Annotated in this window: 622 protein-coding genes, 7 tRNA genes, 1 other RNA gene, 4 pseudogenes and 2 riboswitches (1 of these 636 only partly in view); of the genes and pseudogenes, 283 read left to right on the forward strand and 351 right to left on the reverse strand. The window is 71.7% G+C overall.

Annotated features, from left to right (window positions below; translation table 11 throughout):
- The 6 genes from ACZ5NW_RS09795 to ACZ5NW_RS09820 form a co-directional block, all read left to right on the forward strand.
- Positions 1–335, forward strand: the 3' portion of a protein-coding gene (locus ACZ5NW_RS09795; protein WP_468743266.1) for a Tat pathway signal sequence domain protein. 301 nt of this gene lie to the left of the window's left edge; only the last 335 of its 636 coding nucleotides appear in the window; its start codon lies off the left edge, out of view; the stop codon is at positions 333–335.
- 273 nt (positions 336–608) lie between these two features.
- Positions 609–1,838, forward strand: a complete 1,230-nt coding sequence (locus ACZ5NW_RS09800; RefSeq protein ID WP_468743267.1) for a branched-chain amino acid ABC transporter substrate-binding protein — start codon at positions 609–611, stop codon at positions 1,836–1,838.
- 115 nt (positions 1,839–1,953) lie between these two features.
- Positions 1,954–2,886 carry a branched-chain amino acid ABC transporter permease gene (locus ACZ5NW_RS09805; RefSeq protein WP_468743268.1) on the forward strand — a complete coding sequence of 311 codons (933 nt, stop codon included), beginning with the start codon at positions 1,954–1,956 and terminating at the stop codon, positions 2,884–2,886.
- Positions 2,887–2,891: 5 nt separating this feature from the next.
- Positions 2,892–4,712, forward strand: a complete 1,821-nt coding sequence (locus tag ACZ5NW_RS09810) for a branched-chain amino acid ABC transporter permease (RefSeq protein ID WP_468743269.1) — start codon at positions 2,892–2,894, stop codon at positions 4,710–4,712.
- 5 nt (positions 4,713–4,717) lie between these two features.
- Positions 4,718–5,605, forward strand: a complete 888-nt coding sequence (locus ACZ5NW_RS09815; protein WP_468743270.1) for an ABC transporter ATP-binding protein — start codon at positions 4,718–4,720, stop codon at positions 5,603–5,605.
- Positions 5,602–6,318 carry an ABC transporter ATP-binding protein gene (locus tag ACZ5NW_RS09820; protein ID WP_468743271.1) on the forward strand — a complete coding sequence of 239 codons (717 nt, stop codon included), beginning with the start codon at positions 5,602–5,604 and terminating at the stop codon, positions 6,316–6,318. Before ACZ5NW_RS09815 ends, ACZ5NW_RS09820 begins: the two co-directional genes overlap by 4 nt.
- Positions 6,319–6,421: 103 nt before the next feature.
- Here the strand turns inward: ACZ5NW_RS09820 and ACZ5NW_RS09825 are convergent, their stop codons facing one another.
- Positions 6,422–7,075 carry an ANTAR domain-containing response regulator gene (locus ACZ5NW_RS09825; RefSeq protein WP_468743272.1) on the reverse strand — a complete coding sequence of 218 codons (654 nt, stop codon included), beginning with the start codon at positions 7,073–7,075 and terminating at the stop codon, positions 6,422–6,424.
- Positions 7,076–7,175: 100 nt separating this feature from the next.
- Here ACZ5NW_RS09825 and ACZ5NW_RS09830 point away from each other — a divergent pair.
- A tRNA-Leu gene (locus ACZ5NW_RS09830) sits at positions 7,176–7,250 on the forward strand.
- Between the two features lie 73 nt (positions 7,251–7,323).
- Here ACZ5NW_RS09830 and pyk read toward each other — a convergent pair.
- Together pyk and ACZ5NW_RS09840 are read right to left on the reverse strand one after the other, a co-directional pair.
- A complete protein-coding gene (gene pyk / locus ACZ5NW_RS09835) occupies positions 7,324–8,763 on the reverse strand; it encodes a pyruvate kinase (protein WP_468743273.1) in 1,440 nt (479 codons plus the stop codon).
- 142 nt (positions 8,764–8,905) lie between these two features.
- A complete protein-coding gene (locus ACZ5NW_RS09840) occupies positions 8,906–9,589 on the reverse strand; it encodes an SIMPL domain-containing protein (RefSeq protein ID WP_468743274.1) in 684 nt (227 codons plus the stop codon).
- A 191-nt stretch (positions 9,590–9,780) separates the two neighbouring features.
- Here ACZ5NW_RS09840 and ACZ5NW_RS09845 point away from each other — a divergent pair, with 191 nt between their 5' ends.
- Positions 9,781–11,598, forward strand: coding sequence for a bifunctional metallophosphatase/5'-nucleotidase (locus tag ACZ5NW_RS09845; protein ID WP_468743275.1), 1,818 nt, complete (start codon positions 9,781–9,783; stop codon positions 11,596–11,598).
- A 58-nt stretch (positions 11,599–11,656) separates the two neighbouring features.
- Here the strand turns inward: ACZ5NW_RS09845 and ACZ5NW_RS09850 are convergent, their stop codons facing one another.
- The 4 genes from ACZ5NW_RS09850 to ACZ5NW_RS09865 form a co-directional block, all read right to left on the reverse strand.
- A complete protein-coding gene (locus ACZ5NW_RS09850) occupies positions 11,657–13,102 on the reverse strand; it encodes a lysine N(6)-hydroxylase/L-ornithine N(5)-oxygenase family protein (protein ID WP_468743276.1) in 1,446 nt (481 codons plus the stop codon).
- Positions 13,099–14,610, reverse strand: a complete 1,512-nt coding sequence (locus tag ACZ5NW_RS09855) for a pyridoxal phosphate-dependent decarboxylase family protein (RefSeq protein ID WP_468743277.1) — start codon at positions 14,608–14,610, stop codon at positions 13,099–13,101. The genes ACZ5NW_RS09850 and ACZ5NW_RS09855 overlap by 4 nt, the downstream gene beginning before the upstream one ends.
- Before the next feature lie 183 nt (positions 14,611–14,793).
- Complete coding sequence (gene pepN, locus ACZ5NW_RS09860; protein WP_468743278.1) at positions 14,794–17,274, reverse strand: aminopeptidase N; 2,481 nt, start codon at positions 17,272–17,274, stop codon at positions 14,794–14,796.
- Between the two features lie 124 nt (positions 17,275–17,398).
- A complete protein-coding gene (locus tag ACZ5NW_RS09865; protein WP_468743279.1) occupies positions 17,399–17,725 on the reverse strand; it encodes a chorismate mutase in 327 nt (108 codons plus the stop codon).
- A 105-nt stretch (positions 17,726–17,830) separates the two neighbouring features.
- Here ACZ5NW_RS09865 and ACZ5NW_RS09870 point away from each other — a divergent pair, with 105 nt between their 5' ends.
- Positions 17,831–18,724 (forward strand): hypothetical protein, encoded by an 894-nt coding sequence (locus ACZ5NW_RS09870; RefSeq protein ID WP_468743280.1) that lies wholly within the window; start codon positions 17,831–17,833, stop codon positions 18,722–18,724.
- 85 nt (positions 18,725–18,809) lie between these two features.
- Here the strand turns inward: ACZ5NW_RS09870 and ACZ5NW_RS09875 are convergent, their stop codons facing one another.
- Positions 18,810–19,718: an SDR family oxidoreductase gene (locus tag ACZ5NW_RS09875; protein ID WP_468743281.1), complete on the reverse strand. Its 909-nt coding sequence runs from the start codon at positions 19,716–19,718 to the stop codon at positions 18,810–18,812.
- A 60-nt stretch (positions 19,719–19,778) separates the two neighbouring features.
- On the reverse strand, positions 19,779–20,525 hold the full coding sequence (locus ACZ5NW_RS09880; RefSeq protein WP_468743282.1) for an SDR family oxidoreductase: 747 nt from the start codon (positions 20,523–20,525) through the stop codon (positions 19,779–19,781).
- Positions 20,526–20,610: 85 nt separating this feature from the next.
- On the opposite strand from ACZ5NW_RS09880, the gene ACZ5NW_RS09885 reads away from it, so the two are divergent.
- Genes ACZ5NW_RS09885 through ACZ5NW_RS09900 form a run of 4 tightly spaced genes read left to right on the forward strand, consistent with a single transcriptional unit; the run spans position 20,611 to position 23,932 of the window.
- The gene (locus ACZ5NW_RS09885) at positions 20,611–21,354 is read left to right on the forward strand and encodes an enoyl-CoA hydratase family protein (protein WP_468743283.1); all 744 of its coding nucleotides are present in this window, start codon (positions 20,611–20,613) and stop codon (positions 21,352–21,354) included.
- Positions 21,355–22,170 carry a CoA transferase subunit A gene (locus tag ACZ5NW_RS09890; protein WP_468743284.1) on the forward strand — a complete coding sequence of 272 codons (816 nt, stop codon included), beginning with the start codon at positions 21,355–21,357 and terminating at the stop codon, positions 22,168–22,170.
- Positions 22,167–22,883, forward strand: a complete 717-nt coding sequence (locus ACZ5NW_RS09895; protein WP_468743285.1) for a CoA-transferase subunit beta — start codon at positions 22,167–22,169, stop codon at positions 22,881–22,883. Before ACZ5NW_RS09890 ends, ACZ5NW_RS09895 begins: the two co-directional genes overlap by 4 nt.
- Complete coding sequence (locus tag ACZ5NW_RS09900; RefSeq protein WP_468743286.1) at positions 22,883–23,932, forward strand: NAD(P)H-dependent flavin oxidoreductase; 1,050 nt, start codon at positions 22,883–22,885, stop codon at positions 23,930–23,932. Before ACZ5NW_RS09895 ends, ACZ5NW_RS09900 begins: the two co-directional genes overlap by 1 nt.
- Before the next feature lie 35 nt (positions 23,933–23,967).
- Here the strand turns inward: ACZ5NW_RS09900 and ACZ5NW_RS09905 are convergent, their stop codons facing one another.
- The 3 genes from ACZ5NW_RS09905 to ACZ5NW_RS09915 are packed head-to-tail and all read right to left on the reverse strand — an operon-like array spanning position 23,968 to position 26,562.
- On the reverse strand, positions 23,968–25,125 hold the full coding sequence (locus ACZ5NW_RS09905) for an acetyl-CoA C-acetyltransferase (protein ID WP_468743287.1): 1,158 nt from the start codon (positions 25,123–25,125) through the stop codon (positions 23,968–23,970).
- Between the two features lie 23 nt (positions 25,126–25,148).
- On the reverse strand, positions 25,149–25,763 hold the full coding sequence (locus ACZ5NW_RS09910) for a TetR/AcrR family transcriptional regulator (protein WP_468743288.1): 615 nt from the start codon (positions 25,761–25,763) through the stop codon (positions 25,149–25,151).
- Between the two features lie 13 nt (positions 25,764–25,776).
- Positions 25,777–26,562 (reverse strand): SDR family oxidoreductase, encoded by a 786-nt coding sequence (locus ACZ5NW_RS09915; protein WP_468743289.1) that lies wholly within the window; start codon positions 26,560–26,562, stop codon positions 25,777–25,779.
- A 59-nt stretch (positions 26,563–26,621) separates the two neighbouring features.
- Here ACZ5NW_RS09915 and ACZ5NW_RS09920 point away from each other — a divergent pair, with 59 nt between their 5' ends.
- Together ACZ5NW_RS09920 and ACZ5NW_RS09925 are read left to right on the forward strand one after the other, a co-directional pair.
- A complete protein-coding gene (locus tag ACZ5NW_RS09920; RefSeq protein ID WP_468743861.1) occupies positions 26,622–27,761 on the forward strand; it encodes an acyl-CoA dehydrogenase family protein in 1,140 nt (379 codons plus the stop codon).
- Positions 27,761–28,711 carry an acyl-CoA dehydrogenase family protein gene (locus ACZ5NW_RS09925; protein ID WP_468743290.1) on the forward strand — a complete coding sequence of 317 codons (951 nt, stop codon included), beginning with the start codon at positions 27,761–27,763 and terminating at the stop codon, positions 28,709–28,711. Before ACZ5NW_RS09920 ends, ACZ5NW_RS09925 begins: the two co-directional genes overlap by 1 nt.
- On the opposite strand, the gene qcrB (ACZ5NW_RS09930) is transcribed toward ACZ5NW_RS09925, so the two are convergent.
- The 5 genes from qcrB (ACZ5NW_RS09930) to ACZ5NW_RS09950 form a co-directional block, all read right to left on the reverse strand.
- On the reverse strand, positions 28,695–30,323 hold the full coding sequence (qcrB, locus tag ACZ5NW_RS09930) for a cytochrome bc1 complex cytochrome b subunit (protein ID WP_468743291.1): 1,629 nt from the start codon (positions 30,321–30,323) through the stop codon (positions 28,695–28,697). The genes ACZ5NW_RS09925 and qcrB (ACZ5NW_RS09930) overlap by 17 nt on opposite strands.
- A gap of 86 nt (positions 30,324–30,409) precedes the next feature.
- Positions 30,410–31,126 carry a vWA domain-containing protein gene (locus ACZ5NW_RS09935; RefSeq protein WP_468743292.1) on the reverse strand — a complete coding sequence of 239 codons (717 nt, stop codon included), beginning with the start codon at positions 31,124–31,126 and terminating at the stop codon, positions 30,410–30,412.
- Positions 31,127–31,241: 115 nt separating this feature from the next.
- Positions 31,242–32,705, reverse strand: coding sequence for a glutamate synthase subunit beta (locus tag ACZ5NW_RS09940; protein WP_468743293.1), 1,464 nt, complete (start codon positions 32,703–32,705; stop codon positions 31,242–31,244).
- Positions 32,698–37,296: a glutamate synthase large subunit gene (gene gltB, locus ACZ5NW_RS09945; protein WP_468743294.1), complete on the reverse strand. Its 4,599-nt coding sequence runs from the start codon at positions 37,294–37,296 to the stop codon at positions 32,698–32,700. Before gltB ends, ACZ5NW_RS09940 begins: the two co-directional genes overlap by 8 nt.
- A gap of 395 nt (positions 37,297–37,691) precedes the next feature.
- Entirely contained in the window at positions 37,692–38,423 is a 732-nt protein-coding gene (locus tag ACZ5NW_RS09950) for a VIT1/CCC1 transporter family protein (RefSeq protein WP_468743295.1), read from the reverse strand.
- A 283-nt stretch (positions 38,424–38,706) separates the two neighbouring features.
- Here ACZ5NW_RS09950 and ACZ5NW_RS09955 point away from each other — a divergent pair, with 283 nt between their 5' ends.
- Genes ACZ5NW_RS09955 through ACZ5NW_RS09985 form a run of 7 tightly spaced genes read left to right on the forward strand, consistent with a single transcriptional unit; the run spans position 38,707 to position 46,521 of the window.
- Entirely contained in the window at positions 38,707–39,756 is a 1,050-nt protein-coding gene (locus ACZ5NW_RS09955; RefSeq protein WP_468743296.1) for an ADP-ribosylglycohydrolase family protein, read from the forward strand.
- Complete coding sequence (locus ACZ5NW_RS09960) at positions 39,753–40,994, forward strand: ADP-ribosylglycohydrolase family protein (RefSeq protein WP_468743297.1); 1,242 nt, start codon at positions 39,753–39,755, stop codon at positions 40,992–40,994. Before ACZ5NW_RS09955 ends, ACZ5NW_RS09960 begins: the two co-directional genes overlap by 4 nt.
- Positions 40,995–41,002: 8 nt before the next feature.
- On the forward strand, positions 41,003–42,172 hold the full coding sequence (locus ACZ5NW_RS09965; protein ID WP_468743298.1) for an ADP-ribosylglycohydrolase family protein: 1,170 nt from the start codon (positions 41,003–41,005) through the stop codon (positions 42,170–42,172).
- Entirely contained in the window at positions 42,160–43,611 is a 1,452-nt protein-coding gene (locus tag ACZ5NW_RS09970; protein ID WP_468743299.1) for an ADP-ribosylglycohydrolase family protein, read from the forward strand. The genes ACZ5NW_RS09965 and ACZ5NW_RS09970 overlap by 13 nt, the downstream gene beginning before the upstream one ends.
- On the forward strand, positions 43,608–44,501 hold the full coding sequence (gene rbsK / locus ACZ5NW_RS09975) for a ribokinase (RefSeq protein WP_468743300.1): 894 nt from the start codon (positions 43,608–43,610) through the stop codon (positions 44,499–44,501). Before ACZ5NW_RS09970 ends, rbsK begins: the two co-directional genes overlap by 4 nt.
- Complete coding sequence (locus ACZ5NW_RS09980; RefSeq protein WP_468743301.1) at positions 44,498–45,694, forward strand: CaiB/BaiF CoA transferase family protein; 1,197 nt, start codon at positions 44,498–44,500, stop codon at positions 45,692–45,694. The genes rbsK and ACZ5NW_RS09980 overlap by 4 nt, the downstream gene beginning before the upstream one ends.
- Positions 45,691–46,521: an HpcH/HpaI aldolase/citrate lyase family protein gene (locus ACZ5NW_RS09985; protein WP_468743302.1), complete on the forward strand. Its 831-nt coding sequence runs from the start codon at positions 45,691–45,693 to the stop codon at positions 46,519–46,521. Before ACZ5NW_RS09980 ends, ACZ5NW_RS09985 begins: the two co-directional genes overlap by 4 nt.
- Positions 46,522–46,601: 80 nt before the next feature.
- Here ACZ5NW_RS09985 and lgt read toward each other — a convergent pair whose 3' ends face one another.
- The 11 genes from lgt to hisI all read right to left on the reverse strand — a co-directional run bounded on the left by lgt (position 46,602) and on the right by hisI (position 55,635).
- Positions 46,602–47,615: a prolipoprotein diacylglyceryl transferase gene (gene lgt / locus ACZ5NW_RS09990; protein ID WP_468743303.1), complete on the reverse strand. Its 1,014-nt coding sequence runs from the start codon at positions 47,613–47,615 to the stop codon at positions 46,602–46,604.
- Positions 47,616–47,706: 91 nt separating this feature from the next.
- On the reverse strand, positions 47,707–48,483 hold the full coding sequence (locus ACZ5NW_RS09995; protein WP_468743304.1) for a DsbA family protein: 777 nt from the start codon (positions 48,481–48,483) through the stop codon (positions 47,707–47,709).
- Between the two features lie 99 nt (positions 48,484–48,582).
- Positions 48,583–49,401: a tryptophan synthase subunit alpha gene (gene trpA / locus ACZ5NW_RS10000; RefSeq protein WP_468743305.1), complete on the reverse strand. Its 819-nt coding sequence runs from the start codon at positions 49,399–49,401 to the stop codon at positions 48,583–48,585.
- Positions 49,398–50,681: a tryptophan synthase subunit beta gene (gene trpB, locus ACZ5NW_RS10005; protein ID WP_468743306.1), complete on the reverse strand. Its 1,284-nt coding sequence runs from the start codon at positions 50,679–50,681 to the stop codon at positions 49,398–49,400. The genes trpA and trpB overlap by 4 nt, the downstream gene beginning before the upstream one ends.
- Before the next feature lie 69 nt (positions 50,682–50,750).
- Entirely contained in the window at positions 50,751–50,984 is a 234-nt protein-coding gene (gene trpM, locus ACZ5NW_RS10010; protein ID WP_468743307.1) for a tryptophan biosynthesis modulator TrpM, read from the reverse strand.
- A gap of 22 nt (positions 50,985–51,006) precedes the next feature.
- On the reverse strand, positions 51,007–51,816 hold the full coding sequence (gene trpC, locus ACZ5NW_RS10015) for an indole-3-glycerol phosphate synthase TrpC (RefSeq protein ID WP_468743862.1): 810 nt from the start codon (positions 51,814–51,816) through the stop codon (positions 51,007–51,009).
- Positions 51,817–51,957: 141 nt separating this feature from the next.
- Complete coding sequence (locus tag ACZ5NW_RS10020) at positions 51,958–52,419, reverse strand: DUF2752 domain-containing protein (RefSeq protein WP_468743308.1); 462 nt, start codon at positions 52,417–52,419, stop codon at positions 51,958–51,960.
- Between the two features lie 81 nt (positions 52,420–52,500).
- Complete coding sequence (locus tag ACZ5NW_RS10025; RefSeq protein WP_468743309.1) at positions 52,501–52,752, reverse strand: HGxxPAAW family protein; 252 nt, start codon at positions 52,750–52,752, stop codon at positions 52,501–52,503.
- A gap of 149 nt (positions 52,753–52,901) precedes the next feature.
- Positions 52,902–53,555, reverse strand: coding sequence for a TIGR02234 family membrane protein (locus tag ACZ5NW_RS10030; RefSeq protein WP_468743310.1), 654 nt, complete (start codon positions 53,553–53,555; stop codon positions 52,902–52,904).
- A 71-nt stretch (positions 53,556–53,626) separates the two neighbouring features.
- Positions 53,627–55,114, reverse strand: a complete 1,488-nt coding sequence (locus ACZ5NW_RS10035; RefSeq protein ID WP_468743311.1) for an anthranilate synthase component I — start codon at positions 55,112–55,114, stop codon at positions 53,627–53,629.
- 11 nt (positions 55,115–55,125) lie between these two features.
- Positions 55,126–55,635, reverse strand: a complete 510-nt coding sequence (gene hisI, locus ACZ5NW_RS10040; RefSeq protein ID WP_468743312.1) for a phosphoribosyl-AMP cyclohydrolase — start codon at positions 55,633–55,635, stop codon at positions 55,126–55,128.
- Between the two features lie 118 nt (positions 55,636–55,753).
- Between hisI and ACZ5NW_RS10045 the strand changes: the two genes are divergently transcribed.
- Positions 55,754–56,389 carry a TIGR03085 family metal-binding protein gene (locus ACZ5NW_RS10045; protein ID WP_468743313.1) on the forward strand — a complete coding sequence of 212 codons (636 nt, stop codon included), beginning with the start codon at positions 55,754–55,756 and terminating at the stop codon, positions 56,387–56,389.
- 43 nt (positions 56,390–56,432) lie between these two features.
- Here ACZ5NW_RS10045 and ACZ5NW_RS10050 read toward each other — a convergent pair whose 3' ends face one another.
- From ACZ5NW_RS10050 to hisD, 10 genes are all read right to left on the reverse strand, one after another.
- Positions 56,433–57,674: an MFS transporter gene (locus tag ACZ5NW_RS10050; protein ID WP_468743314.1), complete on the reverse strand. Its 1,242-nt coding sequence runs from the start codon at positions 57,672–57,674 to the stop codon at positions 56,433–56,435.
- Positions 57,675–57,703: 29 nt separating this feature from the next.
- Positions 57,704–58,294, reverse strand: a complete 591-nt coding sequence (locus tag ACZ5NW_RS10055; RefSeq protein WP_468743315.1) for an ArsR/SmtB family transcription factor — start codon at positions 58,292–58,294, stop codon at positions 57,704–57,706.
- A 124-nt stretch (positions 58,295–58,418) separates the two neighbouring features.
- Positions 58,419–59,174, reverse strand: a complete 756-nt coding sequence (hisF, locus tag ACZ5NW_RS10060) for an imidazole glycerol phosphate synthase subunit HisF (protein WP_468743316.1) — start codon at positions 59,172–59,174, stop codon at positions 58,419–58,421.
- Positions 59,171–59,575: a RidA family protein gene (locus ACZ5NW_RS10065; RefSeq protein ID WP_468743317.1), complete on the reverse strand. Its 405-nt coding sequence runs from the start codon at positions 59,573–59,575 to the stop codon at positions 59,171–59,173. The genes hisF and ACZ5NW_RS10065 overlap by 4 nt, the downstream gene beginning before the upstream one ends.
- A 16-nt stretch (positions 59,576–59,591) precedes the next feature.
- The gene (gene priA, locus ACZ5NW_RS10070; protein ID WP_468743318.1) at positions 59,592–60,314 is read right to left on the reverse strand and encodes a bifunctional 1-(5-phosphoribosyl)-5-((5-phosphoribosylamino)methylideneamino)imidazole-4-carboxamide isomerase/phosphoribosylanthranilate isomerase PriA; all 723 of its coding nucleotides are present in this window, start codon (positions 60,312–60,314) and stop codon (positions 59,592–59,594) included.
- Positions 60,314–60,952, reverse strand: a complete 639-nt coding sequence (hisH, locus tag ACZ5NW_RS10075) for an imidazole glycerol phosphate synthase subunit HisH (RefSeq protein ID WP_468743319.1) — start codon at positions 60,950–60,952, stop codon at positions 60,314–60,316. Before hisH ends, priA begins: the two co-directional genes overlap by 1 nt.
- Complete coding sequence (locus tag ACZ5NW_RS10080; protein WP_468743320.1) at positions 60,952–61,116, reverse strand: hypothetical protein; 165 nt, start codon at positions 61,114–61,116, stop codon at positions 60,952–60,954. Before ACZ5NW_RS10080 ends, hisH begins: the two co-directional genes overlap by 1 nt.
- Positions 61,113–61,706, reverse strand: coding sequence for an imidazoleglycerol-phosphate dehydratase HisB (hisB, locus tag ACZ5NW_RS10085; RefSeq protein WP_468743321.1), 594 nt, complete (start codon positions 61,704–61,706; stop codon positions 61,113–61,115). Before hisB ends, ACZ5NW_RS10080 begins: the two co-directional genes overlap by 4 nt.
- Complete coding sequence (locus ACZ5NW_RS10090) at positions 61,706–62,815, reverse strand: histidinol-phosphate transaminase (RefSeq protein ID WP_468743322.1); 1,110 nt, start codon at positions 62,813–62,815, stop codon at positions 61,706–61,708. Before ACZ5NW_RS10090 ends, hisB begins: the two co-directional genes overlap by 1 nt.
- Positions 62,812–64,137, reverse strand: coding sequence for a histidinol dehydrogenase (gene hisD, locus ACZ5NW_RS10095; RefSeq protein WP_468743323.1), 1,326 nt, complete (start codon positions 64,135–64,137; stop codon positions 62,812–62,814). Before hisD ends, ACZ5NW_RS10090 begins: the two co-directional genes overlap by 4 nt.
- A gap of 178 nt (positions 64,138–64,315) precedes the next feature.
- Here hisD and ACZ5NW_RS10100 point away from each other — a divergent pair, with 178 nt between their 5' ends.
- The 4 genes from ACZ5NW_RS10100 to ybaK all read left to right on the forward strand — a co-directional run bounded on the left by ACZ5NW_RS10100 (position 64,316) and on the right by ybaK (position 68,307).
- A complete protein-coding gene (locus ACZ5NW_RS10100; protein ID WP_468743324.1) occupies positions 64,316–65,890 on the forward strand; it encodes an oxidoreductase in 1,575 nt (524 codons plus the stop codon).
- A gap of 118 nt (positions 65,891–66,008) precedes the next feature.
- The gene (locus ACZ5NW_RS10105; protein ID WP_468743325.1) at positions 66,009–67,028 is read left to right on the forward strand and encodes a hypothetical protein; all 1,020 of its coding nucleotides are present in this window, start codon (positions 66,009–66,011) and stop codon (positions 67,026–67,028) included.
- A gap of 11 nt (positions 67,029–67,039) precedes the next feature.
- Positions 67,040–67,780, forward strand: a complete 741-nt coding sequence (locus ACZ5NW_RS10110) for an LON peptidase substrate-binding domain-containing protein (RefSeq protein ID WP_468743326.1) — start codon at positions 67,040–67,042, stop codon at positions 67,778–67,780.
- Positions 67,781–67,803: 23 nt separating this feature from the next.
- Positions 67,804–68,307 (forward strand): Cys-tRNA(Pro) deacylase, encoded by a 504-nt coding sequence (ybaK, locus tag ACZ5NW_RS10115; RefSeq protein ID WP_468743327.1) that lies wholly within the window; start codon positions 67,804–67,806, stop codon positions 68,305–68,307.
- A 15-nt stretch (positions 68,308–68,322) separates the two neighbouring features.
- Here the strand turns inward: ybaK and ACZ5NW_RS10120 are convergent, their stop codons facing one another.
- The 4 genes from ACZ5NW_RS10120 to ACZ5NW_RS10135 all read right to left on the reverse strand — a co-directional run bounded on the left by ACZ5NW_RS10120 (position 68,323) and on the right by ACZ5NW_RS10135 (position 72,270).
- On the reverse strand, positions 68,323–68,991 hold the full coding sequence (locus ACZ5NW_RS10120; RefSeq protein ID WP_468743328.1) for an AAA family ATPase: 669 nt from the start codon (positions 68,989–68,991) through the stop codon (positions 68,323–68,325).
- Between the two features lie 95 nt (positions 68,992–69,086).
- Complete coding sequence (locus ACZ5NW_RS10125; RefSeq protein ID WP_468743329.1) at positions 69,087–69,908, reverse strand: ABC transporter permease; 822 nt, start codon at positions 69,906–69,908, stop codon at positions 69,087–69,089.
- 64 nt (positions 69,909–69,972) lie between these two features.
- Positions 69,973–70,992 (reverse strand): ABC transporter ATP-binding protein, encoded by a 1,020-nt coding sequence (locus ACZ5NW_RS10130; protein ID WP_468743330.1) that lies wholly within the window; start codon positions 70,990–70,992, stop codon positions 69,973–69,975.
- A gap of 63 nt (positions 70,993–71,055) precedes the next feature.
- Positions 71,056–72,270 (reverse strand): NYN domain-containing protein, encoded by a 1,215-nt coding sequence (locus tag ACZ5NW_RS10135; protein WP_468743331.1) that lies wholly within the window; start codon positions 72,268–72,270, stop codon positions 71,056–71,058.
- Positions 72,271–72,494: 224 nt separating this feature from the next.
- On the opposite strand from ACZ5NW_RS10135, the gene ACZ5NW_RS10140 reads away from it, so the two are divergent.
- Complete coding sequence (locus ACZ5NW_RS10140; RefSeq protein WP_468743332.1) at positions 72,495–72,659, forward strand: hypothetical protein; 165 nt, start codon at positions 72,495–72,497, stop codon at positions 72,657–72,659.
- A gap of 82 nt (positions 72,660–72,741) precedes the next feature.
- Here the strand turns inward: ACZ5NW_RS10140 and dnaE are convergent, their stop codons facing one another.
- Positions 72,742–76,281 carry a DNA polymerase III subunit alpha gene (gene dnaE, locus ACZ5NW_RS10145; protein WP_468743333.1) on the reverse strand — a complete coding sequence of 1,180 codons (3,540 nt, stop codon included), beginning with the start codon at positions 76,279–76,281 and terminating at the stop codon, positions 72,742–72,744.
- Positions 76,282–76,483: 202 nt separating this feature from the next.
- Here dnaE and ACZ5NW_RS10150 point away from each other — a divergent pair, with 202 nt between their 5' ends.
- The 5 genes from ACZ5NW_RS10150 (at position 76,484) to ACZ5NW_RS10170 (ending at position 82,730) form a co-directional block, all read left to right on the forward strand.
- Positions 76,484–77,809: a DUF2252 domain-containing protein gene (locus tag ACZ5NW_RS10150; RefSeq protein ID WP_468743334.1), complete on the forward strand. Its 1,326-nt coding sequence runs from the start codon at positions 76,484–76,486 to the stop codon at positions 77,807–77,809.
- 68 nt (positions 77,810–77,877) lie between these two features.
- Positions 77,878–78,612, forward strand: a complete 735-nt coding sequence (locus tag ACZ5NW_RS10155) for a hypothetical protein (protein WP_468743335.1) — start codon at positions 77,878–77,880, stop codon at positions 78,610–78,612.
- 168 nt (positions 78,613–78,780) lie between these two features.
- The gene (locus tag ACZ5NW_RS10160; protein ID WP_468743336.1) at positions 78,781–79,623 is read left to right on the forward strand and encodes a thioredoxin domain-containing protein; all 843 of its coding nucleotides are present in this window, start codon (positions 78,781–78,783) and stop codon (positions 79,621–79,623) included.
- Positions 79,624–79,759: 136 nt separating this feature from the next.
- Positions 79,760–81,421: an alkaline phosphatase D family protein gene (locus ACZ5NW_RS10165; protein ID WP_468743337.1), complete on the forward strand. Its 1,662-nt coding sequence runs from the start codon at positions 79,760–79,762 to the stop codon at positions 81,419–81,421.
- Positions 81,422–81,740: 319 nt separating this feature from the next.
- Positions 81,741–82,730, forward strand: a complete 990-nt coding sequence (locus ACZ5NW_RS10170; RefSeq protein ID WP_468743338.1) for a zinc metalloprotease — start codon at positions 81,741–81,743, stop codon at positions 82,728–82,730.
- 24 nt (positions 82,731–82,754) lie between these two features.
- Here the strand turns inward: ACZ5NW_RS10170 and ACZ5NW_RS10175 are convergent, their stop codons facing one another.
- On the reverse strand, positions 82,755–83,324 hold the full coding sequence (locus tag ACZ5NW_RS10175; RefSeq protein WP_468743339.1) for a dienelactone hydrolase family protein: 570 nt from the start codon (positions 83,322–83,324) through the stop codon (positions 82,755–82,757).
- 30 nt (positions 83,325–83,354) lie between these two features.
- On the opposite strand from ACZ5NW_RS10175, the gene ACZ5NW_RS10180 reads away from it, so the two are divergent.
- Positions 83,355–84,476: a mechanosensitive ion channel family protein gene (locus ACZ5NW_RS10180; RefSeq protein WP_468743340.1), complete on the forward strand. Its 1,122-nt coding sequence runs from the start codon at positions 83,355–83,357 to the stop codon at positions 84,474–84,476.
- Positions 84,477–84,490: 14 nt separating this feature from the next.
- Here the strand turns inward: ACZ5NW_RS10180 and ACZ5NW_RS10185 are convergent, their stop codons facing one another.
- The 6 genes from ACZ5NW_RS10185 to ACZ5NW_RS10210 all read right to left on the reverse strand — a co-directional run bounded on the left by ACZ5NW_RS10185 (position 84,491) and on the right by ACZ5NW_RS10210 (position 90,412).
- On the reverse strand, positions 84,491–85,231 hold the full coding sequence (locus ACZ5NW_RS10185) for an SDR family NAD(P)-dependent oxidoreductase (RefSeq protein WP_468743341.1): 741 nt from the start codon (positions 85,229–85,231) through the stop codon (positions 84,491–84,493).
- A gap of 99 nt (positions 85,232–85,330) precedes the next feature.
- Complete coding sequence (locus tag ACZ5NW_RS10190) at positions 85,331–86,917, reverse strand: Na+/H+ antiporter (RefSeq protein ID WP_468743342.1); 1,587 nt, start codon at positions 86,915–86,917, stop codon at positions 85,331–85,333.
- A 92-nt stretch (positions 86,918–87,009) separates the two neighbouring features.
- Positions 87,010–87,477: a GNAT family N-acetyltransferase gene (locus ACZ5NW_RS10195; protein ID WP_468743343.1), complete on the reverse strand. Its 468-nt coding sequence runs from the start codon at positions 87,475–87,477 to the stop codon at positions 87,010–87,012.
- Complete coding sequence (locus tag ACZ5NW_RS10200; protein ID WP_468743344.1) at positions 87,474–88,418, reverse strand: RluA family pseudouridine synthase; 945 nt, start codon at positions 88,416–88,418, stop codon at positions 87,474–87,476. The genes ACZ5NW_RS10195 and ACZ5NW_RS10200 overlap by 4 nt, the downstream gene beginning before the upstream one ends.
- A 43-nt stretch (positions 88,419–88,461) precedes the next feature.
- Positions 88,462–89,127 (reverse strand): signal peptidase II, encoded by a 666-nt coding sequence (gene lspA / locus ACZ5NW_RS10205; RefSeq protein ID WP_468743345.1) that lies wholly within the window; start codon positions 89,125–89,127, stop codon positions 88,462–88,464.
- A gap of 61 nt (positions 89,128–89,188) precedes the next feature.
- Positions 89,189–90,412 carry a TraR/DksA family transcriptional regulator gene (locus ACZ5NW_RS10210; RefSeq protein ID WP_468743346.1) on the reverse strand — a complete coding sequence of 408 codons (1,224 nt, stop codon included), beginning with the start codon at positions 90,410–90,412 and terminating at the stop codon, positions 89,189–89,191.
- A gap of 606 nt (positions 90,413–91,018) precedes the next feature.
- On the opposite strand from ACZ5NW_RS10210, the gene ileS reads away from it, so the two are divergent.
- Positions 91,019–94,156: an isoleucine--tRNA ligase gene (ileS, locus tag ACZ5NW_RS10215; protein WP_468743347.1), complete on the forward strand. Its 3,138-nt coding sequence runs from the start codon at positions 91,019–91,021 to the stop codon at positions 94,154–94,156.
- Between the two features lie 182 nt (positions 94,157–94,338).
- Here ileS and ACZ5NW_RS10220 read toward each other — a convergent pair whose 3' ends face one another.
- The 16 genes from ACZ5NW_RS10220 to rsmH all read right to left on the reverse strand — a co-directional run bounded on the left by ACZ5NW_RS10220 (position 94,339) and on the right by rsmH (position 112,046).
- Positions 94,339–95,523, reverse strand: coding sequence for a DivIVA domain-containing protein (locus tag ACZ5NW_RS10220; protein ID WP_468743348.1), 1,185 nt, complete (start codon positions 95,521–95,523; stop codon positions 94,339–94,341).
- Positions 95,524–95,575: 52 nt separating this feature from the next.
- Complete coding sequence (locus ACZ5NW_RS10225; RefSeq protein ID WP_468743349.1) at positions 95,576–95,860, reverse strand: YggT family protein; 285 nt, start codon at positions 95,858–95,860, stop codon at positions 95,576–95,578.
- A gap of 64 nt (positions 95,861–95,924) precedes the next feature.
- The gene (locus ACZ5NW_RS10230; protein ID WP_468743350.1) at positions 95,925–96,566 is read right to left on the reverse strand and encodes a cell division protein SepF; all 642 of its coding nucleotides are present in this window, start codon (positions 96,564–96,566) and stop codon (positions 95,925–95,927) included.
- Between the two features lie 128 nt (positions 96,567–96,694).
- On the reverse strand, positions 96,695–97,414 hold the full coding sequence (locus tag ACZ5NW_RS10235) for a YggS family pyridoxal phosphate-dependent enzyme (RefSeq protein WP_468743351.1): 720 nt from the start codon (positions 97,412–97,414) through the stop codon (positions 96,695–96,697).
- A 6-nt stretch (positions 97,415–97,420) separates the two neighbouring features.
- Positions 97,421–98,149, reverse strand: coding sequence for a peptidoglycan editing factor PgeF (pgeF, locus tag ACZ5NW_RS10240; protein WP_468743352.1), 729 nt, complete (start codon positions 98,147–98,149; stop codon positions 97,421–97,423).
- A complete protein-coding gene (ftsZ, locus tag ACZ5NW_RS10245; RefSeq protein ID WP_468743353.1) occupies positions 98,146–99,342 on the reverse strand; it encodes a cell division protein FtsZ in 1,197 nt (398 codons plus the stop codon). The genes pgeF and ftsZ overlap by 4 nt, the downstream gene beginning before the upstream one ends.
- A gap of 278 nt (positions 99,343–99,620) precedes the next feature.
- Complete coding sequence (locus tag ACZ5NW_RS10250) at positions 99,621–100,424, reverse strand: cell division protein FtsQ/DivIB (RefSeq protein ID WP_468743354.1); 804 nt, start codon at positions 100,422–100,424, stop codon at positions 99,621–99,623.
- A 55-nt stretch (positions 100,425–100,479) separates the two neighbouring features.
- A complete protein-coding gene (murG, locus tag ACZ5NW_RS10255) occupies positions 100,480–101,577 on the reverse strand; it encodes an undecaprenyldiphospho-muramoylpentapeptide beta-N-acetylglucosaminyltransferase (RefSeq protein ID WP_468743355.1) in 1,098 nt (365 codons plus the stop codon).
- 6 nt (positions 101,578–101,583) lie between these two features.
- Positions 101,584–102,936: a putative lipid II flippase FtsW gene (gene ftsW, locus ACZ5NW_RS10260; protein WP_468743356.1), complete on the reverse strand. Its 1,353-nt coding sequence runs from the start codon at positions 102,934–102,936 to the stop codon at positions 101,584–101,586.
- Between the two features lie 21 nt (positions 102,937–102,957).
- A complete protein-coding gene (murD, locus tag ACZ5NW_RS10265) occupies positions 102,958–104,376 on the reverse strand; it encodes a UDP-N-acetylmuramoyl-L-alanine--D-glutamate ligase (RefSeq protein WP_468743357.1) in 1,419 nt (472 codons plus the stop codon).
- Positions 104,358–105,428 carry a phospho-N-acetylmuramoyl-pentapeptide-transferase gene (mraY, locus tag ACZ5NW_RS10270; RefSeq protein ID WP_468743863.1) on the reverse strand — a complete coding sequence of 357 codons (1,071 nt, stop codon included), beginning with the start codon at positions 105,426–105,428 and terminating at the stop codon, positions 104,358–104,360. Before mraY ends, murD begins: the two co-directional genes overlap by 19 nt.
- A complete protein-coding gene (locus tag ACZ5NW_RS10275; RefSeq protein WP_468743358.1) occupies positions 105,428–106,834 on the reverse strand; it encodes a UDP-N-acetylmuramoyl-tripeptide--D-alanyl-D-alanine ligase in 1,407 nt (468 codons plus the stop codon). Before ACZ5NW_RS10275 ends, mraY begins: the two co-directional genes overlap by 1 nt.
- Before the next feature lie 4 nt (positions 106,835–106,838).
- Positions 106,839–108,494: a UDP-N-acetylmuramoyl-L-alanyl-D-glutamate--2,6-diaminopimelate ligase gene (locus ACZ5NW_RS10280; RefSeq protein WP_468743359.1), complete on the reverse strand. Its 1,656-nt coding sequence runs from the start codon at positions 108,492–108,494 to the stop codon at positions 106,839–106,841.
- Positions 108,495–108,532: 38 nt separating this feature from the next.
- Positions 108,533–110,515 (reverse strand): peptidoglycan D,D-transpeptidase FtsI family protein, encoded by a 1,983-nt coding sequence (locus tag ACZ5NW_RS10285; RefSeq protein WP_468743360.1) that lies wholly within the window; start codon positions 110,513–110,515, stop codon positions 108,533–108,535.
- Positions 110,512–111,045, reverse strand: coding sequence for a cell division protein FtsL (gene ftsL / locus ACZ5NW_RS10290; protein ID WP_468743361.1), 534 nt, complete (start codon positions 111,043–111,045; stop codon positions 110,512–110,514). Before ftsL ends, ACZ5NW_RS10285 begins: the two co-directional genes overlap by 4 nt.
- Positions 111,046–111,089: 44 nt before the next feature.
- Positions 111,090–112,046, reverse strand: coding sequence for a 16S rRNA (cytosine(1402)-N(4))-methyltransferase RsmH (rsmH, locus tag ACZ5NW_RS10295; RefSeq protein WP_468743362.1), 957 nt, complete (start codon positions 112,044–112,046; stop codon positions 111,090–111,092).
- 285 nt (positions 112,047–112,331) lie between these two features.
- On the opposite strand from rsmH, the gene ACZ5NW_RS10300 reads away from it, so the two are divergent.
- From ACZ5NW_RS10300 to ACZ5NW_RS10315, 4 genes are all read left to right on the forward strand, one after another.
- Positions 112,332–112,880: a beta-class carbonic anhydrase gene (locus tag ACZ5NW_RS10300; RefSeq protein ID WP_468743363.1), complete on the forward strand. Its 549-nt coding sequence runs from the start codon at positions 112,332–112,334 to the stop codon at positions 112,878–112,880.
- A 240-nt stretch (positions 112,881–113,120) separates the two neighbouring features.
- Entirely contained in the window at positions 113,121–114,155 is a 1,035-nt protein-coding gene (locus ACZ5NW_RS10305) for an AAA family ATPase (protein WP_468743364.1), read from the forward strand.
- Positions 114,152–115,531 (forward strand): DUF58 domain-containing protein, encoded by a 1,380-nt coding sequence (locus ACZ5NW_RS10310; RefSeq protein ID WP_468743365.1) that lies wholly within the window; start codon positions 114,152–114,154, stop codon positions 115,529–115,531. The genes ACZ5NW_RS10305 and ACZ5NW_RS10310 overlap by 4 nt, the downstream gene beginning before the upstream one ends.
- The gene (locus tag ACZ5NW_RS10315) at positions 115,528–118,020 is read left to right on the forward strand and encodes a transglutaminase TgpA family protein (protein ID WP_468743366.1); all 2,493 of its coding nucleotides are present in this window, start codon (positions 115,528–115,530) and stop codon (positions 118,018–118,020) included. Before ACZ5NW_RS10310 ends, ACZ5NW_RS10315 begins: the two co-directional genes overlap by 4 nt.
- Before the next feature lie 232 nt (positions 118,021–118,252).
- Here the strand turns inward: ACZ5NW_RS10315 and ACZ5NW_RS10320 are convergent, their stop codons facing one another.
- The 3 genes from ACZ5NW_RS10320 to ACZ5NW_RS10330 form a co-directional block, all read right to left on the reverse strand.
- Complete coding sequence (locus ACZ5NW_RS10320) at positions 118,253–118,642, reverse strand: DUF3040 domain-containing protein (protein ID WP_468743367.1); 390 nt, start codon at positions 118,640–118,642, stop codon at positions 118,253–118,255.
- 286 nt (positions 118,643–118,928) lie between these two features.
- Entirely contained in the window at positions 118,929–119,699 is a 771-nt protein-coding gene (locus tag ACZ5NW_RS10325; protein ID WP_468743368.1) for a methyltransferase, read from the reverse strand.
- Between the two features lie 181 nt (positions 119,700–119,880).
- The gene (locus ACZ5NW_RS10330; RefSeq protein ID WP_468743369.1) at positions 119,881–120,456 is read right to left on the reverse strand and encodes an SAV_6107 family HEPN domain-containing protein; all 576 of its coding nucleotides are present in this window, start codon (positions 120,454–120,456) and stop codon (positions 119,881–119,883) included.
- 172 nt (positions 120,457–120,628) lie between these two features.
- Here ACZ5NW_RS10330 and ACZ5NW_RS10335 point away from each other — a divergent pair, with 172 nt between their 5' ends.
- The 4 genes from ACZ5NW_RS10335 to ACZ5NW_RS10350 all read left to right on the forward strand — a co-directional run bounded on the left by ACZ5NW_RS10335 (position 120,629) and on the right by ACZ5NW_RS10350 (position 126,439).
- Positions 120,629–121,681: an ATP-binding cassette domain-containing protein gene (locus tag ACZ5NW_RS10335; RefSeq protein WP_468743370.1), complete on the forward strand. Its 1,053-nt coding sequence runs from the start codon at positions 120,629–120,631 to the stop codon at positions 121,679–121,681.
- Positions 121,653–123,737 carry a YhgE/Pip family protein gene (locus ACZ5NW_RS10340; protein WP_468743371.1) on the forward strand — a complete coding sequence of 695 codons (2,085 nt, stop codon included), beginning with the start codon at positions 121,653–121,655 and terminating at the stop codon, positions 123,735–123,737. The genes ACZ5NW_RS10335 and ACZ5NW_RS10340 overlap by 29 nt, the downstream gene beginning before the upstream one ends.
- Positions 123,738–123,781: 44 nt before the next feature.
- Positions 123,782–124,408 carry a TetR/AcrR family transcriptional regulator gene (locus ACZ5NW_RS10345; RefSeq protein ID WP_468743372.1) on the forward strand — a complete coding sequence of 209 codons (627 nt, stop codon included), beginning with the start codon at positions 123,782–123,784 and terminating at the stop codon, positions 124,406–124,408.
- A 522-nt stretch (positions 124,409–124,930) separates the two neighbouring features.
- On the forward strand, positions 124,931–126,439 hold the full coding sequence (locus ACZ5NW_RS10350; protein WP_468743373.1) for a phytoene desaturase family protein: 1,509 nt from the start codon (positions 124,931–124,933) through the stop codon (positions 126,437–126,439).
- Between the two features lie 57 nt (positions 126,440–126,496).
- On the opposite strand, the gene ACZ5NW_RS10355 is transcribed toward ACZ5NW_RS10350, so the two are convergent.
- The 6 genes from ACZ5NW_RS10355 to ACZ5NW_RS10380 form a co-directional block, all read right to left on the reverse strand.
- Entirely contained in the window at positions 126,497–127,468 is a 972-nt protein-coding gene (locus ACZ5NW_RS10355; RefSeq protein ID WP_468743374.1) for an SCO2102 family sporulation regulator, read from the reverse strand.
- 56 nt (positions 127,469–127,524) lie between these two features.
- Entirely contained in the window at positions 127,525–128,448 is a 924-nt protein-coding gene (gene metF / locus ACZ5NW_RS10360; RefSeq protein ID WP_468743375.1) for a methylenetetrahydrofolate reductase [NAD(P)H], read from the reverse strand.
- Between the two features lie 143 nt (positions 128,449–128,591).
- A complete protein-coding gene (thiE, locus tag ACZ5NW_RS10365; protein ID WP_468743376.1) occupies positions 128,592–129,260 on the reverse strand; it encodes a thiamine phosphate synthase in 669 nt (222 codons plus the stop codon).
- Between the two features lie 86 nt (positions 129,261–129,346).
- On the reverse strand, positions 129,347–129,712 hold the full coding sequence (locus ACZ5NW_RS10370; RefSeq protein WP_468743377.1) for an Rv2175c family DNA-binding protein: 366 nt from the start codon (positions 129,710–129,712) through the stop codon (positions 129,347–129,349).
- A gap of 98 nt (positions 129,713–129,810) precedes the next feature.
- Positions 129,811–131,052: an NAD(P)/FAD-dependent oxidoreductase gene (locus ACZ5NW_RS10375; RefSeq protein WP_468743378.1), complete on the reverse strand. Its 1,242-nt coding sequence runs from the start codon at positions 131,050–131,052 to the stop codon at positions 129,811–129,813.
- Between the two features lie 32 nt (positions 131,053–131,084).
- Complete coding sequence (locus ACZ5NW_RS10380) at positions 131,085–131,435, reverse strand: avidin-fold protein (protein WP_468743379.1); 351 nt, start codon at positions 131,433–131,435, stop codon at positions 131,085–131,087.
- 51 nt (positions 131,436–131,486) lie between these two features.
- Positions 131,487–131,598, forward strand: a riboswitch (TPP riboswitch).
- Here ACZ5NW_RS10380 and thiO point away from each other — a divergent pair.
- The 5 genes from thiO to ACZ5NW_RS10405 all read left to right on the forward strand — a co-directional run bounded on the left by thiO (position 131,596) and on the right by ACZ5NW_RS10405 (position 136,745).
- Complete coding sequence (gene thiO / locus ACZ5NW_RS10385; RefSeq protein ID WP_468743380.1) at positions 131,596–132,750, forward strand: glycine oxidase ThiO; 1,155 nt, start codon at positions 131,596–131,598, stop codon at positions 132,748–132,750. (Overlaps the previous riboswitch by 3 nt.)
- Positions 132,747–132,971, forward strand: coding sequence for a sulfur carrier protein ThiS (gene thiS / locus ACZ5NW_RS10390; protein WP_468743381.1), 225 nt, complete (start codon positions 132,747–132,749; stop codon positions 132,969–132,971). Before thiO ends, thiS begins: the two co-directional genes overlap by 4 nt.
- Positions 132,972–132,973: 2 nt before the next feature.
- The gene (locus tag ACZ5NW_RS10395) at positions 132,974–133,768 is read left to right on the forward strand and encodes a thiazole synthase (protein ID WP_468743382.1); all 795 of its coding nucleotides are present in this window, start codon (positions 132,974–132,976) and stop codon (positions 133,766–133,768) included.
- A 114-nt stretch (positions 133,769–133,882) separates the two neighbouring features.
- Positions 133,883–135,814 carry a Stk1 family PASTA domain-containing Ser/Thr kinase gene (gene pknB, locus ACZ5NW_RS10400; RefSeq protein WP_468743383.1) on the forward strand — a complete coding sequence of 644 codons (1,932 nt, stop codon included), beginning with the start codon at positions 133,883–133,885 and terminating at the stop codon, positions 135,812–135,814.
- A 34-nt stretch (positions 135,815–135,848) separates the two neighbouring features.
- The gene (locus tag ACZ5NW_RS10405; protein ID WP_468743384.1) at positions 135,849–136,745 is read left to right on the forward strand and encodes a deoxyribonuclease IV; all 897 of its coding nucleotides are present in this window, start codon (positions 135,849–135,851) and stop codon (positions 136,743–136,745) included.
- A gap of 43 nt (positions 136,746–136,788) precedes the next feature.
- Here the strand turns inward: ACZ5NW_RS10405 and ACZ5NW_RS10410 are convergent, their stop codons facing one another.
- Positions 136,789–137,421: a sulfite oxidase-like oxidoreductase gene (locus tag ACZ5NW_RS10410; protein WP_468743385.1), complete on the reverse strand. Its 633-nt coding sequence runs from the start codon at positions 137,419–137,421 to the stop codon at positions 136,789–136,791.
- 176 nt (positions 137,422–137,597) lie between these two features.
- Between ACZ5NW_RS10410 and bfr the strand changes: the two genes are divergently transcribed.
- The gene (gene bfr, locus ACZ5NW_RS10415; RefSeq protein ID WP_468743386.1) at positions 137,598–138,077 is read left to right on the forward strand and encodes a bacterioferritin; all 480 of its coding nucleotides are present in this window, start codon (positions 137,598–137,600) and stop codon (positions 138,075–138,077) included.
- Between the two features lie 22 nt (positions 138,078–138,099).
- On the opposite strand, the gene ACZ5NW_RS10420 is transcribed toward bfr, so the two are convergent.
- Together ACZ5NW_RS10420 and ACZ5NW_RS10425 are read right to left on the reverse strand one after the other, a co-directional pair.
- Positions 138,100–138,351 carry a (2Fe-2S)-binding protein gene (locus ACZ5NW_RS10420; RefSeq protein WP_468743387.1) on the reverse strand — a complete coding sequence of 84 codons (252 nt, stop codon included), beginning with the start codon at positions 138,349–138,351 and terminating at the stop codon, positions 138,100–138,102.
- Between the two features lie 152 nt (positions 138,352–138,503).
- Positions 138,504–139,856 carry a class II 3-deoxy-7-phosphoheptulonate synthase gene (locus ACZ5NW_RS10425; protein ID WP_468743388.1) on the reverse strand — a complete coding sequence of 451 codons (1,353 nt, stop codon included), beginning with the start codon at positions 139,854–139,856 and terminating at the stop codon, positions 138,504–138,506.
- 96 nt (positions 139,857–139,952) lie between these two features.
- Between ACZ5NW_RS10425 and ACZ5NW_RS10430 the strand changes: the two genes are divergently transcribed.
- Together ACZ5NW_RS10430 and ACZ5NW_RS10435 are read left to right on the forward strand one after the other, a co-directional pair.
- On the forward strand, positions 139,953–140,009 hold the full coding sequence (locus ACZ5NW_RS10430) for a trp operon leader peptide (protein ID WP_101392327.1): 57 nt from the start codon (positions 139,953–139,955) through the stop codon (positions 140,007–140,009).
- A 92-nt stretch (positions 140,010–140,101) separates the two neighbouring features.
- On the forward strand, positions 140,102–142,009 hold the full coding sequence (locus ACZ5NW_RS10435) for an anthranilate synthase family protein (protein ID WP_468743389.1): 1,908 nt from the start codon (positions 140,102–140,104) through the stop codon (positions 142,007–142,009).
- Here the strand turns inward: ACZ5NW_RS10435 and ACZ5NW_RS10440 are convergent.
- From ACZ5NW_RS10440 to ACZ5NW_RS10460, 5 genes are all read right to left on the reverse strand, one after another.
- Positions 141,961–142,956: a 2-hydroxyacid dehydrogenase gene (locus tag ACZ5NW_RS10440; protein WP_468743390.1), complete on the reverse strand. Its 996-nt coding sequence runs from the start codon at positions 142,954–142,956 to the stop codon at positions 141,961–141,963. The genes ACZ5NW_RS10435 and ACZ5NW_RS10440 overlap by 49 nt on opposite strands.
- Before the next feature lie 71 nt (positions 142,957–143,027).
- On the reverse strand, positions 143,028–144,050 hold the full coding sequence (locus ACZ5NW_RS10445; RefSeq protein ID WP_468743391.1) for a 6-phosphofructokinase: 1,023 nt from the start codon (positions 144,048–144,050) through the stop codon (positions 143,028–143,030).
- A gap of 258 nt (positions 144,051–144,308) precedes the next feature.
- Entirely contained in the window at positions 144,309–144,986 is a 678-nt protein-coding gene (locus tag ACZ5NW_RS10450; protein ID WP_468743392.1) for a response regulator, read from the reverse strand.
- On the reverse strand, positions 144,983–146,215 hold the full coding sequence (macS, locus tag ACZ5NW_RS10455; RefSeq protein WP_468743393.1) for a MacS family sensor histidine kinase: 1,233 nt from the start codon (positions 146,213–146,215) through the stop codon (positions 144,983–144,985). The genes ACZ5NW_RS10450 and macS overlap by 4 nt, the downstream gene beginning before the upstream one ends.
- A gap of 39 nt (positions 146,216–146,254) precedes the next feature.
- On the reverse strand, positions 146,255–147,010 hold the full coding sequence (locus tag ACZ5NW_RS10460; RefSeq protein ID WP_468743394.1) for a lysophospholipid acyltransferase family protein: 756 nt from the start codon (positions 147,008–147,010) through the stop codon (positions 146,255–146,257).
- Between the two features lie 157 nt (positions 147,011–147,167).
- Between ACZ5NW_RS10460 and ACZ5NW_RS10465 the strand changes: the two genes are divergently transcribed.
- On the forward strand, positions 147,168–147,947 hold the full coding sequence (locus ACZ5NW_RS10465) for an alpha/beta hydrolase (protein WP_468743864.1): 780 nt from the start codon (positions 147,168–147,170) through the stop codon (positions 147,945–147,947).
- Positions 147,940–148,500: a hypothetical protein gene (locus ACZ5NW_RS10470; RefSeq protein WP_468743395.1), complete on the forward strand. Its 561-nt coding sequence runs from the start codon at positions 147,940–147,942 to the stop codon at positions 148,498–148,500. The genes ACZ5NW_RS10465 and ACZ5NW_RS10470 overlap by 8 nt, the downstream gene beginning before the upstream one ends.
- Positions 148,501–148,536: 36 nt before the next feature.
- Here ACZ5NW_RS10470 and ACZ5NW_RS10475 read toward each other — a convergent pair whose 3' ends face one another.
- The 6 genes from ACZ5NW_RS10475 to ACZ5NW_RS10500 all read right to left on the reverse strand — a co-directional run bounded on the left by ACZ5NW_RS10475 (position 148,537) and on the right by ACZ5NW_RS10500 (position 153,519).
- The gene (locus ACZ5NW_RS10475) at positions 148,537–149,292 is read right to left on the reverse strand and encodes an endonuclease/exonuclease/phosphatase family protein (protein ID WP_468743396.1); all 756 of its coding nucleotides are present in this window, start codon (positions 149,290–149,292) and stop codon (positions 148,537–148,539) included.
- A gap of 68 nt (positions 149,293–149,360) precedes the next feature.
- On the reverse strand, positions 149,361–150,314 hold the full coding sequence (locus ACZ5NW_RS10480) for an ROK family glucokinase (protein ID WP_468743397.1): 954 nt from the start codon (positions 150,312–150,314) through the stop codon (positions 149,361–149,363).
- A gap of 54 nt (positions 150,315–150,368) precedes the next feature.
- Positions 150,369–150,878, reverse strand: coding sequence for a DUF5304 domain-containing protein (locus tag ACZ5NW_RS10485; protein WP_468743398.1), 510 nt, complete (start codon positions 150,876–150,878; stop codon positions 150,369–150,371).
- A gap of 57 nt (positions 150,879–150,935) precedes the next feature.
- Positions 150,936–152,117, reverse strand: coding sequence for an ArsA family ATPase (locus tag ACZ5NW_RS10490; protein WP_468743399.1), 1,182 nt, complete (start codon positions 152,115–152,117; stop codon positions 150,936–150,938).
- A 64-nt stretch (positions 152,118–152,181) separates the two neighbouring features.
- On the reverse strand, positions 152,182–152,622 hold the full coding sequence (locus ACZ5NW_RS10495; protein ID WP_468743400.1) for an SRPBCC family protein: 441 nt from the start codon (positions 152,620–152,622) through the stop codon (positions 152,182–152,184).
- A 99-nt stretch (positions 152,623–152,721) separates the two neighbouring features.
- Positions 152,722–153,519 (reverse strand): metallophosphoesterase family protein, encoded by a 798-nt coding sequence (locus ACZ5NW_RS10500; RefSeq protein WP_468743401.1) that lies wholly within the window; start codon positions 153,517–153,519, stop codon positions 152,722–152,724.
- A gap of 297 nt (positions 153,520–153,816) precedes the next feature.
- Between ACZ5NW_RS10500 and ACZ5NW_RS10505 the strand changes: the two genes are divergently transcribed.
- Positions 153,817–155,613, forward strand: a complete 1,797-nt coding sequence (locus ACZ5NW_RS10505; RefSeq protein ID WP_468743402.1) for an AMP-dependent synthetase/ligase — start codon at positions 153,817–153,819, stop codon at positions 155,611–155,613.
- A 19-nt stretch (positions 155,614–155,632) separates the two neighbouring features.
- Here the strand turns inward: ACZ5NW_RS10505 and ACZ5NW_RS10510 are convergent, their stop codons facing one another.
- Positions 155,633–157,270, reverse strand: a complete 1,638-nt coding sequence (locus ACZ5NW_RS10510) for a GMC oxidoreductase (RefSeq protein ID WP_468743403.1) — start codon at positions 157,268–157,270, stop codon at positions 155,633–155,635.
- Positions 157,271–157,310: 40 nt separating this feature from the next.
- A complete protein-coding gene (locus ACZ5NW_RS10515; protein WP_468743404.1) occupies positions 157,311–158,453 on the reverse strand; it encodes a glycosyltransferase family 4 protein in 1,143 nt (380 codons plus the stop codon).
- Between the two features lie 118 nt (positions 158,454–158,571).
- Here ACZ5NW_RS10515 and ACZ5NW_RS10520 point away from each other — a divergent pair, with 118 nt between their 5' ends.
- The gene (locus tag ACZ5NW_RS10520; protein ID WP_468743405.1) at positions 158,572–159,807 is read left to right on the forward strand and encodes a glycosyltransferase 87 family protein; all 1,236 of its coding nucleotides are present in this window, start codon (positions 158,572–158,574) and stop codon (positions 159,805–159,807) included.
- Positions 159,808–159,868: 61 nt separating this feature from the next.
- Here the strand turns inward: ACZ5NW_RS10520 and ACZ5NW_RS10525 are convergent, their stop codons facing one another.
- Complete coding sequence (locus ACZ5NW_RS10525) at positions 159,869–161,170, reverse strand: MATE family efflux transporter (protein WP_468743406.1); 1,302 nt, start codon at positions 161,168–161,170, stop codon at positions 159,869–159,871.
- A gap of 87 nt (positions 161,171–161,257) precedes the next feature.
- Here ACZ5NW_RS10525 and ACZ5NW_RS10530 point away from each other — a divergent pair, with 87 nt between their 5' ends.
- Positions 161,258–161,788: a PadR family transcriptional regulator gene (locus ACZ5NW_RS10530; RefSeq protein ID WP_468743407.1), complete on the forward strand. Its 531-nt coding sequence runs from the start codon at positions 161,258–161,260 to the stop codon at positions 161,786–161,788.
- Positions 161,789–161,798: 10 nt separating this feature from the next.
- On the opposite strand, the gene ACZ5NW_RS10535 is transcribed toward ACZ5NW_RS10530, so the two are convergent.
- The 5 genes from ACZ5NW_RS10535 to ACZ5NW_RS10555 form a co-directional block, all read right to left on the reverse strand.
- The gene (locus ACZ5NW_RS10535; protein ID WP_468743408.1) at positions 161,799–162,989 is read right to left on the reverse strand and encodes a gluzincin family metallopeptidase; all 1,191 of its coding nucleotides are present in this window, start codon (positions 162,987–162,989) and stop codon (positions 161,799–161,801) included.
- A 59-nt stretch (positions 162,990–163,048) separates the two neighbouring features.
- Positions 163,049–164,065 carry a C40 family peptidase gene (locus tag ACZ5NW_RS10540; RefSeq protein WP_468743409.1) on the reverse strand — a complete coding sequence of 339 codons (1,017 nt, stop codon included), beginning with the start codon at positions 164,063–164,065 and terminating at the stop codon, positions 163,049–163,051.
- Between the two features lie 199 nt (positions 164,066–164,264).
- Complete coding sequence (locus ACZ5NW_RS10545; RefSeq protein ID WP_468743410.1) at positions 164,265–165,299, reverse strand: C40 family peptidase; 1,035 nt, start codon at positions 165,297–165,299, stop codon at positions 164,265–164,267.
- A gap of 211 nt (positions 165,300–165,510) precedes the next feature.
- A complete protein-coding gene (locus ACZ5NW_RS10550; RefSeq protein ID WP_468743411.1) occupies positions 165,511–166,854 on the reverse strand; it encodes an NYN domain-containing protein in 1,344 nt (447 codons plus the stop codon).
- A 66-nt stretch (positions 166,855–166,920) separates the two neighbouring features.
- Positions 166,921–167,160, reverse strand: coding sequence for a hypothetical protein (locus ACZ5NW_RS10555; RefSeq protein ID WP_468743412.1), 240 nt, complete (start codon positions 167,158–167,160; stop codon positions 166,921–166,923).
- A gap of 167 nt (positions 167,161–167,327) precedes the next feature.
- Here ACZ5NW_RS10555 and ACZ5NW_RS10560 point away from each other — a divergent pair, with 167 nt between their 5' ends.
- Entirely contained in the window at positions 167,328–168,089 is a 762-nt protein-coding gene (locus ACZ5NW_RS10560) for a rhomboid family intramembrane serine protease (protein ID WP_468743413.1), read from the forward strand.
- On the forward strand, positions 168,086–168,367 hold the full coding sequence (locus tag ACZ5NW_RS10565; RefSeq protein WP_279548168.1) for an Lrp/AsnC family transcriptional regulator: 282 nt from the start codon (positions 168,086–168,088) through the stop codon (positions 168,365–168,367). The genes ACZ5NW_RS10560 and ACZ5NW_RS10565 overlap by 4 nt, the downstream gene beginning before the upstream one ends.
- Before the next feature lie 38 nt (positions 168,368–168,405).
- Here the strand turns inward: ACZ5NW_RS10565 and ACZ5NW_RS10570 are convergent, their stop codons facing one another.
- The 6 genes from ACZ5NW_RS10570 to ctaE all read right to left on the reverse strand — a co-directional run bounded on the left by ACZ5NW_RS10570 (position 168,406) and on the right by ctaE (position 175,475).
- Positions 168,406–169,767, reverse strand: coding sequence for an aminotransferase class V-fold PLP-dependent enzyme (locus ACZ5NW_RS10570; RefSeq protein WP_468743414.1), 1,362 nt, complete (start codon positions 169,765–169,767; stop codon positions 168,406–168,408).
- A 145-nt stretch (positions 169,768–169,912) separates the two neighbouring features.
- Positions 169,913–170,029, reverse strand: a riboswitch (SAM riboswitch).
- A gap of 75 nt (positions 170,030–170,104) precedes the next feature.
- Positions 170,105–171,169 carry an anthranilate phosphoribosyltransferase gene (gene trpD / locus ACZ5NW_RS10575; RefSeq protein ID WP_468743415.1) on the reverse strand — a complete coding sequence of 355 codons (1,065 nt, stop codon included), beginning with the start codon at positions 171,167–171,169 and terminating at the stop codon, positions 170,105–170,107.
- A 121-nt stretch (positions 171,170–171,290) separates the two neighbouring features.
- Positions 171,291–172,928, reverse strand: coding sequence for a cytochrome bc1 complex cytochrome b subunit (qcrB, locus tag ACZ5NW_RS10580; protein ID WP_468743416.1), 1,638 nt, complete (start codon positions 172,926–172,928; stop codon positions 171,291–171,293).
- Complete coding sequence (qcrA, locus tag ACZ5NW_RS10585) at positions 172,925–173,980, reverse strand: cytochrome bc1 complex Rieske iron-sulfur subunit (RefSeq protein WP_468743417.1); 1,056 nt, start codon at positions 173,978–173,980, stop codon at positions 172,925–172,927. The genes qcrB (ACZ5NW_RS10580) and qcrA overlap by 4 nt, the downstream gene beginning before the upstream one ends.
- A complete protein-coding gene (gene qcrC, locus ACZ5NW_RS10590; protein WP_468743418.1) occupies positions 173,977–174,789 on the reverse strand; it encodes a cytochrome bc1 complex diheme cytochrome c subunit in 813 nt (270 codons plus the stop codon). Before qcrC ends, qcrA begins: the two co-directional genes overlap by 4 nt.
- A gap of 65 nt (positions 174,790–174,854) precedes the next feature.
- A complete protein-coding gene (gene ctaE, locus ACZ5NW_RS10595) occupies positions 174,855–175,475 on the reverse strand; it encodes an aa3-type cytochrome oxidase subunit III (RefSeq protein ID WP_468743419.1) in 621 nt (206 codons plus the stop codon).
- 145 nt (positions 175,476–175,620) lie between these two features.
- On the opposite strand from ctaE, the gene ACZ5NW_RS10600 reads away from it, so the two are divergent.
- Complete coding sequence (locus ACZ5NW_RS10600) at positions 175,621–176,022, forward strand: response regulator (RefSeq protein ID WP_468743420.1); 402 nt, start codon at positions 175,621–175,623, stop codon at positions 176,020–176,022.
- Positions 176,023–176,103: 81 nt separating this feature from the next.
- On the opposite strand, the gene ACZ5NW_RS10605 is transcribed toward ACZ5NW_RS10600, so the two are convergent.
- From ACZ5NW_RS10605 to ctaC, 4 genes are all read right to left on the reverse strand, one after another.
- A complete protein-coding gene (locus tag ACZ5NW_RS10605; protein ID WP_468743421.1) occupies positions 176,104–177,357 on the reverse strand; it encodes a L,D-transpeptidase in 1,254 nt (417 codons plus the stop codon).
- A 152-nt stretch (positions 177,358–177,509) separates the two neighbouring features.
- Positions 177,510–177,908, reverse strand: coding sequence for a cytochrome c oxidase subunit 4 (locus ACZ5NW_RS10610; protein ID WP_468743422.1), 399 nt, complete (start codon positions 177,906–177,908; stop codon positions 177,510–177,512).
- A complete protein-coding gene (ctaD, locus tag ACZ5NW_RS10615; protein WP_468743423.1) occupies positions 177,905–179,638 on the reverse strand; it encodes an aa3-type cytochrome oxidase subunit I in 1,734 nt (577 codons plus the stop codon). Before ctaD ends, ACZ5NW_RS10610 begins: the two co-directional genes overlap by 4 nt.
- Entirely contained in the window at positions 179,635–180,594 is a 960-nt protein-coding gene (gene ctaC, locus ACZ5NW_RS10620; protein ID WP_468743424.1) for an aa3-type cytochrome oxidase subunit II, read from the reverse strand. The genes ctaD and ctaC overlap by 4 nt, the downstream gene beginning before the upstream one ends.
- A gap of 262 nt (positions 180,595–180,856) precedes the next feature.
- On the opposite strand from ctaC, the gene ACZ5NW_RS10625 reads away from it, so the two are divergent.
- On the forward strand, positions 180,857–182,233 hold the full coding sequence (locus tag ACZ5NW_RS10625) for an aminotransferase class V-fold PLP-dependent enzyme (RefSeq protein WP_468743425.1): 1,377 nt from the start codon (positions 180,857–180,859) through the stop codon (positions 182,231–182,233).
- On the opposite strand, the gene ACZ5NW_RS10630 is transcribed toward ACZ5NW_RS10625, so the two are convergent.
- Positions 182,234–183,211 (reverse strand): carbohydrate kinase family protein, encoded by a 978-nt coding sequence (locus ACZ5NW_RS10630; protein ID WP_468743426.1) that lies wholly within the window; start codon positions 183,209–183,211, stop codon positions 182,234–182,236.
- A gap of 129 nt (positions 183,212–183,340) precedes the next feature.
- Between ACZ5NW_RS10630 and ACZ5NW_RS10635 the strand changes: the two genes are divergently transcribed.
- Together ACZ5NW_RS10635 and ACZ5NW_RS10640 are read left to right on the forward strand one after the other, a co-directional pair.
- Positions 183,341–183,550, forward strand: a complete 210-nt coding sequence (locus ACZ5NW_RS10635) for a hypothetical protein (RefSeq protein WP_468743427.1) — start codon at positions 183,341–183,343, stop codon at positions 183,548–183,550.
- Positions 183,551–183,727: 177 nt separating this feature from the next.
- Positions 183,728–185,767 (forward strand): hypothetical protein, encoded by a 2,040-nt coding sequence (locus ACZ5NW_RS10640; protein ID WP_468743428.1) that lies wholly within the window; start codon positions 183,728–183,730, stop codon positions 185,765–185,767.
- Positions 185,768–185,853: 86 nt separating this feature from the next.
- On the opposite strand, the gene ACZ5NW_RS10645 is transcribed toward ACZ5NW_RS10640, so the two are convergent.
- Positions 185,854–186,210: a HesB/IscA family protein gene (locus tag ACZ5NW_RS10645; protein ID WP_061919812.1), complete on the reverse strand. Its 357-nt coding sequence runs from the start codon at positions 186,208–186,210 to the stop codon at positions 185,854–185,856.
- Positions 186,211–186,453: 243 nt separating this feature from the next.
- Between ACZ5NW_RS10645 and nadA the strand changes: the two genes are divergently transcribed.
- The gene (gene nadA / locus ACZ5NW_RS10650) at positions 186,454–187,638 is read left to right on the forward strand and encodes a quinolinate synthase NadA (protein ID WP_468743429.1); all 1,185 of its coding nucleotides are present in this window, start codon (positions 186,454–186,456) and stop codon (positions 187,636–187,638) included.
- A 42-nt stretch (positions 187,639–187,680) separates the two neighbouring features.
- Here nadA and ACZ5NW_RS10655 read toward each other — a convergent pair whose 3' ends face one another.
- The 5 genes from ACZ5NW_RS10655 to ACZ5NW_RS10675 form a co-directional block, all read right to left on the reverse strand.
- Positions 187,681–189,918, reverse strand: coding sequence for a protein kinase domain-containing protein (locus ACZ5NW_RS10655; protein WP_468743430.1), 2,238 nt, complete (start codon positions 189,916–189,918; stop codon positions 187,681–187,683).
- A gap of 155 nt (positions 189,919–190,073) precedes the next feature.
- Positions 190,074–190,754: a response regulator gene (locus tag ACZ5NW_RS10660; protein WP_468743431.1), complete on the reverse strand. Its 681-nt coding sequence runs from the start codon at positions 190,752–190,754 to the stop codon at positions 190,074–190,076.
- Positions 190,751–191,983 (reverse strand): sensor histidine kinase, encoded by a 1,233-nt coding sequence (locus ACZ5NW_RS10665; protein ID WP_468743432.1) that lies wholly within the window; start codon positions 191,981–191,983, stop codon positions 190,751–190,753. The genes ACZ5NW_RS10660 and ACZ5NW_RS10665 overlap by 4 nt, the downstream gene beginning before the upstream one ends.
- 62 nt (positions 191,984–192,045) lie before the next feature.
- Positions 192,046–192,324, reverse strand: coding sequence for a PspA-associated protein PspAA (gene pspAA / locus ACZ5NW_RS10670; protein ID WP_468743433.1), 279 nt, complete (start codon positions 192,322–192,324; stop codon positions 192,046–192,048).
- A gap of 22 nt (positions 192,325–192,346) precedes the next feature.
- Positions 192,347–193,141 carry a PspA/IM30 family protein gene (locus ACZ5NW_RS10675; RefSeq protein WP_468743434.1) on the reverse strand — a complete coding sequence of 265 codons (795 nt, stop codon included), beginning with the start codon at positions 193,139–193,141 and terminating at the stop codon, positions 192,347–192,349.
- A gap of 243 nt (positions 193,142–193,384) precedes the next feature.
- On the opposite strand from ACZ5NW_RS10675, the gene ACZ5NW_RS10680 reads away from it, so the two are divergent.
- The 3 genes from ACZ5NW_RS10680 to ACZ5NW_RS10690 all read left to right on the forward strand — a co-directional run bounded on the left by ACZ5NW_RS10680 (position 193,385) and on the right by ACZ5NW_RS10690 (position 195,936).
- Positions 193,385–194,011, forward strand: coding sequence for a DUF3043 domain-containing protein (locus ACZ5NW_RS10680; RefSeq protein ID WP_468743435.1), 627 nt, complete (start codon positions 193,385–193,387; stop codon positions 194,009–194,011).
- An 83-nt stretch (positions 194,012–194,094) separates the two neighbouring features.
- On the forward strand, positions 194,095–194,796 hold the full coding sequence (locus ACZ5NW_RS10685) for a methyltransferase domain-containing protein (protein ID WP_468743436.1): 702 nt from the start codon (positions 194,095–194,097) through the stop codon (positions 194,794–194,796).
- A 57-nt stretch (positions 194,797–194,853) separates the two neighbouring features.
- Entirely contained in the window at positions 194,854–195,936 is a 1,083-nt protein-coding gene (locus ACZ5NW_RS10690) for a S1C family serine protease (RefSeq protein WP_468743437.1), read from the forward strand.
- A 78-nt stretch (positions 195,937–196,014) separates the two neighbouring features.
- Here the strand turns inward: ACZ5NW_RS10690 and ACZ5NW_RS10695 are convergent, their stop codons facing one another.
- Entirely contained in the window at positions 196,015–196,227 is a 213-nt protein-coding gene (locus ACZ5NW_RS10695; RefSeq protein WP_468743438.1) for a hypothetical protein, read from the reverse strand.
- Positions 196,228–196,377: 150 nt separating this feature from the next.
- Between ACZ5NW_RS10695 and ACZ5NW_RS10700 the strand changes: the two genes are divergently transcribed.
- Complete coding sequence (locus ACZ5NW_RS10700) at positions 196,378–197,586, forward strand: bifunctional adenosylcobinamide kinase/adenosylcobinamide-phosphate guanylyltransferase (protein ID WP_468743439.1); 1,209 nt, start codon at positions 196,378–196,380, stop codon at positions 197,584–197,586.
- A 44-nt stretch (positions 197,587–197,630) separates the two neighbouring features.
- Here ACZ5NW_RS10700 and ACZ5NW_RS10705 read toward each other — a convergent pair whose 3' ends face one another.
- The gene (locus ACZ5NW_RS10705) at positions 197,631–198,407 is read right to left on the reverse strand and encodes a class I SAM-dependent methyltransferase (RefSeq protein ID WP_468743440.1); all 777 of its coding nucleotides are present in this window, start codon (positions 198,405–198,407) and stop codon (positions 197,631–197,633) included.
- 179 nt (positions 198,408–198,586) lie between these two features.
- Between ACZ5NW_RS10705 and cobT the strand changes: the two genes are divergently transcribed.
- From cobT to ACZ5NW_RS10720, 3 genes are all read left to right on the forward strand, one after another.
- On the forward strand, positions 198,587–199,642 hold the full coding sequence (cobT, locus tag ACZ5NW_RS10710) for a nicotinate-nucleotide--dimethylbenzimidazole phosphoribosyltransferase (protein WP_468743441.1): 1,056 nt from the start codon (positions 198,587–198,589) through the stop codon (positions 199,640–199,642).
- 73 nt (positions 199,643–199,715) lie between these two features.
- Entirely contained in the window at positions 199,716–201,464 is a 1,749-nt protein-coding gene (locus ACZ5NW_RS10715; RefSeq protein WP_468743442.1) for a phosphatidylglycerol lysyltransferase domain-containing protein, read from the forward strand.
- Positions 201,461–202,201 (forward strand): hypothetical protein, encoded by a 741-nt coding sequence (locus ACZ5NW_RS10720; protein WP_468743443.1) that lies wholly within the window; start codon positions 201,461–201,463, stop codon positions 202,199–202,201. The genes ACZ5NW_RS10715 and ACZ5NW_RS10720 overlap by 4 nt, the downstream gene beginning before the upstream one ends.
- Here the strand turns inward: ACZ5NW_RS10720 and ACZ5NW_RS10725 are convergent.
- The gene (locus tag ACZ5NW_RS10725; protein ID WP_468743444.1) at positions 202,105–202,869 is read right to left on the reverse strand and encodes a hypothetical protein; all 765 of its coding nucleotides are present in this window, start codon (positions 202,867–202,869) and stop codon (positions 202,105–202,107) included. The genes ACZ5NW_RS10720 and ACZ5NW_RS10725 overlap by 97 nt on opposite strands.
- Before the next feature lie 92 nt (positions 202,870–202,961).
- Here ACZ5NW_RS10725 and ACZ5NW_RS10730 point away from each other — a divergent pair, with 92 nt between their 5' ends.
- Complete coding sequence (locus ACZ5NW_RS10730; protein WP_468743445.1) at positions 202,962–203,756, forward strand: adenosylcobinamide-GDP ribazoletransferase; 795 nt, start codon at positions 202,962–202,964, stop codon at positions 203,754–203,756.
- A 27-nt stretch (positions 203,757–203,783) separates the two neighbouring features.
- Here ACZ5NW_RS10730 and ACZ5NW_RS10735 read toward each other — a convergent pair whose 3' ends face one another.
- The 5 genes from ACZ5NW_RS10735 to ACZ5NW_RS10755 form a co-directional block, all read right to left on the reverse strand.
- A complete protein-coding gene (locus ACZ5NW_RS10735) occupies positions 203,784–204,605 on the reverse strand; it encodes an endo alpha-1,4 polygalactosaminidase (RefSeq protein WP_468743446.1) in 822 nt (273 codons plus the stop codon).
- Positions 204,602–205,246, reverse strand: a complete 645-nt coding sequence (locus ACZ5NW_RS10740; protein ID WP_468743447.1) for a spherulation-specific family 4 protein — start codon at positions 205,244–205,246, stop codon at positions 204,602–204,604. Before ACZ5NW_RS10740 ends, ACZ5NW_RS10735 begins: the two co-directional genes overlap by 4 nt.
- Positions 205,247–205,271: 25 nt before the next feature.
- Positions 205,272–206,735, reverse strand: a complete 1,464-nt coding sequence (locus ACZ5NW_RS10745; protein ID WP_468743448.1) for a hypothetical protein — start codon at positions 206,733–206,735, stop codon at positions 205,272–205,274.
- Positions 206,732–208,249, reverse strand: coding sequence for a GT4 family glycosyltransferase PelF (gene pelF / locus ACZ5NW_RS10750; RefSeq protein ID WP_468743449.1), 1,518 nt, complete (start codon positions 208,247–208,249; stop codon positions 206,732–206,734). The genes ACZ5NW_RS10745 and pelF overlap by 4 nt, the downstream gene beginning before the upstream one ends.
- A gap of 122 nt (positions 208,250–208,371) precedes the next feature.
- Positions 208,372–210,348 (reverse strand): hypothetical protein, encoded by a 1,977-nt coding sequence (locus ACZ5NW_RS10755; protein ID WP_468743450.1) that lies wholly within the window; start codon positions 210,346–210,348, stop codon positions 208,372–208,374.
- Positions 210,349–210,761: 413 nt separating this feature from the next.
- Here ACZ5NW_RS10755 and ACZ5NW_RS10760 point away from each other — a divergent pair, with 413 nt between their 5' ends.
- The 3 genes from ACZ5NW_RS10760 (at position 210,762) to sucB (ending at position 215,772) form a co-directional block, all read left to right on the forward strand.
- Positions 210,762–212,288 carry a leucyl aminopeptidase gene (locus ACZ5NW_RS10760; RefSeq protein WP_468743451.1) on the forward strand — a complete coding sequence of 509 codons (1,527 nt, stop codon included), beginning with the start codon at positions 210,762–210,764 and terminating at the stop codon, positions 212,286–212,288.
- A 283-nt stretch (positions 212,289–212,571) separates the two neighbouring features.
- The gene (gene lpdA, locus ACZ5NW_RS10765) at positions 212,572–213,960 is read left to right on the forward strand and encodes a dihydrolipoyl dehydrogenase (protein WP_468743452.1); all 1,389 of its coding nucleotides are present in this window, start codon (positions 212,572–212,574) and stop codon (positions 213,958–213,960) included.
- A 60-nt stretch (positions 213,961–214,020) separates the two neighbouring features.
- On the forward strand, positions 214,021–215,772 hold the full coding sequence (gene sucB / locus ACZ5NW_RS10770; RefSeq protein WP_468743453.1) for a 2-oxoglutarate dehydrogenase, E2 component, dihydrolipoamide succinyltransferase: 1,752 nt from the start codon (positions 214,021–214,023) through the stop codon (positions 215,770–215,772).
- Between the two features lie 54 nt (positions 215,773–215,826).
- Here sucB and ACZ5NW_RS10775 read toward each other — a convergent pair whose 3' ends face one another.
- Entirely contained in the window at positions 215,827–216,525 is a 699-nt protein-coding gene (locus ACZ5NW_RS10775) for a hypothetical protein (RefSeq protein ID WP_468743454.1), read from the reverse strand.
- Positions 216,526–216,784: 259 nt separating this feature from the next.
- On the opposite strand from ACZ5NW_RS10775, the gene ACZ5NW_RS10780 reads away from it, so the two are divergent.
- From ACZ5NW_RS10780 to ACZ5NW_RS10795, 4 genes are all read left to right on the forward strand, one after another.
- Positions 216,785–217,417, forward strand: coding sequence for a GntR family transcriptional regulator (locus ACZ5NW_RS10780; protein WP_468743455.1), 633 nt, complete (start codon positions 216,785–216,787; stop codon positions 217,415–217,417).
- Positions 217,418–217,678: 261 nt separating this feature from the next.
- A complete protein-coding gene (gene aceE, locus ACZ5NW_RS10785) occupies positions 217,679–220,384 on the forward strand; it encodes a pyruvate dehydrogenase (acetyl-transferring), homodimeric type (RefSeq protein ID WP_468743456.1) in 2,706 nt (901 codons plus the stop codon).
- Between the two features lie 73 nt (positions 220,385–220,457).
- Positions 220,458–221,447 carry a helix-turn-helix transcriptional regulator gene (locus tag ACZ5NW_RS10790; protein ID WP_468743457.1) on the forward strand — a complete coding sequence of 330 codons (990 nt, stop codon included), beginning with the start codon at positions 220,458–220,460 and terminating at the stop codon, positions 221,445–221,447.
- 93 nt (positions 221,448–221,540) lie between these two features.
- The gene (locus ACZ5NW_RS10795; RefSeq protein ID WP_468743865.1) at positions 221,541–222,059 is read left to right on the forward strand and encodes a DUF4240 domain-containing protein; all 519 of its coding nucleotides are present in this window, start codon (positions 221,541–221,543) and stop codon (positions 222,057–222,059) included.
- 22 nt (positions 222,060–222,081) lie between these two features.
- On the opposite strand, the gene ACZ5NW_RS10800 is transcribed toward ACZ5NW_RS10795, so the two are convergent.
- Complete coding sequence (locus tag ACZ5NW_RS10800; RefSeq protein WP_468743458.1) at positions 222,082–222,981, reverse strand: peptidoglycan recognition protein family protein; 900 nt, start codon at positions 222,979–222,981, stop codon at positions 222,082–222,084.
- Between the two features lie 193 nt (positions 222,982–223,174).
- Between ACZ5NW_RS10800 and ACZ5NW_RS10805 the strand changes: the two genes are divergently transcribed.
- Positions 223,175–224,359, forward strand: coding sequence for a MarP family serine protease (locus tag ACZ5NW_RS10805; RefSeq protein WP_468743459.1), 1,185 nt, complete (start codon positions 223,175–223,177; stop codon positions 224,357–224,359).
- A gap of 3 nt (positions 224,360–224,362) precedes the next feature.
- Here ACZ5NW_RS10805 and ACZ5NW_RS10810 read toward each other — a convergent pair whose 3' ends face one another.
- Positions 224,363–224,857: a GNAT family N-acetyltransferase gene (locus ACZ5NW_RS10810; protein WP_468743460.1), complete on the reverse strand. Its 495-nt coding sequence runs from the start codon at positions 224,855–224,857 to the stop codon at positions 224,363–224,365.
- A gap of 70 nt (positions 224,858–224,927) precedes the next feature.
- On the opposite strand from ACZ5NW_RS10810, the gene ACZ5NW_RS10815 reads away from it, so the two are divergent.
- Both ACZ5NW_RS10815 and ACZ5NW_RS10820 read left to right on the forward strand, forming a co-directional pair.
- A complete protein-coding gene (locus tag ACZ5NW_RS10815) occupies positions 224,928–225,821 on the forward strand; it encodes a TIGR01777 family oxidoreductase (RefSeq protein ID WP_468743461.1) in 894 nt (297 codons plus the stop codon).
- 217 nt (positions 225,822–226,038) lie between these two features.
- A complete protein-coding gene (locus tag ACZ5NW_RS10820; RefSeq protein ID WP_468743462.1) occupies positions 226,039–227,511 on the forward strand; it encodes an NAD(P)/FAD-dependent oxidoreductase in 1,473 nt (490 codons plus the stop codon).
- Between the two features lie 63 nt (positions 227,512–227,574).
- Here ACZ5NW_RS10820 and ACZ5NW_RS10825 read toward each other — a convergent pair whose 3' ends face one another.
- A complete protein-coding gene (locus ACZ5NW_RS10825; protein WP_468743463.1) occupies positions 227,575–229,053 on the reverse strand; it encodes a regulator in 1,479 nt (492 codons plus the stop codon).
- A 232-nt stretch (positions 229,054–229,285) separates the two neighbouring features.
- On the opposite strand from ACZ5NW_RS10825, the gene lipB reads away from it, so the two are divergent.
- From lipB to ACZ5NW_RS10845, 4 genes are all read left to right on the forward strand, one after another.
- Positions 229,286–230,086 (forward strand): lipoyl(octanoyl) transferase LipB, encoded by an 801-nt coding sequence (lipB, locus tag ACZ5NW_RS10830; RefSeq protein ID WP_468743464.1) that lies wholly within the window; start codon positions 229,286–229,288, stop codon positions 230,084–230,086.
- Between the two features lie 95 nt (positions 230,087–230,181).
- Entirely contained in the window at positions 230,182–231,147 is a 966-nt protein-coding gene (gene lipA / locus ACZ5NW_RS10835) for a lipoyl synthase (RefSeq protein WP_468743465.1), read from the forward strand.
- Positions 231,148–231,401: 254 nt separating this feature from the next.
- A complete protein-coding gene (locus ACZ5NW_RS10840) occupies positions 231,402–231,608 on the forward strand; it encodes an SCO2195 family GlnR-regulated protein (protein ID WP_468743466.1) in 207 nt (68 codons plus the stop codon).
- A gap of 217 nt (positions 231,609–231,825) precedes the next feature.
- Positions 231,826–232,527, forward strand: coding sequence for a DUF4191 domain-containing protein (locus ACZ5NW_RS10845; RefSeq protein ID WP_468743467.1), 702 nt, complete (start codon positions 231,826–231,828; stop codon positions 232,525–232,527).
- Between the two features lie 74 nt (positions 232,528–232,601).
- On the opposite strand, the gene ACZ5NW_RS10850 is transcribed toward ACZ5NW_RS10845, so the two are convergent.
- Positions 232,602–233,069, reverse strand: a complete 468-nt coding sequence (locus ACZ5NW_RS10850; protein ID WP_468743468.1) for an RDD family protein — start codon at positions 233,067–233,069, stop codon at positions 232,602–232,604.
- 208 nt (positions 233,070–233,277) lie between these two features.
- On the opposite strand from ACZ5NW_RS10850, the gene glnA (ACZ5NW_RS10855) reads away from it, so the two are divergent.
- The 5 genes from glnA (ACZ5NW_RS10855) (at position 233,278) to pspAB (ending at position 238,133) form a co-directional block, all read left to right on the forward strand.
- The gene (gene glnA, locus ACZ5NW_RS10855) at positions 233,278–234,687 is read left to right on the forward strand and encodes a type I glutamate--ammonia ligase (RefSeq protein ID WP_468743469.1); all 1,410 of its coding nucleotides are present in this window, start codon (positions 233,278–233,280) and stop codon (positions 234,685–234,687) included.
- A gap of 111 nt (positions 234,688–234,798) precedes the next feature.
- On the forward strand, positions 234,799–235,056 hold the full coding sequence (locus ACZ5NW_RS10860) for an SCO2583/SCO2584 N-terminal domain-containing protein (protein WP_468743470.1): 258 nt from the start codon (positions 234,799–234,801) through the stop codon (positions 235,054–235,056).
- Between the two features lie 22 nt (positions 235,057–235,078).
- Complete coding sequence (locus tag ACZ5NW_RS10865) at positions 235,079–236,488, forward strand: hypothetical protein (RefSeq protein WP_468743471.1); 1,410 nt, start codon at positions 235,079–235,081, stop codon at positions 236,486–236,488.
- Positions 236,489–236,628: 140 nt separating this feature from the next.
- Positions 236,629–237,546 carry a zinc metalloprotease HtpX gene (htpX, locus tag ACZ5NW_RS10870; RefSeq protein ID WP_468743472.1) on the forward strand — a complete coding sequence of 306 codons (918 nt, stop codon included), beginning with the start codon at positions 236,629–236,631 and terminating at the stop codon, positions 237,544–237,546.
- A gap of 2 nt (positions 237,547–237,548) precedes the next feature.
- On the forward strand, positions 237,549–238,133 hold the full coding sequence (gene pspAB / locus ACZ5NW_RS10875; RefSeq protein ID WP_468743473.1) for a PspA-associated protein PspAB: 585 nt from the start codon (positions 237,549–237,551) through the stop codon (positions 238,131–238,133).
- 7 nt (positions 238,134–238,140) lie between these two features.
- On the opposite strand, the gene ACZ5NW_RS10880 is transcribed toward pspAB, so the two are convergent.
- Both ACZ5NW_RS10880 and ACZ5NW_RS10885 read right to left on the reverse strand, forming a co-directional pair.
- On the reverse strand, positions 238,141–238,416 hold the full coding sequence (locus tag ACZ5NW_RS10880) for a hypothetical protein (RefSeq protein WP_468743474.1): 276 nt from the start codon (positions 238,414–238,416) through the stop codon (positions 238,141–238,143).
- 118 nt (positions 238,417–238,534) lie between these two features.
- Positions 238,535–239,875: a DUF2252 domain-containing protein gene (locus ACZ5NW_RS10885; RefSeq protein WP_468743475.1), complete on the reverse strand. Its 1,341-nt coding sequence runs from the start codon at positions 239,873–239,875 to the stop codon at positions 238,535–238,537.
- A gap of 236 nt (positions 239,876–240,111) precedes the next feature.
- Between ACZ5NW_RS10885 and ACZ5NW_RS10890 the strand changes: the two genes are divergently transcribed.
- Complete coding sequence (locus ACZ5NW_RS10890; protein ID WP_468743476.1) at positions 240,112–241,293, forward strand: winged helix DNA-binding domain-containing protein; 1,182 nt, start codon at positions 240,112–240,114, stop codon at positions 241,291–241,293.
- A gap of 92 nt (positions 241,294–241,385) precedes the next feature.
- On the opposite strand, the gene ACZ5NW_RS10895 is transcribed toward ACZ5NW_RS10890, so the two are convergent.
- Positions 241,386–241,661: a hypothetical protein gene (locus tag ACZ5NW_RS10895; protein ID WP_468743477.1), complete on the reverse strand. Its 276-nt coding sequence runs from the start codon at positions 241,659–241,661 to the stop codon at positions 241,386–241,388.
- Positions 241,662–241,801: 140 nt separating this feature from the next.
- On the opposite strand from ACZ5NW_RS10895, the gene ACZ5NW_RS10900 reads away from it, so the two are divergent.
- Both ACZ5NW_RS10900 and ACZ5NW_RS10905 read left to right on the forward strand, forming a co-directional pair.
- Positions 241,802–242,164 carry an arsenate reductase family protein gene (locus ACZ5NW_RS10900; RefSeq protein WP_468743478.1) on the forward strand — a complete coding sequence of 121 codons (363 nt, stop codon included), beginning with the start codon at positions 241,802–241,804 and terminating at the stop codon, positions 242,162–242,164.
- 98 nt (positions 242,165–242,262) lie between these two features.
- Entirely contained in the window at positions 242,263–243,003 is a 741-nt protein-coding gene (locus tag ACZ5NW_RS10905) for an RlpA-like double-psi beta-barrel domain-containing protein (protein ID WP_468743479.1), read from the forward strand.
- A gap of 18 nt (positions 243,004–243,021) precedes the next feature.
- Here ACZ5NW_RS10905 and ACZ5NW_RS10910 read toward each other — a convergent pair whose 3' ends face one another.
- Entirely contained in the window at positions 243,022–243,873 is an 852-nt protein-coding gene (locus ACZ5NW_RS10910; protein ID WP_468743480.1) for an alpha/beta fold hydrolase, read from the reverse strand.
- Between the two features lie 71 nt (positions 243,874–243,944).
- Here ACZ5NW_RS10910 and ACZ5NW_RS10915 point away from each other — a divergent pair, with 71 nt between their 5' ends.
- From ACZ5NW_RS10915 to ACZ5NW_RS10945, 7 genes are all read left to right on the forward strand, one after another.
- On the forward strand, positions 243,945–244,394 hold the full coding sequence (locus ACZ5NW_RS10915) for a MarR family winged helix-turn-helix transcriptional regulator (protein ID WP_468743481.1): 450 nt from the start codon (positions 243,945–243,947) through the stop codon (positions 244,392–244,394).
- Positions 244,395–244,707: 313 nt separating this feature from the next.
- Positions 244,708–245,739, forward strand: coding sequence for a glutamine synthetase (gene glnII / locus ACZ5NW_RS10920; protein ID WP_468743482.1), 1,032 nt, complete (start codon positions 244,708–244,710; stop codon positions 245,737–245,739).
- Positions 245,740–246,178: 439 nt separating this feature from the next.
- Positions 246,179–246,751: a winged helix-turn-helix domain-containing protein gene (locus ACZ5NW_RS10925; RefSeq protein ID WP_468743483.1), complete on the forward strand. Its 573-nt coding sequence runs from the start codon at positions 246,179–246,181 to the stop codon at positions 246,749–246,751.
- Positions 246,752–246,847: 96 nt separating this feature from the next.
- The gene (locus ACZ5NW_RS10930; protein ID WP_468743484.1) at positions 246,848–247,891 is read left to right on the forward strand and encodes an NAD-dependent epimerase/dehydratase family protein; all 1,044 of its coding nucleotides are present in this window, start codon (positions 246,848–246,850) and stop codon (positions 247,889–247,891) included.
- A gap of 31 nt (positions 247,892–247,922) precedes the next feature.
- Entirely contained in the window at positions 247,923–249,197 is a 1,275-nt protein-coding gene (locus ACZ5NW_RS10935; RefSeq protein ID WP_468743485.1) for a sensor histidine kinase, read from the forward strand.
- Positions 249,182–249,835 (forward strand): LuxR C-terminal-related transcriptional regulator, encoded by a 654-nt coding sequence (locus ACZ5NW_RS10940; RefSeq protein ID WP_468743486.1) that lies wholly within the window; start codon positions 249,182–249,184, stop codon positions 249,833–249,835. Before ACZ5NW_RS10935 ends, ACZ5NW_RS10940 begins: the two co-directional genes overlap by 16 nt.
- Positions 249,836–250,018: 183 nt before the next feature.
- A complete protein-coding gene (locus ACZ5NW_RS10945) occupies positions 250,019–251,575 on the forward strand; it encodes a DUF1996 domain-containing protein (protein WP_468743487.1) in 1,557 nt (518 codons plus the stop codon).
- A gap of 99 nt (positions 251,576–251,674) precedes the next feature.
- On the opposite strand, the gene ACZ5NW_RS10950 is transcribed toward ACZ5NW_RS10945, so the two are convergent.
- Positions 251,675–252,088: a hypothetical protein gene (locus ACZ5NW_RS10950; protein ID WP_468743488.1), complete on the reverse strand. Its 414-nt coding sequence runs from the start codon at positions 252,086–252,088 to the stop codon at positions 251,675–251,677.
- A 124-nt stretch (positions 252,089–252,212) separates the two neighbouring features.
- Here ACZ5NW_RS10950 and ACZ5NW_RS10955 point away from each other — a divergent pair, with 124 nt between their 5' ends.
- From ACZ5NW_RS10955 to ACZ5NW_RS10975, 5 genes are read left to right on the forward strand one after another with little or no spacing between them, the layout of a single operon-like run.
- Entirely contained in the window at positions 252,213–252,689 is a 477-nt protein-coding gene (locus tag ACZ5NW_RS10955; RefSeq protein WP_468743489.1) for a tetratricopeptide repeat protein, read from the forward strand.
- 49 nt (positions 252,690–252,738) lie between these two features.
- On the forward strand, positions 252,739–254,670 hold the full coding sequence (locus ACZ5NW_RS10960; protein WP_468743490.1) for a hypothetical protein: 1,932 nt from the start codon (positions 252,739–252,741) through the stop codon (positions 254,668–254,670).
- A gap of 54 nt (positions 254,671–254,724) precedes the next feature.
- On the forward strand, positions 254,725–255,606 hold the full coding sequence (locus tag ACZ5NW_RS10965) for a metal-dependent hydrolase (RefSeq protein WP_468743491.1): 882 nt from the start codon (positions 254,725–254,727) through the stop codon (positions 255,604–255,606).
- Positions 255,606–256,646 carry a PDR/VanB family oxidoreductase gene (locus ACZ5NW_RS10970; RefSeq protein WP_468743492.1) on the forward strand — a complete coding sequence of 347 codons (1,041 nt, stop codon included), beginning with the start codon at positions 255,606–255,608 and terminating at the stop codon, positions 256,644–256,646. Before ACZ5NW_RS10965 ends, ACZ5NW_RS10970 begins: the two co-directional genes overlap by 1 nt.
- Before the next feature lie 56 nt (positions 256,647–256,702).
- Positions 256,703–257,392, forward strand: a complete 690-nt coding sequence (locus ACZ5NW_RS10975) for a TetR/AcrR family transcriptional regulator (RefSeq protein ID WP_468743493.1) — start codon at positions 256,703–256,705, stop codon at positions 257,390–257,392.
- A 21-nt stretch (positions 257,393–257,413) separates the two neighbouring features.
- On the opposite strand, the gene ACZ5NW_RS10980 is transcribed toward ACZ5NW_RS10975, so the two are convergent.
- The 7 genes from ACZ5NW_RS10980 to ACZ5NW_RS11010 form a co-directional block, all read right to left on the reverse strand.
- Positions 257,414–257,770, reverse strand: a complete 357-nt coding sequence (locus tag ACZ5NW_RS10980) for a 5-carboxymethyl-2-hydroxymuconate Delta-isomerase (RefSeq protein ID WP_468743494.1) — start codon at positions 257,768–257,770, stop codon at positions 257,414–257,416.
- Positions 257,771–257,798: 28 nt separating this feature from the next.
- Complete coding sequence (gene pulA / locus ACZ5NW_RS10985) at positions 257,799–263,189, reverse strand: pullulanase-type alpha-1,6-glucosidase (protein WP_468743866.1); 5,391 nt, start codon at positions 263,187–263,189, stop codon at positions 257,799–257,801.
- A gap of 193 nt (positions 263,190–263,382) precedes the next feature.
- Complete coding sequence (locus ACZ5NW_RS10990; protein ID WP_468743495.1) at positions 263,383–264,759, reverse strand: alpha-amylase; 1,377 nt, start codon at positions 264,757–264,759, stop codon at positions 263,383–263,385.
- Between the two features lie 148 nt (positions 264,760–264,907).
- Positions 264,908–266,581 carry a glycoside hydrolase family 13 protein gene (locus ACZ5NW_RS10995; protein ID WP_468743867.1) on the reverse strand — a complete coding sequence of 558 codons (1,674 nt, stop codon included), beginning with the start codon at positions 266,579–266,581 and terminating at the stop codon, positions 264,908–264,910.
- Positions 266,582–266,786: 205 nt separating this feature from the next.
- Entirely contained in the window at positions 266,787–267,707 is a 921-nt protein-coding gene (locus ACZ5NW_RS11000; RefSeq protein ID WP_468743496.1) for a sugar ABC transporter permease, read from the reverse strand.
- A 13-nt stretch (positions 267,708–267,720) separates the two neighbouring features.
- Positions 267,721–268,725 (reverse strand): carbohydrate ABC transporter permease, encoded by a 1,005-nt coding sequence (locus ACZ5NW_RS11005; RefSeq protein ID WP_468743497.1) that lies wholly within the window; start codon positions 268,723–268,725, stop codon positions 267,721–267,723.
- A gap of 116 nt (positions 268,726–268,841) precedes the next feature.
- Complete coding sequence (locus tag ACZ5NW_RS11010) at positions 268,842–270,110, reverse strand: extracellular solute-binding protein (RefSeq protein WP_468743498.1); 1,269 nt, start codon at positions 270,108–270,110, stop codon at positions 268,842–268,844.
- Positions 270,111–270,612: 502 nt separating this feature from the next.
- On the opposite strand from ACZ5NW_RS11010, the gene ACZ5NW_RS11015 reads away from it, so the two are divergent.
- Both ACZ5NW_RS11015 and ACZ5NW_RS11020 read left to right on the forward strand, forming a co-directional pair.
- Positions 270,613–271,647: a LacI family DNA-binding transcriptional regulator gene (locus tag ACZ5NW_RS11015; protein ID WP_468743499.1), complete on the forward strand. Its 1,035-nt coding sequence runs from the start codon at positions 270,613–270,615 to the stop codon at positions 271,645–271,647.
- Between the two features lie 132 nt (positions 271,648–271,779).
- The gene (locus ACZ5NW_RS11020; protein WP_468743500.1) at positions 271,780–272,664 is read left to right on the forward strand and encodes a phosphatase PAP2 family protein; all 885 of its coding nucleotides are present in this window, start codon (positions 271,780–271,782) and stop codon (positions 272,662–272,664) included.
- Here ACZ5NW_RS11020 and ACZ5NW_RS11025 read toward each other — a convergent pair.
- Positions 272,651–273,535: a LysR family transcriptional regulator gene (locus ACZ5NW_RS11025; RefSeq protein ID WP_468743501.1), complete on the reverse strand. Its 885-nt coding sequence runs from the start codon at positions 273,533–273,535 to the stop codon at positions 272,651–272,653. The two genes, ACZ5NW_RS11020 and ACZ5NW_RS11025, sit on opposite strands and share 14 nt — an antisense overlap.
- Before the next feature lie 73 nt (positions 273,536–273,608).
- On the opposite strand from ACZ5NW_RS11025, the gene ACZ5NW_RS11030 reads away from it, so the two are divergent.
- A complete protein-coding gene (locus tag ACZ5NW_RS11030; protein ID WP_468743502.1) occupies positions 273,609–274,562 on the forward strand; it encodes a DMT family transporter in 954 nt (317 codons plus the stop codon).
- Here the strand turns inward: ACZ5NW_RS11030 and ACZ5NW_RS11035 are convergent.
- On the reverse strand, positions 274,513–277,518 hold the full coding sequence (locus ACZ5NW_RS11035; RefSeq protein ID WP_468743503.1) for a bifunctional [glutamine synthetase] adenylyltransferase/[glutamine synthetase]-adenylyl-L-tyrosine phosphorylase: 3,006 nt from the start codon (positions 277,516–277,518) through the stop codon (positions 274,513–274,515). The genes ACZ5NW_RS11030 and ACZ5NW_RS11035 overlap by 50 nt on opposite strands.
- 121 nt (positions 277,519–277,639) lie before the next feature.
- Here ACZ5NW_RS11035 and ACZ5NW_RS11040 point away from each other — a divergent pair, with 121 nt between their 5' ends.
- The 4 genes from ACZ5NW_RS11040 to ACZ5NW_RS11055 all read left to right on the forward strand — a co-directional run bounded on the left by ACZ5NW_RS11040 (position 277,640) and on the right by ACZ5NW_RS11055 (position 281,429).
- Positions 277,640–278,080 carry a VOC family protein gene (locus ACZ5NW_RS11040; RefSeq protein WP_468743504.1) on the forward strand — a complete coding sequence of 147 codons (441 nt, stop codon included), beginning with the start codon at positions 277,640–277,642 and terminating at the stop codon, positions 278,078–278,080.
- A 130-nt stretch (positions 278,081–278,210) separates the two neighbouring features.
- Positions 278,211–279,083: an alkaline phosphatase family protein gene (locus tag ACZ5NW_RS11045; protein ID WP_468743868.1), complete on the forward strand. Its 873-nt coding sequence runs from the start codon at positions 278,211–278,213 to the stop codon at positions 279,081–279,083.
- A 1-nt stretch (position 279,084) separates the two neighbouring features.
- Entirely contained in the window at positions 279,085–280,413 is a 1,329-nt protein-coding gene (locus ACZ5NW_RS11050) for an MFS transporter (protein ID WP_468743505.1), read from the forward strand.
- Positions 280,410–281,429 (forward strand): TolB family protein, encoded by a 1,020-nt coding sequence (locus ACZ5NW_RS11055; protein ID WP_468743506.1) that lies wholly within the window; start codon positions 280,410–280,412, stop codon positions 281,427–281,429. Before ACZ5NW_RS11050 ends, ACZ5NW_RS11055 begins: the two co-directional genes overlap by 4 nt.
- Positions 281,430–281,572: 143 nt before the next feature.
- On the opposite strand, the gene glnA (ACZ5NW_RS11060) is transcribed toward ACZ5NW_RS11055, so the two are convergent.
- A complete protein-coding gene (gene glnA / locus ACZ5NW_RS11060) occupies positions 281,573–282,934 on the reverse strand; it encodes a type I glutamate--ammonia ligase (protein ID WP_468743507.1) in 1,362 nt (453 codons plus the stop codon).
- 322 nt (positions 282,935–283,256) lie between these two features.
- Here glnA (ACZ5NW_RS11060) and ACZ5NW_RS11065 point away from each other — a divergent pair, with 322 nt between their 5' ends.
- Complete coding sequence (locus ACZ5NW_RS11065; RefSeq protein ID WP_468743508.1) at positions 283,257–284,444, forward strand: globin domain-containing protein; 1,188 nt, start codon at positions 283,257–283,259, stop codon at positions 284,442–284,444.
- 66 nt (positions 284,445–284,510) lie between these two features.
- On the opposite strand, the gene ACZ5NW_RS11070 is transcribed toward ACZ5NW_RS11065, so the two are convergent.
- Positions 284,511–284,948 carry an RrF2 family transcriptional regulator gene (locus tag ACZ5NW_RS11070; protein ID WP_468743509.1) on the reverse strand — a complete coding sequence of 146 codons (438 nt, stop codon included), beginning with the start codon at positions 284,946–284,948 and terminating at the stop codon, positions 284,511–284,513.
- A 156-nt stretch (positions 284,949–285,104) separates the two neighbouring features.
- On the opposite strand from ACZ5NW_RS11070, the gene ACZ5NW_RS11075 reads away from it, so the two are divergent.
- The 6 genes from ACZ5NW_RS11075 (at position 285,105) to ACZ5NW_RS11100 (ending at position 292,909) form a co-directional block, all read left to right on the forward strand.
- On the forward strand, positions 285,105–285,770 hold the full coding sequence (locus ACZ5NW_RS11075) for a DUF3105 domain-containing protein (RefSeq protein WP_468743510.1): 666 nt from the start codon (positions 285,105–285,107) through the stop codon (positions 285,768–285,770).
- Entirely contained in the window at positions 285,767–286,390 is a 624-nt protein-coding gene (locus ACZ5NW_RS11080; RefSeq protein WP_468743511.1) for a DUF305 domain-containing protein, read from the forward strand. Before ACZ5NW_RS11075 ends, ACZ5NW_RS11080 begins: the two co-directional genes overlap by 4 nt.
- A gap of 220 nt (positions 286,391–286,610) precedes the next feature.
- Positions 286,611–288,551, forward strand: a complete 1,941-nt coding sequence (locus tag ACZ5NW_RS11085) for a S53 family peptidase (RefSeq protein ID WP_468743512.1) — start codon at positions 286,611–286,613, stop codon at positions 288,549–288,551.
- A gap of 77 nt (positions 288,552–288,628) precedes the next feature.
- On the forward strand, positions 288,629–289,024 hold the full coding sequence (locus tag ACZ5NW_RS11090) for a DUF6153 family protein (RefSeq protein WP_468743513.1): 396 nt from the start codon (positions 288,629–288,631) through the stop codon (positions 289,022–289,024).
- Between the two features lie 95 nt (positions 289,025–289,119).
- A complete protein-coding gene (locus tag ACZ5NW_RS11095) occupies positions 289,120–290,775 on the forward strand; it encodes a multicopper oxidase family protein (protein ID WP_468743514.1) in 1,656 nt (551 codons plus the stop codon).
- Positions 290,776–290,854: 79 nt separating this feature from the next.
- Positions 290,855–292,909: an NAD(+) synthase gene (locus ACZ5NW_RS11100; protein WP_468743515.1), complete on the forward strand. Its 2,055-nt coding sequence runs from the start codon at positions 290,855–290,857 to the stop codon at positions 292,907–292,909.
- Here ACZ5NW_RS11100 and ACZ5NW_RS11105 read toward each other — a convergent pair.
- The 5 genes from ACZ5NW_RS11105 to ACZ5NW_RS11125 all read right to left on the reverse strand — a co-directional run bounded on the left by ACZ5NW_RS11105 (position 292,906) and on the right by ACZ5NW_RS11125 (position 298,260).
- Positions 292,906–293,325 carry a hypothetical protein gene (locus ACZ5NW_RS11105; RefSeq protein WP_468743516.1) on the reverse strand — a complete coding sequence of 140 codons (420 nt, stop codon included), beginning with the start codon at positions 293,323–293,325 and terminating at the stop codon, positions 292,906–292,908. The two genes, ACZ5NW_RS11100 and ACZ5NW_RS11105, sit on opposite strands and share 4 nt — an antisense overlap.
- A gap of 75 nt (positions 293,326–293,400) precedes the next feature.
- Positions 293,401–294,636 (reverse strand): MFS transporter, encoded by a 1,236-nt coding sequence (locus tag ACZ5NW_RS11110; RefSeq protein ID WP_468743517.1) that lies wholly within the window; start codon positions 294,634–294,636, stop codon positions 293,401–293,403.
- 95 nt (positions 294,637–294,731) lie between these two features.
- A complete protein-coding gene (locus ACZ5NW_RS11115) occupies positions 294,732–295,781 on the reverse strand; it encodes an endonuclease/exonuclease/phosphatase family protein (protein WP_468743518.1) in 1,050 nt (349 codons plus the stop codon).
- A 179-nt stretch (positions 295,782–295,960) separates the two neighbouring features.
- On the reverse strand, positions 295,961–296,593 hold the full coding sequence (locus tag ACZ5NW_RS11120; RefSeq protein ID WP_468743519.1) for a TetR/AcrR family transcriptional regulator: 633 nt from the start codon (positions 296,591–296,593) through the stop codon (positions 295,961–295,963).
- Between the two features lie 65 nt (positions 296,594–296,658).
- On the reverse strand, positions 296,659–298,260 hold the full coding sequence (locus tag ACZ5NW_RS11125; RefSeq protein ID WP_468743520.1) for an MFS transporter: 1,602 nt from the start codon (positions 298,258–298,260) through the stop codon (positions 296,659–296,661).
- Between the two features lie 167 nt (positions 298,261–298,427).
- Between ACZ5NW_RS11125 and panB the strand changes: the two genes are divergently transcribed.
- From panB to ACZ5NW_RS11155, 6 genes are all read left to right on the forward strand, one after another.
- Positions 298,428–299,303, forward strand: a complete 876-nt coding sequence (gene panB, locus ACZ5NW_RS11130; protein WP_468743521.1) for a 3-methyl-2-oxobutanoate hydroxymethyltransferase — start codon at positions 298,428–298,430, stop codon at positions 299,301–299,303.
- 280 nt (positions 299,304–299,583) lie between these two features.
- A complete protein-coding gene (locus ACZ5NW_RS11135) occupies positions 299,584–301,119 on the forward strand; it encodes a zinc ribbon domain-containing protein (protein ID WP_468743522.1) in 1,536 nt (511 codons plus the stop codon).
- A gap of 25 nt (positions 301,120–301,144) precedes the next feature.
- Positions 301,145–301,528 (forward strand): hypothetical protein, encoded by a 384-nt coding sequence (locus ACZ5NW_RS11140; protein ID WP_468743523.1) that lies wholly within the window; start codon positions 301,145–301,147, stop codon positions 301,526–301,528.
- Positions 301,529–301,537: 9 nt separating this feature from the next.
- Positions 301,538–302,242 (forward strand): hypothetical protein, encoded by a 705-nt coding sequence (locus ACZ5NW_RS11145; RefSeq protein ID WP_468743524.1) that lies wholly within the window; start codon positions 301,538–301,540, stop codon positions 302,240–302,242.
- 107 nt (positions 302,243–302,349) lie between these two features.
- A complete protein-coding gene (locus tag ACZ5NW_RS11150; RefSeq protein WP_468743525.1) occupies positions 302,350–303,375 on the forward strand; it encodes an ATP-binding cassette domain-containing protein in 1,026 nt (341 codons plus the stop codon).
- Positions 303,372–304,193 carry an ABC transporter permease gene (locus ACZ5NW_RS11155; protein WP_468743526.1) on the forward strand — a complete coding sequence of 274 codons (822 nt, stop codon included), beginning with the start codon at positions 303,372–303,374 and terminating at the stop codon, positions 304,191–304,193. The genes ACZ5NW_RS11150 and ACZ5NW_RS11155 overlap by 4 nt, the downstream gene beginning before the upstream one ends.
- 25 nt (positions 304,194–304,218) lie before the next feature.
- Here the strand turns inward: ACZ5NW_RS11155 and ACZ5NW_RS11160 are convergent, their stop codons facing one another.
- Positions 304,219–307,539, reverse strand: a complete 3,321-nt coding sequence (locus tag ACZ5NW_RS11160) for an AfsR/SARP family transcriptional regulator (protein ID WP_468743527.1) — start codon at positions 307,537–307,539, stop codon at positions 304,219–304,221.
- A gap of 137 nt (positions 307,540–307,676) precedes the next feature.
- On the opposite strand from ACZ5NW_RS11160, the gene ACZ5NW_RS11165 reads away from it, so the two are divergent.
- Positions 307,677–308,477 carry a site-2 protease family protein gene (locus tag ACZ5NW_RS11165; RefSeq protein ID WP_468743528.1) on the forward strand — a complete coding sequence of 267 codons (801 nt, stop codon included), beginning with the start codon at positions 307,677–307,679 and terminating at the stop codon, positions 308,475–308,477.
- Here the strand turns inward: ACZ5NW_RS11165 and ACZ5NW_RS11170 are convergent.
- Positions 308,467–308,646 (reverse strand): hypothetical protein, encoded by a 180-nt coding sequence (locus ACZ5NW_RS11170; protein WP_468743529.1) that lies wholly within the window; start codon positions 308,644–308,646, stop codon positions 308,467–308,469. The genes ACZ5NW_RS11165 and ACZ5NW_RS11170 overlap by 11 nt on opposite strands.
- Before the next feature lie 56 nt (positions 308,647–308,702).
- Positions 308,703–309,422, reverse strand: a complete 720-nt coding sequence (gene npdG, locus ACZ5NW_RS11175) for an NADPH-dependent F420 reductase (protein ID WP_468743530.1) — start codon at positions 309,420–309,422, stop codon at positions 308,703–308,705.
- 141 nt (positions 309,423–309,563) lie between these two features.
- Here npdG and ACZ5NW_RS11180 point away from each other — a divergent pair, with 141 nt between their 5' ends.
- Together ACZ5NW_RS11180 and ACZ5NW_RS11185 are read left to right on the forward strand one after the other, a co-directional pair.
- Positions 309,564–310,175 (forward strand): hypothetical protein, encoded by a 612-nt coding sequence (locus ACZ5NW_RS11180; protein ID WP_468743531.1) that lies wholly within the window; start codon positions 309,564–309,566, stop codon positions 310,173–310,175.
- 72 nt (positions 310,176–310,247) lie between these two features.
- Positions 310,248–311,570 carry an MFS transporter gene (locus ACZ5NW_RS11185; protein ID WP_468743532.1) on the forward strand — a complete coding sequence of 441 codons (1,323 nt, stop codon included), beginning with the start codon at positions 310,248–310,250 and terminating at the stop codon, positions 311,568–311,570.
- A gap of 30 nt (positions 311,571–311,600) precedes the next feature.
- Here ACZ5NW_RS11185 and ACZ5NW_RS11190 read toward each other — a convergent pair whose 3' ends face one another.
- Positions 311,601–311,846 (reverse strand): hypothetical protein, encoded by a 246-nt coding sequence (locus ACZ5NW_RS11190; protein WP_468743533.1) that lies wholly within the window; start codon positions 311,844–311,846, stop codon positions 311,601–311,603.
- A gap of 69 nt (positions 311,847–311,915) precedes the next feature.
- On the opposite strand from ACZ5NW_RS11190, the gene map reads away from it, so the two are divergent.
- Both map and ACZ5NW_RS11200 read left to right on the forward strand, forming a co-directional pair.
- The gene (map, locus tag ACZ5NW_RS11195) at positions 311,916–312,773 is read left to right on the forward strand and encodes a type I methionyl aminopeptidase (protein WP_468743534.1); all 858 of its coding nucleotides are present in this window, start codon (positions 311,916–311,918) and stop codon (positions 312,771–312,773) included.
- Between the two features lie 103 nt (positions 312,774–312,876).
- Positions 312,877–313,524 (forward strand): biliverdin-producing heme oxygenase, encoded by a 648-nt coding sequence (locus ACZ5NW_RS11200; protein ID WP_468743535.1) that lies wholly within the window; start codon positions 312,877–312,879, stop codon positions 313,522–313,524.
- 73 nt (positions 313,525–313,597) lie between these two features.
- Here the strand turns inward: ACZ5NW_RS11200 and ACZ5NW_RS11205 are convergent, their stop codons facing one another.
- Both ACZ5NW_RS11205 and ACZ5NW_RS11210 read right to left on the reverse strand, forming a co-directional pair.
- Entirely contained in the window at positions 313,598–313,795 is a 198-nt protein-coding gene (locus ACZ5NW_RS11205) for a hypothetical protein (RefSeq protein ID WP_468743536.1), read from the reverse strand.
- A 101-nt stretch (positions 313,796–313,896) separates the two neighbouring features.
- Positions 313,897–314,541, reverse strand: a complete 645-nt coding sequence (locus ACZ5NW_RS11210; protein ID WP_468743537.1) for a PhzF family phenazine biosynthesis protein — start codon at positions 314,539–314,541, stop codon at positions 313,897–313,899.
- Positions 314,542–314,771: 230 nt separating this feature from the next.
- Here ACZ5NW_RS11210 and efeO point away from each other — a divergent pair, with 230 nt between their 5' ends.
- From efeO to ACZ5NW_RS11230, 4 genes are read left to right on the forward strand one after another with little or no spacing between them, the layout of a single operon-like run.
- Positions 314,772–315,923, forward strand: a complete 1,152-nt coding sequence (efeO, locus tag ACZ5NW_RS11215; protein ID WP_468743538.1) for an iron uptake system protein EfeO — start codon at positions 314,772–314,774, stop codon at positions 315,921–315,923.
- A gap of 51 nt (positions 315,924–315,974) precedes the next feature.
- The gene (gene efeB, locus ACZ5NW_RS11220) at positions 315,975–317,246 is read left to right on the forward strand and encodes an iron uptake transporter deferrochelatase/peroxidase subunit (protein ID WP_468743869.1); all 1,272 of its coding nucleotides are present in this window, start codon (positions 315,975–315,977) and stop codon (positions 317,244–317,246) included.
- A gap of 2 nt (positions 317,247–317,248) precedes the next feature.
- A complete protein-coding gene (gene efeU, locus ACZ5NW_RS11225) occupies positions 317,249–318,133 on the forward strand; it encodes an iron uptake transporter permease EfeU (RefSeq protein WP_468743870.1) in 885 nt (294 codons plus the stop codon).
- Entirely contained in the window at positions 318,081–319,094 is a 1,014-nt protein-coding gene (locus tag ACZ5NW_RS11230) for an SCO2278 family lipoprotein (RefSeq protein ID WP_468743539.1), read from the forward strand. Before efeU ends, ACZ5NW_RS11230 begins: the two co-directional genes overlap by 53 nt.
- 31 nt (positions 319,095–319,125) lie before the next feature.
- Here the strand turns inward: ACZ5NW_RS11230 and ACZ5NW_RS11235 are convergent, their stop codons facing one another.
- From ACZ5NW_RS11235 to ACZ5NW_RS11245, 3 genes are all read right to left on the reverse strand, one after another.
- Positions 319,126–319,848: a bifunctional DNA primase/polymerase gene (locus ACZ5NW_RS11235; protein ID WP_468743540.1), complete on the reverse strand. Its 723-nt coding sequence runs from the start codon at positions 319,846–319,848 to the stop codon at positions 319,126–319,128.
- Between the two features lie 91 nt (positions 319,849–319,939).
- Positions 319,940–320,563 carry a TetR/AcrR family transcriptional regulator gene (locus ACZ5NW_RS11240; protein WP_468743541.1) on the reverse strand — a complete coding sequence of 208 codons (624 nt, stop codon included), beginning with the start codon at positions 320,561–320,563 and terminating at the stop codon, positions 319,940–319,942.
- A 118-nt stretch (positions 320,564–320,681) separates the two neighbouring features.
- The gene (locus ACZ5NW_RS11245; RefSeq protein ID WP_468743542.1) at positions 320,682–321,683 is read right to left on the reverse strand and encodes a Gfo/Idh/MocA family protein; all 1,002 of its coding nucleotides are present in this window, start codon (positions 321,681–321,683) and stop codon (positions 320,682–320,684) included.
- An 83-nt stretch (positions 321,684–321,766) separates the two neighbouring features.
- Here ACZ5NW_RS11245 and ACZ5NW_RS11250 point away from each other — a divergent pair, with 83 nt between their 5' ends.
- From ACZ5NW_RS11250 to ACZ5NW_RS11260, 3 genes are read left to right on the forward strand one after another with little or no spacing between them, the layout of a single operon-like run.
- Complete coding sequence (locus tag ACZ5NW_RS11250) at positions 321,767–323,068, forward strand: multidrug effflux MFS transporter (RefSeq protein WP_468743543.1); 1,302 nt, start codon at positions 321,767–321,769, stop codon at positions 323,066–323,068.
- Positions 323,065–324,192: a serine hydrolase domain-containing protein gene (locus ACZ5NW_RS11255; RefSeq protein ID WP_468743871.1), complete on the forward strand. Its 1,128-nt coding sequence runs from the start codon at positions 323,065–323,067 to the stop codon at positions 324,190–324,192. Before ACZ5NW_RS11250 ends, ACZ5NW_RS11255 begins: the two co-directional genes overlap by 4 nt.
- 41 nt (positions 324,193–324,233) lie before the next feature.
- Positions 324,234–325,235, forward strand: a complete 1,002-nt coding sequence (locus ACZ5NW_RS11260) for a small ribosomal subunit Rsm22 family protein (protein WP_468743544.1) — start codon at positions 324,234–324,236, stop codon at positions 325,233–325,235.
- Here ACZ5NW_RS11260 and ACZ5NW_RS11265 read toward each other — a convergent pair.
- Positions 325,222–326,862 (reverse strand): alkaline phosphatase D family protein, encoded by a 1,641-nt coding sequence (locus tag ACZ5NW_RS11265; RefSeq protein ID WP_468743545.1) that lies wholly within the window; start codon positions 326,860–326,862, stop codon positions 325,222–325,224. The genes ACZ5NW_RS11260 and ACZ5NW_RS11265 overlap by 14 nt on opposite strands.
- 145 nt (positions 326,863–327,007) lie before the next feature.
- Between ACZ5NW_RS11265 and ACZ5NW_RS11270 the strand changes: the two genes are divergently transcribed.
- Positions 327,008–327,778, forward strand: coding sequence for an SDR family oxidoreductase (locus ACZ5NW_RS11270; RefSeq protein WP_468743546.1), 771 nt, complete (start codon positions 327,008–327,010; stop codon positions 327,776–327,778).
- Positions 327,779–328,058: 280 nt separating this feature from the next.
- Here the strand turns inward: ACZ5NW_RS11270 and ACZ5NW_RS11275 are convergent, their stop codons facing one another.
- Complete coding sequence (locus ACZ5NW_RS11275; protein ID WP_468743547.1) at positions 328,059–329,051, reverse strand: aldo/keto reductase; 993 nt, start codon at positions 329,049–329,051, stop codon at positions 328,059–328,061.
- 65 nt (positions 329,052–329,116) lie between these two features.
- Positions 329,117–329,443, reverse strand: a complete 327-nt coding sequence (locus ACZ5NW_RS11280) for a nuclear transport factor 2-like protein (protein ID WP_468743548.1) — start codon at positions 329,441–329,443, stop codon at positions 329,117–329,119.
- 166 nt (positions 329,444–329,609) lie between these two features.
- Between ACZ5NW_RS11280 and ACZ5NW_RS11285 the strand changes: the two genes are divergently transcribed.
- The 6 genes from ACZ5NW_RS11285 (at position 329,610) to ACZ5NW_RS11310 (ending at position 338,031) form a co-directional block, all read left to right on the forward strand.
- Positions 329,610–330,185 (forward strand): DoxX family protein, encoded by a 576-nt coding sequence (locus ACZ5NW_RS11285; protein WP_468743549.1) that lies wholly within the window; start codon positions 329,610–329,612, stop codon positions 330,183–330,185.
- A gap of 42 nt (positions 330,186–330,227) precedes the next feature.
- Entirely contained in the window at positions 330,228–330,629 is a 402-nt protein-coding gene (locus tag ACZ5NW_RS11290) for a MazG-like family protein (protein ID WP_468743550.1), read from the forward strand.
- A 35-nt stretch (positions 330,630–330,664) separates the two neighbouring features.
- Positions 330,665–334,645, forward strand: coding sequence for an Eco57I restriction-modification methylase domain-containing protein (locus ACZ5NW_RS11295; protein ID WP_468743551.1), 3,981 nt, complete (start codon positions 330,665–330,667; stop codon positions 334,643–334,645).
- Positions 334,646–334,656: 11 nt separating this feature from the next.
- Positions 334,657–335,199, forward strand: a complete 543-nt coding sequence (locus ACZ5NW_RS11300; protein WP_468743552.1) for a hypothetical protein — start codon at positions 334,657–334,659, stop codon at positions 335,197–335,199.
- A 152-nt stretch (positions 335,200–335,351) separates the two neighbouring features.
- Positions 335,352–336,950, forward strand: a complete 1,599-nt coding sequence (locus tag ACZ5NW_RS11305) for a N,N-dimethylformamidase beta subunit family domain-containing protein (RefSeq protein WP_468743553.1) — start codon at positions 335,352–335,354, stop codon at positions 336,948–336,950.
- Positions 336,951–337,104: 154 nt separating this feature from the next.
- A complete protein-coding gene (locus ACZ5NW_RS11310; RefSeq protein ID WP_468743554.1) occupies positions 337,105–338,031 on the forward strand; it encodes a TIGR03619 family F420-dependent LLM class oxidoreductase in 927 nt (308 codons plus the stop codon).
- Positions 338,032–338,043: 12 nt separating this feature from the next.
- On the opposite strand, the gene ACZ5NW_RS11315 is transcribed toward ACZ5NW_RS11310, so the two are convergent.
- Positions 338,044–341,334, reverse strand: a complete 3,291-nt coding sequence (locus ACZ5NW_RS11315) for an ATP-binding protein (RefSeq protein WP_468743555.1) — start codon at positions 341,332–341,334, stop codon at positions 338,044–338,046.
- 341 nt (positions 341,335–341,675) lie between these two features.
- Here ACZ5NW_RS11315 and ACZ5NW_RS11320 point away from each other — a divergent pair, with 341 nt between their 5' ends.
- The 3 genes from ACZ5NW_RS11320 to ACZ5NW_RS11330 all read left to right on the forward strand — a co-directional run bounded on the left by ACZ5NW_RS11320 (position 341,676) and on the right by ACZ5NW_RS11330 (position 345,034).
- Positions 341,676–342,368 (forward strand): hemerythrin domain-containing protein, encoded by a 693-nt coding sequence (locus tag ACZ5NW_RS11320; protein ID WP_468743556.1) that lies wholly within the window; start codon positions 341,676–341,678, stop codon positions 342,366–342,368.
- A gap of 5 nt (positions 342,369–342,373) precedes the next feature.
- Complete coding sequence (locus tag ACZ5NW_RS11325; RefSeq protein WP_468743557.1) at positions 342,374–343,300, forward strand: pyridoxamine 5'-phosphate oxidase family protein; 927 nt, start codon at positions 342,374–342,376, stop codon at positions 343,298–343,300.
- Positions 343,301–343,426: 126 nt separating this feature from the next.
- On the forward strand, positions 343,427–345,034 hold the full coding sequence (locus tag ACZ5NW_RS11330) for an AfsR/SARP family transcriptional regulator (RefSeq protein WP_468743558.1): 1,608 nt from the start codon (positions 343,427–343,429) through the stop codon (positions 345,032–345,034).
- A gap of 8 nt (positions 345,035–345,042) precedes the next feature.
- Here the strand turns inward: ACZ5NW_RS11330 and ACZ5NW_RS11335 are convergent, their stop codons facing one another.
- From ACZ5NW_RS11335 to ACZ5NW_RS11345, 3 genes are all read right to left on the reverse strand, one after another.
- Positions 345,043–345,807: an ABC transporter permease gene (locus tag ACZ5NW_RS11335; RefSeq protein ID WP_468743559.1), complete on the reverse strand. Its 765-nt coding sequence runs from the start codon at positions 345,805–345,807 to the stop codon at positions 345,043–345,045.
- A gap of 37 nt (positions 345,808–345,844) precedes the next feature.
- Positions 345,845–346,792: an ABC transporter ATP-binding protein gene (locus ACZ5NW_RS11340; RefSeq protein WP_468743560.1), complete on the reverse strand. Its 948-nt coding sequence runs from the start codon at positions 346,790–346,792 to the stop codon at positions 345,845–345,847.
- A gap of 81 nt (positions 346,793–346,873) precedes the next feature.
- A complete protein-coding gene (locus tag ACZ5NW_RS11345; protein WP_468743561.1) occupies positions 346,874–347,017 on the reverse strand; it encodes a hypothetical protein in 144 nt (47 codons plus the stop codon).
- Positions 347,018–347,229: 212 nt separating this feature from the next.
- Between ACZ5NW_RS11345 and ACZ5NW_RS11350 the strand changes: the two genes are divergently transcribed.
- The 5 genes from ACZ5NW_RS11350 to ACZ5NW_RS11370 all read left to right on the forward strand — a co-directional run bounded on the left by ACZ5NW_RS11350 (position 347,230) and on the right by ACZ5NW_RS11370 (position 351,070).
- The gene (locus ACZ5NW_RS11350) at positions 347,230–347,367 is read left to right on the forward strand and encodes a hypothetical protein (protein ID WP_468743562.1); all 138 of its coding nucleotides are present in this window, start codon (positions 347,230–347,232) and stop codon (positions 347,365–347,367) included.
- An 80-nt stretch (positions 347,368–347,447) separates the two neighbouring features.
- Complete coding sequence (locus tag ACZ5NW_RS11355) at positions 347,448–348,455, forward strand: polyprenyl synthetase family protein (protein WP_468743563.1); 1,008 nt, start codon at positions 347,448–347,450, stop codon at positions 348,453–348,455.
- On the forward strand, positions 348,452–349,411 hold the full coding sequence (locus tag ACZ5NW_RS11360; protein WP_468743564.1) for a DUF2332 domain-containing protein: 960 nt from the start codon (positions 348,452–348,454) through the stop codon (positions 349,409–349,411). Before ACZ5NW_RS11355 ends, ACZ5NW_RS11360 begins: the two co-directional genes overlap by 4 nt.
- A gap of 141 nt (positions 349,412–349,552) precedes the next feature.
- Positions 349,553–350,026: a DUF4913 domain-containing protein gene (locus tag ACZ5NW_RS11365; RefSeq protein ID WP_468743565.1), complete on the forward strand. Its 474-nt coding sequence runs from the start codon at positions 349,553–349,555 to the stop codon at positions 350,024–350,026.
- A 27-nt stretch (positions 350,027–350,053) separates the two neighbouring features.
- Complete coding sequence (locus ACZ5NW_RS11370; protein WP_468743566.1) at positions 350,054–351,070, forward strand: hypothetical protein; 1,017 nt, start codon at positions 350,054–350,056, stop codon at positions 351,068–351,070.
- A gap of 1,283 nt (positions 351,071–352,353) precedes the next feature.
- Here the strand turns inward: ACZ5NW_RS11370 and ACZ5NW_RS11375 are convergent.
- Positions 352,354–353,217 (reverse strand): lytic transglycosylase domain-containing protein, encoded by an 864-nt coding sequence (locus ACZ5NW_RS11375; RefSeq protein WP_468743567.1) that lies wholly within the window; start codon positions 353,215–353,217, stop codon positions 352,354–352,356.
- A complete protein-coding gene (locus ACZ5NW_RS11380) occupies positions 353,214–354,287 on the reverse strand; it encodes a C40 family peptidase (RefSeq protein ID WP_468743568.1) in 1,074 nt (357 codons plus the stop codon). Before ACZ5NW_RS11380 ends, ACZ5NW_RS11375 begins: the two co-directional genes overlap by 4 nt.
- 424 nt (positions 354,288–354,711) lie before the next feature.
- Here ACZ5NW_RS11380 and ACZ5NW_RS11385 point away from each other — a divergent pair, with 424 nt between their 5' ends.
- The gene (locus tag ACZ5NW_RS11385) at positions 354,712–355,863 is read left to right on the forward strand and encodes a DUF418 domain-containing protein (protein ID WP_468743569.1); all 1,152 of its coding nucleotides are present in this window, start codon (positions 354,712–354,714) and stop codon (positions 355,861–355,863) included.
- Between the two features lie 207 nt (positions 355,864–356,070).
- Here ACZ5NW_RS11385 and ACZ5NW_RS11390 read toward each other — a convergent pair whose 3' ends face one another.
- From ACZ5NW_RS11390 to ACZ5NW_RS11425, 8 genes are all read right to left on the reverse strand, one after another.
- Positions 356,071–357,861 (reverse strand): type IV secretory system conjugative DNA transfer family protein, encoded by a 1,791-nt coding sequence (locus tag ACZ5NW_RS11390; protein ID WP_468743570.1) that lies wholly within the window; start codon positions 357,859–357,861, stop codon positions 356,071–356,073.
- Complete coding sequence (locus ACZ5NW_RS11395; protein ID WP_468743571.1) at positions 357,858–359,489, reverse strand: ATP/GTP-binding protein; 1,632 nt, start codon at positions 359,487–359,489, stop codon at positions 357,858–357,860. Before ACZ5NW_RS11395 ends, ACZ5NW_RS11390 begins: the two co-directional genes overlap by 4 nt.
- Complete coding sequence (locus ACZ5NW_RS11400; protein ID WP_468743572.1) at positions 359,486–360,979, reverse strand: SCO6880 family protein; 1,494 nt, start codon at positions 360,977–360,979, stop codon at positions 359,486–359,488. Before ACZ5NW_RS11400 ends, ACZ5NW_RS11395 begins: the two co-directional genes overlap by 4 nt.
- A 128-nt stretch (positions 360,980–361,107) precedes the next feature.
- Positions 361,108–362,289: a hypothetical protein gene (locus tag ACZ5NW_RS11405; RefSeq protein WP_468743573.1), complete on the reverse strand. Its 1,182-nt coding sequence runs from the start codon at positions 362,287–362,289 to the stop codon at positions 361,108–361,110.
- Position 362,290: 1 nt separating this feature from the next.
- Entirely contained in the window at positions 362,291–363,016 is a 726-nt protein-coding gene (locus ACZ5NW_RS11410; RefSeq protein WP_468743574.1) for a DUF8175 domain-containg protein, read from the reverse strand.
- Positions 363,017–363,029: 13 nt separating this feature from the next.
- Positions 363,030–363,308, reverse strand: coding sequence for a hypothetical protein (locus tag ACZ5NW_RS11415; RefSeq protein WP_468743575.1), 279 nt, complete (start codon positions 363,306–363,308; stop codon positions 363,030–363,032).
- 108 nt (positions 363,309–363,416) lie between these two features.
- Positions 363,417–363,680, reverse strand: a complete 264-nt coding sequence (locus ACZ5NW_RS11420; RefSeq protein ID WP_468743576.1) for a hypothetical protein — start codon at positions 363,678–363,680, stop codon at positions 363,417–363,419.
- Positions 363,677–364,291, reverse strand: a complete 615-nt coding sequence (locus ACZ5NW_RS11425; RefSeq protein ID WP_468743577.1) for a DUF6668 family protein — start codon at positions 364,289–364,291, stop codon at positions 363,677–363,679. Before ACZ5NW_RS11425 ends, ACZ5NW_RS11420 begins: the two co-directional genes overlap by 4 nt.
- Before the next feature lie 248 nt (positions 364,292–364,539).
- Here ACZ5NW_RS11425 and ACZ5NW_RS11430 point away from each other — a divergent pair, with 248 nt between their 5' ends.
- From ACZ5NW_RS11430 to ACZ5NW_RS11440, 3 genes are all read left to right on the forward strand, one after another.
- Positions 364,540–365,304, forward strand: a complete 765-nt coding sequence (locus ACZ5NW_RS11430; RefSeq protein ID WP_468743578.1) for a hypothetical protein — start codon at positions 364,540–364,542, stop codon at positions 365,302–365,304.
- 112 nt (positions 365,305–365,416) lie between these two features.
- Positions 365,417–365,974 carry a sigma-70 family RNA polymerase sigma factor gene (locus ACZ5NW_RS11435; protein ID WP_468743579.1) on the forward strand — a complete coding sequence of 186 codons (558 nt, stop codon included), beginning with the start codon at positions 365,417–365,419 and terminating at the stop codon, positions 365,972–365,974.
- Between the two features lie 146 nt (positions 365,975–366,120).
- Positions 366,121–366,924 (forward strand): AfsR/SARP family transcriptional regulator, encoded by an 804-nt coding sequence (locus tag ACZ5NW_RS11440; protein WP_468743580.1) that lies wholly within the window; start codon positions 366,121–366,123, stop codon positions 366,922–366,924.
- Between the two features lie 602 nt (positions 366,925–367,526).
- On the opposite strand, the gene rnpB is transcribed toward ACZ5NW_RS11440, so the two are convergent.
- The 5 genes and pseudogenes from rnpB to ACZ5NW_RS11465 all read right to left on the reverse strand — a co-directional run bounded on the left by rnpB (position 367,527) and on the right by ACZ5NW_RS11465 (position 371,833).
- An RNA gene (gene rnpB / locus ACZ5NW_RS11445) (RNase P RNA component class A) lies at positions 367,527–367,930 on the reverse strand.
- 115 nt (positions 367,931–368,045) lie between these two features.
- Positions 368,046–368,828 (reverse strand): annotated as a pseudogene (locus ACZ5NW_RS11450) (DMT family transporter); the annotation flags it as partial.
- Positions 368,829–368,850: 22 nt separating this feature from the next.
- A complete protein-coding gene (locus tag ACZ5NW_RS11455) occupies positions 368,851–369,672 on the reverse strand; it encodes a helix-turn-helix domain-containing protein (protein ID WP_468743581.1) in 822 nt (273 codons plus the stop codon).
- Positions 369,673–369,712: 40 nt separating this feature from the next.
- On the reverse strand, positions 369,713–370,282 hold the full coding sequence (locus ACZ5NW_RS11460; protein WP_468743582.1) for a Uma2 family endonuclease: 570 nt from the start codon (positions 370,280–370,282) through the stop codon (positions 369,713–369,715).
- A 114-nt stretch (positions 370,283–370,396) separates the two neighbouring features.
- Positions 370,397–371,833, reverse strand: a complete 1,437-nt coding sequence (locus tag ACZ5NW_RS11465) for an RNB domain-containing ribonuclease (protein ID WP_468743583.1) — start codon at positions 371,831–371,833, stop codon at positions 370,397–370,399.
- 105 nt (positions 371,834–371,938) lie between these two features.
- Here ACZ5NW_RS11465 and yaaA point away from each other — a divergent pair, with 105 nt between their 5' ends.
- Positions 371,939–372,721, forward strand: a complete 783-nt coding sequence (gene yaaA / locus ACZ5NW_RS11470) for a peroxide stress protein YaaA (RefSeq protein ID WP_468743584.1) — start codon at positions 371,939–371,941, stop codon at positions 372,719–372,721.
- A gap of 24 nt (positions 372,722–372,745) precedes the next feature.
- Here the strand turns inward: yaaA and ACZ5NW_RS11475 are convergent, their stop codons facing one another.
- Genes ACZ5NW_RS11475 through ACZ5NW_RS11485 form a run of 3 tightly spaced genes read right to left on the reverse strand, consistent with a single transcriptional unit; the run spans position 372,746 to position 375,599 of the window.
- Complete coding sequence (locus ACZ5NW_RS11475) at positions 372,746–373,990, reverse strand: bifunctional RNase H/acid phosphatase (RefSeq protein WP_468743585.1); 1,245 nt, start codon at positions 373,988–373,990, stop codon at positions 372,746–372,748.
- Positions 373,991–374,001: 11 nt separating this feature from the next.
- A complete protein-coding gene (locus tag ACZ5NW_RS11480) occupies positions 374,002–374,685 on the reverse strand; it encodes a zinc ribbon domain-containing protein (protein WP_468743872.1) in 684 nt (227 codons plus the stop codon).
- Between the two features lie 56 nt (positions 374,686–374,741).
- On the reverse strand, positions 374,742–375,599 hold the full coding sequence (locus ACZ5NW_RS11485; RefSeq protein ID WP_468743586.1) for a Nif3-like dinuclear metal center hexameric protein: 858 nt from the start codon (positions 375,597–375,599) through the stop codon (positions 374,742–374,744).
- Positions 375,600–375,800: 201 nt separating this feature from the next.
- Here ACZ5NW_RS11485 and ACZ5NW_RS11490 point away from each other — a divergent pair, with 201 nt between their 5' ends.
- Together ACZ5NW_RS11490 and ACZ5NW_RS11495 are read left to right on the forward strand one after the other, a co-directional pair.
- Positions 375,801–377,036: a hypothetical protein gene (locus tag ACZ5NW_RS11490; protein WP_468743587.1), complete on the forward strand. Its 1,236-nt coding sequence runs from the start codon at positions 375,801–375,803 to the stop codon at positions 377,034–377,036.
- Positions 377,037–377,131: 95 nt separating this feature from the next.
- On the forward strand, positions 377,132–377,317 hold the full coding sequence (locus ACZ5NW_RS11495) for a hypothetical protein (RefSeq protein WP_468743588.1): 186 nt from the start codon (positions 377,132–377,134) through the stop codon (positions 377,315–377,317).
- 88 nt (positions 377,318–377,405) lie between these two features.
- On the opposite strand, the gene ACZ5NW_RS11500 is transcribed toward ACZ5NW_RS11495, so the two are convergent.
- From ACZ5NW_RS11500 to ACZ5NW_RS11510, 3 genes are all read right to left on the reverse strand, one after another.
- Positions 377,406–378,344, reverse strand: coding sequence for a 3-oxoacyl-ACP reductase (locus ACZ5NW_RS11500; protein ID WP_468743589.1), 939 nt, complete (start codon positions 378,342–378,344; stop codon positions 377,406–377,408).
- 8 nt (positions 378,345–378,352) lie between these two features.
- Entirely contained in the window at positions 378,353–379,429 is a 1,077-nt protein-coding gene (locus ACZ5NW_RS11505; RefSeq protein ID WP_468743590.1) for a Zn-dependent alcohol dehydrogenase, read from the reverse strand.
- Positions 379,430–379,528: 99 nt separating this feature from the next.
- Positions 379,529–380,386 (reverse strand): MaoC/PaaZ C-terminal domain-containing protein, encoded by an 858-nt coding sequence (locus ACZ5NW_RS11510; RefSeq protein WP_468743591.1) that lies wholly within the window; start codon positions 380,384–380,386, stop codon positions 379,529–379,531.
- Between the two features lie 277 nt (positions 380,387–380,663).
- Here ACZ5NW_RS11510 and ACZ5NW_RS11515 point away from each other — a divergent pair, with 277 nt between their 5' ends.
- The 3 genes from ACZ5NW_RS11515 to ACZ5NW_RS11525 are packed head-to-tail and all read left to right on the forward strand — an operon-like array spanning position 380,664 to position 384,080.
- Complete coding sequence (locus tag ACZ5NW_RS11515; protein ID WP_468743592.1) at positions 380,664–381,920, forward strand: sensor histidine kinase; 1,257 nt, start codon at positions 380,664–380,666, stop codon at positions 381,918–381,920.
- 5 nt (positions 381,921–381,925) lie between these two features.
- On the forward strand, positions 381,926–382,558 hold the full coding sequence (locus ACZ5NW_RS11520; protein ID WP_468743873.1) for a response regulator: 633 nt from the start codon (positions 381,926–381,928) through the stop codon (positions 382,556–382,558).
- A 58-nt stretch (positions 382,559–382,616) separates the two neighbouring features.
- Positions 382,617–384,080, forward strand: a complete 1,464-nt coding sequence (locus tag ACZ5NW_RS11525; RefSeq protein ID WP_468743593.1) for a hypothetical protein — start codon at positions 382,617–382,619, stop codon at positions 384,078–384,080.
- On the opposite strand, the gene ACZ5NW_RS11530 is transcribed toward ACZ5NW_RS11525, so the two are convergent.
- Positions 384,061–384,708: a class I SAM-dependent methyltransferase gene (locus ACZ5NW_RS11530; RefSeq protein ID WP_468743594.1), complete on the reverse strand. Its 648-nt coding sequence runs from the start codon at positions 384,706–384,708 to the stop codon at positions 384,061–384,063. The two genes, ACZ5NW_RS11525 and ACZ5NW_RS11530, sit on opposite strands and share 20 nt — an antisense overlap.
- Positions 384,709–384,825: 117 nt before the next feature.
- The gene (locus tag ACZ5NW_RS11535; RefSeq protein ID WP_468743595.1) at positions 384,826–386,292 is read right to left on the reverse strand and encodes an MFS transporter; all 1,467 of its coding nucleotides are present in this window, start codon (positions 386,290–386,292) and stop codon (positions 384,826–384,828) included.
- A gap of 234 nt (positions 386,293–386,526) precedes the next feature.
- Between ACZ5NW_RS11535 and ACZ5NW_RS11540 the strand changes: the two genes are divergently transcribed.
- From ACZ5NW_RS11540 to ACZ5NW_RS11555, 4 genes are all read left to right on the forward strand, one after another.
- Entirely contained in the window at positions 386,527–387,513 is a 987-nt protein-coding gene (locus tag ACZ5NW_RS11540; protein WP_468743596.1) for an N-acetylmuramoyl-L-alanine amidase, read from the forward strand.
- 117 nt (positions 387,514–387,630) lie between these two features.
- A complete protein-coding gene (locus ACZ5NW_RS11545; RefSeq protein ID WP_468743597.1) occupies positions 387,631–388,452 on the forward strand; it encodes a hypothetical protein in 822 nt (273 codons plus the stop codon).
- Between the two features lie 295 nt (positions 388,453–388,747).
- Positions 388,748–389,758: an LLM class F420-dependent oxidoreductase gene (locus ACZ5NW_RS11550; RefSeq protein WP_468743598.1), complete on the forward strand. Its 1,011-nt coding sequence runs from the start codon at positions 388,748–388,750 to the stop codon at positions 389,756–389,758.
- 45 nt (positions 389,759–389,803) lie between these two features.
- Positions 389,804–390,100 carry a hypothetical protein gene (locus tag ACZ5NW_RS11555; protein ID WP_468743599.1) on the forward strand — a complete coding sequence of 99 codons (297 nt, stop codon included), beginning with the start codon at positions 389,804–389,806 and terminating at the stop codon, positions 390,098–390,100.
- Positions 390,101–390,113: 13 nt separating this feature from the next.
- On the opposite strand, the gene ACZ5NW_RS11560 is transcribed toward ACZ5NW_RS11555, so the two are convergent.
- From ACZ5NW_RS11560 to ACZ5NW_RS11570, 3 genes are read right to left on the reverse strand one after another with little or no spacing between them, the layout of a single operon-like run.
- Positions 390,114–391,184: a prenyltransferase gene (locus ACZ5NW_RS11560; RefSeq protein ID WP_468743600.1), complete on the reverse strand. Its 1,071-nt coding sequence runs from the start codon at positions 391,182–391,184 to the stop codon at positions 390,114–390,116.
- On the reverse strand, positions 391,181–391,915 hold the full coding sequence (locus ACZ5NW_RS11565; RefSeq protein WP_385381949.1) for a class I SAM-dependent methyltransferase: 735 nt from the start codon (positions 391,913–391,915) through the stop codon (positions 391,181–391,183). The genes ACZ5NW_RS11560 and ACZ5NW_RS11565 overlap by 4 nt, the downstream gene beginning before the upstream one ends.
- Positions 391,909–393,306 (reverse strand): glycosyltransferase family 4 protein, encoded by a 1,398-nt coding sequence (locus tag ACZ5NW_RS11570; protein WP_468743601.1) that lies wholly within the window; start codon positions 393,304–393,306, stop codon positions 391,909–391,911. Before ACZ5NW_RS11570 ends, ACZ5NW_RS11565 begins: the two co-directional genes overlap by 7 nt.
- A gap of 210 nt (positions 393,307–393,516) precedes the next feature.
- On the opposite strand from ACZ5NW_RS11570, the gene ACZ5NW_RS11575 reads away from it, so the two are divergent.
- On the forward strand, positions 393,517–394,128 hold the full coding sequence (locus tag ACZ5NW_RS11575) for a TetR family transcriptional regulator (RefSeq protein WP_468743602.1): 612 nt from the start codon (positions 393,517–393,519) through the stop codon (positions 394,126–394,128).
- A 20-nt stretch (positions 394,129–394,148) separates the two neighbouring features.
- On the opposite strand, the gene ACZ5NW_RS11580 is transcribed toward ACZ5NW_RS11575, so the two are convergent.
- Entirely contained in the window at positions 394,149–394,382 is a 234-nt protein-coding gene (locus ACZ5NW_RS11580; RefSeq protein WP_468743603.1) for a ferredoxin, read from the reverse strand.
- A 4-nt stretch (positions 394,383–394,386) separates the two neighbouring features.
- Positions 394,387–395,838 carry an aldehyde dehydrogenase gene (locus tag ACZ5NW_RS11585; RefSeq protein WP_468743604.1) on the reverse strand — a complete coding sequence of 484 codons (1,452 nt, stop codon included), beginning with the start codon at positions 395,836–395,838 and terminating at the stop codon, positions 394,387–394,389.
- Between the two features lie 114 nt (positions 395,839–395,952).
- Between ACZ5NW_RS11585 and ACZ5NW_RS11590 the strand changes: the two genes are divergently transcribed.
- Positions 395,953–397,107 carry an MBL fold metallo-hydrolase gene (locus ACZ5NW_RS11590; protein ID WP_468743605.1) on the forward strand — a complete coding sequence of 385 codons (1,155 nt, stop codon included), beginning with the start codon at positions 395,953–395,955 and terminating at the stop codon, positions 397,105–397,107.
- Here ACZ5NW_RS11590 and ACZ5NW_RS11595 read toward each other — a convergent pair.
- Positions 397,104–397,784: a phosphotransferase gene (locus ACZ5NW_RS11595; RefSeq protein ID WP_468743606.1), complete on the reverse strand. Its 681-nt coding sequence runs from the start codon at positions 397,782–397,784 to the stop codon at positions 397,104–397,106. The two genes, ACZ5NW_RS11590 and ACZ5NW_RS11595, sit on opposite strands and share 4 nt — an antisense overlap.
- 286 nt (positions 397,785–398,070) lie before the next feature.
- Here ACZ5NW_RS11595 and ACZ5NW_RS11600 point away from each other — a divergent pair, with 286 nt between their 5' ends.
- The 6 genes from ACZ5NW_RS11600 to ACZ5NW_RS11625 all read left to right on the forward strand — a co-directional run bounded on the left by ACZ5NW_RS11600 (position 398,071) and on the right by ACZ5NW_RS11625 (position 404,417).
- Entirely contained in the window at positions 398,071–399,282 is a 1,212-nt protein-coding gene (locus tag ACZ5NW_RS11600) for a prenyltransferase/squalene oxidase repeat-containing protein (protein WP_468743607.1), read from the forward strand.
- Positions 399,279–399,935 (forward strand): SCO2322 family protein, encoded by a 657-nt coding sequence (locus ACZ5NW_RS11605; protein WP_468743608.1) that lies wholly within the window; start codon positions 399,279–399,281, stop codon positions 399,933–399,935. Before ACZ5NW_RS11600 ends, ACZ5NW_RS11605 begins: the two co-directional genes overlap by 4 nt.
- Positions 399,919–401,148 carry an energy-coupling factor transporter transmembrane component T gene (locus ACZ5NW_RS11610; protein WP_468743609.1) on the forward strand — a complete coding sequence of 410 codons (1,230 nt, stop codon included), beginning with the start codon at positions 399,919–399,921 and terminating at the stop codon, positions 401,146–401,148. Before ACZ5NW_RS11605 ends, ACZ5NW_RS11610 begins: the two co-directional genes overlap by 17 nt.
- Positions 401,145–402,848, forward strand: a complete 1,704-nt coding sequence (locus tag ACZ5NW_RS11615; RefSeq protein WP_468743610.1) for an ABC transporter ATP-binding protein — start codon at positions 401,145–401,147, stop codon at positions 402,846–402,848. Before ACZ5NW_RS11610 ends, ACZ5NW_RS11615 begins: the two co-directional genes overlap by 4 nt.
- Complete coding sequence (locus ACZ5NW_RS11620; protein WP_468743611.1) at positions 402,845–403,678, forward strand: ECF transporter S component; 834 nt, start codon at positions 402,845–402,847, stop codon at positions 403,676–403,678. Before ACZ5NW_RS11615 ends, ACZ5NW_RS11620 begins: the two co-directional genes overlap by 4 nt.
- A gap of 313 nt (positions 403,679–403,991) precedes the next feature.
- Entirely contained in the window at positions 403,992–404,417 is a 426-nt protein-coding gene (locus ACZ5NW_RS11625; protein ID WP_468743612.1) for an aggregation-promoting factor C-terminal-like domain-containing protein, read from the forward strand.
- A 67-nt stretch (positions 404,418–404,484) separates the two neighbouring features.
- On the opposite strand, the gene ACZ5NW_RS11630 is transcribed toward ACZ5NW_RS11625, so the two are convergent.
- Positions 404,485–405,720 carry a cytochrome P450 gene (locus ACZ5NW_RS11630; RefSeq protein WP_468743613.1) on the reverse strand — a complete coding sequence of 412 codons (1,236 nt, stop codon included), beginning with the start codon at positions 405,718–405,720 and terminating at the stop codon, positions 404,485–404,487.
- A 207-nt stretch (positions 405,721–405,927) separates the two neighbouring features.
- Between ACZ5NW_RS11630 and ACZ5NW_RS11635 the strand changes: the two genes are divergently transcribed.
- Positions 405,928–407,097, forward strand: a complete 1,170-nt coding sequence (locus tag ACZ5NW_RS11635) for a steroid 3-ketoacyl-CoA thiolase (RefSeq protein WP_468743614.1) — start codon at positions 405,928–405,930, stop codon at positions 407,095–407,097.
- A 249-nt stretch (positions 407,098–407,346) separates the two neighbouring features.
- On the forward strand, positions 407,347–407,589 hold the full coding sequence (locus ACZ5NW_RS11640; RefSeq protein ID WP_468743615.1) for a hypothetical protein: 243 nt from the start codon (positions 407,347–407,349) through the stop codon (positions 407,587–407,589).
- Here ACZ5NW_RS11640 and ACZ5NW_RS11645 read toward each other — a convergent pair.
- Positions 407,586–408,545 carry an SMP-30/gluconolactonase/LRE family protein gene (locus ACZ5NW_RS11645; protein ID WP_468743616.1) on the reverse strand — a complete coding sequence of 320 codons (960 nt, stop codon included), beginning with the start codon at positions 408,543–408,545 and terminating at the stop codon, positions 407,586–407,588. The two genes, ACZ5NW_RS11640 and ACZ5NW_RS11645, sit on opposite strands and share 4 nt — an antisense overlap.
- Before the next feature lie 127 nt (positions 408,546–408,672).
- Positions 408,673–410,754 carry a bifunctional glycosyltransferase 87/phosphatase PAP2 family protein gene (locus ACZ5NW_RS11650; RefSeq protein ID WP_468743617.1) on the reverse strand — a complete coding sequence of 694 codons (2,082 nt, stop codon included), beginning with the start codon at positions 410,752–410,754 and terminating at the stop codon, positions 408,673–408,675.
- Positions 410,755–411,190: 436 nt separating this feature from the next.
- Between ACZ5NW_RS11650 and ACZ5NW_RS11655 the strand changes: the two genes are divergently transcribed.
- Both ACZ5NW_RS11655 and ACZ5NW_RS11660 read left to right on the forward strand, forming a co-directional pair.
- Complete coding sequence (locus ACZ5NW_RS11655) at positions 411,191–412,756, forward strand: DUF2330 domain-containing protein (protein WP_468743618.1); 1,566 nt, start codon at positions 411,191–411,193, stop codon at positions 412,754–412,756.
- A gap of 73 nt (positions 412,757–412,829) precedes the next feature.
- Positions 412,830–413,501: an O-methyltransferase gene (locus ACZ5NW_RS11660; protein ID WP_468743619.1), complete on the forward strand. Its 672-nt coding sequence runs from the start codon at positions 412,830–412,832 to the stop codon at positions 413,499–413,501.
- A 25-nt stretch (positions 413,502–413,526) separates the two neighbouring features.
- Here ACZ5NW_RS11660 and ACZ5NW_RS11665 read toward each other — a convergent pair whose 3' ends face one another.
- On the reverse strand, positions 413,527–413,919 hold the full coding sequence (locus ACZ5NW_RS11665) for a hypothetical protein (RefSeq protein ID WP_468743620.1): 393 nt from the start codon (positions 413,917–413,919) through the stop codon (positions 413,527–413,529).
- A 118-nt stretch (positions 413,920–414,037) separates the two neighbouring features.
- Here ACZ5NW_RS11665 and ACZ5NW_RS11670 point away from each other — a divergent pair, with 118 nt between their 5' ends.
- The gene (locus ACZ5NW_RS11670; RefSeq protein WP_468743621.1) at positions 414,038–414,445 is read left to right on the forward strand and encodes a DnaJ family domain-containing protein; all 408 of its coding nucleotides are present in this window, start codon (positions 414,038–414,040) and stop codon (positions 414,443–414,445) included.
- Here the strand turns inward: ACZ5NW_RS11670 and ACZ5NW_RS11675 are convergent.
- Both ACZ5NW_RS11675 and ACZ5NW_RS11680 read right to left on the reverse strand, forming a co-directional pair.
- Entirely contained in the window at positions 414,434–414,985 is a 552-nt protein-coding gene (locus ACZ5NW_RS11675; protein WP_468743622.1) for a hypothetical protein, read from the reverse strand. The two genes, ACZ5NW_RS11670 and ACZ5NW_RS11675, sit on opposite strands and share 12 nt — an antisense overlap.
- Before the next feature lie 21 nt (positions 414,986–415,006).
- Entirely contained in the window at positions 415,007–415,672 is a 666-nt protein-coding gene (locus ACZ5NW_RS11680) for a hypothetical protein (RefSeq protein WP_468743623.1), read from the reverse strand.
- A 133-nt stretch (positions 415,673–415,805) separates the two neighbouring features.
- On the opposite strand from ACZ5NW_RS11680, the gene ACZ5NW_RS11685 reads away from it, so the two are divergent.
- Positions 415,806–416,336, forward strand: a complete 531-nt coding sequence (locus ACZ5NW_RS11685) for a GNAT family N-acetyltransferase (RefSeq protein WP_468743624.1) — start codon at positions 415,806–415,808, stop codon at positions 416,334–416,336.
- An 8-nt stretch (positions 416,337–416,344) separates the two neighbouring features.
- Here the strand turns inward: ACZ5NW_RS11685 and ACZ5NW_RS11690 are convergent, their stop codons facing one another.
- Positions 416,345–418,384: an MDR family MFS transporter gene (locus ACZ5NW_RS11690; protein ID WP_468743625.1), complete on the reverse strand. Its 2,040-nt coding sequence runs from the start codon at positions 418,382–418,384 to the stop codon at positions 416,345–416,347.
- 184 nt (positions 418,385–418,568) lie between these two features.
- Here ACZ5NW_RS11690 and ACZ5NW_RS11695 point away from each other — a divergent pair, with 184 nt between their 5' ends.
- Complete coding sequence (locus ACZ5NW_RS11695; protein ID WP_468743626.1) at positions 418,569–419,600, forward strand: peptidoglycan-binding domain-containing protein; 1,032 nt, start codon at positions 418,569–418,571, stop codon at positions 419,598–419,600.
- A 148-nt stretch (positions 419,601–419,748) separates the two neighbouring features.
- Here ACZ5NW_RS11695 and ACZ5NW_RS11700 read toward each other — a convergent pair whose 3' ends face one another.
- Positions 419,749–420,414: an HAD-IA family hydrolase gene (locus ACZ5NW_RS11700; RefSeq protein ID WP_468743627.1), complete on the reverse strand. Its 666-nt coding sequence runs from the start codon at positions 420,412–420,414 to the stop codon at positions 419,749–419,751.
- 180 nt (positions 420,415–420,594) lie between these two features.
- Positions 420,595–421,176: a TMEM165/GDT1 family protein gene (locus ACZ5NW_RS11705; protein ID WP_468743628.1), complete on the reverse strand. Its 582-nt coding sequence runs from the start codon at positions 421,174–421,176 to the stop codon at positions 420,595–420,597.
- Positions 421,177–421,561: 385 nt separating this feature from the next.
- Between ACZ5NW_RS11705 and ACZ5NW_RS11710 the strand changes: the two genes are divergently transcribed.
- Entirely contained in the window at positions 421,562–422,206 is a 645-nt protein-coding gene (locus ACZ5NW_RS11710; RefSeq protein WP_468743629.1) for an HNH endonuclease family protein, read from the forward strand.
- A 301-nt stretch (positions 422,207–422,507) separates the two neighbouring features.
- Positions 422,508–423,128, forward strand: a complete 621-nt coding sequence (locus ACZ5NW_RS11715) for a DedA family protein (protein ID WP_468743630.1) — start codon at positions 422,508–422,510, stop codon at positions 423,126–423,128.
- A 32-nt stretch (positions 423,129–423,160) separates the two neighbouring features.
- Here ACZ5NW_RS11715 and ACZ5NW_RS11720 read toward each other — a convergent pair whose 3' ends face one another.
- Positions 423,161–423,385, reverse strand: a complete 225-nt coding sequence (locus tag ACZ5NW_RS11720) for a DUF2277 domain-containing protein (protein ID WP_468743631.1) — start codon at positions 423,383–423,385, stop codon at positions 423,161–423,163.
- A 113-nt stretch (positions 423,386–423,498) separates the two neighbouring features.
- On the opposite strand from ACZ5NW_RS11720, the gene ACZ5NW_RS11725 reads away from it, so the two are divergent.
- A complete protein-coding gene (locus ACZ5NW_RS11725) occupies positions 423,499–424,401 on the forward strand; it encodes a ketopantoate reductase family protein (protein ID WP_468743632.1) in 903 nt (300 codons plus the stop codon).
- A 170-nt stretch (positions 424,402–424,571) separates the two neighbouring features.
- On the forward strand, positions 424,572–424,916 hold the full coding sequence (locus ACZ5NW_RS11730) for a hypothetical protein (RefSeq protein ID WP_468743633.1): 345 nt from the start codon (positions 424,572–424,574) through the stop codon (positions 424,914–424,916).
- Between the two features lie 9 nt (positions 424,917–424,925).
- On the opposite strand, the gene ACZ5NW_RS11735 is transcribed toward ACZ5NW_RS11730, so the two are convergent.
- The 3 genes from ACZ5NW_RS11735 to ACZ5NW_RS11745 all read right to left on the reverse strand — a co-directional run bounded on the left by ACZ5NW_RS11735 (position 424,926) and on the right by ACZ5NW_RS11745 (position 426,290).
- The gene (locus tag ACZ5NW_RS11735; protein WP_468743634.1) at positions 424,926–425,549 is read right to left on the reverse strand and encodes a DUF305 domain-containing protein; all 624 of its coding nucleotides are present in this window, start codon (positions 425,547–425,549) and stop codon (positions 424,926–424,928) included.
- A 95-nt stretch (positions 425,550–425,644) separates the two neighbouring features.
- Positions 425,645–426,061, reverse strand: coding sequence for a DUF6153 family protein (locus ACZ5NW_RS11740; RefSeq protein ID WP_468743635.1), 417 nt, complete (start codon positions 426,059–426,061; stop codon positions 425,645–425,647).
- A gap of 157 nt (positions 426,062–426,218) precedes the next feature.
- Positions 426,219–426,290, reverse strand: a tRNA-Val gene (locus ACZ5NW_RS11745).
- Between the two features lie 159 nt (positions 426,291–426,449).
- Between ACZ5NW_RS11745 and ACZ5NW_RS11750 the strand changes: the two genes are divergently transcribed.
- Both ACZ5NW_RS11750 and ACZ5NW_RS11755 read left to right on the forward strand, forming a co-directional pair.
- A complete protein-coding gene (locus ACZ5NW_RS11750; protein ID WP_468743636.1) occupies positions 426,450–427,844 on the forward strand; it encodes a hypothetical protein in 1,395 nt (464 codons plus the stop codon).
- Between the two features lie 118 nt (positions 427,845–427,962).
- Positions 427,963–428,508 carry a DUF4383 domain-containing protein gene (locus ACZ5NW_RS11755; RefSeq protein ID WP_468743637.1) on the forward strand — a complete coding sequence of 182 codons (546 nt, stop codon included), beginning with the start codon at positions 427,963–427,965 and terminating at the stop codon, positions 428,506–428,508.
- Here the strand turns inward: ACZ5NW_RS11755 and ACZ5NW_RS11760 are convergent.
- From ACZ5NW_RS11760 to ACZ5NW_RS11770, 3 genes are all read right to left on the reverse strand, one after another.
- On the reverse strand, positions 428,496–429,653 hold the full coding sequence (locus tag ACZ5NW_RS11760; protein WP_468743638.1) for an amidase domain-containing protein: 1,158 nt from the start codon (positions 429,651–429,653) through the stop codon (positions 428,496–428,498). The genes ACZ5NW_RS11755 and ACZ5NW_RS11760 overlap by 13 nt on opposite strands.
- Positions 429,654–429,809: 156 nt before the next feature.
- Positions 429,810–431,096, reverse strand: a complete 1,287-nt coding sequence (locus ACZ5NW_RS11765) for a polysaccharide deacetylase family protein (RefSeq protein WP_468743639.1) — start codon at positions 431,094–431,096, stop codon at positions 429,810–429,812.
- A gap of 54 nt (positions 431,097–431,150) precedes the next feature.
- Positions 431,151–433,313, reverse strand: a complete 2,163-nt coding sequence (locus ACZ5NW_RS11770; protein ID WP_468743874.1) for a transglycosylase domain-containing protein — start codon at positions 433,311–433,313, stop codon at positions 431,151–431,153.
- A gap of 272 nt (positions 433,314–433,585) precedes the next feature.
- Between ACZ5NW_RS11770 and ACZ5NW_RS11775 the strand changes: the two genes are divergently transcribed.
- Positions 433,586–433,804 (forward strand): FmdB family zinc ribbon protein, encoded by a 219-nt coding sequence (locus ACZ5NW_RS11775; protein WP_468743640.1) that lies wholly within the window; start codon positions 433,586–433,588, stop codon positions 433,802–433,804.
- Between the two features lie 24 nt (positions 433,805–433,828).
- On the opposite strand, the gene ACZ5NW_RS11780 is transcribed toward ACZ5NW_RS11775, so the two are convergent.
- The 3 genes from ACZ5NW_RS11780 to ACZ5NW_RS11790 form a co-directional block, all read right to left on the reverse strand.
- Positions 433,829–434,659 (reverse strand): HAD family hydrolase, encoded by an 831-nt coding sequence (locus tag ACZ5NW_RS11780; RefSeq protein WP_468743641.1) that lies wholly within the window; start codon positions 434,657–434,659, stop codon positions 433,829–433,831.
- The gene (locus ACZ5NW_RS11785) at positions 434,659–437,166 is read right to left on the reverse strand and encodes a phosphoribosyltransferase (protein ID WP_468743642.1); all 2,508 of its coding nucleotides are present in this window, start codon (positions 437,164–437,166) and stop codon (positions 434,659–434,661) included. The genes ACZ5NW_RS11780 and ACZ5NW_RS11785 overlap by 1 nt, the downstream gene beginning before the upstream one ends.
- An 80-nt stretch (positions 437,167–437,246) precedes the next feature.
- Positions 437,247–438,413, reverse strand: coding sequence for an HpcH/HpaI aldolase/citrate lyase family protein (locus ACZ5NW_RS11790; RefSeq protein WP_468743643.1), 1,167 nt, complete (start codon positions 438,411–438,413; stop codon positions 437,247–437,249).
- Positions 438,414–438,612: 199 nt separating this feature from the next.
- On the opposite strand from ACZ5NW_RS11790, the gene ACZ5NW_RS11795 reads away from it, so the two are divergent.
- Positions 438,613–439,413 (forward strand): TerD family protein, encoded by an 801-nt coding sequence (locus ACZ5NW_RS11795; RefSeq protein ID WP_468743644.1) that lies wholly within the window; start codon positions 438,613–438,615, stop codon positions 439,411–439,413.
- A gap of 15 nt (positions 439,414–439,428) precedes the next feature.
- Here the strand turns inward: ACZ5NW_RS11795 and ACZ5NW_RS11800 are convergent, their stop codons facing one another.
- The 6 genes from ACZ5NW_RS11800 to ACZ5NW_RS11825 all read right to left on the reverse strand — a co-directional run bounded on the left by ACZ5NW_RS11800 (position 439,429) and on the right by ACZ5NW_RS11825 (position 443,902).
- The gene (locus ACZ5NW_RS11800) at positions 439,429–440,181 is read right to left on the reverse strand and encodes a TerD family protein (protein ID WP_468743645.1); all 753 of its coding nucleotides are present in this window, start codon (positions 440,179–440,181) and stop codon (positions 439,429–439,431) included.
- Between the two features lie 97 nt (positions 440,182–440,278).
- On the reverse strand, positions 440,279–441,427 hold the full coding sequence (locus ACZ5NW_RS11805) for a DUF475 domain-containing protein (RefSeq protein WP_468743646.1): 1,149 nt from the start codon (positions 441,425–441,427) through the stop codon (positions 440,279–440,281).
- A 79-nt stretch (positions 441,428–441,506) separates the two neighbouring features.
- Positions 441,507–442,082: a TerD family protein gene (locus ACZ5NW_RS11810; protein WP_468743647.1), complete on the reverse strand. Its 576-nt coding sequence runs from the start codon at positions 442,080–442,082 to the stop codon at positions 441,507–441,509.
- Between the two features lie 115 nt (positions 442,083–442,197).
- Positions 442,198–442,773 (reverse strand): calcium homeostasis/redox stress adaptation protein, encoded by a 576-nt coding sequence (locus ACZ5NW_RS11815; RefSeq protein WP_468743648.1) that lies wholly within the window; start codon positions 442,771–442,773, stop codon positions 442,198–442,200.
- 113 nt (positions 442,774–442,886) lie between these two features.
- Entirely contained in the window at positions 442,887–443,345 is a 459-nt protein-coding gene (locus tag ACZ5NW_RS11820) for a peroxiredoxin (RefSeq protein WP_468743649.1), read from the reverse strand.
- A gap of 119 nt (positions 443,346–443,464) precedes the next feature.
- Positions 443,465–443,902, reverse strand: coding sequence for a DUF3052 domain-containing protein (locus ACZ5NW_RS11825; RefSeq protein ID WP_468743650.1), 438 nt, complete (start codon positions 443,900–443,902; stop codon positions 443,465–443,467).
- Positions 443,903–444,254: 352 nt separating this feature from the next.
- Here ACZ5NW_RS11825 and aceE (ACZ5NW_RS11830) point away from each other — a divergent pair, with 352 nt between their 5' ends.
- Positions 444,255–446,987, forward strand: coding sequence for a pyruvate dehydrogenase (acetyl-transferring), homodimeric type (gene aceE / locus ACZ5NW_RS11830; protein WP_468743651.1), 2,733 nt, complete (start codon positions 444,255–444,257; stop codon positions 446,985–446,987).
- A gap of 70 nt (positions 446,988–447,057) precedes the next feature.
- Entirely contained in the window at positions 447,058–447,828 is a 771-nt protein-coding gene (locus tag ACZ5NW_RS11835; protein ID WP_468743652.1) for a potassium channel family protein, read from the forward strand.
- 9 nt (positions 447,829–447,837) lie between these two features.
- On the opposite strand, the gene ACZ5NW_RS11840 is transcribed toward ACZ5NW_RS11835, so the two are convergent.
- The 3 genes from ACZ5NW_RS11840 to ACZ5NW_RS11850 form a co-directional block, all read right to left on the reverse strand.
- Entirely contained in the window at positions 447,838–448,734 is an 897-nt protein-coding gene (locus ACZ5NW_RS11840; protein ID WP_468743653.1) for an RNA polymerase sigma-70 factor, read from the reverse strand.
- Positions 448,735–448,808: 74 nt separating this feature from the next.
- Positions 448,809–450,014: an NAD(P)/FAD-dependent oxidoreductase gene (locus tag ACZ5NW_RS11845; RefSeq protein ID WP_468743654.1), complete on the reverse strand. Its 1,206-nt coding sequence runs from the start codon at positions 450,012–450,014 to the stop codon at positions 448,809–448,811.
- A 284-nt stretch (positions 450,015–450,298) separates the two neighbouring features.
- Positions 450,299–451,927: an MFS transporter gene (locus ACZ5NW_RS11850; protein WP_468743655.1), complete on the reverse strand. Its 1,629-nt coding sequence runs from the start codon at positions 451,925–451,927 to the stop codon at positions 450,299–450,301.
- A 66-nt stretch (positions 451,928–451,993) separates the two neighbouring features.
- Between ACZ5NW_RS11850 and ACZ5NW_RS11855 the strand changes: the two genes are divergently transcribed.
- The 3 genes and pseudogenes from ACZ5NW_RS11855 to ACZ5NW_RS11865 all read left to right on the forward strand — a co-directional run.
- On the forward strand, positions 451,994–452,620 hold the full coding sequence (locus ACZ5NW_RS11855; RefSeq protein ID WP_468743656.1) for a TetR family transcriptional regulator: 627 nt from the start codon (positions 451,994–451,996) through the stop codon (positions 452,618–452,620).
- A 104-nt stretch (positions 452,621–452,724) separates the two neighbouring features.
- Positions 452,725–453,951 carry an alpha/beta hydrolase gene (locus tag ACZ5NW_RS11860; RefSeq protein ID WP_468743657.1) on the forward strand — a complete coding sequence of 409 codons (1,227 nt, stop codon included), beginning with the start codon at positions 452,725–452,727 and terminating at the stop codon, positions 453,949–453,951.
- A gap of 67 nt (positions 453,952–454,018) precedes the next feature.
- A pseudogene (locus ACZ5NW_RS11865) lies at positions 454,019–454,711 on the forward strand (DUF4429 domain-containing protein); the annotation flags it as partial.
- A gap of 12 nt (positions 454,712–454,723) precedes the next feature.
- Here ACZ5NW_RS11865 and ACZ5NW_RS11870 read toward each other — a convergent pair.
- Together ACZ5NW_RS11870 and ACZ5NW_RS11875 are read right to left on the reverse strand one after the other, a co-directional pair.
- Positions 454,724–455,740: an aldo/keto reductase gene (locus tag ACZ5NW_RS11870; protein WP_468743658.1), complete on the reverse strand. Its 1,017-nt coding sequence runs from the start codon at positions 455,738–455,740 to the stop codon at positions 454,724–454,726.
- A complete protein-coding gene (locus tag ACZ5NW_RS11875) occupies positions 455,737–456,273 on the reverse strand; it encodes a MerR family transcriptional regulator (RefSeq protein WP_468743659.1) in 537 nt (178 codons plus the stop codon). The genes ACZ5NW_RS11870 and ACZ5NW_RS11875 overlap by 4 nt, the downstream gene beginning before the upstream one ends.
- A gap of 106 nt (positions 456,274–456,379) precedes the next feature.
- Between ACZ5NW_RS11875 and ACZ5NW_RS11880 the strand changes: the two genes are divergently transcribed.
- Genes ACZ5NW_RS11880 through ACZ5NW_RS11890 form a run of 3 tightly spaced genes read left to right on the forward strand, consistent with a single transcriptional unit; the run spans position 456,380 to position 459,648 of the window.
- Positions 456,380–456,847: a GNAT family N-acetyltransferase gene (locus ACZ5NW_RS11880; RefSeq protein WP_468743660.1), complete on the forward strand. Its 468-nt coding sequence runs from the start codon at positions 456,380–456,382 to the stop codon at positions 456,845–456,847.
- 18 nt (positions 456,848–456,865) lie between these two features.
- Positions 456,866–457,702, forward strand: a complete 837-nt coding sequence (locus ACZ5NW_RS11885; protein WP_468743661.1) for a serine hydrolase domain-containing protein — start codon at positions 456,866–456,868, stop codon at positions 457,700–457,702.
- A gap of 56 nt (positions 457,703–457,758) precedes the next feature.
- Complete coding sequence (locus ACZ5NW_RS11890; protein ID WP_468743662.1) at positions 457,759–459,648, forward strand: serine/threonine-protein kinase; 1,890 nt, start codon at positions 457,759–457,761, stop codon at positions 459,646–459,648.
- A gap of 7 nt (positions 459,649–459,655) precedes the next feature.
- Here ACZ5NW_RS11890 and ACZ5NW_RS11895 read toward each other — a convergent pair whose 3' ends face one another.
- On the reverse strand, positions 459,656–460,312 hold the full coding sequence (locus tag ACZ5NW_RS11895) for a pirin family protein (RefSeq protein ID WP_468743875.1): 657 nt from the start codon (positions 460,310–460,312) through the stop codon (positions 459,656–459,658).
- A 96-nt stretch (positions 460,313–460,408) separates the two neighbouring features.
- On the opposite strand from ACZ5NW_RS11895, the gene fasR reads away from it, so the two are divergent.
- The 5 genes from fasR to fabF all read left to right on the forward strand — a co-directional run bounded on the left by fasR (position 460,409) and on the right by fabF (position 465,342).
- Complete coding sequence (fasR, locus tag ACZ5NW_RS11900; protein ID WP_468743663.1) at positions 460,409–461,614, forward strand: fatty acid biosynthesis transcriptional regulator FasR; 1,206 nt, start codon at positions 460,409–460,411, stop codon at positions 461,612–461,614.
- Positions 461,615–461,703: 89 nt separating this feature from the next.
- Entirely contained in the window at positions 461,704–462,642 is a 939-nt protein-coding gene (locus ACZ5NW_RS11905) for an ACP S-malonyltransferase (protein WP_468743664.1), read from the forward strand.
- Between the two features lie 12 nt (positions 462,643–462,654).
- Positions 462,655–463,656, forward strand: coding sequence for a beta-ketoacyl-ACP synthase 3 (locus ACZ5NW_RS11910; RefSeq protein WP_468743665.1), 1,002 nt, complete (start codon positions 462,655–462,657; stop codon positions 463,654–463,656).
- Positions 463,657–463,734: 78 nt separating this feature from the next.
- Complete coding sequence (locus ACZ5NW_RS11915; protein ID WP_018545314.1) at positions 463,735–463,983, forward strand: acyl carrier protein; 249 nt, start codon at positions 463,735–463,737, stop codon at positions 463,981–463,983.
- Positions 463,984–464,070: 87 nt separating this feature from the next.
- Entirely contained in the window at positions 464,071–465,342 is a 1,272-nt protein-coding gene (gene fabF / locus ACZ5NW_RS11920) for a beta-ketoacyl-ACP synthase II (RefSeq protein ID WP_468743666.1), read from the forward strand.
- A gap of 64 nt (positions 465,343–465,406) precedes the next feature.
- On the opposite strand, the gene ACZ5NW_RS11925 is transcribed toward fabF, so the two are convergent.
- A complete protein-coding gene (locus ACZ5NW_RS11925; RefSeq protein WP_468743667.1) occupies positions 465,407–465,901 on the reverse strand; it encodes a DUF3145 domain-containing protein in 495 nt (164 codons plus the stop codon).
- 289 nt (positions 465,902–466,190) lie between these two features.
- Between ACZ5NW_RS11925 and ACZ5NW_RS11930 the strand changes: the two genes are divergently transcribed.
- Together ACZ5NW_RS11930 and ACZ5NW_RS11935 are read left to right on the forward strand one after the other, a co-directional pair.
- Positions 466,191–467,090 carry an SGNH/GDSL hydrolase family protein gene (locus tag ACZ5NW_RS11930; protein ID WP_468743668.1) on the forward strand — a complete coding sequence of 300 codons (900 nt, stop codon included), beginning with the start codon at positions 466,191–466,193 and terminating at the stop codon, positions 467,088–467,090.
- A 15-nt stretch (positions 467,091–467,105) separates the two neighbouring features.
- Complete coding sequence (locus tag ACZ5NW_RS11935) at positions 467,106–468,077, forward strand: aldose epimerase family protein (protein ID WP_468743669.1); 972 nt, start codon at positions 467,106–467,108, stop codon at positions 468,075–468,077.
- Positions 468,078–468,244: 167 nt separating this feature from the next.
- Here ACZ5NW_RS11935 and ACZ5NW_RS11940 read toward each other — a convergent pair whose 3' ends face one another.
- The gene (locus tag ACZ5NW_RS11940; RefSeq protein WP_468743670.1) at positions 468,245–468,637 is read right to left on the reverse strand and encodes a RidA family protein; all 393 of its coding nucleotides are present in this window, start codon (positions 468,635–468,637) and stop codon (positions 468,245–468,247) included.
- Positions 468,638–468,648: 11 nt separating this feature from the next.
- A complete protein-coding gene (locus ACZ5NW_RS11945; protein ID WP_468743671.1) occupies positions 468,649–469,458 on the reverse strand; it encodes an NAD(P)-dependent oxidoreductase in 810 nt (269 codons plus the stop codon).
- Positions 469,459–469,516: 58 nt separating this feature from the next.
- Here ACZ5NW_RS11945 and ACZ5NW_RS11950 point away from each other — a divergent pair, with 58 nt between their 5' ends.
- On the forward strand, positions 469,517–470,443 hold the full coding sequence (locus tag ACZ5NW_RS11950; protein ID WP_468743672.1) for a LysR family transcriptional regulator: 927 nt from the start codon (positions 469,517–469,519) through the stop codon (positions 470,441–470,443).
- On the opposite strand, the gene ACZ5NW_RS11955 is transcribed toward ACZ5NW_RS11950, so the two are convergent.
- Genes ACZ5NW_RS11955 through ACZ5NW_RS11970 form a run of 4 tightly spaced genes read right to left on the reverse strand, consistent with a single transcriptional unit; the run spans position 470,440 to position 473,499 of the window.
- The gene (locus ACZ5NW_RS11955) at positions 470,440–471,588 is read right to left on the reverse strand and encodes a winged helix DNA-binding domain-containing protein (protein WP_468743673.1); all 1,149 of its coding nucleotides are present in this window, start codon (positions 471,586–471,588) and stop codon (positions 470,440–470,442) included. The two genes, ACZ5NW_RS11950 and ACZ5NW_RS11955, sit on opposite strands and share 4 nt — an antisense overlap.
- Positions 471,589–471,606: 18 nt before the next feature.
- Entirely contained in the window at positions 471,607–472,221 is a 615-nt protein-coding gene (locus ACZ5NW_RS11960; RefSeq protein WP_468743674.1) for a LysE family translocator, read from the reverse strand.
- Positions 472,218–473,030, reverse strand: a complete 813-nt coding sequence (locus ACZ5NW_RS11965) for an EI24 domain-containing protein (RefSeq protein WP_468743675.1) — start codon at positions 473,028–473,030, stop codon at positions 472,218–472,220. The genes ACZ5NW_RS11960 and ACZ5NW_RS11965 overlap by 4 nt, the downstream gene beginning before the upstream one ends.
- Before the next feature lie 31 nt (positions 473,031–473,061).
- Positions 473,062–473,499, reverse strand: coding sequence for a MarR family winged helix-turn-helix transcriptional regulator (locus ACZ5NW_RS11970; protein WP_468743676.1), 438 nt, complete (start codon positions 473,497–473,499; stop codon positions 473,062–473,064).
- A gap of 106 nt (positions 473,500–473,605) precedes the next feature.
- Between ACZ5NW_RS11970 and ACZ5NW_RS11975 the strand changes: the two genes are divergently transcribed.
- The gene (locus ACZ5NW_RS11975) at positions 473,606–474,604 is read left to right on the forward strand and encodes an NADP-dependent oxidoreductase (protein ID WP_468743677.1); all 999 of its coding nucleotides are present in this window, start codon (positions 473,606–473,608) and stop codon (positions 474,602–474,604) included.
- 113 nt (positions 474,605–474,717) lie between these two features.
- Here the strand turns inward: ACZ5NW_RS11975 and ACZ5NW_RS11980 are convergent, their stop codons facing one another.
- Both ACZ5NW_RS11980 and ACZ5NW_RS11985 read right to left on the reverse strand, forming a co-directional pair.
- Positions 474,718–475,872: a serine hydrolase domain-containing protein gene (locus tag ACZ5NW_RS11980; protein WP_468743678.1), complete on the reverse strand. Its 1,155-nt coding sequence runs from the start codon at positions 475,870–475,872 to the stop codon at positions 474,718–474,720.
- Between the two features lie 139 nt (positions 475,873–476,011).
- On the reverse strand, positions 476,012–476,977 hold the full coding sequence (locus tag ACZ5NW_RS11985) for an SCO2400 family protein (protein WP_468743679.1): 966 nt from the start codon (positions 476,975–476,977) through the stop codon (positions 476,012–476,014).
- Between the two features lie 287 nt (positions 476,978–477,264).
- Between ACZ5NW_RS11985 and ACZ5NW_RS11990 the strand changes: the two genes are divergently transcribed.
- The 9 genes from ACZ5NW_RS11990 to ACZ5NW_RS12030 all read left to right on the forward strand — a co-directional run bounded on the left by ACZ5NW_RS11990 (position 477,265) and on the right by ACZ5NW_RS12030 (position 488,218).
- Positions 477,265–478,422: a mandelate racemase/muconate lactonizing enzyme family protein gene (locus tag ACZ5NW_RS11990; RefSeq protein WP_468743680.1), complete on the forward strand. Its 1,158-nt coding sequence runs from the start codon at positions 477,265–477,267 to the stop codon at positions 478,420–478,422.
- Positions 478,419–479,423: a zinc-dependent alcohol dehydrogenase gene (locus ACZ5NW_RS11995; protein ID WP_468743681.1), complete on the forward strand. Its 1,005-nt coding sequence runs from the start codon at positions 478,419–478,421 to the stop codon at positions 479,421–479,423. Before ACZ5NW_RS11990 ends, ACZ5NW_RS11995 begins: the two co-directional genes overlap by 4 nt.
- Positions 479,424–479,549: 126 nt before the next feature.
- Positions 479,550–480,518, forward strand: coding sequence for a hypothetical protein (locus ACZ5NW_RS12000; RefSeq protein ID WP_468743682.1), 969 nt, complete (start codon positions 479,550–479,552; stop codon positions 480,516–480,518).
- Positions 480,519–480,672: 154 nt separating this feature from the next.
- Positions 480,673–481,779: a multiple monosaccharide ABC transporter substrate-binding protein gene (gene chvE, locus ACZ5NW_RS12005; RefSeq protein WP_468743683.1), complete on the forward strand. Its 1,107-nt coding sequence runs from the start codon at positions 480,673–480,675 to the stop codon at positions 481,777–481,779.
- 32 nt (positions 481,780–481,811) lie between these two features.
- Positions 481,812–483,362, forward strand: coding sequence for a multiple monosaccharide ABC transporter ATP-binding protein (mmsA, locus tag ACZ5NW_RS12010; protein ID WP_468743684.1), 1,551 nt, complete (start codon positions 481,812–481,814; stop codon positions 483,360–483,362).
- Positions 483,359–484,606 (forward strand): multiple monosaccharide ABC transporter permease, encoded by a 1,248-nt coding sequence (mmsB, locus tag ACZ5NW_RS12015; protein ID WP_468743685.1) that lies wholly within the window; start codon positions 483,359–483,361, stop codon positions 484,604–484,606. Before mmsA ends, mmsB begins: the two co-directional genes overlap by 4 nt.
- 55 nt (positions 484,607–484,661) lie before the next feature.
- Positions 484,662–485,822, forward strand: coding sequence for an aldose epimerase family protein (locus tag ACZ5NW_RS12020; RefSeq protein ID WP_468743686.1), 1,161 nt, complete (start codon positions 484,662–484,664; stop codon positions 485,820–485,822).
- 165 nt (positions 485,823–485,987) lie between these two features.
- The gene (locus ACZ5NW_RS12025; RefSeq protein ID WP_468743687.1) at positions 485,988–487,601 is read left to right on the forward strand and encodes a pyridoxal phosphate-dependent aminotransferase; all 1,614 of its coding nucleotides are present in this window, start codon (positions 485,988–485,990) and stop codon (positions 487,599–487,601) included.
- 185 nt (positions 487,602–487,786) lie between these two features.
- Positions 487,787–488,218, forward strand: a complete 432-nt coding sequence (locus ACZ5NW_RS12030) for a hypothetical protein (RefSeq protein ID WP_468743688.1) — start codon at positions 487,787–487,789, stop codon at positions 488,216–488,218.
- 146 nt (positions 488,219–488,364) lie between these two features.
- On the opposite strand, the gene ACZ5NW_RS12035 is transcribed toward ACZ5NW_RS12030, so the two are convergent.
- The 3 genes from ACZ5NW_RS12035 to arfA all read right to left on the reverse strand — a co-directional run bounded on the left by ACZ5NW_RS12035 (position 488,365) and on the right by arfA (position 490,989).
- The gene (locus tag ACZ5NW_RS12035) at positions 488,365–489,000 is read right to left on the reverse strand and encodes a DUF4360 domain-containing protein (protein ID WP_468743689.1); all 636 of its coding nucleotides are present in this window, start codon (positions 488,998–489,000) and stop codon (positions 488,365–488,367) included.
- A 148-nt stretch (positions 489,001–489,148) separates the two neighbouring features.
- Positions 489,149–489,370, reverse strand: a complete 222-nt coding sequence (locus ACZ5NW_RS12040) for a hypothetical protein (RefSeq protein ID WP_468743690.1) — start codon at positions 489,368–489,370, stop codon at positions 489,149–489,151.
- Between the two features lie 107 nt (positions 489,371–489,477).
- A complete protein-coding gene (gene arfA, locus ACZ5NW_RS12045) occupies positions 489,478–490,989 on the reverse strand; it encodes an arabinosylfuranosidase ArfA (RefSeq protein WP_468743691.1) in 1,512 nt (503 codons plus the stop codon).
- A gap of 198 nt (positions 490,990–491,187) precedes the next feature.
- Here arfA and ACZ5NW_RS12050 point away from each other — a divergent pair, with 198 nt between their 5' ends.
- Genes ACZ5NW_RS12050 through ACZ5NW_RS12060 form a run of 3 tightly spaced genes read left to right on the forward strand, consistent with a single transcriptional unit; the run spans position 491,188 to position 494,442 of the window.
- Positions 491,188–491,757, forward strand: a complete 570-nt coding sequence (locus tag ACZ5NW_RS12050) for a toxin-antitoxin system, toxin component family protein (protein WP_468743692.1) — start codon at positions 491,188–491,190, stop codon at positions 491,755–491,757.
- The gene (locus ACZ5NW_RS12055; RefSeq protein WP_468743693.1) at positions 491,754–493,061 is read left to right on the forward strand and encodes an MAB_1171c family putative transporter; all 1,308 of its coding nucleotides are present in this window, start codon (positions 491,754–491,756) and stop codon (positions 493,059–493,061) included. Before ACZ5NW_RS12050 ends, ACZ5NW_RS12055 begins: the two co-directional genes overlap by 4 nt.
- Complete coding sequence (locus tag ACZ5NW_RS12060; protein ID WP_468743694.1) at positions 493,054–494,442, forward strand: NAD(P)/FAD-dependent oxidoreductase; 1,389 nt, start codon at positions 493,054–493,056, stop codon at positions 494,440–494,442. Before ACZ5NW_RS12055 ends, ACZ5NW_RS12060 begins: the two co-directional genes overlap by 8 nt.
- A 52-nt stretch (positions 494,443–494,494) precedes the next feature.
- Here ACZ5NW_RS12060 and ACZ5NW_RS12065 read toward each other — a convergent pair whose 3' ends face one another.
- A complete protein-coding gene (locus ACZ5NW_RS12065) occupies positions 494,495–495,346 on the reverse strand; it encodes an SMP-30/gluconolactonase/LRE family protein (protein WP_468743695.1) in 852 nt (283 codons plus the stop codon).
- Positions 495,343–496,116 (reverse strand): IclR family transcriptional regulator, encoded by a 774-nt coding sequence (locus tag ACZ5NW_RS12070; RefSeq protein WP_468743696.1) that lies wholly within the window; start codon positions 496,114–496,116, stop codon positions 495,343–495,345. Before ACZ5NW_RS12070 ends, ACZ5NW_RS12065 begins: the two co-directional genes overlap by 4 nt.
- 341 nt (positions 496,117–496,457) lie before the next feature.
- Between ACZ5NW_RS12070 and ACZ5NW_RS12075 the strand changes: the two genes are divergently transcribed.
- Both ACZ5NW_RS12075 and ACZ5NW_RS12080 read left to right on the forward strand, forming a co-directional pair.
- Positions 496,458–501,536 (forward strand): tetratricopeptide repeat protein, encoded by a 5,079-nt coding sequence (locus ACZ5NW_RS12075; protein WP_468743697.1) that lies wholly within the window; start codon positions 496,458–496,460, stop codon positions 501,534–501,536.
- Position 501,537: 1 nt separating this feature from the next.
- The gene (locus ACZ5NW_RS12080; protein WP_468743698.1) at positions 501,538–502,125 is read left to right on the forward strand and encodes a hypothetical protein; all 588 of its coding nucleotides are present in this window, start codon (positions 501,538–501,540) and stop codon (positions 502,123–502,125) included.
- Positions 502,126–502,143: 18 nt separating this feature from the next.
- Here ACZ5NW_RS12080 and ACZ5NW_RS12085 read toward each other — a convergent pair whose 3' ends face one another.
- On the reverse strand, positions 502,144–503,016 hold the full coding sequence (locus ACZ5NW_RS12085) for an ATP-grasp domain-containing protein (RefSeq protein ID WP_468743699.1): 873 nt from the start codon (positions 503,014–503,016) through the stop codon (positions 502,144–502,146).
- An 81-nt stretch (positions 503,017–503,097) separates the two neighbouring features.
- Here ACZ5NW_RS12085 and ACZ5NW_RS12090 point away from each other — a divergent pair, with 81 nt between their 5' ends.
- Together ACZ5NW_RS12090 and ACZ5NW_RS12095 are read left to right on the forward strand one after the other, a co-directional pair.
- On the forward strand, positions 503,098–504,540 hold the full coding sequence (locus ACZ5NW_RS12090) for an acyl-CoA synthetase (protein WP_468743700.1): 1,443 nt from the start codon (positions 503,098–503,100) through the stop codon (positions 504,538–504,540).
- Entirely contained in the window at positions 504,537–505,895 is a 1,359-nt protein-coding gene (locus ACZ5NW_RS12095; protein ID WP_468743701.1) for a carboxyl transferase domain-containing protein, read from the forward strand. Before ACZ5NW_RS12090 ends, ACZ5NW_RS12095 begins: the two co-directional genes overlap by 4 nt.
- Here the strand turns inward: ACZ5NW_RS12095 and ACZ5NW_RS12100 are convergent.
- Complete coding sequence (locus ACZ5NW_RS12100) at positions 505,892–509,494, reverse strand: S8 family serine peptidase (RefSeq protein ID WP_468743702.1); 3,603 nt, start codon at positions 509,492–509,494, stop codon at positions 505,892–505,894. The genes ACZ5NW_RS12095 and ACZ5NW_RS12100 overlap by 4 nt on opposite strands.
- Positions 509,495–509,699: 205 nt before the next feature.
- Between ACZ5NW_RS12100 and ACZ5NW_RS12105 the strand changes: the two genes are divergently transcribed.
- From ACZ5NW_RS12105 to ACZ5NW_RS12125, 5 genes are all read left to right on the forward strand, one after another.
- Entirely contained in the window at positions 509,700–510,035 is a 336-nt protein-coding gene (locus ACZ5NW_RS12105) for a CU044_2847 family protein (protein ID WP_468743703.1), read from the forward strand.
- Entirely contained in the window at positions 510,035–511,753 is a 1,719-nt protein-coding gene (locus ACZ5NW_RS12110) for a VMAP-C domain-containing protein (protein ID WP_468743704.1), read from the forward strand. Before ACZ5NW_RS12105 ends, ACZ5NW_RS12110 begins: the two co-directional genes overlap by 1 nt.
- Positions 511,754–511,793: 40 nt before the next feature.
- A complete protein-coding gene (locus ACZ5NW_RS12115; protein ID WP_468743705.1) occupies positions 511,794–512,828 on the forward strand; it encodes an AAA family ATPase in 1,035 nt (344 codons plus the stop codon).
- Positions 512,818–517,101: an SAV_2336 N-terminal domain-related protein gene (locus ACZ5NW_RS12120; protein ID WP_468743706.1), complete on the forward strand. Its 4,284-nt coding sequence runs from the start codon at positions 512,818–512,820 to the stop codon at positions 517,099–517,101. Before ACZ5NW_RS12115 ends, ACZ5NW_RS12120 begins: the two co-directional genes overlap by 11 nt.
- Positions 517,102–517,287: 186 nt before the next feature.
- Complete coding sequence (locus tag ACZ5NW_RS12125) at positions 517,288–518,325, forward strand: rod shape-determining protein (protein WP_468743707.1); 1,038 nt, start codon at positions 517,288–517,290, stop codon at positions 518,323–518,325.
- A 40-nt stretch (positions 518,326–518,365) separates the two neighbouring features.
- Here ACZ5NW_RS12125 and ACZ5NW_RS12130 read toward each other — a convergent pair whose 3' ends face one another.
- The 4 genes from ACZ5NW_RS12130 to ACZ5NW_RS12145 all read right to left on the reverse strand — a co-directional run bounded on the left by ACZ5NW_RS12130 (position 518,366) and on the right by ACZ5NW_RS12145 (position 523,632).
- Entirely contained in the window at positions 518,366–519,610 is a 1,245-nt protein-coding gene (locus ACZ5NW_RS12130) for a hypothetical protein (protein WP_468743708.1), read from the reverse strand.
- Between the two features lie 225 nt (positions 519,611–519,835).
- Positions 519,836–521,419, reverse strand: coding sequence for a protein kinase domain-containing protein (locus tag ACZ5NW_RS12135; protein WP_468743709.1), 1,584 nt, complete (start codon positions 521,417–521,419; stop codon positions 519,836–519,838).
- A 142-nt stretch (positions 521,420–521,561) separates the two neighbouring features.
- Complete coding sequence (locus tag ACZ5NW_RS12140; protein WP_468743710.1) at positions 521,562–522,965, reverse strand: sensor histidine kinase; 1,404 nt, start codon at positions 522,963–522,965, stop codon at positions 521,562–521,564.
- Positions 522,955–523,632 (reverse strand): response regulator transcription factor, encoded by a 678-nt coding sequence (locus ACZ5NW_RS12145; protein ID WP_468743711.1) that lies wholly within the window; start codon positions 523,630–523,632, stop codon positions 522,955–522,957. The genes ACZ5NW_RS12140 and ACZ5NW_RS12145 overlap by 11 nt, the downstream gene beginning before the upstream one ends.
- A 73-nt stretch (positions 523,633–523,705) precedes the next feature.
- Here ACZ5NW_RS12145 and ACZ5NW_RS12150 point away from each other — a divergent pair, with 73 nt between their 5' ends.
- A complete protein-coding gene (locus tag ACZ5NW_RS12150) occupies positions 523,706–524,407 on the forward strand; it encodes a class I SAM-dependent DNA methyltransferase (RefSeq protein ID WP_468743712.1) in 702 nt (233 codons plus the stop codon).
- 96 nt (positions 524,408–524,503) lie between these two features.
- Entirely contained in the window at positions 524,504–526,384 is a 1,881-nt protein-coding gene (locus ACZ5NW_RS12155; protein ID WP_468743876.1) for an ATP-binding SpoIIE family protein phosphatase, read from the forward strand.
- 16 nt (positions 526,385–526,400) lie between these two features.
- On the opposite strand, the gene ACZ5NW_RS12160 is transcribed toward ACZ5NW_RS12155, so the two are convergent.
- Positions 526,401–530,744, reverse strand: coding sequence for a caspase family protein (locus ACZ5NW_RS12160; protein ID WP_468743713.1), 4,344 nt, complete (start codon positions 530,742–530,744; stop codon positions 526,401–526,403).
- Positions 530,745–530,959: 215 nt separating this feature from the next.
- On the opposite strand from ACZ5NW_RS12160, the gene ACZ5NW_RS12165 reads away from it, so the two are divergent.
- Positions 530,960–532,081 carry a PP2C family protein-serine/threonine phosphatase gene (locus ACZ5NW_RS12165; RefSeq protein WP_468743714.1) on the forward strand — a complete coding sequence of 374 codons (1,122 nt, stop codon included), beginning with the start codon at positions 530,960–530,962 and terminating at the stop codon, positions 532,079–532,081.
- 87 nt (positions 532,082–532,168) lie between these two features.
- On the opposite strand, the gene ACZ5NW_RS12170 is transcribed toward ACZ5NW_RS12165, so the two are convergent.
- The 3 genes from ACZ5NW_RS12170 to ACZ5NW_RS12180 form a co-directional block, all read right to left on the reverse strand.
- A tRNA-Ile gene (locus ACZ5NW_RS12170) sits at positions 532,169–532,245 on the reverse strand.
- 166 nt (positions 532,246–532,411) lie between these two features.
- Positions 532,412–532,484: transfer RNA gene (locus ACZ5NW_RS12175), tRNA-Asn, on the reverse strand.
- 5 nt (positions 532,485–532,489) lie between these two features.
- Positions 532,490–532,562 (reverse strand) — tRNA-Asn (locus ACZ5NW_RS12180).
- Between the two features lie 144 nt (positions 532,563–532,706).
- Here ACZ5NW_RS12180 and ACZ5NW_RS12185 point away from each other — a divergent pair.
- From ACZ5NW_RS12185 to ACZ5NW_RS12200, 4 genes are all read left to right on the forward strand, one after another.
- Complete coding sequence (locus ACZ5NW_RS12185; RefSeq protein ID WP_468743715.1) at positions 532,707–533,009, forward strand: YtxH domain-containing protein; 303 nt, start codon at positions 532,707–532,709, stop codon at positions 533,007–533,009.
- A gap of 52 nt (positions 533,010–533,061) precedes the next feature.
- Complete coding sequence (locus ACZ5NW_RS12190; protein ID WP_468743716.1) at positions 533,062–534,513, forward strand: xylulokinase; 1,452 nt, start codon at positions 533,062–533,064, stop codon at positions 534,511–534,513.
- A gap of 206 nt (positions 534,514–534,719) precedes the next feature.
- The gene (locus tag ACZ5NW_RS12195) at positions 534,720–536,453 is read left to right on the forward strand and encodes an ABC transporter ATP-binding protein (RefSeq protein WP_468743717.1); all 1,734 of its coding nucleotides are present in this window, start codon (positions 534,720–534,722) and stop codon (positions 536,451–536,453) included.
- On the forward strand, positions 536,453–538,381 hold the full coding sequence (locus tag ACZ5NW_RS12200) for an ABC transporter ATP-binding protein (RefSeq protein ID WP_468743718.1): 1,929 nt from the start codon (positions 536,453–536,455) through the stop codon (positions 538,379–538,381). The genes ACZ5NW_RS12195 and ACZ5NW_RS12200 overlap by 1 nt, the downstream gene beginning before the upstream one ends.
- Before the next feature lie 38 nt (positions 538,382–538,419).
- Here the strand turns inward: ACZ5NW_RS12200 and ACZ5NW_RS12205 are convergent, their stop codons facing one another.
- A complete protein-coding gene (locus ACZ5NW_RS12205) occupies positions 538,420–539,757 on the reverse strand; it encodes an RNA polymerase sigma factor (RefSeq protein ID WP_468743719.1) in 1,338 nt (445 codons plus the stop codon).
- A 139-nt stretch (positions 539,758–539,896) separates the two neighbouring features.
- Here ACZ5NW_RS12205 and ACZ5NW_RS12210 point away from each other — a divergent pair, with 139 nt between their 5' ends.
- Positions 539,897–540,523 carry a hypothetical protein gene (locus ACZ5NW_RS12210; protein ID WP_468743720.1) on the forward strand — a complete coding sequence of 209 codons (627 nt, stop codon included), beginning with the start codon at positions 539,897–539,899 and terminating at the stop codon, positions 540,521–540,523.
- Entirely contained in the window at positions 540,520–541,458 is a 939-nt protein-coding gene (locus ACZ5NW_RS12215) for a nucleotidyl transferase AbiEii/AbiGii toxin family protein (protein ID WP_468743721.1), read from the forward strand. The genes ACZ5NW_RS12210 and ACZ5NW_RS12215 overlap by 4 nt, the downstream gene beginning before the upstream one ends.
- Here ACZ5NW_RS12215 and dnaG read toward each other — a convergent pair.
- The 4 genes from dnaG to ACZ5NW_RS12235 all read right to left on the reverse strand — a co-directional run bounded on the left by dnaG (position 541,429) and on the right by ACZ5NW_RS12235 (position 546,933).
- Positions 541,429–543,333 carry a DNA primase gene (gene dnaG / locus ACZ5NW_RS12220; protein WP_468743722.1) on the reverse strand — a complete coding sequence of 635 codons (1,905 nt, stop codon included), beginning with the start codon at positions 543,331–543,333 and terminating at the stop codon, positions 541,429–541,431. The two genes, ACZ5NW_RS12215 and dnaG, sit on opposite strands and share 30 nt — an antisense overlap.
- A gap of 106 nt (positions 543,334–543,439) precedes the next feature.
- On the reverse strand, positions 543,440–544,705 hold the full coding sequence (locus ACZ5NW_RS12225; RefSeq protein ID WP_468743723.1) for an NAD(P)/FAD-dependent oxidoreductase: 1,266 nt from the start codon (positions 544,703–544,705) through the stop codon (positions 543,440–543,442).
- 153 nt (positions 544,706–544,858) lie between these two features.
- Positions 544,859–546,118 carry a deoxyguanosinetriphosphate triphosphohydrolase gene (locus ACZ5NW_RS12230; RefSeq protein ID WP_468743724.1) on the reverse strand — a complete coding sequence of 420 codons (1,260 nt, stop codon included), beginning with the start codon at positions 546,116–546,118 and terminating at the stop codon, positions 544,859–544,861.
- 35 nt (positions 546,119–546,153) lie between these two features.
- Positions 546,154–546,933, reverse strand: coding sequence for a sirohydrochlorin chelatase (locus tag ACZ5NW_RS12235; RefSeq protein ID WP_468743725.1), 780 nt, complete (start codon positions 546,931–546,933; stop codon positions 546,154–546,156).
- A gap of 200 nt (positions 546,934–547,133) precedes the next feature.
- Here ACZ5NW_RS12235 and ACZ5NW_RS12240 point away from each other — a divergent pair, with 200 nt between their 5' ends.
- Positions 547,134–547,811: a SanA/YdcF family protein gene (locus tag ACZ5NW_RS12240; protein WP_468743726.1), complete on the forward strand. Its 678-nt coding sequence runs from the start codon at positions 547,134–547,136 to the stop codon at positions 547,809–547,811.
- Here ACZ5NW_RS12240 and ACZ5NW_RS12245 read toward each other — a convergent pair.
- Genes ACZ5NW_RS12245 through ACZ5NW_RS12255 form a run of 3 tightly spaced genes read right to left on the reverse strand, consistent with a single transcriptional unit; the run spans position 547,798 to position 551,348 of the window.
- Positions 547,798–548,565 (reverse strand): enoyl-CoA hydratase-related protein, encoded by a 768-nt coding sequence (locus ACZ5NW_RS12245; RefSeq protein ID WP_468743727.1) that lies wholly within the window; start codon positions 548,563–548,565, stop codon positions 547,798–547,800. The genes ACZ5NW_RS12240 and ACZ5NW_RS12245 overlap by 14 nt on opposite strands.
- Positions 548,566–548,580: 15 nt before the next feature.
- Positions 548,581–549,831 (reverse strand): ferredoxin reductase domain-containing protein, encoded by a 1,251-nt coding sequence (locus ACZ5NW_RS12250; RefSeq protein WP_468743728.1) that lies wholly within the window; start codon positions 549,829–549,831, stop codon positions 548,581–548,583.
- Positions 549,828–551,348: an amino acid adenylation domain-containing protein gene (locus ACZ5NW_RS12255; protein WP_468743729.1), complete on the reverse strand. Its 1,521-nt coding sequence runs from the start codon at positions 551,346–551,348 to the stop codon at positions 549,828–549,830. The genes ACZ5NW_RS12250 and ACZ5NW_RS12255 overlap by 4 nt, the downstream gene beginning before the upstream one ends.
- Positions 551,349–551,726: 378 nt before the next feature.
- Between ACZ5NW_RS12255 and ACZ5NW_RS12260 the strand changes: the two genes are divergently transcribed.
- Positions 551,727–553,880: a molybdopterin oxidoreductase family protein gene (locus ACZ5NW_RS12260; protein WP_468743730.1), complete on the forward strand. Its 2,154-nt coding sequence runs from the start codon at positions 551,727–551,729 to the stop codon at positions 553,878–553,880.
- A gap of 4 nt (positions 553,881–553,884) precedes the next feature.
- On the opposite strand, the gene ACZ5NW_RS12265 is transcribed toward ACZ5NW_RS12260, so the two are convergent.
- Positions 553,885–554,622 carry a TetR/AcrR family transcriptional regulator gene (locus ACZ5NW_RS12265; RefSeq protein WP_468743731.1) on the reverse strand — a complete coding sequence of 246 codons (738 nt, stop codon included), beginning with the start codon at positions 554,620–554,622 and terminating at the stop codon, positions 553,885–553,887.
- 175 nt (positions 554,623–554,797) lie between these two features.
- On the opposite strand from ACZ5NW_RS12265, the gene ACZ5NW_RS12270 reads away from it, so the two are divergent.
- Positions 554,798–556,330, forward strand: coding sequence for an MFS transporter (locus tag ACZ5NW_RS12270; protein WP_468743732.1), 1,533 nt, complete (start codon positions 554,798–554,800; stop codon positions 556,328–556,330).
- Between the two features lie 70 nt (positions 556,331–556,400).
- Here ACZ5NW_RS12270 and ACZ5NW_RS12275 read toward each other — a convergent pair whose 3' ends face one another.
- Both ACZ5NW_RS12275 and ACZ5NW_RS12280 read right to left on the reverse strand, forming a co-directional pair.
- Positions 556,401–557,096 (reverse strand): DUF6215 domain-containing protein, encoded by a 696-nt coding sequence (locus ACZ5NW_RS12275; RefSeq protein WP_468743733.1) that lies wholly within the window; start codon positions 557,094–557,096, stop codon positions 556,401–556,403.
- Between the two features lie 119 nt (positions 557,097–557,215).
- Positions 557,216–558,862 carry a M4 family metallopeptidase gene (locus ACZ5NW_RS12280; RefSeq protein ID WP_468743734.1) on the reverse strand — a complete coding sequence of 549 codons (1,647 nt, stop codon included), beginning with the start codon at positions 558,860–558,862 and terminating at the stop codon, positions 557,216–557,218.
- Between the two features lie 161 nt (positions 558,863–559,023).
- Here ACZ5NW_RS12280 and ACZ5NW_RS12285 point away from each other — a divergent pair, with 161 nt between their 5' ends.
- The 3 genes from ACZ5NW_RS12285 to ACZ5NW_RS12295 all read left to right on the forward strand — a co-directional run bounded on the left by ACZ5NW_RS12285 (position 559,024) and on the right by ACZ5NW_RS12295 (position 561,098).
- The gene (locus tag ACZ5NW_RS12285) at positions 559,024–559,458 is read left to right on the forward strand and encodes a gamma-glutamylcyclotransferase family protein (protein ID WP_468743735.1); all 435 of its coding nucleotides are present in this window, start codon (positions 559,024–559,026) and stop codon (positions 559,456–559,458) included.
- Positions 559,459–559,701: 243 nt separating this feature from the next.
- Positions 559,702–560,223, forward strand: coding sequence for a hypothetical protein (locus tag ACZ5NW_RS12290; RefSeq protein WP_468743736.1), 522 nt, complete (start codon positions 559,702–559,704; stop codon positions 560,221–560,223).
- A gap of 257 nt (positions 560,224–560,480) precedes the next feature.
- Positions 560,481–561,098, forward strand: coding sequence for a class F sortase (locus ACZ5NW_RS12295; RefSeq protein WP_468743737.1), 618 nt, complete (start codon positions 560,481–560,483; stop codon positions 561,096–561,098).
- Positions 561,099–561,170: 72 nt separating this feature from the next.
- On the opposite strand, the gene ACZ5NW_RS12300 is transcribed toward ACZ5NW_RS12295, so the two are convergent.
- Both ACZ5NW_RS12300 and ACZ5NW_RS12305 read right to left on the reverse strand, forming a co-directional pair.
- A complete protein-coding gene (locus tag ACZ5NW_RS12300) occupies positions 561,171–561,599 on the reverse strand; it encodes a VOC family protein (RefSeq protein ID WP_468743738.1) in 429 nt (142 codons plus the stop codon).
- Between the two features lie 283 nt (positions 561,600–561,882).
- A pseudogene (locus ACZ5NW_RS12305) lies at positions 561,883–562,026 on the reverse strand (sulfite exporter TauE/SafE family protein); the annotation flags it as partial.
- Between the two features lie 149 nt (positions 562,027–562,175).
- Between ACZ5NW_RS12305 and ACZ5NW_RS12310 the strand changes: the two are divergent.
- The 3 genes from ACZ5NW_RS12310 to nirD are packed head-to-tail and all read left to right on the forward strand — an operon-like array spanning position 562,176 to position 566,346.
- A complete protein-coding gene (locus tag ACZ5NW_RS12310; protein WP_468743739.1) occupies positions 562,176–563,393 on the forward strand; it encodes an NAD(P)/FAD-dependent oxidoreductase in 1,218 nt (405 codons plus the stop codon).
- The gene (nirB, locus tag ACZ5NW_RS12315) at positions 563,393–565,999 is read left to right on the forward strand and encodes a nitrite reductase large subunit NirB (protein ID WP_468743740.1); all 2,607 of its coding nucleotides are present in this window, start codon (positions 563,393–563,395) and stop codon (positions 565,997–565,999) included. The genes ACZ5NW_RS12310 and nirB overlap by 1 nt, the downstream gene beginning before the upstream one ends.
- A complete protein-coding gene (gene nirD, locus ACZ5NW_RS12320; protein WP_468743741.1) occupies positions 565,996–566,346 on the forward strand; it encodes a nitrite reductase small subunit NirD in 351 nt (116 codons plus the stop codon). The genes nirB and nirD overlap by 4 nt, the downstream gene beginning before the upstream one ends.
- Positions 566,347–566,403: 57 nt before the next feature.
- On the opposite strand, the gene ACZ5NW_RS12325 is transcribed toward nirD, so the two are convergent.
- The 6 genes from ACZ5NW_RS12325 to ACZ5NW_RS12350 all read right to left on the reverse strand — a co-directional run bounded on the left by ACZ5NW_RS12325 (position 566,404) and on the right by ACZ5NW_RS12350 (position 575,656).
- Positions 566,404–567,318 carry an oxidoreductase gene (locus ACZ5NW_RS12325; RefSeq protein ID WP_468743742.1) on the reverse strand — a complete coding sequence of 305 codons (915 nt, stop codon included), beginning with the start codon at positions 567,316–567,318 and terminating at the stop codon, positions 566,404–566,406.
- 128 nt (positions 567,319–567,446) lie between these two features.
- Complete coding sequence (locus tag ACZ5NW_RS12330; RefSeq protein WP_468743743.1) at positions 567,447–569,747, reverse strand: FtsX-like permease family protein; 2,301 nt, start codon at positions 569,745–569,747, stop codon at positions 567,447–567,449.
- A complete protein-coding gene (locus tag ACZ5NW_RS12335) occupies positions 569,744–570,397 on the reverse strand; it encodes an ABC transporter ATP-binding protein (protein WP_468743877.1) in 654 nt (217 codons plus the stop codon). The genes ACZ5NW_RS12330 and ACZ5NW_RS12335 overlap by 4 nt, the downstream gene beginning before the upstream one ends.
- A 94-nt stretch (positions 570,398–570,491) precedes the next feature.
- Positions 570,492–570,932, reverse strand: coding sequence for a hypothetical protein (locus ACZ5NW_RS12340; protein ID WP_468743744.1), 441 nt, complete (start codon positions 570,930–570,932; stop codon positions 570,492–570,494).
- A gap of 265 nt (positions 570,933–571,197) precedes the next feature.
- Entirely contained in the window at positions 571,198–573,945 is a 2,748-nt protein-coding gene (ppdK, locus tag ACZ5NW_RS12345; protein WP_468743745.1) for a pyruvate, phosphate dikinase, read from the reverse strand.
- Between the two features lie 508 nt (positions 573,946–574,453).
- Positions 574,454–575,656: an ROK family protein gene (locus ACZ5NW_RS12350; protein WP_468743746.1), complete on the reverse strand. Its 1,203-nt coding sequence runs from the start codon at positions 575,654–575,656 to the stop codon at positions 574,454–574,456.
- A gap of 120 nt (positions 575,657–575,776) precedes the next feature.
- Between ACZ5NW_RS12350 and ACZ5NW_RS12355 the strand changes: the two genes are divergently transcribed.
- The 3 genes from ACZ5NW_RS12355 to ACZ5NW_RS12365 all read left to right on the forward strand — a co-directional run bounded on the left by ACZ5NW_RS12355 (position 575,777) and on the right by ACZ5NW_RS12365 (position 581,237).
- A complete protein-coding gene (locus tag ACZ5NW_RS12355; protein WP_468743747.1) occupies positions 575,777–577,171 on the forward strand; it encodes an MGH1-like glycoside hydrolase domain-containing protein in 1,395 nt (464 codons plus the stop codon).
- A 149-nt stretch (positions 577,172–577,320) separates the two neighbouring features.
- Positions 577,321–579,261, forward strand: a complete 1,941-nt coding sequence (locus ACZ5NW_RS12360; RefSeq protein ID WP_468743748.1) for an amylo-alpha-1,6-glucosidase — start codon at positions 577,321–577,323, stop codon at positions 579,259–579,261.
- A gap of 209 nt (positions 579,262–579,470) precedes the next feature.
- Complete coding sequence (locus ACZ5NW_RS12365) at positions 579,471–581,237, forward strand: LTA synthase family protein (protein WP_468743749.1); 1,767 nt, start codon at positions 579,471–579,473, stop codon at positions 581,235–581,237.
- A 40-nt stretch (positions 581,238–581,277) separates the two neighbouring features.
- On the opposite strand, the gene dusB is transcribed toward ACZ5NW_RS12365, so the two are convergent.
- Entirely contained in the window at positions 581,278–582,420 is a 1,143-nt protein-coding gene (gene dusB / locus ACZ5NW_RS12370; RefSeq protein ID WP_468743750.1) for a tRNA dihydrouridine synthase DusB, read from the reverse strand.
- Between the two features lie 98 nt (positions 582,421–582,518).
- Here dusB and ACZ5NW_RS12375 point away from each other — a divergent pair, with 98 nt between their 5' ends.
- The 4 genes from ACZ5NW_RS12375 to ACZ5NW_RS12390 all read left to right on the forward strand — a co-directional run bounded on the left by ACZ5NW_RS12375 (position 582,519) and on the right by ACZ5NW_RS12390 (position 586,399).
- Entirely contained in the window at positions 582,519–583,964 is a 1,446-nt protein-coding gene (locus ACZ5NW_RS12375; RefSeq protein ID WP_468743751.1) for an MFS transporter, read from the forward strand.
- Positions 583,965–584,464: 500 nt separating this feature from the next.
- Positions 584,465–584,788, forward strand: coding sequence for a hypothetical protein (locus tag ACZ5NW_RS12380; RefSeq protein ID WP_468743752.1), 324 nt, complete (start codon positions 584,465–584,467; stop codon positions 584,786–584,788).
- Positions 584,789–584,925: 137 nt separating this feature from the next.
- A complete protein-coding gene (locus ACZ5NW_RS12385) occupies positions 584,926–585,576 on the forward strand; it encodes a metallopeptidase domain-containing protein (RefSeq protein WP_468743753.1) in 651 nt (216 codons plus the stop codon).
- A gap of 13 nt (positions 585,577–585,589) precedes the next feature.
- Entirely contained in the window at positions 585,590–586,399 is an 810-nt protein-coding gene (locus tag ACZ5NW_RS12390; RefSeq protein ID WP_468743754.1) for a hypothetical protein, read from the forward strand.
- A gap of 20 nt (positions 586,400–586,419) precedes the next feature.
- Here the strand turns inward: ACZ5NW_RS12390 and ACZ5NW_RS12395 are convergent, their stop codons facing one another.
- Positions 586,420–586,638: a hypothetical protein gene (locus tag ACZ5NW_RS12395; protein ID WP_468743755.1), complete on the reverse strand. Its 219-nt coding sequence runs from the start codon at positions 586,636–586,638 to the stop codon at positions 586,420–586,422.
- A 113-nt stretch (positions 586,639–586,751) separates the two neighbouring features.
- Complete coding sequence (locus ACZ5NW_RS12400; protein WP_468743756.1) at positions 586,752–588,179, reverse strand: MFS transporter; 1,428 nt, start codon at positions 588,177–588,179, stop codon at positions 586,752–586,754.
- 101 nt (positions 588,180–588,280) lie between these two features.
- Here ACZ5NW_RS12400 and ACZ5NW_RS12405 point away from each other — a divergent pair, with 101 nt between their 5' ends.
- Positions 588,281–589,189 carry a helix-turn-helix transcriptional regulator gene (locus tag ACZ5NW_RS12405; protein ID WP_468743757.1) on the forward strand — a complete coding sequence of 303 codons (909 nt, stop codon included), beginning with the start codon at positions 588,281–588,283 and terminating at the stop codon, positions 589,187–589,189.
- Here the strand turns inward: ACZ5NW_RS12405 and ACZ5NW_RS12410 are convergent.
- Entirely contained in the window at positions 589,170–589,760 is a 591-nt protein-coding gene (locus ACZ5NW_RS12410) for a TetR/AcrR family transcriptional regulator (protein WP_468743758.1), read from the reverse strand. The genes ACZ5NW_RS12405 and ACZ5NW_RS12410 overlap by 20 nt on opposite strands.
- A 40-nt stretch (positions 589,761–589,800) precedes the next feature.
- Positions 589,801–590,823 (reverse strand): aldo/keto reductase, encoded by a 1,023-nt coding sequence (locus ACZ5NW_RS12415; protein WP_468743759.1) that lies wholly within the window; start codon positions 590,821–590,823, stop codon positions 589,801–589,803.
- 173 nt (positions 590,824–590,996) lie between these two features.
- On the opposite strand from ACZ5NW_RS12415, the gene ACZ5NW_RS12420 reads away from it, so the two are divergent.
- Positions 590,997–592,112 carry an endonuclease/exonuclease/phosphatase family protein gene (locus ACZ5NW_RS12420; protein WP_468743760.1) on the forward strand — a complete coding sequence of 372 codons (1,116 nt, stop codon included), beginning with the start codon at positions 590,997–590,999 and terminating at the stop codon, positions 592,110–592,112.
- Between the two features lie 60 nt (positions 592,113–592,172).
- Here the strand turns inward: ACZ5NW_RS12420 and ACZ5NW_RS12425 are convergent, their stop codons facing one another.
- A complete protein-coding gene (locus tag ACZ5NW_RS12425; protein WP_468743761.1) occupies positions 592,173–593,555 on the reverse strand; it encodes a glycine--tRNA ligase in 1,383 nt (460 codons plus the stop codon).
- Positions 593,556–593,685: 130 nt separating this feature from the next.
- Here ACZ5NW_RS12425 and ACZ5NW_RS12430 point away from each other — a divergent pair, with 130 nt between their 5' ends.
- The 4 genes from ACZ5NW_RS12430 to ACZ5NW_RS12445 all read left to right on the forward strand — a co-directional run bounded on the left by ACZ5NW_RS12430 (position 593,686) and on the right by ACZ5NW_RS12445 (position 596,823).
- A complete protein-coding gene (locus ACZ5NW_RS12430) occupies positions 593,686–594,645 on the forward strand; it encodes a metal ABC transporter substrate-binding protein (protein ID WP_468743762.1) in 960 nt (319 codons plus the stop codon).
- Positions 594,642–595,448, forward strand: a complete 807-nt coding sequence (locus ACZ5NW_RS12435; RefSeq protein ID WP_468743763.1) for a metal ABC transporter ATP-binding protein — start codon at positions 594,642–594,644, stop codon at positions 595,446–595,448. The genes ACZ5NW_RS12430 and ACZ5NW_RS12435 overlap by 4 nt, the downstream gene beginning before the upstream one ends.
- Positions 595,448–596,350, forward strand: coding sequence for a metal ABC transporter permease (locus tag ACZ5NW_RS12440; protein ID WP_468743764.1), 903 nt, complete (start codon positions 595,448–595,450; stop codon positions 596,348–596,350). Before ACZ5NW_RS12435 ends, ACZ5NW_RS12440 begins: the two co-directional genes overlap by 1 nt.
- Positions 596,351–596,412: 62 nt before the next feature.
- On the forward strand, positions 596,413–596,823 hold the full coding sequence (locus ACZ5NW_RS12445; protein ID WP_468743765.1) for a Fur family transcriptional regulator: 411 nt from the start codon (positions 596,413–596,415) through the stop codon (positions 596,821–596,823).
- A gap of 77 nt (positions 596,824–596,900) precedes the next feature.
- Here the strand turns inward: ACZ5NW_RS12445 and ACZ5NW_RS12450 are convergent, their stop codons facing one another.
- The 9 genes from ACZ5NW_RS12450 to ACZ5NW_RS12490 form a co-directional block, all read right to left on the reverse strand.
- Positions 596,901–597,752: an isoprenyl transferase gene (locus ACZ5NW_RS12450; RefSeq protein WP_468743766.1), complete on the reverse strand. Its 852-nt coding sequence runs from the start codon at positions 597,750–597,752 to the stop codon at positions 596,901–596,903.
- 28 nt (positions 597,753–597,780) lie between these two features.
- Complete coding sequence (gene recO, locus ACZ5NW_RS12455) at positions 597,781–598,527, reverse strand: DNA repair protein RecO (RefSeq protein ID WP_468743767.1); 747 nt, start codon at positions 598,525–598,527, stop codon at positions 597,781–597,783.
- Complete coding sequence (locus ACZ5NW_RS12460; protein WP_468743885.1) at positions 598,524–598,652, reverse strand: hypothetical protein; 129 nt, start codon at positions 598,650–598,652, stop codon at positions 598,524–598,526. Before ACZ5NW_RS12460 ends, recO begins: the two co-directional genes overlap by 4 nt.
- 218 nt (positions 598,653–598,870) lie before the next feature.
- On the reverse strand, positions 598,871–599,863 hold the full coding sequence (locus ACZ5NW_RS12465) for a hypothetical protein (protein WP_468743768.1): 993 nt from the start codon (positions 599,861–599,863) through the stop codon (positions 598,871–598,873).
- A 44-nt stretch (positions 599,864–599,907) separates the two neighbouring features.
- On the reverse strand, positions 599,908–600,873 hold the full coding sequence (locus tag ACZ5NW_RS12470) for an SCO2521 family protein (protein WP_468743769.1): 966 nt from the start codon (positions 600,871–600,873) through the stop codon (positions 599,908–599,910).
- A 1-nt stretch (position 600,874) separates the two neighbouring features.
- Positions 600,875–601,861, reverse strand: a complete 987-nt coding sequence (locus tag ACZ5NW_RS12475) for an SCO2522 family protein (protein WP_468743770.1) — start codon at positions 601,859–601,861, stop codon at positions 600,875–600,877.
- Entirely contained in the window at positions 601,858–602,778 is a 921-nt protein-coding gene (locus ACZ5NW_RS12480; protein WP_468743771.1) for an SCO2523 family variant P-loop protein, read from the reverse strand. Before ACZ5NW_RS12480 ends, ACZ5NW_RS12475 begins: the two co-directional genes overlap by 4 nt.
- A 3-nt stretch (positions 602,779–602,781) precedes the next feature.
- Positions 602,782–604,629, reverse strand: a complete 1,848-nt coding sequence (locus tag ACZ5NW_RS12485) for an SCO2524 family protein (protein ID WP_468743772.1) — start codon at positions 604,627–604,629, stop codon at positions 602,782–602,784.
- Positions 604,630–604,680: 51 nt separating this feature from the next.
- A complete protein-coding gene (locus ACZ5NW_RS12490) occupies positions 604,681–605,475 on the reverse strand; it encodes an SCO2525 family SAM-dependent methyltransferase (RefSeq protein WP_468743773.1) in 795 nt (264 codons plus the stop codon).
- 116 nt (positions 605,476–605,591) lie between these two features.
- On the opposite strand from ACZ5NW_RS12490, the gene ACZ5NW_RS12495 reads away from it, so the two are divergent.
- The 3 genes from ACZ5NW_RS12495 (at position 605,592) to ACZ5NW_RS12505 (ending at position 607,764) form a co-directional block, all read left to right on the forward strand.
- Entirely contained in the window at positions 605,592–606,113 is a 522-nt protein-coding gene (locus ACZ5NW_RS12495; RefSeq protein ID WP_468743774.1) for a GNAT family N-acetyltransferase, read from the forward strand.
- A gap of 116 nt (positions 606,114–606,229) precedes the next feature.
- Positions 606,230–606,757: a SigE family RNA polymerase sigma factor gene (locus tag ACZ5NW_RS12500; protein ID WP_468743775.1), complete on the forward strand. Its 528-nt coding sequence runs from the start codon at positions 606,230–606,232 to the stop codon at positions 606,755–606,757.
- Positions 606,754–607,764, forward strand: coding sequence for a hypothetical protein (locus ACZ5NW_RS12505; RefSeq protein WP_468743776.1), 1,011 nt, complete (start codon positions 606,754–606,756; stop codon positions 607,762–607,764). The genes ACZ5NW_RS12500 and ACZ5NW_RS12505 overlap by 4 nt, the downstream gene beginning before the upstream one ends.
- Here the strand turns inward: ACZ5NW_RS12505 and ACZ5NW_RS12510 are convergent.
- The 5 genes from ACZ5NW_RS12510 to leuA form a co-directional block, all read right to left on the reverse strand.
- Positions 607,761–608,435 (reverse strand): response regulator, encoded by a 675-nt coding sequence (locus tag ACZ5NW_RS12510; protein WP_468743777.1) that lies wholly within the window; start codon positions 608,433–608,435, stop codon positions 607,761–607,763. The genes ACZ5NW_RS12505 and ACZ5NW_RS12510 overlap by 4 nt on opposite strands.
- Complete coding sequence (locus ACZ5NW_RS12515) at positions 608,432–609,667, reverse strand: sensor histidine kinase (protein ID WP_468743878.1); 1,236 nt, start codon at positions 609,665–609,667, stop codon at positions 608,432–608,434. The genes ACZ5NW_RS12510 and ACZ5NW_RS12515 overlap by 4 nt, the downstream gene beginning before the upstream one ends.
- Before the next feature lie 48 nt (positions 609,668–609,715).
- Complete coding sequence (locus ACZ5NW_RS12520; protein ID WP_468743778.1) at positions 609,716–611,785, reverse strand: MMPL family transporter; 2,070 nt, start codon at positions 611,783–611,785, stop codon at positions 609,716–609,718.
- Positions 611,786–611,956: 171 nt separating this feature from the next.
- A complete protein-coding gene (locus tag ACZ5NW_RS12525) occupies positions 611,957–612,652 on the reverse strand; it encodes a TerB family tellurite resistance protein (RefSeq protein ID WP_468743779.1) in 696 nt (231 codons plus the stop codon).
- 213 nt (positions 612,653–612,865) lie between these two features.
- Complete coding sequence (leuA, locus tag ACZ5NW_RS12530) at positions 612,866–614,587, reverse strand: 2-isopropylmalate synthase (RefSeq protein ID WP_468743780.1); 1,722 nt, start codon at positions 614,585–614,587, stop codon at positions 612,866–612,868.
- 319 nt (positions 614,588–614,906) lie between these two features.
- Here leuA and ACZ5NW_RS12535 point away from each other — a divergent pair, with 319 nt between their 5' ends.
- The 4 genes from ACZ5NW_RS12535 to ACZ5NW_RS12550 are packed head-to-tail and all read left to right on the forward strand — an operon-like array spanning position 614,907 to position 618,633.
- Positions 614,907–615,977: a M4 family metallopeptidase gene (locus ACZ5NW_RS12535; protein ID WP_468743781.1), complete on the forward strand. Its 1,071-nt coding sequence runs from the start codon at positions 614,907–614,909 to the stop codon at positions 615,975–615,977.
- 20 nt (positions 615,978–615,997) lie between these two features.
- Positions 615,998–616,264, forward strand: coding sequence for a protealysin inhibitor emfourin (locus ACZ5NW_RS12540; protein WP_468743782.1), 267 nt, complete (start codon positions 615,998–616,000; stop codon positions 616,262–616,264).
- A gap of 58 nt (positions 616,265–616,322) precedes the next feature.
- Positions 616,323–617,636, forward strand: a complete 1,314-nt coding sequence (locus tag ACZ5NW_RS12545) for a GH1 family beta-glucosidase (RefSeq protein WP_468743783.1) — start codon at positions 616,323–616,325, stop codon at positions 617,634–617,636.
- A 37-nt stretch (positions 617,637–617,673) separates the two neighbouring features.
- Positions 617,674–618,633 (forward strand): hypothetical protein, encoded by a 960-nt coding sequence (locus ACZ5NW_RS12550; protein ID WP_468743784.1) that lies wholly within the window; start codon positions 617,674–617,676, stop codon positions 618,631–618,633.
- A 6-nt stretch (positions 618,634–618,639) separates the two neighbouring features.
- Here the strand turns inward: ACZ5NW_RS12550 and era are convergent, their stop codons facing one another.
- Entirely contained in the window at positions 618,640–619,593 is a 954-nt protein-coding gene (gene era / locus ACZ5NW_RS12555) for a GTPase Era (protein ID WP_468743785.1), read from the reverse strand.
- Positions 619,594–619,745: 152 nt separating this feature from the next.
- Between era and ACZ5NW_RS12560 the strand changes: the two genes are divergently transcribed.
- Together ACZ5NW_RS12560 and ACZ5NW_RS12565 are read left to right on the forward strand one after the other, a co-directional pair.
- On the forward strand, positions 619,746–621,056 hold the full coding sequence (locus ACZ5NW_RS12560; RefSeq protein ID WP_468743786.1) for an ammonium transporter: 1,311 nt from the start codon (positions 619,746–619,748) through the stop codon (positions 621,054–621,056).
- Positions 621,053–621,391 carry a P-II family nitrogen regulator gene (locus ACZ5NW_RS12565; protein WP_468743787.1) on the forward strand — a complete coding sequence of 113 codons (339 nt, stop codon included), beginning with the start codon at positions 621,053–621,055 and terminating at the stop codon, positions 621,389–621,391. The genes ACZ5NW_RS12560 and ACZ5NW_RS12565 overlap by 4 nt, the downstream gene beginning before the upstream one ends.
- On the opposite strand, the gene ACZ5NW_RS12570 is transcribed toward ACZ5NW_RS12565, so the two are convergent.
- The 4 genes from ACZ5NW_RS12570 to ACZ5NW_RS12585 form a co-directional block, all read right to left on the reverse strand.
- Entirely contained in the window at positions 621,285–622,307 is a 1,023-nt protein-coding gene (locus ACZ5NW_RS12570) for a DUF916 domain-containing protein (RefSeq protein ID WP_468743788.1), read from the reverse strand. The two genes, ACZ5NW_RS12565 and ACZ5NW_RS12570, sit on opposite strands and share 107 nt — an antisense overlap.
- A gap of 94 nt (positions 622,308–622,401) precedes the next feature.
- Positions 622,402–623,730, reverse strand: a complete 1,329-nt coding sequence (locus ACZ5NW_RS12575) for a WxL domain-containing protein (protein ID WP_468743789.1) — start codon at positions 623,728–623,730, stop codon at positions 622,402–622,404.
- Positions 623,731–623,894: 164 nt separating this feature from the next.
- Positions 623,895–624,248 (reverse strand): cytidine deaminase, encoded by a 354-nt coding sequence (locus ACZ5NW_RS12580; protein ID WP_468743790.1) that lies wholly within the window; start codon positions 624,246–624,248, stop codon positions 623,895–623,897.
- Between the two features lie 29 nt (positions 624,249–624,277).
- On the reverse strand, positions 624,278–625,090 hold the full coding sequence (locus ACZ5NW_RS12585) for a helix-turn-helix transcriptional regulator (protein WP_468743879.1): 813 nt from the start codon (positions 625,088–625,090) through the stop codon (positions 624,278–624,280).
- Between the two features lie 140 nt (positions 625,091–625,230).
- On the opposite strand from ACZ5NW_RS12585, the gene ACZ5NW_RS12590 reads away from it, so the two are divergent.
- Complete coding sequence (locus tag ACZ5NW_RS12590; RefSeq protein WP_468743791.1) at positions 625,231–626,658, forward strand: MFS transporter; 1,428 nt, start codon at positions 625,231–625,233, stop codon at positions 626,656–626,658.
- Here ACZ5NW_RS12590 and ACZ5NW_RS12595 read toward each other — a convergent pair.
- The 6 genes from ACZ5NW_RS12595 to ACZ5NW_RS12620 form a co-directional block, all read right to left on the reverse strand.
- The gene (locus ACZ5NW_RS12595; RefSeq protein WP_468743792.1) at positions 626,638–626,997 is read right to left on the reverse strand and encodes an MmcQ/YjbR family DNA-binding protein; all 360 of its coding nucleotides are present in this window, start codon (positions 626,995–626,997) and stop codon (positions 626,638–626,640) included. The two genes, ACZ5NW_RS12590 and ACZ5NW_RS12595, sit on opposite strands and share 21 nt — an antisense overlap.
- Entirely contained in the window at positions 626,994–628,292 is a 1,299-nt protein-coding gene (locus tag ACZ5NW_RS12600) for a hemolysin family protein (protein WP_468743793.1), read from the reverse strand. The genes ACZ5NW_RS12595 and ACZ5NW_RS12600 overlap by 4 nt, the downstream gene beginning before the upstream one ends.
- Positions 628,293–628,305: 13 nt before the next feature.
- Entirely contained in the window at positions 628,306–628,803 is a 498-nt protein-coding gene (ybeY, locus tag ACZ5NW_RS12605; protein ID WP_142151884.1) for an rRNA maturation RNase YbeY, read from the reverse strand.
- Between the two features lie 13 nt (positions 628,804–628,816).
- The gene (locus ACZ5NW_RS12610) at positions 628,817–629,893 is read right to left on the reverse strand and encodes a PhoH family protein (RefSeq protein WP_468743794.1); all 1,077 of its coding nucleotides are present in this window, start codon (positions 629,891–629,893) and stop codon (positions 628,817–628,819) included.
- Between the two features lie 160 nt (positions 629,894–630,053).
- Positions 630,054–631,175: a carbohydrate kinase family protein gene (locus ACZ5NW_RS12615; RefSeq protein ID WP_468743795.1), complete on the reverse strand. Its 1,122-nt coding sequence runs from the start codon at positions 631,173–631,175 to the stop codon at positions 630,054–630,056.
- 86 nt (positions 631,176–631,261) lie between these two features.
- On the reverse strand, positions 631,262–632,557 hold the full coding sequence (locus ACZ5NW_RS12620; RefSeq protein ID WP_468743796.1) for a glucarate dehydratase family protein: 1,296 nt from the start codon (positions 632,555–632,557) through the stop codon (positions 631,262–631,264).
- 234 nt (positions 632,558–632,791) lie between these two features.
- Here ACZ5NW_RS12620 and ACZ5NW_RS12625 point away from each other — a divergent pair.
- A pseudogene (locus ACZ5NW_RS12625) lies at positions 632,792–634,021 on the forward strand (MFS transporter); the annotation flags it as partial.
- Here ACZ5NW_RS12625 and ACZ5NW_RS12630 read toward each other — a convergent pair.
- The 10 genes from ACZ5NW_RS12630 to hrcA all read right to left on the reverse strand — a co-directional run bounded on the left by ACZ5NW_RS12630 (position 633,954) and on the right by hrcA (position 644,702).
- Entirely contained in the window at positions 633,954–634,946 is a 993-nt protein-coding gene (locus tag ACZ5NW_RS12630; protein WP_468743797.1) for an adenosine deaminase, read from the reverse strand. The pseudogene ACZ5NW_RS12625 and the gene ACZ5NW_RS12630 overlap by 68 nt on opposite strands.
- 20 nt (positions 634,947–634,966) lie before the next feature.
- The gene (locus tag ACZ5NW_RS12635; protein ID WP_468743798.1) at positions 634,967–635,872 is read right to left on the reverse strand and encodes a ribonuclease Z; all 906 of its coding nucleotides are present in this window, start codon (positions 635,870–635,872) and stop codon (positions 634,967–634,969) included.
- Between the two features lie 6 nt (positions 635,873–635,878).
- Positions 635,879–636,232: a histidine triad nucleotide-binding protein gene (locus ACZ5NW_RS12640; protein ID WP_468743799.1), complete on the reverse strand. Its 354-nt coding sequence runs from the start codon at positions 636,230–636,232 to the stop codon at positions 635,879–635,881.
- 55 nt (positions 636,233–636,287) lie between these two features.
- Complete coding sequence (locus ACZ5NW_RS12645; RefSeq protein ID WP_468743800.1) at positions 636,288–639,497, reverse strand: S41 family peptidase; 3,210 nt, start codon at positions 639,495–639,497, stop codon at positions 636,288–636,290.
- Between the two features lie 69 nt (positions 639,498–639,566).
- The gene (locus tag ACZ5NW_RS12650; protein ID WP_468743801.1) at positions 639,567–639,974 is read right to left on the reverse strand and encodes a hypothetical protein; all 408 of its coding nucleotides are present in this window, start codon (positions 639,972–639,974) and stop codon (positions 639,567–639,569) included.
- Between the two features lie 188 nt (positions 639,975–640,162).
- Positions 640,163–640,555: a VOC family protein gene (locus ACZ5NW_RS12655; protein ID WP_468743802.1), complete on the reverse strand. Its 393-nt coding sequence runs from the start codon at positions 640,553–640,555 to the stop codon at positions 640,163–640,165.
- 16 nt (positions 640,556–640,571) lie between these two features.
- Entirely contained in the window at positions 640,572–641,330 is a 759-nt protein-coding gene (locus tag ACZ5NW_RS12660) for a 16S rRNA (uracil(1498)-N(3))-methyltransferase (protein ID WP_468743803.1), read from the reverse strand.
- Positions 641,327–642,448 (reverse strand): nitronate monooxygenase, encoded by a 1,122-nt coding sequence (locus ACZ5NW_RS12665; protein WP_468743804.1) that lies wholly within the window; start codon positions 642,446–642,448, stop codon positions 641,327–641,329. Before ACZ5NW_RS12665 ends, ACZ5NW_RS12660 begins: the two co-directional genes overlap by 4 nt.
- 100 nt (positions 642,449–642,548) lie before the next feature.
- Positions 642,549–643,685, reverse strand: coding sequence for a molecular chaperone DnaJ (dnaJ, locus tag ACZ5NW_RS12670; RefSeq protein ID WP_468743805.1), 1,137 nt, complete (start codon positions 643,683–643,685; stop codon positions 642,549–642,551).
- A complete protein-coding gene (gene hrcA / locus ACZ5NW_RS12675; protein ID WP_468743806.1) occupies positions 643,686–644,702 on the reverse strand; it encodes a heat-inducible transcriptional repressor HrcA in 1,017 nt (338 codons plus the stop codon).
- A 150-nt stretch (positions 644,703–644,852) separates the two neighbouring features.
- Here hrcA and ACZ5NW_RS12680 point away from each other — a divergent pair, with 150 nt between their 5' ends.
- On the forward strand, positions 644,853–645,578 hold the full coding sequence (locus ACZ5NW_RS12680; RefSeq protein ID WP_468743807.1) for an MBL fold metallo-hydrolase: 726 nt from the start codon (positions 644,853–644,855) through the stop codon (positions 645,576–645,578).
- 31 nt (positions 645,579–645,609) lie between these two features.
- Positions 645,610–646,410 (forward strand): DUF3097 domain-containing protein, encoded by an 801-nt coding sequence (locus ACZ5NW_RS12685; protein ID WP_468743808.1) that lies wholly within the window; start codon positions 645,610–645,612, stop codon positions 646,408–646,410.
- 100 nt (positions 646,411–646,510) lie between these two features.
- Here ACZ5NW_RS12685 and hemW read toward each other — a convergent pair whose 3' ends face one another.
- The 4 genes from hemW to lepA all read right to left on the reverse strand — a co-directional run bounded on the left by hemW (position 646,511) and on the right by lepA (position 653,995).
- Positions 646,511–647,743 (reverse strand): radical SAM family heme chaperone HemW, encoded by a 1,233-nt coding sequence (hemW, locus tag ACZ5NW_RS12690; RefSeq protein ID WP_468743809.1) that lies wholly within the window; start codon positions 647,741–647,743, stop codon positions 646,511–646,513.
- Between the two features lie 93 nt (positions 647,744–647,836).
- The gene (locus ACZ5NW_RS12695) at positions 647,837–649,792 is read right to left on the reverse strand and encodes a SpoIIE family protein phosphatase (protein ID WP_468743810.1); all 1,956 of its coding nucleotides are present in this window, start codon (positions 649,790–649,792) and stop codon (positions 647,837–647,839) included.
- A gap of 186 nt (positions 649,793–649,978) precedes the next feature.
- Positions 649,979–651,856 carry an AMP-dependent synthetase/ligase gene (locus tag ACZ5NW_RS12700; RefSeq protein WP_468743811.1) on the reverse strand — a complete coding sequence of 626 codons (1,878 nt, stop codon included), beginning with the start codon at positions 651,854–651,856 and terminating at the stop codon, positions 649,979–649,981.
- A 270-nt stretch (positions 651,857–652,126) separates the two neighbouring features.
- Positions 652,127–653,995, reverse strand: coding sequence for a translation elongation factor 4 (gene lepA / locus ACZ5NW_RS12705; protein ID WP_468743812.1), 1,869 nt, complete (start codon positions 653,993–653,995; stop codon positions 652,127–652,129).
- A gap of 222 nt (positions 653,996–654,217) precedes the next feature.
- Between lepA and rpsT the strand changes: the two genes are divergently transcribed.
- Positions 654,218–654,484 (forward strand): 30S ribosomal protein S20, encoded by a 267-nt coding sequence (gene rpsT, locus ACZ5NW_RS12710; RefSeq protein WP_031476902.1) that lies wholly within the window; start codon positions 654,218–654,220, stop codon positions 654,482–654,484.
- A gap of 224 nt (positions 654,485–654,708) precedes the next feature.
- Here the strand turns inward: rpsT and ACZ5NW_RS12715 are convergent, their stop codons facing one another.
- The 9 genes from ACZ5NW_RS12715 to leuS all read right to left on the reverse strand — a co-directional run bounded on the left by ACZ5NW_RS12715 (position 654,709) and on the right by leuS (position 666,459).
- Positions 654,709–655,104 carry a nuclear transport factor 2 family protein gene (locus ACZ5NW_RS12715; RefSeq protein ID WP_468743813.1) on the reverse strand — a complete coding sequence of 132 codons (396 nt, stop codon included), beginning with the start codon at positions 655,102–655,104 and terminating at the stop codon, positions 654,709–654,711.
- 207 nt (positions 655,105–655,311) lie between these two features.
- A complete protein-coding gene (gene holA / locus ACZ5NW_RS12720) occupies positions 655,312–656,301 on the reverse strand; it encodes a DNA polymerase III subunit delta (RefSeq protein ID WP_468743814.1) in 990 nt (329 codons plus the stop codon).
- 182 nt (positions 656,302–656,483) lie between these two features.
- Entirely contained in the window at positions 656,484–656,729 is a 246-nt protein-coding gene (locus ACZ5NW_RS12725; RefSeq protein ID WP_468743815.1) for a hypothetical protein, read from the reverse strand.
- Positions 656,726–657,529, reverse strand: coding sequence for an arylamine N-acetyltransferase family protein (locus ACZ5NW_RS12730; protein WP_468743816.1), 804 nt, complete (start codon positions 657,527–657,529; stop codon positions 656,726–656,728). The genes ACZ5NW_RS12725 and ACZ5NW_RS12730 overlap by 4 nt, the downstream gene beginning before the upstream one ends.
- A 77-nt stretch (positions 657,530–657,606) precedes the next feature.
- Entirely contained in the window at positions 657,607–660,351 is a 2,745-nt protein-coding gene (locus ACZ5NW_RS12735) for a ComEC/Rec2 family competence protein (protein WP_468743817.1), read from the reverse strand.
- Entirely contained in the window at positions 660,348–661,373 is a 1,026-nt protein-coding gene (locus ACZ5NW_RS12740; protein ID WP_468743818.1) for a ComEA family DNA-binding protein, read from the reverse strand. The genes ACZ5NW_RS12735 and ACZ5NW_RS12740 overlap by 4 nt, the downstream gene beginning before the upstream one ends.
- Before the next feature lie 151 nt (positions 661,374–661,524).
- Positions 661,525–662,370 (reverse strand): DegV family protein, encoded by an 846-nt coding sequence (locus ACZ5NW_RS12745; protein ID WP_468743819.1) that lies wholly within the window; start codon positions 662,368–662,370, stop codon positions 661,525–661,527.
- Between the two features lie 89 nt (positions 662,371–662,459).
- The gene (locus ACZ5NW_RS12750; protein ID WP_468743820.1) at positions 662,460–663,197 is read right to left on the reverse strand and encodes a hypothetical protein; all 738 of its coding nucleotides are present in this window, start codon (positions 663,195–663,197) and stop codon (positions 662,460–662,462) included.
- A 391-nt stretch (positions 663,198–663,588) separates the two neighbouring features.
- Positions 663,589–666,459: a leucine--tRNA ligase gene (gene leuS, locus ACZ5NW_RS12755; RefSeq protein WP_468743821.1), complete on the reverse strand. Its 2,871-nt coding sequence runs from the start codon at positions 666,457–666,459 to the stop codon at positions 663,589–663,591.
- 433 nt (positions 666,460–666,892) lie between these two features.
- Between leuS and ACZ5NW_RS12760 the strand changes: the two genes are divergently transcribed.
- Entirely contained in the window at positions 666,893–668,224 is a 1,332-nt protein-coding gene (locus ACZ5NW_RS12760) for a cytochrome b/b6 domain-containing protein (RefSeq protein ID WP_468743822.1), read from the forward strand.
- Positions 668,221–669,831 carry an NADH-ubiquinone oxidoreductase-F iron-sulfur binding region domain-containing protein gene (locus ACZ5NW_RS12765; protein WP_468743823.1) on the forward strand — a complete coding sequence of 537 codons (1,611 nt, stop codon included), beginning with the start codon at positions 668,221–668,223 and terminating at the stop codon, positions 669,829–669,831. The genes ACZ5NW_RS12760 and ACZ5NW_RS12765 overlap by 4 nt, the downstream gene beginning before the upstream one ends.
- A gap of 120 nt (positions 669,832–669,951) precedes the next feature.
- On the opposite strand, the gene ACZ5NW_RS12770 is transcribed toward ACZ5NW_RS12765, so the two are convergent.
- The 4 genes from ACZ5NW_RS12770 to ACZ5NW_RS12785 all read right to left on the reverse strand — a co-directional run bounded on the left by ACZ5NW_RS12770 (position 669,952) and on the right by ACZ5NW_RS12785 (position 672,070).
- Positions 669,952–670,024 (reverse strand) — tRNA-Ala (locus ACZ5NW_RS12770).
- 102 nt (positions 670,025–670,126) lie between these two features.
- Positions 670,127–670,360: a hypothetical protein gene (locus ACZ5NW_RS12775; RefSeq protein WP_067241185.1), complete on the reverse strand. Its 234-nt coding sequence runs from the start codon at positions 670,358–670,360 to the stop codon at positions 670,127–670,129.
- Between the two features lie 3 nt (positions 670,361–670,363).
- Positions 670,364–670,537 carry a hypothetical protein gene (locus ACZ5NW_RS12780; protein WP_468743824.1) on the reverse strand — a complete coding sequence of 58 codons (174 nt, stop codon included), beginning with the start codon at positions 670,535–670,537 and terminating at the stop codon, positions 670,364–670,366.
- A 69-nt stretch (positions 670,538–670,606) separates the two neighbouring features.
- Positions 670,607–672,070 carry an MFS transporter gene (locus tag ACZ5NW_RS12785; protein WP_468743825.1) on the reverse strand — a complete coding sequence of 488 codons (1,464 nt, stop codon included), beginning with the start codon at positions 672,068–672,070 and terminating at the stop codon, positions 670,607–670,609.
- 108 nt (positions 672,071–672,178) lie between these two features.
- On the opposite strand from ACZ5NW_RS12785, the gene ACZ5NW_RS12790 reads away from it, so the two are divergent.
- A complete protein-coding gene (locus ACZ5NW_RS12790; RefSeq protein ID WP_468743880.1) occupies positions 672,179–673,081 on the forward strand; it encodes a helix-turn-helix transcriptional regulator in 903 nt (300 codons plus the stop codon).
- A 70-nt stretch (positions 673,082–673,151) separates the two neighbouring features.
- On the opposite strand, the gene ACZ5NW_RS12795 is transcribed toward ACZ5NW_RS12790, so the two are convergent.
- The 7 genes from ACZ5NW_RS12795 to ACZ5NW_RS12825 all read right to left on the reverse strand — a co-directional run bounded on the left by ACZ5NW_RS12795 (position 673,152) and on the right by ACZ5NW_RS12825 (position 677,562).
- A tRNA-Ala gene (locus ACZ5NW_RS12795) sits at positions 673,152–673,224 on the reverse strand.
- A gap of 163 nt (positions 673,225–673,387) precedes the next feature.
- Positions 673,388–674,062 carry a histidine phosphatase family protein gene (locus tag ACZ5NW_RS12800; RefSeq protein WP_468743881.1) on the reverse strand — a complete coding sequence of 225 codons (675 nt, stop codon included), beginning with the start codon at positions 674,060–674,062 and terminating at the stop codon, positions 673,388–673,390.
- Positions 674,056–674,499 carry a ribosome silencing factor gene (rsfS, locus tag ACZ5NW_RS12805; RefSeq protein ID WP_468743826.1) on the reverse strand — a complete coding sequence of 148 codons (444 nt, stop codon included), beginning with the start codon at positions 674,497–674,499 and terminating at the stop codon, positions 674,056–674,058. Before rsfS ends, ACZ5NW_RS12800 begins: the two co-directional genes overlap by 7 nt.
- A 116-nt stretch (positions 674,500–674,615) precedes the next feature.
- Positions 674,616–676,385 carry an LCP family protein gene (locus ACZ5NW_RS12810; RefSeq protein ID WP_468743827.1) on the reverse strand — a complete coding sequence of 590 codons (1,770 nt, stop codon included), beginning with the start codon at positions 676,383–676,385 and terminating at the stop codon, positions 674,616–674,618.
- Positions 676,386–676,410: 25 nt separating this feature from the next.
- Entirely contained in the window at positions 676,411–677,037 is a 627-nt protein-coding gene (gene nadD, locus ACZ5NW_RS12815; protein WP_468743828.1) for a nicotinate-nucleotide adenylyltransferase, read from the reverse strand.
- A gap of 88 nt (positions 677,038–677,125) precedes the next feature.
- Complete coding sequence (locus ACZ5NW_RS12820; RefSeq protein WP_468743829.1) at positions 677,126–677,290, reverse strand: hypothetical protein; 165 nt, start codon at positions 677,288–677,290, stop codon at positions 677,126–677,128.
- Between the two features lie 110 nt (positions 677,291–677,400).
- Entirely contained in the window at positions 677,401–677,562 is a 162-nt protein-coding gene (locus tag ACZ5NW_RS12825; protein WP_468743830.1) for a hypothetical protein, read from the reverse strand.
- 125 nt (positions 677,563–677,687) lie between these two features.
- On the opposite strand from ACZ5NW_RS12825, the gene ACZ5NW_RS12830 reads away from it, so the two are divergent.
- A complete protein-coding gene (locus tag ACZ5NW_RS12830; protein WP_468743831.1) occupies positions 677,688–678,791 on the forward strand; it encodes a M48 family metallopeptidase in 1,104 nt (367 codons plus the stop codon).
- Positions 678,792–678,825: 34 nt separating this feature from the next.
- Here ACZ5NW_RS12830 and ACZ5NW_RS12835 read toward each other — a convergent pair whose 3' ends face one another.
- The 5 genes from ACZ5NW_RS12835 to proB form a co-directional block, all read right to left on the reverse strand.
- Positions 678,826–679,896: an SCO2583 family membrane protein gene (locus tag ACZ5NW_RS12835; protein WP_468743832.1), complete on the reverse strand. Its 1,071-nt coding sequence runs from the start codon at positions 679,894–679,896 to the stop codon at positions 678,826–678,828.
- Between the two features lie 99 nt (positions 679,897–679,995).
- On the reverse strand, positions 679,996–680,574 hold the full coding sequence (locus tag ACZ5NW_RS12840; protein WP_468743833.1) for an SCO2584 family spore wall biosynthesis protein: 579 nt from the start codon (positions 680,572–680,574) through the stop codon (positions 679,996–679,998).
- Positions 680,575–680,704: 130 nt separating this feature from the next.
- The gene (locus ACZ5NW_RS12845; RefSeq protein WP_468743834.1) at positions 680,705–681,991 is read right to left on the reverse strand and encodes a glutamate-5-semialdehyde dehydrogenase; all 1,287 of its coding nucleotides are present in this window, start codon (positions 681,989–681,991) and stop codon (positions 680,705–680,707) included.
- A 91-nt stretch (positions 681,992–682,082) separates the two neighbouring features.
- A complete protein-coding gene (locus tag ACZ5NW_RS12850) occupies positions 682,083–682,556 on the reverse strand; it encodes a hypothetical protein (RefSeq protein ID WP_468743882.1) in 474 nt (157 codons plus the stop codon).
- A gap of 397 nt (positions 682,557–682,953) precedes the next feature.
- Positions 682,954–684,060 carry a glutamate 5-kinase gene (proB, locus tag ACZ5NW_RS12855; RefSeq protein WP_468743835.1) on the reverse strand — a complete coding sequence of 369 codons (1,107 nt, stop codon included), beginning with the start codon at positions 684,058–684,060 and terminating at the stop codon, positions 682,954–682,956.
- A gap of 232 nt (positions 684,061–684,292) precedes the next feature.
- Between proB and ACZ5NW_RS12860 the strand changes: the two genes are divergently transcribed.
- Positions 684,293–685,687 (forward strand): polysaccharide pyruvyl transferase family protein, encoded by a 1,395-nt coding sequence (locus tag ACZ5NW_RS12860; protein WP_468743836.1) that lies wholly within the window; start codon positions 684,293–684,295, stop codon positions 685,685–685,687.
- A gap of 124 nt (positions 685,688–685,811) precedes the next feature.
- Here ACZ5NW_RS12860 and ACZ5NW_RS12865 read toward each other — a convergent pair whose 3' ends face one another.
- The 6 genes from ACZ5NW_RS12865 to rplU all read right to left on the reverse strand — a co-directional run bounded on the left by ACZ5NW_RS12865 (position 685,812) and on the right by rplU (position 693,530).
- On the reverse strand, positions 685,812–687,032 hold the full coding sequence (locus ACZ5NW_RS12865) for a glycosyltransferase family 2 protein (RefSeq protein WP_468743837.1): 1,221 nt from the start codon (positions 687,030–687,032) through the stop codon (positions 685,812–685,814).
- Between the two features lie 178 nt (positions 687,033–687,210).
- A complete protein-coding gene (locus tag ACZ5NW_RS12870; protein ID WP_468743838.1) occupies positions 687,211–689,277 on the reverse strand; it encodes a hypothetical protein in 2,067 nt (688 codons plus the stop codon).
- A gap of 194 nt (positions 689,278–689,471) precedes the next feature.
- On the reverse strand, positions 689,472–690,971 hold the full coding sequence (locus tag ACZ5NW_RS12875; protein WP_468743839.1) for a D-ribitol-5-phosphate cytidylyltransferase: 1,500 nt from the start codon (positions 690,969–690,971) through the stop codon (positions 689,472–689,474).
- A 394-nt stretch (positions 690,972–691,365) separates the two neighbouring features.
- Positions 691,366–692,802, reverse strand: a complete 1,437-nt coding sequence (obgE, locus tag ACZ5NW_RS12880) for a GTPase ObgE (RefSeq protein ID WP_468743840.1) — start codon at positions 692,800–692,802, stop codon at positions 691,366–691,368.
- Between the two features lie 138 nt (positions 692,803–692,940).
- Positions 692,941–693,195 carry a 50S ribosomal protein L27 gene (gene rpmA, locus ACZ5NW_RS12885; RefSeq protein WP_023550764.1) on the reverse strand — a complete coding sequence of 85 codons (255 nt, stop codon included), beginning with the start codon at positions 693,193–693,195 and terminating at the stop codon, positions 692,941–692,943.
- 14 nt (positions 693,196–693,209) lie between these two features.
- Positions 693,210–693,530 (reverse strand): 50S ribosomal protein L21, encoded by a 321-nt coding sequence (rplU, locus tag ACZ5NW_RS12890; protein ID WP_009188585.1) that lies wholly within the window; start codon positions 693,528–693,530, stop codon positions 693,210–693,212.
- A 447-nt stretch (positions 693,531–693,977) separates the two neighbouring features.
- Between rplU and ACZ5NW_RS12895 the strand changes: the two genes are divergently transcribed.
- The 5 genes from ACZ5NW_RS12895 to ACZ5NW_RS12915 all read left to right on the forward strand — a co-directional run bounded on the left by ACZ5NW_RS12895 (position 693,978) and on the right by ACZ5NW_RS12915 (position 701,385).
- Complete coding sequence (locus ACZ5NW_RS12895) at positions 693,978–695,732, forward strand: D-glucuronyl C5-epimerase family protein (RefSeq protein WP_468743841.1); 1,755 nt, start codon at positions 693,978–693,980, stop codon at positions 695,730–695,732.
- Between the two features lie 91 nt (positions 695,733–695,823).
- On the forward strand, positions 695,824–696,426 hold the full coding sequence (locus tag ACZ5NW_RS12900; RefSeq protein WP_468743842.1) for an acyltransferase: 603 nt from the start codon (positions 695,824–695,826) through the stop codon (positions 696,424–696,426).
- A 264-nt stretch (positions 696,427–696,690) separates the two neighbouring features.
- On the forward strand, positions 696,691–697,806 hold the full coding sequence (gene wecB, locus ACZ5NW_RS12905; RefSeq protein WP_468743843.1) for a non-hydrolyzing UDP-N-acetylglucosamine 2-epimerase: 1,116 nt from the start codon (positions 696,691–696,693) through the stop codon (positions 697,804–697,806).
- Between the two features lie 193 nt (positions 697,807–697,999).
- Entirely contained in the window at positions 698,000–699,244 is a 1,245-nt protein-coding gene (locus tag ACZ5NW_RS12910) for a glycosyltransferase (protein ID WP_468743883.1), read from the forward strand.
- Positions 699,241–701,385: a glycosyltransferase family protein gene (locus ACZ5NW_RS12915; protein WP_468743844.1), complete on the forward strand. Its 2,145-nt coding sequence runs from the start codon at positions 699,241–699,243 to the stop codon at positions 701,383–701,385. The genes ACZ5NW_RS12910 and ACZ5NW_RS12915 overlap by 4 nt, the downstream gene beginning before the upstream one ends.
- Before the next feature lie 73 nt (positions 701,386–701,458).
- Here ACZ5NW_RS12915 and galE read toward each other — a convergent pair whose 3' ends face one another.
- The 8 genes from galE to ACZ5NW_RS12955 all read right to left on the reverse strand — a co-directional run bounded on the left by galE (position 701,459) and on the right by ACZ5NW_RS12955 (position 714,898).
- Entirely contained in the window at positions 701,459–702,424 is a 966-nt protein-coding gene (gene galE / locus ACZ5NW_RS12920) for a UDP-glucose 4-epimerase GalE (protein ID WP_468743845.1), read from the reverse strand.
- A gap of 76 nt (positions 702,425–702,500) precedes the next feature.
- Positions 702,501–703,784: a nucleotide sugar dehydrogenase gene (locus ACZ5NW_RS12925; protein ID WP_468743846.1), complete on the reverse strand. Its 1,284-nt coding sequence runs from the start codon at positions 703,782–703,784 to the stop codon at positions 702,501–702,503.
- Between the two features lie 10 nt (positions 703,785–703,794).
- Positions 703,795–705,480, reverse strand: coding sequence for a glycosyltransferase family 2 protein (locus tag ACZ5NW_RS12930; RefSeq protein WP_468743847.1), 1,686 nt, complete (start codon positions 705,478–705,480; stop codon positions 703,795–703,797).
- A 250-nt stretch (positions 705,481–705,730) separates the two neighbouring features.
- Entirely contained in the window at positions 705,731–706,708 is a 978-nt protein-coding gene (locus ACZ5NW_RS12935; protein ID WP_468743884.1) for a Gfo/Idh/MocA family protein, read from the reverse strand.
- A gap of 44 nt (positions 706,709–706,752) precedes the next feature.
- Positions 706,753–707,868 (reverse strand): DegT/DnrJ/EryC1/StrS family aminotransferase, encoded by a 1,116-nt coding sequence (locus ACZ5NW_RS12940; protein ID WP_468743848.1) that lies wholly within the window; start codon positions 707,866–707,868, stop codon positions 706,753–706,755.
- Between the two features lie 427 nt (positions 707,869–708,295).
- A complete protein-coding gene (locus ACZ5NW_RS12945; protein ID WP_468743849.1) occupies positions 708,296–712,627 on the reverse strand; it encodes an Rne/Rng family ribonuclease in 4,332 nt (1,443 codons plus the stop codon).
- 276 nt (positions 712,628–712,903) lie between these two features.
- Positions 712,904–713,665 carry a TIGR03936 family radical SAM-associated protein gene (locus ACZ5NW_RS12950; RefSeq protein WP_468743850.1) on the reverse strand — a complete coding sequence of 254 codons (762 nt, stop codon included), beginning with the start codon at positions 713,663–713,665 and terminating at the stop codon, positions 712,904–712,906.
- Positions 713,666–713,713: 48 nt separating this feature from the next.
- A complete protein-coding gene (locus tag ACZ5NW_RS12955; RefSeq protein WP_468743851.1) occupies positions 713,714–714,898 on the reverse strand; it encodes a hypothetical protein in 1,185 nt (394 codons plus the stop codon).
- A 230-nt stretch (positions 714,899–715,128) separates the two neighbouring features.
- Between ACZ5NW_RS12955 and ACZ5NW_RS12960 the strand changes: the two genes are divergently transcribed.
- The coding region (locus ACZ5NW_RS12960) for a glycosyltransferase (protein ID WP_468743852.1) at positions 715,129–715,818 on the forward strand (690 nt) is incomplete at its 3' end.

Consider the following 715,818-nt stretch of genomic DNA (forward strand, 5'->3'; position numbering starts at 1 on the left):
TCGCCTTCGAGGTGCTGCTCAGCGTGGACGGCGGGCCGCCGGTCACCGTGACCGGGCTGAGCCAGCCGTACGCCGGGCTCTCCCTGACCTCGACCCCCAAGGCCCCCTTCCGAACGATGTCCGGTTCAGCACACAAGATCATCATCACCATGCATGTGTCGGAATGCGGGAAAGTACCGAAGAACGCGGGCCTCCCATTCCTCGACGTAACTCTGCGTAATACGCGTGCAATACAAGTGCAGAGTTTCATCCTCGGGACGCGCTATGCACAGGATCTCTCCGAGGCTCTACAAGTCGCCTGTAGCAACGGTTCCGGTAATCACCAAAACACCTGAGACGCCTGAACCCATCTCCGCACGTCCTGCATGTTCTCAACATGTGGACAGGGCGAATCGGCCGGAATTCCGCTGTTCCACCCCCTCAGTACCGCTCTGCATTACCTGGTGTCATAACAAGAGCGTCACAGCCTGGGTCAGACCCTCCTCCACCTTCCCCACACACGCTTAGAGTCACGCCCAGTCACCGCGAAGGTCGGAATGCCATTCGGCTCAGCGCTCGACTCGATCTCTTCCAGGGGGAAGAGGTCGCGCCAGGGAAAGGACTGGATCGTGCGTCAACGTTCGCTCATCGCCATCACCGCCGCGCTGGCGGCGGGAGCACTGACCCTCACCGCCTGCGGCTCGCGCGACAGCGGCGACAAGGGGGGTTCCGACTCCGGCGGCAAGACTGTCGTCATCGGTGTGGACGCCCCACTGACCGGCGACCTGTCCGCGCTCGGCCTCGGCATCAAGAACTCGGTCGACCTCGCCGCCAAGACCGCCAACAAGAAGAACTACGTCGACGGCGTCAAGTTCGAGATCAAGGCTCTCGACGACCAGGCGCAGCCCTCCTCGGGCCAGCAGAACGCCTCGACGCTCGTCGCCAACAAGGACGTCCTCGGTGTCGTCGGCCCGCTGAACTCCTCCGTGGCCGAGTCCATGCAGAAGGTCTTCGACGACGCCAAGCTCGTCGAGATCTCCCCGGCCAACACCGGCCCGGCGCTGACCCAGGGCCCCGACTGGCAGACCAAGAAGGTCCGCACGTACAAGTCGTACTTCCGCACCTCGACGACGGACGCCATCCAGGGCCCGTTCGCCGCGCAGTACGTCTTCAACGACGCCAAGAAGAAGAAGGTCTTCGTCATCGACGACAAGAAGACCTACGGCGCGGGCCTCGCCGCGACCTTCACCGACGAGTTCAAGAAGCTCGGCGGCCAGGTCGTCGGCACCGACCACATCGACCCGGACACCAAGGACTTCTCCGCGGTCGCCACCAAGGTCAAGAACTCGGGCGCGGACGTCGTCTACTACGGCGGCGAGTACCCGCAGGCCGGCCCGCTCAGCAAGCAGATCAAGGCCTCCGGCGCCAAGATCCCGCTGGTCGGCGGCGACGGCATCTACGACCCGACCTTCATCCAGCTGGCCGGCGCCAACGCCGCCGGTGACCTCGCCACCTCCGTCGGCGCCCCGGTCGAGACGCTGGCCTCCGCCAAGCAGTTCGTCGCCGACTACAAGGCCGCGGGCTACAAGGAGGAGTACGCGGCGTACGGCGGTTACTCCTACGACGCCGCCTGGTCGATCATCGAGGCCGTCAAGAAGGTCGTCGACGAGAACGACGGCAAGCTGCCCGACGACGCCCGTGCGAAGGTCACGGCCGCCGTGCAGAACGTCTCCTTCGACGGGGTGACCGGCAAGGTCTCCTTCGACGAGTTCGGCGACGCCACCAACAAGCAGCTCACCGTGTACGCCGTCGAGAACGGTGCCTGGAAGGCGGTCAAGTCCGGTACCTACACCGGCTGACCCGTACACCCGCACCACTCACGAGCCGCGCGGGGCGCTGTTCCACTGGCGCCCCGCGCGGACTCGCATCCGGCCTCATCCGTCGAAACATCCGAACCGTCTCGGAGGACATGCGGTGAACGAACTGCCGCAGCAGCTGGTCAACGGCCTGCTACTTGGATCCATGTACGGGCTGGTCGCCATCGGCTACACAATGGTCTATGGCATCGTCCAGCTCATCAACTTCGCCCACGGCGAGATCTTCATGATCGGAGGGTTCGGCGCCCTCACGATCTACCTTTACGTCCTGCCCGACGGCACGTCCATGTGGATCGCACTGCCGCTGATGCTCCTCGGAGCGATCATCGCGGCGGTCGTCGTCGCCGTAGGAGCGGAACGGTTCGCCTACCGCCCCCTGCGCACCGCGCCGCGTCTCGCCCCCCTCATCACCGCCATCGGTCTCTCCCTCGCCCTGCAGCAGGCGGTCTGGGCCTGGTACCCCGGGGCCAAGGAGTCCATCAACTTCCCGGAGATCCCGGGCGGACCCTTCGAGATCGGCAGCGTCACCATCCAGACCGGTGACATCTTCCTGTTCATCGCCGCGCCCATCAGCATGGCGATCCTGGCCTACTTCGTCATGAAGACCCGCACCGGCCGGGGCATGCAGGCCACCGCCCAGGACCCCGACACCGCGAAGCTCATGGGCATCAACACCGACCGCATCATCGTGGTCGCCTTCGCCCTCGGTGCCGCGTTCGCCGCGATCGGAGCCGTCGCCTACGGCCTGAAGTACGGCCAGGTCCAGTTCCGCATGGGCTTCATCCTCGGCCTCAAGGCCTTCACCGCGGCCGTCCTCGGCGGCATCGGCAACATCTACGGCGCCATGCTCGGCGGCCTCGTCCTCGGCCTCGCCGAGACCATGGCCACCGCCTACATCGCCGACGTCCCCGGGTTCGACAAGCTCGGCGGCCAGTCCTGGGCCAACGTCTGGGCCTTCGTACTCCTCATCCTCGTGCTGCTGTTCCGACCCCAGGGTCTGCTCGGCGAGCGCGTCGCGGACAGGGCGTGATACCGATGACGACGCAGACCTCGACCCCCACCGACGTCGCCGCCCAGGGCGGCGCCAAGGGCTTCATCGGCATCCCGGCCACCACCGGCCGCGCCCTCGCCACCGGCGGCGGCGTCCTCGCGGTGATCTCCACCTTCATGGCCTGGACCTGGACCTCCGAGTTCCCCGGCGACCTCACGGTCTACGGCTACCCCGGCGGCCTTCAGGTGCTCGTCCTCATCGGCGGACTGTTCACCGTCCTGTTCGGCCTGGCCTCCTTCGGCGTCAAGGGCCTCGGCTGGCTCGCCCCCGCCGGCGCCGACAGCGCCCTGAAGCTCGCCGTCCTCGGCACCTTCGCCACCGCCTGGTACACGGTCATCGACATCAGCGCCGTCCTCGGCGGTGTGGTCAACCTGGAGCCCGGCGGCTACCTCGTCGCCGCCGCCACCCTCATCTCCCTCGTCGGCGCGCTCGCCCTCCCCTTCGAGTGGCCCGAGCCCGAGCCGATCGACCCCGAGGACTCCGGCTGGGACCAGTTCAAGCACAAGGTCCGCCACGGCTGGACCGTCGTCAAGGCGTCCGTCGCCTCCGGCAAGCCCGGCCCGGCGCCCAAGCTGCCCGTTCTCGCCGAGATCCTGGTCATCGTCGCCGCCATGGCGGTCGGCCTGATCATCTTCACCTACGGCATCGGCACCGAGTACGACCAGCTCTTCATCGGCTTCCTGATCACGGTCGGCTTCGGCTTCGCCGCGTTCGCCAAGGCCGGGCTCGTGGCCCGGGTCTCGGCGATCACCGCCAAGCACCGCACCCTCACCATGATCAGCGCCTTCGTCGCGGCGGCCCTGTTCCCCTTCACCCAGTCCGACGACCAGTACGCCACCCTCGGCGTCTACATCCTGATCTTCGCGACCGTGGCCCTGGGCCTGAACATCGTCGTCGGCCTCGCCGGCCTCCTCGACCTCGGTTACGTCGCCTTCCTCGGTGTCGGCGCCTACACCGCGGCCCTGGTCTCCGGCTCGCCGTCCTCGCCGCTGGACGTCCACTGGCCGTTCTGGGCCTCCGCCGTCCTCGGCGCCGTCGTCGCCATGATCTTCGGTGTCCTCATCGGCGCCCCGACCCTGCGCCTGCGCGGCGACTACCTCGCCATCGTGACGCTCGGCTTCGGTGAGATCTTCCGCATCACCGTCCTCAACATGGACGGCACCTCCGGCCCCGACGTGACCAACGGCTCCAACGGCATCTCGTCGATCCCGAACCTGGACATCCTCGGCTTCGACTTCGGCCAGGAGCACTCCATCCTGGGCTTCACCATCGCCCGCTTCGCCAACTACTTCCTGCTGATGCTGCTGATCACGCTGATCGTGGTCGTGGTCTTCCGGCGCAGCAGCGACTCCCGCATCGGCCGCGCCTGGATCGCCATCCGCGAGGACGAGACCGCCGCGCTCGCCATGGGCATCAACGGCTTCCGCGTCAAGCTGATCGCCTTCGCCCTCGGCGCCTGCCTCGCGGGCCTCGCCGGCTCCGTCCAGGCCCACGTCACCTACACCGTGACGCCCGAGCAGTACCAGTTCGCCCACGTCGTCCCGCCCAACTCGGCCTTCCTCCTGGCGGCCGTCGTGCTCGGCGGCATGGGCACCATCGCCGGTCCGCTCGTCGGCGCCGCGCTGCTCTACCTCATCCCGGCCAAGCTCCAGTTCCTGGGCAACTACCAGCTCTTCGCCTTCGGTCTCGCGCTCGTCCTGCTGATGCGCTTCCGCCCGGAGGGCCTCATCCCGAACCGGCGCCGCCAGCTCGAATTCCACGAAGAAGCGGAAGCACCCGCCGTCCTCACCAAGGCAGGGGCCTGACCACGATGACCACCGACACCACCACCGCAATCGGCGAGACGGTCCTCGACGCCCGCGGCGTGACCATGCGCTTCGGCGGCCTCACCGCCGTACGCAATGTCGACCTCACCGTCAACGCCGGCGAGATCGTCGGTCTGATCGGCCCCAACGGCGCCGGCAAGACCACCTTCTTCAACTGCCTCACCGGCCTGTACATCCCCACCGAGGGCGAGGTCCGCTACAAGGGCGACGTCCTGCCGCCGAAGTCCTTCAAGGTCACCGCGGCCGGCATCGCCCGCACCTTCCAGAACATCCGTCTGTTCGCCAACATGACGGTCCTGGAGAACGTGCTCGTCGGGCGCCACACCCGCACCAAGGAGGGCCTGTGGTCCGCGCTGCTGCGCGGCCCCGGCTTCCACAGGGCCGAAGCCGCCTCCCGCGAGCGGGCCATGGAGCTCCTGGAGTTCGTGGGCCTGGCCAAGAAGGCCGAGCACCTCGCCCGCAACCTCCCCTACGGCGAGCAGCGCAAGCTGGAGATCGCCCGCGCCCTCGCCAGCGAGCCCGGTCTGCTCCTCCTCGACGAGCCGACCGCCGGCATGAACCCGCAGGAGACCCGGGCCACCGAGGAACTCGTCTTCGCCATCCGCGACAAGGGCATCGCCGTGCTCGTCATCGAGCACGACATGCGCTTCATCTTCAACCTGTGCGACCGGGTCGCCGTCCTCGTCCAGGGCGAGAAGCTCATCGAGGGCGACAGCGCCACCGTCCAGGGCGACGAGCGCGTGGTCGCCGCCTACCTCGGTGAGCCCTTCGAGGACGCCCCCGGCGACGCCGAGGTCGCCGAGGTGCAGGCCGCCGAGGTGCAGGCCGAGACCACGACGGACGCCGCGCCCGGCAAGGAGAACGACCGATGACCGCACTGCTCGAAGTCGAGGACCTCCGGGTCGCCTACGGCAAGATCGAAGCCGTCAAGGGCATCTCCTTCAAGGTCGAGGCCGGCGAGGTCGTCACGCTCATCGGCACCAACGGCGCCGGCAAGACGACGACCCTGCGCACCCTGTCCGGTCTGATCAAGCCGGTCGGCGGGCACATCAAGTTCAACGGCCGCTCGCTGCGGAAGGTGCCCGCGCACAACATCGTGTCGCTGGGCCTCGCCCACTCCCCCGAGGGGCGGCACATCTTCCCGCGCATGACCATCGAGGACAACCTGCGTCTCGGTGCCTTCCTGCGCAACGACCGGCCCGGCATCGAGAAGGACATCCAGCGCGCCTACGACCTGTTCCCCATCCTGGGTGAACGGCGCAAGCAGGCCGCGGGCACCCTCTCCGGCGGTGAGCAGCAGATGCTGGCGATGGGCCGCGCGCTCATGTCCCAGCCGAAGCTGCTGATGCTGGACGAGCCGTCGATGGGTCTCTCCCCGATCATGATGCAGAAGATCATGTCGACCATCGCGGAGCTGAAGTCCCAGGGCACGACCATCCTCCTGGTCGAGCAGAACGCCCAGGCCGCCCTGTCGCTGGCCGACCACGGCCACGTCATGGAGGTCGGCAACATCGTCCTGTCGGGGACGGGTCAGGACCTGCTGCACGACGAGTCGGTGCGCAAGGCGTACCTCGGCGAGGACTAGCGGCGAGGACCAGGGGCGAGGATCAGGTCCTTCCCCGCCTACGACGAGGCCCGCGCCCCCTGGTGACAGGGGGCGCGGGCCTCGTCCGTACCGGCCGGGCGGGTCAGCTCTTGGACGCCTTCTTCTCGTCGGCGTCCTGGATGACGGCCTCGGCGACCTGCTGCATGGACATCCGCCGGTCCATGGAGGTCTTCTGGATCCACCGGAAGGCGGCGGGCTCCGTCAGGCCGTACTGGGTCTGGAGGATGGACTTCGCGCGGTCGACGAGCTTGCGCGTCTCCAGCCGCTGGGTGAGGTCGGCGACCTCGTTCTCCAGCTCCTTCAGTTCGGTGAACCGCGAGACGGCCATCTCGATCGCGGGCACGACGTCGCTCTTGCTGAAGGGCTTGACCAGATAGGCCATGGCACCGGCGTCCCGGGCGCGCTCCACCAGATCCCGCTGCGAGAACGCGGTGAGCATGAGTACCGGGGCGATGCGCTCCTCGGCGATCCGCTCGGCCGCGGAAATGCCGTCCAGCTTGGGCATCTTCACATCGAGGATGACGAGGTCGGGCCGGTGCTCGCGGGCGAGCTCCACGGCCTGCTCGCCGTCACCGGCCTCACCGACGACGGTGTAGCCCTCTTCCTCGAGCATCTCTTTGAGATCGAGCCGGATCAGCGCCTCGTCCTCGGCGATGACGACACGGGTCGTCAGCGGAGGCACGTGCGACTTGTCGTCGTCGGGCGCGTCTACGGGCTGGGGCGACTCGGCGGTCACGGGGGCTCCTCGTTCAGGGCAGGGGTGCTGCTGACAAGAGCCTACCTAGCTACGGTAAGGTGGACGCGCGGAGGGTCGGGGGAAACCTTTGATTCTGCGAGCCCCGGTAGCCCAATTGGCAGCAGGCAACGGATTCAAAACCCGTACAGTGTCGGTTCGAGTCCGACCCGGGGCACTTTTCCTTAGATTTGAAGGTCAGCAGAATGCGGGCCCCTCCGGAGGAGGGGCCCTTTTTCGTCACCGGGGATTCATCGCCGGGGGTTGTCGTCCTCGCCGATGTGATGGACCCGGACCAGGTTTGTGGAGCCGGATACGCCGGGAGGGGAACCGGCCGTGATCACGACCACGTCGCCCTTGGCGCAGCGGCCGAATTTCAGGAGGAGTTCATCCACCTGGTCGACCATCGCGTCGGTCGATTCGACGTGGGGGCCGAGGAAGGTCTCCACTCCCCAGGACATGCTCAACTGGGAGCGGGTCGCGGGGTCGGGGGTGAAGGCCAGCAAGGGGATCGGGGAGCGATAGCGGGAGAGGCGGCGGGCCGTGTCGCCGGACTGGGTGAAGGCGACCAGGAATTTCGCGCCCAGGAAGTCGCCCATTTCCGCGGCGGCCCGGGCGACCGCGCCGCCCTGCGTGCGGGGCTTGTTGTTCTCCGTCAGCGGCGGGAGGCCCTTCGCCAGGAGGTCCTCCTCCGCGGCTGCCACAATTTTCGCCATGGTGCGGACCGTCTCGACAGCGTGCTTGCCGACGCTCGTCTCGCCCGACAGCATCACCGCGTCCGTGCCGTCGATGACCGCGTTGGCGACGTCGCTGGCCTCCGCGCGGGTCGGGCGGGAGTTCTCGATCATCGAGTCGAGCATCTGGGTCGCCACGATCACCGGCTTGGCGTTGCGCTTGGCCAGCTTGATCGCCCGTTTCTGGACGATCGGGACCTGCTCCAGCGGCATCTCCACCCCGAGGTCGCCGCGGGCGACCATGATGCCGTCGAAGGCGGCCACGATCTCCTCGATCGCGTCGACCGCCTGGGGCTTCTCCACCTTGGCGATCACCGGGAGGCGGCGGCCCTCCTCGTCCATGATGCGGTGGACGTCCTCGATGTCGCGGCCGCTGCGCACGAAGGACAGCGCGATGACGTCGAAGCCGGTGCGCAGCGCCCAGCGCAGGTCCGCCTCGTCCTTCTCGGAGAGGGCGGGGACGGAGACGGCGACGCCGGGCAGGTTCAGGCCCTTGTGGTCGGAGACGACTCCGCCCTCGACGACCGCGGTGTGGACGCGGGGGCCGTCCACGGAGGTCACTTCGAGGCAGACCTTGCCGTCGTCGACGAGGACGCGCTCACCGGGGCTGACATCGGCGGCGAGGCCGGCGTAGGTGGTGCCGCAGGTGGTGCGGTCGCCCTCGACGCCCTCCTCCACGGTGATGGTGAAGGTGTCGCCGCGTTCAAGGAGTACCGGTCCTTCGGCGAAGCGGCCGAGGCGGATCTTCGGGCCCTGAAGGTCGGCGAGGACACCGACGCTGCGACCGGTCTCGTCGGCGGCTTTGCGCACACGCCGATAGCGCTCCTCGTGTTCGGCGTGGGTGCCGTGGCTGAGGTTGAAGCGGGCGACGTCCATTCCGGCGTCGACCAGGGCTTTGAGCTGGTCGTACGAGTCGGTGGCGGGGCCCAGGGTACAGACGATCTTTGCTCGGCGCATGAAACGAGCCTATTACTTACCACCCAGTAGGGAATTGGCCGCGCATGACCACTCAACAACCTTTGCGTGAAGGGTTATTGACAAGTGTTGAATTGTGCGGCGGGGCGCTCCGATGAGCACCGAATAGATGGCCGAATATCGCTCACAGGCGCGGCGGAACCATCGTGAACTGCGCGGTGACTTCGGCCTGGACCCGCATTCTGCGCGGTTCCAGATCCAGCGGTTCGGCGAATTCCTCGGCGCCGGCGGAGGCGGAGACCCGGCGGGCCCGGCGGTCGAACGCCGCACGGGGGCGGGCGCGCTCCGCGCCGTCGTCGGCGAGCTCGACGAGGGCGGCGACGGTGGTGCCGAGGGCCTCCGCGTACTCGTGGGCCCGCCCGACGGCCGCCCGGACCGCCTGCTGCCGTACCTCGCGGTGGGCGGGGGCGCCCGGGCTCAGGTCCCACCAGGGGCCGTCGACACGGGTGAGCTCCAGGTCGGCGAGGCGGGTGACGAGTTCGCCGAGGGCGGTGAAGTCGGTGAGTTCGGCGCCGATGTGGACCTGGCCGAGATAGTTGCTGACGCGTTCGCCGCGCCCGTGCCGGGCGAGTTCGGGGGTGACGGAGAAGGCGCCGGTGGACACCTGGGCGACCGCGTCGCCGTAGGACTTCACGAGGTCGAGGGCGGTGGTGTTGCGGCGGGTGAGGTCGTCGAGGGTGGAACGCCGGTCGCGGCCGCGGGCCGTGACCGTGACGCCGACGCGGGCGATGTCCGGGTCGACCTCCAGGGATGCCTCCCCGCGGACGACGAGGAGGGGGGCGTCGGGAGTGCCGGAGGGCGTGGTCATACGTCCCACTCTGTCACCCGTTTTCCTTTTGCGGGACGGGAGTTACCCCTCCGGTCACCAGATCGAAACCTCCTGGACCTGTTGCGGCCGGTCCTGGGCGCGTCAGAATCTACGCGCGTCGTTGAAGCGCGTTGTCTACGCGCGTCGTTGAAGCCGTATCCGCGTCGACCCTTCCCCGAGGAGAGCAGGACATGCCGTTGAACCGCCGGAAGTTTCTGAAGAAGTCCGCCGTCACCGGGGCGGGGGTGGCGATCGCCGGGGCGGCCGCGGCTCCCTCGGCGCAGGCCGCGGACACCTCGGCGGTTCACCAGCCGGCGAAGCAGCCCAAGCGCTACTCGCTGACCGTCATGGGCACGACCGACCTGCACGGTCACGTCTTCAACTGGGACTACTTCAAGAACGCCGAGTACACCGACAAGGCGGGCAACGCGCAGGGCCTGTCCCGGATCTCCACCCTGGTGAACGGCATCCGCGCGGAGAAGGGCCACTGCAACACGCTGCTCATCGACGCCGGCGACACGATCCAGGGCACGCCGCTGACGTACTACTACGCGAAGGTGGACCCGATCACCGCCAAGGGCGGCCCGGTGCACCCCATGGCCCAGGCCATGAACGCGATCGGCTACGACGCCGCGGCGCTCGGCAACCACGAGTTCAACTACGGCATCGAGACGCTGCGCAAGTTCGAGGACCAGCTGGACTTCCCGCTGCTCGGCGCGAACGCGGTCGACGCGACGACGCTGAAGCCGGCCTTCCCGCCCTACTTCATCAAGAAGTTCCATGTGCCCGGCTCCGCGCGGCCGGTGAAGGTGGCGGTCCTCGGTCTGACCAACCCCGGCATCGCGATCTGGGACAAGGCCTACGTCCAGGGCAAGCTGGCGTTCCCGGGCCTGGAGGAGCAGGCCGCGAAGTGGGTGCCGAAGCTGAAGGCGCTGGGCGCGGACGTGGTCATCGTGTCGGCGCACTCCGGTTCCTCCGGCACCTCGTCCTACGGCGACCAGCTGCCGTACGTCGAGAACGCGGCCGCGAACGTGGCCAAGCAGGTCCCGGACATCGACGCGATCCTGGTCGGCCACGCGCACGTGGAGATCCCTGAGCTGAAGGTCGTCAACGACACGACCGGCAAGACGGTCGTGCTGTCCGAGCCGCTGGCCTACGCCGAGCGGCTGTCGGTGTTCGACATCGAGCTGGTCTTCGACAAGGGCCGCTGGAGCGTCGAGTCGGTCGCGTCGAAGGTGCTGAACTCCAACACCGTCGCCGACGACCCGAAGATCACCAAGCTGCTGGCCGACGAGCACGCGAAGGTCGTCGCGTACGTCAACCAGGTCGTCGGCAAGGCGACGCAGACCCTGACGACGGTCGAGGCCCGCTACAAGGACGCCCCGATCATCGACCTGATCACCAAGGTCCAGGAGGACGTCGTCAAGGCGGCCCTGGCGGGCACCCAGTACGCCTCGCTGCCGGTGATCGCGCAGGCGTCGCCGTTCTCCCGCACCTCCGAGATCCCGGCCGGCGACGTCACGATCCGCGACCTGTCCAGCCTGTACGTCTACGACAACACGCTGGTCGCCAAGCTGATGACGGGCGTTCAGATCCGGGCGTACCTGGAGTACTCGGCGGAGTACTTCGTGCAGACGGCCCCGGGCGCGGTGGTCGACGTGGACAAGCTGACCAACGCCGGCGGCCGTCCGGACTACAACTACGACTACGTGTCGGGGCTGTCGTACGACATCGACATCGCGCAGGCCGCCGGCTCGCGCATCAAGAACCTCACCTACAACGGCGCGGCGCTGGACGACGCGCAGCAGTTCGTGTTCGCGGTGAACAACTACCGCGCCAACGGCGGCGGCGCCTTCCCGTACGTGGCGTCGGCGAAGGAACTGTGGTCGGAGTCGACGGAGATCCGCACCCGGATCGCGGAGTGGGTGACCGCGAAGGGCGTGCTGGACCCGAAGGAGTTCGCCTCGGTCGACTGGAAGCTCACGCGGAACGGCACGCCGGTCTTCTAGAGCGGCGGGGAACGGTCCTCGGGCGTCGGCGCGGTGCGCGCCGGCGCCCTTGGCGTTGCTAGGGCCTGTCGACGAGGGGGGTCAGGACGGGCGGGGCCTGGCGGGCCTGGGGGACGCGGTGTTCGGGTTCGAGGCCGAAGGTGGTGAACGCGGTGCGGGTCGGCAGGGGGTAGGTCTCCTTGCCGGTCAGGGTGTTGAGGACGGTGGCGCTGCGCCAGGCGGCGAGGCCCAGGTCGGGGGCGCCGACGCCGTGGGTGTGGCGTTCGGCGTTCTGGACGAACACCGAGCCGGTCACGGAGGGGTCGGTGACGAGCCGGAAGTCCTCGTCGACGCGCGGACGTCCGGCGCTGTCGCGGCGCAGGTACGGGTCGAGGCCGGCGAGGACGCGGTCGAGGGGGCGTTCCCGGTAGCCGGTGGCGAGGATCACGGCATCGGTGGTGAGACGGGTGCGGGTGTTCTGCTGGACGTGCTCCAGATGGAGTTCGACCTTGGTGGTGGCGATCCGGCCCGCCGTGCGGACGCGGACGCCGGGGGTGAGGACGGCGTCGGGCCAGCCGCCGTCCAGGCTGCGGCGGTAGAGCTCGTCGTGGACGGCGGCGAGGGTGCCGGCGTCGATGCCCTTGTGGAGCTGCCATTGGGCGGTGAGGAGCTTGTCGCGCACGCCCTCGGGCAGGGCATGGAAGTAGCGGGTGTAGTCGGGGGTGAAGTGCTCCAGACCGAGCTTGGAGTACTCCATGGGGGCGAACGCCTCGGTGCGGCCGATCCAGTGCAGCCGCTCCCGGCCGGTCGGGCGGTGGCGCAGCAGGTCGAGGAAGATCTCGGCGCCGGTCTGTCCCGAGCCGACGACGGTGATGTGGCCCGCGGCGAGGAAGGCGTCGCGGTGGGCGAGGTAGTCGGCGGCGTGCACGACGGGGACGCCGGGGGCGTCGACGAGCGGGCGCAGCGGGTCGGGGACGTACGGCTCGGTGCCGATGCCGAGGACGACGTTCCTGGTGTACGTGCGGCCGAGGGCCTCGGCCTCGCCGTCGGCGTCGAGCTGGGTGAAGTCGACCTCGAAGACGTCGCGTTCGGGGTTCCAGCGGACGGCGTCGACCTGGTGGCGGAAGTGCAGGCCGGGGAGCTGGTCGGCGACCCAACGGCAGTAGGCGTCGTACTCGGCGCGCCGGATGTGGAAGCGCTCGGCGAAGTAGAAGGGGAAGAGACGGTCGTGGCTCTTGAGGTAGTTGAGGAAGGTCCAGGGGCTGGCGGGGTCGGCGAGGGTCACCAGGTCGGCGAGGAAGGGGACCTGGACCCGGGCTCCGTCGATGAGCAGGCCGGGGTGCCAGTCGAAGCGGGGATGCTGTTCGTAGAAGACGGCGTCGAGCTCGGCGAGGGGGTGGGCGAGGGCGGCGAGGGAGAGATTGCTGGGGCCGATACCGACGCCCACGAGGTCACGGGGGGCGTCGGGGGCGTGACGGTCGTGGGGGTGCCGTGGTCGGGGCGCGCGGGGGGTGTCGGGGGTCATGTGGCGGTGTTTCCTTCCACCAGTTTCAGGAGGGCGGCCAGGTCGTCGGGCCGGGTGTGGGGGTTGAGGAGGGTGGCCTTGAGCCAGAGCCGGCCGTCCAGGTGGGCGCGGCCGAGCACGGCACGGCCCTCCGTCAGCAGGCGACGGCGTACGGCGGCCACGGCGGCGTCGGTGGCGTGGCCGGGGCGGAAGAGGACCGTGCTGATGGTGGGCCGCTCGTAGAGCTCGAAGCCGGGGTGGGCGGCGACGAGGTCGGCGAACTCGGCGGCACGGGCGCACACCTGGTCGACGAGGGCGCCGATGCCGTCCCGGCCCAGCGTTCTGAGGGTGACGGCGATCTTGAGGATGTCGGGGCGGCGGGAGGTGCGCGGGGAGCGGCCCAGGAGGTCGGGCAGGCCGGCCTCGGTGTCGTCGTCGGCGTTGAGGTAGTCGGCGCGCTGGTGGAGGGCGGCGAGGTCGTGGCGGTCACGGACGGCGAGGAGGCCGGCGGCGACGGGCTGCCAGCCGAGTTTGTGCAGATCGAGGGTGACCGTGCGGGCGGCGCTCAGACCGGTGAGCCGGTGGCGGTGCCGGTCGCTGAACAGAAGCCCTCCGCCGTAGGCCGCGTCGATGTGCAGACGGGCGTTGTGTCGTCGGCAGACGCTCGCGATCTCGGGGAGCGGGTCGATGAGGCCGGTGTCCGTGGTGCCCGCGGTGGCGGCGACGAGGTGGGGGCCGGGGATCCGGGTGAGGGCCTCGTCGAGGGCGGCGGGGTCGAGGGTGCCGGCGGGGGCGGGCACGACGACCGGTTCGGGGAGGCCGAGGAGCCAGGCGGCGCGAGGCAGGGAGTGGTGGGCGTTGGCCCCGCAGACGAGGCGGACGCTGCCGCCGTGGGCCTCGCGGGCGAGGAGGAGGGCGAGGTGGTTGGACTCGGTTCCACCGGTGGTGACGACGGCGTCCGGGCGGGACGGATACCGCGCGCCGCCTGCCGCGGGTGCGTCCGGGTCGCCCGCCGCCGGTGCGTCCGGAGCGCCCGCCGCAGGTGCGTCCAGAGCGCCTGCCGCAGATGCGTCCAGGTCGGCAGATGCGTCCGGAGCGCCCGCCACGGATGCGTCCGGGTACACCTCGTCGGCGAGGGCCCGGGTGACCAGTGCCTCCAGCTCGGAGGCCGCCGGGGCCTGGTCCCAGGAGTCCAGGGACGGGTTCAGCGCGGAGGCGGCGAGGTCGGCGGCGGTGGCGACGGCCAGGGGCGGGCAGTGCAGGTGGGCGGCGCACAGGGGATCCCCGGGGTCGGCGGCACCCTCGGCCAGGAGTCGTACGAGGACGGCGAGCGCGTCGGGGTCACCGGTGCGCGGGAGCGCCTCCCCCACCACCGCCCGCACCCGCGCCGCCACCGGCCGGGGACCACCCGCCGGCAGGGGCCCGCCCCGCGCGCGCGTGCCCTCGCTCAGCGCGTCGAGGACGACGGCGAGCAAGGGCCGTAGCGCGTCGGGGCCTTCGGGGCCGGAGGCGAGGGGTGGCGTACTCATCGGAGTCCTCCGGGGCGGGGCGCGGCCAGGGGGACTTCCAGCTTGTACCCGGATGCTCCGACGCGCCCGAAAAGAGCGGAAGCAGAACCCGAAAGTGGGACCGGCGACTCAGTCCCGGAACCCGGCCGCCCGGCGCGAGAGCCTCCGGCGGGGCCTGGCGAAGCACGCCCCGCCGGACAAGCTCTAGGCCCCCCTGACCTTCAACGCCCGTGCCAGGTCGTCGAGCTGGTCGACGAGTTTGCGACGCAGGGACGGGATGGGGTCGCCGTCGGACAGGCAGGCCTGGCCGAGGCGGAGGGTCTCGGGGTCGACCGCGTCCGCGGGGAAGGCCCAGCGGCCGGCCGCGTCGGCGATGGCGGGTCCGCGCCGGGCGGCGACGGCGACGGCGTCGTCGTAGAAGCGCGGCACGTACTGCCGTACCAGGTCCGCCTGTTCGGGCTGCCAGAAGCCCTGGGCGGTGGCCGTGAAGAGGTAGTTGGACAGGTCGTCGTCGGCGAACATCGCGTCCCAGGCGCGCGCCTTGGCCTCCGCGTCGGGCAGCGCGGCGCGGCAGCGGGCGGCGCCCTCCTGGCCGGTGGCGGACGGGTCGCGCTCCAGCTCGGCGGCGATCGCGGCCTCGTCGGTGGCGCCGAGGACGGCGAGCCGGGCGAGGACGCGCCAGCGCAGGTCCGGGTCGAGTTCGGGTCCGCCGGGCACGGTGCCGTCGGCGAGCCACTCGGCGATCGTGTCGGGGTGGGCGGCGACGTCGATGAAGTGCCGTACGGCGATCAGACGCAGGCCGGGGTGGTCGCCGTCCTCGGTGCGGCGGATGAGGTCGCGGCAGAGGGAGGAGAGGGTGGCCAGGGCCGCCGGGCGCTCCTCGGGGGCGACGTAACGGTCCGCCACCTGGACGGTCGCGAAGCCGAGGACGCCCTGGACGAGGGCGAGGTCGGTCTCGTGCGGGAGGTGGGCGCGGGCGGCCTCCAGGTAGGCGGCGGGCGGGAGTTCGCCGTCGCGGACGGCGTCGCGCAGGGCGTTCCAGGCGACGGCGCGGCTGAGCGGGTCGGGCAGGCCGGACAGTGCGGTGCGGATCGTCTCGAAGGAGTCGGCGTCGAAGCGGATCTTGGCGTAGGTGAGGTCGCCGTCGTTGAGGAGGAGCAGCGCGGGCCTCGTGCCGAGGGGGTGCGGGGCGCTCTGCGGGACGTCGACCTCGACGCGCTCGCGCAGGGTGAGCCGGCCGCCGTCGGTGAGGTCCTGGTCGTACAGGCCGACGGTGATGCGGTGCGGGCGGCTGCCGGCCCGGTCGACGGTGAGGGCGTGCGAGCCGTTGCCGCCGCTGATCCGCGGGGTGAGGGTGTCGACGCCGGTGGTGCGCAGCCAGGCGTCGGCCCAGGCGTGCACGTCGCGTTCGGTGGCGGAGGCGAGGGAGTCGATGAAGTCGGCGAGGGTGGCGTTGCCGAAGCGGTGGCGGGCGAAGTGGGTGTTGATGCCGGCGAGGAAGTCCTTCTCGCCGAGCCAGGCCACCAGCTGCCGCAGCGCGGAGGCGCCCTTGGCGTAGGAGATGCCGTCGAAGTTCAGCAGCGCCGACGCGGTGTCGTGGACGGCCTCGGGGGCGACGGGGTGGGTGGAGGGGCGCTGGTCGGCGTCGTAGCCCCAGGACTTGCGGGCGACGCCGAAGTCGGTCCAGGTGTCGCTGAAGCGGGTGGCCTCGGTGAGGGTCTGGTAGCCCATGTACTCGGCGAAGGACTCGTTGAGCCAGATGTCGTCCCACCAGCGCAGGGTGACGAGGTCGCCGAACCACATGTGGGCCATCTCGTGGGCGATGACCATGGCGCGGGTCTGCCGCTCGGTGTCGGTGACGGCGGAGCGGAAGACGAACTCGTCACGGAAGGTGACCAGGCCCGGGTTCTCCATGGCGCCGGCGTTGAACTCGGGGACGAACGCCTGGTCGTAGGAGTCGAAGGGGTAGGGCTCGTCGAACTTCTCGTGGTAGCGGTCGTAGCACTGCCGGGTGATCTCGAAGAGTTCATCGGCGTCCGCGTCGAGGTAGGGGGCGAGGGAGCGGCGGCAGTGGAGGCCGAAGGGCAGGCCGGCGTGCTCGGTGCGCACGGTGTGCCAGGGGCCGGCGGCGACGGCGACGAGATAGGTGGAGATCAGCGGGGTGGCGGCGGCCCGCCAGCGGCCCTGCCCGAGGTGCTCGGTGATGCCGTTGGCGAGGACGCTCCAGCCCTCGGGGGCGGTCACGGACAGCTCGAAGACGGCCTTGAGGTCGGGCTGGTCGAAGGCGGCGAAGACGCGCTGGACGTCCTCCATGAACAGCTGGGTGTAGAGGTAGGTCTCGCCGTCGGTGGGGTCGGTGAAGCGGTGCATGCCCTCGCCGGTGCGGGAGTAGCGCATGCTCGCCTCGACGCGCAGCTCGTGCTCGCCGGCGGTGAGGCCCTTCAGGGGCAGCCGGTTGCCGTCGAGGCTCTCGGGGTCGAGCGGCTGTCCGTCGAGGTGGGCGGAGCGCAGCTCGGCGGGCTTGAGCTCGACGAATGTGTCCGCGTCCGTGCGGGCCGTGAACCTGATGAGGGTGCGGGACTGGAAGGTCTCCTCGCCCGTGGTCAGGTCGAGCTCGATGGTGTAGCGGTGGACGTCAAGCAGCTGGGCACGGGTCTGCGCTTCGTCGCGCGTCAGTACGGACATGGACGACATGCTGCCTGATCAGCCAGGCCGGGCACAGGGGCGGATCGGTACGCGCGCTTTGTCCGTCCCCGCGCCCGGGCGCCCACGGGGCGCGGGCAGGTCACCGTGGGTGTCCGGGGCGCCGTCAGTGGCCGTCGGCGATGCTCTCGTGGTGGCGGATCACCTCGGCGATGATGAAGTTCAGGAACTTCTCGGCGAAGGCCGGGTCGAGCTTGGCGTTCTCGGCGAGGGAGCGCAGCCGGGCGATCTGGCGGGCCTCGCGCGCGGGGTCGGCGGGCGGCAGCTGGTGACGGGCCTTGAGGTGGCCGACCTGCTGGGTGCACTTGAACCGCTCGGCGAGCATGTGGACGACGGCCGCGTCGATGTTGTCGATGCTGTCGCGCAGCCGCGCGAGCTCCTCGTGGACGGCGGGGTCGACCTCGCCGGTGGGGCCGTTGGTGCTGGTGGTCATGGGCGTTCACCCTAGTCGTTGCCGGTGGCCGGCCCGCACCGGTGCCGGGGGCGGGAATCCTCGTAGAGTGGGATGCGGGTTCACGGCTGTCTTGGGGGTGCGGGCGTGGCGAACGGCGGACCGGTCCAGCACGGGTACCCGCATCTGGAGACGGTGCGGGCCGCGATCACGGCGCTGTACAGACGGCTGTCGTACGACAGCATCCACCGGTTCGACACCAGCGTGGCCCCGGTCGATGTGGCGTTCTGCGACGTCGACGACCTGTACTTGGGCACGCAGCGGGTGGCGCACGAGCTGGTGCGGCACTTCCGGCTGCCGGACGCGCGGATGATCGTGAGCTTCCGGGAGATGGAGCAGGCGGCGAACGTCGAACTGGCGGCGGGCCCGGAGTACTTCATCGAGCTGAACGACCGCTTCCGCACCCATCGCCGGGACATCGGCGCTGCGTTGGCGCACGAGATCATGCATGTGTATCTGCACCGCCTGGACCTGTCCTTCCCCGGCACGCGCGCGAACGAGATCCTCACGGACACCGCGACGACGTATCTGGGCGCGGGCTGGCTGCTGCTGGACGCGTTCCGGCAGGACGGGGCGTCCTCGCAGAAGCTCGGCTATCTCACGCCCGAGGAGTTCGGGTATGTGCTGGCGAAGCGGTCGCTGGTGTTCGGGGAGGACCCCTCGACATGGTTCACCAGCCCGCAGGCGTACGAGGCGTACCGGCAGGGCAGGGAGCGGGCCCTCGGCGACGAGCGGCAGCCCCCGCTGACGGCGGCCGGCTGGACGGGCCGCCGCCGCTACGCGCGCGACCGCCGGCACGCCCAGGACCACCGCCCGGTCGCGTCCGCCGACACCTCGTACTCCTTCACGCCGGACACCCCGGGCGCGCTGCGGGTGACGTTCCCGTGCCCGACCTGCCACCAGCGCATCCGGGTACCGGTACGGGGACGGGTGCGGGCCCGATGCGCGCTGTGCCGGACGGTGCTGGAGTGCGACACCTAGGGCCGCATCCCGGCGGCCGCGCGCGCGTGCCCGGCGGTTCTCCCGCGCGGACCCCCTTGTCCCTCCTACGTTTCCTGCGCGCCTCCTACGCCCCGTACACCGCCCCCGGCCTCTCCGCCGCCGCGAGCAGTTTCAGGGCCGTCTCCCCTGCCTCCGCCGCGCTCCAGCGTGCCCCCTTGTCGGCGGTGGGGCCGGCGCGCCAGCCCTCCATGACGGTGATGCGGCCGCCCTCCGTCTCGAACACGCGGCCCGTGACGCCCGCGCTCGCGGCGGAGCCGAGCCAGACGACGAGCGGGGAGACGTTCTCCGGGGCCATCGCGTCGAAGCCGGACTCGGGTGGCGCCATGGTCCGCGCGAAGGCGCGTTCCGTCATGCGGGTGCGGGCGGCGGGGGCGATCGCGTTGACCTGGACGCCGTAGCGGGCGAGTTCGGCGGCCGCGACCAGGGTCAGCCCGACGATCCCGGCCTTCGCGGCGCTGTAGTTGCCCTGTCCGACCGAGCCCAGCAGCCCCGCGCCGCTGCCGGTGTTGACGACCCGGGCGTCGGGGCGGCGGCCGGCCTTGGCCTCGGCGCGCCAGTGCGCGGCCGCGTGCCGCAACGGCAGGAAGTGCCCCTTCAGGTGCACGCGGACGACGGCGTCCCAGTCGTCCTCGTCGAGGTTGACCAGCATCCGGTCGCGCAGGAAACCGGCGTTGTTGACGAGGGTGTCGAGGCGGCCGTAGGTCTCCAGGGCGGTCGTGACCAGCGAGGCGGCGCCGGCGGTGGTGGCGATGTCGCCGCCGTGGGCCACCGCGTCGCCGCCGGCCGCCCGGATCTCCGCGACGACCCGCGCGGCGGGGCTGTCGGGCCCCGGGGTGCCGTCGAGGCCGACCCCGAGGTCGTTGACGACGACGCGGGCGCCCTCGGCGGCGAAGGCGAGCGCGTGCGCGCGTCCGAGCCCCCGCCCGGCGCCGGTGACGACGACGACCCGGCCGTCGCAGATACCGCTGTTCATCTGGCTCCTCCTGGTCACTTCGGTTGGCCATGGATCACGCCTGCTGATCACGCCTGCTGATCACTCCGGCTGGTTCGCGGTCGCCGCGTCCAAAAAGGCGGGGCGCTCCCCGCCGCCGTGGACGAGCAGGCTCGCGCCGCTGATGTAGGCGGCGGCGTCAGAGGCGAGGAAGACGGCGGCCGCGCCGACGTCGGACGGGGTGGCCAGGCGCCCCAGCGGAACCGTGCGGGCGACCGCCTCGACGCCGTCCTCGCCGCCGTAGTGGAGGTGGGACAGCTCGGTGCGGACCATGCCGACGACGAGGGTGTTGACCCGGACGTCCGGCGCCCATTCCACGGCCATGGAGCGGGCCAGGTTCTCCAGGCCGGCCTTGGCCGCGCCATAGGCCGCCGAGCCCGGTGACGGGCGGCCGCCGCTCACGCTGCCGGTCATCACGATCGATCCCCGGGCCCGCCGCAGCCGCTCGTACGCCGCGAGCGAGGCCGTCAGCGGGGCGAGGAGGTTGAGCTCGACGATCCGGGCGTGCCACTCGGCGTCCGCGTCGGCCAGGAGCCGGTACGGGGTGCCGCCCGCGTTGTTGACGAGGACGTCGAGCCGGGGCAGCGCGCCGAAGAAGGTGCGCACGGCGTCCGGGTCACGCAGGTCGAGCGGTCTGAACTCGACGCCTTCGAGGGGGACTCGGGGCGGCCGCCGAGCGCACACCAGCACCTCGGCACCGGCCTCGACGAACGCCGTGGCGATCCCCGCGCCGACACCCCTGGTACCCCCGGTGATGACGACGATCCGGCCGCGCAGCGAGTTTTCCACAGGCCCTCCCGCTCGGATTCGCCGGCTGCTAGCTTCGAGGCGTCATACCTAACAAATGTTTGGTGGAAAGGTAGCTGATGCTCCCATGGGTGTCTCCACCTCGTCCCCGGAAAAGGGGATCTCGCTCGTCACGGTCGACGTCCCCCCGGTGAACGCGCTGCCGGTGACCGGCTGGTTCGCGCTCGCCGACTCCGTCCGCGCGGCGGGCCGCGATCCCGAGGTGCGGTGCGTGGTGCTGGCCGCCGAGGGACGCGGGTTCAACGCGGGTGTGGACATCAAGGAGATACAGACCGCCGGCCGACAGGCGCTGATCGGCGCCAACGCGGGCTGCGCGGAGGCGTTCGCGGCGGTCTACGAGTGCGAGGTGCCGGTCGTGGCGGCGGTGCAGGGCTTCTGTCTCGGCGGCGGCATCGGCCTGGTGGGCAACGCGGACGCGATCGTGGCGAGCGAGGACGCCGTCTTCGGACTGCCCGAGCTGGACCGGGGAGCGCTGGGCGCGGCCACCCATCTGGCCCGGCTGGTCCCGCAGCATCTGATGCGCGCGCTGTACTACACCTCGCGCACGGCGACGGCGGCCGAGCTGCACACGCACGGCTCGGTGTGGCGGGTGGTGCCCCGGGAGGGGTTACGGGCCGCCGCGCTGGGGCTGGCCCGCGAGATCGCGGCCAAGGACGGCCGGCTGCTGCGCATGGCCAAGGCCGCGATCAACGGCATCGACCCCGTCGACGTGCGCCGCAGCTACCGCTTCGAGCAGGGCTTCACCTTCGAGGCCGGCCTCAGCGGACTCGCCGACCGGGTCCGGGACACGTTCGGGAAGGGGGACGCGTAGGTGGGCGACAAGACGATGACCGCCGCCGAGGCCGTCTCCCGCCTGGCCAGCGGCATGACGCTCGGGATCGGCGGGTGGGGCTCGCGCCGCAAGCCGATGGCCCTGGTGGGGGCGCTGCTGAGGTCCGACGTCACCGATCTGACGGTGGTGTCGTGCGGCGGCCCGGACGTCGGCATGCTCGCCGCCGCGGGACGGATCCGGAGACTGGTCGCGCCGTTCGTCACCCTCGACTCGATCCCGCTCGAACCGCACTACCGCGCGGCCCGGGAGAGCGGAGCGCTGGAGCTGATGGAGATCGACGAGGCGATGTTCCTGTGGGGGCTGATAGCGGCCGCGAACCGGCTGCCGTTCCTGCCGGTGCGCGCGGGCCTCGGCTCGGACGTGATGCGGGTCAACCCCGGCCTGCGGACGGTCACTTCGCCGTACGAGGACGGGGAGACGTTCGTCGCCGTGCCCGCCCTGCGCCTGGACGCGGCCCTGGTCCACCTCAACCGCGCCGACCGGCTGGGCAACGGACAGTGTCTGGGCCCGGACCCGTACTTCGACGACCTGTTCTGCGAGGCGGCGGACGCGGCGTATGTCTCGTGCGAACGGGTCGTCGACACGGCCGAGTTGACGAAGGAGGCGGCGCCGTCGACGTTGCTGGTCCAGCGGCACACGGTGACGGGCGTCGTCGAGGCGCCGAACGGGGCGTACTTCACCTCCTGCGCCCCGGACTACGGCCGGGACGAGGCCCTGCAGCGGGAGTACGCGACCACGCCCTGGCCGGAGTTCGCCGAGCGCTTCACCGCATCGTCCGAAGGGACCCGGTCATGACCGTCACCCGCGCCGAGTACTGCGTGATCGCCTGCGCCGAGGCGTGGCGCGGGGCGGGCGAGATCCTGGCGAGCCCGATGGGCACGATCCCCTCCATCGGGGCGCGGCTGGCCCGGCTCACCTTCGCGCCGGACCTGCTGCTGACCGACGGCGAGGCGCTGCTGGTGCGCCCGGACGGCACCCCGGAGGGCTGGCTCCCGTACCGGCGGCATCTGACCCTGGTGACCGGCGGACGGCGGCACGTGATGATGGGCGCGAGCCAGATCGACCGGTTCGGCAACCAGAACATCTCGTGCATCGGCGACTGGGCGCGGCCGCGACGGCAGCTGCTCGGGGTGCGCGGGGCGCCGGTCAACACCCTGAACAATCCGACCAGTTACTGGATACCGAGGCACTCGCGGCGGGTCTTCGTCGAGCGGGTCGACATGGTGTGCGGGGTGGGGTACGACCATGCGGGGGGCGCCCGCTTCCACCGCATCCCACGGGTCGTCTCCGACCTGGGTGTCTTCGACTTCGCGACGCCCGACCACTCGATGCGGCTGGTCTCGCTGCACCCGGGGGTCACGGTCGAGCAGGTCGCAGCGGCGACGTCCTTCGCCCTGGCCGTCCCAGACGACGTCCCGCCGACGCGTGCGCCCACGGCCGAGGAGCTGCGGCTCATCCGCGAGGTGATCGACCCGGCGGGCACCCGCTCCGGAGAGGTCGGTGCGTGATGGAGACCGCGCTGACGGCACTCGTCGGGGTCCGTCACCCGATCGTGCAGACGGGGATGGGCTGGGTGTCGGGCCCCCGCCTGGTCTCGGCGACGGCGAACGCGGGCGCGCTGGGCATCCTCGCGTCCGCGACGCTGACGCTCGACCAGTTGCGTACGGCGATACGCGAGGTCAAGGCCCGCACCGAGGCGCCGTTCGGGGTGAATCTGCGGGCCGACGCGGCGGACGCCGGCGACCGGGTGCGGCTGATGATCGAGGAGGGGGTGCGGGTCGCGTCGTTCGCCCTGGCGCCCTCCGCCGCGCTGATCGCCGAGCTCAAGGAGGCCGGCGTGGTGGTCATGCCCTCCGTGGGCGCCCGTCGGCACGCCGAGAAGGTCGCCGCCTGGGGCGCGGACGCGGTGATCGTGCAGGGCGGCGAGGGCGGCGGGCACACGGGCGAGGTGGCGACGACGGTGCTGCTGCCCCAAGTGGTGGACGCGGTGGACCTGCCGGTCGTGGCGGCGGGCGGCTTCTTCGACGGCCGGGGCCTGATGGCGGCGTTGTCCTACGGGGCGGCGGGCGTCGCGATGGGCACCCGCTTCCTGCTCACCTCGGACTCGACGGTGCCGGACGCGGTGAAGGCGCGGTATCTGGCGGCGACGGTCCGGGACGTCACGGTGACCACGGCCGTGGACGGCCTGCCGCACCGAATGCTGCGCACGGAGCTCGTGGAGTCCCTGGAGAACTCCGGCCGGGCGAGAGCCCTGTGGCGGGCGGTGCGCAGGGCGTCGGGGTTCCGGGGGCTGTCCGGGCTGACCTGGCGGCAGATGGTCCGTGAGGGGCTCGCCCTGAAGCACGGCAAGGACCTCACCTGGAGTCAGGTCCTGCTCGCCGCCAACACCCCGATGCTGCTGCGCTCGGCGATGGTGGACGGCCGTACGGACCTGGGGGTGATGGCGTCCGGGCAGGTCGCCGGGGTGATCGACGACCTGCCGTCGTGCGCGGAGCTGGTGGAGCGGATCATGAAGGAGGCGGACGCGGTCCGGACGAGACTCGCGGCCCAGCGCTGAGCGCGGGGCTCACGGCCTCCGGGTGATCGCGGGGCTCACAGCCGCTCGATGATCGTCACGTTGGCCTGTCCGCCGCCCTCGCACATCGTCTGTAGGCCGAACCGGCCGCCGCTGCGCTCCAGTTCGTGCAGCAGGGTCGTCATCAGCCTGACGCCCGTCGCGCCCAGCGGATGCCCGAGCGCGATCGCGCCGCCGTTGACGTTGACCTTCCCGGGGTCGGCGCCGGTCTCCTTGAGCCAGGCGAGGACGACCGGCGCGAACGCCTCGTTGATCTCGACGAGGTCGATGTCGTCGATGGTCATCCCGGTCTTCTTCAGGGCGTGCGCGGTGGCCGGTATCGGGGCGGTGAGCATCCGGATCGGGTCCTCGCCGCGCACCGACAGATGGTGCACCCGGGCCCGGGGCGTGAGCCCGTGCTCGCGTACCGCGCGCTCCGACGCCAGCAGCATCGCGGCGGCGCCGTCGGAGACCTGGGAGGAGCAGGCGGCGGTGACGGTGCCGCCGTCGACGACGGGCTTCAGCGCGGCCATCTTCTCCAGGGAGGTGTCCCGCCGGGGCCCCTCGTCGGCGGTCACCTCGCCGTAGGGCACGGTCTCCCGCGCGAAGCGGCCCTCGTCGAGGGCGCGGACCGCCCGCTCGTGGGAGCGCAGGGCGAACCTCTCCTGGTCGCGGCGGCCGATGCCCCATTTCGCGGCGATCATCTCGGCGCCGACGAACTGGTTCACGGGCCGGTCGCCGTAGCGTGCGCGCCAGCCCTCGCTGCCCGCGAAGGGGCCCTGGGTGAAGCCCAGCGGCTCGGCGGCCTGCCGGGTCGCGAAGGCGATCGGGATCTGCGACATGTTCTGCACGCCGCCCGCGACCACCAGGTCCTGGGTGCCGGAGAGGACGCCCTGCGCCGCGAAGTGCACGGCCTGCTGGGAGGATCCGCACTGCCGGTCGACGGTCACGCCCGGCACCTCCTCGGGCAAGCCGGCCGCCAGCCAGCAGGTCCGCGCGATGTCCCCGGCCTGCGGGCCGACGGTGTCCAGGCAGCCGAGGACGACGTCCTCGACGGCGGCCGGATCGACGACGGAGCGGGCCATCAACTCCTTGAGGACATGCGCGCCCAGGTCGGCCGGATGGACGCCGCTGAGCCCTCCCCCGCGCCGCCCGACGGGCGTGCGGACCGCTTCGACGATATAGGCCTCGGCCATGGCAACTCCCCTGACATGAAGGGTTATTCGCGTACGGCGATCCCGTCCAGCACCATCGACAGGTACTGCCGGGCGATCTCCTCGGGGCTGTGCTGTCCGCCGGGCCGGTACCAGGACGCGGCGACCCACACCGTGTCCCGCACGAACCGGTAGGTGAGGCGGACGTCGAGGTCGGCGCGGAAGGCGTGTTCGGCGACGCCGCGTTCCAGCGTGGACAGCCACGCCTCCTCGAATCTGCGCTGTGACTCGGCGAGGAACGCGAAGCGCTCCTGCGCGACCAGCTGCTTGCTCTCCTTCTGGTAGATCGCGACGGCGGCGCGGTGCCGGTCGATCTCCCGGAACGACTCGGTGACCAGGGCTTCCAGGGTCTCGCGGGGTCCGAGACCGGCGGCGAGGACGGTGTCGTAGCCGTCCCACAGCTCGTCGAGGAAGGTGCGCAGGATCTCCTCCAGCATCGATTCCTTGGAGTCGAAGTGGTAGTAGAGGCTGCCCGCGAGCATGCCCGCGATGTCGGCGATCCTGCGGACGGTGGTCGCGTTGTAGCCCTGCTCGGCGAAGACCTCGGCGGCGGTGTCGAGGAGTTCCCGGCGCCGGGCGGGTGCGGCGGTGGTCACCTGGGGCTTCTTCTTGGTCGGCACGCTGTTCATTGTCCTAGGGGTGCTGGCTGCTGACGGAGACGACCTCTCCCGTCAGATACGACGAGTAGCCCGACGCCAGGAACACGATCACGTTGGCCACCTCCCACGGCTCGGCGTACCGCCCGAAGGCCTCCCGCGCGGTCAGCTCCTCCAGCAGTTCCGCGGAGGTCACCTTCACCAGGTGCGGATGCATCGCGAGGCTGGGCGCCACCGCGTTGACCCGCACCCCGTAGGCGGCGGCCTCGATCGCCGCGCACCGGGTCAGCGCCATCACGCCCGCCTTCGCGGCGGCGTAGTGCGCCTGGCCCGCCTGGGCACGCCAGCCGACGACGGAGGCGTTGTTGACGATCACCCCGCTCCCGCTGTCCCGCATGGCGCGCAGGGCGGCGCGGGTGCAGCGGAAGGTGCCGTTCAGCGTCACGTCCAGCACCCGGGACCACTGCTCGTCCGTCATGTCGACGAGGGGTGAGGTGCCGCCCAGGCCCGCGTTGTTGACGACGACGTCCAGCCGGCCGTGTTCCTCGACGGCGGTGTCGAAGAGGGCCCGCACCTGGGACTCGTCGGTGACGTCGCAGGGGACGGCCGCGACGGCTCCGGGGAAGTCCCGGCTCAGCCCGGCCGCGTGCTCCTTGAGCCGGCGGGTGTGCGCGTCGCTGATCAGCACGCGCGCGCCCTCCTCCAGGAAGCGGCGGGCGGTCGCCCCGCCGATCCCGGCTCCGGCCGCCGCGGTGATGACGGCGGTACGCCCCTTCAGCAGCCCGTGCCCGGGCACGGGGGCCGGGCTCTCGACTCCTGTCATGGGCCCACGCTAACCTACCAAACACTTGTTAGGGAAGGACGGGAAGGACGGTGACGACCGTGGACCTCACCCACGCTCCGGCCGACGAGGACTTCCGTGCCGAGGCCCGGGCCTGGCTCGCGGCGCATGTGCCGGCCGCCCCGCTGCCCTCCCTGGAGACGGCGGAGGGCTTCGCGGCCCATCGCGCGTGGGAGGCCGAACTGGCGGCGGAGCGCTGGTCGGTCGTCGACTGGCCCGCGGAGTACGGCGGCCGGGACTGCGGTCTGGTCCGTTGGCTGCTCTTCGAGGAGGAGTACTGGGCGTCGGGCGCGCCGGGCCGGGTCGGGCAGAACGGGATCAGCCTGCTCGCGCCGACCCTCTTCGAGCACGGCACGCGGGAGCAGCGGGAGCGGGTGCTGCCGCCGATGGCGACCGGCGAGGTGGTGTGGGCGCAGGCGTGGTCGGAGCCGGAGGCCGGTTCCGATCTGGCGTCCCTGCGTTCGACGGCGGTGCGCACGGACGGCGGCTGGCTGATCGGCGGGCAGAAGACGTGGTCGTCCCGGGCGGCCTTCGCGGATCGCGCGTTCGGGCTGTTCCGCAGTGATCCGCACGCCCCGCGACCCCACCAGGGCCTGATCTACCTGATGTTCGACCTGCGCGCCCCGGGTGTCACCGTCCGCCCGATCGCCCGCCTCGACGGCCGGCCGGCCTTCGCCGAGGTGTTCCTGGACGAGGTGTTCGTGCCGGACGAGGACGTGATCGGCGAGCCCGGCCAGGGCTGGCGCATCGCGATGTCGGCGGCGGGCAGCGAGCGCGGTCTGACGCTGCGCTCCCCCGGCCGCTTCCTCGCGGGCGCCGAGCGGCTGCACGCCCTCTGGCGGGCCCGCGGCGCGCCTCGGGACTCGGCGGACCGGGTGGCCGACGCCCTCATCGGGGCCCGCGCCTACCAGCTCTTCACCCACGCGGCCGCGTCCCGCTTCCTGGCCGGCGACCGGCTCGGCCCGGAGTCGAGCCTGAACAAGGTCTTCTGGTCGGAGCTGGACATCGCCCTGCACGAGACGGCCCTCGACCTCCTGGGCACCGACGGCGAGGAGGCGGACACCGCCTGGGCCGAGGGGTGGGTCTTCGCCCTGGCGGGCCCGATCTACGCGGGCACGAACGAGATCCAGCGCGACATCATCGCCGAACGCCTGCTCGGCCTGCCGAAGGGACGCCGCTGATGCGTTTCCTCCTCGAACCCGAGCAGCGCGACTTCGCCGCCTCGCTGGACGCCCTGCTGACGGCGGCGGACACTCCGGCGGTGGTACGGGACTGGAGCCGGGGCGAGCACACGGGCGGGCGGGCGCTGTGGCGTCGTATCGCCGCTGCGGGAGTCTTCGCGCTGGCGGTACCGGAGGCGTACGAGGGACTGGGCCCCCGGCCCGTCGAACTCGCCCTCGCCTTCGTGGAACTGGGGCGGCACGCGGTGCCGGGGCCGCTGGTGGAGACGGTCGCGTCGGCCGCCCTGCTCACCGAGCCCGCGCTCGCGAAACGCCTGCTGCCCTCCCTGGCCTCCGGCGCGACCATGGCCACCCTCGCGCTCCCCGGCGCCCCCGCCCTGGACGGCGACGCGGCCGGCCTGCGTCTCGCCCTCACCCCCGGCGGCCTGTACCTCGCCCCCGGCCACGGCCCCGTCCGCACCTCGATCGACCCGGCCCGGCGCCTCACCCCCCTCGCCCCCGGCGGCGAACTCCTCACCCCGGACCCGCCCACCGCGACCGCCCTCGCCGTCGCCCGCCTGGCCACCGCCGCGCAGGCACTCGGCGTCGGCCTCGCGCTGCTCGACAGAACCGTCTCCTACGTCAAGCAGCGCACCCAGTTCGGCGTCCCCGTGGGCTCCTTCCAGGCCGTCAGACACCGCCTCGCGGACGCCCGGATCGCCCTGGACTTCGCCCGCCCCCTGGTCCTCGGGGCCGCGCTGACCATGGACGCCGCCGACCTCGCCGCCGCCAAGGCGAGTGCCGGCGAGGCCGCGTACGCGACCGCCCGCACCGCGCTCCAGCTGCACGGCGCGATCGGCTACACGGCGGAGTACGACCTGTCCCTGTGGCTCACCAAGGCCCGCGCCCTGCGCACGGCGTGGGGCACCCCGCGCGAGTGCCGGGAAACCGTCCTCAGTGCCCGCGCGTGAGCTGTTTGTACTCCTCCGGTGTCGGCTTCGGCACCTGGCTGTCCGCGCCGAACATCGCCCGCGACAGCCGCGCCCGCAGCCGCTGGGACCGCTTCACCCGGCGCCGAACGCCATGGGCGTCGACCAGCGGCCCCACCTCGTACGGCGGATGCTGCTCGTGCTGGGTGAGGGTGAACAGCTTGTCCTGCGGGAGGGGTTCGTGGACCTCGATGAACTCGCCCCCCGGCAGCCGTTTGATCGTGCCGGTCTCGCGGCCGTGCAGCACCTTGTCGCGGTCCCGGCGCTGCAGCCCGAGGCAGACCCGCTTGGTGAGCCAGAACACGATCACCGGCAGGACGAAGACGGCGATCCGCACGAACCAGGTGATGACGTTGATGGACAGATGCAGATGGGTGGCGACGATGTCGTTGCCGCCGCCGATCAGCAGCACGACGTACAGGGCGAGCCAGGCGGCGCCCAGGCCGGTGCGGACGGGCGCGTTGCGCGGCCGGTCGAGGATGTGGTGCTCGCGCCGGTCGCCGGTGATCCACGCCTCGACGAAGGGGTACACGCCGATGGCGAGCATGACCAGCGGGAAGAGCGCGAAGGGGATGAAGACGCCCGGTACCAGGGTGTGGCCCCAGGCGTTGATCTCCCAGCCGGGCATCACCCGGATCAGCCCCTCGGAGAAGCCGAGGTACCAGTCGGGCTGCGCGCCGGTGGTCACCAGGTCGGGGCGGTAGGGCCCGAAGGCCCACACCGGGTTGATGCTGGCGATGCCGCCCATGATCGTGAGCACGCCGAAGACGAGGAAGAAGAAGCCGCCCGCCTTCGCCATGTAGACGGGCATGAAGGGCATGCCGACGACGGACCGCTGGTCGCGTCCGGGCCCGGGGTACTGCGTGTGCTTGTGGTAGAAGACCAGGATCAGATGGGCCACCACCAGGCCGAGCATGATCCCGGGCAGCAGCAGGACGTGGATCGGGAAGAGCCGGGAGATGATGTCGTGGCCCGGGAACTCGCCGCCGAAGAGGAAGAAGGACAGATACGTCCCGATGATCGGGACGGACAGGATCGCGCCGTCGGCGAAGCGGATGCCGGTGCCGGAGAGCAGGTCGTCGGGGAGCGAGTAGCCGGTCAGCCCGGTGAGGATGCCGAGCATCAGCAGGGTCCAGCCGAACAGCCAGTTGATCTCGCGGGGTTTGCGGAAAGCGCCGGTGAAGAACACCCGCATCATGTGCACCAGCATGCCGGTGACGAAGACCAGGGCCGCCCAGTGATGGACCTGCCGGATCAGCAGCCCGCCGCGCACCTCGAAGCTGATGTCGAGCGTCGACTCGTACGCCTTGGTCATGACGATGCCGTTCAGCGGGGTGTACGAGCCGTCGTAGACGACCTCGGCTCCGCTGGGCTCGAAGAAGAGGGTGAGATAGACGCCGGTGAGGATCAGGACGAGGAAGCTGTAGAGGCAGATCTCGCCGAGCATGAAGGACCAGTGGTCCGGAAAGACCTTGCGCATCTGGGACTTGGCGAGCCCGTAGATCCCGAGCCGCCCGTCGGCCCAGTCCGCCAGCCGCTCGCCCTTGCCGGCCGGTTCCCTTGCCGTGCTCCCCGGTCGTGCGCCGTCGCCCATCGGCCCGCCTCCCGTCGGATCCTCCTCAGGGTGACATGACGGACAGGGCCGGGCCAATGGTGCGTGCAGCCGGGTGAGCGGCCCGGCTACGAGGTGACGATCCCCCGTTCGCGGGCCGCCGTCAGCCAGCGCGGGAACTCGCCGAGCAGCCGGTCGTAGAGCTCGGAGTCCGGTACCGCCAGGGGGTCCTCGCCGGCGTGGAAGAAGCCGGCGTTGTCCACCTCCCGCTTGCCGGGCACGGCGAGGTCGTCGAGCCTGCGCAGGAAGTCGAACTGCTTGCTGTGCGGGTCGCCGAAGCCGACGAACTGCCAGAAGAGGGGGAGCCGCGCCGCCTTGCAGACATAGCGCTCGGCGGCGAGCCGGTTGATCGGGCCGCCGTCGGTCTGGAAGACCACCAGCGCGGGGGCGGTGCTCCCGCTGTCGAGGTAGTGGTCGATGACGGCGTCCATCGCGAGGTGGTAGCTGGTCCGGCCCATGTGCCCGAGCCCCGCCGCGATCCGCTCCACGCGCCCCTGGTGGTCGGCGAGCTCGATGTCGGTGACGGCGTCGACATCGGTGGAGAAGAACACGACCGGCACCCGGCCGTCGTCGTCGAAGTGCGCGGCCAGTCCGAGCACCCGGTCGGCGAGCGCCTGCACACTGCCGTCGCTGAAGTACGGCTTCATGGACCCCGAGTAGTCCACGACCAGGTAGACGGCGGCCCGCTCCCCCGTCAGCCCGTGCTTGGTGAGGGACACCCCGGCGGTCCGGTAGGGACCGACCAGCGCCGGTGCGGTCTCCTCCACCTTCCTGAGACTGATCATGGCCCTCACCCTCCCACACAGGCGACAGCGCCTGCCCGGTCGTCCGGTCGGGGACAGTGGGGCAGGCGCCATCAGTGTTCCGTACGCCGTTGTACGGGACGTTCTTCGGGACGGGTCAGACCGTCAGGGCACGATCCGTCGGACGGATCGGCGCGGGCAGGTCGCTCGCCCCCGTGAGGAAGCGGTCGGCGCCGCGAGCCGCCGAGCGGCCCTCGGCGATCGCCCACACGATGAGCGACTGGCCGCGACCGGCGTCACCGGCGACGAACACACCCGGCACATTGGTCTGGAAGTCGGCGTCGCGGGCGATGTTACCGCGTTCGTCGAGCTCCAGCCCGAACTGCTCGACCAGGCCGTTCTGCTGGTCGGTGCCGGTGAAGCCCATGGCGAGGGTGACCAGCTGGGCGGGGATCTTGCGCTCCGTGCCCGGCTTCGGGGTCAGCTTGCCGTCGACGAACTCGACCTCGGTGAGGTGCAGCCACTGGACGTTGCCGTCCTCGTCGCCCTCGAAGTGGGTCGTCGAGACGGAGTAGACCCGCTCGCCGCCCTCCTCGTGGGCGCTCGTCACCTTGTAGAGCATCGGGAAGGTCGGCCAGGGCTGGGTGACCGTGTTCCGCTCGTCGTTCGGGCGGGGCATGATCTCCAGCTGCGTCACGGAGGCCGCGCCCTGGCGGTGGGCGGTGCCCACGCAGTCCGCGCCCGTGTCGCCGCCGCCGATCACGACGACGTGCTTGCCCTCGGCCGAGATCGGGGAGGTGACGTAGTCGCCCTCCTGGACCTTGTTGGCCAGCGGCAGGTACTCCATCGCCTGGTAGACGCCCTTGAGTTCGCGGCCGGGCACCGGGAGGTCGCGCGCGGTGGTGGCACCGGCGGCGATCACCACGGCGTCGTAGCGCTTCTTGAGGTCGTTCGCCTTGATGTCGCGGCCGATCTCGATCCCGGTACGGAAGCGGGTGCCCTCCGCGCGCATCTGCTCGATACGGCGGTTGATGTGCCGCTTCTCCATCTTGAACTCGGGGATGCCGTAGCGGAGCAGGCCGCCGATGCGGTCGGCGCGCTCGTAGACGGCGACGGTGTGGCCCGCCCGGGTGAGCTGCTGGGCGGCGGCCAGGCCCGCCGGGCCCGAGCCGATGACCGCGACCGTCTTGCCGGACAGGCGCTCGGGCGCCTGCGGGGCGACCGTGCCGGCCTCCCACGCCTTGTCGATGATCGAGACCTCGACGTTCTTGATGGTCACGGCCGGCTGGTTGATGCCGAGCACGCACGCCGACTCACAGGGCGCCGGGCAGAGGCGGCCGGTGAACTCCGGGAAGTTGTTGGTGGCGTGCAGGCGCTCCTGCGCGGCCGACCAGTCCTCGCGGTAGGCGTAGTCGTTCCACTCGGGGATGAGGTTCCCGAGCGGACAGCCGTTGTGGCAGAACGGGATGCCGCAGTCCATGCACCGGCCGGCCTGCTTGCTGATGATCGGCAGCAGCGAGCCGGGGACGTAGACCTCGTTCCAGTCCTTCAGACGCTCCTCGACGGGGCGGGACTTGGCGACCTCACGGCCGTGGTTCAGGAAGCCCTTCGGGTCAGCCATTGATCGCCGCCTCCATCATCTTCTCGGTGATCTCGGACTCGGAGAGTCCCGCCTGCTCGGCGGCGTCCTTGGCGGCGAGCACTGCCTTGTACGTGCTGGGGATGATCTTGCTGAAGCGCTCCACGGACGCGTCCCAGTCCGCGAGCAGCTTCTCGGCGACCGTGGAGCCGGTCTCCTCGGCGTGGCGGCGCACCACGTCGTGCAGCCACTGCTTGTCGGTGTCGTCCAGCGCCTCGATCGCGCCGACGTTGCCGGCGTTGACGTTGTCGCGGTTCAGGTCGATCACGTACGCGATACCGCCGGACATGCCGGCCGCGAAGTTACGGCCCGTCTCGCCGAGCACCACCGCGTGGCCGCCGGTCATGTACTCGCAGCCGTGGTCGCCCACGCCCTCGGAGACCACCAGCGCGCCGGAGTTGCGCACGCAGAACCGCTCGCCGGTGCGGCCGCGCAGGAAGAGCTCGCCGCCGGTCGCGCCGTACGCGATGGTGTTGCCCGCGATCGTCGAGTACTCGGCCAGGTGGTCGGCGCCCCGGTCCGGGCGGACGATCACCCGGCCGCCGGAGAGGCCCTTGCCGACGTAGTCGTTGGCGTCGCCCTCCAGGCGCAGCGTGATGCCGCGCGGCAGGAAGGCGCCGAAGGACTGGCCGGCGGAGCCCGTGAAGGTGATGTCGATGGTGTCGTCGGGCAGGCCCGCGCCACCGAACTTCTTCGTCACCTCGTGGCCGAGCATGGTGCCGACCGTGCGGTTGATGTTGCGGATGGCGACCTGCGCGCGCACCGGCTGGGCGTCGTTGACCGAGTCGGCGGCCAGCGCGTCGGCGGCGAGCTTGATCAGCTCGTTGTCGAGCGCCTTCTCCAGGCCATGGTCCTGGGCGATCACCTGGTGGCGGACGGCGCCGTCGGGCAGCGCCGGCACGTGGAACAGCGGCTCCAGGTCCAGGCCCTGCGCCTTCCAGTGGCTCACCGCGCGCTTGACGTCGAGGACCTCGGCGTGGCCGACGGCCTCCTCGATGGAGCGGAAGCCCAGCTCGGCCAGCAGCTCGCGGACCTCCTGCGCGATGAACTGGAAGAAGTTCACCACGTACTCGGCCTTGCCGGAGAACCGGTCGCGCAGCACCGGGTTCTGGGTGGCGATGCCGACCGGGCAGGTGTCCAGGTGGCAGACGCGCATCATGACGCAGCCGGAGACGACGAGCGGCGCGGTCGCGAAACCGAACTCCTCGGCGCCGAGCAGCGCGGCGATGATCACGTCACGGCCGGTCTTCAGCTGGCCGTCCGTCTGCACCACGATCCGGTCGCGCAGACCGTTGAGCAGCAGGGTCTGCTGGGTCTCGGCGAGGCCGAGCTCCCAGGGGCCGCCCGCGTGCTTCAGCGAGGTGAGCGGGGAGGCGCCCGTGCCGCCGTCGTGGCCGGAGATCAGGACCACGTCCGCGTGCGCCTTGGACACGCCCGCCGCGACGGTGCCGACGCCGACCTCGGAGACCAGCTTGACGTGGATCCGCGCCCGCGGGTTCGCGTTCTTGAGGTCGTGGATCAGCTGGGCCAGGTCCTCGATCGAGTAGATGTCGTGGTGCGGCGGCGGGGAGATCAGGCCCACGCCCGGCGTCGAGTGACGCGTCTTGGCGACCCACGGGTAGACCTTGTGGCCGGGCAGCTGGCCGCCCTCGCCGGGCTTGGCGCCCTGGGCCATCTTGATCTGGATGTCGTCCGCGTTGACCAGGTACTCGCTGGTCACACCGAAGCGGCCGGAGGCGACCTGCTTGATGGCGGAGCGGCGCGCCGGGTCGTAGAGGCGGTCCGGGTCCTCGCCGCCCTCACCGGTGTTGGACTTGCCGCCCAGCTGGTTCATGGCGATGGCGAGGGTCTCGTGCGCCTCGCGCGAGATGGAGCCGTAGGACATGGCGCCGGTGGAGAAGCGCTTGACGATCTCGGAGACCGGCTCGACCTCGTCGACGGGGATCGGCTGACGGTCCGACTGGAAGCCGAACAGGCCGCGCAGCGTCATCAGGCGCTCGGACTGCTCGTTCACCCGGTCCGTGTACTTCTTGAAGATGTCGTAGCGGCCGGAGCGCGTGGAGTGCTGGAGGCGGAAGACCGTCTCCGGGTCGAACAGGTGCGGCTCGCCCTCGCGGCGCCACTGGTACTCGCCGCCGATCTCCAGGGCGCGGTGGGCCGGCGCGATGCCGGACGCCGGGTACGCCTTGGCGTGCCGGGCGGCGACCTCCTTGGCGATGACGTCGATGCCGACGCCGCCGATCTTGGTGGCGGTGCCGTTGAAGTACTTCTCCACGAAGGCGTCGTCGAGACCGACGGCCTCGAAGACCTGGGCGCCGCGGTAGGAGGCGACGGTCGAGATGCCCATCTTCGACATGACCTTCAGAACACCCTTGCCCAGGGCGTAGATCAGGTTGCGGATGGCCTTCTCGGGCTCGATGTCGGAGAGGAACGTGCCCGCGCGGACGAGGTCCTCGACGGACTCCATCGCCAGGTACGGGTTGACGGCGGCGGCGCCGAAGCCGATCAGCAGGGCGACGTGGTGGACCTCGCGGACGTCACCGGCCTCGACCAGCAGGCCCACCTCGGTGCGCTGCTTGGTGCGGATGAGGTGGTGGTGGACGGCCGAGGTGAGCAGCAGCGACGGGATCGGCGCGTGCTCGGCGTCCGAGTGGCGGTCCGACAGGACGATCAGCCGGGCGCCGTTCTCGATGGCCGCGTCGGCCTCGGCGCAGATCTCCTCGATCCGCGCGGCGAGGGCGTCACCGCCGCCGGAGACCCGGTACAGGCCGGAGAGCGTCGCGGCCTTGAAGCCCGGCATGTCGCCGTCGGCGTTGATGTGGATGAGCTTGGCCAGCTCGTCGTTGTCGATCACCGGGAACGGCAGGGTGACGCTGCGACAGGAGGCGGCCGTCGGCTCCAGGAGGTTGCCCTCGGGGCCGAGCGACGAGCGCAGGGAGGTGACCAGTTCCTCGCGGATCGCGTCCAGCGGCGGGTTGGTGACCTGCGCGAACAGCTGGGTGAAGTAGTCGAAGAGCAGCCGCGGGCGCTCGCTGAGCGCGGCGATCGGCGAGTCGGTGCCCATCGAGCCGATCGGCTCGGCGCCGGACTTCGCCATCGGCGCCAGGATGACGCGCAGCTCCTCCTCGGTGTAGCCGAAGGTCTGCTGGCGGCGGGTGACCGAGGCGTGGGTGTGCACGATGTGCTCGCGCTCGGGCAGGTCGCCCAGCTCGATCTCGCCGGCCTCCAGCCACTCGGCGTAGGGCTTCTCGGCGGCGAGCCGCGCCTTGATCTCGTCGTCCTCGATGATGCGGTGCTCGGCGGTGTCGACGAGGAACATCTTGCCGGGCTGGAGGCGGCCCTTGCGGACGACCTTCGCCGGGTCGATGTCCAGGACGCCGACCTCGGAGCCGAGGACGACGAGGCCGTCGTCGGTGACCCAGTAGCGGCCGGGGCGCAGACCGTTGCGGTCGAGCACGGCGCCGACCTGGGTGCCGTCGGTGAAGGTGACGCAGGCCGGGCCGTCCCAGGGCTCCATCATCGTGGAGTGGTACGCGTAGAAGGCGCGCCGGGCCGGGTCCATGGAGTCGTGGTTCTCCCACGCCTCCGGGATCATCATCAGCACGGAGTGCGGCAGGGAGCGGCCGCCGAGGTGGAGCAGCTCCAGGACCTCGTCGAAGGAGGCGGAGTCGGAGGCGTCCGGGGTGCAGACCGGGAAGACGCGCTCCAGGCCCTTGTCGTCGGCGCCGAAGAGGTCGGAGACCAGCTGCGACTCGCGGGCGCGCATCCAGTTGCGGTTGCCCTTGACGGTGTTGATCTCACCGTTGTGCGCGACGAAGCGGTAGGGGTGCGCGAGCGGCCACGACGGGAAGGTGTTCGTGGAGAAGCGCGAGTGGACGAGGGCGACGGCCGAGGCGAAGCGGCGGTCGGACAGGTCCGGGAAGAAGGGCTCCAGCTGGCCGGTGGTCAGCATGCCCTTGTGGACGATGGTGCGGGCGGAGAGCGACGGGAAGTACACGCCGGCCTCGCGCTCGGCGCGCTTGCGCAGCACGAACGCCTTGCGGTCGAGGGCGATGCCCTCGCTGGCACCGTCGGTGACGAAGATCTCCCGGAAGGCGGGCATCGTCGAACGGGCGGTGGCGCCGAGCAGTTCGGGTGCGACGGGGACCTCGCGCCAGCCGAGGACCGTGAGGCCCTCCTCGCCGGCGATCGTCTCGATCTGTGAGACGACCTCGGCGGTGTTCTCCTCCGGAAGGAAGGCGATGCCGACGGCGTAGGAACCGGCCTCGGGCAGCTCGAATCCGGCCACCTCACGGAAGAACGCGTCGGGGACCTGAGTGAGGATGCCCGCGCCGTCGCCGGAGTCCGGCTCGGAGCCGGTGGCGCCGCGGTGTTCGAGGTTGCGCAGAACGGTCAGCGCCTGCTCGACCAGCGTGTGGCTAGCCTCACCGGTGAGGGTGGCCACGAAGCCGACGCCGCAGGCGTCGTGCTCGTTGCGGGGGTCGTACATACCCTGCGCAGCAGGGCGAGCATCCATGAACGACCAGTTCTGGCCGTTCTCGGAGTGCTGGGACGGCTGGCGCGGCGTACGCATCGGCTCTCCCGTCGTCGTCATCTGGCATGTGCGAAGTGCCGAGGGACGACGTTGGCCCTCTGCGGGAAGCGCACGTGTGACGTGCGCTTGAGTGCAAAATTTCGTGCAGGTTACATGATGGAGCGGTTCTCGGGAACCGGATACTCCGTTCCAGCATGCGGACGCCGCGGGGTGGCGGCAGGGGGCCGCGCGCGGCGGCCGGAAGTGTGTGGGGACCGAACGGGACAGATCGATGTCCGTCGGCCCGAAGAGCGAAGGGGGCGTCGTCGCCCACCCCGCGAGCACGCCGCAGGCGTCATTGCCCACAGCGCTTACGGCTCATGCCCGGTGGTCATGCATCCGAAACCAACGAGTAACGGGTATTTATGCGGCCCATCGCATAAGTACCAGCCGCCTTATCCTACGGCCGTTCCGAACAAGCTGCCCAGGAGATACGTCACACCGGCCGCCGCGCCACCCAGGGCGAGTTGCCGCACACCGCTGTACCACCAGGACCGCGCGGTCACCTTGGCGACGACGGCGCCACAGCCGAACAGCCCGATCAGCGCGAGCAGCACGGCGGGCCACAGGGCCGTCGCCCCCAGCAGATACGGCAGGACGGGAAGCAGGGCGCCCAGCGCGAAGGAGCCGAAGGAGGACACCGCGGCGACGGTCGGCGAGGGCAGGTCGGTGGGGTCGATCCCGAGTTCCTCGCGGGCGTGTATCTCCAGCGCCTGCTCGGGGTCGCGGGAGAGCTGCTCGGCGACGAGCCTGGCCAGCCCGGGATCGACGCCACGAGCCTCGTACAGCGCGGCGAGCTCGGCCTCCTCGTCCTGCGGGTGCCGCTTCAACTCCCGCCGCTCGACGTCGAGTTCGGCCTCGACCAGCTCACGCTGGGAGGCGACCGAGGTGTACTCGCCGGCGGCCATGGAGAAGGCGCCCGCGGCGAGGCCGGCCAGCCCGGTCACCACGATGGTCTGGTGACCGACGGAGCCGCCGGCGACACCGGTCATCAGCGCCAGGTTGGAGACGAGCCCGTCCATCGCCCCGAAGACGGCCGGCCGCAGCCAGCCCCCGTTCACGTCCCGGTGCGTGTGGTTGTCGCGGTGCGCCTCGTGCAGCGTCGCCTCGGTCTCGATGAGAGCCATCCGGAGTCCCCCAGGAAGCTTAGCCAAAGCTAACTTTGGATTGATTCTACTTTTCGATAACCCAGACAGTACGCCGGTGATTCCCGCTCCGCCAGCAAGGAAAGGCTGGGCTAACCTGCGGTTTTGCCCTTGTTCGCTCATCTGAACGAACTGCTGCACAGATGTCGACCGGGTGACTTTGCGGCACACCAGGCTGAGGTCAACCGCCAATGGTGGGACAGATCGGATGGGCCCGATCCGGCAGGTCGGATCCCCTCGAAACCCCCTCAGGAGAGGCGGAGCAATGGCATCGACGATCGCCCGCGTGCCCACGGTCCCGGCGCCGGGGGACGCCGCCGAACTCCGCGAACGGGCCCGCGGCGCGCTCCTGGGCCTCGCCGTGGGGGACGCCCTGGGCGCACCCGCGGAGAACATGAAGCCGTCCCAGATCAGGGCGAGATGGGGCCGCATCACCGGCTATGTGGCGGAGCGCCCCGCGGGCACGGACGACACGGAGTACGCCATCTTCTCGGGCCTGCTGCTGGCCCGGCACGGCTCGGCGCTCACGCCGGCGCATGTGGAGGCGGCCTGGCACGCCTGGATCGCGGACCGCGACGAGGGCCCGTTCCGGGGCGCGGGCTTCAGCGAGCGGGGCACCCTGGAGAACCTCCGCCGGGGCCTGGCGGCGCCCATCTCGGCCCAGCACCGGCACGCGTGGAGCGACGGCCTGGCGATGCGAGCGGCGCCCTTCGGCGTGTTCGCGGCGGGCCGCCCGGCCGAGGCGGCCCGGCTGGTGGCCATCGACGGCTCGGTGAGCCACGAGGGCGAGGGCATCTACGGCGGCCAGGCGGTGGCGGCGGGTGTCGCGGCGGCGATGGCGGGCGCCCCCACGATCGCCGTGGTGGCGTCGGCCCTCGCGGTGGTCCCGGAGGACTCCTGGACCGCCCGTTCCCTGCGCAGGGCCGTCGCGGTCGCCCACCGGGGCGAACGCGCGGTCCGCTCTGCCGTCGTCATCGGCGGCTACCCCTGGACGGACCTGGCGCCCGAGGCGGTGGCCCTGGCCTTCGGCGCGTACGCGGCGGCGGACGGCGACTTCCGCGAGGCGGTCCTGACGGCCGTGAACATGGGCAGGGACGCGGACACGACGGCGGCGGTGGCCGGCGCGCTCGCGGGCGCGACGGGCGGCGAGTCGGCGATCCCCCGGGACTGGTCGGCCCCCATCGGCCCGGCGCGCGGCAGCTGCCTTCCCTCGATGTCCGGCCATCACATCCTGGACGTGGCGGAACTCCTGGTCCCGGCAGACAGCGAGAAGTGGCCGTCGTCCCCCCAGCGAGAACAGGACCCCGGTCGATGACCCCACCCGCCCCGTGGAACGCCCAGACCCCACCCGCAGCCGCCGACGGCGAGCACCCCCCACAGGAGACGCACACCTCTCAACCAAGCGCGGGTGGGAGACAGGAGGCCGAAGGCGAAGCCGAGGCCGGGCAGCGCACCCTCGGTCTCCTGCTGGGCCTGGCCGCGGGCGACGCCGCCGGCTGGCCCGCCGCCCGCCACCGAGCCGCCCGCATGCCCGACTGGACCCGCCGTCTCACCCGCGAGCTGGACACCTTCGCCGAGCACAACGCCACCACCACCCTCCCCGTCCCCATCGCCCTCAACCAGCCCCCCGAACCTCTCCGCCTGGGCCCCTCCGACGACGCCGAATGGGCGGCCTTCACCGCGGAAGCCCTGCTCAGAACCGGCGACGACGTCCTCAGCGACCTCAGCCGGGACCGCCGTACGCGCGCCGCCATCGACCTGACCTGGACCGCCCTCGCCTCCGAGGTCGCCGCCGCGGCCGACCGCGCCCCCGAGGTGGAGTCCGCCGTCCTCCCCCTGCGCGCCCGCATCTCCGTCCGCGCCGGCCTCGGCAACCTCGCCGCCGGCCTGCGCCCACCCGCCACCGGACACGACAACCCCCACTACTTCGACGACGCCGCGTGCGTGCGCGCCTGCGTCCTCGCCCTCGCCCACCCCGGCGACCCCCACGGCGCCGCGGCCCTCGCCGAGTTCGACGCCCGCTACACCCAGGACGGCGACGGGGTGCACGGCGCGCGGGCGATGGCGGCGGCCCTCTCCCTGGCCCTGACCGGCGAGACGGCGGAGACCTGCGCCGAGGCCGCGCTCACCGAACTCCCCGAGTCCACCGAGATCGGCCGCAACGCCCGCCACGCCCTCAAGCTGGCCCGCGACGCGGACAGCGCCTTCGCCCTGATCCCCCTCCTCGAACACGAGATCGTCGACCACGTCTACAGCTACGGCATCGCCGCCGCCGAGACGGTCCCGGTGGCCCTCGCCCTCTCCCTCGCCGCCCACGGCCGTATCGCCGAGGCGGTCCCCGCGGCCGCCTGCCTGTCCCGGGTCGCCGACTCCGCCCCGGCCCTCGCGGGGGCGCTGACCGGCGCGCTCGGCGGCGCCGCCGCGATCCCCGACTCCTGGCGCGACACCTGCCGCACCCTCTCCGGCTGCGCCCTCCCCCGTCTCACCGGCACGGATCTGGTGGAACTCGCCGAGCTCCTGGAAGCCGTACAACCGGCCTCACCAGGAGGATGATTCGGGGCATGACGCCCAAACAGCCAGAAAGCACCACCCTGGAGGACCGGATCACGGCCGCCCTCGTGGGCGCGGCGGTCGGCGACGCCCTCGGCGGCCCCGTCGAGGGCTACTCCCCCACCCAGATCCTCGAACGCCACGGCGGCCGCGTCCACGGCATCGTCGGCCCCTGGAACGGCGACGCCTGGCGCACCGCCCGCCCCATCGCCCCGTACCACAAGGGCGACGGCCACATCACCGACGACACCTTGATGACCCACGCCCTGATCAGGGTCTACGCCACGGTCCGCGACCACCTGGACGCCTACGCGATCGCCGACCACCTGGTCCCGGACCTGATGACCACCCCCCGCTGGATCCCGGAACTGGAGGCCGAGACCATCCCCCTGCACCGCGTCTTCCTCGCGGAGAAATGGCTCGTCGCGAGGCTCCACTACGGCCATGTGGACCCCCGCGAGGCCGGCACCGGCAACATCGTCAACTGCGGCGCGGCGATGTACATGGCCCCGGTCGGCCTGGTCAACGCGGCCAACCCCCGGGCCGCCTACGCCGAGGCCCTGGACGTGGCGGGCGCCCACCAGTCGTCGTACGGGCGGGAGGCGGCCGGCGTGTTCGCGGCGGCGGTGGCGGCGGCCTGCACCCCGGGAGCCACGCCCGGCTCGGTGGTGGCGCAGTGCCTGGCCCTGGCGAAGGACGGCACCCGCGAGGCGATCGAACGGGTCTGCGAAGTGGCCGCCTCCCACCGGGACTTCGAGTCGGCCCTGGGCCCCCTGCGGACGGCGGTCGCCCCGTACGACACGGTGGGCCCGGACTATCGCTCGCCGTCCCTCGGCGCCCGCCGCCCGTCCCGGCTGCACGCGATCGAGGAACTCCCGGTCGCCCTGGGCATGCTGGTCGTGGCCGGCGGCGACTACCGGCAGGCGGTCCTGGGCGCGGTGAACTACGGCCGCGACTGCGACTCGATCGCCACGATGGCGGGCGCCCTGGCCGGCGCGCTCGGCTCCCCGCCGCCGGAGGACTGGTCGAAGCAGGTGGCCGAGGCGAGCCGGGTGGACCTGTGGGAACCGGCCCGCACGCTCACGGAGGTGACCCGCGAGATCTTCGCGCGGGACGTCCGCGCGCGCCGGGCCCACGAGTCGGCTTTCGCCGCCCTCGGAGGCCCGGAATGCTCCGCCTGACGTGGGTCCAGCCGGAGGACCTGCTGGGCCACGAACTCCGCCAGGCGTCCCTGGACGGCCGTGAGCCCTCGGCGATCGCCGCGCGCTGGCGGGCGGCCGGCGGACCGGCGGCCCCGCCACGGGCGGGCGCCTCACCGCAACCGGCGTCCCGCTACCTCCGCACGCTCGCGCAGGACCTGCTCGACGAACTGGCGGACCTCCCCAGCGCGTTGACGGACCACGAGCCGACGGACCTGACGAAGATCAAGGCGTGCTGCCCGAGTTGGCCCACTCGACGGGCGGGCGGTCGTGAGGCCGGGGTGGCAAGGGCGGGTGCCGACGGTCCCCCCTCCGGGGAAGGCACCCCGCAACGGCAGGCGACCGAAATCCGCCCCCGCCCAGCCCCCGCCCCGGCCCGCCTCGAAGCCGCCTGGCTCGGCCGGGCCGTCGGCTGTCTGCTCGGCAAACCCGTCGAGAAGCTCCCCCTCGACGCCATCCGCCGGCTCGCGCGCTCCACCGGCAACTGGCCCCCCACCACCTACTTCACCGCCCAGGGCGTCCCCCCGGACCTCCTCCGGGAGCACCCCTGGAACCGCCGCTCGGCCGCCACCTCCCTCGCCGAGAACATCGACGGCATGCCCGAGGACGACGACCTCAACTACCCCCTCCTCAACCTGCTCCTGCTCCAGCGCCACGGCCGAGCCTTCACCACCCGGGACGTGGCGGCCCTGTGGCTCGACGAACTCCCCGCCGGCCGCACCTTCACCGCGGAACGCGTCGCCTACCGCAACCTCCTCTCCGGCGTCGAACCCCCGCACACGGCCCGCCACCGCAACCCCTTCCGCGAATGGATCGGCGCCCTCATCCGCGCCGACGTCCACGGCTGGACCAACCCCGGCGACCCGGCCGCGGCCGCCGAACAGGCCCACCGGGATGCCACCCTCACCCACACGGCGAACGGCGTCTACGCGGCGATGTTCACCGCCGCCGTCATCGCCACGGCCGCCACCGGCACCCACGACGTGCACACGGCGCTCCGCACGGGCCTCACGGTGATCCCGCCCCGCTCCCGCCTCGCCCACGCTCTCGCCCACGCCCTGCGACTGGCCGCGCGGCACGAGGACTTCGACACGGTCGTCGACGAACTCCACACGGCCCACGCCGCGTATCACTGGGTCCACGCCATCCCGAACACCGCCCTGATCGCCGCCGCCCTCGCCCATGCGAACGGCGACTTCACGGGCTCCGTCAGCCGTGCCGTGTCGGGCGGCTGGGACACCGACTCCAACGGCGCCACGGCGGGCGGTGTCGCCGGACTCCTCACCGGCGACACCGACGCCCTGCCCGCGCACTGGACCGCCCCCCTGAAGAACCGTCTGTCCACCTCCGTCGCCGGCTTCGACGGCACCGGATTCGACGCCCTGGCCCACCTCACCCACCGGGAGGCAACTCGCCCATGACCGACATCGTCGTGCTCGGCAGCACGAACATGGACCTCGTCGCGTACGTCGAGAAGGCACCGCAGCGCGGAGAGACCGTGACGGGACGGGAGTTCCGTACGATCCCCGGCGGCAAGGGCGCCAACCAGGCCGTCGCCGCCGCCCACGCGGGAGCGACCGTCTCGATGATCGGCGCGGTCGGCAACGACTCCTTCGGCGCCCGGCTGCGCTCCACCCTCGAACACTCCGGGGTGAACACCGACCATCTGCGCACGGTCGAGGCCCCCTCCGGCACCGCCCACATCGTGGTCGACGACGAGGGCGGCAACGCCATCGTCGTCATTCCCGGCGCGAACGGCACCGTCGACCATCTCGTCCCCGGCGACGAGGGCCTGATCGCCTCCGCCGACGCCCTCCTCCTCCAGCTGGAGATCCCGCTCCCGGCGGTCGTCGCGGGCGCGCAGGCCGCCCGCGCCCACGGCGTCCGGACGATCCTCACACCGGCCCCCGCCCAGCCGCTCCCGCCCGAACTCCTCGCCGCCACCGACCTGTTGGTGCCCAACCAGCACGAGGCCGCCGCCCTCACCGGCCGCACCGACCCCGTCGAGGCGGCCACCGCCCTCCTCGACAGCGTGCCGGAGGTGGTCATCACCCTCGGCGCGGCGGGCAGCCTCTACGCGGCCCGCGGCGACGAACCCGTCACCGTGCCCTCCCCGCGGGTCACCGCCGTCGACTCGACGGGCGCGGGCGACACCTTCGTCGGAGCCCTGGCGGTCGCCCTCGGGGAGGACCGGCCCGTGCGGCAGGCGCTCGCCTGGGCGGCGGCAGCGGCGGCCCTCTCCGTCCAGCGGCCGGGCGCCTCGGCGTCGATGCCGTACCGCTCCGAGATCGAAGCGCGGTTCGCCTCATGAGCGCCGCCGCCCCGCCCCTGACCGGCCTGCGCGTCCTCGACCTCGCCACCCTCTTCGCCGGTCCGCTCGCCGCCACCCTGCTCGGCGACTTCGGCGCGGAGGTCATCAAGGTCGAGCACCCGGCGAAGCCCGACCCCTCGCGCGGACACGGCCCGTCGAAGGACGGCGTCGGCCTGTGGTGGAAGGTCCTCGGCCGCAACAAGCGCACGATGACCCTGAACCTCTCCACGCCCGGCGGCCGCGCCACCCTCCTGCGCCTCGCCGAGACGGCCGATGTGATCATCGAGAACTTCCGCCCCGGCACGCTGGAGAAATGGGACCTGGGCTGGGCGGAGCTGTCGGCCGCCAACCCCCGGCTGATCCTCGCCCGGGTCACCGCCTTCGGCCAGTTCGGCCCCTCCTCCCGCCGCCCCGGTTTCGGCACCCTCGCGGAGGCCATGAGCGGCTTCGCCGCGATCACCGGCGAACCCGACGCGCCCCCGACCCTGCCGCCGTTCGGCCTCGCGGACAACATCGCGGGCCTCACCACGGCCTACGCGGTCATGACGGCCCTCGCCGCCCGCGACCGCACCGGCGAGGGCCAGGTCGTCGACATGGCGATCATCGAACCGATCCTCGCGGTGCTCGGCCCCCAGCCCACCTGGTACGACCAACTCGGCTACGTCCAGGAGCGCACCGGCAACCGCTCGGCGAACAACGCCCCGCGCAACACCTACCGCACCGCCGACGGCACCTGGGTCGCCGTCTCCACCTCGGCCCAGTCGATCGCGGAACGCGTGATGCACCTCGTCGGCCGGCCCGAGCTGATCGACGAGCCCTGGTTCGCCACCGGCGCCGACCGGGCGGCCCACGCCGACGTCCTCGACGAGGCCGTCGGCACCTGGATCGCGGCCCGCCCCCGCACCGAGGTCCTGGCGGCCTTCGAGAAGGCCGAGGCCGCGATCGCGCCCGTCCAGGACGTACGGGACGTGCTGGAGGACCCCCAGTACGCGGCCCTCGGTACGCTCACCACCCTCGACGACCCCGAACTGGGCCCGCTGCGCCTGCAGAACGTGCTCTTCCGCCTCTCCGCCACCCCTGGCGCGATCCGCTGGGCCGGCCGCCCGCACGGCGCGGACACCGACCAGATCCTCACCGAACTGGGCCTGACCACCGCCGAGCTGACCGCCCTGCGCGCGGAGGGCACCCTGTGAGACACCCGCTGACCTGGCTCTACGCCCCCGGCGACCGCCCCGCGGTGGTCACCAAGGCACTGTCGGCGGGCGCGGACGTCGTGGTCGTCGACCTGGAGGACGCGGTCGCCCCGGACCGCAAGGACTACGCCCGCGCGGCCACGGCGGAACGGCTGAGCGACCCCCAGCCGGTCCCGGTCCACGTCCGCGTCAACGCCCTGGACGGGCCCCACGCCGCTCGGGATCTGCGCGCCCTGGCCGAACTCCCCGGCGTGTCCGGCCTGCGCCTGCCCAAGGTGACCACCCCGCACCAGATCACCCGCATCGCCGAGACCGTGCACCCCACGGACGGCGGCGCCCCCGCCCTCTACGCCCTGCTGGAGACCGCCCTCGGCATCGAGAACGCCTACGCCATCGCCTCCGCCCACCCCTGTCTGCGGGGCATCGCCCTGGGCGAGGCCGACCTCCGCGCCGACCTGGGCCTCCAGGACGACCGGGGCCTCGACTGGCCGCGCTCCCGGGTGATCGTCGCGGCCCGGGCGGCGGCCCTGCCCCCACCGCCCCAGTCGGTCCACCCCGACACCCGCGACCTGACCAGCCTGGCCACCAGCTGCGCCCACGGCCGGGCGCTGGGCTTCCTGGGCAGAGCGGCGATCCACCCGCGCCAACTCCCGGTGATCCAGCAGGCGTACCTCCCCACGCCGAGGGAGATCGAGGAGGCGGAACAGATCGTCAAGGCCGCGGAGACGGAACAGGGCGCCCAGGCCCTTCCCAACGGCAGCTTCATCGACGCGGCGGTGGTCACGGCGGCCCGCAGGACCCTGTCCCTGGCGGCCGATCTCCGCTGACACCAGACCGAGCCGGGCCGACAGGAAAGCGAGGGCGCCCGGGGAATCCCCGGGCGCCCTCATCGCCGTAGAACCGGCCGTCAGAGCTTCTTGCCGGTCGCCGACTCGGCTTCGTCCTTCTGCCCGGCCTCGTCCTTCTGCCCGGCCTCGTCCTTCTCGTCGGGCTCCGCCGAGGCGCCGTCGGCCTGGTCCCCGGCCTCCTTCGCGGGCTCGGCGTCCGTTGTGCCGGTGCCGTCCGCGGCAGGCTCCTCGGCCTTCTCCGCGGCCGCCTCCTCAAGAGCCCCGGGCTCCACGACCTCTTCGCGGCCGGGCCGCTTCTTCGCCGACACCACGATGTACGTCACCGCGAGCAGGAAGACGATCAGCGCGGTCCAGTCGTTCAGCCGCAGGCCCAGGAAGTGGTGGGCGTCGTCGACGCGCATGTACTCGATCCAGGCCCGGCCCACGCAGTACGCGGCGACGTACAGCGCGAACGCCCGCCCGTGGCCGAGCTTGAAGCGTCGGTCGGCCCAGATGACCAGCAGGGCGACGCCGACGCACCACAGCGACTCGTAGAGGAAGGTCGGGTGGTAGTAGCCCGGCACGCGGCCGTCCGCGGAGGACGTGATGTGCAGGGCCCACGGCAGGTCGGTCTCCTTGCCGTACAGCTCCTGGTTGAACCAGTTGCCCCAGCGGCCGATCGCCTGGGCGAAGGCGATGCCGGGGGCGATGGCGTCGGCGTAGGCCGGCAGCGGGATGCCCCGGCGCCGGCAGCCGATCCACGCGCCCACCGCGCCGAGCGCGATCGCGCCCCAGATGCCGAGGCCGCCCTGCCAGATCTTGAAGGCGTCCACCCAGTCCCGGCCCTCGCTGAAGTACAGCTCGTAGTCGGTGATCACGTGGTAGAGGCGGCCGCCGAGCAGACCGAAGGGCACCGCCCAGACCGCGATGTCGGCCACCGTGCCGGCCCGCCCACCGCGGGCGATCCAGCGCTTGTTGCCGATCCAGACCGCGAGGAAGACGCCGATGATGATGCAGAACGCATAGCCGCGCAGCGGAATGGGGCCGAGGTGGAGCACCCCGCGCGACGGGCTGGGAATGTAGGCAAGTTCCATGGCAGGGTCGACGCTACCGTGCCGGACCACGGACTCGGCAGGCAGCCCGGCTACGGGTCCATAACGGGAACCTGGCGGAAAGCTGTCGTCGTCAGCTCTGGTTCGCCTCCTCGACCATCTGCTTCAGCTTGGCCGGTGTCATCGACTGGTCCTGGTAGATGTTCTTGCCGTTGAGCAGCACGGTCGGGGTGCCGGTGAAGCCGCCGGCCTGGAAGGCCTTATGGGACTTGGCGACCCAGCTGTTGTGCGTGCCGTCCTCGACGCAGGTGCGGAACGCGGGCGTGTCCAGCCCCTTGACCTTGCCGGCCAGCTCGATCAGCTTGCTGTCCTTGCTGAAGGCGTCGTCGGTCTCCGGCGGCTGGTTCTCGTACAGCACGTCGTGGTACGGGCTGAAGCTGCCGGCGTCCTGGGCGCAGGCGGCGGCGTTGGCCGCGTTGCGTGAGCCCGAGCCGCCCATGTTGCCGTCGATGAGCGTGACCAGGTGGTACTCGACTCTCAGCTTGCCGGTGTCGGTCAGCTCGTGGATCGTCGAGCGGTATCCGTCCTCGAAGGCCTTGCAGGCGGGGCAGCGGAAGTCCTCCCAGACGACGAGGGTGGACTTGGCGGCGTCCTTGCCGACCGGGATCGCGAGGGCGTCCTTGCCGGTCGCCCCGGACGGCGCCACGACCGGGCCGGAGCTCTCGCTCTTGTCGTCCTTGCCGGAGTTGGCCGCGACGACGCCGATCACCGCGGCCAGGCCCAGCACGCACACCACGCTCGCGCCGACGATCAACGTGCGCCGGCGCCGCTCGGCGGCCTTCTGCTTCTCGCGCTCGACCGCCAGCCGCTCCCGGGCGGTGCGCTTTCCCTCACGATTCTTCTCGCTCACACCCCGGAAACGAACCGGGGAGGCGCGGCGCGCCTCCCCGGTCCCAGGTCCACCCGTTCGAGTGACCGAATCTTCCGTTACGCCGGTCCCGCGCGGGTCCTACGCCTGTCCGCGCACGCCCTTGGCCAGCTCGCCCGCGAGCGCGCGCACGGCCTCGACGCCGGCCGCGTGGTCCGGGGCGTCCAGCATCCGCTTGACGAAGGCGGAGCCGACGATCACGCCGTCGGCGAAGCGGGCCACCTCGGCGGCCTGTTCGGCGTTGGAGACGCCGAGGCCGACGCAGACGGGCAGACCGGTGCCGGTGGCCCGGGTGCGCTCGACGAGGTCCTGCGCCTGCGCGCCCACGGACTCGCGGGTGCCGGTGACGCCCATCAGCGAGGCGGCGTAGACGAAGCCGCTGCCCGCCGCGGTGATCTGCGCGAGCCGCTCGTCCTTGCTGCTCGGCGCCACAACGAAGACGGTCGCGAGGCCGTGCTTCTCGGCGTGCTCCCGCCACAGGGCCGACTCCTGCACGGGCAGGTCGGGCAGGATGCAGCCCGCACCGCCCGCCTCGGCGAGCTCGGCGGTGAACCGCTCCACGCCGTAGCGGTCGATGGGGTTCCAGTAGGTCATGACGAGGACGGGCTTGCCGGTGGCCTCGTACGCCTCCTTGACCGTCCGCAGGACGTGCGCGATCTTGACGCCGCCCCGCAGGGCGATGTCGTCCGCGGTCTGGATGACCGGGCCGTCGAGGACGGGGTCGCTGTGCGGCAGGCCCACCTCGACGACGTCCGCGCCGCCTTCGAGGGCGGCCTTGACCGCGTCGATGCCGCCGTCCACGGTCGGGAATCCGGCCGGGAGGTAGGCGATGAGCGCGGCACGGCCCTCGGCCTTGGCGGCGGCGAGGGTGTCGGACAGCAGCTGAATGGTCCCGCTCACTTCGCGTCCCCCTCGATCTCGGCGGTGTCGGCGGCGTTCGCGGCCACCTCGGCGTCGGTGTCGTACAGGCCGAAGTAGCGGGCGGCCGTGTCCATGTCCTTGTCGCCGCGGCCGGACAGGTTGACGACGATCAGCCCGTCCTCGCCCAGCTCCCGGCCGATCTCCAGGGCACCGGCCAGCGCGTGCGCGGACTCGATGGCCGGGATGATCCCCTCGGTCCGCGACAGCAGGCGCAGGGCCTGCATGGCGGCGTCGTCGGTGATCGCGCGGTACTCGGCGCGGCCGCTGTCCTTGAGGTAGGAGTGCTCGGGGCCGATGCCCGGGTAGTCCAGACCGGCCGAGATGGAGTACGGCTCGGTGATCTGGCCCTCGTCGTCCTGGAGGACGTAGGAGCGCGAGCCGTGCAGGATGCCGGGCTCGCCGACGGTCAGCGTGGCCGCGTGCTCGCCGGTCTCGACGCCGTGCCCCGCGGGCTCGCAGCCGATGAGGCGGACGCCCTCGTCCGGGATGAAGGCGTGGAAGAGGCCGATGGCGTTGGAGCCGCCGCCGACGCAGGCGACGGCCGCGTCGGGGAGCCGGCCCGCCCGCTCCAGGAGCTGGCGGCGCGCCTCCACCCCGATGACCCGGTGGAAGTCGCGGACCATGGCCGGGAAGGGGTGGGGGCCCGCGACCGTGCCGAACAGGTAGTGGGTGTGGTCGACGTTGGCGACCCAGTCGCGGAACGCCTCGTTGATCGCGTCCTTCAGGGTGCGGCTGCCGGACTTCACGGCGACGACCTCGGCGCCGAGCATACGCATGCGGGCGACGTTGAGGGCCTGGCGCTGGGTGTCGATCTCGCCCATGTAGATGGTGCAGTCGAGACCGAACAGCGCGCAGGCGGTGGCCGTCGCGACACCGTGCTGGCCGGCGCCGGTCTCGGCGATCACCCTGGTCTTGCCCATGCGCTTGGTGAGCAGGGCCTGACCGAGGACGTTGTTGATCTTGTGGGAGCCGGTGTGGTTCAGGTCCTCGCGCTTGAGGAAGACCCGGGCGCCACCGGCGTGTTCGGCGAAGCGGGGGACCTCGGTGAGGGAGCTGGGGCGACCGGTGTAGTTGACGAGCAGGTCGTCGAGCTCGCGGGCGAACTCCGGGTCGTTCTTGGCCTTGTCGTACTCGACGGCGACCTCGTCCACGGCGGCGACGAGGGCCTCCGGGATGAACTTGCCGCCGAACGCCCCGAAGTAGCCCTCGGGGCTGGGGACTTGACCCTCAGGGTCGGGAATGAAGTAGTCGCTGGGCATGTATGAGCCTCACGGTGAGTGCGGTGAAAAGACACTGTTCGCCGTGGGGGCGGAGTCCGTCGTACGACCTCAGGCCGTGTGTGGCTGGTCGCGCTCGCGCGGCGACAGCCGCATATCGAACAGGGCCCCGCGCCCCTGAGGGGCGCGCTGCCATCGACGGCCGTTTACCTGCCCGGGTTCGTCACCGATGACGTACCGCACGCGACGACCGTGGACGCGCCTCGCCGGGGCTCGGCAACCACGCGGACGGCAGCCGCGCGCCAGGCGGGCGTAGCGGTCCACGGTCGTCGCAGTGAGAGTCATCGATGCCAACCCTACCGGGTGATCAGCCCCGGCCGTGGCGCAGTGCGGGGTGCTCCCCCGCCGCCACCAGGTCGGCCACCGCTGTCTTGGGGTCACGACCCGTCACCAGGGACTCGCCGACCAGGACCGCGTCGGCGCCGGCGTTGGCGTACGCGATGAGGTCGTGCGGGCCGCGGACGCCGGACTCGGCGACCTTGACGAGGCCGGCCGGGATCTCCGGGGCCACCCGCTCGAACGTGGTGCGGTCGACCTCCAGGGTCTTGAGGTTGCGCGCGTTGACGCCGATGATCTTGGCGCCCGCGTCGACCGCGCGCTCGACCTCCTCCTCGTCGTGCACCTCGACGAGCGGGGTGAGGCCGATGGAGACGGCGCGCTCGATCAGCGACTCCAGGGCCGGCTGGTCGAGGGCGGCGACGATCAGCAGCGCGAGGTCGGCGCCGTACGCCCGGGCCTCCCACAGCTGGTACGACGTGACGATGAAGTCCTTGCGCAGCACCGGGATGTCGACCCGGGCGCGCACGGCCTCCAGGTCGGCCAGCGAGCCGCCGAAGCGGCGCTGTTCGGTGAGGACGGAGATGACGGCCGCGCCGCCCGCCTCGTAGTCGGCGGCCAGGCCGGCCGGGTCGGCGATGGCGGCCAGCGCGCCCTTGGACGGGCTGGAGCGCTTGACCTCGCAGATGACCTTGACGCCGTCGCCCTTGAGCGCGGCGACCCCGTCCTTGGCAGCGGGCGCCTTGGCCGCGCGCTCCTTGAGCTCGTCGAGGCTGACGCGCGCCTGCCGCTCCGCGAGGTCGGCCCGGACTCCGTCGATGATCTCGTCGAGCACACTCACGCGAGCGGCCCCCTTCCAGACGGTGGACAGTTCCTGCGACCAGCGGGAAGAAACCATGGTCACTGCGATGGTATCCGCAGCGGGGCCCCGGCCTCGCATCCGGCCGACGGCGGTCCCACTACCTGGACATTCACCGGATGATCAAGGATGCAGCCAGCCACCGAACGGCAGGTTCCGGACAACGGTGAAGACCAGCAGGAACGCGCCCAGGGTCCACAGGGCGACGGGTCCGGGGTCGAGGCGCAGCGGTCGGCCGCGGGCCGCGCGGACCACCCAGACGGTCCACACCACGGCGAAGCCCAGACAGGCGATCACGACCACCGCGTTGTCCTGGAGCGCGGCGAGCACGTCGCCGTGCGCGAGGGCGTGCGCGCCGCGCAGTCCGCCGCAGCCGGGGCAGTACACGCCGGTGGCGCGCCAGAGCGGGCAGACCGGGTAGTGGCCGGGCTCGTTGGGATCGACCGCCCCCACGTACGCGAAGGCGCCGCCGGCGGCCGCGAGAACCCCGACGGGGACGAGGAGCCGGCCGAGCACGCTGGCGGGGGCGGGTCCTGCGGTGGCGTCGGTGGGCACCGGGTGGCTGGAGGCGTTCACGCCTCGCATTGTGCCCGTGGCGGGCCGTACGCGCGCGTGAGGGGCGGCCGGTCGTTCGACCGGCCGCCCCTCACGAAGCCTTGCGGCTGCTCAGCTCTCCGCGGTGGCCGGCTCGCGCGTGGCCAGCGGCTGAGGGACCGCGTGGGCGGCCTCCTTCTGGCCGAGGCCCATGGAGCGCATGATGCCGCCGACAACGGCGCCGAGGAGCGTGAGCGCCATACCGGCCCAGAAGCCCACCGGGTTCGCCATCACCATGAAGGCGCCCGCGACGCAGAAACCGATGAAAGCGATGATGACACCGGTCCAGGCGGCCGGGGTGTGTCCGTGGCTGCTGCCCGCCATTGATTGCTCCTCGTTGCTTCGTGTGTGGCCGAGCGGGACGCTCTGCCTCCATTGTCCCGTACGCGCGCGCGTGCGGTGAGCTGGGGTCGGCCCTCGCGGCGTCTGGTTCGCCACATCGGGACCGTCGGCCCGGGCCGTCGGTCCCCGGGTCAGGCCGGATCGGCGCCGGTCGGGTCCTCGCCCCGGTCCAGGGCCTTCCAGATCTCCTCGGGGCGCTCGGGGTCCGCCGGCCGGGCCGCGCGGCGCGGACGCGGGGTGCTGCCGCCGCGCTCGTAGCGACCGGACATGGCGGGCCACAGGCGGCCGTAGCGCAGGGCGAGCAGACCGGCCAGGAGGATCAGGGCGCCGCCCGCCGCCGCGGCGTAGGGCCAGGCGGTGTGGCTGAAGGCGGCCACCGTGGAGGAGGTGTCGCCGGAGGCCCGGGCGGCCTTCTCGTCGAGCGCGGAGCTGTCGGAGGCGCCGAGCAGGGCTGCGGCGGCGATACCGACGCCGGAGAGCGCGAGCACCGCGGAGACGGCGAGGCGGCCGGTGCGGCGGACGGCGAAGACGGCGACCAGCGCGGCGAGGCCCACTATGGCGAGCGCCGCGGGCACGCCGGTGACGTCGCTGCCCTTGACGGTCAGAGGGAAGTCGCCGCCGGCCACCGAAGCGGTGCCCTCCGACCAGCGCTGCCGGGTGGCGAGCAGCGCCAGGGCCGCGCCCAGCGCCCCGCACAGCAGGGCGACGGCGAGACTCCGGCGGCCGGACCGCGCGGAGGCGCCGGCTTCGGTACGGGGGTGAGGTACAGCAGTCACGTACTCCACTATCGCCTGAACCCCGGGCGAACCGTCACCCGGGGCTCACGTGATACGCGCCCCACTTTCCGGAAAGCGCCCTATCGCGCGAGCCGGTTGGCCGTGTGGACCGCTCTGAGGACCGCCGCCGCCTTGTTGCGGCACTCCTGGTCCTCGGCGAGCGGGTCCGAGTCGGCGACGATGCCCGCGCCCGCCTGGACATGGGCGGTGCCGTCCCGCAGCAGGGCGGTGCGGATGGCGATGGCGGTGTCGGAGTCGCCCGCGAAGTCGAGATAGCCGACGCAGCCGCCGTACAGCCCGCGCCGGGACGGCTCCAGTTCGTCGATGATCTGCATCGCGCGCGGCTTGGGCGCGCCGGAGAGGGTGCCGGCCGGGAAGCAGGCGGTGAGGACGTCGAAGGCGGTGCGGCCGGCCGCGACCCGTCCGGTGACGGTGGAGACGATGTGCATCACGTGCGAGTACCGCTCGATGGACATGAAGTCCACGACCTCGACGGAGCCGGGCTCGCAGACGCGCCCCAGGTCGTTGCGGCCGAGGTCGACGAGCATCAGGTGCTCGGCACGCTCCTTGGGGTCGGCGAGGAGCTCGTCGGCGAGGGCCTGGTCCTCCTGGGGGGTCGCCCCGCGGTGCCGGGTGCCGGCGATGGGGTGGACCATCGCCCGCCCGTCCTCGACCTTCACCAGGGCCTCGGGGGACGAGCCCACGACGTCGAAGCCGTCGAAGCGGAACAGGTACATGTACGGCGACGGGTTGGTCGCCCGGAGGACCCGGTACACGTCCAGCGCGCTGGCCGTGCACGGTGTCTCGAAGCGCTGCGAGGGGACGACCTGGAAGGCCTCGCCCGCACGGATGCGCTCCTTGATGTCCTCCACGGCCTCCTGGAAGTCCGGGCCGCCCCACCGGGCGGTGTACTCGGGCAGCTCGGAGGGGGGCAGGACGGCGGGCGGCTGGGGCACCGCGCGCGCGAGGTCGGCCTGCATGGCGTCCAGGCGGGCCACGGCGTCGGCGTACGCCTCGTCGACGCCGGTGTCGAGGTCGTTGTGGTTGATCGCGTTGGCGATCAGCAGGACCGAGCCCTCCCAGTGGTCCATGACGGCGAGGTCGCTGGTGAGCAGCATGGTCAGCTCGGGCAGCCGCAGGTCGTCGCGCTCGCCGGGGCCGATCTTCTCCAGGCGGCGCACGATGTCGTAGCCGAGGTAGCCGACCATGCCGCCGGTGAAGGGCGGCAGGCCCTCGTGGTGCGGGGTGTGCAGGGCCTCGATGGTGGCGCGCAGGGCAGCCAGCGGGTCGCCCTCGGTGGGGACGCCGACGGGCGGGGTGCCGAGCCAGTGGACCTGGCCATCGCGCTCGGTGAGAGTCGCGGCGGAGCGGACGCCCACGAAGGAGTAGCGGGACCATTGAAAAGCGGTGCGGCCGTTCTCCGCGGACTCCAGCAGGAAGGTGCCGGGGCGCTCGGCGGCGAGCTTGCGGTAGAGCGCGACCGGGGTGTCGCCGTCGGCGAGGAGCTTGCGCGTGACCGGGATGACACGCCGGTCGATGGCGAGCTTGCGGAAGGTCTCGAGGTCCATGGCGGCAGACCTTACTGATCGGAGGCGGGTCGGCCGGAATCGACGGCGGGCTCGGGCGGCAGGTCGGCGTCCGCGCGGGGCGTGTCGGCCTCCTCCCCTGCCGTGTCGGCTTCCTTGAGGAGCACGTCGGCGTCGAAGCACGTGCGCTCGCCGGTGTGGCAGGCGGCGCCGACCTGGTCGACCTTGACGAGCACGGTGTCGGCGTCGCAGTCGAGGGCGACGGACTTGACCCACTGGAAGTGGCCGGAGGTGTCGCCCTTGACCCAGTACTCCCGGCGGCTGCGCGACCAGTAGGTGCAGCGGCCGGTGGTGAGCGTCCGGTGCAGCGCCTCGTCGTCCATCCAGCCGAGCATCAGCACCTCACCCGTGTCGTACTGCTGGGCGATGGCGGGGACGAGCCCGTCGGCGCTGCGCTTGAGGCGCGCGGCGATCTCCGGGTCGAGGCCGGTGGAGGACTCACCGTGGCGCGCAGCGCCTCCATCGGGGGCGGTGGCCGGGGGACGGGCGGGCGTGCTGGTCATGGGTGCCATTGTGCCGCGCGGCACCGACAGTGACGGTGCGCTGTCCAGGGTGCGGACCCCTCGGCGTGGACGGCCCCGCCCGCTGCGCCGGTCCGGAGCGTGGTCGTAGGCTGACGTCATGTCGACCTTCGCCAAGCGTGAACGGCTTCTGCTCGCCGACCTCTTGGAAACCGCCGGTCCCGAGGCACCCACCCTGTGCGAGGGGTGGCTGACCCGTGATCTCGCCGCGCACGTGGTGGTGCGCGAGCGCCGGCCCGACGCCGCCGGGGGCCTGCTCATCAAGCAGCTCGCGTCCCGCCTCGACAAGGCCATGGAGGAGTTCGCGGCCAAGCCGTACGAGGAGCTGATCCAGCTGATCCGTACGGGCCCGCCGCGCTTCTCGCCCTTCCAGCTCAAGCAGATCGACGAGGCCTCGAACATCATCGAGTTCTACGTCCACACGGAGGACGTCCGGCGCGCCCAGCCGGACTGGACGCCGCGTGAGCTCGATCCGGTGTTCCAGGACGCCCTGTGGTCGCGGCTGGAGCGCACGGCCCGGCTGACGGGCCGCGGCTCCCCCACCGGCCTGGTCCTGCGTCGCCCGGACGGCCGTACGGCGGTCGCCCATCGCGGGACCCCGGTGGTGACCGTCACGGGCGAGCCGTCGGAGCTGCTGCTGTTCGCCTACGGGCGGCAGAGCGCCGCCAAGGTGGACGTGGACGGCGACGCGGACGCGATCGAGAAGCTGCACGGCGGCAAGCAGCTCGGCCTCTGAGCCGTCATCCGAGCCGTCGGCCCGGGAACCGCCGGCCCGGCCCTCACGGCAGTTCGGCGCGGCGCAGCTCGCGGGCGCACAGGACGACCGCTCCGCCGAGGCCGCTCACCGCCGCGCAGGTCGCGAAGACCGGGCCGGTGCCCCACAGGGAGACGGCCCAGCCGACCACGGGGAAGGTGAGCGGCGCGACGCCGAAGCCGACCAGCGTGGAGACCGCCGTGACCCGGCCGATGTAGGCGGCGCCCGCCCGGGCCTGGACGAGTGCGCCGCACAGGGCTCCGGACAGACCGGCGGACAGGCCGATGAGCAGCGCGACCCCGGCCGCGGCCGCGACGGAGGCCTCCTGGGCGAGGGCGGCGATGGCCAGGGCGGCGAGCAGGTTCGCCGCGGCGGCCACCGCTCCGGCCCGGGGCACACGGCCGCGCCAGGTGAGCAGCAGCGAGGCCGCGCCGGCGCCGGTCCCGAAGCCGGCGAGCACCCATCCCATGCCGGTGGAGCCCCAGTCGCGCTGCTCGGCGAGGAGGGTCAGGCCGAGGTTCATCGGGCCGACGAAGCCGAGGTCGCTGAGGGCGGCGGCGATCACCAGCGGACGCAGGACGGGGTCGCGCCGGACATGCCGCAGTCCGTCCCGCAGTTCGGCCAGGACGCCGGCACGGGCGCGGAGGTCGTCCGGGGGGAGCTCCCCGACGCGCACGACCGACAGGAGCGGCAGGGACATGCCAACCAGGAGGGCGGCGAGGCCGAACGCCCCGGCGGTGCCGCCCAGGGCCACCCCGAGGCCGCCGAGCGGACCGCCGAGGACATTGGCCAGCCGGGTGGCCAGGCCGCGCATGCCCTGCACCCGGGCGAGCTGGCTCCGGCCGGCGATCCGGGCCGGCAGGGCGCCCGCGGCCGGGAGGAACACGGCGTCGACGACCCCGAAGAGGACGGCCACCGCACCCAGCGCCCACAGGCCCGGGCGGGAGACCAGGAGCAGCACGGCCGCGGTGAGGACCAGGGCGGAACGCACCCCGGTGCTGCCGAGGACCACCCGGCGCGGACCGTACCGGTCGGCCACCACTCCCCCGCCCAGCATCAGCAGGGAGCGCGGCAGCGCGCTGGCCGCGGTGACCAGTCCGGCCTGGGCCGGCGTGCCGGACTGGACGGCGGCCCAGGACAGGGCGATGTAGTACACGTTGTCGCCGATGGCGGACGAGGCGTAGCCGCCGAGCCAGCGCAGGACGTTGGGGTCGCGATGGGCCGGCATGTCCTGCGGGCCGGTCCGGGCGACGAGCGTGGTGGTCACGACGGACCGTCCTCTCGGGTATCGGCGTCTCAGACGCGGAACGGGAAGCCGTACGTGTGCACCGCGACGTTCTCGCGGCCCTCGGTGTCACCGGCGGCGACGGCGGCGCGGCCGAGCTCCTCGTACTTGCGGACGACGGCGTACATCTCCTTCGACAGCCGGGTCAGTTCGTCCGGGGTGAGTCGCAGCAGCCACTCGGAGGACTCGGAGGCGGTGTTCCACTCGGCGCCCCAGTGGGTGCGCTCGTCCAGGAAGCGCCGGTACATGTCGGCGCGCTGCTCGAAGAAGAGGCGGCTGGCCGCGGTGTGCGCGGCGGCCTTCTCCGGGGCGTCCCTGAAGTCCTCGTCGTGGATGGACACGCCCTGCGAGGCGGGCTGCCACCACCGCTCCCGGCCGTCCGTGCTCTGCGTCTCGGCCTCCTCGATGAGCTCGTGCTCGGCGAGCTTGCGCAGGTGGTAGCTGACGAGCGACACGGCCTCGTCCACCTGTTCGGCGAGCTGTGAGGCGGTCGCGGTGCGGGCGATCGTCAGGGCCCGGTACAGCTTCATCCGCAGCGGGTGCGCGAGCGCCTTGAGCGTGCCCACGTCCTTGATCCGGCGGTCTCTCTCCTGCTCTGCCATGCCACTACGCTAGATACACAAGAAATATTGCGCAACAGATTTTGCGCAACTCCTCTTTCGCATCTGGGCACGAGTAAGCCCCGGCCACCAGGTGACCGGGGCTTACTCGCTGCCTCGCACGGCGTCAGCGCACCGGATGTCCCGCCCCCCGCAGCTCCTGCTTCACTTCCCCGATCCGCAGGTCGCCGAAGTGGAACACCGACGCCGCGAGCACCGCGTCCGCGCCCGCCGCGACGGCCGGCGGGAAGTCGGCGAGCTTGCCCGCGCCACCGGACGCGATCAGCGGGACGGTGACGTGCTTGCGGACGGCCTCGATCATCTCGATGTCGTAGCCGTCCTTGGTGCCGTCCGCGTCCATCGAGTTGAGCAGGATCTCGCCCGCGCCCAGCTCCGCGGCTCGGTGCGCCCACTCCACGGCGTCGATGCCGGTGCCCCGGCGACCGCCGTGGGTGGTCACCTCGAAGGCCCCGGACTCCGTGCGGCGGGCGTCCACCGACAGCACCAGCACCTGGCTGCCGAACCGCTCCGCGATCTCCCGGATCAGCTCCGGGCGCGCGATCGCGGCCGTGTTGACGCCCACCTTGTCGGCGCCCGCCCGCAGCAGCCGGTCCACGTCCTCGGGCGTGCGCACCCCGCCGCCCACCGTCAGCGGGATGAACACCTGCTCGGCGGTGCGGCGCACCACGTCGTACGTCGTCTCACGGTCGCCCGAGGACGCGGTGATGTCCAGGAACGTCAACTCGTCGGCGCCCTCGGCGTCGTACACCTTGGCCATCTCGACGGGGTCGCCCGCGTCGCGCAGGTTCTGGAAGTTGACGCCCTTGACGACCCGGCCGTTGTCCACGTCCAGGCAGGGGATGACTCGGACCGCCAGGGTCATGAATCCACGGCTCCTCTGTACGCCTCTAGTTCCACTTCGACCAGGATGCGCGGATCGACGAAGCCCTCCACGACCAGCAGGGTGGAGACCGGGCGCACGGAGTCGAACAGCTCCTTGTGCGCGCGGCCCGCCTCGTCGACGTCCCGCAGATGGGTCAGAAACATCCGGGTCCGGATCACCGAGTCGGGGCCCAGCCCGAACTCGGCGATCGCCTCCAGCGCGCTGGTGAACGCCACCTTGGCCTGCTCGTACGGGTCGCCCTCGCCGTACAGCACCGGGCCCTTGAAGGACGTGGTGCCCGCCACCAGCACACGGTCGCCCGCCGCGACGGCCCGTGCGAAACCGAAACTCTCCTCCCAGGGGCTTCCGCTCTGCACCCGCCGTACGCCGTCGGACGTCATGACACCGCGTCCCTTGTCACGAGGTAGCCTCCAGGGCCTCTTCCAGGGTGAACGCCTTCGCGTACAGGGCCTTCCCGACGATGGCGCCCTCGACACCGAGGGGTACCAGCTCGGCGATGGCCCGCAGATCGTCCAGCGACGACACACCGCCGGACGCCACGACCGGCCGGTCCGTGGCCGCGCACACATTGCGCAGCAGCTCCAGGTTCGGGCCCTGGAGGGTGCCGTCCTTGGCGATGTCCGTCACCACGTACCGCGCGCAGCCCTCCTTGTCGAGGCGCTCCAGCGTCTCGTAGAGGTCGCCGCCGTCGCGGGTCCAGCCGCGGCCGCGCAGGGTGGTGCCGCGCACGTCGAGGCCGACGGCGATCTTGTCCCCGTGCTCGGCGATGACCTTGGCGACCCACTCGGGGGTCTCCAGGGCGGCCGTGCCCAGGTTGACGCGGGTGCAGCCGGTGGCGAGGGCGGCGGCCAGCGAGGCGTCGTCCCGGATGCCACCGGAGAGCTCCACCTTGATGTCCATCGCCTTCGTCACCTCGGCGATGAGGTCACGGTTGTCGCCGGTGCCGAACGCGGCGTCCAGGTCGACCAGGTGCAGCCACTCGGCGCCCGCCCGCTGCCAGGCGAGGGCGGCCTCCAGCGGAGAGCCGTACGACGTCTCCGTCCCGGACTCGCCGTGCACGAGGCGGACGGCCTGGCCGTCACGGACGTCGACGGCGGGGAGGAGTTCGAGCTTCGACATCAGAGGGTTCCGATCCAGTTGGTCAGCAGCTGGGCTCCGGCGTCGCCGGACTTCTCGGGGTGGAACTGGGTGGCCCACAGCGCGCCGTTCTCCACGGCGGCCACGAACGGCTTGCCGTGTGTGGCCCAGGTCACCCGGGGCGCGCGGAGCAGCGGGTTGTGCACTTCGAGAGTCCAGTCGTGGACCGCGTAGGAGTGCACGAAGTAGAACCGGGCGTCGGCGTCGAGGCCGGCGAACAGCTCGGATCCCGCCGGGGCGTCCACGGTGTTCCAGCCCATGTGGGGCACGATGTCGGCCTGGAGCGGCTCGACCGTGCCGGGCCACTCGTCGAGGCCCTCGGTCTCCACGCCGTGCTCGATGCCGCGCCCGAAGAGGATCTGCATGCCGACGCAGATGCCCATCACCGGGCGGCCGCCGGACAGGCGCCGCTCGATGATCCAGTCGCCGCGGGCCTCCTTCAGGCCCTTCATGCACGCGGCGAAGGCGCCGACGCCCGGAACCAGGAGTCCGTCGGCCGCCATGGCCCGGTCGTAGTCACGGGTTATCTCGACGGCGGCGCCGGTGCGGGCGAGGGCGCGCTCGGCGGAGCGGACGTTGCCGAAGCCGTAGTCGAAGACGACGACCTTCTTCGGGCTCATCAGTTCCACACCTCCAGCCGGAGAACCCCCGCGACGAGACACATGGCGGCACCGATGGAGAGCAGCACGATCAGGCTCCTCGGCATGTCCTGCTTGACGAAGGAGATGATGCCGCCGACGAGGAAGAGGCCGACGACGATCAGGATGGCGGAGAGGCCGGTCACAGCGCGCCCTTCGTCGATGGGAGGATGCCGGTCGCGCGCGGGTCGCGTTCGGAGGCGTAGCGCAGGGCCCGGGCGAGGGCCTTGAACTGGCACTCCACGATGTGGTGCGCGTTGCGTCCGTAGGGCACGTGCACGTGCAGGGCGATCTGGGCCTGGGCGACGAAGGACTCCAGGATGTGCCGGGTCATCGTGGTGTCGTACTCGCCGATCATCGGCGCCATGTTCTCGGGCTCGGTGTGCACGAGGTAGGGGCGGCCGGACAGGTCGACGGTGACCTGGGCGAGGGACTCGTCCAGCGGGACCGTGCAGTTGCCGAAGCGGTAGATGCCGACCTTGTCGCCGAGGGCCTGCTTGAAGGCGGCGCCGAGGGCGAGGGCGGTGTCCTCGATGGTGTGGTGCGCGTCGATGTGCAGGTCGCCCTCGGTCTTCACGGTGAGGTCGAACAGACCGTGCCGGCCGAGCTGGTCGAGCATGTGGTCGTAGAAGCCGACGCCGGTCGACACATCGACCTGGCCGGTGCCGTCGAGGTCGATCTCGACGAGGACCGAGGTCTCCTTGGTGACCCGCTCCACACGTCCTACGCGGTTCATCAGTCCAGCTCCTTCTTCAGGTCACGTACCGCGTCGAGGAACGCGTCGTTCTCTTCGGGCGTACCGGCGGTGACCCGCAGCCAGCCCGGCACGCCGTTGTCCCGGACCAGGACGCCCCGGTCGAGAATCCGCTGCCACGCGGCGTGCGCGTCGGCGAAGCGCCCGAACTGCACGAAGTTGGCGTCGGAGGCGGTCACCTCGTAGCCGATCGCGCGCAGTTCGGCGACCAGCCGGTCGCGCTCGGACTTCAGCTGCTCGACGTACTTCAGCAGCGTGTCCGTGTGCTCCAGGGCGGCCAGGGCGGTCGCCTGGGTGACGGCCGACAGGTGGTACGGCAGCCGTACGAGCTGGACGGCGTCGACGACCGCCGGGTGCGCGGCGAGGTAGCCGAGGCGCAGTCCGGCCGCGCCGAACGCCTTCGACATCGTGCGGGAGACGACGAGATGCGGCCGTCCTTCGAGCAGCGGCAGCAGCGAGTCGCCGTGGCTGAACTCGATGTACGCCTCGTCGACCACCACGATCGACGGCTTGGCCGCCTGCGCGGCCTCGTACAGCGCGAGGACGGTCTCGGGCGGGACCGCGTTGCCCGTGGGGTTGTTGGGGGTGGTGACGAAGACGACGTCGGGCCGGTTCTCGGCGATCGCCTTCCCGGCGGCGTCGAGGTCGATCGTGAAGTCCTCGCCCCGCGGCCCGGAGATCCAGCCGGTGCCCGTGCCGCGCGCGATGAGCGCGTGCATCGAGTACGACGGTTCGAAGCCGATCGCCGTACGGCCCGGTCCGCCGAAGGTCTGCAGCAGCTGCTGGATGACCTCGTTGGAGCCGTTGGCCGCCCAGACGTTGGCCATGCGGACCTCGTGGCCGGAGGTGTCCGTGAGGTACTGGGCGAGCCGGGTGCGCAGCTCGACCGCGTCCCGGTCCGGGTAGCGGTTGAGGTCGCGGGCCGCCTCGCGCACCCGCTCGGCGATCCGCTCGACCAGCGGCTCGGGCAGGGGGTAGGGGTTCTCGTTGGTGTTCAGCCGTACGGGGACGTCCAGTTGGGGCGCACCGTAGGGGGACTTGCCGCGCAGCTCGTCCCGTACGGGAAGATCGTCGATCCTTACGTCGCTCACTTGCTCTCCGGAACCTTCCAGCCGAACCTCGCCTTGATCGCCGCGCCGTGCGCCGGGAGGTCCTCAGCCTCCGCCAGCGTCACCACGTGATGCGCGACCTCGGCCAGCGCGTCCCGCGTGTAGTCGACGATGTGGATGCCGCGCAGGAAGGACTGGACGGACAGGCCGGAGGAGTGGCAGGCGCAGCCACCGGTGGGCAGCACGTGGTTGGACCCGGCCGCGTAGTCGCCGAGGGAGACGGGGGCCCAGGGGCCGATGAAGATCGCGCCGGCGTTCCGCACCCGGTCGGCCACTGCGGCGGCGTCGGCCGTCTGGATCTCCAGGTGCTCGGCGCCGTACGCGTCGACGACCCGCAGGCCCTCGTCGACGCCGTCGACCAGGACGATCGCGGACTGCCTGCCCTTGAGCGCGGGGACGATCCGGTCGTCGATGTGCTTGCTGGCCGCGACCTGCGGCTCCAGCTCCCGCTCCACCGCGTCCGCGAGCGCCACGGAGTCGGTGACCAGCACGGCCGCCGCCAGCGGGTCGTGCTCGGCCTGGCTGATGAGGTCGGCGGCCACGTGCGCCGGGTCGGCCGTGTCGTCGGCGAGGATCGCGATCTCGGTCGGGCCGGCCTCGGCGTCGATGCCGATCTTGCCGGTGAAGTAGCGCTTGGCGGCCGCCACCCAGATGTTGCCGGGGCCGGTGACCATGGTGGCGGGCGGGCAGGACTCGGTGCCGTGGGCGAACATCGCGACGGCGGTGGCGCCCCCCGCGGCGTACACCTCGTCGACGCCGAGCAGGGCGCACGCGGCGAGGATCGTCGGGTGCGGCAGGCCACCGAACTCGGCCTGGGCGGGGGAGGCGAGGGCGATCGACCCGACGCCGGCCTCCTGCGCTGGCACCACGTTCATCACCACGGAGGACGGGTAGACCGAGCGGCCGCCCGGCGCGTACAGCCCGACGCGGTCGACCGGCACCCATTTCTCGGTGACCGAGCCGCCGGGCACCACCTGCGTCGTGTGGGTCGTGCGGCGCTGCTCGCGGTGGACGAGGCGGGCGCGGCGGATGGACTCCTCCAGGGCCTCGCGCACGGCCGTGTCGAGCTCGTCGAGCGCCTTCTGGAGCGCCTCGGCGGGCACCCTGACCTGGTCGAGCCTCACCCCGTCGAACTTCTCCGCGAAGTCGATCAGCGCCGCGTCGCCCCGATGATGCACGGCTTCGCAGATCGGACGCACCTTCTCCAGGGCGGCCGAGACGTCGAAGTCGGCTCGGGGCAGCAGGTCGCGCAGGGCGGGGCCCTCGGGGAGGGCGTCGCCGCGCAGATCGATTCGGGAGATCACGGTGCCAATTCTCGCAGACCCCTGTGACAAGCCGTCCGCGCGTATCAATGGCTGATACAGAACGTGGCCGGAACCCGGAAGATCTTCTTCACGTCTTGTGTTCCAGGCGTCACTCAACGGGCATGAACATCTGTGCGAACCAGGAGACCCGTGAGTACCCGGGGAGGAAGTGACAGGTGTGACCGAGGGGGCCGGCATTCGGGCCGGGGACCTGCCGGACGATCTGACCGCCGCCGAGGCCGGCATGTGGCAGGCCTTCCGCAACGGCACCGGATACGACCTGAGCAGCGGCGACGCGCTCGTCGACGACCCGCACGGCGGACGGCCGTGGGGCGCGGAGCGGACCGTGCGGGCGCGGATCGTCGCCTGGCTGCTGCTGGACGGCCCGCCCGCGCTGGCGGGCCGGGTGGCGTCGTTGAAGCTGGCCGGGGTGCTGATCAGCGGCACCCTGGACCTGGCGGGCGGCACGGTGGTGCCGTACGTGGAGATGAAGCGCTGCCGCTTCGAGAAGGAAGTGCTGCTGCCGGAGGCCCGTTTCACGACCGTGCGCATGGTGGACTGCTCGGTGCCGCGCCTCGAAGCCGCCCGGGTGCACACCGAGGGCGATCTGCATCTGCCGCGGTGCCGCTTCCAGCGCGGGATCCGGCTCACGGACGCGCACATCGGCACGGACCTGCTGCTCAACCAGGCGATCGTGCACCCCGATCGCACCGGCCGGTCCATCGTCGGCGACGGCATGACCGTCGGCCAGGACCTCCAGGCCGAGCTCCTGGAGTCGCACGGCGAGCTGAGTCTGCGCAGCGCCAAGGTCGGCGTGTCGCTGAGCCTGCGCGGGGCCCGGCTGGCCCATCCGCAGGGCCGCGCGCTGAACGCGCCGCAGCTGACCGTGGAGCGCGCGCTGTACCTGACCCCGGCCGGCATCGGCGTGCAGGCGGCGAGCGGGGCGACCCCGGCGCAGGGGACGCGGATCCAGCGGTTCGAGTGCCGGGGCGGGGCGCGGCTGGACGACGGGCGGTTCGGGGACGCGGTCGACCTCCAGGGCGCGCGGTTCCTCCTCGGCGACGCGCAGGAGCTGTCGCTGCGCCGGGTGCAGACGCCCGAGCTGCGCTTCCTCGGCGAGCGGCCGCAGCGCGGCAAGGTCGTGCTCTCCGGCGCGCGCGTGGTCAACCTGGTGGACCGGGCGAGCGCCTGGCCGGAGCCCGGCAACCTCCACATGGGCGGCTTCTCCTACGAGAACCTGGTGCCGCGGGGCCCGTTCCCGCTCCAGGAGCGGCTGAAGTGGGTGGCGGCGGCGACCGCCGAGTACAACCCGGAGCCGTACGAGCGGCTGGCGGCGGTCCTGCGGGCGGGCGGCGAGGACGAGGACGCGCGCGAGGTGCTGCTCGCCAAGCAGCGCCACCGCCGTACGACCCTGCCGCCCGCGGCGAAGCTGTGGGGGTACGCGCAGGACTGGACGGTCGCCTACGGCTACCGGCCGGGCCGGGCGGCCGTGTGGATGGCGGTGCTGTGGGCGGCGGGCTCGCTGGCCTTCGCGCGCGCGGGACACCCGCCGGCCGACCCGGGCCGGCCCGCGCAGTGGAGCCCGGCCCTGTTCGCGCTCGACCTGCTGCTCCCGGTGATCGACCTGGGCCAGGCCGACCGCTGGCAGCTGCGGGGTGGCTGGCAGTGGCTGTCGACGGCGATGATCGTGCTGGGCTGGATCCTGGCGACGACGGTGGCGGCGGGGGCGACGAGGCTGCTGCGACGCAGTTGAGCGGCCGGGATTCGATGATGGTTGAACCATCACCTTTTACCGCTCCTTGACTTTCCGGCGTACAACTTTCCGCCGCCTTACCGTTCCCTCTGGCGCTGCGTCGACCTGCGGCTTTTCAATGGTCGACACCATGGCTCTGCTGCCCCCGTTCATCCGCACGGCCCGCTCCCCGAAAGCCGTGCCGAGCCTTGCCGCCGCCGGACTGCCGGCCGACGACGAGGTGCTGCTCGACGCGCCGGACGAGCGTCTCGGCCCCGCGCTGGTCGCGGCCGGGCAGGACCGTTACGGGCCGGCCGCCGCGCTCCTGGCCGGCACGCGCGCGCGGGGCGAGTGGGAGAACCGCGACCGGTACGCCGTACGCCTGGCGTCCTTCGCGCACGCGCGGCCCGACTGGTTCGAGGAGTGGCGCGCCGCCGCCCCGCGCGACCCGGACGTCCTGCTGGTCTCCGCCCAGCTCGCGGTGGACCGCGCCTGGCGCTCCCCGGCCCGCGCGGAGCTGCTGCGCGAGGTGAGCCCGCTGATCACGGCGGCCGCCGGGAGCTTCGACCGCGACCCCGTGCCCTGGCGGATCGCGCTCGACCACGCGCGCGGGGCGCGCGCCGGCCACAAGTACTTCGGCGAACTGTGGGAGGCGGCGGTCCGCCGGGCCCCCCACCACTACGGCTGCCATGTGGCCGCCCTGCGCTATCTGGCCGCCTCCTGGCACGGCTCGCACCACGAGTGCTTCGACTTCGCCGAGCTCGCGGCCCAGGACGCCCCGGCCTCCTCCCTCGTCCAGGCGCTGCCCCTCCAGGCGGCGTTCGCCTATCTGACGGACGGCTGCGGGCCCCGGGTGGACGGCGGGCGGCTGAACGCGGCCGCCGACCGGGCGATCGTGCTGTCCGCCGGCTTCCCGGTGGCCGACCCCTGGCCGGCCGAGATCCGCAACGTCCTGACGTACGTCCTGGCCCGCCTGAACCGTCGCGAGGACGCCCTCGTCCAGCTGCGCCTGCTCGGCCCCTACGCCACGTCCTTCCCCTGGGACCAGGAGTCGGAGGAGCCGCTGGGCCACTTCCTGGCGGTGCGCGAGGCACTTCTGCGCGGCGAGCCGCTGCGTCCGCCCCGCCTCGCGGACCACCGCACGCTTCCGGACCACTAGGCTCTGACGTCGTGACCACCGCCCGACTGTCGCTCTTCCCCCTGAACTCGGTGCTGTTCCCGGGGCTCGTGCTGCCCCTGAACGTCTTCGAGGAGCGCTATCGCGCCATGATGCGCGAGCTGCTGAAGACGCCCGAGGAGGAACCGCGCCGGTTCGCCGTCGTCGCCATCCGCGACGGCCACGAGGTCGCGCCGAGCGCGCCGGGCATGCCCGATCCGACGGCGCTGCCGCAGCGCGGCCCGGCGGCGGGCTTCGGCCCGGACCCGCTGAAGGCGTTCCACTCCGTGGGCTGTGTCGCCGACGCCGCGACGATCCGCGAGCGGGCCGAGGGCACGTTCGAGGTCCTGGCGACGGGCACGCGGCGCGTACGGCTGCTGTCGGTGGACGCGTCGGGCGCGTTCCTGACGGCCGAGGTGGAGGAGCTGCCGGAGGAGCCGGGCGACGAGGCGGGCGCGCTCGGCAAGGGCGTGCTGCGGGCCTTCCGCCAGTACCAGCAGCGGCTCGCGGGCGCGCGGGAACGCTCCCTGGCGACGGGCGCGGACCTGCCCGACGACCCGTCGGTCGTGTCCTACCTGGTGGCCGCGGCGATGATGCTGGACACGCCGACCAAGCAGCGGCTGCTCCAGGCGCCCGACACGGCCTCCCGGCTGCGGGACGAGCTGAAACTCCTGCGCGCGGAGACGGCGATCATCCGTAATCTGCCGTCGTTGCCCGCGGCGGAACTGACCCGCGCGCCCACGAGCCTGAACTGAGCCCGTATCTCCGTAGGTAGGACATGGCGAAGAAGTCGAAGAACCAGCAGCAGTCCGGTGGAACCCCGGCGACGGTGGCCCTGACCGCGGCGGGCGTGGACTTCACGGTCCACTCCTACGACCACGACCCGAGCCACCCCTCCTACGGCGAGGAGGCGGCGGAGGCGATGGGCGTCTCGCCGGACCGCGTGTTCAAGACCCTCGTCGCGGACGTGGACGGCAGGCTGACGGTGGCGGTGGTCCCCGTCGCGGGCCAGCTGGACCTGAAGGCGCTGGCGGCGGCGGTGGGCGGCAAGCGGGCGGCCATGGCGGACCCGACCCTCGCGGAACGCACCACGGGCTACGTGCGCGGCGGCATCTCCCCGCTGGGCCAGCGCAAGAAGCTCCCCACCGTCCTGGACGCGTCGGCACAGGCCCACACGACGATCTGCGTCTCGGCGGGCCGCAGGGGCCTGGAGGTGGAACTCACCCCGTCGTCCCTGGCCACCCTGACGGACGCGACGGTGGCCCCGATCGGCCGGACCTGACCCCCGGGGGCGCGGTCATCCCGCGGGCGGTGCCGGGTACGGCTCGTACGCCTCGGGATCGCGGGGTCCGAACAGCGCCGTGAGGCCCAGGTGGACCAGCAGGGCGGCGAGCGGCCAGGCCAGCAGCGCCCCCTTCGCGCCCAGCTTCAGCGGCGCCGAGAAGGTGACGCCCTTGCCCACGCTCTTCGCGTGCGCCAGCACGTCGTCCGCGGGCCCCAGCCAGACTCCGAGCCGCCACGCCAGCAGCGCCCCGAGCAGACCGCCCACGCCCAGTGCCACCACCAGCGGCACGCCGCCGCGCCGCCGCCACAGGAACACCGACACCGCGCTCAACACGCCGAACCCCAGGCCCAGCAGCGCGAACGTCCCGTCGACGCCCACCGCCTGCTCGCCTTCGGTGTCCTTCAGATAGACGACCCAGCCGCCGTCCACCACATCGCCGACGAGCGGCACCCGCGGCGCCAGCCACACCCACAGCAGTCCGAGCAGCACTCCGGCGACGGCGACGCCCACCGTGACCACGGCGGCCTCACGCAGTTCGGTCTTCATCCCGGGCCCCTCATCCGGCAGGGCGTCGTACGGCGGTACGGGCGCCCCGGACGCGTATCCCCCGGTCGGAGGCGGCCACGCCCCCTGCGGAGACGGTTCGTGCGGCGGCGGAGGCGGAGTCAGCGGTGCGGTCACCCTGCCATCGTGCCAGGCCCACCTGAGTGACGCTTCACCAGATCACGCCCCGGCCCCGCACGGGCCGCCGCGCGCCCGGCCGGCACCGGTCCGCCTCAGCGAACGGCGGCCCGCCGGTAGGCCCACGTGGCCACGGCCAGCGACACGACCCCGACCCCGGCGCACACGGCGAGATCGCCCACCACGAACGCCCAGTCCGGCCGCGCCGAGAAGGTCCTCGCCAGCGCCTCCACGCCGTACGTGGACGGCAGCAGATCCCGTGCGACCCGCACCACCTCGGGCATCCGCTCGGGCGGCAGCACGCCCAGCAGCAGCGCCGCCGACATCCCCAGCTGCCCCAGCACGGTCGCCAGCTCCGGCCGCGGCGCGAGCAGCCCGAAGGCCGCGCCGAGCCCGGACAGCGCGGCCCCGGCCAGCGGGATCACCGCGGCCAGCACCCACAGATGGGTCAGCGGCAGCCCGAACAGCACACAGCCGAAGATCGCGGTCAGCACGGTCCCCGGCACGGTGAAGGAGGCGTACGCCCCGGCCGCGCCCAGCACCACGGCCGCCGGCGGCACGGGCAGCGTCGCGTAGTGGTCGAGCCCGCCGCTCGCGCGCAGCTGCCCGAAGTACTGGGCGAGCAGGTTCAGCGCCACGAAGGCGACGACGAGGACGGCCGACCCGGCGACCACCGACTCCGCCTCGCTCCCGCCGTCGACGACACCCCGCATCATGATCAGGATGCCGACCGACTGGAACGTCGCGACGAACAGCAGCGGGATGCGCGCCACCCGGGCCCGCGACAGCTGCGCCCGGTAGACGGCCACCAGCGACGGCCACAGCCGCGCCCGCGGCCCGAGCTCGGCCGCTTCCCGGACCGGCTCGTCCACGGCCGGGACGCGGCCCGACAGCGCTTCGGCGGGTACGACACTCACGTGGAGCAGCTCCTCTTCCCTACGGCTCTCACACCGCCCCTTACGGATCCGGCCGCCCACGCGCTCACGCCCGCACCAGTCCCTGCCGCGCGGCCCCGCCCAGAGCGAGATACACGTCCTCCAGGCTGGGCGTGGCGAGGGTGAAGTCGTCCAGCGCGGCGAAGGCGGCACCGCCGGTGACGGTGGCGACGATCGCGCGGGCCTCCTCGGGCGCCAGCCGCAGCGTCCAGCGCCGCCCGGACTCGGCGGCCCGCTCGCGCAGCGCGGCGACCTCGGGCACGTCCAGCGGCGCCCGCTCCCGCCACACCAGCTCGACCCGCACCTCGCCCGCGACCCGCTCCTTGAGACCGGTGGGCGTGTCGCAGGCGATGATCCGCCCCTGGTCGAGGACGGCGACCCGGTCGAGGACCGTCTCGGCCTCGATGACGTTGTGGGTGACCAGCAGCACGGTCGTGCCGTGCTCGGCGCGCCGACGGTCCACCGCGGACCACACGGCCCGCCGTGCGACGGGGTCCATGCCCGTGGTGGGCTCGTCCAGCACCAGCAGCGGCCGCTCCCCCACGAGCGCGGAGGCGAAGCACGCCAGCCTGCGCTGTCCGCCGGAGAGCTTGCGCAGCGGCCGTCCGGCGATGGGCGTGAGGCCCAGCTCGTCGAGCACGCCGTCCCGCGCGGCGCGCGCCCGGCGTGCGTCGAGGCCGCGCAGCCGCCCGGTGGTCTCGGCGGCGAGGGACACGGTCAGCTCGTCGAGGGCGGTGGACTCCTGGCCGAGGTAGGCGAGCAGGCGCGCGGCCCGCTCCGGGTGGCGCACGATGTCGTGTCCGAGGATCTCGACGCTGCCCGCGTCGGGCCGCATCAGCCCGGTGAGCTGGCGGACGAGGGTGGACTTGCCGGCCCCGTTCGGCCCGAGCAGCCCGAAGATCTCACCCCGCCGGATGTCCAGCCGTACGTCGTCGGTGGCCCGCACCTCTGGCGTCGCGGGAACGCCCCGCCGGCCCCGGAGCGCCGGGTAGGTCTTGGTCAGCCCGCGCACGGCGCAGACGACCTCGTCCCTGTGCCGGAGGGCCGGCGCCGCGCGCGTACTCACAAAGGACGAGGGTACGGGGTCGGGCGCTTTCGCTCGCCGTCGGGGGCGTCCCGAACGCCCGGTTCAGTCCCCCGCCGGAGCGTGTTCCGCGGCCGTCCGGACACCGATGACCCGCCAGAACCCCGCGCGGATCGCGTACCGGTCGTGTTCGTCGATCTGGTCGTCCTTGTGGGCGAGCAGCCCGAAGCGGGCGGCGTACCGCAGCAGTTCGCCGTCGATGCGGTGCGGGATCCTCGGGTACATCCCGGTCAGCCGCTGTAGATGGCCCTGGTCGCCGAGGCGTTCCATCCAGCGCCGGGCGAAGACCTGCCCCACCTCGTAGGGGTCGCCGCCCACGGTGGTGATGTCCTCCTCGCGGTCGGCCCACCGCTGTTCCGCCGTGGTCAGCTGGGCGAGCGTCGGCATGGAGGAGGCCTCGGCGGGCTCGGCGGCGACACCGGGCCGGTCCACCCAGCCCTTGTCGGAGGACCACCGCAGGGTCGCGGTGGCGGGATGCTGCACCGCCTGGACGCCGGGCGCGCGCAGGGCGGCGAGGTCCTTGGGGGTGGGCACGCCCTTCGTCGCGGGGAGCGGCTCCCGGCTGCCGTGCTCGGCCCCGGCGGCGGCGTGCTCGCCCTCCTCGGCGGGCCGCTCGGGGGCGGGGGCGAGCGGGGCGTCGGGCAGCGGCGCGGAGAGGATCGCGGCGATCTCGGGCCGGGGCACGGGCGGCGGCGCGCACACCCCGCCGAGCTCCTTGGCGCGGACGGCCTTGGTGATCCACGTACGGTCCAGGACGCGGCGTTCGTCGGCCTCCGCGACGAGGTCCTCGGACTGGTTGTAGTCGCCGTCGGCGGCCTGGACGGCCCACAGGTGGACGGCGACGCCGTGTTCCTTGGCGGCCATCATGCCGGGCAGCAGATCGCCGTCGCCGGTGACGAGGACGACATCGGAGCAGGCGCGGTTGCGGGCCAGCTCGGTCAGTTCGGCGTGCATGGCGGCGTCCACGCCCTTCTGCGCCCAGCGGCCGTCGCTGCGGGTCAGCGCGCCCAGGCGCACGGTGACCCGGGGCATGACGCGCAGCCGGCGGTGCTCCGGCTGCGGGACGCGGTCGGGGGCGCCGTCGAACCAGTAGATGCGCAGCAGGGGCCGCTCGGTGTCGGACTCGGCCTGTTCGCGCAGTCCCTGGACGAGGGCGGCGTGGTCGACCGTGATCCGGGACCGGGAGGGTTCCCCGGCGAGGAGGCTGGCGGCGGCGCCCAGCAGATACCCGGCGTCCACCAGGACGATGCAGCGGTCCACGCGACTCACCCTCTTCCCTGGAGGTTTGGTTCGGGCTTGCTTCGAGTCTGCCCGACCGTCGGGAGGTTAACGGCCCGAACTCGATCTTCGGCGTGGCGTTTCGGTGCCCCGACGCGCGAAGGAACCCGTGTCACACAGGGTAATTATCCGAAATGCGCCGAGTGTCAGCCTATGTGAATCTGGTCCCGGCCCTGGCCCCTAGATTCCCCCACGGAGGCTCCCCCATGGCCAAGAACAAGAAGCAGAACCGTAAGCAGCCGCAGTCCGAACGCGCTCAGCAGCAGGCCCAGCAGACCTCGATGGAGGCGCAGGCCGAGCAGCACGCCGTCCAGGTGACCCCGGGCGACATGGCGCGCAAGGGCCGGCAGAAGAGCTTCGGTCACAACTGATATCCGCAGGACGGGTCGTCGAGACCCGGGTACGACCGAGGGGCGCGTCCCGTGCGGGACGCGCCCCTCGCGCGTGTGTCGCTCAGCCGGCCAGGCAGGACGGGCCGAGCAGCACCTTCAGATCGCCGAACAGCGCCGGATCGGGCTTCACCCGATGCCGGTCGAGCCGCAGGACCGTCGTCCTGGTCGGGCCCTGGAGCTTGATACGGACCTCGCTGTCGCCCTTGTGGTGGGTGAGGATCTCGCCGAGGCGGCTGACCATCGGCGGGGTGACCTTCACCGCCGGGATGGTGAGGATCACGGGCGCGTTGGTGCCCGCGGCGGACAGGTCGGGGACCATCAGCTCCATGGCGACGAGGCGGGGCACGTCCTCCCTCTTGTCGAGCCGCCCCTTGACGAACACGACGGCGTCCTCGACGAGTTGGGTCGACACCAGCTGGTAGGTGGCGGGGAAGAACATGCACTCGATGGAGCCCGCGAGGTCCTCGACCGTGGCGATCGCCCAGGCGTTGCCCTGCTTGGTCATCTTGCGCTGGAGGCCCGAGATGATGCCGCCGATGGTCACGACCGCGCCGTCGGCGTGCTCACCGCCGGTGAGCTGGGCGATGCCCGCGTCGGCCTTGTCGGACAGCACGTGCTCCAGGCCGAAGAGCGGGTGGTCGGAGACGTACAGACCGAGCATCTCCCGCTCCTGGGCGAGCAGATAGGTCTTGTCCCACTCCTCGTCGGTGAACTGCACGTCGAGGCCGAAGCCCGGCTCGCTGTTCTCCTCGTCGCCCATCCCGCCGAAGAGGTCGAACTGGCCCTCGGCCTCCTTGCGCTTGACCGCGACCACGTTGTCGATCATCGGCTCGTACTGCGCGGTCAGGCCCTTGCGGGTGTGCCCCAGGGTGTCGAACGCGCCCGCCTTGATCAGCGACTCCGTGGTGCGCTTGTTGCACGCGACCGCGTCGACCTTGTCGAGGTAGTCCGGGAAGGAGGCGTACTTGCCCTTGGCCTTGCGGCTCTTGATGATCGACTCGACCACGTTGGTGCCGACGTTGCGCACGGCCTCCAGGCCGAAGAGGATCACGTCGTCGCCCTGGGCGGCGAAGTTGTGCACCGACTCGTTGACGTTCGGCGGGAGCACCCGGATGCCCATGCGGCGGCACTCGTTGAGGTAGATCGCCGACTTGTCCTTGTCGTCCTTGACGGAGGTCAGCAGCGCGGCCATGTACTCGGCGGGGTGGTTCGCCTTGAGGTACGCGGTCCAGTACGACACCAGGCCGTACGCGGCGGAGTGCGCCTTGTTGAAGGCGTAGCCGGCGAAGGGCACCAGCACGTCCCACAGGGCCTGGATCGCCTCGTCGCTGTAGCCGTTCTTACGGGCGCCGGCCTGGAAGATGGTGAAGTTCTTCGCCAGCTCGTCGGGCTTCTTCTTGCCCATCACACGGCGCAGGATGTCGGCCTCGCCGAGCGAGTACCCGGCGATGATCTGGGCGGCCTTCTGCACCTGCTCCTGGTAGACGATCAGGCCGTAGGTGACGGCCAGGACCTCTTCGAGCGGCTTCTCCAGCTCCGGGTGGATCGGAGTGATCTCCTGCTGCTTGTTCTTGCGCAGCGCGTAGTTCGTGTGGGAGTTCATGCCCATCGGGCCCGGGCGGTACAGGGCCGAGACGGCGGAGATGTCCTCGAAGTTGTCGGGCTTCATCAGACGCAGCAGCGAGCGCATGGGGCCGCCGTCGAACTGGAAGACGCCGAGGGTGTCGCCGCGCTGGAGCAGTTCGAAGGTCTTCGGGTCGTCGAGCGGCAGGCCGAGGAGGTCGATGTCGATCCCCTTGTTGGCCTTCACCATCTTGACGGCGTCGTCCATGATCGTGAGGTTGCGCAGGCCCAGGAAGTCCATCTTCAGCAGGCCGAGCGACTCACAGCTCGGGTAGTCCCACTGGGTGATGGTCACGCCGTCGGTGTGCCGCACCCAGACCGGGACGTGCTCGGTGATGGTCTCGCTGGACATGATCACGCCGGCGGCGTGCACACCCATCTGCCGGACCAGGCCCTCCACACCGCGCGCGGTGTCGATGACCTTCTTCACGTCCGGCTCGTTCTCGTACATCCCGCGGACCTCGCCCGCCTCGCTGTAGCGCGGGTGGCTGGGGTCGGTGATGCCCGAGAGCGGGATGCCCTTGCCGAGGACGTCGGCGGGCATGGCCTTGGTGATGCGGTCGCCCATCGCGTACGGGTAGCCCAGCACGCGCGCGGAGTCCTTGATCGCGTTCTTGGCCTTGATGGTGCCGTACGTGCCGATCATGGCGACCTTGTCGGCGCCGTACTTCTCGGTCACGTACCGGATCACCTCGACGCGCCGGCGCTCGTCGAAGTCGATGTCGACATCGGGCATCGAGATGCGCTCGGGGTTGAGGAACCGCTCGAAGATCAGACCGTGCGGGATCGGGTCGAGGTCGGTGATGCCCATGGCGTACGCGACGATCGAGCCGGCCGCCGAGCCGCGGCCGGGGCCGACGGCGATGCCGTTGTTCTTCGCCCACATGATGAAGTCGGCGACGACGAGGAAGTAGCCGGGGAAGCCCATCGAGATGATGACGTCCATCTCGTACTCCGCCTGCTTCTGGCGGTCCTCGGGGATGCCGCCGGGGAAGCGGCGCTCCATGCCCCGGCGGACCTCCTCCTTGAACCAGGTGACCTCGGTGTAGCCCTCGGGGATGTCGAACTTGGGCATGAGGTCGCGCTTCTCGAACATGCCGGTGGTGTCGACCATCTCGGCGACGAGGAGCGTGTTGGCGCAGCCCTCCTGCCAGGCGTCCGAGGAGTCGATGGCGTACATCTCCTCCGTGGACTTCAGGTAGTAGCCCGTGCCGTCGAACTTGAAGCGGTCGGGGTCGGAGAGGTTCTTGCCGGTCTGGATGCACAGCAGCGCGTCGTGCGCCCCCGCCTCGTGCGCGTACGTGTAGTGCGAGTCGTTGGTGACCAGCGGGGGGATGCCGAGCTTCCTGCCGATCTCCAGCAGACCGTCGCGGACCCGGTGCTCGATGTCGATGCCGTGGTCCATCAACTCCAGGAAGTACCGCTCCTTGCCGAAGATGTCCTGGTAGTCGGCGGCCGCCTTGAGCGCCTCGTCGAACTGGCCCAGGCGCAGCCGGGTCTGGACCTCGCCGGAGGGGCAGCCCGTGGAGGCCACGATCCCCTCGGACCACTGGGAGATGGTCTCCTTGTCCATCCGGGGCCACTTCTGCAGCCAGCCCTCGGCGTAGGCGTCGGAGGAGAGCCGGAAGATGTTGTGCAGGCCGGTCTTGTTCACCGCCCACATCGTCTTGTGGGTGTAACCACCCGAACCGGAGACGTCATCGCGCTTCTGGTGCGGCTGGCCCCACTGGATCTTGCGCTTGTTGCGCCGCGACTCGGGGGCGACATACGCCTCGATCCCGATGATCGGGGTGATCCCGGCCTTCTTCGCGGAGTGGTAGAAGTCATACGCCCCGTGGAGGTTGCCGTGGTCGGACATGGCGATGTGCGTCATGCCCATCTCGTTGCACGCGTTGAACATGTCCTTCAGCCGCGCGGCACCGTCCAGCAGCGAGTACTGGGTGTGGACGTGCAGGTGCGTGAACGGCGGCTTTGACACGGTGCGGCCTCCAGGGAAAACGCTGGGCGACGGGCTGGCGGACAGTTCGGGGGACAGCGTCGAAGTCTATGCCTCGGCACTGACACCTGGCGGCCTTCCCCGCGTACCTTCACAGCGAGGCGCGGGCACCAATCCCGGGCCCCGTCCGTTGGAGGCGGCAGACACGCCGTCGTACACGTCATGCACCAGGAGGCACCCACCGATGCCGGTTCCGCAGCTCAGCGCCGAGCACCGCGGCGAGGAGATCCTCGCCGTCTTCGACACCGCCTTCGGCCGCCTCCTGGCCGCCGACCCCGCCGCGTTCCGCGTGAAGTTCCGCAAGATGGCGGCCTCGGCGTTCGCCTTCTACCGGGGCACGGCGGCCCTCTTCTACCACGACCTGGACGCCGAGAAGCGGGGCGGACCGTTCCTGGACGAGCGCACCTCGCGCGTGTGGATCCACGGCGACCTGCACGCCGAGAACTTCGGCACGTACATGGACTCCAACGGCCGCCTGATCTTCAACGTCAACGACTTCGACGAGGCCTACGTCGGCCCCTTCACCTGGGACCTCAAGCGCTTCGCCGCGTCCATCGCCCTCATCGGCTACGCCAAGGCGCTCAGCGACGAGCAGATCACCGAGCTGGTGGAGGTCTACGCGGGCGCGTACCGCGAGCGGATCCACGCCCTGGCCACCGGCGCCAAGCGGGACGAGGTGCCACCCTTCACGCTGGACACCGCGACGGGCCCGCTCCTGGACGCCCTGCGCGACGCCCGCTCCCGCACCCGCTTCGGGCTGCTGGACTCGATGACGGAGATCCGTGACTTCGAGCGCCGCTTCGCGCCCGGCGGCGGCTCCATCGAGCTGGACGCGGCCACGCGCTACAAGGTGCTGGCGGCCTTCGACGGCTATCTGGAGACGCTGCCGGAGACGTCCCTGGCCCGCCCGGACTCCTACCGCGTGAAGGACGTCGTCGGCCGCCGCGGCATCGGCATCGGCTCGGCCGGCCTCCCGTCGTACAACATCCTCCTGGAGGGCCACAGCGACGCCCTGGAGAACGACGTCGTGATCTACATCAAGCAGGCCCAGACCCCGGCCGTCTCCCGCCACATCACGGACCCCGCGATCCGCGACTACTTCCACCACGAGGGCCACCGCACGGTGATCTCCCAGCGCGCCCTGCAGGCCCACGCGGACCCGTGGCTGGGCTGGACCGAGCTGGACGGGGCCGGCCAGCTGGTCGCCGAGGTGTCGCCGTACGCCGTGGACCTGGAGTGGGGCGACATCGACGACCTGGAGGAGATCGCGGCGGTCGTCGCGGACCTCGGCCGGGCCACCGCCACCATGCACGCGGCCGCCGACGACACCTCCGGCGAGTCGCTGGTGCCCTTCTCCACGGAGCGGGCCATCGACGCGGCGATCGCCGCCGACGAGGAGGGCTTCGCCCCGCTCCTGACGGACTTCGCGCACACGTACGGCGCACGCGCGCGTGCCGACCACCAGATCTTCGTCGACCTCTTCCGCAACGGCCGGATACCGGGTCTGTGACGGACCGGCCGCTCACAGGCACCCTTTAGGGGTCTCTTACCGCGGCCCGTGACACACTCTCCTCCGCTATGGACATATCAGGGACCCGCCTCAGAGCCGTACGCGCGGCGCTGTTCACGGCCGTAGTCGTGACGCTCAGCACCGCGTCGCACGTGCTGCTGTCGCGGGTCCCCCTGCCGCTGAACACGGTCGCCGCCGTCGCGGGCGCGGTGTTCGTCCTCGCGTTCGCCCTCGCGGGCCGCGAGCGCGGCTTCGGGCGGATCGCCGCCCTGCTGGTCCCCCTGGAGCTGGCCGCGGACACGGTGTTCACCACCGGCCAGCACGTCTGCTACGGCCCGGCGGGCGGCCCCGTGGCGGGCCCCCTGCGCTCGGTCGGCTGGGACGTCCTGTGCGGTGACGGCACCCGGGTCGGCACCCCGCTGACCCAATGGGGCATGGGTGGCGCCGCACACCTCGGCGAGGGGCGCTGGACCGGCGCCGGCGCCGACCGGATCGACCCGCTGCTCACCCACGCCGGCCCGGCGACCGCCTGGCTGCTGCTCGCCGCGCATGTCGCCGTCGGCCTGGTCGCCGCGGCCTGGCTGCGCCGGGGCGAGCGGGCGCTGGCCCAGCTGCTGTGCGCCGCGGCGGCGACGACGTTCCGCCCGCTGCTGCTGGCGGTGGCCGCGGTGACCACCCGGCGCGCCCGCACGGCCCGCCGCCTCCCGCGCCCCGCCCACCGCCCCGCCAGCGGGCAGGGCCGTCTCCTGGTGCACTCCCTGGCCCGCCGCGGTCCCCCGCCGCTCACGCCCGCGGCCGCCTGAGCCCGGGCGAGCCCCCCGAGGTTCCGCCGGACGACGCGGTGCGCACGCGCCCCGTCCGGTCCCGCACCGAAGACCCGCCGGCCGGCGCCGCGTAACCGCGAGCGCGCCGTCCGGCCCCCCACACGTCCCCCGCGCACCCGTGTGCGCGTCCCACAGGAGATCACCCATATGAGCAAGCGCAACAGTCAGTCGGCGAAGACCGCGGCCCGGGAGCGGCTGCGCGTCGAGCGCGAGCGCCAGGCGAAGAAGGCCAAGGCGAAGCGGCAGATCGTCGTCGCCCTGTCGGTCGTCGGCGTGCTGGCGGCGGCGGGCGGCGTCGGATACGCCGTCGTCCAGGCGAACAAGCCCAGCCACTGGGCGTCCATGGCGGACGAGAAGGTCGTCGCGCCCGCCCACACCACGGGCACGGACGGCACGACCGTCGTCATCGGCAAGAGCACCGCGAAGAAGACCCTCAAGGTCTACGAGGACCCGCGCTGCCCGGTCTGCGCCCAGTTCGAGCAGGTCGTCGGCTCGACCGTGCAGAAGGACATCGACAGCGGCAAGTACAAGATCCAGTTCGTCGGCGGCACGTTCCTGGACGGCGACACCGACGACAAGGGCTTCAAGGTCGGTTCGCGCGGCGAGGGCTCGAAGAACGCGATGAGCGCCCTGGGCGCCGCGCTGAACGTCAGCCCGGAGGCGTTCCTGCAGTACAAGACCGCGCTGTACTCGGCGAAGTACCACCCGGACGAGTCCGACGACAAGTTCAAGAGCGACGACTACCTGATCGAGGTCGCGAACACCGTCCCGGCGCTGAAGAACAACACCGCGTTCCAGAAGGCGGTGAAGGACGGCACGTACGACGCCTGGGCGGTGGCGATGTCGCAGACCTTCAACACCAACAAGGACGGCGTCAGCGGCACCCCGAGCTTCGTCATGAACGGCAAGAAGCTCGTCACCGCGGCGAAGACCCAGCCGATGACGGTGGCCGATTACAACCAGGTCGTCGACGCGGCCCTGAAGGGCTGATCCGTCCTCGGCCCGGCCTTACCGCACCGGACCGGGCCGCGCCGTAGGGCACAGCAGAAGACGGGCACGCGAAGAGCGGGCGAACTTTCACGAGTTCGCCCGCTCTCGTTCATACCGATCAGTAACCTGATCGCTCGTGACCAGACGACACAGAGCCTCCGAAGGCCCCAATTCGCTTTCCCCACGCCGCCGTACGGTCGTCAAGGCCGCGGCGGCCACCGCTGTGCTGGCCGGCCCGCTCGCCGCGGCGCTGCCGGCCCGGGCCGCCGACACCGCGCCCGCCTTCCTGCACGGCGTCGCCTCCGGCGATCCGCTCCCCGACGGCATCCTGCTGTGGACCCGGGTGACCCCGACCGCCGAGGCGATACCCGGCTCCGGACTCGGCCCGGACACCGAGGTCTCGTGGGTCGTCGCCCGCGACAAGGCGCTGACGAACATCGTCGCCAAGGGCTCGGTGACCGCCACCGCCGCCTCCGACCACACCGTCAAGGCCGATGTGCGCGGTCTCGCGCCGGCCACCGACTACTGGTTCCGCTTCTCGTCCGGCGGCACCGACTCCCCGGTGGCGCGCACCCGCACCGCGCCGGCGGCGGACGCCTCGGTGACCGGCCTCCGCTTCGGCGTGGTCTCCTGCGCCAACTGGGAGGCCGGCTACTTCGCGGCGTACCGCCATCTCGCGGCGCGCGGCGACCTCGACGCCTGGCTGCACCTGGGCGACTACATCTACGAGTACGGCACCGGCCAGTACGGCACCCGTGACACGGTCGTACGGCAGCACGCGCCCACGCACGAGATCATCACCCTCGCCGACTACCGCCTGCGGCACGGCACGTACAAGACGGACCCCGATCTCCAGGCCCTGCACCTCAAGGCGCCGGTCATCGCGATCTGGGACGACCACGAGTTCGCCAACGACGCCTGGTCGGGCGGCGCCGAGAACCACACCGAGGGCGCCGAGGGCTCCTGGACGGCCCGTCAGGCGGCGGCGCGGCAGGCGTACTTCGAGTGGATGCCGGTCCGCCCGGCGATCGCCGGCACGACCTACCGCAAGCTGCGCTTCGGCAAGCTCGCCGACCTCTCCCTGCTGGACCTGCGCTCCTTCCGCTCCCAGCAGGTCAAGGTCGGCAACGGCGACGTCGACGACCCGGACCGCACGCTCACCGGGCGCGCCCAGCTCGACTGGCTCAAGGCCGGGCTGAAGTCCTCCGACACCACCTGGCGGCTGGTCGGCAACTCGGTGATGATCTCGCCGTTCGCCATCGGCTCCCTCACCGCCGACCTGTTCAAGCCGCTGGCCGAGCTGCTCGGTCTGCCGCAGGAGGGCCTGGCCCTCAACACCGACCAGTGGGACGGCTACACCGACGACCGCCGCGAGCTGCTGGCCCATCTGCGCTCGAACGCCATCCGCAACACCGTCTTCCTGACCGGTGACATCCACATGGCGTGGGCCAACGACGTGCCGGTGGACGCCGGTACGTACCCGCTGTCGGCGTCGGCGGCCACGGAGTTCGTGGTCACCTCGGTGACGTCCGACAACCTCGACGACCTCGCGAAGCTGCCCGAGGGAACCGTTTCGGCACTCGCCTCGCCGATCATCCGCGCCGCCAACCGGCACGTCCACTGGGTCGACACCGACCGCCACGGCTACGGCGTCCTCGACATCACCGCCGACCGCGCGCAGATGGACTACTACGTACTGTCCGACCGTACGAAGGCGGACGCGACCTCGTCCTGGGCGCGCTCGTACCGCACCCGCAGCGGCACCCAGAAGGTCGAGCGGACGTACGACCCGGTGTGATCCCCGGCTCCGAGCGTCGCTTTTCGGCCAACCGCCGAGCGACCGACGCGTGTTAACCGAAGATCACATCGCTACGGCGGGTGGTGCGCGCCGCATTCCGAATACGGACACACCACCCGCCCGCGGCACGCAACGCGTTACGACGCGATCTCGAACTCCGGACAGAGCATCTGTTCATCGCCCCAATTACCCCTGTTCGCCGGGTGTTTGATTGGGCCTGATCGATCCTCTTCCGCCATGGACATGCCCACGTAATCTCCGGGCGGTGGCCAGGAAGACCCCTGAGCCTCTCTCCCCACCGCCTCCACCAGGAGTCAGCATGCGTGCGCTTGCCCGGATATCTCCCCTGACGCGCAGACGCGTTCTCGGCACGGCCGCCGTGGCCGGAACCCTGCTCCTCGCGCCCGTGTCGGTACCGACGGGCATCGCCGCGGCCGGCACCGCCACCGCCGCATGCGCCGACACCACCGACTCCGCGGCCCGCGCGGCCCGTCCGGGAAGCGGCGCGAGCGTCGCCGAGCCCAACGAGATCACCGACGCCAAGGCCAAGGCCCTGGACGCCGATCTGCACAAGCGCGTCGACCAGCTGCGCGCCGCGGGGCGGAACGTTTCCTCGCTGGCGGCTGCCAGTAGCAGCATCCCGGTCTACTTCCACGTCATCCACGACGGCACCACCGGCAAGCTCAGCTCGTCCGACATCACCGCGCAGATGAACGTCCTGAACGCGGCCTACGCCGGCCAGGGCACCGGGAACACCGACTCCGGCTTCCAGTTCACGCTGGCCGGCACCGACTACACGGACAACGCCACCTGGTACAACCTCAGCTCCGGCTCGACCGCGGAGAAGGCGATGAAGTCCGCCCTGCGCAAGGGCGGCGCGAACGCGCTGAACATCTACACCGCCAACCTCGGCGGCGGCCTCCTCGGCTGGGCCACCTTCCCCAGCTCCTACAAGTCCAGCCCGTCCATGGACGGCGTCGTCATCCTCGACACCTCCCTGCCGGGCGGCTCGGCCGCCAACTACGACGAGGGCGACACCGCGACCCACGAGGTCGGCCACTGGATGGGGCTGTACCACACCTTCCAGGGCGGCTGTAGCGGCAACGGCGACTACGTCGACGACACCCCGGCCGAGAAGAGCGCCGCCTACCAGTGCCCCGAGGGCCGCGACACCTGCACCAACAAGACGGGCGTCGACCCGATCCACAACTTCATGGACTACACGTACGACGCCTGCATGTACCAGTTCACCGCCGGCCAGGTGACGCGCATGCAGCAGAGCTGGGCGGCCTACCGCGCCGCGGGCTGAGCCCGGTCCAGGGCCTGAGAGGCCCTAGAGGTCGCCGAGGAAGCCGAGCGCCACGCGCCAGGTGGCCTCGGCGGCCTCCGCGTCGTAGTCCGGCAGGTCGGGGTCGGTGTAGAGGTGACCGGCCCCCGCGTACCGGTAGATCTCGACGTCGGCGCCCGCCCGGCCCATCTGGAGATACCAGGCGCTCAGCCAGTCGTCGGTCTCGAACGGGTCCGGTTCGGCCACGTGCAGCTGGACCGGCAGCCCGTCCACCGACGCGTTCGGCGCCAGGTCCGAGGTGCCGTGCAGAAGCAGCAGGCCGCGCGCCTTGTCGTCCCCCAGGGCGAGGGTCTGCGCGATGGAGGCGCCCAGCGAGAACCCGGCGTACACGAGCCCGCGCTCGGAGTAGGGCGCGGCGGCCAGCACGGCCCGCTTCAGCAGCTCGTCCTTGCCGATCTCCTCCTTGTGCGCCATGCCCTCCTCGACGGTGTCGAACGTACGTCCCTCGAACAGGTCGGGCGTCCACACCTCGTGCCCGGCGGCACGCAGCCGGTCCGCCGCCGCGCGCACGGCGGGACGCAGACCGTAGGTCGAGTGAAAGAGCATGATGTTCATGAAGCCCATCGTGCCAGTACGGTCGGAGGCATGGAGAACGTACTGCGCCCGCTGATCGTCGTCGGCGGCTCGGTCGTGCTCACGCTTCTTATCGGGTGGGCCACCGACCAGCTGCTGCGCAAGGCCGACGAGCGGCACAGCGAGACCCCGTTGTGGGGCCTGCTGCGCCGCGGTCGCGTCCCCTACCAGCTCGTGCTCTGCGCGGCCATGCTGAGAGGGTCCTACGACGAGGCGGAACTGTTCCAGGAACACCGGGTCGGCATCGGCCGGTTCCTCACCCTGGTCCTCATCGGGTCCGCGTCCTGGCTGGTGATCCGGATCACGGCCGCGGTCGTGGAGACGTCGTACACCCGTTACGCCAGCTCACGCGCCCAGCGCGACCCGGCGCGGGTGCGCCGGGTGCGCACCCAGGTCTCCCTGATCATGCGGGTCGTCGCGGCGATCGTCGGCGTGGTCGCGGCGGCCGCCATGCTGCTCACGTTCCCCGCGATGCGCGCGGCCGGCGCGTCCCTGCTGGCCTCGGCGGGCATCCTCGGCATCGTCGCCGGTGTGGCCGCCCAGTCCACGCTGAGCAATCTGTTCGCGGGACTGCAGATCGCCTTCGGCGACATGGTCCGCATCGGGGACACCGTGGTCGTGGACGGCGAGTGGGGCACGGTCGACGAGATCACGCTGACCTATCTCACCGTACGCACCTGGGACGAGCGCCGGATCACGATGCCGGTGTCCTACTTCACCTCCAAGCCCTTCGAGAACTGGTCGCGCGGCAGCGCCCAGATGACCGGCATCGTCTACTGGCACCTCGACCACTCGGCCCCGACCGAGCTGATGCGCGAGCAGCTGCGCGACATCCTGCGCGAGTGCCCGGCCTGGGACGGCCGTGACTTCGGCCTCGCGGTCACCGACTCCACGCCCAACACCATCCAGGTGCGCGCTCTGGTCACGGCGAAGGACGCCGACGACATCTGGACGGTACGGGTCACGGTCCGCGAGCAGATGATCCGCTGGCTGTACGTGGAGCACCCGTACGCGCTGCCCCGGGTGAACACGGCGGACGCGGCGCTCCCGGTGGGCCGCCGCGGGGGCGCCCCGGACGCGGTGCCCCCGGGCCCGCGCCGCGCGCACGAGCCGCCGCGCACGGGCCGGGGCTGATCCGGGCACGGGCCTCAGTGCCCGCGCTCGGCCCCGCCGTTGACCTGGATGATCTGCGAGGTGATGTGCCCGGCGCCCGGGGAGGCCAGCCAGTGCAGGGTGGCCGCGATGTCCCCGGGCGTCCCGGCGCGCCCGGTGGACGTCTCGGCGACGAGCCGCGCCCGCCGCTCCTCGGTCATCGCGTCCCCGAAGAAGCCGGTGTCCTCGACATAGCCGGGCGCGACCACGTTCACGGTGATCCCGCGATGCCCCAACTGCCGGGCCAGATCATGGGCGTACGGATGCAGCGCCGCCTTGGACGCCGCGTACGCCCCGCTGCCGGACCCCCGGAAGGCGGCGATGGAACTGAGGAACAGCACCCGCCCGCCGGGCTCGGCGAGCCGCTCCTTGAGGGCCTCGGTGAGGAGGACGGCAGTGAGGGTGTTGATCCGGAAGTTCACGGTCCAGTCGTGGGCGGCACGGTCGAGCGGATCGTCGCTGCCGGCCGGCGGTTCCAGCTGCCCGCCCCCGCCGGCGCTGTGCACGAGCACATCGACGGTGCCCAGCTCATCGGCGACGTACCGGGCGACCGCCCGCACACCGGCCGCCTCGCTGAGATCGGCGGCGAAGGTGAGCGCGCCGGGCACCCCGGACTTCTCCAGCACCTCGGCCCGCCGCCCGAGCAGCAGCACCTGGTCCCCGTCGGCGGCGAAGAGACGGGCCGCGGCCAGCCCGATCCCGCTCCCACCACCACTGATGACGACGTTACGAGCCATGATCCAATCGTACGTTCGGAAGGCCGCCGACGACGAGCGGCCAGGGCCGGAGACGGTCACTTTTCACGAACCGGAAACGGGCGGTGCGCGGGTCGCGGATCACCGCAGACTGCGCCAGTCGAGCTGCCGCAGCACCCGATCCACGACCTCCGGATCCGCCCCCGCCTCACTGCGCGCCGCCAGCACCTCGTGCCGCGCGGCGCTCAGCATCTCCCCCTCGATCCGCCGCACCCGCTTCAGCCTCCGCACCCGCTGCTCGTGCGCCTCCCGCCGCTCCTCCTCCCCCATCTCCGGGCTGATCCGCACCCCGATCTCGAACGCCCGCCGCAGCATCCGCTCGGACAGCTCCTCCGGCAGCTCCTCGACGTCCTCGATCTCCCTCAGCCTCCGCTTGGCCGCCTTGGCCGCCCGCACCGCCAGCTCCCGTTCGAACTCCTTCTCCCGCTCGGTGTCGGCCCGCACGCCCAGCCGGCGCACCAGCCAGGGCAGGGTCAGCCCCTGCACCACCAGCGTCGCCATGATCACGCCGAACGCGATGAACACGATCTCGTCCCGGTCCGGGAAGGGCGACCCGTCGTCCGTCTCCAGCGGGATCGCCAGCGCCAGGGCCACGGAGGCGACGCCCCGCATCCCCGACCACCACATGACGATCGTCTCCCGCCAGCTCATCGGGATGTCCTCCTCGCGATCCCGCCGGGCGTGCAGCCGTTTCGTCAGCCAGGTCGCCGGCAGCAGCCAGACCAGCCGTACGACCACCACCACGGCCACGACGATCGCCGCCCAGCCGAGCATCTCGCCCCACCGCCCACGCGCCGTATGGATCGCGTTGTGCAGCTCCAGGCCGATCAGGCCGAAGGCGACCCCGGTGACCAGGGTGTCGACGATCTCCCAGAAGGCGTGCCCGGCGAGCCGGGTCAGCACGTCGTCGGGGTCGGTGGCGTACTCGGCGAGGAACAGCGCGGTGGTCAGCACGGCGAGCACCCCGGAGCCGTGCAGCTCCTCGGCGAGCACGTACGAGGCGTACGGCACCAGCAGGGTGAGGCCGATCTGCAGGGTCGCGTCGCCGAGCAGATCGAGCAGCCTGTTGGCGCCCCAGCCGAGCGCGAGCCCGACGGCGACCGCGACGACGGCCGACAGCACCAGCTCGACCACCGCGTCGACCGGCGTGAACTCCCCGCTGACGACGGCGGTGATCGCCACGTGGTACAGCACGATGGCGGTGACGTCGTTGAACAGGCCCTCGCCCTCCAGGATGGAGACGAGCCGGCGGGGCAGCCCGAGCTGACCGGCGACGGCGGTCGCCGCCACCGGGTCCGGTGGCGCGACGAGGGCGCCCAGCGCGACGGCCGCGGCGACGGGCAGGCCGGGGACCACCGCGTGGGCCACGGCGGCCACGCAGACCGTCGTGACGAACACCAGGGCCACGGCGAGCAGGAAGATCGGGCGTTTGTTGGCCGTGAACTGCCGCCACGAGGTCTGCCGCACCGCCGCGTAGAGCAGGGGCGGCAGCAGCAGGGGCAGGATCAGCCCGGGCGGTACGTTCACATTCGGTACGAAGTCGACGACGGCGAGGACGATCCCGAGCAGCGTCATGAGCACCGGCGAGGGCAGCCCGAAACGGTCCCCGGCCGGGACGCTCACCACGGCCCCGAGCAACAGCACGAACAGCAGGGCCAACTGATCCACGGTCAGCACTCCGAGCTCTGGACGATCAAGCCCCCGAACCCAGGGTGCCACGCGAGCGGCCCCCCAACCTCTCCGCCCGCCTCACGCTTCGGTCAGAGCGAACGCCGCATCGAGCGGTGCGGGATGCCCGCCTCCATGTCCTCCGGCCCGTACGCCTCGTACCCGAGCCGCTCGTAGAAGCCGAGCGCGCGCGTCTGCGCGTGCAGGTCCACCGCCGTCAGGCCACGCGCGCGTGCCGCCTCCTCGATGGCCCGCACCAGGGCCGCCCCGACGCCGAGTCCGCGCGCCTCCCGGGCCACGGCGAGCCGTCCCAGCGAGCCGACCGAAGCGTCGCCGGTCCTGACGAGCGCCGCCTCGCCGAACAGCAGGCGCCCGGTGCCGAGCGTCCACCCGTCCTCCCGGACCGCCAGCACATGCACGGCACCGACGTCGTGGGCGTCGTACTCGATCTCCTCGGGGACGCCCTGCTCGGCGACGAAGACCTCCTTGCGCACCGCGAAGCACGCCTCATGGTCGGCGGGGTCCTCGGCGACGCGCACGGAGTACGCCGGTCCGCTCATCCGTACGTCTCCTCGCGGACCTGGTCCAGGGCCTTCTGCAGGTCCGCCGGGTAGTCGCTCGCGAACTCGACCCACTCCCCGTCGCCGGGGTGCTCGAAGCCCAGCCGCACGGCGTGCAGCCACTGCCGGGTCAGCCGCAGGCGCTTGGCGAGGGTGGGGTCGGCGCCGTAGGTCAGGTCGCCCACGCACGGGTGGCGGTGGGCCGCCATGTGGACGCGGATCTGGTGCGTGCGGCCGGTCTCCAGCTTGACGTCGAGCAGGGAGGCGGCGCGGAACGCCTCGATCAGGTCGTAGTGCGTGACGGAGGGCTTGCCGTCGGCAGTGACCGCCCACTTGTAGTCGTGGTTCGGGTGCCGGCCGATGGGCGCGTCGATGGTGCCGCTCGTCGGGTCGGGGTGGCCCTGCACGAGCGTGTGGTAGCGCTTGTCGACCGTGCGCTCCTTGAACTGGCGCTTGAGCGACGTGTACGCGTACTCCGACTTGGCGACGACCATCAGGCCCGAGGTGCCGACGTCGAGGCGGTGCACGATGCCCTGGCGCTCCGCCGCGCCGGAGGTGGAGATCCGGTAGCCGGCCGCGGCGAGCCCGCCGATGACCGTGGGCCCGGTCCAGCCCGGCGACGGATGGGCGGCGACGCCGACGGGCTTCACGATCACGACCACGTCATCGTCGTCGTGCACGATCTCCATGCCCTCGACCGGCTCGGCGACGACCTGCACCGGCGCGGGGGCCTGCGGCATCTCGACCTCCAGCCAGGCCCCGCCGTGCACGCGCTCGGACTTCCCGACCACCGATCCGTCGACCGAGACCTTCCCCGCCGCGGCGAGCTCCGCCGCCTTGGTACGGGAGAAGCCGAACATGCGGGAGATGGCGGCGTCGACGCGCTCGCCCTCCAGGCCGTCCGGCACGGGCAGGGTACGGATCTCGGGAATCGTGCTCACCCGTCGAGTATGCCGGACGGGTGAGACACTCCCGAACGCGTGCTCAGTCCTTGTGGACGGTGCCGTCGGGGTCGAGGCCCTTGAACGACAGCAGCACGATCAGGATGCCGCCGCACACGATCGCCGAGTCGGCGAGGTTGAAGACGGCGAAGTGCTTGGGCGCGATGAAGTCCACGACGGCGCCCTCGAAGACGCCCGGCGCGCGGAAGATCCGGTCGGTGAGATTGCCGAGCGCACCGCCGAGCAGCAGGCCCAGCGCGATCGCCCAGGGCAGGCTGTACAGCTTGCGGGCGAGCCGGGCGATGACGACGATCACGGCGGCCGCGATCACCGTGAAGATCACCGTGAAGGCCTCGCCGAAGCCGAAGGCGGCGCCCGCGTTGCGGATGGCCTCGAACTTCAGCCAGTCGCCGACGATCTCGATCGGCTCGTGGTGCTCCAGCTTGGCGACCACGAGCAGCTTGCTGACGAGGTCGAGGGCGTACGCGAACACGGCGACGGCGAAGAGGACGGCGATACGGCGCTTGCCGCGGGGCCGCTCGGCGGCGTCGGCGGACACCGCCCCGTCGCCGGACGCGCCGGAGGCCACGGAGGAACCGGGGTCCACGACCCGCTCCTCCGACGCGGTGTCCTCGCCGGGCCGCTCCCGCTCGGTCCGCGCCGCTTCCGGAAGGTCCGGCGTACCGATGATGCGCTCCGCCTCTGCCACGTGAGTCCCTCAACCTAGGTGCCTGACTGAGGACGAGGGTACGGCACGGCCCCGGGGGGCATCAGTACCGGCGTTCCTGCTTCTGCTTGCACTCCACGCACAGCGTGGCCCGGGGGAACGCCTGCATGCGGGCCTTGCCGATGGGGTTGCCGCAGTTCTCGCACAGGCCGTAGGTGCCCGCGTCCAGGCGTTGCAGGGCGCGCTCGGTCTGGATCAGCATCTCGCGCGCGTTGGCGGCGAGCGCCAGCTCGTGCTCGCGCGTGATGTTCTTGGTGCCGGTGTCCGCCTGGTCGTCGCCCGCGCCGTCGCCGGAGTCGCGCATCAGGCCCGCGAGGGACTCCTCGGACGCATGGATCTCCGCGCGCAGCCGCTCCATCTCCGACGTCAGCTCCGTACGGGCCTCCTCGACCTCCTCCGGGGTCCAGGGGTCCTCGCCGGGGCGCACGGCGAGCTCGCCCGGCTCCGCCGCGATCCGCGCCTTGGGAAGGGCGCCCTGCGCCGCCGTGGCCGTGCCAGGAGTCTTCTTCGCAACCACTGTCGTGGCTCCCGTCTGCTGAGCGGCCGAGGCCGCGCCCACCGACTGAACAGTCCTCTTCCGCCCGGCCCCGGCCCCCGGGGCCCTCCGCTCACGCCCTGCGGCCTTACCTGCCGACGCCTTCGAGCCGGAAGCCTTCCGCGCACCCGGCTCCGCCGCCGAAGCCTTCCGCGTACCAGCCTTCCCAGCGGCAGCCGCCTCCTCGGCCGGCGCCTTCTTCCCGGCAGCCGCCCCGTCGTCGCCCGGCGTCTTCCGCGTCTTCTTGGCGGCGGCCGCCCCCTCACTCTGCGCCTTCTTCGCGACAGCCGCCTCCTTACCCACCGCCTTCTTCGCGACAGCCGCCCCCTTCTTCGCGGCAGCCCCGTCCGCGCCCGCCGCCTTCTTCGCGACAACCCCCTCCCTACCCGCCACCTTCTTCCCGGCAACCGCGCCCTTACCCGCCCCCTTCTTCGCGGCAGCCCCCTCCTCGCCCGGCGCCTTCTTCGCCACGGCCCTCTTCGTCGGCTTCGGCTTCGGCTCCGTGTCCGGTGTCTTCTCCTCGCCGGTCGCCGCCTTGCCCGCCCTCTTCCCCGCGGGCTTGGCCGCCGTACCCGCGCCCTCCGTCCTCACCGCACCCTGCCGCCCCCGCGCAGTCCCGCCCCGCCCCTGCGCGCTCTTCTTGCCGCCGACCTCCTTCGCCGCACCGCCGGAGGCACCTGCACCTGTGGACCTGCGCGACGCCGACTGCTCGGCCGTCTTCTTCGCCACCATGGCCGCGGCCCCTTCACATATTGTGATCTTGCTCGCGAATCGTGCTGGGACGATAAATCGACTTGAGTCCCGCGGCAACGGGGCACACCGCCCGATTCGCCCGCCTCGCGCACGCCGCGCGAAAAGCCTGCATGCGTTGTGCCCAGCTCCCCGCCGCGTAATCCGACCCACCGGACGTCCGGCCCCCGTCCCGGAACCCGGACACCCGCACCGCTCCGTTCGGGTCACCCACCCCCCGCCCCGCGCCCCCGAGAATCCGGTCGGCCACGGCCCCCGTCGCGCCGTACACTGGGCGGAGCGAGAAGCGTGGATGGGGACGAGTAGCGGCGTACGCAGCCCAGAGCGACCCGGGGACGGTGGAAGCCCGGGGGCGAGCGCGACGTGAAGATCACCCCGGAGCCGCCGGAAGAAAGCCCCTCGCGGGCGAGTAGACCCGGTATCGCGACCCCAATGAGGGGGCTCGTCGGCGCACACCCCGCGCCGGAGGGCCAAGGAGGGTGGTACCGCGGGAGCGCGCCGCAGACGGCGTAGGACATGGCGTAGGACATGGCCCGGCTCTCGTCCCTCCGGACGGAAGGCAGCAAGTCCGCCGGAGGAAGCTCGCTGATGACAACGCCGACGTACCGCCAGGTGCCCGCCCAGGTCGACCTGCCCGCCCTTGAGCACGCCGTGCTCGACTTCTGGCGCGAGCAGAAGATCTTCGCCAAGAGCCTGGAGCAGTCCGAGGGCCGCCCCGAATGGGTGTTCTACGAGGGCCCGCCCACCGCCAACGGCATGCCCGGCGCCCACCACATCGAGGCCCGCGTCTTCAAGGACGTCTTCCCCCGCTTCCGCACCATGCGCGGCTACCACGTCGCCCGCAAGGCCGGCTGGGACTGCCACGGCCTCCCGGTCGAGCTCGCGGTCGAGAAGGAGCTCGGCTTCAGCGGCAAGCAGGACATCGAGGCGTACGGCATCGCGGAGTTCAACGCGAAGTGCCGCGAGTCGGTGACCCGCCACACGGACGCCTTCTCCGAGCTGACCACCCGCATGGGCTACTGGGTCGACCTCGACGACGCCTACCGCACCATGGACCCCGAGTACGTCGAGTCGGTCTGGTGGTCGCTCAAGGAGATCTTCAACAAGGGCCTGCTGGTCCAGGACCACCGCGTCGCCCCCTGGTGCCCCCGCTGCGGCACCGGCCTCTCCGACCACGAGCTGGCCCAGGGCTACGAGACGGTCGTCGACCCCTCCGTCTACGTCCGTTTCCCCCTCACCTCCGGTCCGCTCGCCGGCGAAGCCGCGCTCCTGGTCTGGACGACCACCCCCTGGACCCTGGTGTCCAACACGGCGGTCGCCGCGCACCCCGAGGTCACCTACGTCGTGGCGACGAACGGCGAGGAGAAGCTCGTCGTCGCCGAGCCGCTGCTCGCCAAGGCGCTCGGCGAGGGCTGGGAGACCACCGGCCAGAGCTTCACCGGCGCCGAGATGGAGCGGTGGACCTATCAACGTCCGTTCGAGCTCGTCGAGTTCCCGGCGGAGGCGCATTTCGTCGTCAACGCCGAGTACGTCACCACCGAGGACGGTACGGGCCTGGTCCACCAGTCCCCCGCCTTCGGTGAGGACGACCTCAAGGTCTGCCGCGCCTACGGCCTGCCCGTCGTGAACCCGGTCCGCCCGGACGGCACCTTCGAGGAGGACGTCCCGCTGGTCGGCGGCGTCTTCTTCAAGAAGGCGGACGAAAAGCTCACCGAGGACCTCCAGCAGCGCGGCCTCCTCTTCCGGCACATCCCGTACGAGCACAGCTACCCGCACTGCTGGCGCTGCCACACCGCGCTCCTCTACTACGCGCAGCCGTCCTGGTACATCCGCACCACGGCCATCAAGGACCGCCTCCTCCAGGAGAACGAGAAGACCAACTGGTTCCCGGACACGGTCAAGCACGGCCGCTTCGGCGACTGGCTGAACAACAACATCGACTGGGCGCTGTCCCGCAGCCGCTACTGGGGCACCCCGCTGCCGATCTGGCGCTGCGAGAACGACCACCTCACCTGCGTCGGCTCGCGCGCCGAGCTGACCGAGCTGACCGGCACGGACCAGTCCGAGCTCGACCCGCACCGCCCGTACATCGACGACGTCACCTTCGCCTGCCCGCAGTGCGCCGCGACGGCCACGCGCGTGCCGGAGGTCATCGACGCCTGGTACGACTCGGGTTCGATGCCGTTCGCGCAGTGGGGCTACCCGTACAAGAACAAGGAGCTGTTCGAGAGCCGGTACCCGGCGCAGTTCATCTCCGAGGCCATCGACCAGACCCGCGGCTGGTTCTACACGCTGATGGCCGTCGGCACCCTGGTCTTCGACCAGTCCTCGTACGAGAACGTCGTCTGCCTGGGCCACATCCTCGCCGAGGACGGCCGCAAGATGTCCAAGCACCTGGGCAACATCCTGCAGCCGATCCCGCTGATGGACCAGCACGGCGCGGACGCGGTGCGCTGGTTCATGGCGGCCGGCGGTTCCCCGTGGGCGGCCCGCCGCGTCGGCCACGGCACGATCCAGGAGGTCGTCCGCAAGACCCTGCTGACGTACTGGAACACGGTCGCCTTCCAGGCCCTGTACGCGCGCACCTCCAACTGGGCGCCCAGCGAGGCGGATCCGGGGCCGGCCGACCGCCCGGTCCTGGACCGCTGGCTGCTGAGCGAGCTGCACGCCCTCGTGGACCAGGTGACGCAGTCCCTGGAGGGGTACGACACCCAGCGCGCCGGCAAGCTGCTGTCCGCGTTCGTCGACGACCTGTCCAACTGGTACGTACGGCGCTCGCGCCGCCGCTTCTGGCAGGGCGACAAGGCCGCGCTGCGCACCCTGCACGAAGTCGTGGAGACGGTCACCAAGCTGCTGGCCCCGCTGACCCCGTTCATCACCGAGCGGGTATGGCAGGACCTGGTGGTGCCGGTCACGCAGGGCGCGCCGGAGTCGGTGCACCTCGCCACCTGGCCGGAGGCGGACCTCTCGGCGATCGACCCGGAGCTGTCGCAGCAGATGGTCCTGGTGCGGCGCCTGGTGGAGCTGGGGCGCGCCACACGCGCGGAGTCGGGCGTGAAGACCCGCCAGCCGCTGTCCCGCGCCCTGGTGGCCGTCGCCGGCTTCGAGTCCCTCGACCCCGAGCTGCACACGCAGATCACCGAGGAGCTCAACGTCGAGTCCCTGGCGTCTCTCTCCGAGGTCGGAGGGTCGCTGGTCGACACGACCGCCAAGGCCAACTTCCGCGCCCTGGGCAAGCGGTTCGGCAAGCGCGTCCAGGACGTGGCGAAGGCCGTGGCGAACGCCGACGCGGCCGCGCTCTCCCTCGCCCTGCGCGAGGGCACGGCGTCCGTGGAGGTCGCCGGCGAGACCATCACCCTCGCTCCCGACGAGGTGATCATCACGGAGACCCCCCGCGAGGGCTGGTCGGTGGCGTCGGACTCGGGTGCGACGGTCGCGCTGGACCTGGAGATCACCGAGGAGCTGCGGCAGGCCGGTCTGGCCCGTGACGCGATCCGGCTGATCCAGGAGGCCCGTAAGAACAGCGGGCTGGATGTGGCGGACCGCATCGCGCTGCGCTGGGAAGCCGCCGACTCGGCGGTCGTCGCCGCGTTGAACGAGCACGCCGGGCTCATCGCCGACGAGGTCCTCGCCACCGACTTCGCCCAGGGCGACGCGGACGACACCTATGGCGCCGCGTTCACGGACGAGGGCCTGACGCTCACGTTCCGCCTGCGCAAGGCGTAGTAGTTCTCAGCGCGACGGCGGCTGTCCCCTCGGACAGCCGCCGTCGCGCTCGCTCGGCCTCGCCGGCCGCTGAGCGCAACGCGCGTAAAAGGGGCGGGCCCCGGATCGGAATCCGGGGCCCGCCCCTTTTGAACGCTGCCGACGCCTACGGCGTACTAGTGGCCGTCAGGCTCGCGCGGCCGTCAGTTGTCGTCCTCGTCGATCAGGAACCCGCGCATCGGCGAGGGAGCCTGGCCCATCGGGGACGGACCCTGCGGGCGGACCGGAGCCATCGGCTGGGTCATCGCCGGGGACATCTGCTGCTGGCCGCCGTAGGACGGGCCGGCGGGGCTCGGCGCACCGCCCATGGTCTGGTTGCCGCCGTAGGACGGGGCGCTCGCGCCGGCCGGGGCCATGGAGGGCGCCGGGGACGGCGGGAGGGAGGCCGTGGCCGGGGTACGCGGCGGGGCCAGGGAGTCGTCCGCCTGCGTCTCCAGCTGGCGCAGCTGGGACTCCAGGTAGGACTTCAGCCGCGTGCGGTACTCGCGCTCGAAGCCGCGCAGGTCCTCGACCTTGCGCTCCAGCGTGGCGCGGGCGGACTCCAGCGAGCCCATCGCGACGCGGTGCTTCTCCTGCGCGTCCCGCTCCAGGGCGTCAGCCTTGGCACGGGCGTCCCGCTCCAGACCCTCGGCACGCGAACGCGCCTCGCCGACGATCTTGTTGGCCTCGGAACGGGCCTCGGCGATCGCCTGGTCGGCGGTCTGCTGCGCCAGCGACAGCACGCGCGCGGCGCTGTCGCCGCCGGGACCCTGACCGGGGCCACCCATCGGACCGCCCATGGGGCCGCCCATCGGGCCACCCATCTGCTGCGGCATGGGGGGCTGACCGCCCATGGGACCCTGCCCCATCGGACCCTGCCCCATCGGACCCTGGCCCATCGGGCCGGGACCCTGCGGACCCTGACCGCCGGGGCCGGCGGGCAGCTGCGGGGCACCGCTCGGCAGCTGGGGCGGGCCACCCATGGGGCCACCCATCTGCTGCGGCGGGCCAGATATGCCGGCGGGCACCGGGGCGCCGGGACCAGGACCGCGCATGCCCTGCTGGGGCATCCCTTGCTGGGGCATGCCCTGCTGAGGCATACCCTGCTGGGGCATGCCCTGCTGCTGGTCCTGCGGCTCCGGGGGCTTGCGCATGTTCTGCTGGTTCTGCGCGGCCGCACGCGTGGCCGCGGCCAGTTTGGCGCGCAGGTCCTCGTTCTCGCGGAGCAGGCGGGTCAGTTCGGCTTCGACCTCGTCGAGGAAGGCATCGACCTCGTCCTCGTCATAGCCTTCTCGGAGGCGGACGGTCGTGAACTGCTTGTTCCGCACGTCCTCGGGGGTCAACGGCATCTCTTCACCTCAACGTAGTCGTCGGCATCGGCAAGACGGTAGTTCACATCGCTCACAGCCGGCTCACGATCGAGATCAGGATGTAGACGATGATCATCAGTACGAAGAAGGACAGGTCGAGCGCCACGCCCCCGAGACGCAGCGGCGGGATGAACCGCCGCAGAAGCTTGAGCGGTGGATCGGTGACAGTGTAGGTGGCCTCCAGAACGACCACCATCGCCTTGCCGGGTTGCCATGAGCGGGCGAACTGGAAGACGTAGTCCATGACCAACCGGAAGATCAACACGATGAGGAAGACCATCAGCGCGATGTAGACAACCTGCTGGACCACGCCCATGTTCGGTGCTTCCCTCTCCCCTGTTTCGTGCTGCTCTGTACTGCTGTTGTTCCGGTCCTGCGTCTCAGCTCTGGTTGAAGAACCCGCCCTCTGCGATGCGGGCCTTGTCCTCCGCCGTGACATCGACGTTAGCAGGAGACAACAGGAACACCTTCTGGGTCACCCGCTCGATGCTGCCGTGAAGACCAAACACCAAACCGGCCGCAAAGTCGACAAGTCGCTTCGCATCTGTGTCATCCATCTCAGTCAGATTCATGATCACCGGGGTGCCCTCACGGAAGTGTTCCCCGATGGTACGGGCCTCGTTGTAGGTCCGCGGGTGAAGCGTGGTGATCCGGTACGGCTCTCGCTCGGACACGACCTTGGGCATGATCACCGGTGCGTTCTTCTCCAGGGACTGACGTTCTTGTGTGATGGACGCCACGGGCGCGATCCGCGCCGGACGCCCCGATTCAGCGGCGAGCGAAGCCGATCGGGCCAGCGGTTCGCGCGGTGCGGGCGGCTGTACGATTCGCACCTCTTCGTCCCTTTGGGACTGATGTGCCGCGTGTGACGAGTGCGACGGCTCGTGCCGTCGGTGGTCGCGCTCCGGCTCCGGGTCGAGCTCGGGCTCGAAGTCGTCATCGGGGTCGAACCCCCGGCCGTCGTACCCATCGTCCTCCACGAGGCCGAGGTAGACCGCCATCTTGCGCATCGCGCCGGCCATGCTCTGAGTCCTCCGCTCTGTGGTGGATCGGCTGACGACTGCCAAGTCCCGCGATCCACGTGGTCCTTCTGCCCGCCTTTCGGCGGAAATGACCATATTTTCTGCTGTGGTCCGACTTCCTGGCGACGTTACCCGAGCCTGGGGCGGACTCCGAGTACCGCAGTGCCGACGCGCACATGTGTCGCTCCGGCCGCCACGGCCTGCTCGAGGTCCCCACTCATCCCTGCGGAGACCATGTTCGCAGCCGGATGGGCTCTGCGCAGGTCGGTCGACAAATCCATCAACCGCTCGAACGCCGCCTGTTGGCGACCGGCGTACTCTCCGGTCAGCGGGGCGACGGTCATCAGGCCGTCGAGCCGCAGCCCCGGCGAGCCGGCGACCAGATCGGCCAACTCCCCGATCCCGCCCGGCGCCACACCGCCCCGCTCGCCCCGGGCGCTCTCCCCCGCGTCGAGCGCGACCTGGATCAGGCACCCCAGCTCGCGCTCCTGCCGCACCGCCTCCTTCGACAGCGCCGTCACCAGCCGGGAACGGTCGACGGACTGCACGACATCGGCATAACCGGCCACGGAGCGCACCTTGTTGGTCTGCAACTGGCCGACAAAATGCCAGACAAGGGGCAGATCCGAACACTCCGCGGCCTTGGACGCCGCGTCCTGGTCGCGGTTCTCGGCGACATGGCGCACACCGAGTTCCGACAGGATCCGCACATCGCTCGCCGGGTAGGTCTTGGTGACCACGATCAGGGTCACTTCCTCGCGCCCCCGCCCGGCGGCCTCACAGGCGGCCGCGATGCGCCGCTCCACCTTCGCCAGGTTTCCGGCGAGTTCGTCCTTACGGTCCGTCATGCCCCATCAGTCCAGCCACACGTATCCCGCGAGCCGCCCGGTGGTGCGGTCGCGGCGGTACGAGAAGTGATCCCCCGACTCCAGCGTGCACACCGGCGACCGCTCACGGTCGCGCACCCCGGCGCGGTCGAGCTGGGCGTGCACTCCGGCGGCGACATCGACCGCCGGCGTGCCCCAACTCGTCTCGGCGTGCGCCGTGGGCTCGATCGCGGCGACCTCGCTGCGCATCGCCTCCGGCACCTCGTAGCACCGGCCGCACACGGAGGGCCCGGTGCGGGCGACGATCCGGGCGGGGTCGGCGCCCAGCTCCGTCATCGCGCGGAGCGCGGCGGGGACGACACCGGCGATCATGCCGGGCCGGCCCGCGTGAGCGGCGGCCACGACGCCGGCGACCGGGTCGGCGAGCAGGACGGGCACGCAGTCGGCCGTCAGAACGGCGAGCCCGAGACCGCGCTCGGTGGTGACGATCGCGTCGACCTCCGGCACCGGCCGGTCGCCCCAGGGGGCGGAGACCACGGCCACGTCGGCCCCGTGCACCTGGTTCATCCAGACCACCCGGTCGGCGTCCAGGCCGAGCGACTTGGCCGCCAGCTCCCGGTTGGTCCGTACCGCTCCGGGGTCGTCGCCGACCGCGCCGCCCAGGTTGAGCTCCTCATACGGAGCGGCGCTCACCCCGCCCCACCGGTCGGTGAAGGCGAAGTGCGCGCCGCTCACGCTCTCGCGCCGTCCTATCACTTCAGGAAGTCCGGTACGTCCAGTTCCTCGGCCGCGCTGTCCGCGTAGGTGCGCGACGGCGGGACCGGCGGGGCGACCGGGATGTCGGCCACCGGCTCGGGCGCGGGCTCCGGCTCCTCCTTCGGGGTCACGCTGCCGAGCGAGCCGAAGGACGGGCGGCTCTCCGGCTGCCGTACCGGGGCCGGGTCGTCGCGGCGGGAGGCGGCCGAGGCCGAACCCAGGACGGTGTCCCGGCGGGCCGGCGGCTGGCCCCCGTCGAAGCCGGCCGCGATGACCGTGACCCGGACCTCGTCGCCGAGGGCGTCGTCGATGACCGCGCCGAAGATGATGTTGGCCTCGGGGTGGGCGGCCTCGCTGACCAGCTGGGCGGCCTCGTTGATCTCGAAGAGGCCGAGGTCGGAGCCGCCGGAGATGGAGAGCAGGACGCCACGGGCGCCGTCGATGGACGCCTCCAGGAGCGGCGAGGAGATCGCCATCTCGGCCGCGGCCACCGCGCGGTCGTCGCCGCGGGCCGAGCCGATGCCCATGAGGGCCGAACCGGCCTCGGACATGACCGACTTGACGTCGGCGAAGTCGAGGTTGATGAGGCCGGGGGTGGTGATGAGGTCGGTGATGCCCTGGACGCCGGAGAGCAGGACCTGGTCGGCCGACTTGAAGGCGTCGAGGACCGAGACCTGGCGGTCCGAGATGGACAGCAGCCGGTCGTTGGGGATGACGATGAGGGTGTCGACCTCTTCGCGGAGCTCGGCGATGCCGTCCTCGGCCTGGTTGGCGCGGCGCCGGCCCTCGAAGGTGAACGGGCGGGTGACCACGCCGATGGTGAGGGCGCCCAGGGAGCGGGCGATGTTGGCCACGACGGGCGCGCCGCCGGTGCCGGTGCCGCCGCCTTCACCGGCCGTCACGAAGACCATGTCGGCCCCCTTGAGGACCTCCTCGATCTCCTCGCGGTGATCCTCGGCGGCCTTGCGGCCGACGGCCGGGTTGGCTCCGGCGCCGAGTCCGCGGGTGAGTTCGCGGCCGACGTCGAGCTTGACGTCGGCGTCGCTCATCAACAGCGCCTGCGCGTCGGTGTTGATGGCGATGAACTCGACGCCCTTGAGACCGACCTCGATCATCCGGTTGATGGCATTGACACCACCGCCGCCGACACCGATGACTTTGATGACTGCGAGGTAGTTCTGCGGTGCTGCCACGTCGAAGGCCTCTCGCCTCGAGTTACGTGTCGCCGTCTCGCGTGGTCGCGCGATCCGACGACTGATGCCGAATGGGACGGTCCGTTTCGCCGACCCGAACCCTAACCCTGAAGTTTAGGGTTACCAGTGTGTCTGTTCCTTGAAGTCTTCTGAACAGGACACTAAGTCGACAAGTGGCGCCCGTTCAACGAACACGCCGAACCTCCCGTTTTTCTTTTCACCCTATGTGATCAGCCGTGTCGCTGCCCAACCAGGGTGCTGGCCTGCGCTGATGTGCGTCAACTCCCCGATGACGCAGGCGCGGTGGGGACGCTGACATCGAAGTGCCGTGCGTCCGGCGAGGCTTTCATGAGAGCGTTGAGGGCGCGGGCCTTCGCCGCGCCCTTCTCGCCGCTCCCCCACGACACGGTCCGGCCGTCGGTCAGCTCCAGCGAGATGTCGTCGTAGGAACGGACCTTGAGAGCGCGGGTCCGCTGGGCGACGGCGGCCGGAATGTCCCCGGCGGCCCGCACCGCCTCGCGCACCAGCCGGTCCTCGCCGAAGCGGCGCAGGCTCGCGGTGGCCGACCCTCCCGAACTCGACGCGGAGACGGCCATCTGGAGAAGCGGCACTTTTTTCGGCGCTTCGGAAACCGTGGCGAAGCGGACACCTTCCTCGTCCACTTCCACGAAGTTCGCCCCTTTTCGAACCAGCAGAACGGGCTGCCTTTCGGTCACTTTCAGATCGATTCCGTCCGGCCAGGAACGAACCACGTCAACCGTGGCGATACGGGGCAGTTCACGGCGCAACCGCGTCGCGATGGCGTCCGTGTCGACGGAGACCAGCGGGGATCCCACCGGCACGGCGGCGGCCTCACGCACCTGCTGCGGTGTCAGCACGCCCGTACCGGACACGGAGACGCGCTCGACGCGCAGCCACGGCGAGCCGTACAACACCCAGGCCCCGCCCGCCCCGAGAAGGACCACGGCGAGCGCGAGAATGATGATCATACGGAGCCGGCGCGGGCCCAGCCTGCGGACGAAGGGCGGGCCGGACGACTCCTGCTGGCGTGCACCGCGCTCGGCGGTGGTCGGTCCGGCCACGCTCCCTGTTCCCTTCGCCTACACGGAAATCCGGGACATCCGGGAAATCCGGTTCCTATCGGTGTGCACGGCCGGCGGCGATCGCCTCGTACACCATGCCGACGAGGAGGTCGTCGGCGTCCCGGCGGCCGAACTCGCTGGCGGCGCGGGACATCTCGTACAGCCGGTGCGGGTCGGCGAGGACGGGCAGGACGTTCTGCTGCACCCACTGCGGGGTGAGTTCCGCGTCGTCGACCAGCAGTCCGCCGCCGGCCTTGACCACCGGCTGGGCGTTGAGCCGCTGTTCGCCGTTGCCGATGGGCAGCGGGACGTAGGCGGCCGGGAGTCCGACGGCGGAGAGTTCGGCGACGGTCATCGCGCCCGCGCGGCAGAGCATCATGTCGGCCGCGGCGTACGCGAGGTCCATCCGGTCCAGGTAACTTACCGGGATGTAGGGGGGCATCCCCGGCATCTGGTGGACCTGCGGCAGTTCGTTCTTCGGGCCGACCGCGTGCAGGATCTGGATGCCGGCCTGCTGGAGGTAGGGCGCGACCTGCTGGACGACCTCGTTGAGGCGGCGGGCGCCCTGCGAGCCGCCGGTGACGAGCAGCGTCGGCAGGTTGGGGTCGAGGCCGAACATGTGCCGGGCCTCGGGACGGGCGGCGGCGCGGTCCAGGGTGGCGATGGAGCGGCGCAGCGGGATGCCGATGTAACGGGCGTTGCGCAGCTTGCTGTCCGGCGTGGAGACGGCGACCTGGGCGGCGTACCGGGAGCCGATCTTGTTGGCCAGGCCCGGGCGGGCGTTGGCCTCGTGGATCACGATCGGCACACCGAGGCGCTTGGCGGCCAGATAGCCGGGCAGCGCGACGTAACCGCCGAAGCCGACGACGCAGTCCGCCTTCGTGCGCTCCAGGATCTGCTCGGTCGCCTTGATCGTCCCGCGCAGCCGGCCCGGGACGGTGATCAGTTCGGGGGTGGGCTTGCGCGGCAGCGGCACCGCCGGGATCAGCGCGAGCTCATAGCCCCGCTCGGGCACGAGACGGGTCTCCAGGCCGCGCTCCGTGCCCAGGGCCGTGATGCCCACGGTCGGGTCCTGCCTGCGCAGGGCGTCCGCGAGGGCGAGCGCGGGCTCGATGTGGCCGGCGGTCCCCCCACCAGCGAGTACGACATGCACCGAAATTCACCGCTCTCCGGACGAACGCGCCACCGAGGCACGCCGTCGCATCGTGTTCCATCTCCGGGGCCCCCGCACAGGGCCCCCGCCCCGCTTTCTACCAAAGCGTGACTGCCGCATCGCAAGCGCCGCCCGCGCAGCGGGCTCGTCGCGCGCGAAGGCGATCAGCAACCCGATGGCGAACATGGTCGGCAGCAGGGCGGATCCCCCGTAGGAGAACAGCGGGAGGGGGACACCGGCGATCGGCAGCAGGCCGAGCACCGCACCGATGTTGATCACCGCCTGAGCGGTGATCCAGGTGGTCACGCCTCCCGCGGCATACCTCACGAAGGGGTCCTCCGTGCGACCGGCCACGCGGATACCCGCATAGCCTAGAGCCGCGAAGAGGGCGAGCACCGACAGCGTCCCCGCGAGACCCAGTTCCTCACCGGTGACGGCGAAGATGAAGTCGGTGTGCGCTTCGGGGAGTTGACCCCATTTTTCCACACTCGCACCCAGCCCGGAACCGAAGATTCCACCGGAGGCGAGGGCGTAGATCCCGTGCACGGCCTGCCAGCAGTCGACCGCGCCGGCCTTCGGTTCGGTGGCGCCGATGCAGGTCAGCCGGGCCATCCGGTTGGGGCTGGTCTTGATCAGGATCAGCCCGATGGTGCCGGCGATCGCCAGCACCCCGACGAACAGCCGGGTCGGCGCGCCCGCCAGCCACAGCACCCCGAACAGGATCGCGGTCAGGATGATCGCGGTGCCCATGTCGCCGCCGAGCATGATCAGCCCGAGCAGCATGAACGCGACCGGGACGAGCGGCACCAGCATGTGCTTCCACTGCGTGAGCAGCTTCTTCTCCTGCTTGCGGGCCATCAGGTCGGCGCCCCACAGCACGAGCGCCAGCTTGCCGAACTCGCTCGGCTGGATCTGGAAGGAGCCGCCCAGCGAGATCCAGTTCTGGTTGCCGTTGACCGCCATCCCTATCCCGGGCACCTGCACCAGGGCCATCAGGAACACGGCACCGGCCAGGATCGGGTAGGCCAGCGCCCGGTGCAGTTTCACCGGCATCCGGGAGGCGACCAGCAGCAGCCCGGCGCCGATGGCGGCGGCCAGGAGCTGCTTGCGGAAGAAGAAGGAGCCCGGCAGCGACTTCTGCAGCGCGGTGATCTGGGAGGCCGAGTAGACCATCACCAGCCCCAGCACGGTGATCAGCAGACTGCCGCCGAGGATCAGGTAGTACGCGGTCAGCGGCCGGTCCCAGGCCTTGCGCGCGCGCGTGTAGAGCCGCAGGACGGGATTCTCGCGCGGGGGCCGGGCGGCGGGCCTCCGTACGGCCCGCTGCACGGGCGGCCGGCCGGTACGGCTACTGGGCATCAGACGCCTCCGCTACGTCGGTCAGGAGCCGAGTTCGCGAACCGCCTCCGCGAACGCGTCACCGCGCTGGTTGTAGTTGGCGAACATGTCCATCGAGGCACAGGCGGGAGCCAGCAGCACCGTGTCGCCTTCGACCGCGAGCCGCTGGGCCTCCTGGACAGCCGCGAGCATCGCCCCAGTGTCGATCCGGTCGAGGTCGACGACGGGTACTTCCGGCGCGTGTCGCGCGAGGGCTTCCCGGATCAGGGCCCGGTCCCGGCCGATGAGCACGACCCCGCGCAGCCGCTTCGCCGACCGGGCGACCAGTTCGTCGAAGGTGGCGCCCTTGGCGAGCCCGCCCGCGATCCACACGATCGAGTCGTAGGCGGCCAACGAGGCTTCCGCCGCGTGGGTGTTGGTGGCCTTGGAGTCGTCGACGTAGGCGACGCCGTCCACGTCGGCGACGTGGGCGATGCGGTGGGCGTCCGGGGTGAAGGCGCGCAGACCGTCCCGTACGGCCGAGGCGGACACCCCGAAGGCCCGTGCGAGGGCCGCCGCCGCAAGGGCGTTGGCGATGTTGTGCGGGGCGGGCGGCTCGACGTCGGAGACCTCGGCCAGCTCCTGGGCGTTCTTCTGCCGGTTCTCCACGAAGGCGCGGTCGACCAGGATGCCGTCCACGACGCCGAGTTGGGAGGGTCCGGGTGTGCCGAGGGTGAAGCCGATGGCCCGGCAGCCCTCCTCCACGTCGGCCTCGCGCACCAGGTCCTCGGTCGCCTTGTCGGCCACGTTGTAGACGCAGGCGACCCGATTGCCCTCGTAGATACGGCCCTTGTCGGCGGCGTACGCCTCCATGGAGCCGTGCCAGTCGAGGTGGTCCGGGGCGAGGTTGAGCACGGCCGCGGAGTGCGCCCGCAGGGAGGGCGCCCAGTGCAGCTGATAGCTGGACAGCTCCACGGCGAGGACGTCGTACTCCTCCTCGCCGAGGACCGCGTCGAGCAGGGAGACGCCGATGTTGCCGACGGCCGCCGTGCGCAGGCCGGCGGCCCGCAGGATCGACGCCAGCATCTGGACCGTGGTGGTCTTGCCGTTGGTGCCGGTGACGGCCAGCCAGGGGGCCGCGTCGGGGCCCCGGAGCCGCCAGGCCAGCTCCACGTCGCCCCAGATGTCGACGCCGGCGGCGCGGGCGGCCTCGAAGAGCGGCTTGTCCGGCTTCCAGCCGGGTGCGGTGACGATCAGCTCGGTGCCCTCGGGCAGGGTGTCGCCGTCACCGAGGCGCACGGTGATGCCCAGCGCCTCCAGTTCGGCCGCCTGCTCACGCGCGCGTGCGTCGTCGCCGTCGTTGACGACCGTGACGATCGCCCCGCGCGCGTGCAGCACCTTGGCCGCCGGGACACCGGAGACGCCGAGTCCGGCGACGGTGACGTGCTTGCCCTGCCAGTCGGTCACTTGTCCGCTGCCCATCCCGCGTAGAAGAGGCCCAGTCCCACGATGACGCAGATGCCCTGAATGATCCAGAAACGGACCACGACCAGGACCTCGGACCAGCCCTTGAGTTCGAAGTGATGCTGGAGTGGCGCCATCCGGAAGACGCGCTTCCCGGTCAGCCGGAAGGAGCCGACCTGGATGACCACCGACATGGTGATGAGGACGAACAGACCGCCGAGGAGCGCCAGCAGCAGCTCGGTGCGGGAGCAGATCGCGAGGCCCGCGAGGACGCCGCCGAGCGCCAGCGAACCGGTGTCGCCCATGAAGATCTTGGCCGGGGAGGTGTTCCACCACAGGAAGCCGAGGCAGGCGCCCATCAGCGCGGCGGAGACGACCGCGAGGTCCAGTGGATCGCGCACCTCGTAACAGGCGTGGGGGTTCGTCAGCGTCTCGCCGTTGGCGCAGGACTCCTGGAACTGCCAGACGCCGATGAAGGTGTACGCGCCGAAGACGAGGACGGAGGCGCCGGTGGCGAGGCCGTCGAGGCCGTCGGTCAGGTTCACGCCGTTCGACATCGCGAGGATCATGAACAGGGCCCAGACGACGAACAGCACCGGGCCGATGGTCCAGCCGAAGTCGGTGATGAACGACAGCTTGGTGGAGGCCGGCGTGTTGCCGCGCGCGTCCTCGAACTGGAGCGAGAGCACGGCGAAGGCGATGCCGCCGAGCAGCTGGCCCGCCATCTTCGCCTTGGCCCGCAGACCGAGCGAACGCCGCTTGACGATCTTGATGTAGTCGTCGAGGAAGCCGACCAGGCCCATGCCGACCATCAGGCCGAGCACCAGCAGGCCCGAGTAGGTGGGCGCGTAGCCGGTGATCACCTTGGACAGGAAGTACGCGGCGACCGTGGCCAGGATGAAGGCGATACCGCCCATGGTCGGCGTACCGCGCTTGCTGGCGTGCTCGCGCGGGCCGTCGTCGCGGATGTACTGGCCGTAGCCCTTGCGCGCGAGCAGCTTGATCAGCAGCGGGGTGCCGATCAGCGTCAGGAAGAGACCGATGACACCCGCGAACAGGATCTGCTTCATCATCGGGCGGCGACCTCACCCTCGGCACCGGTCGCGAGCAGCGCCTGCGCGACGCTTTCGAGGCCGACCGAACGGGACGCCTTCACGAGTACGACGTCTCCCGGGCGCAACTCGCTGCGCAACAGGTCGACCGCCGCCTGTGCGTCGGACACGTGCACCGACTCCTCACCCCACGAACCCTCGTTATATGCGCCCAGTTGCAGCCAGGCGGCTTCCCTGCCCCCGACCGCGACGAGCTTGCTGACGTTGAGCCGGACGGCGAGCCGTCCGACCGCGTCGTGCTCGGCGAGCGCCTCGTCCCCGAGCTCGGCCATCTTGCCGAGCACCGCCCACGTACGACGCCCGTTGCCCATGGCCGCGAGCGCACGCAGGGCCGCTCGCATGGACTCGGGGTTCGCGTTGTAGGCGTCGTTGACGATCGTCACGCCGTCCGGGCGCTCGGTGACCTCCATCCGCCAGCGGGAGAGGGAGCCCGCCTCGGAGAGCGCGGTGGCGATCTCTTCCGCGGACATGCCCAGCTCATGGGCGACGGCGGCCGCGGCGAGCGCGTTCGACACGTGGTGCTCACCGTACAGGCGCATGGTCACATCGCTTGCACCGGAGGGTGTGTGAAGCCTGAAGGACGGCTGTCCGCTGTCCATGAGTCGCACGTTCTCGGCGCGTACGTCCGCTTCGTCGGACTCTCCGAAAAGGACCACCTTCGCCTTCGTACGGGAGGCCATGGACCGGACCAAGGGGTCGTCGGCGTTGAGGATCGCGGTGCCGTCCTCCGGAAGGCTCTCCACGAGTTCGCCCTTGGCCTGGGCGATCTGCTCGCGGCCGCCGAACTCGCCGATGTGGGCGGTGCCGACGTTGAGGACGAGGCCGATCCTCGGGGGCGTCAGTTCGGTGAGGTAGCGGATGTGGCCGATGCCGCGGGCGCCCATCTCCAGCACCAGGAACCGGGTTTCCTCGGTGGCGGACAGGGCGGTCAGCGGCAGCCCGATCTCGTTGTTGAGCGAGCCGGGCGTGAAGACGGTCGGCGCCTTGCGCTGGAGCACCTGGGCGATGAGGTCCTTGGTGCTGGTCTTGCCGGCGGAGCCGGTGAGGGCGACGAGGGTCGTGCCCAGCCGTCGTACGACATGACGGGCGAGGGCGCCGAGGGCCGTCTGCACGTCGTCGACGACGATCGCGGGCACCCCGACCGGGCGCGACGCGAGGACGGCGACCGCGCCCGCGGCGACGACCCGCTCGGCGAAGTCGTGGCCGTCGACGCGTTCACCGACGAAGGCGACGAAGAGGCTGCCGGGGACCGCCTCGCGGGAGTCCCGGACGACGGGACCGGTGACCCGCGCGGACGGATCCGGTATGTCGTACGTCTGCCCGCCGACGACTTCTGCGATCTCGGCGAGGGAGAGGGCGATCACAAGTTCATCCCTGGGTCTGCTGGATAGCTTCGCGAAGCACCTGGCGGTCGTCGAACGGACGGACCACCCCGGCGATGTCCTGGCCCTGCTCATGGCCCTTGCCGGCGACCAGCACGGTGTCCCCGGCGTGCGCCCGGCCCACGGCGGCGGCGATCGCGGCGGCCCGGTCCTCGAACAGCAGCACCTCGCCGCGCTCGTGCGCGGGCACGGAGGCCGCGCCGTCGAGCATGGCGGCGAGGATCGCCAGAGGGTCCTCGGAGCGGGGGTTGTCGGAGGTCAGCACGGCGGTGTCGGCGAGCCGGGCCACGGCGGCGCCCATCGGGCCGCGCTTGGTGCGGTCGCGGTCGCCGCCGCAGCCGAGCACGACGTGCAGCCGACCCTTGGTGACCTTGCGCAGCGCCTTGAGGACCGACTCGACGGCGTCCGTCTTGTGCGCGTAGTCGACGACCGCGAGATACGGCTGTCCGACGTCCACGCGCTCCAGGCGGCCCGGCACGCCCGGGACGGCCGCGACGCCGTCGGCGGCGGTCTGCGGGTCCAGGCCGGCGACGGCGAGGGCGACGACGGCGGCGAGGGTGTTCGCCACGTTGAAGGGCCCCGGCAGCGGCGATCTGGCGGTGATCCGCTCGCCCCGCGGTCCCACGACGGTGAACGTCGAGTCCATCGGGCCGATCTGGACGTCCACGGCGCGCCAGTCGGCGTCCGGGTGGCCCTCGGCGGAGAAGGTGACGACCGGGACGCCGGCCTCCCGCACGAGGCGGCGGCCGTACTCGTCGTCGAGGTTGATCACGCCCAGCTTGCTGCGCTCGGGCGTGAACAGCTGCGCCTTGGCCCGGAAGTAGTCCTCCATGTCGGAGTGGAACTCCATGTGTTCCGGGCTGAGGTTGTTGAACACCGCGATGTCGAAGACACAGCCGTCGACCCGGCCGAGCACGAGCGCGTGGCTGGAGACCTCCATGGCGACCGCCTCGACGCCGCGTTCGCGCATCACCGCGAACAGGGCCTGCAGATCGGTGGCCTCGGGGGTGGTGCGCTCGGACTTGATGCGCTCGTCGCCGATGCGCGTCTCGACGGTGCCGATCAGGCCGGTGGACTTCACCGGCTGCAGCCCGCCCTCGACGAGGTAGGCGGTGGTGGTCTTGCCGGAGGTGCCGGTGATGCCGATCTGGAGCAGCTCGCGGCCCGGGTGGCCGTAGATCGTGGCCGCCAGCTCGCCCATCCGCCCGCGCGGGTCGTCGGCCACCAGGACCGGCAGGCCGCTCGCGGCGGCCCGCTCGGCGCCGGTCGGGTCGGTCAGCACGGCGACCGCGCCGAGACCCGCGGCCTGGGCGACGAAGTCGGCGCCGTGCAGGCGGGCGCCCGGGAGGGCGGCGTACAGGTCGCCGGGGCGGACGGCCCGGGAGTCATGGGTGATGCCCGTGACCTCGGTGGCGCCGTGCGGGGTTGGCGCACCCAGCTGATCGGCGAGCTCCGCGAGGGGTGTGGCGGAGACCTGAACCGGTCGTGGCGACCCCGGATATGTCACGGAAGCGCCCTTCTGGGTGGTTTGGGACTGATCAGCGTGTGGCACGGCGGTGAGCGTACCGGGCGCACCCGCCTGCGGGCGAAGTGAGGCGGTGGACGGGGCCGGGTTCCCGGAGTCGGGAGTGATCATGGACACGGGCTGGTTCCTGGCTGTTCGGCGCTGAACGTAAGGGGTCAGGGGGTGAAGTCGACCGGCAGATTGGCGGGCTTGGTCCCGGTCGGCGGGACCTGGAGGGTCTTCAGGGCGAACTCCATCACCTTCTGGTAGATGGGGCCGCAGATCTGACCGCCGAAGTAGTTGCCCTTGGTGGCGTTCTGAATCGCGCAATAGACGGTGATGCGCGGATTGTCGGCGGGCGCGAACCCGGCGAACGACGAGGTATAGCCCTTGTACGTGCCGGTGGCCGGATCCACGCGGTTCGCCGTGCCGGTCTTGCCCGCCACGCGGTAGCCGGGGATGCGCGCCTTGGCTCCGGTGCCCTGCTCGTCGTCCACCACCGACTCCAGCATCTGGGCGAGCGACTTCGCCGTCTTCGCGCTGATGACCCTGGTCTTCTTCGGGGCCGGAGCGGGGGTGAAGCGCCCGTCGGGCCCCTCGGTGCCGCGCACCAGGGTCGGTTCGATCCGTACGCCGCCGTTGGCGATGGTCGAGTACACGGAGGCCGCCTGGAGCGCGCTCACGGAGACGCCCTGGCCGAAAGGAATCGTGTACTGCTGCGAGGTCGACCACGCGCCGGGCGGGGCCAGGATGCCCTTGGTCTCGCCGGGGAAGCCGAGCCCGGTGGGTCCGCCGATGCCGAACTTGCGCAGATACGAGTAGAGGACCTGGTTGGCCTGGGCCTGCGTCCTGCCGAGCTGCCCGGTGGCCAGGATGGTGCCGATGTTGGACGACTTGGCCAGCACACCGTTGAGCGTGAGGTACCAGGTCTTGTGGTCGATGTCGTCCTGGAAGAGCCGGTCGCCGCGGTGCAGCCGGTTGGGCACCGTGACATGGGTGAGCGGCGTGGCCGCGTTCTCCTCCAGCACGGCGGCCATGGACATGACCTTGGCGGTGGAGCCGGGCTCGTAGGCGTCCTGGAGGGCCGCGTTGCCGAGCGCGCCGGGGTCGGCCTTCGAGAGGTCGTTGGGGTCGAAGCCGGGCGCGTTGGCCATGGCGAGGATCTCGCCGGTGCGGGTGTCCTGGACGATGACGTAACCGCGGTCCGCCTTCGACTTGTTCACCTGCTCGGTGATGGCGTTCTGCGCCGCCCACTGGATGTCGCGGTCGATCGTCAGCTCGACGTCGGCACCGGGCACGGCCGGGGTCTCGGCGGAGCCCGCGGTGGGCACCTGACGGCCGCCGGACTGGGCGTAGCGGATCTTGCCGTCCTTGCCGGCGAGGACGGTGTCGAGCTGCTGCTCGATCCCGCCGCCGCCCTTGCCCTCGGCGTTGACCCAGCCCAGTATCCCGGCGGCGAGGGTGCCGTTGGGGTACACGCGCTTGCTGCTCGGCACCGAGAAGACACCACCGAGGACGTTGACCGTGGTCCGGTCCGTGGCCGCCTTCGTCGTGAGCGCGCTCTTGAGGTCCTTGATCTGCTTCCAGACCTGCGGGGTCTGCCGGCCGGCGAGCTTGACGTAGCGCGTGTTGCTGTTCTTCGGGCGGAGCTTCTGGACGAGCGCGGACTGCTCCTGGCCGAGGATCGGCGCGAGGAGCGCGGCCGCCTGCTCGGGGCCGTCGGCGATCTTCAGCTGCCGGGGGGTGAACATCGTGGGGTCGGCGGTGATGTCGTAGGCGTCCTCGCTGGTGGCGAGGGCGACGCCGCTGCGGTCGGTGATCTCGCCGCGCTCGGCGGCCAGCACCTGTCCCACGTAGCGGTTCTGCTCGGCCTTGGCCGCGTAGGTGCTCGCGTCGACGGCCTGCACCTGGAGCAGGCGGACGACGAAGGCGATCAGGACGAGGGCCAGGGCGAGGCCGACCAGGCGCAGCCGGGGGCGGGGGCTGCCGAGCTTGAGGGGGCGGGGGGCCGCCGCCGGGCGGGCCGGGGCCGGGCGGCGGGCGGGCCGGGCGGCGGGGCCCGGGCGGCGCTGCGCGGACGCGGGCCGGGCGGGCCGGGCGGGTGCGGGCACCCGCCGGCGCGGCGGCTGCCTGCTGGAGTTGTCGACCACTTCCGTCACCTGCCGGGGGTCGTGGGGGTGGCTGCGTTCTGGGGCGGTTGCGCGCCCGTCGGCGAAGACGTCCCGGACGGGGCCGTCGTTCCCGGTGCGGGCGTGGCGGCCGGCTGCCCGAGGGTGATGGCCTCCGGCGGGCGTACGGCGGCGGCGTCGGGGGCGGTCGACCGCGCGGCGGGCGAGGGGGCGCCCTTGACGGTGCCGTCGGGGTCGAGGAAGGCGGGATCGCCGCCGGGCACCATGCCGAGCTCGCGGGCCCGGCGCTGGAGGGCGTCGGGGGCGGAGTAGGAGTCGATGTCCCGCTGGAGCGCCTGCTGCTCGTCGGTGAGGTTCTTGGTGTCGCGCTTGAGGTCGTCCATCTTGAAGGCGCCCTCGCTCAGTGCCGAGTTGAGCACCAGCAGACCGATGAGGCCGCCGCCGAGGAGGAGCACGACGAGCAGGACGAACGGGGTACGGGCGGCCTGGCGCGGGGTCCCCGTGGGAATGAGGCGGGCGAGCCGGGCGGCCCGGCCCTTGAGTTCGGGTGTCCTGCTCACTCACGCTCCCCCTGTCCGACGCGTGCGCCCGCCATCACGGCCCCTCACTCAACGTCCTCCCTGATGCGCTCGGCGCCCCGGAAGCGCGCCGGGGCGGCCCGCCGGTTCTCGGCGATCTCTTCCTCGGTGGGAAGTTCGGCACCGCGCGTGAGCAGCTTGAGCCGGGGCTGGTAACGCTCGGGGACGACGGGCAGCCCGGGCGGGGCGGTGGTGGCGGCGCCGGCCGCGAACACCTGCTTGACCAGCCGGTCCTCCAGCGAGTGGTACGACAGCACCGCGATCCGTCCGCCCACGGCGAGCGCCTTCACGGCCGCCGGGATCGCCCGCTCCAGGACGGACAGCTCGCCGTTGACCTCGATGCGCAGGGCCTGGAAGGTCCGCTTGGCCGGGTTGCCGCCGGTGCGCTTGGCGGCCTGCGGCAGGGCGTCCCGGATCAGGTCGACGAGACGGGCGCTGTTGCTGAACGGCTCCTTCGCGCGCTCGCGAACGATGGCGGCGACGATCCGCTTGGCCTGCTTCTCCTCGCCGTACGCGCGCAGGATGCGCACCAGCTCGCCGGCCGGGTAGGTGTTGAGGACCTCGGCGGCGCTGATGCCGGTCGTCTGGTCCATGCGCATGTCGAGCGGGGCGTCCTGGGCGTAGGCGAAGCCTCGGTCGGCCTCGTCGAGCTGCATGGAGGAGACGCCGAGGTCGAAGAGGACGCCCTGCACGCGCGCGATGCCGAGGCGTTCCAGCACGGCGGGCAGCTCGTCGTAGACGGCGTGCACCAGGGTGGCGCGCTCACCGTAGGGCGCGAGGCGCTCGCCGGACAGGCGCAGGGCCTCCTTGTCGCGGTCGAGGGCGACGAGCCGGGCCTCGGGGAAGCGCTGGAGCAGGGCCTCGCTGTGGCCGCCGAGCCCGAGGGTGCAGTCGACGACGACGGCGCCGGGCTCCTGGAGCGCGGGGGCCAACAGGTCCAGGCACCGCTGGAGCATCACCGGGACATGTCGACTCTGGCTCAAGGGGCCCTCTCAGATCCGGCGGGCCCGCACCGCCGGGTCCCCGCCCGCGGGGAGATTCCGGCACCGCGGCCGGTGTCTCCTGGGGATTTCACGTCCAGCAGGGAGCAGCTCGCCTCCCGCTTCGCGTCACTTTAGTCCACGGTGTCTCGCGGTCAATCAACCGGCCTGCGCGTCGCGGACCAGGGCGGGCGCGGGTGTGCGTTACCTCACAAGAGGACCGTGATGACGCTCTTTTCCCGCTCTCACACCGAGACGTGGCCGGAAGCGACCAGTACGGTCATAGGTATGACGACTTCCGCATCGGTACCCGCCGACCAGGGTGCCCAGCACGCCCCGACCGGCACCGTCACCGACCGCCTCATCGAGGCGAACGAGCGGTACGCCGCCGCCTTCACCGATCCCGGCATGGACGCCCGGCCTGTTCTCAAGGTCGCCGTCGTGGCCTGCATGGACGCCCGCCTCGACCTGCACGCCGCGCTCGGCCTGGAGCTCGGCGACTGCCACACCATCCGCAACGCGGGAGGCGTCGTCACCGACGACGTCATCCGCTCCCTCACCATCAGCCAGCGTGCCCTGGGCACGCGCAGCGTGGTGCTGATCCACCACACCGGCTGCGGCCTGGAGAGCCTCACCGAGGACTTCCGGCACGAGCTGGAGGACGAGGTCGGCCAGCGCCCGCCGTGGGCCGTGGAGGCGTTCCGGGACGTCGACCAGGACGTGCGGCAGTCCATGCAGCGCGTGCGGACCTCGCCGTTCCTGCTGCACAAGGAGGACGTCCGGGGCTTCGTCTTCGACGTGAGGACCGGCCTGCTCCGCGAGATCGACCCCGCCTGACCGGCCGCCCCGCACCTGCGGCATGCTGTCGAACACCTGTCACCAGTACGGTTAAAAGCCGAAGAACCGGACATATCGCAGGCAGTTGTCCACAGTCGAGTGACACGAAACGGTAACGGCAGCAAGAATGCGGGTGAGGCGCCACGCGGAACCATTTCCGCGCGGTGACCGTGATCCGGGGTGGGCCGGTCCGCAGCGTAGAGCGTCGGCCCGGAAGCAAGAACGGGCCGAGGAGGGCCGGTGACGACCTATGACGAGCGAGCGAGCCTTACAGATCTGACTGCCACTGTGGAGCGAGTCCGCAGTTCGGTGGAGGGAGTGATCGAGGGCAAGCCCGAGGTCGTACGGCTTTCGCTGACAGTGCTGCTCGCCGAGGGACATCTTCTGATCGAGGATGTCCCCGGCGTGGGCAAGACGATGCTCGCCAAGGCGCTGGCGCGGTCCATCGACTGCTCGGTGCGGCGCATCCAATTCACCCCCGACCTGCTGCCGTCGGACATCACCGGCGTGTCCATCTGGGACCAGCAGCGGCGGGACTTCGAGTTCAAACCGGGCGCGATCTTCGCCCAGATCGTCATCGGCGACGAGATCAACCGCGCCTCGCCGAAGACCCAGTCGGCGCTCCTGGAGTCCATGGAGGAACGCCAGGTCACCACCGACGGCCAGTCCTACGAGCTGCCCAGCCCGTTCATGGTCGTCGCCACGCAGAACCCGGTCGAGATGGAGGGCACCTACCCGCTGCCCGAGGCCCAGCGCGACCGCTTCATGGCCCGCGTCTCGATCGGCTACCCGAGCGCCGAAGCCGAGCTGCAGATGCTGGACGTGCACGGCGGGGTGAACCCGCTGGACGACCTCCAGCCGGTCGCCCACGCCCATGAGATCGTGAAGCTCATCGACGCGGTGCGCGGAGTGCACGTCGCTGAAACGGTCCGCCGCTACGCGGTCGACCTGGTCGGCGCCACCCGCACCCACCCCGACCTCAGACTCGGCGCCTCCCCGCGCGCGACCCTGCACCTGCTGCGCGCGGCGAAGGCGTCCGCGGCCCTCGGCGGACGGGACTACGCGCTGCCGGACGACATCCAGCAGCTCGCCGTGCCCGTCCTCGCCCACCGCCTGCTGCCCACCGCACAGGCCCAGCTCAACCGCCGCACCGCCGAGCAGGTCGTCGAGGAGATCCTCCAGCGCACCCCCGTGCCCGCCGGCCCCCAGCAGCGCGGCTACGGCCTGCCGGACGCCCGGGGCTTCGGCCAGCAGCCGCCCCGGAGGCTCGGATGACCACGGCCGCGGCCGCTCCCCCGGAGCCCGGCCGAAGCGAGCGGGACGAACGGAGCGGGCCGCGCACGGCCCTGGCCGGGCTCACCACCCGCGGCCGCTCCTTCCTGGCCGCCGGCATAGCGGCCGCGATCTGCGCGTACGTCCTCGGCCAGCCCGACCTGCTGAGGGTCGGGCTGCTGCTGGCCGTGCTGCCGCTGATCTGCGCGGCCGTCCTCTACCGCACCCGCTACCGGGTGGCCGGCAGCCGCCGGCTCTCCCCCGCGCGCGTGCCCGCCACCTCCGAGGCCCGCGTCCATCTGCGGATGGACAACGTCTCCCGGCTGCCCACCGGCCTGCTGATGCTCCAGGACCGGGTCCCCTACGTCCTCGGCCCGCGCCCCCGCTTCGTCCTGGACCGGGTCGAGGCGGGCGGCCGGCGCGAGGTGTCCTACCGGGTCCGCTCCGACCTGCGCGGCCGCTACCCGCTGGGCCCGCTCCAGCTGCGGCTGACCGACCCGTTCGGCATGTGCGAGCTGACCCGGTCCTTCTCGACCTACGACACCCTGACCGTGATCCCGAAGGTGGAGCCGCTGCCGCCGGTCCGGTTCAGCGGCGAGGCCAAGGGCTACGGCGACGGGCGGCAGCGCTCGCTCGCCCTGGCCGGCGAGGACGACGTGATCCCGCGCGGCTACCGCTACGGCGACGACCTGCGCCGCGTCCACTGGCGCTCCACCGCCCGCTACGGCGAGCTGATGGTGCGCCGCGAGGAACAGCCGCAGCGCTCCCGCTGCACGGTCCTCCTCGACACCCGGGGCATCGCCTACCACGGCGCAGGCCCCGACTCGGCCTTCGAGTGGGCCGTCGCCGGCTGCGCGTCGGCGCTGGTGCACATGCTGGAGCGGGGCTTCTCGGTGCGGCTGCTGACGGACACCGGCAGCTCGGTGCCCGGCGAGGGCTCCGACGGCTTCGCCGGATCCACCCAGGAGTCGGCCGACGCGGCCGGGCTGATGATGGACACCCTCGCGGTGATCGACCACTCCGACGGAGCGAGCCTGTCGCGGGCCTACGACGTGCTGCGCGGCGGCAACGAGGGGCTGCTGGTGGCCTTCTTCGGCCACCTCGACGAGGGCCAGGCCACGATCGCGGCCAAGATGCGCCGACGCAGCGGGGGCGCGGTCGCCTTCCTGCTCGACGGCGACACCTGGGGGCGTGAACCGAACGGCCTGCCCGATCCGATGAACAGGCAGGAGGAGCGGCTGCGGATGCTGCGCGAGGCGGGCTGGACGGCCCTGAGCGTGCCGCGGGGCGCTTCGCTGGCCGAGTTGTGGCGCCAGGCGGACCGGGAGCGCACCGGTGTCGTCACGGCGGGCGGGACGAGCCGAGGGGAGGCGAGATGATCAGCGGACGGGCGCGACTGACCCTGTGCTCCGCGCTGGCCACGCTGCTGGCGTCCACCGCGCTGCTGCCCCTCGTCGACCCCGACAGCTGGTTCCCGCAGGTGGCCTTCCTGCTCGCCGTCCAGTCCGGGGTGGGCGCGGCGGCCCGGCGGGTGCCCCTGGCCCGCCCGCTGACGGTGGCCGCGCAGGCCCTGGTCACGCTGCTGCTGCTCACCCTGCTCTTCGCCAGGGAGTACGCGCTCGCCGGGCTGATCCCCGGCCCCGACGCCGTGCGGCACTTCGGCGACCTGCTCCAGGCGGGCAGCACCGACGTGGAGCGGTACGCCATCCCGGCCCCGATGACGCCCGGCATCCGGCTGATGCTGGTCGGCGGCGTGCTGGTGATCGGCCTGGCCGTGGACACCATCGCGGTGACCTTCCGCAACGCCGCGCCGGCCGGTCTGCCGCTCCTCGCGCTGTACTCGGTCGCGGCGGGCCTGTCCGAGGGCGACTGGGACTGGCTGTGGTTCCTGGCCGCGGCGGCCGGCTATCTGTTGCTGCTGCTGGCCGAGGGGCGCGAGCGGCTCTCGCAGTGGGGCCGGGTCTTCGGCGGCCCCGCGCGCGTGCCGGGCGGGCCCGAGGGGCCGGTGGCCCCCGTGCGCACCGGCCGGCGCATCGGCGCGGTCGCGCTGGGCGTCGCCCTCGCGGTGCCGCTGCTGCCGCTGCCCGCGATCACGGGCGGCCTGCTGGACGGCACGGGTACGGGCGTCGGCTCGGGCAGCGGCGGCGGGGGCACGATCTCCGCGGTCAACCCGCTGGTCTCCCTGCGCGACAGCCTCAACGTGGACGAGGACCGCACGGTCCTGACCCTGCGCACCACCAGCGGCGACCTCTCCGACCTGTATCTGCGGATCGTCTCCCTGGACGACTTCGACGGCACCACCTGGAAGCCGTCCAAACGGCACATCGTCGCCGTCCCCGACGAGCTGCCCACCCCGCCCGGCCTGGGCGCGGACATCAAGCGCACGGAGATCACCACCCGCGTCCGCGCCGCCGACTGGTACGCCCAGGACTGGCTGCCCATGCCGTATCCGCCCAGCGGCGTGAACGTCGACGGCAACTGGCGGTACGAACCGGTCGGCATGACCCTCGTCGGCGACCACCGGCAGACCACCCGCGGCAAGACGTACGAGGTGCGCAGTCTGGAGGTGCAGCCGACGGCGCAGCAGCTGGCGGCGGCACCGCAGGCGCCCAAGTCGGTGCGCTCCGACTACACGCGCGTGCCGGACTCGCTGCCGGCGGTCGTGTCCCGCACGGCCCGCGAGATCACCAAGGACGCCACCAGCGACTACGCCAAGGCGGTCGCCCTCCAGGACTACTTCGCGGTGACGGGCGGCTTCCAGTACGACACCCAGGTGGAAGTGGGCAACGGCCCGGACGCGATCGCCAACTTCCTGCGCGACAAGCAGGGCTTCTGCGTCCATTTCTCGTTCTCGATGGCGGCGATGGCCCGCACCCTGGGCATACCGGCCCGGGTCGCGGTCGGCTTCGCGCCGGGCTCTCCGCAGGCGGACGGCACGGTCGCGGTGAGCCTGAAGGACGCGCACGCGTGGCCCGAGCTGTACTTCGAGGGCGTGGGCTGGACCCGCTTCGAGCCGACTCCGACCCGGGGCACCACTCCGACGTACACGCTGCCGGACTCCCCGGGCAACAGCGTCCCGAACCAGCCGCAGGCCTCGCGCTCGGCGACCGCCGCGCCGTCGGCCGCGCCGTCGGCGAGCTCCAGCTGCTCGGGTCTGGACCGCAAGGAAGGCTGCAGCAACATGCTGCCGCTGGGCCCGGAGGCCAAGGGCGGCGACGGCCCGCCCTGGTACCAGCTCGCCGGCTGGAGCGCGGTCGGCCTCGCGGCGGTGGTGCTGCCGCTGCTGCCGATGGTGTGGCGGATGAGACGGCGTTCGGTGCGGCTGGCCTCGTCGCAGCACTCCTCGGCCGCGGCACCCCGGGTGCCCGCGGGACGCCGGGGTGAGGCGCCGACGGACGGGAGCGGTCCGCCGATGGTGCCCGAGCCGTCGTCGCGGATGGTCGGCGAGGCGGCCGCGGGCCATGTGCTGGCGGTGTGGCGAGAGCTCATCGACACGGCCTGGGACTACGGCATCCCGCCGGACGACGCGCTCACCCCGCGCCGGGCGGCCGAGCGGATCGCCCGCATCGGGGAGCTCGACGGGTCGGCGGCCGACGCGGTGCACCGGGTCGCCGGTGCGGTGGAGCAGGTCCTGTTCGCTCCCCATCCGCGCGCGGTGGGCGGGCTGCCGGAGGACGTGCGCACCGTGCGTGCGGCCCTGCGCTCCCGGGCCGGCCGCCGGACCCGCGTCCGGGCGGTGCTGGCGCCCCGATCGGCGATCAGGGCCCTCTGGGATCTGTCCGACCGCTGGACCGCCGCAAAGGCGAGCTGGGCGACCCGCTGGACGGCCCTGACCAGCAGACAGTCGGGCGACCAGCCGAGCGGCTGAGCGGGGCTGCGGGGCCGGCGGCTCCGTGGCTGAGAGTGGCTGAAAGCAGCTGGGCAGCGGCCCCCTGCGCCGGGTTCGTCCCGGAGCAGGGGGCCGCTGTGGCTTGGGCGTGGGGGTGCCGACCGGTGATCGCCCGAGCGGGTCCGTGTCCCTGGGCGCGCATGCGCGACGGGGGTGGCCACCCGGGTCGGGTGGCCACCCCCGTCGTCAGCTCAGGAGATGGGGGGCGTGGTCAATGGCCCTGTTCGTCGCGGCGGCGCTGCCAGCGCTGCTCGATGCGGTCCATCATGGAGCGCTTCGGCCGAGCCTGTCCGCGAGCGTGGGGGCCACCGGCGGGCTGTTCGCCCGGCTTGGGGGCCTTGCGCCAGCCGGTCACGGCGAGAACCGCACAGCCCAGCATGACGAGGAAACCCACCACACTGAGCCAGACCTGCTTGGCGACCATACCGGCCATGAGGAGCGCGATACCTACGAGGAAGCCCGCGACCGCCTGGTAGACCCGCCGCCGGGTGTACGTACGCAGCCCGCTTCCCTCAAGCGCCGACGCGAACTTGGGATCTTCGGCGTACAGCGCTCGCTCCATCTGCTCGAGCATGCGCTGCTCGTGCTCCGAGAGCGGCACGGAGTCCTCCTCATCGTGCAGTCGCCGGGGCGACCCGGGGGGTCCCTTCAGGATAGGCAGGGAATCGCCCCCGTGAAACCCGCCCCTCTACGCCAATTGGCAACCGGGACCCGCCATGGGCGACCCGGCTCGCTGAGGCTTCCATTCCCCAGCGACCGGCCCGTCATGCCGGGGCGGTCTCCCTCGATCATACGGCGCACACCGCCCGAACGGGGGGCCTGTGGCGTACTCCATGCACGGGGGAGCCGCTGATCAGCGGCTCCCCCACAGGTACCCCGGAAGGCGCCTAGACCTCTTCGGCCCCTTGTGTCTCACCGAGCACATGGAGCTGCGTGGCCACCGCGTGGAAGGCGGGGAGCTCGGCCGCCGCCTCCTCCAGCTTCAGCAGGGCGTCCAGGGCGCCCGGCTCGGTGTCCACGAGGACGCCCGGGACGAGGTCGGCGAAGATCCGCACGCCGTGCACGGCACCCACCCGCAGCCCCGCGCCCTCGACCAGCCCGGTGAGCTGCTCGGCGGTGAAGCGGCGCGGCATCGGGTCACCCGTGCCCCATCGGCCGTCGGGGTCCTCCAGGGCCTGCTTGGCCTCCTTGAAGTGGCCGGCGAGGGCGCGCGCGAGCACGGCTCCGCCGAGGCCGGCGGCGAGCAGGCTGAGGACGCCCTCGGAGCGCAGCGCCGCCACCGCGTTGCGGACGCCCTCGGCGGGGTCGTCGACGTACTCCAGGACGCCGTGGCACAGCACGGCGTCGTAGCCGCCTCGCTCGACGACGTCGAACAGGCCGTGGGCGTCGCCCTGCACACCGCGCACCCTGTCGGCGACGCCGGCCTCGGCGGCGCGGCGCTCCAGGGCGAACAGCGCGTTGGGGCTGGGGTCGACGACGGTGACGCGGTGGCCGAGGCGGGCCACGGGCACCGCGAACTTGCCGCTGCCGCCCCCGGTGTCGAGGACGTCCAGGGACTCCCGGCCCGTGGCCTTGACCCGGCGGTCGAGGGCGTCCTGGAGGACCTCCCAGACCACGGCGGTACGGAGAGCGGCGCGGGGGCGGTGGGGGTCCGACACGGCAGTTGACTCCTCGGCGCGGCACCGCCTCTGGCACGGCGGAGCGAACGGGCTGCCTCCCCGCCCGGCCTGCGGGAGAGGGAAGGCTTCAGGCGTCTCCACCCTATTGCCTCGGGCACCGCCCCCGGTCACTTCGGTTCCCCCACCGGGCAGTTCCCCGAACGCCCCCGGTTCTCCCCGGTCACCCCGCGTCCGGCATGTCCTCGGACGGGGTGGGGGCGGGGGTGGGGGTGTCCCGTCCGTCGCCGTCCTGGCGGGGCTGGGGCAGGACCGGCTGGAGGACGAGCATGCGCTCGACGAGGCGGATGAACATCGCCACGTCGCGGACCAGGTCGTCGGCGTCCCGGCGGCTCGCCGCGCCCGCGATGCCGGCCTCGGCGCGGGCGCGGCGGAGGGCGCCGGAGGCGAACAGCGCGCTCCACTCGGTCAGTTCGGGCGCGATCTCGGGGAGCACTTCCCAGGCGCTCCTGATGCGTGCGCGGCGCCTGGGGGTGGTCTCCGGGCGTCCCCGGGCGGCGAGCACGGCGGCGGCGGTGCGCAGGGCGGCGAGGTGGGCGGTGGCATACCGCTCGTTGGGCGTGTCGAGGACGGCGGCCTCGTCCAGTGCGGCGCGGGCCTGGGTGAGCAGGTCGAGGGCGGCGGGCGGGGCCGTGGCCCGGCGGAGCACGGGGTGCACATCGCTCGCCGGGCCGGTCAGTGAGGGGGCAGGGCCGGTGGCGCGGCGCCGGCGGGCGGCGGCTGCGGGGTAGCTGGCCATGACGAACCTCCTGTCGTCTGGGTGACGGCACTCGGGGTGCCGTATGTGCCCATCGTGCGGTATGCCACTGACAATCCGTTCTGACCTGCGCTTTTGCTTCGAAGGAAGGTTCGGGCTATTTTTGCACTGACCAGTCAGTTCAAAAGCAGGCCGATGTGTCAGGGGGCACCGGATGGTGGAGGCGACGGACGACGGGCCGCACGGGTCCGCAATCGACAGCCAGGGGTTCTCGGCGGCCGGGAGCTACGAGTTCTCGACGGGTACCCAGGGTCTCGCGATCGAGGCCCGCGGGCTGGGGCTGAAGGGCCCGCGCGGCTGGGCCTTCCGGGGTGTCACCTTCGCGGCGGAGCCGGGCTCGCTCGTGGCCGTCCAGGGGCCGTCCGGCTCCGGCCGTACGTGTCTGCTGCTCGCGCTCACGGGGCGGATGCGGCCGACGGAGGGCACGGCCGTGGTGGGCGGCCTCGCGCTGCCGCGCCGGATGGCAGCCCTGCGCCGCTCGGCCGCCCTCGCCCACGTCCCCGGCGTGACCGACCTCGATCCCGCCCTGACCGTCGGTGAGCACCTGCGCGAACGGGCGCTGCTCCAGCGGCGGTTCGGCGACTCCGTACGGGGGCTGCTGCGACCGCGGCGCAACCGGGCGCTGGACGCCGCGCTGCGCATCGACGCCGCTCTGGCCGCCGCCGGACTCGACCGGGAGTCCCTTCCCAAGGGCTCGCGCACCGCCGTACGCGATCTGGAACGCCTGGAGGCGCTGCGGCTGTCCGTCGCGCTCGCCCTCATCGGCCGGCCGCGCCTGCTCGGCGTCGACGACACCGACCTGAAGCTCGCGGACGCCGAACGGGCGGAGGTGTGGGCCCTGCTCAGGTCGCTGGCCGAGAACGGGACGACGGTGGTGGCGGTGTGCAGCGAGGCGCCCGAGGGGGCGGTCGTGGTGCCGACGGGGGACGGCGACGCGGACACCGGCACGCGGGCCGGCGGCGGCGAGCGGGACGCGGGCAGGGAAGCCGAGGACGACGCTGCCACCCCGGATCCCGGCACGGAAGCCGACGCCACCACCTCGGAGCCCGGCACAGAGGCCGACGCCACCGCCCCCGGCACGGAAGCCGACGCCACCGACCCGGACCCCGGCCCCGCCGACAGCACCGCCGACGCCGACCACACCCCCGCCCGCCCCGACGAAGAGACGGAGACCTCCGATGCGCTCGCCTCGACTGGCCGTTCTTGAGCTGCGGCGGTTCGGGCGGGGGCGGCTGCCGCGGGCCGCGCTGGTCGCCCTTCTGCTGCTGCCCCTGCTGTACGGCGCCCTGTACCTGTGGTCCTTCTGGGACCCCTACGGCCGTCTGGCCCGCATCCCCGTCGCCCTGGTGAACGACGACAAGGGCGCGACCGCCGGCGGCAAGCGCATCGTCGCCGGGGACGACATCACCGCGGGGCTGCGCGAGAGCGAGGTCTTCGACTGGCACGAGGTGAGCGACGCCGAGGCACGCGCGGGCGTGGAGAAGGGCACGTACTACCTGTCGCTGACCATGCCGGCCGACTTCAGCGAGCGCATCGCCTCCAGCGCGGGCGACTCCCCCGAGACCGGCGCGCTCCAGGTGCGGACGAACGACGCGAACAACTACATCGTCGGCCAGATCTCCCGGACGGTCTTCAGCGAGGTGCGCACGGCCGCGTCCACCAAGGCGTCGCGGTCCTTCCTGGACAAGATCTTCATCTCGTTCTCCGACATCCACGGCGCGACCGAGAAGGCGGCGAACGGGGCCGACGACCTCAAGGGCGGCCTCGGAAAGGCCGAGCAGGGCTCCAAGGACCTGGCCGACGGGCTGACCACCGCCAAGAACGGCAGCTCGGACCTGTCCGCCGGCCTGACCAGGCTCAACCAGGGCGCCGGCGATCTGGAGTCCGGTGCGGCGCGGGTCGCGACGGGCACCCAGACCCTGGCCGACCGGGTCAACGGGGTCGCCGGGACGGTGCGGCCCTTCCTGGCGAAGAACGAACAGACCATCGGGGACACCGCCCGGCTCGTCGCCGACACCGCCGGCGCGATCCAGGACCATCTCGACACCCTGGTGGCGCGGGCCCCGGGCGCCGCACAGCGCGCCCACACGGCGGCCGACCTGCTCAGCGCCTACTACCGGACGCACTGCACGACGGCACTGCTGCCCGACGCGGCCTGCGCCGACCTGAGCAAGGCCCAGGACGCGGCCGCCGATGTGGCGACCGTCGCCGACGACCTCAACACCCTGATCGCCGACCAGAACGGCGACCTGAAGACGCTCAAGGCGAACCTGGCCACGCTCCAGCGGCAGGCAAAGGCCCTCGCCGACCGCGCCCCGCACCTCACCGAGGACCTCGACGACGCGGTCCGGAAGGTCAACGACCTGAACTCCGGCGCCGGCAAGGTCGCCGAGGGCGCGCGCAAGCTGCACACCGGGCTCGGCACGGCCGGCACGGGCGCGGTCGCCCTGGACGCGGGCGTCGGCAAGCTGGAGACGGGCGCCACCACACTCAACGGCGGCATGTTCAAGCTCGTCGGCGGCTCGACCCGGCTGGCCGACGGACTGCACGAGGGCGCCGGACGGATCCCCGACTACGACGAGAAGGACCGCGACGCGCACACCGCCGTCATGGCCGACCCGGTGAAGCTCGTGTCCCAGGCCCTGCACAAGGCGCCCAACTACGGCACCGGTTTCGCCCCGTACTTCATCCCGCTGTCCCTGTGGGTGGGCGCGATGGTGGCGTACATGCTGATCCCGCCGATGAACCGGCGGGCGCTCGCCGCGGGCGCCCCGGCCTGGCGGATCGCGCTGGCGGGCTGGCTGCCCGTCGTGGTGATCGGCGTGCTCCAGACGGCCGCGCTGATGGCCGTACTGCACTGGGCGATCGGTCTGCGGATGGCCCGCGCGGCGGGAACGGTCGGCTTCCTGTTCCTGGTGGCGGCGTGCTTCGCGGCGCTGGTGCAGTGGCTCAACGCGCGCTTCGGGGCGGCCGGCCGGATCCTCGTGCTGGCCCTGCTGATGCTCCAGCTGACGTCGGCGGGCGGCACCTACCCCGTGCAGACCAGCCCCGGGTTCTTCAACGCCATCCACGGCTTCCTGCCGATGAGTTACGTCGTGCAGGCACTGCGCAGGCTCATCACGGGCGGGGGTCTGGAACCGGTCGGGCACGCGTGCGTGGTGCTCGTCCTCTTCACCGCGGGCGCCCTCGCGCTGACCGCGCTGTCGGCCCGCCGCCGCCAGGTGTGGACCCTGGACCGGCTGCACCCGGAGCTGAGCCTGTGAGGGCGCGGCCATCGGCGGGCCCGGTTCCTGTGACAATCAGGGGCATGGAAAGCAGCACCACGTCGGGCGGCCGCACCCGCCGCGAGGCCACCCGGCAGAAGCTCTACGAGGCGGCCGTCACGCTCATCGCCGAGCAGGGCTTCTCCGCCACCACGGTGGACGAGATCGCCGAGCGGGCCGGCGTCGCGAAGGGCACGGTCTACTACAACTTCGCGAGCAAGTCGGTCCTCTTCGAGGAACTGCTGCGGCACGGCGTGGGCCTGCTGACCGCCTCGCTCCGGGAGGCGGCGGAGCGGACCGCGCGCGCGGGCGGCTCCAAGGTGGACGCCCTGGACGCGATGGTCCGCGCGGGGCTGGTCTTCATCGACCGCTACCCGGCCTTCACCCAGCTGTACGTGGCGGAGCTGTGGCGCACCAACCGGGCCTGGCAGTCGACGCTGATGGTGGTCCGCCAGGAGGCGGTGGCCGTCGTCGAGGGCGTTCTGCGGGAGGGCATCGAGGGCGGCGAGTTCAGCGAGGAGATCGATGTGCCGCTGACGGCGGCGGCGCTGGTCGGCATGGTGCTGGTGGCCGCCCTGGACTGGCAGGCGTTCCAGCCGGAGCGCTCCCTGGACGACGTGCACGCGGCGCTGTCGCGGCTGCTTCAGGGACGGGTGAGCGGCAGACCCTGACCGCCACGTCAGCCGACGGCGGCACGCACACACACGCACGCACGAAAGCGCCGGTACGTCGCGGTCACGTCCCCCACGGACCACCGCGCACCGGCGCTTCCTCGTGCTCCCCCCGTTTTCCCCGTTCCCCCGATTTCCCCCTGATTTCCCCGTTCCCCCGATTCCCCCGTTCGGTCGTTCCCCTCGCACCCCCGTTGCCTCGCTCCCGCCGACGGAGTCGGCGGAAGGAGCGGTCGAGGGCCGGCCCCGTTCCGCCGCCCCGTGTCGGCGGTGCCGGAGCCGAGCCCCTTTCCGTGCCTCCACTCTCCCGTTCGCGCAGGTCGGGACCCATCCGCGCGGCTACTCATCTCGGCACCTAGGTACGGATACTCAGCCCTGCGCACGCGCGCCCAGCCGGCACCTGCGCCGACTGGTCACGAGCACGTCCGCGCCCGTACTCCCGCCGGCCGCCCCGCCCCGCGTGTCGCCGCTGGTCAGGGGCCCGCGGCGGGATTGTCGGCGGTGGCCGATAAAGTCCCTGGCATGGCACGGATTGCGGTGATCGGCGCCGGGATGGGCGCGATGGCGGGCGCCGCCCGGCTGGCCGTCGCGGGCCACCGGGTGGTGGTGTACGAGCGGACGGGGACGTACGGCGGAGCGGTGCGCCGGGTCGAGCGGGACGGCTTCCGCTTCGACACCGGGCCGGGGCTGCTGCCCCTGCCCGCGGTCTACCGCGACCTGTTCCTCAAGACCGGCAAGGAGCCCCTGGAGCGCCTTGTCGAGCTGGTCCAGGTCGACCCGTCCTCACGGCACGTCTTCGCGGACGGCACCGCGGTGTCGCTGCCCAACGCCTCACGCGCGGGCGTCGTCTCGGCCCTGGACGAGGCGCTCGGAGCGGGCGCCGGCGGGCGCTGGGGCGACTTCCTGGTCCGGGCCCGCGAGGCGTGGGACCGCACGCGCCGGCCCCTCCTGGAGGAGCCCCTGTGGCCCAACTGGTCGGTGCTGGCCGGCCGTGAGCCGTATCCGGCGGTACCGCACAAGAAGCTGCTGCGCACCCGCCGGGCCGGCACGCTCGCCGAGGTCGGCGCCTGGGAGCTGCGCGACGCCCGCCTCGCGGCCCTGCTGGAGAGCCACGCCCTCGCGTACGGCCTGGACCCGCGCGTCACCCCGGCGAGCGCGGCCGTGCTGCCGTACATGGAGCACGCCTTCGGTGTCTGGTATGTGCGCGGCGGGATACGGGAGTTGGCCCGCGCGGTGTACGAGCGGTGTCTGGCCCGCCGCGTCGAGTTCGTCTTCGAGACCGAGGTCACCGGGGTGCTGGAGAAGGACGGCCGGGCGGCGGGGGTCGAGTTCGCCGACGGCGGTGTGGCGGAGGCGGACCATGTCGTGGCGGGCGTGGACCCGGCCCGGCTCGCCGGTCTGACGGAGCATCCGCTGTACGGCGAGGGTGCGGTGCGGCCCGGTCCGGAGGCGGACCGGCCGGGGAGGTTCACGGTGCTGCTGGCGCTGCGCGGCGCGCGTGAGGCCGGTGCGGTCCATCGCACGGTGGTGCACTCCCCGGACCGCGCCGCCGAGTTGGACTTCCTCGACTCCGCGCGCGGTGAGCCGGCGCGTCCCACCGTGACGGTGCTGCGGCCGGGTGATCCCGCGCTGCACCCCGAGGGGGACTTCGAGTCGGTGGTGCTGTCCGCCACGGTGCCGACGCGGGCCGACTGGGGTGTCGACGCGACCGACGACCGGTTCGCGGACCTCATGGTGGCGGCCGCGGAGGCGGCCGTGCCGGGGCTGCGCGAGCGACTGATGTGGCGTGAGGTGCGTACGCCCGAGCACACCGAGGCCGAGACCGGCGCCTCGTTCGGCGCCGTGCCGGCCCCCGCGCTGGCCGCCGGCGAGGGCCGCTTCCTGCACCCGGCCAACGCGACCCCGCTGCCGGGGCTGTACCGGGTGGGTGGCTGGGCGCATCCCGGCGGCGGTCTTCCGCACGCCGGGATGTCGGGGGCGCTGGTCGCCGGGCTGATCGTGGAGGGGCCGGACTTCCGGGGCTCCCAGTGAGCCCCGCCGACGGTGCGCCGCGCCGCTTGGGACGGCGACGGCGCCGACGCGACCGCTTCAGAAACGGTACTGCTCGTCGATCCCGCTGTGCCCCTGCTGCCCGTCCCCGGGGTAGGGGTACTGCTGCTCCGGGGGGAGTTCCCCGCTGAGCGGGTCGTCGGTGGTGCGCTGCTGCGGGACCCAGACGCCGCCGGCCGGGGTCTCGCCGTAGCCGCCGGTGCCGTACTGGTCGTAGCCCTGCTGGCCGTACCCCTGCTGCCCGTAGCCGGTGTCGTAGGTGCCGCCGCCGTAGGTCTGGGTGCCGATGTAGGGGTCGGAGTAGGCGGCGTACTGCTGCTGCCCGCCGGACGTGTCGTAGCCGTAGCCCTGCTGGCCGTAGCCCTGGTAGGCGTCGTAGCCGTAGCCCTGGTCGCCGCCGCCCTGGCCCGTGGCGGCGTACTGATCCTGGGACTGGCCGGCGGCCGAGGCGTAGGCGGAGTCGCTGTACACGCCGTAGGAGCCGGTGTCGTCAGGCATGGGCTGCGGCTCGTAGACAGAGGTGGTCTCGGCGGAGGTGGGGCGGGCGGGGGTGAAGACGTCGTCGCGGTCGTAGTCGTCGTAGGCGGTCCGGTCCGCGGCGTACGCCGGGCTCTCGTCGCCGTAGGCGCCCTCGTCGTCGTGGTCGTGGGCGCCCGCCTCGCCGGCCTCCAGGTCGGAGACCTCCAGGGTCGGGTCCTGCTGCTCCGCCTTGCCGCGGCGGCGCTTGGCGACCCCGGCGACGACACCCTCGCCGTCGGGGCGCTTGACCGCCCAGCCCTCCGCGAAGCCGCGGCGGAAGGACAGCGTGACGTAGGTCTGGCCGACCGCGAACGCGGCCGCGCCCAGGCCGATGACGACGACCGACGGGATCAGCACGCCCAGGACGACGCCGAGGAAGCCGGCGAACGCCAGCAGCCGCCAGCGCAGGCGCGCCTTGTACTGCAGCAGCACCTCGCCGAGCAGCCACAGCGCGACGACGCCGAACGCGATGTAGAGGACCGTCCAGCCCATGTACGCCCCTCTCCCAGTGGCCGCTACGCAGTGTGTCGTACGCCCGCGCGACCGGTCTAGGCCTGCGGCGGGTGGTGCAGGCCCAGGTTCTCGTAGATTTCCAGCGTCGCCGTGGAGTTGTTGAGTGTAATGAAGTGCAGTCCGGGCACTCCCTCGGCCAGCAGCCGTGCGCAGAACTCCGTGGCGAATTCGATGCCAATGGAGCGTACAGCGGCCGGATCGTCTTTGGCTGTGAGGATCCGCTCTTTCAGCTCGGCCGGGAAGTGGGCGTTGCTGAGTTTGGGCAGCCGCTCCAGCATCCGGACGCTCGTCACCGGCAGGACCTCGGGGATGACCGGGGTCTCGCAGCCGGCGGCCGCCACGCGGTCGCGCAGCCGCAGGTAGGACTCGGGCTGGAAGAACATCTGCGTGATCGCGTAGTCGGCGCCGGCCCGGCACTTGTCGACGAAGTGCGTGACGTCCGTGTCCCAGTCGCTGGAGCGCGGATGCATCTCGGGGAAGGCGGCGACGCCCACGCAGAAGTCGCCCGACTCCTTGATGAGCCGGACGAGTTCGGCGGCGTAGGTCAGGCCCTGCGGGTGCGGGATCCAGTCGCCCATGGGGTCGCCGGGCGGGTCGCCGCGCACGGCGAGCATGTTGCGGATCCCGGCGTCGGCGTACTGGCCGATGATGTTGCGCAGCTCGGCGAGGGAGTGGTCGACCGCGGTGAGGTGGGCGACCGGGGTGAGCGTCGTGTCGACGACGATCTGCTGGGTCTCCTTGACGGTGGTCGCCCGCGTGGATCCGCCGGCGCCGTAGGTCACGGAGACGAAGTCGGGGGCCACCGCCTCGACCCTGCGGAGCGCGTTCCACAGACTCCGCTCACCCTGGGGGGTCTTCGGCGCGTAGAACTCGAACGAGTACGTCGTCTTGCCGGTGGCCAGGATGTCGCGCACGGTGCGTGCGCGGTCCGTCCTGGTGGATGCGGTTCCGAGGGCCATACTCGCAGGTTAGCCAGGGGCGGGCGGTCACCCAACCGGACTCCGGAAATTTGCCCGAATTGCCGGGTCGTTGTCCACCTGTCGGACAGTTGTCGGACACCTGAGGGGCCCGTTCCCGGCACTTAAGGGACCGTTGCCGGCTTCTAAGGGGCCGTTGCCAGCCGTTTCGCCAGCTCGCGCGTCGCTGCGCCGGGGTCCTCCGCCTCGGTGATCGCCCGTACGACCACGACCCGGCGGGCGCCCGCCTCCAGCACCTGGTCCAGATTGCCCAGGTCGATGCCGCCGATGGCGAACCAGGGGCGGTCGGTGCCGAGCGAGGCCGCGTACCGGACCAGGTCGAGGCCAGGGGCGGGCCGGCCGGGCTTGGTGGGGGTGGGCCAGCAGGGGCCGGTGCAGAAGTAGTCGACGCCCTCCTGGACGGCGGCCGCGGCGGCCTCCGCCTCGCTGTGCGTGGAACGGCCGATCAGCACCTCGTCGCCGAGGATGGCGCGGGCCGCGGGGACCGGCAGGTCGCCCTGGCCGAGGTGGAGCACCGAGGGGCCCGTGGGGTGCGCGGCGCGGGCCGCGTGCGCGACGTCGGCGCGGTCGTTCACCGAGAGCAGCTTGCCGTACGCGTGGCACCGGTCGGCGAACAGCTCCAGCAGGCCCAGCTCCTCGTCCGCCTCCAGGCTCTTGTCGCGCAGCTGGACGACGTCGACGCCGTTGTCGAGGACCGCGTCCAGGAACGCGCGCAGGTCACCCTGCTTCCGACGGGCGTCGGTGCAGAGGTAGAGCCGGGCGTCGGCGAGCCGGGCGCGGGCGGTGTCGGGCATGCGGGTGTCCCCCCGGGGCGAGGGCGTGCGGCCGCGGTGGGCCGGGGCCGCACGCCAGGGCAGTTCAGACGGATGGGTGGTTCGGCTCAGACGGCGAGCGCCTGGGCGCGCCGCTTCACCTCCGTGCCGCGATTCTCGCTCAGGGCCTGCGCCGGGGTGCCGGGCAGGGTCGGGTCGGGGGTGAAGAGCCACTCGATCATCTCTTCGACCGTGAAGCCGTCGTCCCGCAGGAGCGTCAGGGTCCCGGAGAGGCCCTTGACGACCTTGTCCCCGTCGATGAAGGCGGCGGGGACGTGCAGTGCGCGGTTCTCGCCCCGGCGCACGGCGATGAGCTGGCCGTCCTTGACCAGCTGTCGCACCCGCGTCACGTCGACGCCGAGCTGTTCGGCGATGTCGGGAAGGGTGAGCCAGGCAGGGACGAGAGCGTCGATCTTGGTGTCAATCTCGGTCACACCACAAGACTGCCATCTCCCACTGACAGCCGGAAGCCAGCCCCGCCCACCTGGGACGTCGGCCGGATCCGGAACGGAGGAGGACCCTAGGGCGTGTCCTAGAGCGTGGCCGTCTTCAGGGGCCGTGCCGGGTCCGCCGTCAGGGCCGGGTCCAGGGCGGCGCCCGCCTCGATCAGGCGCCTGCCCTGGGCCAGGTCGCGGGGGCGGCCCACGGCCAGCAGGGCGACCAGGCGGCCCTCGCGCAGCCAGCAGACGCTCCAGGCCGGCCCGGCCGGGTCGCCCCGCCAGATCATCCGGTCGGCCGCCGCATGGTGCCCCGCGTACTGCACGAACCGGCCGAACTGCTCGGACCAGAAGTACGGCACCGGGTCGTAGACCGCGGGCGGCTCGCCGGTCGGCTCGCCGAGGATGTTCGCGGCGACCGTGCGCGGCCCCTGCAGGGCGTTGTCCCAGTGATGGACCAGCAGCCGCTCGCCGTAGCGGGCCGACGGGAAGGAGGCGCAGTCGCCGACCGCGTAGACGTCGGGCACCGAGGTGCGCAGCCGGTCGTCGGCCACCACCTCGCCGTACGCGCCGAGCTCGATGCCGGAGCCGGCCAGCCAGGCGGTGGCGGGGCGGGCGCCGATGCCGACCACGACGGCGTCGGCGGGCAGCCGGGTGCCGTCGTCGAGGACGACCGCGCCGGGCTCGACGCGCTCCACGCGCGTGTGCGTGCGCAGCTCGGTGCCGCTGTCGGCGTACCAGGCGGCCATCGGGGCGGCCACCTCGGCGGGCAGGGCGCCCGCGAGCGGACGGTCGGCTGCCTCGACGACGGTCACCGCGCAGCCCGCCTCGCGCGCGGCCGTGGCGAACTCCGCGCCGATCCAGCCGGCGCCGACCACCACGATGTCGTGCCGCCGGGCGAGTACGGGCCGCAGCCGCTCGGCGTCGTCCAGGGTGCGCAGCAGATGCACACCGGGCACGCCCTCCGCGCCGGGCAGCCGGATCGGTTCCGCGCCGGTGGCGAGCACGAGGACGTCGTACGGCACCGGGCCGGCCTCGGTGTCCAGCTCGTGGTCGGCGGGGCGCAAGCCGAGGGCGTCGCGGCCCAGGCACAGCTCGATGCCGAGGCCCTCGAAGTCGACGTCGAAGGCGGAGCCCTCGGCCTTGCCGAGCAGCACGGCCTTGGACAGCGGCGGCCGGTCGTAGGGCTGATGCGGCTCCGCGCCGATCAGCGTGACCGTGCCGGTGAAGCCCTGCTCGCGCAGCGCGACGGCGGTCTGCACCCCGGCCATGCCGGCACCGACGACGACCACGCGCCGCCCGGGTGACGTGCCCTCTTCGCGACTCTGCTCACTCACCTGATCACCATAGACAACTGACGATTCGTCAGTCAGCCGTCCTGCTCCGTGACCTGCTCCACAACGCTCGTGCCGCTGCCCGTCTGCGACTCCCACTCCCAGCTCTCCTCCAGGCGGACCCGCCCGTCCGCCAGGACGACCACGGCCGACACACAGTGCCCCGAGGAGGTGGTCCCGTCGATCTTGAGCTGGACGTACCGGAAGTCGAGCCGGTCGCCCTCACGGGTACCCACCAGGTGGCCGCGTACGACGTCGCCGCCCGCGTACTCGGCCCAGATCTCGCCGTCCTGCTCGTGGTACGTGAAGCGGGTACGGGTGCCCACCTGACCTGGGGCCTGGTCCGCGACCGGGGCGAGGATCAGTCCGTCGAGCGAGCGGGACATGGGTCAAGGCTCCCTTACTGAGGAAAACGGCACGGGCTAGGGTGGCCAACGTAAAGCACTCGCGGGAGCCCGGACGCACCGGGCTGAGAGGGAGGCTGGCGGCCTCCGACCGTACGAACCTGATCCGGGTCATGCCGGCGAAGGGAGGGGCTGGACGCCCATGTCGTCACGCACGTCCGACGTCCTCGTCATCGGGGGCGGAATCATCGGCCTGGTCACGGCGTGGCGGGCCGCGCAGCGCGGGCTCACCACCACCGTCGTGGACCCCGAGCCGGGCGGCGGGGCCGCCCAGGTGGCGGCCGGCATGCTCGCCGCCGTCACCGAACTGCACTACGGCGAGCAGACCCTGCTCGGCCTCAACCTCGCCTCGGCCCGCCGCTATCCGGAGTTCGCGGCCGAGCTGACCGCTCTCACCGGCCAGGACCTCGGCTATCGCCAGTGCGGCACGCTCGCCGTCGCGCTGGACGCCGACGACCGCGCCCATCTGCGCGAACTGCACGCTCTGCAACGGCAGTCGGGGCTCGACTCCGAGTGGCTGTCGGGCCGGGACTGCCGGCGCCTGGAGCCCCTGCTCGCGCCGGGGGTGCGCGGCGGACTGCGGGTGGACGGCGACCACCAGATCGACCCGCGCCGGCTGGCCGCGGCGCTGGTGACGGCGTGCGAGCGCTCCGGGGTGGTGCTGCACCGGGACTGGGCGGAGCGCCTGACGGTCGTACGGGACCGTGCGGCCGGGGTCGTGACGCGTGCGGGCGACGAGCTGACCGCCGGGCAGGTCGTCCTGGCCGCGGGCAGTCTCAGCGGGCGGCTGCCGGGCGTCCCGGACCAGGTGCTGCCGCCCGTACGGCCGGTGAAGGGACAGGTGCTGCGGCTGACCGTGCCGCGCCGGTACGCGCCGTTCCTCAACCGGACCGTGCGCGCGATGGTGCGCGGCAGCCATGTCTATCTCGTGCCGCGCGAGAACGGCGAGCTGGTCGTGGGCGCCACCAGCGAGGAGCTGGGCTGGGACACCGTCGTGACCGCGGGGGGCGTGTACGGGCTGCTGCGGGACGCGCACGAGCTGGTCCCCGGGATCACCGAGCTGCCGCTGACGGAGACGCGCGCGGGACTGCGCCCCGGCTCCCCGGACAACGCGCCGCTGCTCGGCCCGACCGAGCTGGACGGACTGCTGCTGGCCACCGGGCACTACCGCAACGGCGTGCTGCTGACACCGGTCACCGGCGACGCCATGGCGCTGATGCTGACCACCGGGGAACTCCCGGACGAGGCCCGCCCCTTCACCCCGAAGCGTTTCAGCCGCATGGAGCAGCCCGCATGAGCGTCCCCGTCCCCGCCCCCGTCACCGTCTCCGTCAACGGCGAGCCCCGCCTGATCGAGCCCGGCACGGCTCTCGGCACGCTCGTCGCGTCCCTGACCGCCGCGCCCTCCGGTGTGGCCGCCGCCCTCAACGAAACCGTCGTCCCGCGCGCGCAGTGGTCCTCGACCCCCCTCTCCGAGGGGGACCGCGTCGAGGTCCTGACCGCCGTCCAAGGAGGCTGACCATGGCCGACGATCCCTTCGTCCTCGGTGGTACGTCCTTCTCGTCCCGTCTGATCATGGGCACCGGCGGCGCGCCGAGCCTGGAGGTGCTGGAGCGGGCGCTGGTCGCGTCCGGCACGGAGCTGACGACGGTCGCGATGCGGCGGGTGGATCCGTCCGTCCAGGGCTCCGTGCTGTCGGTCCTGGAGCGGCTCGGCATCCGGGTGCTGCCGAACACCGCGGGCTGTTTCACCGCCGGCGAGGCCGTGCTGACCGCCCGTCTGGCGCGTGAGGCGCTGGGCACCGATCTGATCAAGCTGGAGGTCATCGCCGACGAGCGCACGCTGCTGCCGGACCCGATCGAGCTGCTGGACGCGGCCGAGACCCTGGTCGACGACGGCTTCACCGTGCTGCCGTACACGAACGACGACCCGGTGCTCGCCCGCAGGCTGGAGGACGTCGGCTGTGCGGCGATCATGCCGCTGGGCTCGCCGATCGGTTCCGGGCTCGGCATCCGCAACCCGCACAACTTCCAGCTGATCGTCGAGCACGCGCGGGTGCCGGTGATCCTGGACGCCGGCGCCGGGACGGCGTCGGACGCGGCACTGGCGATGGAGCTGGGCTGCGCGGGCGTGATGCTGGCCTCGGCGGTCACGCGCGCGCAGGAGCCCGTCCTGATGGCTGCCGCCATGAGGAACGCGGTGGAGGCGGGGCGGCTGGCGCGGCGGGCGGGGCGGATCCCCCGGCGGCACTTCGCGGAGGCGTCGTCTCCGGTGGAGGGCCTGGCCGTGCTGGATCCCGAGCGGCCCGCTTTTTGATCTCCCACCCGGCCACGGCCCTCCCGCGCACGGCGCGTCACAGGTCGGCTGCAGTACCGCCCCGATCGGGTGGAAGCGGTGGGTGTGTCAGCAGTGACTCGTAGACTCACCTGCGTGGACACGACCCTTCAGGACCCTCTCGTCGGGCAGGTGCTCGACGGCCGTTATCGCGTCGACGCGCGGATCGCGGTCGGCGGGATGGCCACGGTCTACCGGGCCGTGGACACCCGCCTGGACCGCGTCCTCGCGCTCAAGGTGATGCATCCGACGCTCGCGGCCGACGGCACCTTCGTCGAGCGGTTCATCCGGGAGGCGAAGTCCGTCGCCCGGCTCGCGCACCCGAATGTGGTCCAGGTCTTCGACCAGGGCACCGACGGGTCGTACGTCTATCTGGCCATGGAGTACATCGCCGGCTGCACCCTGCGGGACGTGCTGCGCGAGCGCGGGGCGCTCCAGCCGCGCGCCGCGCTGGACATCCTGGAGCCGGTGCTCGCCGCGCTGGGCGCCGCGCACCGGGCCGGTTTCGTGCACCGCGACATGAAGCCGGAGAACGTCCTGATAGGGGACGACGGGCGGGTCAAGGTCGCCGACTTCGGTCTCGTGCGGTCCGTGGACACCGTGACCAGCACCACCGGGGCCGTCCTCGGGACGGTCTCCTATCTCGCCCCCGAGCAGATCGAGCAGGGCACCACGGACGCCCGCGCGGACGTGTACGCCTGCGGTGTCGTGCTGTACGAGATGCTCACGGGCGGGAAGCCGCACTCCGGGGACTCCCCGGCGATCGTGCTGTACAAGCACCTCCACGAGGACGTGCCGCCGCCGTCCGCCGCCGTGCCGGGAATGGCGTACGAGCTGGACGAGCTCGTCGCCTCGGCGACGGCCCGCACCCCGGACGTCCGTCCGCACGACGCGGTGGCGCTGCTCGCGCAGGTCCGCGAGGCGCGGGCGGCCCTGAGCGCCGACCAGCTGGACGCCCTGCCGCCGCAGGCCCACTCCGCCGAGCACGACAACGCGGAGGACCGCACCAGTGTGATCCCGCGCGCGCTGACGGTGCCCCGGCTGCTGCCGGTCAACGAGGACGACCTGCCCGAGGGCGGCGACGGCGTGCACCGGACCTCGCGCTTCGAGGCCCCGCCCCCGCCGCCGCCCCGGCGCCGCGGGGTGCGGCCGCGGCTGCTCGCCCTGGTCACGGCCGTGCTGCTGGTGATCGGCGTCGGCGTGGGCGTCTGGTACATCAACTCCGGCCAGTTCACCAAGGTGCCGGCGGTGCTGACGCAGACCGAGGCGCAGGCCAGGGAGCGGCTGGCGCAGGCCGGTCTGGAGGCCGGCAAGGTCAAGCACGCCTACAGCGACACCGTCAAGCGCGGCCGGGTCATCAACACGGACCCCGGGCCGGGCACCCGGATCCGGGACCACGACTCGGTGACGCTCACCATCTCCGACGGCCCGGAGACGGTGAAGGTGCCGGACGTGACCGGCTCCCGGCTGGACAAGGCCAAGGAACTGCTGAAGACGGACGGCCTTGAGCCGGGCCTGGTCACCGAGGAGTTCAGCGACGACGTCATCAAGGGCTTCGTGATCCGCTCCAGCCCGGGGAAGGGCACCGAGCGCCACGCGGGTTCGGCGGTCGCCCTGGTCGTCAGCAAGGGCTCCCCCGTCGACGTCCCGGACGTCACCGGTGACGACCTGGACGACGCCAAGGCCGAGCTGGAGGAGGCCGGTCTGAAGGTGACGATCGCCGGCGAGCAGATCAACTCCGAGTTCGACAAGGGGAAGGTCGCCGCGCAGACGCCGGCCGGGGACAGCCAGGCCGCCGACGGCGACACGGTGACGCTGACCCTGTCCAAGGGCCCGGAGATGGTCGAGGTCCCGGACGTGGTGGGTGACAGCGTGGACGACGCGAAGTCGGCGCTGGAGCAGGCCGGCTTCAAAGTCAAGGAGGACCGCGGGATCCTCGGGCTCTTCGGCGACACGGTGAAGAGCCAGTCCGTGGACGGCGGGGAGACGGCGCCCAAGGGGTCGACGATCACGATCACCATCCGGTGACGGGGGCGGCCGGGCGCCATGGCACCCTGAACGGGTGAGTTCCGCGCAGTCGTCCCTCCCCCCGCAGTCGTCCCTCCCCCGCAATCCCGTCGGCGGCCATGTTCCGGTGGCCGGCGGTCTGCACTCCGTGGGGCTGTCCTACGCCCATGACCTCAAGGCCGAGACCGTGCAGGTCTTCGTCGCCAACCCGCGCGGCTGGGCCACCCCCGCCGGGAACCCGGCGCAGGACGAGGCGTTCCGCGCGACCTGCGCGGCGGAGTCGATCCCGGTGTACGTCCACGCGCCGTATCTGATCAACTTCGGCTCGCACACCGAGGCGACCGTGGAGAAGTCGGTGGACTCACTACGGCACTCGCTGCGCCGGGGCCGGGAGATCGGCGCCCTGGGTGTGGTCGTGCACACGGGCAGCGCGACGGGCGGGCGGGACCGGTCGGTGGCGCTGAAGCAGGTGCGGGAGCACATGCTGCCGCTGCTGGACGAGCTGAGCCATGACGACGACCCGTATCTGCTGCTGGAGTCCACGGCCGGCCAGGGCGCCTCGCTGTGCTCCCGGACGTGGGACTTCGGGCCGTACTTCGAGGCGCTGGACGCCCACCCGAAGCTGGGCGTGTGCCTGGACACCTGCCACATCTACGCGGCCGGCCACGATCTGACCGGCCCGAGCGGTATGCATCAGACGCTCGATCTGCTGGTCGACACGGTCGGCGAGGGCCGGCTGAGGCTGATCCACGCCAATGACTCCAAGGATGTCGTCGGCGCGCACAAGGACCGCCACGAGAACATCGGCGCCGGGCACATCGGGGAGGACCCGTTCCGCGCCCTGATGACGCACCCGGCGACCGAGGGCGTGCCCCTGATCATCGAGACCCCGGGCGGCAAGGAGGGCCACGCGGCGGACGTGGAACGCCTGAAGAAGCTCAGAGACGGCTGACCGGCGCCTCAGAGCTCGGGGCCGCCCTCAAAGCGCCCGCCCCTCAGAGCTCCGGTCCCTCGCCCGGCTCCTCCTGATAGGAGTAGCGCTGCTCCTTCCACGGATCGCCGATGTTGTGATAGCCGCGCTCCTCCCAGAAGCCCCGGCGGTCGGCGGTCATGTACTCGACGCCCCGGACCCATTTGGGCCCCTTCCAGGCGTACAGATGGGGGACGACCAGGCGGAGCGGGAAGCCGTGCTCGGCGGTGAGGAGTTCGCCGTCCTTGTGGGTGGCGAAGATCGTGCGCTCGGCGGTGAAGTCCGACAGGCGCAGATTGGAGCTGAAGCCGTACTCGGCCCACACCATCACGTGGGTGACGTCGGGGGCGGGCGGCGCGAGCTCCAGGACGGTCCGCGCGGGGAAGCCGCCCCACTCGGCACCGAGCATGCTGAACTTCGTCACGCAGTGCAGATCGGCCACGACGGTGGTGTAAGGCAGGGCGGTGAGCTCCTCGTGGGTCCAGATGTGCTTGCCGCCGTCGGCGGTGGCCCCGAAGACCCGGAACTCCCAGCGCTCGGGCCGGAACTTGGGGACCGGTCCGTAGTGCGTGACCGGCCAGCCGCGCTGCACTCGCTGCCCCGGCGGAAGCTCGGACGCCGCTGCTTCTCCTGACGTTCGCTCCACCGGATGACCCATGGCTCCATCCTGACAGACCCGGCACGGTGCACAGGACCAGCCACTCTCCGAATCGGGCAACTGGTACTAAGCATGGACTTACTTACTAAGCACGCACTTACTGGACGATCTTCTACGCCGGTGCAATCATGCGGCCGCAACCTCCCAGTCCCTCCGATGTGGAAGGAGCCTCTGCGATGCAGGGCGACCCCGAGGTCATCGAATTCCTCAACGAGCAGCTCACCGGCGAGCTCACCGCGATCAACCAGTACTTCCTGCACGCGAAGATGCAGGAGAACTTCGGCTGGACGAAGCTCGCGAAGTACACGCGCCATGAGTCGTTCGACGAGATGAAGCACGCCGAGGTGCTCACCGACCGCATCCTGTTCCTGGAGGGGCTGCCCAACTACCAACGGCTGTTCCATGTGCGCGTGGGACAGACGGTCAAGGAGATGTTCGAGGCGGACCGGGAGATCGAGGTCGAGGCGATCGACCGCCTCAAGCGCGGCATCAAGGTGATGCGCGAAAAGGGTGACATCACGTCCGCGAACATCTTCGAGTCGATCCTGGAGGACGAGGAGCACCACATCGACTACCTCGACACCCAGCTGGACCTTCTGGAGAAGCTCGGCGAGGCCCTGTACCTGGCCCAGCTGATCGAGCAGCCGGAGAGCTAGGGCCTGATCTGCCGGACAGGCCCTAGGCCGCCTCGGAGAGCTGGGCCGCCTCGTCGAGGCCGGTGAGGGCGGGTCGGCCCTGGTCGACGAGTTCGCGGCGGGGGCACGCGCCCCGGCCCAAGATCGCCTGGATGCGCCGTACGCAGGAACCGCAGTCCGTGCCCGCCTTGCAGGCGGAGGCTATCTGGCGAGGGGTGCAGGCGCCGTCCTCCGCGTGCTGCTTGACCTGCTGTTCGGTGATGCCGAAGCAACTGCAGACGAACACGCGGTTCACCTCCCGACGGGATTGATAGGTGGCGCCGTCCCGCTTGATCGGTGAGGCAAACCTAACCTTACCCACTGTCCGGGTACCCCAAAAGGGGGAAGGGGCGCGGATCGTATGTGATCCGCGCCCCATCGCGGTCCTGCTGACGTCCTGATGACGTCCTACTGGTCGCGGTACATCTCCGCCACGAGGAACGCCAGGTCCAGCGACTGGCTGCGGTTCAGCCGGGGGTCGCAGGCGGTCTCGTAGCGCTGGTGCAGATCGTCGACGAAGATCTCGTCGCCGCCGCCCACGCACTCGGTGACGTCGTCACCGGTCAGCTCCACGTGGATGCCGCCCGGGTGGGTGCCCAGCGACTTGTGGACCTCGAAGAAGCCCTTGACCTCGTCGAGCACGTCGTCGAAGCGGCGGGTCTTGTGGCCGGAGGCCGCCTCGAAGGTGTTGCCGTGCATCGGGTCGGTCACCCAGGCCACGGTGGCGCCGGAGGCCGTGACCTTCTCGACCAGCTCGGGCAGCTTGTCGCGGACCTTGTCGGCGCCCATGCGGACGATGAAGGTCAGCCGCCCGGGCTCACGGTCCGGGTCGAGGCGCTCGATGTACTGCAGCGCCTCCTCGGCCGTCGTGGTCGGGCCGAGCTTGATGCCGATCGGGTTGCTGATCTTCGAGGCGAACTCGATGTGCGCGTGGTCCAGCTGCCGGGTGCGCTCACCGATCCACACCATGTGCCCGGAGACGTCGTACAGGTTGCCCGTGCGCGAGTCGACGCGGGTGAGCGCGGACTCGTAGTCGAGCAGCAGCGCCTCGTGCGAGGCGTAGAACTCGACGGTCTTGAACTCCTCCGGGTCGGCCCCGCAGGCGTGCATGAAGTTGAGCGCGTTGTCGATCTCGCGGGCGAGCTGCTCGTAGCGCTGGCCGGACGGGGACGACTTCACGAAGTCCTGGTTCCAGGCGTGCACCTGGCGCAGGTCGGCGTAGCCGCCGGTGGTGAAGGCGCGCACCAGGTTCAGCGTGGAGGCGGACGCGTGGTACATCCGCTTCAGCCGCTCCGGGTCCGGGATCCGGGCGGCCTCGGTGAAGTCGAAGCCGTTGACGGAGTCGCCCCGGTAGGTCGGGAGCGTCACGCCGTCACGGGTCTCGGTCGGCTTGGAGCGCGGCTTGGAGTACTGGCCGGCGATGCGGCCGACCTTCACGACCGGCACCGAGGCGGCGTACGTCAGCACGGCGCCCATCTGGAGCAGGGTCTTGAGCTTGTTGCGGATGTGGTCGGCGGACACCGCGTCGAATGCCTCGGCGCAGTCGCCGCCCTGGAGGAGGAACGCCTCTCCCTTGGCGACGGCCGCCATCCGGGCGCGCAGCTGGTCGCACTCGCCCGCGAAGACGAGCGGCGGATACGACTCGAGGTCCGCGATCACTGCGCGCAGAGCCTCGGTGTCGGGGTACTCGGGCTGCTGCGCCGCGGGCAGGTTTCGCCAGGTGTTGCCAGCGCTCGCGCTGGTCTTAGCGTTCACGGTCACGACGTCAACATTACGGGGTGATGTCCCGGGTTCCGGGCCATGCCCATCCAGTGAGACGCCGGATACGCCCTGTGGACATGGGGTAGGGTGCGGCACATGTTCGCGCACTCGAACCAGAACTGGTGGTGGACCGCACATCCGGCGGCCCACTGACTGCGCGCGCACACGACGTCCGCGAAGGCCGCCCGAGGGGCGGCCTTCGGCGTTTCCGGGGCCCGTTCCTCCCCATCGATGGCAGAGGAACCATGGACCTGACACAGCTCTCGCACGATCCCCGACCGTTCGCCCTGCTGCGCCGGCGCACCCCGGGCCACGACCACGACCTGATCGAGGTCCTGATCGGCCCGGTCTCCGTCCACGAGCGCCTCGCCGACCTGCCCGACGAGGGCCTCGCGCTCGTCCCCTTCCGGCAGATCCGCGAGCGCGGCTTCGACGTCCGCGACGACGGGACGCCGCTGGCGGTGCTGACGCCCGAGGAGACGCACACCCTGCCGCTGGAGCAGGCCCTCGCCCAGCTGCCCGCACACGACGTGCGGGTGGAGCGCGGCGCCTTCGACGTCGAAGACACGGCGTACGGCGAGATCGTCGGGCGGGTGCTGCGCGAGGAGATCGGACGGGGCGAGGGCGCCAACTTCGTCGTGCGGCGGACGTACGAGGGCGAGATCCCGGGGTTCTCCCGCGCGGACGCGCTCGCGCTGTTCCGGCGGCTGCTGGAGGGCGAGCGGGGGGCGTACTGGACGTTCGTCGTCCACACCGGTGACCGCACGCTCGTCGGGGCCAGCCCCGAGGTGCACGTGCGGATGTCCGGCGGCACCGTCGTCATGAACCCGATCAGCGGGACGTACCGCTATCCCGCCGAGGGCCCGACCCCCGAGCATCTGCTCGGCTTCCTCGCCGACGGCAAGGAGATCGAGGAGCTGTCGATGGTCGTCGACGAGGAGCTCAAGATGATGTGCACCGTCGGCGACATGGGTGGCGTGGTCGTGGGGCCCCGGCTGAAGGAGATGGCGCATCTCGCGCACACCGAGTACGAGCTGCGCGGAAGGTCGTCGCTGGACGTGCGGGAGGTCCTGAGGGAGACCCTGTTCGCCGCGACCGTCACCGGCTCGCCGGTGCAGAACGCCTGCCGGGTGATCGAGCGGCACGAGGTCGGCGGACGCGGCTACTACGCGGGGGCGCTCGCCCTGCTCGGCCGGGACTCCGGCGGCGCGCGGACCCTCGACTCCCCCATCCTCATCCGCACCGCCGACATCTCCCCCGACGGACACCTGCGCGTCCCGGTGGGGGCGACCCTCGTCCGCGGCTCGGATCCGGCGGGCGAGGTCGCGGAGACCCACGCGAAGGCGGCGGGGGTGCTGGCGGCTCTGGGCGTACGGCCGTCCCGTCCGGGTGAGGACCCCGCGCGCCGGCGTCTCGCCGACGACCCCCGTGTGCGGGCCGCGCTCGACGGGCGGCGGGCCCTGCTCGCCCCCTTCTGGCTGCGGATGCAGGAGCGGTCCGCGGAGCTCACCGGGCATGCCCTGGTCGTCGACGCCGAGGACACCTTCACGGCCATGCTCGCGCATGTGCTGCGGTCGAGCGGCCTTGAGGTGACCGTCCGGCGGTACGACGAGCCGGGGCTGCGGGAGGCCGTACTCGCCCACGAGGGCCCGGTCGTCCTGGGACCCGGGCCCGGCGACCCCTCGGATCCGGCCGACCCCAAGATGCGCTTCCTGCGCGATCTGACCGCCCGTGTCCTGCGCGAGCACCGGCACGGCGTGCTCGGCGTCTGCCTCGGCCATGAGCTGATCGCGGCCGAGCTGGGGCTGGAGATCGTCCGCAAGGAGGTCCCGTACCAGGGGGCGCAGACGGCGATCGACCTGTTCGGGCGGACCGAGACCGTCGGCTTCTACAACAGCTTCGTGGCGCGCTGCGACGACGAGGCCGCCCAGGAGCTGGCCGCGCGCGGCGTCGAGGTCAGCCGCAACACGTCGTACGAGGTCCACGCGCTGCGGGGGCCCGGCCGGGCCGCAGGCGCGCCCCGGAACGCGTTCGCCGGGGTGCAGTTCCACCCGGAGTCGGTGCTCACCCTGAACGGTGCCGCCGTCGTACGGGAGCTGGTCGGTCAGTTGCGCGGCACCAGCACGTGCTCCGAGCGGCGGCCGGCCCGGTAGTCGAGGACGTTGCGCGCGGTCGTGTCGACGATCTGGGCGACCGCGTCCTCGGTGTAGTACGCCTGGTGGGAGGTGACCAGGACGTTGGGGAAGGTGACGAGGCGGGCCAGGGTGTCGTCACCCATGGCCTCCAGGGACCTGTCGGAGAAGAACACCCCCGCCTCCGCCTCGTAGACGTCGAGGCCGACGCCGGTGAAGCGGCCCTCGCGCAGCTCGGTGACGAGGGCCGCGCTGTCGATGAGGCCGCCGCGGCTGGAGTTCACCAGGATCGCGTCGTCCTTCATCGTCTTCAGCGCGTCGGCGTCGATGAGGTGCCGCGTCTCGGGCATCAGGGGGACGTGCAGGCTGACCAGGTCGGCCTCGGCGAGGAGCTGCTCCTTGTGGACGTACCGCATGCCGAGCTCCGCGCAGGCCGGGTTCTCGGCGATGTCCCAGCCCAGCAGGCGCATGCCGAAGCCATGGGCGATCCGGGTGAACGCCTCGCCGATCTTGCCGGTGCCGAGGACGCCGACCGTACGGCCGTGCAGGTCGCGGCCCATCAGTCCGTCGAGCCGGAAGTCGAAGTCACGCGTGCGCGTGGAGGCCCGCACGATCCGCCGGTTGACGGCCATGGCGAGGGTCCAGGCGAACTCGGCGACCGAGTACGGCGAGTAGTACGACACCCGCGCGACCGTCATGCCGAGCCGTTCGGCGACGGGCAGGTCGATGTTGTTGAAGCCGGTGGAGCGCTGGGCGATCATCCGTGTGCCGCCGGCCGCGAGGGTCTGCAGGACGCGATGGCCGAGCTCGGCGTTGACGCTGGTGGAGATCACCTCGTAGCCGGCCGCGATGGGCGCGGTGTCCTCATTGAGGAACACGTCCAGGCAGCGGACCTCGTGATGGCCGGCGAAGGCGCGCTCGATCAGGGGCTGCTCGTCGGCCTGCACTCCGAAGGCCAGGATCTCCATGCCCGCTCCCGATGTGATCGACTATGCGGCGAAATATACGACATGTGCACGCCTCGCCGGCTACGTCTGATTCAGCCGAAGAACACCCCGACCTCCTCGTACAGCTCCGGCCCCACCCGCTTAGGCCCGGCCGTCGCCTCGGCCATGCGGCAGCGGACGACGTCCGTGCCGAGCAGGCCGACCATCGCCCCGAAGTCGCCCTCGTGGACGGCGTCGATGGCGTGCAGCCCGAACCGGGTGGCGAGCCAGCGGTCGAAGGGGCTCGGGGAGCCACCGCGCTGGATGTGGCCGAGCACGGTGGTGCGGGCCTCCTTGCCCGTGCGGTGCTCGATCTCCCGGGCCAGCCACTCCCCCACCCCGGACGGCCGCACCCGGCCGGCGGCGGGCTCCCGGGTGAGCGCCGCCTCGCCGTCCAGGGGCACGGCCCCGTCGGCGACGACCACGATCGGGGAGTACGACGCCCGGAAGCGGGAGGTGATCCAGGCGCACACCTGGTCGACGTCGAAGGGCTGCTCGGGGATGAGGATGACGTTGGCCCCGCCGGCCAGGCCGGAGCGCAGGGCGATCCAGCCGGTGTCGCTGCCCATCACCTCGACGACGAGCACCCGTTTGTGGGACTCGGCGGTGGTGTGCAGCCGGTCGATGGCACCGGTGGCGACGCCGACGGCGGTGTCGTGGCCGATGGTGTAGTCGGTGCCGAACAGGTCGTTGTCTATGGTCTTGGGCACGCCGACGCACGGCAGCCCGTGCTCGTCGGCGAGGTGGGCCGCGGTGCCGAGCGTGTCGCGGCCGCCGATCGTGATCAGGGCGTCGATCTCGTGCTTGGCGAGGTTGGCCCGGATGCGTTCGACCCCGTCCGGGTGCTTGCGGGGGTCCGTGCGGGACGAGCCGAGGATGGTGCCGCCCCGGGGCAGGGTGCCGCGCACCGCGGGGATGTCGAGGCGGACGGTCTCGCCGTCCAGGGGGCCGCGCCAGCCGTCCATGAACCCGACGAACTCGTCGCCGTACTCCTGCACGCCTTTGCGGACGACGGCCCGCACCACGGCGTTGAGGCCCGGGCAGTCGCGACCTCCGGTCAGTACTCCGACGCGCATGGGAACGTCCCTCCGCCCGCGGTCTGCTTGTCCCTGACCACGCTAGGGCCTTTCTTTCGGATCTGGTCGGCTCCGAGCGACGGGTCCTCCCCGTCGGCCCGAGCGGGGTCTGGCGCGTGCAGCTGCAAGGCGGAGGAGGGCGGCGACGCGGAGCGTCGGCAACCGACGACAACGCCGCAGATGTGCGTGCCGGACCCCGCGACCCCGGCGAGATCCGAAAGAAAGGTCCTACAGCGGGACGGCCGGGTCGGCACCGGGTCACTCGTCGTCGAGGCCGCGTTCGATCGCGTAGCGGACCAGTTCCACCCGGTTGTGCAGCTGGAGTTTGCCGAGGGTGTTCTGGACGTGGTTCTGGACCGTGCGGTGGGAGATGACGAGGCGTTCGGCGATCTGCTTGTAGCTCAGGCCCTTGGCGACCAGGCGCAGCACCTCGGTCTCCCGGTCCGTCAGCCGGGGAGCGCCGGGCTCGTCGGTGCCCGCGGCGGGGGCCGGCTCGGAGGCCAGGCGCCGGTACTCGCCGAGGACCAGGCCGGCCAGGCCCGGGGTGAACACCGGGTCGCCGACGGCCGTGCGGCGCACCGCGTCCAGCAGTTCCGCCGTGGACGCCGACTTCAGCAGATAGCCGGTGGCGCCGGACTTGACCGCCTCCAGGACGTCGGCGTGCTCGCCGCTCGCCGACAGGACGAGGACGCGCAGCGCGGGGTTGGCCGCGACGACCTCCTTGCACACCTGGACGCCGGGCTTGGCGGGCAGGTTGAGGTCCAGGACGAGGACGTCCGGGACGGCCGCCTGGGCGCGGCGCACCGCCTGCTCGCCGTCGCCCGCCGTGGCGACCACGTCGAAGCCGGACTCGGCCAGGTCGCGGGCCACGGCGTCGCGCCACATGGGGTGGTCGTCGACCACCATGACCTTGATCGGATCCCGCTGTTCGCTCATCGCTGTCGTCCTGCCTTCCCCCGCGCCGCTCTGGCGTCCTTCGGTACCGTCAGCTCCACTTCCGTGCCCTGCCCCGGCGTGGAGAACAGCTCGGCGTCGCCGCCGAGGTCGCGCAGCCGGCCCCGGATCGACAGGGCGACCCCGAGCCGCCCCTCGCCCTCGGCCTGCGCGAGCCGCCCCTCCGGGATGCCGGGCCCGTCGTCCCGCACGGTGACGATCACCGCGCCGGGCTCGTCCTCGACCAGGATCCAGGCCCGGGCGTCCTGACCGGCGTGCTGCCGTACGTTGTCCAGCGCCGCTCCGACGGCCGCGGCCAGCTCGCGCGCGGCGGCCGCGGGCAGCTGTACCGGGGCGCCCGGCTCGGCGAGGCTGATCCGCTCGGCGGCGTAGGGGGCCAGCAGGGCGCGCAGGTCGACGGGCGCGTCGTCGTTCTCGTCCGGCTCGTCGACCTCGTGGACGACGGCTCCCTCGGCCGCGTCCCCCGACACCCGGGAGACCGGCACCAGTCCGCCGGAGACCAGGGTGCGCAGCGCCACCTCCTGCTCGCCGGCCATCCGGCCCAGCTCGGCCGCCTCGCCGCCGAGCGCGGTGCCGCGCCGCTTCACCATCGCCAGGACCTGGAGCACGCTGTCGTGGATGTCCCGGGCGAGCCGCTCCCGTTCACGGGTGGCGGCCTCGATCTCCAGGGCGCGGGCGAGGGTGCGCTCGGAGGCGCGGGCGACCTCGACGACGTAGCCGATGGCGATGGAGGCGACCCAGACGAGGATCACGTTGTGCACGGTGTCGCGGGCCCAGTGGCCGCGCTCGATCAGGTTGGCGGCGGCGACCGTCGTCGAGGCGCTCGCGGCCCAGCGCCAGCCGCCCTTGATGGCGAAGGCGAGGACGGAGCCGGCGGTCCATATCGACGGCAGGGTGGGGCCGCCGCCGTCGATGTGGGCGTCGTTCGCGGCCAGCGGGGTCAGCACGATGCCGACGAGCGCGATCGTCAGGTCGACGGCGAGGAAGCGCTTGGTGCAGGCGGCCGCGTTGCGCAGCCGGGGCAGGGTGGCCAGCGTCCAGACGCTCATCACGGCGTAGTAGCCGATGGCGAGCTCCGGCCGGTCGTACTCGTCGTAGCCGGTGGCGAAGAGGCCGACCGCGTACAGCATGGTCAGCACCCGGTAGCCCGTGAGGGCGCGCCACAGCGGCAGCTCGACCGACATCCTCATGACGCGCTCGCGCTTCGCCATGTCCCCCCACCCCTTGTGTCCGGACCGCTCGTCCGGGACCTACGGCTTCTCCTTCTTCGCCTGGTCCTTCTCGGCCTGGGCGAGTGCCGCCTTCGCGGCCTTCTCGGCTTCCTTCTCGGCCTTCGCCGCCTCCGCGATCTGCCGCTTGGCGGCCGTCGCGTACATGTCGACGTACTCCTGGCCGGAGAGCTTCATGATCTCGTACATGACCTCGTCGGTCACCGCGCGCAGCACGAACCGGTCGTGGTCCATGCCCTGGTAGCGGCTGAAGTCCAGCGGCCTGCCGATGCGGATGCCGGGCCGCATGACCTTCGGCACCACCTTGCCGGGCGGCTGGATCTTCTCGGTGTCGATCATGGCGACCGGGATGACGGGGGCGCCGGTGGCGAGGGCCACGCGTGCGAGGCCGCCGGGCTTGCCTCGGTAGAGGCGGCCGTCGGGCGAGCGGGTGCCCTCCGGGTAGATACCGAAGAGCTCACCGCGCTCCAGCACCTCGATGCCGCTCCTGATCGCCGCCTCGCCCGCGCCGCGCGCGCCGGAGCGGTCCACCGGGAGCTGGCCGACGCCCTTGAAGAAGGCCGCCGTCAGCCGACCCTTCACGCCGGGCGTGGTGAAGTACTCGGCCTTCGCGATGAACGTCACCTTGCGGTCGAGGACCGCGGGCAGGAAGAACGAGTCCGAGAACGACAGGTGGTTGCTCGCGAGGATCGCGGCGCCCTCGGCGGGCACGTTCTCCAGGCCCTCCACCCAGGGCCTGAAGATCATCTTCAGCGGTCCCCCGATGGAAACCTTCATCGCGCCGTACAACAACCGAGTGCCTCCTGTATGTGTCGAACAGACCTTAACCCGGAGTGGCGCCGAAGACGCCTACGGGCCTGGTCGGTGTCAGTGCGGTCGCGTACGGTGAACCACACCTGGACTTCACGTCACTTACATGAACAGGAGACCGAAGGTGCCGGTCCTTCCTGGAGCCGAGCCGTTCCGCCACGAGGGCGGGGAGGTCGGGGTCCTCCTCTGCCACGGCTTCACCGGATCCCCGCAGTCGCTGCGCCCCTGGGCGGAGCACCTGGCCGGGCACGGGCTGACCGTCTCACTGCCCCTGCTGCCCGGGCACGGCACGCGCTGGGAGGACATGCAGGTCACCGGCTGGCCGGACTGGTACGCGGAGGTGGACCGCGAGCTGCGCGCCCTGCGCGCGCGGTGCGCCGAGGTGTTCGTGGCCGGTCTGTCCATGGGCGGCGCGCTGGCGCTGCGGCTGGCGGCGAAGCACGGGGACGCGATCGCGGGCGTGGTCGTCGTCAACCCGGCGAACAAGGTGCACGGCCTGGCGGCGTACGCCCTTCCGGTGGCCCGCCATGTCGTGCGGACGACGAAGGGCATCGCGAGCGACATCGCGAAGGGCGGCGGCACGGAGGTGGGGTACGACCGGGTGCCGCTGCACGCGGCGCACTCCGTGCGGACCTTCTTCCGGCTGGTGGACCGCGAGCTGCCGCAGGTCACCCAGCCGCTTCTGCTGCTGCGCAGCCCGCAGGACCATGTGGTGCCGCCCGCGGACTCGGCCCGGATCCTGAGCCGGGTGTCGTCGACGGATGTCACCGAGGTCCTGCTGGAACAGAGCTACCACGTGGCGACGTTGGACCACGACGCGGACCGGATCTTCGAGGAGAGCCTCGCGTTCATCGGCCGGCTCGCACCCCGGGTCGGAAAGGAAGGGACGACGGCAGGTGGCTGAGCACGACTCCGACCGTGAGGACGGTCCAGAGCCGGAGGAGCAGAGCGTTCCCTTCGACGAGAACGCCGCCTGGGCGGCGATCGTCGCGGGGTACGGCGACGAGCCCCCGGACCCGCCGGGCAGCAAGCCCTTCAAGTCGATCGAGGACCTGGCGCTCCTGGAGGCCCGGACGAACGACGACGAGCCGGAGGAGGAGCAGCCCGCGAAGCCGCTGGGCAGCTCGGTCTCCTTCGCGCCGGGCATCGGCGGCCCGCGCGACTACACCGTGCCGGAGCCGTCCGAGGACGACTTGGACGAGGACGACGAGGGCCACTTCGTGCCGCCGGAGCCGCCGCCGCTGCCGGCCGCCGACACCACGGCGAGGTTCGCCTGGCTGGGGGTGCTCGGCGGCCCGGTGCTGCTTCTGCTGGCGGTGCTGCTGGGCTGGGACATGACGTGGTGGCTCACCACCATCGGCATCGGCGGCTTCCTGGGCGGCTTCGCCACGCTGGTGATGCGCATGAAGACGGACGACGACGAGAACGACGACCCGGGGCGGGGCGCGGTCGTCTAGAAGAAGCTCGTCGCCAGGCGTAGCAAAAGCTCGTCGCTAGGCGGCCGGAACCTTGAGGGCGGCCAGGACCGGGAGGTGGTCCGTGGCCGCCCTCAGGTCTGCCCCGGTGATGCCGGGCAGGTCCGCGGGCACTCCGCAGCCGAGCACCTCGATGCCCTTGGTGGCGAAGATCGCGTCGATGCGGCGGTCCGGCGCGGCCTGCGGGAACGTGTGCTCGGCGCCCCAGGGGGCGACGGCCCGGCAGTCCTGGAGTTCGGCGGCGAGGCGGGTGAAGGTGGGTCCGGTGGGCGGCTCGTTGAGATCGCCACCCGCGACGGCGTGGTCCACGCCCATCCCGGCGAGCCGGTCGAGGAGCATCGCGCCCTGTTCCCGGCGCTCGGTGGCGTCGAGGCCGAGATGACAGCTGAGCACCCCGAGGCGGGCGCCGGCGAAACGGACGACCGCGGTCGAGAAGCCGCGGCGGTGCCGGCCGGGGGTGAGGGGGAGGAGGACGTCCTCCGTGCGGTCCACGGTGGCGCGCAGGGAGCAGAGGATCGCGGGGCCCGCGGCCGTGCCGCCCCCGGAGAGGATGACGAGGTCGGATGCGCTCGCCAGCCGGGCCAGCTTCTTGCGCCAGCGGAAGAAGCGGGGGGCCTCCTGGATCAGGACCAGGTCCGGGGCGCAGGCGGAGATGACACGGGCGACGGCGTCCGGGTCGTCGCGCAGGGAGCGGATGTTGTAGGTGAGAACCCGGATGACGGCTGAACCGTCCGGTTCCGTAACCGAGTTGGGGAGCCCCGAGGTGGTCGCCATGGCATTCAACATACGACGATGCCCGCCGCCCCGAGACCGGACACGGCGGGCACCGTCCCGCTGGATCACTACATGATCGGGTCGGGCTCGCGGGCCAGGTCGGCCGCGCCCACCATGCCCGCCTTGTTGCCCAGTTCCGCCGCCCGGACCTCGGCCACCGGACGCCAGTTGCCGCCGACCAGCCAGCGCTTGTAGGACTTGCGGATCGGGTCCAGGACCAGTTCGCCCTCGTCGGAGAGGCCGCCGCCCACGATGAACGCGGAGGGGTCGAAGAGGGAGGCGAGGTCGGCGAGGCCGGCGCCGACCCAGCGGGCCAGCTCGCGGTAGGAGTCGACGGCGACCGGGTCGCCCTGGCGGGCGGCCATGGAGATGTGCTTGCCCTCGATGCCGTCGGGGGTGCCGTCGCCGAGGCCGAGGAGGACGTCGGCGCTCTCCGGAGTGGCGTTGGCGCGCTGCTTGGCGTACCGCACGAGGGCGCGGCCGGAGGCGTACTGCTCCCAGCAGCCCTGCGAGCCGCAGCCGCACAGCAGCCCGTCCGGGACCATGCGGATGTGGCCGAATTCGGCGGCCACGCCGAAGTGGCCGCGGCGCAGCTTGTTGCCGATGATGATGCCGCCGCCGAGGCCGGTGCCGAGCGTGATGCAGATGACGTTGCGGTGGCCCTTGCCCGCGCCGAACTTGTACTCGCCCCAGGCGGCCGCGTTGGCGTCGTTCTCCACGACGACGGGGAGGCCGGTGCGCGCCTCGACCTTCTCCTTGAGCGGCTCGTTGCGCCAGTCGATGTTGGGGGCGAAGTAGACGGTGGAGCGCTGCCGGTTGACGTATCCGGCCGCACCGATGCCCACGCCGACGATCTCATGCCCCGCACTGGCGCCCTCCACCGCCGAGGCGATGGCGTCCACGATGGCCTCGGGCGTGGTGGGGGTCGGCACCTTGAAGGTCGAGAGGATGTTGCCTTCCTCGTCGACCACGCCGGCCGCGATCTTCGTGCCGCCGATGTCGACGCCGATGGTGAGTCCCATGAATCCCTCAGTTCCGGTCGAGCCCCGCTACGCCAACCGTACCCGAGGGGTGGGTCAGTCCAAGTCGATGCGCTGGCCGGGGCCGGTGCCCTCGTCCCTGCCGCCCCTCCCGCCGTCGTCGTCGCGGGGGTCGTCGGGGTCCTTGGTGCCCGTGGTCCAGCGCTTCTCCTGGGACTGGACGGCGGAGCGGTAGGCGGCGAGGAGTTCGGTGCCGGCGGCGGCGAGGTGGTCGAAGACGTCCGGGTTGCGTTCGATGACGGGTTCGACGGCGGCCCTGGCCTGGTCGACCATCTGCCGCACGACCTGCTGCGCGGCGGGTCCGGCGACCGCGCCCAGCAGGGGGGACGGGAGGCCGGCGAGCCGGTCCGCGACCGCGTCGACCAGTTTGCGCAGCTCCTGGGCGGCCGAGCCGGGCGGGGGACCGTACTGGCCGTGACGGCGGGCCTTCTCGGCGGCCAGGTCCTCGGCGCAGGCGGTGGCCCAGGCGTCGGCGTCGGTGGCGCGCGGAGCCTGTTCGACGGCCTCCTCGGCCGCGCCGTCGTAGGGGGATCGCTCTTCGCTCATGACGGGCTCCTGACTACGGTTCGCCTCTACGACGTTACCCGAACGGCGGTACATGGTTCAGCGGGTGCGGGGCCACAGGCCGGGGTCGGGCGCGAACCGGACACGCAGCTCGCCGTCGCGCAGGGCGGCGCCGTCGACGGTGCAGCGGCGCAGCGCGGAGGGCAGCGGGACGATCCGGCGGAACGGCCCCACGCTGACGACGAGTTCGTCGCCGCGCCGGATCAGGTCGAGCTCGTCGCGCAGGGCGCCGGGCAGCGGGATGTGCCACACGAGGACGCCGTCGTCGGCGAGGCGGTCGGCGACGGGCCACTCGACCGGGGGAAGGCCGGGGTTGACGGCGTCCAGGCCGAGGGCGAGCAGATCGTCGCGGCCGCGGGGGTCCCGGCCGAGGTGGGGCACGGTGAGGAGGCGGCCGAAGGTGTCGCCGGCCTCCCGCCAGTCGTCCAGCGTCTTGCGCTGCTGGGCGACGGGACCGGCCAGCCAGCTGTCGGGATCGGCCTCGGGCAGGACGCGGGCGGCGACCAGGGCCTCGGTGCGCAGACCGCGCAGGGCCACGCCGAGGGCGGCGTCGCGCACGGCGTCGGCACCGGCCGGGCCGGGTTCGGCGACGAGCCGTACGACGGTGCCGGGGTCGCTGACGACGGCTTCGACGGCGGCCAGTTCGCGGTCCCAGCGGGCGGCGGTGTCGTAGAGCCACTCGGCGGGCATGGGCACGCCGGCGAGGCGGCCGAGGACGGGGCGCAGGGCGCGGGCGGCCTGTCGTTCGGGGGGCAGCAGCCGGCGCAGATAGCGCCGCAGCTCCTCCGGCAGGGCGAGCAGCGCGAGGGCCTGCGGGGCGGGCGGCAGATCGACGACGAGAAGGTCGAACTTCTCGGAGAGGGCGGCGTCGCGCAGGGCGCGCAGGAGGGTCAGCTCCTCGGCGCCGGGCAGCGGGGTGACCTCCTCGGGGTCGAGCCGGGCGGCGCCGAGCAGGTCGAGGACGGTGGTGGCGCGCTCCTGGAACCCGGCGAGGTCGTCCCGGAAGCCGGCCGCGGGGTCGGGCCGCCAGGCGGTCAGGTGCGGGGTGATCCGCACGGGGGTGGCGCCGGTGGGCGTACCGAGGGCCGTGCCGAGGGTGTCGGTGCGGTCGGCACCGAGGACGAGGGTGCGGGTGCCTGCGGCGGCTGCGCGGTACGCGGTGGCGGCGGCGACGGTCGTACGTCCGGAACCGCCCGGCCCGGTGATCAGGAGGGTGCGCATGAGGGTGAACGCTACCGGTCCCCCCACCTGACCAGCCCGGGCCACCCGCCCGACCGGGTCGGCCCTAGCTGCCCGACTCGACCCGCTTCTTCAGGCCCGCCAGGGCCCGGTCGATGATGACCTTCTCCGCCTTGCGCTTGATCATGCCCAGCATGGGGATCTTGACGTCGACGGTCAGCTGGTAGGTGACCTCGGTCGCGCCCTGGCCGGCCGGCTTGAGGTGGTACGAGCCGTCGAGCTGGCGCAGCATCTGGGACTTGACCAGGGTCCAGGAGACCTCGTACTCACCGGTCCAGGTGTAGCCGAGCACCTGGTCGTCCTTGATCGCCCCGGCGTCCATGACCAGCCGCACCTGCTCGGCCCGTCCCTGCTCGTCGCTCGACAGGACCTCCGCCTGCTTCACCTCGCCGGTCCAGTCGGGGTAGCGGGCGAAGTCCGCGATCACGGCCATGACGTCGGCCGGTGCCGCCTCGATCGTGATGCTCGAGCTGGTGTGTTCCGCCATCGCCGCGGCTCCTCCGGATACGGGCCATCAAGGTACGTGTGTGCAGCTGCCGCGTGAAGGCTACCGCGCCTCCCACCTGGCGCCTTCACGGGAGTGGGCTCACCACTCCAGCGCCCAGGGCCTCCCGCTGCCGGCGAAGTGCCCCACGTTCACGCACTCGGTCGCCCCGATCCGCATCCGCCGCGCCAGCGGCTGGTGGACGTGCCCGAAGAGGGCGTACCGGGGCCGGGTGCGCCGGATGGCGTCGAGCAGCGCCCGGCTCCCCCGTTCGAAGCGGCGGGCGACGGTGTCGTAGACGAGTTCCGGCACCTCCGGCGGGATGTGGGTGCACAGCACGTCGACCTCGCCGACGGCCTCGATCTTCGCGGCGTACTCCTCGTCGCTGATCTCGTACGGGGTGCGCATCGGTGTGCGCAGGCCGCCGCCGACGAAGCCGAAGACGCGGCCGCCGATCTCCACCCGCTCCCCGTCCAGCACGGTCGTGCCGGGGCCGGCGTACTCGCGCCACAGCTGCGGCATGTCGACATTGCCGTAGGTCGCGTACGTCGGGGTGGGGAACGCCGCGAACAGCTCGGCGTACTGCTTGCGCACCGCGCCCTCGATCACCGTGGCCCGGTCCTCGCCGATCCCCGCCCACAGCCGGGCGCCGAACTCACGGGCCTCCTCGAAACGGCGGGCGGTGCGCAGCTCGACGATCCGGTCGGCGTTCTCCACGCCGAACAGGTCGGGGAAGATGCCCCGGGAGTGGTCGGCGTAGTCGAGGAAGAGGACCAGGTCCCCGAGGCAGATCAGCGCGTCCGCGCCGTCGCCCGCCCGTCGGAGGTCCTGTGCGTTGCCGTGCACGTCGCTGACCACATGGACGCGCGTTCTGCTGTTTCCGGCCGGTGTCGGTGCCATGGCGATCAAGGGTAGGTCGCGCGCGGGCCCGGTGAACAGTGCCGACCGCCCCCGCCGTTACTGGCTAGTCAGTAACGGGGTGGACTACCGTACGCGAAGGAACACCAATCCGTGTGACGCAGCGAACATCTCGTCGGGACCCCCTGTCGAAGAAGCCATACCGGCGGGTAACGTCCGGGCAGTCCAGTCGTGCTCAGGATTTCAACCAGTGAGATCCCGTGCACTTGCCCGAGCCTTGGACCGCACCGTCGCATCACACAACGTCGTGGCGCCGGCGCCCTATGAGGAGCAGCAGTCTTGCGCGAGTTCAGCCTTCCGGCTTTGTACGAGGTCCCTGCGGACGGAAACCTCACCGACATCGTCCGCAGAAACGCCGCGCAGCATCCCGACGTCGCCGTCATGGCCCGCAAGGTCGACGGCGCCTGGCAGGACGTGACGGCCACGACCTTCCTCGCGGAGGTGCACACGGCGGCCAAGGGTCTCATCGCCTCGGGTGTCCAGCCCGGCGACCGGGTGGGCCTGATGTCGCGGACCCGCTACGAGTGGACGCTGCTCGACTTCGCGATCTGGTGCGCGGGCGCGGTCACCGTGCCGGTGTACGAGACCAGCTCGCCCGAGCAGATCCAGTGGATCCTCTCCGACTCGGGCGCGACCGCCTGCGTCGTGGAGCTGGACAACCACGCGGCGGCCGTGGAGTCGGTGCGGGACACGCTGCCCGCCCTCAAGCACGTCTGGCAGATCGAGGCCGGGGGCGTGGCGGAGCTGGGCCGGCTGGGCGCGGACATCACCGACGCGGCGGTCGAGGAGCGCAGCTCGCTGGCGAAGGCGGACGACCCGGCGACCATCGTCTACACGTCGGGCACGACCGGCCGCCCCAAGGGCTGTGTGCTGACCCACCGCAGCTTCTTCGCCGAGTGCGGCAACGCGGTGGAGCGGCTGCGCCCGCTGTTCCGCACCGGCGAGTGTTCGGTGCTGCTCTTCCTGCCGCTCGCGCACGTCTTCGGGCGGCTCGTGCAGATCGCGCCGATGATGGCGCCGATCAAGCTGGGCACCGTCCCGGACATCAAGAACCTCACCGACGAGCTGGCCTCCTTCCGGCCGACGCTGATCCTGGGCGTCCCGCGCGTCTTCGAGAAGGTCTACAACTCGGCGCGCGCCAAGGCGCAGGCGGACGGCAAGGGCAAGATCTTCGACAAGGCCGCCGACACCGCGATCGCGTACAGCAAGGCGCTGGACACCCCGTCGGGCCCGTCCCTCGGCCTGAAGATCAAGCACAAGACCTTCGACAAGCTGGTCTACAGCAAGCTGCGCGCGGTCCTCGGCGGCAAGGGCGAGTACGCCATCTCCGGCGGCGCCCCGCTGGGCGAGCGGCTCGGCCACTTCTTCCGCGGCATCGGCTTCACGGTCCTGGAGGGCTACGGCCTGACCGAGTCCTGTGCGGCCACCACCTTCAACCCCTGGGACCGGCAGAAGATCGGCACGGTCGGTCAGCCGCTGCCCGGCTCGGTGGTCCGGATCGCCGACGACGGCGAGGTGCTGCTGCACGGCGAGCACCTGTTCAAGGGCTACTGGAACAACGAGGCCGCGACCGCCGAGGCGCTGGCCGACGGCTGGTTCCACACCGGTGACATCGGCACCCTCGACGAGGACGGCTACCTCAGGATCACCGGCCGCAAGAAGGAGATCATCGTCACCGCGGGCGGCAAGAACGTCGCCCCGGCCGTGATCGAGGACCGGATCCGCGCGCACGCGCTGGTCGCGGAGTGCATGGTGGTGGGCGACGGGCGGCCGTTCGTGGGCGCGCTGGTCACCATCGACGAGGAGTTCCTGGGCCGTTGGGCCGACGAGCACGGCAAGCCGGCGGGTTCCACCGCGGCGTCGCTGCGCGAGGACGCCGACCTGCTGGCCGCGATCCAGTCGGCGGTCGACGACGGCAACGCCGCGGTGTCGAAGGCGGAATCGGTGCGGAAGTTCCGCATTCTCTCCTCCCAGTTCACGGAGGACTCGGGCCACCTCACCCCGTCGCTGAAGCTGAAGCGGAACGTGGTGGCGAAGGACTACGCGGACGAGATCGAGGCGATCTACGCGAAGTAGAGGTCGCCCCGACGACGGCTCATGGCGCGGTGTCCTCGGCGAGGACCCGCGCCATGGTGCGTTCGGCGAGCGCGGTGATGGTCACGAAGGGGTTCACCCCGATCGAGCCGGGCACCAGCGAGCCGTCGGTGACGTAGAGCCGGCGGTATCCCTTCACCCGGCCGTAGTCGTCGGTGGCCCGGCCCAGGACGCAGCCGCCGAGCGGGTGGTAGGTGAAGTCGTCGGCGAAGACCTTGTTGGACGAGCCGAACAGGTCGTAGCGGTAGATCGTGGCGTTGGCCGCGTTGATGCGGTCGAACAGCTTCTTCGCCATGCCGACGGAGATCGCGCTCTGGGCGGCGTTCCACCCCAGCCGGACCGTTTTTGACGAGGCGTCATAGGTGAACGACGCCCGCTCCGGGTTCTTGGTGATCGCCAGGTAGAGGCTGACCCAGTGCTCCAGGCCGGCCGGCAGCGGGGCGATCTCCGCGAAGACCGGGTTGGCGGCGTTGTCCCAGTCGTCGATGCCCATCACCGGCATGGTCGACTGGTTGGCGCCGACGGTGTCCCAGAGGTGGTTGGCGCGGCCGAGCATCACATTGCCGTTGGTGCCCCAGCCGGTGCCGACGCTCGCGTTCAGCGCGGGCAGGGTGCCCGTCTCCCGGGCGCGCACGAGGAGTTCGGTGGTGCCGACGCTGCCGCCGGCCAGGAACAGGTAGGCGCAGCCGTACTGCTTGGTCTCGACGACCGCGCCGGTGTCGTCGATCCGCTCGGCGGTCAGGACGTACGATCCGTCGCTCGCCGTGCTGATCCCGGTCACCCGTTCCATGGTGTGGAGGGTGACGTTTCCGGTGCCCAGCGCGGAGGCGAGGTAGGTCTTGTCGAGGCTGCGCTTGCCGTGGTTGTTGCCGTAGATCACCTCGCCGGCGAGGGCGGACTTCGTCGCGGTGCCGGCCGCCTCGCGCTGCATGTAGCCGAAGTCGTAGACGTTCGGTACGAAGGTGGTCTTCAGGCCGGTGTTCTGGGCGTGCTTGCGGGAGACGCGGGTGAAGCGGTACCACTCGGTCGACTCGAACCAGGCCGGGTCGACGGTGTTGACGCCGAGTGCGGCGCGGGCGCGCGGGAAGTAGGTGCCGTACATCTCGTCGGCGTCGACGGTCGGGAACTGCTCGGTGAAGTAGGCGCGTTGCGGGGTGACCGCCATGCCGCCGTTGACCAGCGAGCCGCCGCCGACGCCGCGGCCCACGTAGACGGACATGTGGTCGTAGTGCACACGGTCGAGGGCGCCGGGGTAGAGGCCGATGTCCTTGTTGACGACGTCCAGCCAGAGGAAGGTGGCCAGGGGCGCCTCGGTGCGGGTGCGGAACCACATGGACCGCTTGTCGGGGGCGCTGGTGGAGCAGAAGATCCGGCCGTCGGGGCCGGGGGTGTTCCACAGGCGGCCCATCTCGATGACCAGGGTGCGGATTCCGGCCTCCGCGAGACGGAGGGCGGCGACCGCGCCGCCGTATCCGGAGCCGATCACGATGGCGGGAGCGGATTCGACGGCGTCGGGCTCGGCCGCTTGGGCGGACTGGAGGCCGATGCGGGTGAAGCCGAGGGCGGCGGCGCTCTGGAGCGCGGCCATACCGAGGATTTGACGTCTCGTCAGATGACGAGGTATCAGTTTTTCTGTCATGGCCGCAGCATCGGCGGACGATGCGCTTCCGGCTAGAGCGCTAGAGCAGCGTCTTCAACTTCTCCGCCAGCAGGTCCCAGCGCCACTTCTCCTCGACCCACTGGCGGCCGCGCTCGCCCATCCGCCGACGCAGCTCCTCGTCCCCCAGCAGGGCGACGATCCGCTCGGCGGTCTCCTCGGCGGAGTCGCCCCGCACCACCCAGCCGGTCTCGCCGTCGAGCACCGCGTCCGGCGCGCCGCCCGAGTCCCCGGCGACCACCGGAAGGCCGGTCGCCGACGCCTCCAGGTAGACGATGCCGAGGCCCTCCACGTCCAGGCCGCCGCGTCGTGTCCTGCACGGCATCGCGAAGACGTCGCCGGCGCCGTAGTGCGCGGGCAGCTCCGACCAGGGCACGGCCCCGGTGAAACGGACGGAGCCGGCCACGCCGGTCTCCCGCGCGAGGCGCCGCAGATCGCTCTCGTACGGCCCGCCGCCCACGATCAGCAGCACGGTGTCCGGCTCGGCGGCCAGGATCCGCGGCAGGGCCCGGATGAGCGTGTCCTGGCCCTTGCGGCGGACCAGCCGGGAGACGCACACGACCACCGGCCGGTCGGTCAGCCCCAGCCGGGCCCGTACCTCGTCGCCGCCCGAGCCCGGGTGGAAGGTCTTCTCGTCGACCCCCGGCGGCAGCTGCACCATCCGGTCGGCCGCCTCGGCGCTCAGGGCGGTGGCGATCCGCGAGCGGGTGTACTCGCCGAGGTAGGTGATCGTGTCGGTGGTCTCGCCGATCCGCCCGAGCAGCTGCCGGGCGGCGGGCAGCTGCGCCCAGCCGGCCTCGTGCCCGTGGGTGGTGGCCACCAGCCGCCGCGCGCCGGCCCTGCGCAGCGCGGGCGCCATCAGCCCGAGCGGGGCCGCGGCGCCGAACCACACCGAGGTGCAGCCGTGCTCCCGCAGCAGTCCGACGGCCCGCCGGGTCGCACCCGGGGTGGGCAGCAGCATCGTCGTACGGTCGCGCACGACGGTGAAGGGCTGCTCGGCGTCGAAGGCCGCGGTCGCCTCGACGCCCTCCCGGCCGCGCTTCCAGGTGGAGGCGTACACGACGAGCCGCTCGGGGTCGAGGCGCAGCGCCATGTTGTGCAGGAACGCCTGGATCCCGCCCGGCCGGGGCGGGAAGTCGTTCGTCACGATGAGGGTCTTGTGCATCGCCGCCGACTGTATCCAACGCGGACTCACGGCTCGCCCCGGCCGCGCTTCATGGCTCTCGCACAGGGCGTCGGGAGACCATGTGGCCCTCACTCCCACCGGATGAACAGGGGCACAGGTGGAGATGACGGACGCGCGGCGACCGCTCACCGGACTGCTGACGGCCTGGGGCACCACCCGGCTGCTCCTGCTCCTCTTCGTCTTCCACGTGTCCGCCTTCCCCGGCCCGGACGTCACCACCGACGTGTCGGTCGTCTACCAGGGCTGGTACGACGTGCTGCGCACCGGCGTCTTCCCCCGGGAGGACGTCACCTGGCAGTACCCGCCGGCCGCCGCCCTGCCGATCCTCGCCCCGGCCCTGCTGCCCTTCCTCGGCTACGCGCCGGCCTTCTTCGTGCTGGCCTTCCTCGCCGACCTCGCCGTCCTGGTCCTGCTGCTCAACGCCGGCCTGGGCCCCGGCCGGAGCCGGCGCGGCCCCTGGCTGTGGACGGCGGGCGTCGCCCTGCTCGGCCCGACCGTGTACGCGCGCTACGACGTGATGGTGACCGCGGTCGCCGTGGCCGCGCTGGTCGCCGGGGCCCGCCGCCCCCGCCTGATGGGGGCGCTGGCCGGGCTCGGGGCGCTGCTGAAGGTGTGGCCGGCGCTGCTGCTGGCCGGGGCAGTGCGGCGGCGGGCCTGGGGCGCCGCCGCCGCGACCGTCGCCGTGCTGTCGGCGGTGTTCGCGCTGACCATGCCCGGCGCCTTCACCTTCCTGACCTTCCAGCGCGAGCGGGGCACCGAGGTGGAGTCGCTGGGCGGGCTGGTCTTCCATGTGGCCCGGCACCTCGGCTGGGACGGGCGGGTGATGCTGACCTACGGCTCGGTGGAGTTCCTCGGCCCGTCCGTGCGCGCGGTGAGCGTCGCCGCGCTGTTCCTGACCGCGGTGGCCTTCGGCTGGCTGCTGCTGTGGCGGCTGATGTCCGTCAGGTTCTCGCCGCACACGCTCGCGGAGGCCGCCTTCACCGGTGTGCTCCTGTTCACCGTCACCAGCCGGGTGATCAGCCCGCAGTACCTGGTGTGGCTGGTCGGTCTGGCCGCTGTCTGCCTGTGCTTCCGGACCGGGCGGATGGGCCTGCCCGCCGTGCTGGTGCTGGCCGCCTGCCCGGTGACGGCACTGGAGTTCCCGGTGTGGTTCGACCATGTCGTGGCGAGCGATCCGCTCGGGGTGGGCCTGCTGCTCGTGCGCGACGGCCTGCTGGTGGCGGCCGCGCTCGTCGCCGCCGTACGGCTGTGGCGCTCCACCGTCACCGCCGGGCCCCTGCCCGCCGTGCCCGGTCAGGCCACCCGCACCCGGGCCACGTCGGCGTCCCCGTGACCGCGGCCGTCGGGCGGCCCGACCGGAAGAGCCGCGCCGAACCGGAAGGGCCGCGCCGCTCTCACGCGGCCAGTGCGACCTTGTCGCCCTCGGTGCGGCGGGCCCTTCGTGCGAACCCGGCCGCCGCCGCGCACTGGACGGCCATCGAGAGGGCCAGCGCCAGGCAGACGCCGGGCAGGCCGAGCCCGGACAGGGCGTAGGCCAGCGGGAGCTGGAGGGAGGTGCCGAGCAGGGTGACGCGCAGCAGCAGGGGCGCTCCCCCGCTGCCCTCGAAGACCCCGCCGACCGCGATGAAGGCGGCCATCAGCAGCAGATAGGGGCCGACGCACCGCAGGAACAGCACGCCGTCGTGCGCGACCGCGGGGGCGGCGCCGAAGGCGGCCATGATCCAGGGGGCGGTGAGCGCCAGCAGCCCGGCCGCCGCCACGCCGACGGTCCCGGAGACGAGGGCCGCCTCCCGTCCGATCGCCCGCCGCTCGTCGCGCCCCGCGCCCAGCAGATGGGCGGTGTGGATGGCGGCGGCCTGGCGCACCGAGTAGAAGGCCATCGTCGCGATGTACATGACCTTGTAGGCGATCGCGTACGCGGCCACCGCCGTCACCCCGAGCCGCGCCACGATCGCGACCAGCACCAGGGCGCCGCCCTGCCGCACGGTGAAGTCGGCGGCCATGGGCAGGCCGGTGCGCAGGGTGCGCCGCACGGAGAGCGGGCGGCCGGGGGCCGGGGTGCGCAGCAGGGCGTTGCGACGCAGGGCCAGCAGGCCCGCCGCCAGGGCGACACAGCGGCACAGCACGGTGGAGGCGGCGGCGCCCCGGACGCCGTAGAGGTGGATGAAGAGCGGGTCGGCGGCGAGGATCAGTCCGTTGGCGAGGAGGGCGAGGCGCAGCGGGGTGCGGGTGTCTCCGGCGCCCTTGAGGATGCCGTCGACGAGGTTCTGGGCGAAGAAGACGGCCATGCCCGGCAGGGAGATCGCGAAGTAGCCGACGGCGAGCGGCAGGGCGGGGCCGGCGTCGCCGCCGAGGACCAGGCGGGCGATCGGCTCGCGCAGCAGGTATCCGCCGACGGCGACGACCGGGGTGACGAGCGCGCACAGGGCCCAGCCGCCGCGCACGGCCGCCCGTACGGCGGCGGGGTCGCGGGCGCCGCGGGCGTGCGCGACCAGCACGGTCGTCCCGGAGGCGAACACGAGCGCCACGCCGAGCAGCACGTTCTCGGTGTTCGTGGCGACCGCGACGGCGGCGACCGCGGGACCGCCGAGCCGGGAGACCCAGACGGTGTTGACGATGCCGGCGGCGACGGAGGCGAGGAGCGAGAAGTAGACGGGGTGGGCGAGCGAGACGAGCTGTCGGCGGTGACGGTTCACGATGATTCCCCTCGAAGCGAGCTATCTCGATTAGAGGTAGCTCGATAAGAGGTACCATGGCCTCATCGAGATCTGCAAGGAGACGGGATGCTGGAACTGTCGATCCTCGGCTTCCTCGCCGAGGAACCGCTGCACGGCTACGAGCTCAAGGAGCGCATCAAGGCGCTGAGCGGCCATGTCCGCCCGGTGAGCGACGGCGCCCTCTACCCCGCGATCAACCGCCTGGTGGCCGCCGGCAAGCTGGACCAGCGCACCGAGGAGGGCACGAGCGCCGCCCCCCGCCGGATGCTCTCCCTCACCCCCGAGGGCCGCGAGGACCTGCTGGAGCGCCTGCGCCGGCCCAAGCCGGTGGAGATCTCCGACAGCGTCCGCTTCAACACCCTCCTCGCCTTCCTGCGCCACCTCCCCGACCCGCGCGAGCAGGCGGCCGTGCTCCGCCGCCGCCTCGACTTCCTGGACACCCCGTCGAGCTTCTTCTACGAGGACGGCCGGCCGGTGCGCGCGGAGGACAGCGGCGACCTGTTCCGGCAGGGCATGCTGCGGGTCGCCCGGGCCACGGGACAGGCGGAACGGGCCTGGCTGGTGGAGGCCATCGCCCAACTGGAGGAAACGGGCTGACCCCGGGGCATCAGCCCAGCTGATCCCTCAGGTACTGCCGCCACCGCGCGGTGAGGTCCGCGAGGGTCGTGCCGAGGACGTCCGCCAGCGCGCCCTCGACCGCGCCCTGCCGCTTCCCGTGCTCGCCGACGGCCCGGTAGAAGGCGTCGAGCCGGTCCTCGCCCCAGCGGCCGGCGATCATCCGGCAGGCCATCCAGCCGCCCTCGTACGCCTGCGCCAGCCGGGTCGCGTCCCCGCTGAAGCCGAAGTCGGCGTCGGTGGGCAGCGCGGCCGGGATCCGCTCCTCGGCGACGGCCCGGTCCAGCTCGGGCGCGGCCTGCGCGGGCGTGCGGCCGGTGCCGCGGTAGCCGACCCAGTCGGCGTAGCCCTCGGACAGCCACAGCGGGGTCGCGCCGTTGGTGTGGGCGCGGGTGGCGACATGCGTCGTCTCATGCGTGACGACGACCTGCCGGCCGACCGGGCCGAGCATGTCGTAGGCCTCCGGGTTGACCACGATCCGGTCCGCCGGCGTCCGGGCCGACCCGCCGGTCTCGCCGGTGGTGACCGCGGCGATCCCCCGGTAGGAGGAGGCGGGCGAACCGAGCAGCCCGGCCATGCCCTTCAGCGAGTCCGGCACGAGGACGACGACTCGGCGGGCCCAGTCCGTGCCCCAGGCCGCCGACACCGCCGGTACGGCACGGTCGGCCAGAGCGGCGAAGGCCCGCAGCCGCTCGCCGGACTGGCCGACACCCATGACGAGGCTGTGCGCGCCCCGTACGACCGTCACCGTGCCCTGGTCCCACAGCAGTTCGCCGGTCTTCTGCGCGGGCTTCTCGGAGGTCACGGCCCACTGCCCGGCGGCGTCGCGGGCCAGGCTCAGGGTGCGGTGGGTGGTGATGGGAGCCCGGTCGTAGTCCTGGACGCGGTAGCTCAGGTCGGCCTGGACCGTACGAACGGAACCGTCGCCGGTGACCCCGGTCACCCGGTACGACCAGTCCGCCAGCGGCACCGACCGCACCCGCGCGTATCCCGCGCCGGTCCCGGTGCCGGCGTACGCCCCGGCGTCGTGGGCGAGGACGGCGGCGGCCCGCCGGTCCAGCAGCCGCTGGACGTCGGCGACGGCACGGTCGGCCGGGGCCCGGCCGCCGCACCCCACCAGCGAGACGAGGAGCAGACACAGCCCCACCGCCCCGGATCCGCGCGCCCGCCGTCCGCCAGCCATCCTCCCGATCGTACGGTGCCGCGCGCGAACCGTGAGCGGGCCGGAGCGGGCCGCTTCGGTCAGGGCCGGGTCACCGACGAGATCGGCATCATCCCCACCGGGTCGTAGCGCACCGGCGCCCCCGGGTACGGGGCGTGGATGACCTGGCCGTTGCCGACGTACATGCCCACATGGCTGGCGTCGGAGCGGTAGGTGACGATGTCGCCGGGGCGGGCCTGGGAGAGCGGGACGCGGTGGCCCGCGTGCGCCTGCGCCTGCGAGGTGCGCGGCAGGGCGACCCCGGCCTGGGCGTAGGACCACTGCATCAGGCCCGAGCAGTCGAAGCCGGAGGGGCCGTTGGCGCCCCAGACGTACGGTCTGCCGAGGGCGGAGCGCGCGGCGGCCACGGCGGCGGCCGCCCGCCCGGAGGCCGCCTCTCCGCCGCCGAGGTAGGGCATGTCGTCGCGGCCGGAGCGGGAGGCCCGGTCGTAGGCGGCGCGTTCGGCGGACGGCAGGGAGTTGAGCAGCTGCCGGGCCCGGGCGAGCTTCTGCTCGACGGTCCGCTTGTGGCTCGCCACCGCCCTGCGGCTCCGCTCCAGCTCGGTCAACTGCCGGGTGGCCTCGGCGCGTTCCTGGGCGAGCTCGCGCATCGCGTCCTGGAGCTCCTTCAGTTCGCCGGCCTGGTGGGCGTTGATCCGGTCCAGCGCGGCGGCCTTGTCGAGATAGTCGTCGGGATCGTCGGAGAACAGCAGCGCGAGGGAGGGGTCGAGGCCACCGGCCCGGTACTGGGCACCGGCCAGCGAACCGAGCTTCTCCCGCATCTCGTTGATGCGCTCCTGCTGCCGCGCGATGCGGTCCTGCGCGTCACCGACCTGGCGGCGCAGGGTGTCGGCGCGCTCGTCCGCCGAGTTGTACGCCTCGGTGGCCTGCTCGGCCTCCTCATAGAGACGGTCCACCTCGGCCCGGGTGTCGTCGTGCGGTGCTGCCGTGGCCGCCGGTACGGCTCCGAGGGCCGCGGTGGCGACGGTCAGGACGCCGAGCGCGGCACTGGCGCCCCGGTCGAACCCGGTTGGTGCAAGGCGGCGATGGGACCCCACGAGATGCCGCACCCCTTCCGCTGGCGGACAAGGAAACGCGGCAGACAGTAACCCCGTGGGCGGGCGGCGACCAACGACCGCCATGGGCACACACAGTGACGCCCCGCCTCTGACGCAGGTCATCGGCGGGGCGCGCGGTCACTTCATGTCGCCGCGATTCGCCCGTTCGGGCGGCACGGCGTATCGATCTTGAGGGTGCTCAGATCCGGACGCCGAACTGGAAGGGCATGTTGTCGATCGACTCGTAGCGCACGGTCGTGCCGGTGCGCGGGGCGTGCAGCACCTGGCCGTTGCCCGCGTAGAAGCCGACGTGGTGGTAGTCGCTGTAGAAGATGACCAGGTCGCCGACCTTGAGGTCGCTCTGCGAGTAGATGCGCGTACCGGCGTTGGCCTGGGCCTGCGAGGTGCGCGGGATCGACACGCCGGCCTGGGCGAAGGCCCAGGAGGTGAGGCCGGAGCAGTCGAAGGAGTTCGGTCCTGAGGCGCCGTAGACGTACGGGGAGCCGATCTTGCTCTGGGCGGCCTGGAAGGCGGCCATCGCGCGGCTGGAGCCGGCCGGGGCGTCACCGAGGTCGACACGGGAGCTGGAGGAGCGGTTGGCGCGCGCGTCCTCGGCGGCCAGCGCGGCCTTCTCGGCGGCCGTCAGGGAGTTGAGGAGCTTCTGCGCCTCGGCGAGCTTGGCCTGGGTCGCCGACTTCTGCTTGCCCAGCTCGGCACGGGTGGCGGCGAGGTCCTTCAGCTTGGCGGAGGCCTCGGAGCGCTCCTGCGCGAGTTCGCGCTGCTTCTCCTGGATCTTCTTCAGCGCCTCGACCTGCTGGGCGCTGAGCTGGTCGGCGGTGGACGCCTTGTCCAGATAGTCGTCCGGGTTCGACGACAGGAAGAGCTGGAGGGAGGAGTCGATCGTGCCCGTGCGGTACTGGGCGGCCGCCGCCAGGCCTATGGAGTCGCGCAGCCCGTTGAGCTCCTCCTGGCCGCGGGCGACGTTGTCCTGGATGGTGGAGATCTCCTTCTGGAGCTTCTCCTGCTTCTCCTTGGCGCCGTTGTACTTCTCGGTGGCCTGCTCGGCCTCCTCGTACAACTTGTCGACCTTCGTCTTGACCTCGTCCTTGGTCGGCTTCTCGCTCGGCGCGGCATTGGCGGCCTGAGCGCTCAGAGCGACGGCGGCGGCGGCAGCGGTGGTCAGCACGGTCACGCGCGTGCGGCTCGGCTGCTTCGGTCGACGGTGGGACGCCACGGAGACGGGCTCCTTCTTTTGAGTGATCACCCGTGTGGAGGTTCGAGCACCAGACCCTAGTGACCCACTCGTGATCAGTTCAAATCCTCAGGCGAAAAAAACCGTCACTCTGAGCACTCTTTACCCGGAACTCACGTGCGGTGATGCCCACTTGACGCTACGTTGCGTGACACTTAGCCCCAATTCGGGCATTGGGTTCGCAACTCGGCTTTCAGGACAGGCGCTTGAGGAGTACCGCAGAAGCCACCGGTCGGGCACCCGCCTTGGCGATGCCGTCGGCCACCTCACGGTCGGTGGAGGCGACGATGACGGGCCGGCCCGGCGGCTCCGCGCGCACCAGCTGGCGGATCAGCTCGTCGGCCGTCACGCCCGGCTTGGAGAACAGCACCCGCACCCCGCGCGGCGGCGCGAGCAGGACCGGCGCGGCCAGTTCGGCCCCGTCGAAGACACAGGTGACCTCGGCGCCGGTCTGCGCGGCGAGCTGCGAGAGCTGCCCGAGCAGCCGCAACCGCTGCTGCTCCAGCGGCATCTGGGGATACCCGGTCTTCGTCACGTTGTAGCCGTCGACGACCAGATGGGCCTGCGGGAGGGCGAGGAGCTGGTCCAGGATGGCCGGATCGTGCTCCGACAACGCCCGTGCGGCGATGTCCTTCGGGGTCATCCGTCCCGGTTCGACCGCGTCGACGGTCTCCGCCGGGCGCACGGAGACGGGCGGCAACGCCAGTTCGCGGCGCAGCCCCTGGGCCGCGTCCAGCACCGTGTCCAGCAGCAGCCGCACCCGCATGTCCTCGACGCTGCGCCCCTCACGGGCCGCCCGCCGGGTGGCCTCCAGGGCGGCCTCCGCCTCCCCGAGCCGCGCCTTCAGCCGCCGGGTCTCGCTCTCGGCGGCCGACACCTGGGCGTGCGCCTCGGTGCGTACGGCCTCGATCTCGCCGTGGATCTTGCGCAGGGCGGCCTCGCCGCGCTTGACGTCGCTGAGGGCGGCGCGCAGCTTGCGGTGGAGCGACTCCGCTTCCTTGCGCGCCGCGTCCAGTTCGGTGCGCAGCCGCTCGGTCTCGGCCCGGGTCTGCTCGCGGGCCTGGGTGAGCTGTTCGCGCAGCCGCTCCAACTCCGCGCGGCTCTCCTCGTCGGCGCGCTCGGCGTCGGCCCGCTGCGCCTCCTCGCCGGCCGCGGTCACCAGCTTCACCCAGCCGGCGGGCCGCAGCACATAGGCCGCGGCCGCCACGTCGAGCGGGTCCGCGGCCGGGGGCGGGGAGCCGGTGTCGAGGGCGCCGGCCAGTTCCGGCTGGGCCTCTCTGAACTTCTCGGCGATGCGCTGGCGGAACAGCGGATCGGTCTCCAGCGCGGCCGCCATCGCGTTGCCCGCGAACTTGGCCCGCCGGTTCGGGGCGAACCGGGCGTACTGTCTGAGCTGCGCGGGCAGTTCGGCGACGGTCAGCCCGCCGAAGCCGTCGGAGACGATCTGCACGACCCGGCGGCGCACTCCGTCGGGCAGCGGACGGTCGAGCACCTCGGCGGCGCCGTCGGCCGGCCCCCCGCCTGTGGTCTCCACCATCCGTCACACCCCACTACCTGTCCCGGGACCCCGACCCCGGGGTCGCCTTCCTGGGCCCGCTCCCGGTCAGGAGTCGGTGCCCGGCCTGTCCACGAGTTCCACCTGGTCCACCGCGTTGCACCAGCGGCAGCGCACCGACTCGATGGTCTCACTGAGCACCTCGCGCTCCTCGACCTTCGGCTCACCGGCCAGATCGAGGTGGACGTACTCGACGACCTTCGACGAGCGGGTCACGTCGAAGCGCGTGAGGTTGCCGCAGAGCGTGCAGCGCCACCGCGTCGTGTCGGTCGGCAGGGGAACCGTCATCGTGACCGTGCTCTTTCCTCTAGGTCTTCCATTGTCGGTGACGCGCCGGACTCTCCCCGGTGCGTGTGGGTCGTAACCCTACGGCCTGGCGGGTACTCGCCGCTGGTCCGTCCACGACGGCGAGGCGGTCTGTGCCGTTCGGTCCGGTTACGTCATGCTCTGTGGTCATGATCGACAACTGGAGCGACACGATCCGCGGCGCGGTCCGCAGCGCGGTCCGCGGGAAGATCCGGACTCCCGCGGCACCGGTGACGTACGGACTGATCGCCCTGTGCTGTCTGATCTTCCTGATCGGCCCCGCGGCGGGCCTCAACCCCGCCTACGGCTCCGGCGACGGGCTGGTCGCCGCCCAGCGGGCCTACTTCCACCGCTGGGGCGTGGTCCCCGCCGAGCTGTTCGCGGGCTCGCCCCGCGCCGCCCTGACCCCTGCGACGGCCCTCTTCGTCCACGGCAGCTGGGTGCATCTGCTGGGCAACATGCTGTTCCTCCACGTCTTCGGCGCGCTCACCGAGGGCCGCATGGGCCGGGTGGAGTTCGCCCTCTTCTACGTCGGCTGCGGCTATCTCGCACTGCTGGGGTACGCGGCCGCCAACGCCTCCTCCGAGCAGTCGCTGGTGGGAGCCTCCGGGGCGATCTCGGCGGTGCTGGGGGCCTTCCTGTTCCTGCTTCCCCGGGCGCGGGTGACCAGTCTTCTGCCGTTCCTGTTCTTCCTGCCGCTGCGGTTCCCCGCATGGGTCGTGCTGCCCTGCTGGGCGGCCTTGCAGTGGCTGGCGGCGGGGCGGGCCGGCGAGGGGCCCGGGGTGGCGTATCTGGCGCACCTGGTGGGCTTCGGGACGGGCTTCCTCTACGCGTGGGCGCGCTTCGGGCGGCCGACTAGAGTGAAGGCCGCCCCAGCTGCACCGGCCCCCGAGGGAGAGAACCAGCCGTGATCACCGCGATTGTTCTGATCAAGACCAGCGTGGACCGGATTCCGGAGATCGCCGAACAGATCGCCTCGCTGGACAGCGTGAGCGAGGTCTTCTCGGTGACGGGGACCTACGACCTGATCGCGATGGTCCGCGTGAAGCAGCACGAGGACCTGGCCGAGGTCATCCCCGGGCGGATCAGCAAGATCCCGGGCGTCGAGGGCACGGACACGCACGTCGCCTTCCGCACGTACTCGCAGCACGACCTGGAGGCGGCGTTCGCGATCGGCCTCGACTCGTGAACGCCGTCTCCTAGGGCCGCCGGTCCGGCGCCCGCCGGTCAGACCGCCGGGACGCAGCGGCCGTCCTCCGTGCGGTACCGCCACTTCGCGCCGTCCCGCACCAGTTCCCGCACCGCGGTCACGAAGCGCTCCACGTGCTCGTCGGGGGTGCCCGCGCCGAAGCTGACGCGGATCGCGTTCAGGGACTTCTCGCCCGGGGCCGCCTCGGGGGCGCCGCACTCGCCCTGGGTCTGGGGGTCGCTGCCCAGGAGGGTGCGGACCAGGGGGTGGGCGCAGAAGAGGCCGTCGCGGACGCCGATGCCGTACTCGGCGGAGAGCGCGGCGGCGAAGTGGGAGCTGTTCCAGCCCTCGACGACGAAGGAGATCACGCCGACGCGCGGGGCGTCGTCGCCGAAGAGGGAGAGGATGCGGACCTCGGGGACGTCCGCCAGGCCCTCCCGCACCTTCTGGATCAGGTGCCGCTCGCGGGCGACCAGCGTGTCGAAGCCGGCCTCCGTCAGGGCCTTGCAGGCGGAGGCGATGGAGTAGGCGCCGATGACGTTCGGGGAGCCGGCCTCGTGGCGGGCGGCGCTCTCGTGCCACTCCACGTCCACTCCCCCGTCCTGCCGCCGGGTGACCTTGCGACTGGCGCCGCCGCCCGCGAGGTACGGCTCGGCCGCGCGCAGCCAGTCGGCACGGCCGGCCAGCACTCCGGCGCCGAAGGGGGCGTACAGCTTGTGCCCGGAGAAGGCGACCCAGTCGACGTCCAGGTCGCGTACGGACACGGGGTGGTGCGGGGCCAGCTGGGCGGCGTCCAGGACGATCCGGGCGCCGTGGGCGTGGGCGGCGGCCGCGAGCTGCCGTACGGGCCAGAGCTCGCCGGTGACGTTCGAGGCGCCGGTGACACAGACCAGGGCGGGGCCGTACGGGTCACGGGCGGCGAGGGCGTGCTCCAGGGTCCGCACGGCCTCCTGCGGGGTGCTCGGGGCGTCGAGGTAGGTGACCCGGGCCTTCGTCCAGGGCAGCAGGGAGGCGTGGTGCTCGGTCTCGAAGACGAAGACCTGGCAGTCGGCGGGCAGGGCCCGGGCCAGCAGGTTGAGGGAGTCGGTGGTGGAGCGGGTGAAGACGAGCTGGTCGTCGGCGCGGCAGTCCAGGAACTCGGCGACGGTCCTGCGGGCGTTCTCGAACAGGTCGGTCGACAGCTGCGAGAGGTACCCGGCCCCGCGGTGGACGCTGCCGTAGTAGGGCGCGTAGGCGGCGACGTCGTCCCAGACGCGCTGCAACGCCGGGGCGCTGGCGGCGTAGTCGAGGGCCGCGTAGGTGACCTCGCCGCCGGTGACGAGCGGGACGGTGACATCCCTGCCCAGAACGGGCAGCGGGGCACAAATGGTCTGAGTGGCGGCAGCGGTGGAGACAGACATGGGGAACTCCCGTGAGAGGGCATGCCGAAGCAGGGCATGCAAAGAAGAGAAAGAGGGTGCGCGGAGGCGGGGCTCTGCGGCCCTATCGCATTCGCTTGCTCACGGAAGACTCCCTCGAACGACCAGGACCCCTGGTTTCGAGAGGGGCCCGCGCTTGCCGTAGACCTCGCTGCCTACGGCCTGGTCCTCACCCGGGGCACCCCGCCACGGACGGAGGGTTGCCGGACAGTCGGCCGGGGCCTCATGACTGTCACTCATGACCTGGTACAGGAACGTACGCGAACTGATCGTCGCCCCGCAACCCGTGTCCGGATCGCGGGACGACACCGTACGACCGCTACGCGTTGCTGGCCGCCACCCAGCGCTCCAGCGTCCGCTTCGCCGCGCCCGAGTCGATCGACTCCGCGGCCCTCGCCATACCGGCCCGGATCTGCTCGGCCAGCGGGGCGTCCGTCTGGTCCAGGGCCACCAGGGCGGCCGCCGAGTTCAGCAGCACCGCGTCCCGGACCGGGCCCCGCTCGCCGTCCAGCAGACGGCGGGCGACCTCGGCGTTGTACGCGGCGTCCGCGCCGCGCAGGGCCTCCACCGGGACCAGGTCCAGGCCCACCTCGCGCGGGTCGAAGACCTCCTCGGACACCTTGCCGTCGCGCACGGCCCAGACCCGCGAGGGAGCGGTCGTGGTCAGCTCGTCGAGGCCGTCCTCGCCGCGGAAGACGAGGGAGGAGTTGCCGCGCTCGGCGAAGACGCCCGCGACGACCGGCGCCATACGCGGGTCCGCGACGCCGACCGCCTGCGCCTTCACCTGCGCCGGATTGGTCAGCGGGCCGAGCACGTTGAAGGCCGTGCGAATGCCCAACTGCCCGCGGGCGGCCGCCACATGACGCAGCGCCGGATGGAACTTCACCGCGAAGCAGAAGGTGATCCCGGCCTCGTCGGCGACCTGGGCCACCCGTGTCGGGGTGAGTTCGAGGTTGACGCCGAGCTTCTCCAGGACGTCCGAGGCGCCGGAGGCCGAGGACGCGGCGCGGTTGCCGTGCTTGACGACCTTCGCGCCCGTGCCGGCGACCACCAGGGAGGACATCGTGGAGATGTTGACGGTCTTCGCGCCGTCGCCGCCCGTGCCGACGATGTCGACGGTCGCACCGGGCACCTCGATCACGTTCGCGTGCGCGTACATCGTGCGGACCAGGCCGGTGATCTCCTCGACGGTCTCGCCCTTGGCCCGCAGCGCGACCATGAAGCCGGCGATCTGCGCGTCGGTCGCCTCGCCGCTCATGAAGCGGTCCATCGCCCAGGCGGTCTCGTCCTGGGAGAGATCCCGGCCGCCCAGCAGACCGTTCAGCAGGGCGGGCCAGGAACGGCCCGCCGCGGTGTCGCCTCCAGCGGGGGTCACAGCGCTCATCAGCCGCTCCTGGTGTCGTAAGAGAGTGTGATCCCAGCCTATCCAGCCCCGGGCACGGGGAAGGGCCCCGTCCGATGTTCGGACGGGGCCCTTCTACCGTGGCGTGGCGACGCCGCAGCGATCAGTGGTGGCCGTGGCCGCTCGTGATCTCCTTGTACTCCTCGACGGTCGGCTTCGCGATCTGCGAGTCCTCGCCGTAGTACGCCTCACTGAGCTTGGCGCGCAGCTTCTCGGTGGACTTCACCTTGCGCTCGACACCGTTCTCGTCGACCGTGGCGCCGATCGCGACCGGCTGGTACTGCTCGTGCGCGGTGAGGGTGTGCAGCTGCTCCTGGCTGAGCGGCTCGTGGATCTCGATGTACTCACCGTGCGGCAGGCGCTTGATGGTGCCGGTCTCGCGACCGTGCAGCACCTTGTCCCGGTCCCGGCGCTGGAGGCCGAGGCAGATCCGCTTGGTGACGATGAACGCGATGACCGGGCCGACGAAGAAGCCGATCCGGACGAACCAGGTGACCGCGTTGATCGACAGGTGGAAGTGGGTGGCCCACAGGTCGTTGCCACCGCCGACCAGGCCGATCATGTACACCGTGATCCAGGCGACGCCGAACGCGGTGCGCGTCGGGGCGTTGCGCGGACGGTCCAGGATGTGGTGCTCGCGCTTGTCGCCGGTGACCCAGGACTCGATGAACGGGTAGACCGCGATCGCCGCCAGGACCAGCCCGAAGAGCATCAGCGGGATGAACACGCCCAGGACGAGCGTGTGGCCCCACAGGTTGATCTCCCAGCCCGGCATGTAGCGGACCAGACCCTCGGCGAAGCCCATGTACCAGTCGGGCTGGGCGCCGGTCGACACCTGGTCCGGACGGTACGGGCCCATGGCCCAGATCGGGTTGATCTGCGCGATGGCCGCGATGGCCGCGATGACACCGAAGACCAGGAAGAAGAAGCCTCCGGCCTTCGCCATGTACACCGGCAGCAGCGGCATGCCGACGACGTTCTTCTCGCTCTTTCCGGGGCCCGCGAACTGCGTGTGCTTGTGGTAGAAGACCAGGATCAGGTGCGCCACCATCAGGCCGAGCATGATGCCCGGCAGCAGCAGGATGTGGATCGAGTAGAAGCGGGCCACGAAGTCGCCGCCCGGGAACTCGCCGCCGAAGAGGAAGAACGAGATGTACGTGCCGATGATCGGCGTGGACAGGATCGCGCCCTCGGTGAAGCGGACACCGGTGCCGGAGAGCAGGTCGTCCGGGAGCGAGTAACCGGTGAAGCCGGTGAACATGCCCAGGACGAACAGCAGGAAGCCGAACAGCCAGTTGACCTCACGCGGCTTGCGGAACGCGCCGGTGAAGAACACGCGCATCATGTGCACGAACATGCCCGCGAGGAAGATCAGCGCGGCCCAGTGGTGGATCTGCCGGACGAGCAGACCACCACGCACGTCGAAGGAGATGTGCAGGGTCGAGCTGAACGCCTCGGACATCATCTGTCCCTGGAGCGGGACATAGCTGCCGTGGTACTCCACCTCGTTCATCGACGGGTGGAAGAACAGCGTCAGATACACACCCGTCAGGATGATGATGAGGAAGCTGTACAGGCAGATCTCACCCAGCATGAACGACCAGTGGTCGGGGAAGATCTTGCGCATGTTGGCCTTGGCCAGGGAGTAGATCCCGAGCCGGCCGTCGGCCCAGTCGGCGACGCGCTCGCCGGCCGGTGCCTTCCCGCGCGAGCGGGACTCTTGGTTGGTCGTAGTGCTCATCCGCGCTCCCAGAAGGCAGGACCGACGGGCTCTTCGAAGTCGCCGAGCGCCTCGAGGTAGCCCTCGTCGTTCACGCCGATGCGCAGCTGCGGCAGGGCGTGACCGGCGGGACCGAAGATCACGCGGGCACCGTCGGAGAGGTCGAAGGTGGACTGGTGGCAGGGGCACAGCACGTGGTGCGTCTGCTGCTCGTACAGCGAGATCGGGCAGCCGACGTGGGTGCAGATCTTCGAGTAGGCCACGATGCCCTCGTGGGACCACTCGAGTTCCTGCTTGTCCTTGATGTTCTCCGGCTGGAGCCGGACGATCATCAGGGCCGCCTTGGCGATCTCGTTCTGGAAGTCCTCGTCGTGCTCCTCCAGGCCCTCGGGCTTGGCGAAGGTCAGCGAGCCGACGGCGACGTCCTCGGGACGCAGCGGCTCGTTGGTGTTCATGTTGACGAGGAGCTTGCCCTTGGACCACAGGGTGTGGCGCAGCGAGGTCCCGGGCAGCGGACCGAGGTCGCGCAGCAGGACGAGGCCGGAGAGCGGGATCAGGGTCAGCGCACCGAGCATCGTGTTGCGGATCAGCTTGCGACGGCCGATCACCGACTCCTTGGCGCCCTGCTTGAAGTCCGCGTGGACCTTCGCGCGGACCTCGGGGGACGCCTCGATCGGGTGACGCTCGTCGGCGACCTCCACGTCGGACATCAGGGTGCGGGCCCAGTGGACCGCGCCCGCGCCGATGCAGAACAGCGCCGTGCCGAGGGTCAGGCCCAGCGCGAAGTTCAGCGCGCTGAGGTGCCCGATCGGGAAGACGAAGATCGACTTGTCGTGCGGGATCGACACGTACGAGGCGATGAAGCCGACGGTGGCCAGCATGGACACCGTGAACAGCAGGGCGACCGTGCGCTCGGACCGCTTGGCGGCCCGCTCGTCGATGTCCTGGATCCGGTGCTCGTGGGGCGGCAGGCCGGGGTCTGCGAACGGGTTCTTCTCGTCCGCGACGCTCACCGCACCATGGGCGGTGTCCTGCTCGGGCAGGTTCTCTTCTGGAATGTCTTGGCTACTCATGACTTCTTGGCCTTTGCGGTCCGAGCGGCGACCCAGACGGCGACCGCGATCAGGGCGCCGAGGCCGAAGATCCAGGCGAACAGGCCCTCGCTGACGGGGCCGAGGCCGCCCAGCTCAAGACCGCCCGGGTTCTCCGTCTCATCGCCGTTGACCGCGTTCAGGTACGCGATGATGTCCTTCTTGTTCTGCTCCGACAGGGTGGTGTCGGGGAACGACGGCATGTTCTGCGGGCCGGTCTGCATGGCCTCGTAGATGTGCTTCGGGTCCACGCCCTCCAGGCTCGGGGCGTACTTGCCCTCGGTGAGGGCACCGCCCTTGCCGGTGAAGTTGTGGCACTGCGCGCAGTTGGTGCGGAACAGCTCACCGCCCTTGGCGATGTCCGCGCCCTCCGGGCCGTACTGCTCGTCCGTCGGGACGGTCGGGCCGGCGCCGAGGGAGGAGATGTACGCGGCGAGCTGGTCGATCTGCGCCTGCGTGTAGACGTTCTTCTTGCTCGGGACCTGGGCGCCCTGGGAGGTGGCGGCCGGCATACGGCCGGTGCCGACCTGGAAGTCGACGGCGGCGGCGCCTACGCCGACCAGGCTGGGACCGTCGGAGGTGCCCTGACCGCCGGGGCCGTGGCAGCTGGCGCAGCCCACGGCGTAGAGCTTCTTGCCCTCGTCGATGGCGAGGGACTGGGCGGCTTCATCGGCCTGCGCCTTGCCCGCGGGCGCGAACGCGGCGTACAGCCCCCCAGTGCATGCCAGCGCGAGGAGTAGGACGACGAGCGCCGCCAGCGGATGGCGTCGTCGTGCGGAGAGCTTTTTCACGGATTACCCCGGTGTCAGGATCTTCTGCGTCGATGCTTCTGGAATGAGTGCGGGTTCGGACCCGGCTACTTGATCATGTAGATCGTGGCGAAGAGGCCGATCCAGACGACGTCGACGAAGTGCCAGTAGTAGGACACGACGATCGCGGCGGTCGCCTGCTCGTGGGTGAACCTCTTGGCCGCGTAGGTCCGGCCGAGGACCAGCAGGAAGGCGATGAGTCCGCCCGTCACATGCAGGCCGTGGAAACCGGTGGTCAGGTAGAACGCCGAGCCGTACGGGTCGGAGGAGAGCGAGAGCCCGTCCTTCTTCACCAGCTCGGTGTACTCGAAGACCTGGCCGCCGATGAAGATCGCACCCATGATGAAGGTGACGATGAACCAGCCCCGGAGCTTCTTCACGTCACCGCGCTCGGCGGCGAAGACGCCGAGCTGGCAGGTGAGCGAGGAGAGCACCAGGATCGTGGTGTTCGTGGCCGAGAACGGGAAGTTCAGGGCGTCGGCCATGTCCTTCCAGTGCTCGGGACCGGTCACCGATCGCAGGGTGAAGTACATCGCGAAGAGGGCCGCGAAGAACATCAGCTCGGAACTCAGCCAGATGATGGTTCCGACGCTGGTGAGGTTCGGTCGGTTGACCGACGGGTGCGCGTGCCCGGTTTCTACTGTCGTTGCTGTCGCCACGACCGACATTATGTCGGTCGCTTATCCCGCCCTCACTCCGGGGGGTGCCGTTCGGAGTGTTGCTGCCCGCCATACCGGTGTTGACGTGGTGTTCAGGGGAGTAGCATCCGGCTCAACGGGCTTGACTCTACGACGCTGACGTCTCGGAGGAACAATGCAGCCGACCGCCACGGTGCTGGTCTACAGCGACGACTCCAACACGCGCGAACAGGTGCGGTTGGCCTCCGGCCGGCGGCCTGCGCCCGATGTGCCTCTGGTGGAGTTCGTGGAGTGCGCGACGCCGGGCGCCGTCGTGAAGGAGCTGGACAAGGGCGGGATCGATGTCCTCGTCCTGGACGGCGAGGCCGTGCCCATGGGGGGCATGGGGCTGTGCCGGCAGGTCAAGGACGAGGTCTTCGACTGTCCGCCGGTGCTGGTGCTCATGGGGCGGCCGCAGGACGCGTGGCTCGCCACGTGGAGCCGGGCTGACGCGGCTGTGACGCTGCCTGTGGAGCCTGTGGAGTTCGCGGGGGCGCTGGCTTCGCTGTTGCGGCGGAAGAGGCTTCTGAGCGCCTAGGAGGGGCGGGGGCGCGGGTGGTACGGCGCGTGCTGGCCGTCGTGGGCTTGTCGCGCAGTTCCCCGCGCCCCTTTTGGGGCGCTACACAGCCGCCGGTTTGATGGTGAACGTTTCCGGCGTGGACTGCTTGGTGGTCGTCAACGCGCTGCCCGTACGCCACTTCGTCCAGGTGACGTTCCAGTCGCCGAAGCCGTTGCCGAACGGTTCCATCGTGTTGCCGTTGCTGTTGACGACCTTCACCACGTCGCCCTCGCGGACGTGCTCGAAGAACCACTCGGCGTTGTCGGTGCTCATGCCGGTGCAGCCGTGGCTGACGTTCTCGTAGCCCTGGGAGCCGACCGACCAGGGGGCGGCGTGGACGTATTCACCGCTCCACGTGACCCGGGTGGCGTAGTAGACCGGCAGGTCGTACGAGTCCGAGGAGCCCTCGGCGATGCCGATGGTCGTGCCGCGCATCCGGACGTAGTACTCCTTGCCGAGGACGACCTTGACGCCGTTGCGCGTGTCGAAGCCGGGCTTGCCGGTGGTGACGGGGATGGTGTTGATCACCTTGTCGTTCTTGTAGAACGTCATCGAGTGGGTCCCGGCGTCGGTGACGGCGATGACGCGGTCGCCGATGGTGAGCTTCACGTCCTTGCTCTTTCCGCCCCACAGCCGGTCGCCGATCTTGATGCCGTCCAGGTTGCTGTGCACGGTGACCTTGGCGTGGGCGGGCCAGTAGTCCTTGGGCCGGTAGTGGAGTTCCTTGTCGTCCACCCAGTACCAGGCGCCCGGCGCGGCGGGCGTGGAGTCGACCCGCAGGCCCCGTTCGACGACCGCCCGCTGGGCGGGGTCCTTGACGGGGCGGTCGAGCTGGGCCGTGATGGGCTGTCCGACGCCGTACGTGCCCGTTTTGGGGCCGAGGGTGACGCCCAGGCGCTTCTTGGTCGTGGGCTTGCCGGTGTCGAACGTGAGGACCCTGCGGCCGGGTGCGCCGTCGTCGTCCTCGGTACTCACCCGCAGCGTGTAGTGGGCGCCGGCGGCCAGGGGTTCGGTGCTGTGCCAGCGGCTGCCGTCGGCGGAGAGTTCGCCGGCCACGTACCGCCCGGAGGCGTCCATGGCGGTGACGTCGGTGATACGGCCGTCGTCCTCGGCGGTGACCTCCACGGGCTTGTCGGGGTCGGCCTTCTTCTTGCCGTCGCCGGTGGGCACGTTGAGGGAGATCTGGTCGGTCGCGTCGTACGGGCGGAACGAGAGCGGGTTGCCGTCCGAGCCGCAGGCACTCGCGCCCGCGCCCAGGGCGATCACCAGCAATGTGCAGCCGACGACGGTGCGGGGGCTTGGTGAGGGGCTCATGACCTCACGCTAGGAACGTCTGTCCATCGCGGCGCGCCGGGTCACCCCTGCGGGGGACGCGGATTGCGGCATTCGGAGACCTGCCATGCGGCAAAAGAGGGAGCCCGGACGCTCCTGACGGAGTGTCCGGGCTCCCGTGCGCTCAGCGCGTGCTACTGGGTGCGGTTCTCACCGCGGTAGTACTCGAAGACCCAGCCGAAGATGCCGATCATGATGATCGGGGCGGAGAAGTACAGCAGCCACCAGCCGACGGCCACGCCGAGGAAGGCGATGGCGCCACCGACGGCCAGGGCCAGCGGCTGCCAGCTGTGCGGGCTGAAGAAGCCCAGCTCACCGGCGTCGTCCGAGACCTCGGCCTCCTTGTTGTCCTGTGCGCCGGTGTCGACCCGCCGGGCCGTGAAGCCCAGGTAGAAGCCGACCATGATGCACAGGCCGAAGGCCAGGAAGAGGGCCGTGGTACCGGCCGGCTCCTTCGACCACACGCCGTAGACGACCGCCATGGCGAGCACGAAGACGCTCAGCCAGACGAACATCTTGCCCTGGACCTTCACTTGCCCTCCTCCTTGCTGCCCGTGATGGCGCTCGCGCCGTGACCGGCGTGCTCCAGGTGCTCCAGCGCGGCGATCTCCGGGTGGTGCAGATCGAACGCCGGGGATTCACTGCGGATCCGCGGCAGCGTGAGGAAGTTGTGCCGCGGCGGCGGGCAGGAGGTCGCCCACTCCAGCGAACGGCCGTAACCCCACGGGTCGTCGACCTCGACCTTCTTGCCGTACTTGGCCGTCTTCCACACGTTGTAGAGGAACGGCAGGATCGACAGACCGAGGACGAACGAGCTGATCGTGGAGATCGTGTTCAGGGCGGTGAAGCCGTCGGCCGCCAGGTAGTCGGCGTAACGACGCGGCATGCCCTCGGCGCCCAGCCAGTGCTGGACCAGGAACGTGCCGTGGAAGCCCATGAACAGCGTCCAGAAGGTGATCTTGCCGAGCCGCTCGTCGAGCATCTTGCCCGTCATCTTCGGCCACCAGTAGTGGAAGCCGGCGAACATCGCGAAGACGACCGTGCCGAAGACGACGTAGTGGAAGTGCGCCACCACGAAGTACGAGTCGGAGACGTGGAAGTCCATCGGCGGGGCGGCCAGGATGACGCCGGTCAGACCACCGAAGGTGAAGGTGATCAGGAAGCCCGTCGCCCAGAGCATCGGTGTCTCGAAGGACAACGAGCCCTTCCACATCGTGCCGATCCAGTTGAAGAACTTCACACCGGTCGGGACGGCGATGAGGAACGTCATGAACGAGAAGAACGGCAGCAGCACACCACCGGTGACGTACATGTGGTGCGCCCACACCGTCACGGACAGACCGGCGATCGCGATGGTCGCGCCGATCAGGCCCATGTAACCGAACATCGGCTTGCGTGAGAACACCGGGATGATCTCACTGATGATGCCGAAGAAGGGTAGGGCGATGATGTACACCTCTGGGTGTCCGAAGAACCAGAAGAGGTGTTGCCACAGCAAGGCGCCGCCATTGGCCGCGTCGAAGATATGGGCACCGAACTTGCGGTCCGCCTCCAGGGCGAACAGCGCGGCCGCCAGGACCGGGAAGGCCAGCAGGACGAGCACACCGGTCAGCAGCACGTTCCACACGAAGATCGGCATGCGGAACATGGTCATGCCGGGCGCGCGCATGCAGATGATCGTGGTGATGAAGTTGACCGAGCCGAGGATCGTGCCGAAGCCGGAGAAGGCCAGACCCATGATCCACATGTCGGCGCCGATACCCGGGCTGCGGACCGCGTCCGACAGCGGGGAGTAGGCGAACCAGCCGAAGTCGGCCGCACCCTGCGGGGTGAGGAAGCCGCCCACCGCGATGAGCGAGCCGAACAGGTACAGCCAGTAGGCGAACATGTTCAGTCGCGGGAACGCCACGTCCGGCGCGCCGATCTGCAGCGGCATGATCCAGTTCGCGAAACCGGCGAACAGCGGCGTCGCGAACATCAGCAGCATGATCGTGCCGTGCATCGTGAACGCCTGGTTGAACTGCTCGTTCGACATCAGCTGCAAGCCCGGACGGGCCAGCTCGGCGCGCATGAACAGAGCCATGACGCCGCCGATGAGGAAGAACGCGAACGACGTGGCCAGATAGAGCGTGCCGATGGTCTTGTGGTCGGTGGTGGTGAGCCACTTGATCACGACATTGCCGGGCTGCTTGCGCCTGACCGGCAGCTCGTTCTCGTAAGAGTCGGCCGCCGCGGCACCCTGGGGTTCGTTGAGGATGCTCACAGGTTGTTCGTCTCCCGGTTCTTCTCATGGGCGGTCTGCTCGATGCCCGCGGGAACGTAACCGGTCTGCCCCTTCTTGGCGAGGTCCTTCAGGTGCTGCTCGTAGCGCTCCGGGGAGACGACCTTCACGTTGAACAGCATCCGGGAGTGGTCGACGCCGCAGAGCTCGGCGCACTTGCCCAGGAAGGTGCCCTCCTTGTTGGGGGTCACCTGGAAGGCATTGGTGTGGCCCGGGATGACGTCCTGCTTCATCAGGAACGGCACCACCCAGAAGGAGTGGATGACGTCACGCGAGGTCAGGACGAAGCGGACCGTCTTGCCCTTGGGAAGCCAGAGGGTCGGACCGGGGTTGTTGGTCTGCGGGTTCCGCTCACCGGGAGTGCCGCAGGTGTACACGCCGCCCGCGCCGGCCGGGAAGTCCTTCTTGAACCGGTCCGGGATCGCGGACAGGTTCTCGTCGGTCTTCGCGTCCCCGGTGGAACCGTCGACGTTCTCGATGTAGTTGAAGCACCAGCTCCACTGGAAGCCGACGACGTTGACCGTGACGTCGGGCTTCTTGTCGAGGCTCAGGAGCTTCGACTCGTCGCGGGCCGTGAAGTAGAACAGCACCGAGACGATGATGAGCGGGACGATCGTGTACAGCGCCTCGATCGGCATGTTGTACCGGGTCTGCGGAGGTACTTCGACCTTGGTGCGGCTGCGCCGGTGGAAGAAAGCACTCCACAGGATCAGGCCCCACACCAGCACGCCAACGGCGAGCGCGGCCGCCCAGGAACCCTGCCACAGGGAGAGGATCCGCGGAGCCTCTTCCGTGGTCGGGGTGGGCATACCAAGGCGGGGGAAGTCCTTGTATGTGCAACCGGTTGCGGTCGCCAGGACCAGGCCCGCGGTCATTGCCTGCAGCAGCTTCCGCCGCATCGGGCGCCGCGGCGAGCGGTCGGAGCCGTTGGGACTCACGTAGCGCCTTCCCGAGAGTCTCGCCCGCGCGGATTGGCTGCGGCCTGCCTTCTCGCTGGTCGGTCGCCGCCCTGCGTCGGGCAGGGGTTTGGATGTTTATGCGGACCAAACCCTAGCCCACGCTCTCCGAGGGTTCGCGGGGAGGGGTGCCTACTGGAGTGGGTGGTTCGCTTGATTGGCGGCTGCGGGTGCGTTGTGGCTGGTCGCGCAGTTCCTCGCGCCCCTGAGTCGGCTGTACCTGCCGGGGTCTTAACGTTGCCGTATGGCCTACTTTGACGCTGCCTCCGCCGTTCCCCTTCACCCCATCGCGCGTCAGGCGCTGTTGGCCTCGGTCGACGAAGGGTGGGCCGATCCCTCGCGGTTGTACCGGGAGGGGCGTAGGGCGCGGATGCTGCTTGACGCCGCCCGGGAGGCCGCCGCCGAGGCCGTGGGGTGCCGGGTCGACGAGTTGGTGTTCACCTCGTCCGGGACGCGGGCCGTGCACAGCGGGATCGCGGGAGTGCTGGCCGGGCGGCGGCGCGTGGGACGCCACCTGATCGTGTCATCCGTAGAACACTCCTCCGTACTCCATTCGGCCGAAGTCCATGAGGCGGACGGCGGGTCGGTGACGCGGGTGGGGGTCGGGCGGGGCGGGCGCGTGTCGGTGGAGGCGTACGCCGAGGCACTGCGGGACGGGACCGCTCTGGCGTGTCTGCAGTCCGCCAATCACGAGGTGGGGACCGAGCAGCCGGTGCGCGCCGTGGCGGAGCTGTGCCGGGCGGCCGGGGTGCCGTTGTTCGTGGACGCGGCGCAGTCGCTGGGGTGGGAGCCGGTCGAGGGACCCTGGTCGGTGCTGGCCGGCAGTGCGCACAAGTGGGGCGGGCCGTCCGGGGTCGGGCTGCTCGTCGTGCGCAAGGGGGTGCGGTTCGCTCCCCAAGGGCCCGCCGACGAGCGCGAGTCGGGGCGGGCGGCCGGGTTCGAGAACCTGCCGGCGATCGTGGCCGCGGTGGCCTCGCTGCGGGCCGTACGGGCGGAGGCGGCGCGTGAGGCGGTACGGCTGCGGGAGCTGACGGAGCGGATCCGGGTACGGGTGCCGCGGCTGGTCCCGGACGTCGAGGTGGTCGGCGATCCCACGGACCGGCTGCCGGGGATCGTCACCTTCTCGTGTCTCTATGTCGACGGGGAGACCCTGCTCCACGAGCTGGACCGGGAGGGTTTCTCCGTCTCGTCCGGATCGTCCTGTACGAGCAGCACACTGACGCCCAGCCATGTGCTGAAGGCGATGGGGGTGCTGAGCGAGGGGAACGTCCGGGTGTCCCTGCCGATGGGGACGGCGGAGGAGGACGTCGAACGGTTCCTGGAGCTGCTGCCCGGAGTGGTGGCGGGGGTGCGGGAGAAGCTGGGGGCGCCGGCGCCGGTGGCCGATGTGCGCGGCGACGAGCTCGTCGTGGACGCGCTCGGGAAGCGGTGCCCGATTCCCGTCATCGAACTGGCGAAGGTGTTCGGGGACGTCCCCGTCGGGGGCCTCGTCCGGGTGCTCTCCGACGACGAGGCGGCCCGGCTGGACATCCCGGCGTGGTGCGAGATGCGGGGGCAGGAGTACGTGGGCGAGGAGCCGGCGGACCACGGCTCGGCGTATGTGGTCCGCCGGGTGTCGTGACTACCGGCCGAGGTGCGCCTGGACGTCGGCGGCGGCCTCGTCGCCGTACGCCTTGGTGAAGCGCTCCATGAAGTGCGCCCGCTGGAGTCGGTACTCCTGGGTGCCGACCGTCTCGATGACGAGCGTCGCGAGCATGCAGCCGACCTGGGCGGCGCGCTCCAGGGGGACACCCCAGGCCAGGCCGGAGAGGAAGCCGGCGCGGAAGGCGTCACCGACACCCGTGGGGTCGGCCTTGCGCTCCTCCTCCGGGCAGCCGACCTCGATCGGGTCCTCGCCGACACGCTCGATCCGGACGCCGCGCGAGCCGAGGGTGGTGACGCGGTGGCCGACCTTGCCGAGGATCTCGTCGGCGCCCCAGCCGGTCTTGGTCTCGATGAGGCCCTTCTCGTACTCGTTGGAGAAGAGATAGGTCGCGCCGTCCAGCAGGATCCGGATCTCCTCGCCGTTCATCCGGGCGATCTGCTGGGAGAAGTCGGCGGCGAACGGGATGCGGCGGGAGCGGCACTCCTCCGTATGGCGGAGCATGGCCTCCGGGTCGTCGGCGCCGATCAGGACCAGGTCGAGGCCGCCGACGCGGTCCGCGACCGTCTTCAGCTCGATCTGGCGGGCCTCGCTCATCGCGCCCGTGTAGAAGGAGCCGATCTGGTTGTGGTCGGAGTCCGTGGTGCACACGAAGCGGGCGGTGTGCAGGGTCTCGGAGATACGGACCGAGCCGGTGTCGACGCCGTGGCGGTCCAGCCAGGCGCGGTACTCGTCGAAGTCGAAGCCCGCCGCGCCGACCAGGATCGGCTTCGTACCGAGCTGTCCCATGCCGAAGGCGATGTTCGCGCCGACGCCGCCCCGGCGGACGTCCAGGTTGTCGACCAGGAAGGAGAGCGAGACCGTGTGCAGCTGGTCCGCGACGAGCTGGTCGGCGAAGCGGCCGGGGAACGTCATGAGGTGGTCGGTGGCGATGGAGCCGGTGACTGCGATGCGCACGGCGTGGACTCTCCTGTGTGGAGGGGGATTGACAGTTCACGCTACCCGCTGTGCGGGGGGTGTAGAAGCAGACGAAACTACCCGATAGTAGATCTTTCTTCGCGGGTGGTTCGTGCATACGGTGCGGCTATGGCGAACCTCAAGGAATCCTCTTCCGTCCCGGCCGACCCGGAAGGCGACCTCGCGTCGCTGCGGGGGGACTGCGCCCGGATGGCACCGCACTGGGCCGTGCCGAACCGGCACACCTCCCGGCCCGTACCGCCGTCCCTCATCCACGGTGTGAAAGTCCCGGCCCGCTCGGCCCGGCTCCTTGAGGCGATGTCGGACTACGGCGACTGAGCGCTCCGCGGGGCGCCCGCGCTCGGGCGCTCGGCAGGGAACCGTGCGCTCCCCCGCTGCGTCCCATCGCTGTCCCCCGTAAAGGGGATGCGGGGTACGACCCTCCCGGCAGGCCGTTGCGGCACGTGGGGGCGGGGTCGACCGCAGGGACAGCTGTGCGGCTGAAGGAGCGATGCGGTGAACACCGAGCGACCCGACCACGACGACACCGGGGGCAAGGGCACCTCCGAGGAGCGGGTCACGCAGGAGGAGAAGGCGAAGGCCACGACTCCGGAGGAGCAGGCGGAGGACGCGGTCGCGGAGGAGCAGACGGAAGGCGCGGCCCCGGAGGCCGAGGCGGCCGCGCCTGAGGGCGAGGCTGCCGGTCCTGAGGGCGAGGCTGCCGGTCCTGAGGGCGGGGCTGCCGGTCCTGAGGGCGAGGCTGCCGGTCCTGAGGGCGAGGCTGCCGGTCCGGAGGGCGCTCCCGAGGGCCCTTCGGCCGACGCCGCCGCCGATCCGGCCGACACCCCTGATCCGGCCGATACCCCTGATCTGGCCGACGCCCTTGATCCGGCCGGTGCTCCCGGTCCGACCGGTGCTCCCGATCCCGCCGACCCCGCCGAGCCGGCCAATGCGCCTGATTCCGCCGGTGCTCCCGACGAGGCCCCGGTCGGCTCCCCCGGCGAAGCCCCGGTCGGCGCCCCCGACAAGGCCCCGACCGACACCACTCCCCACGACGCCCCGGTCGGCGCCCCCGAGCGCGGGTTGGCCGCGGTGGGCGGTGGGGACGCGGACGCCGGGGTGTCCCGGCGGCGGGCGCAGCTGGCTGTCGTCTCTGTTGCCGCCGCCGTGATGCTCGTCGGTGGGGGCGGGGCCTATCTCGCGGCCACCGCCGGTGACGGCGGGGGTTCCGGTGGTGCCGGGGCGTCCTCGGGCGGCGCGACTCCCCCGGTGCTGGTGCTCGACGGCTACACCGGCGACGCGGGCAGTGGCGGCGGCAACGGCATCGCGCCGGGCGAGCCCAATCCCTACGGCGTGACCTATCGGGCCGCCGGTGCGCTGCCCGACGGGCCGGGGTCCGCCGCCGTGCGGTGGGCCGGGGGTGCCGTCGGCAAGGACGATGTCGCCCGGCTCGCGCAGGCCCTGAAGATCGAGGGGACGCCGGTCGCCGACGGCCAGGTCTGGCGGGTGGGCGGGAAGGACGGCTCGGGGCCCGTGCTGCGGGTCGACCGGCAGGCGCCGGGCATGTGGACGTTCAGCCGGTACGCGCCGGGGACGGACAACTGCCCGACCGGCAAGAACGTGTGCACCCGGGACCCCGGCTCCCCCGCCGGCGAACCCATCACCCCGGACGCCGCGCTCAAGGCCGCCGCGCCCGTCCTCAAGGCCGTCGGCCAGGACGACGCCAAGGTGGACGCGAGCCAGGTCATGGGGGCCCAGCGGGTGGTGAACGCCGATCCCGTGGTCGGCGGCCTGCCGACGTACGGCTGGGCGACCGGTATCACCGTCGACGCCCAGGGCGAGGTCGTCGGCGGCACCGGGCGGCTGGCGGAGCCGGTGAAGGGCGACACGTATCCCGTGCTCGGCGCCCAGGAGACGCTGGACCTGATGAACGCGGCGCCCGGGACCGACCACCGCATGGGCATCGGGGGCTGCGCCAGCCCGGTGCCGCTGAAGGACCGGTTCGAGAGCCCCTGCGCGGCCTCGACGGTGGCCCCGCAGAAGGAGACGCTGACCGTGGAGCACGCGGTGCTCGGCCTGGCCCCGGCCGCCTCCGGCGGGCGTCAGCTGCTGGTGCCGTCGTGGCTGTTCGACGTACGGGCGAAGGGCGCGCAGGACACGTACACGGTGACGCATCCGGCGATCGACCCGACGTATCTGGCCCCGGCGTCGGCCACGGCGCAGCCCCCCTCGCCGGGCGCGAGCGGCGGGGCGACGCGGGATGTGCGGGTGGAGGCGTACACGGCCGAGGGCAAGGAGCTCACCGTGCGCTTCACCGGCGGGGTGTGCGCCGACTACACGGCGAGCGCGGTCGAGAGCGGGGACAAGGTGACGGTCACCGTGACCGAGAAGCCCTGGCCGGGCAAGGTCTGCATCCTGATCGCCAAGACGTACCACCGGACCGTTCAGCTCGATCAGCCGCTCGGTGGCCGCGAGGTGGTCGCATCGGACGGCAAGGCGGTTCCCCTGGAGAAGCCGGGGGCCCGGCTGCCGGACACGGCCTCGTCGGCGCGGTAGGGGCGTACGCGCGGAAGGCGGCGGTCCCGGGTGGGGGACCGCCGCCTTCCCTGTGCGTGCGGTACGGCCGGAAGGGGCCGTACGGCTCAGCTGAAGGAGTCGCCGCAGGCGCAGGAGCCCGTCGCGTTGGGGTTGTCGATCGTGAAGCCCTGCTTCTCGATCGTGTCGACGAAGTCGACCGTGGCGCCGCCCAGGTAGGGAGCGCTCATGCGGTCGGTGACGACCTTCACCCCGCCGAAGTCCTTCACGACGTCCCCGTCGAGGGAACGCTCGTCGAAGAAGAGCTGGTAGCGCAGGCCGGAGCAGCCGCCGGGCTGGACGGCGACGCGCAGGGCGAGGTCGTCACGGCCTTCCTGGTCGAGCAGGGCCTTGACCTTGGACGCGGCGGCGTCGGTCAGGATGATGCCGTCGGTGACGGTGGTGGTCTCGTCCGATACGGACATCTACATCTCTCCCGGTGTGTACGGAGACTGCTTGCCGACGAGTGCAACCGGCAAGGCCGCGGATTCATTCCGGGCCGGCGCCTGACTTTCGGCTCCTTCTTCATGCTCGCACATGCCCGGGGGGCCGGAAAACGGCTCAAGGGGATTCATGTCACATCGACGTTATGACCATCGTCAAAGTGACGTGAAGCGGGTTATGATAGATAACGTCAGTTCGACGAAAACCAAGAAAGGGTGCGTGTCGTGACCACCGCCCAAGCCCAGGAGCTCGACGTACAGCCGACCCCTCTCGCCCTGCTGCTCCTCGGCCGCGAGGCCGACCCCAGGAGCGAGCGCGGTGTCGAGTGTCCCGGCGACCTGCCGTCCCCCTCCGACCCGGACCTCGTGGAGCGGGCCCGCGCCGCCAAGGAGAAGCTCGGCGACAAGGTCTTCGTGCTCGGCCACCACTACCAGCGCGACGAGGTCATCCAGTTCGCCGATGTCACGGGCGACTCCTTCAAGCTGGCCCGCGACGCGGCCGCCCGCCCGGAGGCCGAGTACATCGTGTTCTGCGGTGTGCACTTCATGGCCGAGTCCGCGGACATCCTGACCTCCGACGACCAGAAGGTCGTGCTGCCCGACCTGGCCGCGGGCTGCTCCATGGCCGACATGGCCACCGCCGAGCAGGTCGCCGAGTGCTGGGACGTGCTGACCGAGGCCGGGATCGCCGAGCAGGTGGTCCCCGTCTCGTACATGAACTCCTCGGCCGACATCAAGGCGTTCACCGGCAAGCACGGCGGCACCATCTGCACCTCCTCCAACGCCCAGCGGGCCCTGGAGTGGGCCTTCCAACAGGGCGAGAAGGTCCTGTTCCTGCCGGACCAGCACCTGGGCCGCAACACCGCCGTCCGCGACATGGGCATGTCCCTGGACGACTGCGTGCTCTACAACCCGCACAAGCCGAACGGCGGGCTGACCGCCGAGGAGCTGCGCGCCGCCAAGATGATCCTGTGGCGCGGCCACTGCTCGGTGCACGGCCGCTTCAGCCTGGACTCGGTCAACGACGTGCGCGAGCGCATACCGGGCGTGAACGTCCTCGTCCACCCCGAGTGCCGGCACGAGGTCGTCGCCGCCGCCGACTACGTCGGCTCGACCGAGTACATCATCAAGACGCTGGAGGCGGCCCCGGCCGGCTCCAAGTGGGCCATCGGCACCGAGCTGAACCTGGTCCGCCGCCTGGCGAACCGTTTCGCGTCCGAGGGCAAGGAGATCGTCTTCCTCGACAAGACGGTCTGCTTCTGCTCGACCATGAACCGCATCGACCTGCCGCACCTGGTCTGGGCCCTGGAGTCGCTGGCCGAGGGCAAGCTGGTCAACCGCATCGAGGTCGACCAGGAGACCGAGGCGTTCGCCAAGCTCGCCCTGGAGCGGATGCTGGCGCTGCCGTAGCCCCCGCGCCCCTCCCTGCGCCCCGCCGGCGTCGACGTGCGATCACGTCGACGCCGGTGTGCGTTCCGGGTCGGTCGGGTCGAGGGAGAAGACCGTGCCGTCGGCGGTGACCACCACCAGGGCCCGCTTGTTGAGGTACACATCGGCCGCGGACATGCCGAGACCGCCCACGTGCCCCGCCCGCGCGCTGGACTCCCACAGCAGGGTGCCCTTGTCCACGTCGAGGGCGGCCACCCGACCGCTGGCGCTGGCGAAGTACACGGTCCGCCCCCGCTTGTCGTACACCGGGTTGCCCGGCGACTCCACGGTGGTCAGGGTCTGCCACAGCTGCCGGCCGGTACGGGCCGAGGCGGTGGTGAGCTGTCCGTTGGAGGTGGCGAAGCAGAGGGTGTCGCCCGCCAGGACCACCGAGCCCTGGAAACGCTTCGCGAACTTCGTCCTCCGCTGCGCGCCGGTCGACGGGTCGACGGACACCAGGCCGCTGTACGCCGTGTCCCCGTAGCTGGAGTCGTCCACCTGCCACTCCCCGTAGACCAGGCGGCCGTCGAGGGTGCCGATCAGGCTGCCGCCGTTCTTCAGGGTCGTCAGCCGTTTGAGGGTGCCCCTGGCCGGGTCGACGGCGAGCAGCCGGACCTCGGTGGAGTCGCTGTCGAAGGTGCCGCACTCCCCGTAGGGGCGGCCGTCGACGTCGTAGAGGCCGCAGGACTCGCCCGAGGGCAGCTTCATCGTCCAGCGCGCGCTGCCGTCGCGCGGCGAGCGGCCCGTGATCGTGCGGCCGCCGTCCGCGGTCATGACCAGCCCGCCGGAGACGATCGAGGTGGTGAAGTCGTCGGAGATCGGGCGCGACCACAGCTTCCTGCCGTCGGCGGTGTCGTAGGCGATGACACTGACCGCGTCGGCCGCGTCGGTCCCGCTGGAGATGGTCTGCTGCACGACGAGCACGCCGTCGGCGACGCCCAGGATCCCGCCGGCGTACGTGTCGCGTGAGATCCCCGACGGCACCGAGTCGGCGCGCCACAGCATCCTGCCGGTGGCACCGTCGATCCGGACGGGGAGGGTGCCGTCGCCGCCGCAGTACACCGCGCCCCCGTACACGCCGCAGGACGGGGTGTTCCCCGACCACCCGCCGTCCTTGCCGGTGATGGGCTTGGAGACACCGGTGTCCGCGGTGTGGAACACGGTGGTCCGCCAGGGCTGCCAGCCCTGGGGCAGGTCCCCCCAGCGGGATGTCGCCGACGGCTTCGGGCTCGGCTGGTGGGCCGCCTCCGCGTGCCCCTTGTGCTTCAGCGGGCCGAGGACGAGGTACGCGGTCAGCGCGACGACGAGGACACCGACCGCGGCCGTCAGGGCCAGCAGCCGGGAGCGGCGGCGCCGGGCGGGCGGCGCCGGGGGGTGCCCGAGGGCGGTCGGGGTCCGGGTGGCTTCGTGCGAGGGCAGCCGCAGGGTGACCGTGGCCATGTCGCCGGGCGCCGGCTCGGGCAGGACGTCGGCGAACTCACTCGCCAGATCGTCCAGTTGAGGCCGTTCCTTCGGGTCCTTGGCCAGGCAGCGGGCCAGCAGGGCGCGCAGCGGCTCGCCGACGTCGTCCAGCACCGGCGGTTCGGTCATCACCCGGTAGGCCGTCAGATAGGGGCTGTCCGCGTCGAAGGGGCCGTGTCCGGTGACCGCGTAGACCAGCAGCGCCCCGAGGGAGAACACGTCCGAGGCGGCCCCGACCGAGCGGGCGTCGGTGAACTGCTCCGGGGACATGAAGGGCGGCGTGCCGATCATGTGCCCGGTCTCGGTGAGGGTCTGGTTCTCGGCGGCCCGGGAGATCCCGAAGTCGATGACGCGGGGCCCGTCCTCGGCCATGAGGACGTTGGCGGGCTTGAGGTCGCGGTGGACGACGCCCGCCTGGTGGATGTCGCGCAGCGCCTCCACCAGGCCCAGGGCCAGCCGGCGTACCTCCACGCCGCGCAGCGGGCCCTGGGCGCGGATGCGTTCGGCGAGGGACGGCGCGGGCACGTACTGGGTGGCCATCCACGGCCGTACGGCCTCCGGGTCGGCGTCCACGACCGGCGCGGTGAAGGCGCCGCTGACCTTGCGGACGGCGGCGATCTCCTGCTGGAAACGGGCGCGGAAGACGGGGTCCTCGGCGTACTGGGCGTGGACCACCTTGACGGCGACCTCACGTCCCGACCTCGATCTGCCCCGGTAGACGACCCCCATGCCGCCGGCTCCCAGCCGGTCGACGATCCGGTATCCGCCGAGCGACCTCGGGTCGTCCTTGTGCAATGACACCGCTCCGTTCCCCCTTCCCCCGCAGAGCAGTTCGCGAGCACAGGATATGAAAAGCGGGGGGCGGAAGGGGATTCGGCAGGGCCGCCGACGCGCGTTCCACAGAATCTTTCCCATGCCCGGAGGCCGAACTCCCGCCGGAACACGGCTGTTTGAGGTCAGTCCAGTCTGGGGCGGACCAGGCCTGTTTCGTACGCGATCACCACGAGCTGGGCGCGGTCACGGGCGCCCAGTTTGGCCATGGCCCGGTTGACGTGGGTCTTCACCGTCAGCGGGCTGACTTCCAGGCGCTCGGCGATCTCGTCGTTGGAATGGCCCCCGGCGACCTGGACGAGCACCTCGCGCTCGCGCACGGTCAGGGCGTCCAGCCGGGCGGAGCGGGCCGAGTCATCGCCGTCGGCGGAGTCGCCCTGGGCGAGGAAGCGGGCGATCAGCCCCTTGGTGGCGGCCGGGGAGAGCAGGGCCTCACCGCCGGCGGCGACCCGGATCGCGCTCAGGAGCTCCTCGGGCTCGGAGCCCTTGCCGAGGAAGCCGGAGGCCCCGGCGCGCAGCGACTGCACGACGTAGTCGTCGACCTCGAACGTGGTGAGGATGACGACGCGCACCGCGGCCAGGGACGGATCGGCGCTGATCAGCCGGGTCGCGGCGAGACCGTCGGTGCCGGGCATCCGGATGTCCATGAGGACGACGTCGGCGCGCTGCTCCTTGGCCAGCCGCACCGCCTGCGCGCCGTCGGACGCCTCCCCCACGACCTCCATGTCGGGCTCGGAGTCCACCAGCACCCGGAAGGCGCTGCGCAGCAGGGCCTGGTCGTCGGCGAGCAGGACGCGGATGGTCATGCGGTCTCCCCCGGTTCTCCCGGCGCGGCGGTGCGGGTCTTGACCGGCAGGATCGCATGGACTCGGAAGCCGCCCCCGTACCGGGGACCCGTGGTCAGGGTGCCGCGCAGGGCGGTGACCCGCTCGCGCATGCCGAGCAGGCCGTGGCCGCCGCCGGTCACGGGGGCCTCGTCCTCGGCGGGAGAGCCGTTGTCGAGGACGGTGATCTCGATGTGGGGGCCCACGCGCACCACGCTGACCTCGGCCTTGGCCGCGGGCCCGGCGTGCTTCTGCACATTGGTGAGGGCCTCCTGGATCACCCGGTAGGCGGCGAGGTCGACGGCGGCGGGGAGCCGGGTGTCGTGGTCGGCGCGGGCGACCTCCACCTGGAGTCCGGCGCTGCGGAAGGTGCCGGCGAGTTCGTCGAGGCGGTCCAGGCCGGGGGCGGGTTCGGTGGGGGCCGCCGGGTCGCCGGACTGGCGGAGCAGGCCGACGGTGGCGCGCAGTTCGTTGAGCGCGGAGCGGCTGGCCTCCCGTACGTGCGCGAGGGCTTCCTTGGCCTGGTCGGGCCGCTTGTCCATGACGTGGGCGGCGACCCCGGCCTGCACATTGACCAGGGCGATGTGGTGGGCGACGACGTCGTGCAGGTCGCGGGCGATGCGCAGCCGCTCCTCGGCGACCCGGCGGCGGGCCTCCTCCTCGCGGGTGCGCTCGGCCCGCTCGGCGCGTTCGCGCATGGCCTGGACGACGGCTCTGCGGCTGCGCACGGCGTCGCCGGCCGTGGCGCCGATGCCGGTCCAGGCGAAGATCGCGAGGTTCTCCTGGGCGTACCACGGCAGGGGGCCGGCGAGCATCGCGGAGCCGGTGAGGACGGTCGTCGTGAGGAGGCCGACGCCCAGAGTGGTGGGGCGGTCGGTGCTGGCGGCGACGGTGAACAGGGCGATCACGGCGGCCATCGCGACGGGGGCGCGGGGGTCTCCGGTGATGTTCTCGACGATGCAGAAGGCGCCGGTGAGGGCGAGGACCGGCATGGGGGCGCTGCGCCGGAAGACCAGGGCGACGGCGCCGAGGGTCATAAGGAGGAGGCTGAGGTGGTCGGGCGTGCGCAGACTCCAGCTGACGCCGTGCTCACCGCGGGGCTCCACGAAGGAACCGGCGAGCATACACAGGAGCACACCCGCCGCGATGGCCGCGTCCAGGGCGAGGGGGTGCGCCTGCATCCGGCAGCGGGCGCGATCGAGGGTGCTCACGGTGGAAATGTACGGGCGCTGCGGGTCGGCCGGAACCATGGGTGGGTTGGCCGTGGGTGGGGTCAGCCGGGGATGAGGCCGTCGTCGCTGAGCAGTTCCCGGATCTCCTCCAGGGTGGCGTCCGGGGACGGGAGGATCAGGTCCGAGGGTTCCAGGGCGTCGTCGGGCAGGGCCGCGCCGAGCCGTCGGACGGCGTCGAGGAGGGCGGTGAAGGTGCGGCGGAAGCCCTCGGTGTCGCCGCCCTCCAGTTCCGCGAGGAGCTCGTCGTCCAGCTGGTTCAGCTCGGGCAGGTGGGAGTCGTCCAGACGCACCTGACCCTCCCCCATGATCCGTACGATCATGTCGCCCTCCTCGGCGTGGGCCCTACTGCTTGTCGAAGCGCGGGGTGTCCTGCGGCTGCTGCTGGGACTGCTGCTGACCGCTGCCGCCCTCGATGGCCTGCCGGTCCGAGGAGCCCCCGGCCAGCTCGGCCTTCATGCGCTGCAGTTCCAGCTCTACATCCGTACCACCCGAGAGCCGGTCCAGCTCGGCCTGGATGTCGTCCTTGTGCATGCCGGAGGGGTCGTCGAGAGCGCCGGAGGCGAGCAGTTCGTCGATCGCGCCGGCCCGGGCCTGGAGCTGGGCGGTCTTGTCCTCGGCGCGCTGGATGGCCAGGCCGACGTCGCCCATCTCCTCGGAGATGCCGGTGAACGCCTCGCCGATGCGGGTCTGGGCCTGGGCCGCGGTGTAGGTGGCCTTGATGGTCTCCTTCTTCGTACGGAAGGCGTCCACCTTGGCCTGGAGGCGCTGCGCCGCCAGGGTGAGCTTCTCCTCCTCGCCCTGGAGCGTGGCGTGCTGGGTCTCCAGGTCGGTCACCTGCTGCTGGAGCGCGGCCTTGCGCGACAGCGCCTCACGGGCCAGGTCCTCGCGGCCCAGCGCGAGCGCCTTGCGGCCCTGGTCCTCCAGCTTGGACGACTGCTGCTGGAGTTGGTTGAGCTGGAGTTCCAGGCGCTTGCGGCTGGTCGCGACGTCGGCGACGCCGCGGCGGACCTTCTGGAGCAGTTCCAGCTGCTTCTGGTACGAGTAATCGAGGGTTTCGCGCGGGTCCTCGGCCCGGTCAAGGGCCTTGTTCGCCTTCGCGCGGAAGATCATCCCCATACGCTTCATGACACCGCTCATGGGCTTCGCGCGCCCCCTTCTGACGGACTCCAGCTCCAGCTCTGCGACAGAACCCACAGTACGGGCCCTGCCTCCATTGACGCACTGTTCGGGGACGGATGCGCTCATCCCCAAGGACGACTGCGGTACCGGTCGCTCCGGCGTGAGGAGTAGGTGGTCCCCCGTGGCCCCCTCTGTCCCTGTCCCCTCTGTCCCTTTACGACGTCCGGCGTTGCCGGATCGTTCCCGGCCGGGCTGGGGTCCATGCCCGGGGAGCGCTTACCCTTGGTTTTTGTGTTCCGTAGCCGTGCCAAGGAAGAGAAGGGCCTCGCCGACAAGGCGCAGGTGACCGACTCCAAGCAGACCCGTGACCCGCAGGCCCCCAAGGGCCGGCCGACGCCCAAGCGCAGCGAGGCCCAGTCCCAGCGCCGCAGCGTCGCCAGTACGCCTGTGACGCGCAAGGACGCCGCCAAGCGGCAGCGCGACGAGCGCCGTGCCCAGTTGGAGCGGCAGCGCCAGGCGCTCGCCGGCGGCGACGAGCGGTACCTCCCGGCCCGTGACAAGGGCCCGGTCCGCAAGTTCGCGCGGGACTTCGTCGACTCGCGTTTCAACGTGGCGGAGTTCTTCCTGCCGATGGCCGTGGTCATCCTGGTGCTGAGCGTGATCCGGGTGGGCGCGCTGCAGAGCATCGCGCTGCTGCTGTGGCTCGTGGTGATCGTCCTCATCGTGCTGGACTCCGTGCTCAGCGCCTTCCGGCTGCGCAAGCGGCTCGCGGAGCGCTTCCCCGACGAGAACCGGCGGGGCGCGGTGGCCTACGCGCTCATGCGCTCCCTGCAGATGCGCCGGCTCCGGCTGCCCAAGCCGCTGGTCAAGCGCGGAGAGCGGCCCTGAGTACGACTTCTTTCTCCGGGGGCGCGGCGAAGGCCTGGCTGAGCAAGCTGGGCGGGCTGCGGGATGTCGTACGACAGGAGCTGGTGGCCCGGCAGCTCGACGAGCAGATAGTGGGGCGGTTCCCGGTTGGGCAGCGGCTGCGGGTGCTCGACGTGGGGATGGGCCAGGGCACGCAGGCGCTGCGGCTGGCCCGGCTCGGCCACCAGGTGACCGGGCTCGAACAGGACCCGACGATGATCGCCACGGCCCGCGAGGCGCTGTGCGGGGAGCCCGAGGGCATCCGGGAGCGGATGCGGATCATCGAGGGCGACGGCCGGGACACGGGCGTGCACTTCCTGCCGGGCAGCTTCGACGTGGTGCTCTGCCACGGCGTACTGATGTACGTCGAGGAGCCGGACGCCCTGCTGGCGGGGCTGGCCCGGGTGCTCGCCCCCGGGGGGCTGCTGTCGCTGCTCGTACGCAACGGCGACGCGCTGGCCATGCGGCCGGGGCTGTCCGGTGACTGGGCGGGCGCGCTCGGCGGCTTCGACACCGTCGCCTACCGCAACCGGCTGGGGCTCGACGTACGGGCGGACCGGCTGGCCGCGCTGACCGGCACCCTGGCCGGCATCGGCGCGCCGCTGCACGCCTGGTACGGCGTGCGGGTGTTCACGGACACGGTGGCGGACGACGCGGAGCCCCCGGCGGACCTGGAGACCCTGCTGGCGGTGGAGGAGCGGGCGGGCCGGACGGACCCGTACCGGGGCGTGGCGGCTCTGCTGCATCTGTGCGGGGTGCGGGGGTAGGACCTTTCGGGGGAACAGCGCGGGCCGGGGTGGCGGGGGGACGTGAGACTCGGGGGCATGGACGCTCTCCGTACCCTCCGGCCGGTCCTGGCGGTCACCTCGCTCATGTGCTCCCTCGCCCTGGTGTCCGGCTGCACGGATTCCGGTTCCTCGGGTGAGAAGGAGAAGCCGACCACCCAGGCCGCGCAGGCCGCCCAGGCCCAGCCCGTCGCCAAGGCCGGCGTCGACCTTCAGGACGCCTACCAGAGGGTGATCAAGGCGGCCCTGCCGTCGGTCGTCCAGGTCCAGTCCGGCGACGAACTCGGGTCCGGGGTGGTGTACGACGCCAAGGGGCACATCGTCACCAACGCGCATGTCGTCGGTGACCGGAAGACCTTCCAGGTGACGACCGCCAACAGCCATGCCCCGCTGGCGGCGACGCTCGTCTACGCCTACCCCGAGCAGGACCTCGCCGTCATCAAGCTCGACAAGGTGCCGGCTCGGACCAGACCCGCGTCCTTCGCCGACTCCGCCAAGGTCGAGCCCGGGCAGATCGTGCTGGCCATGGGCTCGCCGCTGGGGCTGTCGTCGAGCGTGACGCAGGGCATCGTCTCGGCGACCGGACGGACCGTCAGCGAGGGCGGCACGGACGGCGGTACGGGCGCGACGATCCCGAACATGGTGCAGACGTCCGCGGCCATCAACCCGGGCAACAGCGGGGGCGCGCTGGTCGATCTGGAAGGTCAGGTCATCGGCGTCCCGACGCTCGCGGCGATCGACCCCGGCTTCGGGAACGCGGCGCCGGGCATCGGGTTCGCGATCCCCGCCTCGACGGTGAAGACGATCGCGGACCAGATCGTGAAGAACGGCAGGGTCACCGACTCGGGCCGGGCGGCGCTGGGCATCGTCGGGCGGACGGTCGTGGACGACCGGTACCGGGCCGCCGGGGTCGCGGTGGTCGAGGTGACCGACGGGGGCGCCGCCGACAAGGCCGGTATCCGGGCCGGGGACGTCATCACCCGTCTGGGTGACACCGACATCACCACGGCCCCCTCACTCTCGGAGGCGCTGGCCGCGGAGAAACCCGGGCAGAAGACGAAGGTGACGTTCACTCGGAACGGTGAGGAGCAGACCGTCGAGGTGACGCTCGGCACGCAGTAGGCGCGTCGCGGCGTGCGGGGCGGGCGAGGGCGGCCGGGGTGGCGGCGCCCTCGCCTCGGTGGCGCAGGTGACCGGGGGTCAGGCGCCGTCGGCGTGCAGGCTCATCGGGCCGTAGATCTCCGTGGTGTCCTCGAAGAGCCGGACCTGGTCCGCGCCGCCCGCCAGCAGGGCCTTCCAGTTCTCACCGATCCACGACTCGGCGTCCCCCTGCGTGGTGAACTCCTCCGGCTGCACCGCGGGCTGGACCTCCGTCCCGTCGGCCTTCTCGAACCGCCACGTCCATGCCGCCATGTGCGCCTCCCTATGTTGATCAGGCTCCCCGCAGGGTATGCGCTCCGCCGGGTGTGCCGTTAGAGGGCTACGGCTCCGCGCCTCCGGTGGCTTACGCCCCTTGGGGCCGCCCATGGGGCAGCGACCGGTCGGGCGGGGGAAAATCTTGGTGTGGAAGTGACTTTGCTTGGTACCGGCGGGCCCGCGGGGCTGCCCCGGCCCGACTGCCCCTGTGCCGTGTGTGCCACCTCGCTCGGGGGTGACGCGCGGGCCGCCACCGCGCTGCTCGTGGACGGGGCGGTGCTGCTGGATCTGACGCCGGGGGCCGCCTTCGCCGCCGCGCGGGCCGGGCGTTCGCTGGGGGGTGTGCAGCAGGTGCTGTTGTCGCATCCGCACGACGGGCCCGCCGTGGAGGTTCCGGCGGGGCTGCCGCAGCCGGGGCGGGTGCCGGACGGGCGGGAGTTGGCGCTGCTGACGGGGCATCGGGTCCGGGCGGTGGCGATGGACGCGGGCGGCACCGGGTACGCGGTGAGCGGGCCGGACGGGCAGCGGCTGCTGTATCTGCCGCCGAGCGGCTCACCGGCCGGGCTGGAGGAGGGCACGGGACCGGCCGAGCGCTACGACATGGTGCTCGTGGATGTCGTGGGGCGGCCGGACGCGCTGGCGAGGCTGCGGGCGGTGGGTGCCGTGGGGCCGACGACGGATGTCATCGCCGTCCATCTCGACCACGACGTGCCGCCCGGGACGGAGTTGCGGCGGCGGCTGGCGGCGGCCGGGGCACGGGCGGTGGCGGACGGGGAGACGCTGATGGTGGGCGTGTACGAGGACGTACCGGATGTGCCGCGGCGGACGCTGGTGCTCGGCGGGGCGCGGTCGGGGAAGTCGGTGGAGGCCGAGCGGAGGCTGGAGTCGTTCCCGGATGTGCTGTACGTGGCGACCGGGGGTGCGCGGGGCGGGGACACCGAGTGGGCGGCACGGGTGGCGGCGCACCGGGAGCGGCGGCCGGGGTCGTGGCGGACGGCGGAGACGTGCGATCTGGTGCCGCTGCTGGAGGAGGACGGGGCGCCGCTGCTGATCGACTGTCTGTCGCTGTGGCTGACGGACGCGATGGACTCCGCCGGGGCGTGGGACGACGCGGTGTGGGCGGACGGGGGCGAGCGGGCGCTGCGTTCGCGGGTGGGTGAGCTGGTGGAGGCGGTGCGGGGAGCCCGGCGGACGGTGGTGCTGGTGTCGAACGAGGTGGGGTCGGGCATCGTGCCGGCCACGGCCTCCGGGCGGCGGTACCGGGACGAGCTGGGGCGGTTGAACGCGGCGGTGGCGGGTGAGTGCGAGCAGGTGGTGCTGGTGGTGGCGGGGCAGGCGGTGGTGCTGCGGGGGTGAGCGGCCGGGGCCCGCGACTTCGGCGGGTTCCGGGGAGAGAGGGCCTAGCTCGGCGCCTCTTTTCTGGCGATCACCCGGTAGCTGTTCGAGAGCCCCCGGTGGTCGTCGCTGCCCACGATCGCGCAGTGCAGGGAGCGCAGTTCCGCGCAGAGATTGGGCAGCGGGATCAGGTGGAGGTGGCGGGGCTGGTCGTAGTGGGGCCATCTGCGGCCGAGCAGTCGCGCCGGGGCGCTTCTCGGGTTGGGGAGCTGGACGAGGAGGTGGCCGCCGGTGCGCAGGGTCCCCAGGGCCGCCCGGAGGGACGCGCGGGGGTCGGGTGTGTGTTCCAGGTGGTGCAGCATGCTGACGACGTCGTAGCGGGCGCGCAGCCGGGAGGCCAGCCCGGGGTCCGTCAGGTCGCCCACGTGGGCCTCGTCCAGCCGCTCCTCGTCCCTCGCCCGCACCACTCTCGGCGTCACGTCGACCCCGTCGAACGCCGTGTAGGCGAAGAGTTCCCTCGCCGCCTCGGGGAACCGCGCGTCCCCCGTCCCCACGTCCAGCCAGCTCTCCGGCTCCCCCAGCGGCAGCATCAGCCGGGCCGTCCCCCGCAGTCGCCGGCGGGCCGCGCTCGCGTCCGGCTCCGCCGGGTACAGCGCGAGGCCCTCCGGTGTCAGCCGGGGGTTCTGGAAGGTGTGCGCGCACTCCTCGCACGCGTCGAGCGTGAAGGCGCCGGGGCGGCCCGGGTGCCGGAGATCGGGCGTGCGCAGCAGCGTGCGCAGGCGGGTGGAGCCGCACCAGGGGCAGTCGTCGCGGCGCGGGTCGTGGATGGGCCGTGGGGGCATGGGCGGCTCCCGGTGAGGACGTGTCGGGCGGGACGGCGTGACGGGCGTACGCAATCCACAGCAAAACGGAACGTATGGGATCACGATCTTGGGTGCAATGACACTGCGGGGGTGTGGTGGCGCTGTGCCGCCCCCCGTTCGATCCGAACCGTTCGATCAGTGCCGGTACTGTTCGGCGAATGAGCTCGCTTAATCTCGACGACTTCACCGATCTGATCGAGCGCCCCGACGGCGGGGTGCGCCGCGACGCGGAAGCGCGCCGCGAGCGTCAGATCGTGCCGCCCGGGTCGCTGGGCCGGCTGGACGACCTGGGTGAGTGGCTGGCCGCGGCGCAGGGGTCCGTACCCGTACGGCCGATCGAGCGGCCGCGTCTCGTGCTGTTCGCCGGGGATCACGGCGTCGCCGGGCTCGATGTCTCCGCGCGGGCCGCGGGGACCGCCGCGGAGCTGGTGCGGGACGTCCTGGAGGGCGGCCGGCCGGTCGCGGTGCTGGCGCGGCGGCTCGGGGTGCCGGTGCGGGTCGTGGACATGGCGCTGGACTGCGAGCCGGAGGCCTTCCCGGAGGACGTCGTACGGCACCGGGTGCGGCGCGGCAGCGGGCGGATCGAAGTCGAGGACGCGCTCACCCTGGAGGAGGCCGAGGCGGCGTTCCGGGCGGGGATGGCGGTGGCCAACGAGGAGGCCGACTCCGGTACGGATCTGGTCGTCCTCGGCGATGTGAGCGTCGGCGGGACCACGGCGGCGGGTGTGCTGGTCGCCGCGCTGTGCGGGACCGACGCGTCCGTGGTGACCGGGCGGGGCGGGCTGGCGATCGACGACCTGGCGTGGATGCGCAAGTGCGCGGCGATCCGTGACGCGCTGCGGCGGGCGCGGCCGGTGCTCGGGGACCAGTTGCAGTTGCTGGCGACCGTGGGCGGGGCGGATCTGGCCGCCATGACGGGGTTTCTGCTGCAGTGCGCGGTGCGGAAGTTGCCGGTGGTGCTGGACGGGGTCGTGACGGCCGCGTGCGCGCTGGTGGGGCAGCGGATCGCCTTCCGGGCGCCGGACTGGTGGCTGGCCGGGCACCGGAGCGGGGAGCCGGGGCAGGCCAAGGCGCTGGACCGGATGGCCCTGGAGCCGCTGCTGGACCAGGGTGTGAAGGTCGGGGAGGGGGCGGGCGCGCTGCTGGCGCTGCCGCTGGTGCAGGCCGCTGCCGCGCTGGCCGCCGAGTTGCCGGAGAGCGAAGAGAAGCCGTAAAGATGACCGGCAAGAGGAGAACGGCGGCGACAAAGAAGGGTTCGGGGGAATTCGGCCCATATGATCGCCCGTCATGGGAGATCTCCGTGCCCCTCGGCCCGTCGCCCGCCGTGCTGCCGTTCTTGTCGTCTGGTATCTGCGTGGCGTCGCCTTCGTCAACTTCCTCAGTGCGGTGTGGGTCTCCCTCGGGCAGGACGTGCGGCGGCACAACCAGGAGAACCTGTTCACCCCGTATCTGCTGACGGCGGGCTTCGCCTCGGGCGTCTTCGCCGCCTTCCTGGCCGTCACCATGCGGCGGCGCAAGCGGGCCGCGTGGATCCTCAACCTCGGGCTGAGCGGCGCCTTCCTGGGCCTGTTCGCCGTCGCCATGGCCTTCCCGGAGATCCGGCGCTCCCCGCAGAACTGGATCTCCCTCGCCCTGACCGCCGCCTTCGTCGCCGCGCTGCTCGTCGGCCGCGGCGCCTTCTACGCCAAGGGCGACCGCGCCAACCCCAAGCTCGCGGCGGCCGTCGGCACCGGCGGGTTCCTCGGCGCCTCGCTGCTCGCCGCGCTGCTGGTCAGCCTCACCAACCAGGCACCGGACGCGGCCCGTTCGACGTTCGCGGGGCGCTGGTGGTACGGCACCCTGCGGCTGGTCTCGGTCGCCGCCGACGAGCAGCGCTTCCCCGGGATCGCCCCGCCCACCTGGGTCGACGTGGCCATCAACGTGCTCAGCACGGCGCTCGTCCTCGCCGTCCTGTACGCCGCGTTCCGCTCCCGCCGCGCCGTCGATCCGCTCACCCACGAGGACGAGAAGCGGCTGCGGGAGCTGCTGGAGCGGCACGGCGACCGGGACTCGCTCGGCTACTTCGCCCTGCGGCGCGAGAAGAGCGTCGTGTGGTCCCCGACCGGGAAGGCCGCCGTCGCCTACCGGGTCGTCGGGGGCGTCTCGCTGGCCTCCGGGGATCCGCTCGGCGACCCGGAGGCCTGGCCCGGGGCCATCGAGCCCTGGCTCGGCGAGGCGCGGGCCCACGGCTGGATCCCGGCCGTGATGGGCGCGAGCGAGGAGGCGGGGACCGTCTACGCCCGGCACGGCCTGGACGCGCTCGAACTCGGTGACGAGGCGATCGTGGAGGTCGCCGAGTTCACCCTGGAGGGGCGGGCGATGCGGACCGTGCGGCAGGCGTACAACCGGGTGCGGCGGGCCGGGTACACCGTGCGGATCCGGCGGCACGAGGACATCCCGGCCGACGAGATGGCGTATCTCGTGCGGCGCGCCGACGACTGGCGGGACGGGGCCACCGAGCGCGGTTTCAGCATGGCGCTGGGGCGGCTCGGGGACCCGGAGGACGGGCGCTGCGTGATGATCGAGTGCGCGGGCCCCGACGGCGACCTGAGAGCACTGCTCTCCTTCGTGCCGTGGGGGCCGGCCGGGCTCTCCCTGGATCTGATGCGGCGCGACCGCGAGTCCGACAACGGGCTGATGGAGTTCATGGTCATCGAGCTGCTGCGGCGGGCCGGGGACCTCGGGATCACCCAGGTGTCGCTGAACTTCGCGATGTTCCGCTCGGTCTTCGAGCGGGGCGCTCGGCTCGGCGCCGGGCCGGTGCTGCGGCTGTGGCGGTCGCTGCTCAGCTTCTTCTCCCGCTGGTGGCAGATCGAGTCGCTGTACCGCGCGAACGCCAAGTACCGGCCCGTCTGGGAGCCCCGTTTCCTGCTGTTCGAGAAGAGCGCGGACCTGCCGCGGATCGGTCTGGCGTCGGCCCGGGCGGAGGGCTTCCTGGAACCGCCGGCGCTGCCCTCGGGACCGTACCTCCGTCGGCGCGGCGGCGCGCGCGGATGAGACGGTCCGCCCGCTGGGCCCGCGCCGAATGGGGGCCGCTGTACGTCGCCGTGCGCGGGCCGCTGGTGCGCCGGCGGTGGCGGGCGGTCCCGATGACGCTGACGGCGGTGGGCCTGACCGGGCTCGTCCAGCTGACGCAGAACCAGTCCTGGGGCTACCGGCTGGTGCACGACGCCGGGGCCGTACGGGCCGCGGATCCGCTGTGGCTGGCGCTGCTGCGCACCCCGCTGTCCCTCTTCGTGCCCGCCCTCGACCTGCCGGTGTGGGGCGCGCTGGCGCAGATCCTGCTGGTGTTCGGGATCGCGGAGATCTGTCTGGGCCCGTGGCGCACCCTCGTCATCGCCTACGTCGCGACGCTCGCCGGCACCCTGTACGCGCGCGTGGGCGTCGCGCTGGGCCCGGGTTCGCCGCTGGGGCTGCCCGCCGCCGAGTCGCTGGTGGTGGACACCGGGCCGTCCGCGGCGGTGGTCGGGCTGGCCGTCTTCGCCGGGCTGCGCTTCCGGGCGTACGCCACCGTGGGCGCGGTGGTGCTGGCGATAGTCGCGGAGGTCGCGGTGAAGCCGAATCTCGCGGGCAAGGAGCATCTCGCGGCGATCGCGGCGGTGCTGGTGCTGAGCGCGGCGTCCGGGGCGCGGCGCCGTCACTTGCGGTCGGGGGTGCGATCGGGGGCGGGATCGGGCCGGCCGCCGAGCCAGTCCTCCAGCATGCGGCGGGGGCGGGCCCAGCGGCGGTCGTGACGGTAGGCGCGCAGTCCGGCGCGGGCGCGGGCACGTGGGCGGCGGCGGTAGAAGCGCCGGGCCCAGAGGGAGTCGGGGCGGGCCAGACGGATGGCGCCGACCACCGCGATGAGGGGGACGATGACCCCGAAGACCGCCGTGCGCACCTTGCCCTTGAAGAGGGCGACGAGGGAGAAGAGGAAGTTCGTCCCCACGGAGGCGACGGCGGTGCCGCGGTTCTGGAGCTCGTCGTCGGAGAGGTCGTTGACGCCGAACGGGGAGAAGCCGGACAGGAGCAGGCCGACCAGGGCGGCGGTGAGCACGACCGCCTCGACGCTCTTGCGGCCCTCCTCGCTCCAGTACACGTCGTCGAGGTGGAGGATCAGCGCGAACTCGTCCAGGACGAGCCCGGCGCCGATGCCGAAGATCACCGCACACAGGGCGGCACCGAAGCCGTAGCGGCTGCTGGCGACCGCGCCGAAGCCGCCGACGACGGTGAGGACGACGCCGGGGACGACATGGTGGATGTGCAGTTCGCCCGACTGGACGTTGCCGAAGGGGCCCTTGCCCGCGCGGATGAGGCGGGTGATGAGCCGGGTGACGAGGAAGGTCACGACGAAGGCCGTGAGGGCGAGCAGCAGCGGGAGCTTGCCCGGTTCGATCACGTTCCGCTGCAACCAATGTCCCATAAGCGCACTTTATCCCCGCTCTGCTCAGGTGCCCCACCGGGCGCCTGCCACCCTGCTCGGGTGCCTCGCGGGGCGCCGGATACCCTGCGCCGGTGACCGAGACCCCGACGACCTCGCGCCTCGACGGCCTCCGTTTCGCCTTCGGCACCCTGAGCGTGCTGCCCGTCCGGGTGCACCGCTGGGACCGGGAGGCCGCGCGCGGGGGCATGCTGAGCGCCCCGGCGGTCGGCCTGGTCGTCGGCGGCTGCGCCGCCGCGCTCGGGTCGGCGCTGCTCGCCCTCGGCTCCGGCGCGGCGCTCGCCGCCGTCGCCTCCGTCGCGGTACCGGCCGCGCTGACCCGGGGGCTGCACCTCGACGGGCTCGCCGACACCGCCGACGGCCTCGGCAGCGGCAAACCGGCCGAGGACGCGCTGCGCATCATGAAGCAGTCGGACATCGGCCCGTTCGGGGTCCTCACCCTGGTCCTGGTACTGCTCGCCCAGGCGGCGGCCCTGGCGCGGCTCTACGACGACTCGTGGGCGCGGGGCGCGGCCGCCGCCGTCGCCTCGGCGGTCGCGGCCCGGCTGGCACTCACGCTCGCCGCCCGTGACGGGGTGCCGGCCGCCCGGCCCGAGGGGCTGGGGGCGGCGGTGGCCGGAGTCGTGCCGGTGCGGGGCGCGGTGGGCGCGGCGGCCGGGGTCGTCCTGCTGTCGGCCGCGTGGGGCGCGCTCCTCGGGCCGGACGACGCGGTGCGTACGGCCGTCTCGGTGACGCTGGCGCTCGCCGCCGCCGAACTGCTGCTGCGGCGCTGTGTCCGCCGCTTCGGCGGGGTCACCGGGGACGTCTTCGGCGGGCTGGCCGAGACGGCGGCGACTGTCGCCCTCGTGGCGCTGACGCTCGGCCCCTGATGCCGTGGGCGCGTGTGTGGGCGCGTCTCAGCAGGAGCGGCGCCATGCCCCCAGTTCGTACTTCTTCTCCAGCGAACTGAGCTTCAGCCGACGGGAGTCGGCGCAGAAGCGGCTGGTGGGGAGCTCGTACTCGACGTGGAAGACGGCCTTGCCCGCCGTGATGAAGGGGGTCAGGTCCGCGCACTCGCCGTACTGGGCGCACTGCTCGTTGACCGCGAAGTCGAAGTCCCCGACCAGCTGCGGGATCTGGTCCAGGTCGTTCTTCAGGCCCACCGCCATGCCCCGGTCGTGGGCCAGCCGGGCGATCAGGCGGTTGTAGCGGAGCTGGTCGGCGGCCTCGATCGGGAAGCCCGTGTCGTTGAGATAGCCGTCCATGTTGTCCGGCTCGACCGCGTCGAAGCCCTTCGCGCGACACATGTCGAGACGCTTCTCCATCAGGGGCCGCAGGACATCGGTGCGGCGGATGTCGAGCCAGCGCTCGCCCTCCCAGCCGTTGCCCTTGCCCAGCACCGACGCGGGGAACTTCTTCGCGTCGGGGCGCCAGTCCTCGTAGGCGCCGGTGGAGAGGTAGCAGATGACCTTGCGGCCGTCGCCGTGCAGGGCGGAGACGGTGGCCTTGCTCTGGTCGAAGCCGTCGATGTCGTAGACCGGCACGTCGACGGAGGTGTCGACGCGGCCGCTGAGCTGCCACTGCCAGGGCGTGCCGGGGCGCGGCTGCCAGCGGGCGGCCGGTGCGCCGTGGGGCTCGGCGGGCGTCCCGTCGTCCTTGCCGTCGGGGTCACCGGACGTGCCGGAGCAGCCCGCCAGCAGCAGGACGAGGAAGGACAGCAGCAGGATCGGGCGTCTCACGGGACGGACTCCAGGGTGTGCGGCAACGTACCCCAAGGATGATCTCCCGAACCCGGCACCGCACAGTGCAGTTCGGCGCCGCGGGCCCGGGCCAGGGCCGCGCAGTCGGCGCCGGGCGGCACCCCGTGCACCAGGTGGCAGACGAGCGCGCCGGGGACGCGGGGGCCCGGCGGTCCGGTGCGGTACGTCGTCCAGGAGCCCTCGAAGGTCACCAGGACGTCGGCGATACGGGCGTAGGACGGGTGGGGTGTCGTGCCGTGGTTGAGGGCGAGGGTGGTGCAGCCGGCGCCGCGGGCGGCGCGGGCCAGGGCGCGGTAGTGCGGCAGCGCGTCGGGGCTCGCGGCCACCTGGTCGAAGAAGGCGCCGTCGGTGCCGTACCAGGCGTGGTGGCGGTCGAGGTCCTCCGCGATGTCGGCGGGCGGGCGCCGGCCGTACGCGGTGTCGGTGTAGCCGTACACGTGCGCGCCCGCCGCCCGCAGCCGCTCCGCGACGTCGGCGAAGGCCGGGTCGGGTGCCTCTCCGGGCCCGCTGGCCGGGTTGAGGACCACGCCGTGCAGGCCGGGCGCGGCCGCGAGGATCGCCGCCCACTCGGCGGGACGGACGGCGGGGTGCTCGTAGTACGGGATCAGCAGCCTGCTCATCGGTGTGTGGCTCTCCATCGGTCCGTCATCGGTGCGCGGTCGCCCTTCCCAGGAGGGTGCAGACCAGGACCGCCTGGGCCAGGGCCGTCACGCCGTAGACCGTGGCCGCCGTGGGGTGGGGGGACAGCCGGGCCGCCAGGGCCGCCGTCTGGGCCAGGGCGGCCAGGCAGCAGACCGCGGCCGCGCCGAGGACCGCGCCGAAGGACTGCAGCAGCAGACCGGTCCACAGCACCACGCCCAGCAGGAGCAGTCCGGCGAGCCGCACCCCGGTCAGGCCCGGGGAGCGCGGCCACAGGGCGGCGGCGGTCAGGCCCAGGGCGAGCAGGACCAGCAGATAGCCGCCGAGGCACTCCACCAGGGTGCGGGCCGTCGTCCGCCGGAAGGCGCGCGGGCTGTCGGTGGCGCGCAGCCCGGCCAGGCTGCCGCTGCGGAAGCGGTACAGCAGCCATTCGGCGGGTCCCATGCTGAGGGTGAGCGCCACGCCGACAGCGGCGGAGAGCGGGCCGTGCTCCTCCCCCACCAGGAGGTCCCCGAGGGCCGCGTACAGCACGAGGACTCCGCTGCCGAGGCCGAACAGGGCGTAGGGCAGGGTCGCGGTCAGCCAGGGGGTGCCGGAGCGGTCCCGGGTGAACAGCCCCCGCAACTCCGCGAGCGTCGGCCGCACTTCGAGCAGGCCGAGGAGCATCACCGCGGCCAGCGAGCCCAGCAGCAGGACGAGGCGCAGCGGGTGCGGGACGGGGTGGGCCAGGGAGAGCATCGCGCCGGCCGCCATCGGGGTGAGGGCCGCCAGCAGGGCCCGTTCGCGGCCCATCACCAGCAGGGCTGTGGACGCGCCGAGGTAGCAGGACTGGCCGGTGGCGAAGGCGAGGGCCGCCGGCTGGGCGGGGCCGGTCGCGGCGAGGGCGACGAGGGAGCCGAGCAGGGCGCCCGCCGGCGCGCCGATCAGGAGACAGCGGCGGGCGGCGGCCCGGTCGCCCAGCCCGAGCCAGGCGTACGCCCGGTGCGACAGCCCCTGGTTCCAGGTCCAGCCGCACAGCGCCGCCGCGAGCAGCGGGACCGTGCCGGCCGGCAGCCCGAAGTCGTCCTTCGGGCCCATGAGGTAGGGCCCGCCGAGGACGTATCCGAAGCCGGGGAGGGCGAAGACGAGGCCGCGCAGGAGGCAGCCGAGCAGGCCGGCCCGCCAGGGGTCGTGGGGCGGGTCGTCGGGGTCGGGATGGCGGCGCGGGACGCGTTCGTAGAGCTCCTCGGCGAGCGAGAAGGAGTTCTTCACGCCGTAGCGCTCACGGATCTGGTCGTCGGACAGTCCGTCGGACTCCAGCAGGGCGGCGACCTCGTCGGGGTGGACGGCGGCGGCCACGAAGTCGGCCATCCGCTCGGCGAGTTCGTCGATCGGGTCGGCCTCGGCCGGGCCGGGCTCGGTGCGCTGGCGCGGGATGACGGGCAGGGGCGTGGGACGGGCGCCCGGGGGCAGCCACAGGGAGCCGCTCACCAGCCGGCGCCGTCCGTCGCGACGGCGGCGTACCAGGGGTCGCGCAGTTCGGCGGTCCAGTCGACGACCGTCTCGACCGTGGGCTCGTAGACCTCGGGGAGGCCGGCCAACTCCTGGTAGATCGTGCGGAAGTTGTCCACGGAACGCTTGAGCGTGAAGCGGTCGATGACCCGCTGGCGGGACAACGCCCCCAGTTCGAGGCGGCGTTCGTCGTCCTTGAGGAGGGTGAGCGCGGCGGCGGCCATCTTCTCCGGCTCGCGCGGCGGTACGACCAGGCCGGTGTCGCCGACCGCCTCGCGCACGCCGCCGACGTCGGTGGAGACGGTGGTACGGCCGCAGGACATGGCCTCGATGATCGAGAAGGGGAAGCCCTCGGAGATGGACGAGAGCATGACGACATGGCCGGCCGCGTAGGCGCGCCAGACCTCGCTGATGCGGCCCTCGAAGGTGAGGCCGTCGGCGATGCCGAGTTCGGCGGCGAGCTTCTCCAGCCGGGTCAGGTACTCCTCGCCGCCGGGCGGGACCGGGCCGAACAGCCGGAGCCTGGTCTCGGGGAGTTCGGCGCGGACCAGGGCGTAGGCGCGCAGCAGGGTCTCCAGGTCCTTGATGGGGTCGACGCGGCCGCACCAGCTGAGGGTGGGGACCTCCGGTTCGGGTCCCGCGTGCGGGAAGGCGTGCGGGTCGACGCCGTTGTAGACCGTGCGGATCCGGTCGGGGTCGGCGCCGCCGCGCTCCTCCCAGCGGCGGTTGTACTGGTTGCACGGTGTGATCAGGTCCGCGGACCGGTAGCCGAGCGAGTTCAGCTCACGGTAGAAGGCCAGCATGAACGCCTTCAACGGCCAGCGCTGGGCGCCCTGCCGGTAGCCGAGATAGCGCTCGCGCAGATAGATGCCGTGCTCGGTGAGGAGGAAGGGCACGCCCTCGAAGTGGCGGGCGGCGAGCGCGGGGAGGGTGGCGAGGCCGCTGCTGACGGCGTGCGCGACCGAGTCCTCCGGGATGCGGGTGCCGAGCGGGCGCAGGGCGTGTTCGAGGAGGTCGGTGGCGGTGAGGGCGTCGTGCACGGTGGGGCGGGCGGCGGCCGTCGGCAGATGCGGCATCGTCCAGATCCACATCAGGGAGCGCAGCGCCGTCTCGGTGCGCAGGGCCGCCGGCAGGATTCCGTCGCGGGCGAGTTCGGCCAGCTCGTACAGGGCGGTGCCGAAGTCGCAGGACGCCTCGGGGTCGAGGAAGGCGAGCAGGAACCTCTCGTAGGAATCGGTGAAGCGGCGGCGGGCGCGGCCGTAGGGGGCGCGCCGGCGGCCGGGGCGGGGGCCCCAGGTGGGCACGGACGTGTGCCGGTGGACGTTCGGCGGCAGCTCCCAGGTCACGGGTTCGCGGCCGGTGCCGGTGAGCGAGACGATGTGGAAGGCGACCTCCGGCATGCCCTTGACGAGCTGGTCGCACCAGGTGCTGACGCCGCCGTGGACGTGCGGATAGGTGCCTTCGGTGAGCATGGTGACGTTACGGCCACGCATCGCTGCGCGACTCCCCCCTGTTTGTGCGGATCGTGTGCGGGGAACTGCGGCCCGTCGCCCGGCTGCGGGTCGTGGTGGGCTGGTCGCGCAGTTCCCCGCGCCCCTTGGCGGCTGCGCCGCCTTTACGGCAGCTTCAGCGTGACCGAGGTCTGGAGTGCGCTCGGCGTGGTCCACGCCGTGCGTTCGCCTGCGTACGGGGTGCCGAAGGTGCTGCTGCCCAGCAGGAGTTGCTTCTTGGTGCCCTCCGGGGCCGTCACCGGGATCTGGGTGCCGTTCGGGGCCGTGATCGTGACCGTGTTGCCGATCCGGTAGGCCGTCACCTTGTTGGCCGCGATCGCGGCCTGCCAGGCGGCGCGGTTCTTCAGCTCGGCGCCGATCGCGCTCTGTCGCGCGTTCTCCAGCGGGGTGTTGTCGGCGAACAGGGCCCGGTAGTCGGCGAGCACCTTGTCCAGGACCGGGTACAGGATCCGGTCCTCGGCCAGGTTGGACTGGTGCGCGTAGTGCGGGCGGGGGTCGCCGGAGAGGGCGTGGCCGAGGGCGGTGCGGGCCTCCTGGGGGACGATGTGGTCGTCGTATCCGGTGGCCGTGTCCAGGGGGGAGATGCAGGTCGACGTCGGGTTGTTCTCGCAGACGCCGCTGCCGCCGTCGGCCCGCGCGGTGTAGATCCAGTTGTACTCGTCGGCCATCTCGGCCTTGGTGCCGACGTTGTAGTACACGTTCATCGGGTAGCGCGGCACGGTCAACGCCTTGCCGACGGCCCGCTGTTCGGGTTCGCGGGAGTTGTCCGAGCCGGTCCACTTGACGCCGTTGTCGGCGAGGGCGCCGGCCAGGTTCGGGTTGTCGTCGGGCTGCTGGGGGAGCGTCCGCAGGCCCGAGTGCTCGCCGGTGACGAGTTCGGTGCGGTCGAGCGGGAGGCCCTTGCCGGTCCCCCAGTCGCGGTTGTCGCGGATCTGCGCGGAGATCTCCGAGCGGCTCATGTACTGCGTGGTGCCGTCGGGGTTCTTGGCGCAGCTCCACGGCACGGTGGAGGTGTCCTGCACACAGCCGAGGAAGGCGTGGGTGTAGGTGTGGTTGACCCAGCGGTACCGGTCCTTGTCGGCGACGAGCCGGTCGGCGAGCGCGTCGCTGCCGCCGTGCTCGCTCTTCCACTCCTCGCCGGAGCCCGCGTTGTAGACCATGTCGAGGGTGAAGCCGTGCTCGGCCTGCCACTGGGCGGCGTAGGCCGCGTCCTCGGCGGTCATCCGGATGGGGGTGGTGCCCTCGCCGTCGCCGCCCACGCAGTCGAAGTCGCCGGGCGTGCAGTCGCGCGCGGTGTCCCAGCGGGCGTCGGGCGCGAACACGTCGTCGACGTGGACCTCGAAGTAGTTGCGCAGCTGACCGAGGTGGACGCCCTGGGTGAGCCACTCGACGATGCCGCGGGCGAGCAGCCGGAACTGCTGCTGGTACTGGTTGTAGGCGAAGGTGATCACCAGTTCGCGGCGCCCGTCGTGGGCGTACTCGCCGACCAGGCTGCCGGTCGCGCCGTTCACGGACACGTCGACGTAGCTGGTGAAGCCCGCGCGGGGCGCGGCCACATAGCCGTAACTCTCCGCCACCGAAGCGGCGTTGTCCTCGAAGGCGAACGCGCCGTCGAGATAGCCGAAGCGGCCCGTCCGGCCGGCCGTGGTGACGGACGCCTGCTGCCCGTCGAGCGTGCCGGAGTACGCGCTGTACTCCAGGCCGACCTCCGGGTGCGCCCAGGTGTAGGCGTCGACCTGCGGGATGCCGTACGTCTTCTCGTACGTCTCCAGCGCGCTCTGCTCGGCCGAACCCGCCCCGAACGGCGCCTCGTTCGGCAGGACGACGCCCTGGAACCTCGCCCGCGGGACGCCGTTGACGGTGTCGCTCAGGAAGGCCGCGTCGATCGTCGGCCGGCCGGCGTCGCCGAGGTTCACGGTCGTGTACGGGATGCCGGTGTTCCTCAGTTGGGCGGTGATCGCCTGGACCGGGCTGTCCCCGTTGTCCACGACCAGCACCCGCAGGTCGATGCGCGGCTCCCCGGCCGCCGAGGCACCCGGTGCCCCCACCCCCAGCACGGTCAGCCCGGTCGCCGCCGCCACCGCGGCGGCACTTCTCCATCGATGCGCACGCTGCGCCAAAGTGGTCCCTCCCCCAGAAATGGATCCGTACGCGCGGTGTCCGCAGGCGGCCGCGACGCGGCAGATCCGTGGAAATCATGCGAAGCGGTGAGCCGACGGCTTCACCGAACCCGACGAGTGTGACCCACCTCATCGAATGCGAGGATCCAGATGTGGCCACGACGCCACCGACAGGTGAACACTCGCAGGCATGAGCGAACGCACACGCGCGCGTACGCTCATGACGGGGCACCCCCTCATCGGTTCCGCCGCGCCGGTGAGGAGCACCCCGTGCGACCGCACCCTCGGCCCCGCTCTAGGGTCGGCTGTCGGGCCCGGTCGACCCACACAGTTCGGCCACAGCAACTTCACATCGGAAGCGAGATTTCACCACCGTGACTGCTCTCACTCTCAGCACCGCCGCGGCGCCCGGCCTCCGGGCCGACGCGATCGTGATCGGTGTCGCCAAGGGCGCGAAGGGCCTGGTCGCAGCACCGGGCGCCGAGGCCGTGGACAAGGCCTACGACGGACGGCTCGCCGGCGTTCTGGAGACTCTCGGCGCATCGGGCGCCGAGGGCGAGGTGACGAAGCTGCCCGCGCCGGCCGGCTTCAAGGCGCCGCTCGTGGTGGCGGTGGGTCTGGGCGGCGAACCCGAGAAGGACGCGGGTTACGACGCCGAGGCCCTGCGCAAGGCGGCCGGTGTGGCCGCCCGCGCGCTCGCCGGCTCCAAGAAGGCCGGCTACGCCCTGCCGCTCGCCGACGCCGGCGATGTCGGCGCGGTCGCCGAGGGCATCCTGCTCGGGGCGTACGCCTTCGACACCTACAAGGACAGCGCCAAGGACGCGAAGGCCAAGAACGGCAAGGCGCCGCTCGGCGAGGCCGCGCTGCTCGGCGGCAAGCCGCGCGACGCCGCCCACAAGGCCGCGCTGGCCCGCGCCACCGCCGTCGCCGAGGAGCTCAACCGGGCCCGCGACCTGATCAACACCCCGCCGAACGACCTCGACCCCGCCGCGTTCGCGTCGATCGTCCAGGCGGCCGGCAAGGAGCACGGCCTCAAGGTGCAGGTGCTCGACGAGAAGGCGCTGACCAAGGGCGGCTACGGCGGCATCCTGGGCGTCGGCGGCGGCTCGGCTGCGGCGCCGCGCCTGGTGAAGCTGTCGTACACGCACGCGAAGGCGCAGAAGCACCTCGCGTTCGTCGGCAAGGGCATCACCTACGACTCGGGCGGCATCTCGCTGAAGCCGGCCGGCCACAACGAGACGATGAAGTGCGACATGAGCGGCGCGGCCGCCGTGTTCGCCGCCGTCGTCGCCGCGGCCCGCCTCGGCCTGGAGGTGAACGTCACCGGCTGGCTGGCGCTCGCCGAGAACATGCCGTCGGGCTCCGCGGTCCGTCCGGGTGACGTGCTGCGCATGTACAGCGGCAAGACCGTGGAGGTGCTCAACACCGACGCGGAGGGCCGGCTCGTGCTGGCCGACGCGCTGTGGGCGGCGTCCCTGGAGAAGCCGGACGCGATCGTGGACGTGGCGACGCTCACCGGGGCGATGGTGCTGGCGCTGGGCAGCCGGACGTTCGGCGTCATGGGCAACGACGACGCGTTCCGCTCCGCGATCGTGGAGGCGGCCGAGGAGGTGGGTGAGCCGTCGTGGCCCATGCCGCTGCCGGAGCACCTGCGCAAGGGCATGGACTCGCCGACCGCCGATCTCGCGAACATGGGTGAGCGGATGGGTGGCGGGCTGGTCGCCGGGCTCTTCCTGAAGGAGTTCGTGGGCGAGGGGATCACCTGGGCGCACCTGGACATCGCGGGGCCGGCGTTCAACGAGGGCGGGGCCTTCGGGTACACGCCGAAGGGCGGTACCGGGTCGGGCGTCCGTACGCTTGTTCGGCTCGCCGAGCTGACCGCCGCGGGTGATCTGGGCTGATGTCCGCCCACTGAGTGGGGTGCATCCGTCGTACGGCGGGTTCAGGGGCGTGGGGCTGGTCGCGCAGTTCCCCGCGCCCCTTTCCGGCTGGCGTTGCCTACCAGGCTTACGTGTGTCGTCTCACACCCCGGCCCCGTGACTCGTACGGGCTCGACAAGTGCGAAGATGGGGCTCGGCAGGACAGGGCCCCCACCACAGGGCCGAAGCAAAAGAGCGGCCGGACACCAGCCGCCGCCCGGTCACCGACGACCGGCGTACGGCGCACATGCATGGAGGACGTGACGTGGCGAACGACGCCAGCACCGTTTTCGACCTAGTGATCCTCGGCGGTGGTAGCGGTGGTTACGCCGCGGCCCTGCGCGGGGCGCAGCTGGGCCTGGACGTCGCCCTGATCGAGAAGGACAAGGTCGGCGGCACCTGCCTGCACCGGGGTTGCATCCCCACCAAGGCCCTGCTCCACGCGGGCGAGATCGCCGACCAGGCTCGCGAGGCCGACCAGTTCGGTGTCCTGACCTCGTTCCAGGGCATCGACATCGCCGGCGTGCACAAGTACAAGGACGAGGTCATCTCGGGCCTGTACAAGGGCCTGCAGGGCCTCGTCGCCTCCCGCAAGGTGACGTACATCCAGGGTGAGGGCCGGCTGTCCTCCCCGACCTCGGTGGACGTGAACGGCCAGCGTGTCCAGGGCCGCCACGTCCTGCTGGCGACCGGCTCCGTGCCGAAGTCGCTGCCGGGCCTGGAGATCGACGGCGACCGGATCATCTCCTCCGACCACGCCCTCGTCCTGGACCGCGTGCCCAAGTCCGCGATCATCCTCGGCGGCGGTGTCATCGGCGTCGAGTTCGCCTCGGCGTGGAAGTCCTTCGGCGCCGACGTCACGGTCATCGAGGGCCTGAAGCACCTCGTCCCGGTCGAGGACGAGAACTCCTCCAAGCTTCTTGAGCGCGCCTTCCGCAAGCGCGGCATCAAGTTCAACCTGGGCACCTTCTTCTCCAAGGCCGAGTACACGGCCGACGGTGTCAAGGTCACCCTCGCCGACGGCAAGGAGTTCGAGGCCGAGGTCCTGCTCGTCGCCGTCGGCCGCGGCCCCGTCTCCGCCGGCCTCGGCTACGAGGAGCAGGGCGTCGCGATGGACCGCGGCTACGTCCTCGTCGACGAGTACATGCGGACGAACGTGCCCACCATCTCCGCCGTCGGCGACCTGGTCCCGACGCTCCAGCTCGCGCACGTCGGCTTCGCCGAGGGCATCCTGGTGGCGGAGCGGCTGGCCGGTCTGAAGACCGTCCCGATCGACTACGACGGTGTCCCGCGGGTGACGTACTGCCACCCGGAGGTCGCCTCCGTGGGCATCACCGAGGCCAAGGCCAAGGAGATCTACGGCGCGGACAAGGTCGTCGCTCTGAAGTACAACCTTGCGGGCAACGGCAAGAGCAAGATCCTCAAGACCGCGGGCGAGATCAAGCTCGTCCAGGTCAAGGACGGTGCCGTGGTCGGCGTCCACATGGTCGGCGACCGCATGGGCGAGCAGGTCGGCGAGGCCCAGCTGATCTACAACTGGGAGGCGCTGCCGGCCGAGGTCGCCCAGCTCATCCACGCCCACCCGACGCAGAACGAGGCGCTCGGCGAGGCCCACCTGGCCCTGGCCGGCAAGCCGCTCCACGCGCACGACTGACCCTCGGTCGAAGCACGCGACGACACAGACTTCCGTAATTCGTAAGGAGCAACCGAAACCATGGCGGTTTCCGTAACCCTTCCGGCGCTCGGCGAGAGCGTCACCGAGGGCACTGTCACCCGCTGGCTGAAGGCCGAGGGCGAGCGCGTCGAGGCCGACGAGCCGCTGCTCGAGGTCTCCACCGACAAGGTCGACACCGAGATCCCCTCCCCCGCCGCCGGCATCCTCGCCTCGATCAAGGTCGCCGAGGACGAGACGGTCGAGGTCGGCGCCGAGCTGGCCCTCATCGACGACGGCACGGGCGCGCCCGCTGCCGCTCCGGCTCCGGCCGCCGAGCCCGCCGCGGCCCCGGCCGCTCCGGCTCCGGTCGCCCAGCCCTCCACCGAGCAGGCCGCTCCCGCCCCGGCGCCCACCGCCGAGGCCGCCGCAGGCGCCGGCTCCGCCGAGGGCACGGACGTGGTCCTGCCCGCGCTCGGTGAGTCCGTCACCGAGGGCACCGTCACCCGCTGGCTGAAGTCGGTCGGCGACTCCGTCGAGGCCGACGAGCCGCTGCTCGAGGTCTCCACCGACAAGGTCGACACCGAGATCCCGGCGCCCGCCTCCGGCGTGCTCCTGGAGATCGTGGTCGGCGAGGACGAGACCGCCGAGGTCGGCGCCAAGCTCGCCGTCATCGGCGCCGCGGGTGCCGCTCCGGCGGCCGCCGCCCCCGCGGCCCCGGCCGCCCCGGCCCCGGCTCCGGCTCCGGCCGCCCCCGCGGCTCCGGCTGCCCCGGCTCCGGCCCCGGCCGCCCCGGTCGCCGCCGCTCCGGCCCCGGTCGCCCCGGCTCCGGTCGCGCCGGCTCCGGTCGCGCCGGCTCCGGTCGCCCAGGCCACCGACGAGGGCGCCTACGTCACCCCGCTGGTGCGCAAGCTCGCCGCCGAGAACGGCGTCGACCTGGCCGCCGTCAAGGGCACCGGCGTCGGCGGTCGTATCCGCAAGCAGGACGTCATGGCCGCCGCCGAGGCCGCCAAGGCCGCCGCCGCTGCTCCGGCCCCCGCCGCTGCCGCCCCGGCCGCCGCCAAGAAGGCCGCCCCGGCCCTGGAGGTCTCCCCGCTGCGCGGCCAGACCGTCAAGATGCCTCGCATCCGCAAGGTCATCGGCGACAACATGGTCAAGGCGCTGCAGGAGATGGCCCAGCTGTCGTCGGTCGTCGAGGTCGACGTCACCAAGCTGATGCGGCTGCGCGCCCAGGCGAAGGACTCCTTCGCCGCCCGTGAGGGCGTCAAGCTCTCCCCGATGCCGTTCTTCGTGAAGGCGGCGGCCCAGGCGCTGAAGGCCCACCCGGTCATCAACGCCAAGATCAACGAGGCCGAGGGCACGATCACCTACTTCGACACCGAGAACATCGGTATCGCGGTGGACTCCGAGAAGGGCCTGATGACCCCGGTCATCAAGGGCGCCGGCGACCTGAACATCGCCGGTATCGCCAAGGCCACCGCCGACCTGGCGGGCAAGGTCCGGGGCAACAAGATCACCCCGGACGAGCTGGCCGGCGCGACCTTCACGATCAGCAACACCGGTTCGCGCGGCGCGCTGTTCGACACGATCATCGTGCCGCCGGGCCAGGTCGCGATCCTCGGCATCGGTGCCACGGTCAAGCGCCCGGCCGTCATCGAGACGGAGGAGGGCACGGTCATCGGCGTCCGCGACATGACGTACCTGACCCTGTCCTACGACCACCGCCTGGTGGACGGCGCCGACGCCGCGCGGTACCTCACCGCGGTGAAGGCGATCCTGGAGGCGGGCGAGTTCGAGGTCGAGCTCGGTCTGTAAGACGCCTTGCGTACGGTGCCCCGTCCGGAGTCCTCCGGGCGGGGCACCGCTGTTTCAGCGTGGCGTCAGCTTCCGGTCGGACCAGGTCACCAGGGTCTCCACCCACACGTTCGGAATGGACAGGTGGAGCGCGGGCGCCAGGGGCCGCGTCCGGTACGCCCGCAGCACGTCGTACGTCGCGTCCAGGCAGTCCCGGGAGGTCAGCCGACCGGTCGTCGGGTCCACCCCGACGAGGAAACCGCGCCCCTCGACGGTGCGGATCATCGCGCGGGCGGCGGTGACGTCCCCGGTCGGGGACGGCGTGCAGCGGTAGCGGCTGTACGGATGCGTCGAGCCGCCGGGGACGGGGGTCCCGCCGCGCGCGTCGCGGGCCATGTCGCCGAGCATCCGGGCGTACGACCCCTGCGCGTGCCAGGCGCCGATGTCGCCGCCGGGCGGGGTGTAGAGCTTGCCGCTGGGGTTCTCGACGGCGCCGTAGACCCACTGGTCGGCGCCGGGGAGCCGGAAGCCCCAGCCGACGTGCCCCAGGCGCTGGGCGCCGTCCGGTTTGACGAAGACGCAGGCGGCGCCGGGCGAACCGGCGCCGGCCGCCATCGCGGTGATGCCGCTCGTCCGTGGCGCCGCGGAATCGCCGTTCGTCCGTGGCGCCGCGCTCGTCGGGGTCTGCTGGCACCCCGTCAGGGCGCCGATCGCGCCGATCACGGCCGCCGCGATCGCCAGGCCCGCTCCCGCTCGTCGTGTCCTGATGTCCATGCCGTCCCCCACTCGCCGGAACCCCGCTGCCGACGGCGACACGGATCGGCCGTACAGGGGTTCTGGCCGTGACACGGCGGTGACGGCTCCGGACGCGTTCCGGTACATGTCTTTACGGACCGCGCCCTGTTGTGAGCGTGTAAGCCTCGTCTCACCTGCGTGAAAGCGCCCCCGCGCGCCCCTCCCGCGCGGGGTGGCGGCCTTATTGTCTTTACGTCAAAGCCCTAGGGGCCGCCGGTGCCCGTCCAAAGGAGCCCGAATGACCGCGCCCGTCGTCCACTCGCTGCGCGAACAGATCCGCGAGCACATCGTGGAGGGGATCGTGAGCGGCCGCTGGAAGCCGGGCGAGCGGATCGTGGAGCGGCGTATCGCGACCGAGCTGGAGGTCAGCCAGACGCCGGTGCGGGAGGCGCTGCGTGAGCTGGAGTCGCTCCGGCTGATCGAGTCGGCGCCCAACAAGGGCGTACGGGTGCGGAATCTGACCGCGGCCGATCTGGAGGAGAGCTATCCGGTCCGGGCGGGTCTGGAGGCGATCGCGGCGGAGCTGGCGGCGGCCCGGCTGGCCGAGGACTGCTCGGCCCTGGAGCCGCATGTGGCCGCGCTGTACGAGGCGGACCGCGCCTCGGACGGCACGGCCCAGGTGCGGCACACGGTGGCCTTCCACCGCGAACTGGTGCGCGCGGCCGGCAACTCGGTGCTGCTGCACACCTGGGAGGGCCTGGGCATCGAGGTCTTCACGGCCCTGTCGATCCGCTGGCTGGGCACGGTGCAGCAGTCCTACGCGGAGGAGCACGAGGAGCTGGTGCAGGCGTTCCGCCGCCGGGATCCGCGGATCGCGGACCTGGTGAAGGCGCATGTGCTGGGATGCGCGCCGCGACACGAGGGCGAGTGAGCGGGCTCTCGCTCAAACGCCGTCCGACCTGCGAAAACCTGTCGAAAACGCGGCACCCGGTGCCTGCCCGAAAGGCACCCCGTGCCTAGTTTCTCGTGATCATGAGGTTTTTCCCGTTCCCCCTTTGATCGATCATCGATCAGGGAGTTACAGTCGCCGACGGACCTCCACCGAGGTCTCCGCCCTGTCCTGCCAAAGACCAAGGGCACCCCCGAACCCTTACCGATGAGGGAACCCCCTTCGACTGAGGAAGGCGGCGACATGACCGACCCCAACGCCATCCAGCCGAGCGAGCTCGACCAGCTCCCGGACCGCGACCCCGAGGAGACCGCCGAATGGCAGGCCTCGCTGGACGCCGTCACCCAGGCGGCCGGGCCGCACCGTGCCGCGTACCTGATGCGCCGCACGCTGGAGCGCGCCGAGGGCAACGGCATCGCGCTGCCCAAGCTGCTTGAGACGGACTACGTCAACACCATCCCGACCGCCGCCGAGCCGGGCGTGCCCGGCGACGAGGCGATGGAGCGCCGGATCACCGCGTGGAACCGCTGGAACGCGGCCGCGATGGTGACCCGCGGCAGCAAGCACGGCGTCGGCGGCCACATCGCCACCTTCGCCTCCGCCGCCTGGCTCTACGAGACGGGCTTCAACCACTTCTTCAAGGGCAAGGAGGGCGACGGCTCCGGCGACCAGCTGTACATCCAGGGCCACGCCTCCCCCGGTATCTACGCCCGCGCCTTCCTCGACGGCCGGCTGACCGAGCAGCACCTGGACAACTTCCGCCAGGAGTCCGGCGGCAACGGCCTCCCGTCGTACCCGCACCCGCGCCGGCTGCCCTGGCTGTGGGAGTTCCCGACGGTCTCCATGGGCCTCGGCCCGCTGTCGGCCATCTACCAGGCGCGCTTCAACCGCTACCTCACCAACCGCGGCATCAAGGACGTCTCGTCCTCGCACGTGTGGGCCTTCCTCGGCGACGGCGAGATGGACGAGCCCGAGTCGACGGCGGCGCTCGCGCTGGCCAGCCGCGAGGGTCTGGACAACCTGACCTTCGTCATCAACTGCAACCTCCAGCGCCTCGACGGCCCGGTCCGCGCCAACTTCAAGATCGTGCAGGAGCTGGAGGCCCAGTTCCGCGGCGCCGGCTGGAACGTGATCAAGACGCTGTGGGGCACGGCGTGGGACGAGCTGTTCCGGCTCGACACCACCGGCGCGCTCGTACGCCGCCTGCGCGAGGTACCCGACGCCCAGGTGCAGACGTACCAGACCCGCGACGCCGCCTACATCCGCCAGGACTTCTTCGGCAAGGACCCGGCGCTCGCCGTGATGGCGAAGCTGCTGAGCGACGACAAGATCCTGGAGTGCTTCCACCTCTCCCGCGGTGGCCACGAGGCGCGCAAGGTGTACGCCGCCTACAAGGCCGCCGTCGAGTTCAAGGGCGCGCCGACCGTCATCCTCGCCCAGACCGTCAAGGGCTTCACGCTCGGTGAGGGCTTCGCGTCGAAGAACGCCAACCACCAGATGAAGAAGCTGACGGTGGACGAGTTCAAGGCGATGCGCGACCTGCTCGAACTCCCCATCTCGGACAGCCAGTTCGTCGACGGCCAGGTGCCCTACGGCCACCCCGGCGCCGACTCCCCCGAGGTCCGTTACCTCCAGGAGCGCCGCGCGGCCCTCGGCGGCCCGGCCCCGGCCCGCCGCACGCACGCGCTCGCGCCGCTGCCCGCCCCGGCGGAGAAGGCGTTCGCCTCCTTCGACAAGGGCTCCGGCTCCCAGAACGTCGCGACCACCATGGCCTTCGTCCGCCTCGTCAAGGACCTGGTCCGCGACAAGGAGACCGGCAAGCGCTGGGTGCCGATCGTCCCCGACGAGGCGCGCACCTTCGGCATGGAGTCGCTGTTCCCGTCGCTCGGCATCTACTCGCCCAAGGGCCAGACGTACGAGCCGGTCGACCGCGACCAGCTGATGTACTACAAGGAGGCCAAGAACGGCCAGATCCTCAACGAGGGGATCACCGAGGCCGGTTCGATGGCCGACTTCATCGCCGCGTCCACCGCGTACTCCACGCACGGTGAGGCGATGATCCCGTTCTACATCTTCTACTCGATGTTCGGCTGGCAGCGCACCGCCGACCAGATGTGGCAGCTCGGCGACCAGCTCGGCCGCGGCTTCCTCGTCGGCGCGACGGCCGGCCGGACCACCCTGACGGGCGAGGGCCTCCAGCACGCCGACGGCCACTCCCCGGTCATCGCGGCGACCAACCCGGCCGCCCTGACCTACGACCCGGCGTTCGCCTACGAGGTCGCCGTGATCGTCCGCGAGGGTCTGCGCCGGATGTACGGCGAGGCCAAGCCGGGCGAGGACCAGGACGTCTTCTACTACCTGACGGTCTACAACGAGCCGCTGCCGCAGCCCGCCAAGCCGTCCGGCCTGGGCATCGACGAGGGCATCGTCAAGGGCCTGTACCGCTTCAACACGGCGGAGTCGGCGGGCCTGGACGTGGCGGCGGCCAACGCCCCGCGCATCCAGCTGCTGGGTTCCGGTACGGCGATCCACTGGGCGCTGACGGCGCAGAAGCTGCTCGCCGAGGAGTGGGGCGTGGCCGCCGACGTGTGGTCCGCGACCTCCTGGACCGAGCTGCGCCGCGACGCCATGGAGGCGGACGCCGCGCTGCTGAAGGGCGAGGAGCGGGTGCCGTACGTCCGTCAGGCCCTCCAGGGCGCCGAGGGTCCGGTGCTCGCCGTCTCCGACTACATGCGCCAGGTCCCGGACCAGATCGCGCAGTGGGTCGAGCAGGACTACTCCTCGCTGGGTGCCGACGGCTTCGGTCTGTCGGACACCCGTGACGCGGCCCGCCGCCACTTCGGCGTCGACGCCGAGTCGATCGTCGTGGCGGCGCTGGCCCAGCTGGCGCGCCGCGGCGAGGTCAAGGCGACGGCCGTGAAGGAAGCGCGCGAGAAGTACGGCCTGTAATCACCCAGGTCCTGAAGGGGTACGGCGGCCGCCGTGCCCCTTCTTTGTCAGTGGGCCCGTGCAGCATGGCCGTATGCGTGCCGCCCGCCTCATCAAGATGGTGCTCCTCCTCCAGTCCCGCTCCTCCATGACCGCCGCCGAGCTCGCCGAGGAGTTGGAGGTGTCCGAGCGGACCGTCACCCGGGACGCGCAGGCGCTGTCGGAGGCGGGGGTGCCGGTGTACGCGGAGCGGGGGCGGGCCGGTGGGTACCGGCTGATCGGCGGGTACCGGACGCGGCTGACCGGACTGGCGCGCGGCGAGGCCGAGGCGCTGTTCCTGTCCGGGGTGCCGGGGGCGCTGCGGGAGATGGGGCTGGAGGACGCCGCCTCGGCCGCCCGGCTCAAGGTGTCGGCGGCCCTACTGCCGTCCCTGCAAGACGCCCCGCACAGCGCCGCCCAGCGGTTCCATCTGGACGCGCCCGCGTGGTTCCGGGAGCCGGAGACGCCCGCGCTGCTGCCGGCGGTCGCGGGGGCGGTGTGGGACGACCGGCGGATCGGGGCGTCGTACCGGCGCGGTGACGCGGTCGTGGAGCGGGAGCTGGAGCCGTACGGGCTCGTGCTGAAGGCGGGCGTCTGGTACTTGTGCGGGCGGGTGGACGGCGGTTTTCGGACGTATCGGATCGACCGGTTCACGGCGGTCGAGGTGCGGACGGAGCGGTTCGGCCGTGACGAGGGGTTCGATCTGCCCGCGTTCTGGGCCGGGCAGGCGGAGCGGTTCGCGCGGTCGATCCTGCGCGCCGAGGTCGTCGTACGGCTGTCGCCGCTCGGGGTGCGCGGGCTGGCGCACGCCGTGGATCCCGTCGCCGCCCGGGACGCCCTCGCGGACGCGGGCGAGGGGGACGCCGACGGGTGGGTGACCGTGACCCTGCCGGTGGAGTCGGAGGAGGTCGCGCACGCTCAGCTGACCGCGCTGGGCCCGGAGGCGGAGGTGCTCGCGCCGGAGTCGCTGCGCGAGCGCCTGCGCGCGGACGCGGCACGGCTCGTGGAGCTGTACGGCGGGCGGGCGGCCGGGCACCGGCCGTGACCCGCACGGGCCGAGCCGATGACCGCGCAGCGCATAACAATCCGCCGCACTCCGCGTGCGCCCCTGTCGCACAGGCACGATGCTGGACCCGTGATGGACGAGACGGAGTTCTGGGAGCTGATCGACACGTCCCGCGAGGCCGCCGGGGGCGACCCCGAGGAACAGGCCGACGTGCTCGTCGCGCGCCTCCTCGAACGGGACCCCGAGTCGGTCCTCGACTTCGCCCGTCATTTCGAGGCCCGCTACAACCGCGCCTACCGCTGGGATGTGTGGGGCGCGGCGTGGGTGCTGCTCGACGGGGCGAGCGACGACGCCTTCGACTTCTTCCGGTGCTGGCTGATCGGCCAGGGGCGCGACGTCTTCGAGGGCGCCCTGCACGACCCGGACGCGCTGGCCGACCTCCTGGACGAGTTCGACGAGGAGATCGACGGCGACGGGGAGGAGCTGGGATACGCGGCGGACGAGGCCTACGAGCAGCTCACCGGCACCGTCGCACCGGACCTCGGGATCGCGCCGGCGGCCGCCGAGCCGGAGGGCGCGCCGGTCGACTTCGAGAACGAGCGGGTGCTCGCCGAGCGCTATCCGAGGCTGTGGGGCCGCTTCAAGGAGTAGCGCCCGAGACGGTGGGGCCACCTCAAGGAGTAGCGCTCGGGCGGTCGTCCGTTCCGGTGAGCGCTCCGGCGGCCGGGGTGGGCGGGCGGCCCTGGAGGCGGGCCGCGGTCTGCCGGATCTGCGGCAGCCGCGCCATCAGGGCGGCGCCGGGGCAGCTGGTCATGTAGCCGTCCTTGTGGCCGGCGAGGGCGGGCAGCGTGGCGGTCGTGCCGGCGGGGAAGCGGCTGAGGCTGTTGCTGGAGGTCAGCCGTACCGTCGTGCGCGGGTCGACGCCGGACAGGCCCAGCTTCCAGGCCGCCAGCGCGGCGATCGCGTCGGCCATCGGGGGCGGTACGGGCACGCCGGAGGTGAAGGTGCCGATCGCGGCGATACCGGCGGTGCGGTGGTTGAAGCCCTGGGTGTGGGCGCCGGTGACGGGGCGGTCGACGCCGCCGGCCCGGCCCTCGTAGATGGTGCCGCAGCGGTCGACGAGGAAGTTGTAGCCGATGTCGTCCCACTGGCGGGCGCCGGTCTGGCCGGCGTACAGGTAGCGGATGATGCGGGGCGCGTCGGCGCAGTCGTAGCCGTTGGGCGAGTCGGTGTGGTGGACGAAGACGGCGACGACCTTGTCGTCGTAGCGCGGCGGTGGCTGGGCGTGCCGGCTGAGGTCGTCGAGCCAGGCCGAGCGGGGCACGATGCGCGGCCGGACGGCGGTGTGGGGGGAGGCGACGGGGACGGCGGTGGCCGCCCCGGTGCGCCGGGCGCCCGCCGCCTTGCCGGCGGCGCGGTCGACTCCGCCGGCGCACAGCGGCAGGGCGAGGACGGCGAGCAGCCCCGGGAGGCAGCCGAGCACCACGAGCACGGGCCGGGGCAGCCACCCCGGTCTGCCGAGCCGTGCGGGGCGGCGTCTTGGGCCGGTCGGGGCCGGTCGAAGCGGACGCATGGTCCCACTCTCCGGGTGTTCCGGTGCGTCCGCGATGTGTGCTGTGCCACCCGGTGGAACCATCGTCCCGGTCCGTGACGTTTTCCGGGGTACACGCGCGCGTGGCCGGTTCCGGATGCCCCGCGTGCGTGGCTGGCTGATCACTGGGCCCCTCCCCCACGTATGAGAGGGGGTCCGACAGAAAGGCGGCTGCGTGGACCTCCTCGACATCCTGCTGGTGCTCGTCGTCCTGGCCTACGCCGGCTCCGGCTACCGGCGCGGGCTGGTGGCGGGCTGTGTCTCGCTCGCCGGTTTCGTGGGCGGCGCGGCGATCGGCGTGTGGGTGCTGCCGTGGGCGATGGATCTCGTCGCGCCGGGGACCACCGCGGCGACGGTCACCGCGGTGTTCACGGTGCTGGTGCCCGCCGTGGTGGGGCACGAGCTGGCGGGGCGGCTGGCGCTGCGGCTGCGGCGGGAGCTGGACCGGGGTCCGCTCCGGGTGGCGGACGGCGTCGGCGGGGCCGTGGCGAACGGCGTGGCGGTGCTGATCGTGGCGTGGGTGGCGGCGAGCGTGCTGGGCGCGTCGTCGTCGCCGTTGGTGACGAACGCGATCCGGGACTCGAAGCTGCTCGGGACGGTGCAGGACGCGATGCCGGACACCACCCCGGCGTGGTTCTCCCGGGCCACCTCCGCGCTCACCGAGGCGGGCTTCCCGCAGGTCTTCAACCCGTTCGAGAACGAGTCGACGGCCGAGGTGGCCCGCCCGTCCGGGGACAGCGTCACGGCCAGGGCGGCGAACGCGGCCACCATGAGCACGGTGAAGATCGAGGGCGTCGCGGGCGACCAGGGCCGCGAGGGCAGCGGGTTCGTGTACGCGCGCGAGCACGTGATGACGAACGCGCACGTGGTGGCGGGCATCGACCACCCGACCGTGCGCATCGGGGGCGTGGGGCGGTCGTACGAGGCGACGGTGGTGCTCTTCGACCCCGACAAGGACGTGGCCGTGCTCTACGTGCCCCGGCTGAGCGCCCCCGTGCTGTCCTTCGACGCGGCCGCGAAGCGCGGCGACCAGGCGGTGGTGGCGGGGTATCCGCAGGACGGCGACCTGAATCTCCAGGCGGCGACGGTCGCGAACCGGGTGAAGGCGACCGGCCGGAACATCTACAACGACGCGACGGTCACCCGGGAGATCTACTCGATCCGCTCCACGGTCCGCCCGGGCAACTCCGGCGGCCCGCTGCTGACCACGGACGGCCGGGTGTACGGCGTGGTGTTCGCCCGCTCCACCTCGGACGCGGAGACGGGGTACGTGCTGACGGCCGCCGAGGTCTCCGGCGACGCGGAACGGGCGGCCACGGCGACCTCGGCGGTGGACACGGGCGGGCTGATCAGCTCCTGAGCGTCACAGCGGGCGTCCCATGAACACGTCGTCCACATACGCGCCGTCCAGCAGGAACTCCTCGGGCAGGACGCCTTCGACGGCGAAGCCCTCGGACGCGTAGAGCGCCCGGGCGGGGGCGTTGTGGCCGAGGACGCGCAGGGTGATGCGGCGGGCGCCGCGCCGGCGGGCCTCGTCCATGGCCGCGCGGATCAGTGCCCGTCCGACGCCCTTGCCGCGCGCCTCGTCGAGGACGGCGAGGCCCTGTATCTGGCGGACGTGCGCGTTGCAGGCGAGGGGGGTGGGCCGGCCGAGCCGGACATAGCCCAGGACGCGGCCGTCGGCCTCGGCGACCAGGTGGTCCTCGGGGAGGTGCCGCTCGTCGAAGAAGGGTCTGCCGGGTTCCGGCTCGGGCTGGACGGCGTGCAACGGCGACCAGGTGAGGCGGTCGACCCGGGCGAGCGCCTCCTCGTCGTCGGACCGGGCGGCACGGATGACACAGGTGTACGGCTCAGGCATGCGGGTCACCCTAGGGGGGAGTTCGGGGTTCAGACGGGGGTTTTATCGGGTCGCGCGGCAGGATGAGGTCATGCAGGTTTCAAGAATCGCGGTAGCCGGTGCGAACGGCCTGATCGGCGGCGCGCTGGCGCGGTCCCTGGCCGCCGACGGACACGAGGTGGTGCGCCTGGTGCGCCGCGCGGCCCAGGGCCCGGACGAGGTGTGCTGGGACCCCGAGCGGGGGTACGTGGACGCGGCCGGGCTCGCCGGATGCGACGCGGTGGTCAATCTGGCGGGGGCCGGGGTGGGCGACCGGCGCTGGACGGAGGCGTACAAGAAGCGCGTGCGCGACAGCCGGGTCGAGGGCACCCGGGCGCTGGCGGAGGCGATGGCCGGGCTGGAGAAGCGGCCGCGGGTGTTCGTCAACGGCAGCGGGATGGGGTACTACGGCCTGACCGGCGAGCGGGTGGTCGACGAGAGCGCCCCGGCCGGAACGGGCTTTCTGCCCGAGCTGTGCGTGGAGTGGGAGGCGGCGGCCGCCCCGGCCCGGGAGGCGGGGGTGCGGACGGCGTTCGTGCGCACCGGGCTCGTGGTGAGCCGGAGCGGCGGCGCCTGGGGAAAGCTGTTCCCGCTGTTCCAGGCGGGGCTCGGCGGCCGGATGGGCGACGGACGGCAGTACTGGTCGTACGTGGCGCTGCACGACGAGGTGGCGGCGATCCGGCATCTGCTCGACCGGGACGATCTGTCGGGGCCGTTCAACGTGACCGCGCCGGAGCCGCTGACGAACCGTGAGATCACGGCGGCGATGGGGCGGGTGCTGCACCGGCCGACGCTGTTCACGGTGCCGGCGCCGGTGCTGCGGGCGGTGCTCGGCGAGATGTCCGGCGATGTGCTGGGCAGCGCGCGGGTGGTGCCGAAGCGGCTGCTGGAGTCGGGGTTCACCTTCGCGTTCCCCGGGATCGAGGACGCGATCCGGGCCGCCTGACAGCCGTGTGACGTACCGCCCGACAGCTGTGTGACTCACCGTCAGATCCGTAGGTGACCGCACCCGAGCCCTATGCGACCTCTGTGCGACCGTGCTCTGTCCATGCGCGACTGTTCCTGACCGATCGCGACCCTAACCTCGACCCGAACTCGGGTATCCCGGACGCCCGTTGGGGGCATGACGTCTCCACCGGCCGCGCAACCCTGAGGAGGGGCACGTGCATGAGCCCGCAGACCAGGCAGACGTCGTCGTGGTGGGAGCCGGAATCGCCGGTCTCTCGGCCGCGCACCGGCTGACCAGCGCAGGCATAACGACGGCGGTCCTGGAGGCCGCCCCGTGCGTGGGCGGTCGCATGGCGACCGAGAAGGTCGACGGCTTCCGGCTCGACCGCATCGGGCAGTTGCTGTCCACGGCCTATCCCGAACTGGACCTGACACCGGGGCTGGACGCGCTGGTGCTGCGCCCCTTCGCCCCCGGTGTCCTGCTGCACAGCGACGGGCGGCACCACCGCGCGGGCGCACAACCGGGCGCGGGGGGCGCGAGGGGCGCACTTGATGTGGTGCGCGCCCTGGCGAGCGCCCCTCGTCCCTCGGGACGGCCGCTGCCGTCCGGGCTCCCGCGACCGCCCCGGCTGCCCAGGCCGCCGGGCCTGGCCCGGCCGCGCGCGGCCGCCGCCGACAGCTGGGGGGACGGTGTGTCCGGCCCGGTGGCGCCGGCCCGGGTGCGGCCCGGCTCCCCGCTGGGCACGGCCGTGGACCAGGCCCGGCTCGGGGCCGCGCTGGCCCGGCTCGCGACCACGCCCGTCGAACGGCTGCTGGCCCGCACGGAACTGCCGGCCGGCACGGCCCTCGCGGTCCGCGGACTGCCGGCGCGCGCGATCGACGGCTTTCTGCGCCCGCTGCTCGCCGCGCTGCTGTGCGACCCGGAGCTCACGACGTCCAGCCGGTGCGCCGACCTCGCCCTGCGCGCCTTCGTCACGGGGCGGCTGTGCGTGCCGGAGGGGGGCGCCGAGGTCCTGCCGGAGCTGCTCGCCCGCACCCTGCCGACGGGCACCGTGCACACCGGGGTGCGGGTCACGTCGGTCTCCACCACCCGCGTGACGACCGCCGAGCACGGCGAGTTCCGCTGCCGGGCGGTGCTGGTCGCCACCGACGCGCGCACCGCCGCGGAACTGCTGCCGGGGCTGCGGGTGCCCGTCTTCCACCCGGTCACGGTCGTGCACCACACCACCGACGAGGCGCCGCACACCGGGGCCTCGCTGCTGCTGGACGCCGACCGGAGCGGACCGGTCGCGCACACGGCGGTGGTCAGCCGGGTCGACCCGGGCCGGGCCCCCGAGGGACGCGCGCTGATCTCGTCCACGGTCCTCGGCACACCGCCCGGGAACGTCGACACGGCCGTCCGGATGCACCTGGCCCGGCTGTACGGCGTCCCGACCGACCGCTGGGAGACCCTCGCCGTCCACCACACCCCCGAGGCCGTCCCGGCGATGCGGGCCCCGCACGATCTGCGCCGCCCGGTCCGCCTGCTCGCCGGTCTGTACGTCTGCGGCGACCACCGGGACACCAGCACGGTCCAGGGCGCCCTGCACTCGGCCCACCGGGCGGCAGCGGCGATCGTCTCCGACCTGGGCACGACAGGCTCGATGCACACGGCGGACCCGGCCCCGACGGTACAGACAGCCGCGTAGCACCGACGGTGTGGCAGGGGGCGGGGGCGTCACCGTGGCACCCCCGCCCCGCCCGCAGGGCGTTCAGCTCAGGGCCGCCGCCACCTTGTCCCGGTAGCCGCGTACCGCCGCCGCGTCCTTGTACGGCTCCAGCCGGCGTTCGAAATCCTTGATGTACTCGATCGCCCGGACCGAGCGCATCTCCGCCGCCTGGCCGGCCGCCTCCGCGCCCAGCGCGCACGCCTGGTCCAGTTCGCCGAGGCCCAGCCGGGCCGAGGCGAGGACCACCCGGCAGAAGAGACGGCTGCGGGCGAGCCCGGCGGGGCGCAACTGGAGGGAGCGCTCCGCGTGCTGGGCCGCCGCGCGGAACTGCTGGAGGTCGCGGTGGCAGTGGCCGAACTCGTCGGCCAGCTGCGCCTCGTCGAAGAAGCGGCCCCAGAACGGCACCTCGTCGCCCGGCTTGGCGGCCTCCAGGGCACGTTCGGCGCGCACCAGCGAGCCGGTGCAGGCGCGCACCTCGCCCAGGACTCCGTGGCCGCGCGCCTCCACCGCGTGCAGCAGCGCCTGGACGACCGGCGGGGCGCCCGTGCCGACTCCCTGCTGGGCCACCCGCGCCAGCTGCACCGCTTCCCGCCCGTGGCCCAGATAGACCGCCTGGCGGCTCATGGTGATCAGTACGTACGAGCCGTAGGCGCGGTCCCCGGCGGCCTGGGCGAGGCGCAGCGCCTGCACGAAGTAGCGCTGGGCGAGCCCGTGCGCGGCGATGTCGTACGACGTCCAGCCCGCGAGCCGGGTGAGGTCGGCGGCGGCGCCGAACAGCTTGCGGCCGATCTGCTCGCCGTAGACGCCGCGCAGCATCGGCTCGCACTCGTGCTCCAGGTAGCGCACGAGGGCCTGGCGGGCGTGGCCGCCGCCGTATCTGTCGTCGAGGGTGCGGAACAGGTCGGCGACCGAGCGCAGCGCGGCGATGTCGCCGCCGGTGACCCGCTGGCCGGGGCCGCGGTCGCCGCGGAAGCGCGGCAGGACGGGCAGGGTCCCGGCCTCGGGCGGGGCCGGGGTCTTGGCGGGTCGGGCCTGGGCGGGGACGCGGGCGGCGGCCCCCTGCTCGCCGCGGGCGACCTTCTCGTCGGAGCGGCCGATCAGCCAGTCCCGGCTGGGGACCACCAGTCCGGCCGGGGTGAAGGCGATCTTGCGCAGTTCGGCGTGGCTGCCGGAGTCCTTGCGCCACAGCCCGCTGACGATGTCGATGGCCTCCTCGGGCGTGCCCGCGAACTCCAGGCCGGCGTACACCGGCGCGCACGCGTCCAGGCCGAGGTCCTGGGCGGTGAGCCGGCGGCCGAGGCGGCGGGTGAAGACCTCGGCGATCAGCGCGGGGGTGGTGCCCCGGGGCTGCTGGCCGCGCAGCCATCGGGTGACGGATGTCTTGTCGTATCTGAGATCCAGCCCGTGTTCGAGCCCGAGCTGGTCGACGCGCCGGGCCAGACCCGCGTTGGAGAACCCTGCTTCTGCGATGAGCGCGGCGAGCTGGCGGTTGGGAGTGCGCTGCGCGGGTCGTTCCGTCATCTGCGGTGCGGTCTCCTGCCTTCCGGGCATCTGAAGTGCGCGGATTGCCTCTGAGCAGCCCTAATGGCCTCGTGAACGGCGCGAATGTAGCGGAGCGTAAGCAGGCGGTCGCACATTCCGGCACCCATTCATCCGATCGTGTGAGGATTGCCCGCTGGGCTGACGTGTCGGCGGCAGTCGTACAGTGGCGTAGGCGCGTTTCGTGCCTTACGACTTCGAGAAGGAGCTTGCCGTGAGTGAGCTGCGGTTCGTCCGTATGGGGTTCGGTGCCGAGCGGGTCGACTACCAGGTCGCCTGGGACGAGCAGCGCCGCGTGCACGCCGCCCGGTTCGCGGACGAGGTCCCCGACACCTGCCTGCTCCTGGAGCACCAGCCGGTGTACACCGCGGGCCGCCGCACCGCGCCGGAGGAGCGACCGCTCGACGGGACGCCCGTGATCGACGTGGACCGCGGCGGCAAGATCACCTGGCACGGTCCGGGCCAGCTGGTGGGGTACCCCATCCAGAAGCTGCCCCGCCCGGTGGACGTGATCGCGCATCTGCGCCGCCTGGAGGACGCGATGATCGCGGTCTGCGCCGAGTTCGGCATCGCCACCTCACGCGTCGAGGGCCGGGCCGGCGTCTGGGTCCTGGGCGACCCGGTCGAGGAGCGCCCCCGGTTCGGCGGGCTGACGCTCGACTTCGACCCGCGCGCGAGCGACCCGGAGTTCGACCCGCGCCTGAACGGCCCCGAGTACGCGCCCTCCAACGCCGGACAGCGCCGCGAGGACCGCAAGATCTGCGCCATGGGCATCCGCGTGGCCAAGGGGGTCACCATGCACGGCTTCGCCCTGAACGTGAACCCGGACACCTCGAACTTCGACAAGATCATCCCCTGCGGCATCCGTGACGCCGGGGTGACGTCGCTCTCGTACGAACTCGGCCGCGAGGTCACCATCGACGAGGTGCTGCCCGTCGCCGAGCGCCACCTGAAGGCCGTACTCGAGAACGCGGAGCTCAGGCCCCGGGAGATCGAGACGACGCCGGCCGCCTGACGCGGCACCGGGCCGGCCGCTGACGCGGCACCGGGCATTCAAATCGACGGGCGTACCCTTGAGGACGCCGAAGAATCAATCGCTAGGGAGCCGACGTGTCCGCAGTCTCACCGGACGGACGCAAGATGCTGCGCCTGGAGGTCCGCAACAGCCAGACCCCCATCGAGCGCAAGCCCGAGTGGATCAAGACCCGGGCGAAAATGGGCCCCGAGTACACCGCGATGCAGAAGCTCGTGAAGAGCGAGGGCCTGCACACGGTCTGCCAGGAAGCCGGCTGCCCCAACATCTACGAGTGCTGGGAGGACCGCGAGGCGACCTTCCTCATCGGCGGCGACCAGTGCACCCGGCGCTGCGACTTCTGCCAGATCGACACCGGCAAGCCCGAGGCGCTCGACCGCGACGAGCCGCGCCGCGTCGGCGAGTCCGTGGTCACCATGGACCTGAACTACGCCACCATCACCGGCGTCGCCCGCGACGACCTGGAGGACGGCGGCGCCTGGCTGTACGCGGAGACGGTCCGCCAGATCCACCAGCAGACGGCCGACCGCGAGGCCGGCCGCACCAAGGTCGAGCTGCTCGCCCCCGACTTCAACGCCGTGCCGGAGCTGCTGGACGAGGTCTTCGCCTCCCGCCCCGAGGTCTTCGCGCACAACGTCGAGACGGTCCCGCGGATCTTCAAGCGCATCCGCCCCGGCTTCCGCTACGAGCGCTCGCTCCAGGTCATCACCGCCGCGCGCGACTACGGCCTGGTCACCAAGTCGAACCTGATCCTCGGCATGGGCGAGACCCGCGAGGAGGTCAGCGAGGCGCTGAAGCAGCTGCACGACGCGGGCTGCGAGCTGATCACCATCACGCAGTACCTGCGGCCGAGCGTCCGTCACCACCCCGTCGAGCGCTGGGTGAAGCCGCAGGAGTTCGTGGAGCTGAAGGAGGAGGCCGAGGAGATCGGCTTCTCCGGTGTGATGTCCGGCCCGCTGGTCCGCTCCTCGTACCGCGCCGGCCGGCTGTACCAGATGGCCGTGGAGAAGCGCGGCACGTTCGTGGCCTCGCAGGCGGTGTGAGCCAGCCGTGTGAAGCCCAACTGTGTGAATTCACGCACAAGTTACTACCGGTCGGTAGTGAAAGAAACGCCGCGGTCCTGACCGTCCTCGCTGATGAGGGCGTTCGTCAGGGCCGCGTCGGCGTTTCCGGAAGCGGTATCAAGGCTTCATGGGCGTTTGACCGGTCGGACACGCCCTGGTAACACCGAAACGTGACTCTGTTATCACACCCTGTAGGGCCATACCCACCGCCATTCCGAGGGGGGACCTCCACCATGCAGGCCGCGCCCGCGCCCGTACGCGCCACCGCCATCCCGTCCTTCACCGACGCCCTGCGCGCCGTCGAGTCGCTCCTCATGAGCGGCGGCCAGCGCACCGCCCGGCGCAACGCCTGGACCTCCGTGCTGGAGGACCGCCGCCGCGCCAAGGACCGCGTCGAGGCGCAGCGCGTCCTCGAAGAGGTCACCGCCGCCCGTTCCTGACCGACGCTCCCCCGCTCCTGACCGACCAAGGCTCCTGACCGACGTTCCCGATCGGCCGTCCCCACCGGCCGTTCCCGACGCGTCCTCCCGACGCGTCCTCCCGACCGTCCCCATGGACGTCCCCGCGGACCGTTCCCGACCGGTCCCGCGCTCCCCTCGCCGCCCCTTCCCGGCACTGCCGTCGTAGGCACTCCCGGGGCCACGTAGACTTCGTGGCATGGCGAGGAAGGAAACCGCAGCGGACGCTGCGAACACCGGGCGACTGAAGCAGATCGCCCTGACCTACAAGATGACCCGCAGGGCCGACAAGAAGATCGGTCTTGTGCTCGCGGCTGTCGGAATCGTCACCTTGGGTGTCTTCCTCGCGATCGGTTTCTTGATCGGGCACCCCATCTATCTCGGCATCCTGGGCCTTCTGCTCGCCTTCCTCGCGACGGCGATCGTGTTCGGGCGCCGGGCCGAGCGGGCCGCCTTCGGGCAGATGGAGGGCCAGCCGGGCGCGGCCGCGGCCGTGCTCGACAACATCGGCCGGGGCTGGACGACCACCCCCGCGGTGGCGATGAACCGAAGCCAGGACGTGGTGCACCGGGCCGTCGGCAAGGCCGGCATCGTCCTGGTCGCCGAGGGCAACCCGAACCGGGTGAAGAGCCTGCTGGCCGCCGAGAAGAAGAAGATGAACCGGATCGTCGCGGACGTCCCGGTGCACGACATCATCGTGGGCAACGGCGACGGCCAGGTCGAGCTGAAGAAGCTGCGCACCACCATGGTGAAGCTGCCGCGCGTGCTCACCGGTCCGCAGGTCACGACCACGAACGACCGGCTGCGGGCCATGGGCGACCTGATGAGCAACATGCCGTTGCCGAAGGGCCCCATGCCGCGTGGCATGAAGCTCCCGAAGGGTGGCCCCAAGGGCCGCTGATCTCCCTCGTACGAGAAGGGGGCGTCCGGCACTCCGGACGCCCCCTTCTCGTATCGCTTCTCGTATCGCGAGCGCTAGATCCGTACCTCGACCGTCTTCGCCAGGCGGTCGTGCAGGCCCCTGCCGTCCCGGTCCCAGATCAGGGCGGGGATCGCCAGGCAGAGCAGGAAGGTGCGCAGCAGGGCCCGCCACGGGGTGACCGTGCCGGTCGCCAGGGTCACCACGCGGATGCCGAAGAGGCGCTTGCCCGGGGTGAAGCCGACCGAGCCGACCGTCAGGGTGCTCATCGCGAAGAAGACGAGCAGGGCCCAGTTGCTGGTGGCGGGGGTGTAGCCGTCCGTGATCAGGCCGTATGCGATCAAGACGCTCAGGCCCCAGTCCACGGCGAGGGCGCCGAGGCGCCGGCCGGGGCGGGCGAGCGAGTCCGGGCCGTCCTCCGGCAGACCGAGCTGCTCACCGCGGTAGCCGAAGTCGGCACCGGCTTCTTCCATGGCCGCGCGGGGCCCGGAGAGCCACGATCCGATTGCTTGCCTGTTGTCCACCCGTCCACGGTACTGCGCACCCGTATGACCGCTGCACCTCGGGGGGTGCGGGGCTAGGCTCGGAACCGGGCCGGTTAACTTCTGCGAAACAAACGGGTCACGCCCGAGAAATCACCCGTCCCTAGGGTCGGGGACAGCGTGTGCCACCGCACTGGCCGCACGAACGAACTACCACCCCGGCATGGCGGTCGGGAGTAGGAGGAGCTGGATGTTCCAGAACGCCGACGAGGCCAAGAAGTTCATCGCGGACGAGGACGTCAAGTTCGTCGACGTCCGCTTCTGCGACCTGCCGGGCGTCATGCAGCACTTCACGCTGCCCGTCGAGGCGTTCGACCCGGACGAGGAGCTCGCCTTCGACGGCTCGTCGATCCGCGGTTTCCAGGCCATCCACGAGTCCGACATGGCGCTGCGCGCGGACCTGTCGACGGCCCGTGTCGACCCCTTCCGCCGCGACAAGACGCTCAACATCAACTTCTTCATCCACGACCCGATCACGGGCGAGCAGTACTCCCGTGACCCGCGCAACGTGGCGAAGAAGGCCGAGGCGTACCTCGCGTCGACCGGTATCGCGGACACCGCCTACTTCGGTCCCGAGGCCGAGTTCTACGTCTTCGACAGCGTCCGCTTCAAGACCTCGGAGAACGAGTCCTTCTACCACATCGACTCCGAGGCCGGTGCCTGGAACACGGGCGCCCTGGAGGACAACCGCGGTTACAAGGTCCGCTACAAGGGCGGCTACTTCCCGGTCCCGCCGGTCGACCACTTCGCCGACCTGCGCGCCGAGATCTCCCTGGAGCTGGCCAAGTCCGGCCTCCAGGTCGAGCGCCAGCACCACGAGGTGGGCACCGCCGGCCAGGCCGAGATCAACTACAAGTTCAACACGCTGCTCGCGGCCGCCGACGACCTCCAGCTCTTCAAGTACATCGTGAAGAACGTGGCCTGGCGCAACGGCAAGACCGCGACCTTCATGCCGAAGCCGATCTTCGGTGACAACGGCTCGGGCATGCACGTCCACCAGTCGCTGTGGGCCGGCGGCCAGCCGCTCTTCTACGACGAGGCCGGCTACGCGGGCCTGTCGGACACCGCGCGCTACTACATCGGCGGCATCCTCAAGCACGCCCCGTCGCTGCTCGCCTTCACCAACCCGACGGTGAACTCGTACCACCGCCTGGTCCCGGGCTTCGAGGCCCCGGTGAACCTGGTCTACTCGCAGCGCAACCGCTCCGCCGCCATGCGCATCCCGATCACGGGGTCCAACCCGAAGGCCAAGCGCGTCGAGTTCCGCGCGCCCGACTCCTCCGGCAACCCGTACCTCGCCTTCTCGGCCCTCCTCCTCGCGGGCCTGGACGGCATCAAGAACAAGATCGAGCCGGCCGAGCCGATCGACAAGGACCTCTACGAGCTCGCCCCCGAGGAGCACGCGGGCGTCCCGCAGGTCCCGACCTCCCTCCCGGCCGTCCTCGACTCCCTGGAGCGCGACCACGAGTTCCTCCTCCAGGGCGACGTCTTCACGGCCGACCTGATCGAGACGTGGATCGACTTCAAGCGCACGAACGAGATCGCCCCGCTCCAGCTCCGCCCGCACCCGCACGAGTTCGAGCTGTACTTCGACGTGTGATCGACACCTGAGCCGATCGACGGCGCCCCCGCCCTGTTGCACAAGGGCGGGGGCGCCGTCGTATGGTTTCCGGCACTACTGTTCGAGAACGGGTGACGGGGAGACACGGGGATGTCCGAACAGGACGACGCCCAGCCGGAGTTCGACCATCGGTGGGCGAACGCGGCCGAGCACAAGGAGCCGTCCGCGCGGGCGCGGATGCTGGCTGCTCGGTGGCGGGAGAATCCGCCGGAGCCGATGCCGTTCCGGGGGGAACCGGACCAGGCGGGGGCGCGGCGGTCGGGGTGGCGGTCCACGGCGATCGTGCTGGGGTGTGTGGTGGCGGTGATCCTGGTGCTGGGGTACGCGGGGTTCCGGGCGCCGTATTAGCCGTACCAGGAGGGTGGGTAGGGTGCGCGAGGTTGTGTGGGGTGGGGAGGCGGTGGCGGTCCGGCTCACCGAGGGGGCTTCGTTGGCGGAGGCGCTCGGTGGCGGCGGTCCCGACGTATGGACCTCGCTGGACGCGGGCGTACGCACGCTGGCCTGGCACCGGCGGGAAGCGCTGCCGACCGGCGCGTGGCTCGCCGAGGGGCGGGAGCTCACGCCGTCCGGTCTCGCCCTGGCGCTGTGCCACCCCGACGGCAAGGTCAGAGAAGCGGCGCTACGGCGGTCCGCCGGCCGTGCGGAGCTGCTTCCGCTGCTCGTGATCCGCGCCGCCGACTGGGTCGCCCCGGTGCGCGAGCGGGCGCGGGAACTGCTGCGGGAGCGGCTCGACGAGCCCACGGCTGTCGCGCTCGCGGCCCTGATCCTGCGGGTCGGCCGGCGCGAACGCGGGCGCTTCGGCGTCGAGTTGCTGTCGGACGTGCTGCGCCGGGCTCGCGGCGAAGGACTCGTCGCCCTCTTCGAGCACACCGACCGCGGCGTCCGCCGGCTCGCCCACCGCATCGCCGTCGAGGAGGCGTTCCTCTCCCCCGCCGAGCTGGCCCGCGCGGCCGCGCGCGACACCGACACCGTCGTCCAGACCCTGTGCGCCGAGGCGGCACTGGCCACCGTGGACACGGACACCGGCTACGACGACGTCCTCGCACCGCTGCTCGCGGCGCGCAGCCCGCGGGCCCGGTCGGCCGGTGTGATCGCGTTGCGGCGCGCCGGGCGGACGGACCTGGCGGAGGGATTCCTCACCGACCGGTCCGGACTCGTACGGGCCTGTGCGCGGTATGTCGTACGGCAGGGCGGGGGCGATCCGTCGGCGTGGTACCGGGCGCGGTGCGCCGATCCGTCGGATGCCTCGGTACCGCCCGGGGCCGCGATCGGGCTCGCGGAGTGCGGCGAGCGGGCGGACGCCGGGCTCCTGTGGCCCCTCGTCGGGCACCCGGCGGCGGGGGTGCGGGCGCGGGCGGTCGCCGGGCTGCGGATGCTGGACGCGGTGGACGCGCGGTGGCTGTGGCCGCTGCTCGACGACCCGGCGGCCGGGGTCGTGCGCGAGGTGGCCCTGGCCGTGCTGCCGTCCGCGGAGGTCGTCCCCGAGGAGTGGCTGTGGGAGCGGCTCCGTCCGCGGTGGTCTCGTTCCGTGCGGGTCGCCGCCTTCCGGCTGCTGGAGTCGCGCGGCGGGGTCGTACGGCTGCGGGCCGCTGTCGCGCTGCTCGATGACGTGGACGAGCGGCTGCGCAGCCGGGCCGGGCAGTCCGTGCAAGGGTGGCACGCCGACGCGCGGGTGCGGCTGGGGGACGCGGAGGTCGGTGAGCTGCTGGACCGGGCACGGCATCTGTTCGGGGCGGATGTGCTGCGCCGGCGCAAGCGCGAGGCCGGGCTGCCGGGCTGAACCCCACGCGCCCCCAGCGCTCACCGCTCACCGCTCACCGGGACGCTTTGCCTGGGCTGGGGACGTTCGGGGGGTCTTCATGGGGAGGGGGCGGTGCACACTGGGGGGTGGGGGAAGTGGGCGACTGCGGGGTGATGCAGATGCGGAGCCGTTTCCGGAGCGATCGGCGGTTGACCGTGCGGATGACGGTCACCTTGTTTCTGCTGGGACTGCTGTACGTGGCCTTCGTCGCCGCGCTGATCGTGCTGCTGAGGTCGTGGCTGCTGGTCGTCGTCCTCGTCGGGGCGATGTTCGTGGCGCAGTTCTGGTTCTCCGACCGGATCGCGCTGTTCGCGATGCGCGGCCGGGTCGTGGAGCGTGAGGAGTATCCCGAGCTGCACGCCGTCGTCGACCGGCTGTGCGCCATCGCCGACATGCCCAAGCCGGTCGTGGCCGTCTCCGAGATGGACATGCCCAACGCGTTCGCCACCGGGCGCAATCCCGACAACGCCGTGGTGTGTGTGACGACAGGGCTGCTGCGGCGGCTGGAGCCCGCCGAGCTGGAGGGCGTGCTCGCGCACGAGCTGTCGCACGTGGCGCACAAGGACGTCGCCGTGATCACCGTCGCGTCGTTCCTCGGGGTGATCGCCGGGCTGATCGTGCGGTTCGCCTTCTACTCGCAGCTGTTCGGGGGCGGGCGCCGGGACCAGAACACCGCCATGGTGTTCGCCGCGGTCATGGGCGTCTCCGCGGCCGTGTACGCCCTGTCGTTCCTGCTGATCAGGGCCCTGTCCCGGTACCGGGAGCTGGCCGCGGACCGGGCGGCCGCGCTGCTCACCGGACGGCCCTCGGCGCTGGCGTCGGCCCTGACGAAGGTGTCCGGCGACATCGCCCGGATCCCGACGAAGGATCTGCGCACCGCCCAGGCCTTCAACGCCTTCTACTTCACCCCGGCGACCGGCAAGGAGCCCGGCATCGAACGCGTCTTCTCCACCCACCCGACGCTCCAGCAGCGGCTGAACCAGCTGGGGCGGATCTCCGCCGAGCTGGGCGAGGCCGCCGCGCCCGGCCAGGGGTGAGCATGCGGCTGCTGGACATCCTGCTGGGCCGCACCCGGCCCGTCGCCCCCGATCTGGACCAGCTCTTCGCGCTGCCGTCGGCCGCGGTGACGCTGGAGGCGGCGGCCGGGTTCACGCCGACCGGGCGGGGCGCGGTGTGCTTCGCCACGGTCGAGGGCGCGATCTTCGAGCAGACGCACCGGGAGGTCCAGGCGCTGCTCGACGCGGACACCGACCGGACGGGCCCGCCGGTGGAGCTGGCCCGGGACGCCTACGGCTACTCCTGGCTGGTCTCGCACCGCTCCCCCGACCAGCTGGTGCAGCTCGTCAACGACCTGCACGCGGTGAACACGTCGATGGAGGTCAACGGCTTCGGCCCGCAGCTGCTGTGCTCCCTCGCCGGTTTCACGAGCCCCGACGGGCGGCGGCTGGCGCTCGTGTACCTGTACAAGCGGGGCTCCTACTACCCGTTCGCGCCGCTGCCCGGTCCGGGACAGCGGCGCGACAGCGCTCTGGAGCTCCAGGTGAAGGCGGCTCTGGCGAACGACCTCAGGATCGAGCAGGACCTCGGCCGCTGGTTCCCCGTATGGGGCGCCCCCGGCCTGTGACTCCGCGCTACTTGGTCTTCTCCCATGACTGCGGGCGCTCGCGCCGGTAGCGCCGCTCCCACTTGGCCTGCTGGTCGCGGCGGTCGCGGTACGCCTTGTACGTGGCCGGCGCGGAACCCCCCGAGGCTCCCTGTACGGGCCCCGACGAGGACGTCTTGGACGACGAGTCGAGCCCGTAGCGCAGGTACAGGTAGAGCAGGGCGACGGCGGCGAGCCAGTAGAGATGGTTGCCGAATCCCAGGACGACCAGGACGGCGGTCCCGGAGAGAACGACGGTGTTCATGCGGACCCCCCTGGGCGTGAGTGACGTGGTGACGGACAGTGCCGTGCTGCCCCTTCAGGGTAGGGAATCCGTCACTCAACGTGCAGCCCATTTTTCCGGGGAGGTGCGTGCCGGTGTCTCAGATGCCCGGTTCCGCCGGCACCACACCCGCGGCGACGGCCGCGCCGAGGGCCGCGTGGTCGGCGGTCGTCTGGTCGGCGTAGGCGAGGGCGTAGTCGGCGATGGCGCGTTCGAAGGTGTCGGCGGAGCCCAGGTACGCGGCGATGGCGATGCGGTCGCCGGAACGGGCGTGGGCGCGGGCCAGGGCCGTACCGCACAGCCGGGCGTACATGAGGAGTTCGGTCGGGCTCATCCCGGCGACGTCGGCGGATCCCTTCATGTCGCGCAGCTGGCGCCAGTAGAACGCGCGCCCCTGCGGCCCCGTCATCCAGCCGAGGAAGATGTCGCCGGCTGCCTGGAGGAGCCGTTGCCCGGCGACGACACGGTGCCCGTGATGGGTGTACGGGCCGCTCGGCAGATGGGCCTCCAGGACGGACTCCGCCGCCTCCTTGATCTGGAGGAACAGCGGGTCGTCGGCGTCCCGGCCGGCGAGCAGCACGATGAAGCAGCGGGTGCCGACACTGCCGACGCCGACGACCTTGCGGGCGGAGTCGACGAAGCGGTAGCGGTCGAGGAGGAGGCGGCGCTCCTCGGAGAGCGTGGAGCGGTAGTCGCTGAAGATCTTGCGCAGGGCGGCGCCGTCGGACACGCCCGCGGGTTCGAGCAGCGGCGGGTCGTGGATGATGCGGCGCTGCCCGTCGACGACCTCGGTGAGCTTGCCGAGCGCCTGGAGGCTGGTGCGGCGGCGGGCCCGGGTGAGGCTGGACTCGACGCGGCGGCGCCGGGCGGCGGAGCGGGCCAGGGTGAGGATCTGGTCGGCGTCGATCCGGGCGTACCAGACGGCGAGTTCACCGAGGCGGGACAGGCGGCGCATGTGCGTGCGGTACGCGGCGACGGACTCCAGGGTGGCGCGGCGGACCTTGGACTCCGGGTGGCCGTTCTCGCGGGCGGCGACGGCGACCGAGGCGGCGAGGCGTTTGACGTCCCACTCGAAGGGGCCGGGGTGGGTCTCGTCGAAGTCGTTGAGGTCGAACAGCAGGGCGCGTTCCGGGGAGGCGTACACGCCGAAGTTGAGCAGGTGGGCGTCGCCGCACAGCTGGACGGTGAGGCCGGTGTTCGGCTGGGCGGCGAGGTCGCCGGCCATCACGGCGGCGGAGCCGCGCAGGAACGCGAACGGTGAGGCGCTCATCCTGCCGTACCGGATCGGCAGCAGCTCCGGGAGGCGGTCGCGGCCCTGCCGTTCCAGTACGGCGACGGGGTCGGGGCGGTCGACGGGCGGGACCCAGCGGGCGTGCGCGGAGCGGCTGAGGCGCTTGCGGGCCCGGCGGCCGAGGTCGGCGCGGTCGGCCGGGGTGGTCATCGGGTGGGCCCTGTGCGGGGTACGGCGGGGCACGCGTGCGTGTGCTGCGGCGTCTTCATTCCGTCCGCCTCCCTGTTTCGTGACCGGTCCAGCCCGATGGCAGTAGTGAACGCCGGGTCGGCGTCGGGCGCATCCGGAGGGGGGCGGGGTGGGTGACGTGAGGGGGTCATGGGTGGGGGCGGTTGTCAGTGGGAGCCGGGAGGATGGTCGGGTGACGGGTGGAACGGGAGGCCGGGATGAGTGACGTACGGCGGCGGGTCGGGGTGGCGGAGCGGCGGGCCCGGCTGGCGCTGCGGCACCGGCTGGCGCCGGGGGCGCGGGCCGGGAGTCCGGAGGAGGTCGCCGCGGCGCTGGTGGCGCTGCACGGGTCGGATCCGGCGACGGTGCATCTGGCGATCGGCGCACGGCTGGCGGACCCGTCGGCGACGGTGGCGCAGACGGAGCGGGCGCTGTACGAGGACCGCTCGCTGGTGCGGATGCACGGCATGCGGCACACCGTGTTCGTTTTCCCGGCCGCGCTGACGGCGGTGGTGCACGCGTCGACGGGACTGACGGTGGCGGCGCGGGAGCGGGCGAAGCTGGTGAAGGACATGGCGCAGGCGGGGGCGCCGGACGCGGTGTGGCTGAAGGAGGTCGAGGACTCGACGCTGGCCGCGCTGGGGCGCCTGGGTGAGGCGACGGCGACGGAACTGACGCGGGAGGAGCCGAGGCTGCGGGAGCAGTTCGTCTACGCGGCGGGGAAGCCGTACGAGGGGATGCACACGGTCTCGTCGCGCCTGCTGCGCGTGCTGGGCGTCGAGGGAAAGGTGGTCCGCGGCCGCCCGCTGGGCTCATGGACGTCGAGCCAGTTCCGCTGGGCGCTCGCGCCGGAGCACCCGGAGTTGGACGCCGGGGAGGCACAGGCGGACCTGCTGGGCCGGTGGCTGGCGGCGTGCGGTCCGGCGACGGAGGGGGACCTGGTGTGGTGGACGGGGTGGCGGGTGACGGAGGTACGCCGGGCACTGCGGGCGGTGGACGCGCGCGAGGTCCTGCTGGAGGAGGGGGTGGGGTATGTGATGCCGGGCGACGAGGAGGCCGTACGAGACGGTGGGGAGCCGTGGGCGGCCCTGCTGCCGGGGCTGGATCCGACGGTCATGGGGTGGCGGGAGCGGGAGTGGTATCTGGCACCGGAGTTGAGGAGCGCGCTGGTCGACCGAAGCGGGAATGTGGGGCCGACGGTGTGGTGGGACGGGCGGGTGGTGGGGGGTTGGGCTCAGCGGGGGGACGGGGAGGTGGTGTGGCGGTCGCTCGGCGATGTCGGCCGCGAAGGGGAGACGGCGATCGAGGCGGCGGCGGAGCGACTGCGAGGGTGGCTCGGGGAGACGAGAGTGACACCGCGCTTCCGGACGGCGTGGGAGCGGGAGTTGAGCGCGGGGTGAGTGGACCGGCCCGGACCCGGAAGGGGCCCTCACGCAAAACATCGGGTGCGGTCCCCCGATTACGAGGGACCGCACCCGGTGTCCCGCTCAGGTCAGCGGCTGTAGCGCATCAGTGCCCTGACCATGTGGCAGGTCGTGTCCGACGGGCGGTGGACGCCGATTACTTGGGCCGTGCTGCGGATCTTCTCGTTGCGGGCCTGGTTCGGGACGTACACCCCCGAGTCCAGGAGCGCTATGGCGAGGCGCATTGCCTTGAGGCGGCGGTTGTGGGTTTCGTACCACTCGCGTGGGCGGCCGGGGGGCAGCGGTCGCTTCTCCAGCGGGGTGTACGGAAGATCGATGAACTGGGTCGTTGCGGCAGCGGGCACAGGCATCCTCCTGTCGCGGACAGGGCCCTTCCGGAACCTCCGGCGGACCCTCGAACACTGCTTCTATTCTACTGGCCACCACTGACAAAAGGCCCTGGCCACAGGGGTTTTCAGACCGCCACAGCGGTAGCCTGAGCCCCATGGAGATCTGGATCAATCCCGCCTGTTCCAAGTGCCGCAGCGCCCTCACCCTTCTCGACGCCGAGGGTGCCGAGTACACCGTCCGCCGCTATCTGGAGGACGTGCCGAGCGAGGACGAGATCCGGGATGTGCTGGAGCGGCTCGGGCTTGAGCCGTGGGACATCACCCGTACCCAGGAAGCCGTCGCCAAGGAGCTCAACCTCAAGGAGTGGGCCCGCGACGACGCCTCCCGGGGGCGGTGGATCGCCGCTCTCGCCGCGCATCCGAAACTCATCCAGCGGCCCATCATCACCGCCGAGGACGGTTCGGCCGTCGTCGCCCGCTCCGACGACGCCGTACGGGACGCCCTCTCCCGCAAGTGACCCACGTCACGTCAACTGGCTCCTCGACTGCTGAGTAACCCTGTTCGGTATCTCGTACATAGCGGCGTACGCTCCCCTACCTCTGTCAGGAGGCGCGCATGTCGCGTAGGAGAACTCTCGGTACGAAGAAGAAGGTCGCGCTGCTGGTGACCGCCGCGGCCGTCGCGGGCGGCGGTGCCTTCGCCATGGCGAGCACCTCGAACGCCGCCCAGCCCCAGTCCCCGCGGACCCTGTCCGCCGCGGATTCGAATGTCTGTCAGGGGCTCGCCACGGCGCTCGGCAACAATCAGCGGTTCATCGACGGTCAACGGGCCAATCCGGACGCGCAGTCGGCGGCCCGGATCGCCAACCGCGAGGCGGTCATCGCGCAGATCAAGGTCCAGCAGAAGGCGTCCGGTTGCGTCGTTGGGGAGTCGGCTCAGGGCTCCCAGGCGGCGCAGAACGCCCAGCAGAACGGTCAGCAGAACGGCCAGCAGAACGGCCAGCAGAACGGTCAGCAGGGCAACCAGCAGGCCGGCAAGCCTTCCCAGTCCGCGCCCGCCAACAACGCCGGCGGCAACGCCAACGCGGGAAACCCCGGTGCCGCCTCCGGGCAGCAGGTCTGCAACGGCTCGACCGTCACCCTCTCCGGCGAGGGCGGTGCCCCGGCAGCCTCCAGTAACCAGTTCCCCGCGGGGACGAAGCTGAAGGTGACGAACCTCGACAACAACAAGTCCACGACCGTCGAGGTCACCTCGGTCTCCGGCAGCTGTGTCCTGCTGAACAACGCGGCCTTCGAACAGGTCCGTGAGCCCGGCAAGTTCCTCATCCGCCGGGCCGTCATCGAGAAGGTGGGGTGAGGCTCAGGACGACATAGCTCAGTCGCTCAGAAAGTCGCTCAGGCGGTGGGCCAGGGCAGGGGAAGCGGCATGGGGCAGCGCGTGGTGCGAGATGTCCGGAAGGACCTCCGTATCGGCGTCGCGCAGCACCTCCCCCGCCCCGGCCACCACCGCTGACGTGTCATGGGTCCTGCTGTTCGCGGCCACGAGCAGCAGGACCGGCACGTCGAGCGCGCGCAGCGCGTCCGTCGGCGGACGGGGGCTCGTGACCGGCTTGGCGGCCGGGAAGCCCGCCGCCGCCTCCTGCAGCCGCAGCCACTCGGGGTCGAGCGCCGCCGCTCCTCCGGTCTCCCATTCCAGGAACGCCCGTACCCGGCGCGGCGTGGGCCGTACCAGCATCGGCAGGGCGTGCAGCAGGTACGACGTCTTGTACCCGGCGAAGCACTGCGTCGGGTCGAGGAGGAACAGACGGCGTACGCGGCCGGGCGCGCGCAGCGTGTAGTGGAGGGCGATCCAGGCGCCGTAGGAGTGCCCGCCGAGGTCGAACCCGTCGGTGACCCCCAGGCCGTCCAGAACCGCGTCCAGCCACTCCATGAGGTCGCCGACCGTGCGCGGGGGACGGTCGGCGACGCTGCGTCCCGGTGCGCCGACGATGTCGACGGCGTACACCCGGCGCACCCGGGCCAGCTCCCCGACCTGCGCGTACCAGGACGCCGAGGTCGCTCCCCCGCCCCCGGGCAGCAGGAGCAGCGGGGGCGCTCCGCTCGGGCCGCAGACATGGGCGTACGCCGTCCCGTACGGCGTCGGGACGGTCACTGCCTCCCGGTCCGCCGGCCACTTCGCCAGAACCTTGTCGTACGCCTCCCGGAAGGCGTCGGCGTCGTACGGCATCACGGGACCCCCTATTATCTCGTTCAGCGAGATACTCGACGAGCGAGATGATAGCCGGAGGAGCCGTGGCCATGACGACCGAAGGGCCCGAGATGGAGGTCGTCCATCTGCTGCGCGCGGTGACCGTCGAGCTCGGTCTGCACAGCGCGCGGTTCGCGAACCGCAACGGCATGCACCCGACCGACGTCCGCGCCCTGATCGCGCTCATGGACGCCACGCGGGCGGACGAGGAGATGACCGCGGGCCGGCTCGGCGCGGTGCTCGGGCTGAACTCGGCCGGGACGACCGCCGTGATCGACCGGCTGGAGCGGGCCGGGCATGTGCGGCGGGTGCGCGGGCGGACCGACCGGCGGAAGGTGGTCGTCGAGATCGACGAGCGGGCCGTGGAGCTCGGCCGGGCCTTCTTCGGCCCGCTGATCCAGCAGACGGTGGAGCTGCTCCAGGGTTACGACGAGCGGGAGCTGGCCGCGATCCGGGGCTTCCTGGACGGCGTACGGAAGGCGGCCTCCGCATCCGAGTGACCGGACCCGGCCTCCGCAGACGGGTGATCGGGCCCGGCCTCCGCCGATCCGGTCCGACCGCGCTCAACCCCATCGCATACGAGCCGCCCCGCCCGCCCCCTCCGCCGCTCCCCCGAACGGCGACCACCCGCCCGACGGCCCCCTCACACCGTGAATCGGGCCACAGCACCACCCGGTAACACGGGGTTCACATTCGAGCAATGACCGGGAAATCGCCTGTTGACAGGCTCGCGGGCATCAAGCGCGGCGCCCCAGTGCCGCAGCGCCGCAGCACCCGCAAGTGCGTCTGACCCACCCCCGAAGGAAGTGGCCCGTGACCTTCAAGGCTGAGTACATCTGGATCGACGGCACCCAGCCGACCGCCAAGCTCCGTTCCAAGACGAAGATCATCGCGGGCGAGCCCGCCGGTCTGGACGCGCTGCCGATCTGGGGGTTCGACGGGTCCTCCACGAACCAGGCCGAGGGCCACGCCTCTGACCGCGTCCTCAAGCCGGTCTTCACCTGCCCGGACCCGATCCGCGGCGGCGACGACGTCCTCGTGCTCTGCGAGGTCCTCAACATCGACATGACGCCGCACGAGTCCAACACCCGTGCCGCGCTCGCCGAGGTCGAGGCGAAGTTCGCCGCCCAGGAGCCGATCTTCGGCATCGAGCAGGAGTACACCTTCTTCCAGGACGGCTACCCGCTGGGCTTCCCCAAGGGCGGCTTCCCGGCCCCGCAGGGCGGCTACTACTGCGGCGTCGGCGCGGACGAGATCTTCGGCCGTGAGGTCGTCGAGGCGCACCTGGAGAACTGCCTGGCCGCCGGTCTCGGCATCTCCGGCATCAACGCCGAGGTCATGCCCGGCCAGTGGGAGTTCCAGGTCGGCCCGCTGGCCCCGCTGGAGGTCTCGGACCAGCTGTGGGTGGCCCGCTGGCTGCTCTACCGCACCGCCGAGGACTTCGGCGTCTCCGCCACCCTCGACCCCAAGCCGGTCAAGGGCGACTGGAACGGCGCCGGCGCGCACACCAACTTCTCCACCAAGGCGATGCGCGAGGGCTACGACGCGATCATCACCGCGTGCGAGTCGCTCGGCGAGGGCTCCAAGCCGCTGGACCACGTCAAGAACTACGGCGCCGGCATCGACGACCGCCTGACGGGCCTGCACGAGACCGCCCCGTGGAACGAGTACTCCTACGGCGTCTCCAACCGCGGTGCCTCGGTCCGTATCCCGTGGCAGGTCGAGAAGGACGGCAAGGGCTACATCGAGGACCGCCGCCCGAACGCCAACGTCGACCCGTACGTGGTGACCCGCCTGCTGGTGGACACCTGCTGCTCCGCGCTGGAGAAGGCCGGCCAGGTCTGATCCGCCACCGCTTCCCGCGAGGGGCGTCCACCGATCCGGTGGGCGCCCCTTCGGCGTGACGAGGCGAGGCGACGGAAGGCGTGGCGCGGCGAGGCAAGGCGTGGCCCGGCGGGGGCTGTCCGGATCGTGGACCGGCCGTCCATATTTCGTCAAAGAGGCGTCCAAGCAGTGGATGGAGGCTCCTGTGCGGCGGGGGTTTCTGCTTCAATGGGGGGCATGAGCCGCTCCCAGAAGAACTCCGCGACAGGTCGCCATGACCTTGAGCCCTTCTGGCCCTCCCGTCAGCACCACGACTTCGACCGGGTGTGTTGCCGCGCGACGAACGCGCCGGCCCTCTAAAGCCGTTCACGGCCCACCACCGCCGTACACCCCGGCCTTCGGCCCGCGCGCAGCGAACGTCCCACCCTGACGACTTCTCGCGCGAAAGAGCTGACCTTCCATGGCGACCACCCGCTCCCTTGCCCCCGCTCCCCTGACCGCGTCCACCGCGCCCCTGGCGGCTCCGCCCGCCCGGCCCCGGCTGCGGGCCGTCGACCGGGACGACGTCGTAGACGTCGTCGACATCGACATCGCGGACTTCCTTCCGCCGGGCGCCACGTGGCTGCCCGCGCCGCAGCACACGATCCCCGCGCTGCCGGGCCAGCCCCCGATGGTCGGCTACCTGGTGCTCGTACCGGCCGGGCGGCCCGAGGGACCGCACGCCGTGGGGGCACCGGACGCCGAGCCGCTGGTGCGGGTCGACACCGTGCAGCGCACGGCCTCCGTCGACGGACGCGAACTCGACCTGACGTACCTGGAGTTCGAGCTGCTCGCCCATCTCGTCGCCCATCCGCACCGGGTGCACACCCGCGACCAGCTGGTCACCACGGTGTGGGGCTACGGGCATGTCGGTGACGGCCGTACCGTCGATGTGCATGTCGCCCGGCTGCGCCGCAAGCTGGGCGAGCACCGCCAGGCGATCCGGACCGTGCGCCGCGTGGGCTACAAGTACGAGCCCCCGACGGGCCGCTGAGCCGAACGGGCGCACCTCCCCGGCCTCCTGAGCCCGGCCTCTGCCCTCGGCAGAAACGCGTTCCGTCCCGGGCCCGTACCAGGCAGAGTCGGCCGTATGAGACTTCTGGTGCTGGGTGGAACGAAGTTCGTGGGCCGGGCCGTCGTCGAGGCGGCCCTCGGGCGCGGCTGGGACGTCACCGTCTTCAACCGGGGACAGCTCGCCGACCCCCCGGCGGGGGCGCGGGCGCTGACCGGGGACCGTACCGCGCCCGGCGGACTGGACCCGCTGCGGGAGGGCATCTGGGACGCCGTCGTGGACACCTGGTCGGCGGCGCCCCGGGCGGTGCACGAGGCGGCGCGGCTGCTGCGGGGCCGCGCCGGCCGATACGTCTACGTGTCGAGCTGCTCCGTCTACGACTGGGCCCCGCCCGCCGGTTACGACGAGAGCGCGCCCGTCGTCGAGGGGGCCGAACCCGACGCGGAGGAGACCGACTACGCCCGCGACAAGCGGGGTGGCGAACTCGCCGCCCTGGACGCCTTCGGCGAGCAGGACACGGCGCTGGTGCGGTGCGGGCTGATCCTCGGCCCGTACGAGAACGTCGGCCGGCTGCCCTGGTGGCTGACCCGGATCGCGCGGGGCGGCCCCGTCCTGGCGCCGGGCCCGCGCGAGCTGCCCCTGGAGTACATCGACGTCCGCGATCTCGCCGCGTGGATCCTCGGGGCGGTCGAGCAGAAGCTGAGCGGGCCGTACAACCTGATGAGCCCGCAGGGCCACGCGACGATGGGCGAGCTGCTCGACGCGTGCGTCGACGTCACCGGCGGCGACGCCGAACTGCGCTGGACGGACCCGCAGTTGATCCTCGACGCGGGGATCGAGCCGTGGACCCAGCTGCCGGTGTGGGTGCCGCCGGGCACCGACATGCACGACGCGCTGCACTCGGCCGACGTCTCGCGGGCGGTGGCGACGGGGCTGGTGTGCCGTCCGGTGCGGGAGACCGTCGCGGGCGCCTGGCAGTGGGTGCGCGGCCTCGACGGCGAGCCGCCGTTCTCACCGCGCGCGGTGAAGGGCCTCGACCCGGAGGTGGAGGCGAAGGTGCTGGCGGCGGCCGCCGGGGGTGTATCTGGCACCACCCCCGCGGAGGGGGCCTCGGCCCAGTGACCTGCGGACGCGCCGCGGCCAGACTGGCGTCATGAACACGAACACGACGACGACGGGCGGATTTCGGGAGCGCGCCCGCGCGATGGTGCTGGCCGCCGTCCAGGGGCTGGTGCTGGCCATCGTGGTGCTGCCCTTCTCGATACTGTTCCTCGTCCTGACCCTGGTCTCCCTGGCGTTGATCCCGATCGGCATCGGCCTCGTCACCACACCGGCCGTACTGACCGGGGTGCGGGCCCTGGCGGATGCCCGCCGGGGGCTCGCGGCCGAGTGGGCCGGGGTGCACATCCCGTCGGCGTACCGGCCGATACCGAAGGGCGCCAACCCGTGGGCCCGCACCTTCGGGATGCTGCGCGACCCGGCGACCTGGCGGGATCTGCGCTGGCTGCCGGTGGACATGACGGCCGGGTTCGTCACCGCGCTGCTGCCGGCGGTGCTGGTGCTGTACCCCCTGGAGGGACTGGCGCTGCCGTTCGGGCTGTGGCTTCCGTACACCGCGTCCGGCCCCTACTGGTACGCGTTCGTGCCGGTCGACGGCGAGGTCTCCGCGCTCGCCGCCGGCGCCCTCGCCGCCTTCCTCCTGGTCGCCGTCTACCGCCTCTCCCCGCGCCTGGTCACCGTCCACTTCCGGCTCACCCGGGCGGTGCTCACCGCTGGGCAGGCCGAACTCGCCGAGCGGGTGCGGGTGTTGACGGAGACCCGGCGGGACGCGGTGGACAGCTCCGCCGCCGAACTCCGGCGCATCGAGCGGGATCTGCACGACGGGGCGCAGGCCCGGCTGGTGGCGATGGGCATGGATCTCGGCACGATCGAGATGCTGCTCGACAAGGACCCCGCACAGGCCAAGGAGTTGCTCGCGCAGGCGCGGCGCTCCTCCGTCGAGGCCCTCGCCGAGCTGCGCGATCTGGTGCGGGGCATCCACCCGCCGGTGCTGGCCGAGCGCGGACTCGGCGACGCCGTGAGGGCGCTGGCGCTGCGGCTGCCGGTGGTCACCGAGGTGTCGGTGGAGCTCGACGGCCGGGCGGACGCGCCGGTGGAGTCCGCGGCGTACTTCGCGGTGAGCGAGGTCCTCACCAACGCGGTCAAGCACTCCGGTGCCGACCGGATCTGGGTCGATCTGCGTCACGAGGACGGCCGGCTGCTCGCCACCGTCTCCGACAACGGCCGGGGCGGGGCCACGGTCGGGGCCGGGTCGGGGCTGGCCGGCATCGAGCGGCGGCTTGGTACCTTCGACGGCGTCCTGGCCGTCAGCTCGCCCGCGGGCGGCCCCACCATGGTCACCATGGAGATTCCGTGCGCGTTGTCCTAGCCGAAGACCTGTTCCTGCTGCGCGACGGGCTCGTGCGGCTGTTGCAGGCCCACGGCTTCGAGATCGTCGCCGCCGTCGAGTCCGGCCCCGAGCTCGCCGCCGCCCTGGCCGAGCTGGCGCCGGACGTCGCCGTGGTCGACGTACGACTGCCGCCGACGCACACCGACGAGGGGTTGCAGTGCGCGCTGGACGCCCGCCGGGCGAGGCCCGGGCTGCCGGTGCTGGTCCTCTCGCAGCACGTGGAGCAGCTGTACGCGCGCGAGCTGCTCGCGGACGGCAGCGGCGGGGTGGGGTATCTGCTGAAGGACCGGGTGTTCGACGCGGAGCAGTTCGTGGACGCCGTACGCCGGGTCTCGGCCGGCGGTACGGCGATGGACCCGCAGGTGATCCAGCAGCTGCTGGCGCGGCGCGGCGGCGAGGGCCGGCCGCTGGACCGGCTCACGCCCCGTGAGGCGGAGGTGCTGGAGCTGATGGCGCAGGGCCGCTCCAACGCGGCGATCGCGGCGAAGCTGGTGGTGACGGAACGGGCCATCGCCAAGCACACCGCCAACATCTTCACCAAACTCGGACTTGAGGTGTCGGACGACGACAACCGGCGCGTCCTGGCCGTGCTGGCCTATCTGGACCGCGACCGCTGAACGACCGACCCCATCCCCCAACCGACCTGGGACGCAAGCAAGTTGGCGGTGAATTGTCCGCGGTGATTCCGAGGAATTTCCGAGACCGCTGAACACCTCTGAGGCGGCGTGCGTATCTGAGGGCGCCGCTTCACTCCTGTCGGGCGCCTCGATGCTGCCCCGCAAGGAAGTCAGAGGAGTTCCATGGGACGCAACACACGTAAACGCCGTTCGTCGATGGCCAGCAAGGCCATAGCCGCGTCGGCGGCCCTAGCGCTCGGTGGGGGCGGGCTGATCTGGGCGAACTTCTACGCCTCTGCGCACGAGTCCAGCAACAACGACTCGTGGCAGAACCAGACCAAGGCCGCCACCGGTCAGGTCGCGACGATCTCCTGCCCGGACGTCGGTCAGAAGCTGACCAACGTGCCGCAGGGCGCGCGCTCCGGCGTGGACAGGGAGCTGGCGAACCTCGACAAGCAGATCACCGAGGCGTACACCCGGCTCGCCTCCTCGCGCCAGGCTCAGGCGCAGGACGCCAACTTCGTGCAGAACGCCATCGTCGGCCCCCTCAAGGAGAAGCGGGCCGCGACGATCGACCGGATCCGCATCAACATCCAGCGGGCCGGCGGCCAGTTCGACAACGGGATCAGCCAGCTCGCCGCCTGTCAGACGCAGACCGCCGCCCAGACCAACGCCGGTCAGGCCAACGGTGGCCAGCAGCAGAACGGCGGTCAGCAGCAGAACGGTGGCCAGCAGCAGAACGGTGGCCAGCAGCAGAATGGCGGCCAGCAGAACGGCGGTCAGCAGAACGGTGGCCAGAACGGCATCGGCGGTCAGGCCGGCAACGGCCCCGTCGCGGCCGACTTCGTGGACATCACGAAGGTCGCTCCGAACGTGCAGGGCAAGCCGGCGAAGAGCGGCCAGGCCTCGACCGGCGTGTTCATCACCCGGTGCGGTGTCAACGCCAACAACAAGTTCAACACCGACAACGTCATCGTGGCGCCCGGTGTGACCAACGGCGCGCACCACCTGCACGACTACGTCGGCAACCAGTCGAACGACGCCTTCGCCAACAACAACACCTTCGCCGCGGCGCAGACCTCCTGCCAGAACCAGCAGGACAAGTCGTCGTACTACTGGCCGGTGCTGCGTGTCCAGGACGGCACGAAGGACTTCGACCAGAACAAGGACGGCGGTGGCAAGGAGGGCAACGTCGGCAAGATCCTGAAGGCCAAGCAGGCCCAGATCAAGTTCGTCGGCAGCCCGAAGAGCAAGGTCGTCGCGATGCCGCAGTTCCTGCGGATCATCACCGGTGACGCCAAGACCACCACCAACGGCCTGGCCAACGCCAACGCCCACTGGAGCTGCACCGGCTTCGAGAACAAGGTCCAGCTCACCACGCAGTACCCGATCTGCCCCCAGGGTTCCAGCGTGGTCCGGACGTTCGCCTTCCAGAGCTGCTGGGACGGCAAGAACATCGACAGCGCCAACCACCGTACGCACGTGGCGTTCGCCGATCCCGGCAGCGGCGTCTGCCCCGTCGGCTTCAAGGCGATCCCGCAGCTGACGATGCGTCTGGTGTACGACGTTCCGCGCCCGGTCCTCCAGAACGGCCAGGTCAAGAACGCCTACGCGGTCGACGGCTTCCCCGAGCAGCTGCACAAGCCGGCCACCGACCACGACGACTTCATCAACGTGATGAACGCCCAGCTGAACCAGAAGGTCGCCAACTGCATCAACAGCGGCCAGCGGTGCCAGTGACGCGACGCGTGACACACGGCTAGACGGCTAGGCACCATGTGAAAACCGGCGGTGGGATCTCCCACCGCCGGTTTTCTGTGCACCGAGTAACCCGAAGCCTCAATGACCCGAGTGCTGTGCCGAGTGCGACCCGTGGGCCGAGTGGTCGGTGCCCTCCTCCAGGTCCCCGCCCAGCGTGGCCCGCAGCGCCGTCACCGTGCTGTCCTCGCCGACGGCGACCCACTTGCGGCCCACGAGATAGTGGCCGCCGTAGTCCTTCGCCCCGTTGATCCACTCGCGCTGGCCGCGGTCGGTGGCGAACGTGGCGAGGATGAACTTGCCGTCGGTGTTCTTGCAGACCGCCTGGCGGATCTCGTCGGCGTCGGTCTGGATGTCCGGGGTGCACTTCACCTCGGCGGCCAGGTGCTCCAGGCTGCCGGTCGCCGTCGCCGGGACGGACGCCTGCTCCTTGTCGGCCGCACATCCCGCGAGCGCCAGTGCCGCCACGACGAGCAGTGCTCGGGTCACCTTCATACGTTCCTCCCTGCAGGGGCTTCGCCCTGGATACGGCCCCCGCGCGCGGAGCGCTCAAAATACCGCCCCCGGGGGCGTACGCGCGTGCGAGAGTGGGCCGGTGAACGAGGACTGGGAAGATCGCGTGGCCGCCGCATGGGCCACCTACGACAGCTACACCGAGGAGACGGCCGCGGACTTCCGGGCGGTGATCGACGAGCTCGCCGACGAGTTGCCGCCGGACAGCCCGCTCGCCCTGTTCGAGCGGGCCTGCGCCTGGGACTCCACCGGGCACTCCGACAAGGCGGTGCCGCTGTACCAGGAGGCGCTGGCGGGCGGACTCGGCGGATACAAGGGCCGGCGGGCCCGGATCCAGCTCTCCAGTTCGCTGCGCAACCTCGGCCGCCCGGAGGAGGGCGTACGGCTGCTGACCCCCGAACTGGACGCGCCCTCGGACGAGTTGGACGACGCGGTACGGGCGTGTCTGGCACTGTGCCTGTCCAGCCTGGGCCGGGACCGCGAGGGACTGTCCCTCGTCCTGGAGGCCCTGGCCGCCCACCTGCCGCGCTATCAGCGATCGATGGCGAACTACGCGCGGGAGCTGGTGCACACGGACGGGTGACTCACCCGGACGGCGGTGACCAAGCCCCGGGCCGCTCGTTCTCCCGGACGTGCAGTCACAGGATGTCGCCCCGCGCCCCGCACCCGGTCCGCCCGGTTCCCCCGCCGACCGGGTCGTCGACGTCGAGCAGGTCGAGGCCGCGCTCGTCGAGCACTATCCGCGTCTGGTCCGGCTCGCCTATCTGGTGCTGCCGTCCCGTCTGGGCCGGGGCCGTCGCGTCCTGACCGCGCACGCCCTGGCGCAGCGGGCCCTGCCGCGCGGCCGGTCGTCCACCCCCGTCATCCCGGCCCAGTCGACCGGGCGCGAGGGCGACCCCGGGTACGCCTATGTCCGCCTCCAGGTGGTGCGCTCGGCGTTGCGGGAGGGCCTGCCCCTGCGGCGCCGGGCCTGGCCGAGGCCGGCGCAGCTGCCGCCGCTGCTGCCGCAGGTGTGGGGGCTGAGGCTCTTCCCGCGTTCCGGGGGCGCCGACGAGCTCGCCCTGGAGCAGCGGCTGTCCGCGCTCTCCGGCCCGGCCCGGGCGGCGTACGTGCTGCGCGGCCTGGAGAAGCTGCCGGACGGTGACGTGCGCGAGGTGCTGGAGGCGTGCGATGTGGCGGACGTGGCCGGGGCGCTCGACGAGGCCGACTCCGTGGGCGACGGGTACGCCCTGCTGGAGTCGCCCGAGTTCGACCCGTGCTCGTTGCAGGCCCGGCCCACCGATCTGATGCGCCGCCGCCGGCACGGCAGGGCGGCCCTGGCGGCGGCGGCCGCGCTCGCGGTGTGCGGGGCGCTGGTCGCGCTGCCCGGCGGCGGCTGGGGCCCGGACGGGGCGGCCGCCCCGGCGTACGCGCGCAATCCGGCGGCGGAGGCCGCGCTCGATCCGGCCCGGCTGGTGAAGGTCTCCCCCGCCGCCTGGCGGACGTCCGCCCGCACCGACTTCTCCGTCTGGCCCGCGCGCGGCGAACTCACCGGTGACAGCGCCCTGTTGCGTCGCGCCCTCGCCGTCTGGGCGCGGCCCGGCGAGCGGGTCCGGGTCTCGGCGACCACCGGCACCCCGTCCGGCGGCCCGGCGGGCCCGCCCCAACTGCTGTACGCGGGCGCCGTCGACAACGCGCGCGTGGTGATCCTGTACGACGGCTGGCGCATCGCCCGCTACGCCGAGCCGAGGGACGGCACGGCCGGGGCGGCGCTGGACTTCGCGCGGGTCGACGGCGCGACGGACGTCGAGGCGGGGGCGCTGGTGCTCGACCGGTCCGACGGCAACGTCCGCTATCTGACGGCTCCCTGGGTGACCGGGGCGACCGAGCGGGACCTGTCGAAGCCGGGGGCCGGGGAGATGGGCCTGACGCTCACCGGCGGCATCACCTCGCCGCTGGCCAGCCCGGCCACGCGGGCCGGGGCGTGCACGACGTGGAACGTGCTCCAGCTGACCGACGCCTCGGGCGCGCATCTGCTGAGCGACCTCGGCGAGCTGGTGCCGGCCCTGCTCACGGCGGGTAAGCCGACCGCGCCGAAGGACGCGACGGGGGCGGAGGCGCTGGCCACCTGGGCGCCGTTCGCCTGCTCCCTGGGCGAGCTGCGCGGGCAGGGGGTGCGGAGCGTCAACGCCTGGCGGTACGCGCGCCAGCCGCTGCCCGACGGGAGCGGCACGGCCGGCTGGGTGTGCACGCGGGCGGAGACCTGGCGGGGTGACGGGAGCCGGGCGCAGGCCCAGTTCCACTCGCCGGGCGGGCTGTTCGGGGCGGTCGTGGCGCAGGCCGGGGACGTCCCGGCGTGCGGCGCGCGGGATCCGCATGTGCTGGCCGGGGTGCTGTGGAGGTCGAAGGGCGGGTCCTGGTATCTGCTCGCGGCGGGCGACAAGGCGACGCGGTCCATCCGGACGACGGGCGGGGTGAAGGGCTCCGGCGCGGGCCACCTGCTGGCGGTGCCGGCGCGGCAGGGCGTCCAGGCCGGCGTCGAGGGGACGCTGACGGACGGGAAGACGATCAGCGGCCTGCGCTGAGTTTCCCCGCGCACAGGGCTTCACCCAGGCCCTACCCGCCAGTACATTGACAACATGTCTAACAAGCGCGATGAGCGGGTCGTCCTCAAGGCGCGGAAGGTGTCCTTCGCATGGGAGGACACCCCGCTGCACTGGGTCCCCGGGGACCCCTTCACCACGCACACCATCAATGTGCTGCACCTGCTGCTGCCCGCCGGTGAGCGCTGGTTCGTGCACGTCTACCGGCAGGTGCTGCCGTACATCCGCGACGAGCGGCTGCGCGAGGACGTCATCGGGTTCATCGGGCAGGAGGCGGTGCACTCCCAGGCCCACGACGAGGTGCTGCCCCATCTGCGGGAGCAGGGCCTGGACCCGACGCCGTACACCGCCCAGGTGGACTGGATGTTCGAGAAGCTGCTCGGCGACCGCACCCTGCCGCCGGGCCGGGCGCGCCGCTGGTGGCTGATGGAGCGGGTGGCGCTGATCGCGGCCATCGAGCACTACACGGCGTTCCTCGGCGACTGGGTGCTGAACGCCGAGGAGCTGGACCGGCGCGGGGCCGATCCGACGATGCTGGACCTGCTGCGCTGGCACGGCGCGGAGGAGGTCGAGCACCGCTCGGTCGCCTTCGACCTGTTCCTGCACGTCGACGGCGGTTACCGGCGCCGGGCACGGACCTGGGCGACGGCGTTCGCCACGCTGGTGTTCCTCTGGCAGCGCGGGGTCCGCTTCTTCATGGAGAACGACCCGACGCTCGTGGACGGCAAGGCGTCCTTCAAGGACTTCTACGTCCGCGGCCGACAGGGCACTCTGCCCGCCACCGGCGATCTGCTGAGGTCGGTCCCCCGCTACCTGAGCCGCGCCTACCACCCCTCCCAGGAGGGCTCCACCGCGCAGGCCGTCGCCTATCTCGCCTCCTCCCCCGCCGCGCTGGCCGCCGAGAAGAGGACCGCCTGATGCCGAAGCCGCTCACGGTCGTCGTCGTCGCCGGCGGCGCGCTGCTGGTGCGGCGCGCCCTGAAGCGCCGGGTCCGGGCGTCCCCGCTCTGGCCGCTGCCCGCCCTGGACGAGCCCGTCTCCGGCCGGCCCCGCTCCCGGTCCCTGCGGCTGCGGCTCGCCGCGCGCGAGACGGTCGCCGACGGGGTCGTACGCCTGCGTCTGGAGGGGCACGACCTGCCGCGCTGGGAGCCGGGGGCGCACCTCGACCTGGTGCTGCCGTCGGGCCTCGTACGGCAGTACTCACTGTGCGGCGACCCCGCGGACACCTCCTCGTACACCGTCGCCACGCGGCTCGTCGAGGACGGGCGGGGCGGTTCGCGCGAGGTGCACGAGCGGCTGCGGGAGGGCATGGAGATCGAGGTGCGCGGGCCACGGAACCGGTTCCCCCTGGTGCCGGCCGAGGAGTACGTCTTCGTCGCGGGCGGGATCGGCATCACCCCGATCCTGCCGATGCTGCGGGCGCTGCCCCAGGGCGCCGGGTGGCGGCTGCTGTACTGCGGGCGGACGCGGGCGTCGATGCCGTTCGTCGAGGAGGTCCTCGCACTCGGGGGCGACCGCGTGACCGTCGTCACTCAGGACGAGGACGGACTGCCCGATCTCGACGCGTTTCTCGCGGACGTGCCCGACGAGGCGGCGGTCTACTGCTGCGGGCCGGAGGGGCTCATGGCGGCCGTCCGGGAGCGGGCGCCCGGCGTCCGCGTCGAGCGGTTCGCGCCGCCCGCGACGGCCGGCGGGGAGACCTCCTTCGAGCTCGAACTCCGGCGCAGCGGACGGGTGTTGACGGTGGGCGCGGACCAGTCCGCGCTGGCCGCCGTGCGCGCGGAGCTGCCGGACACCCTGTACTCCTGCGAGCAGGGTTTCTGCGGCACGTGCCGGCAGCGGGTGCTGGCGGGCGAGGTGGACCACCGCGACGAGCTGCTCACCGACGGGGAGCGCGGCGACTCCATGCTCCTGTGTGTTTCGCGTGCGCGGAGTGATCGTCTCGTGCTGGATCTGTGAACACCCTTGCGCGGTCGGGTCCCTGGAGGTCCTGATCCAATCGGTAAGGTGTTCGCATGACTATCGGGGTTCGCCGCAGAATGGGAGTCGAGGAGCGACGGCAGCAGTTGATCGGCGTCGCCCTCGAACTATTCGCCCGCCGGTCCCCGGACGAGGTCTCCATCGACGAGATAGCGTCGGCGGCGGGCATCTCGCGCCCGCTGGTCTACCACTACTTCCCCGGCAAACTCAGTCTGTACGAGGCCGCGCTGAAGCGTGCCTCGGAGGATCTGGCGAGCCGGTTCACCGAGCCGCACGAGGGTCCGCTGGGCTCGCGGCTGCTGCGGGTGGTGCGCCGGTACTTCGACTTCGTCGACGAACACGGCCCCGGTTTCTCCGCGTTGATGCGGGGCGGCCCGGCGGTCGGCTCGTCCACCACGAACGCGCTCATCGACTCCGTACGGCAGACCGCCTACGAGCAGATCCTGGCGCATCTGGGCATCGCCGACCCGCCGGCGCGGCTGGAGCTGGTGATCCGCTCCTGGATCTCGCTGGCCGAGTCGACCGCGCTGATCTGGCTGGACGGGCGGCGCATCCCGCGCGACGAGCTGGAGGTGCAGCTGGTGCACGACTTCGCCGCGCTGACCGCGGTGAGCGCGGCGCGCGACGAGGAGATGCGGGGGCTGCTGCGGCCGATGCTCACGAGTGAGCCGGGTGACGGCCCCTTCGGGGACCTGGCCACCCGGCTCATCGCCCTGGCTTCCTGAGGCCTGACCGGCGGACCGGCCCTAGGCGTCGTACTTGCGGTAGGAGGCGTCGAGGTCGCGGATCTCCGCCGAGGCGTGCACGGCGAGGCCCTCGGTCGGCCCGATGTGCTTGCGCAGCAGTTCCAGGGCCCGCTCGGTCAGCCGGGCCTTGGTCTCGTCGGTCCGTCCGGCCAGCAGACCGATGTGGACATGCACGATCGCGTGCCCCTCGGTGTCCGGCCCGACGGTGGCCTCCTCGGTCCGGCGGAACTGCGCCTTGCACGCCTCCGGCTTGGCGGCCGCGATCTCGACCGTGGCCGCGTGCAGCGCCCTGGCGAACGCGGGCCGGTCGAAGGCGTCCGCGAGCCGGTCCGAGTAGTCGACGGTGATCTGCGGCATCAGTACTCCTGTTCTAGGACGACGGGGATCACCCTAGTTCCCGGAACACGGCGACCGTGCGGGCCGGGACGGTGAACGTGCCCGTCGCCCGCTCGTACGCCGACTCCCGCACCGTGGCGTCCGCGCCGCCCGCCTGCACCGGGTGCAGCCGGTAGTCCTGGCCCGCGAGCGAGCCCACCGTCTGCTGCTGGGTGTCCGGCGTCGCGTTGAACACGACGACCAGGCCGCCCAGCCGCATGGTGATGACGCCCGGCGTCTCGTCCTTGCCGGACAGCGGGAAGGAGAGCGCCGACTGGACCTGCGCGGCCGTGCCGAGGGAGAACGCCCGCTCCGTCGTACGGATCCTCAGCAGGTCCCGGTACGCCGCCGAGGCCCCGTCGATCTGCGGGCAGCCCACGCTCACCGCGCCCAGCAGGGGCTTGGCGTAGGCCCACTTGGACCGGTTGTCGGCGGCCGGCGGCAGTCCCCGGCCGAAGCCGTTGCCGTCGGCGCAGTTCCAGTGGATGGCGTTGAACCAGTCGCCGCTGTCGAAGGAGTTGCGGTCCAGGGACTTCGAGCGCAGCAGGTCGGTGCCGGCCTGGGAGAGCGACGGGCCCTGCGAGAGGGTGGCCGTGGCCATCGCCAGGACCTGCATCCGGGCGCGGTCGGCGGCGCTCGTCGACGCGGGCAGCTTGTACGTCAGCGCGTCGAACAGCGACTCGTTGTCGTGCGCGTCGGCGTAGGCGAGGGCGTCGCCGGGCGCGTCCGCGTAGCCGGCGGGCTGTCCGTTGTAGTCGACCTCGGAGCCCGTGACCTCCTTGCCCGAGGTGTCGGTGAAGGAGAAGGACCGGAGGTTGCCGGACAGGCCGACCTTGATCAGGTCCTGGTAGTGCAGCAGCCGGGCCTTCTGCTCCTCGGGAGTGCCGTTGCTCTTCGACGCGTTGGGGTCGGTGTAGAGCCCCGAGGCGAAGCCCTGGACGCCGGGGTCCTCGTCGAAGGGGCCGCCGCCGCGCACCGCGTCACGGGCCCGGTCGGAGAAGGTGGCGATGCCCGTCCCGGCCATGTTCTTCTGGGTGGCCTGCACGAAGCGGGCGTCGTCGGCGACCTCGCCGAAGTTCCAGCCCTCGCCGTACAGGATGATCTTCTTGCCGTCGACGCCGTCCTTCGCGAGGGTCAGCGCGTCGAGGGCCTTGCGGACCGCCAGGATGTTGGCCTTCGGGTGGTGGCCCATGAGGTCGAAGCGGAAGCCGTCGACCTTGTACTCCTTCGCCCAGGTGACGATCGAGTCGACGACCAGCTTGCCCATCATGGCGTTCTCGGTGGCCGTGTTGGCGCAGCAGGTGCTGGTGGCGACCGAGCCGTCGGCGAGCAGCCGCTGGTAGTAGCCGGGCACGACCTTGTCGAGGACGCTGGTGTCGGCCTGGCCGGCGGCCGCCGTGTGGTTGTAGACGACGTCCATCACGACCCGCAGGCCGTCCTCGTTGAGCGCCTTGACCATCTGGCGGAACTCGACCGTACGGGCGGTGCCGTCCGGGTCGCCGGCGTAGGAGCCCTCGGGGACGGTGTAGTGGTACGGGTCGTAACCCCAGTTGTAGGCGTCCTTCGCGGCGACGGCCGTCACGCACTCCTGCTGCCGCTCGGAGTCGGGGGGCAGGGAGGCGAGGTCGCAGTCGGGGGTCGCCTGGTCGGCCTTCCGCTCGGGGATGGTGGCGATGTCGAACGCCGGCAGGAGGTGGACGTAGCCGGTGCCCGACGCGGCCAGCTCCCGCAGGTGCTTCGAGCCGTCGCTGAGCTTGTCGGTGAAGGCGAGATACGTCCCCGGGTGCCGCGAGGTCCTGTCCGCGACCGAGAAGTCACGGATGTGCAGCTCCTGGATCTGGGCGTCGGCCAGCGGTACGGCCTTCGGCTTGGTGTAGGTCGTCCAGCCGGCCGGCGCCAGGGCCTTGTCGGCGAGGTCGACGATCAGGCTGCGCCCGGAGTTCGCGGTGAGCGCGACCGAGTAGGGGTCGGTGACCTTGTTGGTGACGATCCGGCGGACGCTGGGCGCCCAGACCTTCACGACGTACCGGTAGGGCTGGTTCTTCCAGGTCGCGGGGCCGGTGACGGACCAGACGCCGGTGGTGTCGTTCCGCTTCATGGGGACGGTGGCGCCGCCGACTTCGAGGGCGACGGACTGGGCCGTCGGGGCCCAGACGGCGAGCGTGGGCCGGCCCTGGGTGAAGGTCGGGCCGAGCCTGGCGGCCGTGGCGTCGTAGAGGTCGTCGAGGACTCCGGCGATCTGCACGCCGGTGGCGGCGAGCACCGCCCCGTTCACGGCGCGCTGGGAGGCCACGAGCTGGCCCCGGAGCGCCTCGCGGACCCGGTCGCGGTCGCGGGGGTCGACGGACCAGGCGGTGTAGTTCCTCAGGTGCGGGAACTTGGCCTTCTGGGCGTCGGTGAGCGTGGTCTTCGTCAGCCGCAGCCAGCGCTCGTCGTCGCTGGTCAGCGAGCCGTTCTGGACGGCGATCGAGCCGTCGTGGGAGGAGAGCAGCTGGGTGGAGGCGGCGGCCTGAGAGCCGTTCCAGACGAGCGTATCCCGGTCGATCCAGACCGCCTTGGAGGTGGTCAGGTCGAGCGCGGCAGCGCTGCCGGCGGGCTGTGGCAGCAGGTATTTCTCCTGGCCGTTCACGAGCCAGACCTCGTGGCCGTTCGCGGTGAGGTCCAGCGACTGGTCGGCCGGGAGGTCCTTGCCGTCGCCCTTGTGCAGGATGTAGCTGAGGCTGGTGGCACCCTCGGTGAGCGGCACCTCGAAGACCGCGCCATAGGCATCAGTCTTCACCGGCTTGAGGGGGTTCGACCACTCGGTGGGGTTCGCGGCGCCCGTCCAGACGTGCAGGCCCCAGCCGTCGTACGCCCCGTCGGCGCGGTGGTAGTGCAGGATCGCCTTGGTCGTGTCCTGGGCGGGGTAGGCGGGCTTCTCGGTGAGGACGGTGTCCTTGCCCTGTTCCAGCCAGATCTCGCCCGTCTTGGTGACGTCGATCGTGCGGTCGGCGGAGACGTCCTTGTTCCCCTGCCGGTCGATGACCAGGAAGCCGACGCTGGAGGCCCCGGGCTTCAGCTTGACGTAGGCGAAGGCGCCGTAGGCGTCGCGGCCGATGAAGGGGTGGCTGGCCGGCCAGCTGGTGGACTCGCCGTCGGCGAGGTCGCCCCAGGCGTACACGCCCCAGTCGGCGTAGTCGCCGTCGGCGCGCCGGTAGTGGACGATCGCGTAGTCGCGGGAGGAGGCGGTGGGGATCTCCTCGGCGGGCGGGGTGCCGGTGCTCGTCGTGGCGGTCGCGCTCGCGGTGCGGCCGGCCGAGTCGACGACGACGGCCTTGTAGCGCAGGGCGGTGCCGGCCGGGACGGCCCGGGCGATGGTCTGGGTGACCTTGTAGGGGGCGTGGTCGGCGGAGCCGAGCGTCTGCCAGGTGCCGTTGCCGGTCTGGGCGGCGAAGACGACGCGGTCGAGCTGTCCGCCGTGCACGTCGGCGGTCAGTTCGACGGTGCCGGTGGCGCCGGCGGCCGGGGCCTGGAGGGTGATCGTCGGCTTCGTGGCGGGCCGGGCGAGCTTGCGGGCGGCCTTGAGGACGATCGCCGAGCCGGCCGGGACGGTGACAGTGATCTTCCGGTCGGCGCCGGAGGTGACCTGGGCCTTCGTGCCGTAGATGCCGGTGAAGCGCGTGTTCGCCGAGCCGGTCGGGAACGTCGCCGTCCTCGCCTCGTCCGCGTTGTTGACGGCGACGACGTACTCGGTGGTGTCGGTGCCGGTGCGGGAGAAGGCGTAGACGCCGGGGCCGTCGGCGGCGTAGCGCTCGGTCTGGACGCCGTCGGTGAGGGCCGGGTTGGCCTCGCGGAGCTTGGCGAGAGCACTGATCTGCCGGTAGAGCGGCGCTCTCGTGTCGTAGGCGTCGCTCGCGTGGGTGCGGTCGGTGCCGATCTCGTCGTCGTCGAGGTAGTCGGCGGTCTTCGAGGCGAACATCGTCTGGCGGGCGTCCTTGTCGCCGCCGGAGCCGATGAAGCCCTGCTCGTCGCCGTAGTAGACGACCGGGTTGCCGCGGCTGAGGAACATCAGCTCGTTGGCGAGCCTGTCCTTGGCGAGGATCTCGGCGTCCGTGGCCCGGGGGTTGTCCTGCTTGAGGAAGTACCCGATGCGGCCCATGTCGTGGTTGCCGAGGAAGGTGACCTGCTCGTAGGCGTTGGCCTTGTCGGTCGTGTACTTGTAGTCGTCGCCGAAGACGGCGGCCAGCTTCTTCGCGCTGCCGCCCTGGGAGGCGTACTGGCGGGCCGCCTCCTGGAAGGGGAAGTCCAGGGTGGCGTCGAGGCGGCCCCGCGTGACGTACGGCGAGGTGATCGCGGTGTCGGCGGAGTAGACCTCGCCGAACATGAAGAAGTCGTCCCGGCCCCGCTTCTTCGCGTACGCGTCGAGGGCCGTGGCCCACTGGGTCCAGAACTCCATGTTCACGTGCTTGACGGTGTCGATCCGGAAGCCGTCGACGTCGAAGTCGCGCACCCAGCGCTCGTAGATGTTCTCCATGCCCTTGACCACCTCGGGACGCTCGGTCCACAGGTCGTCGAGGCCGGAGAAGTCGCCGTAGGAGGAGGACTCGCCCGCGAAGGTCGAGTCGCCCCGGTTGTGGTACATCGTCGAGTCGTTGAGCCAGGCCGGGACCTTGCCGGCGCTCGTGACCCTCGGTGTGCGGGGGAAGGAGTCGGCGTCGACGGCCGGGAAGGCGGACTTCCCGTCGGCGTAGTCCGCGTCGTCGAAGGGAACGCCGTCCTTCGTCAGGTACGGGAAGGCGCCCTTGGAGAGGTAGTCGTAGGACTTCTCCTCGTAGTCGACGACGTCCGCGGTGTGGTTGGTGATGACGTCGAAGTAGACCTTCATGCCCTTGGCGTGGGCCGTGGAGATGAGGGTCTGGAGGTCCTTGTTGGTGCCGAAGTGCGGGTCGACCTGGGTGAAGTCGGTGATCCAGTAACCGTGGTAGCCCGCGGAGGCGTTGCTGCCCGTGCCCTGCACGGGCCGGTTCTTGAAGATCGGGGCCATCCAGAGGGCGGTGGTGCCCAGGCCCTTGATGTAGTCGAGGCGCCGGGTCAGGCCCTTGAGGTCACCGCCCTGGTAGAAGCCCTTGTCGGTGGGGTCGTAGCCGGTGGCGAGGCGGGAACCGGTCAGGCCGCCCTTGTCGTTGGCGGTGTCGCCGTTGGCGAAGCGGTCCGGCAGGACGAAGTAGAACTGCTCGCGGGTCGCGTCGTGGCGGGCGGGCTGCGCGGCGAGCTTCGCGTCGGACGGCGGCGGGGGCGGCGTGTCCGCGTGGGCGGCGAGCGGTTGCACGACGGCGAGGGCGAGGGCGGCGGCGGTGATGGCCGCGACCCGTCCGGCTCGGGCGGTGCGGCGCCGCGGGGGCGCCGGCCATCTCGGTATCAGGTCCACAGGCGTGAACTCCTTGCGATTACGGCTCAGGTGGGTCCGACCCCGCGCGACCGTATCGCTAACGAAAGCTTTACAGCAAGGGTCTTGAAATCCACAGAAAGAACTTTCATCCGGGGCGCGTCCCAGTGGTCCGGGACGAACCGCTCGTATACGACGGGCGGTTCGTCCCGCTCCCCGGAGGCAGGGCTCAGCAGCTCGACTTGCCCGAGTAGATCGCCAGCGCCGTGTTGGCGGCCAGGGTGGCGGTGAACTGTCCGCTGGAGTTCACCGTCACCTGCGTGTTGTTCTGGACGTTGCAGTACGTCCCGGCCGGCAGCGACGTCTGGTAGGTGCGGGTCAGGGACGAGGTCTCGTGGTTGATGGCCACATAGCCCTTGGTGCCGCGGCCGAAGGCGATGGCGTTGTTGCCGTTGTCCCACCAGTTGGTGACCGACTGGCCCCGGGTCGCGTTGCGGAAGGCGACCATGCGGACGATCTCGGGCCAGTTGTGCTGGCACTTCCAACCGTCCTGCCAACAGGCGTTGACCGTACCGCCGTTGGGCGGGCCCGCGTCGGCGTCGGTCCACTCGTAGCCGGAGTTGATGTCCGGGGCGCCGTAGGGGTAGGCGAGCATGAAGACGTTGGCCAGGGTGTAGTTGGCGCCGTCCTTGTAGTTGAGGGTGGAGCCGTTGCGTTCGGTGTCGTGGTTGTCGACGAAGACACCGGCCACGGAGCTGCTGAGATAGCCCCAGCCCTCGCCGTAGTTGGTGAGGTACGCCAGCTTCTCGTTGTTGAAGACCCGCTTGAGGTCGTAGGCGTAGCGGAACTCCTGGACGTCGCCGTTGCCCGTGTACTCCGTCGGCTGGACGGCCTCTCCGCTGCCGTAGATGACCTCCTGCTTCCAGTACACCGACGGGTTCGTCAGCCGGGACTTGATGTTCGCCAGGTCCGCCGTGTCGATGTGCTTGGCCGCGTCGATGCGGAAGCCGTCGACGCCGAGGGTCAGCAGGTCGTTCATGTAGCCCGCGATCGCCTTGCGGACGTACTCCTCGCCCGTGTCCAGGTCGGCGAGGCCCACCAGCTCGCAGTGCTGCACGTTCCAGCGGTCCGCGTAGTTGGTGATCTGGGCCGTGCAGTCGTCGAAGTCGAAGGAGGAGTACAGGCCGGGGTAGTTGTACTTCGTGTACGACGAGCCGCCGGTGCCGGTGCCGCTGCCCGCCGCCATGTGGTTGACGACCGTGTCGACGACGACCTTCACCCCGGCCGCGTGGCAGGTGTTCACCATCGACTGGAACGCCGCCCGGTCGCCGAGCCGGCCCGCGATCCGGTACGACACCGGCTGGTACGAGGTCCACCACTGCGAGCCCTGTATGTGCTCGGCGGGCGGGGAGACCTGGACGTATCCGTAGCCGGCGGGGCCGAGGGTGGTGGTGCACTCCTTGGCCACCGAGGCGTACTTCCACTCGAACATCACGGCGGTGACGTCCTTGGTGCCGGGCGGGGAGGCCTGTGCGGTGGTCGGGTTCATGCCAACCAGAGCGACGGCCGCGAGGGCGGCCGCCGTGGGGAGGAATCTGCGTGCCATGTGGGGTCCTTCGTCCTTGAAGGCGCTTGCTGAAATATTTCAGCAAACTTGCGGTGACGCAGATGTTAAAGGCCCGCTGTCCGAAAGACAGCGGGCCGTTGTGAAGTTGATGCAAGAACTTTCTCGCCGGGCCGTCAGGCCACGGTCGTCAGGCCACCGTCGTCCACCACGCCGTCGTGTCGGCCGGCAGCTTCGCCTCGCCGTCAGTCTCCGCCACCTCGCCGCTGGCGAGCAGCAGACGGCCGTACGACGGGGTGCGCACCGACTCGCCCGTCGTGTTGGCCACGCACACGAACTCACCGCGACGGAAGGCCAGTACGCCCTCGGGGGCCTTGAGCCACTCCACGGAGTCACCGGCGCCGAGGTCCGTCTGCGACCGCCGGACGGCCAGCGCCGAGCGGTACAGCTCCAGCGTCGAGTCCGGGTCGCCGGTCTGCGCCTCCACGCTCAGCTCGCCCCACGTCGAGGGCTGGGGCAGCCAGCTGCCGCCCGCGCCGAAGCCGTACGACGGCCCCGTGCGGGTCCACGGGATCGGCACCCGGCAGCCGTCGCGGAAGCCGTCCTGGCCGGCGCCGCGGAAGTACGCGGGGTCCTGGCGCACCTCGTCGGGCAGGTCGACGACGTCCGGGAGGCCGAGTTCCTCGCCCTGGTAGATGTACGCCGAGCCGGGCAGCGCGAGCATGAGGAGGGTCGCGGCGCGGGCCCGCCGCAGCCCCAGCTCCCGGTCGCCCGCCGTGCGGATCTGGGTGCCCAGGCCCGGGGGGTTGGCAAAGCGGGTCGCGTGCCGGGTGACGTCGTGGTTCGACAGCACCCAGGTGGCCGGGGCGCCGACCGGGCGCATCGCCTCCAGGGTGCGGTCGACGACCCCGCGCAGCTCCTCGGCGTCCCATTCCGTCGACAGGTACTGGAAGTTGAACGCCTGGTGCAGCTCGTCGGGGCGGACGTAGTTCGCGGTGCGCTCGACGGTCGGCGTCCACGCCTCGGCGACGAAGATGCGCTCGCCGGCGTACTCGTCGAGGATCGTGCGCCACTGCCGGTAGATGGCGTGCACGCCGTCCTGGTCGAAGAACGGCATGACATCGTTGCCCAGCAGCTTCAGCTGGTCGTGGGAGCCCAGGTCCGGCAGGCCGTCGGCCTTGACCAGGCCGTGGGCGACGTCGATGCGGAAGCCGTCGACGCCCATGTCCAGCCAGAAGCGCAGGATGGAGCGGAACTCGTCGCCGACCGCCGGGTGCTCCCAGTTGAAGTCGGGCTGCTCGGGCGCGAAGAGGTGGAGGTACCACTCACCGGGGGTGCCGTCGGGCTCGGTGACGCGGGTCCAGGCCGGGCCGCCGAAGATGGACTCCCAGTCGTTGGGCGGGAGTTCGCCGTTCTCGCCCTTGCCGGGGCGGAAGTGGTAGCGGTCGCGCAGCGGGGAGCCGGGGCCGTCCGCCAGCGCGCGCTTGAACCACTCGTGCTGGTCGGAGGAGTGGTTGGGGACCAGGTCGACGATGATCCGCAGGTTCAGCCCGTGGGCGTCGCGGATCAGCGCGTCGGCGTCCAGGAGGTTGCCGAACATCGGGTCGACGGCACGGTAGTCGGCGACGTCGTAGCCGGCGTCGGCCTGCGGGGAGGCGTAGAAGGGGCTGAGCCACACGGCGTCCACGCCGAGGTCGCGCAGGTACGGCAGTCGGGAGCGGATGCCTTCCAGGTCGCCCATGCCGTCGCCGTTGCTGTCGGCGAAGCTGCGCGGATAGACCTGGTAGATCACCGCGTCCCGCCACCAGTCGCGACGCTTGGCTTGGGCGGGGGCCGGGGCGAGGGCGGAGTGCTGCTGGCTCATGGCGTCCTTGATACGTAACGGGGTCATGGGGTCAGGTGTGCATACAACGGTGATGACGAGGCGGCCGCGATGACAGCGGGGTCGGATGGACATCGCAGCCGCCTCGAGTTCGGGTGCGGCACCGTCGTGGCTGGTCGCGCCCGCGCGGCGGAGCCGCAAATCGATACAGCCCCGCGCCCCTGAGGGGCGCTGACGAACCGGCGTTCTAGCCCTTGGTGCCGCCCGCGGTGAGGCCCGTCACCAGGTTCTTCTGCACGAGGTAGAAGAACAGGGAGGCGGGTATCGCGATCAGCACCGCGGTGGCCGCCATCAGGTTGCGCTGGGCGTCGTGCTCGCTGACGAAGCTCTGCAGACCGACGGCGAGCGTGTACTTGTCGTCGCTGAGCATGAACGTCGAGGCGAAGGCGACCTCGCTGAACGCGGTGAGGAAGTTGTAGAACGCGGCGACCGCGAGGCCGGGCTTGGCCAGCGGCAGGATCAGCCGGGCGAAGGTGCCGAAGGGGGTGAGCCCGTCGACGCGGCCGGCCTCGTCGATCTCGAAGGGGATGGTGTCGAAGTACCCCTTGAGCAGCCACGCGCTGTACGGCACGACGGTCGTGCAGTAGACGAGGATGAGGCCGAGGTAGTTGTCGACCAGCTGGAGGTCCGACAGGATCTGGTACATCGGCACCATGAGCACCGCGACCGGGAACATCTGGGTGACCAGCAGCATCCACATGAACTTCTTGTAGCCGGGGAAGCGCATGCGGGAGACGGCGTAGCCGGTGGTGGCGGCGATGATCACGCCGATGGCCGTGGTGCCGAGCGTGACGATCAGCGAACTCTTCAGCCAGTCGAAGAACTTGGTGTGCTCGATGACGAACGTGTAGTTGTCGAACGTCATCTTCCCCCAGATCCCGCCGGGGTGCAGATAGTCGTCCTTGTCGGGGCCGAGGGAGAGGTACACCAGCCAGGCGATCGGGAAGAGCGCGACGATGCTCGCGACGATCAGGATGCCGTGGGAGGCGAGGGAACCGAGGCGGCTGTTCTCGCCGCGGCGGCGGGTGGGACGGAGCCGCGAGGTGGCGAGGACCTGGGGGGTCACGGGGCGGTCGGACTTGATCTCGGGGGGTGTTGCGGTGCTCATGGTGACTCCTGCCTCAGATCGCGAGCTGCTGGTCGTTGCGGTTCAGCCAGCGGCGGTAGAAGGAGGTGAAGACGATCAGGATGGCCAGCAGCAGAATGCCGTACGCGGCCGACTGGGCGAAGTCACGCGGCTGCTGTCCGAAGCCGAGGTAGTACGCCCATGTGACGAGGATCTGCGCGTCGGGGGCGGTGTCGCCGAACAGCAGGAAGATGATGGCGAACTGGTTGAACGTCCAGATGACGCCGAGCAGGATCACGGTCGAGCTGACCGACCGCAGGCCCGGCAGGGTGACGTAGCGGAAGCGCTGCCAGGCGCTCGCGCCGTCCATCTCCGCGGCCTCGTACAGGGAGGAGTCGATGGCCTGGAGGCCGCCGAGCAGGGAGAGCATCATGAACGGCACACCGCACCAGGTGTTGACCATGATGGCGGCGAACCGCTGCCAGAAGGTGTCCTCCAGCCACGCCGGTGACGGCAGATGGAGCGCGTCGAGTGCGGTGTTGATGATGCCGCCGTCGGCGAGCATGAAGCGCCAGCCGAAGACGGTGACGAAGGTGGGCACGGCCCAGGGCAGCACCAGCATCATCCGGTAGAAGGTGCGGCCGCGCAGCTTCTGGTTGAGCAGCAGGGCGAGGCCGAGGCCGATGGTGTAGTGCAGGGTGACGCAGGCCGCGGTCCACACGACGGTCCAGATGAAGTGGGACCAGAAGCGGTCGTACGAGGTGGGGCCCCACAGGATGTCGGCGTAGTTGTCGAAGCCGATGAACTTGTAGGTGGCGTCGATGTGGTTGACGCCGATGGTGCGCGCGGTGTTGAGGCTGTTGGCGTCGGTGAGGGTGAGGTAGACGCCGTAGATCAGCGGGTAGATCACGAGGACGCCGAGCACGATCGCCACGGGGGCGATCATGGCGTACGCGTACCAGTGCTTCTGGTATCCGCGCTTCAGGCGCTGACCCAGCCCGGGCCGCGGTTCTCGCTCACCGCGCCGCTTGCCGGTCGCTCGGTCGATGGCGACTGTCATGGTTCGACACCTTCTGGGACAGGGGGTGGGCTGGGCGGTCGGCCGTTTCGGCCACAGGCCGGTGGCCGCCGGATCCTTCCCCCCTGAGTCAGGAGGATCCGACGGCCACGCGGGGCTCACTTGCTGAAGTCGGGAACCAGCTTCTGGATCGCGAGCTCAGCGTTGCTCAGGCCCTTGTCGAGGGACTCCTTGCCGCCCGCGATCTTGGGCAGCTCGGCGCCCACCGGGCCCCACAGGGAGCTGTACTCGGGCAGCGCCGGACGCGGCTGGGCGGCGGCGAGGACCGTCTGGAAGCCGGCGATACCGGGGTCGGCCTTGACCTCGGCGGTGTAGGCGTCCTGGCGGGTCGGCAGGGTGGAGTTCTTCAGCGCGATCTCCGTCTGGGCCTTCGCGGAGGTCATGAAGTTGACGAACTTCAGGGCCGCCTTCTGGTGCGCGGCGTCGGAGCCGGCGTAGACGGAGAGGTTGTGGCCGCCGGTCGGGGCGCCCGCCTTGCCGGTGGAGCCGGCCGGGACGGTGGCGATGCCCAGGTTGGCCTTGTCCTTGAAGGCGCTGCCCTTGTAGAAGTTGGTGATCTCCCACGGGCCCTGGATGATCGCGGCGACCTTGCCGTTGACGAACGCGTCCTGGATGTGGGCGTAGGCGTCGGCGGTGGTGTCGGCCTTGTGCAGGCCCTTGCCGTCGAAGAGGCTCAGGAAGGTGTTGTAGCCCTTCTTCGCCGCGTCCGAGTTGACGGTGATCTTCTTGGCGGCGGCGTCGACGGTGTCGGTGCCCTCGCCGTAGAGGAACGGCTGGGCGAAGTAGGGGTCGACGTGACCCCAGTAGCCGTCCACACCGGTCTTCGCCTTGATCGTGGCGGCGGCCGTCTTCAGGTCGTCCCAGGTCTTGGGGGCCTCGACGCCGGCCTTGGTGAAGAGCGCCTTGTTGTAGACGAGAGCGAGGGTGTCGGTGACCAGCGGAACGCCGTAGGTCTTGCCCTCGTACTTGGCCTGCTCGATCAGGTTGGGCTGGAACTTGGCCTGGTCCGCGAGGGCCTCGGTGCCGTCCAGCGGAAGGAGGTAGCCCTTCTTGGCGAACGCCGGGGTCCAGCCGACCTCGGAGCGCAGCACGTCCGGGGCGCCCTTGGAGCCGGCGGCCGTGTCGAACTTGTTCTGGGCCTGGTCGAACTGGACGTTGACGTACTTGACCTTGACGTCCTTGTTGGCGGCCTCGAACTCCTTGATGAGGGCCTGGTACGTCGGCGCCTCGTTCGTGGCGTTGGAGGTGTCCCACCAGGTGATGGTCACCGGTCCGCTCGACTTGCTGTCGCTGTCGTCTCCGCCGCAGGCCGTCGCCGCGAGGGCGAGGGACGCCACCAGCGCGGTGGCCGCTATGCCACGCCGCATGAGTTCTCCTTGAGGGTGAAAGCCCGTCTAGCTACAGGGAGCGGTCCCGTCCGCCGTCCCTGCCCACTTGCCGACTGCGCCGTTGCGGCCGCCGGGCGAGTGGGAACGTAACAGCCGTGTAAGCGCCGCGAAAGACCTTGCAGAAAAAAAGTGCAAGAGATCTCGGAAGTTATCCGGGTGTGACCTCCCGTAGACCGCCCGGAGACCAGTCGGCGACCGGTCCGCGACCACCTCCGGGCCCTATGGAGGGGCCGGTGAGCCCCCTGTTTCGCCTGGGCCGGCATATCGGGCCCCCAGTTGTGCAAGACTCTGCAAGCTCTTGCCATCGGCTTTCGGCGAGGGGACCATCACGGCAACGGCCCCTTGCAACAGCGGGAGCCCGACGCCGCCACACCTACGAGGGAGCGCGATGACGCAGCAGCCCGGACCGGGCCGCCCCACCACTCGCACCAGGCGTCCTGTCGGTGTGCAAGCAGAGGCCTGGCCGGTACAGTCCAGCCCTGTGACCACACGGCTTGCCGACATCGCTGCGCAGGCGGGGGTGAGCGAAGCGACCGTCAGCCGCGTCCTCAACGGCAAGCCTGGCGTCGCCGCCACCACCCGTCAGTCCGTGCTGGCCGCACTCGACGTCCTCGGGTACGAGCGTCCGGTGCGCCTCAGGCAGCGCAGCGCGGGACTGGTGGGCCTGATCACGCCCGAGCTGGAGAACCCCATATTCCCGGCCCTGGCCCAGGTCATCGGCCAGGCGCTGACCCGCCAGGGCTACACCCCGGTGCTCGCCACCCAGACCCCGGGCGGCTCCACCGAGGACGAGCTGACCGAGATGCTGGTCGACCGCGGGGTCGCCGGCATCATCTACGTCTCCGGGCTGCACGCGGACACCACCGCCGACACCCAGCGCTACGAGCAGCTGCGCGCCCAGGGCGTGCCGTTCGTCCTCGTCGACGGCTTCTCGCCCAAGGTGCAGGCGCCCTTCATCTCCCCCGACGACCGCGCGGCGATGCAGCTGGCGGTCACGCACCTGGCCTCCCTGGGGCACACCCGGATCGGCCTCGCGCTCGGCCCGAAGCGGTTCGTGCCGGTGCAGCGCAAGATCGAGGGCTTCGTGCGCAGCATGCAGGACCAGCTGGGCCTGCCGCCGGAGACCATCGAGGCGGAGCTGGTCCAGCACTCCCTGTACACCCTGGAGGGCGGTCAGGCGGCCGCGAACGCGCTCATCGACCGCTCCTGCACGGCCGTGGTGTGCGCCAGCGACATGATGGCGCTGGGCGCGATAAGGGCGGCCCGGCAGCGCGGGCTCGCGGTGCCGCGGGACATCTCGGTGGTCGGCTTCGACGACTCCCCGCTGATCGCGTTCACCGACCCGCCGCTGACGACCATCCGCAAGCCGGTGCCGGCGATGGGCCAGGCCGCGGTGCGCACGCTGCTGGAGGAGATCGGCGGGACGCCCGCGCCCCACAGTGAATTCGTGTTCATGCCGGAGCTGGTGGTGCGCGGTTCGACCGCTTCGGCCCCTGGGGACCGAAATCGTCCGTAGGACGGAGAGACAGCGGGCCCGGGGCACTGCGCCGGGAGGACGCGGTGCCGTACGGCCGCGGTAGAACGTGCGATCGGAACCCGACCAGGGGATGATCGGAGGGACAAGGCTTTTCTGGCAGACTCTGTGTCCATGGGTGAATCGACCGTGACGTCACTGGAAGGCCGTGATGAGGCCCTTCGTGACCCCGTCACGGCCGGAACCGGACAGCAGCGGGAGCCCGAGAAGCGACCGGGTCCGCTGACCCGGCTGCGCACCCCCCGGCGGCCCCGGCTGTGGTTCGAAGTCCTGTTGATCGCGGTGAGTTACTGGACGTACTCACTGATCCGCAACGCCGTCCCGGAGCAGCGCGGCAAGGCGCTGAGCAACGCGGACTGGCTGTGGAGCGTCGAGCAGCATCTCGGCCTCGCCTACGAGCGGTCGGTCAACCACGCCGTGAACTCGGTGTCCTGGCTGATCGTGGGGATGAACTACTACTACGCGACCCTGCACTTCGTGGTGACGCTGGGTGTGCTGGTGTGGCTGTACCGCAGTCACCCGGGCCGCTACGCCGCGACCCGGCTCGTCCTCTTCGCCACGACCGCGATCGCGCTGCTCGGTTACTACCTGTATCCGCTCGCCCCGCCCCGGCTGATGCCCGGCGGTCACTTCGTCGACACGGTGCTGGTCCATCAGACCTGGGGCTCGATGGCCTCCGGCGACCTGAAGAACGTGTCGAACCAGTACGCGGCGATGCCGTCGATGCACATCGGCTGGTCGCTGTGGTGCGGGCTGACGATCTTCGCGCTGGCCCGGGTTCCGTGGGTGCGGGTCCTGGGTCTGCTGTACCCGGCGCTCACGCTGGTGGTCATCGTCGCCACCGCCAACCACTTCTGGCTCGACGCGGTCGGCGGCACCGTGTGCCTGGCCTTCGGCTTCATGGTGGCGAGGCTCTGGTACGGCGCCCTGCCGTACGCCCTGCCACGGCTGGTCCCGCCCCGGGGCACGGGCCGGCCGCTGCTGCCTACCAAGGCGTAGCCTGCCGCAGCGCCTCGACGAAAGTCTCGAGGGCGGGCTGAGGGGGCGCCGTCTCCCGTACGGCCGCGTGGATCGCGCGGACCGGCTCCGGGCCGGTCACCTCCCGCACGACCACGCCGGGGTGCCGTCCCCCGAGGCCCAGCCGGGGGATCAGGGCCACTCCGAGACCGGCCGCGACGAAGCCCTGGGCCGTGCCGTGGTCCTCGCTGTCGACCACGAACTCCGGGCGGAAGCCGGCCGCCTCGCACGCCGACAGCTGGGCGTCCAGGCAGGGGCCGGGCCACTCGCTGCCCACCCAGGCCTCCCCCGCCAGCTCGGCGAGGCGCAGCCGCGTGCGCGCGGCCAGCGGATGACCGGCGGGCAGCACCGCCAGATAGGGATCGTCCAGCAGGTGCAGCAGCCGCACTCCGTCCGGCGGGTCGCCGGCGCCGACCACCAGGGCGAGATCGGCGCGGCCCTCACGGACGTCCGGCAGCGGATCCGGGCCGGCCAGCCGCAGATCGATCCGCACCCCCGGGTGCGCCGCCCGCAGCCGCGCCACCGCCGGTGCCACCAGCCCCGCGCCCGCCGTCGCGAAGTACCGCACCGACAGCCGCCCCGTCCGCCCCGCCAGCAGATCGGCGAGGGCCGTCTCCGCCTCGGCGACCTGGCGGGCGATGGCGTCCGCGTACTCGGTGAGCAGCAACCCCGCCGCTGTGGGCCGCACCCCGCGCCCCACCCGCTCCAGCAGCTCGGCGCCGGCCTCCTTCTCCAGCGCGGCGATCTGCTGGCTCACCGCCGAGGGCGTGTATCCGAGGCGGGCCGCCGCCGCGGTCACCGACCCGCTGCCGACCACCGCGCGCAGGACCTGCATGCGCCGCACATCAATCATGCAGCCGAGCTTAATGGTGAGTGCAGGACTTTTCACTTGTCCTCACAACACGCTAGGCCCCACCGTAGGGCCCATGCCCCTCTCCTCGTCCCTGCGCATGACCCTGCTCGCCCTCCTGTGGGGCTCCGGCTTCCTCTGGATCAAACTCGCCCTCGACCATGGACTGACCCCGGCGCAGCTCACCGTCGCGCGGTGCGCCCTGGGCACGGCGGTCCTGTTCCTGCTCGCCCGCCGGGCCGGCCAGCGCATGCCCCGCTCCCGCGTGGTCCGGCGGCACCTGGTGGTCGCCGCCCTGTTCTGCAACGCCCTGCCCTTCGCCCTGTTCGGACTGGGCGAACAGCACGTCGACTCGGGCATCGCGGGCGTCCTCAACGCCACGACACCCCTGTGGTCCCTGCTCATCGGCATCGCCCTCGGCACGGACCGGCCCCTGGGCCGCCCGCGCCTGGCCGGCCTGCTGCTCGGCTTCACGGGCACGGTCCTGATCTTCGCCCCCTGGCAGCGCGGGGGTCTGATCGGCTGGGCGCCCCTGGCACTCCTCGCGGCGGCGGCCAGTTACGCGATCGCCTTCGCGTACATGTCCCGCACGCTGACGTCACGGGAGGCCCCGCTGGCGATGTCGGCCGCCCAGCTGCTGACGGCGACGGCCTGGAGCACCCTGTCCCTGCCGTTCGCGGGCCCACTGGACGTGGACCTCACCGGAATCGCCGCCGTCGTCGCCCTGGGCGTCCTGGGTACCGGCGTGACCTTCTACCTCAACTACCGCCTGATAGCGGACGAGGGCCCGACGACCGCGGCGACGGTGGGATACCTGCTCCCGGTGGTGTCGGTGGGGCTGGGCGCGCTGATCCTGGACGAGAGGGTGGGCCTACGGGTGCTGACGGGGATGGCGATCGTTCTGACGGGGGTGGCCTTGATGAGCGCCTCGCGCCGCCTCGAACCCCCACGCCCCGTGGAACAACTCCTCCACCCCACCCCTACGCCCCGTAGAACAGCTCCTCCACCACGGCCCGAGCCCTCCGCGTGATACGGCGGTACGCGTCGAGCATGTCCCCCGCATGCCCCGGTCCGTACCCCAGGTACCGCCCCACCGCGGCGAGCTCCCGCGCCTCCGAGGGAAACGTGTCGCCCGCCCGCCCCCGCACCAGCATCACCGCGTTGCGCACCCGCGTGGCCAGCACCCACGCCTCGTCGAGTATCTCCGCGTGCTCGGCGTCGATGAGACCGGCGGCCCGCGCCGCGGCCAGGGCCTCCCGCGTGCGCGTGATCCGCAGCCCGGGCTCCGTCCACCCGTGCCGCAGCTGAAGCAGCTGCACCGTCCACTCCACGTCGGACAGTCCCCCGGGCCCGAGCTTGGTGTGCAGTTTGGGGTCGGCGCCGCGAGGCAACCGCTCGGACTCCATACGGGCCTTCAGCCGCCGGATCTCGCGCACCGCGTCCTCACCGAGTCCTTCGGCCGGATAGCGCAGGGGGTCGACGAGGTCGATGAAGCGGCGGCCCAGTTCCTCGTCGCCGGCGACGGGTTCGGCCCGCAGCAGGGCCTGCGACTCCCAGACCAGGGACCAGCGGCGGTAGTACGCCTCGTAGGACTTCAGGGTCCGTACGAGCGGCCCGGACTTGCCCTCGGGGCGCAGGTCGGCGTCGATGAGCAGGGGCGGGTCGGCGCTGGGGATCTGGAGCAGGCGGCGCATCTCGGAGACGACCCGGTTGGCCGCCTCGGACGCCTCCCGTTCGTCGACGCCGTCGCGCGGCTCGTGGACGAACAGGACGTCCGCGTCGGAGCCGTAGCCGAGTTCGTGGCCGCCGAAGCGGCCCATGCCGATGATGGCGAAGCGGGTGGGCAGGGTGTCACCCCAGCCCTCCCGCACGACGGCCCGCAGCGTGCCCGCCAGGGTGGCCGCGGTGAGGTCGGAGACGGCCGCGCCGACCCGGTCGACGAGGGCGCCCTGGTCGGGTTCGGCGGGGCGGGTCTCGGTGCCGTAGGAGCTGACGATGTCCCCGGCGGCCGTACGGAAGAGTTCGCGGCGGCGGACGCCGCGGGCCGCGGTGACGGCCTGTTCGGCGTTGTCGGCGCGGCCGACGGTGGCCAGTATCTCCTGCTCCAGCGGGGCGCGCCCGCGCGGCTGGAGGCCGCTGCCCGCGCGGCCGTCGCCGTCACCGAGCAGGGCCACCGCCTCCGGGGCGCGCATCAGCAGATCGGGGGCGAGGCGGCCGGCGGACAGGACACGGGCGAGGTTCTCGGCGGCCGCGCCCTCGTCGCGCAGCAGCCGCAGGTACCAGGGCGTCTTGCCCAACGCGTCCGACACCTTGCGGAAGTTGAGCAGTCCCGCGTCGGGGTCGGCGGAGTCGGCGAACCAGCCCAGCAGGACGGGCAGGAGGGTGCGCTGGATGGCGGCCTTGCGGGTGACGCCGGACGCCAGGGCCTCCAGGTGCCGCAGGGCGGCGGCGGGGTCGGCGTAGCCGAGGGCGACGAGGCGTTCGCGGGCCGCCTCCAGGCTCAACCGGGCCTCGCCGGGGGCGAGTTGGGCGACGGCGTCGAGCAGCGGGCGGTAGAAGAGCTTCTCGTGGAGGCGGCGTACGACGGCGGCGTGCCGCTTCCACTCGCGGTTCAGCCCGGCGACCGGGTCGGTGCGCAGGCCGAGGGAGCGGCCGAGGCGGCGCTGGTCGGTCTCGGCCTCGGGGACGAGGTGGGTGCGGCGCAGCCGGTAGAGCTGGATGCGGTGTTCCATGGAGCGCAGGAAGCGGTAGGCCTCGTCGAGCCGGTGGGCGTCGTCGCGGCCGACGTAGCCGCCGGCGGCGAGGGCGCCCAGCGCGTCGAGGGTGGTGCCGCTGCGCAGGGAGGTGTCGGTGCGGCCGTGCACCAACTGAAGGAGCTGGACGGCGAATTCGACGTCCCTGAGGCCGCCGGGGCCGAGTTTCAGCTCGCGGTCGATCTCGGCGGCCGGGATGTTCTCGACCACGCGGCGGCGCATCTTCTGCACGTCGCCGACGAAGTTCTCGCGCTCGGCGGCCTGCCACACGAGCGGTTCGAGGGCGGCGATGTACTCCTCGCCGAGGCCGAGGTCGCCGGCCACCGGGCGGGCCTTGAGCAGGGCCTGGAACTCCCAGGTCTTGGCCCAGCGCTGGTAGTAGGCGAGGTGGCTGCTGAGCGTGCGCACCAGCGGGCCGTTGCGGCCCTCGGGGCGCAGGTTGGCGTCGACGGGCCAGATGGAGCCCTCGACCGTCGTCTCGGAGCAAATCCGCATCATGTGGGAGGCGAGCTTGGTGGCGGCGCGCAGGGCCTTGCCCTCGTCGGCGCCCTCGGCGGCCTCGCCGACGAAGATGACGTCGACGTCGGAGACGTAGTTCAGCTCGTGGCCGCCGCACTTGCCCATCGCGACGACCGCGAGCCGGCACAGGGCGGCGTCCTCGGGCGCGGCGGCCCGGGCGAGGGCGAGGGCGGCGCGCAGGGTGGCGGTGGCGAGGTCGGCGAGTTCGGCGGCGGTCTGGGCGACGTCGATGGTGCCGCACACGTCGCGGGCGGCGATGGACAGCAGGCAGCGCCGGTAGGCGACGCGCAGGGAGACCGGGTCGTCGGCCTCGGCGAGGCCGCGCTCGAACTCCTCGACGCCCGGATGGAGATCGCGCGGTTCGTACTGGACGAGGGCGTACCAGTCCCGCGGGTGCCGGGCGAGGTGGTCGGCGAGGGCGGCGGAGGCGCCCAGCACGCCGAGCAGCCGGTCGCGCAGTGGCTTGGCCGCGATCAGGGTGTCGAGCAGCTCGCGGCGGGCGGTGGGGCCGGGCTGGGCCTCCAGCAGCCGGACGAGGCCGTGCAGGGCGAGGTCCGGGTCGGCGGTGGCGCCCAGCGCGTCGAGCAGGACGGGGTCGGTGCGGACCGGGGCGAGCTCGGCGCTGTCCAGGAGCCGCTCGGCGGCGGAGGGGTCGGTGAAGCCGTGCCGCAGCAGCCGCGAGAAAGTACTGCTCCTGCGCCCGGGCGTCGCCATGCCCCGCCTCCCGTCCGATCAAGGTCGTCCCCGCCCTTGAGCCTAACCCGCGCCCTGCGCTGGCGCCCCGGGGCGGTTTCCGGTTCCGTGGGACGAGGGCCGTACGACGAAGGAGTCGCCCATGGACATGACCCTCGAAGTGATCCTGCTGCCGGTCTCCGACGTGGACCGGGCGAAGGAGTTCTACCGGGACAAGGTCGGCTTCCACGTGGACTTCGACGGGGAGGTGATGCCCGGCGTGCGGATCGCCCAGCTCACCCCGCCCGGGTCGGGGTGTTCCATCGCGCTCGTCGACGGGCTGGAGGTGCCGACCGGCACCCCGCGGCCGGGGACCTATCACGGGATGCAGCTGTGCGTCCCGGACGCCAAGGCGGCCTACGAGGAGCTGACGGCGCGCGGGCTCGACGTGAGCGAGCCGCGGCAGTTCTCCCCCCAGGACGGGGGTACGTTCCTGTACTTCAAGGACCCGGACGGCAACGGCTGGGCGATCCAGGAGTACCGGCGCCGGGCGACCGAGCCGCTCCACCGGGTGCTGGCCCAGCCGGCGGCGCGGCGACAGTAGTTCACCCGTTCTTCATCCATCGGGTTGGGCGGTGCCGGGCGCGGGAACGTTGGCGTGTGCATGCTCTGTCCGCACCGCCGCCCCCGTCCTCTCACCGGAGGTTGATGTGTCCGGCAGTACTGCCAGTTCGGTGTTCCGCCGCGCCCGGGCCGCCACCGCGGCCGCGACGGCCCTCGCCGCGGCCGCGGTCGGCCTGTGGACCGGCCTCGGCGGCGGTTCCGCGCACGCCGCGGGCGCCGTGCCCACCCCCGACCACGTGGTCGTCGTGGTCTTCGAGAACCACGCCTACAGCCAGGTGATCGGCTCCTCCAGCGCCCCGTACATCAACTCGCTCAAGTCCGGCGGCGCCAACCTCAGCCAGTCCTACGGCGAGACCCACCCGAGCCAGCCGAACTACTTCGCGCTGTTCTCCGGCTCCACCCAGGGCATCACCGACGACAGCTGCTACACGCCCGGCTTCTCCTCGGCGGCCAACCTGGGCTCCGAGCTGATCGCGGCCGGCAAGTCGTGGGCCAGCTACAACGAGACGCTGCCCAGCCAGGGCTCCACGACGTGCAGCAGCGGCAAGTACGCCCGCAAGCACAACCCGTGGTTCGGCTTCAGCAACGTGCCGACGTCGACGGCGAAGACCTTCGCGCAGTTCCCGACCGACTACACGACCCTGCCCGACGTCTCCTTCGTCGTCCCCAACCTGTGCAGCGACATGCACGACTGCTCGGTGTCGACCGGCGACACCTGGCTGAAGAACAACCTCGGCGCCTACGCGACCTGGGCCAAGACCCACAACAGCCTGCTCGTCGTCACCTTCGACGAGGACAACCGGCTCTCCGGCAACCGCATCCCGACCGTGTTCTACGGCCAGCCGGTCACCCCGGGCGCGTCCAGCGCGACGACGTACAACCACTACGACCTGCTGCGCACCCTGGAGGACCTGAAGGGCCTGCCGTCCCACGCGGGCAACGCGGCCTCCGCCCAGGACATCACCGGCATCTGGGCGTCCTGACGTGTACGTAGCGGACAGCCGCGCGAGTGCGCAGCCGTCCGCGGAGGGTGCCGTCCGGCCGATCCCGGCCGGGCGGCGCCGCACCGCGGTCGCGCCCACCGTGCTCGCCCTCGGCACGGTCAGTCTGATCACCGACGTCTCCTCCGAGATGGTCACGGCCGTCCTGCCGCTGTACCTGGTGGCGGGCCTCGGCCTGTCCCCGCTGGGCTTCGGGCTGCTCGACGGCGTGTACAACGGCTTCTCGGCGCTGGTGCGACTGGCCGGGGGCCATCTCGCCGACCGGGGCGGGGGCCGCCACAAGTGGGTCGCCGGGCTCGGCTACGGCATCTCGGCGCTGTGCAAGCCCCTGCTGCTCCTGGCGCACTCCCTGACCCCGATCGGCCTGGTCCTGGCCGCCGACCGCACCGGCAAGGGCCTGCGCACGGCCCCGCGCGACGCGCTGATCTCCCTGTCGGCCACCCCGGAGACCCGCGGACGGGCCTTCGGCGTGCACCGCGCGATGGACACGGCGGGCGCGCTGCTCGGCCCGCTGGTGGCGTTCTGGATCCTGCGCGCGACGGTCGACGGCTACGACGCGGTGTTCACGGTGAGTTTCTGCGTGGCCGCGGTCGGGGTGCTGGTCCTGGTGCTGTTCGTACCGGGCGGACGGGCGCGGGGACCGGCGGACGGAGGGGTGGCCGGACGGGCGGATGGCGAGGTGGGCGGACGGGGTCGGTCGGCGGTCGCGGCGGAGCGGCCCACCGTGCGCGCCGCCCTCGGCCTGCTGCGCCACCGCGACCTGCGCCGGATCACCGTCTGCGCCGTCATGCTGGGCCTGGCCACCGTCAGCGACTCCTTCGTCTATCTGCTGCTGCAACGGCGGCTCGGCGTCCCCGACCGCTGGTTCGCCCTGCTGCCGCTCGGTACGGCGGCCGCGTTCCTGCTGCTCGCGATGCCGCTCGGCCGGCTGGCCGACGCGGTGGGCCGCCGGCGGATGTTCCTCGCGGGCCACGCCGCGCTGCTGCTCGTGTACGGCCTGCTGCTGTCCTCCTGGCACGGCACCGCGCTGCCGTACGCCGTCCTCCTCCTGCACGGCGCCTTCTACGCGGCGACCGACGGCGTCCTGATGGCGGCGGCCTCGGACAGCGTGCCCGAGACGCTGCGCTCCTCGGGGCTGGCCCTCGTGCAGACGGGACAGGCGCTCGCCCGGTTCGTCTGCTCGCTGGGCTTCGGGGCGGCCTGGACGCTGTGGGGCGACCGTACGGCCCTGCTGGCGTCGACGGCGGCGCTGGCGGTGTGCGCGGCCGTGTCCCTGACCCTGCGTCCCGCCTCCCCGGAGACCGTCTCATGACCCTGCGCAACCGTCTGCTCGTCCTCGTCACCGCGGTCGCCGTCCTGGCCGCGGTGGCCGTCGCCTCGATCCTGCACGCGTCGGCGCGCGCGGAGCGCCGTGACCGGCCGCAGGCGGGCGGCCCCCGGGTCGGCGCGGGCCGGGTGTCGCTGGCCGACGGCGGCCAGGTGGTGTTCCGCAACATGGCATGGGGGCCGCACCGCGACGAGCTGACCAGCGCGCCGGCCTCCGACCCGGCCGGGCCGCGGACCGCCTCGGGCGTCAAGTGCCTGCGTTTCTACGCCGCTTCGGGCACCGGCGTCTGCCTCCAGGCGGTGCACGGGCCGGTGTCGGACACCTACCGCGCGCTGATCCTGGACGCCGGCCTGAAGGAGACGGCCCGCTACGACGTCCCGGGCATCCCGTCCCGCGCCCGGGTCTCCCCCAGCGGCCGGTACGCGGCCTGGACGGCGTTCGTGGGCGGCGACTCGTACGCGGGGACGAACTTCTCGACGCGCGCGGCGATCGTGGACACCCGCACGGGGAAGCTGACCCCGTCCCTGGAGGCGTACCGCGTCGTCAAGGACGGGCACGGCTACCGCGCGGCGGACGTGAACTTCTGGGGCGTGACGTTCGCGGCGGACGACCGCACGTTCTACGCGACGATGGCGACGAAGGGCCGAACGTATCTGGTGCGCGGCGATCTCACCGCCCGCACGGTCACCACCCTGCGCACGAACGTCGAGTGCCCGTCCCTGTCCCCCGACGGCACCCGGGTGGCCTTCAAGAAGCGGGTGCCGGGGCTGTCGAAGGACGCCCCGTGGCGGCTGTACGTCCTCGACCTGCGCACCCTGCGCGAAACACCGCTGGCGGAGACCCGCAGCGTCGACGACCAGGCGGTCTGGCGGGACGACCGCACGCTGGTCTACGCCCTCCCCGGCGACTACGGAGCGGACCTCTACCAGACCCCGGCCGACGGCACAGGAGAGCCGCGGCGCATCAGCACCGCGGCCGTATCACCTGCGTTTCTACGCTAGACGATGGAAACAGGCCCCCCGTTGGGTCTGGTCGTCATACGGTTGGGCCTCCCGTCTGTCGGCGTTGTTAGCACCCACGCTAACTCTCCCGGCCCCGAATGGCTCGGATCCGTCACCCGGGAGCCCATGACCGGCCACGGCGCCTACAGCACCGGCAGATTCTTCCGCAGCTCGAAGGCGGTCACCTCGGAGCGGTACTCCTCCCACTCCTGGCGCTTGTTGCGCAGGAAGAAATCGAAGACGTGTTCGCCCAGGGTCTCGGCGACCAGGTCGCTGCGCTCCATGAGGGTCAGGGCCTCGCCCAGGTTCTGCGGGAGCGGCTCGATGCCCATCGCGCGGCGTTCGGCGTCCGAGAGGGCCCACACGTCGTCCTCGGCGCCCGGCGGGAGTTCGTAGCCCTCCTCGATGCCCTTCAGGCCGGCGGCCAGGAGGACGGCGTAGGCCAGGTACGGGTTCGCGCCGGAGTCGAGCGAGCGGACCTCGACCCGGGCCGAGCCGGTCTTGCCCGGCTTGTACATCGGGACGCGGACCAGGGCGGAGCGGTTGTTGTGGCCCCAGCAGATGTACGAGGGGGCCTCGCCGCCGGCGCCGGCGGTGCGCTCGGTGCCGCCCCAGATGCGCTTGTAGGAGTTCACCCACTGGTTGGTGACCGCGGAGATCTCCGCCGCGTGCCGCAGCAGGCCCGCGATGAAGGAGCGGCCCACCTTGGAGAGCTGGTACTCCGAGCCCGACTCGTAGAAGGCGTTGCGGTCGCCCTCGAAGAGGGAGAGGTGGGTGTGCATGCCCGAGCCCGGGTGCTCGGAGAAGGGCTTCGGCATGAAGGTCGCCTGCACGCCCTGCTCCAGCGCCACCTGCTTCATGACCAGGCGGAACGTCATGATGTTGTCGGCCGTCGAGAGGGCGTCGGCGTAGCGCAGGTCGATCTCCTGCTGGCCCGGGGCGCCCTCGTGGTGGGAGAACTCGACCGAGATGCCCATGGACTCCAGCATGGTGATCGCCTGGCGGCGGAAGTCCATGCCGATGTTCTGCGGGGTGTGGTCGAAGTAGCCGGAGTTGTCGGCGGGCGTCGGGCGCGAGCCGTCCAGCGGGCGGTCCTTCAGCAGGAAGAACTCGATCTCCGGGTGGGTGTAGAAGGTGAAGCCCAGGTCGGAGGTGCGGGCCAGGGCGCGCTTGAGGACGTAGCGCGGGTCCGCGAAGGACGGGGAGCCGTCCGGCATGAGGATGTCGCAGAACATCCGGGCGGTGCCGGGGGCCTCGGCGCGCCAGGGCAGGATCTGGAAGGTGGACGGGTCCGGCTTGGCGATCATGTCGGACTCGTAGACCCGGGCGAAGCCCTCGATCGCCGAGCCGTCGAAGCCGATGCCCTCGTCGAAGGCCTGCTCCAGCTCGGCCGGGGCCACGGCGACGGACTTGAGGAAGCCCAGCACGTCCGTGAACCACAGGCGTACGAACCGGATGTCGCGCTCCTCCAAGGTCCGGAGCACGAACTCCTGCTGCTTGTCCATCTTCCGCTTCCCCATCCTTGCTGGTCAGGCCGCCTGCTTCCCGCACCGGAGAGGCGGTCGGGCACCTGAGCATCCCACCACAACACCATTTCGTGCGCGTTGCAGACCATGATCGGCCGACCGACCTCGGTGTGAACGCCCCGCGTCGGTGAGGTGTACCGCTCTGCCGCCCATCTTGCCTGCTCGGAGCGACATCCGTAATGCCCCACCGCTCCCCGGGACCCACCCCCCTTTAATTTGCATCTCAGATGCAAGTTTTAATGGGTGCAGGCACGGACCCACCCGAGGTCCCGCCCACACCGTCGTGCCCGAAGGAGCCCCGATGCTGTCCGACCAGTCCGCCGCCACCGTCCGAGCCACCCTTCCCGTCGTCGGCGGGGCGATCGGCGAGATCACCGAGCGTTTCTACGCCGGGATGTTCGCCGCCCGTCCCGAGCTGCTGCGGGACCTGTTCAACCGCGGCAACCAGGCCGCGGGCACCCAGCGGCAGGCGCTGGCCGGGTCGATCGCCGCCTTCGCCACCTACCTGGTGGACCACCCGGAGGACCGCCCCGACGTGATGCTGTCGCGCATCGCGCACAAGCACGCCTCACTCGGCGTGACCGCCGACCAGTACGGCATCGTCCACGAGCACCTGTTCGCCGCGATCGTCGAGGTGCTGGGCGAGGCCGTCACGCCCGAGGTCGCGGCCGCCTGGGACGAGGTCTACTGGCTGATGGCGAACGCGCTGATCGCGCTGGAGAAGCGGCTGTACGAGGAGAGCGGCGGTCCCGTGTGGCGGGACTGGGAGGTCGTCGAGCGCGTCCCCGAGACCGACGACGTGGTCACCCTCCGGCTGCGCCCGGTGGACGGCGGCCCGGTGCGCCCCTTCCGCGCGGGGCAGTACGTCTCGGTGGGCGTGCGCCTGCCCGACGGCGCCCGTCAGATACGGCAGTACAGCCTGACCGGCGCCCCCGACGCGTCGACGCGCCGGATCAGCGTGAAGCGGGTCGCCGGCGGCGCGACGCCACGGGGCGAGGTCTCCCACCATCTGCACGCGCGCGTACGGGAGGGCGCCGTGCTCCAGCTGTCGGAGGCGTACGGCGACCTCGTCCTCGACGACGTCGCGGACACCCCGCTGCTGCTGGCCTCGGCCGGCATCGGCGTGACCCCGATGGTGGCGATGCTGGCCCACCTCGCGGCCACCGGCCACCGGGCGCCCGTCACGGTCGTGCACGGCGACCGCTCCCCCGCCCACCACGCCCTGCGCGCCGACCAGGAGACGTACGCGGCCAAGCTCGCCGAGGCGGACGTCCGGTTCTGGTACGAGGAGGACGCGCCGCTCGGCGCCGGCAGCGGGCTGGTGGACCTGGCCGACGTCCCGGTCGCCCCGGGCACGCGCGCGTACCTGTGCGGGCCGCTGCCCTTCCTGCGCGCCATCCGCTCCCAGCTGATCGCCCGCGGCGTGGCCCCGGCCGACATCCACTACGAGGTCTTCGGCCCGGACCTGTGGCTGGCCCAGGAGGGCTGAGCCCCCGGACCGGGACGCCCGGCGTCAGCGGACGGGACGACGCCGGGCGTCAGCGGGGCGACCGGCTCAGCGGGGCGCCCGGCCGATCTGCAGCAGCAGCGGTCCCGTCGGGCCGGCCGTCACATCGGCGATGGTCAGCGGGTCCAGTGAGGCGTAGAACGCCTCCTGGGCCCGGCGCAGCGCCCCGCGCAGCCGGCACGCGGAGTGGAGCGGGCACGGGGTGTCGCCCTCGCACTCGACGACCTCCGTGTCGCCCTCGAAGTGGCGGGCCACGGCCCCGACGGACGCCGTGCGCCCCTTCGCGCTGAGCGCGAGTCCACCGCCCCGGCCGCGCTTGGCGTCGACCAGTCCCATGTGCTGGAGCTCCGCGACGACCTTCGCCGCGTGGGTGTAGGGCACGTCCATGTCGGCCGCGACCTCGCGCGTGGCAGGCGTGGCCGCGTCCTCGACGGCGAGCCGCATGAGGATGCGCAGGGCCAGATCGGTGGAGCGCAACAGCCGCATGCCAGGAAGCGTAATAAGTGGCATCCCGGCTTCAAAAAATCGTTCCGCCGAACCGTTTCCGCGGAGGCGCCCTACGGTGGGCCCCACCTCCACCATTACGATCGGCGGACGCGCACGTCCCTACTGTCCCGCCCCTTTCCCCAGAAGGACTGGCCCATGGCTTCCGCCAAGAACAAGAACAGCGCCGCGCGCAAGGCGCGCATAGAGGAGATGCGGCGTGCCGAGAAGGCACGCGAGCGGCGGGGCCGGATCCTGACGATCACCGCGAGCGTGGTCGTCGTGGCCGGCCTGGTCGTCGGCGGCGTCTTCGTCGTGCGCTCCCAGTCGGACGACGACTCCTCGAACGACGCGAAGAGCGCCGTGACCGGCAAGTTCGTCACGGGCGCCGACGGTGTGAAGACCTGGCAGGGCGACCTCGGCCGCACCCACGTCACCAAGGACGTGACGTACCCGGTCGAGCCCCCGGTCGGTGGCAACCACAACCCGGTGTGGCTGAACTGCGACGGCAACGTCTACACCGAGCCGGTGAAGAACGAGAACGCCGTGCACTCGCTGGAGCACGGCGCGGTCTGGGTGACGTACACCAGCAAGGCGTCGAAGGCCGACGTGGAGGCGCTCGCCGCGAAGGTGAAGAAGACGCCGTACACGCTGATGAGCCCGGACGAGAAGCAGAAGGACCCGATCATGCTCACCGCCTGGGGCCACCAGCGCACGGTGACGAGCGCGAGCGACCCCAACGTCGACAAGTTCTTCCAGACGTATGTGCAGGGCAAGCAGACCCCCGAGCCGGGGGCCTCCTGCACGGGCGGGACGATGAAGTGAGGCGGCACATCGGGTGGATCGCGGGGGCCGCGGCGGCGGTCCTCGTGGCGGCCGGCGCGATCACCTACGCGGTCGCGGAGGACGGGGGTTCCGACGCGACGCCGTCGGCCTCGTCGGCGGACGCCGGGTTCGCCCGGGACATGGCGGTGCACCACCAGCAGGCCGTCGAGATGTCGTACATCGTGCGCGACCGCACGAAGGACGCGGAGGTGCGCCGGCTCGCCTACGACATCGCGCAGACCCAGGCCAACCAGCGCGGCATGCTGCTCGGCTGGCTGGACCTGTGGGAGCTGCCGAAGGTCTCCTCGGACGAGCCGATGGCCTGGATGGGCATGGCCGGCATGGCCTCCGGCGAGGACGGGGCGCTGATGCCGGGCATGGCCACCGACACCGAGCTGAAGAAGCTGGAGGGGCTCAGCGGCAGGCAGGCCGAGATCTTCTACCTCCAGCTGATGACCGCCCACCACAAGGGCGGCATCCACATGGCCGAGGGCTGTGTCGCCAAGTGCACGGTCGGCGTGGAGAAGCGGCTGGCCCAGGGCATGGTGGACGCGCAGCAGTCGGAGATCGCGCTGATGACGGACATGCTCAAGGAGCGGGGCGCCAAGCCGCGTTCATAGGTCCGCCCGCGTTCCTGGGTCCGTCGCGGATCCCCGCAGGGGTGGCGTTTCCCAAGTCATAGGGTTTTCCCTCGACTTCACGGACGTATCCGCCAAATCCGTACAGGATGCGGCGACTTGGCTTCTTCTTGGTTTTCGCATTCCCCTGGCATGAACGGTTCATCGAAAGAGTTGCCGGATCGAGTGATCCACTCGCGACGAACCACGTACAGGGGGTCCTATGAGATCCAACCGTGCCGCGCTGCGCGCCGGGGTGAGCATGGCGGCGACACTGCCCATGCTCGCCGGCGCGATCGCGCTCGGCATACCCGCGGCGCACGCCGCGGATGCCCCGACCCGGGACGCACTGGCCGGCACCAAGCCGGCCTGGGCCACGGCCAAGGCCGACCAGGGCGCCACCGCCGACAGCTCCAAGCTCTCGCTGCGGGTCTACCTCGCCGGCCGCGACGCCAACGGCCTCGCCGCCTACGCCCGGGCGGTCTCCGACCCGCACTCGGCGGCCTACGGCAAGTACCTCAGCGCCAAGCAGGCGCAGGCCCGCTTCGGCGCGACCAAGGCCCAGGTGGCCGCGGTCAAGTCCTGGCTGACGTCGGCGGGCCTGACGGTCACCGGCGTCTCGCAGCACTACGTCACCGTCACCGGTGACGTAGCCGCCGCCGAGAAGGCGTTCGGCACCCAGCTGCACAACTACACCAAGGGCGGGCACACCTACCGCGCGCCCGCCAAGACGGCCACGGCTCCGGCGAGCCTCGACGGCGCCGTGCTGACCGTCACCGGTCTGGACAGCGCCCCGCACACCGCGAAGGCCAAGGACCAGCTGCCGCCGCCGGACGCGGTGTTCAAGAACTCCGGGCCGTTCTCGTCGTACTACGGCTCGAACATCGCGAGCACGCTGCCGGACGCCTACGGTACGAAGATCCCGTACGCCGTCCAGGGCTACACCGGCAAGCAGCTGCGGGCCGCCTACGGCGCGGGCAGCTACACCGGCAAGGGCGTGCGCGTCGCCATCACGGACGCCTACGCCTCGCCGACCATCGCCTTCGACGCGCAGACCTACGCGAAGAAGCACGGCGACGCCGCCTGGAAGACGGGCCAGCTCAGCCAGGTCCTGCCCGCGAAGTACTCCAAGACCAAGGAGTGCGGCGCGGCCGGCTGGTACGGCGAGGAGACCCTGGACGTCGAGGCCGTGCACGCGGTCGCGCCGGCCGCCAACGTCGTCTACGTCGGCGCCGAGTCCTGCTTCGACGACGCCCTGCTCGACTCGCTGAGCAAGGTCGTCGACAACCACCTGGCCGACATCGTCTCCAACTCCTGGGGCGACATCGAGGCCAGCCAGACGCCGGACCTGGCGGCCGCCTACGACCAGGTCTTCCAGTTCGGCGCGGTCGAGGGCATCGGCTTCTACTTCTCCTCCGGCGACGACGGCGACGAGGTCGCCAACACCGGTACGAAGCAGGTCGACACCCCGGCCAACTCGGCGTGGGTGACGGCGGTCGGCGGCACCTCGCTGGCGGTCGGCAAGAACAACACGTACCTGTGGGAGACCGGCTGGGGCACCCAGAAGGCGACCCTGGCGGCCGACGGCAAGAGCTGGACCGGCTTCCCCGGCGCCTTCACCTCGGGCGCGGGCGGCGGCACCAGCAAGACCGTGCCGGCCCCGTACTACCAGAAGGGCGTCGTCCCCGACGCGCTCGCCAAGGCCAACAGCGCCGACGGCAACCGCGTCGTCCCGGACATCGCGGCGATCGCCGACCCGAACACCGGCTTCAAGGTCGGCCAGACCCAGACCTTCCCGGACGGGTCGCAGCAGTACAGCGAGTACCGCATCGGCGGCACCTCGCTGGCCGCGCCGGTGATCGCGGCCGTGCAGGCGCTGGCCACCGAGGCCGGCGGCGGCAAGGCCCTCGGCTTCGCCAACCCGGCGATCTACGCCAAGGCCGGCTCGAAGGTGTACCACGACGTCACGGACAACCCGACCGGCTCCGGCCTGGCGGTCGCCCGGATCGACTTCGTCAACGGCCTCGACGCCACCGGCGGCCTGGCCACCTCCGTGCGCAGCCTCGGCAAGGACAGCTCGCTGTCCGCGGTCAAGGGCTACGACGACGTGACCGGCGTGGGCTCGCCCGCGAAGGGCTACGTGGAGTCGTACCGACGCCACTGAGTTCCCGCGTGACAGTGCGCCCGTTCCCTTCGGGGGACGGGCGCACCCATATACCCGGTGGGGGTAGGCTGCGCGCCATGAGCACGAGGCGGAGGACGACGTACGGACGGCTGCTGCTGTTCGCCGTCCTGCTGCTCGGCGTGCTGACGATGCACACCCTCGGGCATCCGTCGGAGCACGGCACGACGGGCAGCCCGCCGGTGGCCGCGGCGTTGACGACACGCACCTCGGCATTCACCCCGGCACACGACGCGGCGCACTCCTCGACGCCCTCGACGACCGGCATGGACCCGGCGTCCGTGTGCCTGGCGGTGCTCGGCGGCTTCACGCTGCTGGTACTGCTCACGGCGGCCCCCGGTGCCCGCCCCGCCTCCCCGGCCCCACCCGCCGGGACCCGCCTCCCGCGCGCCCTGTGGCCCCGGCCACCCCCACCCCGCCTCCTCCTCGCCCGCCTGTCGGTGCTGCGCCTCTAGGCCGGCGCTCGGCTGTTCCGGCGTACCCGCGCATATGGAGCAGCAGACGCCATTCCCGGCTTTCCGCACCACATGTGACGAGGTGTACTGCACTCATGCGCACTCCTACGCGCCGGGCCGTGCTCGGCGGATCTCTCGCTGTCGCCGGCACGGGCCTTCTGACCGCCTGTTCCGGCTCGTCCGACTCCGGCCACCGTTCGGGGCACGGCTCCGGAACCGGCTCCGGCAGCACCCCGGAGGGCTATGTCGACCCCTCCGGCGCCGAGGTCGCCGCCGCCGAGGAGCGGCGCGGCTCCGGCGGGGCGGTCCGCAGGATCGCCCTGACCGCCGCCGCGACCTCCCTCGACCTCGGCGGGCGCACGGTCCCCACCTGGACGTACGGCGGTGATTTGCCCGGCAGGGCGATCCGGGTCACCGCCGGCGACACCCTCGACGTGACCCTCGCCAACCACCTCCCCACGACCACGTCCCTGCACTGGCACGGCATCGCCCTGCGCAACGACATGGACGGCGTCCCCGGCCTCACCCAGCGCGACGTCAAGCCCGGCGCCGACTTCACGTACCGCTTCAAGGTGGCGCACCCCGGCACGTACTGGATCCACCCGCACACCGGGGTCCAGCTGGACCGGGGCCTGTACGCCCCACTGATCGTCGACGACCCCAGGGAGCCCCTGGCGTACGACAAGGAGTGGCTGGTCGTCCTGGACGACTGGCTCGACGGGGTGGACGGGTCGACACCGGACGCCGTGCTGGCGGAACTCACGCACGGCCGGGGCGGCATGGCCATGGGCGACGGCTCGGAGACCGGCCAGGACATGGGCATGGACATGGACATGGGCGTCGACATGGACATGGGCGACATGGACATGGGGGACGGCATGCGCACGGGCAGCGGTTCGCCGTCCGCCCGCTCCGGCCCCTCCCGCATGCTGATGGGCGCCACGAGCGATCTGCTCGGCGGCGACGCGGGCGATGTGGCGTATCCGTACTACCTGGTCAACGGGCGTACGGCACAGGCGCCCTCGGTGCTCCGAGCGCGCCCCGGCGACCGGATCCGGATCCGGTTGATCAACGCGGGCGGGGACACCGCCTTCCGGGTCGCGCTCGGCGGGCACGAGATGACCGTGACCCACAGCGACGGCTACCCGGTCCGGCACACCACCGCCAAGGCGCTGATGCTGGGCATGGGCGAGCGCTACGACGTGCTCGTCACCGCCAAGGACGGCGTCTTCCCGCTGACCGCGCTCGCCGAGGGCAAGAACGCGACCGCCATGGCGCTGCTGCGCACCGGCGGCGGCGAGGCGCCGGACCCGTCCGTCCGCCCGCAGGAACTGGACGGCAGGCCGCTGACCGCGAACAAGCTCCAGGCGGACGAGTCGGTGGCGCTCCCCCGCAAGGAACCCGACCGGACCGTGGAGATCCGGCTCACCGGCGGGATGGAGCACTACGACTGGGCCTTCGACAAGAAGCCGTACACCGCCGATCAGCGCCATCCGGTGCGCCAGGGCGAGCGGGTGCGGGTGGTCTTCTCCAACTCCACGGCCATGTGGCATCCGCTGCATCTGCACGGCCACACCTTCCAGCTGGCCAAGGCGCCGGGCGGCGCCCGCAAGGACACCGCGCTCGTCCTGCCGAACGGCAGGCTCACGGTCGATTTCGACGCCGACAACCCGGGCCTGTGGATGCTCCACTGCCACAACGTGTACCACGCGGAGGCGGGGATGATGACCGTGCTCGGCTACCTCAGCTGACGGGGCGTGGGGCGGGCGGGACGAGCCCCCGGGTGAGCCCCCCGCCCCATCGCGTCGCTCTGACGATTACACTGATCCCGTGCCTCCGTTGAACTTCTGGTCGATCTATCAGCACGGCTTCGCACGTGTCGCCGCGTGCACGGGCCACACCGTCATCGCCGACCCGCACGCCAACGCCGACGCGGTCCTGCGCCACGCGCGCCACTGCGCCGAGGACGGTGTCGCGGTCGCCGTCTTCCCGGAGATGGTGCTGTGCGGCTACTCGATCGAGGACCTGCTGCTCCAGGACGCGCTGCTCGACCAGGTCGAGGAGGCGCTCCGGGAGGTGGTGGCCGGCTCGGCGCAGCTGCTGCCGGTGCTGGTGGTCGGCGCCCCGCTGCGCCACCGCAACCGGGTCTACAACTGCGCGGTGATCGTGCACCGCGGCCGCGTCCTCGGCGTCGTGCCCAAGTCGTACCCGCCGAACTACCGGGAGTTCTACGAGCGCCGCCAGATCGCCGACGGCGCCGACGAGCGCGGCGGGACGATCCGGGTGGGCGGCGCGGACGTGCCGTTCGGCGTGGATCTGCTGTTCGCGGCGGACGACGTCCCCGGTCTCGTGCTGCACGCGGAGATCTGCGAGGACATGTGGGTGCCGGTGCCGCCCAGCGCGGAGGCGGCCCTCGCCGGCGCGACCGTCCTCGTCAACCTCTCCGGCAGCCCGATCACGGTCGGGCGGGCCGAGGACCGCAAGCTGCTGTGCCGCTCGGCGTCCTCCCGCTGTCTCGCCGCGTACGTCTACGCGGCGGCCGGGCTCGGCGAGTCGACCACCGACCTGTCCTGGGACGGCCAGGCGATGGTCTACGAGAACGGCGTGCTGCTGGCCGAGACCGAGCGGTTCCCGCTCGGCGACAGTTACGCCGTGGCCGACGTCGACCTCGATCTGCTGCGGCAGGAGCGGCAGCGGATGGGCACGTTCGACGACAACCGCCGTACGCACCGCGCCCGGACCGCCGACTTCCGCAGGGTCGGCTTCGAACTCGATCCGCCGCTCACCGACCTGGGGCTGCGCCGCCGCCTGGAGCGCTTCCCGTTCGTTCCGGCCGACGCCGACCGGCTCGCCCAGGACTGCTACGAGGCGTACAACATCCAGGTCGAGGGGCTCCAGCAGCGGCTGGCGGCGATCGGTGGCCCGAAGGTGGTCATCGGCGTCTCCGGCGGCCTGGACTCCACGCACGCGCTGATCGTCGCCGCCCGCGCGATGGACCGCGCGGGACGCCCCCGCACCGACATCCTGGCCTGGACCCTGCCCGGTTTCGCCACCAGCGACCACACCAAGGACAACGCCCACCGGCTGATGCGAGCGCTCGGGGTCACCGCGGCCGAGCTGGACATCACGCCGACGGCGCGGCTGATGCTGAAGGAGATGGACCACCCGTTCGCGTCCGGCGAGCCGGTGTACGACGTCACCTTCGAGAACGTGCAGGCCGGTCTGCGCACCGACTACCTGTTCCGGCTGGCCAACCAGCGCGGCGGCATCGTGCTCGGCACCGGCGACCTGTCCGAGCTGGCGCTCGGCTGGTCGACGTACGGCGTGGGCGACCAGATGAGCCACTACAACGTCAACGGCGGTGTGCCCAAGACGCTGATCCAGCATCTGATCCGCTGGGTCATCACCAGCGGCCAGCACGACGAGGAGACCAGCGCGATCCTCGCCGCGATCCTCGACACCGAGATCAGCCCCGAGCTCGTACCGGGCGAGGAGATGCAGTCCACCGAGTCGAAGATCGGCCCGTACGCGCTGCACGACTTCACCCTCTTCCACGTGCTGCGCTACGGCTTCCGGCCGTCGAAGATCGCCTTCCTGGCCTGGCACGCCTGGCACGACCCGGACGCGGGCGCCTGGCCGCCGAACTTCCCGGACGCCAAGCGGGTGGCGTACGACCTGCCGGAGATCCGGCGGTGGCTGGAGGTGTTCTGCCGCCGCTTCTTCGGCTTCGCCCAGTTCAAGCGCTCGGCCATGCCGAACGGCCCGAAGGTCTCGGCCGGCGGCTCCCTCTCGCCGCGCGGCGACTGGCGGGCCCCGTCGGACAGTTCGGCCCGCACGTGGCTGCGCGACCTCGCCCGCTTCGACCCGCCGGAGACAAGCGCCTAGGGCCTGCCCTGACCGGTCATCCGGCTGAATCCCGCCTGGCGGGTGTGCAGGGTGACGGTGGCGGTGCCGTCGCCGAGCATCTCGGCCTTGCGCCGCAGCTGCTCGGCGACGGCCGCGCCGGGTTGTCCGTACACGTCGATGCTCCGCATCCGGATGAGTTCGCCGAACGCGCGGAACCTGGGGCCGCCGAGCCGCAGATGCAGCTCCAGGGACGCCGCGTCGGGGTGCACGGCGACGACGGTCATGGTCGACCCGGTGTCGTCGATGAAGAAGGCGTAGGCGAGCAGCCGCGGTTCACGTTCCTCGACGAACGCGGCCAGCTCCCGCATGCCGTCCCGGACCTCCGCCAGCTTTCCCTCGCGGATGTCGGAGCGGTCGACGTAGTAGAGGGGGCCCGCGTCGGTGGATTGCGCCATACCCCCGGAACCTATCCCCGCGAGCCCGCTCCCGCTCCCGCAGCGCGCCGGGGCGGGAGGGGCCCGTGTCCGTCGCTACCGGGTGCCGTCCAGGGCGTCCACCGCCGGGCGCTCCGGGTGATGGACGGCCACCAGGCGCTCGCGGCCCGCCGTCGCGAGCGGTGTCCGGCGCCGGTCCACCGCGTAGGCCACGGAGGCCACCGCGAGGCCCAGTACGGCGAGCGCCGCTCCGGCGAGCGCCGGGGAGGTCACGCCGAAGTCGGCCGCCAGGGCCAGGCCGCCGATCCAGGCGCCGCCGGCGTTGGCGAGGTTGAAGGCGGCCTGGTTGGCGGAGGAGGCCAGGGAGGGCGCCGCCGTCGCCTTCTCCATGACCATCAGGTTGAGCGGGTTGCCCGCGACGAAGGCGGCGATGCCCAGGAGGACGATCGCCAGCGCTCCGCTCCACTGCGCCCGCATCAGGAGCGGGAAGAGCGCCAGCACGGCCGCCAGGCAGGCGAGGCCCGCGAAGAGGGTGCGGCGCATCGCGTGGTCGGCGAGACGGCCGCCCAGCAGGTTGCCGATGGTCGCGCCCACGCCGAACAGGGCGAGCAGCAGCGTGACGCTCCCCTCGCTGTACCCGGCGGAGCCGGTCAGCATCGGGGTGATGTAGCTGTACGCCGAGAACAGCGCCCCGAATCCGGCGACCGTGGTGCCGAGCGCCAGCCAGACGGGGAGCGACCGCAGGGCCGCCAGCTCGCCGCGCAGGCCGACGGCCGGGGCGCTGCTCACCTCGCGCGGGATCAGCGCCACCAGCGACGCGACGGCCGCCAGGCCGATCACGCTGACGCCCAGGAAGGTGGCCCGCCAGCCCAGGTGCTGGCCGACGAGCGTGGCCACGGGGACGCCCGCGATGTTGGCGACGGTCAGGCCGAGGAACATCAGCGAGACCGAGCGGGCCTTGCGTTCGGGGGCGACCAGGCCGGTGGCCACCACGGCGCCGACGCCGAAGAAGGCGCCGTGCGGCAGGCCGCTGAGGAAGCGGGCGGCGAGCAGGGTGTCGTAGCCGGGGGCGAGGGCGGACAGGGCGTTGCCGACGACGAACAGGCCCATCAGGGAGATCAGGACCTTGCGGCGGGAGAGGCGGGCCGTGGCGGCGGCGAGCAGCGGGGCGCCGACGACCACGCCGAGGGCGTAGGCGGAGACCAGGTGTCCGGCCGTGGGGAGGGAGACGCGCAGGTCGTCGGCGACGTCGGGCAGCAGGCCCATCATCGCGAACTCGGTCGTACCGATGCCAAAAGCTCCGACGGCCAGGGCGAGCAGGGCCAGAGGCATGAAGGGCCTTTCAGGTGAGCGGGATCCGTACCATCATATGTTCAAGTACGGAACAAACTCTCCACGGCCCGGAATTCCGCCGGGTGAAGGCCGGACTACGAGCCGGTGACATTCACCCGCGCCGCCACCGGCAGGTGATCGCTCCCCGTCTCCGGCAGCGTCCACGACGTCACCGGCTCCACCCCGCTCACCATGATCTGGTCGATGCGGGCCATCGGGAACGACGCCGGCCAGCTGAAGCCGAAGCCGTTGCCGGCCGCACCCTGCGTGGAGCGCAGCTGCGAGGTCACCGCGTTCAGGGAGCGGTCGTTCATGGTGCCGTTGAGGTCACCGAGCAGGATCTTGCGCGGCAGCGGCTCGTCGGCGATCGCCTCGCCCAGCGCGTCGGCGCTCTTGTCGCGCTGCCGGGCGGTGAACCCGGCCTCCAACTTCACCCGCACCGAGGGCAGATGGGCGACGAACACCGCGACCTTCCCCTCGGGCGTCGTCACCGTGGCCCGCATCGCGCGCGTCCAGCCCAGCTTGATGTCGACGGCCCGCACCTGGCTCATCGGGTACTTGCTCCACAGCCCGACGGTGCCCTCGACCTCGTGGTACCGGTACGTCGACGCCAGCGCCCTCTCGTACGTCGGCACCGCCGACGCCTTCAGTTCCTCCAGGGCGAGCACGTCCGCGCCGGAGGCGGCCACGGCGCGGGCGGTGCCGGCCGGGTCGGTGTTGTCGGCGTTGACGTTGTGCGTGGCGACCGTGAGGTCACCGCCGCCGCCGGTCTTGTCGGTGAGCAGCCCGCCGAAGGAGTTCAGCCAGACCGTCACGGGCAGGGCGAGGGCGATCAGCGCGGTCGCCGACCTGCGGACCAGCGCGCACGCCAGGAGCACCGGGATCAGCACCAGGCCGAGCCACGGCAGGAACGTCTCCGTGAGGCTGCCGAGGTTGCCGTAGCGGTTGGGGATGTGCGAGTGCAGCAGCATCACCAGGGCGAGCGCCACCGCGAAGGCGGTGACGACGAGGCCGCGCCGCCAGATCCGCCGGTCGCCGCGCCACCCCGAGACGAGACGTCCGATCAGGCGCCGAAGCCGGGTTCCCCGCCGCTCGGGACCCGAGCCACCGTTGTCCGTCTCCGTCATGTACGCCTGCTGCGCCATACCGTCGCCTCACTGCCTGCCGTGCACACCGTCCGTCCCCCCGGGTATGACCCTAGGGGATGATCGGTTCCATTCCTGCCGTCCGGGGACGGCCGTACGGACCCGATGACGAACGGGGGCGCACCGTCAGTTCCTCGACGCGTTCCTGACGCGTGGTCTGTAACCAAACGCGCACATCGCTACTGGTTGTCCGTTGAACTGACGGGGCGTAGGCCCGTGAGCAGCGCGTCGACGATCCGGGCCGGCAGGTCCTCGCCCAGATCCCCGTCGAGGCGCAGCACGGCCCGGACGAGCATGGGGCCGACGAAGAGGTCGTTCACCAGCTCCAGGTCGAGGTCGGCGCGCAGTTCGCCGTTCTCCTGGCCGCGGCGCAGCACCTCGATGCCGAGGCGCCGCCGGGGTGCTATGACCGTGTTGTGGTACGCCGCCCAGATCTTCGGGCTGCTCTTCATCTGGACCTGCGCGTTGTGCAGGATCGCCGAGGAGCGGTTGGCCAGGCCGCGGCGGCGCAGCGACTCCAGGAGCACGATCAGGTCGTCGCGCATGGAGGTGCCCGGGAGTTCGGGGTCCGCGGGCTCGGCCGCGCGCAGCACGTCGACGAAGAGCTCCTCCTTCCCGCTCCAGCGGCGGTAGATGGCGGCCTTGCCGACCCCGGCGGTGCGGGCGATGCGCTCGATGGAGATCTCGGTCAGCGGAACGCCGTCCTCCAGCAGCTTCATGACCCCTTCGAGGATGGCCCGTTCCACGGCCTCACTGCGCGGCCGACCCCGGCCGGGGCCCCCGGTGGTGGCGCGCGTGTGGGCAAGGCTCACGTCCGTCCGTCCCTTCGTCGTCCTGAACGCATTCTCCCCGCCCCGGAAGACGCTCCTTCCCCCGGCTACGACGGCCGGTCCGCCGTCTCCACCAGCTCCTGGCCGGCCGCGTCCGACGGGTCCGGCTGCGGCTTGCCCGGCAGGAAGACGGCGACCACGATCGCGCCCAGCACGGCCACCGCGGCCCCGCACAGCGCGGTCACGTGCATGGCGTGCAGGAAGGCGTCGTTGGCGGGGCCCACGAGGGCGCGGCCCCGCTCGCCGAGCCCGCCCGCCACGCCGAGCGTCGCCTCGATGGACTCGCCCGCGGTCTCGCGCAGGCCCGCCGGCACGCCGCCCAGGTGGTCCTCGATGCCCGTGCGGTACGAGGTCGACAGCACCGAGCCGAGGACCGCGATGCCGAGCGCGCCGCCGACCTGGCGGAAGGTGTTGCTGAGCGCGGACGCCGAACCGGCCTTCTCACGGGGCAGCGCCTGCATGATGACGACGCTGGTCGGGGTCATGATGTGCGCCATACCGGCGCCCATGAAGAAGAACACGGCCTCCAGGATCCAGATCGGGGTGTCCGTGTCGAGCGTGGCGAACGCCACCAGGGTCGCCGCGATGACCAGCATGGCCGCGGTGGTGGTCGCCTTGTTGCCGAACCGGTCGACGACCAGCCGGGCCCGGGGCGCGAAGATCAGCTGGGCGGCGGCGAGCGGCAACAGCAGCAGACCGGTCTGCAACGGCGAGTAGCCGCGCACGCTCTGGGTGTAGAACACCGAGAAGAAGGTCACGCCCATCAGCGCGAAGAAGACCAGCGCGATGACGGACATCGCGGCCGAGAACACCTTGTTCTTGAAGTAGGTGACGTCGATGGACGGGTGGTCGCTGCGCTTCTCGAAGACGACGAACGCCACCAGGACCGCGAGGCCCGCGCCGATCGTCGACAGCACCTTGGCGTCGGTGAAGTCGGCCAGCTCGCCGCCCTTGATGATGCCGTAGACCAGCAGCACCAGCCCGACCACCGACAGCACGACGCCCACCGGGTCGATCCGGCCGGGGTTCGGGTCGCGGGAGTCGGGCACCAGCCAGAGCATCAGCGCGAGGGCGAGCAGCACGATCGGCACGTTGATCAGGAAGACCGAGCCCCACCAGAAGTGGTCGAGGAGCACGCCGCCGGTGATCGGCCCGATGGCGATCGCGAGGCCGACCCCGCCCGCCCAGATGCCGATGGCCTTCGGCTGCTCCTCGCGCTCGAAGACGTTCATCAGGACCGCGAGGGTGGCCGGCATGACGAAGGCGGCGCCGAGGGCCATCAGCGCGCGGAAGGCGATGAGCTGCGCCGGGGAGCCGGACTCGGCGGCGAGCGCGGAGCCGGCGCCGAAGACGACCAGACCGCCGAGCAGCACCTTCTTCCGGCCGATCCGGTCGCCGAGGAGGCCCGCGGTGAAGAGCAGACCGGCGAAGACGAGGGTGTAGGCGTTGATCGCCCACTCCAGCTCGCTCTGGGTGGCGCCCAGACCGGTCGGGGCGGGGGTGGAGATGGTCTTGATGGCGACGTTCAGGATCGAGTTGTCGAGCACCACGATCAGCAGGCTCAGCATCAGCACGCCGAGGATCGCCCAGCGGCGCCGGTGGACTGCCTCCGGTACGCGGTCGGAGGAGAGGACGGCAGGAGAGGTCATGCGGCCAGCGTAGAGCTATTCCGATACGGAACCGTCTCGTATCGGAATCTTTTACTGAGGTCTTACCCACAGGGGGTGCTCTGGCCCTCGATGGCACGAGGTGCCACCATGGAGACGGTCCGGGGACGCCGTCAGGGCGCCTCGAGATGACGTAAGGAGCCGTTGCAATGACGCAGCTTTCGGCTGCCCAGACTGCATCGCAGAAGACCTCCGACGGCAGCAGGACGCTGTACGGGGGGAAGGGCACCCGCCGTATCACCGTCCGCGACATCGCCCTCGCCAAGGAGCGGGGCGAGAAGTGGCCCATGCTCACCGCCTACGACGCGATGACCGCGTCCGTCTTCGACGAGGCCGGGATCCCGGTGATCCTCGTCGGCGACTCGGCCGGCAACTGCCATCTCGGCTACGACACGACGGTCCCCGTCACGCTCGACGAGATGGCGATCCTCTCGGCGGCGGTCGTCCGCGGCACGAGCCGTTCCCTGATCGTCGGCGACCTGCCGTTCGGTTCGTACCAGGAGGGCCCCGTGCAGGCCCTGCGCTCGGCGACCCGCCTGGTCAAGGAGGCCGGGGTCGGCGCCGTGAAGCTGGAGGGCGGCGAGCGCTCGCACGAGCAGATCCGGCTGCTGGTGGAGTCCGGCATCCCGGTCATGGCGCACATCGGCCTCACCCCGCAGTCCGTGAACGCGATGGGCTACCGCGTCCAGGGCCGGGGCGAGGAGGCGGCCGCGCAGCTGCTGCGCGACGCGAAGGCGGTCCAGGACGCGGGCGCGTTCGCGGTCGTCCTGGAACTGGTCCCGGCGGAGCTGGCCGCCGAGGTCACGCGCGTCCTGCACATCCCGACGGTCGGCATCGGCGCGGGCGCCGAGACGGACGCGCAGGTGCTGGTGTGGACCGACATGCTCGGCCTCACCTCCGGCCGGGTCCCGAAGTTCGTGAAGCAGTACGCGAACCTGCGCGAGGTCATGACGGGCGCGGCGAAGTCCTTCGCCGAGGACGTCGTGGGCGGCGCGTTCCCGACGGAGTCCCACTCCGTCCACTGATCCACCTCCGCACAAAGGACAGCCCGCCGACTTCCCCCATCGGCGGGCTGTCCCCCTTTCGGCAGGCACAGGCGGCACAGGCCGGCACAGCCGCCGCTCCCCCGTTCGAGCCGTCCTCCGGGCGAGGGACGGACACATTTCAACTAGCCAGTGATCAGGGGTAGTTGGAGTGGAGCTCTTGTAACGGAGTGGCGTCGAAAACGCTCCGGGGCCTTCCATGTCCGTGGGGCGGTGGTGCACTTGACGGTGTGGGGCGTCTCACATCCGGGGGGAGCCGACGATGGCCCAGACACAGACGATCTGTTCCGACTGCTCCGCCGCGATCCTGCCGGGAGCGGCGTTCTGCGGCGAGTGCGGAACCGCGCTCGCCGTCGCCGAGGGGGCGCGGACGGCCCGCCCGGGACCCCTCTCCGCCGTCCTGAGCTGGGACGGCGGCCGGGACCTCACCCGGTACATGTGCGCGGCCGTCTTCCTGGACCGCCAGTACGCCGACTCCCTCATCCGGGACGTCGCCGCCGAACCGCACCTGGGCGTGGCCCCGGCTCCCGGGTGCGACGTGCCCGTGGTGCTGCGCTACGCCTACGAGGCCAACGCCCGCCGGCACGCCAGGGACCTGCTCCTGGCCGTCGAGTTCCTGGTGCTGCTCATCGGCATGATGGTGCTGGCCAGCGGCCTGACGGTCCTGCTGATGCTGCTGCTCGCCTGGATGACGACACTGGCCTTCGCGCTGTCCACGCAGTACGGCGAACGCCTCCAGCAGCTGCGCCCGGACCGGTTCGACCCGGCCCACGCACCGCCGCCCCCCAATGAGTCGGCGGCGCGGCGGCTGCGCCAGATCGACGAGTACGCCCGGGGCAACGTCACCGTCTACAGCGGCTTCTCCCCGTTCACCGGATACGGACAGGAACTCGACTCCTGGTCGCTGACCTTCGACGTCACCAGCGAGGCGCGCGAGGGCGTCACCCCCCGGGACTTCGACGTGACGGACCTGTACGCGCACATCGCCCGCCGGGTCCGCGCCCTGTCCCTGCCCTGTCTGGAGATCGAGGAGCGGCTCTTCGTGGAGGGCTCGGCGGTGCTGGGCGACCCGCGCTTCCTGCCCGACCCCCTCGGCCGCCCCCTCGCCCATGTCGGCGGCGACCAGGTCGACGCGCTGAAGCGGGCCCCGGAGGAGACCGCCCGCGCCTACTTGGTCGTGCACTCCTCGGGCTGGGGCGGCGAGTTGGTGACCTCGGTGTTCCTGCGGCTCGTGCGCTCGGACTCCAATCTGTTCGTGGAGGCCGTGCCCACCGTGCTGTGCCCGCTGCTGGACCGCTACCGGACCATCGACTCCCTGATGCCGGCCCCCTCGGTGCGCGAGTTCTTCACGATGGTGGTCCAGAACCTCTTCAGCACGCCCTTCGTGCTGGTCGCCTCCCCGGCGCGGGCTATCGCCGGGTTCTTCCCGGACTTCGGGATGCGCAAGCGCCTGAAGAAGCAGCACCGGCAGATCACCCGGCTCCGGGCGTTCGACTACGGGGCGCGCAAGAGCGTGCGGCAGCTGGCCTCGGCGACGGACCACCGACGGTACTTCCAGAAGGTCGACTCCGGCATGGTCCTCAAGACCGTCGAGCGGCGCATCCTGGACGCCCTGGTGGAGTTCGCCGAGGAACACGACATCGACGCGGGCGATCTGATCCGACGTCAGGAAACCATCATCAACAACGGCATCATCGCCACCGCAGGAGCGAAGGTGGAATCCAGCGCGGTCGCCTCGGGCGAACAGTCGCGGATCTCGGCCATCCTCAAGAAGATCCCGCGGCCCAACACGGACTGATCAGCGGCACGGAACGGGGACGGACATGGAAAACCGCAGCAACGACGGCATCATCGCCACGGGGAACGCGACGGTCACCAACGCGGCCGTGGCCAGCGGAAGCAACGCCCGGATCGACTTGCGCGTGACCGGGGCCGAGGAGGAACGGTCCGCCGACGGGCGCCAGTTGACCCCGGAGGAGATCAGCGGCCTGCTCGCCCGGTTCATCGAGGAGTTACGCCGCTCGGACCACCCGGAGCGCGAGGACCTGGCGGAGTTCGCGCAGGACGCGCGCGAGGAACTGGCGGCGGCGGAGCCCCGTACCGGAAAGCTGCGCCGGGTCGCGAAGGCGCTCGTGGACGCGGTGCCCGGTTTCACGGCGCTCGCCTCCCTCACCGTGACGATCGAAGAAGCGATCCGCGGACTGTAGGCGGGGGCCATGCACTTCTGTGTTCACTGCGGCGTGCGCGTCGAGGACGCCACGCAGCCGGTCTGCCCGAACTGCGGGCGGCCGCGCCCGGTCGACCAGCCGGCCAAGCCCTCCGGCGGGAGCACCTATGTCCGCGTCGGCTCCACCCGCCTGCCGAACTGGCTGCCCTGGGCGCTGGTGGCTGTCCTGGCCGTCGGCGGGGTGAGCATCGGCGTGGCCGTGGCCAACCGCCCCGACGGCTCGTCGAGCGGCTGGCCGGCCGGTCTGGTGTCGCCCGAGGACACGTACGACGACTCTGGCTACAGCCCGTCCCCCTCCGACGACGGATACGGCACGGACCAGACGTACCCCGACGACAGCTACTCCTCCGACGACAGCGGCGGCTACACCGAGCCCACGGACACCGCGACCAGCGAGGACACCGAGGACGCCGCCACGGTCGTCACGACCTACTACGACTACCTCAACGCGGGGAACTACTCGGCGGCCTGGGACATGGGCGGCTCGAACCTCTTCCAGGGCTCCTACTCGGACTGGGTGAACGGCTACGCCTCGACGTCCCACATCGACATCACCGCCACCGACAACGGCTACGGCGATGTCAGCGTCGACATCAAGGCCACCCAGTACGACGGCACCGTGCAGGAGTTCACCGGCACCTACACCGTGACCGGCGGCGAGATCACGGGCGCCGACATCCGGCAGATCTCCTGACCCCAGACCGGCACCGACCTGCGCTGATCGGCGTTCTGTCGGTGCCGGCCGGCGGCTGTCGGTGAGCTGTCGGTGGTTTGTCGGTCGGGGCTGACACCGTTCTCGGCATGACGCGAAACGACAAGAACCTCGCCGGCGCCGGGAGCGCCGTGACCGTACGGGGGCTGGTCAAGCACTACGGGGAGACCAGGGCGCTCGACGGAGTGGACCTGGAGGTGCGCGAGGGCACCGTCATGGGCGTGCTCGGCCCGAACGGCGCCGGGAAGACCACCCTCGTACGCATCCTGTCCACGCTGCTGACGCCCGACGGCGGGCAGGCGACCGTCGCCGGCTACGACGTCGTACGGCAGCCCCGGCAGCTGCGCCGGGTGATCGGGCTGACCGGCCAGTACGCCTCCGTCGACGAGAAGCTGCCCGGCTGGGAGAACCTGTATCTCATCGGACGGCTGCTCGACCTGTCCCGCAAGGACGCCCGGGCCCGGGCCGACGAACTGCTGGAGCGGTTCTCGCTCACCGAGGCCGCACGGCGGCCGGCCGGAACGTACTCCGGCGGTATGCGGCGGCGGCTGGACCTGGCCGCCTCGATGATCGGGCGGCCGGCCGTGCTGTTCCTCGACGAGCCGACCACCGGACTCGACCCGCGCACCCGCAACGAGGTGTGGGACGAGGTCAAGGCGATGGTCGGGGACGGGGTCACCGTGCTGCTGACCACCCAGTACATGGAGGAGGCCGAACAACTCGCCTCCGAGCTGACCGTCGTCGACCGGGGGAAGGTCATCGCGGGCGGCGGCATCGAGGAGCTCAAGGCGAGGGTGGGCGGGCGCACCCTGCGGATACGGCCGACCGACCCGGTGCATCTGCGGCCGCTGGCCCGGGCCCTGGACGAGCTCGGCATCACCGGGCTCGCCACGACCGTCGTGGACGCCGAGCGCGGCTCGGTGCTGGTGCCGGTCCTCAGCGACGAGCAGCTCACCGCCGTGATCGGCGCGGTCACCGCGCGCGGGATCACGCTGTCCGCCGTCACCACCGAACTGCCCAGCCTGGACGAGGTGTTCCTGTCCCTCACCGGCCACCGCGCCGGCGACCCGCAGGACACCGTGCCCGCCGACGCCCGCGAGGAGGTCGCCGTATGAGCGCCACCACCACCGTCCCGACGGCCCCCGTGGCCGACGTCCGTATCCCGCTGCGCGGCCATCTGCGCCACACCGGGGCGCTCATCCGCCGCAACCTGCTGTGGATCAAGCAGGACCCGGAGTCGATGTTCGACGCCATCCTCTTCCCGGTGATCTTCACCCTGCTGTTCGTGTACGTCTTCGGCGGCTCCATCGGGGCGTCCATGGGCGGCGGGCAGGACCGGTACGTCCAGTACGTCGTGCCCGGTCTGATGGCCATGATGGGGATGAACATGGCGCAGGGCGTGGGCACCGGCTTCAACACGGACTTCAACTCCGGTGTCATGGACCGGTTCCGGTCGCTGCCGATCGGGCGCGGCTCGGTGCTCTTCGCGAAGATCGCGGTGGAGCTGGTGCGCATGCTGCTGGCGACCGTGGTGCTGATGATCGTCGCGCTGCTGGTCGGCTTCGACATCACCAACTGGGGCGGGCTGCTGGCCTCCGTGGCCCTGTCCGCGGTGTTCGGCTCGTCGCTGATGTGGGTGTTCCTCACCCTGGGCGTCGTGATGAAGAGCGCCCAGTCCGTGCAGGCCATGGGCTTCCTGGTGCTGATGCCGCTCCAGTTCGGCTCGTCGATCTTCGCGCCGACCCGGACGATGCCGGGCTGGCTGCAGAACTTCACCGAATACAACCCGCTGTCCGCGCTCGCCGACACCGCGCGCGGCCTGATGATCGGCGGTCCGGTCGCGCACAGCCTGTGGGTGACCCTGGCCTGGTCGGCGGGGCTCACCGCGCTGATGGCGCCGGTCGCGATCCACAAGTTCCGTACGAAGAACTGACCCGCGTGCGGTCAGACGCGTGCGATCAGACCAGGGCGGTGGCCTCCTCGTAGGAGAGGCCGCCGCCCTCGGCGTACGCGCGCTCGTACGCCGGCCCGTCGAGCACCCCCCGGCTCCGCCCCACGACCATCTCCAGCGCGGCGCGTTCCATCCGGCTGCGGAGGTGGCCGGGCGGCAGCAGGGCCTCCGCGGCGCCCAGACAGCGGGCGGCGTCGACCGCGCGGGCACCGCCGTCGGCGCCGACCAGGGCGAGGGCGGCGATGGTCAGGTAGAAGGAGCGCAGTTGCGGGGCGATGGTCAGCGACAGCGGTTCCGCGGCCCGGCCCAGCGCCTGGCGCACGGCCACCAGGGCCTGCTCGTGGCGACCGTCCACGGCCTCCAGCCATGCCTCGGCGCCGAGGATGAAGGCGTCGAAGACGACGAAGTGGGCGATGCCGAACTCCTCGCGCAGGATCCGGAGTTGCTCGCGGGCCTCGGCGACGCGGCCCACCGTGCCGAGCCAGCCGGCCAGGAAGAGGCGGGCGGCGGGCATCGCCTCGTTGTGGGCGGCGCCGTCCGTGCGGGCGATCACCTCGCGCAGCAGCCGCTCGCCCCGCTCGTCGTCCCCGGCCTCCAGGACCACACTGCCCAGGCGGGCGGAGATGACGTTCGCGTGGGCGCCCGCGCCGAGGCGCTCGGCGAGTTCCCGGGCCGCCTCGTAGTCGGCGGCGGCCTCCGCGTAGGCGCCCCGCCGCTCCCGGGCCTCGGCCCGCGCGGACAGCGCCTCCGCCTCGCCCCAGGTGTCGCCGAGGCGCCGGAAGATCTCCAGCGACTCGTCGGCGTCACGGGCGGCGTCACCGGCCCAGTCGGGGCGGTTGGCGAGGAAGTTGGAGCGCATCTGCAGACACTGCGCCAGAGCCCACTCCTCGCCCGGCGTCTCACGGCAGGTGCGCACATTGGCGTCGATGATCGCGCGCAGCCGGTCCACGTCGCCGGTCAGCATCACGGCGAAGAACCAGAGCATGCCGGGGGCACGGCAGGTCTGCGGGAGGCCGGGGGTGTACGTGTCGGCGATCGCGCGCAGTTTGACCTGGGCCTGCGGGGTCTGCCAGGCGTCCAGCTCGGTGTCCATGGAGGCGAGATGGGCCAGGTGCACCCCACGCCGGGCCTCCTCCAGCGCCTCGCCGGACACTGGGGGCGGGCAGGCGGTGACGGGCTGCCACACCGGGGCGGCCGGGCGGGTCGGCTCGGTGAACGGGTCCGGCCCGAGGGCCATGACCTCCTGGCACCAGGTGCGGGACTCGATGCGCAGATCGCGCATCTGCCAGTACCAGCACAGGGAGAGGACGAGGAACAGGCCCTCCTGCTCGTCCCGGGTCGCGACGGCGTGCCGCAGGGCGGTGCGCAGGTTCTCGTACTCGGTCTCGAACCGGGCGATGGCGGCACGCTGGTGCGGGCCGCGCAGCAACGGGTCGGTGGTGCGGGCGAGTTCGCGGTAGTACGTCAGATGGGCGCGCTGGGCGTCGGGGCGCCGGCCGGCCTCGTCGAGGCGTTCACCGGCGTACTCGGCGACGGTCTCCAGGAGGCGGTAGCGCATCTCCCCGTCACCCGAAGGGGCCGCGACCACCAGGGACTTGTCGACGAGCGAGCCGAGCGCCTCCAGGGCGGCGGGACCGCAGACCGCCTCGGCGGCGGCGAGGTCGCAGCCGCCGGCGAAGACCGACAGGCGGGTGAGGACGTCCCGTTCGTCCGCGTCGAGCAGGTCCCAGGACCAGTCGACGACCGCCCGCAGGGTCTGCTGGCGGGGCAGGACCGTGCGGCTTCCGGAGGTGAGGAGGCGGAAGCGGTCGTCGAGGCGGTCGGCGATCTGGCGGGGCGTCAGCATCCGCAGGCGGGCGGCGGCCAGCTCGATGGCGAGGGGCAGGCCGTCCAGGCGCCGGCAGATCTCCGCGCAGGCGTCGGGATCGTCCCCGACCCGGAAGCCCGGACGGGCGGCGGCGCCGCGCTCGGCGAACAGCCGCAGGGCGACCGGCTCGGGCAGCGGCTCCACCGGGCGCAGCAACTCGCCCGGGACGCCGAGGGGTTCACGGCTGGTGGCGAGCAGGGTGACGCCCGGACAGCGGGCGAGCAGCTCCTCCGCGAGACGGGCGGCGGCCTCGACGACGTGCTCGCAGTTGTCGAGGATGATCAGCATGCGCCGCCGGCCGCAGTGCTCCACGAGCCGCTCGACCGGGTCGTCGTACCGATCGGTGACCACCCGCAGCTCCTCGGCGCCGGCCCCGTGCAGCACGGTCTCGCGGGCGCCGACGGCGGTCAGCACGGCCTGCGGGACGGCGTCGGGGACGTCGACGGGCGCCAGCTCGGCCAGCCAGACCCCGTCCCGCCCGACACCGGCGACCCGCTCGGCGGCCTCCTGGGAGAGCCGCGTCTTGCCGGCCCCACCGGGACCGAGCAGGGTGACGAGCCGGGCGGAGCCGAGGTCGTCCCGGATGGCCCGGATATCGCCTTCCCGCCCGACGAAGGAGGTCAGCCGGGCACGGAGGTTGCCGGGGGGTGCGAGGGTGAGGGGGGCGGCGTCGGAGGGGGTGCCGGGGGCGGGCGAGGGCGTGGACGTCGAGGCAGAGGTGGATGTCGGGGCGTCGGGGCTGAGCAGTTCGGTGTGGAGGGCGCGCAGGTCCGGGCCGGGGTCCGAGCCGAGGCGGTCCGCCAGGAGGTGGCGTACGTCCTCGTAGGCGGCCAGGGCCTCGGCCGTGCGGCCCGCGTCGCGCAGTGCCCGCAGACGCAGGGCCTGGAGGGGCTCGTCCAGGGGGTTGCTGTCGCACAGGGCGGTCAGCTCGGGCAGGGCCTGCTCCGCGTGGCCGAGGGCGAGCGCGGCGGTGTGCCGGGCGCGCAGCGCGTCGAGCCGGCGGGCCTCCCAGCGGCCGGCCTCGGAGGTGCGGTCGGGCAGGTCGGGAAGGGGCGGGCCCTGCCACAGGGCGAGGGCGTCGTCGAGGACGGCGGCCGCCTTCGCCGGGTCGCCGTCGGCCAGGGCGCGCACGCCGTCGGCGGTGAGCCGCTCGAAGCGGTGCAGGTCCACGTCGTCGGGCGCGGCGGTGAGCCGGTAGCCGCCGTCGACGGAGGCGATCGCGCCGGAGCCGAGGGCCCGCCGCAGCCGGCCGACGAGCGCCTGGAGCGCGCCCGTGGCGTCGGCCGGCGGATCGCCCGCCCAGATCTCGTCGACGAGCAGCCCCGCGGGCACGACCCGGCCGGTCCGCAGGGCGAGCACGGTCAGCAGGGCACGCAGCCGCGCCCCGCCGACGCCGACGGACGTGCCGTCGGGGTGGAGGGCCTGAGCGGGGCCGAGGATGCGATAGCGCACGGGGTCCATTGTCCCTGGGGACGCACCGGCCCGGCCCGCGGGTTCACCGGGGGACCAGGAACCGGCCCCCTCCCCCGGGACGTTCTCCCCGTACGCCAGGTACGGTCGGGCAGTCCCCCGTGCGTGTACGAGAGTCAGGGAGCCCCATGACCACCGCCACCAGCCGTCGCAGTGAGCGCCGGGTCAGTTCCGTCTTCGTCGGGATCCTGGCCGTCACCGCGGTGACCGGGTGGGCGACCTGGACCGGCTTCGCGGCGCAGCCCGGCGTCGCCGTCTTCCTGTTCGTGACCTCCGCGTGGATCGTCTCGCTGTGCCTGCACGAGTACGCGCACGCGCGCACGGCCCTGCACGGCGGCGACATCACGGTCGGCGCCAAGGGCTATCTCACGCTGAACCCGCTGAAGTACACGCACGCGCTGCTCAGCATCGTGCTCCCGGTGATCTTCGTGATCATGGGCGGTATCGGCCTGCCCGGCGGTGCCGTCTTCATCGAGCGCGGGCGGATCCGCGGCCGCTGGCGGCACAGCCTGATCTCGGCGGCGGGCCCGCTGACGAACGTGCTGTTCGCGGTGGTGTGCACGGCCCCGTTCTGGCTGGACGCGCTGGACGGCGTGCCGGCCGACTTCCGGTTCGCGCTCGCGTTCCTGGCGATGCTCCAGGTGACGGCCGCGATCCTGAACTTCCTGCCGGTGCCGGGCCTGGACGGCTACGGGGTGATCGAGCCCTGGCTGTCGTACAAGGTCAAGCGCCAGGTGGAGCCCTTCGCGCCCTTCGGCCTGCTGTTCGTGTTCGCGCTGCTGATGGTGCCGTCGGTGAACCGGCAGTTCTTCGACGCGATCTACTCGGTCCTGCACACCCTGGGCGTCGAGGACGTCCAGCGCTACTGCGGCGAGGAGCTGTACCGCTTCTGGGAGGGCACCAACGAGTTCTGCGCGGTCAGCCCGTGACGGACTTCCGGGCCCTGTCCCGCTTGACGTAGTACCAGGTCATGTTGGACGACAGACCCGCGAGCAGCACCCAGACGATCCCGAGGAAGCTGCCCTGCGCGAACGAGACGACCGCCGCGGCCACGGCGAGGACGCAGACGGCGAGGGTGTAGAGGGCGAGACGGGGCATGGGGCCGGTTCTCCTGTCGGGGGACACTGCTACGGCGTCCAGTGTCCCCCATGCGGTCATACGTCCGTGATCCGGAGCCCGGCGTGCGCCTTGTAGCGGCGGTTCACCGAGATCAGGTTGGCGACCAGCGACTCGACCTGGTGGGCGTTGCGCAGCCGGCCGGCGAAGACGCCGCGCATGCCGGGGATGCGGCCGGCCAGGGCCTGGACGATCTCCACGTCCGCGCGTTCCTCGCCGAGCACCATGACGTCCGTGTCGATCTCGTCGATCTCCGGGTCCTGGAGCAGGACGGCGGACAGGTGGTGGAAGGCGGCGGCGACCCGGGAGTCCGGCAGCAGGGCGGCGGCCTGCTCGGCGGCGCTGCCCTCCTCGGGCTTGAGCGCGTAGGCGCCCTTCTTGTCGAAGCCGAGCGGGTTGACGCAGTCGACGACGAGCTTGCCGGCCAGGTCCTCGCGCAGGGCTTCGAGGGTCTTGCCGTGGCCCTCCCACGGGACGGCGACGATCACGATGTCGCTGCGGCGCGCGCACTCGGCGTTGTCGGCGCCCTCGACTCCGTGGCCGAGCTCCTCGGCGGCGGCCCGGGCGCGGTCGGCGGCGCGCGAGCCGATGATCACCTTCTGGCCGGCCTTGGCGAGGCGGTAGGCGAGGCCCTTGCCCTGCGGGCCGGTGCCGCCGAGCACGCCGACGACGAGGCCCGAGACATCGGGGAGGTCCCAGGGGTCCTTGGCGGGGGCCTTCTGGGCGGGGGCGGGCTGTGCACTGTCGGTAGAGGTCATGGGCCGACTTTACGTGGGGGCCGTGAGCCGCCTTCCGCCCTGTCCGGGAAGGCCGCTGTCGTCAGGCCGCTGTCGTCAGGTCGGGGGAATCCGGGGCGAAGCGGGGGACGCGGCGGGCGGGGTGGGGCAGGATGCGGCCGCATGGACGCCGTACGGGTCGCGTTGTTGCGCGAAGTGCTCGCCGGGACGGAGTGGCTGGGGGCCACGCGACGCTTCGCGGGGGTGCTGCGGGGGTCGGTCGTGTCGCACGGGGGCGGGCTGCTGCTGGTGGGGACGGCGGCGTACGAGCCGTGGCATCTGGCGGCGCATCTGGTGGACGAGGCGGCGTGGTCGGGGACGCCGGAGCTGGCGCCGACGCTGGTACGGCACGACGCCCGGGCCGGCGATCCGGCGCACCTCGCGGTGGGGCTGGGGCGGATCGAGGCGGCGCGGCGCGGGGAGACGCTGCTGGTGGTGGCGCCGGAGGGGGACGCGGGGGCGCTGCCGCTGCTGGAGCGGGTGCACGGGGCCCGGCGGGCCGGGGTGACCGTGCTGGCCCTGGGCGGCGGCGGGGAGGGGGAGTTGCAGGCGATGGCGCATGAGGGGCTGGCGGTGCCCGAGGGGGCGGAGCTGGACCTGGACAGCGTGCAGCACCTGGTCAGCGCGGCGGCGGGGGAGGACGCGGTGCCGCTGCCTCGGGGGCGGCGGAGATTCCGGGACAGGTTGGCGCGGCTCGCGGAGTCCTTGACGTCGCCGCCGCCCACCCCGTGGTGATCCCGCGGAACAGCCGCGTGGCCGGATTAAAACGTTTGCCCGGGGCTTCGGGTCCGGCGAGCATGGCGCCTCGTGGTCCTCGACTCCCCGCGCGCTCTGCTTCCCGATCTCGCCCCCTGGCGGGCCTCCCGTGACTTCCGCAGGCTCTGGTTCTCGGGGCTGATCTCCAACTTCGGGAGTTTTCTGACGTTCGTCGCGCTGCCCGTGCAATTGAAGGACCTGACGGGGTCGGCGGCCGCCGTCGGGGCGATCGGGGCCGTGGAGCTCGTACCGCTGGTCGTGTTCGGGCTGTACGGGGGCGCGCTCGCCGACGCCCTCGACAAGCGGACGCTGATCGTGTGGAGCGAGGCGGGCCAGGGCCTGCTCAGTGCCGCGCTGCTGGTCGACGCGCTGCTCCCGGACCCCGCCGTCTGGCCGCTCTACGTCATCGCCGCGCTCTCCGCCGTCCTGTTCTCCGTGCAGCGGCCCGCGCTGGACTCCCTGTGGCCCCGGATCGTCGCCCATGAGCACCTGCCGGCGGCCAGCGCGCTCAACTCGCTGCGCTGGACCGTCGGCGGGGTCGCCGGCCCGGCGGCCGCCGGGTTCGTCGTGGCGTACGCGGGCCTCGGCTGGGCCTACGCCGCCGACGCCGTCACCTTCGCCGTCTCCGTCGCCCTGATCGCGGGCATCGCCTCCTCCCCCGCCGCGCACGAGGCGGCGAAGCCCTCGCTGCGTGCCATCGCCGAGGGCGCCCGCTACGCCTGGAGCCGCAAGGAGCTGCTCGGCACGTACGCCGTGGACCTCGCGGCGATGTTCCTCGCCATGCCGCTGGCCGTGCTGCCGTTCCTGGCGGACGAGCTGGACGCCGAGTGGTCGCTGGGCCTGATGTACGCGTCCGTGCCGGCCGGGGCGATGCTGGTGAGCCTGACGAGCGGCTGGACGTCCCGGGTCCATCGGCACGGTCGGGCCGTGGTGGTCGCGGCCGCGCTGTGGGGGGTCGCGATCGCGGGCGCCGGGCTCGTGGGGCATGTGTGGCTGGTGCTGCTCTGTCTGATGCTCGCGGGCGGCTGCGACATGGTCAGCGGGATCTTCCGGGGCGCGATGTGGAACCAGACGATCCCGGACGAGCTGCGCGGGCGGCTCGCCGGGATCGAGCTGTTGTCGTACTCGGTGGGTCCGACGGTCGGTCAGGTCCGCAGCGGCGGTTTCGCGGCCTGGCTGGGGGTGCGGACGTCGGTCTGGTCGGGCGGGGTGCTGTGCGCGGGCGCGGTCGGGCTGCTGGCACTGTGCCTGCCGGGGCTGATGCGCTACGACGTACGGACCGACGAGCACGCGACACGGCTGCGCGAACAGCGGTCGGCGGCGGGGACGGCCGCCGCGCCCCCGTCCGGCGCCCGGGCGGACGCGCAGCCCTGATCATGACTGATCAGGACTGATCAATCCTGGTCAGTCCTCGTCCGCCGCCCCGCCGCCCGCCCCGCCCGTCGGCGTGTCGTGCCACTTGGGGTCGTTCTCCCACTGGAGGTTGCGCTCGCGGGCGGTCTCCATCGCGTGCTCGGCCTCCCGGCGGGTGGCGTACGGACCGAAGCGGTCCTTGGCCGGGCACTCGGGGCCCTCCTCGACCTTCTTGTGCTCCAGGCAGTAGTACCACTCGCCCGGCTTGCCGACCGCACGCTTCTTGAACAGGGCCATGACCGGCTCCTTTCACCAGGGATCGCCAACGACATGGTCCCCCCTGGCCGCTGTCTTAGACTCGCTGGCATGTCTGGCCAGTCGCTGCTCGTCCCAGGGGAGCTGTCTCCCACCCGTTCCGTGCCCGGAAACATCCGCCGCCCCGAGTACGTCGGCAAGCCCGCGCCGACGCCGTACACCGGGCCGGAGGTGCAGACGCCCGAGACGATCGAGGCGATGCGGATCGCCGGCCGGATCGCTGCCCGGGCGATGGCCGAGGCGGCCAAGAAGATCGCGCCGGGCGTCACGACCGACGAACTGGACAAGGTGGCGCACGAGTACATGTGCGACCACGGCGCCTACCCCTCGACGCTCGGTTATCGCGGCTTCCCCAAGTCGCTGTGCACGAGCATCAACGAGGTCATCTGCCACGGCATCCCGGACTCGACGGTGCTCAGGGACGGCGACATCGTCAACCTCGACGTGACGGCGTACATCGGCGGGGTGCACGGTGACAACAACGCCACGTATCTGGTCGGGGACGTCGACGAGGAGTCGCGGCTGCTGGTGGAGCGGACCCGGGAGTCCCTCGACCGGGCGATCAAGGCGGTCAAGCCGGGCCGGCAGATCAACATCATCGGCCGGGTCATCGAGTCGTACGCCAAGCGCTTCGGCTACGGCGTCGTCCGCGACTTCACCGGCCACGGCATCAACTCGTCCTTCCACAGCGGCCTGATCATCCCGCACTACGACAGCCCGCACGCCACGACCGTCATGCAGCCGGGAATGACCTTCACGATCGAGCCGATGCTGACGCTGGGCACGCACGAGTACGACATGTGGGACGACGGCTGGACGGTGGTCACGAAGGACCGCAAGCGCACGGCCCAGTTCGAGCACACGCTGGTGGTGACGGACAGCGGAGCGGAGATCCTCACGCTGCCGTAAACCCCTTCCCGGTCTCGAAGCCCGCCCTCCGCCCGTCCTGCGGAGGGCGGGCTTTTCTCTGTACGCTTTTACCGACAGACCGTCGGCAAACAGGATGGGGCCCATGGACTCCTTCTCGACCGTCATCCGGACCGCCTCCCACGAGCAGCACACGGAGGCCGAGACCTCGACGTTCATGAGCGATCTGCTCGGCGGCCGGCTCGGCGTCGACGCGTACGCCCGCTACACCGAGCAGCTGTGGTTCGTGTACGAGGCACTGGAGTCCGGGGCCGGGCGGCTGGCGGAGGATCCGGTGGCCGGGCCCTTCGTCCGGCCGGAGCTGTTCCGGCTGGGCGCGCTGGAGCGGGACCTGGCGCATCTGCGGGGCCCCGGATGGCGGACGGGCCTGACCGCGTTGCCGGCCACGCGCGCGTACGCGGACCGGGTGCGGGAGTGCGCCGGACGCTGGCCCGGGGGCTACATCGCCCACCACTACACCCGCTACCTGGGCGATCTCTCCGGCGGACAGATCATCCGCGACCGGGCGGAGCGGACCTGGGGTTTCGAGCGCAAGGGCGACGGCGTCCGTTTCTACGTCTTCGAGGGCATCGCCAACCCGGCCGCGTTCAAGCGGGAGTACCGGGAGCTGCTGGACGCGATCCGCGCGGACGATCTGGAGCGGCAGCGGATCGTGGCGGAGTGCAAGCGGGCGTTCGCGCTGAACACGGCGGTGTTCCGGGCGCTGGGCGAGGAGTTCCCGCTGTCGGCGTGAGCCGTCGGCGCCGGACGGGCACGCACAGGGACGGGTCCCCTCCCCCGGATGCGGGGAGGGGACCCGTGGCCTGTCAGTGGTGGCCGCGACAGTAGGCGCCGCCCCAGAAGATGTCACTGGACACGGTGTCGATCCCGCCGATGTACGTGTCGCAGGCGTCTTCGGTGCCGTAGTGACGCGGCTCGTGGTCGGCGGCCGTGGCCGTGGCGGCGCTCACGGCGGTCAGGGCGGCGGTCAGGACGGCGGCGGCCAGGGCCGAACGAATACGCATGGGGCTCCTCTCCGGAGGGGATGGGTCACGCCCACAGGTCCCCGGTGACGCAAACGCCCACACGCCGTGCCCGCTGTTCCACCCGAACGGGCTCTCGAAGCTCAGCGCTCCAGGTGGACCCGGCCGCCGATCTCCACCCAGCCGCCGGGCTGGGGCGCCGTGAGGATCTGGGAGCCGGCGCCCTGGGTGATGTTCAGGGCGCGGCCCAGGCGGTCGGTCAGGAGCAGCGCCGCGGCGCCCGTCGCCTCGTCCTCGTCGATGCCGTCGTCGCGGCCCGGGAAGGCGCGGGCCCGGACCCGTCCGGCGGACTCGTCCTCCCACGCCCAGGCGTATATCCACTCGCCCTTCGGCGGCACCGGCAGGGCGTCCACCTCGGCGGCGGTGGCGTACTGGCGCAGGGTGCGCGGCGGCGCCCACTCCGCGCGGGCCTCGATCCAGCTGAACTCGCCGTCGAGGCGGGCGCCCACCACTCCGGCCGGGGTGACCAGTTCGGGCACGTCGAGCAGCCAGGCGGCGCCGACGCAGGGGTGGCCGGCGAAGGGCAGCCGCAGGGTGGGCGTGTAGATGTCGATGATCCCGCGCTCGGGGTCGTCCACGAACACGGTCTCACTGAAGCCGAGTTTCGCGGCCAGTTCCTGCCGGTCGCTCCGCTCGGGCAGCACCGAGCCCTCGCGGATCACCCCGAGTTCGTTGCCGTAGCCGCCGTTCGGCGCGCAGAACACGCGGAGCACGTCGTAATCAGTCACGCGGGCATTGAAGCACCTGTACTCCCCCATGGAATCCTTGAATCTCTCTTGACCAACCGTTGGGGTCCGATTTGAGCCATCGTGATCGGCCCGTGCTCTTACGGCGTCTATGAGAGCTGAATCACGGCACCCCGGGGTATTACGCAGGTAAGCCTTGGATAAGTTAGGGCAGGCTCACCAAACCCTGTGAGCCCCATCACGTGAAGAATCAGCCACTGCTGGGAGCCCGAATGCGAGCCGCCCGACTGTCCGTCCTCACCGCCGTCACGGCCGTGACCGCCCTCACCGCCGTCACCGGCTGCACCGAGAAGAGCGACGCCAAGGACGGGGAGCGCGTGATCTCGGTGACCGCCACCGACAAGACGTGCGAGACCTCCAAGAAGGAGATCTCCGCCGGACACGTCGAGCTCGCCATCGAGAACAAGGGCTCCAAGGTCACCGAGGTCTACGTCCTCTTCCCGGACGACCGGGTCGTCACCGAGCGCGAGAACATCGGCCCCGGCACCAAGCAGCGGGTCACCGCCGAGGTCAAGGCCGGCGCCTACGCGATCGCCTGCAAGCCCGGCATGAAGGGCGACGGCATCCGCCAGACCCTGAAGGTCACCGGCGGCACCGCCGCCCAGCGCGACCCGAAGCTGGACCAGGCCGTCGCGAGCTACCGCTCCTACGTCCAGCAGCAGGCCGACGAGACGCTGCCGCTCGTGGAGACCTTCGCCAAGGCCGTCAAGGCCGGCGACCTGGCCGCGGCGCAGAAGGCGTACGCGCCCTCCCGCATCGGCTGGGAGCGCACCGAGCCGGTCGCCGAGTCCTTCGGCGACATCGACCCCGAGGTCGACGTCCGCGAGGACGGCCTGGAGCAGGGCCAGAACCCGGCCACCGACTGGACCGGCTGGCACCGCCTGGAGAAGGCCCTCTGGCAGGACAAGAAGATCACCGACCGCGAGAAGCAGCTCGCCGACCAGCTGGTCACCGATCTGAAGGACTGGCAGAACCGGGTCGGCAAGGCCGTCATCACCCCGACCTCCATGGCCAACGGCGCCAAGGAACTGCTCGACGAGGTCGCCACCGGCAAGGTCACCGGCGAGGAGGAGCGCTACTCGCACACCGACCTGGTCGACTTCAAGGCCAACGTCGAGGGCGCGCAGAAGTCGTACGAGCTGCTCAAGCCGGTCGCCCAGGCCCACGACAAGGCGCTGACCACCGAGCTGGACAAGCAGTTCACGACGCTGAACACCCTGCTCGACAAGTACCGCGCGGACAAGACCTCGTACGACTTCACGTCCTACGACAAGGTCAGCGCGGCCGGGCGCAAGGAGCTGTCGGACGCGGTGAACGCGCTCGCCGAGCCCCTGTCGAAGCTCGCCGCCGCCGTCGCCAAGTAGTCCTACTCGTCCAGCAATCGAGGGCCCATCACCATGACGGACACGGACAGCATGACGGACACGGACAGCACGGACAGCACCGGCGGCACGCCCAAGGCGCCCAGCCGGCGCTCGCTGATCGGCTGGGGCGGCGCGGGACTCGCGCTCGGCGCCGCCGCGGCCGGGGGCGCGGTCGCCATGACCCGCACGGGCCACGACGTGGACCCGGCGGGCGCCGAGGCCGGCGCCGCGATCGCCTTCCACGGCGCCCACCAGTCGGGCATCTCCACGCCCGTCCAGGACCGGCTGCACTTCGCCGCGTTCGACGTGCAGACCGACGACCGCGCCGAGTTCGTGCAGCTGCTGAAGGACTGGACCGAGGCCGCCCGCCGGATGACCGCGGGCCAGACCGTCGGCGAGGGCGCGTACGGCGGTCTCGCGGAGGCGCCGCCGGACGACACCGGCGAGGCGCTGGGCCTCAAGCCGTCCCGGCTGACCCTGACCGTCGGCTTCGGGCCGTCGCTGTTCACCAAGTTCGGCCTCGCGGCACAGCGGCCCCACGCGCTGGTCGACCTGCCGAAGTTCGCCGGTGACGCCCTCGACCCGGCCCGCAGCGGCGGCGACCTGTGCGTCCAGGCCTGCGCCGACGACCCGCAGGTCGCCGTGCACGCCATCCGCAACCTGGCCCGCATCGGCTTCGGCAAGGTCTCCATCAAGTGGTCGCAGCTCGGCTTCGGCAAGACGTCCTCGACGACGCCCGAGGCGCAGACCCCGCGCAACCTGATGGGCTTCAAGGACGGCACCCGCAACATCGCGGGCACCGAGACCGACCGGCTGAAGAAGTTCGTGTGGGTCGACGAGAAGGAGGGGCCCGACTGGATGGTCGGCGGCTCCTATCTCGTCGCCCGCCGTATCCGCATGCACATCGAGACCTGGGACCGCACCCCCCTGCAGGAGCAGGAGGACATCTTCGGCCGCGACAAGGGCGAGGGCGCCCCGGTCGGCAAGGCCAAGGAGCGCGACGAGCCGTTCCTGAAGGCGATGAAGCCCACCGCCCATGTGCGCCTCGCGCACCCCGAGTCCAACGGCGGGTCGACGATCCTGCGCCGCGGCTACTCCTTCACCGACGGCACCGACGGACTGGGCCGCCTGGAGGCGGGACTGTTCTTCATCGCCTACATGCGGGACGTGACCAACGGCTTCGTCCGGATCCAGCGCAACCTCGCCACGGACGCGCTCAACGAGTACATCCAGCACGTGGGTTCCGCCGTCTTCGCGGTTCCCCCCGGCGTCCGCGACAAGGACGACTGGTGGGGCCGGACGCTGTTCGCCAAGGAGGCGTGAGCGTGTTCTCCAACTATCTGATCGGTCTGCGCGAGGGGCTGGAGGCCAGCCTCGTCGTCTGCATCCTCATCGCCTACCTGGTCAAGACGGACCGCAAGGACGCCCTCAAGCCCGTCTGGACGGGCGTCGGGGTCGCCGTCGCCATCGCCCTCGGCTTCGGCTGCGCCCTCGAATTCGGCTCCCAGGAGATGACGTTCAAGGCGCAGGAGGCGCTCGGCGGCTCCCTGTCGATCATCGCGGTCGGCCTGGTGACATGGATGGTGTTCTGGATGCGGCGCACCGCCCGGCACCTCAAGTCCGAACTGCACGACAAGCTCGACGCCGCGCTGCGCCTGGGCACGGGCGCGCTGGTCGCCACCGCGTTCCTCGCGGTCGGCCGGGAGGGCCTGGAGACGTCCCTGTTCGTGTGGACGTCCGTGCACGCGGCCGGCGACGGCACCCCGCGCCCCCTGATCGGCGCCGGACTGGGCCTGGCCACCGCGGTGTTGCTCGGCTGGCTGTTCTACCGGGGCGCGCTGCGGATCAACCTCGCCAAGTTCTTCACCTGGACCGGCGGGATGCTGGTCGTCGTCGCGGCCGGAGTGCTGGCGTACGGCTTCCACGACCTCCAGGAGGCCGACTGGGTGCCGGGCCTGAACGACAAGGCGTTCGACATCACCGGCACCATCCCGCCGGACAGCTGGTACGGCACCCTGCTCAAGGGCGTGTTCAACTTCCAGGCCGATCCGACCGTCCTCCAGGTCACGGTGTGGGCTCTGTACCTGATCCCGACACTCGCGCTGTTCCTCGCCCCGGTAGGGTTCGCCTCCGGGAAGGGGAAGGTGAAGACACCGGATGACCAGTCGACGCGAGCAGAGGACCGGCCGTCCACGGCTCAGCAGCGTTAGTCGGACCGCCCTGGCTGCGGCCTCGTTGTCCGCCGTCGTGCTGACGGCGAGCGGGTGTGTGGTGGTGCACGGGGAGCGCGAGGTGATCCCCACCACCACCCGCGCGGAGGCCGCGAAGGCGGTCCAGCAGTTCACGGCCGCGTACAACAAGGCCGACGCGGCGTACGACAGTTCGCTGGACGCCGCGTACACCGCCGGTCCGCTCGGCGTGATCGACGGGGCGCGGCTGAAGGCCGGGCACGTCACCAACCCGGGCGGCAATCCGCAGCACACCGCGCTGGCGCTGTCGGACGTGAACTACACGATCCCGAAGAAGGCCGGCTGGCCCCGGTGGTTCGTCGCGGACGCGAAGTCCAACAAGGGGGACTCCGCGCGCTGGTTGATGGTGTTCCTGCGCAACGACGTCTCCGAGCCCTGGAAGGCCGCCTATCTGACGCTGGTGGCGCCCGGCGCGCTGCCGCGGTTCAAGAAGGACACGGACGGATGGGCCGAGGCGGTCCCGGCGGACTCCACCGGACTGGCCGTCGCCCCCAAGGATCTGAGCAAGGGCTACGCGACCTATCTCCAGCAGGGCGGCGGCACGTTCGCCGACGGGACGCACACGAGTGAGCTGCGTGTCCTGCGGCAGAAGAACGCGAAGAAGCCGGGGCTCGTCCAGCAGTACATCGACGAGCCGCTCACCAGCGGGGACTACGCTCCGGTGGCGCTGCGGACCGCGGACGGCGGGGCGCTGGTGTTCTTCAGCTCGCGGCACTACATCAAGCAGACGGCGGCGCAGGGCGCGGCGGTTCCTCCGCCCGGCGCCGCGGTGAAGGCGTTGACCGTCGGCGAGATCAAGCAGTCGCTGACCATGGAGTTCGTGGCGAACGAGGTCGTGCTGGATCCGGCCGGGGGTTCCGGCGCCGGAAAGGTGTCGATGCTCGGCCGGGTCGAGGGGTTGACCGGGGCGAAGGGGGAGTGAGGCGGGTTCCCCGCGCCCCATTCGGGCGTTCCTAGTGCCGTAGGGGCCAGGGTGCCGATTCCTCGCCCGCGTGTTTGGCGCAGGCGTCCGTCAGGGCTTCCAGGAGGGTGAGCGGGTCCGGGAGCGGGTGTTCCGGGCCCCTTGTCCAGTGCACCGACCGGCCCTCGTCGCCCGGCAGGCGAGCCGGGGGTACCAGGACGTACGAACCGCGGCAGTGCCAGCGCAGGCCCGGATGCTCGTCCATCGTCTCCGGGCGGCAGTCCAGCTCGCAGGGCCACCACTCGTCCTCGTCCTCGGGGGTGCCCCGGGTGAGGGTGAAGAAGAACATGCGGCCGTCGTCGCTCTCCGCGACCGGGCCCACCTCGACGCCGGACGCGAGGAGGCGGTCCAGGGCCTCGCGGCCGGCCTCCAGGGGGACGTCCAGGACGTCGTGGGTCATGCCGGTCGCGGTGATGAAGTTGGCCTGCGGCTGGTGGCGGGCCCAGCGTTCGATCTGGGCGCGGTCGGTCGTGGACTGCGTCTGCCAGGCGAAGGACACCGGGTGCCGGGCGGGGGTCGGACAGCCCACGCGGTCGCAGGAGCAGCCGTAGCCGGGGGCGGGGTGCGCGGCGGGCGCCAGGGGCAGTCCGGCCGTGGCGGCGGCGAGCAGCAGGGCTTCGCGGCCGCCGTCGTCGGCGGCCTTCTCGGGGCCGCCTCCGCGCAGCCACTGGGAGAGTCTGCCCCGCAGGCCGGTCCGGCCGCCTTCCGCGCTCATCTGTCCCTCGCCTCGCTGTGGTCCCGCCAGCATGCCTCATCGTGCCACCATCCGGCGCATCGGGGTGCCGGACCCCCCAATTCGGACATCGTCAGCGGGGGGCGAGACCGTACAGCGCGTAGTCGACGAGGGTGTCCGTGTAGGCGTGGGTGATCTCCCCGGTGCGCTGGAGCCAGCGCTGGGCGAGCGGGGAGACGAACAGTTCGAGGGCGATCCGGGGGTCCAGGTCGGCGCGGATCTGACCCGCCTCCTGGGCGGCGCGCAGACGGTCGACGTAGAGCTGGAGGGAGGGCTCCAGCAGCGCGGCGACGAACTCGCGGCCCAGTTTCTCGTTGACGACGCCCTCGGCGGCCAGCGCGCGGGACGGCACCTCGAAGCGGGGGTCCTTGAGCTCGTCGACGGTGGCGCGCAGGACCGTCTTGAGGTCGGCGGCCAGGTCGCCTGTGTCGGGAATCACGTACGGCCGCTGCCCCGCCGCCTCCGCGGCCCGCTCGCCCATGTCGAGAAACGCCTCCAGGAGGACGTCGGCCTTGGACTCCCACCACCGATAGATGGTCTGCTTGCCGACCCCGGCCCGGGCGGCGATGGCCTCCACGGTCGTCCTGGCGTACCCGACCTCCCCGACGAGGGCGAGGGCGGCGTCGTAGATGGCCCGTCGGGATCTCTCACTGCGACGGGAGGAGTCGGGGGCGGGTCTGCCGGACGTGGTGGCCATGGCCCGACGGTAGCAAGCACAAGAGACGGCTCGTCTCGTCGTGGCTCGGCTGCAACGCCGTGAAAGGGGCGCGGGGAACTGCGCGACCAGCCCCCACCCACCCGCACCCGCAACGCTCCTAAACCGCCTCCCCCGGATACCGCACCCCGATCCGCTCCCGAATCGCGTCCAGCGTCCGCATCACCGCCAGCGTCCCGTCCAGCGGCACCATCGGGGACTCGGTCTCGCCGGCGGTGATCGCCCGCATGACCTCCCGCGCCTCGTGCCGGAAGGTCGTACGCGGCCCGTCCCCGGGTTCCGCGACGAACTCCTCGGGGTCCCGCCCCGCGCGGTGCAGTACGAACCGCTCGGGGTGGAAGAACCCCGACGGGAAGTCGATCCGCCCCCGCGAGCCGGTGACCGACGCGGTCGTCCCCGTGCCGCCCACGACGGAGCAGTGCAGCATGCCCACGGCGCCGGAGTCCCACGACAGCACGGTCCCGGTCTGGAGGTCGACCCCCTCGTCGGAGAGGACGGCCCGCGCGGCGATGTCGGCCGGCTCGCCGAGCAGGAGCTGGGCGAAGGAGACGGGGTAGACGCCGAGGTCGAGCAGTGCGCCGCCGCCCTGCTGCGGGTCGCGCAGCCGGTGCGAGGGCGGGAAGGGTCCTTCGAGCCCGAAGTCGGCCTGCACCGTACGCACTTCGCCGATCGCTCCGTCGGAGACCATCGCGGCGAGACGCCGGATCAGCGGGTTGCAGTACATCCACATCGCTTCCATCAGGAAGCGGCCCTCGCGGCGGGCCAGCGCGACGAGTTCTTCGGCCTCGCGGACGTTCAGCGTGAACGGCTTCTCGCACAGCACGTTCCGCCCGGACTCCAGGCACAGCCCGGCCGCGGCCCGGTGCGCCGAGTGCGGGGTGGCGACGTAGACGACATCGATGTCCGCGTCCTTGGCGAGGGCCTCCCAGTCGCCGTACGCGCGGGGGATGCCGAAGCGCTCGGCGAACGCCAGCGCGCCGGCCTCGGTGCGCGAGGCCACCGCCACGACCTCGGCGTCCGGAAGGTCGATGAGGTCGGCCGTGAAGGCGGCGGCTATCCCGCCGGTCGCCAGAATGCCCCACCGCACCGTGTCGGTCGTCATGCCCTGTCCGTCCTCACGTCCGCCCCAGCAGTCCGTACGAGCTGAGAGCATAGGTGGCGGAGGAGTCGGAAAGGGAGGGGCACATGCCCGAGGGTGGGCCGTCGATATCCGCGTCACCGCCGGAATCGACGCCGGGGGTGGTGCGCGAGGCCGCGCACGCGCGCGCGGGGCGGCGGGCCGGGCTGCTCGTCACGCTCGTGCTGGGCGGGCTGACCGCCACTCCCCCGCTGTCGATGGACATGTACCTCCCGGCCCTGCCCGAGGTGACCCGTCATCTGCACGCGCCCGCCGCGACCGTGCAGCTCACCCTGACCGCCTGCCTGGCCGGCATGGCGCTGGGGCAGCTGGTGGTCGGCCCGATGAGCGACCGGTGGGGTCGGCGCCGCCCGCTGCTGGCCGGGCTCGCGGTGTACGTCGTGGCGACCGCGCTGTGCGCCCTCGCGCCGAACGTGGAGCTGCTGGTCGCGTTCCGGCTGGCGCAGGGGCTCGCGGGGGCGGCGGGCATCGTCATCGCGCGTGCCGTCGTCCGCGACCTCTACGACGGGGTGGCGATGGCCCGTTTCTTCTCGACGCTGATGCTGATCTCGGGGGTCGCGCCCGTCGTGGCGCCGCTGATCGGCGGGCAGATCCTGCGGGTGACGGACTGGCGGGGCGTGTTCGTCGTGCTGACGGTGGTCGGGGCGCTGCTGGCCGGGCTGGTGTGGACGCGGCTGCCCGAGACGCTGGAGCCCGGGGACCGGCACGCCGGCGGCGGCGGTGAGGCGCTGCGCTCGATGCGCCGGCTGCTGGCCGACGCCCCCTTCGCCGGGTACATGCTCACCGGCGGCTTCGCCTTCGCCGCGCTGTTCGCGTACATCTCGGCCTCGCCGTTCGTGGTGCAGGAGATCTACGGGGCCTCGCCGCAGACCTTCAGCCTGCTGTTCGGGCTGAACTCGGTCGGGCTGGTGGCGGTCGGGCAGATCAACGGCAAGGTGCTGGTGGGGCGGGTCAGCCTGGACCGGGTGCTCGGGGCCGGTCTGGTGGTGATCGTGCTGGCGTCGGCGGCGCTGCTGATGATGTCGGCGGGCGTGTTCGGCGAGGCGGGGCTCGCGCCGGTGGCGGCGGGGCTGTTCGTGCTGATGTCGGCGATGGGCGTGACGCTGCCCAACGCGCAGACGCTGGCCCTGCTGCGTACGAAGCACTCGGCCGGGTCGGCGTCCGCGCTGCTCGGCACGACCTCGTTCCTCGTCGGCGCGGTGGCCTCGCCGCTGGTCGGGGTCGCCGGGGACCACACGGCCGTTCCGATGGCGGTCGTCCAGTTGGCGGCGTCGGTGGTGGCGCTGGCCTGCTTCGCGGGGCTGTGCCGTCCCTGGGGCCGGCGCGCGGGTGAGGGAGCGGAGAGCTGAGCGCACCGAGGCTGCGGGTCGACCGCCCGGAGAGGGCGGGGCTCGACCCCGGGGAGCTGCGTCGTCTGGCCTGCGAGGTGCGGGATCTCACCACGGGTGAGCGGCCCTGGGCGGCGGGAGCGGTGGTGGTCGCCGGGCGCGGGCCGGTGATCGCCGTGCGGGAGGCGTCGGGCTGGGCCGTACGGTACGGGTCCTACGATCCGGAGGCGGACGCGGGTGTCGAGCTCCCGCGGGAGGCCCGGGTTCCGATGACCGTGGACACGCCCTTCGATCTGGCGTCGCTGACCAAGCTGTTCACGGCGGTGGCGGCGGTGCAGCAGATCGAGCGGGGGACGCTGGGGATCGACGCGCGGGTGGGGGCGTATCTGCCGGACTTCCGTGGGGTCGCGGAGGCGGGGGTGACGGTACGGCAGCTGCTGACGCACACGTCCGGACTGCGGCCGGAGCTGCCGCTGTACGACTGCGCGGACGCCCGGGAGCGGCTGGAGTCGCTGCGGGCGGAGGGCCCGGTGACGGAGCCGGGCGGGGCGTACGGGTACTCGGACCTGAACATGCTGGTGCTGCAGCAGCTGCTGGAGCGGTTGACGGGCCGCACGCTGGACGTCCTGTTCCGCGACGGGATCACCCGCCCGCTGGGCATGACGTCGACGGGGTTCGGGCCGTGTCCCGGGGCGGCGGCGACGGAGGACCAGCGGCGGCCGTGGGCGAAGGCGGACCGGGGGATGCTGCGGGGGGAGGTGCACGACGAGAACGCGTGGGCGCTGGGCGGTGTGGCCGGGCACGCGGGGCTGTTCTCGACGGGCGGGGATCTGGCGGTCTTCTGCCGGACGCTGCTGGCGGGTGGCTCCTACGGTCCCGCGCGCATCCTGGGTCCGGACTTCGTGGAGCTGCTGCTGGCCAAGCCGGGGCTGGGGTGGGCGGTGGATCAGGAGTGGTTCATGGGGGAACTGGCGGGGAGGGGCGCGGCGGGGCACACGGGGTTCACGGGGACGTCGCTCGTCCTGGACCCGTCGACGGACACGTTTCTGATCCTGCTGGCGAACAGGGTGCATCCTTGTCGCCGGCCGCCGGACAGTGGACCCAGGTCGGCTGCGGCGACTCACCTGGCCCGAGCCGTCAGGTGACCGCCCCAGGGGGCTCGGCCGGCGCGAAATAGAATTCTGGGGTGAACGTCCCCCTCGCCCCGGCCGACACCCTTCGCGGTGCCCTCGATCGTCTTCTCGGCGGCCTCCCGCCCACGCAGGCCGCGCGAGCGGTGGAGCGGCTGATCGCCAGTTATCGGGGCGACACCCCGACCCACGCCCCGATCCTGCGGGACCGCGCGGACGTCGTCGCGTACGCCGCCTATCGGATGCCCGCGACCTTCGAGGCGGTCAGCGCGGCGCTGGGCTCCTTCGCCGACGCGGTGCCCGACTGGACGCCGTCCGGTCATGTCGACGTCGGCGGCGGGACCGGCGCCGCCACCTGGGCCGTCGCCGGCACCTGGGGCGGGGAGCGGCCGGTCACGGTGCTCGACTGGGCCGAGCCCGCGCTCTCCCTGGGCAGGGAGATCGCCTCCGCCGAGCCCGCGCTCCGCGACGTCCGCTGGGAGCGCGCCCGCATCGGCTCCGCGCTCGCCCTCCCCGACACCGACCTCGTCACCGTCTCCTACGTCCTCAACGAGCTCACCGCCCCCGACCGCGCCGCCCTCCTCGACGCCGTGACCTCCGCCGCCCGGGCCGTCGTCATCGTGGAGCCGGGGACGCCCGACGGATACGCCCGGGTCATCGAGGCCCGCGACCGGCTCGTCGGGGCCGGGTTCACCGTCGCCGCGCCCTGTCCGCACAGCGCGGCCTGCCCGATCGTGCCGGGCACCGACTGGTGCCACTTCTCGGCGCGCGTCAGCCGTTCCTCCCTGCACCGCCGGGTCAAGGGCGGCTCCCTGCCGTACGAGGACGAGAAGTTCAGCTACGTGGCCGCCGCCCGCTTCCCCGTGGAGCCGGCCGCCGCACGCGTCGTACGGCGGCCGCAGATCCGCAAGGGACAGGTGCTCCTCGACCTGTGCGAGGCCGAGGAGCAGCTGCGCCGGGTGACCGTGACCAAGCGGCACGGGGATCTGTACAAGGCGGCGCGGGACGCGGAGTGGGGCGACGCCTGGCCGCCCGCCGCCCCGGTCACACCGGCTTGAGGCCCGGCTCCCCCGCCTCCGTCACGAAGGAGCCCGCCACCACCAGCGGCGCGCCCTGGGTCGTCACGTACGGCACGGTCTTGAAGTCGGCGCGGGTCGTGTCCCGGTCCAGCTCCACCGTCACATAGCCGCGCTGCCCGTTGTAGAACTTCAGGTGCGGGTTGGCCGCCATGTAGGTGGCCCAGTTGGCCGGCTTCGCCGAGCCGTTGCCGCCGCTGGAGATCGAGGTGGTGACGATCTCGGTGCCGACGGTGCGTGACGCGGGGTCGGCGAAGTCCCGCTTGATGTCGAAGCCGTAGTGGACGTGCACGTCCCCGGTGAGGACCAGCAGGTTCTCGACTCCGGCGGCCTCCGCGCCCGCGAGGACCCGTTCGCGCGAGGCCGGGTAGCCGTCCCAGGAGTCCATGGACACCTTGGACGGCAGGGTCGTGGAGTTGTACCGCTGCGAGAAGGTGACCTGCTGCGGGACCACGTTCCACAGGGCCCGCGAGCGGTGCCAGCCGTCGATCAGCCACCGCTCCTGGGCGTCGCCGGTGAGGGTGCGGGCGGGGTCCTCGGACTCGGGTCCGGGGAACTGCCAGCCGTCGCCGTAGGCCTGGTCGGAGCGGTACTGGCGGGTGTCCAGGACGTCGAACTGGGCGAGCCGGCCCCAGTGGAGCCGGCGGTAGAGCCTGAGGTCGGGGCCGTCGGGGAGCTGGGGGCGGCGCAGCGGCTGGTTCTCCCAGTAGGCGCGGTAGGCGGCGGCGCGGCGGATGAGGAACTCCTCGGCGGGTTCGTTGTTCTCCGAGGTCTCGCCGGCGTAGTTGTTCTCGGTCTCGTGGTCGTCCCAGGTGACCACGAAGGGGTGCGCGGCATGGGCGGCGAGCAGGTCGGGGTCCGACTTGTACAGGGCGTACTTGAGGCGGTAGTCGTCCAGGGTGACCATCTCGTGGCCGTAGACCGGGGGGACGGTGCCGGCGGGGTGGGCGCGGGCGCCGCCGACGCCGCTGACCGCGTACTCGTAGAGGTAGTCGCCGAGGTGGAGGACGATGTCGACGTCGTCCTCGGCGAGGTGCCGGTAGGCGGTGTAGTAGCCCTGGTCGTAGCGCTGGCAGGAGACCACGCCGAGCGTGAGGGCGGAGACCTTCGCGCCGGGGCCGGGGGCGGTGCGGGTGCGGCCGGTGCGGCTGATCCAGGTGCCCGCCCGGAAGCGGTAGTAGTACACGCGGTTCTCGTCGAGGTGGTCGACCTGGACGTGCACGGAGTGGTTGAACTCCGGGTGGGCGAGGGTGGATCCGCGCCGGGCGACGCGGCGGAAGGAGGCGTCGTGGGCCAGTTCCCAGTGGACGGTGACGCGTTCGGCGGGCAGTCCGCCGTCGGGCTGGTAGGGGGCGGGCGCGAGGCGGGTCCACAGCAGGACCGAGCCGGGCTGCGGGTCGCCGGAGGCGACGCCCAGGGTGAAGGGGTCGGTGGGGATGCGCGCCGGGTCGAGTTCGGCGGCGGCCGCGACGCCGGCGGCGGGCAGGTTCACCGTGAAGGCGAGGGCGGCGGCCGCTCCGGCGACGGTGAGGAAGCGGCGGCGGCCCAGGTGGCGGGCGGCGGCGCGCAGTTCGGGGGTGTGCTGGGACTGGCGTGCTGCGGATGTCATTCCGGTCCTCCCCTGACGATGGGTGCATCAGGCATTGGAGTGGCCGGGGGCGACCCCGGAACGACGCCGGGCTGGCACGTACACGACAGTCACATGGCGGATGAATCGGTTCCGGATGGCGGACCCTCCCGTACGCTGCGGCTCCATGAATGCCAAGCAGAACGTCAAACGGGCGGCCGTCGCGCTGGTCACGGGCGCGGGGTCCGGCATCGGCCGTTCGGTGGCCGTCGAACTGACGCGCGGGGGCTGGTCGGTGGCGCTGGCAGGCCGGCGCACGCAGACCCTGGAGGAGACGGCGGCGCTGATGCCCGGCGCCGACTGTCTCGTCGTACGGGCGGACGTCTCGCGGCCCGACGACGTGGCCGCGCTGTTCGACGCGGTGCGGGAGCGGTACGGGCGGCTGGACCTGCTGTTCAACAACGCGGGCACGTTCGGTCCCGGCGGGGTGCCGGTGGAGGACCTGCCGTACGACGCGTGGCGGCATGTGGTGGACACCAACCTCAACGGGGCGTTCCTGTGCGCGCAGGCGGCGTACCGGCAGATGAAGGAACAGGATCCGCAGGGCGGGCGGATCATCAACAACGGGTCGATCTCGGCGCACACACCCCGGCCGCACTCCGTCGCCTACACGGCGACCAAGCACGCGCTGACGGGGCTGACCAAGTCGCTGTCGCTGGACGGACGGCCGTACCGGATCGCGGTCGGCCAGATCGACATCGGCAACGCGGCGACGGACATGACGGCCCGGATGGAGACCGGGGCACTGCAGGCCAACGGCGAGATCGCGCCGGAACCGGTGATGGACGTCGCCGATGTCGCGCGCACGGTGCGGCACATGGCGGAGCTCCCGCTGGAGGCGAACGTGCAGTTCGCGACGGTACTGGCGACGGCGATGCCGTACGTGGGGCGGGGCTGAGCGGCGCACGGGCCGTCAACTTCTCAACCTGCACAAGCGGAATTTGGCCATCCGGACCATTGCGGCCGGTAGGGACCCTATGCTCGAATTTCCTCCACGGGAACTTCACAGTTGAGACATGGGGATTCCGTACACCAGCCATACCGAGGGGGGAGGGCAGCCGCCCCACGGCACCGGATGGGGGTGGGCCTCGCGCGGGACCGCGAGGTACACGCCGGGCCGAGGGGCGGCTGCCCGCATACGCGGGGTTCGTCCGAGGGTTCGTTTCGGGACGCTCGGCTCACCGTCCGAGCAGTCGTCCGAGCAGTCGGTCGACCTCGGTCAGCTGCTCGGCGGTGAGCGGGCCGTGTGCCATCGCGCCCGCGTTCTGCTCCGCCTGGGCCACCGAACGGAAGCCCGGGATGGGAATCGCGCGCGGGCTGCGGGCCCACAGCCAGGCCAGGGCGCCCTGGGCGAGCGTACGGCCGTCGCCGGTGAGGATCTCCCTGACGGCGTCCACGCGGGCCACCCAGTCCGCGGCGGCGCCCGTGCCCTCCTCGAAGCCCGGGAGCCAGGCCGGCGGACGGTTGCGGATGTCACCGGCCTCCAGCGGCCCTTGGCGCTTCCCGGCCAGCAGCCCCATCGCCAAGGGGCTGCGGTTGACACCGGCGAGGTCGGCCTCCTCGCACAGGGCGAGCATCTCGGGCGCGTCCTGGAACACGTTCATCGCGTGCTGTACGGCCGCGCAGTGCTCCCCCTCGGCGAACACGGCGGCGCGGGCCGGGTCGTCGGTGCTCCAGGCGTAGGCCCGGATCAGGCCCTCACGCACCAACTCCTCGCAGGCGTCCCGGAGTTCGGCGGCGCGCTTCGGGTCGCCGTCGCTCAGGTGGAACTGGTACAGGTCGATGTGGTCGGTGCCGAGGCGCTTCAGCGACGCCGTCAGCGCGCGGCGGACGTACTCCGGCGAGTCGTCGGCGCCGGTGAGCGTGCGGGTCTCCTCGTCGAAGACATTGCCCCACTTGGTGGCGACGACGACATCGGACCGGCGCCCGCCCAGGGCGCGGCCCAGCACGCGTTCGCTGTGCCCGGCGCCGTAGGTGTCCGCGGTGTCGAAGAAGGTGACGCCGAGGTCGAGGGCGCGATGGATCGCCCGTATCGACTCCTCGTCGTCGACCTTGCCCCAGCCGAGCGGCTGCCCGTCGGGCGTCTGCCACTCACCGCCGATCGCCCAGCAGCCGAAGCCGAGGGCACTGACCTCGATGCCCGAACGTCCCAAAGTCCTCGTGGTCTCCATGCCGGGAGACGCTAGGAGTTGGAGTGCGCTTCAGGGCAAGGGGTCGCGCGCGGGGGCGTCCGGCGTCACGCCTGACCCGTCTCGAAGCGGGAGATGCGGCCGTCGTCCTCGACCTCGAAGTGCCAGCGGGTGCGCATCTCGCCCCAGGCGTCGTTGCTGTAGCGGGCGACGAGGTCGCGGCCGCCCCGGGACTCGGTCTCGACCTCCATGTGGCCGTGGGAGGTGAAGATCTCCTGGTCGATCCACTCGGCGAGGTCACGGTCGGAGCCGTCGTCGGACATCGTCGCGTCCGGCGTGAGCAGCTTGAGGAAGCTCTCGCGGTCGTGGGCGTTGACGGCGGTGACGAAGGACCGGACGGCCGGATCGCTGAGTCTGGCTGGCTGAATGGTCATGTCGGCCAGCCTCACACCGCTCCCGGGGGCCCGCCACCCGAACGGCGGCCCGGGCGGGCCGAGAGGGTGTAACCGGTGCGACGGTGGAGAGGCGAGAGGGGGGTTCCCACTGTCCGCACCCATTCCGCTGTCCACACCATTCCTCTTGCCCGCACCGGGAGACATCGTGACCTCTTACGACCGACGTGATCTGGGCCTGCTGCTGCTCCGGCTGGGGACCGGAAGTGTGCTGGTCGCCCATGGCACACAGAAGCTGTTCGGCTGGTTCGGCGGACACGGCCTGGAGGGGACGGGCCAGTTCATGGAGTCCGTCGGCTACCGGCCGGGCAAGGCGAGCGCCACCGCCGCCGGCCTCGCGGAGACGGGCGGCGGCACCCTGCTGGCGCTGGGTCTGGCCACCCCGGCGGCGGGCGCGGCGGCGGCCGGCGCGATGGCGGGCGCGGCGGCCGTGCACGCGCCCAACGGCTTCTTCGCGGCGGAGGGCGGCTACGAGTACGCCGCCTCGCTGGGCCTCGCGGCGGCCGGCCTCGCCATCTCGGGGCCGGGGCGCATCTCCCTGGACGCCCTCCTCGGCCACGCCGTCAACCGCGGCTGGATGGTCCCGATCACCCTCGGCGCGACCGCGGCGGTGACGGCCGTCGTCGTGGGCATGCGCAACCGGCGGCTACGGGAGGAGAAGGAGGGCGAGCAGGAGGCGCTGTTCGAGGAGGAGGACGCGATGTTCAGGGGGAACGGCGAGTAGGACGGCGCCAGGGCTGTCACACCCCCGTGGCAAGCTGCCGCCATGGCAGACCAAGCCCCTTCCCCGGCTCCCCCCGACCTCTTCGCGACCGTCGACGCCCTGTGGTCCTGGCTGGAGGCCGATCAGCCGGTCGCCGGCCGCGAGGGCCTGCTGCTGCGCATGCTGAAGCTGTCGGAGGAGGTCGGCGAGGCGGCCCAGGCGGTGATCGGCGCGACGGGCCAGAACCCGCGCAAGGGCATCAGCCACACCTGGGACGACGTCCAGTCGGAACTGTGCGACGTGGTGATCACGGCACTGGTGGCGCTGCGCACGCTGACCCCGGAGCCACGGGAGGTCCTGGCCCGCCATCTGGCGCGGGTCGCGGAACGCTCGCTGGGCTCCCAGCCCAGGCCTGTTGACGGGCCGCCCAAGCCGGTTCACGGTGTTCACAGATGTGAACCATAGTCGCCGATCTGGGCCTCTTGTACGATCCGTGGTTGATGTCCGCCACAGCCAGCCACCAGGTCTTCACCGCCGTGCACACCGTCGGCGGCCTCCTCCCCGCCGACATGCTGCTGCGCATCGCCGAGGGCGGAAACGTCACGGGCTGCGCGCCCTCCGACTACCGCGTCGTGGGCTCGCGTTCCGTCCGGGACGAGGCCGAGCGGCACTGGGACTATCTGAAGGCGGCCTGGCGCGAGCTGCGCGAGAGGCTGCCCGCCGCCCCCGAGGCCGAGGTCCGCGCCGATCCCACCGGCCTCGCGATCGCCCAGTGGCTGGAACCCCTCTTCGCCGAGCTGGGCTTCGGCCTGCTCACCCCGGTCGGCGCGGACGGCATCCCGGCCGACGACGACCCCGAGCGGCGCTTCCCGGTCAGCCACCGCTGGAACCACGCCCTCATCCACCTCGCCCCGTGGAACGCCCACCTCGACCGGCGCCCCACCGGCTCAGGCGCGATCCCCCCGCAGTCGATGCTCCAGGAGTGCCTGAACCGCACCGAGGACCATCTGTGGGGGGTGCTGACCAACGGCCGCCGGCTGCGGATCCTGCGCGACTCCAGCGCGCTCGCCACGGCGTCGTACGTCGAGTTCGACCTCGAAGCGATCTTCGACGGCGAGCTGTTCAGCGAGTTCGTGCTGCTCTACCGGGTGCTGCACGCCTCCCGCTTCGACACGGCCCAGGGCGCCGCGCCCTCGTCCTGCGTGCTGGAGAGGTGGCGCACCGAGGCCATCGCCTCCGGCACGCGCGCGCTGGACCAGCTGCGCCGGGGCGTGCAGGAGGCGATCACCGCGCTGGGCACGGGTTTCCTGCGGCACCCGGACAACGGCGCGCTGCGCGCGGACCTCGACGTACAGGCCCTGCACACGGCCCTGCTGCGGCTGGTCTACCGGCTGCTGTTCCTGTTCGTCGCCGAGGACCGGCAGGTCCTGCACGGCCCGGACGCCAGCGAGCGGGCCCGGGAGCGGTACGCCGCGTACTTCTCGTCGGCCCGGCTGCGCGCCCACGCCCGGCGCCGCCGGGGCACCGCGCACGGCGACCTGTACCAGGCGCTGCGACTCGTCCTGGACGCCCTCGGTGACGAGCGCGGCCGGCCCGAGCTCGGCCTGCCCGGCCTGGGCGGCATCTTCGACCGCACGGACGCCGACGCCCCGCTGGACGGGCTGTCGCTGTCGAACGAGTCCCTGCTGACGGCCGTACGCCACCTCTCCCAGGTCCGCGACCCGGGCGCGCGCCGCCGCCGTACGGTCGACTACCGCCATCTGGACGCGGAGGAGCTGGGCTCGATCTACGAGTCCCTGCTGGAGCTGGTGCCCCGGCACAGCGCCGCCGACCGCTCCTTCGAGCTGGTCGAGCTGGCGGGCAACACCCGAAAGACGACCGGCAGTTACTACACCCCGTCACCGCTGATCGAACGGCTTCTGGACGCCGCGCTGGACCCGGTCCTGGACGACGCGGTCAAGCGCGGCGAGCAGGCGGGCGGCCCCGACCCGACGGAGGCGGTCGTACGCGAGCTGCTCGCGCTGACGGTGTGCGACCCGGCGTGCGGCTCGGGCCACTTCCTCGTCGCGGCGGCGCGGCGGATCGCCAAGCGCGTGGCGGCCGTCCGGGAGCGGCTGCCGGAGCCCCCGGTCGACGCCGTTCGCCGGGCCCTGCACGACGTCGTGGCCCGCTGTGTGTACGGGGTGGACCTCAACCCGATGGCCGTGGAGCTGGCCAAGGTGTCGCTGTGGCTGGAGGCGCTGGAGCCGGGCAAGCCGCTGGGATTCCTGGACGCGCACATCAAGCACGGCAACGCGCTGATCGGGGCGACTCCGGCGCTGCTGCGGGACGGCATCCCGGACGCCGCGTTCAAGCCGATCGAGGGCGACGACAAGAAGGTCGCGAAGTCCCTGGAGAAGCAGAACCGGCTCGAACACGGCGGCCAGGGCGGCCTGTTCGACCTCGGCGGGGAGACAAAGGTCGCCAACGCGGCGTTCGCGGCCGGGCTGCGCCGCATCACCGGCGCCGGCTCCGACACGCTCGCCGAGGTACGGCGGCAGGAGGAGGCGTACCGCGACTGGTCGGAGTCGGCGGAGTACGTACGGGCCCTGCATGTGGCGGACGCCTGGTGCGCGGCGTTCGTCTGGCGCAAGACGGCCGACGCGCCGCTGCCGGTGACCGAGGGCGTGTTCCGGGCGCTGGAGGACCCGGCGGCCGACGCGGCACCGCGCTCCACGCACGAGGAGATCGCGCGGCTGCGGGAGCGGTACGGCTTCTTCCACTGGCATCTGGAGTTCCCCGAGGTGTTCGCCGTCCCCGAGGCGGGAGTCGACTCCGGGACCGGGTGGGCCGGGGGCTTCGACTGCGTGGTGGGCAATCCGCCGTGGGAACGCATCAAGCTCCAGGAGCAGGAGTTCTTCGCCCAGCGCGACCCGGCGATCGCCACGGCGAAGAACGCGGCGGCCCGCAAGAAGCTGATCGCCGGCCTGCGCGAGGACCCGGACGGGCGGGCCCTGTACGCCGAGTTCGAGGCGGCGAAGCGCAAGGCGGAGGGCGAGAGCCACTTCCTGCGCGGCAGCGGACGCTATCCGCTGACGGGGCGCGGCGACATCAACACGTACGCGGTGTTCTCGGAGGCCGACCGCATGCTGACCGGCACGCGCGGCCGCATGGGCGTGATCGTGCCCACGGGCATCGCGACGGACGCGACGACCCAGTTCTTCTTCAAGGACCTGGTGAGCACCGGCGCGCTGTCGGCCCTGTACGACTTCGAGAACGCGGCGCCGCTCTTCCCGGGCGTGCACCGCTCGTTCAAGTTCAGCATCCTGGCGCTGACCGGGCGCGCGGCCCGGGAGAGGGCGGCCCGTTTCGCCTTCTTCCTGCACGACCCGGCCGAACTCGACGACCCGGAGAAGGCGTTCGAGCTCGCCCCGGAGGAGATCACCCTCCTCAACCCCAACACGGGCACCTGCCCGGTCTTCCGGACCCGCCGGGACGCGGAGATCACGCTCGGCGTGTACCGCCGCGTCCCCGTGCTGGTCGAGGAGGGCTCGAACCCGTGGGGGGTGTCGTTCACGCGCATGTTCGACATGTCCAACGACTCGTCGCTCTTCCACACCCGGGAGGAACTGGAGCGCGAGGGCTGGCAGTTGACGGCGAACGTCTTCGTACGCGGGGCGGAGCGCATGCTCCCGCTGTACGAGGCGAAGATGCTCCACCACTACGACCACCGCTGGGCGACGTACGCGCAGGACGGCACGACCCGGGACGTCACACCGGCGGAGAAGCGCAGCGCCGACGCCACGGTGCTGCCCCGCTACTGGGTGGATCAGAACGCCGTGCACGCGGCGCTGCCACGGGGGGCGCGCTGGCTGACGGGCTTCCGCAATGTGTGCCGCAGCACGGACGAGCGGTCGGTGATCATCGCCGGGCTGCCGGTGGCGGCGGTGGGCAACAGCATGCCGGTGATCACCTTCCCGGGCGGCGCGAAGGCCCGGACCCCCCTGCACACGATCGCGGCGTCGTTCGTCTTCGACTTCGTGGCCCGCCAGAAGGCCGGCGGCGTGAACCTGAACTTCTTCATCTTCGAGCAACTGCCCATGCTGACCCCGGAGATGGTGGCGGCACACGACGACTTCATCGTCCCCCGCGCCCTGGAACTCGGCTACACGGCCAGGGACATGGCACCCTTCGCGGCCGAACTGGGCGACACCGGGGCCCCGTTCCGCTGGGACGAGGACCGCCGCCAGGTGATCCGCGCGGAGCTCGACGCCCTGTTCCTCCACCTGTACGGAGTCTCGCGCGAGGACGCCTCGTACATCCTGGACACCTTCCCGATCGTGCGCCGCAAGGACGAGACCCGGTACGGCACGTACCGCACCAAGGAGCTGATCCTCGCGGAGTACGACCGGATGGCGGGAGTGAGCCTTTCGAGCCCGTTGGCGTCTTACACGTCGACACTCACTCCGCCGCCGGGGCAGGGCACCCGGCACGACACCTGACTGGAGCCCCGATGCGCACCCGCCAGGGCCTCGTCCTCACGCTCACGGCGTCCGTCCTGGCGCTGACGGGCGGGTGCGGGGAACACCAGGACCGGGCCTCCTCCCAGGACCGCCCGGAACACCGGGAGGCCCCGTCCTGGGAGGGGAAGGAGGACGAGGAGGACGCGATACGGGGCGCCACGCGCGCCCTGAACGCCGGGGAACCCGAGGGCGCCTCGCGCGTCGACGAGGGAATGGCGGACCTGGAAGCGGGCCTGGACAGGACCTTCGAGGCGCCGGGAGGCCGGCCCTACTCCTTCGACGTCACCTGCCAGGCGCCCGCCACCCGCTCGGTGACCCTGACCCTCGCCCGGGGCGCCGTGGAGAGCGAGTGGGAGGTGACGTGCGGGGACCGCGAGGCGGACCGGTTCGACATCCCCGCCGGCAGCCGTTTCACCGCCAGGGTCGCCCGCGCGGGCGAGGACACCGACGGCCTGGTCATGTGGCGGCTCGACACGGTGCCGACCGACGACGCGCCCGGGTGCAAGGACGACATCACGGGATGCGAGGGCTGAGGCCGGGCGGCAATCCCACCCCTCCCCCAGGCAACGCACCGTGCCGGATCGCCCTCTGACTGGGTGGAAGTCTTCAACAGTCACACGCGTTCGTGACCGGTGGGTGAAGAGCGGGTGTACGGACGCGTGCCGGGTTCGGGGGGACCACGCACATGTCCGACGCAGCTCGTCCGGCCGCCGCCGATCTGTCCGCCGCCGATCTGTCCGCCGTCAGCCGCCGCAGGGCCCTCGGCACGCTCGGGGTCGGTGCCGTGGCGGCGGGCGGGCTCGGGACGTACACGTTCGAGGCCGGGACGACCGCCCGGCCGACGCGGCCCGCGCGCAAGATGCCCGCCACGGGCGCCAACCCGGCGGCGCGCGAGAACACCCGCCCCGGCACGGCCGGCTGGAACGTTTCCCCCGAGGACCGCCTCAGCACCCGGGACCGCCTCGGCCAGATCCACGGATACACGTCGACGACCTCGGTCGGCCCCGGCGAGACGATCGCCTTCCACGTCTCCGTCCGCACCCCGCAGCCCTTCCGCGTCGAGATCTACCGCCTCGGCGACTACGACGGCACCGGCGGCCGCCTGCTGACCACCAGCCCCCGCCTGCACGGCACGCCGCGGCCGACACCCGTACCCCACCCCCGTACGGGCGCCATCGAGTGCGGCTGGCCCGCGTCCTGGACCCAGCGCGTGCCCCCGGCCTGGGTGTCCGGCCTGTATCTCGCCGTGTTCCGCGCCGAGGACGGACACCGCAGCTGCACCCCGTTCGTCGTCCGGGAACCGGAACGCGCCTCGGACCTGCTGGTGGTCCTCCCCTTCACCACGTACCAGGCGTACAACCAGTGGCCGCTGGACGGCCGCACCGGCAAGAACCTCTACAAGGGGTACGCCAGGCCGGGGGTGGTCGGAAACAACGCCCACCGGGCGTTCCATGTCTCGTTCGACCGCCCCTACTCCGACCACGGCCTGCCCCGCTGGTCCGAACTGGACATCGCGTTCACCCGCTGGGCCGAGGCCGAGGGACACGACGTCACGTACGCCACGAGCGTCGACCTCCACGAGGGACGCGTCGACCCCGGGCGGTACAGCGCGATGGTGTTCCCGGGCCACGACGAGTACTGGTCGCAGGCGATGCGGGACACCGTCGAGCGGGCCGTGGCCACCGGCACGCACGTGGCGTTCCTCGCGGCGAACAACATCTACTTCCATGTGCGGGTCGCCGAATCGTCCGACGGGGTGCCCTCCCGCAAGGTCGTCTGCTACAAGCAGACCAAGGACCCCGCACCCGACGAGCACGGCCCCACCACGCGCTGGCGCGACCTGGAGGACCGGCACGGCAGGAAGCACGGCCGCGCCGAACAGGGCCTGCTGGGCGTGCAGTACAACGGCATCCTCGCGGAGCCGGTGCCGCTGGTGGTGCGCGAACCGGGCCACTGGTTCTGGGCGGGCACCGGCCTGAAGGACGGCGAGGAGATACCCGGCCTGGTCGCCGGCGAGGCCGACGGCCACGACAGGAAGGCCCCGCCGCCGAAGGGCGCGTGGCGCACCCTGCTGTCGGAGTCCCCCTACGGCGACGGCTTCGACGGGGGCCGCGGCCGCCGCGTCCAGAACACCAGCCTGTGCGAACACGGCGACGGCACCCTGATCTTCGTCGCCGGCACCTTCCACTGGCCCTTGGCCCTCAACGACCCGTCCCACCACGATCCTCGGGTGGAACGGGCTACGCGGAATCTGCTGGAACGGATGCTGAGCCCGCGGGGGTGACCTCCAGGTCAGAGGGTGGGGTGTGCCCGGTTCATTTTCTTGTCGGGCAAGTCCTTTACAAGGGTTCTGCAATGGGGGCTCAGGACACTGGGCGCCATGACCTCCGGCAAGCCGAGGCACGCCCTGTCCCGTACCGATCGAGGAACTCTCACCGATGCGCATCGGATTCGCCGTCCCCCAGTTCGGCCCGTTCGCCGACCCCGACCACACCGCCACGATGTGCGCGGCATTGGAGACGCTCGGCTGCCACAGCCTCTGGGCAGCCGATCGGCTTCTGGCCCCGATCATCCCTCCCGACGGGTACCTCAGTGGCAAGCCGATGCCGCCGCGGTACGGCACCCACCTCGACCCACTGCTCGCTCTGACCGTGGCGGCCACGGTCACCGAACGGGTCCGGCTCGGAAGCAGCACCCTCAACGCCCTGTGGCAGCCTCCCCTCCTGCTCGCCCGCTCGCTGACAACGCTCGATCTGATCAGTCACGGGCGCTTGGACGTGGGGCTCGGGCTGGGCTGGATGCGCGAGGAGTACACGGCCGCCGGGGTGCCCTGGCACGGCCGTGGCGCACGGCTGGAGGAGACCCTCGACGTTCTCGACGCCGTATGGCAGTCGGATCCTGTCGTTCACGCGGGCTCGTTGTGGCAGATTCCCGAGTCGACGATCCTGCCCAAACCGCGGCAGAGTCCGAGGCCGCCGGTGCTGCTGGGCGGCTTCACTCCGCCGGCGCTGGAGCGCGTCGGCCGGCGTGCGGACGGCTGGTTGGGGGCCTCGATGCCGCTGCCGTATTTCCAGGGTCTTTGGGCCGTCGCGACCGAGGCGGCCGAGCGGGCAGGGCGTGACCCGGCGGCCCTGCGCCGGGTGTTCCGGGTCAACGCGGAGATCACCGCGTCCGGGGCCGATGCCGCAGAGGCGTTCCAACGGGGAACCGTTCGCCAGATCTGCGACCATCTCAGGCTGATGTGCACGGCCGGCGACGACGAGGTGCTCGTGGACCTCCAGTTGACGACCGACTCACCGCAACACTTCCTCGAACTCGCGGCCGCGTTCCTGGCCGAACTCGTCGAACGGGTCCCTGCGGTATGAGGTGACGGTCTGCTACGCGGACACCGGCGGCAGTACTGCCAGGGCGGCCCGAGCGGCGTCCGCCCAGTGCGCGGAGTTCCATGCGGTGGCCACCCGCTCCGCCTCGAGGTAGTGGTGGCGTGCCTGGTCGGGGCGGTCCAGGTACTGGGCGAGTTCTCCGAGGGTCTGCGCGACGGGCCGGAAGGCCATGGACAGGTTGCTCACGCCCCCTGCCAGACTGTGCAGGGGGAGCAGGTCCTGGTAGACCTCCGCGGCAAGTGCGCGGTCATCGAAGGCGACCGCGGCCATACCGCGCAGTTGGGTGAGCACGACGTAGGCGAAGTCGCGCTGGATGGGGACACGTTGGTCCAGGACGGCACGGGCCTCTTCGAGGCGTCCGGCGGCGGACAGGGAGAGCGCGGTGAGAGCCTCGTTGACCGGCTGGTACTGCTCCCACACCGCGAGCAGCATGGGCAGCATCTCGGCGAGGCGTCCTTGCTGGACCCGGATGCAGCCCATGTTCAGGGCAGCCAGGCCGCTGAGATCGACGGCTCCTCGTGCCCGGAGTTCGTCCACCGCCTCCGCCAGAGTCCGCTCCGCTTCGTCGAACCGGCCCTGTGCCATGGCGAGCATGCAATGCCGTAGCCGGGCCACCGCGAACAGGCCCTGGAGCTCGTAGGTGCGGGCTATGTCATCCGCGCGGACGAGGCAGCGCTCCATCTCCGCCGGGTCGTTGCGGCCGGCGGCGATCCGGGCGGCGATGTAGTGACTCATCCAGGAGTACTCGGGGCTGTCCGCGGCAGCGGCTACCTCGGCGAGTTCGAGGTGGAGCCGCTCGTAGGTCTCGGGGTCGAGGTCGCAGTCGATCCGGCGCAGCAATGAGGTGAGGGTCAGTCCTCGCAGCCGGGGCTCGCCCGCGGCACGGGCCAACCGCACCGCCTCGAGTGCCACTTCCACGGCGCGCGGGTCGGAGTCGTCGAGGGCGTCGGCCAGCTGGTCGAGCAGCAGGCATCGTTGCCGGTCGGTGAGGTCCCGGCTCGTCAGCAGCATGTCCAGTTCCTCGACGGCCTCGGGGTCGGACACCGCGTAGGCGCGCACCCGCCAGGGGGTCGGCTCGGTCCAGGTCGTATAGGCGGCGATCAGCAGGTCTGTACGCGAGGAGGCGGGCTCGGCCTCGGGGGTCTCGCAGGGGCCGTCGGCCTGCCTTTCCGCCCGGGCCACGCGTACGGCCTCCTGTTGGGCCTCCCGCGCCGGGACGATCGCTCCCATGCGGATCCGGGAGTCGACCAGTTGGCCCAGAGCCGTCACTCGCAGCCGGGCGGCATCCTGATCGGCGAAGGCCTCGGGGTGGCCGGTGAGAAGGTCGAGCGCGGCGCTCAGCATGGCCTCGGCGTTCTGCGGGGCGTAGCGGCGCACTGCCTGCTCGCCCGCGAGCAGGGCGTGGCGGACCGCGGGCCCGGCGTCGGCGGTGACGACCGGGGCCGCCTGCAGGAGGTGATGGGCTGTGGCGGCGACGTCGTCGGAGCCGAGGGACATCAGGGCCCTGCCCAGGCGGGAGTGCAGCCTGGCCAGCCCCAGATGGGTGAGGTCGGCGGCGAGAGCGTCGCGTACCAGAGCATGCGTGAAGCGGACCGTTCCAGGGCGGGGCTCGGTGAGCAGTCCTGCGGTGACGCCCGCGTCCAGGGCGTCGAGAAGCCGGTCGGGGTCGTCGTCCGTGGCGCGGAGAAGGAGGGTGAGCGAGCTCTCGCGCCCGGCGACGGCTGCAAGACGCAGTCCGGCCGTGACGGCGGGTGACAGGAGGGCCAGTCGGCGCTTGAGTACGTCCTGGACCCCTTGGGGGACGGCTGCCAGCGCTTGCTGCTCGCCCTCGCCGGCCAGCAGGAGCGAACTCTCCCGGAGGTAGAAGGGGTTGCCTCCGGTGCGTTCGGCCAAGGCCACCGCGACGTGATCGCTCATGTCGGACGCGCCGCGCCGCAGCAGTTCCTTCGCGTGGGCCTGCGACAGTCCGCCGAGGGCCACCCGTGCGGGCGCGAGGACGGCCAGGCGGGCCAGTGCGCCGGTCAGGTCGCCTTCTCCGGCACGGTAGGAACCCACCAGCAGCACCGGTACGTCGCGCAGCTGCTCGGCGCACAGCAGGAACAGCTCGACGCTCTCCTGGTCACCTCGGTGCAGGTCGTCCAGCACGATCGCCAAAGGGCGGCGCAGGGCCGTCTCCCGGAGCCAGCCGACGAGCGCTCTGTGCAGGCGGAAACGCTGGGCGGGGCTGCCGTCGGACTGCCCGAAACCGGCTGCGTCGTCGGGAGTGAGCAGCGGCGCCAGCGCTGCGGCATACGGACCGGGCGGGGCAACCCGCGCAAGACCGGGCAGCATGTCGAGCCAGGCCCAGCCGGGCGGGGCGCCGTCCGTCTCGGGGCATTGCCCGAACCCCACCAGCCAGCCCTGCTGGGTCAGTTGGCTGATACTCGTCTCCAGCAGGCTCGACTTGCCGATACCGGCCTCACCGGAGACCAGGACCACCTGAGCGTGGCCCTGCCGTGCCCGATCCGCCGCAGCCGCCAGGACCCCCAGCTCCGCCTCGCGGCCCAGAAGCCGGTCGGCCACGAGCGTGGTCGGCGCTTCGGGCACGGCCCCCGTGCCCGTCGCCCGATGCAGCACTTCCAGGCGCTGGTGCAGCAGAGCCTGCTCCAACTCCACCAGAGATGCGCCGGGTTCGACTCCCAGTTCCTCGTCGAGCGCGCGCCGGGCCCGCCGCAGCGCGCCCAGGGCTTCGCCTTGGCGTTCCTTCGCCCAGAGCGCCAGCGCCATCAGCCGCCAAGCTTCCTCGTGCAACGGCTGTTCCTGCGTCAGCGCGTCCGCGTCGGCCAGCGCCTGGTCCACGAGTCCGGAACCGAGGCGCGCCGCCGCGAGCCGTTCACGGGCGGTTCGGCGCATCTCCTCCAGGCGGGCACGCTCGCCCACGGTCCACGGCTCGTCCAAGAACTCCGCGTACGGCTGCCCGCCCCACAGGGCGAGCGTTTCGGCCAGCTCCGCGACGGCCTGGGGCGTCCGCTCCCCCGCCGTGCGGTCCATGACGCGCCGCTCGAACACCCAAGCGTCCACCGCGTCCTGTTCCAGGACGAGGGCATAGCCGTACGGCGCGCTGACCAGCAGTCGCGCGGCGGCCCGCGGGGGCCGTTCCGGTTCCAGGGCACGCCGCAGACGCGCGACGTACGCGTGCAACGTCGCCTGGGCGCTGGGCGGGATCTTTGCCGGCCACAGCCGCTCGATGATCTGATCCGTGGGCACCACGGTCCCACGGGCGATCAGCAGTTGTGCCAGGAGCATCCGGGGAAGGCGCCCGCTCACGTCTATCGCGTGGCCGTCAACCTCGATCCGGAAGGATCCGAGCACTTTTACTTTGACCATGACAAGCCCAGCCTAGCCTGTGGGCGTACGACGATCGGTTCGCGGCAGAGGTCATCGCCCGAGCGGTCCATTCGCAACACGTCGACGCAATCTACCCAGAGGGTCGAACGCTCTTGTGAACAAGCGATAAACACAAACGCCATGGACGCGTCAAGCTGCACAGCAAGCAAACAGTAAGCCGATGGCAAGCGGGCGACAGCAGGCTGAACGGACGTGACCCTTTCCACTCCGTCGCGTCCGAACCATTGGAGCAAGCAAGCGTGTTCGCCAGCCGTACGACCGAAGACCTCCCGACCGCCGACCGGCCCTACACCCACGAGATGGTCGTGGTGCACCGGGTCTTCCGCCGCGAGTCGGCACTCCTTCCCCGCCTGGTGCGCGCCGTGGCCGACGGCGACACGGCCCGTGTCCCCGTCGTCGCCGGTCACATCCGGGAGTACGTGGCGGGACTGCACAACCATCACGAGCTGGAAGACGAACTCCTCTGGCCGCTGCTGCGAGCCCGCTGCGTGCAGGACGACGCCCTCGTCACCAGGATGGAACTCCAGCACCTGCGCATCGACGAAAGCCTGACGGGCGTGACGCAGTGGCTGCCCGAGTGGGAGCGGACCACGGACAGCGTCGCCGGTGAGGAACTGGCGCTGGCCCTCGACGCACACCGCAACGCGCTCGTCGAACACCTCGACGAGGAGGAGGAGTCGGTGCTTCCCCTCGTGTCCGAGCACCTCACGGTCGCCGAGTGGGACCTCCTGGGCGCACGCGGGATGGAATCCATCCCCAACAACCGACGCCTCATCGCGCTCGGCGCCATCCTCGAGGACGCCACACCCGAGGAGCGGGCCTTCTTCCTGGGCCGGGCCCCGCTGCTCGGACGTCTGCTGTGGCGGACCGTCGGCCGGCGCCAGTACGCGGCCCTCTGCCGCACCCTGCGCGGCCCGCTGGGCGGGGAGTGAAGGACATGACGATTCTCGAAGCGGCCCCGCTCGATGTGCTGGACGCCTACCGCACCTGTGAGTTCGTCACCCTGGGCCGGACCGGCGCTCCCCTCGTCTGGCCGACCGCGACGCTCCGGCAGAAGGACGGCACGTTCCTGGTGACCACGTCCCTGGCGTTCGCGCAGAAGGCGCTGAACGTGCGCCGTGACGGCCGTGTCGCCCTGCTCTTCTCCGACCCCACCGGCAGCGGTCTCGCCCATGCCCAGCAGATCTTCGTCGGTGGTCACGCCGAGTGCGCCGACGACATCATGTCGGGCACTCACGGCGCCGAGGACTACTGGCGGATGCTCTTCGAACGGCAGCCGCACAGCCGGGCCTACGTCTCCCTTCCCATGCGTCGGCTGATGAGCTGGTACTACCTGCGGCTGCTGATCACCGTGACACCTGATCAGGTGATCGTGCGGCCACCGCTGGATCCGCCCGCGTTCCCGCCGTCGGCCGTCTCCGGTACGCCATTGGGGCACGCCCGACTCGCCGAGTTCCCCTCCGCCGTGCTGGCGGCGCTCGACGCCGCCGGGGCACCGGTGCTGGCGCGGACCGTTCCCAGGGCAACGGGCACCGGGTACCTCGTCGACGTTCCCGCGGACTGCGCGGTGACACCCGGGCAGGCGTCCCTGCTGGTCCACCGGCACGACGAACTGCTGAACAACATGACCAACACCCTGGTCCGCGGGGAACTGCGCAAGGCCGGGGAGAGCTGGGAACTGGTCCCGGCGAAGGTGGTGGAGCCGATGGGCTCGGGGCGCCGGAAGGAGGCCGTGCAGGTGTTGCGGCAGACCAGGCGCGCCAGCGACCGGTACCTGGAACGCCGCGGGCTGGCCCGGCCGGACGTGCGGTGGGACGAGTTCAAGGCGCTGGCCACAGCGGCTCGCAAGGGAGCGCCCGCCTGACCGGTCGCCGTAGACCCGGTGCGGAAGCGTGATGGCCGCTGCCAGTACTGGCGGCGGCCATCACGCAAGTAGACCTCAAGCGCCCCCTACAGACTCGGTTGCAGTCCGAGAGGTTGGAGGATCTTCTTGACCAGTCAGTTCCGCTTCATGGTTCTGGGACCTGTCCGCGCCTGGAAGGGCAGCGCCGAGATCAACCTCGGTTCTCCTCAGCAACAGACCGTTCTGGCCGCCCTGATCCTCGCGGAGGGCACCTATGTGCCCGCTTCTTCACTGGTCAACGCCGTATGGGGCGACCCTTGTCCGGCTTCGGCCATGGGCACGATACGCACCTACGTCTACCGCCTACGCAAGTCACTCGAACCCGCCGTGCCCTCAGCCCGTTCAGTGATCCGCTCCAGGGGGGACGCGTACTGCCTCCCCACGGGCCCGGACACGTGCGACCTGCAGGCGTTCAAGACCATGGTGGCGCGAGCGGAAGTCGCCAGGAGAGCGGACCGCACCAAGGATGTCGCCTTGGAGCTGGCTGATGCTCTCGCTCTGTGGCACGGCGACGCGCTCGCAGGCCTGAAGAGCGAATGGGCAGCGAGCAGTCAGCATTTCCTGCATGAACTCCGCCTGACGGCCGAGACGGACAGGATGGCCGCAGAGCTCAGCCTGGGTGCCGGGGCAGAGGTCGCGTACGAGCTGGCGCGGCTGGTGTCCCGGTATCCACTCGACGAACGGGTACGCGCTCTGCAGATGCGGGCCCTCTACCAGTCGGGGAGACAGGCTGCCGCGCTCGCCACCTACAGCGACGTGCAAGATCAGCTCGCGCGAGAACTGGGCATCAGGCCAGGGCCGAAACTGCAGTCTCTGCATCAGCGGATCCTCAGGGCGGACCCCGAGCTGCTGCCCGCCGTCGGCACCTCCCCCAGGCCCACGCCCGGCGTACGAACGGTGCCGTCGACGGCGCGCCCTTCGCGGGCCATTCCCATTGATGTTCTGCACGAAGGGCTTCCGGCCGGGTCTGACCACTTCATCGGACGGAAGCTTCACCTGCGCAGAGTCGAAGAGTTCCTCACCGGCTCCGGCGCGCAGCGGAAGGGCACCAGAATCCTGACCGTCTCGGGCATCGCGGGTATCGGCAAGACAGCTTTCGCCCTGCACGTCGCCCGCCGTGTCGCCGACCACTACCCCGACGGACGGATCCTCGTCGACCTTCGCGGATCCGATCAAGAGCGACTTCCGCTCAGCGCCGACCAGGCACAGCGGAGCATCCTCAGAGCTCTGGGTACGCAACCGGAGTCGCTCCAGGACCCGGATGCCCTCACCCCGCTGTTCCAGCAGGTTCTGGCCGACAGGCGCATGCTGCTGGTGCTGGACGATGCCCGCACCGCAAGCCAGGTCAAGCCTCTCCTGCCCCGCACAGCCGGAACGCTGGTGATCACGACGAGCCGTAGCCATCTGGGCGGGTTGACGGGCGATCACACACTGCCCGTCCCCCTGGAGCCGTTCACTGTCGCGGAAAGCCACGCCTACCTCATGCGACGACTCGGGACCCAGCGCCTCACGGCCGAACCCGAAGCAGCCCAGGCGATCATCGACCGGTGCCGGGGGCTTCCTCTGGCGTTGGCGGCCGCCGTCACCCGCGTGGAGACGTTGTCCGCCCATCCGCTGGCAGCGGCAGCCCACCGGTTCAGCGCTGACGGGCCAGGGCTCGACACCTGTGACATCTCCTCTGACCACCACCGGTGACCCTGGGCTCAGCTCAGCTTCCGGAAGGACGCGACAGCCCAGGCCATCGCGCCCACCGCCAAACCCATCGCGCACACCGCCCCCGTCCAGGAGGAGGCCGCCGCGAAGTCGCCACGGAAATACGCACGCGTTGCATCCATGACATGGGCAACCGGGTTGAGACGCGACGCCTCGTACAGCCACCGAGGTGCCAGCCCCACGGTGATCGGCAGGAACGAGCCTGACAGCAAGAGCAATGGCATAAGGAGCGCGTTGATCACGGTCGGGAGTGTGTTCTGGTCAGGCACGCGCAGCGCGACAGCGTACGACGTCGATGCCAGCGCCACAGCCAGGAGTGCCACCAACAGCAGGCTGGCGACGAGACCCGCCGGCGGCACCCTCAGATCGAACGCGGCGACGCAGATCAACACGATCAAGCAGGACTGGATCAACGTCGTCATCGTCACGATCAGCACCTTGCCCAGAAGGAGGGAGACCGGGTGCATGGGCGTGACGAGGAAGCGCTCCAGTACTCCGCCGCGTTGCTCGGTCAGCAGGCCGATACCGACAGTGGAGGCGCCGACCAGCACCATCTGGATCATCAGAGCGGGAGCAAAGATCGTCCAGCTGTCACCCGGCGGGAACCCCGGCGTATGACGCACGAATTGCGTCAGCAGGGGGCCGAAGAAGAAGAGAAACAGCACTGGTTGAGCGATCTCCATCAGGGCCCAGGAGGGATACCGCATCCGATGGGAGATCTCTCGACCAGCCACCAGCAGAACATGTGTCAGCATCGTCGGTCGTTCCTTCATACGGCGTGCGGCAGAAAGGTCAGTTCACGGCGGCATCGCCCAACGTGCGGCCGGTGAGAGCGGCAAAGACATCGTCCAGCGTCACATGGCCGACACGAACGGAATCAACGGGTACAGCAGCCTCGTGAAGCGCGTACATCAAGTACGGGAGAAGCTGCTCGGCGTGGGCCGTCCGTACTTCCAACAGCGCGCCTTCAACGACCACTTCGGACACACCGGGCATCCGCGCGAGCAGCTTTCGCGCAGCGACACGGCCGAAGGCAGGAACACCCATCACTATCCGGTGCTCGAAGAGGCGGGATTTGAGATCGGCCGGACTGCCGTCCGCGACAACAACACCGTCATCGATGATGAGCAGCCGATCGGCGAGGGCGTCGGCCTCCTCAAGGTAATGAGTGGTCAGCAGAACCGTCGTACCCGACTGCTGGTGCATGATCCTGATGTGACCCCACAGCGCGGCCCGACTACGTGGGTCAAGGCCGGTGGTCGGTTCGTCCAGAATGAGAATGTCGGGCCGGTGCACCAACCCCAGCGCGATGTCGACCCGACGGCGCTGCCCTCCGGAGAGGGTGCCGCACTGCTTCTCCGCAGCCTCGCCGAGTGCGAAGTCGTCCAGAAGCTGAGCGACTCGGACCCTACTGTCCAACGGACTCAGACCATGCAGCCTGGCCTGGAGCGTCAGTTCCTCTCGCACGGTACTGCGGGGATCGGTACCGCCCTGCTGACTCACATAGCCAAGGTGACGGCGCACCATCCTGGGCTCGTTCACCAGATCAAAGCCAAGAACTGTGGCCGACCCTGCCGTGGGGCGTAGGAGAGTGGCCAGCATACGCAAGAGGGTGGTCTTCCCAGCGCCGTTGGGACCGAGGAAACCGACCATCTCACCAAGATCTATGTCCAGATCGACGCCCCGCACCGCGGCGATCACATCGCTGCGCCGCCCGCGTGCCCGGAAACTCATGGTCATTTCCCGTGCGTGTATCGCTTGTGTCATCGCAACGCTTACCCAGAGCCCCCTCGGCGGAGGGGGCTCTGGTATCCATTCCTATCAGCTGGAGGGGTAACCCGTGCCGGGGCAGGCCTGTCCGTGCACCACCACAGCATCGAAATCGTCCTGCTCGGGGCTGACGACGTCGACCCAGTCCCCGGTCAGAAGGATCTCGGTGTTCTCGATCACCTCACCGCTCTGCATAACAGTCCTCTTTTCTCTGGTTTCTCACGGCTGCGCAGTCGCGCAGGCCTGTGAGCACACTGCACGCCGGTGATGGACATCCGATGACTTGGCGATGGCTCGGGCTGCAGCTGCAGAGCCAGTCCGGCAGTTGTGCGTCCATCACCCGCCCATTCGTTGTCCATCCCACGCCACAAGGATGACGACTCCCTTACCAACCGGAGGAGCGCAGCATGAGCACGACAGCAACCTTGGATGCCGTTGAGGATCTCGTCGGCGGTACTTGGGAGGAAACTCCGCAATCAGACAGCGCGCGCCCCTACGAGGTCGTCCTCGATGGCTCGAACCAGAATCCCGCCAACTCCTGCTGACAGCAGAACGCATGGGCGGGCGAATGCGGCGACCGCTATTCGCCCGCCCGTTAGCCGCCCCGAGGAGTCAGGACGCCGCCGTGCCCGTTCCCGTCAGGGACATAACCTCCACCTACCAACACCTGCTCGCGACGCAGGAAGCCGCGCTGACCACGCTGGCCCAGAACACAGCGGATCTGTGCACCAACAGCCCGTCCCTCGCGGACGCCGTCAGTCGACTGGTCACGCTCCATGCTCCGACCACCAACCTGGCCAGAGCACTGCCCCTTGCTGTCTTCGCCGCGCTGACCGGCAATCCAGCTCCCGCCATCCCCGTCTCTTCCCTGTCCGTCGCCTGGTGGGCGGGAGCTGAGACCTTGGACGATCTGGTCGATGGGCAATTCGACCCAGAGCAGACCCAGTTGAGCGCCGCCCAGGCAAGCATCGCAGCAACCACCTGCCTCACCGTTCTGCCCCGCACGCTCATCGACCGGGCCGACCTCCACCCGCGGTTGAAAACACTCTGGATCAACGAACTGACCCAAGGTGATCTGCGCTGCGCCGAGGGGCAACTGATGGACGTCACCCAAGCTTCCACCCCGCGGTGGCGAGACGTCGTTCAAAGCTACGCCGGCAAGACAGGGGCGCCATACGGCAGAGACGCAGTGATGGCTGCTTCCCTGGCAGGCATCCAAGGCGAGGGAATTCGTGGCTGGCGAGCCTTCGGCCTGCTCTTCGGGGTACTGCGTCAGTGCGCCAACGATCGTGCGGCGCAGGATCCTGAGCACGACACAGATCTGGCCAACGCCACCATGACGCTCCTGCTCGCCTATGCGCTGGAACACCTCCCAGGACAGGACGCCGACCGCCTCAAAGCGTGGCACCAACGTTGCCGTGCCGAGCCCGCAGCACGAAGGGCCGTATGGAAGACCATGCGGCGCGCTGACATCGCCGAGGGTTATAACGCCCGCCTCGCGGTCATAGGACGGCGACTGAACGCACTCCTGCAAGCGTTGGCCCCGCCTTCCCCTCATCGCGACGCCATCCACTGGCTGATCGAGACCTCGGTCGAATCCGGCCGCGTACCGTTGTTGGAGAGCGCCAAGTGACCATCCCCGCCGCAGAACTGCGCAACCTGGATATGTTTGCTGCCGCACTGGCCGAAGCAGCGCCCATCGCTGCCCACTTCACAGCCTGTCTCAGCAACGACTTCAAGCACGACGGGCCGGTGGCTCGCAGCGTCGCAAGTCAGTTCACTGTCACGGAGGATCTGTTCGGCATCCGACTGCTCGCCGGCGTGCACTGGCTCGTCCTCAAGGGGCAGGCACCCGAACTCTCCGCTCACCTGCGGGACCACCTCACCGGGGCAACTGACAGTAGCTATATGCGTCGTGCATGGGAACTCTTCGTCCAGGCTGTGCAGGAGCATCCCACCGAGATAGGAACGGCGCTGTCACGTCCGGTCCAGCAACACCAGCCGCAGCGTGCCGAAGCACTCTTGACCGGCCTGACAATGCTGGGCGCCCCACGAGTACGACTGCTGGAGATCGGGGCCGCAGCAGGTATCAATCTGATGGTGGACCGATTCCGGTGGTACGGCCACGGCTGGGAGTGGGGCGACCCCGACTCACCGGTGCGGCTCACCAGCCGCGGACGCCCGCCCGGTGCCTTGCAGATCGTCGCACGGGCCGGTTGCGATCTCCTTCCTCGCGACCCCGGCAACCCCCATGACGCTCTGATCCTTCAGTCCTTCCTCCCGCACGAACGAGAGATCGACCGGCTTGAACTCAAAGAGGCTCTGGAGGTGGCCGCCAACTCGCCGCTCAGAGTGGACGAGGCCGACGCCGTCGACTGGCTGGAAGAACAGCTGGCCGGCCCTTCCGATCCGTCCGTTCACACCGTTGTCTGGCACAGCATCGTCTGGCTCTACCTGCCGGCCTGGAAGCAGCGACGCATCGAAGAAGTCCTCGCCGACGCCGCGCGGAGGATGCCGATCTCGCGCATCTGCCTCGAACCCCGAGGCTGGACGTCGATGCCCACACTGCAACTGACCGTCTATGCCTGACCCGGCCGTCGGGGAGCCAGGATCGCCACCGACAGTGGTTCCCAGACTGGTTGAACCGACCGCAGCGCCCCGCCGTTGTACGGCGCACAGGACAGCACAGCCTGAGCCGCTGCCATCCATCACGACCGAGGGGGACACAGCATGGAACCCGCGCGGGAACGCGATACGGAGACGGCTCAAGTACCCGACGAGAACGAACCTGCTGAGGCACCGAGGTTCATTCTCTACCTGGAGGGCCCGGCGTACGTCGGCGCACTGCGCCTGCTGACGCTGTGGACCCACCATGTCCTGTTGCCCGTCTACGGCCGAGAAGCCACCTCCGCAGCTCCCTGGTGCCCGACCTGGTGGGAGCACCCCGAGGCAGTCGCCCGACTGCACGCACTGTGGATGGCCTGGGGAGCCCTGACAGGCCCCGGCTCGGACATGGCGGGACCCGCTGTCTGGCATCGCGACCATTTGTCACCGGTGATGGAAGCACTACGAGACCCACAGGGGCCATTCGCCGGCTGCAAGGAAGGAAAGCACCGGCCCAAGAGTCAGCCGTCGGTCGAAACGCTGGACCCTTTCGCACCTGACATCACGATCGCGACCGAGACGCAAACACCTGAGATCTAGCCACCTCATCAGGAGGGAATTCACACCATGCCTGGACCAAGTCGCCAACGGCGCGAGAACGACGAGTACTCCAGCGACCATTCTCACGACAGCGGCAACAGCAACGCCTCCTACGAGAGCGTGGACCTGGTCGAGCAAGCCCGCAGTCAGCCCAGCCTGCAGCGATCGTCGCGCCCGGTACCGGACGACGCGCCGGACCTGCCCGCTGGAGCCCACGGCGTGTACCTCCAGCAAAACCGCGGTTTCTACGCGATTCACCCACATCCCAACGCCGGACACGTGATCCATAAGTACAACCACGGCACGGGCCGATGGGTCAGGGACAACTGGGACCTTCTGGCGAAGGCCGCAGGTGAGTTCCTACCGATCGTGATGCAGGGGGCAAGTACCCTCGCCACCCAAAGCACAGCCGCGAGAGCCACTCAGATCGTCGGAGCCGGCGTCCAAGTGGGCTACACACTCCTGGACGTAGCCGCGGCTGCCCGAGAATATCGAGCTGGAGCCCCCATCAACGGCGCCAACACCGCTTTGACAGCCGGTCGAGTGGCGTCGGCGGCTGCGAACGTCGCCGCTGCCTCCGTAGAGCAAGAAACGTCGACAGCAAGAGGCCTCACCCTCACGGGAATTGCCCTCAACGCCCTTGTCGTCGGAACCGACTTGGGCATACAGGGTTACCGCCGCGCGATGGCGAGCGCAGACCCCGCTCATCACCAGGGCATGTACGCCGCGGGCATCAACCCGGAGCTCGGATACGGCAACGCCTACGAGCCCGTTTCGGGGAGCCTGCCTTCCGTGTACGACTCCGAGTCCAACTCCGCCCCGTCCACCCATTCCTACCCGCCGCGCACTCTTGCCGCGGCCCTCTACCCGCAGCAGCAGATGGGCTACGCCATGCCGAATGCCAGGCATGTCGGCATGCCGGCGGCCGCCTACAGCCCTCAGCAGACCCGGCCCACAAGCTCGCAGCCGGTCGCTTCCACCTCCACGCACGCGCACGGCCGCGGCACGGCAACAAGCCGAAAGGGCAAGGGGCCCGCTCGCTGACGGCCGGCCGGCCGGTACATCTGACGTGTAGCTCTTGACGACTGCGCCAACTGGAAGCAGTCGTCAAGAGCTACACCCATGCCGGGCCGCTTCTGCGGCACTCCGGAGTTACCGGGCTCTTCCTCCCCCCGGCCTGTTACTGCGCTGAGCCTTCCTCAGCCTGGCCAGTTGCTGCTCGGAACCGGCGAGGCTGTCGTCCCTCGGTGGTAGGGCACGCGGAGCGGCGGTCGCCTCATGGTTCCGTGTGCTCGGCGCAGGGCTCATGCCGACACCGGGCGGCAAGAGGAACCTGGCCTGGGGTACAGGACTCACGCCGAGGAGGCCGGCGTTGGCGGCATGCCCCTGCAAGCGAGCCTGTCCGGCGGCGGCCCCGGGGGGCTGTGGCATGGGCGGACCCGCGAAAGGCCCCTGCCTGAGGTGGGTGTGTCCTACGGGTATGGCGGCGGCCGCCGCCACGGTCGGTGGCTGTATCGGCACCGGCGGAGAGGAGATGGCCTGAGCGTCCAGGTATCTCGCGTAGGCGGCGGCGTCCTGGTCGATGATCCGGGCCGCTGTGGGGTGAACGGGTGCCCCAGCCTGGTTCCGCGGTGCCACCGGCTGTTGGTCGGATCCCCGGGTCGTCCCCTGGGAACGGCTCGTCTGCGTCGTGCCGGGCCGCTGTCCGGACAGCCAACCGGCAGGCGAGGGCGACGGGTTCTCGGCGCCCGGTCCGCGTGGACCTCGCGGGCGGACCCACGCCACAGGCTCCCTCGTGCCACGGCCTCGCCGATCGCCGGGCCGTCCGTCGAGAGATCCGGCACGCGCTGCGGCCATCTGAGCTTCAGCTTCCACTTGTGCAGGGAGATTGGCTGCGTAATGGATCAGCCCCTCGAAGTCAGGCGAAAAGCTCTGCTTCTTCACCAGATTGGCCCGGCTCTCCGGGGTGAGCGCGTACAACGTCAGATCCAGCCGAAACCTGCCTTGTTCCGCATCCGTGCCCCTGGGCACGAGGGCACCCTTATTGATCAGGTCGGCGATTCCCTCGTAGGAACTGCGCTCGTCGAGCAGCCGGGCTCTGGCCAGGAGTGCATCACCGGATATGTCTATCTTGGTGGTATCAGGCCTCCCGTCAGGCGTCCGTGGAGCGTCCATCAGCAGGATCTGCAAGGCCGCGACCAGGGCTTCTCTTGGCAGCCAGTCGCTCGTGCTGTCCGGCGGGTCGGCCATCTCGGCATCCTCTCGTGGTCATTTCTCGACACAACGCGGGACTGCGTCGACCGGTTCACCCCCGGGGCGCGACAGGGTCAGGTGTCCCTGAGGCCGGGGCTCTCGGGCATGGTGCGTGGGGGTGGGCCGATGCCCTCCATGGAGGCGAACCAGGTCCGCACGCCTACGACATAGCTCTGCGCCTCCTCGGTGGCGGGGACGCCGTGTTCCTTGCGTACGTTGTCCATGCCGACGTCGTAGGCCGCAAGGGTCAGGTCGAGGACGCTACCCGTGGCCTCGCCCGCGTCGATCAGGCTCTGCGCCTGTTCGGCGAGTTCGCACAGGTAGGCCCCCTGAGCCTTGATGGACTCCTTGGCGTCGAGCGGATCTCCGTCCTTGTGGAGGCGCTCGAAGACGTCGGTCGGTACCTGGGAGATGCCTCGGGCGCCGTTGGGTCCCACGAAGTCGGCGTCGAAGCCCGTCTCGTACTGGATCTGCGCGGCGACGGTGACGGGACCGATCACGTCGCAGACCGATCCGGCGTCCACGATGGAGTCGTAGAGATCTGCGGGAACGGTGCAGGGCTGCGCGGGGCTGCTGGAGCTGGACGGTGTGATCTCCAGAGTGCCGAGGCCGTCGCCGAGCGCGATCTGCTGTGCCCGTGTGGCGAGTTCGTCCGGAGGAGTGTTCTGTGCGGCTTCGAAGTCCTCGCAGATGCGCTCCACCGGGGTCAGATCGTCGCCGATCCCACCGAAGTCGGCGGGCAGCAGCCCTCTGAAGAACATGATCAGAATCACCAGCGGCATGAGGACAACACCGAGGCCGCCCACGATGATGATCAGCGTGACGGCGAGGACGCCTCCGACCGGAATCGCCAGACAGCCGCAGCCTCCGGCGGCGACCGCCGCCTGGGCGGCCACGTTCGAGCTCTCGCTCTCCTGCCCGCCACCTGACGCCGTCACGGTGTGCTCCCCTCCCCCTTCGCCGCCTGCGCCTGCGGATCGGGGCGCACGACGCCCAGGATCTGCATCGACGCGGCAGGGGCCACGGTGACCGTCCGTCCAGGCCGTGGCGCGTGGATGATGCGTCCCGCGCCGACGTAGAGGGCGACATGGCTGGCGTCGTCGAAGTAGATGATCAGGTCCCCGGGCCGCATGTCCTTGATGTCGACGCGCTTCAGCTGTTTCCACTGTTCCTGCGAGGTGCGGGGAATGGTCACGCCGGCAGCGAGCCAGGCCTGGGAGGTCAGGCCGGAGCAGTCGAAGGAGTCCGGCCCCTCGGCACCCCACACATACGGCTTGCCGAGCTGATCCGTGGCATAGGCGACGGCCTTCGTGCCATCCGCGCTCGCCTTCGTGCCCACCCCGTCGAGGACACCCGTCTTCAGCCATGCGGCCTGCGCCTTGGCAGCGCCCTTTTGCTCCAGTGCGGCCAGGCTCTTCAGTTCGTCGGCCTCGAGCCGGGCTTCGAGTGTGCGGGCCGCGGCGATCCGCTGGGTGACCTTGTCCCGAGCCGTGTCGCGGGTCCGCTGGATCTCCCGGAGGCCGTCGAGCTCCTCGGCCGCCTGCTCCGCCTTCGACTTCAGCCGGCTCTCGGTCTCCACCAGTGCCACCAGCTGCCGGTCGGTGCCAAGTTGGGCCTGCCGGGCCAGACCTGCGGCGTCGAGGGCATGCTCGGGATCAGGGCTGAAGACGAACTGCACTTCGGCGGGCATGCCGACGCCGCGGTACTGGGCGCGTGCGGCCGCCCCGACCAGGGCACGCAGCCGCACGAGCCTGGCATCGGCGCGTTCCACCTGGGCGCCGAGCACGTTCAGCTTCTTCTCCTGGGCCGCGACGTCCTCACCCGCCGCGTTGTACTCCTCGGTCGCGACTTCGGCGTCGTGGTAGAGCGACTCCAGCTCGGCACGGACCTCTGCGAGGGTCTGCGGCCTGTCGGGGCGAGGCACGGCCTGGGCGAAAGGCTGCGTCGTGCCGGCCAGAAGGCAGAGCAGGCCGCCCAGCACCACGGTCCGTGGCCTGTGCCTCGTCATCGGTTTGCGTCTCATACGGGGAAGGGCTCCTGGGCCGGTGCGGAGAGCGCGCTCTGCGCCGCGGGCTGCACAACACCGCACACAACGGCGAGGTCGACGGCCGGGTTCACCCGGGGACGGATCCGCCGGGAAACGCCCCGGACGTGAACCGCCGAGGGCCATCCCCCGTTGTGTCCGCGATGGCGGACACCCCGGGGCCCACCTGTGCTCCCGGCATCGCGGAAGGGGCATCGCCTTTTATGCCGGACGAGTCGACGTTGAGCGTGTGGTGCGCGGCGGCGGGGGCCGTGTGCCTGGCCTTGGGCGTACGGGAGGCGGGGCGGCGGGTGCCTGCCCGGGCCATGGCCTGGTTCGCGGCGGCGACGATCGCTTTCGGGACAGCCGCGTTGCGGGGTGGACGGTGACCGGCCTACAGACGCAGTCGGTGGCGCGTGTTACGGAAGCCGATGTGCTGCGCGGATTCGCCCTGTCAGGAGTGCTGTGCGTCAACGCGCTGCTGATGGCGGGGCCTTACACCGTGTACGGCGACGGCCCGGCCGCGGGGACGCTCGACCAGGTGGTGGCCTGGCTGGTGAGCGCTTTTGTGGCGGGGAAGTTCTATCCGCTGTTCGCGTTCCTGTTCGGCTATGCCTTCGTCCAGCAGATGCGTGGCTGCCGGGCGGAGGATGCGGCGTTCGGACCGCGCCATCTACGGCGTACGGCAACGCTGTTCAGCCTGGGCCTGCTCCACGCCGTGCTGCTGTACCCGGGTGACATCCTCACCACGTACGCGGCACTCGCGCTGCCGCTGTACGCCCTGCGCGAGGCCTCCGCACGGCTGGCGGTACGCGCGGCGGTGGCGCTCGTCGTGGTGCTGTCGCTGATGCTCCTGTCGTACGGACTGCTGACCGTCCTGGCCAACGGCCCCTCCCCCACCCCGCCGCACGGGCCCGCGGTGGCCGAAACCGTCGCGGCCTACCGGGGCGACGCTCGGTCGGTGATCGAAGCGCACCTGCACGCGCTGCCCACCGCCCTCGCCACGGATCTCCTGTACGCCCCGCAGGTGTTCGCCGCGTTCCTCACCGGCCTGGCGGCGGCCAGACTCCGGCTGCTGGAACGGTACGGAAGCGACCGGCGCCGGCTGCGCGCGACGGTACGGCGCTGTCTGCCCCTCGGGGTCGCGGGCGCGATCACGACCGCGGTCTGTACGAACGGGCCGCTGGACGAAAGATGGTTCTACGTCGGTCATGCGGTGGGTGCGGTGACGGGGCCAGTGCTGACGGCCGCGTATGCCTGTGGGCTGTTGCTGTGGCTGTCACGCCCGGGCGGCGGCGGGGGCCGGGGTGCCGGTGTGCTCGCCGCGACGGGGCGGCTGTCGCTGACCCACTATCTGACCCAGTCGCTCGTGCTGTGCGGGGTCTTCACCGGCGTCGGCCTGGGGTGGTACGACCGGGTGGGCGCGGCGGGGGCGGTGGCGGGGTGTGTGGTGCTGTACGGGGTGCAGGTGGCCGTCAGTGCGCCGCTCGTCGCCCGTTTCCGCCGGGGCCCGGCAGAGGCCGTTGTGCGGCGTGCCACGTGGGGAGGCGGTGCGGTGTGATGGTTTCGTAGGTGAGTTCGGAGGGCTGATGCTGCCTACCGTCGGACGGTCACTCGTCTTCCGAGCTGGAGCCGCGCCGTGCAGCAGCCGGTCGCAGTCCTGGACGACCGCTTCTTGGCACGAACCCTTCCAGATCCGTTCTCACCACCGACAGATCCCTGGTGGAAGCGCCGCCTCGCCGAGTGACCCTTCTGGACCCCCGCCACGTCACTCCTTGTCGACGTTCATGACCTCGACGGCCGTGACCGCGCCGCTCAGCTTGGCCACCGCCCGCCGTGTGATGGCTGCCTCCTCCGCCTTCGCTGCCGCCGAGATGACTCCGGCGTCATCCTCCTTGAACCACGGGCGGAGTCTGATCAGGGCCGGGCGGACGCCGGTGGCCAGGAGGAGGGCTGTGCCCTTCGGGAGGGCGCGAATCCTGTCGGGGGGCAGGACGGCTTCCTGGCGGTAGGAGTAGGAGCGTGATGTGCCGTCGCGGCTGCGGGAGACGCTCGGGGTGCGGACGTCGTGCTGGCCGACGAGGGTGGAGATCTTCTGGACGAAGTCGGCGTCGTCGAGACCGGCGCCGAGGAGCTTGACGGTGGCCGCGCTCCACAGGGCGTCCATGCCCGCCTCGCCCCACACACGGGCGCCTTGGCGGTAACTCTGCAGCAGGGTCACGACGTTGATGCCGCGGGAGCCGAAGTGCGAGTAGAGGTCGGGAAGATCGGATATGCGGCACACGTTGGCCGCCTCGTCGAGGACCGCGGTCAGCGGCGGGTCCAGGCGGCCGCCCATGCGTTCGGCGGCGACGACTCCGGCGCGCAGGGTGGCGTCGGCGAGGCCCGCGATGACGCCCGCCGCGGAGCCGCCGCCGTCCTTGGACAGCAGGTAGAGGGTGTCGCGTCCGGCGACGTGCCGGTCGGGACGGAACTCGGGCAGGTCGGGGTCGGGTGCGACCCAGGCGAGGATCTCGGGGTCGAGGAGGCAGGAGACGGTCTGGCGCGCGGTCTCGTAGATACCGTCGCGGGTCTCCACCGCGCCGCGCACCGTGCCCTGCAACTGCTCGGCCATGGCGTCCAGTCCGGTATCGCGCAACAGGTCGATGGGGGTGCGGTCGGCCGGGTCGGCAAGCCAGGCGAGGAGGTCCTGGACGGAGGCGCCGCCGCGCGCGGCGGCCAGGAACAGGGCGGTGAGCGTGTTCTGGGCGGCGGAGATCCAGAAGTCCTTCTTGGAGGCGTCGTCGTTGACGGATGCCACGAAGTGGCCGGCGAGCCGGCGGGCGCCTTCGATGGTGCGGCACTCCTCCAGCATGTTCCACCACATGCCGCGCGGGGTGTGGGCGATGCCCTGGGGGTCGAAGGTCCACACGGTGCCGGCGTTCTCGCGCTGGGCCCGGGTGACGGCGTAGACGTCGGACTTGTTGGAGGTGAGGACGACGGCGCCCTGGGCGCGCAGGACGCGCGGGATGGCGATGCCGGTGGACTTTCCGGCGCGGGGTGCCATGAGGTCGAGTTCGACGTCCTCGAAGCTGCTGCGCAGTTCGGGTCCGCTCGGCATGAGGTCGCCGAGCAGGTTGCCGGTCTCGTCGGCGTCGAGGCGGTCGCGGCCCTTGAGGGTGGGGCGCAGGGAGCGGGCCCGAACGGTGATGCCGTCGGGGCACATGCCGGCGAGTTCGCGGCGGCCCGCCAGCCCCGGTGTGGTGTCGCGACGACGGCGCAGGGCCGCGGCGACGACGACCACGAGTGCGGTCAGGAGCAGCAGAGGCGCGGTCATGCCGGCGTAGACGGCCCAGGCGGGGGTGGCCGGCCAGTACGCGGCCGGGTCCGAGGTGGTCAGCCCGACGAGGGTGGACAGGGCGTAGGGAGGGTGGGTGAAGCCGTGGCCGGTGAGCAGGGAGGCGAGTGATCCGCCGAGCATGGCCAGGCTGAACAGGGCCAGCGCTCCGACGATGACGCCGGCCACCGCCCAGGTCAGTTCGTCGTGCGGGCCGCGTGTGCCGCCGCGGCCGGCGCTCACACCGTCTCCCCGGTCAGGCGGGGGTCGAGCGGCAGCGGGCCTTCCTGGGCGGCGCGGGCGACCCGCCGTGCGAGGTTCCGGGTGACGGGGTCGGCCGTCTCGTTGGGGGTCCAGCGGGTGTTGGTGTTGTGCAGTTCGCGTTCGGCCTGGGTGATGGCGACCTTGATGGGGATGCCGGGGCGGCCGCCGACCTTGATGAGGAAGCGGCCGCGCCCGGGGGGTTCCTCGTGCTCGGAGGTGACGCCCCAGCCGGGCGGGGAGGACCAGGAGGAGACCAGTTCGATCTCGCGCTGGGACAGTCCCACGACCCGGCCGAGGTCCTCCATCTCGGTTCTGGGCAATCCGGCGCACACCACCATGCCGGCGCGTTCGACGAAGCCGCGGGCCTTGGCCCGGTCCGCGTCGGTGCCGAGCGCCTCGGCGTCCTTGAGCGTGTGGGTGATCTTGGCGTCGCCCAGGCCGAGGGAGCGGTTGAGCCGAGTGAGGGCGTCGATGCGGTCGACGATGCCGGAGGCGGCGCGCAGCGGGCGCCACAGTTCGTCGAGGACGGTGAAGAACCAGCGCCGCGGGGCGAGTCCGGCGTCGGCCAGGGCATGGGAGGCGGCGACGGTGCCCAGGCCGTCGGACCAGGCGGCGAGCATGGCCGCCGCGGTCAGCTGGGTGTCGGCCTCACCGATGCCGGAGATGTCGATGCACACCGCCGGGGAGTTCGGGTCGATGCGGGTGGAGGTCTCGGAGGCGAAGGTGTCGCCGAGGGGGCCGTCGAGGATGCCGAGCAGGGAGCGGTGCAGGGGGTCGACGGCGTCGCGGTAGCGGGTGTCGTTGCCCCGGTCGAGGGTGACCGCGCGGACCCGGTCCGGTCCCTCGGCCAGGACCTGGAGGAGGTCGGGCAGGAGGGCGGTGCGGCCGGGTGCGGTGCGTTCGCGCAGGTGGTGCAGGACGGCGGAGAGCACGGACTGTTCGTGGTCGTCCATGGGGCGGCCGCGCACGATGGTGATCAGGGCGGCGACCATGTTGAGGACGCGGCCGTGGGTCTCGGCCCGCAGGATGTCCCCGGCTTCGCCGCCGATGCGGTCGGCGGCCTGTCCCATGGCGCCGGGGTCCAGGACGTTGATGCCGCCCCGGCCGCGGCCGATGGAGATGACCTGGCCGCCCAGCGCGCGGACGGTGTCGGCGTAGTCGGGTTTGAGGTCGCCGAGGACCAGCGGGACCACTCCGGTGGCGGCCAGTCCGATGAGCATGCGGTTGACCAGGGTGGACTTGCCCAGGCCCGGCATGCCGAGCATGAACAGGGAGGGGTTGGAGATGTAGCGGGCGCGGGTGAACCAGGACAGCGGGTCGCCGCAGACGGTGGCGCCGGTGAACAGGTGCTGGCCGAGCGGGACCCCGATCATGGGGGCGCCGGAACCGGCGGCGAACGGCCACATGCCGCAGGCCTGCACCGTGGTGGCCCGCCACATGGTGGGTGGGTCGAGGTGACCGACGCGACCACCGCCCGGACCGTACCAGCCGCGCGGCGGGACGAAGAGTTCCTTGGGCTGCGGGGGTCCGGCCTTCGCCTTCTTCCGGTCCTTTTGCTTCTTCCGGTCCTTCCGGTCCGTGCGGTCTGTCCAGTTCTCCCGGCTCACAGCGCCTCCTGCAGCTCGTGCGGGATGAAGGTCTGCTCCCACGGGAGGATCCCGACGGGCAGAGTGCAGGTGAACGCGGCTGCCTGCATCCGGTCGGCGGGACGCACCTGGACCCGGGAGGCGGCGGTGAGGTTGCGGACGGCGACACCGGCGTCGGCGAGCTGCTCGGCGCTGTCGACGGTGACGGTGAGCATCAGCGAGAACTCCACGAGGCCGGCGCCCGAGGCCTCCTCGGCGGCGGTCTGTTCGGCGGCGCGTACCTCGGAGGCGGCGCGGGCCTGCACCATGCCGCGCCCGGAGGTAGCCATGAACTGGGCGGCGCGCCGGTCGGCCTCGACGATGCGTGCGGCGGTGGCCGGGTCGACGGGCCGGTAGACGAGCGCGACCCGCTTGCGGCGGGTGTCGGACACGGCTTCGAGCATGGCGCGCAGCACCGAGGAGCGGACCGTGCCACGGGGGGCGAGCGTCATCAGCCAGGTCCGTGAGACACCGGAGTCGTGCTGGTAACTGCTGACCGTCTCGACCGCGCTGGCAGGTCCGGCGTCGTCCCATTCCAGATTCGTGCCCCCGTGCTGGGCACGGGCTTCGAGGACATCGGCGGCGACCGCGGGGTCATAGGCGACGCGCACGACTTCCGCGATGCGCTCGGCCGACAGGGGGTAGGCGGCGCCACCGCCGGCTCCGACCAGGCCGCTGAGCAGTCCGGGGATGCGGATGGCGAGGTCGGTGACGATGTCCTCCTTCCTGCGCTTGCTCCCGCCGGGTACCGCGTAGGTGAGGGTGACGTAGGTGTGCATCTCGGAGGAGGCCGTCGGGTAGCGCTCGACGACCTCGTGCATCACGGCGCGGGCCGCCGCCGGGGCGTCGGGGTGGATGCGCGGCAGTACCTCGTTGGCGAGCCGGGTGCCGGGGTCGGGGGCGGTTTCCACGATGACGCCCGCCCCGCGCAGGCCGGGTTCGTGGGAGAGCCGGGCGAGCCATTCGCCCCACTGGGCCACCCACACGTCGACCTGCTCGGGGTCGACGAGCGAGCCGCCGTCCGGATCGCAGCCGAGGACGATGGTGTAGAGGTTGCGGGCCGGGTGGTGGAGGACGCCGAAGGGACGGTCGTAGGCGTCGTGTCCCTCGCTGACAGTGACCTTGTTCAGCAGGCCCGGCGGGCGGAAGCGGCCGCCCGGGCGCGGGGACAGCGGGCCGGAGACGTACAGGTGCGCGCCTTTGGACTTGCGCCGCAGCCATCCGATGCGCAGGGCCATCACCTGGTAGACGTTGCGGCCGTCCTGGGTGCGGATCGCGAGGGGGATCAGGAACAGCACCACAGGGACAAGGACGACCAGGGCGGCGACGAGAGAGATCAGGGAGGCGAGGAGGGTCAGGACCAGCCCGCCGAAGACGACGACGGTGCCGACCAGTCCCAGGGGGCCCAGGCCCGGGCGCCTGGGGCGACGCCAGTTGCCGTATGTGGGGTGTGTCGTGATGTCCGCTGTCATGGTGAGCCGGTGTCCTTGTCCTGATGGCGCGGGTGAATGGTCTTCGCACGGTGGTGAGGGGCGCCGCCGGACTCCACGGGGGACATGGAGCCCGGCGGCTGTCGAGGGGAACTGGCGGACGCACCCGCTCAGTTGTCGCTGCCGTTGCCGCCGCCCGCCGCACCGGCGGCGGCGCGTCCCACGGCCTTCGCCGCTCCGACGGCGGCACCGACCGCGGCACCGACCGGTCCGGCCGCCGCGCCCGCGGCACCCGCCGCCCCGGCTCCGCCGGCGGCCCCGGCACCGCCGGCTGCTCCGGTCCCGCCGGCGGCACCGCCGGCACCGGCCGCTCCAGCACCTCCGGGAGCGCCGGCCGGGCCGGGCACACCGCCACCGCCGGCCGGGGGCTGTGCGCCGCTGGGGCCGCTGAGTTGGCTGCCGACCGAGCGGGCACCGGAGGCCAGGGCGTTCTGGCCCTGGGAGACGGCGTAGGAGGTGACCGGGTCCCCGCCGAGGGCCGCCGTGGCCGGCACGACCAGTTTCAGCAGCGCGGGCAGGGCGATCGCGGACAGCAGCATCACGCCGATGCCGGCGATGCGTTCGTGGATCGCCTCCGGGTCACCGGTCCCCCGGCCCGCGGTGGTCATCGCGGAGCCCGCGTAGATGACCAGCGCGACGGCCATCTTGTACGCCAGCCACGCGGTCAGCCAGCCGATGTGCTTGCGCCACCAGCTGGCGCCCCACTCGGTCATGGACGCCGCGGCGGCGAGCGGAAGCGTGCCCAGCAGCACGATCATGACGCCCAGCCGGATGTAGAGCATGATCGTCTGCAGGATGCCGGCGATCATCAGAAGGAAGGCGAGGATCAGCAGCAGGAACGGCTCGATGTTCGCGCCGTCTTGGCAGCCGATGCTGTTGATCTGGGCTTCGGCCCCCAGCTGGAAGAGATGGTCGGCGTACCGGTCGGACAGCGACGCGCAGGCGGTGGCGAGCGTGGTGGCGGCACCAGCGACAAAGATGACCCGCAGGATGCCCTTCAGTGCCGTACGTCCCGCGTCGCCGCGTTGCTGAAGTGCCATGCGGGCGGCGGCGACCAGCAGCGATCCCACGGCGAGATAGACGACCAGCCACTGTGTCTGGTCGCTGACCTGCGCGGCCGTGGTGGTCGAGGAGAACGTGGGGACGTTGGTGACGAGCGAGTCGAAGATCTCGATGGCGCCTGCGAGTACCGCGTTGGCGATCCCCTTGACGATGGTGTTGACGGGGTTGCCGAGGAACTCGAAGAAGCCCACGACGACGTCGGCCAGCGGATTGCCGTTCGGGCATGCCATGTCAGGCCTCCCAAAGGGTGTATCCGGCGGGAACCGCGCTGGTGGTCATCCGGGAGTACAGGGCGCCGTCGTCGTCGGCGAGGACCTTCCAGTCGTCGTCCGTCCAGCGCATCCGCACCGATGTCGCCGCGTATCCCTGGGCCGTCTTGATCAGCAGCCCCACGGTGGCGGAGTTCCCCTGGTACGACAGGGTGCGGTAGCCCGCCCAGGTGGCGGTGGCCGGGGCGGCCGACTCCGCGGTGTCCTGCACGAACTCACGTCTCGCGGCGAACCTCTCCCGTCCCCGCCCGGGCACCACCTGCTCCTGGGTGGCCAAGCGCCAGGCGGGTCCGCTCATCTGCGAGCAGATGATCTGCGCCGCGAGTGCCGCGCCGACCCGGGTGCGGGCGAAACACCGCCACAGCCGGCTCTCCCGACGGGCGGGTCCTTGGGAGGCCGAGACGGGCACCCGGGTGCCGTGCAGCGTGCCCCAGCGCAGATCCGCCGGCGCTCCGTCGCCGCCCTGGGCGGGTGTCCGAGCCTGTGCCTGGCAGGGGTTCACTCGTACCTCGGACGTTGTCGGGGTGCGCGGCACCGCCTCGGCGTAGCCGCCGCGTTCGGCGTCGGAGGTGAAGAACACCACCGCGGACGCCAGAGCCACCACGGCGAGGAAGGCGGCGGACGCCTGCCAGCTGCGGTGTGTCCAGTAAGGGGTGTCCGGCTTGGACGGACGTCGTGTACGTGGCATCGGTGGGTCCGGCTCACGCGAAGACGAAGGTGACCAGAGGACCGGCCGTGGCGACGAGCACGCATCCGCCCAGCACCATGGCCAGTCGGCTCATGTGTTCCGAGCTCTCTCCCCGCTTCACGGAGATCGCCATCATCGCCCCGGTGACGAGCACACCGGCCACCCCGGCGACGGTGCCCGCCCAGGCCGCGATGCCCAGCACGGTGTTCACCTTGTTGGCGAGCTCGGGTGGGGCGGTGCGTACCGGCTGGGGAACGTTGGCCGCCAGAACGGACAGGTCGAGCAGAGTCATGAGGGTCTCCGGGTGAGGATGCCGCCGGTTTCCGTCGAGCAGGGTGTACTCGTGCCCGGAGTGGCGCGGCATGGCAGAGGGTCAGGGGTGCACGAGCGGTGTCGTTGGTCAGAGGGACAGGTCGCCCAGGGCGGCGACGAGGGGCCCCGCGGTGGCGGCCAGAAGACAGCTGAGGGCGATGTAGAAGACGCCCCGGAAGTGTTCGCCGCCTTCACCCGGGTCGCCGCGGCGCAGTTGCAGCGACATCCTGATGCCTACGACGATGAGCCCTCCGACTCCGGCGGCGGACGCGCACCAGGCCAGGATGCCCAGCACCTGCCCGGCCTCGGGGTCGGGGTCGAAACCGGCGAGCATCCAGGGAACGCCGCTCATCCACGCCTCCGCGAGGGGATGTCCGTGCCGCTCACCACGGCGGCCAGGGACGTGAGTTGTCTCGGTGGTTCGGAAGCCGGTTCGCCGACGCGCCAGGAGGGGATCCAGGGGACGCGGTGGACGGTGACCGCCGACTTGATGACACGCACCCGCCGTACGAGCGTCAGTGGCAGCCTGCCGGGAGCGTCCGCCACCAGCACCACGCCGAGCAGGTCCAGCCCCTGGGGGGCCTTGCCCTGCCGTAGCGCGTCCAGCTGCCGGGAGACTGCCTGCAAACCGGCGAGGCTGGTGCGCCCGACGAGCAGGACACGCGAGGGTTCGCCGCGCAGGGGCTGGGGCCAGCGTGCTCCCACGTCCACCCCGCCCAGGCAGCGGGCGAGGGAGGTGACGCCGGCGCCGCCGTGCGCCTGCACCCAGCCGATGGTCGTGGCAGGGGAGCCGTTCGGGCCGACCGGTGTCCCGCCCGTGCGCTCCACCGGCCCCTGGCCGCGGCGCGAGGGCGGGGCGACGGGCCGGGTGCCGGGTTCCTGGCGATCGACCGGGGGCCGGGGCGGAGCAGGGGCGTTGTTCACCGCGGCCGAGGGCGGCTGGGCGGACGTGGGCCCGCGCACCCACGCATGGGCTCCCGGTGGCATCGCTGAAGGATTTCCCACCGGGTGCCCTCTCCGAGGTCGTAACAGTGTCGACTTTCATGCTTCTTCTGTGTTTTTAGGCCGGTTTTGAACCGGATCGGATGCCGGCCCGTTGGACCGGGGAGCCTGATGTCACTCCACAACGGCCCTTTGCGCGGGGCGGTTCACCTCGCCCGCGACTTTCTCCCGCGTCGGCCCGCCGGCCACGATCTTTCGAGGACATACCCATGACACTCCCGGCCCCCGACTCCGAGGCCTTCGCCTGTGACGTGTACATCTCCGAAGGGGAACGCGCCGTCGTGAACGGTGACCTCGTGCCGCAGGCGGAGGACGTCCCGGTGCACGAGGCGGTCCTGAACCTCCTGCACGACTACGCCCGCGAGCGCGACACCGTCGTGCGGGCAGCCGTGAACGACCGGTCGAGCGGCGAGAGTTTCCTGCTCGACGTCCTGCCCGACGGCTCCAGCCGACTGTTCATGCCGTCCGACGACCTGGTCGCGCCGACAGCCTCCCCGGCTCCGCACGACGCCGCACTCCCCCCAGCGCTGGCCGACCGTGTCACCACCATCCAACGGCGGGCGCACGCCGACCAGTTGGACCAGGCCCTCCTGCTGGCCACCGCGCTACGCGAGTACCTCACCGGCAGATATGAAGCCGCACACCCGTACGCCCTGGAAGCCAGAGCCCTGGAGGCCTACCTCGCCCACCTGTGCGGTATTCCCCGCCAGGCAACGCTGCTGGCACTGGCCGTAGCCCGCGTACGCTGCCGGCACTCCGACCCGCGGGCAGCCGACGACGTGGCGCGGGCGACAGCCGCCTGGAGCTTCCTCGAAGACGAGCAGCCGGTCCTCGTGCACGGCACGGAACTGCTGAACATGTGGCAGCGGCTGGGCGATCAGGGCCTGGTCCCCGATGCCTACGCCCCTATGGTGCGGTACGTCGGACAGCGGATGCACACGCCGCCCCGTGCCTACGCCGCGCAGACCCCGTAGACCGTCACGGCATCGATCCGTCGTCACCGCGTCCATCGGACGACCATCGGGCTGCCATCGCCAGGCAACACCTTCAGGTGCTCCACCACTTGACGCAGCCCAGGAGCACACCATGCAGCACCACGTCATCGGATCGACCGGATCCGCGTCAGCGGAGGAACGGGCACTGCTCGACCTCTACCAGGCCCACACCAGGGACCTTTACGCCTACGTCCTGCGCTTGGTCGGCGGCGACGCCTACCGAGCGGAGGACGTCGTCCAAGAGGCTCTCCTGCGCTGCTGGGTCAAGCGCAACCTCCACGACACGGCGACCATGAACGTACGGCGGTGGTTGTTCCGCGTGGCACGCAATCTGGTCATCGACGAGTACCGCGCCCGCTCGCTGCGCCCCCGCGAGATCAGCAGCACGGCGACCTGGCTCAAGGACGTCGACAGCAACTCCCGTGAGATCGAACGGATGTTGGCCGCCCTGGACCTCCATGAGGCCCTGGAGGATCTCGCCCCGCTCCACCAGGAGGCGCTGCGGGCCACTTACTTGGACGAACTCAGTGTGCAGCAGGCTGCCCGTGTCCTGGGCATACCCCCGGGGACGGTCAAGTCACGGGTCCACTACGCCTTGCGTCATCTGCAGACCACGATGCGCACACGCGACGAGGCGACCGCTGCATGACTGTCGATCCGAGTCGTCTGCAAGGTGTCGGCAAGTGACTTCCAAGACGCCGTCAAGTACACCTCCCAGAGTGTGGGACAGCCCGGGAAATCCACCGCATGTGTTCTTCCGGGTGCGTTTTCTGCCCGCGATGGAGGATTTCTTCGATGAACCAGCTGCGTTTCTCACTACTGGGCCCCGTGCGCGCCTGGAACAGAGCTGAGGAAGTCAGGCTGGGCTCGCCCCAGCAGCAGGCGGTGCTGGCCACACTGATCCTTGCCGAGGGAACCCCGGTGTCCGTCAGTGCCCTGGCCGACGCCGTCTGGGCCGGCTCCGCCCCCGCCACAGCCGTCGGCACGATACGCACCCATGTCTACCGGCTGCGCCGGGCACTGGAGCCGGCCTGCACCTCGGCGTCGTCCGCCATCCGCTCTCGGGGTGACAGCTACTGCCTGGCCACCACGGTGCACAACTGCGATCTCAAGGCGTTCAGATCGCTGGCGTCGAAGGCGGAGAGAGCCCGGCGCGAAGGCTGCCTCCAGGATGTCGCCCGCCATCTGCGAGACGCACTGGCACTGTGGCAAGGCGAGGCACTGCAGGGGCTCGGGGGGCCACGGGCCGACGCGCATCGGCACGTCCTTGAACATCTCCGCCTCCAAGCCCAGACCGACCGGATCGCCGCGGAACTCGAACTCGGAAACACCACCGCGGCAGCGGTCGACCTGCAACAACTCGTTGCGCGACACCCCTTCGACGAACACCTGCGGAAACTCCTCATGCTCGCCCTCCACCGATCCGGGCGGCAGGCCGCAGCTCTGGCGGTCTACGGTGAAGCGCAACGGCTCCTGGCCCGAGAACTCGGCGTCGATCCGGGCCCCGAACTCCAGGAGACGCACCAACGTGTCCTGCGCAGCGCGAGCACCTGCGCGGTGGGCAGGACAGCGAAGGCACCATCTGAGCCCTCAACGTGAACAGGCGTCCCTTCCTCGCGTCACTTTCGGGGACCTCGGGGGTCAGCGGGCCGTTGGCCGCGTACTGCGCTGCCTGCGCGACCAGGCCGGATGCGCTGGGCGCGGCTGAGGGAGGAGAGACATGGTTCGCGGCGAACGCGTCATGCACAGCCTGCCTGCGGGCAGCCTGATCGCTCGATGACGGGCCCCGCCCAGGCACAGCGGCAGCTGCGTGTTGCAGAGCAGCCGGCTCATCGGGTCCTGGTTGGGCACCGTTGGGCTCAGCCGCCCGGCGTATGGCACGGCGCCGCTTCAGCGCCCCCTGTTCGCTCGCCCCTTGCCTGCCCTGTTCATGGGGTTGGCCGAGGGAGGCGATATACCGCTGCAACGCCGCTCCGTTGATCGCGTACGTCTGCTCGCCCCGTGCTGCCCTCAGCCGGGCTTCGCCGTCGAGGTTACGCACTTGCTCGCGCAGTACCCGTCCGCTCAACGTGTGGCGTCCGCATGCAGTTCACTTCATCGGCGCGGCGTGGTGGTCTCTCAAGACAGCGCGAACAGCACCGGACCGGCGACAGGCGGAATGCGGACGCACCATCGGTGCTCAAGTTCAGCCAGAGGAGCGGCAGACGAGTCGGGCTGTACGCCGGGTTCTGTTCCCCGGGTCCTCGCGGAGTCCGGGGTGACGGCCATCCATCTAGGGCCGGCGTTGCCGTCGGCCTCGTGCGGTCTACCCGCGGACTCGGGCGGGCAGCCCTCGATCGTCCGCGCAGAGCGCTTTTTACGGCGCTCCTTTTGACCTTGCTCCGGGTGGGGTTTACCTAGCTGCCCAGGTCACCCTGGGCACTGGTGGTCTCTTACACCGCCGTTTCACCCTTACCGAGGACCGAGGTCCTCGGCGGTCTGTTTTCTGTGGCACTGTCCCGCGGGTCACCCCGGGTGGCCGTTAGCCACCACCCTGCCCTGTGGAGCCCGGACGTTCCTCGGGAAGCCCCCTAGGGGGACTCCACGCGGCCGTCCGCCCGGCTCGTCTGCCGTGTCGACCATGGTACCGGGCGTGCGGTCCTCCTCGGACCCGCCGCCGTCGCCAGGACCGAGCCGGCCAGGATCAGGGCGAAGGCGATCCCTATGCCGGTCGTCAGTTCCTCGTCCAGGAAGACGGCGCCCGCCGTCACCGCGATCGCCGGGTTGACGTAGGTGATGACCGTGGCGCGGGTCGGGCCCGCCTCCTTGATCAGCTCCAGGAAGGCGACGAAGGCGACGGCCGTGCACACCACGCCCAGCGCGGCGAGGGCGGCCAGGACGTTCGCCGACGGCACCTCGGCGGGCCAGGTCGCGGCCGCCGCCGGGGCGTAGACGAGGGCCGCGAGGGCCAGGCAGGGGGCCGTCAGGTGGAGGGACGGGACGTCCTTCAGGTGGCGGGCCGCGATCAGGGGGGCCGTCGCGTAGCCCAGGACTGTCAGGAGTACCTCTGCCAGGGACCGCGCGTCGCCGCCGGTCAGGTGCGGGAGGGTGAGGACCGTGACGCCGGTCAGGCCGAGGGCGAGTCCGGTGAGGCGTCGGACACCCAGGCGTTCCGTGTCGCCGAAGAAGCGGGCCAGGGCCACGCCGACGATCGGCACGCCCGCTATCAGCAGGCCCGCGGTCGAGCTGGAGAGGTGGCGCTCGGCGTCCGTGAGCGTGAACCACGGGCCGATGATCTCGATGCACGCGAAGGCCAGCAGCGGCCGCCAGCGGGTGCGGAGCGTGCGGGCCAGACCGGGCTGGCGCAGGGCGAAGGGGAGCAGGAGCGCGGCGCCGAGGGCACAGCGGGTGAAGACCACCGTGGACGGGGACAGGTCGGCGTCCACCGCCACCTTGATCAGGAGATAGGGGATGCCCCAGATGACTCCCATGAGGGAGAAGAGGAACCAGCCGCGTGCAGTCATGCGGGCAGTGTCGGCCGGTGCCTCACCGGGTGTCTTGAACGCTGTTGCGGTACGCCGCCGGGGTGACGCCCAGCACGCGCCGGAACCACCGGGTCAGGTGCGCCTGGTCGGCGAAGCCCACCAGCCCCGCGACCTCGGCCGGGCGTAGTCCGGACGCCAGCAGCGCGCGGGCCCGGTGCACCCGGTGCTGGGCCAGCCAGGCGTACGGCGGTACGCCCATGGTCGTACGGAAGGCGCGCAGGAGTTGGTAGCGCGACATGCCGAGGTCGGCGGCGAGGTCGGCCAGGGAGGGCGGGGCGAGGAGTTCGTCGGCGAGGCGGTCGCGGACGGCGTGGGCGACGCTGTCGGCGCCGGGGACGCGGTCGTCGGCCGGGCGGGCGGTGGAGTGGCGCCGAGTCAGGGCGGTGAGCAGCCACGGCAGCCGGGACTCGGCCTCCAGTGGGTCGGGGCAGACGCTCAGCTCGGTGTGGGCGAGGCGGAGCGCGGCGGCCAGCTCGGGGTCGTCGAGGAGGGGTTCGCGGAAGTGCGGGCGGCTGTCGCCGAGGACGCCGTCGATGAGCAGGGAGGGCTCGGCGTACAGGGCGCGGTAGGCGTAGCCGTCGGTGGGGTTGCCGGGGCCGCCGGTGTGCATCTCGTCGGGGGCGAGGACGACGATGGAGCCGGGGCCGGTGCGGATGTGCCCGCCGCGGTAGTCGATGATCTCGGATCCGCCGACGCAGACGCCGATCGTGAACTCGTCGTGGGCGTGCGGGGCGTAGACGTGCTTGTCGAAGCGGGCGGTCAGCAGGTCGAGCGGGGGGCCGCACCGGCCCAGCCTGGCCCTGGTCCACGACGTCTGCTCCACCCCGCACCCCTTTCGGTCTACGGGTGCAACGCGAGGAGGGTCAGAGAAAGTCCGTCGTCTCCAAGTCGAAGCCGAACGGCTCGGGAAGGGTGAGGGCCCTACCGACGGGCCGGGTGATGTGTTCGCGGTAGTCGTGCCCCTCCGGGTCGGAGAAGAGCGTGACCGCGGCAGCGTCGCGGTCGACGAGCAGGTACAAGGGGATGCCGCCACGGGCGTAGCAGCGGCGCTTGACCTCACGGTCGACGGCCGGCTTGGAGGAAGTGACTTCGAGCACCATGGCCACGCCTTCGCAGGGCATCCACGGCTCGGCTCCCCGGAAGAGCCGCCGCTCCCTGGAGGCGAACGTGCCGTCCGGGATCACGTGATCCTTCGGGCTGCCTTCCAGCTTGAGGCCCTTGGTCCCGGCGAACTGCATGCGCGTCACGGACTTCACGTGGACCTGCTCAACGATCAGTCCGATGTAGTCCTCGTGATCCCCGTCCGGCGGCGGCGTCACAACGATCTCCCCCTCGATCAGCTCGGCCCGGAAACCCTCCGGGGTGTCCAGGGCGAGAAAGCCCTCCAGCAGGATGTCTTCCTGCGTGAGCGGCTCGTGGGCCATGGCAGTCATGTCACCCCCCTCCTTCGGTCGCTCGCCAGACTGGGACATCGGAAGATCACCTGTCCAAGAGATCGGGACCCGTTCGCTCGATCGTGGCATACGTCCCGCCACGGCGTCAGAGGCTCACGCCGGGGCGAAACGTACCGTCGGGATCGTTGGGTCCGCCTGGGTGAGGTGGACCTGTAGGGGGTCTCCGAGGGGGAGGGGGTGGTCCGCGTCGACGCGGCCGATGATCGCCGGGGTTCGCAGGTGGACCGTGCCCACGTGGGGGCGGTCCTCGTCCACGTCGATCACGTAGGCGTCGAAGGTCTCGCCGACGCGGTCCTTCAGTACGGCCGCCTCGACCAGGTCCACGCAGGTGCGTTCGACCGTGTTCTGGCGGTGGCCGCCCTCCGCCATCCGGGCCGGGAGGCCGTCCAGGGCGGCCGTCACCCAGTCGGGCACGGGCCGGTCCTCGGCGGCGGCCAGGCACAGTTCCGTGGTGTAGCGGTCGGCCAGACGGCGCAGGGGGGCCGTGCAGTGGGTGTAGGGGGCGGCCACCGCGGAGTGGGTGGTGATGGCGGGCAGGGCGCCGTCCCGGAAGACGGTGTAGCCGGCGCCCCGCAGGAGCCTCGTGCACTCCTGGAGGAACGCCGCGTGGCGCGGGAGGCTCGGGTCCAGGGAGCGGACGAGCTGGGCGTACGACACGTGGTGCGGCCAGTCGACGCGCAGGGCGAGGGCGACGCGGCGCAGCCGGCCCACCGCGCCGTCGGGGGCGGGGGGCAGGGTGCGCAGGACGCCGGTGCCGTGGGCCAGCATCAGGTCGGCGGCGGCCATCCCGGTGAGGAGGGAGAGCTGTGCGTTCCAGCCCTCGGCGGGCAGCGGGGCGCGGTACGTCAGCTCGTACGTGCCGTCGTGCTCGACGATCTCCTGCTCGGGCACGTTGAGGGAGATGCCGCCGCGGTCGGCCTCCAGGCCCTCGCGGAGCCTTCCGATCTCGGCGAGCAGGGCGATCGGCTCCTCGGCGGTCTTGTCGTCGATCTGCCGCTGCACGCCCGCGTAGTCGAGCTTGGCGCGGCTGCGGACGAGGGCGCGGCGGAGGTCGACGGCGAGCGTGCGGCCGTCCGCGTCGAGGTCGATGGTCCACAGCGCGGCCGGGCGGACCTGGTCCGGGAGGAGGCTGGCGGCGTCCTCGCCGAGGACGGGCGGGTGCAGGGGGATCTTGCCGTCGGGGAAGTAGAGGGTGGTGACCCGGCGGTGCGCCTCGGCGTCCAGCGGGCCGTCGGGTACGACGAAGGCGGCGACGTCGGCGATGGCGTACCGGACGCGGTAGCCGGTGCCCTGGCGGGACAGGTGCAGCGCCTGGTCGAGGTCGGTGGAGCCGGGCGGGTCGATGGTGAGGAAGGGGATGTCGGTGGCGTCCTGCCGTGGGGGCAGGGGGGCGCGGGAGACGCGGTCCGCCTCCGCGAGGACCTCGGCCGGGAAACCGTCGGGGACGGCGAGCTTGGTGCGCAGGGCGGTGAGGGCGGCCCGGAGGGGGGCTTCGGGAACGCCGGTCACGCGGATGTGGCGGCGGGGCATGCAACGAGCGTAGGGCGGGGGTCGCGGAGGGGCACGCCGTACGACGCGGGGGTGGGAGCGGGGCACGCCGTACGCTGTCGGGAGTTCGACTGAAGGAGATCTTCCGTGCTGGTCCTGCTGCCTCCGTCCGAAGGCAAGGCGCCCTCCGGGCGCGGCACCCCGCTGAAGCTGGAGTCGCTGTCGCTGCCGGGACTCACCGAGGGCCGGGCGGCCGTACTCGACGCGCTCGTCGAGCTGTGCGCCGGGGACGAGGAGAAGGCGCGCGAGGTGCTGGGGCTGAGCGAGGGGCTGCGGGGCGAGGTCGCGAAGAACACGGCGCTCAGGACGGCCGGAGCGCGGCCCGCCGGGGACATCTACACGGGCGTCCTCTACGACGCCCTGGACCTGGCGTCCCTCGACCCGGCCGCGAAGCGGCGCGCCGGGCGCTCGCTGCTCGTCTTCTCGGGGCTGTGGGGCGCGGTCCGGGTGACCGACCGGATCCCCTCGTACCGCTGCTCGATGGGCGTGAAGCTGCCGGGGATCGGGGCGCTGGGCGCGCACTGGCGGGCGCCGATGGCGTCGGCGCTGCCCGAGGCGGCCGGGGACGGGCTGGTGCTGGATCTGCGCTCGTCGGCCTACGCGGCGGCATGGAAGCCGAAGGGGGAGGTCGCCGCGCGCACGGCGACCGTACGGGTGCTGCACGCGCCGACCCGCAAGGTGGTCAGCCACTTCAACAAGGCGACCAAAGGGCGGATCGTCCGGAGCCTGCTGACGGCGGGGGCGGCGCCCGCCGGCCCGGCCGAGCTGGTGGAGGCGCTGCGGGACCTCGGGTACGAGGTGGAGGCCGAGGCGCCGGGCCGGGCGGGGCAGGCGTGGTCGCTGGACGTGCTGGTGGCGGAGATCCACTGAGCGCGTCCGCTCCTGCGGCTGGGCTCAGGGGCGTAGGTGCGAGGTGTCGTTGACCAGGCGGACGCTGGCGTTGCCGTCGGCGTAGTAGGCGATCGCCGAGAGGGAGGCCGCCGAGAGTTCCATGCGGAACAGGGACTCGGGCGGGGCGCCCAGGGCGAGGCGCAGCAGCGTCTTGATCGGGGTGACGTGGGTGACGAGCAGGACCGTGCGGCCCGCGTGGGCGGCGACGAGCTTGTCGCGGGCGGCGGCGATACGGACGGCGGTCTCGGCGAAGCTCTCTCCGCCACCGGTGGGGTGGGCCTCCGGGTCGGCGAGCCAGGCGTCGAGATCGTCCGGGTAGCGCTCGCGGACCTCGCCGAACGTCAGCCCCTCCCAGGCGCCGAAGTCCGTCTCGCGCAGGCCCTCGTCGACGGTCACCTCCAGGCCGAGACGGGCGGCGACGATACCGGCGGTCTCGCGGGTGCGGGCGAGCGGGGAGGCCAGGATGTGCTCGATGGTGCCGCGCCGGGCGAGGGCGGCGCCGACCCGTTCGGCCTGCTCGCGGCCCACGTCGGAGAGGGCGGGGTCGGTGCCGCCGCTGCCGGAGAAGCGCTTCTGGGGGGTGAGGGGGGTCTCCCCGTGCCGGAGCAGCACGAACGTGGCGGGCGCTCCCATGTCCGCCGAGGCCCAGCCGACACTCGGCGCGGCCACGCTCCGCGCGGCCCTGACATCGGCCCCGGCCTTACCGGCTCCGCCACCAACCTCGTCGGCTCCGCCGCCACCCCGCTCGGCCGCTCCGCGACGGGTGGAAGAGGGGGAAACCGCAGAAGGGGAGGAGGAGGCGGGCTCAACAGCCGACGACGAAACGGCGGGACCGGCAACCCCCGTCCCCTCGTCCATCGCCGCGTTCGCCAACCTGTCCGCGTGCTTGTTCCGCTCGCGGGGGATCCACTCGTAGGTGACCTGGTCCGGTGGGAGGATCCGGGACGCCTCCATGGCCAGCGGCTTCATGTCGGGGTGCTTGATCTTCCAGCGCCCCGACATCTGCTCGATGACCAGCTTGGAGTCCATGCGGACGTGGACGGTCGCGGTCGGGTCGAGTTCGACGGCGGCGCGCAGCCCGGCGATCAGGCCCCGGTACTCGGCCACGTTGTTGGTGGCGACCCCGAGGTAACCGGCCGCCTCCACAAGGGTCTCCCCCGTGGCGGCGTCGATCACGACGCTGCCGTAGCCCGCGGGCCCGGGGTTGCCCCGCGAGCCGCCGTCCGCCTCGACGATGAACTCCCGCACGGCACAGGCTCCTAGAGGCCGGACTCGGCGGTCCGCACCAGGATGCGACGGCAGTTCTCGCAGCGCACCACGGTGTCGGGGGCGGCCTTGCGGATCTCGTTCAGCTCGGTGATGGCGAGCTCCTGGCGGCAGCCCTGGCAGGTGCGGGCGTACAGCTTCGCCGCGCCGATGCCGCCCTGCTGCCCGCGCAGCTTGTCGTAGAGCTTGAGCAGGTCGGCGGGGACGGAGCCGGCGACGACCTCGCGCTCCTTGCCGACCGTGGCCGCCTCGCCGTCGATCTCCTCGAAGGCGGCGTCGCGGCGGGCGGTGGCGTCGTCGATCTTCGACTGGACGGAGCCGACGCGCTCGGTCAGCTCGGCGACCCGCTCCTGGGCGCCCTCACGGCGCTCCATGACCTCCAGGACGACGTCCTCCAGGTCACCCTGCCGCTTGGCGAGGGAGACGATCTCGCGCTGGAGGTTCTCCAGGTCCTTCGGGGAGGTGACGGCGCCGGAGTCGAGGCGCTGCTGGTCGCGGGCGGCGCGCTGACGCACCTGGTCGACGTCCTGCTCGGCCTTGGTCTGCTCGCGGGCGCAGTCGCTCTCCTCGGTCTGCGCGGCGACGAGCAGGTCGCGCAGCTGCGTGAGGTCCTTGGTCAGCGACTCGATCTCGGCGTGCTCGGGCAGCGACTTCCGCTTGTGCGCGAGCTGCTGCAGGCGTACGTCGAGGGCCTGGACGTCGAGGAGTCGGATCTGGTCGGCGGGCGCGGCGTTCAGTTGGGGGCTCCCGTGTAGCTAGTGGTGGCGTTGGACGCCGCGTGGGCGGTCCAGGGGTCGGTGACCGTGGCGGAGACATGGACCCGCAGGCCCCATCCCTCCCGGTCGGAGATCTCGTCGAGCTGGCTCGCGGCCAGCTCGCACCAGGGCCATTCGGTGGCCCAGTGCGCCGCGTCGAGCAGCGCGAGAGGACTGTGGGCGCGGGCCTCGGAGGCGGGGTGGTGCCTGAGGTCCGAGGTGAGGAAGGCGTCCACGCCGGCGGCGCGGACGACGTCGAAGAGGCTGTCGCCGGAGCCGCCGCTGACGGCCACGGTCCGCACGAGGGCGTCGGGGTCGCCGGCGACCCGGATCCCCTGGGCGGTGGCGGGCAGCCGCTCGGCGGCGCGCGCGGCGAGGTCGCGCAGGCTCAGCGGATGGTCGAGCTCGCAGATCCGCCCGAGTCCGCGCCGCCCCTCGGGGTCGGTGCCGTCCGGTACGAGGGGCCGTACGACGCGCAGGTCGAGGGCGCCGGCGAGGGCGTCGCTCACGCCCGGGTCGGCGGTGTCGGCGTTGGTGTGGGCGACGTGCAGCGCGATGTCGTTCTTGATGAGGGTGTGCACGACGCGCCCCTTGAAGGTGGAGGCGGCGACGGTGGTGGTCCCCCGCAGATAGAGCGGATGGTGGGTGACCAGCAGATCGGCCCCGAGCTTCACCGCCTCGTCGACGATCTCCTGCACGGGGTCGACCGCGAACAGAACCCGCGAGACCTCCTGATCGGGATCGCCCACGACGGTTCCGACCGCGTCCCAGGACTCGGCCCGCTCGGCGGGCCACAGGTTCTCCAGCGCGGCGACAACTTCAAACAGACGGGGCACGGAGAAAAGGCTACCTGCCCGCTCCGCGGCCCCGCACCGCTGAGGTCGGACGTCGGCCGGAGTGGGGGCGCGGCACGCACAAACCCACCGCTCACCGAAGAGGAATCGCTTCTGCACCACTCGTAAGAGCGAAGCCCCCGCTTCGTGCTCCCACGGGCGTGCGTGCGAAAACGTACCTTCTTCGGCGGAGGTGACCCAAAGATGACGGCCTGTGCGATCGAACCCGCCGCGGACAACGACCGTATGCCGCCCGCACTGTGCGTGATCACGGCGGCCGGTGCCTACGCCGCCCGTCTCGCACGGGACGGCGACTCCTGGTTCCCGGAGCGCTGGACCCTCGACGGCCCCGAGCCGTATGCCGTGCCGCTGCCCGGCAACCAGCCCGAGGAGCCCGGTACGGAGGTGCAGCCGCTGGCGGACGGGAGGGTGCTCATCCACCGCAGGGCGGCGGGGCGGCACGTCTTCTCGCTGCTCTACCCGACCGGACCCGGCACCGGCGAGCTCCCCCTCGGCGCGGTCGAGTGCCCGGACGAGGACACCCGGCTGCGGCTGCTGCCGCCCGCACCCTGCGGTGAGCGCGCCTACGCCCTCGCCGTCGGCCGGCGCTCCACCGTCCTGTGGCAGGTCGCCGGCGGTCTCTTCGGCCCCGAGCACCTCGTCGAGATCCCCGGCCGCTGCTCCGGCGGGGTCTGGCTGGACCGCACCGGGCGGATGCTCGCCCTCGACCGCGAGGTCGGCGGCCGCACCAAGGCCGTCGTCGTGGACCTCGAACGCGGCGGCGAGATCACCCCGCTGCTCCAGATCGCCGCCGGCAGCGACGACCGTCTGCTGCTCGCCGACCCCGACAGCGGTCTGCTGCTGATCGAGTCCGACGCCCCTTCCCCCGGCGAACCCCGGCTCGGCTGGGGGGTCCTCGGCAGCACCCTCCCCGTCCGCTTCCCGGACTCCCTGCGGCTGCCCGGCTGCACAGTGACCCCGTTCGCCATCCAGCCCGGCCAGGTCCTGCTCCCCGAGAACTGCGCGGTGGCCCTCCGGATCGACGGGCCCCTCGGCACATGGGTCGGTGTCTGGCGCCCCGCGCGACGGCAGCTGCATCAACTCGCCGCGCCGGAAGGGTGGTTGGCGGGGGCGGGGCTGTGGACGGCGGACGGGGTGCTGCGGCTGCCGTACGCGACGGACACCGACCCGTGCGGCGTGGCCCGCATCACCGTCCCCGACACGAGCGCCGAGGAGCGGGCCCAGTCCCCCGCACCGGCCTCGTCCCCCGCACCGGCGGACCTGGCCGCCGCTCCGACGGAATCCGCCGACACCGCCGACGACCAGTCCGAGGGCTCCGGCACCTCCCTCAACTCCACCCACCCCACCTCCCCCGCCGACGGAGTCCCCCGCCCCGTCCCCCTCCAGGAGGCTCCCCTCGCGCGGCTTGTAACGAACTAGTCCCGGTCGGCGTGGCCGCCTGGATCCGCCCCGAGGGGCGGCGGTTAGACTCGCCCGGCTGTAAGAAGATCATGTTGACGGGGTGAACTCTTCCGATGAGCGACGCAAGCATCACGCAGCCGCTGCCGACCGAGGCCCAGGAGGCCTCCTCCGGTCATGGGCGGCACCGCGGCCCGGTGTCGAACCACGACGCCGAGGCGGCCCCGCGCGGCCGGCACCGCAAGCCGGCCGAGCGGGCCGAACGGTCCGAGCGGACCGAGCAGGCCGAGGTTGCCGCCTGAGGCACGCACCGATGAGGGGGGTGGCCGTCTACCGACGGGCCACCCCCCTTCCGCGTATGCGGCAGGTACGCGCCGTACGGCCCCCACCTCACCGGCGCCGCAACCCCAGCACCTCCGTCGCGGCGAACGTCTCCCCCTCCGGCCGTTCCGCGTAGTGCGCGGTGAGCAGCGCGTCAAGTTCGTCGTACGTGAACGTGTCCTGTTTGCTGTCGAACGTCGCCCGGACCCGCGGTCGTTCGACGATCGCGACCATGCCGCCGTGCACGACGAGCAGCTGCCCGTTGACCCGCGCCGCGGCGGGCGAGGCGAGATAGCCGACGAGCGGGGCGACGTGCTCGGGGGCGAGCGGGTCGAGTCCGCCGGCGGGGCGGGCGAGCCCCGCGAAGACGTCCTCCGTCATCCGGGTGCGGGCGCGGGGGCAGATCGCGTTGGCCGTCACGCCGTACTTGGCGAGCGCGAGCGCCGTGGAGGTGGTCAGGCCGACGATTCCGCCCTTGGCGGCCGCGTAGTTGGGCTGTCCGGCCGATCCGGCGAGGAACGCCTCCGAGGAGGTGTTCACGATCCGGCCGTGGACGGGCGCGCCGGCCGCCTTCGACCGTTCCCGCCAGTGCTCGGCGGCAAACCGGGTGGTGTTGAAGTGGCCCTTGAGGTGGACCCGGACGACCGCGTCCCACTCCTCCTCCGCCATGGAGAAGATCATGCGGTCGCGCAGGATGCCCGCGTTGTTGACGAGGACGTCCAGCTTGCCGAACGCCTCGATCGCGGCCGCGACCAGTTCCCCGGCCTGCCGGAAGTCGGCGACGTCCCCGGTGTGGGCGAGCGCGGTGCCGCCCGCCGCGCGGATCTCGGCGGCGACCTCCTCGGCCGGCCCGGCGGACGCCTCGCCCGAGCCGTCCCGGCCCGGCTGCCCGTAGTCGTTGACCACTACGGCCGCGCCGAGCCGGGCGAGTTCGAGCGCCTCGGCACGGCCCAGGCCGCGGCCGGCGCCGGTGACGATCGCGGCGAGTCCCTCCAGTGGCAGTGACATGCCGGGCCTCAGATCTCTATGCAGGTACGCAGGGCCGCCCCGGTGCGCATCTGGTCCAGCGCCTCGTTGACGTCGGTCAGCGGCACGCGGTGGGTGATCAGGCCGGCCAGGTCGATCCGGCCGGCCCGCCACAGGGCGATGGTGCGTTCGTAGGAGCGCAGGACGTCGCCGCCGCCGTACATCGACGGCAGGATCCGCTTCTCGTCGAAGAACAGCTCGAACATGTTGAGCTGGAGGAAGTCGTCCAGGGCGCCGGCGCCGACCACGACGAGGGTGCCGCCGCGCCGGGTGTTCTCGTAGGCGGTCCGGGCGGTGGCCGACTTTCCGACGACCTCGAAGACGTAGTCGAAGCCCTCGCCGCCGGTGATCTCCTGCTTGGCGCCCGGCAGTTCCTCGGGCGGGACCGCCCGGGTGGCGCCGAACCTGAGCGCGGCCTCGCGCCGGGACGGCACCGGGTCCACGGCGACGATCTCGGCGGCGCCCTTCAGCCGCGCGCCCTGGATGGCGGAGATGCCGACGCCCCCGCAGCCGATGACGGCCACCGACGAACCGGCTTCCACGTCGGCGGTGTTGAGGGCGGCGCCCAGTCCGGTGGTCACGCCGCAGCCGATGAGCGCGGCGATGTCGTAGGGCACGTCGTCGGGGATCGGTACGGCGCAGCCCGCGTCGACGACGACCTCCTCGGCGAAGGTGCCGGTGCCGGCGAAGCCGAAGAGGTCGCCCGTGGGGCGGCGGAAGTTGGGGGTGCCCGCGTTCATGAAGCCGGCCAGGCACAGTTCGGTCTGGCCGCGCCGGCAGGCGGGGCAGGCTCCGCAGGCGGGCAGCCAGCACACGACGACCCGGTCGCCGGGCGTGACCCGGGTGACGCCCTCCCCCACCTCCACGACCTCTCCCGCGCCCTCGTGGCCGGGGACGAAGGGGCCGGGCTGCGGCAGCACGCCGCTCATCGCGGACAGGTCCGAGTGGCACAGCCCGGTGGCCCGCACCCGGATCCTCACCCGGCCGGGCCCGGGGCCCACCGCCTCGACGTCGTCGAGGACCTCCAGCTTGTCCTGGCCGATCTCGTGCAGTACGGCTGCGCGCATGGTGCGGCTCCCCTCGGCCCCCGCGGGGGTCGACTCGGCTCGACTCGTCGATGACTCGGCGTGACTCGGGCGTGGATCAGGGCGTGAATCAGGCGTGATTCAGGCGTGCTGGACGATCGTGTCGGCGAGGACGGGCGCGTCGTCCCGCTCGACGGCGCTCACGGCGATCCGTACGGCGCCCTCGCCCGGCCACATGCGGACGCGCAGGGTCTCCCCCGGGTAGAGGACCCCGGCGAAGCGGGTGGTGTAGGACCGGACCCGGGTGACGTCACCGCCGAGCAGCGTGTCGACGACGGCCTTGAGGGTGATGCCGTAGGTGCACAGCCCGTGCAGGATGGGCCGGTCGAACCCGGCGACCTTGGCGAACTCCGGGTCGGCGTGCAGCGGGTTCCAGTCGCCGTTCAGGCGATAGAGCAGGGCCTGGTCCTCACGGGTGGCGCGCTCGACGGTCCGCTCGGGGTCGCCGGCGGGCGGGTCGAGGCGGGCGGAGGGGCCGCGCTCGCCGCCGAAGCCGCCCTCGCCGCGCAGGAAGATCTGGGCGTCGTTGGTCCACAGCGGTCCGTCGGCGTCGGTGACGTCGGTGCGCAGGACGAGGACGGCGGCCTTGCCCTTGTCGTACAGGGCGGCGACGCGGGAGGTGGCCGTCGCGGTGCCCCGGGCCGGGATCGGCCGGTGGACGGTGAGGGTCTGGCCGCCGTGCAGCACGCGGGCGAGGTCGACCTCGATGCCGGGCATCGACAGCCCGCTGATCACTCCGGGCGCGCCCGAGCCCGCGACGGTGGCGAAGCTCGGCAGGACGTGCAGCCGGCTCTCCAGGGTGTAGCGCAGTTCGTCGGGGTCGGTGGCGGGGTGGCCGGCGCCGATGCCGAGGTGGTACAGCTGGACGTCCTTGGACGTCCAGGAGATCTCTCCCGACCGGGGCTCGGCCGCGAGCGCCTTGGCTGCGTCGATGGGCATACAGCTCCTCACGAGGGCGGCTTCGAGACCCCGGCGCGACCGTCCGCACCGTCGGCCGCACCGAGGTCGTCACGGGCGGATCTAGAACGCGTTCCAGTCCGGCGCCCTCTGTATAGCCGAGCGGTCCGTACTTGTGAAGGCTCCTGACGCTGTGTCAGGTGAGCGGGGCGGGACATTTGTCCTGCCGGAGTCCGGACAACCGGATCTGCCGGGCCGGGCGTCGGGTGCGTAGCGTCGCTCTCGACGACGGACCACCGTACGAAGGGGGAGCCAGGAGATGTACCGGCGGAAGAAGGACGCGTGCCGGGACGGCACCGGAACCGAGGAGGCGGGCCCGCCCGCGTCCAGCCTCACGCTGCTGCCCTGGCTGCTGCTGGGGATGGGCGCGGTCTCCAACCTCGTCCAGGGCGAGACGCCGAACCCCTGGGTCGGCGGCCTGGGCCTGCTCGCCTTCAACTCCCTCTACATCTACGTGGTGACCCGCAGCTTCGACGAGGAGCGCCGGCACGCGCCCTCCACCCGGGTGGCGCTGGCGCTGATGGCGCTGGTCACCTGCGGTCTGGCCGGCGGCTACGGCGGCAGCTGGCTGTACTTCTTCCCGCTGCTCGGCCTGGCCACCGGCGCGGCGCTGCGGGGCCGCGGGATCGGCCCGGTGGGCCTCGGCCTCGCCGCGCTGGCGGGTGCGGTCGCCGCACCGCGGTCCGGCTGGGACGCGATCGACGTCGTCTACGGCACGTTCCTGTCGACGATGGTGACCGCCGCGATCCTGTCCCTGGCCGAGACGGTACGGCAGTTGCGCGAGGCCCGTGAGGAACTGGCCCGGCAGGCGGTGGAGCGGGAGCGGCTGCGGTTCTCCCGCGATCTGCACGACCTGCTCGGGCACACGCTGTCGGTGATCGTCGTGAAGTCGGAGGCGGCCCGGCGGCTGGCCCCGCGCGACATGGACGCGGCCATCGGCCAGATCACGGACATCGAGTCGGTGGGCCGGCAGGCGCTGACCGAGATCCGCGAGGCCGTCACCGGCTACCGCGAGGGCAGCCTGACCACGGAGCTGGACCGGGCCCGCTCGGCCCTGCGCGCGGCCGGCGTGGAGCCGGTCCTCACGCAGTCGGGGCCGCCCCTGGAACCGCAGACGGCGGCTCTCCTGGGCTGGGTGGTGCGCGAGGCGGTCACCAACGTCGTACGGCACAGCGGTGCGACGCGCTGCGAGATCGCGGTGTCGGGGGCGGGCAGGACGGTGCGGTTGACGGTGACGGACAACGGCACGGCCGGCCGGTCCGCCGAGGACGACCCCGGAGCCTGCGCACCGGCGTGCGCCGGCAACGGGCTGACCGGGCTGCGGGAGCGACTGGCCGTGGCCGGCGGGGAGTTGACGGCCGGGGCGGGGGCGAGCGGGGGCTTCGTCGTGACCGCCGAGTTGCCGGTGGACGGCGCGGGCCCCGCCGACCCGGCCGGCACCGGTCGTCGTACGGACGTCGTATCCGCTGGTGACAGGGGTCCCGATGCCCGGGCCGGCTCTACGCTTGGCCCGTGAACGACATGCCCCGGGACCACCGCCCCGCCAAGTCCATCAGGGTCCTGCTCGCGGAGGACCAGGGGATGCTGCGCGGGGCGCTCGCCCTGCTGCTGGGGATGGAGCCGGACATCGAGGTCGTCGCGCAGGTCGGCGCGGGCGACGCGATCGTCGACGCGGCGCTCACCCACCGTCCGGACGTCGCGCTCCTCGACATCGAACTGCCCGGCAGGAGCGGCCTGGACGCGGCGGCCGACCTGCGCGACCAGGCGCCCGACTGCCGGGTGCTGATCCTGACGACCTTCGGCCGGCCCGGCTATCTGCGCCGGGCCATGGACGCGGGCGCGGCGGGCTTCCTGGTGAAGGACGGCCCCGTGGAGGATCTGGCGGACGCCATCCGCCGCGTCCTGACCGGGGAGACGGTGGTCGACCCCGTGCTGGCGGCGGCCGCGCTCACGGCCGGCCCGAACCCGCTGACGGCCCGTGAGTGCGACGTCCTGAAGGCGTCGGCCGACGGCGCGACGGTCGCCGATGTGGCCGACCGCCTCCACCTGTCGGAGTCCACGGTCCGCAACTACCTCTCCGCCGCCATCGGCAAGACCGGCACCCGCAACCGCACGGAGGCGGTCAGGGAGGCCCGCCGGCAGGGCTGGCTCTGAGCCCTGCACGCCGCCCACCCCCGACGCCGGGCCGGACGCCGCTGGCATAGTGGCCCGCATGCTTTTTCGGTTGCCGGCCGCCGGGCGCAGTACGGCCGCCGCTCTGCTGGCCTGCCTCGTCGTGCCGTTGTGCGCGTCGGCCCCGGCGGGAGCCGTCGGCGCGGCCGGCTCCGACGAGGTCGCGCTGCGCTTCGAGACCGTGCGCTCCTTCGTCATGTACAACGCCGACGAGGGGGCGCGCGGCGAGAACCAGGACTTCGTCGTGCCGGTCGCCGTCACGGGCGACACCCCGGCGCGCCATGTGCGGGTCGTCGTCGACGCGTCGGGCGTCGCGGGTGTGGCCCGGGTGGACCGGGGCGGGTACGGGAACTGCACGGTCGAGGGCGCGGTGTACACGTGCGTGTACGGGGATGTGCAGAACGGCGACGGCGAGTCCAACATCCCCTTCGTCCTGCACGGCGTGGCCGGCGTCCGGCCCGGCGACAGCGGCACGGTCACGTACACCGCGAGCGCCGACAACGCCCCGACGGTCACCGGTACGACCCGGATGGTCGTCGGCGGTCCCACCCTGACCCTGCCCGGCGGGCCGGCGACCGTGAAGGGCGTGGTGCCCGGACGGGAGATGCCGCTGGTCGCGTCGTTCGCCAACCACAGCCGGTTCGCCGCGGACCGGGGCGTCGCCCTCCGGGTCAGGGCCGAGGGCGGGGTGACCTTGCCGGCCCGGCACAGCAACTGCTTCTACGACGGCTCCACTTCGGCGTGGTGCGTCTTCCCGACGAAGGCCGCGCCGGGCAGCGCGTACCGAACGAGCGCCCCGTTCACCTACCGCGTGGAGGCCGGGGAGCTGAACGGCACCGTGTTCACCGCGTGGTCGTCGTCCACGGAGAGACCGGCCGGCCACGCCCGGCGCGGCACGGGTGCCCCGCTCACGCTGGTGCCGACGGCGGACCGCGGCTTCGACGCCACCGAAGGCACGCTCGGCGTGGAGACGACCGTGCAGGCCGACTACGCGCCGGTCACCGGGACCGTACGGGGCCGGGTCGGCGACACGGTGACGGTGCGGCTCGGGGTGCGTGATCTCGGGCCGGGCGGTCTCGGCCCCGAGCGCGGTGGCTTCGAGGTGGTCCCGCCGGAGGGCACCACGGTGACCTCCGTGCCGTACACCTTCGAGGGCACGGACGGGAAGTGGGCGTGCGAGCGGCCCGAGGCGCCGGGCGGGGCGTTCGTGTGCGATCTGAACCGGGACGTCTTCCGGCCCGGGGAGAACGGGACGACGACCGTCGGCTTCCGCATCCGTATCGACCGTCAGGTGCCGGGCGCCCGGGGCACGATCCGGGTGCACAACCCCTACGACCGCACCCCGGCCAACGACAGCGCCGCCATTCCCCTGGAGGCGTCCCCGGCCCCGCTGTACCGCGTGGTTCTGCGCAGCCCCGTCCTGTGGGGCACGCTCGCCGCGACGGCCGCCGTGGGCCTGTTCCCGCTGTACCGCCGCCGGGTCGTCAGGCGGCGGAACGCCTGAGCACCCGCAGGGAGCCGGTGACGGAGATCTCCTCGAAGTCGCCGGAGTCCAGGGCGCGCAGATAGACGCGGTAGGGCGCCTGGCCGGTGAACTCGTCCTCGGGGTCCGGGAAGACGTCGTGGATGACGAGCAGCCCGCCCGGCGCGACGTGCGGCGCCCAGCCCACGTAGTCGGCACTCGCGTGCTCGTCGGTGTGACCGCCGTCGACGAAGACGAGACCGAGGGGGGTGCCCCAGAGCGCGGCGATCTGCGGGGAACGGCCGACCAGGGCGACCACGTGGTCCTCCAGGCCCGCCCGGTGCAGGGTGCGGCGGAAGGTCGGCAGGGTGTCCATCAGCCCGATCTCGGGGTCGACGGTCTCCGGGTCGTGGTACTCCCAGCCGGGCTGCTGCTCCTCGCTGCCGCGATGGTGATCGACGGTGAGCGCGGTGACTCCGGCGGCCCGGGCGGCGTCGGCGAGCAGGATCGTGGAGCGCCCGCAGTAGGTCCCGACCTCCAGCAGAGGCAGCCCGAGCCGCCCGGCCTCGACGGCGGCGGCGTAGAGCGCGAGCCCCTCGTCGAGCGGCATGAACCCCTTGGCGTTCTCGAACGCGGCCAGGATCTCGGGCTTGGGTGCGGCCGCGGTCATGGGGGGTCCTTCCGGTCGTACGAGGGATTGGCCGCCCATGCTGCCGTACCCCCTGCCCAGCGTTCGACCGGGGGTACGGCAATTCCGGAGACGGCGAGTGGGGCAGCCCTCGTCCGGTCAGGCGCTGACGGCCTCGTCCGCGCCGCGCGGCGCCTCCTCGCCGCTCGTCGCGCGCAGCCGCGGCGCCCGGTCCGGCTTCGGCAGGAAGAGGGCCATCAGCAGACCGACGGCCACCGCACCGGTGGCGATCAGGAACGACACCCGGAAGCCGTGCATCGTGGGGATCGCGACGCCGCCGACGTCGTTCGCGGTGTTCGCCAGCACCATGCCGATCACGGCGCTCGAAACGGACGTGCCGATGGACCGCATCAGCGTGTTGAGCCCGTTGGCCGCGCCGGTCTCCGAGGCCGGCACCGCGCCGACGATCAGGGCGGGCAGGGAGGAGTACGCGAGGCCGATGCCCGCGCCGAGGACGACGGCGATCACCAGGCTCTGCCAGGCCGCGCTCATCAGGCCGAGGCCGGCGCCGTAGCCGATCGCGATGATCAGCATGCCGATGATCAGGGTGACCTTGGGGCCGTACTTGGCCGAGAGGCGGGCGTAGACGGGCGCCGTGATCATCATCGTCAGGCCGAGCGGGGCGACCAGCAGACCCGCGACGACCATCGACTGGCCAAGCCCGTAGCCGGTCGCCTTCGGGAGCTGGAGCAGCTGGGGCAGGACCAGGGAGACGACGTAGAAGCTGACGCCGACCATGATCGAGGCGAGGTTGGTGAAGAGGACGGCGGGGCGGGCGGTGGTGCGCAGGTCGACGAGGGGGGCCTGGACGCGCAGCTCGTAGACGCCCCACAGGAGGAGCACGACGGCCGACGCGGCGAACAGGCCGAGCGTCGTGCCCGAGGTCCAGCCCCAGTCGCTGCCCTTGGTGATCGGCAGCAGGAAGAGGACGAGGCCGGTGGACAGGCCGAGCGCGCCCGGCAGGTCGAAGGAGCCCTCGGCGCGCATCGGGGACTCCGGTACGACGAGGAGGGTGAGGGCGATGGAGAGGGCGCCGAGGCCGGCCGCGCCGTAGAAGAGGGCGTGCCAGTCGGCGTGCTGGGCGACGAGGGCCGCGGCGGGCAGGGCGAGGCCGCCGCCGACGCCGATGGAGGAGCTCATCAGGGCCATCGCGGAGCCGAGCTTCTCGCGGGGCAGCATGTCGCGCATCAGGCCGATGCCGAGCGGGATGGCGCCCATGGCGAAGCCCTGGAGGGTACGGCCGACGATCATGGTGAGCAGGTCGCTGGTGACGGCGCTGACCAGGGCGCCGATCACCATGACCGAGAGGCTGGCGATCAGCATGCGCCGCTTGCCGTAGAGGTCGCCGAGGCGGCCCATGATCGGGGTGGCGACGGCGCCGGACAGGAGGGTCGAGGTCAGGACCCAGGTGGCGTTGCTGGGCGCGGTGTCCAGCAGCTGCGGAAGGTCCTTGATGACCGGGACGAGCAGGGTCTGCATCACCGCGACCACGATGCCCGCGAAGGCGAGCACCGGGACGACCGCTCCGCTCGCTGTGCGGGTGGGCCGGTCGGTCGTGTGGGTCATGGGGTGGGGCCTCCGGGGCCGAGTCGGGTCAGTGGGTCGCACAGGCACGTAGGGATACGTGCATGTCGAACGACGTATGCACGGGCAACTATTCCGATGCTTCAGCGTACTAACGAATCCTTGACCTTTTCTTGACAAGGCGGAGCAGGCGTCGCCCCGCGGTCGATGCGCGTCGCGGTCCGTTCGGCCGCGCCCGGCCGGTGCGGCGGGCGGACGCCCGTTAGGGTGGCTGGCGTGTCGTACGCAGGTCCGGAATTCGAGCCCCCGCGGCCCCTTCGCTCCCCGCTGCGCCGCCCCCTCGTCGTGGGGCTGGCCGCGCTGGTGCCGGGGGCGCTGCTGGGCTGGCTGGCGTACGGGGCGGTGGGCGGCTCCGGTGACGGCGGCGGCGGTGCGGACCGGGCGGCGTCCGGCGCGCCCTACACGGACCGGGGCACGGGCATCGGCGCCGGTGCCGTCAGCGGCTCGGACTCGGACTCCGGCTCCGCCTCCGCTTCCGGGGCCGACGGCAAGACCGGCGCCTCCGGTCCCGCCGCTCCCTCTTCCGACGCGCCCCTCAAGGGCAGGACCGTCGTCATCGACCCCGGCCACAACCCCGCGAACGTCCGGCACACCGCCGAGATCGCCCGCAAGGTGGACATCGGCACCAACACCAAGGAGTGCGACACCACCGGTACCTCCACCAACTCCGGTTACACGGAGGCGGCGTTCACGCTGGACGTGGCGCACCGCCTGCGGGCGCTGCTGGAGGCGCAGGGCGCCACGGTGAAGCTGACGCAGGACGGGGACCGGCCGTTCGGGCCGTGCGTGGACGAGCGGGCGCGCATCGGGAACGCGGCGCACGCCGACGCGGTGGTGTCGGTGCACGCGGACGGCTCCGCGAACGGCAACCGCGGCTTCCATGTGATCCTGCCGGCCACGGTGCGCGCGGGAGCGGCCGACACCGGGCCGATCGTCGGCCCCTCGAAGGACCTGGGGCAGCGCCTCGCACGGGAGTTCGCGGCCGCGACCGGCACCGCGCCCTCCAACTACGTAGGCGATGGAAGCGGTCTCGTCACGCGTAAGGACCTGGGCGGTCTCAATCTGTCAACAGTTCCCAAGGTGTTCATCGAGTGCGGCAACATGCGCGATAGCAAGGACGCGGCACTGCTGACCAGTGGTGCCTGGCGACAGCGGGCGGCGCAAGGGATCTCTGAGGGAATCGTGAGTTTCCTGGGCGGGTGACGATCACCGGGCCGATCCGGGCGGACATTCCGATCGTGCGGGCGATAGTGTCGCCCCTACGATGAGGGGCCACCCCCGCCCTCGCCTACGACGAAGACCACTGACGAAGGACCTGAAGTGAATATCCGCTCCCTCACTCGAGGCGACGGCGTGGTGATCGGAGCAGCGGTGTTGCTGTTCATCGCGTCGTTCCTCGACCTCTACTCGTACGACGACGTGCCGGACAGCGTCGATTTGCCGAATCTCTGGGAGAGCGGACCGGTCCTGCTCGGGGTAGTCCTGGCGGGCATCATCGGGGCCGCACTCGTCGTCGTCGCCCGTGGCCTGCCCCAGCCCCGCAAGATCGCCGGTCTGGAACTGGGCCAGTTCGGCGCCGCCTTCACGGTGTTCGCCGCGTGGAGCGCGCTCGGCAACGTCATCGACCCGGTCGGCGGCCTGGACAACATCGGCGACAGCTCCGGCGCGCCGGACGCGGGCACCGGTCTGATCCTCGCCCTCGTCGGCACGCTGGTGATGGCGGGCGCCGCCGTCGCCACGCCGCTGGTGCCGGCCCTTCAGGCCGGGCTCGTGCCCGCGCCGAAGCCGCCGACGCCGCAGCCCTACGGCGCCCAGCCGCCCGGCGGTTACGGCTACCCGGGTGCGCAGCAGCAGCCGTTCGGTGGCGCGCCGCAGGGTGGTCAGCCGCCGCAGCAGCCGTTCGGCGGCGGCCAGCCGACCGCTCCCGCCCCGCAGCCGGCGGCGGACTTCTCGCCGTTCTGGTTCGCGGTGCCGGAGCCGCGTCCGCTGTACGCGGAGGACGGCTCGCCGATGCCGATCGCCGAACTGGCGCCGGGCACCTGGTACCTGGCGGTCGAGCAGGGCGGCCAGGGCCTGATCGCGCAGACGCAGGACGGCCGCCGCGGCGTCCTGCGGGACACCTCCGGGATCCAGCGCGGCTAGGGCCTTTCTTTCGGATCCGGCCGGCTCCGAGCGACGGGGCCTGCCGACTGGCCGGAGCGGGGTCTGGTGCGTGCAGCTGCAAGGCGGAGGAGGGCGTCGACGCGGAGCGTCGGCAACTGACGACAACGCCGCAGATGTGCGTGCCAGACCCCGCGACCCCGGCAAGATCCGAAAGAGAGGCCCTAGGCCCCGCCTCACGCTCCAGCGCACGGCCCCTCGCCCTTCCGGGCGGGGGGCCGTTGCCGTACAGTCGCGGGCGCACACATATCTGACGGACCGTCAGGAGGTGGGGGTCATGCGGCTCGGTCTCGCGCTCGGCTACTGGGGGCGCGGCCCCGACCCCGGCCAGGTGGCGCTCGCGCAGGAGGCCGAGCGGCTCGGCTACGACTCCGTGTGGACCGCCGAGTCGTGGGGCTCGGACGCCTTCACCCCGCTGACCTGGATCGCCGCCCGGACCTCCACCATCCGGCTGGGCACCGCGGTCGCGCAGATGGCGGCCCGCTCCCCCGTCACCACCGCGATGCACGCGCTCACCCTCGACCACCTCTCCGGCGGCCGGATGATGCTCGGGCTCGGCCTGTCGGGGCCGCAGGTGGTCGAGGGCTGGTACGGCCGCCCGTTCCCCGCCTCACCCCTGACCGCGACCCGGGAGTACGTGGACGTCGTACGGCAGGTGCTGCGGCGCCGGGCGCCGGTGGAACTGGCCGGCCGGTTCCACTCCCACCCCTACCGGGGGCCCGGGGCGACCGGCCTCGGCAAACCGCTGAAGCCCATCACGCATCCCCTGCGGGCCGACCTGCCCGTGCTGCTCGGCGCGGAAGGGCCGAAGAACGTGGCCCAGACGGCCGCGATCGCCGACGGCTGGCTGCCGCTGTACTGGTCCCCCAGCCGCCCGGACGCCTACGGGCCCGCCGTCGCCGAACTGCCCGAGGGGTTCATGGTGGCGCCGATGGCCCGTGTGACGGTGTGCGACGACGTCGCCGAGGGACTGCTGCCCGTCAAGGCGATGCTCGGCTTCTACATCGGCGGGATGGGACACGCGACCCGCAACTTCCACGCCGACCTGATGGCCCGCATGGGGTACGAGGAGCAGGCGCGGCGCATCCAGGAGCTGTTCCTGTCCGGCCGCCGGGAGGAGGCCGTACGGGCCGTGCCCGACGCCTTCGCCGACGAGATCTCCCTGGTCGGCCCGCGCGAACGCATCGCCGAGCGGCTGGAGTCGTGGCGCGAGGGCCCGGTGACCGACCTGCTGGCCCTCGCGCCCGACCCGCACACCCTGCGCGTGCTGGCCGAACTCACCTCCTGAACGGGGCCAGGGATTCGTCCGGCGGGCGAGGGGTACCCGGCGCGCATGTCCCCTCACTATCGGTACGGTACGAACCGGGCCGGCGCGGTCGTCGCGATCGTCGCCGACGTCATGGCCCTGATCCTGGGCCTGTGGATCCTGATGTACCTTCTGGACGCCAACCGCGGCAACGACTTGGTGCGGTTCGTCCACAACACCGCCGACTGGCTGGCGGGCTGGTCCCGGGACCTGTTCACGTTCGACGAGGCGTGGGCGCGGGTCGTCGCCGGGTACGGTCTGGCGGCGGTCGTCTACCTCTTCGTGGGGCACGCGATCGCGGGCCGGATGCACCGCACCCGCTGACCGCGCGGCCCGCTCAGGAACAGCAGTCGGGGTCCAGGCCGGTCGGGAGCTGCTCCCCGCCGAACACCGCGCACGTCGCCTCGTGGCCGCCCAGCGCGGCGACCGCGAGGAGCAGCGAACCCGCTGTCCAGGTGGTGAGTTCGCGCGGCCATATCGCGTCGTCGTCGAAGACGTATCCCGTCCAGTACAGGCCCGTCTCCGGATCCCGCAGGTGCTGGATCGACTGCAGGATCTCCAGCGCGCGGTCCGACTCGCCCATCGCCCAGAGCGTCAGGGCGAGTTCGGCCGACTCCCCGCCGGTCACCCACGGGTTGGGCACCACGCACCGCACCCCGGCCCCGGGCACGACGAAGGCGTCCCACGCCTGCTCGATACGGGAGGTGGCCTCGGCGCCGGTCACCGCGCCGCCCAGCACCGGGTAGTACCAGTCCATCGAGTAGCGGCTCTTGTCGAGGAACCGCTCCGGGTGCCGGCGGATCGCGTGGCGCAGCGCGCCCGCCGCCAACTCCCAGTCGGGCTGCGGCTCTTCGCGCTGCTCCGCGATGGCGAGCGCGCACCGCAGGGCGTGGTGGACGGAGGAGCTGCCGGTGAGCAGGGCGTCCGCCGTGGGCGTGCCGTCGTCGTCGCGCCGCCACCCGATCTGCCCGCCGGGCTGCTGGAGCCGCAGCACGTACTCGACCGCCGCGTACACGATCGGCCACATCCGGTCCAGGAACACGTCGTCCCCGGTCGACAGATAGTGGTGCCACACCCCTACGGCGACATAGGCGACGAAGTTGGTCTCGCGCCCCCGGTCGGTGACGTCGTCGAAGGCGCCGTCCGCGTAGGCGGCGAACCAGGAGCCGTCCTCGTTCTGGTGCCGGGCCAGCCAGGCGTAGGCGCGGGCGGCGGCCTCGTGCTCGCCGGCCGCGTCCAGCGCCATCGCCGCCTCGGTGTGGTCCCACGGGTCGAGGTGATGCCCGCGGAACCAGGGGATCGCGCCGTCCTCCCGCTGCGCGGCCAGGATGCCGCGCACGGTCTGGGCGGCCTGCTCGGCGGTGAGCACCCCGGGCAGGACGAGGTGCTCGGTGCGGGGAGTCGTCACCGCGCGTCCACCGACGGCAGGTGGGGCTTGGTCGCGTACGCCACGAAGCTCTTGCCGATCAGCGGGTTCAGCGCCTGCTCGGCGACCCGGGTGGCCAGCGGCTTCTTCATGATGTCCCAGACCAGCAGCTTGTGGTACGCCCGCACCGGCAGCGCCTTGTCGTTGTCGACGCCGAACGCGCACTTCAGCCACCAGTACGGCGAGTGCAGGGCGTGCGCGTGGTGGGTGCCGTAGGGCTTGAGACCGGCCTCGCGGATCTTGGCGAGCAGTTCGTCCGCCTTGTAGATGCGGATGTGGCCGCCCTCGACCTCGTGGTAGGCGTCGGACAGGGTCCAGCAGACCTTCTCGGGGCCGTAGCGGGGCACGGTGATCGCGATCCGCCCGCCGGGCTTGAGCACACGGACCATCTCCGCGAGGACGCCCTTGTCGTCGGGGATGTGCTCCATCACCTCGGAGATGATGACGACGTCGAAGGACTCGTCGGGGAAGGGCAGTGCGAGGGCGTCGCCCTCCATCGCCGTGGCGGTCGCGCCCTCGGGGGCCTCGCCCGCCTCCTTCATCGCGGCGAACCACTTGGCGACCTCGCGGATCTCCTCACCGTTCTGGTCGAGCGCCACGACCTGGGCGCCGCGCCGGTAGCACTCGAACGCGTGCCGGCCGGCACCGCAGCCGAGGTCCAGGACGCGGTCGCCCGGGGCGAGCGGGAACCGGGAGAAGTCGACGGTCAGCACGTGGCCCTGCTTTCGGAATAGACACCGGTGTCACTTGTCGGGGCCGGGGACTGGGCATCCGCGGCCGCGGAGCGGTCGGGATGCCTGCCGGCGGAGGCGGCGATGGCCTCGCGGTAGCGGAGCACGGTGCCCTCCGCGGCGCGGGCCCAGGTGAACCGCTCCAGCACCCGCTCACGTCCGGCGCGGCCGAGCCGCACTCTCAGCTCGGGGTCACCGAGCAGCCGTACCAGCCCGGCGGCCAACGCGCCCGCGTCGCCCGGCGGTACGGCGAGGCACGTCTCCCCGTCGCGGCCGGCCACCTCCGGAATCGCCCCGCCCGTCGTCGCGAGCAGCGGTGTGCCCGTCGCCATCGCCTCCGCCGCCGGCAGCGAGAAGCCCTCGTACAGCGACGGCACGCACGCGACCTCCGCCGAGCGGACCAGGTCGACGAGTTCCGCGTCGGAGATGCCCTTGACGAACTCGACGGCGCCTTCGAGGCCGTAGCGTTCGACGGCCTGCGCGACGGGTCCCTCCGTGGGCCGCTTGCCGACGACGACCAGATGGGCGTCGGGGTGTTCGGTGCGGACCTTCGCCAGTGCCTCGACGAGGAAGACCAGGCCCTTGAGCGGCACGTCGGCGCTGGAGGTCGTGACGATCCGCCCGGCGACGCCCGGGACGGACGGGTCCGGCGAGAACAGGTCCGTGTCGGCGCCGATGTGCACCACGTGGATACGGTCCTGACGGACGCCCAGGTGGTCGACTATCTCGGCCCGGGAGGTGCCGGAGACGGTCAGGACGGACGGCAGCCGGCGCGCGACCCGCTTCTGCATGCGCGTGAAGGCGTACCAGCGCCGCTTGCCCCACCGCTGCTGCCAGGTCTCGGCCGCGTCCAGCTCCAGCTGCCGGTCCACGGTGATGGGGTGGTGGATGGTGGTGACGAGCGGGGCGCCGATGTCGCCCAGCAGGCCGTAGCCGAGGGTCTGGTTGTCGTGCACGACGTCGAACGCGCCGCGCCGCGCGCGCAGATGGCGGCGGGCCCGCAGCGAGAAGGTCAGCGGCTCGGGGAAGCCACCGGTCCACATGGTGGCGACCTCCAGCGCGTCGATCCAGTCGCGGTACTCGTCGCGGCCCGGGGTGCGAAAGGGGTCGGGCTGGCGGTACAGGTCGAGGCTGGGCAGCTCGGTGAGGGACAGGTTGGCGTACCCCTCGTCGAGGACGGGGTAGGGCTGGGAGCCGATCACCTCGACGCGGTGGCCGAGGCGGGCCAGCTCGCGCGAGAGGTGCCGTACGTAGACGCCCTGCCCGCCGCAGAACGGGTTCCCTTTATAGGTGAGGAGCGCGATGTCGAGCGGTCGCTCGCCGTCGGCGGCGAGCCCGTGCCCGGGCCTCGCCCGACTGGCCTCAGCGGTCACTCCGGGCCCCCTTCTGCCTGCGCCGTCCCGCGAGATTACGTCGGGACGCTAATCTAGAACAAGTTTCAGACTTGATCGTTCGGGAGGCTCCGAATCTACCGGCAGGTAAGGGTGCTGTGACCAGTGGATCAGGTGATTCACGCCACGGCCGGACCGCCCCGTCCTGCTGTGCGATCATCAGCCCTCACCGACTGTCACGGAACGGGACCCATGTCTGCGGACACCAGAAGCGCGCGCCCCGTCTCCCCGCCCCTGACGGAGCGGCAGGAGGCCCGGCGCCGGCGGATTCTGCACGCGAGCGCCCAGCTCGCGAGCCGGGGTGGCTTCGACGCGGTCCAGATGCGGGAGGTCGCCGAGTCCTCCCAGGTCGCCCTGGGCACGCTCTACCGCTACTTCCCGTCCAAGGTGCATCTGCTGGTCGCCACCATGCAGGACCAGCTGGAGCACATGCACGGCACGCTGAGGAAGAAGCCCCCGGCGGGCGACCGTCCCGCGGAGCGGGTCGCGGAGACCCTGATGCGGGCCTTCCGCGCCCTCCAGCGCGAGCCGCATCTCGCCGACGCCATGGTCCGCGCCCTCACGTTCGCGGACCGCAGCGTGAGCCCCGAGGTCGACCAGGTCTCCCGCCAGACCACGGCGATCATCCTGGACGCGATGGGCCTTCAGGACCCGACCCCCGCCCAGCTGTCCGCGGTCCGCGTCATCGAGCACACCTGGCACTCGGCGCTCATCACCTGGCTGTCGGGCCGGGCCTCGATCGCCCAGGTGAAGATCGACATCGAGACGGTGTGCCGCCTGATCGACCTGACGGATCCTTCCTGACCCGTTCCCCCTCTCCCCGGCTACTCCTCGGGCGGGAACACCGGCTCACCGCTGCCCAGCAGGGTGATCGTGATGGCCTCCACCGGGCAGTTCTCGGCGGCCTCCAGGACGCGTTCGTTGGCGTCCGTGTCCGCCTCCACCGGGTGGGACTGGCGGGCGGTGTCGAGCCGGAAGCCGTCCGCCGCCCGGTGCACGCAGCCCGCCGAGCCGATGCACAGCGAGCGGTCCACCTCGATGTGCCATCGGTCGCCCATCCGCCTACGCCCCCGCCGGCAGGTGGATCATCTTGTGCTCCAGGTACTCCCCGTACCCCTCGGGCCCGAACTCCCGCCCCAGACCGCTGTTCTTGTAGCCGCCGAAGGGGCCGAGCATGTCGAGGCTGAAGGTGTTGACCGAATACGTGCCCGTGCGGACCCGGCGGGCGATGTCGACACCGTGCTCCACGTCGGCCGTCCACACGCTGCCGCTCAGCCCGTAGTCGGAGTCGTTCGCGATCTTCACGGCCTCGGTCTCGTCGCCGTAGGGCAGCAGGCAGATGACCGGGCCGAAGATCTCCTCGCGGGCGATCCGCATCCCGTTGTCGACGTCCCCGAAGAGGGTCGGCTCGACGTACCAGCCGCGCTCCAGCCCGGCGGGCCGGCCACCGCCGGTGAGGATCTTCGCCCCCTCCTCCTGCCCGAGCCGGATGTAGTCGAGGTTGCGCTCCTGCTGCCGGCGGGCCACCAGCGGGCCGACCTGGGTCGCGGGGTCCAGCGGGTCGCCGACGACGAGCGCGCTCGCGGCGGCGGCGAAGGCGTCGGCGTACTCGGCGTAGCGCGAGCGCGGCACGAGGATCCGCGTCTGGGCCACGCACGCCTGCCCGTTGTTCATCCACGCGGCGGGGACGATGCCCGCGACGGCCGTCTCCACGTCCGCGTCCGGCAGCACCACGGCCGCCGACTTGCCGCCCAACTCCAGCGTCACGCGGGTGAGATGACGGGCCGCCACCTCCATCACGCGCCGGCCGGCCGCGACCGAGCCGGTGAAGGAGACCTTGTCGACGCCGGGATGACCCACGAGGTACTCGCTGACCTCGCGGTCGGCGGGGAGGATGGACAGCACACCGTCCGGCAGCCCGGCCTCCCGGGTGATCTCGGCGAGCAGATACGCGTCCAACGGCGACTCGGGCGACGGCTTGAGCACGACCGTGCAGCCGGTGAGCAGCGCGGGCGCGAGCTTGGCGGCGGCGACGAACTGCGGGACGTTCCAGGGGACGACGGCCGCGACGACCCCGACGGGCTCGCGCCGCACGAGGATCCGCCCGAGCACGCCGTCCCGCCGCTCCTCGTACGGGAAGCCGCGCGCGACGGTGATCGCCGCGTCCCACACCATCATCGCGCCGAGGGCCTGGGCGAGGACGCTCCAGGAGTACGGGGAGCCGTTCTCGGAGGAGATGACCCGGGCGATCTCCTCGTGGCGGGCGGCGATCCCGTCCTTGATCCGGGTGACGACGGCGATCCGCTCGTCGAGGCTCATGCGCGGCCAGGGCCCGTCGTCGAAGGCCCGCCGGGCGACGGCGACGGCCCGGTCGACATCGGCCGTGGAGGCGTGCGGCACCCGCCCGATGACCTCCTCCGTGTGCGGCGAGACCACCTCGATGACGCCCTCGCCCAGGGGATCGGTCAACTCCCCGCCGATGAACAGCTGTCCGTGTTCCACGAGCTCAGCCATGGCCACTGCCTTCATTTCTGACGGTGTTTCAGGAACTGATACCAGTTCTCGTTATAGTGGGCAATGGCCGCGCAAGGTCGCGCCATGGCCGCCCGACGGGGAGGGGACCCACCCATGACGCAGACGCACGACACGCCGCAGACGTACGACCACGGCGGCGGCGTCCGCTCGATCCGGGTCCCGATCCCGGACAACCCGCTCGGCCACACCCTCGTGTACGTCGTCGACACCGACCGCGGCCCGGTCCTGATCGACACCGGCTGGGACGACCCGGACTCCTGGAACACCCTGACCGCGGGCCTGACCGCCTGCGGCACCGACGTCAGCGAGCTGTACGGGGTGGTCATCACCCACCACCACCCCGACCACCACGGCCTGTCCGGCGCGGTGCGGGAGGCCTCCGGCGCCTGGATCGCGATGCACGCGGCGGACCTGGCGATCGTGCGGCGCACCCGCGAGACCCGCCCCGAGCGCTGGTTCACGTACATGGCGGACAAGCTGATCGCCGCCGGCGCCCCCGACGACCATGTGGCGCCGCTGCGCTCGCCCCGCGCCGGCCGCCCCCTCCCCGGCTTCTCCCCCGCCCTCCCCGACCGCGAGATCACCCCGGGCGAACTCCTCGACCTCCCCGGCCGGCGGCTGCGCGCGATCTGGACCCCGGGCCACACTCCCGGCCATGTCTGCCTCCACCTGGAGGAGGACCACCCGGCCCGCCTCCCGGGCCACGGCCGCCTGTTCTCCGGCGACCACCTGCTCCCCGGGATCACCCCGCACATCGGCCTGTACGAGGACCCCGACGGCCATGGGGGTCCCTTCGCGCGAGCGCAGCCGAGCGTGGAGGAGGTCCCCGTCGGGGAAGTCGGCGTCGGAGACGTCACCGTGGGGGAGGTCGCGGTGGAGGAGGTCATCGACCCGCTCGGCGACTACCTCGACTCCCTCGAACGCGTCGCCCGGCTCACCCCCGCCGAGATCCTCCCGGCCCACCAGCACCCCTTCACCGACGCCCCGTCCCGCGTCGGCGCGTTGCTCACCCACCACGAGCAACGCCTCACCGGCCTCCTGGCGTTGCTCACCGAGCCCCTCACCGCCTGGCAGCTCGCCGAGCGCATGGAGTGGAACCGCCCCTGGTCCGACATCCCCTACGGATCCCGCAACATCGCCGTCGCGGAGGCGGAGGCCCACCTGCGCCACCTGGTGAAACAGGGCCGCGCGGAGACGGTGACGGGGAGCGGGCCGGTGGCGTACGTGGCCGTCGCCCGAGCCTCCTAACGACGCCGCGGCAGAAACGACCGGATCAACTCCTCGGCCTCCCCCAGGAGTTCGACCTCCGCCGCGCTCATGGTCGGGTTCGCCGCGCGCCGTCGTAGCGCCTGTTCCAGGCCCGTCGCGGTGAGGGGGGACGGGTCGGCGAGCAGGTGGGCGAGGATCTGCCCGGCCGCCGCGGCGACGGGCTCGGGCGATACGGCGACCTGGGCCAGGATCACCGCGGACATACCCCAGTCGAGCCCCGGCTCGCCCTCCCCGGCCGTGTCCCAGTCGATGACCCGGGGCCCGTCGGCGGTGAGGATCACGTTGTCGGGGTGGAGGTCGAGGTGGAGGATCCGGGCGTCGGGGGAACGCCGTCCGGGGACCGCGTGCAACTCACGCAGCAGCCCGGCGAGCATCGCCCCCGCTCGCGCCGCGTCCAGCTCGCCCGCCGCGAACGCCTGGAGCATCGTCGGCCCCTCCAGCCGCTCCATCACCAGATCGGTGCGCGAACCCGAGGGCCGTACGGCGGGCACCGGGTAGCCGTGCTCGCGCAGATACGCCATCAGCGCCCCCTCGGCGGCCGCGTCCGCCCAGTCCTCCCGGTTGCGGCGCAGCACCCACCGCTCGTCGATCTCGTACACGTCCGCCGTACGCCCCGAGCCGAGCAGTCGGCCCGGCGCCCTCCCCGTGGTCGTCATGGGCAGAACATAGCCGTACGACGACCGCTCGCGTACATGCCCACAGGTGCCTCTCGGACCGCTGCTGACCGGCCGGTACAGTAGCCCGGTCGTCATCACACCCGTACGGGGGAAAGCCGGTGCAATTCCGGCGCTGACCCGCAACCGTTAAGCCGCTCTTGGGCGGTGAGCCGGACTGCCCCGCACGGACGTGACCGGCTCACGCACCGTCGAGGTCTACGGAGTCGAGCCGCCCGGGGTGTCCCGTGCTGCCCGGCTCCCCGTCAGGGAGAGGCACCCGCCGATCATGAACGCACGCCGCACCGCCACGGCCCTGGCCGCCGCCCTATCCATAGCCGTGATCGCCGCGGTACCGGCCGTCGCCGCTCCGTCGCCCACGCCGAAGGTGGCGATACCCGAGGGCCTGTACGGCACGACCGACCCGACGTACGACGGGGTGTGGCGGCAGTCGCTGGCGATGCTGGCGCAGAACGCCGTGGGGGTGAAACCCGCCGAGCGGGCCGTGCGCTGGCTGGCCGGACAGCAGTGCGCGAACGGCGCCTTCGCGGCGTTCCGCGCGGACGCCACGAAGCCGTGCGACGCCCGGCTGATGGTGGACACCAACAGCACCGCGGTCGCCGTACAGGCCCTCGCCGCACTCGGCGGCCACGACACCGAGGCCAAGAAGGCCGTCGGCTGGCTGAAGTCGGTGCAGAACAAGGACGGCGGCTGGGGCTACACCCCGGGCGGCCCGAGCGACGCCAACTCCACGTCCGTCGTCATCGGCGCTCTCGCCGCGACCGGCGAACAGCCCACCGGGACCGTCAAGGACGGCAAGTCCCCCTACGACGCCCTGCTGAAGCTCGCGCTGCCCTGCGCCGAGGGCGGCGCGTTCGCCTACCAGCCCGACAAGAGCGGCAGGCTCGCGGCCAACGCGGACGCCACCGCGGCGGCCGTCGTGGGCGCCCTCGGCAAGACGGTCAAGGGCGCCCCCGCGCAGCCGGCCGCCGCGACACCGTGCGCCCGGGCGACGACCCCCGAGCAGGCCGCCCGCAACGGCGCCGGCTACCTGGCCACCACCCTGGCCAAGGACCACCACCTCATCTCCACCCTGCCGGGCGCGGAGAACCAGCCCGACTTCGGCAACACCGCGGACGCGGCCATCGCCCTCGCGACCGCCGGATACCACGACGCCGCCGCCGCGACCATGTCCTGGCTGGAGAAGAACTCCGCCCCCTGGGCCGCCCCGAGCGGTCCCGCCGCCTACGCCCAGCTGATCCTCGCGGCCCGCGCCACCGGCGCCGACGTCCACGCCTTCGGCGGCCAGGACCTGGTCGAACTGCTGAACGCGACGGGCCCGGCTCCCCAGCGGGCGACGGCGTCCGCGAAGCCCGCCGCCGCGTCGGTCGACAACGACGGTACGTCGAAGGCCCCTTGGATCGTCGGCGGCGCGGTCGTCGTCGTGGCCGCCCTCGGCCTCGTCCTCGTCGCCCGCGGCCGGAAGCGGCGGCAGTCGTGATCCGCCGCACCGCCGCCGCCCTCCTCACGGCGCTGCTGTGCACCCTCGCGGCGGCGCCGGCCCACGCCACCGGCTACCGCTACTGGTCCTTCTGGGACCGCACCGGCGACCGCTGGACGTACGCCACCCAGGGCCCCTCCACGGCCCGCCCCGACGACGGCGCGGTCCAGGGCTTCCGTTTCGCGGTGAGCGCGGACTCCGGCGACGCGGACCAGCCGCGCGGCGCCGCCTCCTTCGCCGCGATCTGCGCGAAGACACCGGCGCGGGAGGGCAGGAAGCGCGTCGCTCTCGTCATCGACTTCGGCACCCCGGCGGACGCCCCGTCGGGCGAGACCCCGCCGGCCGCGCGTACGGCCTGCGCCCAGGTCTCCCCCGACGCGTCGACGGCGGAAGCCCTCGCCGCCGTGGCCAAGCCCCTCCGCTACGACACCAACGCCCTGCTCTGCGCGATCGCGGGATACCCGGAGCGCGGCTGCGGCGAACAGGTGTCGGGGACGGCGAAGAACCCCACGGCGAAGCCGGAGGAGCGGGAGAACGAGGAGGGGGGCGACGGGCCGTCCCTGGGACTGTACGCGGGAGCGGCGGCAGTGGCGGTCCTGGCGGCAGCGGCGATCTGGCAGTCCCGGCGGCGCAAAGATGCCCACCGTCGATAGCCATGGCCGCGGGCAGTCCGGCGGCCTGGGTGGGCGCGGCGGTGCCCCGCGAGTGCGGGCCGGCGCGCCCAGCCCCGCCCGGCGCCGGCGCCACCGCCCCGCCCAACTCCACCCCGCCGCCTGGTGGCTCTGGTCCATAGGTCTCGGCACCGCCGCCACCCGCACCAGCAACCCTCTCCTCCTCACCCTCCTCATCACCACCTCCGCCTACGTCGTGACCACCCGTCGCCCCGACGCCCCCTGGTCCCGCTCCTACGGCGCCTTCGTCAAGCTCGCCCTCGCCGTCCTCGCCGTCCGCCTCCTCTTCGCCGTCCTCCTCGGCTCCCCGATTCCCGGCACCCACACCCTCCTCACCCTCCCCGAAGTCCCCCTCCCCCACTGGGCGCAGGGCATCCGGCTCGGTGGCCGGGTGACCGCCGAGGGGGTTCTCTTCGCGGCCTACGACGGCCTGAAGCTCGGCGCCCTCCTCATCTGCGTCGGCGCCGCGAACGCCCTCGCGAGCCCTTCCCGTCTTCTGAAGTCCCTCCCAGGCGCCCTCTACGAGACGGGTGTGGCCGTGGTCGTCGCGATGACCTTCGCCCCGCATCTCATCGCCGACGCCCAGCGGCTGCGGGCCGCCCGCCGTCTGCGCGGCCGCCCCGACCGGGGTCTGCGCGGCCTGCTGCACGTCGGACTCCCGGTCCTGGAGGGCGCGTTGGAGCGCTCGGTCGCCCTCGCCGCCGCGATGGACGCGCGCGGATACGGCCGTACCGTCCATGTCCCCGCCGCCGTACGCCGTACGACCGCCGCGCTCACCCTCGCCGGCCTGCTCGGCGTGTGCGCGGGAACGTACGGGCTGCTGACCGCGGACGGCGGAACGTACGGCACCCCGCTGCTCCTCGCCGGGCTCGCGGCCGCGCTCGCCGGGCTGTGGCTCGGCGGCCGGCGCACCCCGCGCACCCGTTACCGCCCCGACCGCTGGGACGTACGGTCGTGTCTGGTGGCCGGTTCCGGCGCCGCCGTGGCCGCCCTGCTCACCCTCGCCGCCGACCGCGACCCGGCGGCCCTGCACCCCGGTGTGGTCCCGCTGGTCGCGCCGGGACTTCCGCTCTGGCCCGCCGCTGCCGTCCTGCTCGGCCTGCTGCCCGCCTTCGTCGCCCCAGCCCCAGTCCCAGCCCCCGCCTCCGCCCCCGCCTCCGCCTCCGCCCCCGTCAGCCCCGAGGAGCCGCAGTGATCCGCTTCGAGGACGTCTCCGTGACGTACGAGGGCGCGCCCGAACCCGCCGTCCAGGGCGTCGACTTCGAGGTCCCCGAGGGCGAACTGGTGCTGCTCGTCGGCCCGTCGGGCGTCGGCAAGTCCACCGTTCTCGGCGCGGTGAGCGGTCTGGTGCCGCACTTCACCGGCGGCACCCTGCGCGGCCGGGTCACGGTCGCCGGCCGCGACACGCGCCGCCACAAACCGCGCGACCTCGCGGACGTGGTCGGCACCGTCGGCCAGGACCCGCTGTCGCACTTCGTCACGGACACGGTGGAGGAGGAACTCGCCTATGGAATGGAGTCGTTGGGCCTCGCCCCGGAGGTGATGCGGCGCCGCGTCGAGGAGACGCTGGACCTGCTGGGCCTCGCCGCCCTGCGCGACCGGCCGATCGCCACGCTCTCCGGCGGCCAGCAGCAGCGGGTCGCGATCGGCTCGGTCCTCACCGCCCACCCGAGCGTGCTGGTCCTCGACGAACCGACCTCCGCCCTGGACCCGGCGGCCGCCGAGGAGGTCCTCGCGGTGCTCCAGCGGCTGGTCCACGACCTGGGGACGACGATCCTGATGGCCGAGCACCGCCTGGAGCGGGTCGTGCACTACGCCGACCGGATCCTGCTGCTGCCCGCACCGGGTGCCGCCCCGCTCCTCGGTCCGCCGCCCGAGGTGATGGCCGTGTCCCCCGTCGTCCCGCCGGTGGTGGCCCTGGGCCGGGTCGCGGGTTGGTCCCCGCTGCCACTGACCGTACGGGACGCCCGCAGACGTGCGGCAGAACTGAAGCACCGGCTGAGTCCGCGTATCTCCGACAGCCACACCCTCACCTCCGATGGCCACGCTCTTACGACGCCCGCCCCGCGACACGAGTCGGCGCCGCGGTCCCCCTTCCGCCGTCTCTTCACGCGCCGCACCACCCCCGCACCTCCCGCCGGCTCCCCCGTCGCCGAGGTCCGCTCCCTGGCCGTACGACGGGGCCGGGTCCAGGCCCTGCGGCACGTGGACCTGACCGTGACGGCCGGGGAGACGATCGCCCTGATGGGCCGCAACGGCGCCGGGAAGTCCACGCTCCTCGGCGCGCTCGTCGGCCTCGTCGAACCCACGGCCGGCACGGTCCGCACCGGCGGCGCCACCCCGCACCGCACGGCCCCCCGCGACCTCGTGCGCCGGGTGGGCCTGGTCCCGCAGGAGCCGCGCGACCTGCTGTACGCCGACACGGTCGCCGCCGAGTGCGCGCAGGCCGACCGGGACGCCGGGGCGGAACCGGGCACCTGCCGCGCCCTGGTGTCCGAGCTCCTGCCGGGCGTGACGGACGGCGTCCACCCGAGGGACCTGTCCGAGGGCCAGCGCCTCACCCTGGCCCTGGCGGTGGTCCTCACGGCCCGCCCGCCCCTGCTGCTGCTCGACGAGCCGACGCGCGGCCTGGACTACGAGGCGAAGGCCCGCCTGACCGCGCATCTGCGCCGGCTGGCCGCCGAGGGCCACGCCATCGTGCTGGCCACGCACGACGTGGAACTCGCCGCCGAGCTGGCCCACCGGGTCGTGCTGCTGGCGGACGGCGAGGTGATCACAGACGGCCCGACAGCCGATGTGGTGGTCTCCTCCCCGTCCTTCGCTCCACAGGTGGCGAAGATCCTGGCTCCGCAGAGGTGGCTCACGGTGACCGAGGTGAGGAGGGCCCTGGCGTGAGGGTTTCCTCGGGAGCGGCGGAACGGCAGGCGCGGGCCGTTCATCTGGGCCCTCGCTCGGTGGCGGCCCTCGTCCTGGTCAGCGCGGTGGGCGTCGCGGCGCTGATCTGGCCGTTCCTCGCCCCGCCGGCCTCCTCGGCGGTGGCCCACGCCCAGGACGCGCCCTGGCTCTTCGCGGGTCTGCTGATCCTGCTGGCCGCGGTGGTGGCGGCGACGATCGCGGAGTCGGGCCTCGGTCCGAAGGCGGTCGCGATGCTGGGCGTGCTGGCGGCGACGGGGGCGGCGCTGCGCCCGATCGGCGCGGGTACGGCGGGCCTGGAGCCGATGTTCTTCCTGATGGTGCTGAGCGGCCGGGTCCTCGGCCCGGGCTTCGGCTTCGTGCTGGGCGGCGTGACGATGTTCGCGTCGGCGCTGCTCACGGGCGGGGTCGGGCCGTGGCTGCCGTATCAGATGCTGTCGATGGGCTGGTTCACGATGGGCGCGGGCCTGCTGCCGGGCCGGGACGGCCTGCGGGGCCGGGCGGAGGTGCTGCTGCTGGCGGCGTACGGCTTCCTTGCGGCGTTCGCGTACGGCACGGCGATGAACATGCAGGGCTGGCCCTTCATCGACCGGAACAGCACGACGATCGCGTTCGACCCGGAGGCGGGCCCCGCCGCGAATCTGGCCCGTTTCCTCGCCTACTGCGCGGCCACGTCCCTGGGCTGGGACCTGGGCCGGGCGGTGTGCACGGTGGTCCTCACGGTGTTCCTCGGTCCGGCCGTGCTCAAGGCGCTACGCAGAGCCACCCGGCGGGCCGCGTTCGAGACCGCGGTCACATTCGAGGGCCGTTGAGCGGTGAAGCACCCCACATGACCCGGATCACCCACTATCCAGGCTAGTAGGGCATTTCGGACGCCATGTCCACGCCATAATGGGCCCTGACCTGCGCATTGAGATCCAGCTCACACGGACCAAGATCACGGCAAATGCGGCCACGACTAGTAAAAGGGGTATTTGCCAGGGCATTTCCGACCTGGTTCTGTGGATGACGTCGCACGGCGCCGACAAGCCCACGGGCCTCGGCGCCGACGCATGTACCGGACCGCCACCACGGGGTCGGGACACCCGCCCGCGACGACCATGTCCCCGAAGAAAAAGGTTCTCCGTGTCCGTCTCCGTCATCCGCCGCATCGCCAAGTCCCCGAAGAAGGCCCTCACCACCGCCGCCGTGGCCGCCGCCACCGCCGGTATGGCCCTGACCGCGGCCCCCGCCCACGCGGCCACCGGTTCTCTGGCCAGCGCCTCCGAGGCCAAGGCGATCGCGCACCAGATGATCCCGGACGCCGCGCAGTACAACGCCTTCTCCAAGATCGTCGAGCACGAGAGCGGCTGGGACGTCGACGCCACCAACGCCTCCTCCGGCGCCTACGGCCTCGTCCAGGCCCTCCCCGGCTCGAAGATGGCCTCCGCCGGCTCCGACTGGAAGACCAACGCCGCCACGCAGATCAAGTGGGGCCTCAACTACATGAACTCGCGCTACGGCAGCCCGGTCGGCGCCTGGAACTTCTGGCAGGCGAACGGCTGGTACTGAGCCGCACCGCACCCGCGCTGACGCACAAGGCGGCGACCCGACACACGGGGTCGCCGCCTTCGGCGTCCTACAGGGCGCTGACCCGCAGCTCCTTCACCCCGTTGATCCAGGAGGAGCGCAGGCGCCGGGGGTCCTCGACGAGCCGTAGGCCCGGCATGGCGTCGGCGATGGCGTTGAAGATGAGGTCGATCTCCAGGACCGCCAGCGACTTGCCGAGGCAGTAGTGCGGTCCGCCGCCGCCGAAACCGAGGTGGGGATTGGGGTCCCGGGTGATGTCGAAGGCCTCGGGCCGCTCGAAGACCTCGGGGTCGTGATTGGCGGAGGCGTAGAAGAGTCCCACCCGGTCCCCCTTCTTGATGTGCTGCCCGCCCAGCTCGGTGTCCTGAGTGGCGGTGCGCTGGAAGGAGACGACGGGGGTGGCCCAGCGGACGATCTCCTCGGCGGTGGTGGCGGGCCGCCGTTCCTTGTAGAGCTCCCACTGCTCGGGGTGGGTGAGGAAGGCGTGCATCCCGTGGGTGATGGCGTTCCGGGTGGTCTCATTGCCGGCGACGGCGAGCATCAGCACGAAGAACCCGAACTCGTCGGACGACAGATTCCCCTCGTCCTCGGCGGCGACAAGGGTGGTGACGATGTCGTGCGCGGGGCACTGCTTCCTCTCCGCCGCCATGTTCATGGCGTAGGCGATGATCTCGGCGGCGGACTGGGCGCCGATCTCCTCGGTGATGGCGTACTCGGGATCGTCGTAGGCGATCATCTTGTTGGACCAGTCGAAGATCTTGGCCCGGTCGTCCTGCGGTACGCCGATGAGCTCGGCGATGGCCTGAAGGGGCAGCTCACAGGCGACCTGGGTGACGAAGTCGAACGGCTCGGAGTGGGCGGACGCCTGGGCGACGATGTCGCGGGCCCGCGTCCGGAGCCGTTCCTCCAGGGACCGGATGGAGCGGGGAGTGAACCCGCGCTGGATGATCTGCCGTACGCGCGTGTGCTCCGGCGGATCCATGTTGAGCAGGATGAGCCGCTGGGCGTCGATGGTGGCGCGTTCGATGTGGTCGTGGAAGCGGATGATCGCGGTGTTGAGGTAGGAGGAGAAGATCTCGGGGTGAGTGGACACGTACCGCACGTCGGCGTGCCGGGTGACCGCCCAGTAGCCGCCGTCCCCGAAGCCGGCGACATTGTCCGGCTGCGGTATCCAGCGGACGGGTTCGGCCCGGCGCAGCTCGGCGAACTCGGGCAGGGGCACACGGTGATGCAGCAGGTCGGGGTCGGTGAAGTCGAACCCGTCGGGAAGCGCTGGGCAGTGCATGGGCAGCTCCAGCCAGGGGGCACGTCATCTGACCGTCATCTGACGGTTCATCAGAAATAGACTGCCGTGAAGGTAGTTGAGAGGGCTGAAGGCTGCAAGACCCTTGCGGTGAGCGACATCACATCAGCAGACTGCAAGCAGCGGAACTAGAACACGTACTAGTTCCGCTTGCAGGAGCCGAGCCGCCCCCCGGAAGGATCCGCACCCATGGCCGCCGAACCCGTGATCGTGGAAGCCGTCCGCACCCCCATCGGCAAGCGCGGCGGCGCGCTGGCCAACCTCCACCCGGCGTACCTGCTGGGCGAGACCTACCGCGAACTGCTGGGCCGCACCGGCATCCCCGCGGACGCCGTGGAACAGATCGTCGGCGGCACGGTGACACACGCCGGCGAACAGTCGATGAACCCGGCGAGGACCGCCTGGCTGACGATGGGCCTCCCCTACGAGACGGCCGCCACGACGGTGGACTGCCAGTGCGGCTCGTCGCAGCAGGCGTCGCACATGACCGCGAACTTGATCGCGGCGGGCGTGATCGACGTGGGCATCAGCTGCGGCGTCGAGGCGATGTCGAGGGTCCCCCTCGGCTCGGGCTCGAAGCACGGCCCGGGAAAGCCGTTCCCCGAGGAGTGGAACGTGGACCTGCCCAACCAGTTCGAGGCCGCGGAGCGGATAGCCCGCAACCGGGGCCTGACGCGGGAGAACGTCGACGCGCTGGGCCTGCTGTCCCAGGAACGGGCGGCGACGGCGTGGGCGGAGGAACGCTTCAAGAAGGAGACCTTCGCCGTCCAGGTCCCGACGACGGAGGACGAACAGCGGGCGGGCCAGGGAATGTGGCGCCTGGTGGACCGGGACGAAGGTCTGCGAGACACGACTCTCGAGGCCCTGTCCGGCCTGAAGCCGATCATGCCGACGGCGGTCCACACGGCCGGCAACTCGTCACAGATCTCGGACGGCGCGGCGGCGATCATGTGGGCGTCGAAGCGCATGGCAAAGGCCCTGAAGCTCAGGCCCCGCGCCCGCATCGTGGCCCAGGCCCTGGTGGGCGCGAACCCCCACTACCACCTGGACGGCCCGATAGACGCGACGAAGACGGTCCTGGGCAAGGCGGGCATGACCCTGAAGGACATCGACCTGATCGAGATCAACGAGGCGTTCGCGTCGGTGGTGCTGAGCTGGGCGAAGGTCTTCGACCAGGACCTGGAGAAGGTGAACGTCAACGGCGGCGCGATCGCCCTCGGCCACCCGGTAGGAGCGACAGGCGCCCGCCTGATCACCACGGCCCTCCACGAACTGGAACGCACGGACAAGGAGTTCGCCCTGATCACGATGTGCGCGGGCGGGGCACTGGCGACGGGGACGATCATTCAGCGGCTGTAGTCCCGGTCCAGGGGAGGAAGGCCGAGACGCGGCCTACGACCACGTCGAGGACCGCCGCCGCACCCTGTTCCCCCTGGACGCACTGGTCGACAAGTGGGGCGTGTCCGGGCGCCGCCCTGGGGCCCCGGCCCCGGGCGGCGGTCGAACGGTCTGGTTCGGACGCACCGACGAGCAGCGTGCAGCTGCCGGCAGTACGGTTTCCCTACGGCAGGGCAGTGGCTGACGGACGCCTCACCGAGGGAGATGATCATGCCTTCTGTCACCATTCTCAGGCCCGGGGTGCAGGAAGTGGACCCAAGCTCGGGATGGTTCGGCTGGAACTTCAACGCCGAAGTCGACGGCCAGGTAGGAGTCGCCTGGATCTTCTCGCCGTCTCCCCTGCCCGAGAACGAAGCCGCTGCGCGCCTGAAAGGCATGCTCGAACGCCATCCCGACAAACTCAACGGTATTTGCTACACAGAAACACCGGCCCCGGACATCGGTATGGCCTAGAGCGTGATCCCGACGATCGTCGAGGACGTCGTCGGGTTCGACCAATCGGAGTCGAAGGCGGCGTTGGCCACGTACAGGCGGTTGCCGTGGATCGCCGCCGTCGTGGGTTCGTCGAAGCGGGGGTCGGTGATGCGCTTGGCGAAGGTTCCGGTCGTGCCGTCGGGGGTCAGGGTGAAGACGTCCACCGCGTAGGACCAGTTGCGGACCACGTAGAGGGTGCGGCCGCGGACGAGCAGGCCGTCGCCGTTGGTGAGTTCGCCGGTGTCGAGGGTCGTCTCCGTCGCCTTGCCCGTTGCCGGGTCCACCCGGTACAGGCGGTTCACCGTGTCGTTCACCACGAGGAGTGCCCTGCTGTCCGGGGTCAGGGCGATGCCGTTCGCGCCCCAGTTCTCCCCGCCCGGGGGTGTCGGTGACCAGGCTCCCGTCAGGGGGATGCTGCGCAGCGGGGACGGGCCGGACAGCGGGGCGCGGAGCGGCAGGTGGTAGAGGACGTCGTTGAACGAGTCCGTGAACCAGGCCCCTCCGCAGCCCACCACCACGTCGTTCACGAACGTCGTGCCCGTCGCCGCCCGCCAATTCGCCAGTACCCGGCCGTCCTTGCGGTCGATGACCCTGACCTCGCCGCTGTCGCCGCCGGCGACGAGCAGTCTGCCGAACGGATCGACCTTCAGACCGACCGAGATGGGGCCCTGCCCCTTGGTGATGATCCTCCCCCGGCCCGTCGCCAGTTCGGCCGCGTAGATCGAGCCGTCCAGCAGCGAGCCGGTGTACACGACTCCCCCGGGGGCGATGGCGATTCCCTCCGGCTGGAAGCCCGGTGGGGTCGGGATCGTGTCCGGCCAGGGGGCGTCCGGGGCGGCCTGCGCCACGGACGTCAGCGGGCCCACCACCGCGGCGGTCCCCATTGCCGCCGCGGCCGTGCCGATGAGGTGACGTCGAGTCAATGAGCGTGCCACAGTGCGGGATCCTTCCGACGGTGGAGCAGCCGAGTCCTTCTCCCTCACCTCAACACACCCTCCGGCCCACCTCAGCACCTCCGCCCTCACCCTTCACAAGGGAATGCTGAGGCTCCTCTTCTGCCCCTCACCGGCCGCCCGTACGGACCTCCTGCCCGTCGGCCTCGTCGGCGGTCGCCTCCGCCGCCCTCTTCTCCCCCTCCTCCGTCGCCACGGCCGTGGCCGTCCGGGCTCGTGGTCCCTGGAGGGCGTACGTCAGGCCGAAGCCCGAGACGACCACCACCGCGCCGCCCACCGCGTCCAGCACCCAGTGGTTGCCCGTCGCCACGATCGCCGAGACCGTGAAGAGGGGGTGGAGGAGGCCCAGGGCCTTCATCCACCACTTGGGGGCCACGATCGCGATGATGAGCCCGCACCACAGGGACCAGCCGAAGTGCAGGGACGGCATCGCCGCGTACTGGTTCGTCAGGTTCGTCAGCGTGCCGTAGTCCGGCTTGGAGAAGTCCTGGACGCCGTGGACCGTGTCGATGATCCCCAGCGAGGACATCAGGCGCGGCGGGGCCAGCGGGTAGAGCCAGAAGCCGACCAGGGCCAGCAGCGTGGCGAAGCCGAGCGCCGAGCGGGCCCAGCGGTAGTCGACCGGGCGGCGCCAGTACAGGAGCCCCAGAACCGTCAGCGGGACGATGAAGTGGAAGGTCTCGTAGTAGAAGTCGAAGAAGTTCCGCAGCCAGTCGACCTTGACGACCCAGTGGTTGACGGTGTGTTCGATGTCGATGTGCAGGAAGCGTTCGAGATCGAGGATCTGCTGCCCGTGCTCCTCGGCGCGCGCCCGGCCCGCGGAGTTCGTGCCGCCGGTCGCCGCGAGGCGGACCTTCGCGTACGCCGCGTACGTCACGCGGATCAGCAGCAGTTCCAGGAGCAGATTGGGGCGGGTCAGGACTCTGCGCAGGCCCGGGACCAGCGGCACCCACGTCCAGCGGGCCGGGGCCGGGGCGGCGTACTCCGTCGGGATCGGGCGGTAGAAGTACGGCGACGTGCGCGGGAGGAAGGGGATCACCGTGGCCGCGGCGAGCGCCGCCCACAGCACCCCGTTGTCCCTCAGCGGGTACAGCACGGCCATGTTCGGCAGCATCATCTTCGCCGGCAGCGACATGACCAGGACGACCGCGACGGGCCACACCAGGCGGTCCGACGCCCGCTTGCCGACCCGGCCGACGACCGCGAGCAGCACCCACAGCAGCTGGTGCTGCCACGCCGTCGGGGAGATCACGATCGCCGCGCAGCCGGTGACGGCCACCGCCAGCAGCAGCTGTCCGTCGCGGGCGTAGCGCACGGCCCGACGGAGGCCGAGCACGGCCACGGCCGCGCCCAGCGCAAGGAACAGGCCGATTTCCAGCGGGCCGGACAGGCCGAGGCGGAGCAGGGCGCCGTGCAGGGACTGGTTGGCGAGTCCGTCGGCCTTCCCACCGAGGCCGGTGCCCGCCATGTGGTGCACCCAGTAGGTGGACGAGTCGTGCGGCATCGCCGCCCACGCGAGCAGCGTGCAGGCCAGGAAGGTCACGCCCGAGGACAGCGCGGCCCGCCGCCGGCCGGTGAACCACAGCAGCGGCGCGAACAGCAGCACCGTGGGCTGCAGGGCCGCCGCGAGGCCGATCAGGGCGCCCGACAGCCGCTCCTCGCGGGCCACGAAACAGCCGACCAGGACCAGCAGGACGGGAAGGATGCTGGTCTGGCCCAGCCAGAGCGTGTTGCGCACGGGCAGCGACAGCATCAGCACGCTGATCGCGACCGGCGCGGCCAGCAGGGAGGCCCGTCGGCTCACCGGTTTCGGCAGGGCCCGCGCGACGATCAGGCCGAGGGCCACGACCAGCAGGAGCGTGCCGAAGGTCCACCCCCAGCCGAGGGCCTGTTCGGCCGCCCGGGTGAACGGCTTGAGGACGAGCCCGCCGAACGGGGTGCCGGTGAACTCGGAGGAGTCGTAGAGCGAGCCCTTGACGTGCAGCACGCCCTCGGGTCCGAGCCAGGTCTCCAGATAGGTCAGCCGCTCCCCGCGCGGGGTGCTCAGGACGACGGCCACCTGCCGTACGGCCAGTACCGCCGCGACCAGCCACAGTGCGAGGCGGGCCGCGCGCAGGCGTGCCCCGGCCGTGCCGGCCGCCGTCGCCCCGAAGGGTCTCGCCGGTCGCCCGCTGTGCTCCGCATTCGCCACGCCTCGTCGGCCTCCCGCCCCGTCGTCCCACGCGTCGTCCGCCGCGCGGAGTCATCCTGTACGGACCAGCAACTACGCATCTGCAACGCACCCGCTCGCACCACGGTTCCGTAACGGCAACGCACCGGTCCGCGCGCGGGGTTCCGCACCGGGGCGCACCTACCGCACCTGTACGAACCTCCAACTCTACGAGGCTCGCAGCACCCCTCGGGACACAGACGCGGGCAACCCCCGCTTCACCTGTCGTCCGCCCTCCTTTTGTCCGGAAGTTGTCCGAAAGACGATAGTCCGCAGGCGGTCGGGACGCCTCGCCAAGGGCTCGAACCGGATCACGGCACGAACGGAACCGGTCCCTCAGCCGTACCGTCGTAGACCCTGCCGCGCCGCGCTGCGCGGCCACCGGTGTACCGCGAAAGGTGACGGAGGGGCTTCGGACATGGGCGGTTTCCTGCGCGAACGGCGGGAACGGCGGGAAGGACGGGAACGGCCGGGCCGTGGGCGGCGCGGGCGGATCGTGACACTGGTGCTGGCGCTGCTCGCACTCCAGGTGGGGATGCTCGTAGCACCCGCCTACGCCTGTGGCTGCGGGGCACTGATTCCGGCCGATCAGCGACGGGTGACCGTCGGGCGCGAAGTGTCCGCGGTGCGGTGGGACGGCGCTCGGGAGCAGATCGTGATGCGGCTGTCGGTCGGCGGGGACGCCGACCGAGCCGCCTGGATCATGCCGGTGCCGCACCGGGCGACCGTCGAGCTCGGCGACCCGGACCTGTTCGACCAGCTGGACGCGGCCACCGCGCCGGTGCACCGCGACCGGTACCACTTCTGGCCACGCGACGGCGACTGGCCGCTCACCTCCGACCACACGGACGGCGCGGGCGCGTCACCCGGCGCTCCGGAGGCCGGGCCCGGGGTGGGCGTGGTCGGCCGGGAACGGCTCGGGCCCTTCGACGTGGCACGGCTGACCGCGACGGACCCCGCCGCGCTGGACGACTGGCTGCGCGCCAACGACTTCGCCTTCCCGCCGCGCCTGGAGCAGGCCCTGCGGCCGTACGTCGACCAGCGCTGGGAGTACGTCGCGGTCCGCCTCGTCCCCCAGACGGCCGGCGCCACCCTGAACGGCGTCCTGGACCCCCTCCACCTCAGCTTCGCCTCGGACCGGCTCGTCTACCCGATGCGGCTGTCCCGCCTGGCGGCGACCCCGCAGTCGCTCGGCCTGTACGTGCTCGCCGCCCACCGCATGGAACCGGCGTCCGCCATCGGCGGCGGGCGTCCCCGGGTCACCTTCGCGGGCCGGGTGACGCCGCGGACGGGGCCGCTGGCCGCCCTGGCCGAGGGCACCCCCTTCCTGACGGCCCTGGTCCAGGACTTCCCCACCCCGTCGGCGATCACCGGCGACCACGAACTGCGCCGCGCCCCCGCCGACACGGCCTTCCAGCAGGTGATCTACGACGACCACCTCCGCACGATCGCCGGCGCCCCGGCCTGGCTGCTGACGCTGGCCGTCGGCCTGACGGCGGCGTCCGCAGGGGCGATCACCTGGGCGGTACGGGGCAGCAGGGCCCGCCGCAACGTGAGGGGGCTGGGGCGACATGCGGGCGGGGCGGGGACGGGCACGGGGGCGGTATCGGGGTCGGTGGCAGGAACCGGGTCGGCGGCCGGAACGGGGCCGGTGGCCGGAACAGGGGCGATGGCCGGGACGGAGTCGGAGTCGGCATCGATGTCTGGGGCGGAAAGCCCGGCACAGGTGGGGTCGACTGCGGCGGGCGGGGCCACGATGGAACCAGCGCCCCATGTCCCGCGATCAGCGACCCCGACGACCCACGTCCCCCCATCACCGCCCCCCGCGTCCCCCGTCCCTCCCAAGCCGCGCACCGCGCCTCGCGTGCCCCCGATACCGGCCCACGAACCCGCCACCCCTCCCTCGCCCGAACGGCTGAATTCGCCCGACCATGTCCGCCTCCGGTCCCCCGCGGAGGAACCCACCCGCAACTCCGGCCGTTGATCGAGCTAGTTAGCGTTTCTAAGTAGGTGTGCGTAGTGGTCTACGCAGTGGATCTGCACGAGAGGCAGAGCGCATGAGTGAGTCGCAGGTCTGGGACGCCGTCGACGGCTACTTCGCCGCCACCCTCGCCCCGGACGACGAGGTGACGGAGGCAGCGCTGCGGGACAGCACAGCCGCCGGGCTGCCGCCGATCAATGTCACACCGAGCCAGGGCAAGTTCCTCCAGTTGCTCGCCGAGATCCAGGGCGCGCGCGCCATCCTGGAGATCGGCACCCTCGGCGGCTACAGCACGATCTGGCTGGGCCGCGCCCTCCCGCCCGAGGGCCGCCTGATCACCCTGGAGTACGAGCCGAAGCACGCGGAGGTGGCCCAGCGCAACATCGCGCGCGCCGGGCTCGACAAGCAGATCGAGGTGCGCGTCGGCGCGGCCCTCGACCTGCTGCCCCTCCTCGCCGACGAGAACCCGCCCCCGTTCGACCTGGTCTTCATCGACGCGGACAAGGCCAACAACGCCCACTACGTCGACTGGGCCCTCAAACTCACCAGCGCGGGCAGCCTGATCGTCGTCGACAACGTGGTGCGGGGCGGCCGGGTCGCCGACCCGCACACGACCGACGGCGCCGTGCGCGGCACCCGCGCCGCCCTCGAACTCATCGCCGACCACCCGAGACTGAGCGGCACGGCCCTGCAGACCGTGGGCACCAAGGGCTACGACGGGTTCGCGCTGGCCCGCGTCCTGGCGTAGCCCCGGCCTCGGGGGGGGCGGGCCGCTACGCCTCGTGGTAGAAGCCGACGTTGACGCTGCGCGGGCCGGTGCGATCCTGGATCACGATCTCGCCGGAGCCGCCCCGGGGCAGCGGCACGGTGCCGCCGTAGTCGACCGGCTGCCGGTACTCGCCCATCAGCAGCCGGACTTCGGAGGAGGGTTCGGGCTGTGAGCCCCGCAGCCAGGTCACCTGCCAGGTGCCGTCGGGCCCGCACAGGAACTCCAGGTGCACCCGGGAGACGAACAGCCAGTCGTCGGGTGTCGCGAGGCGGCACACGGCCTTGTCCCGGCCCACCCGCAGCACGGCGCCCGGATCGCTGGGCGCGTCGGCCATGAGCATGCCGGCCGTGGCGCCCTCTTCCGCCCCCGAGACGGACGCCATGGTGAGTTCGAGCACGTGCGCTCCTCCTGAGATGAGGTACTGCTGAGATGAGGTACTGCGATGTCCTAAGTGTCCTTGTACAGCGGCCGCATGATAAATCGCCCGGGGCTGTCGCGTCCGGCACAATGAAGGCATGACCGAGCGAAAGCCACCGGGCGTCCCGTTCGAGTCCTGGGTCGACAAGCAGATCCGCGACGCGCAGGCACGCGGCGAGTTCGACCGGCTGCCGGGCGTGGGCAAGCCGCTGCCGGCCGATCTCGACACGCCGTACGACGAACTGTGGTGGGTCAAGCGGAAGATGGCCCGCGAGGGGCTGGCGGTGCTGCCGCCGGCGCTCGCCCTGCGCAAGGAGGCGGAGGACGCCCTCGCCGCGGCCTACGCGGCGCCCTCGGAGCGGACGGTGCGCCGGATCATCACCGAGGTCAACGCCAAGATCCGCGACATGATGTTCAAGCCGCCGCCCGGTCCGCCGCTGGGCATGAAGCCCTATGACGTGGAGGCGGTCGTCGAGGAGTGGCGCGGGCGTCGGTCAGACGTGTAGCAGCCTTTCCGTCAGCTCCCGGTAGTCCCGCAGGGCCAGCCGGAGCTGCTCGGTCTCCGCGGTCGGCTCGGTGCGGTCCTCGCCGGTGTCCGCCATCTGCCAGGAGCCGCGCAGCGTACGGCGCCGGCTCGTCATGGCGTCGCTGAAGCGGGTCGCCAGCTCCTCCAGGACGTGGTCGGCCTCCTCCACGGCCTCGCGCGGCCGGTCGACGAACTCCTGGACGGCGTGCTGCAAACGGGAGGTGAGCCGTTCGCTCTCGTCCTGCGGGAGCAGGGGTGCTCGCGACGAATCCGACAGGGCCTGCGACTCCGTGGACATCGGCCCGCCCGCCGCCATCCGGTCCTCCGGCGACATCCGCTCGGCCAGCGGCATCGGCTCGCCCGGCGGCATCTGCTCCCGTCGCGCCATCCGACCACTGTCCGGCATCCGGTCACCGCCCGGCATCCGGTCACCGCCCCTCATCCGCTCGCCCTCCTGCATCCGCTCGGTGCTCTCCGGCATCCGGTCCTCCGGTTCCGGTCCCGGCCTCATGCCTGCCATTCCGCTCACCCTCCTCCTGTCTCATCCGTGCTTCGGCTGATGCCGGTGGAAGCCGCGTGCCAGGAGATGGCTCCCGGACGACCCGGTCCCCGTGCCCGATGTCGCCCGGTGGCGGCCGCCGTGCCGTCCGTCCGGTTCCATCAGGTCCTCGAACAGTTCCCGCGCCTCGATCATGGCGGCCCGCATGTCCTCCGTACCGGCGCCGGATCCGGCCCGGTCACCGGCGCCCGCGCCGCTGGCGACCCAGTGCACGTGCCGGTATCCGTTCACATGCTCGGCGTGGTGCACGGACAGGGCGTCGATCTGCTCCTCGTAGCGTCCGCCGTCCGGGAAGCCGCGGGCGCCCGCCGCCTCCGCGAGGAGCCGGTCCGCCTCGGTGACCGCATCGCGCGGTGAGTCGACGAAGCGCTCCTGCGCGGCCGCCCAGCGGGACTCGAACCGGGCGCGTTCAGTGGGCTCCAGCGGGCGTTCGCGCAGGTCACCGTGGCGTTCCACGAGCGCTCCCAGTTCGCGTTCGGCCGCCTTCTTGTCCCCGTCGTGCCGGGCGACGGCCCGGTCGTACTCGGGCCCGAACCGCTGCTTCAGGTTGCCGCCGCGTGAGCCCCGAGCGCGTACGGCCAAGAAGGCCGCGACGGCGACGATGGCCACCGCGGCAACGATCAGAACGATGATCACGGCTGTGGACATGGCTGCCTTCCAGTGTGTCGGCCCCACGGGCCGGTTCCCGCTCCGGGTTGCCCGGACGCCACCCGTCAAACGACCCCCGCGGTCGCGCATATTCGCTTGCGGGCCGTACGTCCCGCCGCCCGACAATGCCGGTATGACCTGGACGATCACCCCGGAGACACCCGACTCGCCCGCCGCGACCGCGCTGTGGCGGGACTACTACACGGAGGTCAGCGACCGCTGGTATCTGCTGCACGAGGGCCGGCGCACCGACCCGGACGAGCTGGAGCGGGAGATCGCCGCGCGGACCGGGGCCGAGCTCGCGCCGCCCGCCGGGCGGTTGCTGATCGCGCGGTACGGCGGCGAGCCGGCCGGCAGTGCGGGCGTACGGCTGCTGGAGCCGGCCACGGCCGAGCTCACGCGGGTGTTCCTGCGGCCGGAGGCGCGGGGGAAGGGCGGCGCGGCGCTGCTGGTCGGGGCCGCCGAGCGGGCCGCCCGGGAGCTGGGCGCCCGGCGGATGGTCCTCGACACACGCTCCGACCTGACCGAGGCCCGCGCCCTGTACGCCCGCCTGGGCTACGCGGAGACGGAGCCGCACAACGACGACCAGTACGCCGAACACTGGTTCGCCAAGGACCTCGACGGCGATGGCGACGGCGGCGAGGAAGACGGCGGTCTCGGCTGAACCGTGCCTCAGACGCCGCGTCGGATGTCACCCTCGGCGGTGGGCTGTTCGCGGTCGGAGCCGCAGAGTTCGTCGTTCAGCTCCTTGACCAGCTGGGTGAGGTCGGTGGGGCGGTCCGGGCCCCACCAGTCGCCGAGCAGCTCGGCCAGCGACGCCTCGCGGGCCGCGGCCAGCCGCCCGGCGACCTCTCGGCCCTCTTCGGTGAGGTGCAGGTCCAGGCCCTCGCGGACGGCGAGACGGCGTTCCTCGACCTGCCGGGCGGCCTCCAGGATCACGTTCAGCGGGACGGCCACGCGCTCGGCGAGACGGCCCGGCTCGACGGTGCCGTACTTCTTCATCCGCAGCAGCAGCCAGCTCGCGGCGGGCAGCAGGTCGTAGCCGGCGCGTTCGGTGATGCCGCGGTAGATCTCGCGGCGGCCCTCGCGGGTGCCGAGCACGGACAGGGCGCGGCACACCTCGTCGTACGACGACCGCTGGACGGGGTTGCTGGCCAGGGTCTCGGTCACGTCGGGCGCGGTGACGGAGGCGCGCAGCCTGTCCTCCTTGAGGAACCAGGCGAGGACGAAACCGAGCAGCGCGACGGGGGCGGCGTAGAGGAAGACGTCGGTGATCGACGTGGCGAAGGCGTGCAGGGCGGCGGGGCGCAGGGCGGGCGGCAGGTCGGAGATGCCGCGCGGGTCGGCCTTCAGGGCGTCGGCGGAGGCCCCCGCGGGCAGGCGTACGCCCCGGAAGGCGTCGGCGAGCTTGTCGCCGAGGCGGCTCGCGAAGACCGTGCCGAAGATGGCGACGCCGAAGCTGGCGCCGATGGAGCGGAAGAAGGTCGCGCCGGAGGTGGCGACGCCGAGGTCCTCGTAGGACACGGCGTTCTGCACGATCAGCACCAGCACCTGCATGACCAGGCCCAGTCCGAGGCCGAAGACGAAGAAGTCGGCGCTCATCCGGGCGGTCGAGCTGTGTTCGTCGAGCTGGTGGAGGAGGAGCAGGCCGAGGGTGGTGACGCCGGTGCCGAGGATGGGGAAGACCTTCCAGCGGCCGGTGCGGCTGACGATCTGTCCGGAGAGTGTGGAGGACAGCAGCAGGCCGAGCACCATCGGCAGCATGTGGACGCCGGACATGGTCGGCGAGACGCCCTGGACGACCTGGAGGAAGGTCGGCAGGTAGGTCATCGCACCGAACATCGCGAAGCCGACGATGAAGCTGATGACGGCCGAGAGGGTGAAGGTGCGGACGCGGAACAGCTTGAGCGGCAGGACCGGTTCGGCCGCGCGGCGCTCCACGAGGACGAACGCCACGATGAGCAGGACGCCGAGCACGGCGAGCCCGACGACCTGGACGGACGCCCAGTCCCAGGTCGTGCCGCCGAGGGAGGCGATGAGGACGAGGCAGGTGGCGACGGCCGCGATGAGGACGGTGCCGAGGTAGTCGATGACATGGTGGGCGGCGCGGCGCGGGATGTGCAGGACGGTCGCGATGACGGCGAGCGCGACGACACCGACGGGGAGGTTGACGTAGAACACCCAGCGCCAGCTGAGGTGTTGGGTGAACAGGCCGCCGAGCAGCGGGCCGAGGACGCTGGTCGCCCCGAAGACGGCGCCGAACAGGCCCTGGTAGCGGCCGCGTTCGCGGGGCGGGACGAGGTCGCCGACGATCGCCATGGACAGCACCATCAGTCCGCCGCCGCCGAGGCCCTGGACGGCCCGGAAGGCGATGAGCTGGGGCATGTTCTGCGCCATGCCGCACAGGGCGGAGCCGATGAGGAAGATGACGATCGCGGTCTGGAAGAGTTTCTTGCGCCCGTACTGGTCGCCGAGTTTGCCCCACAGCGGGGTCGCGGCGGTCGAGGCGAGCAGGTAGGCGGTGACGACCCAGGACAGGTGTTCCAGGCCGCCGAGGTCGCTGACGATCGTCGGCAGCGCGGTGGACACGATCGTCTGGTCCAGGGCGGCGAGCAGCATGCCGAGGAGCAGGGCGCCGATCGACACGAGAACGTTTCCGGCCACGTGTTCCCGGCGCGGATCCTCCGTGCGGGCGTGCTCGTCCAAGGCCATGGAGACCTCCGGGGCTCATGAGTCTTGTGTCGGTTCTGCCGTGCGTGCCAGTTCCATCGTGGTGGGTGTGGGCGGTTATGGCCTGTTGAGTTGCTTTGGAGGGGGGCGTTCCGGGGGTCGCGGGCGGCGAAGTGTGTGGGGGATGCGCATAATCTCTGGAGTTCGCATGGGGAGGGACGAACACGTGACCGAGCCGATGGGGCGGCAGGAAGCGCGGGGGCAGGGGCTTCCGTGCCCGCAGTGCGGTGCGCTGCGCGCGCCGGACAACACGCCGTCGTGCGACTGCGCCCAGCGCGCGGCCGAGGCCCTGCGCGACACCCGTTCGGCGGAGGCGGCCGCGGCGGAGGACTTCGACCCGCTGCGGATCCGGCCGTATGTCGCGCTGGACGGTGGGGAGAGCGGGGGCCCGGGGGATGGGGAGCCCTTCACGCCGACCGGGCGGCGCGAGCCCGCGGCCGGTGAGGTGTGGGCTCCGGCGGCGGACGACGCGACGATGCGGTTGCAGGCCGTGCCCGCGCTGCCGACGCCGCTCACGCCGGTGCCGGGTGAGCCGAGCACCATGGACCTGAGCCTGTTCGACCGTGCGGGCGAGGACGAGCCGGAGGAGCACGCCGAGGGTCCGGGGGGACGGCGGCGGATGCTCCTCGTGGCGGCGGCCGCGGCGGCGGTGACCGTCGTGACGGCGGCGGGCTTCGCGAGCGGGCTGTTCTCCTACGAGCCGCCCAGCCGGGACTCGGCGGCCCCGAAGGACGTACGGGCGGCGGTGCCGGACACGACGACGAGCCCGGCGTCGGTGTCGCCCTCCAAGACCGCCACGGCGTCCCCGTCACCGTCGCACTCGACCTCACCCTCGCCGTCCGAGAGCGAGTCGCCGTCGCCGTCCGCCACTTCGGCGTCTCCGTCGACGTCACGCACGGCGTCACCGTCGGCATCCGCGAGCGCGTCGGCGTCCGCCACACCGGCGGGCGACGGCGAACGGACCATCGTGGCCCCCACCGTGCTACGGCGCGGCGACCGCGGCCCCGACGTCGAGGAACTCCAACTCCGCCTGCGCCAGCTGTACTTGTACAACGACGACATCAACGGCAAGTACACCGAGAACGTCGAGAACGCGGTCCGCAACTACCAGTGGGCCCGAGGCATCACAACAGACGAACTCGGAGAGTACGGCCCGTCGACCCGCGCCCACTTGGAGTCGGAAACCCGGGAACCGTAGCCGCGACCACCCTGAAGACGGCCACACGAAAACTCACGCGCCCGGTCCGACCGAAAGGGGCGCGGGGAACTGCGCGACCAGCCCCCACCCACCCGCACGCCCAAGACCCAGCAACCACCCACCACCCCACCCAGACCCACCCGCACCCCTAACTCACACACACCTCAACCACCCCCGCGGCCCCCCTCCCCACCCGCACAGCCCGAAGATCCTCAACCACCACATCCGGCCGATACACCCCGGCCCTCCCCCCAACCCCCACCACTCGCATCCCAGCGGAGCGCCCCGCCTCGATACCCGCCCCCGAATCCTCGAACACCAAGCAGTCCCGGGGGTCCACCCCCAACTCCGCCGCCCCCTTCAGAAACCCCTCGGGATCGGGCTTGCTCGCCCCCACCGACTCCGCCGTGACCCGCACCTCGGGCAGCTCCAGCCCAGCCGCCCGCATCCGCGCCGTCGACAGCGCGACGTCCGCCGAGGTCACCAGGGCGTGCGGCACCCCGAGCCGCACCAGCGACGCCAGGAACTCCGCCGCCCCCGGCACCGGCACCACGCCCTCCATGTCGGCCGTCTCCTCGGCGAGCATCCGCGCGTTGTCCGCGTAGTTCGCCTCCATCGGCCGGTCGGGCAGCAGTACGGCCATCGAGGCGTACCCCTGCCGCCCGTGGACGACCTTCATCGCCTCGTCGCCGTCGAGCCCGTGCCGCGCGGCCCAGCGCCGCCAGACGCGCTCGACGACGGCGTCGGAGTTCACGAGCGTGCCGTCCATGTCGAGCAGTAGGGCACGGGCGGTGAGCACGGTGGTGGCCGTCATCGGCAGCTCCCAGCAGGGGTACGGAAAACCAAGGCGGCCCCGCCCGCCGGTCAGGGAAAACGGGCGGGAGCCACTTTGTTCCTCCACGGTACAAAACAATCGCCCCCGCCCGCCACCACCCCCCACAAGCGTTCACCGTCCGTTCAGCCGGGGGGGGCCTCAGAGCCGGGAGCACCGACCTCACCCGGCGACCGCCTCCCACAGGCTCCACACGCCCAGCGCGAGCATCAGCAGCGCCGCGACCTTGGTGATCAGCGCCAGCGGCACCCGCTTCATCAGCGCCTTTCCGCCCACGATGCCCAGTCCGGCGACCGCCCACAGCGCCAGCACCGCGCCGAGTCCGACGGACAGCGGATCGTCGTAGCGGGCCGCGAGGTTCGCCGTCATGATCTGGGTCAGATCACCGAACTCGGCGACCAGGATGAGCATGAATCCGGCGCCCGCGACCTTCCAGAAGGACTGGTTCTCCGGCCGGCGGATCTCCTCCTCGCCGTCGTCCTTCTTCAGCAGCAGCATCGCGGCGCCGCCGAGGAACAGCACTCCGGTCAGCGCGTGCACGATCTGCTGGGGCAGCAGCGTCAGCACGCTTCCGGCCGCCACGGCCAGCGTGACGTGCAGCGCGAAGGCGGCGGCGACGCCGGCGAAGACGTAGGAGGCGCGGTAGCGGGTGCCGAGGACGAGGCCGGCGAGGGCGGTCTTGTCGGGCAGCTCGGCGAGGAAGACGACACCGAAGACGAGCGCCGTCACGGTCAGGCTGATCAAGGTTCCTCAATCGGTCGGGGCCGCCCCACCGAGAGCTTCACGATCTTCCGACTGACGACGGAGACTCCTCGGCACGGCAGCACACATGGAGCACCCGCGCCGGGAAGGCACGGGCGTGCACTGCTTGCCGAAGGTCTCGCTGGCAGATCCCTTGAGAGATCCGCCTCCGGGCGCCGGCTCAGACGGGCTGAGCAGTATGTCGACGGTCCGGCGAAGAGCTACTCCCCTTCAACGTCCCCCAGTATACAAAATCGTTTCGCCGTGAACCTTGTCGTGTCATGGACGCGTCATTAACTTCTCACCCGACGCACACCTCCCCGCAATACGGCGTCGCGAGCATTCCCTCGCTCGCACCCCAACGCCCCCACACCCCAAGGGAGTTCGCATGTCCAGGTTCTACGCGCGTCGACGCGTGAGCATACTCGCCGCCCTCACCGGTCTGCTCGCCTCCGTCGCCCTGTTCAACCCGCCGACCGCCTCCGCCGCCCTCCCCACCCCGGTCAGCGCCGCCACCGCCCGCAGCTACCTCGCCTCGCTCACCGTCGCGCCCGAGGACCGCACCGGCTACAGCCGCGACCTCTTCCCGCACTGGATCACCATCTCCGGCACCTGCAACACCCGCGAGACGGTCCTCAAGCGCGACGGCTCCAACGTCGTCACCGACTCCTCCTGCGCCGCCACCAGCGGCAGCTGGTACTCCCCCTACGACGGCGCCACCTGGACCGCCGCCTCCGACCTCGACATCGACCACCTCGTGCCGCTCGCCGAGGCCTGGGACTCCGGGGCGAGCGACTGGACCACCGCCCAGCGCCAGGCGTTCGCCAACGACCTGACCCGCCCTCAGCTGATCGCCGTCACGGACAACGTGAACCAGGCCAAGGGCGACCAGGACCCGGCGACCTGGATGCCGTCGCGCACCGCGTACCGCTGCACGTACGTCCGCGCCTGGGTCCAGGTGAAGTACTACTACGACCTCTCCGTCGACTCTGCCGAGAAGAGCGCGCTCACCAGCTACTTGAGCGCCTGCTGACCCACCGCCGCAGCACCCTGTCCCCGGCCCTCCGTCGTTCCGTACCGCACGGGGCGACGGAGGAGGCCGACCGGCCGACGCGCCGGCCGCGCCGCCGATCCGGGACACCTGACCGTGCCGGCCCCCGTTCACAGGGTGGGGCCGGACGAGTGAACCTTCCGTGCCGGACACACGAGCCCCCCGTGAACCTCCTGTCACACCCCGGGCGTACGCTGTATGGCTGTCATTGGCCGCCCTCTGCCGCTCCCTCGCGACACCGCGGCACGGTCCGGCCACACGGGGGAGTCACGGGGAGTACACGGTGTTCGAAAGTGTCGGGTCGCTGACCGGCAGTCCATGGATCTACGCGCTGGTCGCCCTGTCCGTACTCCTCGATGTCTTCCTGCCCGTACTGCCCAGCGGCGTGCTGGTGATCGCGGCGGCCACGGCCGCGGCGGCGGGCTCCGGGGCGGCGACCGCCACGGCCCAGGTGGTCGGCGGTGACGTGCCGGACGTCCTGGCGCTGATCGTGTGCGCGGCCACCGCGTCGGCCGTCGGGGACCTGGCGGCGTACCGGCTGGCCTGGCGGGGCGGCGAGCGGCTGGACCGGGCCATCGCCCGCTCACGGCGTCTGACGACCGCGCAGGAACGTCTCGGCGAGGCGCTCGCCCGGGGCGGCGGCCCGCTGGTCGTGCTGGCCCGGTTCGCCCCCGCGGGGCGGTCGGTCGTGTCGCTCATCGCGGGGGCGGCGCATCGGCGGGCCCGCGACTTCGTGCCGTGGTCGGTCCTGGCGGGCCTGTCCTGGGCGGCCTACAGCGTGGCCCTCGGCTATCTCGGCGCGCACTGGCTGGGGGCGACCTGGCTGGCGACGGGCGTCTCCGTACTCGCCCTGTTCGGGGCGGGCGCGGGGGCGGCGTATCTGGTGCGGCGCCAGCCGGCCTAGGCGAGTACGGGCGTCCCTTGCAGTCGGGCCGGTCAGGAGGCGCGGGCCGCTCCCCTCACCTCCAGGCCGTCCATCAGTTCGGCCGTGGCCTCGGCGATGGCGTCCACCGCTCTGTCGAACACCTCCTGGTTGTGCGCGGCCGGGGCCCGGAAGCCCGACACCTTGCGGACGTACTGGAGCGCGGCCGCCCTGATGTCGGCCTCCGTGGCCTTCTCGGGCAGTACGGGCGGGCGAAGCGTCTTGATGCTGCGGCACATGCCTTCAGTCTCCCTCCCTCACGGGATTCCCTCCGGAGATCCCGTTCGCCTGGCATGATCATCTCCGTGGCGGCCACCGGTCATCGGGGCCGACCGACGAGAGGAACATCATCATGGCGAACGACGAACTCACGGTGGCCGTCCTCGGCCCCGGCGGCGTGGGCGGGCTGCTCGCCGCCCTGCTGTCCCGCGCCGGACACCGCGTGATCTGCCTGGCCGGCGACGACACCGCCGCCGCGCTGCGCGAGGGCGGGATCCGGGTCCGCAGTGCTCACTTCGGCGACTTCTCGGCGCGGGTCGAGGCGGACACCGCACTGCGCGAGGCGCCCGACGCCGTCCTGATCGCGGTCAAGCACACCGCCCTCGACGCGGCCCTCGCCCGCATCCCCTCCGCCGCCCTCGGCGACGCCCTCCTCGTGCCGTTCCTGAACGGCGTCGAGCATCCCGCGACCCTGCGGGCCCACCACCGCGCGGACCGGGTCGCCCCGGGCGTCATCCGCGTCGAGTCGACCCGCGTCGCCCCCGGCGTCATCGAACACGGCAGCCCCTTCGCCGAGGTCGACCTCACCGGCGATCCCGTCCCGCGCCCCCGGCTGGACGCGCTCGCCGAGGCCCTCGCGGCGGCGGGGCCGGTCACCCGGGTCCTGCCGGACGAGACGGCCGCGCTGTGGGCCAAGATGAGTTTCCTGGCGCCCTTCGCGCTCCTGACCACGCGGTACGGCCTGCCCCTGGGCGAGGTCCGCACCCGGCACCGCGAGGAACTGGTCGCGCTGGTCGAGGAGACGGCGGCGGTGAGCCGGGCGTGCGGAGGTCCCGCGGACGCGGGGGCGGCGCTCGGGCGGTACGACGCGTTTCCGGCGGCGACGAAGTCGTCGATGCAGCGGGACGCGGAGGCGGGACGGGCGCTGGAGCTCGATGCGATCGGCGGCGCGTTGCTGCGGGCCGCGGAGCGGCGGGGGGTTGCCGTGCCGGTGACTGCTCGCGTGGTGCGGGAGTTGGAGGGCGGGGGGCGGTAGGGCCGTCTCCTTGGTTCGGGTGCGGGTGCGTGGGGGCTGGTCGCGTCCACGCACCCGTATCGAACATCTGCCCAGACGCACCTCACCTCGATCCCTCGTTCGAAGGAACCTTCCTCCTCGGACCCCTAAGGAGCTCGCGACCCAAAATCGAACAGGCGTAGCATTGGCGCGTGGCTAAGACCTATGACTTTCCCAGCGACCTGCGCGCCGGTCAGGAGGAGCTGCATCAGGTCCGGGCCGAGCTGTCGGCCCTGCTGAAGCGGCTGCCCTGGTCGGTCGAGCCGCTGGACGGATTCAGCGACGACGGCGGCTGGCGCAAGGTGGAGCGCCCCGCCTCCCCCGGCTGGACGGCCGACGAGCAGGCCGAGGTGGAGAAGCTGCGGCGGCGGGAGCACGAGCTCGCGGTGTTCGTCAGCTGCCACCGCTTCTGGGAGGAGGTCGCCGTCGAGGACCGGGTGGAGGCCCGCACGCGACTCAAGCACGCGCACGAGACCCCACCCGGCGAGAACGACTGACCTGCCGGCCTACCGGCCGAGGAGCTTCTTCATCTCCTCGATCTCCGCGGTCTGGCCGGTGACGATGTCACCGGCCATGGTCTTCGCGGGATCGTAGGCACCCTGGGCCTTCTCCGTACCGGCCATCTCGACCGCGCCCTCGTGGTGTTCGACCATCATCGTCAGGAACATCGAGTCGAAGTCCTTCCCGGAGGCCTTCTCCAGCTTCCCCATGTCCGCGTCGTCCATCATCCCGGCCATGCCGCCGGAGTGGGCCGAGTGATCCATGCCGGGCATCGAGCCGTGGCCCTCCGCCGGAACGTCCTCGCCCCACGCCTTGAGCCAGCCGCTCATGGTCCGGATCTCCGGGTCCTGCGCCTTCTCGATGCGCGCGGCGAGGTCCTTGACCTGGGGGGACGAGGCCCGGTCGGCGGCCAGGGCGGCCATCTCCAGGGCCTGGCGGTGGTGCGGGATCATGCCCTGCGCGAAGGTCACGTCCTGGGCGTTGTGGGTGTCGTGGGCGGACGCGGAGGCGGAGGGCGCCGAGCCCGCGTCGGTGCCGCTGTCGTCGCCGCCCCCGCCGCACGCGGCCAGGACGAGCGCGGCCGTCGCGGTGACGGCGGCCAGAGCGAGGGAACGGGTCTTGCGGTTCATGCTGAACTCCTGCGGGAGAAAAGGGGAGAAAGTGATGAGGCATGCGAAAGCACCGCGTCACGCCGATGGGTCGGGCGTACGGGTGCCGGGCGCCTCTAGATCCGCAGGAGTTGGAGTTCCGCCAGGGAGGGCGGGGCACGGGCGTCATCCGGGTCGACGGCGGCGTACGAGCACACCGTGTCGCCGGATACGGCCAAGGGGACGGGGTCGATCACCGGCGCGGGCAGCGCCGGTCCACCGCTCAGGGCACCCGAGGCACAGCTCGTATCGGCGTGCCGGACATGACCGCCACCGCAGTCACCGTGCCCCGAACAGCCCTCGTGCGCCTCGTCGGAGGCGGACGCCCGGACGGCACCGGACCCCATGGGCCGCTCGTGACCATGCCCGACGCCGGATCCCCCGGGCGCCAGGCCGTGCATGGCGAACAACCCCGACAGCAGACCGAGCACGCACAGCACCAGCCGCCACCCCCGCAAGGGCGACCTCCGGTCCCACAGCCCGATCCCTGTCACAGCCGCATCATAGGCGCACGCAAGAGGGCCCACGTGATCCCGTTCCGGTGACTGTGAGCACGAACACCCCCCGGATTACCCAGAGTTGGCCCGCCGTCACCGAACGGGGAAAGCGCAGGGGCCCCTCGCTGATCATGCGAGGGGCCCCTGGCCGGTGTGGGCGCGGACGGTTTCGAACCGCCGACATCCTGCTTGTAAGGCAGGCGCTCTACCCCTGAGCTACGCACCCGATGTCCCGGGCGGAAACCCAGGACGAGTCGACAGCCTACCTTGCCGCCCGCACTGCACCGCAAACCCGTATCGGCGTGAACTGATCGGCCCGTGTGTTCGTCTTCAACCGGTGGGAGAATGACTCCGGGCAGGGCGGATCACAGCACGGGAGAGGGATGTGACGGCGACACCTTCACAGCCGTACGCACCGAGGGCGCCCCGCGCCCGCCACGCACGCCCTCTCCGCCCCTCAAGCCCCGTGCGTGACACGCTCACCCTGCTCGCCCTGCCGCTCGTCGCCGCCCTCGCGCTGCCCGCCGCGTTCGCCGGCGGCGGCACCCGGCGCTGGTTCGGGGGCCGGGCCGAGAGCCAGCGGGCGGAGGCGCAGGCCGCGAAGGACGCCGCGGCGGCCGCGTTCTACGAGCTGGACACCGCCCAGCGCGATCTGCGGATCTCCATCGAGACGATCACGGCCGTCGACGACTCGCCGGCGGCCCGCCGCGTGGTCTCCGACTTCGAGGCGATCGGACGGCGCATCGACGAGGCCAGCCAGCAGTACATCGGCGCCGTCGACGCGGTCGACCTGGACCGGGACGACCTGGAGGCGTCCGCGGCCGCGCAGGCGCGCACCCAGCTCACCCGGGCCAAGGACGAGCTGCTGCGGGTCAAGCAGGAGCTGGACCGGTTCGCGCAGGGGCTGGGCCCGCTGCTGGGCACGGCGGAGACACAGCTGGCCAGGGTCGCGCCCGCCGTGGAGCGGGCCCGGCAGGCGCTGCGGTCGGCCTCGGACGCGCTGGACGCCGTACGGGGCGCGGGGCTGACGGCGGACGACCTGGCGGCCCGGCTGGCCGCTCTGGCGCCGGAGCTCACCAAGCTGAACCAGGGGGCGGGGCAGCACGGCGTGCGGGGGACCCTGGAGCGGGCCGAGCGGGTCGCTCGGGAGGCCGAGGCGGTCCGGGCGGAGGCGGAGCGGCTGCCGGAGCGGGCCGCCGAGATCGATCATCGGCTGGTGTCGCTGCGCACCCGGGCGCAGGCGCTGACCACCCGGGCCGAGCAGGTCGAGCCGGTGCTGAGCGAGCTGCGCCGCCGTTTCGTGGCCGCCTGCTGGCAGGACCTCCAGCATGTCCCGGAGCAGGCCGCGCAGAACGTACGGCAGGCGGAGGCCAAGCTCGCCGAGGCGCGTACCGCGCGCGACGCCCAGCGCTGGCCGGACGCCGCCGCGCTGCTGTCGACCGTGCGGGCCCTGCTGAACGCCACCGACGAGGCGGTGTCGGCCGCCGGGGACCGGCTGAGCCGGCTGAACGCGGTGCAGAAGGACCAGCGGCAGGAGATAGAGCGGACCCGGTTCGCGATCCGGGACGCGCAGCGGCTGGCGATGACGGGCCGTACGACGCCGGATCCGCGGGACGCCCGGCCGCTGGACGAGTCGGTGGCCCGGCTGGAGCGGGCGATCGCCACGCTGGAGGGCCGCCACCCCGACTACTGGCATTTCCTGACCGAGACGGAGGCCGTGCGGCAGACGGTCGCGCAGGTCGTGGCCCGCATCCGCGAGGAGCGCGGCGCCGGGCACTGAGCGCGCCCCGGACCTCAGGGCCCCCGTCCCCGTTGCTCCCGGGGCACGCCGGGCGGATATTGGGGTATACGGCCTGCACCGGCGCATCAACGCACATCCACGTACAAGGAGGGCGGCGATGGCCACACACGCTATGCACTCGGGACCGCGGCGGCGGATTCGGCTCAACGATCATCTGCCCGTGGACCACCGGCTGAACATGGTCTACCGGATCGGGGCGGGCCTGATGGGCGCGTTCCTGGTGGCTTTCGGCATCCTCGGCGTCACCGACCACATCGGCGCCTTCGACACCGGGGGCGACCAGGTCTGGGGTCTGAACACCAACGGCGCGCTGAGCTGGCTGTCGATCGCCGTCGGGCTGATCCTCGTGGCCGGCATGGTGATCGGCGGGAACTTCGCGTCCACCCTGAACATGACCTTCGGCGTGCTGTTCATCCTCAGCGGCTTCCTGAACATGGGGCTGCTGGACACGGACTACAACTTCCTGGCCTTCGAGATCCAGAACGTCATGTTCAGCTTCGTGATCGGCATCCTGCTGCTGGCCTTCGGGATGTACGGCAGGGTCGGTTCCGCCCTGCCGCACGACAACCCCTACTGGCGGGCCCGCCACCCGGACCTGGCGGCGCCTGAGTCCGGGCGACGGGACGACGATCAGGTGCGGTAGGCGTAGTAGTACGCGTTCGGGTAGGACGCGATGAGGCTCGCCACCGACCGGCGGAGCGTGTTGTTGGAGTGGTAGGTCACGTAGGGCACGCCGTTGCTCTTGTACGTGACGATCATCGTGTGGTCCTTCGACCCGTCCCGGTCGAAGTCCATCTGGAGCACGTCGCCGACTTCGAGCTGGTAGACGTTGGCGAGCGGCGTGGTCCGCTTGGAGTTCTGGGCGAACCAGGACCACTCGTTGACGCCGACGAAGGAGTCCGACTGGATGTCGGCGTTCCCGAACCACTTGGTGTAGTCGTACACATAGCCGGGGACGTGCTTCCAGCCGCCCGCCTTCAGCGACTGGCTGACGAAGTTGGTGCAGTCGCCGCCCGCGCCGTGGCCGTTGTAGTCCGGGTAGTCCTTGTTGTACGTGTACACGTACTTCTCGGCGTAGGCCGCCATGGCGTTGTAGTCGTACGTGGTGCCGGTCTTGGGGACCGGGGCCGGGAAGCGGGTCGTCGCCGCGCGCGGGGCGTTCGGCGTGGTGTTGCCGTCGGTCCCGGTCATGGGCGTCTTGACGGACGGCTTGGACAGCGTGTTGACGGCGATGCCCGCGTCGGTGTCGCGGATCGTCGTCAGCTGCCAGTCGCCGTGCTGGTCGGCCTTGAAGGTCAGCTCGTGGTGGACCTGGAAGCCGGTGGTCTTCGGCTCGTTGCCACGGGTGTGCGCGTAGGTCAGGGTCGTGGTCTCGGTGACCGCGGCCTTGGCTGTACGGCCCGTCACGCGCGTGGCGTCCAGGGTCACGGTGGTGCTGGCCTTGCTGTACTTCTCGCCGGCCTTGGCGAGCGTGGCCTTGCGCGCGCCCAGCGAGGACAGCGTGGCGTCCTCGGTGCGGGCGGTGCCGGACGACATCTTGACGTCGCCGGAGAAACCGTCGGTCAGCGGCTTGTCGCGGTCACCCTGCGCGCCGGTGACCAGGGCGTCGGTACGGTCGGTGAAGACCGCGTCGGCCAGCCGCTGGAAGGTGGCCTTGGTCTTGGCGTCCACCGTGGGGTCGTCGACGACCGCCGCGCCCGCGCTCCAGTTGGGCAGCAGCGCCACGCCGGCCGCGACCGACGCGGCGGCCGCCGTGAGTATGGTCGCGCGACGCCGCGTACGGCTCAATTTCCTTGACTTCACTGATGTTTCCCCTCTTGCCCCGGCGGAGGGATGCCGGGGTAGCGGAATACTCGCACGCCATGTGTGACATCTGTGAAGGGGGATGCGCTTGTTGGGACGGGGGAGTTATACGACCGTCATGGCGAGGCCCCCGTCGCGTCCTCATTGCACCACTGTCGACCAGTCCGCCGGGGACTGGGCCGGGTCCAGGGTGCGCAGCGCCTGGAGCGTCTGCGGCTTCTGTACGTCCATCCAGTCCGCGAGTTCCTTGAAGGACACGCACTTGACGTCCTTCTTGGTGCACACGTTCTTGACGACGTCGTCGACGGCCTTCATGTAGATGCCGCCGTTCCAGTCCTCGAAGTGGTTGCCGATGAACAGCGGGGCCCTGCTGCCGTAGTAGACGCGGTTGAAGCCGGCCATGTAGGCGTCCGTCGTCATCTGCTGCCACTCGGGCTGCTTGGCGGCGTCGCCCTCGGTCTCGCCACCGGTCTGGTTGTAGAGGAAGTTGAAGTCCATGGACAGGGCCTGGACCTTACCGCCGTCGTACGGCAGGCCCTGGAGCGGGAAGTCCCAGATGCCGTTCTTCTTCGTGGGCCAGATCTGGAAGTCACCGGGGTTGGAGGCGTCGTAGCGCCAGCCGTAAGTCCGCGCCGCCTTCAGCAGGTTGGGCTGGCCCTCCAGGCAGGGGGCGCGGCCGCCGACGACCTCCTTGCGGAAGTCGAAGGGCAGCGGGTCGAGGTCGGTGTAGCCGGTGTTGGTCTTCCACTTCTCGGCGAACTCGTAGAACTGGTCGATCTCGCTCTTCCACTCCTCGACGCTCCAGTCGCCGCCGCCCTTCGCGCCGCAGAAGTGGCCGTTGAAGTGGGTGCCGATCTCGTTGCCCTCCTCCCACGCCTTGCCGAGCTCCTCCAGGGTGGTGCGGATGTGGTCGTCGGTGGGGTAGCTGATCGCCGCCGCGCCCGGCTCGTGCTGCGGCGGGTGGTACAGCGCCTTCTTGCTCTTGGGCAGCAGATAGATGCCCGTGAGGAAGAAGGTCATATGGGCCTTGTACTCCTTTGCCAGCTCCCGGTAGTGCGTGAAGAGGCCGTCGTCGCCGGCCAGGGCGCCGTCCCAGGAGAAGACGACGAACTGGGGCGGCTTCTCACCGGGCTTGAGCGGTACGGGCTTCAGGGTGCCCTTCTGCGGGCCGGTGTAGGACGTCGAGCCGTCGCCGAGCACCTTGACCTTGCCGTCCCACGGCGCCTCGGTGGCCGCCGCCGTGGAGGGCTTGCCACCGTCCTTGGCGGAGGCGGTCGGTTCGGTGTTGTCGCTGCGGGACAGCACCAGGTAGCCGGCCACCAGGGAGGCGACGACCAGGAACGCCGCCAGGGTGAGGAAACCGGGGCGGGGGGCGGGTACACGGCGCGCTGTGCGGGCCTTGCGGCGGCGGCCCGACGGATGTTTCATGTGCGGCTCATTCTCCTGGGGGGCGGGGGCTGGCGGGGCCGGTCGCGCCGGGGGTCAGCCGAGCGGACTCATGGCACCTGACCAGATGCCGTACGGGACGCTGTCGCGGGAGGTGCCGGCGAGGCCCTTGAGCGGCAGCGGTTCGAGGCTCTTGGCGAGATCGATGCGGTAGACGACGACCGCCGTGGAGACGGACTTGGCGGTGCCGACGTACCAGGCGGCGGTGTCCTTGTCGGTGGTGCCGGCCTTCCCGGCGACATGCGTCGAGGCGGACGCGTCGTCCGGGTGGTCGTCGCGGAAGGCGTCCTCCAGGGCCGAGGTGACCTCCTCGGCCGTGTCGGCGCCGACCGCGCGGGTGGCGGCGGGCGTCTCCAGGACGACGCTGCTGCCGTTGTGGGTGATGCGGCGCACCGAGTACGGCTCGGTGTGCATGCCGCCGGCGGCGAAGGTGGCGTAGCCGCCGGCCATACGGATGGCGCTGGGCGTGGAGCTGCCCATCGACAGGGCGGGCACCTGGGCGCCCAGACTGGTGGGGAGGAACCCGGACGCCTGCGCGGTGGCGCGCACCTTGTCCAGGCCGGTGTCCATGCCGAGCTGCATGAACGGGCTGTCGACCGATCTGGCGAGCGCCTGGTGCAGGGAGATCGGGCCGTAGTCCTTGCCGTCCGCGTTGTGGGCGGCGACCCTCTTGCCGCTGCGGTCCCAGTAGAAGCCCTCGGGGGTGGTCACCAGCACGCCGTCGTCGCCGTCGTACACCGACTCCCCGCTGACGGGGGTCGGGTCCCCCTCGCGGGTCTTGCGCACGCCGTGCTCCAGGCCCGCCGCGTACACGAAGGGCGTGAAGGCCGTACCGGCGGGCACGGTGGTGGCGTTGGACTCGTTGTAGCCCTGCGTACGGTGGTCGGGGCCGCCGTAGACGGCCATGATGCGCCCGTCGGCGGCCACCGAGGCGGCGCCGTAGTGGGCGGTCTTCGCGGCCTTCGGGTCGTCCCTCTGGGCCTTCTTGCGGGCCTTGGTGACGGCGTCGGTGAGCTGGGTCTGACGCTTCTTGTCGAAGGTCGTGTAGATCTGGTAGCCGCCGAGGTCGAAGTCCTTGTCGGAGATGTTCGCGGTCTTCTTGGCGTACTGGGCGGCCACCTCGACGAGATAGTCGCTCTGTTCACCGGTGTCGTACAGCGGGTTCTGCTTCAGCGGCTCGGGGAACGTCTTGTACTTGGCGCGCTCGGCGCGGCTCAGCTTGCCGATCTCGACCATGCGGTCGAGGGTCCAGGACCAGCGCTCGACGGCCCGGGCGCGGTTGGCCGGGTTCAGCGTCGGGTCGTAGAGGCCGGCGCCCTTGAGGAGGGAGGCGAGGAAGGCGGCCTCGGAGGCGTTGAGCTTGCTGACGTCCTTGCCGTAGTAGGCCTGGGAGGCGCGCTGGATGCCGTAGGTGCCGCGGCCGAACCAGCTGGTGTTGAGGTAGCCCTCCAGGATGTCGTCCTTGCTCATCTTGTTGTCGAGCTTGAGGGCGATCATCGCCTCGGTGAACTTGCGGGTGACCGTCTGGTTCTGGTTGAGGTAGACGTTCTTCACGTACTGCTGGGTGATCGTGGAGCCGCCCTGGGTGTCGCCCTCGCCGACCGTCCGCCACAGGGCGCGGGTGACGCCGGAGAAGGAGATGCCGGGGTCGCTGTAGAAGCTGGCGTTCTCGGCGGCGAGGACGGCCCAGCGGACGTCCTCGGGGATGTCCTTCAGCGGCATCGCCTGCCGCTGCACCCAGCCGGTCCGGGCCATGGGGGTGCCGTCGGACCAGAAGTACACATTGTCCTGCTGGGTGGCGTACGAGTTGAGGTTGTCCGGGATGTCCGTCGCGGCGTAGGCGACGACGAGGAGGAAGGCGCTGAGGCCGAAGGCGGCGAGGACACCGCCGAGGCTCTGCCGCCAGGAGGGGATCCAGCGCCGCCAGCCCTGACGGCCGGGGCGCGGGTACTGGGGGCGCAGCCGGCGCAGGTAGGGCGCGAGGAAGGCGAGGGCGGGAGCCAGGAAGGCCAGAAGGGGGCCGAGGAGGACGGTGAGCCGGGAACGGGCGGAGGGGCGGGGGGCCTTGCGGCGGGGCTTGGGACCGGAGGGAATTTCCGAAGTGCCGGATATATCGGATGCGCCTGTTATGTCGACGTCCGATATTCGCAGTTGCATGGTCTCTTCCGCCCGGAAAGAAGCGGGGACCTTCAACTGCATGGTGGCATCGGGCTCTTGGGGCTCCTCCCCCTGCCCCGACTGAGTCACGACGTGTCTCCCTCCGCACTCTCTCTTGCTCGCGCAGGCAGACGTACAGACGTACAAGAGTTTGTCCTTGGTTGCCACTGCACCAGCGGCCCCAGGCCAACCCTGAATCCCCCCGACCACGCGGTCCTTCGCGGCGCCCTCAAATTACCAGCGCCCTTCGCAAAGTCTCCACATAAGAGTCGGGCGTGACTCGTCACACATGAAACACCGGCTAACCTGAGGACATGCCTCGCTACGAGTACCGCTGCCGTACCTGCGGCGACACCTTCGAGCTGAGCCGCCCTATGGCGGAGTCCGCCGACCCGGCGAGCTGCCCCGCCGGGCACGAGGACACGGTGAAGTTGCTGTCCACCGTGGCGGTGGGCGGGACCGCGTCGGCATCCGCCCCGGCGCCCCGGGCGGGCGGCGGGGGCGGATGCTGCGGCGGAGGATGCTGCGCCTGACGACGCGCGACCGGCCCGCAGCCGCTAGGCGGCCGTCTCCTCCGAGCGCCCCGTCCTGGCCGCTCGAAGGAATTCCCGCAGGATCCGCTCCCCGGCCAGCACCCCCCGCTCCGGCAGCGCGACGATCTCCGGCGCCTTCCAGCCCGCGTCGGCGAGTTCGCCGTGCCCGGGGCGCCAGCCCCGGTCCGCGGCCAGCAGCAGGTCGGCGTCGAGCAGCGAGTCACCGGCCGCGAGCGTCAGCTCCGCGCCGGTGCGCCGCTCCACCTCCCGGAGGGCCGCGCTCTTGGTCAGCGGCTTCGGGACCGCGTAGATCTTGCGGCCCTGCAAGGAGACCGTCCAGCCCCGGTTCTCCGCCCACGCGGACAGTTCCTTGACCCACTCCTCGGGGAGCAGCTCGCGCTCGACGACCAGATAGGCGAACAGGTCCTCGGCGACGCGGTGCTTGCGCAGCCACACCGGGTCCGCCGTGGCCTGGAGGTGCGCCTGCACCTCGGCCAGCGGGGCGCACTCGTCGGCCAGCCGGGCGGTGACCGACGCGTGCCAGTCGAGGTCGGTGACGCCGTCCACCAGCAGATGCCCACCGTTCGCGCAGATCGCGTACGCCGGCGCGGGCCCCGGCAGATTGATGCGCAGGTACTGCTTGCGCGTCCGGGTGGTCGTCGGCACGAAGACGGCCGTGTCGCCCAGGTCGGCCAGCAGCTGGGCCGCCGTCTCCGTCATGTACGACAGCGGCCTGCTCTCGTGCACCTCCACGCACAGCAGCCGGGGCGCCCGCGCATCCGGCATGGTCAGCGCCAGCGCCGCCGAGGAGTAGATCAGCGTACGGTCGAGGTCGCTCGCCACCAGGACCGGCATCAGACGGCCACCGCCTTTCCGTCGGCGCCCGTGGCGCCCCGTGTGTACTGAGGGTGGATCAGCCCGACGCAGGTGTAGGGCAGATCGTCGGTCTCCTCCACCGGCACGCCGCGCTGCGCCGCCAGCAGTCGTACGTGGTCGAGGTCCGGGCCGGCGCCGGCCCGGGCGAGGATCTTCCACGGCACCCGGCGCAGCAGGACGCGGGTGGTCTCGCCGACACCCGGCTTGACGAGGTTGACGTCGTGGATGCCGTACTCCTCGCTGATCCGCTCGACGGCCGCCCAGCCCTCCCAGGTGGGCGTCCGGTCGCTCGCCAGAAGTTCCTTGACCGCCGCGTCGACCGTGTCCGCGACCTCCGGGAAGCGCGCGGAGACGGCGTCGAGGAAGGCGCCGGAGACATCCGCGCCGGCCAGCTCGCGGTAGAACTTCGCGCCGTGGAAGTCGTCCGGCCCGACCAGGTCCGTGCGCAGCACGGTGCGCGATATCAGCCCGGAGACGGTCGAGTTCAGACAGGCGGAGGGGATCAGGAAGTCCTCCCGGGTGCCGTACGTCCGCACGCAGGAGCCGGGGTCGGCGAGCACCGCGATCTCCGGGTCGAAGCCGCGGGCGCCGCCGGCCTCCTCGAACTCCTCGATGGCGGCGGCCAGTTCGCGGGTGATCGCGCCCTTGCCGGTCCAGCCGTCGACGAAGACGACGTCGGCCGGGTCGTGGTGGGCGGCGAGCCAGCGCAGCGCGTTGGGGTCGATGCCGCGGCCGCGCACGATCGACACGGCGTAGTGCGGCAGGTCGAGGCCGTGCCGGTGCTGGGCCCAGCGGCGCATCAGCACGCCGACCGGGGTGCCGGCGCGGGCCAGCGAGACGAGGACCGGGCGGGGCGACCGTTCGGCGATGACCGTCTCGGTGACCACGCCCACCGCGTGGGCGAGGCGGGCCGCCGACTCCTCCAGCGCCGTGTGGAAGAGGGCCTGGTACTGCTCGCTCGGCTGGTACTCCACCGGCAGCGACTCCGCGTAGTGCGCGCCGCCGCTCTGGATGGCCTCCTCGCGCTCCTCGGTGGGCGCCTCCAGCGTCACGTCCGAGAGGTCCTGGAGCAGCCAGCCGACCTCCTCGGGGGCGTACGAGGAGAAGGCGGGGCCGCGGAGGGGCTCGGGCAGCATGGCGGGGGTCTCTCCTGACGAGGCGGGGATGCGGGGCGGCTGGGGGACGTGGGACGGCACGACCGCGAGCAGCACGTGCGGGATGTGCGCGGCGAGCTGGGCGAGGAGTCCGTCGGGGGCGTGCAGGGCGGGCGTGTCGGCGGTGGAGTCGACCACGGCGATCACGGCGTCGAAGTCGTTGCCCACGACGTTATAGGCGTAACGGTCGCCGGGGCCGTCGGCCGGGTCGTCGTGGGCCGGGAAAACGATTCGGCTGCGGATGGCGTAGCCCGGGTCGTCCAGGGCGAGGACGGGGGAACGGGTCGTCGTGGAGTAACGGACCTCGGCGTCGACAATCTGTTCCAGCTCGCGGGCGAGTCTCAGGGGGGCGTACATCAGCTCTTCGAAGCCGAGGATGTGCACGCGTCGTGCCGTTTTCGGGAGGGCCTCGGCCAGGCGTGCGGCCATGGTGGGGAGGCTTGTCTCCAGGCGTATTCGGTGGGCGGGGGTGAAGCCGTGTCTGCCGCCGTCCGGGAGGCCTCGGGGCCAGAAGAGGTCTACTCGCTTCGTTGCCGGGTGCGGGACGGTGGGGGTTGTTCGCGCCCACGCGGCGGAGCCGCATATGTCACTGCCCCGCGCCCCTACGTAAGTCGACTCGAAGCTTGATACCAGGTCCTGGCCCTTTTCCAGGACGCCGTCCGGCAGGCTTACGGTGCCGGTTGCCGCTGCCACCAGGTCCACGGTTGCGCCTATTTCCCGGGCGAAGTCGTCCAGGCGGCTCGCGTCCGTCGGGGAACGCATGTCCACCAGGGCCACCACCACGTAGCGGGACCTCGGATACCGGGCGTGGAGGTCTCTGATCGTATTCAGGACCGTGTTGCCCGTGGAGAACTCGTCGTCCACGAGGACCAGCGGGCCGTCGCCCGCCAGCAGCGCGGGGTCTTCCGGCAGGAGCAGGTGGGTCGTGGCGTGGGAGTGGGACTCCTCGAAGCCGCCGGCCCGTGCCACGCCGGGTACCGGGCGGCGTGTGGAGTGCAGGTAGGGCGCGGTGCCCAGGCCGTCGGCGACCGAGTGGCCGAGGCCGGTGGCGGTCTCCGCGTACCCGAGGACGACCGCCTCGGCCGCCTCCTGAGGGCCGAGCAGCTGCCGTACCCGTCGGCCCAGGGCGAATCCATGGCCGTAGACCACGGTCGGCGACTGCGGGACGTGCTTGCCCAGCACGTTCGACACCAGCAGGTGGGCCCGCTTGGGGTTGCGGCGCAGGGCCAGCCCCAGCAGCCGGGGCAGGCTGTCGTCGCCCGCGAGTTCGACCCCGAGCCGCTCGGCGACCCAGCTGCCGGACCAGACCGCGTTGTTCACTGCCTTGTTCATGCGTCCCTTGTAGATAGCCGTGTGGTGGCGTAGGTGGCCGTGGCCTGCGTCGGCGGCCGTGGCTGCCGTATCGGCGGCGTTCAGCCGGGTATGGCGGCGGCGAGCAGGTCCACGAAGCTGACGTCCTCGTGCGCCACGCCGAAGACCTCGGCGCGCAGCATGGTGCGCTCGGCCCAGGCGCGGTGCGGCTTCACCTCGTTCATCTTGTTGGTGTACTGCGACCTGAGCACTCCCCCGCCGTCGCGCTCGGGGCGCAGGATGTCAGCCGCGTCGCTGTACTCCTCGTGGCTGACGACGGACAGCGCGTGCACGGCCGGTACGTGGGACGGGTGGATGCAGGTCTTGCCCAGCAGGCCGTTGGCGTGGTCGAGGGAGATCTCCCGCAGCAGGCCGTCCATGGCGTGCTCGATCAGTCTCTCGCGCAGTTCGACCGCCTGCCCCTCCAGGAAGGGGCTGGTGCGCAGCATCGGCTTGAACAGCCGCTCGGGCACCCGGAAGTACTCCCAGACCGGGCCGGTCACGGTGAAGCCGGTGCCGTCGGCGCGGCCGAGCATGTTCACCACGTCGGAGATGACGGAGGCGACGATCTGGACGTCGTACGCCGTCATGTCGGGCGCCCGGCGCAGGCCGTAGGAGGAGCAGAAGTCGGTCACGCCGAGCCGCAGCGCGAGGACCCGCTCCCGGTACTTGTCGACGGCGCGGAAGATGCCCTCCAGGGTCTCCACGCGCGACTCGCGGTAGAGCAGCTCGGGGGACTCCAGGACGGGCATCGCGAAGAGCCGGCTGCCGCTGTCGGTCTCGGCGCTGTCCAGGGCCTCCAGGAAGGGGATGCCGCGCTCCTCGGTGAACTTCGGGAACACGAATCCGGACAGCAGCCGCACGGCCGGCCCGAGCCGCCGTGCCAGGTCGGGCACCTGCTCGGGGGTGCGCACGCGGATGAACAGCAGGGGCAGCTCGACGCCGGGGCGGGCGGCGAGGTCGGTGAACTGGCGGACCAGGTTCTCCTCGCCCGCCGGCACGTCCTCGTCGCCGATGGAGTCCTCCAGGCACAGCACCATGGAGACCACGCCCTGACCGGCCTGCTTGAGGATGTCGTCGGCCAGGCGCGGCCGGGTCGCGGGGCTGTAGAGCGTGGCGCCCAGGGCCGCGGAGAGCAGCCGGGCCGGGGAGTCGGCGGCGAACTCGCACGGCTCCTGGTGGAAGAGACGCCGCCTCTCGTGTGGGGCGATGTGCCCGAAATGACGCATGGAGCTCCCCCGTGTGCGAGATGGCCAAGTGTTTTGTCGACAGGTGGCCGGTAATAGTACGTACGAATCCATGTCGTGAGTTCCCGCCGGGCATGAATTTCAGGTAACCCGGCCGTGTCGGACGCCGGGCCACGCGCCGTCCGTCCCGCGTCGTACCCCGCGTTGTCGTGACCAGGACCGAGAGGGCAGGATGACCCGCATGACGCACGCGATGCTGAAGGGGTCGAACGTCCCGCTCGAAGCCAAGACGGTACGGGCCGTGCTGCGCTGGACGCCCGGGCAGGGTGTGCCGGACGTCGACGCCTCCGCGCTGCTCCTCGGTCCCGACGGCCGTGTGCGATCCGACGCGGACTTCGTCTTCTACAACCAGCCCCGGCACCCCTCCGGGCAGGTGTGGCGGCTCGGCAAGAAGCGGATCGCCGAGGGCCTCACCGACACCATCCAGACAGATCTGGCCGGTGTCGAGACCGCTGTCGGCCAGATTCTGCTGGTCGCTTCGGCGGACGGCGTCACCTTCGACCGCGTACAGGATCTGCGCATCCTGCTGTACGACGCGGCCGGCGCGGACGGGGAACCGCTGGCCTTCTTCGACATCCGCCCGGAGACGGGCGAGGAGACGGCCCTGATCTGCGGGGAGCTGTACCGGCGCGGGGAGGGCTGGAAGTTCCGCGCGCTGGGCGAGGGCTACTCGAACGGGCTGAAGGGCCTGGCCACGGACTTCGGCATCTCGGTCGACGAGTCGGAGGAGGCGGCGGACGCCACCCGGCTCCCGGACACCACGCAGGTCCCGGACTCCGTCCCGAGCGTCTCCCAGCCGCTCCCGCCGGAGCAGCCGACGACCACGGTCCCCCCGCAGCAGCCGCAGCCGTCGTACGGCTACCCGGCGGAGCTGCCGACGCACGGCCCGTCGTCGTACGGCTATCCCCAGCCGGTGAGCACGCCCTTCCCGGACCCGAACTTCCGGCTGCCTCCGATGGGACCGCAGTTCGTGGGCCGCTGACCGGCTGTCTCTCGGCTATCTCTCCGCAGGGGACTTCTCGCCCTGGGTCTTGTAGCCGCGGCCCCACTGCAGACCCCAGCCGTACAGCCGGTCCAGCTCGGCCTGGAAGCCGTAGACGAAGCGCACCTCGCGCCGCACGAGCAGCTCGCCCTTCACGTTCTCGATCATCACCACCGCGCAGGACCGGGCCTGCGGATGCCGCTCGTCGAGGCCGATCTCGATGCGCGGTCCGTTGCTCGGGTAGAGAGTCACGATCGCGTGGGTGCGGTCGAAGGCCGGCGTCTGGTCGTAGATGTACACGAAGACCAGCAGGCGCTTGATGTCGTCCCGGTGGTCGAGGTTGACGTAGATCGTCTCGCCGGACGCCGAGCCGAACCGGTCGTCGCCGCTGAGCTTGACGTACGGCGGGGCGTTGACGTCGCCGAGATAGCCGCCGAGGGGCTGTACGACGCCCCGGGTGCCGTCCGCCAGCTCGTAGAGACAGCCCAGGTCGAGGTCGACGTTGACCATGCTCTGGCTGTGGCCCATGACCTCCGGCGGGCGCAGCGCCTTGAAGGGGTGCCGGAGCAGGCTGTCGCGCTGCGGCCCCCCGAAGTCGGACGTCCGCATCCGCCAGGTCAGGTTGATGCGGAGGTTGCCGGTGGCCGCTCCCTGCTTGGTCAGGGAGACCTGGTGGTGCCGTTTGGTCAGCTCGATCGCGTTGCTCGCCGCACTGCCCGAGTCGAAGTCGGCGGCCCGCCCGCTCCAGAACCCGTCGAACAACCCCATGTCCCGCCCCCACGTTCACCGATACGACATACGGGGCGGCCGGGAGGACATGTCCTCAAGGCCGCCCCGCTCAGAGCGTTCCTCGGTAAGAAGCTGATCACACCCCGGAGGAGACCTCAGTCTTCTCGTCCGAGCCCGCGGCTTTTCCCTCGGCTTCCGCGAGGGCGCGATTGCGTCGCACGGAGGACCAGAAGGACCAGCCGATCAGGACGACGCCGACGAGACCGGTGACGACCTCGTTGATCTCGTACTGGATGGTGACCATGAGGATCACGGCCAGCGCGCCGATCGCGTAGTGGGCGCCGTGCTCCAGGTAGACGTAGTCGTCCAGGGTGCCCTGGCGCACCAGGTACACGGTCAGCGACCGGACGTACATCGCGCCGATGCCCAGGCCCAGCGCCATCAGCACGATGTCGTTGGTGATGGCGAAGGCGCCGATCACGCCGTCGAAGGAGAACGACGCGTCCAGGACCTCCAGGTAGAGGAACATGAAGAACGCGGCCTGTCCGGCGAGGACGATCGCCGGCTTCTGCTTGCCGGTGCGCGCGGCCTCTTCCTCCTCCTCGTGCTCGCGCTCCTCCTCTTCCTCCAGCTTGTCCTCGAAGTAGCCCGAGAGACCGCCGACGATCATGTAGGTGATCAGGCCGGCGATTCCGGCGATCAGGACCGTCTGCGCCTTGTCGACGTGCGTGCCGCCGTGCTGGTGGGCGTGGGTGGCGAAGGTGAAGGAGGTGATGAGCAGGACGATCAGCGAGATGCAGACCGACAGCATGTCGACCTTGCCGAGCTTGGCCAGCGGGCGCTCGATCCAGCGCAGCCACTGGATGTCCCGGTCCTCGAAGATGAAGTCGAGGAAGATCATCAGCAGGAACATCCCGCCGAACGCGGCGATCGCCGGGTGCGCGTCGGTGACGAGTTCCTGGTAGCGGTCCTTGTTGTTCAGCGCGAGGTCGACGGCCTCGATGGGGCCCATCTTGGCGCTGATCGCGACGATCACGACCGGGAAGACCAGTCGCATACCGAAGACCGCGATGAGGACGCCGACGGTGAGGAAGATCTTCTGCCAGAAGGCGTTCATCTTCTTCAGGATTCCGGCGTTGACCACCGCGTTGTCGAACGACAGCGAGATCTCCAGGACGGAGAGGATAGCCACGATACCGAAGGCCTCCCACCCCCCGTAGAAGACCGCCGCGACCAGGCCGAGCGCGGTGACCGCGAACGACCAGCCGAAGGTTTTCAGAAGCACTGGCTACCCAATCGTGTGTGGGGGGCACCTCCCAGACGAAGTCTGGGGGAGGGTCTCCCCCGCGCCGTACTCGGCTTTTTTACGAAACGTTGACTCCGAAGTCTAGAGCGATGCCGCGCAGTCCGGACGCGTACCCCTGCCCAACGGCCCGGAACTTCCATTCGCCCTGGTAGCGGTAGAGCTCGCCGAAGATCATCGCGGTCTCGGTGCTGGCGTCCTCGCTGAGGTCGTAGCGGGCGAGCTCCTGGCCGTCGGCCTGGTTGACCACGCGGATGAAGGCGTTGCTGACCTGGCCGAAGGTCTGGCCGCGCTCGTCGGCCATGTGGATGGAGACCGGGAAGACGATCTTGTCGCAGTGGGCGGGCACCTTGGGGAGGTCGACCAGCAGCGACTCGTCGTCGCCCTCGCCCTCACCGGTGAGGTTGTCGCCGGTGTGCTCCACCGAGCCGTCGGGGCTCTTGAGCTGGTTGTAGAAGACGAACCACTCGTCCCCGAGGACCCGACCGCCGGCGCAGAGCAGCGCGCTGGCGTCGAGGTCGAAGGGGGCTCCGGTGGTGGAGCGCGCGTCCCAGCCGAGCCCGACCATCACCTGCGTGAGATTCGGCGCGGCCTTGGACAGGGAGACGTTTCCTCCCTTGGCGAGCGTGACGCCCATGATGCTGGTCCTCCCCTTGGTGGTGCCATGGTGCTGCTTCGGTTGTCCTGCGCGTCCGGCGCCGCCCCTAAACGGTGCGGCGCCGGACAGTACGGGCGGGGTGTCCCCGTCCGGATCAGACGTTGACGCCGAAGTCCTGGGCGATGCCGCGCAGGCCCGACGCGTAGCCCTGGCCGATGGCGCGGAACTTCCACTCCGCGCCGTGGCGGTAGAGCTCGCCGAAGACCATGGCCGTCTCGGTGGAGGCGTCCTCGCTGAGGTCGTAGCGTGCGATCTCGGCGCCGCCGGCCTGGTTCACCACGCGGATGAACGCGTTGCGCACCTGGCCGAAGGACTGCTGGCGGTTCTCCGCGTCGTAGATCGAGACCGGGAAGACGATCTTCTCGATGTCGGCCGGGACGGCGGCGAGGTTGACCTTGATCTGCTCGTCGTCGCCCTCGCCCTCACCGGTGAGGTTGTCGCCGGTGTGCTCCACCGAGCCGTCGGGGCTCTTGAGGTTGTTGAAGAAGACGAAGTTCGCGTCGCTGCCGACCTTGCCCGAGGCGTTCAGCAGCAGCGCGCTGGCGTCCAGGTCGAAGTCGGTGCCGGTCGTGGTGCGGACGTCCCACCCCAGACCGACGATGACCGCGGTCAGGCCGGGGGCCTCCTTGGTCAGCGATACGTTGCCGCCCTTGCTGAGGCTGACTCCCACGAGTCCTCCATTGGTGTCCAGGGGCGGGGAGCCCCGTCGTGCGTCGGATATCGGATCAACGATTCGATCCTAGTGACGGGTTCCCGCCCCCCGCAGTCCCTGGCACCGAAGAATCAGAGGGTGTCGAGCGCCTTGACGTACTCGCTCAGGTCACGGGCGTCCGGCAGGGCGTTGACGACGGTCCAGCGGACCACGCCCTCCTTGTCGATGACGAAGGTGCCGCGCACCGCGCAGCCCTTGTCCTCGGCGAAGACGCCGTAGGCGCGGCTGACCTCGCCGTGCGGCCAGAAGTCGCTCAGCAGCGGGTACTCCAGGCCCTCCTGCTCGGCGAAGACACGCAGGGTGTGGATGGAGTCGTTGGAGACGGCGAGCACCTGGGTGTCGCGGTCGGAGAACTGCGGGAGGTTGTCGCGCACCTCGCACAGCTCGCCGGTGCACACGCCGGTGAAGGCGAAGGGGTAGAAGAGCAGGACGACGTTCTTGCTGCCGCGGAAGTCCGACAGCTTCACGGTGGCGCCGTGGTTGTCCTTGAGCTCGAAGTCGGGGGCCTTCTCGCCGACCTGGATGGCCATCTCGTGGGTCCCTTTCGGTGGGGCTGTCCGGGTGAGAACACTTCAGACACACCCTACGCACCGGGGACGGCGCACCAACGGACGGGCTGGCCGGAACCAGCCCGTCCGGGGAGCCTTGTCTATCGCTTGGACTTGGCCGCCTTCGGGGTCGCCAGCCGGCTCCCGCTCCAGTCCTTGCCCACACTGACGCTCTTGGCGGCCGTGAGGCCGGCGGTCGTCGCGGCTTCCGAGATGTCGCTCGGCTCCACGTACCCCGCACGGCCGGTCTTCGGCGTGAGGAGCAGGATCGCGCCGCCCTCTTCGATGTACGTGGTGGCATCCACCAGCGCATCCGTCAGGTCGCCGTCGTCGTCACGGAACCACAGCACAACGGCGTCGGCCACGTCGTCGTATTCCTCGTCCATCAGGTCGCCTTCGATGACTTCCTCGATGGCCTCGCGGAGCTCCTGATCGACGTCGTCGTCGTAGCCGATCTCCTGGACCACCTGCCCGGGCTGGAACCCCAGCCTGGCGGCAGGGTTCGTCCGCTCCTCCGCGTGGTCCGCGGTCGCGCTCACGGGTTGCCTCCTGATCATGTCTTGGGAATAACTCAGCCACGCGCGTGCGCGAAGCATTGGCCGTAGTCCACACGGGCGGGACGGATCGCGCAAGTACCCGGCGGTTCAGACCGCCGAAACGGTGACGATCCCGGCCGTCTCGGCGCAACTCCAGGCACACGGCAGGTACGGATGGTGACGCACACCACACCTTTCTGCCCTGTTTGCGCGTTTGGGAATCATCCCAGGGTACGGGGCCCTGGTTACCCCATAGTAGAGATGACGTTTGCCTCCCCGAGGTACACGATGGGGGACGGTGCAGGAATACCGGAAAGTGGCCCCCGCGGGTGCCCTCTGACAGGTAAGGAACAGCGTGGCTTCCGGATCCGATCGCAATCCGATCATCATTGGCGGCCTTCCGAGTCAGGTACCTGACTTCGATCCCGAAGAGACCCAGGAGTGGCTCGACTCCCTCGACGCCGCCATCGACGAGCGCGGGCGGGAGCGGGCGCGCTATCTGATGCTCCGGCTGATCGAGCGGGCCCGCGAGAAGCGCGTCGCCGTGCCCGAGATGCGCAGCACGGACTACGTCAACACGATCGCCACCAAGGACGAGCCGTTCTTCCCCGGCAACGAGGAGATCGAGCGCAAGATCCTCAACGCCACCCGGTGGAACGCGGCCGTGATGGTCTCGCGCGCCCAGCGGCCCGGCATCGGCGTCGGCGGCCACATCGCCACCTTCGCCTCCTCCGCGTCCCTCTACGACGTCGGCTTCAACCACTTCTTCCGCGGCAAGGACGAGGGCGACGGCGGCGACCAGGTCTTCTTCCAGGGCCACGCCTCGCCGGGCATCTACGCGCGCGCGTACCTGCTCGACCGGCTGAGCGAGCGGCACCTGGACGCGTTCCGCCAGGAGAAGTCGAAGTCGCCGTACGGCCTGTCCTCCTATCCGCACCCCCGGCTGATGCCGGACTTCTGGGAGTTCCCGACCGTGTCGATGGGCCTCGGCCCCATCGGCGCGATCTACCAGGCGCGCATGAACCGGTACCTGCACGCGCGCGGGATCGCGGACACGTCCAAGTCGCACGTCTGGGCGTTCCTCGGCGACGGCGAGATGGACGAGCCCGAGTCGCTCGGCCAGCTGACCATCGCCGCGCGCGAGGGCCTGGACAACCTGACCTTCGTCGTCAACTGCAACCTCCAGCGCCTGGACGGGCCGGTGCGCGGCAACGGCAAGGTCATCCAGGAGCTGGAGTCGGTCTTCCGGGGAGCCGGCTGGAACGTCATCAAGCTGATCTGGGACCGCTCCTGGGACCCGCTGCTCGCCCAGGACCGCGACGGCGTGCTGGTCAACAAGATGAACACCACGCCGGACGGCCAGTTCCAGACCTACGCGACGGAGACCGGCGCCTACATCCGCGACCACTTCTTCGGCGACGACCACCGGCTGCGCGCGATGGTCCAGAACATGTCCGACCACCAGATCCTGATGCTGGGTCGCGGCGGTCACGACCATCGCAAGATCTACTCGGCCTTCAAGGCGGCCGTCGAGCACCGGGGCCAGCCGACGGTCATCCTCGCCAAGACGGTCAAGGGCTGGACGCTGGGCCCGAACTTCGAGGGCCGCAACGCCACGCACCAGATGAAGAAGCTGACGGTCGCCGACCTCAAGGGTTTCCGCGACCGGCTGCACCTGCCGATCTCCGACAAGGAGCTGGAGTCCGGCCTGCCGCCGTACTACCACCCGGGCCGGGACTCGGAGGAGATCCAGTACATGCACGACCGGCGCAGCTCGCTCGGCGGGTACGTCCCGACGCGCGTCGTCCGGTCGAAGCCGCTCGCCCTGCCGGACGACAAGACGTACGCGACCGTGAAGAAGGGCTCGGGTCAGCAGTCGATCGCCACGACCATGGCGTTCGTCCGGCTGCTCAAGGACCTCATGCGGGACAAGGAGATCGGCAAGCGGTTCGTGCTGATCGCGCCGGACGAGTACCGCACGTTCGGCATGGACTCGTTCTTCCCGAGCGCGAAGATCTACAACCCGCTCGGCCAGCAGTACGAGGCGGTGGACCGCGATCTGCTGCTCGCCTACAAGGAGTCGCCGACCGGCCAGATGCTGCACGACGGCATCTCGGAGGCCGGCTGCACGGCCTCGCTGATCGCGGCGGGCTCGGCCTACGCCACGCACGGCGAGCCGCTGATCCCGGTCTACGTCTTCTACTCGATGTTCGGTTTCCAGCGCACCGGCGACCAGTTCTGGCAGATGTCGGACCAGTTGGCGCGCGGTTTCGTCCTGGGCGCGACCGCTGGGCGTACGACCCTGACCGGTGAGGGGCTCCAGCACGCCGACGGCCACTCGCAGCTGCTGGCATCGACGAACCCCGGCTGTGTGGCCTACGACCCGGCGTTCGGCTACGAGATCGCGCACATCGTGCGGGACGGGCTGCGCCGGATGTACGGCCCGGACAGCGAGGACGTCTTCTACTACCTCACCGTCTACAACGAGCCGATCCAGCACCCGGCCGAGCCGGAGAACGTGGACGTCGAGGGCATCCTGAAGGGCGTCTACCGCTTCAGCGAGGGCCCCTCGGGGGCGATCCCGGCGCAGATCATCGCGTCCGGCGTGGCCCTGCCCTGGGCGATCGAGGCGCAGGGGATCCTCGCCGCGGACTGGAACGTGAAGGCCGATGTGTGGTCGGCGACCTCGTGGAACGAGCTGCGGCGCGAGGCCGTGGAGACCGAGCGGCACAACCTGCTGCACCCCGAGGAGGAGCAGCGCGTGCCGTATGTGACGCGCAAGTTGTCCGGCGCGCAGGGGCCGTTCGTCGCCGTGTCCGACTGGATGCGGTCGGTGCCGGACCAGATCGCGCGCTGGGTGCCCGGGACGTACCAGTCCCTCGGCGCCGACGGCTTCGGCTTCGCCGACACCCGCGGGGCGGCCCGCCGCTTCTTCCACATCGACGCCCAGTCGATCGTGGTGGCGGTGCTGACCGAGCTGGCCAAGGAGGGCAAGGTCGACCGGTCCGTGCTCAAGCAGGCCATCGACCGGTACCAGCTGCTGGACGTCTCGGCGGCCGATCCCGGGGCCGCCGGGGGCGACGCGTAGCGCTTGACGCACTCAGGGGTGGTGGAGCTGTCGACTCCACCACCCCTTACTCGTTCTTTACGATGCGAGCATGCGCGAACGAACGGCACGTACGGCTCAGGACCGGTGGGAAGAGCGCAGCCAACGGCCGCTGCTGGCGCTCGCCCTGGTCTTCGCGGCCGCCTACGCCGTACCGATCGTGGACACCTCCGCCGGACACTCCCTGACGGCCGCGTGCACCGTGGTCGAGTGGGTGGTGTGGGGGGCGTTCGCCGTCGACTACGGGGTGCGGCTGACCCTCACGGACGACCGGCGGCACTTCGTGCGCACCCACTGGCTGGACCTGTGCGCGGTGGTGGTGCCGCTGGTGCAGCAGCTCAGACTGCTGCGGCTGGTCTCCACGCTGATGCTGGTGGGCCGGCGGGCGCGGATGGCCACCCAGATCCGGGTGACCACCTATGTCGCCGGAGTGGTCGTCGGACTGCTGATGTTCGGGTCGCTGGCCGTGCTGTCGGTCGAGCGGGACTCCCCGGACGGGAACATCCGCACGCTGGGTGACGCCCTGTGGTGGTCGTTCACCACGATGACCACGGTCGGCTACGGCGACCACGCGCCGACCACCGGCCTCGGGCGGATCATCGCCGTCGGCCTGATGCTCTCCGGCATCGCCCTGCTCGGTGTCGTGACCGCGAACATCGCGGCGTGGTTCATCGAGCGCTTCGAGAAGGACGATGTGGAGGAGCGGGCCCAGACCGAGGCGATCCGGGCCCTCACGGAGGAGGTACGGGCCCTGCGGGCGGAGGTGGCGGCGCTGTCGGGGACGGCGCCGACCCGGCCGGTCGCGGAGGAACAGGCCCGCTGAGCGGGGCCGTCAGCGCAGCGTGAGCGCGGTCTCGGAGGCGATGCGCGTCAGCTTTTCCGGGTTGCGGACGTAGTAGAGGCCCGTGATGCGGTCGTCCTCCACACGGAAGGCCATGACGCCGTCGGTCTCGCCGTCCAGGCTCACGACGAGGGCCGGGCTGCCGTTGACCACGGTGATGTCGAAGCCGACGGCGGCCTTGACCTTGCCGATGCCGCCGATCATGTAGCGGGCCACCTTGTCGGCGCCGAGGATCGGACGCGGTGCGGCCTGCTTGAAGCCGCCGCCGTCGCCGATGAGGACCACCTCGGGGGCGAGGACGCCCAGGAGGCCCTGGATGTCCCCGGTCTCGATCGCGAGCCGGAACGACTCCAGGGCCCTGCGGGTCCGGCTCGCGGAGACCGCCTCGCGCGGGCGGCGGGCCTCGACGTGCTGCCGGGCGCGGTGCGCGATCTGGCGGACGGCGGCCGGGGTCTTGTCGACCGCCGCCGCGATCTCGTCGTAGCCGACGTCGAAGACCTCGCGGAGCACGAACACGGCGCGCTCCGTCGGGGTCAGCGTCTCCAGGACGAGCATGAGCGCCATCGACACGCTCTCGGCGAGTTCGACGTCCTGGGCCACGTCCGGCGCGGTGATCAGCGGCTCGGGCAGCCAGGGGCCGACGTACGCCTCCTTGCGGCGCGTCATGGTGCGCAGCCGGTTGAGCGCCTGGCGGGTGGTGATCCGGACCAGGTAGGCGCGCCGGTCCTGCACCTGGGCCAGGTCCACCTCGGCCCACCGCAGCCAGGTCTCCTGGAGGACGTCCTCCGCGTCGGCCGCCGAGCCGAGCATCTCGTAGGCGACGGTGAAGAGCAGATTGCGGTGGGCGACGAACGTCTCGGTCGCCGGGTCGGTGGCGTGCTCGCTCATGTCTGGATCGATCCCTCTCATGGCTCGGTGCGCGGCCGGACGTCTTTTCGGATCCTGCCAGGTCGAAGAGCGCGCTACGCCACCTTTTCGGCGGCCGTCGGCGTCGACTCGCGCCCGTTGCGCAGGAGTTCCTGGCGGTGGGGGCCTCCGGAGACGCGGTGCAGGCGGTAGCCGCCGGGGTTGTCCGCCTCGTCGGCCAGGTGCTTGACGATGCCCTGGCACACGAACTCCTTGAGCTTCGCGCCGGGGCGGCCGCCGATGTGGAACCACAGGGCGACGTCGTAGCGGTGGGCGAACTGGAAGATGCCGGCCCGTCGGCCCAGGCTGATGCACTGCCCGGCGAAGGCCTGGTTGAGGGGCGCCGGCTGCTCGCCGTCGATCCGGCTGAGGACCGTGTCCGCGGCTCGCGCGCCCAGCGGCATGGCGGCCTGGCAGCTCATCCGCAGCGGCAGGTCCGACGGCGCCGCCGAGTCCCCGGCCGCGACGATCCGTATGTCGTCCACGCTGGTCAGGGTCTCGTCGGTGCGCAGCCGGCCCTCGGCGTCGGTGCTCAGTCCGCTGCGCACGGCCAGGTCCGGCACACCGAACCCGGCGGTCCACACGGTCACCTCGCTCGGCAGCTCACGGCCGTCGGCCAGCCGTACGGCGGTGCGGGTCACGGCGGTCACCTTCGTGCCGGGGCCGTCGAGCACGCTGACACCGAGCCGGGCGAGCTGGCGGGCGACCGAGCGGCGGCCCCGGCGGTGCAGATAGGGGCCGAGCTGCCCGCCGCAGACCAGGGTGACGGCACGGCCGGCCTCGGCCAGCTCGGCGGCGGTCTCGATCCCGGCGGGACCGGCTCCGACGACGGTCACGGGGGCCGTGGCGGACGCGGCGTCGAGGGCGAGCCGCAGCCGCTCGGCCTCCTCCAGGGTGGCGGCCGGGTAGCCGTACTCCGCGGCGCCGGGCACGCGCTGGTCGGCGCTGCCGCTGCCCACGGCGTAGATCAGGTAGTCGTAGCCGAGCGTTCCGCCGGACGCCAGTGTCACGCCCCGCTCCTCGGCGTCGATCCGGGTCACGCTGTCGACGACCAGCCGCACGCGCTCGCCGAGGACGTCCCGGTAGTCGACGACCGCGTCGTCGGTCCCGCCCACCAGCTGGTGCAGCCGGATCCGCTCGACGAAGGTCGCACGCGGGTTGATCAGCGTCACGGCCACGTCCTCGCGGCCCGCCAGGCGGTTGGCGGCCATGACCCCGGCGTACCCGCCGCCGATCACGATGACCTCGGTGCTCTCACTCATGACGTCTCCTCGTGGTGGGGATTCGCCCTTGAGACACCGAGCAGGAGCCAGGCGTGACACGATGTGACTCACGTCACTTATCGACGCCACGCCGGCCGCGGGCCACGACGCGCCGCCCCCCTCCGGCAGCGCGCCGCAGGCCGTGGCGTGACCCACTGTGACCTGCGGCGCACATCCCAGGCGAGAGACCTTTAGCGTTCTCACCCTGATAGGGGAAATCGCGTTGACGTCCCGTCAGAGACGCACGTGAGGCGCATGACAAAGACGCACGTCAGAGGCGCACCTCAGATGTGCGCCGCCCCCGCACCCGCCTCCGCGTTCTCGCCGCGCTTGGTCAGCAGGGCGACGAAGACCGCCACGACCGCGACACCGCAGGCGACCAGCGAGGCGAGGCTCATGCCGGAGATGAAGGTGTCGTGGGCGACGTCCGCGATCTTCGCGGCGACCGCCTCGGGGGTGCCCTTGGCGACCGGCGGCACACCGACCTGGACGGCCTCGGAGGCCTGGTCCACCTGGGCCGGGGTGAGCGGCGGGAGGCCCGCGTCCTTCCAGTTGCCGGGCAGGTCGCCGTCCACCTTGGAGGCCATCACGGCGCCCAGGACGGCCGTGCCGAGGCTGCCGCCGATCTGCATCGCGGCCTGCTGAAGACCACCGGCGACGCCGGACAGCTCCATGGGCGCGTTGCCCACGATGACCTCGGTCGCGCCGACCATGACGGGCGCGAGACCGAGGCCGAGCAGCGCGAACCACAGCGACATCACGGCGCTGCCGGTGTCCGTGTCCAGCGTGGACATGCCGTACATGGCGATCGCGGTGGCCGCCATGCCGCCGGCCAGCGGTATACGCGGGCCCAGCTTGGTGATCATCGCGCCGGCCAGCGGTGAGCCGACGATCATCATGCCGGTGAGCGGCAGCAGGTGCAGACCGGCGTCGATGGGGCTCATGCCGTGCACGTTCTGGAGGTAGAACGTCACGAAGAACAGGCCGCCCATGAAGGCGATGGCCATCAGGACCATGAGCACGACACCCGCCGACAGCGGGACCGAGCGGAACAGGCCGAGCGGGATCAGCGGCTCCGCCACCCGCGTCTCCCACCAGGAGAACGCGACGAAGCCGATCACGGAGGCGGCGATGAAGCCCCAGGTCCTGGCGTCGCCCCAGCCCCAGTCGGGGGCCTTGATGAGCGCCCAGACGAGGCAGAACATCGCCCCGGACAGCAGGGCGATGCCGAGCAGGTCGAAGGAGCGCGGCGCGTTCTCGGCGCGGTGGTCGCGCAGGATGAGCACGCCGAGGACCAGGGCGAGGACGCCGACCGGCACGTTGATGAAGAACACCGACTGCCAGCTGACGTGCTCGACCAGGACACCGCCGAGGATCGGGCCGCCCGCGGTGGAGGCGCCGATGACCATGCCCCAGATACCGATGGCCATGTTCAGCTTCTCGGCCGGGAAGGTGGCCCGCAGCAGGCCCAGCGCGGCCGGCATCAGCAGCGCGCCGAAGAGCCCCTGGAAGACACGGAAGGTGACGACGAGCCCGATGGTGTCGGACAGGCCGATGGCGCCCGAGGCGGCGGCGAAACCGACGACACCGATCAGGAAGGTCTGGCGGTGACCGAAGCGGTCGCCGAGCTTGCCGGCGGTGATCAGGGAGACCGCGAGGGCGAGGAAGTAGCCGTTGGTGATCCACTGGACCTGCGCGAACGTGGCGTCGAGGTCCTTCTGGATGGCGGGGTTGGCAATGGCCACGATGGTGCCGTCGAGGGCCACCATCATGACCCCGACCGCGACGGTGATGAGGGTGAGCCACGGGTGGCCCCGCAGCCCCTGGACGGGCGGGTGCTCCGACGCCGCCGCCGTCACCTTGTCCGCCGTGCCCCCCGACCCCGTGGTGTCGATGGTGGTCTGACTAGTCATACGTTCGAGGCTAGTGACAGTCGCTGACAGTTGACAAACGATTTCACAAGCCGGTAACTGACATCTATGCGAACACTGCGCGAGCGCAAGAAACAGCGCACCCGGGAGGCGCTGCTGCGGGCCGCGCTGGAGCTGTTCACCGCCCAGGGCTACGAGCAGACCACCGTCGACGAGATCGCCGAAGCCGTCGAGGTCTCCCAGCGCACCTTCTTCCGTTACTTCGCGAGCAAGGAGGAGGCCGCCTTCTTCGTCCCCCGGCTCACCGAGGCCCACTACCTGGAGGCGGTACGGCGGCGGCCGCCGCACGAGGCCCCGCTGGAGGCGCTGCGCCAGGCCGTGCTGACGAGCTGGGACGACATCGGCGAGGCCATCGAGGAGTACATCCCGATCGAGCTGCACCTACGGGCGTACCGGATGATCGAGTCGACGCCGGCGCTGCTCGCCGCCCATCTGCGCCGCTCGGCCGAGCTGGAGGAGCGGATCGCCCGGGTCATCGCCGAGCGGGAGGGGATCGACCTCGCCACGGACCCGCGCCCGCGCCTGGTCGTGGCGGTGTTCAGCGGAGTGATCCGGGTCGCCGAGCGGATGTGGTCGGCGGAGGGCGCCCTCAGCGTGGAGGCGATGCGGGAGCTCACCGCCCGCTACCTCGACGAGGTCGGGCCGGCGTTGATGGGGAACTGGCGTACGCCCTGACCCCCTGTGTCCGAACGCCTTGCCCCCTCTACCACGGTACCGAAACGTGATCCCCGTCACTTGATTCACCCGAGACCCCGCCGTTCTCCTAGTGTGTCCTCCCAGTGACTTCCTTCGACACCTCCCCACAGCTCAACGTCTGGCGCGCCCTGCTGGCGCTGGCCGTGGTGTTCGTGATGCTGGCGACCACCGGCTGGACCGCCCTGCGTCACCAGCACACCACCACGCCCCTCCAGGCGTCCCGGTCCGCCTGGGAACACGGCAGCCTCGACGGGCGCCCACTCCCCGGCCCGGACGAGTCCCCCACCCGCCTGGCCCGCTTCTTCGCCGGCCTCACCGCGACGCAGCGCGCCTCGCTCGCGCAGCGCTATCCCCTCGCGGTCGGCAACATGAACGGCGCCCCCGTCACCCTGCGCTACCGCGCCAACCGGATCGCCCTGGCGCAGGCCGTGGCGACCGAGCGGGCCCGCACGCACGACAGCAGACTCACGCCCTCCGGCCAGCGCGAGGCGAGCCGCCGGATGCACCGCTTCGAGTCGCTGGGCAGCCCGCGCCGGCAGATGCTCGCCTTCGACCCCGAGGGCTCCGGCCGCGCCGCCGAGGTCTTCGGCGACCTGGACCGGGCCGAGCGGATCTCCGTCGTCGTCCCCGGCGTCGACACCGATCTGCTCACCTTCCAGCGCACCAACCGCAAGTACTCGGCGCCCGTCGGCATGGCCGAGGCGCTGTACACGGCCGAGCAAGAGGCCCGGCCCGGCACCCGCACGGCCGTGATCGCCTGGGCCGACTACACCTCCCCCGACGGCCTCGGCATCGACTCGGCCACCGGGCTGCGCGCCCAGAACGGCGCGGTACGCCTGAACGCGCTGCTGCGGGCCCTGCCCGGCGGCGCCCCGGTGTCGATGTTCTGCCACAGCTACGGCTCGGTGCTGTGCGGCGTGGCCGCGCACGCGATGCCGGAGCGGGTGGCCGACATAGCCGTCGCCGGCAGCCCCGGCATGCGCGTGCACAACGCCGCCCAGCTGCACACCTCCGCCCGGGTGTGGGCGATGCGGGACGCCGACGACTGGGTGCAGGACGTGCCGTATCTGGAGCTCGGCGGGCTCGGACACGGCGAGGACCCGGTGTCGGACGGGTTCGGGGCGCGCGTGCTGTCCGCCGAGGAGGCCGAGGGCCACGCCGGCTACTTCCAGCCCGGCACGGACAGCCTGCGCAACTTCGCCGACATCGGCACTGGCGCGTACGACTCGGTGGTGTGCGCGCACGAGGACGACGGGGACGACAGCTGCCGGGCGGGTTTGTCCGGCACGACGACGGTCGGACGCGCGTAGAGACAGCAGGAATTGCGGTCTGCGCGGAGAGGGGACGAAAGTGCGTGTCCCACATACGATGGCCCGCATGGGTGATGTACTGGCCGGATTTCATGCCACCTGGGAGTTCGAGTCCGACTCCGTCCTCATCCGTTACGAAAGGGGCCTGCGCACACCCAAGTTGCTCTCGGCACTGGGGGAACGGCGGATTCCGCTGGCCGCGCTGGAGTCGGTGACGCTGGAGCCGGGCAAACGGGGCACGGTCGTCCTGCGGGCCGTACCGCGGCCCGGGGCCGATCCGCTGATGGAGGCGGCGGCCGAGCAGCTGAAGGAAGGGTGCGATCCGTACCGGCTGGTGCTGCCGAGGGACCGGGAGTTGCTCGCCGAGTACTACGCGGACGAGCTGAAGGGGCGGCTGACCGAGTCCGGACCGACGGATCGTTTTCTCGTGGAGGCGCCGGGTGCGCCCCTGTCATTCAAGGCCTATGACGCGAAGGCGTCGTTCGACGGGCGCACCGTGCGGTTCCGGTGGTTCTGGACGGGGGCGTCGTCGGCCAAGTGGAAGGCGGGCGACCAGAGTTTCGCCGTGTCCGAGCTGGGTGACGTGGAATGGCGGTCGCCCGAGCTGTTCGAGGGGTATCTGCGGCTGCGGCGCCGCGGGGAGAACCAGCAGCAGCCGGCCCTGGCGGACCAGGATCCGGCTGCTGTGGTGTTCGGGCTGGGATACGGCGTGGTGCACGAGTCGCTGCCGTTCGCGGCGGCGGTGCTGGCGGCCGTGCGCGGGCGGTGAGGGCTACTCGCGGCCGGCGGACGTGAACGACATGTCGGCGTAGCGGTCTCCCGCCACCTTGCCCGCGATCGGCTCCAGCGTGGCCAGTTCCTCCCGCGTCAGCTCGATCGTCGTCGCCCGGACGTTCTCCTCCACCCGGCTCGGCTTGCGCGTGCCCGGGATCGGGACCAGGGGGAGGTCGTGGACCGTCGCCTGCTGCTGGACCCAGGCCAGGGCGATCTGGGCCGGGGTCGCGTCATGGGCCTTCGCGATGGCGCGGATCGGCTCCAGGAGGGCCGCGTTGGCCGCCGCGTTCTCCCCGGTGAAGCGGGGCTGATGGCGGCGGAAGTCGCCGGAGGTGAGGTCCGTGTCGGCGTTGCTGAAGGAGCCGGTGAGGAAGCCCCGGCCGAGCGGGGAGTACGGCACGAGGGTCGCGCCGAGTTCCCGGACCGCCGGGACCACGTGCGCCTCGATGTCCCGGCTGAACAGGGACCACTCCGACTGGACGGCGGCGATGGGGTGCACGGCGTGGGCCGCGCGCAGCTCGTCGGCCGTGACCTCGCTCAGGCCCAGCTGCTTGACCTTGCCCTCGCGGACCAGCTCGGCCATGACGCCGACGGTCTCCTCGATCGGCACGTTCACATCGCGCCGGTGCATGTAGTAGAGGTCGATGGTCTCGACGTCGAGCCGCTTCAGGCTCGCCTCGATCGCCTCGCGTATGTAGGGGGCGTCGTTGCGGACGACACGGCGGCTCGGGTCCTCCGGCGGGATGTGCAGGGCGAACTTGGTCGCGATGACGAGTTCGTCGCGGTGGGCCTTGAAGAACGGGGAGAGGAAGCGCTCGTTCTCACCGGCGCCGTACGCGTCGGCGGTGTCGTACAGGGTGACGCCCAGTTCGAGGGCGCGCTCCAGGGTGGCCCTGGACTCCTTCGCGTCCGCGGGGCCGTAGGCGAAGCTCATGCCCATGCAGCCGAGGCCCTGGACGCCGACCTCGGGGCCGTCGCTGCCGAGACGCGTCGTCGGAATCCTGGTGTCGCTCATCGATCGATGGTCCTTTCCGCCTCAAAGGCGTTCATTTCGCGGGCTGTTGCTTCGCGGGCTGTCGCTTCGTACGCGCGGGTGGCGTCCGTGTAGAAGGTGATCTTGCGGTCGAGTACGGCGAGGGTGTCCTGGAGTTCGGCGATCCGTTCCTGGACGTCGCGCCGGGTCGCCTCCAGCAGCGCGCACCGCTCGCCATAGGTGTGGTCGCCCTCGCGCACCAGCTCGGCGTAGCGGACCATGTCGGCGACCGGCATGCCGGTCAGCCGCAGCTTTCCGACGAGGTCGAGCCAGTCGAGGTCGCGGTTGCTGTAGCGGCGCTGGCCGGTGTGCGAGCGGTCGACATGGGCCATCAGGCCGATGCGTTCGTACCAGCGCAGGGTGTGCGCCGTCAGGCCGGTGAAGGCGACGACCTCGCTGATCGTGTAGCTGTCCTGCCCCTCGGGGCGCGGGTGGCGCGGCGGCGGGGCGGAGCAGACGTCGACGCGGCTGGAGGTTTGCTCGGTGGTCACGGGCCTGGTCTGCATCACCGTCATGACCCCAACGCTATGACCTTCGAGTGTGCTCGAAGCAAGCTTCGGGCAAGGGGCCCGGTAAGAAATCGGCAGGACAGCACTCCCCGATGTAAGTACCGTAGGGGGCATGAGACCAGTACGCCGCGCGGAGCCGCGGGACGCCGAGGAAGTGCTGCGCCTGCGCCAGGTGATGATCGACGCGGTCCGGGACGAGGCGGCGGCCGACTGGCACGCGCAGTCGCTGCCGACCCTGCGCGAGCGGCTCGGCGAGCCGGAGGGGGACTTCGCCGCGTTCGTCGTGGACCACCCCGAGCGGCCGGGGGCCCTGGCGGCTGTGGTGGCCGGGACGATCGAGTACCGGATCGGGCGGGCGGGCCATCCGCACGGCACCGCCGGCTTCGTCTTCAGCGTGGCGACCGACCCGGACGCCCGGCGCCGCGGGTACGCGCGCGCGTGCATGGAGGCCCTGCTGGAGTGGTTCCGCGACCGCGGCGCCGGCTACGTCCACCTCACGGCGTCCGCGCAGGCCGAACCGCTGTACGCGTCGATGGGCTTCACCCGCAAGCCCGACCCCTTGATGGAACTGGCGCTCTGAGACCTTAGGCTCGACCGCATGTCGCTGAAGAGTCTCGCCTTGATCGAGAAGTGGCCGGTTCCCTCCGCCGCGGCGGGGGTCGTGCGGGCCGACGGTACCGTGCTCGGCACCCATGGGCCGGTCGGGCAGCGCTTCGCGCTGGCCTCGGTGACCAAGCCGCTCGCCGCGTACGCCGCGCTCGTCGCGTACGAGGAGGGGGCGGTCGAGCTGGACGAGCCGGCCGGGCCCGCCGGCGCGACCGTACGCCATCTGCTCGCGCACACCTCCGGGCTGGCCTTCGACGAGCACCGGGTGACCGCGCCGCCCGGGGAGCGGCGGCTGTACTCCAACGCCGGTTTCGAGCAGCTCGGCGACCACATCGCCAAGGCGACGGACATCCCGTTCGCGGAGTATCTGCGCCAGGCGGTCCTGGAGCCGCTGGGCATGACGGCCACCGCCCTGGAGGGCTCCCCCGCCAAGGACGGCGTGTCCACCGTCGAGGATCTGCTGCGGTTCGCGGCCGAGGTCCAGGCGCCGCGCCTGCTGGACCCGCGCACGGTGGCCGAGGCGATGACCGTCCAATACCCGGGCACCAAGGGCGTGTTGCCGGGCTACGGCCATCAGAACCCCAATGACTGGGGCCTGGGATTCGAGATCCGCGACTCCAAGTCCCCGCACTGGACGGGCAGTTCGTCCTCGCCGCGCACCTTCGGACACTTCGGGCAGTCCGGCACCTTCCTGTGGATCGACCCGACCGCCGGGCTCGCCTGCGTGGCCCTGACCGACCGTGCCTTCGGCCCCTGGGCGGTCGAGGCGTGGCCGCCCTTCACGGACGCCGTGCTCGCGGAGAGCGGGACTTGGGTCGGCGGCAGCTGACGCCCTGGGCTAACCTCCCTCTGCACAGCAGCACCCAATGATCTCGGGGGAGAGCAATGGCAGGGGTTCAACCGGGCGGCCGCTTCCGCCCGTTGGAGAGCGGCGACCCGAGCGAGGTGGCGAGCTACCGGCTCGCGGCACGGCTGGGGTCGGGCGGCATGGGCACCGTGTACCTGTCCTACACGCCCGGCGGGCATCCCATCGCCCTCAAGACGATCCGACCGGAGCTGAGCGAGGACCCCGAGTTCCGCCGCCGGTTCAAGCAGGAGGTGCAGGCCGCCCAGCGCGTGCAGGGCCTCTACACCGCGCCGGTCATCGACTACGACACCGAGGGCAGCCAGCCCTGGCTGGCCACCGCCTATGTGGCGGGGCCCGCGCTGTCCTCGGCGGTCGGTGATCACGGGCCGCTGCCCGTGCCGTCGGTGCTGCTGCTCCTCGCGGGGATGGCGGAGGCGCTGTCGGTCATCCACGGCGCGGGCATCGTGCACCGCGATCTGAAGCCGTCCAATGTGCTGCTCGCGGCCGACGGGCCGCGCGTCATCGACTTCGGCATCGCCCGGGCCGCCGACGCGACCGCGCTGACCGGCACCGGCGTCTCCATCGGCACCCCGGCGTTCATGTCGCCGGAGCAGGCCGCCGGCAAGGAGATCACGCCCGCCTCGGACATCTTCGCGCTCGGCCAGGTCGCCGCGTACGCGGGGCGCGGGCAGGGCGCGTACGGCGACGGGCCCTCGCACGCCGTGCTGTACCGGATCGTCCACGAGGAGCCGGACCTCAGCGGGCTGCCCGAGCAACTCGGTTTCATCGCGCGCTGCCTGGCCAAGGATCCGGCGGAGCGGCCCTCACCCGCCGAGGTCATCGCCCTGTGCCAGGAGGCGTCGCCGACGCCCCTGCGCCAGTCCGGGTCCTGGCTGCCGGAGGTGATCGCCGAGGACATCACCCAGCGGGTGTCGGCGTCCGCCGCGCTCGCCGCCGCGCCGACGGTCGCCCCCGGCACCCCGGGGCCCACCGCGCCGGTCACCCACGTCGACGGGACGCCCCCACCGCCCCAGTCGGCACCGACGGCGACCGCGCCCCCGGCACCGGCGACGCCACCGAGCACGCCGGTCCCGGGCACTCCCGGGGTTCTGGGCACCCCCGTGCACGCGGCCCCCACGGCGGCCGCGCCGAACGTACCGCCGGCGCCGTCGTTCGGACCGCCCGTCGCCCCGCAGGCCCCGTTCCAGCAGGGTCCGTACGGCCCGCCGACCGCGCCCCAGCCGGCCTTCGGCCAGCAGCCCCCGTGGGGAGCGCCGCGCCCGGCGCCGCTGCCGCTGCCCCCCAAGAAGAACAGGGCGGGCAAGTGGATCGGCATCGGCGTCGCCGTGGTGGCCGGTCTCTTCTGGCTCGGCAGCTGCGCATCGGTCCTCAAGGACCTCACCGACTCGGCGGACGACTCCTCGAAGAACTCCTCGGCCACCAGCGGCGGAGGCGGCAGCAGCGGGGGCGGCGCGACGGGTTCGGGGTCGAGTTCGGCACCGGACCCGAAGCCCGTCTCGTTCAAGAACATCAACATCCCGGACGACTACTACGTGCGCTTCGCGGACTCGCCGCCGAAGCCGGTCGATCCCGGGGAGGGCGGCAGCGCCCGGTACGACGACGCCGCCGACCTGTACTACTCCAACGGGGGCAGCGACAACCGGGTGATCGGCAGCAACGGCGACAAGGTCGTGCTGCTGAACAACGCCGAGAAGGGCTCGCTGGCCGTCTGCCGGGCGGAGACCCGCTACACCGAGGAGGTCGGGCTCGGTCAGCTGTCGGTGGGCTCGCAGATGTGCGTGCACACCTCCTCCGGCCATCTCGCCCTGGTCACCTTCCGGGGCAGCGCGCCCGACGGCGACCCCAGCGACTACGTGTCGGTGGACATCACGGTGTGGCGCAACGCCGAGGAGCCGAGCAGCAGCTGACGCCCGCTCAGTCCGCCAGCTCCCACAGGAGCACCTCGGCCGCCTCCGCGGAGGCGGCCAGCTCCAGCCCCTTCTCGTCGGACACCCGCACCGCGTCCCCGGCGCCCAGCTCGTGCGGGCCGAGCCGGACGGTGCCGCGCACCACATGGACGTAGACCCGCGGCGCGTCCGGCACCGCGGTCCGCTCCCCCGCCACCAGCCGCCGTACGTGCAGCATCGCGCCGGCGGCGGGGACGGCATAGGGGGTGGAGTCGGCGATGCCGCGCACGATGTCGTACGACGGTTCGCCGCCGGGGTCGAGCGGGGCCAGCCACATCTGCACGAAGGTCAGCGGGTCCGGCCCGTCGTTGCGCTCGACGTGCCGCACCCCGAGGCCGGCGCTGAGCCGCTGCACGTCACCGGGGAGCACCCCCGTCTCGTGGCCCCGTGAGTCGCGGTGCGTCAGCTCGCCCCGGACGACCCAGGTGACGATCTCGGTGTGGCTGTGCGGATGCTCGTCGAAGCCGGCGCCCGGCGCGAGCCGCTCCTCGTTGCAGGCGATCAGGGCGCCGAAGCGGAGGTTGTCCGGGTCGTAGTGCGGCCCGAAGGAGAAGCTGTGACGGCTGTCGATACCGGCCGCCGGATCCCCGCCCCTGTAGCGCTCGTCGGCGCGCCGTACGTCCATCACACCCCTCACGGTAGCCCCGCCGACGGCCGCTCCGGGCTGTGACGTGCCACCCGGCGGCACACACCCCCGGCCCGATAAGGCAGTCTTGTCCACGTGCCCGAACCCGAAGCCGGCAAGACCGCAATCCCAGCGACCGACACGCATGCGCACACGGCGACCCTGAAGCGGCTGGAGAAGTCCTCCGGGGCGCTCGCCGCCCAGGCGATCGCGCGCATGGACGAGACGCTGCCGTGGTACCGGGCCATGCCCCCGGAGAACCGTTCCTGGATCGGCCTGGTGGCTCAGGCCGGCATCGCGGCCTTCACCGAGTGGTTCCGGCATCCCGACGCCCCGCAGGCCATCTCCACCGATGTCTTCGGCACCGCCCCGCGCGAGCTGACCCGGGCGATCACGCTGCGCCAGACCGTGGAGATGGTGCGCACCACCATCGAGGTCATGGAGAGCGCGATCGACGAGGTCGCGGCCCCCGGCGACGAGTCCCTGCTGCGCGAGGCGCTGCTGGTCTACGCCCGGGAGATCGCCTTCGCCACCGCGCAGGTGTACGCGCAGGCCGCCGAGGCACGGGGTGCCTGGGACGCGCGGCTGGAGTCCCTCGTCGTCAACGCCGTGCTCAGCGGGGAGGCCGACGAGGGCGCCGTCAGCCGGGCCGCCGCGCTCGGCTGGAACTCGCCGGACCATGTGTGCGTCGTGCTGGGCACCGCCCCGGACGGGGACTCCGAGCTGACCGTCGAGGCGATCCGGCGGGCCGCCCGGCACGCCAAGCTCCAGGTGCTCACGGGTGTGCTCGGGACCCGGCTCGTCGTCATCGCCGGCGGCAACGACAACCCGCTCGCCGTGGCGAAGTCGCTGATCGGCCCGTACGCCGCGGGGCCGGTCGTGGCCGGCCCGGTGGTGCCCGACCTGCTGACCGCGACCCGGTCCGCGCAGGCCGCGGCCGCCGGGCTCAAGGCGTGTTCCGCCTGGCAGGACGCGCCCCGGCCGGTGCTGGCGGACGATCTGCTGCCGGAGCGCGCCATCGCGGGCGATCCCAGCGCGCGCGAGCAGCTGGTGGAGGAGATCTACAGACCGCTCGAAGAGGCCGGCTCGGCCCTTCTGGAGACGCTCTCCGTCTATCTCGAACAGGCGTCCAGTCTGGAGGGCGCGGCCCGGATGCTGTTCGTGCATCCCAACACCGTGCGCTACCGGCTTCGACGCGTGACTGACGTCACAGGCTGGTCGCCGTCCGATGTACGCTCGGCGTTCACGCTGCGGATCGCACTGATCCTGGGGCGTCTGGTCGACGGCGACCCCCAGACCTAGCTTTTTGTCAGGGCCCCACAAAACCCCCTGCTGTTCTTCGTCCCTGTCCCCACGGGCGGCTTCGGCCGTCCACAAGAGAGAGTGTGAGAGTGCTCGTACTCGTCGCTCCCGGCCAGGGCGCCCAGACGCCCGGCTTCCTGACCCCCTGGCTCGAACTGCCCGGCGCCGCCGACCGCGTCGCCGCGTGGTCCGACGCCATCGGACTGGACCTCGCCCACTACGGCACGCAGGCCGACGCGGACGAGATCCGTGACACGGCCGTCGCCCAGCCGCTGCTCGTCGCGGCCGGCCTCCTGTCCGCCGCGGCACTGGGTGCCCATCCGTTCGCCGCCGACGCGGCGGGCGCTCCCGGTGCCGTCGCCGGTCACAGCGTCGGCGAGATCACCGCCGCCGCCTTCGCGGGCGTCCTCGACGACGTCGCCGCCCTGACGCTCGTGCGCAAGCGGGGTCTGGCGATGGCCGAGGCCGCCGCGATCACCGAGACCGGCATGTCGGCGCTGCTCGGCGGCGACCCGGAGACCTCCGTCGCGCACCTGGAGAAGCTGGGCCTGACCCCGGCGAACATCAACGGCGCGGGCCAGATCGTCGCCGCGGGCACCCTGGAGCAGCTCGCCGCGCTGAACGAGGACAAGCCCGAGGGCGTCCGCAAGGTCGTCCCGCTGAAGGTCGCAGGCGCCTTCCACACGCACCACATGGGCCCCGCGGTCCACACCCTGGCCACCGCGGCCAAGGAGCTCGCCCCGGCCGACCCCAAGGTCACCTACGTCTCCAACAAGGACGGGCAGACCGTCGGCACCGGCGACGAGATCCTCCAGCGCCTGGTCGGCCAGGTCGCCAACCCGGTCCGCTGGGACCTGTGCATGGAGACCTTCAAGGAGCTGGGCGCGACCGCGATCATCGAGGTGTGCCCCGGCGGCACCCTGGTCGGCCTCGCCAAGCGCGCGCTGCCCGGCGTGCGGACGCTGGCCCTGAAGACCCCTGACGACCTCGACGCGGCTCGCGAGCTCATCGCCGAGCAGAGCGCCTGACAAGGAGCCTCGATGGCGAAGATCAAGCCCAGCAAGGGCGCTCCCTACGCACGCATCCGCGGCGTGGGCGGCTACCGCCCTACGCGGGTCGTGCCCAACGAGGTCATCCTCGAGTCGATCGACTCCTCCGACGAGTGGATCCGCTCCCGCTCCGGCATCGAGACCCGGCACTGGGCGAACGACGAGGAGACCGTCGCCGCCATGTCGGTCGAGGCCGCGGGCAAGGCGATCGCCGACGCGGGGATCTCCGCCGAGCAGATCGGCGCCGTGGTCGTCTCGACGGTCTCGCACTTCAAGCAGACCCCGGCCGTCGCCACCGAGATCGCCGACAAGCTCGGCACGAACAAGGCCGCCGCCTTCGACATCTCGGCCGGCTGCGCGGGCTTCGGCTACGGACTGACCCTCGCCAAGGGCATGATCGTCGAGGGTTCCGCCGAGTACGTGCTGGTCATCGGCGTGGAGCGGCTGTCCGACCTGACCGACCGGGAGGACCGCGCGACGGCCTTCCTGTTCGGCGACGGGGCCGGCGCGGTCGTCGTCGGTCCGGCCACCGAGCCGGGCATCGGCCCGACCGTGTGGGGCTCCGAGGGCGACAAGTCGGAGACCATCAAGCAGACCGTGCCGTGGACGGACTACCGCGAAGGCCACCTGGAGAAGTTTCCGGCCATCACGCAGGAGGGCCAGGCGGTCTTCCGCTGGGCCGTCTTCGAGATGGCGAAGGTCGCCAAGGAGGCGCTGGACGCCGCCGGCATCACCGCGGACGAACTGGACGTCTTCATCCCCCACCAGGCCAACGAGCGGATCATCGACTCGATGGTGAAGACCCTCAAGCTGCCGGAGTCGGTCACGGTCGCCCGTGACGTGCGCACCACCGGCAACACCTCGGCCGCCTCGATCCCGCTCGCGATGGAGCGGCTCCTGGCGACCGGCGAGGCGAAGAGCGGCGACACCGCACTCGTCATCGGATTCGGGGCGGGTCTCGTGTACGCCGCGACGGTCGTTACCCTCCCCTAGGCACTCCGTGCCGGATCCCGCGATCCGGTGCGGTGATGTACCGCCCACTCTCTGTAACTCAAAGAAGGAGCGCCCACCATGGCCGCCACTCAGGAAGAGATCGTCGCCGGTCTCGCCGAGATCGTGAACGAGATCGCCGGGATCCCCACCGAGGACGTCCAGCTGGACAAGTCCTTCACCGATGACCTGGACGTCGACTCGCTGTCCATGGTCGAGGTCGTCGTCGCCGCCGAAGAGCGCTTCGACGTGAAGATCCCGGACGAGGACGTCAAGAACCTCAAGACCGTCGGCGACGCGACCGACTACATCCTCAAGCACCAGGCCTGAGCCTGCGTGGGCCGGAGCCTCCGGCCCGCCCCGCCACCCGGCGGTGGCGCCGCTGAATCCTCGTTTCCCGCTGGAGAAAGAATTCCCGTGAGCCCGACCAATCGCACCGTGGTCGTCACCGGTATCGGCGCAACCACACCGCTGGGTGGCGACGCAGCCTCTACCTGGGAGGGCCTGATCGCCGGCAAGTCCGGCGTCAAGCCCCTGGAGCAGGACTGGGCGGCCGACCAGGCCGTCCGTATCGCGGCCCCGGTCGCCGTGGAGCCGACCGAGGTCATCCCCCGGCCGCAGGCCCGCAAGCTCGACCGCTCGGCGCAGTTCGCGCTGATCGCGGCCGAGGAGGCCTGGAAGGACGCCGGGTTCACCGGCCGGGCCGGAGAGGACGGTTCGGTCGACCCCGACCGGCTGGGCGCCGTCATCGCCTCCGGCATCGGCGGGGTGACCACCCTCCTCGACCAGTACGACGTGCTGAAGGAGAAGGGCGTCCGCCGCGTCTCCCCGCACACCGTGCCGATGCTGATGCCCAACAGCCCCTCCGCGAACGTGGGTCTGCTCGTGGGCGCCCGCGCGGGCGTGCACACGCCGGTCTCCGCCTGCGCGTCGGGCGCCGAGGCCATCGGCTACGGCATCGAGATGATCCGTACCGGCCGCGCCGACGTCGTCGTGTGCGGTGGCACGGAGGCCGCCATCCACCCGCTGCCGATCGCCGCGTTCGGCAACATGATGGCGATGTCCAAGAACAACGAGAACCCGCAGGGTGCCTCGCGTCCCTACGACATCGAGCGCGACGGCTTCGTCCTCGGCGAGGGCGCGGGCGTCATCGTCCTGGAGTCCGCCGAGCACGCCGCCAAGCGCGGTGCGCGGGTGTACGCCGAGGCGGTCGGGCAGGGCATCTCCGCCGACGCGCACGACATCGTGCAGCCGGAGCCGGAGGGGCGCGGTATCGCGCACGCCCTGCAGAACCTGCTGGACCGCACCGACCTGAACCCGGCGGAGATCGTGCACGTCAACGCGCACGCGACGTCGACGCCGGCCGGTGACGTGGCCGAGCTGAAGGCGCTGCGCAAGGTGTTCGGCGACGACGCCGACCACTTCGCGGTCTCGGCGACCAAGTCGATGACGGGTCACCTGCTCGGTGGCGCCGGTGGCGTGGAGTCGGTCGCGACCGTGCTCGCGCTGTACCACCGGGTGGCGCCGCCGACCATCAACGTCGAGAACCTCGACCCCGAGGCGGAGGCCAACGCCGACATCGTGCGCGGCGAGGCCCGCAAGCTGCCGGTCGAGGGCCGTATCGCCGCGCTGAACGACTCGTTCGGCTTCGGCGGGCACAACGTCGTCCTGGCGTTCCGCACCGTCTGAACAGCGCTCGTACGTACGTGAAGGGGCCCCCACCGCTCGGTGGGGGCCCCTTCACGCGTCCGCGTCAGACCACTTGGTGCAGCCAGCGCACCGGGGCTCCCTCGCCCGCGTACCGGAACGGCTCCAACTCGTCGTCCCACGGCTTGCCGAGGAGCTTGGCGATCTCCGCCTCCAGGTCCGTCTCGCCGCGCTGGGAGCGGGTCAGGGCGGCGCGCAGACGGTCCTCCGGGATCAGGATGTCGCCGTGGATGCCGGTGACGGCGTGGAAGATGCCGAGGTCGGGGGTGCAGCTGTAGCGCTCTCCCTCGGCCGTCGCGCAGGGCTCGGCCGTGACCTCGAAGCGCAGCAGGTGCCAGCCTCTGAGCGCGGACGCCAGCTTGGACGCCGTGCCGGCCTCGCCCTGCCAGGAGAACTCCGAGCGCCAGGTGCCGGGGGCCGCGGGCTGCCGGATCCAGTCGAGGTTGACGCGTGCGCCGAGCACCCCGGCGACGGCCCACTCGACATGCGGGCACAGCGCGCGCGGCGCGGAGTGCACGTACAGAACTCCACGTGTCGTCACCGGGACCTCCGGGCAGGCGGGTCGTCTTGCGGGCTGGTGTAACGGCGGCGGCGGGGCAGCCACGTTGATGGCGAGGCTACCTTGCGGCGGCGCAAGGAGTGTGACGTACGGTCGGTCCCGGTGCCGCGAAACGCCCGCCATTCACCCGGGGGGACGCCTGTACGGGGGCGAGCCGTTGCATCGTGGGGGCGCGGATCGGGGCGCGGGAACCCTCGTACGTTGTCATGGGTGGGGCCGGTGGACCGTCGGCCCGTCGAAGGTCGGGTCGAGTCGAGGGGATCGGCGAGGGATGCGGATGGGAAACCGGCGCGCGCGGACCGTGCTCGCGGTGACGGCGGCGGCCGTGGTCGGGGTGGCCGGGTGCGACGCGGTGGGCGGGGACTCCCCCGGCTCCTCGGCCACTCAGGCCCGGCGGGCGAAGCCGTCCCCGTCGGCGACGCCGCTGTGGGACGTCAGCCCGGCGTCGATGGCCGCCGTCGGGGACTCCGTCACCCGCGGCTTCGACGCCTGCGGGATCCTGACGGACTGTCCGGAGGTGTCGTGGGCGACCGGCAGCAGCGGGGACGTGAACAGCCTCGCGGTGCGGCTGCTGGGGAAGGCGAAGGCGACCACGCACAGCTGGAACTACGCGGTGACGGGCGCGCGGATGGCCGATCTGCCGGGGCAGATGGCACAGGCCGCGGCGAAGCGGCCCGCGCTGGTCACGGTGATGGCGGGCGCCAATGACGCCTGCCGGGACTCGGCCGAGGCGATGACGTCGGTGGCGGACTTCCGGTCGGGTTTCGAGGAGGCGATGCGCACCCTGCGGGCCGGCGCGCACGCGGCGCAGGTGTATGTGGCGAGCGTGCCCGATCTGAAGCGGCTGTGGTCCGAGGGGCGCGCCAACCCGCTGGGCAAGCAGGTGTGGAAGCTGGGCATCTGCCCGTCGATGCTGGGCGACGCGGACGCGCTGGACGCGGCGGCGACGCGGCGGCGGGCGACCGTGCAGCAGCGGGTGGAGGACTACAACACCGTGCTGAAGGACGTCTGCGCGAAGGACCGCCGCTGCCGCTTCGACGACGGCGCGGTCTACGAGTACCGGTTCGGCACCGACCAGTTGAGCCACTGGGACTGGTTCCACCCCAGCAAGGACGGCCAGGCACGGCTGGCGGAGATCGCCTACCGCAGGATCACCGCCGACCGGGCGTGACTTAGGGTTCCGCCCATGAGCGAACACTTCGGAACACTTTCCGACGGCACGCGGATCCACCGCTGGACGCTGGAGCGGGCGGGCACCCGGGTGCGCGTCCTGTCGTACGGCGGGATCGTGCAGTCCGTCGAGGTCCCGGACCGGGACGGGCGGACGGCGGACGTGGTGCTGGGGTTCGCGGACCTGGGCGGCTATCTGGACCGCCCGGAGCCCTTCCTGGGCGCCCTGATCGGCCGGTACGCCAACCGGATCGCTGGCGCCCGCTTCGCGCTGGACGGCCTGACGTACGCGCTGGAGCCGACGGGCGGCCCCAACTCGCTGCACGGCGGCGCCCGGGGCTTCGACAAGCGGGTGTGGGACGTCGAGCCGGTCGAGCACGGGCTGCGCCTCAGCCGGGTCGCCGCGCACGGCGAGGAGGGCTTCCCGGGGCGTCTGGAGGTCTCGGCGACGTACACGCTGGACGCGGCGGGCGGGCTGCGGATCGCCTACGAGGCGGTCACGGACGCGCCGACGGTGGTGAATCTGACCAACCACAGCTACTTCAACCTGGCGGGCTCGGGCACCGCGGGCGGGCACGAGCTGCGGCTGGCCGCGTCCCGCTACACGCCGGTCGACGCGGACCTGATCCCGACGGGCGAGCTCGCGGACGTGACGGACACCCGCTTCGACTTCCGCGAGGCCCGCAAGATCGGCACCGGCTACGACCACAACTTCGTCCTCGACAAGGGCGTCACCGGGTCCGCCGAGGAGGTCGCCGAGCTGTACGACCCGGCGTCGGGGCGGGTGCTGACGGTGGCGACGACCGAGCCCGGGCTCCAGCTCTACACCGCGGACCATCTCCCGGAGCCCTTCGTCCCCGGCGAGGGCGTGGCCCTGGAGACCCAGCACTTCCCCGACTCGCCGAACCGCCCGGACTTCCCGAGCACCGTGCTGCGGCCGGGGCAGGTGTACCGGTCGGAGACGGTGTACGGGTTCGGGGTGCGCTGAGGCATCGTGGCGATGGTGTGAGCCCCGGCCCAGGGGTCAGGTCCCGGGCCGGGGCTGGTTCGACCGTAACCGGCGGGGCGGGCCCGCGGTCGGCCGAGCCGGATTTCGTACGAACCTTTCACAATCACGATCACTTCACATCCGGGTGCCGGGCACCGCGGACCACTTCACCTCCAGGGGCCGGGCACCGCGGCCACCACCTCGACCTCGATCAGCGCCTCCGGCCGGAACAGACGGGGCACCTCGAAGGTCATGCTGGTGGGCGGGGTGCCGGTGAGGAACTCGCGGCGCACGGCGCCGTATTCGGCGAGCCGCCCAATATCCGTGAGATAGGTGCGGATGTTGATGATGTCGGCGAGGGTGGCGCCGTGGGCCTTCAGCAGGGCGTCGAGGGTCTCGAAGACCCCGCGGCTCTGCTCGGCCAGCGTGTCGCCCTCGGCGATCTGCCCGGAGACGAACAGCAGGGCGCTGCCGTCGGGGTGTCCGACGCGGGCGACCTGGGAGTAGTAGGGGCTGAGCGGCTGGGGGGCGGACGCGGGGTTGCCGAGGGTGATCTCCACGGGGGTGCCTTTCAGGCGGTACGGATACGGTCGGCGGCGCGGGTGATGTCCGCCCGGGCGACAGAGGGGTCCTGGGCGGCCTCCCGGAACCGGTCGGACACGGCCCGCAGGACGGGGAGTTCGGCGGCGGCGGTCGCCAGGCGCAGGTCCTTCACCGCGAGTTCGGTGCTGAAGAGGACGCCGTCGGCGAAGGCGCGGCCGGCGGCACCGCCGAGCGGACTCGCGGTGAGGGCGGCGCGGGCGGTGGCCCCGTCGAGGCCTAGGGCGTCGGCGAGCCGCAGTGCCTCGGCGACGAGGGCGACACCGCCGATCACGGCCGCGTTGACGACGAGTTTGAGCGCGGCGCCCGAACCGAGCGGGCCGGTGCGGGTGACCGTGCCGAAGCGGGCGAGCACCCGCGCCACCCCGTCGGCGTCGCCGCCGGCCAGGATGCCGAGGGTGCCGGTGGCGGCCTTGTCGGTGCTGCCCATGACCGGCGCGTCGACGAGCGTGACCCCGTCCGGGAGCCGCCCGGCGAGGGCGCGCACGGCGTCGGGGCCGACGGTCGACATCTCGACCCAGTGGGTGCCGGGCCGCAGCGCCGGTACGACCTGCGCGGCGACCGCGTCCAGGGCCGCGGGACCGGCGAGCATGGTGACCACCACGTCGGCGTCCCGCACCGCCCGCGCCGGGTCGGCGGCGAGCACGGCGCCCTCGGCGAGGAGGGGCTCCGCCTTGGCCGGGGTGCGGTTCCAGACGGTCAACGGATGCCCGGCGCCGAGCAGCTGACGGGCCATCGGGGCGCCCATGTGCCCCAGTCCGAGAAACGCGATCTTCTCCATGCCTCGACGCTAGGCGCGGCGGAATGGATGCGACAAGCGAATGTCTAGCATGGCGGCCATGCTGAACACGCATGACGAAGCGGAGATCTCCAGTGTCTGGCTGCGGGTGTTCCTGGAGGTCACCCGGCAGGGGTCCTTCACCGTGGCGGCGCGGCGGCTGGGGTGGACCCAGTCGGCGGTGTCCCGGCAGATCGCCTCCCTCGAAGCCGCGCTGGGCGGCGCCCCGCTCTTCGACCGGCTGCCGCGCGGGGTGCGGCTCACCCAGGCCGGGCAGGCCCTCGTCCCGTACGCGGAGGCCGTGGCCGACGCCCTGCTCGGCGCGCGGCGGGAGCTGACCGCCCTGCGCGAGGGCCGGGCCGGGCGGCTGCGGTTCGGGGCCTTCGCCACCGCCGACGCCACGCTGGTCCCGCACGCCCTCGCCGCCTTCCGCGCCCGCCGCCCGCACATCCGCGTCACCCGCGAGGAGGGCCTCACCCCGGCCCTGCTGGACCGGCTCGCCGCCGGCCACCTCGACCTCGCGGTCGTCTCGACGACCGGCGGGACTCCGCTGGACTCCTACGAACTGCACCACCTGCTCGACGAGTCCCTGTACGTCGCCGTCCCCGCCGGCCACCCCCTCACCGGTCCCGTGCGCCTGTCCCAACTGGCCGACGCCGACTGGATCTCCGGCGGCACGCGCCCCGAGGGCACCCTGCTCGACGCGGCCTTGCGGCAGGGTTTCCGGCCGCGGGTCGCGCATGTCGTCGCCGAGTGGACCGCCAAGCAGGGGTACGTCGCCGCGGGACTGGGCGTGACCCTGGTCCCGGCGCTCGCCGCGGCTTCCGTGCGCCCGGACGTACGGCTGCTGCCGGTGCTGGACGAGGGGGCGCCGGCCCGGGCGGTGTACGCGGCGACCTCGTCCGCGGCGGGATTGGCCGTGGGGGAGTTCGTCTCGGCGCTGCGGGACGCCGCGGCGGCGCTGCCCCGGCCCTGGGGGGTCGCCTAGGCCCTGGCGGCAAGGAGCCGTACGTCCGCCGGGGGCGGGAGCCTGGTCCACCAGCGGTTGTGGCGGGTGTAGGGGTGCGGTTCGCGGTCGGCCAGAAGGGCCGTGAGGGCTTCGGCCTCCTTCGCCAACCCCTCCCATTCCTCCTCCGGCAGCGGATGGAAGGCCGTCGCCTCGATGCCCGTCTCCGTCGGGCGCCAGACGCCCGCCACCTCGCCGTCCACCAGCAGGGTCGGCAGGACGTCGCCGTTGGTGCGGGCCACCGCCTTGCGGTACTCCGGGCGGATCACCCGGTCGCGGTCGGCGTGGGCCAGCAGGACGCTGTCCCACATGGGGAGCAGGCGCGGCGGGGCCGGGGTGTCGGCGGGTGGGCGCGGGGCGCCGGGGAGGTCGTAGTAGAGCGTGCCGTCGGGGGCCTTCAGGCGCTCGACCTCGTCACCGAGGGCGTTCAGGGCCTCGCGCAGCGGGCCCTTGTAGAGCAGGGCGAACTGCGCGATGTCCGCGGCCGTCGCGGGGCCGAAGCCGGAGAGGTGGCGCAGGATCAGCCGGCGCAGGCCCTCGGGCTCGGGTGCGCGGTCCGCGAGCGGCGGGCCGGGCGGCGCGGCGACGAACGCCGTGCGGGGGCCGAACGCCCAGGGGCCGCCGGTCGGGGCGTGCAGCAGCGGCGCGTAGCCGCGCAGCCCCCACCAGGCACCCGGCGCCCGCTCCGCGCCGAGCCGCTCCCCCAGCCATGCCTCCAGCTCCGCCGAGGTGCGCGGGCGTGCCGCGAACTCCAGCAGTTCCGGGACGAGCCGGCCCGCGTCGGCGGGCGTGAGTCCGGCGGCCGCGTACCGATAGCCGAGCCGGGAGGCGTAGAGGGTCTGCTGCATGGCCCCGCGGAAGGGGCGGTGGTCGTCGGCGTGGACGGCGTGCAGCGTGATCCGCATCAGGGTCGCCTTGACGACCGTGCCGTCGGCGAAGGCCGCGTCCAGGTCGGCCGGGTCGAAACCGGCGACCCGGTTCCACAGGGCGATGTACGGCGAGGCGGGCGACTGCGCCTGGAGCGCGACGACCCGGCGGACCGCCTCGGGGACGGTCGTCGGCGCGCGCTCCAGCAGGAGCTGACGGGCGAGGGTGGCGCGGCCCAGGGCGCGCGGGGAGAGGTCCACGGCTCGGCGACCGGTGGCTCAGTGGCTGGGCGCGAGCGCGAGGCTGACGCCGAGGCCGGCCAGAACGGAGCCGATCAGCTTGTTGAGGACCTTCTGGCCGCGCAGCATCAGGGCGCGCATGCGGTCGTGGGAGAAGAAGACGGCGACGACGCCGAACCACAGCAGGTGGGCGAGGGACATGAACAGGCCGTAGCCGATCTGCTGGTAGACGGCGGTGTCGGCGCTGACGACCTGGGAGAACGTGGAGACGACGAACAGGGTCGTCTTGGGGTTGAGGACGTTCGTCAGGAAGCCGGTGCGCAGGGCCGCGAGCGGGGTCAGCTCGCTCGTGCCGGTCAGGTCGATCTCCACCTCGCCACGGGTGCGGAAGGTGCGGACACCGACGTACACGAGATAGGCCGCGCCGATCAGCTTGATGATCGTGAAGAGGAAGGTGGAGGACGCGATGAGCAGGCCCACGCCGAGCATGGTGTACGTGACGTGGACGAGGACGCCGGCCGCGACGCCCGTGGCGGCGAACAGCCCGGTGCGGCGGCCGTGGAGATAGCTGTTGCGGACGATCATCGCGAAGTCGCCGCCGGGCGCGATGACGGCCAGGACGGTGATGACGGCTACGGCGAGTATCTCGGTCACGGGGTGACGGTCTCCTCTTCCTCTTCGGGTGCGGTGACGGGGTCGCGGTCCTCGCCGTCACCGGTCTCCTCGCCGAGCAGGTCGCGCGCCAGCAGGGTGGCGCCGGCGACCGCGCCCGGCATCAGGAACACGGCGACGAACGGGACCAGGAAGGCCAGGCCCAGGGGCGTGCCGAAGCCCCAGACCAGGGTCTTGCGGGAGCGGAGCAGGGTGAGGCGGGCGCGCAGATCGACGTCGCGGCGCTGGAGGGCCACGGCGGTGAGTTCCTCGGTGAGGAAGAAGCCGGTGACGAAGAAGCCGATCACGGGGACGGCGGTCTGTCCGACGAAGGGGAGGAAGCCGGCGGCGAAGAGCAGGATCCCCCACAGTGCGGCGCGGACCAGGATGCGCAGGCTGTCCCGGCCGGAGATCCACAGCTCGCGCCAGAGCGGCAGGCCGGACTCGGGGGCGGTGCCGTCGGGCGAGACGTCCCGGTCGACGCTCTCGGACAGGCTCTCGTAGAAGGGCTGGCCGATGAGGAGCGTCACGGCGGTGAAGGTGAGGACGGCGAGGAGCAGGCCGAGGGCGAACAGCACGACGGCGAGGAAGCCGCGGAAGAGGCCGGCCCAGGGGCTGGACCAGTCGTCGGCGAAGGGGGTGGCCCAGGTGACGACGTCGTCGCCCCACACGGCGAGGGCGACCAGCGCGGCGACGTAGAGGACGAGCGTGATCAGCCCGGGCAGCAGGCCGAAGCCGTACCGCTTCCCGTGCCGGGCCACCCATCGCTGGCCTTCGAGGAGATACCGGAAACCCACCCCAAGATCGCGCATGGCGGAAACTCTATCCACCCTCGGCGAGCGATTACGCGTCGAGCATCCGCCGCAACAGATCCCGCAGCACCAGCCGCTCCTCGTCGGCGAGCCCCGCCAGCGGCTCCCGGGCGAAGCGCAGGGACTCCCGCAGCTCGCGGGCGACCCTGCGGCCCTCGTCCGTCGCCGCCGCCACCTTCACGCGGCGGTCGGCCGGGTCCGGGCGGCGTTCGACCAGGCCCCGGGTCTCCAGGCGGTCGACGATCCCGGTGACGTTGGACGGCTCGCACTTCAGCTTCTGCGCCAGCTTGCGCATCGGCAGCGGCTCCAGCGAGAGCAGGCCGAGGAGCTTGGCCTGGGCGCCGGTGAGGGCGTGCTCGGCGGCCGCCTCCTCGTAGTCGGCGTGGTAGCGGGCCACGACCTCGCCGATGAGCTCGACGACCTCAAGGGTCATGGTGTCGGGGCGGCGGGTCGTTCGCGGTGTGGCCATGCCCTCAGCCTACCCTCATTACTTGACAACCTGAAATATTCAGGAGCATCGTTGTTTCAGGTACTGAAGTAATTGCCGAAGTAATTGTTGCGCAGAAGGGTCCCCCATGATCAACCGCGAGTGGCACCTGCTCAGCCGTCCCGTCGGCTGGCCCAAGCCCGAGGACTTCGCCCTGGTCGAGGCCGAGGTCCCGACGCCGCGCGAGGGTCAGGTGCTGGTGCGCAACAAGTACCTGTCGGTGGACCCGTACATGCGCGGCCGCATGTCGGCGGCCAAGTCCTACGTCGCCCCCTTCGAGCTCGGCAAGGTCATGCAGGGCGGCGCCGTCGGCGAGGTCGTGGCCTCCAACGCCGAGGGCATCGAGGTCGGCGACCACGTGCTGCACTTCCTCGGCTGGCGCGAGTACGCGGCCGTGGACGCCAAGAACGCCGTCAAGGTCGACCCCGGCGCCGCGCCCCTGTCGACGTACCTCGGCGTCCTCGGCATGACCGGCCTCACCGCCTACGCGGGCCTGCTGCGCACCGCCTCCTTCAAGGAGGGCGACGTCGTGTTCGTGTCCGGCGCCGCGGGTGCCGTGGGCAGCCAGGTCGGGCAGATCGCCAAGCTCAAGGGCGCCTCCCGGGTCATCGGCTCGGCCGGCTCCGACGAGAAGGTCAAGCTGCTGGTGGAGGAGTACGGCTTCGACGCCGCGTTCAACTACAAGAACGGGCCGGTGAGCGAGCAGCTGCGGGCCGCCGCCCCCGACGGCATCGACGTCTACTTCGACAACGTCGGCGGCGACCACCTGGAGGCGGCGATCGGCTCCCTCAACCAGGGCGGCCGGATCGCGGTCTGCGGCATGATCTCCGTCTACAACAACACCGAGCCCGCCCCCGGCCCGAGGAACCTCGCCCGGCTGATCCAGACCCGCGGCCGCATCGAGGGCTTCCTGGTCGGCGACCACTACGACCTCCAGCCGCAGTTCGTGGCCGAGGTCGGCCCGTGGGTCGCGTCGGGCGCCCTGAAGTACCGCGAGACCGTCGTCGAGGGCATCGAGAACAACCTGGAGGCGTTCCTCGGGGTCCTGCGCGGCGACAACACCGGAAAGATGATCGTCAAGCTCTGACCGTGACGCTTGTCCGACCCGGTCGTTGCGCAGGACGAGGGCCGCACCCCTGGACGTGGGGTGCGGCCCTTGGCCGTCCGGTCGCCCGCCTCCAGGGGCGTCTCGCGCCCGTGTCAGACCGCCAGGGCGGCCCGGTGGACGGCCGCCACCAGCCGCTCGTTCTCCGGTGCCGCGCCGCCCGGGAACGCCATACGGCGGCGGGTGTAGCCGTAGGCCAGGCCGCTGCGCGGGTCGGCGAAGGCCTGGGAACCGCCGTCGCCGCTGTGGCCGAACGCGCCGGCGCCCAGGAAGGGGTACCAGGTGTCGGCGGTCGCCTGGAAGCCGAGGCCGTACGCCTTGTGGGCGCGGGCGACCAGGTCGTGGCCGATGGAGTGGATCTGGCCGATCTCGGCGACGGTGTCCGGCTTGAGCAGCGGCGGGCGTTCGTCCAGCTCGCTGATCACCGCCGCGTACATCCCGGCGAGCCCGCGCGCCGAGGCCACCCCGCCCGCCGACGCCGGTCCCTTGGCGCGCACGGTACGGGAGTTGGCGTAGTCCACCAGGTCCCCGCAGCCGGGCACATGCGTGTTGAACGCGATGGACGCCAGGGTGTGCGGCCCGCTCGGCGCGGCGTTCAGCACGGCCCGCTGCTTGGGGGTCGGCGTCATGGGCTGCACGGACCGGAAGCGCGGCTCGTGGAGCGCCGGCAGTCCGAGGAAGAAGTCCAGCCCGTACGGCGCCCGCACCCGGTCCTCGTAGACCTCCTGGAGCGTGCGGCCCGTGGCGCGCCGGACGACCTCGCCGGTGAGCGCGCCGAGGACCAGGGCGTGACAGCCGAACGCGGTGCCGGGGCGCCAGAACGGCCGCTGGTCGGCGAGCCGTTCGGCGACGACCCGGTCGTCGGCCAGCTCCTCCCCGCTGAACCCGGTGTCGAGGCCGACCACGCCCGCCCGGTGCGCGAGCAGCTCGCGCAGGGTCAGCTGGCCCTTGCCCTCGGCGGCGAACTCCGGCCAGTAGTAGGTCACTTTGCGGTCCAGCTCCAGCGTGCCGTCCTGCACGAGGAGCGCGACCACGAGGTGGGCGGCGCCCTTGGTGGACGAGTACACGGCGTAGAGGGACTCGGGTCCGGCGCCATCGCCCCCGGCCCACAGGTCGACGACGCGGCGGCCGTGGACGTGGACGCACAACTGGCCTTCGTAGTCGGGCCGTTCCGTCGCCACGAAGGCGGCGAACTCCTCCCGCACCGCCTCGAAACCGTCGGCGACGGTTCCGTGGATCGCTTGCGTCATCCGCTCTCCTCACCAAGACCGCTGCGGACATCCTCGCCCGTCCAGCCGAAGCCCGCTTCCGGTGATCGGTACGGCGAGGTGTACCTGTTCGACTCAACTGCGGCACGAGGGTGTTGGTGTCACCGATAGCCCGGATGGCCTACGTGCACCACCACAAGAAGCGGTTGCAGGTTTCCGACGGCGACGGTTTCGGGGTCGGCGCGGCGGGGGTCGGGTCCGTCGTGGGGGTCGGGTCGGGGGCCGTCGTGGCGGCGGGGGTCGGCCGGGGGGCGCCCGGGGCCGACTGGGGGTCCTTGGAGGCGCCCGGCGACGCGGACGCCGACGCACTGGCCGACGCGGACGCCGAGGGCGAGCCCGACGCCGACGCGCTCGGGGAGGCCGAGGCGTGCGCGCCCTTCGCGGTCCCGGTGTCGGCGCTCTTCACGTCGGGCGAGGAGTCCGACGACGGCGAGCCCGCGTCCACCTCGTCCGCCTCGCCGCCGGCCGCCGACGGGTCCGGCGAGGAGAAGCCCGGCGCGTCGATGCCGAGCTCGGCGATGCTGAGGCCGCCGGCCGCGAGCACGAATCCGGCGGCGATCAGCACGGTGCGGCGGCGGCGCTTGCGATGCACCGCGGCCTTGCGATCGCGACGGCTTCCCTCACCGCGCGGGACACCGGCCGAGGCGGCCCGGTCACTCCTGCCGGCCCGGTCACTCCCGCCGTCCTCAGCGCTCTCAGCCGCGTCCGCGCTTCCGGCGGCCTCCGCGCCCTCCACGCTCTCCGGCTCCTCCTCGGCCGCCTCGGAGGCGTACGGGCGCGACGGCTCGCCCTGCGGGGCGTACTGGCGCGGCACGGTGGCCTCGGGGACCTCGGGGGCGTACGCCTCGTGCCCGTACCCCTGTGGCGCCGCGTAGGGCTGCCCGCCGTACGCCGGTGATCCGTACGCCGGGGATCCGTGCCCCTGGGTCGCGTACGCGACCGCGTCCGGTACCGGGGCGTACGCGCGCGCCGGCTCGGCCGCGTACGGCTCCTCCGGATGCGCGCGGAGCCGTTCGGCAGGTGTGCCGCACCCCGGGCATGCGAGGGCGCCGTTGAGGTGCCTTCGGCACGGGTGGCAGTAGTCCATGACGCGGGAAGACTAAGTTCCGCCCGGGTGACGTTCCTAGGGCCGCCTGTGAAGGTTGTGTGGGAAAACGACTCTCCCGGCGGGGGAACTTGCGCCAGACCGCCCAAGCGGCATGAAAACCCGTCGACCGCCTGCAACCTTCTCGAAAGCCGACATCGAAACTGTCGAAACCGTTATGTGTTCGACCCATTGACACCCCAGGCGCCCCGTCCTTACTGTCACGCCAGCATTTCGAACGTGTGACGAAATCTCGAACAGCGTCGACGAAGCAGCGAGGGACAACTGCCGTGCGCATCACCGGAATCAGCACTCACGTGGTCGGGACGCCCTGGCGCAATCTGACCTACGTCCAGGTGCACACCGACGAGGGCATCACGGGGGTCGGTGAGACCCGCATGCTGGGCCACACCGACGCGCTGATCGGCTACCTGCGGGAGGCCGAGGCCAACCACATTCTCGGCTCCGACCCGTTCGCCGTGGAAGACCTGGTGCGCCGGATGAAGTACGGCGACTACGGCCGCGCGGGTGAGATCGTCATGTCCGGCATCGCCGTGGTCGAGATGGCGTGCTGGGACATCAAGGGCAAGGCGCTGGGGGTGCCGGTCTGGCAGCTGCTCGGCGGCAAGGTGACCGACAAGGTCAAGGCGTACGCCAACGGCTGGTACACCACCGAGCGCACCCCGGAGGCGTACCACAAGGCGGCCCAGGGCGTCATGGAGCGCGGGTACAAGGCGCTCAAGATCGACCCCTTCGGCACCGGGCACTACGAGCTCGACCACGAGCAGACCCTGTACGCGGTCTCCCTCATCGAGGCCGTGCGGGACGCCATCGGGCCGGACGCCGAGCTGATGCTGGAGATGCACGGCCGCTTCTCCCCCGCCACCGCCGTCCGGCTGGCGCGCGAGCTGGCCCCCTTCAAGCCGGCCTGGCTGGAGGAGCCGGTGCCGCCGGAGAACCTCAAGGCGCTGGAGAAGGTCGCCGCCAAGGTCGACATCCCCGTCGCCACCGGTGAGCGCATCCACGACCGGATCGAGTTCCGCGAGCTGTTCGAGAGCCAGGCCGTCGACATCATCCAGCCCGACGTCGGCCACATCGGCGGCATCTGGGAGACCCGCAAGCTCGCGGCCACCGCCGAGACCCACTACATGCTGGTCGCCCCGCACAACGTGGGCGGGCCGGTGCTGACCGCCGCCTCCCTCCAGGTCGGCTTCACGTCCCCCAACTTCAAGATCCTCGAACACTTCAACGACTTCGCGGACGCGGAGATCAAGAAGGTCGTCAAGGGCGCCCCGCAGGTGATCGACGGCTACTTCCACCTCTCCGACGCGCCCGGTCTCGGCGTGGAGCTGGACGTGGACGCCGCCGCCGAGTTCCCGCAGCAGCAGGCGCGGTTCGACCTGTGGGCCGAGGGCTGGGAGCAGCGCAAGCCGAAGGGCACGGTGTGAGCACCGCCGTCGTCGTCGAGGCGCCCGGCGAGCACCGGCTCGTCGAGCACACGCCGCGCGAGCCCGGCCCCGGCGAGGCGCTGGTGCGCGTGCACGCGGTGGGCATCTGCGGCAGCGACCGCGAGGTGTACCAGGGCAACCGGCCCGAGGGTTACGTGCGTTACCCGCTCACGCCGGGCCATGAGTGGTCCGGGACGGTGGAGCGGGTGGGCGCCGGGGTCCCCGGTTCGCTGGTCGGCCGCAAGGTCGTCGGCGAGGGCTTCCGCAACTGCCAGGTGTGCGACCGCTGTCACGCCGGCGAGACCACGCTGTGCACGGACGGGTACGAGGAGACCGGGTTCACCCAGCCGGGTGCCATGGCCGCCACGCTGACCCTGCCGGCCCGGCTGCTGCACGCCCTGCCGGACGACGCCGATCTGACCGCCGCCGCTCTGCTGGAGCCGGCCGCCTGTATCGCGGCCGCCGCGATCAAGGCGCACGCCCTGCCGGGTGAGCGGGTCGCCGTGGTCGGCACCGGCACCCTGGGGATGTTCGCCGTGCAGTTCCTGAAGGCGGGTTCACCGGGCGAGCTGCTGGTCGTGGGCACCCGGCGGGACCGGGAGGCGCTCTCCCTCCAGTTCGGCGCCACCGGCTTCCGTACGCGGGACGAGGAACTGCCCGACGACTTCGACGTGGTGATCGAGACCGCCGGGTCGGCCTCCGCCGCGCGGACGGCGGCCTCGCTGCTGCGCCGGGGCGGACGCCTGGTCCTGACGGGCATCCCGGCGCCGGGCGCGGACGGTCTGGACCCGACGGATCTGGTGGTACGGCAGCTGGAGGTGCACTCCGTCTTCGGGGCACCGCCGGACGCCTGGTCGCACACGGTCCGGGTGTTCGGCGCGGGACTGCTCGATCCGCTGCCGCTGGTCACGCACGAGCTGCCGCTGGCGGAGTTCTCCGAGGCCATCGAGCTGGTGGGCTCCGGCGATCCGAAGGTGGGCAAGGTGCTGCTCCGACCGTAGGCCCCCTCAGACGTGCGCCGGTACGGGGGCGAACTGACGGCTTCCGTACCGGCGTACACCCAGAGCCCCCCACGCCGTGAGCCGCGAACCTCGTCCGATATTTCGAACAACCACGAAGGACAGCTTGTGACCGACGCTTCCGTTACGGCAGCCCGCAGGCCCGGCGAGCAGGCGCTCGCCGCGCTCGGCCTGGCCGCCCCCGCCCTGGACCCCGCCGACGCCTCCGCCCACTCCTTTCCGGGCGGCGGCCGCTGGCGCACCGAGATCCCCTCGTGCGAGGGTCCCGAAGCGCTGGCCGTGATCCTCAAGGAAGCCTCCCGCCTCGATGTGCCGATCCACCGGATCAGCCAGGGCAGCGGTGTGTGGATGCTGACCGACGCCGAGATCACCGAGATGGTCGAGGCCACCGCCGAACGCGACATCGAGCTCTGCCTGTTCACCGGGCCGCGCGGCACCTGGGACATCGGCGCCTCGGTGCGCACCGACTCACGGGGCGCCGGACTGCGCGCCCGGGGCCACGACGCGGTCGCCGGCTGCCTCGAAGACGCCGTCCGCGCCACCGAGTTGGGCGTCAAGTGCCTGCTGGTGGCCGACGAGGGCGTGCTGTGGACGCTGCACCAGGCACGGGTGCGCGGCATCATCCCGGCCGACACCACGCTGAAGGTGTCGGCGCTGATCGGCCCCGTCAACCCGGCCTCGTACGCGGTGTACGAGCGGCTGGGCGCCGACTCGATCAATGTGCCCAGTGATCTGACGCTGGATCATTTGACTGAGATCCGGCGGGTGTCGGGCGCTCCGATGGACATGTACATCGAGGCCCCCGACGACCTCGGCGGCTACATCCGGATGTACGAGGTCGCCGAGCTGATCCGGCGCGGCGCTCCGCTCTACCTGAAGTTCGGTCTGTCCAAGACCCCCGGCATCTACCCCTACGGGCACCATCTGCGCGACCTCACGCTGTCCACCGCCCGGGAGCGGGTGCGGCGCGGCCGGCTGGCCCTGGATCTGCTGGCGCGGCACGGGGCCGACGGCGACATGGCGCCGCTGGGATCCCGGCTGCCCGGCGAACTGAAGCGTTTCGAAACTCCCGCATAACATTTCGAACAAACCAGCTTCACAAAAGTCCACCGAGCCGAACACAATCCCCCAGAACTCCTCTTCTCGGTCACCCGCACAGCCCTCCGAAGCGCTCCTCGCACCGCCGGACCGACCGAACCCCCGCCCCACCCACACATCAAGGATGATGATGATGCGCACTCGCAGAGCCGCCCTCGCCGCCATAGCCGGAGCCGCCTCCCTCGCCCTGACCCTGACCGCCTGCGGCCAGAGCAGCGAAGGCGGCAGCAACGAGGACAAGGGTGACGCCAAGGGCGGCACCATCGGCATCGCCATGCCGACCAAGTCCTCCGAGCGCTGGATCACCGACGGCAACAACGTCGTCAAGGACCTTCAGGCCAAGGGCTACAAGACCAAGCTGGTCTTCGGCGAGGACGACCCCGACCAGCAGGTCTCCCAGATCGAGAACCTGATCACCCAGGGCGTCAAGGCGCTGATCGTCGCCGCCATCGACAACAAGTCGCTGAACAACGTCCTCCAGCAGGCCGCCGACGCCCACATCCCGGTCATCTCCTACGACCGTCTGATCCTCGGCACGAAGAACGTCGACTACTACGCGTCCTTCGACAACGAGAAGGTCGGCAAGCTCCAGGGCCAGTACATCGTCGACAAGCTGGGCCTCGCGAGCGGCAAGGGCCCCTTCAACATCGAGCTGTTCGCCGGCTCCAACGACGACAACAACACCAAGTACTTCTTCAACGGCGCGATGAGCGTCCTGAAGCCGTACATCGACAGCAAGAAGCTCGTCGTCAAGTCCGGCCAGACCAACCTCACCCAGGTCACCACGCTCCGCTGGGACGGCGCCACCGCCCAGAAGCGCATGGAGGACATGCTCACCTCGTCGTACACGAGCGGCAAGGTCGACGCCGTGCTCTCGCCCTACGACGGCATCTCCATCGGCATCATCGCCGCGCTGAAGTCGGACGGCTACGGCAGCGCGAGCAAGCCGCTGCCGGTCATCACCGGCCAGGACGCCGAGCTGGCCTCCGTGAAGTCGATCATCGCCGGCCAGCAGTCGCAGACCGTCTACAAGGACCTGCGCAAGCTCGCCCAGGTCGCCACGGACATGGTCGACGCCGCGCTCAACGGCAAGAAGCCCGAGATCAACGACACCAAGTCCTACGACAACGGCACCAAGGTCGTCCCCGCCTACCTCCTGCAGCCGGTGAGCGTCGACAAGAGCAACTACAAGCAGGTGCTCGTCGACGGCGGTTACTACACGGCGGACCAGCTCAAGTAAGCGTCGAACCTTACGGATTGGAAGGCACGACCATGGCGGGACCCGTCCTGGAAATGCGCTCGATCGTCAAGACCTTTCCCGGTGTCAAAGCGCTCTCGGACGTCACACTGACCGTCCGGCAGGGCGAGGTCCACGCCATCTGCGGGGAGAACGGCGCCGGAAAGTCCACCTTGATGAAGGTGCTCTCCGGTGTCCATCCGCACGGCACCTACGAGGGCGAGATCCTCTTCGAAGGGGAGGTCTGCCGCTTCAAGGACATCCGGGCGAGCGAGCAGCACGGCATCGTCATCATCCACCAGGAGCTGGCGCTGTCGCCGTACCTCTCCCTCGCGGAGAACATCTTCCTCGGCAACGAACACGCCAAGGGCGGGTTCATCGACTGGCGGGAGACCCTGCGGCACGCCACCGAACTGCTGCGCCGGGTCGGTCTCGACGACCACCCGGAGACCCGCGTCGCCGACATCGGCGTGGGCAAGCAGCAGCTGGTGGAGATCGCCAAGGCGCTGTCGAAGAAGGTGAAGCTGCTCATCCTCGACGAGCCGACCGCGGCGCTCAACGACGAGGACAGCGACAAACTCCTCAACCTCATCCTGGAGTTGAAGAAGCAGGGCATCACCTCGATCATCATCTCCCACAAGCTCAACGAGATCCGCAAGGTCGCCGACTCGGTGACGATCATCCGGGACGGCCAGTCCATCGAGACGCTCGACGTGAAGGCGCCCGAGACGACGGAGGACCGGATCATCAGCGGCATGGTCGGCCGCGACCTCGACCACCGCTTCCCCGAGCGGACCCCGCACCACGCGGAGGAGGGCGCGGCCCCGGCCCTGGAGATCCGGGACTGGACCGTGCACCACCCGATCGACCAGCAGCGCAAGGTGGTCGACGACGTGTCGATCCACGTGCGCCGCGGGGAGATCGTCGGCATCGCGGGACTGATGGGCGCGGGCCGCACCGAGCTGGCGATGAGCGTCTTCGGGCGCACCTACGGCCGGTACGCGGGCGGCACGGTCCTCAAGGACGGCAAGGAGATCCGTACCCGGACGGTCGCGGAGGCGATCGCCCACGGGATCGCGTACGTCACCGAGGACCGCAAGCACTACGGTCTCAACCTGATCGACACGATCAACCGCAACATCTCCCTGACCGCCCTGAACAAGGTGGCCAAGCGGGGCATCGTCGACGAGCAGGAGGAGCGGCAGGTCTCCGAGGGCTACCGCAAGTCGATGAACATCAAGGCGCCGACGGTGTTCGAGCCGGTGGGCAAGCTCTCCGGCGGCAACCAGCAGAAGGTCGTCCTCAGCAAGTGGATCTTCGCCGGTCCGGACGTGCTGATCCTGGACGAGCCGACCCGCGGCATCGACGTCGGCGCCAAGTACGAGATCTACACGGTCATCGACCAACTCGCCGCGCAGGGCAAGGCGGTCGTCTTCATCTCCTCCGAGCTGCCCGAACTGCTCGGCATGTGCGACCGCGTCTACACCATGGCCGCCGGCCGGCTCACGGGCGAGTTCTCGCGGGCCGAGGCCACGCAGGAAGTGCTGATGCGTCAGATGACGAAGGACAAAGAGGTAACGCGATGAGCACCGATGTGACCGACAAGAGCCCGGCCGCGGCGCCGCCCGGCAAGAGCGGCGGATCGGCCTCCGGCGGCGGCCTGCTCCAGCTGGTGCTGGACGGCATGCGCCGCAACATGCGCCAGTACGGCATGCTGATCGCGCTCGGCCTGCTCGTGGTCCTGTTCCAGGTGTGGACCGACGGCGACCTGCTGCTGCCGCGCAACGTCTCCAACCTGGTCCTGCAGAACAGCTACATCCTGATCCTCGCGATCGGCATGATGCTGGTGATCATCGCCGGGCACATCGACCTGTCGGTCGGCTCGCTCACGGCCTTCGTCGGCGCCTTCGCGGCCGTACTGACGGTCCAACACAGCGTGTCCTGGCCGGTCGCGCTGGTGCTGTGCCTGATCGTGGGCGCGGTCGCCGGTGCGGTGCAGGGCTTCCTCATCGCCTATCTCGGCATACCGTCCTTCATCGTCACCCTCGCCGGAATGCTGCTGTTCCGCGGTCTGACGGAGATCCTCCTGAAGGGCCAGACCCTCGGCCCGTTCCCGGACGGTCTGCAGAAGATGGGCAACGGCTTCCTGCCGGAGGTCGGCCCGGACACCAACTACCACAACATCACGCTGCTCCTGGGCATCGTCCTGATGGCGTTCGTGATCCTCCAGGAGATCCGGGACCGCAAGCGGCAGCAGGAGTTCTCGCTCGATGTGGTGCCGTTCAACCTCTTCCTGCTGAAGCTGGTGGCCATCGGCGCCGCGATCCTCGCCGTCACCATGCTGCTCGCCAGCTACAAGGGCGCGCCGATCGTGCTGCTGATCCTGGGCGTGCTGGTCGTCGGTTACGGCTACATCATGCGCAACGCGGTCTTCGGCCGGCACATCTACGCGATCGGCGGCAACCTGCCGGCGGCGAAGCTGTCCGGCGTCAAGGACAAGAAGGTCACCTTCTTCGTCTTCCTGAACATGGGCGTGCTCGCGGCCCTGGCGGGTCTGGTGGTCGCCGCCCGTCTGAACGCGGCCTCACCGAAGGCGGGCCTGAACTTCGAACTCGAGGCGATCGCCTCGTCGTTCATCGGTGGCGCGTCCATGAGCGGCGGTGTCGGTACCGTCCTCGGCGCGATCATCGGTGGTCTCGTCCTCGGTGTGCTGAACAACGGCATGAACCTCCTCAGCGTCGGCACCGACTGGCAGCAGGTCATCAAGGGCCTGGCCCTGCTGGCCGCCGTCGGCTTCGACGTGTGGAACAAGCGCAAGTCCGGTTCGTAAGTGACACGGCCCCCACCGAACGGTGGGGGCCTTCAACTTTCTGCGGGAGCCGCACATGGAACTGAACAGACGCACGGTCATCGCGGGCGCGGCGGCGGCAGGTCTCGCCGCGACCACGCTCGGTGGCACGGCCCAGGCCTCCACCCCGGCCGCCGGCCGCGGGACGCCGGTCAAGGAACTCTTCGGCACGCTCGCCGACGGCACCAAGGTCCACCGCTGGTCCCTCGCCAACGGTGGGACCCGCCTGAAGGTCCTCTCCTACGGCGGTATCGTCCAGTCGCTGGAGATCCCCGACCGGCACGGCCACTACAAGAACGTGTCGCTCGGCTTCAACACCATCGAGGACTACGTCGCCAAGTCCCCGTACTTCGGCGCGCTGATCGGCCGCTACGGCAACCGGATCGGCAAGGGGCAGTTCACCCTCGACGGCACCGACTACCAGCTGTCCGTCAACGACGGTGTGAACAGCCTGCACGGCGGGTCGAAGGGCTTCGACAAGCACGTGTGGGACGTCGAGCCGTTCGCCAAGGGCTCGGACGTCGGCCTGTACCTGTACTACACGAGCGTCGACGGCGAGATGGGCTACCCCGGCACGCTGCGGACGAAGGTGACGTACACCCTCACCCGGCACGGCGACTGGCGCATCGACTACGAGGCCACCACCGACAAGGCCACCGTCGTCAACCTCACCAACCATGTCTACTGGAACCTCGCCGGTGAGGGCAGCGGCTCGATCTACGACCACGAGCTGTCGATCGCCGGCTCGCGCTACACGCCCGTCGACTCGGGTCTCATCCCGACCGGCGAGCTGGCGCGGGTCGCGGGCACCCCCTTCGACTTCCGCCTCCCCAAGAAGATCGGCAAGGACATCCGGGTCGCCAACCAGCAGCTGCTGTACGGCAAGGGCATCGACCACAACTGGGTCCTGGACAAGGGCATCACCGCCCGGCCCCAGCAGGTCGCGATCCTGCGCGACCCCGCTTCGGGGCGCTCCCTGAGGATCTCGACGACCGAGCCCGGGCTGCAGTTCTACTCCGGCAACTTCCTCGACGGCACCCTCGTCGGCAGCGGCGGCCACATCTACCGCCAGGGCGACGCCCTCTGCCTGGAGACGCAGCACTTCCCGGACTCGCCGAACCACCCGTCGTTCCCCTCGACCGTGCTGCGGCCGGGCCAGACGTACCGGTCGACGACGGTCCACTCGTTCGGCGTGTGAGGTCCGGCACGCGCCTGATGGGGGTGACGTCACACCGGTTCTTCACGCGTTGAACAGAGCCCCTTGAGGATCCGTATGTAACGGCGGCCCGTGCTCCCCCGCGCGGGCCGCCTACACACGACGGGCCCGGCCGTCCCCACCGGGCCCGCCTCATACGGAGGTTCCATGGCCGACAACGTCACCTCGCTGTTCCGCAGCACCGCGGCGCACAGTCCGTCCATGGCGGCGCTGCAGCGGGCGGGCGGCGACGGGGCCGGCCCGATCGACTTCTGCATCCCGGTCAATCCGTATTTCCCCACCCCGCAGATGTGGGACGCGATGTCCGCGCGGCTGCGCGACATCATCACGTACTACCCGAGCAGCGCCGACACGATCACCGCCGAGCTGTGCAACCTCCTCCAGCTCCCGCCGCAGGCCGTGGCGATGGGCAACGGCTCCACCGAGCTGATCACCTGGATCGACCATCTGCTGGTCCGCGAGTCCCTCGCCGTGCCCGTCCCCACCTTCGGCCGCTGGACCGACCAGCCGATGGAGACCGGCAAGCGGGTCGACATGTTCCCGCTCCAGGAGTCGAGCGGTTTCGCGCTGGATCTCGCGCAGTACGCGGACTTCATCCGCACCCGGGGCACCCGCGCGGCCGTCATCTGCAACCCGAACAACCCCGACGGCGGCTTCCTCCACAAGCACGCGATCGTGCAGTTCATGGACGCCATGGCCGATCTGGACCTGGTCGTCGTCGACGAGTCGTTCCTGGAGTTCGCGGACGCCGAGGCCGAGCCGTCGGTCGTGCAGGAGGCCATGATCCGGCCGAACGTCGTCGTGCTGCGCAGCCTCGGCAAGAACTTCGGCCTGCACGGCATACGGTTCGGCTACATGGTCGCGAACCCGGCCCTCGCGGGCAAGGTCCGCTCGATGCTGCCCAAGTGGAACCTCAACGCCTTCGCCGAGCACGTGGTGTTCATGCTGAAGGAGCACGGCCAGGAGTACGCGCAGAGCCTCCAGCAGATCCGCCGGGACCGGCTGGACATGGCCAGCCAGCTCTCGGCCCTGCCCGGACTCACGGTCTACCCCTCCCAGGGCAACTTCCTCTTCGTGCGCCTTCCCGTCGGCGCCGAGGGCACGGTGGTCCGGGACCGGCTGCTCACCGAGCACCGGATCCTGGTCCGCGAGTGCGGCAACAAGATCGGTTCGTCCAGCCGCTTCCTGAGACTCGTGGTGCGCCCCCAGGTGGACGTGCGTCGCCTGGTGTCCGGCCTGGAGCAGGTGCTCTACGGGACCAGGAGGGGAGCCGCCGTACCCGAGCTGAGCGCCGGGACCAGCTACAGCTCGGGTACGGCGGCCGTGGACCGGCTGATCGGTGCGACGAACGGGGCGGGCATCCAGATGCCGATGCCTGCGGTGGCCTCCGGCGGGTCCAGCGGGGCAGGTATGCCGATGCCGGCGGCAGCGCAGGTGTTTCCGCAGGCTGTTCCCGCGCCGGCGCCGATGCCTGCGGCGCCGATGCCTGCGGCGCCGATGCCCGCGGCGCCGATGCCTGCGGCGCCCATGCCGGCTCCGGTTGCCATGCCGGCGCCCGCGCCCGCTCCGGCTCCGGCTCCGATGCCGGTTCCTGTTCCCGTTCCGGCGCCTGCCGCCTCTGTGTCCGGACTCACCCCGCCCGGCGTCCCCGCCCAGGGCGGCCTGACCGCCGCACAGGTCAGAGGCACCAATGGCCTGACTCCGGCCCCGGCCACGGGGTGGCCCAACGCCGGGGCCTGGCCCAATGCGGCGGGTGCCTGAGGGGCGGATTTCGGCTGCGGGTGCGTGGGGGCTGGTAGCGCGGTTCCCGCGTCCCTTTCGGGGCGCTTCTCCACCCGTTCGTGTGCCGCCGCGCGGTTTGGGCTGGCCTCCCGGTGATTCACTCTGCTTCGCTGACGGAGCGTAGCCATTTCGGCGCGCCAACCCCCACACGAAGCGGAGCAGACATGTCGAGCCTGGCCGACGGCATCTACCGGATCACCTTCACCGGCGAGCAGCTCCTCACCGCCCTGGACCCCGACCCCGGATCGCAGCTGGTCCTCCTGCCGCCGGGGAGCGGGTACACCCAGGACTGGCAGGTCAGCAGCACCGGCAAGGACGGGACCTACCACATCGCCCTCCCCGAATCGCCCACGCATGTGAGCTACGAGGGCGAGCCGGACATGCATGAGCTGGCCCTGCTGCTGGACGAGCCCCGCGCATGGCAGATCGCCCCCGCCCAGCGCCCGGACACCTACTTCATCAACGTCGTGGAGGCCCGTATGCGCCTCGGCATGAGCCTGCTGCGGATCTTCCCGCCGCGCTGCGCCCTCGCCCCCGAGTACGGCGACCCGTTCCAGGCGTGGACGTTCGAGAACACGGGCGCCGGCGCGAGCTAGTCGCGTATCACCTGTCCAGCAGGGATCTTGACTGATCGTCACTTCGTCGAACTGACAGCTCGGGGACAGAGAGCGCCCCTAGGGTGCCGCGTGCAACGGTACGCCGGGCGGCCGACCCGCTGACCGCCCGGCGCTCTACCGGGGGCTTACTTGCCGGGGCACTGCTTCCACGCCAGGTGGTACACCGTGCTGATGTCGCCGTCCGTCGAGTCCATGGTCATGAAGCTGACCTTGTTCGGGGACGTACCCGAGTTCACCCTCAGCTCGGTGTTGATGTTGAAGTTGCGCTGCACCCCGCACGGGGCCCAGACCAGTTGAGCCCAGTCCGTGGTGTCCGTGGCCTGCCAGTTGTCGTTGAGGGCGCCGGTGAAGGGGTGGTTCTTGAACACCGTCTGCGACGAGCCCTGGAAGTAGTACGAGGCCCGTTGCAGGCCCGTCGCGCCGGGCTGGAGCGAGGCGAAGCCCCGGTAGTCGACGCTCGCGATGGCGTAGGTGAAGCCCTGCGGGACGTGGACGACCAGGTTGAGCTGGCAGTTCCTGCGGAAGGCGGTGGGGTCCGAGTTCCCGCCGGCCTGCGCGAGGTAGTCGCTGTACGTCACGGTGAACGCCGTGTTGTCCTCCGACACGGCCACCGCCGTCGTCCCCGCCGGGCAGCCGGAGCCGTTCACCGTGGCGAGGTTGATGACGATCTTGTCCGGGGGCGGGTCGTCGAAGGACGTCGACGACATCGGTGTGGCGAGCAGCACGGCGAGCGCGCCGCTCACGAGGAGTGCACCAGGCATGGTCTCTCCCTGGACGGGTGGGGGGTTGTTGAGTGCCCAACCTTTGAAGAATCCATGAGGATTCTGTGAAGGAGGGGAAGCGATGGGCATCGTAGAAACGCCTTTGACTGGCCGTCAGGTACAACTCCGGCCATTCACAAAAGGCGTTTCACAGGGCCTCGTCGTCCCGCGGACGCTTCTCGCGGGCGCGCAGCGCCGCCCACAGCAGGGCCCAGACGGGCACCAGGTACCAGGGAACCGGCCACAGGGCGTGCCACAGGTCCGCCCCGGGGGAGAAGAAGGCCTCGATCGCGGCGGTGGCCATGGCGGCGGCCAGGGTCCAGCAGAGCAGGCGCCCCACCCACCGGACCGGCCGGCCCTGACGGTTCATACCGCCAGTCTGTCGTCGGCGAAGGTCGTACGACAATGGGATCGAAAACGTATTTCGGCCGCCGGGCGGCCCGTCGCGGCCACCCGGCGATCGTCCCGGCTCCCTTGCTACGCCAGCCGGATCACATTCCAGGACAGCGGCTCCAGCGTCGCCGTGAGGCGGCCGTCGGTCAGGGTCGTGCCGTCCACGGTGTGCGGGGCGACCCGCTCCGGGTCGGCCAGGGTGTTGCGGGCGTCCGGGTCGGCGTCCGCGAGGACGCTGTGCTCGACGACCCGCGTCAAGTCCAGCCCGCTGAGGGCGACTTCGAGCGGCAGCGGCCGCGTGCGATCGCGGTTCACCGCGAACACGGTGACCGTGCCGTCCTCGGCGCGTACGGCGGTGGCGTGCAGGAGGTCGGCCTCGCCGTACTTCTTCGTCTCGTACGTCGGTGAGTCGACGCGGACGTCCAGGACCTGGCCACGGCCGTACCGCGCGGCCTGCGCGAACGGGAAGAAGGTCGTCTGCTTCCACGCCGGGCCGCCGGGCTCGGTCATGATCGGGGCGATGACGTTGACGAGCTGGGCGAGACAGGCGACGGCGACGCGGTCCGCATGCCGCAGCAGGGCGATGAGGAGCGAGCCGAAGACGACCGCGTCCAGGACGCTGTAGTTGTCCTCCAGGAGGCGGGGGGCCTCCGCCCAGTCCCGCGCGCCGGAGTTCTCGATCTCGTGCCACTTCGACATGTACCAGACGTTCCACTCGTCGAAGGAGAGGTTGATCTTCTTCTTCGACTTCAGTTTCGCGCCGATGTGGTCGGCGGTGGCGACGACGTTCTCGATGAAGGACTCCATGTCGACTGCGGACGCCAGGAAGGAGTCGACGTCGCCGTCCTCGGGCTGGTAGTAGGCGTGCAGGGAGATGTAGTCGACGAGGTCGTACGTCTCCTCCAGGACCGTGGCCTCCCACGCGGCGAAGGTCGGCATGGACTGGCTGGAGGAGCCGCAGGCGACGAGTTCGACGCCCGGGTCGATCTGGCGCATCGCGCGGGCGGTCTCGGCGGCGATCCGGCCGTACTCCTGGGCGGTCTTGTGGCCGGTCTGCCAGGGGCCGTCCATCTCGTTGCCCAGGCACCACAGCTTGATGCCGAAGGGGTCCTTGTCGCCGTGCGCGGCACGGAGGTCGGACAGGGCCGTGCCGGCGGGATGGTTGGCGTACTCCTGGAGTTCCAGGGCCTCGGCGACGCCCCGGGTGCCGAGGTTGAGGGCCATCATGGGCTCGGCCTGGGGGCCGACCTTCTTCAGGAAGGCGATGTACTCGGAGAGGCCGAAGCGGTTGGTCTCGGTGGAGCGCCAGGCGAGGTCGAGGCGGCGGGGGCGGTCCTCGACGGGGCCGACGGAGTCCTCCCACTTGTAGCCGGAGACGAAGTTGCCGCCGGGATAGCGGACGGCGGTGACGCCCAGTTCGCGGACGAGTTCGAGGACGTCCTGGCGGATGCCTTCGGCGTCCGCCGTGGGGTGGTCGGGTTCGAAGATGCCGGTGTATACGCAGCGGCCGAGGTGTTCTACGAAGGAGCCGAAGAGACGGGGGTTGACCTGGCCGACCGTGAAGGCGGGGTCGAGGGTGAAGCGGGCGGTGCTCATGCTTTCCTTCCGCGTCGTTCGATATTTCGACTTGCGCTCGTAACTTCGAACGGGACCGTAGATTCGAAGCAGTCGAACGTCAATGGCCAGGAACGTGCGAGCGCTTTCTGTGACGGTTCCCCGGCAACCCGTGACGCGCCCCCGTCCCGCCCACTAATCTCGAACAGGCCGTCGTACGGCGGCGAGAAGGGGGACGGGATGGACATCGCGGGCGCGCTGCGGCGGGCCAGGACCGGCCCGGCCATGCGCGCGCTGGCCCGCGACCTGGCGGCCGCGCCCCGCGCTCTGCCGCATCCCCCGGCGGACGTACGGGAGTTGTGCCGGGCGCTGTGCGCGCACATGGGCGCACGGCGCGGCGGGCGGCCCGTCGAGCTGCGTTTCGAGAGGTTTCCCGACGAACTGGACGTGACCGGACTGTGGGTGGAGTTCGCGGACTTCGACCTGGTCATCGTCGAGGAGCGGGCCGAGGACATCCAGCAACTGGTCATCCTCGGCCATGAGTTGTGGCATCTGCACGCCGGCCACCGCGACCACCACGCGGCCGCCGCGCACGCCCTCGCGGCCCGCCCCGGCTGGCGCGACCTCGCCCTCGCCGTGGCCGCCCGCAACGGCTCGCGCGAGGCCGACGAGGCGGCGGCGGACGACTTCGGCCACCGGCTGGCGGCCGCCGTACGGCCCTACCTCGCCCACCGGGACGCCGTGCGGCGCCCGCCCGGCCCGGTCCAGCGGTCGATGGGCTATCGGGGGCGCAGAGGGACGGAGCGGTGACCGCGGCCGTCCCCCTCGCCCAGGACCCGGCCGCGTTCTTCGCCGGACTGCGCGTCTCCTTCTGGCTGCCCACCCTGGTGCTCACCGCCGCGCTGGCGATCAAGCTGCCCAGCATCATCAGGATGTGGCGGGACCCGCTGCTGCGCGCCGTCGGCGGACTGCTGCTGTTCGCCTGCGCCGTGTTCGTCTTCGCCGCGCCCCGGACCATCGCCTGGACCAACCGGGTCACCGGTGTGCCCAACATCTCGGCACCCTGGGTGTATTCGCTGATCACCGCGCTGTGCGCGTCCTGGCTGCTGCTGATCATCGCCTGGCGCAACGGCATCGACGACCGCTCGGACCGCACCCGCCGGGCGACCCGGTGGGTGGTGTCGGTCTACGCCGGCGTGGTGGTCGCCGTGTGGGTGCTGTTCGCGCTCGCCGACGCGCCCGTGGAGCGGCTGCGGGACCTGGACACGTACTACGCCACCACGCCGTACATGCGCGAGATGATCGTGTCCTATCTGATCGCGCACACCGTGGCCTGCTCGGTCACGGCCCGGCTGATCTGGAACTGGATCCGCACGGACGGCCTCGACGGCTGGCTGCGCTGGGGACTGCGCCTGCTGGGTGTCGGATACGCCACGAACCTGGCGTTCGACGCGTCCAAGCTGACCGCCGTCGTCGCCCGCTGGACCGGCCACGACCTGGACTGGCTGAGCACCAGCTTCGCGCCGTCCGCCGCCTGCGTCTCCGCGACCCTCGTCGCGATCGGCTTCATCGTCCCGCACGTCGGCCAGTATCTGCACGAGCGCTGGCGGGTGCGCGGCCGCCACTGGGGCCTGCGCCCGCTGTACCGGCTGATGCGCAGGGCGTCCGGCGGGCGCGGCGAGCCCTTCTCCCCGCACGCCACGTCCGAGCTGCGTCTGATCCGCCGCGAGACGTTCATCCGGGACGCCCTGCTCCAGCTGTCCCGGTATCTCGACGAGGGCGTGTGCGCCCGGGCCCACGACGCCGCCCGCGCCCTCGGCCATCCGCCCGCCCGGGCGCGGGCGTTCGGGGCGGCCGTGATGATCCTGGACGCGGTGGCCGCCAAGGAGGACACCCCGGAGCCCGGCCGCCCGCCGGGGGGATCCGGCCCCTCGGGTTCATCCGGCTCATCGAGTACGGCGGACACCCCTGAAAACTCCGGCGCGGACACCACGTATCTGCTGCGGGAGATCCAGGCCGTGTCCCGAGCACTTCGCCGTCCCGTCGACATCACGGCGGTGCGCATGCGCATGCAGGCGACCGCCCCGGCAGAGAGCGTTTCCGCGCATGACTGACCGTTCCACCCCCGCCAGAACCGCCGTCGTCCTCGGGGGCTCCCATGCCGGAATGCTGGCGGCACACGCCCTGGCCGAGTTCGCCGAACGGGTCGTCGTGGTGGAGCGGGACGCGCTGCCGGAGCGTGCCGCACCGCGCAAGGGGCTGCCGCAGGCGCGGCACGCGCACATGCTGTGGTCGGGCGGCGTACGGGCGATGGAGGAGCTGCTGCCCGGCGTCACCGAGGCGCTCCGGGCCGCCGGGGCGCGCCGGACCCCGGTGACCACGGACATCGTGGCGCTGGGCCCGCAGGGCTGGTTCCGGCGCTGGCCGGAGTCCCACCATGTGATCCTCGCCGGGCGCGACCTGCTCGACGCGACCGTACGGCGGGAGGTGCTCGCCGGAGGGCGGGTCGAGGTGCTCCAGGAGGCGGAGGCGGTCGGGCTGGCGGGGACGGCCGGGGCGGTGACCGGGGTACGGGTGCGGGTCGCCGGAGACGAACGGGTCGTCGAGGCCGGGCTGGTGGTGGACGCCACCGGACGGGCCTCCCGGGCGGCCCACTGGCTCGCCGAGCTGGGGCTTCCGGAGCCGGAGCGGCGGGAGGTCGACACCGGGCTGGCCTACGCGAGCCGGCTCTATCTGGCCCCCGAGTCGGCACGGGAGTCCTTCCCGGTGGTCAATGTGCAGCCCGACCCCGGGGAGAACGGCCCCGGACGGGCGGGCTTCCTGCTGCCCATCGAGGACGGCCGCTGGATCGTCACCCTGTCCGGCACACGGGGCGGCGAACCCTCCCCGGAGAACGCCGACTTCGTCGGCTTCGCCCGCGAGCGACTGCGCCACCCGGTCATCGGCGAACTGCTGGAGCGCGCCGAGCCGCTGTCCGACGTGTCCTTCACACGGTCCACCGTCAACCGGCGGTACCTCTACGAACGTTCGCGGGCGTGGCCGGAGAACTTCACGGTGCTCGGTGACGCGCTGGCCGCCTTCAACCCGGTGTACGGGCACGGAATGGCGGTCGCCGCGCAAAGCGCCCTGGCCGTACGGGATGTGATACGGCGTCATGGATGGGGTGCGGTCGGCCTGTCCCGGCGGCTCCAGAAGGCGGTGGCCCGGCCGGTGGGGGCCGCCTGGGACCTGGCGATCAGTCAGGACGTGTTCTACGCGGGCGGGCCTTCGGCGCGGGACCGGATGGTCGCGGGGTACGTCAACCGGTTGATGCGGACGGCCACGGGCAACGGGCGTATCGCCCGGCGGGTGACGGATGTGACGTCGCTGGAGCGGGGGTCGGGGGTGCTGTTGACGCCGTCGGTGCTGGCCGCGGCTGTTGTGGGGCCCCTCAAGCCCCAGCTCAGTGCTCCGCCGCTGACCGAGGACGAGCTGAAGAGGGCGGGACTGGTGTAGTGGGTCGGGCGCGGGTTCGTGGAGGGTTCCCGCGCCCCTTGAGCACGTCTCGTCACCCGGCGAAGGGAGGCTGCTCCACGCCCTTGCCCGCCGCCGGTACCACCAGCAGCGAGCCCGCCAGCGGGTGCGGGGCGTCCAGGCCCACCCGTGCCGTGGTGATGTACAGGTCGGTCAGGTCCGGGCCGCCGAAGGCGCAGGCCGTCACTCTCGGCGTGGGCAGCTCGATGACGCGGTCCAGCCGGCCGTCCGGCGTGTAGCGGCGTACCGCTGCGCCGTCCCACAGGGCCACCCACACACAGCCGTCCGCGTCGACCGTCAGGCCGTCGGGGAAGCCCGCGCCCTCCTCGATCTCCGCGAAGGGCCTGCGGCCGGACACCCGGCCCGCCTCGTGGTCGAAGACGTCCACGCGGCGGGTCGGGGAGTCGACGTAGTACATCAGGCGGCCGTCGGGGCTCCACCCGGTGCCGTTGCTGACGGCCACGTCGTCGAGGACGACCTCGACCGTGCCGTCGCCGGTGAGCCGGGACAGCGTGCCGCCGCCCGGTGCCTCGTCGTAGCGCATGGTGCCGGCCCACAGCGAGCCGTCGGGGGCGACGGCGGCGTCGTTGGCGCGGCGGCCGGGGACCGGCTCGTAGTGCAGCCAGCGCAGGGTGTCGTCGGGGTCCAGCAGGGCGACCCCGTCCCGCAGGTTGAGGACCAGGCCGCCGTTCGCCCGGGGCTTGACGGCGCCCACGTGCTGGTCGGTCGTGCGGACGGTGCGCCGGCCCGTCGAGGGGTCGTACGTGTGGACGCGCGCGCCGAGGATGTCCAGCCAGAGCAGCCGGCCGCGCGCCGCGTCCCAGGTGGGCCCCTCCCCCAGGGTCGCCTCGGCGCGCACGGCGACCTCGTACGCCGGGGCCGTCATGCCACGCTCCGGTAGCCGAGGTTCTCGGACAGCTCGGCGGCGCCCTTGACGGCCAGCTGCTCCAGCTCGCCGCGCCGCTCGTCGCTCCAGCGGATCATCGGGACGGAGATCGACAGGGCCGCGACGACCTGGCCGGTGCGGTCGCGGACCGGCGCGGCCACACAGCTGACGTCCGGGTTGGACTCCCGGTTCTCCACCGCGAGGCCCCGCGCCCGGATCTGTGCAAGGGCCTCGCGCAGCGCCGCCGGGTCGGTGATGCTGTTCGGAGTCATGGCGACCAGCTCCGCGCCGTCGGGGATGCGCGCCGCGAGCTCCGCTTCGGGAAGGGAGGCCAGCAGCATCTTGCCGACGGACGTGCAGTGGGCGGGCAGCCTGCGTCCGGCCGCGGAGACCATGCGCACCGCGTGGGTGGAGTCGACCTTGGCGATGTAGATGACGTCGGTGCCTTCGAGGATGGCCACGTGCACGGTCTCGTCGCAGGTCTCGGCGACCGAGCGGGCGACCTGCTGGCCCTCGGCGGCGAGGTCGAGCTGCTCGGCGTAGCGGCTGCCGAGCTGGTACGGCCGTACCCCGAGCCGGTAGCGGCCGGGCTGGCCGGGCACGGGGACGAGGTAGGACCGGGCGGCGAGCGTGGTGACCAGCTCGTGCACGGTGGTGCGCGGCAGCTGGAGCCTGCGCACGATGTCGGGGGCGGAGAGCGTCCCGTCCCCGTCGAGGAACAGCTCCAGAATGTCCAGAGCCCGGGTCACGGCAGGTACGAGGCGTCCCACGGTCGGCCCCCTCCCTTGTAGCGTTCGAAATTTCAACAGACGATCGGGATGACGAACACAGGCTAGACATAGAGGGTCCGCCGGGCAATGGGCGTGTCCGGAGCACGTTCCGTTTTCGGTGGGACGGGCACGGACAGCGGCCTTCGGGCCCTAGGGCCTCTCTTTCGGATCTTGCCGGGGTCGCGGGGTCTGGCACGCACATCTGCGGCGTTGTCGTCACTCGCCGACGCTCCGCGTCGACTCCCTCCTCCGCCTTGCAGCTGCACGCACCAGACCCCGCTCGGGCCGACCAGGAGGAGCCGTCGGTCGGAGCCGGCCAGATCCGAAAGAAAGGCCCTAGTGTGCTGCCGGGACCGAGCGACGGGGGTACGGCGGTGGTCGACGGGGGTACGGCGGTGATCACGGGGCAGTTCGTCGGGATCGGGGTCGGGAAGTACGACGACGAACGGGCGCCCAAGCCGCTCGCCCACGCCGTGAGCGATGTCGTGGCCCTGCGCGAACTGCTCGGGGAGGCCTTCGACGGCGAGCTGCTGGAGAACCCCACCGAGGCCGAGGCACGCGCCCTCTTCGAGTCGCTCGACCACACCCTGCCCGCCGACCGCCCCCTGGTCGTGCTGTGGAGCGGGCACGCCCGCCCCTCCTCGGCCGGCCTGCGGCTGCTGGCCCGCAACAGCCGCTCCGGCGCGGTCGCCGGCATCGGTGTCGCCGACGTCGTCGGACTGTCCGCCGAGGCCGGGGCGAACCAGCTCCTCTTCGTCTTCGACACCTGCTTCTCGGGCGACGCCATCTCCGCGAGCGAGGTGGCCACCCAGATCACCCGGCAGACGAACGACGCCGACCAGGTGTGGGTCGGCGTCATCACCTCCTGCCTGTCCCCGGAGACGGCCCGCGACGGACTCTTCGGGGAACGCCTGCGCACGATCCTGACCCACGGCCCCACGACGCCCGAGCTGCGGGTGCGCTGGTCGCCGCACAACAGGTACGTACGCGGCGACGACGTCTGCGACGCCGTCGTCAAGGAGTGGAACAGCGCCGCCCAGTCCCCCGACTTCCAGTCCCGGGGCAACGCGTCCTGGATGTTCCCGAACCCCCTGTACCGGCCCGGGGCGCCCGAGCAGGTCGTCGCGCATCTGCTCCGGGCGGCGCGCAGCGGCGCCCCGCTGGAGGCGCCGTCCCTGTTCACCGGGCGCACCGAGCAGGTGAACACGGTCGTCGGCTGGGTGAGCGGGCGCCGCCCCGGCCTCTACGTGGTGACCGGCTCGGCCGGCACCGGCAAGTCGGCGATCCTGGGGCGGGTCGTCAGCCTGTCCAACCCCGAGGAACGCGAACGGCTCCTGGCGGACGGACACCCCTGGAGCCATGAGCTGCCGGCGCGGCGGTCCGTCTCCGCGCATGTCCACGCCCGGGGGCTCACGGCCGACCTGGCGGCCGAGCAACTCGCCGCGCAGCTGGTGCGGTGCGGGGTGCTGACCGCGCAGGAGGCCCGCCGCAACGCCAGCGAGCTGGTGGGCGAGGTGCAGCGGGCCGTCGAGGACGGGGCGGCGCCGCCAGTGCTGGTCGTGGACGGGCTGGACGAGGCGCGCGGCGAGGCGTTCACCTTCGCCGACGATCTGCTGGTACGGCTGGCCCCGCACGCCGTGGTGATCGTGTCGACGCGGGAGATGCGGCGGGGCGAGGAGGCCCCCTCGCTGGTGGAGACGCTGGCCCCGCAGGGCGCCGCGATCGACCTGGACGCTTCCGAGGTGCGGCGGCAGTCCATGGCCGACCTGATCGACTACGTACGGCTGCGGCTGCGGGACGTCGACGCGCGGATGGACGCGACGGCGGTCGCGGAACATCTCTTCGGGGCGGACGCGGCCCCGGCCCAGCACACGTTCCTGCTGGCCCGACTGGTCGCGGACCAGCTGACGGCGGCTCCGGTGGACACGGCGGCGGACGGGTGGGAGGAGCGGGTCAGCCACTCGGTGGAGGACGCCCTGGACAGGGACCTGGCGGCGGTGGCTCCGGCGCCGGGGCGGGAGGTTTCGGACGAGGGCGGGGCGACAGGCGGGGCGGGGGCCGAGGGCCCGGCGCCCGCTGTTCTGGCCCGGTCGCTGCTGCGCGCCCTCACCTGGGCGTACGGTGCCGGGTTCCCGGAGAAGGAGTGGCTGTGCGTGGCCGGGCTGGAGGCGCCGGAGGGGGTCGAGGTCACCCGGGACGACATCAGCTGGGTGCTGGACCAGCTGGGGCGACACATCGTGGTGGACGGCGCGGACGGGGAGGCCGTGTACCGGATGGCCCACCAGAGCCTGGCCGATCATCTGCGGCCCCCGCACCGGGGGTCGTCGGAGGAGCCGTTCGACCCCCGGGCGCTGGACGTGGCCCGGGTGCTGCTCCAGCGGTACCGGGAGGTGCTGGACGGGGGGACTCCGGCTCCGCGGGCGTCGTACCTCTGGTACTACGGGTGGCGTCACGCGGCGGCGGCCGGACCGGCGGGGCTCGATCTGCTGCGGTCGCTGGCCGGGGAGGCGGGCAGCCTGCGGGCCGATGTGGCGATGGCGGCGGAGTTCGTGGCCAACCGGTTCCAGCACTGGGGGCAGCACATCGCCGCCGTGACACCCGGGCGGGAGGCGGTGGACGTATGGCGCGGGCTGGCCACGACCGACGCGGCGCACGCGCCGGAACTCGCCAGAGCCCTGAACAACCTGGGCAACTACTCCGCGGAGGCGGGGCTCTCCGCCGAAGCCCTGGCCGCGGGGGAAGAGGCGTACACCCTGTTCTCGGCTCTGGCCGAGGAGCACCCGGAGTACATCTCCGCCCGGGCCACGGCTCTGAGCAACCTGGGCATCTGCTACCGCAGCCTGGGACGCCTGACGGAGGCCCTGCGCAGCACCGAGCAGGCCGTCGAGCTCTACCGCGAACTGGTCGCCACCAGCTCGGCCTACCTGCCCGACCTCGCGCTGGTGGTGAACAACCTCGTCGTCCGCTACGTCGACCTGGGGCGCTTCGCCGACGCCGGCCCCGTGGCGGAGGAGGGCCTGCGCCTGCAGCGGGTCCTGGCCGAGGACAACGCGGCCCACCGCCCGGAGCTCGCCAGGACCATGACCAACCTCGGCAACTGGTACTCCGACGTAGGACGCGTGACCGAAGCCGTGCCCCTGGCGGAGGAGGCCGTCGACCTCTTCCGCTCCCTCGCCGAGGACAACCCCGCCCACCTCCCGCAGCTCGCCATGGCGCTCGGCAACCTCGCCAACCACTACGACGGTGTGGGACGGGCCGCCGAAGCCCTGACGAGAGCGGAGGAAGCACTCGGCCTGTTCCGCGCCCTCGCCGAGGAGAACCCCGCCCACCTCTCCGACACTGCGGTGGCCATGGGCAACCTCGGCCGTCACTACAGCAACGCGGGACGCCACGCCGATGCGCTGGCCGCAGCGGAGGAGTGCGTCGCCCTCTACCGGCGCCTCGCCGAGGACAACCCCCTCGCCCACCGCCCCGGTCTCGCCCAGGCCCTGAGCAACCTCAGCAGTCACTACAGCAATTCGGGACTCCACGCCGAAGCCGTGGCCGCGGCGGAGGAGGCCGTCCGCATCTACGGCCCCGTGGCCGAGGAGAACCCGCTTCATCTGGCCAGCCTCGCCATGGCCCTCAACAACCTCGGCGATCACTATAGGCTGGTAGGGCGCCCCGTCGAAGCGCTGGCCGCAGCGGCGACGTCCGTCGACATCTACCGTCCCCTAGCCCAGGGCAACCCGGCCCACCTCCCCAACCTGGCTCGGGCCCTCAGCAACCTCGCCAACCACTACAGCGAAGCGGAGCGGCGGGAGGAAGCGGTGACGGCGGCCGAGGAAGCCGTCGGCATCTACCGCCCGCTCGCCCGGGACAACCCGGCCCACCTCCCGGACCTGGCTGGGGTCCTCAACAACCTCGCCAGCGCGCTGGGCAATCTCTACCGCCAGGAACGCGGAGCCGAAGCGGTGGCGGCGGCCGAGGAAGCCATCAGCCTCTTCCGCCCCCTCACCCGGGACAACCCGGCCCACCTCCGCAACCTGGCTCGGGCCCTCTTCAACCTCGCCAACCGCTACAGCGCGGCTGGTCGCCCCGCCGACGCCGTGCCTCCGGCCGAAGAAGCCGTCGGCCTCTGCCGACTCCTCACCGCCGAGAACCGGCTCCACCTCCCCCGGCTCGCCATCGCCCTCAGCAACCTGGGCAGCCTGTACCGCGAGGTGGGACGCCTCACCGAAGCGTGGGAGGCGACACGAGAAGCCGTCGAGCTGTACCTGCCGATGGCCGAAGAGGACTTCGAGTACCGACCCGCTCTCGCGCGCGCCCTGAAAAACGCCAGCGTTCCCGGTACGGACGCCGAGCGGTCGGCCGAGCGGCTCTGGGAGCAGGTCATCGGCGAGACCACGCCCGGCACGGCGGCGTATCTGCTCATCGCCCGCTCGATGTACGCGGAGCCCGGACACCCGGGTGCGACCGGGTGGCTGGTGGAAGCCGGACAACGGCTGGGGGACTCGACGGGCAGTGCCGATCTGGAGGACACCGTCGTTCTCCGCCTCCTGCGTTCAGCGGCACGCCGCCACCGTGCCGCCGCCCCCGACGCGTTCGACACCGCCTGGCGCGAACTCACCGGCGACGACCTTCCCCTCTGGCTCACCGTCGACCCGGAACTGCTGGCGCAGGCCCAGGGCTGGCTCGACACGCGGAGCTACGAGGCGGAACGGGACCATCTCGCCGAGCACCCCGCGCTGCTCTCACCGGATGCCGACGACGCCGTCGAGGAGGCCCTGTTCGGCGTGGACGAGGAAGAGGCCCAGCGCTACCGCGCCCTGCGCGACATGGCCCGCACCGCCGGAGTGGAGGCCGCCTATCGGCCGCTCCTGCACACGATGCTGGCCCGCACATTCGTCGACGGCACCCCGGAGACCCGCCGCACCCTTCTCGAAGAACGCCGCGAGGACCTGCTGGGCAACGTGGTCCGGAAAGCGCTGTCGATCGGCTCGGACGGTACCGACGGCGAACCCGACCTCCGCGTCCTCCAGGCACGGGCCCTCCTGGCCCTCGCGGAACGGGACGCCCACGGCCCCGCGCTCGACGCCCTGGCCGAACCATCCCTCTTTCCGGACGTCCTCCGGGCCGCGGCACGCCGCCCCGACGCCGCCGTCCTGAGACTGACCGCGTACCTCGCCGTCACCGTCCCCGCCGACCACCACGTCACCGCCGCAGCCGAGTTCCACGCGGCCGTCGCCGCGGCCGTCGACGGCGAGGGGTCCACAGCCGCCACCCTGCTGGCCTCCGCCCACACCCGCGACCCCGACGCCACCCGGGCCTGGATCAACGACCTCGCCGCGATCGGCCGGCATCACCCCGCCGCCCTGACCCTCATCCCCCAGCTCACCGCCCTCCTCGCCCCCGCCGCTCCCGTGAGCGACGATGACTGACATGCCGCCCGCGAAGCCCCCGTTCACCGCTCTCGACTTCCAGTTGGTCCTCCTGCGCCGCATGGCCGACCACAACCCGGAGCGGGTGGAGGACGCCCGGCGTGAGCTGGGGGTCTCGATCGCCGGCATGCGGGAGGCCAACAAGCGGTGGCAGGCCATGCTGCGCTCCCCGAGGGCCCGACCCGCCGCCTCCCGCTACCGCTCGGTCCTGGGCGCCCCCGAGTCGGCCGTCGCCCGCCGCGTCGGCGACCTCGACTGCGAGGCCTGGCTCTGGCCGGTCCCGCTCTGGCCGGACCTCCGCTTCGAGGTACTGCTCGCCCCCGACGGCACGGTCTGGAACGAGTGGCTGGTCCGCGCCCCGGGCGTCCCGCCCCCGGCCCTGCGCACGGTCGCCGACCTCACCCCTTGGAGCTGCACGGTCGACGAGGTCGCCCGCGCCTTCGCCCCCGCCCGCCCCCTGGAGGGCACCGCCCCCACCCGCTGGGGCCTCGCCTTCACCGCGCCGGACCCGGAGGGCGTACGGCGACGGGTGGCCGCCGAGTTCACCTGGGGCCTGCTCCAGCGAACCACGGTGACCGAGCCGAGCTGACCGACCGCCCGAACCGACTCAGTTGGCCGCCGCCGTCAGGATGCCCTCCACCACCCCGCTCACCGACCCCGGATGCAGCCACAGGAAGAGATTCGGCTCGATCAGTTCCAGTTCCATCAGGCGGGGTCGGCCGTCCTCCCCGTCCACCAGGTCGACCCGGGCGTACAGCAGCTCGGAGCCGCCGGGGACGGCGGCCAACGCGCGTTCCGCCACGGCGAGTTCCTCCTCCGTCGGCCGCCAGACCGTCAGGTCGGGGTGGGCGACCTTGTCGGCGTCGTAGGGCGTGCCGGGGGCGAGGACGGGGCCCTTGCGGCTGGCGTGCAGCAGTCGGCCGCCGTAGAACTGCAGGGCGCGCTCGCCCCGGACGTCGATGCCGCGGACGTACGGCTGGAGCATCGCGGTGAGCCCCTCGGCGTGCATGCGCTCCAGCTGCCGTAGGGCCGTGTCGTGTTCGTCGGGGGTGTAGCGGGCGGCGAAGCGGGCGCCGGCGCCGGAGGTCGGCTTGATCACGTACTCGTGGTCGGCGGGGAGGTCGGCCGGATCGCCGGGGGCGAGATAGCGGGTGGGCACGGTGGGCACACCGGCCTCGGCGAGCTGCCCGAGGTAGCGCTTGTCGGCGTTCCAGCGCACGATGTCCACCGGGTTGGCCAGCCGGGTGACCCGGGCGCACCGTTCCAGCCACGCGGCGAACTCCTCCGCGCGCCAGCTGTAGTCCCAGGTGGAACGCAGGACGGCGAGATCGTACGAGGCCCAGTCGACCCCGGGGTCGTCCCAGTGCACGCTCTCCGCGTCGGCGCCGGCCGCCACCAGCTCCCGCACCAGCAGGGGGAGGTCCGTGTCGTAGCTGGGCTCGGGCCCGGGGTCGTAGGTGACGAGCGCGATACGGGCCACGGCGAGGAACCTCCTCAAACGACTGAGCGATCTCCCGCAGACTAACGTCGTCGATGTCCGCCGAGTCCAAGGAGCGCGCCCGTGACTTCTCTCTTTCCGGCCCTGACCGAAGATCCCGGCGACCGGCTGGCGCTGCGGTTCGGGGAGTCGTCGTTGTCGTACGCGGAGCTGGCGGGGGCCGCCGGGGCCGTCGCGGAACGGGTCCGAGGGCTCGGGCGGGTGGCCGTGTGGGCCACCCCGGCCGTCGAGACCGCCGTCGGGGTGACAGGCGTGCTGCTCGCCGGGGCCGCCGCCGTGCCGCTCAATCCGAAGTCGGGGGAGAAGGAGCTCGCCCACATCCTCGGCGACAGCGCGCCCGGGGCGGTGCTGGCGGCTCCCGGTGAGCGACTGCCCGACGCCCTCGCCGGCTTCGAGCGGATCGACGTCGACGTGCGGGAGCGGTTCACCTTCGTGGGCGAGGACATCGACGCCGGCGCACCCGCCCTCGTCGTCTACACCTCCGGCACCACCGGCCCGCCCAAGGGCGCCGTCCTCCCCCGCCGGGCCCTCGCGCACACCCTCGACGCCCTCGCCGACGCCTGGCGGTGGACCGGCGACGACGTGCTGGTGCACGGGCTGCCGCTGTTCCATGTGCACGGGCTCGTACTGGGGGTGCTCGGGCCGCTGCGGCGGGGCGGGGCCGTACGGCACCTCGGGCGGTTCTCCCCGGAGGGTGTCGCGCGGGAGCTGAACACCGGCGCCACCATGCTCTTCGGCGTGCCGACCATGTACCACCGCCTCGCGGAGACGCTCGACGGCGACCCCGAGCTGGTCAAGGCGCTGGCCGGGGCCCGGCTGCTGGTGTCCGGGTCGGCCGCGCTGCCCGTCCACGACCACGAGCGGATCGCCGCCGCGACCGGGCGGCGCGTCATCGAGCGGTACGGCATGACCGAGACCCTGATGAACACCAGCATCCGCGCCGACGGGGAGGCCCGGCCGGGAACGGTCGGCGTGCCGCTGCCCGGGGTCGAGCTGCGGCTGGTGGAGGAGGACGGGTCGCTCATCGGCGCGTACGACGGGGAGAGCGTCGGGGAGATCCAGGTGCGCGGGCCGCATCTCTTCACCGAGTACCTCAACCGGCCCGACGCCACCGCCGCCGCCTTCACCTCCGACGGCTGGTTCCGCACCGGTGACATGGCGGTGCGGGATCCCGACGGGTATGTGCGGATCGTCGGCCGCAAGGCCACCGACCTGATCAAGAGCGGGGGTTACAAGATCGGCGCCGGTGAGATCGAGAACGCCCTCCTCGAACACCCCGGGGTCGCCGAGGCCGCCGTCACCGGGGAGCCCGACGCCGACCTGGGTGAGCGGATCGTCGCCTGGGTCGTCCCTGCCGATCCCCAAGCCCCGCCCGCGGCCGCCGAGTTGGCCGACCACGTGGCCTCCCGGCTCGCCCCGCACAAGCGGCCCCGCGTGGTGCGCTACCTGGACGTCCTGCCCCGCAACGACATGGGGAAGATCATGAAGCGGGCCCTGACCCCGTGACCCACCGACCCGGCGCCCGCGCGACCCTCGCCCTGATCACCGACGACTTCGAGGAACTGCCGTATCCGCCGCCGAGTGTGGCCGACGACGGCCCCCTCGGCTGGCGTGGCTACGGCGCCTCCCGGGCCCGTGCCGCCGACCGTACCGGCGAGTCCGAGTCCGTCGTCTGCGGCACCGGCACGGTCGAGGGCACCCGTGCCGTCCTGATCGCCTTCGAGTTCGGCTTCCTCGGCGGCTCCCTCGGCGAACGCACCGGCGACCGGCTGGAGGCGGCGCACGGGCACGCCCGCGCGCACCGCCTGCCGGTCGTCCCGCTGGTCGCCACCGGGGGCAGCCGGATGCAGGAGGGCATGCTCGCCCTCACCCAACTCCAGCGCGTGGCCCGCGAGTCGGCGCTCACCCGGGCGGCCGGCCTGCCGCAGATCGCCGTGGTCCGGGACCCGACGACCGGCGGCGGCTGGGCCACCCTGGGCGCCGGCGCGGACGTGGTCCTGGCGCTGCCCGGCGCGCAGATCGGCTTCGCGGGTTCCCGGGTGCGGCCGCCGGACGCCGACCCGGCCGCGTACACGGCCGAGGCCCAGGTGGCGGCGGGTTCGGTCGACGCCGTCGTACCGCCCGGGGAGCTGCGGCAGACGCTGGGGCTGTGGCTCCGGCTGCTGACCGGAGGCGCGAACGGGGGTGCCGGGGACGGCCCGGCTCCTGTGCCGGGGGCCCTCGGCGCGACCGATCCGCCGGTCACCGGCTGGGACGCCGTCCGGCGCGCCCGCTCCCCCGAACGCCCCCGCGCCGGACGCTACCTGGACGCCTACTTCACCCGGCGTGCCGCTCTCGGCGGCGACCGCTGCGGCGGCAGCGACCCGGACGGCATGCTGTGCGGCTTCGGCGAGCGCGACGGCCGCACGGTCGCGTACGCGGCGCAGACCGGTGGCGCCACCCGTCCCGCCGGGTACCGTACGGCGACCCGGCTGATCCGGCTCGCGGACCGGCTCGGCATCCCGGTGCTGACCCTGGTGGACACGCCCGGCGCCGCGAACGACGCGGAGGCGGAACGGCAGGGCGCCGGTCCGGCGATCGCCGACCTGTTCGGCGCCGTGGCCACCACCCGTATCCCGGTCACCACGCTGGTCGTCGGGGAGGGCGGCTCCGGCGGCGCGCTCGCGCTGGCGTCCCCGGGCCGCACCTGGGTCACCCCGGACAGCTACTTCTCCGTGATCGCCCCCGAACTGGCCGCCGCGATCCTGAAACGGCGGCCGGAGGAGGCCGAGGCGACCGCGGACCAGCTCCGCATCCGCCCGCAGGACCTGGTGGAGCTGGGGGTGGTCCAGGGCATCGCCGCCCCGGAAGAGAGGCCCTAGCGCACCCCCACCGCCCGGATGATCTCCTGCGTCACCGAGCCGCCCCGGTCGTCGGCCGCCGAGGCGCGCAGGGACACGTACGCCGCGGTGCGGGGCACGGTCAGCGCGCCCCGGCCGCTGGTGAGCCGCACCGGCTGCCACGACGCCCCGTCGTCGTACGACACGTCGAGCCGCGGGCCGGCCAGGGTCCCGGTGTCCGGCGCGCCCTCGACGTACTCCGCGCCGATCGTGACGGGCACCCGGGTGCCGCCCCGGACGTCTCCGGCGAGGTCGGTGTCCACGTCGATGGCGAGGTTGATGAGCGGCAGATACGTCCACCGGCCCTCGGGGGTGGCCGCCGAGCGGAACGTCCACTCCGCGTGGCCCCGGGTGGCAAGCTCCCAGCGGCCGGCGTCGAGGGCGGTGTCGGTCACGACCCGGTAGGTGTGCTCGTCGGCGGGCGCGTCCCACACATACGCCCCGCTGCCCCGGCGCCGGTCGACCGACGTCCCGTCGAGGAAGACCTCGGTGGTCTGGGTCATGCCGGTCTCGTCGCTCCACACGTCGCCGAACCCGGTGTGGTCGGGCCCGGAGTCGCCCCAGCCGGGCGTGTTGAGCTGGATGACGCTGCCGGAGCGCTGCTGGCCCCAGCCGAGGCCGGTGCCGAGCCAGGGGTGCCAGACGGGCCGGAACCAGTGGAGCGAGGGCCGGGTGCCGCCCCGGTAGGTGACGAGGCCCGAGCGTTCCTCCAGGGCGCCGGAGGCGGCGGTCACGGACTCGTGCCAGAGCTGGCCGGGGGCGGTGGAGACGTAGTCCGTGCGGTGGGCGGGGTAGTCGATCCGCTCCAGGAATCCGACGCCGATGGGGAAGGCGCCGGTGATCGAGTAGCGGAACTCGCCGCCGTCGACCGGCTTCACCGCGTGGAACGCGACGTCCAGTGCGGCGAGTTGGCGGCCGGTCGGCGCGTAGGTCAGGTCGCGGTCCGGGATCGCGCCGGGGTGGCCGTCCGACAGGTCGTACACATAGGGCGTGTCGCGGGTCGCGGTCATGTCGGCGGTGCCGGAGGCGCGCAGCCGGGCCGCGTCGGCCGCGTTCACGGTGGCGATGACGAACGGGCGGTCGGTGCCGTCGTCCGCGCCCCACCAGGCGGTGAGCCGGCCGGGCGCGTCGTCGGTGACGAACAGCGCGCGCACGCCCGCGTCCTGCGCGGCCCGGGCGAGCGCGGCGGGGTCGGTGCCGTCGGTGAGCCGGGCGAGGGCCGCCTTGCCCGTGGCCCCCGTGAAGGGTCCGTCGCCGACGTCCACGACCGGCAGCCTGGAGCGCCCGTCGGTCAGCGTCGAGCCGGGCTGGACGACCGCCTCGCCGACGCCCTTGACCTCGAGGAGCGGCTGGCCGAGCCGCCACACCGTCCGGTACTCGAAGGTGCCTTGCGTGACCCGGTCGGTGGGGGCGGCGAAGACGCTGTCGTACGTCACCGGCACCATGACGGCCCCGAACAGATCGTTGCCGTGCGCCGAGCGGTCGTACTCCATGAGCAGTTGCCGGGTCTCCGCGCGCCGGTCGACGGCCGCCCTGATCTCGCGCAACGTCCTTGCGTCGAGGGTGACGTCACGGTCCCGGTCGAGCACGATCTCGGGGGCGGCGAGGAAGCCGAGGCCCAGGGAGTCGGCGCCGTGGCCGCCGCGCACGTCGAGGAAGGACGTCACGCTGTACGTCCCCGGCTGGAGCCGCAGCTGCAGCGTCCCGGAGTCGCCGACCCGCTCGGGGGAGGCGTCGGCGCCCTCCGCCAGCCGCTGGACGGTGAGATCGGCGGCCGCGGGGGCGCCGTCGCGGTCCTTGACGTGCACGGTGAGCGTGTACCGCTCCTCCTCCTTCACCAGGCCGAAGGCCGTGTGGGCGAGGGGCGTTCCGGTCGCGTCGGTGGCGACGATCTGCCCGCTGGTGGCGCCGACGGCGGCCCGGGCGCCGTCCCCGGTGACGGTGGTGGACGCGGTGCCGTGCGCGGGCACGGTGAGCTCGGAGTCGGCGAGGACGGCCACGTCGCTGGACGCGGAGAGCCTCAACCGCACGTCCGTGTCGGACGAGTTGGTGTAGGTGATCGTCCTCGTCACCGGCTTGTCCGCCTCGTACGGCCAGCGGTGGAAGCCCAGGTCCGCGCTGCCGGTGGCCGTCACGGTCGCGGCGGTCGCGGCGGGCACGTCGACCCGGCCCGCGCCCAGGGTGTAGGCGGGGGCGTCGAGCCGCTTCGACGTCGACATCAGCGCGTCCTTGAGGCGGGCGCCCGTCCAGTCGGGGTGTTCCTCGGCGAGGAGCGCGGCCACCCCGGCGACGTGCGGGGTCGCCATCGACGTACCGCTCAGGGAGGTGTAGTAGCCGCTGCCGGGCGCGAGTTGGGAGCGGGCGGCGAGGATGTCGACGCCGGGGGCGCAGACGTCCGGCTTGAGCGCGTTGTCGAGGTGGCGGGGGCCGGCGCTGGTGAAGTACGCGGCCTCGTCGGCGGAGTCGACGGCGCCGACCGTGAGCGCCGCGTCGGCGGCGCCGGGCGAGCCGATGGAGGAGGGGGCGCCGGTGTTGCCGGCGGCGATGACGAACAGGGCGCCGGTCTCGGCGGAGAGGGTGTTCACGGCCTGCGCCATCGGGTCGGTGCCGTCGCTGGGCTCGGTGGAGCCGAGGCTCATGGAGATCACGTCGGCGCGCACCTCGCGGGCGGCCCACTCCATGCCGGCGATGATCTGCGACTCGCTGCCGGAGCCCTGGTCGCTCAGGACCTTGCCGACGGCGAGCGCGGCTCCGGGCGCGACGCCCTTCTCTCTGCCGTCGGAGGCGGCGCCGCTGCCGCCGACGGTCGAGGCGACGTGGGTGCCGTGGCCGTCGCGGTCGGCGACCTCCTGGCCCTCGACGAAGCTCTTGGCGGCGACGACCCGGTCCTTGAGGTCGGGGTGGCCGAGATCGACACCGGTGTCGAGGACGGCGACGGTGACGCCCTTGCCGGTCAGGCCCTTGTCCCAGGCCGCCGGTGTGCCGATCTGGGCGTTGCTTTCGGCCATGTCGGCGTGCACGCGCCCGTCGAGCCAGACCTTGCCGATGCCGCTGTCCCGGTGGGTGAACTCCGTCCAGAACTCCCGTCCCTTGCGGGCCTCGACGGAGGCGCCGCGGATGCTGGGCAGGGTCCGGGTCCGTTCGGCGGAGCGCGGGGTGACGGTCTGGGCGCCCTTGGCGCCCTTGGCGTAGGTGAGGATCAGGGGCAGTTCGGCCGTCGCGGAGTCGGTGAGTCCCTGACGTATCAACGCGCTGACGTCGAACAGCCGTCGGTCGAGGGTGCCGGCGCGCAGATAGGGGCGGGCCTCGTCCGGGACGACGGTGATCTCGCCGTCGTCGGTCTGGGTGCGGACGGCTCCCGGGGCGCCCGGCGGGCGTTCGACGGTGACCGTCCTCCTCCCGCCGGGCAGGTCGGTGACGGTGACCTCGTCGCCGGTGACGAGGGTCACCGTGCGGGCCGCCCGCGCCGGTGCCGACGGCGTCTCAGATGCCGCCTGGGCCGGGGGAGTTGGCAGCAACGCGATCACGAGCCCGGCGGACAGGAGGATCGCTTGGCGTCCGACTGGTCCTCTGCTCCTCATCCACGCCTCTCTTCTTCGGGGGAAGTTCCGCGTGCGACGAGTGTCGGGGTGCCGGTGGTGCCAACGGCTCGACCGTGCGCGGCGAGAAGGCGTCGTGGCGGGTTTCCGCCAGTGCGGCGGGCGGGCCGGCGGAGATCACCGGACAATCCCCTGCACCGTCCGTAACAATGGGGGCGCACAGCGCCGCGGAACGACGGGGGAAGTCATGGAAGGGCTGGTCGAGTTCACGACCGAGGACGGGGCCGTGGTCTCCGTCGAGACCGTCGAGGAGCGGAGCGGATCCCGGCTCGTGTCGCGCGGCGACGGCGCGGTCCAGGCGACCCGCACATTCGAGAGCGCCCTGGACGGGGTGCGCGCGGCGGCCCAGTCGGCGCTGCGGGTCTTCCGGGACGGCTCCCTGCGGCCCGACGGCGTCGAGATCGAGTTCGGGGTGAAGCTGTCCGCCGAGACCGGCGCGATCATCGCCAAGGGCACGGCGGAGGGCCACCTGGTGGTCAAACTGACCTGGTCCCCGGGCGCGGAGGAGCCGACGGCCTCCTGATGAAGAGCGACGGCCTCCGCCTGCAGAGCGCCGAGTGGCACGCCCGCGTCGAGAGCGCGGGCGAGGTGGCCGGCGCCGGCTTCCTGGTCACCCCGCGCACGGTCCTGACCTGCGCGCACGTCGTCCACCACAGTCCGCCGGACGGGCTGACGGTCACCTTCACCGAGCGGCCGGGCTCCGCCCCGGTCCCGGCGCGGGTCGTGGCGCACGGCGGCTGGGACCCCAAGGCCGGCACCGACCTCGGCGACCTCGTCGTCCTGGAGCTGGAGCGCGAGGTGCCGATCGCCCCGGCCGCGCTGGCCCCCGCCGGCGCCGCGCACGGCCCCGCCCCGCGCCGGCTCGTCGTGTACGGCTACCCGGCCGGCTTCGACGAGGGCACCCTCGCCGAATACCGCATCACCGCACCCCAGTTGATCAGCCGGGAGTGGATCCAGCTGGAGGCCTGGCAGTCCGACGGCCAGCCGCTCGCCGCCGGCTTCAGCGGCGCCGCGGTCGCCCTCGTCGACACCGGCGAGGTCGTCGGCATGGTCACCGCCGCCGCGGGCGCCCGGGACGTGCGCAACGGGCGGATGATGCCCACCGAGGTCATGGCCCGCTACTGGCCCGGCCTGGAGGGCCTGGTCCCCACCGCCGGCCACCGCAGCGCCGACCGGACCCGGCTGCGCGCCCTGGTCGAGCGTGCGGTGCGCGCGGGCGTCGACTGCGATCCCGTACGGCTGTACCGGGCCGTGATGGGCCCCTGGGACCCGGAGCCGCCGGAGGACGGCTTCGACTCCCTGTGGTCGGCGGCCCTGTTCGTGCTGTGCGAGCTGGACGGCCCGGACGCGGCGGCGACGGTGGCCCGCTTCGCCGACCGTGTGGAGGCCCTGTTCCGCGCCCCGGCCGAGCCGTCCGCCGCGCCCGACTGGTCCCCGATCCTCGTCGACCTCCAGCACAGCGGGGCGGGCGACGACCTGGTGCGGGTGGAGGTGTCCGCGTTCAGCGGGGGCCGCCGGCATCCGGTCGACGCGGACACGGTCCCGCAGTCCGGGCTGCGCGCCTACGTGCAGGAGCGCATCGAGGCCGCCTTCGACTATCTGACGCCCGGATCCGACGAGTTGATCGCCTTCGCGCTGCCCCGCGACTGGATCGACCTGGACGTGGACCGCTGGGAACTCGGCCCCGACGACACGACCCCGCTGGGCTGCCGCTATCCGCTCGTCGTCACCGCCCAGGCGCGCCGCAAGGCCAGCACCCGCCATCTGCTCACCCGCGCCTGGAAGGGCCTCGACGGACGGCCGGGGGCCCGGATGCACCGCGTGGAGTGCGGCTCCGGCGAGCCCGCCGGGCGGCTGCGGGCCCGGCTGCTGCAGTCGGACGCCAGCGGGGTGGGGTTCGCCGCCGCGCCCGCCGCCGTCCGCGCCCACTTCGACACCTCGCTCACCGCGCCCGCCCCGCTCGTCGTCTGGTCGCGCGACGGCTGCGGCGACGGACCGGGAGGGGAACCGTGCGCGGGCGGGGACGGCTGTACGGGCAAGGAGTTCCTGGACGAGCTGGACGCCCGTACGACCGGCCGGTCGCCCGCCGAACTCCCCCGCAGTGTCTGGGAGTTGCGGCTGGAGGCCGACGCGGAGGAGGGACACTGGGCCCGCGGCATCCAGCTGGTCTGGGACGATCCCCGGGTGTTCACCGACCCCCACGCCGGAGCGACGGCACCCGCCCGGTCGCCGGTGGCCTGAGCACCGTACGAGAACAGGAACGGAGACCGGAGTACCTCCCATGCCGCACTGGTCCGTCTACACCGGCAGCAGCGAACCCCACGACGGGATCGACCGCCTGCCCGCGCCGCCGCCCTGGCGGGCGTTCGACGGCGAGCCCGTCCTGTCGCCGCCCCGGGACACCGACGACGAGGCGGCCGTCTCCCCCGACCGCGTCCACCGCGCCCGCACCTACGTCGCCACGCCCGACAGCGTCCAGCTCGTCAACGCCGCGCTCGTGCTGCGCCGGCCCCTGCTCGTCACCGGCCCGCCCGGCACCGGCAAGTCCTCCCTCGCCTACGCCGTCGCCCGCGAGCTGCGCCTCGGGCCGGTGCTGCGGTGGAACATCACCAGCCGCAGCACCCTCGCCGACGGGCTCTACCAGTACGATCCGCTGTCCCGCCTCTACGCGGCCCGGCGGGAGGCGTGGCGCGGGCCGGAGGAGGAACCGTCGCACAGCGGCGTCGAGGACCACCTCCGCCTCGGTCCCCTCGGCACCGCCCTCCTCCCCTACGAACGGCCCCGGGTGCTGCTCGTCGACGAGATCGACAAGAGCGACCTCGACCTGCCGAACGACCTGCTGAACGTGCTGGAGGAGGGCCAGTACGACATCCCCGAACTCCTGCGCACCACCCACCGCTCGGCGGACGGCGCCGGCACGGCCGAGGTGTTCGTCGACGGCACCGACGCCCCGGTCACCGTCACCCGCGGCCGGGTCCGCTGCCGGGCCTTCCCCTTCGTGGTGCTGACCAGCAACGGCGAACGCGAGTTCCCGCCCGCCTTCCTGCGCCGCTGTGTCCGGCTGCAGCTGCTGCGGCCCGACCGCGCCCAGCTCACCGAGATCGTGCGCGCGCACCTCGGCACTCCGGCGGCCGAGGCGGAACCCCTGATCGACCGCTTCCTGGCCCGCTCGAAGTCCGGTGAACTCGCCACCGACCAGCTCCTGAACGCCATCTACCTCACGGGGGTGGCGGGCCTCGACGCGGAATCCCGGGACGCGATGGCCCGGCAGCTGATGCCGTACCTGAGCACCGCGGCGGACGGCGATGGCTTCTGAGGAGGACGAGCACCAGGGGATCTCCGACGAAGGGAGTTCCGGGGAACCGCCCGGTGGGTCGTTCGCGCCGGCGCGGCTCGCCGAGGTGCTGGCCGCTGCCGCCCGGGCCGCCGGTGCGGGCGCGGAGGTCATGCCCACGCCCCGCGAGTTGGCGGAACTGGTGTGGCTGGCACGGCAGTTGGAGGAGTCCGAGCGCTCCGGGCAGGAGCCGGCGCCCGCCCCGGAAGGGCCCGCCACGGCCCCGGACGTCCAGGACACCCGGCCGACCCCGCCCCCCACCGCGACCCCGCTCCCCCAGCAGTCCCCCGTACCCCGCGTCCCCCTGCACCTGCCCGCCCCTCGGCCCGCCACCGCGCCCGGCACGGACGACGCAAGCGGCGCGGACGACGGAAGCGGCGCGGACTCGCCCCTCCTCACGCCCGCCCCGCCGATGCTGCACCGCCCCCTCGCCCTCCAGCGGGCCCTGCGCCCCCTGAAGCGGAGCGTGCCCACGCCCGGCGCCCGGCTGCTGGACGAGCGCGCCACGGCCGACCGCATCGCACGGCTCGGCGCGCACCCCGACATATGGCTGCCGGTGCTGCGCCCCGCGCACGACCGCTGGCTGCGGCTCAACCTGGTGCACGACATCGGCCCGACCATGCCCATCTGGTGGCCGCTGGTGCGCGAACTGCACACCGTGCTGGCCCAGTCGGGCGTCTTCCGCACGGTCACCCTGCACCCGGCCACCCCCGACGGCCGCGCCCGGCACGTCCCGGACCCGGCGGACGGCCGGACCATCACGCTGATCGTCAGCGACTGCATGGGCCCGCAGTGGCGCCCCGGCACGGCCGGTGACCTCTGGTACGCGCGCCTGCGACGCTGGGCGACCCGGATGCCGCTGGCCGTCGTACAGCCGCTGCCCGAACACCTGTGGCCGACCACCGCGCTGCCCGCCGCACCGGGCCTGCTCTCGCCCCCCGGGGCGGCGGCCCCGACGGCGTCCCTGGCCTTCACCCCGTACGACCCCGACACCGCGCCCCCGCCGCGCGGGGCCGTACCGCTGCCGGTGCTGGAGCCGGGCGCGCCCTGGCTGGCCAACTGGGCGTCCCTGCTGGCGGATCCGGGCGGCGGCCGACTGCCCGGCGCGGCGGCCTGGCTGCCGACGGCACCCCAGGCCCCGGCCGACGCGGCACCCGACCTCGCCGCCGCCTCCGCCCAGGACCTGGTGCTGCGCTTCCGGGCCACCGCCTCACCGGAGGCGTTCCGGCTGGCGGGGCATCTGGCGCTGGCGGTGCCGTCGGTGCCGGTGATGCGGCTGGTGCAGCGCACGGTGGACCGTGACCCGCGGCCGCAGCATCTGGCGGAGGTGATCCTCAGCGGCATGCTGCGGGCCTCCGCCGGGCCGCCGGGGTCCTATGAATTCCGTGACGGGGTGCGGGAGTTGCTGCTGCGGACGCTGCCGCGTACGGCACGGGGCCGGACGCGGGAGTTCCTGGCGCGGGTCGGCGGCCTCATCGACGAGCGGGCGGGCGCGGCGGCGGGCGAGTTCCGGGCCCGGACCGAGGGGGACGCGGCGTTCGCGACGGTCCGGGAGGAGACGGTACGGCGGCTGGGCGGGACGGCGACGGAGACCGTACCGGGGCCGGAGGCCGGGGGCGGGCCCGACCTGTTCGACGCGATCGACAGTGATACCGGGCAGCGCATCGTCATCCACCTGTATCCCGCGCAGGACGTCCGGCGGGAGCGGTTCCTGCGGGAGGCCGAGACGCTGAAGGGGATCGACAGCCCGCATCTGCCGCGGGTGCTCAACTTCGGTTTCCAGGGCCAACGACCGTATCTGATCACGGAGTTCATGGACGGCGTGACGCTCACCGAGCTCACGAAGGGCAGCGGGGTCTCGCACCCGGTCCTCACGCGTCTGGCGGAGCAGGGCGCCCTCGGCCTGCGGGCCCTGCACGCGCACGGCCTGGTCCGGGGGGAGCGCGGCGGCAACGGAGTGCTGCTCCGGCCGGACGGCACCGTGGTGCTCAGCAGCGTCGCCCTGGGCGAGGAGTCCCTGGGCGGGGACACAGCCGAGGACCTGGCCGCTTTCGAGCGGTACCTGAGCGGGCTGTTCGACGAGACGCCTCGCCCGCCGCACCCGGACACCGACCACCGGCCGCGCGTGCACATGCTCGGCCCGCTGGACGTCCTGCGCCCCGGCCACCGCACGTTCGCCACCCCCTCCTCCGAGGTGCAGGCGCTGCTGTGCCTGCTCGTCCTCGCCCGGGGCCGCCGGGTGACGTACGACGAGCTGGCGCGGGGCCTGTGGGAGCACCCGGACGAGGCCACCGCCCACGACCGCATCGACACGCTGGCCCGGAAACTCGCCCGGTTCCTGGGTCCCGGGACCGTCGCCGCCACGTCGGACGGGTACGCGCTGCACCTGCCGGACGCCTACGTCGACGCGTACGCCGCCGAGGACGCGCACGCGCGCCTGTCGCGGGACTCGGACGCCCGGACCCCCGGCGATCCGCTGCTCTCCCCCCTCGACCTCTTCCACGGCGACCCCCTCGACGGCGTCCCCGGCCCGGCCGCCGAAGCCGCCCGCGTCCGCCTGCGCGCCGTCCGGGAGGACTTCCGGGCCGCCCTGGGGGAGCACGCCCCGCCCGCCGTCCTGCGTTTCGAGACCGACACCGATCTCTCCGGCCGCCCCGAGACCCGTATCACCCTCGAATACGCGGTCGACCAGGTCCTCGCCCGCGGCGCCCTCACCGCCCAGCAGTTCGAGATCCGCGTGCGTCCCGACGGCTACGTCGTCACCATCGACCCCGACGCCGACCTGCTGCCCGTCCTCGTCGCCGCTCTGCGCTGGCTGCCGGGCCACTGGAGAACGCTCACCGCGGAGCCGCGACTCATCGTGTCGTTCGGGCCCGACCGGGGCTTCGGACCGCCGAGCCCCGTCATGGTCCTCGTGCCGCCGGCCCTCTACGACGCCTTCACCCGCAGCTCCGCCGCCGGCGGACCGCACCACCTGCATCCCGTCTTCGGCGAGGACCGGGAGATCACCGCCTGGTCCTGGCCCGGCCCCGAACAGCACGACCTGGTGAAGGGCCCCTTCATCGCCCCCGCCCTCGACCGGCTCGGCCTCCCCTCCCCCGGCCGGACCGCGATCGTCCACACCGGCCCCGAGGGTCCGCTGACCCTCCTCAACCCGGCCGAGCCCCGCGGCGGCCCCGTGACGTACTACGAGGTCGACCTCACCCCGCGGCACGCCTCCCGCCGTCTCTCCCTCCCCAGCTCGGGCAAGGGCGAGTTCACGGCCGCCGTGGAGCTGTCCTGGCGGGTCGCCGACCCGGTCGCCTTCGTGCACTGGAGCACGTCGGACGTCACCGGGCAGGTCTTCGCGCACTTCCAGGAGGGCGTCGCCGGGCAGCTCTTCGCGCACTTCCGGGAGGCGGCGTCCCTCATCACCCGCCGCCACTCCCCGCGCCGCGCGGTCGGCGCCCAGCGCGCCCTCCAGCACGAGCTGGGCACCTGGCCCGTGCCCGGGCTCGCGGTGACCTGCGAGGTCGAGCTGGCACCCGAGTACGCCCCGGCGCCCGAGCTGCGCCGGCCGGCCGCCTCCCCCCGCCCCCTCGCCGAGTTGCTCGCCGAGGCCCGGACCGTCGTGCTCGGCTTCGACGGGCCCGTCACCCGGCTGTTCACGGCGGCGAGCGCACGGGAGGCCGCGCTGGAGCTGCTGGCGCTCGCCGCCGAGCACCGGGACCCCGAGGACGCGCTGACGGGCCGTCCGCTGGCCGTGGCGGCGGCGCGGGAGTCCCTGGTGCACCCCTTGGACGTGCTGCGGGTGTTCGCCCGCGAGCGATGCGGTCCGGTGCTGAGCCGTCGCCTCGCCGAGCTGGAGCTGCGGGCAGTGCCGGACGCGCCGACCACGCATCACTCCGGCACCCTGATCCGGACGCTGCACGAGTCGGGTCGCCCGGTGTTCGTCGTGACGGACGCCGACGAGGAGGCCGTGCACCGGTACGCGCGACCGCACGGTCTGCCCCTCACCGGCGTCCATGGCCGCCCCGACGACCTGAACCTCCTGATGCCGCACCCCTACTCGCTCCAGAAGGTGCTGGGCCACCACGCCTCGCCCGCCCTCCTCATCGGCTCCACCATCGCCGAACTGAGCGCCGCCCAGCGCCTCGGCCTGGGCTTCGTCGGCCTCGCCCGCAATCCGACCGTCGAGCAGGGGCTGCGCGAGGCGGGGTGCGAGGTCACGGTGCGTTCGCTGACGCCGCTGCTGGAGGCGGCGCGCCGGCTCTGACGCCCCGACAGGTCGCCGCAGGGTCGGCTTATGTGAAACTTATTTGGGGCATATGAGACAAAACCCCCATTCAGCGGCACCCCGCCCGGCCCATCTGAAAAGGCGCCCGTCCCCCCGCCCTCGCACGATGCGTAAGGAGGCCGACCGCCCGGCGGCCCACGGTCTGCGTCTCGGGAGGACCTGGAAATGACCGCCAGTCTGGAGCAGCTGCGCCGCTGCCACTTCGCCGTCGACCTCGGAGCGGCGCGGACGCGGGTGTACGTGAAGGGTGCCGGACTCGTCGTCGACCAGCCGTCCGCCGCCGCCGTCAACACCCGTACCGGCGCCCTGATCGCGGTCGGTGAGTTCGCCGAGAAGATGACCGGCCGCACCCCGCACTACATCCGCGTCGTCCGGCCCGTCTCCGGCGGCACGGTCGTCGACATCGAGATGGCCCAGCGCATGCTGCGCCACCTCCTCGGCGACAAGATCCGCCGCCAGCTGCGCCGCAAGCCGTTCCTGCGGGCCGCCGCCTGCACCCCGCACGACGCCGACCCGCTGGCCCAGCGCGCCGCCATCGAGACCCTCGTCGGCCTCGGCGCCCGGCGCGTCGAACTGGTCGAGACCCTGATCGCCGCCGCCGTCGGCTGCGGACTGCCCGTAGAGCGCCCCGAGGCCACCATGATCATGGTGTGCGGGGCCGCCGCGACCCAGGTCGCCGTCCTCTCCCTCGGCTCCATCGTCACCGCCGAACGCATCCCCGTCGGCGGCGAGGCCGTGGACCACGCGATCGTCCAGCACCTGCGCCACGAACACGAGCTGATGCTGCCCAGCCAGTCCGTACGACCGCTCCAGCTCGCCCTCTCCGGCAACGGCCTCACCCCGCACGGGCCGGCGTCCACCGAGATCCACGGCCGCGATGTCGCCACCGGCCTCGCCCGCTCCGTGCAGGTCGACACCGCCGCCGTACGGGACGCCATCCAGACCCCGCTGACCGCCGTACTCGACGGCATCGGCAAGGTGCTGCGCGTCTGCCCGCCGGACCTGGTCGCCGACCTCGCCGACCGGGGGATCATGATGGTCGGCGGCTCGGCGCTGCTGCCCGGCTTCGACCAGATGCTCCGCCAGGCCACCGGCATGCCGGTACACATCGCCGAACGCCCCGACATCTGCGCGGCCCAGGGCCTGGGCGCGATGCTGGAGGGCCGCATCCAGCCGCTGGAACTGGACCCGCTGGGGGCGTGAGGACGACCGCGGTCACTCTTGTGAGGCCCCACCCGGGCGGTCAACCCTGTGACGTCCGGACCTTCGCGAGGGCGGCCACGAGCCGCGGCGCCACCCGTTGCGCCGCCGCCATGTCCTTGCGGTCCGCCGCGTCGCGAGCCTCGCCCAGCCGGGCCGTGACCGCCGCCGAGGCGGTGGAGCCGTCCCGCACGCGTTGCCAGACGAGTTCGAGGCTGGTGACGTCCCCGGCGACCGACCCCTTGTCCCCGGCGGCCGCGTCGATCCCCAACTGCCGTGCCCACAGACCGAGTCGCTCCAGGTCGACGATGCGCACGGGTTCGTAGCGCAGCCGCAGATCGGTGGTGTTCTGCGCGACCCGCAGCGCGGCGCCCACCGCGTCCTCGCCCCGGCCGTGGCCCTGGCTCGCCGCGAGCGCGTCGAGGTCCCGGTTCATCTGCCGCTCCAGCAGCTTCGGTACGGCGTCCGAGGTGCGGTACGCCGTCCACGCGTCCCGTACCGCCGTGACGTCGGCGGCGGAGACGTCACCGTCCTGCGCGGCGTGCGCGGCCCGGTCGAGGGCGGCGAGGCGGTCCGGCAGCGGTGCCTTCTTGGCGTCGGTCGGCACGGCGAGGGAGACGGCCTCCAGGTCGCCGTTGGCCTCCCCGGTGGAGAACTCGCCGTAGCCCGGGGCGAAGACCTTGTCCTCGGTGGAGCCGTCCAGGTGCAGTTCATGCACGGTGATCGCGCCGTGGACGGTGCCGTACGGGCCGGGGACGGACTGGTCGACGGACTTGACGGTGACTTGCTCGAAGACGACCCCGGGGAGATTCTCGGTGCGGTACACGTCGCCCTTCCGCGGATGCGCGGGCATGATCATCGCGCCGGGGGCACCGTGCCGTCCGGCCTGCCAGGTGCCCTCCGTGTCGGCGACGACCCCGTTCTCGTAGTTGAAGACGCTCTCGCCGAGGTACCACACGGATCCGTCGTCGGCCTGGGCGTACCAGTCGAGGGCGACCTCCTGGATCCGCCCGTCGGCGAAGGCGACGTACTGCGAGGTCACGGCGTTGATGGTGCGCCCGCCCCAGGTGATGACCTTGGGCGTGTCGAGCCGGCTGACCTCGGTCCGGAACGGCGCGCCGTCGGCCTGCCCGCCCATGACGACCTGCTGGACGGCGCTGGTGGGGTGGAGCGGGTTGGTGATGGCACGCGGCCGCGAGAACACGGGCTGCTGCAGATCGACCCGCTCACTGTCGGGCGCGAGCGGCAGACACTCCTTCCCGGTCTTCCCGGTCTGCTCGTCCACCACCCGCACACACTCCCCACCACCCCCCTTCTCCACCCCACCGGCACCCCCGGAACAAGCCCCCGCCATCAACACGACGGCCCCGACCACGGCCCCCGACCACAGACACCTGCGCTGCGCCTTCATGACACCCACCTCCATTCCGGCAGGGTCCCTCGGGGGCGCTGAACGAACGCTGAACACAGCTGAACGGCGTGTCAGGACGGTGAGCGGTTCCGGAACGAGCGGTCACCGGGTGTCGCGCAAGGCCGTCCACGTCGGGTGGGTCACCGTGCCGGTCGGGGGGAGGGAGCGGGTGGTCTGGAAGGTGCGTACCGCTGATTCCGTGGGCTCGTCGAAGGTGCCGGTCACGGGCACCGCGTAGCCGCGGGCGGCGAGGATGCACTGGACCTGCTGGACGCGCTTGCCGGTGTCGCCGCGGCGGGTGCGGCCGCTGCCGTCGTAGTACGCGCAGTCGGTGAGCCAGGGGGCCGCGGCCGACGGGGTCGGGGTCGCGGTGGGTGGGGGTGTCGCGGTGGGTGACGTGGTGCGCGGGGTGGGGGTGGGTGTCGGGGTGGTCCTGGGGTGGGCCGCCTCCCCCGGGGTGACCTCGGCGTTCTCGTCGGGGGGCGCGCCCGCCGGGGACGCGCCGTCCGAGGGGCTGTGCGGGGCGGACGCGGGGGTGGTCGCGGCCGTGCCGGGAGGGGGAGCGGCGTCCGGCGCGGGCGTGCGGTCGTGCGGCAGGAGCAGGAGGCCGGCGGTCGCCAGGACGGTGACGGTCACGGCTCCGGCGACGATCAGGGCGCGTCTTCGGCGGGGCCGTCGCGCGGGGCGCTGCTCCGGCGGCGGCACCGGGCGGTCCTGGATACGGCGGCGCAGCGTGTCGTACGCCCGCTGGCGGGCCAGGATCCGCTCGGCGAGGGGGCCGGGCCAGCTCGACGGGGCCGTGGCGGTCGCGTTGATGAGGTCCCGGGGGGTGGGGCGTTCGGCCGGGTCCTTCCTCAGGCAGGCCGACAGCAGGTCGGCCAGCTCGGCGTCCGCCTCCGCGATCTCGGTCAGCAGGGCGGGGTCGGGCGTCTCGAACGCCACCCGGTGCATGACGTCCACGCCGGTGCCGTCGCCGAACGGGGCGTGGCCGGTCGCCGCGAAGATCAGGGTGCAGGCCAGCGAGAACACGTCCGAGGCCGGGGTGCACTCGCCGGTGCGCAGATACTCCGGGGACATGTAGGCGGGGGTGCCCACGCGGTCGCCCGTGCCGGTGAGCGCCTCGGCGTCCAGGGCCTTCGAGATGCCGAAGTCGATGACGTGCGTGCCCTTGACCGACAGCAGCACGTTGTTCGGCTTCAGGTCCCGGTGGACGATGCCGGCGGCGGCGAAGTCGCCCAGCGCCGCCCCGAGTTCCGCCAGCAGGCGTCGTACGGCCTGCGGACGCAGCGCGCCGTCGCCGCGCACCGCCTCCTTCAGGGCGACTCCGGGGACGTACTCCGTGGCCATCCACAGCAGTTCGTCGTGGAAGCCGGTGCCGCACAGCCTCGGGGTGTACGGCGTGCTCACCCGGCCGTGCACCGACGCCTCGCGTTCGAAGCGGCGCCGGAAGCGAGGGTCCTCGGCGTACTCCGGGCGGATCACCTTCACGGCGAACAGGCCGGGGCCGCCGTGCGCGGGGCGCGCCAGGTAGACACGGCCCATGCCGCCGCTGCCGAGCAGGGCGAGCGGTGCGTAGGGGCCGACGCGGGCCGGGTCGGCGGGCCGCAACGGGGCGGCGCCGGTCTCCCGGAGCGCGGCGGCCTCGTTCCTCGCCGAGCCAGGTGGCAGCGGCCGCTCGTCTGACACAGAACCCCCGAAGTCACCTTCACCGTACGCCAGTTCGTCCCCCGAGAAGAGATACGAGGCTAGCCCAGCCGACGCTCGGGGTCAGCCGTTCCCCCCACTTCCGCCGAGGGAAATCCTCCCCGGCGCCGCCCCAGCCCGCCGCTCACTCCGCCGACGGCAGCCTGACGACGAACCGCGCCCCCGTCGCACCCTCCGCCGCCCCCTCCACCCTGTCCGCCCCCTCCACCGCCGCCCTCCCCCCGTGCGCCGACGCCACCTCCGCCACGATCGCCAGCCCCAGGCCCGCCCCGCCGCCCTCCCGCGAGCGGGACGCGTCGAGGCGTACGAAGCGTTCGAACACCCGCCCCCGGTCGGCCTCCGGAAGGCCCGGACCGTCGTCCTCCACGGTCAGCCGCACCCATCCGTCACCCCCGTCCACCAGCCCGAACGCCACCCGCTCCCGGGCGTACCGCGCCGCGTTCTCCCCCAGGTTCCGCACCAGCCGCCGCAGCGCCTCCGCGTCGCCCGTCACCCGCGCCGCCCCCACCCCCGCCCCGTCGACCCGGAGCCCGGGCGCGGCCGTCCGCAGCCGCCGGATCTCCTCCAGGACCAGGTCGTCGAGGTCCACCGGCCGCCCGCCGTCCCGCAGCAGCCCGCTCTCGTCCGCGCGGGCCAGCAGCAACAGGTCGTCGACCAGCCGCTGCATCCGTACGGCCTCCTCGCGCACCGTCCCCGCCAGCGCCCCCGCGTCGGCCCGTTCCGGATGGGCCAGCGCGACCTCCGCGTGCTGCCGTACGGTCGCGACCGGGGAGCGCAGTTCGTGCGAGGCGTCGGAGACGAAACGACGCTGGGCGGCCTCCGCCCGGGCCACCCGCCCCAGCGCGCGCCCCACCGCGAGCCAGGTCGCCCCGGCCGCGAGGACGAGCAGCACCGGCACCCCGATGAACAGCAGCCGCGTCACCGTGTCCACGGCCTCGGCGACCCCGGCCGGGGTGCGCCCGTCCAGCACGACCAGCTCCCGGTCCCCGGCGCGTGCGCCCACCGCGACCACCAGGAACGGGTCCTCGTCGAGCGGGGTGTCCACCGAGGTGTCCCCGCCCGGCCGCAGCCGCGCCAGCGCCGGCCGCCCGGCGACGTTCGCGCTGGCCGCGACCACCCGCCCCCGGGCATCGAGGACCTGGAGGAACTCCTCGTTCGGATCGGCCACCGTCGGCGCGGGCACCCCCCGCCCCGCCTCGATCACCGCGGCCACCTGCTCCGCCCGCGCCCGCGCCGCGTCCCGTACGTCGTTGCTGAGCTCGGTCCGCAGCCCCAGCACGAGGGCCGTACCGCCGCCGACGAGCGCGACGGCGACCGCGAGCACCGCGATCAGCGTGGCCCGCACCCGTACGGCCCGCAGGCGCCGCTGCTGCTGGGCCGAGGTCTGCCGGACCGACGTCTGCTGGGCCGACGTCTGCCGGGCCGCGGCCCGTCGCGCCGCCGCCGCACGCTCCTCCGCCGCCTCACGCTCGGCCGCCGCCGCTCGCTCCGCCGCCGCTCGCCGCGACGCGGCCCCGTCAGCCGTCATCTGGCACCAGCCGATACCCGTGCCCCCGCACCGTCCGCAGCGAGTCCCGCCCGAAGGGCCGGTCGACCTTGTTGCGCAGCCGCCGGACGTACACCTCCACGATGTTCGGGTCGCCCTCGAAGTCGTCGCCCCAGACCTGGTCGAGGATGACCCGTTTGGACACCGCCTCCCCGGCCCGCCGCAGCAGGAACTCCAGCACGGCAGACTCCCGTGCCGTGATCTCGACCTCCCGCCCCGCCCGGGTGACCGTCCGGGTCGCCGGGTCGAGCCGCAGATCGCCGGCCGCGAGCGGCGCGGGCCGCTGTCTCGCCTCCCGCCGCAGCAGGGCGCGCAGATGCGCGAGGAGTACGGCGTAGGAGACCGGCTTGGTCAGATAGTCGTCGGCGCCGGTGTCCAGGCCCTCGATCTCGTCCCACTCGCCCTCCTTGGCGGTGAGCATGAGGATCGGGGTCCAGTCGCCGTCGGCCCGCAGGGCCCGGCAGACGCGGTAGCCGTTCAGCCCGGGCAGCATGATGTCGAGGAGGATCGCGGCGTAGCTGTTCTCCCGGGCCAGCCACAGCCCGTCCACACCGTCACGCGCCACATCCACGGCGAAGCCCTCGGCCTCCAGGCCGTCCCTGAGCCCGTCCGCGAACCGCTCCTCGTCCTCGACGACCAGCACGCGCATGCCTTCACGCTAGCGGTGGCATACAGCTGGCACACGCCACCGCCCACGCCAAAGCCGTACGAACTATGAAAAAATGAACCACTGGTCATCGGAGAGGGATCCTGTGAGCAACGAGCCCGACTACGCCGGCCTGCGCCTCGACCGCACGGGTCAGGCAGAGGCCTTCGACGCCATCGGCAATCGCTACGACGAGGCGTTCCCGCACAAGGAAGGGCAGGTCGCCGCCACCGAATGGCTCGCCGGGACACTGCCGCCCGGGTCCCGGGTGCTGGACCTGGGCTGCGGTACGGGGCTGCCGACGGCGCGGCTGCTGACCGACGCCGGGTTCGGTGTCGTGGGCGTCGATCTGTCGGCCGGGATGATCGCGCTGGCCCGCCGCCATGTGCCCGAGGCGGAGTTCCGTCGGGCGGACATCGCGGACCTGCGGCCCGGGGGGACCGTCGACCTCGGCCGCTTCGACGCGGTCGCCGCGTTCTTCTCCCTGCTCATGCTGCCGCGCGCGGAGATCCCCCAGGCACTGCGCACGATCCATGGGCTGCTCAAGCCCGGCGGCCTGTTCGTACTGGCGATGGTGGAGGCCGACGTGGACGACTTCGCGATCCCCTTCATCGGCAGCACCATCCGGGTCTCCGGCTATCTCCGGGACGATCTGCGCAGGGTGGTCGAGTCGGCGGGCTTCGACATCGTCGACGAGTCCTCCTACAGCTACGCGCCGGCCAGCGCGGACGTCCCGCCCGAGGTGCAGATCTTCCTGCGCTGCGCGCGCCGCGAGTGAGAAGCGACCGACGTGAGCAAGCACCCCGTCGCCCACGAGGGCCCCGGCAACCAGCCCGCCGGGGCCACCCGCCACACCCCGACGGGCCCCGCACCCATGCCCCCGGACCCACCGCTACGACACCGTCCACCCCACCCCCCGGAGGGCCGCCCCACCCCACGAACGGAAGCCCGTTCCATCCCACAAACGGACGCGCCCCCGGAAGCCCGCTCCCACCCCCGCACGGACCCACCCCCTGAAACCCGCCCCACCCCACGCCCGGACCCCCCACCGGAAGCCCGGCCGCAGCCGCCGGAGAGTCGGCCGCAGCCCGGCGCCGAGCCGCAGCCCCCGGCGAACCGTTCCCGCCCGCAGACCGATCGGCTTCGTTATCTCGACGCGGCCACCCGGCGTATCGCGCGAGGCATGGATCTCGATGAGACGCTGGCCGAGCTGTGCCGGGCGGCTGTGCCGGAGTTCGCCGATGCCGCGTTCGTCCATCTCTGCGATCCGCTCCCCGTCGGGGACGAGCCGCCGGAGATCGCGCCCGTGCTGCGCCTGCACACCGCCGCCCCGGAGACGGACGCCGGGTCGCCCCCGGCCGTGTTCGACCCCGTCGGCCCCGGTCCCCTCACCGACCTCCTGCACTCCGGCCGCCCCGCCCTGGGCGACGCCCCGGGCATCGCCTCCGCCGCGGCCGAACTGCTGGGCCGCGCCCCGGCCGGCCGCCGCCTGATCATCGCCCCGCTGCGCGGGCGCAGCCAGGTCATGGGCAGCGTCGCCCTGCTCCGCGGCCCCGACCGGCCGCCCTTCACCGGCGACGACGTCCTCGTCGCCTCCCAGCTCGCCACCCACACCGCACTCGGCATCGACAAGGCCGTGCTCTACGCCCGCGAGGCGTCCATGGCCGACGCGCTCCAGCGCACCATGCTGCCGCCGTCCCTGCCCGAGCCGACCGGCGTCCGCCTGGCCAGCCGCTATCTGCCGGCCTCGCGGACCGCACGGGTCGGCGGCGACTGGTACGACGTGATCCCGCTCCCCGGCAACCGGGTCGCCCTCGTCATCGGCGACGTGATGGGTCACTCCACGACATCCGCCGCGATCATGGGCCAGCTGCGCACCATCGTGCAGACGCTGGCCGGTCTCGACCTGCCCCCCGAGGAGGTCCTGCACCACCTCGACGAGCAGGCGGAACGCCTCGGCAGCCAGCACATCGCGACCTGCCTCTACGCGCTGTACGACCCCGTCCTGCACCGCCTGCTGGTGTCCAACGCCGGCCATCCGCCCCCGCTGCTGCTGCACCCGGACGGCCGCGCCGAACTGCTGCGGGTGCCGACGGGTACACCGATCGGCGTCGGCGGCAGCACCTTCGAGTCGACGGAGATGCACGCCCCGTCCGGCGCCACGCTGCTGCTGTACACCGACGGCCTGGTCGAGTCCCGGGAGACGGATGTGCTGACCGGCGTCGAGCGGCTGCGTACGCGTCTCGCCGGCGCACCCCGGTCCGCGCCCGCCTCACTGGAGGCGGTGTGCGACGAGGCGCTCGGCGCCCTGGGCACGGTGAGCCGCGACGACGACATCGCGCTGCTCGCCGCCCGCTTCGAGGGCATCCGCCCGGAGACGGTGGCGTACTGGTATCTCGCCCCGCATCCGCGCACCGCGGGCCAGGCCCGGCTGCTCACCCGCCGCACCCTGTCCCGCTGGGGCCTGGACGACCTGCTGGAGTCGACGGAGCTGCTGATCAGCGAGGTCGTGGCGAACGCGGTCCGCTTCGCGTCCCGGCCGATCGTGCTGCGGCTGCTGCGCACCGACGTGCTGCGCTGCGAGGTCGTCGACGACTCCCCCCTGATCCCGCGCATGCGGCACGCCCGGCTCAGCGACGAGGGCGGCCGGGGCCTGTTCCTCGTCGACCAGCTGGCGCTGCGCTGGGGCGCGACCCGGCTGAGCACGGGCAAGGTCGTCTGGTTCGAACAGGCCCTGCAACCGCCTCCGCGATAGCCGCCCCGCCGGCCGTTCAGGAGCCGGGGTGCGGGAGCCGTAGACAGATCAGGCCGGCCAGGGTGCGCACCACGACGCGGTCGTCGGCGACGACGGTCCACTCCAGGACACGGGTGCCCAGCGGGATGTGGCACACGGTCGTGCGCCGCTCGGCGTCGACGAGGTGGAGGCTGTCGTCGGAGCAGATCATCACGGCGGCGGGCCGGTCGCCGGACGTCAGCAGGCGCAGGCCCACCACGGATTGTCCTTCCGGCGGCAGCCAGTCGAGCAGCGTGGCGCGGTTCCGGGCGTCCTGGACGAGGACCCGCCGGTCGGCGCACGCGTAGCCGACGACCAGCCGCTCGCGCCAGTTTCCGAGGGCCATGACCAGTCCCCAGCGGCCTCGCGCGACCTCCGCGCGCGGTCGCAGCCGGCCCGCCTTGCGGAGCCCCGGCATCTCGTACAGCCGGACGGCCCGCCCGGGCAGCAGCAGTGTCGCCGCGTACGCCCGTCCGGCGACGCAGGCCACGTCCACCGCGACATGGTCGAGGCCGCGCAGACCGACGGCGAACGTCAGCGGGACCCGGTGGCGTCCGAGGAGCGCCCCGGTGCGCGAGTCGGTCGCCAGGACGCCCTCGCTGGTCACGCTCACTGTCAAGGGAAGGTCCGGGCCCGGCAGTTGGACGTATGCCGTGGGGAGCGGCCCGTCGTCCGACGGGACACCCCGTGGCGTGGCCGTCGGTCCGTCCGGCGGCAGGGCGAGTTCCTCGCCGGAGTCACCGTCGACGGCGCGGTCACCCGGAGCGGCGCCGAGGACGACGACCCGGTCGTTCACGCGCTCCGCCCTGAGATACGTCCTGGACACGGGGGTGAGGGAGAGGGGCCGGGCCGTGAACGGCGTGTCCGGTCCGGTGGGTCTGGGGACGGTCCAGACGCGCAGCGGCTGTCCGTTGCTCGTCGAGGTGACGACGGCGGTCGCGTCCCGGTCCACGGGCAGCGCGAGCACCGCCTGCGCGACCTCTCCCGTCCGCACCGGCTCCGCCAGGCGTCCGCCGTCGGCGAAGTGGACGAGCCAGTCGTTCACGTTGACCAGGACGTCGTCGACGGGGGGCGGGCCGGGCAGGAGGGCCGGCTGGACGTCGTCACTCGCGGACGCCCCGACGAGTTGCGCCGGATCGGGAGGTACGACTCCTGAACCGACCGTGAGATTCCTGGCCGCCCAGCGGGCGAACGCGTCGGAACCGAGCTTGGTCCTCCTCTCCTCCCTCGATTTGAGGGCCCACTTCTTTTCCTTCTCCTCCACTTCGAGGGTCCAGCGCACCAGGAAATGGTCCTTTTCGGCGGACACAAGGTATGCGGTGGTGATACCGGTTTCCGGGGTTGTCTGGGTCACGACTTCGACGATGTCCCGCCGGAAGCAGGCGGAAACGATCAGCTCGTTGTCCGATCCGGTGCAGGTGAGGGACCGCAGCCGCAGATCCACGCTGCCGTCACTGGTCTCCGGGAGGAGCCGGGGCGGTCTGAGGGAGCCGGACTTCAGGCCGCTCGTGGTGTCCATCACCGTCCCGTAGCCGCCGGGGTTCATCCGCACGAACACCGGCCGCCCGCCGACCATGCCGAGCGCGAACGAGTCGTCGGCGCGCCCTCTGTCGAACCAGGGCTTGGCGTGCTCGTCAGTCTCCGCGTTCCAGACGGCCGTCCAGCGCCTGCCGGCCACGAGCAGCCACGGTCCGAGGCCGTCGTCGCAGCCGATCATCGTGACGGCGTGCGACCGCACGGGCAGGGTCAGCTCGCCGGCCTCCTCGCCCGTCGCGAAGTCCCACAGCCGGATCCGGTTGCGGGACTGGAGCGTGGCGAGCACGACGCGCCCGTCGACCCGCAGGGGCACGGTCGCGAGGACCGGGCTGTCGAAGCTGCCGATGGCACGGGAGGCGGCGACCGGCTCCACGCGGGCCCACGCCACGTCCCACGGCCGGTCGGGGAAGCGTTCGGCGAGGTCCGCCAGGAGTCGCGGGGCGTGCGACTGGACCGCCGCCAGGCCGAGCACCGCGGCACGCCGGCGCGGATCGGGCTCCGACTGGAGCAGCGGCTTGCAGCGCTCCCACGCCCCCACGGCGGCGACCGCCGGCTGCTGCCGCTCGTCCGCCCGCATGCCGGGAAGGGCGGCCGTCACCGCGCGCTGCAGTCCCTGCGCCTGCGCGAACACGAGGAACTGGGGGTCCGTGACGACCTCGGCGAGCATGCCGTGCTGGGCCAGGTGGGTGGCGAGGTGCGTCCGCAGATACGGGTCCGCGGCGCTCCAGTCGCGGGTCGGGGTGCCGGGCGCGGTGGGTACGCAGTCCAGCAGCGCCCGGGCCACCCGCGCGCCGGTGTCGGGCGGCAGCCCCGCCCGCAGTTCCTCGGCGAAGGCCTGGTGGAAGAGCCGGTAGACGGACCGGCCCTCGGCGTCGGTGTCCTCGGCGATGTGCTGGGCCATCTCCTTGAGGATCCAGCGGAGATCGTCGCCGGACACGGCGGAATCGGCACCGGCACTGGCGTCCGTACCGGTGTCGCTTTCCGTCGTGAGCACGCCGGCGATCGCCTGCCAGACCGGACCGGCGGGCAGTCCCTCGCCGTGCGCCAGCGCCAGGGCGGTGAGCAGGGCCCGCCCGTACCGTTCCCGGGCCTTCAGCCGGCTGCTGACCGCCCAGCCGAACGCCTCGGCGACCGCCCCGTCCTCGGGAAGCTCCGGCAGCCCCTCGCGCCAGTCGGGTTCGTCGACCGGGAGGGCGTGCGGCTGCTGGGCGAGGGTGCGGGCGAGCAGCCGCGCCGCCAGGTACACGCCCTGCGCCCGGTCGGCGATCTCCCGCGCGACCAGCGAGAGCGAGTCGGTCTTGACGGCCGCGTACGGGCTGGTGCTGGCGGGACCGTCCGGCGCGAGCAGGAGCTTGCGGGCGTACCGCGCGATGTCGTCCGCGCCCGTCCAGCGCGGGTCGTCGAGGTCGAGCGTCGTGAAGCCGTCGCCGAAGTACCGGGCGACATGCGGCCGGGCGCCGACCAGGAGCCGTACGCAGGCGAGCCCTGCCAGCGGCTGGAGCAGTTCGTCGACGATGCGGGCCGGCTCGGCGGTGGAACCGGGTGGGCCGGCCTCGTCGAGGGCGTCGACGATCACGTAGAGGGGCTCGACGCGCTCCTTCAGGGCCGCCTGGAGCGCCGCGGGCCCCTCGTCCGGGAGGCCCGCGGCCGCCGCAATGCCGGCGCAGATGTCCTCCAGGAGGCGGTGCCGGGCGTGGATGGCCGCGTGGATCACACCGTCGGGCAGCGGCACGTCGGACGGGACGTCGTCCAGGGTGCGGCGCTTGTCGGGGTCCGCGAGCAGGACGAGGCGTCCGATCACGGCGGACTTGCCGACGCCGGGCCCGCCGGTGACCAGGACGTCGGCGGGGGCGGGCAGATGTCCGTTCGCCCAGTCCACGAGCCGGGTCATGACCTCCTCGCGCCCCGTGAAGAGGGACTGGCCGGTCGCGATCGCGTCGGAGCCGCGGCCGCGTGGGGCGAAGTGGGCCAGCAGCTCCTGGTGCCTGCGCAGGCCCTCGGCCGTCACCCACGCCTGCTGTTCGGCCAGATCGACGGGGGCCTCGTCCTGGTCCGGGAGGTCGGGCACGTAACGGGGGTTGGGGAAGAAGACGAATCCCTCGTCGACCAGGGAGCGGCAGGCGGCGTGCTGGGGGACGCCGAGTTTACGGAAGGTGCGGTTGACGTGCTCGACGATGTCGCGCAGCCGGATGCCCTCCTGACGGTTGCCGCCGAGGCACAGGTCGCGCAGCGCGTATTCGAGGGCCTCGGCGAAGGCGCCGTCGTAGGCGGATTCCCGGGCCCGGGACGCCACCAGCACGGACAGATCGGTGATCAGTCGCGCCGTCCGCCGTGCCCCGGCGGCGAGTTGGGCGAGGGTGCGTTCGGCGTGGGCCGCGATCACATCGGCGCCGCCCTGGCCGGAGTGGCAGGTGTCGATGATCAGCAGCAGGCGCTGGACCCCGAATCCGGCGAGGAGACCGGGCAGGGTGTCGGTCTGGAGCGCGTTGACCGCGAGTTCGCCCCTGCCGAACAGGCTGTCGGTGAATTGCAGGTGGTGCCTGTCGCCGTTGTCCGTGTCCACGTCGCCGTGGCCGGTGTAGTAGAGGACGAGAGCGTGGTCGACGTGGTCGGTCCCGCGGGCCCAGGCGGCGAGCTGGGTCCGGTATTGATGTGCCGTCAGGTCGAGCCAGGGGGCGTCCACTTGATAGCCGAAGGACGAGAACACCGTTCGCAGCCGGGCGAGATCGTCGGGCACCTGCGGAAGGTGCCGGGGCTCAAGGTCCTCGTACCGCTCGGTACCGGCGAGAATCGCTGTGCGACGCACCCGCCGACTGTAACGGCCCGACCAGCCGCCGCGCAGCCCGCTGACGGCACCGGCGAACCGTCGTCGCCACAGGTCGCCCCGGGCAGGATGAGCGGGCCGTGGCCTGCCGGGGGCGGGGGGCCTCGGGCGCCGGCACCCTCGAAGACGGGCGACACGGCGGACGGGCGGTCCCGTAGCGCAGGCATGATCCGCACAAAACGGTGTATCCAGGACTTATGGTTCCTCGACGACTCCGCACGGCCCGCCGCGCGCCACGGGAGCCAGTCCATCCGCTGCTGGCGGTGCCGATCGCGCTGATCGCCGCGGTGACGGCACTCGACGTGCTGGCTCCGGCCAGCGTCCACCTCGGCCCGTTCCTGATCGCCGCGCCCGCCGTCACGGCGTCGTTCGCCGGACCCCGCACGACGGCGTACGTCGGCGCGCTCGCCGTCCTGGCTCAGGCCGTGCTCGGGGCGGTGCGCACCGACCTCTTCGACCTGAACCACTCCGTCCAGATCATCACCCTGATCCTGATGTCCGCGTTCGTGACCTCCTTCGCCGCCCGGCGGGAGCGGCACGAACGGGAGCTGAGCCGGCTGCGCTCGGTGGCCACCGCCGCGCAGGAAGTCGTCCTCAAGCCGCTCCCCCACCGGATCGGCCCGCTGCGCATCGCCTCGGTCTACCTGGCCGCCGAGCGCGAGGCCCAGATCGGCGGCGACCTCTACGCCGCCGCGCGCACGGCGGAGGGGACCCGGATCGTCATCGGCGACGTCCGGGGCAAGGGACTGGAGGCGGTCGGGGACGCCGCCCTCCTGCTCGGCGCCTTCCGGGCCGCCGCCCACAAACAGGCCGATCTGTCCTCGCTGGTCACCTTCCTGGAGGGAACCGTCTCCTCGGACCTGGACGACCCGGCGGCCGGCGAGAACCGGACGGAGGCCCACGGCGAGGCGTTCATCACCGCCGCCGTGCTGGACGTGCCGGACGACGAACCGGCCCTGCGCCTGATCAACTGCGGGCACCCGCCGCCCCTGCTGCTGCGCGGCGGCCGGATCAGCCGGCTGGAGGTGCGCCGACCGGCCCCGCCCCTGGGCCTCACGGAGTTCGTGGACACCGAACTGTCCGTGGAGACGTTCGCCTTCGAACCCGGCGACATCGCGCTCCTCTACACGGACGGCGTCATCGAGGCCCGCGACGGGGACGGCACCTTCTACCCGCTGACGGAACGCGCCCTCACCGGCTCCGGCAAGGGCCCCGACGCGCTCCTGGCCCACCTGTGCCAGGACCTGCTGCGCCACGCGGGCGGCCATCTGGGGGACGACGCGGCGATGGTGGCGATCGAACGGGTACCGCATCCATGACCCGGCCCCGAAACCGACGAAAGCCCCTCCGGCGCGGAGGGGCTGACGCTACGGCACAGGTGAAAACGTTCCTGCGCCGACCAGCGGTGGTGGGGCGGGTGGGACTCGAACCCACGGCCGACGGATTATGAGTCCGCTGCTCTAACCGGCTGAGCTACCGCCCCATAGCGGCGTGTCGCGTACATGTGTGCGCGCCGTCTGCCGCAGCATAGCCGCTCATACGATCTCCTGCCTCGGATGGTCGGCTTCGCATGACCTTGAGGACTACGCCCTGGGCAGGGCGGTTCCCCGGGACATGAAAAAGGACCCCTGAGGGGTCCTCGTTCACTGCTCCCCCGACTGGACTCGAACCAGTAACCTGCCGGTTAACAGCCGGCTGCTCTGCCAATTGAGCTACGGAGGACCGAGCTCCCCCGACTGGACTCGAACCAGTAACCTGCCGGTTAACAGCCGGCTGCTCTGCCAATTGAGCTACGGAGGAATGCCTCGTTGCATCGAACGTACCTACCTGGGTATTCGCCAGGGGGCGCCCGCTCGCTGCGACACATACATTAGCGCAAGCAGGGGGGTGCTTTGCCAATCGGTACTCCCCACGAGACTCCCCCACGAGGGAAGGGTGGCCGTCATGCGCTACAAGCTCACGTTCGTCGCCGGACTCGCCCTGGGCTACGTGCTGGGCACGCGGGCCGGCCGCGAGCGCTACGAGCAGCTGAGGAAGTCAGCACGCCGACTCGCCCAGAACCCCGCCGTACGCAACACCGCGGAGACGGCCGCCCAGCAGGGCCGCCAGTACGCGGGCAAGGCGTACCACGCGGTCAGCGGGAAGCTCGGCGACCGTGTCCCGGACTCGGTGGCGGACCGCGTCCGCTCCCTGCGCGAGCGCGGTGCGAACGCGTCCGAGGACGACTGGGGGACCAGCAACACCTGACCGACGGTCTCCCCTGCCCGAACCGGCACGGTCATGCGGCAAAATCTGAGCCATGGGGATAGTCGCCGGGTTGGACAGTTCGCCCGATTTCACTCGCATCGTCGTCTGCGACACGGACACGGGTGCCGTGCTCCGGCAGGGCTACGCACCGCATCCCGTCGACGGCCCGGAGGGCACGCGCCCGAGCGACGTCGATCCGCAGGCCTGGCTGCTGTCCCTCGGCGAGGCCGCGGGCGGCGGCCTCCTGGAGGGTGTGCAGGCCATCGGCGTCTCGTCCCAGCAGAACGCGCTGGTCCCGCTGGACGCCCAGGGCAACACCGTGCGCCCCGCGATCGTCGGCGGGGACAAGCGCGCGCAGGTCGCGGCGGCCGATCTGATCGACGCCCTCGGCGGGCGCGAGGCGTGGGCGCAGGCCGTGGGCTGCGTGCCGCAGGCCGCGCAGCCGGTGACCAAGCTGCGCTGGCTCAGCAGGACCGAACCCGACGCCGCCGCGCGCACCGCCGTCCTGCTCCAGGCCCACGACTGGCTCGTGTGGCAGCTGCTCGGGCGGCCGGTGCGCCGGACCACGGACCGGGGCGGGGCGTCGGGCACGGGGTACTGGTCGGCCGCGACCGGCGGCTACCGGCCCGACCTGGTCGAGCTGGCGCTCGGTCACCAGGCCATGCTGCCCGAGGTGATCGGGCCGTCCGACGCGGCCGGTACGACCCCGGAGGGGCTGCTGATCTCCGCCGGGACCGGGGAGACCATGGCGGCCGCGCTGGGCCTCGGGATCGGGCTCGGCGACGCCGTCGTGTCGCTGGGCGCCTCCGGCTCCGTGATGGCCGTGCATCCCGAGGCGCTGGTCGACAGCAGCGGGATGATCACCTCGCTCGCCGACGCGACCGGCATGCACCTGCCCGTCGTGACCACCCTCAACGCCGTACGGACCCTGCGCGGCACCGCCGAGCTGCTCGGGCTGCCCGATCTGGAGAGCCTGTCCGACCTGGCGATGAAGTCGACGCCGGGCTCCCACGGGCTGGTGCTGCTGCCCTACCTGGAAGGTGAGCGCACCCCGAACCTGCCGCACACGGCGGGGACGCTCGCGGGGCTGCGGCGCGAGTCGATGAAGCCGGAGCATCTCGCGCGGGCCGCCTTCGAGGGGATGCTGTGCGGGCTCGCCGACGCGCTCGACGTGCTGCGCGGGCGGGGCGTGGAGGTGCGGCGGGTCTTCCTGCTGGGGGCGGCGGCCGAGCTGTCGGCCGTGCAGTCGGCGGCGCCGGCGCTCTTCGGCGCGCAGATCGTCGTACCGCAGCCCGCCGACTACGCGGCGATCGGTGCGGCCCGGCAGGCCGCGTGGGCGCTCGGTGTCTCGCAGGGGACCCTGGATCCGCGCAATCCGCCGGCCTGGCAGGGGGCGGCCGCGCAGGTCCTGGAGCCGGGCGACGACCTGGCGGTGGGGCAGGCGGTGCGCCAGCAGTTCGTGTCGGTGCGGGAGCAGACCCATCCGGGAGCGTTCCGGCTGTAGCCCGGCCCGGGGAGCCGACGGCCCTCTTGAAGAAAGACGCGGGCGGTCCGTGGAAGGTTGAGCGTTTCAGCTCGTGGCTCAACGGGGCAGTCTGTTGGGTTAATCGGTTGAGGTAACACGGGTGGAGTGACCGACGATAGGGGCCAGGGGCAACCAACCGCCCCGACCGCCGACTCCGCCCGCCCGCCGACTCCGAGAGACACAGCGTGCTCATACGACTTCTGCGGACCTGTCTCAGGCCCTACAAGAAACCCATCGCCCTCCTGCTCCTGCTCCAGTTCCTGCAGACCTGCGCGACGCTCTACCTGCCCACCCTGAACGCGGACATCATCGACGACGGTGTGGTCAACGGCGACACCGGCTACATCCTGTCCAAAGGCGGCCTGATGATCGGCGTCGCGCTGGCGCAGGTCGTGTGCAACATCGGTGCCGTGTACTACGGCGCGCGCACCGCGTCCGCGCTGGGGCGGGACCTGCGGGCGGCCGTGTTCGACCGCGTGCAGTCCTTCTCCGCGCGTGAGGTGGGTCACTTCGGAGCACCGTCGCTGATCACCCGTACGACGAACGACGTCCAGCAGATCCAGATGCTGGTCCTGATGTCGTTCACGCTGATGGCGTCGGCGCCCATCATGTGCGTCGGCGGCATCGTCCTCGCCCTCGGCCTCGACGTACCGCTGTCGGGGGTGCTGGTGGCCGTGGTGCCCGTGCTGGGCATCACCGTGACGCTGATCGTGCGGCGGGTGCGCCCGCTGTTCCGGGCCATGCAGGTGCGGCTGGACACGGTGAACCGGGTGCTGCGCGAGCAGATCACCGGCAACCGCGTCATCCGCGCCTTCGTCCGCGACGACTACGAGGAGCAGCGCTTCCGCAAGTCCAACGCCGACCTCACCGAGGTCTCGCTGGGCACCGGCAATCTGCTCGCGCTGATGTTCCCGGTGGTCATGACCGTGGTGAACCTGTCGTCGATCGCGGTGGTGTGGTTCGGCGCGCACCGCATCGACAGCGGCGGCATGCAGATCGGCGATCTGACGGCCTTCCTCGCCTACCTCATGCAGATCGTCATGGCGGTCATGATGGCCACCTTCATGTTCATGATGGTGCCGCGCGCGGAGGTGTGCGCCGAGCGGATCCAGGAGGTCCTGGAGACCGATTCCAGTGTCGTGCCGCCCGTCGCGCCGGTGCGCGAGCTGCGCCGGCGCGGGCATCTGGAGATCCGGGCGGCGGGCTTCCGCTACCCGGGTGCCGAGGAGCCGGTGCTGAAGGCCATCGATCTGGTGGCCAGGCCGGGTGAGACGACCGCCGTGATCGGCTCGACCGGCAGCGGCAAGTCGACGCTGCTCGGGCTGGTCCCGCGGCTGTTCGACGCGACCGACGGTCAGGTCCTGGTCGACGGCGTCGATGTCGCCGACGTCGACCCGCGGCTGCTGGCGAGGACGGTCGGGCTGGTGCCGCAGAAGCCGTATCTGTTCGCGGGGACGGTCGCGACCAATCTGCGCTACGGCAATCCGGACGCCACGGACGAGGAGCTGTGGCACGCGCTGGAGGTCGCCCAGGCGAAGGAGTTCGTGTCCGGCCTGGAGGGCGGGCTGAACGCGCCGATCGCCCAGGGCGGCACCAATGTCTCCGGTGGCCAGCGCCAGCGCCTGGCCATCGCCCGTACGCTCGTGCAGCGCCCGGAGATCTATCTGTTCGACGACTCCTTCTCCGCCCTCGACTACGCGACGGACGCGGCCCTGCGCGCGGCGCTGGCGCGGGAGACCGCGGAGGCGACCGTGGTGATCGTCGCCCAGCGGGTGTCGACCATCCGGGACGCCGACCGGATCGTCGTCCTCGACGAGGGACGCGTCGTCGGTTCGGGCACCCACCACGAGCTGATGGCGGACAACGAGACCTACCGGGAGATCGTGCTCTCCCAGCTGACGGAAGCGGAGGCTGCCTGATGGCCGGGCCGATGGGGCGGATGATGGCCGGGGGCGGCCCCGATCAGCGCTCGATGGACTTCAAGGGCTCGGGCAAGCGGCTCGTCGCCCAGTTCCGACCCGAGCGCCTCACGATCTACGCGCTGCTGTTGTGCGTGGTGGTCAGCGTCGGTCTGAACGTGGTCGGGCCGAAGATCCTCGGCCGGGCCACGGACCTGGTGTTCGCGGGCATCGTCGGCCGGCGGATGCCGGAGGGGGCCTCGAAGGAGCAGGTCCTGGACTCCATGCGGCAGCGCGGCGACGGCGACGCCGCCGACATGCTGAGCGGCACCGACTTCACGCCCGGCGAGGGCATCGACTTCGGCGCGGTCGGGGACGTGCTGCTGCTGGCGCTCGGCACCTTCCTGGTCGCGGGTGTGCTCATGGCGGTGGCGACGCGGCTGGTGAACCGGGCCGTCAACCGGACGATGTTCCGGATGCGCGAGGACGTGCAGACGAAGCTGTCGCGGCTGCCGCTGTCGTACTTCGACAAGCGGCAGCGGGGCGAGGTGCTCAGCCGGGCGACGAACGACATCGACAACATCGGGCAGACCCTCCAGCAGTCGATGGGCCAGCTCATCAACTCGCTGCTGACGATCATCGGCGTGCTGGCGATGATGTTCTGGGTCTCGTGGATTCTCGCGCTGGTCGCGCTGGTGACGGTGCCGCTGTCGGCGGTGGTCGCGACGCGCGTCGGCAAGCGGTCGCAGCCGCACTTCGTGCAGCAGTGGCGGTCGACGGGCAAGCTGAACGCGCACATCGAGGAGATGTACACCGGGCACACCCTGGTGAAGGTGTTCGGCCGGCAGGACGAGTCGGCGAAGCAGTTCGCCGAGCAGAACGAGGCGCTGTACGAGGCCGGGTTCAAGGCGCAGTTCAACAGCGGGATGATGCAGCCGCTGATGTTCTTCGTGTCGAACATCAACTATGTGCTGGTGGCGGTCGTCGGCGGGCTGCGGGTCGCGTCGGGCTCGCTGTCGATCGGCGATGTGCAGGCGTTCATCCAGTACTCGCGCCAGTTCTCGATGCCGCTGACGCAGGTCGCGTCGATGGCGAACCTGGTGCAGTCGGGTGTCGCCTCGGCCGAGCGGGTCTTCGAACTCCTCGACGCCGAGGAGCAGGAGCCCGACCCGGTGGACGGCGTCCGGCCCGAGGAGCTGCGCGGGCGGGTCGCGCTGGAGCAGGTGTCGTTCCGCTACGACCCCGACAAGCCGCTGATCGAGAACCTCTCGCTGACCGTCGAACCCGGTCACACGGTCGCGATCGTCGGCCCGACCGGCGCCGGCAAGACGACGCTGGTGAACCTGCTCATGCGGTTCTACGACGTCTCCGGCGGGCGCATCACCCTCGACGGCGTGGACATCGCGCGGATGTCCCGCAACGAACTGCGCGCCGGTATCGGCATGGTGCTCCAGGACACCTGGCTGTTCGGCGGCACGATCGCGGAGAACATCGCGTACGGCGCGGCGCGCGAGGTCACCCGGGGCGAGATCGAGGAGGCGGCTCGGGCGGCCCACGCGGACCGGTTCATCCGGACGCTGCCCGACGGCTACGACACGGTGATCGACGACGAGGGCACCGGGGTCAGCGCCGGTGAGAAGCAGCTCATCACCATCGCGCGGGCGTTCCTGTCCGATCCGGTGATCCTGGTCCTCGACGAGGCCACCAGCTCGGTCGACACCCGCACCGAGGTGCTGATCCAGAAGGCGATGGCCAAACTCGCCCACGGGCGGACGTCGTTCGTGATCGCGCACCGGCTGTCGACCATCCGGGACGCGGACACGATCCTGGTGATGGAGAACGGCTCGATCGTGGAACAGGGCACGCACACGGACCTGCTGGAGTCCGGCGGGGCGTACGCGCGCCTGTACAAGGCCCAGTTCGCGGAGGCGGTCGCCGAGGTGGACTAGGAAGAAGGACGAAGGGGGCCGCGGCGTGCGGCCCCCCTTCAGTCCAGATAGCCCCGCAGCTGATCCGCGAAGGCGTGGTCCCGCAGCTTGTTGAGGGTCTTGGACTCGATCTGCCGTATGCGTTCGCGGGTCACGCCGAACAGACGGCCTATCTCCTCCAGCGTGCGGGGGCGGCCGTCGGCGAGGCCGTAGCGGAGCTGGACGACCTTGCGTTCGCGCTCGCCGAGGGTGGAGAGCACGGCCTCCAGGTGTTCACGCAGCAGCAGGAAGGCGGCCGACTCGACGGGGGAGGCCGCGTCGCCGTCCTCGATGAGGTCGCCGAGCGCGACGTCGTCCTCCTCCCCCACGGGCGCGTGCAGCGAGACGGGTTCCTGGGCGAGCCGGAGCACCTCGCTGACCCGCTCGGGCGGCAGGTCCAGCTGGGCGGCGACCTCGTCGGGGGTGGGCTCGTGGCCGCGCTCCTGGAGCATGCGGCGCTGCACCCGGACGACCCGGTTGATCAGCTCGACGACGTGGACGGGCACGCGGATGGTGCGGGCCTGGTCGGCGAGGGCGCGGGACATGGCCTGCCGGATCCACCAGGTGGCGTACGTCGAGAACTTGTAGCCGCGGGCGTAGTCGAACTTCTCGACGGCGCGGATCAGCCCGAGGTTGCCCTCCTGGACGAGGTCGAGCATGGTGAGGCCGCGTCCGACGTACCGTTTGGCGACGGAGACCACGAGCCGCAGATTGGCCTCGATGAGCCGCCGCTTGGCCATCCGTCCCATGACGACCAGCCGGTCCAGGTCGAGCGCCAACTCGCTGTCCAGGTCGGGGGCGTTGCTCAGCCGTTCCTCGGCGAACAGCCCGGCCTCGACGCGGCGGGCCAGCTCGACCTCCTCGGCGGCGGTGAGCAGCGGGATGCGGCCGATCTCGCGCAGGTACTGGCGGAACAGGTCCGCGGAGGGGCCGCCGGTCTCGGTGCGCGTGGGGGCGGCCGGCTCGACGGGCTCGGGCGCCTCCACGGCTTCGAGCGCCTCGGCGGGCGGCTCGGCGGGGTCGGCCGGCGGGCCTTCGGGCTCGGCCGGGGCCAGGGGCTCGGCCTCCGGGTGGTGCGCGGCCCGGTTCTGCGGGGGCACCGCGACCAGGACGTCCGTCTCGGCGTCGGGCTCGGAGCCGTCGGCGCCGCCGGTACCGGTCGTGCTGTCGGTCTGGGCGAGGGTCTGGGTCTGCACGGGGGCGACCTCCAGGATGATCGCTGCTGGGGGGTACGGCAGCGGTTCTTCGGGGGCGGAGTCGACGGCCTCGCCGCTGTCCGTCCCGTACGCGATGAGCGCGCCCGCGGGGATCCGGGACCCGTGGGGGACGGATCGGCCGCGCTCCGAGGACTCAGGCACCGGAACCCAGTGTGGGGTACGACACATCACCGCCACGAGGGGCGTGCGGTGACTTTTTGAGTCCGGTCCGTGACCGCGTGGTGACCGGTCGAGGCAAATCCGGGTGCTCTACGGGGCGTTGATCTGCGACGATCCTGCGATGTCCGGATTCCTGTACGAAACCCATGTCACCGTCGACTGCGCGGGCCCCGCCGAGGCGGAGCGGCTGCGCGGCTGGGCGGCGGCGGCCGGTCCGAAGCTGACGCACATCGTGCTGGCGCGGGGCCGGATGCGGGTCCAGCCCATGCTCACGCTGGCCGGATCGGCCTCGTACGCCGAGGAGTCGGCGCGTGCGGAGCGGGTGGTGGCGGCGCTGCGGGCGGACGGGTTCGTGCCGGTGCGCGTGAAGGTGGAGTCGGTGCCGTGGGCTCCGGAGGTGCCGGCGGGGCCGTGCGGGGGCGGGCAGTACTTCGAGCACCATCTCAAGCTGCTGCTCGCCGCGGACACGGACCTGGACGCGCTGGCCGCGCGGGTCGTGCCGCACCGGGCGCATCTGTCGTGGAACGCACGGCGGGTGCTCGGGCGCGGGCGGCACGAGCGGTTCGTGACGCAGCGGTGCCGGGAGGTGACCGCTGCGGAGGCGGGGCGGGCGCTGGAGCGGCTGCTGGCCGAGCTGGCGGATCGCGAAGTGCTGTCCGTGGAACGGGAGTTCGTGCTGTACGACAGCGATCTGTCGGTGGACGACGGGTGGATCGAGGAGATGGCGGAAGGGGAGGCACGGCGATGAGGGACGAGGATCTGCCGAGGACGCTGGTGTGGGTGCCGGACGACGGCGTGCGTCAGCACCGGGTGTTCGACCCGGCCATGAAGCACCATCAGGACGCCTACCGGGCGTCCGAGCCGGAGTTCGACGACCCCGAGCGCGGGACGGCGTGGCGGGCGGCCCGGAACCGGGCCCTGGACCTCGTGCTGGGCGCGATCGCGCAGTCGGAGTGGGTCGACTCGCTGGTGCTGCGCGGCAGTGTGCTGATGGCGGCTTGGTTCGGCGGGGCCGCGCGTGAGCCCGGCGACCTGGACTTCGTCGTCGTACCGGACACCTGGAACATCGACGACGAGCGCACGGCCCGCATGCTCGACGGCATCGCGCGGGCCGCGCAGGAGGCGTCCGGGGACGGTCTCGGCATCGCGGCGGCGGGCGCGGTCGTGGAGGACATCTGGACGTATGAGCGGGTGCCGGGCCGGCGGATGATCCTGCCGTGGTCGGCGCCCGGGCTGCCCGGCGGGCACGTCCAGCTGGACTTCGTGTTCAACGAGAAGCTGCCCGAGGCGCCGGAGCCGGTGGGGCTGCCCGGCGGCGGGACCGTGCGCGCGGCCACGCCCGCGCTGTCGCTGGCGTGGAAACTGATGTGGATCGTCAACGACATGTACGCGCAGGGCAAGGACCTGTACGACGCGGTGCTGCTGGCCGAGCGGCATCCGCTGCCCTACGAGCTGCTGCACGAGGTGTTCCGGCTGTCCGGCGAGTGGCCGTACCCGTACCGGGAGACGGTGCTCTTCGAGGACGTGGTCGAGGGTGTCGGGTTCGTGGAGTGGAACCACTTCGCCGACGAGTACCCCCAGTTCGCCGAGCGCGAGCGGGAGTTCGCGGACCGGCTGATCCGGGCGCTGGCGCCGACCTTCGAGGGGCGCGGGTCAGAGGGCGGCGGCGCCGTGCTCCCGTAGCGCCTGGTCGTACTGCTGGAGGACCCACAGCTCGTTCTGTACGGCGGCCAGCTGGGCGGGGTCGCCGCCGGCGGCCAGGCGGGTCAGCTGGGACTGGATGTCGCGGATGCGGCGCTCCACGGCGCGGCGGCGGACGGTGACCAGCTGGGCGCCCGCGTACACCTCGTCGACCGTCTTGCGCATGATCGCCTCGACGGCCAGCTCGGTGACCATCGCGCGGACCTGGTCGTCCGGTGCGGCCTCGCGGACGCGGACGAGGTAGTCCTGCGGGTCCCGCATGCCCCATTCGGCGCCGCCCGCGGCCAGGATCGCCTGGCGCACGGCGGCGTAGGGGGCGGCGGTGAACTCGTCGACGCCGTACGCGTCGAAGGCCGGGGCGACCAGCTCCGGGCGCTGGAGGGCGAGCTTCAGCAGTTCGCGTTCCGTCGCGTAGACGGGGTTGCGCAGGGTGAGGGCGGGGCCGCCCGTGGCGGGGCGGGGGGCGGCCTCGTACGGCTGGGGGGCGCGGTTGCCGCCCGGTGCCGGGCCCTTGCCGCCGCGCTCGCGGGCCCAGCGTGCCAGCTGGCCGACGCGCTTGACGACGAACTGGGTGTCGAGGATGCCGAGCATGCCGGCGAGCTGGACGGCGACCTCGTGCTGGGCGCCGCTGTTCTTGATGCGGGCGACGATCGGGGCGGCCTCGTCCAGGGCGGCGGCGCGGCCGGCGGGGGTGTCGAGGTCGTAGCGGTCGACGATCTGGCGCAGGGCGAACTCGAAGAGCGGGGTGCGGGGTTCGACCAGGTCGGCGACCGCCTCGTCGCCCTTGGCGAGGCGCAGGTCGCAGGGGTCCATGCCGTCGGGGGCGATGGCGATGTAGGTCTCGGCGGCGAACTTCTGGTCGTCCTCGAAGGCGCGCAGGGCCGCCTTCTGGCCGGCCGCGTCGCCGTCGAAGGTGAAGATCACGCGCGCGGAGCCGTTGTCCATCAGCAGCCGGCGGAGGATCTTGATGTGGTCGCCGCCGAAGGCCGTGCCGCAGGTGGCGATGGCGGTGGTGACGCCCGCGAGGTGGCAGGCCATGACGTCGGTGTAGCCCTCGACGACGACGGCCCGGCTGCTCTTGGCGATGTGCGCCTTGGCGAGGTCGATGCCGTACAGCACCTGGGACTTCTTGTAGATCGCCGTGTCGGGGGTGTTCAGGTACTTGGGGCCGTTGTCCGCCTCGTAGAGCTTGCGGGCGCCGAAGCCGACGACGTCGCCGGCGATGTCGCGGATGGGCCACATCAGGCGGCCCCGGAAGCGGTCGATGGGGCCGCGGCGGCCCTCCTGGGCCAGCCCGGACAGGATCAGCTCCTTGTCGGTGAAGCCCTTGCCGCGCAGGAAGCGGGTGAGGTGGTCCCAGCCCTGGGGGCTGTAGCCGACGCCGAAGTGGAGGGCGGCGGCCTGGTCGAAGCCGCGCTCGGCGAGGAAGATCCGGCCGGTGTCGGCCTCGGGGCTGCTCGCGAGCTGTTCCGCGTACCACTCGGCGGCGATCTTGTGGGCCTCGACCAGGCGGATGCGTTCGCCGCGCTGGTGGGCGGGGTTGTACCCGCCCTCCTCGTAGCGCAGGGTGATGCCGGCCTGGGCGGCCAGGCGCTCGACCGCCTCGGAGAAGGTGAGGTGGTCGATCTTCATCACGAACGTGATGGTGTCGCCGCCCTCCTGGCAGCCGAAGCAGTGGAAGAACCCCTTGCTCGGGCTGACCTGGAAGGACGGCGACTTCTCGTCGTGGAACGGGCAGAGTCCCTTGAGGTTGCCGCCGCCCGCGTTGCGCAGCTGGAGGTACTCGGACACCACGGCGTCGATCGGGACCGCGTCCCGTACCGCCTTCACGTCCTCGTCGTTGATCCGTCCTGCCACGAGGTGATTCTACGGGGCCGAACTGACACTTCCGAGGCGTGCCGACCTCCCGGCCGGGGGTCCGGGGGTTGCCCCCGGGAATTGCAGCACGGGGGTGGACCGACACTCAAGATGCGAGGTTTTCGAGCGGAATGTGCGGGTCCGCCAATTCCTCGGTGTTTACGCGGGTCCGGGAGCCGATCAGCTTCTGGATCGTCTCTGTGACGTCCCACACGTTCACGTTCATCCCGGCCAGCACTCTGCCGTCCTTCACCCAGAACGCGATGAACTCCCGCTTCCCGGCGTCCCCGCGGATCACCACCTGGTCGTACGACCCGGGCGGCGCCCAGCCGCTGTACTCCATCCCCAGGTCGTACTGGTCGGTGAAGAAGTAGGGCACGCGGTCGTAGGTGACGTCCTTGCCGAGCATCGCGCGGGCCGCGGCCGGGCCGCCGTTGAGCGCGTTGGCCCAGTGCTCCACCCTCAGCCGGGTGTCGAACAGGGCGTGCGGGAAGGACACCACGTCCCCGGCCGCGTAGATGTCGGGGTCGGAGGTGCGCAGCCGCTCGTCCACGACGATGCCCCCGCCGTACGACCGGTCGGCGATCTCCAGGCCGGCCTCCTTCGCGAGGCCGATGCGCGGGGCCGCGCCGATCGCCGCGAGGACGTCGTGCGCCGGATGCTCCTCGCCGTCGTCGGTGCGGGCGGCCAGCACCATGCCGTCCTGGCCGACGATCTCCGTGAGCCGGACCCCGAAGTGGAAGCGCACGCCGTGGTCGCGGTGCAGCTCGGCGAAGAGCTCGCCCAGCTCGGGCCCGAGGACGCCGTGCAGCGGGGTCGGCTCCGGCTCGACGACGGTCACCTCCGCGCCGTACTCACGGGCCGCCGCCGCGACCTCCAGGCCGATCCAGCCGGCGCCCGCGATCACGATGTGCCCGTTGTCCCGGCCGAGGTGCGACAGGACGCCCTTGAGGCGCTCCGCGTGCGCGAGACGGCGCAGATGGTGGACGCCCGCGAGATCCGTGCCCGGGATGTCCAGGCGGCGCGGCTCGGCGCCGGTGGCGATCAGCAGCTTGTCGTAGTGGGCGAGGGTGCCGTCGTCGCCGAAGCGGACGGTCTTGGCGGCCCGGTCGATCGCGTCGACCGTCTGGCCCAGGTGCAGCTCGATGTCGTTGCGCGCGTACCACGCGGGCTCGTGCACGAAGACGCTCTCGCGGCTCTCCTTGCCGAGCAGAAAGCCCTTGGAGAGCGGCGGTCGCTCGTAGGGGTGGTCACGCTCGTCGCAGATCAGTATCACGCGGCCGGTGAAGCCCTCCGCCCGGAGCGTCTCGGCCGCCTTGGCACCGGCCAGGCCACCTCCGACGATGACGAATGTCTGATCCGCGTCGACCACTTGATGCCTCCTCGTGAACGTGCCGCCACAAGCGAGCGTCCCGCACGCAGCGTGATGGGGGAAGAGGGAGTGGCCCGATCAGGCCACGGAGTGTCACATTGGGGCCCGTTTGGCTGCGCGTCCGGGCCGTCGGCGCCCTCGCTCGCCCCCGTGTCACGCGCGGACCGTCAGACGGGCGTGAAGGGAGCGGGCCGAGGCGTCGGTGAGGGACGCGATCTGGTCCACGATCACCCGCTTGCGGGAACGGTCGTCGGGCGCGGTGTCGAACAGCGCGCGGAACTGCGGGTCGAGGCCGTCGGGAGCGCGCGCGGTGAGCGCCTCGGCCAGCTCGCTGATCACGATCCGCTGGTCGGCGCGGAGCAGCTCCTGCTCGGCGCGCTGCATGACGTACCGGTCGGCGACGGCCTTGAGGACCGCGCACTCCAGCCGGGTCTCGCGCGGTACGACGAGTTCGGCGCCGTAGCGGGTGAGGCGGCCCGAGCCCCATCGCGCGCGCGTGGCGGCCTCCGCGGCGAGGCAGAAGCGGCCGATGAGCTGGCTGGTGGCGTCCTTCAGGCGGGCCTGGGCGACCGCCGTGCCGTCGTACCCGTGCGGCCACCACTCCTGGTCCTGGAGGCGGTCGAGGGCCTCGGCGAGCTCCGCCGGGTCCGTGTCGGCGGGCACATAGCGGCCGACGGCCACGGCGAAGACCGCCTGGCGCTCCGGCTCGGCGTGCAGGAGGTTGGGGTCGATGTGGCCGGCGTGCAGACCGTCCTCGACGTCGTGCACCGAGTACGCCACGTCGTCCGACCAGTCCATGACCTGCGCCTCGAAGCAGGTGCGCGTGCCGGGGGCCTCCTTGCGGACCCAGTCGAACACCGGGCGGTCGTCCTCGTAGACGCCGAACTTGCGCGACGCGGGGTCGGTGGGGTGGGCGCCGCGCGGCCAGGGGTACTTGGTGGCGGCGTCCAGGGTGGCCCGGGTGAGGTTGAGGCCGACGGAGCCCTCCGGGGTGAAGCGCTTGGGCTCGATGCGGGTGAGGAGCCTGAGGGACTGGGCGTTCCCCTCGAAGCCGCCGCAGTCCTGGGCGAAGTCGTCCAGGGCCTGCTCGCCGTTGTGGCCGAACGGGGGGTGGCCGAGGTCGTGCGCGAGGCAGGCCGCCTCGACCAGGTCGGGGTCGCAGCCGAGGGCGGCGCCCAGCTCGCGGCCGACCTGGGCGCACTCCAGGGAGTGGGTGAGGCGCGTGCGCGGGCTGGCGTCCCAGGCGTGGCCTCGCGCACCCGGGGTGACGACCTGGGTCTTTCCGGCGAGGCGGCGCAGGGCGGCGCTGTGCAGGATGCGGGCGCGGTCGCGCTGGAAGGCTGTGCGGCCTGGGCGTTTGTCGGGCTCCGGGGCCCAGCGGTCGGTGGCGGATTCGTCGTACGAGGTGCCCATGGGTCGACAGTACGGTGCGGCACTGACAAATGACCCTAAGCGGCGTTGCTGTTGTCCCCCGCCGCCAGGCTCCGGTCGTAGCGGTGCAGGACCAGCTCGGCCATCCGCGCGTCCGCTCCCAGAGGCGCCGACGCCAGCCACGGCGCCTCTCGCGCGCACTGGGTCGCGAAGCGGCCCGGGGCCGTGAAGCAGGACGCCACCGCCACCCGGTGCCTGCCCCGCGCCGCCAGCCGGCGTACCGCCTCGGGGACCGTCGGGGTCGCCGCCGAGGCGTAGGCGGGGAGGACGGGGACGCCGAGTCGTCTCGCCAGAAGGCGGGCCGTGAGGTCGGTGTCCGCCGTGCTCTCCGGGTCGCGGGAGCCCGCCGCGGCGAGGACCACGGCCGTCGTCCTGCGCTCGGCCGGTGTCATGGGGGTGCGCCAGCCCGCCTCGATGAGCCGGGTGTGGAGGATGTCCACCAGGAGAGGGTGCGGGCCGAGCGCGCCCGCCACGCGCGTGCGTACCCGTGCGGTCGCCGCCATCTCGGGGATGTCCCGCTTCACGTGGTAGCCCCGGCCCAGCAGCAGGGGCACGAGGACCGCGTCGGTCGTGCCGCGGGCGTCCAGGCCGGCCAGGGTGTCGGTCAGCAGGGGCTCGTTGAGCTCGATGTGGCCGAGGTGGACCGGCAGGCCGGGGCGCTGTGCGCGGACGCGGTCGAGGAGGGCGCGCACGGTGGCCAGCGCGCGCGGGTCGCGGCTGCCGTGGGCCACCACGACCAGCGCGGGCGGGCCGGGGCGCCGGCGGCCGTCGAGCCGGGCGAGGCTGTGCTGGGTCATGGGAGCATCCTGCCGCCGCGAGGTTGCACCCCCGTTGCCCGACCGTCACGCCTGTTTTCCGTCGGTTCACGGAAGCGGGGGGCGCGGTGTGAGGTGCGCGGTGTGAGGTGCGCGCTGCGCGGTGTCGAAACCATGTTCCCCCGCACCGCGTCTTCCCAGGTCGTAGGGGACGTAGGGGAGATCGATCCGAAGGGCACCTCATGAACATCCGTCGACCACGTCTGCCACGCACGCGTGCCGGGTGGCGCCGGCTGGTGCAGGGCGTGATGGCCGGGTGTGTGCTCGCGCTGTTGCCGTCGACCTGGCTCTTCGTGTCCACGGCGGACCGGATCGGCACGACGGGGGGCGCGCCGCGCACCCAGGTGGCCGTGGTCTTCGGCGCGGGGTTGTGGGACGGGGAGCCGTCGCCGTATCTCGCGCACCGGCTGGACGCGGCGGCCGAGCTGTACCGGGCGGGGCGGATCGAGGTCGTCCTCGTCACCGGGGACAACAGCCGCGAGGAGTACGACGAGCCCGACGCGATGCGCGCGTACCTGGTGAAGCACGGGGTGCCGGACCGGCGGATCGTCAGCGACTACGCGGGGTTCGACACCTGGGACTCCTGTGTGCGGGCGAAGAAGATCTTCGGGGTGGACCGGGCCGTGCTGATCAGCCAGGGCTTCCACATCCGGCGGGCGGTCGCGCTGTGCGAGGCGGCGGGGGTCGACTCCTACGGGGTGGCGGTCGACGCCAAGCACGATGTGACCTGGTACTACGGGGGCGCCCGGGAGATCTTCGCGGCCGGCAAGGCGGCCGTGGACGCGGTCTTCGAGCCGGACCCCCGTTTCCTCGGGCCGAAGGAACAGGGAGTCCGGCACGCCACGGCTAGCGCCCGGTGAACTTCGGTGCGCGTTTTTCGAGGAAGGCGGTCATTCCCTCCTTCTGGTCCTCGGTCGCGAACAGGGCGTGGAAGACGCGGCGTTCGTAGCGGACGCCGTCGCGCAGGCCGGTCTCCAGGGCGCGGTCCACACACTCGCGGGCCGCGCGGACGGCGGCGCGGCCGTAGGAGGCGATCGTGGCCGCCGTGCGCAGGGCCTCCGGCAGGACCTCCTCGTCCGGGACCACGCGGGAGACGAGGCCGGAGGTCTCCGCCTCGCGGGCGTCCATCGTGCGGCCGGTGAGGACCAGGTCCATGGCCTTGGCGCGGCCGACGAGGCGGGTCAGCCGCTGGGTGCCGCCGATGCCGGGGATCACCCCGAGCCTGATCTCCGGCTGGCCGAAGACCGCCGACTCCCCCGCGATCACCAGGTCGCACATCATCGCCAGTTCGCAGCCGCCGCCCAGCGCGACCCCGCGCACGGCGGCGATCTTCGGGGTGCGCAGGCCGGCGAAGTCCTCCCACGCGGCGAAGTAGTCGTCGGCCGCCATGTCCACGGCCGACCGGCCGGCCATCTCGCGGATGTCGGCGCCGGCCGCGAAGGCCCGCTCGGAGCCGGTGACCACGAGGCAGCCGACATCGGGGTCGTCGTCCAGGGGGCGCAGGACGGCGAGCAGTTCGGTGAGCAGCTCGGCGTTCAGCGCGTTGAGGACGTGCGGGCGGTGCAGACGGACGGTCACGACCCGGCCGTCCCGCTCCAGTTCGAGGTTGTTCATGGTTCCTCCCGGGTGCTACGAGTCCCAGATCGCGCCGTACGCCGGAATGCCGCGCCGCTCCAGGCCCTGGACGACCTGCCAGGTCAGCTTCTTGTTGGAGATGCAGATGACCGCCTCGGCGCCGAAGTCGCGGTACGCGGCGTACGCGAGCGCGACCATGTCGGGCTTGCCGTGGGCGGAGGTGTCCCAGACGAGGGCGTGTGGCTGGGCGGTGAGGATCTCGTCGACGAGGGCGTCGCCGTAGGTGGCGCGGGGGTCGCGGGTCGCCCAGACGAGGCGCGCGGGCACCTGGGCGGCGAGCAGATGGGGCAGGCAGGGGCCGATGCCGCTGCCGGTGGCGACGTAGACCACCTTGGTGAACAGCACCTCGATGTTGGCGACGCCGGCGGTGGTGATGCCCTTCACCCAGACCCGGGCGGGCAGGTCGTCGATGAAGGCGCCCGTCCAGTCCCCGGCCCGCGAGATGGTGAGCCGGAAGCCGGACCGTCCGGGCTCGGGGACGTTCGCGAAGGAGTGCCACTCCTTGAGGGGGCTGCGGCTGATCGCGGTCGAGGAGCCGGCGAAGGGGGTCTCGCCGTAGTCGAAGCGGGCCAGCGCGACGTGCGGGGAGGGGCGTTCGAGGCGGACGGCCACCTTGCGCAGCCGCAGCCAGGGGAGCGCCACGCTGAGGGTGACCACGGCGAGGACGGTCACCGGGACCGGGCCGGGGGTGGCGAGCAGGGTGTGCGCCCAGAAGAGGGCGAGCGCGCTCCAGCCGCCGTAGCGGTGGATCCTCTCGAAGTGGTCGTGGTGGCGGGCGCGGAAGGGTGGGAGGGCGGTGGCGACGACGACGGCGAGCACGGCGACGAGGGTCCCGTCGACCGCCGTGCGGACCGGGTCGCCGGCCGCCCCGGCCGCCGACGCCACGAACCACGCCGTGCCGGCCAGTGCGCCGCCCACGTGCAGCCCGCCGAAGTGGTAGACCTTGCCGAGCGTCCAGCGCACCCGCAGCGGCCAGCTCGTCGGGGCCGAGGTCGCCAGCCGGAACAGCAGGTTGATGACGTACTGCTGGCGGATCAGGACGGCGAGCGCGAGGTCGGCGAGGGCGGCGTGACCGCAGGTCTCGGCGGAGAGCGGCCAACGGGCGTACAAGAAGCCGAGGTTGGCCAGCAGGACGAGGGCGGCCAGGCGGTTGTAGTGCATCAGGTGGCGGTGTTTGAGCAGGCGGCGGGGGCCGGAGGTCAGCGGGGGCAGCTCGGTGGCCCCGCGCTGGAGTGAGGTGGTCATCGGGCCACCGCCGTGCGCTCCCGGGCGAGCCTCAGCAGCGCCTGCTTGTCGATCTTCCCGCGGTCGGTCTCCGGCAGTGATGTCAGGGTCATGACATCTTCGGGGACACAGTAGTACGGCAGCGCGTCGGCGACCGCCCGGCGGGCCGCCTCGGGGTCGACGTCGGCGGGGCTGACGAAGGACACCAGGCTGCGGTCGTCGCGCTTCAGGGTCACCGCGCGCGAACAGCCCGGCAGCCGCTCCAGCACCGAGGACACCGAGTCGAGTTCGACGCGGAAGCCGCGCACCTTGACCTGGTCGTCGGTGCGGCCGAGGTGTTCGAGGCGGCCGTCGGGGGTCCAGCGGCCGAGGTCACGGGTGCGGAACATGCGCCGGCCGCCGCCGAGGAAGGGATCGGGGGCGTACCGCTCGGCGTTGAGGGCGTCGTCGCCGAGATAGCCGGCCGAGACGCAGTCGCCGCCCGCCCACATCTCGCCGGTCTCGCCGATGGGCAGGGGCCTGCGGTCGGCGTCGAGGACGTAGACGGTGTTGTTGGGGGTGGGGCGGCCGATGGTGAGCAGCGGGTCGGCGGGGTCGTGGCGACTCATCGTGTTGACGATGGTCGTCTCGGTCGGGCCGCAGCAGTTGTGGAACGCCGCCCGCCGGGCCCAGCGATCGGCCAGCGGGCGCGGGCAGGGCTCCCCCGCGACGGCGACGGCCCGCACGCGCGGGCAGGCCGCCGGATCGATGCCGGACAGCACGGTCGGCGTGGCGATCAGCACGGTGGCGGTGCGGGCGGCCGCGGCGATGTCACCGCCGCGCACGACGAGCGTGGCGCCGTGCGTGAGGGCCCCGAGGATCTCCCAGGCGGCCATGTCGAAGGCCACGTTGAGGAGGTGGGCCACCCGGTCGCCGGGGCGCAGGCCGAGGCCGCCGGGCTCGGTGAGCAGGATGTTGGCGACGTTGCGGTGGGTGACCTTCACACCGTTGGGGCGGCCGGTGGTGCCCGAGGTGAACAGGACGTAGCAGCCGTCGCCGGGGGCCGGATCCGGCAGGGGCACGGGGTCGTACGGCAGCGGCTCGTCGAGCGTGATCAGGAGATGGCCGGCGGGCAGCGGGACGCGGGCGGCGTACTCGGCCTGGGTGAGGACGATCCGGGTGCGCGCGGTGCGGATCACATGGCCGAGCTGGGCCGGGGGCGCCTGGCCGATGTCCTGGGGGACGTAGGCGGCGCCCGCCTTCAGGACGCCGAGCAGACCGACGAGCATCGGCAGGGAACGGCGGACGAAGAGGCCGACGTGGTCACCGGGCCGGACGCCCTCGCGGACGAGGCGGGCGGCGAGGGCGTCGGCGCGGCGGTCGAGCTCGCCGTAGGTGAGGGTGGCGCCCTGGTGTTCGGCGGCCAGGTCGTACGGGGCGGTCGCCGCGTGCCGTGCGACGGCGTGGTGGATCAGCGGGTCGGGGACGCGGACGGTGGGGCCGTGGCCGTAGCGCGTGAACAGCCGCTGATCGTGGGGGGTGAGGTGGCGCAGAGGCATTCGGGGGGACCTCCAGGCTGGTTCGAGGGGCGGGTGACATGGCCGAGGGCGGCGGCATGCCCGGGATTTCGAACGCCGTGCGGGGTCTATCGCCGTTCGACTGTAGCGGCGGTTCTTCAACACTCAACGGTCTGTGACCGGCCAACTAGCGACACGGAATGAGTCACGTGTGGCGGCTTCCGTCACAGCGGCAACCCGGGGGGCGGTCGGCGGCGACTGAGGCGGGGTTCTGCGTGCCTCGAGTCGCCCTGGCGTCATAGAGGGGTCGCCCGGTCCTCCGCGCCTCACGTCGCCCCGACCCCCGCGAAGAGGGCATCACCACACCGCCGTAACAGGCCATCGAGCCCCGCGTAACACGGCCGAAGCACGCTGAGCCGTATGCAGAGCACCTCGACGCCCACCCACTGCCCGTACTGCGCCCTGCAGTGCGGAATGAATCTCACGCCCGCGCGGGAAGGGGGCGTCGAGGTGCGCGAGCGCGCGGACTTCCCGGTGAACCGGGGCGCGCTGTGCGGCAAGGGCCGTACGGCGCCGGCGGTGCTCTCGTCACAGGTGCGGCTGACCTCCCCGTTGGTGCGCTCCGACGCCGGCACGCTGGTGTCGGCCACCTGGGACGAGGCACTGGACCGGATCGCCGGGGAGCTCGCGCGGGTGCGCGCACAGCACGGGCCGGACGCGCTGGGCGTGTTCGGCGGGGGCGGGCTGACCAATGAGAAGGCGTACGGCCTCGGCAAGTTCGCCCGGGTCGTGCTCGGTACCTCGCAGATCGACTACAACGGCCGCTTCTGTATGTCGTCCGCCGCGGCCGCCGGCATCAAGGCGTTCGGGCTGGACCGCGGACTGCCCTTCCCGCTGGAGGACATCCCGCGCACCGGATGCGTGATCCTCGTCGGGTCCAACCTCGCCGAGACCATGCCGCCCGCCCTGCGCTACTTCACCGAACTGCGCGAGAACGGCGGCACGTTGATCGTCGTCGACCCGCGCCGCACCCGGACCGCCGAGCAGGCCGACCTGCATCTGGCGCCCCGGCCCGGCACCGACCTCGCCCTGGCGCTCGGCCTGCTGCACCTGGTGGTGGCCGAGGGCCGCACCGACGAGGCGTACATCCAGGAGCGCACCAGCGGCTGGGAGGAGACGCGGGCCGCCGCGATGGCGCACTGGCCGGAGTACGTGGAGCGGATCACCGGCGTGTCCGTGCCCCAACTGCGGGAAGCGGTAAGGATGTTCTGTGAGCCCGAGGCCGCGATGGTGCTCACCGCGCGCGGGCCCGAGCAGCAGTCCAAGGGCACGGACACCGTCGGCGCGTGGATCAACCTGTGCCTGGCGACCGGGCGGGCCGGGCGGCCGCTGTCCGGATACGGCTGTCTGACCGGGCAGGGCAACGGGCAGGGTGGGCGCGAACACGGCCAGAAGGCCGACCAGTTGCCCGGCTACCGCAAGCTGGACGACCCGGACGCGCGGCGGCACGTCGCCGAGGTGTGGGGCGTGGACCCGGACTCCCTGCCGGGGCCGGGGCGCAGCGCCTACGAGCTGCTGGACGCGCTGGGCACCGACATCAGGTCCCTGCTGCTGATGGGCTCCAACCCGGTGGTGTCGGCGCCGCGCGCCGCCCATGTGGAGGAGCGGCTGCGGGCGCTGGACTTCCTCGCGGTGTGCGACGTGGTGCTGTCGGAGACGGCCGAGCTCGCCGACGTCGTGCTGCCCGTCACGCAGTGGGCGGAGGAGACGGGCACGACGACCAGCCTGGAGGGGCGTGTGCTGCTGCGGCAGCGGGCGATCACCCCGCCGGAGGGGGTCCGCAGCGACCTGGAGGTCCTGCACGAGCTGGCGGCACGGCTCGGCGTGGAGAAGGGCTTCCCGACCGACCCCGAGGAGGTCTTCGACGAGCTGCGGCGGGCCAGCGCGGGCGGGGTCGCCGACTACTCGGGGATCACCTACGGCAGGCTCGCGCGGGAGAACGGGGTGTTCTGGCCGTGCCCGGCGAGCGGTGGGGTCGATACAGGGGGCACTCGGGACGAAGCGGAAGGCGACGCGGATGCAGGCGGCGCAGACGCAGGTGCCGCCGTCCACCCCGGCACTCCCCGCCTCTTCCTCGACCGGTTCGCCACGTCGGACGGTCGGGCCCGGTTCGTGCCGGTCGCGCATCGGGCCGTCGCGGAGGAACCCGACGAGGAGTACCCGGTGCTGCTGACCACCGGGCGGGTCGTGGCCCAGTACCAGTCCGGCGCCCAGACACGCCGCGTGGCCGAGCTGAACGCCGCCGCGCCGGGCCCCTTCGTCGAGCTGCACCCGCGGCTCGCGGCACGGCTCGGGGCGGCCGAGGGCGACCCGCTGGCCGTGGTGTCGCGGCGCGGGCGGGCGGTGGCGCCGGCCCGGATCACCACGGGGATCCGCCCCGACACGGTGTTCATGCCGTTCCACTGGCCGGGCGAGGGCCGCGCCAACACCCTGACCAACCCTGCACTGGACCCGACCTCACGGATGCCGGAGTTCAAGGTGTGCGCGGTACGGGTCGAGAGGGCGACGCCGTAGGCCGCTACTTCGGCAGGCGGAGGGCGAGGCCGTCGAGGACGATCTCCAGGGCCTGGGTGAACTTCGCGTCACGCAGGGCGGCGGGGTCGGTGGTGGCCACCGGCTCGGTCGCCGCGTAGCCCTGGGCCAGGTGCTCGTGACCGGCGGCGGCCTCCTGGGCGGCGGGCAGCAGCCGGGCGATGAAGTCGGCCTCCGTCTCGCCGGAGCGGGCGACCGTGAGGAGCCAGGCGGCCTCGGTGGTGCTCATCCCGATCACGTACGACAGCACGGCGTCGATCGCGGCGCTCGGCTCCGGGAACCCGGCCGCCGCGAACAGGGCCGCCAGCCGCTCCGAGTACGCCATGAGGTTGGGGCCCAGATAGGCGAGGCCCGCCTGGCCGAGGACCGAGGACAGCCAGGGGTGGCGCAGGGCCGTCGAGCGGAAGGACACGGCGGCCTCGGTGACGGCCGCGCGCCAGTCGGCCCCGCCGGCCGGCGGCACATGGATCTCGGCGGCGACCTCGTCCACGGCCAGCTCCATCAGCTCGTCCTTGGTGGCGACGTGCCGGTAGAGGGAGGTCGCGCCGGCGTTGAGGCGGGCGCCGAGCTTGCGCATGCTCAGCGCCTCCACTCCGTCGGCGTCGAGCATCGCGATGGCCTCGCGCACGATCGCGTTCCGGCTGAGCGCGGGCTGGTCGGGCTCGCGCCGGGGGCGGGCCCACACGGAGGGGATCGGGTTCGGCTGCTGGGCCTTGGCGGTCATGGGCACTCCCTCTGGCTCTGCGGACGGACGCGCCGACTCTGCGTACGGCGTGCGCGTCCAGCGTACACAGATCGACTATTGCGAACACTGTTCCTCTGCGCGTACAGTGTTCGCAACGAACGGAACACCGTACGCAGCACACGGAACAGTGTGCGCAACCCACGAGGGGGCACCCATGGAAACCCGTCATCCGCGCCGCTGGTGGATCCTGATCGTGCTCTGCCTGAGCACCCTGGTCCTGACCATCGACAGCATGGCGCTGACCGTCGCCGTCCCCTCCATGACCGCGGACATCGGGGCGAGCGCCCAGGACACCCAGTGGATCCTGGACTCCTACATCCTGGTCTTCGCCGGCCTGCTGCTCACCTCCGGCAGCCTGGGCGACCGCTTCGGCCGCCGCAAGATCATGCTGATCGGCCTGGTGCTCTTCGGGGCGGCCTCGCTCGCGGCGACCGTCTGCACCGACCCCGGTCAGGTGATCGCGGTGCGGGTCGCGATGGGCGTCGGCGGTGCGCTGATCATGCCCTCCACCCTCTCCATCCTCATCACCGTCTTCGACGAGGAGGAGCGCGGCAAGGCGATGGCGGCGTGGGGTTCGGTGTCGATGCTGGGGCTGGTCGGCAGCCCGGTCCTGGGCGGTGTGCTCATCGCCCGCTTCTCCTGGCACTCGATCTTCTTCCTCAATGTGCCGGTGGTCGCGCTGGCCATCGCGGCGGCCCTGCTGCTGATGCCGGAGTCGAAGGCGCCGTGGCAGAAGGCGGACCCGCTCGGCGCGGTGCTGTCGGCGGCCGGGATGACCGCGCTGGTGTGGTGGATCATCGAGATCCCGCAGCACGGCGCGTTCGGCGGCCGCTCGGCCCTCACCCTGACCGTCGCCCTGCTGACCCTGGCCGGCTTCGTCCTGTGGGAGAACGTCACCAAGGCCCCGATGGTCCCGCTGGTCCTCTTCAAGCACCGCAACTTCAGCGGCGGTTCGCTCTCGCTGGCCCTGCTCCAGATCGGCAACGGCGGTCTGCTCCTGGTCCTCACCCAGTACCTGCAGTTCGTCCTCGGCTACTCCCCCGTCAAGGCCGGCCTGTCCTTCCTGCCCTTCGCCCTGACCGCGCTCGTCGGCAACGGCGGTGGCGTCAAGCTCGCCGCGAAGATCGGCAATCGGTGGGTGATCCTGTCCGGCATGCTGGTGATGGCCGCGAGCTTCGGTCTGCTCGCCACCGTCGACGCGGACTCCGGATTCTCCGTCCCGGCGGTCGCCCTGGGCCTGCTGGGCCTGGGCGCGGGCATGGCGATGCCGGCGGCGGTGGGCGCGCTGATGGGCACCATCCCGGCGGAGCAGGCGGGCGTCGGCTCGGCCCTGAACGACACCATTCAGCAGTCCGGCACCGCTCTCGGCATCGCGATCCTCGGTTCCCTGCTCACCAGCGGCTACACCGACCGGATGCCGTCCGACGCCCCGGGCGCGGCCAAGGAGTCCATCACCGGCGCGATCGCGGTGGCGGGCGGCGACACCGGCCTGGTCCAGGCGGCCCGGGAGGCGTTCACCGCCTCGATGTCGACCACCTTCACCCTCAGCGCGATCGGCGTACTGGCGGCGGCGATCGTGGCGACCGCGCTGATGCGGGACACCGAGCCGGAGGCGCGGGAGACCCCGGCGGTGCCGGAGCCTCCGGCGGCCGCGCGGGAGAAGGGCGAGGCGGAACTGGCGGCCTGACACCCACCCGCCCGAACACGCCGAAGGCCGGCGCCCGCCAAGGGGCACCGGCCTTCGGCGTGTTCGGTGTTCAGCCCGCTGTCGTCCACCCCGGTAGCGTCGGGAGGACCTGTTCCGCCAGCCGGAGTACGGTCTCGTCGCCCGGTGGCAGGCCGCCGTCCTGGCGGTAGACGGCGAGCTCGTAGGAGCCGCCGCTGTCCTTCCGGTCCGGGGCGATGAGCAGGCTGCGGGTCAGGCCGCCGGGGCCGGTCTCCGACTTGCCGCCGCCGAGGTTGAAGCGGAGGGCGATCGTCTGGCCCGTGTAGAGGATCGCCGGGTGGCCCAGGATCGTCTTCTTCTGCGCGGCGTTCAGCAGTCTCTCCGAGCCGGCGACCGGGAGTTCGTCGTAGGAGCGCGAGAGCTCGACGGTGTACGTGCCCAGCTGGACGGTCGACTCGGGGCTGTAGATCTCGGCGCCGCCCGCCATTTTGACCGAGCCGTCGCTGCCGTGGGCGGTGAGCGCGTGATCCTGCGGTGTGCCGAGGAGCACGGGCAGGTCCGAGCGGTTCAGCGCCGTGCACAGCTGCGCCCCGGAGACGCGCTTCGCCGGCGCCGGGGTCTTCTTGTCCGTCGAGCAGACCGCCGGCCCGCCCGCGTCGACGCCCTCCGTGTTGTTCTTCTGCAGCACCCACAGCCCGCCCGCGAGCGCCCCGCACACCACCAGTGCGGCGACGACCTGCACCACGACGTTCGGACCCTTCACGGGCGCGTCGGCTTCCCCGGCCATGTCCCCCCTGTTACCCCTGGTTTCCCCTGTTCGCGCCGGATGGGCGCGCAGGGAGCGTAACGGGTGATCCATGGGCCGGGGAAGCGAGATTACTCACCGGTACCGCGGCGTCCCGCCGGTCAGTTCACGTTGACCGCGCTCCAGGCCGCCGCCACCGCGTTGTACTCGGTGCTGCCCGCGCCGTAGAGGTCCTTCGCCGCGTTCAGGGTCGCCGTGCGCGCGCCCGCGTAGTTCGTGGACGACGTCATGTAGACGCTGAGGGCGCGGTACCAGATCTTGCCCAGCTTGTCCCGGCCGATGCCCGTGACCGTGGAGCCGTTGTACGTGGGCGAGTTGTAGGTGACGCCGTTGACGGTCTTGGTGCCGCTGCCCTCCGCGAGCAGGTACGCGAAGTGGTTCGCCACGCCGGAGGAGTAGTGGACGTCCAGGTTGCCGACCGAACTGCTCCAGTAGTCGGCGGACTTGCCGTCCTTGCTCGGCTTGTCCATGTACCGCAGGGCGTCCCGGCCGAAGCCGGAGCGGACGATCCTCTCGCCGATGAGGTAGTCACCGGGGTCGGAGGCGTTGCCCGCGTAGAACTCCACCAGCGAGCCGAAGATGTCGGAGGTGGCCTCGTTCAGGCCGCCCGACTCGCCCGAGTAGGTCAGCGCCGCCGTCTTGGACGTCACGCCGTGGGACATCTCGTGGCCGGCGACGTCCAGCGCGACCAGCGGCCCGAAGGTCGTGCCGTCGCCGTCGCCGTACGTCATGCAGAAGCAGCTGTCGTCCCAGAAGGCGTTGTTGTAGTTGGTGCCGTAGTGGACGCGGTTGTACGAGCCCTTGCCGTCGCCGGCGATGCCGTTGCGGCCGTGGACGTTCTTGTAGTAGTCCCAGGTGACGTTCGTTCCGTACTGCGCGTCCACGGCGGCCGACGAGCGGTCCGCGGTGGCACCGGTCCCCCAGTGGTTGTCGGCGTCCGTGAAGACCGTCGAGGGGGCCCGCACGAAGCAGATGCCGAAGATGCACAGGTCGGTCTTGTTGGCGGCGTCACCGGTGTAGGTGTTGCCGCGGGTCGGGTCCTTCAGCTGGTACGTCGAGCCCGACAGGGTCGTCTCCAGCGGGACCGTGCCGCCGTACAGGGACGCGCCGTCGCCGGCGGCGGTCTCGATGGTGTCCCAGGCGTCGACCTGGGCGCCGGTGCGCGCGTCGGTCAGGACCGTGCGGGCGACGGGGTTGCCGAGCGAGTCCAGCGCCACGGCGTTGGTGCGCCAGGCCAGCCTCGGGGTGCCGTGCAGGGCGTCGACGACCAGCTGAGGCTTGGCCTTGACCTGCTTGAGGGCGTCACCGAGGTGGACGGCGCGCAGGGCGTTCACGGCGATGTCGGCGGCCTTGGGCGCGGAGACCGTCGGTGTGATGCTCGACAGCGAGATCGCGCGGCCGGTGGCCCGGTTGGCGCTCCGGTAGGTGCCGTCGGCGGCGAGGTGGACCACGAAGTCGCCGCCGAGTACGGGGAGTCGGCGGTAGGTGCGGTCGTAGCGCACGTGCTGGGTGCCGTCGTGGTCGATGACGACGTCCCGGACGGTGGTGCTCTGAAGGGCCGTCAGGCCCAGGCTCGCGGCATGGTCGGCGACGGCCGACGCGGCGTTGCCGAGCGCGGTGGCCCGGGTCGGTCTGTCGGCCGCGTCGGCGGCGGGAGAGAGTGCGGCGGCCAGGAGGGTGGCCGTGGTGGCGGCGATACCGGCGGTGGCGAGGCGGGATCCTCGGACGTGCAGCCGTATCCGACTCATCGCTCTCCTTGGGAAGGCGCCAGTGGGGGCGCGTGGGGTGGCGCGGATGATGACTGAGATTTAAGGGGCCATGACATGTCATGTCCATAGCACCTTCGGGCCGGGAAGTGTGAGGGTGTGGGGGGTGTGCGGGCATGCGACCACCGGAAAGAATCGTTTCTGTGAACGCGCCGAACCCCCCGGAACTCCCCTTCTTCGTCTACGGCACCCTCCGCCCCGGCGAGATCAACCACGACCTCTTCCTGCGCGGCCGCACCCGCTCCGAGGAGCCCGCACTGCTGGTCGGGGCGGTGCTGTACGACGGGCCCGGCTATCCCTACGCGGTGGACGAGCCGGGCGGACGGGTCGCCGGGGAGCTGGTCACCGCGCTGCCGACGGCGTACGACGACCTGCTCGGCGAGCTGGACCGGCTGGAGGAGTACCGGGCGGGCGACCCGCGCAACCTCTACGAGCGCGTCGTACGGGAGGTGACCCCCGAGCGCGGCGGGCCCCCCGTCCGCGCCTGGGTGTACGTCGCCGCGCCCGCGGTGGCCGCCCGGCTGAGGACGCGGGGCAAGCTCATCGAGAGCGGGGACTGGCGGGACCGGCGCCGATGAGGATCGCCGGCCGGCGCCTCGCCCCCGGACCCCGTTCACCGTCGGTCACCCGTTCACCGGCTCTTCCGGCGGCTTTCCTCGACTCCCCTTCCGTACGGCGGTGACCTGCTGAAACGAGGGGCGCCCGGGGCGTCGTACGACACCCGTTCACCGCAATCCTGACGCCCCCTCAGGAAGCGCGCCCGGCCCGCTGCGACTTACCTCAAGAGGGCAGGGACCACCGAAACGGTCAAGGGAGCACCGATGCGTCGTACCGTCCGGCTGCTGACCGGCACCGCGCTCGCCGTCGCCGCCGTCGGCGGGGTCGCCGCGCCCGCGCTCGCCGGGGACAGCGGCAGCCTGGAGGTCTACCCCGCGACGGCCGCCCCGGGCGGTGAGGTCACGGTGAACACCTCGGCGTGCGGGGACGGCGCTCCGGCCGACGGTGACGCCGGCGCGGTCGGCGCGGGCCGGTTCACGCTGGCGCCGAGCACGCACGAGGGCGACGCGATCGGCGGGTTCCGGGTGCCGCCGGGCGCGCAGCCGGGGACGTACGAGATCGTCGCGCGGTGCGCCGAGGGGGGCCGGGAGGTCAGCGGGGACCTGGTGGTGACGCTGGCCGCGGACCTCCAGCAGGTGCATCCCAGGGGGAGTGTGAAGACGGGGGTCGGTGGCGCTCTGGGCCCCGATCCCGTGCAGACCGCGGCCGGCGTGGCGGCTCTCGCCGTCGCCGCCGCGGGCGGTACCTGGCTCCTGCATCGCCGGGCGAGAGGCGACGGGATCTGACGGACACCCTCCGCTGTCCGTCCGCCGGTACCGCATGTCCCCTCCCCCTCCGGGTCCGACGCCCCTCGCGGCCCGGAGGGGGACCGGGCTCACGAGGGCCTTTCTTTCGGATCTGGCCGGCTCCGAGCGACGGGGCCTTCCGGTCGGCCCGAGCGGGGGCGACGGGGGTACCTCCCGCGCGAGCGACGTTCGAGCGTGGGGGAGCGTGCAGCTGCCAGGCGGAGGAGGGCGGCAAAGAGAGGCCCGAGGAGGCTGGTATGCGCAAGGTCGGCAACACCGTCATAGCGGCCGTCACCGTGACCGCGCTGTGCTCGGGCGCGTGGCTGCTGCACAGCGGCGCCGGGACGCACGCCCCGCCGCAGCCGTCCGCCGCCGAGGCCCGCCCCGGCGGCACCGATCCCCACTCGGCGCCCGCGCTGCCGCCCTCCCCGCCGGACCGCATCCGTATCCCGTCGATCCGGGTGGACGCCCCGCTGATCGGCCTGGGCCTGACCCCGGCGGGCAGCCTCGACGTGCCGCCGGCGCGGCGGGAGAACCTCGCCGGCTGGTACGAGGCGGGCACCAGCCCCGGGGAGACCGGCACCGCGATCGTCGCGGGCCATGTCGACAACGCGGACGGACCCGCCGTGTTCTTCTCGCTCGGCGCGCTGAAGAAGGGCGCCGCGATCGAGGTGGACCGGCGCGACGGGACGACCGCCCTGTTCACCGTCGACGCGGTCGAGGTGTACCGGGCGGACGCCTTCCCCGACGACACGGTGTACGGCGCGGCCACCCGCCCCGAACTCCGGGTGATCACCTGCGGGGGCGGCTACTCACGGGCCACGGGCTATCAGGGCAACGTGGTCGTCTTCGCGCATCTCACGGGGAGCCGGTGAGTCGGGGGCGGTGGGTCGGGGGCACTGAGCCAGGGGCTGCTGAGTCAGCGCCGCCGCATCAAGGCCGGTGCGTCAGGGCCGCTGATAGGGGCGCGTCATGATCTCCATGTTGTGGCCGTCCGGGTCGGCGAAATAGGCGCCCCGGCCGCCGAAGAGGCGGTTGATCCGGCCGGGGTCGGTGTGGCCGGGGTCGGCGTAGTAGGTGACGCCGAGCGCTTCCAGCCGGGCGATCATCGCGTCGAACCGCGCGTCGGGCACGAGGAACGCGTAGTGCTGCGACTGGATCGGCTCGTCGCGCTTCTCGTAGTAGTCGAGCGTGACGCCGTTGCCGAGGTCGACGGGGAGGAACGGGCCGAAGGGCGCGCTCACCTCCAGTCCCAGGACGGCGGCGAGGAACTCGGCGGACAGCCGCCGGTCCGAGGCGTACACGGCGGTGTGGTTGAGCTCGATCCGCGTGACGGCGGGCTCGGCGGGGTGCGGCGACTGCTGGTCGCGTGACATGTCTGACTCTTTCTCCGGGTCTCGGCTTCGCGGGTATCGCGGGGATGACACGGAGGGGTGGGCGGGGCTCGGGCCCGCCTCGTGCTCACGCCGAGGCCGGGCGCCTCACTCGTGTGTGGCCCATGGCCGACCCGGCAGTCACATGATCACCCTAGACCGGCCGCTCGACGATGACCAGTGTCAGCCACCGCAGGACCGCTCACGCCGGCCACTGCTGGTAGGCCAGGTTCGCCACCAGCGAGAACACCACCGCCAGCAGCACACCCCGTACGAAGCCGCTGCACGCGGCTGGGGTGCCGGCCGGGAGGCCCAGCAGGAGCACCGGGAGCATCAGCAGTCCGCCGCCGCCCACCACCGCGTCGATCCAGCCGGCCGCGAGCGCGGCGAGACAGAGGAGGGCGATCATGGCGAGGGGTATGTCGGGCATGGTCAGGACCCTACGGGTGCCCTCACACGCCCCCTCCCGCCGGCCCCGGGAACCCTCACATCCCCGCCCGGCCCCCGCTGAGGGCAGCGTTCCTCGCGGGAAACAGCCGTGATGCGGCCGGGTAACCTCCGCACCGCACGCTCAAGGACATGACCTCGAATACGCGTGTGGTGGTGATCGGCGCCGGCCTCGCGGGCGTACGCCTCGCCCGTCGGCTCGGTGAGCTCGGCACGCCCGCGCTGATCGTCGGCGAGGAGGAGCATCGCCCGTACAACCGGGTCCTGCTCGCCGAGGTGTTGGCCGGCCGCTACTCCCCCGACGTGATCGCGCTGCCCACGCCCGACGGGCTGATCCGGTCCCGGGTCACCGGCATCGACCGCGCCCGCCGCACCGTGACCTGCGCCGACGGCACGGAGATCGCATACGAAACCCTGGTGCTGGCCACCGGGTCCAACCCGGTGCTCCCGCCCCTGCGCGGACTGTTCACGCCCGACCACGAACTCCCCGACGGCGTGCACGCGTTCCGCACCATGGACGACTGCATGGGCCTGTCCAAGGCGGTACGGCCGGGCGTGCGGGCGGTCGTCATCGGCGGCGGCCTCCTCGGGGTCTCCGCGGCCCGCGCCCTCGCGGTGCGCGGCGCCCAGGTCGTCCTCGCCCAGCAGTCCGAGCGACTGATGGAGCGTCAACTCGACCCCAACGCCTCGGCGTTGGTACTGGGACACCTGAAGGACCTGGGCGTCGAGGCGCACACCGAGTGCCGCGTGCGGGACGTGCGCTGCGTCGGCGGCGCGGTCCGCTCCGTCGAGCTGGCCGACGGCTACGCCCTCGACGCCGACCTCGTGGTGCTGGCCTGCGGCGTCCACCCGCGCGTCGGCCTCGCCCAGCAGGCGGGCCTCGCCGTCCACAAGGGCGTCCTCGTCGACGACCATCTGCGCACCTCCGACCCGCACATCCGGGCGATCGGCGACTGCGCCCAGCACGGCGGCGAGCTGTACGGCCTCGCGGCACCCGCGCTGGAACAGGCCGACGTCCTCGCCGAACTGCTCGCGGGGAGCGACCACGCCCGCTACGCCGGCACCCGCGCCCTGACCCGGCTCACCCTGAACGGCCAGGGCACGCCCTTCGACCTCGCCGCGTTCGGCGAGACGGTCCCGCTGCCCGGCGACGACGTCGTCCAACTCACCGACGCCACCCGTGGCACGTACCGCAAGGTCGTCGTCCGCGACGACCGCCTGGTCGGCGGTGTGCTCGTCGGCGAACTCGGCACTGTGGGCGCCCTCGCCCGCGCCTGGGAGGGAGCGGAGCCGCTCCCCTCCGACGGCGCCCCGCTGCTCCACCTGCTCACCAACGATGGAGGCTCCTGATGACCGCCACCCCGGAGGCCACGGAGGCCACCCCCACGATCGTGCTCGTCGGCCACGGCATGGTCGGCCAGCGCTTCCTCGAAGCGCTCGCCGAGCGCGGCCTGACCGCCACGCACCGCGTGGTCGTGCTGTGCGAGGAGCCTCGTCCCGCGTACGACCGCGTGGCGCTCACCTCGTACTTCTCGGGGAAGACGCCCGAGGATCTCTCCCTGACCGACCTGGAGTTCATCAAGGACCACGGCATCGAGCTGTACCTCGGCGACCCCGCGGAGAGCGTCGACCGCGACGCCAGGACGGTCACCGCCCGGTCCGGCCAGGTCTTCGCGTACGACACCCTCGTCCTGGCCACCGGCTCCTACCCCTTCGTACCGCCGGTCCCGAACAAGGACGCCGAGGGCTGCTTCGTCTACCGCACCATCGAGGACCTGCTCGCGATCGAGGAGTACGCGGCGTCGAAGGCCACGGTGGGTGCCGTGGTGGGCGGCGGCCTGCTCGGCCTGGAGGCGGCCGGCGCCCTCAAGGGCCTCGGACTCACCTCCCACATCGTGGAGTTCGCGCCCCGGCTGATGCCCGTCCAGGTCGACGAGGGCGGCGGCGCGGCCCTGCTGCGCACCATCGAGGACATGGGCCTGAGCGTCCACACGGGCGTCGGCACCCAGGAGATCGTCGTCAACGCGTCCGGCGCGGTCACCGGCATGAAGCTGTCCGACGGCTCCGAACTCGCCACGGACATGGTGGTGTTCAGCGCCGGCGTCCGGCCGAGGGACCAACTCGCCCGGGACTGCGGCCTCTCCGTCGGCGAGCGCGGCGGCATCGCCGTGGACGAGCAGTGCCGTACGGTGAGCGACCCGCACGTCTTCGCGATCGGCGAGTGCGCGCTGGCCGCCGACGGCCGGGTGTACGGCCTGGTGGCGCCCGGTTACGAGCAGGCGGAGACTGCGGCCGCGACCATCGCCTCCGACGAGGCCGCGTTCACCGGCGCCGACCTGTCGACCAAGCTGAAGCTGCTCGGCGTGGACGTGGCGTCCTTCGGCGACGCGCACGGCGCGACCGAGGACTGCCTGGACGTCGTCTACTCCGACTCCCGCGCGGGCCTGTACAAGAAGCTGGTCATCGGCCGCGACGGCACCCTGCTCGGCGGCATCCTGGTCGGCGACGCGGAGGCGTACGGCACGCTGCGCGCGTTCACCGGCTCGGTCCCGCCGGTCTCGCCGGAGTCCCTGGTCCTGCCCGCCGGAGCCGGCGCCGGGGCCCAGCTCGGCCCGTCCGCCCTCCCGGACGAGGCGATCATCTGCTCCTGCCACAACGTCAGCAAGGGCGCGATCCGGGGCGCGGTGACGGAGCACTCCTGCACCACGGTCCCCGAGGTCAAGAAGTGCACCAAGGCCGGTACGGGCTGCGGCAGTTGCGTCAAGGTCCTCGGCCAACTGGTCACCGCCGAACTGGAGGCGAGCGGCGTCGAGGTCGACAAGGGCCTGTGCGGCTGCTTCTCCCAGACCCGCGAGGAACTCTACGAGATCGTCCTCGCCCTGCGTATCAACACCTTCCAGGGCCTCCTCGACCGCTACGGCCGCGAGGACGCCCGGGGCGGCGACGGCTGCGAGGTCTGCAAGCCGGCCGTGGCCTCGATCATCGCCTCCCTCGCCCCGACGATCGGCGCGAGCGGCTACGTCCTCGACGGCGAGCAGGCGGCCCTTCAGGACAGCAACGACCACTTCCTCGCCAACCTCCAGAAGAACGGCTCGTACTCGGTCGTCCCGCGCATCCCCGGCGGCGAGATCACCCCCGAGGGCCTGATCACGATCGGCGAGATCGCCCGCGACTTCGGCCTCTACACGAAGATCACCGGCGGCCAGCGCATCGACATGTTCGGCGCGCGCGTCGAGCAACTCCCCCTCATCTGGACTCGATTGGTCGACGCCGGCTTCGAGTCCGGCCACGCCTACGGCAAGGCGCTGCGCACGGTGAAGTCCTGCGTCGGCCAGACGTGGTGCCGCTACGGCGTCCAGGACTCGGTCCGGATGGCGATCGACCTGGAGCTGCGCTACCGGGGCCTGCGCTCCCCGCACAAGCTCAAGTCCGCCGTCTCCGGCTGCGCCCGCGAGTGCGCCGAGGCCCAGTCCAAGGACTTCGGCGTCATCGCCACCTCCAACGGCTGGAACCTGTACGTCGGCGGCAACGGCGGCGCCACCCCGCGCCACGCTGACCTCCTCGCCCAGGACCTCGGCGACGCCGAACTGATCCGCCTCATCGACCGCTTCCTGATGTTCTACATCCGCACCGCCGACCGCCTGGAGCGCACCTCCACCTGGCTGGAGCGGATCCCCGGCGGCCTGGACCACGTACGGGAGGTGGTGGTGGAGGACTCCCTCGGCATCTGCGAGGAACTGGAGTCGCTGATGGCGGCGCATGTCGCGCACTACGCCGACGAGTGGGCGTCGACCATCAACGACCCCGAGAAGCTCGCCCGGTTCGTGTCCTTCGTGAACGCCCCCGACACCCCCGACCCGGTCGTCGGCTTCGTCCCCGAGCGCGACCAGATCAAGCCCGACCTGCCGCTGCTCACCCTTGGCAACCGTCCCCTGGAAGGGAGCGCCCAGCGATGACCCTGGCCCCCGAGACCACCGACCTGAAGGTCCAGATCAAGCTGGACGACGACTGGCTGACGGTCTGCGACCTGAGCCGGCTGCTGCCCGGCAGGGGCGTCGCCGCGCTCCTCCCCGACGGCCGCCAGGTGGCCCTGTTCCGCGACCGCGCGGGCGAGCTGTACGCCATCGACAACCGCGACCCCTTCGGCGGCGCCGCGGTCCTCTCCCGCGGCCTGACCGGCACCCACCGGGGCCGCCCGTTCGTCGCCTCACCCCTCCTCAAACAGCGCTTCGACCTGCTCGACGGCCGCTGCCTGGACGACGAGACGGTGGCGGTGACGACGTACGAGGTGCGGAGCGCCTGAGGAAGGCCGATCGTCGTCCCGAGGGTTTCCGGCTACGGGCTGCTCCCACTGAGCGACTCAGACCCTCAGTTCGCCGTACGTCACCCCGGTGAGCCGCTCTGAGGCCTCCCAGAGCCGCTCGCCCGCCGCGTCCTTGAGCGTCCAGGGCGCCCGCCACGATCGCGCGGGCGCCCCGCGCCACATGGCGAGGGCGGGACCGGTGAAGGAGTCGGGCCGGACGCCGTAGGCGGTGGCCGCGTACAGCGTGGGCAGGGCGCCGGCCTCGGCGGACTGGGCGAGGACGCGGTCGCCGATCGCCAGGAATGCGCGGGTGGCGGGGCCGCCCACGCCGGAGGTGAGCCCAGTGGCCGCGTACCCCGGGTGCGCGCCGGCCGCGACGACATCGGCCCCGGCGGCGGCCAGGCGCCGGGCCAGCTCGTGCGTGAAGAGCAGATTGGCGCTCTTGGAACGGGCGTAGGCGATCCAGGGCCGGTAACTGCGCAGGGAGTTGAGGTCGAGGAAGTCGACGCCGGCGAGGGCGTGCATCATGCTGGAGACGGTGACGACGCGGGACTGCGGGGTCGCGAGCAGGCGGGGCAGGAGGAGCCCGGTGAGGGCGAAGTGCCCGAGATGATTGACCCCGAACTGGCTCTCGAACCCGTCGGCGGTCGTGCCGTACGGAACGGCCATCACCCCGGCGTTGTTGACGAGCAGATCGAGCCGGTCATACGGAAACCCGGCGGCGAACTCCCGCACGGACCTCAGATCAGCGAGATCGAGCAACCGGAACTCGACATCGGCATCCCCGACCTCCCGCCGCACCCGCTCCACGGCACTCTGCCCGCGAGCCGCACTCCGACACGCGACGACCACACGGGCCCCGCGCCGAGCCAGCTCCCGCACCACAACAAACCCAAGCCCCCCATTCCCCCCAGTAACAACAACAACCCGCCCCCGCTGCCCCACAAGATCCCCCACACCCCACCCACCCATAGCCACCTCTCCCTCCACTGATCCCTGCCAGGGTAGAAGGGGGCCTGTTCGCTGGGCGTATGCACATACACCGGGGCGGCAGCCGCAGAACCCGACCCACGACCACCGCCCTGCTCCCTCAGTCCCGCTCAGTCCCGGCGAATGAGCTCAGGATCGATACGCCGACCGACGAGCGGCAACGAACCAAGAGCAGCGACCACCACGGCCCCCAGAGCGGACCCCAGAAGAATCGGCACCCCGTCCCCGTCCCAGAAGATCACACCACCCCCGGTCACGAGATAACTCGACTCGGCAGCCTTCCCCAACACCACAGCCAGAACCAACCCGACCCCCAGGGGCAGCACCACTTGAGCGACCTGCACGGCTCGCAGGGTGCCGGGACGCGCGCCGATGAGCGCCAGAGCGGTGACCTGAGGACGCCGCTCGACAGCCCGGTCGGCGGCCGCCACGAGGTACGCCGCTACGCCGATGACGAGGCCCAGGACCATGCCCATGGCCAGGAGGGTTCTGACAATGGAGACCTGCTCAAGAGAGTCGACGTTGTAACCCGAGGGCTCGACAGCCACGGTCGGGGCCACGCCTCCAATACCGTCGAGGACGGAACGAACGGTGTCCGCGTCTGGGGAGCTGACCAAAGTGAGGGTGCCCGACTCGGGACGGAAGCCGGGGGGCAGGAACGAGGGTGGTAGCAGGACGTCGCCACTGCTTAGGGCCGAGGTGCCGGGGTCATCGTTGAAACGCACGACGTGCCGAGGGACCTCAACGGACTTCACACGCCGTTCGCCTCGTACGTCGACGAGATGGAACGGGAACTCCGCTCCGGGCTTGCTGTCCACCGAAACGCTTTGCTCAGGATTGACGAGAAGCGCGGGCTGGCCATCAACACAGTGCCCCAGCCTCGCGACCACAGGGCGCAGTTGAGCACAGGTGCCGATGACAGCATTGATCGACGGATCGAGGTCACCGTCGCCCACCTTCGTCCATGAATCCGCCGTCACCACATGACCCGACACTCCCGGGACGTTCTCGAAAGCCCGCTGTTCACCCGGAGTGACGGCCGCCACGTCGATGCGGTACACCTGCACACTCGCCGTGTTCTTGGTGACTTGGTCGAGCTCGATCAACACCCCCTGCACGAGTGAGGCGGCGAAGACCAGAAGAACCAGACCGGTGGCGACGCGCAGGGCACCTCCCGCTTCCATCTCGTTGCGGCGCATGGCGAGGCCGAGTGAAACCGAGCGGGTCGACCGGGCGAGACGCCGGGCGAGGTACTGCGAGATCAGCGGCAACGTCAGAGCCAGTCCGGTGCCCACGAGGAGCACGGCGAGCGGCATCAGGATCGACGACACCTTGGTGTCGCGCGGTGCGTGGCCCGTGACGCCGGCCACGCAGTAGCCCGCCATGATGCCGAGTCCTGGAAGAAGCGGCAGCAGCCCCCACTTGCTCGGCTGCTTCGCCCCGGCGCCGCGCCGGACCTCCAGGGGATTGTCGGCGGCCCGGCGGACACCGGCTCGTCCCACGAACCAGGCCAGCGCGGGGCATCCCACCAGGCACAGCAACATCGTGGCCCCGGTGAGTGACCCATCTCCGGGGTACCACTTGAACCCGGGCAGCCCGATCCGGGCCATGGACTGGTTCAACAGCCAGTACAGGCCCAGCCCGAGCGTCGCGCCGAGCACTGCGGCGGCCACGGTCTCGGTGGCGTTGACGCGCTGAACACCCTTCTTGCTCAGCCCCAGCAGCCGCAGCGCCGCCAGACGACGCGCCCTTGTCGCGGCGGAGAGTCGGGAACACACGGAGAGGAAGACGCCGAGCGGGACGAGAACGACCGCAGCCAGGGTGAATCGGACGATGTCGAGCGCCGAGGACTCCACGGCGGGAAACCAGGCCCGTGACGTCCCGAACCGGTTTACCGGCTGCCCGGTCCCCTTCAGTACCTCGCGCTCCACACCGATGTATGCGTACAACTCGTCCGGACGGGCCAGCCCAGAGGGGGCGATCCGCCCTCGCTCCCGACCGGGAAGAAGTTGGGCGACGCCCGGCTGCTCTCGGAGCACTTCGTGCAGCCGGGGGGAGAGGAACACTTCTCCGGGCGCGGGAATCGCGTTCAGCCCCGGCGGCGGCTCGGCGGGGGCGGTGCCCCGAGCGAGGAAGACCCGTGTCATGCGGTGGGAGCCATAAGGGTCGGTACGGGTGAGCAGCAGGGCGGCCCGGTTACCCGAACCGCACAGGTCGTGGTCGTCCGTCACGCAGTCCGGCTGCCGTGCCGCCTGCCGTGCGTCCTGTGCTGCCAGGATGCCGGGAATGGTGAGGACCAGGGCCAGGCAGCACACGCCCACCGCGCCGCCCAGAACCATGAGGACGAAGCGCGTCCGGTTGCCGCGCCCGTTGCCCAGCAACAGGCGTACACCTAGGAGGAGTTCCCTCACGACACCTCCCTCGCCCGCAGGGCCAGCTCACCGTCGCGCATCATGTAATGGGTGTCTGCCCGGGAAGCGACTTCGTTGTCGTGCGTAACGAGCACGACGGCCGTGCCTTGCGAGCGCGCCAGCGACAGAAACTCCTCCAGGACCGTGATGGCGTTGGCGCTGTCGAGCGAGCCAGTCGGTTCGTCGGCGAAAACCACGGCCGGCCGGTGGACCAACGCGCGTGCCACCGCGACGCGTTGGCTCTGCCCGCCGGACACCTGCGAGGGCCTGCGCTGCCGCAGGTCGGCGAGTCCCAGTCGCCCCAGGACGTTCCCGGCGGCAGCGAGTGCCTCCGATTTCCGTTGGCCGGCCAGACGCAACGGCAGAGCGGCGTTCTCCTCCACGGTCAGCTCAGGCAGCAGTTCGCCGTACTGGAAGACGAAGCCGAATCGCTCGCGGCGCAGCTGACTCAGTTCCTCGTCGTCGAGTTCGGCGAGGTTGCGGCCCTCGAAACACACCTCGCCACGAGCGACAGGCAACACCCCCGCCAGGCAGTACAGCAGTGATGACTTGCCGGAGCCGCTCTGCCCGGTGATCGCCACTACCTCCCCTGGCCTCACACCGATGTTGGCGCCGCGTACCGCCGCGGTGTCACCGTAGAAGAGGTCGATCCCTTTGGCGGCCAATACCTCTGATGTATTGATGACGTTCCCCTTGCACAAGCAGAGCCCGAACACAGTCCGGGCTCACGCGTTTGACCCGGTCTCAGTGCCTGTGGTGCCTGGCGTACTTGGGGTTCTCAAAATGCTGGGCGGGCGTGCAGTTGTCAGGCTGAAGGCTTCCCTTGTCACGGCACGCGCGGATGTAAGCGTGGTGTGTGTCGAGTTGGGCGCCGTCCCAGTTCATCTGGTGCATCGAGACCGTCTTGCCCTGCTTGCCGCTGTAGCGCACCCACTTGTGGCCCTCCACACGCACCTGCATGTAGACGTTGTGGCCGTCGTGCTCCCCGGTGTCCTGAAGTTTGCCCTTCCATTCGAAGGAACCGTGATTCCTGTCCGCCGGATTGAATCGGTACTGGCCGTCGAAGAAGGAGACGCCACCCCCTTCCATGTCCGACATGGCGTGCCACTCACCTGCCCCCAAGGCAGTCCCCGCACCTGTCAGAAACGCTCCAGCCGCCAACAGACCGGCCACGATCTTGCGCATCCCACACCTCTCCGAGTCCCCCGGTAGCCCCTGCGACCACCGGGACTACAGAACGTAATGGATGCGTTACGCGGCGAATCCTTCCCTCTTCAAAACTGCCATCACATCAAGTGATCGAGTTTCAGACAGTGGCCGAACACCGAAGGGCGGCACCCCCGCACAGGGTGCCGCCCTTCTTCTTGCGTGCCGGAGCCGCCGCCGATCGGTGAGGGTCGGGGACCGTACGGCGGCTCCGGGGTTGGTGGGGGCCCGAGTGGGCCCCTGTTCAGCGGTGGTCGCTGCCCTGGGACTCCGTTGCCGCGCGGCCTGCCTCCAGGCGGGCCACCGGGATGCGGAAGGGGGAGCAGGAGACGTAGTCCAGGCCCACCTCGTGGAAGAAGTGGACGGACTCCGGGTCGCCGCCGTGTTCGCCGCAGACGCCGAGCTTGATGTCGGGGCGGGTCTCGCGGCCCGCCTGGGCCGCCGCCTTGACCAGGGCGCCGACGCCGTCCTTGTCGATCGTCTCGAAGGGGGACACTCCGAAGATGCCCTTCTCCAGGTACGCCGTGAAGAAGGACGCCTCCACGTCGTCCCGGCTGAAGCCCCACACCGTCTGGGTGAGGTCGTTCGTGCCGAAGGAGAAGAACTCCGCGGCCTCCGCGATCTGACCGGCGGTCACCGCGGCGCGGGGCAGTTCGATCATCGTGCCGATCGACAGCTTCAGGTCCGTACCGGTCGCCGCCTCCACCTCCGCGATGACCCGGTCGGCCTCCTCGCGGACGATCTCCAGCTCCTGGACCGTGCCCACCAGCGGGATCATGATCTCCGCGCGCGGGTCGCCCTTCGCGTTCTTGCGTTCCGCCGCCGCTTCCGCGATCGCCCGGACCTGCATGGTGAACAGGCCGGGGATGACGAGGCCGAGGCGTACGCCTCGCAGGCCCAGCATCGGGTTCTGCTCGTGCAGGCGGTGGACCGCCTGGAGGAGGCGCAGGTCGTTCTCGTGCGGCTCCTGGCGGGACTCGGCGAGGGCCACGCGGACCGACAACTCGGTGATGTCCGGCAGGAACTCGTGCAGCGGGGGGTCCAGGAGACGGACCGTCACCGGCAGGCCGTCCATCGCGGAGAGCAGCTCCACGAAGTCCTTCTTCTGCAGCGGCAGCAGCTGCTGGAGAGCGTGCTCGCGCTCCTCCTCCGTGTCGGCGAGGATCAGCCGCTCGACCAGCTCACGCCGGTCGCCGAGGAACATGTGCTCGGTGCGGCACAGGCCGATGCCCTGGGCGCCGAAGCGGCGGGCGCGCAGCGCGTCCTCGGCGTTGTCCGCGTTCGCGCGGACGCGCAGCCGGCGCTTGCGGTCGGCGAACGCCATGATGCGGTGCACGGCCTCGACCAGTTCGTCGGCGTCCTGGGCGCCCGCGTGCATCCGGCCCTCGAAGTACTCCACCACCGGGGAGGGTACGACCGGGACCTCGCCGAGGTAGACCTTGCCGCTCGAACCGTCGATGGAGATGACGTCGCCTTCCTCCACCACGTGGCCGCCCGGCACCGTCATCCGGCGGCGCTTGGTGTCGACCTCCAGCTCCTCGGCGCCGCAGACACACGTCTTGCCCATGCCCCGGGCCACCACGGCGGCGTGCGAGGTCTTGCCGCCGCGGCTGGTCAGGATGCCCTCCGCCGCGATCATGCCGTCGAGGTCGTCGGGGTTGGTCTCCCGGCGGACCAGGATGACCTTCTCGCCCGAACGCGACCACTTCACCGCGGTGTACGAGTCGAACACCGCCTTGCCGACCGCCGCGCCCGGGGACGCCGCGATGCCCCGGCCCACCTGCTCGGTCTTCGCGTGCTCGTCGAAGCGGGGGAACATCAGCTGGGCGAGCTGGGCGCCGGTGACCCGCTGCAGGGCCTCCGTCTCGTCGATCAGGCCCTGGTCGACCAGCTGGGTCGCGATACGGAAGGCGGCGCCCGCCGTGCGCTTGCCGACACGCGTCTGGAGCATCCACAGCTGGCCGCGCTCGATCGTGAACTCGATGTCGCACAGGTCCTTGTAGTGGTTCTCCAGCGTCTCCATGATCTGCATCAGCTGGTCGTACGACTTCTTGTCGATCTGCTCCAGCTCGGCGAGGGGGACGGTGTTGCGGATGCCCGCGACCACGTCCTCGCCCTGGGCGTTCTGCAGGTAGTCGCCGTAGACGCCCTGGTGGCCGGAGGCGGGGTCGCGGGTGAAGGCGACGCCGGTGCCGGAGTCGGGGCCGAGGTTGCCGAAGACCATCGAGCAGACGTTGACGGCCGTGCCCAGGTCACCGGGGATGCGCTCCTGGCGGCGGTACAGCTTGGCCCGGTCGCCGTTCCAGGAGTCGAACACCGCCTTGATCGCGAGGTCCATCTGCTCGCGCGGGTCCTGCGGGAAGTCGCGGCCGGTCTCCTTCTTGACGATCTTCTTGAAGGTGGTGACCAGCTTCTTGAGGTCGGCGGCCTCCAGGTCGGTGTCGACGACGACCTTCTTGGCTTCCTTGGCCTTGTCGAGCGCCTCCTCGAAGAGGTCGCCGTCGACGCCGAGGACGGTCTTGCCGAACATCTGGATGAGGCGGCGGTAGGAGTCCCACGCGAAGCGGTCGTCGCCGGCCTGGGCGGCCAGGCCCTGGACCGACTTGTCGGAGAGGCCGATGTTCAGGACCGTGTCCATCATGCCGGGCATGGAGAACTTGGCGCCGGAGCGCACCGAGACCAGCAGCGGGTTGTCGGCCTGGCCCAGCTTCTTGCCCATGCGCTGCTCCAGCGCGTCGAGGTGCGCACTCACCTCGTCACGCAGTGCCGCGGGCTCCTCGCCGCTCTCCAGGTAGACCTTGCAGGCCTCCGTGGTGATCGTGAAGCCGGGCGGGACCGGAAGGCCCAGGTTGGTCATCTCGGCGAGGTTGGCGCCCTTGCCGCCGAGGAGGTCCTTGAGGTCCTTGTTGCCCTCGGTGAAGTCGTAAACGAACTTCACGCCCTCAACGCTCTCGCCCTGTACGGCTACCTGGGGTTCTTTGTTTTCCGACACGGGTCTCGACTCCTCGAGGACGCGGTGGCTGCCCTGACGGCGAGGAACATACCCAGATCGAAGGCGCCTGGGTACGTCCACTCGTGCGTCATGTGCCTGTAACCAGCCGTCCGCCACCGGATCGAAAGTCAAGGCTTGGCAAGCAATCGACGCCACCTGTCTTTACTTCTTGAACACTGCGGTCCCTCGACCAGCGGCATCGCGCTCAGATGAGCGGCTTTCGGCACGCCTGAGTTCGATCGATGAACGATCAAGGGGTGGCACTCAGTGCCACCCCTTCCAGAAGTGCAGTCGCTCGTGATCCGCTCATCTGAGCGCAACCCTTATCAAGGGTGGTGAGAATCACGCCGGGCGGGGCGGCCTGATTTCACCATGCGGACGGGTTCCCGGGCAGGAAATACGTATGTCACATGACTACTCTCCGTCACGCCCCGAGGGCGCGCAACCGCTACGACCCCGGCCGCCCGCGACCGCTCCAGCCGACCGCCGACGACCGCCCGCGACCGCTCTACACCCCGAGCGCCAGCAACCGCTCCTCGACCCGTTCCGGCGCGTACAGGTGTTCCACCACCAGTGCCCCGGCCCCGACCAGCCCCGCCCGCTCCCCCAGCCGCGAGGTCACCACGTCCAGATGGGCCGTCGAACGCGGCAGCGCCCGCTGGTACAGCAGCTCCCGTACGCCCGTGACGAACGGCGTCCCGGCCAGGTCCCCGGCGATCATCAGCACGCCGGGGTTCAGCAGGGTCACCACGGTCGACAGGACCTCCCCGACCCGCCGGCCGGCCTCCCGGGCCAGCGCCATCGCCTCGGGATGCCCCGCCGCCAGCAGCTGCCGTACGTCCGAACCCGACGCCGCCGGCACCCCGGCCGCCGCCAGCCGACGGGCCACGGCGCCACCGCTCGCGAGGGCGGCGAGACAGCCGTAGGAGCCGCAGCGGCACAGGGCCTCGGCGCCCTCGGGGACGCGGATGTGCCCGATGTCCCCGGCGCCGCCGTCGATCCCCCGGTAGATGGAGCCGCCGACCACCACGCCCGCGCCGATACCCGTGGAGACCTTGATCAGCACGAACGCCGAGCAGTCGGGGTAGGACGTGCGCTGCTCGCCGTAGGCCATGAGGTTGGCGTCGTTGTCGACCAGGACAGGGACCGTGGGGGCGCCCGTGTGCTCGGTGAGGGCCCGGGCGAGGCGGCCCCGTATGTCGTAGCCGTCCCAGCCGGGCATGATCGGCGGCTGGACGACCCGGCCGGTCTCCCGGTCCACCGGGCCGGGCACGGCGAGTCCGATGCCGCAGACCTCGTGCGGCCCGTGCCCCGCCCGCTCCAGCAGCTCCGCGAACCAGCGGCCCAGCTCGCCCAGCACCGCGTCCGGGCCGTCCTCGATGACGAGGGTGCCGGTGTGCTCGGCGAGCAGTTCGCCGGTGAGGGTGAGGACGGCCGCGCGCGCGTGGCGGGTGTCCAGGTCGGCGGCGAGGACGATCGCGTGGGCGTCGTCGAACTCCAGGGTGATGGAAGGGCGTCCGCCGAGCGGGGAGTCGACCGGGCCGCCCGCGCCCTCGCGCAGCCAGCCCGCGCGGAAGAGCCGGTCCAGCCGCTGGCCGACCGTGGCGCGCGAGAGTCCGGTGGCCTGTTGCAGCGCGCCGCGTGTGGTGGCCCGGCCGCTGCGGACCAGCTCCAACAGTTCTCCGGCGCTTGCCTGACCCCGACTCGTCATGCGCACCCCCTTGTGTTTCTCAAGTTTGCATTACATATTGAGTTTTGCGTGTTAAATAGACGTAACCCTACGGTAGCCACAGCCGAACCCGTCGACTGAGACAGCATCGGGGAGCCCCGAGTGGATCGCACCGCCCAGCTCACTGCCCGCGCGGCCGAGCACGCCCTTGTATACGGTCCGGCGTCCCCGCCCGGGTCGCTGCACCTCAGGGCGGTGGACGTCCTCGACGGCAACTGGACGGGAACGTCCACGGTGCCCTCGCGCTCCCTGTATCCGCACCAGTGGTCCTGGGACTCCGCGTTCATCGCGATCGGGCTCCGCCATGTCTCGCCGCTGCGGGCGCAGACCGAGCTGGAGACGCTGCTGGACGCCCAGTGGGGCGACGGGCGGGTGCCGCACATCGTGTTCAACCCCTCCGTCCCGCTCGACGCCTACTTCCCGAGCCCCGACTTCTGGCGCTCCTCGACCGCGGGGCGCGCTGCGGGCGCCCCGCGCACCGTACAGACCTCCGGGATCGTGCAGCCACCGGTGCACGCGCTCGCGGCCTGGCTGGTGCACCGCTCCGACCCCGGGCTGTCGCGGGCGCGCGGCTTCCTCGCCCGGATGTATCCCCGGCTGGCCGCCTGGCACCGCTATCTGCTGCACCGGCGCGACCTGGGCGGGGGCGGGCTGGTGTCCGTCGTGCACCCCTGGGAACAGGGTATGGACAACAGCCCCAGCTGGGACGCCCCGCTCGCCCGGGTCAGGCCCGCCCCGGCCCGCTCCTTCCGCCGCGCCGACCTCGCCCACGGCGCGCCCGAGGACCGGCCCACGGATCTGGACTACGGGCGGTACGTACGGCTGGCGGCCGACTACCGGGACGGCGGATACGCCGACGGGGACAGAGGGGCCGCCCGCCGGGCCCCCGCGGGCGGCGACTTCGCCGTCGAGGACCCGGCCTTCAACGCCCTGCTCGTCGCCTCCGAGCACGCGCTCGCCCGCATCGCGCACGAGCTCGGAGCGACGGGCACGGCCCGCCACGCGCGCGCGGAGCGGCTGACCGGCGCGATGCTCGACCGGCTGTGGGACCCGGCGGAGGGCATGTTCCTCTGCCGGGACGTGCGCACGGACACCCTGATCCCCGAGCGCGGGGTCTCCGGACTCGTGCCGCTGCTGCTGCCCGGCCTGCCGCGCGAGGTGGTCGCCGCCGTCGTACGGACCCTGCGCGGCCCCCGCTTCGGGCTCGGCACCACCACCCGTCTGGTGCCCAGCTACGACCTGCTCGGCGAGGCCTTCGACCCGCACCGCTACTGGCGCGGGCCCGCCTGGTTCAACACGAACTGGCTGCTGGAGCGGGGCCTGAGGCTGCACGGCGAGACGGCCCGCGCGGACGCGCTGCGCGAGGCCGCCCTGGACATCGCGGGCACGTCGGACTTCGCGGAGTACGTCGACCCGCGCACCGGCGAGCCCTGCGGCGCGACCCGCTTCGGCTGGACGGCCGCTCTCACGCTCGACCTGCTGCACGGCACCGACTGACCGCACGGCACCGCACCGCACGCACCAAACGCACCGCACCGCACCGCACCGCACCGCACCGCACCGCACCGACTGACCGCGCCACGCGTCGACCGCGTCACGCATCGCCGTACGGCGGGAACAACTGGATTCAAGGGAGGGGACCGGGGATGACGGACCGGCATCATCTGCTCGTGTACGGCGGGACGTTCGCCGCCGTCGACGACCGCGGGGACATCAGCGGCGTACGGAGCACCGGCTCCGCCCCGCAAGGGTGGTTCGTCCGCGACGGACGGCACCTCAGCCGCTGGCAGCTGACCGTCGACGGGGCGGTGCCCGAGCCGCTCACGCCGGTCGCCGACGGGGACACCGCGCGCTGTGTCCTCGTCCCGCGCGGCGGCCGCAACGAGCCGCCGTCCTGCACGGTCTTCCGGGAACAGGCCGTCGGCGAGAACGCGTTCGTGGAGTCGCTGCGCGTCACCAGCAACCGCCCGGTGCCCACCACGGTGCGGCTCGCGGTCACCGTCGACGCCGACTTCACCGACCAGTTCGAACTCCGCTCCGACCACCGCACCTACGCCAAGACCGGCGCCGTCCGCCGCCGCCAGGTCCTCGACCACGGCGTGGAGTTCACCTACCAGCGCGGCGAATGGCGCTCCTGTACGACGGTGACGTCCGACCCCTCCCCGGACGCCGTCGAGGAGACCGGCACCGGCGCCCGCCGCCTGGTCTGGAGGGTGGACCTGGAGCCGCACGGCACCGTCGAGCTGACCCTGCGGGTGATCGCCCGGCCGCACGGCGACAAGCGGGCCCTGCGTGTGCCCCGCTCCCCGGCCGCGCTGGCCGGTCAAGTCCTCGCCGCCGAGGAGAGGTTCATGGAGGGCGTGGCCTTCCCGACCGGCTGGCCCGAGCTGGCGGCGGCCTGCGCGCGGGGCCTCGCCGACCTCGCGACGCTCCAGGTCCCGGCGACCGGCCCGGACGGGGAGGAGCTGCGGGTACCGGCGGCCGGCGCCCCCTGGTTCCTCACCCTGCTGGGCCGCGACGCCCTCCTGACCTCGCTGTTCGCCCTCCCCTACCGCCCCCGTCTGGCGGCCGCCACGCTCCCCGCCCTCGCCGCCGCGCAGGCCACCGAGACCGGCCGGCACGCGGTCGCGCAGCCCGGCAAGATCGTGCACGAGGTGCGGCACGGCGAGCTGGCCCACTTCGGGCAGGTGCCGTTCGGCCGCTACTACGGCTCGGTGGACGCGACACCGCTGTTCCTCGTCCTGCTGGGCGCGTACGTCGAGCGGACCGGGGACAGCGCGCTCGCCCGCCGGCTGGAGCCCAACGCCCGCGCGGCGATCGGCTGGATGCTGGACCACGGCGGGCTCACCACGCGCGGCTACCTGGTGTACCGGGCCGACGAGGGCGGCCTCGCCAACCAGAACTGGAAGGACTCCCCCGGCGCGATCTGCTCCGCCGACGGCACCCGGGCGGTCGGTCCGGTGATGGCGGCGGGCGCGCAGGGATACGCCTACGACGCGCTGCGCCGCACGGCCTGGCTGGCGCGGACGGTGTGGCAGGACGAGACGTACGCGGCCCTGCTGGAGCAGGCGGCCGCCGATCTGCGCGACCGCTTCCAGCGGGACTTCTGGATGCGCGAGCAGTCCTTCCCGGCGCTGGCCCTGGACGGCAAGGGCCGCCAGGTGGACGCGCTGGCCTCCGACGCCGGGCATCTGCTGTGGTCCGGGCTGCTCGACAAGGAGTACGGCGAGGTGGTGGGGCGGCGCCTGCTGGAGCCCGACTTCTTCTCGGGGTGGGGCGTGCGGACGCTGGCCGCGGGGCAGGCGGCGTATCACCCGCTGTCGTATCACCGGGGGTCGGTGTGGCCGCACGACAACGCGCTGATCACGCTGGGGCTGGCGCGGTACGGGCTGCATGACGAGGCCCGGACGGTGGCGCACGCCTTGGTGGACGCGGCGAGCGCGACGGGGCATCGGTTGCCGGAGGTGCTGGCCGGGTACGGCCGGGACACCCACCCGGAGCCCGTGCCGTATCCGCACGCGTGTGTGCGGGAGTCGCGGTCTGCCGCCGCGCCGCTTGCTTTGCTGACTGCGGTTGGGGGCGCCTGAGCGAAGGGGGCTCTGGGTCATCGTGCGAGTGCGGGTCCGTTGTGGCTTGGCGCGCAGTTCCCCGCGCCCCTTGCGGGGCGTTGTTTGCACGGTGTTTGCCCGAAACCGCTGAACAGGGGGTCCCAGCACGCCGTACGACACTGTGGCGGGTCCGATCCCCCCACGTCGGATCCGCCCCACGACCGGGCTTCGTACGGAAGGACCCTCGGGTGTCTGTCTCCACACCTCATCGCCCTGTGCCTGCCGAGGCGGAGGCAGACGCGCCCGGGTCCGCACCCGTCTCGCTGCGGGGGCGCCTCGCGGCGCGGCTTCCCCGGTGGCCGGACTGGCGGTCGCGGTATCCGCGGGTCGCCCGGGGGGTGTGGTGGACGACCACGGCGCTCTCCGTGGTCCTCGTCCTCGGGGCCATGCTGATGCCGTCCACGATGAACGCGCTCCAGCCGCGGACGTTTCTGCGGCTGCCCGCGGAGGCGATCGTCATGGCCGCCGTGCTGATCGCGCTGCCACGCCGGCCGCGGATCGCGGCGGCGGTGCTCGGCGGGTTCGGGCTGGCCGCGCTGACCGTGCTGAACCTGCTGAACATCGGCTTCGGGGAGTACCTCGGCCGGGGCTTCAACGCGGTGCTCGACTGGGAGCTGCTGGACGACGCGCAGTCGTACGTCGCCGACTCGATGGGGCGCACGACCGCGATCGCGGCGACGGTCGGGCTGATCGCGCTCGTCGCCGCGCTGTTCGCGGTGATGGCGGCGGCCGTGGTACGGATCGGGACGATCCTGGGGCGCGACCCTCGGGCCTCGACCCGGGCCACCCTCGTCGCCTGCACGGCCTGGGTGACCTGCTCCATCCTGGCGATCCAGGTCGGCGGCCAGCCGCTCGCCGTCTCCCGCGCCGCCCACGCGGCGAACGTGCAGGCCAACCTGGTGCGGGCCACCTTGCGCGACGAGGCCGCGTTCGCGAAGGAGGCGCGGGCGGACTCCTTCGGCAACACCCCGCCCGACCAGCTGGTGCCCGATCTGCGCGGCAAGGACGTCGTCTTCACGTTCATCGAGAGCTACGGCCGCAGCGCGATCGAGGACCCGATCATGGCGCCCGGCGTGGACAGCACACTGGCGTCGAGCACCGCGGCGCTCGCGAAGGCCGGCTATCACGCGAAGAGCGGCTGGCTGACCTCGGCGACCTACGGCGGCAGCAGCTGGCTCGGCCACTCCTCCACCCTGTCGGGACTGTGGATCGACAACCAGCAGCGCTACCGCACGGTGATGGCGAGCGACCACCTGTCCCTGACCAAGGCGTTCCAGAAGACCGGCGCCTGGGACACGGTCGGCATCATGCCGGGTGTGCAGAAGGGCTGGCCGGAGCAGAGCTACTACGGCCTCGACAAGGTCTACAACGCCTTCCAACTGGGCTATCAGGGGCCGAAGTTCAGCTGGTCGACGATGCCCGACCAATACGCGCTGGAGGCGTTCCAGCGGCAGGTGCACGGCAAGCCGCACGACAAGCCGCTGATGTCGGAGATCATCCTGACGTCGAGTCACCAGCCCTGGGCGCCGATCCCGAAGATGGTCGGCTGGGACGAGCTGGGCGACGGCTCGCTGTTCGGCCCGATCCAGAAGGCGGGCAAGAAGGCGAGCAACGTGATCGCCGACAGCACGGCCTCCCGCGAGGAGTACGGCAAGTCGATCCAGTACTCGGTGACCGCGCTCACCCAGTGGCTGGAGCGCTACGGCACCGACGACACCGTCCTCGTCTTCCTCGGCGACCATCAGCCGATCGCCCGGGTCAGCGGCAGCCACGCCAGCCGGGACGTGCCGATCTCCATCGTCGCCAAGGATCCCAAGGTGCTGGAGAAAATCAGCGGCTGGAAGTGGACGGACGGGCTGCGGCCCGCGCACAACGCGCCGGTGTGGAAGATGGACGCCTTCCGCGACCGCTTCCTGACGGCGTACGGCTCGACGCCGCACCCGAAGAAGAACTAGGGCAGGCCCTGCCGGCGGCTGACCGGCCGCGGTAGGCCGGTCAGCCGCCGGAGGTGTCCAGTTCGGCGTCCTCGCCGACACCGGCGCAGTCGTAGGGGTCCTTCAGCCAGCCGTCGGGCAGCACCACGCGGTTGTTGCCGGAGGTACGGCCGCGCGGCCCGTCGGCGCCGGCCGGCCAGGGCTGGTCGAGGTCCAACTCGTCGAGGCCGGCGCGGAGTTCGGCGAGGGACGAGGTGATCGCGAGCTTCTTGCGCATCTCGGAGCCGACCGCGAAGCCCTTGAGGTACCAGGCGACGTGCTTGCGGAAGTCGATGACGCCCCGCGCCTCGTCGCCGATCCACTCGCCGAGCAGGGTGGCGTGCCGGACCATGACATCGGCGACCTGGCGCAGGGCGGGCCGGGCGAGGTCGCCCGCGCGCCCCTCGAAGGCGGCGACCAGGTCGGCGAAGAGCCACGGCCGGCCCAGGCAGCCGCGCCCGACGACGACGCCGTCGCACCCGGTCTCGCGCACCATGCGCAGGGCGTCCTCGGCGGACCAGATGTCGCCGTTGCCGAGGACGGGGATCTCCGGGACGTGCTCCTTCAGCCGGGCGATGGCCTCCCAGTCGGCGGTGCCGCCGTAGTGCTGGGCGGTCGTACGGCCGTGCAGGGCGATGGCGCTCACGCCCTCCTCGACGGCGATGCGGCCGGCGTCGAGGTAGGTGAGGTGGTCGTCGTCGATGCCCTTGCGCATCTTCATGGTGACGGGCAGGTCCCCGGCCCCGGCGACGGCCTCGCGCAGGATGCCGCGCAGCAGGTTGCGCTTGTACGGGAGGGCCGAGCCGCCGCCCTTGCGGGTGACCTTCGGGACGGGGCAGCCGAAGTTGAGGTCGATGTGGTCGGCGAGGTCCTCTTCCGCGATCATGCGGACGGCCTTGCCGACGGTGGCCGGGTCGACGCCGTAGAGCTGGATGGACCGGGGCTGCTCGCTCGCGTCGAAGTGGATGAGCTGCATGGTCTTCTCGTTGCGCTCGACCAGCGCCCGCGTGGTGATCATCTCGCTGACGAACAGCCCCTTGCCGCCGCTGAACTCCCGGCACAGGGTGCGGAAGGGCGCGTTGGTGATCCCGGCCATGGGGGCCAGGACGACGGGGGGCTGGACGGTGTGCGGGCCGATCCGGAGGGGCGAGGCGGTCGTGGGCATTCCCCCATTGTCGCGTACCGCGGGAGTAGTCAGCCGCACATTTAGTTAGCGGCACTTTTAGTTAGACGCACTATCGAAGCGGGCGTAGGCTGGACAGCATGCCCGAGCTCAGCCCTCGCCGCCGTCTGCTCGTGCTCGCCATCTGCTGCATGAGCCTGCTGATCGTGAGCCTCGACGTCACCGTGCTGAACGTGGCCCTGCCCGCCATGCAGCGCGACCTGCACGCCACCACGTCGGGCATGCAGTGGACCATCGACGCGTACACCCTCGTGCTGGCCTCCCTGCTGATGCTGGCGGGCTCCACGGCCGACCGTGTGGGCCGCAGGAAGGTCTTCATGACCGGGCTCGTGATCTTCTCCGCCGGCTCCCTGCTCTGCTCCCTCGCGCCGAGTCTGGGCCTGCTGATCGCGGCGCGCATGGTCCAGGCGGTGGGCGGCTCGATGCTCAACCCGGTCGCCATGTCGATCATCACCAACACGTTCACCGACCCGCGTGAGCGGGCCCGGGCGATCGGGGTGTGGGGCGCGGTGATCGGCATCTCCATGGCCGCGGGTCCCCTGGTGGGCGGCCTGCTGGTGGAGTCGGTGGGCTGGCGCTCGATCTTCTGGCTCAACCTCCCGGTCGGCCTGGCGGCCGTCCTGCTCACCCTCCGCTTCGTCCCGGAGTCCCGCGCCCCGAGGGCCCGCCGCCCCGACCCGGTCGGCCAGCTGCTGGTGATCGCCCTCTTCGGGTCGCTGACGTACGCGATCATCGAGGCGCCGGAGGCGGGCCTCGTACCGACGCTCCCCTTCGCGGCGGTGGCGCTCGCCGCGCTCGTCGCCCTGCTCCGCTACGAGCCGCGCCGCACCGAACCCCTCATCGATCTGCGGTTCTTCCGCTCGGTGCCGTTCAGCGGGGCCACGCTGACGGCGATCAGCGCGTTCGCGGCGCTGGGCGGCTTCCTGTTCCTGTCCACGCTGTATCTGCAGAACGTGCGGGGGCTGGACGCCCTGCACGCGGGCCTGTGGATGCTGCCGCTGGCCCTCCCGGCGTTCCTGTGCGCGCCGATCTCGGGCCGCCTGGTGGGCAGCCGGGGTCCGCGGCTGCCGCTGCTGATCGCGGGCGCGGCGATGACGGCGAGCGCCCTGCTCTTCGCCGCCTTCGACGCGGAGACCTCCGACATCACGCTCTTCGTGGGCTACACCCTGTTCGGCGTCGGCTTCGGCTTCGTCAACACGCCCATCACGAACACGGCGGTCTCCGGCATGCCCCGCGCCCAGGCGGGCGTCGCGGCGGCGGTCGCCTCCACGAGCCGCCAGCTCGGCCAGACGCTGGGCGTCGCGGTGATCGGCGCGGTCCTGGCGGCGGGCATCGGCGACGCCCCGTACCGCGCGGCCTTCGTCGAGGCCGCGGTCCCGGGCTGGTGGATCCTGGTCGGCTGCGGCCTGGCGATCCTGCTGCTGGGCGCGGTGGCCAACGGCCGCTGGGCCCGGGGGACGGCACGACGGACGGCGGAGCGACTGGAGGCGGCGGAGGTGCGGGAGGCGGCGGGCGTGGGGGTCTAGGGCCTGTCCGGCGGATCATGCCGCAGACGCGGGGCCTGGCACGCCCATCTGCGGCGTTGTCGTCGCTTGCCGATGCTCCGCATCGCCGCGCTCCTCCGCCTTGCAGCTGGCCGCACCAGGCCCCGCTCACCTGCGCTGACGAGGTCCCGCCGATATCCTGCGACCTGATCCGCCGGACAGGCCCTAGGCCGCCGTACAACGTCCCGGTGGCCGGCCGCCTTTCCCTGACGCCCTCTTCCCTGACGCCCACTTCCCTGACGCACCGAACGTTCCCCGGTGCTCGCGCGTCACAGGAGCACACGCACGAAGAGGAGCGGTCCATGCGTAGTGAACCGGGTGGTGTTCTGCCGCGTCGTGCCCTCGCGGCTTGTGTCGTCGGTCTCGGTCTGTTCGCCGCGGGGTGCGGAAGCGGCGGCGACGACGAAGGTGTGCGGGTCGTCGCGACGGAAGAGGGTGGGCGTGGACCCACCACCGCGGAATGGATCGCCTGTTCAAGGACCATGGCCGTCGGTGATGTCGTCTCGGTGCGGGCGGCCGCCGAGAAGGGGCATGTCGTGATGACGTTCGATGTCGCCGAGTGGCTCAAGCCGGGGCGCGGTGAGCGGCGGATCAGCCTCGATGTCGTCGATCCGGGGACCTACGACGAGCAGCGGCAGCTGAAGGCGGGGCAGCGGCTGCTGATCTCCGTGCCCGAGCGCGGGGACCAGGAACTCGGCGTGCTTCAGGGGGACTCGATCACGTCGGAGCGGGAGAAGGTCAGGGCCGCCCTCGACGAGGCGCGGAGCACCCCCTGCCCGTCGCCGTGGAGCACGACCGCCGGCTGAACGCCGGGTAGACCTCAACTCCTATATACGTTGCGCCAGTTGACCCACCGGTGCGCTAATTGGGGCGCGCGTGGCGCGTGGGGTGAATCGATACACCCGCGCGCCGCGCGCTGTCCGACAGGCGCGAAGGGGGAACTTTGACGCACGTCTCGATACGCAACGCCGGCCGGCTGGCCGGTGTCATCGCCCTGACCATGGGCTCCTTGTTCGGCATGGCTCCGACCGGCCACGCCGACGTCATCGACGCCGACTCGGCCGGCTCGATCGACAACATGATGCCGACCGCGCACTACGATCCGCCCTGCCGCAAGGGCCTGGTCTGCCAGACCGACAACGCGGACCTCACGTACTACATGGACTCCGGCGGCGACAACAAGCTGGAGGACGACGACAAGCGGATGGTGCGCAATGTGATGTCCGGCGAGTACAACCCCACCGATCTGTCGGTGAGTTACGACTCCACGCCGTCCTGGTCCGGCGACGCCGAGACCGACATCTACTACAGCGAGGGCACCGTCTCCGGCAGCGACAACGGGTTCACGTACTGCGAGAACGCCGGCGGCTCCGGCATCTACAAGTGCGACCAGCAGTACCTGAAGATCGAGCCCGGTCACTGGGGATATGGCCTGACCTGCCATGAGACCGGGCACGCCGTGGGGCTGCTGCACGGCGACGACTCCCAGCCGATGGTGGGCAGGCAGGACTCCCGGCTCGGCTGCATGAAGAAGTCGGTCAGCACGGAGGGCCTCGGCGACAACCAGCGCCGCAACATCAACGCGACGTACTGACACGGGGGTGGGCATGAAGAGAAAGACGGTCATCAGTGCGGGGGTGGGCGCGGCGTTGGCGGTCGCGTCCGCGCTCACCGTCAACGCCGTCGCCGACGGTGGCGCCGGCGGGACGGAACACAGCCAGGACCGGGGGATCATCCTCGCGGAGGGCGCCGACCGGCACCCCGCGCAGACCGCCGAGGACTGGGTGTCCTACGCCGACCACGCCGTCGTGGTCACCGCCCTCGACGAGAAGGCGGTCGAGCCCCCGACGGACGATCCGGACGACCCCGACGGGGAGGCGGGCCCGGTGCTGCGCAAGGTCACCCTCCGGGTCGACAAGGTCCTGTGGTCGGCGGCGAACCCCGCCCACGCGGCGCCCACCGTGTTCCAGTGGGACGCCTACGGCTGGCATCAGGACGAGGACGGGCAGCGCGTGAAGATGTCGGGGCACAACGAGCCCCGGATCGAACCCGGCCACACCTATGTGATGGCGCTGGAGTGGGAGCCCCCGCAGTGCCCGCAGGGCGACACGCCGACCCCGGGACGGTGGCGCGGCCTCGGCGACGAGTCCACGATCCCCTACGACGGCCAGCTGCTCGGCCAGGGCGAGTTCCAGGGCGAGACGCGCACGGCCGAGCCGGCCCGGGCGAACGGGGTCGCCGCGCTGGGCGCCCTGCCCGAGGGTGCGGCGCAGTACGTCCTGCGGGACCAGCTCACCGGCCAGAACGCGACGGCGCTGGCCCAGCGTCTCGCCGCCGCCCGGCCCACGGCGCAGGAACTGACCCAGGCCAAGTCCGCCGAGGCGGCCACACAGTCCCTGGCGAACGACTGCGCGTGACGCCGACGGGGCCGCGCGGCTCAGCGCTGCGCGGCCCCCTCTCCCGGATCCACCGTGGCCTGGTGTTCCTCCGCCAGGTGCTCCTCCGCCTTCAGCCACGGCAGGAACTGCGCCGACCTGCGCCAACCGCACGTCACACAGCGGATCGTGCGCTGGACGCCCGTACGCTCGACATGGACGACGTGTTCGCGTCCGTGCTGGTCCCAGCGGCTCACCTTGCTCGTCGTCAACTGCGGCATGACGCCTCCCGGGTCGGTTCCCTCGGTGCACGCAGCAAGGAGTGTGCAGCAAGACCTACATCAACAGGGAGACTTCCGTCCCGAGTTGACGAAGCCGTGTCCCGGGCCCCGGATCAGCTCACGCGCCGCGGCAGCCGCAGGCTCAGCAGACCCGTCACCACGATCCCCGCCAGCTGCACCGCCAGCGTGATGATCAGCGCGTCCCGCATGCCCGAGCCGGGGACCAGGGACAGGAACAGCGTGCCGAGGGTGGCCACGCCCAGGGAGAGCGCCGACTGCTGGGTGGTCACCATCACCCCGCTGCCCACGCCGGCCCGGGCGGGCGGCACCTCGGACATCACGATCCGCATGATGATGGGGAGTTGGAGCGCCTGCCCGGCACCGGCGACCGCCGCGCCCGGCAGCAGTTCGACGAAGCCCAGGTCGGGCCAGGAACGCCAGGCCGCCAGCACGATCAGCGCCACGCCCACGCCCTGGATCACCGAGCCCGCGCTCACCACCCGGGAGCCGAACCGGGTCACCAGGCGCGGCCCGGCGAGCGAGACGCACAGGAACACCACCGCCATCGGTGCGAGCGCCAGCCCGGCCGCCACCGGACCGAGGCCGGCGCCGCTCTGCAGGGCGACCGCGATGACGAACATGAAGCCGCTGAAGCCCATGCCGAACGGCACGATCAGCACCAGCCCGCGCCGCAGCGAGGCCAGTTCGAACAGGCTCGGCGGCACCAGGGGCGTACGGCCCTGTCGGTCGGCGCGCCGCTCCACGACGTAGAAGGTGGCGGCCACCAGCGGGAACGCGGCCAGGGACAGCCATGTCCACAGGGGCCAGCCGGCCGCCCGGCCCTCGGTGAGCGGGGCGAGCAGCGTCAGCAGGGCGACGGCGAGGAGCACGGTGCCGGGTCCGTCGACCGGCTCGGGGCGCTGGGAGCGGGTCTCGGGGACGCTCCGGGCGGCGAGCACCAGGCCGACGACGGCGACGGGGACGTTCACCAGGAACACCGAGCGCCAGCCGGTGCCCGCGAGGTCGGCGGCGACGAGTACCCCGCCGAGGATCTGGCCCGCGACCATGGACAGGCCGGCCGTGGCGCCGTAGAGGCTCATCGCGCGGGCGCGGCGCGGGCCCTCGGTGGCCGCCTGGATGGTGGCGAGGACCTGCGGGAGCATCGCGGCGGCCGCAGCGCCCTGCGCGACGCGTGCCGCGACCAGCGTCCAGGCGCCGGGCGCGAGTCCGCAGGCCAGCGAGGTCAGGCCGAAGGCGGCCATGCCGCCGATGAAGAGCCGGCGCCGTCCGAAGAGGTCGCCGAGCCGGCCGCCCAGGACGAGCAGGACGGCGTAGGCGACGCCGTAGCCGGCGACGACGAGTTCCAGGAGGGACTCGCTGGCCGCGAGGTCCTTGCCGATGGTGGGCAGGGCGACGTTGACGATGAAGAAGTCGATGAGGGGAAGGGCCGCGCCGAGCAGCACGGTGAACAGTCCGAGCCCGCCGAGTGCGGGGGGCGCCGAAGTCGTCCGTACGGCGCGGGGGGCAATGATGTCGGTCACGGTGTCGAGCCTGCTCCGCCACTCAGACTGGTACCAGAGTGTCCTTATCCTGGTAGCAGGAGTACCTGGAAACAGGGTCCGGGTGGGGGCAGGCTGGAGGCATGACGACCATGGCACAGGAGAGCACCCCGAGGACCGCCGTGGCGGGCGGCGGGGCGGAGATCCGGCGGCACGAGCTGGCCGCCTTCCTGCGCAGCCGCCGTGAGCGGATCACCCCGGAGCAGGTCGGGCTGCCGCGCGGCGCACGCCGCCGTACGCCCGGGCTGCGCCGCGAGGAGGTCGCCCACCTGTCCGCGGTCGGCGTCACCTGGTACACGTGGCTGGAGCAGTCCCGGGACATCCAGGTCTCCGTGCAGGTCCTCGACGCGCTCGCGCGCACCCTGCTGCTGGACGCCAGCGAACGCGCCCACCTCTTCCAGCTCGCCGGCGCCACCGATCCGACGCCGGCGTCACGCTGCTCGGGGGTGACCGACGCGCTGCGCGAACTGCTGCGCCAGCTGGAGCCGATCCCGGCCTGCGTCCAGAACCCCCGGTACGACATCCTCGCCTACAACCGCACCTACGCCCGGCTGCTGGGCGACCTCGACGCCGTGCCGGAGGAGGACCGCAATCTGATGCTCCTGGTGCACACCGACCCGCGCTGGCGGGCCGCGGTCGTCGACGCCGAGGGGACCATGCGGCTGATGGCCGCCAAGCTGCGCGCCTCGATGGCCGGACACCTGGGCGAGCCCGCCTGGAAGATGCTGGTCGCCCGCCTCCAGGCGGAGTCCCCCGAATTCCGGGAGAACTGGGAGCGCTACGAGATCGTCAGCGGCCCCCTCAGCAAGACCAAGCGGTTCCGCAACCCGTACGTCGGCCTCCTCAGCCTCAACCACACCGACCTGTATCTGAACCCGGAGTTCGGGGGCCGCATGGTGACGTACGTCCCGGTGGACGAGGAGTCCCGGGCACGCCTGGACCGGCTGTACGCGATGGTGACGGCGGAGGAACCTACGGCCGCAGCCCTCTGATCACCAGGTCCACCACCGCCGCCAACTCGCCCTCGATGCCCGGCTGTTGCCATTCGCGCACGTAGCACGGGTCGTGGAAGCGGCCCGTCGCCTGGAAGACCGCGCGGGCCGCCGTCTCCGGGTCCGGGACGGCGGCGAAGACGCCCGTCGCGACCCCCGCGCGCAGGATGTCCGCGAGCTGGCCCGTCATGTCGTCGATGTGCTCACCGACCGCCGCGCCCGCCTCCTCGACCAGCACCATGTAGGTCGCGAACAGCTCGGGGTCCTCGCCCGCCTTGTTCCGCTTCGCCTCGAAGAGGGCCGTCAGCCAGTCCCGCAGCCGGGTCTCGGGCGCGCCGTCCGAGGCCGCGATGCCGGCCAGCTCCAGCGACGTACGGTCCAGCCATCGCTTGGTCACCGCCTCACGCAGCGCCGCCTTCGTCCGGAAATGGCGGTAGACGCTGCCGTGGCTGACGCCGAGCGCGCGGGCCACGTCGACCACGGTGGCCTTCGCCGGGCCGTGGCGGCGCAGCACCTCCTCGGTCGCTTCGAGGATGCGCTCGGCGGTCAGGGTCTCGGTGGTCGCTGCCATGTCATAGACCGTACGTCATGGGCCGTACGGGGCAGCGCGCTCAGCGCTCGCTGTCGAGGTGGGCCATGGCCGCGGCCGGGTAGCGGTCGCCGGCCACCGCGTCCGCCGGCACGGCCTCCTCGATCGCCGCCAGGTCGGCCGCGTCCAGGGTGACGTCCAGCGCGCCCAGCGACTCGCCGAGCCGCTCGCGGGTGCGGGCGCCGATCAGCGGCACGATGTCCGTGTTGTGCCGCGGGCCCTGCGACAGCACCCAGGCGATGGCGATCTGCGCGACCGTCACGCCCTTCTGTTCGGCGATCTTGCGCAGGGCCTCGACCAGGGTCAGGTTGCGCTGGAGGTTCTCGCCCTGGAAGCGCGGGGAGTGGGCGCGGAAGTCGTTCGCCGCGAGCCGCCGGTCCTGGGTGTAGTGGCCGGAGATCAGGCCGCGGGAGAGCACGCCGTACGCGGTGACACCGATGCCCAGTTCGCGCAGGGTGGGCAGGATCTCCCGCTCGATACCCCGGCTGACCAGCGCGTATTCGATCTGGAGGTCGGCGATCGGGGCGGTGGCGGCGGCTCGCCGGATGGTCTCGGCGCCGACCTCGCTCAGGCCGATGTGCCGGACGTACCCCTTCTCGACCAGTTCGGCGATGGCGCCGACGGTCTCCTCGATCGGGACGTCCGGGTCGAGGCGGGCGATGCGATAGACGTCGATGTGGTCGACGCCGAGGCGCTGGAGGGAGTAGGAGGCGAAGTTCTTCACGGCGGCCGGGCGGCCGTCGTAGCCCAGCCAGTTGCCCTCCGGGTCGCGCAGGCCGCCGAATTTCACGCTGGTCAGGGCCTGTTCGCGCAGGGCCGCCGGGGCGCTGCGCAGGGCCTCGCCGATCAGCATCTCGTTGTGGCCCATGCCGTAGAAGTCGCCCGTGTCCAGCAGGGTGACGCCGGCTTCCAGGGCGGCGTGGACGGTCGCGATGGACTCCGCGCGGTCGGCGCCGCCGTAGAACGCGGACATGCCCATGCAGCCGAGGCCGAGGGCGGAGACCTGGGGGCCGGTGGTTCCGAGGGTTCGGGTCTGGATCGTCATGCCTCCACCTTCGCACAAACAGCTGACAGATTTCAATCTCTGTCATTCCATATCTGTCATTGTTGATCTGTGAAGGAGCGTGATCCGACGGAGAATCGAAGGGTCGGCGAGCAGTCCCCCTGGCGGCGCCTGCCGCCGGCCCGCGGCCCCGCTGCGCCGCCCGGAGGCATGCCATGACCGTCCGTATCGCCACCTTCAACGCGGAGAACCTCTTCCGGCGCCCCACGGTCTTCCGCATCGAGGACGATCAGAAGCGGCAGGAGATCCTCACGGACTACACCGAGCTGGTCGGCCTCCTGGAGCACAAGACCTACAGCGCGAAGGACAAGAAGGCCATCGCCGCGATCATCAAGAAGCACCACGTGGACGACTCGCGCGAGAACAGTCCGCGCCCGTTCTTCGTCAACGAGACCCGTGGCATCAACACCCTGTTCGAGAAGGACAGCAGCGAGCCCAACGGGTTCCACATCAAGCCGGACGGCCGCGCGGGCTGGACGGGCTGGGTCCAACTCGTCCAGGACGACCTCGACTTCACCGCCGTCCACAACACGGGCCGAGTGATCGCCGAGGTCGACGCCGACATCCTGCTCACGGTGGAGGTGGAGGACCGGCTGACCCTGCTCCGCTTCAACGAGCAGGTGCTGGGAGACGTCCTGCACAAGGCCCCGTACCCGTATGTGTATCTGATCGACGGCAACGACCCCCGCGGCATCGACGTCGGGATCTGCAGTCGTTACCCCATCACGTCGATCAGGTCGCACGTCTACGACCCCGACCCGGACCGCCCGGGAGAGCCCCTGTTCAGCCGGGACTGCCCCGAGTTCGAGATCCAGGTCGGCGGACCGCCCCTGTGGCTCCTGGGCAACCACCTCAAGAGCAAGTTCCACGACATCGCGGATCTGCGCACGGCCCAGGCCCAGCATGTGGCCTCGCTCTACCAGGCCGCCCTGGAGCGCTCCCCGCGCGTCGTGGTCGCCGGGGACTTCAACGACGTCCCGGACAGCCCGCCCCTCAAGGCCGTCCTGGCCACCGGGCTGCGCGACGCGATGAGCCACCCGAGCTACCCGGACCCGACGGTCCACCCGGGCACCTTCCACGAGTGCACCAAGACCGACCAGAAGATCGACTACCTGCTGCTGTCACCGCAGCTGTGGGACCGGGTGGAGCACGTCGGCATCGAGCGGCGCGGCATCTTCGTGACGCCGGACGGCGACCAGTTCGGCACGGTCAAGTCCCCGTTCGACGCCGCATCGGACCACGCCGCGGTGTGGGTGGACCTGGACCTGTAGACACGACGGTGCCGGGCCCCTCGCACTCGCCGTACGAGGGACCCGGCACCGGAGGATCGATCAGGCGCCGATCAGACGCGAGGCCAGGTAGCCCTCGATCTGGTCGAGCGACACGCGCTCCTGCTTCATCGAGTCGCGCTCGCGAACCGTCACCGCGTTGTCCTCAAGGGTGTCGAAGTCGACCGTCACGCAGAACGGCGTACCGATCTCGTCCTGGCGGCGGTAGCGGCGGCCGATGGCGCCCGCGTCGTCGAACTCGATGTTCCAGTGCTGGCGCAGCGCCTGGGCGAGGCCCTTGGCCTTCGGGGACAGCTCCGGGTTGCGGGACAGCGGGAGCACCGCGACCTTCACCGGGGCCAGGCGGTGGTCGAGGCGCAGCACCGTGCGCTTCTCCATCTTGCCCTTGGCGTTGGGGGCCTCGTCCTCGACGTACGCGTCCAGCAGGAACGCGAGCAGCGCACGGCCGACACCGGCCGCGGGCTCGATGACGTACGGCGTCCAGCGCTCGCCGGCCTCCTGGTCGAAGTAGGAGAGGTCCTGGCCGGAGGCCTTGGAGTGCGAGGAGAGGTCGTAGTCGGTGCGGTTGGCGACGCCCTCCAGCTCGCCCCACTCGTTGCCGCCGAACTGGAAGCGGTACTCGATGTCGGCGGTGCGCTTGGAGTAGTGGGAGAGCTTCTCCGCCGGGTGCTCGTACCAGCGCATGTTCTCCTCACGCAGGCCGAGGCCGGTGTACCAGTTCCAGCGCTGCTCCATCCAGTACTCCTGCCACGTCTCGTCCTCGCCCGGCTTGACGAAGAACTCCATCTCCATCTGCTCGAACTCGCGGGTGCGGAAGATGAAGTTGCCGGGCGTGATCTCGTTGCGGAAGGACTTGCCCATCTGGGCGATGCCGAACGGCGGCTTGCGGCGCGAAGTGGACTGCACCTGGGCGAAGTTGGTGAAGATGCCCTGGGCGGTCTCGGGGCGCAGGTAGGCGATGGAGCCGGTGTCCTGGGTCGGGCCGAGGTGGGTGGAGAGCAGGCCGGAGAACTGCTTGGGCTCGGTGAACTGGCCCTTGTTGCCGCAGTTGGGGCAGTTGACGTCGGCCAGGCCGTTCGCCGGGGCGTGGCCCTTCTTCTCCTCGTACGCCTCTTCCAGGTGGTCCGCGCGGAACCGCTTGTGGCAGGCGGTGCACTCGGTCAGCGGGTCCGTGAAGGTGGCGACGTGGCCGGAGGCGACCCAGACCTCGGGGGCCAGGATGACGGACGAGTCGATACCGACCACGTCCTCGCGCGACGTCACCATGTAGCGCCACCACTGGCGCTTGATGTTCTCCTTGAGCTCGACACCCAGCGGCCCGTAGTCCCAGGCGGCACGCTGACCGCCGTAGATCTCACTGCAGGGGAAAACGAAGCCACGGCGCTTGCTCAGGCTGACGATGGTGTCGATCTTGTCGGCGGCCACGGTGCTCTCTTCATACGACGGTGGGCGAGCTAATGCTTCAGGGTACCGGCGGGGACTCCCCCTCAATCAAATCGGTGGCCTGCGTCACCTTTATTGACAACGGTTTCCATGTTTGTTGAAAATGACTGTCATGAACGTACGACGACACCACATATCCGGCGCGGCCGTCGCGGCCGTGACGGCGCTGGGCCTCGGCTCCCTCTCCGCCTGCTCCACCGCCGGCGCCGTCGGTAACACGGACAAGTTCGACGTCGTCGCGTCGTTCTACCCGATGGCCTTCCTCGCCGAGCGGATCGGCGGCGACCACGTGAAGGTCACCAGCCTCACCGAACCCGGCCAGGAACCGCACGACCTGGAGATCAGCGCCCAGCAGCGGGCACAGCTGGAGGAGTCCGACGCGGCCCTCTACCTCAAGGGCCTGCAGCCCTCCGTCGACGACGCGATCTCCCAGGCCGGCGTGAAGACGAAGATCGACGCGGCCGGGCTGACCTCCCTGGAGGAGCACGGCAACGAGGTCGGCGGCCACGCGGCCGAGCACGACGACCAGCACGGCGAGGAGGAGAAGGGCGGCAAGGACCCCCACATCTGGCTCGACCCCGTGAAGTACGCCGAGGTCGCCAAGGGCGTCGGAGCCGCCTTCGAGAAGGCCGACCCGGACCACGCGGCCGACTACCGCAAGAACACCGCCGCCCTCGTCGCCCAGCTCGGCGAACTCGACACCGAGTTCAAGAACGGCCTGGCGAACACCCGGTCCAAGGTCTTCATCACCACGCACGCCGCCTTCGGCTACCTCGCCGAGCGCTACGGCCTGACCGAGGAGGCCATCAACGGCCTGGACCCCGAGTCGGAGCCCAGCGCGGCCCGGGTCAAGGACCTTGAGAAGATGGCGAAGGCCGACGGCGTCACCACCGTGTTCTACGAGACGCTCGTCAGCGACAAGACCGCGAAGACCATCGCCTCCGACTCCGGACTGAAGACGGACGTCCTCGACCCGATCGAGGGCATCACGGACCAGTCCCGGGGCCAGGACTACTTCGCGGTCCAGAAGGCCAACCTCAAGGCGCTCCAGACCGCCCTGGGAAGCAAATGACCGACACGGAGGACGACATGGGCGCGACCAGCGAGCCCGGCGAACCCGTCATTGCCCTGCGCGGTGTCCACGCCGAGCTGGGCTCCCGCCCCGTCCTGCGCGGGATCGACCTCACCGTGCGCCGCGGTGAGGTCGTCGCGCTGCTCGGCGCGAACGGCTCCGGCAAGTCGACGGCCGTGCGCACGGTCATCGGCCAGGTCCCGGCGAGCGCCGGGGAGATCGAGCTGTTCGGCACCCCGCGGCGCCGCTTCCGCGAGTGGGCGCGCGTCGGATACGTCCCGCAGCGCACGACCGCCGCGGGCGGCGTCCCGGCGACGGTCACCGAGGTCGTCTCCTCCGGCCGGCTCTCCCGCACCCGCTTCGGCCTCTTCCGCAAGGCCGACCACGAGGCGGTCCGGCACGCCCTGGAGCTCGTCGGCATGGCCGACCGGGCCAAGGACTCGGTGAACGCCCTGTCCGGCGGCCAGCACCAGCGGGTGCTGATCGCCCGCGCCCTCGCCGCCGCACCCGAGCTGCTGATCATGGACGAGCCGATGGCCGGCGTCGACCTGGCCAGCCAGGAGGTGCTCGCCCGCACCCTGGAGGAGCAGGTCGCGGCCGGGACGACCGTGCTGCTCGTCCTGCACGAACTGGGCCCGCTGGAGCCGCTGATCGACCGGGCGGTCGTCCTGCGCGACGGCTGCGTGGTCCACGACGGCCCGCCCCCGAGAGCGGTCGGCCAGCACGCCCTGCCCGGCCACGACCACGTCCACCCGCACGCTCCGGCGGGCACCGAACCGATCCGCACGGGACTGCTCAGCTGATGGAATTCCTCGACTACGGCTTCATGCAACGGGCGCTGCTGGCGGCGGTGCTCGTCGGCGTCACCGCCCCCGCCATCGGCATCTACCTCGTACAGCGCCGCCAACCGCTGATGGGCGACGGCATCGGGCACGTGGCGATGACCGGTGTCGGCCTCGGCTTCCTGCTGAACACCTCGCCGGTCTGGATGGCCACCGCCGTCTCCGCCCTCGGCGCGATCCTGATGGAACTGATCCGCTGGTACGGCAAGGCCCGCGGCGACATCGCCCTCGCCATGCTCTTCTACGGCGGCATGGCCGGCGGTGTGATGTTCGTGAACCTCGCGCCGGGCGGCTCCAACGCGAACCTGAGCTCCTATCTCTTCGGCTCGCTGTCGACGGTGTCGCCGCAGGACGTCACGGCCATCACCCTGCTGGCCGCGTTCGTCGTCCTGGTCACCCTGGTGCTGCGCCGCCAGCTGTTCGCGGTCAACCAGGACGAGGAGTTCGCCCGGGTCACCGGGCTGCCGGTGCGCGCCCTGAACCTGCTCACCGCGGTGACGGCGGCGGTCACCGTCACCGTCGCGATGCGGGTCGTCGGCCTGATCCTGGTCTCCGCGCTCATGGTCGTCCCGGTCGCCGCCGCCCAGCAGCTCACCCGTGGTTTCGCCGCGACCTTCGCGATCGCGGTGGCCATCGGCGTGACCGTGACGATCAGCGGCACGATCACGTCGTACTACCAGAACGTGCCGCCCGGCGCGACGATCGTGCTGCTGACCATCGCGGCGTTCATCGCGCTGACGGCCCTGGCCGCCCCGCTGGCCCGGCGGCGCGCCCTCGCGGCGGCGACGGCACAGGCCGCCGCCGACCCCGTCGAGTGCGCGATTCCGGCCAGCCGGGGGGCCGGCGACGGAATCGGCGTCTGACCGCCGACAGCCCGGGCTGGCACAATGGCCCGGCAGGCGCAGACGCGTGAGGAGGACAACCGGTGACGACCGCTGGACCGCCCGTGAAGGGCCGCTCCACCCGGCAGCGTGCGGCCGTGGCGGCGGCGCTCGACGAGGTCGACGAGTTCCGCAGCGCGCAGGAGCTCCACGACATGCTCAAGCACAAGGGCGACTCCGTCGGGCTGACCACGGTCTACCGCACGCTCCAGTCCCTGGCCGACGCCGGCGAGGTCGACGTCCTGCGCACCTCCGACGGCGAGTCGGTGTACCGCCGCTGCTCCAGCGGGGAGCACCACCACCACCTCGTGTGCCGTGCCTGTGGCAAGGCCGTGGAGGTGGAGGGGCCGGCGGTGGAGAAGTGGGCGGAGGCGATCGCCGCGGAGCACGGGTACGTCAATGTGGCGCATACCGTGGAGATCTTCGGTACCTGTGCGGAGTGCGCCGCGGGGTGATCCTTCGCCCGCGGGCCGGTGGGGGTTGATCGCGCAGTTCCCCGCGCCCCTTTCGGGGCGCGGTCGGCTCCGTCGGACTACGACACGGTGTCGTCGCCGCGCATCGCCGCTTCCATCGCCAGCAGTTCCTCGTTCGGCACGGCGCCGCCGAACCGCCGGTCGCGGGAGGCGAATTCGACGCAGGCCCGCCACAGGTCACGGCGGTCGAAGTCCGGCCACAGGACGTCCTGGAAGACCATCTCGGCGTAGGCGCTCTGCCACAGCAGGTAGTTGGAGGTGCGCTGCTCGCCGCTCGGGCGCAGGAAGAGGTCGACGTCCGGCATGTCCGGGTAGTACAGGTACTTCTGGATCGTCTTCTCGGTGATCTTCGACGGGTCGAGGCGCCCCGCCTTCACGTCCTCCGCCATCGCCTGCGCGGCGTCGGCGATCTCGGCGCGGCCGCCGTAGTTCATGCAGAAGTACAGGGTCAGCCGGTCGTTGTCCTTGGTCTGCTCCTGGGCGATCTGGAGCTCCTTGGCGACCGACTTCCACAGCTTGGGCATCCGGCCCACCCAGCGCACCCGGATGCCGAGCTCGTCGAGCTGGTCGCGGGTCTTGCGGATGAAGTCGCGGTTGAAGTTCATCAGGAAGCGCACCTCGTCGGGCGAGCGCTTCCAGTTCTCGGTGGAGAAGGCGTACAGCGAGATGTTGCGGACGCCGATCTCCACGCCGCCCTGGAGCACATCGAGGACCCGCTCGGCGCCGACCTTGTGCCCTTCGGTGCGGGGCAGCCCGCGCTCCTTGGCCCAGCGGCCGTTGCCGTCCATGACGATCGCCACATGGGTGGGCACCAGCTCACCGGGGAGCTTCGGCGCGCGGGCGCCGGACGGGTGCGGTTCCGGCGCCCTGTACTCCCGGCGCTGCCGTCCGAGGAGTCCGCGTACGACCATGTGCTTTCGTCTCCCTTTGCTTCGGGTGTCACTTCTCGACGTACCTGAGTGAGCGCAGTCCGCGCTCCAGGTGCCAGTGCAGGTAGGCGGAGACCAGTCCGCTGCCCTCCCGCACGTGGCGGGCCTCGCAGGCGTCCGCCGTCTCCCAGTCTCCCGTAAGCAGAGCACCGAGCAGGACCAGGGTCTGCGGGGAGGGTACGACGCTGCCCGGCACGCGGCAGTCGACGCAGACGCTGCCGCCGGAGGCGACCGAGAAGAAGCGGTTCGGGCCGGGCAGGCCGCATTTCGCGCAGTCGCCGAAGCTGGGGGCGTAGCCGTTGACGGCGAGGGAGCGCAGCAGGAAGGCGTCGAGGACGAGGTGGGGGGCGTGCTCGCCGCGGGCGAGGGTGCGCAGGGCGCCGACCAGCAGCAGATACTGCTGCACCGCCGGCTCGCCCTCGTGGTCGGTGAACCGCTCGGCGGTCTCCAGCATGGCCGTGCCGGCGGTGTAGCGGGCGTAGTCGGTGACGATGCCGCCGCCGTACGGGGCGATGGTCTCGCTCTGGGTGCACAGGGGCAGCCCCCGGCCGACCAGCTCGCTCCCCCGCGCGAAGAACTGCACGTCGACGTGGGAGAAGGGTTCGAGCCGGGCACCGAACTTGGACTTGGTGCGCCGAACCCCCCGAGCCACGGCCCGCACCCGCCCGTGCCCCCGGGTGAGCAAGGTGATGATCCGATCCGCCTCACCCAGCTTCTGGGTGCGCAGCACGATGCCGTCGTCTCGGAACAGACTCATCGCGCACCGACCCGGGACTGCTGGGGGTGCGGGGGTCGTCCCCCGCAGGGTCGCAGCATGATCCGGTCCGCCTCACCCAGCTTCTGGGTGCGCAGCACGATGCCGTCGTCGCGGAACAGACTCATACGGCCATTCTCGCCTACGCGCGGGGGGTCTCGTGCGGGGCCCACGACGATCGCCGGGTTGCGAGCGCTCCCGCTGATCGTGGCGCCGGCCGCGGCACCGACCGGGTCGCCCGCACGCCGGCGGCCCGGTCGGTGAGCGGGCAGACGACGACAGCGGCGCTGACCGCCCTGTGGGGCGTGCTCGCGGCTCTCACGGGCCCGGCCCCGCGCCCGACGTGTCAGGGATCCGTGGGATCGGGCGTATTCGTCAGCGACCTCAACGCCGCCGGCTCCGGAACCCCGTTCGCCGACGGGGTCTCCCCCGCCGCGTCCCACAACTGGTTGAAGCGGCGGATCAGCGGCTGGACGAGGTCCGCGCGGGCGTTCACGGCCGTCGAGGAGTTCACGCTGAGCTGGTCGGCGTGGATCTCGTACGACAGGGCCGCGTCGAAGACGATGAAGTCGATCATCTTGCCGCGCCGCAGATGGGCGGGGAGCTGGTCGAGGACGACCACCCGGACGTCGATGCCCATCTCCCGCTGCTCCTCGCAGATCGGGGCGAGCGCCGCGCGCTCCCGGCGTTCCTTCACGATGAACAGGCGGCGGACGGTGATGCCCCGTTCGAGGATCGCCTCCCGCTGGGCGGTGAGATACCGGCTGGCGGGCTCCGTGGACCAGAAACCGTCGTCGACGACAGTGGTGCTGATGGCGTCGATGCTCCTCCGGGTGCACTTGGTGAGCGTCATCAGCCAGTCGTGGTTCTCGCCCGGTGTCTCCGCGCTGAGGTTGGTGAGGTCCTCCATCTGGGCGGCGAGCCGGTTGATCTCCTCGTGCGCGAAGTCGTGCAGGATGTCCGGCCCGGTGGAGACCACCTTGGTGGCGTGTTCGGCGAGCCGCGGCACGCCGTCGCCGCGTAACTTCTCCACCTCCTTGAAGAGTTTCGTCGCCTCGCCTATGTCCGCGAACCGCCGCTCCACCGCGTCCTTGAGATCGGCCAGCTGGTGCGCGAACGAGATCATGAACTGGGTGATCAGCACCGCCCCGCCGCACAGCACGGACAGCACGAGCTGCCAGGGTCCGTCGTCGTCGGGCAGCAGGACGTTGGTGAGGATGTAGACGACGCCGCCGACGACGACGGTGACCAGGAACTTCTGGGTCACCCGCCGGGCGCCGTCGGCGTCGGTTCTGCGTGCGGGGTCGGTGGGGTGGTACGGGCGCGTCGGTGCATTCATCTCTCTTTCTCCCCCCGTCGGGATGGTGCGTGCGTCGTACGTGATCAGCGTGCCGCGAGCGGGTCGTCGAGCCGCTCGCGTTGCGCGAGCAGTGCGCGGAGGGCCAGCTGGTCCCGGATGCGCTGGGACAGGGCCTCCCACTGGCGGGTGAAGCCGGGCGTCTCCTCCATCTCGGACCACAGCCCGGTCAGGGTGCGCTCGGTCCGGGCCCTCGGCATCCACAGGTGCAGCAGATGGTCGACGAGCGGCCCCAGTACATTGCGTACGGCCTTGCCCTCGCTGGTGCCGACGCGCAGGCCGTCGAGCTTGTCGCCGACGGTGGTCAGCAGCCAGTCGTGCAGGGCGAGGTCCTCGCACAGTCCGGCCGCGGCGGCCGGTGCGGTGCCCTCGGGCAGCCGCAGTTCCACGGTGCGCAGGTCGTCGTCCGCCACGGTGAAGTGGACGGAGGGCCCGGCCCCGGCGGGGGCGGGCAGCGCCGCCCACCGCAGTCTGGTGGTGGGGGTGTTGAGCGGTGTGTCGTAGTCCAGTGAGGGCCCGCGGGAGATCCGGGTGAGCAGGTCCTCGGCGACGGGGCCGATGTCGAGTTCGTCGGGGCGGTGCCCGGTGAGGAAGCCCTCGGCGACGTCCGGTGCGGGCAGGGCGCCGACGGGCACGAGCTCACCGGGCCGGACGAGGTAGTAGCCCCAGGGCTGTCGCCGGTCGGGTCCGCGTGCCGGGGCGCGGAAGTGCGCGGTGGCCTGGAGCACCCGTCCCTCGGTGAGCACGGCGTGGGCCGCGATGGTGCCGACGGCGCGGACCTTGGCGCCGGCGGCGGTGGGCAGCCGGCAGTCGACGCCGGTGAGGACGTCCGGGGAGACGGCGCAGCGGTTGGGGCGCCGGGATATCCGGACGCGTTCGTCGGCGCGCAGCCGCAGCAGTTCCTCGGCGGTCCGCTCGTCGACCGCTTCCCGGTTGGGCAGCAGGCAGGTGCGTACCTCGCCGCAGGCCAGAACCGTGCTGGAAGCGTCCATGTCACAGTCCCGGCGGGAAGACGTAGGAGGTGCGGTCCACGATGCCCGCGGGGACGGGGCTGCCCTCGGCGGCGGAGCGCGCGGCGACCTGGTCGAGGATGTCGGTCTCGATCTGCACCTGGTCGAGGACGACGCGTACGGCGTGTTCGACGGGCAGGAAGCGGGCGGGAAGCACGCTGCACGTGCCGTACGCGGTGAAGGGCGGCGCGGACGCGTCGAGGCACAGCACGGGCGGCAGGTCGTCCCATGCGGCGGGGAAGGTCCCCGAGTCCCACGGGGTGGGGGTGAGGACGGGCCGGCCGTTGTCGCGCAGCAGGCCGAGCCGGGTCAGTTGCCACACGGAGGCGAGGAAGGCGCAGGACCAGGTGCGCTGTTCCTCGGGCCCGCTCCACAGTTCGACGTCCATGAAGACGGAGTGGCCGCGGGCGAGGGTCTCGGTGGGGGGCTGCCAGCCCGCGCCGGCGACGAGGGCGGCGGAGACGCGCTGGGAGGGGGTGCGGCGGCCGTTGGTGAGCCAGCCGGTGCGGCTGACGGGCGGGCGGTAGCCGTTGCTGCCGGGCGGCGGGGACTCGACGAGCCGGTCCAGGACGGACTCGGCGAGCGGGGCGCGGTCGCGGTGGGCGGGGTCGGGTGCGGCGCAGCCGGACTCGCGGGCGAGGTAGTCGATGCTCAGGCCGGCCTCGCGGGCGGCGGCCAGCAGGGGCGGGATCAGCTCGGCGGGGGTGGCGAGCCGGCTGAAGTAGTCGTCGATGAGGAAGCAGGTGCTGATCCGGGGCCGCCGGCCCTCGGGCAGGGTGACGGCGGCGCGCACGGCGTCCGCCCAGGGCCGTACGGCGGTGAAGTGCCGGCGCAGCCGTGCGGGGCCCTCGGCGAAGTCCTCCATGTACAAGTGGCCCAATTCCAGGGAGAGATGGGAGAACGGCACGGATTTCGTGCGGGGTTCCGCGCTGGTCTCCCGGAAGCCCGTGCGGGCGGGTGTGTCCCTCACAACTGCCCCCAGAACTTGTCGTCGCTCAGTCGTTCGGCGAGTTCTCCCATCGCCTGCCAGGTCTCGATGTTGGCGACCCGGCTGTCGACCACGTCTTCGTAGGTGATGAGCTGTTCCCGCCATTGCAGGACGGGTTCCAGGGGAATGGACGCCAGGGCCCTGGTCTTTCCGATGCCCAATCCCGCTGCCATTGCTTCGAGTTGGCGGTCGCGTTCATGCATCCACACCGATTGTTCGGGCCGCGCCTGGGACCACAGCGGTGACTGCAGATCGGGTACGGCGGCCCGGACGAAGCGGATGGATCCGCGCAGCGCTTCCGCGTCGTGTCCCATGGCGATTCCGGCCTCGGTGAGACCTTGTTTTCCGAAGACGAGTTCGGCGGCGGCCATCACGTGCTGGCGGGTCCAGCGGTGATAGACGAGCCAGCGGGCTTTGATGCGGGCGAGGGCGCTGGGCGGTGCGGTGGCGGCGAGTGCGAGGTCGGTCGCATAACTGCGTCCGGCGCTCAGGTCGACGACGATGACGTCGAATTCGCGTTTGAGTCGCAGGATCAGATCGATGCACCGGTGCAGGTTCACGCCGTCGGTGACGAATTCCCCGCCGGTGCGGTCGCCGGGCAGCAGGACCAGCCGTCCGGATCCGGCGGGCCGGCTGCGCAGCACGGTGTGCTCGGTGCGCTTCCACACGTCGACGCGCAGGGGTTCGTCGATCTCGCCCCTGAGGTAGGAGTGCAGGCCGTGGCCCTCGGCCTCGGTGAGCACATCGGGCAGGTCGAAGACGGCGGCGGCGGTGGGCGAGCCGAAGTCGAAGTCGAGGTAGCAGACGTCGTCCCCGTCGAGCGCGCGGTGGTAGGCGAGGTTGGCGCTGGTGACGGAGCGGCCGGTGCCTCCCTTGTCGGAGGCGGCGAACACGAGCACGGGTCACACCCCCGAGCCGGTGTTCTCCCGGGCCCGGGCCAGGGAGTCGAGCCGGCTGAGCACGCTGAGCGCCAGGGCGTAGGCGGTGCCGGGCTGTTCGTCGACGAGGCGGCGGGCGCGGCTGAGGTCGACCTCGATGCCCTTGAGGGCCTCGCCCTGGCGGCTCTTGACGAGGGGGGCGGGCTGTTCCATCTGCTCCTTGCCGAAGAGGTGGGCGGACTCACTGAGTAACGCCCGTGCCAGGGCGGCGAGTTCGGTGCTGCGGATGGGCGGCTGGGAGTACAGCTCGTGCGCGGCGACCATGCACTCGGTGATGCGCTCGGTGATGCTCCAGGAGACCGGGCCCTGGCGGGCCGGGGATTCGGGGTAGACGGCGTGCACGTTGTCCCAGAGGCCGACGCCGGAGCCGTCGGCGATACGGCGCTGCCAGAGGTGTTCGAGGATCTCCTCGGCGAGCCGGAGCAGTCGGTCCTGGGAGGCGATGTTGCGGGACAGGCCGCAGAGTTGGACGGTCCGCTTGAGCAGCTGCGCGGAGAAGTCGGCCATCGTCCACTGCATGGGCGGGCCGATGGTCTCGCTGCCGAGGAGGGGCAGGGAGATGCCCGGGTTGTGCAGGGCGATGGAGGGGTCGTCGCGGGTCATGCCGCTGGTGATGCGGCCGCGTTCGGCGAGGCGTTCCATGACGGCGACGGTGCGGGTGAGGTCGTCGTCGGTGGCGCGGCGGCGGACCAGGTCGTGGACGAGGATGGAGGCCACGGAGAGGGAGAAGTACTCGGATTCGAGCTGCTGGAGGGTGGTGCGCCAGGGGATCTCCTCCAGCGGCCAGGTGCCGTCGCCGAAGCGGGCGATGGCGGACCAGTACTGCTGGGTGATCTCCCAGCGCAGCCGGAGGGCGTCGGCGAGCTTCTGCTGTTCGGCGTTGAGCAGGCCGAGGACGAGGGTGCGCTCGGAGAAGAGGTCGGGGATGCCGTCGAGGGCGACGACGGTGAAGTACAGATAGGGCACGGGCAGGGCGACGCCCTGGAGCTGTTTGCCGATGGCTTCGTCGGTCTCGACCTCGGTGGCGTCGCGCACGACGCTCCAGGACCAGCCGCATTCGAACAGCCGGTTCTCGTTGCGCAGTTGCTCGCCGGTCGCGGTGGGCACGCCGAGGGTGACGCTCTCGCTGATGACGGCGCGCAGGGCCTTGAAGCGTTCCTGGAAGCGCTGGACGACCTGCCGTTCGGAGAGTCTGCCCTGGCCGAGCAGCCGGACGAGGGACTGGCCCTGCGGGGTGGCGGTGTCGACGACGTTGACGGTGAAGGAGCGCAGCAGGCTGACCATGGCGGCGGTGAGCCGGGTGCTGGTGGCCTCCTGGAGCCGTTCGATCAGCTCCACGGTGCTGGAGCGCTCCGTCTTGGTCTTGTAGACCTTGAGGAAGCCGAGGGTGGCGAGGCAGAGGGTGACCGACATGGAGTAGGAGTCGACGACGCCCGTCTCGCGCTGTTCCGGGGCGAGTTCCTCGTGCTGGTTCTCGGGGGTGAAGTAGTAGCCGCCGGCGAAGGTGGGGGTGTCACCGAGGCGGTGGCGTTCCATGAAGGTGGTGAGGACGCGCACCAGGTTCGCGGGGATCTCGGTGGAGTCTCCGGCGGTGCGCAGGGCCTTTTCGACGTCGTCCTGGGTGGTGTCGGGATCGTCGAGCCGGAACGAGGTGATCTCGGTGGCGGGATAGAGGAGACAGAGCAGCCGCTCGGCGTCGGCGACGCTGCTGAGTCCGCCCCATTCACCCCACTCCCATTCCCCGTCGTCGAAGGAGTGGCGAGCCAGTGACTGCCATACTTCGAGCAAGTTCTGACGCGGCTTGATCTGCATGCCCATTCCCCTCGCACAGGCCCTTTTCCAGCACACATGACGGCGGCGGCGTCATTCTTTCCGGCGGCCGCAGACGAGAATCATTCCGGTGTGACCGTGCCGGACGAGATGCCCGACGTCAGCCATTCGGTGAACGTCGTCCAGATGTGCGTGTGAACTCAGCGCGGAACGCACTTCGTCGATGTCGATGTCATAGGTGGCGGGGAATTCGAGATCCCCGACCTGATATCCCTCGGAATGCTCCATGAAAGCGGCGGCGAAGGGCGCGCCGGGCTTCAGGACTTTCATGAAGCAGCCCACTCCGAGCCGGAATTCATCGAGTGATTCGGTGATGGATTCGGCGACGAAGAACATCGTGCCGACATCCCAGCGGCGCTTTTCCGCGCAGAGGTCGAAGAGGCTGCCGGGGACGGGGACCGCGGCTTCCCGGAAGCGGGTGCGGGGCGGCGTCCCGAGGCGGTCGTACGCCTCGTCCTTGCACAGGATCTTCCAGAACTGGTCCCAGTGGCCCTCGTAGTGGGGGACCTGGCTCCGCAGATAGTCGATGTTCCGCGAGGACCGCTCCAGCAGGGTGATCTCGTCGCACCACGGGAGCATGGCGAGCGAGGGGTAGAGATTGGGCCCCGCGCCGACGTCGATCCCGGCGGCGACCCGGCCGTGTCCCCCGCTGAGCCGATCACCGAAATGATCGCTGAAATGATCGCGTACCCGGGAAACGATCTCCTCGTCCACAGCCTTCATGTCGAGGTAATTGTTCCCGATGTACTCACGTGGATCAAAGGCATCCCATGGCACATCTCGATTGAGCTTCCGCTCATGCTCAGCTGTGTGCGGTACCGAGGTCATGGTTCAGCCTAGCAGCATTCAGGGGTTGCCGGACCGGATTGCAACGAGCAACCATGGAATGCCCCACCGGATCACATCACCATACAAGACCAGAGGCCGCGGCAAAAGGGGAACATATGATTCCACCCAACGATCGCTACCTGTCGGCAACCGGTTCCTTTCTGGCCCAAACGTCCGAAAGGAATCGGCCCCCGCTGATCCGAGCGGTCACCGAGGCGGATCTGCCCGAAATCGTCCGCGTCGATCAGGAGGTATTCCCGGGCGCCCCCTACCCGTACTTCGTGGTGCGTCAGTTCTTCGACGCCCTCCGTGACCACATGTTCGTCCTGGAGGACGGCTCGGGCGAGCTGCGCGGCTATGTGATGTCGACCGGGACCGACCAGGCCGAGAGCTGGGTGCTGAGCCTGGCCGTCACGGCCGAGATGCGGCGGCAGGGGTGGGGCAGACAGCTGATGACACGGATCATCGGCCACTTACGCGCCCGGGGCGCGCACGCCGTGTGCCTGTCCGTCGAGCCGGGCAACGACTCGGCGATCACCCTCTACCGCTCCCTCGGCTTCACCTCCTCCCCCGACGGGCCGATCCTCGACTACTTCGGACCGGGGCAGCATCGCCTTCTGATGACACTGGTGCTCTGAGGGACCCGCGCCCGTTCTCGCGCCGCCCTTCTTCGCCCCGCCCCGGAATTTCCTTCGTCCGCCGGGCAACCGAATCCCCTCCCCCTGCGGTCTGGAGGGCGAGGAGGGGGTGCTGGATGCAGGACGGGCTGGAGGAGCAGTTCCATGAGTTCGTCAGGGCCAGGTGGTCGCGGCTCGTGCGGACCGCCTATCTGCTGACGGGTGACGTCCACCACGCGGAGGACCTGACGCAGACCGCGCTGGCCAAGGCGTACCGATCGTGGCGGCGCGTGGCGCGCACCGACAACCCGGAGGCGTACGTCCGGCGGATGCTGGTCACCTGCAACAGCGACCGCTTCCGCAAGCGGCGCGTCGCGGAGTCCCTGACCGACGCGCCGCCGGAGGTCCCCTGGCGGGACGAGGGCGCGCGGCGGATCGAGGAGCGTGACGCGCTGCTCGACGCTCTCGCCCAACTGCCGCCCAAGCAGCGGGCGGTGGTGGTCCTGCGCTACTGGGAGGACCTCTCCGAGGCGGAGGTGGCCGAGACTCTCGGCTGCTCACAGGGCACGGTGAAGAGCCAGGCGTCCAAGGGACTGGCGAAGTTGCGCGCGTGTCCGGGCCTGGCCCCGGCCGTGAGCGCGTCCGGGCAGGGAGGCGGACGGTGAACGAGGAATCGAGTGACGTCCCGGAGACCCAGGAGGCCGACGGGACGCGGGAGTTCGAGGAGCGGCTGCGCGAGCTGCTCGCCGAGAACGCGTACGCGATCCACCCCTCGTCGGCGCCGTTTCCGGCGATCCGCCGGCACGGTGTGATCGAGCGGCGCCGGCGGCTGGCGGTGGCCGGGGCGGCACTGGCCGTGCTGGCCGCGGTGCCCGTGGGGGCGTACGCCATGAACGGGGGGAACGGGGGACGGGGCGCTGACACGGCGGCATCGAGGCCGTCGGTCAGCGCCCCGCGGAACCCCACCACGACCTCGCCGGCACCGGCGGTCACCCCGGCCGGGCCCCTGCGCCCGGCCACGGACGGCCAGTTGATGGACGGCATCAGCTTCGAACAGGCCGTGGACGGGCTGGCCAAGTGCCTCGCCTTCGACCGCGCGCACGCCGATCCCGGCAGCACGTCCGGCGCCGGGACCACCGCCGGCACCGGCGCCCCCGGCGCCCCGGGCAACCCGGATCTCGGTCAGGTGCGGGACTACCGCATCCTCCTCGCCATGAGGAGCACCGGCGACTCCAACACCCCCGGTGACGGCTACTTCGTGGTCGCCGTGAAGGACAAGCCCGTGGAGACGCGGCTGATCTGCAACATCAAGGACGGCGAGACGTCCGGCCTGAACACCAGCAGCGGCGACCACTCCACGGACGGCCCCGGCCCGGTCGTCGCCGACATCAACAGCGGCAAGCTGTACCAGCAGTCGTTCATGGACCGGGGCCACTGGAAACTGCCCTTCCGCTGGGGGATCATCGGCACGGTCAAGGCGTCGGTGACCAAGGTGACGGTCTCCTACGGCGGCGGCACCGCCACGGCCGCCCTGGACCACGGCTGGTTCGTCGCCGCCGGCATCCTCGACCGGCAGGTCACGCTCGCGCCGCACATCAAGGGGTACGACTCCTCGGGCAAGCTGGTCTACGACTCCGACAAGGACAAGACGTACCAGAAGGACCTGCCCTAGGCTTGCCCGGTCCCCGGGGTCACCATCCCCGACTCGTAGGCCACGATGACGAGTTGGGCGCGGTCGCGGGCCGCCAGCTTGCCCATGATGCGGCTGACGTGGGTCTTCGCGGTGAGCGGGCTGAGGCCGAGGTGGTCGGCTATCTCGGTGTTGTTCAGTCCGCGCGCGACCAGCGTGAGCACCTCGCGCTCCCGCTCGGACAGGCACTCGGGCCCGCCGGCCGTCGCGGGCACGGTGGACGGGCTGCGCAGGAAGCGGGAGATGAGCCGGGCGGTCGGCCCCGGGGAGAGCAGCGCCTCCCCGGCGGCCACCGTGCGGATGGCGTCCAGGAGTTCGGCCGGGCGGGTGTCCTTCACCAGGAACCCGGACGCGCCGGCGCGCAGTGCCTCGACGATGTTCTCGTCGGTGTCGTACGTCGTCAGCACCAGCACCTTCACCCCGGCGAGGTCCTCGTCGGCGGCGATCAGCCGGGTCGCCTCGATGCCGTCGAGGTCGGGCATGCGGACGTCCATCACGATCAGGTCGGCACGCGAGGCGCGGGCCAGCTCGACGGCCTCGCGGCCGGTGCCGGCCTGTCCGACGACGGCCATGTCGGGCGCCGACTCGACGAGCATCGCGAAGGCGGCCCGGACCAGGGTCTGGTCGTCGGCGAGCAGCACGCGGATGGTCACGGGGTGCCTCCCAGCGGCAGTACGGCGCTCACCTCGAAGCCCCGGCCCGCCGGCAGCGGCCCCGCCTCCAGGCTGCCGCCGGCGCTGCGGGCCCGCTCCCGCATGCCGACCAGTCCGAAACCGGAGGCGCCGGAGCCCTGGCCGGCGCCGTCGTCGGTGACGGTGACGCTCAGGGCGCCGGGCTGCTGCGCGACGCGCACCCGCACCCGCAGGTCGTCGCGTCCGCCGTGCCGTACGGCGTTGGTGAGCGCCTCCTGCACGATCCGGTAGGCGGCGGCGCCCACGGCGGGCGGCACCGGTCCGGCCGCGACGGACACGTCCACCGTGGCTCCGGCGGCCCGCGCGGTCTCGGCCAGCCCGTCCAGTCCGCGCAGGTCGGGCAGGGGGGCCCGGGCGTCGGGGGTGCCGGGCACCCCGTGCTCGCGCAGCACCTCCAGCGTCGTACGGAGTTCGCCGCGCGCGCTGCGGCAGGTGTCGGCGATGTCGTCGAGGGCCTTGGCGACGGCCGCGCGGTCGAGCCGGTCGGGGTCGGCGGTCAGGACGTGGGCGGCGACGGAGGTCTGCACGCCGATCAGGGTGATGCTGTGGGCGAGGAGGTCGTGCAGGTCGCGGGCGATACGGAGCCGTTCCTCGGCGACCCGGCGGCGGGCCTCCTCCTCGCGGGTGCGTTCGGCGCGTTCGGCCCGTTCGACGATGGCGGCGACGTACTGGCGGTAGTAGCGCACGTCGATGCCGACGAAGAGGACGGCGATCAGCCAGCCGGAGATCCGCAGCCACTCCAGCGCCTCGTGCCGGTTGACGGTCAGCATGACGCTCGTCGAGACGGTGAGCACGGCGGCGCCGGTCAGCACGGTGCGCAGGGGGCGGCTGGTGGAGGCGACCGTGAAGAGCGCGATGTACGCGGCCGGGGCCGGGGCGGCGTGGTTGTTGTCGAGGGCGTGGTACGGCGCGATCACCACCACGATGGCGGCGAGGACCGCGAGCGGGTGGCGGCGCCGCCAGAGCAGCGGGACCTGCGCGGCCAGCAGCAGGGTCCAGCCGAGCGCGTCGGGCCGCCGCGCCTCGTCGGTGAAGAGGGCGACGACGACGGCGTGCGCGGTGGAGGCGAGGGCGAGCAGCGCGTCATTGCGGCGGGCATGCGGGGCGGTGAGCGGGTCGCGGTGGATCGCGGCCAGGATCCGCTCGCCGACACGGGGTTTGGGGACTGCGGGCACTTCGGACACGGACCTCATCATCCGGGAGGAGGGCGCCCCTCCGGGAGGGAGGGGCGCCCGGTTACGTCACACCAGCTCGGGCTGCCGGTCCGGCCGGTCCGGCTCGGGTGCCTTCGACAGCGGCCCGGGCCACCACACCCTTCGGCCCAGCGCCACGCTCGCGCTGGTCACCAGGTAGGTGCGCACCAGGAAGGTGTCAAGGAGCACGCCGACCGCGATGACGAAGCCGAGTTCGACGAGCTGTACGAGGCCCATGTTGGTCAGTACGGCGAAGGTCGCGGCGAGCACCAGCCCGGCGGAGGCGATGACACCGCCGGTCGTGCGCAGCGCGGTCAGCGCGGCGGCGGAGGGATCCGCGCCGGCGAGCGACTCCTCCCGCATGCGGTGCATGAGGAAGATGCCGTAGTCGACGCCGAGGGCCACCAGGAACACGAAGGACAGCAAACCCAGTCCCGGGTCGGTGCCGTCGAAGCCGAACAGCGGCCCGAAGACCAGCCCGCCGATGCCGAGCGCGGCGCCCCACACGGCGACCACGGCCGTGACCAGGATCAGCGGGGCGACGAGGGAGCGCAGCAGGGCGATCAGGATGAGCAGGACGGAGGCGAGCACGATCGGCACGACGACCGTCCGGTCGCGGGCGTTGGTGTCCTTCAGGTCGAGCTGCTGGGCGCTGGGCCCGCCGACGTAGGACCCGTCGAGCCGGTCGCGCAGGGCCTCGATGGTGCGGGTCTCGCCGGCCGACTGGGGCGGGTCGGCGGCGACGACGGACAGCTCGGTCCAGCCGTCCCCGGTACGGCCCACGCGGGCGTTGTCGACGCCGTGGGTCGCGCGGATCGCGGCGAGGGTGGCGTCGGCGCGGCCGGCCGGGGTGAGGACGGTGATGGGCTGGCTGGAGCGTTCCGGGTAGGCGTCGGCGAGGGTCCGCATCGCGGCGACGGACTCGGGCCGGTCGACGAAGGAGTCGGCCTGCTTGACGGTGCCGGGCAGGTTGAGGACGCCGAGGGCGAGCGCGCCGAGCAGGGCGGCGCCGGAGACGAGGACGGTCAGCGGGCGGCGGCCTGCGGAGGAGCCCATCGCCGCGAACAGCGACCGGCGGGCCTTGGGCGTGCTGCCGTAGGCCGGGACGAGCGGCCAGAACACGCGGCGGCCGAGCAGGACCAGGACGGCCGGCAGCAGGGTCAGCATGGCGACGAGCGCGCACAGCACGCCGACCGTGCCGAGCGGGCCCATGCCCCGGTTGGAGTTGAGGTCGGCGGCGAGCAGGCACAGCAGTCCGGCGGCGACGGTCCCGGAGGAGGCGAGCACGGCGGGGCCGCAGCCGCGCAGGGCGGCCGCCATCGCGTCGTACGGCCGTTCGTGGCGGCGCAGTTCCTCGCGGTAGCGGGAGACGAGCAGCAGGGCGTAGTCCGTGCCGGCGCCGAAGACGAGGATGGTCATGATGCCGGTGCTCTGGCCGGACACCTGGGTGTCGAAGGCCTGGTGGAGGCCGTAGGCGACGCCGGTGGAGAGGTAGTCGGCGATGCCGGCCACGATGAGCGGCACGAGCCACAGCACGGGGCTGCGGTAGATGAGGATCAGCAGGACGGCGACGACGGCGACGGTCGTGTAGAGCAGGGGTCCGCCGAGCGACTGGTAGACCTCGGCGGCGTCGGTGGCGAGCGCGCTGGGTCCGCCGACCTCGACGCGCAGACCGTCGCCGCTGTGCGCGACGGCGCGGACGTCGTCGACGAAGGTGTCGCGCGCGTCCTCGTCGTCGCCGGGCTCGTTGCTGGTGACGGGGTACATGAGAGTGGTCCCGTCGGCGGACGGGATGCCGCGCGGCTCGGCGGTGAGGACGTGCGATCCGGCGATCCGCCGGATCTGCCCGGCGGCGGTCGTGCGGTCGGCGGCGGTCAGGCCGCCGTCGCGGTGGTAGACGAGCACGAGTTCGGTGGTCTCACCGCCGGGCAGCCGCTGCTCCAGCTCGGCGACCTGCGTGGAGTCGGCGCTCGCCGGCAGGTAGTCGGTGACCCGGTCACGCTGCACATCGGCGAGCTTCGACGCGAACGGCGAGGCGAGCGCGAGCACGCCGACCCACAGGGCGAGCATCACCCACGGGATGGCCCGCCGCCTCGTACGTGTGTTTCCGGCCCCCATGCGACGGGCCCTCCCTCCGGAACGGACATCTGGCAACGCACACCAGACTCCCGGCACGAGGGAGGGGATTCGTCGAACGAGGGACCGACTTCCGCCCTACTCCGTGGGGCGGCCGAAGGGCCGGATTACTCCCTGGGGAGTATCCGGCCGGGAGAACGCGGGACCCTGCCGCTACGACGGCGTCCGCGCGGCGGCGAGCAGCCGGGTGACCTCGTCCGCGCCGATGGTGAGCGCCGCCCCCACGGTCGCCAGCGCCTCCCGCTCCGCGGGCGTGTACGGCCCGTCGGCGAGGGCGATACGAGCCCCCTGCAGCAGGATCGATTCGCGGCCGACCGGAGACAGGTGCGGGGCGAGCGGGTCGAGGGCCTCGTGCAGCTCTATGGCGAGCCCGGGCCCGCAGGGCTCGCCGTAGGCCCGCCCGGTGTCGGCGGCGAGGGCTTCCACGAGGGCGGCGAGCTGCTCCTCCGTACAGTCCTCGAAGCCGGCCAGGCGCACCGCGACGGCGGCCGCCTCCAGGGACGTACGGGCGCAGGTGCCGCCGGCGGTCAGCACCGCGAGGGCGACGGTGTGCACGGCGTCGCGGAGCATCGCGGAGAAGCGGGTGGTGGTGGGGTGGTCGAGGACGTCGGTGGCGAAGTGGCGGCGGCAGGCGGCGCACTCCACGACGGGTCCGGTCTCGCCGCGCGGCAGCACGGGCACGCCCAGCAGGGTGAGGCGGCGGCGTCCGGTGAGCCGCTGATAGTTGCGGTCGCCGCCGCAGCCGGGGCAGAAGAACTCCCCGTCGCCCACGGGCGTCCACGCGGTGCGGGTGCCCAGGATCCGCGCAAGCCTGGCGGCACGGCCGTCTCGTCCCCGTACTGGCAGCACGTCGCACCTCCGTAACCACGCGGCAACATCGCCGCGCTTGCGTGATGTTAGCCACATCGAGGAGGCATAGTCATTACCTGGGACGAGACCTGTCCGTGACCTTCACGGGATTTGGCCGGTATACAGCGGAACCCCGCGCCCCAGAAAGGGGCGCGGGGAACTGCGCGACCAGCCACGACGGCGCAGCAGCCGAAGACGAGCCGAAACCTCTACTCAGCGAGCCGCACGATTAACGGCGGAGACAACAGCCTTCAGCGACGCACGCGTCGTGTTCGCGTCGATCCCGATACCCCAGAGGACCTTGTCCCCGATCGCACACTCGATGTACGACGCGGCCTGCGCGGACGCACCCTCGCTCATCGTGTGCTCCTGGTAGTCCAGCAGCCGCACATCCAGTCCGATGGACTCCAGCGCGTTGAAGAAGGCCGAGATCGGACCGTTGCCGGAGCCGGTCAGGACGGTGTCCTCGCCGTCGACCGTCGCCTCGACGGTGAGGGTGTCCACGCCGTCGGTGTCGGTGGTCGACTGGCCGGTGCGGACCTGGATGCGGCCCCACGGGTTCTCCGGGTTCGGCAGGTACTCGTCCTGGAAGACCGCCCAGATCTCCTTCGGCGTGATCTCGCCGCCCTCGGCGTCCGTCTTCGCCTGGATGAGCTTGGAGAACTCGATCTGCATCCGGCGCGGCAGGTCCAGCTTGTGGTCGTTCTTCAGGACGTAGGAGATGCCGCCCTTGCCGGACTGCGAGTTGACGCGGATCACGGCCTCGTAGGAGCGGCCGACGTCCTTGGGGTCGATCGGCAGGTACGGGACCGCCCACTCGATGTCGTCGACGGTGACGCCCTTGGCCTTGGCGTCCGCCTCCATCGCGTCGAAGCCCTTCTTGATGGCGTCCTGGTGGGAGCCGGAGAAGGACGTGTAGACCAGGTCGCCCACGTACGGGTGGCGCGGGTGGACCTCCATCTGGTTGCAGTACTCCCACGTACGACGGATCTCGTCGATGTCGGAGAAGTCGATCTGCGGGTCGACGCCCTGGGAGAACAGGTTCATGCCCAGGGTGACCAGGTCGACGTTGCCGGTGCGCTCGCCCTGCCCGAACAGGCAGCCCTCGACGCGGTCGGCGCCGGCCATCAGCGCCAGCTCGGCGGCGGCGACGGCCGTACCGCGGTCGTTGTGCGGGTGGATCGACAGGCAGACGTACTCGCGGCGGGACAGGTTGCGGCCCATCCACTCGAAGCGGTCGGCGTGCGTCGAGGGGGTCGAACGCTCAACCGTGGCGGGCAGGTTGAGGATGATCTCGCGGCCCGGACCCGGCTGGTAGACGTCCATGACCGCCTCGCAGACCTCCAGCGCGAAGTCCAGCTCGGTATCGGTGAAGATCTCCGGCGAGTACTGGTAGCCGAACTCGGTCTCGGGGCCCAGCAGCTTCTCGGCGTACTCCATCACCAGGCGCGTGCCGTCGACGGCGATCTGCTTGATGTCGTCCTTGGAGCCGCGGAAGACGACGCGGCGGAAGACCGGGGCGGTGGCGTTGTACAGGTGGACGGTGGCCCGCTTGGCGCCCTTCAGGGACTCCACGGTCCGCTCGATCAGGTCCTCGCGGGCCTGGGTCAGTACGGAGATCGTGACGTCGTCGGGGATCGCGCCCTCTTCCTCGATGATCGAGCGCACGAAGTCGAAGTCGGTCTGGCCGGAGGCGGGGAAGCCGACCTCGATCTCCTTGTAGCCCATCTTGACCAGCTGGTCGAACATCCGGCGCTTGCGCTCGGGCGACATGGGGTCGATCAGGGCCTGGTTGCCGTCGCGCAGGTCCGTCGACAGCCAACGGGGGGCCTGGGTGATCCGCCGCTCGGGCCAGGTGCGGTCGGCGAGGTCCACCTGCTCGTACTGGCCGTACTTGTGGATCGGCATCGTGCTGGGCTGCTGGCGGTTCGCCATGATTGCGGGGCTCCTCAAGGGGTCCGGAAGGACGGCCGACGACGCAACGCCAAGCTCCGCGGGGAGGGGGTCGGCCTCGACTACAGGCCCTCGCCGCGGCAGCTAAGGAGAAGCAGCCCGAAACGCATAGTGCTCCGCAGCCTAGCGAAGCCTTCCGGTGCGCGCGGGCCTGTCCCAGTATGCGGGACCGCCCGGAGAAAAGGGACAAAACGTGCGCCATACCACTTCGGAGCCGGAAGGGGGCCCTCGCCACCAGAGTTTTCACCGATCATGGTTGCTTGTAGTGACACTGCAATAACAGAGTGCAAGGGTGCGGGGCATGACCATCCACGGGGGCCACGAGCCCGTCTTCTGCACCGTCGTACCACCGCATCTCCTCGACCGGCTCGCACGCCACGAGGACCCCGCGCTGTCGGGTCCCGCACAGCGCACCCTGATGCGCGACAGCGAGCTGCGCGGCAGGCGCCGCGTCACCACCGAGTTCCGTCTCGCGGCGGCCCCGGCGAACAGGGCACCGTCCGACCAGCCGCTGCGCACGATCTTCGACGCCGAGCACGGCACCGAGCTGCCCGGCTCCAAGGTCCGCGGCGAGGGCGAGGACGCCGGCCAGGACGCCACGGTCAACCGCGCCTACTCCGGACTCGGCGCGACCTTCGACCTCTACCTCAAGATCTACGGCCGCCACTCGATCGACGGCGACGGCCTGCCCCTGAACGCCACCGTCCACTACGACGAGAACTACAACAACGCCTTCTGGAACGGCGAGCAGATGGTGTTCGGCGACGGGGACGGCGAGATCTTCCTCGACTTCACGCTCCCGGTCGACGTCATCGGCCATGAACTGACCCACGGCGTCACGCAGTACACGGCGAACCTCACCTACTACGGCCAGCCGGGCGCCCTGAACGAGTCGATGTCGGACGTCTTCGGCTCGCTCATCAAGCAGTACGCGCTGGGCCAGACCGCCGCCGAGGCCGACTGGCTGATCGGCGCCGGCCTGCTCGCCCCAAGCGTCACCGGCGTGGCCCTGCGCTCCATGAAGGCCCCGGGCACGGCGTACGACGACGACGTCCTCGGCAAGGACCCGCAGCCCTCGACGATGGACGACTATGTGCGCACCGGCCGGGACAACGGCGGCGTCCACATCAACTCCGGCATCCCCAACCACGCGTTCTACCTGGTCGCCACCGCGCTGGGCGGCAACGCCTGGGAGCGGGCCGGGCAGATCTGGTACGACGTCCTCACCGGCGGCGAGCTCTCGGACCGGCCCCAGTTCACCGACTTCGCCCAGCTGACCGTCAAGGCCGCGCGGGAGCGGTACGGCGACGGGGGCGACGAGTTCCAGGCCGTGCAGAAGGCGTGGGAGCAGGTGGGGGTGCGCAGCCTGTAGTTCCGTACTAGACAGGGTCCATGCGGATTCAGGTGCGGCGCACGGGCGGTTTCGCGGGCATCGAGCGCCACGCGGAGGTGAACACCGCCGGGCTGCCCGACGCACAGGAGTGGCACGCCCTGGCCGAGCGCGCCCTGGCCGACGGCCGGGGCGCGCCCCCGCTCGGGGTGCCGGACGGCTTCGCCTACGAGATCACCGTGGACGGCAGGACGGTGTACTGCGCGGATCCCCGGCTCACGGAGGAGCAGCGGAGGCTGATCTCCCGGGTGCTGAAGGAAGGGGCGTAACCGGCAGTTCCCGCTGGGGCGTTGACTTCTGTTACCGCTGGTACGGATGATCCGGCGCATGGCGACTGATGCGCGGACCCCGATACCCCCGTTCCCGGCCGGCTTCCTGTGGGGCGTCTCCACCTCGGCCCACCAGATCGAGGGGGCGGCCAACGAGCGCGAGCCCTCCGTGTGGGACGCCTTCAGCGCGGAACCCGGACGGATCAAGGACGGCACGACCGCGACCGTGGCCTGCGACCACTACCACCGCTACCGCGAGGACGTGGCGCTCCTCGCCGGCCTGGGCGTGGACGCGTACCGCTTCTCGATCTCCTGGCCCCGGGTGCGCTCGGCGGGCGGCCTGGACTTCTACGACCGGCTCGTCGACGAGCTGTGCGCGGCGGGCGTACGGCCCGTGCCGACCCTCTTCCACTGGGACCTGCCGGCCTCGCTGGACTGGCTGGACCGGGACACGGCGGCGCGGTTCGCCGAGCATGTGTCGGTCGTGGCCGGGCGGCTCGGCGACCGGGTGGGCAAGTGGATCACCCTCAACGAGCCCGCCGAACACACCCTGTTCGGACACGCGCTGGGTGCCCACGCCCCCGGCAAGCAGCTCATGTTCGACGCGCTCCCCGTCGCCCACCACCAGCTGCTGGCCCACGGCCTGGCCGTGCGGGCGCTGCGCGCGTCCGGCGCCACGGACATCGGCATCGCCAACTCCCACGGCCCCACCTGGGCGGCCTCCGCCGACCCGGCGGACGTGGAGGCGGCCGACTTCTACGACGTCCTGCTCAACCGGCTGTTCGCCGATCCGGTGCTGCTGGGTGAATACCCGGCGGGGCTCGGGGAGTTGATGCCGGGGGACGTCGAGGCCGACCTGAAGGTCATCGCGGAGCCGCTGGACTTCTACGGCGTCAACTTCTACGCGCCGACCCGCGTGGGAGCCCCGCAGGGCGAGGACATCGACTTCGGCGGACTGACCATCCCCGCCGAACTCCCCTTCTCCGTAAGGGAGATCGAGAACGTCCCGGTCACCGACTTCGGCTGGCCGGTGGTCCCCGAGGCCCTCACGGAACTGCTCACCGGCTTCCACGAGCGCTACGGCGAGAAACTCCCGCCGGTCGTCATCACCGAGAACGGCTGCTCGTACGAGGGGCTCGACGACCAGGACCGCGTCACCTACCTCGACGGCCATGTCCGGGCCGTGCACGGGGCGTTGGCGGCGGGCGTGGACGTGCGCGGCTACTTCGTGTGGTCGCTGCTGGACAACTTCGAGTGGGCGGAGGGGTACGCGCGCAGGTTCGGCCTGGTGCACGTGGACTTCGAGACGCTGGAGCGGACCCCGAAGGCGTCGTACGGCTGGTATCGGGACCTGATACGGGGCCAGAGGTGAGAAAGTAGCCCCCATCGCACACCTGGGGGAGGACGGAATGCGCGACACCCGCTGGGGACTTGAGCTGGTCTGCGCCTGCTATCTGCTGGTCGTCTACATCACCAACCGAGGACTGATCGCCGCCCCGCGCTACCGTCTGCTGCTGGCCCGGCTGCGGGACTGCCGGGCCAGGGCCGAGCTGCTGGCGGCCACCAGCGCGCAGGACGCGCCGGCGCACGCGGTGGTGACCGCGGTGAAGGACCGGCTGACCGATCTCGACCGGGGCGGCACGGTGGTGTGGCGGCTGAGCTCCCGCTTCGGGGTGATAGCGATCCCGCTGTCGAAGCTGGCGGCGGCGTGGCGGGTGCTGCACGGGGCGGAGCGGCGGCTGCTCGCGGTGGAACCGCCGGTGGAGGCACTGGCCCAGCGGGAATGGCTGCTGCGGCAGCTGGCCGAGTCCGGCGAGCCGGGGGACGCGGAGCTGGCCGCGCGGCTCGGCGCCGACTCCGCGGCGGACCCGGACCGGCCGGAGGCGCGGGCGCTGCTGCTCGCGGCGGCGCAGCGGGTGCACGATCTGGAGGACGGCGCCTCGGAGCGGGACTACGAGCAGCAGCGGATCGCGCTGTGGCTGGCGATGATCGGCATCGGTTCGATCCTGCTGATCGGCAGGACCCTGGACCACCGGGAGACGATGCTGCTGGGCGCGCTGGGCGGCTTCCTCTCCCCGGTGATCAGCGTGATGCGGTCGCAGCGGGCGCAGTCCTGGGGCGCGATGGTGCTGGCGCCGGTGGGCGGGGCGCTGGCGGCGGTGGGCGGGCTGCTGCTGGTCCGCATGCTGGCCGACCCCGACCTGAATCTGCTGGGCCAGGTCTTCCTGGAGAACTCCTGGAACGCCCCGGCCCGCCCCATCGCCCTGGCCATCGCCCTGCTCTTCGGCTTCTCCGGCACCCTCTTCTCCCGCCTGGCCCTCACCGCAACAGGCCAACTGGCAGGCCCCACTCCCCCACGCCCGGCCTGACCCCCGTCAGAACCCGAGCCGACGCAGCTGCTTCGGGTCCCGCTGCCAGTCCTTGGCGACCTTTACGTGCAGGTCCAAGAAGACCGGGGTGCCGAGGAGGGCCTCGATGTGTTTGCGGGACTTGATGCCGACGTCCTTCAGGCGCTTGCCCTTGGGGCCGATGATGATGCCCTTCTGGCTGGGGCGCTCGATGAAGATGTTCGCGTGGATGTCGAGGAGCGGCTTGTCGGCCGGACGGTCCTCGCGGGGGAGCATCTCCTCGACGACGACCGCGATGGAGTGCGGCAGCTCGTCGCGGACGCCCTCCAGCGCGGCCTCGCGGATCAGCTCGGCCACCATCACCTGTTCGGGCTCGTCCGTCAGATCGCCCTCGGGGTAGAGGGCGGGGCCCTCGGGCAGGAGCGGGATCAGGAGGTCGGCCAGCAGGCTCACCTGCTTGTCGCCGACCGCCGAGACGGGCACGATCTCCGCCCACTCGATCCCCAGCTCCTTGCCGAGCTGGTCGATCGCGATCAGCTGCTCGGCGAGGGTCTTGGAGTCCACCAGGTCGGTCTTGGTGACGATCGCGATCTTCGGGGTGCGCTTGATCCCCGACAGCTCCTTCGCGATGAAGCGGTCACCGGGCCCGATCTTCTCGTTCGCGGGCAGGCAGAAGCCGATCACATCGACCTCGGCCCAGGTGGTGCGCACCACGTCGTTGAGCCGCTCGCCCAGCAGCGTGCGCGGCTTGTGCAGCCCCGGCGTGTCGACCAGGATCAGCTGGGCGTCGGGCCGGTGCACGATGCCCCGTACGGTGTGCCGGGTGGTCTGCGGGCGGTTGGAGGTGATCGCCACCTTCTGCCCCACCAGAGCGTTCGTCAGGGTGGACTTGCCTGCGTTGGGGCGGCCCACGAAGCAGGCGAAGCCGGCGCGGTGGACGGCCTCGGCCGACTGCTCGGATGACTGGGTACGAACGCTCATGGCGCCCATTGTCCCTGATCCACGGAGCCCCGCCGCACCGTGAGGTTTCAGTAACCCCGACGCAACGAAACGTCACGGAAACACACCCGTACGCAAGCGGAAACGCACACCGGTGACCCTCTGACGAGCCCCCGCATCCGTTGGAGACGCCCGTGACCCTCGCCGCCGCGCACGCCGACACCGGTGACACCGCCTGGCTGCTCGCCGCCACCGCCCTCGTCCTGCTGATGACACCGGGCCTGGCCCTGTTCTACGGCGGCATGGTCCGCACGAAGAGCGTCCTCAACATGCTGATGATGAGCTTCGTGTCGATCGCCCTGGTCACGGTGGTGTGGCTGGCCGGCGGCTACTCACTGGCCTTCGGCGACGACATCGGCGGCGGGCTCATCGGCGGCCTGAAGCACGCCGGCATGGCGGGCATCGGCCCCGACAGCGTCCAGGGCACGGTCCCCACGCTCCTCTTCGCCACCTTCCAGCTCACCTTCGCGATCATCACGGCGGCGCTGATCAGCGGGGCGATCGCGGACCGCGCGAAGTTCGGCGCGTGGCTGGTCTTCGTACCGGTGTGGGCGCTGCTCGTATACGTTCCGGTCGCGCACTGGGTGTGGGGCCCCGGCGGCTGGATCCTCGACGGGCTCGGCGCCCTCGATTTCGCCGGCGGTCTCCCCGTCGAGATCACCTCCGGCGCCTCCGGACTGGCGCTGTGCCTGGTCCTCGGCCCCCGGCTGGGCTTCAAGAAGGACGCCATGCGCCCGCACAACCTGCCCATGGTGATGCTCGGCGCGGGCCTGCTCTGGTTCGGCTGGTTCGGCTTCAACGCGGGTTCGGCGCTCGGCGCGAACGGCCTCGCGGCCGCCGCCTTCCTCAACACGCTCGCCGCCGGCTGCACGGGCCTGCTGGGCTGGCTCTTCGTCGAGCAGAAGCGCGACGGCCACCCCACCACGCTGGGCGCCGCGTCCGGCGCGGTCGCCGGTCTGGTCGCGATCACCCCGTCCTGCGGCTCGGTCTCCCTGCTCGGCGCGCTCGTCGTCGGCCTCGCCGCCGGTGTGGTGTGCAGTTACGCGGTGAGCTGGAAGTTCAAGCTGAACTACGACGACTCCCTGGACGTCGTCGGCGTCCACCTGGTGGGCGGCGTCATCGGCACCCTCCTCATCGGCGTCTTCGCCGAGAAGGCCATGACGGGCGGCACCGAGGGCCTGTTCTACGGCGGCGGCCTCACCCAGCTCGGCAAGCAGGCGGTCGCCGTGGTGGTCGTGGCGGCGTACGCGTTCTCGGTGACGTACGGCATCGGCAAGCTGCTCGACCGGGCGATCGGCTTCCGGGCGGGCGAGGAGCAGGAGCACACCGGCCTGGACCTTACGGTGCACGCCGAGACGGCATACGATCACGGCGTCCTGGGCCACGGCGCCCCGGTCGCCCACTCCGTCCTCCCCTCCGCCCAGAAGGTCAAGCCCCAGGCATGAAGCTCATCACCGCGATCGTCAAGCCGTACCGCCTCGACGAGGTCAAGACCGCCCTTCAGGAGCTGGGCGTGCACGGGCTGACCGTGACGGAGGCCAGCGGCTACGGCCGTCAGCGCGGCCACACCGAGGTGTACCGCGGCGCCGAGTACCAGGTGGACCTGGTCCCGAAGGTGCGGATCGAGGTCGTCGTCGAGGACGCCGACGCGGACCCGGTGATCGACGCGATCGTCAGGGCCGCGCAGACGGGGAAGATCGGGGACGGGAAGGTGTGGGCTCTTCCGGTGGAGACGGTCGTCCGGGTACGGACCGGCGAGCGCGGTCCCGACGCGCTCTGACCCTTCGGCCGAGCAGCGCCCCGCCCGCGACCCCGGCGACGAGGACCAGGACCAGCAGCAGCCAGGGCAGCGCGAGGAAGGAGGCGCTCGCCGCCTCCCGGGTGCCCTCGGCGCTGGCCGTGACGGTGACCTCGCCCCGGTCCAGCTGGGGTGCGCCCCGCCATGACTCGCTGAGCCGGACCCGCTGTCCCGGCAGCAGTTCGGCGGGGATCCCGGTCAGGTCGCGGGCGAGCAGCGTACGGCCGAACAGCCCGCGCGCCCGCAGCTCCACCTTCGGGTGCAGGGTGACGTTCCCGGTGTTGCGCAGCGTGTACGAGATCGTCGCCGTGCTGTCGCCGAGCCCGGGCAGCAGCGGCCGGTGGTGGTCGATCCGCACGTCCTCGACGGCGAGCGCGGGCAGGGTGGGGCCGCCGACCTGGAGATACAGCCGCGCCCCGACGGCCCGGCGCACACCGAGGGCGACGCCGTCGCCACCCTGCTCCACCCGCTCGTCGACCGCGACGATCGCCCCGGGGTGATCACCGGGCTCGGCGCCCTTCGGCACGCGGAGGGTGAAGGGCACGGTGACGCTGCCGTGCCCGGGCACGGTCACCCGGTCCCTCGCGGGTTTCGCCCAGGCTCCCACGCCCCGCATCCGCTCCCCCGCCCCCTTCACGGCGAAGCCGCCGTCGCGCGGCGTGTTGTAGGCGTCGGCGGCGTAGAGCCGGAAGGTCAGCGGCGCGGCGGTCTTGTTCTCGACGACGACCTTGTCCTCGATCGTCTGCCCGGGGTCGGCTGAGACATAGAAATACGGCCGCGCGGAGACGGCCGTGGAGACGGGGTACACGGACCAGCTGCCGTTGTCGGCGGCGTGCGCGGGCGCGCACGGCAGCAGGCTCAGGAAGGGGATCAGGAGGAGGACGTACAGCTTGCGCATGGGTGCGGACCCCCACGGACGGTCGGGTGGCGAGGGCACGGCCGGGCGGGTGCGGCCCCGTGGGACGGGCGCCCGGCTGATGAGTGACGGCCTGTCAGGTGAGGGTGAGGGTCAGGACGGCGGCGTACGTGCCCGGAGGCGTGAACGCCGGTACGTCCAGGGAGAGGCCCGCGTCGGCGCTGAACTCGCCGCCGGTGAGGGTCCCGTTCGGCGCGGAGGCCAGGGTGGCTCCCGCAGTGCCCACGGCGCCCGCCGACCCGGCCCGGCAGGTGCTCGGGCTGTCCGGCTTGGTGGCACACGCCGGGGTCCAGCTGAGCTTCCCGGCGTCGATCTTGGCGCCGGGCCCGGTGAAGTCGGTGACCTTGCCGGTGAGCGACCAGCCCGCGGGCCCGCCCCGGAAGTCCTTGACGGTCACGGTCTTCAGCGCGCCGGTGGCGTTGCCGCCCTTGCCGAAGTCGACCGAGGAGAGGGCGACGGCGTCCCCGGCCTGGGACATGGACAGCGTCCCCGCCTTGACGGTGGCCGTGACCTTCTGGCTGCCGGCCGGCACGGGTGTGTCGTCGATGACGACGTAGGCGACCGGTCCGGCCCCCTTGTCCGCACTCCAGGCGCCGCCCTCGTAGGCCACGATCCCCGTCGTCGTGAGGTCGCGGACGGCGAGCGAGCCGCTGAAGGCGCCCTGGGCGTCGGCGGTCACGGTGGCGGTGTCGGCGGTCTGGGTGCTCCCGGACCGTCCGGCGAGGGTGACGGAGGCACCGGGCGTGAAGTGGCCACCGGTGACGACGACACTCGCGCCCGGACTGCCGGACGCCGAACTCAGGCCGATCGCCCGGGTGTTGGCGGGCGGATTGGCGGCGGCGGTGACGGTCTCCGACACCGGGGCGGGCGGATTGGTCACCGTGCAGGGGGTGTCCAGCTCAAGGATGTAGCTGGTGTGGATGTTGTAGTCGCCGGGCGAGAGGGTGATCGCGCCGGGCGAGGTGACGGTGAACGTCCCGGTCATGGAGAAGGACGGGAAGGCTCCCCGCCCCGGCACCGGGTCGTTCTTCTTGGGTCCGGCGACGGTGACGGAACCGGTCTGGGCACCGCCGAGGGTGACCTTGCCGGTGGGCGTCATGATGTCGGCGGGCAGGGCGAGATCGGTCGGGTTGCTGGCGGCGGGCTTGACGACGGTGTACGTCACGCTGACGGTGTCGCCGACCTTGGGACTGGCGTTGTCCACGGTGATCTTCGCGGTGGTGGTGCCGTCGATCGGCGGGAGACCGGCGACGGCGGGCGGGATGCAGTGCGTGGGGAAGTCCACGCTCACGGCCGCGGCGCTCGCCGGGGAGGCGAGCGCCCCGCCCGCGGTCACCGCGAGCGCGGCCGCCCCGACCAGCGCGGCGAGGCGCCGTTTTCGGGATCTTGGGGGTGTCGAACCCATGGTTGCCCCCTCCTGAGGGATGCGGGCGCAGCGGCTCGTCTGCGCCGACGGGGGCCATTGACGTGCAGGGGATGTGAGAAGTCAATGGAGATGCCGCAGGAAACTGATGGACCGTCAGCTTCCCTCCAGGTCACCCTGAAGCTGCGGGCGCGGCCCCCAGCAGCTCAGCCGGCCGGGACGGTCAGGCGGACCGTGCCGTCCGGCGAGGCCAGCAGCACCGGGGTCCCCGCGCCGCCGAGGTCGCGCACCGCCGCCAGATCCTCCGCACCGGCGCCCTCCGCCTCCGTCACCACCGCCGCCGCCTCCAGCGACGTCGCCCCGGAAGCCACCGCCATCGCCACGGCGGTGCGCAGCGCGCTCAGCCTCAGGGACGGCAGCTCCACCGTCCCCGCCACATACGTACGCCCGGTGTCGTCCCGTACGGCCGCCCCCTCGGGCACCCCGTTGCGGGCCCGCGCGGAACGGGCCAGGGTGACGATCTTGCGGTCCTCGGGATCAAGCGCGTTGCTCTCGGTCATGCCCCCGAGCATACGAAGCGCGCCCCCGCTCAGCCCGCCACGGGGTACATCGCCCCGCGCCGCCCCTCCGGGGACGCCAGCCACTCCAGCTTCGCCACGGTGTTCGCCTCGTCCAGCGGGGTGTGCAGCACGATCGTCAGGTCGGGGCGCGCCGGCACCCGCAGCGCCGTCGACTCAACGCACAGCAGCCCGACCAGCGGATGCTCCAGCTCCTTGCGGATCACGCCCGCGTCCTGGATGTCCCGCCGCTCCCACAGCTCGGCGAACTCCTCGCTGAGCTCCGTCAGTTCCGCCACCAGCGCCTGGAACCGCTCGTCGTCCGGCCGGGACGCGGTCGCCGCCCGGAACTGCGCCACGACGGTGCGCGCGTTGACCTGCCAGCTCTGGGAACGGGAGCGGTAGAGCTGGTCGGTGAAGAAGTCGACCAGGCAGTTCTGGGTGTTCTCCGGCCGCATGCCCAGCACCCAGCCCGCGGCGTCGTTGTACATCACGCAGTTGTAGTACCGGTCCATGATGTGCGCCGGATACGGCATCCAGGTGTCGATCAGCCGCCGCAGGCCCTCGCAGCCGTGATCGGGCGCCGGCTCCGGCGACGGCGGATTCAGCCCGGCCAGGACGTACAGATGGCGGCGCTCGGCGTTGCTGAGCCGCAGCACCCGGGCCACCGCGTCCAGCACCTGCGGCGAGACGGAGATGTCCCGCCCCTGCTCCAGCCACTGGTACCAGGAGGCGCCCACCCCGGCGAGCACGGCCACCTCCTCGCGCCGCAGCCCCGGCGTACGCCGCCGCGCGCCGCCGGGCAGCCCGGCCTCGGACGGCGAGACCCGGGCCCGCCTGCTCATCAGGAACTCGCGCAGCTCGCTGCGCCGACCGCTCTTCAGGGCGTCAGCCACGTATCGCTCCCCCTCGCGTGTCTGGTGGTGCCACCACCACGATAAGTGCCGACTCCCCACCCGTATTCCGTCGGCCGCAGGCTCTTCCCATGGCGATCGACACACCAACTCCCGTACGCGACCCGCTCCTCCACGACACGACCCCCCGGCTCTCCCCGCGCGACAAGCTCGTCCTGTTCGTGCTGTGCGCCGCCCAGTTCATGGTCGCCCTGGACTTCTCCGTCCTGAACGTGGCCCTGCCCGACCTGGGCGCCGACCTCGGCATGAGCACCTCGGCCCTGCAGTGGGCGGTCACCGCGTTCGCCCTGCCCTCGGGCGGCTTCCTGCTCCTGTTCGGCCGCGTCGGCGACCTCTACGGCCGCCGCCGGCTGTTCCTGACCGGCCTGGCCCTGTTCGGGGTGGCCTCGCTGCTGGCCACGTTCGCCTGGGACCCGGCGTCCTTCCTGGCCGGCCGGGCGCTGCAGGGCCTGGGCGCGGCGGCGATCGTGCCGACCGGCATGTCGCTGCTGACCACCACCTTCCCGGAGGGCCCGGCGCGCGATCGCGCCCTCGGCATCTCCGGCACCCTGCTGTCGCTGGGCTTCACCGTCGGCATGGTGGCCGGCGGCCTGCTCACCGACGCGCTCGGCTGGCGCTCGACGATGGGCCTGCTGTCGCTGTTCGCCCTGGTCGTGCTGCCGCTGGCCCCGGGCCTGCTGCCGGAGTCCCGCACCCCGGAGCGTCCGCGCCTGGACGTGCCCGGCGCGATCACCGTCACCGGCGGTCTGCTCTCCCTGATCTACGCCCTGTCGACGGCCGCCGACCACGGCTTCGCCCGCCCCGACGTGATCACGACGCTGATCGCCGGCCTGGCCCTGCTGACGGCCTTCGCCCTGGTCGAGTCGCGCAGCCCGGCCCCGCTGGTCTCCCTGCCCATGCTGCGCCGCCGCACGGTCGCGTGGGGCAACCTGGGCGGCCTGGTCACCTTCTCGATGATGTCGACGGTCGTCTTCGTGCTGACCCTCTACCTCCAGGAGATCCTGCACCTGTCGGCCTTCAGGACCGGCCTCGTCTTCGGCGTGCAGGGCGCGCTCTCCGCGGTGGCCGGCGCCTACGCCCCGAAGGTCATCGGCCGCCTCGGCGCCCGCCGTACGCTGGCCTTCTCCCTGGCCGGACAGGGCGTCCTGGTGGCCGCGCTGCTCGCGCTGGACACCCACGGCTGGTCGGTCTGGATCGCGACGGCCGCGGTCTCCCTGGCCAGCATGTTCCACCTGGGCGCGATCATCTCGTACGGCCTGACGGTCACCTCGGGTGTGCCGGACGAGGAGCAGGGGCTGGCCACCGGTCTGGTCACCTCGACCCAGCAGGTCGGCCTCACGGTGGGCATCCCGCTGCTGGGCGTCCTCGCGACGACGACGGACGACCTGCTGGCGGGCGTGCACACGGTGCTGGCCCTGGACGCGGCCATCACCGTCGCGGCGGCCGTCCTGATCGGTCTCGGTCTGCGGGGCCGCCGCTCAGGGACGGTCGAGGCGTAGCCGCTCGGCGCGTGGCAGCCCGGCGACGACGAGATCGTAGGAGTCCTCCACCAGCTCCCGGACCAGCCGGTCCGGGAGTTCGCCGTCGACGGTGACGGTGTTCCAGTGGCGCTTGTTCATGTGGTAGCCGGGGGCGATCAGGCCCGGGTGCTCACCGCGCAGCCGGACCGCGTCCTCCGGGTCGCACTTGAGGTTGACCTTCAGGGGGCTGGCGTCGAGCCAGCTCAGGGCGAACATCTTGCCGAGCACCTTGAAGACGGAGATCTCCGGGGCGAACGGGAACTCCTCCACGGCCGCGTTGAACGACAGGCACAGGGTGCGCAGTTCCTGCGGAGTCACTCGCCCTCCGTCTCCTCGTCCGGGAAGTCCACCGGCTCCACCAGCACCGTCACGATCTTGTTCCGCCGGCCGGCGGCGGCCTCCGCGGTCAGCCGCAGCTTGCGCTCGTCGGGCAGTTCCACGGCGGCCGAGGCACCGGCGATCGGCACCCGCCCGAGGGCCTTGGCCAGCAGGCCGCCGACGGTCTCCACGTCCTCGTCGTCGTACTCCTCCAGGCCGTACAGCTCGCCCAGGTCGGTGATGTCGAGGCGGGCGGTGACCCGGTAGCGGTCGTCGCCCAGCTCCACCACCGGCGGCAGCTCACGGTCGTACTCGTCGGTGATCTCGCCGACGATCTCCTCCAGGATGTCCTCGATGGTGACGATGCCGGCGGTGCCGCCGTACTCGTCGATGACGACGGCGACGTGGTTGCGGTCCTGCTGCATCTCGCGCAGCAGGTCGCCGGCGTTCTTGGTGTCGGGGACGAAGGCGGCCGGCCGCATGGCCGTGGACACCAGCTCGGACTCGGCGTCCCGGCTGATGTGCGTCTTGCGGGCCAGGTCCTTGAGGTAGACGATCCCGACGATGTCGTCCTCGCTCTCCCCGGTGACCGGGATGCGCGAGAAGCCGGAGCGCAGGGCGAGGGTCAGGGCCTGACGGATCGTCTTGTAGCGCTCGATGACGACGAGATCGGTCCGCGGGACCATGACCTCCCGCACGAGCGTGTCGCCGAGTTCGAAGACCGAGTGCACCATGCGGCGCTCCTCGTCCTCGATGAGCGACTCGGCCTCGGCGAGGTCGACCAGCGCGCGCAGCTCCGCCTCGGAGGCGAAGGGGCCGCGGCGGAAGCCCTTGCCGGGGGTGAGCGCGTTGCCGATGAGGATCAGCAGGGACGGGATCGGCCCCATGATCTTCGCCAGCGGCAGCAGCACGTACGCCGCCGCCGTGGCGGTGTTCAGCGGGTGCTGGCGGCCGATGGTGCGCGGGGAGACCCCGACGGCCACGTAGGACACCAGGACCATGACGCCGATCGCGGCGAGCAGGGCCTGCCAGGTCCCGTCGATCTCCTTCAGACAGGCGTACGTGACCAGCGCGGCCGCCGCCATCTCGCAGGCGACGCGGACCAGCAGCGCCACGTTGAGATAGCGGGTGGGATCGGCGGCGACCTGGGCGAGCCCCGCGCTGCCGCGGCGGCCGGTGCGCACCGCCTCGTCGGCGCGGAAGCTGGAGACGCGCGCGATGCCCGCCTCGGCGCAGGCGGCGAGCCAGGCGACGACGACCAGGGCGATCGCCCCGAGGACGATCTGCGGACTCATCCGGGCGGCCCTCTTACGAGACGGTCGGCGCCGGCGACGGGCCGGTCAGGCCCTTCTCCGCACGCCAGCCGTCGACGATGGCGGCCTGCAGCCCGAACATCTCGGCCTTCTCGTCGGGCTCCTCGTGGTCGTACCCGAGCAGGTGCAGCACGCCGTGGACGGTGAGCAGCTGGAGTTCCTCGTCCATGGAGTGCTGGGTGGGCGCCTCCTCACCCTGCTTCTTGGCGACCTCGGGGCACAGCACGATGTCGCCGAGGAGGCCCTGCGGGGGCTCGTCGTCGTCCTTGGACGGCGGCCGCAGCTCGTCCATCGGGAAGGACATGACGTCCGTCGGCCCCGGCAGGTCCATCCACTGGATGTGCAGCTGCTCCATGGCGTCGGCGTCCACGACGATCACCGAGAGCTCGGAGAGCGGGTGGATGCGCATCCGTGCGAGCGCGTAGCGGGCGATGTCGAGGATCGCCTGCTCGTCGACCTCGGTTCCGGACTCGTTGTTGACGTCGATCGACATGGTGCTGCTGTGTCTACTTCCCCTTGTGCCCGGACCGGCCCCGGCCGCCCTTGTCCTTGTGGGTGCCGTTCTCGGTGCCGTGCGTGCTGTCGTACTTCTCGTACGCGTCGACGATACGGCCGACGAGCTTGTGCCGTACGACATCGTGGGACGTGAGCCGGGAGAAGTGGACGTCCTCGACGCCCTCCAGGATCTCCTGCACCTGCCGCAGACCCGACTTGGTGCCGTTGGGCAGGTCGACCTGGGTCACGTCACCGGTGATCACGATCTTGGAGTCGAACCCGAGCCGGGTGAGGAACATCTTCATCTGCTCGGGCGAGGTGTTCTGGGCCTCGTCGAGGATGATGAAGGCGTCGTTGAGCGTGCGGCCGCGCATGTACGCCAGGGGGGCGACCTCGATGGTCCCGGCGGCCATGAGGCGGGGGATCGAGTCGGGGTCGAGCATGTCGTGCAGCGCGTCGTACAACGGGCGCAGGTACGGGTCGATCTTCTCGTAGAGCGTGCCGGGCAGGAAGCCGAGGCGTTCGCCGGCCTCGACCGCGGGGCGGGTCAGGATGATGCGGTTGACCTGCTTGGACTGAAGGGCCTGGACCGCCTTGGCCATCGCCAGATACGTCTTGCCGGTGCCGGCGGGGCCGATGCCGAAGACGATGGTGTGCTTGTCGATCGCGTCGACGTACCGCTTCTGGTTGAGGGTCTTGGGGCGGATGGTGCGGCCGCGCGAGGACAGGATGTTCTGCGTCAGTACCTCGGCCGGGGTCTCCTGGCCGTCGCTCGTCCCTGCCTCGCTCGCCTTCAGCATGGCGATCGAGCGTTCCACTGCGTCCTCCGTCATCGGCTGCCCGGTGCGGAGCACGAGCATCATCTCGTCGAACACGCGCTGGATCAGGGCGACTTCCGCGGAGTCGCCGACCGCGCTGATCTCATTGCCCCGGACGTGGATGTCGGCCGCCGGGAAGGCCTTCTCTATCACGCGCAGCAGGGAGTCTCCGGATCCCAGCACCGTCACCATCGGATGCTGGGCGGGAACGGTGAACTCTGCTCTCGCCTGCCCCTGCGCGGGTGTGTGAGCTGTGGGTGTCTGAGTCATGGGCCGGCGCTGAAGGCCTGCGGTTCCTCCTTGTCACGGCCGCGTAGCTGACGGCGGCCTCGCGTAATCAAGCTTACGACGCGGTGCTGACATCGCCGTAGGGCTTTTCCTACCGGGGTCCGTCGTCGGCTGCGGGCGGTGGGGGACGGTCACGCCTGGTTCAGGCGGATCTGCCGAAGCCGATCGTCGGGACCGCTCGGCGCAGCGGCCAGGGGCGGGCTTCCTCCGCCGGGATCAGGTTCTCCAGGAAGGCGTAGCGGCGCAGTGCCTGTCTGTCCTGGGTCGTGAGGGACTGGACCTTGCGCCACCATGCTGCGATCTCCGCCCAGCCGGGGGCCGAGAGCGAGCCGCCGAACTCCTGGACCGAGAGGGCCGCCGTGAGGCCCGCGAAGGCCAGGCGGTCGGCGAGCGGCCAGCCGGCCAGGGTGCCGGTGACGAAGCCCGCGACGAAGACGTCGCCCGCGCCGGTCGGGTCGAGGGCCTCGACGGCGATCGCGGGCACCTCGGCGGTCTCACCGGTGCGCCGGTCCACCGCGTAGGCCCCTTCGGCACCGAGGGTGACGACCGCGACCGGTACGTGTTCGGTGAGGGCGTGGGCGGCGGTGCGCGGGGAGTCGGTGCGGGTGTAGCGCATGGCCTCCTCGGCGTTCGGCAGGAAGGCCTCGCAGTGGGCGAGGTCGGTCAGTCCCGCCAGGTCCCAGGCGCCGGTGTCGTCCCAGCCGACGTCCCCGAAGATCCGGGTGCCCCGGGCGGCGGCCTGCGCGATCCACGGCGCGGGCTTGCCGGGGGTGAGCGAGGCGACGGCGGCACGCGCGCGGGGCGGGCAGTCGGGCGCGGGCTCCTCGGGCGGCGGCTCGTGGCCGTGGGAGACCATGGTGCGCTCGCCCTCGTACGCCATGGAGACGGTGACCGGGGAGTGCCAGCCGGGCACGGTGCGCGACGGGGAGAGGTCGATGCCCTCGCCCTGTTCGAGGGCGTCCCAGCAGTACTCGCCGTAGTGGTCGTCGCCGAAGGCCGCGGCGAGGGACGTACGCAGGCCGAGGCGGGCGAGGGCCGTCGCCATGTTGGCGACCCCGCCGGGGCTGGAGCCCATGCCGCGCGCCCAGGACTCGGTGCCGCGCACGGGGGCGGAGTCGAGACCGGTGAAGATGATGTCGAGGAAGACGGTGCCGGTCAGATAGACGTCCCAGGGCGGGTCGTCGGGGGCGCGCAGGGCGGCGAGGGGGTCTACCCGGGCCGGGCTGGGGTGCCCCTCGGCGGGGGACGCGGTGGACGCGATCACGGTGCGCTCCCTGGCATGGTGCTGATCTGGCCAGTGTGCACCACGTCACTGACAACACCCCGTCCGTCACGCCGCGTCGGCGGCCGCTACCAGCGTGGCACGGCGGGTGTGACCCACCCCGGGTCCACGACCCGCATGGCCGCCGCGTCGTCGCGGTCGCGCAGGGTGCCGTCGTCGTCCAGCCAGCGCCGGTGCAGCAAGGCCAGGCGGTCGCGGTCCAGTTCCACGCCGAGGCCCGGGGCGTCGGAGACGGTCATCCGGCCGTCGGTGAAGGTGAGGCGTTCGGTGAGGACGTCCTCGGACTGCCAGGGGTAGTGGGAGTCGCACGCGTGGTGGAGGTTCGGGACGGTCGACGCCACGTGGGTCATCGCCGCCAGGGAGATGCCCAGGTGGGTGTTGGAGTGCATGGACACCCCGACCCCGAAGGTCCGGCACAGCGCGGCGAGTTGCTGGGTGTTGCGCAGCCCGCCCCAGTAGTGGTGGTCGGAGAGGACGACCTGCACGGCTCCCCGGGTGAACGCCTCCGGGATCTCATCGAAGGTCGTCACGCACATGTTGGTCGCGAGCGGCACCGTCGTCCCGGCGGCCACCTCGGCCATCGCCGGGGTGCCGAGCGCGGGGTCCTCCAGGTACTCCAGGACGTCCCCGAGCTCCTTGGCCACCGTCAGCGAGGTCGCCACGGACCAGGCGCCGTTGGGGTCGAGGCGCAGGGGGTGACCGGGGAACGCCTCGGCCAGCGCGCGCACGGCCGCGATCTCCTGGTCGGGCGGGAGGACACCGCCCTTGAGCTTGAACGACGTGAAGCCGTACCGCTCGGTGAACTTCCGTGCCTGCTCGACGACTCCGGCGGGATCGAGGGCCGCGCCCCAGTCGTCCTTCTCGGCCGCGACGCCCTCGGGGTGGCCGGCCCACTTGTAGAACAGGTAGGCGCTGTACTCGACCCGGTCGCGCACCTTGCCGCCGAGCAGGGCGTGGACGGGCAGTCCGAGCGCTTTGCCGAGGGCGTCGAGGCAGGCGACCTCGAAGGCGGAGACGACCGACAGCCGCAGTTTGTCGGCGGTCTGGACGCCTCGCAGTCCGCCCACGTCGACGGCGTCCCGCACCCGGGAGCGGTCCACGGCGACCTCGTCGGCGACCGTGAAGAGACCGTTCAGATCCGTGACCTGGCGGCCCTTCACCTTCTCCGCGAAGGGCCGGGCCAGCTCCAGGTACTTGGTGTCCCCGTAGGTCTCCCCGAGCCCCGTGGTCCCGTCGGCGGTCACGATCTCGACGATCAGCCGGGGGGTGTAGGGCTGGTGGACTCCCTGGGTGTTCAGCAGCGGCGGGTCGGCGACCAGGATCGGCGTCAGCCGTACCTCGGTGATGGTCAGGTCACGGGTCATGCCGCCGCTCAACTCCCCCTATCGAGGCTATCCACGTACAAGACCGAAGGTTAGATACGTGAACGGCCGCCCGTCAACGGGCACCCGTGTCCGGGATCACAGTCTCCCCACACCCCCCTCCCCTTCTTCTCGATCCACACGCTTGATACAAATTGCCCGCGCGTTCCCGTCCGCCGACGGCCGTTGCCCATCCCCCCTTCAGAGCCGCTCACTTCGCACGCCCCGGGAACGCCCGTGTCCGCCCCCCGCACCACCCTCTGGCCCCTCGTCGCCCTTTTCACGGCCGGGTATCTCGCCCCCTATCTGCTGCCGACCGTCGTCGGCCGGCTGGACTCGGGACTGCCGCTGACGGCCACCCGGGCGGGGGCCGTCGGCAGCGCGCTTCTGCTGGGCTCCGCGTCGGCGGGCTTCGTGTTCGGGTCACGGGTGGAGCGGATCGGCGCGCGCACCCTCGCCCGGGCCGGACTGGCCCTCGCCGTCCTCGGTTACGGCGGCGCGGCGCTCACCTCGTGCGTCCCCGCCGTCGTCGCCGGCGCGGTGCTCGGCGGTCTCGGCTCCGGTACGGCCACCACGGTCGCCGCCACCCGCATCGCCGCCCAGCCCGATCCGCACCGCGTCTCCACGCTCGGCCTGCTGGTGCTCTCCGCGCTCGCGGCCGCCGTCTGTCTGACGGTCCCGCACCTCGGCCCGGGACACGGACAGCCCCTGGCCGCGATCGCGCTCACCGCCGTCGCCGTATGGCCGCTGACCCGGCGTCTGCCGGAGAGGACGGCGGCGGCGCGGCGGCGCGGCCCCGCCCCGGACACCCGGCTCCCCCACCTGCGCGCCGGGCTCGTGCTGACCGCCGCCATGCCCGGCTGGTCCCTCGTGCAGAACGCGCTGTGGGGCGTCAGCGGCCGCATCGGACTGACCCAGGCCCATCTCACCGAGGCCGCCGTCGGAGCCGTCTTCGCCGTGGCGCTGGGCGCGGGCCTGCTCGGGGTGGTGGGCGCGGGGGCGCTGGGGCCCCGGCTCGGGCGGGCGGTGCCCATCGGGGCCGGGACCGCGCTGATCGCCGGATGTGTGGTGGTGAGCGCGTCGGCGACCGGTCCGGTGACCTTCGCGGCCGGTGAGATCGCCTGGAACGTGCTCTACCCGGTCGTCCTGTCGTATCTGCTCGGCCTCGCCGCCGCCCTCGACCCGCGGGGCCGCTGGGCGGTCCTCGTCGGCTCGGCGTCCTCCCTGGGGACGGCGGCGGGGCCCCTGACGGGGAGCATGCTGTCGGAGCGGGCGGGGTTCCCGGCGATGGGCGTCGTCCTCGGCCTCGGGCTGCTGATCGTGGCGGTGCCGATGACGCTGGTCGCGCTGCGGGCGGGCCGGCCGTCCGGCGCGCCCCGTCCGCCGGCCCGTCCGGCGCTCACCGGAACTCGTAGGCCTCCACCTCCGCGAGATACCGGGTCCGCCGCTCCTCGTCGTCCTCCAGGAAGGACGCGAGGAAGGAGTTGCGGGCCAGTTCCCGCAGCCGCTCCTCGCTCAGCCCCAGCTCGTCCCGTACGGCGGTGAAGTTGTCCCCCGCGTACCCGCCGAAGTAGGCCGGGTCGTCGGAGTTGACCGTGCACAGCAGCCCGGCGTCGAGCATGGCGGGCAGCGGGTGCTCGGAGAGCGTGTCCACGGCGCGCAGCCGCACGTTGGACAGCGGGCACAGGGTGAGCGGAACGCGCTCGCTCACCAGCCGCTTCACCAGCTCGGGGTCCTCCATGCAGCGCAGCCCGTGGTCGACGCGCTCCACGCCGAGCACGTCCAGGGCCTCGGTGATGTACTCCGGCGGCCCCTCCTCGCCGGCGTGCGCGACGCGCCGCAGCCCGAGCGCGGCGGCGGCCTCGTACACCTCGCGGAACTTCGCCGGGGGATGCCCCACCTCGGCCGAGTCGAGCCCGACGCCGGTGATCCGGTCGAGGTACGGCTCGGCCGCGCGCAGGGTCCGCAGGGCCGACTCGGCGGACTCGTCGCGCAGGAAGCACATGATGAGCCGGGTCGAGACACCGTGGCGGGCCTCGCTGCTGCCGAGCGCCCGCCACAGCCCCTCGACGACCACGCCCATGGGCACACCCCGGGACAGATGGGCCTGCGGGTCGAAGAAGATCTCCGCGTGCCGCACCCCCTGCGCGGCGGCGCGGGCCAGATAGGCGTTGGCGAGGTCCTCGAAGTCCCGCTCGGTGCGCAGGACGGCCATCAGCTCGTAGTAGAGGTCGAGGAAGGACTGGAGGTCCTCGAAGGCGTACGCCCGGCGCAGTGCGTCGGTGTTCTCGTACGGCAGCGTCACACCGTTGCGTTCGGCGAGCGCGAAGGCCAGCTCCGGCTCCAGGGTGCCTTCGATATGAAGGTGCAGTTCGGCTTTCGGGAGGGGCATCGAAATATCGTACGGCCGTTTCACCGACGCTTCGGTACCGGCACCCGGAGCAGGTCGTGCGCCACGGTCAGCTCCCCCTCGAAACCGGCGGCCCGCGCCTGCCGCTCGAACTCCTCCGGCTCGGTGTAGCGCTGACTGAAGTGGGTGAGCACGAGGTGGCGCACACCGGCGTCACGGGCCACGGCGGCGGCCTGACCTGCCGTCAGGTGCCCGTGCTCGACGGCGAGTTCGACGTCCTCGTCGAGGAAGGTCGACTCGATGACCAGCAGGTCGCATCCCTCGGCGAGGGCGTACACCCCGTCGCACAGCCGGGTGTCCATCACGAACGCGAACCGCTGTCCGCGCCGCACCTCGCTGACGTCCTCCAGCCGGACGTCCCCGAGCACGCCCTCGCGCTGGATACGGCCCACGTCCGGCCCCTTGACGCCGTGCGCGGCGAGCCGGTCGGGCAGCATGCGGCAGCCGTCGGGCTCGACGAGGAGATAGCCGTAGGACTCCACGGGGTGGGAGAGCCTGCGGGCGTGCAGGGTGTACGCGGGGGTGGCGGCGAGGACGCCGTCCGTGTCGACCGGGGCCTCGGTGATGCCGACGGTCTCGCGGTACGCGGTGGCGTACCGCAGCCGGTCGAAGAAGCGCTGCCCGGAACGCGGATAGTGGGCGGTGACCTGGTGCGGGACCTGGTCGAGGTTGACGCGCTGGATGACCCCGGCGAGGCCGAGGCAGTGGTCGCCGTGGAAGTGGGTGACGCAGATCCGGTTCAGGTCGTGGGCGGCGACACCGGCGCGCGCCATCTGGCGCTGGGTGCCCTCACCGGGGTCGAAGAGGATGCCCTCGCTGTCCCACCGCAGCAGATAGCCGTTGTGGTTGCGCTGCCGGGTCGGGACCTGGCTGGCGGTGCCGAGGACCACCAGCTCACGCACGGACACGGCGGCCTATCCGGGGGGCCACTGCAGGCCACGGCCGCCGAGGACGTGCGCGTGGGTGTGCCAGACGGTCTGGCCGGCGCCGCTGCCGGTGTTGAAGACGATGCGGTAGCTCTCCAGCTTGTCCTCGTCGGCGACGGCCTTCGCCTCGCGCAGTATGTCGGCGGCGACGCCCGGTTCCGCGGCGGCCAGCTCGGCGGCGTTCTCGTAGTGCACCTTGGGGATCACCAGGACGTGCGTGGGCGCCTGGGGGTTGATGTCCCGGAAGGCGACGGTCGTCTCCGTCTCCCGGACGATCGTCGCCGGGATGTGCCCTTCGACAATCTTGCAGAACAAGCAGTCGTCCTGCGGCTCCCCTGCCATTTTCCCTCCGGGGGTCGGGCGGTGCGGTTACGCGGGGCATCGTATCGCCGTCGGTCTACGCGCCCGGCAACTCGGGCGCCACCTTGGCCGGGTTCTCCTCCAGCGCCGCCAGCGCCAGCCGGATCGCCTCGTCCAGCTGGGTGTCGCGGGACGCCGCGTGGTCCTGCGGGGCCATCACGACCTCCACGTCCGGGTCGACGCCGTGGTTCTCCACGTCCCACCCGTAACCCTCCAGCCAGAACGCGTACTTCGGCTGGGTGACGAGCGTGCCGTCGACCAGGTGGTAGCGGCTGTCGATGCCGATCACCCCGCCCCAGGTGCGGGTGCCGACCACCGGGCCGATCCCCAGCGCCTTGATGGCCGCGTTCACGATGTCCCCGTCCGAGCCGGAGAACTCGTTGGCGACGGCGACCACCGGCCCCCGCGGCGCGTCCTCCGGATAGCTGGACGGCCGCATGCCGCGCGGCAGGTCCCAGCCGACGATCCTGCGCGCCAGCTTCTCGACGACCAGCTGCGAGGTGTGCCCGCCCCGGTTCTCCCGGACGTCGACGACCAGGCCCTCCCGCGCCACCTCGATCCGCAGGTCCCGGTGGATCTGCGCCCAGCCGGGCGCCTGCATGTCCGGCACGTGGAGATAGCCGAGCCGGCCGCCCGACCGCTCATGGACGTACGCCCGCCGGTCCGCGACCCACGCGTGATAGCGCAGCGCCTCCTCGTCGGCGATCGGTACGACCACCACGTGCCGCGGCTCGCCCCCGCCGGCCGGCGAGATCGTCAGCTCGATCGCCTTGCCCGCCGTACCGACGAGCAGCGGCCCGGGCCCGGTGACCGGGTCGACGGGATGACCGCCGACCGCGACGATCGCGTCCCCGGGGCGCACGGCCACGCCCGGCGCGGTCAGCGGGGAGCGCGCGTCGGGGTCGGAGGTCTCCGACGGCAGGATGCGGTCGACGCGCCAACCGCCGTCCTCGTGGCGGGAGATGTCGGCGCCGAGCAGGCCCTGGCGGGCCCCGTTGCCGTATCCGCCGCGCGGAATGACGTAGGCGTGCGAGGTGCCCAGCTCGCCGTGCACCTCCCAGAGCAGGTCGACGAGGTCGTGGTGGGTCGACACCCGGTCGAGGACGGGCCGGTAGCGGTCGAGGACGGCGTCCCAGTCGACGCCGCCGAAGTCGGCGCGCCAGAAGTTGTCCCGCATGATGCGGCCGTTCTCGTCGAACATCTGCCGCCACTCCGCGGCCGGGTCGACGGTCTGGCGGATCCGGCCGAGGTCGACGGTGATGTTGCCGTCCGAGTCGTCGTCGCCCGGGGCCCGCCGGTCGCTCGGTACGACCCTGAGCTTGCCGTCGGACCACAGCAGCAGCCGCTTGCCGTCGCCGCTGACCTCGAAGTCGTCGGCGTCGGCGGCGAGATGCTCCAGGCGCCGCTGGACGAGGTCGTAACGCTCCAGCTCGGTGCGCGGATCGGGGTCGTCCGGGGTGGCCCGGGAGGCGCCGAGGACACCGCGCACGGGGTGGCGCAGCCACAACACGCCGTCCTTGGCGGCGGCCAGGCCGGAGTAGCGGCCGGCCTCGACCGGGAACGGCACGATGCGCTCGGCGAGTCCCTCCAGGTCGATCCGGGTCGCCGGGGTCCCCTCGCTGTCGGGCGTCTCGTCCTTGTCCGGCGCGTCGAAGGGCCGCCCGTGCCGCTGCGGCCCGAAGGGCGAGGGCGTGGTCGCGGCCAGCGTGATCAGATACGGGCGGGCGGCCACGACGAAGGACAGGTCGAAGGCGTGCTGGTCGTAGACCGGGTCGAAGGCGCGCGTCGACAGGAACGCCAGGTGCTTGCCGTCGAGGGTGAAGGCGGGCGCGTAGTCCCGGAAGCGCAGCGGGGTCGCCTCGGAGACCGACAGGTCGGTGGTGTTGGCGAGCTTGAGCTGGCTGAGCGGCCGCGGCCCGGGGTGCGACCAGGCCAGCCAGGTGGAGTCCGGGGAGAACACCAGGTCCGAGACCTCACCGTCCTCGCTGCGGTCGACCTCGCGGATCTCGCCGCTGTCCCGCTCGACGAGCAGCAGCCGCCCGTCGTGCGCGGCGACGGCGGCACGGCTGCCGTCGGGGGCCATGGCCAGCTCCAGGACCCGGCCGAGGCGTCCGGCGCCGATCCGGCGCGGGGTGGCGCCGGGGGCGAGCCCGGTGGCCGGGGCGAACTCCAGGGCGTCCTCGCCCTCCGCGTCCGTCACCCACACCACCCACTCCTCGCCCTCCGCGCGGAAGGTGCGCGGCAGCCGGGCCCGTACCCCGGGTGCGGCGGCGAGGGCGCGGGCGGGACCGGAGCGGTGGGTGACCCAGTGGATGGCGCCGCGCACCTCGACGGCGCTGCCGCGCGCCGTGTGGTCGGGGGCGGCGGCGCCCAGCCAGCGGGACGCGGTGACGGGCCGGGGCCGGCGGTCGACGCGCTGCCCGCCGAGGCGGACGTCGAGGCGGCGCGGCTCGGCGCCGTCCAGGTCGTCGAGGATCCACAGCTCACCGGCCGAGACATAGACGATCCGGGTGCCGTCGCCCGCGGCGTGGCGGGCGTAGAAGCCGCCGAGGGGGGTGTGCCGGCGCAGGTCGGAGCCGTCGGCGAGGGAGGAGTACAGGGCGCCGGTGCCCTCGTGGTCGGAGAGGAAGGCGAGCCGCTCCCCCACCCACACCGGGGATTCGAGGTTGCCGTCGAGTCCCTCGTGCACCCGGACGAACGTGCCGTCGCCGTCCCGGTCGATCCACAACTTGCCCGCCGTACCGCCCCGGTAGCGCTTCCAGTGGGCGGCCTCGCGGCTGATCGCGGACTGCAGGACGGTGTGCGGGCCGTACGCGACATCGCCGACGGGCCCGTACGGCAGGGTGGTCGCCGGTCCCCCGTCGAGCGGGACGGCGCGGGCCCAGCTGCGGCGCAGGGACGCCTGGTCGTAGGTGCTCAGCGCGAGGACCCGGCCGTCCGGGGTCCAGCCGCGCACCCGGGTCTGCCAACTGCCCCAGTGCGTCAGCCGGGTGGAGGGGCCGCCGTCGACCGGGGCGATGTGCACCTCGGGGGCGCCGTCGCGGGTGGAGGCCCAGGCGACGGTCGTGCCGTCGGGGGAGATACGGGGGCCGGTCACGGGGACGTTGTCGACGCTGACCCGCCAGGCGCGGCCGCCGTCGAGGGGCGCGATCCACACGTCGTCCTCGGCGGTGAAGGTCACCAAGTCGCCGTGCGGGTGCGGGAATCTGAGGTATGCGGCAGACGTCGCGGACGAGGACTGGGTCACCCGATCACCCTATGCACGCGCCCGCCCTTCGGCCACGGGTTTCGATCACTTGCCCCTTGCCCCGCCGGGTCACTTGCCCCGCACCGGGCAGTGCGGGTCACCCGGGCACCACACGGTCTTCGTGACCGTGACGGTGGCGGTGGGCCGACCCGGCCGGTTCGGTTGGCCGGGCCGTGCCGACGGGGGCGGCTCGACCGGCGAGGGGCTCGCCGACTTGCAGTCGCCGAGCCCGCTCACATGGAACAGCTGCTTGTTGCCGACCTCGGCGGTGAGATCCCCGCGCACACAGGCCCCGTCGACGGCCCGGGTGACCTTCCCCTTGACGGTGATGTTCCGGTCGTCGCCGGTCCGGCCCCGGCAGTCGATGGTGACGATCTTCTCGCCGTCGCCGTACTGGCCCGTGCAGTTGAGCCAGTTCACCTTGACGTCGTGCTGCTGGATCTCGCGCGTCGCGGCCTGGTCGGTCGTGTACGCCACGGACACCGCCCCCGGCCCCCCGGGCTCGCACCCGACGACCCCGAAGAGCCCCACCACAGCGACCCCGGCCACCCCAAGAGCCCGAACGCGACCAACCATGCACGCAGCCTGCCACTCACGGGCACGAGCGGGTAGGGCGCATACAGCCACAACGGACCCGAAGCCGAAATACGGCCCCACCAGCGGAGCTATCCGCGCAGCAGCAGCCACTCCTGAAGTTCCACCACGTTGCCCTCGGGATCCTTGAGGTGGGCGGCGCGCATGCGGTCGGACACGGAGGCGGGGCCGTGGATCAGGGTGGCGCCCCGGGCGGCGATCTGGGCGCAGTAGGCGTCCAGGTCGTCGACGCGCAGGGCGACCAGGGAGCGGTGGCCGTTGGCCTCCTCGCCGAGTTCGCCCAGGATCTCCGCCATCATCGCCCGGTCCTGGATGGCGATCCCCGCCGAACCGGTGGCCGGGCTGAACTTCTCGTACGGCCCGTGCACCGCCCCCGACTGCGGCTTGAGGCCGAGGACGTCGGCGTAGAAGTGGTAGCAGGCGGCGAAGTCGGTGACGAGCAGCCGTACTTGGGCGAGTTCCACGGTGTCCCCCCTGGGTTCAGGACCAGCGGCCGGTGCGGCCGAGGAGCAGGGCGGCCGCCGCCGTACCGGCGGTCGATGTCCTCAGCACCGTACGTCCGAGCACGAACGTCTTCGCGCCCGCCTCCGCGAATTGCGCCAACTCGTCGGCGGCGACGCCCCCTTCGGGGCCGACGACCAGCACGATCTCGCCCTCGGTGGGGAGTTCGGCGGTGGCGAGGGCGGCGCTGCTGTGCTCGAAGTCGGAGTGCAGCACGGCGGCGAAGTCGGCTTTGGCGAGAAGTGCCGCAACCTGCTTGGTCGTTGCCGCGTCCGCGACCTCCGGGAAGCGCACCCGGCGGGACTGCTTGCCCGCCTCCCGGGCCGTGGCCCGCCACTTGGCGAGGGCCTTCTGGCCGCGCTCGCCCTTCCACTGGGTGATGCAGCGCGCCGCCTGCCACGGCACGATCGTGTCGACACCGACCTCGGTCATCGTCTCCACGGCCAGCTCACCGCGGTCGCCCTTGGGCAGCGCCTGGACCACGGTGATCCGGGGCTGCTCCGGGGGTTCCTCGGTGACGTCGTCCAGGCCGCCGACCACCAGGCGGTCCTTGCCCTCGGTGGCCGTGACGACGCCCTGCGCCCAGCGGCCGCGCCCGTCGGTGAGGACGACCTCCTCGCCGGGCCGCAGCCGCTTCACGGACACGGCGTGCCGGCCCTCGGCTCCTTCCAGGACGAACTCGCCGCCGCTGAGGGCGGGCCCGTCGAACGACTCGACCACGAACACCGGTGCCGTCATCGCTCCTCCTCCGACGAAGATCCGCGCGAAGCTCCAAGCGAGGATCCATGCCAGGATCCGCGCGACAACGCTGTCACGGCCGCGTCGGTCTCGGCGGCCAGCACCTCCACCAGCTGCCCGGCGGGCAGATCGCGGGCCATCCGGTGACCCTGCCCCGCCCACAGCGCCATGCCCTGCGCGTCGCCCGCCTTGGCGGCCGCCTTGCGCAGCGGGGCCGTGAGGTGGTGGACCTCCGGGTAGGCGGCGGGCGCGTACGGCCCGTGCTCGCGCAGGAAGCGGTTGACCAGGCCGCGCGCCGGGCGGCCGGAGAAGGCGCGGGTCAGCTCGGTGCGGGCGAAGAGCGGGTTGGTCAGCGCCTGCTTGTGCACGGCGCTCGCGCCGGACTCGGGCGTGGCCAGGAACGCGGTGCCCAACTGCGCCGCGCACGCGCCCGCCGCGAGGACGGCGGCGATCTGGCCGCCGCGCATGATGCCGCCCGCGGCGACCAGCGGGATGCCGACGGTCTCGCGGACCTGGGCGAGCAGGGAGAGCAGACCGATGCCGGCGCCGTCGTTCTCCGGGACGTCCCGGTGGGTGCCCTGGTGGCCGCCGGCCTCGACGCCCTGCACGATCACCGCGTCGGCGCCCGCCCGCTCGACCGCGAGGGCCTCCTCGGCGGTCGTCGCGGTGACCAGGGTGAGGGTGCCGGCGCGGCGCAGCGAGTCGAGCGCGTCGCGGCTCGGCACGCCGAAGTGGAAGGAGACCACCGGTACCGGGTTGTCGAGCAGCACCGCGAGCTTGGCGTCGTAGCCGTCGTCGCGGCCGCTGTCGGGGTCGCCCAGCTCGGTCTCGTACCAGGCGGACTCGCCGGCGAGCTGATGGGCGTAGAGCTCGACCGCGCCCGACTCGGCGTACTCCGGCTGCGGCATGAAGAGGTTCACGCCGAAGGGGCGGCCGGTCAGCCCGCGCAGCTGCTTGATGTCCTGGTACATCCCGTCGGCGGTCTTGTACCCAGCGGCCAGGAAACCGAGCCCGCCCGCCTCACTGACGGCGGCGGCGAGGCCGGGCACGGAGACACCGCCCGCCATGGGGGCCTGCACGATCGGCAGAGGGAAGAGATCGGTCAGTGCGGAGGACATGACGGCATGTTGTCACGTCCTCCGGACAACACCGAACCCGGGCTTCCCTTGGCCTGGCCCACCGGAAACCCGGTGGACCACACCCCGTCCCCGGCGCTCGTCAGCGGCCGTTGAACGCGTCCTTCAGCCGGGAGAACAACCCCTGCTGACCCGGCTGGAACTGGCCCTGGGGGCGTTCCTCGCCCCGGAGTTTGGCCAGCTCGCGCAGCAGCCGCTCCTGCTCCGGGTCGAGCTTCGTCGGGGTCTGGACCTCAACGTGGACGATCAGATCGCCCCGGCCGCCGCCGCGCAGATGGGTGACGCCCCGGCCGTGCAGCGGGATCGACTGGCCGGACTGGGTACCGGGCCGGATGTCGACCTCCTCCATGCCGTCCAGCGTCTCCAGCGGCACCTTGGTGCCGAGGGCCGCGGCCGTCATCGGGATGGTCACCGTGCAGTGCAGGTCGTCCCCGCGCCGCTGGAACATCGCGTGCGGCAGCTCATGGATCTCGACGTACAGGTCACCGGCGGGACCGCCGCCGGGGCCGACCTCGCCCTCACCGGCGAGCTGGATCCGCGTGCCGTTGTCGACACCGGCCGGGATCTTCACCGTGAGGGTGCGCCGGGAGCGGACCCGGCCGTCGCCCGCGCACTCCGGGCACGGCGTCGGGACGACCGTGCCGAAGCCCTGGCACTGGGGGCAGGGGCGGGACGTCATGACCTGGCCCAGGAAGGACCGGGTCACCTGGGACACCTCACCGCGACCACGGCACATGTCACACGTCTGGGCGGACGTGCCCGGCGCGGCGCCCTCACCGCTACAGGTGGAGCAGACGATCGCCGTGTCGACCTGGATGTCCTTGGTCGTGCCGAAGGCCGCCTCGTCGAGGTCGACCTCCAGCCGGATCATCGCGTCCTGGCCGCGCCGCGTCCGCGACCTCGGCCCCCGCTGGGACGCCGTGCCGAAGAAGGCGTCCATGATGTCGGAGAAGTTGCCGAAGCCACCGGCCCCGAAGCCGCCCGCGCCGGCGCCGCCGGACTGCGAGAGGGGGTCGCCGCCGAGGTCGTAGACCTGCTTCTTCTGCGGGTCCGACAGCACCTCGTAGGCGGCGTTGATCTCCTTGAACCGCTCCTGGGTCTTCGGATCCGGGTTGACGTCCGGGTGCAGCTCGCGCGCGAGCCGCCGGAAGGCCTTCTTGATCTCTTCCTGCGACGCGTCGCGACGCACGCCGAGAACGGCGTAGTAGTCCGTGGCCACCTACGACTCCGCCAGGATCTGTCCGACGTACCGTGCCACTGCGCGTACCGCTCCCATCGTTCCCGGGTAGTCCATGCGGGTCGGGCCGACCACGCCGAGCTTGGCGACTGCCTCGCCGCCCGAACCGTAGCCCACCGACACCACCGACGTGGAGTTGAGTCCCTCGTAGGCGTTCTCGTGCCCGATGCGCACGGTCATGCCCGAATCCCCCGCCTCGCCCAGGAGTTTAAGGAGCACGACCTGCTCCTCCAGGGCCTCCAGGACGGGCCGGATGGTGAGGGGAAAGTCATGGTTGAAGCGGGTGAGATTGGCGGTGCCGCCGATCATCAGCCGCTCCTCGTTCTCCTCGACGAGCGTCTCCAGAAGGGTGGAGAGCACCGTCGAGACCGTGCCGCGGTCCTCGACCTCGAAGGCGTCGGCCAGGTCCTCCACGAGACGCGGAACGTCCGTGAAGCGACGGCCGGCGACCCGGCTGTTCAGCCGCGCCCGCAGATCGGCGAGCGAGGTCTCGCCGAACGGAGCCGGGCAGTCCACCATCCGCTGCTCCACCCGCCCGGTGTCCGTGATCAGCACGAGCATCAGGCGCGCCGGAGCGAGCGACAGCAGCTCGACATGGCGCACGGTGGAACGGGTCAGGGACGGGTACTGCACGACGGCGACCTGCCGGGTGAGCTGCGCGAGCAGCCGCACCGTGCGGGCCACGACGTCGTCGAGATCGACGGCGCCGTCGAGGAAGTTCTGGATCGCCCGACGCTCGGGCCCGGTCATCGGCTTGACGCCGGCCAGCTTGTCGACGAACAGCCGGTAGCCCTTGTCCGTCGGAATCCGCCCGGCGCTGGTGTGCGGCTGCGCGATGAAGCCCTCGTCCTCCAGCACCGCCATGTCGTTGCGCACGGTGGCCGGGGAGACGCCGAGGTTGTGCCGCTCGGTGAGCGCCTTGGAGCCCACCGGCTCCTCGGTGCCGACGTAGTCCTGAACGATGGCGCGCAACACCTGCAGCCGTCGTTCGCTCAGCATCCGCGTCCACCTCCAGATGTCATGTCCCGTGGCATCCCGCCTGGCACTCTGCCCTTCCGAGTGCCAGGGCTACCCGCCAGTGTACGGCGGTGGGGTACTCCCTGGGCAAGGCCGGTCTCCGCCTCGCGGCCGTACCGTTAGCCTCGCCGCATGACGGTGACTTGGGAAGAGCTGGGATGGGAGCGGATCGCGTCCGGCGTGGGGCGCCGCCGGCTGCCTGGCTGGGACTGCACGGTGGGACTCGTCGTCGGGGCGGCGGGCGTACTGCTGATCGACCCGGGTTCCAGCGTGGCGGAGGGGGCGCGGCTGCGGTACGAGGCCGAGGAGCTCGCCGGCCGTCGTGTGACCCATCTCGCTCTCACCCACCCCCACTTCGACCACGTCTTCGGGGCGGCGGCGTTCGCGGGCGCGGAGGTGTTCGGCGCGGTGGGGCTGGACGCCCTGCTGGCGCGCGAGGCGGAGGAGCTGCGCGCCGACGCGGTCCGTCAGGGCCTGGACGAGGCGGCGGCCGAGGAGGCGGCGGACGCCCTGGTCACCCCCCGCCATCTGGTCTCCGGGGAGTGGACCCTGGATCTGGGCGGCGGCCGCGAGGTCCTGCTGGCGAACGTCGGCCCCGGCCACACGTCCCACGACCTCGCGGTCCTGATCCCCGGCGAACGGGAGACGGTGTTCTGCGGCGACCTGGTCGAGGAGTCCGGCGAACCCCAGGCGGGCCCGGACGCAGTACCGGCGCAGTGGCCGGCGGCACTGGACCGGCTGCTGTCGCTGGGCGGCGAGGACGCGGTGTACGTGCCGGGTCACGGCGCGCTGGTGGACGCCGGGTTCGTACGACGGCAACGGGACGCCCTCGCCGAGCGCTTCGGCGTGTCGCGCTGAGCCGGCATCCACTGGTCCTATCGTCATCCGAATGCGCCAGTACTCACCCGACCTGACCCCGCCGTGGAAGAAGCCCAAGCCGGTGCCCGAGGTCCCCGCCGACCCGGGCCTGGTGGTGGAGGAACCGGCCACCGGTTTCTGCGGCGCGGTGATCCGCTGCGAGGCCGGCACGGTGACCCTGGAGGACCGCTTCGGCAAGCACCGGGTGTTCCCCCTTGAGCCGGGGGGCTTCCTGCTGGAGGGCCGGACGGTGACGCTCGTGAGGCCTTCCGCCGCGCCGGTACGTCCCACCCGTACCGCGTCCGGCTCGGTGGCCGTCCCCGGCGCACGCGCGCGCGTGGCCCGCGCCGGCCGCATCTACGTCGAGGGCCGGCACGACGCGGAACTCGTCGAGAAGGTGTGGGGCGACGACCTGCGCGTCGAGGGCGTGGTCGTGGAGTACCTGGAGGGCGTGGACGACCTCCCGTCGATCGTCGCGGAGTTCTCCCCCGGCCCGGACGCGCGCCTGGGCGTCCTGGTGGACCACCTGGTCCCCGGCACGAAGGAATGGCGCATCGCCCAGCAGGTCACGAGCGACCACGCGCTCGTCGTGGGCCACCCGTACATCGACATCTGGGAGGCGGTGAAGCCGTCGTCCCTGGGCATCGAGGCATGGCCCCGCGTCCCGCACGGCCAGGACTGGAAGACGGGCGTGTGCCGCGCGCTGGGCTGGCCCTCGGAGAACACGGGCGCGGTCTGGCAGGCGATCCTGAAGCGGGTGAACTCCTACAAGGACCTGGAGCCGGAGCTGCTGGGGCGCGTGGAAGAGCTGATCGACTTCGTCACGGAATAGGAAGGTGCACTGCACCCACCTAGGGGCGCGGGGAACTGCGCGACAAGCCACAACGCACCCGCAGCCGCCACTCAACAGAACCCGGCACCCCCTTAGGCACCTAATCCACGAGGTCCCGCACCACCGCATCCGCCAGCAACCGCCCCCGCAGGGTCAGCACGGCCCGTCCCTCGTCGTAGGGGCCCTGTTGGAGCAGCCCCTCCGACAGAGCCCTGTGGGACGCCTTGAGGCCCTGCTCGCACAGCAGCGACAGGGGCACGCCCTCGCGCAGCCGCAGCTCCAGCAGAATCCGCTCGACCCGCCGATCCTCCTCCGACAGCACCTCACGCCCCGCCCCCGGAGAGCGGCCGGAGGCCAGCGCCGCGGCATACGCGCCGGGATGCTTCACGTTCCACCAGCGCACCCCGCCCACATGCGAGTGCGCTCCCGGCCCCGCGCCCCACCAGTCCGCGCCGCGCCAGTACAGCTCGTTGTGGAGGCACCGTCCGGCCTCGGAGGTCGCCCAGTTCGAGACCTCGTACCAGTCGAACCCGGCGGCCGCGAACGCGTCCTCCGCGATCAGATACCGGTCCGCGTGCACGTCGTCGTCCGTCATCGGCACCTCGCCGCGGCGGATCCGCCGGGCCAGCTGCGTGCCCTCCTCGACGATCAGCGCGTACGCCGAGACATGGTCGGGGCCCGCTCCGATCGCCGCGTCCAGGGACGCCCGCCAGTCGTCGTCCGACTCCCCCGGCGTGCCGTAGATCAGGTCCAGGTTGACGTGCTCGAAGCCCGCCGCGCGCGCCTCCGCCACACAGGCCTCCGGGCGCCCCGGCGTGTGGGTCCGGTCCAGCACGCGCAGCACATGCTGCTTCGCGCTCTGCATCCCGAAGGAGATCCGGTTGAAGCCGCCCTGCCGGAGCGTCGCCAGGTAGGCCGGGTCGACCGACTCCGGGTTCGCCTCCGTCGTGACCTCGGCGTCGGCCGCCAGCCCGAACTCGTCGCGGATCGCCCCCAGCATCCGTACGAGATCGCCCGCCGCCAGCAGCGTCGGCGTACCGCCGCCGACGAAGACCGTGCGGACCGGACGCGGGTCGTCGCCGAGGACCTTCCGGGCCAGGCGGATCTCCTCGATCAGGGTCTCGGCGTAGTTGTCGCGGGAGGCGAGGACACCGCCGGTGCCGCGCAGCTCGGTCGCGGTGTAGGTGTTGAAGTCGCAGTAGCCGCAGCGGGTCGCGCAGTACGGCACGTGCAGATAGAAGCCGAGGGGCCGGTCGGCGGCCCCGGCCAGCGCGGACGCGGGCAGCGCGCCGTCGGCGGGGACGGGCTCGCCGTCGGGGAGTGCGGAGGGCATGTCCCCCATTGTCCCGTACGCGGCCGGTACCCGGTCCCGTGGTCGCCCCCACTCGGTCCCGTAGTCGCCCCGTACCCGGTCCCGTAGGGCCGCTCACTCCGCCTGGAGCACCAGCAGCGCCAGGTCGTCCTCGGGCGGGCGCCCTCCGAAGTCGTGCACCTCACGCCGGATCCGGTCCGCTATCTGCTCGGCGTTCAGGCCCGCGCAGGCGGCCAGCGCGTGGGCGAGGCCGTCGCCGTCGTCGAACTGGCGGGAGCCCGAGCGCCGCTCGGTGATGCCGTCCGTCACACACAGCAGGGTCTCGCCGGCCCGCAGCTCCAAGGTCTCGCTGGTGTACATGACGTCCTCGACGACCCCGAGCAGCGTCTGCGGGTGCGCGGCCGTACGGACGTCGCCGTCGGGCCCGAGGACCAGCGGCAGCGGATGGCCGGCCGAGGCCAGCGTGCAGCGCACCCCGCCGGGGAACGGGACGAGCTCCCCGTAGAGCAGCGACAGGAAGCGGGTCTGCGGGCCGTCCATCGGACCGGCCGGGCCGACGAAGGCGCGGGCCGCCGCGTCGGCCGCCTCGGTCGCGTCGTCGAGGAGCAGCTGGTTGAGGCGGTCGAGGACGTCGGCGACGCCGTACCCCTCGCGGGCCAGCAGCCGCAGCCAGGGGCGGGCCAGCCCGATCACGACGGCCGCCTCCGGCCCCTTGCCCTGGACGTCGCCGACCGCGAAGCACCAGCGGCCGTCGCCGGCCGGGAACAGGTCGTAGAAGTCGCCGCTGGGCCCGCCCCGCTCACACGGCTCGTAGACCAGGGCGCTGCGCATGCCGGGGATCTCGGCGACCGCGCCGGGCAGCAGCCCGCGCTGGAGGACGGCGCTGATGGTGGCCTGCCGGGCGTACTGGCGGGCCGCGCCGATCGCCAGCGCCACCCGTCGGCCGAGGTCCTCGACCAGCCCGGTGACCTCGTCGGGGAAGCGCAGGAGGCCGGCCCGCCCGATGACCAGCGTGCCCAGCGGCCGCCCGCCCGCGATCAGCCGGTACGCCAGCGCCGTCCCCGTCTCCTCCAGCGCCTCGCCGGGCCACGGGTGGGTGGCGGGGCCGGACAGGGGTGTCTCGGTGAGGTGCGGCGGGTCCTTCTCCAGGGCGCGGCGCAGCTCTTCGAGGCGGCTCTCGTCGCCGTGCCAGACACGGGCGAGCCGCAGTCCCGCCCCTCCGGCGCCGTCGCCCCAGCCGCGGCCGCCCACCTCGTCCTCCAGCCACACCGCGCACCAGTCGGCGAGGCGCGGCACCAGCAGCTGGCCGGTGAGGGCGGCGACCAGGTCCTCGTCGAGCTGACCGGCGAGCAGGTCGGACGCCTCGGCGAGGAAGGAGAGCGCGCCCCGGTTGAGCCACTCGCGCTCGCTGCCGGGCCGGGGCTCCTCGGGGGCGAGCCCGAAGACGCCGAGGGGGCGGTCGTCGGCGTAGGCGTCGTCGTACGGGTCCCCGTCGTACGCGTGGTCGTCGTACGGGTCGTCGGCGTACGAGGCGTGGTCCCCGCCGTCGGAGAGCTCCGCGTCCTCGGGGGCGGCGGCGTCCTCGGCCTCGGGGGCGAGCCGCGCCCACACGGTCTTGACGACGCCGCGGTAGGTCACGCCCCAGGACTCGGCGAGCAGTGCGACGAGGCGCAGGCCGCGGCCGTACTCGGGGGCCTCGACGGCGGCCCGCGGGAAGGGGCTCGCCTCGTGGGGAGGCGGCGTCTGGTGCGAGGGATGACGGTCGGACACCTCGACGACGATCCCGCCCTCGTCCGTACGGCAGGTCAGGTCGATGTCCGTCCCGGCGTGCACGACGGCGTTGGTGACCAGCTCGCTGAGGACCAGGACGGCGTTCTCGGCGAGCCGGGCCGGCAGGGGCAGGCCGAGGGCGGCCCACTCCTCCAGGGCCGCGACGAGCAGCCCACGGGCGGCTCCCGGCGCGAGGGAGCTGCCCGCGAGCGTGGCGTGCACGGGTAAGGGCGCACCGGCGTGCGCAGGCGCGTCGCCGGCCCGCGAAACGGTCTCCCGTTGCGTCGGAATGGCGCCCATGGACAGCTCCCGGAACGGCTCGTGCGAATACGCCTCGATCGATGCCGACAGGGTGACAGACGGGCCCCGCCCATAAGCGGCCAGTTATCGAAGTGGGCCGTCATGAGTGGGAACAGTGCTTCGCCTGTGCTCGAAGTCGGTCGGTTTGAGAGCGATATCCGAACATTCGGGAGCGGTGGAGGTGTCTTACGCCTCGCGCGTGCCGGCGTACATCTCGTCGATCAGGTGCTTGTACTCACGCTCGACGACGGGCCGCTTCAGCTTGAGGCTGGGGGTGATCTCGCCGTGCTCCACATCGAGGTCGCGGGGCAGCAGACGGAACTTCTTGATCGTCTGCCAGCGCTGCAGGCCCTCGTTGAGCTGCGTGACGTAGCCCTCGACCATGGCGACCGTCGCGGGCGCGGCGACGACCTCGGCGTACGACTTGCCGCCGAGGCCGTTCTCCTTGGCCCAGTCGAGGAGGGACGGCTCGTCGAGCGCGATGAGCGCGGTGCAGAAGTTCCGGTCGGCGCCGTGCACCAGGATGTTGGAGACGTACGGGCAGACCGCCTTGAACTGGCCCTCCACCTCGGCGGGGGCGATGTACTTGCCGCCCGAGGTCTTGATGAGGTCCTTCTTGCGGTCGGTGATGCGCAGATAGCCGTCGGGGGACAGCTCACCGATGTCGCCGGTGTGGAACCAGCCGTCGGACTCCAGCACCTCGGCGGTCTTCTCGGGCAGCCCGTGGTAACCCTCCATGATCCCCGGGCCGCGCAGCAGGATCTCCCCGTCCTCGGCGATCCGCACCTCGGTACCGGGCAGCGGCTTGCCGACCGTGCCGGTGCGGTACGCCTCGCCCGGGTTGACGAAGGACGCCGCCGACGACTCGGTGAGGCCGTAGCCCTCCAGGATGTGGATGCCGGCGCCGGAGAAGAAGTAGCCGATCTCCGGGGCGAGGGCGGCGGAGCCGGACACACAGGCCCGCAGCCGGCCGCCGAAGGCCTCCCGGATCTTGGCGTAGACGAGCGCGTCGGCGACCTTGTGCTTGGTGGCGAGCCCGAAGGGCACGGACGGCGTACCGGTGCGCCGGAAGCTGTCCTGGGCGGCCTTGGCGTACTCGCGGGCGACCTCGGCGGCCCACTGGAAGATCTTGTACTTGGCGCCGCCGCCGGCCTTCGCCTTGGCCGCGACCCCGTTGTAGACCTTCTCGAAGATGCGCGGCACGGCCGCCATGTACGTCGGCTGCACGATCGGCAGCTGCTCGATGATCTTGTCGACGCGGCCGTCGACGGCGGTGACATGGCCGACCTCGATCTGGCCCGAGGTGAGCACCTTGCCGAAGACATGGGCGAGCGGCAGCCACAGGTACTGCACGTCCTCGCCGCTGATCAGACCGGTCGCGGCGATGGCCTTGGCCATGTACGACCAGTTGTCGTGCGGGAGGCGCACACCCTTGGGCCGGCCCGTGGTGCCGGAGGTGTAGATGAGGGTGGCGAGCTGGTCGGAGGTGATCGCGCCGACCCGCTCCTTGATCAGCTCGGGCTCCTTCTCCAGCCGGGCGGCACCGCGCCGCTCCAGCTCGTCGAGGGTGAGGATCCAGTCCTCGCCGGTGTCGGCGCCCGCCGGGTCGATCACGACCACGTGGGTCAGCTCGGGCAGCTCGGCGCGCTTCTCGACCGCCTTGGCGAGCTGTGCCGCGTTCTCCGCGATCAGCACCCGGCTCTCGGAGTCGGAGAGGATGAAGGCCGACTCGTCGACGTTGGTCTGCGGGTAGATCGTGGTGGTGGCCGCGCCCGCGCACATGATGCCGAGGTCGGCAAGGATCCACTCGAGACGCGTCGAGGAGGCGAGCGCGACGCGCTGCTCGGGCTGGACGCCCAGCTCGATGAGGCCGGCGGCGATGGCGTAGACGCGCTCGGCGGCCTGCGCCCAGGTGAGCGACTTCCAGTCGTCGGGGCCCTCGCCCGAGGCGGCCGGCACGGGGTGGCGGTACGCCTCGGCGTCCGGGGTCGCCGCCACGCGTTCCAGGAAGAGGCCGGCGACGGACGGCGGACGGTTCTCGATCAGTGTCTGTGTGTCGCTCACGACATCCTCCGGGGCCCGCGAAGGCGCGGCTGGCTCAGTGCGGCTGGGTTCACTCTCACGCGGTGCGCAGGGCTGATCACGCGCGTTGTTTAACTCGCGAGTAACTATCGAGCAGGGATCAGAGTAGAGCCCGACCGGCCGGTTCGTAAGAGTCCGCGCCCTGTCACTTCCCCCAAGTGCGCTGTTCGCACACGCGGAGGGCCCGTCGCGCTTTCGCACGACGGGCCCCCTGATGACCGGATTGCACCGGCCAACGGCTGTAACCCGCGGTTACTTCTTACCCTTGGCCGACCCCGCGCTGTCATCGCTCGACAGCACCGCGATGAAGGCCTCCTGCGGAACCTCCACCGAACCCACCATCTTCATCCGCTTCTTGCCTTCCTTCTGCTTCTCCAGCAGCTTGCGCTTACGGGAGATGTCGCCGCCGTAGCACTTGGCGAGGACGTCCTTGCGGATGGCGCGGATGGTCTCGCGGGCGATCACCCGGGAGCCGATGGCGGCCTGGATCGGCACCTCGAAGGCCTGCCGCGGGATCAGCTCGCGCAGCTTGGCGACCAGGCGCACGCCGTACGCGTACGCGGCGTCCTTGTGGGTGATCGCCGAGAAGGCGTCCACCTTGTCGCCGTGCAGCAGGATGTCGACCTTCACCAGGCTGGAGGTCTGCTCGCCGGTGGGTTCGTAGTCCAGCGACGCGTAGCCGCGGGTCTTCGACTTCAGCTGGTCGAAGAAGTCGAAGACGATCTCGGCGAGCGGGAGGGTGTAGCGGATCTCGACCCGGTCCTCGGAGAGGTAGTCCATGCCGAGCAGCGTGCCGCGCCGGGTCTGGCACAGCTCCATGATCGAGCCGATGAACTCGGTCGGCGCGAGGATCGTCGCGCGTACGACCGGCTCGTACACCTCGTTGATCTTGCCCTCGGGGAACTCGCTCGGGTTGGTGACGATGTGCTCGCTGCCGTCCTCCATCACCACCCGGTAGACCACGTTCGGCGCGGTCGCGATCAGGTCGAGCCCGAACTCGCGCTCCAGCCGCTCCCGGATCACGTCGAGGTGCAGGAGCCCCAGGAAGCCGACGCGGAAGCCGAAGCCGAGGGCGGCGGAGGTCTCCGGCTCGTAGACCAGCGCGGCGTCGTTGAGCTGGAGCTTGTCCAGGGCCTCGCGCAGCTCCGGGTAGTCCGAGCCGTCCAGCGGATACAGACCGGAGAAGACCATCGGCTTCGGGTCCTTGTACCCGCCGAGGGCCTCGGTCGCGCCCTTCGCCTGGCTGGTGACGGTGTCGCCGACCTTGGACTGGCGGACGTCCTTCACACCGGTGATGAGGTACCCCACCTCGCCGACGCCGAGGCCGTCCGCGCTCAGCATCTCGGGCGAGTTCGTGCCGATCTCCAGCAGCTCGTGGGTGGCGCCGGTCGACATCATCCTGATGCGCTCGCGCTTGTTGAGCTGGCCGTCGATGACACGGACGTACGTCACGACACCGCGGTAGGAGTCGTAGACCGAGTCGAAGATCATCGCGCGGGCGGGCGCGTCGGCGACACCGACGGGCGCCGGGATCTCCTTGACCACCTTGTCGAGCAGCGCGTCGACGCCGACGCCGGTCTTCGCGGACACCCGCAGCACGTCGTCGGGGTCGCAGCCGACCAGGTTGGCGAGCTCCTCCGCGAACTTCTCGGGCTGCGCGGCCGGCAGGTCGATCTTGTTCAGCACGGGGATGATCGTGAGGTCGTTCTCCATCGCCAGGTAGAGGTTGGCGAGGGTCTGGGCCTCGATGCCCTGGGCGGCGTCGACGAGGAGGATGGTCCCCTCGCAGGCGGCGAGCGACCGCGAGACCTCGTAGGTGAAGTCGACGTGCCCGGGGGTGTCGATCATGTTCAGGATGTGCGTGTTGTTCTTGTCGTGGGTCGGAGCCCACGGCAGACGCACCGCCTGGGACTTGATCGTGATGCCACGCTCACGCTCGATGTCCATCCGGTCGAGGTACTGAGCACGCATCTGCCGCTGCTCGACCACACCGGTCAGCTGGAGCATCCGGTCGGCGAGCGTGGACTTGCCGTGGTCGATGTGCGCGATGATGCAGAAATTGCGGATCAGAGCCGGGTCGGTACGGCTCGGCTCGGGCACATTGTTAGGGGTCGCGGGCACGCAGGGTCCTGTCTCTTGAGGCGCCTTATGCCTCGGGTCGGATCTATACGTAGCCTCCATGGTCCCACGGGTGGGGAGCGGGAGCCGGTTTGGGCCGTCCGCCGGGCCACTGGTAGTCTGGGTGGCTGTGTCTCATGCCCTCTCAGCGCGAGGCACACCCCAAGAAATCACCTGGTGCGGGTCCCGTGCGGTCCCGTGCCTGAACCTGAAAAGGCTCAATCAGTGGCGAACATCAAGTCCCAGATCAAGCGGATCAAGACCAACGAGAAGGCCCGGCTGCGCAACAAGGCCGTCAAGTCCTCCCTGAAGACCGCGATCCGCAAGGCCCGTGAGGCCGCTGCCGCGGGTGACGTCGAGAAGGCCACCGAGTACCAGCGCGCCGCGTCGCGTGCGCTCGACAAGGCCGTCTCGAAGGGCGTCATCCACAAGAACCAGGCCGCCAACAAGAAGTCGGCGCTCGCTTCCAAGGTCGCGTCCCTCCAGGGCTGACACCTCTGTGATCTGACCGCCGGAAGGACCCAGAGCGGGCCCTCTCTCATCCGCTCCCGACCGGCGCCCCGAGCCTGTACGCGGCCTGCGTTCGCCACGCGGGTACGGGCTCAACAGCGTGAACCGAAGGCCCCGGCCACCACCCTTCCCCAGGGTGGGGGCCGGGGCCTTCGGTGTGTGTGGGGGGGGTTTGGTGGGGCGGGCGGGGTCTTTGGTCGCCTGCGTCACGACCAGAAGTCGTCGTCCTCGTCGAGGTCCAGGGAGCACTCGTCGAGGTCGCTCACCTTCTCCCCGACGATCCGGAAGACGATCACTCCGTCGGCGTCGAGCTTCTTGCCGTTGCGCTCCGCCATGGTGTGGTGCCGGGCCACCGCGTGACCGCGGCCGTCGACGAAGACGTCCCGTAGCTCGACGCGCATCGTCCCGTTCGTCTCCTGCATGAGCCGGCCGTACATCTCGATGACCGCGTCCTGGCCCTTGAAGTCGCCCGAGAGCATGTGGCTGCCGGGCACGTGATGCGTACAGTCCGCGGTCATCATTCCACGCAGGGTGTCCATGTCACCGCCCGAGAAGGCCTCGTAGCCCTTGCGGACGAGCTGTGCGTGCGGGTGTTCAGCCATGGAAACCGCCACCTCTCCGTTGTCCGGCGCCATACGGCTGACACGTCCGATTCTCCTCGCCATGGCCGAGGCGGCTACTGGATCACGAGCGGTGAGGGGCTGGGTTCAGCAGGGGTCCCGGACCGCCGTCGGGGCGGTCGCTGGTCAGGCGGCCCCTTCGGGCCGTCGCTGGGGCGCGCTCGGACGGACCGTCGCTGATTCACTCCTTCATGCCCGGCCCCTCGACCGCGCCGCCCGTGCGATCGCGACCACGGCCTTCTCCAGGGCGTACTCCGGATCGTCGCCGCCGCCCTTCACCCCGGCGTCGGCCTCGGCGACCGCCCGGAGGGCCATGGCGACGCCGTCCGGTGTCCAGCCCCGCATCTGCTGGCGGACCCGGTCGATCTTCCATGGCGGCATACCGAGCTCCCGGGCGAGATCGGCGGGCCGCCCACCGCGCGCCGAGGACAGCTTGCCGATGGCCCGCACGCCCTGCGCCAGCGCACTGGTGATCAGTACCGGAGCGACACCGGTCGCGAGCGACCACCGCAGTGCCTCCAGCGCCTCCGCGGTCCGGCCCTCGACGGCCCGGTCGGCGACGGTGAAGCTGGACGCCTCGGCGCGGCCGGTGTAGTAACGCCCGACGACCGCCTCGTCGATGGTCCCCTCCACATCCGCGACGAGCTGGGACACGGCGGACGCCAGCTCCCGCAGATCGCTGCCGATGGCGTCGACCAGCGCCTGGCACGCCTCGGGCGTGGCGGACCTTCCGGTGGCCCGGAACTCCTGCCGTACGAAGGCCAGCCGATCCGCCGGCTTGGTCATCTTCGGGCAGGCCACCTCCCGCGCCCCCGCCTTGCGCGCGGCGTCGAGCAGCCCCTTGCCCTTGACCCCGCCGGCGTGCAGCAGCACGAGCGTGATCTCCTCGGCGGGCGCCGACAGATACGCCTTCACGTCCTTGATCGTGTCGGCGGACAGATCCTGCGCATTGCGCACGACCACGACCTTGCGCTCGGCGAAGAGCGAGGGGCTGGTCAGCTCGGCGAGGGTGCCGGGCTGCAACTGCTCCGAGGTCAGATCACGCACGTCCGTGTCGGCGTCGGCGGCCTTGGCGGCCCGGACCACCTCCTGCACGGCACGGTCAAGCAGCAGCTCCTCCTGCCCGACGGCGAGCGTCACCGGGGCAAGGGGCTCATCATTCGCACTCTTCCTGGCCATCAACCCAAGAATGTCACGCCCCACTGACAGCCCCCGCCCCCATAGCTGCGGGCAGTCGTGCCGCTGGGGCGGCACGGGTGGGCGCAGCGGCACCCCGCAAGCGCGGGCGAGCGAACCCACCCCCGGCCCACCCCAGCCGACGCCCACCCCTCACACAAGCCCGGCCTCACGCATCCGCACCCTCACGGCTCCTCCCGCCACCCCTCCCACTTCCCCACAAACGCATCCAGCTCCCCAGCATCAAGCCGCCCCGCCTCATCCCTCAGCACCACCAACCACTGCGCATCCTCCGCATCGTCCTCCCCGGCCAACGCGTCCCGGACGATCCGCGGCTCCTCATCGACCCCGAACCGCTCCCCCAGCGCCTCGGCCACCTCCTCCGCCGCATCCCGATCGGGCAGCACCAGTACATGTCTCACATCACTCACACCCCCATTGTCCAGCTCCTCCGCAGCTCGGGAACCCGCCCCGGCTTTATCCCGAACCACTGCCGATACGCCCCCAGCACCTCCTCGTCCGTCCCCAACTCCCGCTCCTCGACCGCCCCGTCCGCAGCCGTCACCTTCAACCGCCGCCCGCTCAGCGTGACCCTCCCCCCGTCCCCGGTGATCCGCGAGCAGACCAGAGACCGCGTGAAGTGGGACTCGGGCGAGGTGCGGTTCCACCAGGCCCCGGTCACGAAGTCACCGAGCACGCGCGGCCGTGTCTCCAGCCGGTACTCCGGCGTCCCGTCACGGATCACATCGAGATCCCCGCTCTCCCCCGTCTCCACGATCCGGAACACCCCACCCGGGTCCCTCTGCTCACCCCGCTCCCCGAACGCCAGCGGGTAGTGACTGTGCGCCCCGAACCCGACGTCCGCGAGCCACTCGCTCCCGTCCACCGCCCCGACCCGCAGCGCCAGATGGTCGTACGGGACCCCGAGCCGCCCCTCCGCCCCGAACACCCGCCCCGCGAGCAAGGTGACCTCGAAACCGAGCGCCGCCAGCAGCGCCCCGAACGCCCCGTTCAACTCGTAGCAGAAGCCTCCCCGACGCGCCCCCACCACCTTGTCCACCAGCCGCTTCTCCTCCAACACGATCTCCTCGCCGAGGTGGATCGACAGATTCTCGAACGGAACGGTCTGCAGATGCCGCAGATGCAGCTCACGCAGAGCCTCGGCGGTGGCCCGCGCGGGACGCTCGGCCCCCACACGACGGAGATAGGCATCGACCTCTACGGATTCCATCCCGCAAGTCTCCTACGAACCCCTCCCCGCCGCCCCGATCAACGACTCCCCCACCGCCGTCGCCGACCCCCGTCCGCTCAATCCGCCGCCACCCGTATGTCCTCCCCCTCCCCGGTCACCGCCAGCGCCCCGTCCCGGTCCGTCCGCAGCACCACCGCCCCGGTGGCCCGCAGCGCCGCGATCGTGGCGGGAGCGGGATGGCCGTACGGGTTGTCCGCGCCGCAGGAGATCACCGCCAGCCTCGGCGCCACAGCGCGTATCAAGTCCGGGTCCTGATACGCCGAACCATGGTGTGCCACCTTCAGCACATCCACCCCGCCACTCAGCAGCGCACCCGCCGGTGACCTCAACAGCGCCTGCTGGGACGGTGGTTCGAGATCCCCGAGCAGCAGCAGACGCAGCCCCGCCGACCGCACGAACAGCGTGACGCTCGCGTCGTTCGGCCCGTCCGGCTCGGGTGCCGGCCCTGGCGGAGGCCACAGCACCTGCCAGTCCAGCGTCCCGACCCGCCGCCGCTCCCCCGCCGCGGCCCGCACCACCGGAATCCCCCGCGCCGCCGCCTCCCTCCGTACGAAGTCCACCTGGTCGCCGGGCTCCTCGAACCCGGTCGTCTCGATCGCCGCCACCGACCGCCCGCGCAACACCCCCGGTAGCCCGGCCACATGATCGGCGTGGAAGTGCGTCAGCACGACCAGTGGAACCCTGTTGATTCCGAGCGTGCGCAGACACCGGTCCACCAGCCTCGGATCCGGCCCGGCGTCCACCACCACCCCGGCCCCCGCACCCGCCGCCAGCACCATCGCGTCGCCCTGCCCCACATCGCAGAGCGCGAACCGCCATCCCGGCGGCGGCCACCCCGTGATCACCCGGGCGAGCGGCGTCGGCTGCACCACCAGCAGCAGGAGCAGCAGCCCGCACGCCCCACACAGCCACGGATACCGCAGCAACCTCCGCCCGCCCCGCACCGCCGCCGCCGTGACCAGGGCGAGCAGCATCGCGCCGGTCCAGCTGCCCGGCCAGTCGACCCCGCTCCCGGGCAGCGCCGCCCCGGTCCGGGCGACCCCCGCGATCCACTCGGTCGGCCAACTCGCGCACCACGCCAGCGCCTTGGCCACCGGCATCGCGAACGGCGCCGCCGCCAGCGCCGCGAAGCCGAGCACCGTGGCGGGCGCGACCGCGAACTCCACCAGGAGATTGCACGGCACCGCCACCAGGCTGACCCGCGCCGACAGCACCGCCACGACCGGCGCGCACAGCGCCTGCGCGGCCCCTGCCGCCGCCAACGCCTCCGCGAGCCGCCCCGGCACCCCGCGCCGCAGCAACGCCGCACTCCAGCGGGGCGCCAACGTGAGCAGGGCCCCGGTGGCGAGGACGGAGAGCAGAAAGCCGTAACTCCGGGCGAGCCACGGGTCGTAGAGCACCAGCAGCAGGACCGCCGTCGCCAGCGCCGGAATCAGCGATCTGCGTCGGCCGGTGGCCAGGGCGAGCAGCACCACGGCGCCGCAGGCGGCCGCCCGCACCACGCTCGGGTCGGGTCGGCACACGACCACGAACCCCAGGGTGAGCACCCCGCCGAGCACCGCGGTCGCCCGCAGGGGGATGCCGAGGCGGGCCGCGAGCCCCCGCCGCTCGACCTGCTGGGCCAGTCCCGGCGGCCCGATCAGCAGGGCCAGGATGATGGTGAGATTGCTGCCGGAGACGGCGAGCGTGTGCGCGAGATCGGTCTCCTTGAAGGCCGTGTCGAGTTCGGGAGTGATCCGCGCGGTGTCCCCGACGACGAGCCCGGGCAGCAGCGCCCGCGCGTCGGCCGGCAGCCCGTCGGTGGCCTCCCGCAACCCGGCGCGCAGCCGCCCCGCCAGCCGCTGCGTCGTGGACGCCTCCCCCACGACGGCGGGCACGGACCCGTCCCGCACGCGCAACACGGCCGCGACCCGGTCACCGTCCTTCAGGACGGGCGACAGCCGGCCGGTCACCCGCACCCGCGTGGAGGGCAGTAACGCCAGCCACGGCGACCGCGGCGCCCCGCCCTCGCCGGTCGTGCGGGTCCGGTCAGGCGCGCCGCCCCCGCCGGACGTCTGCGCGGCACCCGCTCTGCCACGCGCATCGGCCGTGCCCTTTTCTCCTCCTGCCGTCACCACCAGCAGGACCGGCGTCCGCGTCGCCACCGCCGTCCCGCCCGCCTCCTCGACCCGGCGCACCTCCGCCCGGGCCAGCACGGACACCGGCATCATGTGATCCCCGCCGACACGCGGCCGGGTGAGCCGGGGGTCGGACGTGAGCTCGGCCTCGACGGTCACGGTCGCGTACTCCCGCGCCAGCACCGGCACCGGTCCGCGCCGCAGATCCGCCCCGTGCAACCCCGCCGACGCGGCGGCGGCACCCGCACACAGCAGCACGGCCGCCACGGTCACCCGAGTCCAGCCCACCCCACCGCCCCACCCCGACCACCCACCACGCCCGGCCCCTCCAGCACCCTGCCCCGCCAGCCCACCGTGCACCGCCCGCCCGGTGTCCGCACCCAGTGGCCCTCGCCCCCACCGCCGCCCGACCACCAGCAGGGCACAGGCAACGGCCACGCACCCGATCGTCACGGCGGTCACCGTTCCCGGCCGTGCGTCGAGTGTCAGAGCCGCCATGGCCCAGGCGGCGAGTGCCGGCGCCACGAGGCGCAGATCGGCCGGGCCCTCCTGGCGGGGATGGGCGACGCCCAGCCGTCGGCCCGAGGCCGCGTGCACGTCCCGTCGACGCCCGTGGCCCGCCGCCGCGGGCGCCGTCCGCCCGCCGGAGCCCCGCTCGGCCGTCCCGGCCCACGCGCCGCTCATGGCCGTACCAGATCCCGCAGATCGGCGAACCGGCGCGCGCCGATGCCGTTGACCTGCCGCAGCTCGTCGACCGAGCGGAAACCCCCGTGCTCGGTGCGGTAGTCGATGATGTGCTGTGCCAGCACGGGGCCCACACCCGGCAGGGTGTCGAGTTGCTCGACCGTGGCCGTGTTGAGCGAGACGGGAGCCCCGGGCGCCGCTCCCATCGGCGCACCACCGAAGCCCGCGCCGCCGGTCCCGACACCGCCGGCCCCCGCTCCCCCGGGCGGCGCGGCGGCCGGAGTAGGTGCGCCGACGATCACCTGCTCCCCGTCGACCAGGAACCTCGCCCGGTTGAGCCCGTCGGTGTTCGTGCCGGGCCGCACACCACCGGCCGCCTCCAGCGCGTCGGCCACCCTCGAACCGGCCGGAAGCCGATGGATCCCCGGTTCGCGCACCTTGCCGCTGACGTCCACGACGATCTCGGCCGGCCCGGTGGACGCCGCGCTCGGAACGCCCCCGGCACCCGCGCCCGAACCGGTGGCCTCGGCCTGCGCCCCGTACGGCGCCGCCGCGCGCACCACCTCGGGGGCCCGCACGGACTGCGCCCGGCCGCCCCAGTAGTGCTGCACGGCGAAGACGGCGGCGGCCACCAGCACCACCGAGAGCGCCACCACACCGCGGCGCTCCAGCCCGCATCGCGCCTGCACCCACACCGGCAGCCGCTCGCGCAGCGCCGCCCCGAACCGGTCCAGCGAGCTTCCCGCGCCCCGTGCCGCATCCCCGTGCGTGACCACGGTCTCGTCGGGCGGCCCGGTCCCCGCTTCCGCCCCTTCGGCAAGCGGTTCACCGTGCCGCTCCTCCACCCGTTCGCCGAACAACACCTCGGCCCGGCGCCGGAGTTCCTCCGCCGAGGCCTGTCGGTGCCGGACGCCGCCCCGGCCGGGTGGTCGCCGTCGACGGCGAACGCGCCCGTCGGAGCCGGGGGTTCGGCCCGGGCCACTGGTGGCGGTCGTGCTGCGTGTACGTGATCGAAGTGCCATGCCACGAGGATGGGGCACTTCGGGCGACCGTGATGATCTTGTTCAATTTCCGTGGGTGGCGGCCCAGTTGTGGAAAACTCCACCACCCGAAGGAGTGAAACACTCGCGGTGTCGCGTCACGAGAACACGCATGCGCGCCGCCGCCGGGGCCTCACCTCGGCGAAACCACGGCCCCCAGCAAGCCGGGCCCGGTGTGCGCCCCGATCACCGCGCCCACCTCGCTCACATGCAGTTCGGCGAGACCCGGGACCCGTCCTCGCAACCGGTCCGCCAGCGCGGCGGCCCGTTCGGGAGCGGCGAGGTGATGGACCGCGATGTCGACAGGCGCCCCGCCGGCCCGGTCGGCGACCAGTTCCTCCAGGCGGGCGATCGCCCTCGACGCCGTGCGCACCTTCTCCAGCAGTTCGATGCGCCCGCCCTCCAGCTGGAGCAGTGGCTTGACGGCCAGCGCGGAGCCCAGCAGCGCCTGTGCGGTGCCGATCCGCCCGCCGCGCCGGAGGTAGTCGAGCGTGTCGACGTAGAAGAAGGCGGCTGTACCCGCGGCCCGCTTCTCCGCCGCGGTGACCGCCTCGTCGACCGTGCCGCCGGCCTCGACCGCCTCGACGGCGGCGAGCGCGCAGAAGCCGAGGGCCATCGCGACCATCCCCGTGTCCACCACCCGCACCGGCACCGGTGCCTCACGGGCCGCGACGACCGCCGCGTCGTAGGTGCCGGACAGCTCGGCGGACAGATGGAGGGAGACGATGGCGGTGGCACCGGACTCGGCGACCCTGCGGTAGGTCTCGGCGAAGAGCTGAGGGCTGGGGCGCGAGGTGGTGACGGGGCGTCGCTTCTGCAGGGCCTGGGCCAGCGAGCGGTTGGAGATCTCGGTGCCGTCCTCGAGCGCCTGGTCGCCGAGGACCACCGTCAGGGGCACCGCGGTGATGCCGTGGCGCTCCATCGTCCGCTGCGTCAGGTAGGCCGTTGAATCCGTGACGATAGCGACATGGCGGGACATGAGCTGGAGGTTACCTGCCGTAGCGGGTGGGCGGCAGCCCGGCCCCTCGCGGCTGGGCTGCCCTTGACCGAATCAAATACCTCACGAGGTCAGGTGGTGCTCTCCGGGCGCGGCTTCTTCTGCCAGGGATACGTGGGGCGTGGTCCCTGCGGGGTGATGGCGGGCCGCGCCGCTCGCTGCTCGGCGCGCGGGCCGGTCGACTCGCGCCGCGATCCGTTGTCGGGCGCGGGGTCGGCGGCCGGGGCCGCGTCGGGCCAGGGGGGCGGTGTCCGCGCTGAGTCCTCGGTGGTCCAGTGTCTGAGGGCGCCCGCCTCGATGTCGATCTGAGCGCTGAGAGTGTCGAGGTCGTCGTCGGCGAGGTGCCGGGCCCGGTCGCGGGCCGCCCAGCGCAGGGAGTCGGCGGAGCCGGTGATCCGCTCGGTGCGCTCGCGCAGATCGGGCAGCCGGGCGGTCAGTCTGCCGCGGTCGGGGTCGGACTCCAGGCGCTTGAGCTCGCCGTCCAGCTCGTGGCCGTGAGCGCTCAGGCGCTGGAAGAGGGCGAGGGACTCCTTGAGGGACTCGTCCTCGGCGGCGCCCGCGTGCAGGGCGTCCTGGGTGGCGCGCATCGAGGTGCGCAGCTTGAGCCGGAGCTGGGCGATCTCGGCGGCCGGTCCGAACGGGGCGAAGGACTTGGCCCGCAGGGTGTGGTCCTCGACCGTGCGGCGGGCCTGGGTCAGGGTGCGGTCCACACCGCGCGCCGCGGCCCGGACGACTCTCACCGCGGCGTACACACCGAGCGCGACGAAGACCGCGAAGAAGAGGACGACGACGGCGATCACTGCTTCCACGACGCTCCTCCTCCGACCCGCGGCACGCTCCGCGCCGCTCTTCCACGGTAAACGCCGCGGGCAGGCACGGAGTTCCGGAAGAACCCCGAGCCTGCCCGCAGAAAACCCCGAACCACCCCTCCGGGACGACCCCGAGACGCCGGCCCCACCGCCCCCGGGACACCGGCTGCCCGAGCCTGGGACCGCGACCGGACGGCCCCGGAGCCGGCAGCCGGCCACCCCCGAGACGCAGGCCAACTGCCCCGGGCCGACAGCCGCCGCCCCCAAGCCGCATGCCGACCGCCCGCCCGCCCCGCAACGACAGCCGCCGCCCCCGAGACGCAGGCCGCCCGCCCGGAGCGACAGCCGCCCGCGACCGCGCCCCCTCGGCTACCGCTCGACGAGCCGACGACTACGCCGGAACGATGTTCACCAGCTTCGGCGCGCGCACGATGACCTTGCGGATGCCCGCGCCGGCCAGCGCCTTGACGACGCCCTCGTCGGCCAGCGCCACCTTCTCCAGCTCCTCCTCGGAGATGGCCGGCGACACCTCCAGCCGCGCCTTGACCTTGCCCTTGATCTGCACGACACAGGTCACGGTCTCGTCGACGACGTACGCCGGGTCGGCCACCGGGAAGTCCTGGTGGACGACCGAGTCGGTGTGGCCCAGCAGGCGCCACAGCTCCTCGGCGATGTGCGGCGCCAGCGGCGCGACCATCAGCACCAGGGCCTCGGCCACGGAACGCGGCACCGGCCCGCCGGCCTTGGTCAGGTGGTTGTTCAGCTCGGTGATCTTGGCGATGGCGGTGTTGAAGCGCAGGCCCTCCAGGTCCTGGCGCACCCCGTCGATCGCCTTGTGCAGGGCGCGCAGCGTCTCCTCGTCGGGCTCGGCGTCGGAGACGGTGACCTCACCGGTCGCCTCGTCGACGACGTTGCGCCACAGGCGCTGCAGCAGGCGGTACTGGCCGACCACCGCGCGCGTGTCCCACGGCCGGGAGACGTCCAGCGGGCCCATCGCCATCTCGTACAGGCGCAGCGTGTCCGCGCCGTACTCGGCGCAGATCGTCTCCGGCGTGACGGCGTTCTTCAGGGACTTGCCCATCTTGCCCAGCTCGCGCTTGACCGGCTCGCCCTCGAAGAAGAACTGTCCGTCGCGCTCCTCGACGTCGTCGGCGGGCACCGGGAAGCCCCGGCTGTCCCGGTAGACGTAGGCCTGGATCATGCCCTGGTTGAACAGCTTGTGGAACGGCTCGGCGGAGGAGACGTGTCCCAGGTCGAACAGGACCTTGGACCAGAAGCGCGCGTACAGCAGGTGCAGCACGGCGTGCTCGGCGCCGCCGACGTACAGGTCGACGCCTCCGTGCGGCTGGCCCTCGCGCGGGCCCATCCAGTACTGCTCGATCTCGGGGTCGACCAGCTGCTGGTCGTTGTGCGGGTCCAGGTAGCGCAGCTCGTACCAGCAGGAGCCGGCCCAGTTGGGCATGGTGTTGGTCTCGCGGCGGTACTTCTTCGGGCCGTCGCCCAGGTCCAGGGTGACGTTGACCCAGTCCTCGTTGCGCGACAGCGGCGTCTCGGGCTGGGTGTCGGCGTCGTCCGGGTCGAAGGTGCGCGGGCTGTAGTCCTCGACCTCGGGCAGCTCCAGCGGCAGCATCGACTCGGGCAGGGCGTGGGCGACGCCGTCCTCGTCGTAGACGATCGGGAAGGGCTCGCCCCAGTAGCGCTGGCGGCTGAACAGCCAGTCGCGCAGGCGGAAGTTGACGGTGCCCTCGCCGATGCCCTCGCGCTCCAGCCAGGCGGTGATGCGCGCCTTGGCCTCGGCGACGCCCAGTCCGTCCAGGGAGACCGCGTCGTTGGACGAGTTGATGATCTTCGCGTCGTACGCCCCGAAGGCGTTCTCCCACGTCGACGTGTCGGTGCCGCGGCCGTCGGTCGGCTCGACGACGCAGTGGATCGGCAGTTCGAAGGCGCGCGCGAACTCGAAGTCGCGCTGGTCGCCCGCCGGGACGGCCATGATCGCGCCGGTGCCGTAGCCCATCAGGACGTAGTCGGCGATGAAGACGGGGATCTTCTCGCCGTTGACCGGGTTGGTGGCGTACGCGCCGATGAAGACGCCGGTCTTGTCCTTGGCCTCGGCCTGGCGCTCGACGTCGGACTTGGAGGCGGCCTGCGCGCGGTAGGCGGCGACGGCCTCGGCCGGGGTGGCGTGGCCGCCGGTCCAGACGTCGTGGGTGCCCTGCGGCCACGCGTCGGGCGTGAACTTCTCGACCATGGGGTGCTCGGGCGCCAGCACCATGTAGGTCGCGCCGAACAGGGTGTCCGGGCGCGTGGTGAAGACGGTGATGTGCTCGCCGTCGATCGGGAAGTCGACGCGGGCGCCCTCGCTGCGGCCGATCCAGTTGCGCTGCTGCAGCTTGATGGCCTCGGGCCAGTCCAGCGCCTCCAGGTCCTCCAGCAGGCGGTCGGCGTAGGCGGTGATGCGCATGTTCCACTGGCGCAGCTTGGCCTTGAAGACGGGGAAGTTGCCGCGCTCGGAGCGTCCGTCGGCGGTGACCTCCTCGTTGGCCAGCACGGTGCCCAGGCCGGGGCACCAGTTGACGGGCGCGTCGGAGGCGTACGCCAGGCGGTACTCACCCAGGACGTCGGCGCGCTCGGCGGGGGTCAGCGCGGCCCAGGAGCGGGCGCCGGGCAGGGCGCGCTCACCGGACTCGAACTGGGCGACCAGTTCGGCGATCGGGCGGGCCTTCCTGGCCTCGTGGTCGTACCAGGAGTTGAAGATCTGCAGGAAGATCCACTGGGTCCACTTGTAGTACTCCGGGTCGATCGTGGCGAACGACCGGCGCTTGTCGTGGCCCAGGCCCAGCCGGCGCAGCTGGGCCTTCATGTTCTCCATGTTGGCCTCGGTCGAGACACGCGGGTGCGTGCCGGTCTGCACCGCGTACTGCTCGGCGGGCAGGCCGAAGGCGTCGAAGCCCAGGGTGTGCAGGACGTTGTGGCCGGTCATGCGCTGGAAGCGCGCGAAGACGTCGGTGGCGATGTACCCCAGCGGGTGGCCGACGTGCAGGCCCGCGCCGGAGGGGTAGGGGAACATGTCCATGATGAACTTCTTGGGCCGGGCGGCCGTCGCGGGGTCGCCCGCCAGGTCGCCCTTGGGGTTCGGCGCCGCGTAGGTGCCGTCGGCGTCCCAGAAGTCCTGCCAGCGTGCCTCGATCTCGGCGGCCATGGCGGCCGTGTAGCGGTGCGGCGCGGCCACCTCGGCAGTGGCAGCGGGGTTCGTCTCGCTCATGATCCTCAAAGCTCCATCGATCGTCTCTGCCAGCGGCTTCATCGGGGAAACGAAAAATCCCCTCGCACAGGAGGGGACGCCGCGCCGATGCCGACCACGATCTCACCGGTGGTCGGGACTGATCAGCGCGGCTCGCTAAGCAGAAGGCGTACGGCACGCATGCGGTCAGGGTACCGCAGGCGTTGAGCAGGCGGCGACGCGCTTCCGTATGCCTGGTGGACACGCAAGAACCACGACAGGAACGCCGAGGTAGGCCATGGCGCCATTGAACCAAGGTCAAAGTTTACTTCGCGTAACAGCCACTAAGGGACATCGACGCAAGCGCATTGTCCTTTGATAACAACGCAATAACTCAAACCTCGTACCCGTCGGTATGGCGCCGCTTAGAGTTCGGCAGCGGGACCGCTTTCCCGAACTGCTCGGAGTTGCCCCCATGAACCCTCGTCGTAGTACCAGTTCGCTCCCCCGGCCGGGCCGATCGGCCTACGGGGTGGCGACTGCTGTCGTCCTCTTCCTCATACCCGTGGTCGTCCTGCTCGGCGGCAACTGGCTCCAGGAGTTCCTCAACTTCGGTGCGGGCGTCCTGTCCCTCGTCTGCCTGACCTGCTCGGTGATCTGGGGTCTGGTGGCCCAGGACCGGCTGATCCTCAACACGCGTCAGCGGATCGTGGCGCAGGGCATCCACCGGGTCACCGCGGTCGCCTCGATCGCCTTCCTCCTGGTGCACATCACCATCAAGCTGGCGCTGGAGCACACCGTCCTGATCGCCGCGCTGATCCCGTTCAGCCTCGGCGTCAAGGGCAGCGGCGGACTGATCGGCCTGGGCTCCCTCGCCGCGCTGCTCATGATCTTCGTGGGCGTCACCGGCGCGCTGCGCAACCAGTTCGCCTCGCCGGCCCCGGTCGCCGCCCGCTGGCGCGCGATGCACATGCTGGCCTACCCGGCCCTGTGCGCGGCGCTGATCCACGGCCTGTTCGCGGGCCGCGCCGCCAAGCCGTTCTTCATGTTCTCGTACGAGCTGTGCCTGGTCGGCGTCATCGCCGCGCTCGCCCTGCGCGCCGCCCCGCGCCCGTTCAAGCGCAAGGTGGCCGACCGGATCGCCGCGCTGATCGGCGGCGAGGAGCGCTCCGGCCGCGACGAGCTGGAGGAGAGCCGCGCGCGCGTGGCGGAGGCCGGCTCCGCGCTGCCGGGCTACGAGGGCCGCGCGGCGGCCGCCGACCCGCTGTCGTCTACGCGCATGGCGCCGCCGACGTCGCCGCTGTACGACACCCCGGCCACCCCGGAGCCGGCGAACGGCTTCGCGGCCGCCTACCGCGCCGTCTCAACGCCCCCGCCCGCGCAGGCGTACCCGTCGCCCGCCGAGCAGACGGCCCGCATGAACATGCCGTTCGACACGCAGGCCACCGGGGCCATGCCCCGGGCCGACTCCGGCGGCAGCACCTCGGGCAGCTGGCCGATCCCCTCCCCGCCGCCGGTCGGCGAGGCGCCCCCCTCGGCGTACGACCCGCTCCAGGACACCGGGTTCAACATCCCGGTCTACGGCAACGCGGACACCGGAACCATCCCGGCCTACGGCAATACGGGCACCGCCGCTTACGGCGGACGTGATGTGTACGACACCGGTGAGACGAACACCGTCTACGGCACGTACAACTCGAACGACACGTACAACAGCGGTCCCGCCAATGAACCATCGCCCGGTGCGTCCTTCGACTCACCGGGTTCGGGCGAACCTTGGAACACGCCTTCCGGAGGCTATAGGTGAACGAGGCCCTGCCCGACGTCCCAGAAGTCCGCGTGGTCGGCCTTCCCCAACTCACGTCGGGCTTCGACCTTGTCGAACGACTCGATCTGCCCATGCACCTGAAGGTGCACGGGCCGCTCGAACCGATGGGCGGTGAGCAGCTCGCGAAGCTCTCCGAGGCCATCAATCTGAAGGGCCGCGGCGGCGCGGGCTTCCCCTTCCACAAGAAGCTGCGCTCGGTCGCCGAATCGGCGATCAAGCGCGGCGTCCGGCCGGTCGTCGTCGTCAACGGCAGCGAGGACGAACCGGCCTGCCGCAAGGACACGGTGCTCATCAACCGTGCCCCGCATCTCATCCTGGACGGCGCCCTGCTGTGCGCCGAGGCCCTGGGTGCCCGCACGCTCGTGGTGGGGGTCACCCGGGAGTCCACCCAGCGCTCCATGGAGGCCGCCCTCGCCGAACGCGGCCTCAGCAACACCCGCCGCTCGGCACTGCGCGCGTTCGTGCAGCGCAACCCGGTGCGCATGGTCACCGGCGCCGCCGCCTCCCTGATCCGCTCCATCGACGGCGGCCCGGCCATCCCGCCCGGCCGCAAGGTCAGCGCCTCGCAGAACGGCGTCGGCGGCGCGCCCACCCTGCTGTCGAACGCCGAGACCTTCGCCCAGCTGGCCATCGCCGCCCGCATCGGCCCCGAGCGCTACGGCAACACCGGCCTCTACGACGAGCCCGGCACCGTCATGCTCACGGTCTCCGGCGCCGTCGCCCGCCCCATGGTGATCGAGGTCCCCACGGGCGTGCCGCTGCGCTACGTCCTTCAGCTCGCCGGCGCCCCGCCGGTCCCGCAGGGCGTGCTGACCGGCGGCTACCACGGCAAGTGGATCGACGCGGCGACGGTCAACGAGGCGATCGTCTCCCGCAACTCCCTGGACGCCGTGGGCGGCGCGCTCGGCGCCGGCGCGATCCTGCCGATCACCCAGGAGACCTGCCCGCTGGGCGAGTCGCTGCGCGTCGCGCAGTGGCTGGCGGAGGAGAGCGCGGGCCAGTGCGGTCCCTGCTACCTCGGTCTGCCGGCCGCCGCGCGCGGCATGGAGGACATCCTCAACGGCGGCGGACCGGCCGCCCTGGAGGCGCTCAAGCAGGTCGCGAAGAACGTGAAGCGGCGCGGCGCGTGCTCGCACCCGGACGGCTCCGCGATGTTCCTGGAGTCGACGATCAAGGCGTTCACCGACGACCTGGCCGCCCATGTCCTCGGAAACGGCTGCGGACGGCCCGTGGAGGGCGTTCTGCCGCTCTTCGAGGGGGGCAGGGGCCCGGCGGGCATCACGGGCGGCGGTGAGGCCGAGGAGGACGGTCCCAGCCGTCAGAAGATCTACGTCGACTGGACCCTGTGCCGCGGCCACGGTCTGTGCGCGGACATCCTGCCGGAGGTCTTCCAGCTCGGCGCGGACGGCTTCCCGACGGTCGCGCAGGCGAAGGTGCCGCGTTACGCGGAGGCCAAGGCGCTGCGCGCGGTGCGCCGCTGCCCGGCGCTCGCCCTGCGCATCGAGGAGGACACGCGCGCGCAGGCGCCCGCCCGCAATCTGCCGGTCCTCTCCCAGGGCCGCGGCCGCCGCGCCCTGGGCCGCTGAGTCCCTCCACGCGCGCGTACGGCGGGCCACCCTCCCCCGGGTGGCCCGCCGGCCCTTTCCGAACAGGAACACACGAAGAGGGCGGGCCATCCCTTCGGATGACCCGCCCTCAACTTCCTGTGGAGCTAAGGAGAATTGAACTCCTGACCTCCTGCATGCCATGCAGGCGCTCTACCAACTGAGCTATAGCCCCTTGCTGCGGCCTTCCGGGTTTCCCCGGCGGCGACGCCAACATTACACGGTCCAGGGGGTGGAACACCAAATCGGTTTCCCGGGGCCCCTCGGAACCCCCTGGTCACGCCGTCACGAACGAGTAGAACCGCTTGAGCGTGCAGTGCTCCTCCAGGAGACGGCCGTAGATCGGCTCGCCCTCCAGTTCGCGGTACGTCTCGATGGGGTCGCCTTTTATGATCAGCGCCCGCGCGCATTCCTCGCACCAGTACTGGTAGTCGGGGTTGACCGGCTCCATGTCCCGCACGATCGGGTTGCCGCTACCGCACCAGTCGCACTTTCGCCTGTGTGCACCCATCGATCAGCTCCAGCTGTGGCCGCAGGACGTGCACACGTAAGAAATGCCGCCGTTGTCCCCGAGGACCTGGGCCACATGCGCGGAACCGCAGGAGGGGCAGCTGAGGCGGGTCACCGTGTCCCGTATCAACGCCGCTTCGAAGAGGTGACCGACCTCTCCGAGGATGCTGGCAGGCATCACTACTCCCTCCCGTCGGGCCGCGCCCCCTTCCGGCCGTTTGATTCTGCCACGGCCGGGCCAATACGGTCAGCGACGCCGTCGTACCAGTCCGGACACCGCACCCACCGCGGCGGTCGCGGCGAGCACCACCATGCAGGTGAAGAGCGCTTCCGCAGAGGTATACGCCCGCGGGGCCCCGAGTGACTCAAGCCGGTCGAAGAAGAGTGCGCCGAACGCGGCCACTCCGATCAGCTGGCCGAGCTGGGTGACCGTGGCGAGCAGCCCGCTGGCGTCCGCCGCGTCCTGCGGCCGCACCCCGGCCAGCGCCCGGGTGAGCGTCGGGCTGAAGGCGAGCGCGAGCCCCGCCCCCAGGGCCGTGTACGCCCCGAACACCGCAAGTCTGCCGTCGCCGCCGCCCTTGAGCGCCAGGCCGACTCCGGTCACGGCGAGCGCGGTGAGCGCGAACCCGGCCGGAACCAGGACCCGTTGAAGGGCGGCGGGCCAGGTGCGCCAGGTCAGTCCGACCACGCCGAAGACGAGGGCGGTCGGCGCGAAGGTGAGCCCCGCGCGCAGCGCGCTGTAGCCGAGGCCGCCCTGGACGTGCAGGGTCAGCACGAACAGGAAGCCCCCGTTGACCGCCATGATCGCCGCGATGCGCAGGACGGCGAGGCGCATGCCGGGGTGGCGCAGGACGCGGGGCGCGATGAGCGGGGCGCCGCCGCGCCGGGCGAGCCCCGCCTCGTAGAAGCAGAAGAGGGTGAACACGACGGCGCCGGCGGCCAGGGACAGCCAGGACCACAGGGGCCAGTCCTGTTCCTGTCCGAGCACCAGGGGCACGGCGATCAGGGAGACGGCCGCCCCCAGCAGGACCAGGCCGGGCCCGTCGAGCCCGCGTGCGCGATCCGTCCCGCTCCCCCGCGGCAGGACGCGTCGCCCGGCGACGAGCAGGACGAGGCCGACCGGCACGTTCACCAGGAAGACCGGCCGCCAGCCGGTGCCCAGGAGGTCGGCGCTGACCAGGACGCCGCCGAGCACCTGCCCGGCCGCCGCGCCGACGGCGAGGACCGCCGAGTAGGCGCCGAGCGCCCGCATCCGGGCCTCGCCGGTGAAGGAGCGCTGGATCAGGCTGAGCACCTGCGGGATCATTAGCGCCGACCCGGCGCCCTGCACCAGCCGGAAGCCGATCAGCTCGGTGCTGCCCTGGGCGAGCCCGCAGGCGAGGGAGGCCGCGGTGAACACGGCGAGGCCGGCGAGATGGACCCGGCCGTGGCCGAAGCGGTCGCCGAGCCGGGCGCCGGTGATCAGCAGCACCGAGTAGGTGATGGCGTAGCCGGCCACGACGAGTTGCAGGTCGGCGCCGGAGGCGTGCAGGTCGGAACCGATGGTGGGGGCCGCGACGTTCACGATGAAGACGTCGAGCAGCGCCATGAACTGGGCCGCGAGGACCAGCGCGAGCAGCGGCCCGGGGCGATTGTCAGTGGCGGGGTGTTTACTTTCCGTAGTGATCGGACCGGGTGCGGACCGTGGTCCCGTCCGGGGTGTCGTCGTCATGCCGTCGAGCCTGACCGCGCCCGGGTACGGGTGCCGAGTGCCCGCCGATGCTGGTACTGACAGCACCTGTCAGGGGACGGGTCGGGCATCGACCATGGGGAGATGACGATGGGGGACGTGATGACGGGGGACGTGATGAGGGGCAACGCGATGACGGGGACCGCACAGCGGCGCCGGCCGGAGCTGGCCGCCTTTCTGCGCAGCAGGCGCGCCCGGGTGACACCGGCGGACGTGGGGATGCCGCCGGGCCTCCGGCGCCGCACACCGGGGCTGCGCCGCGAGGAGGTCGCCCAGCTCTCCGGCGTGGGTGTGACCTGGTACACATGGCTGGAGCAGGGCCGCCCGATCAACGCGTCGGCGCAGGTGCTGAACGCGGTGGCGCGCACCCTGCGTCTGGACCCGCCGGAGCGGGAGCATCTGTTCCATCTGGCGGAGGTGCCGTATCTGTCCGCGCCCGAGCCGCCGGCCCAGCGCGTGGGCCCGGAGATCCAGGCCATCATCGACGCCCTCGCCCCGCGCCCGGCCGTGGTCTACAACTCGCGCTACGACATCCTGGCCGCCAACCCGGTCTACTGCGACCTGTTCTTCCGGCCGGCGGAGCACGGCGGCACGCCCGCGACCAACGCCCTGTGGGCACTGTTCACGGTGCCCGAGACGGAGTGCCCGCTGATGTTCCGGGAGACGGAGCTGCCGGTGATGGTGGCGACACTGCGCTCGGCGTACGGGCTGCATGCCGGCGAGCCGGCCTGGGAGGAGTTCATACGCGCGCTGGCGGCCGCGAGCCCGCTGTTCGCGCGGCTCTGGGAGTCCGGTGACGTGGCGGAGCCGGGCCGCCGCGTGAAGGTCTTCCGGCACGCGCTGGCGGGCGAGCTGCGGATGACGTCGGTGTCGCTGTCCGTCGACGGGATGCCGGAGTGCCGGATCGTCGTCTACACGCCGGACGACGAGGAGACCGCGCGGCGCACGGCGATGCTGCGGAGCCTGTGCCGGGAGATGCCGTCCGGGCAATGAAAAATCCCGCCCCTCGCGGGACGGGATCCTCATCTACCGATCTTTGACAACTCAACAGAGTGTCGATCAGTGGAGCTAAGGAGAATTGAACTCCTGACCTCCTGCATGCCATGCAGGCGCTCTACCAACTGAGCTATAGCCCCTCCCATGTGGTGGAGCCACATGGCGTTTCGCTTCCCGCTCGGCGGGGCGAACAAGAAGAACTTTAGCCTGCGACCTGCCAGAAAGTGAAATCCGGGTCCCGGACCGGGTTCCGGGACCGAAAGAGCGGGCTCCGGACCCGGCCCACCCTCCTACGGACAGGCCCTAGTCGTCGTCGCCGAGGACCGGCTCGGGCAGTGTGCCGGCGTTGTGCTCCAGCAGGCGCCAGCCGCGGGCGCCCTCGCCGAGGACGGACCAGCAGCAGTTGGAGAGGCCGCCGAGGCTCTCCCAGTTGTGGGCGTCCAGGCCGAGCAGCCGGCCGATGGTCGTGCGGATGGTGCCGCCGTGGCTGACCACCACGAGCGTGCCGTCCTCGGGCAGCTTCTCCACGTGCCGCTGGACGACGGGCGCGGCGCGGTCGGCGACCTCCGTCTCCAGTTCGCCGCCGCCGCGGCGGACCGGCTCCCCGCGCTTCCACGCGGCGTACTCGTCGCCGTAGCGGGCCACGATCTCGTCGTGCGTGAGTCCCTGCCACACGCCCGCGTACGTCTCGCGCAGCGCCTCGTCGTGGGTCACCTCCAGGCCGGTGAGCGCGGCCAGCTCGGCGGCCGTGCGGGCGGCCCGGGACAGATCGGAGGAGACGATGGCGTCCGGCGCGAGGGAGGCGAGCAGCCGGGCCGCGCGACGGGCCTGGGACAGGCCCGTCTCGGTGAGCGCCACGTCGGTGGAGCCCTGGAAGCGGCGCTCCACGTTCCAGGAGGTCTGGCCGTGGCGCCACAGGATGACGCGGCGGCCCCGGCCGGCCTTGCGGTCGGTCACCTCACCCGTGGCGCTCACCAGTCACCGCCCGGTTCGGCCGCGTCCTGGGCGGCCTGCAGCTTGGCGTGCTCCTCGGCCTTGCCGCGGGTCGCCTGGGCGTCCTCGGGCAGCTCCAGCTCGGGGCAGTCCTTCCACAGCCGCTCCAGGGCGTAGAAGACGCGCTCCTCGCTGTGCTGGACGTGGACGACGATGTCGACGTAGTCGAGCAGGACCCAGCGGGCCTCGCGGTCGCCCTCGCGGCGCACCGGCTTGGCGCCCAGCTCCTTCAGGAGCCGCTCCTCGATCTCGTCGACGATCGACTTGACCTGGCGGTCGTTGGGCGCGGAGGCCAGCAGGAAGGCGTCCGTGATCGACAGCACATCGCTGACGTCGTAGGCGATGATGTCGTGCGCGAGCTTGTCGGCGGCCGCCTGCGCGGCGGTGTGGATGAGCTCGAGAGAACGGTCGGTGGCGGTCACTACATGGCTTTCCGTCGGCGGTCACTTGTCCTCAAGGGTCTCACGGACCGCCGACGGCCCCTATGCGATGGGAGACGGCACCCCGCGTCACCGGCGGGAGCCCGGGTGCCGGGCCCCTACGACGACGAGGCCGACGAGGCCGACGAGGGTTTGTAGTCCTTGCCGAGGACCACCGACACATCCGCGTTGCCGGAGACGGCGCCCTTCGCGACGGCGCCGGGCGGCAGGCCCAGGGTTTTGGCGACCTCGGCGGCGTTCTCCTTGTCGGCGGCGTCCGCGTACAGCACCTTCGACGTGGACCGGGTCTCCGAGGCGGTCCCGGCCTCCAGGAAGGTGAAGCCGCCGTTGAGGAGGACCACGCGCGCGTCCTCGATGTCCGCCTTGACGCCGCTGGCGTTCTGGACGGAGACGCTCACCGCCGCGCCCTTGTCGGGGCTCTTCGCGGTGCCGCCGAGGACGTCCTTGACCACGCTCGCGCTGGCCTCGGTGTTCAGGGTGCCGTCACTCTGGACGGGCAGCAGGGCGGTCTTGTAGTCGCCGCCCTTGGCGAGGTCGGCGAGTCCGGCGAGGAAGGTGCCGAGGTCCTTGTCGGTGAGCGAGGGGTCAAGGATCTGCGCCAGTGTCTGCACGGTGACCGTCGCACCCTGCGCGTCGGAGGACAGCTTGCGCAGCACGCCCTGCATGACCTGGCCGAACCGCTCCAGCTGGGCGTTCTGGGCCTCGCCGGCGGCGCGGTAGGTGGCGTAGGCGACGGCGGTCTTGCCGCTGAGGGTCTGGCTCTCGCCCTTGTGGACGAGGGGCGCCTGGCCCTTCTTGGCCTTCGGGTCGGGCACGTCGGCGTTGGTGTCGACCTCGATGTTGCCGACGAGGTCGACGAGGTTCTGCAGATAGGGGGTGTCCAGTCGCCAGGTGCCCTGGATGCTGGTGCCGAGGACGGTGTCGAGGGCCTCGCGGGTGCCGGCGGAGCCGTCGTCCTCGACGGACTTGGCGAGGGTCGTGGTGGTGCCGTCGTCGTCCGTGAGGACAAGGGAGTTGGGCAGCAGGACGGTGGTGCCCTGCCGGGTGGTGGTGTTGTCGACGAGCAGCGCGGTGGCGGTGCCGCCCTGCGCGGTGTCGTGCAGATGCACCACGATCACATCGCGCTTCTGGGCGGCGGGGGACGTGGTGGTGCCGGTCCTGCTGTCGGAGGACGACAGGCCGGGCAGCTTCCCGGCGTACCAGAGGTAGCCGGCACCGCCGACGGCGACCAGGGCGAGGACGACGACGAGGGCGACGAGCCGGCTGCGGGCGCGACGCTTGGCCTCCTCGCGCCGCTCGGTGCGGTTCTCGGTGAAGTTCAGCCAGTCGATGACGTCCTCGGAGTCGGTGTCCGGCTCCTCGACGAAGGCGAACTGACCGGTGTGGTAGTCCCGTTGGGGCGGGCCGGGCGCCTCCTCCGGTTCCCGCTCCGGCTCCGCGGGGCCGGACTGCTGGGGGATGTAGGCGGTCTGCTCGGCGACGCGCGGCTGCTGGCCACTGGCGGCCGTCCGCCCGTAGGGGTCGTACGGGGCGGGTCCGCCGGAGCCGCCGCCCTGCACGGGCCGGCTACCGGTGTCGTAGGGGTCACGGACGGGGGCCTGCCGACTGGTGTCGTACGAGGGCACGGGGGCCTGCCGACCGGTGTCGTACGACGGCGCGGGCTGCTGCTGGCCGGTGGCGTACGGGTCGTAGCCGTAGCCCTGCTGTCCGTAGTCGTACGCCTGCTGCTGGGCGTACGGGTCGTACGGCTGCTGCTGCGGGGGCGCCTGCGGGGGCGCGACCTGCCGGTAGACAGGCTGCCCGTACTCGTCGTAGCCGACGAGTTCGTAGGGGGCCTCTCCGTAGCCCGCGTCGTATCGGTCGTTCACCGGTACCCCTCTCGGCCCGCTCGCCTCACGCGCCGCGGTACAGCTCGCGCTTGTCGATGTAGCGCACGACTCCGTCCGGCACCAGATACCAGACGGGGTCGCCCTTGGCGACTCTCGCGCGGCAGTCCGTCGAGGAGATGGCGAGCGCGGGGACCTCCACGAGGGAGACGCCGCCCTCCGGCAGCCCGGGGTCGGTCAGGTGGTGACCGGGCCGGGTGACGCCGATGAAGTGCGCGAGGGAGAACAGCTCCTCCGAGTCCCGCCAGGTGAGGATCTGGGCGAGGGCGTCGGCACCGGTGATGAAGAACAGGTCGGTGTCGGGGTTGAGGGCCCGCAGATCGCGCAGGGTGTCCACGGTGTAGGTGGGGCCGCCGCGGTCGATGTCGATGCGGCTCACCGAGAACTGGGGGTTCTCGGCGGTCGCGATGACCGTCATCAGATAGCGGTCCTCGGCCGGGGAGACGTCGCGGTGGGTCTTCTGCCACGGCTGGCCGGTCGGGACGAAGACGACCTCGTCCAGGTGGAACTGCGCGGCGACCTCACTGGCCGCCACGAGGTGTCCGTGGTGGATCGGATCGAACGTCCCGCCCATGACGCCGAGGCGGCGTTTGCCGGGGTTCGACGGACCGGTAGGCATGTCCTGCTCTCCCATGCGTGCAGACCCTACCGGCCCGTCCTGAGGGGCTCCGGCCGGCGGATGCGCGGATGCCCCGGGTGTCCCGTTATGGACACGTGCGGGCTCAGCGGTCGCGGTTGAAGCGGGTGGTGACCCACAGCAGGAGCAGCAGGATGACGAAGGCGCCACCACCGGTGAGGTAGGGGCTCAGGCTCTCGTGGTTGCCGCCGTGCTCCTCGCCCTCGGCGGCGATGGTGACCAACTGGGCAGCTGCGCTGTGGAAGCTCATCTTCGGCAGGACCTATCCGGTGTGGGCGGGATAAAGACGTCGGCCCATCGTAAGCGGCCGCCCTGAGGGCGATCACGCCGACTCCGCCGTTGGGGAACCTTCCCGGATCCTCAGTCGTCCTTCTGCTTGTAGCCCCGGAGCAGGAACCACGCCGTGAGCACACAGCCCACGACCATCACGATCAGTACGATCCGGAGCAGATTGCCCGCTCCTGGGTGCTGGTCGCCGGTCGCGGCCGCGGTGATCCAGGCGGCTGCGGGGATGTGTTCCATGGCGCGGAACTCCTTCGCTGTAGTGCCCGTCCACCGTAACTCCGCCTAGGCTGGACCTCGCTTCGGGGGCGCAAAGGGTCGCACAAGGGTCCGCAAAGGCCCACTCACACGCACATGGGGGAGACATGTCCGACGACGGCCACGAGCACAGCGGGCACGAGCACGTGCCGAGCAGGCAGCGCAGGCGCTTCCCGGGGATCTCCTCGCGTGCGTACGAGCACCCGGCCGACCGGTCGGCGCTGGTCGCGCTGCGCAAGCTGAGCGGTTTCGACACGGTGTTCAAGGCGCTCAGCGGGCTGCTGCCCGAGCGGAGCCTGCGGCTGCTGTTCCTGTCCGACTCGGTGCGGGTGTCGGACCAGCAGTTCTCCCACCTCAACGACATGCTGCGGGACGCCTGTTACATCCTGGACCTGGAGAAGGTCCCGCCGATGTACGTCACTCAGGACCCGCAGCCCAACGCGATGTGCATCGGCCTGGACGAGCCGATCATCGTGGTCACCACCGGACTCGTCGAGCTGCTCGACGAGGAGGAGATGCGGGCGGTCATCGGCCACGAGGTCGGCCACGCCCTCTCCGGGCACTCGGTGTACCGCACGATCCTGCTGTTCCTGACGAACCTGGCGCTGCGGATCGCGTGGATCCCGCTGGGCAACCTGGCGATCCTGGCGATCGTCACGGCGCTGCGGGAGTGGTTCCGCAAGTCGGAGCTGTCCGCCGACCGGGCCGGTCTCCTCGTCGGGCAGGATCTCCAGGCGTCGATGCGCGGTCTGATGAAGATCGCGGGCGGCAACCATCTGCACGAGATGAACGTGGACGCGTTCCTCAAGCAGGCCGAGGAGTACGAGGCGGGCGGCGACCTGCGCGACTCGGTCCTGAAGATCCTGAACGTGCTGCCCCGCTCCCACCCCTTCACCACGGTCCGCGCGGCGGAGCTGAAGAAGTGGTCGGAGTCCCGCGACTACCAGCGGCTCATGGACGGTCACTACCCGCGGCGCACCGAGGACAAGGACACCTCGGTCAGCGACTCCTTCCGCGAGTCGGCCGCGCACTACACGACCCACGTCAAGACGTCGAAGGACCCGCTGATGAAGCTGGTCACCGACATCGCGGGCGGTGCGGGCGACCTGGGAGGCCGGGTGCGGCGAGGCTTCAGCGGCTTCGCGGGTTCCGCCCCTCCGCAGGACCGGCAGGCGCCCCCGTCGGACGAGCGGCCGACGGACGAGGACTGACCCACCTGACCCACTGACTCACCACCGCGCGTCCTCACACCTTCGGCTGCGCGCTCACCGAGAGGGTTCCGCACAGGGCCGTCACTCCGCCCGTCGCGTACGGGTCGGTGCCGGCCGGGCCTCCGGTCCTGGCCGTCGTGCCGGCCAGCAGCGGGTGCAGATGGTTGGTCGTGTCGTCGGTGCAGGACAGGGGGCCCGCCTGCACATAGGAGACGATCAGCTGGGCCTGGTGCAGGCGCAGGTCGTCCCGGTCGAAGCGGAAGTGCAGCTCGCGGCGGACGGTGAACAGGGAGGCCGGGGACGTGACATCGGCGCCGGCCGGGCGCAGGGCGTAGACGAAGGTGTGGTCGGCGGTCACCTCGAGGGTGGCCGAGTCGGTCTCGGCGGCCTGCAGCGTGCCCTGGACGCGGATCCTCTGGTCGGCCAGCTCGGCCTGCGCCGGGTCGAAGCGGACCAGCCAGCCGGTGGGCGCGTGCCGCCCGTCCGCCGTCGGGTGGTCGAAGCTCTCGTCGAACTGGTCCAGCTGGTCGCCGTCGAGCAGCATCCGCACCGGCCGTACCTGCTGCCCGGTGAGCACCTCCGGGTACAGCGCGGAGTGCACGATGTACTCCTTCGCCGTGGTCAGCGCGGTGACCACCTGGCTGTCGGAGAAGTGCGCGGTGCGCCGCGAGGCCGGCAGCGGAATACCCTCGGCGCCGATGCGGAACTGGGCGGCGGGACTCTGCGCGTACAGGTGCTCCGGGTCGGCCGCGCCGGGCACCTTGCCCGGTGGGGCGAGCGGGATGACCGTCATCCGCAGGGGCTCGGCGGGCTGCCGGGCGGTCGGTGACTGGTAGGGGTTGCGCAGGCCCATGTAGATCGCCGTGCCGAGGGCGAGCGCGATCAGCAGGACCAGGACGAGCGCCTGCCGGGACAGCCCCCGGTGCAGTGACGGGCGGCGGCGGACGGCGGGTGTGTGATCGCCCATCCGCTCCTCGGCGGAGTACTCCTGAAGGCGGGCAGCACGGACGAACGACTCGTCGAAGACGACGGATCGGTATTCGTCCTCTCCACCTCCGGGGGCGCCCTCGGGTGTCCCCTCAGGTGGGTTTCCAGGCCCGCCCATACTTTCAGAGTAGGTCTCCGGGGGCCCGGGTAAACGCCCTGCTACACGACAAGTTCTGACAGGTTCTCACCAGGTTCGCGAGGGGTTTCGGGCGTGCCCTCACGGGGTGCGCGGCGCCGCCGGAACGGGTGGCTGGGAGTAGCTGGCGGACGCGGACGGCGTCGCCGGGTTCCCCTGCTCCAGGCCGGTCGAGGCCGGCAACGGGACCTGGTCGCGGCTGCCCGAGGAGGCCCCCCGGTAGACGGCGGCGAAGGCCAGCGCGACCATGCCGACGCCCATCACCACGGCGAGCATCCAGGCGACGGGGCGGTGCCAGCGAACCACCTGTTTGCCGTAGGGCCCGTGGGGTCCGTAGCGGTCGTCGAAGGTGTCGGTGTCGTCCGGATCGTCGTAGTCCGGATCATGGCCGAAATCACCCGGTCCGTCGGGGCCGTAGGCGTCGTCGTACCGCTCGCCGCGGCGGTGGGCGCGGCGGGCCTCGGCCTCGGAGGCCTCCGCTCTGGCCTGTGCGGCGGCCAGGAGGCGCTCGACGGCGCTCGGCTCGTGCACTGTGGCCGCCTGTACGAAGGCCTCGTCGAAGACCACGGAGGCGAACTCTTCGTCCGACACCCCGCGGTCGTGGTCGTCGTCGGGCTCCCAGCCGTCCGGGAACGGCGTGCCCCCCACGTCCTCCGGCACGGATCCAGAGTAGACCTGGGGGGTCAATTTGGGCAGACGGTACGGAAATTATCCGCCAGGTGAGACGCCTGGCCGAAGCGGCTCGGGCACCGCCGGGCGAGCGCCAGAGGTGCCCGTCGAGCGGCGCGGCTCAGCGCCGTACGTGCCCGTCGCCCGTCACGATGTACTTGGTGCTGGTCAGCTCCGGCAGGCCCATCGGGCCACGGGCGTGCAGCTTCTGGGTGGAGATGCCGATCTCCGCGCCGAAGCCGAACTGGCCGCCGTCGGTGAAGCGCGTGGAGGCGTTCACCGCGACCGTGGTCGAGTCGACCAGTTGGGTGAAGCGGCGGGCGGCCTGCTGCGAGGTGGTGACGATCGCCTCGGTGTGGCCGGAGGTCCACAGCCGGATGTGCTCGACGGCCCGGTCGAGGGAGTCGACGACGGCGGCGGCGATGTCGTACGACAGATACTCCGTCTCCCAGTCGTCGGTGGTGGCCTCGACGACGGTCGCCTTGGAGTCCTTGGCGTACGCCATGACCCGCTCGTCGGCGTGGACGGTGACGCCGGCGTCGGCGAGGGCGTCCAGGGCGCGCGGCAGGAACTCGGGGGCGATGTCCTGGTGGACCAGCAGCGTCTCGGCGGCGTTGCAGACGCTGACGCGCTGGGCCTTGGAGTTGATCAGGATGTCGATCGCCATGTCGAGGTCGGCGTGCGCGTCGACGTAGACGTGGCAGTTGCCGGTGCCGGTCTCGATGACGGGGACGATGGACTCGCTCACGACGGTCCGGATCAGGGAGGCGCCGCCGCGCGGGATGAGGACGTCGACGAGCCCGCGGGCGCGCATCAGCTCGCGGACGCTCTCGCGGCTCTCCCCCGGCACCAGCTGGACGGCGTCGGCCGGCAGCCCGGCGCCGCCGACGGCGTCGCGGATCACCCGGACGAGGGCGGTGTTGGACTCGTAGGCGGAGGCGGAGCCGCGCAGCAGCACGGCGTTGCCGGACTTCAGGCAGAGGGCGGCGGCGTCGACCGTGACGTTCGGCCGGGCCTCGTAGATGATTCCGACGACGCCGAGGGGGACCCGGACCTGGCGCAGGTCGATGCCGTTGGGCAGCGTGGAGCCGCGCACGACCTCGCCGACCGGGTCGGGCAGGGCGACGACGTCCCGGACGTCGGAGGCGATGGCCCGCACCCGCTCGGGGGTGAGGGTCAGCCGGTCGACGACGGACTCGCTGGTGCCGGCCTCGCGGGCCTTGGCGATGTCCTTGGCGTTGGCCTCGACGATCTCGCTCGTACGGACCTCCAGCGCGTCCGCGATGGCGAGCAGCGCGTCGTCCTTCGCGGCCCGCGGCAGCGGGGCGAGGTCGGCGGCGGCGGCCTTGGCGCGGTAGGCGGCCTGGGTGACCGGGGACATGGAGTCGTACGGCGAGAGCGTGGTCATGTAGGAAGGGTAGTGCGCGGCGCGCGTGCGCTCATCGCTCATCCCAAACCCCGAGACAAGGGCCGAACCCGGGACAAGCGCCCAGCGCGGATCAAAAGGGATGCACGCCGACCGGGGTGGCGGGGGACGGTCCGTAGCCCTCGGCGATGCGCTGGTGATAGGTCCCGCGGTCGATGACCTCCAGGCCGACGATCTCCCAGGCGGGCAGTCCGGAGGTCTGCCGGTGCTCGCCCCACAGGCGCAGGGCGACGGCGGCCGCGTCGTGCAGGTCGCGGGCCTCCTCCCAGTAGCGGATCTCGGCGTGGTCGTTCGCGTATCTGCTGGTGAGGAGGAAGGGGTGGTCGTGGGCGAGCTGTTCCAGGGCGCGCCGCAGGTCCGTGAGGGGGACCTCGTCGCCGGAGACGCTGAGGGTGACGTGCCACAGCCGGGGCAGGTCCTTCGGCTCCTCGTAGTGCTCGCCGGCGGCGACGCTGGTCAGGGTCCGCTCCTCGCCGCCCGCGCGTGAGGACGCCGCCCCGCCGGAGCCGCCGGCGCTGTCACGGGCCGCCGCCACCCCAGGGCGCACTCGTCTCACGACGGCCTCCTTTACGCCATACGCCCGCGCAGCCACGCCGTACGCCTGCACAGGGTTCGTGCGGAATCTGTCCCACAGACAAAGTTGGCAGGCGGCGGACGTCCTTGGGGCGGTTTCACGGAACGTCCCCCACCGGTACGGGCCGTTCGACGCACCGCAGATGGTTGTTCGACACACCCATCCCGCGTCGGGGCCTCGCGGCTAGGGCCTGTCCGGCGGATCAGGTCGCAGGATATCGGCGGGACCTCGTCAGCGCAGGCGAGCGGGGCCTGGTGCGGCCAGCTGCAAGGCGGAGGAGCGCGGCGATGCGGAGCATCGGCAAGCGACGACAACGCCGCAGATGGGCGTGCCAGGCCCCGCGTCTGCGGCATGATCCGCCGGACAGGCCCTAGGCGTGCAGCAGCACCAGGTCGTCCCGGTGGACGACCTCCCGCTCGTAGGCCGGGCCCAGCTCGCGCGCCAGCTCGCGGGTCGAGCGCCCGATGAGCTGGGGGATCTCCTTGGCGTCGAAGTTGACCAGCCCGCGGGCCACGGCGCGCCCGGCGCCGTCGCGCAGCTCGACCGGGTCGCCCGCGCTGAACTCGCCCTCGACGGCGGCGATCCCGGCCGGCAGCAGTGACGTGCGCCGCTCGACGACCGCCTTGACCGCGCCGTCGTCGAGGGTCAGCGCCCCCTGGGGGGTGGAGGCGTGCTGGAGCCAGAGCAGCCGGTCGGCGGAGCGCTTGCCGGTGGGCAGGAAGTAGGTGCCGGTGTCGCCGCCGGCCAGGGCCTCGGCGGCGTGGACGGCGCTGGTCAGCACCACGGGGATGCCGGCGTGGGCGGCGATCCGGGCGGCCTCGACCTTGGTGACCATGCCGCCGGTGCCGACCCCGGCTTTGCCGGCGCTGCCGATCTCCACCTCGGCGAGGTCGGCGGGGCCCCGCACCTCGGCGATCCGGGAGGTGCCGGGCTTGCTGGGGTCGCCGTCGTAGACCCCGTCGATGTCGGAGAGCAGCACCAGCAGGTCGGCGTGGACCAGGTGTGCCACCAGGGCCGCGAGGCGGTCGTTGTCGCCGAAGCGGATCTCGTCGGTGGCGACGGTGTCGTTCTCGTTGACGACCGGGAGGGCACCCATCGCGAGGAGCTTGTCGAGGGTGCGGGAGGCGTTGCGGTGGTGGGCGCGGCGGCTCATGTCGTCGCTGGTCAGCAGGACTTGGCCGACGCGGACGCCGTAGCGGGCGAAGGAGGCGGTGTAGCGGGCGACGAGGAGGCCCTGGCCGACGCTGGCGGCGGCCTGCTGGCGGGCGAGGTCCTTGGGGCGGCGGCGCAGCCCGAGCGGCGCGAGACCGGCGGCGATGGCGCCGGAGGAGACGAGGACGATCTCCTTCTCCCCGCCGCTGCGGCTCTTGGCGAGGACGTCGACGAGCGCGTCGACGCGGTCGGCGTCGAGTCCGCCGGAGGCGGTGGTCAGCGAGGAGGAGCCCACCTTGACGACGATCCTGTGGGCCTCACGCACGGCCTGCCTTGCCCCTGCCACCTGGTCTTCGTCCCCTCACACGCTAGCCGGACCCCCTGGCAATCTACGCGAACGGACCGGGTCGCCGCGCACCGGTCCACGCACCGGACTCCTCCCTGGGCTACGACTTTGCCGCACGTTCGCGTACGGCAAAAAGGTTGTGCCGGTTACTCATAGAAATTAAAGAGACGACAAACTATTTTCGTGGTTTGTGTCACCTACTGTTCGCCCTGTGAAGCGCATCCTCATGAGGTCGGGGAAGAGCCCCTTCGACGTCGTCCCCGTCGAGGAAGCCATCCACCGAGACGTCATCGCCTCCAACTCCGGCAATCTGATCTTCAGTGACGCCGCGCACAAGATCCTCAGCACGCCCCGGCAGGAGGTCTTCTCCAACGGCGTGCGCAGCGACGTCGCGGCGGCCGGACGGATCAACGAGGAGTACGACGCCTTCGTCGTGCCGCTAGCCAACGCCTTCCGGCCCACGTTCGAGGCGTCCCTGCAGCGCCTGACCAGGCTGATACGCAAGCTGCGGATCCCGGTGGTGATCCTCGGCGTGGGCGCGCAGACCGGCATCACGTACCACCCGGGGCGACTGGCGGCCATGGAGCCCACCGTCCGCGACTTCTGCGCGGCGGTGCTGGAGCGCAGCGCGTCGATCGGGGTGCGCGGCGAGTTCACCGCGGCCTATCTGAACGACATGGGCTTCAAGGACGTCGAGATCATCGGCTGCCCGTCGATGTTCCTCCACGGCGACCGGCTCCCCGTGGAGAAGAAGGTGCCACGGCTCACCGCCGATGCGCGGATCGCGGTCAACGGCTCGCACACGGCGGTGCTCGGCGGCGGACTGCACAAGATCATCGCCCGGGCGCACGAGCGCTACCCGAACCTGGTGTACATCGGTCAGAACACCACCGACGCCCGGCAGTTGCACTGGCGGGACGTGGACTCCGCGGCCGGCCGGATCATCGAGATGCCGACGCACCCGGACCACCCGATGTACCGGGAGGACAAGGCCCGCGTCTACATCGACCCGGTGACCTGGATCGACGACCTGCGCGACGTCGACTACTCCTTCGGCTCGCGCATCCACGGCAGCATCGCCGCGCTGCTCGCCGGCACCCCCGCGACAGTGCTGGCCTTCGACTCCCGCACGCTGGAGCTGTGCCGCTACTTCGAGATCCCGCACCAGCGGCTCGACCAGACCCCCGCCGACACCGACCCGGCCGAGCTGTACGAGAAGGCCGACTTCCGTGCGCTGACCGGCAACCACCAGGAGCGCTTCGACCGCTTCACCGCGTTCCTGGACAAGAACGGGCTGGAGAACACCTTCACGCACGGCGACGGCGGCGCGGAGTTCGACAAGAAGCTGCGGTCGCTGACGTTCCCGGCCGCCATCCGCCCCTGGAACGACACCGACCCCACGTCACTGACCAGCCGCTTCGGCTGGCTCCAGCAGCGCATCACCGAGCTGGACACGCACAACGCGCAGCTCACCAAGGAGCTGGCCAAGGCGCGAGCGGGCACCAAGGCCCTCGCGCAGGCCGCCGGACCGCTCCCCGCGGTCTACCGCCGCGCCCGCCGCGTGGTGGGCGGCCAGGTGCGGCGCGCCCTCGGCTCGGGCACGTAAGGGCACGTAACGGCCCATCGGGAGAGTCGCGATGGGACACACCGGCGCGTAACAGCGCGCCAGGAGAGTCGCGACGGGACACACCGGCCCGGTCCATCCCCCCGGAGGGACCGAGCCGGAAGACTCAGGCCGCGGCCGCCCCGCGGGACGGGTTGCGCCGGGCCGAGACCAGCCGTCGCACCTTGCGGACCGCACGCCGCAGGAAAGACGAGGTCGAGCCCTCGCGCCAGCCCGGGTACGCCTTGGCCTCGCGCGCCTCCGCGAGGTAGATCCGGTCGGGCAGGCCGGCCTCCTTGGACCGGAAGTGCGGGTAGGCGAGATAGAGGCGGGTGCCCCGCTTCTCCAGGACGGGCTCGGGTGTCCGCTTGTCGCGGAGGAACTCCAGCACCTCGTCGAGCAGATCGACCCGCTCCCTCGCCAGCAGCTCCAGCCGCAGCCGCTCCTCGACCTTCAGCCGCTGGGCCACGCCCTCGTTCCAGTAGGCGTCCATCAGGGGCTTGGCCAGCTCCAGTTTGGTTGTGCGGACCTCCTCGCTGTTGATGAGGAAGCCGGGCCCGAACTGGGGCAGCAGCGTGACGACGAACGGCCGGACCATGAGTACGTCCCGCTTGGCGCCCGGCGGGAGCATCCGCTCCAGCAGGCCCATCAGGGCGCGCGCGGAGTCGAAGCGCTTGAGGTAACCGCCCTGCTTGGTCACGTGCTTGCCGTCGGTGCGGCCCACCAGGTAGTAGCAGGTGTAGTCGGCGATCACGGAGACGCCGTCCGCCCGCAGATACGCCTCCATCGTGAAGACCGCGTCCTCGCCGGTCCACAGGGACTCGTCGAAGCGCATGTCGTACCGCTGAAGGAGCGCGCGGCGGAACAGCTTCTGGGCGCTGAGCGTGAACTTGATGTTGGAGGAGTAGACGTCCGTGCGGTCGAGGGTCTTGCCCCACATCGAGCCGGGCGGCTTGCGGTTGATGCCCTCGACCCGGCCGAGGACGACGTCCGTGCCGTTCTTGTCGGCCATGGCGACCATGCGCTCCAGGGCCTCGGGCCCGAGCCGGTCGTCGGCGTCGAGGAAGAAGACATAGCGTCCGCTCGCCTTGGCCAGGCCGACGTTGCGCGGGCCGCTGGGGCCGCCGGAGTTCTCCTGCCGGATGACGGTGACCTGCATGGGAACGCGGGCGGCGAACTCCTCCAGGCAGTCGCCGGTGCCGTCGGTGGAACCGTCATCGACCGCGATGACCTCGATCCGCGCGGGGTCGAGGGTCTGCGCCTCGACCGACGCCAGGCACTCGACCAAATAGGGCATGGCCTCGTATGCCCCGATGATCACACTGACGTCTGGTTCCACAATGGCCACCTATCCCCCCTTATCGGCGGATTTCCCTCTCATCATCTCTATGACTACCTGATAGACGGAGGGCGGTTGCGCGAGGTTCACCCAGGAGATGTGACCCCTGCCACAGAATCGGTCGAACGGGAACGAAAAACGGCCCGACCCGTCGGGGGGTCGAGCCCTTTTCCGTGAACGGCCGCGATCAGCCGGCGCGCACGCCCTTCTGCTCCGGCACGGCATCGCTCGCGGCGGCCCGCGCGACCTGGGCCGCGTTGCGCGCCTCCGCCTTGAGCGCGAGGTCGGCGAGCGCGGTGTTGAAGCGCTCGATCGACGTCGGCTCGTCGGGACCGAGCAGGTACTCCTTCAGCTCCTTGCGGTCCTCGGCCAGCGGATCGGCGGCCGGGTCGCGTACGGCGGCCAGCAGCGCGTCGAGTCCCTCGGCGCTGTTGTCGAGGAGCACGGCGGCGCGCACGGCGGTGTTCTGCCGCTTGAACTCCTCCGCGCCCAGCCCGGCCGAATCGGTCACGGCGTACGGCTTGCCGCTGGCGATGAAGTCGGAGACCACGCTGGAGATGTCGGAGACCATCGCGTCGGCGATGTTGAAGCAGTCGTACAGCCGCGGCTGGGTGCCGGTGACGACCCGGTGCTCCCAGGCGGGGAAGGAGCGCCAGTAGGCGTCGTCCCACTCGGCGCGCAGCCGGGCGGTCTCCTCGTGCTTGCGGTAGTCGGCCAGCCCGTCGCGGCTGGCGGTGGACTCGTCGCCTCGGTCGTCCCGCTGGGCGAGCTTCGTCAGCCGCAGCTCGATGCGCGCCAGTTCGGCCTTGGCCTTGGCCTGGGCGGCCGCGTCGGCCGTGAAGCGCGGGTCGGCGGCACGCTCGGCGGCGGCCTGCTTCATCAGGGCGAGGATCCGGCGGTGGGCGGCGCCGGCCTTGGCGCTGCGGGTGCCGGTGAAGGGGTGCGGCTTGTAGACGACACGCACCGGCGGGTCGGCCTTGACCAGCTTCTTCACGATGTTCTCGCCGGCCAGCAGGAGCGAGGTGTTGCCCGGGTTGTCGTCCCAGCCCTCCCAGGTGGGGGCGTACAGGATCGTGGGGATGCGGCCGTCCTCGACCGGCATGCCCTTCCACGGCTGGATCGGGGCGAGCTGCGGGCGGCCGACCTCGACGATGTCCTCGTCGCGGATGCCGACGTCGGCGATGGCGTAGCGGTCGCGGCCGGCCCGGCCGGCGGTCCACACCTCGTCGTACACCTTGCTGAACGGGTTGACGCTGGCGGCCTTGTCGCTGTCGCCGTGGCCGATGAAGACGTGCTTCATGGTCGGGACGCGCAGGATGTGGATGTTCTTGCCGACGTTCGCCGGGTACAGCGCGACCCGCACCATGGACAGGTCCACGTTCATCAGGTGCACTCCCCCGGGCACGCTGACGACAGGGACGGTGGTGGGCGCCAGCTTCTCCAGGATGAAGTGCTCGCGCAGCAGGATCAGCGGACGGCAGTCCAGCTGCTCCATGGTCTCCAGCCACATGTTGACCTGGTAGGCGGAATCCGGTGAGCCGGAGAAGTACAGCACGGTCTCCGGCTGGTACTCGCGCAGCCAGGCGCTGAGGGCGGCGAGGACCTTGGGGGCCTTCGGCGGGATGCGCTTGGCACGCAGGTACGGCACCAGGGCGAGGACGTACAGCAGGCCGAGGCCGAGAGTGACGCCGACGCCGGCGTACGCGGCCGCCGCGGGGCCGCCCTGGGCGTAGACCAGGACGCCCACGACCGCCGGCAGGTCGAGGTGGAGCATCTTCTCGCCGGCCCGGCGCAGCAGCAGACGCGGCGGGGCGTCCGGGATGCGGATGCGGGAGGCGAGGTCGACGTTGCGGGTCTGCACCGGCATGGAGCGGCGCTTGCCGATCAGGGTGACCAGGGCGCCGTGCGGGGCCTGCAGTCCGAAGAAGATCGTGAAGCAGGCGAGCGCCGCGTAGAAGGCGGACTCCTCCGACAGGCCGAGCCGGGCCAGCAGCAGGACCAGCAGCAGCTCCCGGACCAGGAATCTGATCGACAGACCAGCCCGCACCTTGCCGAGCAGCTCGATGAGATAGCTGCCCTTGCGGTGCAGATAGTGGTCCGCGAGGTACGTCACGACGGCCGCCGCCGCGAAGGCGGGGACGCTCGGGAGGAACGCGGCGAGCATGAGGCAGGGGAAGCCCAGCATCATGAGGGCCGCCGCGGCCAGCTCGGAGGCGCTGCCCACCCGGGCGACGCGGATGGCTCTGGTTATCACGGGGGAACCTGCTCTGGGAGGGGGAGGCCGGTCAGGTATTCGAGGTGTCCGAAGAGAGTCCTGATGTCGCAGATAAGAAATCTCGGACGCTTTTGAGAGGTTTCGGGCGAATTTTATGGATTCAGGCCCCTGTGCATGCTCCGGTGAACGGAGAGCCACAGAGGCCTGAAATTCATATGGCTATTTGCGGCTGATTATGCCATGCCGTCCTGGCGGTCCAGCACGCCCGCCAGGGCCTGCTCGAAGCCGGAGGCCCGGGTGGCGTCCGCCGTGGGGTCCTGCTGGCGGACGTCGATGACATGCCCGGTGAGCTCGGACAGCAGCACGTCCAGGGACGTGCGGGCGACGGCCTCGGAGGAGAGCAGGGTGCCCGCGGGCTCCTGGCCGAACGCCCTGGTACGCATGGGGGTGGCCGTGCGCTCGGGGTTGATGCAGTTGACGCGGATGCCGTCGCCGGCCCACTCGTCGGACAGGGCCTGGGTGAGATTCACCATCGCGGCCTTGGTCGAGGAGTAGAGGCTGTATTCGGCGCGGCCGCGGGTGTAGCTGCTGGACGTGTACAGCAGCAGCTGGCCCTTGGTCTCGGTCAGGTATTTGTAAGCCGATCGAGCGATCTGCACCGGGGCCAGGTAGTTGACCTTCAGGGCCTCCTCGATGGTGGCGTTGTCCGTCTCGGCGAGCTTGCCGATGCGCAGCACGCCCGCGGTGTTGACCACGAAGTCGACGCGCCCGGTCTCGGCGTAGGCGCGGGACAGCGCGTCGTCGACCTCCTCCGGGTTCTCCACGTGGGTGCCGGTGGTGGAGCGGCCGAGGGCGTACACCGTGGCGCCGTAGGACTCGGCGAGTTCGGCGATGTCCTTGCCGATGCCGTACGAACCGCCGAAGACCACCAGCGTCTTGCCGGTGAGCAGCTCGCGGTAGGCCTCCTCGCCGCTGGGCGCCGGCGCGGCGGTGGAGCCGAGCTGGAAGAGCTTGTCGGCGATGAAGACGTCGACGGGCTGGGTGACCTTCATGTTGTACTCGTCGCCCGCGACGACGTGGATCGGCACGTCCGGCAGATAGCGCAGGACGACCGTGCAGTCGTCCGTCGCCTGGAAGTTGGGGTCGCCGGCCGCCACCTCGTAGGCGCGGCGGATGGTGGAGAGCTTGAAGGCCTGCGGGGTCTGGCCGCGGCGCAGCCGGGAGCGGTCCGGGATGTCGGTGATGAACTCTCCGTCCTCGCCGTGGGTGCGGGTGACGATGATGGTGTCCGCGGAGGGGATGGCGACGTCGACGGCCTGGTAGCGCTCCAGGGCGGTGACGCAGTCGTCGATGACGCGCTGCGAGAGCAGGGGGCGCACGGCGTCGTGGAAGAGGACGTTGAGGTCCTCGCCCTCGGCCAGTCCCTCGCCCAGGGCGGCGATGGCGCGCTCGGTGGTCTCGTTCCGGGTGGCGCCGCCCTCGATGATCCGGGAGACCTTCGTGAACCCGGCCTTGTCGACGATCTTCTCGACGTCGGGAACATAGCCGGGCGCCATCAGCACGATGATGTCGTCGATGGAGTCGGCCTTCTCGAAGGTGGTCAGGGTGTGCTCGATGACAGCCTTGCCGGCGATCTTCAGCAACTGCTTGGGGATCTGCAGCCCCACTCGCTGACCGGTACCGCCGGCCAGGATCACTGCGGTGGTACGGGGCTGGGCTATGGGCTGAGACACAGGTGACCTACCTCGTGACGACTGGGAACGGGGAAATGGTCCCACTTGCGGTTACCGCGATGCAAGGTGAGTGACCCCCGCCGCATATCCATCCGCCACCTCCCATTCACCTGGCTGGGGATAGCTCATGAAAATTCTGTGAGTAACTCCACAGGGAACATTTCATTGCTGAGAGTCACGAGCATATCCCGGCCACAGCTCGCCGCCGACATTGGCATGTACTCCGCGAGGAATTATCGGGTGAGATTACTGCGGCTTTCGGTCTCGGCCGGGTTCCGCCGGGGTTAAAAGCGCGATTGGCGACGCCGATATCGGGCAGCAGAAGGCCCCGGTCCGTGGGGACCGGGGCCGGCCCCTCCCAGAAGGGCTCCCAGAAGGGCTCCCAGAAGGGCTCCTAGAAGGGCTCGAAGTCGTCGAACTCGCGTGCCGCCTCGTCCCGTTCGGCCTGCCGGTCCCTGCGGCGCTGGGCGGCGGGCCGCGGCGCCTCGAAGCGGTGGTCCTCACCGCGGCGGCCGAGCATCTCGGCGCCGGCCGTGAGGGTGGGCTCCCAGTCGAAGACGACGGCGTTGTCCTCGGGTCCGATGGCGACGCCGTCACCGGCCCGGGCGCCGGCCTTCATCAGCTCCTCCTCCACGCCGAGGCGGTTGAGGCGGTCGGCGAGGTATCCCACGGCCTCGTCGTTGTTGAAGTCGGTCTGGCGGACCCAGCGCTCGGGCTTCTCGCCGCGCACCCGGAACAGCCCGTCCTCCTCCCGGGTGACGGTGAACCCGGCGTCGTCCACGGCCTTGGGCCGGATGACGATCCGCGTGGCCTCTTCCTTCGGCTTGGCGGCACGCGCCCGGGCGACCAGGTCGGCGAGCGCGAAGGACAGCTCCTTCAGGCCCATGTGGGCCACGGCGGACACCTCGAAGACGCGGTAGCCGCGCGCCTCCAGGTCCGGCCGCACCATCTCGGCGAGGTCCTTGCCGTCCGGTACGTCGATCTTGTTGAGGACGACGATCCGGGGCCGGTCGCCGAGGCCGCCGTACTGCGCCAGCTCCTCCTCGATGATGTCGAGGTCGCTGACGGGGTCGCGGTCGGACTCCAGCGTGGCCGTGTCCAGCACGTGCACCAGCACGCTGCACCGCTCGACGTGCCGCAGGAACTCCAGGCCGAGGCCCTTGCCCTGGCTGGCGCCCGGGATGAGCCCGGGGACGTCGGCGATGGTGTAGACGGTCGAGCCGGCGGTGACGACGCCGAGGTTCGGGACCAGGGTCGTGAAGGGGTAGTCGGCGATCTTCGGCTTCGCGGCGGAGAGGACCGAGATCAGCGACGACTTCCCGGCGCTGGGGTAGCCCACCAGGGCGACGTCGGCGACGGTCTTCAGCTCCAGGACGATGTCCTGGAGCTCGCCGGGCTCGCCGAGCAGCGCGAAGCCGGGCGCCTTGCGGCGGGCGCTGGCCAGCGCCGCGTTGCCGAGGCCGCCGCGGCCGCCCTGGGCGGCGACGAAGGAGGTGCCGTGGCCGACGAGGTCGGCGAGGACGTTGCCGGCCTTGTCGAGGACGACGGTGCCGTCGGGCACGGTCAGGACGAGGTCCTGGCCGTCCTTGCCGGAGCGGTTGCCGCCCTCGCCCGGCTTGCCGTTGGTGGCCTTGCGGTGCGGGGAGTGGTGGTATTCGAGCAGCGTGGTCACGGACTGGTCGACGGTGAGGATGACGTCGCCGCCGCGCCCGCCGTTGCCGCCGTCGGGCCCGCCGAGCGGCTTGAACTTCTCACGGTGGACGGAGGCACAGCCGTGACCTCCGTTACCCGCGGCGACGTGCAGCTCGACGCGGTCCACGAAGGTGGTCATGTGGGGTGCCTCCAGAAACAGACGGGAATGTCTCTTACGTAACACGCGAAAGGCGGACCCGCCTTCCCGAACGGGAAGTGAGGTCCGCCTCGCGAAAGGTTCGAACGAGTCGCTCGGTCGCGCCCCGAATCAGCTGATTCAGGCGACCGGAACGATGTTCACGACCTTGCGGCCGCGGTGGGTACCGAACTCCACCGCACCGGCCTGCAGCGCGAACAGCGTGTCGTCGCCGCCACGGCCGACGCCGGCGCCCGGGTGGAAGTGGGTGCCACGCTGACGGACCAGGATCTCACCCGCGTTGACGACCTGACCGCCGAAGCGCTTCACGCCGAGCCGCTGGGCGTTGGAGTCGCGACCGTTCCGGGTGGACGATGCGCCCTTCTTGTGTGCCATTGCTCAGTCCCTCTTTACTTCGCGGCCGTCGGGATGGACGTGACCTTGATCGCCGTGTACTGCTGACGGTGACCCTGGCGACGGCGGTAGCCGGTCTTGTTCTTGTAGCGCAGAATGTCGATCTTCTGGCCCTTGTGGTGGTCCACGACCTCGGCCTGGACCTTGATGCCGGCCAGCACCCACGGGTCGCTGGTCACAGCGTCGCCGTCGACAACGAGCAGGGTCGAGAGCTCGACCGTGTCGCCAACCTTGGCAGTGGAAATCTTGTCAACCTCAACGATGTCGCCGACAGCAACCTTGTGCTGACGACCACCGCTGCGCACGATGGCGTACACGCGGATCTCTCTTTCGCTCGGAGAACGGCACCCCCGCAGGCCAGCCATCCGGCAATCGGACACGAACGGCCTCTCCCGGTCACGGCCCGTGCCCGGAAGGAAGAGGTTTACGGGGATGTGGCGCGCCACTCGACACGCCGACGCTCAAGACTACGGGGCCCGCCCTGGGGGGTCAAACCGGGCCGGGGGACCTGCTTCCCTACCCCGCCCGGGCGCCGCACACCGCCCCACGGATCACGATCGCGTCACGGAATCCCCGCGCCTCTCGCCAATTGTCCCGGGTAGCACCCGTACGCCCCAAATCCCCCTCACCTTCGGTCAGTTGAACTCCCCCATGTCACTACTGACCCACACAGCCTTCACATAAGATCCACTGCACTTTTGATCCACAACGCTTGATCCACAAAGTGATCGAAGGCCGATCACCACATGGGGGGGTATCCGGTCATGGCTGGAAAGAGGCGCGCCGAGCTGGGCCGGAGACGGTTCATACGCCTGGCGGGCGGCACGGCGGCGGGGGCGGCCGTCGTGGGCGGCGGCACCTTCACCGCCATGGCGACCGGGGTCTTCGAGTCACCGACGCCGGACCCGTACGCGAACATGCCGCGCTCGATCGCGCTGAGCCTGCCGTCCGGCACCGGCGGCCAGGCGATACCCGGGGCGACCTCGCCGCTGCCGGACCCGCTGGACGGCGGTACGGCCAGCGCGCCCGCGGCCGGCACCCGGATCCCGTACACCGGGGGCATCCCGACCCCGCAGACGGGCACCGTGCAGATCCCGACCACGCTGCCGTTCCAGTTCAACCGGAGCGGATTCACGCCGCGGACCGATCTGCCCGAGATGTACAAGCCGTGGCGGGACCGGCCCACCAAGTGGGCCGACATCGACCTCGCCGGCAACGCCAGTTATGTCATGGGCAGCGACGGCGTCATGCGCTTCCGGGCCGCCGACGGCAGGCTCTACGACCACATCGTGGGCCAGACCCAGTTCGCCCTCGGCTGCGTCACCAGCTACCGCGTGGAGCAGGACCCCGAGCGCAAGGCGAAGTTCCTCCAGCGCGCCAAGGACCAGGCCAACCGGATCATCTCCCGCCGCGTCGAGACCCGCGGCGCCTGGTACTTCCCGTACCCCTGGACGTACACCCACACCGTCCACAAGTTCACGATGACGGCGCCCTGGTACTCCGGCATGGCCCAGGGCGAGACCATCAGCCTCTTCTGCCAGCTCGCCCAGCTCGACGGGGTGACCGACACCGAGCGCGAGCTGTACAAGAAGGCCGCCGACGGCGCCTTCGCCTCCCTGCTCCAGCTGGACGACGGCAAGCCCTGGGTGGTCAACAAGGACCGCTCCGGCTACCTGTGGATCCAGGAGTACCCGTGGACCACGCCCGGCACCGGCGACTACACCTACAACGGCATGATCTACGCGCTGTTCGGTGTCTGGGACTACTACGCCATGACCGGCAACGCGGTCGCGGCCCAGTACTACGACGGCATCGCCACCACGGCCACCCGCCACTTCTCGCTGCTGCGCAACCCGCGCTGGTACTCCCACTACTGCCAGACGCACCGCATCCCGGCGAACACGTACCACATCCATCACATCGAGCTGTGGCACCAGTTGCTGTGGCACACCGGCAGCCCCGTGTTCGCCCACCACCTCGACCAGCTGATCGAGGACTTCCCGACGGGGGTGAAGGCCGGCTCGATGATCGCCGTCGCCGCGGGCACCCACACCCTGTACAAGGTGGACACCGAGGCCGACGGGGGCTGGGACAAGGCCAAGGACGACAAGATCCTCGCCACCAAGCAGGTCACCTTCGCCAAGGCCACCCAGGCGCCCATCGACGTGCGCCGGCGCATCCGCAACGCGGGCGTCTGGTACCGGATCAGCGCCGGGGCGTACAAGGGCTACTGGATCGGCGAGGCCTACCCGAAGGTCTTCCTGCGCGGTGAGCACGTGGCGCTCACCTACGGCATCACCCGCACCGCGACCGTCCCCGCGAACACCTCCGTCGAGGCGATCGACTTCGGCACCGCCGGGACCGCCGGCACCCTCAAGAAGCTCTCCTACGGCGAGCCGCACACCCTCCAGTTCGACCGCCGCTCGGTGGTCAACGGGCGCTCGATGATCCACATCACGTCCGAGGAACTGGCCGGCTACTGGATTCCGGCCAACCAGGTCACGACCGACGGGCACTGACCCGCGGTGCCGGGGGCCGTCCGCCGCGACAGGCGGACGGCCCCTCGCCGTATGCTCGCCGGGCGAACGAGTGACACCGGAAGGCGAAGAAGTGAACTACAGGGTCCAGCCCACCGCCCAGGTCGACGACAGCGCCGAGATCGGCGCCGGAAGCAGCGTGTGGGAGCTCGCGCAGATCCGCGAGGGCGCCCGCCTCGGTGAAGGCTGCGTGATCGGGCGGGGCGCCTACGTCGGCACCGGCGTCCGCATGGGCGACAACTGCAAGCTGCAGAACTACGCCCTCGTCTACGAGCCCGCCGAGCTCGGCGACGGCGTCTTCATCGGCCCCGCCGTGGTCCTCACCAACGACCACAACCCGCGCTCCGTGGACCCCGAGGGCAAGCAGAAGCGCGGCGGCGACTGGGAGGCCGTCGGCGTGCGGATCCTCGACGGGGCGTCCATCGGCGCCCGGTCGGTGTGTGTGGCGCCGCTCACCATCGGCCGCTGGGCGATGATCGCCGCCGGCGCCGTCGTCACCAAGGACGTCCCGGACTTCGCCCTCGTCATGGGCGTCCCCGCGCGCCAGGTCGGCTGGGTCGGTCACTCCGGCGTACGCCTCGTGGAGCGCGCGGACGAGCCGGGCGTGTGGGAGTGCCCCAAGACCGGCGCCCTGTACGACGAGAAGGACGGCGTCCTCAGCGAGCGCGCCCTCTAGCGACCGGTCACAAACGGGAGCACAACCCTTTGGGTGCCTCGTGCATCTCTTCTGTGGAGGCATGTGCTTCCACGGCGGCAGTGAGGTTTCATCCAATCGTTATGAGGCCGTCGAGCGCCCCGGACCCGACCGTCTGACCACGGCATGAACACGTCGTACGCGCCGCCCGGCCCGCGGGCGGCGGGGCTGGTCAGTGCGGGAGTTGCCTACCATTGCGTGCGAAAAGATCCGCGAAAAAGATCCGACCGAGAAGAAGAGTGCTCAGTGAAAGTCATCAGCATCGTCGGTGCCCGACCTCAACTGGTGAAGCTCGCGCCCATCGCCGCCGCCTTCGCCAAGACTGAGCACGAGCACGTCATCGTGCACACGGGTCAGCATTACGACGCGGACCTCTCCGACGTCTTCTTCTCGGGCCTCGGCATCCCGGACCCCGACGTCCACCTCGGCGTCGGCTCCGGCAGCCACGGCGTGCAGACGGGCGCCGTGCTCTCCGCCCTCGACCCGGTCCTGGAGCGGGAGCAGCCCGACTGGGTGCTCGTCTACGGCGACACCAACTCCACGATCGCCGGCGCGCTGTCCGCGGTGAAGATGCACCTTCCCGTCGCGCACCTGGAGGCCGGCCTGCGCTCCTTCAACCGGCGGATGCCGGAGGAGCACAACCGCGTCCTCACCGACCACTGCGCCGACCTGCTGCTCGCCCCGACCGAGGAGGCCGTGCGCCACCTCGCCGGTGAGGGCCTGGCCGACCGCACCCGCCTCGCCGGCGATGTGATGGTCGACATCTGCCTGCGCATCCGCGACCAGGTCCGGGCCGGCGAGTTCCCGGCGCCGGTGCTGCCCGAGGGCATCGACCCCGACGAGCCGTTCCTGCTCGCCACCCTGCACCGCCCGGACAACACCGACGACCCGGAGCGGCTGTCCGCGATCCTGGAGTCGCTCGCCAAGCTGCCGGTGCCCGTCGCGCTCGCCGCGCACCCGCGTCTGGTCGCCAAGGCCGAGGCGCACGGCATCACCCTCGCCCAGGGCAATCTGCACGTCGGCCGCCCGCTGCCGTACGCCAGCCTGGTCGCCGCCGTCCTCGCCTCCGTCGGCGTGGTCACCGACTCCGGCGGTCTGCAGAAGGAGGCGTTCCTGCTGGAGCGCATCTGCACCACCATCCGCCCGGAGACGGAGTGGGTGGAGACCGTGAACACGGGCTGGAACGTCCTCGTGCCGGACCCGCACACCCTCTCGCCGGAGGACTTCGCCGCCACGGTGACCCGCCCGGTCCCGGCCGGCGACCCCGGCACCCCGTACGGCGACGGCAAGGCCGCCGAGAACGTCGTACGCCTCATGGAGGAATTCACCCAGGAGCGGAAGGAGGCCGGCCGGCACGCGTGACGCGGTCCGAGGGCCTCGGCCGCCCGCCCCGGCGGGCGGCCGTTCGCACCCGATTTCCGCGCACGTCAGCGTGCTAGCGTCGACTGCTATGGCATCGTCTCCCCCCTCCGGTCCGCCTGCGGAAGGCAAGCGGCCCCACGTCATCTACCTGGCCATCGGATTCCCGCCGGCCGCCAAGAGCTCCACGTACCGCATGCGCGAGACGGCCAACCAGTTCGTGAACGCGGGCTGGGACGTCACGGTCGTGAACATCGACCGCGAGTCCTGGGAACTGGACTCCGGCATCGACCTCTCCCTGCTCGAGCAGGTCGACCCCCGCGTCGACATCGTCGAACTGCCGCTGGCGCGCGAGGACCTGGAGACGGACATCCGCCTCTACGACGAGGCCCGCGCCCTCAACCCCAACGGCTGGGTCGCCAAGCTGCGCCGCCGCCAGATGAAGACCTTCCCCGAGCCGAACTTCGGCGAGTGGCGGTCCGACCTGGAGCAGGCCGTACTGAAGATCCACCGCGAGAAGCCCGCCGACCTGCTGCTCGCCAGCTGCGTGCCCTACGTCAACCTCGCCGCGGCCTGGAAGCTGTGGGAGGAGAAGCAGGTCCCGTACGCGGTCGACTTCCGCGACGGCTGGTCCATCGACGTCATCGACGGCGTCGAGGCGTTCGCCCGCGACTCCGAAGAGGGCCGCTGGGAGAAGAAGGTCCTCGACCAGGCCGTCTCCCTCTGGGTCGTCAACGACCCGATCGCCGAGCACTACCGGGCCCGCTACCCCGAGTTCGCCGACCGCGTGCACGTCGTGCGCAACGGCTACGACGCGGACAGCTCCCCTGGCCGCGCCCACAACCCCGACCCCGAGGCCGGCCTGGTCTTCGGCTACCTCGGCACGGTCAACTTCTCCATCCCGCACCTGGAGACGGTGCTCAACGCCTGGCGTGCCGCGCGCGCCAAGGAGCCGCTGCTGGCCAACGCGCGCTTCGAGCTGCGCGGCCACATCGGCAACGGCGCCAACCGCGGGGCGAACCGGCACGCCGAGGTCCTCAAGGAGGCCGAGGCCGACGGCGTGTTCTTCGGAGGCCCCGCCGCCAAGGCCGAGGTCGCCTCGATCTACGCCGGCTGGGACGCCATGGTGCTGATCCTGATCGGCGGCCGGTACGTCACCTCCGGCAAGGTGTACGAGTACATGGCGACCGGGCTGCCCATCGTCTCCGCGCACGCCGTCGAGCACGACGCGTCGAACGTCCTGCGGGGCCACCCGCTGTGGACCGGCGCCGTCGGCATCGACGAGGAGGGGCTCACGGAGTCGTTCATCAAGGCCGCGCACATGGCCGTCGAGACGACCGACGAGGAGCACGCCGAAGCGATGGCCCACGCCAACCAGTTCACGCGTGAGGCGCTGATGTCCGTCGCCGTCAAGAATTTGGTCGAGGAGCTCGCCAAGTGACCGAAGTCCTGCTCGTCGCCTCCACCTGGCCGCAGTACGGCGTGCTCACCGACTCGGTGCGCAAGTTCAACGCGCTCGGCGCGCGGGTCCGTCTCGCGGGCACCTTCCCCATGGACGCCGAGGGTGTCCCGGAGCAGCTCGCCCCCATCGAGCTCGCCGAGCTGCACCAGCTGCCGAACAACCTCAAGCACCGCAGCCAGGCGCTGCGCCGCCGGGCCAGCAAGTCCCCGGCCGGCCTGCGCGTGTGGATGCAGGCGGGCCGCGACTCCTGGCTGCGCGCCCACGCCCGCCGGGCCGATGTGCTCGTCGCCCTCGACCCGGGCGCCGTGTACACGGTGTGGCGGCTCGCGGAGTACAACCGCGCCGCCGACGCCAAGTTCGGGCTCGCGCCCGCCCTGAAGGCCGTCGAGGCGCTCAAGGAGCGGGGCGGCACGGCCGGTGCCCGCGGCTCGGTGCTGCCGCCGCTGGCCACCGTCACCCGCGAGGTCAAGCGCGGCGTGGACCAGCTGCCCGCGCAGATCATCCGCGCGGCGACCCCCCGCCCGCTGATGCGCTCCGGCGTCGGCGCCAAGCTGTGGCGCACCGCCGTCGCCGCGCCCGGCATGCCCATAAGGGTGCGCGCCGCGACCTCGCGCTACGTCGCCGAGGGCATGCGGTGGGCCGGCCGTACCAGCGGTGCCGCGCTCGCGCTCACGGACGCCGCCGCGAAGATCCCCGATCCCAAGCTCAAGGCCGACCTCTACGACGAGGCCATGATGCAGGAGATCGCCAAGGGCATCAGCCCGCGCAACATCGCCAAGGCGGTCGCGGCCCGGCTCGCGCACGCCGACGCCGCGTTCGCCAAGGGCCGTACGAAGGAAGCCGCCGAGGCGCTCAACCGGGCGCTGTTCCTCGACTTCCACCGGGTGCTGCACATCGACCAGCTGTCCTCGCCGCTGGCGAAGGACGCGGAGGGCTTCGTCGCCCCGCTGCACCGCTCGAAGGCGTTCCAGGCGCTCAGCCGGCCGCGCGGCCGCAAGGTCCCGGCGGCGCCCGCGCCCACCGACCGCCCGCTGCGGCTGCTGATCACGACCAGCGCCAACGACAACTTCCTGCGCCTCATCAAGGAGCGCTACGGCAACCACCCGGGTGTCGAGCTGCGCTACCTGGACCTGGCCGCCAACAAGCACCTCAAGCGCATCTCGTGGGCCGCCCCGCGCATGCTGGAGGACCGCCTGAGCGACGAGCAGAGCGATTACCAGGAAGAGGTCGAGCGGCTGATGCGCCCGCACCTCGACTGGGCCGACACGGTCTTCCTGGAGTGGGCGGCCGGCCCGGCCGGCATGCTCACCACGATCGACCCGGGCGACACCCGGATCGTCGTGCGCCTGCACAGCTACGAGGCGTTCACCCGCTGGCCGCACATGACGGACTTCTCGCGCGTCGACGACCTGGTCTTCATCGCGCCGCACGTGCGCGACCTGACCACGTCGCTGGTGCCGATGCTGCGCGGCGAGCACGCCCCGGCCATGCACGTCATCGACAACGCCATGGACCTGTCGGGCTTCAACCGCCCGAAGCCGGCCGAGGCCCGCTACAACCTCGGCCTCATCGGCATCAGCCAGGTCGCCAAGGACCCCAAGTGGGCCCTGGACGTCCTGGAGCGGGTCCGCAAGCACGACGAGCGCTACCGGCTGATCCTGGTCGGCGGCGACATGGACCCCAAGACCAGCCGGGCCACCAAGGAGTACCTCGCCGAGTTCGAGGAGCTGCTGGAGCCGCTGGAGGAGTCCGGCGCGGTGGTCCGCCTCGGCCCGACGGACGACGTCCCGTCCAAGCTCGTCGAGATCGGCACGATCCTCAGCTCCTCGGTCCGTGAGGGCTGCCACGTCGGCCTCATGGAGGGCGCGGCCAGCGGTGCCGTCCCGGTCGCGCGCGACTGGCCGTTCTACGCCGGCAAGCCCAACAGCGCCCGCACCCTCTACCCCGAGGGCTGGGTCGTCGGCTCCCCGCAGGAGGCGGCCGAGCGGATCCTCAAGGTGACGGCCACGGAGGAGTCGTGGCGCGCCGCGGGCAAGCTCGCGACCGAGCACGCCATAACGGTGTGGGACTGGCCGGTGGTCCAGAAGGAGTTCGACAGGCTGTTCCTCGGCGAGGAGTAGTCCAGAGCCGATCCGGCATGAGAAGGGCCCCCTGGGAATGCTTTCCCCAGGGGGCCCTTGCTCGTGTGCGCGGTTACGGGTGCCGCAGCCGCCAGCCCGCCCACGCCGACTCGACCATCTCCCGTACGCCCCGCTCGGCCGTCCAGTCCAGCTCCGCGTGGATGCGGTCCGCGGAGGCCACCACCCGGGCCGGGTCGCCGGGGCGCCGCTCGGCCACCTTCGGCGTCACCGTACGGCCCGTGACGTCCTGGATGAGGCCGACCATCTCCGCCACCGAGACGCCTTCGCCGCGCCCGATGTTGAGGACCAGCCGGGCCGCGGGGTCGGCGGTCAGCCGGCGCGCGGCGGCGACATGCGCGGACGCGATGTCCTCGACGTGGATGAAGTCGCGCACGCAGGTGCCGTCGGGGGTCGGGTAGTCGTCGCCGAAGATCCACGGCGCCTCGCCGGCGTCGAGGCGTTCGAAGACCATGGGGACGAGGTTGAACACGCCGTCGTCGCCCAGTTCGGGCGTGGCCGCGCCGGCCACGTTGAAGTAGCGCAGCGAGGCGGTCGCCATGCCGTGCCGGGCGCCGACCGCCGCGACCAGCCACTCCCCCACGAGCTTGGTCTCGCCGTAGGGGTTGATGGGCGCGCACGGCGTGTCCTCGGTGACGAGGTCGACGTCGGGCATGCCGTAGACGGCGGCCGAGGAGGAGAACAGGAAGCGGCTCACGCCGGCCTCGGCGGCCGCGTCGAGCAGGACGCGCAGGCCCTCGACGTTCTCCCGGTAGTAGTACAGCGGCCGTTCGACGGACTCGGCGACCTGCTTCTTGCCGGCGATGTGCACGATGCCGGTGACGGCGTGCTCGCGCAGCACCCGGCCCACGGCCTCGCGGTCGAGGACCGTGCCGACCTCCAGCGGCACGCCCGCCGGGAGCCGTTCGGCACGGCCGGTGCTCAGGTCGTCGAGGACGACGACGCGCTCACCGCCGTCCGCCATCGCCTTCACCACATGCGAGCCGATGAATCCGGCACCGCCCGTGATCAGCCAGGTCATGGGGAACCTTCCTTGCGCGAGGGCCCCGCCCCGGGATGCGGGGCGGGGCCACAGCCTTGCCTGTTGCGGAGGGGGCTCAGCCGCCGATGACGACGCGGCGAACGCCCTTCCAGGCCTCCGGGTCCGTGGTGCGGCGGCCGTCGACGAGGACCGTGACGTCCGGCAGGTCGGCCGGAGTCAGGGTGCGGTACTCGGCGTGGTCGGCCTGGAGGATCGCGGCGGTGACCTTCTCGCCCCGGTGCGGGGTGAGGCCGTGCGCGGTCAGCTCCTCGTCGGTGTACATCGGGTCGGAGACGAACGGGACGGCCCCGCGCGCCTTCAGCGCCTCGACGGTCGGGAAGACGCCGGAGAAGGCGGTCTCCTTGACGCCACCGCGGTAGGCGGCGCCCAGCACCAGCACGTTCACCCCGGTCAGGTCGCCGTAGGCGGCGGCCAGCAGGTCGACGGCGTACTCCGGCATGGCGGCGTTCGCCTCGCGGGCGGAGCGGACCACGGTCGCGGCCGGGTCGTTCCACAGGTACATCCGCGGGTAGATCGGGATGCAGTGGCCGCCGACGGCGATGCCCGGCTGGTGGATGTGGCTGTAGGGCTGCGAGTTGCAGGCCTCGATGACCTTCTTGACGTCGATGTTGTTCTGGTCGGCGAAGCGCGCGAACTGGTTCGCCAGGCCGATGTTGACGTCGCGGTAGGTGGTCTCGGCGAGCTTGGCCAGCTCGGACGCCTCGGCGGTGCCCAGGTCCCACACACCGTTGGGCTGCGACAGGTCGGCGCGCTCGTCGAAGTCGAGGACCTGCTCGTAGAACTCCACACCGCGGGCGGTCGACGCCTCGTCGATGCCGCCGACCAGCTTGGGGTAGCGGCGCAGGTCGGCGAAGACCCGGCCGGTGAGCACGCGCTCCGGGGAGAACACCAGGTGGAAGTCCTCGCCGGCGGTCAGGCCGGAGCCCTCGGACAGCATCGGCGCCCAGCGGGTGCGGGTGGTGCCGACGGGCAGGGTCGTCTCGTACGAGACCAGCGTGCCGGGCTTGAGGCCCTGGGCGATCGCCTTGGTGGCCGCGTCCATCCAGCCGAAGTCGGGAGTGCCCTCGGCGTCGACGAACAGCGGGACGACCACGACGACGGCCTCGGACTCGGCGACGGCGGACGCGGTGTCCGTGGTCGCGCTCAGCAGACCGGCGTCGACGGCCTGCTTGAGCTTGACGTCCAGGTCGTGCTCACCGGGGAAGGGCTCGACGCCGGCGTTGACCAGCTCGACGACCTTCTCGTTGACGTCCGCGCCGATGACCCGGTGGCCCTTGGACGCGAACTGCACGGCCAGCGGAAGCCCGATCTTGCCGAGCGCTACTACACAGATGTTCATGGGACGGTCGCTACTTCCTACGGGACTTCAGCAAGGGTTTCAGGACAGGCTTGAGGACGGTTTTCAGTGCGGCTTTCGCCTTCCCCGCCACGGCGCGCGCGGATGCGGCGAGCACCTTGCTCCGCGGGGGGTACAGCTGGGCGAGGTCGATGACCACGCGGCCCTTGTCGTTGACGATCGCCGACGCGCGGTAGGGGTCCTCGTCGCGGCCCCAGCGACGGGCCAGCGGCATGGGCCGGCCCGTGCCGGGCACGGGGATCTCGTACGTCGACCCCGCGAGCGTGACGAACACGCGGGCGCCGAGCTTGACGGTGCGCGGCGCCAGCGGGATCCGGGCGCGCAGCACGGTAGCGGCGCCGTCCTCGGTCGGCTTGACCTCGAACTCGCCCACGACCGGCGGCAGTTCGCGACCGGCGGGGAAGACGCGGCCGCCGGGCTTGTCCGCCGACTTGGGCAGGGCGCCCTTCACCAGTCGCAGCGTGGCGCCCTCCACGTCACCGAGGACGGGAATGCGCACCGCCGCCGTGTAGACCAGCCCGTCGCCGGGCTGTTCCCACGCCGACTCCAGCAGCTCGGTGCCCTGGGCGAGCTGGGCCGCGATGCCCGACGGGTCCAGCACCTCGAACGTACGGTCGGACAGGCCGATGCGGGGGTCGCGGAAGCCCGGGTAGCGGGCGAAGGCGCGGCCGCCCTCCACGACGAACGACGGTCCGCGGCGCTCCACCTCGGCGCTGATCGCCTCGGTCAGCTCCTCGACGGCACCCGCCCGCGCCAGCGCTATGCGCACCCGTCGCTTGACGTCCATGGCGTCGCGGATGCCGTCGGTGAAGTACACGTCGGCCAGCTTGCCGACGCCCGCGGCGATCTCCTGGCGCAGATCGGCGTCCAGACCGGGGAAGTCCTCCTGGACGAGCTTGGCCAGCTCCCAGGTGAAGTGCCGGTGCAGCACGGCGTCGCGCCGCGGGCCCGCCTCGATCAGACCGGCCGTGAAGTCCATGATCTCCGCGGTGCAGCGCAGCTTGGAGAGGTGGTTGGCCCGGTAGGTGATGTTGCTGGCGTCGCCACGCTTGACCGCGTAGTAGCAGGTGTAGTCGCCGATCACCGAGATCTTGCGGGCGCGGTGGCACGCCTCGATGGTGAACGGCTGGTCGCTGCCCACGGGCAGGTTCTCGGGGAAGCGCAGCTTGTGCTTCTCCACCAGCTCGCGGCGGAACAGCTTGGTGTTGGCGAGCGTGAACGGCAGCGCGGAGTCCTCCAGCGTGACGTCCCGGTTGCCGTCCTTGTACAGGGCCTGGTGCACATACCGGCCGTTGGTGCCGACCATCTTGCCGACGACGACGTCCGCGCCCCGCGCGTCGGCCGTCTTCACCATGCGCTCCAGCGCTTCATTGCCCAGGTAGTCGTCGGCGCCGATGAAGTACACGTACCGGCCGGTGGCGACGTCCAGGGCCCGGTTGCTGGGCGCCGCGGGGCCGCCGGAGTTGGCCTGGTGGATCACCTTGACGGTGTCCGGGTACAGCGCGGCGAACCGGTCGAGCTCGGCGCCGCTGTCATCGGTGGAGCCGTCGTCGACCGCGACGATCTCCAGCCGCTTGCGGCCGATGCTCTGCTCCACCAGAGAGTTCAGGCACTCCGTCAGGTAGGGCATGGTGTTGTAGACAGCGACGATCACACTGACGTCGGGTACGGCACTCATATTCCGGCTCCTGGTCGCCGACGGCCGGTCCTGGGCCGGGCGGTGAGGGAAAGGACTCGCGTAACGGTGGAGCGCTCGGACGCGAGGTGCCGGAGGCGGGGCCTAGTCATCGGTCCCCGCCCGTCTTATGCCGGCCGTGACACGGGACAGCGGGTGCCGTCCGGCGTCGTGGGACGGCGTTCCCCCGTGCCCGCTGCCGAGGAGCGGCGCCGCGCCGGTCTGCGCGAGCCGCTCCTGCGACGGGTGTTTCTCAGCTGTCACTGGTAGCCAGATCCTCCGGCTGAAGGCTGACACTGCGATTGTCCATGGCCGACTCCAGAACCGCGGCCGCCACCTCGACCGTCCGCATGCCCTGGCGGAGCGTGCAGATGTCGGCGGGCTTGCCGAGCACGGCGTCCCGGAACAGCTCGTGCTCGACGAGCAGCGGCTCCCGCTTCGGAATGGCGTACCGGATCATGTCACCTTCGGACACACCCCGGAAGGCCTGCAGGGCCTCCCATTCCGTGGCCACCGCGGCGTTGGAGTGGAAGGTGAGGTCGGCGGTGAGCGTGTCGGCGATGAAGCAGCCGCGCTCGCCGGTGACCGAGGTGAAGCGCTCCTTGAGCGGGCTCAGCCAGTTGACGAGGTGGTTGACCATCGTGCCGTCGTCGAGGCGACCGACCGCGGAGACCATGTCCTCGTGCTCACGGCCGCTCTTGGAGACGGTGTGGGCGGCGATGGACACATACTGCCGGCCCGTCACCCAGCCGGTGAGGTCGATGTCGTGCGTGGCGAGGTCCTTGACCACGCCGACGTCGGCGATCCGGTGCGGGAAGGGACCCTGACGGCGGGTGACGACCTGGTAGACGTCACCCAGTTCGCCGGCCTCCAGGCGGGCGCGCAGCGAGCGCAGCGCCGGGTTGCAGCGCTCGATGTGACCGACGCCGGCCACCAGACCGCGCGACTCGAAGGCCTCCACCAGACGGCGGGCTCCCTCGACGGTGTCCGCGACCGGCTTCTCCACCAGCGCGCACACGCCGGCCTCGGCGAGCGTGAGACCGACCTCCTCGTGCAGGGCGGTGGGGCAGGCGACGACGGCGTAGTCGATGCCGAGGGCGATGAGCTCCTCGACGGTGTTCAGCACGGGCGCCCCCTGGGCGGCGCCGTACTTGTCACCGAACGGGTCGACGACGCCGACGAAGTCGACACCGTCCAGGCCGGCCAGGACGCGGGCGTGGTGACGGCCCATCGATCCGAGGCCGACCAGACCGGCCCGCAGCGGCTTCGCGGTGCTCACAGCTGCTCTCCCAGAGCGTTCACAGTGGTGACGATACGGTCCAGGTCCTGCTGGGTCAGAGCGGGGTGGACCGGGAGCGAGACGACCTCGGCGGCCGCACGCTCGGTCTCGGGCAGGTCCCAGGTGCGACCGGCCTTCTGGTCCGGCTCCCAGTACGGCTTCAGCCGGTGGATGGGGGTCGGGTAGTACACGGCGTTGCCGATGCCGGCCTCGGTGAGCTTCGCCATGAAGGCGTCGCGGTCACCGGTGACCCGGATCGTGTACTGGTGGTAGATGTGGCGCGCGCCCTCGGCGACCTTCGGCGTGACCACGTTCGCGGCGGTGATGTTCTCCGACAGGAACGCGGCGTTGGCGATGCGCTTCTCCGTCCAGCCGGCGAGCTTGGTCAGCTGCACGCGGCCGATCGCGGCCGAGACGTCCGTCATACGGACGTTGGCGCCCACGATCTCGTTGGCGTACCGCTGCTCCATGCCCTGGTTGCGCAGCAGGCGCAGGGTGCGCGCCAGCTCCGCGTCGGCGGTGGAGATCATGCCGCCCTCAAGGCTGTGCATGTTCTTCGTCGGGTAGAAGCTGAAGGTGCCCGCGGCACCGAAGGCGCCCACAGGGGTGCCGTTCAGCGCGGCCGCGTGCGCCTGGCAGGCGTCCTCGACCACGGCCAGGTCGTGCTTGGCCGCGATCGCCATGATCTTGTCCATGGCGGCCGGGTGGCCGTACAGGTGCACCGGCATGATCGCGGTGGTGCGGGGCGTGATCGCGGCCTCGACGGCGGCCGGGTCCAGACAGAAGCTGTCGGCCTCGATGTCGACGAAGACGGCGTCCGCGCCGACCAGCCGGACCGCGTTGGCGGAGGCGGCGAACGAGAACGACGGGACGATGACCTCGTCGCCCGGGCCGATACCCAGTCCCATCAGCGTGAGGTGGAGCGCGGAGGTACCGGAGTTGACGGCGACGCAGTGACGCCCGTCGACCAGCTCCCCGAACTCCTCCTCGAAGGCGGCCACCTCGGGGCCCTGGACGACCCTGCCGCTGCGCAGGACGCGGACCGCGGCCTCGATCTCCTCTTCGTCGATCACAGGCTTGGCGGCCGGTATGAACTCATGGGCGTCGGTCATCGACATCCCTTCCTCTACGGCGACCTTGTAGGTGCACCACGTCGTGCAGGGGTCGGGAAGGGACGGTGTCGAGCACCGGCACGTCCGCATCCCTGGGGAGTTCGCGATGCCTGTCGGCGGCGAACGGCTTGTGCCGTGCTCAGCGGCTGCGGTCACGACGGGTGCCTTCTCGGCGCGCCGAGACCACGGTTCACGTTACCAGCACGGGCTTGGCGTTTTTCCCGAGGGTTATCACAGCGAAACCGAGGGACCAAGTGCCCTCGGTCACAAGCGGTACACAGGGTGACCGCACCATGAGCCCGATGTTACGCGTGGTCAAACCCCGCCGCACGGACATCGCGTCCGGCTGAGCGGACGTGTCGCCGTGCGACGGGGTTCGACCGATGCGACGCTCGGTCGGTCGAGAACCGAGCCCTCGGTCGGGGACTCAGTCCTCGGTAGAGGCCGAGACGGACGGCGCGGTCGTCCGGGCGGCCGCGGTCTTCTTCGCCCCCGACGTGGCCGCCTTCTTGGCCGTCGTCTTCTTGGCGGCCGTCTTCTTCGCGGCGGTCTTCTTGGCCGTCGTCTTCTTCGTGGCGGCCTTCTTCGCCGTGGCCTTCTTGGCGGTCTTGCGTGCCGCCGTCTTCTTGGCCGGGGTCTCCTCCGCCTCGTCGGCGGTCACGGCGGACTCCTCCGCGACCGGCGCCTCGGCACCCTCCGCGCCGGTGGCCGGGACCACCACGACCGCCGTCTCCTCGGACGCGGTGGGCGCGGTGGCCTTGCGGACGGCACGGCGGCGCGGACGGGCCGGGGCGGCGGTCTCGGCGACCGGCTCCGCCTCGGGCTCGGCCGCGACCGGGGCCTCGGCCACCGGCTCCGGCGCCTCGGCGGCCGGGGCGGCCGACTCGGTGACCGTCACCACGGCGGCCTCCGCTCCCGCGGGCGACCCGGCCGGCGCGGACACCTTGCGGGTGGCGCGACGACGCGTACGGCCCTTGGGCGCGGCCTCCTCGACGGGGGCGGCCTCGACCACCGGGTCCTCCACGGCGACCGGCTCGGTCTGCGCGACGGCGGCCTCGGCCGGCTGCACCGGACGCTCGGCCTCCGCCTCGGCGGTGGCCTCCTGGGCGGTCGGCGCCTGCGCGGGCACGGCCCCCGCCTTCCGCGGCGCACCCGCCGGGGCGGACGCACGACGGCTCGCCCGGCGCCGGCCACGGCCACGGGTGGCCGCCGCCTCCGCCTCGGCGATGCTGCTGTACAGCTCCTCGTCCGGCGCGAAGTCGGGGGCGGGCAGCGCGACCGGCTCGGCCACGGCCGCGGTCGCGATCTCGCTCTCCGCCTCCTCCTCGGCGGTCACGACGGGCTCGGGCACCTCGACGACGGCCTCGTGCTCGTGCTCGTGCACGTGCTCCTGGGCCTCGCCGCCGCGGCCGCGCTTCTTGCGCTTGCCACCGGCGGCCGACGGCTGCTCCATGTGCACGATGACACCGCGGCCGTTGCAGTGGACGCAGGTCTCGGAGAAGGACTCCAGCAGGCCCTGGCCGACCCGCTTGCGGGTCATCTGGACCAGGCCCAGCGAGGTGACCTCGGCGACCTGATGCTTCGTACGGTCCCGGCCCAGGCACTCCAGGAGGCGCCGCAGCACCAGGTCCCGGTTGGACTCCAGCACCATGTCGATGAAGTCGATGACGATGATGCCGCCGAGGTCGCGCAGCCGCAGCTGGCGCACGATCTCCTCGGCCGCCTCCAGGTTGTTCCGGGTGACCGTCTCTTCGAGGTTGCCGCCCTGACCGGTGAACTTGCCGGTGTTGACGTCGACGACGACCATCGCCTCGGTCCGGTCGATCACCAGCGAACCGCCGCTCGGCAGCCAGACCTTGCGGTCCAGCGCCTTGGAGAGCTGCTCGTCGATCCGGTAGGTGGCGAAGACGTCGACCTCGGAGGTCCACCGCGACAGCCGGCCGGCCAGGTCCGGGGCGACGTGCGAGACGTACCCGTGGATGGTCGACCAGGCGTCGTCGCCGCTGACGACGACCTTGGAGAAGTCCTCGTTGAAGATGTCGCGGACGACCCGGACGGTCATGTCCGGCTCGCCGTACAGCAGCGTCGGAGCGTTGCCGCTCTTCGCCTTCTTCTGGATCTCCTCCCACTGCGCCTGGAGCCGCTCGACGTCACGGCGCAGCTCGTCCTCGCTCGCGCCCTCGGCGGCGGTGCGCACGATGACGCCCGCGTCCTCGGGGACGATCTTCTTGAGGATGCTCTTCAGCCGCGCCCGCTCGGTGTCGGGCAGCTTGCGGCTGATGCCGGTCATCGAGCCCTCGGGGACGTACACGAGGTAGCGGCCCGGCAGGGAGACCTGGCTGGTCAGACGGGCGCCCTTGTGGCCGATCGGGTCCTTGGTGACCTGCACGAGGACCGACTGGCCGGACTTCAGGGCGGACTCGATGCGCCGCGGCCCGTTGGCCATGCCCAGCGCCTCGAAGTTGACCTCACCGGCGTAGAGCACCGCGTTGCGGCCCTTGCCGATGTCGATGAAGGCGGCCTCCATCGACGGCAGCACGTTCTGGACCTTGCCCAGGTAGACGTTGCCGACGTACGAGGTCGACTGCTCCTTGTTGACGTAGTGCTCGACGAGCACGCCGTCCTCCAGGACGCCGATCTGCGTGCGCTCGCCGCTCTGGCGGACGACCATCACGCGCTCGACGGCCTCACGGCGGGCCAGGAACTCGGCCTCGGTGATGATCGGCACGCGACGGCGGCCCTGCTCGCGGCCCTCGCGGCGGCGCTGCTTCTTCGCCTCCAGACGCGTGGAGCCCTTGATGGACTGCACCTCGTCGGACGGCTCGGACGGCTTGCGGGGCTCGCGGACCTTGACGACGGTGCGCTCCGGGTCGCCCTCGCCGGGCTCGGTGTCCACGGTGGTGTCACCGGCGCGGCGGCGACGACGGCGGCGACGGCGGCTGCCGGCGGTGGAGGCGCCGGCCTCGTCGGCCTCCTCGTCCTCTTCCTCCTGCTCGGCGGTGTCCTCGGCGTCCTGCGCGGCCTGCTCGGCGGCCAGCTCGTCGGCCTCGGCGCCCTCGCCCTCGCCCTCGACGGCCTCGCCCCGGCGACGGCGACGGCCGCCCCGGCGGCGACGGCGGCGCGAACCGGTCTCCTCGGTCTCCTCGCCCTCGATGACGTCCTCGGCGGACTCGTCGCCCTCCTCGGCCTCCTCCTCGACGGACTCGACGGGCGCGGCGGACTCGGCGGCCCGGATCGTCTCGGGGGTCTGGAAGGTGGGCTCGGCGGCCTCCTCGTCCTGCGCGGCACCCCGGCGCCGGCGACGACGGCGCGTCACGGGCTCCTCCACGAGGTCCTCGGACGCGACGGCCTCGACGGGCTCGGCGGGTGCCGGAGCATCGGCGGCAGCGGCCTCGGCGGCGGCCCGCTGGGGCGTCTGGAACTGCGGCTCGGTGAACACGGGCGCCTGGAAGACGGCGACCGCGGGCCGGGCCGGGCGGCGCGGGGACTCCTCCTCGTCGCTCTCGGCGGAGCCCACGGCCGGGGCGGGCTCGGAGAACCCGCCGGCGGCCTTGCGGACGACGCGGCGACGGCCACGGCGGGGGGCTGCCTCCTCGGCGGCGGGCGCCTGGTCGCCGGCGGGACCGGCGGCACCCGCGGGCTGAGCGGCACGCCGGGAACGGGCCTCCGCGGCAGCGGCGGCCTCGCCGCTGGCGGGCTCGGTCACGGGGGTCTCCACGGCGGACTCGGCGGCCTCAGCCTCGTCCTCGCGCTCGGCGGCGGTGTCCACCCCGGCGGCGGCGACGGGCGCCTCGGGCGCGGCGGCGACGGCGCCCTCGGGCGCACCGGCGGGCGCGGACACGCGCCGCGTGGCCCGGCGGCGGACACGGCGCGGGGCGGCGTCCTCGGCGGGTGCTTCGGCGGCGGGCACTTCGGCAGGCGCCGGCTCCTCGACGCTCGCGGGGGCCTCGGCGGTCCGGGCCGACTCCACGACCTCGGCGGTCTCGGCGGCCTTCGGCGCACCGGCGGGCGCGGAGGCGCGGCGGGTGGCCCGGCGCCGGGTACGACCGGCGGGCGCTGCCTCGGCGGCGGGCTGTTCCACGGCCGGCTCGGCGCCGGTCTCGCTGGACGGGGTCTCGGTCACGACGGCCTCCTCGGCCTCGCTGATCGCGGCGGCCGCGGGCACGACGGTCTCGGCGGCCTCGGCGGGTGCCGGAGCCCCGGCGGGCGCGGAGGCGCGTCGGGTGGCGCGGCGACGGGTACGGCGAGGAGCGGCCTCCTCCTCGGCGGCGGCCTCCTGGGCCACAGGGGTCTCGGCGGGCTCGGCCACGGCGGCCGCGGCCTGCGGCGCCTGGGCCTCGGCCTCCTGGGCGCTGTCCGGCGCCACGGCCTCTTCGGCGTCCTCGGCCTCGTCCTCGACGTCGGCCCGGACCTCGGCTTCGGCGGGGGTGGAAGCCGCCGGTACGACGGTCTCGGCGGCCTCGGCGGCTGCCGGGGCCCCGGCCGGTGCGGAGGCACGGCGCGTGGCGCGACGGCGCGGACGGGCGGGCGCCGCCTCGGCGGCGGCCTCCTCGGCCTGTCCGGCCACCGGAGCCTCGGCCACCGGGGCCTCGGACTCCGCGGCCGGTATGGCCGCAGCGGTCTCCTCCACGGGCGTCTCGGATCCGCCCACCGGCGGACCGGCCGGGCGGGAAGCAGCACGGCGCCGACGACGCGGCGGCAGGGTGTCGCTGGGGGTGTTCGGTTCGGAACCCTCGATGGGTTCGGTCGGCTCGAGCATGCGGGCTTTTCTCCCGTCAGGCTCCCGGGCGCCGCGCCTGGTCCGGCGTCGATCAGGATCGACCGCCGTTGACGTCCGCGGCTCGCGCGATGCGCGTCTGCCGCCGTCCGGGGCGCGGGCGCCGCACGGGAGCTCTCTGTGTCCTGTCTCGCCGGTTCCGTACGCCATGTTGCGTACGGCCTGGCGAAAGTCTTCTGGTCGGTGCGCTGCCCGACCCAGGTGGCTCCCGAGTACGAGGGCGGCGCTTACGACGTCCGTCCCTTCGCGGGACCTTCCTTACGCCGGCGCCGTCGCGGCGGCAGCGGAACCGGCCGGTTGGGCCGTCGCCGCCTCGCGGTCGGGCGCGAGCGGGTCGGTCACCGTGCCGGTCTCTTCATCGAGCAGCCCCTGCGCCAGCCTGGTCACCGCTGCGGGGACCGGCGGCGCCAGGTCGGCCACGGCGCGGAGACCGGACAGGACGTCGTCGGGTCGTACGGCAGGCGTCACGTGCCGAACAACCAGCCGCAGTATCGCACAGGGCTGGTCGGTCGGCCTATCAGCCGTTTCACTCTGCGTTTCCAGTTGTACGACCGCCGGGCGGGCGTCGAAGGTGCGCACGCCGTTCTTCGTCGTGCGCCGGACCTCGACGGACTCGGCGGCGTTGAAGGCCAGGACGGCGCGCTCGGCGTCGGCCGGGTCCACTCCGTCGAGCCGCAGCTCCCACACGGAGGCCGTGAGCCGGTCGGCCAGGCCCGAGGTGCGGACCTCGACCGCGTCGACGACATCGAGGCCGATCGGCAGCGACTCGTCGAGCAGCGCTCTCAGTTTCTCCGGGTCACGCGCCTCGGTGAGGGCGATCTCCAGGTACTCCGCCTCACTGCCCGTGCCGGTGGGTGCGGCATTGGCGTACGACACCTTCGGGTGCGGCGTGAACCCCGCCGAGTACGCCATCGGCACCTCGGCGCGGCGCAGCGCACGCTCGAAGGCGCGCTGGAAGTCACGGTGGCTGGTGAACCGGAGGCGGCCGCGCTTGGTGTAGCGCAGTCGAATGCGCTGCACCGCGGGTGCGGGCGGCGGGCCTTCGGGCTGTCGCTTGCCCAGTGTCGTTCAGTCCTTCGTGAGAGCGGTCGTACTTCTACCAAGAGTACGTGTCTCGGGCGCCCCGGGTTCCCGCCGGGACACCCTCTCCCTCTCCCGGGGTTCCCCGAAGAGGGCGCGGCGCACGTCGGCGCGGGCCTGGCGGACCGTCTCGCGGGCGGCGGCGAGGGCGCCCCGGGCGGCCACGCCCGCCGCGCGGACGGCCTCGGCGACGGGCCGCAGCACGGCGTCGCGCACCACGTGCCCGACCGGGGTGAGGACCGTCCGGTACACCCAGCGGACCGGCTCCACGAAGATCCACCGGAAGAGGGTGCCGAGGAACCGCCCGACGACCAGCGAGAACCGCCCGGCGACCCGCCAGGCGTGCCCGAGGGCCTGCCCCACCTCGTGCGCGACGACGGCCAGCACCCGCCCCAGGGGAGCGAGCACCCACCGCCACAGCGCCACCGCAGGCAGCACGAACAGCACCCGCCCGGTCCAGTACAGGGCCAGGCCCGCCCCGGCGACGACCGCGCCCATCAGCCACGACACCGCCCGCCCGAGGGGCGCGAGGACCCACGTGTACAACCAGAGCGACGGGACGACGACGCCGTAGCGCACGAGCCAGGTCACGGGCACGACGACGAGATACCGCACGAGCCACGCCACGACGGTCCAGGTCCCCACGCCCAGGGCGGCGAGGACGAACCCGAGCCCCTTCAGCACCCACGTCACGGCCCGCCCGACGGGCGCCAGCACCCACCGGTACAGCCACATCGCCGGCACGACGACCAGGACCCGCGCGAGCCACGCCAGCACGGCCCCCGCGCCCCGTACGAGCCAGGCGAGGCCGTGTCCCAGGGGAGTCAGCACCCGCCGGTACAGCCACTGCGCCGGCGCCACCACGAGCACCCGCCCCAGCCAGGCCAGCCCCTTGCCGGCCGGCACGACGACGTAGCGCCACAGCGCGACGAAGGGCCAGACGAAGAGGGCCCGCGCGAGCCACCCCAGAGCGCGTCCGAGGGGCCGGAACACCGTCCGCCCGAGGAACCGCCAGGCGACGACGAGCGCGTCCCACGCCATCCGCACCGGCAGGACCAGCACCAGTGCGACGATCCGCACCGGCATCCGTAGGGCGACGACGAGACATCCCTCGGGCGCCCCCTGTTCGGGCTGCCGCGCGGGACGCCGCTCGGGCGGTTTCTCCAGATCCATATCGACGTAGACGCCGCGACCGCTCCCGTGGATGCACCAACCGGCCGGACGACACGGGCGCGTTCCCGCGGGCACGCCGTTCGACCGGTCGCACAACCGTGAAGCTCGCGTGCTGACCGGTGGCGGGCGCGGTCTACGAGACCACCTGCGCGGTCGCAGGTGCGTTCGACGGGCCGCGGCGGCCCGTCGAGCGCACCTTTTGCGGCTTTCTCCCCTTAACGTCACAGGCCATGCAAACGGTCTGCCTCAATATGATCGTCAAGAACGAAGCGCATGTGATCCGCCGCTGTCTCGACTCCGTACGCCCCCTGGTCGACTCATGGGTGATCCTCGACACGGGCTCGACCGACGGCACGCAGGACATCGTCCGCGACACGCTCGCCGACCTCCCCGGAGTGCTGTACGAGAGCCCCTGGAAGGGCTTCGACCTGAGCCGCACCGAGGCGATCGAGCCGGCCCGGGACCGCGCGGACTACCTCCTCTTCATCGACGCCGACGATGTGATGGAGACGGCACCCGGGTTCTCGATGCCGGAACTCACCCATGACTGCTACGACTTCGAGGTCCGCCACGGCCCCGTCGTCCACTGGCGCCCGACGATGGTGTCGACCCGCCTCCCCTGGCGCTACGTCGGTGTGCTGCACGAGTACCTGGAGTGCGACACGGACTTCAGCCGGGCGACCCTCGACGGCGCGCGGATGGTCATCATGGGCGGCGGCGGACGGCTGGAGGGCGGTCAGCGGGCGAAGTACCTCCGCGACGCCGCGATCCTCAAGGACGGCCTCAACAAGGAGCCGGACAACGCCCGTTACGCCTTCTACCTCGCCCAGAGCTGGCGCGACGCCGGCGAACCCGCGAAGGCGCTCGCCGCGTACGACAAGCGGGCGGCCATGGCCGGCTTCGACGAGGAGGCGTTCTGC

This window comes from Streptomyces sp. NPDC032126 (genome assembly GCF_055580085.1).

What these genes read in the sequence shown, in the direction of transcription:
- ACZ5NW_RS09810 (WP_468743269.1), top strand. Translation starts at nt 2,892, where the DNA reads ATGACGACGCAGACCTCGACCCCCACCGACGTCGCCGCCCAGGGCGGC.
- ACZ5NW_RS09815 (WP_468743270.1), top strand. Translation starts at nt 4,718, where the DNA reads ATGACCACCGACACCACCACCGCAATCGGCGAGACGGTCCTCGACGCC.
- ACZ5NW_RS09820 (WP_468743271.1), top strand. Translation starts at nt 5,602, where the DNA reads ATGACCGCACTGCTCGAAGTCGAGGACCTCCGGGTCGCCTACGGCAAG.
- pyk (WP_468743273.1), bottom strand. Translation starts at nt 8,763, where the DNA reads ATGCGCCGAGCAAAGATCGTCTGTACCCTGGGCCCCGCCACCGACTCG.
- ACZ5NW_RS09840 (WP_468743274.1), bottom strand. Translation starts at nt 9,589, where the DNA reads ATGACCACGCCCTCCGGCACTCCCGACGCCCCCCTCCTCGTCGTCCGC.
- ACZ5NW_RS09845 (WP_468743275.1), top strand. Translation starts at nt 9,781, where the DNA reads ATGCCGTTGAACCGCCGGAAGTTTCTGAAGAAGTCCGCCGTCACCGGG.
- ACZ5NW_RS09850 (WP_468743276.1), bottom strand. Translation starts at nt 13,102, where the DNA reads ATGACCCCCGACACCCCCCGCGCGCCCCGACCACGGCACCCCCACGAC.
- ACZ5NW_RS09855 (WP_468743277.1), bottom strand. Translation starts at nt 14,610, where the DNA reads ATGAGTACGCCACCCCTCGCCTCCGGCCCCGAAGGCCCCGACGCGCTA.
- pepN (WP_468743278.1), bottom strand. Translation starts at nt 17,274, where the DNA reads ATGTCCGTACTGACGCGCGACGAAGCGCAGACCCGTGCCCAGCTGCTT.
- ACZ5NW_RS09865 (WP_468743279.1), bottom strand. Translation starts at nt 17,725, where the DNA reads ATGACCACCAGCACCAACGGCCCCACCGGCGAGGTCGACCCCGCCGTC.
- ACZ5NW_RS09875 (WP_468743281.1), bottom strand. Translation starts at nt 19,718, where the DNA reads ATGAACAGCGGTATCTGCGACGGCCGGGTCGTCGTCGTCACCGGCGCC.
- ACZ5NW_RS09885 (WP_468743283.1), top strand. Translation starts at nt 20,611, where the DNA reads ATGGGTGTCTCCACCTCGTCCCCGGAAAAGGGGATCTCGCTCGTCACG.
- ACZ5NW_RS09895 (WP_468743285.1), top strand. Translation starts at nt 22,167, where the DNA reads ATGACCGTCACCCGCGCCGAGTACTGCGTGATCGCCTGCGCCGAGGCG.
- ACZ5NW_RS09900 (WP_468743286.1), top strand. Translation starts at nt 22,883, where the DNA reads ATGGAGACCGCGCTGACGGCACTCGTCGGGGTCCGTCACCCGATCGTG.
- ACZ5NW_RS09905 (WP_468743287.1), bottom strand. Translation starts at nt 25,125, where the DNA reads ATGGCCGAGGCCTATATCGTCGAAGCGGTCCGCACGCCCGTCGGGCGG.
- ACZ5NW_RS09915 (WP_468743289.1), bottom strand. Translation starts at nt 26,562, where the DNA reads ATGACAGGAGTCGAGAGCCCGGCCCCCGTGCCCGGGCACGGGCTGCTG.
- ACZ5NW_RS09925 (WP_468743290.1), top strand. Translation starts at nt 27,761, where the DNA reads ATGCGTTTCCTCCTCGAACCCGAGCAGCGCGACTTCGCCGCCTCGCTG.
- qcrB (WP_468743291.1), bottom strand. Translation starts at nt 30,323, where the DNA reads ATGGGCGACGGCGCACGACCGGGGAGCACGGCAAGGGAACCGGCCGGC.
- ACZ5NW_RS09935 (WP_468743292.1), bottom strand. Translation starts at nt 31,126, where the DNA reads ATGATCAGTCTCAGGAAGGTGGAGGAGACCGCACCGGCGCTGGTCGGT.
- ACZ5NW_RS09940 (WP_468743293.1), bottom strand. Translation starts at nt 32,705, where the DNA reads ATGGCTGACCCGAAGGGCTTCCTGAACCACGGCCGTGAGGTCGCCAAG.
- gltB (WP_468743294.1), bottom strand. Translation starts at nt 37,296, where the DNA reads ATGCGTACGCCGCGCCAGCCGTCCCAGCACTCCGAGAACGGCCAGAAC.
- ACZ5NW_RS09950 (WP_468743295.1), bottom strand. Translation starts at nt 38,423, where the DNA reads ATGGCTCTCATCGAGACCGAGGCGACGCTGCACGAGGCGCACCGCGAC.
- ACZ5NW_RS09955 (WP_468743296.1), top strand. Translation starts at nt 38,707, where the DNA reads ATGGCATCGACGATCGCCCGCGTGCCCACGGTCCCGGCGCCGGGGGAC.
- ACZ5NW_RS09960 (WP_468743297.1), top strand. Translation starts at nt 39,753, where the DNA reads ATGACCCCACCCGCCCCGTGGAACGCCCAGACCCCACCCGCAGCCGCC.
- ACZ5NW_RS09965 (WP_468743298.1), top strand. Translation starts at nt 41,003, where the DNA reads ATGACGCCCAAACAGCCAGAAAGCACCACCCTGGAGGACCGGATCACG.
- ACZ5NW_RS09970 (WP_468743299.1), top strand. Translation starts at nt 42,160, where the DNA reads ATGCTCCGCCTGACGTGGGTCCAGCCGGAGGACCTGCTGGGCCACGAA.
- rbsK (WP_468743300.1), top strand. Translation starts at nt 43,608, where the DNA reads ATGACCGACATCGTCGTGCTCGGCAGCACGAACATGGACCTCGTCGCG.
- ACZ5NW_RS09980 (WP_468743301.1), top strand. Translation starts at nt 44,498, where the DNA reads ATGAGCGCCGCCGCCCCGCCCCTGACCGGCCTGCGCGTCCTCGACCTC.
- lgt (WP_468743303.1), bottom strand. Translation starts at nt 47,615, where the DNA reads ATGGAACTTGCCTACATTCCCAGCCCGTCGCGCGGGGTGCTCCACCTC.
- trpB (WP_468743306.1), bottom strand. Translation starts at nt 50,681, where the DNA reads ATGCCCAGCGACTACTTCATTCCCGACCCTGAGGGTCAAGTCCCCAGC.
- trpM (WP_468743307.1), bottom strand. Translation starts at nt 50,984, where the DNA reads ATGACTCTCACTGCGACGACCGTGGACCGCTACGCCCGCCTGGCGCGC.
- ACZ5NW_RS10020 (WP_468743308.1), bottom strand. Translation starts at nt 52,419, where the DNA reads ATGCGAGGCGTGAACGCCTCCAGCCACCCGGTGCCCACCGACGCCACC.
- ACZ5NW_RS10025 (WP_468743309.1), bottom strand. Translation starts at nt 52,752, where the DNA reads ATGGCGGGCAGCAGCCACGGACACACCCCGGCCGCCTGGACCGGTGTC.
- ACZ5NW_RS10035 (WP_468743311.1), bottom strand. Translation starts at nt 55,114, where the DNA reads ATGGACCTCGAGACCTTCCGCAAGCTCGCCATCGACCGGCGTGTCATC.
- hisI (WP_468743312.1), bottom strand. Translation starts at nt 55,635, where the DNA reads ATGACCAGCACGCCCGCCCGTCCCCCGGCCACCGCCCCCGATGGAGGC.
- ACZ5NW_RS10045 (WP_468743313.1), top strand. Translation starts at nt 55,754, where the DNA reads ATGTCGACCTTCGCCAAGCGTGAACGGCTTCTGCTCGCCGACCTCTTG.
- ACZ5NW_RS10055 (WP_468743315.1), bottom strand. Translation starts at nt 58,294, where the DNA reads ATGGCAGAGCAGGAGAGAGACCGCCGGATCAAGGACGTGGGCACGCTC.
- hisF (WP_468743316.1), bottom strand. Translation starts at nt 59,174, where the DNA reads ATGACCCTGGCGGTCCGAGTCATCCCCTGCCTGGACGTGGACAACGGC.
- ACZ5NW_RS10065 (WP_468743317.1), bottom strand. Translation starts at nt 59,575, where the DNA reads ATGACGTCCGACGGCGTACGGCGGGTGCAGAGCGGAAGCCCCTGGGAG.
- priA (WP_468743318.1), bottom strand. Translation starts at nt 60,314, where the DNA reads ATGTCGAAGCTCGAACTCCTCCCCGCCGTCGACGTCCGTGACGGCCAG.
- hisH (WP_468743319.1), bottom strand. Translation starts at nt 60,952, where the DNA reads ATGAGCCCGAAGAAGGTCGTCGTCTTCGACTACGGCTTCGGCAACGTC.
- hisB (WP_468743321.1), bottom strand. Translation starts at nt 61,706, where the DNA reads ATGAACCGCGTAGGACGTGTGGAGCGGGTCACCAAGGAGACCTCGGTC.
- ACZ5NW_RS10105 (WP_468743325.1), top strand. Translation starts at nt 66,009, where the DNA reads ATGGTCGACACCATGGCTCTGCTGCCCCCGTTCATCCGCACGGCCCGC.
- ybaK (WP_468743327.1), top strand. Translation starts at nt 67,804, where the DNA reads ATGGCGAAGAAGTCGAAGAACCAGCAGCAGTCCGGTGGAACCCCGGCG.
- ACZ5NW_RS10140 (WP_468743332.1), top strand. Translation starts at nt 72,495, where the DNA reads ATGGCCAAGAACAAGAAGCAGAACCGTAAGCAGCCGCAGTCCGAACGC.
- ACZ5NW_RS10150 (WP_468743334.1), top strand. Translation starts at nt 76,484, where the DNA reads ATGCCGGTTCCGCAGCTCAGCGCCGAGCACCGCGGCGAGGAGATCCTC.
- ACZ5NW_RS10155 (WP_468743335.1), top strand. Translation starts at nt 77,878, where the DNA reads ATGGACATATCAGGGACCCGCCTCAGAGCCGTACGCGCGGCGCTGTTC.
- ACZ5NW_RS10160 (WP_468743336.1), top strand. Translation starts at nt 78,781, where the DNA reads ATGAGCAAGCGCAACAGTCAGTCGGCGAAGACCGCGGCCCGGGAGCGG.
- ACZ5NW_RS10170 (WP_468743338.1), top strand. Translation starts at nt 81,741, where the DNA reads ATGCGTGCGCTTGCCCGGATATCTCCCCTGACGCGCAGACGCGTTCTC.
- ACZ5NW_RS10175 (WP_468743339.1), bottom strand. Translation starts at nt 83,324, where the DNA reads ATGAACATCATGCTCTTTCACTCGACCTACGGTCTGCGTCCCGCCGTG.
- ACZ5NW_RS10180 (WP_468743340.1), top strand. Translation starts at nt 83,355, where the DNA reads ATGGAGAACGTACTGCGCCCGCTGATCGTCGTCGGCGGCTCGGTCGTG.
- ACZ5NW_RS10185 (WP_468743341.1), bottom strand. Translation starts at nt 85,231, where the DNA reads ATGGCTCGTAACGTCGTCATCAGTGGTGGTGGGAGCGGGATCGGGCTG.
- ACZ5NW_RS10195 (WP_468743343.1), bottom strand. Translation starts at nt 87,477, where the DNA reads ATGAGCGGACCGGCGTACTCCGTGCGCGTCGCCGAGGACCCCGCCGAC.
- ACZ5NW_RS10210 (WP_468743346.1), bottom strand. Translation starts at nt 90,412, where the DNA reads ATGGTGGCGAAGAAGACGGCCGAGCAGTCGGCGTCGCGCAGGTCCACA.
- ileS (WP_468743347.1), top strand. Translation starts at nt 91,019, where the DNA reads ATGACAACGCCGACGTACCGCCAGGTGCCCGCCCAGGTCGACCTGCCC.
- ACZ5NW_RS10220 (WP_468743348.1), bottom strand. Translation starts at nt 95,523, where the DNA reads ATGCCGTTGACCCCCGAGGACGTGCGGAACAAGCAGTTCACGACCGTC.
- ACZ5NW_RS10225 (WP_468743349.1), bottom strand. Translation starts at nt 95,860, where the DNA reads ATGGGCGTGGTCCAGCAGGTTGTCTACATCGCGCTGATGGTCTTCCTC.
- ACZ5NW_RS10230 (WP_468743350.1), bottom strand. Translation starts at nt 96,566, where the DNA reads ATGGCCGGCGCGATGCGCAAGATGGCGGTCTACCTCGGCCTCGTGGAG.
- ACZ5NW_RS10235 (WP_468743351.1), bottom strand. Translation starts at nt 97,414, where the DNA reads ATGACGGACCGTAAGGACGAACTCGCCGGAAACCTGGCGAAGGTGGAG.
- ftsW (WP_468743356.1), bottom strand. Translation starts at nt 102,936, where the DNA reads ATGCCCAGTAGCCGTACCGGCCGGCCGCCCGTGCAGCGGGCCGTACGG.
- murD (WP_468743357.1), bottom strand. Translation starts at nt 104,376, where the DNA reads ATGGGCAGCGGACAAGTGACCGACTGGCAGGGCAAGCACGTCACCGTC.
- mraY (WP_468743863.1), bottom strand. Translation starts at nt 105,428, where the DNA reads ATGAAGCAGATCCTGTTCGCGGGTGTCATCGGTCTCTTCCTGACGCTG.
- ACZ5NW_RS10300 (WP_468743363.1), top strand. Translation starts at nt 112,332, where the DNA reads ATGACGACTTCCGCATCGGTACCCGCCGACCAGGGTGCCCAGCACGCC.
- ACZ5NW_RS10310 (WP_468743365.1), top strand. Translation starts at nt 114,152, where the DNA reads ATGACCACGGCCGCGGCCGCTCCCCCGGAGCCCGGCCGAAGCGAGCGG.
- ACZ5NW_RS10315 (WP_468743366.1), top strand. Translation starts at nt 115,528, where the DNA reads ATGATCAGCGGACGGGCGCGACTGACCCTGTGCTCCGCGCTGGCCACG.
- ACZ5NW_RS10330 (WP_468743369.1), bottom strand. Translation starts at nt 120,456, where the DNA reads ATGGCCAGCTACCCCGCAGCCGCCGCCCGCCGGCGCCGCGCCACCGGC.
- ACZ5NW_RS10335 (WP_468743370.1), top strand. Translation starts at nt 120,629, where the DNA reads ATGGTGGAGGCGACGGACGACGGGCCGCACGGGTCCGCAATCGACAGC.
- ACZ5NW_RS10340 (WP_468743371.1), top strand. Translation starts at nt 121,653, where the DNA reads ATGCGCTCGCCTCGACTGGCCGTTCTTGAGCTGCGGCGGTTCGGGCGG.
- ACZ5NW_RS10345 (WP_468743372.1), top strand. Translation starts at nt 123,782, where the DNA reads ATGGAAAGCAGCACCACGTCGGGCGGCCGCACCCGCCGCGAGGCCACC.
- ACZ5NW_RS10350 (WP_468743373.1), top strand. Translation starts at nt 124,931, where the DNA reads ATGGCACGGATTGCGGTGATCGGCGCCGGGATGGGCGCGATGGCGGGC.
- ACZ5NW_RS10355 (WP_468743374.1), bottom strand. Translation starts at nt 127,468, where the DNA reads ATGGGCTGGACGGTCCTCTACATCGCGTTCGGCGTCGTCGCGCTGTGG.
- metF (WP_468743375.1), bottom strand. Translation starts at nt 128,448, where the DNA reads ATGGCCCTCGGAACCGCATCCACCAGGACGGACCGCGCACGCACCGTG.
- thiE (WP_468743376.1), bottom strand. Translation starts at nt 129,260, where the DNA reads ATGCCCGACACCGCCCGCGCCCGGCTCGCCGACGCCCGGCTCTACCTC.
- ACZ5NW_RS10380 (WP_468743379.1), bottom strand. Translation starts at nt 131,435, where the DNA reads ATGTCCCGCTCGCTCGACGGACTGATCCTCGCCCCGGTCGCGGACCAG.
- thiO (WP_468743380.1), top strand. Translation starts at nt 131,596, where the DNA reads ATGTCGTCACGCACGTCCGACGTCCTCGTCATCGGGGGCGGAATCATC.
- thiS (WP_468743381.1), top strand. Translation starts at nt 132,747, where the DNA reads ATGAGCGTCCCCGTCCCCGCCCCCGTCACCGTCTCCGTCAACGGCGAG.
- ACZ5NW_RS10395 (WP_468743382.1), top strand. Translation starts at nt 132,974, where the DNA reads ATGGCCGACGATCCCTTCGTCCTCGGTGGTACGTCCTTCTCGTCCCGT.
- ACZ5NW_RS10410 (WP_468743385.1), bottom strand. Translation starts at nt 137,421, where the DNA reads ATGGGTCATCCGGTGGAGCGAACGTCAGGAGAAGCAGCGGCGTCCGAG.
- bfr (WP_468743386.1), top strand. Translation starts at nt 137,598, where the DNA reads ATGCAGGGCGACCCCGAGGTCATCGAATTCCTCAACGAGCAGCTCACC.
- ACZ5NW_RS10435 (WP_468743389.1), top strand. Translation starts at nt 140,102, where the DNA reads ATGGACCTGACACAGCTCTCGCACGATCCCCGACCGTTCGCCCTGCTG.
- ACZ5NW_RS10440 (WP_468743390.1), bottom strand. Translation starts at nt 142,956, where the DNA reads ATGGAGATCCTGGCCTTCGGAGTGCAGGCCGACGAGCAGCCCCTGATC.
- ACZ5NW_RS10445 (WP_468743391.1), bottom strand. Translation starts at nt 144,050, where the DNA reads ATGCGCGTCGGAGTACTGACCGGAGGTCGCGACTGCCCGGGCCTCAAC.
- ACZ5NW_RS10450 (WP_468743392.1), bottom strand. Translation starts at nt 144,986, where the DNA reads ATGAGCGAACAGCGGGATCCGATCAAGGTCATGGTGGTCGACGACCAC.
- macS (WP_468743393.1), bottom strand. Translation starts at nt 146,215, where the DNA reads ATGGCGAAGCGCGAGCGCGTCATGAGGATGTCGGTCGAGCTGCCGCTG.
- ACZ5NW_RS10460 (WP_468743394.1), bottom strand. Translation starts at nt 147,010, where the DNA reads ATGAAGGTTTCCATCGGGGGACCGCTGAAGATGATCTTCAGGCCCTGG.
- ACZ5NW_RS10475 (WP_468743396.1), bottom strand. Translation starts at nt 149,292, where the DNA reads ATGGCGACCACCTCGGGGCTCCCCAACTCGGTTACGGAACCGGACGGT.
- ACZ5NW_RS10480 (WP_468743397.1), bottom strand. Translation starts at nt 150,314, where the DNA reads ATGGGACTCACCATCGGCGTCGACATCGGCGGCACGAAGATCGCGGCC.
- ACZ5NW_RS10485 (WP_468743398.1), bottom strand. Translation starts at nt 150,878, where the DNA reads ATGAGCGAAGAGCGATCCCCCTACGACGGCGCGGCCGAGGAGGCCGTC.
- ACZ5NW_RS10490 (WP_468743399.1), bottom strand. Translation starts at nt 152,117, where the DNA reads ATGCGCACCCTCCTGATCACCGGGCCGGGCGGTTCCGGACGTACGACC.
- ACZ5NW_RS10495 (WP_468743400.1), bottom strand. Translation starts at nt 152,622, where the DNA reads ATGGCGGAACACACCAGCTCGAGCATCACGATCGAGGCGGCACCGGCC.
- ACZ5NW_RS10500 (WP_468743401.1), bottom strand. Translation starts at nt 153,519, where the DNA reads ATGGCACCGACACCGGCCGGAAACAGCAGAACGCGCGTCCATGTGGTC.
- ACZ5NW_RS10510 (WP_468743403.1), bottom strand. Translation starts at nt 157,270, where the DNA reads ATGACAGAAAAACTGATACCTCGTCATCTGACGAGACGTCAAATCCTC.
- ACZ5NW_RS10515 (WP_468743404.1), bottom strand. Translation starts at nt 158,453, where the DNA reads ATGCACAAGACCCTCATCGTGACGAACGACTTCCCGCCCCGGCCGGGC.
- ACZ5NW_RS10530 (WP_468743407.1), top strand. Translation starts at nt 161,258, where the DNA reads ATGCTGGAACTGTCGATCCTCGGCTTCCTCGCCGAGGAACCGCTGCAC.
- ACZ5NW_RS10535 (WP_468743408.1), bottom strand. Translation starts at nt 162,989, where the DNA reads ATGGCTGGCGGACGGCGGGCGCGCGGATCCGGGGCGGTGGGGCTGTGT.
- ACZ5NW_RS10550 (WP_468743411.1), bottom strand. Translation starts at nt 166,854, where the DNA reads ATGGTGGAGACCACAGGCGGGGGGCCGGCCGACGGCGCCGCCGAGGTG.
- ACZ5NW_RS10555 (WP_468743412.1), bottom strand. Translation starts at nt 167,160, where the DNA reads ATGACGGTTCCCCTGCCGACCGACACGACGCGGTGGCGCTGCACGCTC.
- ACZ5NW_RS10560 (WP_468743413.1), top strand. Translation starts at nt 167,328, where the DNA reads ATGATCGACAACTGGAGCGACACGATCCGCGGCGCGGTCCGCAGCGCG.
- ACZ5NW_RS10570 (WP_468743414.1), bottom strand. Translation starts at nt 169,767, where the DNA reads ATGTCTGTCTCCACCGCTGCCGCCACTCAGACCATTTGTGCCCCGCTG.
- trpD (WP_468743415.1), bottom strand. Translation starts at nt 171,169, where the DNA reads ATGAGCGCTGTGACCCCCGCTGGAGGCGACACCGCGGCGGGCCGTTCC.
- qcrB (WP_468743416.1), bottom strand. Translation starts at nt 172,928, where the DNA reads ATGAGCACTACGACCAACCAAGAGTCCCGCTCGCGCGGGAAGGCACCG.
- qcrA (WP_468743417.1), bottom strand. Translation starts at nt 173,980, where the DNA reads ATGAGTAGCCAAGACATTCCAGAAGAGAACCTGCCCGAGCAGGACACC.
- ctaE (WP_468743419.1), bottom strand. Translation starts at nt 175,475, where the DNA reads ATGTCGGTCGTGGCGACAGCAACGACAGTAGAAACCGGGCACGCGCAC.
- ACZ5NW_RS10600 (WP_468743420.1), top strand. Translation starts at nt 175,621, where the DNA reads ATGCAGCCGACCGCCACGGTGCTGGTCTACAGCGACGACTCCAACACG.
- ACZ5NW_RS10605 (WP_468743421.1), bottom strand. Translation starts at nt 177,357, where the DNA reads ATGAGCCCCTCACCAAGCCCCCGCACCGTCGTCGGCTGCACATTGCTG.
- ACZ5NW_RS10625 (WP_468743425.1), top strand. Translation starts at nt 180,857, where the DNA reads ATGGCCTACTTTGACGCTGCCTCCGCCGTTCCCCTTCACCCCATCGCG.
- ACZ5NW_RS10635 (WP_468743427.1), top strand. Translation starts at nt 183,341, where the DNA reads ATGGCGAACCTCAAGGAATCCTCTTCCGTCCCGGCCGACCCGGAAGGC.
- ACZ5NW_RS10645 (WP_061919812.1), bottom strand. Translation starts at nt 186,210, where the DNA reads ATGTCCGTATCGGACGAGACCACCACCGTCACCGACGGCATCATCCTG.
- ACZ5NW_RS10660 (WP_468743431.1), bottom strand. Translation starts at nt 190,754, where the DNA reads ATGACCATCCGCGTCCTGCTCGCCGACGACCAGGCCCTGCTGCGCAGC.
- pspAA (WP_468743433.1), bottom strand. Translation starts at nt 192,324, where the DNA reads ATGATCGTACGGATCATGGGGGAGGGTCAGGTGCGTCTGGACGACTCC.
- ACZ5NW_RS10675 (WP_468743434.1), bottom strand. Translation starts at nt 193,141, where the DNA reads ATGAGCGGTGTCATGAAGCGTATGGGGATGATCTTCCGCGCGAAGGCG.
- ACZ5NW_RS10680 (WP_468743435.1), top strand. Translation starts at nt 193,385, where the DNA reads ATGCCCGGGGAGCGCTTACCCTTGGTTTTTGTGTTCCGTAGCCGTGCC.
- ACZ5NW_RS10690 (WP_468743437.1), top strand. Translation starts at nt 194,854, where the DNA reads ATGGACGCTCTCCGTACCCTCCGGCCGGTCCTGGCGGTCACCTCGCTC.
- ACZ5NW_RS10695 (WP_468743438.1), bottom strand. Translation starts at nt 196,227, where the DNA reads ATGGCGGCATGGACGTGGCGGTTCGAGAAGGCCGACGGGACGGAGGTC.
- ACZ5NW_RS10705 (WP_468743440.1), bottom strand. Translation starts at nt 198,407, where the DNA reads ATGCCCCCACGGCCCATCCACGACCCGCGCCGCGACGACTGCCCCTGG.
- cobT (WP_468743441.1), top strand. Translation starts at nt 198,587, where the DNA reads ATGAGCTCGCTTAATCTCGACGACTTCACCGATCTGATCGAGCGCCCC.
- ACZ5NW_RS10715 (WP_468743442.1), top strand. Translation starts at nt 199,716, where the DNA reads ATGGGAGATCTCCGTGCCCCTCGGCCCGTCGCCCGCCGTGCTGCCGTT.
- ACZ5NW_RS10720 (WP_468743443.1), top strand. Translation starts at nt 201,461, where the DNA reads ATGAGACGGTCCGCCCGCTGGGCCCGCGCCGAATGGGGGCCGCTGTAC.
- ACZ5NW_RS10725 (WP_468743444.1), bottom strand. Translation starts at nt 202,869, where the DNA reads ATGGGACATTGGTTGCAGCGGAACGTGATCGAACCGGGCAAGCTCCCG.
- ACZ5NW_RS10740 (WP_468743447.1), bottom strand. Translation starts at nt 205,246, where the DNA reads ATGAGCAGGCTGCTGATCCCGTACTACGAGCACCCCGCCGTCCGTCCC.
- pelF (WP_468743449.1), bottom strand. Translation starts at nt 208,249, where the DNA reads ATGCGTGGCCGTAACGTCACCATGCTCACCGAAGGCACCTATCCGCAC.
- sucB (WP_468743453.1), top strand. Translation starts at nt 214,021, where the DNA reads ATGGCGGTTTCCGTAACCCTTCCGGCGCTCGGCGAGAGCGTCACCGAG.
- ACZ5NW_RS10775 (WP_468743454.1), bottom strand. Translation starts at nt 216,525, where the DNA reads ATGGACATCAGGACACGACGAGCGGGAGCGGGCCTGGCGATCGCGGCG.
- ACZ5NW_RS10780 (WP_468743455.1), top strand. Translation starts at nt 216,785, where the DNA reads ATGACCGCGCCCGTCGTCCACTCGCTGCGCGAACAGATCCGCGAGCAC.
- aceE (WP_468743456.1), top strand. Translation starts at nt 217,679, where the DNA reads ATGACCGACCCCAACGCCATCCAGCCGAGCGAGCTCGACCAGCTCCCG.
- ACZ5NW_RS10790 (WP_468743457.1), top strand. Translation starts at nt 220,458, where the DNA reads ATGCGTGCCGCCCGCCTCATCAAGATGGTGCTCCTCCTCCAGTCCCGC.
- ACZ5NW_RS10795 (WP_468743865.1), top strand. Translation starts at nt 221,541, where the DNA reads ATGGACGAGACGGAGTTCTGGGAGCTGATCGACACGTCCCGCGAGGCC.
- ACZ5NW_RS10800 (WP_468743458.1), bottom strand. Translation starts at nt 222,981, where the DNA reads ATGCGTCCGCTTCGACCGGCCCCGACCGGCCCAAGACGCCGCCCCGCA.
- ACZ5NW_RS10810 (WP_468743460.1), bottom strand. Translation starts at nt 224,857, where the DNA reads ATGCCTGAGCCGTACACCTGTGTCATCCGTGCCGCCCGGTCCGACGAC.
- ACZ5NW_RS10815 (WP_468743461.1), top strand. Translation starts at nt 224,928, where the DNA reads ATGCAGGTTTCAAGAATCGCGGTAGCCGGTGCGAACGGCCTGATCGGC.
- ACZ5NW_RS10825 (WP_468743463.1), bottom strand. Translation starts at nt 229,053, where the DNA reads ATGACGGAACGACCCGCGCAGCGCACTCCCAACCGCCAGCTCGCCGCG.
- ACZ5NW_RS10840 (WP_468743466.1), top strand. Translation starts at nt 231,402, where the DNA reads ATGCAGGCCGCGCCCGCGCCCGTACGCGCCACCGCCATCCCGTCCTTC.
- ACZ5NW_RS10845 (WP_468743467.1), top strand. Translation starts at nt 231,826, where the DNA reads ATGGCGAGGAAGGAAACCGCAGCGGACGCTGCGAACACCGGGCGACTG.
- glnA (WP_468743469.1), top strand. Translation starts at nt 233,278, where the DNA reads ATGTTCCAGAACGCCGACGAGGCCAAGAAGTTCATCGCGGACGAGGAC.
- ACZ5NW_RS10860 (WP_468743470.1), top strand. Translation starts at nt 234,799, where the DNA reads ATGTCCGAACAGGACGACGCCCAGCCGGAGTTCGACCATCGGTGGGCG.
- htpX (WP_468743472.1), top strand. Translation starts at nt 236,629, where the DNA reads ATGCGGAGCCGTTTCCGGAGCGATCGGCGGTTGACCGTGCGGATGACG.
- pspAB (WP_468743473.1), top strand. Translation starts at nt 237,549, where the DNA reads ATGCGGCTGCTGGACATCCTGCTGGGCCGCACCCGGCCCGTCGCCCCC.
- ACZ5NW_RS10880 (WP_468743474.1), bottom strand. Translation starts at nt 238,416, where the DNA reads ATGAACACCGTCGTTCTCTCCGGGACCGCCGTCCTGGTCGTCCTGGGA.
- ACZ5NW_RS10885 (WP_468743475.1), bottom strand. Translation starts at nt 239,875, where the DNA reads ATGACCACCCCGGCCGACCGCGCCGACCTCGGCCGCCGGGCCCGCAAG.
- ACZ5NW_RS10890 (WP_468743476.1), top strand. Translation starts at nt 240,112, where the DNA reads ATGAGTGACGTACGGCGGCGGGTCGGGGTGGCGGAGCGGCGGGCCCGG.
- ACZ5NW_RS10900 (WP_468743478.1), top strand. Translation starts at nt 241,802, where the DNA reads ATGGAGATCTGGATCAATCCCGCCTGTTCCAAGTGCCGCAGCGCCCTC.
- ACZ5NW_RS10905 (WP_468743479.1), top strand. Translation starts at nt 242,263, where the DNA reads ATGTCGCGTAGGAGAACTCTCGGTACGAAGAAGAAGGTCGCGCTGCTG.
- ACZ5NW_RS10910 (WP_468743480.1), bottom strand. Translation starts at nt 243,873, where the DNA reads ATGCCGTACGACGCCGACGCCTTCCGGGAGGCGTACGACAAGGTTCTG.
- ACZ5NW_RS10915 (WP_468743481.1), top strand. Translation starts at nt 243,945, where the DNA reads ATGACGACCGAAGGGCCCGAGATGGAGGTCGTCCATCTGCTGCGCGCG.
- ACZ5NW_RS10925 (WP_468743483.1), top strand. Translation starts at nt 246,179, where the DNA reads ATGGCGACCACCCGCTCCCTTGCCCCCGCTCCCCTGACCGCGTCCACC.
- ACZ5NW_RS10930 (WP_468743484.1), top strand. Translation starts at nt 246,848, where the DNA reads ATGAGACTTCTGGTGCTGGGTGGAACGAAGTTCGTGGGCCGGGCCGTC.
- ACZ5NW_RS10935 (WP_468743485.1), top strand. Translation starts at nt 247,923, where the DNA reads ATGAACACGAACACGACGACGACGGGCGGATTTCGGGAGCGCGCCCGC.
- ACZ5NW_RS10945 (WP_468743487.1), top strand. Translation starts at nt 250,019, where the DNA reads ATGGGACGCAACACACGTAAACGCCGTTCGTCGATGGCCAGCAAGGCC.
- ACZ5NW_RS10950 (WP_468743488.1), bottom strand. Translation starts at nt 252,088, where the DNA reads ATGAAGGTGACCCGAGCACTGCTCGTCGTGGCGGCACTGGCGCTCGCG.
- ACZ5NW_RS10965 (WP_468743491.1), top strand. Translation starts at nt 254,725, where the DNA reads ATGTCTAACAAGCGCGATGAGCGGGTCGTCCTCAAGGCGCGGAAGGTG.
- ACZ5NW_RS10970 (WP_468743492.1), top strand. Translation starts at nt 255,606, where the DNA reads ATGCCGAAGCCGCTCACGGTCGTCGTCGTCGCCGGCGGCGCGCTGCTG.
- ACZ5NW_RS10975 (WP_468743493.1), top strand. Translation starts at nt 256,703, where the DNA reads ATGACTATCGGGGTTCGCCGCAGAATGGGAGTCGAGGAGCGACGGCAG.
- ACZ5NW_RS10980 (WP_468743494.1), bottom strand. Translation starts at nt 257,770, where the DNA reads ATGCCGCAGATCACCGTCGACTACTCGGACCGGCTCGCGGACGCCTTC.
- ACZ5NW_RS10990 (WP_468743495.1), bottom strand. Translation starts at nt 264,759, where the DNA reads ATGGCACGCAGATTCCTCCCCACGGCGGCCGCCCTCGCGGCCGTCGCT.
- ACZ5NW_RS10995 (WP_468743867.1), bottom strand. Translation starts at nt 266,581, where the DNA reads ATGAGCCAGCAGCACTCCGCCCTCGCCCCGGCCCCCGCCCAAGCCAAG.
- ACZ5NW_RS11000 (WP_468743496.1), bottom strand. Translation starts at nt 267,707, where the DNA reads ATGAGCACCGCAACACCCCCCGAGATCAAGTCCGACCGCCCCGTGACC.
- ACZ5NW_RS11005 (WP_468743497.1), bottom strand. Translation starts at nt 268,725, where the DNA reads ATGACAGTCGCCATCGACCGAGCGACCGGCAAGCGGCGCGGTGAGCGA.
- ACZ5NW_RS11010 (WP_468743498.1), bottom strand. Translation starts at nt 270,110, where the DNA reads ATGCGGCGTGGCATAGCGGCCACCGCGCTGGTGGCGTCCCTCGCCCTC.
- ACZ5NW_RS11020 (WP_468743500.1), top strand. Translation starts at nt 271,780, where the DNA reads ATGGGTGAATCGACCGTGACGTCACTGGAAGGCCGTGATGAGGCCCTT.
- ACZ5NW_RS11025 (WP_468743501.1), bottom strand. Translation starts at nt 273,535, where the DNA reads ATGATTGATGTGCGGCGCATGCAGGTCCTGCGCGCGGTGGTCGGCAGC.
- ACZ5NW_RS11030 (WP_468743502.1), top strand. Translation starts at nt 273,609, where the DNA reads ATGCCCCTCTCCTCGTCCCTGCGCATGACCCTGCTCGCCCTCCTGTGG.
- ACZ5NW_RS11035 (WP_468743503.1), bottom strand. Translation starts at nt 277,518, where the DNA reads ATGGCGACGCCCGGGCGCAGGAGCAGTACTTTCTCGCGGCTGCTGCGG.
- ACZ5NW_RS11040 (WP_468743504.1), top strand. Translation starts at nt 277,640, where the DNA reads ATGGACATGACCCTCGAAGTGATCCTGCTGCCGGTCTCCGACGTGGAC.
- ACZ5NW_RS11055 (WP_468743506.1), top strand. Translation starts at nt 280,410, where the DNA reads ATGACCCTGCGCAACCGTCTGCTCGTCCTCGTCACCGCGGTCGCCGTC.
- glnA (WP_468743507.1), bottom strand. Translation starts at nt 282,934, where the DNA reads ATGGACAAGCAGCAGGAGTTCGTGCTCCGGACCTTGGAGGAGCGCGAC.
- ACZ5NW_RS11065 (WP_468743508.1), top strand. Translation starts at nt 283,257, where the DNA reads ATGCTGTCCGACCAGTCCGCCGCCACCGTCCGAGCCACCCTTCCCGTC.
- ACZ5NW_RS11070 (WP_468743509.1), bottom strand. Translation starts at nt 284,948, where the DNA reads ATGCGGCTGTTGCGCTCCACCGATCTGGCCCTGCGCATCCTCATGCGG.
- ACZ5NW_RS11075 (WP_468743510.1), top strand. Translation starts at nt 285,105, where the DNA reads ATGGCTTCCGCCAAGAACAAGAACAGCGCCGCGCGCAAGGCGCGCATA.
- ACZ5NW_RS11085 (WP_468743512.1), top strand. Translation starts at nt 286,611, where the DNA reads ATGAGATCCAACCGTGCCGCGCTGCGCGCCGGGGTGAGCATGGCGGCG.
- ACZ5NW_RS11090 (WP_468743513.1), top strand. Translation starts at nt 288,629, where the DNA reads ATGAGCACGAGGCGGAGGACGACGTACGGACGGCTGCTGCTGTTCGCC.
- ACZ5NW_RS11095 (WP_468743514.1), top strand. Translation starts at nt 289,120, where the DNA reads ATGCGCACTCCTACGCGCCGGGCCGTGCTCGGCGGATCTCTCGCTGTC.
- ACZ5NW_RS11105 (WP_468743516.1), bottom strand. Translation starts at nt 293,325, where the DNA reads ATGGCGCAATCCACCGACGCGGGCCCCCTCTACTACGTCGACCGCTCC.
- ACZ5NW_RS11110 (WP_468743517.1), bottom strand. Translation starts at nt 294,636, where the DNA reads ATGCCTCTGGCCCTGCTCGCCCTGGCCGTCGGAGCTTTTGGCATCGGT.
- ACZ5NW_RS11115 (WP_468743518.1), bottom strand. Translation starts at nt 295,781, where the DNA reads ATGGCGCAGCAGGCGTACATGACGGAGACGGACAACGGTGGCTCGGGT.
- ACZ5NW_RS11125 (WP_468743520.1), bottom strand. Translation starts at nt 298,260, where the DNA reads ATGACCTCTCCTGCCGTCCTCTCCTCCGACCGCGTACCGGAGGCAGTC.
- panB (WP_468743521.1), top strand. Translation starts at nt 298,428, where the DNA reads ATGACGCAGCTTTCGGCTGCCCAGACTGCATCGCAGAAGACCTCCGAC.
- ACZ5NW_RS11135 (WP_468743522.1), top strand. Translation starts at nt 299,584, where the DNA reads ATGGCCCAGACACAGACGATCTGTTCCGACTGCTCCGCCGCGATCCTG.
- ACZ5NW_RS11140 (WP_468743523.1), top strand. Translation starts at nt 301,145, where the DNA reads ATGGAAAACCGCAGCAACGACGGCATCATCGCCACGGGGAACGCGACG.
- ACZ5NW_RS11145 (WP_468743524.1), top strand. Translation starts at nt 301,538, where the DNA reads ATGCACTTCTGTGTTCACTGCGGCGTGCGCGTCGAGGACGCCACGCAG.
- ACZ5NW_RS11150 (WP_468743525.1), top strand. Translation starts at nt 302,350, where the DNA reads ATGACGCGAAACGACAAGAACCTCGCCGGCGCCGGGAGCGCCGTGACC.
- ACZ5NW_RS11155 (WP_468743526.1), top strand. Translation starts at nt 303,372, where the DNA reads ATGAGCGCCACCACCACCGTCCCGACGGCCCCCGTGGCCGACGTCCGT.
- ACZ5NW_RS11160 (WP_468743527.1), bottom strand. Translation starts at nt 307,539, where the DNA reads ATGGACCCCGTGCGCTATCGCATCCTCGGCCCCGCTCAGGCCCTCCAC.
- ACZ5NW_RS11165 (WP_468743528.1), top strand. Translation starts at nt 307,677, where the DNA reads ATGACCACCGCCACCAGCCGTCGCAGTGAGCGCCGGGTCAGTTCCGTC.
- ACZ5NW_RS11170 (WP_468743529.1), bottom strand. Translation starts at nt 308,646, where the DNA reads ATGCCCCGTCTCGCCCTCTACACCCTCGCCGTCTGCGTCCTCGCCGTG.
- npdG (WP_468743530.1), bottom strand. Translation starts at nt 309,422, where the DNA reads ATGACCTCTACCGACAGTGCACAGCCCGCCCCCGCCCAGAAGGCCCCC.
- ACZ5NW_RS11180 (WP_468743531.1), top strand. Translation starts at nt 309,564, where the DNA reads ATGGACGCCGTACGGGTCGCGTTGTTGCGCGAAGTGCTCGCCGGGACG.
- ACZ5NW_RS11190 (WP_468743533.1), bottom strand. Translation starts at nt 311,846, where the DNA reads ATGGCCCTGTTCAAGAAGCGTGCGGTCGGCAAGCCGGGCGAGTGGTAC.
- map (WP_468743534.1), top strand. Translation starts at nt 311,916, where the DNA reads ATGTCTGGCCAGTCGCTGCTCGTCCCAGGGGAGCTGTCTCCCACCCGT.
- ACZ5NW_RS11200 (WP_468743535.1), top strand. Translation starts at nt 312,877, where the DNA reads ATGGACTCCTTCTCGACCGTCATCCGGACCGCCTCCCACGAGCAGCAC.
- ACZ5NW_RS11205 (WP_468743536.1), bottom strand. Translation starts at nt 313,795, where the DNA reads ATGCGTATTCGTTCGGCCCTGGCCGCCGCCGTCCTGACCGCCGCCCTG.
- efeO (WP_468743538.1), top strand. Translation starts at nt 314,772, where the DNA reads ATGCGAGCCGCCCGACTGTCCGTCCTCACCGCCGTCACGGCCGTGACC.
- efeB (WP_468743869.1), top strand. Translation starts at nt 315,975, where the DNA reads ATGACGGACACGGACAGCACGGACAGCACCGGCGGCACGCCCAAGGCG.
- ACZ5NW_RS11230 (WP_468743539.1), top strand. Translation starts at nt 318,081, where the DNA reads ATGACCAGTCGACGCGAGCAGAGGACCGGCCGTCCACGGCTCAGCAGC.
- ACZ5NW_RS11235 (WP_468743540.1), bottom strand. Translation starts at nt 319,848, where the DNA reads ATGAGCGCGGAAGGCGGCCGGACCGGCCTGCGGGGCAGACTCTCCCAG.
- ACZ5NW_RS11240 (WP_468743541.1), bottom strand. Translation starts at nt 320,563, where the DNA reads ATGGCCACCACGTCCGGCAGACCCGCCCCCGACTCCTCCCGTCGCAGT.
- ACZ5NW_RS11245 (WP_468743542.1), bottom strand. Translation starts at nt 321,683, where the DNA reads ATGACGACCGACACGGTGCGGTGGGGCATTCTGGCGACCGGCGGGATA.
- ACZ5NW_RS11250 (WP_468743543.1), top strand. Translation starts at nt 321,767, where the DNA reads ATGCCCGAGGGTGGGCCGTCGATATCCGCGTCACCGCCGGAATCGACG.
- ACZ5NW_RS11265 (WP_468743545.1), bottom strand. Translation starts at nt 326,862, where the DNA reads ATGACATCCGCAGCACGCCAGTCCCAGCACACCCCCGAACTGCGCGCC.
- ACZ5NW_RS11270 (WP_468743546.1), top strand. Translation starts at nt 327,008, where the DNA reads ATGAATGCCAAGCAGAACGTCAAACGGGCGGCCGTCGCGCTGGTCACG.
- ACZ5NW_RS11275 (WP_468743547.1), bottom strand. Translation starts at nt 329,051, where the DNA reads ATGGAGACCACGAGGACTTTGGGACGTTCGGGCATCGAGGTCAGTGCC.
- ACZ5NW_RS11280 (WP_468743548.1), bottom strand. Translation starts at nt 329,443, where the DNA reads ATGACCATTCAGCCAGCCAGACTCAGCGATCCGGCCGTCCGGTCCTTC.
- ACZ5NW_RS11290 (WP_468743550.1), top strand. Translation starts at nt 330,228, where the DNA reads ATGGCAGACCAAGCCCCTTCCCCGGCTCCCCCCGACCTCTTCGCGACC.
- ACZ5NW_RS11295 (WP_468743551.1), top strand. Translation starts at nt 330,665, where the DNA reads ATGTCCGCCACAGCCAGCCACCAGGTCTTCACCGCCGTGCACACCGTC.
- ACZ5NW_RS11300 (WP_468743552.1), top strand. Translation starts at nt 334,657, where the DNA reads ATGCGCACCCGCCAGGGCCTCGTCCTCACGCTCACGGCGTCCGTCCTG.
- ACZ5NW_RS11305 (WP_468743553.1), top strand. Translation starts at nt 335,352, where the DNA reads ATGTCCGACGCAGCTCGTCCGGCCGCCGCCGATCTGTCCGCCGCCGAT.
- ACZ5NW_RS11310 (WP_468743554.1), top strand. Translation starts at nt 337,105, where the DNA reads ATGCGCATCGGATTCGCCGTCCCCCAGTTCGGCCCGTTCGCCGACCCC.
- ACZ5NW_RS11315 (WP_468743555.1), bottom strand. Translation starts at nt 341,334, where the DNA reads ATGCTCCTGGCACAACTGCTGATCGCCCGTGGGACCGTGGTGCCCACG.
- ACZ5NW_RS11325 (WP_468743557.1), top strand. Translation starts at nt 342,374, where the DNA reads ATGACGATTCTCGAAGCGGCCCCGCTCGATGTGCTGGACGCCTACCGC.
- ACZ5NW_RS11335 (WP_468743559.1), bottom strand. Translation starts at nt 345,807, where the DNA reads ATGCTGACACATGTTCTGCTGGTGGCTGGTCGAGAGATCTCCCATCGG.
- ACZ5NW_RS11340 (WP_468743560.1), bottom strand. Translation starts at nt 346,792, where the DNA reads ATGACCATGAGTTTCCGGGCACGCGGGCGGCGCAGCGATGTGATCGCC.
- ACZ5NW_RS11345 (WP_468743561.1), bottom strand. Translation starts at nt 347,017, where the DNA reads ATGCAGAGCGGTGAGGTGATCGAGAACACCGAGATCCTTCTGACCGGG.
- ACZ5NW_RS11350 (WP_468743562.1), top strand. Translation starts at nt 347,230, where the DNA reads ATGAGCACGACAGCAACCTTGGATGCCGTTGAGGATCTCGTCGGCGGT.
- ACZ5NW_RS11365 (WP_468743565.1), top strand. Translation starts at nt 349,553, where the DNA reads ATGGAACCCGCGCGGGAACGCGATACGGAGACGGCTCAAGTACCCGAC.
- ACZ5NW_RS11370 (WP_468743566.1), top strand. Translation starts at nt 350,054, where the DNA reads ATGCCTGGACCAAGTCGCCAACGGCGCGAGAACGACGAGTACTCCAGC.
- ACZ5NW_RS11380 (WP_468743568.1), bottom strand. Translation starts at nt 354,287, where the DNA reads ATGACGAGGCACAGGCCACGGACCGTGGTGCTGGGCGGCCTGCTCTGC.
- ACZ5NW_RS11400 (WP_468743572.1), bottom strand. Translation starts at nt 360,979, where the DNA reads ATGACAGCGGACATCACGACACACCCCACATACGGCAACTGGCGTCGC.
- ACZ5NW_RS11405 (WP_468743573.1), bottom strand. Translation starts at nt 362,289, where the DNA reads ATGGCATGCCCGAACGGCAATCCGCTGGCCGACGTCGTCGTGGGCTTC.
- ACZ5NW_RS11410 (WP_468743574.1), bottom strand. Translation starts at nt 363,016, where the DNA reads ATGCCACGTACACGACGTCCGTCCAAGCCGGACACCCCTTACTGGACA.
- ACZ5NW_RS11415 (WP_468743575.1), bottom strand. Translation starts at nt 363,308, where the DNA reads ATGACTCTGCTCGACCTGTCCGTTCTGGCGGCCAACGTTCCCCAGCCG.
- ACZ5NW_RS11420 (WP_468743576.1), bottom strand. Translation starts at nt 363,680, where the DNA reads ATGAGCGGCGTTCCCTGGATGCTCGCCGGTTTCGACCCCGACCCCGAG.
- ACZ5NW_RS11430 (WP_468743578.1), top strand. Translation starts at nt 364,540, where the DNA reads ATGACACTCCCGGCCCCCGACTCCGAGGCCTTCGCCTGTGACGTGTAC.
- ACZ5NW_RS11435 (WP_468743579.1), top strand. Translation starts at nt 365,417, where the DNA reads ATGCAGCACCACGTCATCGGATCGACCGGATCCGCGTCAGCGGAGGAA.
- ACZ5NW_RS11440 (WP_468743580.1), top strand. Translation starts at nt 366,121, where the DNA reads ATGAACCAGCTGCGTTTCTCACTACTGGGCCCCGTGCGCGCCTGGAAC.
- ACZ5NW_RS11460 (WP_468743582.1), bottom strand. Translation starts at nt 370,282, where the DNA reads ATGACTGCCATGGCCCACGAGCCGCTCACGCAGGAAGACATCCTGCTG.
- ACZ5NW_RS11465 (WP_468743583.1), bottom strand. Translation starts at nt 371,833, where the DNA reads ATGCCCCGCCGCCACATCCGCGTGACCGGCGTTCCCGAAGCCCCCCTC.
- ACZ5NW_RS11490 (WP_468743587.1), top strand. Translation starts at nt 375,801, where the DNA reads ATGACGGCCTGTGCGATCGAACCCGCCGCGGACAACGACCGTATGCCG.
- ACZ5NW_RS11495 (WP_468743588.1), top strand. Translation starts at nt 377,132, where the DNA reads ATGAGCGACGCAAGCATCACGCAGCCGCTGCCGACCGAGGCCCAGGAG.
- ACZ5NW_RS11500 (WP_468743589.1), bottom strand. Translation starts at nt 378,344, where the DNA reads ATGTCACTGCCACTGGAGGGACTCGCCGCGATCGTCACCGGCGCCGGC.
- ACZ5NW_RS11505 (WP_468743590.1), bottom strand. Translation starts at nt 379,429, where the DNA reads ATGCGCGCAGCCGTACTGCACGAGATCGGCCAGGACAAGCTGGAGGTC.
- ACZ5NW_RS11510 (WP_468743591.1), bottom strand. Translation starts at nt 380,386, where the DNA reads ATGCCCATCGACGCAGCCAAGGCGCTCGCGGCCGAGCCCCGGTCGGGA.
- ACZ5NW_RS11515 (WP_468743592.1), top strand. Translation starts at nt 380,664, where the DNA reads ATGTACCGGCGGAAGAAGGACGCGTGCCGGGACGGCACCGGAACCGAG.
- ACZ5NW_RS11520 (WP_468743873.1), top strand. Translation starts at nt 381,926, where the DNA reads ATGCCCCGGGACCACCGCCCCGCCAAGTCCATCAGGGTCCTGCTCGCG.
- ACZ5NW_RS11525 (WP_468743593.1), top strand. Translation starts at nt 382,617, where the DNA reads ATGCTTTTTCGGTTGCCGGCCGCCGGGCGCAGTACGGCCGCCGCTCTG.
- ACZ5NW_RS11530 (WP_468743594.1), bottom strand. Translation starts at nt 384,708, where the DNA reads ATGACCGCGGCCGCACCCAAGCCCGAGATCCTGGCCGCGTTCGAGAAC.
- ACZ5NW_RS11535 (WP_468743595.1), bottom strand. Translation starts at nt 386,292, where the DNA reads ATGACCCACACGACCGACCGGCCCACCCGCACAGCGAGCGGAGCGGTC.
- ACZ5NW_RS11550 (WP_468743598.1), top strand. Translation starts at nt 388,748, where the DNA reads ATGCGGCTCGGTCTCGCGCTCGGCTACTGGGGGCGCGGCCCCGACCCC.
- ACZ5NW_RS11555 (WP_468743599.1), top strand. Translation starts at nt 389,804, where the DNA reads ATGTCCCCTCACTATCGGTACGGTACGAACCGGGCCGGCGCGGTCGTC.
- ACZ5NW_RS11575 (WP_468743602.1), top strand. Translation starts at nt 393,517, where the DNA reads ATGTCTGCGGACACCAGAAGCGCGCGCCCCGTCTCCCCGCCCCTGACG.
- ACZ5NW_RS11580 (WP_468743603.1), bottom strand. Translation starts at nt 394,382, where the DNA reads ATGGGCGACCGATGGCACATCGAGGTGGACCGCTCGCTGTGCATCGGC.
- ACZ5NW_RS11585 (WP_468743604.1), bottom strand. Translation starts at nt 395,838, where the DNA reads ATGGCTGAGCTCGTGGAACACGGACAGCTGTTCATCGGCGGGGAGTTG.
- ACZ5NW_RS11590 (WP_468743605.1), top strand. Translation starts at nt 395,953, where the DNA reads ATGACGCAGACGCACGACACGCCGCAGACGTACGACCACGGCGGCGGC.
- ACZ5NW_RS11595 (WP_468743606.1), bottom strand. Translation starts at nt 397,784, where the DNA reads ATGACGACCACGGGGAGGGCGCCGGGCCGACTGCTCGGCTCGGGGCGT.
- ACZ5NW_RS11600 (WP_468743607.1), top strand. Translation starts at nt 398,071, where the DNA reads ATGAACGCACGCCGCACCGCCACGGCCCTGGCCGCCGCCCTATCCATA.
- ACZ5NW_RS11610 (WP_468743609.1), top strand. Translation starts at nt 399,919, where the DNA reads ATGCCCACCGTCGATAGCCATGGCCGCGGGCAGTCCGGCGGCCTGGGT.
- ACZ5NW_RS11630 (WP_468743613.1), bottom strand. Translation starts at nt 405,720, where the DNA reads ATGCACTGCCCAGCGCTTCCCGACGGGTTCGACTTCACCGACCCCGAC.
- ACZ5NW_RS11635 (WP_468743614.1), top strand. Translation starts at nt 405,928, where the DNA reads ATGGCCGCCGAACCCGTGATCGTGGAAGCCGTCCGCACCCCCATCGGC.
- ACZ5NW_RS11640 (WP_468743615.1), top strand. Translation starts at nt 407,347, where the DNA reads ATGCCTTCTGTCACCATTCTCAGGCCCGGGGTGCAGGAAGTGGACCCA.
- ACZ5NW_RS11655 (WP_468743618.1), top strand. Translation starts at nt 411,191, where the DNA reads ATGGGCGGTTTCCTGCGCGAACGGCGGGAACGGCGGGAAGGACGGGAA.
- ACZ5NW_RS11660 (WP_468743619.1), top strand. Translation starts at nt 412,830, where the DNA reads ATGAGTGAGTCGCAGGTCTGGGACGCCGTCGACGGCTACTTCGCCGCC.
- ACZ5NW_RS11670 (WP_468743621.1), top strand. Translation starts at nt 414,038, where the DNA reads ATGACCGAGCGAAAGCCACCGGGCGTCCCGTTCGAGTCCTGGGTCGAC.
- ACZ5NW_RS11675 (WP_468743622.1), bottom strand. Translation starts at nt 414,985, where the DNA reads ATGGCAGGCATGAGGCCGGGACCGGAACCGGAGGACCGGATGCCGGAG.
- ACZ5NW_RS11680 (WP_468743623.1), bottom strand. Translation starts at nt 415,672, where the DNA reads ATGTCCACAGCCGTGATCATCGTTCTGATCGTTGCCGCGGTGGCCATC.
- ACZ5NW_RS11685 (WP_468743624.1), top strand. Translation starts at nt 415,806, where the DNA reads ATGACCTGGACGATCACCCCGGAGACACCCGACTCGCCCGCCGCGACC.
- ACZ5NW_RS11690 (WP_468743625.1), bottom strand. Translation starts at nt 418,384, where the DNA reads ATGGCCTTGGACGAGCACGCCCGCACGGAGGATCCGCGCCGGGAACAC.
- ACZ5NW_RS11700 (WP_468743627.1), bottom strand. Translation starts at nt 420,414, where the DNA reads ATGACGGCCACCACCGTGCTCACCGCCCGTGCCCTACTGCTCGACATG.
- ACZ5NW_RS11710 (WP_468743629.1), top strand. Translation starts at nt 421,562, where the DNA reads ATGTCCAGGTTCTACGCGCGTCGACGCGTGAGCATACTCGCCGCCCTC.
- ACZ5NW_RS11720 (WP_468743631.1), bottom strand. Translation starts at nt 423,385, where the DNA reads ATGTGCCGCAGCATCAAGACGCTTCGCCCGCCCGTACTGCCCGAGAAG.
- ACZ5NW_RS11725 (WP_468743632.1), top strand. Translation starts at nt 423,499, where the DNA reads ATGGCGAACGACGAACTCACGGTGGCCGTCCTCGGCCCCGGCGGCGTG.
- ACZ5NW_RS11735 (WP_468743634.1), bottom strand. Translation starts at nt 425,549, where the DNA reads ATGAACCGCAAGACCCGTTCCCTCGCTCTGGCCGCCGTCACCGCGACG.
- ACZ5NW_RS11755 (WP_468743637.1), top strand. Translation starts at nt 427,963, where the DNA reads ATGGCCACACACGCTATGCACTCGGGACCGCGGCGGCGGATTCGGCTC.
- ACZ5NW_RS11765 (WP_468743639.1), bottom strand. Translation starts at nt 431,096, where the DNA reads ATGAAACATCCGTCGGGCCGCCGCCGCAAGGCCCGCACAGCGCGCCGT.
- ACZ5NW_RS11770 (WP_468743874.1), bottom strand. Translation starts at nt 433,313, where the DNA reads ATGCAGTTGAAGGTCCCCGCTTCTTTCCGGGCGGAAGAGACCATGCAA.
- ACZ5NW_RS11775 (WP_468743640.1), top strand. Translation starts at nt 433,586, where the DNA reads ATGCCTCGCTACGAGTACCGCTGCCGTACCTGCGGCGACACCTTCGAG.
- ACZ5NW_RS11780 (WP_468743641.1), bottom strand. Translation starts at nt 434,659, where the DNA reads ATGCCGGTCCTGGTGGCGAGCGACCTCGACCGTACGCTGATCTACTCC.
- ACZ5NW_RS11785 (WP_468743642.1), bottom strand. Translation starts at nt 437,166, where the DNA reads ATGAACAAGGCAGTGAACAACGCGGTCTGGTCCGGCAGCTGGGTCGCC.
- ACZ5NW_RS11790 (WP_468743643.1), bottom strand. Translation starts at nt 438,413, where the DNA reads ATGCGTCATTTCGGGCACATCGCCCCACACGAGAGGCGGCGTCTCTTC.
- ACZ5NW_RS11795 (WP_468743644.1), top strand. Translation starts at nt 438,613, where the DNA reads ATGACGCACGCGATGCTGAAGGGGTCGAACGTCCCGCTCGAAGCCAAG.
- ACZ5NW_RS11800 (WP_468743645.1), bottom strand. Translation starts at nt 440,181, where the DNA reads ATGGGGTTGTTCGACGGGTTCTGGAGCGGGCGGGCCGCCGACTTCGAC.
- ACZ5NW_RS11810 (WP_468743647.1), bottom strand. Translation starts at nt 442,082, where the DNA reads ATGGGCGTCACGCTCGCCAAGGGAGGAAACGTCTCCCTGTCCAAGGCC.
- ACZ5NW_RS11820 (WP_468743649.1), bottom strand. Translation starts at nt 443,345, where the DNA reads ATGGCCATCCAGGTCGGCGAGAAGGCCCCCGACTTCGAGCTCAAGGAC.
- ACZ5NW_RS11835 (WP_468743652.1), top strand. Translation starts at nt 447,058, where the DNA reads ATGCGCGAACGAACGGCACGTACGGCTCAGGACCGGTGGGAAGAGCGC.
- ACZ5NW_RS11840 (WP_468743653.1), bottom strand. Translation starts at nt 448,734, where the DNA reads ATGAGCGAGCACGCCACCGACCCGGCGACCGAGACGTTCGTCGCCCAC.
- ACZ5NW_RS11845 (WP_468743654.1), bottom strand. Translation starts at nt 450,014, where the DNA reads ATGAGTGAGAGCACCGAGGTCATCGTGATCGGCGGCGGGTACGCCGGG.
- ACZ5NW_RS11850 (WP_468743655.1), bottom strand. Translation starts at nt 451,927, where the DNA reads ATGACTAGTCAGACCACCATCGACACCACGGGGTCGGGGGGCACGGCG.
- ACZ5NW_RS11855 (WP_468743656.1), top strand. Translation starts at nt 451,994, where the DNA reads ATGCGAACACTGCGCGAGCGCAAGAAACAGCGCACCCGGGAGGCGCTG.
- ACZ5NW_RS11870 (WP_468743658.1), bottom strand. Translation starts at nt 455,740, where the DNA reads ATGAGCGACACCAGGATTCCGACGACGCGTCTCGGCAGCGACGGCCCC.
- ACZ5NW_RS11875 (WP_468743659.1), bottom strand. Translation starts at nt 456,273, where the DNA reads ATGACGGTGATGCAGACCAGGCCCGTGACCACCGAGCAAACCTCCAGC.
- ACZ5NW_RS11880 (WP_468743660.1), top strand. Translation starts at nt 456,380, where the DNA reads ATGAGACCAGTACGCCGCGCGGAGCCGCGGGACGCCGAGGAAGTGCTG.
- ACZ5NW_RS11885 (WP_468743661.1), top strand. Translation starts at nt 456,866, where the DNA reads ATGTCGCTGAAGAGTCTCGCCTTGATCGAGAAGTGGCCGGTTCCCTCC.
- ACZ5NW_RS11890 (WP_468743662.1), top strand. Translation starts at nt 457,759, where the DNA reads ATGGCAGGGGTTCAACCGGGCGGCCGCTTCCGCCCGTTGGAGAGCGGC.
- ACZ5NW_RS11895 (WP_468743875.1), bottom strand. Translation starts at nt 460,312, where the DNA reads ATGGACGTACGGCGCGCCGACGAGCGCTACAGGGGCGGGGATCCGGCG.
- ACZ5NW_RS11910 (WP_468743665.1), top strand. Translation starts at nt 462,655, where the DNA reads ATGGCGAAGATCAAGCCCAGCAAGGGCGCTCCCTACGCACGCATCCGC.
- ACZ5NW_RS11915 (WP_018545314.1), top strand. Translation starts at nt 463,735, where the DNA reads ATGGCCGCCACTCAGGAAGAGATCGTCGCCGGTCTCGCCGAGATCGTG.
- ACZ5NW_RS11930 (WP_468743668.1), top strand. Translation starts at nt 466,191, where the DNA reads ATGCGGATGGGAAACCGGCGCGCGCGGACCGTGCTCGCGGTGACGGCG.
- ACZ5NW_RS11935 (WP_468743669.1), top strand. Translation starts at nt 467,106, where the DNA reads ATGAGCGAACACTTCGGAACACTTTCCGACGGCACGCGGATCCACCGC.
- ACZ5NW_RS11945 (WP_468743671.1), bottom strand. Translation starts at nt 469,458, where the DNA reads ATGGAGAAGATCGCGTTTCTCGGACTGGGGCACATGGGCGCCCCGATG.
- ACZ5NW_RS11950 (WP_468743672.1), top strand. Translation starts at nt 469,517, where the DNA reads ATGCTGAACACGCATGACGAAGCGGAGATCTCCAGTGTCTGGCTGCGG.
- ACZ5NW_RS11965 (WP_468743675.1), bottom strand. Translation starts at nt 473,030, where the DNA reads ATGCGCGATCTTGGGGTGGGTTTCCGGTATCTCCTCGAAGGCCAGCGA.
- ACZ5NW_RS11970 (WP_468743676.1), bottom strand. Translation starts at nt 473,499, where the DNA reads ATGGCCACACCGCGAACGACCCGCCGCCCCGACACCATGACCCTTGAG.
- ACZ5NW_RS11975 (WP_468743677.1), top strand. Translation starts at nt 473,606, where the DNA reads ATGATCAACCGCGAGTGGCACCTGCTCAGCCGTCCCGTCGGCTGGCCC.
- ACZ5NW_RS11980 (WP_468743678.1), bottom strand. Translation starts at nt 475,872, where the DNA reads ATGACGCAAGCGATCCACGGAACCGTCGCCGACGGTTTCGAGGCGGTG.
- ACZ5NW_RS11985 (WP_468743679.1), bottom strand. Translation starts at nt 476,977, where the DNA reads ATGGACTACTGCCACCCGTGCCGAAGGCACCTCAACGGCGCCCTCGCA.
- chvE (WP_468743683.1), top strand. Translation starts at nt 480,673, where the DNA reads ATGCGCACTCGCAGAGCCGCCCTCGCCGCCATAGCCGGAGCCGCCTCC.
- mmsA (WP_468743684.1), top strand. Translation starts at nt 481,812, where the DNA reads ATGGCGGGACCCGTCCTGGAAATGCGCTCGATCGTCAAGACCTTTCCC.
- mmsB (WP_468743685.1), top strand. Translation starts at nt 483,359, where the DNA reads ATGAGCACCGATGTGACCGACAAGAGCCCGGCCGCGGCGCCGCCCGGC.
- ACZ5NW_RS12020 (WP_468743686.1), top strand. Translation starts at nt 484,662, where the DNA reads ATGGAACTGAACAGACGCACGGTCATCGCGGGCGCGGCGGCGGCAGGT.
- ACZ5NW_RS12025 (WP_468743687.1), top strand. Translation starts at nt 485,988, where the DNA reads ATGGCCGACAACGTCACCTCGCTGTTCCGCAGCACCGCGGCGCACAGT.
- ACZ5NW_RS12030 (WP_468743688.1), top strand. Translation starts at nt 487,787, where the DNA reads ATGTCGAGCCTGGCCGACGGCATCTACCGGATCACCTTCACCGGCGAG.
- ACZ5NW_RS12035 (WP_468743689.1), bottom strand. Translation starts at nt 489,000, where the DNA reads ATGCCTGGTGCACTCCTCGTGAGCGGCGCGCTCGCCGTGCTGCTCGCC.
- ACZ5NW_RS12040 (WP_468743690.1), bottom strand. Translation starts at nt 489,370, where the DNA reads ATGAACCGTCAGGGCCGGCCGGTCCGGTGGGTGGGGCGCCTGCTCTGC.
- arfA (WP_468743691.1), bottom strand. Translation starts at nt 490,989, where the DNA reads ATGAGCACCGCCCGCTTCACCCTCGACCCCGCCTTCACGGTCGGCCAG.
- ACZ5NW_RS12050 (WP_468743692.1), top strand. Translation starts at nt 491,188, where the DNA reads ATGGACATCGCGGGCGCGCTGCGGCGGGCCAGGACCGGCCCGGCCATG.
- ACZ5NW_RS12060 (WP_468743694.1), top strand. Translation starts at nt 493,054, where the DNA reads ATGACTGACCGTTCCACCCCCGCCAGAACCGCCGTCGTCCTCGGGGGC.
- ACZ5NW_RS12065 (WP_468743695.1), bottom strand. Translation starts at nt 495,346, where the DNA reads ATGACGGCCCCGGCGTACGAGGTCGCCGTGCGCGCCGAGGCGACCCTG.
- ACZ5NW_RS12080 (WP_468743698.1), top strand. Translation starts at nt 501,538, where the DNA reads ATGCCGCCCGCGAAGCCCCCGTTCACCGCTCTCGACTTCCAGTTGGTC.
- ACZ5NW_RS12100 (WP_468743702.1), bottom strand. Translation starts at nt 509,494, where the DNA reads ATGAGGAGCAGAGGACCAGTCGGACGCCAAGCGATCCTCCTGTCCGCC.
- ACZ5NW_RS12105 (WP_468743703.1), top strand. Translation starts at nt 509,700, where the DNA reads ATGGAAGGGCTGGTCGAGTTCACGACCGAGGACGGGGCCGTGGTCTCC.
- ACZ5NW_RS12110 (WP_468743704.1), top strand. Translation starts at nt 510,035, where the DNA reads ATGAAGAGCGACGGCCTCCGCCTGCAGAGCGCCGAGTGGCACGCCCGC.
- ACZ5NW_RS12115 (WP_468743705.1), top strand. Translation starts at nt 511,794, where the DNA reads ATGCCGCACTGGTCCGTCTACACCGGCAGCAGCGAACCCCACGACGGG.
- ACZ5NW_RS12120 (WP_468743706.1), top strand. Translation starts at nt 512,818, where the DNA reads ATGGCTTCTGAGGAGGACGAGCACCAGGGGATCTCCGACGAAGGGAGT.
- ACZ5NW_RS12125 (WP_468743707.1), top strand. Translation starts at nt 517,288, where the DNA reads ATGACCGCCAGTCTGGAGCAGCTGCGCCGCTGCCACTTCGCCGTCGAC.
- ACZ5NW_RS12140 (WP_468743710.1), bottom strand. Translation starts at nt 522,965, where the DNA reads ATGACGGCTGACGGGGCCGCGTCGCGGCGAGCGGCGGCGGAGCGAGCG.
- ACZ5NW_RS12145 (WP_468743711.1), bottom strand. Translation starts at nt 523,632, where the DNA reads ATGCGCGTGCTGGTCGTCGAGGACGAGGAGCGGTTCGCGGACGGGCTC.
- ACZ5NW_RS12150 (WP_468743712.1), top strand. Translation starts at nt 523,706, where the DNA reads ATGAACCACTGGTCATCGGAGAGGGATCCTGTGAGCAACGAGCCCGAC.
- ACZ5NW_RS12155 (WP_468743876.1), top strand. Translation starts at nt 524,504, where the DNA reads ATGCCCCCGGACCCACCGCTACGACACCGTCCACCCCACCCCCCGGAG.
- ACZ5NW_RS12165 (WP_468743714.1), top strand. Translation starts at nt 530,960, where the DNA reads ATGGTTCCTCGACGACTCCGCACGGCCCGCCGCGCGCCACGGGAGCCA.
- ACZ5NW_RS12185 (WP_468743715.1), top strand. Translation starts at nt 532,707, where the DNA reads ATGCGCTACAAGCTCACGTTCGTCGCCGGACTCGCCCTGGGCTACGTG.
- ACZ5NW_RS12190 (WP_468743716.1), top strand. Translation starts at nt 533,062, where the DNA reads ATGGGGATAGTCGCCGGGTTGGACAGTTCGCCCGATTTCACTCGCATC.
- ACZ5NW_RS12200 (WP_468743718.1), top strand. Translation starts at nt 536,453, where the DNA reads ATGGCCGGGCCGATGGGGCGGATGATGGCCGGGGGCGGCCCCGATCAG.
- ACZ5NW_RS12210 (WP_468743720.1), top strand. Translation starts at nt 539,897, where the DNA reads ATGTCCGGATTCCTGTACGAAACCCATGTCACCGTCGACTGCGCGGGC.
- ACZ5NW_RS12215 (WP_468743721.1), top strand. Translation starts at nt 540,520, where the DNA reads ATGAGGGACGAGGATCTGCCGAGGACGCTGGTGTGGGTGCCGGACGAC.
- ACZ5NW_RS12230 (WP_468743724.1), bottom strand. Translation starts at nt 546,118, where the DNA reads ATGGGCACCTCGTACGACGAATCCGCCACCGACCGCTGGGCCCCGGAG.
- ACZ5NW_RS12235 (WP_468743725.1), bottom strand. Translation starts at nt 546,933, where the DNA reads ATGACCCAGCACAGCCTCGCCCGGCTCGACGGCCGCCGGCGCCCCGGC.
- ACZ5NW_RS12240 (WP_468743726.1), top strand. Translation starts at nt 547,134, where the DNA reads ATGAACATCCGTCGACCACGTCTGCCACGCACGCGTGCCGGGTGGCGC.
- ACZ5NW_RS12245 (WP_468743727.1), bottom strand. Translation starts at nt 548,565, where the DNA reads ATGAACAACCTCGAACTGGAGCGGGACGGCCGGGTCGTGACCGTCCGT.
- ACZ5NW_RS12250 (WP_468743728.1), bottom strand. Translation starts at nt 549,831, where the DNA reads ATGACCACCTCACTCCAGCGCGGGGCCACCGAGCTGCCCCCGCTGACC.
- ACZ5NW_RS12255 (WP_468743729.1), bottom strand. Translation starts at nt 551,348, where the DNA reads ATGCCTCTGCGCCACCTCACCCCCCACGATCAGCGGCTGTTCACGCGC.
- ACZ5NW_RS12260 (WP_468743730.1), top strand. Translation starts at nt 551,727, where the DNA reads ATGCAGAGCACCTCGACGCCCACCCACTGCCCGTACTGCGCCCTGCAG.
- ACZ5NW_RS12265 (WP_468743731.1), bottom strand. Translation starts at nt 554,622, where the DNA reads ATGACCGCCAAGGCCCAGCAGCCGAACCCGATCCCCTCCGTGTGGGCC.
- ACZ5NW_RS12270 (WP_468743732.1), top strand. Translation starts at nt 554,798, where the DNA reads ATGGAAACCCGTCATCCGCGCCGCTGGTGGATCCTGATCGTGCTCTGC.
- ACZ5NW_RS12275 (WP_468743733.1), bottom strand. Translation starts at nt 557,096, where the DNA reads ATGGCCGGGGAAGCCGACGCGCCCGTGAAGGGTCCGAACGTCGTGGTG.
- ACZ5NW_RS12280 (WP_468743734.1), bottom strand. Translation starts at nt 558,862, where the DNA reads ATGAGTCGGATACGGCTGCACGTCCGAGGATCCCGCCTCGCCACCGCC.
- ACZ5NW_RS12290 (WP_468743736.1), top strand. Translation starts at nt 559,702, where the DNA reads ATGCGTCGTACCGTCCGGCTGCTGACCGGCACCGCGCTCGCCGTCGCC.
- ACZ5NW_RS12295 (WP_468743737.1), top strand. Translation starts at nt 560,481, where the DNA reads ATGCGCAAGGTCGGCAACACCGTCATAGCGGCCGTCACCGTGACCGCG.
- ACZ5NW_RS12300 (WP_468743738.1), bottom strand. Translation starts at nt 561,599, where the DNA reads ATGTCACGCGACCAGCAGTCGCCGCACCCCGCCGAGCCCGCCGTCACG.
- ACZ5NW_RS12310 (WP_468743739.1), top strand. Translation starts at nt 562,176, where the DNA reads ATGACCTCGAATACGCGTGTGGTGGTGATCGGCGCCGGCCTCGCGGGC.
- nirB (WP_468743740.1), top strand. Translation starts at nt 563,393, where the DNA reads ATGACCGCCACCCCGGAGGCCACGGAGGCCACCCCCACGATCGTGCTC.
- nirD (WP_468743741.1), top strand. Translation starts at nt 565,996, where the DNA reads ATGACCCTGGCCCCCGAGACCACCGACCTGAAGGTCCAGATCAAGCTG.
- ACZ5NW_RS12325 (WP_468743742.1), bottom strand. Translation starts at nt 567,318, where the DNA reads ATGGGTGGGTGGGGTGTGGGGGATCTTGTGGGGCAGCGGGGGCGGGTT.
- ACZ5NW_RS12340 (WP_468743744.1), bottom strand. Translation starts at nt 570,932, where the DNA reads ATGCGCAAGATCGTGGCCGGTCTGTTGGCGGCTGGAGCGTTTCTGACA.
- ACZ5NW_RS12350 (WP_468743746.1), bottom strand. Translation starts at nt 575,656, where the DNA reads ATGACGAGTCGGGGTCAGGCAAGCGCCGGAGAACTGTTGGAGCTGGTC.
- ACZ5NW_RS12360 (WP_468743748.1), top strand. Translation starts at nt 577,321, where the DNA reads ATGACGGACCGGCATCATCTGCTCGTGTACGGCGGGACGTTCGCCGCC.
- dusB (WP_468743750.1), bottom strand. Translation starts at nt 582,420, where the DNA reads ATGCCCACGACCGCCTCGCCCCTCCGGATCGGCCCGCACACCGTCCAG.
- ACZ5NW_RS12375 (WP_468743751.1), top strand. Translation starts at nt 582,519, where the DNA reads ATGCCCGAGCTCAGCCCTCGCCGCCGTCTGCTCGTGCTCGCCATCTGC.
- ACZ5NW_RS12380 (WP_468743752.1), top strand. Translation starts at nt 584,465, where the DNA reads ATGGCCGTCGGTGATGTCGTCTCGGTGCGGGCGGCCGCCGAGAAGGGG.
- ACZ5NW_RS12390 (WP_468743754.1), top strand. Translation starts at nt 585,590, where the DNA reads ATGAAGAGAAAGACGGTCATCAGTGCGGGGGTGGGCGCGGCGTTGGCG.
- ACZ5NW_RS12395 (WP_468743755.1), bottom strand. Translation starts at nt 586,638, where the DNA reads ATGCCGCAGTTGACGACGAGCAAGGTGAGCCGCTGGGACCAGCACGGA.
- ACZ5NW_RS12405 (WP_468743757.1), top strand. Translation starts at nt 588,281, where the DNA reads ATGACGACCATGGCACAGGAGAGCACCCCGAGGACCGCCGTGGCGGGC.
- ACZ5NW_RS12410 (WP_468743758.1), bottom strand. Translation starts at nt 589,760, where the DNA reads ATGGCAGCGACCACCGAGACCCTGACCGCCGAGCGCATCCTCGAAGCG.
- ACZ5NW_RS12415 (WP_468743759.1), bottom strand. Translation starts at nt 590,823, where the DNA reads ATGACGATCCAGACCCGAACCCTCGGAACCACCGGCCCCCAGGTCTCC.
- ACZ5NW_RS12420 (WP_468743760.1), top strand. Translation starts at nt 590,997, where the DNA reads ATGACCGTCCGTATCGCCACCTTCAACGCGGAGAACCTCTTCCGGCGC.
- ACZ5NW_RS12430 (WP_468743762.1), top strand. Translation starts at nt 593,686, where the DNA reads ATGAACGTACGACGACACCACATATCCGGCGCGGCCGTCGCGGCCGTG.
- ACZ5NW_RS12435 (WP_468743763.1), top strand. Translation starts at nt 594,642, where the DNA reads ATGACCGACACGGAGGACGACATGGGCGCGACCAGCGAGCCCGGCGAA.
- ACZ5NW_RS12440 (WP_468743764.1), top strand. Translation starts at nt 595,448, where the DNA reads ATGGAATTCCTCGACTACGGCTTCATGCAACGGGCGCTGCTGGCGGCG.
- ACZ5NW_RS12450 (WP_468743766.1), bottom strand. Translation starts at nt 597,752, where the DNA reads ATGGTCGTACGCGGACTCCTCGGACGGCAGCGCCGGGAGTACAGGGCG.
- recO (WP_468743767.1), bottom strand. Translation starts at nt 598,527, where the DNA reads ATGAGTCTGTTCCGAGACGACGGCATCGTGCTGCGCACCCAGAAGCTG.
- ACZ5NW_RS12460 (WP_468743885.1), bottom strand. Translation starts at nt 598,652, where the DNA reads ATGAGTCTGTTCCGCGACGACGGCATCGTGCTGCGCACCCAGAAGCTG.
- ACZ5NW_RS12465 (WP_468743768.1), bottom strand. Translation starts at nt 599,863, where the DNA reads ATGAATGCACCGACGCGCCCGTACCACCCCACCGACCCCGCACGCAGA.
- ACZ5NW_RS12470 (WP_468743769.1), bottom strand. Translation starts at nt 600,873, where the DNA reads ATGGACGCTTCCAGCACGGTTCTGGCCTGCGGCGAGGTACGCACCTGC.
- ACZ5NW_RS12485 (WP_468743772.1), bottom strand. Translation starts at nt 604,629, where the DNA reads ATGCAGATCAAGCCGCGTCAGAACTTGCTCGAAGTATGGCAGTCACTG.
- ACZ5NW_RS12490 (WP_468743773.1), bottom strand. Translation starts at nt 605,475, where the DNA reads ATGACCTCGGTACCGCACACAGCTGAGCATGAGCGGAAGCTCAATCGA.
- ACZ5NW_RS12495 (WP_468743774.1), top strand. Translation starts at nt 605,592, where the DNA reads ATGATTCCACCCAACGATCGCTACCTGTCGGCAACCGGTTCCTTTCTG.
- ACZ5NW_RS12500 (WP_468743775.1), top strand. Translation starts at nt 606,230, where the DNA reads ATGCAGGACGGGCTGGAGGAGCAGTTCCATGAGTTCGTCAGGGCCAGG.
- ACZ5NW_RS12515 (WP_468743878.1), bottom strand. Translation starts at nt 609,667, where the DNA reads ATGAGGTCCGTGTCCGAAGTGCCCGCAGTCCCCAAACCCCGTGTCGGC.
- ACZ5NW_RS12520 (WP_468743778.1), bottom strand. Translation starts at nt 611,785, where the DNA reads ATGGGGGCCGGAAACACACGTACGAGGCGGCGGGCCATCCCGTGGGTG.
- leuA (WP_468743780.1), bottom strand. Translation starts at nt 614,587, where the DNA reads ATGGCGAACCGCCAGCAGCCCAGCACGATGCCGATCCACAAGTACGGC.
- ACZ5NW_RS12535 (WP_468743781.1), top strand. Translation starts at nt 614,907, where the DNA reads ATGACCATCCACGGGGGCCACGAGCCCGTCTTCTGCACCGTCGTACCA.
- ACZ5NW_RS12540 (WP_468743782.1), top strand. Translation starts at nt 615,998, where the DNA reads ATGCGGATTCAGGTGCGGCGCACGGGCGGTTTCGCGGGCATCGAGCGC.
- ACZ5NW_RS12545 (WP_468743783.1), top strand. Translation starts at nt 616,323, where the DNA reads ATGGCGACTGATGCGCGGACCCCGATACCCCCGTTCCCGGCCGGCTTC.
- ACZ5NW_RS12550 (WP_468743784.1), top strand. Translation starts at nt 617,674, where the DNA reads ATGCGCGACACCCGCTGGGGACTTGAGCTGGTCTGCGCCTGCTATCTG.
- era (WP_468743785.1), bottom strand. Translation starts at nt 619,593, where the DNA reads ATGAGCGTTCGTACCCAGTCATCCGAGCAGTCGGCCGAGGCCGTCCAC.
- ACZ5NW_RS12565 (WP_468743787.1), top strand. Translation starts at nt 621,053, where the DNA reads ATGAAGCTCATCACCGCGATCGTCAAGCCGTACCGCCTCGACGAGGTC.
- ACZ5NW_RS12570 (WP_468743788.1), bottom strand. Translation starts at nt 622,307, where the DNA reads ATGCGCAAGCTGTACGTCCTCCTCCTGATCCCCTTCCTGAGCCTGCTG.
- ACZ5NW_RS12575 (WP_468743789.1), bottom strand. Translation starts at nt 623,730, where the DNA reads ATGGGTTCGACACCCCCAAGATCCCGAAAACGGCGCCTCGCCGCGCTG.
- ACZ5NW_RS12580 (WP_468743790.1), bottom strand. Translation starts at nt 624,248, where the DNA reads ATGACCGAGAGCAACGCGCTTGATCCCGAGGACCGCAAGATCGTCACC.
- ACZ5NW_RS12585 (WP_468743879.1), bottom strand. Translation starts at nt 625,090, where the DNA reads ATGAGCAGGCGGGCCCGGGTCTCGCCGTCCGAGGCCGGGCTGCCCGGC.
- ACZ5NW_RS12590 (WP_468743791.1), top strand. Translation starts at nt 625,231, where the DNA reads ATGGCGATCGACACACCAACTCCCGTACGCGACCCGCTCCTCCACGAC.
- ACZ5NW_RS12600 (WP_468743793.1), bottom strand. Translation starts at nt 628,292, where the DNA reads ATGAGTCCGCAGATCGTCCTCGGGGCGATCGCCCTGGTCGTCGTCGCC.
- ybeY (WP_142151884.1), bottom strand. Translation starts at nt 628,803, where the DNA reads ATGTCGATCGACGTCAACAACGAGTCCGGAACCGAGGTCGACGAGCAG.
- ACZ5NW_RS12610 (WP_468743794.1), bottom strand. Translation starts at nt 629,893, where the DNA reads ATGACTCAGACACCCACAGCTCACACACCCGCGCAGGGGCAGGCGAGA.
- ACZ5NW_RS12620 (WP_468743796.1), bottom strand. Translation starts at nt 632,557, where the DNA reads ATGACCCGTGACCTGACCATCACCGAGGTACGGCTGACGCCGATCCTG.
- ACZ5NW_RS12630 (WP_468743797.1), bottom strand. Translation starts at nt 634,946, where the DNA reads ATGCCCCTCCCGAAAGCCGAACTGCACCTTCATATCGAAGGCACCCTG.
- ACZ5NW_RS12640 (WP_468743799.1), bottom strand. Translation starts at nt 636,232, where the DNA reads ATGGCAGGGGAGCCGCAGGACGACTGCTTGTTCTGCAAGATTGTCGAA.
- ACZ5NW_RS12660 (WP_468743803.1), bottom strand. Translation starts at nt 641,330, where the DNA reads ATGACGGCACCGGTGTTCGTGGTCGAGTCGTTCGACGGGCCCGCCCTC.
- ACZ5NW_RS12665 (WP_468743804.1), bottom strand. Translation starts at nt 642,448, where the DNA reads ATGTCCTCCGCACTGACCGATCTCTTCCCTCTGCCGATCGTGCAGGCC.
- hrcA (WP_468743806.1), bottom strand. Translation starts at nt 644,702, where the DNA reads ATGCTGAGCGAACGACGGCTGCAGGTGTTGCGCGCCATCGTTCAGGAC.
- ACZ5NW_RS12680 (WP_468743807.1), top strand. Translation starts at nt 644,853, where the DNA reads ATGACGGTGACTTGGGAAGAGCTGGGATGGGAGCGGATCGCGTCCGGC.
- ACZ5NW_RS12685 (WP_468743808.1), top strand. Translation starts at nt 645,610, where the DNA reads ATGCGCCAGTACTCACCCGACCTGACCCCGCCGTGGAAGAAGCCCAAG.
- hemW (WP_468743809.1), bottom strand. Translation starts at nt 647,743, where the DNA reads ATGCCCTCCGCACTCCCCGACGGCGAGCCCGTCCCCGCCGACGGCGCG.
- ACZ5NW_RS12695 (WP_468743810.1), bottom strand. Translation starts at nt 649,792, where the DNA reads ATGGGCGCCATTCCGACGCAACGGGAGACCGTTTCGCGGGCCGGCGAC.
- ACZ5NW_RS12715 (WP_468743813.1), bottom strand. Translation starts at nt 655,104, where the DNA reads ATGGCTGAACACCCGCACGCACAGCTCGTCCGCAAGGGCTACGAGGCC.
- holA (WP_468743814.1), bottom strand. Translation starts at nt 656,301, where the DNA reads ATGGCCAGGAAGAGTGCGAATGATGAGCCCCTTGCCCCGGTGACGCTC.
- ACZ5NW_RS12730 (WP_468743816.1), bottom strand. Translation starts at nt 657,529, where the DNA reads ATGGAATCCGTAGAGGTCGATGCCTATCTCCGTCGTGTGGGGGCCGAG.
- ACZ5NW_RS12735 (WP_468743817.1), bottom strand. Translation starts at nt 660,351, where the DNA reads ATGAGCGGCGCGTGGGCCGGGACGGCCGAGCGGGGCTCCGGCGGGCGG.
- ACZ5NW_RS12740 (WP_468743818.1), bottom strand. Translation starts at nt 661,373, where the DNA reads ATGGCACTTCGATCACGTACACGCAGCACGACCGCCACCAGTGGCCCG.
- ACZ5NW_RS12745 (WP_468743819.1), bottom strand. Translation starts at nt 662,370, where the DNA reads ATGTCCCGCCATGTCGCTATCGTCACGGATTCAACGGCCTACCTGACG.
- leuS (WP_468743821.1), bottom strand. Translation starts at nt 666,459, where the DNA reads ATGAGCGAGACGAACCCCGCTGCCACTGCCGAGGTGGCCGCGCCGCAC.
- ACZ5NW_RS12760 (WP_468743822.1), top strand. Translation starts at nt 666,893, where the DNA reads ATGAACCCTCGTCGTAGTACCAGTTCGCTCCCCCGGCCGGGCCGATCG.
- ACZ5NW_RS12775 (WP_067241185.1), bottom strand. Translation starts at nt 670,360, where the DNA reads ATGGGTGCACACAGGCGAAAGTGCGACTGGTGCGGTAGCGGCAACCCG.
- ACZ5NW_RS12780 (WP_468743824.1), bottom strand. Translation starts at nt 670,537, where the DNA reads ATGCCTGCCAGCATCCTCGGAGAGGTCGGTCACCTCTTCGAAGCGGCG.
- ACZ5NW_RS12785 (WP_468743825.1), bottom strand. Translation starts at nt 672,070, where the DNA reads ATGACGACGACACCCCGGACGGGACCACGGTCCGCACCCGGTCCGATC.
- ACZ5NW_RS12790 (WP_468743880.1), top strand. Translation starts at nt 672,179, where the DNA reads ATGGGGGACGTGATGACGGGGGACGTGATGAGGGGCAACGCGATGACG.
- nadD (WP_468743828.1), bottom strand. Translation starts at nt 677,037, where the DNA reads ATGGGAGAGCAGGACATGCCTACCGGTCCGTCGAACCCCGGCAAACGC.
- ACZ5NW_RS12820 (WP_468743829.1), bottom strand. Translation starts at nt 677,290, where the DNA reads ATGAGCTTCCACAGCGCAGCTGCCCAGTTGGTCACCATCGCCGCCGAG.
- ACZ5NW_RS12825 (WP_468743830.1), bottom strand. Translation starts at nt 677,562, where the DNA reads ATGGAACACATCCCCGCAGCCGCCTGGATCACCGCGGCCGCGACCGGC.
- ACZ5NW_RS12830 (WP_468743831.1), top strand. Translation starts at nt 677,688, where the DNA reads ATGTCCGACGACGGCCACGAGCACAGCGGGCACGAGCACGTGCCGAGC.
- ACZ5NW_RS12835 (WP_468743832.1), bottom strand. Translation starts at nt 679,896, where the DNA reads ATGGGCGGGCCTGGAAACCCACCTGAGGGGACACCCGAGGGCGCCCCC.
- ACZ5NW_RS12845 (WP_468743834.1), bottom strand. Translation starts at nt 681,991, where the DNA reads ATGACCACGCTCTCGCCGTACGACTCCATGTCCCCGGTCACCCAGGCC.
- obgE (WP_468743840.1), bottom strand. Translation starts at nt 692,802, where the DNA reads ATGACCACCTTCGTGGACCGCGTCGAGCTGCACGTCGCCGCGGGTAAC.
- rpmA (WP_023550764.1), bottom strand. Translation starts at nt 693,195, where the DNA reads ATGGCACACAAGAAGGGCGCATCGTCCACCCGGAACGGTCGCGACTCC.
- ACZ5NW_RS12895 (WP_468743841.1), top strand. Translation starts at nt 693,978, where the DNA reads ATGGCTGGAAAGAGGCGCGCCGAGCTGGGCCGGAGACGGTTCATACGC.
- ACZ5NW_RS12910 (WP_468743883.1), top strand. Translation starts at nt 698,000, where the DNA reads ATGCGCGAGACGGCCAACCAGTTCGTGAACGCGGGCTGGGACGTCACG.
- galE (WP_468743845.1), bottom strand. Translation starts at nt 702,424, where the DNA reads ATGACCTGGCTGATCACGGGCGGTGCCGGATTCATCGGCTCGCATGTG.
- ACZ5NW_RS12925 (WP_468743846.1), bottom strand. Translation starts at nt 703,784, where the DNA reads ATGAACATCTGTGTAGTAGCGCTCGGCAAGATCGGGCTTCCGCTGGCC.
- ACZ5NW_RS12930 (WP_468743847.1), bottom strand. Translation starts at nt 705,480, where the DNA reads ATGAGTGCCGTACCCGACGTCAGTGTGATCGTCGCTGTCTACAACACC.
- ACZ5NW_RS12935 (WP_468743884.1), bottom strand. Translation starts at nt 706,708, where the DNA reads ATGGGCCGTCACCACGCCCGCGTCCTGGCCGGCCTGGACGGTGTCGAC.
- ACZ5NW_RS12940 (WP_468743848.1), bottom strand. Translation starts at nt 707,868, where the DNA reads ATGACCGACGCCCATGAGTTCATACCGGCCGCCAAGCCTGTGATCGAC.
- ACZ5NW_RS12945 (WP_468743849.1), bottom strand. Translation starts at nt 712,627, where the DNA reads ATGCTCGAGCCGACCGAACCCATCGAGGGTTCCGAACCGAACACCCCC.
- ACZ5NW_RS12955 (WP_468743851.1), bottom strand. Translation starts at nt 714,898, where the DNA reads ATGGATCTGGAGAAACCGCCCGAGCGGCGTCCCGCGCGGCAGCCCGAA.